Source organism: Cytobacillus sp. BC1816 (assembly GCF_051353635.1).
Lineage (GTDB): Bacteria > Bacillota > Bacilli > Bacillales > Cytobacillaceae > Cytobacillus > Cytobacillus oceanisediminis_C.
The window spans coordinates 4570294-5343034 of sequence record NZ_CP195611.1 but is presented as its reverse complement, the minus strand read 5'-3'; the positions used below and the strand labels follow the sequence as shown (position 1 = coordinate 5343034).

The following is a 772741-nucleotide window of genomic DNA, read 5'->3' as shown; positions in this document are numbered from 1 at the left end:
TGATATCCCTCCTTTTCCATCTATATTTGGGAATTTAGATTACTGTCCAGCTCCGGTGCCTTTCGAAGGCCCCCCTTGCTTTTCTTTGTTTCGAGCCACAAAAACGATAGGTTATACACGCTGTATAACCCTGAAGTTTATAAATATACGAAACTGTTTATGTGGAAAAATATATAATAAGGAAGTAAAGTGGAATTTCGACAGTATCCACTGTCTGTGGACAAACTTTTACAAACCCCTTGGATAACCTGTCCACATGTTATCCACAATCTGTGGATAATGAAGATATGCACAATGATTTATTAAGTGTTAAAACACAATTATGATAACAGATAATGCTTTTGTCTGCAATGCTTTTTAAAGCTTTATCCACAACATGCCATCCCTGTTCATAAAAATTGTCCACAGCCTCTGGTTGTGTGAAAAACTTGTCAATATGTGATGTGGATAATGAAAATGCTGTCGAAATTTTATCCACAGACCTGTTTTTAGAGAAGATCGAATTCATATGGTCTTCGGAATATCTGATGGAGAGATGCCATTTTTTCGTGGCCATATCGTCTGGCTACCGGAGTAACTTGCAGTCTCAAATAGTAACTTTTACTATGAACTAATGAGAAAAACGTGGAAAAATGAAATTTTAGGATGACATTCATGCGAAAAGAAGGTAAACTTTCTGAGTGGGTTCTTTCAGGTATGCAAAAAGAGAAAGAGCAGCTAAGCGTTTTTAAAATGTTATTTCGTGAGTTGTTTATTCATAATAAATTTTAATGCTGAGTTGATTGGAGCGGAAAGCAAGTGCCCCGTGCTGAAAACAACGAGCTAACTTTATAAGAAAAAACAAATTGCGAAAGAAAGAGCCGAAACTAGTTTTTTGCCATTGAAGGCAGATTGACTTATATGCATAGTTGACAATTTTCTAGTTACATCTATATAATTAGAAAGACTGTCTTTAACAGCAATTCCTCAGGGAGGTGTCATATATGAAAAGAACTTATCAACCAAACAAGCGTAAAAGAAGCAAGGTTCATGGTTTCCGCAGCCGCATGAGCTCACCGAACGGACGTAACGTTCTAGCTCGCCGCCGCCGCAAAGGAAGAAAAGTATTATCTGCTTAGGCCACTGAAACGTCAGTGGTCTTTTTTTCCATGTAAAGATAAATGTTCAAGGCGCTCTGCGCTTTTTGAAAAGGTGATGACATGAAAAAAGAGTTCCGTGTAAAAAAAAATAAAGAATTTCAAGAGGCCTTTAAAAAGGGAAAGTCATTCGCCAACCGTCAATTTGTCGTTTACATCTTGAGAAAAGAGGAGCAGAATCATTTCCGCATTGGCCTTTCTGTCAGTAAAAAAATCGGCAATGCCGTTATGAGGAACCAGATCAAAAGGTATATCCGCCAGGCATTCATAGAACTGGAGGAGGAAATAAAGCCGCAATTTGATCTGATTGTCATTGCAAGGAAACCGGTGGCAGAAATGGATTTCCATGAAGTGAAAAAGAGTCTGATCCATGTATTGAAGGTTTCGCGGGTTTTGAATAAACCGAGACTTGGAAATACTAAAAATCAATAATCTTTATCTATCTTTATTTTGAAGCACTCCATTTTAAAAGATGTTAAAATAAGATACATATGAGCGTGTGCCCTGTGACTGGGGACAAGCAAATTAAATCCATACTATTATCAGGAGCAATTAAGGAGGAAAAAACGGTTGAAGAAACGAATATTCCTATTAATCGGTTTAGTGTTTGTGATGTCCCTTTTATCGGGCTGTACAGAAATCAACCAGCCGATTACGTCTGAAAGCGAAGGCTTTTGGAACGAGTATATTGTCTACCCGCTTTCACTGTTTATTATTAAGGTAGCAGAATTTGCAGGCGGCAGCTATGGGCTATCGATCATTATTGTGACACTCATTATCCGTCTGGTCATCCTGCCATTAATGATTAAACAAACGAGAAGTTCAAAAGCGATGCAGGCGATTCAGCCAGAAATGCAGAAGCTTCGTGAAAAATACAGCTCTAAAGACCAGAAAACCCAGCAGAAGCTGCAGCAGGAAACAATGGCTTTATTCCAAAAACACGGTGTTAATCCGCTTGCCGGATGTTTCCCGTTAGTGATTCAAATGCCAATCCTGATCGGTTTCTACCATGCGATTACACGTACCCGCGAAATTGCAAACCATAATTTCCTTTGGTTTGACCTTGGTTCTCCAGATCCAATTTACTTATTGCCTTTAATTGCAGGTGTGACAACGTTCATTCAGCAGAAAATGATGATGGCCGGCACTCAGCAAACGGGGCAAATGGCTGCACAAATGAAAATGATGCTTTATCTGATGCCGATTATGATCGTTATTTTTGCCATTAACTTCCCGGCAGCTCTTTCTTTATACTGGGTAGTGGGTAATATCTTCATGATCGTTCAAACGTATTTCATTAAAGGTCCGGACCTGAAAGCTGCAGCGGCCGGAAATGCAGGAGGAGCCAAAAAGTGAAACAAGTAACTGCTACAGGACAGACCGTCAAGGAAGCAGTAGAGTCAGCTTTAGCTCAATTAAACACAACAGAAGACCGCATAGAGATTACTATTGTTGATGAAGGTAAAAAAGGCGTTTTCGGGATTTTCGGATCCCGTCCGGCAGTGGTAAAAGCTGTGAAAAAGCCTGATCCGATTGAGGAAGCCGAAAAATTCCTCAAAGACGTCAGCGGGAAAATGGGCGTGACCATTGAAATTGAAACATTAAGGGACGGAAAAAATGTTCAATTTATCCTATCCGGTGAAAAGATTGCTCTTTTAATCGGAAAAAGAGGACAAACGCTCAATTCCCTCCAGTATTTGACACAGCTGGTTATTAACCGATATGCCGAGCAGTACTTAAATGTGGTGCTCGATGCAGAGGATTACCGGAAAAGACGCCAGGATACCCTGATTCAACTGGCTGATAGGCTTGCTCAAAAAGCTTTGAAGACGGGAAAAGAAATTGCGCTGGAACCTATGCCTTCATATGAACGCAAAGTGATCCATACCGCCCTCGTAAATAATAAGCGAATCAAGACGTATTCTGATGGCAATGACCCTCATCGTCATATCGTCATTGCACCAGCCAGAACAAGATAGCAGGAAGATTATAAAAAATCCCAGTCCATTTACGGATTGGGATTTTTTTGTCGCATTTTGTTATCCCTCCGCAAATTATTAAATCTCAAATGGTTTTATTGTTATTCACATGTGGATAAGTTAGAATAGAGCATATTAATTATGAGACGTGTGGATATTTTTTTACTGGCTGTATTTAAGCGGGCTGTTGATAAGTTCATGCTGACGGTTCATGCTGACTGATGGACAAGCCGGAACTGCGGGCTGATATGCTTTTCTAAAAAAAAGCCATGTGATATTCTATTAATTTGGGGAATCGATATTATTATTTCTAAAGATAGTAAAACATTCCTTAAACTTGGATTACTGTCAGCTCCAGGCGCCATCGGCTCTCGGGTATAAGCCAATCCGTCTAAAAGGTTAAAGAACAGCCTTTCAGCTTGTCTTATGCTTGTCGCCGACAAGCGGGCGCCTTCCGCTTTTCTTTATATAGATCGATATAACAGGAAAAAGAGAGGTGAATGAATTGGAATTTGATACAATAGCCGCGATATCTACTCCGATGGGAGAAGGAGCCATTGCCATTGTCCGCCTGAGCGGTGACCAGGCTTTTGAAATTGCAGACCGGCTGTTCAGAGGAGTGGGAGGCAAGCGTCTAAAGGATGTTGCTTCCCATACCATTCATTATGGGCATATTATGGACCCCAAAACCGGACAGATTGCTGAGGAAGTAATGGTTTCGGCCATGAAGGGACCGAAGACTTTTACTAAAGAAGATGTCATTGAAATCAACTGCCATGGGGGACTGGTTTCCGTAAACCGCGTGCTGCAGCTTTTGCTGAATAATGGTGCACGCCTGGCAGAGCCGGGGGAATTTACAAAGCGCGCCTTCTTGAACGGGCGAATTGATTTATCCCAGGCAGAAGCAGTTATGGATTTAATCCGTGCCAAGACAGACCGGGCTATGAACATGGCACTTGGCCAGATGGAAGGAAGGCTGTCAAAGCTTATTCAGAAGCTTCGGCAGGAAATTCTGGAGATTCTTGCCCATGTAGAAGTCAATATTGACTATCCGGAATACGATGATGTCGAGGAAATGACCCATCATATGCTGATGGAGAAGGCTTCTTATGTAAAGAAGGAAATCGAAAAGCTTCTTCAGACCTCACAGCAGGGGAAAATACTGCGTGAAGGACTTTCAACGGTCATCGTCGGGCGTCCAAACGTTGGAAAATCTTCCTTATTGAATAGCCTTGTCCATGAGAATAAGGCGATTGTGACAGATATTCCGGGCACCACCCGTGATGTCATCGAAGAATACGTGAATGTAAGAGGAGTGCCTCTCCGCCTGGTTGATACAGCCGGCATTCGCGAAACGGAAGATATAGTAGAACGGATCGGTGTTGAAAAATCAAGGCAGGTATTAAAGGAAGCAGATTTGATTTTGCTTGTGCTCAATTACTCGGATGAATTGACGTCTGAGGATGAAAATATTTTTAAAGCGGTTGAAGGCATGGATGTTATTGTGATTGTCAATAAAACCGATCTTGACCAAAAAATCGACATGAGTCGCGTCCGTGAGCTTTCCAAACATCATAAACTGGTTACGACCTCTTTATTGGAGGATCAGGGAGTCGACGATCTTGAGGAGGCTATTGCTTCTCTATTCTTTGCAGGCTCCATCGAAGCCGGGGATATGACATATGTATCCAATACCCGCCATATTGCCCTATTGAACCAGGCGCAAAATGCCATTGACGAAGCGATGCAGGGTGTTGAGATGGGAACCCCGATTGACATTGTGCAAATTGATTTGACAAGAACATGGGAGCTGCTTGGTGAAATTATTGGCGACAGCGTCCATGAAAGTTTGATCGACCAGTTATTCTCGCAGTTCTGTTTAGGGAAATAGATGATTTAAGCAGGCTGTGTCAGCTGACGCAGCTGAAATGGATTTTTAACTTTTGCAATCGGCCGGCTCAGCCCCTGGTTTTTCAAAAGCTTGTGCCTGTGCTTGCCTGATTGCAGCAAAGGAGGCCGCATCATGACATATGAAGCTGGAAGTTATGATGTCATAGTAGTCGGTGCCGGACACGCGGGTGTGGAAGCAGGCCTTGCTTCGGCCCGTCTCGGCGCAAAGACATTAATGATTACAATCAACCTGGATATGGTAGCCTTTATGCCCTGCAACCCCTCAGTAGGAGGCCCTGCAAAAGGGATTGTGGTAAGGGAAATCGACGCACTTGGCGGAGAAATGGGCAAGAACATTGATAAAACCCATATTCAGATGCGCATGCTCAATACAGGAAAAGGCCCTGCAGTACGTGCTTTAAGAGCTCAGGCCGATAAGTTCACGTATCAGCATGAAATGAAAAAAACGCTGGAAAATGAACCAAATCTGACGTTAATTCAGGGAATGGTTGAACGGCTGATTGTTGAAGATGGAGAATGCAGGGGCGTCGTCACCCAGACAGGTGCCGTTTATCATTCAAAAGCGGTAGTTATTACAACAGGAACCTTCTTAAGAGGGGAAATCATCCTCGGTGAGCTGAAGTACTCAAGCGGTCCTAATAACCAGCAGCCATCCATTAAGCTTTCAGAGCATTTGCAGGAGCTTGGCTTTGATCTGGTCCGTTTTAAAACAGGAACACCGCCGCGCGTCAATAGCCACTCCATTGATTACAGCAAAACGGAAATCCAGCCTGGCGATGATGTGCCAAGAGCTTTTTCCTATGAAACCACAAAGTATATTACAGATCAGCTTCCTTGCTGGCTTACGTATACCAATGAAGAAACGCATACTTTAATCGACAATAATCTTCATCGCTCGCCAATGTATTCCGGTATGATCAAAGGGACAGGACCGCGCTATTGCCCGTCGATTGAGGATAAAGTTGTCCGTTTTAATGATAAGCCGCGCCATCAGATCTTCCTCGAGCCTGAAGGCCGCAATACACAGGAAGTGTATGTGCAGGGGCTTTCAACAAGCTTGCCTGAGGATGTGCAGCAGAAGATTCTCAGAACCATTCCTGGACTTGAAAATGTACAGATGATGCGTGCCGGCTATGCGATTGAATATGATTCCATCGTACCAACGCAATTATGGCCGACACTTGAAACCAAGAAGGTGAAAAATCTTTATACTGCCGGCCAGATAAACGGAACATCCGGCTATGAAGAAGCTGCCGGCCAGGGGCTAATGGCAGGCATGAATGCCGGATTAAAATCGCTGGATAAAGAAGAAGTCATATTAAGCCGTTCAGATGCTTATATTGGCGTCCTGATTGATGACCTTGTGACCAAAGGCACGAACGAGCCTTACCGTCTATTGACTTCAAGAGCGGAATATCGCCTGCTGCTTCGCCATGATAATGCCGACCTGCGCCTAACAGAGCTTGGCCGCAAAGTAGGACTGATCAGTGAAGAACGCTATGAAAAATTCCTGCTGAAAAAGCAGGCAATTGAAGAAGAGAAGGCACGTCTGCAGGGCATCATCATTAAGCCGTCTTCTGACGTGCAGGAGATGATCAAAAGCCAGGGCGGAAGCGAGCTGAAAGATGGCATCCGAGCATCAGATTTGCTGAAGCGTCCGGAAATGACGTATGAGCATATTCAGCAGGTAGTTCCAGCTGAGAGCACGCTTGATGAGGATGTAACCGAACAGGTAGAAATCCAGATCAAGTATGAAGGCTATATTGAAAAGTCACTTCAGCAGGTAGAGCGCCTGAAGAAGATGGAAAACAAAAAGATCCCTGAAAACATCGATTATGATGATATTAACGGACTGGCTTCCGAAGCAAGACAAAAGCTGAAGGAAGTAAGGCCGCTATCTCTCGCGCAGGCTTCACGGATTTCCGGTGTAAACCCTGCCGATATCTCTATTTTGCTTGTTTATTTAGAACAGGGCAGAATTGCACGAGTTTCAGCGGAGTAAAAGGGAAAATCCGATCATGTCTGAGAACCGAAAGGATTTATAAATGAATACCGAACAATTTACAGAAATGCTGGCGGCGAAGGGGATTGCCCTTTCGCCACAGCAATTGCAGCAATATGACACCTACTATTCCACACTGGTAGAATGGAATAAAAAAATGAATTTAACAGCCATCACGGAAAAGGAAGATGTTTATCTCAAGCATTTTTATGACTCGATAAGCGCTGCTTTTTACTTTGATTTCAACCAGCCGTTAAAGGTTTGTGATGTCGGTGCTGGGGCCGGTTTTCCAAGCATACCGATTAAAATTGCTTTTCCGGGTTTACATATTACGATTGTTGACTCTCTTAATAAGCGCATTGGATTTCTGGAACATTTGGCAAAGAAGCTGGAGCTTGATAATGTCCGCTTTATCCATGACCGTGCGGAAACCTTTGGCCAGAACAAAGAATACCGTGAGTCTTTTGATGTTGTGACAGCACGGGCTGTTGCCAGATTGTCCGTTTTAAGCGAGCTGTGTCTGCCTCTGGCAAAAACAGGCGGCACATTTGTGGCCATGAAGGGTGCAAGTGCAAAAGAAGAACTGGATGCCGGCAAAAAGGCCATCTCGGTTCTTGGCGGAAAACTCGTTGATTCCCACACGTTCACCTTGCCTGAAGAAGAGAGTGAGCGCAATATTTTAATCATTAAAAAAGAAAAGAGCACTCCTAAAAAGTACCCGCGAAAGCCGGGGACACCCAATAAAACACCAATTGAATAGGGTGCGCAATTTGCCATTGTATGACATAATGGTGTAAACTAATCGATTTTTCCAGATATTTATATTGCTCCTGTCCGGCAGGATTTGTCATGATGATAGAGAATATGTAATAGGGAGTTTCGTAAAGGTGGTGCAGGGTGATGAAGCATTCTTTCTCACGCTTTTTTGGCCTAGGCGAAAAGGGAGAACAAGTTACAGCGGAAAAACCAGCAGAAGAACAATTGGATATTGAAGACTTAAGCGACAGAGAAGAAGTTAAGAAGATACCTATTGATCAAATCGTCCCCAACCGTTTTCAGCCAAGAACGGTGTTTGATGATGAGAAGATAGAAGAGCTTTCTCGGACCATCCATACACATGGTATCATCCAGCCGATTGTCGTACGGGAATTTGAGGATGGCCAGTTTGAAATCATAGCAGGTGAACGCAGATACCGGGCCATGAAAAAACTGGGCTGGGAAGAAGCTCCGGCTATCGTAAAAAATCTAAGTGATACAGAAACGGCTTCAGTGGCTTTAATTGAAAACCTTCAAAGGGAAGAACTGTCTCCGATTGAAGAAGCTGTTGCCTACGGAAAGCTTTTAGAACTGCATAATCTGACACAGGAAGCATTGGCACAGCGCCTTGGAAAAGGACAGTCAACCGTTGCAAACAAGCTTCGGCTGCTGAAATTGCCTCAGCCTGTCCAGGATGCGTTATTAAACAAATCAATCACAGAGCGGCATGCCCGTTCGCTCATCCCGCTGAAGGACCCGGAGAAGCAGGTCGCCCTGCTTCAGGAGATAGTGGAGAAGAATCTGAATGTGAAGCAGACAGAAGACAGGGTTGTCAAGATTCTCGAACAGAAAAATCCAAAGCCGAAGCCGAAGCGAAAGGCGTTCAGCAAGGATATGAGAATTGCGGTCAATACGATCCGCCAATCATTATCCATGGTTTCTGACAGCGGCATTAATCTTGATTCGGAAGAAGAAGAATTTGATGAATTTTATCAAATTACGATTAAGATTCCTAAAAAGAAATAATTTTTAACGCGAGAGATAAAGCGGGGACTCCCTGTTTTGTTTTTCGCGTTTTTTTTAGGACGATAAAAAGACTATTAGAATCTTCTTATTTTTTACAAAAAAATTATTCTGTCCTGTTTTTCGTGATAAAATAGACTACGTGATTTAACCATACTAATAAATTCGAAGATAGATAGATCGTATTACTGATAGATGAAAGCAGGTGTAACCGTGGGCAAGATTATAGCCGTTGCGAACCAGAAAGGCGGAGTCGGCAAAACGACCACTTCCGTCAATCTTGGCGCATGCCTGGCATACATAGGCAAGAAAGTGCTGCTGGTCGACATTGATCCGCAGGGGAACGCCACAAGCGGAATTGGCATTGAAAAAGCTGATGTCGATCATTGCATCTATGACGTTCTCGTTGATGATGTGGAAGCATCAGAGGTTATAAAATCAACTTCGGTAGAGAATTTATACGCAATCCCGGCAACCATTCAGCTGGCAGGTGCAGAAATTGAACTGGTGCCGACCATCTCGCGGGAAGTAAGATTAAAGAGGGCTCTTGAAGAAGTAAAGGCAAACTTTGACTATGTTATTATCGACTGTCCCCCTTCTCTAGGATTACTGACAATTAACTCGCTGACCGCTTCGGATGCCGTCATCATACCAGTGCAATGTGAATACTATGCGCTTGAGGGTCTGAGTCAGCTTCTGAATACGGTCCGCCTTGTGCAGAAGCATCTGAATCATGATTTGAAAATCGAAGGCGTACTGCTGACGATGCTTGATGCCCGTACAAATCTTGGCATTCAGGTCATTGAAGAAGTGAAAAAGTATTTTCAGGATAAAGTATATAAAACAATCATTCCCCGCAATGTGCGGCTGGGAGAGGCTCCAAGCCATGGAGAACCTATCATTACTTATGATCCGAAGTCACGCGGAGCTGAAGTATATTTAGAACTGGCAAAGGAAGTGGTTTCAAATGGCTAAAGGTTTAGGAAAAGGTCTGAATGCTTTTTTCAATAATATTGAAACCGAAAAAGAAGAAACCGTGCAGGAAGTCAAAATAAAGGACATCCGTCCAAACCCTTATCAGCCGCGCAAAGTGTTTGAAAAGGAAGCCATCGAGGAATTGAAGCAGTCCATACTTGAACACGGAATTCTGCAGCCTATCATTGTCCGCAAAAGCATAAAAGGCTATGAAATTGTAGTTGGGGAACGCCGCTACCGGGCAGCAAAAGAAGCAAATCTTGAAAGAGTTCCTGTTGTCATACGGGAATTGAATGAACAGCAGATGATGGAGCTTGCTGTTCTTGAGAATCTGCAGCGTGAAGACTTAACTCCGATTGAAGAAGCGGCTGCATACCAGCTGTTAATGGAGAAGCTCAAGGTGACACAAGAGGAGCTGGCCAAGCGCCTGGGAAAAAGCAGGCCGCATATTGCCAACCATATTCGCCTGCTTTCCCTTCCTCCTAAAATTCAGGGTTTGATTTCTGACGGGAAAATCTCCATGGGTCATGGCAGAGCACTATTGGGTCTGCGTAAAAAGGAGAAACTGCAGGCGCTCGTTGAAAAAACAGTTAAAGACGGCTTAAATGTCCGTCAGCTTGAACAGCTGATTCAGCAGCTGAATGATGTTTCACGTGAAACGAAAAAGCCAAATGCCCCAAAAGATATTTTTATTAAGGAACGCGAATCCTCCCTCCGAGAAAGATTCGGAACCACGGTCCATATTAAACAGTCCAAAAACAAAGGGAAAATAGAAATTGAATTTTTCTCAAAAGAAGATTTGGAACGCATTATGGAGCTTTTAGAAACCAATTCGTAAGCCATCTTAATGATGGTTTATTTTTTTACAGTACTCTATAAAAAAAGATTGTAGGTCAGTACCTTTAGTGGTAATTTTAATAGAAAATAATTCGCATTGCGAAATAATAAGGTGAAGAATATGTTTTTGCTAGGTACGCTTGTGAATGGATTATTGATTATTATAGGAACACTGCTGGGAAAATTGCTTCATCGGATTCCTGAGAGTATGAAGGGCACGGTGATGCATACGATCGGCCTTGCTGTCATGGTGCTTGGCCTGCAAATGGGTCTTAAGAGCGAGAACTTCCTGGTTGTGATTTTAAGTCTTGTGTTCGGAGCAGTTATCGGGGAATACTTTGCTCTCGAAGATAAGCTGAACAAACTTGGCGATTGGCTCGAAAGAAAAATCGGTTCAAAAAAAGGCCAAGGCAGCATTTCGCAGGGATTCGTAACAGCTACGCTTATCTTTGTCATTGGAGCTATGGCCATTATAGGCGCACTCGACAGCGGCATCCGTGGCGACCACTCGGTTCTTTATACCAAATCGATTATTGACGGCTTCACCTCCCTTATTTTAACGACAACATTAGGGATTGGTGTGCTCTTTTCAGCTTTTCCGGTCATGCTTTATGAAGGACTCATTGCCCTTTTTGCCACACAAATCGACCGGTTTGTCCCCCAGCTTCTTATGGACAGCTTTATCAAGGAAATGACCGCAACAGGCGGAATCATGATCTTTGCGATTGGTCTGAATCTGACAGGAATTACAAAGATCAGGGTTGCGAACCTGCTTCCTGGAATTGTGGTTACGGGGATTATTGTGTCGGTTGTTTATTTTTATGGGATTTATTTTTAGGTGGTGGGGTTTTCGTTGCTGGTGCGGTGGTGTGAAGCATGTCCACAGGAATTATTGTGCTTGCGGGGCCTGTGAATTTTCTAAACAATTTGGGTGCAGCGCATAAACTAATGAAATTGACGCGAAAGCCGGCTGCAGCAGCGCATAAAATAGGAATAACAGTGCAAAAAGACATGTTTACCGCACATATCCCTGATAAGAGCGCAAAAGCATCTTCATACAGCGCATAAACTTATCGAATTAGAGCGGAACCCTTTCAGAAAAGCGCAAAAAAATATGCCAGCAGCGCAATCCTCCTCCCATCCCCCAGCTAACCAAAAAATCCGCAGGCCCAATTCCCCTGCGGATTTCCTATTCATTAAGGTGTTTGTTCACGATTCAGTTCCCATTTGAATGCAGGCCATGCTGGCGCTGTCTGGTGGGTCAGGCTTGCTTCATAGATGCCGCCCGCGATGGTTTTGGCCATTTTGAGGACGAGGTTGAGTCTTGTGTTCTGGAGGACAAAGAATTCCATAAATCCGCTGACGTTGACGATGCCGGTTATGTGCATGTCCCCTACTTCCGGCAGGTCTTTATTGACTCCGGCGCCAGGCTTGACGGGCCCGTCTCCGATTTGGATGACTCCGACGCTTTTTAAGCGGCCCAGGCAGGCGTCGATCCCGATGATAAAGGGATTAAAATGCTTTTTTTTGATTTCGTTCAGTTTTTCTTCCAGGTTTACGGCATGTATCGGGTCCTCCAGTGTTCCGTATACATGGAATGATGAAATGGATTTTTCCTCGAGGAGTGTGCCGACCAGCGGACCTAATGAATCGCCTGTAGAGCGGTCTGTGCCAATGCAGACAAAAACGATGGGACGGCAGCTGATGCCTGCAGGCAGAATATTCTTCAGTTCAGCAGCCAATTTTTCAGCAGAGTTTGTTTCTTCATGCGAGATTCTGGCAGAAGCCCCGCCTTTTTTGTCAAACAAGTTTGGTTTGAAGTTCATATAGGTCCACTCCCTCTTTATTCCTTGCCATGCCCGAAATACAAGTATTTATACGTTTTTAACAGTATACGGAAATTTTGTGTAATCTATACATACCTGTATTATTTAATCGTTAAACAATCGGGTTTTAAACTGTAAAATCATGAGAAAAATTGATAAAATTATTTTGTTTTACAGAGGGATTCGCACTGAGAGGCAAGATGCAGTATAATTTCATACAAGCCAAAGAAGATGGTGCTGTATTTCTTATTTTCACTAAAGTAAAGCAGGTGAAACCATGAGTCCTATTGAAAAATTGATTCACAGTATGATAGATAAGATTTCTAATGAAGAAACATGGGTAACCATCGGGGAAGGCATCTTTAAAATTATTGCGATTCTGATCGTTACGAGCATCCTGATCAGGATTGGCAAGCTGGCTATCCGCAATATATTTAAAGTGAGGACGCCGTCAAGGCTCCGAATTTCAGAGCGCAGGGAAGCTACCCTCCTGAAGCTGCTTGAGAATATGCTTACGTATGTGGTATTTTTCGTTGCAGCAATCATGATATTATCGGTGCTGACGATTGATGTAAAAGCCCTTTTGGCCGGTGCTGGAATCGTCGGGCTGGCTGTTGGGTTTGGGGCACAAAGTCTTGTAAAGGACATCATCACCGGGTTTTTCATCATTTTTGAAGATCAGTTCTCGGTGGGGGATTATATCCGGATTGATCAATTTGAAGGAACGGTAGAAGAAATCGGATTGAGGACGACAAAGATTAAAAACTGGACAGGTGAAGTTCATATCCTTCCGAACGGAAGCATTATGCAGGTCACTAATTTTTCCATAAATAATAGCGTTGCCTTTGTGGATGTCAGCATTGCTTATGAAGGCGATATTGTGAATGCTGAAAGAGTTCTTCAGGAATTATTCGAAAAGATGCCGGAAAAATATGAGGATATGGTCAAGCCGCCGGAGATTCTCGGCATCCAAAATCTGGCTGCTTCTGATGTGGTGCTGCGTGTGGTTTCAGAGACACTGCCAATGAGGCACTTTTATATTGCACGGCAGCTGAGGAAAGAAATTAAGCTTTGTTTAGATGAGCATGGCATTGAAATTCCGTTCCCGCGTCTTGTTATGTATACGCGGAATGATCAGGCACAGGAAAATCCTAAACTGAATGCGGAGGGATAAACATGGAGCAAAAGGAATTTGATTTACACGATGTGGTGGAAATGAAAAAGCCTCATCCATGCGGGGTCAACAAATGGAAAATCATCCGAATGGGAGCAGATATCCGCATTAAGTGCGAAGGCTGCGGCCACAGCGTGATGATTCCAAGAAGGGAATTCGCCCGCAAAATGAAGAAAATTCTTGTTAAGCATGAGGGATAAAAAGATAAATACGGGGAGATGAGGGTTTTGGCGGATGCATTCAAGTCAGCCTGTCCCCTTAACTGCTGGGACAGCTGCGGCTTTCATGTAACAGTTGAAGACGGTAAGGTGACAAAGGTAGATGGCGATCACGACCATCCTATAACAAAGGGGAAGATTTGCGGCCGCGGCAGAATGCTTGAAAGCAGGACCAATTCTCCGGAGCGCCTGCTTCATCCGCTGAAGAAGGTGGATGGAGAATTTGTGCGGATTTCATGGGAACAGGCTTTGCACGATATTTCCCTGAAAATGAAAGAGCTAAAAGAAACGGCTGGCACCACTTCGGTCCTGCACAGCCATGATTATGCCAATGGAGGCTTGCTGACGAACTTGGGTCAGCGCTTTTTTAACTGTTATGGCGGAGTGACTGAGCTGACGGGATCCATCTGCTGGGGAGCCGGAATCGAGGCTCAGAGCTGGGATTTCGGAGATGCGTATAGCCACGGTCCTGAAGATATTTTAAACAGCAAACATATGGTTGTCTGGGGGAGAAATGTCGCGCGCACCAATATGCACCTGTATCAAAAGCTGCAGGAAGCAAAGAAACAAGGTGCCAAACTGTATGTGATTGATCCAATTTTTAATGCGACCGCTAAAATGGCGGACCGCTATTTTTCCATCAAGCCGGGGATGGATGGCTGGCTTGCGGCCGGCATCATAAAGGAAATGATCCGTCTGGATTTAGAAGATAGAAGTTTCATAGATAAGTATTCTATTGGTTTTGAAGATCTGAATGAACTGCTGAGCAGTGTGACACTTGAGGAAGTGGCAGAGAAAACGGAAGTGCCTGCAGAGGTGATGACCGAGCTTGCGATAGTGTATGGGGACCGTCCTGTTTCCACTTTCTTCGGACTTGGCATGCAGCGCTATGAAAACGGCGGGAACACGATCCGGCTGATGGATGCTTTAATTGCCGTGAGTGGAAATATCGGCATTCCGGGCGGAGGCGCAAACTATGCCAACAGGCAGGTTGGGCAAAGCTTTGATGGGGATGCCCTCACCCTCCCTGAACGGAAAATGGCTTTCAGGCAATTTACGATGATGCGGCAGGCAGAGGGGATTTTAACAGCAAAAGATCCTGAGATAAACATGATCTTTGTCACGTGCGGAAATCCTTTAACACAGGTTCCTGACTCATCACGGGTCCGCGAGGCTTTTGCCTCTGTTGAGACTGTTGTCGTGATGGAGCAATTTATGACAGATACGGCCAAAATGGCTGATTATGTGCTTCCGGTTGCCACAGTCTTTGAACAGGAAGATGTTTATTACTCTTCCATGTACCATCACTATGTCAATCATGGTCCAAAGCTGGTTGAACCGCCAGGAGAAGCAAAGCCTGACTTATGGGTATGGACTGAGCTTGCCAAGCGTCTTGGATTCGAAGCCGATTTCGATTTTACAAGAGAAGAGTTTATCAGCATGGGCCTCGGTTCGCTTAAAGAGTATGGCATCACATTGGATAGCATAAGAGTTTCCCATCATAAGGAGCTCCCGATTGATATGGTGCCCTGGGCAGACCGTCAGTTCAAAACGCCAAGCGGCAAGTATGAATTCACCTCTGCTGCTGCGTTCCGAAAGGGTTCCGAAAGCAGGCTGACACTCGCTCTTCCTCGGGAATCCAAGTGGACGGACCAGGAGCGTGCCAATCAGTTTCCTTATACATTGCTGACGATTCATCCGCTTCGATCTAATCACTCGCAGCATTATCACCTTTTAAAGCCCGAGCCAAAGGCAAAGGTGGAAATTGCCGGCAATATTGCTGAGAAGCTTGGCCTGCAGGAGAACGATTATGTCAAAGTGTGGAATGAGCGGGGGGAAATGAAGGGCTTTGTCCATATAATGAAAAAAGCCCATCCGGATACTATCAATATTGATGAAGGCATTTGGGCAAAATTCGGCGGTCCCGTCAATAATCTTACTTCCAGCCGCGAATCGGACAATGGCCTTGGAAGCACTTTGTACGACTGCCTTGTTAATATTGAGAAAATATAAAGTTGGGTGACAGGCTCCTATGCCAGTTCAGCAAAGTGGTATAGGGGACTGTCACCTTTTCTTTACATTTCTCCGGCAACTATCTATAATTGTTAGAGGCTTGTTTAAATGTGAAACAATCGTATTTTTTTATAGATGAAATTAGATTGAGGAGTGACTTGGATGGCTTTAACAGCTGGTATTGTAGGTTTGCCGAACGTCGGAAAGTCTACGTTGTTTAATGCAATTACCCAGGCAGGAGCGGAATCTGCGAACTATCCGTTCTGTACAATTGATCCGAATGTGGGAATTGTTGAAGTGCCTGACCAACGTTTGAATAAATTAACTGAATTGGTTCAGCCGAAAAAGACTGTGCCAACGGCTTTTGAATTTACGGATATTGCCGGCATTGTAAAAGGTGCGAGCAAAGGGGAAGGTCTTGGTAATAAATTCCTTTCCCATATCCGTGAAGTAGATGCCATCTGCCAGGTTGTCCGCTGTTTTGCGGATGACAATATTACACACGTTGCAGGGAAAGTTGATCCAATCGACGATATTGAAGTCATCAACCTGGAATTGATTCTGGCTGACCTTGAATCGGTTGAAAAGCGAATCGGCCGCGTGAGCAAGCTGGCAAAGCAGAAAGATAAAGATTCTGTGTTTGAACTTGAGATCCTGGAAAAATTAAAAGAAGCGTTTGAAGCAGATAAACCGGCGCGTACAGTTGAGTTTACAGAGGAACAAATGAAGCTTGTAAAAGGTCTTCATCTGCTGACAATTAAACCTGTGCTTTATGTGGCGAACGTAAGCGAAGATGATGTAGCTGATCCTTCTTCAAACGAATATGTGCAGCAGGTTAAAGAATTTGCCGCAAAGGATAATGCGGAAGTAATTGTAATCTGTGCAAAAATTGAATCTGAAATTGCGGAGCTTGATGGGGAAGAAAAAGAAATGTTCCTTCAGGAGCTTGGCATCGAAGAATCCGGTCTTGATCAGCTGATTAGAGCAGCCTACAATCTTCTTGGACTGGCAACTTACTTCACTGCCGGCGTACAGGAAGTCCGCGCCTGGACATTCCGCAAAGGGATGAAGGCTCCTCAATGTGCGGGAGTTATCCACTCAGACTTTGAAAAAGGCTTTATCCGTGCAGAAACAGTTTCCTATGACGACCTAGTCGCTGCAGGCAACATGACAGCTGCCAAAGAAGCAGGAAAAGTCCGTCTCGAAGGAAAAGAATATATTGTTAAAGACGGAGATGTCATGCACTTCCGTTTTAACGTTTAATTTACTGAGAACCTCTATTTAGGGGTTCTTTTTTAGTATGCAGGCGTTAGGAAGCTGATTTCTGGCGGAGTGACTGATATATGAAATAAGTGGCCGATAAGCCTGGGAGTTTGACCGATATATTTTCAAAGTATCCGATAAAAATGAAATCTGACCGAAAAGCTGATGAAAGTGACCGGTATAGAAGGCAACTGAAAAACATCATCATTCCAGACCAGCATAAATACAGAACTCACACAAAATAATCTTCTATCTGCCAATTAACTCTAGTGTTATTGCTTTTGCATAATTAATGTGCTATAATTTCAACTTGTGAGTAATGAATATATTGCTCCTTGCCCTTTTGAAGGGCCGTTAGACCAAAAGGAGGTGAAAGTGATGAGAAAGTACGAAGTTATGTACATCATCCGCCCAAACATTGAAGATGAGGCTAAAAAAGCCCTAGTTGAGCGTTTCAACACAATCTTAACTGACAATGGTGCGGAGGTTTCTGAATCAAAGGATTGGGGTAAGCGTCGCCTTGCATACGAAATCAATGATTTCCGCGATGGCTACTACCAGCTAATGAACGTTAGTGCTGAAGCAAAAGCAGTTGACGAGTTCACTCGTTTAGCTAAAATCAGCGAAGACATCATCCGTTACATCGTTGTTAAAGACGAAAAATAATAGATAAAGCCATTTTTACCGAGAGGAGTTGATTCTGATGATGAACCGTGTTGTTCTTGTCGGACGTTTGACAAAGGATCCTGATTTGCGGTATACCCCGAACGGAGTTCCTGTCGCTTCATTCACTCTTGCCGTGAATCGTACTTTTACGAATCAGCAAGGTGAGCGGGAGGCAGACTTTATCAACTGTGTGGTATGGAGAAAGCCAGCTGAAAACGTAGCAAACTTCCTTAAAAAAGGAAGTCTTGCAGGTGTAGATGGCCGGATTCAGTCCCGCAGCTATGAAGGCCAGGATGGAAAGCGCGTTTACGTGACAGAAGTTCAGGCTGAGAGTGTGCAATTCCTTGAGCCGAAGAATAGTTCTGGCGGCCAGGGCGGCAATCCGAATTACGGCGGTCCAAGAGATCAGGATTTCCCATTTGGAAATAACAGCAATCAGAATCAACGCCAGGATAATCGTAATCAGGGCGGCTATACTCGCGTGGATCAGGACCCATTCGCAAATGACGGCCAAATCGACATTTCCGATGACGACCTGCCATTCTAATAGTGCCCGATTATGAACGGAAATATATAATCAAAAAGCTAAAGGAGGTAACTGACCATGGCTGGAGGACGCAGAGGAGGACGTGCTAAACGTCGTAAGGTTTGCTTTTTCACTGCAAACGGAATCACTCACATCGACTACAAAGATGTGGATCTTCTTAAAAAATTCATCTCTGAGCGCGGTAAGATTTTACCACGTCGTGTAACTGGCACTAACGCTAAATACCAACGTAAATTAACGATTGCTATTAAGCGTGCGCGCCAAATGGCATTACTGCCATACGTTTCAGGTGAATAATAAATATGAAAAGACGCTGGTATCCGGCGTCTTTTTTATTATGCTTTCTTCTTTAGTGCAGGATTGTATTAAAGTGAAAACTTGATAAAAAGCCCGGCATTCCCTCTTCCGAAATCGCGAAGGTTGAACCTGCATTTAATACTAGCTACAATAGACTTTATGAGTTGTCTTATTTGGAATGGTTCAAAAAGCAGGGAAAAGGAGTTCCCCCTTTTTGGATACACAGTTTGAGGGGTGTATCAATGAATAATGTACATAAATTAACAGAGGGTGCAGTGCTTCTGGCTGTTTTTGCAGTGCTTCTTCTGATTTCGCTCTACGTGCCGTTTCTCGGTACCCTTTCGGTTTTCTTCCTGGCTCTTCCGTTTATTATGTTTTCAGCAAAAAATAACCGGATGTATGCGATTGTATTTCTGACAGGAGGCATCCTGCTTTCTCTGATAATCGGTTCATTTATGGCGCTTCCGCTTGTGCTGCCATTTGGGCTGACCGGGACAGTAATCGGCATTTTTATCAGTGAAAACAAAGGACGGTTGCCTTCCTTTATTGCGGGCACCCTGGTATTCCTTGCATCGCTGCTGATCCTGTATGCGGCCGCAGTTGCTCTTTTTAATGTGAATATTATTCAAGAAGGCATCAATATGATGGAGGAGTCCATCCAAATTTCAGAAGGAGTGCTTGAAGGCTTTGGGCAGAACGCGGATAAAGCAGTCGAGCAATTTACAGAAGGCCTGAAAATGATTGAGACGCTGACGCCAAGCTTATTCGTCATGACATCGGTCATTTCCGTTTTTGTCATCCAGCTTGTCTCCTTTCCTATTGCCAAAAGATTCGGTATTCAGGTTGAAAGCTGGAAGCCTTTCAGGGAAATGAGCCTGCCGAAAAGCATATTATGGTACTATCTCATTACCATTATAGTTTCTTTCCTTTTTAATCCTTCAGAAGGAAGCTACTGGTTTATGGCGCTTGTAAATATTGCATTCATTCTGCAGATTTTCATGGTCATTCAAGGCCTTTCCCTGATTTTCTTTTTCAGCCATTTAAAGGGTTGGCCGAAAGCTGTGCCTGTCCTGGCAGCTGTATTTACATTTCTTATGCCATTTCTCCTTTATATTGTGAGGATATTAGGTATAATTGACTTAGGATTCGATTTAAGGCAAAGATTAGGAAAAAAGTGATGAACAACACTACTGTTTAGGAGCTGAAAACATGCCTTCGTATTTAGAAAAGCGGTCCATACGCTATCCGATTTTTGGATTGATGGGCATAACAGTGGTGCTTCTCGGTATATTGGCGTACTACAATTGGCTTTTTGCACTAATTGGGCTGTTTCTGGCCATCCTTCCTTTCTACTATCTTTTTCAGCTGAATCAGAAGCATAGGAAGGAGACGGAAGAATACATCTCGACCCTTTCCTACAGGGTGAAAAAAGTCGGCGAAGAAGCTCTGATGGAAATGCCGATCGGGATCATGCTCATTAATGATGATTATTACATTGAATGGACCAATCCCTTTTTAGCATCCTGCTTCGATGAAGATACGCTAGTCGGAAGATCGCTTTATGATGTCGCGGATTCGCTTGTTCCGCTGATCAAACAAGAAGTGGAAACCGAAATCATTACCCTTCATGACCGCAAATTCCGGGTGATCCATAAACCGGAAGAGCGCCTATTATACTTTTTTGATGTCACGGAACAGACAGAAATTGAAAAAATGTATCAGGAAGAACGGACGGTTATCGCCATTATTTTCCTTGATAATTATGATGAGCTGACTCAGGGGATGGATGACCAGACAAAAAGCAGCCTCAATAGCCTGGTGACCCAGATATTGAATAAATGGGCACAAGACAATGGGGTCTTCTTGAAGAGAGTCTCGTCTGAGCGGTTTATCGCCGTATTTAATGAACATATTCTGCAGCTTCTGGAAAAAGGGAAGTTCACTATTCTCGATGATGTCCGGGAAACCACTTCCAAGCAGAACGTTCCATTAACGTTAAGCGTGGGCGTCGGAACAGGGGTTTCTTCCCTTCCTGAGCTCGGTTCACTGGCCCAGTCCAGCTTAGACCTGGCATTAGGCCGCGGCGGAGACCAGGTGGCCATCAAACAGACAAACGGGAAGGTTAAATTCTTCGGGGGGAAAACCAATCCTGTTGAAAAAAGAACACGGGTCCGTGCACGCGTGATTTCCCATGCGCTGAAGGAATTGATTTCCGAAAGCGATAAAGTGATTATCATGGGCCACAAAAGCCCGGATATGGATGCGATTGGAGCGGCCATCGGGATTCAGAAAGTGGCGCGCCTGAATCAGCGTGAAGGCTACGTGGTTGTGAATTTCAATGAACTCGATACAGGCGTCAGAAGAATGATGAAGGAAATTGAAAAGAATGAAGAGCTCTTTTCTAAATTCATTACCCCGGAACAGGCGATGGAAATTGCAACAGACGATACCCTGCTCGTGGTCGTTGACACCCACAAGCCATCCATGGTGATTGAGGAAAAGCTGCTTCATAAAATTGAACATGTTGTCGTCATCGACCATCACCGCCGCGCTGAAGAGTTCATTCATAATCCTCTGCTGGTTTATATGGAGCCATATGCCTCCTCCACAGCAGAACTTGTGACAGAGCTTCTGGAGTATCAGCCGAAAAACGGCAGAATTGAAATGCTGGAAGCAACGGCCCTGCTTGCCGGGATTATTGTCGATACGAAGAGTTTTTCACTGCGGACAGGATCCAGGACGTTCGATGCGGCTTCCTATCTGCGCGGACAGGGTGCAGATACCGTGCTCGTCCAAAAGTTCTTAAAAGAGGATGTAGATACCTACATCAAGCGGGCTAAGCTGATTGAAACCGTTCAATTTTACAGAGAAGGAATTGCGATTGCAAAGGGACAGCCGGATCAGATATTTGACCAGGTTCTGATTGCCCAGACAGCAGATACCCTGCTGACGATGGATGGTGTGGTTGCTTCATTTGTCATTTCAAACCGCTCTGAAAACATGATAGGGGTCAGCGCACGTTCCCTCGGGGATATCAATGTCCAGGTGATCATGGAGAACCTTGAAGGCGGCGGTCACTTAACTAACGCTGCCACGCAGCTTCATGATGCAACACTTGATGATGTTGAGGTCCGATTAAAAGAGGCTATAGATGAATACTTTGAAGGGAGAAAAAAAGAATGAAAGTAATCTTTTTAAAAGACGTTAAAGGCAAGGGCAAAAAAGGCGAAGTGAAAAATGTAGCAGATGGCTATGCACATAACTTTTTAATTAAGCAAGGGCTTGCTGTCGAAGCAAACCAGGCGAATGTCAGCAGCCTGAACGCCCAAAAGAAAAAAGAAACTAAACTTGCAGAAGAAGAATTGGCTGATGCAAAAAAACTAAAAGAAACACTTGAAAAGCTGACGGTTGAATTTACAGCAAAATCAGGTGAAGGCGGCCGCCTTTTCGGCTCCATCACAAGCAAGCAAATTGCTGAAGAGCTTCAAAAGAAGCACAGCATCAAAATCGACAAGCGCAAAATTGAAATGGAAGATGCGATCCGCACACTCGGATACACAAAGGTTCCAGTCAAGCTTCATACTGAAGTAACAGCAACATTAAACGTACATGTAAAAGAAGCTTAAAGTGAAACTTCAATTAGTTAGAATGCGATAAACTAATATTGGAAGTGGCTTTTGCCGATAAACATGTTAAAATAAAAGGGTTGATTAAAAATGTGATCAGTTTCGGCTGGTCACATTTTTTAAAGGGAAATTTAGAGAATTTATATAGATATAGTATTGCTTTATAGATAACTGTCCAGCTTCACAAGGAACGCTTCGACAGCATTATCATCATATGACTAAGAGCTTTAGCTTTTAGAAGGAGCGCCTACCCTCGTGTTCACAAGCCAAGGCAGCGAACGCCTTTCTGTGAGGCTTGTCTTGTGCTTGGCGGGGGTGACGAGGGCGCTTGTGCATTTCTTATTAGGAGGTTTAAACAGATGAGTGATTTATTTGCGGATCGGCTCCCGCCTCAAAATATTGAAGCGGAACAGGCAGTGCTTGGGGCAATCTTTCTTGAACCCTCCTCTCTTACACAAGCATCAGAGATTTTGATACCCGAGGACTTCTACCGTGCGGCACACCAGAAGATTTTCAATGTGATGCTGAAGCTGAGCGACCAGGGAAAAGCGGTCGACTTAGTGACCGTGACAGAAGAGCTCAGTGCAGCGAAACTGCTGGAGGATACCGGAGGGGTCAGCTATTTAAGTGAATTGGCCGGTTCTGTTCCAACAGCAGCGAATATCGAGTACTATGCAAAGATCGTTGAAGAAAAGTCACTGCTTCGCAGGCTGATCCGGACGGCGACGGGCATTGCCCAGGACGGCTATACACGGGAGGATGAAGTAGAAGTTCTGCTGGGAGAAGCTGAGAAAAATATCATGGAGGTCGCACAGCGCAAAAACGCAGGTGCCTTTCATAATATTAAGGATGTTCTGGTCCGGACCTACGATAATATTGAGGAAATGCATAACCGTAAAGGAGATATTACAGGGATTGCGACTGGATTCGCCGAGCTGGATCGCATGACTGCCGGCTTCCAGCGAAATGACCTCATCATCGTCGGTGCCCGCCCTTCCGTAGGTAAAACAGCCTTCGCCCTGAATATCGCGCAAAATGTGGCAACAAAAACCGGGGAAAACGTCGCGATCTTCAGCCTTGAGATGGGTGCCGAACAGCTTGTCATGCGTATTCTATGTGCAGAAGGAAATATAGATGCACAAAGGCTTCGTACCGGCTCCCTGACAGATGAGGACTGGGGAAAGCTGACCATGGCAATGGGAAGCCTATCAAATGCAGGAATTTTTATTGATGATACCCCTGGTGTCAGAATCACAGATATTCGCTCTAAGTGCCGCCGTTTAAAGCAGGAGCATGGGCTTGGCATGATTCTGATCGACTACCTGCAATTAATCCTGGGAAGTGGACGTTCTGGCGAAAACCGCCAGCAGGAAGTTTCTGAAATCTCACGTTCCCTTAAGCAATTGGCCCGTGAACTTCAGGTCCCTGTTATCGCACTGTCCCAGCTTTCCCGTGGTGTGGAACAGCGACAGGATAAGCGCCCGATGATGTCGGACATCCGTGAATCGGGAAGTATTGAGCAGGATGCCGATATCGTGGCATTCCTATACCGCGATGACTATTATGACAAAGAATCCGAAGATAAAAATATCATCGAAATCATTATCGCCAAGCAGCGTAACGGCCCGGTTGGAACCGTTCAGCTGGCATTCGTGAAAGAGTATAATAAATTCGTAAACTTAGAGAAACGTTTTGATGATTCCTTTGCGCCGCCTGGTGCATAAAGAGGGCCTGCATTTTGCATGTCCTCTTTTTTATTTGAATTTCTGATTTTCATATTTTCATGGTTTTACGAACATATTTTTATATTTTTATTAAAAATGTTCGTGTTTTATTGACTATCACACATCACCTTGATAAACTAAAGTGGTTGAAAAAAGTTACTTAATTAAAAATGATTTTATAGAATTTTAAAACCATGGGATTCCCGGAGGTGCTTTTTTAATGTCATCAGTAGTAGTAGTTGGAACACAGTGGGGAGATGAAGGGAAAGGAAAAATTACAGACTTCCTTTCTGAAAATGCAGAAGTCATCGCACGCTACCAAGGCGGAAACAATGCAGGACACACAATTAAATTTAATGGTGAAACATACAAGCTTCATTTAATTCCATCTGGAATATTCTATAGCGATAAAATTTGCACGATCGGAAACGGAATGGTTGTCGATCCAAAAGCGCTTGTAAAGGAATTGGCGTATCTTCATGACAAGGGAGTTACAACAGACAACCTGCGCATCTCAAACCGCGCACATGTCATCCTTCCATATCACCTGAAGCTTGATGAAGTGGAAGAAGAACGCAAAGGCGCTAACAAGATTGGTACAACGAAAAAGGGTATCGGCCCTGCTTACATGGATAAAGCAGCACGCAACGGAATCCGCATCGCGGACCTTCTTGACCGTGAAGTGTTTGAAGAAAAGCTTGCGCGCAACCTTGAAGAAAAGAACCGCCTGCTTGAGCGCTTCTATGAAACAGAAGGATTCACCATCGAAGAAATCTTAGATGAATACTATGAGTATGGCCAGCAGATCAAGCATTATGTCTGCGACACTTCTGTTGTGCTTAATGACGCATTGGATGAAGGCCGCCGTGTGCTTTTCGAAGGTGCACAAGGAGTTATGCTTGATATCGACCAGGGTACTTACCCATTCGTTACATCCTCTAACCCTGTGGCTGGCGGCGTAACAATCGGTTCTGGTGTCGGCCCTACAAAAATCAAGCATGTTGTGGGTGTATCTAAAGCCTATACGACTCGTGTAGGTGACGGCCCGTTCCCAACTGAACTTGATAATGAAATCGGCAGCCAGATCCGTGAAGTAGGCCGTGAATACGGTACAACAACTGGCCGTGCCCGCCGTGTCGGCTGGTTCGACAGCGTGGTTGTCCGCCATGCCCGCCGTGTCAGCGGTATTACAGACCTTTCTCTTAACTCCATCGACGTATTGACTGGAATTGAGACATTAAAAATCTGTGTAGCATACCGTTATAATGGGGAAGTAATCGAAGAATTCCCTGCAAGCTTAAAAATACTGGCTGACTGTGAGCCGGTATACGAAGAGCTTCCAGGCTGGACAGAAGACATCACAGGCTGCAAATCACTGGATGAGCTTCCTGCGAATGCCCGCCACTATCTGGAGCGCGTTTCACAGCTGACTGGAATTCCATTATCGATCTTCTCAGTTGGTCCGGACCGCACACAAACAAACGTAGTCCGCAGCCCGTGGAGACAAAACTAATACTTGATTGGAAAGCCCTAATGCGAATTAGGGCTTTTTTTTGTGGGGCAGGTTCAAATTTGGATAAGGAAAGGGGAAAATGAGGGGAAGCGAGTCCGAAGCAGACTCACACTCGGACAGGAGAGCAAGAAATCAGAGAAACCGATACCGGACTTGGCTTTAATTTGAAAAGAATTGAAGTTTGAGGAATAATCCGTGAAAATTGGGGAAAGGAGTCCATAAACCAGGGAAATGAACCTTTAATCTGAGGAAAGCAACACTCAAACGCGGTTTCCAGTCCGAGATCAAACACATCCATCTCAGGCATTCAACTAAAATAAATTTTTATAAAAAAGTTATTGCGCTTTTATAAAACTCTATGATATTATAAAAAGCGTCGCCAAGGTGGCAAGCTTGGTGACACACATAGCATGAGCCATTAGCTCAGTCGGTAGAGCATCTGACTTTTAATCAGAGGGTCGAAGGTTCGAGTCCTTCATGGCTCACCATTTATATTTATTTGGCCCCTTGGTCAAGCGGTTAAGACACCGCCCTTTCACGGCGGTAACACGGGTTCGAATCCCGTAGGGGTCATGGCGAATAACCGTCAGCAAACGGCTGGCAAGCCCAGCTTACTTGCTGGCGGTTATTATTTGGTCCGGTAGTTCAGTTGGTTAGAATGCCTGCCTGTCACGCAGGAGGTCGCGGGTTCGAGTCCCGTCCGGACCGCCATTTACATATATAGCCTCAAAACTAAATAAGGCTTAGTAGATCAGTCGGTAGAGCACGACCGAATAAGCTACCTTGAATTACTTCAGCGTACCGATTGATAAATCGGAACGAAGGACGAAGCCAAACATTATTTAGGCAATATAACTTAATAAGGCTCAGTAGCTCAGTCGGTAGAGCAAAGGACTGAAAATCCTTGTGTCGGCGGTTCGATTCCGTCCTGAGCCATTCCAAAAAGGAGTATGTAACCAAACATGCTCCTTTTTGTTACATTATTGTAATACAAGCAGGTTGGCGCTGCGTGGCCGTGTAATTAAGCACTTCCCTAACTCCTCTTCTTTCGCATCACTAAAAAACCTCTATAAATAGGGATTATTTCCTATCTTCTTTTCGACAAAAACTTCCTAAGCTTTGTTGTTAATAGTCATAAAATGTCAGCTATTATACATTTTTATTACATTCCCGAGTCTAATAATCTATTTGCTTTGCTGTATGGTAAAGTAAATATTGTGAAAAAATCAGGCTGACAAATTCGTAGTTACATAGCACTAAATGAAAGTGTCTTTTGTTACCGTAGTCTAGGGGGATGTAACCATGTTCAAATGGGTGAAGAAAGTAACCTCAGCATCAGAATCTACAGCGAAGAGCTTAAATAAAACCATAAATAGAACGATTGCTGCTGGTTTGGCAGCGGCGGCTTTAACTTTTGCAGGCGGTGTTTCCGCTTCTGCCAATGATGATAGACTTGTGACGGTTTATTATGTCTATATGGGTGACGAATATATCGGAACGGTGTCAGATAAGAAAGTCATTGAGGATATGGCCGATAAAAAGATCAGTGAGGCAGAAGGTTCCCACAAGGGATTAAAGCTGGCGCTGGCAACTGAACTATCTTTTATTCCTGAACAGGTTTTTGAGTCCAGTTCAGAAGTGAATGAATCTGAAGCGCTCAATGGATTAAAAGATAAGATGGAAGTACATGCCGAAGCGGCAGCACTAGTCATTGGCGGCAAGGAAGTGGCTTATGTTGAAAATGAGGAGCAGGCCAAAGCGGCTCTTCAGAATATCAAGACTTCCTATGTATCAGAGAAAGATCTAAAGGCTCTTGAGGAAAGAAAGGCATCTGCTAATACTCCTTTACCTCAGCTGAAAGAAAATGAAACACGTCTTTTAGATGTCCGTTTTACGGAAGATGTATCCATCTCTGAAACAACCGTTAAACCGGATCAGATCATCAGTGCAGATGAAGCGGTGAAGCTTCTCCAAAAGGGAACTCTTGAGGAAAAGAAATATGAGGTTAAAGTAGGTGACGCACTAAGCAATATCGCGAGTGCCCATAACCTTGATATGAACCAGCTGATTGAGCTGAACAGCGGACTCAAGGAAGATTCCCTTATCAAAGCAGGTCAGGAATTAAATGTGACTGTCTACAAACCGTATGTAAAAGTGATAGCAGATAAGGAAGTTTTCAAGAAAGAAAAAATCGATTATGAACAAGAAGTCATTGAAGACAGCAGCATGCCTAAAGGTGAAACGAAAGTAAAGCAAGAAGGCAAGGAAGGCGTTCGCGCTGCAACCTATCTGATTTCCGAAGAAAACGGACAAACGGTCAAAAAAGAAGTAAAAGAAGAAAAGGTTCTCGAAGAGCCTGTGAAACAAATTGTCATCAGGGGAACCAAGGTCATTCCATCCCGCGGTGAAGGCAGCTTTGCCTATCCTGCAGTCGGCGGCTATATCTCAAGTAAAATGGGATACCGCTGGGGGAAAATGCATAAGGGAATTGACATTGCAAGACCAAGCGACCGGACGATAAAGGCTGCTGATAATGGAACGGTTGTCTCTGCAGGAAGGGATGGTGGATATGGCAACAAAATCGTCATCGACCATAATAATGGCTTCCGCACGGTTTATGCCCATCTCGACTCCATCAGTGTCAGTGTTGGCCAAACCGTTTCAAAGGGCTCAAAGATCGGTATAATGGGGTCCACTGGAGATTCAACCGGTGTCCACCTGCATTTTGAAGTATACAAAAACGGAAAAATGCAAGATCCGCTTAAATATATAAAGTGAAACTTCAATCAGTGGGGGCGTACTTTTCCCCACTGATTGTTAGTTGAACCAATCGGGCCATTACGGGCAGTTTGCTTCCACCTAGCCCTCCTTTGATACTTCACAGACTTGAAGGTAGGGGCTTACTGCCCGTTAGACTGCGATAAATAAATAATTCATGCTAAAAAGTCTCTAGCTTTCATGCTAGAGGCTTTTGTAGTTAAGAATAATATAAAAAATAGCACCAAAGTTTTACAGGCCTTTGCTAATAGGTGAATTCCCACTGTTAAAATGGTAAAGTAAAGTAGATAACATATGTATGAAACTGACTTCTACTGCTCCAAAAATAAATAAATGAGCAAGAAAAAGGAGATAGGTATGGATAAAAAAATTCTGGTTGTAGACGATGAGAAACCAATTGCAGATATACTGCAGTTCAATTTGAAAAAAGAAGGCTATGAAGTGGTGTGTGCCTATGATGGCAATGACGCACTCGAAAAAGTAGAAGAAATCAAGCCGGACCTGATTCTGCTTGATATCATGCTTCCGCAGCGGGACGGCATTGAGGTTTGCCGCGAAGTGCGCAAGAAATATGATATGCCAATCATTATGCTGACAGCAAAGGATTCTGAAATTGATAAAGTTTTAGGCCTTGAGCTCGGTGCAGATGACTACGTTACAAAGCCGTTCAGTACGAGAGAATTGATTGCGCGTGTGAAGGCTAATATGAGGAGACATCAGCAAATAGCTTCCAAGACGGAAGAAGAGGACGAATCCAACGAAATTGAAGTTGGCTCCTTGATTATTCATCCGGATGCCTATGTGGTTTCCAAGCGCGGTGAGACGATTGAATTAACACACCGTGAATTTGAGCTTCTTCACTATTTGGCCAAACATATTGGACAAGTCATGACAAGGGAGCATCTCCTTCAGACTGTATGGGGCTATGATTATTATGGTGATGTCCGCACAGTGGACGTAACCGTAAGGAGACTGCGGGAGAAAATCGAGGATAATCCAAGCCACCCGACATGGATCGTGACAAGAAGAGGAGTCGGATATTACTTGCGGAATCCTGAACAGGAGTAAAAGGGTACATGGAAAAGGTTGGTTTTTTTCGGTCCATTCATTTGAAGTTTGTGATCATATATGTTCTTCTCATCCTGGTAGCGATGCAGATTATCGGGGTCTACTTTGTCAGGCAGCTGGAAACGACCTTAAAGGACAATTTTAAGGATGCCATTCAGGAAAGGGTTAATCTCCTCACCTATTATGTGGAGGAACAAATGACCAAGGTGAGGCTTCCTGATGAGGAAACCCCATCCCAGGAGGAAGATATCAGAAGGCTATTAAGTGATTACAATTCGGCGGATATATCTGAAGTCCGTGTGATTGATGAATCACTGAAAATACTTGGCACCTCTGATCCCGATAATCAGGGGGTTGTCGGGGGGAGGTCTACTGATAATCTGATCAAGATGGCCATAGCCACTAAGCAACCGGTAACGGAGGATCTGGTTGACCAGGGACAGCGGATATGGGTTCTAGTCACGCCTATTAAAAATAACGGGGAAGTCAATGGAGCCATCTATCTGGTTGCAAAAATCGAGAACATCTATGAACAGATGAGGGAGATTAATAATATTTTCACTACCGGTATAGCCATTGCGTTAGCAATCACAGCGATTCTGGGGATACTCCTTGCCCAGACGGTGACACGCCCGATTTCAGATATGCGGAAACAGGCGCTTGCCATGGCAAAAGGGAACTTCTCCCGCAAGGTTAAGGTTTATGGGTATGACGAAATTGGCCAGCTGGCCATTACCTTTAACAGTTTAACAAAGAAACTTCAGGAAGCTCATGCTACAACAGAAGGCGAACGGCGAAAATTGTCCTCGGTTCTTTCCTATATGACCGATGGCGTCATCGCAACCGACCGCAAAGGGCGTGTTATTTTAATTAACGAGCCTGCTGCAAAAATGCTGAATGTTTCACGTGAAACGGTCCTGTCTTCCCCGATTGTTTCTCTGCTGGGCCTTGAAGAGGATTATACCTTTGAAGAGCTTCTGAACGAGCGGGATTCGGTCATCCTGGATTACAGCAGCAAGTCGAAAACACTGATCCTTCGCGCTAATTTTTCGGTTATCCAAAAAGAAACCGGATTTGTAAACGGCTTAATTACCGTTTTGCATGATATCACCGAGCAGGAGAAAATTGACATGGAACGCCGCGAATTTGTGGCAAATGTATCTCATGAACTCAGGACGCCACTGACCACGATGAGAAGCTATCTGGAGGCTCTCGCGGAAGGCGCCTGGAGAGATGAGGAGATTGCCCCAAACTTCCTGGATGTCACCCAAAATGAAACAGAGAGGATGATCCGCCTGGTCAATGATCTGCTGCAGCTGTCTAAAATGGACAGTAAGGATTACCGCTTGACCAAGGATTGGACTGATTTCATTTTCTTCTATAATAGAATTATAGACCGTTTTGAAATGACGAAGCAGCAGAATGTTACGTTTGAAAGAAAGCTTCCGGACCATTCGGCTTTTGTGGAAATAGATGAAGACAAGCTCACCCAGGTGCTGGACAATATCATCTCAAATGCACTTAAATACTCTCCTGAAGGCGGAAAAGTGACGTTCAGCATTGAAGAAAAAGATGAATTTATTATTGTCAGCGTTTCAGACCAGGGTGTGGGAATACCGAAAGAAAATATTGATCAGATTTTTGAGCGTTTTTACCGGGTGGATAAAGCCAGGACAAGAAAGCTTGGCGGAACCGGACTTGGATTGGCCATAGCGAAAGAAATGGTGGAAGCGCATGGCGGGAAAATTTGGGCAGCGAGTACAGAAGGGAAAGGGACAACGATTTCATTTAGCCTTCCATATGTCCGCTCGGAAGAGGATGATTGGGAATGAGTTATGAAAATATAAAAACCATCATACTGACCATTCTAGTAGTGACAAGCGCCCTCCTGACCTGGAATCTTTGGACCTACCAGCCGAACTTTGAACGGATTGAAAAAGAATCGAATACCGTTCAGGAAGTAACAATAGCGGAAAAAAAAGAAGTGAATCAGATTGTGAGACCGGACACTCTCTTATTCCATCTTGGGGAAAAAAAGACCTTTGGTACTGTCAGCCCCGGTGAAATTGATAAAATCATGAAGGAAATCAGCGATTGGAATTTTGCTGACTTTGAAAACATTACAGAGGAAGCGGGCATTCTTCCTTCGTTTGTACATGATGAAGGAAAAGCTGTTCTTGCGTTTCCGGATTCTGTTCCGATTCAATTATACAAATCAGTAATTAAAATTGCTGATAAGAATCTGACTGATTTTCAGTTTGACCATATTGTCATTGATACTAGGCAATTGGAGAAAAAGGATGGTATTGTCGATTTTGTTTCTCTGGATAACCGGCAGGTGTATAGGAGCCGTGTCCCTGTTTCCTTTATTCAGAATTTCAAAAGCCAATTCTTCAATTTATCCGAGTACAACCCTGAATATAAAGCCTATTTTGCTTATAAGCCAACTGATGAAAGAACCATCTACCTGCCTTCACAGGATACAAAAATGGCGAGGTACCAGTATTTGGAGAAAAAATTGGACTCTGAACAATACAAAAATGCTTTATTCAGTGACCCAAGTGTTGTGCAGAAAAGCTTTCAGCAATCAGAGGATGAGTATAATGATACCTTAAGCTTGTTGAGGGTAAACTCCGACAAAAATACCCTTCGATATATAAAACCGGCTGCCGGGGATAACACTACTTTTGCGTCAGGCGACCTGCTGAAAAGGAGCATTGATTATATTAACGGACATTCGGGGTGGACAGACAATTACCAATTTGCCGAAATTGATGAGCTGAATCATAGAGTGGTATTCAGGATGTATGAATCTTCAGGTTATCCAATTTTCAGCGATGATCCAAAAATATCCGAAATCCGCCAGATTTGGGGGCAAAATGAGATTTATGAATATTTTCGGAGCAATTTCCAGCTTGGACTGAGTGCCGAACCTCCATCAGAAGTATCTCTAAGCTCGGGGGCTCGAGTTATGGAATACTTGTTAGGGATAGAAGGGTTTGATCCGGAATTGCTGGAGAATGTAAAGCTGGGGTATAAGATGATGCTCGTCAAGGAAGCACAGACCACCTTCATCCGTCTGGAGCCTTCCTGGTATTACCGGTATGAAGGAACTTGGAAAAGCATTTCGCTTGATGAGACAGGGGGCATGAATAATGGATTGGAGTAAGATCAAAACAATCTTTATTTTAACCTTCCTGGTGCTGGACATTTATTTGATGTACGAGTTTTTTAAATTGAAGGAAGCCAGTGAATTTGAACCGATTGAACAGGCCTCCCTGGAAAAACAGCTTAAGGATGCTGATATCACATTTGATGAGCCCCTGCCGAAAAGCAACCCGAAAGACCGGTATTTGAGGGCTAAGCCGGTTGAATTTGATATTGAAGATCTTGAAGGAGATACAAGGCTGGAGGGACAGGAAATTACGATTACAGAAGGGACTACTCTGAATTCTGTCCTGGATGAGTCGATCAAGATCAGTGACAAATTCAGTCCTTCCGAATTATCGGCCTTTATCAAAAACAGGGTGTTATTCGGTGAACAATACCGCTTCTGGGAAAAACCTGAAAACAGTAATAGAATCACGTATTATCAGGAATTTGAAGGCAAGATGTTTTATATGAATTTAAATGGCGAGCTTACATTTTATTTGAATGATGAAAATGAAATTGTCTCTTATAAGCAAACGCTCCTGACAAAGATTGAGTCGAAGGAAGAAAGTGAAAAAGTTATTCAGCCGATAAAGGCCGTTGAAACACTTTACAAGAACGGCTCACTGCAGCCGAAATCAAAAATTACAAATGTAGAGCTTGGTTATTTTACCTTTGTGCATTTGAGCTCTTCGCAATTGTTAACGCCTGCCTGGCGATTTGTCATTAATGACGAGGAGAATTTATTTGTTGATGCCTTTGAGGGCAAAATCATTAAGCTGAACAACGAAGAGAAAAAAATAGTGGAGTGAGGAGAATATGTCTTTACAATTCAGCGTTCTCGCGAGCGGCAGTACTGGGAATGCAATCTTTGTCGAGACGGAGGAACATTCCTTTCTGGTTGATGCCGGATTAAGCGGGAAGCAAATGGAAGGATTATTTCAGCATATTGGCCGGGACATCGGCAAGCTTTCAGGGATACTGGTGACCCATGAACATAGTGACCATATTAAGGGTGTCGGGATTCTTGCCCGGAAGTATAACCTGCCGATCTATGCGAATGAAAAAACATGGCTGGCCATGGACGGACTGATTGGACAAGTCCCGGTTGACCAGAAGTTCCATTTTGATATGGAAGCAGTGAAAACATTCGGATCCCTTGATATTGAATCCTTCGGGGTTTCCCATGATGCAGCCGACCCAATGTTTTATGTGTTCCATCATAGTGGGAAAAAACTTGTGCTGATTACCGATACAGGCTATGTCAGCGACCGCATGAAAGGTCTGATTTCCAATGCGGAGGCTTATGTATTTGAAAGCAATCATGATGTCCAGATGCTTCGCATGGGCCGCTATCCGTGGAATATTAAGAGAAGGATCCTAAGCGATGTCGGCCATGTATCCAATGAGGATGCAGCCCTTGCGATGAGCGAAGTGGCGGGCGACCGGACGAAGAGCTTTTATCTGGCTCACTTAAGCCAGGATAACAATATCAAGGATCTGGCGAGAATGTCCGTATCCCAGACACTTGAAAGCCGTGGGATCCTTGTCGGCGAACAATTTGACCTTTATGATACAGATCCGAAGGTCCCAACGATTTTAACAGCCGTTTAAATATAAACCAGAAGAGGAATACACAGAGAGACAGCCGTTTCCGTGTGTTCCTCTTTTTTATGTCCAGCTCCAGCGCCTGCCCCTCTCGAGGTGAAAGGGGTGAGCACCAAGGAATGCTTCCTTGAATAAACCTCGCATGAACAAGTGGTTTTTACTTGTTGTTCCGAAGGCGCTTTCGCTTTTCTTAAAAAAATATAAAAAAAGTATGAACAAAGTCGTAAGATTGCTGAAGCAAGTGCGTTTTTGTTAGATTTTTGAAAACAGGAGAGTATAATAATGGGTATAAAGGAAGACTAAATTTTAGCATTTATTTTTAAAAAGAGCTTTTTTAACAGCGTTTTTTTGCAAATGAAAGAAAGGATGGGTGCAGTTTGGGCTATTATGATCAAGATCATCAGAACCGTTATAAAGGGCAAAAAGGCAATAAGGGCGGATATTTTCTTGCCAGCCTTGTTGGAGTCATATTAGGGGCCATCCTGGTCGTGGTTGCGGTGCCAAAGCTATCTGACTACAACGTGCTGCCTTATACGGTTGAACCGGATGAAAGGCTTCAGGATGAAGCAGCTGAGAATAACAATAACGCCAATGTTCAGAATGTCTCGCTTGATGTGACAACAGATGTAACCAAGGCGGTCGATAAAGCTGGTGATGCGGTCGTAAGCATTACGAACATCCAGACAGCCGGCTTTTGGTCGAATGAAGGAAATGGAAGTGCCGGACAGCCAGCCGGAACAGGTTCCGGAGTAATTTATAAGAAGGAAGGAAATACAGCCTTCATCGTTACAAACCACCATGTGGTAGAAGGTGCTCAGGAGCTGGAGGTAAGCCTGCAGGATGGTACCAAGCTGCCGGCAAGACTGGTTGGCAGTGATATTTGGACGGATCTTGCTGTGCTTGAGGTCGATGCTAAGGAAATTAAGACGGTTGCTGAATTCGGCGATTCTGACAAACTGAAGCCAGGCGAACCTGTGATTGCCATCGGGAACCCTCTTGGCCAGTTCTCCGGCTCTGTCACTCAGGGGATTATCTCTGGATTGGAACGTGCTATACCGGTCGATATTGACCAGAACGGTACCGTCGACTGGCAGGCTGAGGTCCTGCAGACAGATGCCGCCATCAACCCTGGTAACAGCGGCGGGGCGCTGGTTAATATCAGCGGCCAGCTCATCGGCATCAACTCCATGAAAATCGCTGAGAGTGCGGTAGAAGGAATTGGATTGGCGATTCCGATTAACTACGCACGCCCAGTCATTGATGATCTTGAAAAGTTCGGAGAGGTAAAACGTCCGTATATGGGTGTACAACTGGCATCAGTCAACGAGATTCCTGGCTACTATCAGCAGGAAGCGCTAAAACTGCCTAAGGATGTTAAATCAGGTGTGGCCATCACTTCAGTTGAACCGAACTCTCCAGCTGCACAGGCAGGACTGAAGGAAATGGATGTCATCGTCGAGATGGATGGACAAGAAATCAAAGACATCATCGAATTGCGCCAGCACCTGTATACGAAGAAATCAGTGGGCGACCAGATGAAAATTAAAATTTACCGCGACGGCAAAACCCAGGAAGTAACCATGAAGCTGAGCGGCGAGACATTTTAATAGAAAGACTAAACGGGAAAGCGGCAAACGCTTTCCTGTTTTTTATTGTTTTGTTAAGATGAGATGTGGATAACTTATATACATAGGCAAAAATAAAAATTATCCACAGATCGGATAAAAAAACAGGCTGCCAGCCAAAAAAGGAGCATGCTGAAAATGATTTACTGCTGTGACGAACACGTTGATCTGGCAATAGATATAGTGGTTGATGAGTACGAAACATTCCCGCAATTGACAAAACTTGAAGAGGATAAAAAGTTATCAACAACCTGTGAATATTGTCAAAATAACGCAATATATGTTGTAGCGAACGAATGATCCCATACAAGATGTGGATGAAAAATGTGGACATGTGGATAACTTATGTGGATATCTTGTTTGTAAAGTGAGGACATGCTGTGAATATCTCAATTATTACGGTCGGAAAGCTAAAAGAAAAATACCTGAAGCAAGGAATTGACGAATACCTGAAAAGACTGTCGGCCTACGCCAAAATGGATATCATCGAGGTTCCAGATGAAAAGGCCCCTGAAGAACTAAGCGAAACGGAAATGATTCAGGTGAAGCAAAAAGAGGGTGAGCGGATCCTGGCGAAGGTTCATCCGGATGCCCATGTCATTGCCCTTGCAATCGAAGGGAAAATGAAATCGTCTGAAGAGCTTGCTGATAATCTTGATAAACTGGCTACATACGGGAAGAGCAAGATTGCGTTTGTGATTGGCGGATCGCTTGGGTTGAGCCAGGAGGTTTTACAGCGGGCCGATGAAAAGCTCTCTTTTTCGAAGATGACGTTTCCGCATCAGTTGATGAAGCTTATCTTGTTGGAGCAGGTTTATCGGGCGTTTCGGATTAATCGGGGGGAACCGTATCATAAGTAAGCAAGGTTTATTAGAAGTTTAAGCCGGCCAATGAAAATCCCCCTCATCTAATAAAGTGAGGGGGATTTAAGTTTTTTCTACTTATTTAATCGCTTTGCTTACTTTTAACTTCTTCCCTTTGATGGTCGCATTCTCCATGGCTTGTAAAACTAATGAGCCTTTTCCATTCAGAATATCAACATAAGACATTTGATCATGGATGGTGATAATGCCGATATCATCTGCTGTGACTCCAGGGATTTTTGCGATCGTTCCGACAAAGTCAACAGCGCGGATTTTCTTCTTTTTCCCGCCGGTAAAATGGAGTTTCATAATATCTTGATTGATTCGGGCTGTTTTATTATTTCTTACAATACGCCTGCCGCTAAGTTTTTCTTCGAAAGCAGCTTTTCCGCCAGCCACTTCTAGATGGCTGGGAGCTTCTATAGCAGGTAGATCAAAGCCGATGTATCTTTCAATGGCTTTAATGAATTTTCCTTCATAGGGTGTTGAGAATGTAATGGCCTTTCCTTTATTTCCGGCACGGCCGGTTCTTCCGGTTCGGTGTACGTAGCTCTCTTTTTCCATAGGAACGTCATAGTTGATGACAAGCGTCACATTATCAATATCAATACCTCTCGCAGCCACATCGGTGGCCACCAGATAGCGGAAGTTGCCTGATTTGAATCCTTCCATAACAGAGAACCGGTCCTCTTGCTCCAGCCCCCCATGGAGTCTCTCACAAGGATATCCAGCTCTATCTAGTTCACTATACACAGTATCAACGTGTTCTTTGGTTCGGCAGAAAATCAGGCAGCTGTCTGGATTTTCTACAACCGTGACGTCTTTAAGGAGTGAGATCTTTTCTTCTTCTCTCACTTCAATTAAAGAATGTTCAATGGTATCGGCCGTCACCTTGGTCGATTCAATCTCAATCTGAATAGGATCTTTCATATATTTATGGCAAAGATTTTCAACATCATTAGGCAGAGTTGCAGAAAAAACCATTGTTACTCGGTTTGAAGGCAGCTCTTTGATGATCGCTTCCACTTCATCGATGAAACCTCTATTAAGCATCTCATCAGCTTCATCTATGATAAGATACTTTATTTGATCCAAAATTAAGGTTTCTCGTTCAATATGGTCCATGACTCGTCCAGGGGTGCCAACGACTACATGAGTTTTTTGTTTCAATTCATCCTTTTGCTTCGAAAAAGGTTCTTTTCCATAAACGGCCACAGCTTTAATGCGTTTAAACCTTCCGATATTCGTAATATCTTCGCGGACTTGAACCGCAAGCTCCCTAGTTGGCGTAAGAATTAAGGCCTGTGGTTTTTTTTCTTCCCATTCAATCATATCGGAAACAGGAATACCAAAGGAGGCAGTCTTTCCACTTCCTGTTTGAGCTTTTACGACAAGATCTTGATTTTTCATTGCTAATGGAATGACTTCACTTTGAACTTCTGTTGGGGTTTCGTATTTTAACACAGCTAGTGCTCTTTTTATTTCTTCGCTCACATGAAAATCCGCAAAACTTCTTTTACTCATTTTTAAACCTCGTTTTTTGATTTTTCGTCATATGTATAGAATTCTCTCCAAGAATTATTATATGCATTTTCTGAATATGGTTCATTATACTTGAAAAGTGCGGACAAAACGGCTTTTATTTTAAATTTTAAAAAGTAACAGATAAGGATGCGTTATTGATCTCAGATAACTTGAGGGAAAAAGATAATGAACAATACAATGCTTCTTTTTACAATAGTAATAAAAAATAACTCTGTTCTTTTAGGTAAGCCCAAAAACCTCTTTAGATATAATACGGAGAACCTTATCACAAATAGTGTTAAAATAAAAAGTTAAACTTGTCCTGGATAAACCCTTATTATATAGGAGTTTATCAAAATAAGGATACCGTTATTACGGTATCCTCAATAAAATTAATTCATAGAAGAATTTTTAATAAGCTGTGCTAAATAAACCAGCCCTTCTTCTAGTTGATCCATTGAAGCATATGAATAGGAAATACGAAGGTGCCGATCATCATTATTATCATACACATTTCCTGGATTTAATAAAATTCCTTCCCGAAGGGCTGCGTCAAATAGCTTTCGGGTGGAAACGCCTGTTAGTAATGTAAGCCAGATATAAAAGCCGCCTTTTGGGATGCTCCATGTTGCTATCTCAGAAAAATGTTTCTTTAAAATTTGAATAGTGAAATCCCTTCTGAGTTTTAATTCCTCTTTTGTTTCCTTTAAGAAATCCTCATACATACCACTATGAAGCCATTTGTCTACAGCATATTGTGATAAGGAACTAGACCCGTAATCTGTTTGCATTTTTATATCTGCCAAACGTTCTATGACTGGCTCAGGTCCCACAATCCAACCGATTCGTAAACCGGGGCTCAATGTTTTGGACATGCTTCCTATATACAGGACATTTCCTTGTGTGTCATTGGCTTTCAAAGGATTTGGAGGAGGGTTTTCAAACCATAAATCACCATAAACATCATCCTCAATGATAGGGATAGACTCCCTTTGACAAACCTTTATTAATTCGAGCCGCCTTTTTTCAGACATTAATGTGCCGGTTGGATTGTGAAAAGTGGGTATCGTATAGAGTAAAGCTGCATGATGTTGTCGCTTCATACGTCCAATTGATTCACATTTAATTCCTTCTTTGTCAAGGGGGATACCCAATAAGTTCATTCCAGCCGATTGGAATACGTGTACTGAGTTCAAATAGGATGGTGATTCATGAAGTATTGTTGATCCTCTTTTTAATAATCCAATTGATATCAATTGCAAGGCTTGGAGTCCTCCAGAAACAATTAAAATTGATTCGGGTGACGCTTTAATTCCTTTTGTTCTTAAATATGCACTTACCGTTTTACGTAAAGATAGACTTCCTTTAGGCTCCATGTATCCAAGAGATAAAGACTGTTCATTATCCATTTGCAGTATTTGCCCCATTTTTTTGTTGGGTAACAAGTCTGGTGAAAGTTCTCCTGTTCCAAGCCTAATCATATTAGGGTCTGCTTCGGCCTTATTAATTTCTTGGATGATCGTTATATTTGGTTTATGAATACCGGATTTTACATAACTGATCCAATCTGGAGGAGTAGTTGAAGCAAGCAGGCTCCATGTATTGTTAATCACCCTGGTACCGCTGCCAACCTTAGATTCAATTAGTCCATCGGCAGTCAGTTCTTCAAGTGCAATTACAATTGTACTGCGATTTACCTGGAATCGTTTTGCTAAATTTCTTTGTGGTGGTATTTTTGTCCCTATTGTCCATTCACCGTTCATTATTTTCTTTTTCATAAAATCAGATATTTGCTGATGTAAAGGAATGGATGAAGTTTTTTGTGGTTTCCACTCTATTTCAGTCATAGACTAGCTCCAATCATTTTTTTCGATTATATCAAAATGGTTGGAAAATATCCCATCCAATTGGTTGGAGACATAATGGTCATCCTTCGCTATTCTAGATAAGAATAGGGGGAATCATAATGGAACCATTATTTCATGGAATGATATTGGCATTTGGATTAATTTTACCTTTAGGAGTTCAAAATGTATTTGTATTTAATCAAGGAGCGACACACAAAAAATTCATCAATGCCTTACCTGCAATTATTACAGCAGGAGTTTGTGATACAATTCTTATTTATTTAGCTGTGGCCGGGGTATCCATTATTGTTTTTAGTTTTGAATGGTTAAAGATTTTGTTATTTTTAGTTGGATTCTTTTTTTTAGCCTATATGGGTTGGATAATGTGGAAAAACACGCCCGAAATAAACGCTAATCAAGAACGAGACCGTTTTTCTGCACGTCGTCAGGTTGCTTTTGCTGCTTCTGTCTCACTACTTAATCCTCATGCTATTATGGACACTATTGGAGTTATAGGAACTAGTTCATTGGCTTATACAGGATATGAGAAATGGGTGTTTACCGTGGCTTGCATAATGATTTCTTGGATCTGGTTCTTTTCCTTAGCGATTTCTGGCAGAAAGATTGGTCAATTTGATAAAAATGGTCAATTCTTAAAACATATGAATCAAGCTTCCGCTCTCATTATATGGGCTATGGCTATTTATATGGGATATCAAGTGTATTCATTATTAAGGTAGCATGAACTTTAGGAAGCTTTACCATAAATGCAAAGTGAACCATATCATATAAGCAGGTTTTTATTTGTAGTGTCGTGAGGCCATTCACCTGAGCAGAGGTAAGGGAAGTATCCCTTACCTCTTTTTGCATCTAAAAGGTAAAGGATAAAAATAAAAGAAGGCTCTATGTGTCATGGATTAGGGTCAATTGAGGCACTTGCAGCGACGGATGTAATTGGATTGATTCCCTGCTGGGGAATTGATCTTACTAATGCCTTTAGAGAGACTATTCCTAACTTGTCTCAATTTAATTTATTCTAAACCTCCAATTGCCCAAATAAGGATAGAGAAGATGAAAATTTTTCTTTTTAAGGGGGAGCGCAAAAATAAAACCATTAACCAGTGGAATTCAAGATGCTCATATAAGGATAACCTTTCACGCTGTAGTGGATTCCATTCTTCAGTGCTCTGTAATGGATGGGTTGATCCATGAGTATGTCATAGTTGTATTGGATCAAACTCTTCCTTCTACAATGAATCAAGGAGGAAGTATCCCTTTTTCAAAATCAACAGCTAACTTATTAGACGTGGCTGCTTTCCAACTTGTGCGGACAGGGAGAGTGGAGTGTTTCTACGATACTTGTACATCTCCTGGGAAAGGGAATTTTGCCAATCTTAAACGTAGTGACCGGCTAATGGCGATCGATTTATTGGAAAGATTGGAAATTCCTTTGGTGAGCTTACCAGAACCTTTTACAAATAATCCAGGTTTGACGCAAAGTATGAAAAATACTCTAACCCAGCTAACGTTATTTGGCTATTATTCCGAATGGACAGGATATGGAGCAACTCGTTTAGATCGACCTGACTGTAGGTGCATAGAGTATTTTCCGATTGGGTGGACTCAAACAAATTATCCAGGACCAGCTTTTGGATACCGAAATATGCGTGGTTTTTATTGATGATCTAAATAGAGGGGGAATTTCATCATGTCTAATCCAGATGTTATTGTTATTGGTGCAGGAGGTGGTGGAGCTGTTATTGCAAAAGAGCTTGGGGAAAAGGGTTTAAAGGTTTTGATTATAGAAGCAGGCCCATGGTACGGAAATAAAAAGTGGCCTAATCCGAATTTCCAATCTGGCGCAAAAGAAAGTTTCGATATAAATGACTTAGATATTCATCTCTATAGGCGATTGTTAAACAAGTGTGAAGATAATATGAATAATTTGGTTACAGGCAGGTTTCGATGGGGACCAGCAAATAGAAGTCGTGCACCATGGGTTCGATTAACGACACAAAAGCAACTGATATGGCAAAGTGCCGGTGTAGGAGGGTCTACACAACATTATACAGCTAATTCTCCTCGTGCTTATCCGTCAGCAATTGATCAATTTTGGCCAATCTCCTATCGTGAACTCATTCCTTATTATGAAAAGGTAGAAGACACATTACCGGTTAGCTTTGCACCAACAACCGCAAAGGAAGAAATTTTTTATTATGGAGCAAAAAGAGCAGGCTGGCAGCTAAATCCTACCCTCAATGTGACTACTCCATGCATTCGGCCTCAGCCTAACGCAATCTTACCTGTAAATAAAAATCTTACTAATTTACATGTTTCACTTGAGCAATTATCGTGGATGGAAGGATGCACACTCTGTGGCCACTGTATAAATGGATGCCCACATGGACCTTCCGTAGATAAGGTTGCAAAACGGTCAACAGCCGTTAGTTACATACCATTGGCTTTGGGTACTGGGAATGTAACGATCAGACCAAATACCTTCACAACAAAAATAGTAACAGATTCCAGTCATTTGCGAGAGTTACATGCCACCGGAGTCCGGATTAGAGATACATGGACTGGAGAAGAGGAAGAACTAAAGGCGAAAGTTATCGTTCTTGCAGGAGGCAGCATAGAAAGTCCGAGGCTTTGGTTAAATTCAAATCTTCCTCAAAACCCCTGGGTCGGGAGAGGTTTGACCAACCATTACATGGACTGGATTACAGGGATTTTTGATGAAAAGGAACTCATTTCCAGCATAGGCGAACGTGATATAAATCCATTTGTTGGACATACATCTGGTGCACGGCTGGATTTTCCAGGCTTAGGTTCTTTGCAGTCTGTTGGGATGAGCCCAGGTCTAACAGCCTCTCTTACTTATGGTATTAGTCAATTTGGCTGGAATATATATCAAACGGAACATCCTAAATCGAATTTTCATAATCATATTGTTGGAAATAAATTAAGAAACCTGATGATAAGTTATCGGAGATCGTTAAATATACTAATCATGACAGATGATGAGGTTGATCAAAAAAATGGAGTTAAACTTCATTCTACGATTAGTGATGAACACGGTTCAGTCCCCCTTTTGAGCTATACTCCCACAAAAAAATCCCAAAGAAATAGAAGGGAATTAATTAAAATAGCCAATGATATTTTGTATAAGGCAGGTGCCAAACAAATTATCTCATCTAATTGGCCAGCAGGTATGATGATTCATTTGGAAAGTACGATGAGAATGGGGTTTGTAGTTGATTGTAATTGCGAAGCATATCAGGTAAAGAAATTATTTATCGTTGATAATAGTGTGCATGTTAACAGTTTAGGCGGGATTAACCCAACTCTTACTACACAGGCATTAGCCACACGCACAGCTGAAAAACTGTTTGAGAAATATTATAACTAGTATTTATTCTAGGCGAATGGTCATGATACTACTATAGAAATTAGTATGTCAGGAGGATTTTTCTGATGAAACTATTTGAATTGATTCATGACACATTCGAACCATTTTTAGACGGAGAAAAAAAGCCTTTAAATGTAATGGAAGTAACGAATTTATGGTTTTTCTTATTAGGTACTGAAACGACATTGCGTAATGAGGAATTGGGTTACAATCTCAGCGAAGATGAGGAATTAAAAAGAATTATCCTTGATATGAAAAATAATTTACATATTCCAATAAGGAATGAAATAAGAGATTTTTTAACAAAGGAAGGAGTCCCGCTTCCACAAAGTACTCCAGAAAAACCAGTGGGAGACTTTCAGAATCTGCCTGAGGGTGCTAAATTAAACGATGAGGAACTTGCAAATTTAATGTCATATAATTTAGCTTCAGGAGTTACATATGCCGCTAGAGGACTCACTGAATCCATTCGGGCAGATGTTGGACTGTTGTTTTCAAAGATAATAATGAAGAAGACACTTGCAGGATTACAGGTAAAACAATACTTAGAGCAGAATAAATGGCTGCGCATTCCGCCGTCTTACAAATCATAATACTTGTAAGAGGCAGACAAATTTCAAAATAAAATCCTTTTAATCTATGGCTATTTCTTCTATGTCTTAAAAAAAAGATCACAAACATAATGTTTAACTTGATTATAACAAATGGTACTGCGTTAATTATTTTGCGTTTAAAATCTATGATTTTACTAAAAAGAAGATGTGGTACTAACAATTATGGTCAATGGTGTTCGATCAAGTTACCGGAAGGCGAAAAAGTTGTTTTTAAGGCAAAGGAAAATGGTGTTCTCAGTTGTTCTAGTAGAGAGTACTCATCGCTCACAAACCTCATATAATGAAGGAAACCGTACCATAAGCAGGTACGGTTTTTCGAAATCCGATTAGTTACATGGAGTTCCCTTTTTGATGTTTCATATCAATTAGAACAAGATTATACTAATTTGTAATAGGTTATATAAAAGGGGGTCATAAAGTGAGGCAGCTTTATATAAAGCAGAAAGTATTCAGTCTTAGTGGCAAATTTACAGTAAAGGATCAGCAGGAGAACGATGTATATTACGTAGAGGGAAGTTTTATGAAAATTCCTAAGACGTTCTCCATTATGAATACAGCAAGAGGTGAAATAGCCCTCATTACGAAAAAGGTGTTTAGCTTTTTACCGAAATTTTTTGTTGAGGTAAATGGTCGAGAGGTGTTGACGATTAAGAAGGAGTTATCCTTCTTTAAAGCGCGATATACGATTGATGCGGCAGGCATTGAAGTACATGGTAATTGGTGGGACATGGATTTTCAGGTATTACTGCATGGCGAAGTTGTTGGGGAAGTGAGCAAGGAATGGTTTACTTGGGGCGACAGCTACAAGGTTCAAATTTTAGAGGAAGAGATGGAAGCTATCATAGTTGCACTCGTTGTTGCAATTGATTGTGTGAAGGCTGACCAGGCAGCTGCTTCCTCCGCAGCGACACCATAACGTGGGAATAAATAATAAAAGGCTGAAGAATTTAAAAAAGGTCCGGTGAACCTTACAGAAGTAATAACAATAAAAAAAGTGCCCAACCTAGATGTTATAAAGGGAAAAGGCACTTTTTCTATTTTTTTATTTCTCTTTCTAATAAACCTCCCGATCCTCATCCACTTTCAATACTCTTCCAGTAGAACATCATTGTATGTTCTTGTTAGCTTCAACCGCTCTTTAAAGTAAACATTCAACTAAGGATCAGAACAAAATACAAAACATCCTTTTTGTCCTCTGCTCATAAGAGTCCGATAAGTATTGCGTATAATTTGGTCAGCTACTGCTTGTGCCTGCTCCAAATTATTTTTAGCTAGAGTTTTATTAAGATTGAGCTGTTATGGCAAGTTTGAATTACCTTGCCACTCTCATAACTTATGTCGGGATCAATGATGACTACAGCATATTTAGAGGAACAAACAATTTCCAAGGAACTTTTTACACCACTTCATGCCAAAATTCCTATTCAACTAATTGCCCGAGTCCTTTAAGACAAAAATAGAATAAAATGGAATTTATAATACGAATCGTGAAAGTTCTTGAAGTAGATTCCTTGCTTGCAGGAATCCGCGAGACCAGCAATCCCCTTTTGAGCTATACTCCCACAAAAAAATCCCAAAGAAATAGAAGGGAATTAATTAAAATAGCTCAACTGGGAAAGAAAGGACTTTCTCATATGTTTTCCTGATCAAGGACGCGGAATGAACACGAGAACCACCCCTTTGCTTCCTGAAAGTACTAAATAACTTTATTTTGCATGCAAAAAGACTGCCAAGGGTAAACCCAAAATAAAAAGGGTGACAGGCATGGCTTTCGATTACGATTTGGACTTTGACAACATAGATTTTCGCAAAAATCCTGAACTGTATAGGGTTGGCAGAGGAGAACAGGGGGTGTTGCTGGTGGAGCCTTATAAGAGTGAAATCCTGAAGTATTGGCGATTTAAGAATCTGGAAATTGCTGAAGAGTCATCTGATAAAATCTATCAAATGTTTCTCGATTATAAGGAGAAGGAAGATTTTGTCGGTATGGACATGGCAAGAAAATTTCTGCAGATGGGATATACAAGAGCCCGCCGGTACACGAATTACATAGGCGGAAAAAAATATGATGAGAATGGCAAGGTAAACGAAAGGCAGAATGATCCGGAGAAGGCAGAATCAGCGTCCATCTTTATGGAAAAATGGAAGCTCGCGCGAGAGGATGAGGATTATCTTAAGCGAAAAAAAGAGCATCAGAAGAATTATGGCTGAAGCAACATGTACTTTGTACTCAGCGTGCAGCCATATTATCTCTTAACTCCGTGGCACTCGCTTTCCAAGGGCCGCCCGAAATAGAGTTTTAAGGGGAGATGATCATGAAAGTCTATACGATTGGACATTATAACCATTCGATCGAACAATTTTTACAGTTGCTGGGAGCAGCTGAAATTAGCTTTGTGGCAGATGTCCGGGCATTTCCTGCAAGCCGCAGGAATACACACTTTAAAAAAGAAAACATGTCCCAGTGGCTGAAAGAAGCGGGGATTCATTATCGCCATTTTCCCGGTCTTGGCGGGAGAAGGAATATGTCGGGTCAGGTAGGGGAGCAATTGAATGAAGGATGGAATAACCGCTCGTTTCACAACTATGCGGATTATACACTGACGGATGATTTTCAGTATGCTTTGGAACAGCTCAAGGAACAGGCCGCAGCAACGACGCTCGTCTATATGTGTTCAGAATATCATCCGGCAAGATGCCACCGCCTTCTCATCAGCAACTGGCTGCAGGCAAATGGATGGGATGTGCGCCATCTCATTCCTGACTCCAAGGGGAATCTGAAGATTGTCCCTCATGAATTGGGGAAGTGGGGAGCCATGCCAATCATTGAAGAAGATAGAAACGTCGTGTATCCGAAACTATAAAAATGGGAAACGCAAAAAAAAAGGTGCCTGACCTGCTCTGGAACCTCTTTTCGAAGCAGCTGCTATATTGTGGCTGCTTTTTAATTTGCAGTAGTTTTCACCTATATGGTTTCAATAAAATGGTATAATTTACAGTGAGATTATAATTTTAATATAAAGGATCTGCAACTAGTTTTAAATAGAGAAACAGGAGTGGTTTAATTGAATTCAATGCTGCAAATGGGGGGAAATACAGTTTTAAGTTCCCCAAATGGTTATATTACTGTTAGCTACGATATGTCTCATTTGATCGATATTTCCTTAACTGCTTTCCTTTTAACGGATTCAGATAAGGTACAAGGAGACAGCGGGATTATTTTTTATAACCAGCCAAAGAGCCCATCTGGTGCAGCGGCTCTATTGCCGGCTGATAATAAAGGGAATAGGAAAGTACATACTATTCAATTTGATATGAGTAAAGTCCCTGCAGGCATTCATAAAATAGCGATTACTCTGACAGAGGATAACCACATGGGGTTCTCGAATGTAAGGAATTTAAAAGCAGATATATGTACGGGTCATACGACCATCGAGTTAACACCATTGAGTTTTACAAAGGAAAATGGGATTGTGGTTTTAGAATTATATGTAAGGAATGGTCAGATAAAGGCAAAATCAATCTGGCGCGGATTTGAATCCGGGCTTGAAGGGTTATGTGAAAATTACGGTGTGGAAATTGATTCCACTGAGGAAAATAAGCCTGCTGAAAATAAGACCGTTCAGTCTCTTCCTGTTACTGCCGAAAACAAAAATTTCCAAAACGCGATCACTCTTGAAAAGGTGAAGGGCACAATCAGTCTCGACAAAGGTCAAAAGCCGGTGATCATTGAAAAAACACCAACGATTACAGCCACGGTATCTTGGAAAACTGGAACAGATTATGATATCTATGCTCTGGTTTATACAAAGGATGGCAGGCAGATCGATGTCGCAATGTTTGGTGCAAGCAGCACACCTCCACTTAGAAGTTTTGCAAACGGAGCAGTTGAACATATGGGGGATGTTAGAAGAGATTACAGTTCAACGAAGACAGAAGTAATTAAATTGAGGCTGAATAATGATATCCTGGCAGTCGTGCCTGTCGTTTATTCTGCCCAGTCTAATGGAACGGGTTCTTTCTACAGATACAAAGTGTCCATGAGTATCGATAATCATAACGGCACCTCCGTTACGATATCAGCCAAAAATGCCAACAATGATGACCGCATTTATACCTGCGTGCCCGGAATCCTCCATAATACGCAAGATGGAGTAATCATAAGTCCATTGGAGCTGTACAGTTTACCAGATTCTGAGTATAGACCTAAACTCAGAATGGGGCCTTCCAATATGGTAGAGGTTGTAATGGATGCAGGGCCTAGAAATGATTACAAATAAAAGAAGAAATATGACAAACAGAAATACTTAAACCCGGACTAAAATATATACAATCGGGAGGATAACTAATTATAGAAAATATATTAATTATGAATGCTTTTTTATCAGTATAATAATCATTTTTTTCTTTATAAGAATAAAAGCAAACATATTAATACCCATTATGGTTGTATTACTTATCCTCCTTTCCGGTATATTTTCTGTAACAGCATATATTATAAAATCTAACTATTCAATAATGTTATGCACTCTGTACTTTACGAAAAAGTAACAGCACCCCCTAATACGATGAAGAGGGTGCTGTTTGTGATTGCCTGCATGTATTTGTCTGTATCATTGTTATATTGTCCTTAGTGTTGAATTATTTCTAACCCTAATACTCCCCTTTAACAACAAAAAACGACCCCCGAATAACCCCCGCCAGCTTAGACTTCCGCCTGGCAAACTTAAACTTCCCTTCTAGCTCCTTTGGTACTTCCATCCCCTCAGAAAGCTTAAAACCAACAGCACGTTTCTTAGGATCATCAACCGTATACATGACGTTCACACTAAGACCATCCTCGTAAAAGACGTAGGTCCATTTGATATTTTCGACTTGAAATTGCGACGTTTCTAAAGGTTTGGCTGCAAACTCTATATCACGTTCTTTTTTCAAGATATGGTTTACATAATCAAGGGTTTCCTGGCTTTCGCTGGCTGGTACAACAGTAAATTCATGCTTATATTTAGTCATGAAATAACGGGCTTCATTCGCACGTAAACCAGCAAGGGCTTCCGCTATTGGTGAAGACTCTAAACCAGCAGCAGAAATATTTTTAAAATCAACCATATAGGACATTGCTATCCCGCCTTTATTTCTTATTTCCTAACAACAGGAATCCACATTTCACCAAAGACTAGCCCGTTTCGCTGGCCCATCTCAACCGCTGCATTGGGCCCGCCAACATAGGCAACATTTGTTGCCTCCGGCAAGACTTGACCAAAGGCCATACCAGTAAGCATATTGCTCAACATTTCAGCTGTCTCGGCTTCCCCTTTAACAATGAGGTATTCCCCTTTAGGGAATTGGATCAGTCTGGATGCTTCTGGCAGCGACTCCTCTGTCATGACGCCGGCATAATGCATCATCTTGTTATTTACCGCTTCATTAACGGTAAAAATGTAATCATTTGTGGAAATGGCTTTTAATTTATCAAGCCTTCCATCCTGGTTAACTGCCTGCCAAAAGTCCGCCTTTTCCTTATTGATGCCGGCGTAGTCTGTGTAATTGCTCTTCAGTTCAGTTCCAATGCCTAATACCGTAAAGCCTTCTTTTTCTTCCAGAGTATAATCTGCCATAATCAAAACCTTCCTTCTCTAAAAATTGATCAAATGATTTAACTTTTCACTTGATGAGTTTATAATAACTTTAAATCATGTCAAAAAATGATACTGTTTAGGGGGTTCCCATGAAAAAAGTTGAACGGATCAATGTGATGATGCGGTATATCAATAACCGCGCCCACTTTACTATTTCTGAAATCATGCGGGAATTTAACATCTCCCGTTCAACAGCTATTAGAGATATTCGGGAAATTGAAGCTATGGGAATGCCGCTTGTCGCTGAAGTTGGCAGAGATGGGGGTTATTTTGTCATGAACAACTCTGTCTTGCCCACTGTTCGCTTTACCGATAATGAGATCAAAGCTTTGTTTATTGCCTTTATGGCTACAAGAAACCTTCAGCTCCCCTATCTAAAGAGCCGTCAATCTTTAGCTGAAAAATTAATCGGCCTCATCTCAGAAGCCCAGCAGGAAGACATTGTTCTTTTAAATCAAATCTTGCTGTTTGAAGGGACCAACCCCAATAATCCCGACCTGCTTGAACTATCGGACCTCCCCCATCCGATGCTGGAGAAACTCATCCAAACCCTTCTTTTGGATAGCTATTTATTGATTACCATCAACGAAGAGAAGGAAAACAGATCTTATCCCATTTATCTCTTGCACCTTTATCGTGAAAAAAGCATATGGCTGATTGAAGGCTTTGACTTAAAGGAAGAAAAGAAACAAATTTTCCCCGTGGACAATCTCACCTGCGTCGAACCATATCCAGTGAACAAAAGAGTAAGCAGAAAAAACATATTAGAAAAAATAAGCAAGCAGGAGGAAGTAATCAATCTTGTCCTTGAACTCGGCCCACAGGCTATTGCCCAGTTCAAAAAATACCATCCTTTAAAAGTATCCATTTCTTATACAAATCCTTACCAAACGACAGCCGTTCTAAAGACATTTATCAATGTCAATAATTCAGTAGAGCTGACCGAAATGACCAATTGGCTGCTTTTCCTCGGAGGGGATATCAAGGTCAGGGAGATGCCGGAAGAAATCTTAGAAGGTTTACAAGAGAGATTAGGCTTATTCTGCCCATAAGCAGAGCTAGTTAAAACCTGGCACTTGCCAGGTTCGCAGAACCCCAAATAACTCCTAAATTTTTAATACATACAGGCCAGATGCTCCTCAAGGCGCTCCATTGTCTGTTCGGCACCTGGGGCAGCATATGTTTTCACCTTTTCAAATACAGCGGCAGTTTCTTCAAAAATTGTGGTATAAGTGAATTTCGTTTTGCCATCCAGATCCTCAAAGGCTGCTGTGGCGAGAAAATGGGGATATACATCATGTTTGAAGACGATTTGCTCGAGTTTGACGACCTCAACAAAGACGTTGGTATTGGGAAAATCAACGCCATCAGGACCGTGCATGATAAACTGCCATGTACCGCCAGGTTTCATATCGAATGTTTGAAAAGTTAACGTAAAACCTTGAGGTCCCCACCATTTTGACAGATAATCTTCTTTCGTCCAAGAATCAAACACAAGTTCAACAGGCGCATCAAATACGCGGGTGACTGTAATTTCACGTCCCCTATTTGTGTTTTCATTTTGTTTGTTGAGTTGTTTTGGTTCAAGTCTATCCCCTCCACTCACTATATTATTACATTTGCTAATAGAGTCCTGCATAATTTTTTCAATGTCATTGATTTGCGTGTTGCAGAAGAACAGAAGTCGTTTGTGGCACTGAATGTGTTTGTTTAGCGAGTTATCATGATGATATGTTAGTGGGCTTTACGATGTATTGTATGGATTACGATGAAAAGGAATATTGGATTTACCGCTTGATTATTGATGTAATACATCAGTTAAAAGGGTATGGAAAAGCGGTCATGGTAAAGCTGATTGAGCGGATTGGAGCATAGGGCGATCTATTTAAGCTTTGAGCCTGAAAAAAATCAGGCGAAGGAATTGTATGAAAAACTCGGCTTTGAAGCTGATGGCCGGGTGATCGAAGGGGAATTTGTATATAAACTAACATATTAATAGAACGATCGACAGCTGGAATTTCAGGAAAATTGATAGGATAATGACAAAGAGTTCCTATGAGGAAGCTCTGATTCAAGATAAATTATTGCAGGATTTATTTCAATGGAGGCGGTCCAATTTGAAACGGATATTTAAAAAGAATAAGGCATTGATTGTACTTTTCATTATGATTATTTTGCTCATTGCCGTTATGCTCGATATTAAGTATGAAGGGCTGTTCTTTCAACTATTGCCAGCATCAATTCAATCGAAGCTAGCTGATATATTTTAAGTAGATGGAGGATAGATGAATTAATGTGTTCCTTTAATCTCGAAAGTTTTATGATAAAGTTCAGTAGTGTTGACAAATTGTCAACACTATTTGTATATTGGTAGAAGCTTGATTCAGTTGGAAAGGAAAATGAGTATGGAAGAAAAAAGCAATGAAATAGGCCAGCTGCTGAAGAACATGCTGAAGGAACGGTCTTTATCCATGAGGAAATTCAGCCAGATGACTGAAATCGATACGGCGATCATCTCAAAAATTATCAATGGTAAACGAAAAGCTACCCCGGAGCACTTGGAGCGGTTCGCGGAAAATCTTGGAGTTTCGATCTCACGATTATATGAGGCAGCAGGGTATTTGGTTGATCCTAAGCAGACGGAGTTGAATGAGTCGATTAGTGAGATTCAAGTAATCCTTGAATCCACTCAATTAGTAGATAAAGAGTTTCGGCTGGAAGATGTGAAGCGGGAATTAGATAAATACGAACAACTCTCGCAAACTGAGGAAGGGGCGGAAATCATCAGGAACAAGTTTGAGGGGAAGGTAGAAAAAGTCGGAAGCATCGGCCCCTTTATTCTTTATTTAAAGGAAATATACGAGAAGTTTTCTCTTAAAAGGGGGACGAAGTTGGAGCTTGCCCTGATGGGCGGTGCCCTCCTCTACTTTATCGCGGCCGTTGACTGTATTCCGGATTATGTCTTTCCGGTCGGTTATATAGACGATGCGCTGGTGATCAATTGGGTCATGAATGGACTGGGGCTGAAAAAATAAATGTAAACGGGGCAAATAAAAAAGAATGGAGAAAAAATGAACAGACAAAAACGCTTTAAAAGAAAAAGCAGAGTTCTTAAAGTAGCTGGAGCATTGTTGGCAGTGTGTGTGGCTGCAATCGGATATTTTGTCTATCAATACCAGGCGGGTGTGAGTACGGCAGAATCTGCGGAGCAGCAGGAATATGAATTCAATGGGGAAAAAAGTCTCGATAACAAGGTCAATGTACTGCTGCTGGGAGTTGATGCTCGGCCGGATGAGGGAAAATCCCGGACTGACTCCATTATGGTTGCACAATATGATCCGAAGGAGGGATCGGCTAAGATCATCTCCATCATGCGGGACATTTACACGGAAATACCCGGATATAAGAACTACAAAATCAATACAGCCTTCTATCTGGGCGGACCGGAATTGCTGCGTGAAACCTTGAAAGACGATTTTGACTTGGATATAGAATATTATGCTTTGATCGATTTTACAGGCTTTGAAAAAATGGTGGATGCTCTTGTCCCTGATGGCATTGAAATCGATGTTGAGAAAAAGATGTCAGCCAACATCGGGGTTTCTCTGGAGCCTGGATTGCAAAGGCTTAATGGGAAGGAACTATTGGGGTATGCCCGCTTTCGGAAGGATGCAGAGGCCGATTTTGGGCGGGTAAGGCGCCAGCAGCAGGTCATTAATGCGTTACAGGACGAGCTTCTTAGTGCAAATGGTGTGGTAAAGCTGCCAAAGCTGCTTGGAACTGCCCAGCCATATATACAGACAAATCTTCAAGCCGCAGAACTTCTCGCCATTATGAAGAGTGTTGCTTTGCACCGGCCCGAAACGATTGAAACAATGACCGTCCCAATCCAGAATTCTTATACAGATGTTAGGTATGAGGGAGTGGGGCTGGCGCTGGATATTGATTTTGAGAAAAATAAAGAGGCGATTCAATCCTTTTTAGAAGGGAATTCCGCGAATCAGGAACCAGATCCCCTATCAGTGAGTGAAGAAAATGGATAACGGCTGATCTTAACAGGAGAACTACAACATGGGATATACATTTTTGAAACGACTCGATAAATCGGTCTTGTCCATTATTTGTACATTTAGCATCCTGAGCATCCTTTTTATTTACAGCAGCCAGGGGACCGGCCAATACGGAGAACAGAACTTTGCGCTTAAGCAGGGGGTCAGCTATATGATCGGGTTCAGTCTGCTGATGGCTGTTGCTTATCTTGATGCAGACCAGATTGAAAGAATTGCCTGGCCTTTCTTTCTTGTTTGTTTTACGTCCATCGTTCTTTTGCCGCTTATGCCACCAGCAGTGGCACCGTCTATTTTAGGGGCGAAAAGGTGGTATAGCCTCCCTTTGCTTGGCTCAATACAGCCATCGGAATTTTTTAAAATTGCTTTGCTTTTGTTAACCTCCAGGTTAGCTCATCAGCATAATTTAGTATATCAAGAGAGAACGGTCTGGACTGATTTTCTGCTGATTGGCAAAGTTATTTTGGCCACGGTAATCCCATCCTTATTTGTCTACCAGCAGCCAGATACCGGCATGGTCGTTCTATATTTGGCCGGCAGCGCCACCGTTCTCTTTCTGTCTGGCATCCAAAAGAAGATTCTTGCTGCCGCGGCCATTATCCCGGCAGCAGGCGCAGCCATCCTATTGTATGTCTACTTTCAGTATCCATCGGTTTTCTATGATCAGCTGATTCCATTATTAAAGCCCCACCAGCAGGAGCGGATACTGGGCTGGCTTTCACCAAATGAGTATGCAGATCACGCGTATCAGACGAATAAAGCCATGCTGGCAGTCGGAAGCGGGGAATTAAAGGGAAATGGATTTGGCAGCGGAACCGTCTATATTCCTGAAAAGCATACAGATTTCATCTTTGCCACCATTGCGGAAGAAGGCGGGTTTATAGCTGCTGCTGCTGTTCTCAGTTTATTCTTCGTCCTATTGTACCGGATGGCTGTAATAGGCGATCACGCGGAATCGCCCTTTGGTTTATATCTTTGCTCCGGCGCGATGGCGATGTATGCCCTGCAAATCTTCCAAAACATCGGAATGACGATCGGGGTCATGCCAGTCAAGGGGATTTCACTGCCCTTATTGTCATATGGGGGAAGCTCATTGCTGTCCAATATGATATTCATGGGTATCATATTATCGATACGAAAGCCATACCGGAAATATATGTTCGAGGCAAAATAGCCGGCAAGCTTCTTAGGAGCTTGCTGTTTTTTTACTTGGATAACACGAAAAAAGAGCATTCCCGAAAAGGGCATGCTCCGCTAACCTGCCAAACTCCCTGCACTATTTTCTTTCTCATGCACAAGTTTCCTGTAAATAACCGCCAGGGCCAATGCTGGTACCGTGCAAACCACCATCCCGATAAACGCGTATCTTGGTTCCATTTCATATAAATACCCGCCAAAAATGGTGAAGAGGGCTGTACTCCAGCTAAGAGCGAGTGCAGAGTATACCCCTTGTGTAATCGGGACCTGTTCATGGGGAACGTATTTGATTAAGTATTTCATAAAAGCGTAATGTGCCATCGCAAATGAAAAGGCATGCAGTGTTTGGGCAATCGTAAACATAATCACATGCGGAAAGGCAAAAACGAGTATCCAGCGTGCGGTAGAGCCCAATGCTGCCAATGCCAGTAACGAGCCGATTGAAAATTTGCGGAAAGTCCGGTCGGCAATGAAAAAGAATAGGATTTCTGCAATCACGGCAATGTTAATGATCAGGCCGATTAAATATTTGGGAGCCTGAATTTCCTGCAAATAAATATAGCCATAGTTGTAATAAGAAGCATGTGCTGCCTGCAGTAAAATGACTATGACGAGTACCAGGCCGAAGTGCTGGATGCTGAATAATTTCTTTATGGCGCCTTTTGTCTGGACACTTTTTGGTTTTTCCGATAAAACGTCCGGCGTATTCATAAAGCCGAGGCACAGGAATACGATCATGCCGAGCAGCAGAGCCCAGAATATGGCATCATCCCCAAATGCCCCTGTGAAGAAAGTCAGGATCATGCCGGATACAACGAATCCAATTGACCCCCAGGAGCGGCTCTTTCCGTAATCTCTTAATTGCTTACTCTGTACAAGAATGCCTGCAGCACTATCCAATGCTGGCATCAGAGCAGGGTAAAAGAAATGTAAAAACAGCGTTACTACCAGCAGACTCGTAAAAGAATTGGCTGGTATATAGCAGAGAATGGCAATCAGTGTGCCGATTCCCATCCCGTTAAGCAGGGTTTTACTGCTGAGTTTTCCTGATAAATAGGGAAAGGCAAAGAGTGTGGAAAGGCCCCGTACAGCCAAACCCAGACTCATGATCAAACTCGCCTGTGAAACGGTCATTTCTTTTATATGGATCAGCCACCCTGTCCAATAGGGCAGAAAAACACCCCAGGTCATAAAGAAACTGAAAAACTGTCTGCCCATCCAGCTCTGTGTATTCATTAAATATCCCTCCGATATTTGCATGATATCAGGAAGATTCGTACAATAATATGAGATATCTCATATTTTGGGGTGGAAAATGGAAATTTATAAACAAGAAAAAAGGCAGCATTACCTTGAGCAGCACTCCATTTCGCATTTATTTTCTTTTCCGATTGAGGAGTTTATGGAAGTACGAGAATATAAGCGGGATGAATGGATTATTCGTGAAGGCATGAGGCCGGATTATTTGTATTATGTCATCGAGGGAAAAGCCAAAATTTACGTTACATATCAAAACGGCAAGGTTTCCTTGATCAATTTCATCAATGCCCATGATTATATCGGGGAAATGGAGTTACTGCATGAAGTGTACTATACAAAGGGGATTCAAGCCTCCACGAAGACAATCTGTTTTGCGATTCCTTTGCATCAATGCCGCAAAAGGCTCCTTGAAGATACGACCTTTCTCCGTGAGCTCACCAAGTTTTTAAGTATGAAAGCAACGAAAATGGCTGAAAAGTACTCCCAGAGCCTTTCCTTTCCGCTTGAAAACCGACTGGCGGACTTTATCCTGCAAACCGCTGATGGGGAGGTCTATAAGGAAAAACATGTGTCCGTCTGTGATTTTCTGGGGGTGTCCTATCGCCATTTACTGCATGTTCTTGTGCAGTTTTGCGATAAAGGCTATTTACAGAAGGAGGGGCGCATTTATCGCATTCAGCAGACAGATGAACTGCACCGGCTTGCTGATGTGCTGAAGAATGATTCATTTTAAAAGGAAAAAAACCGAACCTGGCGAAACTTCGGACAGAAGAGGCGGAAAACCGGGAGAAAGAGTCCGATTCCAGTGCTCGGGTTCGAACACAGGAAGCATAAAGCCATTCTGAACTTTTTCCCCTTCACGGATATGCTCCGGGTACGAGTTTATCATCAAACGCTTCATTTTAGGCAAAGATGGGCATGCTTTTCCCCGGTATTTTCGTATCGAGGAATTGTTTCTCCTGGATTTTCCAATAGGCAGGCTAAAGCTTGCTTCGTTGCCGGCTGTGGCCAGGCAGAAGGCTATATCCGTGAATCCGGCACAACCCCGTTTCTCAGCAGGAAGAGCCGTATTTACCAGTCCTCAATCTAGAGGAGGCAACAGCCTGTTTGGCATTTTGGAGTCGCGCCAGCCCCCGCTATACTGCAGCTTACCTGGAGTTGGCACTCCTTTATTTTAAAAAAACTTTTGAGGAAAGACTTGCGCAAACACAAAAGCACTGATATATTTTAAATGTGAATAATTTCACAAATAATTATATCGGTATTTTTTTAAATGAATATGTGAATTAATTCACATGAATGCAATCGCCTAAATTAGATGGAATGAATAGGATTTTTTTTAGGAAATCATGTGAATAATTTCACAAATACTTATTGGGGGAACTCATTATGAATTTAACATTAGGAAACAAAATTGTTTTAGTAGGAAATGGCGCTGTTGGATCCAGCTATGCGTATGCCTTATTAAATCAGGGCCTATGTGATGAGTTAATCATTATTGATGTAAATGAGGAGAAAGCAAAAGGAGATGTTATGGATTTAAACCACGGCATTGCCTATGCACCAACCGCTATGACGATTAGATATGGTTCTTATAAGGATTGTAAGGATGCCGCTCTAGTGGTGATCTGTGCAGGCGCAGCACAAAAACCGGGAGAAACACGGCTGGATCTCGTGAATAAAAACGTTAAAATCTTCAAATCCATTGTAGAGAGCATTATGGACTCTGGATTTAATGGGATTTTCTTAGTTGCAGCAAATCCAGTCGATATCTTATCTTATGTAACCTGGAAATTCTCCGGCCTGCCTAAAGAAAGAGTTATTGGGTCCGGAACTATTCTTGATTCTGCCAGATTCCGATATTTATTGGGCAAAGAATTTGATACAGCAGCCGTTAGTGTTCATGGGTATATTATCGGTGAACATGGCGACTCTCAATTCCCGGTATGGAGCTTCGCCAATATTGCTGGAACCCCTGTAGCCGAGAGATTTACAGAGGAAAGAAAAGAAGAAATTGCTGTCCAGGTCCGGGATGCTGCATATGAAATTATTAACGCAAAGGGTGCAACCTACTATGGAATTGCGATGGGGCTAGTCAGAATAACAAAAGCCATCTTGCGAAATGAGAATGTGGTATTGCCGGTTGGAGCGTTGTTAGAAGGAGAATATGGCCATCGTGATGTCTTTGTTGGGATTCCGTCTCTAATCACAAGAAACGGTGTGAAGAATATTGTTGAACTGTCATTGAACGAGGATGAAAAAAGGAAGCTTGCTAAATCTGTTCAAACCTTAAAAGACATCCAAATTTCAGCATTATGACGAGTTGACATCTTAGTTTCAAAGGGGCAGATCATATGTTAGTGGAAACGTTCAATCCTTTTCATAACCTGGCTATTTCCTCCCTGGTGGCAGCCATACCGATTCTGTTATTTCTGATTTGCTTGACGGTATTAAAAATGAAGGGTATTCATGCGGCGCTAATAAACTTAGCTGTCACTTTTTTCATCGCCCTTATCATCTTTGAATTGCCATTCGGAGAAGCGGCTGGAAGTGTTATTCAAGGTGCTGCATCAGGGATTTGGCCAATTGGCTGGATTATTGTCATGGCTGTGTGGCTATATAAAATTTCGGTGGCATCAGGCAAGTTTGATATTTTGCGCGGAAGCATCGCAGGGATTTCCCAGGACCAGCGCATTCAATTTCTGCTGATCGGATTTTGTTTTAATGCCTTTCTCGAAGGGGCAGCCGGGTTTGGTGTACCGATTGCTATTTGTGCCGTACTGTTAGCGTCACTGGGCTTCAAGCCATTGCAGGCAGCGATGCTCTGTCTCATAGCAAACGGTGCTTCAGGTGCCTTTGGTGCGATTGGAATACCGGTCGGCATTGTCGATACGTTTGGAATTCCAGGGGTTACTTCCATGGATGTCTCAATCATGACAGCTCTGACACTGCCGATTATTAACTTTACCATTCCCTTTTTATTAATATGGCTCATTGACGGGTTTAAAGGAATTAAGGAAATATTCCCGGCTATCCTGATCACAGCTGGGGTTTATACCGTTACACAGGCAATCATTACGATATTTATAGGCCCGGAGCTTGCTGATATTATTCCTTCCTTATTAGCAATGGGTGTATTAGCGTTATTTCTGAAAAAGTGGAAACCAAAGAATATCTTTTTGCTCAATGGGAAAGAGTGTCAATTTGAAGAGCATTCATTAAGTGAAATTGTTAAAGCATGGTCACCATTTTATCTATTGACCCTATTTATTTTAATATGGAGCTTCCCTGCATTTAAAGGGCTTTTCGCTGAGGGTGGCTTGCTCGAATTCACAGTCATCAATTTCGGTTTACCCGGATCTTCTCTTAGTGTCAGCATCAGTTTAATAGGTGCTACAGGAACAGCGATCTTAATGGCCGGCCTAACGACAATAGCAACCACTAAAGGCATCAGAATGGGTGAGGGATTCAAGCTTCTCAAAAAGACTGTTTCAGAGTTCTGGATTCCGATTATCATGATTTGTGCCATTATCGGAATTTCAAAGCTCATGACGTACGGTGGAATGACTATCACTCTGGGGGAGGCAGTTGCGACAACCGGAAACCTATTTCCGCTGCTGTCCCCGCTCTTAGGCTGGATTGGGGTGTTCATGACAGGATCTGTCGTGAACAATAACACTCTATTTGCTCCGATCCAGGCGACAGCTGGCCATGTGATCGGAACCAACTCCTCCTTATTACTTTCTGCCAATACGGCTGGAGGTGTGATGGCAAAGCTCATCTCTCCTCAGTCCATCGCCATCGCCACAGCAGCGGTTGGCGAGACAGGAAAAGAAGCCGATTTGACGAAAATGACATTGAAATATAGCTTTGGATTACTGATATTTGTTTGTATTTGGACATTGATATTGTCATTATTCTTCTAATTAGCCAATATATTAGGACAAAAAAGTGGAGCATTCAGCTCCACTTTTTTGTTCTCTTAATGACAAGACCATAAGAGCAAGAATGAGGACGAAATGAATATCGTTCTCTTGTTAAAATGAGTCCAATAACTTTAGGAGGAGATAATAATGAACAATATCCAGATATTTAATGAGCTGCATTTTTCAAATGAACTATTATTCCTGGGAAACGCCTGGGATTTGCTTATTCCTATACACCAATCTCCTCAATAAGACTTCCAATGGTCCATTCAAATCCTTTTTTTCCAATCCCCATGCCAATAGAAGAGAAAGACACCATATGCCCACAGCAATCACCGCTGCAGTCCCATTGCTCACACGTCCTCCTAAATCAAGAGCCACCGGTGACAGGAATAGGACAAGCATTGTCTCGTTCCAAACATAGAAAGTTAATGACCGCTTCCCTAAAGCCATTAAAGAAAGGGTAAGACTCCCTGGCTTTTGTACCTTGGTCCCAATGATCCCGAAAATCACAGCATAAGCTAATCCTCCTGCAATTCCTGTTAAAATGTGAAATCCATTCATTAATCCAGCTGTAAATGGACTGGGGTGCCATAGGGTCCCCAGCAGTGATAAAGGCAGTGCTCCTAATAAAGAGATGGTTAATCCTAAAATGGTTATCAATTTAATGATTTTTAAATGCTGCTCTGGCTTGATTAATAACTGATATCTGGCGATCCACATGCCGAGCAGAACGGAAGGGAGTACCGGGAACATTAAATGAATGAGAATAGGGATAGAAGGAAAAGTAAATAGGCTTATCAAAGCTGTGCCAAGGTAGGTGTCTGTGGCTGAAACCTCTGGTGGGAAGCCATAGCCTCCGATTTCCAGCATGTTGAAGCCCCACATTATAGGACCAAAAATTATATAGAATAAGGTGATAAAAATAAAGGTTCGAATCAGTGTCTTGATTTCACGTTCTAAAAGCCAGCTGACGAGCAGCCCTGCTGTCCCGTAGGCCATAAGAATATCCTGGCCTCCAATGATGACAGCCAAAACAATCCCAAATAGAATCAAATACCAGGAACGCCTTCTTATCGTCTTTATGGCCTCTTTTTCTCTTATTCCTTTAGAGATTCGACTTTCAAATGCAAGAACAAGTCCATATCCGAATAAAACGGCAAACATCGCTCTTGCTCTATTATCAATAAAAAATTGGCCAAAAAAATTAACGATTTGGTCAAGGAAGGTAATAGCCTCTACTCTTTGCATAATCCCGGGTTCAGAGGTATACAAATAGAGCGGGGCATGGGCCAGTGCAATCAGCAGAAGCATCGTACCCCGGGCTAGGTCCAGTGAAACAGCACGTTTTTTTGGACCAGCTGTTTTCATACTCGATTGATTAGGCATGCTGCTTTTCTCCTTTGTCCTTCATAAATCCCTTAAAATCTTTCTGTACTTTGCAGGACGATTAAACAATAAGCCTAATCATTTAAATAAGCTCTATAGGGATAGATGAGTTTGCTTTAAGCATTCTTCCCTTAAAATCAGGGAAGCAGCTATTTCCAGTGTAAAGGGATGATTAATTCAGCCAATTGCTTGCCTTCCATTAGAATCCTATAAAGGCGTCCGAGCATTAAAGCCAATTTCAATTAAGGCAATTAAATATTAGGTCGTATTTAAGTTTATGTCAATTGCATGAGATAGTTAGCAAAGTTCAGTTAAATAATAAGGGTGAAGTTGGCACTCCAAATAGCCAATTTATTATTGTTCCATAACCATTGCTTATTCCTCTTTTCCGGATTATAGTGAATACGAAGGATAAGTCATTACAAAACCTATATATATCTGAAAGGTTTATATAAAGGAGAAGAGTATATGTTAGCAGCAACGAACAGCTTCAGAATTGAAAAAGACTTTCTAGGTTCTAAGGAAGTTCCGGTTGATGCCTATTACGGTGTTCAGACGCTTCGTGCCGTTGAGAACTTTCCGATTACAGGCTATCGGATCCATCCGGAGTTAATCAAGGCAATGGCAATGGTGAAAAAGGCTGCGGCCTTGGCGAATATGGAGGTTAAGCGCCTATATTCAGGCATTGGAGACCCGATCGTACAGGCAGCCGATGAAATGATTGAAGGACTATGGCATGATCAGGTCATTGTTGACCCGATCCAGGGCGGTGCCGGGACGTCCATTAATATGAATATTAATGAAATCCTTGCAAATCGTGCGATTGAAATCATGGGCTATGAAAAGGGAGATTATTCTCATTGCAGCCCAAATACCCATGTCAATATGTCACAATCGACAAATGATGCCTTCCCGACAGCGATGCATATCTCTGTATTAAATCTGCTGGATCAATTAATCCCGACAATGGAACATATGCATTCCGTTTTCCTTGAAAAATCAAAGGAATTCAACCATGTAATTAAAATGGGACGGACTCATCTGCAGGATGCCGTTCCAATCAGGCTAGGCCAGGAATTCGAAGCATACAGCCGTGTCATTGCGCGTGATATTAAGCGCATTCAGCAATCCAAACAGCACTTATATGAGTTGAACATGGGAGCAACGGCAGTCGGAACGGGATTGAATGCCATCCCAAAATACATTGATTTAGTGGTGAAGCACATTGCTGACATCAGCGGCCTGCCATTTACAGGGGCTGATCATCTTGTAGATGCCACGCAGAATACGGATTCTTACACGGAAGTTTCCGGAGCATTGAAAATTTGCATGATCAATATGTCCAAAATCGCGAATGACTTGCGTCTAATGGCGTCTGGCCCAAGAGCCGGCCTTGGGGAAATATCGCTTCCAGCAAGACAGCCGGGATCTTCCATTATGCCGGGGAAAGTTAACCCTGTTCTTCCGGAGCTGATTAACCAGGTGGCATTCCAGGTCATCGGAAACGACCATACCATCTCTCTTGCTTCAGAAGCAGGACAGCTTGAACTGAATGTTATGGAGCCAGTCCTGATCTTTAATCTTCTGCAATCGATCAGCATTATGAATAATGCTTTCAATACGTTTACTGAGCATTGTGTAAAAGGAATCGAAGCCAATGAAGAGAGATTAAGGGAATACGTTGAGAAAAGTGTGGGCATCATCACAGCAGTAAACCCTCACCTCGGCTATGAAGTCGTATCAAGAATTGCGAGGGAAGCCATTTTAACAGGCTCTCCAATCAGGGAGCTATGCCTGAAATATGATGTGCTGACAGAAGAAGAACTGGATTTAATTCTCGATCCATATGAGATGACAGATCCTGGCATCGCAGGTGCTGCTCTGCTGGAAAGAGACTAAACTAAAAACGCTTGCCCCCTATGCAGCAGCTGGCGGGGGCAAGCGTTTTTTCTTCTCTATTGATTTAGCGCAGGCGCCGCTTTATTCATTCCAATTTGTGTGGAAGGTTCCTTCTAAATCTGTCCGTTCATACGTATGGGCACCGAAGTAATCACGCTGTGCCTGCAGCATGCTCGCATTGGATGTTCCTGTACGATAGCTATCGTAATAGGAAAGAGATGAGCTCAAGCATGGTAAAGCGATGCCGGATTGAATGCCTTCGCAGACAATTTTACGCAGCCCGTTTTGATAATCCCTGATTCTTTCTGCAAAGTAAGGAGAAACTAACAAATTGGCCAGATTCGGCTGCTCTTGGTAGGCCTCGCTTATGACATTTAAGAATTCCGCACGAATGATGCAGCCGTCGCGGAAAATCAGGGCGATATCCTTCAGAGGCAAATTCCAGCCATACAGTTCGGATGACATTTTATATTGCGTAAATCCTTGCGCATAGGCGCATACTTTTCCCATATATAAAGCTTGTCTGATGTATTCAATCCATTCCTCTTTTTCGAGGGCTGTCTGATTCTTCTCTGGACCTGTTAAGAGTGTTTCTGCTGTCACACGTTCTTCTTTTAAAGCAGAAATATAACGGGCGTATAAGGATTCTGTGATGATTGAGGTTGGAATTCCATTATCGATGGCTTGCAGGCTGGTCCATTTTCCGGTTCCTTTTTGCCCTGCTTTATCCAGAATGACATCGATTTGCGGCAACCCTGTACGCTCATCCTTTTTCCGTAAAATATCTGCCGTGATTTCGATTAAATAGCTCTTCAGCTCGCCTTGATTCCAGGCTTCAAAAATATCAGCTATTTCCTCAACTGATAATCCTAATTTATCTCTTAAAAAGGTGTAGGCTTCGGCAATCAGCTGCATATCTGCATACTCAATTCCGTTATGTACCATTTTAACGAAATGGCCTGCCCCTTTTGGCCCAATATAGACACAGCAAGGAACACCGTCAACCTGTGCAGCTATCTTTGTAAGAATAGGAGCGGCTTTATCATAGACCTCTTTGTCTCCGCCAGGCATGATGGAAGGTCCTGTTAAGGCACCGACTTCACCGCCTGAAATTCCAATTCCTAAATAACCAATTCCTTTTGATTTCAGTTCATCATATCTTCTTCCTGTATCTTCATAATGGGAGTTTCCGCCGTCCATGATGACATCACCTTCTTCAAGGAAGGGGATCAAGCTGGAGACAACAGAATCAATCGCTTTCCCTGCGGTAACCATTAAAAAGATTTTTCTTGGTGTTTCCAAGGAATTTACAAAATCCTCGATTTCGTAATAAGGGTTAATGGTTTGCCCATCAAGTTTTTGTACCAGTTTATCGGTTAAGTCCCTTGTGTAATTATATACTGCCACTTGCTCTCCGTTATTGGCCATGTTTAGAGCGATATTGCTGCCCATTACTCCTAAACCAATAACACCAATTGTATTTAACATATTTCTTGCTCCCTTTTTCAGATTAATAGGCAATGGAACCCTCTCAGGAAATAGGGTTCCATTGCCTTATATAGTTTATACAAATAAGCTTATCAATAAAATAAATCCTAATCCAGCTACAGATATAATGGTTTCAAGCAAGGTCCATGTTGCAAACGTTTCCTTCATGCTTAATCCAAAGTATTCTTTAAACATCCAGAAGCCGGCATCGTTAACATGTGAAGCAATTAAGCTCCCTGCACCTGTTGCAAGTACCACTAATGCAAGATTAACATCCGATTGGCCCAGCATCGGAATGACTAAACCGGCTGTTGTTAATGCTGCCACTGTGGCAGACCCTAATGAAATCCGCAGGATGGCAGCGATAATCCATGCAAGCAAAATCGGTGATAAGTTTGTTCCTTTGAATAGCTCTGCTACATAGTCACCAACACCGCCATCAATTAATACTTGTTTAAAGGCACCGCCTCCACCAATAATCAAGAGCATCATCCCGATATGGGTGATAGCTGTTGTACAGGATTCCATCACATTTTTGATTGGAATCTTCCTCGCCAGTCCCATTGTATAGATGGCAACCAATAAGGAGATCAGCATCGAAGTGCCGGCGTCACCAATAAAACGGATTGCGGCTAGAATACTATTATCTTCAAATCCCAATGTTTTTTGAAGCAATGTAATAATCGTTGCGATCGACATTAAAATAACAGGAAGTAAAGCTGTAAATACACTGATTCCAAAACCAGGAGTTTCTTCAAGCTTAAATGTTTTCTGCTCACCTAAAGAGGCGATACTCCCGCTTTTTGTAAATGATTCAGGTACTAGCCTTTTTGCAATTTTTGTAAATACCGGTCCTGCTAAAATCACCGTAGGAAGAGCGATGATAAGACCATAGAGCAGCACTTCACCAATGTTTGCGCCAAATTCACCCGCTATTACAGTTGGCCCTGGGTGTGGAGGCAGGAATCCATGTGTGACAGATAGAGCTGCTGTCATTGGTATCCCAAGATACAAGATTGATATCTTCAATTCTCTTGAAATGGCAAATACGATCGGAATTAATAATACAAGTCCTACTTCAAAGAATAATGCTACACCAATAATAAATGATGCTGCCACCACGGCCCATTGAATATTCTTTTCACCGAATTTGTTCACAAGGGTCATAGCTATTCGCTGTGCGCCTCCAGAGTCGGCGATCAGCTTGCCTAACATGGCGCCAAGTCCAAATATGAGTGCCAAGTGACCCAGCGTTCCCCCTAATCCTGCTTCAATGGTCTTGACAATTTGATCCAGCGGCATTCCGAGTGCTAAAGCAACACCAAATGATACAATGATTAATGAAATAAAGGTATTTAATTTTAAACCCATTATTAGTATTAATAAGGCAATGATTCCAATTCCAACTATTACTAATGGCATTGTAAACTCCTCCTGTTAGTTACGCTGTACTAATCTTCGCTGATAATTTGCAATCGATGTGTAATCATCTTCTAACGTTCTTGATAAATGAATGAAAATCGGCAGCAATTGTCGATATTCTTTTACTGCCGTTTCTTGCGGGGTATGTTTAAAGGTATCGCCCACCATTTCAGAAACGGCTTCAAAGGAGCTGATTTTTCCTGTGGCATATAATCCTAAAATACAGGCACCGAGACATGAACTTTCATAGCTTTCAGGTATGACAACTTCCGATTCAAAAATATCGGACATCATCTGCCGCCAAATCTCAGATCTTGCGAATCCTCCCGTTGCTTGAATCCGGGTTACGGGCCCGTCCATGCATTCTACTAATGCCAAGTACACAGTGTATAGATTATAAATAACGCCTTCTAGCGCTGCCCGAATCATATGTTCTTTCTTATGTGACATGGTTAATCCGAAGAATGATCCGCGCACGTCCGGGTTCCATAAAGGAGCACGTTCACCTGCCAGGTACGGATGGAATAGCAAGCCGTCTGCACCTGGTCTTACGCGTTCTGCAATTTTTGTTAATACTTCGTACGGATCAATGCCTAGTCTTTTGGCTGTTTCGATTTCTGAAGAGGCAAATTCATCCCGGATCCAGCGAAGAACCATCCCTCCATTGTTTACCGGTCCGCCAATCACCCAATGATTTTCCGTTAAGGCATAACAGAAGATTCTCCCTTTCTCATCCGTCTGGGGCTTGTCAATAATGGTCCGTATGGCACCGCTTGTCCCAATGGTGATGGCAATCTCACCTTTTCTAATTGCATTAACACCCAGATTTGAAAGCACTCCATCACTTGCGCCGATGACAAAAGGTGTCTGGGGATCGATGCCCATTTGTTTGGCTAATTTAGGATTGCAGTTCTTGAACATCTTTGTAGTCGGCACAAGTTTGGATAATTGTGCCGGATTGACCCCTGCAATCGCCAGCGCCTCCTCGTCCCAATCCAATGTTTTAAGATTCATCATTCCCATGCATGAAGCCAGTGAATAATCGACAACATATTCATCAAAGAGCTTCTTAAAGATATATTCTTTAATGCCAATATATTTTTTTGTTTTGCGGGCGATTTCAGGGCGTTCGTTCACAATCCAGGCGATTTTGCTTAATGGTGACATAGGATGAATCGGTGTTCCAGTCCGTTTATATACCTCATGTCCATTCAATTCATCTTTAATTTTGCGCGCCCATGCTTCGCTGCGATTATCTGCCCAGGTGATGACTGGCGTAAGCGGCAGGTGATCTTTATCCATTGCGATAACACTATGCATCGCACTGCTAAAAGAGACAAAGGACAGGCTTTTATCTGAATGGTTTTTCATAATATTCGCTATGGACTGCAGTACAGCTGAAAAAATCTCTTCAGGGTTTTGTTCAGCTGTCGAAATATCCGGTGTGTACAGCGGATATCCAATATTCTCATGCTGAATAACTTCACCTTGTTCACTGAATAACACGGCTTTTGTACTGGTGGTTCCAATATCAATCCCTAACATATAGCTAGTCATCTTGTTGTTTAACCCCTTTGGATAGCATTTGTTGTGATCTCCATAAGTCGTCTACTTTCCCTTGAACATCATCAAAATTTTCGTGTAAAGACTTAATCATGAGGTCTCTGTCTTTTGTTTTGATAGCATCAATATATAGTTCATGGTTTTTTAAAATCCGAGTAAGGTCTTCGTAATTTTCCTTGAATCGCACGCGCATGGACAAAAGAATAAAGCTTTCCATTACGGGTTTTAAATTATTCCAGATCAATAAGACATAGGAATGGCCAATAGATCGAATGATGATGTCGTGGAACAGGATGTCCTGATATGAAAATTCATCAGCATCCTGATACTTTACAGCGACCTTCATCATTTCCAATACTTTGCTAAGTTCCATTGCTAATTCATTTGTATCCATACTTATGAGACGTTCAAATACGAACGTTTCGATCATTAGACGAACATCATAAATCTCTTCTATTTCTTTTTCTGTTAATCCGGCAACGACAGCACCCGTTCTTTCTAATCGGATGATATTTTCAGATGCCAGTGTTCTTAATGCTTCACGAACGGGTGAACGGCTTACTGCAAAATCTCCGGCCAGTTTATTTTCTGAAAGTATGGTACCGCTTTCAAACAAGCCGGCAATAATGCGCATTCTAAGCTCATAGGCTACGCGATCACCAGTGGAAGCTTTAGAAAGCCACTTTTGGGGATATAGGAAGTCATTGGATTCGTTCATAAAATCACCTTTTTAAAATGACATTAAGTATACGTGTATACTTGTATACAAGTATTATAAATGAAATTGGTGAAAATGCAAACGCTTTATTTGTTGGTGTCGAATTTTGTCCTCGCAAGTGCGCGCTGATGCTGGCAGCTCAAAACGGGAAGCTAGTCTGAAGCAGGTGCTTATTCGGACAATAGGGGTAGAAACCGGAGAGGAAGAGTCCGAAGTAGGCGCATATTCGGACAGTGGGAGCAGAAACCGGAGAGTGGTAGTCCGAAGTTGATGCTCAATCTTTTTATGCCCTCCGCACTTTTCGCATACGAGGTCCTTGTTTTTTATAGTTTGCAGTAAAGATTGACATGTTTTGCAATGCACCCCTTTTTTTAGCTGTTCATAGTATTCAAATCTTTCATAAAGCGGTTAACTTGGGTTGGAAGAACAATAGGCTGTTCCATCGGAGCTTGATATAAGGTGAATTCAGGGTTAATGAAAACAACGGAGGCTTCAACGGGATAATTTTGCTTGAGGGTTTGGAGCAGGGCTGCACTTCTTTTTAATTGGTAAATGGGATTTTTATATTCTCTGCCGGAGGTCACGGTATAAAGCTTGTCAGAATCCAAGTGCCAGTCTCCCTGGAAATTTTTTATTTCTAATAGATGGATCATAGTTTCTGAAATAATCAGGGTATCAATTTGAAAGTAGGAGTTGTTTACCTCCAATAGCAAATCATTAATGAAATCTCTCTTGCTGCATGCTTTCTGCGAGATGGTCAAATTTCACCTCTCCTTCATAGCCTTTTTCAAGGTTTGAATACTGCAGCTTTTCCTTTTTGGTTAACACATTCGGGTGTTCAAATATCTCATAGATATTAATTCATCCGGTTCCGATCTTCTTTTAACTAACATCTTCCACTTCCTTTCTTGTCCTTAAGGCTTATTTTATAAGCAATTTCAACAATAACAAATAAAATAAAAGAGTCCTTTTTTAAATCCTCTTCTTAAAATCGAAGATCAGCTTATTTACTATTTACCAATTTTAAAGAAGTATTAATACATTAAAGGTTACTGAATGGAATACAATTCCAATGTTACTGCACGTAAAGGGTGAAGAAATTGAATAATCCATTTAGCCAATAAACAGGAGGGATTAATTTGAAAAATGCAGACCAGACATCCTCAAGTCTGATAAAAATGCGCCGAATCTTTGGTTATGGCACCGCCATAGCTGTGACTCCTTATCTGCTGATTAAAATCGCCTGGACGTTTGGCCTCTTTCTTCCGACAGAGCAAATGGGCGATGCCAGCTGGCGGGGGATTAACGCAGCTACCGGGGTTGTCGCTGCGGTTGGCATCCTGCTGGCGATGGCGTTCTGCAGGCCGTGGGGTGAACGGCTGCCTGCGTGGCTGGTGGCTCTGCCCGTTTGGCTGGGTACCGGTCTTCTCGTTCCCATGCTGCTGCTGGCTCCTGTCCTTGGCCCGGCTGCAATGGCTCTGGATCAGGAAGCAGGTGCTGCTGACTTCTGGGTTTACGAGCAGGTCTTTGTTATGGTTTCTCTCGTTGGGGCCGGTATTTGCCTGCCATTGGCTTTAGCAGGATATGCCAAGGCGCGGTGGCCGGAGGCGCTAGGTGGTCCAATCGACTGCGTGGAGGTGCCGGGACACACCAGGCAGCTGCAAATCACGTTAGGCAGACTCGCTGCAGCGGGGTGCATTCTCCTCGGTGCCATAAAGGTGTTCTGGGCGGCAGGAGGAACCCTTGGCATAGATCCAAGCATGCTGGATTCCCGTGATTTGTGGTGGCGTCTCTTGACGCTAAGTACAGGCGGCTGGGCATTAGTGGGGGCGTGGGGACTATTAGTGCTGATCACCCGCCGCGGATCGAGGAAGTTTCTGCCGCCCATGGCAGCGGCATGGATTTCGTCGGGCATGCTGTTTTCTTATAACCTCTTTTCCATCATTCGCCCAGATTTTCAGTCCAGCCCGGAGTACCCGCTGGCACGGATGCTGAGCACTGAGGCCGGTATTGTATTGGGCGTTATGATGGGGATGATTCTTCTCCTGGTTCTTCACGACCGGCGGCGAGCGCTAATCAGGCGGGGGTAATGGTTGATCTATTCGTCCGGCCATACACAAGCTATTTCCTTTTCCCTTCATTTGTGTAAAATGATAATAGACTATTTTTGCGCGGGAGGATTTAGATGATTACCATAAAGGAAATAGCAGAAAGGGCGAATGTTTCTAGGACGACTGTTTCAAGGGTTTTAAATAATTCCGGTTATGTGAGTGAGGATGCAAGGAAAAGGGTCCTGCACGTAATTGAGGAGACCGGTTATGTTCCAAGTGCCCATGCGAAGTCACTCCGCACGAAAAAAACAAAGGTTATTGGGGTTATTCTGCCGAAGATCAGCACCGAAACGTCCAGCCGTCTGGTTAATGGCATTGACGACGTATTGGCCAGGGAAGGCTATCAGATTCTTCTTGCTAATACAAATCTTCATGCTGAAAAAGAGATAGAATATATACGGCTTCTCAAAAGCAGGAATGTGGACGGCATGATTCTGTCAGCTACAAACGTGCAGCCGGAATTGATTCAGGAGATCTGTCAGCTGAAAATCCCTTTTATTATGGTGGGTCAGCAGGCAGAAGAATTGACGAGTGTGATTTTTGATGAATATCAGGCTGCGAGGGACATGGCTGGCCTGCTAATCAAGAAGGGATATGAGAAAATTGCCTTTATAGGCGTGGATGAAGCTGACCGTGCGGTGGGTTACCTCCGGAAAAAGGGATATCTGGACGCAATGAAGGAGCATCAGCTACCAGTCGAAGAAAGCTGGCTCCAAAAGGGGATTTTCGATATAGATTCAGGGTCTGAGTGTATGAAGAGGATCATGGAATCTGCTGATAGTAAACCCCAAGCGGTTCTTGCAGTGACGGACCGTCTGGCGATTGGCGCTTTACAATACCTCAGACAAAATGGATATTCCATTCCCGATGATGTTGCGATAGCCGGAATGGGCGGATCGGAGCTTTCCAAATATATCACCCCGGGATTGACAACCATCGATTTTTCCTTTGAAGATGCAGGCCGGGAGGCAGCCTTATTAATTCTTCAGAAAATTCAGGGTGAACACGGGAAGGGAATAAACAGAAAAGTTAGATATAGACTTGTTGAAAGAGAAAGTATATAATGGGTGTGTAATCGATTTCATAAGTAAGTTTAATCGATTACACTTTTATTTTTGCTGGTATGGAATCGATTTCACAACGGAATATTCCATTATTTTTTATCCAATGTGGAATCGATTCCACAGACATATGAAAATAGGGGTGAAGAGGATGACGGAGTATCGTAAAATTGCGGAAGAATTAATTGACGCTGTCGGGGGCAGAGAGAATGTTCACTCAGTAGCCCACTGTGCGACCAGACTGCGGATCATGGTGAATGATAAGGAAAAAATTGATCAGGAAAAGATTGAAAGCATCAATAAGGTAAAAGGGGCTTTCTTCAACTCTGGCCAATATCAGATTATTTTTGGCACGGGAACAGTTAATAAAGTCTATGAGGAAGTATCCAGCCTGGACATTGAATCCATGTCAGCATCAGAGCAGAAAAAAGAAGCTGTTAAAAGCGGTTCTGCTTTCCAGAGGGCGATCCGGAAATTCGGGGATGTATTTGTGCCGATCATTCCAGTCCTTGTCGCGACAGGACTCTTTATGGGATTGCGCGGCATGGTAATGCAGGAGGAAATTCTCGCTTTATTCGGCATGACGGCATCGGATGTGTCAGAAAATTTCATTTTATTTACGCAGGTACTGACGGATACGGCATTTATCTTCCTGCCGGCACTTGTTGCCTGGTCAACCTTTAGAGTGTTTGGCGGGACTCCAATCATCGGTTTAATTCTAGGGTTGATGCTTGTGAGTCCCTCCCTGCCAAATGCGTGGGATGTGGCAGGCGGAAATGTTGAACCGATTTACTTTTTTGGATTCATTCCTGTTGTAGGCTATCAGGCTTCTGTCCTTCCAGCCTTTATTGCCGGGATTGATTATTGGGGCAAAATTGGAGAGGGTCATTCGAAAACGGGTGCCGGATGCATTGGATTTAATTATTACCCCGTTCTTAACCCTTCTGATCATGATTGGATTATCGCTTCTTGTCATTGGACCGCTATTTCATATGGTCGAGCAAGGCGTCCTGGATGTTACCACAACTGTGCTCTCATGGCCGTTCGGCATCAGCGGCATTCTTATCGGGGGTCTTAATCAGCTTATTGTTATCACTGGTGTTCATCATATTTTCAATATGCTGGAGATTCAGCTGTTGGCTCAGTATAAAAGCAATCCTTACAACGCAATTGTTACATGTGCCGTTGCAGCACAGGGCGGTGCAACCTTAGCAGTTGCTTTAAAAACAAAATCAGCCAAATTAAAGGCTTTGGCTTTCCCATCTGCTTTATCTGCGTTTTTGGGAATAACCGAGCCGGCTTTGTTCGGTGTCAATCTGCGCTACGGCAAGCCGTTTGTCATGGGACTGATTGGCGGAGCTGCCGGCGGGTTCGCTGCCTCCCTGCTTCAGCTGAAAGCGACAGGAATGGCCGTTACTGTTATTCCAGGCACCCTTCTTTATTTAAATGGCCAGGTTCTGCAGTATATTTTAGTCAATGTAATTGCCATCGCAATGGCCTTTGCCCTGACCTGGATGTTTGGCTTCTCCGATAAGGCAAAGAAAGAAGTGGAACAGGTACAGTAACAGAAACTTCAACAGCAAGGATGTTCTAATATGACTGAAATCGATTTTTTCAAGAAGGCCAGCGAGGAAGCAGAAAGAAACAGGCATTTGGTTAGGCAGGATCCTAACCGCCTGAAGTATCATCTCATGCCGCCTGTCGGCTTGCTGAATGATCCTAATGGCTTAATCCAATTTAAGGGTATTTACCATGTCTTTTATCAATGGAATCCGTTTGATACTGCTCATGGTGCCAAGTATTGGGGCCATTATTCATCCAGGGATCTCGTCCATTGGAAGGAGGAGCCAATCGCGCTTGCTCCTGATCAGTGGTATGACCGGAATGGATGTTATTCCGGCAGTGCGATAGAGTTTGAAGGAAAGCTTTATCTCTTTTATACAGGAAACGTGAAAAATGAAGATGGCAGGCGTGAGACTTATCAATGCCTTGCCATATCAGAGGATGGAATCCATTTTGACAAAAAGGGCCCTGTCCTGGAGCTGCCGAAAGGGTATACCGCTCATTTCAGGGATCCGAAGGTCTGGGGAAAGAACGGGAGCTTCTATATGATTGTTGGCGCTCAGACACTCAATCAGGAGGGGGCTGCTGTCCTGTTTGCTTCGAAGGATTTATACCATTGGGAGGAAAAAGGGAAGATTGCCGGTGCATGGATGAATGGTCTGGAAGACTTCGGCTATATGTGGGAATGTCCGGATCTATTTGAGCTGGATGGCCAGGAGATATTACTTGTTTCACCGCAGGGGCTTGAGCCGAGCGGGTATGAATACCATAATCTTTTTCAATCAGGGTATTTTGCCGGAAAGCTTGATTATGAAAAAGCGAAGTTTAAACATGGTTCCTTTGCAGAGCTTGACCGCGGTTTTGATTTTTATGCACCGCAAACGTTTAAAGACGATTCAGGCAGGCGGATTCTTTATGGGTGGATGGGCATTACAGATGAAGCCGAATCCAGCCAGCCGACTGTCCCTTATCGCTGGATCCACGCATTGACCATGCCAAGAGTGCTTGATATGAAAAACGGAAGGCTTATACAGATTCCTGTGGAAGAATTCAAAAAGCTCCGCAAAGGTAAAACGGAGATCAATGATGTGGAGATAAATGGAGCAAACCTGCAGCTGGACGGATTAAGTGGAAAAACGGCCGAACTGATGCTGGAATCCTTTAAGAATGGAAAGGGAATATTCAAAATGGATTTCCGGAATGAGGCTTCTCTTACTTATAATCCAGATCAAAAGGAAATCCAGCTTCAAAGAAGAAATGTAAAGACAGGAATGCAGGAGTCAAGAATCTGCAAAATTTCAAGTCTATCCAAACTGCATGTGTTTATGGATCAGTCTTCACTGGAAATTTTCATAAATGGCGGAGAGGAAGTGTTCACTGCACGATATTTCCCTGATCCTGAGGATGAGACGATCCTTTTTAGCGGGGATGCAGGCTTTTCGGTATCCATGTGGAATCTTGAGGATAAATAACTTTTTTAAGGAGGTGTACTATGAAAGGAGTTCTATGTTTAGGGGAAGCTCTGATAGATTTTATTCCCCTGGATTCTGATAATACTACCTATCAAAAGGCTCCGGGCGGGGCACCGGCTAATGTTTCGGTTGGAGTCTCGCAGCTTGGAGGGAAGGCCGCCTTTATTGGGAAAGTCGGCAACGATGTGCTCGGACATTTTCTGAAGGATACCTTGGAGGGATACGGGGTTCATACACAATATATAAAACTGACGGATGAAGCGCGGACAGGTATTACGTTTGTGACGTTAGAGCCCTCTGGTGAACGGGATTTTAGTTTTTACATTAATCCAAGTGCAGATCGTTTCCTGAATAAAGATGAGATAGACTGGTCCATTTTTGAAGAATACAAGATATTTCACTTTGGCTCAATTTCACTGATTCATGAGCCTTCGAGAACTGCAGCCCTTCAAGCAGTGAAGAGGGCCCGGGAAAAGGATATGCTTATTTCCTATGATCCAAATCTCCGCTTGGGATTGTGGGATTCCGAGAAAAGGGCAAAGGCAGAAATTTTGGCGGCTCTCCCCTATGCCGATATTGTGATGATTTCGGAGGAGGAGCTCACCTTTTTAACCGGATCCCGTGATATGGAAGAAGGAATAGCCCGGCTGCCTGAAAATAAGCTGACAATCGTTACATTGGGCGGTGATGGCTGCATCTTCCGCTATAAAGATGAGATCGGGAAAATTCCTGCATTGCCATACAAGGTGGTGGATACCACCGGTGCTGGAGATGCATTCGTTTCCGGACTCCTTTATTGCATAAATGAATCACCTAAAACCTTGGAGGAGCATACGCATGACGAGATGGCCTCGATGATTCGCTTCGCAAATGTGTCAGGAGGTCTGGCTGTCACCAGGAAAGGCGCTATGACCGGCCTTCCCTGCCTGGAGGAAGTGCAGGAAATCCTTAAAAAGAAATAAATTTACCAAACAGCAGACAAACCTTCCAATACTGGAACCGTTTTGTCTGCTGTTTTGGTTCCCAAAACCCCCGCCCTCTTTCTAATTTGTCTAAAATAGTATATAATTATCAGATAATGCTAGCTATCTTACCCTATCAATCATTATAATAGAATAGAATGTGTATTTTGTGTGACGGAAAAGGTGCGTCCTTGGGTGATGCCTTTCTAGTGGTGAAGCCTGAGCAAAGCGCCTGCAGTTTTTGGCAAATTTCTGGGATAAGGAAGGGTTTATAATGAGCAGCGTACAGAATAAAACAGACGTTATCTTAATTGGTGCCGGAATCATGAGCGCGACTTTGGGGTCTTTACTGAAAGAGTTAGCACCTGAATGGGAAATCAAAGTGTTTGAAAAGCTCGCTAGCGCAGGAGAAGAAAGCTCTAACGAATGGAATAATGCAGGGACGGGACATGCTGCATTGTGCGAGCTTAACTATACATCCGAAAAATCTGATGGATCAATAGATATCGCTAAAGCGATTAATGTCAATGAACAATTTCAGCTTTCCAGACAGTTTTGGGCTTATCTTGTAGAAAACAACCTGATTCGCAATCCGCAGGAATTTATTATGCCAATCCCTCATATGAGCTTTGTTCAGGGGGAAAAAAATGTTTCGTTTTTGAAAAAACGTTTGGAAGCGCTGTCAGCTAATCCGCTGTTTCAGGGCATGGAATTTTCCGATGATCCTGAAAAGCTGAAGGAATGGATTCCAGTGATGATGGAAGGCCGTACATCGGATGAGCCGATTGCAGCCACAAAAATTGACTCTGGAACGGATGTCAACTTCGGTGCGTTAACGCGCATGCTATTTGACCATTTAAAGAGCAAAAATGTCGATGTTCATTATCAGCACAGCGTGGAGGATTTGAAGCGTGCCGGCGATGGATCATGGAATGTAAAAGTGCGGAATATGGAAAGCGGCACAATCGAAAACCATCAGGCGAAATTTGTCTTTATCGGCGGCGGCGGCGGAAGCCTGCATCTGCTGCAGAAGACGGGCATCCCTGAATCCAGGCATATTGGCGGATTCCCGGTAAGCGGACTGTTCCTTGTCTGCAACAATCCGGAAATCGTTGAGAAGCATCATGCGAAGGTGTACGGAAAAGCCAAAGTAGGTGCTCCTCCAATGTCCGTGCCCCATCTGGATACAAGATTTATTGATAACAAGAAATCCTTGCTGTTTGGCCCGTTTGCCGGCTTTTCGCCGAAGTTCTTGAAAACAGGCTCCAATATGGACCTGATCAAATCCGTTAAGCCGAACAATGTCATCACCATGCTGGCTGCAGGTGCAAAGGAAATTGCACTGACAAAATATCTGATTCAGCAGGTTATGCTATCCCATGAACAGCGCGTTGAAGAACTGCGTGAGTTCATTCCAAACGCAAAGAGCGAAGACTGGAGTGTCGTAGTGGCCGGCCAGCGTGTGCAGGTCATCAAGGATACACCTGCCGGAAAAGGAACCCTGCAATTCGGCACAGAAGTAGTCAGTGCGTCTGACGGCACGGTTGCTGCCCTGCTCGGAGCTTCACCGGGTGCTTCAACAGCCGTTAATGTCATGCTCGAAGTATTGCAGAAGTGTTTCCCTGAGCAAATGGACGAATGGCATTTTAAAATTAAGAAAATGATTCCGTCCTACGGCATGTCACTATTTGAAAACCCTGAGCTGTTCCGTGAGATTCACGAATCTACAGCCCAGGTGCTTGGTCTCAGCGAAAAGGAAAAAAAGCAGGAGCTTGCTTATAACTGATTAAGATAGGAACCCTCAGGCCGAATTCGGTTTGGGGGTTCTTTTTTTGTAAAAACAATTAGGAAACCGCTTCCAGTCCTGGCATTAGATTAATTTTGCATCTGACAGAAATTGTATTGACTACATAGATGATAATGATTATCATTGTTAACAGGACTAATAGATTGATATTATTGGAGGCTTACATATGAACAGGTTTATGAAAGTAACAGGCATCTTGATGCTGTCAGGCAGCATTTTAGCTGGCTGCGGTGAGGATGTTTCACATGAAACACCAGAAAAAGAAACGAGTGCCGGGACGGAGGCAAGCAATACAGAAAAGGAAGTTAGTGCATACAAGCAGTTTGCCATAGAGCAGCTAGATGAATTCGTGAAGGCTACTGAAGGATTTACAGAAGCAGTGAAGGCCGGAGACGTGGAAAAGGCAAAGGAGCTATATGCACCAGCACGGATGTATTTCGAGCGTTCAGAGCCGATTGCAGAGAGCTTTGGCGACCTTGACCCGCGAATTGATGCCCGTTTGGCTGACATCCAGGCAGAAGGACAGGGAGAAGAAGAATGGTCCGGCTATCATAAAATTGAATATGGACTTTGGGAAGAAGGTACAACAGAGGGATATGAAGAGGCAGCTGACCAGCTGTTGAAGGATGTAAAAGAACTGCGTGCGAAGGTGGAAACAGTTGAAGTAACTCCTGATTTAATGATTACAGGGGCTGTTGATCTTTTAAACGAAGTATCCACATCCAAAATTACTGGTGAAGAAGAAATTTACTCTCATACCGACTTGTATGATTTTAAAGCCAATGTGGAAGGCGCAGAGAAGATCTTTGAAATCTTCAAAGAGAAGCTGACGGAAAAAGACGCCGGCCTTGTGAAGGAGCTGGATGAAAACTTTACAGTATTGGATGAGCTGCTCGCTAAATACGAGGATGGAAACGGAGGATATGTATCCTATGAAAAACTGACACAGGAAGATACCAAGGCATTGTCAGCAGCAGTTGATAATTTAGGAGAACCTTTAAGTCAAATGGCCATAGTTGTGGAGTGATCAATATGAGTACGAAAAAGGAAAAATCTTTTTTTGAAAAAGAGTTTTCCCGCCGTGAGATGCTGAAAACAGCCGGGATTGGGAGCGCGGGCATGATTCTGGGGGCTACAGGATTCTCGGGAATCTTGACCGCCTTTGGAGAAACTCCATTTGTTGATGATAACCAGGAATCCAGGAACAAAGTGAATTTCTACGGCAAGCATCAATCAGGCATCCTGACGAAAAATCCTGAACATGCTTACTTTGTGTCCCTGAATTGTACAGCCAAATCGAAAGCTGAATTAAAAGAAATGTTCCAGCTTTGGACCCGTTATAGTGTAAAGCTCATGAATGGGCAGATGGTTGAACCCGATTCAGCGAACAAGCTGCTGCCCGCTCCGGATACAGGAGAGGCTGTCGGGCTTGATGCCTCACATTTGACCTTAACCTTTGGCGTGGGTCCGAGTTTATTTGAGAAAAAGGAGCTTGGACTGGAACATATGAAGCCGGAGGAACTAAATGATTTGCCTCATTTCCCAAAGGATCAGCTCGATCCGCGGTATGTCGGCGGAGATATCTGCATTCAGGCATGTGCCGACGACCCGCAGGTTGCTTTCCATGCGGTGCGGAATTTAATCCGTGCGGCGAGAGGACTTGTAACGATGAGATGGTCACAGACCGGCTTCAATTCTTATGGAATGAAAGACAAAGAAAAAATGACGCCCCGAAACCTGTTTGCCTTTAAAGACGGCACAGGCAACCCAAATGTGAATGACCCGAAAGAAATGGATGATGTCGTATGGGTGCAGCCGGGTGAATCAAAAAGCTGGATGACCGGAGGATCTTATTTGGCATTCAGACGGATTCAAATGCATCTTGAAACCTGGGATCGGACCGCTTTGCGTGAACAGGAAGCGACCTTTGGCCGGCATCGCGACACAGGGGCGCCTATTGGGAAGAGCGATGAGTTTTCAGAAATGGAAATCGAGCGGAAAGAAAATGGAAAGTCAGTCGTTCCTGAAAATTCGCATGTATTCTTGGCAAGACAGGTGAAAGACCGCATGCTGAGGCGCTCTTTTTCCTACTCGGATGGAATTAACTCTGACACTGGCTCTTTTGATGCCGGATTGCTGTTTATCTCGTTCCAGAAGAACCCGCAGCAATTCATCAACATCCAGAATAGTTTTGGACGTATGGATAAGTTAAATGAATATATAACCCATCGCGGCAGCGCGCTATTTGCTTGCTTTCCTGGTGTGAAAAAAGGAAGCTATCTTGGCGCCGGGCTGTTTGATTAGGGAGATGCTGAAATGAAAAAACTGGTTTTACTGGTATTATGCTTATATATTTTTTTTCCGCCAATCGCTGACGCCGAAGAGGATTACAGCGACCTGTTTATTTTAGTCGGAGATGCCATTATGAAAGTAAAGGCTGATGACTGGGAAACAGCTGAAAAGCTTGCTGCAGAGCTGGATCAGTCCTGGCAGCAAGTGGAGAAAACGGACAGCAATGAAGCAAAAAAGGTCGGCCAGGCGATTTCAAAGTTAACGAGTGTTCTCGAAGATCATCAGAAGGAGGAGACGCTTCAGGCATTAACGAACGTATCCCATGCTCTGGTTGGTTTTGAAAAGGAACAAAACCCTGTAGACAAAGAGAAACAAAGGGAAGAAGTGAAAAATGCCTTTAACCCCATTCTGGAGGACTTATCTGCAGCCATAACAGAAGAAAATGCAGAAGAAGTCAGCAATCAATATAGGAATCTTTTAGCGATGTGGAATCGAAAGGAAAAAATGGTCCGTGACCAAAGCATTCCTCATTACGGAAAAATCGAAACACAAATGGGCTTTTTGCGGATCTCCTTAACACAGGATGAAAAGGATTTTGCCCAAATGAGGGGCATCAGTGATTCCTTATCCTCTGCTTTCCGCGAATTTGTATCTGGAAAAGAAATTAAAACAGAAGAAAACAATTTTACCCTGCAGACTTTAGCTGACATTTTAGAAGAAGTTTCACAGGCAGTTGAAAGCGGAAGAAAAGACGAAGCTGTTGAAGGATTGCAGCAGTTTCTGACAGTCTGGCCATCTGTAGAAGGAGATGTGCGGACAAGGAACGGGTCCCTATATACAAAGCTTGAAAGTGAAATTCCTGTCATAGCTGGAAAGTTGTCTTCTTCCTCTGCTGATTTGGATGCCATTCAAAAGAAAATTCTGCAGCATAAACAGGCAATCGAACTGCTGCAGGAGAAACAAAATTATACATTCTGGGATGCTGCCTTAATCATGCTTCGCGAAGGCATGGAGGCATTGCTGATCGTATCGGCGCTCATCGCCTTCTTAAACAAAGCGAACGCCCGGGACCAGCAAAAGTGGATCTGGGCTGGAGCGGCAGGAGGATTCATCATGAGCATCGCTGCGGCCGTTTTCATTAGCCAGGTGTTTTCGGCTGCCACAGCGGGAGCAAACCGGGAAGTAATCGAAGGCGTAACAGGCATCATTGCCGTGATTATGATGATGGGTGTCGGCGTTTGGCTGCACCAAAAATCTAATATGAAGGCATGGAACCAATATATTGAAAAGCAGCTTGGCTCTGCTCTATCAAAAGGGAGCATTATTTCCATGTCTCTCGTCAGCTTCCTGTCTATTTTTAGGGAAGGAGCGGAGACGATCATCTTTTATGGCGGAATGGCGCCTTCAATCAGCAAAGGAAACCTGCTAACGGGCATAGGCGTCGCTGTTGTGATATTAAGCTTATTTGCCTTCTTATTTATCCGCTACAGTAAAAAGATCGCGTTTGGTATTTACTTTAAGATTGCGACGGCTCTGATTTACTTCCTGGCCTTTAAGATCCTGGGGGTAAGCATACATGCCCTGCAAATCACCAATAAGCTGGGAACCACCCAGATCAGCAGCTTGCCGATCATTAACTGGATGGGCTTTTATCCAACCTGGGAATCTGCCATACCACAGCTTGTGCTCGTTTCCATTTTTGTCTTTACGAGTGTCATTCTAAAAAAGCAGAGCAATAAGCCCGATATGAGAGGCAGCCTGTCAAAAGCTTAACATTCGGTCTTACTTTAACCCTAACCTTGGTGGTTGGGGTTTTTTGCTGTAAAAGCACGTGTAAAACCTTAGCAACCTTTGCGTGCGGCCCCCTGCAACCATTCCTATCTTTACTTTTGGCCAAAAAATTCACCATAATGGGAGTATCGATTTGCAGAAAGGTGATTGTAAATATGATTTTTGCCGAGAAGCTTAAAAAGGAGAGGAAAGAGAGAGGGTGGTCCCAGGAGGAACTGGCTGAAAAGCTGTTTGTGAGCCGCCAGTCTGTTTCTAAATGGGAAAATGGGCAGAACTATCCCAGCATTGAAATTATTATTAAACTGAGTGATCTGTTTGGGGTTACGATTGATGAATTATTAAGGAGTGATGAGGATTTGACGGAGAAAGTGATAAAGGACAGCAGGCAATTAGCTTATCCAAGATTGAAAGTATTTTTTGATTGTTTATTTCTGATAGGATCCGCTATGTTAATCATTAAACTAAGCATTTTAGGCCTTAATCATTTTACTGAATTAGAGTTCCCTCTTCGCGGATCATTTTTCTGGAATTTCGGTCCTTTATTCTTAATGCTGGGCGGTGCAATTTTCTCTGACACATTAAAAAAGAAATATAAAAATGAGTAACGCAACCCTGCATTCTTGTGCATGGATTGTCGGGCGCACACCATGCAGCTCCTGTTATTCTGTAGATACAAGGAGGTCATCAATATGGATTTGCTGCAAAATATAAATCGGGCGATGAGGTATGTTGAAGAACATTTAACGGATGAAATTGACTTCAAAGAACTGGCAAAGATTGCATTTTGCTCGGAATACCATTTTAAACGAATGTTTTCCTTTCTAGCCGGTGTATCACTTTCCGAGTATATCCGCAGGAGACGGCTGACATTGGCTGCCTTCGACTTGAAGGATAAGAATGCCAGGGTCATTGATGTAGCGTTCAAATATGGGTATAGCTCGCCTGATTCGTTTACGAGGGCATTCCAGCAGCTTCATGGCATCACTCCTTCAGAAGCCAGGAGCAATGGCCACGCTCTTAAGGCTTATCCGCCGATGACCTTTCATTTATCTATTAAGGGAGGAAATGAAATGAACTATCGTATAGAAGAAAAAGATGCCTTTCGAATTGTGGGCTTAAAGAAGCGGGTGCCGATCATTTTTAACGGAGTGAATCCGGAAATAGCAGCCATGTGGAAGAGTTTAGATGAAAAAATGATTCTTAGGCTCAAGAGTGTATCGGATACAGAGCCGTTTGGCCTGATCAGTGCTTCAGCCAATTTTTCTGAAGGCAGAATGGAAGAAAAGGGTGAGCTGGACCATTACATCGGAGCTGCCACTGCAAAGGAATGCCCGGAGGGGATGGCATCTCTTGAGGTTCCGGCCTGTTCATGGGCGGTATTTGAAGCAGTGGGCCAGTTTCCGGAGACGCTTCAGAATGTGTGGGGACGGATTTACTCAGAATGGTTCCCTTCATCATCTTATCAGCAAATAGAAGGACCGGAAATCCTCTGGAATGAAAGCAAAGATACGGCTTCGCCCACTTTCCGCAGTGAAATCTGGATTCCGGTTTTAAAAAAATAGGACTCCTTACTATGGAGTCCACCCTTTTTAAAATAAGTATTAAACTCCTGTCTAGCTCCAATAGGAAAGCATCGGCCGTCTAATCACTGCACGACTAAAAGCGCCAGCTTTTAGGAGGAACGCCTACCCGTCGGGGGTGGGCAGGACGCTAAACTTTTCACATTTCTATTCTTTCAGCTGATCCGGCAATCCCTGGATTGAGGACACGACCACATCAAGCTTGGCTTCGATTCGGTTCAGCAGAAAAAGCGTGACCACAATCGGGAAGCCGAGTTCGCTGATCAGGGTGACCATCTGTTCCATCATGCATGCTCCTTTCTTTTTTACAAGCTATAAAAATGGCCGGGTTCCAAAGAATCCGGCCTCATTCCCTTACACTAATTCATAATCTGTTACATTTCGTTCTACTAATCTAGCCCCTTTGGCAGTAACAAGGTCACCGCCATTGCCGTCAAATGCATTCACTGCAATGATCTGTTCCATCACTGCCTTCACAGCTGCCGGATCAATAGGCTCCTTTGGGCTGTCAACCGATAATTTGGTTTCCTTGCCCAGTTCCGTTTCAAATGTCATTTCAAGTGTCTTCGCCATTCCTTTCACCTCCTGCTTTAGATATTTTCGACAAGCATTAGCCTAAAATGTCGAAGCTGTCATTTCTGTTCAGCTCAGCCAGCGGGTAGCTTGATAATCCTGCGATTGCCTGTCCCACTGTGAAAAGCTGGTCCGCTGTAGCGGATTGCTTCACGCTGTTGTAGGTTTTTGATTTGTAGACAGGCTTGCCCTGTCCATTCAATCCTGTTTCAAAAACCAGGCGAAGCTTTGAATCAATGATGATTGCCTTTGCCATTCCTGCTCACCTCCCTTTCACCTATATAATCGAAATGAAGGGTGTAAAAAGACAGGGTGCGGGAAAAATTTTTAACAAATAAGAAAGGGATAAAATTTTGATGCCGATAACTGTCTAGCTTCAATGCATCGACAGTCTAATCACCGCATGACTAAAAGCGTCAGCTTTTAGGAGGAGCGCCTACCCCCTTGAGGAGTCCCCAGGATGGGGATCATGCAGACGCTGCCGCAGGACGTGGCGTTCCTAGTCTGCGTTCCTTTGCAGGCAAGGCGTTTCTGCTTTTCTAATTAATCTTGCTGAAGTGTGGTCCTAAGTTTTGTCAGGGCCCCTTTTTTCCAGGCTTTTACCGCTGAAACGGTTACTCCATGCTGTTCGGCGATCTGGTTGATTGTCAAATCATAGAGGAAAGCCGATAGAACCCAGATGGTCTGATTTTTGGTGAGGCTGCTGCAGTAAGAAAGCAGCTGCTCTTCTTCAAGTGGCTGATGTGTATAGGAAGATTCCGCTGATGACCAGAATTCTTCACTCCGGGTGACAGTGCTGTTTTTCTGCATCCTGGTTTTTCTCAATTCATCAATCAGCTTCTGTTTAACGATGGTATAGGCGAAGGTCAGAAACTTTCCCTTTGTATGATCAAATAGATTCCATGCCTCCCAAAGCCGGATCAGGCCAATCTGAAAATAGTCTTCCTGATTTTGATAGATGTTTAAAGATCGGATAATCTGGTGAATCATCGGTTCAAATTGTGCTGCCACTTGCTCAAAGCTCTCCATACTGGATTCCCTTCAGGAAAGCGCGCTCTCTAAGTATTCCCGGGTAGCTCAAACATAGCTTTTTCATCATTTTTTTGCGAATTGGTAAAAAGTCGTAAATTGGCAGTTAAGCCCCCTTAACTCGGGACTTAGGGGGTCTAAGTCCGGACTTAGGGGGTCTAACTTAAGAGTTACGGACAGTAACGAAGTTTTTTTATTTTTTATAAAAAAATTCAGCAAAAAAATCCTCTTTACGCGCTGAAAAGCCCATTTCGAATAATTCTTCATAGTACTTCTCTTCAAATTTTCTCGTTAAAATTCCATAGAAATACGCGATAGGACGGGCGATTGTGCAGGTTTTCATTTTCCGGATCAGCTGTTTAAAAGCATCGATAGCTATCTCCTGCACAACGTTCACTTTTTGTTCACAATTGTGTTTGTATGCAGCAATGGCCGTCATTCTCCAATACTCCTCGATCTGCTTTGCTTTCGGAAAAAAGTAACGGGCAAGTTCTGTAAATGCTTTTGGAACACGATCGCTGGTAAAGCTGTAATCAAGTCCGGTTTCGGTACGTTTAGTATTCTTTTGAATGTTATTAGTTTTAGAATGATTGCTAGTTTTATTAGGGTGGTCCATTTTTTCCTTTTTGGGTGGCTCACTCTTGGGAAAACGATTAAATACATATAAGTTGCTGGATTGGGAGCCATTTTTTCTTTCCGTTTCAAGAACACTAAAGAGACCGAGGCTTGCGGCCTTGGCTGCCATTCTTTTAAAAGTGGAGCGGGAAATGCCATTGCCGCTGTATTCCATATGAATGGCCTTTAAAACGGTCCCGATCTTGGCATTGGAAACACCGGGTACCTTCGCGGCAAAACGAACGAGCTGTTTCAGCCCAACAAGTTCTCCCTTTGAGAACTCACTCTTATGTACGGCAAGCCACATTTCAAGATGGGCATTAAATTCCTGCAGATCTTTAAACTTCGAAAACTGTCCAAATTGGTCCACCCTCCCTGATTTAAGATTCATATCTTTGCACCGCCCTTTCATCTCTGATAATCGAAATGGAAGGGGGAAAAAGACAGGGTGATTGGAGAAAGATGTGACAGAATGGTGAAAACTCTTATACGCGTCTCCCTGCCGCCTGTGGCGGCTGTTCGAGCCATTTTTGCTTTATGGCAATCAGCAGACCTTTTCCGTAAAAGAGGGACATGTCTTTGGAAATGCTCAGCAGTTTTATAACAATATCGGATCTGAGACTGGAGGTCAGGGCCTGGCTGATCATGGTGAAGCAGAAGATGCCGAGACAAGTGTTTACAAAAAATAGCATGATCTTCTCGGAGAATGGAGGAATGTCCACGTCAAAAATTTGATAATCTCCTGATGAAGACAGGGGAATCTGTTCATTTTCCATAATATCTCGAAGGGAAGATAATACTTTCTCGGTTAAATCCCTTCCTTTGCTGAAATGGTCCTTCATTTCATTGCTTTCAGCAATAGTACTGAAGGTCACAAAGATCATTTTTGAGAATTGCGCTCTATGAATAATTCTCGATATATTCGCTATTTCAGGAGCATTCAGCGGTCTGGACCCGCCCATGAACCCATTTAAGTATTTAAGACTGCGGACAAACTCGATCCGATCCTCCATCTTTAATTGCGGATGCTCTTGGTAAATGCCTTTAGATAACATTAAATCTACGATTTCATTCTGTATTTTTAACGTGAATTTAAGAGTGATCTCAAAATAATCCCGAATATCTTTACGGGTGCTTTCTGATAGGGCACTTGGGTATGTGCTCAATGAAAGCTGGGTGATATCATGGCAAAAAAATAAAATGAAATGATCTGAAAATAATTTCTGTCCATTGAGCCTTACATCTTTTTCAGTAAAGCCGCGGGGAACGGAGAGATTCACTTTACTGAAAAAATCCTGGAGCTGCTTAAGATTTTTCTCGGATTGATGCAGCAGTCTTCCGGCAATCTTTTTAATTTTCCGGTCCTCTGCAGTTTGAAAAAAATAAGTGAAAAATTGCTGCTCCATGCTGTTTTTTAAATACGATGACCAAATATTTGAGATTTCAGAGACCGTCGGCTCTTTAGAAAGCACTGCCATCACTCCTTTTAGCCAAATTAATGATATAAAAATACCTTCAAGGTGCCCTTGCTGTCCATGGTAGCTAAAAGAACATTATTAATTTCTGTCTGATAGAAACGTTCTAAATGGGCGATTAGCCATCTTTCGTCCTTTTGTATGGTTTGCAGCACCGTTTTATCCACTTTGCCTTCTTTAATAATGGTTCTTGGCATATCGAATGGTTCTGCATTCCTTTGCAGGTAAGCGGGTGTAATGGGTTCATATTTAGGATCTAAAAAAAAGGATATGCTCCCGCTTGCTTCCCATAGAGCCAGCGCTACCTTTTTTACATCATCCACTTTTTTCTCCCGTAGTTCCTCCAGCAGCACATCAATAGAAATCCTTGCTTTGTTTAAGCCTTTGTATATGATTTCGCCATTCTGCACAATGATGATGGGCTTGCTGTTTACCAGTCTTCTGACTGCTGGCCATTTCAGAATACTAAATAGACTGATCAGGTAAAGCAATACCAGCACAATGGTTGTAACAATTGAACCTTTTAATCCAAGCTCCTCATCTGATAAGGGATGGGCAATAATGTTGCCTATGACGAAAGCCATTACTAAATCAAGGAGCCTTAATTGGGAAATGGCACGCTGCCCCAGCACTCTGACGACAATGACTAAGAAGAAATAAGCGATGACAGCCCTGAGTCCCCACTCCATGACAGAAAGTGAATGCTGGCTCTGAATAAAATCCATCTATGGCACTTCCTTTTGTCAGCATAAAAAGCAAGCATACATATTACAGCTTTATAAAAGTGTTTTCCTATCCAGTTGCAATTATTCAAAAGGAAGGAAGGTTTGTCAGTAGTTAACAGTACATATAAAGTTTGCCTTTTTGAAAAACTAAGCGAAAGGAGGTTAGATAAATGAAAAAATACTTATTGATGCTTTTTCTATCTCTATCTTTCTTAACGTTAACGGGCTGCGGAAACGATGAAAAGCCTGAAGAAGACGAACAGGTTGAAGATGTGGAAGAAGAGGATGAAATTGGCGACGGTGAAGTGGATGATGAGTAAATGCTAGCCTTGAAAAAAAGGAGTGCCTATCCCGGGCACTCCTTTTCATGTGGAGGATAAACACAAAACAACGATCTTATAAGGTGTGGTCTGGGCAGGGATGCTTTTGGTAGACGGACCATAGATGACAACTAAGTCTCTGTTTGAAGGGCTGCCGGAAAAGGCCTGCCCATTTGTCAGCACCATCTGGGTATACGGCGAGACGTTTAATTGCAGCTGGCCATCACCGCTGACTAGCTGGCTATTAAAATAATCTGTTTTCACATTTTGGTGAGAACTATGTTTTACGACCACAAGCGCACGGTATTGAGGAGGATATATCAGCGGAACAGGAGCATTGCCATCATAATATCCAGTAATGATATCTCCCGCTGACAGCTTGGATTGATCTAAAACGTAAGTGGAAGGGGATACGATGAAATTGACAGTTCCCCCCATTCCATTAGCAGCGGAAATGATTTTTTGGCAGCCTTCATTGTTAAAATCCGAAATCTGCGTAACCGTCCCCGTGAAATATTTAAAATTGGTCATGTTCTTCCCCCGTTCTTAAAATAATGCCTCGGATTTAACCAATATATTAAAACAGCCTACTTTACGTTCCTTTGTAAAAGTGAACATAATTTTAAATTTATTTACACTTAAAGTATAACTATTTGTACCAAATTGTTAATTCTTGTTCAGATTTGTTTACTTCCAGCTAACCAGTGTTATAATAGCAGTAGTAGAGTAGAAAAGAGTTCGTAATCCAATGACATTTCCTGAGCGATCTCTAGTTCAAATTGCGTGCTGGAGGGATATTAAATGTCTAAAACAAAGTGCGCTATTGCGAAATTAGCAAGAACATAGCTGCCGGAAAATCATTATGATTACAGCAACAATTTTTAAGTTCGGGTCAGGTACACTTACCAACCCACATTTGTAGCGACCTGGTCAGTCTCTGCAAACGGAAAAGGGAGACGCCAATTGGCATCTCCCTTTTTGTTAATTTTAACCCCATCAGCGAATCCATCAAGGCCTACACCCAAGGCATATTATCCTCCGGTAAAGCATAAGGCAGATTAGATTGGTTGGTCGGACCGCACTTCTCCAGGCATAAAAACCTCAAATCCATCACATAATAGAATTAGGCATTAATAGCCTTATTTTGTAAAGTAAAGCTTGGCCAACTCATAAACATCACTTGGGGGAATTGTACCGCCCCATACCCACCACATTACTGTGGCTAAGAAAGCAAATACAACCAACAAGCATAACCCCTGCATCAACATTGGAAAGCCTGTTGTGAAGACTTGGTACCACTTCATCCCTTTCGTGAGTCCGTTGTCCTGTTGTGTATTCTGTGTTGAGTTATGTGCTGCATTTTGGTCGGTTGCAGCTTGTGTAACCTGTGTAACCTGTGTTTCCTGTAAAGCAGTAGTAGTAGTATTCAAATTCGTATCCTGTTTCATTTCTGAGTACCTCGTTCTTTCATAGAATATGTGAACGGAGGACAGAAACCTTAACCTTACACTCCTTATTTTACCATGGACGTTTACAATAAGAGAACACTTAAACCCCCTATTTGAAAATATATATACATTTTTAGGGGGAAAAGGCAAAAAAAGTGATGCAAAAAAAAACTGCAAAAGCAGCCTTTTAATTTCTTTGCATTATCTCTTTAATCCGTTACTCCAGGTAGTTACTCAAAAGTGTATTCAACAGTTTGCTCTGCTGTAATGTCTTCAAATGTATCAGCATTCATTGTGTAACCGAAAACCAATTTGACATTGCCAATGTCGCCATCTTTAAGGACAAAAGCATCTGTATATTCTTTCTTCACTTTTCCGATAAATTCTGAATCCATATCAGCATCATCAATTAAGAAGTCTTTCACTTGACCGTCAATCTGCTCACCTTTGTCAGTGATCACGTTCATTAAATCATACCATTCAACATTCTGGTCTGCTGTGTTCTCAGCAGTGTACTTAACCTGTACATAAGAGAAACCTTTCTTTAAAAGCTCCGCTTCTCCATCCATCTGCAACGCTAAATCCTCTGCAAATGTTGGGTCTACATCAGATAACTTAATGACCTTAATATCCTGTACAGTTACTTTCAACGGTGCAACGTCAACTGTTTCATTCACTTTCTTAATCTTCATGAGTTCAGCTTTCCCAGCTTCACTTTCTGCTTTCTGGCCAACTTCATCCAGGATTGTGTTACCAGCTTCGTCCTTTTTAGGCTTAGATACGTTTTTATCTTTCTGATCCGCTGGCTTTGCTTCTTCTTGTGGTTCACTGCTTCCGCTTGTTTCATCAGAAGAACTGCATCCTGCCAGCAATCCACCGACTAACAAACCAGAAAATAAGATTTTTGAAAACTTCAGCATTTTGAAATGCCCCCCAAATAAGTATTATTTTTACATTGATAATCATACCATTTTACCTAGAAAATGCTACCCAAAGTGAACGTGTTTTTATTGGAAATTATTTGATAATGTCGTAGCCATCTTTTGTTCGATAAGCCTTGAATACCGGAACGTCCTTTTCCTCTAAAATCAATTTCTCCAATTGTTCTTCAGCAGCATCAGGAAGATTAGCTCCTTTATGTAAAACGTTAATCGCTTCTTGATATGCTGCAGCCGCTTTAAAAGACGGACATTGAGAAAGCCTATCTTATTGGTAAAATTTACAAAACATTACTCTTAATCCAATCTTTACATGAAATTTACATTCGCTCTGTATAATTTCCTTATAGGTCATTAGTATGATAGTTTGGGGGTTTTGGATAAATGAAGAAGCGGCTGGAAAACTTTGCGGAAGCCTTCAGCCATAAGCTGAACATGGGCACAAGATTATTGGCACTGTTTTTTACCCTGCTGCTGCTATCGATAGCGGCAGTCGGATTTAGTTCCTATCTTAAAACAAAGGACATGGCAATCAAAACCATTGAGGATAGATTGGCAAGAGAAGCGGAATTAATGGGATACATAGCGGAAAACTTAAAGTTTGTGTATGTCAGTGATGAAGCTTACTTTAAGCAGCAGCTCGAGGCCAGTGTCCGTTCTCAGCAGAAAAAGCTGCAGTCGGATGGGATTGCCTCTGATTTTTTCTATCTTGCAGATAACAAGATTACGCCTTTTAAGGTCAGCAGCAAAACGGATGCCACTTTTTCAAGGGATACGATCAATGAGATCACCACAATGAAAAATGGCGTCATACACATTGAGATGAACGGGATAGATTATACTGCGGCCTTTCAGGAGATGAAGGAAATTAGCGGCGTCTATGTAGTCCTCATCCCGGCAAAAGCCTATATGTCTGATGTGCATGCAATCGGGTATTTTATGATTGCAGCGATTGTGGTCAGTTTATCTGCGGCTTCAGCCATTATCAGTCTTTTTGTCAGAAAAATTACGAAGCCTTTGAACTTATTAAGAAACACCATGCGGGAGGTCCGGGAAGGAAACCTGCAAAACCCGCTTGAGATTCATACAGAAATTCCCGAAATTGTTTCTCTGCAGAAAAGTTATAACAGCATGATTGAACAAATGAGGAGCCTGCTGCGGGAGCTGACCGGCACAACGAAGGAGCTGGAGAGTACGGGCAATGAGCTGAAAGGTTCATCCTTCAGTGCTCTTGAAAGCGGGCAGCAGCTGGTATCAGCCATTCACCTCGTGAAGTTAGGGGCAGAGCAAACCGCAGCCAGTTCTGAAAATAGTGCGGCCAGTTTCAAAGAAATGAAAGATAAGTTTGAAGACATGTTTCTGCATATGCAAAGTGTAAACCGCAGCTCGGAGGTGATGAATGATTCTGCCAGGCGCGGCGGGAACAGCATCAGTGATCTGATCGCTGCCATTCATTCCTTTGGCTCGGAGTTTGGAAAATTGACCCTGACAATAAAAGAGGTCAAAGACCATTCCTTAGCGATTACAAATCTTGTCGGAATGGTAAAAGGGATTGCTGAACAAACAAGGCTGTTATCCTTAAATGCTTCCATCGAGGCTGCCCGGGCAGGAGAGGCAGGGAAAGGCTTTGCCGTGGTCGCAGGAGAAGTCCGGAAACTGGCTGAGCAATCTGCGGGTGCTGCAGAAGATATCACTCAGGGAATAAGAAATATGGAGAATATAACTCTCAGGGCTTCAGAGGAATTTGACCAGCTCCATACGGAGATAAAAGGCAATCTTGAGATGGCAGGCCAATCTAAAATATCATTGGACGAGCTGATGAATGAGATTTCTAATGTAAGCGGAAAGCTCCAAACCATGCAAACGGAGCTGAAAGGCCTGGAAAAAACGCTGCCGCAGCTTGAACAGGGAGCTGAACAGTTCTCATCTGTTTCACAGGAAACATTGGCCAGTGCAGAAGAGATGCTTGCTGCCAGTGTGATTCAAACAGGGCAAATGGAGAAAACGGATAAAATTGGGATGAAACTCAACTCTCTGTCAGGGTCATTATCTGAACTGACAAGCCATTATAGGGCATAGCAATTAGAAAAGCGCAAGGCGAGGCTAAAAATGCCGCCGAACTCCCCAAAAGCTGCTCTAGAGTGTTGGGAAGTTAGACGGTTAATTAATCTATTAAAAAAGTGAACCAGGCATTGGATGCCTGGTTCACACCTTCTCTGTACGCAATCCGCTGCTTAACAAAGCTTCATCATTTTTTCATTATTTTAATCCATAAGCCTTGATAATCTCCTGATTTACACGATTGCCAGCATCATCCCATGCACTGGCACGCAGGGAGACAGAGCTTCCCTTCTTATTTGGATGCTTGATTTCAGCAGACCAGCCATTGCCCATGGAAACTAACTTTGCAGCTTCCCATGTCTTTCCTTCATCAAAAGACACTTGCAGGCTGGCTCCTTTTATTCTGCCGTTTTCCGGAGCATCGGCTATTTGAACAGCTGATAAATCAAGCTTAATCTTTTTTCCGGCTGTGGAGGTGCCTGACATGTCAGTATCCACTTTATAATCAAGAGAAATCAGCGGAAGAGCAGTCTGGAATTCTGCTTGCTTCTGTGACCAGAATTTCCACTCCGTATGTGTACGGATTGATGTGTTCCAGCGATCTGCATCACGGGCAGCATCACTTACTAGTTTGTACTGGGTTTTCTCTTGCGGAAATTCATTAAATAAGTAGAGTGCCTGGCCCTTTCCTTCTTTAACCAGCTTATTCCCTTGATATAGCTTTAATGTTTGATCGCCAGGGTAATTCATCTCAGCTCCCGTATGTCCAGGTCCTGAGTCAGCCCAGGCAGGAACATTTAATATCAAATTATTGCCTGAACGGTATGGAGCCCAGAAACCATCACCAAAACGAGGACGGACGACTGGTGAAAACCACTCTTCATTCAACGTTTGACCCGGTTTGTAATCCACTTTTGGCTGTCTTACTTCCCACTGGGCATCAAGAACACCAGCCTGGTGGTACCATGATGTGCCTTTTTGTGCCGATACCCACTCTGTTCTGACAGACGGAAGTGACAGGGTCTGCAGGAAGCCTACTCCGGCAAAGCTGTGCGCCAAAATATCATACCGGAACTCAGCACCCGGAGCAGGACGGTCTGATTTATATTCAGAGTTGATTTTAACAAGGTCCTTCGTTTTCGGAGAATAGTTTACCTCTTTAGGCACTGCCTGATGATGCATGTCCACCAGGTCATATAAGTAATCCGAGTCAGGTGTACCCTCGACTTTTAAAGTCAATTTTCCAGACTTGGCAGCTGCGATCAGCTCTTTGCCTTCAGTGCTGCTGATACCAGCAACCGGTAGAGGGCTGTTGGAAAGTGAAAAATCTTCATTTTCTATTCCTACCCATTCACTAAGCTCCTGAGGTCCATCATTAACGGTAATCAATAGTTGTGCTCCTGCTGCTAACGCTGCTGCAGCACGTTCTGATCCTGTTAATGCATCACTGCGCTGCACAATTGCGGCTTTTCCCTTTACATCCAGCTTTTCATAATCCGCTGGAGATCCATTTCCGGCATAGACAGCATTCAAATTAAACTTCCCATTCAGGAGAGTGCTTCCAGCCTGCGGGATATCATCCAATTCCTTTCCTTTGTAACTGATTGTCAGCATTGGCTCTGCCAGGCGCCAGCGCGTAGCTTGTGTGAATTCGCCATCTTTTACTTTCTCTGTTGGGGCAGCATACATTTTATCCACGACTGCCGGCATAATGTAAATGTCATTCACCTGGTTTCCATTAATGCTTCGGTAATATTCCAGTTTCCGGTAATTTGCTTCTGTCTCTTTTGGAACATCCACAGTAATTTCGTTTGCCTTGCGGGCATCCAGCATAACTGTCTGAGGGCCATCCATGTTAATTTCCGGGTCGCCGACAAGTGCGACACCTGCATGATCTGTATCCGCATCAACGTCCATCATGGACATAACGGAATACGTTCCTTTCGGCAGCCGCAGCTCCTTCGTACCTTCCACTGACATGAACTGAGGATCGCCAGTTGGGCCCAACAGGTAAAAGTATGCTGAGGCAGCTTCCCCATCCCGATCAACTGCCTTTATGGTAAGGGGATACCTTTCATCTTCTTTAATCATGCCTAATACAGTATGGATAATTTTTTGACCCTCTGCTGCAGCACTGATATGGCCCTGATAACGGGTACCAAAGTCACTGTTATTTGGGTCGAGTGTAACTGTAACCTCGGCACTTCCATTAGCTGGAATAGTCACTTTTTCTGATGAAAGTTTTACCATTCCGGCAGGAGCATCGGTGTCATGGCCATCCTTTATCGATACTGACAGATCCAATGTCACATCCTGGCTGCTATCGTTTGTATACGTAATGGTCTTCTCAGCCGGAACATCATTCTCATGAGGCCAGTCATAGAAGCCAAAATCGAGGGACCCAGTTGCCCTTATATTGCCAAGCACTGCAGCTTCAGCATCAAGACGACCAGTTCCGCCTTCAAAAGGCTTAATGTCCTCCAGCTTCTTTGTGGTGCTCATCAGAGCTTCTTTAAGCTGTCCTCCGGTCCAGTCAGGGTGGCGCTGGGAGAGAAGGGCTGCAGCTCCAGCAACATGAGGTGTTGCCATTGATGTGCCATCCATGCTCATGTAAGAGCCGCTTCCCTGGTTCGTATATTGAGAACGCGCAGCCATGATTCCAACTCCAGGAGCAGTAAGGTCAGGCTTTAATCCTGAGCTTCCAAAGCTAGGCCCTTTAGACGAGAACCAGGCAAGATTGTCGGACCTGTCCACGGCGCCAACAGTAAGAGCTTCGTCAGCAGCTCCTGGTGATCCGATTCCTTCACTGCCAGTGTTCCCGGCAGCAATAACAAACAAGGAGCCGGTTTCTTTACTAAGATTGTTCACCGCTTGAGCCATTGGGTCCGTTCCATCGCTTGGTTCAGAACTGCCCAGGCTCATATTGACGATTTTGGCGTTTTCAGCAGCCCACTCCATTCCATCTATAATCCATGAATCCTGGCCAAAACCTTCATTACTCAGGACTTTTCCTACAAGGAGGCGTGAGCCGGGAGCCACACCCTGATTCCGTCCTTCGGAGGCTTCACCTGTGCCAAGCACTGTAGAAGCCACATGTGTCCCATGTGCATGCATATCGGTCACTTCTTCACCTGGAACGAAGCTCACTGCCTCATCCAATTGGCCTGCAATGTCCGGATGCTCTGAATCAATTCCGGTATCAAGAACAGCCACCTTTACGCCTGTTCCATCATAGCCGGATTCCCAAGCTGAAGGGGCTCCGATCTGAGGGACACTTTGTTCAAGAGAAGCTTCGACACGGCCATCCAGCCAGATTTTTTCAATGCCTGGAGCCAGTACAGCTTTAGACTTCTTAGAAGTTTTGTTTGCTTTAGTCACTTCTTTCCAGAATTCCTTTGTTTCTTTCTTATCAGCTGAGACTGCTACACTATCTATGCTTTCAAGCACATGGGTTTTCTTTGAGCCTTTTGGGGCTGGAGGAGCATCAGCTGAACGGCCTTTGGATTCGGAATATTGAATGATGACCGGTAATTCCTTTTGATTCTCGTCATCATAGCCATCTTTAATTAAAGCCGTAATATTGAACAGGTCCTGGTCTAAAAATCCGGAAGCCAGATATGGCATAGCCTGATCAGGAATGACATACGTTTCCTTGTTGGCTGTCAAAATACGTGCTCCACTTGCGGAAGGATCCGCTGGTTCAACATGAATGATATTCTTTCCATCTGCAAATTCAGTTACGGTTACGACATCACCTGTAATAAGGGTGATGACATGCTTGCCTTTACTGGCTTTTGCATTCATCCCTTGCAGATCGGTTATGGCCGCTTTGCCATCTGCCCCTTTTAGAATTCCTTTTCCTGAATCATCAGCCGAAGCCTGCAGGGGCGGAACGGCCAGCATAGCAGCAGCCATGGCAGCTGTTAAATACTTTTTCAACCTGAAATCTCCCATCGTGCCCATTCTCCTCTTCAAATCAGTATAGTAATTCACTTTTAAAGCAGCTGGGAAATCACCCCTATTAACTGCTTTAATTAATCAAGGACCAACCTCCTTAAATACTTGATTCATAGTTTGTAAGGACCTTCTAATGAAAAGTATAGAGAAGAAAGAACATTCTGTTAATTGGGGAAATTCAAAGGCGGTTTAAGTGTTAAAACCGGGTAAAAAGAATTAGGTTTTAATAAAATGATGGATGATTGGGAGTGTTTGTAGGTATTTATGACAATAAAATTTGGGGTTATTTAATAGGGAAAGAAAATAATATTCTAATTTACTGCAAATCTATTAATTTTAACATTCGAATTCTTGTGCTTATGCAAGGCTGATTTTTTAAACAATCAGCTGATTAGTCAAAAAGGACTGGCGGAAAAGCACCGTCAGTCCTTGCTTTATACATCAAAAACACCCTCATAAATCTTCTTCAAATCATCACGAAGCTTCTCGACCGGTATGAACCGAGCCTCCCTTAGAACTTCTCTTCCATCCAGATATAAAGCAATCACGGGCACTGTAAAAGCCATGAGGAACCCGGCTATCTCAGTGACCTTTCCTGCATTCACAAATCGTGCTTCTATACGGGGATAATCTTCCAACACTTCCTCAACCTGAGGAAGCAGACCATGACAGACGCTTCAGCCGTCAGTCAGCACATATATCAGGCCTAGCTCAGCGCTCTGAATAAACTGGTGCACCTCTTCCATCTTCGTCAGCTCTTTCATCGTCATCATCCTCTCCTGCCGGCATTTTTTCCATTATACAATAGGATTTCCATAACCACTTCTAGAATACCTTATCAGGAAGGAGTGGTTATATTGGCAAATCTATGGGAGGAAAAGTTCTCCGCAGAAGGATATTTATATGGCGATGAGCCCAATGAATTTATCAGAGAGCAGGCGTGGCGGCTTGAAGGGCACACGCGAGTTGCTGCTTTGGCTGAGGGTGAGGGCCGGAATGCTGTTTTCCTTGCAAGAAAGGGGCATGAGGTAACTGCATGGGATTATACACAAAGCGGCTTAATTAAAACACAGCAGCTGGCTGAACGCCATCATGTCAGAATAGAAACAGGACAGAAGGATCTTATTCATGATCCTGTGCCCTCAGGGGAGTATGATGCTTCGATTATGGTTTTCGGCCATTTTCTGAAAAAAGACCAAAAGACTGTTTTTGATAAGCTGGTTTCCGTTGTAAAGCCGGGTGGAATCGTCATGCTTGAAGTCTATTCAGAGGATCAGCTCCGCTATGGAACAGGCGGGCCTAAAAGTGTTGATATGGTTTATGATCCCGCAGATCTTCTCCAATGGATTAAGAGCTATAAAGTCCTTCATTTCTTTTATGGCGAACAGGAGAGAGTGGAAGGAAAAGGCCATACAGGTACGGGACATGTGATTCAGGCTATATTGCAGAAATAGAAAAAGGAGGCATAAGCGGCCTCCTTTACCTATTTTTAAGATGTAATTGATTGAGTTCTGTTTACCTTGGCAGAATAAACACGATACAACACGAATGCCAATCCGGAAAGCAGGATTCCCGAGATGTACGGGGCGCCTATACTCATTGTAAAAAGCCAACCGCCAAGCGGGGGCCCGATAATACGTCCAAGAGAGTCAAATGATGACAGCAGGCCAGTCGTGCTGCCGTGTCCTGTCTGAGATGTCTTTGTCAGCAGGGAAGATACGCTCGGGCGGATAAACCCGTTTCCGATGCCGAAAACTGTTAAGAAAATCGCTGCTGTGGTAAAACTGTCAACCAGGAGGATAAGTCCAAAGCCAATGGCAGATATGATGACCCCCAGCTGAATCACTGCCCCTTCTCCGTACTTTTTCGTCATTCTTCCTACTAAACCGCCCTGTACAAGGGCGCCTCCAAACCCCATGATCATAAAGATATAGCCAAGCTCCACGGTCCCAAGGCCAGCTTTTTCAGCAGCAAAATACGCGAAGGTTGCTTCCAGACCTGCCAGTGACAGCGAAACAAACAGCTGAAGGATAAACAAAATTCCAGTGTTTCCGCTTAAAGCTGTTAAAAGTCCTGGACGCTTAGCAGTTCCCTGGCTGCGCTGCTCTGGTGAAAGGGATTCCTTCAGCACAAGCATGACAAGGAAAAATGTGATAAACGAAGATGTTCCTGCGGCGTAGAAAGGAATGTTCAAACTTTCCCGGGAAAAGATGCCCCCGATTGCCGGCCCAAAAATAAATCCTAAGCCAACTGCAGCTCCAATGATCCCCATCCCTTTTCCGCGGTCTTCTTCTGATGTAATATCCGCTACATAGGCCATGACAGTCGGCATATTGGCAGATGACAGGAAGCCGCCGATGATTCTGGCAGCAAACAGCATCCAAAGCTCAGTGGATAAGGCCATCATGAAAAAAGACAGGCCAAGGCCAAAGATGCCGATCATTATGACCGGTTTGCGTCCGATTTTATCGGAAATGCGCCCCCACATAGGCGCAAACAGCAGCTGCATCAACGAATAAACGGCCATTAATAGGCCCAGTTCAGTGGGTGAGGCCCCTAATTCTTCCGCATAAAAGGGGATGACAGGTATGATGATTCCAAACCCCACCATAACAAGAAACATAACTGCGAATAAAAGAGGCAGTGCTTTTTTTGTATTCAACGTGTTCACTCCAGTTAAGATCAAATTCCATCTAAGTATTATGATTATAACAAAAACATTCCCATACTTTCACCTTAGGGGCTAGGCAGGTAAATAAGTTCTATTTATTAGCCAATTTTAAAAATATATTGAAATATCAAAATAATATAAACTATGATGAACTTGTACATTTTTACAGTCAAGAGAGGGGGAAATGAAATGGAAAAGAAATTAGAAAAGAAAGTGCTGATCGCAAGCCTGATCGGAAGTTCCATCGAATGGTTTGATTACTTTTTGTACGGGACGGTTGCTGCACTTGTATTTAATCAAATGTTTTTTCATAGTGATGACCCGGCTGTCGGTTTAATGCTGGCATATGCATCTTTCGCACTTGCTTTCTTCATCCGCCCGCTTGGCGGGGTTATTTTCAGCCACATTGGCGATAAAATCGGCAGAAAGAAGACCCTTGTCCTCACACTGTCCCTTATGGGCGGTGCAACAGTCCTCATGGGCTTTTTGCCTACCTACGACAATATTGGCGCGGCTGCACCGATCCTGCTGATAATTTTACGCTTAATACAAGGTATTGGCCTCGGAGGAGAATGGGGCGGAGCGCTTCTGCTTGCTGTTGAGTATGCCCCAAAGAATCGGCGCGGCTTTTTTGGTAGCATTCCGCAAATGGGTGTCACTATCGGAATGCTCCTTGGAACGCTTGCCTTATCCATCATGACTTTATTGCCTGAGGAAGCCTTTTTATCATGGGGATGGCGTGTGCCGTTCATTCTAAGTTCCCTGCTTGTCTTTTTTGGCTTATGGATCCGCAAAGGGATTGATGAAACACCATCCTTTAAAAAGGCCAAGGAGAAAGGTGAAATTGCCAAGATTCCGTTTGTGGAAACGATGCGCAGCCATTGGAAGGAAGTATTGATTGCGGTCGGCGCAAAAGTGGTGGAGACAGCGCCATTTTATATTTTCGGAACCTTTATTGTTTCCTATGCGACAACACAGCTCGGGTTCTCGCGCACCGTTACCCTGAGCGCCGTTACGATTGCAACGATTATTACTACAATACTAATCCCGATCATGGGAAGACTGTCTGACAAAATTGGCCGGAAAAAGCTATATGTAGGCGGAACGGTCCTTATGATGCTTTACGCCTTTCCATACTTCTGGCTGCTTCATCAGGGTTCGGCGGTTCTGCTGGTTGTGGCTACCATATTGGGGCTTGGCATCATTTGGGCTCCAATCACCGCTGTCCTTGGGACGATGTTTTCTGAAATATTTAAGTCGAATGTCCGCTATACCGGCATCACACTGGGCTATCAAATAGGGGCTGCTCTGGCAGGAGGAACCGCTCCTCTCGTTGCAACTGCCCTGCTGAATGCGTATGACAATTCCTATGTTCCTGTAGCGTTATATATCATGCTTGCAGCCGCCATCTCTTTAATTGCGATTGCATCCGTCCGTGACCGAAGCAATCAGGACCTTGATTCTGATCTGCCAGGAGATGATTCACTCCATACAGGCTTCGGACAAACCGGCCAAAAAGCTTAGAAAGGTAGATTTTATGCTTTTATTATCTGAAAAAGAAATCAAATCCATCTATACGATGGGATCAGCCATTAAAGATCTGGAAAATGCCCTGATACATCATCTGGAGGGGAAAATCCAGAATCCCCATAGAACCGTCCTGGACTTTCCGGAGAAACAGGCATCTGCCCTTTATATGCCGAGTGCCATGACGCCAATTGGCAAAACGGCTGTGAAGGTGGTCACCATTTTTCCGGAGAACCCCGCGCTCGGCAAAAAAACGACTCAAGGAGTCATTTTGCTGAGCGATACGGATAATGGAGAACACCTCGCATGCATGAATGCCTCTTACCTGACAAGGCTCCGGACCGGGGCCGTGAGCGGCATTGCCACTAAGCATCTGGCAAAAAAATCGTCAAGGTCTGTGGCCGTGATCGGGTGCGGGGCAATGGCTGAAGAGCAGCTGCAGGCCGTTTTGGAGGTCCGTGAAATAGAGGAAATTTTACTGTACAACCGGACGGCTGCAAAGGCACAAGAGTTTTCTGGGAAATTTCATGAATTCAACGGTCCGGTGACCATCTTGGAAAATGCAGATGAAGCTGTTTCCCGGGCGGATATTGTTATCTGCAGCACCCGCTCGGAAAAGCCTGTGTTCTCAGGCAAGGCCCTCCGGCCGGGTACGCATATTAACGGGGTAGGCTCCTATCTTCCGAATATGCAGGAAGTCGACGCAGAAACACTGCTGCGAAGCTCTAAAATCGTCGCAGATACCTTGGAAGGGGTCAACGATGAAGCGGGTGATTTTATTGTTCCTGCCAGAGAAGGCATCTGGAGCTTCTCGGACCTTCACGGCGAACTCGGACAATTATCAGCCGGAGTGATCGCAGGCAGAGAAAACGATGAAGAGATTACCCTTTTTAAATCAGTCGGCATTGCCTACTTTGACCTCGCTGTAGCTGCAGCCGTTTATGAAAAAGCAATTCTTGAAGGCGTCGGAACTAAGGTGGACCTGTAAAAAGGTGAATAGTGCCTGGAGCTTTGGAAAATCTATAGCTATACTTCTAAAATAAAGGAGAGATATGGATGCCAAAGCAGCCGAATAAAGTAACAGAAGAACAGCAGATCGTAGCCGCCCAAAACCAGGCGGACCAATTCAAAAAAGGAATGGACACTGAATTTGCTCTTGAAGAAAACGTCCAGGATGCGGCAGCCAAAAGCCAGCAGTATCAGGCACAAAACCAGCAGCCGACCTATGAACCGAATAAGCCATTTTAATGAAGCTGCATGATGGGTTTTGTGCCTGTCATGCAGTTTTTTTGTATGCATTGGGGTATTGGGCCAGGAAAAGCGGCTGCATAAGGCTGGTGCGAGGGGGATATCAGCCGGATTTTCATTTTATCGGTCACTAAGTCAAGGATATCGGTCGGATTTTCATTTTATCGGTCACTAAGTCAAGGATATCGGTCAGATTTTCATTTTATCGGTCACTTTGCGCCATACCAGCTTTCCTGCACCATTACCGTGAAAATAAGTCAAACTAGCTGACAAGGAGCAAAATTGAACCCTTTCCTCATCTCTTGTAAAATAAGTGGCAAACATGTTCGCAAAAAGGAGTCATTATGAAAAGTCATATCATCATCGGTGCAGGAATACTGGGGGCCTCTGCAGCCTACCATTTGGCTAAGGCAGGTGCATATGTCACCGTTATCGACCGCAAAGACCCGGGGCAGGCAACAGACGCAGCGGCAGGAATTATCTGCCCCTGGCTGTCACAGCGGCGAAATAAGGCTTGGTACGCGCTGGCCAAAGGGGGAGCGGCCTACTATCAAGCACTTATACGGGAGCTTGAAAAGGACGGAGAGACGAGGACCGGCTATCAAAAAGTAGGAGCCGTCAGCCTTCATACCGATCCTGGAAAGCTTGAAAAAATAGAAGAACGTGCGGTAAAAAGGCGTGGCGATGCACCTGAAATGGGAGAGATTACACCATTATCCCCAGATCAGACATTGGAGCTTTTTCCGCCACTATCGAAGGAATATGCCTCGGTTCATGTAAGCGGTGCGGCGCGCGTTAACGGCCGGGAACTAAGGGACGCCCTGCTGCGGGCGGCTGAAAAACATGGTGCTGTATTGGTTCATGGCTCTGCTGAACTTTTGTGCCAAGGAGATAGGGTCACGGCCGTAAAGGCCGGCGGAAACCAATATGAAGCAGTTAGTGTCATTGCAGCAGCTGGAGCGTGGGCTGGTGAGCTTTTAAAGCCGCTTGGTATTCAATTGGATGTGAAGCCGCAAAAAGCGCAGATTGTCCATCTTCAGCTTGAAGGGGAGGATACGGGCAAATGGCCGGTTGTTATACCGCCAAACAATCAATACATTCTGGCTTTTGAAGGCGGCCGCATCGTCGTTGGTGCCACCCATGAAGATGATAAGGGCTACGATTTAAGAGTGACAGCTGGCGGCCTGAATGAAATTTTTGAGAAAGCTTTAGCAATAGCCCCTGGATTGTCGGATGGAACGTTCACAGAAGCACGTGTGGGCTACCGTCCCTATACACCCGGTTTCTTGCCTATCATCGGCCGAATTCCGGGCATAGAGGGTCTATACATATCAAATGGACTTGGAGCCTCTGGACTGACTGCAGGGCCGTTTCTGGGTGCCCAGCTGGCCAAGCTTGCTCTCGGGCAAGAGGTGGATATTGACCTGAGTCTCTATGATCCGGCTGGCGCGATACAAAAATAATAAGAGTTAAAAAGGTGCCTGTTTGAAGCAGGCACCTATTTTTACTTCTGCTAAGTTAATAAATCCATTCATTTCGGGTATACACTAATCAAATGAATGATAAAAGGCGTTTCATTAGGAGGCTGAAACATGAAGTGGAAAGGCAGAAGAGCGAGTTCAAATGTTGAAGACCGGAGAGGCATGGGCGGAGGGGGGAAAACCCTGATCGGCGGCGGCCTCGGCGGAATTATTATTGTATTGTTATTTACCTTCCTCGGTGGTGATCCCGGCGAGCTTTTAGGCAATATGACCGGAACGGACTCTGGTACAGCTGTGCCATATGAAGAATCAGAACAGGAAAAAGAGCTTGCTGATTTTGTATCAGTTGTGCTGGCGGATACAGAAGAAGTCTGGACGGATATATTCGAAGAACAGGGATTGCAATATAAGGAGCCGACCCTTGTTTTATACTCAGGCAGCGTACAGTCTGCATGCGGGGCAGCGTCCTCGTCTGTCGGGCCTTTCTACTGTCCGGGTGACCAAAAATTGTATATTGATTTAAGCTTTTACGAAGAACTGCAAAGGAAGTTCCAGGCTCCTGGCGATTTTGCCATGGCCTATGTTATAGCCCATGAGGTGGGGCACCATGTGCAGACACTGCTTGGAACGACTGAGGAAATCATGCCGCTCCGCCAGAGAATGAGCGAAGAAAAGTTTAATCAGTATCTGGTCCGATTTGAGTTGCAGGCCGACTATTATTCAGGCGTTTGGGCCCACCATGCCCAGGGAATGGGATATTTAGAGGAAGGTGATCTGGAAGAAGCCCTGAATGCTGCAACGGCAGTAGGGGACGACACCCTTCAAAAACGGGCGCAGGGCTATGTGGTGCCTGAAAGCTTTACTCATGGAACGTCAGAACAAAGAAAGTCATGGTTCTACAAAGGATTCCAAAACGGGACCATCAAAGGCGGAGACACGTTTAAACAGAGTAAATGATCAATTCGAAAGGAGCGGTTCACATGGAAAGCCAAATTCAAACAATCCAGCTGGCGGATAATGGACAAATACCCAACAATCCGGACCTTTCTGTTATCATCTACAAGGCTGTTTTTAAGGAGCGGCCTGATGAAATAGAGGCGGCTTTTAACAGACATCAATGGACCGGCAGCTGGACGGGCGGGGTGTATGATTACCACCATTATCACAGCAATACTCATGAAGTACTGGGTGTCAAAGCAGGATATGCCACCGTCCTCATCGGCGGTGACCATGGCGAGCGCCTTGAGCTCCATCAGGGTGATGTCATTCTCCTCCCGGCAGGAACAGGACATAAGAATGCAGAAAGCAGTCCGGACTTCAAAGTAGTGGGTGCCTATCCCGGCGGAACAAGCCCGAATATGAAGAAAAAGGACCCATCAGACCGTGTACAAGCGCTGGCAGAAATAAAAAATGTCCCTGTTCCGCAGACTGATCCTGTCTATGGTGATAAAGGGCCGATGCTTACGGAGTGGAAAGAATGAAGACTGCTGTTACCGGCTGATATTAAAGAGATACCAGCCATGACCGCAGAAATACCGGCCAAACTGACAAATTTACCGGCCAAGGAGATACTAATCCATGAAGTAAGCTGCACAAAAAAAGCCAGAAGAGCATACACTCTTCTGGCTTTCGCTTTTCTATTAACGTACACCCTTCATATATCCTTGAATCTTAGGACTCAACATGAATAGGATAATGGATAGCACGATCGCTGCTGCACCAATTACACCGAAATAAGTCATTTCTGTTTCTGGTGAATAGAACTTAACAATCTGTGCATTGATTGCCTGAGCGGCCGCGTTAGATAGAAACCAAAGGCTCATCGTTTGCGCGGAGAAAGCAGCAGGCGCTAGTTTTGTAGTGGCTGAAAGTCCGACTGGAGATAAGCAAAGCTCACCAAGAACAACAATAAAGTAGCTAAGAACCAGCCATAATGGACTTACAAGAGAATCTGTTCCGCCAAGGTATGCCGGCAGCAGAATCACAAGGAAAGATAAACCGGCGAATAATAGACCCAGGGAGAACTTCTGCGGCACTGAAGGCTGGCGGTCGCCAAGCTTCACCCATAGCCAGGCAAATACTGGCGCAAAGAAAATGATGAACAATGGGTTAAGAGACTGGAACCATGCCGGTGAAATATCAAGTCCCATAAAGTCAAGCTGGGTACGCTTGTCCGCATAATTCGCAAGAATCGTTGAACCCTGCTCCTGTATAGCCCAGAACATAACAGATGCAATGAACAATGGAATATAAGCAATAATGCGTGAACGTTCCACTTCTGTTGTTTTCGGGCTGCGATACATCACAGTAAAGTAAATGATCGGAAGACCAATACCAAGAACACCAACAAGGGCAATAAACGAATCAAATGTTAAAAGACCAGTTGGGATGCCGACTGCCACTAAAATGGCAACAACAGCAGCACCAAGGCCAATTCTTGTATAAACCTTACTTTTTTCATTTGCTGATAATGGATTAGATACATAAGTTCCTGCTAATCCAAGGTTTTTCTTTTTCGTAAAAACAAACACTAGTAAGCCAAAGAACATACCAACGGCAGCGATAGCGAATCCCAGGTGGAAATTATAATCCATTCCAACTGTTCCGACAATTAAAGGCGCAAGGAATCCGCCAAGGTTGATACCCATATAGAAAATACTGAAACCGGCATCACGGCGGTTATCTTCAGGGCTGTAAATATCCCCAACCACACTTGATACATTTGGCTTCAATAATCCAGTACCTAATACAATCAGCACCATGGAAACAAAGAACATAGCCAGGCTGCCAGGAATAGAAAGGGCAATATGGCCGAGCATGATTAAAATTCCGCCATAGAATACAGCTCTGGAGGTTCCGAGCAATCTGTCGGCCATCCATCCGCCGATGATTCCTGACATATACACCAAAGATCCATAAATGGACATGATTGCTAAAGCTGTCGGCTCATCCAGGCCTAAACCGCCTTTTGAAACTTCATAATACATATAGAATACAAGGATCGCTCTCATTCCATAATAAGAAAAGCGCTCCCAAAATTCAGTGAAGAAAAGTGTGAACAAGCCTTTAGGATGTCCAAAGAAACCTTTTTGAGGCACACTTTCAACAATTTTCTGCCTATTAAAATCTGACATGTTTCATCCTCCTTTTAGCTATTCTATAATATCTTTCATAGTTCCTAATTGTCAAAAAAAATTTTATGTAACGATGGTTATTATTGACTTTTTAGGCTGAATAAATAGATTTTTCCCGACATTTAAACAAAAGAACATTTTTTCAGAATAATAAAATTATTGAAACTTATCTGAATAACAAAGGTGTTATTCCCATAAAAAAAGCCGCTCAAACCGGCGGCGGCTGCAAATATTCTTATGCGTTTGAAAGTACTGCTTCTTTAGGACTATGCTGATGAATTGATTCTTCCCTGCAGGATAGCCTGTTTTTTCCCATGTCCTTGGACTGCAGAAGGAGCTGGTCTGCGTAAACATAAGCTTTTTCGATAGAAAGGAGCTCGTTCACTTTATAATAAAAAAGTCCAAAGGATGCCGTGTAGGAAAGCGAAATGGGCTGCTCTTTAAAATCGGCATGAAATGTGCTGTTTTCAATGCCTTTGCGTATTTTCTGAGTTAAATTTACGCATTCTTCATATGACTTGAATCTCATGATTATTGTAAATTCCTCTCCGCCGCTTCTGAACAAGTAATCATCTTTGGAGAGATAGCTCTTCAATGAATCAGCAAAGTGCCTGATTGCCTGATCGCCCACGGCGTGGTTATAGCTGTCATTTATCCTTTTGAACTTGTCGATATCTGCCACTACAATCCCGATGTATTCCATCGAATGATTAAGTTCCGTCATTTTTTTATCCATATAGGCACGGTTAAAAACACCAGTAAGGAAATCGGTATAAGCCATCTGTTCAAATTTGTCGCGTTCGAGTTTATTCTGCAGCATCTGTGATTTCGACAGAAAGGAACGGCTGACAAGATAATTAAGTATAAACAGACTTATAAGCATCTCCCATTTTCCTTCATTAAGAAATAACAGCAAAAGACCATTAGTAAAGGCAATCTTCCCCATATCCAGTACACTTCTTGTTTTGATAAAATCAATCGCTTCCTGCGTTGATTTAATGTCTCCTGTCAATTTAAACACGGTAATCAGGAAAATGTCTGAAAGCATGGATGTTACGGTAATCAGCATCAGCATCACTATCCAAAAGCCGAATGCCGCATCCTGAAAGAGGGGATACAGCAGATTGAATAAATAGAACGCGATAGAGTTGCTCATCACAAAGGAGCCAATGTTATAAAACGTATGGAAAAATTCATCAGGATCATCTGTTTTTGTTTGTTTCTTATAAAAATAAACGCTAAAACGATAGATGACTTCAAATATTAATAAACCTAGAGGCCCTGTGAAAAGCCCAATGGAGAGACTGTAATTAATTCCATAATCAATGGACGTATTCCCGTTTCTGCTGATAATCCGCAAATGGTGATACAAGCAGGAAAACAGCAAGTATATGAAGAGTGCTTGTATATATGAAGAGCTCTCGACGATGATCCCGTCCGAGATCAATGCTGTGAAAAGTGAAACAATAAAAAGCGAAACCATAAATATTCTGGAGCCTTGCATCTTTCTGTACTCCTTTGCCTTGTTATACCTCTATTTTAAAGGAACTTTTTTCTAGAAAGTAGACAAATTTAATATATTTTCTAAATTTTTTAATATTATTTATTTCACTTCATTTTTGCTAGAGACAAACAGGATATTACTTTATCTCTTAACCTATCAAATTTCATGAAAAACACCAAATGAATTTGATTGTAAACAAAAATGAATACATGTATGCAAATTTGTTTACGAATGTATTCAAAAATGTAAACAAGTATACAAATAAGTGTACATGTTGGTATATAAGGATGTGTGCGATAATGTTTACATGTATACGGAAAGTGTATACAATGTAGGTATAAGTTTACAATTTGTTTACGTCTTTACGCTTTGATTACTTTTTATTTCCTTACATTGATTAATCTCTCAATCTGAATTACTCTTAAAACAACAGCTCTATATTATGGAGAATGAAAGGATTGAATGATTTGACGAATTCAAGAATTGCAGCAGTTGACGTAGGAAACGATTCTATTAAAGCAATCTTTGGAAAACTGGATTCAGAATTAAATATACCGAATGTGATTGCGAGAGATGTTGAGGACCGACCTGTTATCGGGATTGAAGAACTTGACAGCAAAAATCCGCTTGAAGGCATACATATCAGAGTCCACTCCCCTGCCCTGAAAGAAAACAATGCGATTTATCGTGTGGGACACCTGGCAACCAAAAGCGATAACGCTACTGAATTGGATCCAGGCAGCAGCAAATCCGAAGAAGACCAGACATTAGTCATGCTATTCTCTGCTTTGGCATTGGATGCTATGCAGAAAGACGGCTCCACAGGCTTTAAAAAGTCCGGGAATGTAATTGATGCCAACTACACACTGGGAACAGGACTTCCTCTCCGTGAAGTAAAGGAAGGCAAGGATGCGGGCTACCGTTCCAAATTGCTGGGCTCTGTCCATCAGGTTGAGTTCCTTGTGACTCCGAAATACCAGGGGCAAAAAGTAAATATCAAGTTTGATGAAGTGAAGGTCTATCCTGAAGGATTTGCTGCTTATATCAACCTTGTAATGGATAACAACTTAAACATCATTAATAAAGATTTAATTGATAAGCGTATTTTAATCCAGGATATTGGCGGATTATCAACGGATATTGCTGTCATTAAAAACCGCAATGTTGATGATGATAAAGCGCAGGGTTTCAACCTTGGGGTATCTGAAGCTCTAGAATCCATCCGTGAGGAGATTCGTTCGAAACATGGCGTTGAGCTCGACAGCCGCAGGGATGTCGTCGAAATCATCACGAAAAAGAATGATCGCAATCATATTATGGTAAAAGGAAGCCGGACAAGCGTACATGATATTACAGACCGAATTCTGCTAGATCTGGCTAAGAAGCAGTACCGCCTTCTCCGCAATGTTTGGCAGAAAAACTCCCAGACGGAAATCTGCTACTTTGTCGGCGGCGGATCTATTGTTCTAAAAGATTATCTGAAAACATTAAATAACAATCTGGATGGCTATAACATTGACTTCTTCGAGGATGAAAAAGAAAGCATCTGGATGATGGCCAATGCTTATTACAAGCTGATATCAGATTTTTCTAGAAGAACAACGAATAAAGATAAGGCAGACCAGGATAAAAAACCTGTTAAAGCCAACTAGGGTGATTTTTCATGAGTAAAGCTTCCTCTTCTGAAATTAAGAGAGGACAATCCGTATCCTTTCGGGTGCCATCTGACACACCTGATCATATTTTGAAGCATCTGCAAAAGCTCAAGGAAACCGAAAAAAGGAATTTTTCGAGTAAAATTGCAGAGTTTGTGATGCAGGGAGTCAGCAGCTCTCAATCAAAAGACCGGGAAACCATTACCATTCCCCTTCCCAAGGGGTTAAGCAAAATCCAGCGCGACTGGCTAAAGCATGAGCACTCAGAAGCATTGCTCGGCAGCATCCTTTACCAGCTGATTACGGATCCCGTGCGGGCAACATCTCTGCTGGCTTCTTTGAACAGCCGATCTTCTGATATTGATGAAGCTCTTTATCTGCAGGAGGAGCCGGGACATTCAGTGGGTCAGTATGATTCGGCAGCTGCAGCTTTAGAAGAAGACGATCTTTCTGAAGCTGATATGACCGATATTGAAGATGATTTGCTTGACTTTGATTGGGAAAAAGCCAAACAGGAAGAGCAAGAAAATGCAGAAGGTGAAACTGAAGAGGAAAGTGAAGAAGACCTGGATACTCTTCTTGGCGGCTTTCTTGCACATATGAATAAATGAGATTGGGGAGAGTTTCAGTGATGAAACTCTCCTTTTTTGTATTTAGAAAAGGGTTTTCTGGGTAATTTACATCTATAGCGTATCTTGGAACGAAAAGGAGGAATTTCAATTGAATTATGATTGCCTGATTGTTGGAGGAGGAATGGCGGGACTGCAGGCTGCCATTCAGCTGGGGAGATATAAACATAAGGTGCTGGTGCTTGATTCCAATGATGGGCGCTCCACGATATGCAAAAGCTATCATAATATCTTAGGCTATCCGGATGGCGTGAGCGGCCCTGAACTCCGGGAAATTGGAAAACAGCACGCAGAAAGCCTTGGAGTGGAGTTTATTTATGAAAAAGTGGAAAGGGCAGAAAAAAGAGATGGAGGATTTGAGGTTTCATCCCAAAAAGGCAATAAATATATGGGCAAACGAATTTTACTTGCAACTGGTATTATGGACCGGATACCGACCTTCCCCGAATTAATGCCTTGTCTCGGCATTTCTGTCTATGTCTGTCCTGACTGCGACGGATATGAGGTGAAAGATAAACGCACCATTGTGCTCGGCTCTGGAAATGCCGGCGCCAATATGGCATTAACATTGTCTTATTGGACAAATGATCTTGTTTTTATCAACCATGAAAAAAAGCCGGCAGATCAGAAATTATTGGGGAAATTAAAAGAAAAAAAGATTGAATACCTTGAAGAATCTATATGTAAGGTACTCGCAGAGGACGAAAAATTCAGCGGTGTACAGCTTGAAAACGGTAAAAAAATCACAGGTGATAGAGGTTTTATCGCCTTTGGAGGAAACGAAGTAAAATCCGACCTGGCGAAGCAGCTCGGAGCAGAGCGCCTTGAAAATAAGCATATCCTGACAGATCCCCGCTCAAAAATGACAAGTGTCAAAAATGTTTGGGCAGCAGGCGATGTGGCAGCCCATTCGGAACAAGTGACCATCGCAATGGGGGAGGGTTCTCAGGCTGCCATTTGGATTCATAAATCGCTGATGCAGGACAAAAATTAACCTGAATTGGTTTGAATATAAAATTTAATGGGTAAATATTTGGTTTATTTCTGTACTCTTTTCTCATATAATAGCCTATAAGCTATTAAATAGAGAAAGGTGTATGCATTGAAGAAAGAAAGCTTGGATCTAGTTGTTCGGGAGTTACTGGAGAGATCGGGGAGTCTGGCAGAGATTAAATTAGAGAGTCATTTTCCGGGAAATCGTATAGCTGGCGGAAAGTACAGCATGGGAACACATACCGTAACGCTTTATATGGAAGAGATTATGAGACAATGCCAGCAGCTCTTTTCTTCTGCTGATCGCTTTTTGGATTATTTCACTGTTGTGTTTGCTCATGAGCTTGGTCATGCTGAAGATACAGAGCTGGAGGAATTGGCCAATTATCTTGATTCCTGCATAACAGAGCAGGAACGATGCCTTACAGCATTAAAAATTGAAGAGAATGCATGGGGATTTGCAGAAAAACTGCTTCCGGATATGGATAAAGCCTTCATGCAGAAAATCATCTATCATTCGTTAAAACCATACCGGGATCAGCTTCAAGTGGAGCCAGCCTGACAATATAGGAGAAGCCGCAGTCCAAAATGCTGCGGCTTCTAAATGTAGTTAGTGGGATTTTGTCATGAAAAAGGGTATTGAAAAATCCAATTGTAAGCGTTACACTTACTGTAGTAGTATGCAAATGCTAAATAGCAGGCAGCTTTTTTTTATACCGCTTAATGCAAACGTTTGCGCACCACGATGATTGAAAAAGAAATTTATATAAATTGAGGGTGTTAATATGAAGAAGGTTTGGTGGAAAGAAGCCGTAGGATATCAAATTTATCCGCGCAGTTTCCAGGATTCAAACGGAGATGGAATTGGCGATCTTCAGGGAATCATTCAGCGGCTTGATTATATTAAAGGGCTGGGGATCGATGTCGTCTGGATTTGCCCAATGTACAAGTCCCCTAATGACGATAATGGCTATGATATTTCAGATTACCAGGATATCATGGAAGATTTCGGCTCCATGGAGGATTTCAATCAGCTGATGGATGAAGTCCATAAGCGCGATATGAAGCTGATTCTTGATCTTGTCTTGAACCATACAAGTGACGAACATCAATGGTTCATCGAATCCCGTTCATCCAAGGAGAACCCCAAGAGGGACTGGTACATTTGGAGAGACGGAAAGAATGGCAAGGAACCGAATAACTGGGAAAGCATTTTCGGCGGGCCGGCATGGGAATATGATGAGAAAACTGAACAGTATTTCCTGCACGTTTTTTCTACCAAGCAGCCTGATTTAAACTGGGAAAACAAAGAAGTCCGTGATGCTTTATATGATACGGTGAACTGGTGGCTGGATAAGGGAATCGACGGTTTCCGGATTGATGCCATCAGCCATATCAAAAAGCGTGCCGGCCTGCCTGATATGCCGAACCCGAAGAAACAAAAGTATGTTTCCTCTTTCGATATGCATATGAACCAGGAAGGCATTCACGAGTTTTTAAAGGAATTTAAAGATCGCACATATGCGAACTATGATGTGATGACAGTGGGCGAAGCAAACGGTGTTACCGTGGATGAAGCCAATCTTTGGGTCGGTGAGGAACAGGGTAAAATGGATATGATTTTTCAATTTGAACACCTTGGCCTTTGGGATGCAGAAACTAATCCTGAGGTTGATATTGTCGAACTGAAAAAAGTTCTTACCCGCTGGCAGAAAGGCCTGGAAGCGGATGGCTGGAACGCTTTATTTATCGAAAATCATGATAAGCCTCGTGTCGTTTCAACATGGGGAAATGATGAGGAATACTGGCACCAGAGCGCGACATCCATGGGTGCCATGTACTTCCTGATGCAGGGAACGCCATTTATTTATCAGGGACAGGAAATCGGCATGACCAATGTCCAATTCCCATCCATTGACGATTATGATGACGTAGCCGTGAAAAACCTGTACCGCCTAAAAAAAGAGGAAGGCATGTCCCATCAGGAAATCATGGATATTATCTGGGCCTCTTCCCGCGATAACAGCCGTACGCCTATGCAGTGGTCATCCAGGGACAACGCAGGATTCTCAACAGGACAGCCATGGATGAAGGTCAACCCGAACTATAAGGAAATCAATGTGGAAGTCCAATCGCAGGACCAGGAATCCATCCTTTCTTTCTATAAAAGAATGATTCGATTGAAAAAAGAAAATGAAGTCTTCACCTATGGCCAATACGATCTGCTTCTTGAAAAAGATAAGCAAATCTATGCCTATACCCGCACATCAGGTGATGACAAGGTAGTCGTCATTACGAATCTTTCAACAGAGGAAGCATCTTTTGAAGCCGAATTTAAGCTTTCTAATGATCAGCTTTTATTGAATAACTATCCGGTTAAAACGCATGAAGATACGGACTCAATTACGCTTAAGCCTTATGAAGCCCGTGTTTATCGATTGAAATAAGCTTTGTTGGCAGGATTCCTTTTAGGGGTCCTGTTTTTTAATATGTCTGATCCTTTTTGAAATCATCCTAAAATGCTAAAATGAGAAAAATAACCAATGGAGGCGCAGGCAATGGCAAAGAGTAAAACAAATGCGATGCGTATGCTGGATGCTCAGAAAGTGGATTACGAACTGATTACATATGACAACCAGGACGGCAAAATCGATGGGGTTTCGGTTGCAGCGAAGATTGAAAAAGACCCTGAAGCTGTCTATAAAACTTTAGTTGCTCAAGGCCACAGCAAGCAGGTCTATGTTTTTATCATTCCTGTGGCAGAAGAGCTTGATTTGAAAAAAGCCGCTAAAGCAGCCGGCGAAAAGAAAGTGGAAATGATTCCGGTCAAAGATATCCAGAAGCTGACCGGCTATATCCGCGGCGGCTGCTCCCCGGTCGGAATGAAAAAGCAGTATCCCTCTTTCGTTGATGCAAAGGCAGCGGAACTAGATCTGATAATTGTCAGCGGAGGCAAAATTGGCATGCAGATGGAGCTCAAAGCGGAAGAATTGCAGAAGGCAATCGGAGCTAAACTTGCGGATTTAATTAAATAATTTAAGTAGAGTGCTGAATCACCATGATTCGGCATTCTTTTTTAAGAAAAAAGTATAAAATTTTGAGCGTCGATATTTGTCTAGCTCCAGCGCCTACCCCCTCGAGGTCACAAGCCAATCCTCCCATAAAGGCAAAGAACGCCTTTCCGTGAGGCTCGTCTTGTGCTTGTCGGGGGTGGGCAAGGCGCCTCCACTTTTCTAAATAGGCTTTCACCCATTCTGCTCCCTTTGCATACTGTAAGGTGAAAATGCATTTCGAAAGGAAGTGTGAGAGTGGCTGGGAAAATATTAAAATACTTCGCCGGCGGGAATACGGCCCGGGGGTTCCACAATTTATTCGAGTCGAACCTGCAGGGGCTTGATCGCTTATTCATTTTAAAGGGCGGCCCAGGTACAGGCAAATCATCCCTGATGAAAGCAATCGGAGCGGAACTGTCCGAAAAGGGCTATGACCTTGAATACATTTATTGCTCTTCTGACAGTCAATCAATCGATGGCGTAATCATTCCTTCTTTAAAGGCAGGCATTGTCGACGGAACAGCGCCGCATGTGATTGAGCCGAAAGCACCCGGTGCGGTTGAGGAATATATTAATCTCGGAGAGGCTTGGGATTCAAGGGCGTTGGCTGCGAAAAGAGAAGAAATCACTTTACTGTCTGGTCAGATCAGCAATTCCTTTGCAGCGGCCTATGACACATTTGCCGAAGCACTGAGAATACATGATGAATGGGAAACGATCTATATAGAAAATATGAATTTCCAGAAGGCGGATGAATTGACGAAGAAGCTGATCTCCTCTTTCTATGGAAATACAAAATTGAATAAGACCCCATCTGTGAAACATCGTTATTTAGGGGCAGCAACTCCGATTGGAGCGGTGGATTTTGTGCCGAATCTGACGGAGGATATTCAAAAAAGGTACTTCATTAAAGGACGTCCGGGTTCCGGCAAGTCAACGATGCTTAAGAAGCTGGCAGCAGAAGCTGAAAGCCGCGGATTTGATATTGAAATCTATCATTGCGGGTTTGATCCGCACAGCTTGGATATGATCATCGTTCGCGAGCTGGGCCTCGCTATTTTTGACAGCACAGCACCGCATGAATATTTTCCGGATCGTGATGGGGATGAAATCGTCGACATGTATGAAATTACGATCAATTCAGGCACAGATGAAATTTACGCTGAACAGCTAAAGGATATCAGCACCCGTTATAAAAATAAAATGACCGAAGCCATATCCTATCTGGCACGGGCAAAAACCCAACGGGACACGCTGGAAAACATCTATGTAAGCTCCATGGACTTTACAGTGGTTGATCGGATCAAAGAGAAGGTCCGTTGTGAGCTGCTGCTGATTTCAGAGAAAGTTTCAATAAGGGAATAGAAGGGAGACCACACACAATGGATTATACAAATTATCCGTTTTATCCATATATGTATGACCAGAATGAACATGGACGCATTTTTCCTGGCGGAGGATCAGGAGGAGGATTCAGCATTCCAGGATTTCCAGGCGGAGGGTTTAATATTCCGGGATTCCCGCCAGGACCGCCTCCAGGAGGCGGCGGAGGATTTGGACCTCCAGGAGGCGGCGGCCCCGGAGGGCAGGATGGGCCGCCATCAGGGCCGCCGCCAGGCTTCACACCACAGATGCAGCAGGTAAGCACGTTTGCGGTTGATCCTGGTGCTATAAGAGGCTGCTTATTCCGCAATACGTTTGTATGGCTGCAAAATGGAAACAGCTTCTGGTTCTATCCGACCTTTGTCGGCAGAACGTCTGTAGCCGGCTGGCGCTGGAGAAACTGGCGCTGGACGTATTATGGAACAGACTTGAGAAGAATTCGTTCTTTCCAATGTTTTTAAATATAAATAAAAAGAGGTATCCCGAAGGATACCTCTTTTATCTGTGGGTCAGCGCTATTTACCCGGATTTAGCCAAATGCAGCTTTGCTTGTTAATCGGCCAGAACATATCAGCTTTCAGCATTGGCATGATAAAAAGCCTTTTAAAAAAGAATATGAGCAGCCAGCACAATCACCGGCAGGGTAATCAGTGTTCTTTGTATAAAGATAATGATCAGGTCCCATAAGGTTACAGGTATTTTAGAGCCAAGCAGAAGTCCGCCCACCTCTGACATATAAATCAGCTGGGTAACAGATACGGCAGCCACAACAAATCGTGTCATTTCGCTTTCGATGCTTGCCCCGATAACGGATGGCAGGAACATATCGGCAAATCCGACAACAAGTGTCTCTGAAGCGGCTTTTGCTTCCGGCACCTGCATCAATTCAAGCAATGGAATGAACGGCATTCCCAGATAGGTGAAAACAGGGGTATATTCAGCAATAATCAAAGCCAATGTTCCCAATGCCATGACAATTGGGGCTACACCCATCCACATATCCAGAATGTTTTTCGCGCCATCCTGAAAGAAGGATTTCAAGCTCATATTTGTGCTTGCTTTAGCAACACCCTGCTGCAGTCCCCAGCTTGCTGGTGTGTGTCCTTCAGGGATGCTTTCATCAAGTTCGGATTCCTGGCCGTTATAATACGTATCAGGCTTTCTGGACAGGGGCCAGATTCTAGGGCTGATAATGGCACAAATGAATCCCGCTGCTGTAATGGTCAGGTAAAAAGGCACAAACATATGCCCAAGATTCACCTGTGAAATAACGACAAGGCTGAAGGTAATGGATACGACGGAAAACGTTGTGCCAATTATGGCCGCTTCCCTTTTCGTATAATAGCCTTCTTCATACTGCTTGCTGGTTAGAAGAACACCAATGGTGCCGTCGCCAAGCCAGGATGCCACACAGTCAATTGATGACCTTCCAGGAAGCTTAAATACCGGACGCATAATCTTCGTTAAAAGCGCTCCAAAGAACTCAAGCAATCCGAAGTTCAATAGCAAAGGCAGGAACAGCCCTGCAAATAAAAAGACCGAAAACAGGATCGGCAGAAGGTCATTTAGGAGAAGTCCGCCTGTGTTTTCAGACCAGATCTGTTCAGGACCGATTTGAAAAAGGGTAATAACCGCAAAAACAGCGCCTATAAATCTCGCTGCTGCCCAGATGTAGGGAACGTCAAATAAGTTTTTGAAAAAAGGGCTTTTTTCGATAAAAGCAGGCTTAGCGAATTTGGCCAGCAATGTACCCAAAAGAGTGATGGCAATAATAAAGGTCATAATTTCAGGAAGATAGTCTGCCAGCAGGTCTTGAATCCAGCCTGAAAAAATGGCGATGGGGATCGTAATATCCCCCTGATATTTGATTGGAACCATAAATAAGCTGATTCCAATTAAAGAAGGTATGAGAAATTTTATTAGATCTGAAGAAGAATGCTTCTTTCTGGATGCATTAATCAATATCATTCACCTTTTTCTTATATTTATAAACCAAATGTTATTTTAATTCATAACCCCTGAAAAAGCCAACCCTTTCTCTTAAATTCCACTGTTTCCCTTCTTTTTAAACTTCTAAAACAAACATATTTTTAAGCTCCCATATTATGTTAAAATATGAAATAATCAAAAAAATCAAAAAGCGGGTGTTCGGATGTTCAGGTTTCGGTTATATTGGACCTTCACAAAGAAGGCCTTTCTTCGATCAGCTGTTTATCGATTTGATGTATGGTCGCGGCTTGGCTCAAATCTTATTTTTCTGCTGATGTGGGGTTCGATTTGGACTGCTTTATTTGCCGGGAGGGAAGAAGCTGGCGGTGTCAGCTTTGAGTCCATGCTGACATATATTGTAGTCAGCCAATTTTTATCTGGAGTAAATGGGGCGGGCACCCCGCTGTGGGAAATCCAGGAGAAGGTCCGGACAGGAGATATTTCCCTGGAATTAATGAGGCCGTTTGATGTGCCGCTCCGCTATCTTTTTGCCGATTTTGGCAGTGTGGCCTTTTACATACTGACAGCGCTGCTCCCTTTATATACAGTCATGTTCATTTTTATGGATTTGACATTGCCCTCTAGCTGGGAGACTTGGGCTTTGTTCATCGTATCCGCTTTTATTGGATTCCTGATTCGCTATTGCATTGAAATGTCTTTTGGGCTGCTTTCCTTTTTTCTCGTTGAAACAGGCGGGATTGTTGATGTCTTTTACTTTGCCATGTCCCTTCTTTCAGGATCAGTCATTCCGCTGTGGTTTTTTCCGGGCTGGCTGGAAAGGATGGCGCTTTACTTGCCGTTTCAGGGGATCTATTACATACCAAATGCGGTTTTCATAGGCAGAATCTCTGGAATTGAGATCCTGCTTTCCCTGAGTGTCCAATTATTTTGGGCTGCCGCCAGTTATCTGCTTTTAAGGTTTGTCTGGAAATGCGCATCCCAAAAAGTAGTGGTGCAGGGGGGATAGAGTGTGAGTGTTTTAAAATATTTGGATTTGTATTTCAAGCTCATCTCCGCAGGTGTTAGGGCCCAGCTGCAGTACCGGTTTGCCTTTGTCATGAGGATTGTCGGGCTGATCACATCTTATACAGGCACTGCTGTCACAATGTGGATCATGCTTTATCAGTTTCAGGAACTGGGCTCATGGACCTTTTACGAGATGCTGTTTCTATTTGCTGTCGCTGTTTTATCGTGGGGATTCTGCATCATTCTCTTTTTTCATTTCAGGGGTTTGGACACCTACATTTTAAATGGCACGTTTGACCGCTTCCTTGTCAGGCCGATCAATCCATTTTTTCATTTCATGGCGATGAAGTTTGACGTCGCTTCTTTTGGACAGTTCTTCTTCAGCATCGGCATTTTTATTTGGGTCAGCTTTGAGCTGCATCTGGATTGGACCTTCGGGAAAAGTTTGTTTCTGCTGTTATCCGTGGTTGGGGGAATCCTCATCCAGGGAGGTCTGCTAGTCATGATATCTGCCCTCGCTTTCTGGACGACAAAATCGGAGCAATTTTACTGGGTGGCCATGTATCCGGCCCGAAATCTAACCAATTATCCTCTGGTCATTTATCCGAAAGCAGTCCAATGGTTTACCGCTTTTGTCGTTCCATTCGGTTTTGTGAATTATTTTCCCGCGGCTGTGCTCCTGGAAAAGGAAACGCCCTTTTTTCCTGAGAATATGGGGTATTTTTCGCCGCTTGTCGGCATCATCTTTTTTGCCATAGCCTATTATATTTGGATGCTCGGTTTAAAGAGATATAAGAGTACAGGTTCATGACATAGTTTAGGAGGGCTGGAATTGCCGATTATAGAGGTTGAACATTTAATGAAGGACTTTATGATTGCCAAGAGGGAGACGGGCTTTCTTGGCGCTGTGAAGAGCCTGGTGAAAAGAGAACATATTAAAAAGGAAGCAGTAAAGGATATCAGCTTTTCGATCGGAGAAGGGGAAATGGTCGGCTATATCGGACCGAATGGCGCCGGAAAATCCACCACCATCAAAATGCTGACAGGCATTCTTGTCCCAAGCTCAGGAAGTGTGACGGTAAATGGCATCATTCCCTATGAAAACAGGCAGGAAAATGCCAAGAATATCGGAGTGGTATTCGGCCAGAGAACACAGCTTTGGTGGGATCTTCCTACCATCGAATCGTTTGAGCTGCTGAAGGAAATCTATCAGGTTTCGGGTAAACGGTATAAGGAAAACATGGACACCTTTACAGAGATATTGGGGCTGGATGAATTCCTGAATACACCGGTCCGCCAGCTGTCGCTTGGACAAAGGATGAGGGCTGATATTGCCGCATCCCTGCTGCATGACCCGCCGATCCTATTTCTGGATGAACCGACGATTGGCCTGGATGTCATCGCCAAGGAGAAGATGAGGACTTTTATTAAAGGGATTAATAATGAGCGCAAAATCACCGTCATTTTAACCACACATGATATGGAGGATATTGAAAAACTCTGTGAGCGGATGATTCTCATTGACCATGGGCAAAAGGTTTACGACGGGGAAATCGCAGTGGTAAAAGAGCGTTTTGGAAAAACGAGGACACTCATCGTTGACCTGGAGGAATCATCTCACAGCCTCCAGCTTAAGGGCGGTGAGGTGTTTAAAGAAGAAGCAAGCCGCTTCTGGATCCGATTTAACCGGGATGAAGTGTCCGCTTCGGAATTAATTTCCCAAATTACCGAAACACATAATATCAAAGATTTAACCGTGGAAGAGCCTGCAATTGAATCCATCATCAGCCGCATTTATCAGGAGGGCTATCAGGAACTGCCTGAAACGGTCAAAATATAAGTGCGGTTCCGGGAAAAATAGGCTCGGTTAATATATCAATATTTTCTGAAAAATTGATATACTATAGAGAGGTGATCAAATTGATTCTATATCTGCTGGGCTTTTGTGCAGTTTTGCTGGGAGCGGGAATGTTTGTGGACTGGTGGCATAAAAAGCATGGAATTGATGATTTTAACCCTGAGGAAAATGAGAAGCATGTATCTGAGTCAGAGAGAGCCTATATCGAGTCTTATATGCATAACATGAAAAATGATCATCATAATGGAATGTCATAAGAAAAGCGGAAGCGCCTTGCCCACGAAAGAACACAGGCTAAGATCGCCACGTCCTGTGGCAGCATCTGCATGACCTGCATCCTCCCGAAAGCTGCCGCTTTCGGTCGTGCGATGAAAATGCTGTCGAAGCGTTCCTTATGGAACTAAACAGTTATCTAAATTCAGGAAATACACATTATCTCATAATAGAAGAGCATGGCGGATGCCATGCTCTTTGCCTTAGAAAAATAAAAACCCTATAGAAATAATCGCACCGCTGACCAGCAGAGTCAGGACACAGAATCCCATGATGTCCTTTGCTTTGAGGCCGGCAATGGCCAGAGCCGGCAGCGCCCAGAAAGGCTGGATTAGGTTGGTCCAGGCATCACCCCATGCCACCGCCATGGCTGTCTTAGGGATGGAAGCCCCCATTGACTGAGCCGCTTCAAGCATAATCGGAGCCTGAACAGCCCATTGGCCTCCTCCTGAAGGAACAAAGAAGTTCACAAGCCCTGCGCTTAAGAACGCGAAGAAATGGAATGTGTAATCATTTGAAATGCTGACAAACGCTTCTGACATAACTGCCGCCAGCCCTGAGGCAGTCATCATGCCCATGATTCCCGCATAAAACGGGAACTGAATAATGATTCCGCTAGCCCCTTTCACTGCATTGAGGACAGCTTCGAGAAACCTTTTAGGTGTTCCATGGAAAAGGATGCCGAGGAACAGGAATAAGAAATTTACGATATCAAGGTTCAGGTTAAACCCCTTTGTAGCGAAATAATAAAATAAGAACACAAGACCGAAAATTCCGGCAAGCAAGGAAATCAGACGGCTGTTTTCCAGGCGTTCAGCAGGTGTCATCGCCCCATTTTCAAGTGAAGCTGCCTGGATGTCTTCTTGAAGAAGAGCAGGGTCGACCACAATGGTCTCCTCTTTCGACGGCATCATAAAGCGGTTTACAAAAGGCAAAACCAATAATAGTGCGACGACAATGAAAATATTGAATCCTGCAAAGATGGTCTGATCAGTGGAAATGACGCCAATCATGTCTTCGGAGAAGTGGCCCGGAGTAGCGATCGTCAGTGGAATCGAGCCGGAAATCCCCCCGTGCCAGACAACGAAGCCGGAGTAAGCGCTTGCAATCAACAGGCGATAATCCACATTTTTAACTTTCTTGGCAAGCTCTTTAGCAAATAAGGCGCCGATTACGAGGCCAAATCCCCAGTTAATTAAGCTTGCAATCATTGATACGAATGAAACAATAAGGATGGCCTGGCCGGGTGACTTGGCTAATGATGCCAGTGCACCTAACCCTTTTTTAAAGATCGTGCTGCTGGCCAGCACATGACCAGTGACTAAAACCAGCACCATCTGCATAGAAAAAGTCAGCAGGCCCCAAAAGCCATTTCCCCAATGCTGAACCATTTGGTAAGGTCCATTATCTGTGAAAATCAAACCTAATCCAAAAACAACGAAGGTTAGGATAATGACAAATAAAAATGGATCAGGCAAATACCGCTGCATGATGCGGTTAAAGAATGATACCAGTACTTTCATGATGCAACCCCCAATTTTAATTATTAACCTATTATATTTTCTGTAAAATTCATTCTATTCCTTCTTTTCTGACATAATTATTGTCTAAAATGCTTCTGCTACTTAAATTAGGAGAGTAAACATCGAAAGGAGATTGGAGATATGGACGTTAATATAGTGAAAGCTGAATGGAAAGACCGGGATATCGTAAGAAACATGTATGCTTTCTATCTGCACGATTTATCAAAATACACTGACGCAATGGTAGTAAATGAAGAAGGCACATTTGAATTTGACGCCTTTTCATTAATCTGGGACAAAGAAGGCATAGAACCTTACCTCATTAAAGCTGATGGCAAACTGGCAGGATTCCTGCTGCTTTTGCGTGCTCCCTTCTTAAAAAATGCAGATTACTGCATCAATGACTTTTTCCTGTATAACTCGTTTAGAGGGAAAAACGTGGGGCAAACTGCTATTGATCTATTGTTTACTGAATATAAGGGAACCTACTATATAGAGCAGTTAAAACGAAATGAACCTGCTGTCCGCTTTTGGAAAAAGGTGTATCGCTATTATCAGCTTGATGTTGACGAGATCTCGAGAATGGAAGATGGAGAAGAATGTGTAGGGCAGTTGGTGAAATTGGAATGATAAATTAACTGAACCCGGTGCTTTTCTGGAGTCCGAGTCTGAACCCGGAGCTATTCGGACAGAAAAAGGAGAAAATGAGGAGAGTGAGTCCGAACTCAGGGCTTCTTCGGACAGGAAAAGGAGAAAACGGAGAGAGCGAGTCCGAACCCGGCACTCGGATAGGAGAACATAACCCCCAAATTGATGCAAAAAGGAGTGTTCAGATGGATATTCGATTATTAATAAAGCTTTTTGAGGAAAATAGAGATATAGAAAAAGCAATCCCCATGCAAAGCTATCTTAAGGACCAATTTCTTTTCCTGGGAATTAAGGCACCTGAACGAAGAGCTCTTTTAAAAGAATTTTTTAATGAGACAGGCCTTCTGAAGCAGGATTTTAATCCGGATTTTGTGGAAGCCTTATGGGATCTGAAAGAGCGTGAATACCAGGCTGCCGCCCTCGACTACATCGGGAAATTCACAAGGAAACTGGACAAAAGTCATCTCTTATTAGTTGAAAAGCTGATCACAACGAAATCCTGGTGGGATACCGTCGACATGCTTGCCGCCCATGCAGTAGGCGCCATCGCGGCCAATAATCCAGAAGTGATACCCGAAAAAATAGAGGGCTGGGCAACCAGCGAAAACATGTGGCTCTGCAGGACCGCCATCCTATTTCAGCTAAAATACAAAATCCGCACAGATGAAGACTTACTATACCGCTATATTCTCCAAAACAATGACAGCAAAGAATTCTTCATCCAAAAAGCCATAGGCTGGGCGCTCAGGGAATATTCCAAAACAAATCCTGATTCAGTTAAAAGGTTTATTGAATCAAACACACTTGCCAGGCTGAGCATTAGGGAGGGGAGTAAGTATATTGATTAGATTCTTAGGTTTTGATCATATATATTAGGAGCACTGAGTAGATATCACCGGAGCACACTTGATCCCCGAAAAAGCGGGGCTCTCTCGTTCCTCCCCGAGGGTTAGCTGAGTGCCCGCAGCGGAATTCAACGGGCAGCATACATAACCCAAAAAAAGAAAGAGAGTTTTTTCCTGGGAAGTGCAATTATTTAAAATAACCCTAGGAACATGATAGAATGGCAAATAAGTTTTTCAGTAAAAATACTACAGCCAGAAGGTGAAATTATAATGATCAAATGCATTGCAAGTGATATGGACGGCACGCTTTTAACCGCCACACAGAAAGTCACGCCTGAAAATATCGAAGCCATTAAAACAGCACAGGAAAAAGGAGTCGAAGTAGTCATCGCGACTGGGCGCTCCTACTTCGAAGCAAGCTTCGTCCTCGATGAAGCTGGTATTTCCTGCCCAATTATTTGCGCCAATGGGGCAGAAGTAAGGGCTGCAGATGGAAAAGTCGTATCCTCCAATCCGCTCGAAAAGGACCTGGCTAAAAAGGCCGCCTATATCCTTGTGGAGAACAACGTTTATTTCGAGGTATACACAAACCAGGGTACATATACCATTGATGAAGACCGCGGCGTCTCCATCATTGTCGACATCTTTTTAAGCGGAAATCCTGAAGCGGATATTGATGAAGTGACAAAAGCTGCCGAAGAACGCTTTACAAAAGGGCTTGTGCGAAAAGTGAACAGCTATGACGAGCTTTTCAACAGTGACGAGCACCAAATATACAAGCTGCTGGCCTTCTCATTCGAACCGGATTTTCTCGTATCCGCCAAAGAAGACTTGCTTAAGCTTGAAGGCATGGCCGTAAGTTCATCTGGGGATGAGAACCTGGAGCTGACAAGTGTGAACGCCCAAAAGGGGATTGCGCTTGAAGCTTTTGTAAAGGAAAAAGGCATTTCACTTCTGGAAACAATGGCAATTGGCGATAATTATAATGATTTGTCTATGTTCAAACGTGCAGGAAGATCCGTTGCCATGGGAAATGCCGATGACATCATTAAAGCACAATGTGATGCGGTGACATCTGCAAATGAAGACAGCGGTGTAGCCAAGGCAATCCGGGAAGTCCTGAAGTAAAATTTCAAGGGGGAAGAAAGCTGGATGAAAAAGGTGTTTGGTGCAGGTTTGCTGGTTTTTGGTCTGCTGGCTGGATGTTACGGTACCGGCGAGAATAATAGCGGGAAACAAGTCGAGGATCAGGAGGCAAGCCTTCCTGCCGGTGAAGAGCCGGAAATACTGGCTGATGAGCTTGATATCCCCTGGTCCATTGCCAAAACAGGCGAAATCTTTTACATGACGGAAAGACAGGGCAGCATTGTAAAAGTAGAGGATGGCAAGAAAGAACGTCAAAAGGTAGAACTTGCGAAAAAACTTTCTACTGCTTCCGAAGCTGGCTTGCTTGGATTTGTGCTGGCACCTGATTTTTCACAATCAAACGAAGCATATGCCTATTACACCTATGAAAACACCTTAGGACAGTTTAATCGTATAGTGACCCTTGGGCTTCAAGATGGAACGTGGAAAGAGGAGAGGCTTTTACTCGATAAAATCCCTAGCGGGCAGTTCCACCACGGCGGCCGGCTTGAAATTGGCCCTGATGGGAAGCTTTATGCTACTGCAGGCGATGCTGCCACTGATCCTGAAATTGCTCAGGATGTGAATTCTCTGGGAGGAAAAATCCTAAGAATAAATCTCGATGGGACCGTGCCGGGGGATAATCCTTTCAGAGGATCCTATGTTTATAGTTACGGCCACCGCAATCCGCAGGGGCTGGCATGGGCTGAGGATGGGACTTTATATGAAAGTGAGCACGGCCCATCGGCCAATGATGAAATCAATAAGATCCTTCCCGGGAAAAATTACGGATGGCCCATTATAAAAGGGACCGAAAAGAAGGAAGGCATGGAATCACCGCTGTTTACCTCCGGTGATGATGAAACCTGGGCTCCGTCCGGGACGGCCTATTATAAAGGCAAGCTTTACACTGCCGCCTTAAGAGGAAGTGCCGTTCTTGAGTTTGATCTGGAAACAAAGAATGTCAGGAAAATTGTTTCTAACTTAGGAAGAATCCGGGACGTTTTTATTGAAGGGGATGTGCTATATTTTATCAGCAATAATACGGACGGACGCGGCAATCCGCTTGATAAGGATGACAAACTCTATTACATTCAGCTTTCGGAAATATAAAAAGCCTGGCAGCAGTGCCAGGCTTTAGTCTTTAGCTGAAAGTCCATGCATGATGAATTGAATGGTCAGCTCGATTTCCTTTTCATCATCCCAATCGGCTTCAGGCAATATTAAATACCTTGCGATTAAAAAGCCAAATATCGATGTAAAGGTCATTCTGACTACACTATAGGCTGGGATATCAATAATCTGGCCTTTTTTCTGATAAAATTCAGCCAAATTAACAAAGCGTTCGAATACTTTAATCGCAATATGCTCTTTAAATTGTTCCTTGAGTTCAGGGTGAAACGGAATTTCCTGAATCAGGATCCTAATAAGAGGCATATTGTTTTTCAGAAATGCTATCCGGTTTTCCATCATGGCTCTTAAAAAATCTTCAAAGCGCTCGTATTTATGATCAATTACTTTGTATAGATCCTTGATGACAAAGGGAGCAATCAGCTTCGCCATCATCGGGGAAACAATCCCCATCAGCAAATCCTTTTTTGTTTTATAGTGTCTGAAGATGGTTCCTTCGGCTACTCCTGCCTTCTTGGCGATTTCGCTTGTTGAAGTGGCTGCATAGCCTTTTTCGGAAAACGATTCAATCGCAGCCATGATAATTTTCTTCTGCTTCTCCGTAAGTCTTTCTTCTTCCTGAAATAATCCTTCTAAAATGGAATCCTGCTCTGGCATGGTTAACTCCTTTATACGTACAAAATCTATGCCTTTATTATAAAGGAATGAAAATGCAAAAAGAAATTTTAAATTTTCCTGTACCGTCTTAGAGCTGCGATATTCAGAATCATAAAGAGCAGGGAGAAAGCGAGCAGCATAAGCAGATCTTTATAAATCATTTCCCATCCAAAGCCTCTCACCATTACATTTCTTAATGCTTCAGCCGCGTAATATAAAGGCGTAAAAGGGCCGATCCAGCTGAGCCACTCTGATATGGTCTCCAGATTGAATAACCCCGAGAAAAAGATCTGGGGAACCACAATAAGCGGTATAAATTGAATCATCTGCAGCTCATTATTGGCAAACGAAGACAGCAGGATTCCCAGAGTCAATGCTGTCAGCGAGAGAAGCAGTGTAATGAGCAGGACATAGCCAAAAGACCCTTCCATCAGCATGCCAAGCACATAGATCGCATACCAGGCGATGATGGCTGCCTGGATCATGGTGAATAACCCAAATCCCATGATATATCCCGCAACGATTTCCCATTTCCGGAGAGGACTGGTCAAAAGCCGCTCAAGGGTACCGGTTGTTCTTTCTCTCAAAAAGGATACACCGGCAATCAGGAATACAAAGAAAAAGACAAAGAATCCCAGCAGCACCGGCCCGAAATAATCAAATTGCCCCATGTCGTCCGAGCCGAATAAATAATCGATCTGTATCTCCTGATTCCCGCCATTTTGCTGTATAGGCTTCAGTGCATCCTGAATCCATTTCATCACCGCTCCGTTTATACTCGGATCGCTTCCTTCCAGAACCACTGATGGCGGCATTTGATCAAACACCAGATACGCATCCAGCTTCTTGTCTGATAGGTCATTTTCTGCCAGCTTCTCTGTTTCATAGTGTTTGAGTTTGGCATCTTCCAGGTTAAGCTGAGTTTCCAATTTTCCAGGGATATCAACGAGGCCAATTTCAGGCGTATATTCATCTCCGCTAAACACTAGGTGAAGCATAGTCAGGACCAGGATAGGAGCGAAGATCAATAGAGCCATCGTCCGTTTATCTCTTACAATCTGGCGGAGTATCCGTATAACCAGGGCCATAATTCTCATAATTACGCACCTCCATATGCCAGGAAGGCATCTTCAATATTGGCAGAGCTGGTTTGCTGCATTAATTCTTCCGGTGTGCCAGCTGCAATGAGCTGTCCGTCTCTAATCATGCCCAGCCTGTCACACTTTCCAGCTTCATCCATGACATGAGTCGTTACCAGGATGGTTGTTCCGTTTTCCTTCAGACTTTTAAAAGATTCCCAGATGCTTTTTCTGAGGACAGGATCAATTCCTACAGTAGGTTCATCCAGGATGAGGAGACCAGGACTATGCAAAAGGGAAATGGCAAGGGAAAGTCTTCTTTTCATACCTCCTGAATAATCGGAAACCAGCTTGCCGAGATGGTCAGTTAATGAAACAATTTCCATTACCTCATTCATCCGCTGCTTTTTTTCTTTTCCTTTTAATCCATACAGCGCTGCGAAAAAATCAAGATTTTCCTTTGCTGTTAATTCGGTATATAGGGCGTCGGATTGAGCCATATAGCCAATTCGTTTGATCAAGTCCAGCTGGGGCATTTTTTCGCTGAAAATATGGTTTTCCCCCTGTGTTGGCACCTCCAGTCCCGCCAGCTGTTTAACAAGCGTCGTCTTGCCGGCTCCAGATGGGCCGAGCAGGCCAAAAATTTCACCCTCGTAAATTTCAAGATTAATATCTTTTAAAACCTGGTGCTTTCCATAAGTCTTGGATACATTTTGGATGGAAACAATTGAATTTTTCATTGGTTCACTCCTTTTTTGCTAGAAAGTGAGTAATCACTCACATAAATCATAAAGGAAAAGCAGCTTGTTTGTAAAGTGAGTAATCACTCATTATTTTCGACAAATGAATTTCAAGCATGATCAGGCTTTTGTGAGTTAAGTCACTTCTTCCTAAACGCATCTTAGCTAAAATATTTCTAATAGAATTGTAAAAGCGGGGGATGGGAATGGAAAATGAAAAGCACGATCATAGGCCGTTAATCGATGAATTTTTAGGCAAGATTGAAATTTTTAAAGAACTCCCCAGTGAATCCATACAGCTGATCGATAAACGAATTATTAAGAAAGCTTATTTGAAAGGCGAAAGAATTATGTCTGAATATGAAGTCGCCAAAGGAGTTTACTTTGTTCATTCCGGCATTGTGAAGCTGACGAAACAGGATGAACATGGCAACGAACTGATTGTCTGCATTAAGAAAAAAGGCGAGATTTTTGCAGAAGCCAACCTTTTTAACCAGACGGGTCAAACCTATCCTGCGACGGGTACAATGGTGCAGGATGGTGAAATCTACTTTCTGAACACGGATGATCTGGAACAGGAGCTTCTGTATTCACCGGAAATGGCTGTTCAGATTATCCGCTATATGAGTGAATCGCTGCGTGATATGACCTCCATTCTGAGGGACATCGCCCTGCTTGATGTGTACTCAAAAACCGTCCGGACATTGGAAAGGCTCGCGGAAAAATTCGGCGCCAACCACTGTAACCGAATGCATCTTGAACTTCCCATAACCGTCCAGGAATTCTCCACCCTTGTCGGAACATCCCGGGAAAGTGTCAGCCGGGTTTTTTCCAGACTGAAAAAAGAAGGAATCATCGAAATTACAGGCAGAAAAATCGTTATTGTGGACTGGTGCAAATTCTGCTCCCTTTACCATCAGGGGCTGTAAGGGCAGGTGCTTTTAAGGTGAGAAAGACAAATTTAAAATTATAGAAATGTCTTGCTCCACAAAGAATGCTTCGACAGCTTTATCATCGCACGATTAAAGTGCCAGCCTTTGGGAGGATGTGGCGTTCTTAGTCTGTGTTCCTTCGTAGCAAGGCGCTTCCGCTTTTCTTAGTCAGCCCGGCTTTTTTGATATATAATAGAGTCATAGACTCTATGACTCTGAGGTGCAAAGCATGGCTGACTTTCGTTCCAGTGAAATTATCAATAAACCAGTACATGAAGTATTCGATTATATGATTAAGATGGAAAATGTCCCTGAACTCATGCCGTTTGTTGTGAAAGTGGAAAAGCAGACCGAGGGCGAGATCGGAAAAGGTACAAAGTTCATTGAAACCCGCATGGTCAGAGGGAAAAAAATCAGTGCAGATATTGAAATCATTGATTTCAAACAAGACAGAACCTATACCACCCGCAGCAATGCCAATGGGCTTATAACAGAATTTAAATATGATTTTCATGAAATAGAAGAAGGAACGCAGGTGGAGATGGAAGCAAACGTCAAAACCAGCGGTCTTGTCGCCAAATTAACGAAGCGTTTCATCGTGAATATTGTGAAGCGGGAAGACGGAAGCCAGCTTCAGTATTTGAAGGAAATGATGGAGAAATAAGAAAAGCGCAAGGCGCCTTGACTACCCCCGGACACCTCATGGGAGCAGGTTCTTAACGGTTTTCGTCGTGTGATGAGGAGGCTTGCTATGCGTACATGGAACAGGAAAACAGGGAGCCTCTCCATTAGAGAGGCTCCCTGTTTTTATTAATTCCTTTTTTCATCCAAAACTAGAATGACCGTACCGCCCTCATTTCTGCCGGGCAGTTTGACTTTAATCTGCCGATTTTTGTCCACTGAATATTTCTTTCCGGAATATTGATCAATGACCTTACTTCCGGCGGCAAATGGGACTTTTACTGTTACTTTCATTTTATCCGTCATAGTGTTTATGCCTACAACAGCATTTATGCCGTTATAGGAGCGGTTAAAAACTAGATACCCCTTAGCGTCACTGCCTGCCAGCTTTTCGCGTGTACCTTTTGAAAACACTGCTGAGTAATCCTTCCGGATGTTAAGGAGCTTCCGGTAGTGCTTGTGCATGTCATTTTCGATTAGGGACCAGTCAAAGTCATAGCGGTTTTCATTAAACTCTCCTTTATCCATATCTCCTGCATGTTTGCCGGAAAGGCCGATTTCTTCCCCATAATAGATAACTGGCTGTCCCTTTGACGTTATTTGGAGGGCAGAGGCAATTTTCATTTTGCCCCAATCATTGCCCGCACTTGTGATCAGGAAGCCGTCTTCATCATGACTGCTTAAAAATTGGCCAAGAGCTGCCGTATTTGAGAGCTTATCATTTCGAGCCTGTAATTTTGCTTCAGCTGCGTCGATTTTGCCGTTAATGAAATCAGCAGCGGTATGTTTAAAATCAAAATCGAGGATGGAGTCCATTTCGCCGCTGTTCAGAAAGCCTCCATGTTCATCGATGTGGCCGCCGTAATATTCGCCTATGATTTTAAAGTCAGGCCTGATTTCAGTCAGGGCATTTTTAAATGCTTTCCATGTTGTGTGCTCCACGTGTTTAACGGTATCCACACGGAAGTAATCAATCGTATCTCCGCGGTCCGTTTTTGCTTTTTCAAGCCAGTCTGTCTGCCAGTCAATAATTTGACTGCGGACCTCTTCTTCCTCCGTTTTAAAATCAGGCAATCCGGCCAGCTCGCCGCGGATGGTATCATTTCCTCCATCCCGCAGCATGCCCGTAAAGCGCTCGCGGTCAGCATCAGAAGGGAAGTTGGGAATTCCAAGTCCAATGGAAGGATCGTTTTCCTTTAATCCATATCCGGTATGGTTCAGTACCACATCCACCATCACTTTTATGCCGCGGTCATGTGCTTTTTCCAAAAGTTCCTGGAATGTCTTGATGTCCCCAAGATGCTCATCCAATTTTGTAAAATCCTTTGCCCAGTAGCCATGATAGCCATATTGGTTTCCATCTTTATCATGGCGCAGGTCCCAATTAATGTTGTCGACGATCGGCGTAATCCAAATCGTGTTAATGCCAAGGTCCTCGAGATAATCCAGTCTTTCAATCACTCCCCGGAAATCTCCGCCATGATAGGTTTCCAGATGGGACGTATCATAATTTGAATGGTTTGGATCATCGTTGGAAGAATCTCCATTGTTAAATCGATCTGTCAGCATAAAGTAAATGCGTGCCTCATCCCAATCAAAATCATCCTTTTTGCCGCTGAAGGTACGGGTTTTGACTTCAACGGAAGCTTCTCCAGTATGGAAATTCCCATATTCATCAATTACCGTGATCGGCAGCTTCTTAATGCCTGCCGTTACAGCTTGATCAATGGATATGGTGTGTGCATTTAATGCCGGGTCAATACTGACTTTGCTGCTTCCGCCGATAGCGGATAGGTCAGCGTAAGCTTCTTTAATAGATACCTCAGGATCGGAAAGTACTGTTTCAATGGATAAAACAGCATTTTCATTGTATGAAACTTTATTTGGACTCACGTCAGTTCTGATTTTTGCTGTTGGGTTTTTATAGGTGATGGATGACTTCTCATTATAAGGATCTTTCATTTCAGAAGGTTCTCCATCTCTAGTAACAAGGAAAGAGTACTCGTATGTTCCTTCTTCCAATTGATCAATCTTCACAAAGAAACGTTCTTCCTTAAGGGAGTACTGCATATCGTAAATCTGACCATTCAACTTTGCCTGCACCTTTTCAATCGAATCCATTTCTCCCTGTTTGAACAGCTCCGGATCTCTAAAATAAAGAGTAAGACTGCCATTGTTCAGGAGAGGCCCCGTAATAGAAGGGACCTGATAGAATTCACTCTGGCCGCTTTTGACTATAACCTTGGTGAAATTGTCATTCCCTGTTTTAATATAGCGGTCGGCACCATAAGGATCCTTTTGGTCCCAGCCTGTTCCTTTGCGAAGCACAAATCCCATTTGCTCAGTCTGCTGGCCAATTTCAATCAATGCAACAGCCCCCTTGTCATTGACTTCGGTAAAATCTGCCTGCCCATCTTTTATGCCAGTCTGCCAGGTCCAAATGTTCCAGCCTTCATAATCGTGATTGTCTCTTAAATACGTAAACTCAATAAAACGACGGTTATCTTCTGCATTCCGATCGTCAAATTCCTCTTTTGAGTAATAAACGGTTTGGTCGCCCTCAGCGAGCCATACCTCTGCTTCATTTTGGCCATCAGGCATGGTAATGGTTCTGGAAATATCCTGAGTATCCCAGTTTCCAGGACGGGGAATGACATGGATTTTACTCGAAGGAACAGAAATCTTAGCTTGGGCAAAACCTTCTGTACGGTTTGTAAATGGGTAAGCCTTGCCGTTTTTTCCGTCCTCCCATGCCCATAAATCCCAATTGAATTGCTTCCCGTCATCGCGCCAGTAGTTTATTTTGTAGCTATTCATCTGACTGATAATGCTGAAGCTATGCTCTAGTGTATAGCCATTGAATTCGCCAATGACAGTTACGCTTCCTGCTTCAGCAGAATTGGAGATTGCCAGCTGATTATTTTTCACCTCAACGCCATTTGCTTCCGTTTTTAATCTCCAGGCTGGCTGCACATCTTCGATAGTGCCGCTGCTATGTACTAATTTAGCCGAAAGAGGAATCATGGTGTCTTTTACAGCATCAGCAGGCATTTCAGTCGTTAATCCGCTAATAGCCAGTAAGCTGTTTCCGTTAGCAGTCTTGCTATTTGCCGGATCAGTAATCCAATTGCTGTCATCCAGAATAAATTTATATTCATAGACTCCAGGTGATAAAAGAATAGTCTTTGACCATATATTGTTTTCGCCCTTCGTCATTGCCAATGCTCCATCTTGCCAGCCGGTAAAACTGCCGGCAACCCGGACCTGCTGAGCTTCTCCCTGATAGGAGAAAGTAACTTGATTCCCGTCCACTACAGGGCTTTCGACTGTGCTGGCAGAGGATAAGTGAGGATGAATTCCCGTGAATAAACTGAGAATCAAGCTTAGGAGCATGATCAAGATGCCAGCTTTCCTATATTTGTCCATAATTTTCCCTCCCTAATTAGATGAGTTAAAGTGGGTAATAAGTATAGTGCAACCGATTGCATCAAAAGGCGAATGAAACCGTTTGCGAACTACTTAAGGAAATTCTAACATCATAACGGAGGCAGCTCATGGGTAAAAAGTAGTTAATATTCAGAAAACTAAAACCATAAAAAAAGCCGCTCTGAAATCAGGGGCGGCATGTTCTATCTTTAGAATTTATAGGTCCAAAAACGCTCTTTATACATTCTGGCCAATACTTCAGGCTCTTGCTTTTTAATGCTTTCTTCCATATTCGCTGCCATCAGCTGTGTCTGTGAGGCATGTGCCTTGATCGCTGCAATCTTTCGGTCTGCAACCGCACTGACGTCATTGACAACATCAGCCTGGCCGATTTCTTCCTCACAGTTATTGGAGAATGCGACACAGTGAACCTTCGGACGCTTGTCAGCAGGCAGCTCTTTTACCGCACGGATCACAGCGGCGCCTGTTGCGTCATGATCCGGGTGCACAGCGTATCCCGGATAAAACGTGATGATGAGGGAAGGGTTTGTCTCACCGATGATGACTCCCAGTCTGTTCGCGAGCTTTTCTTCATCCTCAAACTCTACTGTTTTATCGCGATACCCCAGCATTCTTAAGTCCTGGATGCCCAAAACCCTGGCTGCTTCCTCCAGCTCTTCTTTACGGATTTTCGGCAGAGTTTCCCTGGTGGCAAAAGGGGGATTTCCCATATTGCGCCCCATTTCTCCAAGCGTCAGGCATGCGTAGGTGACAGGTGTGCCGTTATCGATATGTAAGGAAATCGTTCCTGAAACGCCAAATGCTTCATCGTCCGGATGAGGGAAGATGACGAGTACATGTCTTTCCTTTTCCATCATGGTCGTGCTCCTTTCCATTTGGTGTCCTCTGAGCCCCTAATTATTCAAAAGGTGTTTCACTAATTTGCAGGGCGACTGCAAGCTTGCCGCTGAAATCATGGCCGGCTAAAAGGAGCCTGTCTTCTTCATCGACTTCAAAGTGGGTAATTCCTTCAGCATACACCCAGCCAAAATTCATTTTCAATCCAACCCGGTAAGGGCCTTTTCCGGTGATTTTTCCATGTTCATAAACCAATTTGGCATTGCGGATATAGGCACCTGAAGAAAAGAAGCTTTCATCAAAATGGGAAGCATACGCTCCGTTTGTTGTTTCCAGATGAATAAAGACCTCTTTATTGGCAAGGCGGTCAATCTCTTTTTGTACGAGTTCTTTCACTGCTGGTTCCACTCTATAGTCCCCCTTCCGTTTTATCTTCATATTCGTTTGAGACGGCATTTATATGTTTATCTTACTAAAAAAAGAAATGAAAAGCGAAAAAGTAATCTCAGCGAGGGTGCTAAAAAGATATAACCGCGAAATTTTTAAATTGTCCGCGAAAAATCAATATATCTTCTTAACCGCCATGGAAAAAACAGAGCCCCTTCGGACTCTGTTTCATCATGCTTATTCTGATTCAAGACGGCCTGCACCAAATTTGCGGTAAGCACCAGGCATTGTAGGGCCAACATATTCATTTAGCTTAAAGCCATGGTTGATGGCGGCAGTGATGAAATCCTTCGCTGTTTGAACCGCTTCTTTTACAGGTTTGCCTTTCGCGATTTCTGCTGTGATTGCAGAAGAGTAGGTGCAGCCTGCGCCATGAGTGTAAGTCGTTTCAACGCGCTCGCTTTCATAAAGAGTGAACTCTTGTCCATCATATAGAAGATCAACTGCTTTTTCGTGCTGAAGCTTGCTGCCGCCCTTGATTAATACATACTTCGCACCAAGCTCATGAATTTTAACAGCCGCTTCCTTCATGTCCTCCACAGTCTTGATCGGACCTGTTTTAGCCAGCTGCCATGCTTCGAATAAATTTGGTGTTACCACTGTTGCAAGCGGCACAAGCAAATCTCTTAATGCTTCGTTTAATTCAGGATGAATCGGCTCATCCTCACCTTTGCAGACCATGACCGGATCGATGACAACATGATCCAGGCTGTTTTCTTTAATGGTCTTTGCCGCAATTTTAATCACGTCTTCAGAACCTAACATGCCAGTTTTCATCGCGTCGATTCCTGTAGACATAATTGTTTCGATCTGTGTTTCCAGAATGTCTGTCGAAATCGGAAACACGTTGTGGCTCCAGTTATTTTTAGGATCCATCGTCACGATGGTAGTCAGCGCAGTCATCCCGTAAACGCCAAGCTCCTGGAATGTCTTAAGGTCTGCCTGGATTCCCGCGCCGCCGCTCGTATCTGAACCGGCAATGGTCATTACTTTTTTCATCGTCATATGCATAATTCCTCCTTGAAGTGCTGCTGGATATCTTTTTCTAATTATAACAATAATTGAAAAAGGTAAAAACTATTAAGGACTGCAGATAGCATTAAGTTAACCGCTCCTTTAGGCAAAAATACGATGAACACATGAACGTACATAAAAATGGCTATGCGCACATAAATCACGCTTATCCGCACATAAACCTCGACTATCTGCAAATAAATTAACCTCAGCAAAAAAAATCCTGCTGAACGTCACAATATTGCCAACTCCGGCGGACTTCTTAAAAGAAACAGGCCGGAATAGATGGTAAAATAAAAGGATAACGATAGATACATCGAAAGACGGTGAGGGAAATGAGCAGTACAGGCATCATTTTGGCAGGAGGACATTCAAGCCGGATGGGGGAGAATAAAGCCCTGCTGAAAATAGGCGGCAAAACAGTTATTGAGCGAATCGCCAATCAGCTGTCTTCTATATTGCCCAATGTCATCATCGTAGCCAATAAACAGGAAGATTATCAGTTTCTCGGCCTTCCTCTTGTAAGCGACCGCTGGAAAGAAAAAGGGCCACTGGCTGGAATTCATGCCGGCCTGTCTGAATCCATGACTCAAAACAATCTGATTGTGGCATGTGATATGCCATTCATATCCGGGGAGCTTGCCAGGCTTCTTCTTGAACAGCTGGATCATCATCAGGCGTCCGTGCCTGAAATCGGAGGGCAGCTTCACCCGCTTTTTGCCGCTTACCGAAAGGATGCAAAAGATGCAGCAGAGCTGGCATTGAGGGAAAATAAACTGCGGATCCGCCAATTTCTGCAGGAAATCGATAGCAGAATCATAAAAGATGAAGAGCTTAAGAATTTGGGATTTTTATATAGGGATGCGCACTTTTTTAACATGAACCGCCCTGACGAATACCGGCAGGCTCTGAAAATGGCAGAAGATGCATCAAAATAAGAATGCATTCATTTCCATTCCGTCCCTGTCTATGTCAAAATCAAATAAAACGAGGTGATTCCATGAATTTTGAGATTTCTAAAGACCCGATTGATATCCAAAGTGTAATCGATAAAGTGGTGCAGCGGGAAGCGGGAGCGATTACGACCTTTATCGGAACAGTCCGCGAGCTGACACATGGCAAAAAAACTCTTTACTTAATATATGAAGCATATGAATCAATGGCTGTGAAAAAACTGGAGCAGATCGGAACCGAGATAAAAGAGCGCTGGAACGGGGCAGAAGTGGCAATTACCCACCGGACCGGCAAACTGGATATCACCGATGTAGCGGTTGTCATTGCCGTTTCCACTCCACACCGTGCAGATGCTTATGAAGCAAACCGCTATGCGATTGAAAGAATTAAAGAAATTGTGCCGATTTGGAAAAAGGAACATTGGGAAGATGGCGAAGAATGGATTGGCAACCAGCTGGAAACAGTAGCATACCCAAAAGGAAAACCGGAGGCGAAGGATTTACATGAATAAAATTATGTTTTTTGCCCATTTGCGGGACCGTGTTGGAGAAGAGTCTGTTATAAATGATGTCAGCGGCAAAACAATCTCTGAACTGAAACAAATGCTTGAGGAAAAATACGGGCTGAAGCTTGATTCAGTCATGGCAGCCGTGAATGAAGAATTTGCTTCAGATGATGAAGTCATTCAGGCCGGAGATACAATTGCCTTTATCCCTCCAGTCAGCGGGGGGTAATGGCAGCTTCAAGAGAGGAGGTGGCGCATTGTCTGAAAGGTATTCACGCCAGGCTTTGTTTCCGCCTATTGGAAAAGTGGGGCAGGAAAAAATCCGCTCCAAGCATGTGCTGATTGTCGGTGCCGGCGCTCTTGGCTCGGGGAATGCGGAATTGATGGCGCGTTCAGGTGCCGGCAAACTGACTATCATTGACCGGGATTATGTCGAGGAAAGCAACCTGCAGCGCCAGCAGCTTTTTGCAGAAAGCGATGCCTTAGAAAAAATGCCAAAAGCGGCCGCAGCAGAAAAACGGCTAAAACAGATTAATAGCGAGGTCGAAACCCGCTCGATTATTGGCGATGCTACTCCGGAAAAGCTGGAAGAGCTTGCTGAAGGGGTGGATCTGATCCTGGACTCGACCGATAACTTTGAAACCAGGATGGCCATTAATGATATCTCCCAAAAATTTAATATTCCCTGGATTTATGGAGCCTGTGTCGGCAGCTTTGGCATGAGCATGACGATCATTCCCGGGAAAACGCCATGCATGAATTGCCTGCTGAAAAAGATTCCGATCCAGGGGATGACCTGTGACACAGGAGGAATCATTGCCCCAGCTGTGCAAATGGTCGTCGCCCATCAGGCAGCTGAAGCACTGAAAATTCTGGCTGAGGACTGGGAAGCCGTGCGTACCGCTATGGTCAGCTTTGATTTATGGCGAAACCAGTACACAAGCATGAAGGTGTCAAAAGCAAAAGATGAAGGCTGCTTATCTTGCGGAACAGAAAGAACATATCCTTACCTGCAGCCGGAAAACATGATGAAATCCACTGTTCTCTGCGGAAGGGACACTGTTCAGATCCGCCCGCCAAAGGAGCATGAAATCGAATTCGCTGAAATCGCACGGCAGCTGAAAGCATTAGGCTACCAGGTGAAAGGCAATCCGTATCTGCTTTCCGTCGAAATGGAGGAGCAGCGCCTTGTCCTCTTTAAAGACGGACGCGCCCTTATTCATGGCACAAAGGATTTAGCGCAGGCAAAGTCCATTTATCAGCGGATTATGGGTTAAAGTGAAACTTCAATCAGTGGGGTTTTGTAAGTTGGGGCCTACAGGAAGTGGCGTTTTAGTCATTTTCACTCTGTCGGGCCTTTACGGTCAATAAGAGTCCGGTAGAAAAACTAGTGCTTTTTCATTATATATAAGCCCCTTCCCTTTTTGTAAAATAAAGACAAAAAGACAGAAGAGGTTAACAATGATTACATTCATGTATTTTTTCGGGTATTTGTTTGACCAGCTGCTGGTCAATTTTATAGGGCTGGTGCTGATCCTTTACAGCTTTATCATTCCGGTTACCCCTATGTATAAAACCAAGCGTCCTGCAGATCTAATCGTCCATATAAGCCGGATTCTTTTCGCTATCATTCTCCCATTCCTGAACTTTTTCTACTTTTTATTCAATAGCGGAGACTGGGCGACAGGGGCCGGCATTACAGCGCCGGAGCATTTTAGCACCTTCATATGGCTTCAGGCTGGTCTGATTGTGCTGCCTGAACTGGTTTTTTTCATCCTGTCAAAAGTCAATATATCCAGAGTCTGGTGGTATGTACTGTACCCCGTTCTGTTGATTGGGCTATGGGTTTGGATGTTCTAGGGCATAAAAAAAGCGATGAAAAATTTTTCATCGCTTTTTTGCTTATTTTACTTCGTCTGTTCCGACAATAACTAACTTGCCTTCATCCAATACTTTTTCATATTGTTCTGCTTCTACGGTCGTTAAACCAACAGATTCAAATTTTGAACGAAGCTCATCTCCGCGTTTTTTGAACACGTTGCCGACAGAATCGAATAGGCCCTGCTCCTTCATGCCGACTTCGCCTGTATCCGTCGCGTCAGAAAGGTGATCTGAGCGATCCTTGTCATGTGCGAAAATATAGATGTTTTCCTTATTGAATCCCTGGTTTTGCAGCATTCCAATCGTATCAGTAGCCTGTACACCATTTTCAACAACTTCAATTTTATACATATATAACATCCTCCTTAAAAGATTTGCAGATTTATTTAAATGGCAGCATGTCCTGCCGTTATATTTATTACATATCCGTTCTGAAAAAATTTAAACATGTATGCAAGAATGAAAGATTATGCAATGATAGCCAATGGGTATTAAGAATAGGACTTTTCAAATAAGAGGAGGGAGAGTTGGCAGATGAAGCGTGTCTTAAGAAATGACTGGCAGGAGATTTTGGAAAAGGAATTCGAGAAACCCTATTATCTCCATCTTCGTGAATTTTTTAAAAAAGAATATGAGAAGCAAACCATTTATCCAAAGCAGGAGGATATTTTCAATGCTCTTCAATATACAGCTTATAAAGACGTAAAGGCAGTGATATTGGGGCAGGATCCTTATCATGGACCGGGGCAGGCACATGGATTAAGCTTTTCGGTTCAGCCTGATGTAAAGCTGCCACCTTCATTGAAAAATATATTCAAGGAAATGCAGGATGACCTGGGCTTCGAGGTGCCAAACAATGGCTATCTATTAAAATGGGCCCGAGAAGGAGTGCTGCTCTTAAATACCGTTCTGACCGTCCGCAAAGGGCAGGCACATTCGCATAAGGGGAAAGGATGGGAAACTTTCACTGACACCGTCATACAAAAACTGAATGAGAGGGAAAAGCCAGTGGTTTTTATATTATGGGGCAAACCGGCTCAGGAAAAAGAAGCGCTGATTGATCCTTCTAAACACTATATAATAAAATCGCCGCATCCAAGTCCATTTTCGGCAAGAAAAGGGTTCTTTGGCAGCAGGCCATTTTCAAGGACGAATGAGATATTACAGGAGCTTGGGGAGGAGCCCATTGACTGGCAGATTCTTGATCTCTGATTTTTTTCGTCATGTTTCACGTGAAACATACCGTTTCGTGTAAGAGAATAAGAGAAGTGCTCGAAATATGCATGTTCGAGAAGGGGAAGACAAATGAGTTCACAGAAAATGGATTGTTTTAAATGCAAATATTTCTATGTTACATGGGACGGGAGCCATCCAAAAGGCTACAGGGCTTTTCAGTTTAAATCCAGGCAAATGCCCTCTCTCGAAGTTTTTCGGGCATCTGGCTATCCTTGTTTGCGTTTTGAAAAGAAAACCTGATAAACTTTATATGGCCGGTACCATTGGCGGTTTTTTAAAAAGAATGTATACTTTTTTTGAACTTCGGGATTTGTTTAGCGGAAGCAGTCTGCCCCTTGAAAATAGGGGTGGGGCAAGGCGCTGCGCTTTTCTTACAGAAAGAGGTGTAGAGAATGAATATCTCTGTTCAGAAGCTTTTAGGGAAGATGGAAAAGGAATTGCTGGAAGCGAAAAGCAGCTCTTCAGACGCCAGAATAAGAGAAAGAGTGCAGGCGATCAAGTCATTATGCGAGCTGGTTTTGGAAGAGTCGGATACAGGAAGTGTGTCTGCTGCCGCTTCTATTAGCCATACATACAATGCACCGCCTCCGGCTCAGCCAGCGAGTCTGCAGTCAAAGAAAATGCAGATGGATGATGAGGCAAACGGCGATTCATTGTTCGATTTTTAATAAAACGATAAGAGGTGCAGGGGATTATGAAGCTATTCATTATAATTGGAGCCATTAATGCTTTTTTAGCAGTTGCATTAGGTGCGTTCGGGGCGCATGGGCTTGAGGGAAAAGTGGAGCCGAAGTATTTGGAGATATGGAAAACAGGTGTAACCTACCAGATGTTCCACGCAACAGGCCTTTTGATTATTGGCGTCCTGCTAGGCAAATTGCCGGCGTCATCTTTATTATCCTGGTCAGGCTGGCTGATGCTGATCGGCATTATCCTTTTCTCAGGAAGCTTATATGTTTTAACATTAACAAAAATCAGCGTGCTCGGTGCCATTACCCCGCTTGGCGGAGTTTCTTTCCTTGCGGCTTGGGTGCTCTTGATCATTGCGGCGGTAAAATATTTATAATAAAAAAGGAGCTTTGACGGGGTCAAAGCTCCTTTTTTATATAGGTGAATACAAATTTGAATTTTGATAACTGTCTAGCTCCGGCACCCTATCGACTCGGTGTGATTCCCTCACCTGTCTACGGCGACGCACAGGATGTGCGCGTACCCGAGCGTTATAAGTCAACATCGAATCGCTATCTCACTCGGCTCAGTTCACCACGCTCCGTCGATGGGCAAGGGCGCCTCCGCTTTTCTTATTACCTTGGCGAATATTGCGACATTCCCTGTCCTCCGGCAAACGGATATTCATATTCTATTTCTTCATCAAACGTCACATAGTCTAAGTAAATCATTGGAAGGAGAATGCGGGTTCCTGTTTGCGGATCGCTCAGAATCAAGTGATCCCGTCCGGCCGCTTCAATGATGCCTTTGAATATTTTGGCGTTCCATTCTGTATTGTTTTCGAATGTTGCATAAACAGTCGCGAGCTTTCCTCTGTTCAGGCGAAGAATATTTTCGATGTAGGATTGTTCAAGCGGAAGCATGCCTGGAATAGTAGGAGCAGCTGAAGGGGCACCCATACCGGCGCCGGCGCCGGCACCTGGAAACATCCCGCCCGAGCTTGCACCTGGAAACGTTCCGCCTGTTGGCATTGTTTGATATTGCGGCTGTCCCTGATTGTTCTGTCCCATTTGTCCGCTTCCAGTGTAAGGTTGCTGCCTGTAATCGTAATAAGGGTATTGACCATAATTTGATTGACTCAATGTTTTCCCTCCTAAAAATTATAATAGCCATTTCTATCCGCATTTTTGCCATGGACTGTCAGAAAGTCCTGCGGGTTGAATTTTAAAATAGAAACTCACTATTTCATTACTATGAAGGGGCATGTTTATTTATGACCTGAGAAAAAAGAAAAACTCCCGGCAGAGTGGGAGTTTTGGTGATTAAACGTGAAGAAACTTTTCAACTTTATCCTCTTCAAGGATGTTTCCGACGAAGAAGGAGCCGAATTCACCGTAGCGGGCACTTACTTCATCGAAGCGCATTTCATAAACAAGCTTTTTAAACTGAAGAACATCATCAGAGAAGAGGGTAACTCCCCATTCATAATCGTCGAAGCCGACTGAACCTGTGATGATCTGCTTTACCTTTCCTGCATACTGGCGCCCGATCATGCCGTGGCTGCGCATCATATTGCGGCGGTCTTCCATCGGAAGCATGTACCAGTTGTCATTGCCCTGGCGGCGCTTGTCCATCGGATAGAAGCAGACATGCTTCGCTTTCGGAAGTTCCGGGTAAAGGCGTGCCAGGATCTGCGGATTCTGGTATGGATCTTCTCCGGCCGGCAGGTAGTTGCTCAGCTCGACAACAGAAACATATGAATGAGCCGGAATCGTGAATTCAGCTAACTTAGTTTTGTTGAATTCGTTTTCAATTTCATTTAGCTCTTCCATTGTAGGCCTTAAGATCATCATCATAAAATCAGCTTTTTGGCCGACAATTGTATAAAGGGCATGGCTGCCGTTTTTCTCGCTTTGTGTTGTATTCCACTTGTCCACTAGGGCCATAAATTCGTGGATCGCTGCCTGGCGCTCTTCGCTGGGAGCCATTTTCCAAGTTGTCCAATCAACTGTACGGAAGTCATGTAAACAATACCAGCCATCAAGCGTTACTGCTGCTTCACTCATTATAATCACTCCTAATATGTACTAAAATTCTCATCATTACTATAACATAGTTTCTCCAATTAACATGTGTACAAAACTTGAAATGTTGGAATTCAGCAGGGTGACAGGCTCCTATACCAATTTGCGGAACTAGTATAGGTGTCTGTCACCGCAAAATCCCGTTTACAAAGAGGGGATTATGGATATCTTAAAAAAGGTATGAAGATATGCAGCAGAAGGGTATTTATTATTGGGAATATACCGAAAACAAAAACTTTTTATTTGTAAACGCTAACAGCATGGGAACTCCTTGAAATTCTTAGGATGAAGAGTATTCTAAGGGAGTATATAGAAGAAATTCTATTGAATTGAACGGAAATATAGTGCCGTAGGAGGAATTATCATGAGTGACTTATTCACAGTATTGAAAGAAAAAGTAACAGGGCAGAATCTAAGAATCGTATTTCCTGAAGGACAGGATGAGCGCATTTTAGCGGCTGCGGGCAGATTGGCTACTGAAAAAATCATCACTCCGATCCTTATTGGGAACATCGCAGAAATTGAAGCGAAAGCAAAGGACATGGATATCAGCCTGGAATCAGCTGAAATTTATGATCCAAATAACTTCCTGATGATGGATGAGCTTGTGGCTGCATTTGTTGAAAGACGCAAAGGCAAAGCGACAGAAGAAGATGCGCGCAAAATCCTTCTTGATGAAAACTATTTCGGAACCATGCTTGTTTATGCGAACAAAGCAGACGGCCTTGTGAGCGGGGCAGCTCATTCAACAGCTGACACAGTGAGACCGGCTCTCCAAATCATTAAAACAAAAGAAGGCGTACGCAAAACATCTGGTGTATTCATCATGGTCCGTGACGATGAGAAATATGTTTTTGCCGATTGTGCCATCAACATCTCACCTGACAGCCAGGACTTGGCGGAAATCGCGATTGAAAGCTCCAAGACAGCCAGAATGTTCGATATCGAACCGCGTGTGGCCATGCTGAGCTTTTCAACAAAGGGCTCTGCCAAGTCTCCTGAAACGGAAAAAGTTTCGGCGGCACTTGAAGCGGCTAAGATTCGTGATCCGCTATTGATCATCGATGGGGAATTCCAGTTTGATGCAGCATTCGTTCCATCGGTAGCTGAGAAAAAAGCTCCGGATTCGCCAATCCAGGGTGATGCGAATGTATTTGTTTTCCCTAGCCTGGAAGCCGGAAACATCGGCTACAAAATTGCCCAGCGCCTAGGAAACTTCGAAGCAGTGGGACCAATCCTTCAAGGCTTGAACCGCCCGGTTAATGACCTGTCCCGCGGCTGCAACGAGGAAGACGTTTACAAGCTTGCTTTAATTACTGCAGCTCAAGCTTTACATCAATAATACAGCAGCTGAGAAGCCGGTCCCTTGTGACTGGCTTTTTTGCTATAATGTATCTGTTATGGGCCATTGGCCGATAAAGGGTCAAGTTTGGCCGTTAAAGTGTCATATTTGGCCGATAAACCTATAACTTAGGCTGATAAACTAGCTGATTTGGCCGTTAAATTGCCACCAAATAGATAAATTCTGCCGATTAACTCGAAATAACGGCAAAAGGGGATCAAATGAAGATGAATTCGCTACAAGACTTGCTGTTTCAGGAAGAATGGAGGGTCATTGATCAATCTGCTGCAAGCATCCACTTAAATGCCCTGCACTCTTTCGGGATGGACGATACACTTTGTGCTTCTGTAGGATCGGGTGAGGCGCCTGCGACCGCGAGGACATGGGTTCACCATAATACAATTGTGCTTGGAATCCAGGATACGAAGCTTCCTTTTTTAACTGCAGGCATCCATTTTTTAAAAAGCCATGGATATGAAGTGATCGTACGAAATTCCGGCGGTCTGGCAGTTGTCCTGGATCAAGGGGTCCTGAATATTTCGCTGATTTTTCCTGAAAGTGAAAAAGGAATAGACATAAACCGCGGATATGATGCGATGTGGATGCTCATCCAGGAGATGTTTTCCGATTTTAATATAGAAATAGAAGCGCGTGAAATTGTCGGCTCCTATTGCCCGGGAAGCTATGATTTAAGCATAGGGGGACAAAAGTTTGCCGGCATCTCGCAAAGGCGCCTCCGCAATGGCGTGGCGGTCCAGATCTATCTGTGCGTGGATGGCAGCGGAAGTGGGCGGGCCGATTTGATTGGCAAATTCTATTCCCTTGCTAAAAAAGAAGAACAGACAAAGTTCCAGTACCCTGAAATTCAGCCGGCTGTGATGGCATCACTATCGGAATTACTGGGTACAGAGCTGAAAGTACAAGATGTGATGCTCCGCTTTTTGCAGTCATTGAAAAAGAAAGCGGGCCGCCTTTATGCAGGGCAGCTGACAAATGTGGAAGCTGGTTTGTTTGAAGCCTATTACCGCCGTGTGATGGAACGGAATGAGAAAATACTTGGCAGCGAATAAATAAAAGAAGAGCCGCAGTCATAAACGATCTGCGGCCCTCCTTAAAAGGAATTGCTGCCATTTTCTCCTGCTCCCGCTGCCGGGAACACCCTTTTTGTTGGAACTTTCAGCGCCTGCACCCTTTGGCGGGCAAGGAGTTTTAGCTTTTCTATTCAGCTACTCTCTCCAAATTGCCGTTGCGGTCCATTTTAAACTTGGATGCCGGCCTTTCTTCTTCATCAAACAGAACAAAATTGCGGGCTCTGTTCATGATTTTCATCAGTGTCTCGTAATCTTCCTGAATGGTTACCGTATTCTGCTCCAATTCGCCGATTTTGCTTTCAAGCTCTTCATTCCGGCTTCTTAGATCCGCATTTTCGCGCTTCAATCTTTCATTCTCACTCTTTAGTATATCAAGCTGAATGCCTGAATGATTCAATGTTTGCAAGTATGTGATAACGGTATCCATATCCAGCTGTGCAGGCGCAGTATAAACCGGCTCTGAATAGGTGTAGGATGAGACCGTCTCTGTTTGGGCATGCGATTCATCCTCTGTACGCTCTTCGTAAAAATCTGCCGGTGACGGCGGTACAATCGCATTTGTCTTAATTGGCGCTGCTTCAACCTCCTGCATAGTTGGAACTGGCGGAGAGTATAAGAGTTTCTTTTTGCCGCCCTGATCCTTTCCTAGCATTCTTTGTCTCTGCTTGCGCTGTTTCTTGGCTAACTGAAGTGCTTTTTCATACTGGTGCCTCACCACAGCGTTCCAGCGGAATCCGCATGCCGCAGATGTGCGGTTTAGCTTGTCCCCGACTTCCTCAAAAGCGTTTAACTGAGTGCTGCCTTCCCTCACATGCCGCAAAACGGTTTCTGCCAGCAATAAATCGTTTTCATCTGTCCAAGCGTCCTGACGTACTTTCATATAACCTCAACTCCCTAAATTATTACTTTTTGCTGTTGCCTTAGTTAAAGGATGGACAAACTTGGCAGATTTTATACAAAGGTGATTAAAAGGATAGTAGATTTTTTAAAAATTTTATTTTTCGCTAGATACGTATGGCGGTTTTGTGAAGATTACTAAGATTCACCACCGAAGTTAATGATTACAGCTTGCAATAGAGCTGGATAAGTTTTAAAATAGCCTGTAGCAGTTGGCAGGGCAGTCCTTTTTATCTGAATAGGAATGCTTTGCAGCGGACATGCTTTAACGAAGAAGATGACGAGGCGCGAAATGCGCTGTTAAAGCTCCTGGAATGGGGAGCGCATAATATAAAAGATTGACCGCAGAAAGGGTTGTAATAAAATGGCAAACGAATTTCGTGTTTGCGACGATTGTCAGGCTGTAAATCTGAAGACATTGATACCGCAATTAAAAGAAATAGATCCTGAAGCAAAAATTGATGTCGGCTGCCAGTCCTATTGCGGGCCAGGCCGCAAAAAAACATTTGCATTTGTCAATAACCGTCCCCTTGCCGCACTGACGGAAGAGGAATTGATGGAGAAAATTAATAAAAAGCTGAAAAAATAAAGATCACCCTGACTCCTGTCCTGAGGTGATTTTATTTTTTGCCTGAGTTTATGATTGAGCTCCGATTGGTAAATAGACTTAGGAGGCAATATTCGTTTTTAGAAAAGTCGAAAAATATTTCCAGGGCAGATGATTGCTGTATCGCGGTTTCTGTCGAACAGCCATGAAAAGCAGAGAATTTTGTGATGAATTGACACTGTAATCGGGATATAATAGGTATACGCCAAAAATTGGGAACAGCAGGTTCGAAAAGTGTGGACACAGGAAAAGCGGAGGGTACGGAATGGCATATTCAGCGGAAAAGTTAAGTGAGGAAAAAGTATTTAAAGATCCCGTTCATCGTTACATACACGTAAGGGACAGAGTAATCTGGGATTTAATCGGGACAAAAGAGTTTCAGCGTCTTAGAAGAATTAAGCAGCTCGGGACAACTTATTTAACCTTCCATGGTGCTGAGCATAGCCGCTTTAACCACTCGCTCGGTGTTTACGAGATTGTACGGCGCATTTCCGATGACGTCTTTTTGGGCAGACCGGAATGGGATGAAGAAGACCGCATCCTGACCTTATGCGCGGCACTTCTCCACGATTTGGGGCACGGCCCGTTCTCACACTCCTTCGAAAAAGTATTCGACCTCGATCATGAATATTATACGAGGGCAATCATTCTCGGCGATACCGAGGTCCATCAGGTGCTCACAAGGGTAAGTGCCGATTTTCCTCAGAAAGTGGCAGATGTGATTGCCAAAACTTCTAAAAATAAACTGGTCGTCAGCCTGATTTCCAGCCAGATTGATGCGGACCGGATGGATTATCTGCAGCGGGATGCTTATTTTACAGGTGTCAGCTATGGCCACTTTGACATGGAGCGGATCCTTCGTGTCATGAGGCCGCGGGAAGACCAGGTCGTGATCAAACAGAGCGGGATGCATGCCGTTGAGGATTACATTATGAGCCGGTATCAGATGTATTGGCAGGTGTATTTCCACCCGGTTACACGTAGTGCCGAGGTGATTCTGACCAAAATCCTTCATCGCGCGAAAGATCTGCATGAACAGAAATACAGGTTTAAATATGATCCAATCCATTTTTATTCTTTATTCAATGGTGAAATCACTCTTGAAGATTATATAAAGCTCGATGAAGCTATTATTCTTTATTATTTTCAGATGTGGCAGGAGGAAGAAGATCCGATACTGAAAGATCTCTGCTGCCGATTTATGGACCGGAATTTATATAAATATGTGGAATTCGACCCGGCGAAGGAGTACAAGAAGCTAACGGAGCTGTCGGCTTTGTTCAAAAAGGCAGGTATCGATCCGGAATATTACCTGGTCGTCGATTCTTCATCTGATTTGCCTTATGATTTTTACCGTCCGGGCGAGGAAGAAGAAAGATTGCCGATCCATTTACTGCTGAAAAACGGGGATATCCGCGAGCTTTCCCGTGAATCGGAGATCGTGGATGCCATTTCCGGGAAGCGACGCACTGATCATAAGCTGTACTATCCGGCTGATTTTATTGCAGACGACAGCAAAAAGCCAAACATTAAAAAACAGATTAGAACGCTGCTGGAAATCGATTAAGACTACATAATTGGTTTTCTATAGATACGGGAAAAAACGGAGTAGGAGATGAAGAGCTTTGTTAAAGGATCACGCCAAACTAATGCATGCCATTGCAGTCTCTGAAGAAATCGTGGGACGGAAAAAGCTGCAGAAAATGATTTATATCGCCAAAAACATCGCATTTCCCTTTCAGGAAAGATTTCAATTTCACTTTTACGGGCCATATTCGGAAGAATTGACACTAAGGGTCGAAGAACTCTGCAACATGGGATTTTTAAACGAAGTAAAGGAAAAAAAGGGCGGCTATTACCAGTATCGGTACACCCTTACTGAAACCGGCAAGGAATTTCTGGACATTAATTCAGTCGAAATGCCCAGCCTGCAGGACTGCCTGCTTGATATGAACGGCCAGAATGCAAGATTCCTTGAACTCGTCTCAACGGTCCTTTATTTTAACGACCTTCCAAAAGAAGAAGTGAAAGAAAAAGTCTTTACCCTAAAAAGCAAACAGCGCTACACGGATGAAGAAGTGGAACAGGCGTATCAATATATTGGGAGCTTAAGAGAAAAAGCCGGGCTGCATTAAGCGCCTGGCTTTTCTTTTTGCTGAATTCCTGGAAGGTATCTATCTGCACATAAATCTGAGCTATCAGCACATAAAAAGCTTCTGAATTAGAAAAATCCATAAAAAAGCAGTTTCCGCATGGAAAACTGCCCTTTATAAGTAATTCTACTGATCGCTTAAGCGTTTTCCGCCGACAGCATAGTGATTTTTGGACATTTCTTCGATAAATACAACGATTTTATCTTCAGGGGCTCCAGTCGTTTCGCTTACTGCAGCTGTTACTTTTTCAGCGAGCGCTTTTTTCTGTTCTTCAGTGCGGCCTTCAAGCATTTTAACGGTTACGTATGGCATTTTCTTTTCCTCCTCACTATTTATGCTTGTATTTTTCCACTTTTTCTCGCATTGTGCAAGCCTGATTCCCTTTGATCAGGCGTTCATGTATACTTTTAGGTAAATAGCATCTGCTTTTCCTACATAGTATGTATAAATAAAGCCTGGCTTTTCAGCCGGCAGGAGAGGGAGTTTTGGCATTTGGAACAATTTTTGGCGTTTTCTCTCAGGGAGATTCCCTATGTCGCGGTAACGTTGATGATCGCCTTTACGGTCCATGAATTTGCCCATGCCTATGTGGCTTATAAATTTGGAGATCCCACTGCAAAAGATCAGGGTAGATTAACCCTAAATCCTATGCAGCATCTGGACCCGATTGGAACAATCCTGATTTTTATTGCAGGTTTCGGATGGGCCAGGCCTGTACCGGTTAACCGCTTCTTTTTCAAAAATCCGAAGCTTGCCGGGATATCTGTCTCAATTGCGGGACCGATATCCAATCTGGTAATGGCTGTCCTGGGTTTTTTCATCTGGTATGCTCTTGCCGGAACTGGACTTGCCGCTTCATTTCCTGCTTTTGTGGCAGATTTCCTGAACATCTTTATTCAGCTGAATTTAGTGCTTTTTGTATTCAACCTGCTGCCGTTTCCGCCTCTTGATGGCTACAGAATTATTGAGGATTTGGCGCCTGCCCATATTCGCCCGAAAATGACTCAGTTTGAGGCATATGGCTCCGTTATTTTCCTTATCCTGGTCATTACACCGCTGGATCAATACACCATCCAGCCAATTTTTAACACCGTATTGCCGGTGCTGGCAAGCGGCCTAAATGATTTTTTCTATGAAATATTTATGACATAATAATAAGAGCCTAATTTTTGCTTAGGAGGACTTGAAAATGGAAGAAAAAAAGAAAAAGAAAGTCGATTTTAATATAATCAAGAACGACCCGACTGAGGGACATGGCGGTTTTGGGGTCGGGACTCTGAGCCTTGATAATGTGACACCGGTTATGATTGATGTGGATGCCGGGGAGGCGTCTATTGAAGTGGGCGCCATGCATGCTCGCAGTCCTGTTGAAAAAGGCATCAAGTTTTTGAAAAGCAAAGAGGAAGTGCCAAACGGGAAGCCGTATTGGCTGATTTGGGTCACCATTGACCGCAAAGAGGGCGGTGCTTATTATGCAGGTGTAACTGCCTGTGAAATGACGGTCGACAGAGAAATCCGCCGGGGCTATAAATCCCTGCCAGAGCATGTGAACCGCATGGATAAATCGATTAAAAGACACATCATTGTGGATCATATGGATGAGAAATCCAAAAAAGTACTGGCAGATTTCCTGAAAAATCATGACGCAGGCATGTGGGAAAGATCGGCGGAACAGCTAAAAAAAGATTTACAAGCCATTTAGAAAAAAAGTTTAATTTTGTGACGAAATTGTGACATTTTTTTGACTTGATTTTCTAACTACTTGTACAATTCCCATAAAAAAAGTAAACTATTTAACAGTGTGAAGGCACAATATAGCACTAGGACACGAAAAACCCCGGGATTCGGACCCCGGGGTTTTTCACTTTTTTATAAGCTGGAGTTGTACTTAGAGGTAAGTTAGCAGGGTTAATGTGCCACAGAACGGAACGGAGCCATCTGAAAGGAACTGACCGGGGAAATAGTGTCTTTGGGCAGACGGGAGCCATCTGTGCCTTTGAACAGACCGGAATCCGTCCGAAAGGAACTAATCAAGCTTATAGTGTCAGAAATATAAGCCCACAGGATCCCCTAAAAATAAAGCACCTGATCTTTTTCAAAGATCAGGCACCGCGGGTTGCTCTGGATCAGGAAGCCCACCGAAACAGTTTCTTATACCAAGGTGTGTCGGGCTTCTTTTCCGGCTGCTTAGTTTTATTCTCTTCTTTATGGCTCAAGTGGTCTGTACAGTATTCCACAGGCTCTGTGCCTTCTGCGAAGTAGGTTAGGCGCTTGACCGGGCAGTTTTCCCCAGCAATTTTCCCGTTGGCTGGGTCAATGTAGACGCCGACTGTGTCTTTGGGCGCTTTGAATTCCTTGGCCGGCTTTCCTTTATGGGCTTCCTCCATGAACCGGATCCAAATGTTTTTGGCATAGGTTTTGTCAACGGTTTTTGTAATAACCTGGCCTTTGTCATAGCCGGTCCATACCGCTGTGACAAGCTGTGGTGTAAAGCCGGCCATCCAGCTGTCTGTTTCTGTTGAACCGGACTTGCCGGCATAAGGGCGGGTCATGTCGTTGATGACTGTGCTTCCCGTTACCTGGGCATAGCCGTTCAGTTTCCGGTCAAAAATGCCTGTCATCATATGGGTCATAACGAAAGCAAGGTCAGGCTTCAGAACCTTCATCTGGAATGGCTCCTGTTCATAGATGACTTCGCCTTTATGGTTCTCTACACGCTTAATCAGTACCGGCGAGATCTTTTTCCCTCCATTGGCAAACATGCTATAGGCGTTCGCAAGCTCAATGACTCTTATGCCGGATGTGCCGAGTGCAAGGGACGGCACCTTTGCCATCTCGGAGGTAATGCCAAATTTCTTGGCTGTATTGACAAGTGTCTCTTCTCCTAAAAATAAATGAGTCTTCACCGCATAGACATTGTCAGATAGAGCAAGGGCCTGGGCCATTGTGATATCGTCATCCGCATACTTGCTGTTGAAGTTATGCGGTGTGTAGTCTGGCGTACCGTCTTCAAACCGAAAAGTAGTCTGCTCGCTCCGGATTGGAGTGGAGGGGGTGAAGCCCTGCTCCAGTGCAGCATAATAGAGTAGAGGCTTTATCGTCGATCCGGGCTGCCTGACTGCCTGGACTGCACGGTTAAAGGGACTTGCCTCATAATCACGTCCTCCAATCATTGCTTTCACATACCCGTTTTTCGGGTTCATGGCAACAACTCCGACCTGAATCTCCGAGTCTTTTGAAATAAGCTTTTCTATTGTTTCTTCCGCGATTTCCTGCTCCTTCAGATTCAAAGTGGTATAAACCTTCAATCCGCCCAGTTCAATCGTTCGGTCATCCAGCTTCAGCTGTGTCTTAAGGGCATTGCGGACAGCGTCCTGAAAATACGGGGCTGTTTTCGATCTTGGATGCATGTGCTCCCCAACAAGCTCAAGCTCTTCTGCCGCCGCAAGATCTGCTTCTTTTTGGCTGATGAGCCCGTTCTTCACCATCGTCTGCAGTATCACTTTCTGACGCTGATCTGCTTTTTCTGCTGATGCAAGTGGCGAGTAGATGCCAGGACCCTTAGGGATGCCGGATAAAATCGAAGCCTCAGCCAATGACAGCTCACTTGCATCCTTCCCAAAATAGAACTGGCTTGCTGCCTGTGCGCCATAAGCTCCATTGCCGTAATAAATCGTATTTAAATAGCCTTCAAGGATTTCCTTTTTCGTATAATTCATCTCAAGCCTGATGGTATAAAAGGCCTCAAGCAATTTCCGCTTCCAGGTTTTTTCATGTTCAAGAAACAGGTTGCGGGCATATTGCTGGCTGATGGTGCTGGCGCCCTGAACTTTGGCCATTGCCTTTATATCAGCGAGGGCGGCACCTGCGATCCTTTTATAATCAAATCCATTGTGCTCGAAAAAATTCTTATCCTCTATCGAGACCGTCGCATCTATTAAATGCGGGCTGATATCATCGAGTGGTGCCCAATAGCGTTTTTGGCCGTTGTTGCTTTCACCGATAACCGTGCCATCATCCGAGAAAAATAAAGTCGATTGCGGAACGGCGAGCGGCGGCGGCCCCAAGATTTTGGCATATACCAGAATGCCTCCGATCATCACGGCGGCTAAAGCCATTCCTATTAAGCTAATAATGAGAACGGCACGCAAATATTTCATCGTTTTCCGAAAACGCTGATCCGTCATTAATTCCATATCAAGCACCCCCCATTTATCTGTTTCAAACATTTTTATAGTGAAAAGTTGATACAGCGCCAAGTGAACGAAAAGATAAAAACTGACCGATAAACTGTCCAAATTCACCGATAAACTAAAAATCTGACCGATGAAGATTCCCAAGTGGCCGATAAAATTAAAGTTGACCGATAAGTACAGCGAAGTATCCAAATAATTTTCCTAATAAGTGCTCTATGTATTCAGTATTGAAAAAACAGGGCGATTTTAAACATCTTTCTCTACTAATTAGCGAAATTTTTCTTGCAATTTTGCTAGATTCATCTATACTTTTTCTGTGTTTGTTATTTGCATGTTAGGGAAGTATAAAAGATGAAATGCTTTTTGCTGCTCTTTAGTGATAATTCATTTTTTTATGGAAGGAATGATTAAAGAATGGGACTTTGGTTTACAGAGAAACAAACGGAGAACTTTGGCATTACGATGAAGGTGAAGCGTACTTTACATACAGAACAGACAGAATTCCAGAAGCTTGATATGGTGGAAACAGAAGAGTGGGGCAATATGCTTCTTCTTGATGACATGGTTATGACTTCAATCAAGGATGAGTTTGTTTACCATGAGATGGTTGCACACATTCCTTTGTTCACGCATCCAAACCCTGAAAACGTTCTTGTTGTTGGCGGCGGTGACGGCGGTGTCATCCGTGAAGTCCTTAAGCACCCAAGCGTGAAAAAGGCGACTCTAGTGGATATCGATGGAAAGGTTATTGAGTACTCAAAAAAATTCCTTCCTGAGATTGCAGGCAAGCTTGATGACCCCCGCGTAGATGTACAGGTGGGCGACGGCTTCATGCACATTGCCGAAAGCGAAAATGAATATGACGTGATCATGGTTGACTCAACTGAGCCGGTAGGACCTGCGGTAAATCTATTCACAAAAGGCTTCTATGCTGGAATCTCTAAAGCCTTAAAAGAAGACGGCATCTTTGTGGCCCAGTCTGACAACCCTTGGTTCAAAGCGGACCTTATCCGCAACGTACAGCGCGATGTGAAAGAAATTTTTCCAATCACTCGTCTTTACACTGCGAATATTCCTACTTACCCAAGCGGCATGTGGGCGTTCACAATCGGATCTAAAAAATACGATCCATTAGAAGTAAGCGAAGACCGCTTCCATGAGATCGAAACAAAATACTATACAAAAGAATTGCATAAAGCGGCATTTGTATTGCCTAAATTTGTTGCAGATTTAGTGAAGTAATGGACAGGCTGCTTTTCAGAGCAGCCTTCTTGAATACATAAAAAGTGAGGGATGACCTTGGTTCGTTTTGATGAAGCCTATTCAGGCAATGTGTTTATTAAAAGCCATCCTAATTATGAGGAAAGCGAAGCGGTCATTTATGGAATGCCGATGGACTGGACAGTCAGCTATCGTCCGGGATCCCGTTTCGGCCCTGCCCGCATCCGGGAAGTGTCAATTGGGCTTGAAGAGTACAGCCCATACCTGGATCGTGAGCTTGAAGAGGTAAAATATTATGATGCCGGCGATATTCCGCTGCCATTCGGAAATCCGCAGAAAAGCATCGATATGATTGAGGAGTTTATCGATCAGCTTCTGGCGGAGGATAAATTTCCGCTTGGCATGGGCGGAGAACATTTGGTTTCCTGGCCTGTCATCAAAGCGATGTACAAAAAATATCCGGACTTGGCGATTATCCACATGGACGCCCATACGGATCTTCGTGTGGATTATGAAGGGGAGCCATTATCTCATTCAACGCCAATCCGCAAAGCAGCTGATTTGATTGGTCCTGGCAATGTCTATTCTTTTGGCATCCGTTCCGGCATGAAAGAAGAATTCCAGTGGGCAAAGGAAGCCGGCATGCACATTTCAAAATTCGAAGTGCACAAGCCATTGAAAGATATCCTTCCTAAGCTTGCAGGACGTCCGGTCTATGTAACGATTGATATTGATGTTCTGGACCCTGCCCACGCGCCGGGAACAGGCACAGTCGATGCAGGCGGCATCACATCAAGAGAGCTTCTTGCTTCTATTCATGAAATTGCCCATTCAGATGTTAAAGTCGTTGGAGCTGACCTTGTCGAGGTTGCGCCCATCTATGATCCATCTGAACAAACGGCCAACACAGCCAGCAAACTGATCCGGGAAATGATTCTTGGATGGGTGAATAAAAAATAAAGTGAAACTTCAATCAGTGGGGAGTTCTTTATCCCAAACTGATTGTTAGTTGAACCAATCGGGCCTTTACGGGCAGTTCGACCTCACTATACTCCATTCATTTTTCTGAGTCTTGAATGGGGAGGGAGACTTACAGTCTGTTAGACTGCGATAAACGGGGACCTCGGTCTCCGTTTTTTTGTGCATGAAACTTTTCCCTCCATTTTTCCGTATGAAAGGAAAGGAGGCTTTTGTTATGTATGAACATAAATTTGTTAAAGTGGAATTATCATCATTTAAGCTGACGCCTTCAGAGGATTATCACGAAATTGTCAGGGAGCACGAAAAAGAAGGCTGGGAGCTGGTGCAAATTTTTGCACCAGGCTTAAGGGGATACGGAAATCCATCTTTCTATGAGCTGATTTTTAAACGGCAGACTTCTGGGTTTTAATTACTGGAACACAAATCCCGGAGAGAGGGAAAGCGATTAAAAAAGCATAATCATTCATATATCAATGTAAAAAGGGTGAAACTGAATGTTTCATCCTTTTTTATTCGACAAAAATCGTGCGGTGCCTGTCTAGCTCCAGCGCATACCCCCTCGAGGTCACAAGCCAATCCTTCCAAAAAGGCAAAGGACGCCATTCGTGAGGCCCGTCTTGTGCTTGTTAGGGGGTGAGCAAGGTGCTTCCGCTTTTCTTACCGTCACCTCCTTGCACTTTCCCCAGCGAGTATTTATACTTATATAGTTATATAAGATGAAAAGGATGTGTTGCCGTTGTCCAGTCGCTCAGCGGAACAAATGCCTGTGAAGATTAATGTGAAGACAGATATTCGCAGTGGAGGCAGCAAAGAGACTTTTGAATTGACTGCTTTTGGCCGATACTATATAAAAGATTCTGCCCGGTTCCTTCAGTATGATGAAGTGATGGAAGAGGGAACAGTAAAGACGATCATAAAAATGTCCAATGCAGACGGACTGATTTTACGAAGCGGCGCCGTGAAAATGAGGCTCCCTTTCAGAATGAATAAAAAGCTCCGCGGCAGCTACGAGACGCCATACGGAGTGTTTGAGATGGGTACGGTGACCAAGCGGATGGTCCATCAATATGATGACAAATCTGGTGAAGGTTCGATTGATATTTTATACGATCTGAAAATGCAGGGATCCCAGGCAGGTACATATCATTTGGCGATTACGTTTGAGGAGGAGAACAATGAACATAGTTGAACAGGTGCAAGGCAAATTAAAGCAGGAAATTCAGGATGCCGTTGTTAAGGCTGGCTTGGCAGCGGAAGAGCAGATTCCTGATGTGATTCTGGAAATCCCGAAGGAAAAGGCTCATGGAGACTATTCCACGAATATGGCAATGCAATTAGCACGTGTGGCAAAAAAAGCGCCAAGAATGATTGCAGAGGAGCTTATTGCTCATTTTGACAGCACAAAGGCTTCTATTGAAAAAATTGAAATCGCAGGACCTGGCTTCATCAATTTTTACATGAATAATTCATATTTGACTGACCTGATTCCAGCCGTTCTGGAATCAGGGGATCAGTACGGAGAAACAACAGTTGGAAACAGCCAGAAGATTCAGGTCGAGTTTGTTTCAGCTAACCCAACAGGGGACTTGCATCTTGGACATGCCCGCGGCGCAGCTGTCGGCGACTCCCTATGCAATATTTTAGATAAAGCTGGCTATGATGTTTCCCGTGAGTACTATATCAATGATGCCGGCAACCAGATTAACAATCTGGCTCTATCGGTTGAAGCGCGATATTTCCAGGCTCTTGGCCTGGAAAAAGAAATGCCGGCTGACGGCTACCATGGCGAAGACATCGTCGGCATCGGCAAAAAGCTGGCTGATGAGTATGGCGATAAGTATGTAAATGCGGACGAAAAAGAGCGTTTTGACTTTTTCCGTGAATATGGACTGAAATATGAAATGGCAAAGCTGAAGCAGGATCTGGAAGATTTCCGCGTGCCATTTGATGTATGGTATTCTGAAACATCCCTTTATCATAATGGCAAAATCGACACAGCCCTTCAGGCATTAAAGGATAACGGCCACATTTACGAAGAAGAGGGTGCAACCTGGTTCCGCTCAACTGTTTTCGGTGATGACAAAGACCGTGTTCTTATTAAAAATGACGGCTCATACACATATCTGACTCCAGACATCGCTTACCATAAAGACAAGCTTGAAAGAGGCTTTGAAAAGCTGATCAACATTTGGGGTGCTGACCATCACGGCTACATTCCGCGCATGAAAGCGGCCATCCAGGCGCTTGGCTATGATCGTGAGGCGCTCGAAGTCGAAATCATCCAGCTTGTCCACCTGTACAAAAACGGCGAAAAAATGAAGATGAGCAAACGTACCGGAAAAGCGGTAACAATGCGTGACCTAGTGGAAGAAGTAGGACTGGACGCAACACGCTATTTCTTCGCGATGAGAAGCGCAGATACGCATCTTGATTTTGACCTTGATTTGGCTGTATCACAATCCAATGAAAACCCTGTTTACTATGCCCAGTACGCACACGCGCGCATTTCCAGCATCCTGCGCCAGGGTGAAGAGCAGGGCATGTCTGCCGAAGCTGCAGATTACTCCCTGATTCAGGCGGAAAAGGAAATCGACGTTCTGAAGAAAATCGGCGAATTTCCGCAGGCTGTCGGTGAAGCTGCGCAAAAGCGCATGCCGCACAGAATTACGAACTATATTTATGAACTGGCATCTTCTTTCCACAGCTTCTATAATGCTGAAAAAGTATTGGATGCGGAAAATCCGGAAAGAACCAAAGCCCGTCTGGCATTGATCAAAGCAGTTCAGACTACTTTGAAGAACGCACTGAAATTAATCGGCGTATCTGCTCCGGAAAAAATGTAAAACTCAAGGCTGGCACTTATTGGTGCCGGCTTTTTTCATGTTTTAGACGAAAAAAGGGGAAGCTAAAGGCATATGATTAAGGTTGTAAAACATGGTAAGCCATATTAGGAGGATCTCATGAAAATCGTTCTATTATCTATTCTTACAGGATTCGCAGTCGGATTTGTCTTTGCCTTCATGAAGCTGCCGATTCCCGCACCGCCCGCACTGCCTGGCATTATGGGGATTGTCGGCATTTACCTCGGGTTTAAAGCATATGAAGTGGTTCTGCCCTGGCTGCAGGGGATATTGAGATAGATTGAGAAAGGGTGTCCACGTTGGTTTTGGGCATCCTTTTTGTCTAAATGTGAACTCTGCAAATAAAACCTGAATTTTAGCAAATAAACCTTGGAAATCAGCAAACAATAGATGAAACTAACAAACAAATCAGGAAAAATGCAAAAAAACCTGGTACATCAGCAAATAAACCGAAAACCAGGCAGCAAAACAGGAAAACTTATGAGCAGACCCCCAAAAATTAGTCAGCAGACCCGGCAAATCACAACAAATTGATAAATTTAGCAAATAAGCTGTCCGAACCCGCAAGTAAATCAAACTAAACTCCGCATTTTACATCGGGACGAGCATATCATGGTAGAAACCCTTCCGGAAAGGACATGCCCGCCCATGAAGCCACAATTGGCAGCCTCTTTTTACGCAACCATTTCAATCAGTTTTTGGGGCGTCTCTTTTGTCTCCACAAAAGCTGTTTTGGATAAGCTGGATCCTTATACATTAATCATGCTCCGGTTTGCCATCGGGGCAGCTTTTCTGCTCCTTGTGCTTCTCTTGAAAAGATATCAGCTCCAGATTCCGCTCAAATATACTCCCCATTTAATTGTTCTCGGTGTACTCGGCGTTTTCATTCATCAGGTCATCCAGGTAACAGCTCTAAAGACGATAGACGCCTCATCTGCGGGGTGGATCATTTCTTTTTCACCTGTTTTTACCGTACTTCTCTCCATGATCTTCCTCCATGAAAAATTGACAATCCTTAAGACACTGGGCATTATAACGGCGGTTTCGGGGGTCCTCATGGTAACGGGAGCGAGAAGCGGACAGACGCTGGGATTTGCTTTAAATATAGGATATTTCCTCATGATCCTAAGTACACTGAATTGGGCTGTATATTCGATTTTAGTGAGGAAACTGCAAATTAAGCTTCCTTCCCTTGTGGTCACTTTTTATATGAGTTTGCTTGGATGCTTGTTGACCATTCCCTTTTTAATGAGAGATAGAGGATGGGAGAAGTTCCATCTTTTATCCGATTCTGAATGGTCTCATATATTGTTTCTGGGCATATTTGTGTCAGGGATTGGCTACTGGTATTGGTCCAAGGCACTCGAGGTTTTGGAAGCTTCCAAAGTATCAATGTTTATCTATATGGAGCCGCTATTTACCTTTATTGCGGCCATTCTATTGCTTGGTGAAAAAATTTTCTTCATAAGCATCATGGGCGGAATCATAATTATTATAGGAGTGATCATGGTGAATGGTCAGCTGAAATATTTTTCATGGAGGAAACGATAATCCACATTAAAGGGGGAGTCGTTTAGTGGCATTGAAGGAAAGGTTTAAAAACAGTTTGGATTCATTGAAATCACCTTCTGCAGAAGAACTTAGAAAGGCTTTGGCATCACTTGATATCAAACTTGGGGATTTGCTTCCTCACTTACAGCCGGCAGATGGAAAACCCTATTACCGCAAGCTGCTTTATCAAAATGATGAAGTGGAGCTGCTCCTCATGAACTGGTCGGAGGTCGAATGCGCCCCGCATGATCATGGAAATTCAAAGGGATGGATTCAAGTGTTAAATGGAGATTCGGAAAACACTGTTTTTGAAGTGAAGGAAGACGTCCCCGTTGAGCTCTTTACAGAGATAAAGTCCAAAGACTCCTTCTTTTTTGCTCCCAAAAAAGGTGTGCACAAAATGAAGAGTGCTGGCAGGGAACACCTTGTCACACTGCATCTGTATTCACCTCCGATTACGGGTATGAAGGTGTACGACCTTCAAAGGTGCGCTGCCTGTGTAGTCTCTGAAGACTGTGGTGCCTGGTGGCCTGAGGAGCTGAGACAGAAGGTTAAGGAAATTCAGTTAAAATAAAGGGGCGTTCCGATGTGGAACGCCTTCCTCATTTCCATTCTACCCCCGCCCCGCCAATCCTCTTCACCCCGCGGATGCTGCTGATATCCTCCGTCAGCTTAAGCGCAGCCTTGTCTTTTGCTTTAGCTTCAATCATAAAATCAATATCCCGGTTAAAGGTTTTCAGCAGATCGAGAAGCGGCCTGATGAAATCAATGTCAACATAGTCGGCATGGGACCGGAAGGCTTTTTCTGATTTGGGCGAGGAGATGTGGATTTTTGGCTTGAGGTCTGTTTTTTCCCACGTCTGAAAAATCTCAGGGAGAAGCTCATCCAGCGGGCGGGTGCCGAGGTTCGCCATATGGTGGTGATAATCGAACACAAGGGGGATGTTTTCTTTCTGGCAGGCCAGGAGAGTCTCATCCGTGTTATAGGTTTTGTCATCATTCTCGAGTGTCATTTGCTCTTTAATATGAGAAGGCAGCATCTTGAGATTTTCATGGAAACGGCGGAGGGTCGTGAGTTTGTCTCCGTAAGCCCCGCCAATATGGATATTAATGAGGCTCTCGTTTTCAATCCCCATGGCCTCGAACATCCGGTAATGGTATTCCATATCTTTAACTGCATTTCGGGTCACATCGTCACGAGGAGATGTGAACAGGGTGAATTGGTTAGGATGAAAGCTGACGCGGAGCCCGTGTTTTTTAATCAATTCACCAATTTCAAGCCAATTTTCCTTAAAGGGTGTGACAAAATCCCATAATACCTCCGGATGCGTGGCCAGAGGTACGATGGAGCTTGAGAGCCGATATAGCTGAATTTCATGGGCGATATTAAAATAAAGCATTCTTAACGTGTTTTGCAAATTCACAGCTGTGACGGCCTTCAGCTTTTCCAGCCTTTCTTCTTCAGGCAATTGCTGATAGCGGGTAAAAGTCAACGTTCTCGCAGGAGAAGCCTCCCACAGGCTGATGGCATGGGAAACATAGCCCAGTCTGATTTTCAATTTACAGCACCTTCTTTATGCTGGCCTTCTTTAAAGGAAGCTTGCCACAGACCGGGCAAGCATTTCTTTGAATGTCCGTAAAGGGTCCAGCCGGTTTAATTCTTTTAGCGTCAATCTCTTTGCATTGTCTATGTCTTTGTCCATAACAGACCTGATCTGCTTTATAAACTCTTTGTCATAAATAAAGCAATTGATTTCATAATTTAAAAACAGGCTCCGCTTATCAAAATTGGCTGTCCCAATATCGCTTATTTCATCATCGATGATGATCGCCTTCGCATGGTAAAAACCATTTTTGTATTCATGCACATAAGCTCCTTGTTTAATCAAGGTTCTTAAGTAAAGATAGGAAGCTTCTTTTACAAGAATATGATCAGTAATGCATGGGACAAGTATTTTGACTGATACCCCGCGTTCCAGGGCATGAATTAAATCCTGAAATAGCCTTTTGCCAGGAATAAAATAGGGAGTCCCAATCGTAATGCTCTTTTTCGCATTCCTAATTAAGGAGGAGAAGCTTTCTTCTAAAAATGCTCCTTTATAAGATGCGAACTGATGGCGATAATCTCCTGCAGGCTGCTCAGGAAAATAGACTTTGTTTGCGAGCAGGTCAGTCTTTGTTGCTTTATACCAATCGATTAGAAACTCTCTTTGCAGGTCCTCTACCCCTTCACCACGGAATTTCAAATGATAGTCACGCCAGGGACTCAGCTTTTTATCCTGGTTGATGTATTCTTTGCCAATATTAAAGCCTCCGCTGTAACCGATCTTTCCGTCAATAACGGTGATTTTCCGATGGTTCCTGGCCTGGAAAGAATAGAAGAGAAAGGGAGGCTTTGGCACATGTGCAAAAGAAAACTTAATGCCGCTGCTTTTAAGATCCTTAACGGTTTTTCGTTTAACCGGAAAGCTTCCGGCCCAGTCGAGCAAAAGGCGGACTTCCACTCCTTCTTTTGCTTTACCCTTTAAAATGGTTAAAAACTCCTTGCTGATTTTATCATCCTTCACAATATAAAATAAAACATGAATGTGCTTTTGCGCTTTTTTAAGCTCGGAGAATAAATCATCAAACAAAGAAGGTCCGTCTGCAAACAATTCCATATCAGACTGCCGGATGGGTAAGGCGGTCCGCTCAAGCTTTTTCATATGGCTTTTCCGGCCCCATGTAAAATCGATATAGAGCCATAAGAAGATAACGAGTAAAACGGCCATAATGATATTCCAGACAGTCAATGCAATCTTCCTCTCGACAGGATTTTCCTATTAGTATTTCCTGCAGCGCTTTTTCTATCATGGAATCTTCTCAAAAGGGGAGGACTTTTCACCTTTAAAAAGAATTTAATAAATGAAAATAATGAAATTTTTCGAACAAGTTTAATGAAAAATGGTTGACTGAATGCTCATTCATAATATAATGGGAGTAAGAGTAAATTCAGAAAATTATACTGTTTTTAAAATTTTCTAAGATAAAGAAAGGAGCACCATGCCTATGAACGGTTTATTATGGATCAACTTAATTGCATTTCTTCTTGTAACCGCTTACGCTGTCAGCCTGTTTGTCTATGTTGTGAAGACGCGGATTGAATATATCAAGCTTGGCAAAAAAGTGGATTTTGACGGCAAGGTGAAAGAACGCCTTGAGAAGATCTGGATCAACGTATTTGGCCAGAAAAAGCTTTTAAAAGATAAGAAAAGCGGAATCATCCACGTGATGTTTTTTTACGGCTTCATTCTTGTCCAATTTGGAGCAATCGACTTTATTATCAAGGGAATTAAGCCAGGTGCGCATTTGCCGCTTGGACCAGTATATCCTGGCTTCACCTTTTTCCAGGAAATTGTGACCCTGATGATCCTTGTAGCAGTAATCTGGGCTTTTTACCGACGTTATGTGGAAAAGCTTGTCCGTTTAAAACGCGGATTCAAATCAGGTCTCGTTCTTATTTTTATCGGAGGGCTCATGCTTTCCGTACTGCTTGGCAATGGAATGGGCATGATCTGGCATGGCCATGAAGGAACCTGGACAGAACCGGTTGCTTCTCTGATTGCCGGTGCATTCGCATGGATGGGGGAAACGGCTTCAATAGTTGTGTTTTACATCTCATGGTGGATTCACTTAGTATTCCTGCTCGCTTTCCTTGTGTACGTGCCGCAATCCAAGCACGCTCACTTAATCGCCGGACCGGCCAACGTATATTTCAACCGTCTGGATAATCCGGGGAAATTAAAAGCAATCGACTTTGAAGATGAGTCACAGGAAAGCTTTGGTGTCGGAAAGATTGAAGATTTTACACAGCATCAGATGATCGATTTCTATGCATGTGTGGAATGCGGACGCTGTACCAATATGTGTCCGGCTACCGGCACGGGTAAAATGCTTTCGCCAATGGATTTAATCCTGAAATTGCGTGACCATTTAACCAATCACGGTGCTGTTGTCACATCAAAGCAGCCTTGGGTGCCGACTTTCGCTTTTTCAAATACGAAAGGCAATCAGCTTGCCCTTGCAGCTGCGGGCCAGGGTGCAGAAGAAGCTGCTGCAGGCCTTGCATACAGCCCAAGCCTAATTGGCGAAGTCATTACAGAAGAAGAAATCTGGGCTTGTACGACTTGCCGAAACTGTGAAGACCAATGCCCGGTTATGAATGAACATGTTGATAAGATTATAGATCTGCGCCGCTACCTTGTTTTAACAGAGGGTAAAATGGATGCCGATGCACAGCGTGCCATGACCAATATCGAGCGCCAGGGAAATCCTTGGGGACTCAACCGCAAGGAGCGCGAAGACTGGAGAGAATCACGAGAAGATGTTCATGTGCCTACTGTGAAGGAAATGAAAAAGGCAGGAGAAGAGTTTGAATACTTATTCTGGGTTGGCTCCATGGGATCTTACGATAACCGCAGCCAAAAAATCGCTCTTTCCTTTGCAAAACTAATGAATGAGGCAGGCGTTAAATTCGCAATTCTTGGAAATAAGGAAAAGAACTCTGGTGACACACCAAGACGTCTTGGAAACGAATTCTTATTCCAGGAGCTTGCCACAAAGAATATTGAAGAGTTTGAGAAAAATGAAGTGAAGAAGATCGTAACGATCGATCCTCATGCCTACAACATTTTCAAAAATGAGTATCCGGATTTCGGATTAGAAGCAGAGGTTTATCACCATACTGAAGTTCTTGCCCAGCTTGTAGAAGAAGGCAAGCTGAAGCCGCAATATGCTGTGGAGGAAACGATCACATTCCATGATTCCTGCTATCTTGGACGCTACAACGAAGTGTACGATCCTCCGCGTGAAATCCTTAAGAGCATTCCGGGCGTTAAGCTTGTGGAAATGGAAAGAAACCGTGAAACCGGCATGTGCTGCGGAGCGGGCGGCGGCTTAATGTGGATGGAAGAAGAAACAGGACACCGCATCAACGTCTCACGCACAGAGCAGGCACTGGCAGTGAATCCATCCGTGATCAGCTCCGGGTGCCCATACTGCTTAACGATGCTTTCAGATGGCACGAAAGCAAAAGAAGTGGAAGAACAGGTTCATACGTACGATGTTGCCGAAATTCTCGAAAAATCTGTTATAGGTGAAAGCCAGAATTTAGCATCCTAACATATTGAAAGTGGAAATTGAAGCACTCAAGCAACTTTCAGCTAAAGCATTTTGACGAAAAATGTTTTTACCAGAATTTTGTGTAAAGTGTTTCAATTTCTGCTATTTTTCTAGTAAAATAGAAAGTGATAAAGCGCTTACAATTTTGCTTGTTTGCTGATAAGGAAGAAAATCCTTTGATTTCGCGGTTTTTTCGAGCGAGCGTTCAGTCAGCAAACGCACCTTCACTCATATTTAACTTCAACCAGAACTGCTTCATAGACCCGGTTTTTTTTCAAATTAATTATTAGAACATTTTAAATTAATAGTACAAGGGAGCGATTCTTTATGGGGAAAACCGTAATTCTTAGCGGGGTAAGAACACCTTTTGGAAAATTTGCCGGAGCGCTTAGCAGCTTTACAGCTTCTGATCTTGGCGGATTTGCAGTAAAAGAAGCACTGAACCGTGCCGGCGTCAATCCAGAGGATGTAGATGAAGTGATTCTCGGAACCGTTCTCCAGGGTGGCCAGGGCCAGATCCCTTCACGTCAGGCTGCCAGAAAAGCAGGCTTGCCATGGGAAGTGAAAACGGAAACGATCAATAAAGTCTGTGCATCCGGCATGCGAAGCGTCACACTAGGGGATCAGATTATCCGGGCGGGTGACGAGGAAGTCATCGTAGCCGGGGGCATGGAATCCATGAGCAATGCTCCTTATATTTTGCCGAAAGCGCGCTGGGGGCTGCGCATGGGTGATTCAACGGTTAAGGACTTAATGGTTCATGACGGATTAAGCTGCAGCTTCACAGGCGTCCATATGGGAACGTACGGAAACTCGACAGCTAAAGAGTTTGAAATCAGCCGTGAAGCACAGGACAACTGGGCGCTAAGAAGCCATGAACGTTCCATTGCAGCAATGGAATCGGGTAGATTGGCAGAGGAAATCGTGCCGGTGGAAGTGCCGCAGCGAAAAGGTGAGCCAATCATTGTTTCCCAGGATGAATCGCCGCGCAAAGATACTTCCTTAGAAAAGCTGGCTAGGCTGGGATCGGTTTTTAACTCTGATGGAACGATCACTGCGGGGAATGCGCCTGGCGTTAACGACGGAGCAGCTGCATTAGTATTGATGAGCGAAGAGCGGGCAGAACGCGAAGGCAAAAAGCCGGAAGCTTATATTCTTGGCCATACAGCTCTAGCAGTGGAAGCCAAGGACTTCCCGCAAACCCCTGGGCTGGTCATTAATGCTCTATTGAAAAAGACTGGAAAAACCCTGGAAGAAATTGAGCTATTTGAAATTAACGAAGCATTTGCGGCTGTTGCTTTAACAAGCGGAAAAATTGCCGGTCTTGATGAAGAGAAAGTGAATGTTAACGGCGGTGCTGTCGCCCTTGGCCACCCAATCGGCGCAAGTGGAGCGAGAATCATCCTAACACTGATGCATGAACTGAAGCGCCGCGGAGGCGGAATCGGCATTGCGGCCATCTGCAGCGGCGGAGGCCAGGGAGATGCGGTAATGATTGAGGTTCCGAAGCAGTAATCTGTTTTGGGACGGTGACTGCACCTGGAAAAACGCCGTCTTATCGCCCAAATGAGAAGCAACTGATCATTTATCGGCCGAAATTAGAATTTTTACGGCCGAACCAGACAGTTTATCGTCCAAATGAACAAAGAAGTTTCGAATGAACATCTTACCTGCCAAATTTGGCTATTTAACGGCTAATTTCATATAAGTACCGGCCAAGTCGACAGAAATACAGGCCAAAGCCCAAGAACGGAGGATACAAAAATGAACGTAAAAAACATTATGGTAATCGGTGCTGGACAAATGGGTTCAGGAATCGCGCAGGTTTGTGCGCAGGCAGGCTACAGCGTCATCTTAAACGATCTAAAGCAGGATTTTGTTGAACGCGGCCTTGGTGTGATTAAAAAGAATCTTTCCCGACAGGTGGAAAAAGAGCGCATGACAGCGGAAGAAATGGAAACAGTGCTTAAAAATGTAACCGCTTCAACTGATCTGCAGGACGCAAAAAAGGTTGAGCTCGTCATCGAAGCAGCCGTTGAAAATATGGAGATTAAAACAAAGATCTTCAGCCAGCTGGATGAAATCGCTCCAGATCATGCGATTCTGGCAAGCAATACATCATCCCTTCCCATCACAGAAATCGCAGCTGCCACAAAACGTCCGGAAAAAGTCATCGGCATGCACTTTATGAACCCGGTGCCAGTGATGAAGCTAGTAGAAATCATCCGCGGCCTTGCGACTGCCGACGAAGTGTATCAAACCATCGAAGACATCACAAAGACGCTTAAAAAAGTGCCTGTAGAAGTGAATGATTTTCCTGGATTCGTATCCAACCGCATCCTGATGCCGATGATCAATGAAGCAATCTTCACGCTTTATGAAGGGGTTGCGACAAAAGAGGCCGTTGATGAAGTGATGAAGCTTGGCATGAACCATCCAATGGGACCGCTGACTTTGGCTGACTTCATTGGCCTGGACACATGCCTGTATATTATGGAAACCCTGCATGAAGGCTTTGGCGATGATAAATACCGTCCATGCCCGCTGTTAAGAAAGTATGTAAAAGCTGGCTGGCTTGGCAAGAAGACAGGCAGAGGCTTCTACGTTTACGAATAATAATCACAGGAGCCCGGCTAAAAAGAGCCCGGCAGCATCGGAGGGTATACAAATGAACCTGAGATTTACAGAAGAGCAGGAAATGATGAGAAAAATGGTGCGCGATTTTGCCCAGACGGAAATCGCCCCTTTTGTGGAAAAGATGGAGCAGGGAGAGTTTCCAAGGGAGATTCTCCGCAAAATGGGTGAGCTTGGCCTGATGGGAATACCGATTCCTGAAAGATACGGCGGATCCGAAATGGACTTTACCTCTTACATTATCGCCATCCATGAACTGTCCCGAGTAAGTGCGACAGTTGGCGTTATTTTATCGGTCCACACATCGGTTGGAACAAACCCAATCCTTTACTTCGGTACAGAAGAGCAAAAGCAGAAATATATTCCGAAGCTTGCTTCAGGCGAGTATCTCGGAGCCTTTTGCCTCACTGAACCGAGCGCAGGCTCAGATGCGGGAAGCCTGAAGTCCCGTGCAGTAAAAGATGGAGACGATTATGTCATTAATGGCTCAAAAGTGTTCATCACGAATGCTGGAGAAGCAGACGTATATATTGTATTTGCATCCACAAATCCGGAACTTGGCAGCAAAGGCATCTCCGCATTTATTGTAGAGAAAGATACGCCAGGCCTTGTATTTGGGAAGGATGAGCACAAAATGGGCTTGCACGGCTCAAGAACCCTTCAGCTGACATTTGAAGATATGCGTGTTCCTTCTGAAAATCTTCTCGGCAATGAAGGAGAAGGCTTCAGGATTGCAATGGCCAATCTGGACGCAGGACGGATCGGGATTGCTTCACAGGCGCTTGGAATTGCAGAAGCAGCCTTTGAAGCAGCCGCAAGCTATGCGAAGGAACGTGTACAGTTCGGCAAGCCGATTGCTGCTCAGCAGGGTGTCGGATTCAAGCTTGCAGACATGGCGACAAGCGTTGAAGCATCAAAACTATTAATCTATCGCGCAGCAGACATGCGCCAGCGCGGCATTAAATGCGGACTAGAAGCCTCAATGGCAAAGCTGTTTGCATCCAAAACAGCAGTAGACGTGACAACAGAAGCCATACAGGTATTCGGCGGCTACGGCTACACGGAGGACTATCCGGTTGAGCGCTACTTCCGTGATGCCAAAATTACCGAAATCTATGAAGGCACAAGCGAAATTCAGAGGATTGTCATCAGCAAACAGCTGTAAAGAAGCAGACCAATAATGAATTCACCATATAATCAACGAATCCATATAAAGCGAGGGAAAGACAATGAATTTCCAATTGAGTGAAGAGCATGAAATGATCAGAAAAATGGTGCGGGATTTTGCCAGGAATGAAGTGGCGCCCACTGCTGCTGAGCGTGACGAAGAAGAACGCTTTGACAGAGAGATTTTCGACAAAATGGCGGAGCTTGGCTTAACAGGGATTCCTTGGCCTGAAGAGTACGGCGGAATCGGCAGCGATTACCTTGCTTACTGCATAGCAGTTGAAGAGCTTTCCAGAGTATGTGCCTCAACAGGCGTAACTCTTTCAGCGCATACATCTCTGGCAGGCTGGCCGGTTTTCAAATTCGGAAGCGAAGAGCAAAAGCAAAAATATCTAAAGCCTATGGCACAGGGTGAAAAAATTGGAGCGTATGGCCTTACTGAGCCAGGCAGCGGTTCAGATGCCGGCGGAATGAGAACGACGGCACGTCTTGAGGGTGATCATTACGTCTTAAACGGCAGCAAAATTTTCATCACAAACGGCGGAATCGCAGATATCTATGTTGTATTTGCCCTGACAGACCCAGCTTCCAAACATAAAGGAACAACAGCGTTTATCGTGGAATCCGGCTTTGAAGGCTTCTCAGTCGGCAAGAAGGAAAAGAAATTGGGTATTCGTTCCTCGCCTACAACTGAAATCATTTTCGAAGAGTGCAAGGTTCCAGTTGAAAACGTTCTGGGAAACGTGGGCGAAGGCTTTAAAATTGCCATGATGACACTTGACGGCGGCCGCAACGGCATCGCTGCCCAGGCAGTCGGGATCGCGCAGGGCGCACTGGATGCTTCTGTTGAATATGCAAAAGAACGCCAGCAGTTCGGCAAGCCTATTGCTGCCCAGCAGGGAATCGGATTTAAGCTGGCGGACATGGCCACAAGCATTGAAGCTTCAAGACTATTGACTTATCAGGCAGCATGGCTGGAATCAGAAGGGCTTCCATACGGAAAAGAATCTGCCATGTCCAAACTTCTTGCTGGTGATACGGCCATGAAAGTAACAACGGATGCCGTCCAAATCTTTGGGGGTTACGGATATACAAAGGATTATCCGGTAGAACGCTTCATGCGCGACGCCAAAATTACGCAAATCTACGAAGGCACACAGGAAATTCAGCGTCTCGTAATCTCTCGTATGGTAACGAAATAAATGTTCTTAAAACGGGCTGTTTTGGTAAAATTCGTGCCAAAGAGCTGCTGACTAGGTTAAGCAATGAGTTGATTTCAGCGGAAGGTGAGATCCCCGAAAATGCTACCGCATTTTCTTTCGGGCGGTGTTTTTCCGGGGAAGCTTATTCAGCGTCCTTCGGGAGTAGCGGGACAGGTGAGACCCCACAAACGCGTAGTGTCGGGAGACTCACCGCCCGCGGAAAGCGAGCATCCTGGAGCGGAAATCAACGGGCAGAATTCATAAGCTAAAACACATTGATAAAACAGGCATATGATTCGCGGGAGGCGGTAGGTAAACAATGAAAAAACGGGAAGTGCAGGCTTCTGTTAAAGATGAGCGCCTTGTCAAAAAAAGGCGTGATCAGATGATTAAAGGTGCCGTCACCCTTTTTATCCAAAAAGGGTTCCATCGTACAACAACTAGAGAGATCGCAAAGGCATCTGGTTTTAGCATTGGAACGCTTTATGAATACATCCGGACGAAGGAAGACGTCTTATATCTGGTTTGTGACAGCATTTATGACCAGGTCGCTGAGCGGCTTCAAAAAGGCCTTGATACAAAGCAGGGAACACTTGAAAGCCTGAAGCAGGGCATCGCCGACTATTTCAAGGTGGTCGATGAAATGCAGGATGAAGTGCTTGTCATGTACCAGGAAGTAAAGGCGCTGACAAAAGACGCGCTTCCATATGTTCTGAAAAAAGAAATTGAAATGGTCGGCATGTTCGAGCATGTCATTACACTTTGTGTCGAGAACGGGGAATTGGACCTGCCGGAGGAAAAAATCAAAATGATTGCCCATAACATTTTTGTCCAGGGGCAAATGTGGGCATTCCGCCGCTGGTCACTGCAGAAAATGTACAGCATCGATGAATATATCCAGCTGCAGACCAATCTCCTTTTTCAAGGAATAAAGGATTCGGGAAGAGTCTCGGAAAACGCTTAATAATAACGCGCAGGCATCAGCAGCACTGGTGCCTGCGCTTACGGACAAGGGGGAGAACGATGAGCAATCCAGAAGTCTATAAGCCGGAAAATCATATTCGCTTCGTTACGGCTTCCAGTCTATTTGACGGACATGATGCTTCCATTAATATTATGCGCCGCATCATTCAGGCAAGCGGTGCAGAGGTCATCCACCTCGGGCATAACCGTTCTGTGGAGGAAGTCGTAAATGCTGCGATCCAGGAAGATGTGCAGGGCATCGCCATTTCCTCTTATCAGGGAGGACATGTCGAGTACTTCAAATATATGTATGATCTTTTGAAGGAGCGAGGCGCATCCCACATCCGCATTTATGGCGGAGGGGGCGGTGTCATTATCCCGAAGGAAATCAAAGAATTGCATGACTATGGGATCGCGAGGATTTTCTCTCCGGAAGATGGCCGCCAATACGGCCTCCAGGGGATGATTGATCAAATGATCAAGGAGTGTGATTTCCCTACGTTCACAGCTGAAGCATCCGAGCAGATTGAAAAGCTTCAGGATGGGGAAACCAATGCCATTGCCAAGCTGATTACGCTGGCTGAGCATCAGGTAACCGTAGGCAAAGAAGCGGCAGCATCGCTTGAGCCGGTCATGGAGAAAGTGAAGTCACTGGAAAAGCAGGTGCCTGTAGTGGGTATTACGGGTACAGGAGGTGCTGGAAAAAGCTCGCTGACTGACGAATTGATCCGCCGTTTCATTAATGAAATTCCGGAGAAAAAAGTTGCGATTCTTTCTGTTGATCCGACAAAGCAAAAAACGGGCGGTGCGCTTCTTGGCGACCGTATCCGCATGAACGCGATCTTTAATCCGCGAGTCTATATGCGTAGCCTGGCAACAAGAAATTCCCGCAGCGAGCTGTCGCTTGCGATTCAGGATGCGATATCTGTTGTCAAAGCAGCCGGCTTTGACCTGATTATTGTGGAAACAAGCGGAATCGGGCAGGGAGATGCCGGCATTACGGAAATTTGTGATGCTTCCATGTATGTCATGACAAGTGAATTCGGCGCGCCTTCCCAGCTTGAAAAAATTGATATGATCGATTATGCAGACTTGATCGTCATTAATAAATTTGAGCGCAAAGGTTCTGAAGATGCCATGCGTCAGGTGCAAAAGCAATACCAGCGCAGCCGGATGCTGTTTGAAAAAGAGCTTGAAGATATGCCTGTCTACGGAACCATTGCCAGCCAGTTCAATGATCCTGGCACAAATGCGGTGTTTGCGGCACTTGTGGAAACGATTAATGAAAAAGCAGGAACAGACTGGGAGACAAGTTTTACAAAAAACGCAAAAGTTGAAAAGCAGAATGTGATTATCCCGAATGAACAGCGCTATTATCTGCGCGAAGTTTCAGAAACAGTCCGCGGCTACCACAAGAAAGCCGAGGAGCAGGCCGATCTTGCCCGCAAACTGTTCCAGTTGGAAGGGGCTCTGCTTGCTGTGAAAGAACAAGAAGGTAATGAAGAAGTCATTGCTTCTCTTGACGCCATTAAATCAGCAGCAGAAGAGAAGCTGTCTGCTGAAACAAAGAAAATCCTTGCTGGCTGGGATGATCTAAAGGAAAAATACTCAGGCGAGCAATTTGTGACAAAAATCCGCGATAAAGAAATCGTGACGGTTTTAAAAACAAAAAGCTTATCCGGACTGTCCATTCCAAAAGTCGCACTGCCTAAATACAAGGATTACGGAGAAATCATCCGCTGGGTATACAGAGAGAACGTGCCGGGTTCATTCCCTTATACAGCCGGTGTTTTCCCATTCAAACGCGAGGGGGAAGATCCGAAAAGACAGTTTGCCGGTGAAGGTACACCTGAACGGACAAACCGCCGCTTCCATTATCTTTCCAAAGATGATGCTGCGAAGCGTCTGAGCACAGCGTTTGATTCTGTAACCCTATACGGGGAAGATCCTGACTACCGCCCGGACATTTACGGAAAAGTCGGGGAAAGCGGAGTCAGCATCTGTACGCTGGATGATATGAAGAAATTGTATGCAGGATTCGATTTGTGCCACCCATCTACATCTGTATCGATGACGATTAATGGACCGGCACCGATTATATTGGCGATGTTCATGAATACGGCCATCGAACAGCAGATTGAAGCAAAAGAGCAGGAGCTTGGCCGCGTGCTGACACCTGAAGAATTCACAGAAGTAAGGGCGAAAACGCTGCAGACTGTCCGCGGTACGGTTCAGGCTGACATCTTAAAAGAAGATCAGGGACAGAATACTTGTATCTTCTCGACGGAATTTGCTTTGAGGATGATGGGGGATATCCAGCAGTACTTTATCGACCATAAAGTCCGCAATTATTACTCTGTTTCGATTTCGGGTTACCATATCGCAGAAGCGGGTGCAAATCCGATTTCTCAGCTTGCTTTTACATTGGCAAATGGCTTCACCTATGTAGAGTATTATTTGAGCAGAGGCATGAACATCAATGATTTTGCACCAAACCTTTCATTCTTCTTCTCCAATGGGCTTGATCCGGAGTATACGGTGCTTGGCCGTGTAGCACGCCGCATCTGGGCAACGGTTATGAGAGATAAGTATGGCGCCAATGAAAGAAGCCAGAAACTGAAGTACCATATCCAGACTTCAGGGCGCTCTCTGCATGCACAGGAAATTGATTTTAACGATATCCGCACAACGCTGCAGGCATTAATGGCGCTTCAGGATAACTGTAATTCCCTTCATACTAATGCTTATGATGAAGCCATCACGACACCGACAGAAGAGTCTGTGCGCCGTGCGATGGCCATCCAGATGATCATTACTAAAGAGCACGGATTATCGAAAAATGAAAATCCGCTTCAGGGTGCATTTATTGTAGATGAGCTGACAGACCTTGTGGAAGAGCAGGTGCTGAGAGAGTTCGAGCGCATCAATGACCGCGGCGGCGTGCTTGGCGCCATGGAGACGCAATACCAGCGCGGCAAAATCCAGGATGAATCCATGTACTATGAAATGAAGAAGCACACTGGCGAGCTTCCAATTATTGGGGTCAACACTTACTTGAACCCAAATCCTCCATCAGAGGATGAAATGAACAACATGGAGCTTGCAAGGGCAACAAAGGAAGAAAAAGAAACGCAAATCCGCAATCTGCGCAGCTTCCAGGAACGCAACAAAGATAAATCGGAAGAGGCACTGAAACAATTGAAGGAAGCAGCAGTCAGCGGCGGCAACATTTTTGCCGAACTGATGGAAACCGTCAAAGTGGCAAGCCTCGGCCAAATCACCCGTGCACTATACGAAGTGGGCGGACAGTACCGACGGAATATGTAAAACCAAATGGATCCACAGGGCCTGCAGCTGCAGGCCCTTGTTTTCTGCACTATTATTTAACATAGAATTAATATAAAATACATCCATATCCTATATAATGGAATCAATACATAGCAGTGTACTTCGGGGACCCTGAGGATGTGAAAAAATGAAAAAAGTCTTGCTCTACGCAGCCATACTTGCAGCTGCTGCAGGAGTTTACTTCTTATATGGTAAACAGCTGGGAGCTATTGCATTCTTTGTGCTTTCCTTCTGCTTCACCTGGCTCGCCTATAAAAAATGGGATCGGCCGTTAAGGGGGAGGAAAAGAAGGAGGGCCGATTAGCTGCTTTTTAACGGAAGATCTTAAAAAGTAAATTGTCTTGTGAATGCAGACAGAGTTTTTATGCTGAGTTAATTGGAGCGGAGGGCACTTGATCCTCGAAAATGCTGGCGCATTTCCTTCGTAAGGTGTTCATTCGAGGAAGCTTATTCAATGTCCTGCGTCAGAAGAGGGAGCGGGAGACCTCGCAGGCGCAGCCGAGGAGGCTCCCGTTCCTCCCCGCGGAAAGCAAGCGCCTCGTGCTAAAATTAACGGACATCATTCAAAGCCCTATTAAGATAATTTAAAATCAAGAATAAATCGCATAAAAATACGAAGAACAGCAGATATAACTGGCATAAACCGTAAAAATTTGTTTATAATGAAGAATATGCCTTCTTGGAGGCTGTCCGCACGCATTTGCATACAGCTGCGGAACTTCAGCTTTAATAGTTTGATTTGCGCTGCAGAATGAGCGTTTACATAGGGAAAGGAAGTGCTGATATTGAGTTTGGAACAGTTCTCAAAAGAAGAATTACAAGAAATGTCATTGATCGAAGTGGCTTATGAACTTCTAACAGGCAAAAAGGAACCAATGGCCTTTAATGACATTATGAATGAAGTGGCTAAACTTATGAACCTTTCAGAGGAACAAGTCAGGGGAAAAATTGCACAATTCTATACAGATTTAAATATAGATGGCCATTTTATCGGATTAGGCGATAACCGCTGGGGCCTTCGTTCATGGTATCCGGTTGACCAATATGAAGAAGAAATCGTTACCGTAATCAAGCCTAAGAAGAAAAAGGCGAAGAAAAAGGACGACGAGGATCTCGATCTTGAAGATTATGATGAGCTTGATGAAGAAGATATCGATTACGACGATATCGACGGATTCGACGATGATGATCTGACAGAAGACGATGATGACGACCTTCTTGACGATGACGATGATCTTGATGATGATGACGATGAGTTCGAAGACGATGCTGAAATAATCGATAAAGATGAAGAATACGACCTTGGCGATGAGGACGAAGAGCTTGAGGAAGATGACCTCGACACTGAGGAAGACGAAGAAGATTTATAATCTTGACTTTTCGTTTCAGGGCTTGTAGAATACTTTTTGGGCTCCTTAAAAAAGGACGATTCGTTTAGACGCTAATAGCGCTCCCTTACTTACTTAAGTAAGAGGGGCGCTTTTTATTTTTTTATAGGCCATGTGCCTTTTTAAAAGAGCTAAACCATCCCTTTGCGATAAGCTTCCGCTGAGAAAATCGGAGGCTGAACAATAGAATTTTTATCATCAAGTCTTTAAACCAGCATCATTATGCACAAACTGATATCAAGGGGGAATTTTTCATGACTAAGTATATTTTTGTTACGGGCGGAGTTGTTTCGTCACTAGGAAAAGGAATCACGGCAGCATCACTTGGCCGCTTATTGAAAAACAGAGGGTTAACGGTTACAATTCAGAAATTCGACCCTTACATAAATGTGGATCCGGGAACAATGAGCCCGTACCAGCATGGTGAGGTGTTTGTAACAGGTGATGGCGCGGAGACTGACCTGGACTTAGGTCACTATGAGCGTTTTGTTGATATTAACCTGACTAAGTACAGCAGTGTAACAACTGGCAAAATCTACTCAACTGTCCTTAGAAAAGAGCGCCGCGGAGACTATAACGGCGGAACGGTACAGGTTATTCCGCATATCACAAATGAAATTAAGGATAAAGTTTTCCGTGCAGGCCATGAAACGAATTCTGATGTGGTCATCACAGAAATCGGCGGAACAGTAGGGGATATTGAGTCACTTCCATTCCTTGAAGCGATCCGCCAGATTAAGAGCGATATCGGCCGCGATAATGTGATGTACATTCACTGTACATTGGTTCCTTATATCAAGGCAGCAGGCGAAATGAAAACAAAGCCTACACAGCACAGTGTTAAAGAACTGAGAAGCCTTGGCATTCAGCCAAACGTAATCGTTCTTCGTACAGAAATGCCAATTTCCCAGGATATGAAGGATAAAATTGCGCTATTCTGTGATATCGATAAAGAAGCAGTTATTGAAGCAACAGATGCGGATACATTATATTCTATACCACTATCCCTTCAAGATCAGAAGCTTGATGAAATCGTCTGCAAGCATTTAAAGCTGAATTGCGGAGAAGCGGACATGGCCGAGTGGAAGCAGCTGGTCGACAAGGTTCTGAACCTTTCCAAAAAAACCAAGATTGCTCTTGTTGGTAAATATGTTGAATTGCAGGATGCTTACATTTCAGTTGTCGAAGCCTTAAAGCATGCGGGTTATGCTTTTGATTCTGATATAGAAATCAAATGGATCAACTCTGAAGAAGTGGACAGCAGTAATGTCAATGAGCTGCTTCAGGATGCTGACGGCATTCTGGTTCCAGGCGGATTTGGCGACCGCGGCATTGAAGGGAAAATCCTTGCAATTCAATATGCGCGTGAGAACAAAAGGCCATTCCTTGGCATTTGCCTTGGCATGCAGCTCGCTTCGATTGAGTTTGCAAGAAATGTACTGGGACTTGAAGGGGCGCATTCTGCAGAAATTGCTCCTGAAACCCCGCATCCAATTATCGACCTTCTGCCTGAGCAAAAGGATATTGAGGATTTAGGCGGAACGCTAAGACTTGGTTTACAAGCTTGTAAATTGAATGAGGATACAAAAGCCTTTGAGGCGTACCAGGATGAAGTGGTATATGAGCGTCATCGCCATCGCTATGAGTTCAACAACCACTATCGCCAGGATATGGAGAAAGCAGGCTTCGTCTTCTCTGGTACAAGCCCGGATGGCCGTTTAGTGGAAATCATTGAGGTGAAGGATCACCCTTGGTTCGTTGCTTCCCAGTTCCATCCTGAATTTATCTCAAGACCAACTCGCCCTCAGCCATTATTCCGTGAATTTGTCGGGGCGTCATTGAAATTTAGCGAGAAATTATAAAGTGTGAAAAATCCCTCCGGAATGCGGAGGGATTTTTTTGTCTGAATCGTTTTTGAATGATTTCTGCAAAAAATAAAATTCAGAAATTTTAGTATTGATTTTGAAAAGGTTTTCATTTATACTTTCACTAAACCGATTTACTAAACCGATTTACTAAATCGGTTTTGCGAGAGGATAGTACAACATGAAAAAAATAACGATGTTAGATGTTGCACAAAAAGCAAATGTATCAAAGAGCACAGTTTCACAGTATATCAATAATCGCTACGAGTATATGGCAGATTCTACTAAAATGCGAATTGAAGAGGCCATTCGCGAGCTGGGATATATCCCGAATTTCGTAGCTAAAAGTTTGAAGCAAAAGAAGTCATCAACCATTGGGGTGATTGTTGCCAATATACTGCACACGTTTTCGACAGAAATAATCAGGGCTATTGAAGATGTCTGCGAAAAAAATGAATTTCATTTGTTTGTCTGTAACGCAGACGATAATCCGGAAAAAGAACGTGCATACATTGATATGCTCTTAGCTAAACAAGTTGATGGTCTAATTATCTTTCCAACTATCGGAAATGAAGATCAATATAAACGGCTTAAGCTTTCAAATTTCCCCATTGTTTTTGTAGATAGAAAGCTTGAAAAAACGATTTATCCAACACTGCTTTTGGATAACGAGAGAGCAGCTGAGATTGCCGTTCAGGAAATCGTCCAAAAAGGCCATAGGAAAATAGGGCTGATATCCATGTCCTTAAGCCAAAAAGTGACACCCCGGATTGAACGGATAAATGGATACAAGAAAACGCTGAAACAAAATGATTTGCCTGTAAAGGATGAGTGGATTATTGCGGCAGAAAGAAAAGACATTATCCCTGAACTGGAAAAAATGTGGCTGAACAAAGAAACGCCAGAGGCATTTTTTGCTACAAACGATCTATCGCTCATTGAACTTTTGAAATTTTTAAGAAAAAAGAATTTAAAGGTTCCTGAAGATGTAAGCGTTATCGCGGTAGATGACTCTGATTTTCTGGAAATCTCGGCAACGCCGATAACAGCCATCAAACAGCCGACCTTTGAAATTGGCAATGATGCCGCTTCTGTTTTATTAGATTTAATTAGAAATCCTCGATTTGAGGAAGTGTACGAGATTAAAAGATACGCTCCTGCTTTAGTTGAGCGGGAATCTTTATAGAGTGTTAGGAGAGAAAAATAATGTCATCACCATTCAAAGTGTTAACAATCGGAGATGCCATGATAACACTGAACCCAGCTGTAAAAGGACCACTTAGATATGTCACCCAGTTTGAACGCAAGGTGGGCGGTGCAGAACTTAACTTTGCCATTGGATGTGCAAGGCTCGGGTTAGGCAGCAAGTGGATTAGCCGGCTGGGGGAAGATGAGTTTGGCAGAGTCATATATAACTTCGCTCGTGGAGAGGGCGTTGATGTATCGGGTGTAGATTTTGTAAGCGGCCGCCCAACATCACTTAACTTTAAGGAAATTAATGAGGATGGATCAGGCAAGACATTCTATTACCGATATAACTCGCCTATTTTAACCTTGACACCGGATATGATTCAGGAAGAACTGTTTGAAAATATAGATCTTGTCCATCTTACAGGTGTTTTCCTTGCTATTGACCCAAAGAACATCGAAATTGCCGCAAAAGTGATTGAAGCTGCAAAACAAAAAAAGATTCCTATCTCCTTTGATCCAAACATCAGACTGAAGCTTTGGTCGATTGAAGAAGCGAGAAAAGCGTATAAAGAAATTCTTCCGCATGTTGACATCCTGCTTACGGGATTAGAAGAGATCAGGTTAATAAGCGGAATGGAAGAAGAAGATGAACTTGCGCTATTTGCCAGAGAATATGGCATCAGGGATTTGGTCTTAAAGGATGGCGCTAACGGATCAAAGCTACTCCGGAATGGCGATTGGACACGGGCAGAAAGCTTTCATGTGACTCCCGTTGATACTGTCGGAGCTGGAGATGGATTTGATGCGGGATACATTTATGGCTGGCTGAACGGCTTCAGCAAGGAAAGGCTGCTTCAATTTGCTAATGGCGTAGGCGCCCTGGTTACAACCGTCTCGGGCGATAATGAAGGCCTTCCTTATCTTAATGAAGTAAACGCTTTTATCAATAATGACCTTATCGTTGAAAGATAAGAGGTGGACAATGGATACGATTCATACCATTCTCAAAGAAATGAGAGCAGTATGCACACATGTCGATAAGAATGAATACGACTCTTTCGTAGCACTTTTAAAGAGTGACGCTCGTTTTTTCTTTAATGGGGAAGGCCGTTCAGGCTTAGTGGCAAAGGCGATTGCCATGCGTCTTATGCATAGCGGCAAGACAGTCTATGTTTTGGGGGAAACGACAACACCGGCCATTCAGGAGAACGATATATTAATCGTTTTATCTGGCTCAGCCAAAACAGGACAGACAATAAGTTTTTCTGAAAACGCCTTCAGGGCGGGGGCAAAAGTATTTTTAATAACCACTAATAAAGAGGCGGTACATAAGCCATGCTTTACCGGGGGAATGCAGATTCCTGCAGCGACAAAATACCGTCATTCAGGAGAACCGAATACGATTCAGCCGCTTGGAAATCAGTTTGATCAGGCCGCACATCTTATCTTAGATGCTGCAATTATTGATAGTTTATCAGAAAGAAATTCAAACGAAGAAATGGTCAAGAAACATACGAACCTGGAGTAGGGGGATCATTATGTCTACTGTGACAATTCATCATAAAGAAGCTATGAAACTAGTAGTGCAGAAATTAACAGATGCCGGCTTAATGCAAGAACATGCAGAAAAAGTTGCGGAAATACTGGTTCATGCGGATTTAAGAAATGTTAATTCACATGGTGTTTTACGTACTGAGCATTATGTGAATCGTCTTAATGCTGGGGGAATTAATCCTAAAGCGGAGATTACATTCAATAAAACCGGCCCTGTGACAGGCGTAGTCGATGGGGATGACGGATTTGGACACGTCATTGCAGATGAAGCCATGAATCATGCCATCCATATGGCAAAGGAAAATGGTGTGGGAATGGTAACAGCCATTAATAGCAGCCATTGCGGGGCACTAAGCTATTTCGTTCAAAATGCGGCAGAGGAAAACCTGATTGGGGTAGCGATGACCCATACTGATAAAATTGTCGTGCCTTTTGGAGGCAAAGATGCTTTCCTTGGAACCAATCCAGTCGCCTATGGCGTACCGGCAAAATCACATAAACCATTCATCCTGGACATGGCAACATCGAATGTAGCACTGGGGAAGATCCTTCAATATAAGGAGGAAGGGAAAGAAATTCCAGAAGGGTGGGGTGTGGACGAGAATGGGAAAACCGTAACAGATCCTTCCCAAGTTGTTTCACTTTCTCCGTTTGGCGGGCCTAAGGGCTATGGGCTATCAATGATTGTCGACATCTTCTCAGGTTTGCTTGCAGGTGCCGCTTTTGGGCCGCATGTTGCCAAGATGTATGGAGACCTGGATAAGAAACGGAAACTTGGCCATTATTTCTGTGCAATTAATCCGGCATTCTTTACGGATGCAGAAGCATTCCTTGAGAATATGGATCAAATGATGGCAGAAATCCGCCAGGCACCTCCGGCTCCGGGCTTTAAAAGTGTTCTTGTTCCGGGTGAAATTGAACAAATGAATGAAGAAAGAAACCTTGAAAAAGGGATAACAATTGCTTCAACTGTCCATCAGTTTTTAACAAACTAAACCTATAGAAAAAGGGGAGAATGATAATGAAATTGAAGTGGTTATCTGGTGTTTTAGCAGCTGCAATGATGCTTAGTGCCTGCGGTTCCGGCGGTTCCAATGGTGCAAGCGGTGAGAAGCAGGATGGAGAAGTAATTAAGTGGAAGTTTGGCCACTTGGCAGACGAAAATCATATTTGGCATAAAACGGCTGAGGAATTTGCAGATCTGGTTAATGAAAAAACAGACGGACAAATTGAAATTCAAATTTTCCCGAATAACTCTCTTGGAGGAGAAACAGATACAATCAATGCTATCCAGGCGGGTACAGCTGACTTGGTCATTTCTGGTGAAACCATGCAAAACTGGGCACCTAAAGCTGCTTTAATGGCAGTACCGTATGCCTTCCGTGATCTTGACCATGTAAAAACGGTTGTAGAAGGGGAAATCGGTGAAGAAATTGAAAAGGAAATCACTGAAAAAGTTGGCTTGACTCCTTTGTATTATCATACACGTGCTCCACGTAACTTGACTTCAAGTGAACCTATTGAGTCACCATCTGATTTAAAGGGCTTTTCCATGCGAGTGCCAAATGTTCCGTTGTTCCTGAAAGTCTGGGAAGCCGCAGGTGCTAAGCCGCAGGTTATGGACTTCAATGAAGTATTTACCGGCCTCCAGCAAGGAGTTATTAAAGGACAGGAAAATCCGGTTGACTTAATTCAGAGCGGCGGATTGTATGAGGTTCAAAAGTATGTGAATCGTACAGAGCATGTATATTCATGGATTTATATCCTAATTGGCAACAAGCAGTTTGAGGCTTTGAATGATGAACAGAAAAAGGCTGTGACAGAAGCAGCTGCAGAAGCGCAGGCATTTGGAGAAAAACTTTATGATGAAGAGATTTCAAAGATAGAGTCTGAGCTAGAAAGTGAAGGAATGGAGTTTGTTGATGTTGATCAGGATGCCTTCCGTGAAAAAATGCAGCCTGCGATCAAAGATAGCCTTAAGCCAGAACAGTATGAGCTTTATGAAAAAATTCTAGAGGCAGAATAATAGTCTTATTGGAACAAGTTAAAGGCACCGCTGACTATTTTGCCAGCAGTGCCTTTAATTAAAGGAAGGAATGGAAAAATGAAGATTCGAACTTGGCTTGACCGAATATTAGCCTTTTTGACTGTTATAAGTTTTTCAGGGGTTATTATCGTGGTTACCATCCAAATCATGTCGCGCTATCTTCCCTACACAGCCATTTGGACTGAAGAACTTACGCGATATTTGTTTATATACTCCATTTGCTTTGGGGCACCGCTAGCTTTGCTTCGAGGCGAATTTATTAATGTGGATCTGATTCTCACGAAAATGTCACATGCTTTTCGCCGGTATTATGAAATTGGAATTTATTTGCTGATTATATGGTTAAGCGGGGTTCTTGTTAAAGAAGGATGGTTCTTTACACAGCTAGGGGGAAACCAGACTTCAGCCACAATGCCTTTTCAGATGTCGGTAATCCATGCTGCAATATTTATCATGAGTTCGTTTTTAATACTGTATTCCATTGTCAAAATCATTAGGCTAATTCGAAATGAAGAAGACTTTAATTCACAAATGGGTGGTGGGGAACTATGATGGCAGCCATTTTGTTTTTCTCGTTCATAATCCTGATATTCTTAGGCGTGCCAGTAGCATTCAGCCTTGGCCTATCTTCACTTTTTTATTTAATACTGGCTGATATCCCATTAAGCATCATTCCGCAAAAAATGTTTGGAGGATTAAACTCCTTTGTTTTGCTCTGTATTCCCGGGTTTATTCTGGCAGGAAACTTAATGAATGCTGGCGGTATTACAGATCGCATCATTCAGTTTGCGAATAATTGCTTCGGCCATATCCGCGGGGGGCTTGGCTTAGCGAATGTTGGATCCTCAATGGGATTTGCAGGTATTTCAGGTACAGCTTTGGCAGACACAGCGAGTATAGGAGCTATTCTTATTCCTGCAATGAAAAAAGAAGGGTACGGAGCAGGCTTTTCTGCTGCTGTAACGGCATCGTCTTCAACAGTTGGACCTATTATACCGCCGTCACTTCCAATGATTATCGTGGGTACACTTGCGTCTGTATCAATCGGTGACCTGTTTTTGGCCGGTGCTCTTCCAGGTTTATTACTTGGCGTTGGTCTAATGATCCCCACCTATATTATCTCTGTTAAGAGAAATTATCCCAAAGGTGAAAGAAAGTCATTAAAGGTAATATGGAAAAGCTTTACTGGTGCATTCTGGGCGTTGTTTATGACAGTTATTATTTTATATGGAATTCTAGGAGGCTACTTCACACCGACTGAAGCTTCAGTCATTGCGGTATTGTATGCCTTTGTCATTGGGATTTTCGTTTATAAAGAACTTCCTATTAAAAAAATACCGGAAATTATGCTCTCATCCATGACAGGTACCGCTTCGATCATGCTTCTTGTAGGCTTTGCCAACCTGTTTGGCTGGATTATGGTAAGTGAGCAAATTCCTCAAATGGTTGCAGATGCCATTCTGGGGATTTCAACAAACCCAATTGTTGTTATTTTATTGATTAATTTGCTGCTGTTGTTTGTTGGAACGTTCATGGAGACGATTGCTGCTCTGGTTATATTATTCCCGGTGTTATTGCCTGTAGCTGCATCCATCGGTATGGATCCGGTTCAATTTGGCGTCATGATGGTATTGAACCTTGTTATTGGCCTTGTAACACCGCCAGTTGGGGTATGTCTATTCGTAGCATCCCAGATTGGCAAAGTCTCAATTGGAAAAACAGCAAAAGAATTACTGCCATTCTTAGGTGTCAGCCTGGCTGTCTTAATGCTTGTGGCTTTCGTGCCGCAAATCTCAATGTTCCTTCCGAGTTTATTTGAATAGGGGGTAAAAAAATGAAAGCAGTTCAAATTCCAAACACAATGGAAATGGAAGTTATTGAATTAGAAAAACCGGTCATCAGCAATCCTGATGAGGTTCTAGTGAAAGTTAAAAGAGTTGGAATATGCGGGTCTGATATGCATATTTACCATGGGACAAACCCGCTTGCGACCTACCCGAGAATTGTTGGCCATGAAGTGGCAGGAGAAGTCGTTGAAGTCGGGTCAAATGTTTCAGGAATGAAGCCTGGTGACCATGTTGTAGTGGAGCCAATCCGCTATTGCGGAGAGTGCTACGCATGCCGAAAAGGACGTCCGAATGTATGTCAGTCTTTATCTGTTTTTGGTGTTCATGAAGATGGAGGCTTGCGGGAGTTCTTTGTATTGCCTGAAAAACAGCTTCATGTTGTGAATTCATCTTTAGAATGGGATGAAGTCGTATTGGCTGAACCCTACACCATTGGAGCTCAGGCTGTATGGCGCGGGGCCGTTGAAGAAGGAGATACTGTATTCATCCAGGGAAGCGGCCCGATAGGCATATGCATTTTAAAAATGGCAAAGCTGCAGGGTGCTAGGGTCATTATCAGTGATTTGAAGCAGGAACGACTAGCATTTGCAAAAGAAAATGGGGCAGATGAAATCATTCATGCATCGGAAGAGTCTGTAGAAGAGCGGGTATTGGAATTGACAGATGGTGAAGGACCAAATGTAGTGATTGATGCAGTATGTCTGCATTCTACCTTTGAGCTTGGCGTAAATCTTGTATCGCCTGCCGGCACGGTAGTTGTTCTGGGGTTTGATGATCGGCCATCCTCTATTCCACAATTGCCAATAACGAAAAAAGAAGTAACCATTGTCGGTTCGAGGCTTCAGACAAACCAATTTGAAAAGGTTGTTTCTCTGCTGAATGCAGAAAAACTTCAATCAAACGGTTTTATTACCCACCATTTTCCGATAAGTGAAGTGCAGGAAGCATTCCAATATGTAGAGAACAATCCTGACCAGGTTCGAAAAGCAGTTATTGTTTTCGATTAAGGGGAGATTAGATGAACTTAAAAATAGAGAAACTGAATCAGCTATCAGAATCGAAAGTGGTCGCAGTTGTGCGCGGAAAAACACCAGAAGAAGCGATTGATATTTCTGAAGCTGCCATTGAAGGCGGATTTCGTGCTATTGAAGTGACTTATACTACACCTGAAGCGGAAAAAGTGTTTCAGGCGCTAAGAGGTTCAGACGGTGTAATCGGGGCTGGGACAGTTCTGGATTCGGAAACAGCCCGCCATGCCATTTTAAATGGGGCGGAATTTGTTGTTAGTCCGCATTTTGATAAGAATATAGCCTTGCTTTGCAATCGATACAGCATTCCATATCTTCCTGGATGCATGACCATAACTGAAATCATGACCGCTCTCGAATATGGCTGTGACATTGTAAAGCTGTTCCCGGCCAATCGTTTTGATCCATCATTTATCGGTGCAGTCAATGGTCCCCTGCCACAGGTGCGCATCATGCCAACTGGCGGGGTGAATTTAGATAATGTCGGTGCGTGGCTTGAGGCTGGCGCTGTCGCAGCCGGCATTGGAAGTGACTTAAACAAGGCATACAGAGCTGGCGGTAAAGAATCAGTAAAAGCACTTTGTGGAAAATATGTCGAAACGATTAATGGAGGCGGCGGAAAATGAATATGACCTTTCGCTGGTATGGAAGGGATAATGATACCGTAACTCTTGAACAAGTGAAACAGATTCCCGATGTGAAAGGAATCGTTTGGGCCCTTCATAGAAAGCCTGTCGGGGAAGTTTGGGAGACAGAAGAGATTAAATCTGAAGTTGAGTATATAGAGTCCTTTGGGTTTCATGCAGATGTGGTGGAAAGTGTTAATATACATGAATCTATTAAGCTGGGAAACAATGAAAGGGACTTATATATAGAAAATTATAAGAAAACCATTCGAAATCTGGCTCAATTTGGGGTTAAAGTTATTTGCTATAACTTTATGCCTGTCTTTGATTGGACGCGGACTGACTTATACCGCGCCCTTCCAGATGGCTCAACAGCGTTATTTTATGAAAAGAACAAAGTGGAAAATCTGGATCCGCATGATTTAATTAAAACGGTTTCTGAGGCTTCCGATTTGACTCTTCCAGGCTGGGAGCCAGAGAAAATGTCCCGGATTAAAGAATTATTTGCGGCTTATCAGGATGTAACTGCAGAGGACTTATGGGGCAATCTGAGCTATTTCTTACGGGAAATTTTGCCGGTGGCAGAAGAAGCAGGCATCAAGATGGCTATCCACCCGGATGACCCGCCTTGGTCTATTTTTGGCCTCCCGCGAATCATGACGGGAGATGAAAGTCTGCAGAAGCTCCTTTCTATCTCTGATTCACCATCGAACGGCATTACCTTTTGCACAGGATCGCTGGGAGCCAATCCGCAAAACGATATGGTTGAACTCGCAAGGAAATTTGCCGAAAGGTCACCATTTGCACATATCCGAAATGTAAAGATATTCGAAAACGGCGATTTTATTGAAACTTCTCATTTAACAGCAGATGGATCCATCAATATAAAAGGTGTGGTTAAAGAGTTATCTGAGATTCAATTTGAGGGTTACGTGCGACCTGACCACGGAAGGCATCTTTGGGGTGAAGAATGCAGACCGGGTTACGGATTATATGACCGGGCTCTTGGAATCATGTATCTTCACGGATTATGGGATGCCTATCAATCTGAGAAATAAGGAGAATGCTAATGTTTCCAATACATGAAAATTTAAATGGAAAAACAGCGGTAATTACTGGAGGAAGCGGTGTGCTTTGCTCGGAAATGGCCAGGGAGCTCGCAAGACACGGGGTGAAAGTGGCCATTCTTAATCGTACAGCAGAAAAGGGAGCTGCGGTATCAGCCGAAATTGAAAAAGCAGGGGGAACAGCGATTGCTGTTGCAGCAGACGTCTTAGATCGTGAATCCATGGAAAAGGCAAGGGAAGAAGTGATCAGCCACTTTGGCAGTGTAGATATACTAATTAATGGAGCAGGCGGGAATCACCCGGATGCCATTACTTCTGTAGAAACCCATAATGTGGAGTCTTCTTCTGAAAAGTCCTTCTTTGATATGGATGAGAAAGGCTTCTCCCAGGTTTTTGCCAGCAACTTTACCGGAACTTTTTTAGCCAGCCAGGTTTTTGGCAAAGAACTGCTAAAGCAGGAATCACCTATCATTATTAATGTCTCATCAATGAGTGCTTATTCGCCAATGACAAAAGTGCCTGCCTATAGTGCAGCCAAATCAGCCATTAATAATTTTACAATGTGGATGGCTGTACATTTCGCAGAAACAGGTTTGCGGGTAAATGCAATTGCACCGGGATTTTTCTTAACAACTCAGAACCGCAATTTATTATTAAATCAAGATGGTTCCCATACGGCCAGGTCAGAAAAAATTATTGCTCATACACCAATGAAAAGATTTGGCCAGCCGAAAGATTTGCTCGGTGTACTGCTGTGGCTTGCTGATGAAGAATACTCCGGCTTTGTCACTGGTGTAACAGTGCCTGTCGATGGCGGCTTTATGGCCTACTCAGGAGTTTAATATAAAAAATACGGCCACAGGAAGTATTCCTGTGGTTTTTTCCCTTATAAATTACATTTCTAAAAGAAGGAGAATAGAAGTGAAAATTCAGCTTGCACTTGACCGCTTAACCGAGCAGGAATGCTTCTGTATCGCAGATGAAACTTGTGAAAATATCGATTGGATTGAGATCGGGACGGGCGTGATTAAAGAATATGGTATGAAGATAATTCGGGAAATGAAGGCTGCCTATCCAGAAAAAACAATTGTGGCGGATATGAAAACTTGTGATGCAGGAAAATATGAAGCAGAACAGGCCTTTAGAGCAGGGGCGGACGTTATGACTGTGATGGGCTTTTCGCATATCAGCACGATAAAGCAGGCATTAGAGATTGCAAATGCCGCCGATAAAAGAATTATGATTGATTTGCTGGGAATTCAGGACGCAGAAAGAGTTAAGAGTCTATATGATTTGGGGGCGGACTTATTTTGTCTCCATATAGGAAAGGATATGCAGAAAGAGGGTTCTATAGCGGATCCCGCTTTATTTAGCCTGGTAAAAGGGTTAAATGATATCGAAGTTGCTATTGCAGGCGGGATTTCAGAAAAAACGATCGGAGAATTGAAGGATAGTATTGCAGATGTAGTCATTGTTGGAAGTGCCATTACAGGTAATCAAGCACCAAAAGAAGCTAGCTCAGCAATAAGAAGCCAACTGCAAAAATGACAGCCGAATCAGCCCCCGGAATGGAAGCTGATTCGGCCCATCTATTATTCATACTCCGCCAAAATCTCTTCAATCGTAAACTTGATTCCATAATAAACGAATAAAGCAGCCATGGAAGCCGGATAGCCGAAGCGGTTGCCTTCTTCATCAGGCAGAAGCCCTTTAGCAAGCTTTAAATCAATATGGACATCAGCCAAATCAGCGAGATTGTCACTGCATTCGGTTTTGATGGTGCTCACTGCCACAAAGGGAGTTCCTTTTTCGGACAAAGATTTTGCCAGAGCGACCGCGTCTTCGTCATCTGAATGTCTTGAGAAGATGATTACTCTGTCTGTTTCTGAGATTTTCTCATCACTTTCCAAAATCGCTGCATCTCTAAGCGGTTCCTGGCTTTGAACGGCTTCATAGCCAATTGCAGCCATTTCTTTTGTACCGTAAATATATATTTTCCCATCACCGGCGGCAGCCTGAGCCAATAGGCGTGCACTGTCCTCGATGGAAAACTCTTCTTTTTCCTGAAGTCTTTTAAACAAGCCTGTCAGCTGGGTAGAAAACATCTTAAGCAAACTATTTCACTCCTTCGGTCACTGCACTTAGCGGTTCTATTATAGTGAAAAGGGAGGAAAAGGTAAAATATTCACAATTGAAATTGCAAATACCAGCAGGAATAATCATGTTTCACAGAGAAATTAGCTGTAGGAGAATGTATAGTTAAGTGACCTGCAGTCATAATTCAGTATGGTTTTAAACCTAAGTGCTTTTAATACGACAGGAAGAGGTGGCTTGATGAAAGGGAAAATATTAATTGTAGATGATCAGTTCGGAATCCGAATTTTGCTTAATGAGGTACTACAGAAAGAAGGGTACGACACATACCAGGCTGCCAATGGAGTCCAGGCTCTCGACATTGTTTCCAAGCATTCGCCTGATCTTGTTCTTCTCGACATGAAAATACCGGGAATGGATGGGATTGAGATTTTAAAAAGAATGAGAGTGGTGGATAAAGATATCCGCGTCATTATCATGACTGCATATGGCGAGCTCGATATGATTCAGGAGGCCAAGGATCTGGGAGCTCTTACTCACTTTGCAAAGCCATTCGATATTGATGACATCAGGGCAGCAGTAAAGAAATATTTGCCTGTGCCTAACTCGAAATAAACCAAAATTAACCGTTTTTAACCTGAAATTCCATCGCTATAAAAATGATAGCGTTTGCTTTATGACAATTAACAAAAACGCTTTGGAATAATGGCTTTTCTAAGTCCTTTTTGGTATGATAACAGATGAATTCCAAAGGATCGTCTTCGTTTAGCAGACTATTTTAAGGGTACATATTCGATAGTGTTAAGGGGAAAACTTTAACAGTATTTAGTCTGACGAACTTAAACGATTATCAATAAGGAGGAAGAAAAATGCCTTTAGTTTCTATGGCTGAAATGCTTAATAAAGCAAAATCAGAAGGCTATGCAGTAGGTCAATTTAACTTAAACAACCTTGAGTTTACTCAAGCTATCCTGCAGGCGGCAGAAGAAGAAAAATCACCGGTTATCCTTGGTGTTTCCGAAGGTGCTGCACGCTACATGGGCGGTTTCAAAACGGTTGTAAAGATGGTTGAAGGACTGCTGGAAGATTACAAAATTACCGTTCCGGTGGCTATCCACCTAGACCACGGTTCAAGTTTTGATAAATGTAAAGAAGCGATCGATGCAGGATTCACATCCGTTATGATCGATGCGTCTCATGATCCATTCGAACAAAACGTTGAGACTACTTCTAAAGTAGTTGAATATGCACATTCAAAAGGCGTTTCAGTGGAAGCGGAGTTAGGAACTGTCGGCGGACAGGAAGACGATGTTGTTGCTGATGGCGTTATTTATGCGGATGCTAAAGAATGTGATGAACTGGTAAAACGCACAGGCATCGACTGCCTTGCTCCAGCACTAGGTTCTGTTCATGGCCCATATAAAGGTGAGCCAAACCTTGGCTTTGCTGAAATGGAAGAGATCGGAAGCCTTACTGGTGTTCCTTTAGTTCTTCATGGCGGAACTGGAATCCCAACAAAGGATATTCAAAAGTCTATCTCTTTAGGAACTGCAAAAATCAATGTAAACACTGAAAACCAAATTGCTTCTGCAAAACGCGTTCGCGAAGTATTGGCAGCAGATACGGAAGTATACGATCCGCGCAAATACTTAGGACCAGCACGCGAAGCAATTAAAGAAACTGTAATCGGCAAAATGCGCGAATTCGGTTCTTCAAACAAAGCATAATTAATATCATTGGATAAGAAACCGCTTCTGGATTAGGGGCGGTTTCCCTGTATTTTATCCGGCGGGCGCTGAGGGTCTGATGCGGAAATTCTGCATCCAAATGTAAGGCTTTACAGAATAGAAACTTTATTTAATAATACATAGATATCCGCAGCATAAATTATCAAAAAATTAAACAAGGTGGGATTATTATGAAGTTTTTCATCGATACAGCAAACATGGACGAAATTAAAGAAGCATATGCCCTTGGGGTAGTAGCAGGGGTAACAACCAATCCATCATTGGTGGCAAAGGAAAAGAATGTATCCTTCCCTGACCGTCTTCGCGAAATCACGGATTTGGTGCCGGGCTCAGTAAGCGCCGAGGTCATCGCCCTTGATGCTGAAGGTATGATAAAAGAAGGAAGAGAGCTGGCAGCGATTGCACCGAACATCACAATCAAGGTGCCAATGACACCCGATGGCCTAAAAGCAGTAAGTGCTTTTTCAAAAGAAGGCATTAAAACAAATGTGACTTTGATCTTCAGTGCAAACCAGGCGCTGCTTGCTGCAAGAGCAGGTGCTACATACGTTTCTCCGTTCCTTGGTCGTTTAGACGATATAGGCCATAACGGTCTGGATCTCATTTCCACCATCGCAGAAATCTTTGCGATTCATGACATTGATACAGAAATCATAGCAGCATCCATCAGACATCCTCAGCATGTGACGGATGCAGCATTAAGAGGAGCCCATATTGCGACAGTTCCTTATAAAGTCATCCAGCAATTATTCAGCCATCCTCTGACAGATAAGGGAATCGAAGCGTTCCTGGCAGACTGGAACTCAAGAGGATAATGGATTCTTCGGAAAAATAACTCTAGGAAACTGGCTTTGTTTCGTTGCTGAAAAAGTTGGAGCAAAGCCAGCCCCTTCACACTTGTACCCCGGCTTTTAGTGCTTCTTTCTTAATTTTAACTTTTTTTGAATACAATACATGAGATTTGATTTTTCGTGTAAACTATAGGATAAAGATAATGTCGGAATCTGTAAAAAACACATGGAAAATTGTTCCTTATTCATCTTGCAATGTTGCAAAATGCAGATACATGATAATATGAAAGTGCAGATTTTCCCAAAGACAATTTTTCCGATATTAAAAATAATGACAAGCCTATTTGGTTTCTTATAGAAGCTGGGGCTATTTTCTGGCGGAATTGGTTAGAAAAGTAGTGTGTAGCTTTTGCTGTAAGGGCTATCAATTCTTTAAATATTGAAGTCAAATGTCAGCATGTGTGTTTAACAACGGCTAAGAAGGGAGTTACAAATGGAAAAGCTAATGATTGCAGGCGGATATCCATTAAAAGGAACAGTCCGGATCAGCGGAGCGAAGAATAGTGCAGTTGCATTAATTCCAGCTACCATTTTAGCGGAATCGCCTGTGACAATTGAAGGTTTGCCGGATATTTCGGATGTACAAATTCTAAAAGATTTGCTTGAAGAAATAGGGGGCACTGTCGAATTCTCTGAAAATGATATGACAGTTGATCCCTCTTCCATGATTTCCATGCCTTTGCCGAACGGAAAAGTGAAAAAATTACGCGCTTCCTATTATTTAATGGGAGCGATGCTCGGCCGATTTAAAAAAGCGGTTATTGGACTTCCTGGCGGATGTCATCTGGGACCAAGGCCGATTGACCAGCATATTAAAGGTTTTGAAGCTCTTGGCGCGCGTGTGACCAATGAGCAGGGAGCCATTTACCTTCGTGCCGATGAGCTTCGCGGAGCCCGTATCTATCTCGATGTTGTCAGCGTTGGGGCAACCATCAATATCATGCTTGCCGCTGTCAGAGCAAAAGGCAGAACAATAATTGAAAATGCTGCAAAAGAGCCTGAAATCATTGATGTTGCTACCCTTTTAACCAATATGGGTGCGAAAATAAAAGGTGCCGGCACAGATGTAATCCGCATCGATGGCGTAGACCAGCTGCATGGCTGCCAGCATACGATTATCCCAGACCGGATTGAAGCGGGGACCTATATGATCGTTGGTGCAGCGGCTGGAGAAGGGGTGCTGATTGACAATGTCATCCCCCATCACCTTGAGTCCCTAATAGCAAAACTGCGCGAAATGGGCGTTCAGATTGAAACGAACGACGACCAGGTATTTGTAGGGCGAGCTGAAAAAATGAAAGCAGTGGATATTAAAACACTTGTTTATCCTGGCTTTCCAACAGACCTTCAGCAGCCGCTGACTTCTCTGTTAACAGGTGCAGAAGGGACAAGCATGGTTACGGATACCATTTATAGTGCCCGTTTTAAGCATATTGATGAGCTGCGCAGAATGAATGCTAACATTAAAGTTGAAGGACGCTCGGCGATCATCAATGGGCCAATTCAGCTTCAGGGAGCTAAAGTTAAGGCGAGCGATTTGCGTGCAGGCGCAGCACTGGTAATTGCCGGCTTAATGGCTGAGGGAGTTACCGAAGTCACTGGCTTAGAGCATATCGACAGAGGCTATAGCCACCTTGTTGAAAAGCTGAATGGACTTGGTGCCACAATCTGGCGCGAAGAAATGAGCAAAGAAGAAATGGAACAAATGAAGAACGCATAGAGACACATCTTGGAATATGGACAGCTGACTGAATATTGCTTGGGCTAAAGCCTAAGTGACATCAGCAGACAAATATAAATTAAGGCGGGCTTTTGCGGTGCCGGCGGTAAAGAGCCGGTCCGCATTCGCCATGCTGCCAGCCTTAGAATCCGGGGAGGAAAAATCGATGGAAAGAAGTTTGTCAATGGAATTAGTTCGCGTAACGGAAGGTGCCGCTTTAGCATCAGCACGCTGGATGGGCCGCGGATTAAAAGATGAAGCGGATGATGCTGCTACTTCTGCAATGAGAGATGTATTCGATACTGTGCCAATGAAGGGAACAGTCGTTATCGGAGAGGGCGAAATGGATGAAGCGCCAATGCTTTATATCGGGGAAAAGCTTGGAACAGGCTATGGTCCGCGTGTGGATGTTGCTGTCGATCCGCTGGAAGGCACCAATATCGTAGCATCTGGGGGCTGGAATGCATTAGCTGTTCTTGCGGTAGCTGACCACGGAAACCTTCTGCATGCTCCGGATATGTACATGGACAAAATCGCAGTCGGTCCTGAAGCGGTTGGGCAAATTGATATTAACGCTTCTGTCTTGGATAATTTGAAAGCGGTCGCAAGAGCAAAAAACAAAGATATCCAGGATGTCGTGGCTACAGTGCTTAACCGTGAGCGACATGAACACATCATCAGCCAGCTTCGCGAAGCTGGCGCCAGAATTAAATTAATCAATGATGGGGACGTGGCTGGTGCCATAAATACCGCTTTTGATGAGACTGGCGTCGATATTCTGTTCGGATCTGGGGGAGCACCTGAAGGCGTTTTGGCAGCTGTTGCCCTTAAGTGCCTTGGCGGAGAAATTCAAGGAAAACTTCTTCCGCAAAATGATGCAGAGGCTGAGCGCTGCTTGAAGATGGGCCTCGATATTAGCAAAGTCCTTCTAATGGAAGATCTGGTAAAGGGCGATGATGCCATTTTTGCTGCTACAGGCGTAACAGACGGAGAGCTCCTGAAAGGTGTACAGTTTAAAGGCTCATATGGTTCGACCCATTCGCTTGTCATGCGTGCCAAATCAGGTACGGTCCGCTTTGTTGAGGGACGCCATAGTCTAAAGAAAAAGCCAAATCTTGTTATTAAATAATTTTCATAAAAGATAGATAGAAAATGAGAGCTGGCCATCTGCGCCAGCCTGCTCATTTTCATTTCCTTCCTGCTATATTTTCCATATCAAATTTAATTATTGATTAATTTTCATATTAAGGGGTAAAATAGAGATTGTTTTTTAAACTGGCTCCTGCGCCTCCCCCGAGGATAAGGCAAGGCGCTTGCGCATTTCGAAGAAGAGGATGCCTCCAATATCAACTGAAAAAACGGACAATAAACCGTTCCATTCCTCGAAACCTTTAATTAAGAACATAATGATAGATTCTTCAGCTATTTTCAGTGCCTCAAGTCAAGTATCTTTCCCTTTCCTTTCATATAAAGTCCATTATTTGTACAGCTGCATATGGAGGAAATAATTGAAAATTTCAAAAGTGTGGTGTAAAAATGGGTTTAAACATTTCAAGTTTAGAAAATATGAAGCTGAAAGAGCTTTATGAACTTGCCCGTGAATATAAAGTTTCTTATTACAGCAAGTTATCGAAAAAAGAATTGATTTTTGCCATCCTGAAAGCAAGAGCAGAGCAGGAAGGCTACTTTTTCATGGAAGGTGTTCTGGAGATCATTCAGTCAGAAGGATTCGGCTTCCTTCGTCCAATCAACTATTCACCAAGCTCTGAGGATATTTATATTTCCGCTTCCCAGATTCGCCGTTTCGATTTGAGAAACGGAGATAAGGTTTCAGGAAAAGTCCGTCCTCCAAAAGAAAATGAGCGTTATTTCGGCCTTCTGCAGGTTGAAGCCGTAAATGGCGATGATCCGGAATCAGCAAAAGAGCGTGTTCACTTCCCTGGTCTGACTCCTTTATATCCAAACCGCCATATGAAACTGGAAACAGGTACAAGACAGCTGTCTACAAGAATTATGGACCTGCTTGCACCGGTTGGATTCGGGCAGCGCGGTCTGATAGTCGCGCCGCCAAAAGCAGGTAAGACCATGCTTTTAAAGGAAATTGCCAATAGCATTACAACCAACCACCCGGAAGCGGAACTGATTGTGCTATTAATTGACGAGCGCCCGGAAGAGGTAACAGACATCGAGCGTTCAGTTGCAGGCGATGTGGTCAGCTCTACGTTTGATGAAGTGCCTGAAAACCACATTAAAGTGGCCGAGCTTGTTCTTGAACGCGCTATGCGCCTGGTTGAGCACAAGCGTGATGTTGTTATTTTGATGGACAGCATCACAAGACTGGCAAGAGCGTATAACCTGGTTATTCCTCCAAGCGGAAGAACACTTTCCGGAGGTATTGACCCGGCTGCATTCCACCGTCCGAAGCGTTTCTTCGGTGCAGCGCGTAACATTGAAGAGGGCGGAAGTTTAACAATTTTGGCAACTGCACTCGTTGACACAGGTTCACGCATGGATGACGTCATTTACGAAGAATTCAAGGGGACAGGCAATATGGAGCTGCACCTTGACCGCTCCTTGGCCGAAAGAAGAATCTTCCCGGCCATCGACATCCGCCGCTCCGGGACGCGTAAAGAAGAACTTCTTATCCAGAAAGATCATCTTGACAAGCTGTGGGCAATCCGCAAATCCATGTCCGATTCACCGGATTTTGCTGAAAAGCTGCTTCGCAAGCTAAGACAGACAAAATCGAACGAAGAGTTTTTTGCTAACTTGGCAGAAGAAATGAAGGCTAAGCGCTCGCAATAAGGCTTTATTTGGAAAATTCAGGATGCCGAATTCGCTTATTGCAAAAAATACTTTGACTTGTTATAATGATGACAGTGTGTTTTTGAAGTTTACGGCAATCATGATTGCCCGTAATATATAACTCTGTTTCGAATGATTCAGGGCGGAAGGAGATGAAAAGAATGAAATCAGGAATTCATCCTAACTATAAAAAAGCAATGGTGAAATGTGCTTGCGGTAACGAGTTCGAAACCGGTTCTGTTCAAGAAGAGATCCGCGTTGAAACTTGCTCTGAGTGCCATCCATTCTATACTGGACGTCAAAAATTCGCTGAAGCTGGCGGACGTGTTGACCGTTTCAATAAGAAATACGGCATTAAGTCAGAACAAAAATAATAAACAACAAAAACAGGCAAGTTAACTATCTTGCCTGTTTTTTATTGCGAAATTAGCCTTATTGTATATGAAGAACTGTTTTGAGTGGACCTTTTTTGCTTTGAAAAAAGCGTGAGTATAATAAAATCAGCAGCTCGACCCTTTCTTCATAAAATAATGATAACAAGCCATTCTATTAGTTAGAACGAGGAAGGAGAGGCCGTTCATGTACGTTATGAATCATCACGGATGGGTGGAAGTCATTTGCGGCAGCATGTTCTCCGGCAAATCAGAAGAACTGATTCGCCGTGTGCGCAGAGCTCAATTCGCCAAACAGCAAATCGCTGTCTTTAAGCCGCAGATCGATAACCGATACAGTGATGAAGCTGTGGTTTCACATAATGGAACTTCGGTGATAGCTAGACCCATTTCCCAGTCTACCGATATTTTTAAATACATTACAGCTGACATTGATTTGATTGCGATTGATGAAGTGCAATTTTTTGATGATGAAATTGTAAAAGTCATACAGCACCTGGCTGACAGCGGGCATCGTGTCATCGCTGCCGGACTTGACCAGGACTTCCGCGGGGAGCCGTTTGGCCAAATGCCTGCCATCATGTCGATTGCAGAATTGGTTACAAAGCTTCAAGCCGTCTGTGCCGTCTGCGGTTCACCTGCAAGCCGTACACAGCGACTGATCAATGGAAAGCCGGCTTCATATGATGACCCGGTTATTTTAGTCGGCGCCTCAGAAGCATATGAACCGCGCTGCCGCCATCACCATGAAGTTCCAAAGTCGCCAAATGTTCTAGACAAACATAAAACAACTGAGTTTTTATCATAATTTTATACTAAACGCTCTCTCTGCCCTGGTATGTTCCGGGCAGTTTTTTTAATTTGGGGTTTTTATGGCGCAGAAAACGGAAAACGGAAGACGAAATAAAAATTTAGCTCATGAAGCCGAAAAACGAAAGGGAAGCCAGGAAAAGACCGCCATGTACGTTCAAGTCGCTAACTTTACTCCTTCACCACTCCAGCTCTGCCTTATATTGGACTGTACATTCCTCCTGATAGCGGACATGCTATAAAAAGGAGGTGCAGTAATGAAAAAACTTAGTGTTTTCCTTTTGATGCTCGCATTTATGGCTGGCTGTGCCAACAATCAGGCAACTGAGAGTGAGTATGACCATGAGACCCAGGATGGAGTTTCATTTATAAATAATGATCTGGACCGCACAGAGGACAATAATACATTGGACCGGACGATGAGCGGAGATCAGAACCCGAACTTTATTAATTTTGACGGCAAACGTCTGGATAATCAGGATGATATCGACCAGGCCCGAAAGGTGATTGCTGCTCACAAGGGGTATCGCCCGGGAGCTGTTTGGATAAATGGTGAGGATATGTGGGTGACTGCATACCGGCAAGGCAATATGACCCACCAGGAAAAAATGGATTCACAGGCTCAATTGCATAAAGATCTCATTAAAGCTCTTCCGGCTTATCACATTGAAGTAAAGGTTCAGGAAGACCGCACGTAAAAAAGGCCCTGCCTACCCAGGGCCTTTTTTTACGCAGCCTTTCTTTTTAAACTGACTTTGTTTGAAGTTACATAACTGTGCAGCACCATACCAGTAATCACAAGTGCCATCCCTGTCAAAGAGATTCCAGATGGCAGCGGGCTTGACAGCAGCAGTACTTCGCCAAGAACAGCAAAAAGGACCTCGAGGGATTGGGTTGCTTCCACCGCCCCTAGTTTTTGCATATTGCCGCGGACAAGGTCAGTAGCTGCAAAGAAAAGTACCGTGGCAAAGACGCCGGAAAATAGGGCGACTAAAGCGGACTGAGTGACCTGGCCAAAGCTGGGAGCACCTTTTGTAGCCAGGGCAGCTGCAGAAAGGATAATCCAGAGCGGAAGACTGGCAATCGTCATCCCGAGGACACGCTGATAGGCATCCAGCCGATTTTCACACACATCCATCATTTTGCGGTTGCCTAACGGATAGGCGAAAGATGCGATAACCAAAGGAATGATCACAAGCATCGTTTCCCGCCATGAAATGGAGGATGCGTGCTCCACTTGCATGACAGCAACTCCAAGAAGAATAATCAGGCTCATCATCAGACCGCGAAAAGGAATTTTTCCTCTGACCTTTGCTAGTCCATTTCCAGTCTGATATGTAACGAAAAATAGCGGTGCAAGCAGGGAGCCTGAGATTATCGTAATCTGCCAGGACCCGGCAATCAGCCAGCCGGGTCCATAGGCTGCTGCAAAGCATAATGGGGCATAAAATAACCCGAAGCCGACAAAGCTCCATAACAGCCATTGCCCGGGAGCCTTTTTCATCTCATTAAATAATGGCCGTAAATTCCCTCTGAATACCACAATGGCACCCAAGAGGGGAATCATGAAAAAATAGCGGAGCGATGCACTCCATAGCCAGCTCCCGCCATCCATTTCCATTGCCCGGTTCAAAACAAATGTAAAAGCAAAAAAGAAGGCGGAGCAAACTCCTAATAGAATAGCCTTCATGCGAGTTCACCTCATTTCCCTGTTAAAAGCCCGCCAAGGCTCAGCCAGTTTTCCTCCACTAGTCTGGATGCCAGCTGCTCCTGGCCTTGCCGGCTCGCTTCCATAATTTTTTTGTGCTGTTCAACAGACTTCAGCCCATTCATAGATCCGAATTGAGCAATTTCCAGACGCTGAATTTTGGGCATAATTCTCTTTAATGCTGAGATAATTTCGGGATTATTTGCAGCAGAAAGATAAACCTCGTGGAAGGCTTCATCTGCTTTTACTGCACTAAGAATATCCTGTTTTTCCATGGCAGCCGCAAGCTTCTTATTGGCAGCCGCAAGCCTTTCAAAATCACTTGGCACTAAGCAGGGAACGCCAAGCCTGGCACCTAAAGCATGCAGGGAAGCTGCCACAGGAAAGGCGTGGCTGGCACCTTCTTCATTCAGAGGGGTGACTCGGGTAGATGATCCGGGCGTCGATACAACGAGCCCTTCATCTTCCAGCCGCTTTAAGGCTTCCCTGACAGGAGTGCGGCTGATCCCAAAATCTTCTGCCAGTTCCTTGTCATGAAGGCGCGAACCAGGTTCAAAATCAAGCTGGATAATATTTTTCTTAAGTGTTTCGTATACTTCATCTCTAAGGGACAAACGTTTGATGGGTGTAATGTTTTTGTTTTTCATAAAACCAATATATCGGATATTACAAAAACCCGCAATGATTTTTCAGAAAATTTATTAACAGGGAAGAAGTCATCCTTATTCCCGAATGGTTTTGACTGCAACAATCACCTATACTATAATTAGAATGTTATGGAGTTGCGCTTTAAATAAAATGAAACTATACCCCGCTGGGACAATATCCGGCGGTTAATTGGATAAAAAATTGAGGTGAATGGCTGTGTTTGATCGTCTTCAATCTGTCGAGGACCGTTATGAAAGATTAAATGAGCTTTTGAGCGATCCGGAAATTGTCAATGATCCGAAAAAGCTTCGCGAATATTCAAAAGAACAGTCTGGTATTCAGGAAACTGTTGACACTTACCGCGAATATAAAGAAGTAAAAGAGCAGTATCAGGATGCGCGTGCCATGCTTGAAGAGAAGCTTGATGCCGAAATGCGCGAAATGGTCAAAGAAGAATTGGCTGAGCTTGAGGAAAGAAAAGAGGATCTGGAAGCACGTCTGAAAATCCTCCTTATTCCTAAAGATCCTAATGATGATAAAAACGTTATTATGGAAATCCGAGGTGCAGCCGGCGGTGATGAAGCTGCATTATTTGCAGGTGACTTATACCGCATGTACAGCCGCTATGCCGAGACGCAGGGCTGGAAGATCGATGTCATTGAGGTAAGCTCTACGGGCGTTGGCGGCTATAAGGAAATCATCTTTATGATCAACGGAAATGGCGCTTATTCCAAGCTTAAGTTTGAAAATGGCGCACACCGTGTTCAGCGTGTACCGGAAACTGAATCCGGCGGTCGCATCCACACTTCAACTGCAACAGTTGCGGTTCTTCCTGAAGCAGAAGAAGTGGAAATTGACATTCATGAAAAAGATATCCGTGTGGATACATTTGCATCAAGCGGACCGGGCGGACAGAGTGTTAACACGACGATGTCAGCTGTTCGTCTAACTCACTTGCCGACAGGTACGGTTGTATCCTGCCAGGATGAAAAATCACAGATCAAAAATAAAGAAAAAGCGATGAAGGTTCTTCGTGCACGTGTTTATGATAAATTCCAGCAGGAAGCACAGGCGGAGTATGACCAGCAGCGAAAATCAGCAGTTGGTACAGGAGACCGCTCTGAGCGTATCCGGACGTACAACTTTCCGCAAAACCGTGTAACGGATCACCGTATCGGCCTGACGATCCAAAAGCTTGATCAAATCCTTCAAGGCAAGCTCGATGAGGTTATTGACTCGCTTATCGTTGAAGAGCAATCTGCGAAGCTGGACAGTGCATCAAATGAGTAATCCAACTATGAAAGTATATGAAGCCCTCAACTGGGCTTCTTCTTTTTTGATAGAGTCAAACCGCGATGAGAATTCAGGTGAGCTGTTATTGCAGCATATTATGAAGATGGGCAGGGCCAGCTTTTTGGCTAATTTACGCGAAGACTTGAATCCGGAAGTCCTGGAGGAGTTCAAGAAGGCGGTGCACGCACACGCAGCGGGCCAGCCTGTTCAATATATCATCGGCTCTGAAGAATTCTACGGGCGCACCTTCCAGGTGAATGAAGATGTCCTTATTCCAAGGCCAGAAACGGAAGAACTGGTTTATAACGCTCTGCAGAAGATAAATAAGCTGTTCGGCTCTATGAATGGACTTGAAATGGCAGACATCGGCACAGGCAGCGGGGCGATTGCTGTTACGATGAAGCTTGAGAAACCGGAATTAAATGTCACGGCTACAGATATCTACGGGCCAACCCTTGAACTGGCTGAGAAAAATGCAGAACAGAATGGCGCGGAAATCGATTTTATTCAGGGAGACCTTCTCGAGCCCCTTATTTCAAAAGGGAAGAAATTTGATATCATTCTATCCAATCCTCCATATATACCGGAAAGGGATATCGAGTGGATGTCAGATATAGTCACCGAGCACGAACCGCACCGTGCACTCTTTGCGGGTGAAGACGGACTGGATTTATACAGGCGCTTCATGGAAGAACTGCCAGCTGTCATCAAAGACCATGCCATCATCGGCTTCGAGGTGGGTGCCGGCCAAAGTGAAGCAGTATTTGCACTCCTAAAGCAGACTTTCCCGCAGGCAAATGTGGAAACAGTCTATGATATTAACGGCAAAGACCGGATGGTTTTTGCGGAAATAGAGTAACACAGCCGCCGTCATGGCGGTTTTTTATTAGGTAAGAGGCACTGCATCAGAATACTATAAAAAAATTTAATTTTAATAGTTTAAGATTCTGGCATCCTGTCCACACTGTGGATAGTGAAGGGATGGTGCCGGAAATGATGAATACAAAAACGATTGTGAAATTATATGTACTGATTTTATCCTTAGGAACCATTTTAAGTTTATATATACCGCAAACAGAAGTGACGGCTGATGAACCGATGGTAATACCAAACGAGGCGATCAGGCTGCGCATTCTGGCTAACAGCGATAATGAAGAAGACCAGGCGATTAAAAGGAAAGTAAGGGACGCAATAAATGCAGAGATCACGGAGTGGGTGGCGGAATTAACTTCAATCGAAGATGCCCGTGAACTGATCCAGTCCAGATTGCCTGAGATTCAAAAGATTGCGGAAGAAGTGGTAGCTGATGAAGGATCTGATCAGAAAGTAAATGCCGACTTTGGAAAAGTCAGCTTCCCGACGAAATTATACGGACAGTTTTTATACCCGGCAGGCGAATACGAAGCGATTCTAATCACTCTTGGTGAAGGAGAAGGAGCCAACTGGTGGTGTGTGCTTTTCCCTCCTCTTTGCTTCCTTGATTTCTCAAATGGTGTGGCTGTAAGCGAAGGCTTTGAAGAAGGAGAAAAGAAGGGGGAAGTAAAAGCAGAAGAACTCGCTGCTGATACAGATTCCAAAAAAGAAACAGCCCCTGTTTATACAGAAGAAGATGAAGAACCTGTGGAAGTAAAATTCTTTTTAGCTGAAATATGGGAGAAAATTTTCGGTTAGGCCTTGCGGCAGAGCAAGGTTTTTCTTTTTAGAATCATTATAAAACCTGGAAATCAAATTACATTTAAGACAAGTGTTTAACATCTTCTTTTCATGCGTTTGATTCTACTAAAAACGGATATTTAAAGTAGTGTAACAACAAAACATAAACAAAAAGGAGATGAAAGATAATGGCTAAAAACAACAATAATAACAACGATAAAATGTCTCGTGAGGAAAGAGGGCGCATGGGCGGAGAAGCAACAAGCCGCAACCATGATAAGGACTTCTATCAGGAAATAGGCCAAAAGGGCGGAGAAGCAACAAGCGAGAACCATGACAAGGACTTCTATCAGGAAATAGGCCAAAAAGGCGGAGAAGCGACAGCGGAAAATCATGATAGTGAATTCTATCAGGAGATTGGCCAAAAAGGCGGAGAAGCAACAGCTGAAAATCATGACAAGGAATTCTATCAGGAAATTGGACGCAAAGGCGGAGAAGCAACAAGTGAAAACCATGACCGCGATTTCTATGAAGAAATTGGAAGAAAAGGCGGCAACTCGAACGACTAAACCTGCCGCAGAAAAATTGCATATGATAGTAATATAAACACGGCAGCAGATTTCAGACAGCTGCCGTGTTTTATTGTTTAAATTACATTCGAGAGATTTTATTTATGAGATTTTATTTATAAATAAGTATGAATTATTGTACGCCGATAACTGTCTAGCGCAAGCGGCCTACCCCCCACGAGGTGTCGGGGGCGGGAAAGGGGCTTCCGCTTTTCTAAAAATCTAGTTCTACTTTTTCTATTTTTTCATATTCATAGAGTGACAATAAGAAAATGGGGTGAAGAAATGGAGACAGGTGTAGTGAGATGTGCTGATGCTTCAGATGTGGAGAATCTGGCATCTTTTCTGGAATCGGCAAACTTAAGTACGGATGGAATAAGGGAAGCAATCGAATATTTTTTGATTATGGAGAGTGATTCCGGGGATATTAAGGCTACCCTGGGAATTGAGCCCCATGGAAAAATTGGTCTTTTGAGATCGCTTGTGATGACAGCAACAGCATCTGAAAAAGATCTATTTATTTTGTTTGAGCAAATATTATTGCTGGCAAGGGATCGAGGCATGGAGTCCTTATATCTTGCATCAAATAAAAGAAACTCGTTGGCATTTTTCAGCCTGCTTGGCTTTAAACAGGAAGAAACAGCGCATTTGCCGGAAGCCTTATTCGAGTCGGAGCATGTTAAGCACATCATGACTGTGGATAACTCTTTCTTTTTGAAATTATCCATGTGAATTGTGGGTATCTTGCTAAAGTTATACACAATTCTCTCTTATTTATACACAATTTGTGGATAAGACTTGAGTTATCCAGCTTCTTCTACTATACTTTCCAAAGGAATGTTCAAAAAAATGTCGAAAACATAGGAATTTTGACAGCAAAAAAACATTTTTTGTGAAGGTGGATAACGATGATTACAAAAAGATGGTCGGTGGATAACAGTGTGGATAAAGAAGATAGTTATTCACAGTTTTCACAAGCTGCCGATCTGTTAAAAAATAATGAAGTGGTCGCTTTTCCCACAGAAACCGTTTATGGATTAGGCGGGAATGCGGAAAATGATGAAGCCGTCAGAAAAATATTTGAGGCAAAAGGGCGTCCGAGTGATAACCCCCTGATTATTCATATTGCTGACAAAGGCCAGCTTGATGCTTTTGTAACCGAAATTCCGCAAAATGCGCAGGCGCTCATGGATCGATTTTGGCCGGGACCGCTAACACTCATTTTTAATCTGAAGGAAGGTGTTCTTTCCCATTATGCAACGGCAGATTTATCTACAGTTGCTGTGAGAATGCCTGATCATCCAGTAGCCCTGGCACTGCTAAATAAAACAGGATTGCCAATTGCAGCTCCAAGTGCGAATCGCTCCGGAAGGCCAAGTCCGACAACGGCTGACCATGTTTGGGAAGACTTGAATGGAAGAATAGCAGGATTAGTGGACGGAGGTCCGACAGGCATTGGCGTGGAATCCACCGTAGTGGATTGTACAGGTGATGTGCCTGTCATCTTACGGCCGGGCGGCATTACGAGAGAACAGCTTGAAGAGGCTGTAGGCGAGATCAGAGTGGACCCTGCATTAGCGGATGAAAGCCAGGCGCCAAAATCTCCCGGCATGAAATACCGTCACTATGCGCCGGATGCTCCGCTTTATCTAGTAGAAGGAACAAAAGAAGACATCCAGCATTTTGTTGAGGATAAAAAGAAGGAAGGACTTTCTGTGGGGGTTCTGACAACATCAGAAAACCTGGAATTTTATCGCGCTGATTTTATCTATGCCTGCGGACAGCGGGATAAGCTTGAAACAGTGGCCAGCTCGCTCTATGAAGCATTAAGATACTTTAACACAACCGATGCTGACATTATTTTTTGTGAGATGTTCCCGGGTGAAGGCGTCGGGCATGCAATCATGAACCGCCTCATGAAAGCAGCAGGACACAGGGTCATTAGCAGATAGATCAAGAAACCGTTTCGTCATGAGGCGGTTTTTTGTTTTGGAAAACGATTGGCATTCTAAAACCTTCTGGACGTGCATATGCTGAATTAGCAAGTCCAAGGAGGCGGAAATATGTCTGCAATGATCGGGGAAATTTTAACACTGGCTCTAATGGCATTCGCATTGGGGATGGATGCCTTTTCGGTAGGTCTTGGCATGGGGATGTACAAACTCCGCCTCAGACAAATAGCAAAAATCGGCATCACCATTGGACTTTTCCATGTATGGATGCCTTTATTGGGAATGATAGCAGGCCGATTTCTATCAAATACATTCGGAGCCATTGCCGGTTATGCAGGCGGGGGATTGCTCTTTTTATTAGGTGTGCAGATGATTTGGTCAAGCTTCAGGGATGATGAAGACAGCTTAATCACCCCAGTGGGCTTAGGGCTGCTGATTTTTGCCTTGAGCGTCAGCCTTGATAGTTTTTCAGTTGGCCTCAGCCTCGGAATCTACGGTGCCAAGACATTGCTTGTGCTTGTGTTCTTCGGAGCGGGGGCGACCATCCTTACATGGGCTGGCCTCCTCACCGGCAGGAAAGTCCAAAGCTGGATCGGCTCCTACAGTGAGGCGCTCGGCGGTGCCATCCTCCTTGCTTTTGGGGTAAAACTCTTATTTTTATAGACTTGATCCTGTGTTTAAATGTTAATATTTTGTGAAAAACGAAAAGGGGGCGGGTCGCCCTTTTTCTTTTTTTGCAAGGGAGCTATAGGTGTTGTGGGAAATTTGTCTTATAATGTAAGAAAAGTACAAACCAAAATATTGGATAAAGTTTTATGGTTATAGACCGATATATAAGGAGGGAGTATCTCTGTGACAAAAATATTATTTGTATGTACAGGAAATACTTGCAGAAGCCCGATGGCAGAAGCCATTTTAAAAAGCAAATCGCTCCCGGGTGTAGAAGTGAAATCGGCTGGAGTCTTTGCAGCAAATGGCAGCGAGGCGTCCCCGCATACAAAAAGTGTACTGGAGGAGCATGGGATTCCGCTGCAGCATCAATCTTCCAGTATGAGTGAAGAACTAATTGACTGGGCGACCTATATTTTAACAATGACAGCCGGCCACAAAAATACCGTTCTGTCCATGTTTCCTGACACGGAGGGCAAAACCTTCACACTAAAAGAGTTTGCCGGAGCCGGGGGAGATATTATCGATCCATATGGGGGGCCGGTTGAGATATATAGAAATACATTCAAAGATCTGACAGAAGCGATTGAACAAATTTTAGATCGCGTAAAGAGACCAGATTAATCAGGGGGACAACATAATGGGGGAGAAAAAGGGCTATAAGTTTGGCCTTAGGAAAAAGCTCGTATTATTTATCACATCGCTGGCCATCATTACATACACCACAAGTGCTATATTTCTTTACTTTTTATTTCCTGGCATTAAAGAAATGCTTCCATTTGGAGAGGCTGTTTTTACTATTTTAACCTTAGGAATGGGTATTTTTTGGTCAGGTGTTCTTGCTTTTTTTGCTGCAGGTTTCATTATCAAACCTTTACAGAAACTTGAAAAAACGGCACTCATGGCTGCCAATGGTGATATCGGCCAGGACGCCGAGCTTTCCAAGTCGGATGATGAAATCCGTTCATTAGGCATTGCATTCAATCATATGCTTTTCAATTTAAGGGATATGGTCCATAAAATTGACGAGAACTTTAAAGAAACGAATGAAAAGGTTATTGCGATGTCTTCCGAGTCTTCAGCAGCTGCTGAGCAGGCAGATGCGATTGCCAGAACCATTAGCGAAATTTCCCATGGAGCAGATAGTTCTGCGGTTTCCATTCAAACAACAGCTGAATCAATGGAGGATGTCCTGCGAATTGCTCAGGAGGTCCAGGATACAGCAAAAACATCACAAAATGTTTCCAGCGAAATGGTTCAGGACTTGATGGAATCAAAAAAAGTGATCCATTCACTTATTTCAGGTATAGAAAAACTGGCCCACGATAATGAGGAATCACTGCAGACAGTGAAGCGCCTTGAACAAAATGCCGTGAAAGTGGAGCAGATTATTCAGCTTGTCGGTGATATTGCAGCGCAGACCAACCTTCTTGCTTTAAATGCTTCCATTGAAGCAGCCCGTGCGGGGGACCATGGCAAAGGGTTCGCCGTAGTCGCTGAAGAAGTGCGTAAGCTTGCAGATGAAAGTGCACAGGCAGTGCAGGGCATCTCAGAATTGATAAAAAACATTCAGGAAGAGGTCCGCAATGTTGTCACGCAAATCTCTTATCAAGTGGAGACTGCTAATAATGAAGTGAAGAAAGGGACGAAAACAAACGAAGTGATTGAGGAAATGGCGAAAGTGGTCAATGAAATGGCTGCATCTGTGTCTGCCATTACAGGCTTGGTTGATAACCAGATGGAGGGAATACAGCTTACATCCACACAATCCCAGGAAGTTGCGGCAATTGCTGAAGAAACATCAGCAGGCGCACAGGAGGTTTCAGCAGCTACTCAGCAGCAGACTGCTGTGATTGGAAATGTAGAAAGACTGGCCATCGAGCTTAAAGAACAAGCAGAAAAATTAAATAGCACAATTACTAAATTTAAACTTTAAGGGAGCCCAAATGCAGCTCCCTTTCTTTATATTTTCAATGTTTTGTGTCAAAATAAAAGCATAAAGTTAAAATTTAGCGGGCTTGAAACAGGAGGGTTCATAATGAAAATTGCAATTGCATCAGACCACGGCGGACTTAATCTCCGCGAAGAAATCAAAAGCCTAATGGATGAAATGAACATTGAGTATGAGGATTTCGGCTGTGAATGCGAAACTTCAGTAGATTATCCGGATTATGCGTTGCCTGTTGCTGAAAAGGTAGCGGGTGGGGAATTCGATAAAGGTATTCTGATCTGCGGGACGGGAATTGGCATGAGCATCTCTGCCAACAAAGTGAAGGGAATCCGATGTGCGCTTGTGCATGATGTATTCAGTGCCAAAGCTACCCGTGAACATAATGACAGCAACATCCTCGCTATGGGTGAACGAGTGATTGGCCCTGGCCTGGCCCGTGAAATTGCAAAAGTATGGCTTTCAACGGAATTTGAGGGCGGCCGACATGAAAACCGTGTAGGAAAGATTACTGCTTACGAAACGAAGTAAATCTTCCGAAAGGGTGAGCATTTTGATTGAACAATGGAAAAAAGAACTGGAGACAATCATTTGTGAATTTTGCGAACAAGTTCCTCTAAGTGAAAAGCATATTCTTGTAGTGGGCTGCAGCACCAGTGAAGTAGCCGGGAAAAGAATCGGCACAGCCGGAACAGAACAAGTAGCTGAAATGATTTTTGAACGTCTGGACAAGCTCCGCAAGGATACGGGGGCAGCTCTCGCCTTTCAATGCTGCGAACATTTGAACAGGGCACTCGTAGTTGAGAGGGCTGTTGCTGAGGCAAAAAGCCTGGATGAAGTGACCGTCGTCCCTCACCGCACGGCCGGCGGCGCGATGGCTGCATATGCCTATGAACACTTCAAAGATCCCGTCATGGTGGAATTTATCAAGGCAGATGCCGGAATTGATATCGGCGACACACTGATCGGCATGCATCTGAAGCATGTAGCCGTTCCGATCAGGACCTCACAAAAATCAGTCGGCGAGGCCCACGTCACCATGGCCAAAACAAGGCCGAAGCTTATCGGCGGGGCACGGGCAATCTATGATCGAAACTCTGATAATGCATCGTGCAGGTAATGAAAGGTCAAGTAAAGCGAATCTGTTTTGAAGAAAAAAACTTAGATAATAACCTGTTAATTAGCTGTCCCAATTGCCTAGCGATTGGGGCTTAATTTATTCCTTTTAAATACTCAATTTCTTGTCCAGTTTCGCCACACCAGCCACCTATTCGGACAGGAAAAGCGGAAATCCAAGAGAACCAGTCCGAATCACTCATGCTATCATACTAATTTATAGTGACAGGCGCCTACCACACTTTAATTAAAAATGGTTTAGGTGCCTGTCACTTTTTTTATGGAACGTGTAACATTCAGGAAGGAAGAACGTGTATATAGTGCAGCTTTTATGGAGAATGGGGGGAGAGACCGTTGAAGGAGAGTAGGCGGGATAGGCTGGATGATTTATACCGGCATTATGCCAGACCGCTTTATTATTATTTATATAAGATGTCCGGCTCCAAAGAAACAGCGGAAGATTTAACTCAGGAAACATTCATTAAGGCAACGGTTTCTCTCTCTTTCTATAAGCAGGAAGATGTAAGGGCATGGCTATTCAAAGTGGCAAGGAACGCCTATTTGGATGAATGGCGGAAACGGCAGAGGAGAAATAAGATTCCTTTTGCCGGCTATTTATTTTCCAGAGATGAAATGATAAGTCCATATGGACTGCCGGAGGATGAAGCATTAAATAAAGAATCGAAGGAAAAAGTGGCAGATCTTATGAGCTGCCTGCCGGAACAGTATCGGTCCATCCTATATTTAAGAGAATTTGAGTCTTTTAGCTATAGTGAGATCCAGGAGGCGCTGGATCTATCGGAAAATCAAGTAAAGGTGACACTGCATCGGGCCCGGAAAAAGCTTGCACAGCTCGCCGATGAACAATGGAGGGAAAAACATGACTGACTGGAACAAAGACCGCGAAAATAAAATCATGGCCAGATACCGATTTACCTTAACATTCAGAGTAATGAGGATCATCGCTGCCTGTCTGCTTTTGTTCTGGGTTTATATGATGGCCGCCAATATATTATCCGATGCCGCCAATAGTGAAAAGAAACATGTATTTTACAGCAAGGTAGCACTTGATTGGAAGCATCCCAATCTATATGAGGATTTTGGCGGTTTTGTTAATAAAGAACTAACTCCCTTTCTGACACAGAAAATATCCTACCCGATTTCCCGCCAGATTGGCCGTGATTCTCAAACCATCGGAGAGGTTCACATTGAGAAAAGAATGCTAAATTCGTATTCAACCTTAAAAATCCAGAAATATGAGCCGCAAAACGAAAACATTTACCGTTTCTCCCTGCCTCAAAATCCGAATAGCGGAAAAAGGCTATCAGCTGAAGGGAAACCTGGTGTCTGGGCTTCACTTGAAAAAATACACGAGGGGACCGTGGCGGAAATGGCGTTTTCCACACAGTCATTTATGGAACCCGAAGAGCTTTTGAACCTGTTAAAGCCCTATGATCTGGAAGTCCTTTGGATGCCGCTCTATACAGGGGAACTGAAGGAATTTCAGACGGGGTATGGCAGTGGAGGCAACTCAATTGAATTAACATCCATTTATGGTCTGACTGGGGGAAGGGAAGCCGGAGAAGATTATATGTCAGAGTCGAAATTGGCCCTTAATGAGGAATTTATGAACGAAAATAAAAAGTTGATGCTGAAACAGATGGAAACCCTGTTAAAAAATGAATCTCAAAGCTATTATGAAAACTTTTTAGGGCTAGATCATCTGAAAGAACGTCATCAATATCTGCAAAAAAATGGCTTCACTGTCTATGGAGCAGTCGTTACCGGTCCGGTAAAAGAACTATTAAAGCTAAAAGAAGAAAAGCAAATACGTGCTCCATACCTTGGCGAAGTGGATTATTGGAACTGGGAATAAAAGGATGGCGACAGGCGCCTATACCACTTCATCAAACTGGGATAGGTACCTGTCCCTTTTTCGGAAAACATGCTAAAATATAAAAGAATTTTCACAAAAAGATCGATACATAAAAATGGAGAGCTTTCACAAAGCTTTCCTTAATTAAAAGTGTGTTGGAGAAAAGGGAGGATTCTTATGAAGCATTTAGCACAGCAGGATGAGCAGGTTTTCAAGTCAATTCAGGAAGAATTAGGACGCCAGAGATCAAAGATTGAATTAATCGCTTCTGAAAACTTTGTCAGTGAAGCGGTAATGGAAGCACAGGGTTCTGTTTTAACAAACAAGTATGCAGAAGGCTATCCAGGCCGACGCTATTATGGCGGATGTGAACATGTAGATGTGGTCGAAGATTTAGCACGTGACCGTGCGAAAGAAATTTTCGGAGCAGAGCATGTGAATGTGCAGCCGCACTCAGGCGCACAGGCAAATATGGCTGTATACTTCACTGTCCTGGAGCAGGGAGACACAGTTCTTGGCATGAATCTATCCCATGGCGGACATTTAACTCATGGCAGCCCTGTTAACTTCAGCGGCGTGCAGTACAATTTCGTCGAATATGGGGTGGATAAAGAAACACATCGCATCAATTATGATGATGTGCTTGAAAAGGCCCGTCAGCATAAACCGAAACTAATTGTAGCGGGTGCAAGTGCCTATCCGCGTGAAATTGACTTCAAACGTTTCCGTGAAATTGCCGATGAAGTCGGTGCTATGCTGATGGTTGATATGGCTCATATTGCAGGCCTTGTAGCTGCTGGGCTTCATCAGAATCCGGTTCCGTTCGCGGACTTTGTTACAACTACTACGCACAAGACATTGCGCGGACCGCGCGGCGGCATGATTCTCTGCAAAGAAGAATATGCGAAGAAAATTGATAAATCCATTTTCCCTGGAATCCAGGGCGGTCCTTTAATGCACGTTATTGCGGCAAAAGCGGTTGCCTTCGGCGAAGCGCTTCAGGAAGAATTCAAAACATATGCAGGCAATATTATTTCTAATGCCAAAAAGCTGGCTGAAGCATTGCAGGCTGAAGGAATTGACCTTGTATCTGCAGGCACAGACAACCACTTGCTGTTAGTTGACCTCCGTTCCCTTGGCTTAACGGGGAAAGTTGCTGAGAAAGTACTTGATGAGGTCGGCATTACAGTCAACAAAAATACAATTCCTTTCGATCCGGAAAGCCCATTCGTGACAAGCGGTATCCGTATCGGTACAGCAGCCGTTACCTCCCGCGGATTTGGCGATAAAGAAATGCAGGAAATTGCATCCATTATTGCCTTCACACTAAAAAATCATGAAGATGAAGGGAAGCTTCAAGAAGCGGCTCAGCGCGTCGAAGCCTTAACAGGCAGCTTCACTTTATACCCTGAATATTAATCAATCAGCCGGTCTCAGCAAGAGGCCGGCTTTTTCCATGCAAAAATGACTTTTCTTTTACAAAAGCGAATCATAGTTGCCGATGGAATCGTTTTTCTGTAAAATTAGACGAAGTGTGGTTCGACTAATTCTGCATATTGAAAAGGAGAGATACTCATGGCAAAGGTTTACGTTTTTGACCATCCATTAATTCAGCATAAGCTTACATACATTCGTGAAAAAAGTACGGGAACCAAGGAATTCCGCGAGCTTGTTGACGAAGTGGCAACATTGATGGCATTCGAAATCACTCGTGATATGCCTTTAGAAGAAATAGAAATTGAAACACCTGTCAGCACGATGAAATCCAATGTATTGGCAGGTAAAAAGCTTGGAATCATTCCAATTCTGCGTGCGGGAATCGGAATGGTAGACGGCATCCTAAAACTTATCCCAGCTGCAAAAGTGGGCCATATCGGTCTATACCGTGACCCGGAAACACTGCAGCCGGTGGAATACTATGTTAAGCTTCCCAGTGATGTGGAAGAAAGAGATTTCATCGTGGTTGACCCAATGCTTGCAACTGGCGGTTCCGCAATTGAAGCCATCCATTCTCTTAAAAAACGCGGAGGCAAAAACATTAAATTCATGTGCCTGATTGCTGCTCCTGAAGGGGTAGAAGCTGTACAGGAAGCTCACCCTGATGTTGACATCTATATCGCAGCATTGGACGAAAAATTGAACGAAAAAGGCTATATTGTTCCTGGTCTCGGCGATGCAGGCGACCGTTTATTCGGAACGAAATAAAAAATTTTTACTATCACATTAAAAAAAGATTGTAACAGTTCTGCAATTAGTATTATTACTGAAAAATGCACCTCTCTTAAAAGGGGTGCATTTTTCTGTCCTTTTCTATAAAGGGGAGGGGAGAAGAGTGTCAGATTGCGAAAAATTACATGGTTGATATGTTGGTGGTTGAGTGGGTGATCATGAGTAGAGGAATTTATATAGTATTAAGCAATATTTATGTTAAAAGTCTCTTTCCCCGCAAAGCTGGAAAAGTTATGATAGAGTATAGGAGAAATGGAAGTTGAATTCATACTGAAATAGTAAGCGGTTAACATGTTGATGGTTGGATGGTTGCCTGCATAATGTTGATATATTAGTTGTTTTAAGTTTTTTAATGTGATTAATTGACCTGGTCATGGTTGGAAAAATGGCGGCTGAAATGGCTTCATTGATGGGGAACTCACCGCAAAAATATCGATGGTGGTTTAGTTGGCGGTTAGGTGGTTGGTCATGGGTAATGCCCAGCAGCGGCTGGGTGAATCGGCAAGATACCAAGAAAGGTGCTGAGGACGTTGGCAAATCAGTATTTGACAATGAAGGAGCTTAAAGAGGCACTTCCGGACATACCTGAGAATAGCTTGAAGCGTTATTTGCAGGAGCATGCAGAGTACATAAATTATCGGAAAGAGCACAACCGCTATAAAATCCAGGTTTCCGAAATCGAAAAGCTTAAATTCATCAGAAAATTGTATTCAGATGGGTTAAAGAAAGAGGAAGTCACAGCAAAGCTTGAGGATGCAGGCATCCCGGTGATCATTACAGTGGAGGATGACGAAGAAAGCAGCACCACCTCACTGGTGAATGTGAATTCTGAACTAACAGATATGAAAAAGCTGGTCAGCTTTCTCGTTCAGCAAAATGAACAGTCCCGCCTTACCCAGAATAAAATCAGAGAGCAAAACAAGCAGCTGATTCATGAGGTGCATGAGCTCAAACTTACAATTGAAGATTTAAGAAATGCCCATGCACAAGGCTATGAAAAAGAGAGCGAAAAAGTCACTTCCCTCTATGAAAAACTGATGGCGACACAAAAGTCTGTAGAAGAAGTAGCCGGTGCATTAGAGGCTGAAAAAAGCAAAAGCATCTGGCAGAAGATATTTGGAAAGTAAAGGTATGCCCCGAATTGCAAGATTTACGTTTAGACTGCTGTCTTCAGGGTATTGGCATAATGATTTTAAATACCTGGAGGTTGAATAAATGAGAGCATTAGCCATTTTAGAAGGAGCATTAATTGTCTGGATCATCATGCTGCTGGGTTCATTAATGGGTACCTTCATGTCCGAAGGTTTTATCGCCATGGTATTTAAACTGGCAGAAGGAAAAGGAATCCTCCTCACAGTATTATTAATAGCCGCGACCCTAACGGATATGTGGAGAGATAAGAGGCGTGACCGTTTAATTCAAAAGGGAAAGCTTGAACCGAATCAGCTGTTCTAATACATAAAGGTAGAAAGCCATCATTAATTTGATGGCTTTTTTATCTTCCTCATAATCTAAAAGTACTATTTTCTGAAAATACTAAAAACTATATTGATAATCAATTGAAAGATAGATAGTATTAATTATACAAAATATTGTATATTGGTTAATCTGGAAAGGAGATGAAGATTTGAAAAGATTAAAGTTTTTGTTAATAGTAATGGCATTAGTCTTGAGTTCTGGAGCTTTTTCTGGAAATATGGTGAATGCCAAAGAAAGGTACGGGCAGAAATTAAGTCAAGCCCATCCGAAAAAGGCTGGCTTTGATCCTGAGAAATTGAAGGGTATTGATAAAGCCATTACGGAGGCTATTGAGGATGGTGTTACACCGGGTGCAGTAGTTCTTGTGGCCAAGGATGGAAAGATTGTCAAAGAGGAAGCGTATGGATATGCACAAAAATTCGATATGGGGGAATTGCTCAGTAATCCCCGAAAAATGAAAAAGAGAACAATCTTCGATCTTGCTTCAGTTACGAAGGTGATGGGAACAACTCAGGGTATTATGAAACTTGTTAGCAACGGTGAACTTTCAGTCAATGACAAGGTATCTGAATATATACCTGAGTTTGCTCAGAATGGAAAAGAAGATATTACAGTGGCCGACTTGCTGACACACACCTCAGGATTGACTCCTTGGAAACCGACATACCTATATGCTGACAATTCGGAAGAGGTACTGAGTTATATAAATCAGCTGCACCTTGAATATCCGACAGGCACCGACAGAAGATATAGCGATTTTAGCTTTATGATGCTCGGTTTTTTAATTGAAGAGATAAGTGGACAAAAATTGGATAAATACTTAGAGGAAAATATTTATAAACCCTTAAACATGCATGATACGATGTTTACTCCACCTGAACACCTCAAGAAAAAAATTGCGGCTACTTCCTGGGGAAATCCTTATGAGTATAAAATGATTGATGACCCTAATTTCGGGTACTATGTAGAAGAAAGCCCAGATATGTTTAAATACTGGAGAAATTACACCTTAATTGGAGAAGTTAATGATGGAAATAGCTTTTATGGCAATAAAGGTATTGCAGGCCATGCCGGTTTATTTTCGACAGCAAGGGACCTTGCCGTATTGGGCCAGACCATGTTAAATGGCGGAACATATGGAAAAACCAAAATGTATGATAAAGAAGTGATTGATATCTTTACCTCTCCTCAGCGCTTTGGCCAGGGATATGGCTGGGAGCTGGATAAAAGCTGGTATATGGGAGATCACTATTCTGACATAGCCTTTGGCCATACAGGTTTTACTGGAACCCAGGTTATTATAGATCCAAAGGAAAACCTTCAGGTTATCCTGCTGACGAACAAACAAAACAATGGCCCTTTACCAAGCGGATCATACCGCAGCACTGGCGCTCTTTCTAAAGAAGTAGCTAATATTGTTTATGAATCCTTGAACTAGCCGTTTATTTTATATCGATTTACGCATACAAGGTACCTATTCAGCCCACCCTAAAACAAAAAGAGGGTGGGTTTTCATATGAAAAAATTCTTGCTGGTCATAACAGTCATATCCTTGTTTTGGAGTCAAAGTCCTGTTTCGGCCCGGACACTTTCACACCCTCCTATTCCGGAAGAGACACCTGGTATAGAAAAAGTGGCTATCGTAGTACTGAAAGATGCGAGGAATGAACAGAGGATTAAGAAAATGATAGATCAAAATCCTGATCTGCAAATTAGGCATACATTCAATCAGGCGTTTAATGGCTTTTCAGTTATAGGAAAGCAATCTGCATTGCAAAGCCTGCAAAAGATAGAGTCAGTATCTTCTGTTTCACCGGTTAATACCTATCATGTACATTCCGATGACAATATCAAGCTGATTGGCGGCATTAAGGCCAGAGGCTATTATGACAGAGATAATCAGCGCCTCACAGGCAAGGGTGTGAAAGTAGGCGTAATCGATACCGGCATTGATTATAATCATCCCGACTTGCGAAGGAGCTATGGCGGCGGACATGATCTGGTGGATAATGATAAGGATCCAATGGAAACAAAGGCTGCCAGGGGACAAGGCACGCTGCACGGCACTCACGTCGCCGGAATCATCGCGGCAAATGGCAGGATTCAAGGGGTCGCACCAGAAGCAACCATTATCGCCTACAGGGCTCTTGGACCAGGAGGAAGCGGAACAACAGAACAGGTGATAGCGGCCATCGAACAGGCGATAAAGGATAAAGTTGATGTGTTAAACCTTTCCTTGGGAAATAACGTAAACGGACCTGACCTCCCAATAAGCATGGCCCTGAATAAAGCAGTTGAAAAGGGAATAACGGCTGTCACTTCATCGGGCAATTCCGGGCCGAATATTTGGACAGTCGGATCACCGGGCACAGCGTCGAAGGCTATTTCTGTAGGAGCCTCTACACCAACGATGAAGGTGCCTTTTTTGAACATAGGCGGGCGGGAAATTCGTCTTGATTTGCTGCAGGGTTCAAAGGATTGGGAGTTTGACCGATCCTATGAACTGATCGATGGAGGACTAGGTCATCCTGAAGAATTGAAGAATGCCGAAGGGAAAATGGTATTAGTGGAAAGAGGTGAGCTAACGTTTACTGATAAGGCAGTCCATGCAATGGAAGCAGGAGCAGAGGGAATCATTATTTTTAATAATACGCAAGGCAGGTTTTTTGGCAATCTGGACAGTGGTGTTCCAATTCCGGCAGCGGCGTTATCAAAGGAAGAAGGAGAGGAGCTCAAGAGAGATATTAATGAAGGAAGACACCTTGCCCGGACAAATATAATAGAAGAAAGGGACATCCTGGCTGACTTCAGTTCCCGCGGTCCGGTTACATCTACATGGGAAATCAAACCGGATATTGTGGCACCCGGAGTCGCCATAAATAGTACCATTCCTGGCGGTTACCTCCCGCTGCAGGGGACAAGCATGGCCGCTCCGCATGTCGCAGGGGCCTGTGCCATCTTGAAACAGGCTCATCCCGAATGGGGGCCTGAACAGATTAAGGCTGCACTTATGAATACCGCTAAGCTTCTAAGGAATACAGATGGAGAAACATATAGAACTTATGAGCAGGGAGCAGGCAGAATTCAGCTTGATAAAGCGCTGAGAGCAGAAACACTTGTCCTCCCGGCATCTCTGCAGTTTGGGAAATTTCAGATCGCGGACAGGCTGCATGAACACAGCAGTTTTATTACAATTGAAAATATAAGTGAGAAAACGCAGACCTATTCCTTTTCTGCACCATATAAGGAACAGGGCATCAATTGGGAAATACCTATGGCGTTTCAACTAAACCCCGGTGATAAGAAAAAGGTGGAAATCAAAATGTCGGCAGATCCTACTCTTTTAAAGAAAAAAATCCATGATGGGTACCTGCTGATGAAGGCTGGTGCCGAAAGCATTAGAATTCCCTATCTTTATGTGCTTGAAGAGCCGGATTATCCAAGGGTGATGGGGTTCGGACTGGGCAAGGGAGATAAGCCGGGCACTTACCGCTATGAAGTGTATCTCCCTGGCGGTGCAGAAGAGTTCGGAATTGCCATGTTTGATTCGGAAAGCCTCCGCTTCATGGGGTTTCTGGATTGGAAAAGAAATGCAGGCAAGGGACAGCTGCTGCAGGAAATTCCTGCAGATAAGCTTCCTGGGCCTGGGCTGTACCTTGCAAAGGTATTTGCCAAAAAAGCAGGCAAGGAAGATTGGATTGAAACCTATCTCTTTGTGAGGCCGGATGGGCAGCTTGGGGACCCGGATCCTTCAGCAAACAAGCGGACCACTCAAAGTAAATGATCATGCCAAAATAAAGCGTTTTCAGGAGCGATGCAGAAATTCGCTCCTTTTTCAATAGATATCCGAAAATTAAATGTGATAAATATGTGAACATACCATATTTTTACCTTTTTGTTTGTGAACTTTTTCACTCCAAACGCATTGACATTGACAAAGCCCTATTGTATGCTTACAAAGGGTAAAAGATGATAGGGTTTTCAAAATATTTGTGCAGACATATTTCCCACTTCTGCATGATGTTAATGTGATTAATTATGGCCTCAAAACCCACTTACCATTCTCTTGAGGGAGGATGCGTTTTTATGCGTCAAAAAGACCGCAACCCATTTAAGGCGATGGCCTTAATGTCCGCCATTCTTTCTCAGTTAGTAGGTTCCACGCTCATTGGCATTTTCGCCGGAAGGTGGCTTGACAGCAAGGCAGGAACAGAGCCGTTATTCCTATTGGTCGGCTTGTTCATTGGACTGGGCGCCGGGATTTACGCCATGCTTCGCTTAATCCAACATTTCTTCACAGGAGAATAAACATCATGCCGGAAATCAAAGTAACTTTTCAAAGACAGCGAAAATACATATTCCTTTTGTTGTCTGCATACGTTCTCGGCTGGGGGTTTACACCTTATCAATCTATTTTTCTGGGCTTGATCTTTGGTACAAGCTTAAGCCTGTTCAATTTGTGGCTGATTTCACGAAAGGCGCTGCAGTTTGGAGAGGCAGTCGAGAGAGGCGAGAAGGTGCGTTCACTTGGAACGGTATCCAGAATGGCTACAGCAGTTTTTGCTGTGATGATCGCTCTGGAATATCCCGATAAGCTGCATCTGATCAGTGTGGTATTTGGATTAATGACATCCTATATTGTCATTATGATAGATTATTTTCTTCAATCTTTTCAATTACGTAAATAGCGGGAAGAGAGGTGAACACTATTGCATCATGAAGCTCCTATAGTGGACTTTTTAGGATTGAATTTTAACTTATCAAATGTACTGATGATTACAGTGGCAAGTGCTGTTGTTTTCATTATTGCTTTGCTTTCAACCCGTCGATTGGCCATGAAACCAACGGGGATGCAAAATTTCTTCGAATGGATTATGGATTTTGTTAAGAATATCATTAACAGCACGATGGACTGGAAGACAGGCGGAAGATTCCATATTCTTGGATTAACCCTGATCATGTATATCTTTGTTTCAAACATGCTCGGACTTCCGTTCGCAATCACTTATGATCACACTTTATGGTGGAAATCGCCGACAGCCGATCCTGTTATCACATTAACATTAGCGGCAATGGTTGTTGGGCTTTCGCATTACTATGGCGTAAAGCTTAAAGGAGTAGGAGAATACGGCCGTGATTTTATCAGGCCAATGCCTTTCTTGTTCCCATTGAAAATCATTGAAGAGTTTGCAAACACTCTGACGTTGGGACTTCGTCTTTACGGTAATATCTATGCAGGTGAAATCCTGCTGACATTGCTTGTCGGAGGACTGGCTCACGCCGGTGTAGGCGGAATGCTTGCGGCAATCCTGCCGACACTTGTATGGCAAGGATTCTCAATCTTTGTCGGATCTATCCAGGCATTCATTTTCTGTATGTTAACAATGGTTTATATGGCACACAAAGTGAGCCATGACCATTAATATATACCTGTTCATTTCATGGACAAAACATTTTAAACAAATAAATTTTCATACAATTTAAGGAGGAACTCAATAATGGGTCTTTTAGCAGCAGCAATTGCAATCGGTTTAGCAGCACTAGGTGCCGGTATCGGTAACGGTCTTATCGTATCAAAAACAGTTGAAGGTATGGCTCGCCAGCCAGAAGCTCGCGGTATGCTTCAAACTACAATGTTCATCGGGGTTGCGTTAGTAGAGGCTGTTCCGATCATTGGCGTTGTTATCGCGTTCATGGTTATCGGCGGTTAATTAATACTGTACCAATCGTTCTAAATGGCGAAGATCATTCTATGAACCTTCGCCATTCCTTTATGTTTTTTACCGTAAAACTAAATCGGAATCATGCATATGACTCCGTTTCATAAGTGGAACAACTCTTGAAGGGAGTGAATCGAGGGTGTTAACAAACAGTCTAGTTTTAGGCGCTGCAGGCGGCGGTTTTAACGGCGGGGACATTTTGTACCAGCTGATCATGTTCATCATCTTGTTGGCATTGCTGAAAAAATTCGCGTGGGGTCCTTTAATGGGCATTATGCAGCAGCGTGAAGAGCACATTGCCAGTGAAATCCAAGCGGCAGAAGAAAGCCGTACAGAAGCAAAAAAACTTTTAGAAGAGCAAAGAAATCTTTTAAAAGAAGCACGTACAGAAGCACAGGGCCTTATCGAAAATGCGAAGAAACAAGGCGACGTGCAGCGTGAGGAGATCATTGCGGCTGCCCGCACTGAGTCTGAACGCATTAAGGAATCTGCTAAGCTTGAAATCGGGCAGCAGAAAGAACAGGCGGTTGCCGCTATCCGCGAGCAGGTCGCTTCATTGTCTGTCCTAATTGCTTCCAAGGTTATTGAGAAGGAATTAAGCGCAGCTGATCAAGAAAAGCTGATCAATGAATACATTCAAGAGGCAGGAGAAAAGCGATGACGGGCTCCACAGTAGCAAAGCGCTACGCGTTGGCTCTTTTCCAGCTTGCGAATGAACACCAGCTTCTTGACCAAATGGAAGAAGAGCTTCGTGCAGTGAAAGAAGTAGTAACTAATAACTCAGATTTAAAGTCTGTATTGAAATCTCCAAAGCTTTCAATTGAGAAGAAAAAAGAGATTTTAAAAGACGCATTTGCATCTGTGAACACGTTTGTACTAAATACGTTAATGATATTAATTGAACGCCACCGTGAAGATCATATCTCTGATGTGGCAGATCATTTTATAAGCCTTGCGAATGATAAAAAAGGGATTGCGGATGCAAAAGTATACACTGTTCGTCCGCTGACCGATGCAGAGAAGGAAGCATTATCTGTGTCATTTGCGGCTAAAGTTGGAAAAAAATCACTTCGTATTGACAATATAGTTGATACTAACTTGCTCGGCGGCATCAAGCTTCGAATCGGAAACCGGATTTTCGACGGCAGCTTGCGCGGGAAGCTTGAGCGTCTTGAACGTCAATTATTAGGCTAAGATTCGTAGATAGGGGTGAAACTCATGAGCATCAATGCTGAAGAAATCAGTGCGCTGATAAAAAAGCAAATCGAAAACTATCAGTCGGAAATTCAAGTGAGTGATGTAGGTACGGTTATCTCTGTTGGTGACGGTATCGCTCGTGCTCATGGCCTCGACAATGTCATGGCTGGAGAACTTGTTGAATTTTCAAACGGCGTTATGGGTATGGCACAAAACCTTGAAGAAAACAACGTCGGTATTATTATTTTAGGACCATTTACAGAAATCCGTGAAGGCGATGAAGTACGCCGTACGGGCCGCATCATGGAGGTACCGGTTGGTGAAGAACTGATCGGCCGCGTAGTAAACCCTCTTGGACAGCCAGTAGATGGAATGGGACCAATCAACACAACAAAATCACGTCCAATTGAAAGCCCGGCACCAGGTGTTATGGATCGTAAATCTGTACACGAGCCGCTTCAGACAGGGATCAAGGCGATTGACGCGCTTGTGCCAATCGGACGCGGACAGCGTGAGTTAATCATCGGTGACCGTCAAACGGGTAAAACATCCGTTGCAATTGATACTATCCTGAACCAAAAAGATCAGGATATGGTATGTATCTATGTGGCAATCGGACAAAAAGAATCTACTGTTCGTAATGCAGTAGAGACACTTCGTAAGCAAGGTGCCCTAGATTACACGATCGTTGTAACAGCATCTGCATCACAGCCTGCTCCAATGCTATACTTAGCTCCTTACGCTGGTGTAACAATGGGTGAAGAGTTCATGTACAACGGTAAGCACGTTCTTGTTGTGTATGATGACTTAACAAAGCAAGCTTCTGCTTACCGTGAGCTTTCATTGCTATTGCGCCGTCCTCCAGGCCGTGAAGCATATCCAGGGGACGTATTCTACTTGCACAGCCGCTTGCTTGAGCGCGCTGCGAAGCTAAGCGATGCGAAAGGTGCAGGTTCAATCACTGCGCTTCCATTTATCGAAACACAAGCAGGCGACGTTTCTGCTTATATTCCAACAAACGTTATCTCAATCACTGACGGACAAATTTTCCTTCAGTCAGACCTATTCTTCTCCGGTGTACGTCCGGCGATCAACGCAGGTCTTTCTGTATCACGTGTAGGTGGATCTGCACAGATCAAAGCAATGAAAAAGGTTGCAGGTACACTGCGTCTTGACCTTGCTTCATACCGTGAACTTGAATCATTTGCCCAGTTCGGTTCTGATCTTGATAAAGCAACACAGGCTAAACTTAACCGTGGTGCCCGTACAGTAGAGGTTCTAAAGCAGGATCTTAACAAGCCGTTAAAAGTTGAGAAGCAGGTTGCAATCCTTTACGCTCTAACTCGCGGCTTCTTAGATGACATTCCTGTACAGGATATTCGTCGTTTCGAATCTGAATTCCTTTCATGGTTAGACCATAACCGCAAAGATTTGTTAGACCATATCGTGGCTACTAAAGAACTTCCTTCTGATGACGATATGGCATCTGCGATTAACGACTTTAAGAAAACTTTCGCAGTATCCGAATAATGAAGATTGCCTTTAAGGTGGGATATTTGGTTCCCACCCTGGCATCTTAGTTCGGTTCTGACAAACTTGTATAAGGGTGGTGAGAACCTGTGGCATCATTACGCGATATAAAAAATCGTATTACTTCTACGAAGAAAACGAGTCAAATTACAAAAGCAATGCAGATGGTATCAGCTGCGAAAATGAATAAGGCAGAAATGAATGCAAAGTCATTCGTGCCTTACATGGAGAAAATCCAGGAAGTTACGGCATCCATCGCTTTGGGAAGCAAAGATGTATCACATCCAATGCTGACCAGCCGCCCTGTCAAGAAAACTGGTTATCTTGTAATCACGTCTGACCGCGGACTTGCGGGAGCTTATAACAGTAACGTATTGCGAAATGTCTACCAGACAATTCAAAAGCGCCATAAATCACCGGATGAGTATGCTATCATTGCGATCGGACGTGTTGGCCGCGACTTTTTCAAAAAACGCAATATGAACGTCATTCTGGATATCGTTGCGGTTGCAGACCAGCCAGCATTTGCTGAAATCAAAGATATTGCCAGCAAAACAGTTGGCATGTTTGCTGATGAGACATTTGATGAATTATATATGTACTACAGCCATTATGTCAGCGCGATTCAACAGGATGTAACAGAGAAGAAGCTTCTTCCGCTTACGGATATCTCCAGCTCTAAAAAGCTTACATCATATGAGTTTGAACCTTCCGCTGAAGAAATTTTAAAAGTATTGCTGCCTCAATACGCTGAGAGCTTAATCTACGGTGCGCTATTAGACAGTAAGGCAAGTGAGCATGCTGCAAGGATGACAGCGATGCAGAATGCAACGGATAATGCTAAAGATCTTATCAATTCATTAAGCTTAAGCTACAACCGTGCACGTCAGGCAGCCATCACGCAGGAAATTACCGAAATCGTCGGCGGAGCAGCCGCGTTAGAATAAAACGAAAAGCGGAGTTAGCAGGTGAGTTGTTGCCTGCTCTCCATTATGTAAAATGAACGGAGGGAAAAAGATGAACAAAGGACGCGTTCTTCAAGTTATGGGTCCGGTTGTTGACGTAAAGTTCGAAAGCGGCCAGCTACCTGAGATCTATAATGCATTGACTGTTACAAATCCAGCGCGTAACGAATCTGAAGTTGACATCAACTTAACCCTTGAAGTTGCCCTTCATTTAGGTGATGATACAGTCCGTACCATTGCAATGTCTTCTACTGACGGCTTACAGCGCGGAAGTGAAGTTGTTGACACGGGTGCTTCAATCTCTGTACCAGTAGGTGATATAACACTTGGACGTGTATTCAACGTACTTGGTGAATCAATCGACTTAGATCCTGCAATCCCTGCAGATGCCCGTCGTGATTCTATCCACAGAGAGGCTCCTAAGTTTGAGCAGCTTTCTACTGAAGTAGAAATTCTTGAAACTGGAATTAAGGTAGTAGACCTTCTTGCTCCATACATTAAAGGTGGTAAGATCGGTCTATTCGGTGGTGCCGGTGTAGGTAAAACCGTATTAATCCAGGAATTGATCAATAACATCGCTCAGGAGCACGGCGGTATTTCCGTATTTGCCGGTGTAGGTGAGCGTACTCGTGAAGGTAATGACCTTTATCATGAAATGACAGATTCAGGCGTTATCAAGAAAACAGCGATGGTATTCGGTCAGATGAACGAGCCGCCAGGAGCGCGTATGCGTGTTGCCCTGACTGGTTTGACAATGGCAGAATTCTTCCGTGATGACCAGGGACAGGACGTTCTTTTCTTCATGGATAACATCTTCCGTTTCACACAGGCAGGTTCAGAGGTATCAGCCCTATTAGGCCGTATGCCATCTGCCGTTGGTTACCAGCCGACACTAGCTACTGAAATGGGTAAATTACAGGAACGTATCACATCTACTAACGTAGGTTCTGTTACCTCCATCCAGGCGATTTACGTACCGGCCGATGACTATACGGATCCGGCTCCGGCTACAACTTTCGCCCACTTAGATGCAACAACTAACCTTGAGCGTAAGCTTTCTGAGATGGGTATCTACCCAGCGGTGGATCCGCTCGCTTCCACTTCCCGTGCATTGTCACCGGAAATCGTTGGCGAAGAGCACTACTCAGTTGCACGCCAGGTGCAGCAGACATTACAGCGTTACAGAGAACTTCAGGATATCATCGCGATTCTTGGTATGGACGAGCTTTCTGATGAAGATAAGCTAATCGTAGCACGTGCACGCCGTATCCAGTTCTTCTTGTCACAAAACTTCCACGTTGCTGAGCAGTTTACTGGCCAGCCAGGATCATACGTACCGGTTAAAGAAACAGTTAAAGGCTTCAAAGATATTCTTGAAGGAAAGTATGACCACCTGCCAGAAGATGCATTCCGACTTGTCGGCCGAATCGAAGAAGTTATCGAGAGTGCTAAGAAAATGGGCGTAGAGGTCTAATTCTGGACCAGGAGGGTAAAAAATGAAGACGATTAAAGTCAGTGTTGTTACTCCCGATGGCCCGGTGTATGAATCAGATGTGGAAATGGTAAGCACAAAAGCTCAAAGCGGTGAGCTTGGAATTTTACCTGGACACATTCCAATGGTTGCACCGTTACAAATTGGAGCCGTTCGTTTAAAAAACGGCGGAAAAACTGATTTCGTCGCAGTAAGCGGCGGATTCCTGGAAGTTCGTCCGGAGCAGGTAACGATTTTAGCGCAATCTGCTGAGCAGGCAGATGAGATTGATGTAGAGCGTGCCGTTCGTGCGAAACAGCGTGCTGAACAGCGCTTGAATGAGCAGAAGCGTGAAAACATTGATTTTCGCCGTGCAGAGCTTGCACTTCAGCGTGCAATCAATCGGATCGAAGTTTCGGAAAGAAAGTTCTAATAAAAACATCAGCACCCCTGGCTAAGCTGGGGGTGTTTTTTATAGTAATATTTACCACAGGAATTTTAAGAAAATTGCCCCAAAAAATAGATATATCACTCGAATTCTTTCATATAGGCCTTTACAATAGAAGAGAGTAAACCTTTAAAGGGTTACTCTCTTTTTTAAAGCAATCATGCAATTCTATTTGAACTAAAGGAGGAGCCGCAATGCTGGAGTTTGATACAAATATAGACCAATATGCTACGATCAAAGTCATCGGAGTCGGAGGCGGGGGAAACAACGCTGTAAACAGGATGATTGAACATGGAGTTGAGGGAGTAGAGTTTATTGCTGTTAATACAGATGGACAAGCTCTAAATCAATCAAAGGCAGAAGTAACCATGCAAATCGGTGCTACCTTAACGAGGGGCCTGGGAGCAGGGGCAAATCCTGATGTAGGCAGGAAGGCGGCTGAAGAAAGTGAAAGTCAGCTTCGTGAAGTATTGAAGGGTGCTGACATGGTATTCGTTACTGCCGGAATGGGCGGCGGAACTGGAACTGGTGCTGCTCCTGCCATTGCACGTATTGCCCGTGAAGTAGGCGCTCTGACAATTGGTGTGGTAACCCGCCCCTTCAAGTTCGAAGGCCGCAAGCGTGCAGCCAATGCAGATGCAGGCATTGAGGCAATGAAAAAAGCAGTCGATACGCTAATTATTATTCCAAATGATCGCTTATTAGAGATTATTGATAAGAAAACACCTATGCTTGAAGCGTTTATGGAAGCAGACAATGTCCTCCGCCAGGGTGTTCAGGGCATTTCTGACTTGATTGCCGTTCCTGGTTTAATCAATCTCGATTTTGCCGATGTTAAAACAGTTATGTCCCATAAAGGAACAGCATTGATGGGGATTGGAATTGCCACTGGGGAAGACCGCGCGGCTGAAGCAGCCCGTAAAGCAATATCAAGTCCTTTATTAGAAACGTCCATTAATGGAGCCCGCGGCGTCATCATGAATATTACAGGCGGTGCTAATATCAGCTTATATGAAGTGCAAGAGGCTGCAGACATCGTCGCCTCCGCTTCTGATGAGGAAGTGAATATGATTTTTGGCTCGGTCATTAATGATTCCCTAAAGGAAGAAATACTTGTTACGGTTATTGCGACCGGCTTTAATGAGCAAGAGGAATTACGTGCCAAACCTAGTTCAAGACCAACAGCAGAAAGAGAATATGTTCATACATATCAGTATGCAGAAGAACCAAGCAATCGCCGTCCGGCTAGAGAACATCGGGAACCGGTTCAGGAAGATTACCGGGTGCATGCTGACCCGCAAGAAGAGTCACTTGATACCCCGGCGTTCCTTAGAAACCGAAGAAGACGCTAATACTAAAAACAGGCTGCCTTTTGATGGCAGCCTGTTTTTAGGTGAACTTAATCGAATAGAATTAATGGTTGATATGTTGGTGGGTGAGTGGCTGATAGCCGCAATCCAGATTTTATACATGAAGAAAGGACAGGCATAGCCTGTCCTTGTATTATTTCAATACTTTGTCTGGTCATATAGGGTTAACTGATCCAAATTCTTATGCACGGTCATAAGCTTTTTGAGAAGGCTCATGAACTTTTGTTTATCTTCAAAAGGAGTGATGTCTAGTTCTTTTTTTAGCTCATTGCTTTTTTTAACGAGCTCATCGAATTTTTGAATAACTGGGCAGTTGTTTTTAGTCATATGTATTTCTCCTAATTTAGCTCTTAAGATAACTTTATCACAAAATATAATTTCATAGGAAACAGCCATGTTTCATTTATATTAAAAACAAATGGCCTTTTTAACTAATTTAACTATTTTGTTAAATGTGTCAGATTTTGTTGAAACCCGTAGAATAGAATCATATATTATCAACATGTGCTAAGAAAAGCATAAGCGCCTTGCCCACGATGGAACGCAGACTGGGAACGGCCACGTCCTGTGGCAACTTCTGCATGACCCCTAGCCCCTAGGAGCCGCAGCTAGACAAGCTTTGACTTCGAGGGGGCAGGCGCTCCTCCTAATTTTAGTTCTGCGATGATGATGCTGTCGAAGCGTTCCTTTTGGAGCTAGACAGGTAGCGACATTGAAAATTATATATTTTGTTTTTTATAAAAGACAAGGTTTAAGAAAACCAGGGGGTGATATCCTTGTCGACTGTATTATTTGGAACGATAGAATATTATGAAAGAGAGTTAATCAGCTATTTTACAAATATTCATATAAGCAATAAGGATGATGCAACCATGAAAATATTCATCATGCTTGAAGCGGAGATTTTTAATGTATTTTTATTTGACGAAGCGATTCGGATAAAATGTATGCAAAATCTATTAAAAGCATTTTGCGGGGTGTCTGAAACATACTTGGTTAAAAAGCTGCCATATAATGAATAACATATTTAAGAGGTCCCTGTGTGAGAGACCTCTTCGTTAATAGCATTTAATTCAGAATCGTAACTTTTACCTCTTTTCTTCCCCATTGCATGGCATCTGGTGTGGCAGGAATAAACACATCAATTTCATTTCCTTTAATTCCCCCGCCAATATCCTCGGCAGTAGCATAGCCATATCCATCTACAAATACTTTAGAACCCAAAGGAATTACGTCCGGATCCACCGCAATAACTTTTGCATCAGGGTTATCAATAAGATTTACTCCTGTTTTAGTAATGCCGATGCATCCTTCACAGCTGGCTGTATAGGCAGTTGCAGTGACAGTCAGACTTTTGCCTGCTTCAGCTGCAGGCTGTTCTGTGTTAGCGGCTTTTACAACTGTTTTAGATTTTGTTTCCTTCACAGAGCCATTTTTATAGATGATAAGCTCTAAACCAGGATTAATAACGTCTGAGTTCAGCTGATTCCATTTTTTGAGATTATGTACATTTATACCGTATGTTTTGGCAATATTCCATAGAGTATCTCCGGATTTTACTATGTATATTTCTTCAGGTGAAACATCGAGTTTATCATTTGGATGAATCAAATCCCCGGTTAGACCATTCCAATTTTTAATATCCTGAACGGATACTTCATGTTTTTGTGCTATGGACCACAGGGTATCCCCTTTGTTTACAGTTACTTCTTCTGCATATGCGCTCGCACCTGCTGTACTCCAGATGGTTATAGCTGCGAGCAGATAATAAAAATACTTTTTCATATTAAGCCTCCTAATAGCTTGGTTGACAATTTCTATGCTAGCACAGAAAATTCTGAGAAAAAGAACAGGGGAGTTATAGTTTAATTACGCACATTTCAGGAAATTAACGAAGAATTGGCAAACTATAATAATGTTCATAATAGATGAATAAAAAGCATCAGAAATAGTCATATTTGATACATTTAATCCTTAAGATGGTTTAAATAGAAACTTTTGTAAGTAGTTTATATTCCAATATGTCAGTGCTGTATTCTGGTAGAACGGGAAATGACCGAATAACTCAAGGAACCATGAATACAAAAAACTTAGGCTTAAAATGAAAAACCCTTTTAAGGTGTTAGATATCTCACTGACAAAGCAGGAAGTTTAACTTTTAATGGTAGAAGAATATAAAAGAAGAATTAATGGATATTGACTGGGGGCAAGCTCATATAATCTGGAGAAGGTGTTAAACCAGCTGGGAACTGCGTATGGAAATTCTATTTCTGGTATCCGATTTTGGGCATAGATAGAATTTCCAATAATAGTCTGAGGTTGTGTCGACACATGGGGGAGTAGGGTGTATAATGGTTACGGTTACATGTTTAAATGTTGTGAAAATTTTCAGCATTGGAGGGGATGGGCATGGAGCTTTGGAATTTATATCAGAATAACTATTTGATAGTTTTTGTGTTTTTGTGCCTGGGAGTTATACTGCCTGTGGTGGCTTTGTTTTTGGGAAAGCTTTTGCGGCCCTATAAGCCATATGATACGAAGTATACCACATATGAGAGCGGGATTGAGCCATTCCATGATTCGAGGGTGCAGTTCAATGTCCGCTATTATATTTTTGCCCTGATGTTTGTCATTTTTGATGTAGAGACGGTATTTTTGTATCCATGGGCTGTGGCCTATGAGAAACTTGGTATTTTTGCATTGATTGAGATGCTGATTTTTGTATTTATGCTAGTAATTGGTCTTGTTTATGCATGGAAAAAGAAGGTGCTGAAATGGATTTAAAGCTGGATAATATTACACCAGAAGAAATGGAAGAACTGCAGCGTAATGTGTTTATGGCAACTTTGGAACAGATTAAAGCGTGGGCGCGGAGTAATTCATTGTGGCCAATGACCTTCGGGCTTGCTTGTTGTGCCATTGAAATGATGGGTGTTGGTTCATCGCATTACGATTTGGACCGTTTCGGATCTTTTTTCCGTACATCTCCCCGTCAGTCTGATGTCATGATTGTTTCAGGTACAGTAACAAAGAAAATGGCGCCAATTGTCCGCCGTCTTTACGATCAGATGCCTGAACCAAAATGGGTAATTGCAATGGGTTCCTGTGCAACAGCGGGAGGGCCATATGTTAAATCTTATTCAGTTGTAAAAGGGGTCGACCAGATTGTCCCTGTTGATGTATACATACCAGGATGCCCGCCGAACCCGGCAGCATTGATTTATGGAATTAATAAGCTAAAAGAAAAAATCCGTTATGAGGCTAAGACTGGAAAGAAGGTGATCTAACCTATGAGCGGAGAAAAAGATCTTGAACAGCTGAAAAAAGAAGCGGCAGCTAAAGCGAAGGCTGCAGCACTGGCTAAAATGAAGGCGAAAGAGCAGGGCGAAGCGAAGGAAGAATCACCTGCAGAAGATATGGACATTGCCAAGCAAAAAGCTGCCGCAGCCGCGAAGGCAAAGGCTGCAGCACTAGCAAAGATGAAAGCGAAAGAGCAGAGCGAAGCGAAGGAAGAATCACCTGCAGAAGATATGGACATTGCCAAGCAAAAAGCCGCCGCAGCCGCGAAGGCAAAGGCTGCAGCACTGGCTAAAATGAAGGCGAAAGAGCAGGGCGAAGCGAAGGAAGAATCACCTGCAGAAGATATGGACATTGCCAAGCAAAAAGCCGCCGCAGCCGCGAAGGCAAAGGCCGCCGCAGCAGCTAAGGCGAAAGCCGCTGCTCAAGCAAAACAAGCTGGCGGGGATGACGAAAAAGCAAAAGCCATTGCAGCCGCAAAGGCGAAAGCCGCCGCAGCCGCAAAAGCAAAATTAGCTGCTTCAGGTAAAGCTGGCGGGTCTGGAGATGATGAAAAGGCCAAGGCAATCGCAGCCGCAAAAGCAAAGGCCGCCGCAGCTGCAGCCGCAAAGGCAAAAGCTGCCGGAAGCAAGGCAGACACCGAACCAGCTGCAGAAAAAGCGCCATCCGTTAATCAGCCTTATCTTGATAAATATGTGAAGGTAATTGAAGAGAATCTTGGTGCTGACGTTCTTGAAGAGAACTATATTAATGACCTTTCCAAGGATGTGCCGACTTTGGTTGCCAAGGCTGAATCATATTTTAAATTAGCAGAATTTCTGAAATATAATGAACAGCTTGGTTTTGATTATCTATCAGAACTTCATGGCACTGATTTTGAGACGCATATGGAAGTGTATGCACACTTATACTCATACAAAAAGCGCCAATCTGTTGCGCTTAAGGTTAAAATTGACCGTGATAAGCCGGAAATCGATTCTCTGCAGCCGTTATGGGCGGGAGCGGATTGGCCGGAATGTGAAACATATGATTTGCTGGGCATTCAGTTTAAGGGCCACCCTAATTTATATCGGATTATGCTTGGGGAAGACTGGATCGGGCATCCGCTGCGCAAAGACTATGAACCGTACGATGTGGAGGTGTAACCAGTGCTGCGAACCGAAGAAATGCTTTTGAATGTTGGACCTCAGCATCCAAGTACGCACGGTGTTTTCCGCCTTGTTCTGAAAATTGATGGTGAGATCATCAAAGAGGCGAAACCGGTCATCGGCTATCTGCACCGTGGAACGGAGAAATTGGCTGAAGACCTGCAGTATACGCAAATTATTCCTTATACAGACAGAATGGATTATCTTGCCGCCATGACGAATAACTATATCCTTGTCCATGCCGTTGAAACGATGATGGATCTTAAAATTCCGGATCGGGCCGAATATCTGCGGGTAATTACCATGGAACTTGGCCGGATTGCCAGTCATCTCGTATGGTGGGGTACCTATTTGCTGGATATTGGAGCGACAAGCCCATTCCTGTATGCTTTCAGAGAACGTGAAATGATTATCAATATGCTGAATGAGATATCCGGGGGCCGCTTAACGTTTAACTATATGCGTGTCGGCGGTGTAAAATGGGATGCTCCTGAAGGCTGGATTGATAAAGTAAGAGAGTTTGTTCCCTATATGCGTGAACAGCTGAAAGGCTATCATCAGCTTGTAACAGGAAATGAAATTTTCATGAACCGTGTCAAAGGGGTAGGAAAGTATACGAAAGAGGAAGCTTTAAACTACTCGCTCAGCGGTGCAAATCTTCGCTGCACAGGCGTGAAATGGGACCTCCGGAAAGATGAGCCATATTCCATCTATGACCGCTTCGATTTCGATGTTGCCGTGCAGGACGGAGGGGACGCATGGGCCCGCTATCATGTGCGCATGAAGGAAATTGAAGAATCATTAAAGATCCTTGAACAGGCTGTTGAACAATTCCCTTCAGAAGGCGATATTCTGGCAAAAGTGCCAAAAATCATTAAAGCGCCGAAAGGGGAAGCGTTTGTAAGAATCGAGTCTCCGCGGGGAGAGATCGGCTGCTATATTGCGAGTGATGGAAAGAAAGAGCCATACCGGTTAAAATTCCGGAGGCCATCATTCTATAATCTTCAAATTCTCCCAAAATTGCTTGAAGGCGAAAACATTGCGAACTTGATTGCTATTTTAGGGGCAATTGATATTGTCCTTGGGGAGGTGGACGGATAATGGTAGAAGAACTTCTTTATTCCGAAGCAGGTCTGCTTAATTTCGGTATTTTCTTCTTGCTTGCCACCGTTTTGCTTTTAGTCGTTTTGGGATTTGTTACTTACGCCATCCTGGCAGAACGTAAAGTCATGGGGTTTATGCAGCTGCGCCATGGCCCGAATCAGGTCGGCGGACGCTGGGGGCTGCTTCAGACCGTTGCTGATGTATTGAAGCTTTTATTAAAAGAAGACACCATTCCTAAACTTGCAGACAGGCCGCTGTTCATTCTTGCACCGGTCATTGCGTTTGCACCGGCATTCATGGTGCTGGCAACGATTCCTTTTACAGATAAACTTCAGTTTGCTGATATTGGAGTTGGATTGCTGTATTACATTGCCATTTCCGGGCTGACAACAGTCGGTATTGTCACCGGAGCATGGGCTTCCAATAATAAATATGCCCTGCTTGGAGGGATGCGTGCTGCGGCCCAGATGATTTCTTATGAGATTCCGCTCGTTATGTCTGTATTAGGCATTATCCTTTTAACAGGCAGCTTAAACCTCAATGAGATCGTGGAAGCGCAAAAAAATGGCTGGTTCATCATTTGGCAGCCAATTGCTTTCATCGTATTCCTGATTGCTTCGACAGCAGAGCTGAACCGTGTTCCGTTTGACTTGCCTGAAGCGGAATCAGAGCTGGTCGCAGGTTTCCATGTTGAATATTCCGGCTTCCGCTGGGCATTCTTCATGCTTGCGGAATATGTATATTTCTTTGCAATGGCTTCGTTGACAACCGTATTATTCCTTGGCGGGTGGCTGCCGCTTCCATTCCTGGATTTCATTCCAGGTGCCGTTTGGTTTGCGCTTAAGTTCACGGCTGTAATCTTTATCCTGGTTTGGTTTCGTGTCACATTCCCGCGCCTTCGTGCAGACCAGCTCATGGAATTTGGCTGGAAGGTTCTGCTGCCGGTAGCGCTTGCGAATATCTTCTTAACAGCTTTGCTGAAAGAATGGCTGAATATTTTTTAATTGAGAACCGGCATCATAAACCTTCGGGAACTGTCCAGCTCCACTAGGAACGGTTCGAGAGCATCCTCATCGCAGGACTAAAAGCGTTAGCTTTTAGGAGGAGCGCCTGCCCCCTCGAGGTGTCGGGGGTGGGCAAGACTTTTCCGCATATCTTAAATTGTCCAGCTCCAGGCGCCATCGGCTCGAGGTCATAAGCCAATCCGTCCAAAAGGTTAAAAAACAACCTTTTAGCCGGCTCGTCTTATGCTTGTCGCCGATAAGCGGGCGCCTTACGCATTTCTTAACAAGGGGTGAAAAAACATGCTTGGTTTAGCGAAAGGATTATCGTATACCCTAAAAAACCTGACACGCAAAAAGGTAACCTATGACTATCCGAATGAACCGCTTCCGCTTCCGGACCGGTTCAGGGGAATTCAAAAGTTTTATCCTGAAAAATGCATCGTGTGCAATCAGTGTGCAAATATTTGTCCTACCGATTGTATCCAGCTGACAGGCAAAAAGCATCCGGACCCGGCCAAAAAGGGAAAAATCATTGATACCTATGATATCAATTTCGAAATTTGCATCCTTTGCGACTTGTGTACAGAGGTCTGCCCAACCGAAGCGATTATCATGACCAATAATTTTGAACTGGCGGAATATAGCCGGGATGAGCTGTTTAAAAATCTTGAATGGCTTGATGAAAATGATGAAAATATACGGAAGGTGAATAAAGCATGACGTTTTCAGGTGAGTTTTTAGCGTTTATGTCACTAGCTTTAGTTGCGGTCATCGGCGGCGTGCTTTTATTAAACTTAACCAAAGTCGTGCATATGGTTGTCGCCCTGGTATTTACATTTGTAAGCATTGCCGGTATTTACGTGCTGCTTTCAGCTGAATTCCTGGCTGCAGTTCAGATCTTAATTTACTCCGGTGCCATCACCATCATCATGCTGTTCGGAATCATGCTGACCCGCCATAATGATACAAGCGAGCCGAAAACAGGCCGCTGGCGAAAGCTGTTATTATTCCTGGGTGTGCTTGGCTTTGCTTTCGCAGTGTACATCGGGATATACAACCTCGATTTGCCGGCAGCGCCGAATGACCTTCATGTCAATAATACAGAGCAAATCGGAATTGAGCTTTACTCAAAATTCATCATTCCATTTGAAGTAACATCTGTTCTATTATTGGTCGCTTTAATTGGTTCTATTGTTTTGGCCAAAAAGGATGATGAGAAGGAGGCGGAAAAGGAATGAGTACAGTTCCCGTTCAAGCCTACCTGGCATTGGCTTTAATTCTCTTCTGCATCGGGCTGTATGGTGCCTTGACAAAGCGCAATACCGTAATTGTCCTGATCTCGATCGAACTGATGCTGAATGCGGTCAATATTAATCTGGTGGCATTCAGCAAATACGGCATTATGCCATCCATAACAGGTCAGATATTTGCTTTGTTTACAATCACTGTTGCAGCAGCAGAAGCAGCAGTTGGCCTGGCGATATTAATTGCCCTGTACCGTAATAAAAAGAGCGTTAACATTGATGAAATGGATGCAATGAAACACTAAAGAGACCTTGAAAAATGCAGCCGGACTGGCTGAGAATAGAGAGTAGTGAAGGCTGCCATAAATGGCGCCGCCTTTATGGACCTGAAAAAAAGGTCCCAATCTGACACGCCAAGCATTATGGCGTGTTCAAAAAAGGGGATTGTGATAATGATGGAGAATGCATGGATCATACCGCTTTTCCCGCTTTTATCGTTTTTGTTCCTTATTTTATTCGGCAAACGGCTAAAAGAAGCGAGTGCTTATATAGGAATTCTGTTTACCCTGGCATCGCTTGTCTATTCAATATTGGTGCTATTTGACCGGTTTTCGGCACCAACTTTTAAAGCAGAAGGCGTTTGGCTGACTATAGGGGATGTTCAGTTAACAGCGGGTTTTGAAGTTAATCAGTTAAATGCACTGATGCTGGTGATTGTATCACTTGTCAGTTTCCTGGTACATACGTATTCGAAAGGCTATATGCAGGGTGATGACCGCTTCCCTGTTTTCTATGCATATTTAGGGTTATTTACATTTGCCATGCTGGGCCTTGTCATCTCGCCTAATCTGCTTCAGACGTACTTCTTCTGGGAGCTTGTCGGACTTGGTTCCTTCCTGCTGATCGGTTTCTATTTTTACAAAGAGGAAGCAAAGGCTGCTGCTAAAAAAGCATTTATCATGACCCGTATTGGAGACGTCGGCCTTTTGATCGGAATGATTCTATTATTCTGGCAGGCTGGCAGCTTCGAGTATGATGAAATTTTTGCAGCTGTTGAAGCTGGTGCTATTTCGAGCACAATGATTACGTTAACAGCCATTCTTATTTTTGTAGGGGCTGTTGGTAAATCGGGCCAGTTCCCGCTGCATACCTGGCTTCCGGACGCAATGGAAGGACCGACGCCGGTATCCGCATTAATCCATGCTGCGACAATGGTAGCGGCAGGTGTGTATTTAGTGGCAGCTCTGTTCCCGCTGTTTACAGCAAGTGAAACAGCATTGATGACAGTTGCTGTAATTGGGGCGTTCACAGCCATTTTTGCGGCAAGCATCGGCCTGGTCCAAAAGGATATTAAGCGGGTGCTCGCTTATTCAACCGTCAGCCAGCTTGGCTATATGATGCTGGCACTGGGTTCTGCCGGATATGTAGCCGGTGTATTCCATTTAATGACACATGCCTTTTTCAAGGCCTTGCTGTTTCTTGCAGCCGGAAGTGTCATCCACGCGGTTCATACACAGAATATTGAACATATGGGCGGATTATGGAAAAAGCTGCGCGTAACTGGCCCTCTATTCCTGATTGGGACACTGGCAATCAGCGGGGTTCCATTATTTTCAGGATTCTTCAGTAAAGATGAAATTTTAATTGCTGCCTGGGCGCATGGGAATACAGTGCTGTTCTGGCTGGCGGTGATTGCTGCATTCTTTACGGCATTTTATATGTTCCGTCTGTTTTTTATGGTTTTCGCTGGTGAAGCAAGAACCGATATGAAAAATGTTCACGAGTCGCCTAGTGTGATGACGCTGCCAATGGTGGTCCTAGGGGTGCTGGCTGTAGTGGCTGGATATGTGAATACGCCATGGTTTGGTACGTTTCTTGGTGATTGGCTCGTGGAAGATAACCATGCATTGGGCCATGGCCATATTGAGGGACCTGCATGGATAATGATTGTCGCCACTGCTGTATCCCTGCTTGGAATTTTCCTTGCATGGCTAATGTACGGCAAACGTTCGCTTGCCCGCGACTGGCTTACAAGCAGAATGCCGCTTTCATACAACGTTCTGTACAATAAATATTATATTGATGAATTCTATTCGCTGACAGTGGTGAATGGTGCGAAATTCATTAGCTCATTCCTGCGCTTCCTGGAAGTGTTCCTGGTTGAAGGGCTTGTGAAGAGCGTGACTGGAATCACGTCTTCGCTCGGAAGACTGGGTTCTAAATTTCAAAATGGCCAGATTCAGACATACGGAACAGTGGCTTTCGTCGGGCTTGCTATTTTAGTTGTCATCTATGCGTTTACAGGGGGGTACTTAAAATGAACTTAACTTATTTTCTATCCATTTTAGTTTTCTCCCCGCTCCTTGGTATTTTAGTATTATCATTCCTGCCAAAAACACAGGAATCATTGATCAAGACCGTTGGATTTTTGGCTACCATTCCGGCACTGGTATTGGCACTGATAGCCTATTTTCAATACCGGGCAGGTGCAGGCCTGGAACAGCTTAATGAAAAAGTCAGCTGGATTCAGTTTGGAGATTCCGGCCAGATGGGCAACCTTTTTTCCATTGATTATGAACTGGGCCTGGATGGATTTTCATTAATCATGGTTGTGCTCACAGCCGTGCTTTCTACACTGGCGGCTATTGCCTCTATTCATATTAAAAAAGAATGGAAGGGCTACTTCATGCTGTTCCTGCTGCTTGAAGTCGGCATGCTTGGTGTATTTGCGGCTGAAAACCTGATTCTCTTCTTTATTTTCTTTGAAATCACCTTGATTCCGACCTTCTTCCTGATCGGGAAATGGGGTTACTTTGAAAAGGAAAATGCAGCATACAGCTTCCTGATCTATAACGGACTTGGATCTGCTGTTCTGCTGATTGTCATTATGGTGCTGTTTGCCCGAACTGGCACAGCTAATATTGATGCTTTGATGGCTGCAATGAACGCGGATAATCCGCAGCTGGTTGCGCCAATCTCTGAAAATATGAAAATGGGCCTGCTGATTGCGCTTTTAATTGCATTTGGTGTGAAGCTTCCTATATTCCCGCTGCATAGCTGGATGGTAAGGGTTCACGTACAAGCTCCGCCATCAATCGTCATGCTGCACGCAGGAGTGCTTTTGAAAATAGGGGCATTCGGTTTAATCCGCTTCGGCATGGGAATATTTCCTGAGCAATTCCAAAGCCTTGCTGTATGGCTGGCTGTGCTCGGAGTCGTGAATTTACTGTACGGAGCATTTCTGGCGTTTGTTCAGACCGATTTTAAAATGGTGCTGGCCTACTCCTCTATTTCCCACATGGGAATCGTTTTAATCGGGTTAGGCGCATTAAATGAGGCAGGAATCCAGGGGGCGATTTTCCAGGTTGTTTCTCACGGCTTAATCGCAGCACTTTTATTCTTCCTTGTTAGTGTTTTTTATGAACGCGTTCAAACATCCAATATTCAAAATCTCGGCGGTTTGGCAAAAGGGATGCCGATTACAGCAGGCTTCCTGCTTGCAGGGGCTATGGCCTCACTTGGCCTGCCTGGCATGTCAGGGTTTGTAAGTGAATTTATGGCCTTCCTTGGCCTTTTTAAAGAACTGCCGATTCTTGCTGCAGTCGGTGCGATCGGAATTATTATGACAGCTGTTTACCTGCTTCGCGCGGTACTGGGCATCACATACGGCAAAGCGCTTAGAGACTTTGCCGGCGTAACGGATATGAGGAAGTTTGAGTTTGTGCCTGTCCTGGTCTTAGTCGGCTTAATTGTCCTGATTGGTGTTTATCCAAGTGTACTGAGCGAACCGCTGACATCAACACTTGAAACGATCATGCTGGGGATAGGAGGGTGATGAAGGATGGATCTCGAAACATTATTATCATATGAATGGGGCATTATGACGCCGGAGCTCATCATCCTTGGTGTTGCGACCGCTCTTTCACTAATGGATTTGTTTATGCCGAAATCACAAAGCCGGAAAATTCTCGGCTGGGTTGGCTTTGCCGGAGTTCTGGCAGCACTTGTTTCCTTACTGGGCCTTATCGGACACGGCCCGGAATCCATTTTGCTTGATACATTCAGGCTTGATTCATTTGCAAAAGCTTTTAAGCTGCTGCTTTTGATCGGATCGGCAATGGTACTGCTGATTGCCATTGGCTATGAGCCAAATGAAGGATTGGAAGAATTCAGGGGGGAATTTTTCTATCTATTCATGGCTGCATTGCTTGGAGCGATGATCATGTCTTCAAGTGGAGACTTAATTACCCTGTTTGTGGGACTTGAGCTTCTTTCCATCTCGTCCTATATTCTTGCAGGCATGAGAAAAAGAAATCTTCATTCAAATGAATCTGCCATGAAATATGTGATAAATGGCAGTATCGCCACAGCGATCACTTTGTTTGGAATGAGTTATGTATATGGTTTAACGGGAACTACGAACTTAAAGGAAATGGCCGGATTTTTGACATCCGTCTATAACGAGCAGCATATTTACCTCCTTGGCCTTGCGTTCTTTATGATTGTGGTGGGGCTATCCTTCAAATTGGCAGCAGCACCGTTCCATATGTGGGCGCCTGATGTGTACCAGGGAGCACCTACACCTGTAACAGCTTTTCTAAGTGTAGTTTCTAAAACAGCCGGATTCATCATTATGATCCGCATCCTGTTCTCAATCTTTGCCAATGCACCATCCGGTGATGCCCAGGGGCTGCCGATGATTCTCGCTCTCCAGGATTACATAGCCTTCCTGGCAGGAGCCACGATGATTATTGGGAACTTGATAGCGTTAAGACAGCGGAATATCAAGCGTTTGTTTGCCTATTCCAGTATCGCGCAGGCTGGTTATCTGCTGGTCGTCATTGCGAGCATGTCACTATTCATGTTTGATACACTCTGGTTCTATCTGGGAGCCTACTTATTCATGAACCTGGGTGCTTTTGCCATCATCCAGCATGTAACACATAAATCGGGCTCTGAAGATATCAGTCAATTTGCCGGCCTATATCGCCGCGCGCCGTTCCTGGCCATTGCCATGGCCATCTTCCTGCTCTCGCTTGCAGGAATTCCGGGAACAGCAGGTTTTATAGGCAAATTGAATATCTTTATGGGTGCATTAGTGCCGAGTGAAGGACATTATGTATTAGTATCGATTATGATTGCAACAACAGTTGTTTCATACTTCTATTACTTCGGTGTAATGGTGCAAATGTTTTTCAGGCCAGCAGGTGATACAGGGAAGGTTAAGATCCCAGCTGCATTAACAGCTGTTATCGGCATCAGCCTGGCAGCAACAATCCTGTTTGGAGTTGCACCGAATATCGCGTTTGACTTCCTGCAGGGCAATTTCAACCAGTTTACTGATTTCTTTCAATAAGCATGTTTCATAAAGTAATTTCTTGTTTTCTAACCAAATATAAGTTTAGCCACTGAGTTGATCTTCGCTGTTGGCACTTGCTCCTCGAAAATGTATCCGTATATTCTTCGTGCGGTGCTGATTCGCGGAGAGCAATTGTCCCGTGCTGAAATCAGCGGACAGCAATTGTCCCGTGCTGAAATCAGCGGACAGCAATTGTCCCGTGCTGAAATCAGCGGACAGAATTTTTAAGTGAAATCGCTTTTTAAAATGGGAGTTTTAAAATGCTAAAGCTAAAAAGGGGTATTAATAGGGAGGGGGAATTTTCCCCTTCTTTTTGTTTGCCCCTGTTTATACTTCGTGTTTTTTCGACAATTCGATATAATGGACATACAAACTGCGAAAAAGAAAGAAACTTAATTTTCAAAAAATATCCAGTTATGAAACTTACCTGGTAAGATAAACGTCAAATGGTATTGTAGCGTACAAAACAGGTAAGCGACGTGGCTAATTTTTAAGGGAGGGAAGAAGATGGTATCAGGATTTGGGCAACAGGCACTTATCAGCATTATGTCTCATCTGGTGTTTATTGCGCTGGCCTGGTGGGCGCTTCAGGCACTGCGGTTCGAAACGTTATTGCGTCCGAATCATGTTTTTCAGGCAAGAGTACTGTATATTCTGCTTTCCATTGTGATTGGATCAGCCGTAAGCAATTTCTTTCTCGATTATCTTCTATGGTCCCAGCAGCTGCCGCTTATTCTGCAGAACATTACCTTTCTTTAGGTGCTGCATTTTGATGGCTATATTTATAATATCTAGAGCTATTTCTTGGAACTTTGATAACTGCCTAGCTCCAGCGCCTATCCCCTCGAGGTCATAAGCCAGCAAGGCAAAGAACGCCTTCCCGTGAGGCTTGTCTTATGCTTGTCGGGGATGGGCAAGGCACTTCCGCTTTTCTTATAAATATAGGTCTTCATACATGTTTTCAATTTGATAATTATTGAGTAAAATCTTTTTGTTGCTTGTTTTCCTGCATACATACTAGTTTGTGAAACGTTTTTCAAGGTATGCAAAAAAGGGCAGGAATAGCATCGAGTTAACAGTGATTTTGCTGCCTGTTCAGTTTGTCAAAAAGTGACGACAATTCCCAAGTATGCTCTCTCTATCCTTGGTAACAATGGTACTAAGGGGAGGAGTTTACAGATGAAAAATTTATTCATGACATTATCCATTATTGCCATTATTGGTTTCATGATGATAAACATTGGGAATAAGACGACTGTAGCCAAAGGGGAGCTTGACCTGTTAACGATGGCCTCGGTTTTACAGGGCGAGAATATTTTAATCAAGAATTGGACTTTGCATGCGAGAGAAAAAATGGAAAACCTTCAATCCCTTCAGGAAGTGAAAGCATTCACCAATGAATTGCAGGCGAAATATCCTGATTGGGAATGGAGCTTTAAAAGATCAGAAAAGTCTTGGGAAGCACAAGCAATTATTATGAAAACAGATACTCAGTCAGAAGCAGTAAAAGTCTTATCGACCCCCACAAATGGTCAAGTTCAGACGTATGTGATTTATGAGGCCAAAGGTCAGGGGTGGAAGAAAGAACAGAGCGAACTGGCTGCAGAACTGAATAGTAAGATTTCTGACATTTTTCGAGGAAATGCCACAATTTTCTCTTGTATCCAGGGTGAATTCAATGATAAGATGAATAAGTCTTTGCCTGATACTGCAACTCAATTGCTTGCAGCTTTTAACGCAACAGAAATAGAAGCACTAAAAGAAGACCAATTTATTTCAGCATCAGCAAATTCACCGCTTTTTGGTGAATCCATTGAGACAAATGGCAATAAAATGAACATGCAGCTTGGATTACGGACACAAGGAATGGGCGCCAAGACAAACATAGTTATTGGCACACCCATCATAACGATTGAATATTAATATAGAGAAATTGGACGCGGAGGGGAATACACTTTGGATAAAATCATCGTCCGCGGCGGAAAAAGGTTAAGCGGTACTGTCAAAGTAGAAGGAGCAAAAAATGCTGTCTTACCGGTTATCGCCGCAACACTGTTAGCAAGTGATGGCAAAAGCGTAATTCGTGATGTCCCAACACTCTCCGATGTATATACTATTAATGAAGTATTACGCTATTTAAACGCCGAAGTGGAGTTTGAAAATAATACAGTAACAGTAAATGCATCTCGAGAGTTGAAGGTAGAAGCACCTTTTGAATATGTACGCAAAATGCGTGCTTCAGTTTTAGTCATGGGATCTTTATTAGCAAGAAATGGCCGTGCCCGTGTGGCATTGCCAGGGGGCTGCGCAATCGGTTCCCGCCCGATCGATCAGCATTTAAAAGGCTTTGAAGCGATGGGTGCGAAAGTAAAGGTTGGTAATGGCTTTATTGAAGCGGAAGCACCAGATGGCCGCTTGCATGGAGCAAAAATATATCTCGATTTCCCTAGTGTTGGTGCTACGGAAAACATTATGATGGCTGCAACATTAGCCAAAGGCACAACGATTTTGGAAAACGTAGCAAAGGAACCGGAAATTGTTGACTTAGCTAACTTCCTGAATAAAATGGGTGCAAAGGTTAAAGGGGCAGGAACTGGCACGATCCGCATTGAAGGTGTGGACGTACTGTTTGGTGCAGAGCACAACATCATTCCTGACCGCATTGAAGCAGGTACATTCATGGTAGCAGCTGCCATTACAGGCGGAGACGTTCTTGTAAAGGGTGCTGTTCCTGAGCATTCCGCTTCTTTGATCGCCAAGATGGAAGAAATGGGTGTTACCTTCATCGAAGAAGCTGAAGGAATCCGTGTATTGGGTCCAGATAAATTGAAGGCAGCTGATATTAAAACAATGCCTCACCCTGGCTTCCCGACAGACATGCAATCACAGATGATGGCCCTATTGCTTCACGCTCAGGGTACAAGTGTGATCACGGAAACTGTATTCGAAAACCGATTTATGCATGTGGAGGAATTCCGCCGCATGAACGCTGATATTAAAATTGAAGGCCGTTCTGTCATTATGAACGGACCAAGCAATCTGCAGGGTGCAGAAGTAGCTGCTACAGATCTTCGTGCAGCCGCTGCGTTGATCCTGACTGGATTGGTGGCAGATGGCGTAACACGCGTAACAGAGCTGAAGCATCTTGACCGCGGATACGTGAATTTCCACGAAAAGCTTGCTGCACTGGGTGCAGATATCGAACGTGTGACAGAAGTGGAAGAAGCACCTGTTAATAACAGCATTGTTTCTGACATGAACGCATAAGTAATGCCAATCAAGGCGGCCACCTGTAAGTCGTCAAAATAGTCGCCTTGCGCGCATTTTAAGCTGAAACCGCAGAATCGAGCTGTCAGATGACTGACAAATCGATTCTGCGGTTTTTAATTTTAACCGACTAGTAAGAAGGATTCATGGATAATTATGAATATTTATACTAATATAAAAGAAAAAGATGGGATATAGTGAACAGCTAATGAAGATATCATGAAAAAATTCCTAAAGGTTTCATTGAAGGTGAAAATTCTGGGATTGGTCCTCATGCTGATTATATTTATCATCACGTCTTTATCAGGCTTATTTATTTATATGAAGCAGGCTGATGATGTGGTAAAGGCGAGGGATATTTCCTTGGAAACGGCCAAGACCCTGTCTTATATGCCTGCCCTTCAAGATTTCTTTCGGCATGGCGGCGAACATGAAAATATCAATATATTGATGGACCAGATTAAATATCAATCCAAGCCCATGACTGTATTTTTTCAGGGCCGTGATGGGCGGCTGATTGCTTCAACAGATGAACAGGGTTTATATAAAATGCTGAATAATGACAATGCCGATAAAGCGCTTACTTATGGGAGCTATTACGTACTCCAAACAACGGAAAACGGCAGAAAGGTGCTTAAAGCGATTGCCCCAGTTATGGTGGATTACGGACCATATAAAAAAGTCGAGGGTACAGTGGTTGTTTTATATGAAATGAATGCGATATATCTTTCTATTTGGGATGACATCACAAAGATTCTAAAGGCCTCCGTATTGATCTTAATCATAGGGATTTTTGGAAGCTTTCTTTTGGCCAACAGCATTCGCAAAGATACCCTCAATCTGGAGCCATATGAAATTGCCGCTTTGTTCAGAGAAAGAAATGCAATCCTGCAATCGGTGCGAGAGGGAATCATTGCTGTGGATGAACAAGGAGTTATCACCATGATGAACTCGTCTGCCCAGCATATGCTGGATATTGAGGCACAGGCAGAAGGGCGGCCCTTAACTGAAGTAATTGGTTCCTCAGAAATGTTAAAATTCCTTTTAAACAATGAAAAGCAAATGAATGTTGAAATACAATACAAAGATAAAATTATGATCGTCAGCACTGAGCCAATTATTGAAAAAGAACAAAAGAAAGGGATGGTCGGAAGCTTCCGTGATCGGACAGAAATCAAGCACATGATTGATGCCCTATCAGAGGTTAGGCAGTATTCCGATGACCTGAGAGCTCAAGCTCATGAATTCACCAATAAGCTTTATGCCATTCTCGGTCTTCTTCAGCTGAATAAGAAGGAGGAAGCGATTGAGTTTATTAAAAATGAGGCCCATATCCATTCGATTGAGGAAGATTTATTACTATCGAAAATTCAGGATGAAAAAGTCCAGGCTATTCTATTAGGGAAAATGGCGCAGGCGTCGGAAAAGAAAGTAAATTTTGTTATTGATCCAGAAAGCTCGCTGGAATGCCTTCCGGAAAAATTCAAGCTATCTTCCCTGATCATTATTTTGGGAAATCTCATAAATAATGCATTTGATGCCGTTGCAGAAAAAGAAGAAAAGATGGTTTATTTCTTTGTGACAGATATCGGAAATGACATAATTTTTGAAATCAATGACAATGGCAAGGGGATTAAGGATGAGGACAAGCCATTTATTTTTCAAATCGGTTTTTCTTCTAAGGGAAAACATAGAGGATATGGTCTAGGGAATGTAAACGATGAAGCACGGTCATTAGGCGGAATGATTGAATTTGACAGTAATGAAGAAAATGGCACGGTGTTTACTGTCTACTTGCCAAAATGATAATCTCTTATAAAGGGGGAATTTGAGTGGGGTAATCAATGTTGTAATTGCTGAGGATGATTTCCGGATTGCGCAAATCCATGAAGAATTTTTATCAAGGGTTAGGGGTATGAAGTTAGCCGGGAAGGCCTTAAATGCTAGGGAAACCATGGATTTATTGAACGTCCATCAAGTGGATTTGCTGCTGCTGGACATATATATGCCGGATAAATTGGGAACAGACTTGCTGCTGGAAATCCGTGAAAAGTTCCCCGCGCTGGATGTTATTTTGATATCAGCTGCAAGAGAAAAAGAATATTTGAAAAAAGCCCTAATGTTTGGCGTCCATAACTATTTGATTAAGCCGGTAACAATGGAGACATTTGTCGGAACACTTGAGAAATATAGGCATGATAAGCAGGTTCTGGACTCATTAGCGGAAGTGAATCAGGATGCCATTGACCGTTTATTTGGAGGCCGCAAGGTGAAAGAAGATAAACCTGATTTGCCTGCGGGAATTGACTACCTTACCTTAAACAAAGTAAGCCAAATACTAAAGAAAGAAACGAAAGGCATGTCCGCTGACAAAGTTGGCGAAAAAATGGGTGCATCCAGGACTACGGCCAGAAGGTATCTGGAATATTTGGTAAGTGCCAATAAAGCCTATGTGGAGCAGGAGTATGGAATTGTAGGAAGGCCAGAACGGAATTATTACATAAAGGAAGGATAGGGAAGGTCCGAATGATCAGGGCTTTTTCTTTTTTATAAATATGTGAACCAATGAACATATGAACATAATGAACAAAATGCATATAAAGGTTTATATGGACAATTTTTTGAAAACGTTTACACTATAGTGTTTAGAATTTATTATAAATTCAGAATAAGTAACTAAAAAGGAGTGGATATCATGAAAAAACTTGGAATATTAATATTATCTGTATTATTGCTGTCGGCATGTTCATCAGGTAAAGCATCTAACAGTGCAGATTACCCTTCGAAGAACATTGAGATTGTAGCCCCTGCATCTCCGGGTGGCGGATGGGACTTGACTGCCCGATCCGTACAGAAAATCTTAAAAGATAACAAACTTGTCAAAAGCAATGTAAATGTCATTAATAAGCCGGGAGGCGGCGGTGAGGTGGGCTGGAACTACCTTCACAGCAAAGATTCTCATAACCTTGCAGTAAATTCGAGCTTGCTCCTGACGAATAATCTGCTGGGACAAAGCAAGCTGACACACAAAGACTTTACTCCGTTAGCAACTCTGGCTACCGAATGGCAGGCAATTGCCGTATCGGTTGATTCTCCATATAAATCCATCAATGACTTAATGGACCAGATCAAGAAGGATCCAAAGTCTATTAAAATCGGAGTTGGCCCTGGATTAGGAAATGATGATCATCTGGCCTTTGTGCAGGTTGCTGACATGAAGGGAATTACCCCGACAGACTTGAATTTCCTTGTTTATGATGGAGGCGGGGGAGATGTGGTTACCGCTTTGATGGGGAACCATGTGGATGCTGTAACCACATCGTTATCGGAGGTTAAGGATCAGCATTTGGCTGGAAAGCTTAGAATCTTGACTGTATCCTCTGATAAGACATTGGAAGAGCTCGAAGATGTGCCTACACTCCAGGAAGAAGGAATAGATATGGTCTTTCCTCACTGGAGAGGAATTATGGGCCCGCCTGACATGACTGAAGAAGAAATCAAATATTGGGATGAGAAGTTAACGGAAATGGTTAAAACGGATGAATGGAAGAAGCTGCTTGAGAATAATGACTGGGATGACTTCTATCAAAATAGTGAAGAAACCAAAGAGTTTTTTGATGAACAGGAGAAGTTATACAAAGATCTGGTAAATGATTCTGGATTGGTTAAGTAAGGGAGCGATGGGATGAAAGCCGTAAAAATAGGAATGCCTTTGTTAATGATCATCATCGCCGGTGTCTTTTTAATCAGCTCATTCGCCATTCCAAAGGCAAATCTCGGAAACCCAAACGGACCTTTATATTTTCCTATAGGATTAAGTATTTTCATGCTGGTGCTTAGCATCATCTATCTCTTTAACGAATTAAAAACCCTGCATGAACATAATGGGAAAATCCAGGGGCTTTTTGAGGGGAGGACATTGAAATTAATTGCAGTGACCATCGCCCTCGGAGTGATTTACGCTTTTATTTTCGAACCTTTTGGATTTTTGGTTTCTACCATTATTTTCCTAGGGTGTCTGCTCTTCTATGTGAATGGATGGAAGAAGTGGAAGGCTAATATCATTGTCACGGTTTCATTTTCGTTCATAACCTGGTACGGCTTTAGTGAATTATTGGGTGTGAGTTTACCATAAATATGGAGGTGAGAAGTTAGCATGGATGCTTTCTTGCAAGGGTTCCAGATCGTTTTACAGCCAATGAATATCTTTTGGGTTGTCATTGGCGGGTTTTTAGGCACGATTGTCGGAATGCTCCCAGGCTTGGGGCCAGCAACAGCTGTTGCGGTTTTAATCCCGATTACCTTTGGGATGGATCCGACAAGCGCGATTATTTTAATGGCTGCCATCTATTATGGTGCCATGTATGGCGGGTCAAGAAGTTCGATTCTCCTCAATACACCGGGAGATGGATCTGCAATCGCGGCCACCTTTGACGGATATCCGATGGCTCAAAAGGGACAGGCAGGAGAGGCAATGGCCATTTCCGCAGTGGCTTCCTTTATCGGCGGTGTATTGGCAGTTTTTGGTTTTATCTTTTTGGCAAAGCCGCTGGCAAACTTCGCTTTAAAATTTGGCCCATCAGAATATTTCCTATTAATGCTTTTAACATTATCGGCGATTGTATCACTTTCAATCGGTAAAATGGTGAAAGGCTTCATCGCGATGGCGCTGGGTCTTCTGATCAGTACCATTGGAATTGACCCCCAGACGGGTGTGCACCGTTTTACAATGGATATTCCCCATTTAAGTGAAGGCATTGAATTCCTCATTGTTATTATCGGTGTTTATGCAGTGGGAGAAGTTTTTTATAACTTTTTAACGATTGATAAAGTAAAAAAGGAAAAGAAGAAGGTTGGCAGAATCTGGTTTACCAAGGAACAATGGAAAAGGTCGAAGTGGCCGATACTTCGCAGTGCTCCATTAGGGTTTATCGTTGGTGTCCTGCCTGGGGCGGGAGGTTCAATTGCTTCCATGATGAGTTACTCCTCCGAGAAGCAGCTATCAAAGAAACCTGAGGAGTTCGGTGAAGGTGCTGTTGAGGGACTTGCAGCTCCGGAATCATCCAATAACGCTGCTTCTGTTGGGGCCATGATTCCGCTTTTGACTATGGGAATTCCGGGTTCAGGCACGACAGCGGTCATGCTCGGAGCTCTCATCATGCTGGGCGTGAGACCAGGCCCCTTGCTTTTTGAAAATGATCCTGGAATTGTATGGGCCCTTATCAACAGCATGTTTATTGGAAATATCGCACTCGTCATCATCAATGTTCTCCTTGTCGGCTTATTGGTGAAAATCCTGGATACACCAGCTAAAGTTCTATATCCGCTTATCATCATGCTGGCGTTTATAGGCACATACACACTCAGCTATAGCACCGCTGATTATTTCCTTCTGCTTCTTTTTGGCGTGATTGGACTTTTCATGAAAATAATGGACTTCCCAATTGCCCCGCTGGTGCTGGCAATTATTGTGGGCGGGGATATGGAGCAGAATTTCCGGATGGCCCTGACTTCATCTAACGGCAGCTTTAGTATATTCTTTTCTTCTGGAATATCGATTACACTGATCGTGCTGACTGTACTTTCTTTGTTCTATCCAATTGTGATCAATAAGTTCAAGAAGAAAAGCAGAAATAATGATAAAGAAGCTATCTCTGCTTAATATGGATCCAGGAAAGTCCACCAGAATAATGGTGGATTTTTCTGTTTACGCCGAAGGAGAAACATTATGAATAAGAAACTTCTAATGATTGTAGCAATCGCGCTGTATCTTTTCTTTTTTATCCTCCCGATGCAATGGGATATAAAAGTACAGTCGCTCATCGCGCTTGTGATTATCCAGCTATTATGGGTCGGAAACGTATTTCCCCTGGCCTACAGCTCACTATTAGTCATGCTGATGTTTTCCTTTCATTTTTTTACTTATGAAGAGGTGCTGGCATATATTAGTTCTGATGTTGTCTGGCTGCTGGTTTCTACATTTATCATCTCAAGAGCCTTTATCGATACCGGCTTAGCCGACAGGCTTTCCTTAATAATTTTGAAAGGGTCCCGCGGTGCGGGCAAGGTGCTTGTCTTCATCTCGTTTTTCCTTGTCTTTATTTTATCGGTCCTAGTACCGTCCAATGTTGGCAAAGCGAGCCTTATTTCCTCCGTATTTGATAGTCTGATCAGAAGCTTAAAGTCGATGGACGAATCAAGCAATCTGGCGAAATCCTTGTTCATCGGCATTACCTATCTGATCCCGATTACGGGTGCTTTTGTTGCTACAGGAGCAAGTTCAACGATCTATGCTTACAGTCTTTTGTCCGATAGTGGCTATCATATTGATTATCTGCAATGGACTCTTACTTTTGGAGTGCCAATCGCTATTTTTGCCGTGCTGCTCGGTCTGGCATTCATCATCATGTTTCCGCCGGAGAAAATTAATAAAGAGCATTTGCTGTATCTGCTTGAAGCCAAAATCAGTGAACTGGGAAAAATAAGTGCAAGAGAAAAGAAAATGCTGCGATTATGGGCGTTACACTTGCTCTTTGGATCACGCAAAGTATACATGGATACTCAATTCCTCTTATTGGACTTTTGGGCGCTTGTCTGACCATATTCCCGGGGATCGGAGTCTGGGAATGGGAGCGGGCAAGAAAATCGATTAATTGGGATATCGTTCTGTTTTTTGCTTCTACGCTCATGGTCTCAGGAATGCTGTTAAGTACAGGCACAATCGATTTGCTGGTAAAGTATCTTACCCAAATCCTTGCCCTGAAGACTCCATTTATGACTGTTTTGATCCTAATTCTATTAACTTCATTGATGAGAATCATGTTTGTGAATGTCTTAGGTTTCCTGGCCATCATGCTCCCTTTAGTGATTTCACTGGGGGATGTATTAAGCGGCTTTCCGGCCCTGAACCTGGTGAAGGCCGTGCTTTTAGCAGGTATTCCAGGCTTTTTCTTTATCACACAATCGCCTGTCCATTTAATCAGTTATTCATATGGCCATTTTAGTGAGAGAGATTTGCTTAAAGCGGGTGCTGTTTCTTTCTTGATTTGGATCGGGGTTATTTTAGGAGCGTTCGCATTTTATTGGCAGGGATGAGGGGCTTACGACTGCCTCTTTTTTCTGTTTTGAAGAAAAAATGGCGTGCACATTTAACTGAGCACGCCATTATAGTTATTTAATTGAAGCTCTGGATTGATTCACTGCGAATGATGCGGCTTGAGTTCCAGCGACTTTACCATAGACGGCACCGGACATTAAGCCTGATCCGCCTGGATAGTTTTTATAAAAGATTCCGCCGACCATCTCTCCTGCTGCAAAAAGCCCTGGAATTGGGATCTGTTCTTTATTTAGTACTTCTCCATCGGTGTTCACATGTAATCCGCCAAAGGCAAACGTAATTCCACATGTAACCGGAAAGGCATAGAAGGGTCCTTTCTCAGCCCGCAGTGCCCAGTTCGTTTTTTCAGGAGTGATGCCGGATGTTGATTTTCCATCTTTGACAGACGGATTATAATCACCATCTTGAACAGCATCATTATATTCGTGAATGGTTTTTAAAAACTGTTCTTTTTCAACAGGGAGCTGTTCCACTAATTCCTCGAGTGTGTCTGCTTGAAAAACAGTTGCTTCTTCCAGATTATATTCTTTGCGCAGAAGAGGTCTCACTTGGCTATCAAAGATCTGGTAAGCAACATGTCCAGGCTGTTTTAAAATTTCCCGTCCATATTTCGCATAGGTATAGTTCCTGAAATCAGCCCCTTCATCCACAAATCGGTACCCCTCTTTATTTAACATGATTCCAAGCGGGTATGAATGCTTCTTAAAGATATCGCCTGGCTTTGTGAAATCACCGGCCTTTGGAACATTATAGTCTGTACCAATGGAATGGCATCCTGACCATTCACCAAATGTTCCGGCTCCAGCCTCAATCGCCATATTGATTCCGTCACCTGTATTGAATTCTGTGCCCCGGACAGCAGCAGCTTCCCACTCAGGTCCTAAATTCCTGGAGCGCATTTCTTTATTGGCTTCAAAGCTTCCGCAGGCAAGCACAACGCTGGTTGCTTCCACGGTAAGTTCTTTTTCTTTTTTCTGAACGACTGCGCCGGTTATTCTGCTGTCTTCCGTTAATAGCCTTGTTGCCTGGGCCTCATACCATATATCAATCCCAGCTTCCTTGGCGCGCTGGAAAAGTGCCTTCATTAAGCCAATCCCTTTTTCCTTAGTTTTAACAGGAAGGCCGCCCCAGAAGTGAATTTTGTCATCCTTTTTAAATGATTGATTATCATAATTCAGTTCAAATTCGACACCCTGCTCCTTCATCCAAACGATTGTCTCGTAAGACTTAGAAACAAGCTGATTTGCCAGCTCCGTATGGCTCAGGCCTTCAGTCACCCTCATTAAATCATTATAATAGTCAGAATCACTGTACTCCGGCATAACAATTTTACCGGCTTCTTCATCTGTCAATGAGGGCATGATTCTTCTGATATCGCTTAAATCGTTATAAGCAAAACGGATGGCCCCATCTGTAAAATAAGAATTGCCTCCGCGCTTATGTTCAGGACCTTTTTCAAGGACCAGGACGCTTGCACCATTCTCTTTTGCAGAAATTGCTGCGCATAGAGCCGCATTGCCGGCTCCCACCACTACTACATCGTATTTAGCCATTTTAAGTTCCCCCCGACGAATTTTTACTATTTATAACTTTATTGTAGGGGGAATGGTAAAATAAATAAAATATCGATATTTTATTATTAATGATAAAAAAATTCTATTTCAGTGGAGGCAGAAATGGACGAAAAAGATTGGCTCATACTTCAGACAATCCATAAAGAACGGAATATTACGAAAGCAGCAGAAAAGTTATATATCTCGCAGCCTTCATTAACGTACAGGATTCAACAGCTGGAAAAGGAATTTTCTGTAAAAATCCTATCACGAAGAAAGAGAGGAGTGGATTTTACATCAGAAGGGGAATATTTAGTGGAATATGCCAATAGGATGGTTCATCAGCTAAGGGAAACGAAGGATTTTCTCAGCAGCATGGAGGGTGAGGTAAGAGGAGCATTAAGGCTTGGAGTCTCGCAAACATATGCCAGATATAGATTGCCTGAAATACTGGCTGCATTTCTAATTCAATATCCACAGGTAGACCTGAAGTTAAAAACCGGCTTCAGCTATGAGGTAATCCAAATGGTTCATAAAGAAGAAGCGAATATTGGCATCGTCCGGGACCCTTACGATTGGAAGGGGCCAAAAATTTTAATAGATGAAGAGAGAATCTTCCTTGCTTCAAACGAAAAAATCGAATTAGAACAGCTTCCATATCTGCCGAGAATAGATTATAACACCGATCCATCCTTAAAAAGTATTATCGATCTTTGGTGGAAGGAAAACTTCGACCTCCCTCCTGCTATTACAATGGAAGTAGATATTATCGATACATGCCGTGAAATGGTTCTGAATGGGCTGGGTTATGGAATCCTGCCGGAGATTTGCCTTAAAGGCTGCACGGATCTAAACACATGGGAATTGAGCTTCAAGGGTGAAAAGCTTTACCGCAAAACATGGCTTGTATTTAATGAAAGTTCACTGGATCTCTCCGTCTCAAAAGCTTTTATCGAATTTATCCGCGGCAGTAAAGCATAAATTGGATAAATGGCATTCCGGTTCATTAAGTTGTCATAATAGCTTGTCCATGGCCATAAACATGAAATGAGTTCGAATTATTTATTTGCTATGGAGGCCTAAAACATGACAAAATTCAAACCTTTCATCGTACTAGCCGCATTGTTGTTTGCCATCACGCTTATCGTTCCAGCCCTGCTTGTGATTCCCTTTACAGAAGGAAAAGTCAGCGGGAAGCTTGGCGAGGAGCTTAAGACTAAGACGAAAACAGAGACGGCGGCAGAAATTCCCCAAGGGCCAGCCATAGAGGTAGGGGTCTACCGCCTTGCACAGAAAAAGCTGGAGACGGTTCCGCTTGAAGAGTATATCGTCGGAGTAGTAGCATCGGAAATGCCTGCAGAGTTTGAAGAAGAGGCATTGAAGGCTCAGGCATTGGCAGCAAGGACATTCATTGTAAAGCAGTTAATGAATAGAGATAGCGTAGAACTTCCTGAGGGAGCATTGGTTTACGATACAGTAACCCATCAGGTATATAAAAATGATGAGGAACTGAGGCAGCAATGGAAACAAGATTATAAGTGGAAAATCGAAAAGGTAAGAGAAGCCGTTACCGAAACGCAAGGACAGATTCTCACTTTCGACGGCTCACCGATTACAGCTTCCTTTTTTTCAACAAGCAATGGCTTTACGGAAAACTCCGAAGCCATCTGGCCAAATTCTGTTCCCTACTTAAAAAGTGTAGAAAGCAAATGGGACCTCCAGTCTCCCAAGTTTAACGGCAGAGAGGTATTCACCGTTCAGGATTTTGAAAGGAAATTGGGTGTGAAGCTTCCTAATGATAGCACGATCGGAAACGTGACCGAGCGCACGGCCGGCCAGCGGGTCTCAAAAGTGGATATTAACGGAAAAGTCGTCAGCGGTAAAGACATTCGAGAGAAACTGGGACTAAAATCAACAGACTTTACCTGGGAACGCAAAGGAGACAATATCATCATCAATACCCAAGGCTACGGCCATGGGGTCGGCATGAGCCAATACGGCGCAAACGGCATGGCAGCTGAAGGAAAGAACTACAAAGAAATCGTTGCCCATTATTATAAAGGCGTAGAAATTGCCGCTTCCGATCAGTTGCTGACGAAGGTCACAGCTAAGAAATAAGCGAAAAGAGCTGGTTCATTGAATCAGCTCTTTCAATTTGCTTTATTAAAAAAACCAAGAAACTTACCAAGCTTTTTAAACTTCCCATAAAAAAGAGCCCGGCTGATCAAATACCAGCACACCAGCACACCGGTAATATCCTTGACAGCGTCAATCAAAGCAGCAGACCGGTAAGGTATAAACGATTGATGAATTTCATCGAGAATCCCGTAAAAGCAAGCCAATACGGCCAATAAGATATTTACTCCCGGCGTTAGCTTAAATACTGTTAAAGCAGCCAAAACAAAAAGAACATACAAAATACCAAACTCAATCAGATGCATAGATTCTTTTATAAAACGGTCCACTGCCAGATCCGGCAGCTCCACCACTGCATCTGCCGGCATGCTGGACAGGACCCAAATAAGCGCCATATATAGGAAAGGCAGCACCCGTATTATCCATTTAACCATCTATCAGTAACTCCTTTTAAAATTTTTACTCAAAACATGCATAATCCGAAAACTTTTGTCGAAAAATAAGCACAAAAAATTTTTTTTGAGAAATGTATATAATCCTCTCAATCTGTTCAGACTGATTGCTGAGGTGATGATAAATGAGAGAGGAAGAAAAGAAACGATCTTCTCAAGATTCCAGCTTTAAACGCTTTATGAAGAAGCGGTGGGCATTCCCAGCTATCTACATTGCAAGTGCAGCAATCATTCTAACCGGTGTTCTTTGGTATCAAACAAGCGACAACGCTACAGACACTGACAGCTACGATTACGAAGCCACTGATATTACCGGCAAAAAGTACGACGAGCCAGCATTGGAAGTTAACCGCGCAATGGAAAACTTCGTAATGCCTGTCAAAGATCCAGACTCAGCTGTCATTCAAAAACAATTCTATGATTATGACGGCAAGGCTGAAGAACAGGAAGCTGCTCTAGTATTTTACAATAACACATACCATCCGAACACAGGTATTGATATTGCTGTAAAGGATGGAGAAACTTTTGATGTCCTTGCTGCATTAAGCGGAAAAGTAACTAAGGTAGAAGAAGATTCACTGTTGGGCAATGTCATTGAAGTGGAGCATGACAAAGGAATTGTAACACAATATCAATCTGTTACAGAGATGAATGTTAAGGTTGGCGACCAGGTAGAACAAGGTGACGCCCTTGCGAAGGCAGGAGAAAGCTTGTTTAATGAAGAAGCAGGCGTACACGTACACTTTGAAATCCGTAAAGACGGAATGCCGGTCAATCCACTTGATTACTTCAATAAGCCGCTTAGCTCTTTACAGGAGTTAGACACAACTGACAAAGCTAATGCTGAAGAAAACAGCGGTGCAACTGAAGGAAACGAAGAAGCTGCTCCTTCTGAGGACAAGTCAGCTGAAGAGTCTGGCAAATCAGAAGATGAAGGTTCTGCTGAAGAATCTGCAGATGAAAATACCGGAAATACGGAAGAAGACGAGTCTGCTGATACAGAAGAAGATCCAGCCGGAGCTTCTGAAGACGAAGGTCAAACTGACGACCAAGTTGAAGAAGACACTGCAACTGAATCAACTGACGCATAATGATAGGGAGTCTGCCGAAATGGCGGGCTCTTTTTTTGACAGAATGTATGAATCCTGAAGTTAGCGCAAGCAGCCTACCCCTCGAGGTGTCGAAGGTGGGCAATGGCGCTTCCGCTTTTCTTTTGACAGGTACCACCCGATTTTTGTCGACTTAACATTTTTTCGACAATTCTGCCATTATCCTGTATAATATTTCGGAAAGCGAAGAGTTATACAGGGGGGAGAAAATATGAAGAAGCTTCTATTAACCGGATTTGAACCTTTTCTTGATTTTCCAATCAATCCGACAGAAAAGATTGTGAATGCATTGGATGGCAAAGCTGTTGGAAACTATGAAATTATGGGGCACCTTTTGCCGGTGGATTTTAATCTCGCACCTAAGAAAATAGCAGAGGAAGTAATGGAGAAAAAACCGGATGCAGTAATTTCTCTTGGGCTGGCTGCTGGCCGCGCAGCCATCACACCTGAAAGAATCGCAATCAATTGCCAGGACGGGGAGCCGGATAATAGCGGTGTCGCCCCTGAAGACAAACTGATAGAGGAAAATGGTCCTGATGGCTATTTTTCAACTCTTCCAATCCGCCGAATGGTTAATAGGCTTAAAGAAGCGGGATATCCTTCTGCCATTTCGAACTCAGCTGGGACCTATCTATGCAATAACGTAATGTATTCCGTGCTTCATTTGCTAAGATCCTCAAACACTGAAGTACCAGCGGGCTTTGTGCATATTCCAGCTTCCCATGAGCTGGCAGCTGCCAGCAAAAAAAGCATGGCAAGCTGGTCTGATCCAGATTTGCTGGAGGCAATTACTCTTATCATCAAAGAATTGGATTAAGGAGCCGGATAGGCTCTTTTTTTGTGAAGTTTTTATTATCACTATAGTGTTTTCCTCTAATGTCCTAAAGCCTCCGCCATCCATGTTTTCGGACAAAAACCCTTAAGTATCAAGGGGAGCAGCTGGTTCTTTTAAAAAAAATTAATATATTTCCAGCATGTACTTGACCTGGAAATGATTTTTGTACATAATGAAGTATGAATTTTCTTAAAATTAAATGAAGTCAGAAAATATCTCGGATGCCTATTTTAAAATTTAAAGCGGAAAGCGGCAAAAAATGACAGCGCTTTCCGAAAAGGAGGGAACCAAATTGCTTACGTTAGTGTCTATGATGATCATTACAGGAATCTGCCTTTTTCTGGCTTTAAGAAAGAAAAGGCCAATATTCCTGGCAGTTCCATTTCTATCAATCTTTGCTTATTTCCTCGTTCAAATCATTCTTGTTCCCGCACCTTTCATGGATACAGTCAAATTTATTTTCAGTTTAAGGTAATGGTTTTGTCCGGGTCCGGATAACGGATCCGGTGAAATAGCAGCGATTCAGCTGCAGATAACCAATAAAGGAGTGATTCCTGACAATAAAGTCTGTTAATCAGAATCAAGAGTGGTGCATTTATCATTTTTACCGGGGGTGGAGTTTTGAAAAAAATTGATAAAAAAGTAGCAGACAGTTATTTCCGCGAAAAGACTCGGAATATGATCATTTATTTTGCTATTGGATTTCTTGCCTCTTTTGGCGTGGTCTTTTTTGCAGAACCATTAAGCGATATTTCGATTAACGGATTTCCATTCCATTACTTTATGGGTGCACAGGGAGCTGTACTGACCTTTATCATTCTGCTGTTCGTTAATGCAAAAATGGGGGATGCCATTGACAGGAAATATGGAATTGATGAAAACAAAAATGAACAGATCAGCTCAGGGAAAGTTCTTGATCATTAATTAATGAAATAATGAGCAGATGTTTAAGCTGCCGCTATAGATAGAGATAAAAGGGGTGTCATATAAATCTGTACGTAATAAAGGGGGATGTCTTTGGATACACAATTTTTGGTCTCATTATCCATTATTTTAGCTACATTTGCTTTGTATATTGGAATAGCCATTTATAATAAGGCAAAGGAAACGTCGGAGTTCTATGTTGCCGGACGCGGGGTGCCGCCAGTCTTTAATGGAATGGCGATAGGCGCCGACTGGATGAGTGCCGCTTCCTTTATCGGGATGGCGGGAACGATCATGCTCCTGGGCTATGACGGTCTTGCCTATATTATGGGCTGGACGGGCGGATATCTGCTCTTAACCTTCCTGTTGGCACCACAGCTGCGGAAATACGGCCGCTACACGGTTCCTGAATTCATCGGTGACCGGTTTGACAGCCACACAGCCCGTGTGATTGCAGCTCTTTGTACAATTATCATCAGCTTTACCTATTCGATTGGCCAGCTTTCCGGTTCAGGAGTGGTTATTGGCCGCCTGTTTGAAATTGATGCGAAGCTTGGAACCATGATCGGTGTCGTTCTTATTGCCTTTTATGCTGCATTTGGGGGCATGAAGGGGATTACTTGGACCCAGGTTGCTCAGTATGTCATTTTGATTATCGCATATATCATTCCAGTCGTTTTCATGTCCCTTCAAATTACAGGAAACCCGGCTCCATGGCTTTCTTATGGAGAGCTTGTCGGTAAAATGGGTGAACTCGACCGGGAGCTTGGAATCTCTGAATATTTTGCACCATTTACAAACGGAACAAAGTGGCAGTTCCTGGCCCTTATGTTTACACTGATGGCTGGTACAGCCGGTCTTCCGCATGTAATTGTCCGTTTCTATACGGTATCAACGATGAAGGCCGCCCGCTGGTCTGGAGCATGGGCTTTGCTGTTCATCGGCTTGCTTTATCTGTCTGCACCTGCATACGCCGCATTCTCCCGTTTCATTTTAATGACACAGGTTGCCGGCAGCAAAATTACGGAACTGCCTGCCTGGACGAAGACATGGGTTGATACAGGCAAGCTGCAAGTAGCTGATGGCAATGGTGATGGCGTACTGCAGTGGAATGAACTCATTATCTCGAACGATATTGTCGTTATGGCGACACCTGAAATTGCCAATCTTGGCCTGTTTGTCATCGGTCTTGTGGCGGCTGGGGCAATGGCTGCTGCATTATCAACAGCCGGCGGTTTGATGATTGCGATATCTTCCGCTTTTGCCCACGATATTTTTTACCGGGTGCTAAAGCCCAACTCAACTGAAAAGACACGTCTTTCTGTTGCCCGCTGGTCCATTGTAATCGCCACTCTTTTGGCAGGCCTTATCGCACTTAACCCTCCAGGAGCGATTACACAAATTGTTGCCTGGGCATTCGCACTCGCGACAGGAACATTCTTCCCTGCGCTTGTTCTGGGTGTCTGGTGGAAGCGTTCAAACTCGCAGGGGGTTATTGCCGGCCTGCTGGTCGGATTAGGTGTAACTTTGGCTTATATCTTTACAGCCAAATATGGGGGCTTTACCATCCTGGGTATCATTGATACAGGTGCTGGTGTGTTTGGTGCCGCTGCTGCATTTGCAGCTAATATCATTGTTTCTCTTATGACAGCTGCCCCTTCGCAAAAAATTCAGGAGGAGGTTATGGATCTTCGCTATCCGGAGCAAATGGTCTATAAAGATGGTGAAGTATGGATGAACGATGATGGATCAAAATCTGTATAACCTATACCATTTGGAGGCTGTGCGGTTTCACCCCTTTTTTCATGGGGTGGAATCTGACACGGCCCTTTCACTTCTATCTTTGTGTGAAGTCCGCCGGTATGGGAAAAATGACATTATCCTGAAAAAAGATAAACCGCGTGAAGGGCTTCTTCTCCTTTTAGAAGGTCTTTCAGAGGTATTGGTAAAAAATGAACACAATGGACGGGAAGAAGTGCTTGAAGTGGTTCAGGCAGGGGAATTGATTGGTTTTTCCAGCCTCGCCGATTTCCTGGGGGTTTCCAAACAGATCGATACAGAGTCAATGGTCGAAGTCAAAGCCTCAAGCGAGGTAAGGGCGATGTTCATTCCGTTTGAAGTGGTGAGAAAAAGATGGGATGACCCTGCTGTTCATGATTACATGCTGACGCAGGTAGCCATCAGATTGAAAGATGTTTACGCATCTCTTGCCGAACAGGTAAAGCTCGCAACAGATTATGGAGAAAATGATGCAATCATGATCAGGGTTCAGGATGTCATGAGCAATGAGGCGGCTGCAGTCAGTCCGGCCGCATCCATTCAGGAGGCCGCTAAATTAATGCATAATAGGAAAATAAGTTCGGTCCTCGTTGCAGAGAATGATTGCTTGTTAGGGATTATTACGGAAAGAGACATAGTGGAACGGGTAGCTGCTGCAGGTGCTGATTTATCTGCTCAGGCAAGAACCATTATGACAGAGAATCCAGTCACGATATCAAGGTTTGCGTATTACTATGACGCCCTTTCACTGATTCTGTTTAAGGGCGTCAAACACCTGCCTGTCAAGGAAAATACTAACGTGGTAGGGATTGTGACGCTATCAGATTTGCTGAGAAGGAAAAACGAGAATGTGATGAAGACTGTTCAAAAAATTGAAAAAGCCGACCGGGACAGTCTTCCGCAAATCAAAACCGGCATCTATGACATTATTGATTCTTTAATAAGAGATCGTGTTCCCATATTAAAAATGCTTGAAATCATTACAAAGCTATACGATCGTCTGGCAGTAAGGATTATAGCTCTATCTATTTCTGAACTGAGAGAAAGAGGTTTGCGGCAGCCATGCGAATTTGTTTTCTATCAAATGGGCTCAAGCGGCCGTGGAGAACAGTTCATGCTCACAGATCAGGATCATTTCCTTGTTTATGAGAGTCATTCAGAAGAAGCCTCGGCATTTTTTGAAGAGCTGGGAAAAAGAATCACCTCTAATATGGAAGCAGCTGGCTATGCACGCTGCAAAGGGCTCATGATGTGCAGTGAACAGAAATGGCGCGGATCACTGACAGTATGGGAAGAGAGGCTGCGAACATGGATGCTCCATTCAACAAATGACCATTTATTATTAGCGCAGAACTTCTTCTCCTATCGGCTGATTGCGGGGAGTAAAGGGCTGCATACGAAATTTGAAGCGCTGTCCGCTGAACAGATTAAGCGGTCCAGAATTTTTTTATTCCGGCTGGCACAGCTGGAAAAGGAACATGCCATACCTACCCTGGATCAGCCGATCCGATCCTTATTCAAGCTGCATAGAAAGAATATCGATATGAAAAAAGAAATTCTATTTCCCTATCACCATAGTCTGCAGATCCTGTCACTTATACATGGAAAACTATCAGGCACACCATTGGAAAAAATAGATTTCCTGCAGGAGAAGCAGGTATTCCCTAAGGAGTTTGCACAAGATTTAAAGGAAGCAGTAAGCACTATTATGACATTGTATGTCACCCAGCGCTGGCAGCAGGAGAAAACAGGTGCCTCACTCTCTTCTGTTATCTCATTTACAAGGATGTCTGCCCGCGAAAAAGAAGAATTGATTCTAAGCTTAAAGACATTAAGGGAGCTGCAGAGCCAGGCAATCGCAAGATTCTCTCTATAGATCTGAAAGGATGCTGGTATGTTTTTTCTCAGAAAAAATGTGACATGTTCCTTAACGTATGAAAATATTCCGTTATCCACTCCGCTTGAAGACCTGAGTTTTATTATATTTGATACTGAAACAACAGGATTTCAAGTATCTGCTGCAGACCGGATCATTGAGATTGGTGCCGTCCCGGTAAAAGGATTTCAAGTGCAGGAAGAGGACCTTTTTCAGACATTTGTTAACCCAAAACGACAAATTTCTCGGGAAATAAAAGAATTAACCTCTATTTCCAATGAGCTGGTCAAAGATGCCCCGCAGGCATTGGAAGCCATTCAAAGTTTTTTTGATTATGTTGAATCAAGGAAAGCTGTATGCCTGGTTGGCCATTATGTAGGCTTTGATGCACTTGCTATCAAGAGTGAATTTAAGCGCGAAAAGCTTGCTTTAAAAAATTTCCTTACTATTGACACGCTGGATTTGATTGGCTTTATCGCCCCGTCCTATGATATGCGCGACCTTGAGAGATATGCCAAGGCATTCGGCACCCGCATATATGACCGCCATAGTGCAGAAGGGGATGCTTTAACTACCGCATACCTATTTGTTGAATTGCTCTTTCAGTTTCAGCAAAGGGGCCATAAAACCTGGGGGGAATTGATTAAAGCAACCGACAGTCAAACGAGATCCCTATTTTAATGACTGTGGTTGGAATGTTGGTGAGCGGATGGGTGATGTAATTAAACCTATGGAAAGCCGGAGAATGCGGCTTTCCATACCTTTACTGTATATTGATTAGTGCTTCGTCTTTATAAACCACCAGGACTTTTTTTCCTGACATTTTTTGATAGGTCTGTGCAGTTCCATAGGGTACCTTCAATGTGAAATAATCATCCCCGTTTTTAAATTCCACCGTAAAGTTGTCTGCCGCACCAGTGATGACTGCTTTTATTTTGGAGATATCCCCTTTAATGGTCAATTTCTGATTAATGAGTACCATATCACTTTTTAACTTGTTCAATCTTTTCAGTTCATTGACATTCATACGGTAGCGCTTTGCGATTCCCCATAGTGTATCGCCCGGCACCACGGTATAAACAGCTGTCTCATTATTGAACGGTTCTTCTGTATGACGCTCCGTCCGAACCTCCAGTGTTTGCCCGGGATGGATCGTGTCAGACTTAAGGTGGTTAACCGCTTTCAATTCTTTAACAGTCATATCATGTTCCCTGGAGATTTTATATAAAGTATCTCCCTGCTTCACTTTGTAGGTGCCTGTCAATGCCTGAGCTTCTTTTGATGACGCGCTGAAACCGGCTGATGCAATTACTGCAGCGAATACAGTGCTGGCTGCAGCCATTCCTCTTGCTTTTATCTTCTTTCTTTTATCGTTTAGAATCCTTTCCTTGCGTGTTTGCATACTATGTTCATCCTATCCATTGGAATATAGTGGTTTAATAACCAATTAAATGAATTGTTTTCCGAGAAAATAGTACGGTATAAATATCCGGTTCACAATAGGGAGGAGTTCCTGGCTCTTTTCCCTTGTTTCCGAAAATGAATATAGTTCAATCCGCTCTATAGTTACTAGATTTATGCATTTATCTGATTCTAAAGAAATTGTTTATGCGCTTTAAAATGAAAGACCCCTCAATGAAGGATTTTGTCGAAACTGCGGGGAAAGTCCCGGATTTTATCATTCGAGCAATTGAAATTAGGAAATTTATCACTGGGCTTTAGGCTTCTTATTTTTCAAATACCCCAAAGAATTTTTTGAAAACATTTCTAATTTTTGACCTCCAGATGTCCTATTTTCAAAAAATTTACACAAAACCTTGTCCCTATTGAGTTTTTCGTGCATATTACCTCAACCAAGCTAATAAACTGTTACAAACCTTACAAAGAGAATGTATGAGGTGAGGGATCGTTTTACTAAAACTAATGAATATGTTGAGGACATGTTTAATTATCGCAAGCTGAAAGCAAGCCTTTCAGGCGCATGCACGATTAAGTTCATTTAATCAGGAATCCATGCGGAATACAGTTAAAAACCAGACAGAAAGCGAGTCTCATTTCACACTTCTCACATCCAAATCGGGGAGGGCGAGTGGTGTGCACGATTACATCAAAGAGAGAACTATCAAGATTGGAAAGTATATCGTGGAGACGAAAAAAACGGTTCGCGTAATCGCGAAGGAGTTTGGCGTATCCAAAAGTACAGTCCATAAAGACTTGACGGAAAGACTACCTGAAATCAATCCTGAACTGGCAAACGAAGTAAAGGAAATCCTGGATTATCATAAATCGATCCGCCATCTGCGCGGCGGTGAAGCCACAAAAATGAAATACAAAAAAGAAGAAATGGAAGAAGAGCCAGTTAAATGAAAAGATTCAAAAGGCGCTGATAAAGGCGTCAAAGGCTAAAGACTGCCGTTTTTAGCTGTATCATGGCAATTTTTCTTTTGCTGTTACATGATGAACCTTCATGCGGCTTCGGGGGCTAAAAGATCATAAGCTGTTTCCATGGCCTGATCCAAGGCTTTGCTATATGGATTTAAGCCCCTTCCTAAGTCGCCTGCATCAATTTCCCCATTTCGACAAAAACCCTCAAAAAGTCTCACAAAATCTGTCAAAATGTTACTGCTTTCACAAGGAATGTGTTAAAATATAAAATTAGGATAGAACTTGGTTCGTAAAGACTAGGACTCCTAAAGAGAACGCCGGGCAAAATCATTTCTTTTTAAAAGAACTGATTTTTTTGCGTGGCTTAAACTGCAATTGCGAATAATGACTTGAACATCTAACTAAAAATTTATAAGCGAAGTTCGCTTTAAGAATGCCTAAATAGAGAGAGCCTTCAAAGGTGCGGACAGAAGCTGGCCATTTTGCAAGGAGGAAAAAGAAAAATGTTTGCTAGGGATATTGGGATTGATTTAGGAACTGCCAACGTGCTAATCCACGTTAAAGGACGCGGAATTGTGCTGAATGAACCATCTGTAGTGGCAATTGATAAAAATACAAACAAAGTACTGGCTGTAGGGGAAGAGGCGCGACGCATGGTCGGACGCACACCAGGGAACATTGTGGCAATCCGCCCGCTAAAAGACGGGGTTATTGCCGACTTTGATGTGACAGAAGCGATGCTGAAGCACTTTATCAACAAACTGAATGTTAAAGGCTTCTTATCAAAGCCGCGCATTTTAATCTGCTGCCCGACAAATGTAACAGGTGTTGAGCAGAAGGCGATTAGGGAAGCTGCTGAAAAAAGCGGCGGCAAAAAAATATATCTTGAAGAAGAACCAAAAGTTGCCGCAATTGGAGCAGGCATGGATATCTTTCAGCCGAGCGGAAACATGGTTGTCGATATCGGCGGGGGTACAACAGATGTGGCAGTTTTATCAATGGGAGACATTGTAACGTCTTCTTCCATTAAGATGGCCGGAGATAAATTTGACAACGAAATTCTTCAATATATCAAAAAAGAGTACAAGCTTTTAATCGGCGAAAGAACTGCGGAAAATATTAAAGTATCAATCGGGACCGTATTCCCTGGCGGCAAAAGCGAGGAAATGGAAATCCGCGGCCGTGACATGGTTTCGGGTCTGCCAAGAACGATTACCGTACGCTCTGAAGAAGTTCAGGGTGCTCTGGCAGAATCCGTTGAAATCATCGTACAGGCTGCCAAAAGCGTGCTTGAACGCACACCGCCTGAACTGTCTGCAGACATCATCGATCGCGGGGTTATTTTAACAGGCGGGGGGGCCCTTCTTCACGGAATCGACCAGCTTCTGGCTGAAGAGCTGAAAGTCCCTGTTTTAATTGCAGAAAACCCGATGGACTGCGTAGCCGTTGGAACAGGTATCATGCTTGATAATATTGATAAGCTTCCAAAGAAGAAGCTTGTATAATAGTGAGGAACCCGCCTTTTGGCGGGTTTTTCTTTTGGGAGCAGCTCAAATGCTGTTATTGAGCGAAGTGACCGAAAAATTTAGAAATTCACCGATAAAATTCTAAATTGGCCGATATATAAAAAATGTGAACGATAAAAATGAAATCTGACCGATATCAATAAGTGAATATCTTTAGTAAACTTTCTCCTATTCCAGCCGATTAAAAAAAGGTACAGCTTTTTTCAAAATCTGACTTAATTCTTCAGATTTTTAATGTTTATTGTCGGAAAGTTTCTTATAATAGAGGTAAATAGATGTTCGGAATTGCAATTTAGAGGTGATTAAAGATGTTTAGAGGTTTCTACACAGCTGCTTCCGGGATGCTTGCGCAGCAGCGGAGAACAGAAGTGCTGACGAATAATATGGCGAATGCCAATACGCCCGGCTTTAAAGCAGATCAGACGAGCTTGAGGGCTTTTCCTGAGATGCTTTTGCATCGCATGGGCCAGCAGACAGTTCCGACCGAGAAAGGCCTTAATCTTCCTTTTAATCAGGAAGTGGGCAGCCTGAATACAGGGGTCTATATGCAGGAGACGCTGCCATCCTTCATGCAGGGAGATGTGAAGGAAACAGGCCTGAATACGGACCTGGCCTTGCTTGATCTTAATCTGCCTGTTAATCCGGATACTGGCTTAAGAGGATCTGTCTTTTATACAGCAGCAGGTATTGATGGCGAGCCGCGCTATACAAGGAATGGAAACTTTACCATTGATGGCGGAGGTTATTTAACGACAGCGAGCGGATTATATATTCTGGATGATGCGGGTGAACGGATTCAGCTCTCCAATGACCGCTTTACAGTGAGTGAAGATGGTGTGATAACAGGTGAAGCAGGTGAAACAGCGAGATTGGGCATTATGTATGCACAAAACCCTGAAAGCCTGCGTAAAGAGGGTGACGGCCTGTTTGCAGTGACAGAAGAAAGTGTCCTTGAGAATGCCTATAATGCACAGAATGTCCAATTCAAGCTGCAGCAGGGCTATTTGGAGCGTTCCAATGTAGATGCTTCCCGGACGATGACTGATATGATGACCGCCTATCGCTCTTTTGAAGCAAACCAAAAGGTCCTGCAGGCTTATGACCGCAGTATGGAGAAAGCCGCAAATGAAATCGGACGGATCGGCTAATGTCCTGCGGCAGACCCGCTAAGGGGGAAGAACAATGAATAGAACCATGATCACGGCAACGAATACTCTGGCCCAGCTGCAGAAGCAGATGGATATTGTCAGTCATAATGTAGCCAACATTGATACAGCGGGCTATAAAAGAAGAGAAGCCAATTTTACCGATTTGCTTTTTCAGCAGTTCCATAATCAGCGGAATCCGAATGCGGAGACAGCGAGACTGACACCTGCAGGCATCAGGCAAGGAGTAGGAGCAAAGCTCGCGCAGTCCCAAATTGTCATGAAGCAGGGTGCCTTAAAGGCAACCGAACGGCCGCTTGATCTTGCCTTCACAAAAGAAGGGCAATATTTCCGTGTGCTGGAGCAGACCGAAGAGGGGGCGGCTGTGCGTTTTACCAGATCGGGCGCCTTTTATTTAACACCGGTTTCAGATAATGAGATCATGCTTGTGACTGGTGACGGACTTCCTGTTCTTGATGAAAATAATAATTCGATTATAATGAATGGACAAGCTAAAAATTTTAAAGTGACCGAAACAGGCAGCTTTTTGGCAGAAGCAGCCAATGGTGCCATCCAGGAATTCAATCTTGGAATAGTTCTGATTAACAAGCCTCAGTTCCTGGAGCAAAAAGGGGATAATCTTCTCGGTCTTCCTGATGGAGTTGACGGCGAGGGGATCTATACAGAGCTGAACGGTGCGCTCCGCGGCCAGATAGGTATGGCCCAGGGTTCCCTTGAACAATCCAATGTGGATATGTCCAAGGAAATGACAGATTTGATCAACCTGCAGAGGGCATATCAGTTTCAGTCAAGATCTGTCTCCATGGCTGATCAAATGATGGGGCTGATCAACGGAATACGTTAGGTAAAAGGGGAAATAAAATGTCAGTAAACAACAGTAATCAAGAAGCAGTCAAGACGCGTGAACAACTGAAAAAAGAACACAGCAAAGAAGAATCACCGCGTAAAGGGCGGGTTCGCATTCGCCTCATTCCGATCTGGCTTCGGATTATTATTGTCGTGCTTTTAATTTTCCTGAGCGTTACGGCAGGAGCCGCGGTCGGGTATGGAGTCATCGGCGGCGGGGAAGTAAAAGATATTTTTACAAAATCCACCTGGATGCATATTGTGGAATTGATTGAAAAAGAATAGAAAATGAAGAGGAGGGTGATGATGCCCTTCTTTTTTGCTGTCTTGGAATTTGTATTATATAACGATGAGAATAATTTTGATGGAAAATTATCTGCATCCAGCTCCAGCGCCCAGCCCCTCAGGGCTGATCAAGGCGCTTCCGCTTTTGTTCTTTCCGCTTTGCGTCCGGGCAATTTTTTAGTAAAATAAATATAAGCTATTATTAGTATCTGGTACTAAATACTGCAGGGGAGCGATACATATGAAGTTGAATGTCGAAGAAATTAAAGAAATAATCCCTCACCGATACCCATTTCTGTTTGTGGATTCCATTGAAGAGCTTGAACCTGGAAAAAGAGCCGTCGGCAAAAAGAATGTAAGTGCCAACGAGGAAGTGTTTAATGGACATTTCCCAAATTACAATGTCTTTCCAGGATGCCTGACGCTTGAGGCCTGTGCACAGACAGGTGCTGTTGCCCTGCTGTCACTGGATGAATATAAAGGTAAACTTGCCTTTTTTGCCGGTGTGGAGAAATGCCGCTGGAAACGCCAGGTGCGTCCGGGCGATACACTCATCATGGAAGTCGAACTGCTCTCCGTCCGCAGAGGAATCGGAAAAGGAAAAGCCGTTGCGACTGTAGAGGGCGAAGTGGCAATGGAAGCTGAAATTATGTTTGCAATAGAAAGGTAACGATAAGAGAAATCCCGTACCGAGCGTACGGGATTTTTTCTGTAAAAAAATATGCAAGTTGTTTAGGTTTTTGGGAAATATAAAGGAAGACCAATGCAGCAGGTCAACAATACAACCTTATGAAAGGGGCTTTTACGATGAATAAAAAGCTTTTAACACTTATCGGAGGATCCGTTCTTTCTGCCATGCTTCTAGCAGGCTGTGCCACAGATAATCAGGAGCCGCCGCCGGAAGATGATACAATCACTGAAGATAACGGCGATGTAAATGATGGTAATATGAACGGTGACAACGGCGATATGACGAATGATCTGAATGAAAACACGAACGACAACGACATCAACACAGATGATGACGGCGACATGATGGAAGACAACAACGAGCCGGGTGAAGATGCTGTTGAAGATAACCTGGATATGCAGGATAAAGATAATAAAGATAAGTAAAAAAGGCAAGGACAGGGGTGAACCTGTCCTTTTCTAAAGAAAAACTCCCGTCATGATTGAGCGGGAGTTTCTTTATTTTTCTTTTTTGCAGCAGCCAGGCGCGGCTTGCCTTGCATCTTAACTTTGAATTCATCAAGCAGGCTGTCTCCAATAAAGCCTTTGTCCAAGAGGTCCTGAAGCAGCAGTTCGGCATAATCATTTTTCGTTCTTTTGAGTGACCCTTCAAAAAGGATGCTGATATGGTTTTCCAGTTCACTGATAGAGGTAATTTTAGTTTGGAATGCGGCTGGATCGTTTTCTTTTTTCGTAATAACAACTTGGATGGTCAGCTCGTCCTTGTCATCAGCGCGCTTTTTGAAGTACTCAAGATAGGATTTATCAATAAATGCCTCCAGGAGCCAGGTGCTCTTCTCGTCTTCTTTATTGATAATCAATCCATCATCCAGTTGAATATCAATCAGGCCATTTTCTTCCACCAATTGCAGAGAAACAAGTTTAAATGTTTTCATGGCTTACCTCCATCTCTAAAATAAGTTGTCTATAAAAAAAATTATAACACAGGCCAAACGGAAAGCGAATTTGAGGGTTTGTCGAATTTTCTTTTTATAAATGCTGAAATTTTGATTTTAGGGGCCGTTTTTTGCAGAAACGGGGCTGAGAAATGAATTTTTAGGGTGTTTTTGCTGAAAAAGCATTGCAAAAAACACTTTTTGTCTTTTTTACACAGTGAAGAGGTTCCGGATATGATGAAAATATCAAAGAGAGGAGATGAAAACCTATGATTAATCAAGTGACCCTGGTTGGAAGACTGACAAGGGATCCTGAGCTGAAACGGACACAGGAAGGAATTCCTGTGACAAATGTGACGCTGGCAGTAAGCCGCCAATACCGCAACCAGAAGGGTGATATCGATGCGGATTTTGTACAGTGTACCTTATGGAAGAAAACGGCGGAAAATACATCCCAGTATTGCCGGAAGGGCACCTTGATTGGGATAACCGGGAGAATTCAGACGAGGCATTATGATAATCAGGAAAAGAAACGCATTTATGTAACAGAGGTGGTAGCGGAATCGGTCCGCTTTCTTGACCGGAAGAAGACAGAGGAATTCCCGGTGACCGTGACCAAGGAGGAACTGCCATTTTGAAGGAAGTGTCTGAAAGAGAAAAGGCATTGGAGTATATGCTCGAAAGCCTCATAAAGATGCTCGGTAAATCGAACCAAAGAGTCGATGACCTGAATAAACGGGTTCTCCAGCTTGAATCCTTCATTCGTGAAACTGCTATGCAAAATGGAGCCCGGGAGAAACCTGGACGATTAACCATCATGAACTGACGGCTCCCCCAATCAGCTCTCCACATATTTTCCTTCCCTATAGAGAATCAATCATATCCCCAGTACTTCCCCTAAATTTGAAACCCGGTACTCGTGTGCCGGGTTATTTCTAACTTTAAATGGTGATAAAGCTGTTTGTGAAAAATAAATATTGCATTTAGGCATTAAGAATCAGGGAGGATTTTCACGGAATGTGTCGAATATATTTTTTGAAAATAATAAAGAGGAGGTGCAATTTAGTGGATAAAGGAGATGAAACCGGGTACCTGTATTTTCAAACAGCAAATAAAAGATTAAACACCAATCATCAGCCAAGCTTCTTTGATGCACTTCAGCTTATCCAGCTACAGAGTAGTAAATCCTATCATAGAATTCCTCTTAGAAGCCATACTTCACTCACATTCAACGATAAGGAAATGTTTCTTCACTACAAATTCAACTTCTTATTCGGCCAGGTGGCAATAAACGCCGGGGACAAGAGCCCTACATACCAGCTGCTATCCTGTTTTATTATAAAAGAAGGCAGCAAAGTAACTTTTCTGACGCAAAAGCCTAACAAGCCTGAATATGCGAAAATAAAAAAAAAGCCTTCAAGCCTTTATGCATATCAAGGACTTGAAGACTGAACAAAATTTATGTCAGGTGAACCAGATCTCTCAGCTCATCTGTTGAAAGCTCGGTAATCCAATTCTCGCTCGTAATAATTTGATCATTAAGGGACTGCTTTTTTTCGAGCATGGCATCAATCTTCTCTTCGAGTGTCCCAGTGGCAATCATTTTATGGACATGAACAAAGCGCTTTTGCCCAATCCGGTATGCGCGGTCGGTTGCCTGGTTTTCGACGGCGGGATTCCACCAGCGGTCATAATGGATGACATGGTTTGCTGCCGTCAGATTCAAACCGGTTCCGCCAGCTTTAAGCGACAGCAGGAAAACCGGGAATTCGTGATTTTGAAAACGGCTGATCATATGATCCCGTTCCTGCTTTGGCACGCTGCCGTTTAAAAACGGCACATCGAATCCGAATTGTTTTTTCAGCAAGCGGGCGATCATGTTCCCCATTTCAATATACTGGGTAAAAATCAGGCAGCTTTCTCCCTGCTCATGTACAGCACCGACAAGCTCGCTTAATTTTTCAAGCTTTACAGAACGTTCAAGGGCATTCTTAGGCTTTTCCTCTTTTAAATAAAGGGCCGGATGGTTGCACAGCTGCTTTAATCGGCTTAATAACTGCAGAATCAGACCTTTGCGCTCAAACCCGGACAGCTTTTCGATCTGTGCGAATGTATCCTGGACAAGCTGCTCGTATAGTGAAGCCTGCTCAGCAGTAAGAGGACAATATTCCTTCTGCTCAAGCTTATCAGGCAGGTTTAGGGCCACATCCTCATCCTTCTTCGTGCGGCGGAGCAGGAAGGGACGGATATATGCCTGCAGCTGCCTGACTTTATCCTTGTCATCATCCTTCTCAATCGGCAGTACATAGCGCTTCTGAAACTGCCCGAGACTGCCGAGATAGCCGTGGTTGGTAAAGTCAAAAATGGACCAGAGCTCGGTTAGCCGATTTTCCATGGGCGTGCCGGTGAGGGCAATATGGTGCTTGCCCTTTAACTTTCGGACAGCCCGCGATTGCTTTGTCTGGGCATTTTTAATATTTTGGGCTTCATCAATCGAAATGGAGCTCCACTCGATGGTATCAAAATCCTCCAGATCCATATGGGTTAATCCATAGGAGGTCAGCACAATATCAGACTCCATTACTTTTTCAGAAAAGCTTTCGCCCTTCAGGCGGTTTGAACCGTAATGGAGATAAACGCTCATGCCAGGTGCAAAGCGCTCGATTTCCTTCTGCCAGTTGCCGAGGACAGATGTAGGGCAGACGATAAGTGATGGGCCGCTGTCTTCGTCTTTCTTTACCTTTAAAAGATAAGAGATCAGCTGAATCGTTTTTCCAAGCCCCATATCATCTGCCAGAATGGCGCCAAAGCCATATCGGCGAAGAAACAGCAGCCAGCTCATGCCGAGCTTCTGATAAGGGCGGAGATCACCCTTGAAGCTTGCAGGGACCTCTTCAAGCGGAAGACTTTTGATATCGCGCAGCTGCTTCACCATCTGTTTCCACTGGCGGTTAAGCTCAATCTGAATGCGGGCAAAAGCCTTAGGATTATCCAGCTCGTCTTCCTGCGTGCTCTCGTCAGCCATAAGCTCCTGTTCTATCAGGTCGCGGACATGCAATCCTTCTTTTTCCGCTTTCTTCATTAAATCCTGAATATGGCGGACAAAATGGGGATCCAGCTTGATCCAGCGGCCGCGAATGTAGACAAGCCGTCTTTTTTCCTCAACCATGCCCCGGAATTCATCCTCGGTTAAATCGACGCCGTTCATGCTGAAGCGCCAATCATAATCAAGCATGGACTGCAGGCCGACAAACGAAGGACGGTGGCTGCCGGTTCCCTTCACTTTCGCTTTGACCTTTAGGCTTGCGTTTTTCATAGCCTGCCACCACGAAGGAAGGAGGATTTCCACGCCAAGTGCAAGCAGGGTTTCGCTCGCTTCAGTGAGAAAAGTCCAGGCTTCGTCTTCAGTCAGTGAAGTGGAGATCATCCCAGGCTTGCCTTCAAGCCATGGGAATAGCTCAAGCCAGCGTTCGATCTCTTTGTCAATAGAATCTTCAAAATCATGCCAGTCGTGGGGATAATTCGAATAGTCCTTGAAGTCAACAAAGACATCAGAATTATGTTTTCCGCGGAGGAAAATCGCCAGATCCCAGCTTGAATCAATATCCCCGGGCTCTTCCAGCTTTAGTCCAATCGAAAAAGGAGCTTCATTTGCTTTGACCCCGATCCATTCCTGCCAGCTTTCTTCATCAAAATAAGCAGCAAGATCTCTTGGTGAGAGGTGCTCACTCCGCAATGCTTCAAGCTTTTCACCGAACTGCGCTTTCGCTTCCTGATTCTGATTCATATAGCCATCAAGGGAGCGGTGAAATAAATCTCCGATAAACTCCCTGACAGGAGAACCTTCTACAGTCTGGTCCCAAAAGTTTGTGCCGAATTCGGCAACCACGCTTTCTGGCAGTGCCCAGCGGAATTGATCCTGTTCCCAGGCGGCAAAATCCGGCATCCATTCTTTTTCCACGATCGAATCGTAAAGAGCATGAGAGGAAGCCAGCAGAATTTCGGCAGTTTCATCCCAGCTCCAATCAATCAAACGGTTGAACTGCTCAGCCGCAAACAGGGTAACGAGCTGCCAGCCGCTTACAGAGATCCCTTTAATCCCGTCCACATCAACAGCATCAAGCATGGTTCCAAAAAAACTTTCTCTGTGATGGTTAAAAAGAAGCGGCATCCATTCTTTTGGAGACAGGAGGCGGCCTTCTTCGTTGACGGCAAAAATCAGGTAGCGGTCATTCTTTATTGGTTTCACTTTCACATGGAGAAATCTCGTTTTAAGCATCGATTAGCTTACCCCTTTTGCATTCTTCCTGAAAGGCGCGGAGACGTTTCGTTTTTTCAAGAAGCAATTCAAGAAAAAGCAGCCAGTCTTCCTGGCGTTTCAGCTTGTTGTACAGTGTGCGAAGCTTTTTCATTTTCCGTACAGCCTCGCGGTAATGATCCCTGTTTTTCATATTGATATGGGCAGTGATGGCCTGATGATAGAGCGGCAGGAGGATGGAGGGTTCCTTTTTGCTGATTTCCCTGATCCGGTCCTTGCCTAAAGATTCAATATCAAAGCCAATAAACGCCTGCAGATCTGCCCATTTTATGAATTCGCCTTTTTCAAAAAGCAGGTATTCATAGTCGCTGTAGCTGTACGGCAGAGTTTCCATCAATGCTTTCTCGTATAAATCCATTTTGCTGCATTCCAGGCAATAAGGAGAAATAGCCTTGATGGCCATCCTGGTAAAATCCATGCAGGCATAATAGTCATCAGATTGTTTCAAATAATCGCGTAATTTATGGATAAATGCTTCTGCATAAGGACCCATCCGGTTCCAGTCCTTATTGGCCGAAAAATAATCGATCCAGTAAAGCATGTAAGGAGTCATTAAGTGATTTGGCACATTTAAAACACTGAGTGCCTGTTCATCATTGCGTTCAAGGATATGAAGGTGCACATAGCCTGCCACAGACGGAAGAATAGGCGATTCCTCTTTGATGGAGGATTCCAGCTTCTGGATCTCCGCTTCACGCCATTCTTTCTTTTTGAAAAAATGTGTCCATAACAGCCGGTATAAATGGGCCCGCTCATAATCCAAGCCAAAAGAACCGGTGATCAGCCCGGCGGAATCATCTTTCAGCTTTTCAATATATTGATCGAAAGCGAAGGGAAGAGAGTGCACCGACAGTTTGTTCATTATCTCAACGGAATCTTCCATCAGGGACTGATAGAGATGGCGGTAATAACGGTCAATCAACTCTTCGCCATGGCCGTACTTCTTGCTTAGCGCCATCAGCTTTTTAAAAGAAAAGACATAGCCGATAAGCAGATACAGCAGCTTCCATTCCTGTTCAACCGGTGCTCCCGCTTTCATGCGGCGCAGATAAACATGGAAAAGCTCAGGGAGTACATAGGGACGAGGCTCTCCTTGTTTTTCCAGCAGCTCGGTAAAGCTTTCCTCGAATCCGGCAACCCAGCCGTCATAACCCGTCTTCAGCTGACCGGAGGATTTCAAAAGATCCTTCGCTCTTTGAAGCCCCCAATTCTTGGCTGTCTGCTTTTCCTTTATCGGCTTCCTCCACTCTTCAATCCACATGGACACACTCCTGGCTTTAGAGAGAAGCTGCAGAAATACAGCAGTCTGATGGCGGCAAAAACCTTCAGCCGGACAGGAACACTCGCTCAAATGAATGAACTCAAGATTAAGTTCAACCTTTGCGGGAGTCACATCCTGGACTGTTGCCAAAACCTTATCATCTTCAAAGCGAAGCTGATACACAAGCCCCTGCCGAAAAAGCATCAGCCCCTTCTGCACCAGGCGCGCATCTTCCTCATTCTCAGCCCGCAGCAATCCCTTCAGCTCATTCGCTGCAAACTCTAAAGGCTCCAAAAACCGCTCCGGAATCATCCTTCAACCCCCTTGTTTGGTGGGACAAAGGAACAGGTTCCTTGTCCCAGCGTTCCGTAGGGGACAACCAGCCAGTCCCCACGTTCCAAAGTACATTCCTATATTATAACATTTAGGGCAGTTGGAATGAAGGTGCGAGCTGTTTCAAAAATAGTTGAGGGAAGTTCTTAATGGGAATCGTGTGGGAAAAACATTGTCGGAATTTTCGATTCCTTTGAAATAAAATGGTATGATGGATTTAATGCTTTAAAGGAACTGGGTGGGAACATGACTGCTGTAAATGCAAGACAACAGGAACCTGATAAATATTCGCTGCCTGATGCCGGCTTCAAAAAAATTATGATTGCGATGACGAGTGCATCCATTTTAGTATTTGCTAATTTATACTTTGTGCAGCCGATTATGCCGCTGCTCGTGAAATCATTTGACATCACATCGGCAACAGCCGGTTTATCACTGTCTGCTGCTGTGGTTTCTATGATTTTCGGATTGTTATTCTTCGGGTTTCTATCTGATCGAATCGGGCGGGTTTCGATAATGAATATTACGCTTGTCTGCACTATTATTCCGCTAGTGCTATTGCCCGTTGCGCCTAATTTTGAAACGTTTCTGGTACTGCGTTTCCTTCAGGGGATTTGTATAGCGGGACTGCCTGCCGCTGCCATCGCATATTTGGGCGAGGAATTGGATTCTAGAAGCGTCAGTCTCGGCATCACCATGTATATTGCAGCCAATGCCATTGGCGGAATGGCCGGCCGCATCTTCGTCGGGTATATTGCTGATATGGCCAGCTGGCAGACTTCTGTTTACTTCCTATTGGGGTTCTCCATTCTGTTATTCATCATTTATTTTATGGCTCTGCCAAAATCTCATTATTTTAAGCCCAGTAAAATATCTGTTCAAAAAGACTTATCAGGTATGGGCTCACATCTGAAAAACACGGAACTTTTCCCTGCGTTCGCGATGGGAATCCTCCTCCAGTTCTCGTTTACAGGAGTATGGACGTACCTGCCTTTTTACCTCGAACAGGACCCTTTTCATCTTTCTGTAAAAAATATTTCTTTTACCTACCTGGCGTACAGCTTCGGTATAGTTGGCTCCATCCTGGGCGGAAGACTGTCTGCACATTTTAGGCAAACTACACTGGTCTCGGTTGGAACAATCATTTTAATAGGAGGGACCCTGCTTACCAATGTTCACTCTTTATCAGTAATTGTAATAGGTCTATGCCTGACCTGTCTGGGATTCTTTGTGGCGCATTCACTGATGGCGGCTATTGTAAATGAGCGCGCTGCCCATCACAAAGCCGGTGCCTCGAGCATCTATCTCGTAAGCTATTACCTTGGAGTCGCAACCGGAGGAACACTCGCCGGCCTGGTATGGCAGACTGGGGGCTGGACGGGGATTACGGTGGTTTCCTTTGGTCTGCTTCCTGTTGTGGTGTGGCTGATGGCGGGGAGCAGGAAGGTTCATCGCTGATATAATAGAGGAGCTTCGGACAGGCTGAGCGGGAATTTTTTAATTGGAGACCGAATCCGTGTCATCTTGGGATAAGTCGGGTAGAAATTAGTCAGTTGGAGTCCGAACCTGTGTCACCTTCGGACAGTGCGAGTAGGAATAATCCAGTTGGAGTCCGAACTCTTGTCAGCTTTGTGCAGAGCAGAAGTTTCCTTATTAAAGTCCGAATGCAAGGTAGCTTTATCAACAATTTATCCGCTCATTTACTAAAAAACAATTAATAGGAAGTCTAAAAACCCCAATCCATAACGATTGGGGCATATTTTTTCCATAAAAACAGCACTGGGATGCTTTCATGATCACTAAAATCAGTTTATGTGCGGATAGCCTCAATTAACTTGCGGATAAAATTTTTTCTGTGCTTATGACGACAATTTACGTGCGGATAGAAATTTTTACTTGCGGATAGCCGCCTTTAAGACTGCAGACCAACACTCCTGCCTCAACCTAACGGGGATCCCGTTCCTGCCCTGTTTTCAGATCAATAACCTTAACCGGGTTCTCCGGAGCATTGACCGTTTGGCTCTCAGGAGCAGCATTTCCGTTTTCCACCCAGTCGACAAGCAAGTCGAATGACTGGTGAGCGTAAGGCAGCAAAGGCTGAAGTTCTTTATCAGGATCGGTGGAGCTGTTCCAGACAAGGCTGTCAACATGGTTGCCGTTTTCAATGGTATACATTCGGTGCAGATCCTGCTTTCCGGCTTTCTGGACAAGCTTTTGATATCCCTTTGCATGAATATCAGGGAATATCAGCGAATCAAGGGAACCGGTGAAAGAGATGAGCGGCACATCTATATCTCCAGTATTGGCCACTTCCTTAATATTTTCTTTCACTTCTTTTGGACGGGTCACATACTTATAATCTTCAAAGATAGAATCATAGGATCGGTCTCTCACGCCATTAACAAAGTTCAGGTAATTGCTCCATTGAGTACGGCCTGGGGCTTCCGGATCAAAGTGGTCCCGATAGATATTCAGGGAGATAAACCAATATACCTGATCATGATAGGCCCACAACTTTTCCGATCCTTTAGGCAATCCTGCTTTGTAAAGCTCTTTCATCGCTTTCTGCTGTATTTTGCCGCTTCCATACAAAGCTTCCTCCACATGATTCACAACGGTGGTCAGCGAACTGATTAAATTAGGCTTTTTCTCTGTCCATAACACGCCTTCCCAATCGACTCCTCCATCAAAAAGCCGAGGTTCGCCAGTTTTCTCCGGATGATCATTTTCAAGTGCATAACGAACGACGTATCCGCCATTGGAAATTCCCATTGCATATGTAGGAATCTTATGCTCTGACGATACTAAATCGCTCGCCGGGTCGGAAGAGTCAGCCGGATCAATCAGCCCTTCGGAATAGTGGCTAACTAAGTACTGCTGTGCGGCTTTCGTAACCTGCCGGAACCGCTGATGCCATTCTGCAACACTATCATCCTCATCGGCTAAGGCATTCTTTACTTTTGCAAATGGATCAGCAGTATCAGCCTCACCCTGGGTGCCTTTATCAATTGCTGCAAAAGCATATCCTTTTTCCAGGACATAATCGCTGAAAAGCAGGTCGGTTGACGTTTCATTTCGTGTAGCCGGAATTCCCGAAACAACAAGCCGGCCATTCCAGTGATCCGGAACCCTTATGACAAACTGGGCATCTTCAAAAATACCATTTACCTGTGTTCCCGTGACAGAAGAAGGCTTGTACATTTGATGCCATCCAGTTCCTTCCGCGGCATTTCCCCAAAGATAAGGGGCAAGACCAATGTTGCCGTAAAGGGTCGCCTGCTGATATTGGCGGGGATTCTTGGTGGTCAGCCAGTTGTTGTCCACACCGTCAAAGTATTGTTCAGTTACTGTATGCGCACCGGGTATTATAGCCTGGTTTTCCGCATAGGTTTGCTCGGCAAAACTTCTTTCAGGAGCAAGTGAAAAGCTTAAAGCAGATGCCAGTGATAATGCGATTAGCTTATTTTTCAGATAAATCCATCCCTTCTGCAAAATCTCTTACAGTTCTATTCTACTTTTACTAATTATGGGAATCATGGGTCTTAGTGATTAATTTATTTGAATTTTCAGTATAAAAAGCAGGCGCGCATTGAAAATTGTGATGCCTGACCGCTGCTAGTACTATAGTCTTATATGCGGAACAGGTTGGAAGCAATGAGAATTCAAGCTAGTAGCGCAACCGGCCAGCACTTACATGGGATCAGTCTTCTTGTAGGGATTTGTTCTGACAAACTTTTTTTGAAAAGAGGAAGAGCATGCTTACAACATATAAGCCGAGTCATTTTAAAAGCACACAGGTTCTTGAAAAAGAAGCTGTCTTGGCTGCAATTGAAAATTCTCTGGCCATGATTGAATTTGATGGGAACGGGAAAGTGCTGTGGGCAAATGAGAATTTTGCCCGCACTGTCAAATATCGGGCAGAAGAAATGCCAAATATGATGCATAAGCAATTTTGCACCCCTGAACTTGCCGCCAGCAGGGAATATCAGGAGCTTTGGAGTAATCTGCGCAATGGCAAAAGCTTTCAGGAAAAGATTCAGCGTGTGACCAAGCAAGGAGATCTTATCTGGCTCGAGGCGACATACACACCGGTATTTGGGAATGATGGCAGAGTAGAAGGTGTTGTAAAGGTTGCTACGGATATTACAGAAAGGGAAACGAATACAGCGCAGGTAGCATTCCAGCTTCAGGCAATGTCAGAAGCCCTTAGTGAAAAAGCAAAAGCTGGAATTGAAAGAAGCGAAGAGGCAGCGCAGGCAATAGCCAGGCTCGTTCACGAGTCCAAAGGGAACCTGGAAATCCTCCATTCTCTTAAATCACAGGCACAATCCATCGGCAGCATCGTAAAAACAATCCGTGAAATAGCGGCCCAAACGAACCTCCTGGCCTTAAATGCAGCCATTGAAGCAGCACGTGCCGGCGAACATGGCAGAGGCTTCAACGTCGTTGCCGGAGAAGTGCGAAAGCTCGCAAACCGGGTGCAGGACTCCATCCAGGAAGTCAATGCCCACATCGAAGGAATATCAGATGAAATCAACAAAATTAGTGACGCAACTCTGCAATCACAGTCAGGCATAACTGAAAACCAGGTTCTTAATGAGCAGGCTGTATCCGCATTTAAAGATATCGGGGAAGCTGCAATAAAGCTGGATGAACAGGCGAAGGGTTTTAAGAGTATTTTATAGAAAAATGCGGGCTGCTTTATAGCAGCTCTTTTTTTCTGCAGATAGGAAGAATGAATGAGGCTGGCGAATTTACATATATCCTGTTTATTTTTGGAGAGAGGAGATAATTTTATGAAATATCTCCATAAGACATTCACTTCAGAGTTAAAGGCTCAGATTCTTAGTATTGAAAAAAATCCCTGGAAGCAAATTGTTCGGGGAGCTTCTGGATCAATCTCACAAGAAATAACAACGGATTTAGAGCAATACATAGCCGTATTTTTGGACGAATTTATCGATAAAGAGAAACGGGAGGAAAATAGCATGGGAAATCAAACTTTAAAGCTGCCTAAGGAATTTGAAAAATATCGGAGTGAATTAGAAAAAACAGCTAAACCGTTTGTCAGCATACATGCAGAAAGAGGGGAGACCACACTTTTTGAAAGCAAGTTCGGAGGAAAGCCCTACCTTCCAAAAACGAGCGAACACCCAAAGGATGAGCAGGGAAATTATATGAATCTATTTGCGCAAATCAATTTTGAAGAAGTACCTCACATTGAGCCGATGCCTGAGAGCGGAATTCTTCAATTCTATTTCTCGCCGGTTGATGATATGTACGGACTTGATTTTGATAACCCGGCTGCTCAAAAGAATTTCCGGGTTGTTTATCATCCAAATGGCGTGAAAGATGAGTCAGATCTTGTGACAGATTTTTCGTATATGCCTGACTTAGGTGATGAATTTGATCCGATAGTGCAGGAAGCAAAGATGATTTTCAGCCTTAAGATCGCTCCTGTACCTGCTGATGATTTTCGATTTGAGGACTTGGTCAATATTGACTTATTTGAAACCATCGATCATCCAGACTATGAGGATTTACATGAGCTTTACTTCGAGGAATTAGGTGCTGAGGGCCATAAAATGGGCGGCTATCCCTACTTCACCCAGCAGGACCCTAGAGAAAAAGGTGACCCAACAGGTGATTATACGATTTTGCTGTTCCAGGCGGATACGGACGATGATATTGAGCTGATGTTTGGGGACAGCGGTGTTGCCAACTTCTTTATTAAGGAAGAGGATTTGCGGAAGATGAATTTTACAGATGTTCTTTATAATTGGGATTGCTGCTAAAGTACCAATTCCAATTAGAGGAGATAACTGAATGAAGGGGTTCGCATTTGGACAGAAAAAGGATAACCTGAGCGGTCGAGTCCGAACCTGAAGCTTCTTCGGACAGGAGAAGCAGAAATCCGAGAGGTTGAGTCCGAACTAGAAGCTCCTTCGGACAGAAGAAGCAGAAATCCGAGAGGTTGAGTCCGAACTAGAAGCCCCTTCGAACAGAAGAAGCTCAGGAAACTAATAGAAAAATAAAGATGGTTGCTTTTCAATGCCCTCTCGGGGAGACATGTGTCCGCGGTGGAAATCAACAGACTCATTGACAAGCGAAAACCCCTGCCTAAGAAGAGTAAAAGAAATTAGCAATATTAAATTGCGAAAAAGTTAGAAAACTCTTGAATTAATAAAAAATAACCGCTACACTTATAATATACAGTTTTTCGTATATTGATCAAAGGTAAAGAGGTATTACAATATGAGCCGTATTTGGGAAAGTTTATATTCAAAGAATGGACTGGCAGCAAAGTTTATTGCGAAGGAGCTCATTCAGTTTTCAGAGGGAGAGAGAATCCCCCGGGTAAGTGATTTTACAGAAAAGCTATCATTGGGCCGGGGAACTGTGCAGGGTGCATTAAGAGTGCTGGAGGATTTGCATGCCATAGCTCTTGAATCCAGAGGGCATCTTGGGACCTTTCTGAAGAAGAGGGATATCAACCTGCTGTATGAGATTGCCGGCATCGGACCAGTGATGGGCGTAATGCCGCTGCCTTATTCCCGCAAGTATGAGGGATTGGCAACTGGTATTGTTGAAGGGTTTGAGGAAATCAACAAGAAGTCTGGCCTTGCTTATATGAGAGGAGCCAGAAGGCGGATCGAATCATTAAAAACCCGGCGCTACGATTTTGCGATCATGTCCCAGCTGGCGGCAGAAGAGGCAGTACAGGAGTTTGAGGGCCTGGAAATTCTCCATACACTTGGGCCGGAGACCTATGTAACCTCCCATAAAGTCTTTTTTTCAGATAGCAAAAACAGCCAGATTACTGATGGCATGAAAATTGGAATTGACTATTCATCTGCCGACCAGGCAAATATTACCCTCCTTGAATGTGAAAAGCACCAGGTTGAACTGATAAAGGTGGACTATATGCAGCTTTTCAATATGCTGAAGAATGGCAGTATTGATGCAGCGGTTTGGAATGCTGATGAAGCGAGGGCACTAAAAACGTTTGCCTCCTCTGACTTTAAATCAAAGAAGGCAAAGGAACTGGCCATAAAAGCAACCAGAGCAGCTATTGTCATAGAAAGTGAAAGAACAAATATCATGGAACAAATCCAGATCCTCCAGTTTAATAAAGTGGAAGAGACCCAAAGGCTGGTGGAGGAAGGAAAAAAGTATCCTCACTATTAAGAAACTGAAGTTCTAGTTTCTTAGCAGCATTAATATACTAAATACTGTATTTTGGAGGGAATATAAATATGGATTTAAATCAATTGAAAGAAAGAATGGATATCCTTTTAGCCTCATCTGTTGTCAGTACCAAAGCAGCTGATATAAGCACGCTAGCATTTATGCATTTGCAGTCACACTTGAAAAAAAATGCCATAGATGGAGCTGAAATGCTTTTCACCCATTTGCCGACAGCTCTGACGAGAATTGAAAAGGGTGAGCAGGTTGAGGCTCCCCATCCTAATTTGCTGGATGAAGTCAAACAGTCACCGGAAGCATCCATAGCCATGAAGGAAATCGGATATATACAGCAGCAATGGAAGAATCAGCTCCCCCAAGAGGAAATCGATTTTCTGCTCATACATTACACAAATGTACTGCAAATCAACAAAGGAGGAAATTAAGATGAAAATTGTAGTTGGCGGACAGGTTGATAAAAAAGAGATTGAGAGCTTAATAAAAGAGATTGATAGCAGCATAACGACGATGGTCAAGTCGGATCTGGAGGCTGCGATGGCTGTTAAGACGGGACAGGCAGATTATTATGTAGGAGCCTGCCACACAGGAGGCGGCGGTGCTTTAGCCATGGCGATTGCCCTTCTCGGCAAGCCTGATTGCGAGACGGTCTCCATGCCAGGAAAAAAGCCTGTTGAGGAGAAAATTGTAATCGCTGTCAATGAAGGGAAGAAAGCGTTTGGATTTACAGCTGACCACAAAGAGACCGCAGTGCCTATGATTATCAAAGCTTTAAAGAATAAAAGCTAATCCATTTTAATTGAGGGGGAAATAGAAATGGAAATGACGTTAATTATCCTGATCGGTGCCGTTGCTGCTGTTTTGGCCAATATGAACATTGCGGTTTTCAATGATGGGCTTCGTCCAATTGTCTCTGAACACGTGGAGGGACGGATGACGAGACGGGATCTTGCCTTCACTGCCTTTGCGATGAGTTTCGGCCTTGTAATCGGATTTGGAATACCTTTTACACTCTCGGCCAGTATCATCCTCGTACACAGTATCCTGCTGGGAACAGATATTATCGGTTTGCTGACACCGAAAAATAAATGGGGAACACCGCTTGCGGCAGTGATTGGCGGTGCTTATGGAGCAGGGCTGTTAATCGGACTAGAAGGCTTTGTGAAGCTGTTCGATTATCTGCCGCTTAATTTCCTTGAAGCTATGGGAGCGGTTGGAACACCGGTTGTCGTAACATTTATGGCATTCCCGGCGCTTGCGGTTGCTATGCAGTTCAGCGTTAAAAAAGGGGTCATAACGTTTATCGTTTCAGCATTAATCCGTCAGCTCGCTGTCTGGCTGAATGAAAGCGGAGTCCTTACGATTTCAGGAACCACAGTAACACTGAACCAGGAAGGAATGGCCCTTATTACAGGAATGATCTTCCTTCTAGTATTTGCCATGAAGGAAAAGGCAGAGGAAGGCTCTTCCATCGACCTTGCCGCAGTATTCAGTGATAAAGTGGCTAAAATCAGAAAAAATGTCGTGTTCTTTATGATAATTGGCGGTCTTATTGCGGCTGCTACGAATCTATGGATCATGGCGGGAGATCCGATTTCTCTAAATCTATTAGCGGAAGGCAAAGCAACAGATGCAGGAATTGCAGCGGCTGCCCGTGCGCTCGGTTTTATTCCGCTTGTAGCCAGTACAGCGATCGCAACAGGCGTATACAGCCCGGTCGGATTCACGCTCATCTTCGTCGTCGGATTTTTCTCCCCGAATGTTTGGGTAGCCTTAATCGGCGGTGTCATTATTATTTTCATTGAAGTTATGCTATTAAGCTCGATTGCGAGATTCCTTGATAAATATCCCGGTGTGCGTAATTCCGGAGAAAATATCCGCAGTGCGATGACCAAGCTTCTGGAAGTGGCACTATTAATCGGTGGAGCAAACGCGGCCAATGCGATCGCACCGGGGTTCGGATTCTTCTTCATCGCAGGATTCTATTTGCTGAATGAAGCGGCGGGACGTCCAATTGTCCGCATTGCGGTAGGACCTGTAGGTGCCATTGCGGTCGGAATCATTGCCAATATCCTGGTTGCAATTGGAATCATGAACATTCCTCAATAAAGAAACCAAATAAAGAGAACGGAGTGAACTGCCATGATACAAACCGTACTTGGGGAAATTGCTCCGGAAGAATTGGGGATTTGCTCGGCTCACGAGCATCTCTCCATTGATCTTTCGCGAGTGAAAAAAGATCCGGATACGATTCTGGATGATGAACAGGGCATGCGTGAGGAACTGGAGGATTTTTACCGTCTCGGCGGAAGGGCAATGGTTGAAGTGACAAATGACGGCATGGGCCGGGATGCTCATGTGCTAAAAAGGCTGAGCGAGGCAACAGGGGTTCACCTTATTACCTGCACAGGCTTCTATAAAGATCCTTATATCCCCCATTTTGCAGACGGCTGGAAAGCAGAGCAGTTTGCACAGCATTTTATAAAAGAAGCCAAGGAAGGGATTGCCGAAACGGGTATTCTCCCGGGTGTCATCGGGGAAGTGGGCACAAGCAAAAATGAAATGAAGCCGATTGAACGTGAGCTTCTAATTGGTGCCGCTATTGCCGGTGCTGAAACCGGCCTTCCGGTGACCACTCATACAACGCTCGGAACACTCGGGCTTGAACAGGTGCAGCTGCTGGTGAAGCATGGCCTTCCTGCTGATCAGATCATCATCGGCCATCAGGACCTCAACCCGAATAAAGACGAAGTTCTCTCTGTTTTGGAAACAGGAGCCTATATCGCTTTTGATACAATCGGAAAAAATAATTACCGTCCTGATGAAGAAAGAGCCGCTTTTCTCCTGGATTTCATAAGCCTCGGGTTTGAAAAGCAAATTCTTCTATCAGCAGACTTAACCCGCAAGTCGCATTGGAAGAAGCACGGAGGCCCAGGCTACGGACTTGTGCTGGAGACCTTTATACCAACATTGAAAGAATCCGGAGTTCCTGAAAGCATTCTTCATCAATTCCTGACCGTTAATCCATCCAGAGCTTTTTCTATAAGGGAGCGATCATAGTGTCCACATACAACCGAGCTGAATTAAAGTACGCAAATTCAGTTTTGCCAAGCTTATCGATACAGGAAGCACAGGAAAAACAATTCAAATTGGTAGACAGAATGAGCCGCTATTTCAAAGGCAGGCAATTTCTCTCGATGGGAGACCTTGGTGTTTCTCCAACATATAAGCGTCCGGAACAGACGTATCTTGTGGAAAGGGTTCTGGCGGATTTCTTTGAAACAGAAGACTGTGCCCTCGTCAGGGGAGCCGGAACAGGAGCGATCCGCAATATTCTAAGCATGCTTCTGTCTGCTGGGGATGAAATGTTCATTCACACGGCCCCTGTTTATACGACGACAAAGGAAACGTTAAGAATATTGGGCATTAAAACAGTCCAGGCAGATTACAACCATCTTGAGGAAGTCAGAATTGCCATCAGAAGTAATCAAAATCCTAAAGTTTTCTATATTCAGCATGCACGCCAGCAGCCCACAGATCATTATCAATTGGCCGAAGTCATCAAAGCCGTGAAGGAAGAACGCCCGGATCTTCCGATCGTGGTAGATGACAATTACTGTGCATTGAAGACAAAGGGAATTGGAGTGGAATTAGGAGCGGATTACTCAACCTTTTCCGGGTTCAAGCTTCTTGGGCCGGAAGGAATTGCTGTCATTGCCGGCAAAAAAGACGCCATCGAACGGGTGCACCATTATAACTACTCGGGCGGCGGCCAGGTTCAGGGCTACGAAGCCATGGAGCTTTTAAGAATGATGACCTTCGCACCTGTATCGCTGGCTATTCAGAACGAGCAGGTGGAAGAGCTCTGCCGCCGTCTGAATGAAGGAGCTGTGAACGGGATTCGCGCCGCCTACATGACGAATGCCCAGTCCAAAAATGTCATTGTAGAGCTTGAAGCACCGATTGCCCAAAATGTGATCAGCATAAGTGACGAGCATGGGGCGGCCACTCATCCGGTTGGGGCGGAATCAAAATATGAAATCATCCCGATGATTTACCGCGTTTCCGGCAGCTTTTTGGAAGCACAGCCTGAACTGAAGGAATATGGACTGCGCATCAATCCGATGAAATCAGGAGCGGGCACGATCATCGGAATTCTGGAAAAAGTGATACCTCTTGCAAAAGAAGTGCAGCATCGTTGATACCCGTAAATAAAGGGGGAAACTTCAATGTTTTTAGATGTAACAAAGCGCAGAAATCCTAAGCTTATTCAATCAGGTGTCACCTTGCACCAAAGCGGGCAAATACCTCCGAATACGTACGTGATTGACCTCGATATACTCGGAGAGAATGCAGCAGTTCTGGCAGAAACGGCAAAAAATCATGACTTTACGCTTTATTTCATGAGTAAGCAGCTTGGAAGGGTTCCGTATATAGGCCAGTTTATTTCAGAACACGGCATCGAAAAGGCGGTTGCTGTTGAATTCGACGAAGCCAAAACATTGGCAGAAGGCGGCGTTAAAATAGGAAATGTCGGCCACCTGGTTCAGCCGGGGAAAAATCAGTGGGCGGAAGTGCTGTCGTGGAATCCGGAAGTCATTACCCTATTTTCCCTTGCACGTGCCAGACAGCTTTCCGATGCGGCAGTTCAATCAGGAACGGTGCAGGATGTACTTCTAAGGGTGTATGCAGAAGGCGATATGATTTATCCCGGACAGGAGGGCGGCTTTCGATTGGAAGAGTTGGATGGAAAGCTTAAGGAATTGGCTGGGCTTACTGGGATTAATATCGCAGGCGTCACAACCTTCCCGAACTTTCAGCTATCCAAGGACAGGAGAAGCATGGAGCCAACGCCTAACTTTAAAACCCTTTTAAAGGCAAAAGAGGTTCTGGAGAAAAAGGGTATTACAGTAAAACAGGTAAACGGTCCAAGTGCGACCAGCTGTGAAACCATACCCTTCCTGGCAGAACAGGGAGTAACACATGGAGAACCAGGACATGCCCTCACCGGAACTACCCCGCTGCATGCTTACCGGGATCTCCCCGAGAAACCTGCCATTGTATATGTAACGGAAGTGTCCCACCAGGATCAGGAGCATTATTACGTTATTGGCGGCGGCTATTACGGACGCTCCCATTTAACCGGGTGCCTGGTTGGAAGCGATGAAAAAGAAGTATTAAACCAGTATATAAAAGCAATCGAACCGGCTCCGGAAGCGATTGATTACTATGGTGCGATAGAGAAACCTGATGGCTTTCAGATTTCTGAAGGCAATACAGCCGTTTTCTCTTTCCGCACCCAGGTGTTCGTCACAAGGGCCCATATTGCCCTGGTAAAGGGAATTCAAAGCGGAAAGCCGGAACTGGTTCACTTTGAGAGGAAGTGGTAAGGATGGCAAAAGCAATTCTGCTGGTGATAGACAGCTTTGGCATCGGGGCGATGGAGGATTGCAGCGAGTTCAGCCCTGCTGACTGCAGGGCCAATACCTATAAGCATATCCGGGAATCGGTTGACTTTTTAAAAATACCAACTCTATATAAGCTTGGGCTGGGAACGCTTGTCGATGGCAAGGCAGCCCCTGCCAATGCTTACGGCTGCTCGGCACTGGCCCATCACGGGGCAGATACGTACCTCGGGCATCAGGAAATTGCCGGAAGCTGCCCGAAGCGCTCAAATAAAAGGTTGATGAAAGATATTCATCCAGATCTGGCACAAGCATTAACAGAAGCAGGGTGCCAGGTTGAATACCCATGGGAAGACCGGCCGGTTCTGCTGGTAAACGGTGCCTGTGTCATTGGTGATAATCTTGAATCTTCATTAGGAAACATCATTAATTTAACCGCTGATTTTAATAAAATGCCTTTCTTTGAGTTAAAGGAAGTCGGAAAAATTGTCCGCCAGAATGTAGACACCAGCCGTGTCATTGCATTTGGAGGACCCTATACAACCATTGAACATATTCTCTCAGTTGTCCATGAAAAAAATCCCGGCCAATGGGGAGTGGATGCCCCGAAGGCCAAGGTGTACGGCAAAGGCTATGAAGTTTATCACATGGGCTACGGCGTAAACATAGACGGACAATTTCCGATGATCGCTGCCCGGAACGGCCTTAAAGTCCATCGGATTGGCAAAACGGCAGATGTCCTGCATGGCGAAGGACCTGCAGATCCGATTGTGGATACTGAAAAGGTTTTGCGCGTTTTAGAGAAGTCTTATTTGGAAGAAAAAGAGGACGCGGCGTTTCTGGTTAATGTACAGGAGACAGATCTGGCCGGACATGCTGAGGATGCCGAATGGTATGCCAGACTGTTGAATACAACCGACCAGTGGCTTGCAGAATTCCTGCCCAAGATGGCAGAGGAGGATCTGATAATTATTATGGCCGACCATGGCAACGACCCGACCATCGGCCATTCCAACCATACGAGGGAATATGTTCCAATACTCGCTGCCGGGAAGCGGGTAAAACCGGTTAACATCGGTAAACGCCATTCGATGGCTGACGTTGGGGCGACATTTAGCGAGTTTTTTGGATTGCCTGCGACTGAGGAAGGCGAGAGTTTTTTGGAAATGATTATAGATTGAGAGAGATGCTGGAGCCAAAGAGGTTTCAGTATTTTTTGTGTATTTCCTGATTTTACTAGTACTATTTTACCGGGTTAAAAGTTATAATCCATTTATGAAATATTTACTAATGGAGTGAAATATATGAAAAAGCTAAGCACTAGGATTGCAATCGTAATGGCCCTTGGAATGGCAGTGGTTTTACTCGGTAATATAACAATGCTCTATTTAAGCACGAAAAATTCAGTAGAGTCCTCTATTGAAAATTTTAGTATAAATATTGCAGATAATATAGCTTCAAAAATGGAAACAGATAAATATGAGGAATTTCTGAAGAATCCCGATCAGACGGAAACCTATTGGGAACTTCGGGAACAGCTGAATGATTTTCGTGATAAAACAGGTGCGTTTTACGTTTATACATTAATGGCTGATTCTGAAAAGGAAGAAGTCTTTATAATGGTTGATGGTATGCCAAAAGGCTCGGATATGGCAGCAGATATTGAAACACCGACGACGGCTGCAAAATATGAAGATATTTCTTCTGTACTGGATGGAAAAGCATCAAGCTCACCAATCGTTCACGATCCGGAATATGGAGATTATCTTTCTGCCTTTGTGCCCATTGAAAATGATGGAAAAGTGATCGGGATATTAGGTGTCGACATCAATGCCCAGGATGTGAATAGCATTGCAGATCAAGTAATGCAAAAAGAGCTCCCTATGAACCTGGTGATAAATATACTGTTAATCCTTGCGGTTGTTGCCATTCTGGCCTGGTTCGTCAAAAAGAGACTGCACCCTCTGCAGAATATCAGTTCAGCAGCTCAATTAATGGCTGATGGAGACCTTCGGGGAGCAGAAGAGAAGGCTAATTCCATTAAGGTAAAAGGGAAGGACGAAATTAGTTTTGTTACAGAGTCATTCAAAAAAATGACGCATCATACAAAAGCGATGGTTGAAGATATAAAAGCATCTTCAGAAGCACTCCTGGACTCATCGGGTAAAATAGAAAACAAGATGGAAGAAATCAGCCAGGCCAGCACCCTGATTGTCAGAGGGATTCAGGAAGTGGCAGGGGCTACTGATACACAGCTGATCAGAAGTGAGGAATCTGCAAAAGCAATAGAAGAAATGGCCATAGGCATACAGCGTATTGCGGAAGCTTCGACAGATGTGAGCGAACAATCCAATACAGTTACACAGCAGGTAAAAGAAGGATTTGATGAAATCCAATCCATCATCCGGCAGATCAATGAGATTAAAAAGACTGTAAATGATTCTTCTCTATTTATAGAAGAGCTGGGTACGCAGGCTATTGAAATTGAGGATATTGTGAACCTGATTTCAGGCATCGCAGAGCAAACTAATCTGCTTGCGTTAAATGCAGCCATTGAAGCAGCAAGAGCAGGTGAACATGGCAAAGGCTTCGCGGTTGTATCCCAGGAGGTTAAAAAGCTGGCAGAAGGCTCGAAAGCATCTGCAGCACAAATTGCCGAAAAGCTGAATCACTTCAGATCATCCATTGAACAGGCAGTCGGTAATATGCATGCGAGCTCTGGTAAAGTTGAAGAAGGTACAGCCCTAGTCAATAGTGCCGGTGAGAAATTCAATCAGATATTGCATGCTGTTGAAGGAGTTACTGGTGAAATACAGGAGGTTTCTGCCGTAACTGAAGAACTCTCTGCCGGGTCCGAAGAGATTTCTGCATCCATTGATGAATTTGCGGGTCTATCTAAAGACACGGCACAAATTTCCCGCCAGGTCGCAGCCTCAACGGACCAGCAGGAGGATGCGGTAGAAAAGATATCAGAGCTTACCGTTCAGCTGAGTATGCTTTCTAAACAGCTGGAACAGTCGGTGGAGAAGTTTAAAATATAAAATGGGAGCCGTTCTCTATTAGAGAGCGGCTTTTTGTTTGGATTTTCACCATTCAATGAACGAAGAGAACTTGGCCTGTCCCTTTGGCCCATTCTAGAAATTAAACCATTTGATCGAGTTTTCTAAATTGTTTTATAGGGAAACAAGCAAAGGTGAACTTATTAACTTAGTAAAGGAGGGCAGCCTAGCTCTAACATAATATATAAAGAGGAGTGTTCAAATGAATTACATAAAGTGGATTGCGGCTGCTGCCGCAATGGTATTTGTGCTGAGCTTCAGCCAGCCCAAGGCAGATGCTGCTGTTCTAAAGAATGGCTCAGCAGGCCAGGAAGTTACATATATTCAATCAGCATTACAAAAGCTTGGCTATTTTAATACAGACCATACAGGGTATTATGGAACGGTAACAGAGAATGCAGTAAAAAACTTTCAATATGATTTCGGTTTAGCAGCTGATGGAATCGTGGGAGTTAACACGGCAGAAATGCTTAGGAATGTGGACATGCTTGCCCATGTCGTTTATGGAGAAGCGCGAGGGGAAAGCTATGAAGGCCAAGTGGCAGTTGCAGCTGTCGTTCTCAATCGTATGGAGTCCAATGAATTTCCGGATACTCTCTCCAATGTGATTTTCCAAAAGAATGCCATTACAGCTGTGAATGACGGACAATATTGGCTTCAGCCTGATGCTGCAGCATATCAGGCAGTAAGAGATGCCTTTGATGGATGGGATCCTACCGGCGGTGCCGTCTACTATTACAATCCTTATACAGCTACAGACCAATGGATTTTTACTAGAACCGTCATTAAACAAATCGGAAGCCACAATTTTGCCTATTAAAAAAAGGGCACCTCTCCTGCACATGCCGGAAGAGGTGCCTTATTTAGTTTTGCTAGTAAGTTTGAATTGAAATCTGGTAATTTATATTACAAATATATTAAAACCGTTTTATTTTGTAACGAAAAAAGAGTTTTACTGAAATCTATCTGTTATCTAATGGTGTTAATATGTTCCTATCAAGGGACATAAAGGAGATATCATGAAGAAATTAGTAATCTATCTTATCACAGCTGTTTTTCTATCGTTTGGATTTTCCAATGTCACTTCAGCCGCTGGAAATACTTATACAGTGAAAAAGGGAGATACGCTTTGGGCCATCTCTAAAAAACATAACGTTACTGTACAGCAGATTAAATCTTGGAATAAATTAAATTCAGATACAATTAAACCTAAGCAAGTGTTAAAAATTACCGGAGCGTCAGCTAAAGCTGCTGCACCTAAAAAGACAGCTGTAAAGGCTGCATCAACGAAAGCATATAAAGAAATTAAAGTGAAAGCGACTGCCTACACTGCCAGCTGCAAAGGCTGCAGCGGCATTACTTATACAGGAATCAATCTGAAAAAGAATCCGAACGCCAAGGTAATTTCAGTGGATCCGAAGGTTATTCCACTGGGATCAAAAGTATATGTGCCTGGATATGGGGAGGCAATTGCAGGTGACAAAGGATCTGCAGTAAGAGGCAATAAAATTGACGTCTTCATTCCAAACAAACAAAAAGCCCTGCAATGGGGCAGCAAAACGGTTACTATTAAAGTTTATAAATAATAGAAATTAAGAGAATCTTCCTGGCGGGGATTCTCTTTTTATTTGGAAAAATAATAACTCTGGTGCCTGGGCTTTTAAGCCTATTTGCATAGTGGGAGTATTTTCTCATTTTTACTTATTTACTCAATTTTTACAAATATCAGATTGTATGCCAAAAAGAAGAGTGATTTACTAGAATGGTAGTGTCATGTAAACGTTTAAAATAAGGAAATAGGAGTGGATTACATGATTGGAAAGCAGCAAATAAAGTTGCTTAGCTTTATTAGTGTCTTTGCTTTGATTCTTAGTCTTTTTAGTCCTTTTGCCACGGCAGGTGCAGAAGAAGTGAAGTCTGTGGCAGAAGCTATTGCGGATAATAACGGAGTTGCCACAGTCGAAGGTTATATTGTTGGAGTTACGAAAAGCACTTCAAGCTATAGCCATAGCGGTCCGTTTACAATTGCAACCAATATTGCCATCGCAGACTCACCCGATGAAAGAGATCCCGGTAAAATACTGCCGGTTCAGCTTCCGAGCGGGTATGTGAGATCAGGATTAAACCTGGTGGACAACCCTGATAACCTTGGAAAGAAAGTTCAAATTACCGGTTCATTGGAAGCCTACTTTACAGTTCCGGGATTAAAGAACTCATCAGCTTATTCCTGGGTGGAAGAAACAGACCCAACACAAGTTTCAGCTGTAACAGCTTCCCCTGGAGCAGGTCCAGTTAAGCAGGGAACAGATGTTGTTTTATCGACAGAAACGGAAGGAGCAGTAATTCATTACACGGTGGATGGATCAGAGCCAACTTCTCAAAGTGATACATATACTGATCCGATTGTCATTAATGAAAAAACGACCATTAAAGCATTAGCTGTCAAAGAAGGCTTAACAGACAGCAGAGTAGCTGAATTTACTTATACGCCTGCATTAGGCGGACTTCGCATTCATGATATTCAAGGTGCAGGGCATTATTCCGAATATGCCAACCAATATGCTGCGGATGTGGAAGGCATCGTCACAAAAGTGGCAGATGCAAACAATTTCTATATGCAGGACCTGCAGCCTGACCAGGATCCTAATACTTCTGAAGGAATTCTTGTTTACAAGAAAAATCACGGTGCACAAGCGGGTGATGTGGTTGAAGTAACAGGGCAAATCAAAGAATGGGTGCTTGACGGCTATGCTGAGAAACTGGAGACGGATTTGCCTGTCACCGAAATTAATGCTTCAGCAATCAATAAAATAGCGTCAGGCCAGGAGCTTCCGGCTCCAGTCATTCTAAGTAAAGAGAACTTGCCGACTGAAGTGATCGATAATGACAGCTTTGGTGAGTTTGATCCAGAGCAGGATGGAATTGATTTCTTTGAAAGCCTGGAAGGAATGCTTGTTCAGGTGGACAACCCGAAAGTAGTGGCCCCGCAAAAGTATGGAGAGCTTGTGGTTGTTCCGGGAGATGTTGAAACAAATACAGAGGCAGGCGGACTGCGCATTTCAGAAAATGATTATAATCCGGAGAGAATCACTTTAGATATTAACGATGAAGATTTTGTTGCCAAAATGGGCGACAGCTTTAAAGGCAGTGTCCAGGGGGTTGTCAGCTACGGATTCAGCAACTATAAAGTATTAAGTGACGCAGATTCATTGCCGGAATTTGTAGAAGGTCCTGCGGCAAGAGAAGAAACAAGTCTTATCCCTGAAGAAGATCAATTAACCATCGCATCTTATAATGTTGAAAACTTCTCAACAAAAACGGATGCGGAAAAGGTTACGAGATTAGCAGAAGCCATTGCTGATAATATGAAGCAGCCGGATATCATTGGTCTGACAGAAGTTCAGGATAATGACGGACCAACAGATAGCGGCACAACAGAGGCGGATCTAAGTGCAGCATTATTAATTGAAAAAATAAAAGAACTTGGCGGTCCAGCTTACACTTACACAGATATCGCTCCAGAAGATAAACAGGATGGCGGCCAGCCGGGAGGAAACATCCGTGTCGGCTTCCTTTATAACGCTGAAAGGGTAACATTATCGGAAGGCGAAAAAGGGTCAGCAACGGATGCAGTTGATTTTGAAAACGGTAAACTTACGCTAAACCCAGGACGTATTGATCCGGCCAATGCAGCATTTGAGGATAGCCGCAAAGCATTGGCGGCCCAATTCGAATTTAAGGGCGAAAGCGTCATTGTTGTAGCTAACCATTTTAACTCGAAAGGCGGAGATCTTCCGTTATTCGGCAAAGTTCAGCCCCCTGTCTTTAACAGTGAAATTCAGCGCATGAAAATCGCTAACGTGGTTAACGGTTTCGTAGAGGATGTTAAAGCAGAAGACCCAAATGCCAATATTGTCCTGCTTGGCGACTTCAATGATTTTGAATTCTCCAATCCTTTAAAGGCTTTAAAGGGCGATGAATTAACAAACATGATTGAAAAGGTTCCGGCAGAAGAGCGCTATACGTACAACTACCAGGGAAATGCACAGGTGCTCGATCATATATTAGTATCCAACAACCTTGCCAAGAAAACAGAGGTTGATATTCTTCATATTAACTCAGGCTTCATGGAGGAACACGGCCGTGCAAGTGACCATGACCCTGTCATGATACAGACAAGCTTAAAGCCGGCAGTTAAACCGGAAGAGCCTAAATATGATCATGTTTTCAATCTGGTAAACTACCATGCGAAGAAATTCGTTGTTGGACCACATAATGCCTTGGTTATAATGGATGGAACATCCAGCCTCTCGCAAGGTTTGTGGCTGAAGAAATCCGCCGCTGTTAAAGGGGAGGGCCTAAAAAATACGAAAGTGGTCATCAGCTCTGCCAACAAAGGGGCAGTTGTTGATCTAACAGGATCAGAAATTAAAGAAGTCATGATTGAAAGCAGCAAAGCCGTAGAAATCCGCGGTGCCGAAAATGTCCAGAAATGGACTCTTGGGAAAAAAGCGGATCCGTCTCATATTATTTTCAAAGATTCGGATGGGGAAGAAATAGATTCTCCATATGAGGAAGAGGAAGCAGCATAGCATTTTAAGCCGGAGTATAACTACTTCGGCTTTCAATCCTCATTTTAAAAAATTAGCATCTGAAAGGAGCAGCAATTCATGAAATTGCCTATTAAAGTATTATCAACAGTAGCCTTATCAGCAGCATTAACCATCTCTACAGCCGTTCCGGCAGGTTTGGTTTCAGCAAATGAGACATCAGCTGCAGATTTCACGCTTTCCTTAATGCATTCCAATGACTCACACGCCAATATGGACAGCGCCGCTAAAAAAGTAACGGCTGTAAAGGAAGTAAGAGAAGCAAATCCGGACGCCCTCCTTGTTGATGCAGGAGATGTTTTTTCAGGAACATTATATTTTAATAAATTCCTTGGACAAGCTGACCTTGAATTTATGAATCTGATGGGCTATGACATTATGACCTTCGGAAATCATGAGTTCGACTTGGGTTCAAGCGCGGAAGGGCACAAAGCATTGGCTGACTTTGTAAAAGGTGCACAATTCCCATTCGTTAGTACAAATGTGGATTTTTCTGAGGATGCTAACCTGCAGGGATTGTTTAGCGATGTAATATCGAGTGAACCTGCAAATGGAAAAATTTATAATGGCATCATCAAAGAAGTTAATGGAGAAAAAGTAGGATTTTTTGGTTTGACTACAGCTGAAACGGCCAGTATTTCCAGTCCGGGTAATGTTACATTCGAGGACTATATCGAAGAAGCAGAAAAAGCAGTAAAAGCTTTCGAGGATATGGGAATCAATAAAATAGTGGCTGTAACTCATATTGGTTATGATGATAATCCGAATGTGGATAATGATTTAACCTTGGCTGCACAGGTAGATGGTATTGATGTGATTGTTGGAGGACACAGCCATACGCAATTAAATGAGCCAGTGGTTGTGGCAGCTGATCAAACAGGAACAGCAAAGGACCCTACTGTCATTGTTCAAGCCGGCCAGTACAATAACTATCTTGGAACACTGGATGTACAATTTGATGAGGCAGGAACAGTAGTTGGGCAAGCAGGCAAGCTTATTAAAATTTCGGATAAAGCAGAGGATCCCGAAGCTGCAGTGCTGCTTGAAAAATACTCCTCCCAAATAGAGGAATTAAAGAACACGGAAATTGGAGCAGAAACTGTGACTGCACTCGAGAATCCGAGGACAAGCGGAGACAGCACAGGACCAAGTGTACGAAAAAATGAAACAGCGCTAGGCAACCTAATTACAGACGGCATGCTTGCAAAGGCCAAGCAGTATAACAACGACGTAATCATGGCGCTCCAAAACGGAGGCGGCATTCGTGCAGGAATTGATGCAGGGCCAATCACTGTTGGGGAAGTGATTACTGTACTTCCATTTGGCAACACATTAGCAACTATGGAACTAACGGGAGCTGAACTAAAAGAGGCTTTTGAAATCAGCGTGGGTCAGTATCCAGCAGAAAACGGCGGTTTCCTGCATGTGTCCGGTGCAAAAGTAGAATTTGATTCCACAAAGCCTGCCGGTGAGCGAATGGTTTCGATCGCTTATAAAAATGATCAGGGCACTTACACAGAAATCCAGGATAATCAAACATACACAATCGGTACCAATGCTTTCACAGCCAAGGGCGGAGATGGATATACAGTCTTCGCAAAAGCATATCAGGAGGGCAGAGTAACAGACCTTGGACTTTCTGACTGGGAAAACTTCGCCGAACACCTGACCAGTCTGGGTACAATCACACCAGCAGTGGAAGGGCGTATTGTAGATGTTGACAGTCTGCCGCCAGTAACAGAGCTGGATTTTGAAAAGGAATATACTCTTACTGATGATAAAAAGAAGAAGCTAGTAGTGAACAAGATTTCTTTTATTAATGTAGAAGAATCCGCAGAAATCAAAAACGGCATCTGGCTCAAAAACTCTGCTGTATTGCAGGGCAAAGGACTGAAGAATGTGAGTGTCCGTGTAACACCAAAGAAAGAGCCAATCATCGTAGACTTTAGCGGTGCAGAAGTGAAAGAAGTTATTATTGAGAAAAGTGATTTAGTGGAACTCAGAGGGGCAGAAAACATTAAAAAGATAAGTTATCGTAAGTAATAGAAAATTGTATCGAAGAGGAAACTGCACACCGTAGATAGTGTGCAGTTTTCTTTTAATGGTTCAAATGCTTCCGCCCTTTTGCTGATCTTTTTGATAGGATGGATTTATTCATAAATGGCAATAAATTTTGGAGGAGCAGGTATGGCTGGATCAATAAACCTCGATAGGGAAGAAATCTATGTGTTTAACAGTGCCATCTATATTTTTGAATCGTCTGCAGGAAGTACGCTGGAAGTGGATCTAACTTATCGACATTACCTTCAAACCATATTTAAATGAGCGGATTGAGTGTAAGGTTTTAAAAGATGAACAGGGACAGATTTTTGGCGGACTCGTTGGACATATAGATTGGGAATCCTTTTCGTTGACGTATTATGGGTGGATGATTCACTGCGTGGACAGGGTAAAGGACAAAAGTTAATTCAAGAGGATGTAACATCTGCTTGTGAACAAGGCTTTACGATGATGCGATTAGTAACATTTAGTTTTCAGGCTCCTGATTTTTATAATAAGCTCGGATTTAAGAAGAAAGGGAAACTGAAGAATTTTCCAAAAGGATTCTCACATTATTATTGTACAAACAGTTGAAAAGTAAAGGTGTATCTGTGAACGAAGCTATATAATTTTTAGCATCCTTAAAGAGGACTGCTTTAACCTGCGAAAAACAGTAAATGGCCTCCCTGCACAAGGAGTGTAGGAAGGTTTTACTGTTTTCAATCGCTCGATGAATGACTTCTTCGGCTACTAATCAAGTTCCGATATTCTACAAGCAATAAATCCAGGAAAAGTTGAAAGGGTGCCCGGGAGCACATATCAATATCATCAAGGTAGCAATGTTCAATGGGGGTGTAAAAAACAAAATCCGATAGTTCGACTAAACGGTTTGATGGAGTTCCGACGATGGATAGAATCGTGATTCCACGTTCTTTTAGGATATGCGCATACTCTAAAATATTTAAGGTTTCTCCGCTATAGGAGACAAAAATGGCAAGGTCATCCGTTCTTACGTTGAGGGCGGCACTTCGTAAATCATCCCAATCCATTCGAGCCATGCTGCTTTTGCCTAACATCAGCAGTTTTTTTGATGCATCCCAGCAAACAGAATAGGAATGGCCCATACCGAACCATTCTACATGTCTTGCCTGTATCATCATCGAAGCAGCTTTATTCAGCTTCTCTTCATCGATTCTATTTAATACCTCGTGTATATCTTTTTCATAGCGTTTAACATGGAAAGATAAGGACTCTGAAATTTCCTGGCTAACACCTTGAACTTCATCCCTTATGTTTAAATGCAGCTGAAGTTTAAAATCCTGGAAGCCTTGAAAGCCAAGTCTTTTACAGGTTCGGCTGATGGTGGCAGTCGAGATATACATTTCCTTTGCCAGCTCTTCGAGTTTTAAATGAACAAGCTTCTTGGGGTAGCGAATGATATAATCCAGTACCTGCTTTTCCAGCTGACTTAATTGATCCCGATGCTGGATCAGCCGTTTCATAAAAGATTGCATGTTATCACCTTTTCATAACCATGGATCAAGGGTCCTAATCAGTTACGGTGTTAGAGATAGAACCGAGCGTTTTAGTCTCTCTAGACCTTCGATGACTTTTGATTGAGGACAACCAACATTCATTCGTAAAAAGATTCCTCTGTCCTCACCATAGACTGCGCCAGACATGATTCCGACCTTCCCCACTTCAACGAGGGCTTGCTGGAGCTCTTGATTGGTTTTCCCCAGTCCGGTACAGTCCATCCATGCTAAATACGTGGATTCAGGGATATGAAACTGAATGGATGGCAGTTCTTGATCGATGAATTCTTTCACCAATTTCATATTATTATACAGATAGGAACATAGCTCATCAACCCACTGATCACCATGACGATATCCTTCGATAACGGAAATTTCTCCAAAAATAGTGGCACTCGAAACGCCATCCCTAAATTTTAAAAGCTTCATAAAGCTCTCTCTCGTCTTTTCGTTCGGAATCAATAGATAGGACCCGCCCAAGCCGGGGGTATTAAAGGTTTTACTGGCAGACGTACAGATATAAATATTTTGCAGATCATCTGTCACGCTGGTAATCGGAATAAACCTACGGTCTTGGTAGGTAATATCCATATGAATATCATCAGAAATGATCTTTACCTGGTACTTGGCACAAAGTGCGACGATTTTCTTTAGCTCCTGCTCTGTCCATACCCTTCCCGTCGGGTTGTGAGGATTGCAAAGCAATAAGACCTTTGCTTTTGGATGCAGCAGCTTTTTTTCCAAATCATCGAAATCAATTTCATATTTTCCATTTTGATACAAAAGCGGGTTAGGAATTAGGTCGCGTTTCGATTCGTTAATGACATGAAAAAAGGCATCGTAGGCAGGCACCTGCATAATCACGTGATCGCTTTCAGATGATAAAATTTCGATCAATCTTGCAATCGAATAAATGACACTCGGACTATAGATTATCCAATCTATTGATATTTCGGTATCGAACCTCCTTTTATACCAACCGGTAATCGAAGATTTATAATCATCATGGTTCCATCTTGTATAACCAAAAATCCCATGATCGGTGCGTTTGTGGATCGCCTCAATCATTTCTGGAGGGCTGCGAAAGTCCATATCTGAGATGCTAAAAGGCAGTAAATCATCTGAACCAAATCGATCCTTCATATAATCCCACTGGGTACAATATGTCCCAATTCGATTGACAGTTTGATCAAAATGATGTTTCATTATATCCCTCTTTTCTCTAGTTGTTTCCAAAGCTGAGTAAGATGAAAAAAGGGATGAGAGATTCTCATCCGCTCTTCACTTCATTAATATCTATAAGCTTATCCATTTCAACTCGAACATGGTTTACTTGTGGGCCAATGACCACTTGAACATTATGGGCATCTAATTTAATCACGCCAAGAGCGCCATTTTTCTTCAATGCCGGTTCATTGATTTTTTTCATATCATCAACCACTAATCGTAATCTCGTAATACAGTTATCAAGCGAGACAATATTTTCTGCTCCACCTAACGCATATAACAATTCTCTTGCCTGATTACTTGTTTTCCCATCCTTGCTTTCTGGTGCAGCAGATCCTCCCGTTTCCGCTTGATCTTCCCTGCCAGGAGTCTTTAAGTTAAATTTGACAATTGCATAACGGAAAACAGAATAATAAATCGCAAACCAAATCAATCCCACTACTAAAACCAAATACCATTTTGATTCAGCTCCCTGCAGGATTCCAAAAATAAAGAAGTCCAAAATCCCGCCATCGGTATTTCCGATTTTCACATTAAGAAGGGCCATGACCATAAATCCAAGACCAGTTAAAACCACATGGATTCCATATAAGGCTGGTGCAAGGAACAAGAATAGAAACTCGATCGGCTCTGTAATCCCTGTTACAAAAGTAGCAATGACTCCTGAGATTAGAAGTCCCTTAATCTTTTGGCGATTCTCAGGCTTTGCTGTGTGGTAAATGGCTAAAGCAACCGCTGGCAGACCAAACATGAAGGTCGGCATTTTCCCTTGTGATAGGAAGGCTGTTGCTGAAGAACTAATAGGCTCCCCGCTTTGCAGCTGGGCATAGAAAATATTAAGCGCACCCGAAACAGTCTCACCGTTTACCACCATGGTTCCCCCGGCTTCTGTAAAACGAATCATGGCTACTAAAATATGATGTAATCCAAATGGAAGAAGCAATCGTTCGCCGGCACCAAATAGAAATGGACCGAACACACCAGCACTGCTTATCATCGATCCTATTCCATTTATAATCATGGTAAACAATGGCCAAATCATTGGAATAACTATACCTGCGACTGACATGACAATAGAAGTGATGATGGGAACGAATCTAACCCCTCCAAAAAAGGCAAAGGCATTTGGCAGTTTAATCGTATGGAAGCGCTTATGCAGCAAATAAACAAGAATACCTGCGATAATCCCGCCTAAAACACCCATCTCGAGACTCTGAATACCAAGGACCATCCCTTGTCCTTCTTGTCTCATCACATCGGCAGCCGCAAGCTGATCGGTTTCTGTTAAATAAAAATTAATCGATAAATGCATCATGATATAACCAATAAGACCTGAAAAAGCGGCGACTCCTTTTTCATAACGGACTAGTCCAAGTGGAATCGCTACAGCAAATAAAAGCGGCAAATAGGTAAAAGCAAAACCGCCAACCATTGACATAAAACGCAGGATAATCTGAATCACGTTATGATCTAGAAAAGGTAAATTTTCGATGGTTGCAGGGCTTGTAAACGAACTGCCGATACCTAAAAGCAAACCCATAAATGCTAAGAGTGCAACAGGAAGCATAAATGTCTTTCCAAGTCCCTGGAAAAACTCCCACCCTATTGAAGACTTCTTCATCTTCGTATTCATCACTTAACCCCCTTGATGTAGATGTTGAACAATTACCTTCACTTTACTTCCATATCAGCTCGTTCGCAACCGCTTTCATGGGGAATGTAGCTGTATACAATTTTTGTATGCGCAATACAAAGCTGCAATGAAAGATGGGGGCCTGACGCAACCGAGGCCAAATAAAAAATATTCGTTTGGCACAAAGGATCTCTGATATACGAGGGAGTACTGTACGTTCAGATCAAAGTATTTGGGAGGCGGTGAAGTTGAATAATCTGGTGGAGAGGAAGAATGTACTTGGAGTGAAGGAGAACTGATTTAAACCATGGTAAAACCCAGTATCTGACTTTGCGCTTTGTTAAGAAAGAACCCGATTTCTGATATACTGGACTTTTGCTTTATATCTGATATTCAAGAAAAAACATGACTTTACATAAAAGTAAGTATGCCTCCTTCATTTGTTATAATAAATAGAGGTTTAGATTTGAGCGAGGTGAGAATTATGCACTTTGAAGAACGTATACATAAATTTGAATATAAACTAAATGATACGGATGATCAGATTATTGAATATATCCTCCAAAATAAGTCCGAATTTGTAACCAAGTCTATACAAAGTCTGGCAGCCGCTTTTTATACAGTCCCCAATACCATCACCAGGCTTTCAAAAAAGCTGGGGTATGACGGTTTCTCTCATCTTAAGAATAGTATTAAAGATGAAATTGATACTTCTAGTGTTGTAAATGAAGAAAGCTCCTACTATCTAATCCAAAAGACATTTGAACTTTTGGATATGGAGCAAATAGAAAAAATCACTAAATTAATACATGATGCCAAACATGTTCTTTTCTTTGGAGTGGGGGATTCGGCTGATTTTTGTGAGATGATGGTCCGGAATTTGCGTGTGGCTGGAAAAGGTGCTGAATTTTCCATTCATCGCCATGAAGTGCTTCACAGAATTGAAGAAATGAATAAACAGGATGTGCTCTTTTTAATCAGTTTATCCGGTGAAACCGAGCAGGTTCTTGAAATGGCTGAGCAAGCTAAACAAAGAGGAATTACAATCGTGTCACTGACTCATTTTAGCCGTAATTCCCTGGAGAAATTAGCTTCCTTCAATTTATACTGCTATTCTCCAAAAAAAGTAATGAACGGGTACAATATTACCGATAAAACACCTCTTATGGTGGTTCTGCAGGCAATTTCCCAATTTTATTGGGACCATTTCTAAAAGATGTGTATAAATACACATGAAAACGCTTTATTAAATAGTGTCCGTGTAAAAATAAGAAGAATTCATCTTCTTATTTTTTTTTTGATAAGATTGGAACCATAAATGAAAGTGCTTTCAAATTCCGATTTAGGAGGTAATCCTTATGCTGCTTCAAGCACTTACCTCACCAAGCTTAATCAGTACCGGAGAATCATTCCAATCAAAGCAGGAAGCTATCAGGTACTTAGTCGATCAGCTGGGTGACGCTGGAAAATTAACGAATAAAGAGGATTTTTTTCAAGCTGTATTAGATAGAGAAAAGCTTTCGCCGACAGGCTTTGAAGGCGGACTTGCTATTCCGCATGGGAAGTCAGCGTCTGTTAAGGAGGCCGCTTTTGCCATTGCAACTCTCAAGGCCCCGTTAACCGACTGGGAAAGCATTGATCCGAACAACAAGGTTCAGCTGGTCATTTTGCTGGCCATTCCAGAAAGTGAAGCTGGTTCAACCCACTTAAGTTTGCTATCTGAATTTGTAACAAGATTATCAAAGGAATCGTATAAAAACGGTTTATTACAAGCCAAAACGAATACAGAATTGTTTGAACGGCTCGATAAGACAGAGGATGTTCAAGCTCAAGCTGCTGAAAAGAAATTAGATAAAACCGTATTAGCAATCACAGCTTGTCCGGCTGGCATTGCCCATACCTATATGGCTGCTGAAGCATTAATCAAGGCAGGAAAAGAAATGGGTGTTGATGTTTTTGTTGAGAAGCAGGGGGCAAATGGCATTGAAGACCGGCATACAACGAAACTTCTAAAAAAGGCAGATGCCATTATTTATGCCAATGATGTGGCAGTAAAAGAAGAAGAACGTTTTGCTCACTTGCCTAAGGTAAAAACATCTGTAGCCGCGCCGCTTAGAAATGCTAAGGGCCTTCTTCAGGAAGCGCTGGATAAAGCGGAGAAGAATCCGAAGAAAGAATATAGCCCGGATCAGGGAAGTGCTTCCGCTGATGAAGAAACTGGCGAAAAGCCATTTAAAAGCGAGATCAAAGACTCGATCTTAACAGGTATTTCTTATATTATTCCGGTTATTGTCGCAGGCGGAATGACATTGGCCGCAGCTGTACTAATCTCGCAGGCTTTTGGGCTGCAGGATGTATACGCAGAAGAAGGTTCCTGGCTATGGCTTCTTAGACAGCTGGGCGGCGGGCTTCTTGGACAGCTGATGATTCCGATCTTAGCCGCATACATGGCCTACTCGATTGCCGATAAGCCGGCACTTGGACCAGGTTTTGCAGCGGGGGTAGCCGCCAACCTGATCGGCAGCGGATTCCTTGGCGGGATGCTTGGTGGTTTCCTTGCTGGTTTCTTCTTAAAGTATTTAAAGAAAAAGGTGCAGCCTAAAGGCACATTTGCAGGGTTCATCAGTTTCTGGGTTTACCCAGTTGTCGGAACACTTGTGGTCGGATCCATTATGTTATTTGTTGTCGGAGAGCCGCTGGCTTTATTGAATCAAGGCTTAATTAACTGGCTGGACAGCTTGTCAGGTGCAAATGCCATTTTATTAGGAGCCATTCTGGGTGCCATGGTTTCCTTTGACCTGGGTGGACCAGTGAACAAAGCAGCCTATACGTTCTGTATTGGCGCGATGGCAAGTGGAAATATCGTCCCATATGCAGCGTTCGCTTCTGTCAAAATGGTTTCAGCCTTCTCTGTGACAGGCGCGACGATTATTGGAAAGAAATATTTCACGAAACAAGAACAGGAAATAGGAAAACAAACATGGCTGCTTGGTCTGGCTGGTATTACGGAAGGTGCCATTCCATTTATGATCAATGATCCATTGCGCGTGATCCCTTCTTTAATCGCAGGTTCAGCAGTAACAGGTGCCATCGTTGCTTACTTTAACATTGGCTTGAATGTACCTGGAGCCGGGATTTTCTCTCTTGCCCTGGTTCAAGGTCAGCCTATTTTTATCGCAGCCAGCATATGGCTCGGTGCTGCCTTGCTTGGAGCTCTGATTTCAATGGTTTTATTGATAGCAACAAGAAAAAGCAAATTAAAAAAAGATGGCAGTTCTGTACAAACACAGGATGCTGCGTAATATATAAAGTTTTTCAGCAATAAAAATAAAAAATGGTACCTAGAGAACTTGCTTTAGGTACCATCTTATTTGGAGGACATCATGAAAAAAGTTCATATTGTACCCCATATGCATTGGGATAGAGAATGGTATTTTTCAACTGAAGAGTCACGGATCCTTTTAGTTAATAACATGGAAGAAATAATGGAAATGCTTGAGACCAATCCAGATTACCCATACTATGTGCTGGATGGCCAGACGTCCATTCTGGAAGACTATTTCGCAGTCAAACCGGAAAATAAAGAACGTGTCAGAAAGTTAGTTCAAGCCGGCAAGCTGATTATCGGGCCATGGTATACCCAAACGGATGAGATGGTCGTTGGGGGAGAATCCATTGTTCGTAATCTCCTTTATGGATTAAAAGATAGTGAAGAATTCGGTTCGCCGATGAAAATCGGATACCTTCCTGATTCATTTGGGCAATCTTCACAAATGCCACAAATCCTAAATGGATTTGATATTAAATATTCTATCTTCTGGCGCGGTACCTCGGAGCGCCATGGCACAGATAAAACGGAATTTTACTGGGAAAGCGATGACGGTTCAAAGGTTTTAGTACAGCTTTTCCCGCTTGGGTATGCGATTGGGAAGTACTTGCCTGAGGATGAAGAGAAGCTTCAAGAACGTATAAATAAATACTTTACCGTCCTTGACCGCGGAGCGACAACAGAGAATATTATTCTTCCGAATGGCCATGATCAGATGCCTATTCAGAAGAATATCTTTACGATTATTGAGAAGCTGCAGCACTTATATCCAGACCGCGAGTTTTTCTTAAGTAAATATGAAAATGTATTTGATCAGCTGGAACAAAATCAAACATTGCCAACCCTTCAGGGCGAATTTCTAGATGGAAAGTACATGCGTGTCCACCGAAGCATTTATTCGACACGGATGGATATTAAGGCTGCGAATACAAGGATAGAAAACAAGATTACGAATATCCTTGAACCGCTGGCATCTATTGCGTATTCCTTGGGGTTTGAATACCACCATGGCTTGATTGAACTGATTTGGAAAGAAATCATGAAGAATCATGCCCATGACAGCATCGGCTGCTGCTGCTCGGATAAAGTCCATCGAGAAATCGTCAACCGCTTCTTCCTTGCAGAAGAAAAGACCGATCAGCTTATTGAATTTTACAAGCGGAAAATCACAGATTCTATTGCCACAGAACGGAAAGAGGACCGCCTGACAGCTTTCAATCTTCTTCCGTATGAGCGGGCAGAAGTGGTTACCACGATGGTGATAACGAAGCTGGAAGCCTTTAAACTGGAAGATGGAGAAGGAAACGAAATTCCTTTTGAAGTATTGAATAAAGAAATCATGGACCCAGGTCTGATTGATCGCCAGATTGTTCATTATGGAAACTATGATCCATTCTATCAATACACGATTCAATTAAAAGATTCCATTCCTGCAATGGGATATAAAACATACTTTGTGGTTAATGAAGAAAGCGATATGGATCATACTTTCGCTGAAAAAGAATTGGTAGAAACCGATTACTATGAGGTTTCTGTAAATCCTAATGGCACGCTGAAAATTTATGATAAGCAGCATCAAAAGGGATTCGACAACGTTCTGTTATTGGAAAATGGAGGTGACGATGGAGATGAATATGACTTCTCCCCGCTGGCGGATGAAACCCTACTGTACAGCGACGATGTCGAGGCTGATGTGAAAGTACGCCAAAATAAATACGAAGCACAGCTGGATATACAGTTGAAAATGGATGTCCCAGGTGATTTGGAAGATCGCAAAAACAAAAAAGCAGACCAGTTTGTACAAGTTCACTGGAAGATCACGATTCCAAATCATCTGCCAATCATAAAAGTTGAGGCAGAAATTGATAATCAGGCGAAGGACCATCGTCTCCGCACCTTGATTCCAACGGGTATTGCCTCATCCTTCTCTGTTTCGGACAACCAGTTCGGGTTTATTAAGCGGGATGTATATGATTCTGCAATGGATTACTGGGAGGAAGAAGGCTGGGATGAACGCCCGGATTCTATCTATCCAATGCTATCGTTTATTGGGTTGTCAGATCATGAGCATGGTATAAGTGTGCTTACGAATAGCACACGTGAATATGAAGTGATTGGGGATCAGTACGATACGATTGCCATTACCTTGTTCCGAGGTGTCGGTGTACTTGGAAAAGAAGAAATGCTCAGAAGGCCAGGACGACCATCCGGCATTAAGCTGCCAACACCAGACTCACAAATGCTAGGAAAGCTGAAGCTTGATTTTGCGATTACAACCCATAAAGGTTCAACGGCATCAGCAAACGTAGGAAGAGCTGCTAAAGAATATACCACTCCTATTCAAACATATAACAAGATCCCGCATAATGCGATGAAGCTGAATCAGGAGGATGTTCATACACCATTGAGCTTTAGTCTTCTTCAAGAAACAATCAGCACGACAGTCCTTAGTGTACTGAAAAAGGCAGAGAAAGAAGAAGGGTTTGTGCTGAGATTCTATAATCCTGCTGACGCTGAAAAGGCAGGTTCGTTTAAAGTGAATCTTGCAGTTGATCACGTAAAGGAAGTCAACCTGAACGAAAAGGTGATATCTGCATTACATGTTGAAAACAATGAATTTAATGTAGTAGTTAAACAGAACCAGGTAAAAACGGTTATGTTCTAAAGACGGCAGGCATTTAAAACACCAGAAGCTTATCCTTGCACAAGGATAGGCTTTTTTCTTTTGAATTTAATCCTCTTAGTTCCTCCCTGCCTATTTGATTACACTCAAAATTAGAGATAAACTTTACTATATCTATATTTTGAGCAGGTGCAAGTATGAATATTAGACAAAAGGAACTACTTAGAATATTACTCCTCCATGAGGAAGGGGCAGTACAGATAAAGGATTTGTCTGAAGAACTGGATTGTTCAGAGAAAACGGTCCGGAATGATCTGGATCGACTGGAGGAATTTTTACAGGATTCAAGGGCTAATCTTTTACGCAAACCTGGTATTGGAATCTCAATTGACATAGATGAAGCAGAACGTACGGAAATTTTGCGCAGCCTGTTTTCAAATGAGCAGAAAACTGCAGAAGAGCGGCTGTTTGAGATGGCCTTTCAGCTGTTAACCAGTACAAAGGCCATTACACTTCAATATTGGGCTGAGCGTTACTATGTTCCGAAAACTGCGATTAAAAAGGATATTGATACCATTACCTATTGGCTTCAGCGTTTTGACCTTGAGATTGTATCAAAGCAGCGGATCGGCAGCCAGATTAAAGGGCCGGAGTTAAAGAAACGGAATGCCATGGCCCATTTGTCTGAGTTAATACCTTCTCTTTCAAATAAAAAAAATATGGTTTTGGATCTATTCTTTTCTTATGAAATCCTAGTTGTAAAGGAAGCGCTTAAGTCCCTGCAGGAAAAGTACAGCATTGGCTTTACCGATGAAGCTTTGGATAGCCTGCTTGTTCATGCTTTGATTATGGTCAAGCGGATTAGGCAAAAGTCGCCTGTTTTTGTCCAAGCTTCTGAAAGGGAAACGGCATTGAAACGAAAAGAATATCAATATGCCAGCTGGTTTTTTAATCCTTTGGAAGAGGCATTTGGGCTTACCTTCCCAGAGGCGGAAAGAATCTATTTCACATGGCATCTTATTAGCGGAAAGCGGGTAGAAGAATCAGAGCAGGCTTTGCAATATGATCAAGAATCTAAGGAGGTTGTCCTCCGGCTTGTTCAGAAGATGGAAAAACTGACATTGTTTCCATTTGAAGAAGATTCTATTTTGCAAAATGGGCTTGCTGTCCATATGCACTCTGTTATAAGCCGAATTAAATATGGGTTTCCTATTACAAACCCCCTTCTTGCGAATATAAAAAAGATGTATCCCTATATGTTCAGTATGGTAATCTTGGCTCTTGAGGAAATGAAAGATAAATTTGGATTCGACATCCCGGAAGACGAAGCTGCATATATTGTTCTGCACTTTCAAGCCTCCATTGAACGTCTGGAAGGGAAAAGAAAAGTGGAGAAAAAGAAGGCGCTGATTGTCTGCCATATGGGCATTGGCATGTCACATTTGCTCGAGGCCAAAATTCAACAGCAATACCAGGACATTGATATTGTTGCGTGCATTGGCAAGGCGGAGATTACGGATGCTTTGAAGGACCATCAAGCTGATTTCATCATTTCAACAGTCCCTCTTGAAAAAACAGACATGGTATATATCCAGATTTCACCTCTTTTCGGGCAAGAAGATAAGAATAATTTAAGCCGCTTTGTGGATAAGCTTAAGATGAATAGAAGCGTACAGCAGGAGCAAAGTATTTTTTCTTCATTTATAGTTCCAGAACTGGTATTTTTTAATATTGAAAAAGAACATAGATATCAAGTTGTTGAAATGCTGGCAATCGCCCTTTTCAATAAAGGTTATGTAAAAAAAGAATTTATTCATAGTGCAGTCAATCGTGAACGGAATTCAGCTACCGCAATTGGCGGAGGCATTGCCATTCCTCATGGAGATCCTGCCATGATTCAAAAGACCGTTTTAGCGATAGCGATTTTGAAGGAGCCCATCGAATGGGGCAATGAACAAGTTTCCCTTGTCTTCATGCTCGCCATTTCAAAGGAAAACCAAAGAGAAATCCGAAATATTATTGGCAGGATTGCAGCTCTTAGCGAATCGCCGATGGTTGTTCACGAGCTGATTGAAGCAAAGAATTATAAAGATTTTATAAAAGTACTGGAAGAAATGCATTACAACAAATACTAGTGAGGGGCAGTGGAATGATAGATCCGCTGCTCTTTTTAATGAATAATTTCTTTTTACCGTAAGTTCCGGTAAAAATAAAAAAAATATCTGGACAAGTTTGGATTTATTATATAGGTAAGCGATTACATTAGATTTTGACAACCAGGAGGTAAGATTATGGCTAAAATATTAGCGGTTACTGCATGTCCAGTTGGTATTGCCCATACTTATATGGCTGCAGAGAATTTGCAAAAAGCCGGCGAAGCGCTGGGTGTGGATATAAAAGTCGAAACACAGGGCTCAATTGGTGTTGAAAACGCTCTAACGGAACAGGACATTGCTGAAGCAGACGGCATTATTATTGCGGCTGACAAGGAGGTCCCAAAAGAGCGTTTCGCAGGAAAAAGAGTGATTGTAACCGGTGTTCAGGATGGGATCAGAAAGCCTGAGGAGCTTATTAAAAAAATCCAAAAGGGAGAAGCTCCTGTTTATAAACCTGAATTAGCGTCCAAAGAAGGTGCTGCCAAAGGAAAGCAGAAAGAAAATCCTATTTATAAGCATTTAATGAGCGGTGTTTCCTATATGGTGCCGTTCATCGTGGTAGGCGGGCTTTTGATAGCACTTGCCTTAACATTAGGCGGGGAGCAGACACCAGGTGGAATTGTTATACCGGAAGATTCGATTTGGAAACAGGTAGAAAGCCTAGGCGGAACGGCCTTCATGTTCATGGTTCCAATCCTCGCAGGCTTTATTGCGGTGAGTATTGCGGACCGTCCCGGCCTTGTTCCAGGGATGATTGGCGGTTATATTGCAGCAAATGGAAGCTTTTATGGAAGTGAAGCAGGTGCAGGCTTCATCGGCGGGATCATTGCCGGATTCCTGGCAGGATATGTAGCACTGGCCATTAAAAAGGTGAAAGTGCCAAAAGCAGTACAGCCTGTCATGCCGATTATTTTTATCCCGATTCTTTCATCGGTCATTGTTGGGTTATTATTCATCTACGTAATTGGTGCTCCTGTTGCCCAGGTGTTTGAATCCTTAACAGGATGGCTTGCAGGCATGCAAGGCGGAAGCTCGATTGTATTGGCTTTGATCCTTGGAGCTATGATCGCCGTTGATATGGGCGGTCCCTTCAATAAAGTAGCTTTCTTATTTGGTTCAGCAATGATTGCGGAAGGAAACTATGAGATAATGGGTCCAATCGCGGTTGCGATTTGTATTCCGCCAATTGGACTTGGACTGGCAACCTTTATTAACAAACGTAAATTCCGTCCAACGGAAAGGGAGGCAGGAAAAGCTTCTTTCACTATGGGGCTATTCGGGATTACGGAAGGGGCGATTCCTTTCGCTGCGCAGGATCCGCTGCGTGTAATTCCAAGTATTGTCGTAGGGTCAATGGCTGGTTCGGTTATCGCTATGATTTCAAATGTAGGCAACCGTGTGGCACATGGCGGACCGATTGTGGCTGTATTGGGTGCGGTTGATAATGTATTAATGTTCTTTGTGGCAGCTATTGTTGGTGCTGTTGTAACGGCATTTATGGTAACAGCACTGAAAAAGGATGTGGAAGATGCTGCAGTGCCTGCGAGTGTTGAAGAAACAGTCTTAGATGAAAGTGAAGGAAAAGCTGTAATAGAAGAAAGCCCTGCCGATGTTGAGATTAGGAAATTAACAGACATAACGAATACAAAGCTAATCGAGCCTAACTTAGCAGGAACAACTCGTGATGAAGTAATAGATGAATTGATTGGGCACTTTGATGATAGTGGGATATTGGATTCAAAGTCAGATTTCAAACAGGCAATTCTTAATCGTGAAGCTCAGAGCTCCACTGGGCTCGGAATGAATATTGCGATCCCTCATGGAAAATCAAATGCTGTTAAACGCCCAGCTGTTGCATTTGGCATCAAACGTGATGGTGTTGATTGGAAAAGCCTTGATGGTTCAGATGCAAAGCTGATCTTTATGATAGCAGTGCCTGAAAAAGCAGCAGGAGATGCCCATTTGAAAATTCTCCAAATGCTTTCCCGAAAATTAATGGATGAAGACTTCAGGGAGCAATTGCTTAAAGCATCTTCAAAAGAACAAGCATACAGACTGCTTGAGGATATACAATAACTGGATGTAAATAAAAAGGTCAGCCTGTTTTCACCTCACTTAATGAGAGGGAAAACAGGCTGATTTTATACATGATTATTATTATGTAGGATGAGTTAGAATCTCCTAATATATTTAAATCATCTAATTGAAATGTTTATATTTTTAATTTAAATGTCTAGACATTTAAATTAAATTGTTTATAATAATAAATGTAAGCGGTTTTAATAATTACTTAATAAATCTATTAATTTAAGGAGTTTGATAGTCATGAATAAAATTTTATTAGCCTGCAGTTCAGGAATGTCAACTAGCCTTTTGGTAACAAAAATGGAAGCGCACGCAAAATCTATCGGGGATGAAGCGAAAATCTGGGCAGTCGGCCAGGACCAGGCGAAAAAAGAAATGGCAGAGGCAGATGTAGTGCTGATTGGACCTCAAATGAGTTTTTTAAAGGGTGAGTTTCAAAAGGAAGCGGATCAATATGGCATTAAGGTGGACGTCATAGATATGATGGCATATGGAATGGCAGATGGTAAAAAAGCTTATGAACAAGCACTTCAATTAATGGGTGATAAGTAATGGTAAAAGTTGAATTAGACAACTTAACTGCAGAACAGGTGAATTTCATGTTAATCCTTCATAGCGGAAATGCAAGAAGCAAGGTATTGCAAGCCCTAAGGGAGTACCGTGAAGGAAATGTGGAAGAAGCAGACAGTCTGTTAGTTCAAGCTGAAGAGGACTTAAAGCAGGCGCACGAAATTCATTTTAAGATGGTTCAAAGGGAAGCTTCAGGTGAGAAGGTTGAGTTTGCGCTGTTATTGATGCATGCTGAGGACCATTTAATGTCCACATTGTCCATGAAAGAATTAGTGAAGGAATTAATTGAATTATTCAAGCAGAAAAATATCTAAAGATTGATAGGTATTGGGGGGAAAGAGATGTTTGAAAAGCTGAGCAAATACTTAGTGCCTATAGCTGGCCGGTTAAATAATAATCGCTATTTAGCTGTTCTCCGTGATGCGTTTATGCTGGCATTTCCATTGACGATTTTTGGATCAATCTTTGTTGTCTTAACCAATTTGCCATTCTTGGATAAGCTGATGAGCGAAGAAACACTTAATACGTTCCGTGGCATGTTTGGAAATGCTTCCTCCGCTACAATGGGCATCATGTCCATCTTTGTAGTGTTTGGCATCGGATATTATCTATCGAAGAGCTACGATGTGGAAGCAATATTTGGCGGTGCGATTGCTTTGGTATCCTTCTTGCTGCTGACGCCGTTTGTGCTTCAGCCTGAGACGGGAGAAGCGATTCAGGGGGTTATTCCTGTAGATCGTCTTGGTGCAAAAGGGATGTTTCTGGGAATGCTCACGGCCTTTCTTTCTGCAGAGATTTACAGAAGAATAGTCCAAAGGGATATAACCATTAAAATGCCTCCAGGTGTTCCGCCGGCAGTTGCTAAATCGTTTGCTGCACTAATTCCGGCTGTCCTAACGTTAACTGTGTTTTTAGGAATTAATATTTTTGTGACTCTGGTATTCAACACCAATATGCATGATGTTATTTATAAAGCCATTCAGGCACCGCTTGTTGGTTTGGGAAGCGGAATTATTCCTACATTGATCGCTATTTTCTTTATTCAAATCCTCTGGTTCTTCGGTTTGCACGGCCAGGTCATTATCAACTCGGTAATGGACCCAATTTGGAATACGTTGATGATCGAAAACCTTGAAGCTTATACAAAAGGGGATCCTGTTCCTCACATTATTTCAAAGCCTTTTATTGAGATTTATACAGTTGGCATGGGTGGTACCGGTATGACACTTGCTGTCGTTCTAGCTATTCTCTTCTTTATGAAGAGCAAGCAAATGAAGCAGGTAGGTAAGCTTGGGCTTGGACCTGGTTTATTCAACGTAAATGAACCAATCATCTTTGGCCTGCCGATTGTTATGAATCCTGTCATTATTGTTCCTTGGATCCTTGCGCCAATGGTTGTCACGTTAGTTTCCTATTTTGCCATGTCTGCAGGCCTTGTACCGCCGCCAACAGGTGTATCTGTTCCATGGACGGTCCCGGTTTTTATCAACGGCATTATGGCCACCAACTCCCTGGCTGGAGGAATCCTGCAGCTGGTGAACATGGCAATCGTGTTTTCAATTTGGTTCCCATTCCTAAAAGCAATTGACCGAATTAACATGAAAAAAGAAGAAGAAGAAAACAAAGCTGCATAATGATTGAAATATAATGGGGCAGGTGTAACGGAAAGAGCAAAATAGTATTTGCTAGACCGGGTCTTCTGCTCTTTTTATTTAAATGAAACTTAACGAATAGAAAAGGGGAAATTCATATGACCAGCATGAACAGCAGTAATGAAATAAAGTACCGTTTTCCAGAGGGATTCTGGTGGGGTTCTTCTGCATCAGCCACTCAAACGGAAGGTGCAGCAGATGTGGATGGTAAAGGCAAGAACATCTGGGACCATTGGTATGAAATTGAACCCAATCGCTTCTTTAATGGAGTAGGACCGGAGAATACCTCTCAGTTTTACTATAAATATAAAGAAGATATTAAATTAATGAAGGAAATCGGCCACAATTCATTCCGGATGTCCATTTCATGGGCAAGACTGATTCCGGAAGGAAAAGGCGAAGTAAATCCAAAAGCCGTTGACTTTTATAATAATGTAATCAATGAATTAATTGAAAATGGCATTGAACCTTTCGTAAACTTATTCCACTTTGATATGCCGATGGAATTGCAGAAAATCGGCGGCTGGGTAAACAGAGAAGTAGTTGATGCTTATGAAGCCTATGCGAAAACATGTTTTGAACTGTTTGGAGATCGGGTGAAGAAGTGGTTTACTCATAATGAGCCGATTGTGCCTGTCGAGGGTGGGTATCTTTACGATTTTCATTATCCAAATGAAATTAATTTTGAGAAAGCAGTTCAAGTTGCTTACCACACAATTTTATCAAGTGCAAAAGCCATTAAGGCCTATAAGGTGTTAAATCAAGGCGGAAAGATCGGCATTATCCTGAATTTGACGCCTTCCTATCCAAGAAGTCAGAACCCTGCTGATTTAAAGGCCTCTGTCCTTGCGGATGCATTTTTCAACCGGTCATTCCTTGACCCTTCCGTAAAAGGAGAGTTTCCGGAGGAGCTTGTTAAGATCTTAAAGGAAGAAGGGTTTATGCCTGCAGTGGAAGAAGGCGATATAGAACTGATTGAAGACAATACGGTAGACATACTCGGTGTGAACTATTATCAGCCGAGACGTGTGAAAGCAAAGGAAAACCTGCCAAATCCGGATGCACCTTTCATGCCAGAACGATTCTTTGATAATTACGTGATGCCGGGACGTAAAATGAATCCTCACCGCGGCTGGGAAATCTACGAAAAGGGTGTATATGATATCCTTGTCAATTTGAAAGAGAACTATGGGAATATTGAGTGCTTTATCTCTGAAAATGGAATGGGAGTAGAAGGGGAAGAAAAATTCCGTGATAAGGACGGGATCATCCAGGATGATTACCGAATTGACTTTATTCAAGAGCATTTAAAGTGGATCCATAAAGCCATTCAGGAAGGATCAAATGTGAAAGGCTATCATCTGTGGACGTTTATGGATAATTGGTCTTGGACAAATGCTTATAAAAACCGCTATGGATTTGTTTCTGTTAATCTGGAAAAAGACGGAGAACGGTCTATTAAAAGGAGCGGCCAATGGATTAAGACCGTATCTGAGAATAATGGTTTCTAAAAAAGATGGTCACCTGACCATCTTTTTTGGGTAATTAGCACATATAGTATATATTCAATTTATAATAAAAGAGTCAATACAATTTTGTAGGGTGGAACGGTTATGACCAAATATGAATCGATTTCTGCAGAAGTCAGGCAGAGAATAATAAGCGGGAAGTATTCTATTGATGATCCAATTCCAGACGAAATTACGCTTGCAAAAGAGTTCGGCTGCAGCCGGATGACGATGAAGCGGGCGCTGGATATTCTGGTGCAAGAAGGCCTGCTTTATCGTAAGAGAGGGCACGGGACTTTCATTGTTAAATCAGCAATTCAAAATAGCAGAGTGAATGTGGTTAGCAAAGAAACAGCCGGATTGACGAATCTATTGAAAAATAAAAAAGTAACGAGTGAAGTGATTAAATTTGAGGTTCAATTTCCCAGTGAGACAGTTGCCGCGCATTTAGCTATAGACAGTAAAACACCCGTCTATTATTTGATACGCTTAAGACTTGTGGAGGATGAGCCTTATGTGCTGGAAAAAACCTATATGCCGACGACCATCATTACTGGAATTAATGACGACGTTCTTCATAGTTCCATCTATCAGCATATCAAAGAAAAATTAGGATTAACCATAGCGGGATCTCACCGGAAAATTAGAGCCTGTAAATCTGATGAACTGGATCAAAAACATTTGGAATGCAAAGCTGATGATCCTATTCTTGAAGTTGAGCATGTAGGGTTTTTGGATAATGGAGTTCCTTTCGAATATTCTTTTTCGCGGCATAGGTATGACAAGTTTGAAGTCACAACGGTTAATATAAAACGATGATGGGGGAGCAGAGAATGTTAGGTGCAATAGAAGCGGGCGGCACGAAATTTGTTTGTGCTGTTGGAGATGAGCATGGGAGGATTAAGGATTCCATAAAGATTACTACTACCGTTCCGGAAGTAACCATGGCTGGAGTTATTGAGTTTTTTAAGCAATTTGATATAGAATCAATAGGAATTGGATCTTTTGGTCCGATAGATGTTAACCAGGAAAGTGAAACTTATGGTTATATTACTTCCACACCAAAGCTGGCTTGGCGAAACTATCCTTTTGTTCAGGCACTTGAGAAGGCATTTGGTGTTCCTGTCGGATTTAATACGGATGTTAATGCTGCTGCTTTAGGAGAAGCTGCACTTGGAGCGGCAAAAGGATTAGATAGCTGCCTTTATATAACTGTTGGAACTGGAATTGGTGCAGGGGCTGTGGTTAAAGGTAAATTGCTGCAAGGGCTATCTCATCCTGAAATGGGCCATATCCTTGTTCGCCGTCATCCTGAAGATACCTATAAAGGAAAATGCCCTTACCATGCCGATTGCCTTGAGGGACTAGCAGCAGGCCCGGCTATTGAAGAACGCTGGAGAGATAAAGGGATTAACTTAGTGAATCGTAATGAAGTCTGGGACTTGGAAGGCTACTATATTGCACAGGCGCTGATGCAATATATTTTAATCTTATCGCCTAAAAAGATTATACTGGGCGGGGGAGTCATGAACCAAACGCAAGTATTTACTTCTATTTATAAATACTTGCCTGAACTGCTAAAAGATTATGTGTCCCTGCCGAAGTTATCCAGCTACATTGTAAGTCCGGGATTGGGAGACCGAGCAGGCATTACAGGATCACTATTACTTGCAAAACAAGCTTTATCGGAAAAAGAATAAAAATTGGAGGAAATAATTGTGCAGCCATTATTTTTAAAACCGGTATTTAAAGAAAGAATTTGGGGAGGAACAGCTTTAAAGGAATTTGGCTATAGTCTTCCAAGCGATAAAACGGGTGAGTGCTGGGCGATATCTGCTCATCCAAATGGGCCATCTGAAATCGAAAATGGACTATTTGCCGGCAAGACTTTGGATAAGCTTTGGAAGGAAAACCCTGAGTTATTTGGAAATCCAAAAGGAGAAGTATTTCCCCTTTTAACGAAAATCCTCGATGCCAATATGGATCTATCTGTCCAGGTGCATCCCGATGATACTTATGCCATGGCTAATGAAAATGGAGAGCTGGGGAAGACGGAATGCTGGTATATCATCGATTGTAAAGATGATGCAGACATGATTTTTGGCCATAACGCCAAAACAAAAGAAGAATTGGTTGAGCAAATTGAGGAAGGCAATTGGAATGAATTGCTTCGCAGAGTGAAAATCAAGCCAGGTGACTTCTTCTATGTGCCAAGCGGAACAATTCATGCTTTGTGTGAAGGAACTCTTGTGCTGGAAACCCAACAAAGCTCTGATACTACTTATCGTGTATATGACTATGACCGCAAGGATGACCAGGGGAACTTGCGTGATCTTCACTTGGACAAGGCGATCGATGTTACGACTGTTCCGCATCAGGATTCCAAGAGCGTTCCTAAGGTGGAAAAGAAGGATGATGCCGAGATTACTGCGTTTGTACAATCTGAATTCTTCTCTGTTTATAAATGGGATGTCAAAGGGTCGGCCACATTTAATTTTGCAGAAAAATACCTGCTTTTGAGTGTAATTAAAGGAGAAGGTACTCTCATTCATAATGGTGAAAGTTATTCATTTAGTAAAGGCAGCCATGTCATCTTACCGGTTGGACTGGGAGAATTTGAAATAAGCGGTGAATGTGAACTTATTATTTCGCATCCATAATACGGCCTGTCCGCTAATGTGGTTTGATTTTAGAAAAACCTTGCTGATTTGGAGCAAGGTTTTTGTTTTTCTATGGGGAGGAGAAAGTAATAATATTTTTCATAAGGGATTTTTAGTTAATTTGACTGTCCATGCGGTGCCTTTTACCTGTTAAATACCGTAAATATTGACGAATAAGCATTTTATTTCCCGAAAAATAATAGGGATTATCGAAAGTTGTAAAAAGCAAAGAAGCTATAGAATTCATATAATCCTATGAGTTATTAGGTTGGGGCAAAAATCCTTTCTTAATGCAGTCGAGTGGCTGATTTAATGAAAGGGATAAATACATCTCCCAGCTTTATTTAAATTTCAAGTGAATCCTTTTTCACTAAATATCTTAATAAGACTGCCATTCCAGCCCCATGCTGAAATTCTCCTTTATTGATTATATGATATAACTCATTTATTTCGAGTGTATATAAATCGATTTGCTCACTTGGCTCCAGCCTTTGCTCTGTTTTCTTAAGGCCGGTAGCGGCAAAAAGGTAGATTTCTTCTGAGGTTGAGCCGGGAGATGGATAAAAGCTTCCTAATGAAATCCATTTCTGTGCCTGATAACCTGTCTCCTCCTCTAACTCTTTTTTTGCCGTCAATAGAGGGTCTTCCTTTTCGTGGTCAATCATTCCTGCAGGCAATTCCCATTGCCATTGTTTTATTGCATGACGATATTGACGAATACAAACAATTTTTCCATCATCTGTAATCGGTAAAATACAAACACCTTTGGAAAAGTTAATATAGGAGAAATCGGATTCTATATTATTTGGCAGGGTAACCGATTCTTTTATTATTTCAAACCGGGATACTTTTTCTTTCTTAATTTGATTAGTTTTCCACTCCAATTATATCAGCCTCCCTTTTCTTAAATGGTAACTCTAATGAACTGCTATGATGAAAATATATCAAATTTCTGGAATGATGTTTTATTCTCTTATCTTGGCTACTGTTTCGTGACTATGAAGTTGCCTGGAACTGCTGCTTTCGAGATGGAAAATGTCGTTTCTCTTTATTTTTACCTTACTTTAGATGCAACAGATTAAGATTTAACAGGAGTTTTGTTGTCGAACGTTTTTATTTAAATGACATTATTATGTCCCTATTATGACACCCTTTTTAGCCAGTGTCATTTATACTTTTATGCAAATCTCTGGTCAAACACTAAAAGAGAATCCTAATTAGGAGTGTGCTATGTATAAAGAAGAAAGCTTTGTTCATGGTTTGCTTTGGGGGATTTGTATAGGAGTAATATGTTGGATTTCTTTTTGGCTGGATAAAGCATATTTTGACAGGATGATAATAAGAATCGGTTTTATTCAAGGGCAGAATTTTTCTGTCCTTTTTTTATTTAAGGCTAAGATTAAAGGGGACTTAAAATGAAAGAAGGATTTATTAAAGTAAAGAAGAACATCTCCCTATAGAGCAATAGTTCCAGACAAAGGGGAATTTTCATGAAATTAAAGGCTATTAGAAAATATATTAAAGCTAAGCTGCTCTCTCTTCCTTATCGCATTAAGCTCATTTTGGTTTTCTCCCTCCTAATTTTACTAACTGCCTCAATCCTTGGCAGTATCACCTACTATCAATTTGGTGGAGCAAGCCAAAGGAACGCTGAAGAATACTCGATACAGCTTGCTGATCAAATCAATCGGAATCTGGACCGTTATATTAAAGAAATGCAGATCATCTCTTTATCCCCTTTATATGATCAAGAAGTAATAAATATATTAAAGAATCACCAGGTTTCAGGGGTGGCAGCCCCCTTTCCGCCAGCGAATGAGAGAGTGAAAATCTGGCGATATATTTCGAGTTTTGTCCATATGAGAAATGAAATTCGAGGTATACACATTCTGGCCAATGATGGGAATATATTCAGCAATCTGGATTCTAATACCATTATGCTCCAAGTATTTGAACAAAATAACGAGTGGCTTCAAAGAATAATAAAAGCAGATGGTGAACATGTGATTCTCCCGCTTCATCATCCGAACTATTACTTAAATAAGGATACAGCTGTCTTTTCGGTGGCTAGATTAATAAGGGATCCGTCTGATCAAACTCCGCTAGGTATTATTAAAATAGATTTGAAGCAAGAGCTGATCCAAGAGATGGTTAAGAATACAAAGACAAAAAGCCAAATTTTTATTGTAAACAATCAACAGGAAATCATTTATCCAAACAATGAGGAAAATGATATTTCTCCCAATATATTGGCCGAATTGGAAAATATAAAGGTAAACAATTATACAAATATTCCAATTGGCGGTACAGATTATATGATGGTTTATAATCAATCGGAATATCAGGGTCTTAATATTGTTATGCTTACCCCCAAATCGGAAATCTTAAGTGAAGTAAACTATCTTAGGAAAGTACTTATCATAGTGGTTCTTGCAGGTATTTTAATAGCATTCATTCTGGGATTCATATTATCAAAACCTTTAGTAGGTTCCATTCATAGACTTAGAGAGGCGATGGAAGGTGTAAAAAGGGGGAATTTCTCCCACCGCGTATTGGTTCAATCAAATGACGAAATTGGGGATCTTGAAAATGGTTTTAATCTCATGGTCAGCGAAATCGATCGCCTGGTTTCTGAAGTCTATCGAACTGGCTTGCGACAAAAGGATGCGGAGCTGAGAGCCCTGCAAAGCCAGATGAACCCTCATTTCCTCTATAACACATTGGAGTCCATTAATATGCTGGCGATTACCAGAGGGAATTTCGAAGTATCGGATATGGTCTCTTCACTTGGAAAACTTCTCCGGTACACTGTTGACAACAAAGCGAAAATTGTCAGATTAGAGGAAGAAACGGCGTTCGTTGCCTCTTATATTACGATTCAAAAAGTAAGGATAGGTGAGCAGCTGCATTATATAGAGGACATTCCAGATTCCTTAAAGGATACAGTCATTCCTAAGCTAATCCTTCAGCCCATTATTGAAAATGCGATTGTCCACGGATTGCGCAATACTGGAGGGAAGATAAAAATACAGGCTTTTAAAATAGGGAAGCAATTGAAAATAATCATTTCGGATAATGGAGTGGGAATGGAATTGGAGAAATTAAAAGAATTAAAACAAATTATTAGAGATCAAAAACCAAGCCATTCTAACGAACAGCATCATGGTGTGGCATTGCCAAATATACATGAACGGATTCAGTTGCTGTATGGAAGTGATTTCGGCTTGGTTATCCAAAGTGAAGAACAAAAAGGGTTTATTGTCTCTGTTTCTTTACCGCTTTACTGGGAGGAGGAAAAATTGGATGAAAAACGTATTAGTGGTTGAAGACGAATTAATTATTAGACAAGGGTTGAAGGTATTGTTAGAGGCTATAAGTAGAGAGATTCACGTATGGGAAGCAAAAAGCGGTGAAGAAGGCATGATGCGGGTTCGTCAACAGATCCCGCATTTAATCATTACGGATATACGTATGGGAGGAATGGATGGTTTAGCATTTATTTCAAAGGTAAGGCAAGTCTCTCAAGATGTACCCGTTATTATCCTGAGCGGGCACAGTGATTTTGAATATGCAAGATCCGCTCTTAAATATGGTGTTACTGATTACTTGCTTAAACCAGTTAATCGGGTTGAACTTTCTAAAGTAATTACCAATATTTTCAAAGATAAAGTGGAAGAAACATTTACAGATGTTTCCGGACAGTTTCAGAAAATCCTGCATTACGTTCACGATCATATTGGACAGGAAGTAACACTTAAACACATTGCTGATCATATGTTTCTCCATCCCCAATACATAGGGCAATTGTTTAAGTCTGAGCTGAATCAGACCTTTACAGACTATTTAACGGATGAACGTTTAAAGAGAGCGAAAAATCTTCTGAAGAACACAAACTTAAAGGTATATGAGGTAGCCCAGCTCTCAGGTTATAAGAGCCCAAAGCATTTTATGTCACTTTTCAAACAGGAAGTAGGCTTAACACCTAAAGAATACAGGAAGTTATCTTAAGATTCACTTAACTATTGAAATAGTACTTTTTCTTTGATTGAAGGGATATTTTGAACCGGGTTTTCCTTCTACAATAAGAGTCAAAGGAGAGGGGGAAAAAGATGAAAAAACTTGGTGTATTTTTTTTAATTTTATTAATGGTAACGTTTACATTTGCCTGCAGCAACAAAGCAGAACCATCCAGCTCAGGCGGGGATTCGAAAAAGAATGATGAACAAGTTGAACTTACCTTTATGATATGGGGAAACGAAGCGCATCAGGAGATGTATAATAAACTGCTTGAAAAATTCTATGAGACACATCCTAATATCAAGGTAAATTTAGAAAGTGTTCCATTTCCGGATTATCAGCAAAAGATAACCGTTTTAGCAGCAGGCAGAGAATTGCCTGATATCGGCTGGGCAGCTGAACGAATGGTTCCTCAATTTATGGAAAATGGCATTTTAGAAGATGTATCTTCGTTTAAAGATGATGCGGAATATAATATGGATGACTTCTTTCCATCAACTTTAGAACTGTTTGAAAAAGACGGAAAGTTATATGGACTCCCGTTTTCTACACCTCCTATGGTTCTTTTCTATAACGAAGACCTGTTTGTAAACGCAGGGGAACAGACACCAAATGAACATGTGGAAGCTGGAACATGGACCTGGGAGCAATTTGAAAAATCCTCAAAGGCAATCTCTGCAAGCGGCACATATGGCGCTAATTTCTTCCGTGACTGGAATACTTGGATTGCATTGCTTTCACATACTTGGAGCAACGGAGGAAGCCTATTTAATGAACAAACAACTGAGTTTACTTGGAACAGCCCACAAGGGGTTGAGACACTTGAAATGCTCGATCGCATGATGTTTAAAGACAAGTCTCATCCGAAAGCTGGTGAACAAGTAAGCTTTGAATCCGGCAAAATTGGAATGTTCTTTGATGTGTACAGTTATGTATCACGTGCCCGTGAGGTGAAAGATTTTAAATGGGATATCGCACCGCTTCCGGAAGGTCCTGAGGGAAGATTCCCAATGCTGGGCCAGGCTGGTTATACAATGTTTGCAGGATCCAAGCATCCTGAAGAAGCAAAAGAACTCCTGAAGTTTCTAACGAGCCAAGAGGGAATCACTGCCTCGTCTACTTTCTTTGTACCGCCGCGAGAGTCTGTCTTAAGTTCTGATGAGTTTGTAAATCAGCCTAACAACCCGCCGGTTGAAAGTATCCAGCGTGCAGTTATTGACGAGATGGATAATGCAAGACTGCAGGAAGGCCATATGGAATGGCAAAAAATTGATAACGCAATCCAATTCGGATTCGATGAACTGTTTGGACAGTTAAAGAAACCAGAAGAAATTCTGGATGGAATGGATGAAAAAATTGATCCGATTTTGAAATAAAACTGTTTTAGCAAGCGGTTAATCCTCATTAGGTTTAACCGTTTGCCTATTCATGGGAGTTGAGAGAATGAATTCTTCTTTAAGCAAGTGCCTGAGTGAAACAAAAGTTACTCTAATTGTAAGCTTGCCTGAAAACAATCTCGAATTGGCACATGCTGCTTTAAGTGAAGGTGCAGATGCTGTAAAAATGCATGTGAATGTGAATCATCGTGCTTCAGGCAATGAGTTCTATGCAGCAGAATCCTATAACGATGTATTTCGGCATTTACGGTCAACATATTCTTGTCCTCTGGGGATTGTGCCGGGTGGTTCTTTTGAAGAAATCAAACAAAGTGAAATGAACCTGCTTTCCCAAATAGGTTTCGATTATTTTTCAATTTATGCTCACCACATGCCCAGCTGGATGTTAAAGCTTTCTAGTATGGAAAAAACCTTTGCCATATCGTCTGATTATGATATTGAGAAAATGGGTCAGTTAAGATCTCTGGATATAACAGCGCTTGAAGCATCGATTGTGCCTGGTAAGGAATATGGGGCTCCCCTTACTTTTAAAGACATTCTTGCTTATAAATTTTTAGCGGAGAAGGTGGATGTACCAGTTCTTATCCCTTCGCAGCGAAAGCTGGTGCCAGATGATATTTCTCTTCTTTCTCAAGCCGGTGTTAAAGGGATTATGTTAGGCGCGGTTGTAACTGGACATACAGCAGAAAGCATTAAGAGCTCAGTTGCTGATTTTAGAAATGCCATTGACAAGATTTAGGAGGGAGCAGAATGGAAGCAAACTTAAAAACTTCGGCGCATCTCTCTTTGGAAAAGAAAAGGCGCAGGAAAAAGTTTATAGGGAGTGAAGCCTTTTACGGCTATTTGTTTGTGAGTCCGATGGTGCTAGGTTTTTTAATTGTTATGCTGGGACCGCTGCTATACTCCTTTTATATGAGTCTAACAGACTGGCAACTGCTTGGTGATCCAAACTTTATTGGATTGGAAAATTACCGCCGTTTAACTGCAGATCCTGAATTTGGGGCTGTATTGAAGAACACGCTCATTTTTTCAGTCGGACTGGTGCCAGTCAATATTATTATGGCCCTTATGCTGGCTTTGCTGCTGCACCGAAACCTGCCTGGAATGGGAATCTTCCGGACGGCCATCTTTATTCCTGTCATGACATCGATTGTTGTGTGGTCCATTATCTGGAAGTATATGTTCGCAACGGATGAAGGGTTTATTAATCAAATTCTGCAGGTCCTCAGTATTGAGGGTCCAGCATGGCTTTATGATCCGAAGCTAGCCATGGCGGCAGTTATTGTAGTCAGTGCCATGAAAAATGTCGGTTTGAATATGGTCCTTTTCCTTGCTGCATTACAGCAAGTGCCTCGTACACTTTATGAAGCCTCTTATTTGGATGGTGCCAACAAAAGCAAACAGTTCTGGTATGTCACGCTGCCAATGATAACACCAACTGTATTTTTAACACTCATTTTAACGGTGATCGGATCCATGAAGGTGTTTGGGCAAATTTATGTCATGACCGGAGGAGGGCCTGGAAATCATACAAAGGTTCTTGTTTATTATATTTGGGAAACAGCCTTTAAGCTATTTGATTTCGGCTACGCTTCAGCTATTGCGATTATTCTATTTTTAATCATTTTAGTTTTCACCATAGCTCAGTGGGTGTTAAGAAAGAGGTGGGTTTTCCATGAGCAATAGAAAAAGGAAGAGTTTTGGAACAAAGGTTATATTTTATGGAGTATTGACCCTTGTCTCTCTAATTATGATCGTGCCATTTTTATGGATGATAAATACATCCTTTAAAGACTCGACCAAGATTTTTACTTTCCAGTGGATACCCGATCCCTTCCGCTGGCAGAACTATTTGGATGTATTGGAGAAAACACCGTTTCACCTATTTTATTTTAATAGTATTTATATTGCTATATTGGTCACGATTGGCACCATTTTCTTTGGGTCATTAGCTGGCTATGCGTTTGCGAAGTTATCCTTTCGCGGCAGTTCGATTCTGTTTCTTTGCTTATTAAGCACTATGATGATCCCTGTCGAGGTCATTACTATCCCGTTATTTCTATTAATGAGAGATTTGGGATTGGTGAATACTCATATCCCCCTAATAGGGATACCAATTTTGGGGCCTGCGGGAGTATTTGGGGTGTTTGTCATGAGGCAATTCTTCCTCCTTGTACCTAAAGAGCTTGAAGAAGCTGCAAAGCTGGATGGGTGCTCCTATTTCAGAATCTATTGGAGCATCATGCTTCCTCTTGCCAAACCGGCGATTGCTACATTGACCATATTTACTTTCTTAACAAGCTGGAATGAATTCTATGAACCATTGATTTATATTAATTCTAAAGAACTCATGACGCTTCCGTTGGCATTAGCCTTATTTACAGATGAAGTGGGAACAAAGTGGGAACTGTTGATGAGTGCCTCTGTTATGGCAACAGTTCCGTTATTGATTATCTTCTTCTTTGCTCAAAAGCAGTTTATTGAAGGTGTGAGCATGACAGGAGGAAAATAATAGACTGGTAGATTGTTGAAAGGACGTGTTCGTTTTGAAAAATGAGTTGGAATTTGATGTAGTCGTTGCGGGAGGGGGACCTGCCGGAATTAATGCGGCTATTGCGGCCGGGAGAAGAGGAGCCAGGACACTTCTTATTGAGAGGTATGGATTTTTAGGAGGCATGTCGACTGTTGCGCTTGTCTATCCATGGATGACCTTTCATACGGAAACTGGCCGTCAGGTCATTAAAGGGATTGCTCAAGAGATTGTAGAGAGGCTTATGTCTATTGAAGGATCTCCCGGCCATTTGCGGGACACAGTGGGTTTTACCAATACAGTCACTCCATATCATCCTGAAAAATATAAGCTTCTTGCACTTGAAATGCTTGAAGAAGCTGGAGTGGAAGTTCTTGTTCATAGCTTTGCAGATTCAGTTGAAGTGGATGGGGGAACCATTAAAAGCATTCGATTGGTAACCAAATCGGGTCCAATACGGGTTAAGGCCAAACAATTTATAGATTCAACCGGAGATGCTGACATTGCATTTCTATCAGGTGCTCCCTGCTTAAAAGGTAGAGAAAATGATCAAAAAACCCAGCCCCTCACAATGAAATTTCGAATGCGTGGCGTGGATGTCTCGAAAGTAAAAGAAGCCATGAAAAGGAATCCTGAAAATTTTTATAAGAAGACGCCTATTAATGAATTAGATGAACTTCCTCTTACGGGCGTACAAGGCTTTTATAAAGAATGGAACGCTTCAGGAGTTCCTATTAATCGTGATCAAGTGCTATTTTTTATTGGGCCAGAAGAAGATGAGGTTCTGGTTAACTGTACAAGGGTCCAAGGGCTTGATGGCACGGACGTATTTGATTTAACAAAGGGTGAAAAAGAAGGAAGGAAACAAGTCATGATGATGGCAAAATTTCTGCAGACAAACATTCCTGGTTTTGAAAAAGCCTCCATATCGGCGGTTGGTTCCCAGATTGGCATACGGGAGACGAGGAGAATTTCAGGCGAGTATTCTTTAACAATTAAAGATGTGATTACTGGCAAAAAATATGACGATACAATTGCGCTAAGCGGCTACCCAATTGATATCCACGATCCAACAGGTAAAGGTGTGCAGGCGAATGACATAGAAGGGGATGGAAGCTACGGGATTCCATATAGATGTCTTATTCCTAAAGAGATTGACAATTTGCTCGTAGCAGGAAGATGTATTTCCACCACCCATGAAGCACTTGCAACGACCCGTCTAACACCAAGCTGTATGGCAACAGGCCAGGCAGCAGGTACAGCAGCAGCCATATCACTGGCTGAAGGAGTAGACCCAAGGGATCTTGATGCCAGCGTGCTGCGGAAAAAATTATTAGAGGATGGGGCAGTTTTGCAATAATACCCAAAAGGCAACTTACTTTACATCCTGAATCTACTTTTGTTATTGGATTAAAAGGAGGAGAAGGCGTGAATAGATGGAAAGCATTGTTTTCTGCATGTATGGCTATTCTGCTGTTATTTGGTAATCTAGGTGAAATGGAGGCTGCAGAAAAGAAGGATGGTTTGGCTAAGATTCTCATGGTTCCATTGGATGACCGACCCGCAAATCTCTATTTTCCGCAGCAGGTCGGAAAAGCTGCGGGTGTTGATGTCATAACCCCGCCAACCGAAATGATTGGTTTTTACACAGAGCCCGGAAATAGCAAAGAAATCAGCAAATGGTTATTGGATAATGCTGAAGAAGCAGATGGGTTTGTAATTTCTGCAAGTATGCTGGCATATGGGGGATTAATTGCTTCCCGTACTGGAGTGAAATCCGAGAAAGAAGCCCTTTCTGACATACAGGTAATTAAAAAACTCAAGGAGCTTTATCCTGAAAAGCCTGTATATGTTTATGACACCATTCAGCGGCTTGCCGTAACAGCCATAAGCGATGAATACTTGAAATACTACGATCAAATCAGAAAATGGGCAATTTTATATGATCAGGTCATTAACTTAGGAATGGAAGAACATCGAGCTGAATTTGAGAAATTAGAATCCGAAATACCGGAATCTGTGCTGCAGGATTATCTAAATGCCAGAGCAAGAAACCATTCTATTAATAAACTGTTAATTGATTGGGTTAACAACGGTTCAATTGATTATTTGATTCTGGCCCAGGATGACGCTGCTCCTCATGGCCTTCACCGCGCCGAAAGAGAGATTCTTGTTGAAAAGATAACAGAATACGGTTTGGAGGATCAAATTTCCGTATTCCCTGGAGCCGATGAAGTTGATGTTGTATTAGTATCTAGATTCGTAACGAAGCTATTTAATACAGAACCATCATTTTATATTGAGTACAGCGGCATTCATGGAAAAGATTGGATTGCACCTTTTGAAGATACAACCTTCGACTATAATGTAATCAAGCATATTGCTGCTTCAGGCGGAAAGATTGCCGAAAATGAAAAGGATGCGGATATCCACCTGTTATTGAATACTCCTTCATTCGACAAAAATAAGAGAACCAAAGATGTCGAAAAATTGGTAGATAGAACAAGTAACCTTATTAAAAAGGGAAAGCAGGTTGCAATCGGAGATGTCATTGAGGTTAATCGTGCAGATGCTCAGCTTATTACCCAACTAACTGCGAAAGTCGATTTAACTAAACTTCTTGCCTATAGCGGCTGGAACACTGCCGGCAATACAATAGGCATTACAATCGGCCATGCTGCTGCACGTATTGCATTTCTTGAACAAACTTCAGGATTTGGTGTACCACTTTATGAAGGCACCGCAGAAGCACATTATGAATTCCTGCTTCATCGATTCTCAAAAGATCACAGTTATAAAAACATTGTTCATCCTGCAGCAAGGGCCTATATCTCCAGTATTGGCGCAAGTGAATGGAGCTTAGGTGAAGATTACGACTTAGTTAATCAATTTGTTCATGATCAATTAACCTTAGAAACACAAAAATGGTTCGAGCATTTCGAAGGGAAACACGTTTATATTGGAAAAAGAGGGAACAAGAAATTTTATAGGACGATCGATTCTTTAGAAAGTGTCCATGTTAAGCTTCCTTGGCCGAGGATTTTTGAAGCGGAGCTGGAGCCGGAATTAAATCTTAAATGATCTATTATAACTTTTCACAATGGATTTATTAATGTATTCCCCATGCCTTCATTCTTGTATTCTCTACCATGTATTTAGGCCTTTCCAGGGATACAGCCTTAACAGCCTTGACAATTCGCTGTGCGACCATGATTATTACCATCTATTTAATAAACCGACCTCATATACGGTGAAGTGTTATAGCTAGCTTGGCGATGCTGAGCTAGCTTTTTTATGGAGAATACCCTTGATATGTTCCGTAAGGTTTCGGGACTAGTAACCTTTTAAGGATAGTATTTAGATATCCCCCTTATAAATAGAGATTTTTGATATGATGTACTTAACTATATTGAAACGTCTATATGTTAGAACATCATATGTATGGAGGAGCAGGTATGGCTGGTATAAAATCAATAAACCTCGATGGGGAAGAAATCTATTTGTTTAACAGTGCCATCTATATTTTTGAATCGTCTGCAGGAAGTACGCTGGAAGTGGATCTGATTGTGAGCGAGGTTACTCTAAGAAAATATCAAGACAGGGAAAGTCTGATCACGGAAATTGAATTGGAAGATGGGCGAACACTAAGTTCATTTATGTTTCTAAAATCTGTACCGGGCAAGCTGCCAAGGTTAAGCTTATTTTGCGAACTTGATCCGGAGGAGTCATACGAAGGTGTTTTAAGAATAAGTGAGGATCATCTGGACTTTCCGGATATTGAAGCGGGCATTACATTAGAAGTAATTCGAAAAGTAGAAATGCCGAATGAAAGAATCACACTTAAATTAAACCTGCCGATTAACCAGGTGGAATGGCTGAAGGAGCAGAAAAATAAGGAATTGAATCAGCTAATTAAAGAGCTGTTAGAGGGATATATGGAGAAATAATCGAAAAGGTCGCTTAAAAGAAGAAAGAACAAAATCGAGCTGGCGGCTTAGCTCGGCTTTGTTCTTTTTGACTATGGGACAAGGTGCCTATCCCAATGTCCCAATTAATTAATCGTCCCGCGATCTACTTGTTCATACAGAATCCCCATATTACTCTTTACCTTTTTCGATACCTCGCACAATGCCTCGATTGCTTCCGCTTTATGGCTTCCCAGCTGATAAACCACATCATCGAACAGCATTTCCATCTCTCTTAAAATAGCGATGGATGCGAGGTTGTAGAGGTGGACATTATAGTAGCCGCTGTTGTTGAAAATGGCTGTCTCGACATAAGGCCTAAAATTCTCTAGTAGAGTAGGGTATTCCGCCATTAATCGGTCTAACCCTTTACGGATGCCTTCAATGGTGCCGGCGAATTCGTCCAAAGGCTCCAGCGCGTTGTTGACACTGTTTCTGATTTTATCATCAAAGTCCGAAAACAGGCCAAATAACTTGCCGGGGATGGTATAATCCAATGCGAATTTGGTTGCGCCTTTGATGGTGCTCGACAGGAGTTCCAATGCATTTTCAATGTTCAAAGTGATTACCCATGCTTTATGCAATAAAGGCAAGAGGAGTGCATGAGTTGATCTGGTAAAGGCAGTATAAGCGGTATCCATCTGGAATTCCTTAATCTTCATCCTTAACTCCATATAGGGGGAATCTTCCAGTTTATAAGTATTCGTTCCCTGTACGGATATTGAATTGGAATGAGAGGATTTGCTTCTGATGGACTGTCCGAGGGAAAGATCCCTGTCATGAAAATTAGCGGCAACGTCCTGAACTTGTTTCTGGTATTCGCTGATATGTGAAAGAAGCTTATCCCTATTATTGTTGACGATCCCATAATGGGCTTTTAACTCACTGACTACAGCATCATACCAGAGTTCTTTCCCGCCCTCAAACAGCTCCGGGATCTTATTGGAAATGATCCTGATAAGGCTTTTGGAAAGGTCCTGAACATCCGCTTTCAAATCATACAAAAAGCTGCGGATTTCATTAAAGATACTTTCCACACTGACGTTCGTCCGGAAAATATGTTCAAGCAGCTCGGCAGGCGGGGAATTCAGTATATAGTTCAGTGATTTAGCATGACTTTCCGCCACATTTAACAAAGAAACCAAATGATCAATTTCAGCCGTTAATCGATTGCTTATGGAGGTAATCCCCATAAAAAGCGGTTCGCTGATCAGATTTTCAAACATCTCTTCGAAAATCTTCTGGAGGCGGCTGAGCCGTTCATAATAACGGTTTGCCTCATCGTCTACAATGGCAACCGAGTTGCCCAGGTACTCGTGAGCTAGATTCAGTCTTTCCATCACATGACTTTGCAGGGAAGAAGCGAGGAGATCCAGATTCTCCTTGTTGATCTCAATGCGGTCTGAGTGCCCGCCATATAACGGTACTCCAGTCCAGATACTGGATACGATATGGGCATCAGCATCAATGTAAATTTTGCCATAGCCTGGCTTGCCGACTTCACCAATTACATAGAACTGAGTGCCATCTTCATTCCTCAAATAGCCTGTATGGTTTGTAGCAAGCTTTGAGAATTCAGGAATACCATTAAAGATTTCATATTGCTTGCCTGGAATTCTGCCATGAAGATTTAAAGCAATCAAAGTCTGAGTCAGCACATCGTAGCTGCTGAAGTAATTTGTAATGTTATCATAAGTTTGGTTAGGATCCACCATCCCCTCAGGAAGCAGGGCGGGGTTTAAAGTAACTGCATTTACTTCTGGATTTTCAACTGCTACTGCACCAACCAGACCGCCGCCAAGTGAATTTCCTGCAATCGATTTAACGCCGCCAACCTGGTTAAACTTTTGATTCATTTCAGTATAATAGCTTCTTGCTGCAGCCAGCTGGGCGGGGGTTAGGTCACTTAAAAGCTGTGCATCTGTCAGAATATCTTTGTTGCCATATTTTCCGCTTGCATCCGTGCCTACATAAATGATGGATATTTCCTCTGTCTCCATATTTACGACTGTCATAGCATCAAGGCCAGTAGGGTCTTCATAACGAGTATCGATAACTGTATAGTCGGTATTATTTACCTGCAGAACGGATTCAAATAGCGGATAGGTATATGCATGATGGCCTGCCAGTTCAACTAAATCTTTATCATTGTTTGCTGCGATATCCGTATTAATATTTGGTGAACCCTTAAGAGTATCCATATTTTCACCTGCTTTATTCCTTAATAATGTAATCCGGGTATCCGCGTTTTAAAGAATTATCCTTAGCACCTTCCGAACTCTGTTTATCAATATAGTTATCATTGAGAGAGAAGCTGTAGGTGCCCTTAGGTATTGAGTTCATTTCTTCTAGCTCCTTGGTGACTTGATTAAATATTTCTTCACTTGGCTCTGCCTGCTTCTCAGCCATGAATAATTGAATATTGATTTTGAAGTTTTCTGGATTAAACGAGCCCTCTTCATAGGCATTCCTCAAATTTTCCGTACTTTCATCAGGATTACTAATATAAAGGTCATATACTGGTTTAATAGCCTCTTCTTTACTTGTTAATGCAATAAAATAATATGGAGTCATATATCCGTGTCCGCCCACGTTTTGGAGGGCTTCCTTTGTTTTTCCGGTTACCTGACCTTCTGTTGCAAGAGTCTCAAGGAATTCGTCGAGCTGTTGGAACTCCTCATTAAAGATCATGTGATACAATCCGCCTTTAATGGCATTCTCCACCTGGAATTCGTCCGCCCATATCTTTTCTGTCATCACTTTCTTTTCGAGTTCATCTATTGGCACTACAGCATAAGTGTAGAAATGCGGCTCACCTTTGGATTCTACAAACACAGTAGCCCCATCCTTAGCACCAACCACATTATGCACCGTTACATCGGTCTTATATTTTTCCTTAAAAAACTTGATTGCAGTTTCCCTTATCTGATCAAGGTTTTCATCTGCGATTTTATCTGTTTCTTTTCCATATGGAAGTGCATAGCCTTCACCGGTATAATCCTGAACGCTGATTAGTGATTCTTCAGAAGGGGCAGCCTGTGTTTCTTTTGCTTTTTCACTGTCTTGTTTGTTATTTGCGCTATTCATACCAGAACATCCTCCAAGCATTAATGATATTCCAACACTGCAGAGTAAAATTTTTGTTTTATTGTGCATTATTTAAAGGTCCTCCCTAAAGGTATGTGCCATTCAGAGTATATCCCTTATTTTAGCGGATGGAGTTATATTTTTACAGTTTAAACGTGGAAAATTACACTTTTTAGGTGAAAATAGGGAGAAAGTCAGGGGTGTATAGGGAGGATTATACTAAAGATTTGCTAAATTTAGTTTCGGTTGTATAAAAATTCACCAAACCACATTTTAATAGTTAAAAGTTTACTTTGAATTTTCTAATAATGCGTGTATAATACATTTAAGGTAATGAAACGGAAAATGTCCGAAATAATATTCAACAGGAGGAATCATGATGGGCAGCAGCTTTTTAAAGGAAATAACTCCCCAGCTGATCAAATGGCGGCGCACTTTGCATGCACTGCCTGAACTGGGGTTCATGGAGTATATCACTACATACAGAATCGGAAAAGAACTGGAAAAAATGGGTTTCAAGCTTTATTTAGGGAAAGACGCGCTTGACGAGAATTCCCGCATGGGGCTTCCTGCACAAGCTGATCTTGAAGCCCAAGAGAAAAAGGCGAGGGATTGGGGTGTTGAAGAGTCCTGGCTCGATCAAATGCGCGGCGGCAATACCGGGCTTGTGGCAGTCTGGGATACTGGCAGACACGGAGACCATGTTGGTTTCCGATTTGATATTGACGCACTGCCGATAAACGAATCTGCAGATCCTGCCCATCGTCCAGCTCAATTCGAATTTGGCTCAAAAGAAGAGAATGTGATGCATTCGTGCGGACATGACGGACATACTGCCATCGGACTTGGGGTAGCTCAGTATATTTCTTCCCATGGTGATCAACTTAAGGGACGCTTTACCCTTTTGTTTCAGCCGGCTGAAGAAGGTGGAAGAGGGGCCCGGGCGATGACAGACAAAGGCTGGCTTGATGATGTCGATTATTTTTATTCAGGCCACATCGGCATTAAGTCCCTGCCCGTTGGAACAATCGCAGCCACAACGCCGGGGTTTCTGGCTTCAACCAAATACAATGCTTATTTTAAAGGAGTTTCCTCACATGCCGGAATCAATCCCGAACTTGGGAAAAATGCTTTATTGGCGGCGACGACGGCTGCAAACAATCTTTACGGCATTCCCCGCCACCATGATGGCGTCACCAGGGTGAATGTAGGGAAGCTTTCTGCAGGCAGCGGCCGGAACATCATCCCGGGAGACAGTTATATGGAAATAGAAGTGCGGGGCGAAACACCGGAGATTGCTCAATATATGGCTGAAAAAGCGACCCGGATTATTCAGGCGGCAGCAGATATGCATGATGTTTCCTGCACGATCGAAGCAGTCGGAGTTACAGAAGTGGTTGTATGTGATGAGGCGTTGATTCCGAAAATCACCGAATGGTGTGAATCAAGCGAGCTTGTGATAGAAGTGCTGCCTTCTGTCTCTGTCTCCGGATCGGAAGATGTCAGCTTTATGATGAACAGGGTCCAGAAGCATGGCGGCAAAGCTACGTTTATGCTGTTTGGAACGAAGCTTGATTATCCTCACCACCATCCTCAATTCGATTTCGAGGAAGAAGCTTTACTGGTTGCGGTCGATGCTTATATTCATATCTTAAATGGCGGATCGGCCATTTAAATTAAAGGAGGAAATCATGACGAACAACTTTGCAAGAACATTTCTGATAGAGAACAAGAAGACGTTTGAAAAGATCAGCGAGTACATCTATCACCATCCGGAAACTAGATTTGAAGAGTATGCATCGGCAGAATTTTTAGCTTCTGAATGCGAAAAAGCAGGCTTTCAGGTTGAACTCAAATCCGGAAACATTGAAACCGCGTTTGTAGCTTCCTATGGAAGCGGAGCCCCTGTTATTGGCTTTCTCGGTGAGTTTGATGCTCTGTCCGGATTGGGGCAGGTGCCAAACAAGACTTCGTACGAGCCAACCGGGCTGAAGGTCGGTCACGGCTGCGGGCATAACCTGCTGGGTACCGGAGCTTTTGCGGCAGCCTGTGCAGCAAAAAAGTATTTAGAAGAAAACAATCTTCCTGGAACTGTAAAATTTTTTGGCTGTCCGGGTGAAGAAGGCGGTTCCGGAAAAACCTTCATGGTCCGCGAAGGAGTATTTGAAGGAGTGGACGCAGCCTTAACCTGGCATCCATCTCCGGCCAACAGCATCATGAGCCTTTCCAGTCTCGCAAACTATCAGGTTTATTTTAGATTTAAAGGCTTATCCTCACATGCGGCGAACTCGCCTCATCTTGGACGAAGTGCTTTGGATGCGGTTGAGCTGATGAACGTGGGTGTCAATTACCTTCGCGAGCATGTCGTACCGGAAGCCAGAATGCATTATGCCATCACCAACACTGGGGGCATATCGCCAAATGTCGTACAAGCAGACGCCGAAGTCCTGTATCTGATTCGCGCGCCAAAGGTTCAGCAGGTGGATGAAATCTACAAACGGGTATGCAAAATCGCGGAGGGCGCAGCTCTAATGACAGAGACAGAGCTTACCATTGAGTTTGACAAGGCTTGTTCCAATTATATTCCAAACCGCAGCCTTGAAAAAATTCTCTATCAAAGCCTTCAGGAATCCGGCATTGAAAAACCGGACGAAGAAGAAAAGGCCTTTGCCGAAAAGCTTTGGACAACCCTATCAGATGGTGAGAAAGAAAGCTATTTGGATATTTTAAGAGGATTTGGCTATGTAGGGGACGGAACTGAGTTTGAAGGAAAATACCTGGCAGAAACAATCTCAGCCTATGAACCTTCCAAAGAAGTTCTTGCCGGCTCTACTGATGTTTCCGATGTAAGCTGGGTTGTTCCAACCGCACAGCTGACAGCCTCAACATCAGCACTGGGCACACCGCTGCATACATGGCAGATGACTGCACAAGGCATCAGCAGCTATGCCCACAAGGGTATGCTCCGTGCAGCAGAAGCAATGGCTTTAACAGCAGTTAAACTGCTGACCGACCAGAAAGAATTGGAAGCTGTCAAACAGGAATTCAATGAGTTCAAGCAAGCCAATCCTTACACATGTCCAATTCCTGCAGAGGTAAAGCCCTCTGTTTTAAAATAAGTGCTCGCTTACTACTGACAGGGGACGCAGAAAACGGAGGGAAGCAGTCCGAACTAGGCGCCACTTCGGACAGAAGAAGCAGAAACTCGAGAGAAGGAGTCCGAACTAGGCGCCACTTCGGACAGAAGAAGCAGAATTCGGGAACAGCAAGTCCGAACCTGGCCGCCGCAGCGGCACTCATAAGTAAGAAAATCCAATAAAAAATAGAAAAGCGAGGGGAGTTTATGAAAACAGAAAAACAAGGAAAGAAAGTGGTAACAGAAAGTAAGAAACCAGGGATTGCCCAGCGATTTCTCAATGGAGTCGAGAAGGTCGGCAACAAGCTCCCGGATCCGTTTATATTATTTGCCGGGCTCGCAGTGCTTGTCATTATTGTTTCAGCAATCTTTAGCGCTTTTGGGGCTACTGTTGTCCATCCAGGATCTGGAGAGGAGCTTGCAGTTAAGAACCTGGCATCTGCAGAAGGCCTGAATTTTATTCTGACATCCATGCTCGATAACTTCACCGGATTCGCGCCTCTTGGCCTGGTTCTGTCCATGATGCTCGGGATCGGGCTTGCCGAGAAGGTCGGCATGCTGGATTATGCCATTAAGAAAACGATTTTAAAATCACCGCCGGCATTAATCACGTACACCGTTGTGTTTGTTGGGATCATGGGGAATATCGCATCAGATGCTGCGATGGTTCTGGTGCCGCCGCTTGCCGCAATGGTCTTCTATAAAATCGGCCGAAACCCGATTGCCGGTTTGGCTGCAGGGTATGCATCCGCCGGTGCCGGTTTTACGGCAAACCTGCTGATCGCGGGAACAGACGCACTTTTGGCAGGGATTTCAACAGAAGCTGCCAAGATTATTGACGAGAGTATTGTCGTAACACCAATTGATAACTGGTATTTTAATATTGTTTCCGTATTTGTTTTAACCATTGTCGGCGGACTTGTCACGACGAAATTCATTGAACCGCGTCTTGGAGAGTATAAAGGGGCTGAGGTTAAGGAAGCTGTAAAAGAAGATCCCCCTAACGCAGGTAAGGCCTTACGGAATGCCGCCATTGCTGGATTTGCATATATTGCCCTTATTGTGGGAGCGATCCTTATTCCAAATAGCCCGTTAACCAATGAAGATGGCGGACTTGTTCCATCTCCATTCCTGGATGGCATTATTCCAATTATTCTGTTCTTCTTCATCATTATTGGTACTGTATATGGTATAACAGTTGGAAACATTAAGAGCAGTAAAGATGTTGCCAATTTTATGGCTGAATCTATGAAGGATATGGCATCTTATATTGTCTTAATCTTCGCAATCGCCCAATTTATCGCTTACTTCAGCTGGTCTAATATTGCAACCTGGGTAGCGGTTAACGGAGCTGAATTCCTGAAAGACGTAGAGTTTACTGGAATCGGACTGATTATTGGTTATATTATTTTTACCGCCTCCTTGAACTTCCTGATCACTTCAGGTTCAGCCAAGTGGGCACTTGAAGCACCTGTTTTTGTACCGATGTTTATGCAGCTTGGCTACCATCCTGCATTTACGCAAGTGGCTTACCGTGTGGCGGATTCATCTACAAATATCGTAACACCGATGATGCCATATATGGTTATTGCGCTGTCATTCATGCAGAAGTATGACAAAAAAGCCGGTATCGGGACATTTATCAGCTTAATGCTTCCATACTCAATTTGTTTCTTGCTGACATGGATTATTATGATTCTAGTGTTCGTCTTCTTTGGAATCCCGTTTGGTCCGGGAATCGGCCCTTATCTATAAGAATAGGATGTGGTTAAAAAGTGAGTAACCTCGAAAATCAATTAAAAGAGTGGCGTCGTGATTTTCACCGCTATCCAGAGGGAGGGTTCCTGGAAATGCGGACAGCCTCCATTGTTGCATCGATCCTGGATGACCTTGGCTTCCAGCTGGAGATGGGCAGGCAGGTAATGGCATCTGATTATTTTATGGGTAAGCCGAATCAAGAGGAAACAGCCGCACATTATCAATGGGCTCTCGAAAATGGTGCGAAAAAAGAGTATATTGAAGCTTTTACAGACGGTTATACAGGCATTGTCGCGACTATGGATACCAAAAAGGATGGCCCGGTGATAGCATTCCGTGTTGATATGGATGCATTGCCGATCCATGAATCAGAGGCAGACAGCCATTTTCCGCAAAAAGAAGGATTTAGGTCTGCAGTTCCGAACACTATGCATGCCTGCGGACATGATGCCCATACAACCATCGGACTTGGCCTGGCAAGCTTGATTGCTGAAAATAAAGACAGCCTTAAGGGGAAAATCAAATTGATTTTTCAGCCTGCCGAGGAAGGCACCCGCGGGGCTCGTTCAATGGCTGAAGCCGGAGTTGTCGATGATGTCGATTATTTAATTGCCTCACATGTCGGCACAGGAGTTCCAGATGGACATTTTGTAGCATCAAAGAACGGATTCCTGGCCACGTCAAAGCTTGATGTAACGTTTAAAGGAGTTTCTTCCCATGCAGGCGGAAATCCGGAAGAGGGTAAAAACGCTTTGCTTGCCGCCGCTTCTGCTGCCCTGAATATTTACGCTATTCCGCGTCATTCAGAAGGGGCAACCCGCATTAACGTGGGTGAATTGCATGCAGGTTCAGGCCGCAATATCATCGCAGATAAAGCTTTGCTGAAAATTGAAACACGCGGGGAAACGACTAAAATTAACGAATATGTTAAAGCCCAGGCCGAAGCTGTTATCGCAGGATCAGCCCAAATGTACGGAGTAGAATACGAGATTCAGACTGTGGGCGAGGCCATAAGTGCCCATGGAACAAAAGAGCTGGCTTCCGTCTTGCATGGCTGTGCACAAGAAGCTTCCTATATAAAGGAAAGCATCCTTGAAGACAATTCACCTGCAGGCTCTGAGGATGCAACATTTTTCATGGAGCGTGTTCAGCAAAATGGAGGACAGGCGACATACTGCATTTTCGGTACAGAGCTAGCAGCAGGCCATCATAACGAAAAGTTTGATATCAATGAAGGTACGATGATGAATGCCGTCCAGCTGCTATTTGAATCTATAAAAAAATTGAATTAAGGAATGGATGAGGCAGAGCTATCTGCCTCATTTTCTTCATGAGATCAGGGAGGAGTATTGAAAATGAAAGAATGGCTGGATAAGCATCTGAAAGCGTTAAATTTAACAGACAGCATGAACCAGGCTGAAGGGTTCTGCCGGTTAGGCTACACGGAAGAAGAATGGCGGGCCATTGATGTATTTGTTTCCATTGCTGAGGATATCGGATTGAAGGTTCAAAGAGATGAAGCGGGGAATGCAATTGCCCGCTGGGAGGCCGAAGATTCATCACCTGCTGTTGCCGCAGGTTCTCATGTGGATACCGTAAAAGGTGGAGGAGGCTATGATGGAGTGGCCGGTGTCCTTTGCGGTCTGGCTGCCGTAAAGAAACTGAAAGAAGAAGGATTTGAGCCTGTTATACCAATTGAAGTCATTTGTTTTGCATCGGAGGAATCCTCCCGTTTTGGCGTATCAACCATTGGCAGCAAGGCTATGAGCGGCCTTCTTAATAAGAAAGAAGTGGAGGATGTAACTGGTGAGGATGGCATCACCATCCGCCAGGCAGTCGAGGGCATGGGGTTGTCGTGGGAAGCTATTGAAAAGGCTGAACGGCCGGAGAAAGCAATAAAAAGTTTTATTGAGCTTCACATAGAACAGGGGACCAGAATTGAAGATGCAGGCGCAGACTTTGGAGCAGTGACGGCAGTTGCCTGCCCAATCCGTTTAAAGATAACCATCAAGGGACAGATGGGGCACACAGGCACGACACCGATGGGCAAACGTAAGGATGCCTTTGTCGCGGCTGCACCACTCGTCCCATTTATATCAGAGACAGCTCTTTCTTTATCGGATTCCAATGCGGTGCCGATTGTGGCAACAGCAAGCACCTTTGAACTAAAGCCGAACGCCATGAATGTGATTCCCGGAACAGTTGAGCTTGGAGTCGATATCCGCAGTGTGGACGATTCGCTGAAAAAAGAGATGGAGGAGCTCATACGTGAAAAATGTCATCAGCTTTCTGAATCTTTTGGTGTTAAAATAGAAGTAAAAACGCTTGTTCATAATCCATCCGTTAAGCTGGATGAGGCAGTGATGCGGAAATTACAGCAATCAGGTGAATCTTTAGGGTATAAGGCACTGGTGCTTGAAAGCGGTGCAGGACACGATGTCATGAACATGGCGGCTAAGTGGCCATCAGGGCTTTTATTCATCCCCTGCAAAAATGGGCTCAGTCATCATCCTGAGGAATATGCCTCTATTGAAGATCTGGAAATGGGAACAGAGATTATCGCTCAATATTTAAAAAATGAAACAAGCATATAAAGAAAAAGCAGGTGGAAAAGAAATGAAGATTCGCGTTGGGGTAGTGGGACCGGGAGACTCCGTTGGACACATTCTTGCCTTGTCGCGTGAATACAGCGAGCTTGAGATGATTCCATACATTTATAAGGAAACAAAAGAAACGGAAAAAATTATCAGGGAACATAAAACGGAAATCGATTTGTGGTTTTTCTCCGGACAGGCCCCTTATTATTACGCGCGTTCAAAAGGGCTGATCGGGGAGGAAAACGCCCATTATCCCCCTCTATATGGCTCCAGTCTGCTGGGAACACTCCTGGAAGCGCATATCAGGGAAGGAGGATTTCAGCAGGCAAGCCTGGACACCATTCAGGAATCGGAGCTTGATATACTAAAGAATACATATTTTTTAGGAGATTTAAACATTCAGGCTTTTTCCTATAATGAGTACGAACCAGCAGAGGAAATCATCCGTTTTCATAAGAGGCTTTTTGAGGAAGGAAAAACGGAGGTAGCATTGACTTGTGTCCAGGAGGTCCATGACCGGCTGAGGGAACAGGGAATCCCATGCTACCGGGTCGTCCCTTCTCCTGTCGCCATAAAACTTGTGCTCCGCTACCTAAGGGAAAGAGGCCAGTCCAATTGGTATAAGCGCTCCCAGATAGCGATTATGGGAATGGAAGTCGTTCACTCTGCAAGCTCACTGGAAGAGCAGCATTTCACCTATGAAATGAAGCGGCACGAGCTGGAAATCAAGCAGGTCATGCTTGATTATGCAGAAAAAGTCCAAGGCTCCTTTGTGCAGATCGGGGATGGTCTATTCTTTATTTATACAACCCGGGGCGAAATGGAAATGCATTTTCAGGAAGCCTCCATGTACTCTCTTATAGAAGAAGCGAAAATCCACAGCAAGCTAAAGGTAAGAATCGGTGTCGGCTACGGGCTGACGGCATATGATGCAGAGCAGAATGTCCGTCTCGCCCTCCAATATGCCCGGGATCAGAAAGCTTCGCCTGTGGTTAGTATTGATGAAAACAAGCAAATTAAGGAACACCTTTCGGAAAGCGGCGAAGAGGCGGTTTCCTACCAGCAACGCATTTGGGGAGAGGAATGGGAAGAACGCTTTAAGGGCGCCAAAATCAATCCGGCAATCGTATCCAAAATCGAATACCTTTCAAGGCACTATCAAAAAAAGGTTGTCACTGCGCAGGAAGTCTCAAGATGGCTGAAGAACACCGAACGCAACTCGAGGAGGATTATGGCGGAGCTCGAGCGGCTCGGGCTTGCCAAAGTGACGGGCGAAGAACAGCCTGGGCAGCGCGGGCGGCCGCGGAAGGTTTATGAGTTGAAGCTTTAAGCCCCTGTTTTAAGGTGAAGTCAAGAGAACGTGCGAATCGAAAATGATTGACTTTCAGTAAGGTTCCCCCTAATTTCCAGAGTATCCTCTGAATTATGGGGGACTTTGATTTTTCGGGAAAAGGGAAGTGGAGAGATATATAAAATGGCCATTTCAATCAAACGTTTGATTGAATTTGTAAAAACAAGAGAAATAGCAAGAACCTTCAATGCCTCTTGCACCTAAATCCTATACTTCCGCACCCGCCCAAATCAAAAGGAAATGATCAACTCCAAGTTGCTGTGCAGAATTTCGCGTCGATAGAAACAAAAAAATTTCCAAAGTAATTTGAATTTTTAGTTGTTGACTTTAAAACTACTTTCAATTATTCTAAAAGGGAATATAATATGTAACCGGTTACATAAGGATATACAAAGGTTGATTATCAGGCTTTAACATAATTTTTTAATTCACAATTGTTAGTGACAACCTTTTATAGTCATTTATGTAACCGGTTCCATACTATTGTGACTCTGGTTATCTTTTATACTATCAATTTCCTAATATATGTTGAATGGCAAGGGGGGAGTAATCATTTATCGATTCAATTAGTATATAAAAAAACTTTTTAGGGGGAAAAGTGATGAGAAAATCTTTTTTAGCCATATTAAGCCTCATTTTGGTTTTGGGTTTACTGGCGGCTTGTACGAACAAAGAAGAAGCAGGTCAGGAAGATAAAAAAGAAAAAGGGGGAGCCACAACAATCCGTATTGTAATGAAAGATGATAACAGCTCTAACCCTGTATCAGAAAAATATTATGATGCGATTGAAAAAGGGCTCCTTGAAGATGAAAATATTAAAGTGAATTTTGAATTAGTCGACCTCCCGCAAGGTAACTATGCTGAGAAGTTAAACTTACTGCTCAATAGCGGCGATATTCCTGATATGATTTATTTCCAAGGCGGGGATCAAGCCATGGCAGATCAAGGTTTATTAGAGGATTTAAGACCATATATCAAGGAATCAAAATATCTAAAGGATATCGTTCAGCCATTTAACGAAAAAAGACTTGAAAATTATCCTTACTTACTATGGATTAAACCGCTTGCTCCTAAAGTTCCTGTCATTAGAGGAGACTGGTTTAACAAAATGGAAACTTCCAAAGCACTAATGGAAAATCCAACTGTGGACAATTACTATGCATTTTTCAAAGAATTAGTTAAAAAACAGCCCGGTGGCGATAAACCTAAATATGCCATTACAGTTGCTGGTGACATTGCAGAAATAGACTATATGTTTGATATGGCTTTTGGGATCGATAAGACTTGGCTGCAAAAAGAAGATGGCTCTTATGAATACGCAAGAGTTTCAAAGCAGCAAAAAGAAAAGCTTGAATTTTATAATAAGTTATATAAAGAAGGACTTTTGGATCCTCAATACTTAACAAAGCAATGGGATACGAAAGAAAAAGCATTCTTTGATGGGGAAGCTGCAATCATCCCTGGTACAGCTGGTAAAGTTATCGATATTTATGAAGGCAAAATGCTTCAAGTGAGCGGAGAAGAAGCTTCACTAGTCATGCTGCCGCCTGCGAAAGGCGAATACCAAGGCTTTGGAGCTACGGATGTTACAAAAGAATCAAGGGGTATTGCAGTCTCTGCTAATTCTGAGAACAAGGACCTTGTGTTTAAGATTCTAGATTATATGGCAAGCCCTGAAGGACAAATGATCGACCGCTTCGGATTCGAAGGCGATCATTATAACGTAGTGGATGGAAAGCTCCAGCTGACTGATAAATATTACAGTGAATGGTTTGCTAGATTCTGGGAGCCAGCAGATTATACGCCGGCCACTACAGTGGATGAAACTACACCATTATTAAGCGAAACTGCGGAAAAATCACTTCAATCAGCAGAAGAGTATTATGCAGAAGACAATAGCTTCATAATCCCGGAAGAATATGTCGCTAACTGGGATGCTATGCAAAACCTGTATATGGAATTTACAACGGACATCATTACTGGCAAGCGTCCTATCTCTGATTTCGATAAATTCGTTAAAGAGTGGAACGAAGCAGGAGGAGAACAGATTACAGAACTTGCAAATAAAAATTTAAGATAATACAAAAAAATAGTGGAGACTCCGTTCTCCACTGTTTTTTTAGAAAACTTTAGCATAGGGGGAACTCATTTGGGTTTCGAACAATGGTATAAGCGAGTATATGGCTGTTTAATAGGATTATCAGTGGGTGACGCATTGGGAGCTCCAACCGAAGGCTTGGCTTTGGAAGAGATACGGGAAAAATACGGATGGATCAATGACTTTGTCAATGATGATCCAGTTGGAACAGATGATACTGAATACACAATGCTGACAGCGAAAATTATCTTAAAATATGGAAACAAATTAAACTATGAGGATATGACAAGAGAATGGACTAACTATCTTGTTTCTCAGGAAGGCGGCTTTAAAGGCGGCGGCTTTAGTGAAGTAGAGGCTATCTTTAATCTTCGAAAAGGTCTTGCTGCCCCTGTCACAGGTGTTGATAATCACCAAATGTGGAGTGACGGAGTGGCCATGAGAATTTCTCCAATTGGCATTTATTGTGCAGGTAATCCGGAAGAAGCGGCCAGATTAGCTGAGATTGAGGCAAGAGTCAGCCACGACCGGGATGGAGTATATTGCGGTCAAGCTGTAGCGGCAAGCGTTGCTTATGCCATGACGGGAGACGATTGGCAAAAAGTAATTGAAACAGGGATGAACCATATACCTAAGGATTCCTGGACATATCGGAAAATCAGCGAGTCTGTAGAAATTGGCACAAAGTATACGAATGTTCAAGATGCTTTGGAAGAGCTCTACAATAAAATCTCCATTTTCTACTATCCTTGGGCCGATATGGGGCCGGAAGCTATTCCGCTCGCATATGGTGTGTTTGCTGCAGCAAAGGGTGAGTATATTCCTGCTGTACTTGGCGGAGTCAATATTGGAAGAGATTCTGATACGATTGCGGCTATGAATGGTGCAATGGCAGGAGCATTACATGGTGCCGATGCTGTACCAAAGGATTGGCAGGAACGCATTAATATTATTCGCGGCCGTTGTGTTTTGGCCACGAAAGGGATAGATGTCCGTGATATTGCCAAGGATTTAACAAACGTAATTATAGGAGGAAAAGAGTAATGTCTTATGATAAAATTTACGGTTCCCTTCTCGGTCTAGCAATGGGTGATTCTGTAGGCTTTGCTGCAATGTATCATAGATCACTCGTACTTCCTCCTAAGCGGAGAAATCGTTTATGGAGCTTTAGCCAAATTACGGATCGGCATCGGATTAATAAAATCTCATTGCCCTTCACACATGCAATGAGTGAGGAAATCTTAGATTTTTGCGGAACGGATGATACAGAATTTGCAATCATTGCAGCAAATGATTTTGAATTGCGGAAATGAACTGACCGAAGAAACATTACTTCTCGGCTGGATGAAATATATAGTAGAAGCTGAGCAGGAAATTTGGAGTGGAGTAAGTGAGAGAGCTTCTATTGAAAACATCAAAAAAGGAATCCTTCCTCCGGCATCTGGCAATGACAATCCGCATCACTATGATGATGGCTCTGTTTCACGTGCGGTTCCAATCGGTCTTATTTATAAAAATCAGCCTGTAAAAGCGGCAAGTATTGCGCAAAAAATGGCTTCCATCACAAATGCTGAGGATGGTGTATATGCAGCCCAGGCAATGGCTGCCAGTATAGCTTCGGCTCTATCAGGTGCTTCCCCGCAGGTAATAGTGGAAGAAGGATTAAAATACGTACCGGAAAATTCCTGGATTCGCAGAAAAATGGATATCGCCCTAAATGTACTGGAAGAAACCAATGGAGACGGACTTGCAGCCATACCGCTATGGCATAAACGAGTAGTCAATGCAGTCTATAACTATGCAAATATTGCTCCAGAAACACTCGCAGTAGCCTATGCCATTTTCCTAAGTACAGAGGGAGATCTCCAAAAAGGAATTCAGCTGGCATCCTTACTGCCGAAACAGTCCGATAGTATGCCTGCAATGGTAGGTGCTCTATCTGGAGCTTCGCAGGGAGCAAGTGCAGTCCCGGAAACTTGGAAAGAAGCATTAGATGAAATTAAGGGAATTTGTATTCCTAGTTTACAGGGAACATCACTGAAAGATGTTGCTGCCAAATTGGCCAGCTATGCCAATGCTTAACGTCTAACAATAAGTAAATAGAGATGCACGATTTACTCTAAGAAAAGAGGAAAAAATGATCGTGCTACTTATCTTTAACCTCGTTGCGATATAAACTATACAAATTGAAATAATATTTGGTTGACACGGACTGGCGTTAAACGGTAACATAAGAATATATAATGTGTAACCGGTTACATGTCTTATTTTTTTGAAAAAATATGTAACCGGTTACACATCAAGAGGTTGATCGAAAAGAAAACAGACAAAATCCAGTTAAAAGAGGTTATAACATGACTAGCAGTGATGTACGTATTGTTTCTCCGTGCGGGATATTAGGATATGGATTTCCGGAAGAGTCTTTTAACAGGGCCTTTGAGAACAATCAAGAGATTCATGGAATTGTTGTGGATGCAGGGTCGACAGATGCAGGTCCTCATAAGCTCGGAGCGGGTGTCGCGATTGTGAGCCGCCGGGCTACCAAAAAGGATTTGGATATCATCATTAAAAATGGTGTACACCGGGAAATTCCCATTGTTATAGGATCTGCTGGCGGAGCCGGTGCCAAGCCGCATATTGAATGGACGCTGGATATCATTAAAGAAATCCTGGCAGAACGCTGCTTAACAGCTAAAATTGCAGTGATTTGGTCCGATTTTACACAGGAAGAAATTATAAAGGCAAACCAGGAGGGCCGAATTAACCCTCTAACTCCAAACATTCCGGCACTTACCGATGAAGTCATTCAAGAAACAAACAACATTGTTGCGCAGATGGGACATGAGCCCATTTTGGAGGCTCTTGAAAACGGAGCAGACATTGTTGTCTGTGGAAGAGCATATGATCCATCGCCATTTGCGGCAGTTGGAATTTACCACGGTAAAGATTCTGGTCTTGCTTACCATCTTGGCAAAATTTTAGAATGCGGGGCCCTATGTGCTGAACCAGGCACAACGAAGGATTGCATCGTTGGAACATTAAAGGAAGATTCCTTCACCGTCCAATCCTTGAATCCAATTCGCAAATGTTCGCCGATTAGTGTGAGTGCACATACCTTCTACGAAAAAGAACATCCATACATTTTACATGGGCCAGGCATTATCCTTGACCTTAGTCAATGTGAGTTCACACAAGTGAGTGACGGAGTTGTCGAGGTTAAGAATAGCAAACTGATAAAAAATGATCAATATTTCATCAAGCTGGAAGGTGCACGAAAGGTTGCATATAGAACCTTTGTTATCGCAGGTGTCCGTGACCCCATTTTAGTGGAGAATATTGAAGAAATTGAGGAGCTTGTGATGGAGCAGGTAAAGGACTATTACGAGGACATCCCTGAAGAAGATTATTCTATCCACTTCTATAATTATGGAAAAAATGGAGTACTCGGTTCAAGAGAATGTGCACCATTCCAAGGACATGAGATTGGTGTCATGTTTGAAGTGGTTGCCAAAACACAGGAACTTGCAAACAGTATTTGCTCGAGCGTAAGATCGACATTTCTCCATTACGGATATGAAAATCGGAAATCAACAGCTGGTAATTTAGCCTTTCCCTTTGCACCAAGTGATATAGAGTTTGGACCTGTGTATGAGTTTTCTCTCTATCACCTAATGGAAATCACTGAAAGCCCATTTGTTATTGAGTATTTGTAAGGGGATGAAAACATGGCCGCTTTATTTGAACTAGCTAAAGTATTACGAAGTAAAAATGCAGGACCATTTGAGCTGACGTTCGATATTTTATTCGATTCCAAGGAAGTCTATGAGCGAGTCAAAAACTCAGGGAAAATCAATGAGCAAACCATTTGTGCGCTGTATAATCTCACCGCGGAACAGATTGACCATCTCGTTTTCTATGATCAGGCACTTGGAATTAAGATTACGATTTTAAGAGATATCTCCTCTGGAACAGTCGGAGACCGGGATGTATATGGGGCACAGCAGCATGCACCGTTAATGAATATACTGATTGATTAGGATGATGAACATGCAGAGAATAGCCGTTGTTGGAAGTATCAATATGGATTATTTTATTGAAAGCGAGGTACTGCCTAAATTAGGAGAAACCGTCCTGGGTGAGAATTTCTTTTTATCCATTGGCGGCAAGGGGGCCAATCAAGCTGTGGCAGCTGCCCGTCTTGGCGGTGATGTGTCTTTATTCGGATCGGTTGGTGATGATGAGAATAGTGATCTAATTATCAAAAAGCTGGAAAAGGAGAATATCAATCTTGTAAATCTCCAATCTGTAAAAGGATTGCCTACAGGAGCAGCGTTTATTGAGCTTTGTCAAAGTGAAAATCGCATCATTGTGGTACCTGGAGCAAATACACATACCAACGTTGACTATGTAAAAAAAACTGCATCAGAGCTTCTCAACTACGATGTGATTGTATTTCAGCTCGAGACACCGTTAGACATGATTGAGTATCTGGTTCCGCTCCTTTATGAACAAGGAAAAACGATTATTATCAACCCGGCGCCGGCACAAACACTCAGTCAAGAGCTGCTTAACAAGGTGACCTATGTCACACCAAATGAACACGAGTACAAATTGGTGTTTAACACGAATGATTCAATGGAAGAGCTGCTTAAAAAGCATCCGAATAAATTAATTATTACATGCGGATCAAAGGGAGTACGTTTCTTTGATGGAAAAGAAATCAGATTAGTTCCTTCCATTAAGGTAATTCCGGTTGATACAACGGGAGCAGGAGATACCTTTTCAGGAGCTTTCGCAGTTGCCATTGCAGAAGGGAATCGCCTTGAAGACAGCATACGTTTTGGCAACATAGCAGCTGGGATATCGGTCACTAAAAAGGGTGCTCAAACGGGAATGCCCAAGCGAAATGATGTGACTCAATTTGTAAAGGAAAAGGAGTATAAAGATGAAAAAGGGCATACTGAAGCAAATTAAATCAAGCTGGGTCCTATACCTTATGCTTTTTCCAGCCCTCCTTTATTTTTCGATCTTCCACGTCGTTCCATTAATCGGAATGAAGCTGGCATTTCAGGATTACCGGATAATCGGTGATAATGTTTGGGTCGGATGGAAGCATTTTAAGATTCTATTTAGCTCCCCAGCCTTTTTGGATGTATTAAAAAATACCATCATTATTAGCGTGATGAAGATTGTATTCTTTTTTCCAATTCCGATTATTTTATCATTATTGATCAATGAGGTTAGAGTCGGGAAGTTTAGAAAATATGTACAGTCAATTGTGTATCTTCCTCACTTTTTATCATGGGTCGTTATTGCGGGAATCTGGATCGCATTTCTGAATCCGGAAGATGGCGGAGTCAACGTGATTCGCAGCTTTTTCAACATGCCTTCACTTGATTTTATGACAAGTAAGGACCATATCCGCTGGGTATTGGTGTTCCAGGAAATATGGCGCAGTGCCGGATGGGATTCCATTATTTACTTGGCAGCCATACTAAAAATAAGTCCTTCTCTCTATGAAGCAGCCAAAATTGACGGAGCATCTAAAATACAGCAAATGAGATACATCACGCTGCCGTCTTTAACTTCAACAATCATGACAGTCTTTATTCTAAATCTTGGATTCTTCATGAATGCCGGTTTTGACCAGGTCTTTAATATGATGAACACTTCTGTCATCAGTGTAATCGACATTTTAGACACTTATGTATATCGGATCGGTCTCTTAAACGGCCAATATGCTTATGCAACGGCAGCGAGCCTTTTCAAAGGTGTAATTGGGGTTATCTTAATTTTGAGTACACACTTTATCTCAAAACGATTTACCGGTAAAGGTGTTTGGTAGGAGGTGGGACAATGATGAATAAATTAAAAAAATTGAGTGTTTCAACCATTATTATTTACAGCATTTTGTTTTTAATTTCATTAACAGTGCTAGTTCCGCTTCTTCACTTACTAGCAATGTCGTTATCAGATCCTCTCAAGGTCCATAAGCTAAGCGGCCTGGGAATCATACCTGAAGGATTTTCACTCATTAACTATAAAATTCTATTATCAAATCCGCTAATTATAAAAAGTATTTTTAATACCTTATTAATAACCATTGTGGGTACAGCCGTGAATCTATTGCTTACTGCAATGACAGCCTATGTGCTGGCGAGAACAAAATTTCCCGGCCGGAATTTTGTAATGATTTTCTTAATTGTCATCATGGTATTCGAACCAGGATTAATTCCTGAATACTTACTGGTGAAAAACCTGGGATTGCTGGATACGTATGCGTCCCTCATTCTTTATAAAACCATAAATATTTTTTACTTGTTTATCATGATGAGATTTTTTGAGGATGTTCCTGAAAGTATTTTGGAAGCAGCCCGTATGGATGGGGCTGGGCACTTCCGTATTTTCACAAAAATCATGCTGCCTTTATCCAAGCCAGCTTTGGCAACAATGGGTCTGTTTTATGGAGTTTATCACTGGAACGAATACTTCCGGGCGACAATCTACTTAACGGACACTGGCAAATGGCCGCTGCAGCTTGTTCTTCGGCAATTTGTAGTAGAACGTGATAACACATCCCTGTTAGGAGCACAAAACTTCCTATCTTATGATCAAATAGCAACCCTTGATTTTGCTTCCCTGCAAGCAGGAACAATTATCATCTCGGTTGTACCTTTACTGCTGATTTATCCGTTGATTCTAAAGTACTATGCGAAAGGTGCTTTTGAGGGTGGAGTCAAAGACTGATTTTTACGCTCTATGTGGAATAGATTAAAAAATACACAAAAGCGAAGTGTGTAGAAAAAAGGGAGTTCTTCATATGGTTACTTTTAAAGAACGAGTTAGAGGTGTTGTTATATCCACAGCACTAGGGGATGCAATGGGAGCACCTGTTGAAAAATTAAGTTATGAAGAGATTAAAAAAATGTATAAGAGGGTTGAGACACTCCGTACCAAATGGTACAAGGAAGATTATCCGGCTGATATGAATTTAGGCAGGAAAAGGGGCAACGGCACAGTTACTGACGATACCCTTATGACTGTTGCACTCATCAACGTCTATAACAAAGAAAAAAGACATATAGATGCATATGACATGGGGAACGAATTTGTGAAGGAAATAGCTTTCAGAAAAACGTATATCCCTGAGTTTGGCAGAGAAGCGCTCATTATTGACCGTCTATTCTATCCGGAAAAATATATTTTCATGCGCCATGTATTAGCCAATTGTGAGCCGCGTGAAGGCGGAATTGGAAATATGATCAACTGCGGGGCTGCGATGTATATTGCACCTGTTGGAATTGTCAATGCTGGAAATCCGAAGGCTGCCTATGATGAAGCAATTTTGTTTGCTATGGGACATCAAAGCAGCTACGGGCTGGAAGCGGCAGGGGTGCTGGCAGCTTGTGTGGCAAAGGGTTTTGAAGAAAATGTGACAGTTAATGAAATTGTTGAAACAGCCCTCTATTTTGCTAAGGATGGAACAAAGAATGCGATTCGTGATTTAACCGACACTGCTAAGAAATTACGTTCGGAAAAGGCTGATATGGATACAATCATTGCCACATTCCAAAGTGTGATTGAAAAGTATTCGCCAATGAAAGACGATGTTCACCGTAAAATTGAGAAGGTTGGTGTTCCTTCAAATCATTATACGCCAAGCAGGCTTTGCTCCATTGAAGAGCTGCCGATGGCTCTGGCGTTTATGGTGTTAAACGATGGAGATTATTACGGGTCCATATTAGATGGCATCAACTCTGGCCGTGATACAGATTCTATCGGAGTTATGGCCGGTGTTATTTTAGGTGCCATGTATGGAGACAGTGTTATTCGTTCTGAGGACGTTGAGCTTTTGCAAGAAACAAACAAAATGAATTTAATCCAGGCTGCTGACCAATTTTCAGAGACTGCTAAGCTGATTATTGAACAAGACCTGCAGCTAAATGAAAAAAGAAAAAACATACTTTAAAAAGTACTTTTGGGGACCAGGAGTTGAATATATTGTTACCTGAAAACTATTTAGAAAAGGTGTATGCCGGTTTCTTAGGAATGAATGTGGGAATCCGGCTTGGTGCACCATTGGAGCCAAATGAATGGTCATATGAAAAAATACTAGAAATTCATGGTGATATTCGAGGGTATGTGAAGGATTATAAAACCTTTTCTGCAGATGATGATGCAAATGGCCCGGTTTATTTTATCCGGGCATTAATTGATGACGCACGCGGGCGGGAACTGACACCACAGGATGTTGCAAGAGCGTGGTTAAACTATTCGCGTGAAGGAATCGGTATGTTTTGGTGGGGTGGAGACCAGATCAGCACAGAGCACACGGCTTATTTGAATCTTAAAAAGGGTATCCCTGCACCACAGTCTGGTTCGGCAGAAGTCAACGGCATTATTATGGCTGAGCAGATTGGGGGGCAGATTTTTATCGATACATGGGGATTGCTGTTCCCGGATAATATTCAAAAGGCAGCTGAATATGCAGAGATAGCCGCAAGTGTGTCTCATGATAAAAATGGGCTATACGGGGCCCGTTTTATGGCAGCGTGTATTTCGAAAGCCTTTTCAGCTAAAAGTATTGATGATATTATCGAAGCAGGATTGTCCGTGATTCCAAAAGATTCCACGTATTATGCTGTCGTGAAAGCTGTGATTGATTTTTATCAGAAGCACCCTGAGGAAGAGGATTTCAGAAAGTGCCGTCAGTATTTAGAAAAAGAGTGGGGCTATGACAAGTACACTGGAGTATGCCATATCATCCCCAATGCCGGGGTATGTGCCCTTGCCCTAATGTATGGAAAGGGGGATTTGGCCCGAACAGTTGAAATCGCTACTATGTGCAGCTGGGATACGGATTGTAATGCAGGAAATGTTGGAACCATCGCAGGAGTTTTCGCCGGGCTTGATGGAATTCCAGGACACTATCGTAAGCCAATTAACGATATGATCGCGACATCTAGCGTGTCTGGCTACTTGAATGTGCTGGATATCCCGACCTTCTGTAAGGAGCTTGCCGTTCTTGGCTATCAAGTGAATGGGCTGGAAGCTCCTCAACGATTGGCGGAAAGCGTTCGAAACAGTGAAGTATACTTAGATTTTACCTTGCCGGGATCAACTCATGGTCTTAAGACGAATAATGGCTTTAAGACGCTATTGCGTCCATGTAGTGATGTAGGGATTGAGGAAGCCCGAGGTTCATTGTCCGTTCTTTTTGACAGATTTATAGAAGGCGATTCAAGTAAAGTATTTTACAAGCCATTTTATCGCCGTGAAGAGTTCAACGATGAAAAATATAAGCCGACTTTTGCACCTACTGCATACAGCGGACAAAGGGTTTCTGCAAAGGTTTTTATGGATAAATGGCAAGGCGGGGCGGATGTTTATTTGACTCCTTACATCCGCAATAGTATTACAAAGGAAGACTTAAAGCTGGCCCCCGTCACATTAAGCCATCAGCAGTGGCTTGATATTGAATTTGTGATACCAGAAACTGATGGTGCATTGATTGACGAGGTTGGCTTTATTGTCGAGAGCCCTTCTCCTGCAGATAACCGTTCATTTGGAAAGTTTTACATCGGCGAGTTTCGAATCTTTGGGAATGCAGATTACTCCATCGATTTTGCCAAACAATCCGTGGAATTCAAATGTGTAACACCTTTTGCTCACCACCGTGGTGAATGGGCACTGGAAGATGGTTTCATAAAGGCTGCTGCAGGTGAGGAAGATGCTTCTTCCTTTACAGGGAACTATTATGGCCGTGACCTTGAACTGGAAATAAGCTTTCAGCCTGTTTCTGGTAAAAGCCACGGGGTTATTCTTAGAGCAATTGGAACAGAACGTTATTATTGGGCAGGATTTGATGGTAACAATCAGGTCTCGCTAATAGAAAATAATTTTGGTTTTAAGCGTTTAAAAACAGTTCCATATGGATGGAAACCTGAAGCTATATATGATTTTAAAGCTGTCAGCAAGGGAACTGCTGTTCAGGTCGAAATCAATGGCGAGCTAATCCTGGATTTCGATGGCTTGGGAAGTGCATATGGAATGATTGGCTTTGGCCTGCTTGAAAAAGGGGAAACAAAAGTCCATCGTTTCCATGTAAAAGAAACGAACGAATAGCTAAAAACAGAAAAATCCTTTTAAAGGAGAACTTTTATTGAGAGAGAAACAAACAACGATTCGAGATGTTGCAAGGGAGGCAGGGGTATCCGTAGCAACAGTATCCAGGTATTTAAATAATAATGGATATATCAGTAAAAAAGCGGAGATGAAGATTCGGGAAGTGATGGAGCGCCTAAACTATCATCCAAATGAAATCGCAAGAGGATTAGCGAAAAAGAAAACCCGGACGATTGCTCTGATTATCCCTGATATAACAAACCCATTTTTTCCTGAACTCGTCGTGGCAATTGAAGAAGTGGCGAAATCAAAGGGTTATAGCATCATCTTAGTAAATACACAAGTCGGGGATATGGACGATAATCATTTTTGGACTCAGCTTCAAAACCGATATGTCGATGGTTTTATTCTGGCATCGTTTGAAATGAGCGAAAAGGTCATAAAGGCTATTGAAAAATTAAAAATACCGTTTGTAAGAATTGACCGGGCAGCTGAAAATAACACCTTTGACTCGATTGGATTAGATAATTATAAAGGTGCCAAGCTGGCTGTTGAACACTTGATTGAGGTAGGCTGCAAGAAGATTGCTCATATCAGCGGGCCGAAGTCGTACCCTCCATCTTCTGAACGGAAACGCGGATATGTGGAGACAGTCACTGATAGGGCCGTTAGGGATGGAAGAACTTCACCGGAGGATTCGGTCATCGTTTATGAAGGAGACTTTACGCTGGAAAGCGGCAAGCTGCTGACACAAATCCTTATGAACCAGCATAAGGATGTCGATGGAATATTCTTGGGCAATGATTTAATGGCGATCGGCTGTCTCAAAGCTCTTAAACTAATGGGCTATCAAGTTCCAAAGGAAGTGGCCATAATTGGCTTTGACGGAATCAAACTAACCGAAATGGTGGAACCGGAAATTAGTACAGTTGAACAGCCCATTTATGACATCGGGGTCGTATCCACTAACAAACTTATTCGTAAAATTGAGGGATTAGAGAACGATAAATCGATCCTGGATGAAACCTCGCTGGATATTCGTCTTGTTACAAGACAATCTACACTTGGGTTTGGGAAATATAGATGAATCTAAAAAGTGTAGGAAAGCTTTTCTTTATTTATTCTATCCATAACGCTTTTTAAGGTTTATCGATTAAAACGACTTTTTCACTACACAAAGCAATGCAATTCATGCATCTAATCTCTCCTCATTTGTGGAGATATTCTCGGATAATATGCAGAAATTTTTGCGGGGATCTGAGGTATTTTCTTAAGAATGGATTAATAAGCTTATTTGGAAATTTAAAAATTATTAGACCGCTGATTCTATCGGCGGTTTTTTCTGTTGCAGTAAAAGCGTCTGCAGGATGCATGAGTAAATCTCTTAATCCCCAAAAATGCTTTTTAATTGTACTTATCATACATTCTGAAAAGTGTAGTGTTTTGCAGATGTCTCCTATATTGAAGTGAATGCAGTCGATTGCTCGGGAGGGAGTAGTGTTTAAAGTCCTAATTTCCTGAAAATTCGACTTTTAATTAGTTAATTTAAGGGCTTATGTGATATAGTTAACTTATTACTAGGTCATAATAGTTAGTTATAAATACTGAAATGGTAAACCATTTGTAATGGAGGTCTAAACTTGTTAACAAATCATCTCGATTTTCGTCTTGAGCCTAAGGTAAGGGAATTGTATGAAGAGCATAAAAAACGTGCTGAAAAAATAGACTGGGGTTATCACGAATTTCTCCCATGGGATAAAGCGCAGGATTTCCGCCGTGTTCCCTGGGATGAGAGTCAGGTGACACTTCCGGAGTCCGTCATTACGGCTGTGGAGACAGCGCTTTTAACAGAAGTGAATCTTCCATGGTTCACCTCTTATTTGGACCAGACATTTAAAGGTTCATTGACAGTCATTAAGGAATTTGTGCATACCTGGACAGCGGAAGAGGATCAGCACTCCAATCTGCTTGAAACCTATCTATTAATCACGCGTAATGTCCATCCGGGCAGACTTCACCAGCTTCATAAGCAAACAGTGGAAAATGGCTGGAATCCTGATTTCCATACGCCATTTGAAACGATGGTTTATACCTCCATGCAGGAACTGGCCACCATGGTATTTTACTATAATGTGGCAAAGGTGGCAGGGCCTCATGATAAGGATTTGTCCAGCTTGCTGAGGCGTTTGGCCAAAGATGAGACTCTGCATTATACTTTTTACAGGGACGTTATTAAATATCATCTGCAATTAGAACCTAATTATTGCTACTACCTGGGGAATGTCATCATGAACTTTAAAATGCCTGGTGCTGTCATGCCGGACTTTGAAGATCGGATGGCTATCATCGCAAAAGAGGCCAATTATGGCCCGCTTGAATATTTTGATCAGGTCCTGGATGTCATTATAGAGTATTGGGAAATAGAAAAGCTGAGACCGATTGCACCGGAAGCAGAGAAAGCAAGACTTGATATCCTAAACTATCATGCTCGCCTAAAAAGGGTGAGAGATCGGTTTTACGGCAAGAAATAATTTGTAGAACCGGCGAGGCTGGTTCTATTTTTGTTTGAAAAGTACCGAATTGTGAACGCTGCAAATAGAGTTTTCCAATCTGCAAATAGAAGGCAAATCTTGCAAATAAAGTATTCAATTCTGCAAATAGAATAACAGTCTTGCAAATAGAGAGCAAAAACCTGCAAATAGTACCCTATTTCCAATAAAAAACTCCGCGCCGATAGTTTTTCATTCCTATGAATCGGGAAATTACCTCAATAAAACAACCTGGAGGTAATGAATATGCTTCAATTCATAGAATCCCGCTCTCCTTCTACTATCGCCATCGCTTTTAATGGCAATGCAACCAAGGAAGATGCTGAAAAACTGGATCAATACGTGAGAGAAAATTTTAAAGATGACCAGAAGTTCAATATTCTGGCCATTATGACTGATGTAGACGGAACCACTTTCCAAGGTGCCACGGAAGGAATGGAATTTGATATAAAAAGATGGAAACAGTTTAATAAATTCGCTGTTGTCAGTGACAAAGACTGGATAGGAACTGTATCGAAGCTTACAGACTACCTGCCTGGCATTAAAGTTGAATACTTTGAAGGCCATCAGCTTGAGGAAGCATGGACTTGGATTAAAGAGTGAGGAGTTATCCTTACATTTGATGGATTCGGTTTGCAATCCGGAAATGAAATAAGGAAATGTCAAAAGGGCCGGTTTCAATTGAGCCGGCCTTTTGTGTGCATCCAAAACAATTAATGCCCGAGACTCTATCGTTCATGCACTTTCAGTTTCTTGGCCTTTTTTACAACCGTCGATTGGTCAATCTTTAAGGCTTCGGCCACTCTTCTGGTGGTTTTATACTTTTGGAAAGCGGTTAATAGCATATTCCTTTCTAATTGCTCCACGGCTTCCTTCAGGGGGGTGATTTCTTCGCTTTGGGTGTTGGGACTTGAGGCTTCGGTCATTTCGCGGATTTTTTCGGCTTCGATCGTATCCCCGAGAGTGTTAATGACCAGTCTTTCAATCATATTTTGCAGTTCTCTAATATTTCCGGGGTAGTTGTAATCATATAGCGCCCTGATGGCTTCTTCGGAAAAGGTCTTTTTCATCTTATATTTATTATTCATGCTGTCAAGGAACATATTGGCGAGGAAAAGCAGGTCTTCCTTACGTTCTCTTAATGAAGGGATCGTAATGGGTACAACGTTCAGCCTGTAAAAGAGGTCCTCCCGGAATTGGCCGGCCCTCACAAGCTCTTTAATATTCTTATTGGTGGCTGCAATGATTCTGCAGTCTACTTTAAATGATGCCGTTCCCCCGATTCTTCTTACAGTACGGTCATCCAGAACATGCAGAAGCTTCACCTGCAGGCTCACAGGCATGTCCCCGATTTCATCCAGGAAAATGGTGCCGCTGCCGGCAGTTTCAAACAGCCCTTTTTTCCCATCCTTTAGCGCACCTGTGAACGCCCCCTTTTCATAACCAAAGAGCTCTGATTCGAGCAGGTTTTCAGGTATGGCCCCGCAATTGATGGAGATAAAGGGCCGGTCTTTGCGATTGCTGACAGAGTGGATCATATTAGCCATATATCCTTTGCCGACACCGGTTTCTCCCAATAACAAAACGGTTGCGTCCATATTGGAGATATGATGAACAAGCTCAATGATATTTTTCATGCCTGGGCTTTCAGAGGCAACCTTGCCGCGCTCCATCCGGGTACGCTTCATTAATTCCTGTTTCAGCCACTCATGTTCTGCCTGAAGCCTTTTTAGGTCCGATGCCAGCTTATTGGTTTCTGTGATGTCTTTAGATATATTGATAATCTTTTCGATTTTTTTGTCCTTATTAAAGAAGGGAGTGCCGGTTACCAGGACCGTTTTATTGGCAGCTGTTTTCTGTATGATCGTGACCCTTCTTTGCTTGCGGATCACTTCACAGGTTACCGATGTGCTGAAAAACCCTTGTTTTTCAAGTAAAAAGGCGTTTTTTCCAATGAGTTCAGATTCCGGTACGCCAAAAATTCTTTCACAGGATTTGCTGAGTCTCGTAAATATCCCTTCTCCATTGGTAATGGTGATCGCGCTATGGGTAATGTCCAGTATAAAATTTAAATCTTCAAAGGCTTGCTTATATGTTTCCAGCTGATTTCTCTTCATAAAAACCCCCGCTTCATTTCGGTTGATGACCAAATTCATCAGCACTTGATGACTTTTTTCATCACAAATAATAGGACAGACCTATAAACACAGTGATAATCAATGGAATGAAGCTGGCACGCTTCTTGCAAGATGAAGTTAAATAACCATTTTTAATTTTCTAAAAATTATACCATTGGCATCATGAGCAATGCCAGAGTAAAAACCATTTTAATAAAAAGGGGGAGTTTGGTTGGAGATTAATCTCAGCCGGCTGATGAACGATTTTGAAAACATAATAGGCTTTACCAGCACGCCGGGCAATGGCTGTACGAGATTCTCGTACAGTAAAGAGGATCGTAGAGTCAGAGAATATCTTTTTGCCCGCATGGTGGAGCTGGGGATGGACATAAAGGTTGATGCCATCGGAAATATCAGGGCTACATACGGAAAAGAACTGAATAGGCCTTCCATTATGATTGGTTCCCATCACGATACGGTGAAAAATGGAGGGAAATATGACGGGTTAACGGGTGTATTAGCAGCACTGGAAATTATAAGAGTATTAAAAGAAGAGAAGGAAGAATTGCAGCAGCCAATTGAATTGGTAAGCTTCGCAGAAGAAGAAGGCTCCAATTTCGGCATAACCATGCTTGGCAGTAAAGTGTTTGCCGGAAAATATAATTTGGAAGAATTAAAGGCAATCAAGAATTCAGAGGGAAAATCTGTTTACGAAACAGCTAAAGATTTTGGCCTTGAAATTGATCAGGCAGAAAGAGATATTCTCCAAAGAGGGGAAATAGACGCCATGATTGAGCTGCATATCGAACAGGGGCAAATACTCGAAAGCCAGCAAAAATCAATTGGAATTGTCCAGGCTATTGCCGGTATGAGAACGTATAAGGTGACAATTGAGGGAGATTCGAATCATGCAGGGACCACTCCAATGGACTTAAGATCAGACCCATTGGCTGGTGCAGCTGAAATCATCTCCCAAGTTCGAAAAATGGCTAAATATGATGCATTGCCATCAACAGTGGCGACAGTCGGGAAAATAGAGTGCAGGCCAAATATTCCAAACGTGATTCCTCAAAAAGTCGAATTCTATGTAGATATCAGAGATGTTGAAGCTAAGGGAGTTAAGATTGTTTCCGGGAAGCTTGCCCAAAAGGTAGAAGAGGTGTCTGATGAGTTCTCGTTAAAAAGCACGATCGAGCTGGTTGGCAAATCCAGCACAGTTGAGCTTTCTTCCCGGCTTATTGAAAAGATTGAGGAAACGGCAATCGAGAAGGGATTTGATCATTTAAAGCTGAATAGCGGTGCTGTACATGATACTGCAATGTTAAGCGGATTGACTGATATAGGTATGATTTTTATACCGAGCAAGGGAGGAAAAAGCCATTGCCCTGAGGAGTATACAAGTGAAAAAGACATTAAGGAAGGCTGTGATTTATTGCTGAATGTCGTGAGAAAGCTGGCATGCAAAAAAACGGAAAAGCAGAAGATCTAGAATGCCTGCTTTTCTCTCTTTTTACGTTTTTTATTTTACAGATAATTCGTAATATTAAATATTATTAAGGGGATGAAAAAAATGTCAGAAAAGCTTTTTGAAAGATTACAGGAGATTTATCCGGAGATGGTGAGTTTTAGAAGGGATCTTCACATGTATCCGGAGCTGTCCCATCATGAGGTGAATACTCCTGAGAAAGTGGCAAGCTTTCTTGAAAAGCTGGGATTGGAAGTGAAAAGGAACGTTGGCGGCAGAGGGGTAACAGGATTATTGAAGGGCGGTAAGCCTGGGAAGACGGTTGCATTGCGTGCGGATTTTGATGCTCTTCCGATTCAGGAAGAAAACGAAGTGGAATACAAATCCCGAATTCCGGGGGTTATGCATGCTTGCGGACATGATGTTCATACCGCAGCTCTCCTGGGTGTGGCCAAAATATTATCAGAAGTGAAAGATCAGCTGGAAGGAAATGTCCTGTTTATTCACCAATTTGCAGAAGAAGTGATTCCAGGCGGAGCGAAGTCGATGATTGAAGACGGTTGTCTTGATGGAGCTGACGTCATCTATGGTGCTCATGTCTGGTCCACGAATCGGACAGGCACGATCGGAGTAAGGGAAGGCGATGCCATGGCAGCGGGAGATACCTTTGAGATTAATATATTTGGAAAGGGCGGACATGCTGCGACGCCGCATTTGACTGTTGATCCAATTGCAGCAGGAAGCCAGCTCATTTCAAATCTTCAGCAGGTTGTGGCAAGGAAGGTGGATCCTGTGAAAACAGCAGTCGTGTCTGTAGCTGCTTTTAACAGCGGCACCGGGTTTAATGTCATTCCAGACAAAGCCAGGATTACCGGAACAGTCCGGACGTTTGATGAAGATGTCCGCAGCATGATTGAAAGCCTGATTGGGGAAATGGCCCACTCGACCTGTAAGGCTGTAGGGGCAACCGCCAAGTATGAATATGTCAGAGGCTATCCGGCTGTAAAAAATCATCCCGATGAAACAAAAAGGATTGAAAGGCTGGCCGGAAAGATTGTGGGCGAAGAAAATGTCATTCACATGCCGGCGCAAATGGGCATGGAGGATTTTGCATATTATCTGCAAAAGGTTCCCGGAACCTTCTTCTTTGTTGGAGGAAATTCAGAAGGAATTGAGGAATTTCCGCATCACCATCCACGCTTTGATGTGGATGAACGTTCCATGATTGATATTGGGAAAGTGTTTATTTCCGCAGTGTTCGATTATCTGTCTGATGAAGCCGCTGCTGAACGCAAGCCTGCTAAAGTTCAGTCTAATTGAAAAAATAGGAGGTCATGGATATGGATGATGTTTTAAGGTTTGCCAATAGCACTCCGGTATGGATTTTTGCCGGTATAGTTGTAGCCATCGTTATTTTTCAGGCTCTGATTTTCATCCGGATCGCTTCCCAGACCGCCCCAAACATCGGTATGACAAAGGATGAAACAAAAAGGGCTTTGAGAACAGGATTTATCAGCAGTTTAGGACCTTCTTTTGGAATTGCAGTGGTCATTATCTCTCTTATTGCCGTCCTTGGCGGTCCGTTCACATTAATGAGGATAGGAATCATAGGCTCAGCTGCAACTGAATTGACCGCAGCTGGTATTGGGGCAAATGCATATGGTGTAGAACTGAATTCCCCTACTTTTGGTTTGGAGGCATTTACGACTGTTGTTTGGACCATGTGCCTTGGGGGGACAGGCTGGCTGATTTTTACTGCTCTTGCGACAAAATCTCTGGGGAAAGTGGAAAAGAAAATTGTCAGCACAAATGCCAAAATGATGACCATCGTGTCGACAGCTGCAATGCTCGGAGCATTTGCTTACCTTGCCAGTCAGCAAATGGTGAAGGGTTATAGTGAGACGATTGCTGCCATAGCTGCAGGCGTATCGATGATGGTTATTCTTACATTTGCAAAAAAACGGGAAATCCGCTGGCTGCAGGAATGGGCGCTGGGCATTTCACTTGTCATCGCATTGACTATCAGCTATCTGACAACACTTATTTAGGAAAGGGGATGTACTATGTCAGTACCGACGAAAGCTGGAGTAACGGAAGCGAAGATTGAAGTAAGAGAAACAACCATGAGCATGCAGGGATTCCATGGCAAGGCCGATTTTTGGGGGCAAACCACTCTTTGGATGCTGATTGTAATGTCATTGGTGCCGCCGATCTATTTTTCATTCATACTGGGCTACCATCCAGGCTGGGGAGCCATTGCAGGGGGATTGATCGGATATGCAGCTTTTATCGGGATCATGTGGTTTCTCGAGCCCATTACTTATTATCCGGTACTTGGGAAATCCGGAACCTATATTGCGTTTTTGACCGGTAATATCGCCAATATGTGCCTTCCGTGTTCAGCTGCCGCTCAGGAGTCGATTGGAGCAGAGCCCGGTACAAAAAAAGCAGAGGTTGCTGGTACGCTGGGAATTGCTGTCGCTTCCTTAACAAACATTGTCATTATCATTGCGGTTGTGTTAAGCGGTTCGTATATCCTGACTATCATCCCGCAATCCGTTCAAAATGCCCTTCAATTTATTCTGCCTGCAATTTACGGAGGGGTTTTAGGGCAATTCGCCCTTAAAAAGCCTCTGTATGGATTGGTTGCTTTCGTAATCGGTATGGCTGTGCTGTTTGCGCCGATTTTCAGCTTGATCAAAATCGTTCTTTGTGTAGCCATTACCATTATTGTCGTTCTCTTTATTGAAAAATCAAAAAGCGGTGTGCCGGAGTAAGCTTTCACGGCTGTAATCCCCTTCGATTAAGGATGGGAGAGGGATTTTCTGAGTCAAATATGAATATTGGGGAGCGGTTATTGATATGGAGAAAGATCTTTGTTTTAATTCTGCGCGTGATCTTGCCAGGATAATTCAAGACCGGGATTTATCCGTCCGGGAAGTGATGGAAGCACACCTGGCACAAATTCAGCGGGTAAATCCGAAGGTAAATGCAATCGTGTCTCTTAATGAGGAATTGGCGCTAAAGGAAGCAGACAAGGCGGATAAAATCCTTGATGCAGGCAAGCCGTCCGGCCCTTTCCACGGACTCCCGATCGCTATTAAGGATACTCACAATGCTGTTGGTTTTCCCGCAACAAGCGGATCCTTGATTTTCCGGGACCATTATCCAAGTGCGGATGACCTGATTGTTGAAAGGCTGCGAAAAGCAGGAGCCATCGTGATTGGAAAAACAAATGTTCCGGAATTTGCAGCAGGCTCTCATACCTTCAATGAGCTGTTTGGTGCTACCAGAAACCCTTATGATCTAAGCAAAACAGCAGGCGGCAGCAGCGGGGGAGCAGCGGCTGCAGTGGCAAGCGGAATGATCCCTTTTGCGGATGGAAGTGATATGGGAGGATCCTTGCGAAATCCTGCCTGCTTTAACAATGTGGTTGGGCTGAGGCCCTCCCCAGGGCGTATTCCATTTTCCAGAACGGCGCTCTACTCGCCTCTGGCTGTGCAGGGCCCGATAACACGCAATGTAGATGACGCTCTTTTTATGCTATCAGTAATTGCCGGACCTGATGGCCGGTCCCCCCTTGCCATTGAGGAGCCAGGCTCCAGGTTTCTTGAGCAGGCTCAGTCTGATATAAAGGGCCTGCGCATTGCTTATTCAGCTGATTTTGGAGGCCTTCTTCCAATCGATCCGGAGGTAAGAAGCAACCTTGAAGAACAGGTAAAAGTCTTTGAGGGCCTAGATTGCATAGTGGATGAAGCATGCCCGGATTTAAAGGAAGCAGACGAAGTTTTCCAGGTGCTCCGAGCATGGGAGTTCGAGCTTTCTTATTCCGAAATCTTTGACCGATTCCGGGAAATGATTAAACCGAGTGTCATCTGGAATATTGAAAAGGGGAGAAGCCTGAGCGGTCCGGAAGTGGGGCGTGCCGAGCGGCTCCGGGCGATTTTATATAACCGTATAAGTGAATTTTTTAAACAATATGATGCGCTGATCCTCCCAGTGAGCCAGGTTACAGCATTTGATGTGAATATTGAATATCCAACAGAAATCGATGGAGTGAAGATGGAAAGTTACATTGACTGGATGAGGTCCTGCTATTACATTTCCGCAGCAGGTAACCCATCTGTCTCCATCCCGAGCGGATTTACTGCAGCAGGCATCCCGATTGGCCTGCAAATTGTCGGACCGCCCAGAGCTGACTTTGAGGTCCTAAGAATCGGCCGTGCCTTCGAACAGGCTACAGGGTACGGAAAAAGGCGACCGCAAATTGCTATTGAACAGACGATATAAAGAGTTGGAGCTGCTTCCTCATGGGGAGCAGCTCTGTATATTTCCAGCAGTCGAAACCTGCTTTATGCCCGTGTAGAAATAAATCTTTTCCTGGGAAATTAGTGGTGAAATTGTCGAATATAGATGACGGCAGAAAACTCAAAAAGTCAGTTGGCATTCCTTAACAAGCGCAAGGATTACACGCATATCAGCTGAGATATTCCCCCTCTCATTAGGGTGCTTGATCTAAGAGATGTGCCACATTATTTTCGTGATAAAAATCCTTTGTTTTTTACTATGCTGGCAGTATGAAGTTGATTTCTCGCGGAGTGACCGATATATGGAAAAAGTGACCGATAAACCAGGGAGTTTGACTGATATATTGCAAATGTAACCCATAAAAATGAAGTCTGACCGATAAACGGGTGAAAGTGAATGATATAGAAGGCGCAGATCAAAAATTGTGTGTAAAAGCCCTCTGGAGAAGAAAAATCCTGAATCACAGAGTTGACAGGTTCCTATATTTCTGAAATAATAATAAACAATTAAATACTGGTACCTTTAAATCAGTCCCGTGAGGCTGACAAGGACAGCGGAAGTATGATGCCAATGGGTGAGGTGCAGCCTGCCCAGGGTTATTCATGCAGAAAAAAGGCTTCTTGTCGGAAAACGGCGAGAAGCCTTTTTCTTTTTCCATCCACTTACTATCGAAAATCCTTCGGTACCAGTCCAAAAAAATGAATGGAGGAATTGGTATGAAAAAAATAGATTTGGATTTTTCGTTAGAGGCGGTACCCCAGGGGCATCGCAACGGTTTTTGGAAAATGCTTGTGGTGATGCTCGGCCTGACCTTCTTCTCAGCGAGCATGTGGTCAGGCGGAACGCTTGGAACAGGATTAACGTTCATTCAATTTATAGGAATCGTTCTCGCAGGCAACTTGATTTTAGGTGCTTACACAGGAGCCCTTGCTTATATTGCCGCAAAGACAGGCTTATCAACGCACCTGCTTACCCGCTATGCCTTCGGTGAAAAAGGATCTTACCTATCATCCTTTTTGCTGGCTGCGACTCAGGTTGGGTGGTTTGGCGTTGGGGTAGCGATGTTTGCGCTGCCGGTTCAGAAAGTAACAGGACTTGATGCGTATCTCCTGATTGCAGCAGCAGGTCTGCTGATGACAGGCACAGCCTTCTTCGGCATGAAGGCGCTGGCAATCCTGAGCTTCGTAGCTGTCCCTTTAATCACTATTCTAGGAAGCTTCTCGGTTTTTAAAGCAACAGAAACAGCAGGCGGCCTGGAAGGACTTATGCAATATCAGCCAACAGAGGCTATTAGTCTTGCAGCGGCCTTAACGATTTGCGTAGGTTCGTTTATCAGTGCGGGCACGCTGACTCCGGACTTTGCGCGATTCTCAAATACAAAGCGTACAGCAGTAGTATCAACTGTCATCGCCTTCTTCATTGGAAACTCTATAATGTTCCTCTTCGGTGCAATTGGTGCAATCGCAACAGGGCAATCTGATATTTCAGAAGTCATGTTCATCCAAAAGCTGATTTTCCCGGCGATTCTGGTTCTTGGTTTAAATATCTGGACAACGAACGATAACGCTTTATATGCATCAGGCTTAGGGTTTGCAAGCATTTTAAAGATCCGAAAAGGAAAGGTTGTCATCTTCAACGGGATTATCGGAACGATTGCAGCCATGTGGCTGTACAACAACTTTGTCGGGTTCCTGACGATTCTGGGATCGACGCTGCCGTCCATAGGGGCTATCATCTTAGCAGATTACTTTATTGTGAATCGCGGAGAGTATAAGAAGTTTGCAGATATGAAGTTTAAGGCTGTTAACTGGATCGCCATCCTTGCATGGGCAGCCGGCGTGGCTGCGGCAAATTTTGTGCCGGGAATCCCGCCAATCAACTCGCTGTTGGGGTCAGCCGTAACATTTGTTCTAGTATCAAAATTGGCTGCTGTTTTACAAGGTAAGAAGACAGTCAGGGAAGGGGAATTAAGAAGTGATTATTAAAAATGCAAAACTAAGAGACCGGGAAGGCCTATGGAATATAGCGATACAAGACGGAAAGATTCATAGCTTATCACAAGGGGAAGTGGAATCAGGCCGTGAAATTCTTGATGCTGCAGGATCCCTGGTTTCGGCACCATTTATCGAGCCCCATATTCATCTGGATACAACCCTGACAGCCGGAGAGCCTGAATGGAACAAGAGCGGAACATTATTTGAAGGCATTCAAAGATGGGCACAAAGAAAAGAAACCCTTACACATGACGATGTAAAAACACGGGCGAAAACAGCATTGAAATGGCAGATTGCCCAGGGGATTCAGCATGTCCGCACCCATGTGGATGTAACAGATCCCACTCTGACTGCTTTAAAAGCGCTTTTAGAAGTAAAAGAAGAAATGTCTGACTATGTGGACCTCCAGCTTGTTGCCTTCCCGCAGGAGGGAATCAATTCTTATCCAAGCGGCGCCGAGCTCATGGAGGAAGCACTGAAAATGGGCGCTGATGTGGTAGGGGGCATTCCTCATTTCGAGTTCACAAGGGAGTATGGCGTTTCTTCAATGAAAACTGCCTTTGATCTTGCAGAAAAATATGACCGCCTGGTAGATATCCATTGTGATGAAATCGATGATGAACAGTCGCGCTTTGTGGAAGTAGTGGCAGCGGAAGCCTATGAACGCGGATTGGGCAGCCGGGTAACAGCCAGTCATACAACGGCAATGGGCTCGTATAATGATGCTTATACCTACAAGCTGTTCAGACTGTTAAAGCTATCAAACATTAATTTTGTCGCCAACCCTCTCGTAAATATCCATCTTCAGGGGCGCTTTGATACGTATCCGAAGCGCAGAGGGATTACAAGAGTAAAAGAACTGCTTGAAGCAGGGCTTAACGTAAGTTTCGGCCATGACGACATCTTTGATCCATGGTATCCGCTTGGCACCGGCAATATGCTGCAGGTGCTCCACATGGGCATCCATGTGTCACAGCTGATGGGCTATGAGCAAATTGTTAACTCCTTGGACCTGATTACAAATAATAGTGCTAAGACATTAAATATTGAAGAGAAATATGGAATTGAAGCTGGCAAACCGGCCAACCTGATCATTCTTGATGCGGAAAATGAGTATGAAGCGATCAGGAGACAGGCAGCTGTAAGGTATTCCATAAGAAATGGAAAAGTAATTGCTGAAACGAAACCCAGCGAGACATCTGTGATGTTTGGGGAGATAAAAGAGAAAGTGAACTTTCATAAATGATAGATAGAAGACTGGCTCAGGCTGACTGGGTCAGTCTTTTATATTAAGAAGAAATGAAAATATATTTTTAAAATGATAGTTTTCTATAACTATTAAACGTTAAAAAAATGATTATAAAACACAAGAAAAGAATGTAAACGTTTACAAATAGAGTAATAAAGAATAAATCCCGATCATATATATTTCGACTATAAAAATATAGTAGAATATTTCGTTAATCTAAGATATACTATTTTTTATTAAAAAATATGAAAACTCTAAATATAAAATTTAGTCAGTTATCTATGCTATTGGAAATAGCGGCATCTGATTTTTCAGCTCCGCTTACATAAAAAACACAAGGGGGAAAATATCGATGAAAGGCAAATCTTCACTAGCATTAAGCATTTTACTGATTCTTTCATTGCTGCTTTCAGCATGTTCCGGCAGCAGTGAAGAAGCATCAGGCAACAGCAGTGAACCAAAAGAGGGAGGTTCATTAATTTATGCACGCGGTGCTGACGCTATTGGGCTGGACCCAATCAATGTTACGGACGGAGAATCTATTCGTGTAACAAGCAATATCTTTGAAACCTTGTTTGTATATGATGAAAATCTTGAAGTCCAGCCAGGCTTAGCGGAATCTCACGAAGTCTCTGATGATGGTCTGACCTGGACCATCACCCTTAAAAAGGGCATTAAGTTCCAGGATGGAACAGATTTTAATGCAGATGCAGTCGTGTTTAACTTCGACCGGTGGATGGATCCAGAAAACCCCTACCATAAAGGGGATTTTCCATACTATCCGTTCTTATATGGGGGCTTTAAAGGCGATCCAAACCATAAGATCGAGTATGTAAAAGCCGTAGATGAATCAACAGTTGAGTTTAAATTAACTGAAAAGACAGCTCCGTTTATCAGCTACTTAGCTATTCCTATGTTTGGAATTGCCAGTCCGGCAGCGATTGAAAAGCACGGTGACAAGTTCTATGAAAACCCAGTGGGGACAGGTCCTTTCGTATTTGAAAGCTGGAAGCATAATGACAAAATTGTACTGAAGAAAAATAAAAATTATGCAGGAGAAGGGCCATATTTGGATGAGCTGATATTCAGGGTTATCCCTGACAATTCTTCACGTTTGACTGCACTTCAAGCTGGTGAAGTGGATATCATCGATGGCTTAAACCCCGATGATGCAACAACTATAGAAGCCGATTCACAGCTTAGTCTTGTAAAGCGCCCAAGCTTTAACATTGGCTACATGGTTCTCAATACACAAATGGCACCTTTCGATGATGTAAAAGTACGTCAGGCAGTAAATATGGCTATTGATAAACAGGCCATTGTGGATGCTTTCTATAATGGCTATGCCGAGGTAGCGAAGAACCCATTCCCATCTGTACTTTGGGGATATAATGACAGCGTTGAAGATTACAAGTTCAATGTGGAAGAAGCGAAAAAGCTTTTGGAAGAAGCAGGATATCCAGATGGATTCAAAACCGAGCTTTGGGCAATGAGCAACCCAAGACCATATATGCCTCAGCCAATGAAAGTGGCGGAAGCCATTCAGGCTGATTTGAAGAAAATTGGCATTGAAGCGGAAATCGTTACCTATGAATGGGCAACGTACCTTCAAAAGTCAGGAAACGGGGAACACCCAATGGGATTATACGGATGGACAGGCGTTATGGCTGATCCGGATAACTTCCTATTCCCGAACCTGAGTGCAACGAATACTGATAAACCTGCCAGCAACCGTGCGTTTTATGAAAATGAAGAATTTACCAAGCTTTTGCAGGATGCCCGTGTAACATTTGATCAGGACGAACGTGCAAAGCTTTACGAGCAGGCTCAGGAAATTTTCCACAAGGATGCCCCATGGGTGACTCTTGCGCATACAACACCGCCAATCGCAATGGCGGGCTATGTCCAGGGATTCAGTGCACACCCAATGGAGGATGATGATTTTACGAAGGTTTACCTGACGAATTAACAGGAAGAGCCCCTGCAAAAAGCGGGGGATTTCTTTTCAAATAAAAGGGAGGGTTCCACTGTGTATGAATTATTGAAAGGCCTGTGTGATATTGTGGGTCCCAGCGGTTTTGAACAGGATGTTCAAAGATTTATCTTAAATGAAGTGAAGGATTATGTGGATGAATACCGCGTCGATCCGGTAGGAAACCTGATTGTGAAAAAGAAAGGGAATAACCCGGATTTTCCTTCTTTAGTCATTGCAGCCCACACCGATGAAATTGGGTTTATTGTAAAAAAAATTGAAGACAATGGGTTAATTCGATTTGAAAAACTAGGCGGATTCGATGACCGTATTCTCACATCATTGCCAGTTAGGATCCGTTCTGAAAAAGGCACGGTAGATGGAGTGATTGGAACCATTTCAGCCCACTATGTAAAATGGGATGATCCAAAGCGCATATCCAGCCATCGTGATCTTTATATTGATATCGGAGCCCGCACAGCAGAAGAAGCCGTGGAAATGGGAATCAAAGTTGGACAGCCGATCAGCTATGGCACAGAGTTCAAGAAAATAGGAAATAACCGCGTAGTTGGCAAAGCTTTGGACGACCGGGCAGGCTGCGCACTGCTGATCCGCTTACTTCAAAACATCGGAGGAAATGGGGCACAGCATGGCGACATCTACGGGGCATTTACTGTTCAAGAGGAAGTTGGATTGAGAGGGGCTTCCGTTGTATCTGCTGCCGTAGATCCTGACTTTGCGCTGGCACTTGATACAACGCCAACCAGCGATACATTTGATGTCCTGATGACAGGCACGAGAAGCCTTGGCAACGGCCCTTGCATCAAAATCGCTGATAAATCACTGATTGCCCATCCGCTTGTCACTCAGCACCTCGAAAAAGTGGCCGCAGAGGGGAATATTCCCTATCAGCATGAAGTCTTCATGGGAATCGGAACGGATGCCGGAGCTATACATATGACAAATAAAGGTGTCACAACGGGTGTTATCTCAATCCCATCCCGTTATACTCATACTCCTATTGAAGTAGTCGACTTGGATGATATGGAGAACTCCTACAAACTGCTGCACGACTTTGTTGTGACATTGGATCAGCTGAAGGGTAAGACGTTTTTAGATACTTAATCATATAAGAGAAGACAGGGGGATCAAGCTCTCTGTCTTTTTTTATAAAAGCAGCCGTACGAAACGCTATTTGCGTAATTCTCCCCTCTATATGCAGGTTTGGTCATTCTATATGCAGATTCAAGCAATCTATTTGCAAAATGAGCTTTTCTATTTACAATTTTCCCGTTTCTATTAGTAATGTTCAAATTCACGGGACAAGGGACAGTCAACCTGTCCCCCAAGCAGCGGCCTGGCAGGGATTGATCTCTCAATCATTTTGTTAAAATCAATCAAACGTTTGATTGAACCAGGAAAACCCCAGCAAACACTGCATTTTCGGATGAGAGAAGCACAAAATAATTTCATAATTTAGTAATTTAACTTGAAATTACAGCGCTTACATAGTATATTGAATACGTATTCAAAAAGTAGAAATTTCAGAAAGTTGGTGAGCGAATGGAGAGAATAGCTGTACTTGGGTGCGGCACGATGGGCCATTCCATTGCGCTTAATGCGGCCTGGGCCGGACTGAGTGTGAAAATGCAGGGCATCAGTGACACCGACTTGAAACAGGGCTGGTCCAATATGCTGAAAAAGCTTGATGTTATGCTCGACAACGGTATTTTATCCGGTTCGGAAGCTGCCCAAATTCAGGAAAATATTAGAATGACCGTATCTGTTGAAGAAGCGGTCACAGATGCTACTTTTGTAATTGAAGCTGTACCGGAAAACATTCAATTAAAAATTGACTTATTTAAGCGTCTTGACGCTCTTTGTGCTCCCGATGTCATTCTGGCCAGCAATACTTCCGGCCTCAGTCCAACGGAGATTGCTTCTGAGACAGTATATCCGGAACGGACAGTGGTGACACACTTCTGGAACCCGGCTCATCTGATTCCTCTCGTAGAGGTCGTACGAGGTGAGAAGACTGGCGATGAAGCTGTGGAAAGATCCTTTCAGCTTTTAAAGGAAATGAAGAAAAAGCCGATAGAAGTGAAAAAAGAGATTCCCGGTTTTGTCGGCAATCGCCTTCAATATGCACTCTTCCGTGAAGCCCAATATCTACTGGAGGAAGGCATCGCGAGCAAAGAAGATATTGATGACGCAGTAACTTACGGCATTGGACGCAGGCTGCCGGTTTCAGGCCCATTGATGACGGCCGATATGGGCGGACTGGATGTCTTCTCGGCCATCTCTGATTATCTGTTCCAGCATTTATCCAGTGCTGAGGAATCCCTGCCGATTTTAAAGAGGCTTGTAGAAGACCAGAAGCTCGGCGATAAATCGGGTGAAGGCTACTACAAGTGGGATGAGGCTTTTTCCAAACAGTACAACCAGAAGAGGGAAGCTGAGCTGATCCGCTTTTTGAAAAAGGATCTGGGAATCCAATTAATCTGATGGAGGAATGGTATGAAGAACTTTCCTGATCTGGAGAATAAATCGGTGCTTGTGACGGGCGGAAGCAAAGGAATCGGAAGGGATATCGCCCTTTCCTTTGCCAAAAACGGAGCGAAGGTTGTGATCGTGGGGAGAAATGAAGAGGATCTGCAGCAGACAGCCGTAGAACTGAGAAAATTCAATCGCAGCAGCTTCTATGTTTCCGCTGATTTGAACAATGTTTCAGAGATTCAAAGAATGACAGAAAAGGCCGTAGATTATATGGGTACTCTCGATGTGCTGGTCAATAACGCGGGAATAAACCGGGCCAAGCCTGCCATGGAAGTGACGGAAGAGGACTGGGACCTGACGCTTGATACCAATTTGAAGGCAGCCTTCTTCTGCAGCCAGAAAGCAGCCGAATATATGATCCCGAATCAATCCGGCAAGATTGTCAACATTGCTTCCCAGATGGCGTTTGTCGGCTATTTCAAACGGGCGGCTTATTGTGCCAGCAAAGGCGGCATGGTGCAGCTGACGAAAGCTCTCGCGGTGGAGTGGGCCTCCCATGGGATTAATGTAAACGCAGTGGCTCCAACCTTTATTGAAACAGAGCTGACTTCGAAAATGTTCGAAGATAAGGAATTCGAAAAGGAAGTCTACAGCAGGATTCCGCTTGGAAAACTTGCGGATGCCGGGGATGTCTCAGCTGCCACACTATTCCTTTCTTCCAATCTATCAAAGTTTATTACAGGCGATACGATAAAAGTAGATGGCGGATGGACAGCCATTTAATCTTTTACAGATTTTTGCATACGTATTCAAAATAAAAAACCTGGAGTGATATCAAATGGCAACTTTCTTAAAACAGGGAAAAAATGATCAAGAAGTACAGGAAGCAGACGTAAAAGTAAGGGAAGCGGTAAGCGCGGTTCTTAAAAATATTGAAGAGAACGGCGATGCAGAGGTCCGCAAGCTTTCTGAGCAGTTTGATAAATGGTCACCGGAACAATTCAGATTAAGTGATGAGCAAATTCGGGAGATTGTTGCATCTGTACCTGAACAAACGATCAATGATATCAAATTTGCTCAGGAGCAAATCCGCAATTTTGCCGAGCACCAGAAAGCAGCATTACAGGATATTGAAGTAGAAACATTGCCTGGAGTTTTCCTTGGCCATAAAAACATTCCGGTCAACAGTGTAGGATGTTATATTCCCGGCGGACGCTACCCGATGGTTGCTTCCTCCCACATGAGTGTTTTGACCGCGAAAGTGGCAGGCGTTAAGCGCGTAATTGCGTGTACACCTCCGATTAAAGGGGAAATTCCTTCCGCAACCGTAGCCGCGATGCATCTTGCAGGCGCTGATGAGATTTACCTTCTTGGCGGAATCCAAGCGATGGGTGCAATGGCAATCGGAACAGAAACTATCGAACCGGTTGATATGCTGGTTGGACCTGGTAATGCATTTGTTGCGGAAGCAAAGCGTCAATTATACGGCAGAGTGGGAATCGACCTGTTTGCAGGCCCAACTGAGGTTCTTGTCATTGCGGATGAAACATCAGATGCTGAAATAATTGCAACGGATTTATTAGGACAGGCTGAGCATGGACCTAACTCTCCGGCATGCCTGATTACAACTTCAGAGAAACTGGCGAACGAAACAGTGGCAGAAATTGAACGCCAGCTTGAAACACTTCCAACAGCAGATGTTGCAGGCGCGGCATGGGAAGATTACGGTTCTATCATTCTTGTTGACAGCCTGGAAGAAGCCGTAGTGGAAGCGGATAAATTGGCTTATGAGCATGTGGAGGTTTTAACTGAGGATCCAAACTACTTCCTTGAAAACATGACAAACTATGGAGCGCTTTTCCTTGGGCCGGAAACGAACGTTGCTTACGGGGATAAGGTCATTGGCACAAACCATACGCTTCCTACCAAAAAGGCAGCACGCTACACTGGCGGACTATGGGTTGGAAAATTCCTGAAAACGTGTACTTACCAGAGAACAACAGTTGAAGCAAGTGCAAAGATCGGTGAATATGCATCCCGTTTATGCGACCTTGAAGGCTTTAAAGGACATCAGGCACAAGCTGACCTTCGTGTGAAGCGATATGGCAGCCTCGTGAAGTAAGCAAAATCTGTTATAATTTCTCTGTCTAGATTCAGGCAGGAGGAACATGCGTTGAAAAATAAAAAAGTGACAGCCATGGATGTCGCTCGGCTGGCAGGTGTTTCGCAATCGAGCGTGTCCAGGGCTTTTAGTGAAAATTCAAGTATCTCATCAAAAAAGAAAAAGCTTATTCTGGAGGCTGCTGAGCAGCTGGGATATCAGCCGAATGCCATTGCCCGCGGCCTGATCACGAATCAGTCCCGCATCATTGGGATTGTCATGCGGAATATCCAGAACCCTTTTTATCCGGAAATCCTCGATAAGTTTTACAGCAGGCTGGCTGAAAAGGGGTACAAGGTAATGTTTATCAACTCCCAGAATAACGAGATCCAAGAGGATGAAGTGAGCCATTTAATTGAGTACAGCGTGGAGGGAGCCATCATCACAGATGCGCTTTTGACCTCTTCGACTGTACAGAAGTTTACCCGCAATGGCATCTCGGTCGTCCTGTTTAACCGATATGTGAACGATTCCTTAAGCAGTGCTGTTGTATGCGATAACTTTGCTGCCGGCAAAAGGATAGGGCACTACTTGATAGAAAAAGGACATGAAAATCCCGCCTTTATCTCCGGACCGATGAATACATCAACAACAGTGGATCGGAAAAATGGGTTCCAGGAAGCTTTGAAGGAACACGGCATCTCTTCCTTTTTAACGGAAAACGGCCTTTATTCGTATGATGGAGGATTTGCAGCAGCGGAAAAGCTGCTGGAACAGGATAAAAAGATAGATGCTATCTTCTGTGCAAATGATATATCCGCTTTTGGTGCAATGGATTATCTGAAGAAACAGGGTATCAGAATCCCTGAGGATATTTCGGTCATAGGCTTTGACAATGTGGCTATGTCGGATTGGTCATCCTATGAATTAACCACCTGGCATCAGCCGGTTGATGAAATGGTCGATTATTCGATTAACCTTCTTTTGGAGCACATTAATGGGGATACAGACGCCCCTGAAATTCAAAGAATAGAAGGGCATTTGGTGGAAAGAGGATCAGTAGCGGACAGAAGGTGATGGAGAGAAGGCAGGGGTTTTATAAACCCAATTTGACATCTTTGAAGTTCGATAAATGTCTAGCTCCAGGCGCCATCGGCTCGAGGTCATAAGCCAAGCCGTCCAAAAGGTTAAAGAACAACCTTTCAGCCGGCTTGTCTTATGCTTGTCGCCGATAGGCGGGCGCCTTGCGCTTTTCTGATAGGAGGATCTTATGCTAAGTATGATTGGATTGCTTGGGGGGATTGGGCTTCTCATCTATTTGACGATGAGAGGAATGAACCTGCTGCTTGCTGCCCCTCTTGCTGCATTTATTGTTGCAATATTCAGTGGAATACCGATTTTTCCTCAGCTTGCAGGCGAGGGTGAAGTCAATTTTCTAACGAACTATATGAACGGATTTGCCGGGTTTATTACATCCTGGTATTTAATGTTCTTATTCGGTGCCATTTTTGGAAAACTAATGGAGGATAGCGGGGCAGCAGACAGTGTTTCCAAATGGATTATCGGTAAGATTGGCATGAAACGGGCAGCGTTGGCTGTTGTCATTGCCTGTGCAGTCTTAACCTATGGCGGTGTAAGTCTGTTTGTTGTTGCATTCTCCGTCTATCCAATGGCCTTGAGCCTATTTAAGGAAGCCAACCTGCCAAGAAGGTTCATACCGGCGGCTCTTGCCTTCGGTTCGACTACATTTACCATGACGTCTGCGGGTTCACCGGAAATCCAAAACTGGATTCCGATTGAATTCCTAGGAACTTCTCCATATGCTGCCTGGGAAGTCAGCTTTATTGTTGCTGTCTTTATGATGGCATTTGGATACTGGTGGCTGAAGAAAATGATTAACAAGGCCATCCGCAATGGAGAAAGATTTGAGGCAAGAGAAACGGATTCTGCTTTGATGCGCGAAAACCTGCCATGCCCGGTGTTAAGTATGTTCCCGCTCTTGGTCGTCCTTGTGATTTCGTTTATCTTCCATGATTCCTTGGCACAGTCGGCCCTGATTATCGCGTTATTGAGCGGCTGCTTTGCAACCTATTTTCTTAACCAAAAGTATTTTACGAATGTATGGGGAGCGGTGTCTGAAGGAACGATTGGAGCATTGATTGCCATTGCCAATACATCCGCGGTTGTCGGCTTTGGCGGTGTGGCTAAAGCAACACCTGCCTTTGCAAGTGCAGTTGATGCCATGACAAGCATTCCGGGAAGCCCTTTAATCGGAGGGGCTCTGGCTGTTGCTGTCATTGCAGGTCTGACCGGATCTGCTTCAGGTGGCCAATCCATCGCATTGCCGCTGCTTGCTCCGCATTATCTGGATATGGGGGTCAATGCAAGTGAACTCCATCGGGTCGTGGCGATATCATCCGGGTCGATTGATTCCTTGCCGCATGGCGGTTACGTTGTGACAACCATCCGTGCAATCTGCGGTGAATCGCATAAGGATGCCTATCCGGCATTTGGTGCATTGACAGTAATTGTTCCGATACTTGGTGTGATTTTAGCGGTCATTTTATTCTCCATTTTCTAAAAAGGCTTTAGCGGAAAGACAGAGGGGTTTAGGCTCTCTGTCTTTCTTTATATAGTATCTATTTGCAAAGTTCACAATCGGCAATACAGAAAGCAACTTTCCTGAGTAGTTCGCAATTGACCTATCCTCTCTATTTGTTATAAAAGTGCTATAATTTAGAAAATTATGATAGAGGGAGGAATCCTTTTTGCCGAAATTACATATTGATGAGCTACTTTATGTGAAGAATTGGATGACACCCAGCCCTTTTTGTATTCAGCCGGGTCAAACACTGGGTGAAGCAGCCAAAATGATGGTGGATCTTCACCTGGAAAGTCTGCCGGTACTGAATGAGAAAAATGGGTTAGTCGGTATGATTACATCAAGAAAGCTGCTTAACTACTTTGCCCAGGGCAATTCGGGGGACGCATTAATTGGCAGTATTCCTAAATCGAATCTGGCTGCTGTCCGGCCAGATGATTCGATCCTTGATGTTTTATCCCTTCCATATGATCATCTACCTGTCATTGGTGAAAATGGCAATTTTCTGGGCATCCTGACAACCAGGGATATCCTTGACGGGCTCTCCAAATACCTGCATAAACTGAGGCAAAAGCAAAATGCAGATGGTGCCCTTGGCGCGATTCTGGAAAGTGCCTATGAGGGAATAGCGGTTGTTGATGAAAATGGCATCCTGCAGGAATTTAATGAAGCGTACAGCCGTTTTACCGGAATTAACCGGGAGGATGCGATTGGCAGGCATGTGACAGAGGTAATTGATAATACTCATCTTCATGAGACAGTAAAGACCGGAATAGCGGAACGCGGGGTTCTCCAGAACATCCAGGGGCATGACATGGTGGTGCACCGGATTCCGCTCAGGAAAGAAGGCAAGATTGTCGGGGCCATAGGAATGCTGATTTTTGAAGGGGTCTCGGAGGTTTATAAAATCTATGAAAAGCTGCAGGAAAATCAAACGGCTAGGCCGGATCTTTTCACAAAGAAAAAGGAAAGCGATAGCCGGATTACGATTGATCAGATCATTGGGACAAGCGAAGGCATCGCAGATGTAAAGCGGCTGGCACGGAAGGCGGCAAGGACTGCGGCAACTGTTCTGATTACGGGTGAAAGCGGGACGGGAAAAGAGATGTTTGCAAAAAGCATCCACCATCTCAGCCCCTTTTCGACCGGACCGTTCATCAGTGTGAACTGCGGGGCGATTCCAGAGCACTTATTCGAATCCGAATTGTTCGGCTATGAAGAAGGTGCATTCACTGGCGCGAAAAAGGGCGGCAAGCCCGGAAAATTCGAACTGGCAGACAACGGTACTATTTTTCTCGATGAAATCGGGGAGATGCCGCTTGTCATGCAGACCAAACTGCTACGGGTTCTGCAGGAAAAAGAAGCCGAACGTGTCGGCGGTGTGAAGAAGTATCAAATCAATGTCAGAGTAATCGCAGCGACGAACCGTGACCTTATGCAAATGATCGAAACAGGGGAGTTCCGGGAGGATTTATACTACCGGCTGAACATTATCCAGCTTCACATCCCGCCGCTGCGCGAACGGAAAAAGGATATCCCTGTCCTGCTGATCCATTATCTGAGAGAGATTTGTGAGAGGTATCAGGTACCCGGGAAAATCTTCACTACTGAAGCGGTGAATGCATTTGTACGGCATCCATGGAGGGGAAATATTCGCGAGATGGTCAATACGGTGGAGCAGCTGGTTACCATGGTGGATGGGAAGGTCATTGACTATCACCATTTGCCGGAGATGATGAAAAGGTCTGAACCTATTACTAAAGAAGGGAAAGAACCCTCGTTAGCTGTCGGATCCATAGAAGAAGTCAGGTTTCTGGGAAATCAAAGAGAATCAGAATTGATTCTTGATGCCTTAAGAAATGCGGGCGGGAATAAATCGAAGGCTGCTGATTTACTGGGGATACATCGGACAACCCTCTATCAAAAGCTGAAGAAGCATGGAATAACGTGAATGAAGTGTAGTGGTTTCACTACAAGATATCTACAGTTGTAGTGTAGCAGCTACAGTTTGGCAGAAATAAAACACTGTCTTTACTGGGTTTCATAGTTGGCACACTCCTTGCAAGTATAGCAGTAACGAAGCAAAAGGGGTGGAATGTTCAATGGAGAAACCAGCAGTTTTCCGTGTGCCGGAAGCGATCTTTTATGGAAGGGGATCTTCCGAAAAAGTTGGTGCTGAAGCGGCGCTTAGAGGGAAAAAAGCATTAATAATCAGTGACAAAATAATGGATCAGCTTGGTTATGTAAGCGAATGCAGAACCTTTCTTCAGGAAGCCGGAGTAAAAAGCGAGGTATACCTAGGGGTAGCATCTGAACCAACTGATGAATATGTGGCAGAAGCATTGGTGCATTTTCAAAAAGAGCAATGCGACATGGTCATCTCAGTAGGAGGCGGCAGCTGTATTGATACGGCGAAGGCCATCGCCGTTCTCGCAACGAATGGCGGCTATATCGGCGATTATATGGGAGGAAGGAAACTTGCCCAGAATGCCCCCGTACCTCACATTGCCATTCCGACGACAGCTGGGACAGGCTCAGAGGCAACAGATGTAACAGTCATCACGAACTCGTCCAATGATGTAAAAATGATGATTAAGCAGCCTGCCTTCATGCCGAGTGTAGCGATTGTGGATCCTTTGCTCACGATATCCTCACCGAAGAATGTTACATCTGCAACAGGGGTCGATGCATTAAGCCATGCCATTGAAGCATATCTGTCCAAAAAAGCACATCCGATGACCGATACAATGGCGGTATCAGCTATGAAACTGATCGTGGATAATATTTTAACCGCTTACAATGAGGGGGAAAACGTCGATGCCCGTGAGGCGATGAGCCTTGGTTCTCTCCAGGCGGGAATGGCGTTCTCAAACGCATCCGTATGTCTTGTGCACGGAATGAGCCGCCCGATCGGGGCTTTGTTTCACGTGCCGCATGGAATCTCGAATGCCATGCTTTTGCCAGCCGTATTGGAATTCAGCCAGGAAGCATGTGTAGACCGCTTAGCGCACATCGGACGAATTTTTCAGCCGGATGATGAAAGCCTTACCAGAGAAGAAGCAGCTGAGATCGCTGTTCAATCTGTTAAGAATTTGTGTTTGAAATTAAATATTCCTAACTTAAGAGGATGGGGAATTAGCGAAGAGGCTTTTAAAGCTGCTGTAGCAAAAATGGCAACAGATGCGATTGACAGCGGCAGTCCTGGCAACAACCCAAGAGTCCCGACTCAGAGCGAGCTGGAAGAGCTATACCATGTTTGCTATGAATATCAGTTTTCCTCTGAAACTGAAAAAGTGTAACAGGGGGACAATCAGATGCTTGGAATGCTGGGGTTAATCGCTTCACTGATTCTATTAATGTATTTAACAATGAAAGGCGTAAATATAATTATTGCCGCCATCATCAGCGCCGTTGTGGTTGCTCTTACAGGAGGACTTAACCTTGAGACTGCCCTGACAGAGCATTATATGACAGGCTTTACAAATTATTTTTACTCTTGGTTCCTAATCTTCCTGCTTGGGGCAGTTTTCGGAAAAATTATGCAGGTAACCAAGGCGGCCGACAGTATTGCGAATTGGGTTAAGGATACACTGGGCCCATCCAGAGCTGTATTTGCTGTCGTGGCAGCAGCGGCAATTATGACATATGGTGGTGTCAGCTTGTTTGTCGTAGGCTTCGCAGTGTACCCAATTGCTGTTTCCTTGTTTAAAGTGGCTAATCTGCCGCATCGCTTTATCCCGGCCGCTTTGGTGTTCGGTTCGATTTCGTTTACGATGACAGCACCGGGCTCACCGGAAATCCAAAACCTGATTCCAACTGAGTTTTTCGGAACGAAGCCGACTGCTGGCGGAATCATTGGAGTGTTAATGGCATTAATCATCATGATAACAGGCGGTATTTTACTAAGCCGAATGGTGAAAAAAGCGGTTCAAAATGGAGAGGTATTTTCTTTGCCGAATCAGCCGTCCAGTGCTGCAAATGAGTCGGCTGCTGCCCTGGAAGCGGAGCTGTCCATGCAAAGACCTGATGCCGCTCCTGCAGGGAAGGACTTCCCGCATGTATTGATGGCGATTTTGCCGCTGGCTTCCGTTATTGCCATTTTAAACACAGCCGCCAACTTTACCTCGTCAACGGCTGCTGCTTTAATTTCCCTGACCAGCGGAATCATTTTAGCATGTGTATTGATGATTAAATACCTGGTTGGATTTTGGGAGGCTTTGGCAAAGGGTGCCCAGGATGCTTTAGTCGCCGCGGCTAATACGTGTGCGGTTGTGGGTTTCGGAAGTGTTGCCGCCCAGGTTGCTGCCTTTGATGCATTCGTCGATGCTCTGGTCAATATTCCGGGACCTCCCTTAATGGGACTGGCTATAGCCGTTACGCTGATTTGCGGGATTACAGGTTCGGCTTCAGGCGGTTTGGGGATTGCCCTTCCGATTCTGGCGCCTATGTATATGGCCCAAGGCCTGGATCCTGGCGCGATGCACAGGATTTCTGCACTTGCTTCGGGCGGACTGGATTCACTTCCGCATAATGGCTATGTGGTTACGACGATCCGGGTCATCTGCGGTGAAACCCATAAGCGCTCCTACTGGCCAATTTTTATCCTGAGTGTAGCAATGCCAACGGCTGTATTATTCCTGGCTGTGATTTTATATTCAATTTTTTAAAATAATTGACTTCAATTTTGAAAGGGGATTTTACTCATGACAGCGACAACAACAAAGGTATTAAAGAACTTTATCAATGGAGAATGGGTGGATGCAAACACGGAAAAATTCGAAGTGGTGCCAAACCCTGCAACCGGCGAGGAGCTTGCACGCACACCGATTTCCACCCGCGAAGATGTCGATAATGCTGTTCAGGCTGCGAAAGAAGCGTTTAAAACCTGGAGCAAAACGCCGGTGCCCAAAAGAGCCAGAGTACTATTTAAATATCAGCAGCTGTTAGTAGACAACTGGGACGAATTGGCAAAGTTGATTACACAGGAAAACGGCAAAAACTTTAAAGAAGCATACGGTGAGGTTCAGCGCGGAATTGAATGTGTAGAATTTGCTGCAGGCGCGCCATCTCTTATGATGGGAAAGCAGCTTCCTGACATTGCGACCAATATAGAATCGGGCATGTACCGCTACCCGGTTGGCGTCATCGGCGGCATCACGCCTTTCAACTTCCCGATGATGGTTCCTTGCTGGATGTTCCCGCTTGCGATTGCCTGCGGCAACACATTCGTCTTAAAGCCGTCTGAAAGAACGCCAATCCTGGCTAATCGCCTGGCAGAGCTGTTCACAGAAGCTGGCCTGCCGGCTGGGGTATTCAACATTGTTCACGGTGCCCATGATGTAGTAAACAGCCTGATTGATCATAAAGATGTACCGGCGATTTCTTTCGTTGGCTCCCAGCCTGTTGCCGAGTATATCTACAAATCTGCAACAGCGAACGGCAAACGCGTACAGGCGCTAGCTGGAGCAAAGAACCACTCCATTGTCATGCCGGATGCAGATCTCGATGGCGCAGTTAAAGAAATTATTGCTGCCGCTTACGGATCAGCGGGTGAAAGATGCATGGCCTGCTCTGTTGTTGTAGCTGTAGATTCCGTTGCTGACGAGCTTGTTGAGAAACTGAATGAGCAGGCAAACCAGCTGACCATTGGAAACGGATTGGATGAAGATGTCTTCTTAGGACCAGTTATCCGCCAGGAAAACAAAGAGCGTACAAGCAATTATATTGAAATTGGCGAAAAAGAAGGAGCTTCTCTTGTACGCGATGGCCGTAAAGACGAGGCATACCAAGAAAACGGCTATTTCATTGGACCAACGATCTTTGACAATGTAAAACCATCCATGAAGATCTGGAAAGAAGAAATTTTCGCACCAGTTTTATCTATCGTACGTGTAAAGAGCCTGGAAGAAGCAATCGAGCTTACCAACAAATCCGACTTTGGTAACGGCGCATGCTTATTTACTCAAAATGGAAGCAGCGTCCGCTACTTCAGAGAAAACATTGAAGTGGGTATGCTCGGCGTCAACATCGGCGTACCGGCACCAATGGCCTTCTTCCCATTCTCCGGCTGGAAAAACTCATTCTATGGAGACCTTCACGCAAACGGAACAGATGGTGTGGAATTCTATACGAGAAGAAAGATGCTGACTGCGCGCTGGTAGGAATAAAACATAAGAGACACCTGCAATGAAATGCAGGTGTCTCTTATGTTTTTGATAGGTTATTCCTTATATATTATGCTAGAATTTGCTCTTTAATTTTCTCAAACATGGCCTCTTTTCCAATGCCTGTCAATAAAGGGACACCATCAATGACTTTGCTTTTAATATTATCTGGAACAAGTGTAGTGGAAACGATGATATCATACTCATCAATCCGGCCGAGTTCTTCGCTGATTTTAGATTGATATAACTTTACTTTCGTTTGGAGGTTGTTTTCTTCCAGCCAGGATTTTACTTTTCCAGTTACAATTGTTGAAGTAGCAATTCCTGTTCCGCACATAATCAATAATTTTTTCATTTTTCCTCACCCTTTAGATAGTATTGTTGGTTTTTTCGTTTTGGCCATATGACGTTTTATAGAAATCATGACATTGAAGAACAATCTCTCTGCTAAGTGGCGTTAGATCAGGCTCATGCAATGTGGCATAATGCGCGTACTCTGCCGTTTCTTCCAGCAGTACAGCAGCCTTTAGTGCACTTTCAATATCCTTGCCTACCGTAAAGACTCCATGGTTCCGCAGCAGCACAGCCGGCAAATCCCCAATGTGGTCAATAATTTGCTTGCCGACTTCATCTTCACCAATCGCTGCATAATCTGAGCAGGGGACACATTCTTTAAACATATTGGCAGCTGTTGTGGTATACGATGGGATTCCTAATCCTCGTATAGCAAAGCTGGTAGCAAACGGTGAATGGGTATGGACAATACTGTGGATATCGTCACGTCTCCGATAAACAAATAAGTGGCTGGCAGTATCTACTGAAGGCTTCAGCCGCCCCTCCACAACATTTCCATCCAGATCGAGTACAACCATATCCTCTGGCTTTAGAACATCAAAGTGGACGCCGCTTGGTTTAATGATTACATTATTACTCTCTTTATCTCTGTAACTGACATTTCCACTGGTCCATTTGACAAGCTGCAATTCTTTTAATGTCTTGTTTGCATCACATACTAATTGTTTCCAAACCTGATACATATAGATCACCTTCTTCCTTTAGGGATATTTTTATAAACCGACTCCGGTATCGTCATTAAGTTTCGCCTCACGTTTTGGCTTTATCTTATTCAAGTAAATCAAACCTCCAAAGGCGACTAAACCTATAAGAGTAATTCCTGTCCAGTTGAGCACCTTAGCTAGACCAACAAAGATAAATGTCGTCCAGACAGCTCCGTCAACAAGGGCAGAGATACTGGAATTTCCGGCCATATCAAAATTTGCTGCAATGGCGGCATCGGTGATTAAAGGAGCAGCCCAAGAAGCGATAAGCAGACCTACTGCCATATAAAGTGTACCGGCGACAACAGTTCTGATAATATTTCCTCTAAATACTGGAGTCATTAAACAAACTAAGAATGGTATGGTTGCCAAATCGCCAAACGGCAAGACTGTATTTCCAGGCAAAATGACCGCTAAAAACAAAGTAATTGGCACAATAATTAATGAGGCTGATAAAACAGCGGGATGACCTACCGATAATGCACTGTCCATACCGATATAAAGGTCACGACCCGGCATGCGTTTTCTGACAAAGTCACTGGCTGCTTCAGAGATCGGTGCAAGCCCTTCCATAAGCAGTGAAACCATTCGGGGCATTAACATCATCACTGCACCAGTTTGTACAGCAAGCTGCATAACTTCCTTCGCACTATATCCTGCCAGGAATCCAATCACAATACCGATTAATACACCCATTACAGTCGAATCCCCGAAAATTCCTAATCTTTTTTGGATAGTCTCAGGATTAGCCTCTAATTTATTAAAGCCGGGAATTCGGTCAAACACCCAGTTTAAAGGCTTTGCTACAAGATAGGATGGTGCAGAGGCCCCGTGCGGGAAAGTGATTTTTGGAAAACCATAAAACTTTTCAATATCTTTTGCAATTAAATCCCCTAAGAAGAAAATGACAACTAAATGAATGGCAATTGTATATAAGCCAAGTGCGAAGTTTCCTGTCAAGGCATATACTAGAGATCCTGTGAAAGCACAGTGCCAATAATCCCAGATATCAACGTCCAGCGTTTTTGTCAGGCCGGTAATCAATAAGAATACATTTAAGCCAATTCCCAAAGGGATTGCCAAACTTCCTAAAGCAGTACCATAAGAAATGGCAGCCGCAGCCGGCCATCCTACATCTATGGTGTCAAGCTGGAAACCAAAATTATCAACCATGGCCTTTGCCGCAGGTCCTAAGCTGCTGGTTAACAGCCCAATTACAAGATTTAGCCCAATAAAGCCAATGCCGACGGTTAAACCAGCTTTAAAAGCTTTTGAAGGTTTTGTTCCTAACACGATCCCAAAGATAAACAAAAGAATTGGAAGCATTACGCTGGCACCAAGGTCAACAAACCATTGTAAAACCGACATTTAAATCCCCCTTTTTTATTGTCTGAAAAGTTATTTCAGACCAATTCTGTTTAATAAATCTTCAAACTCATTTTCGTTTTCGCATTCAGAAAATTCGGTTAATAAAATTTGGTCTTGAAGAATCTCCATTAAGCGCTGCAGCATTGTCAGCTGATCTGCTGGATTCTTTAAAGCCAGCATAAAGATAAGCGAGACATCTATCTCTTCTTGTGCGTTATTGCCCATGACAAGGAACTTCACTGGGTTTTTTAGAGACGCAAAAGCGATTTGCGGACTTATGACTTTATCTGCATCTGTATGGGGAATGGCCACCCCGAATGGTTTCACCGCTAAACCAGTTGGAAAAGACTCCTCACGCTCTAAGATTCCTTGTTCAAAAGAAGCTGCCACTAAGTTCTCAGCGCGCAGGGAATTCACCATTTGCCGCAATGCATCCTGGCGGTCGCATGCTTCTAAGTTAAATAAAGTAATTTTTTTATCAAAAAACATTTTACTTCCTCCTGCCCATTCAACTTCCATTTATAGTAAACCAGGCATCATCAGCGTCTTTTGCTTCTATTAATCGTTCCATCTTCACTTTATCCTCAGCTAGCTCAGCTAATTGGGATAGTGCTTTCAGATGCTTGTTCTGGTTATAAATGGCGAGTGGTGTAACTATGGAAACTCTGTGCCCATTCGCAAAGGCAACTGGGTTTTTTAGTATCAGCATGGCGAAGGCATCTGCGGATACTCCTTTTTCAGGAGCTGCATGCGGGATAGCCATGCTGTTTCCTAAAAAACTATAAATCTGCTGATGATCATTTTCTTCAAGCAGGGCTTTTACATATGATGGTTTGATAATGTTATTTCTTATCAAGGGGTCACATGCAATAACTATGGCATCCTGCCAGGTTTCTGCCCGATCTTTTATTTGGATAAACTCATTTGGCAAAAACTGTTTCAAGCCATAGGCAAGGATTCTATTACCCGTAGTCTCTATCCTTTGTTTTGGCTGAAACAAATTGGACAACGAGGTTAATAGGGCTAATTCATCCGTTACGATAGCATTTTCTTTAATTGTGTCCATTACCCTGCTAATATTTATGGTTGTATAACTGGCCTCATCAATGGAATTGATTACCTGATTTCGCAATGTTTCTTTTTCGATTAAAGTCATAAGAGGATTAATTAAAAAAGACGGCTTTGATGATTGAACAGGAATGGTGCTAAACACAATATCGTATTCAAGCCGGTAAACCTGAAATTGTCTTAATGATAGACTTTCAACAAAGTGGAACTCCGGAAAAATTCCCCTCAATGTTTGTCTCATGATTTTGGAAATGGTAAGCCCATTTGTACAAACTACCAAGGCTTTCTTCTTTTTTTTGAGTTCTTCTCCCTGTTTAATAAGCTGCCCGGCCAGAAACATTGTAATAAAGGCAATCTCGCCAGGAGGAAACTGATCTTGGATTAGCTCCTCCAGAGGACTAATTGAAGAGGAAACCATATCATGTAATTCCGTATATTCCTCAATCATTTCAAAAGAATAATGATCCCTAAGAGTAAGGTGATATTTGATGCGGTAGTATGCTGGTCTCATATGGAGCAGAAGTTTTTCAAGAATCTCGTTCTTATCAGCAATGAAAATACAGGACTTTTTCTCAAATAAGAGGAGTACCTCATTTATTGCAGCTTTAAGATCCTGTATGTGCTGGTCAGTAAGGATTTCTGCTGAGTGAACATTTGAAGTTAATAACTGAAGTGTGAGCCATATTCTCTCACTGACTGGAATATCCGTTTCATCCTTTAATAGCTTTTCGGATGCAATATATTCTTTAGTATCTGCTAATTCCTCTATCCCAACATGAAAGTCTTCATTCAATAAATGCCCATGATTTATTCTGATAAAAATTAATTCTATGACATATGGCAATCTCTCATAGCTTTCATCCGTTAAGTGGATCTCTAACAGCTCTTCAATGGATCTTATTTTTTCTTGCATATAACGTATATCTATTTGCAGGAACTTTTCAAAGTACATATGCCCATTAAAGAGGTTTAATACGGATTTAACAACTATGATTAACAATTTACGGATTTGGAATTCTTCTCCGCTGATATCATAGCCTTCAGTCCTCGAATAGTGGATAGTCAAAGAATACTCACCAAGGAACTCCGAGGCTTCTTTGATGTCTTTGATAGCTGTGTTTTTACTGACATTTAAGAGATCAATAATATGGAACAGTGATACTTCTTCCTTTTTGCCAAGTAAATATAAAATAATTAATAATGCCCGTTCTTTTTCCGTAGGAATATACTCCTTAAGGTGTGCAGACTGTGAATGATGAATGGAAAAATAATCAAATACCTTTTTATCGATAATAAAATATCCATTGCGGCTTTTGGTGATGGGCAATAAATTTTTCAGGCCCAGCCATTGATTGATCTTTTCGATAGAATAGGTTATTTGCCGCCTGCTAAGATTTAATTTTTCTTCTAGTTCCTTACTTTTTATTTGAGGTGTCCGTATTAATACATTTAGTAAATTAACACTTCGATCATCAAGGAACATGTCTATAACCTCCTTGGGACTTATTATATTTTAAATTATTTGATAATTGTAATCGTTTTCATAACAACTTTTATCCTGCAAAACGAAAAGTTTTGTATAAGACTGCACTGAACAATTGTTCATTATAAGAACTTTTGTATAAATTACCTGATTGGAATGGAATAGTCAATTACTATTTAGAAATTTTAAAGAAACCACATATTCCTATCCTTTTTTAATTAAAAAAAGGAGTATGGTAAAATAGCCTAAACTATCAAAAAAATGATTTAATAACCTGGCGTTAAAGGAGTAATGATTGTGGACTGGCATGAAAAGAGGCAATTGGTGAAGGTTGCAAACCTATATTATAAAGAAGGTCTGACACAGGCGGATGTAGCAAAAAAACTTAAAGTTTCGAGGCCTGTCATTTCAAAACTGCTGCAAAAAGCAAAAGAGGAAGGTATTGTAAATATCTACATTAAAGATGAGAGTGTTGTGACAGTGGAATTAGAACAGAAACTGGAGCAATATTTCAATCTGGAAAGTGCTATTGTGGTACCCAATGATGATTTACCGGGAGAAATGGCCAAACAGGCAATTGGTCAGGCTGGAGCCGCATATATATCCCGAAATTTAAAAAATGTGCAGAGTATAGGGATATCCTGGGGCACCACACTTTCCAGTCTAATTCAGGAATATCCCTATGAACGCAGAAATGATATTCAAGTAGTTCCTTTAGAAGGAGGAATGGGCATTAAGGAAGTCGAAATACATGCTAATCACTTAGCAAATGAACTGGCAAAGAAAATTAAAGGGCAATGCACTTATTTATATGCACCGGCCATAGTGGCAACAGAAGAACTCAGAGAAAGGCTCATGGCTATGCAGGATATTGAGCTGGTATTACAAAGCGGGCGAAATGTGGATATGGCGATTATTGGCATCGGGAATCCTTACGAAGAATCTACCTTAATGAAGATAGGATATTTAAAAGAGGATGACCTCACACAGCTGCAAAGGCTTGGGGTAGTAGGCGATATTGGCTTTAGATTTTACAATAACCAGGGTATACAAGTGGATGATACAATAAATAAACGGGTAATAGGAATATCGTTGGAGGAATTAAAAAATATTGAGACAGTCATTGCTCTTGTTGAGGGGCAGCAAAAAGCAGAGAGTGTTTTCGGTGCATTGAATGGCCAGATTATTAATGTTTTGATAATTGATGAAAAGACGGCAAGTGCTGTAATAAATAAATACGAAAGCGAAAAGTTTTGAACAGAACAGTGTCTGACCAAAAGTTTTCTGTATATAATATAGTTAGATTACTGAATTTAAAATGAAAATCAAGGTATTCAGGATTTCATTTTTTAAGAATCCTTAATAAGGAGTAGAATATAAATGAAAATTTCAGAAACCGATACCTACCTTTTTTGCTCAAAATGCTTGGATGAAACCCTGCATCATGTAAGATATTTAAATGGGAAAATTAATAAGATACAATGTGACAATTGTAAGCGTACAAATGAGATGAATATGGATTTTAAAAGAGAATTATATAAGGAAGTATATAAAAGAATTACTTCAAAACCGTTTAGATTAACCGAAGAATTAAAAAAAGATCCTAACAAGTTAGCAGAGGATCTTCCCAAAAGAGTCCTTAGTAAACCATATCGTCTTATGAAGTATTTAAATGAAACAAAAGAATCCTATAAAAAAATAAAAGGAGAATAGTATTACATTCTTTTATTCTGTATACAGTCGGTCACAGGGCTGATTCAGAGCTGTTTTTAATGCAGCTCTGAATCAGCCTTTTTTATATTGTAAATGAATGCTTCAGGCAACAAATTCACGGTGCATGCAATTTACTCTCCTTAAGATTCAGATAATATAAAAATTGATTGACAGTACTGATGATTTAAATTATTCTTAATACATAACAAATGTAACAATGTGTGTCATATGTGAAAGAAGCATGATTATTGTTTAAAGGTTGAACATTTGTTCCGCCGGGTTTATCTGTCTTTTAAATGTAAGCGGTTACCACGCTGGGGTTAATCCAAATTTATATTAAGGGGGAATTTTGTGAAACTCGTTGTAATCCTATGTGCCATTCTAATCATTCAACATGCCCTTTCGCTTGTGCAGATTAAATATTATAAGAAAAGCCTAGACAAGATCATCAGTAATTATAAAGGGGAAGACGGCTATTTCGTATTCTCTGGCATGGAAAGATCAAAATTCAGCCCTGGCGCTATCGTCATCATGGTGGTAGACCAGGACTACATGATCCATGAGTGTTATATGTTAAAAGGAATGACAGTTTTTACAAAATTTAAGCCATTAGATTCATATAAAGGCAGTCATGTAGGAGAAGTTTTGAAAACAATAAAGGAGAAATCTATCAATAAAAAGGATAGGGGTATACCGTCCTATTGGAAGGCATTGGCGAAGGCAGGGGAATCTGCCCTGTTATCTATTTCAAAAAATAAAATTTCGATTGGACATTAAAGGGGGAACGTATTATGGAATGGGTAAAATGGTTTGGAGAACATTTTATAGGAATGTTTAACGCTGGTGGAGAAACATTTATGGGATTATTTACAGGAATTGTTCCCACCTTAGTTGTGCTATTGACGTTTACCTATGCAATTATGAAGTTTGTAGGTGAAGAAAGGGTAACTCGGATTATTCAATTTGCTGCAAAGTACCGTTTGCTGCGTTATACATTAATGCCGGTTTTATCGGTTCTATTATTAACCAATCCAATGGCTTACACATTTGGCCGGTTCTTGCCTGAAAAGCAAAAGCCTGCTTTCTATGATTCAGCCGTATCATTTGTTCATCCTGTTACTGGTTTATTTCCTTATGCTAACGCTGGTGAGCTTTTTGTTTATCTGGGAATTGCAAATGGAATTAAGGAGCTGGGTCTTCCAGTAGCAGACCTGGCTGTCCGTTACTTTTTAGTTGGGGTTGTTATCATTTTGATACGCGGAATAGTAACAGAGTTAATTACGAATTATTTAGCTAAAAAAGAAGCAGGAGTACAATAAAGGGGGTATCCAAATGAGTGAGCGTACAATATTTGTTGCAAAAGGATCAGGAGGATGGGGCATGGGTCTTCATATTCAGCCTAAGGGAAAGAAGAATAAAGTTGTTTCTATTACTGGCGGCGGCATCCACCCTGTTGCAAAAAGAATTGCAGAACTGACTGGCACTCAGGCTGTCGATGGTTTTAATGGGTCTTATCCGGAAGAAGAAATGATGTGTGTGGTCATTGACTGCGGAGGAACTGCCCGTATTGGCGTTTACCCTATGAAGCGGATTCCTACAGTTGATGTTTTGCCATCTTCTCCATCTGGCCCGCTTTCAAAATATATTACTGAAGACATTTTTGTATCTGGTGTGACAGTAAAAGATATTACATTAGCGGAAGACTACGAAGAAGTTGCCGGGGCGCAGGAAGCTGTAAATGAGCCTAAATTTAATACGAAAGATAAAGAAAAATTTAAAGAAGATTATGACCAGCTGAAGAAAGAGCACGCAGGCAAGGGAGATAACTTCCTTCTCAGGTTTTCTAAAGGGATTGGGAATGTCACAGGGACATTCTATCAGGCTGGCCGTGATACGGTTGATATGCTAATAAAAAACATTATCCCTTTTATGGCTTTTGTCAGTATGCTGATCGGTATCATAAACTATACCGGAATTGGTGATGTTATTGCGAATTCCCTATCCCCATTAGCAAGCTCAATCTGGGGACTGCTAGTGATTGTTATTGTATGTACAATCCCATTTTTATCCCCTGTCCTGGGACCTGGAGCAGTTATTGCACAGGTAGTGGGTGTTCTAATTGGGAGTCAGATTGCATTGGGGAACATTCCGCCTGCCTATGCTCTGCCAGCACTATTCGCCATTAATGGGCAAGTAGGCTGCGACTTCATTCCTGTTGGCCTGTCACTTGGAGAAGCCAAGCCGGAAACGGTAAGATACGGGGTGCCTGCTGTTCTTTACAGCAGATTGATAACAGGGGTATTATCAGTTGTAATTGCCTATTTTGCGAGCTTCGGTATGTATTAAAATTGTTAAAGGACTCAGAAACTATGCAAAAATGAGCCAAGTAATTGTGCCTTTGATGCATAGTTTTCTCTTCTTTATTCTAATTGGAAGTGTTTTCAAGTAAAATCTAATCAGAATAGGAGTTTCCATTAGAGGAGGAAATATGATTACGCTGGATAATCGGAGAATTTTAGTAAAGGTAGCACAAATGTATTATAACGAAGGCGCTACTCAATCAGAAATTGCACAGAAAATCGGTGTCAGCAGATCCCTAATTTCAAAGTATTTAACGAAAGCAAGAGATTTGGGGATCGTTGAAATAACCATTCATGAGGAAGGCCTGCAGCAGTTCAGTCAGTTAGAAAGAAGAGTTGAGCTTTTATACAATATTCGTGAAGTGGTTTGTATTGAAAGTGTCGGACAAGAATCGTCAAAAAGGCAGTTAGGTGAAGCTGTAAGTGATTTTTTACAGAGAGTCATTAGGGACGGACAGATTATAAGTTTTTCATCAGGAACTACATTGAATGAAGTTGCTAAAGTGCTTCATTCACCCCAAATATACCCTGAATTAACGGTAGTGCCTTTAGTAGGAGGTGTCGGAAACGAGAATGTAGATATTCATTCTAACTCCATTGTGGCTAAAGTCGGCTCAATACTTCAGGCTAATTACAAACTACTTCATATTCCTGTAATGGTGGATACAAAGGAAGCTAAGGAAATTTTGATGAGACAGCCATCAATCAAAAGTACATTTGATTTAGCAGCCAAGTCTGATATCGCTGTCGTAGGGATTGGAGGAAAGCCTGAGCATTCAACAATGGTGAAATCCTATCTGGGGCCAGATCATGAGTCTATTGCGTGTAATTCAGAAATAGTCGGCGATATATGCTATAACTTTATTAACAAATTTGGCAAGCCTGTTCAGAATCCATGGAATGATAGAGTGATCTCTCTGGAACTTGAAAAATTGAGTCAAATACCGCTTGTAATAGGGGTGGCTTCCGGGCTGGAAAAGGTTGAAGCTATTAAGGCTTCGCTTGAAGGTAAATTGATTGACGTTCTAATAACTGATGAAGCTACGGCAAAAGGGCTTCTTACATAATTCAAAGCTATGCTGTTAATTCAGCGTAGCTTATCTTTTATCTAGAATTAATAATATAATAAATTTTTTGAAAGTTCTTACTTGACATACCTTGTATGGAGGCTTTAAACTTGCATTGTAGGAACAAATGATAATCTAATTCACAAATGTTAATTATTTTAATTAAATGTTATCGATGGTAACGCATGTTACACCATGGCTGCACGTTGAAAATGTAAGCGCTACAATATAAAAGGCTGGAGGTCTGGAAAATGTCTATTTATCAGCAATTATTGACACGTGAACGGGAAAACGCTCCTATCCGGGTGGGGGTTATAGGGGCAGGACAAATGGGATTCGGGATGATTACACAAATTTCAAGAATCCCTGGAATGATCGTAACAGGAGTGTGTGACGTAAATACTGAGGCTGCACGTAAGGCAGCAGATTACTATAACTCAAAATCTAAAAAAAGAAATCCGGTCTTGGTAACAAGCGACTATCGGGAAGTCATCCAATCAAGAGACGTGGAAGTAATTGTTGATGCGACCGGAGTTCCTGAAGTTGGTGCCAATATCTCCCTTGAAGCATTAAGGTCTAAAAAACACCTTGTTCTTCTAAATGTAGAAGTGGATATTACTATTGGATCAGTAATGTATCAGCTTTTTAATAATGCAGGACTGGTTTACACCGGTTCAGCAGGGGATGAACCAGCTGCGACTCTTGAACTGTATGAATTTGCAAAAACGATGGGCTTAGAAGTATTAGTGGCCGGAAAAGGTAAAAATAACAAATTAAATCCTCTTTCCAATCCTGACGTCTGCAGAGAAGAGGCTCAAAGAAAACATATGAGTGCTCATATGCTCGCTGCATTCCAGGATGGAACAAAAACGATGGCAGAAATGAATCTGCTGAGTAATGCCACAGGGTTAATTCCTGATCTGACCGGAATGCATGGGGTTTCTGCAACACTTGAAGATGTGGCTGATAAGCTGAATCTAAAGGAAAATGGCGGTGTTTTAAATAACTTTGGAGTTGTTGAATATGTAGATGGTCTTGCGCCAGGTGTATTCGTTATTATTAAAAGTGAGCTGGAGCCGGTTGATGAAGAATTACGCTATTTAAAAGTAGGAAACGGGCCGCATTACACATTATACCGTCCATATCATCTTGCAAGTTTAGAAACACCGGTCACAATTGCAAAAGCTGTCCTTCAGCATGACTCTTCTATTCATCCGCTTGGAGCGCCAGTATCCGAAACAGTGGCAGTAGCAAAACGGGATATTAAAGCGGGAGAGTCCGTTGATGGAATTGGCGGATATTCTGTACGAGGAGTTCTGGAGACACATTCTGATATGAAAACCAATGGCCATATCCCTATCGGACTTATCAGCGGAAAAGTCATTGCAAAAAAAGATATTAAAACAGGTCAATTCTTAACACAGGATGATGTTGAGTTAGACAAGGAAACAACTGTCTGGAAATTAAGATCCCTCCAGGATCAGCTTTTTACATTAAATCCAGAGAAAAGCCCTGTTATCAAACTATAAAAATAAAACAAAAGTAAGGTTAATGGAGGTTAATAAGGTGACAAAAACAGTTGTAAAAGAAATTGGAGTGCTAGTGCCAACCTTCAAAGAAGACAGGATTGTAATTTTATTTGGCCCTCAGGCACCAAAAGAGCTAAGGGAAATGGCAGTAATTCACGAGGTTGAAAGTTTAACAGATGAACCATTAAAAGCAGGCGGAACTATTTCGTTTGATAATGAATCCTTTACAATTACAGCACTTGGATCCCACGCCAATAAAAACTTTAAGGAATTGGGGCACATTTCAATATATTTTCAAGAGCCATTAGAGGATGTATTGCCAGGGGCAGTATTTGCCTCTCCGCATAAATTCCCTGCTATTCAGGATGGAACCGTTATTACTTTCAATTAATTTTAATAATAAACGAACTTATTAAAGGGAGAAGGAGGAAAAGATTTAACATTTTCTCTTTCTCCCTTTTTTGTTGACACTTGACTTATTGTTGTTTAGATTATATGATTTTTACAAATGTAACACATAAGAACAAATGTAAAAGGAGGATTAAAAATGAAAGTGCAAAAGTTAGAACTGCCTAATATGATTACGGAAGATAAGTTAAAAGATTTGTATAAAGAAATGTGGATGATTCGATACTTTGATGAAAAAGTAGATCAGTTTTTTGCCAAAGGGATGATTCATGGAACTACCCATCTATGTGTTGGCCAGGAAGCCTCTGCTGCAGGTTCAATTGCTGTGATCGGAAGAAAGGATAAAATTGTAAGTACACATCGGGGACACGGGCATTGTATCTCGAAAGAAGGAGACGTCAATAAAATGATGGCGGAACTCTTTGGTCGAGAAACAGGCTATTGTAAAGGTAAGGGCGGCTCTATGCATATTGCGGATGTGGAAAAAGGCAATCTTGGGGCAAACGGAATTGTTGGCGGCGGTCTGCCTCTTGCTGTAGGAGCAGCTTTAACCTCGAAAATGAAGAAGGAAAATTATGTGGTGCTTTGCTTCTTTGGGGATGGAGCTTCAAATGAAGGAAGCTTCCATGAATCTGTAAATCTTGCGGCTATCTGGGATCTTCCTGTTGTCTTTATTTGCGAGAATAATCAATATGGCATGTCAGGACCGGTTAAAGACATGACTAGAATTGAAAATATTGCAGACCGCGCAGGTGCTTACGGGATACCAGGAAAGGTCGTTGACGGCAATGACATGATTGAGATCATGAATACAGTAAATGAAGCTGTGGAAAAGGCAAGGGATGGAGCAGGCCCTACGCTGATTGAAATGAAAACATACCGCTGGAAAGGACATTCCAAGAGTGATGCCAAAAAGTACCGCACCCGTGAAGAAGAGCTGGAGTGGAGAGCGAAAGATGGCATTAAACGCTTTAAAGAGACACTGATCCATGCAGAAGTCTTCACCGAAGAAGAGGCAAAACAGCTGCAGGATGAAGCCTATCAGACCATAGAAGAGGCAGTAAAGTTTGCAGAAAATAGTCCGGAACCATCAATGGATAGCTTACTGGAAGATGTATATGCCTAAGGAGGAGGATGAAAGTAATGGCGGTTAGAGAGATTACTTATTTGGAAGCAGTTCGTGAGGCAATGAGCCAGGAGATGCGGCAAAACGATGATGTTTTTATCCTTGGCGAAGACATTGGTGTTTATGGAGGAGCATTTGGAGTCACCCGCGGGATGATAGAAGAATTCGGGCCTGAGCGTGTTCGCAATACACCGATTTCTGAGGCGGCCATAGCAGGGGCTGCGGTTGGTTCTGCTTTAACTGGAATGCGCCCTATATTAGAACTTCAGTTTTCCGACTTTATTACAATTGCCATGGATCAAATAGTGAATCAAGCTGCTAAAACCCGCTATATGTTTGGCGGAAAAGGAAAAGTGCCAATGGTTCTAAGAACCCCTGCTGGCTCCGGAACGGGAGCGGCTGCCCAGCATTCCCAAAGTCTCGAAGCATGGATGGCCCACATTCCAGGATTAAAGGTAGTTCAGCCTTCCACAGCTTACGATGTAAAAGGGTTGTTAAAAGCCGCCATTGATGATGATAACCCAGTCATTTTTTATGAGCATAAACTTCTTTACAAAACATCTTCTCATGTTCCTGAAGAAGCATATTCAATTGAGTTGGGTAAAGCAGATATTAAACGTGAAGGCACCGATGTGACCATCGTTGCTACAGCAATAATGGTTCATAAGGCGCTTGAAGCCGCTTCAGAACTCGAAAAAGAGGGCATCAGTGCAGAAGTAATCGATCCCCGAACTATAGTACCGCTGGATAAAGAGACCATTATTAATTCAGTAAAAAAGACCGGCAGATTAATAGTTGTACATGAAGCCGTGCAGCGCGGAGGCATTGGCGGCGAGATAGTCAGTGTAATTGCTGAGAGTGAGGCCTTTGACTATCTGGATTCTCCCATTAAACGCCTTGGGGGCAAAGAGGTTCCCATTCCGTACAACCCTAAATTAGAAAAAGCTGCTATACCACAGGTGCCAGACATAATTGAAGCAGTTAAAGAAACAGTAAAATATATATAAGAAGGAGGGGGATACGGTGGCTAAAGAAATATTTATGCCTAAACTCAGCAGTACCATGGAAGTCGGCACTCTCCTTCAATGGTTTAAGGAAGAAGGCGACTCAATAGAGATAGGTGAACCGCTTTTTGAAATTATGACCGATAAAATCAATATTGAAGTTGAGGCATATGACCAGGGAATTTTGCTAAAAAAATACTTTCAGGTAGATGACCAGGTGCCTGTTAACCAAATAATTGGTTACATTGGAGAAAAAGACGAGAAAGTACCTGAGAATTCTCCAGGTATTTCAGGAGATACAGAAGCGGAAAGCCAAAGTCCGGCTGAAGAATCTGTTCTGGAAAAAGAGGTATCTTTAGAAGCTGCAGCAGACAATGAATGCGAAAAGGTCAGGGCAACACCTGCTGCCCGAAAACAAGCCCGGATGAATGATGTAGAGCTAGTATTCATCCAGGGAAGCGGTCCTAAGGGAAGGATCCAGAAAAAGGATGTATTGGCTCATTTGGCATCCTCTTCACCTAAGGCAACCCCGCTGGCGCGTAAAGTGGCTGCTTCAGAACAAGTTCCTCTTGGTGACATTAAAGGAAGCGGTGCTAATGGCAAGATTTTGAAAAGTGACATCTCCACTGCTGTAAATAGCAGAGCCTCCAGTACTGCAACTGTAGAGCCGAATCGCAAACAAATGTCAGGAATGAGGAAGGTTATAGCTAAGAGGATGTCTGAAAGTGTAAATACAGCACCGCATGTGACACTTACTACAGATGCAGACATGACGAAGGTCAAGGAACTTAGAACTTCGTTATTGCCTGTCATTGAAAAACAGACTGGGCTCCGATTATCTTTTACGGATATTCTTATTAAAGCAGCAGGGAAGGCACTTTCCAGACACCCGGGAGTCAATGTTTCCATTGAGGGAGAGGAAATCATTCAGCATGAGCAAGTTCACATTGGTCTTGCCGTGGCTGTTGAGGATGGGCTTATGGTTCCTGTTATTAAGAATGTTAATGAAAAAGGACTGGCACAAATTACGGAGGATGCCAAAGAGGCAGGCAAACTTGCCCGTGAAAATAGGTTGCATCCGAATCAGCTGAAGGACTCTACCTTTACAATCAGCAACTTGGGCATGTATGCAGTGGATGTATTTACGCCGATTATTAATCAGCCAGAGAGTGCCATCCTGGGAGTTGGCAGAATTCTGGATAGGCCTGTGGCAGTAGAAGGCAATTTGGCTGTACGCCCGATGATGACACTGAGTCTCTCCTTTGATCACCGTGCAATGGATGGAGCTCCAGCGGCTGCTTTCCTTACAGAATTAAAATACATTCTTGAAAATCCATTTGAATTATTGGTGTAGGGAGGTGGAGCACTTGGAGAAAATTTATGATGTGGTTGTTATAGGAGGAGGGCCTGGAGGATATGTTGCCGCCCTTCATGCAGCGGAGCTAGGGAAAAAGACGGCGGTAATTGAAGCTGACTTTCTAGGAGGAACCTGTTTAAATAGAGGCTGTATCCCCTCTAAGACCTATTTAAAACACTCAGAAATAATTGAACAAATTGAAAAAGCCAGGGATTGGGGAATCGATTCAGGTGCGTTAACCTTATCTCTAAGTAAAATGAGACAAAGAAAAGATGAAGTGATTAATCGTTTGCGCAGCGGAATCTCCTATCTGCTCAAACAAGGAAAAATAGATATATATAATGGCTTCGGGTTAATCCAAAAAGATGGAAATATTAGAGTAACAATGGATTCAGAGGAGAAAGTCCTAAAATCCGAAAAGGTTATTCTTGCTACAGGCTCCACTCCAGCTGTTCCCAAGATTCCGGGACTGGAAGCAGTTCAATTCGAAACGAGTGACACGATTTTTGATCTGGAAGAGATACCCGAATCGGTGATTATTATAGGAGGCGGAGTAATTGGGGTTGAGTTTGCAACAATCTTCGCATCTCTAAAATCAGATGTAACCATTATAGAAGCAGCCAGCCAGATTGTGCCTTCTGAAGATAGTGAGGCTTCCAAATTTCTGACAAAGTCATTAAAAAAGAAAGGCATCAAAATACATACTGGCGTCAGTGTCCAGGGTGTAAATGAGTCCGGCGGTTTAAAACAAGTAAAATGCAGTGACTTAAAGGGAAATATAGTATCGTTTGATGCAGCGTCACTATTGGTTTGCACAGGCCGCCGTCCAAATCTTTCAGCAGCTAAAGAAGTAATCATTGAACATAATGGGCCATTTATAAAGGTTAATGACAGATTGGAAACCAGCTTACCGAATGTCTATGCTGTCGGTGATATAATTGGCGGCTGGCAATTAGCACACGCTGCAAGTGCGGAAGGTACGGTAGCTGCTGCCAATGCTGCAGGCGGCAACGAAAAAATTGACTACAAAGTAATGCCCCGCTGCATTTATACACTTCCTGAAATTGCATCAGTAGGATTAACAGAGGATGAAGCGCGCAAGCAAGGGCTGGATGTAAGAGTAGAAAGGTTCGATTTCGCTGGAATTGGTAAAGCCTTGAGTGCTGGGGAGCCGGAAGGTTTTACGAAGATTATTTACGAAGTAAAATACGGTGAAATTATCGGAGCGGTTATGGCCGGGTCACACGTTACAGAATTAATTGCAGAGGCCTCTGCTTTTATGTATCTCGAAGGAACAATAGAAGAAGCTGCGAAAATGATTCACCCTCATCCATCCTTGTCCGAGTCCTTTTATGAGGCTGCAGTTAAAGCAAAAAACAAATTAAACAGTTCTCGTAAGGTGCTCACCTAAAATAAGACATTAGTAATTGGATAATTAAATAATCTAAAAGGGTGAAAAACGGAATATGATTGAAAAAACATTCACTGTTATCGATGAGACCGGTATCCATGCAAGACCGGCAACGATCCTGGTACAGGCAGCAAGTAAGCATGATTCGGAGATAAAGTTGGGCTATAAAGAAAAAGCTGTTAATTTAAAATCGATTATGGGTGTGATGTCACTTGGAGTTCCCAAAGGTGCAGTGATAACCATAACAGCAGAAGGCGCTGACCAGGAAGAAGCGATAAAAAATCTGGCGGCTTTACTAAGTGAGCATAAGCTTGCTGAATAGTAAAAAGCAACTACTATTAATCCCTTGAAAAGGAACGTGTTTTTAACATGTTCCTTTTTTGTGTTCCCTGGGAACTGTACTGTTTACTTGTTAAAAATATTTATAAAGAACTATTGTATTTAAAAAAGAGTGCAAAAGGTCACAAAATTTCACGTTTTCTGTCGATATAATAAAGGAGTATATATGAGATGGGGAGATCAATGATGTTCGGAAAAGGAAAGTTGAAGCAGCTGGAGGAAGAAAAGCGGAAACTGGAATCAAAAATTCAGGCTGCTGAAGAAGAATTTCAGCGCCGGGAAAAATATTATCAGACACTGATTCATTCTTTTAATGAAGATTTGACGAATACGGTAAGCCAGCATGAGATTGTCAATGGACAGCATTACATGCTGGGAGATTTGGTTTTGAAAATTAAAGACGGTTTTGAAAACGTAAAAAGACATAGTGAAGCTACTTTTACAAACAGCCTCTCTCTATCGGATAAAGGGGGGAATCTGATCCAGTCTGCAAAAGAGATGGTAAAAAGCTCGGAGGAAGGCCGCGGGTCCGTCAGCAAGTCTGAACAGCTGATTAAGCAGCTGGGTGAGCAATTAGAAGTGAATTCACAGAAGATGGAGGCGCTGAGCAAAAGGTCAAAGGAAATTGAGATGATTGTTCAGGTCATTAAAGATATCGCGGAGCAAACCAATCTATTGGCATTGAATGCATCCATCGAAGCGGCACGGGCAGGCGAGCAGGGCAAAGGATTTGCTGTCGTTGCGGATGAGGTCCGCAAACTGGCTGAAAGCACAGCAACGAGCACGGCTAATATCAGTTCCCTGACAAAAAATATTCAGGACGATATTGAAGCAACACTGAACTCAACAGTGGCGAGCACCGAATTAATTAAAGATGGCATGTCCCTCAGCGGCCAAACTACCAGCAAAATTGATTCGATCACAAGCCTTATCCACACGGTTGAAACAGAAGTCAGTGAAGTGATTGAAATGATAAATGCTCAGAAGGGATATTCCCAGGAGGTGGCCGATGAGATTTCGGAAACGAAGTCTGTTTTTGATCAAGTAAACGAGCTGATCCAGAGGCATATTGACGATGCGCGGGTCGTTGACGAGAAGCTGGAAGGGGCCATCTCGCAGGTTAAGGCGGTAAATTACTAAGTTTTCAAAAGGGGTCAATTATGAAAAAGAAAAAACAGAAAGAAAAAGGGTCACTGTTTTCATTTACGATTAGAAAGAAATTATTGCTCTCATTTATTATTATTCTATTAATCCCATCCACTTCAATTGGATACATTTCCTATCAAAAGGCTCAAGATGAGATAACAAGCCAGATTGAAATGAGTGCGGATGACAATGTAAAAATCCTTGACCAATTTATCATGGACTTTATTAAAACAAAAATGGAAGATACGAATTATTTTTCAAAACGGATAAAGAAGGATTTCTATACTGCGGAAGAATTAGAGGAGACGAATAAAGCCTTTAGTCAATATAAAGAGCTGAATCCGGAGGCAGTCGCCATTTATGCAGGCTCTGAAAATGGCGATTTAGTCATTTATCCGCGTGCAGATTTGCCGGCTGACTTTGATGCAACCACACGCCCCTGGTATCAGGGAGCCATGGAGGCAAAGGGAAAAGCCTTCATCACAGAGCCATATGTTGATGCTGTAAGCGGAAATATCCTAATCACAGTAGCCCAAAAGCTCGGCGACAGCTCTGGTGTTATCGGGATTGATTTAAGTCTCTCTGCTCTAAGTGAGCTATCCAATAACATTAAGATTGGGAAAGAAGGATATCCCGCTATCTTAAGTGCGGAGGGAAGCTTTTTAGTGCACCCGCAGGAGAAGCCAGGCACACAGGCAGAGGGAAGCTGGCTGCAGGAAGTCCTGGAAAAGGAAAAAGGGCAGGTAGAATACACTCTTGATGGGGAAAAGATAGAAATGCACTTTACCACCAATGGGCTGACAGGGATGAAGGTGCTTGGCACAATGAATTTGGAAGAAGTATCATCAGCCGTAGAGCCTATCTTAGTATCGACAAATATATTCATAGCCATTTTCGTACTTATAGGTGCACTTATTTCATATTTTATTGTCCGTTCGATTACACGCCCGCTCAATCAGCTGATTACAGCAACAGATAAAGTCAGCCAGGGAGACCTGACCCAGAAATTTGATGTTAAAAATAACGATGAAATCAGCAAACTGGGCATCAGCTTCAATAAGATGGTCGCCTCGCTTCAGCAATTAATCAACCAGGTAGGTGAAAAAGCGGTTCACCTTGCTTCATCATCAGAACAGCTGACGGCAAGCTCCGAACAGAATAACATGGCAACAGAGCAGGTGGCCAACTCCATCCAGGAAGTAGCGACAGCTACTGAGCAGCAGACGGAAAAGGTGAAAGAAAGCACTTCCGTCGTAAAAGAGATGTCCGGCCGCATTCAGAGAATCATGCTCAACACAAATGTCGTTGCCCAAACAGCTAATGAAACAAATGAAGTGGTTGTAAAAGGAAATGAAGCGATCGACCTTTCAACAAACCAGATGAAAAATATTAATCTAACAGTCTCTGAACTAGGCTCAATTGTCCATACTCTAGGTAAGCGTTCGGAGGAAATTGGCCAGATTGTCAATGTCATTTCTGAAATTGCAGACCAGACGAATCTGCTCGCGCTAAACGCAGCTATTGAAGCTGCAAGGGCAGGTGAGCACGGAAGAGGCTTCGCCGTGGTGGCCGATGAAGTCCGCAAGCTGGCAGAACAATCATCCAAATCGACGGAAAGCATCCGTGAACTGATCTCAACGATTCAAACGGACACAAGCAAAGCCATCTCTTCAATGGAAAAAGGAACAGCTGAAGTGGAAAAAGGAATTGACCTGGTTAACAATGCCGGAAATGCTTTCAGCCACATCCAGCAATTTGCCGATACCGTTTCGGGCCAGATCGCGGAGGTTTCCTCATCCATCAAGGACATGGCCGAAGGTGCTGACCAGGTGGTAGAACTCGTAAGCGCAATCGAAGAAATTGCCGCTGTCACCACTGCCGAAAGCCAGGATGTATCCGCTGCTACAGAAGAGCAGCTGGCGTCCATGGAAGAAATTGCGGCATCTGCTGCTTCGCTTTCGGGAATGGCGGAGGAGCTGCTGGAATCTATTAAGAAGTTTAAAGTGAATTAAATAGAAGGACCCGCCGGTTTGGCGGGTCTGTTTTTATGTGGCCGCGGGTTCAGAATGTGAACCCTGCAAAAAGAGCACGGAAACATACAAATAGATACTTACCCCTGCAAATAGGGCTGGAAATTCTGCAAATAGAATAGGTAATTTACAAATAGTTAGCTGGATCTGCAAATAGATGAACCGCATAAGAACGGGAAACGGCTCGCTTAGTTGATTTGCAAATAGAACCGGGGATTCTGCAAATAAACCGGAGAATTCTGCAAATAGAACTGGAAAAATGCAAATACCAGGCTGCTACCTGCAAATAGACGAGCAGCAATAGATCGGGGATCAGTCTAGGATTATCAAATTGCAAATAGAATCTTAGATTTTGCAAAAAGAACTGGGAACTCGCAAGTAGATTCAGGCTTCCTGCAAATAGATATATTCCTCCCAAATAAAAAAAGCTGCAAAAGCGTATCCAGCGCTTTCGCTGCTCTGTTTAAGGAAAATAGATATCAAGACGATTCTTATCTCTCCGCATAATATAGTAATTTTGAAAATCCTCGCCTATCAATATATTACGATACTTCTTCGAGTTGATGGTTACGATCCGCTTTCTGTTTTTGATAAAATAAATCGTCCCCTCGTGGACGTAAATCTCATTAAAGCTGATTCCATCCCGATCAATAAGCTCCTCTTCATAATAATAATTCAAAATGACATGCCTGTTCTTATAATCACACAAAATCATCAGGTCCCTCACATGTTCCTCCATACCCTCAAAACATACCCCCCGCATCCGCATTGATCGATAAATTGAGTGTCTACTTTATTTCCGAAGTATATGAGCAGCGCTTCAGTTAGATAGTTATCGGGATTACCTAACTCAGCTGGTGTGACTATATTGAGATAATATCCTTTAGCTGTCTGGCTTACTGCCGCCATCGCATCGTTGATCAGAAGCTCCAAATCACTAGCGTAATTACCATGCTCAAGTGAAATAGACCAGTTCTTTTCCATATTAGCACCTCAATTCAGCCTGATTATAAAATAATTTATTAGAAATATTTGTGCAGTTAATCACTATTCAGGGGATTTTTCGTAAATTCGGTGTCTTTTATTTCTTTTAAACGAAAGGTTCATCCTGGAGAGTAATCTTGAAGCCGTATAGGGGGAGGGTATATGGGTGAATGAGCGAAATTCCCAGTTGGTAATTGACGGCTTAATAAGCCGGAAGTAGTCTTGGATAGCATCTTCATGTGCCAGGGGGGAGGAAAACAAACACATTGGGCAGTGCCATTTCCCCCAATGGAAAATCATCGGAAGGGAACTGCATTTAGGACAGCTAACACCAGTGAGAACTTCCTCAGCTGAGACATTGAAGTGCTCGAGAATCTCGGATTGTGAAGGATTATGTTTTTTTAACAAAGTTCGGCACAGCTTCCGTATCTCTTTAGGGTCAGTTTTTTCTTGAGGGTACTTATTTTCAATCTCATTAATTCTGTATAAAAGATGATGGGAGTGTAGAACTTTGTTAGATATACTCAGTGGATCTTTATCGGTTTTAATAATGGTGGAAGGATGGCTGATCACAACTAAGAATTCTACAGGAATCCCGGGAAATCCATTAAAATCGAGCCACGTTCTAAACTGATTCGTCTGATGTCGGGCTTGTGAAATGGGATCGTGAAACCCTTCCTCTTTGTCATTGTGAATGCGGAGGAGCTGCTGAAAATGAGGGTCGAAAATCAAAGTTCCAGTCCAATTTTTAACTTCTAAAATGAGTGCGAAGTTTGTAGTTATCAGCAATGCATCGATTTGGAAAAAGTGTGTTCCGCTTGATAGCCGCAGGTTATGAAAAATCCAATATTTTTTAGGATCTAGAAAGCTTAAGTAATAAAATAATCTTTCTTCTCCCTTAAAGCCAGCGCTTCTCATTTTATAATCTGAGGTCATTTTATCTCGCGCGGGATGCTGTTCGGGGGTTCTTCTTAAAAACGCTTCAAGCTGTAGGTTAATTTCGGGGACTTTCAGGCTTTTAATAATCAAGTATGTCTCTCCTTTTAATGCTAATTAGTTATTTTCGATAGTAAATTTAATTTATTTTTTTATATTGGAGTTTATTTGCAGGTTTTTATGCTCTATTTGCATATTATCCAACTCTATATGCAAGTGTTAGACAATAGCTGTTTCCCGAATATTTTATTAGCAGAAAGTAGGCTGCTATTTGCAAAACGACCCTTGCTATTTGCAGCTTTCACACTCAATTTGCAAAGTCCACATTCATGAAAGGGACGAGGGGACAGGTTCCATGTCCCACCCTCAGACCACCTCCGCATCTACTTTATTTCCGAAGTGCAATAGTAAAACATCTGTTAAGTAGTCATCTGGATTTCCCATTTTAGCCGGTGTGACGATATTGACATAGTATCCCTTTGCCGTCTGGCTGACAGCTGCCATAGCATCATTGATCAGCAGCTCCATGTTATTTACATACTCACCATGCTCCAGGGAAGCAGACCAGTTCTTTTCCATGATGGCACCTCTCCTCAGCTATATCTTACAATACATGGAAAATAAATGATGTGAGTTGAATCACATGGGCATTAAAAAAGACAGCCGCATACGCAGCCGCCTCTTATAAGTTATTCATTTTGGCCGTAGCTGATCAAGTTCGTGAAAATGCGGTAGCCTCCCGGAACCTGGCCTTGAATCTGGCGATAGAATACCAGGTTGGTATAAAGGTAGGTACCTTCTCCGTAGTCGGCCATGAGAATTCCGCCATCAAATGGCTCCTCGTTTGGATCCCCCATGCGCACAAAGGTTTCAAAGCGGTCATCCCACTGCATTGGGTAGTATAATCCTCTTTCCTGAATCCAGTTGGCCCAATCGTCCTCTGTAATATTATTTGGATAGTTGAAGAGCGGCGATTCAGGCTGCAGAACGGTAACAGGTGCATTTTCATCTGTTACCCTCCACCTGATGGATGGGTTTCCGATAGTCAGCGGGTATGGCGCGGTGTCTTCTGTCACCCAGCCATCGTTCGGCTTATGGTACTGAACCACCATATGCCCGCCATTTGCGACGTATTCTTTTAAACGTTCATTATTTGCTGTTAAGTCTTCACGTGACAGGTAGGCACGGATACCAACAACGATTGTATCGTATTGGCTTAAGTCTCCTGAAGCAAGATCGGTCTCAGTAAGCTTCGTCACATCAAGTCCTGCATCGGACAAGTAATCTGCCACTTTATCAAAACCGCTTTCAATGTAGCCGACCTTTAAGCCTTCTGGTGCCAGCAATTCAAAGGCGACCCCATTGACCTTGGCTGGATACAGGTAATAAAATGTTCCGATATGGTCATATTGAATTTCTTGAACTGTTGAATCAAAGGTCTTTCCATTTACGATTGCCTCGGTGGATAGTTTAAAGTCACCTTCCTGAATATCCGCAGGCGGGCTCAGTGTAAAGGTAACCTCTTTTTCCTCCAATGAAGATCCGAAGTTAACTTCAGCGTTTTTCGGGCTTACTGACCATCCTTCCGGAACATTTAAGGATACGGAAGCCTGTGCAGCTCCTTCACGGTAATTTTTCACTTTTACATTGACAGGCACCTCTTCCTGAACATCAGCGGTATTAATAACCAGATCTTCAGGGGAAAGGGTGAGGCCAACGTCCGGCAGAACGGCAATGGTGCCATCCAGTTCAGAGACAGTCACTGTCTTTGCACCGGCAGATTCATAGCTGACTTTTGCCTGTATGGCAGGGGTTTCGTATGCGTGATAATACGCTGCATCAGCTGGAACTTGGATCATAAAAGTAACTTTAGCCGTTTTACCCGGTGCAAGGTCAGCGGCCTTGGACTTATTAGAAACCTTCCAGCCCTCAGGAGTGGTCAGTTCAACATCAGCTTTCTTCAGCTTCTGACTGCCATTATTCGTTAAGGTGACAGTAACAGCCGTTTTCTGCCCTTTTGTCAGGATATTGGTCTCCGCCTGTGCATTAATCTCAAGGTCGGAGGATACCAGGCTTACATTCAGCAGCTGTTCTTTTTTCACTTCAAGCTTATGAAGAAGATCAGATTTCAGTTGGGAATCAAGCTTGGATTTCTCCGTTTTCTTTACCAACCAGTCTGCTTCTTTTAATGCTTGCTGCGTTTTGCTGAATACCTGGCTATGGCTAGGATAGCTGGAGATAATACTATCCAGGTTTTTCTGGAATTTTGTAAAGTGCACCTGCAATGCTTTTTCTTTCTTAGGGAGCGTTTTCGCCCATTCTTTAAAATCATATGGGATACCGGCAAAAAGATCATGGCTGCCATTTGTTTCAACCGCACTATCCACTAATTCCAGATGCGTTTGTCTTGGCGCAACAGGGATGTCATTGCCCATTCCCTGGCTTTTGTGCATATAGCGTGATTCCTCGCCGATTTGCGGATAGGACATGCCGTAGATAGGATCAAACATGCCTATTTCAATCGATGTATCTGCTGTATCTTTACTATCTGCCGGCAAATAGAACTTTTTAGTTTGCCAGACGGATAATCCCTCTTTTAATTGTTCAGGAAAAATGTTAGGATCTGCTGCATCTTTGAAGGCTTCCTGGCTGAGAATGGTCATTGTGCGGTGGTGTCCGTGCTGGGTATCCGAATCTCTGAAGGATGGCATGACAATATCCGGCTGGTAAGTACGAATGAAACGAATTAATCTTTCATAAGTAAGGTCCTTGCCCCAGTGGCTTAAAGTTTCATCCTTTGTTTTGGAAAAGCCGAAATCATAGATGGTATCAGAGGTTGTTTCACTTAAATGGTAGGCTTTAACACCGGTGATTTTAGCTGCTTCAATCATTTCGCGGGAGCGGATAATTCCAAGGCCGTTCCCAAGCTCCTGCCCGATTTCATTCTGGCCGCCCTCGCCGCGGTTGGCAATCAGGCTTGAGGTTTTAACACCAAGTCCTCTTGATAGGTAAGCAAGAAAGTCACTGCGCTCATCGTCAGGATGGGCCCCTGTATTCAAAAAGCTGACTGTTGTGTCCAGCGGTTTTACAGCACTCCATAGGTCGGGGTCATGCTCTTCTGACTGGGCACTTCCGCAGAGAGGCAGCAGGGAGAGAATTAACGCTAAGGACAAAAAATAAACAAAGATTTTTTTCAATTTGTGTAACCCCTTTCAAAATGTTTTAACAACGCTCCTCTTACACTCCTTTCATCATAGGTCTAAAGCAGGTTAGTTAAACATCCTAACTAACTACCGGCAACTACCCGCCTAATAAATTTCATAATAGGGGAAATCTGTTAATAATTCAATATTCTAAAAATTAATTATATTAAAATCCTCCTTTAGTCATAGAAACAATCACAATTATCATAAAATTAAAATAATGGGTTGTAAACGATTACCAGGTAGGTTATATTGAGGTTAATTAGTAATATTTACTAACCAAATCAATTAAGGCCGTGATGTGATGAATTTTAATGGGACACCTATGCAAATGAAATCAATCAATAAAAAGAGAGTACTTCAATGGATTCAGGAAAATTCACCGACTTCAAGGGCCGAGATTGCTGCGAAGATTTCCATAAGCAAGCCGACTGTTTCTTTGCTGGTAGATGAATTGATAGGGGAAAAGTGGGTGTATGAAAAGGGAATAGGAGAATCTTCTTCACAAGGCGGAAGGAGACCGATACATCTTTATTTTAACGAAAAAGCGGCTTATGTAATCGGAACAGATATCGGCGGCACGAAAGTAAAGACAGTCGTTAGCGATCTCGGGGGCAACATCGTCCATTCCAGCAGTTTTTCAACCTGTCAATTTTTAGAATCAGGGCTTTTAAAACAAATCGCCAAAGAAGTCCATATTATGCTTGATGAATGCCAAATCCCGTTGGATCAGGTGCTGGGAATGGGAGCAGGGGTTCCGGGGATTACACAAACATCCAGCGGAGTCGTGTTGGAAGCACCAAGCCTCAACTGGATTCGATACCCGTTCTTAGCGGAGGCAAGCAAATACTTCTCTTTCCCGGTTCATGTGGACAATGATGTGAATGTTGGAGCATTGGGGGAGCAATGGCTCGGAAATGCAAAAAATAAACAGAATGTTCTGTTTATGGCGGTCGGAACAGGCATTGGAAGCGGAATTATTATCAATAATCAGCTGTACCGCGGGTATTCAAATGCTGCTGGCGAGATGGGCTATATGGTGACGGATAAAACAGATATGAAAAAAGACTTTAAGCCAATCTTTCACCGCTACGGCTATTTGGAAAGCGTCGCCGGCGGAAAATCAATCGGAAAAAAACTGACGGAAGCCATTCAGCAGGATCCGGACCACCCTGCCTACTCTCAGGCAATAAAGGGAGAACTGCCGGGGGAAATGGCATTTGCCCTTGCGAAAAAAGGCGACACAATAGCCATTGCGGTCATTGAAGAAGCCATTGAACATCTGGCCTATGGAATCATTAATGCCGCGAGCTTATTGAATCCTGAAGTCATTATTTTAGGAGGTGGTGTTCTAAAATCATCTGATTACATTTTGCCTAAATTGGACAGGATCGTAAATCACTATCTTCCCAGTTCAGTGGAATTGAAGACTTCAAGATTAAGTGATAATGCGGGAGTCCTGGGTGCTGTTTCACTTTTTTTGCGGGAGCATGAAAGTATTATCAAATTTTCTTAATGAGGGGGATTTTTCAATGAAAAATAAGAAAAGGGCATCAATTTTAACCACTTTATCCATTTCGGCTGCACTAATGCTTTCAGCTTGCAGTTCTGAAAAGGGATCCAGCTCAAGCTCTGAGAATGAGCAGGGAGAGAAAGAGAATAAGCTGGAAGAAAAGGTAGTTATCTATTCACCGCATGGAAAGGATATTCTATCAAAGTTTGAACAGCAATTCGAGGAAAAATATCAGATTGATGTGGAATGGCTTGATATGGGATCCCAGGAAATCCTGGACCGGATCCGCTCCGAGAAAAACAATCCACAGGCTGATGTCTGGTGGGGAGCGCCATCTGTAAACTTCGATCAGGCAAAGGATGAAGGACTGTTAAAGCCATATGAGCCTTCCTATTCCGGAAGCCTGGCAGAAGGCTTCTATGATCCTGAGTGGCACTGGTCCGGAACAAGCCAAACACCGGAAGTCATTATGTATAACAGCAAAGAATTATCAGAAGATGAAGCGCCTAAAGACTGGGATGAGCTGCTGGATCCGAAATGGAAGGATGAAATCATCATCCGCTACCCGCTCGCATCCGGGACGATGAGAACGATTTTTTCAGCGATGATTTACCGCGACTATAAAGACTCAAACGATACAGCGGCCGGTTACGAATGGCTTGAAAAATTGGATGCCAACACGAAAGAATACGCAGCAAATCCTGAAATGATGTACAACAAGGTGGCCAAAGGGGAAGGAAAGCTATCTGTCTGGGCAATGCCTGACGTTGTCATGTTAAAAGAAAATAAAAATTATCCATTTGAATTCATCATTCCTGAAAGCGGAACACCAGTCCTGACAGAAGGAATTGCCGTTGTGAATGATGCTCCGCATCCAAAGGCGGCTGAAGCATTCTATGAATTTGTTAACACGCCTGAAGCGGCCAAAATCCTTGCAGATGAATTTTACCGCATTCCAACAAGGGATGACGTAGAAGGACTGCCTGAATGGATTACAGATACAGAGATTAAGAGCATGGATATCGACTGGAAGGTATTCCAGGAGAACAGCGACAGCTGGATGAAGTATTGGGATGAGAACATTAAGAGCGGAGAAAAAGAAATTAAAGAATAGGAAGTGTAATAGGTATGGCGTCCATAAACATAGATAATGTCCAAAAAGCCTTTGGAAAGGTTATTGCAGTCGATCATTTAAATCTGGATATAAAGGATGGGGAATTCTTTACCTTCCTTGGACCAAGTGGATGCGGCAAGACCACCACACTTCGGATGATTGCTGGATTCTATTATCCTACTAAAGGTGTTGTCCGTTTCGGCGATAAGGATATGACGCGTGTACCTCCTGAAAAGAGAAATACGGGCATGGTTTTCCAAAACTATGCCCTTTTTCCTCACATGACGGTGTTTGAGAATGTCGCTTTTGGATTAAGGGTTAGAAAACTTGGCTCCAAGGAGCTCAATATAAAAGTCAAGGATGTATTGCAAAAAGTGAGGCTTGAGCAATACGCCGATCGTCAGGTGAGCCAGTTAAGCGGAGGTCAGCAGCAGCGTGTCGCGCTGGCAAGGGCATTGGTGATTGAACCGGAGATTCTGCTCCTGGATGAGCCACTCAGCAACCTGGATGCCAAGCTGCGAGATGAAATGAGAAGCGAAATACTGAGATTGCAAAAAGATTATAATATCACCACCATTTATGTTACCCATGACCAGGCAGAAGCTCTATCCATGAGCGATCGGATTGCGGTATTTAACTTTGGGGTCTGCCACCAGGTGGGAACACCCTCTGAAATCTATAATGAACCAGCCAATGATTTCGTAGCGGGGTTTATCGGAGAAATCAATCTGCTGCCTGTGAAGATCAGCAGGATAGAAGATGAAAACATTTTTGTACAAGTGCAGAACGGTGAAAGTGCAAGTGAGCTTTCTGTACGAAATGCGCCATTTAATTATAATCAGGAAAACAAAGGGAACCTGGCATTATCCATTCGTCCTGAATCTATTAAAATACTGGAAAAAGAGACGGAGGGGAAAAATACCTTCAAAGGAATGGTGGAGGAAGTCCATTTCTTTGGCTCCCTCATCAATGTTGTGGTCAGGGCTGCTGGCCTTAAGCTCCAGGTGAATGCCCTGAATAGCGGCTTATCCAGAAACCTGCAGGCGGGTGCTGAGATTTGGGTGGAATTGCCTGAAGAGCAGATGCGGATCATTCCTGTGTTGACTGGTGATGCATCATGATTAAGAATCGGGATACAAGGCTGACTCTGCTCCTCCTTATTCCGGTCCTGCTGGTTCTCATAGCTTATGTTCTATACCCCTCTTTACGGACCATAATGGAGAGTCTTCAAAAAGAAGGCAGCATGACATTCGGGAATTACAGTGACTTCTTTACCCAGGAATCCAAGACCAATCTGGAAGCCCTGTGGAATTCTGTATATATTTCGGTATTAAGTGTCCTGGTCAGTGCGCTGATCGGCATCCCGCTGGCATTCATTTTCAACCGGTATGATTTTCCGGGCAGAGGTTTCTTTGCATCGGCTGCCATCATGCCGATTGTCCTCCCGTCACTGGTAGGGGTAATGGCGTTCATGTTCTTGTATGGGGAAACCGGATTGATTCCCAATGCCATTAAAGACCTATTCGGGCTGGATGAAGTGCCATTCAAAATAGGCGGTATTTCAGGCATTTTGATTGTCCACGCATATACTATGTATGTGTATTTCTATATGACCGTTTCATCAGCCATTAATAAAATTGATCCATCTCTTGAAGAAGCTGCATACAATCTGGGGGCCAACCGTTTTAAAGTATTCTGGAAGGTAACCTTTCCATTATTAACACCAGCTATTGTAGCCGCGTCATTATTGGTGTTTATGATCTCGATGGCTTCCTTCAGTGCGCCGTTTCTGCTGGCAGGCGGTTTCAGGGTGCTGAGTCTGCAGATTTATTTTTCGAAAATTAATGGCGATATGGAAGTGGCCGCCACACAATCGGTGATTTTATCGGTTGTATCGATCAGTTTCCTGCTGTTTATGCGCTGGTATCAAAACCGCAAGGATTACCGGATGGCATCTAAAGGGATTGGGGCCCATCGCAGTGAAGTCAATAATCCTGTTTTGAAGTGGATACTGGTCTTTACAGGAATCGTGGGAGTCATCATTCTGCTTCTTCCGCATTTCACGATTCTCCTGTTATCGCTCGTACCGGATGGAACCTGGACGTGGCAGACCTATCCATCGGTATTTAATTTTGAAAATTATCGTTTATTGTTCCAGGATCCGAACATATTCAAGCCATTGAAAAATAGCCTGCTCCTGTCAGTTATCGCTACAGCAGGAAATCTGGTCTTTGGAGTATTGGCATCCTATGTGCTCGTTAAACGGAAATTTGTCGGAAAAAGCTTTGTGGATATTTTAGTTATGATTCCATGGGCTTTGCCGGCTACCGTTATCGGGATGAATTTGATTTTTGCTTTTAATGAGCCAACCATCTTCTCATTTGGCAATATTCTCGTCGGTACATTCTGGATATTGCCTCTGGCCTATTTTATCCGCCATATTCCATTAGTCGTCAGATCCACCAATGCTGTATTGGAGCAATTGGATGATTCCATAGAAGAAGCCTCAAGAAGCCTTGGGGCAAAGTGGTTCTATACGTTCAGAAAAGTAATCCTTCCGATTATTATGCCAGGGGTTTTATCAGGAACATTACTGGCATTTGTGGAGTCAGTCGGTGAATTTCCTACTTCTGTATTGCTGTATACCCTTTCAAACCGCCCTATTTCCATCGAGATTATGAATCAGCTGAGAATGTTCAATATGGGCCAGGCAGCAGCTTACGGGATGATCCAGATTACTTTAATCGCACTGGTTCTGTTCATATCAAACAAGTTTTTTGGAGTTAAGGCTGAAAAATCATTGTCTTAAAACGGAGTTGAAAAAATGAGCAAATTAGAGGAATTTATTAAAAATGAAGGCCATGCCTTTCCCGGCAAAACCTATGCAGAAGAACTGCTGATGCCTGTTTTTAATGACCAGCGGGACTATCTGTTCCATGTCATGTTCGATATTCATCGGGCACATGTGATCATGCTGGCGGAAAAGGGGATTATCCCAGAAGAAGAAGCAAAGACCATGCTCGAAGGCATTAATAAAGTGGCCATGTCTGACACCCGTTCCTTATCCTATCAGCCTCAATTTGAAGATCTCTTCTTTATGATGGAAGCAAAAATTGGAGAAGAAATCGGCGATGAACTGGCCGGGAAAATCCATATTGCCCGGAGCCGGAATGATATGGGGATTGCGATGTACAGGCTGGTCCTAAGAGAGCATCTGCTGCAGCTCCTTGGAAGTGCTTATCAGCTTAGTGAGGCATTGCTGGAGCAGGCTGAAGAGCATAAAGAGACCTATATGACCGGCTATACCCACACACAGCCGGCCCAGCCGACCACTTTGGGGCATTATCTGCTGGCTGTTTATGATGTCCTTCAAAGGGATATCAAACGGCTATGGGCTGCCTATAAAACTGTTAACAAATCCTCGCTCGGCGCAGCCGCCCTTACGACGACAGGCTTCCCAATCTGCAGGGACCGCACCCGTGACTTATTGGGATTTGAAGGAATTATTGAAAACTCCTATGACTCGATTGCTGGAGCAGACTACCTGCTGGAGACCTCATCGGCTCTGATGACTTGCATGGTGAATACCGGCCGGTGGATACAGGATTTCCTTCAGCATGTAACAAGGGAGTTTGGCACCTTCCAGGTGGCGGATCCTTACGTGCAGGTAAGCAGCATTATGCCTCAAAAACGGAACCCGGTTTCGATTGAGCACTCCAGGTCCATTGCCAGCAGCGCCTACGGTGAAGCATATGCAGCCATGAACATGGTTCATAATACGCCATTTGGGGATATCGTTGATACAGAAGATGATCTGCAGCCTCATCTGTATCGCGCTTTTACGAATGCCAATCGGGTATTGAAGCTGATGTACGCCGTGATTGCCACTTTAAAAGTCAATAAAGACCATGCAAAAGAAATGGCCAAAAAGTCGTGCATCACGATCACCGAACTGGCCGACACCCTGGCAAGAGACTACAGCATCCCATTCCGGAAGGCCCACTCCATTGCCAGCTATATTTCAAAACAAACCGTGAAGGATCAGAAAGAACTGTGCGACTGGAAAGTGGAGGCCGTGAATGAAATCATTCGGGGATATGTTCCCGTTTCCCTGACAGAGGAAGAGTGGAAGAAGATCATTTCACCGGAATACTTTGTACAGATCCGCAGCCTTCAGGGAGGACCGAATCCGGATGAGGTCTTGAGAATGATCAAGGATCGGAATGAGATCCTCACAGGGGACCTGCTTAGTTATGAAGGGACTGTGAGAGGGCTTAAGGAGAAGCGGGAGAAATTGATTAACTTTAGATTTTGACTAGTGTTGTTTTTAAAAAGCGAAATTCGCCAATGGCGAATTTCGCTTTTTTTTATTCCTTGCTATTATGAGTCCAACTCTTGCAAAAACCACCTTACAGAATTCGGACTTCAATTTGTGTAATACCGGAGTATAATACGTAGTAAGCAGACAATTCGATGAATTTAGAGTCTGGCTTTTTGCAAACTTACTAATTTAGAATCAGTTAAAGGAGGGAGCGCTCCCGATGATTCTTGACCAGCGCTGCATGACGATTTTGACGAAAATGGTTCATGCGCCTACACATGTTTCTCCGCAGGAGCTTATGGAAGAATTACAAATTTCCAAGCGGACCGTTTATTATGATGTTGACAAAATTAATAGCTGGCTCAAAGGCCAGGGTTTAGATGAGCTGAAGTATGTCCGTGCTGCTGGGTTTTTTCTCGATGAAGAAGAAAAGCAGCAGATTAAACAGCGATTACATTCGTTTGATAAAGCTGCCAGTTATGAATTTTCACGAAAAGAAAGAATGGCCTGGACTGCCATCCTCATCCTGACCCGCGAGAAAACCATTTATCTGCAGGATCTGATGGATAAGCTGGGTGTCAGCAGGAGTACGCTTCTGGCAGACATCAAGGAATTAAAAAAGCAGCTTAACCAGTTCCGGGTTCAGTTGAATTTCCATAAACCTTCGGGCTACTATATTGCCGGTGAGGAGCAGGATAAGCGGAAAATGCTGATTTACTGCCTATCACAGGTTTTAACCAACCGGGGCTGGAATGATTTAATATCCGAAGTTCAGTTAACCATCCAGGACACGCCTGGACTGTCACCTGAAATGTTTCAGCGTACTGATTTAGAAGCAATCTATGAGATTCTGAACGAAAGTGAATCCTATTCTGGTGTTCATTACACAGATGAAGTAATGGAGACGCTGAGTGCCCATATATTTATGCTCATCAAAAGGTTTAACCAGGAAAAATACATCAAGATGGATCCTGTTGAAAAACAGGTCATTAAAGAAACAAAAGAGTACACCGCTGCTCGATTTATTTGCCGGAAAATTGAAAGCGGTTTCCAGCTTGAGGTTCCCGATGATGAAGCCTGCTATCTTACAACCTACCTGTTAGGTGCCAAAGTAAGCGACTTTGATACACACGAGCTGGAAAACCAGGACCTTAATATTCTCAAATCAATGGCAGTAAGAATGGTCGATGATTTTCAAAAGTATGCGTGCGTATTTTTTCAAAACCGGAAGGAACTTGAACGGAATTTATTGATTCATTTAAAACCGGCTTATTTCCGAATCAAATATGGGATAGAACTGGAGAACCCATTATCCAAATCTGTACAGGAGTCTTATCAGGATCTGTTTATTCTAACCAAAAAAGTGGTTCATCATTTTGAATACGTGCTTGGCAAAAAAGTATCTGATGATGAAGCGGCCTATATTGCGATGCACTTTGGAGGCTGGATTGATAAAGAAGGCGTCAGGGTGGAAGCCCGCAAAAAAGCGGCTGTGGTGTGTGCCAGCGGAATAGGCACGTCCCGAATCCTTCAGAAACAAATTGAAGATCTCATGCCGTTTGTAGATGTGGCGAATGTATACACCGTCCGTGAATATGAGAAAGCGTCCCTGGCTGATTTGGATTTTGTCATTTCGACCACGCCAGTATCCCGGAAAAACGTACCTGTGTTTATTGTAAATCCGATTCTTAACCCGTCAGAGAAGGAATCTCTTCTTAAGCAGGTTCAGGCATCAGAAAAAAGGCCGAAATCAGAAAACATAGACGCATTGATGGACATTATCCGGAAGCATGCAGATATAAAAGACGAAAGCATGCTGGTCCAGGAATTGAAAGCCTACTATCAATCAAATAAAGATGCAAAAAGTGAGGTGGATCAAAAGCCAATGTTAAATGAAGTTCTAACCGCCGATAAAATTCAATTTGCAGATTCGGCTGCAAGCTGGCAGGAAGCACTGCAAATGGCGTCACAGCCGCTGTTGGTCGATCAGTCCATCAGCCAGCATTACATTGATGCCATGATTGAGAACGTGAATGAAATGGGACCATATATCGTGATCGCGCCTGGAATTGCCCTTCCTCATGCCCGCCCTGAAGCTGGCGTGAACAAGCTGGGAATGAGCTTTCTGCAATTAAAGGAAAGCTGTGCTTTTTCGGAAAAACCGGAGCATCAGGTAAGATTATTCTTTGTGCTGGCAGCCATTGATAATGAGACACATTTAAAAGCGTTATCCCAGCTGTCTAAAATGCTGTCTGACAGTGATAACCTAGAAAAGCTCCAGAATGCTGATACAGAAGCTGACGTATTAGAAATTATTAATCAATATTCACAAGACTAAGGAGGAAATTAAAATGAAAAAAATTCTAGTAGTATGCGGCAACGGACTTGGAAGCAGCTTTATCGTAGAAATGAACGTGAAAACAGTTTTAAGCCAACTGGGAGTGGAAGCAGATGTTTCACATACTGATTTAACAACGGCTAAATCTGAAAAAGCGGATATCTACCTGGGATCTAAAGACCTGATTTCCACTTTGGATGACGGAACAAGAACGATCATTGGTTTGACAAACATCCTTGATCAGAACGAGCTAAAAGCAGCATTGGAATCCCATTTATCATAATAGAGAAAAAAAGAGCAGGCGATAGACTCGCCCGCTAAAAATAAAAAGAACAAATACAGTATAACCTGAAAACCAGTTAGATGAAAGATAGATACAGAGGATTAAAAAAGGAGGGGTAAACATGTTTGATTTCATCATGAATGATATATTGGGCACGCCCGCCATCCTGGTTGGATTATTCGCCTTGTTTGGCTTGCTTCTGCAGAAGAAAGGAATTGCCGATGTCATATCAGGTACGCTTAAAACGATCATGGGCTTTCTCATCCTTAATGGAGGAGCAAGCATCTTAATAGGCTCACTTGATATTTTCGGGAAAATGTTTGAAAAGGCTTTTCATATCCAGGGCGTTATTCCGAACAACGAGGCCATCGTAGCGATTGCCCAGCAGACATTTGGGAAAGAAACAGCGATGATCATGCTTTTCGGGATGGTCATGAACATTATAATTGCCCGTTTTACACCGTTTAAATATATTTTCCTTACCGGACATCATACTTTATTCATGGCCTGCCTGATCTCAGCTGTATTTGCAACCGGCGGAGTGACAGGGCTTCCGCTGATCATTATCGGGTCTATTATTCTAGGATTATTAATGGTATTCATGCCTGCGCTTGTCCAGCCATATGTGCGCGAAATCACTGGCAATGACAGCATCGCTGTGGGTCACTTTGGATCTTTCGGCTACTTTGTTTCCGGCTTTATTGGAAAGCGTGTAGGGGATAAATCCAAATCAACAGAGGATATCAAAGTGCCTAAATCACTTGGGTTCCTGCGCGATACATCTGTTGCGATGTCTTTGACAATGACGATTCTCTTCCTGGTTGTGGCGCCAATTGCCGGAAAAGGCTATGTAGAATCTGAATTGAGCGGCGGAGTTAACTTCCTTGTATTCTCGCTCATGCAGGCCATTACGTTTGCAGCTGGTGTATATGTGGTACTTGCCGGTGTACGGATGCTGATTGCGGAAATCGTGCCAGCTTTTAAAGGGATCGCTGATAAAGTGGTAAAAGATGCGAAGCCTGCCCTTGATTGTCCGGCAGTGTTCCCTTTTGCTCCAAATGCAGTTATTATCGGATTCCTATTCAGCTTTGTAGCTGGTTTGCTTTCCATGTTCCTTCTTCCATTATTCGGCCTGAAAATAATTGTGCCGGGCCTGATTCCGCACTTCTTCACAGGTGCAGCGGCAGGGGTATTCGGAAATGCGACTGGGGGCAGACGAGGAGCGATGATCGGTTCATTTGCAAACGGTCTATTAATCTCATTCCTTCCGGCTTTATTGCTTCCGGTTCTGGGATCACTAGGGTTTGAAGGAACTACTTTTGGAGACTCGGACTTCGGGGTAGTGGGGATTTTATTGAGCTTTTTGATTAAATTGTTTTCTTAACATGCTTTATCAAAAAGGATTTCACTTTCGGGTGGAATCCTTTTTTTTTTATTCGTCGGTCGAAATTATTTGGTAAGATGAATCATTTTGTGAAAATTCAAAAATATATTCATAACCTATTGATATATTTGGAAAATTGATTAATAATAATAAAAGGTAAAGAAAGCGCTTAACTAAAATGCATTTAAACTAAAATGCATTTTAATATTAGAAGCAGGCTAAAAACTATTATCTGAGACACAAATGAAATCAGCTAAGATTGAACAAGGAGAGAGAACATGAAAGTAACCATATATGACGTTGCAAAAGAAGCGAATGTCTCAATTGCTACCGTTTCCAAAGTTATTAATAATACCGGAAGAATTGGAGAAAAAACAAAAAGAAAAGTACTAGAGGTCATGAAACAGCTGGATTATCAGCCCAATATGATGGCTTCTGCATTAATGGGAAAGCAGACAAAGACAATCGGCCTCCTGATTCCGGATCTTGCTAATCCATTTTTCTCCGAACTTGCACGAAGCATAGAGGATCGTGCACATGAATTTGGCTACAACCTTGTTATTTGCAGTACTGATTACCAAACAGAAAAGGAAAACAAATATCTTGCTCTTTTAAAAAGAAAAAGTGTGGATGGCTTCATTTTAGCATCTGGATTTGAAGATTTAAATAAAGTGGAAGAATTGGTAAAAGAAGATGTTCCTGTAGCGATAGTAGCACGTGATCTTCCAATGTTTTCAATAAATACGGTTGCATTAGATGATTTCATGGGCGGTTACTTGGCTGCTTCCCATTTAATAGAACTTGGCCATCAAAACATAGGTGTGATTGCCAGGGATGTCTGGAGCAATAGGGAGAGGCTGCGGGGATTCAAGCAGGCTTTAGAAGAGAGTAACTTAGAGTTTACCCGGGAATTTGAATATATTAATGGGATTAGTCATGTTGAACCTGGAAAATTTATGACAGCTAAATATCTTAAAGGCAAGAATCCGCCAACAGCTATTTTTGCATGCAACGATTTATTGGCAATCGGAGCAATCCAGGCTGTTAAAGAACAGGGGATGAGAGTGCCCGATGATATTTCAGTTGTGGGTTTCGATAATACTCTTATTGCTACAATTGTAGAGCCTCCATTGACTACGGTTGCCCAGCCAATTCAGCATATGGGAAGAGAAGTGCTGGATTTGATCATTTCGATGATTAAAGGAGAAAAAAAAGAAAAAATGCGTTTGACATTACTGCCTTCTCTAGTCACCAGAAATTCCACAGCAAAAAATAGGAATAAGGACCTGAAAGAAAAATTAGAAAATTTATAAAAGTTATTGATTTTTTATAATATTATGAATAAAATAATATCAACACCGATTTGATAAAGCGCTTAACTAAATCCTCTTTTAATTAGGAGGGTGAATTAAAAGCATTGGTCCAGAACGCCAGAGGATTAAAGGGCCTTTAAAACAATTTTTCAATTTTAAAAGGCCTTCCAGTTTGTAAAAGATTATTTTTTTTCAAAAAAAGTAAGCGCTTTAACAAAATACTCCTAATTAATGATTAAATGGAAGATTTTCCACTTGATTTTATTTTTATAAAAAAAGGTAAGCGCTTACTGTACTGAAGGAGGAGAATGCAATGAAAGCACTTCTAAAAACAGCGCCAGGGGTTGGAAATATTGACCTTTTAGACATTGATGAACCCGCTATGGGTCCGAATGAAGTGAAAATTGAAGTGAAGTATACGGGGATTTGCGGAACGGATTTACATATTTACCACGAGACCTTTAAAAGTTATCCGCCTGTCATTATAGGTCATGAATTCTCCGGAATTGTAGCGGATACAGGAGAAAATATTTCAAAGGTGAAATCGGGGGAACGGGTAGCGGTGCTTGGGTCAACTGCCATTACATGCGGCACCTGTCATTACTGCGAAACAGGATATTACATGTTTTGTTCAGATCGCCGGGGAATGGGGCATGGAGTGGATGGCAGTTTTACGCAATATGCTGTAGTCCGGGAAGATATGATTTATAAGATTCCTGACAATGTAAGTCTTGAGGAGGCGGCATTATCCGAACCTCTCGCTTGTGCGGTTCAGGCCATTGAGGAGCTGACAAATATCCAAGTTGGCGATACCGTTTTATTATCCGGGCCAGGTCCTATTGGCCTCATCTGTTTGTCCTTGCTGGCTGTAAAAGGCTGTAAAGTCATTGTGGCAGGAACATCTGCAGATAAAATGAGGTTGGAAATCGCCAAAAAACTCGGAGCGGATGTTGCCGTTGATGTTACAGCTGAAGACTTGCAAACCATTGTGCTGAGTGAAACGAATGGTATGGGTGCTGATGTAACGGTAGAATGTGCAGGTGCTGCCTCATCAATCAATAGCTGCCTTCAAGCTTTAAAAAAACGGGGCAAGCATATTCAAGTTGGCATAGCAGGCAAAGAAATCACAATGGATTTTGATATTATTTTGTACAAACAAATACAGCTATTTGGTTCTCTTGCACATTCCATGAAAACGTGGAATCGAGTCATGCAGGTATTAGAACAAAGGAAAGTAAACCTTCAGCCAATCATTACCCATAAGCTTCCGCTGACACAATGGAAAGAAGCGTTTGATCTATGCGAACAAAAGCAATGCGGAAAGGTGCTTTTAAGCCATTCCTCATAAAGTTCATTTAAATGCCATCTATATATTCCGAAAGGAGGAAGCCAGATGCCAAAGACAAAATTGGCAGCTAGTGAGAAAGAAAGTGTTCTTGTTCCGGAGACAATGAAGTCTGCCTATTTGCAAAGACCTTTGGAAGTTAGTGTTGAAGAAGAAAGAGTCCCTAATGTTACTGGAAAAAAAGTACTGGTCAAGTTAATGGCCGTTGGGGTATGCGGTTCGGATATTCATTATTTTGCTCATGGCCGCATTGGCAAAAGATATGTTCAGTACCCGCATGTACAGGGACATGAGTGTGCAGGAATCGTTGTGTCTATAGGTGAAAAAGTAACAAAATTTAAGGTTGGAGATCGTGTAGCTGTGGAACCGGGTGTTGCTTGCATGAACTGTGAATGGTGTAAAGAGGGAAGGTATAACCTATGTCCCGACGTGCAGTTTTTATCTACACCGCCGGTAAAAGGAGCTTTCGTTCAATATTTAAGACACCCGGAGGATTTTCTATTTCCAATTCCCGATTCTTTATCTTACGAACATGCAACTCTTGCAGAGCCATTATCCGTATCGATCCATGCCGTAAAACGCGGGGCCTTAACTCCGGGTTCCACCGTAGCCATTACAGGTATGGGACCTGTTGGTTTAATGACCGTGATAGCGGCAAAAGCATTTGGTGCAAAAGAGATCATTGTCAGTGATATCGAGCCATTAAGGCTGGAAACAGCCAGAAAATTTGGCGCTACAAAGATAGTTAACGCTGCAAATGAAGATCTGAATGCTGCCATTGAAGAGATAACCTCGGGCTTAGGCGTTGATATGATTATAGAAACCTCTGGAAACGCTAAAGTATTGCAATCATCAATTGAATCCGCGAAAAGAGGCGGCTCCGTTGTTGTTATCGGATTTCCGGCAATTGAAGAGGTGCCTCTCAACATCACATTAATGCTTCAAAAAGAAATAGATCTTTTTTCTGTCTATCGTTATACGAATACCTACCCCTTAGCCATCAGTCTGCTAGATAAGATCGGCAGCAAGATAAAACCCATCATCACAGATAAATATCCGCTGGAAGATATCCAGGAAGCAATGAACCAGGCTCATACTAATCGAAGCGGCAGTTTAAAAGTCATGGTATATCCCAATCATTTACAAGATTAATAGAAGAAGGATTTTAGAAATTGGAGTTATTTTTGAGGAGTCTATCTTCAAAAGCTCTAAAAATAAAAAAGGGGGAACTAAAATGAAAAAAGCATTGAAAGCGGCTTCACTGGCAACGATCTTATCTTTGGCTTTAGCAGGGTGCGGAGGGGGATCATCAGAAAAGAAAACTGCTAGTGCAGATGCAACAGAAGGAAAGCAAACTGTACTGGAATTAAGTATTCCTGAGCCTGAGGGAGCAAAATTTGATGTAGCAGCAAAAGCCTTTAAAGAGGAGCTTGAAAACTTAACAGACGATCAAATGACAGTAAAAATACATTATAATAATGCACTTGGCGGAGAAAGAGAAGTGTTTGAATTAATGGGAATGGGTTCTCTGGATATGGCTATTCAATCTGCGGGTCCCATGGGAAACTGGGTTCCGGAATTTAATATGTTCGATCTGCCTTTCCTATTCGATAATCGAGAGCATGCACATGCAGTATTAGATGGAGAAATTGGAGATGAGCTGGCTCAAAAGTTTGAAGAGCAGACAAATGTTAAGGTGCTTGGCTGGGTGGAAAATGGTTTTGTGGCAACATCTTCAAATAAAGCCATTAACAGTGTTGAAGATGTAAAAGGGCTGAAGGTGCGTGTTCAGGAAAATGAGCTGCAAATTGATGCATGGAAGGCTTATGGTGCAGATGCAACACCGATGGCATGGACTGAGGTATTTACAGGGCTGCAACAGGGAGTCATTGACGGTCATTCGAACTCTTTAGCAACCATTCAAACATCAAAGATTTTTGAGGTGCAAACCCATGTTGCCCTTTTGGAAGACAGGTATGCACCTGGCCCAATTTCTATAAGCAAGACTACTTTTGATGGTCTTACTCCTGATCAGCAGGATGCGGTACTAAAAGCTGCTGCACATGCAGAACCAATTGGAAGACAAGCAAATGAAGATAAAATAAATGAAGCAGCCAAATTCCTTAAAGATCAGGGATTGGAGCTGACAGAGCCGGATAAAGAATCCTTTAAAGCGAAAACCGATGGTGTCTATGAAAAGTGGGCACCAAAAATTGGGGAAGAAATCATTGAAAAAGTAAAAAATCTGGATTATTAGGCTGCTGAGAGGGCAATGATGAATTGAATTATTTGTTGCCCTCTTCATTTAAGGAGTTGATTAGATGAAGAGCATTCCCGGATTGTATATTCGAACCATTGATATGCTGAACAAGTTTTTTGGCTATGCTTTGGCTTTTATCATGGCATTTATGACTATTATTATCTTTTGGCAGGTTATCGCACGTTACGTAGTGGGCTCTTCCTTGGCCTGGTCAGAGGAGCTTTCAAGGTTTTTAATGATATTTATGATTATGATCGGCGCCTCGCTTGCGCTTAGGGAGAACCAGCTTATATCCGTTGAAGTCTTACCGGAAATGTTAAGGGGACGAGTCAAGAAATGGCTGACAGTTATAGTCCATTTCATTTCCATCTTTTTTTATACAGTAATTATCATGTTTGGATGGAAGGTAGCGCAAAGCTTTGGCAATCAAATTGCTCCTGGTACAGGGATATCAATGTTCTTTATCTACCTTTCTTTGCCGCTGGGAGGCGTATTGCTTCTATTGAACTCCATCACATGTATTTTGGAAGAGTTCATAGAAAGAAAGGAGTGAAATGATGCTGCCTGTTTTCTTTATATCTCTATTCATCTTTATCTTTCTAAGTGTGCCGATCGCTTTCTCATTGGGATTATCTACGGCATTAGGGGTTTGGATGCATGATACTTTGCCATTGGAAATAATTCCGCAGAGAATATTTGTCTCAATGAACTCGTTTCCATTAATGGCTATCCCGTTTTTTATTCTTGCCGGAAATTTGATGGGCGCAGGAAGCATGTCGAAGAGACTGGTTAATTTCGCAAGTGCTCTGGTGGGTCACTTTACTGGCGGATTAGCGATGGTGGCGATCGTTACATCAATGTTTTTTGCAGCTATTTCAGGATCAGGTGCCGCCACAACAGCAGCCATTGGTTCTATTCTCATCCCGGCTATGGTGGCAAGAGGTTACAAAATTGAGTATGCTGCGGCCAATCAGGCGGTGGCAGGTGCTTTAGGGATTATTATTCCGCCAAGTATTGCCATGATATTATATGGTGTCGCTGCGGAAGTTTCTATTGGGGACCTTTTTATTGCGGGGATCCTTCCGGGCTTATTAATTACTTTTTCGCTTCTGATCAGTGCATATATCATCGCAAACCGTCGCGGTTATGTTGGAGAGGAGAAGAAAAGCTTCCCTGATGTCCTCGTGTCGTTTAAGAAATCGTTTCTTGCACTTCTAATGCCTATTATTGTGCTGGGAGGCATCTATTCAGGGGTATTTACTCCGACAGAAGCATCAGTTATTGCAGTTGTTTACTCTTTTGTTGTCGGTTTCTTTATTTATCGGGATATTACTATTCAGCAGCTTGCTGATACCTTAAAGAAATCAGCCATCAGCAGCTCAATTATCATGATAGTAATTGGAACTGCCGGCTTGTTTGGCTTTTTCATCGAGATGAATGGTGTTCCAGGAATGATATACAGCTCAATATCAGATGTAGTTACAAATAAATATATTTTCCTTATTATTGTAAACATCATTTTGTTTGTAGCAGGCATGTTTTTAGAAGGGGGAGCTGCAATCCTTATTTTTGTTCCTCTATTATTGGGTACTGCAGTCAATTTGGGAATAGATCCTGTTCATTTTGGAGTAATCATGGTTTGTAATTTAGCGATTGGATTGGTAACCCCGCCTGTAGGGATTGATTTATTTGTTGTATCCCAGCTTACAAAACTTTCAATTGTAAGGATTGGAAAAGCAGTAATCCCATTAATAATTATCTTGATTATCGATGTGCTTGTTATTTCATTTTTCCCGCCGCTTTCTACCTGGCTGCCATCACTAATAAAATAGGCAAATGCGGTTTTTAAGAGACATGAAACAAAGATGGGCACAAAAAACTAAGTTCTTAATAACAAGATAAGTTTCCTTATCTTGTTCATTTTTCACCACTTGGTAAAGCGCTTAACTAAATTAGAACAAAACCTTAAGGAGGATATAAATGAGTACCCCATTAAACGAAGAAAAATTAAGTTATTTAATTGAGAAGTCATCTAAAGCAAGACATCTAATTATTCAGACGGTGCATCATGCAGGAGCAGGGCATATAGGAGGGCCAATGTCTGCTTCAGATGTCCTCGTAAATTTGTATTTTAATGAAATGAATGTAAATCCGGAAAACCCTGCAGATGAACAGAGAGATCGATTTGTCCTATCAAAGGGGCATTCTGCGATTGGGCTCTATGCAGTTTTAGCACTTAGAGGATATTTTCCGACAGAGGAATTGCAAACGTTCGATTCATTAAATTCCCGCTTGCAGGCTCATCCGGATATGAATACCCTTCCAGGTCTGGACATGTCAACAGGCTCGCTTGGCCAAGGGATTTCTGCAGCTGTCGGAATGGCCCTGGGTGCAAAACTTCAGAATAAAGAATTCCGCACATATTGCATGATTGGTGATGGTGAATCACAGGAAGGCCAGGTTTGGGAGGCTGCAGATATTGCTTCTAAATATAAATTGGATAATCTGGTCGTTATTCTCGACTTTAATAAGCTTCAGCAGTTTGGGTGGCAAGGTAAAGGAGGAGCTTCGAGAGCAACTCCGATAAATGAGCCAAAACAGCGTTGGGAAGCTTTTGGCTGGCATGTCATTGAGATAGATGGCCATAACCATCAAGAGATTAGTAAAGCTTTAAGTCATGCCAGAGAGGTAACAGGAAAACCGGTTATGATTATCGCCAACACGGTTAAAGGCAAGGGTGTTTCGTTTATGGAAGGAGATTATTTATGGCATTCAAGAATTCCGACAGATGAAGAGTTAAGCAGCGCATCAGAAGAACTGGAAATGGGGGTTCAAAAATGAAAAGCTTACTTTCTAAAGATCAAGTTTCAATGAGGGACGTTTTTGGAGAAACACTGCTTAAATTATCTCTGGAGTCCGATAAGGTTTATGCGATTGATGGAGATCTGGCTAACTCAACCAAAATAGATGCTGTTGCAAAAGGGAATCCTTCTAGATTTCTGCAAATGGGCATTGCTGAACAGAATATGATGAGTGTGGCTGCTGGACTTGCTGCAACTGGTTTACAGCCATGGGCTGCTACCTTTGCTGCATTTCTGTCTAAACGTGCCATAGATCAAATTCAGGTACAAATTGCTCAGCCAAAATTAGACGTGAAAATGATAGGGGCTTACAGCGGATTGCTGACAGGGGTAACAGGAAAAACTCATCAATCCCTGGAGGATATCGCAATTTTTCGTTCATTAGCTAATATGGTTGTTCTTGCACCTGCAGACAGCACTGAAGTAGGAAGAATGATGGAGTTTGCCCATAAATACGAAGGACCTGTATATATGCGCCTTGCGCGTGATCCCTATCCAATCATTTTTAATGAAGATTACCACTTTGAATTTGGTAAAGCGGTGCATTTAAAAGAAGGAACAGATATTACCATCATATCTACAGGAACACAAACCAGCAGGTCTTTAGCTGCAGCGGAACAATTAGAAGCTGATGGAATCTCTGTGGCAGTGATTCATATGCCGACCATTAAGCCGCTTGATAAAGAAGCAATTGTTAAAGCAGCAGAAAATACAGGAGTTATCGTTACAGCAGAGGAGCATAGCATTTATGGCGGTCTTGGAAGTGCAGTGGCAGAGGTTCTGGTAGAAGAGAAACCAGTTCCTATGCTTCGTGTGGGTGTGAAAGATCTAAATTCAGAGTCAGCTAAAAATGATGATTTGCTGGAAAAGTACGAAATTTCATCCGGCCACATTGTCAAAAGAGTCAAAGAGGCATTGACGAAGAAAAATTCTTCAATTTAACCATAGGATGGGAGAGGTAAAATATGCAGACAAGTATTTTAAATGAAAAGCTATTCATTAATGGACAATGGATTCAATCGGAAAATACACACAAAGTGTATAACAAATATACCGGAGAGCTCTTTTCAGAGATTGGCATAGCTGATAAAAAGCTGGTGGATCAAGCGATTGCAGCTGCTGTATACGCACATAAAAAAACAATATTTACCCCGGATTACCGCTATAAGGTTTTAATGCGTGCAGCAGAGCTGCTGCTGAGTCATGCCGAAGAATTCGCACAAATTATTGCCAAGGAAGGCGGCAAGCCTATCACTGATGCAAGAGCAGAAGTGAATCGTTCAGCATCGACATTCCAAATTGCTGCTGATGAAACAAAAAAGCTCGTAGGAGAAATTATCCCCAATTATAATGTGCAGGGAAGATTCCTTTATACAATAAAAAAGCCTGTGGGAGTTGTAGCAGCAATTACCCCGTTTAACTTCCCGCTGAATCTTGTTGCACATAAAGTTGCTCCGGCCTTGGCAGCGGGAAATCCAGTTATTCTTAAGCCGGCATCTGATACAGCAACGATTGCTATCAAACTATGTGAACTGCTCGAGAAAGCGGGAGTTCCGAGAGGGTACCTGCAATGTGTAGTAGGAAGCGGGGGCACAGTCGGTGAGCAGCTCCTGAATGATGAAAGGATTGCGCATTATACATTCACAGGTTCACCTGGAGTAGGCAAACATATTCAGAAGACAATCGGGTTAAGAAAAGCAACCTTAGAGCTGGGTTCCAACTCTGCCACTATCGTTCATAGTGATGCGGATATTAATAAGGCTGCAGCCAAGCTTGCAAAAATGTCATTTGCACACGCCGGGCAAATATGCATTTCAGTTCAGAGGATTTTTGTTCAGAAATCTGTTAAAGAACGTTTCCTTGAGAAGTTTTTACAGGAAGTTTCTCACCTTAAGGTGGGAGATCCTTTGGACCCGAACACGAATGTTGGTCCAATGATCAATGTAAAGGAAGCGGAGCGGATTGAGCAATGGGTGAAGGAAGCTGAAGAGGATGGAGCTGTCATTTTAACAGGGGGGAAACGAGAAGGCAGTATTTTTTATCCAACCGTAGTTACAAATGTGAGAAAAGGGATGAAAGTTTCGGATGAAGAGGTCTTCGCTCCTGTCGTTACCGTCTCAGATTACGAAACAATCGAAGAAGCAATTGAGCTTGTGAATGACTCGAAGTATGGCCTGCAGGCTGGAATATATACTTCCGATCTGAGTTTATCTTATAAAATTCCTTATATGCTTGAAGTAGGGGGTGTTGTCATTAATGATACCTGCTGCTTCAGGACTGATCAAATGCCTTATGGAGGCGTGAAAGAAAGCGGAAATGGCAAGGAAGGTCCGGCATATGCCATACAAGAACTCGTGGAAACTGTAACGGTGGTTGTAAATCTTGAAGAATAATAAATAGGTTCATATAAAAATAGAAAGAGCTGATAAAATTGGACACATTTAAAGTAGCGGTTATTCCAGGTGACGGAATTGGACCGGAAGTAATCGATGAAGGCGTCAAGATTATGAAAAAGGCGGCAGAGCTGGATGGTCGTTTGCAGCTCGAATTTACGTACTTTCCTTGGGGCTGTGAATTTTATTTAAAGAATGGAAAGATGATGGATGAAGACGGGATTGAACAGTTGAAGTCTTTTGATGCAATCTATTTGGGAGCCGTCGGCTATCCGGGGGTGCCAGATCATATCTCTCTTTGGGATTTGCTTCTGAAAATCAGGAAGGAATTTGACCAGTATGTAAATATTCGTCCTATCACACTATTAAATGGTGCACCCTGTCCCATTACTGGCGGAAATAAAGAAAACATCGATATGCTATTCATTCGTGAGAATAGTGAGGGTGAGTATGCGGGGGCCGGGGATTGGCTTTTTAAAGGGAAACCTGAAGAAGTCGTTTTACAGACAGGGGTATTTTCCCGGAAAGGTACGGAGCGCATCATCCGGTATGCTTTTGAAACAGCGTCCAACGCAGGAAAAACACTGACCAGCATAAGTAAAGGAAATGCACTTAATTATTCCATGGTATTTTGGGATCAAGTGTTTGAGCAGGTAAGCAAGGAATATCCCCAAGTTCAGACCTATTCCTATCTTGTTGATGCAGCAGCTATGTACATGATTAAGGATCCTGCAAGGTTCGAGGTTGTTGTAACCTCCAATTTATTTGGAGATATTTTAACAGATTTGGGTGCAGCGCTAGGAGGCGGCATGGGGCTGGCGGCCGGAGCCAATATTAATCCTGAAAGAATGTTCCCGTCAATGTTTGAGCCAATTCATGGTTCAGCACCGGATATCGCAGGGAAAGGGATAGCCAACCCGCTGGCCGCCATTTGGTCAGCCAGCCAGCTTTTTGATTTCCTCGGCTTTAACGATATAGGAGAAAGTCTGATCAGCTGCATTGAAAAGACTTTGGAAGAAAAAAGGGTTCTTACTCCAGATCTCGGCGGATCTGCATCCACTTCAGAAGTTGGTGCGCGTGTAGCTGAAATCCTAACTGAAATGGCAAAAGTCCAGTCATCCATATAACAGCCATTTTGGAACTATAGAGAAAACAGCGCTTTTCCTGGAGCGCTGTTTTTCCTATTGCACATTCGCTAGTAAAAAAGGTGCAAATGAAAGGCAATTATCATATCTGAAAAAGGAGACTTGCCGATGATTCAAAAAATAGCTGTTATTGGAGCAGGAACAATGGGCCACAGTATTGCCCTTAACTTTGCAATCTATGGCCTTAATGTAAATGTATATGACCCAGATTGGAAAAGTGTTGAAAGTGCTAAAGATGAGATTCATAGGCAGCTGGACTTATTGCAGGAAGTAGGAAATATAGATATCCAAGATAAAATCAATACGCTTAAAAGCATCCATTTCTATACCAGCTTAAAAGAAACAGTAGCAGATAGGGAATTTGTGGTGGAAGCCGTCCCTGAGAATCTGGAACTAAAACAAGATCTTTTTAAAAAATTAGATAATTATTGCCCTCCAAAGACCATTTTAGCAAGCAACACTTCAAGCTTGGATTTGGAGAGCATGATGGCAAAGGTAAGCGAAATGAGAAGAAAAAGAATCCTGATAACTCATTGGTATAACCCTGCGCATATCATGCCTCTTGTAGAAATTTCGAATTTTGGAAATAACCATAAAGATGTGTATGAAGATGTGAAAAATTTGCATATGTCCATTGGCAAACAATGTATAGAAGTATTAAAAAATATTCCTGGTCTGGTGGCAAATCGGATTCAGCAGAGTGTGGCAAGAGAGGTGTTTTCCCTGATGGAGCAGCAAGCTGCATCTCCCGAGGATATTGAAAAAGCATTAATGTTTGGGCCTGCATTCCGATACGCAACTACAGGGCAATTAATGATTGCTGATATGGGCGGATTGGATATATGGTGCACGGTAGGTGATAACTTGCTGAAAGATATGGAGAATAGGCAATTCTCCAGCCCTCTGCTGAGAGAGAAAACATCTGAGGGAAAGCTGGGGTTAAAATCCGGCGAAGGTTTTTTTAACTATCGAAAAGATGAAGCGGAGGAAATTAAAAAGCAGTTTAATAGGAAGCTGCTTCATCAGTTAAATGCCTCTCAATACTATATGAATCATATTAAATGAAAGGGTGATTTTCTTGAAACTGATAACCTTTAAAGACAAGGGCGGAACAATTAAATCAGGGTGGATAGAGAAGGAACAAGTTTTTGATATGGAAAAGGCAAGCGGGGGTAAACTGCCTGGCTCAATACTTGGGTTTCTGGAACAGTTTGAAGAGAACTATAAGCTTGCCAGCCATATTGCTGGCCTTGATCATTTGGGCACGTACAATCTAGAGGAAATTGAACTTTTAGCCCCCTTGCCGAACCCTGGAAGTGTGCGGGATTTTATGGCATTTGAAGGCCATGTCGCGACTATAGCAGCCAAAAATAAGCAAAGTGTTGTGCCGGAGTGGTATGAGATTCCGGTGTTTTACTTTACGAATCACCATGCCATTACAGGGCCGAATCAGAAAATCCAGCGCCCAGCCCAATGCAGTGAACTGGATTATGAATTGGAAATTGCTTGTATCATTGGCAGAGAAGGCAGAAATATAAGTGCTGAAAAAGCTGAAGATTATATAGCAGGTTACACCATCTTGAATGACTGGTCTGCACGGGATCTGCAAATGAAGGAAATGAAGGCGGGATTAGGGCCGGCCAAAGGCAAGGACTTTGCTACATCGATTGGACCGTATATTGTGACAAAGGATGAACTGGAAAAATACCGCGATGGAGATAGGTTAAACCTGGAAATGACAGCTAGAGTTAATGGAAAGCAGCTATCTAAGGGAAACTTCAAGGACATTCATCATTCATTTGGACAAATGATTGAGCGGGCATCCTCAGAGGCTGCCCTTTATCCTGGGGATATTATTGGTTCAGGTACAGTTAGTACGGGCTGTATCCTGGAATTAGGAACGGATATTCAAAATTGGCTACAGCCGGGGGACGTAGTGGAACTTGAAATTACCGGTTTGGGAACACTCACCAATGAGATTATGTAATGAAGCAGCTTTTCTTTTTCGGACTAAACTGGATTTGGAGAAAGAGAGGAGATTTAGATGTATTTGAGTCAGCAAAATTTTAATTTTTCCATACCAACAGAAATTGTCTATGGCATTAATAGTGTTAAACACAAGCTGCCAGATACAATAAGAAGCCTTCAAAAAGCAAAGGTTTTTGTTGCCACTGACCCAGGGCTTCTTAATACAGGAATAATAGATGCGGTTACCTCATTATTAAATATGAACGGCATTGATACAGCAGTGTTTGCTGAGGTTGAGCCGAATCCCCATGCTCAGACTGTTATGAAGGGAGCGCAGATATATAAACAGGAATCCTGCGAAATGATCCTTGCCATAGGGGGAGGAAGCCCCATGGACTTCGGAAAAGCTGTTAGTGCGATAGTTGCCCATGAAGGACACATCTTGGATTATCGCCGGGGTCAAAAGCCCCTCCATAAAGCTATTCCTTTACTCATTGCTATTCCTACGACGGTTGGAACCGGTTCGGAGGTGACTCCAGTCTCGGTGATCACTGATCATGAGGAGGGGAGAAAATACGTAATCGCTTCCCCTATGCTTGCACCAAAGGCGGCCTTTATCGATCCAAGTTTAACCACTTCTCTTCCGCGGCATGTCGTTTCTGCTACTGGTGTGGATGCTTTAGTACATGCCATTGAGTCTTATACATCACTTCAATCAAACCCGATAACAGATGGATTAGCCTTTGAAGCAATCAAAATGATTAAGGGAAATTTGCCGGCAAGCTATGCACACCCTGATAATCTTGAAGCCAGGGCACAAATACACCTGGCCAGTACAATGGCAGGTATATCCTTTGGAATGGCGGGCGTTGCATTAGTCCATTCTTGCTCGCATCCGATGTCGGCTTTATATCAGGTGCCTCATGGACTTGCGAATGCCATACTGCTGCCGCACATTATAGAACATAACCTGATAGCTAACTATGAAAAGTATGCCAATATTGCAAGGGTCTTTGAACCTTCTCTGACATTCGAGAATGATAGAAATGCTGCAAGGAAACTTGCTCCATTACTTAAAGAGTTTAATAAAGCTCTGGATATTCCAAATGATTTTAGTTATCTAAAGCTGGATTTTACTGATGAAATGGTGGATCGCTTATCTAAAGATGCAATGAATGATTTAGGCACGATTCCAAATAATCCCCGGAAAGCAGAAAAGGAAGATATTCGTCAAATTTATAAAAAAGTTTTACCAAATGCTTTAACAAAGACTGAATTGGAAGATGTTTATAATCGAGTCTAGTATTAAAAGGCACCTTTATAAAAAGGTGTCTTATTTTATATGAACTTGCCCAAATATGTTGCAGTAACGCAACGATATTAAAAAGGATAATAATAAAAGGATAGCCCCTTCTTCTTTATGGAGACTAGTTTTCTTCACCCTTTAGTGCGTTGCCGCAACACCTGTTGCGGTATTGCAACATTTTTTTACAGGATATATAGTTTAAATATTACAAAATGTGAGAAATATCAGCATTTTATTAATTTTCTAATGTTGGCACACTTCTTGCATTATTAAATCATGAGTGAATCACTCAGAGGGAGCGGGAAAATTGTTAGTAAAAGATGCGATGACTCGTACTTCTATTAAATTTTTTGAAAACGATTACATCGATAGAGCTGCAAAAACCTTACTTGAATCCCATATGAAAGGCGGGCTGGTCTATAACGTCAGAGATGAGTTAGCGGGATGTTTTACGGAGCATAATCTATTAGAAGGATTGTTGAATCAAAATAAGGTATTATCAGAGATTTATCAGACTAACTTTTGTTTCCTTAACGAGATGGATGATTTAAATAATTTAAAGCTTAATGATCAGGAAATCTGGCCAATTTTTAATAAGAATAGGCAGATTACAGGCTTCCTGACAAAAGAACAGTATCTGGCGGCCTATGCCAGAACTTCTCAGGTGGAATTCGGCCGCATGGATGCCATTTTTAATTCTGCTCATAATGGGATTCTTTCGATTGATCTGGAGGGAAGGATTACCTCAATGAATCCTCCTGCAGAAAAGATGGCTATGACAACTAAGGAGAAAGCCATAGGAAAGTTTTTAACTGATGTTGTCACTCCAAGCGGGTTATTGAATGTTATCCGTACAGGAAAGGGACATACAGAAAAATACCGGGTAGGAAAAAGAAAATACTTAACCCATCGAACACCGCTCTATGATGGCAAAACTCTTGTGGGAGCGGTTGGTGTTTTTCAGGATATTTCAGAAATCGAATTTGTATCGAGTGAACTTGAATCCGTCAAACAGCTCTTGAAGGAACAGGAAACGATACTGGATAACTCTACAGACGGAATCTGCATTACGGATGGGGATGGAGCCATTATTAAATGCAACCAGAGTTTCAGGCAGCTTTTTGATGTTAGACATGAGAGTCCTGACTACATAAAAGATATAGCCCGGCAGGTAGAAGCTAAGGGCAGATCACATAATATCATGGAAACAAGCAAGGACAATAAAAATTCATTAATTATAACGGCAAACCCCATTAAGAACAGCAGCAATCAAATTGAAAGAGTTGTTATCAATGTGAAGGACATGACTGAATTCGATGCACTCAGAAGTGAGCTGGCAAAAACAAAGTCAATACTGGAGCATATGCATCTTTCCGAGAGATCGGAGACGTTCATAGCCAAATCACCCGAAATGGAAAGGCTGCTTAAGACCGTTCAGCAAGTGGCAAAGGTGGATGTAACGGTTCTATTATCAGGTGAGTCGGGAGTGGGGAAAGAGGAAATTGCCAAGCTGATCCAACAGTCGAGTCCGAGATCGGGAGAGCCATTTATTAAAGTAAATTGCGGGGCCATTCCTGAATCACTGATGGAGTCTGAGCTTTTTGGATACGAAGGCGGTGCCTTTACAGGTGCCTTGAAAAAGGGAAAAGCCGGTTTATTTGAACAAGCAAATAATGGAACTATTTTCCTGGATGAGATAGGGGAAATCCCAAACCACCTGCAAGTCAAGCTCCTGCGGGTATTGCAGGAAATGGAGATTACCAGGGTAGGATCAGCCAAAACGACAAAGATTGATGTCCGGGTAATAGCAGCTACCAATAGGGATCTTAAAGAATTGGTTCTGGAAGGAAGTTTTCGGGAGGACTTATTTTATAGGTTAAATGTTATTCCCATATCAATTCCGCCATTAAGAAGAAGAGTCGAAGATATTCCTATCCTGATTGATGCGTATGCAAGAATGTTCGCAGCAAAATATCACAAACATCTCAAATTCACCAAGAAAGCCATACAGGTTCTTACTAATTATCAGTGGCCAGGGAATGTAAGGGAACTCGTCAATATGATTGAAAGAATATACGTAACAGCTTCGAATCTGGAAGTGGGGGAACAGGAGGTTCTTTCTTTATTCAGCAAAGGCGATAACCAAAGAATGAGTCATGATCAAGCCATTGTCGTAAATCAGTTATTACCGCTAAAAGAAGCTGTAGACCTGCTTGAAAGAGAGCTGATCTATAAAGCGTCACAGTCTGAAAAATCCTATCGGGGCATTGCCCGTGTGCTGGAAGTGAATCCTTCTACCATTGTTCGAAAGGTAAAAAAATTAGAAGGGGGATTATTAAAATCATGAGATCATTGCAGACGCTTGTTTCCCCTAAGAGCATTGCCATAATAGGAGCTTCGGAAAGGTTTCATCAAAATGCCGGACGTGTCATGGTCAATCTTCAAAAATCAAAATATTCCGGGGAGATCTATCTTGTAAACCCAAACTATGACACAATTTCGGGAATTCACTGTTATCCGAGTGTACTTGAGATCAAAGAAGAAGTCGATTTGGCGTGTATAATCGTTCCCTCTAAACATACCCCTGAGATCTTAAGAGAATGTGTAAAAAAACAAGTGAAGAGTGTCATCATCATCAGCTCTGGCTTCTCTGAAAGCGGACCGGATGGGATAAACCGGGAAGAAGAGCTAAAAGAAATTGTTAAGGGTACAGAAACGGCGGTTTATGGACCAAACTCGCCCGGATTTTATCATTTTATAGGAAACTGGGGAATCTCTTTTTCACCCCGTTTCGAACCTAAGAATTTCCATGAGGGATCTGTTGGATTGATCAGTCATGGAGGAAGTTTAGGCCGTGCTGTACTTGATGCCAATGAAAAAGGACTGGGATTTTCCTATTGGCTATCACCTGGAAATGAGATGGATATCACGATTAATGACTGCTTTGAATTTTTAATTAGTGATCCATCAACAGATACCATTCTATTAATCATTGAATCTATTTCTGAGGAAGAGCGTTTTTTCCGATTGCTGCACCAGGCATATATCAAACAGAAGCCTGTGATCCTGCTGCCAATCGGCCATTCAAAGATTTCAAGAATGGCTGTTAAATATCACCTCGGAAGAAACAATGATTACTCTATTCCCTGGGATATGGTCAATCACCCCGGACTGGTAAAAGCCGAAAGTATTGATGAAGTAGTTGCCCTTTCATGGCTGTTTGACACATACAAAAAGGCAGCAGGCAAGCGTACGGCTATCTTTTCCTGGGCAGGGGCTACTTCCATTTATCTTGCGGATTTATGCGATAAGTATGGGATTCAGCTTCAGCCCCTATCATCAGAACTTCAGCAGAAAATGAAAACGATTACAGGTATAGAAAAGTCATTCATGAATCCTTTAGATTTGACCACCATCGTATATGATGACTTGTCAAAATTGACAACTTGTCTGGAGGTGCTTCATAAATCGGGTGATTTTGATAATATCATTGTTCCTTTCCCTTTCCAGGTGGACTATCAAAATGAAATTCTCTCGGAACAAATGAAAAAGCTGATGGAGGAAAGAGATAGTATTTTTATTCCGATTTTCATGTCCCAGGGATACCAGGGGGAACTGGCCATTGACATATTAAAGGAAACAAAGAAACCTTACTTCTTTCATGAAAATACAGCAATCAAATCATTGTCTGCTTATATAAATTACTCGGAAACCCAGAGACAAGAGGAGGAACATAATGAAAAAACGATTAAATCCTGCTAATGCACTGCAATTCATTAAAAGTGGTGACACATTGCTTGTAGGAGGATTCGGCCTTTCGGGAACACCGCTTACTTTAATTGATGAGCTGGTGAAATCTGATAAAGAGAATCTCACAGTCATCAGCAATAATTTAGGTGAGGAAGGGAAGGGACTCGGAAAACTGCTGGTGGCAGGTAAGCTGAAAAAAGCGAAGGGCTCTTATTTTACCACTAATCGAGATGCAGTTAAGGCCTGGTCAAAAGGTGAACTGGAGATTGAACTAATTCCTCAGGGCACATTGGCAGAAGCCATCCGATGCGGCGGGGCAGGCATCGGCGGTTTCTATACGAAGACAGGTGCCGGGACCAGACTTGCTGAAGGGAAAGAAGAGAAAGTGATCGATGGTGAATCCTACATTTTTGAAAAAGCCATCAAAGGGGATGTGGCCATTATTAAAGCACTTAAGGCTGATACACTGGGAAATCTAATTTATGACAAAACAGCGAGGAATTTCAATCCGGTTATGGCAACTGCAGCGAAGGTGGTTATAGCTGAAGTGGATGAGGTTGTGGAAGCCGGTTCATTTGCACCGGAAGAAGTGGTAACCCCCCACTTATACGTAGATTATGTCGTAGTCAATCAGTATGTAAAAAAAGGAGGGAGATACATTGAGTCTATCTGACAGAATTAAGATCGCCAAAAGGGTAGCAAAGGAATTGAAGGAAGGAGAAATTGTTAATCTGGGTGTCGGCATTCCAACCATTATTCCGGATTACCTCGATGACAAAAAGGTTTACCTTCAATCAGAAAACGGCCTTCTCGGGATGGGGCCGACTCCTTCTGATGACGACATTGATATGGATTTGATCAGCGCCAGTAAGAAGCCCGTTTCCATGGACACAGGGGCATCACTCTTTGATAGTTCGGATTCTTTCCTGATGATTCGCGGAGGGCATATCGATACCGCTGTACTGGGGGCTTTGCAGGTCGATGAAACAGGAGAAGTCGCCAATTGGGCAGTACCTGGTGAAAACATTCTTGGAGTGGGAGGGGCCATGGATTTAGTTGCGGGAGCAAGGCGGATGATTATTGCTTCTATGCACTTGTCTAAAGACGGAAGTCCGAAAATTGTGAAAAAATTATCATTTCCTAGCAGCGGTACAAGAAAAGCAGATATGATTGTCACCGAACATGCTGTATTTCAGTTTCTTGAAGGAAAAATGTACCTCATAGAAACTCTCTCCGATGTTTCGATTGAGGCGTTGCGTGAGATGACCGATGCTGAATTTCATGTGCTGGAAAAAACAAAAGTAGAAACAAATTAAGGGGGAAAATGAGTTGAAAAAATTATTGGCAGTGATGATGGCTTTTATGTTAGTCGTATTGGCAGCCTGTTCTTCGAATGAGGCGGGAAGCAGCGGTGAAGCAAGCGGAGGTGGAGGAGCAGAGGGAGCTCCCCGGGATATGGCTTTCGGTTCTGCAACAGTAGGCGGTTTCTGGTATACATTGTCCGGGGCGATGGGAGAGAAAATGAAGGAGGTTTACCCGGAATCCTCCGTTACGGTAGTAGAGGGCGGATCTGTTTCCAATCTATTGGGCTTAAGCCAGGGGACCTTTGCTCTTGGATTCAGTAATGGCCAAACAGTTCCTGAGGCATTGAACGGAATTAATGCTTTTAAAGAAAAAGTGAATAATGTCAGCACGGTTGCAACCCTGTATCCAAATGTATTTCATATCGTTGTCCGAGCAGATTCTGAAATAAAATCCGTGAAAGATTTAAAGGGAAAGAAGGTTAGCCCGGGAATTAAAGGATACAGCGGAGAGCTGGCATTCCAGGATATTTTAAAACTGAATGATATGAGCTATGACGATCTTGGCGGCATTGAATATATCGGAACGGCAGATGGAGCCGACCTACTGCGTGACGGACATATCGATGCGATTGTTGGAATGGTTTCTGCACCTGTTTCTACTTTCCAGGAGCTGGACACAACCCTTGGAATTCGCCTGATTCCTTTAGATGATGAAACGGTAAAAGGCCTGCATGAGTTAAATGAAGGATACTTGGAATATGACATTGAAGGCGGAACTTATTCGAATGTGAAAGAAAATGTTAAAACGGTTGCCGGCTATACGGTTCTGCTGGTTAATGATGATCTAATGGATGAAGAGTCAGTTTATAAGCTTACCAAAATGATGGTTGAAGAAAAAGATACATGGACGAAATTATCCCCGATTATGAAAGACTTTAATGCAGAGTATTCAGTGCAAAACAACGTGGGCAAGCTTCATCCGGGAGCAGAAAAATATTACAAGGAAGTCGGGGCGCTTAAATAAACCAAAATTATCCTTTTAAAAAGAAGGTGAAATGATGTCTAAACATGACGTAACGGAAGCAAAGGCTTCAAAAGTGATTGCGGAATACGATGAAGATGGAAATCTGAACAGCAAGCTGCGCCTATTAAAGGGCGCGGCTGCCAAAATCATTTCCGTTATTGCCGTTTTAATGTCTCTTTTTCATTTGTATACAGCTTTCTTTGGGGTATTTGAATCCATTCTGCAGCGGTCGGCACACCTTGCATTTGCGCTGGCTTTAACATTTGCCATTTATAAGCCTTCCAGGAAAGCGGTAAAAAATGAAAGCATCCCCTGGTATGATTGGCTGTTTATGGTTTTGTCGATTGCTTGTTATTCCTATTATGTGATGAATTCCCAGGTCATTTCTTCGCGGATGAGTTATATAGAGCCGCTGACAGCATTGGAAATTGCCATTGGAATCATATCCGGTTTGCTGCTGATTGAAGCAACACGCCGCGTTATTGGAAATACACTGGTGATTATTATCTTCATCTGCATCGTTTATGGAGTTTGGGGTCATCTGATTACGGGGTCTCTTTCCCACCGTGAATTTACAATGATGTGGATTATTGATCACCTCTTTTATACGGTGACGGGCATTTTTAGTACTCCTCTTGGGGTATCTGCAACCTTTATTTTCCTATTTATCCTGTTCGGAAAGTTTCTGGAGGTTTCAGGAGCAGGTCAATTTTTTATTGATTTATCAGTGGCTGGTATGGGGAAGTACCGTGGAGGTCCTGCCAAAACGGCTATCGTGGCCAGCTCCATTTTGGGAACCATTTCAGGAAGCGCGGTTGCCAATACGGTCACAACTGGTGCCTTTACGATTCCATTAATGAAGAAAACCGGCTATAAGAGCCACTTTGCAGCTGCGGTTGAAGCGGTTTCCTCTACTGGAGGCCAGATCATGCCGCCGATCATGGGGGCTTCGGCTTTCATCATTGCTTCCTATTTAGGTGTGCCTTATATGGACATAGCCATAGCTGCGTTAATTCCTGCAGTCCTTTATTACTGCTGCCTGTATTTCCAGGTAGATATGAGGGCAAGACGGTTGGGGCTTGTAGGTATAAAGAAAGAGGAACTTCCCAAGGTTTCGAGTGTTTTGAAAACCGGATTCATGTTCTTTATCCCCTTAGTAGTGATTGTGGTCATGCTTGCATCCGGCTCTTCACCAATGAAGGCAGGCCTTTACTCAATCGGTGTGACGATATTGGTTGCAGCTTTAAAAGGGGCAACAAGATTATCCTTTTCTAAGATTTTCAAGGCATTGGATTTAGGAGCAAGGGCTGCAATTGAAACAGCTATTGCCTGTGCGGCATCCGGTTTTATTATCGGAATTATTGGGCTTACCGGGATTGGCCTTAAATTCAGCAGTTTAATCATTGATTTATCAGGCGGCATTTTAATTATTACGCTTGTATTCACGATGATCACGAGCATCATTCTTGGAATGGGGCTCCCGACTGTTGCGGCATACATCGTACAGGTTCCGCTTACGATCCCTGCATTAATCGAGCTGGGTGTATCCCCGCTTGCAGCCCATATGTTTGTTTTCTATTTTGCAGCCTTATCTGCCATAACACCGCCAGTAGCACTGGCTGCATTTGCAGCGGCAGGGCTTGCCGGTTCCGAGCCGATGAAAACAGGCTTAACTGCAGTAAAGCTTGGCCTCGCGGCATTTATTGTCCCTTATATGTTTGTATATGGGGAAACGTTGCTTCTTGTTGGAGACGTTCCGGATATTATTCTATCTGTTGCAACCTCCATCATTGGAATTATTGGGATTGCCTGGGCTGCAGAAGGATGGCTGTTCCGCCATTCATATTGGTATGAAAGAGCCGTTCTTTTTATCGGGGCTCTTCTGATGGTCAACCCGGGATTTTTATCAGACATCATTGGCTTTGCCATCCTGGCGGCAATGTTTGTATATCAAAAGTTTATACCTAGAAATACAGTGGCCAATACATTATCAAACTAAGGGGGAACAGAATGGACACCATCACAGTAGTAGGTTCAGGTGTTATGGGAAAAGGGATTGCTTATACCTGTGCCGTTTCGGGATTTAAAGTTTACTTGAATGACATTAATCAGGAAATAATAGATAAAGCCAAAAACGATATTTATAGCTTATTGGAAGGCAGCCTTCAAAAAGGGTTTATTTCAGAAGAACAATATGGGAAGGCAAAAGACCGGCTTCATTTTGAAACAGATTTAGAGACTGCTGCGAAAAATGCGGACCTTGTGATAGAAGCAGTTCTGGAAAAGATAGAATTGAAGATTGACATCTTTAAAAAGCTGGACCGCATCTGTTCTCCAGAAACCATTCTGGCCACCAATACTTCAACCATGAGCCCAACGGAAATTGGGGCACAAACATCACGGCCCGATAAAGTGGTGGCCATGCACTTCTTTAATCCGGTCCACAAAATGAAACTGATTGAAATTATCCGTGGGCTGGAAACATCTGATGACACGGTCCGCATGGTGAAAGAAATCGGTGAAAAGCTTAAAAAGGAAACCGTTGAAGTGAATGAATTTCCGGGATTTGTGACTTCCCGGATGAATTGCCTGATCGGTAATGAAGCGATGAACATGCTGATGGAAGGAGTAGCCTCTGCTGAAGATATTGATAAAGCCCTGAAGCTGGGGCTTAATCACCCGATGGGTCCACTTGCTCTGGCGGATTTAGTAGGCTTGGATACCCGGCTGCGCAATATGGAGTATTTATACCAGACACTTGGAGAAAAGTACCGTCCTTGTCCGCTGCTTATCAAATATGTAAAAGCCGGACGGCTGGGGAAAAAGAGCGGCAGCGGATTCTATCAATATTCTTAAGGGGTGAGAACATGCATCAATACGAAAATCTGCTTGTTCAAATCGAACAGGGGGTTATGTGGCAGACCATAAACCGTCCTGAACAGCGTAATGCATTAAATCAGGAGACTCTCCAGGAGCTCGGAGATGCCTTTAGCCAGGCAGATGCAAATGATGAGGTGAAATGTATCATCATCCAGGGAGCAGGGGAGAAGTCCTTTGCAGCAGGTGCGGACATAAAGCAGCTTCATGAAAGAAAGATGCTCGAGGCATTGATTCCGGGCATGCAGGGGCTCTACAAAAAAATTGAACAATCCAGCAAAGTAACGATTGCAGCTGTAAAGGGGTATGCACTGGGTGGAGGGTGCGAGCTGGCCCTTGCCTGCGATATTCGAATCGCAGCGAAAAAAGCAAAATTCGGCTTGCCTGAGCTTAATCTGGGCATCATTCCGGGTGCAGGCGGTACACAGCGTCTGTCCAGAGTGGTTGGCAAGGGAAGGGCACTTGATATGATTCTGACCGGCAAAATCATTGATGGAGAAGAAGCCGAGAGAATCGGTCTAGTCACATACCTTGCACCCGATGATGAATTGGATACGAAAGCTAAGGAGGTTGCCTCTCAGATTCTTAAAAAAGGGCCTGTTGCAATCAAGCTGGCAAAGCTTGCAGTACACAAAGGCTTTGATGTTGATCTGGAGACAGCCATGCTGATTGAAAAGCTTTCACAGACTGTAGCCTTTGGGACAGAGGATAAAAGAGAAGGTACAGCGGCATTCCTGGATAAAAGAACGGCAGCATTTACTAACCAATAAGGGAGAGACAGAAATGGACTTTAATTTTTCTGAAGATATACAATTTTTAAGAGAAAATGTGCGTAAATTTGTAAAAGAAGAAGCAGAACCATTGGCGATGGAAATTGAAGAGAAGGATATGATACCGGAAAAGCTGGTGGAGATGTCCAAGGAAATGGGCTTATTCGGATTAAGCATTCCCGAAGAATATGGCGGACTCGGGCTTGACATGGTCGGAAAGTGCGCCATTTATGAAGAGCTTGGCAAAACACATAATGGCTATACCACTTTAATAGGGGCGCATACGGGAATCGGCTCTGTCGGAATAGTGGAGCTTGGAACAGAAGAGCAAAAGCAAAAGTATTTGCCGAAAATGGCAACGGGGGAATGGATAGGTGCTTTTGCTTTAACTGAGCCGAGCGCTGGCTCGAACGCTGCGGCGCTGAAAACGACCGCCGTCAGAAAGGGTGACAAATATATACTAAACGGATCCAAGCATTATATTACAAATGCAGTTGACGGACATGTCTTCACCGTGATGGCAGTTACGGATCGGGCAAAAGGAGCAAAAGGAATTACTTCCTTTATAGTTGAAAAAGACTTCCCCGGCTTTATTCTGGGAAGTGTTGAACAAAAAATGGGGTTAAGAGGATCCCATTCGGCAGAGCTTTTCTTTGAAAACATGGAGGTTCCCGCCGAGAATGTTCTTGGTATAGAAGGACAGGGATATATCAATGCGCTGAAAATCCTGGCTAATGGCCGCGCTGGCCTGGCTGCCAGAAACCTTGGCTCCTGCGAAAAGCTTCTTGAGCATTGCCTGCAGTATACCCAGGAACGGGAGCAATTCGGCAAGCCGATCATCGAAGTCCAGGCTGTTCAGCATATGCTGGCAGAAATCAGCATGCAAATCGAAGTGCTTAGATCCATGACGTACAGGGTTGCCTGGATGACCGATCAGAAAATGAGGGTTGTGAAAGAAGCAGCCATTGCAAAGCTATTTGCGTCAGAGGTATATAACAAGGTGGCAGACTTAGCCGTGCAAATCCATGGCGGAATCGGATATATGAGAGATTATCCGATTGAACGCTACTACAGGGATGCAAGAATTACAAAAATCTACGAAGGAACCTCTGAGATTCAGCGCAATATCATTGCGAATGAGCTTAAGCGGGAATCTTCCTATGTGGGGGTGTAAGGCATGAATCAGCCATATATTGTCGAATCTGTCCGGACAGCTATTGGCAGAATGGGCGGAACCATAAAAGATGTTCCAGTCGACCACCTTGCAGAGAAGGTCATTCGGGAAGTATTGAATCGCTCTCATGCGGATGTACAAGTGGATGAGGTGATTCTTGGCCAGGCCAAGCAAAGTGCGGATACTTCCAATCTTGCGCGTCTTGCCGCCTTAAGAGCGGGGCTGCCTATTGAGGTTACAGGCTATACGGTTCACCGCCAATGCGGTTCCGGGCTTCAAGCCATCAATAATGCAGATATGCAAATCAGGCTCGGCTACTCTGATGTAGTCGTGGCCGGAGGAGCTGAAAGCATGAGCACAGCCCCTTACTATATTCGGAACGCCCGTTATGGCTTCCAGGCCGGAAATGCACAAATATTGGACCCGAATACGGAAAGCCAGCCTTGTTCCCAGCCAATTGAAAAATACGGGAATCTGACAATGGGATTAACCGCTGAAAACCTCGCTGAGAAATATACTATATCAAGGGAAGAACAGGATGAGTTTGCGCTGCGCAGCCAGGAGCTTGCGCATGCTGCTATTGAATCTGGCCGCTTCGAAAAGGAAATCATCCCGGTTGAATATAAGCACAAAAGAGAAACACAGCTTTTTAGTGTGGATGAGCATCCGCGCAGTACAAATATCGAGAAGCTTTCGAAGCTTAAGGCGGTTTTTAAGGAAGATGGAACCGTGACAGCAGGCAATGCCAGCGGCCGCAATGACGGAGCTTCTGTCATTTTGATGATGAATGAAGAGAAGGTCAATGAATATGGCTTAAGACCAAAGGCGAAAATCCTTGCCCAGGCTGTGAGCGGAGTATCTCCGGAGATTATGGGGGTTGGTCCTGTTACCTCTACATTTAAAGCGTTAAAGCAATGTGGTTTATCGATCGATGACATTGGACTGATTGAACTGAATGAAGCATTTGCAGCTCAGGCACTTTCAGTCATCCGTGAATCCGGAATGGATATAAATAAGGTGAATGTGAATGGCGGTGCCATTGCTTTAGGCCATCCAATAGGGGCTACAGGAGCCATTTTGATGACAAAGCTGCTGCACGAAATGGAACGAAGAGGCGAAAAATATGGTCTGGTCACTCTTTGTATTGGCGGCGGCCAGGGAATTACCACGATAATCGAAAACCTTCAAGCTTAAGAATATCCATGAAGGAAGTGTTGAGATGAACAGGCCTCATATTGTTCAGATTCTCCCCATGTATCATGCAGATGGGGAGAATCTGCTGAACAAACATGCTGATGTGAAAAAGTTAACAGAATATGACGAACAGGAAATATGTAATTACCTAAAGATTCATCATGTCGACGGAATCATCCTTCGGGCACCGGCAAAAATCACTCCAGCCATTTTGGACTGCTGCCGGCAAGTAAAAGCAATATCAGGAGCGGGAGTCGGACTTGATAATATTGATGTCGGATATGCGACCAAAAAGGGAATACCCGTTTTGCATGCTCCAAAACTCAATAGTACCGCCACGGCAGAACATGCAGTGAGCCTGCTTTTGGCAGTGATGAAAAAAACGGCCTATTTTGACAGGGAAACCAGAAGCGGAAACTTCCGGTCAAGAGATGGAGCTTATACCTTTGAACTGGAAGGAAAGAGGCTTGGACTTGTAGGCTTTGGCAGCATAGCCCAAAAGGCGGCAAAAATATTAATCAGCGGGTTCGGAATGAAGGCGATGGCCTATGTCCGAAGTATTTCAGAAGAAAAGCAGCTGGCGGCCGACCGCTTAGGGGTCGAGTTAACGACTTCCTTAGAAAGGGTTTTTTCTGAAAGTGATGCAGTGAGCTTACATATTCCTTTAACGGCAGATACAGATAAAATGATTGATAATCGTTTAATAGAGTTAATGAAGGAAACGGCAGTACTGATTAATACCGCGAGGGGCGGTGTGATCAACGAGAATGATTTAGTGGCGGCATTGACTAAAAATCGTATTTTAGGAGCAGGGGTAGACGTGTTTACCGAAGAGCCGCCTCCTTTTGATCATCCATTGTTTCATCTGGAAAACGTGACAGTGAGTCCCCACATTGGAGGAATCACCCTGGAAGCTGCCAGGCAAACCTCCATTCGGATAGCTGAAAATCTAATCCGTGCCATTAATGGAGAAAGAGTTTCTGTTGTCGCAAATCAGGCTGAGCTGGCTGAAGCAGGAAAGGGGTTTGTTTCATGACAGCGGAGCATCTTCAGAAGGTAAGGGCCGATTTTGAAAGCAGCCCATTCTGGAACTTTATTGGGCTGAGGTTAAATGAATTAAAAGAAGGCTATGTTTTGCTGGCACTGCCAATACAGAAAGATTTCATAAATGTAAGAAATTCTGTCCACGGCGGGATATATGCATCGGTAATGGATACAGCAATGGGCATGGCAGGCAGGTCGCTGGGATATGATGAGGTTGCGACACTCCAGCTAAACATTCAATATCTTAAGTCTGTGATGGGCGGAACGGTTTACTCCGAGGCAAAGATTATTCATCAAAACCGCAGCACGGTATTAATCGAAGGCAGGCTAAAGAATGAAGACGGTGAACTGATTGGACATTGCACCGGAACTTTTAAGCTGTCTAAAGGTGAAAAGGGATGATGCACACAGCTATCACAGAGATGTTTGACATCAGCTATCCCATTATCCAAGGGGGGCTGCAAGGGCTTGGAACATCACCGCTTGTGTCCGCCGTATCGAATGCAGGCGGACTCGGCCTTATAACAGCTGGAAGCTTTTCGTCCAAGGAAGAAATGCTGGAGGATATTGAGTCGGCAAGAAAGCTGACCTCCAAACCATTTGGCGTAAATATAGCTCTTGGAATCCGCAAGCCAATGGATGAATATGTGGAAGGGGCAATTGAAGCCCGTGTTCCGATTGTCTTCACCTCAGGCAATAACCCCGAGAAATATATGGAGAGCCTTACAGCGAACGGAATAAAAGTCGTTCATGTCGTGCCTTCTGTAAGATTTGCCAAAAAAGCAGAAGCAATTGGCTGCGACGCTGTTGTCGTGGTTGGATATGAGTGCGGGGGCCATCCGGGCAAAGAGGATGTAACCAGCCTTACCTTGATTCAAAAGGCAGTTCATGAGCTTTCGATACCTGTCATTGCAGCAGGAGGGTTTTCAACAGGAAAATCTGCTCTTGCTGCTTTTGCTTTAGGGGCACAAGGGGTGCAGATGGGTACAAGGTTTTTGGCCTCCAGGGAAACAGCACTCCATGAGTCGATCAAAGACAAATTGATAAAGCTTCAGGAAACAGATACCCTGCTTGTGAAAAAATCAATCGGGAAAGCCATGAGAGTGATGAAAACGGAACGAGCGATGGAGCTGCTGAAAAAGGAAGAAGCCGGAGCTGCTTTAGAGGAGATGTTTCCATATATAAGCGGAGAAGCCTACATGGAATTAATCAAGAATGGCAATGAAAAATCCGGTGTCATCTCATTAGGGCAGACCATCGGATTAATAGATGAAATTAAAAAGACAGAAGACATTATCAAGGATATTGTGCAGGAATACGAACAGCAGCTTGAATGTTTGTACAGGAATTTGAATAGAGAGGAGCGAAGTCATTGTATAGTCAAGAAAACCAGGTAGCTGTTGTCACTGGTGCAAGCAGAGGGATAGGCAAGGAAATATCCAGTAGACTGGCCTCGGAAGGCGCATATGTTTACTTGGTCGACATTAATGAAGAAGCCTTAGCTGAGACCAGACATGAACTGCAGGAAAAAGGCTTTGCTGCAGAAATGTTCAAGGCGGATATCACCAACGAACAGGAAGTGGAACGGCTTTTTTCCTATATAGAAGAAAGGCATGGAAGGGCGGACATCTTAGTCAATAATGCCGGAATCATCCGGGATAACCTGTTATTTAAAATGAATGCCGATGATTGGGAAAGTGTCATGAATGTTCACTTGAAGGGAACCTTCCTCTGCAGTAAATATGCCCAGAAATTAATGGTTCAGAACAAATATGGAAGAATCATCAATCTATCTTCCGTATCAGCGCTGGGAAGCAGGGGGCAGGCCAATTACGCAGCGGCAAAAGCGGGGATCCAGGGATTTACGAAAACACTGGCTATTGAACTGGGAAAATACAATATTACCGTGAATGCCATTGCACCTGGGTTTATAAAGACAGATATGACAAAAGCAGTTGCAGAACGGCTTGGCATTTCCTTTCAGGAATTAATTGAATCCAAAGTAAAGCAAATTCCGGTAAATAGAGCAGGCACTCCAGAGGATATTGCACAGGCGGCAAGTTTTTTTGCAAGCCCTGCATCCTCATTTATTAGCGGCCAGGTCTTATATGTTGCCGGAGGCCCAAAAGCATAGGAGGTTATGATATGAAGCATTGGAAAATAGCCCTGATCCCGGGGGATGGAGTAGGCCCGGAAGTTGTGGCAGAAGGAGTAAAAGTTTTAAAAAAAATAGAGGAACTAGATCCCGATTTATCCTTTTCTTTTACAGAGTTCCCATGGGGCTGCCAATATTATTTGGATAAAGGAAAGATGATGGCTGATGATGGAATCGAACAATTAAAGGAATTCGATGCGATTTATTTGGGGGCAGTAGGCTATCCTGGTGTGCCTGACCATATTTCACTGTGGGATCTGCTTCTGAAGATCCGGAAGGAATTTGATCAGTATGTAAACATTCGTCCTATTAAACTTCTGCACTCCGAGCTGACACCGCTTAAAAACAAAGGGGAAAAAGAGATCGACTTTCTGGTGATACGGGAGAATAGCGAGGGGGAATATGCCGGAGCAGGGGATTGGCTCTTCAAAGGAAAGCCTGAGGAAGTAGTCCTGCAGACCGGTGTGTTTTCAAGGAAAGGAACCGAACGCATTATTCGCTATGCCTATGAAGAAGCACGCAAACAGAAAAAGACATTAACCAGCATCAGTAAAGCAAATGCATTGAATTACTCCATGGTGTTCTGGGATGAAATATTTATTGAAGTGGGGAAAGAATATCCGGATGTCAAAACATACTCCTATTTGGTGGATGCTGCAAGTCTCTACTTTGTTCAGCAGCCGGAAAGATTTGAGATTGTCGTTACCTCCAATTTATTCGGGGATATTCTAACCGATCTGGGTGCTGCGATTACAGGTGGACTAGGACTTGCTGCGGGAGCGAATGTCAATCCTGAAAGGGAGTTTCCATCTATGTTCGAGCCCATTCACGGATCCGCACCGGACATTGCCGGGAAAGGTCTTGCCAACCCTCTGGCTGCCATCTGGTCCGTCAGTCAGATGATGGATCATTTTGGAGAGCCAGCCTGGGGAAGCGCCATCCTGAAAACGATGAAAGAACTGCTTCATCATAAGAGTGAACTAACTCCGGATCTGGGCGGAAAAGCTTCAACTGATCAGCTTGGCAATGAATTTATAAAGCTTTTAAGCAGTCATGCTCCGGCTAAGGTTAAAAGTCCTTCCAGTGGAGTTAAATAATAGAGAGAAGGGTTCCTATGATACGGTTTTCTCTCGTATTAAGTATGTGTTTTCTTTATATTCTTGAGGCATTTGTGCCCAATATATACATCAGCTTCATTTTTAATATGGCAGCTGCAGCTGTATTTTTCACCATGATGCCTTTATTGGACAGGAAGGGCAGGATATTTACACTGGGACTATTCGCTGCGGGGATTTTCATTCATTATGCAGTCGGGGATAGGGGCATGCTGCTGATCGAGGGCATCACTCAGAATATGGCCCTGCTGGCCATTCTCATTCTGTCTCCGCTTCTGTCCATTCCCTTAAGAAGGGAAGGAATTATTGACACAGTTATAACGTATTTAAATGAGTTGAAAAAAAGCCCCTCCCATACATTTTATGGCATAAGCTCATTTATGCTGACTCTGGCTCCCATTTTGAACATGGGGGCCTTAAGGATTGTACACGGCTTTGTGGAAAACATCAGAATTCCATCCAAGTTATTATCAAGGTCGTACTATGTAGGCTTTACACCGGCTGTTATTTGGTCACCATTCTTTGCTTCAGTAGGAATTGTTTTGTTTTACTTAGATATCACGTATCTTTCTTATGTTGCGTTTGGTGTGGTTTTTGCCATATTGCAGATGGCAGCGGGGATGATTCTGTTCCGTCCGGCTGGAGCTGTGGAGACGGCTGCTGCACTTGAGGAGGAAACTGGAAACGCGGCCGCTGATAAAGGCAGAAAAAAGGATTTGTACACGCTGGCCGGCTTTGTACTTGGCCTGGTACTCCTGCTGATTATCATGGAGCAGGTCTCCCACAAATCAATGCTATTGCTGGTAAGCATGGTCTGTTTCATTGTTCCGGCAGGCTGGATGGTCCTGCGGAAGCAAAAAAAGGCTGTAAAGGAAGAAGTCTCCCTCTATAAGAGCAAGATACTGGCACAGAAGATGGAAATCTGCCTTTTTCTCAGCGCGGGTCTTTTTGGCAACGCTGTTTCACACACACCTGTAAAACAGCTGCTGGAACGGTCCATGCAATGGTCAGCACAGCAGTCTATCGGAATTTTGTTCTCGTTCATCATCCTGTTTGTTACGCTAATGGCCTTTCTTGGAGTCCATCAAATTATAGTCATTCCGCTAATCCTAACCTCGCTGAACTTTGCGGAAATGCCTGATATTACGGTAGTCAGTGTGGCATTTATGTGTATTTTCACCTGGATGCTTTCCTCCTCCATTTCACCACTTAACGCCCTGAATATCATCATCAGCCAATGTGTTCAAAAAAACGGGCTGACCGTTGCATTCAGATGGAATGGTGTATATTTTATGTCTGTTACAGGGATGGCTTTTGTGTATGTTTATATACTGAATTGGTTTTGAAAAAATCGGTTAAATAAAATAATTAGAAGGATGCAAACCTATATTGTTTGCATCCATTTTTATTTTGATAGGCGATTTAAAAAGTGCACAATGTAAATTTGCAAAGTTCACATTAGGCAAAATTCGAGTTGCACCTGCCGCTAGGAAATTTCTCCAATTAAATGATAATATAGTAATAGGGAGGGTGAGTTATGAGAAAGGTTTTGTTTTTTGTTTTTACTATCCTGGTTTTATTCGCTTTAAGCGGATGCAATAAGGAAATTAAGCCGCAGGATCGCTTTTCGCAGTATGTGGAGCACTGGAATAAGCAGGAGTTTGAGAAGATGTATGAATTCCTGTCGAAGGATGCGAAGCAGTCAATCAGCAAAGAGGATTTTGCAGCCCGTTATGAAAAGATTTATAAGGATTTAGAGATAGATAATCTGAAGGTAACATACAAGCCGGATATGGAAAAGGAATACAAAAAAGAAGATAATGCGAGTTTTCCTTTTTCAGCAAGCATGGATAGTGCAGCCGGCAAGATTGAGTTTACACATGATGCCAAGCTTGTGAAGGAAGAAAAAGAAGAGGAAGACAATTGGTTTGTTGCCTGGGATACGACTTATATTTTCCCGGAGCTGGGGTCAGAGGATAAAATCAGTTATTCAACTGTTCCGGCGCAGCGCGGGGATATTGTGGACCGAACAGGTGACCCGCTTGCCCTAAATGGTACCCTTTATGAAATTGGTGTTGTTCCAGAACAGATGGGTGATCAGAAGGAGCAGACTGTCAAAGGTTTGTCATCAGCTCTTGGAATGTCAGAAGAGCAGATTAATAAAAGCTTGAATGCCAGCTGGGTGCAGCCAGGCTATTTCGTGCCAATTAAGAAGGTTTCCCCAGATGATAGGACAACATTAGATAAAGTGTTCGCACTAAAAGGTGTCCTGAAACAGGATGTCAAAGGCAGAGTCTACCCGATGGGTGAGTCGGCTGCCCATCTAATTGGTTATGTTGGACAGATTACAGCAGATGAAATGAAAGATCGTGAAGGCTATTCAAGCGCTGATATAATCGGAAAAAGAGGACTTGAACAGGTCCTTGAGGAACGTTTGAAGGGTTCGAACGGAATCAAAATCGGCATTCAAAAGAAGGACGGCTCTGAAGTGGTCCTCTCTGAAAAACCGGTAGAGAACGGTGAAACTATTCAGCTTACCATCGATATGAATCTGCAGAAGTCTCTTTACACAGAGCTGGGAGGAAAGCCGGGAACTGCAGCAGCAATTGACCCGGTTACAGGAAATACGCTGGCGCTCGTCAGCAGCCCGAGCTTTGATCCGAACCAGGCTTCACTTGGATTTACCGCGGATGAGTGGAAGGCAATTGAAGGCAATAAGGACATGCCGCTTCTGACACGATTTAAGCAGACCTATGCGCCAGGTTCAGTGATGAAGCCGCTGACAGGCGCAATCGGACTGACAGAGGGAACACTAACGCTTGATGAAACCATTAATGTCAGCGGCCTTCAATGGCAAAAGGACAGTTCATGGGGCGGCTATAAAGTTACTCGTGTTAAAGATCCCGGCGGACCGGTTAACTTTGAAAAAGCGATGATGTACTCGGATAATATCTATTTTGCCCAGCAGTCCCTTGAGCTGGGAAAAGAAAAGTTTTCAGCAGGGCTTAAGAAATTCGCGTTTGAAGAGGAAATTCCATACGCGTTCCCGCTTGAACCATCCAAGATTGGCGGCCTGGACACAGAGATCCTGCTGGCTGATTCAGGCTACGGCCAGGGCCAGGTGGAAATGAGTATTGTCCATCTAGCAGCGTCTTACACACCTTTCATCAATAAAGGCTCGATGATCAAACCTGTTCTTCTGGAAGAAGAGGAAAAGGGCCAGGTGCTGAAAGAAGCAGTCATGAGTGAAGAAACAGTGAACACGGTGGCAGCCGCAATGGCTAAAGTCATCCAGGATTCAAGCGGAACCGGCCATGCGGCTTATATGAAAGATTACCCGCTGGCTGGGAAAACCGGAACGGCTGAACTGAAGAAAAGTGCCGATGAAAAAGGCCAGGAGAATGGTCTGTTCGTTGCCTATAATCCGCAGTCTCCTAAGCTGCTCATCGCGATGATGATGGAGGGTGTTGAAAAGAGCGGCGGATCGAAAGTGGTAGTGGAGAAAGTGAAGAAGGTTTTTGAGGAGCATAAAGGGCGGTTTTAATGCCGTAATTAATCTAGTGTTTGCATCTATAGGTGCAAACACTTTTTTAGTAAACTCTAAATAGGAAATAGATCTAAAAACCCTTAACATTAAAATTATGAGAGGGTGGATATTTAATGTCTGAGCCAATCTTACGAATTATTAAGGCACCATCACCTTATGTTACCAGGCAAGGTGCCTTCTATATCGAACTGATTAATGTAAATATATTTAAATGATCATTTGGCATTATTGCCGCTTCTTCGTTCTAGACTGAAAAAAGCTGACAGCTTCCAAAATAAATAACTTCTCCTGCTCACTCAGCATTCTCCAGTTTCCAGCTTTTATTTTCATTAGTAAGCCCTCCTCGATTTTTAATACTCTCGTGACAAGGACATAGTTGTAAAATTCTTACTTATCTATACCGCCTTTCTGGTAACTTGAAACAACAAAAGTTTTTGCAAATTCTGACACGCTTTTTTATGAAAAAAGGAGAAAAATAGAGAAATAAGTATTTCTAGGCCGTTTCGACATTCCTTTAGGAAGATCTTGCCCCAATTCTGCACATTTCTACCTATTTCCCAAAATTTTGATTTTAAGGTAAGATAAAAGAATAGTAGATTACAGTGTTGGAGGATTCTTTATGGGCTATCGGGTACCGCTTCTGAGAGGATTGAAGGAGCCATATACAATTTCGCATCAGCTGAGGAAAGAGGAAAGTCTGTCTGATTTATGGAAACAGGTGTTGCTATTAATCCTTTTAAGTGCGCTTGTTTTTGGATTTAGTGCATTCTTTGGCATTGGAAGTGAGCAAGCATCGAGAAGCCTTATGGACCTTTCGAGAAGCGAGTATGAACTGTATAAGCTTTTCTTTGGAGCAGGGCAGGTTATCTGGGGGATTGTCTATGCCATTTTGGTCATTTTTGTGCCTTCCCTGTTCTTTTGGACCCTTGTCGAGGTCGAATACAAAAAACTGATAAGCATTCAATTAATGGTTTTGCTGATTCTCCTAACTGAAAAGATAATTAACATTCCAATATTTTTGCTTTTGGGGATAAATACTGAGTCTTCCATATTCTCATTCGCTATTATTGCTCAAGCCTCATCTTTCCCTGAGTTAATAGTCTATACGCTTTCTGCAATAACATTATTTAAAATCTGGACACTTGTCCTGCAATATAAGTACTTAAAAGTCGTTTCCGAAAGAAGCCCCCGCTTTCTTATTTTGGTGTTACTCGGAACGCATCTGTTTTTTGTGATTGTTTCAGCTTTACTCTCATCCATCCACCTGGAAAAGCTAATTTAAGTGAGGGGATTCTTTAATGACTTGGAAAGCAAGATTGTTAGCAGGTGCTGTGGTTCTCTTTTTGACATGTAACATCACCCTGCTATTTCTTAAAAATGATAAAATAAACAGGACTTACCATGTTGATGAATGGACATCTGTAAAAAAACAGGATCTTCTTGAAACTATGCCGGCAAGAGGTGTATTGGCACCGAAAGAAGAACAGCATTTATACTATGAGAATTCAGCCGGCACATTCAAAGGATTTCTCGTCGAAAAAGGTGATGAAGTTCAGCAGGGTACAGGGTTATTTGAGTATTCTCCGGATGACATTACACTCACAAAGGAAGAATTCCAAATTGAGAAGGAAAAGCTGGAAAACGAACAAGAGAATCTTGAAAGCCATATAAGTGATCTGGAAAGAATGCAAAGAACCCTTTCCAGTGCAATCGTTGAAGAGGATCAGCCAAATCCGAATGAATATATGATACAAACACTTGAACGGGATATTTATGAAAAAGAGCTGCAAATTAGCAGAATTGATACTGAAATCGAAAAGTACGAGGATCTGATCGAGACCGCGGATGAAAGTCTTTTGAATCTTACGGTAGCAAGCGAAATAGACGGGACAATAAAAAGCATTAGGCATGATCTTACTAATCCTGTAGTAACTGTTATATCCAATGAGCAAAAGGTCACCGGGATTTTTTCTGAGCAGGAAATAAAAAAAGCTGCGGAAGGGATGAAGGTATTTATCACACCGGAAGGCAGCAATAAAAAGATTAATGGAACGATTGAAAAGATTTTAAACCACCCAACTTCAGAACCACATGCAGAAGCAGACAGCCGTTATGAATTTTCTATTGCGATAGATGAATCAAACAAGCTTGGAAGCTTCCATGGTGAGCATGTAGATGTTCGAATCGTAACAAATGAAGTGCTAGATACCCTGACTGTTCCGGCCGAAGCGGTTAAGCAGGCGAAGAAAGGCAAATATACATATGTGATCCAGACAAATGGCCGGGTGGAAAGAAAAAAAATCGAGACGGGAATCAAGGTTAACCAGGCCCAGGAAGTGAAAGAAGGGGTTGAGAATGGAGAATCTATTCTCCTGGAAAGACCACCATTTTTAAAATCAGGATTTCCCTTCATCACCTCAATGGAACCGAAAAAATTGAAAAAGAAAGACTTAAAGGAATTAAGAAAGAAAGACATGCTGAAGTACACATCAAGAGGATTTCTTTCCAGATAGAAAACCAGCAGCAAATCGCTGCTGGTTTCTTTATGGCTAATAATAAGGATCTTCCTTGCCTGAACGGGCCCTGAATAGAATGCCGATAAATAGAATCACGGCTGTAATCAGCCATACAATCATAAAGGCTAAGCCAAGAGTGAAGGAGCTGCTCGCATACTCCATGGTTTGTTCGGTATAGACAATATATACAAGGGGGACTGCATTCAATAGGAAAAAAACAATAATCGCAGCCAGCTTGCCCAGTGCCTGATGCTGGAGCTTGGAATAAATTAAAAGAAGGCTCATTAACAATAAAGATAATGACAAAAATGTAATAATGCCTACGATGTTCATTTGTACTCCTCCTTAAGACCCCGCTAACTATTTCATTCTTCGTAATATATGTATTTTCCTTCCAGAGTATGAAAAAAGACACCTGTAAAAAGGTGTCCTAGTAAAATCGTTTAAATCCATCAAAATGGCTCTTCCAATAAGAATTATCCAGGCTCGAAACTTCAACGCCCGAGGAGCCGGCGTGAATAAATTTATTATTTCCTACATAAAAACCTAAGTGAGATATGCCTTTTTTATATGTATTCTCAAAAAATACTAAATCGCCAGGCTGTGGCGTAGTCACATAAAAAGAGCGGCTGTAGTAGCCTTCTGAAGAGTAGCGTCCCATTTTGGAGCCTGTCTGCTTTAGAACATAATAGATGAACCCGCTGCAGTCAAAGCCTGAAGGAGTTTGTCCGCCCCATTGATATGGAACCCCAATATGCTTTTGTGCTTCAGCAAGAACCGATGTTGCTGCCTCATTGTCAGTCTGCTCATTATTGTTTGGCTTCCCGTTAGAGACAGATTCACTTGAATCCTGACTTGCACTTAAATTTAGCTTTTGTCCAATCAGGATTAAATCAGAACTCAGTTTATTCCATGTTTTAATCTGTTGAACAGTAGTCTTATATTTAGCAGCAATGCCGCCCAAAGTATCCCCTTTTTTAACTACATATACCTCTGAACTGCCTCCATTGGAAGGTACTGACGGTGCTGGGGTGGAACCTGTCTGCCCTTGAGTATCTCCCGAAGAGTTACCAGCAGATTTTGAAACCTTAAAGACCTGTCCAGGGTATATTAAATGTGTGCTAAGACCATTCCAGCTCATTAAATCTTTTAAACTAATATTATGATTTAATGCAATCTTAGATAGAGTATCCCCGCTTTTAACTGTATAAGTTTTGGCAGTATTACTTGGTTCAGGAGCTGGAGTGCCGCCTGATGGCTGATTGGATTCAGGCTTTTCTGCTGCACCTGGTATTTGAAGAGGTTGATTGATTGATAGGAAATCGGAATTTAAATTATTGGCTTTTTTAATATCTGTTACAGTCGTTTTGTATTTAATAGCCAGATGATACAGGGTATCCCCTTTTTTAACTATGTATGTATCAGCGGAAGCCTGAGAGGCAAAGGCAGAAGAAAGCATTGCTGCAGCAGCAATTGAAACCATTTGTTTTTTCACTTTTCCAAATCACTCCTTGGACATATTTTTGGTACCATTTTATCACATATATCGTCCAAAAAGATCATATTTTTACATCATTATACAAAAAACTAACTATTATTTTACAATAATTAAGGACTGTCGACTTATGTCGTAGTGATTATTGGATGTTTCTGTCGAAAATTGCCACTTTTCCACTTATAAAGTCATTATATCTTTCATCTCTTTGAAGACGGAAAATATCAAGCGCTTGTTCCATATACTTTTTCGCCGAAACAAACTGTTTTCTGAGTTCATAATTATATCCAATATGGTAGTGAAGCTCGCCTAATAAAAATAAAAGGTCTTTCTCAATGCAGGTTTGGATGGCAACCTTGCAGTGTTCTATAGACCGGTCATAGTCTTCTAGCTTAGTATAGGCTTTTGCCATATTATAAAGGAGCCTGCTCCGAATAGTTTCATCGTTTAAGTAGATGATTTTATCCAACTGAGTCCTTGCGGGGAGGTAGATTTCAAGAGAATCCCCATACTTGCCTTCTTCAAACAAAAAAATACCTTTGCTCATTAAAATTTCAATTTCCCGCTCTGTCCATACTTTCTCAAATGTTAAAGAAATCGCTTTATCGATTAGTGATAGTGCTTTTTCTGCCTGATGATTGACATGGTATTCATATATGGCTTTATGCCAGAGCAGTATTTGATAATTCTTCATATTTGCTGAAAAAAGAGGATTTTTTTCTTCAATTTCCACAATCTCTTTTATTAGAAGATAATCAAGTTTACGCCTGGCCATTTTCAGCTGGTTTTTAACTTCCTGAATATAATCAAGCCTTGGGGTTGTTCCGTGATCAAAAAAGTAATTTATATCAACGCCCAGCCTCTGTGAAATGAAATATAGAGTGGACGCCAAAGGAAGGACATCCCCTTTTTCAATTTTGCTGATTTGTGCTTGAGTACATATATCTTTTGCCAGGTCTTTTTGGGAAAATCCTGCTGATTTTCTTAACTCTTTGATCTTTTTTCCGATAGCAGAAAAGTTCAAGCGAGTACCCTCCTGTAAAATATTCTTATAGTTATATTTACTATTAAAAAACTGTATAAACAAGAGATTTAGTACTGAAAACCATTAATAATGAGTAATAATCAATGGTACATGATTTGTATATTAATGTTTTAATGAATAATGTGAAATGCATTTAGGAAAGAAACCTAACTGCAACAGGTGTTTACATCTTTTAAATCTCCAATTTCAGCCGCTTCCCTTTGGGAAGGGGTTCTTTTTTTGAAAAAATGGAAAAGTATTGTCAAATGATAGAAAATAAAATAGAATATTGTCTAAGTATGATAGGGAAATAGGAGGAGTTAAAAAGTTGTTGGGTAATCACGAAACATTAAATCAGCTTTTTGTGGATATGCTAACCAAAGCATATGAAAAGGGTATTGGAGAAAAAGAAATTAGCGTTCACCAGCTTCTTTCGGAGATTGAAAATGACTTGAGGGAAATAGTGAGAATTTAACGAAACCAAAAAATATATAAGATATGAATTGTAATATTACCCCTCTTTAATAGAAGGGTTTTTTATTTGATTTGGAACAACGCTGGATTAAAGTAAATAAGAAAGCTGCCCACATTTAAAGCAAAAGAGATTTATAAATTTTTAAATTAATGAGAGGATATTTGCTGGCACTATCGAATAATATTTATAGTGGGGTTACATTTCATTTAACTGCGAAGATGTTTTCCCCGTTAAGCTTCGTTTACAGTCGACTCTTCAATCTTAGAACTTCAAACGTACCGCATATAGACTGATGCAGTTCCTGTACTCTCCTGAATCTCCAAGGATACTATACTTTTTGTGGTAGAATAATACTATTAATTTTACTAAGTGAGGGAAAGCTGATGAATTTAAGTGAGTATTTAATTGGCGACAGCTTACAATCTTTTCGTCAGTATAAAGGATTAAGTGTTAAGGAACTGGCAGAAGGCATATGCTCTGAAGAGGAGCTGATTTCCTTTGAAAAAGAAAAAGCGTATCCAAGTCTGGAAACGCTTAATCAATTAGCAAATAAAATGAATATTGATCTAACATACTTCTTTAATATTGCCTCGAAATCAACCATAAATTATTCTACAGCAGTTATGCAAATAATAAACAAGCACAAGCGGAATTGGAATTATCAGGCGATTTACGAAATTGTTCAAAAGGAATTAAAAAATCCGATTTTCCAGCCTGTCATGCTGAAGCAATTTTTAGTATGGCATCAGGGCATCTGTGTGTTTTATCTGGAGAATGATTTTGATAAAGCGATCCAGCTGCTGCACGGTGCCTTAGATCTTACAAATGAAAAAAGGGTTAACTTATCGGAAAGAGAAGTTGAAATATTAACAAGTATCGCTATTTTATATAAGGATATGAACCATTATAAGGAAGCTATTTCCATGTTCAAAAAAGGGCTTAGTGATTTGGAGAAACTCCCGCATGTCCTTGAGAGCAGAGGGAAAGTCAGGATTTTGTTTGGTCTATCCCAGGCCTTGACAGAGATCGGGGAATTCCAGGAATCCCTGGTATATTGCCAAAAGGGAATTGAAATTTGCATACATGAAGAAATCCAATATTTGTTTGCCAATTTGCACTATCAAAGTGGAGAAAATTATATAAAACTTGGCAATAAAGAAAAGGGCGTAGAGTTCCTTCAGAAAGCCATTTATATCTTGCGGCTGCAGGAAAATGATAAATTCATCCAAATTATTGAATCGGAAATGGAAAAATTGCTCAATAAATGTTAATATATAAATAATTCAATAAATTATGAATGAGAGGAGTTAATGTCATGAAAAAGTTAATTTTAGCTGGGGCGTTGGCTTTAGGTTTAATTGGCGCTGGAGCATCTTTCACAGGGAACCTTGAGGCTGGCATTCCATCAGAGCATAGTATTGGCAAACCTGCAGAGTTAGCTGGCATTCCATCAGAACACAGTATTGGCAAGCCAATAGAGTTAGCTGGTATTCCATCAGAACACAGCTTAGGAATTCCGTCAGAACATTAATATAAACTCATTTATTAAAAGCGGTGCTTACCGCTTTTTTCTTTTGTTTTAAAATATATATTGATATTAATAGTTAGTATGAATCAAGAAATAACGGCTAGTATAGAAATTTTTTCAATTGGAAAAGAGTTGACTTTGCTTAAGCGTTAAATCCAATAGTTTTTTCCCAATCATTCTTCAATGATTGGTTTTTTTATAATTGAACCTCCTATAACTGTTCAAACGTCTAATTATCAGAAAGGAGGATTAATTTGAATAATATTCAAGAAAAAGGAAGCGAGAGCTTAGAAGTAATAGTTACTGAAATTATGAATGCTTATGGGACAGAACTATCTACTCTCGCTTTCTCCTATGTAAAAGATATAGAAGCGTCTAAAGATATTGTCCAAAATGTTTTTATAAAATGTTTTACGCATTTGGATGAGTTTGAAGGGCGGTCATCGATTAGAACATGGCTTTACAGAATTACGATAAATCAATGTAAAGATTATCTAAGGTCTTATTACATAAAAAAAGTTTTTCTAATTGGCCAAGTAAAAGAAGAAATAACAGTGCATTCACCAGAATCGATTACGCTGCAAAAGTGGGATGAAGAACAGGTTGTAGCTCAAATAATGAATTTAGGCAAAAAGTATCGGGAGGTCCTTATTCTAAGATATATTCAAGAGCTGGAAGTAAGAGAAATTGCTGAAATATTATCTATATCTAATGAAACTGTAAAAACACGGATCCGCCGAGGAAAGAACAAGCTAGTGCCTATGCTGAAAGGGGAATTTCTGTATGACTAAAAGACGTTCCTTAAAAAAAGCTTTTATAAAAAAGTATGGAGAGGATTTAATCTTTACAGACAAGGAAATACAAGAAGTTATGCAAAAGATACATAACCAAAAAACTGTTTCTAAAAGAAATTTTACGCTTTTTCCTGTCTTTATGCTGGTTATCACTCCTGTAGTTGCCATTGTTCTTCTTCTAAGCTCGACCCAGCTGATTAGCAATATTAAACAAGAAGCATCGAAGGAAACAGAAGTATCAGAGCCATCGAATGAATCAGAAATAGTCCCATTCGGAGATATAGGGATTCAAAAAGTGAAAAGGGAAGGTATGTTTACCAGCATTGAACAAACTGTTGAAAAGCACGGTATTGCTATTACTCTTCATGAACTGATGTATGATGGAACCCGTTTGTCTTTTATTTACTCAATGGATAAGAAAGATATCCCGGAAGACAGGAGTAATCCTAATGTACCTAATTTTAAAATGAATGTAGATGGTAGGCTTTTCGCAGATTACTCGATGGTTGAATCAATTGCGGGGGAGGACGGGAAAATACTTCATGAACTTCATCTATATGAAGAGTTGCCTGATCAATTTCAGCTTGAAATTATAGTAGGTGAGGTTGGGAAATATGAGGGTCCATGGGAATTCAAATTGCCTGTAACTAAAATAGATAATAATGCCCATTTTGCATATCCAGACAAAACGGCAACTAACGGTGAACTTAGTATAACTCTTGATAAGATGTCTTTCGCTGCGAGCTCTACCAATTTAGAAATCAGCATGAGCCAGCCGCTTGAAAGTTATAAAAAAGGAAACGGCAGTACATCTTACCTCTTTGAAGTATTGGATGATAAGGGTCAGCCTATAGCTCATATTACTTCGGGTGCTACGGGAGGCGGTGAAAGAGAAGGGAAGTTCGTTGACGAGTTCAATGAATATTTTGAACCCGTCACTAAGCTGCCAAAGTCAATTACCATTATTCCGTATTTAGAATCAAACGGAGATTTGGAATTTTTTGATACCCCGCTAAATCAGAATTTGCCTCTATATCTTGAACAAGATTCATATGGCGGTATTGCTATTACTGAAATTGAACAAAAGAAAGGAGAGATATGGATACATTATCAAGTAGAAGGTGTTACGGAAAACAGAAGGCGAGTTTTAGAATTAAAGGAAAAAGGAACAGATACGAAATTTATGCGATATGACAGATATCAAATCACTCCGGATGGCTATATAGCGAAATTTAAGACTACCCAGCCATTAGAAGAGCTGGTTGTAAGTACATGGAAGAGGACTATTAAAAGGGTTGAGGGCTTAGAATTAAAAGTGAATGTAAATAATAATGGAGAATAATCACCAAAAACCCGAGCTCTATAGAAGAGAAACTCGGGTTTTCACTATTATTGGAAATTTGATTTCACCCGCAGAGCGGATGTTTTTACACTGGTATTACTTTTCTGCTTCTTAATGCCCGGCACTGTTAATATATATTGGTTCATCGGTATTAATTGTATCGCTTTCACCATGGCAATTGAACCTAATAAAATTAAGGCATAAACAAAAGGAAAGAATGCTGTTTTCCAGACAAAATCCGGTGCAACCTGGATAAAGCTGTATAGAACAAAAGGATGTACCAGGTAGATGGCCATAGATAATGTTCCAATCTTGGTAATAATGCTGTTCAGCCACCTGATTTTTTGGATTTGTTCTCCGATCCCAATTACAAAAAGAGTAATGATGGGAATGTTGACCATATTCGTCACTCTATTAGATGGTGTGGACCCCATTGTTTTGTATTCCCATACAGCGGCAGCTGTGACAATTAGAACCGCAATCCCCAATAAGATTTTATACTTCTTTGAAAATACACGTAATGGTTCCCAAAAATAAGCGAGGAACCCTCCAAAAATAAAATAGAAAATCCAGCTTGGTAAAAATGCCCGCTGACTTAGGATACTCCCTAGGATTCCTTCGAATTCTCCAGGATTGAATGACTTTACAAAGTAATAGTTTATACATACTGCTCCGATAAGCAGCGCTGGCCAAATCATTTTTGATTTAACTGCCTGCAGCAGCGGAAATAGCAAGTAAAATTGAAAGACAATGGACATAAAATATAAATGATAATAGGCATTGCCAAATATGAAGTTCACCAGGAATTGCTTTTCTCCGGATTCTAATGGATTTACGCCAAGTACTAAATACGTAAACAGTAAATAGAAAACACTCCAAAAGAGAAATGGCAAGCCAATCTTTGTAAATCGGCTAGCAGCAAATCTATAAAGATCAAAGCCCTTAAATCTTGCCTGATAAAATAGGAGAAAACCGCTAATGAGTGCAAACATTGGTGTTCCGAAGCGGCTGATTTGATTGATAAATAATGTAAACTCGTTATATGTTTCGCCGTGCTCATAATAGAAAGAACCAGAAACATGAACAGCAACGACAAATAGGCAGCCTATTGCCCTCAATATATGAATTTCAGAAATATGTCCGCGATTATTACTCATTAATCTCACATCCTTGATAAGGATTAAAATACCCTTTATATCATATAGGAAAGATTCTTCTAAATACTTATTGTAAAATAACTTTAATATAAACTTAGCGTTTCATTAATAATGAATCCTGAAATTGGATAAGATGGTTTTTCCATGGAATAAAAGGGTTACTCATGTTTGGTTTTTTTAAAAAATTTTAGGGAAATTGATAATGTAGGGGGGAATAATTAAAGGAGGAGTTCAACATGGAAGAATTCTATGGAACAGAGGAGTATTTTGAGAAAAAGGTTTCAAATTACCTTTCAAAGGATGCAGACGAAAAAAGACTGTCAAAAATTGCTGCCCGGCTGGAGTACGAAATCAGGTATGAATTCATCTGTCATGAAAGAATCAGGGATGAATGCCTTGAGAATCTATTTGAAGTATGCGATAGGGTTATTTCCGATAAATAAACAAATTAGTAAAAATAGTATTTTCTTGAAATCTTCCTTTCTCTTTTACATTCATAAAAAGGAGAAAAGACTTGAAGAAAATACTATTCTGTCTATTGGCGGAACACTCACTTTTTTCTCTCAAAGGCAAAGTAGAATATTAAAATTAAGAGTCTTCGTAAGAGGGCTCTTTTTCTTTCTTCCCTAGTCTAGAAATTTAAAATTATTATTAGTCCTTTTAACCTAGACTAATAGTCCTTGTTAGTAATATAATAAATAGGAAAATTTTACAATAGGAGGAAGAAATGAAAAGATCTTTAATTGTTTTCCTGAGTCTGGCTGTACTCTTTTTCTTTACTCAGGAAGTAACCAATGCAGAAAGTACTAGATTATCAGGAAAGGACCGTTATGAGACAGCAGTTAACATTTCCAAAAAAGGCTGGTCAACAGCAGATACAGTAGTGCTGGCGATTGGAGATAATTTTCCTGACGCTTTAGCCGGCGGCCCGTTAGCTTACAAATTAAATGCACCAATACTGCTGACTAAAAAAAATACCCTTGGAGAAGTAACCAGAAAACAGATTTCAAGTCTAAAAGCAAAAAAAGCAGTAATTCTGGGCGGTAAAGGAATTATTACCGAAAATGTCGAAGCAGAACTGCGCTCTTTAGGACTTTCCATTGAGCGTATAGGAGGAAAAGACCGATACATAACAGCCGCATTAATTGCGGACAAGCTTGGAACTAGCAATAAAGCCATTATTGCATACGGAAGAAATTTCCCGGATGCTCTTTCCATTGCACCATATGCAGCCAGAATGGGATACCCAATTCTGTTAAGTGAAACGAAAGCATTACCAGAGGCAACAAAGGAAAAGCTTAAAGGCAAGTCTGAAACATTCTTTGTTGGGGGAAAAGGGATTTTAGCTGATAGCCTGCTGACTCAAACACCTAATGCCAAACGTGTTTCAGGAAAAGACCGCTATCAGACAGCTGTTGCAATTATTAACCAATTTCAATCCAAAGCTCCAGCAGCGTACGTTGCCACTGGTACCAGCTTTGCGGATGCATTAACAGGATCTGTTTTAGCAGCAAAGAATAATGGAGCTATGCTTTTAGTTCAGACAACAAAGCTTCCAGACGCTATTAAGAGCCATCTAAACTCGAATGTTTACTCAAGTTTGACTGCATTAGGCGGCAATGGAGCTGTTTCTAATAATGTATTAACTCAAATGAATGGTTTACAGGCGAATAATACTTTTGAGAAGTCAGCCAAAATTGATGTAAATAAAACCTATAGTGCCAAGCTGGCAGATTACGGGGATGAAGATTATTATCAATTTACTATCACAGAACCTGGAAATATTACCCTCCAGCTTAAACAAACAAGCGGTGCAAGCTGGTATGCTACTATATTATCGGCTAATGGGGATTCACTTGAGGATTTCTCCACTAACTATAACTCCGGGGCTTCAGGAGTAACGAATAATTCGGTGGGGCTTCCGAAGGGGACATACTACATTAAAATTGAGAATTATTCAGATGGATATAAACTTCCGTATTCATTTACAGTTAAATACACAAAGAGCAACAATTATGAAAAAGAGATGAACAACACGATTGCAGCAGCAAATCAAATAAATGTTAATGCAGACTACAAAGGGGCTTTACAAGACAGCGGGGACCTGGATTATTACAAATTCACTTTGACAGCCCCAGGGCAAGTGGAATTGAAAATGGACCAGAAGCCTGGAGTCGCGTGGGAAGGCACATTGCTGAATGAGAAAGGTGAAACATTTACATACTTCACTACTGAGTATGGAACGTATGCAAATGGAGCTACAAGCTATCGGACTGGTTTGCCAGCCGGAACCTATTACTTCCTGATTGATAACTATAGTGATGCACAGGACGAAGAGTACAAGTTTAAAGTACAGTATATTCAAGGCAATTACTTCGAAAAGGAATTTAATAACACCATTGAAACTGCAAATATACTAGAATTGAATAAAAGTTATAAAGGCTTATTAAGTAAATCCGAATCAGTAGATTTTTATAAATTTACTTTAGATTCTGCAGGCAAAATAAATGTAAACGTGAAAAACACCCCGGGTAAAAGCTGGGAAGTACAGGTTATGAACCGTAATGGTCAGCAATACGCATACTTCAACACAAAATACGATGATTATGCAAGCGGCTACTCTAACGTTCCAATCGGTTTGCCGGCCGGGGATTATTACCTTGTCGTTGAAAATTACTCAGACAGTAAAGATGCTGAGTATGAATTTATAGTGAACTTCAGCAAAGTAAGCAATTATGAGAAAGAGTTCAATGATAGTGTTCAATCAGCCAATCCAATCAGCATTGGTGCACAAATATCAGGCTCCATACAAGATGGAAATGACGATGACTTCTACTCTTTCCAATTGGATAGATCAGGGACTCTTTCTTTAACAGCAAAAACGAAAGAAGACAGCAGCTGGCATTATGAAATCGTGGATGGATCCGGCAAAACGCTGCAATATATGTATACACCTTATGATAATGTTACAGCAGAAGAAGTAACAGAAACGGTATCTTTACCGGCCGGAAAATATTATATAAAGATTGATAATTATTCTAACTCCATATTCCAGGAGTACTCGTTCTCTGTTAAGAAATAAAAATAAAAAGACTGTTTTCAGTACACCAAGTGCCGGAAACAGTTTTTTTATGGAAAGCTGATTTAATCAAAAGAGGTGCCTGACCCCGGAACGTGACCTCGGATATGGTGAAGTGTTAAAGTGTGAATCAAACAAACATTGTTGACTTTTTGGCAGAAAGGTTATTATTTTATACTTTGAAGTAATCCATGGAGATGGGCTTGATCCCATGTATGAATTGAGGGTATCAAGTTGATTTCATCAGAAGTTGTAATTCGTATAGCCAGGTATTTTTTTTATATCTATTTACTCCGAAAAGTGAGGATGTCAATAGAAGAAAGACTATCACCCTCCTGCATATGGAATGAGGAAAAGAATTAGATCAGGAAGAACTTGTTCGTTGGGCAATTGAGAATATTGATAAGCAATTACGAAATAAAAGGTTTAGATAGTGCAACCCCTACCATCTACCTGTGAAATTCGATAAGGAATAGTGAAAATATCCATTTTTTTATTTTTTTGTAATTTTAATTAAGTTTGAGTTAATAGTATAATTTTTATATTCACAATTCAGGAGTCACTAGAATGTCATGTTACCTTAAAATCTTTATAATTCTTTATTCTCTACTACCAATTATAAACGAAAGCATGCTACCTTTTTTAAAATTAATCTTTATATTAATTTTTTCTATTCTTCTTTTAATCCTAGGTGCATTGTTACATAGGATTAAAATTTTTAAAGACCTGATAGTAATGACTTTTTTATGTAAAATTATTATTATGCTAACAGGGTTTCAATTATTGATCTATGTCTTAATTAAAATAACAGAACTTATAGAAGTCTTTTCTAATAACAGAGTCACAGAATATCATATTTTTTATATATTAGTAGGTATTATGATTGCGTCATTTATCGTCTTAATGATCGAATTCTTTATTAGGCTTATTAATAACATTCAAGATCCAATGAAGTTAACTAGTGTATCTGATAAAATAGAAGGTTACGTATCTATATTTGGAACTTATTTAGCTACAATAGTAACAACCAATTATATCTTTGGGATGAGCTACTCCCTTACTTTGGGAACTTTCCATAACATTCCTTTATCTATCTCAGAATATTTTTATTTAAGTTTTATTATTAACCATACACTTCCAATGGCAGATGAAGCGATTTTAGATACAATTAAAGTAATTAATAAAGATATTTTTTTGAATTATTTGCAAATGGCTCATATTACTATCAGTAAACTTATTGATCTTACTATAATCGCGATTGTGGTAAAGTATATTAATAATCTTATAAACCGTAATCATAGATAGCAGACAAATTGCCAAAAAGACACTACCAGTTGTTTGGAGTGTCTTTTTTAATTACGGTATTTATTTGCTGAGAACGCCAGTGTGCCTGAAGAGTTAAAGTGTAAAACAGTTAAAATTTGATGAGTGAAAAGAAGTGAACTATTTCTATTGTTTCCCAATCACGCTTTAATGAATTTAATAGCCCTATTTCCTGCCAAGCAGTTAGGTTTTCTATTTGAAAAGAAAGGGGCAGATATCTGTCCCTTTGTCCCGCAAGCAACCTAGACTTATTAACTAGCCTATTAGGAAAATGTTAGGAGTAAGAAATTTTAGCCTTAGTCTATTCTTATTATTTATTATCTGAAATATTAGAAAAGTTAGTAAAATGTGATAATGTTAGTTTGTTAAAAATTGGAGATAGAGGGAGGCGAAAGGGTCATTTGGCTTAGATTGAAAAATAAGGGAGGCTTAAAGGTGTGAAAAGCAAAAGTTTTCTGTCGTTAACACTATCTGTTACCTTGCTTGTGGGGATTTTTCTTGTAGGATACCCTCAAACCGGCCAATCAAAGGAGAAAACCAAACAGGAATATGATTTGATCCTTAACGATGGCACGATTATTGACGGGACGGGCTCAAAGCGCTATAAGGCCGATATTGGAATATCAAATGGATATATTCAATCCATTGGAGACTTGGATGGAGTAAGTGGAAAAAGTGAAATCAATGTATCGGGCAAAATTGTTTCTCCAGGGTTTATTGATATGCACAGCCATGCCGATACTGACGTGCTTACAACAGCAGAAAGTTCATTAACCCAAGGGGTGACGACTGAAATGATAAGCCCGGATGGAGGAGGTCCTGTTGATCTTTCCTATTTGTCCGAGCTGGAGGAAAAGGGTCTGGCCATCAATGTGGGAAGTTATATCGGATTTAATTCAGTTTGGGAAGAGGTAGTAGGGTATGACGATCGCCGTGCTACTCCTGATGAAATATCGGATATGCAGTCACTGATCGAAGCAGCCCTCCAAAAAGGTGCCTGGGGAGTTTCTGCAGGCTTATTCTACGCTCCAGGAAATTATGCAAAAATACAGGAAGTTATTAATGTTGTCAGTGTTGCCAAAGAGTGGAGAACCAATTTTCCTAATCACATCAGAAATGAGAATTATCACGTTCTCGAGGCCACGGCAGAAACGATAGAAATAGGAGAAAGTGCAGGAATCGTCCCGGTTATTACCCATATGAAGGTAATGGGTCCGAGCAACTGGGGGAAATCTGCAGAAACGATTAAAATGATTCAGGATGCCAATAAGCGGGGAACCTTTGCCGCAGCAGATCAGTATCCTTATTTAGCAAGCCAAACAGGCTTAACGGCAATTGTTCCGCAGTGGATACAGGATGGCGGCCGGGAGGAGATGCTCAAACGCTTTGCGGATCCTGCCATGCGCACACAGATTGAAGGGGAAATTCATGACACGATTGCGAGCAGGGTAAGAGATGCATATGACGTCTACTTTCCGACGAAGCAAACAACTTTAGGTGATATAGCTGAGGAACAAGGTGTCTCACCTGGAGAAGCGACTATGCAAATCCTTGAAGATGAAGGAAACATAAGAACTATCTATTTCTTTGGCGACCAGGAGGATTTCGAGCGGATACTTAAAAACCCTACGACTGCCATTGCTTCTGATGGAGGAGCGACTGTTTCAAGCAGCACTCATCCTAGAAGGTATGGAACGCAGCCTAGGGTTCTAGGAAAGCTTGTAAGAGAAGATGGATTACTATCTCTCGAAGAAGCTGTTCAAAAAATGACAGGCCTTCCTGCCAATATCATAGGAATGGTTGACCGAGGATTTATTGCTGAAGGCATGAAAGCTGATATTACTGTATTTGGTGCTGATACAATAACAGATAAAGCCACTTTTGATAATCCTAAACAGTATGCAGAAGGTATTGAGCATGTCATTATCGATGGGCAATTTGCAGTAAAGAACGGTAAAACAACGGGTGTGCAGGCAGGAAAAGCCCTTAAGCGCAGCTATGATATGCCAAGCCGGCCGATGAGCCTGAATCAAGCTCATAAAGTTTCCGCGAAGGGCCAGATAGTCAATGATAAAGAAAAAGGACCTAAGATTAATATCATGGTGGAGCAAAACGCCGGTGGAACACATTCAAAAGCAAAGCTTCAAATTATCGACAAAAAGAACAATGTCTATGTTAAACTGGATGAACTCGGATTCCTGCAGACCTATAAAGGATGGGCAAGCTTTACTGGAACAGCTAAATTAAAGCTTTCCAAAAAGGCCGTTCCTGTTCTAGTTACGATTGATGAGGAAGATCCATTCACCGGGGAAGAAACCATACGAATTAAGATTGGTGAAGATTATCAGTACAGCGGTACTTTAAAAGGAGAATTAAAGGTAGATTAAAGAAGGGAGCCTGAACCCACATACGATGAAGCACTAAAGCTAGCTTGGCATTGCTGAGCTAGTTTTTTTATAGGATATTGACGAATGGTCAAGAGGTGGTATAGAAGAAGCATATGGCCCATCTCCGTGGGTTTTTGGAGGATTTATGATGGCGGGGGTGACGGTATCTCTTATTTTAATCTTATTTACGAATGATACAAGGAAGGTCTCCAGTTATGAGGATAGAGATGAAAGTGTGGAAAAGGATAAAACTCTTTTTGTTTAATAACTGCTAAAAAGCTAGGATGAATGTGATTGTTTGGCTGCTACAAACACATCAGAATAGTAATCCAGGGATTTTCCAGTGGAATTACCTATCCTAATCACTAAGCCCACCAAATAACGACATTCAAAGCATATTATTTCCCGAAAAATAATGAAAATAATCGAAGCGTGCAAAACTTTAAAATGAATAATGTTTTCTGTAGAAGTGTAAGTACATAAAGGAAAGAAATCCGCTTTTTATGATAAGAAGACTTCTGAAAGAACAGCTTATCACAGCTGAACATGCATTTAGGATTCTTTGTATATATTACTAGATAATTTTGGTAAAATATATAAAGTATCCTGATTGGCGAAAGGAATTATGATGAAAAAGTTCAGAAAAGTGAGATTGGCTTTTATATTATTATTGGGAATTTTTTTATTTGCGGTATCCATCCCGGTCACCAGTGAGCTGGTCATGGAAAAGGTCTATGACTTTGAAATGCAAAATAAATATAGAATAACAGAATTAAATGAGATGTATAAAGGGGTACCAACTGATTATGAGTTTGGCGGTTCGAAGATCGATATTTACCGAATCCTGAAGGAAAACGAGTCATACAAGGACCCTTGGGACCGTCTGGTTGTGCCGGCAACTATTTATATTACGGTTGATAGCTTAACGCAGGAAGTCCTTAAAGACTACCCGGTTGAGATCGGTCAAGAAGGCTTGAATCAATATACTCATTATATTTCTTATTGGAGAGTATTGGATAAAAAAACAGATCAGGAATCTTTCGTCATTGTCCTCCAAATGAACGGGGCAAAAGAAAAAATGATTGGCAATAAAATGGAGGATTTTGTACCAATCGAAGAGCTCAAGTATATGGCTATTACGATTGAGGAAGATGGCACATTGATGAAAGAACCTTTTACGTATAAAAATAAAGACAAATTACAGACAAAGCTCATCCCGCCGATGTATTTTGGAGGAGCCGGCTATTACACAGATGACTGGAATGGCTATCCTGTTTTCTATTTTCCTTATTTATATCCCTTTTTGACCACCATGTTGGGAATTTTATTCATCTATACAGCTGTTAAGAAGCTAAGAAAACCTGTATAAAATCAAACGGCTTCGCTATATCTAAGCTGTTCTAGGACCATTATTCCTGGTTAACGACAAGCTTCCGAGTTGACCACATGCCGTACGGCGGCGTTATAGAAAGTGGAGTCGGCAGGGAAGGCATTAAATATGCAACTAATGAAATGACAGAGTTGAAGCTGGTTATTTTAAAAGAGCTCATTGCCTAACAGGTGATGGGCTTTTTTATTTACAAGGCCATAAAGAATGGCACAGGTGTGTCCCGGGGAGAAAGCTTTAATATCATTTAACCCGGTCCAATCTCGGCGGGGAATGCAGGTTAAAACTGGAAGATAACAAATGGATCTTATTCATAGCTATGAGAGGGATGCCCATATTTCAGGAAATCCCTGTTTAATGGGATCCACCTATAATCCTAGACTCCTTAAGAGCATTCAGTTTTATTTCTGTTCTCCTGTCCATCCGGATACCACCAATGACTAGGAAATGAATAAATGATAACGTTTTCAAAATCTATACAAAAATCGTCAAAATTTTAATACTTTTTTAACAAAAAATGATAGTATTTTACTATTTTTAGTATATAATCGTCTTGTCAGACATTAGACGAGAGGTGGAAAAAAGGTGAAAAAGGGTATAAAAAAGAAGTTTAGCGGATTGCTGGTTTCTACACTTGCTGTAGGTATGCTTTCTCCATTAGGAGCCGGCGTCTCAGCCGATTCTTTGCCGAAAAATGTCTTATCCAATGAGGAATATGTAAAACTTAAGATCATGGAAACGACTGATGTCCATGGAAGCATTATGAACCATGACTATTATTCAGATGCACCGGTCGATAAGGGACTTGTAAAAGTATCGACTTTAATAAAGGAAGAACGTGCCGAGAACGAAAATAACTTACTGTTCGATAATGGGGACCTTCTCCAGGGAAATCCTTATACAGATTACATAGCAAAAGTAGATCCGCTGACATTTGCGGACCGATTATCAGGAAAAGACCGTTTTAAAACAGCTGTAGAAGTTTCAAAAAAGGGCTGGGATTCGTCCGATGTAGTTGTGATTGCCAGAGCAGCTGACTTTGCGGATGCGCTTGCGGCTACACCACTGGCTTATAAATATGATGCCCCAATTCTATTAACAAAGACAAAAGAGCTAAATGCGGATACAAAAAATGAAATTAAACGATTAGGAGCTAAGAAAGTCCTGATTGTGGGCGGTACAGGAGCTGTATCTACATTAGTACAGCAGGAAATTTCTAAAGATTTGAAAGTTTGGGTTAAACGGATTTCAGGTGCAGACCGCTTTGCGACAGCTGCTGAGATTGCAGGCGAATTAGGCGGAAGCGCAGATACAGCTATACTGGCTTACGGCGGTGACTACCCGGATGCCCTTTCCATTGCTCCATATGCGGCTAAAAATGGCATTCCAATTCTATTAACAGGCAAGAACTCTCTTCCTAAAGCAACTGCCGATGCACTTGCAAACAAGGAAAATACGATTCTTGTTGGGGGTTCAGGCGTTATTAGTACGGCTGTTGAAAAAGCAGTAAAGAACCCGAAACGCTACTCCGGAAAAGACCGTTTCCAAACAGCTGTAAAAGTAGCGACAGAGCTTGACGAAATCAAAAGCAAAGTATTTGTTTCAAATGGATATGGGTTTGCGGATGCTTTAACAGGCTCTGTGCTGGCTGCTAAAGAAGATGCTCCATTGCTGCTGGTTAAGCAAGGCTCATTGCCGGCAGGAACTGATGCACTTGTAGACGGAAAATCCGTCGTTCTTCTTGGAGGAAAAGGAGTTGTTTCTGAAGGGTTAATCGAAAACGAAACACATCCAATCTACGAAGCAATGAATCTATTGGACTACGATGCTGCAACTTTAGGAAACCATGAATTCAACTATGGCCTTGACTTCTTGGAAGGAAGCATAAAAGGTGCTGAGTTCCCTTATGTAAGTGCCAATGTATATAAAGATGACCATGATAATGACCCAGCTAATGATGTAAACTACATCAAGCCTTACCAAATCATCGAAAAGAAAGTAAAGGATGAAAGCGGTAAAGAGCAGACAGTTAAAGTGGGAGTCATTGGCTTTGTTGCCCCACAAATCATGCAGTGGGACAAGGCCAACCTTCAAGGCAAAGTGATAACTGAGGATGTTGTAGCTTCTGCCAAGAAGTGGATTCCTGAAATGAAGAAAGACGGTGCTGAGGTGGTGGTTGCATTATCTCACAGCGGATTTGACGGGGATAAAACAAACAAAGAAAATACTGCATTTGCTCTAAGTGAAGTAGAGGGTATTGATGCAATCTTAATGGGTCATACCCATAAATCATTCCCAAGCAATGATGCGTCCTTCAAAGTGGATGGAGTAGATGCAGCTAAAGGAACCATTAACGGGGTTGCAGCTGTACAAGCAAATGTTGATGGAAGCAATCTTGGTGTCATTGACCTGACTTTAGCCAAAGTGGATGGAAAATGGACTGTAAAGGATTCCCAATCAGAAGTTCGTGTCACTTCCAAAGATGTTGCTAACGACCAGGCGCTTGTCGATGCATTGAAGTCATCCCATGAAGAAACAGTTAAATACATTAACAGCCCTGTTGGCGAAACCACAGCACCTATCCATAGCTATTTTGCGCGTGTACAGGATGATCCATCTGTACAAATTGTCAGCAATGCACAAAAAGAATTTGTAGAAAATGCACTTAAAGGAACAGAATATGAGAACCTTCCTGTGCTATCATCAGCTGCTCCATTTAAAGCAGGCAGAAACGGTGCAAGCGAATATACTAATATTCCTAAAGGTACAATCACTATTAAAAACGTGGCTGACCTCTATAAATACCCTAATACTGTACAAGCAGTTAAATTGAACGGTGCAGAAGTGAAGGAGTATTTAGAGTGGACAGCAGGCAACTTTAATCAGATTGACCCTTCAAAAACAGATGAACAAAATCTGATTAACAATGAATTCGCAGTTTACAACTTTGATACTTTAGATGGTGTAACATACGAAATTGATGTAACTCAGCCAGCAAAATACGATTCAGCTGGAAAAGTGGCAAACGAAGGCGCCAGCCGTATTAAGAATTTAGAATTCAATGGCAAGCCTGTTAAGGAAGACCAGGAATTTGTCATTGCAACAAATAACTACCGTGCAGCAATGGCTGTAGTTAACCCTGATGGCAATCGAATCATCTATCAATCTGCTGACGAAAATCGTCAGGTTCTTATGAATTACATTATTAAGAATAAGACAATCAATCCTTCTGCTGATCAGAACTGGAAGCTGTCTCCTATCTATGGTGATATTAATGTTGTTTTCGAATCCTCTCCTGCAGCAAAAGATATTGCAGCAGGTACTGAGAATATCGAATATGTCGGTGAAGGATCAAACGGTTTCCACAAGTATGCAGTTAACATGTCAAGACCGTTTGAGGTCCAATTGTTAGGAATCAATGACCTTCACGGCCAGCTTGATACATTTAATGCAAAGCTGGGTGCGGAAGGTGCAGGCGGAATTGAATATTTAGCAGCCTACTTAAAAGAGCGCGAAGCAACAAACCCTAACACATTCATGCTTCATGCAGGGGATGTGGCAGGAGCAAGCTCACCAGTATCTGCATTGCTGCAGGATGAGCCGACGATTAAGCTATTAAATGAAATTGGCTTTGACCTAGGAACACTTGGAAACCATGAATTTGACGAAGGCGTTGATGAGATGCTTCGCCTGATCAACGGCGGAAGCCATCCAAAGACAGTAGATAAGTACGGTGAATTCGAAGGGGCAAGCTTCCCTTACGTAATTTCTAACGTAGTTGATTCAACAACAAAAGAACCTATTTTGGATCCGTATGTAATCAATGAAGTAAATGGCGTTAAGATTGGATTTATTGGAGTGGCATACTCTGACACACCTACTATCGTTACTCCTAGCGGTGTAGCTGGCGTTGAATTTACAGATGAAGCTGAAGCGATCAACAAATATGCTAAAGAATTGAAAGACCAAGGGGTCAAATCAATTGTTGTTGTATCCCACAACCCTATAAAATCTGACACTGATGGCAAAAACCCTACAGAGGAGCTTGTGGATATTGCTAATAAAGTTGATGATGAAGTCGATGTCATGTTTGGCGGACATAATCATCAGTATGCCAACACAGTAGTTGATGGCAAACTGCTTGTCCAGTCTTTCTCGTATGGAACTGCATTCTCTGATGTGGATCTTACAATAGACCCTGTAACGAAGGATATTGTTAAGAAGGAAGCTGAAATTGTGACAGCTTACCGTGATGGCATCGAGCCGGATGCAGAAATTAAAGCAATGCTAGATGTTTACCTGGAAGATGTTGCTCCAATTTTAAATGAGAAAATTGGTACAACAACAGCCGGCATCAGCAGAGATGAAAATGCTGATGGCGAGTCTCCAATGGGTAATCTGATTGCTGACTCAATGATTGCTGCTACAGGTACTGACTTTGCCTTCATGAACCCAGGCGGAATCCGTGCTGAAATCGATGCAGGGGAAATCACTTGGAAGGAAGCATTCACTGTACAGCCATTCGGCAATGACCTGGTGACAATGGATTTGACAGGTGCACAAGTTAAAACTCTATTAGAACAGCAATGGGGTTCTAAACAAAGAATTCTTAAAGTTGCAGGTTTGAAATTCTCTTTTGATACATCTAAGGAAGCTGGCAAACGCATTGTTTCCGTAACAAAAACGGATGGGACTCCAATCGCAGATACAGAAACATATTCAGTAACGGTTAACAACTTCATGGCTGATGGCGGAGATGAACTGCACGTTTTGAAGGAAGGCAAAAATCGCGTAGTCGATGTAGTAGATTTAGAGGCATTAGTTGCCTACATTAAAGACCAAGGCAAAGTTGAACCTGTTACAGAAGGACGTATTACAAAAGTTAATAAGTAATTATAATAAGACAGGCTCAACATTGAGCCTGTCTTTATTGCGTTTTGTGAGGTGATCTAACGCCAAAGTTTCATCTTGATTCAAGCTGGTATATTTTAATTGTCAAGGAAGAATTTTGTCGAAAAATATATTCTGTTCTCACTCGAAATCTATCTATTAATTTTCTTAATTCCGCCCTATAATAACTCTTGATATTGAATTAATAGGAGGAAATCATGAAAAAGGCTATCATTTTATCGGCTTTATTAACGCTGGCATTACCTTTTGGACAAGCGAAGGCAGAAGACGCACCAACCCATCGCATCTCAGGCAAAGACCGTTACGAAACGGCGGTAAATATCTCTGCTGAAGGCTGGGACACGTCCGCAGTTGCTGTGTTGGCTACAGGAAAGGATTTTCCAGATGCATTAAGTGCGACACCTCTTGCTTATAAATATGGTGCACCACTCCTATTAACACCAGCCAACTCATTGCCGGATAGTGTGAAGGATGAATTGAAGCGCCTTAAGGTTACAAAGGTATATTTAATTGGAGGGAAGTCCGTTATTTCCCAAAATATAGAGAAAGAGCTTAATAGCCTGGGGATATCATCAATAACTAGACTAAGTGGTGCAGATCGCTATGAAACATCCGTAAAAGTTGCCAAACAGCTAGGGAACCCGGATAGTGTTGTGGTCGCGACCGGGGAAGGATTTCCGGATGCTCTATCAATCGCTCCAATAGCGGCACAATTAGAAATGCCAATTCTTTTAACCAAAAAAAATTCGGTTCCATCTTCAGTAAGTCAGTTTGTTAATTCAGAACAGCCGGTGGAGTCTTTTGTTATAGGCGGTACGGGAGTCATTAGTGCACAAGTGGCTAGCACCTTTCCAATGCCGGAACGTATCAGCGGGGTAAACCGTTATGCAACAAACAGCAATGTCATTCAATATTTTGAAGAAGCGATTGATATGGATTTACCGGTGATTGCAACAGGTGAAAATTATCCTGATGCACTGGCTGGATCAGCCTTTGCTGCCGCTACCTGGAATCCAGTAATCTTAACCCACCCAACTAAACCGCACCAAACAACAATTGATACGGTCCAGGCATATTCTGATTATGCCGAGCTTTATTTTGTACTGGGCGGTAATAAAGTTGTGACTGACCAAGCGGTAAATACTTTGTTGCAGAAGTAAAGATTACTAGTTTTTGTTAAAGCTCTTAACGGAAAAGCATACCGGTACAAACGTGCAGGTGTGCTCTTTTTCGTTAGCTAGACGCTTCTAAAACTTTGAGAGAAGGAATTGTTTTTTTTTCTGGAAATTTTAAATGAACCGCTGAAACTGGCGCTTTTATAGAATCAGTTTCGGTAAAATGGAGGCAAACCTGTGAAAAAAGGTATTGTGTTTTTAGCTGCTTTCGTTATGCTATCTTCTCTCTTCTCAATTCCAGCATCAGCAAACAATGGTTTTGAAGAGATGAAGTCCAAGCTTCAAGTTGAAGATGAGTATCCCGATATTAATGAGCAAGAACCTAATGATTATTTTACCCAAGCGAATTTAATCTCTTTGGAAGATAACGTTACCGGTACGATGAGTTCGGCAGATCGGGACATGTACAAGATTACCATCTCCAAAAAAGGCGGATTTCTCCTTGCCGGGGTAGTGTTAGAAGCTTTCACAAGTATGACTGGTCAAATTAGTGTTGTAATCTATAAGGAAAATGCTGATGGAACCAGGGAGGATATAACGGAAGCGAGAAGCTCCTTTGATGAAGAAGGCGGGTTTTATGCTGAGGCTATTCTGGAACCCGGCACATATTATTTACAGTTAACCGACAACTATGAAACTACTAGAGGCGAAAAATATACGTTCACCACCATGCTATTTGAACCAGATGTATACAGAATCTCTGGTAAAGATCGTTATGAAACGGCTGTAAATGTGGCATACGAAGGTTGGCAATACACTGGTGCTAATGAAATATTACTGGCAACTGGTACAGACTTTCCGGATGCCTTAGCGGCTGCGCCACTAGGTTATTATTTAGATGCCCCTATTTTACTGACTAAAAAAAATTCGCTGCCAGAATCGGTTATTCAGGCCATTCGTGAACTGGGTGTATCGAAAGTAACGATTATTGGAGGTACCGGTGTCGTACCCCAGGGGATTGAGACCTATCTCAAGAATACACTTGGATTAACGGTTGATCGCATTTCTGGAAGCACAAGATATGATACGGCAGTTAAAATTGCAAATAAATTACCTATACAAGAGTCAGCTATTGTGGTTTCCGGACAGAATTATCCGGATGCATTATCGATTGGGCCATATGCTGCTATAACTGGCATGCCAATCTTATTATCTCAGTCTAATACACTTCCTTCTTCAACTGCAGCTCAGGTAAAAAAATATAACAATACATTTGTTATAGGCGGAACAGGTGCCGTTTCAGAAAATGTTCGTAAACAGTTACCTGACCCTATTCGGGTCAGTGGAAAAAACCGCTATGAGACATCAGTGAATGTATCAAAATATTTCTACTCAGCAGGAATTGACTCTGCATTTGTGACAACAGGAAGTAATTTTGCAGACGCACTAACGGGCTCTGTTCTGGCAGGACTTTATGTTGAGCCTATAGTGTTAACAACACCAAATACACTTCACCCAGCTGCTAAAGAACACTTTGTTGATGAACAAGTTCTGTGGTACACCATTATTGGCGGAAAAGGTGCAGTGAGCCTTAATGTTGAAGATGAAATTTGGTCACTCATTCAATAATAACTTTGAAAAGAGACAGGGAAGCTCCTGTCTCTTTTTAGCGTAGAAGTATTTTTATATAAATGTCTTGTTTATTTGAATTAGACTCTACACCTGTTCACTTAAAATCTTGCTTTTCGGAACTGCTGTCCTTTATAAATAGAGAAATTAAAGCAATTATAAAAAATGCAATAGCCAATGTGGAAGAAAAGGCAGAGGAACTAGGTAATATAACCTTTCCTGCCGCATATGATAAGACTCCCATTAATAAATAGGATAGAAAGTTTACAGTTTTAGTATTCTTGAATCTTAAAGTGTGTTTCAATACCTCTATTAAGGATATAGAACCAAAGATAATGAAAAAGTTTAGCAGTATAGCTTTCACTCCTAATCCCCCTAGTCGAACATTACAAGCAGCTGATTATTTCTCTTCCACAGCTTCAGCTCTTCATTTTATTATGCAATGGTAATGGACGATACTCGATTACGTTTCCCTCCATCTTCTCCTTGTCCCTTCATCTAGTAAAAAGAAGATGATTGAACATATTACAGCGAAAATACAAAAGAAAGGCTCAATAAAGCAGGTGAAAAATCCCAAGCCGATATGAATAAATGCAGATATCCATCCTCGGTATACACTGAAATTACCAGAAATAAGTTCTGCAATAATGGAAGCAGGTATTCCATAACAAAAAATGCCTAGTGAGGACATGAAAAAAATAAATAGAAAGTCAAAGAACATTGTAAACTCAAGTGAGAAGGTTTCAGAAATGGGTACAACACTAAGTCCAAATGAAAAAACAAGTGAAGTGTACAAAGCTACTCTAATTTTTCTGAGTTTGTTTTCAAACATGATCTCTCTGGCTGCTGGGATTAGAAAAAGATATTGAAAATATGGCGAGTATCAATTTTATTATTCCAGGAATGATTGAAACATATATGATGAATAAGACAAAGACTACAGTGAGGCTTGGAATTATATTATTAGCACTTAGCAAATCTGGTTTCTGCCTTTCTTATATAGGTTAGTAATAAAATCTCCGTTTCTATTTTACTGGACGGGCATAAAAGATAAACCGCTCTGGAGCGTCCCCGATAAAGTTAAAAGGATAACAGGTAGTGACAGTCAAAACCTCTTCAGGAGACGTGCTTTTAATAATACTAAGATCGGCCGCATCAACAATCTTCGTATCATATATTTCATAAGAAAAGTCCCCATACGGCAATTTCACTGTAAAGATGTCCCCGGCCTTAAGCTGGTCAAATTTCCGAAAGACTGTGTCCCTGTGGCCTGAAAGCACAATTTGGTCTTTCTGGCCGGGAAATGCCGTCCCGGTATAATGCCCTACACCAGCCTCAAGCTGATCATTATCTGTACCTTCGATGATGGGAATATCCTTGTTAATTTTAGGAACCGAAAGAAGTCCGATGGTTTCATTTTGTTCAAACGTAAGCTTCTTTTCTGTTTCTTCATCAAGCATTTTAACCGCTTCCTCTTTTCTTTCCTCAACCTGAATCTGGGAATCTCTTATCTCATACAATGAATAAGCCGTAATGGCTGCTCCAAGCAATAGAAGCAAATAAATAAGCGTTTTCATGCCTTCCCCCCTTAATGTCGAAAAACGGCTAAAAATAAAGATTTACTTTTATTTATTAACCATTATAATTATGTTAATTGTATAATTTTAGTAAATTATAGTAAATATTAACTATCAATTTCCAAGAAGGAGCAAGCGAATGAAGAAAAGAAAGAGCTGGTTTAACATTGCAGTGATTATGGCTATTATTTTCTCCCTTTTTAGTCCAGTTTCACAGACACATGGACTGACAACTGCAGCTGCCATGATTGATTTGGCGGACCCTGTGATGGAGGATGGGAAGGTATCGTTAACCTGGAAAACCATTTTATCTGTCCAGGATCAAAGCCCGGAAACCTATAAGATTATTAAAAACGATGAAGTCCTGGATGTCGAGCCCACTTTGATATCCAATGAAACCCTGGGTGAAAATGTCATTAAAATATATGAGTATATGGACCAGGCTGCAGCAAAAGAACAAGTATATGTTTACTCTATTAAGGGCCAACAGGGTGATGTGGAGTTAACAAGTGCCGCAAAAACGGTATCAGTATACATAGAGGACAACCAATCGTCACAAGAAGAAAGTGAGGAGCCTGCAGAAAAAGCAACAGAAGAAAAAGCTGAAAATGCCGAGCCTTCAGAAGGCAGCCAGGAACAGCTGGCGTCTGAACAGGGCTCCGTTCCAGCCGAAGAACCAGCTAATCCTAATGCTGAAGAGGTTATTCTGGATAACCCTAATCTTGAGAAAATTATCCGCGAGCAGCTGCCTAAACCGGAAGGCGCTCTTTTAAAAGAAGATCTGGAAAAGTTAACTTTCCTGAATGTAAATGCCCGATTTGGAGATATCAATAGTTTAAAAGGATTAGAGCTTGCGGTTAATTTACAGCTTCTAATAATTGAAGATGTATCGGTATCAGATATCAGCGTCCTTGAGAACATAACAAATCTTACTGAATTAAAACTAAATTCATTGCCTATAGAGAATATTGATAGTCTTTTAATGCTTCCCCTTCTGGAAAAAGTTCAACTCGGGAATCTTGAGATGGACCTAAGTCAATCAGAAGTGATAAGGGATTTATCTCATAGAGGCATTCACATTGAAATGTTAGATGACAGTAAATCGTTTCTTTTAGATGTTTATCGGATTACCGAGTCTTCTGCCCAAGTTTCGTGGGGGATGTATGGGAAAGGCAAGGTCGACAAATATACTTTAACTGTTAACGGAGAAATCAATGCCACGCTGAATGGTGACGTATATGAATACCATTTAACAGGCCTGAAGCCATCGACCTCCTACAATATTAAAGTAAGCGCATTAAGTGGTGGAAGTGTATTGGCAGAAAATGAATATACCTTTAATACTTTAGCGGCGCCACTGGGAGAAAAGGTTTCAATAACAGACCCTAATCTTGAAGCAGCCATCAAGGAAGAGCTAGGCCTTGATCGTGAACTTTATACGAGTGACATGGAAAGATTAACGGCTCTCTTTGCTCCGGGAATGGAAATTGAAACACTTGATGGTTTGGAGTATGCCGTGAATTTGGAACATCTGGTTATTTATGATAACAGAGTAGAGGATTTAACCCCTCTTAAAAATCTAACAAATCTTGTCATTCTGGATCTTGGCGATAACCCTGTTTCAGATCCTGCACCTCTGAAGAGTCTTATAGGGCTTGCCAATCTTGATCTATCCTACACACAATTTGAAGATTTTACTTTCTTAAAAGAACTTCCAAGCCTTCAAACGGTTTATCTATATGGTAATCTTCAGATTGAGGACCATGCGCCATCTTTAGAGGCACTTGAATATCTTCAATCAAAAGGTGTGGAAGTCAACTATGATTTTGATGAGAATGTGAATATGGAAATCTATACTGATTTTGTGAATGAATCGAAAATCGGGATTTCCTGGGACTATTGGACAGAGGAAGAGGAGGATTACTCCTATCCGGATCAATACGTGCTTTCTGTTGATGGTGTTGAAAAAGAAATCTCAGGCGAAACCAATTCAGAGATTTTCACTGGCCTGAAGCCAGAGACAGAATATAGCTTTAAAGTAAAAGCTTATCAGGAAGGAAAATTAATCGGAAAGGCCGCGTTAACTGTAAGTACGGCTTCACTGCCAACTGGAGAAATTATTGATTTTCCGGATAAGAAACTGGAAAAGGCATTGAAGGAGAGGCTAGGCCTCAATCGTGATATCCAGGAAAGCGACATACTCTCGCTCGTATCAATAGACTTATCGTCAGCTGGAATTACAGACCTATCCGGTCTGGAAAAAGCGGTCAACCTTGAGGACTTGTCTCTTTGGGATAATAAAATCAAAGACTTATCCCCGTTAGGCGGCTTAACACGTTTAATGAGTCTGGACTTGGATGGAAACCCGATTACAGACCTTAAACCGCTTAAAGGGTTATCTAATCTGTTTGCACTGTTTCTTTCCAATACAGGGATTAAAGACTTTTCCAGCTTAAATAACCTGTCTGGCTTAATGTATTTAACACTGTCAAATAACGGAATCGAAAGCATTCCGGACCTGTCCGGGCTAAAAAGCCTTGAAATATTGGAACTGAGCAGCAATAACATAACATCTCTGAAGGGTCTTGAAGGACTGTCAAACCTGATGATGCTGACCATTGAAAGCAATCCTGTTTCCGACTTTTCAGCATTGTCCAAAATGAAACTGCTATTTTTGGATGCTTCTTATACAGATATGCAAAACCTTAAGTGGGCGGCAGATCTGACCCAATTAGAGGGTCTTGCCGTTGCTGGAAACAATCTCAGCGATATCTCACCGCTGAAGAACTTGAAGAACTTATCCATGCTTATGGCAAACAATAATCAGATTAGTGATATTGGAGTTCTTCTTGAGCTTGAAAGGCTGGAATATGTAACTTTATTCAATAATGAGGGACTGGATCTGTCTGATGGCTCTGAAGCAATGAAAGTTATTGAACAGCTGCTGGCAAAGGGAGTCTTTGTTGAATACGAAAACTTTGATGAAGGTATGCTGTATTTTGACTCAATAACATCAACAAGTAATACCATTGATGTCTCCTGGACTTATGAAGGGGAAGAGGAGATTGAGGAATATCAGCTGTATCTGGATGGAGAGCTAATAGGAAGCGCAGACCCTTCAGAACCTTTCTTTACTTTTGAAGGATTGGAGTCCGGAAAAGAATATGAGATAGCTGTAGAAGCTTGGTCTGGAGAAGAATTTATAGACTATGCCTATGCTTATGTTTGGACCCTGAGCGAAGATTTAAATTTCACAGATGTCAGTACAACTGATAGCTCAATTGAAGCCTCTTGGGAATATACAGGGGACGAAGAGTTAAGTGGCTATAATGTCTATTTGGACGGCGAATTCCTGGAGTTTGTTGATGCTGAAACACATGATTATACCTTTGAAGAATTAATGCCGAGAACATCCTATACACTAGCCCTGGAAGCGGTCAATACAGAAGAAACAGTTGTTTCTTATACCTCCACTGACGTTCAGACAGACAGTGACAGTGCTGTAAAGTTTGTGGATGTTACAGCAACAGAAAACACGATTGAGGCTTCATGGGAATATAAAGGCGCAGAGATTGATGAGTACTCCCTCTATCTGGATGGAGAATTAGCCGCAACCCTGGATCCTGAAGAATCTTTCCATGAATTCGCCGGCTTAGAAGAAGCCACTGAATACGAAATTAGCATTGAAGCTATTTTGGAAGGGGAAGTTGTTGCGTCTGATTCGCTGCAAATTAGCACGGAAGAAGCCGGGGAAGAAGATGGCGGCACTATTCCGGGTAAAAATCCAGGCAAAGGCGCAACACCGGATAAAGATAAAGGAAAACCGGGATCACCAGCAAAAAATCAGAATGTAAAAGATAACAAGCCAGCCAAACAGGCTGTGAAAAATACCAAATCAGGCAAAAAGCTTCCAAACACAGCGACGAATATGTATAACATGCTGGCACTTGGAATGACTTTGTTATTTGCTGGGTCCATGCTCATGCTATGGCACAGCAGAAGAAAGAAGCTTGTATAAATGTAAACGGGATCCCTCCTTATATGGGGGGATTTTGTTATGCCTATATAATAAGAAAGGAGACAACTTATCATGAAAAAAGTCATGAACCTATCATTCGTATTATTGATCCTATTAGCAAGCGGATGCAGCAGCAAGGAAGAGGCTGAAAAGCAAGAAAAGGAATTAGCCAATCTTCAAAAAGAAGTGAGTGAGCTAAGAATAGAAAACACGAAAATGAAAATGGAAAATACAAAGTTGGAGAAGAAACTGAAAACCATCATAAAGGAGAGATCCGACAGCAAAAATTAATGTATGGAATCCTTTATCCCCCCTTTTTCTATAATTTACTATTTTTAGAGATAAGAAGAAATGCTATGATAAATATGTCTAAAAATACAGATAAATGTCGCATAGGGGGAAAGAATGAAAAGGTTCAGTCAATGTTTAATCCTGTTGTTGTCGGTGCTTGTAATTACATGGAATATAGATATGCCGGAGGCAAAGGCAAATCCAAACCTTGAAAGAATTTCGGGAGATAACCGAATACATACAGCTATTAAAATATCACAAAGAGGATGGCCAAAGGGGCTGGCTTCACAGGAAAGAGTGGTTATCCTGGCAAGGGCTGATAATCCGGCTGATGCCCTGGCGGCCGCAAGCCTGGTAGGAGTAAAGGATGCTCCGATTCTATTAACCTATCCGAACACGATAGACGCTGCCACTATGAATGAACTGGCACGCTTAAAGGCTGCAAAAGTTTACATACTGGGAGGAACAGGCGCGATTAGCACTGGGGTGGAAAATGCGATCCGGAACAAAGGTATTGCTACGCAAAGAGTCAAAGGAAGCACCCGCTATGATACGGCGGCTGCCATCAATTCCATAACAGGGGCTTCATCAGCGAAAGCCATTCTTGTAAATGGGGATACCATTGTCGATGCATTGCCTGCGTCCAGCTATTCAGCCATTAATAAAATCCCTATCTATCTTGCAAAAAGAGATTCGCTGCCAAAAGCCCTTCCTCCTGCGGTTAAAGAAGTAATCATTTTTGGCGGAACAGGAGTAGTCAGCGAGAACTTAAAAAAATCACTTGCAGCAAAAGGTATTAAAGTACAAAGGGTGTCAGGTGAAAACCGCTACAGTACAAGCGTAGAGGCAACAAACTTAAACAATAATACTGACAATGTCATCTTTGTAAGAGGCACGTCCACCAATCAAACATATCCTGAATATCCCGATGCGGTTGCTTCTTCAGGATTAGCAAAGAAATTAAATACAAATATTGTGCTTGTCCATCCGACAAGTGTTCAGGATCCGGTCTATGATTATGTAAATCAGATTGATCCAAAGGTATTTGTTTTGGGAGGAACAGGTGCTGTAACGGATAAAGTCTTAACAGGGTATGGCCTTTTAGAAGCCAATAGCTGTCCGCCTTTTAACTGGCCAGCAGATGGGACTTTAACATCAGGTTTCGGATCCCGATGGGGAAGCTTCCATTATGGAATTGATATTGCCAAAAAAGGGGATGTGCCTGTAAAAGCAGCATACGATGGAACCGTAAGCTATGCAGGGACAATGAGCTGGTATGGCAATACCATCATAATCAGACACAGAGGAGACACACAGGAGACGCTTTATGCCCACTTAAGGAGTATATCAGTTAAGAAGGGCCAGATTGTCAAAACCGGCCAGCAGATTGGCTGGATGGGCAGTACCGGCCAGGTAACTGGCCAGCACCTTCATTTTGAAACACATTTGGGGCTATGGAATGGATCGAAGTCTAATGCGGTAGATCCGATTAAGCTGCTGCCGAATTCATCTACGCCTGCTTCGTGTTTTTAAAATGAAAAACCACCATTGAAGTTTCAATGGTGGTTTAAATTTACTTGCTGATAAAATATTCGTTTACAAAATTGCTCCAAAGAAGGTGTCCCTGTTCGTTAGGCACATCTCCTTCTTCGGATAAGTAATCAAGAATTTCTTCACCTTGCGGATCAGGCCATGCCGCCCAGTGATCAAGATAAGGAATATCGTTTGTTTCTGCATATTTCTTTAATTCTTCCACCTGAACAGGATAATAACTTGCCTGATAGATTGGATGTGGAGGCTGAATGATAAATACGGCTTCTGGATTTTCGAATTTTACTGTATCGACCCAATTAGATATATGGGTATGAGAATCCTCGATACGGACCTCGCCGTTATCATTTAGAGTCAAGGGCTCTAATAGAATGAGATCGGGCTTTAGAGCTGCCCATTCCTTGGCTTTATTTTCAGCAGAGAAATCCATGGAGGTTCCATTATAAGTTTGAATCACTACCTCTAATGAATCAGTCCCATATGCTTTCTCAAGCTCTGCCTTCGTTAATTGGGCCCAGCCATTTGTTTCATTGCCAAGGGCTTTAGAACCAGCAAGGATAATTGTGAACGGCTCTTCTTTTTGTAAAGATAATTCAAATTGTTTTTTTGCTGTATCAGGCCAATTTTTGGATAGAATCTCGAATTCTTCTAAAGTGATTTTTGAAGTATTCGTCTGATCTTCAGCTTTGGATGACTCCGTGTCAGAGTCTGTTTCTTTACTGTCCTGTACGGGTTCCTGTTTGGAAAGCCCCGTCCTTTCATTCCAATGGGCATTTCCTAAAAAAAGGACCACTCCACAGCCTATCGCAAGGATAATAATCAATAAATGTTTCATAACAGCCTCCAATAAATAAAGTATGTAATAATTACCAAATATGAATAATATCTATCAAATTCTTACATTTTATAGTTAAATAGGAAGAGGATTACTGGTTCATTACATTTTCATTAAAATTATGACAAAAAAACACAAATTTAGCAATATTATATGATATAATACCTTTTGTTTTAAACATATAACTAGGAGGATATCATGGAGGAAACGATTAGTCTAAAAGAACTATTCCAGACGTTGAAAAAGAGATTCTCTCTTATCATTGGCATAACCATCATTGCGGTCATGATCAGCGGGATAGTCAGTTATTTTTTAATTACGCCGATATATCAATCATCAACACAAATTCTTGTAAATCAGGCGAAGGAAGACCAAGGAATTTATAATTATAATGAGGTGCAAACAAACCTTCAGTTAATAAATACTTATAATGTAATCATAAAGAGCGCTGCCATTCTTGAACTAGTTAAAGGGGAACTTAACTTAAATATCACCACAAAAGCATTAAACGAAAAGATTTCAGTCCAAAATGAGAAGAACTCACAAGTAGTTAACATATCTGTCCAAGACGAGGATCCGCAAAAGGCTGTGGAAATTGCTAATAAAACAGCTGAAGTTTTCCAAAAAGAAATTGTAAATATCATGAACGTAAACAATGTAACGATCCTAGCTAAAGCTGAAATAGGGGAAAACCCTTCACCTGTTAAGCCACAGCCGCTTCTTAATATTGCAATCGCAATGGTGGTAGGTTTGATGGCGGGTGTAGGAATTGCCTTTCTATTAGAATTCTTAGATAACACCATCAAAGATGAACAGGATATTGAAAAAGCAGTAGGCCTTCCGGTTCTTGGGGTCATTGCAACGATTGAAGAAACAAATGAAAGCCCAAGCCGTTCAGAAAGAAACTCAAGATTAAGGGGTGAAACGATTGGCTCTTAAAAAAGCAGTGAAAAAGATGGCGATGGAACATAAACGCAAGCTCATCACAAAGAACGATCCAAAATCACCTGTGTCTGAGCAATACCGCACAATTAGAACAAACATACAATTTTCCTCTATAGATGAGGAAATTCGAACTATTATGGTGACTTCATCAGGTCCTGGAGAAGGTAAATCCACCACAACCGCAAACCTGGCAGTGGTATTTGCACAGCAAGGTAAAAAGGTACTACTGGTTGATGCGGATTTAAGAAAGCCAACAGTTCACTATACCTTTAATGTATTAAATACATCAGGATTAACCAGTGTACTAACAAGCCAACTTCTGCTAATGGAATCTGTAAAAGCGATTGATGTGAAGAATTTATTCATACTTCCAAGCGGTCCAATTCCACCTAACCCATCAGAATTGTTGGGATCAAGAGCGATGGATTATTTTATGAAGGCTGCATTGGAAGAATTTGATATCATCCTATTCGATACACCGCCTGTATTAGCGGTAACAGATGCACAAATATTATCAAACAAATGCCAGGGTACAATCATTGTTGCAGGCAGTGGAAAAGCAGAAAAAGATCAGTTAATCAAAACAAAAGAGTTGTTAACCGGTGCTCAAGGAAAACTATTAGGAGTCGTTTTAAATAATAAGAAAATGAAGGAAAATCAACATTATTATTATTATGGACCAAACTGACAAATTCCGACATTTTTTACTCTTTACGGTATTAAAGCAACGTGTTACCATTACAAAAGGACTAAAAAACTGACAAAAAAACGGGAGGGATAAGCGGTATGATAGATATCCATTGTCATATTTTGCCCGGAGTGGATGACGGGGCACAAACGACGGAAGATAGCCTGGAAATGGCAAAGGAAGCAGTCAAAGAAGGCATTACCTCTATCATCGCTACCCCTCACCATAACTCTTCTTATCAGAACAAAAAAACAGAGATTCTCCCGAAAGTAAACGAATTAAACTTAAGACTTAGACAGGAAGAAATCCCTTTATCAATACTTTCAGGACAAGAAGTAAGAATTTATGGTGAGCTTCTAGAGGATCTGGAAAAAGGAACGATTCTTCCATTATGTGAATCTCAATATCTATTTATTGAATTTCCATCAAATCATGTACCAAGATATGCAGAGAGACTGTTATTCGATATTCAGCTCAATGGCCTTATTCCGGTTATCGTACATCCGGAGAGAAATAAACAATTACTGGAGCAGTCAGACCTCCTATACCAATTTGTGGAAAAAGGAGCATTGACTCAAGTTACAGCTTCCAGCTTATGCGGCTATTTTGGGAAAAATATAAAAAAATTCACACATCAATTAATAGAAGCGAACTTAACTCACTTTATTGCATCTGATGCACACAACATAAATAACAGGACATTTAAAATGTCAGAAGCATTGGATGTGGTAGATAGTCAGTACGGTGTAGACTTGGTTTACATGTTTACTGAAAATGCGGAGCTTCTAGTTCAAAATCAAAATATTTATAAAGAAATACCAGAGAGAATCAAGCGCAAGAAGTTTCTCGGTATCTTTTGATTTATTTCATTTAGTAATAAGCAATGTCAGAGAACTGACCGGTAATGTCTCCTAATCCGATACCAATGGAGGCACTCGGCCATGCTGTGGGTAGAGCGGCTTACCTTAGACGCGGTGTCGTCGATAGCATGGTGTGAGGGAGGGTTAGATGCCCGTGGCATAATGCCACTTGAATATATTTCGCTTACAGAAATATCAGAACAGAAATATGAAATATAAACTTGTAAATATCTAATGCTAGCACAGGAAATCTCCTGTTTTACCATTAGATATTTATTTTGGGCATTTTTTGCTTTAATAATAGAAAGGGGAATAGAATAGGTGAAAAAGGTACGTAAAGCGATTATTCCTGCTGCAGGTCTCGGGACAAGGTTTTTGCCAGCAACAAAAGCAATGCCAAAGGAAATGCTTCCGATCGTGGATAAACCTACTATTCAATACATAGTGGAAGAAGCAGTTGCTTCGGGAATTGAAGATATCATTATTGTGACAGGTAAAGGGAAGCGTGCGATTGAAGACCATTTCGATTTTGCACCAGAGCTTGAGCAAAATCTGGCTGAAAAGGGGAAAGTCGACTTACTAAACAAAGTGCGTTACTCTACAAAACTGGCAGATATTCATTATATTAGGCAAAAAGAACCTAAGGGATTAGGACATGCTGTATGGTGTGCCCGCAATTTCATTGGTGATGAACCATTCGCTGTTTTGCTTGGTGATGATATTGTTCAGAGTGATACGCCATGTTTAAGACAGTTAATTGACCAATATGAGGAAACTCATTCTTCTGTAATCGGTGTGCAGACTGTTTCTGATGAAGATACACACCGTTATGGAATCATTGACCTTGAGAGCCAGAATGGACGACGTTATCAGGTTAATAACTTTGTAGAGAAGCCAAAATCAGGCACAGCGCCATCCAATTTAGCGATTATGGGACGTTATGTGTTAACACCTGAGATCTTTATGTTCCTTGATAAGCAGGAAAAAGGAGCAGGTGGGGAGGTTCAGTTAACGGATGCCATTCAGCATTTAAATCAGATTCAGCGCGTATTCGCATATGATTTTGAAGGAAGGCGTTATGATGTAGGTGAAAAATTCGGTTTTGTGAAAACAACGATAGAGTTCGCTTTACAGCATGAGGACTTAAAGGAAGAAATGCTGGATTACTTAAGAGAAGTAGTGGCAGCAAATGATGCAAATCTTATCAAGTTGTAAGGCGAAGGAAGGGTCAGTATGTCAAACTTAGCAAAGGAAGAATATTTATACGTTCAGCAAAACCAAAAGGTACCTGTTAATAATCGGCTATCGTATTTGGCTACTAAGAGATTCGTTGATATCGCGGGTTCTTTGGTAGGAATTACTTTATTGAGTTTATTATTTATAATTGTGGCTGCTTTGATTAAATTTGAAGATCCGAAAGGGGCCATCTTTTTCTCGCAGAAAAGAGTCGGGAAAGATGGCAAGCTTTTCAACATGTATAAGTTTCGCTCTATGGTTTCCAATGCAGAAGAAAAACTGCAAGAGCTTCTTCAATATAATGAAGTAAGTGGGGCAATGTTTAAAATGAAGGACGATCCAAGAGTAACGAAAATCGGAAAGTTCATCCGTAAAACAAGTATAGATGAGCTTCCTCAGTTATTTAATGTCTTAAAAGGAGATATGAGCCTGGTGGGACCAAGACCACCCCTTCCAAGAGAGGTAGAGGAGTATTCCGATTATGACAAACAAAGGCTACTGGTGACACCTGGATGTACAGGCCTTTGGCAAGTGAACGGAAGAAGCAATTTAGGATTTAAAGAAATGGTAGAACTCGATTTGAAGTACATCAGAACAAGGTCCTTTTTATTCGATATAAAAATAATACTTAAAACCGTGCTTGTTTTATTCGGTTCGAAAGATGCTTTTTAGGAAAAGAGGTTAGCAAACTATGATGAAAAAAGACTCTAAAATATATGTGGCAGGGCACCGTGGCCTTGTCGGATCATCAATCTTAAAAGCCCTTCAGGAAAAAGGGTTCACAAAATTAGTTTATCGCACTAGCAGTGAACTTGATTTGACAGATAAAAAGCAAGTGAATATGTTTTTTGCAGAAGAAAAGCCTGAGTATATCTTTCTTGCAGCAGCAAAGGTAGGAGGAATTGTTGCTAACAATGAATATCCTGCTGATTTCATCCGGGACAACCTCCTTATTCAAACAAATGTCATTGATGCAGCGTATCGAAATAATGCGGAAAAACTTCTGTTTTTAGGTAGTACGTGCATTTATCCAAAGATGGCGCCTCAGCCATTAAAAGAAGAATATCTTATGACTGGTGAACTTGAGCCTACTAATGAGCCATATGCTATTGCTAAAATTGCAGGCATTAAAATGTGCCAGTCGTATAATCGCCAATATGGTACTAAATATATTTCCGTAATGCCTACAAATTTATATGGACCAAATGATAATTTTGACTTGTATACTTCACATGTATTGCCTGCACTAATTCGCAAGTTTTATGAAGCGATGGAAAATAACAGACCTTATGTTGAGGTATGGGGTACAGGTACACCTAAACGTGAATTCCTTTATTCAGAAGACTTGGCAGAAGCTTGCTTGTTCTTAATGAATACTTATGAAGGAAATGAAATTGTCAATATCGGTGTTGGGGATGACATCTCTATTAAAGACCTTGCAGAAAATATTAAGAGTGTAGTGGGCTACAAAGGTGAGATTAAATTTGACATTACGAAGCCAGATGGAACACCTAGAAAACTAGTAGATGTTACAAAACTGAATTCGTTAGGATGGAAAGCAACTACTTCTTTAGATGAAGGTTTAAAGAAAGCTTATCAATGGTTCTTAGAAAACGAACTAACAAAAGTAAATTAACTTCTGGAGGATAAAATGAAAAAAGCATTAATTACAGGCGTCACAGGACAAGATGGATCATATTTAGCAGAATTCTTACTGGAAAAGGGTTATGAAGTTCATGGCATGATCCGCAGAAGCTCTTCTTATAACCAAGAACGTTTAGAAGATGTACTATCCGAAGAAGAAGCAAATGCACTATATAATAATGATCATTTTCATCTTCATTATGGAGACGTTACAGATGCATTGAATGTCACTCGAATCATCGGGGAAATTCAGCCAGATGAAGTATATAATTTAGCAGCACAGTCTCACGTGCGTGTTTCATTTGATATGCCAGGATATACCCTTGATGTAGATGCGAAAGGTACTTTAAATATTCTTGAAGCAGTACGTATCGTAGGATTAACGGAAAAAACTAGAGTCTACCAAGCATCAACATCCGAGTTGTTTGGTAAAGTTCAAGAAGTTCCGCAAAAGGAAACAACCCCATTTTATCCGCGATCTCCATATGGAGTTGCTAAGATTTATGGATATTGGATTACTAAAAATTATCGTGAATCCTATAAAATGTTTGCAGTAAATGGTATTCTGTTTAACCACGAATCAGAAAGACGTGGAGAAACATTTGTTACCCGTAAAATTACGCTAGCGGCCTCACGCATTGCTCAGGGAAAGCAAAAAACACTTGTACTAGGTAACTTAGAGTCTTTACGTGACTGGGGTTATGCAAAAGATTATGTGGAGTGTATGTGGTTAATACTGCAACATGACAAACCTGAAGACTTTGTTATTGCAACTGGGGAAATGCATTCTGTGCGTGAGTTTGTAGAATTAGCTTTTAAGCATGTTGGTATTGAACTTGAATGGGTGGGTAAAGGAATTGAAGAAAAAGGTGTAAACAAAGCAACTGGGGATGTAATTGTTGAAGTTGATCCGAAATTCTTTCGCCCTGCAGAAGTAGACCAATTACTGGGAGACCCTACTAAAGCAAGAACGCTGTTAAATTGGAATCCTACAAAAACATCTTTTTCAGAGCTAGTTAAAATCATGGTAGAAGCAGATTTTAAAAAGGTTGAGAAGGAAGTATTAGCTAAAAGGATGTTTGATTAATTTGAAAAGTATCTAGATTTGGGGTTTTATGGAGGAATTTTAATGGAGTGCCAAAACTTTAAACTTTTTTGCAAAAGGCTAGATTTAAATGTTACCATAAAGACTTTACTTTCTAGATACAGTGAGAAATTATGATAAAAAATACTATCCTTTATACTGTAGGAGCAATGATACCAAAATTTCTAGTATTCATGCTCCTACCACTTTATACAATATATTTAGCTCCCGATGAATATGCCATAGTAACTACTGTGACAGCTTATAACAGCCTTTTAATTATTTTTTATGGTTTAGGATTTCAATCATCTACAGTTAGAATTTATTATGGTTTTGAGAAAGAACAAGAACAAAATCGTTTTTTAAAAGAGATATTTTTATTTCTTTTAATATATGCAGCAATATTGACATTAATTTTTTTTAGTCTTCAAGATTTTCTTGGACCTATCATGTTTAAGAACATTCCTTATGATCCATATTACTATTTACTTGTTATTTTTACATTTTTTAACAGTTTCCAAATCATACCTTTTATTGTAATGAGGGTGAAAGAGCAACCTACCTACTTTCTATTTTATAATGTATTTTACTCTATCGCTTATCTAGTCCTAAATATCTTTTATTTGGTAGTTAAGGATGAAGGTGCTCTCGGAATAGTTAAGGCTATAGTTTTTTCTAATTTAGTTGCTGGAATTTTACTAGTAATATATATGCAAAAGCAGTTAAAACTGTTTCGTAAATTCACTTTGAAAATTGGAGAGAATTTAGAACATATTACTTTTTCAGTTCCGTTTATATTTCATATGCTAGCGTGGTCTATTTTCTCGGTCAGTGATCGAATAATTATCGAGCGTTATGATAGCCTATATAACCTAGGAATATATTCTTTAGGTTCACAGCTAGTGTCTATTTTAATGATTGTAATTACCTCCTTAAACCAAGCAATAAGTCCGAAGATTTATAAAGAATATTATTCAAAAAACCACCTACCCAAAAAAATGATGAATAAAGTGGTCTTTGGGAGCATTGTGTTTGTGGGCATAATTTCAATTCTTTTGAAATTACTGATTGATCCATTAATTGACTTAATCAGTAGCGCATCATACGATGCAGATTATACTTTTGTAAAATATTTATTAGTTAGCTTGATTTTCCACTCGGTATATATGTATCTAGCTACCCCATTATTTATTTACAAAAAGTCAAAGTTGATATCATCAATTACTATATCTTCAGCAGTAATAAATATAATCTTAAATTTAATTTTTATAAAAACAATCGGGTTTTATGGTGTTGCTATAGCAACAATGATTTCTAAAGGTTTATTAGTATTATTAATATTTTTCGCATCAAAAAAATATGATGTTGGCTATAAATATCCTATCATTAAAATCGGGTTGATTGTTTTACTAATAAGTCTATTTTTATTATTGTAATTTTGGAATTTGGAGATTGATAAATATATGGTAGAAAATGTTTATTTTTTTGGTGTGAAAATTACCGTAGGATCAATTGATAGCTTTTTAAATGAAATAGGAAATAAAATGGCAGTTGACGAAGCTTCTTATATCTGTGTGTCAAATGTTCATACTACTATTATGGCATCTGAAGAAGATGGTTATAAAGAAATTAACAATAAATCTTTTATGAGTATTACTGATGGTATGCCATTAGTTTATATATCTAAGAAATTCCGAGGAAAAAGGGATATTGAAAGATTAACTGGCCCTGATTTGATGTTGAAAATTTTCAAGGATGAAAGGTTTAAGAATTCAAGGCATTATTTTTATGGATCTTCTGAACAAACACTTAAAGATATGATAAATAACTTGGAGAATAAATATAAAAACCTTAATATTGTAGGTTCCTTCTCTCCACCTTATAGACCATTAACTGAATCTGAAAGAGAAGAGATTATTGATACCATTAATTCCAAATCACCTGATTTCATATGGGTTGGATTGGGGGCACCTAAACAAGAGAATTGGATGAGTGAATTTAGGCCGAATCTTAAAAGAGGTATATTAGTCGGTGTTGGAGCTGCATTTGATTACCATGCACAAAATATAAAACGAGCTCCTCTTATAATTCAGAGATTGGGTTTAGAGTGGGCATTTAGACTATTACAAGAGCCTAGAAGGTTATTTAAAAGGTATTTGGTTACTAATTCAAAATTTTTCTTGAAGTTATTTTGTTATGAAATTTTAAAACTCAAAAATGGTGATAAAAATTGAATAAAAAGGTAGTTATTGTTATCCCAGTATTTAATAGAATCAATGATACATTGATATGTTTGCAAAACCTATATAGGCAAACATATAGTAATTTTGAAATTGTAATATGTGATGATAAATCATCTGATGGCACATATGAACAAGTTTCAAAAAGGTATCCTGAAGTTCATTTAGTTAAAGGGAACGGACATTTATGGTGGACAGGTGGTACAAACAAGGCAATAGAATTCGCTATTAATAAGATTAATGACATTGATTATTTTTTAACTCTAAATAATGATGTGAAAATCAATCAGGATTTTTTAGAAAACTTGGTTGCTGCTATTGAAAATAATCCAAAGTCATTGGTTTGTGCTGTATCTTTAACTGAGGAAAATGAGCCAAAGATTTTTTTTGGAGGATGCAAGAAGTTAAGTTGGAAATCAGCTAAATATAAAATGCATTACAAACCAGGCACTTTATTTAATGAGAAAAAGCATATTGGAATATTGGAGAGTGATTATTTAATCGGGAGAGGTTTATTATTCCCAGCTAAATTAATAAATGAAATTGGTTTATTTAACTTTGAATCACTTCCTCAATATTTTTCAGACTCCGATTTTAGTTTAAGAGCTAAAAGAGCAGGATATAAATTGCTGGTTGATTTTAAAAGCAAGGTATATACAATACCAAATGAAACAACAAAGGAGTTCATAGAGAATAACACCATAAAATATAAACTATTTAATAGGAGATCACCTCAGCACTTTAAAAGTCGATTATTATTTGCGAAATTAAATTGTCCACCAATGTTACTTCCTAGTTTTATAATCGCTGATTTTTTTAGGATTGTTGGATCACATATATTAACCAAGAGGAAAATGAAAGGAGGCATTTAAAATGAATGTTGCAGAAAAAAGAAGAAACATACCACAAATTTTATTCCTACACACTTTTAATAAATTATTAAAGATACCAAAAAAATTATCTAAAATAAAAGAAGATATAACTGATCTTCTTTTTTATCCTAAAGTAGAAGACCTAAAAACGCTGGCAGATATTATGAATAGGGTTACTTGGTACTTACCTAATCACTCAAACCTAAAAGTAAATATATTTTCTGAAATTCGCACTGAAAGCATCGATTTCAAGGAATTGGTAAATAGCTTACCTGAAAATTATCATAGTTTCATGAGACAAGACATTGTTGATACTATAAATATTATAGATAACAATATAGAAGAGAATTTGGAAAGTAGTAAGTTAATATTAATTTGGGATAAAAGTGCTTTAAAGGATCCAAATATTATAAAGTACTTAAGTAAAGTTGCAATAGTAGATCCTACCTTCTATTCCCATACTGAAAGCTCTTTTTATAGAGAATTGAATTATAAATGTATGTCAAGAACCCATAAAGAAAATAATTATAAAAATTATATTGAAAAGTTTAAAAACTTACAAGGAATTGCATCTCAATATAAAGACGGAACTGTCTTTGGAAGTGGACCCTCACTAGAGAAGGCTACTAACCATAATTTTGAAGATAGCTTTACTATTGTATGTAACAGTATTGTGAAGAACAAAAAACTTCTTGAGCATATAAGACCAAACGTTATTGTTTTCGCAGACCCTGTATTGCACTTTGGTGTATCAAAGTATTCATATGAGTTTAGAAAACATCTTACGGAAGCTGTAATCAAGTATGAAGCATATTGTATTGTTCCTGAACATTCTGCTGAATTAGTTGAAAGGAACATGCCGGCAATTAGTAAATATATTATTGGAGTACCAACAAATGCAAATAAGGTGACATTTCCTACAGAAAGTAATTTTACTGTGAAGTCATCATCTAATATTCTGACCTTATTAATGTTACCTATAGCCTCAGCCCTTTTTAAAAAAATAAATATTATTGGCTCAGATGGAAGAGAGAAAAATGAAAAGTCTTTTTGGAAACACAGTAGTGCTTCTCAGTTTAATGATTTAATGGAGACAGTTTACAAATCTCATCCATCTTTTTTTAGGGATCGTATATACACTGATTATTATAGAAGACATGTTAAATATCTCGAAGAAATAATAAGTGCAGGTGAAATGGTTGGAAAGGAATATTTTTCATTGGAAGACTCTTTTATAGAAGTTTTACAGGAAAGAAGAATTAAAAATGATTGAGAATTTATTAATAAGGAGATCCCCACATGTTTTAATTGTTTCTTTAGCTGCTATCCTTATCGGTGTTACATCATCAATCAATAGAATAAATATATTGTTATTACTAATGGTAGCTTTCTTTGCAATTTTTGTATTGCTATTATACACCAAAGTTAATGTGTATTTAATTACTCTTCAAGGGTTTCTTGTATTGATTGCTTTTGAAAATAATGTAGGTATTTTAGGTATAGGTATACATCATATATATCTTTTACTGATAGCTACATTGATAGTATGGTCTCTTATTTCAGAAAGAATAGAATTATCCGATAATGATTCGAAAGTTTTGATTTATATAGTTTTGAATTACATGGTTTTGTCATCTGTTGGAATTGTATTTAGTCAGGAAACAAGTTTAATTCAAGGCTTTGTACAAGCTGTTCAAACGGTAATTCTTCCAACTGCAATAGTTTTATATTTATTTATAACTATAAAAACCCATAAAAACTTTTTAATCACAATAAAAATACTGGTATTATCCAGTACTTTAGTCTCGTTAATTGGAATTATACAGTATTATTCTTCTGGGATGCTTTTGTCTGGTTTAATAACTAATTATAAATATCTTGGGTTTTTAAATACTATGCAACTATACGTGAACACTGCAGAAATACAACACATTCGAGCTTATGTTCCGGGCACACAGGAGTTTAGGGCTCATGGTTCTTTTTTTTCGCATAATATTTTTGCGGCATATGTCGGAAGTATTGCACCATTGACAATTATATTTTTCAAAAAAAATTGGAGAAACATATTTTTCTATTCTTTGATCCTGTTTATACAAACTTTAAGTGTGTATCTAACCTTTTCAAGAGGTGGATTATTAACCCTTATCTTTGCTTATCTTCTAGTATTTTTTATTTATAATAAGCAATCAAAAATATTGGGTATAGCAATTAAAGTAACAGGCGTTGCTTTTATTATTATCCCATTATTTACTTTATATATATTTTACAATCCTGAAATTCTAAACTTAAGAATTTTTAATTTAGATATAAGTAATATTAAAGAAATGTCTGATCGATTTGTACTATGGGATATAACTATTAAGGTTAGTAAGGAGAATTTACTTTTTGGGAGTGGAACTGATTTTTTACCTCAAAATCTAACATCTTTCCTTATATTTGATAATGTTGCACCCCATAATATGTTTTTCCATATTTTGTATACCTATGGATTAATTTCTTTGTTATTGACATTTTTTTTATTAATCTGGGTTTGCATAAAGACCTTTAAAATAGTTTTTGGAAACAACTGCGCTGAAAGTCTAACAATAATATGTATATTTAGTTCAATAGTTAGTTTTGTTGGTAGTGGAATTACCGAAAGTTTATTCGTAAGTTTGAATCTTAAAATATTGTTTTGGATATTAATAAGTTTATTCTTTATATTCAATAAAATATCTATAGAAAAGAGGAGTGTATCATAAATGTTTAAAATACTTGATTGTACACTTAGAGACGGCGGTTATTATACAGATTGGGATTTCAATCAGGAATTAGTTGAACTTTATTTAAAAACAATTTCAGAACTACCAATTGACATTGTAGAGATAGGCTATAGAAGTCCGAGTAAGAAGAGTTACTTTGGTGAATATTTTTACTTACCAATTAGCACTATAAAAAAAGTTAGAGAAAAACTCAAACCTGAACAAGAAATTGCAATAATGATAAACTCAAAGGATATAAGAACTACTGATGAGTTACAGACACTCCTATCAACCTGTAAAGAAATAGTTAATATGATAAGATTTGCTTCATCGCCTGAAAATATTAACCATACTTTAGAGTTGGCAAAGAAAGCAAAGTCTATGGGGTTTGATGTAGCTTTAAATGTTATGTATCTCTCTAAACTTAATGATAAAGAGTTACAAGATATTATTAATTCTGATGGAATAACTGAAGTAGATTATTTATATTTAGTTGATTCTTATGGTTCTTGTTACCCAACTGATATTGCTGAAAAGTTTAGTATATTAAAATATACTAATAGTAATTTGCAGTTCGGTTTTCATGGTCACGATAATATGGAACTAGCATTCTCCAATTCTATTGAAGCAATTAATTCAGGAGCAGTAATAGTTGATTCGACTATTAGTGGAATGGGGAGAGGAGCAGGGAATCTTAAGACTGAATTAATATCTATATATAAATCAAATCAATATGGAAGTGAAATATTATTTGATAATTTAGTAACATTAGTTGAAAGATTTAATGAACTAAAAGAAAAATATCAATGGGGTGCTTCCCTACCATATATTATTGCAGGGATGGGAGGTCTACCACAAAATAAAGTTATGACACTCATGTCAAAGCAAAGGTATTCTACTCTTTCAATTATTGAATCAATAGAAGAAGAAAATAGCGTAAATAATATAAATGAAAATAATAAAACATTGGATGAAAGCCCTGGAAAAGATGTGTATGACTCTGCAATTATTGTAGGCGGAGGTAAAGAGCTTTCTAATCATTTTGAGAATATTAAGGAATTTGCTTTGAAAACTAATTCACTGATTATTAATTCTACGATTAAAAATTGTACAATGTTTACTGACAGTGACTTAAAGCAGCTAGTTTGTTTACCTGGGGATGAAAGGAATAAAATTAACACCATTGATGTTCATAATTCAAGTTTTCTGGGTTATGTTTTAACAGAAAAAACTTTAAATTCTATTAAATCCGAAGAGGATTTGAATAATTCCTTTAAAATTAATATTCTCCCATATTTAAAAGATCCGTCTAATGAAGTGGATGAGGATGCTCCTTTAGCAATGGCAATAAGCGCAGCAAAGAAACTAGGGATTTCTACTATTTATCTTGCTGGATTCGACGGCTATAAGGGTTTAACTCCTAAAGAAAGCTATCTTTCAAAGGAAAATCAGTTGATTATTAACAACTTTAACGATAAGAATAAAAAATTAGAACTTAAAACCTTGACTCCTTCTTTATATAACATAGAAAGATTTTCAATATATGGGGTTCTAGGAAATATGGATAATAAAATTATAGGTCTGATGTTGTGATTTTAACAGGTTATGATATCGTTATTTTTGATTGTGATGGGGTCTTAGTTGATTCAAATAAGAAAAAATCCGATGCATTTATAGATGTTATAAGTGATTACCCAGTAGAGTTAGTGACAAAATTCATTGAATATCATAAAAATAATGGTGGAATATCAAGGTATAAAAAATTTGAATATTTCATTACTAATATTTTAAATGAGAACTTTAATGAAGAACTTTATAACTCATTTTTACAACAATACAGCCATTTAAGTAGAGAATTATATAAAGAAGTAGAATTGACACCCGGTACTTTAGCATTACTTAAAAAATTAGCAAAGGAAAGAAAAGATACCTTTATAGCCTCGGGTAGCGATGAAAAAGAATTAAATGAAGCATTTGAATCTAAAGGAATAAAGAAGTATTTTAATAAAATTTATGGATCCCCAACAAGTAAGGAAGTTATTATTAAAAATATCAAAAATAAGTATAGTAGTGGTAAAAACTTTGTATTAATTGGAGACTCATATAAAGATTTTGAAGCAGCGTTCCTAAATAAAATTGATTTTATTTATATGGGGCAATTTAGTGAACAAAGTATAGAATTAAAGGAAAAGTCACAGCAGAATGCGATTTTTGTGGTTAATAATTTGGAAGAGTTGTTACTGAAGGAGGTACCAATAGATGTCTAAAATTACAGCTTTTCTTCCCTGTAGAAAAGGAAGTCAAAGGGTAATTAATAAAAATACTAGACCATTTTGTGGGATTGATGGTGGATTAACCAAAATTAAGATTAATCAACTAATTAACACACCAAGTATAAATAAAATTATAGTTTCTACTGACGATGAAAAGGTTAAAAATATTTGCTATGAACAATTATCCAAATCATTAAAAGAATTTGAAATAATTGAAAGGCCGGCCCATCTAGCCTCTTCTACCACATCCACTGATGATGTCATAACCTACGTTACAAATGTTGTTAAAGAAGAATCAGATATATTATGGACGCATGTGACAAGTCCATTTATTGATGAAGGATTTTATGAAAATGCTATAGAAAAATATATTAAGCATAAGGATGAGTTTGATTCACTTATGAGTGTAACAAAAATTCAAAAATATCTATGGGATTCAAAAGGCAGTTCTATAAATTATGATAGATCCGTAGAAAAGTGGCCGCCTACACAAACATTACCTGAATTATATGAAATCAATAGTGCTATCTTTATTGCAAACATAGAAATATATAAAAGATACTCTGATAGAATTGGTATAAAACCCTATTTATTTGAAACTGATGAAAATAGTTCAAGAGATATTGATTGGGAACATGATTTTAAACTGGCTGAGACTCAATGGGACAGAACTATGAAGGAACAGCTGATCAGGGAGTGAGTCTCGTGAATTTAGTATTATTGTCTGGAGGATCGGGAAAGAGGCTATGGCCGCTATCAAATGATACTCGTTCAAAACAATTTCTGAAGGTACTAGAGGGTAATCTATCAGAGAAGCAATCAATGGTTCAACGTGTTTGGGGGCAATTAAGGTCAGTTGGTTTAGAAGGTTTTTCAGTTATTGCCACATCAAAAATGCAGCGTGATATGATTCATAGCCAGATTGGTACTGATGTTCCACTTATTATCGAGCCGGAAAGAAGAGATACTTTTCCAGCTATCGCATTAGCAGCATCTTATTTATATTCTGTCCAGCATGCTGACGAGAATGAAGTAGTAGCTGTATTGCCGGTAGATCCTTATGTGGAAGATGATTTCTTCGAAAGAGTTAAGGAATTAGAGAATGTTTTATTAAATTCTGCAGCTGATTTGGCATTAATGGGCGTAAAGCCTACATATCCGTCATCCAAGTATGGATACATTGTTCCTAAAGGAAATGTAGATAAGATTGAACCATTTACAGTTGACCGATTTACCGAGAAGCCAAGCGAGGAAAAAGCTAAGGGCTTAATTAATATGAACGCACTTTGGAATTGTGGAGTTTTTGCTTTCAAGTTAAAATATCTAATTAATATTCTAAAAGAGAAAAATTTGCCCTTGGATTATGAAGAGTTATCCCTTCAGTATAAAGAGTTACCAAAGATTAGCTTTGACTATGAAGTGGTGGAAAAGGCAAATTATATTGTTGCTTTGCCATATGAAGGGTATTGGAAAGATCTTGGTACTTGGAATACGCTTACTGAAGAAATGGCTTCAGCTCAAATTGGAAAAGGTGTGCTTAGTGAGGATTCTAATAATTCTCACTTGATTAATGAGCTTGATATTCCAGTTACTGTGTTGGGTGTTAAAGATGTTGTTGTGGCTGCTAGTCCGGATGGTATTCTAGTAGCAGATAAGGCTTCCAGTCCAAAGATTAAAGACTTGATTAGTGGATTTGACCATCCTCCAATGTACGAAGAAAGACTATGGGGTTGGTCCAGAGTACTTGATTATGCAAAATATAATGATGGGCAGGAAATGGTAACGAAGAGAATTTGTATTCATGAGGGTAAAAACTCAAGCTATCATTATCATAATCTCCGAGATGAAGTTTGGACAATTGTTAGAGGTGAAGGGGAACTGGCTCTTGATGATTATATTACCCGTGTAAAAGCGGGGGATATTATCCATTTACCTGCAGGAAAGAAACATGGTATTAAAGCTTTGTCTGATTTGGAGTTTGTTGAAGTTCAAACTGGGATTGGGATTAGTGATGAGGACTTTACTCGGTTATACTTCCAATGGGAAGATGTTCTTGAGCATTTTAATAAATCGAAAGCAAAAGTTATTTTGTAAGGAGAAGAGGTTTTCTTCTCCTTTTTTTGTGATGTATTATGAAAACAATTGCCTATTATATTTCTGATTATGGTTATGGGCATGCGTCCAGAAGTATTGCCATTATTAGAGAATTACTAAAACTGTCATTGAATATAAGAGTAATAGTTTGTCACTCTTTTGCATTATCATTCTTGAGAGAGTCTCTAGCTCAAAATAAAGTTGCCTATAGGGAAATTAGAACAGACATTGGATACCTTTTAAAAAAGGACTCTATTCTGCCTGATGAACAAAGAATTAATAAAGAATACATGCAATTTGTTTCAAACTGGGACAATAGAATTAGCACAGAAGAAAATTTTTTGAAGAGCAATGAAGTAGACCTTGTTATTTCTGATATTTCTCCCATCGCTTTTGAAGCTGCTAAGAACCTAGATATACCATCTATTGGATTATCTAACTTTACATGGTACACAGCATATGAAAACTTTATAGAGAAAGAGGATTTAAAGGTTTTTGAAGTGGCATATAAGGCCATGAATTGTTTTATTTCGTTGGCAGCAAGTAAAGAGCCGGAATGGGGAAGAGAACAAAATATAGAGCGTAACTTTTATTCTAGAGATATAAATACTAATGAAGTCTGGAGAATTAAGAAAGAGATTAATCCCTTTAACGATAAATATATTGTTTTTGTAGGAATAGGGATGAAAATGAATCTCCAATTTCTTGAACAGCTTCCTCTTTGGGATAATCAAGATTGTATGTTTGTTGTTTCTTCAAATATTAATATAAATCGGCAAAATATTATCCAGATACCTCCATGGTATTTAGAATCCCAAAATTATATAGCGGCATGTGATCTTGTGATTACAAAGGCAGGATGGGGGACAGCTAGTGAAGCAGTTTCTTCAAAGGTTCCCCTTCTAATCATAGATAGGGAATTAATGCAAGAGGATCAAAATACGATTGCATATTTAAAGAAATATAACCTCTGTAAAGTGATAGACTGGAACGAATTCAAATGCCTTAGACTTGAGGAAGGTTTTCTAGATAGTGTAATGAATATTAAACCGAGAATTTTTCAAAATGAAAATGAAGTAAAGAAGATTGTACAAGATATTCTACAGTTTATTTGATTTTCTCATAAAAGTAATCAAATACCTTTTTATATCACTAAAAAAGGGGTCAAGGGAAAATGAGTTGGAAAGAATCAGCGAACAACTGGCTTACATTTGAAAATCTAGAAAGAGAGTTAAAGAGCCAGTTACATAATTTATTAGACACAGAAAAGCTACTGGAAGATTGCTTTTATAAACACCTAGAGTTCGGAACAGGCGGAATGCGCGGAGAGATTGGGCCTGGTACTAATAGGATGAATACCTATACGATTCGCCGAGCTTCCGAAGGGCTTGCTCAGTATATCGCAGAGCAGGGAGAAGAAGCTAAGCAAAAAGGAATCGTTATTGCATATGATTCCCGTCATAAATCTCCTGAATTTGCCCTGGAAGTGGCAAAAACAGCAGGGAAGCATGGCATTAAAGCCCATTTATTTAAGGAACTGAGGCCGACTCCTGAACTATCATTTGCTGTAAGATATCTAAATGCCTATGCAGGGGTTGTAATTACTGCCAGCCATAATCCTCCTGAGTACAATGGATTTAAGGTCTATGGTGAAGATGGCGGTCAAATCCCGCCAGAAGCTGCGGATAAAATTATTAAGTATGTAAATGCTGTTGAAAATGAGCTTACCATTGAAGCAGCTAATGAAAAAGAAATGTTGGAGAATGGTCTTTTAACTTATATCGGTGAAAGCATTGACCGGGCATATGTGAATCAGCTAAAAACGATTCAATTAAATCCTGAACTAGTTGCAAAGATGGCGAAAGATTTAAAAATTGTCTTTTCTCCTCTTCATGGTACAGCGAATAAGCCGGTTAGGGATGGGTTAAAAGCTTTTGGTTTTGAAAATGTAACGATTGTAGAAGAGCAGGAACTGCCTGATCCTAACTTTTCTACAGTAAAATCTCCAAATCCGGAAGAGCATGCTGCGTTTGAATTGGCAATCAAGTATGGAAAAGAAATAGATGCCGATATTTTATTGGGAACAGATCCGGATGCAGACAGGCTTGGCGTTGCAGTGAAGAATAGTGAAGGACAATATGAAGTGTTATCAGGTAATCAAATGGGTGCCTTAATGCTTGACTATTTACTTTCTCAGAAACAAGAGAAGGGACTTCTTCCCGAAAATGGGGTTGTTATAAAAACAATCGTGACCTCTGAAATTGGCCGTATGATCGGTGGTGCCTATGGTATTCCAACTCTTGATACTTTGACAGGTTTTAAATTCATTGGCGAAAAGATTAATGATTTTGAGAATACTGGCCAGCATTCCTTCCTATTTGGATATGAAGAAAGTTATGGTTATTTGATTGGTGACTTTGTTCGTGATAAGGATGCTGTTCAATCTGCAATTTTTGCAGCGGAAGTAGCAGCTTATTATAAATCAAAGGGAATGACTTTATATGAAGGGCTCTTAGAGGTTTTCGAAAAATACGGATATTATCAAGAGGCTTTGGAGTCTATTACTCTAAAAGGTAAGGACGGAGCTGAGAAGATTGCACATCTAATGGAAGCAGTTAGAAAACAGCCATTGGGAGAAGTTAATGGAATTGAGGTTAACCGTATAGAAGACTACTCTTCCAGTACATATTCGAATGTACAGAAAGGGGAAGAAGGACCGATTGAGCTGCCAAAATCAAACGTCCTTAAATATTACCTTACAGATGGATCCTGGTTCTGCCTTCGTCCATCAGGTACAGAGCCAAAAGCTAAGTTTTATTTTAGTGTAGTATCAGATAACTTGGAAGACAGCAAAACGAAGCTCAAAGAGTTAAAAAATGCTGTCATGGATAGAATTGAAGAAATTCTTAAATAAGAGGTGCCTCCTGTGCAGGGAGGCTTTATTTGTGTTGGGAGAATTCAAGTGAAACTTAATCGTATCCATCATATTGCTATTATTTGTTCTAATTATGAAAGATCCAAGAAGTTTTATATAGATACTCTTGGGTTGAAAGTTTTAAGAGAAGTCTACCGTGAGGAGAGGCAATCATACAAACTGGACTTGGAAGTAAACGGGCTTTACCAGATTGAGCTATTCTCTTTTCCGAATCCGCCAGAACGGCCGAGCTTTCCTGAAGCAGCGGGACTTCGTCATTTAGCTTTTGAAGTAGATGATATAGAAGAATGGAAAGAGTACCTTATTACAAATGGGGTAGATGTTGAACAAGTGCGAATAGATCCATACACAGATAAGAAATTGATGTTCTTTTCGGATCCAGATGGTTTGCCTATTGAGCTTTACGAGTCATAAAAAAACAATTCTATATTAATAAAGAAGAAGAGTTGAAATATAATTTTCTTCTTCTTTATTATCTACTTTTCTCTCCTTTTCTCTCCTTTTTTAGATTTCATTAACCACTTTCACCTTCACAAATCACCGAGTTTAGGAAGCACCATTTTTTTCTAAGAGCCCAGTGTCGAACTTTCTTCAAATTGGAAGTAATTAATTTCACTTTATACGACACCCTTTGCATGTAGTGTAAGATATCCTATAAATAATTGTTGGAACACTTTAAGAGAATCCTAATAAGGGGTGTGCTATGTATAAAGAAGAAAGCTTTGTTCATGGTTTGCTTTGGGGTACTTGTATAGGGGGAATATGTTGGATTTCACTATTTGGTTGGATTAAGTTGTTAATATTACAGTTTCATATATTGTGAATGTAAGGGACAGAATAATTCTGTCCTGTTTATTTTTATTCGATTAGTCTTAATAGCTTGGTTTTGAAAAAAAGAGTATTGACAGAGAAAATTTACCAATGAATCTTTGTAACGCAAATGAAATAAAATTGGTAAATATTGAAACATATTTCACCTTTAAGCGTCTAACTAATATATAGATCCAACGGGAGAGGTGTGGTGGAGATGAAAGGGAAAATTCCAATAATAATCCTTACTGCTGTGTCATTATCTGCTGTGGGAGCATTTTATTATGGAGGTGCACCTAAAGAAACGAATGCAAATGGGAAAGAGCTGGTATCTAATGAAATTCCACAATCACAGAAGTACGCTGAGTATAAAGATGGTGACACAGAAAAATTTATGGAATCCAAAGAAATTCCTCCTGCAAACAAGGTAGTAACAAAAGGAAGTGAAGCAACGGAAAAATTGGAGGAGACTGGAGAAGTTGTTAAATCGAGTGAAAACAAAGAAAGAATAACAGAAAAAAACAAAGATGCCAATGATGAAACCAAGGAAAATGAAGAGGAAAAGGTGGCAACAATTAAATATGGCGATCTCGTTTATGTGGAAATCATTGATGTTAGTGAGAATAATAGATTAAAACATATTATGAATGTTGCAGCCAAATATGGTTCAAAGCTATACGTTGTGCAGGACACTGATCTTTATGCAATGTTTAAAAATGCGGAAATGATCTATACCAGCAGTACTGGCTATGCCTCTGCTTCTTCTGGCTATTCGGAATTGCTTAAAGAAGTGTTTACAGGAGAGGGGTTTGTATATGAAGGCATGACTGAAAATATAGATTTTGTCAAAAAAACAGGGGCAAAGGTTAGTGTTGAATTTACGAGACATAAAGCGTACACAATTGATCAAAAAGAGGATGGGTGGATTACGGTTAGCTGGTAAAATAATTAACTAAAATCTTTATATTTTGATATAGAAAGTTTGCTTTTAAATTGCAACTTACATTTAATCAAACGTTTAATTAAATTAATATGAGTGATTTAAATGAATGTATATAGATATAAAGAGGCCGGTTAGAGAAAAACTCGTTTCTTCCATAATAGCCACTTAGACTTTTCATTGGAAGAGTCTAAATGGGCTATTGCAAAATTGAGATCGTTAAGGATGGGAAGATCACCATAGTAAAAAGCATCATGAAAGATGGGAAACACTAAGTATCGTTTTTTTATATTTCATTCTCCAACCTTTTATTTTAATTCAAACGTAATTTCTTGTGGTTCTGCAATTGTGTTATTCTCTTTATCGGTAACTTTGCCAGTTATTATTTTTACCGTTTTTACTTTCAGTGGTTCCGGTTCCACTATAAAACCAATTCTTGATTCATCCCTTTCCTTACTGTCAAATTCCCCTCCATTATTTTTATCCCTGAACTCGATATCAGCGGCCACTTTTTCTTCATCCGTATTTAATATGACCTTATCTATAGGAGCGTAGAATCTAAGATCGTCTTCAGAGGTGTTCTCCACCGAGTAATCAATGAGCATGTAGTTATATTTTTTGCTGCCAAACCCTTCGGACTGGGATGAGGCTTTCATTAACCACTTAAGTTTTTCTTCACGATCTAAAATATTTAGAGGTTCTGCTTTTGAGTCATCTGCCAAATTAATCATTTTTCTCCTCGCAATTCTTGTTTCTTGGTAATTAGACGATTCGTATTTTTAAAAGGTTCTATTTTAGACCTTTTTTAAAACCTATTAGCTGGACGGTGCTGAATATAGCACCCTATCATTTAAGAAAGTTATATAGTTTCATGATAGATCTCAGCTGGGATTTTTATATCCCTTTTTGACGACCATCTTGGGATTTTTACTCAGATGCGGATCAGTAAAAAACTAAGGATATCATTATAATTCTTTCATACATGAAACTGGCTTTGTTAGGACTGAGCTGGTTTTTTATATTTTCTGGCGATAATCCTCTTTCTATGAAATGGTTTATGATTTCTACATTAAAAGCGGAAGGTATATTCCAATTTTTAGTGTAACTTGTGATTGAATCTAGTAAAATATCATTAGGTAAATTATCTCATATAAAAGGAGCAGAAATTCTTGAAGAAACTATTATCCGTCATTCTAGTTTTACAGTTATTACTCGTCCCGGCAGCAGCGTCGGCCCAAGGAAAGAATGAGAAGAGTAAGCAGGCTGGAGAAACCATATCAGCAGATTTTTCAGTTGATTCCAAGCCTAGATTATCACTTGAAGGAGAAGCCAATTATCAGGATCCATCTAATTACCCGCTTAAAAATAATGGGGAACTGATTGATGTTTTGATAGACAGTTATGGGGTTAATCATTATACATATTTTAATAATCTAGCAACTTCGCCCGATGACTCAGAGTATATGGAACTCAATTTACTATACAGATCGAATCAGTCTTCTCCGAAAGACGGATTGCTTACCATTGAGTTCTATAAGGAAGCCAATAATTCCTTATCTTATGTGGGTGGCAGTGACTTCCCTGTTGCATGGTTTACTGAAGCTACTCTTGGAGTAGATCTGTTAAAAAGTTCCTTTGAAGATCAGCGTTATCTTTATATGAGAATAGGTACATCTCAAAGCAGCTCTGATACTTACTACTCAGATGTAACGCTGTTTAAGGTTGAAAACCCATTTGCTTCAGTGAATCCATCTTTACCGCCAGATCAATATGCGGTCATAAGCAATGAATCCGTTGATGCAGAGACAGCGCAGTCTTCTGGAACATTTGATGTGAAAGATATGAAATATACAAAAGACAGCAGTTTAAAACCGAGTGCTTATAAAGTTGATTACGATAAGCCTTTTGATAGTGCCAGCAATAAAGGGAGGCTGTTAGAGAAAAGCACAAAGTCCATAAACAGCCTTTACGGTGTTGGTGATTATAAGAATTTTTGGGTATCCAATTTGACCACCAATGCTAACGAACAGATTAATGCCAGGCTGGCATACAGCGGGTCCAAGGCAAATGTTTGGGTTCACAATAATGAAATCACAGATTCAGATGCTGAAAAATTAGGTATTGAGTTTGATAGTAAAATTCATTCCTCCGTTACTAATCATTTTGGGCCGGAGTCAGATGTTAATTCTGATGGAAAAATAAATATATTAACCTATGATATCAAGGATGGCTTTTCTGGAAGCGGGGGGTATGTCGCAGGTTATTTCTGGGCGGGAGATCTGTATAATATCTCTGGTTCAAATATGTCAGAGATTTTTTATATTGATACCTATCCGGCTATGGGAATGGGGTCTGTTAAAGATGTGGCCAGTTCATATGAAACGCTGGCACATGAGTTCCAGCATATGGTGAATTTTAATCGCAATGCCCTTATTGAGGGTGGAGGAAGCATGGACACCTGGTTAAATGAGTCGTTATCCATGGCGGCAGAACAAATTTATACAGGCTACGGTCTTGAAGACAGAGTGAATTACTACAATGTATCGGCAGCCATCCAAAACGGCCATTCATTGCTTTATTGGGATCGGTATGGAGATACTTTGTCCAACTATTCCTTGTCTTATTTGTTTGGGCAATATATAAAGATCCAAGCAGGGATAGGCGATAACATTTTTAAAGAAATTCTTCAGGATCCAAACAATGACTATGCAGCTGTTGAAAATGCTGCAAAGAAATATATTGATCCAAATATGACTTTCGGAAAGCTAATGACTAATTTTAGAATTGCCCTTCTATTAAAAGAGCGTGACGGCTTACGTGGATTTAAGGGTGATCCATTCTTTGATTCGTTAAATGAAAAGATCTTTAATGGCAATTCTGTTAATCTCCGTGGGGGCGGTTCGGTTGTAACAGCATTTAATTCGGAGGAAGGATTTGAAGAGCCTGCTGAAAAAGGGGCAGATATAACTTATACCATTCTGGACATGAATTCGGGAGAGCAGGATATCACAGCGCCGTCCAGTCCTGTCGTGAATCAGGTTGGAGACACGGATTCGATTATCACAGGTAAAGCTGAAGCTAATGCTGCAGTCTATGCTATCGCCGAAGGAAGTGAAATTGGAAGAGACACAGCAAACCAAGCAGGAGATTTTCAGCTATCTATTTCACCGCAGACAGCAGGAACAAGTATTAATGTTTATGCTATGGACCAGTCTGGAAATGTAAGTGAACCTGCAATAGTGACGGTGGAAGATGTCACAGCACCTGGTGCGCCACAAGTAAACAAAGTAACAGATCAGGACTTAACAGTAACCGGAATAGCCGAACTGAATTCTGCCATAACAGTCAAAATCGGACCGGATAGCTGGACAGGAAAGGCAAATACAGTTGGTCAATTCGCTGTTTCTATTCCAAAACAGCAAGCTGGAACTCTAATTGAAGTTACTGCCAAAGATGATGCCGGAAATGTCAGTGATGCCGCTATAGTAACAGTAGCAGATAAAACGCCACCGGCAGCTCCTGCAGTAAAGAAGTTAACAGACCAATCAACTGCTGTAACAGGAACTGCTGAAAAAGGCTCAGAAGTAACTGTTAAAAGTGGAACGGCAAGCTGGAAAGGGACGTCCAATCCAGAAGGTCAATTTTCAATCACGATAACAAAACAAAAAGCAGGTGCAATCGTTGAAGTAACAGCAAAAGATACAGCCGGGAATGTGAGTACTCCTACGAAGGTCATCGTCGCTGATGGTACTCCTCCAGATGCCCCAGCAGTAAATGCGGTATCTGATCGAAACTTGAAAATATATGGGACAGCAGAACCTGGCTCGACAATTTCTGTCAGAATAGGTACATCTGAAATTGGAAAGGGAGCTGCAGGAGAGAATGGCTTCTTTGCTGTTGAAATCCCTGCTCATCAAAATGCAGGAACAGAGCTTGTCATCATTGCACTTGATACAGCCGGAAATGCAAGCAGTCCAACAAAGGTGAAAGTCATCCAAGGGAACACGCAGCTTAGCAGACTAGTCGGAAAAACCCGCTATACCACTTCAGTTGAAATTTCAAAAAAGGGCTGGTCTGCATCTGAGACAGTCTTTCTGGTAAATGGCTGGGCAATCGCTGATGGATTAACAGCTACACCATTGGCTTCTGCTAAGAATGCTCCGATACTTTTAGCGGCAACCAATAGCTTGCCTGAAGAGACCATGGCAGAAATCAAGCGGCTTAAAGCAAAAAATATAGTGCTTATTGGGGGATCAGGTGTCATTTCGGATGGAGTAAAGGATAGCCTTTTTTCTCAAGGATACTCGGTATCACGAATTGGCGGAAAAACGAGATATGAAACGTCACTTAAGATCGCACAGGAGCTGGATAAATTAGTCGACGTCCATACGGTTTATATGGCCTATGGCCACGGTGAACCTGATGCCTTGTCGATCGCAGCTCAATCCGGTCAAACCAAACAGCCAATTATCTTAACAGAGAAAAAAGCTGTACCAGCCAATACGTATCAATGGCTTAAGGGTGAAGGTCTTCAAACCTCCTACTTTATTGGAGGTAAAGGTGTGATCTACCCGGCTATCATAACTGAGATGAACAGCATCACTGCAAAAAGTGTAGTAGATAATCGGTTAAGCGGTGTTAATCGCCAGGAGACCAATGCAAAAGTCATTCAAACCTTCTACAAACAAGAAGAAATGCCAACGATTATGGTGGCTCATGCAGATACATCCAAATTAGTTGATGCTTTGGCAGCAGGGCCATTGGCAGCTAAATACAATGTACCTGTCTTATTGGTATCTAATAAGCTGGATTCTTCACAAGTTAATGTGATTAAAGGGAAGCATGCGAATGATGTCCATCAGATTGGTGGGGGCATTGGAGATTCGGTATTAAAACAAGTGGTAGATTTGATGAATTAAAGAACATATATAGAGGGGATTAATGATTGTCCAGCAATCTATTAGTCTCCTCTTTTTTCTTATCATCATTCTTTCTCAACAAATGCCGAAACAACTGCGTTTATCAGACTTCAATCAAATGTTTGATTGAAAAAATTTGCTTTGAAAAATGGGGTTGTGTACTTAATCACCTAAATCATATCTTCAGGAATTATTTATTGTTACCATTTACCGGGCAGCAGTTTTTTACTGTTTAATAAAGAAATACTCCATACTTACATTTAACCTAAGGGATAGTTGATATAAAATGTTTGCTGATGGAAAAGTTTCTCCTTTTTCAATTTTACTCAACATAGACTGATCACATATATTTTTACATAATTCCGTCTGCGTAAGTCCCCTGGATCGCCTTAGTCTTCGAATTTCCTTTCCAACTACATTACTGCACATTTCTACCCCTACTTTCATAATTAAAGTTTTTTATTCTTATGAGTGAAATGTTTTGTGAGTTTTAAATAAATAAAATATTACTAATTTTCTCAACCTTGTAATATATTACCAGATAATAGGGGGATGTTGTCAAACAATTATATGTTTACGAAAGCTTGTAACTTTAGTAGTGTTTTTAGAAATATTAAATTTGCTGTATATTTGGTAATATAATGAAAATATAAAAATATTTAGCAGAATTTAAGATGAGGTGCTTTTTATGAATTTAGTTACAAAAAAGACAAGGGCTAAATGGATAGATCAAATAAATAGGATAAGCTGCGAAATAAGGGATTTTAATGATTTTTCTTGTATAGACAATTATATAAAGGATAAAAAGATAGTTTTATTAGGAGAAAGCAGCCATGGTATAGGAGAGTACTATACAGAAAAAATTAAGATGATTAGATATTTACATGAGAAGCATGGATTTAATGTAGTAGTTCTGGAAAGCGGCTTGATTGAGGGAGTACTTTGTAAAATGCTTTTAGGGAATTTGACCCCAAAGGAGCAAATTCAGCAGTCTCTGCTGGATATTTTTCATAATGAGGAAATGGTTCCGCTTTTTAATGAACCCTGGGCAAAAGATATCCAAATAGCCGGAATGGATATTCAGCCTACTTACCCCGCCGTCTCTAATAAATTGCTATCCTGGATAAGGACGAATATTGATGAAGAGCTATATCAATCATTATTTAATGCGGAACAAATGTTTTTTGAAATTGATGAGGAAATACGTGGGCAAGCCAAAATATCAAGGAAGCTGAAACAAGAGATACAAGAATGTTTGGGTATATATCAAGATAGCTTAGAAGTCCTTAATCGTAAAATGAGTGATTATGGTCACACAGAAGCTAAAAAAATTCTTAACCTGGTTCGGCATGCTATGGAGAATCGCATGAAATGGCTTCAGATCAATCTAAAAAGCTTTATTGCTTCAGGTATTCAAAGAGGAACTTACATGTTTAATAATCTCAAATGGCTAATAGAAGAATATTACCAAGGTGAAAAAATAATCGTTTGGGCACATAACTTTCATATACGGAAAAGCAAAACCATTACTTCAAGACTGTTTGGAATAACTAACGTTGGACAGCTAATGTCGGAATATTATGGTGAACAAATTTATTCTATTGGTTTTTATGCTGGTGAAGGTGAGTTTTCATCACTGCTGAGAGTTAGTTTCCCGATAGATACTTCAAAGAAAAAGCATCTTGAAAATTTGCTCTTAGAAGCCTATAAGCATAACCGTTTTGTACCTCTTTGTGACCGGAATTTCCCCAAAAGAAATTGGGTTAATAGGAGGTGGTGGTTATTGGAGGCTGGTATGATGGGACAGCTGCCGATCGCGATATTTCCTCAAAAGCACTATGATGCCATAATGTTTTTCAGTAAGGTCAATCCGCCAGCATATTTAAAGAGAGAAGAAATAATAGAATAGCACTTTTGAACTTTCTACACCAGAAAGTTTTTTTGTGGGTAAAATTAACTATAAAATATGAATATTGGAATAACTAATTGACCGTTTTTTCTTTGACTAGTAAATTTGGAAGCGTACAAAGTACTTTGTAAATTATGGAAGGGGGGTAAATCAGATGAATAACAAAGACCAATTTGACTTGGATGTAAAAGTAAATGTGGGCACACCTGGAGGAACAGCAGAGCCAAACACTATTACAACTTCCATCCCTTGTGCTCAAACTATTGCAATGAGCATTCGTTATTGCACTCGTATTACTTGTAGAGGTTGTTTCTAATTAATTGGGAGTTGGATACAGAAGGTTACTGTATTCAACTCCTGATTATCTATAAAATACTATCAACCCTGGAGGATAACATGGAAGAAAAAGCAGTCAGTAATAGAACAGAATCTGTTTTTGAGTCTGAAGATTATTTTCTATTAAGGACACCCTTTAAATCTCTTGATGATTTCAGCTATATTACTAGTTTAAGAGAAGATGAATTATTGCTAACGCTTAAAAATGATAAAAAACTTATTGAGGCAATTGCGGTTTCAAGCCCAAATCTTTATTCAATGCTTCAAAATGGTTTCGATTCGGTACTTCAAAATAAAAACAGTAAAAAAGGCAAGCAAGTAATTTCCAGTTTAATCAGGTATGCTTTGAGGGGATGTTCAAGACCTACACCTTTTGGAATGTTTTCAGGTGTTTCGTCCGGCAGGTTCGACGAAGCAGGCGAATTGGCAATAAAGATAGAAAATCAATTCACTAATATAATTCGGCCTGATATGGAATGGTTATTACATGTCGTGAGAACATTAGAAAAAAGCGACGGTATTATTGAACATCTTAAAGTAAAAAACAATCAGGCACTGCATAAAGTCGGAAGCAGAATTCATGTAAGATTCATGGTTTCCCACGGCCTAGGAGGCCAAAAAGATAAAGAAATTTCAGTGTCTGCAACAGAAGTACTGGAGAGGGTGTTAGAATACACCAATGATCCAATTGATTTCCAAAGTTTAAGGTTTAAAATCTCCTGTTTCTATCCTGATGTAGATATATCCATCATACATACATATTTAAAGCAATTAATCGATCAGGAGGTTTTGATTTCAGAACTGAAACCCCCTGTAAATAATACCAATCCCTTGGATTATATTACCTCCAAACTAACTTCCATTTATGAAAATGATTCATTAAAAGAAATAGATAAAGAATATATAGAAAAGGTTCTAAAGGTTAAGAGAAGTATAGATCTCTATAATAACAGTCATAACATAAATTACTTTGAAATATGCAATCAGATGAAAAATGTCCATGATATTCAGAATCCGCTGCAATTGGATTCATTTATTAAAGGAAAGGATTTCACCTTGCCAAAAGAAATAAAGCAAGATTTATCCGATGCAGCTGAATGTTTATGGAAACTTAATCGAAGCGTAAAAAATAATAGCATGGAAGAATATAAAAACAAATTTATAGAAAGATATGGCTTGTTTCACCAAGTATCACTATTAGATGCCATTAGCAGTGAAACAGGTATTGGTTACCCGGATTACGATGATGAAATTATAAACCAGGCAGATAATCTAAACAAAATAATGCATGCTATGGATGCATCAAGACAAATCACATTAAATAATTTAATCACCATGGCAATTCAGCAGAAGGAACATGAAATTAATCTTACTGATGAGATCGTAGACAAGTTAATAAGCAAGGAATTTACTGGAGAAGTTCCTGAAGGGATCGACTTATACGCAGAGGTGATTAAAGGAAAAGATGAAAATTACATCATCTCGTGTAATCCTCAAGCTGGATCTCAAGGTGTAGGTAAATCATTTGGACGGTTTCTATATCAAGAGAAACACTTGCTGGAGAATTTTCTGGCTAGTCATCGCAAGGTTATGAATCAAAATCCATCTATTGAATATACAGAGATTGTATATATTCCGCCTGTTGGTAAATCTGCAAATGTAATGCAGGGATACACACCAACCAAATATGAATTAAACCTGAGCAGTATTGAGCGCACAGGAAAAAGTATGGATCTCCATGATTTGTTCCTGGTTGCAGAGCCGGATAGGATTGTGATCTATTCAAAGAAGCTAAAAAAAGAAATTAGGTTCATTACCAGCAATATGTTTAATTACAGCAATGCTCCAAGACTTTGCCGCTTCCTGCTTGAGATTACACAAAATCATTACGCCGATTGGAGTGTTTTTAATTGGCAACTGTCCCAATTCAGTAATTACCTTCCGAGAATAAGAAGAGGGAAGGTAATACTTTATCCGCGAACTTGGAGATTTCACAAGGGAATAATAGACTCTAATAAAGAATATAGAGGATTAAATATAGAAGAAAGTATTAGGAAATGGATCAGTATTTGGAATGTGCCCAGATACGTTTATCTGACATTTTCAGATCTTAGGTTATTAGTTGATTTAACAAACGAAATTCAATTAAAAGAAGTTGTGGCTGAAGCAAAGAAAAAAGGCCAATTTGAGCTCCAAGAGTTTATTGGGGACTTTCAGGATAGAATTGTGGAAAGTGTTAATGGAAAGCACACCATGGAAGCCATTTTTCCATTAATCAGAAAGAAAGCTCCTCTAACAAACAGTATCCAGCTAAATATCGTCAAAGATGCAACTTCCTTTAATGAGAAAAGAACAATCTATCCCGGAGAAGAGTGTCTTTATGTAAAACTTTATGGAGCATTAAATGCTCAAGAAGAATTTATACGTGATCATCTCCTGGGCTTTATGAATGAACTGGAGAAACAGGAACTCATTGAGAAATGGTTTTATATTAGATACTTTGACCCTGAACCTCACATAAGGCTTCGAATGTTTGGAAAACCCCAAGTCCTTACTGAATCTGTCTATCCTGTTATTAACAGCTTCATAAGGGATTCCATCCATAAGGGGTACTTAAAACACTATGTAATTGAACCTTATGAAAGGGAAATCGAGAGGTATGGCGGGGGTATATTAATAGATAAGGTAGAAGAAGTGTTCTGGAGAGACAGTGTCGTTACTGGCAGGATGCTTTCATTTCTCAATCATGCGGAAGATTCGTTATTAACCAAAAAAGAGATACTGTCCATGATTAATATTGTGGATCTATTAGATTCATTTGGATTAACAGATGAAGATATATTCCATAATATTTCTCACTCAATCAAAACAAAAGATTATATGGAGAAGTACAGAATTATTAAGCAGGAAGCAGTGAAGCTTTTAAATAGAAAAGATGATTGGTCCTATTTAAGAAAAACGCAAATGGGCAATGAATTATTGTCGTTCTTTAGTTATAGAAAGAGCGTCTTAAATGAGTTAGCTGGTTTGGTTAGGGATTTAATTAGCGATGATGTGATGAACACACAGCAGAGCGGTATGTTAATAGATAGTCTTGTACATATGACATGTAACAGATTTCTTGGTGCAGGTCACATGGAAGATGAGGTAAGAGTGCTGCTGCATATGACTCTTAAGTCTATATCTCATATTAATAAGCAAATTCCGAAAAAAGTCTTAGTTGAAAACTGAAATCCATAAGAAGGGGAGATTTGTATGGATTATACCTCCCAAAGCACCCAGGAAGATAAAATCTCTATTAAAACAGTATTAGAAACCTTCAAGATGTGGCCGAGAATGTACAAGATCTTATTCCAGGCCAATAAATTTTATTTTCTTGGAATTGTATCACTCTCTATCATTACTGGCCTAATTCCAGCAGTACTAATTTTGCTGCTGGAGCTTTTAGTTAATCAGGTCAGTGTGCTGGAAAATTTCAACCTTGTTCTTCTATTATTTGGGCTTTATTTAGGGTTGATCATTGTCTCATCCATATTGGATACAGTAGTATCGACCCTGAAACAAATTTATCAGGATCAAATAACAAAAGAGATAGACATTAGAATAATGGATAAAGCTTCATCATTGCCCTATGAATATTTTGAGAATCACATCATTTACGACAATATCAAAAGAGCCAGGGATGAGTCTACTTACCGTCCTTATCAGATTTTTGAACAAAGCATTGGGATAATAAGCGGTGTGGTAACCCTCGTATCTGTTTCGGCCATTTTAATCTTATGGAAGTGGTGGCTGATTCTCCTCTTGCTTGTAATTCCTGTGATTTCTGCGGTTTCCTTTTTGAAACTAGGGCAGCAGGAATATCAGCTAAGTTTTTTTCATGCTCCGAAAAGAAGGATTTTATACTATATAACTCATTTAATGACAACTGACTCAAATGTCAAGGAGATTCAGACATTTAACAAAAGTAAGGTCATTAAAAATAAGTATGTAGAAACATATGAAAGAATTTTTGAAGATAATAAAAGAATGTCTTTTAAGAGATTAATGACTACTTTATTATTTGATTCCTTAACCTTGCTGATTGTAGGATTCGTTTTATTGCAGGTAATAAGAGATGCATTTTCAGGTCTTATCGCTATAGGTTCTCTTATTGCCTATATCCAGGCAGTAAACCGGACTCAATCTCAGTCTTCATCGGTGCTTCATTTATGTTTTAACCTGTATCAAAATAATCTGTTTTTGAATCAGTTATTTAGTTTTTTAGACTTGCCGACACAGTTTACTAGTCAGCGAAAGAATCATCAGAGCTCATGGCTAAAAGATGGTTATCAAGAACAATTGGTTTTTGAGAATGTTACTTTTGCTTATCCAACTAGAAATAACATGACACTTAGGGATATTGACTTTTCAATAAAACCTGGTGAGGTAGTTGCTCTAGTTGGAGAGAATGGATCCGGCAAATCAACGCTGACCAAGCTGCTTTGCCGCCTGTTTAACCCCACCTCGGGAAATATATTCTATAAAGGCACCCCGATCCAGGACTTCGAGGTAACTGAGTGGCAGTCTAAATTAAGTGTAGTTTTTCAGGAGTTTAATAGATATGAATTTTCAGCATTCGAAAATATTACCCTTGGCAGCAATGATTATGATGAAAAACAAGTGATTCAAGCTGCTGACCTTTCAGGCGCAAAGAAGTTCATTGATGAACTTCCTGATAAATTTAGTTCCCAATTAGGAGTCTGGTTTGATGGAGGTGTTCAGCTTTCAGGGGGACAATGGCAGAAACTTGCTATTGCACGGGCTTTCGTTCGTGAAGCTGAAATATATATCCTTGATGAACCAACATCCGCTATTGATGCAATTTCACAAGAGGAAATATTTCTTAACTTTAAGGAGATTTGCAGAGACAAAATTGGAATCTTTATTTCGCACAGACTTTCAAATATCATCCATGCAGACAAAATTATTGTTTTAAAAGAAGGAGAGATTTGCGAAATCGGGACTCATTATGAGCTTATGGAAAACAAAGGCCATTATTACAGGCTATATGATTCTCAATCTAGAGGATACGCCAAGGAAAAGGAATCGGCATTAAGTTATTCTTCATCATAAGGGGACAATTTATGGAAACTTTAACGGTAAAAAACAATAATTTAGGTCATATAATGAATAGCCTCGTTGATAAGTTTTCTGAACCAGACAATGTCAGTTTTGAACATGAACAAAATGATTTGATGCCATGGAATCCATTATCCTTATCCCATGGATATCCTGGCCTTATTGTCTTATTCTCAGAACTTGATCGATATTTTCCTGATATGGAATATAGCTTAACAACACACAAGTATATGATTAAACTAAAGGAATTAGTTGAAAATAACCCTCAAATTCACCAAATCTCCTTATTTAATGGCTTTACAGGAGTGAATTTTGCTGTCCGTTTAGCTTCACATGGAGGGACTAGATACTCATCAATGGTGCAATCGCTTGAAGAATATTCGCTTCCTGTGTCCAGGGAATTTGTTAAGCAGGTAATTAAAAAGCATGGTGAAATAGAAGCGGGGGCCTATGAATATTGCTATGACCTTATAACAGGAATAACTGGAATCGGAAGATATGCCTTATCAAGCAGCCACCCAGGATACAGAGAGTTATTAAGCGAAGAAATCATTCCTCATTTAATTAAATTAACACGAACCCAGGACGTAAATGGGAAGCCGCTAACCGGCTTTTATTCTCCTCCTGAAACGATTATTGTGGAAGAAGACAAAGAGAAGTTCACCAGTGGCTATGTTAATTTAGGATTGTCGCACGGAATTGCAGGCCCGCTCTCCCTTCTATCCCTAGCTAAAATAAAAGGAATGGAAGGGGAAAATATCGATGAAGCAATTCGATCTCTATTCAAAATATTAGCAGACCATATTTCTTATGATAACGAAGGCCCATACTTTAAACGCATGGTCGGCTTGGATGATTCTGAAAACCTTAGAAATGATGAAACAGATCGATTTGATGCGTGGTGTTATGGGAGCTTTGGCATTTGCAGAGCCATTGACTTAGCGCATGAGGCAGTCGGAGATCTGGAAATGAAAAGGTTGATTAGAGAGTTGGCGAAAGCACTGATTACTATGCCGATAAGTAAATATAATGTTATATCTCCGATTCTCTGCCACGGATATAGCGGTAATTTACATATATTAAATAGACTATTAAATTCCAGTGCTCTAAATGAGGATGAACAATTATTGAACCTGGGTGAGAAGAGGAAACAGGAACTGATTTCACAGGTTCTAAGGTTATATGATAGTAACTTAAGATATGGCTATGCTGATTTAGTACGTGAAAAAGGCGGACAAACCAAGAAGATAGAAAAAGTAGGTTTATTGGAAGGTACCGTGGGGATATTGCTTTCATTAATTAGTGCACAAAATCCTGAAATAGAATCTTATTGGGATGAATTTTTATTACTTTCTTAAAGTTACTTCAATCTATTTAATAGAGAGTCATTTAGGAAAAGTAAGGTTTGTTTTATATAATATTTATTGAAAAAGAGAAAAGTATAAAAGCCATCTCATAAGGAGTTGGCTTATTTAAATATACTTAGAATCTCTGGGTAATAAACAAGGAGACAAATGGCCAAACCTAATGTTATAACAATTCCAAAGTTTAAAATATAAAGGATTTTGATTCCTAAATCATAGCGTTCTTTATAATTGTTCCTTTTAGACACTTCAACCGACTCTCCATAATTATCCTTTTTTAATCCATAAACAATATTAAGCTATGCGTTATCCGAATTTTATATTTGAAATTTTATCAAAAGCCTCTCTCACATAAGTGAAAGAGGCTTCTTCTTAGTTAAGCTCTAAATGAGTTTTTAATTCGTTCTGAATGCGCTGTTTTTCCTCCGCCGGAACCATTAAGTAATATACTTTATCAATTTTTGTTCCGGAACCTTTAAGAGACATTTGTTCAACTGATTTTGCAGCTGTCCGATAGTTTTTCTGAATATCTACCATTTCATTGAATTTCATGTTGGTTTTAATATTATTGCCGAGAGCTGTGAATATTTCATCATAGTTTGTTAAAGAAGATAAGCTGGCACCTTCCTTAAGCACCCCTTGGATTACCTCACGCTGCCTAAGCTGGCGGCCAAAGTCGCCTCTCGGGTCGTCATATCTCATTCTAGAGAACTTTAATGCTTTTTCTCCATTTAAAGTTAACTGTCCTTTTGTAAAATGAACACCTTCATAGTTGAAATCTAAATCATTATTCACTGTTACTCCGCCAACGGCATCAACAATATCCTTAAAGCCTTCCATGTTGATTTGCATATAGTAATCAATAGGGATGTCAAGGAAGTTCTCTACAGTATTCATGGACATCTCAACACCGCCGAATGCATAGGCATGGTTAATCTTATCGTCAAAACCTTTTCCAATAATTTCTGTCCTTGTGTCACGAGGAATACTAAGCATTTTAACTGAGTTTTGGTTTGGATTCACAGTAAGAACAATCATGGAATCTGACCGTCCGCGGTCTCCCTCGCGCTCATCGACACCAAGCATCAATACAGAGAAAGGTTCCTTCTTCTCCAGCGTAATTTGCTCTGTACGCTTTTCGGACTTCTCTCTTTCTATCGGTTCATGCATTGTTTCTACTGCACTTGTTAATGATTTATATACGGTATATCCATATACTCCTGTGCCGATTAATATTAACAAAACCAAAATACCGGTCACACGGAGCCAGGTTCGTTTCTTCTTTTTATTCTCTGACCTCATTGCTGCTTCCCTCCACATAAATTGACAAAAAGTTACATCATAAAATATAGAATAACAGAATCTCATCCATTTTGATACTGAAATTTCAGTCTGTAAAGAAAATTATTCAGTAGAAAAGTCTTAGTAAATATCCCCGTTAATAATAGACGAAAGGCATGGGTGTTTAGTTACAAAAAATAGAGATGGCATAAAAACCATCTCTCAGCTTGTAAAAACCTTTTATATTAAAAATATAGATTAGTAAGAGTGAATTTCTAATTGTTTCATTTATTATCGGCTGTGAACTTTATGCTTATTGACACGATAATGAAATATTTATGTAATATAATTGAAATATTTATGGTAATTTTTGAAACTTTTTCTTCTCGTGATCGTCTAAATATTGAATGAGTAAAAGGGGGAGATGTTTAAATGAAATGTAAATTGTATTCTATTATTTTTATGGCATTATTTTTATTTGCTGCTGGTGCATTTTATTATAAAGGGGCCCCAGAAAACGTTGCTGCTAATCAGGAACCTGTTTTTTCAAATGAATCCATGCAACTTGAAAAAGGTTCAATGGATGAAAAAAATGTTGAATTAGAAAAAGATGAAAACCCTAAAGAAATTCAAAAGGAATTAACTAAAAAACAAGAGGCAAAAGAAGTTTTAAATGAAGAAATAAAAGAACAAAATGAAGAAAATGAAAATGAAAAAGTTATTGAAACTGAGACTGAGCCTGCTGTAGAGAAAGAAAGAGAATTAGAAGACTCAATTGAAATTGGCGGATATCAGTATGTGAATTTTATGGACGATACAAAATTTCAACACTTAATTAACATTGCGAACAAATATGATTCAGAACTTTATGCGGTACCTAATACTGATCTTTTTGCCATAGTAAAGAATGGTGAACCTATTTTGCATAAGAGTACGGGTTTTTCTTCCACACCATTAAGTTCTTCTGCACTTCTTAAAGATGTATTCAATGGAGATGGTTTTATCTATAAAGGCTTATCGGAGAATATTGATTTTGTTTCAGAAACAAGTGCAAAGGTTACAGTTGAATTCGAACAAAGACAAGGTTACACCATTTATCAAAAAGATGGATGGATTGTGGTATCTTGGTAATTTATTAATTTGAAAAGTTCTATATGTAATGTAGGAATTATTGATGTTCAGCAATTGAACGATATTAATTAGCAACATGCTTTTTAAATGGATTTTGTACTTAAACTGAGGAAGAAATGTTCGAGATTACGAAGTGTGTACGTGTTATACAATCTAGAAGGGAAGTCATTCTCATGAAAAAAATGTTTACGATATTAACTCTTTTTATATTTTTAGTCGGATGTAACAGTGAAACAGTTTCTAAAAAAAATGATAGCGATACTGAGAGCGATGATATAACAGTTGAGGAAAGTTCAGAAAGTTTAACGAATAATCAAAAAGATCAAAATACTGATTTAAAAGAAAATAGTAGTACTGTTCAAACGGATAGCCAAGATCAAAAAGATAGCCAGCAAGAAACAAAGAGTAAGGCAGAAGATAAAAATGTAAGTAAAGACACAGATAAGAATATAGGAAATAAGGGAAAATACATGGATAAACTCAATGACATTGAAAAAGCAGCAACTGAAATACGTCAAAAGGATGATGATACGACATTAGGAATGATAGAATCCGAAGAAGTGATATTAGCAAAATGGGATCAAGCTTTAAATGAAATTTATCAAGTACTGGAAAAGCAACTTTCTACAACTGAAATGGAAAAACTAAGAGTGGAACAAAGAAAGTGGATCACCTATAGAGATGACACAGCAAAAGAAGCAGCTAAGAAATTTGAAGGAGGAACAATGGAATCGCTAGAGTATACAGCCTCTCAAGCAGGAACAACCAAAGAGAAAAGCTATGATTTAGTTGAGAGTTACATGAAGTAATTTTTATTTTTTTGCAAGAGAGGATATTTCAATTACTTGCATAAATATATTGGGACTTAATAGTAGAAATTTCATATTTATTGATATGAAATTAGATACTGTGAAACTAAATTCATACCGGGCCCGAAACAATTTATTAAGTTATAGGTGTAAAGGGGAGTTTAACGAACATAAAGCTGTGTCGCTATTCTAAAACAAAATTTGTTTTTGTATTCTGTTATTTATAAATCTTCCTTCTTGTAAATTCATCAAGAAGGAAGAAAATTACGGAACATATCGTTGGTATGACATAAAAACCGGGCTCTATCATATCTGAATAAATTCCAATAACACCAGTAAAGAGACCCATTCCAATGTGAATTATTCCAGATATCAAGGTTCGGAATCTCGTGGACCTTCTTGAAACAAGTTCAGCAATGATAGAAGAGGGTATTCCATAGCTAAAGATGCCTATTGAACAATAAAAAAAGATAAGAAGAAGCCAAAATAAATTTGAAAAATCAAAGGAAATTAACAACGAAGGCTCCAGGAAAATGGCAAATCCTAATGTAAAGATGAAGGATGTATAAAATGCTGCTTTGAACTTTCTTAACTTATTTTCGAACATGATCTCTCGGAAGGCAGGTATTAGAAACGAGATTAAAAATAGAGCAAATACCCATTTTATTGTTGCAGGTATTAAAGAAACAAAAACAATGAATAGAATAACAGCACCTGTAAAACTGGGAATTATATTTTTATTAATAATCAAAATAGACCCCACACTTTTTATTTCATTGATAAAGAAATGGTTAGTTTTATAGGAATAAAAAAAATACAACCATCAAACCTATTAATGGAAGCCCATATCTTTTCTTAATTCTGCGATTGGTTCCAGGAATAATAGCAATTAAGTAATAAATTGGAATTAATATTAATAGGGGGAGAAATGACTTTGCGTAGAATGGGAGATTTTCATTGCTAAAAAAAATTATACCAAGAATTAAAAGAGGAATAACAGTTAACAAATAGGCAAGTGACACCTTTATCACACCTTGTATTTTTCTAAATTATACCAAACATCCGATTGGAAACACAACAAATTTCAAGCTTTTGAGGCGGTGAAGAAATGATTTTGGTAGTATCTTAAATAGTAAGATTGCATGAAAGGGTGATCAACATGGGAATACCAGCTGCTCTCCCCAAAACAATCGTTATTGGTGGCGGGTTAGGCGGACTTTCAGTAGCAAATGCGCTGCAGCAGTTAGGTCTGGACGTTACTGTATACGAGAAAGCTGCCGAACTTAAGGAGTTGGGTGCAGGTATTGTTTTGGCTGCAAATGCCATGAAGGCATTGGACAAGCTGGGGTTAGGCGAACAGGTTCGCAAGATGAGCTAAGCTGTTAAAAATGCAGAAATAAGGACTTGGGATGGAAAGCTGCTGGTGAATTTACCGGTTCATGAACAGGCAAAACAATATGGGACATACAGTTTTTTAATTCATCGAGCAGATTTACAAAGCATTTTGTACCAAAATTTAAAGCCGGATACTGTTATTTTAGGGAAAAAGCTTATTAGTATAGAACAGGATGCATCGAAAATCAGCGCAATATTTGAGAAAGAGGTAGCGGTTGAAGGTGATCTTTTAATCGGTGCCGACGGAGTTCATTCCCAAGTAAGGAGATTGTTAATTGGCTCTACCCCTCTTCGTTATTCTGGGTTTACTGCTATTCGAGGCATCTCTCAATTTGATGATGTGCGCTTTCCTATTGAGCTGGGAGGTGGCTTTGAGGCTTGGGGACCAGGTAAAAGGTTTGGATTCTCTCATTTGGGGAAAGGTCGAATTTTTTGGTTTGCAGCTATCAATACCCCAGAGGGAACATTGAAGACAGCTCAGAACAGGAAAGAAACTGCTTTGGAGCATTTTAGGGGATGGTGGGGACCGATAGAAGCTGTCATTGAGTCGACTAAGGAAGCAAATATCCTCATTCATGAAATTTTTGATAGAAAACCGATTAATTCATGGAGTCAAGGCAGGGCAATTTTACTTGGGGACGCGGCTCATCCGATGCTGCCAAACTTGGGACAAGGGGGAGCCCTGGCTATAGAAGATGCTATAGTATTATCACGCTGCATTGAGAAACATCCAGAAAACTTTCAACAAGCTTTTAAGGATTATGAAAAATTGAGAATTCCGCGAACCACACAAATTGTAAGGGGGTCTAGAGTTATGGGCAGATTTATGCAGCTTGAGAACCCTGCAGCAATCCAATTCAGAAACCTTCTGCTGAGTACAATGCCTGGCTCAATTCAAATTAAGCGCTTAGAGTGGTTGATTGGGTATGAGGTGTAAGAAAGTTTGATCATTGAGGAAGAAACGGTTTATATATGTGTATCTGCAGCCCTTAAATTTTGTTCTTTTTTTCGTAGTAAGATAGCTATTATGTGACAACCCCCACTTTCACAAAAGTGGGGGTTGTCTGATCTCAGAGATGCTCAAAACCAACTCTATTTTTCTATCATTTTTCCAAGTTCATTCTCAATACCGACTACTGACTTACCGCCAAGAAATTGGAAGTAATCGTACTTTTTCTCTGAAATTGTCGCCCTTATAGGATCTTTAATGGAAGCTGGCGGTGTTAACAGAAGGTGTGAGTTCTTTTTAGCAGCCAGAACGGCTCCTGTTAAAGCGTCTGCAAAATTATAGCCGGTGGCTACAAAGGCTTGTTCACTGCCCATTTCTAAATTCCTTACAATATCGGCGTTTGTACCAAAACGATCTGTTCCTCTAAAACGGACAGTGTTTAGGTTGGCTATCGCGTTATTACTAATAACACCATAGCCGCCAGCAACAAGCGTTTTGCTAAAGCCCTTTAAGATAGTCGCTGTCTCGGCAGGAATTTTATTCGTCTCAGTTAAAAGAATAGGATATCCGTTCCTGGCTGCATAAGGAGCAATCGCTAGTGCGTCTGGGAAGTTGCGTCCATATGCAAGGACGGCCCTATCTCCCTTATTAGGCATATGCATAGCAATTTCATTTGCCGTTTCAAATCTGGTTTTGCCGCCGAGACGGCTAATTTGATTAATTCCTAGTTGCTTAAGTTCAGTTTCTACATTTTTGCTTACAGCACCGGTACCGCCAAGGATATATGCTGCTTTTGGTTTCAATCTTCTAATCTCGGCTTTTGTTGAATCTGGTAAGCTATTAACCTTAGTTAATAGCATTGGTGCATCCAGCTGATAGGCTAATGGAGTCCCGGCTAGTGCATCAGGAAAATCTTCCCCATAGGCAAGCACTACTGTGTCTGCCCCCTCCTTCCAGCCTTCCTGAGATATGGAAACTGCTGTATCATAACGGGATTTTCCGTATAATCTTTTGCCAAGATGCTTAAGGTCACTAGAGGCGGTATAAGCCGTTCTGCCATCCTGCATCTCTACTTTATACCAGACGTATTGCCGGAACCGCATCTTGTCATCCGCTAATCCATATTTGTTTGATTGATCATAAGCAAATGATTTATCCAGTACTCTCACAGCTTCTCTTTCCCCTGATGGGAGATTCTTCAGCGATTTTGATAAGCTTGAGGGGGCCTCGCGGAAGTTCGCGCTATCCGCGGAAAGCAGGATATCATTTTGTGTAAATTTATGCTCTGTCTTATGCAGCAGATGCTCAGGAATTTCATAACGATCCTTTTTGAAAATTAAAAGGTGATCTGGTTCACCGCTATATTCGAAATCCTCAGGCTTAAAGTCAAATGGAATCGGGTGTATACCCATTCCGATATAAAAGGAATCGTTCATTAATCTAAAGAACTTTTCCTGATATGCATTTTCATTTCTGCTTCCATCTGTTGTTAATTTTAATGGGCTATTTTCCTCAACTCTGCCGTTATAAGCTAGAATAGCAAAATACCAGCTTTCGAGAATATCACGGTCATTATTATTTAAGGTTGGCAGTTTGCCATCAACACCGCGAAATTTCTCATCAAGCTTTTGCAAACCGGCATTAATATTGTATTCGATGTCAGTCTTTAATAGGTCTTCATCAAATCTGTCATCATTTGTTACCTGCATAATGCCGATTCCGCCATCAGGCGCTACATATGGCTTTCCGTCCTTAAATTGGTTCCAGCCGCTTTCCTGATAGGCGAGTGTTTTAGCGATTTCAGGCGGGATATTCTTTGCCAGAGCCGCTTCTGTTAGCAGCTTGTTAGTCTCATAGTATGTTGGAATTTCATAAGTTTCTTCAGCCATGCTTGTCGCAGGGCTGAAGGATCCAAAAAACAGGCTAAATACAAGTAAAAAAGGTAAAGCTTTTTTAATCATTCTCCTCCGCCTTTCAATAATCTCTCTATAAAAGCCTACCATTCTTTTAAAACCAAAATCCACTAAAATATTACAAATTTCTCCTTTTACTGATGCCATCTGCTTTCCAGGTATGTAATCGCATTTTCAAAGTAGTCTGTAACCGAGATTTGACCGATTTGAAACTTTCCTTCCTCAGGTGACCACTCGCCATAAGCATCCAAAGCGTTTTGGTACTTCTCAGCATGTTCTTTGCTTATTTCATCTTTGCCAGTATAGGATAAATTTTCGAATTCCTGAATGGGGATATGGTAATAACCAGCCTTTTTAATTTTCCCTTCTTTTTGCAGGGCTTTTAAAGCTTTACCTGTTGAAGCATGGTCCGGATGTGGATCATAATAGGTCATCACATGATGGGTCGCACCAGGGTAGTCCTTTTCCATATCAATCATGACTTCTTTTACCATATCAGGCGTAAATTCAGCATCCGGCAAATCGTAAATATGGATGTTTTCAGGTTTCACGCCCATGGTCTCTACGGATTTTTTAAACTCCTTAATCCTGGCCTCGCCAAATTCCTCCGGGGATATGTTATCATAGCCCTCTTCCTGAAGCTTTGTGTTCACCTTATGATAGGCGCTGCTGGCCAGTCCTTTGGACAGCAAGATGACAATGACATTTTTATCTTCTTCCACTGCCTTTATAATCGACCCTCCCATACTTAATACTTCGTCATCTGCATGGGGAGAATAAAAAATAACTGTTTCTTTTTTAAACAAGAAATATCCGCCAATAAATAATGCTATGATTACAAATATACTTATCAATCGTTTCAAGAAAAGTCCTCTTTTCTGCGTTTTTTACCATGAAGTATTATATCATATAACAGTAATGACATTAGCTAGAAAGGATATTGTTTATGGCACGTGCATTAAAAGAAACACCGAAAAAGAGAAGATTTCGTTCCCTTGATATAACAAGGGGATTGATTGTTTTGCTGTCTGTGTTTTTATTTCATATTCCGGCAGGAGGATACGAGTATCTCCGCCATGCCAGATGGTACGATATTACAATCATGGACTATATATTGCCTGGGTTTATAACGGTTTTTGGAGTAGGGATGGCTTTTGCCTATCATCGCGGCGTGAACTGGAGCAAGCTCATTAAGAGAACCATCCGGTTAATAATCTATGGATTAATCTTTAATATGATTGTCGATTGGAAGGTTGATTTATCTACTATACGCATTACAGGGGTACTTCAATTATATGGAGTTCTTGGGCTGCTTGCAGTTATTATCTCCACTCTCGTAAAATCATGGCGATTGCTTATCCCTGTTGTGGCTTTCATCCTGCTTATTCATGGGTATATTTTATTCTCATTTAGCCAAAGCTGTACGGACGGGCTTTTGCAGCCTGACTGCAATCCGTCAGGCATCATTGATGTTGCCGTATTCGGAGCTGAACATTTGTATCATCAGGGGAAAATGGGCTATGATCCAGAAGGTTTTATGACGGTAATAGGGGCTCTATCAAATGTGCTCTTAGGCATGATAGCGGGAAAAATTTTATTGGAAAATCGTGATAAGGGAGCCTGGAAAGAATTAATTCTTTTTGGAGCTGTTGTATTGCTTCTTTCTTATACAGCTTCACACTTCTTGCCTTTTAATAAAAAGATCTGGACTCCTTCATTTGCGATGCTGACAGCTGGAAGTGTAATTACTGTATTCGCCTTTATCCATCTGATATTTGATCAGCTGAGAAATACAAAAAAAACTATATTTTCATGGTATATAGAAGCGTTCGGCCGAAACAGCTTCCTCATTTATTTCGGCAAGTTTATCGTTTATTCATTCCTGGCCCGCATAATGATCGGTGCTGGAGGGGAAGAGGTAACTTTTTCGGCCTGGCTATTAAGTAAAATGGACCTGATCACCCAATATCCGCAGCTTGCCTATGCCGGCGTGATGCTTTTAGCCTGGTCTGCTGTTGCTATTATCCTCCACTTGAAAAAGTGGTATGTGAAGGCTTAATGACTATAAAAATAGGAAAAAAGGAGACCTTGTCTTAAGTGTCTCCTTTTTTTGTATCGAAAGTAATAGGTTCAATATTTAGAACTGTCTAAATATTGATTGACTAACAATCTAGCAATTTGTAAAATATAACTATTAATACCAATTTTGTAAAAGGAGGCAGGTCTTGTCTTAGGAATATTGTACTAAGGTCAATTGTACATAGCATTCTTATAATTTAAAGGATAATGGGGGAAGAAAAAAGTTGAAAAAACAAAATAGGAAAAAAGCCGGTAAAATTGCTTCATATGCCCTTACTTCTGCATTAGTTCTATCAAGCTTCAGCTACACAGCTTCTGCAACTACTAAAAGTTCAAATGACTTCTACGACCAAAAAATTAGCCAAGTTAAAGAATTGAAAGCAGAGACATTAAAGAAAACAGAACTTAAAGATAAGACTCTTAAAACCGAATTAAAGGCTTCTGATAAAGTACGCGTAATTGTTGAACTTGACGGAAAAACACCACTAGAGACTGCAACTGAAGAAGGAAAACTTTACAAAGAATTATCAGAATCGACAAAAGAATCACTAGCTTCAAAAGTGATAAAACAGCAAAGTTCGGTAAAAAGTGCGATTAAATCAAAGGGCGTAAAATTTGAATATCTTAAAAACTTCTCTACCGCTTTTAATGGATTCAGCGGTGAAGTAAAATACGGGGAAGTCGCTAAAATCGAAGGCTTATCCGGTGTTAAAGCTGTTTATTTAGCCAATGCTTACAACCGTCCAGAAGTAGAGCCTAACATGAAGACAAGCCACAGCTTTATCCAATCAGCTTCTACTTGGGGAGATGCCGGATATAAAGGCGAAGGTATGATTGTTTCTGTAATTGATACAGGTGTCGATCCTTCACATAAAGATTTCCAGAATATTGATAAAACCAATGCTGATCTGGAAAAGAGCGAAGTAGATGCTCTTGTTAAAGAAGACGGCCTAAAAGGTAAATATTATTCAGATAAAGTGCCTTATGGCTATAACTACTATGACGGCAATGATACCATTTTAGACCTAGGACCTGCTGCCTCCATGCATGGTATGCACGTAGCCGGTACAGTAGCAGCAAATGGAGACGAAAAAACTGGAGGCATCAAGGGTGTCGCTCCAGAAGCACAGGTTCTTGGCATGAAAGTATTCAGTAACGATCCAAATTATCCGTCCACTTGGTCTGATGTTTATTTAGCAGCCATTGATGATTCTATTAAACTCGGTGCAGATGTATTAAATATGAGCTTAGGTTCAACAGCTGCCTTTTATGAGGAAAATGGAGCCGAAGATGTTGCGATTACAAGAGCTGTAGAAAACGGAATTGTAGCAGCTGTTTCTGCGGGTAACTCTGCACATCTGGGAAGCGGTTGGGATGCACCATACGCAAAAAACCCGGATATTGGGGTTGTTGGATCTCCAGGGTTAAATCCGGATACACTGCAGGTTGCTGCTTCAGGTAATGTTGCATACTTGTACCAGCATCAGGCAACAGTAGGCGGAAAGACATTTACAGGCTATGGAGTGGATGATTGGTCCAGTCTGGCTGCTTCCGGTTTAGAGCTTGTAAGCTTATCACAGGCAAATGGTGTCACAGAAGAAAGCGGAAAGGCTTGTAAGGTTTGCGGAAACCCTTCTGATTACCAAGGTGTCGATGTAAAAGGTAAGATTGTCGTTGTTAAGCGCGGAAGTCTATCATTCTTCGATAAAACAGTAAACGCTGCAGAAGCAGGCGCAGCAGGAATCATTGTATATGATTCTGGAGCAGGAACATTCTATGAAAACCAGGGCGGCTGGAATGTGCCGTTTATGATGATTTCAGCTGGCGATGGGGAAGAATTGGAAAAAGCTATTGCGAATGGCGATGCAACTGCTTCTGTTGCCCAAACAAGCAAAAAAGAAGATCCGGTAATGGGCCGTATGACTGACTTCACTTCATGGGGTGTTACGCCTGATTTGAGATTGAAGCCGGAAATCACAGCTCCTGGCGGAAATATTTACTCTACAGTAAATGATGATAAATATACGGTAATGAGCGGAACTTCCATGGCAGCTCCTCATGTTGCCGGCGGATCTGCGTTGGTTCAGCAATTCCTGCAAGAGGATGACAGATTCTCTGATCTGGATTTTGAACAGCGCACTCGATTGGCTAAAGTTCTTTTGGTAAATACTGCGAAAACAATTGATGATGTTCATGGCCAGCCTTTCTCACCTCGCCGTCAGGGTGCAGGCATGATGCAGACCTTCAGTGCAGTATCATCACCAGCCATTTTAACTGATCAGTCAACAGGGGAAGCGAAAGTAGAACTTCTTGACTTTAAAGAAACTAAATTTGAACTGCCTTTAGCGGTTACCAATATTTCTGAATCTGAAGAAGTTACTTATAACGTCAAAACACGTGTACTAGCTGATACAATTCAGCAGGTTGAAGGTGAAGAAGACCGCAATGCCCTAATTGCCGGTGACCTTACTGGTGTTGAAGTTGAAGGTCCTGAGACAGTGACAGTAGCTCCAGGTGAAACTGTAGAGTTCACAGTCACAGTTGATATCTCTAAAGCGAAACTTCCAGGTTTAGATAAAGATGGAAAGCCTCTTTCTCTCTACCTTAAAGAAGATATCTTTGTTGAAGGATTTGTGCATTTGGAAGATGCCAAGAAGGATAGTGCCAACCCAACACTGACTGTACCTTACTTAGGATTCTATGGTGAATGGGATCGCCCTGAAATCTTCGATGGCTTTAAGACTCTTGGGGAAAACAAATTCTATGATGCGTTCCCTATAGGTACAGATATGCTAGTCGAAAATGGCGATTATTTCGCAGATTTGTTAAAAGTAGATGGCAAGGATGTATATGCATTTTCACCTAATGGCGATGGCAACCTTGACGATATCAATGCTCTTCCAGCTATGCTTCGTAATGCCAAGGAATTGCAGACGAATATCCTTGATAAAGATGGAAAGCAGGTAGCAAGAGTAAATCTTGAATCAAATGTCAGAAAGAATTGGTTTGATTCCGGCGATACCAATCCTTATGACTTTAACCCTGAACGCGCCTGGGATGGAAAAGTCAAAGGAAAAGCGGCGGAAGATGGTTTATATTACTATGAGCTAAAAGGAAAAGTTCATTACGAGGGTGCTGAATGGCAAACCAAGAAAGTGCCTGTATACGTAGATAATACAGCTCCTAAGCTTGAGGCTGAATATGATGCTGAAACCAAAACAGTAAGCTGGGAAGCTTCTGATGCCGGTGTTGGTATTGCGGCTTATGCTGTGTTTGTAAATGGAGTGAAAGTAGCTGATGCTGCTGCAGATAAAACAAGTGTTGTTCTTGATTCTATTCCTGAAAAAGCTGTTGTGGAAGTAGCTGCTGTCGATAAGGTGTATAATGTGTCCTTCGATGAAGTAGCTGTAGGGGATTCTGGACTTCCGATTATTGATGTCTCTACAGATGAACTTGTTCCATTTGGACAATACAATACTCGTTCGATCACATTCTCTGGACTGGTACATGAGGATATCGCCCTTAAGTCACTAACTGTAAATGGCAAGGATGTTTCATTCAAGCAAAACGACAAAGGGGAGTATGAATTTACTGCAACTGTTACGTTTGAACAGGATGGAAAATATGATGTCCAAATCGTAGCAAAAGACGTTTCCGGAAAAGAGTTTTCATTTGCCCGTAAGATCATGATTGATACAACCAGCCCTGTGTTAAACACAGATGCTCCTAGATTTGTTGATAAAGAAGTTGACGAAGTTATATTCAATGTTGATATTGAAGATAACTTTAATGCCTTCACATTATTATTAGATGGTGAAAAGGTATTTGTTCAGCAGATGGAAGAATTGGCTGAGCCTGATACGGCCACTGCGGAAGTTACTGTACCTGTAAAAGAAGGGGATAACTCCTTCACACTAACTCTTGTAGATGGTGCAGGAAATACAACTGAACAGGTAGTAGACATTTACCGCAATGAAGACGCAGAGCGTGTGAATCGCCTTTCTGGTTCTGACCGTTATGTAACTGCAGTCGAAATCAGCAAGAAGGGCTGGACCGAAGCGGATACTGTTGTATTGGCACGCGGTGATAACTATGCCGATGCTCTTGCAGGTATTCCGTTAGCTAAGAAAAATGATGCTCCATTGCTATTAACAAAACCAAATAGTCTTTCGGATGCAACAAAGGCTGAAATTGAGCGCCTAGGTGCTAAGAATGTAATTATACTTGGAGGTAAAGGTGCTGTAAGTGAAGTAATCGCTCAGGATTTAGAAGATTCTGGATTGAATGTTGAGCGTTTATCCGGTAAAGACCGATTTGCAACAGCTGCTGCCATTGCGTATGAAGTAGCTCCTGAAGGGGCAGAAGAAGTTGTTGTGGTTAGAGGCAAGGACTTCCCGGATGCTCTATCTGCTGCTGCCTATGCGGCTTCAAATGGAATGCCGATTCTCTTAACTGAAATGTATAGTCTACCATCGGTAACTAGTGCTGCGATCAGAGATTTAGGTGCTTCCAAGTCACTGGTAATTGGCGGAACTGGAGTTGTATCTTTCTCAGTAGCAAGTGAATTGCCTAACCCTTACCGTATTGGCGGGAAGACTCGTTATGAAACTTCTTTAAATGTTGCCAAGCATTTTGATAACGGCGCTTACGAGTATTATGTAGCAACTGGAAAGCAGTTTGCCGATGCTCTTGCGGGTGCTGCTTTAGCTGCCAAGAATGATACAGGCATTTTGTTAACTGATGCTAACTTGCCAGCAGAGACAGAAGCTTTCCTTGCTGAAGAATCCGTGGAAAAGGTTACGGTACTTGGTGGAAAAGGTGCTGTTAGCGAGACTGTATTTACTAAGTTAAAAAACCTATTTAAGTGATGGAATAAAAAGGAAGGCTGACTCATTTGAGTCAGCCTTCTTTACTTTCTAGAGGATGATCAGGATTGCGTCCCCTTCTTAAATGCTCTCTTTTTTGAACAATATATCCAAGGGTCACGCCATAAAGAAGCCACATCGGCCAATAATAAAATAAATTGCTTGGCCCTAGACATCCTATTGAAAACCCGATATAACTTAGAAGAAGAGTCAATGCCAATTTATTATTTCTTTTATCAGACCAATAAATAAGGTATAACTGGACTAAAATATAACCAAAGAAGACGCAATATCCGGCAAATATTAATAGGCCATAGTTTGTAAGAATTTCAAGCCACCAATTATGGGGATTTATAAATCCTAACGTATTAAATATGGGATAAATATGGTACTGGAAGTTTCCTGGGCCTACTCCTAACATAAAGGATTGAAATGTTGCATAGAGACCATTTAAATATAAATTTATGCGTGTGTACTCTGATCCATAGCCTCCCTTTATTCCTTCAAATATAGAAGCATTTGGAAGAGAGTATACAATTCCGGCTGCCGCAAGAAAAAGAAGCGGGCTGAACAAAAGTAATAGACGTGTGCCATGTTTAATCAAATCTTTACATGAAAGCAATGCAAATAGCAGGATTTGCAATAGCATCGCTATTACGCTTAATCTGGCGTCATTTAGGTAAGTAATTAAAAGAAGAGCGAGTATTAAAATGATATTCGTCAATTTAACTAGCAAAGGCTTTTTCAGTAAACCAGATAAATAAAATGGAAGCAGGATTACTAAAAACAAAGCTAAGTCATTTTCATTATAGAAAAAACCTGTTGCCCTCCGATAATCTATATCTGAAAATCTTTCAGCTTCAATCACAAATCGGGATGTTGGGAGATGAACGTCAAATGTATATTCCAAGATGGAAATAAGGACAAGTACAACTCCAATAAGCCAGAAGGTAGTTGTAATCACTGAGCTCTTTAGGTTTTGCAGTAAAAATACCAGTACTAAAATTAATAATAGAAAGACCGCGAAGTAATAAAGCTCTTTGATCGCTGTGCCTTTATTGCCTGTCCAAATCAATGATAAGGCACCATAGTAAAACCATATCCCCAGAAACGTTAATGGGATCCTAATATGGTCGGTATGAAATGGGTTTCTTTTAATAAAAATATGATCAAGCATTATGACGAAAAGGATTCCAATAACCACCCTTAACAAGGTCACTCTTAAGGGACCGATCGGAATATTGAAGAAAAATGGGTCTATAAAAATCAAAGCAAATAAGATTATATAAGCTGTGGTTTTCCAATTCATTTTGGGTACCTCTATACTAGCATCTGATATATTTTTAATATTTGTTCCGTTATTACATCCTCACTAAACCTTGCCGAACAATCCTTTTTAATTTCCTCAGGGTCATACGATGAATAGTTACTGTAGACACTTTGCATGGCTTGGCTCAATTCATTGATATCATCTACAGGTACAATAATTCCATTCTTTTCATTCACAATGGAGCTGGGTCCGCCAGAGTTCGTAGAGATTACCGGCTTTCCGCAGGCAAGAGCTTCAATCAAAACAACCCCGAAGGTCTCGAATTTGCTGGCAAGAACAAAAGTGTCACAGGCATTCATGTGGTGCACCACTTCTTTGCGATCCACTGCTCCAAGAAATTGAACTTGATTTTCCACTCCCAAAGATTTTGAAAGGGCCACTAATTCCTGCTTTTGGGCACCATCCCCTCCAATAAGCAATTCAGCCTCTTGATCTTTAAACCCTTTTGCAAAGCTTTTAATAAGAATGTCCATACCTTTATTAGGAGTTAACAAAGCTAGAGAGAAAAATCTGAATTTGTTAGTTTTTACAGACTGCTGCTTGCTTTCTTTTTGAAATCTCTTAAAGTCTACAATATTTGGGATTTCAATTATTTCTTTATCAGTATACTGATTGAGTGCGTTTTTTAAGCTTGGGCCTACGGAAATAATTTTATCCGTTAGTTTCATGGTGGCAGCAATTTCTTTCTCTTCATAAGGCTTAAGGACACCTCTGACAAGTTTGCTGGAGTGTTCAGTTATCACGACAGGTATGTTTTCTTCCTTTGCAATTTTTGCTGCCGCCCAGCCGCCCCACAAGCAGGAATGGGCATGAATAAGATCAGGTTTGTCTTCTGCTGCAATCATTTTTTTGTAAAGTGTCTTTAATCTTATATAGTATACAAACGCAGTGGCATATGGAATTCTCGCAGGGAAGGGATTATACCCTTTATAACGGTATGTCTTTAAACCATCCTCATTCTGAACTTGAATCCCTTTTTTCCAGCCGGTATTATAGGAACGCATCGTTTTGATCTCAGGGTAAAGAACTGTCACATCGCATCCGCTTTTTTGGATAGCTTTTGCCTGCTCCTTGAAGAATATGCCTAGTATAGGATTTTCTTTTATGGGGTACCAAGATGGGATGATTAAGACTTTCATTTTCTCTTTACCGCCTTATTAATTAGTTGTTTGAAAAGAGCCATATCTTCTTTCTGCAATAGGACAAGCTTGGAATAAGCTACACCTGTTTCCCGTTTGTATAAAACTATTTTAATCATGGTACTCAAGCTATAAGTAACTGAGGTACTGACAGCTGCACCGGCAATGCCGATTTTCGGTATGAGCACAAAATTCAGGATGATATTAGAAACAACGGTGAAAATGGAAGTATACATATTAAGCTCAGGTTTTCCTCTTCCGGCTAAATCGTTAGATAAAATTCTATCAACTGAAAACAAAACTATACCTGGAAGGAGCATCTTAAGAATATCGGAGCTTTCGTCATATGCAGCACCGAATAAAATCCGGAATATAAGATCACTGACAAAATAGAACACGATTCCGGACAAAATAGAAAAGAATAAAACATTTCTGCTTATAATGCTTGTTAATTTATTCTTGCTTTCAATATCATTTGAAGAAGAAATGACAGGATATAGCACAGAAGAAATGGATTGAGAGACAATCCATAATCTTTCTGCAATACTGACTGCGACCCCATAAAGCCCTACTGCAGCCGGATTTAAAAACATTGAAATAAGATAGATATCTGCCCGGTAATTGATAAAGGACAATACATTGCTGAAATGTGCTTTGAAACCGAATGAAAAAGAATCTTTGAAATAATCTCTTGATATCTTTCCTGCCAGCAGGTTGGTTTTCAAACTTTTCTTGAACAAAAAGAGTGTGACAGAAAATTGTGTGATCACTCCAACTGTAAAAGCAATTACTGTACCGACCAGACCTATTTGAAGTAAAAAGATAAATAGCACCAAGCTGATTAAAGCTGCCAGCTGCCGTAAAAGGGCAAGGGAATTATAAGACTTAAAATCCTGAACGCCCTGAAAAATGACCAGATAGAATTCATTAAGCATAAGCAGTGGCATAATCATCAGGATAATATAAAGATAGTCCTGTGGCACTCCTTCAAAGAACTTGTCTGAAAAAAACATGACAACGACGAAGCCTATAATAATAGAAACAAGGCTAAGAACAATTCCTGAAGCGGTATTTGTTTTAATAATATCTTTAATCTCATATTTATTTTGTCCAACATAATATACACTGGATGTTCCTACTCCAAAATTCAGCAATGTCATTAGGGTAGTTGGAAGCAATACAATTAATTGATAAAGCCCGTTCCCCTCAGGACCCAATGATCTTGCAATTATAATAGAAGCCAGCAGCCCCAGCAGAATTCCGGAGATTTGTCTCGTCAATGTCATAACTGTATTTTTAATAAAAGAATTACTCATATTAGCACCTTCTGTTGTAAAACCGAGAAAACCCTTAAAAATACCAGAGGCATCAAGGATTTTAAGGGTTTGAATGTTATATTATTCTTGACGCTGGGATAATGCGCGTCGGGCGTTGATGATATATTTCCAAAGGACTAATAGGACAAGCATTAATTGAAAGCCAAAGGCGCCTGCCAATAGGGCGTTTTTGAGAAGATTGTTATTAGATGACTGTATTGTTTTGACATCACTTTTCTTTGGTTCTTCTAATAAAGCTAAATCATATTCGGCTTCATGAAAATCGGCTCTATACTTATCAACCATATCCATCTTATTAATTAAAATCTCAGAATAACTGATAAGCTTACTATCATTCGAAGTTTCTTGAATTAGCTGTTCATATTGTGTAATGGACTCTTCTGTTTTCTTCACTTTTTCTTCAAGGGCATTTCTATATTTATCCATGGCATCATGTAGTTCATCAAAGTCATCTTTCAAGTCATTTTTATATTGTTCAGCCACTTTATTCAGGTTAGTTTCTACTGCTTCCTTGTCCTTTCCACTTAAGCTTAAAGTAATCTGGAACGGATCAGCTTTGACATTTAGGGAATTTTTGAATTCATCCGGAAGCTCCTTTTTATACCTGCCTGTAATTAAATCTGGCTTCGAGAGTTCATCATTATTTCCATTTCCGGTAAAAACTAGTGCTGTTGATGTATAGACTGTCGGTCTTGTATAACTTAGCGCCGCGCCAATCACCATGCACAAAATAGTAAAACCGATCAGCAAAAGCTTCTTTTTCCAAATGAACTTGATATAGTCGTAAACAGGATATTTAATCTTCTCCATTAATAATTCTCCTTATAATTATCAAAATAAAAACATTTTTATCTTACCATAGATATCTTAAATAATTCCACCGACTGCATAATGATATGGGGAATTTGTTTATCAGAAATTCCCAAGTGCTGGAGCCGGGAGTAATAAATGTCAAAATTGAACAAATAACCCTTACATGCTCGTCTAACTATTGAAAGGGGGATGCAAATGAATGCCGAAAAGATAGATCTGGGCAATCCTGAAAATAATATTAAACAAATAATAGAAGAGCTTATGATTGAGTATGGAAGTGAACTGACCTTTCTTGCCTATTCATATGTAAAGAACGCTGAGGAGGCAAAAGATATTGTACAGAACGTTTTTGTAGCTGCATTCCAGCATTTGTCGGAATTTAGAGGTGACAGTTCGATTAAAACCTGGCTTTACCGGGTTACGATCAATAAGTGCAAAGATCACCTGAAAAGCTCTTTGTTTAAGCGTGTGGTACTCTTTGGCTCCACTCCCGAAACAAACAAAAAGGAAGCTCCTATAGATGAAAATTATCTGGATAAGGAAGCTTCTAATACAATCAAAAAAGCTGTTTTTACATTAAAGCTAAAGTATCGGGAAGTCATATTGATGAGATATTATCAGGATTTAAGCATAAAGGAAATCTCCCTTATTCTCAATCTTCCGGAACCAACTGTGCATACCAGGCTTCGCAGGGCCAAGGAGCAGCTGGCCCCTATATTGGAAAAGGAGGTACTCACGTATGAATGATCCTTACAATCAAATACATAAAATGCTGTCAGAAGAAGAAAGGGAAAAGTTAAGGTTCACTGCAGATGACCGAAAGGCTGTTTTTAATAAAATGGAAGAATGTAAGGAACAGCCAAAAAAGAAAAATAAAGTTCAGGCCGCTGCTGCCTATATTCTAACACCTATTGCACTTGCCGTTCTAATCGTAGCCATCATGCTGCAAACGCCAATGAAACAGGAAGTAATCACAGCCTTGCCATTTCTTCAAACCTATTTTTCAAAATATGGAGATGAAGGGCAAAAGGAGGCTGTGAAAGAGAGCAAAGTCCAGGTTATTAATCAATCAGCTGTTAGTGAGGGAGTCAGAATGACCATTCATGAAGTGCTTTATGATGGGGCAAGAATTTCTGTTGCTTATTCAATTGAACCAGAAGCTCAAAACTTGAAAGGGAAACTCCTCGATATTTTTTTGTTTGATATAAAGGTCAATGGTGAGAAAGTAAGGGAATATGGATTATCAGGCGGGATGGAGGATACGCAGGGAGATCAGGTGATTAAAGTGCAAAACTTAGAGATAAAACAGGATCTGCCAGACCAATTTACTTTAGATTTTGATATTCAGGAATTGATCGTCTCTAATCCTGAAAAAATGGAGTCAGAATATATCAAGGGTGAATGGGGGTTTTCCTTCCCGATAAAGAGAGTGGGGGAAGTCTACACGTTCCAGCCCCATTCAGCAAAAAATACGAATCTAGGGGAAATAAATGTTAACACGATTGCATTTGCTCCAAGTGGTGTTCTTTTAGAAATAGAACGGAAACAACCAACGGAACTGATCAATAATGGAAGAATGATAGATTATAAGCTGTTTGATGATAAAGGGAATGAAATAAAGCTAATTGGGGGTTCGAGTGATTCTTTTAGATATAAAGATGGTTTAGGAACAGGGAAGGGGAAGAGGCTATATTCTCCGGTGGAAAGTATACCAGAATCTATTACCCTAAAACCATACTATCGATTTTTTCATCCGGACCTAATCAAGGAATATACAACAGCCATTACAGGTGAGCTGCCCCTCTATTTGCCCCAAGGGGAAGATGGGGGAATTGTGGTAAATAAAATTGAAAGGAAACCAGATGAAGTATGGGTGTATTTCGATGTAGTGGGTGATTTTGCAGAGGAAAGAAAAAGTAATCTTTCTTTACAACTGGGAAAGGAAACAGCACCCGAAAAACGGATAAACGGTGATGGGGATATTAAAATTGATAAACGCAAAAATCAATTGATAAAATTTAAGACTTCGTACAGTGATGATTTATATTTCCTTACAACAAATTATATACCTGAATGGATTCCAGAATGGGAATTGAAGATTCCTATTAATAAGGAACAGCTTAAAAAACAGGAGAGAAAAAAATAGCTATAAATACTCTCTAATGAGTTTCTGATAATGGCAGAAACGCTTTTTATTCTTTAGGAAACAGATCTTTTAAGAGTTAAAAAATGTTAAAATGTTAGGAGTAATGAGTAAAAAATTTCTGTCGGATTCTTTTAAAATTGACTGGTGTCCTTAATTTTTTTATAGGAGGTAGCAAGTATTGCCTGATTGGTCTTATCGAACTATTTTTCGACCTTTGCTATTCAGCCTTCCTGCTGAACTTTCCAGAGATTTAACTCTGCAAACATTTGGAATGCTGGGAAAGCTTCCATTTGGATCTTTTATTATTCGAACGATGGGTCATATGGAAATGTCCTCTATATTGCAGGGCAATTTAGAGCAAATACATATAAAATACCCTGTTGGTCTTAGCGGAGGAATTGATCCTCATGTTAAAGCCCATAAGGCTATATCTGAAATTGGTTTTGGCTTTATAGAGGTCGGGCCAGTCACTTTGAATAAAACAAATTGCGAACAGCCCATTCTCCGAGATAAAGAAAAAGAAGCTATTATTTACCCAGATCCTTATGCAAATGATGGAGCGGATAAAATCCTCGAGCGTTTAAAAATAGACTGTACTAAGTTGCCGTTAATGTTTCGGCTAAGGCATTCATCGGGGAGTAACTTGAAAGAAGCCTTTGAAGAAATATGCACACTAAGTGGGAAAGTTTCCGGGTATGCCTCAGGTTACTATCTGGATATTCTTGATGAACTCAGGAGCATAGATGAGACTATTAAGCTATGCCAGAGGCTGATTCACTTTTACAGCAGCCGTCCAGAGAAAAAACCTATTCTCATATATATCCCTTTAGACTTGCCTGCTAATGAATTAACCGCCTTATTACACTCAATCCCTCTGAAAGGATTTTCCGGTTTTATTATAGGAGATTCCATTCAAACTAGCAGGGGGCATGAAGTGGCCAAGGCAGGCAAGAATCCTAGTATCGAGAAAATTGCCGTCATTAGAAAACATTTTGGGAAGGAAAAGACGGTCATCGCCTCAAGTGGTGTTCATGAGCCGCTGGATGCTTTAGATTTGATCGAAACAGGTGCGGATTTTATCCAATTGCACAGCGGGTTAGTATACTCTGGACCAGGACTTCCAAAGCGTGTGAATGAAGTTATCTTGTATGAACGCTCCCGTTCAGTTAAACCTGATGCTGCCGCTTCCTTCTGGAGATATTGGGGATGGATGTGCTTGCTGGGGATAGGCATGATAGTGGGCGGAATTATTGCCTGGATAATTGCTCTAACATCCGTTTTACTGCCATATGACGAAGCCTTTTTAGGCATGCAGACTGATGAAATAAAGGATATCTATCCTCAACTGATTAAGTTTATGTCCCATGATCGCATTACACTGGCAGGTACCATGATTTCCATTGGCATCCTTTATTTTATATTAGGACGATTTGGCCTAAGATATGAGCTTCATTGGGCGAAAACAGCTTTGCTTGCTTCTGGAATTGTAGGTTTTATCAGTTTTTTCCTCTATTTAGGGCATGGTTATTTTGATCCTTTGCATGCTCTGGCTGCGGTTCTGCTATTGCCCATGTTTGTTCTTGCAATGCGAAGCAAAGGAAACCAAACTTTGAAAGGGCAGCCAAATCTTGTTAATGATCGAAATTGGCTTCTCGCACAGTGGGGACAATTCATGTTTGTCATTTTGGGAATTGCTTTCGCAATTGGCGGGCTGACTATTTCCTATGTAGGAATCACCGATGTATTTGTAAAAGAGGATTTATGTTACCTGCAAATACCAACAGATCAATTAATACAGACAAACGAACGCCTGCTTTCTCTTATTGCCCATGACAGGGCAGGGTTTGGCGGAGCCTTATTATCGAATTCAATTGCGCTTCTTGCCACGGCTCTTTGGGGAATTCAGCAGGGAAAGCGATGGGTTTGGTGGATGTTTCTGCTTGGAGGGTTTCCTGGATTTCTTGGAGCTTTTAGTGTCCATTGGATGATTGGCTACAATGATTTTATCCATCTATTGCCTGCGTATTTTGCAGTAGCTCTATATGCAGCAGGCCTTGTCCTCCTTTTTCCATACTTAATGGGTGACCCGAAAATTATAGAATATAAGTCCTCACTATTGCATAGAGCGGAAAATATTTAAAGGCGGGCATAAGCCCGCCTTACTTCATTTCAAATACTTTTCTTATTAGATTATTCTCCAGCAAGAACTTAGAGTCCTGAATGTCATTAGTGAGTTTATTATACACCCTCCTGCAAGACTCTATGTCAGCTTTTTTCCCAGTTCTGTTATTCATGCAAGTCCCCGATTCAAATTTGCCATCATGGGATGCAATGTAATCATATTCATCTGTAAAATAAGTGAATCTGGTTGTTTCGTATGCAAATCCTGCAAAACCTTCTTTCTTCAAGTCCAGAGATTCACCAAACTGAACGAGAGGGCCTTCAATTCCCAAAAGAGTAGAGATAGTTGGATAAATATCCATTTGGCTTGCAGTAATTGTATTAACCTGGCTGGTTATCTGACCTGGATGATGAATGATAAGGGGAATCCTGAATCGTTCCTTCTCATCAAACGTAACACCAAGAAGCTTTTTTATTTCAGCTTCATTTTTAGGGATTAGTCCGTAATGGTCACCGTACATGACAAATATGGTCTCTTCCCAAAGATTTTCTTCTTTAAGTTCATCAATGAAACTGCCTAAGGCCCTGTCAAAATAATGAACACTTTGAAGGTAATTTCCTGTAGGGGTATCTTTGAACTCAGCCGGTAAATCGAGGTATTGCTGTTCGATTGGCAATTCAAAAGGTCTATGGACTGACAGCGTAACAATAAAGTTATAAAATGGTTTTTCCATTTCTTTATAAAGTTCTGCCATTTGATTAAATATGCTCTCATCTGAGATTCCCATCCCGATTATATTACTGCGGTCAATCTCAGGATGATTGATATGATAAAACTGATCATATCCCTGTTCGCGGTATGCTTCCTGTCTATTCCAGAAGTCCGCGCTATTTCCGTGCGTGGCACTAGCCGAATATCCCATTTTATTAAGGGCGACAGGCAGTGACAGATATTTGTTTTCGGGATATGTCTGATAAACTCCCTTTGCAGCTATCGGGTACATTGAATTATTGGCAATAAACTCTGCATCTGAAGTATTGCCCCTTCCAATTTGAAGGTAAGTGTTCGGGTAATAGCTGCTGGACTCTATCAATGAATCAATGTTCGGAGTAATTTTCTGACCGTTAATATTCATGCCGATTGGGAAGGTGTTAAGGGATTCAGCCTGAACCATTATAAGGTTCTTGCCTTTATACTTGCCAAAGATTGCAGACTCTGCCGGTGTCTCAAATTTATCTTCAAACTTTTTCTTGAGTTTCCCCAGCTGTTCTTTTTGCCGCTGTGCATACTCATCCGCCAGTGCTTTCTCACGATAACTTTGGGCCACATCATAAAGATGGGCAGGGATAATCCCTGTTAAAGATACTTTATATTGATCAGTGTGTGTTGGCTGAAGTGGAAGAAATGCCGCCGTTAAAAGCACGGCCATACCGACTCCCCCCGCTGCAGCAGAATGTTTTAAGCGGCTGTCTAAAGACAAGTTCTTTTTGTAAATAAAATAGAAGCAGACAGCAAGAACGGGAAGGTCTGCCCAGTAAAGCAAATCGCTTTTATACATTAATGAGACAACCGAATCTGCGATTTCTCCAAGCTGATTTGCCTGGCCTGCAAGTTCGATATGAAGGATTGCGTCGTAATATCTTTCGTATACAACATCTGCATATAGAAGGAAAGACATAAGAAAGTAAATGAAAAATGCTGAGATACTCCCTAATAAGGATTTCTTGGCAAAAAAAACAGCAGCTATAACCATGCTGAATCCGGTCGAAGAGAACAAGATGAACTTTTTATGCGGGCTCAATTCCAGCTCATCTATAAAATAGAGGGTTTTTAAAAACCATAAGACTGTTATTATTCCTATTAATATAGCAGGTAAAAACCAAAATGATTTATTTGATTGGTATTTCATAATTCACACCCTTTAATTACTAGTTTAGTAGAATTTGTAATCAAATATTAACAAAATAACACAGTAAATTAAAGGGAAATTAACAATATCTTTACAAATAGGATCAGTTAATAATAATGAATATTCAGATTGCGGTAATTAAAATGTAAAGAAAACAAAGAGGTTTTAATTGTTTTTAATATGTATGCAATGGACTTGTCCTTATTTATTTACTAAAATGGGACAAGAGTTCAGAATAATTTTGAGGAAATCTTGAATAGTTGAAACTTTTTTCGATAAGGTTCGTCGAACAATGTGTGGGGAGTTTAAGAAGTACAATCAAGGGAATTTTACTTTTAACTCTATTATTTGCAATATATTCACTTTTATCCATGGCAATAAAAAAATGATTGCGGATTTAAAGAAATATGATACGATTAGGGTTAGTGAGTAAAACTAAAACAAACCTCCAATAAAGGTGATGACACATGTATATTCAAGCTGGTATAGCTTTTTTAGTATCCTTAGTTACTGTTCTGATTGCCACGCCTTTTGTACAAAGATTCGCAATAAAAATTGGTGCTGTAGATAAGCCAAACCACAGAAAAGTTCACCAAAAGCTCATGCCTCGTTTAGGTGGTCTAGCTATTTTTATTGGGGTTATTGCCGGCTACTTTGCAGGCGGAGTCTATAATCAAAAAGTTACTGCGATAAGTGTCGGTGCTATTTTAATCGTAATTATCGGCATTCTTGACGATAAATACGAATTGTCAGCCAAAATCAAATTTGCTGGTCAAATCATCGTTGCTTCTTTAATAGTGGCAAGCGGTTTGACAATAGATTTATTAACCATCCCATATATTGGCGATTTCAATCTTGGTTGGTGGAGTTACCCGATTACTATTTTTTGGATTGTCGCTATTACAAATGCCATAAATCTGATAGATGGTTTGGATGGTTTATCCGCCGGGATTTCTGCAATTGGCATTGCAACAATTGCTATTATGGCGGCACTGTCAGGAACCATGCTGATTTTCACTTTGTCAGCAATTTTGCTTGGAAGTATTTTAGGATTCCTGTATTACAACTTTTATCCTGCCAAGATATTTATGGGTGATACCGGAGCCCTTTTTCTGGGATATTCCATCTCGATTTTATCGCTGCTCGGATTGTATAAGAGCGTTACCCTTTTCAGCTTTTTAGTGCCGATTATTATCCTTGGTGTACCTGTTTTTGATACCACCTTTGCCATTTTGCGCAGACTGGTTAATAACAGGCCGATATCTTCTCCGGATAAGTCCCATCTGCACCACAGGCTGTTAGCATTAGGGCTTTCGCACAGAAATACAGTCCTAGCAATATACGCCTTTGGTATTTTATTCAGCATAAGTGCAGTATTGGTGTCGGAATCGACACTCTGGGGCACCATCTTTATAATATTTGGACTGCTTGTTGTAACAGAAGTAATTGCAGAGCTTATTGGTTTGGTTCATGATCGGTACAGGCCTATTATTAATTTATATAAAAAAATAATGGGTAACCGTCCACTGGGCAGAACCGGGAATAAATAAAATTTATATCAATCAAACCGTTTGTTAGCTGGAAAGTGACAAACGGTTTTTTTAAGAAATATTATCACCATAAGTATTAACCTCTTTTAGATACATTATGCATTTTTTTCACTTTATTGATAAAACTAGAGGATAATCCTAATTATGCCAGTTGATTTGTTATTTATACTTTTTTCGACATAAATAAATCATATAAATTTTATGATTTGTGATAAACTAAACATGTTTTAAACATGTTGATATTTTACATTTTCGGAGGTATTACAATGAAAGTTCCTATGCTTGACCTTAGTGAACAATATCAGTCTTTAAGAAGTGAAGTTTTAGAAGTTCTTGATGAGGTTATGAGCTCGTCACGTTTTATATTGGGTGATAATGTAAAAAAGCTGGAACAAGATGTTGCTAAATACAGTAATGTTGCCCATGGAATTGGCTGCGGCAACGGAAGCGATGCCATACATATTGCATTACAGGCTTTAGGTGTTAGTGAAGGCGATGAAGTAATCACTACTCCTTTCACATTCTTTGCAACAGGCGGAGCCATTGCAAGAGCAGGTGCTACTCCGGTCTACGTAGATATTGACCCTGTTACATTTAATATTGATCCGGACAAGATTGAAGAAGCGATCACAGAAAAAACAAAAGCAATTATTCCTGTGCATTTATACGGGCAAATGGCAGATATGGAAAAGATCGCTGAAATCGCGAAGAAACATAATCTTGCCGTTGTTGAAGATGCTGCTCAGGCGATAGGCGCGAAACATAATGGAAAGACAGTTGGTGAACTTGGAACTGCTGCTACTTATAGCTTCTTCCCAACTAAAAATCTGGGTGCCTATGGAGACGGTGGAATGGTTGTAACAAATGATGATGAGGTTGCTGAACAGAGCCGTGTTATTCGTGTGCATGGAAGCAAGCCTAAGTATTATCATCATGTTCTTGGCTATAATAGCCGTCTGGATGAGCTGCAAGCTGCTGTTTTAAATGTTAAATTCCCGCATTTGGATCGCTGGAGTGAACTAAGACGCGAAAAGGCAGACAATTACACTAAGCTTCTTAAAGAAGCACTGGGCGACCAAGTTGTCACACCGGTGGAAAAAGAAGGGAACTATCACGTTTTCCATCAGTATACAATTAGAGTAGAAAAGCGCGATGAGCTGCAGGAATATCTGAAAGAACAGGGAGTAGCTACAATGATATATTATCCGCTTCCTCTTCATGTTCAGCCTGTATTCAAGGAGCTTGGATACAAAGAAGGGGATTTCCCAGTAACGGAGAAGGCGGCTAAAGAAGCATTATCACTGCCTATGTTCCCTGAACTAAAATTAGAACAGCAAACATACGTTGTGGCGAAAATAGCCGAATTCTTTGGAAAATAATTTTTTAGGAGACGTCGCCGACAAATAAGGGGGCGTTTTCTTTACTTGCTTTCGTTTGAGATAGATATTAAAGGCTGTTGGAAGGAGATAGAAGCATGATAAATTTTGCAATAGTAGGGATGGGGCATATAGCCAATAAGCATATAGAGTCTATTCAAAAGGTGGAGGGCGCTAATCTCTATGCTATTTGTGATACGAATCCTGATAGGTTAGAGCTTGATTTACCGGGAGTTAAAAAATATACTGACTTAGATGAAATGCTTTCTGAAAACAAAGACATCCACGTAGTGAATATATGCGTTCCTTCTGGATTGCACGCAAGATTGACTAAAGTGGTTGCGGGCCATAAGCGCCATATTATTGTGGAAAAGCCGATGTCATTAAAACTTGAGGATTCGGTAGAGATGATTAAAGTGGCACAGGAAAATAACATAAAGCTTGCGGTTGTTCATCCAAACCGTTTCCGACCTGCTGTTCAGAAGCTGAAAGCAGAGCTTGAAAAAGGTTCATTCGGCAAGCTGAGCCATGCAAATGCAACTGTTAGATGGAACCGTGGCCAAGCATACTATGATCAGGCTGACTGGCGCGGAACAAAAGAGTTTGATGGCGGTGTCTTAATGAATCAGGCTATCCATGACCTGGATTTAATGCTCTGGCTTATGGGTCCGGTTGAATCCGTCCAGGCAATGGCAGCGACTCGTCTGCGAAAGATAGAAACAGAAGATGTGGCAGCTGCTGTCGTCCAATTTAAGAACGGGGCTTTAGGTGTAATTGAAGCAGCAACGACGATCTACCCTAAAAACCTTGAAGAGTCCATCTCTGTTTTCGGCGAAACTGCTTCGGTGAAAATCAGCGGCCGAACAGCAAATTACATTGAAACATGGGATATTGAAGGAATATCAGAGGAAGAGGCAGCTTCTCTTAAGGATGAAGTAAGTAAAGATCCATTTGGCACTCCAGGTCATCAATGCATTATAGAGGATATGGTACATGCCGTTAAAGAAGATCGTGAGCCTATTGTTACTGGTGAAGATGGGATTGCTCCCGTTAAACTGATTTTATCCATTTTGGAATCCGCAGAAACTGGAAAAAAAGTCTTTATCCAATAAAGGAGTAGAAGAAAATGAGCCACCATAAAACATTATTAGAGAAAATTAATAATAAAGAAGCAGTCATTGGAGTAGTAGGGTTAGGTTATGTAGGATTGCCTCTAGCTGTTGAAAAAGCAAAAGCCGGATTTAAAGTTATTGGATTCGACGTACAGGCAGCTAGAGTAGAAGAAGTAAACATGGGGATCAACTATATTGGTGATGTTGTGGATGAAGACCTGAAGGATATGGTAAAAGGCGGAAAGCTGGAAGCCACTACAGATTATAAGCGCATCCAGGAAGTTGATGCTGTTGCTATTTGTGTTCCAACACCGCTGGATATTTATCAGCAGCCGGACACTTCATATGTGGAATCATCTGCTAAAGAAATTGCCAAATATGCTCATGAAGGCATGCTGGTTGTTCTTGAATCAACAACTTATCCAGGTACTACGGAAGAAATCGTTAAGCCTGCCCTGGAAGAAAAAGGACTTAAAACAGGTGAAACCGTATTTGTTGCATACTCTCCTGAACGTGTAGATCCAGGCAACAAACAATTCAAGACAAAGAATACGCCAAAAGTTGTCGGTGGTATTACAGCAAACTGTACGGAAGTAGCTGCTGCACTATACCGTAATGTTCTTGAAGGAGACGTTTTTGAAGTATCGAGCCCAGCTATTGCGGAAATGGAGAAAATTTTTGAAAATACGTTCCGCCATATTAATATCGCCCTTGCGAACGAAATGGCTATTCTGTGTGACAGAATGGGGATTGATGTATGGGAAGTAATTGATGCAGCGAAGACAAAGCCTTATGGCTTCATGGCATTCTATCCAGGACCAGGTCTTGGCGGCCACTGTATTCCAATCGATCCTTTCTACTTAACATGGAAAGCAAGAGAATATAATTATCATACAAGACTCATCGAATTAGCCGGGGAAATTAACAATTCAATGCCCGAATTTGTAGTTAACCGTGCTATGCACCTTCTAAATGAAGATGGAAAAGCTTTAAGGGGTTCCAAAGTAACTTTACTAGGTGTAGCCTACAAAAAAGATATTGATGATGTACGTGAATCTCCTGTCCTTAAGATCATTGAATTACTGGATGCTCAGGGGGCCGATTACAAAGTTGTAGATCCTTATGTGAAATCATTCAAATCTTGTAATACACGAATTGAAACAGTGGAATTAACGAAAGAACTGTTAAACGACTCTGATCTGGTGCTTGTTACGACAGACCACTCTGATTTTGATTATGAAATGATTGCAAGAGAAAGCAAATCCATCTTTGATACACGTAACGCAATGAAAGATGTAGCAAAGCCAAATAAATACGACAAACTATAATTGTTATACAAGGGAGAGCTCAACATGAACTTTATCGATCCTTCCGCAACAGTAGATTCTTCAGCAAAAGTGGGATATTTTAGTGTCATTGAAAAAGGCGTGAAGATTGGACAGAACGTTGTAATCGGGAATCGCGTTACTATTCATGAGGATACGGTTATTGGGGATAACACAACGATTGCTGATGGTGCAGTTGTAGGAAAAACGCCAAAGCCGGCTAAAACAAGTACCGTTAAGCTGTCTGACTCCATTCCAGCACTTGAGGTTGGAGAAGACGTTACTATTGGCGCTAATTGTGTAATCTACCGCGGTGCGTCCATTGGCTCCAATACCCTTATTGCCGACCTTGCCAGTGTAAGGGAAAACGTAGAGATTGGTGATTATGTAATTGTCGGCCGTGGTGTCACAGTTGAAAACTATGTGAAGATTGGCAGCAGAACTAAGATCCAATCCAATTCTTATATTACAGCCTATACAACTCTCGAAGAACAAGTATTTATTGCTCCTTGTGTTACTACTACAAATGATAACTTTATGGGAAGAACGGAAGAAAGATTCGATAAAATCAAGGGAGCAACCGTCAAACGAGGGGCAAGGGTTGGCGGCGCCTCCATCATTCTCCCGGGTATTACAGTTGCGGAAGAAACTTTTGTAGCTGCTGGGGCACTTGTTACTAAAGATACAGAAGAGAAAACAGTAGTTAAAGGCATTCCTGCAAAGTTCCTTAGAATGGTTGATGAAAGAGAATTATTATAATTACTGATAAGATAAAACGTATGGGAGCGGTATCGCTCCTTTACGCTTTTATAATTGTCGAAAACAATTTCTAACATAGAATAATTTGGAGGTTTCTGTTAATGAAAATCGTAACAGTTTTAGGCGCTCGCCCTCAATTTATTAAGGCTGCTCCTGTTTCAAGAGCTCTAAGGCAAAATCATCAGGAAATTATTGTACATACAGGACAGCATTATGATGCCAATATGTCGGATATTTTCTTTGAGGAGTTAAATATCCCAAAGCCTGATTACCACTTAGCGGTTGGTTCCGGAAATCATGGGAAGCAGACTGGCGAAATGATGGCTAAAATTGAAGAGATTGTTCTAAATGAGAAGCCTGATTATGTGCTGGTATACGGGGATACCAATTCAACACTTGCAGGTTCACTGGTTGCCGCTAAGCTGCATATTCCTGTCATTCATATTGAAGCAGGACTAAGAAGCTTTAACAAGCTTATGCCTGAAGAAGTGAACCGAATCTTGACGGATCATATTTCTGAATTCCTGTTCTGCCCGACTGATACAGCTGTTGAAAACCTTAAGAACGAGAATATTACAAGGAACGTCATCAACATTGGGGACGTTATGTATGATGCCGTATTATATAATCGGGAGCTTGCCAAGGAGAAATCGCAAATTCTTGAAAAAGCTCAGCTGAAAAAGGGAGAGTACTTACTGATTACGATTCATCGTGCAGAAAATACCGATGATCCGGAAAAAATGAAAAGTATTCTTCAGGCTTTTTCGAGTACGGAGGAGACAAAGGTTTGGCCAATTCATCCGCGTACAAAGCATAAGCTTGCTGATTACGGTCTAAACGTAGAGGAAATTCCTAATTTGAAAATAATTGATCCTGTAGGATATCTGGATATGTTAACGCTTGAAGCAAATGCACGCAAGATTGTTACAGACTCAGGCGGCGTTCAAAAGGAAGCATATTTTATGGAAGTTCCTTGTGTTACAGTAAGGGAACAAACGGAATGGGTTGAAACTCTTGAGGGAGAAGCCAATATCCTGGTAGGAACCGACCAGGCAAAAATGACTGATGCCATTAATAAAGAGGTAAAGCCTGAGTACAAGCAATTATTCGGAAACGGTGAAGCAGCAATCAAAATCGTTGAAGTACTCGAGGATGGTCTAAAAGCCTAAACTGCTTGATTATAAAGATGCTCTTTCAATTTTGGGCAAAGCAGGCAGTTATTGCATTGAAAAAAGGAGTATTAGCATGAAATCAGTTTTGGTTTATTACCCTTTTGCTTTATCAGAAAACCCCAATAGCGGGTCCAAACTCCGTCCCCTCGAAATGAAAAATGCATTTCATGCCTGGGGAATGGAGAATGATGTTAACATTATTGTGATTTCCGGGACGTCTGAACAGCGGGAACAGCAGTTTAATGAGTTAGTATCATCCGGCAAGTTGGAAAATCTGTGGTTTTGCTATATGGAGAACCAGACAATCCCGCTATGGCTTACAGATCCTGGACATAAGCCAAAACGGCCTTTTGTGGATCGTAAAGTGCTCCGTTATCTTAAAGGAAAAAGTGTGCCCATAGGAGTATTTTATCGGGATGTTTATTGGAAATTTGATGAACTCTACTCACTAAAAGGTCTAAAAAAGACCATTATGCAAGCTATATACAGGAAGGAAGAAAAGTTTTACGAAAAATATTGTGATGTAATTTTTCTTCCAAGTGATGCGATGGGCGAATATGTGGACATTGCGAAAAGAAAAATTGCGCTGCCTCCAGGAGGCAAAGCCAAAAGCATCGCTAAAAAGGTCAGAAGTGACGGACGGTCCCAAGGAATTTATGTAGGCGGCATTAACAATGAGGATTATGGGCTGTTTCTGCTGCTTGATGCCTTGGAAATAGCTAACAGCCAAAAGAGAATTTGTGATTTGACGGTTGTTTGCAGGGAAGAAGAATTTGCAAACCTTCCGGATAAGAAAAAAAACAAGTTTGCTGAGCTGGATGTTCAAGTAAAGCACTTAAGTGGAGAGCCATTGAATGAGTTGTACAAAGAGATGGACTATGCATTTATACCGAGGTATAGAAGCACTTATAATGATTTTTCCGTGCCTGTTAAACTCGTTGAGTATCTGTCTAACGAGCTTCCTGTGATTGCCACTTACTGTAAGGCGCAAAAAGAAATTATTGAAAAAGACGGTTACGGGCTTATCTGTGCAGACAATGCAAAGGATATGTCAAAAGCGATCCAATCTATGGCCGTAGATACGGAGAAGTTCCGGTATAACATTCAGCAGTCCTTCGTCGAAGAACATTCCTGGAAGGCTAGAGTGAAGAAAGTCAAGAGTGCCTTGTTAAAGGAGGAACTATGAAGGTTTTAATATTAGCTCCAAGCAGATCAATCCATACACATAAATGGGCCCTATTTTATAAAAATAATGGCATTGATGTAAAGGTTGCAACCTTTTCCGACCACTACTCTGAGGAAAATGCCAAAGAAATCGACACTATTAGTCTTCCTAAGCTATTACCCGGGAAATTGTCGTATATTTCGAGTGTTTTCGCTCTTAAAAAAATATTAAAAAGCTACCAGCCGGATATTCTGCATGCGCATTATATTTCAAGTTATGGTTTTGTTGGTGCGCTTGCAAATTACCTGCCATTTTATGTGTCTGTCTGGGGGAGGGACATTTTCCAATTTCCTCTGCAGGGAAACACAAACCGTAAAATTGTGGAATACACCCTTTCCAAAGCGAATGTTATCTGTTCAACAAGTCATATAATGGCAAAAGAAACAAACAAGTATACAAATAAACAGGTATTTGTAACACCTTTTGGTGTAGATATGAGCAAATTCAGGCCAATGCCAGAGTTCAAAAGTGATGGTAAAATCACCTTTGGAACTGTAAAAGCACTCTCAGATAAATATGGAATCGGAGATTTAATTAAAGCCTTTGCTAAAATACACCAAGAGAAAAGCAACTCTGAATTGCTAATTGTAGGGGACGGACCTCAACGTAGCGAATATGAACAACTGGCAAGGGATCTGAAGATTGACCATGTGACAACATTCACTGGTAGAGTGCCAAATGATCAGGTGCCAGAATATATCAATAGGATGGACGTGTTTGGCGTTCCATCTACCGAAGACAGCGAAAGCTTTGGAGTGGCGGCTGTTGAATCAATGGCTTGCGGTGTTCCGGCTGTTGTCTCAAATGTGGGCGGACTGCCTGAAGTCGTGCTTGAAGGAAAAACAGGTTTTGTTGTTCCTAAAGAAAATCCGGACGAATTAGCTAAAGCCATGCTATACCTTGCAGATCATAAAGAAGAGAGTAAAGAAATGGGCCTTGCCGGCATTGAACATGTAAAAGCTCATTATAATTGGACAGATAATGCAAACGGCATGGTCAATCTGTACGAGCAAACCTTGAAAAAGGGGATGAAATCATGATTAAAAAAGCTGTCATTCCAGCAGCAGGACTTGGAACAAGGTTTTTGCCTGCAACGAAGGCACAGCCGAAGGAAATGCTTCCGATCGTTGACAAACCAACTATACAATACATTATCGAGGAAGCAGTTGAATCAGGAATTGAAGATATTATCATTGTGACTGGCCGAAGTAAGAGAGCCATTGAAGACCATTTTGACAAATCAGTAGAGCTTGAGATGCTACTTGAAAGAACCGGCAAACATGAAATGCTTGAAGTTGTTGAGAACATTTCAAATTTGGTCGATATTCATTATGTCCGCCAAAAAGAGCCCCTAGGACTTGGCCATGCCGTGTTATGCGCCAAGAAATTTATCGGCAGCGAGCCATTTGCCGTGCTTTTGGGCGATGATATAGTAGATAGTGATCAGCCGGCTTTAAAACAGATGATTGATCAATACGAAAAAGTGCAGTCAAGTATTTTGGGCTGTAATGAAGTACCGCGTTCAGAAGTTAATAAATACGGTATTGTGAATTACTCGGAAAATAAAGGCGACCTCTTTAAAGTTGAAAGTCTTGTTGAAAAGCCGTCAATTGAAGAGGCACCATCGACTCAAGCCATTGTTGGCCGTTATATTTTAACACCTGCCATTTTTGATATGCTTGAAGAAGTCGGTCCGGATAAGAAGGGTGAAATTCAGCTTACAGATGCTATTGACAGCCTGCTGGAAAAGGAATCTATTTATTCCTATATCATTCAGGGGAACCGCTATGATGTGGGTGACAAGTTTGGATTTTTGCAGGCCTCCATTGACTTTGCTTTAAAGCGTTCAGACCTGAAAGACAAGCTGTCAGCTTATTTGAAGGAAATAAATGAAAAGTAATGGAGTTGGGAAAATGAGAGTAATTTATTTATGTCAGCATTTTCCCCCTGAAACAGGCGCTCCTCAAATACGTGTATTTGAAGTGAGCAAGGAACTCATAAATAGAGGACATCAGGTGGAAGTATTAACAGCATTTCCTCATCATCCACATGGGATTATTCCTGAGGAGTATAAGGGAAGCTTTTATATGTTTGAAAACTGGGACGGAATACCTGTTCATCGTTCCTGGATTTATCCTTCGCCGAAGGGAAGCTTTTGGAAGAGACTGGCATCCTATTTCTCCTTTACTTTTAGTGCCTTTTACTCGCTGGCGAAGGCGAAGCCGACAGATGTAATCATATGTAACTCACCTCCGTTATTTCTTGGAATTACAGGGTGGCTCGGGGCTAAATTGAAAAGGGCCAAGTTTGTCTTTAATGTTGCAGATATATGGCCTGAATCAGCAGTAGAATTAGGGCTTGTTAAAAACAAAACCTTTATTAAACTGGCTGAAGGCCTCGAAAACTTTTTATATCGAAGTTCCTGGAAAATTGCTGGTGCAACGGAAGGCATATGCAGCTATTATGTCAAAAAGGGAAAGCCGGAAGAGGATGTATTTTTACTTCCTAACGGGGTAAATACGGATTACTTTAAGCCTTTGGAAAAAGACCAGGAAATCATAAAAAAAGCTGGGCTTGAGGGTAAAAAGGTCTTTACCTATGCAGGTAACTTCGGTTATGCACAGGGACTTGACTCCGTATTGCATGCAGCAGCTTTAGTTAAGGATTCCCATCCGGATGTACACTTTTTATTTGTTGGGGACGGTCAGGAAAAGGACAAGCTGCTTGCAATTAAAGAAGAGCTTCAGCTGACAAACGTCACTTTTTACGGCTCGGTGCCGCTGGATGAAATGCCGAAGATTTTCTCTGTTTCCGATTTTAGCATCGTGTCCTTAAGAAATATAGATTTGTTTAAAGGGGCAAGGCCCTCAAAAATTTTCCCAGCTATTTCCACAGGCACTCCTGTCCTGTATTGCGGTGTGGGAGAGAGTGCTGAAATTTTAAATGAATATAGCTGTGGTAAAATTGCTCCTCCAGAAAATCCTGAAGGAATCGCTGAAGGAGTCAGGGAGTTAGCATCCATTTCACCGGGAAATTATGAAGTGATGTGCCAAAATGGCAGAAAATTAGCCATTGATCAATATTCCTGGAAAAGTATTGTTGATGATCTGGTTCACCAGCTTGAGGGTGAAAATAAAAAGGAGAGAAGCATGGGTTAACCTTCATGTCTTCTCTCCTTTTATTATTTATTTTGAAACCGAAGTTCCTTTAAAGTAATGAGTAATAATCTGCGTGGACGTCCATCCATTTTCTGCATAAGCCTTTGCTCCATATTGGCTCATGCCAATACGGTGTCCCCAGCCTTTTCCGTTTAGAGTGACCGAGAGAACTTCTCCTGTCCCGCTTTCACTTGTTATGACACCTGATGGAGTTTGAACAGAAACCTTGGAATCCGATAGAGTTATTTCTCCGTTAGATGTTTGCACTTTCTGTCCTTTCATATCTGAAATAGGAATATTCCCACTGTTAGTTTGGACAGATAGCGCAGGCTGAGACCTTGTTACCTCCATTGTGAACCAGTTGGAATAAAGGGAATTATAATGTGCTGAACTCTGTAAAGGGAAAAGTTTTCTGATCACACTTTCATTTCCCCGTACCGTTTTGTCTCCCTTAGAGGTTTTGACTGTAACCGCACCTACTTCACCATTTGCCCCTTTTATTTCAAGGCTGATATCCAATAATTTTGCCGTGCTATCAAACCCAAACGATTTTAATATTGTCGCAGCAGAATATGCTTCGCTCCAATTGCTGTATGGAGATTTTTCATATTTGTCTTCGACTGATACTAAATAAGGGAAGGAGCTTTGATTTGAATTCCAGACATCCCCAACATTGGCAGTTCTTCCGCCGCTTGTTGAAAAGAAAAATGTTTGAATTGGCTTTCCATTATGTTTAACGAGTAAGCCTTCCGTTTCTTTAATAGCAGTATTTGCCCGTGTGTCTTCATAGGAATAGCCTCTGTATACCTGGCTTGCGGCAGTGCTCGTAAGCATCATCATATTGGCTGCGTAGCTTCGCGCTGCGATTGCCTGTGCTTTTAAGGCTTCTTTATGCCAGGATGCGGGCATCTCATTAGGAACTACGCCCTTTAGATAATCTTCCATATCCAGGATGTTAATTACTTCGACTTGGGATCCATTCTTCTTTAAATAAAAGCTGCCCCTGTAAGTTAAGCCGTTACTGACCGTTGCAAGGGAAAGCTTGTCTCCCTCTGTTAATTTAGCGTTTTTTGCAGGAACCCAGCCTGTATAAGACCCAATATTCACATTATACCAGAGCTCACCTGTTGTTCTATTGGTAAAAGAGCCAAGGTAGTTAGCGCTATCTCCTGTCTGAAAGGTATAAACCTTTGAATAGGATGTATCCGCGCCCCTTCTCATATCTGTCTGGGCTGTAAAGACTGCTAATGAAGCAGTTCCCGCCAGCTCGTTGACATCAAAGCCAGAGGTCGAAGTTTGGCTGAATCCTGTATATGATACTGTTACAGTTGTACTGTTACTGGATGCAGTAATGGTTGTTCCAGGAGGAATCATGGACTTGCTGCCAGTTTGTCTATTTTTTAGCTGATAATTTCCATTCAGGGTTAAAGTAACGTTCTTATTTATGTGAACAGAAACATTGACGCTGTTGGGATATGTTTTAACTTCAGCCGCTAATGGATTCTGTACACCTGAAAAAAGCAAAACCATTAAAAGAACGAACGAGATAAATTTCTTCAACTTATCTCACCTCACCATAGTCGCTGATAATCCAGCCCCGGTCGCCAGATGAAGTCTCTACGTTATACCAAACTTCACCTGCTGAGTTCGTATGGCTTTGAAGATACTTTAAAACTGTTCCCTTAGGCAATAAGGCGGTAACAGCATAATCGGTTCTTGCCCCTCTGCGCATGTTAACATCTGCAGTGGTGACAACTGTTTTAACTGTGGATGGTTTCGTTGTTGATACATCTCCGGAATGAACCCACCCAAAGAGAGAAGAGGATACAGAAACCCTATACCAAAGACCTGAACTGGAAGTATGGGAATCTACAACAGATAATGCCGTATTTTTCGACATAGTTGCAACAACCCTATATGTTCTTAAAGCACCTGAGTGAATGGTTACACTATCCTTTGTTGTATAAACAGCAGATGGCAATCCGCTTGGCGGAGGAGTTGTCGGATTGGTTGTGCCACCACCTCCACTAGATTTAAGGGCTTCAATTTCTTTTTGTTGGGTAGCTACTTTTGCTTCTAAACTGCTAATCTTAGTTTCCAGTGATGATAGTTTCGTATTAATAGGATTTAATTTTGTATTAACCCATTCAACACTTGCCAATACAACATTAGTGGAAGCATCAGATCCTGAAGGAGTAAACAGAATGGCACCTGTTCCAATACCTGCGGTTACAATGCCAGCTGCGACTATTTTTTTTACACGATTCATCTTTTTATTTTTCCCCCTATATGTTAAAAAAGTTGCTTTGGGCAAATAACCCAAAGCATTCTATAATCCTCTGATTAAAAATTGCTGTAATAATCTTGAAAACCTTTTCTGATTCCCTCTGCCGCTTTTTGGCGGAATGCTGTTGAACGCAGGAGGTTTTCTTCATTTGGGTTCGAAATGAATGCCAATTCCACAAGTATACTAGGAAGTTGGTTCATTCTATTAACATAAAATTCTTGTTCTTTCACACCGCGATTATAAGTACCCAGAGAAGAAACCATATACTTGTGTACGGAATCTGCCAATTCTTCACTCTTTGGTCCATTAAAGTTTACTGTAGAATTGAAGAATGTTGTTGATCCTCTGGAAGTGCTGGAGAAGGAGTCTGCATGAATGCTAATAAATGCATCATAATTGCTTGAATTTGCGATAGCTGTTCTTTCTGCAAGCTCCAGGAAAATATCAGTGCTGCGAGTCAGATTTACGATTGCACCGGATCTTTCAAGTTCTGTTTTCAGCAGTAAGGCAGTGGCCAGATTAACATCCTTTTCCAATAATCCCGTTGGGCCAATTGCGCCTGTATCTTTACCGCCGTGACCCGCATCAATGACAATTTTCTTGCCTAATAAACCGGTAGGCATAACTTTTATTGAAACCTTATCGCTATAATCTCGAATGGTAAATGTATAACCAGGCTCGAAGGTCAGGATAACTGATTTTTGTGTAGATGTAGATTGAACTGTTTCTACCGATTTAATGCCTCTTACCTTGAAACTTGGCAGGTCAGCATCCGTAATTCCTTGGGTAAGCTTTAATCGATTCGCTGATAATGTTGTATAGGTAAAATCAAAATCCGTTGGTTTTTTCCATACCAGGTAGCTTGCTGTACCTTCAGTGTAAGTAGAAGGGGAGGAAAGGCGTTTTAAGGATACAGGAGAAGTTTGGGATTCCAGCACCCAGCCGCGCAGTCCAGTATTTGTTTCGACATTTAGCCACCCATTCAACTTGTTTAGGATAAGCAAAGGCTCATCTGCTTTTAAGGAAGCTGTAATCTGATAAGAACTGGATGCTCCTCTTCTTAAGGCTGCGTTATTTAATGCATATACATATTTTAATTCGGCTGTGGAAGCAACCAGGTCTTTAAAAGGAACCCAGCCGATATTCCCTGATGAAGTGCTCACTCTCGCCCAAGTTTCCATAGATTGGTTTATAAATCCGCTCAATACAGTGACTTTACTAGTAATGTTTAATTTTTCTACCACTCTATAATCATAGGTAGCACCTGAATGGAGATTGGTGTTACGGTTACCGACATAATAAGTGCCTGTTAAAGATATTGCCCCTGGTTCTGGCTTCTTGAACGCACTGCTGTCTACCCAGCCCAGCAAATGGCCAAGATCTGCCCTATACCAGAGTTCACCCTTAGAGTTTGTGAATTCATCAATAATCTTCACTTGCTGGAGCTTCTCAAGTGAAGCAACTGTTTGATAACTCAAATCCGCGCCTCGGCGAACAACTGCATGATCTACTTGGACTGTTTTGATGGTATATTCAGGAGCATTAAAGGCAGCGCTGTTGACCCAGCCAATAATATAGCCAAGATCGGCCCGATACCATAGTTCGCCTTTAGAATTCTTGTGTTCCCCGATGATTTTCACTTCTTGGTTTTTATCCAAAGTAGCGACAGTGGTATACTCGGCAGAAGCACCTCTGCGGACGGCAGAATTGTCAATCTGAACGACTTTAGTTGTGACGGCATAGATAAAAGCGGAACTGTTGACCCAGCCGATAATATAGCCAAGATCCACCTGGTACCAAAGTTCCCCTTTGGAATTCTTGTGTTCCCCGATGATCTTTACTTCCTGGTTTTTATCCAGAGTGGCAACAGTCGTATATTCCGCAGAAGCTCCCCGTCGAACATTGGATTTATCAATCTGGACAACTTTGGTTGTAACCGGATAAGCAGGGGCTTCAAATATGGAACTGTTGACCCAGCCGATAATATAGCCAAGATCCACCCGGTACCAAAGCTCGCCTTTGGAATTCTTGTGTTCCCCGATGATCTTTACTTCCTGGTTTTTATCCAGAGTGGCGACAGTGGTATACTCGGTAGAAGCACCTCTGCGGACGGCGGAATTATCAATCTGAACAACTTTGGTTGTAACCGGATAGGCAGGGGCTTCAAAAGCGGAACTGTTGACCCAGCCGATAATATAGCCAAGATCCACCCGGTACCAAAGCTCGCCTTTGGAATTCTTGTGTTCCCCGATGATTTTTACTTCCTGGTCTTTATCCAGTGTGGCGACAGTTGTATATTCCGTAGAAGCTCCTCGTCGTACATTGGAATTGTCAATCTGGACAACTTTGGTCGTAACCTGATAGGCGGGGGCTTCAAAAGCGGAACTGTTGACCCAGCCGATAATATAGTCAAGATCAACCCGGTACCATAATTCACCTTTGGAATTCTCATGTTCGCCGATAATTTTTACTTCTTGTCCTTTGTTCAGAGAGGCTACAGCCAAATACTCTGATGAGGCTCCTCTGCGTACTGATGCGCTGTCCACCTGAACAGCCTTTTTTAAAATGGAAGGTTCGGAGGCTGATGGCGCTCCCTGATTGGAATCTGCTTCCAAATATGCTCCTATTGTCCATCCCTGTTGGCCATTAAAGGAAATTCTATACCAAAGCTCTCCCTGGCTGTTTTCATGCTGATCGATTACTTTTACTTTCTGACCAAGTGTTAGCTTGCCAATTACTTCATAAGAGGTTGATGCTCCTCTTCTAACATTTACATTCGAACCAGTTGAAACTGCATCTTGGCCAACAAGAGAAGCGTTTGCCTCTTGGAACCCTGTAGAGAGTCCCCACCCTGAAATGCCATCACTTTCAACCTTGTACCAAAGTTCTCCTGATGAATTTGTATATTCATCAACTACTAATACGCTTTCTCCATCAGGCAAGGTAGTTACAACCTGATCATCAGGCGTTGTTCCTTTTCTGATTTCAACAGCAGAATCCGTTGTCATACTGGCAGGATATGTTGTTTCTTCTGCGTATGTAAAGTTGGGAAGCAACGCTGCAGTAGCCAAAACAGAAGAAGCAATAATTTTCTTCACGGTAACCCTCCATTTTAATAGTTTTTTCGACCTATGTCATATTCTATCAAAAAATGTCAAATGTTCCAATCTATGATTTCAGTAGAAATACAGGAAATATATAACAAAAAGGAAGCTCTCCATTTGGAAAGCTTCCGAAAAAATAGATATTATCAATAATTTGAATCAGAATTATAGTCTGTATCAGTATCAATTTCAGATTGATACTCAGAATTTTCCTCAGAATCATATTCTGTTCCCGATTCATTAGAATCATATCCGGATTCAGAGTTTGAATCATATTCTGAATTAGAGTCTGACCCAAATTCAGAGTCTGATATTGATGTGCCTTCTGAAATGGCCAGTGCAGTTTCTAAGGTGCTATTAATCTCAAATAGTGATTCTTCATCAGGGATATAATAATATACACCGTCAATATATTCATCCGTACCATTTAGACTAAGGTTCTGGATTTTAGTGTCTTTAATTTTAGAATATAATTTTACAAAACTTGCAAATTTGGATGGCGGAATATTTGTTTTTACATTTTTTCCTAAATCATCCATTACATCATCAATTTTTGTAATGGAAGAGAAGGAAGTGCCTTTATCAATGATCGCTTTTATGACTTGCTGCTGGCGTTCATTTCTTCCATGGTCTCCGCGTGGATCAGCTTTCCTCATTCTTACATAAGCAAGGGCTTCATTTCCATTTAGGTTCATTTTACCTTCATAATAAGTCTTCCATTTTAAGCTGCCTGTCAGCTGGGCGTCGAAGGTAAATGGTACATCGACGGATACACCGTCAAATGTATCGACAATATCCTCAAAACCTTCAAAGTTAGTGGTTATATAATAATCAATTGGAATATCAATCATATTATTGATTGTTGCAATGGTTGTCTCAATACCGCCGGCGCCATAGGAATGATTTAATTTTGTCTTATAGCCGAGTTCTTTTATATATGTTCTTGTGTCACGGGGAATGCTCAGCAGGAAAACTTCTTCTGTTTTTGGATTGACTGTTGCCAGCATCATTACATCTGAACGTTCTCCGCCTTCTTGGTCTTCTATTCCAACAACAAGAACCGTGAAAGGATCCTTGGTAATTTCGACTTCCTCTGTTCTGTGATTCGGAATTTTACTTCTATCCAATTCCTGAAAAATTTTACTGGACGCACCTTTAGCATGAGAATAAAGGTTGTAGGCGAAGTATGTTCCGCCGCCAATAACCATAATAAGTGTGAACAGCAGGAGTACTCGCCAAATTCTGAGCTTTTTCTTCTTCCGCCTGACAATTCTAGTACCAGACATATATTATCCCTACTTTATTTAAAAATTTATCGTTAGCAATAGTTAATTTTATCGAATTTTCACGATATAGTAAACGACTAAATCTGCGTTTCTAAGTATAGTTTATTTCCAGCGATTGTTTGGCTTTGGCCATTCGTTAATTCCGTCATCCAACTGGTGAAAGAGTCAATGTGCTCGTCCTTAACATAAGTTTCTATCTCAACTGATTCAAGGTAGTGGATTTCCTTAATTGGATATAGGGAGGACCGGAGTTCGTTCTCTATTTTTCCAAGCCAGGTATAGTCTATTTTTGTATGCATAATCGTTACAAGTTCTCTTTCGACAATCCCGGTTGTCTGCAATCCTTCCGAAGTTGCTTTCCCATAGGCGCGAATTAGGCCGCCTGCCCCCAGTTTTATACCGCCAAAGTATCGGGTTACGACTACAACGGAATCCTTTAGCTTTTTTTTCTTCAAGACCTCCAATATTGGTACGCCAGCCGTTCCGCTCGGCTCTCCATCATCATTCGCCTTTTGGATTTGATCATTTTCCCCTATTAAATAGGCAGAACAATTATGTGTTGCATTATAATGTTTTTTCTTTATAGATAGGATGAATTCCTGTGCTTCCTCTTCTGATTTTGCTCGGGATACATGTGCAATAAATCGGGATTTATCTATTATTATTTCATTCTCTCCATATCCCTTTACTGTATAGTAATAGGGCAGCATGTAAACCGCTCCTTCCTGTCTCTCTTCAAATTTATAAATTGACCTATTTCATTATAAATCGACAAAGTTTGAAACACATAATTTTCAACAGAATGTAATAAAACTTTAATATAGAACATTTTTTCCCATGTTATAATGAAAACAATTCTGATGTTTATGCTGCTATAATAAAAAATGTGCCGATTTTAATCTTTAAGTGGTATAAATATACATATTAGTTTGCCTGGTAGTCATGTTTACCCTGCTTTTATATAGGATATAAGACACAGGGTAAAATCACAAGTCTAAGCCTTTTTACCGAATTTTAGGTAACCTGGTATAATTTTCAGGATGGAACGATAGTATCTTAGCTCATTTAGCGCTAAAATAAAGGTACATAGCGGAAGGGTTACGCCCTTGGAGGAGTGTAAATGAGTATTAAGAAATTCGATTCCAAGACTCTGGATCTTATTCTTGAAAAAATGGTTCAAACAGTAGGCACCAGTAAAGATGAAATTTTCCGTATAGGTGAACAATGCCGTAAAGACCATAAGACTTTAACCGAAGAACTTATGGAAGTTAAACAAATGGTCCTTAAGGTAATTGAAGAAGGGGATAAGCTGGAGGTGCAAACCCGGTTTGCAAGAAAGCGCCTTTCTGAAGTAAGCATGCATTTTAAGGATTATTCAGAGTCTGAAGTGCGTGAAGCATATGAGAAGGCCCATCAGCTTCAAATGGATTTATCCATGAACCGCCAGCTAGAAAAGCAGCTGAGGGATCGCCGTGATGATATTGAAAGAAGGCTTATAGGTGTTAACGACACGATTGATAGAGCTGAAGTCCTCATTTCACAAATTACGGTCGTGATGAATTATCTGACAAGTGACTTGAAACAAATGGGAGAAATCATTGAAGACGCGAAGCTTAAACAGGATTTTGGTCTGAAGATCATCGAAGCACAGGAAGAAGAGCGGAAAAGAGTGTCCCGTGAGATTCATGACGGACCGGCCCAGATGATGGCGAATGTCATGATGAGGTCCGATTTAATTGAACGGGTATACAAAGAGCGCGGTGCTGATGAAGCCATTACTGAAATAAAAGACCTGAAAAAAATGGTCCGCAATGCTTTATATGAAGTCCGCAGGATTATTTATGACTTGCGTCCAATGGCTCTTGATGATTTGGGGTTAATACCTACCCTCAAAAAATACTTAACAACCATCGAAGAGTATCACAGGAGTACCAGGATATATTTCGCGAATGTTGGCGAAGAAAAGCGATTGCCGCCACAATATGAAGTCGCATTGTTCCGTTTGATTCAGGAGTCTGTGACAAATGCTCTCAAGCATGCGCAAGCTAAAGAAATCCATGTGAAAATAGAAATAAACTGCACCAGAGTAGCAGTAGTCGTCAAAGACGATGGGAAAGGCTTCAATATTCGCGAGAAGCGTCCGGGATCTTTTGGGATTATGGGAATGGGCGAAAGGCTTGAACTTTTGGATGGCCAGATGTCCATAGATTCTAAACCAGGCAAAGGAACCATTGTCATTATCCAGGTGCCATTGAAATAAGAAACACCTTAAGAATAGAGATAGAAAACTAACTGGAGATTTGGGAGGCGAAGCATTTGAATACAAAGATCGTCATAATTGATGACCATCAATTATTCAGAGAAGGGGTAAAACGCATTTTAGATTTCGAAAAGAGCTTTAATGTAGTGGCAGAAGGCGATGATGGCAGTGAAGCCATGGGTCTCGTGGAAGAGTATGATCCAGATGTAATCATCATGGACATCAATATGCCGAACACAAATGGTGTGGAAGCGACCCGCCAGCTGATTAATAAATATCCAGAATCCAAGGTAATCATTCTTTCCATCCATGATGATGAGAATTATGTAACGCACGCACTTAAGACAGGTGCAAGCGGATACCTTTTAAAAGAAATGGATGCAGATGCATTAGTCGAGGCTGTAAAGGTTGTTGCTGATGGAGGATCTTACTTACATCCGAAGGTGACACACAACCTGGTAAATGAGTACCGCAGACTTGCAGCAGAAGGTACAGGGACCACATCTTATTCACAGGTGGAAATCCGCCGTCCTCTGCACTTGCTGACACGCCGTGAATGCGAAGTGCTTCAGCTCCTTGCAGATGGCAAAAGCAACCGCGGAATTGGGGAAGCTTTATACATAAGTGAAAAAACAGTAAAGAACCATGTGAGCAATATCCTGCAAAAAATGAATGTAAATGACCGTACTCAGGCAGTCGTTGTAGCGATCAAAAATGGCTGGGTAGAGGTACGGTAATTTATTAAGAGAAAAAGTCCTTTTTTATAGGGGCTTTTTTTTATATTTTTACCTGTTCTTAACAAGCTTTTAAATTTCCTCATTACTTGCAATATATGGTTTACCTCTATTCTTTATTGTTCAAAAGAAATTTACTTATTTATATTAATGATAACGGAAAGACCAGGTGAATTAAAGGTATTTATACACTTTTTTTGAAATATTAACCAAAAAATAAACACGCAAGAAGTTACCACCTCTGCGTGTTTATTTTATAAGTGCGGCTGCAGCTGTTTGAAAGATAGGTTTTGTATTGGAGGATCTCTTTTTTGCTTGATTCACTAAATAAACAAGCTTCTCGATTTCCTTTGGAGGCAAACTGTCTATGAGCCAGGAAGCAAGTTCAGGCCCGCTAATTGAATGGTCAATATTTGGAACTTTAATGTGTTTATATTTACCCAATTCATTATTAAGCATTTGATGAAGAGTATCTAAGCTGTATTTATTAGATTCGGTAGTATTCGTGGAATAAGTGCTTTTAATCAATGTGTTACAGCTCCTTTACAAAATAAAGACACAAGGAGCATTTTATCATACACATGAGAAGGATTTTAAGGTAAAAAATTACCAAGTCTTAAAAGTAGGCATAATGGGGCATAGGATTATTTACTTCCCAACTTTATAACTTAATGCATTTTCCCCCGTTATCATATAAAATGGAACATACAGTAGAGAAAAAAGATAAGGATGGTACCTCTATTTATGAAAACGGCTGTTGTAACGGATAGTACAGCATACATTCCTAAGGATTTAAGAGAAAAGTTAAATATACATATGATACCGTTGAGTGTTATTTTTGGCAGTGAGACCTATCAGGAAGAAGTAGAAATTACGGCTGCAGACTTTTATGAAGAAGTGAAGCATAAAGATCTTCCGACCACTTCACAGCCGCCGGTGGGCGAGTTTGCCGAGCTGTTTGAGAAATTATCAAAAGAGTATGATGCGGTGATTTCGATTCATTTGTCGAGCGGCATTAGCGGGACGTTCCAGGGGGCAGTTACTGCTGGGAGCATGGTGGAGGATATTCAGGTTTTCCCGTTTGACTCCGAAATCAGCTGTATGGTGCAGGGGTTTTATGTGATTGAAGCCGCTGAACTGGCTGCTGCCGGTAAGAATCCACAGGAAATCGTTGAGCGCCTTCAGGAGATGAAGAAGAGCATTCGGGCTTATTTCATGGTGGATGATTTATCGCATCTTCAGCGCGGGGGACGTTTATCCAGTGCACAGGCACTTATTGGAAGCCTGCTGCAGGTGAAGCCGCTGCTCCATTTTGAGGATAAGAAAATTGTTCCGTTTGAAAAGATTCGCACGCGCAAAAAAGCGATGAAGCGGATGGTCGATCTTTTCTGGGAAGATGTGAAAAGCGGGGAGCCGTACCAGGCGGTTATTATTCATGCCAATCGTGAAGAAGAAGCGCGCGAGTGGAAGGCTGAGCTTGAAGCGGAATATCCGAATGTTGAGTTTATGATCAGTTACTTTGGGCCGGTCATTGGAACCCATCTAGGTGAAGGTGCTATGGGATTTGGCTGGGTGAAGAAGTAAGTTGTGTTTTGGTGCGCCATTCTTGGGATGGCGCAGATTTTTTTGGAAGGGGTGATGCGAATGTAGGGATTTTGCAAATAGTATCAGGGATCTTGCAAAAAGAAGGTTTGATTCTGCAAATAACTGGTCCAAATCTGCAAAAAAATTCGTGAATTTGCAAATAAAACCGCAAAACTTGCAAAGAAATTAGCATTGAGGTGATCCGTTTGAGATTTAATCGAAAAATGACCCCATATTTATATGATTTTCCTCCAGAAAGCCTCCCGATATCATCCATTGACACCATTCCAAAGCCGCCATTGAACGAAAACTATTCATATAACAAAGAACTCCTGCAAATCCTCCACGGAAAACAGCTTCTATTCGAAAACCTTCCGTATTCAATTGAAGAAATCCATCAGCACTTTGAAAATGGCTATATTTCTTACCGAAAAGGAATAACTAAGACCAAAATCAAGACAGTTTGTGCCAGGTGCGGCAATAAAGAGCGTTCACTGTTCGCCAGTTTTTCCTGTGCCCGATGCGGTGAGAAAGAATGTACTTACTGCCGGAAATGCATCATGATGGGGCGGGTTAGTGAGTGCACTCCTCTGATTGGATGGTGCGGTCCTGCTTCTGTCCGGGATTTAATGGAGAAACCCTTGGAATGGGCAGGCACCCTATCACCCGGACAGCAGGTTGCCTCCGACCAGGTAAAGCAGGCTGTAATCGAAAATAAGGAACTCCTAGTCTGGGCTGTCTGCGGAGCAGGAAAAACAGAAGTTCTATTTGAAGGAATCAATGCAGCACTCGCCTTTGGTAAAAGAGTGTGCATTGCCACCCCGAGAACAGACGTTGTACTGGAGCTTGGTCCGCGGTTTAAAGCAGTCTTCCCCGGTATTCAGGTGGCTGTCCTCTACGGCGGCAGTGAAGACCGCCATATCCAAGCTCCCTTAACTATCGCAACCACGCATCAGCTCCTCCGCTTTTACAAAGCATTTGACACCGTAATCCTTGATGAAGTGGATGCCTTTCCTTATACGGCAGACGAAAGCCTTCAGTATGCTGTCCGCCAGTCCCGCAAAGAAACCTCCTCTATGATCTATTTAACTGCAACCCCCAGTCAAAAATGGCAAAATGAATGCCACAGTGGAAAAAGGAATTTTGTCACTATCCCGGCTAGATATCATCGTCATCCATTGCCTGTACCGTCTTTCAAGTGGTGCGGAAATTGGGAGAAATCACTAAAAAATGACAAACTCCCGTCAGCAGTTAGCCATTGGATCAAAAAGAGGCTCGATAACCAGAAGCAGTGCCTGCTCTTCATTCCGAAAATCGATAAATTGGAAAAAGTCCTCACCATCCTTCGTAAAACTTATCCTAAAATCCAAGTTGTCCACGCGGAAGACCCCGATCGAAAAGATAAAGTCCAAATGATGCGCAATAAAGAGATCACGATGCTCATAACAACGACCATTCTGGAAAGAGGAGTTACCTTCCCTAATATTGATGTTGCAGTACTCGGAGCAGAAGACCGCATCTTCACGGAAAGCGCCCTTGTTCAAATCGCCGGCCGGGTCGGCAGAAGCGCTCAATTTCCAAGCGGTGATATTACCTTTTTCCACTACGGCAAAACCGAAAGCATGGTCAAGGCTCAAAAACAAATCATCAAAATGAACTCTGAGGCCAAAAAGAAAGGACTGATCGATTATTAATTGCTTAATTTGTCATGGAGAAATCATGTCAGCAGTCAGCTGGACAACTCTCTGGTCGCGGCCAAAAGAGAATCATTTATGCCAGACCTGCATCGATAAACTTCCATTTATCAAAGGCGATACTTGCAGTAAATGCAGCCGGCCCTTCAGCATCCAAGATCCTCAATTTAGAAAAGCCGATCTATGTACAGATTGTCTAAGGTGGAATCAGAATCCAGGGTGGTCAGGGATGTTTGAGAAAAATATTTCTATCTTTATGTACGATGACTTCATGAAAGAAACAATAGCCCGATATAAGTTTCGTGGTGATTATATTTTTGCGAAGGCTTTCTCCCCTTTTATGAGGAAAAAGCTGAAAACCGTGGAATTCGACTATCTCGTTCCAATACCTCTCAGTCCTCAAAGGCTTTATGAACGAGGCTTTAATCAGTCTGGTGCACTCATCCATGAGACAGGCTTTACCGTGACGGAACTGCTGCAGCGAATTCACTCAGAAAAGCAATCCAAGAAATCCCGGTTTGACCGAATCCATCTTAATCAGGTTTTTCAGCAGCTAAATCTCAATATCGAAAATAGAAAGATCATCGTGATTGATGATATTTATACAACCGGCTCGACCCTATATCATGCAGCGAAAGTTCTGAAAGAAGGGGGTGCTGCATCAGTATCATCGGTCACATTGGCAAGAGGCTAGCGTTTTGTCAAATTTTACAAAGTTATATTTTTGAAATAGATAGTTATTAGGAAAATAATCCTATGTTAAAATATTCTAACCCAGGGCAAATTTTACGAAAGTAAAAGACGCAAAGCTGCGGGCCTAAAGCAGGTTTCTGCCATGGCAGCCGGGCTGCACAGAAGAAGAACTATTTTCGTTTGCCTTTTTTATTGGAAAGGATGTTTTGAAGTGGACGAAATAAACTCACAGGATGGTGAAAACACCACTAAAGATATGGCTGAATATAGCAGTCAGCAAATGGAATTTACTAAAATAAGAAACAATCTGAACCAGGCTCAGAAGATCGCAAATATTGGAAGCCTGGAGTACGATGTTGAAAACGATAAAGGTTTTTGGTCTGATCAGCTGTTTCGGATTTTTGGCCTAAAACCTCAAAATGGCTTTTTTCCAGACTTCAGAATGTATTTAAGTTATCTTCATCCAGACGACCGTCCGGCTTTTGAAGATCGGTTTCAAAAGCTGCTAAACGAAAAGAATAGTGTGGATTTGATATGCCGGATAATCAGGCAGGATGGAGAGGAACGGTATATTCATCATCGTGCGGACTATTTTTCTGAAGAAAGCGGATCACCGAAAATCATTGCAACGATTCAGGATATAACTGAAAAAAGGCGCATGGAAGAAAAGCTCTATGAAAATGAGCGAAAAATAGGACAAATCTATGAAAATCTTGATGTGGGCATTTATTCCGCAGATTTAATAGAAAGAAAGGTAATTCACTTCTCCAGGGGAGTGGAAGGCATTTTCGGGTACACAGCAAGCGAGCTAATTGACAACTTTGATTTATGGGACGAAGTGATCCATCCCGATGACCTGCGAAGTCTGGAAGCCAACCGGGTAAATCTTATACATGGGAAGAGCATTCGCTGCCAATACCGTATTTTCCATAAATCCGGTGAGCTTAGATGGGTGAATGATCATAGTATCCCCTATTTAGATGAAAGAGGTGAACTTATCCGCGTTGATGGATTTGTAACAGACATTACAGAACAAAAATGGCTTGAAAAGAGAATGAGGCGTATGGCATTTTATGATCATTTGACCGATCTGCCGAACCGCCGGTACTTTGATCAGAAACTCCAAACCCTTATTGAAAACGATGAACACCAGAGATTTGCCATCCTGTTTTTTGACTTGCAGCGCTTAAAACAGATTAATGATACATTTGGACACTCATCAGGAGATGAACTTCTTAGGCTTGTTTCACAAAGAATGAAGGAGAAGCTAAATCCAGTCTGTTTTTCTGCAAGAATTTCCGGTGATCAATTTGCAGTTATTATGGAATATATCCAGGAAAAGGAGGATCCTGCACAATTAGCAGATTCAATTAATGAAATTTTCTCTGAACCATTCCACATCGACAGCTTTGAGCTTAATATTACCCCGTCTATAGGCATTAGTTTATATCCGGATAATGGGAGCACAGCTGATGAATTGGTCAGAAATACGGAATCTTCCCTGTATCACGCCAAGCAGAAAGGGAATAATAGATTCCAGGTTTACCATTCTTCCATGGACATTGAATCTTATAAGCTTTTTACCCTTGAACAGGATATGAGAAAAGCCATTCAAAATGATGAGTTTTTTCTTGAATACCAGCCAAGAGTGGATACGAAGAACGGCAAAATAGTAAGTGCCGAAGCTTTATTAAGGTGGAATCATCCGGAATGGGGCAGAGTTTCGCCGCTGGAGTTTATACCAGTGGCAGAGGAAACTGGTTTAATCATAAATATAGGTGAATACGTGATAAGGAAAGTATGCAGCCAGATTTATTCCTGGAAGGAACGAGGTTTATCGATTGTTCCGATATCTGTAAACATCTCTCCGCTGAGCTTCTTGAAAAGCTGTCTTGTTTCCACGATAAAAAAGGCATTAGATGAGAATCACCTTGATGCATCATTCATTGAAATCGAATTGACGGAATCTTCCCTAATCAGCTATTCCGAAAATGTGATTGCAGTGCTTAAAGAGTTGGGAGAAATGGGCGTGAAAATTGCGCTGGATGACTTTGGGACCGGGTATTCCTCCATCACACAGCTAAAGAATTATAAATTTGATGTTTTAAAGATTGATAAAACGTTTATCCAGGCAATGGATAAAAACGCGGAAGATGCAATCATTACAGCCAATCTGATTCAGCTTGCCCATGGGCTGAATATGAAGGTGGTAGCAGAAGGTGTAGAGACCTTTGAACAGTTCTATTCTTTAAGGAAGAATGATTGTGACCAAATACAGGGGTATCTTTTCAGTAAGCCAATTCCGCCTCCGGCCTTTGAGCAGAAACTGTTAATTGGCACCCTGAAGCCGCAAAATATCAAGGAAGACAATGTATTTAAAGGTTTGCGCAAGTATGTTCGAGTCGAATTTCCCTATCCGCTGGAGGCAGAAATGACCATCTTAGAGCTTAACAGCAAGCCTGTCAAAATGGGCAGCGCGAAAATCCTGATTGAAGATATGAGTGCAGGCGGAGTAAAATTTGTTTCAAAGATGAAACTCCCTGTGAGGAAGGATATCATTCTATTAATTGAAACCAAGCTTTTTGGAGAGGTTCTCTCCTTTACCGGAACGATTGTCCGGAAAGACGAAATATCAGATGCTCTGACTAATTATGGATTTCAATTTATTATCGAAGAGGGACCGAGAGCTGAACTAGCGGGGATGCTTGATACTCTGCAGGTACAGCTAGAGCAAAGCCCTTCCGTTCCAGAATCCCGATTCATAGAAACAGCCAGCAGCCATCTGTACTTCGAATAATATTTTTCTATAATTATCTTATTCTTCGAGCTATAATAATTTCATCACAAACTGAGAGAGGAAGAATCATATGGCTGAGTTATCAAACTGCCCGAAATGTGATGCCATTTTTGTCCAAAATCAATTCCGCGATGTCTGTCAGGACTGCTGGAAGGAAGAAGAAAAGGCTTACGAGACGGTTTACCAGTTTATCCGGAAGAGGGAAAACAGGACAGCGAAGATGATGGAGGTTGTTGAGGCGACCGAAGTCGAGGAAGAACTCATCATAAAGTTTATTAAGACCGGCCGTTTGAAGTTAGCTCAATTTCCAAATTTGGGATATCCCTGCGAGAAATGCGGGACAAGCATCCGGGAAGGCAAGCTATGCAGCAGCTGTGCGGGGAATCTGAGGAAAGATCTTCAGCAGTTTACCGCTGAGGAAGAACGAAGAAAAGAAGCAGTCCAAAGAGAAAAACACGGCACTTATTTTGCCGTCAATGAAAAAATCAATAGGCGTTTATAAGCTATGTGACTCATTCACATAGCTTTTTCTATAGGCTTATGGATGTATTTTTTGCCAAACTTAAATTAACATTTAAACATACCGGCATATTAGCCGATAATATACTTAGGTTAAATCGACCGGAAAGAAAGTGAGGGGTACACATGAAAATCAATAATTTTGGTCCTTCAGGCGTGAACCCATACAAACGCCAAATGAATAAGCTTGAAAATGCAGGAAAACCAGCCAGAACGGCATCAGATAAAATTGAAATCAGCTCCACTGCAAAGGAAATGCAGCAGGTATCACAGCTAAGCGAAAATCGTAAAGCCAAAGTAGAAGAGCTTAAAATTCAGGTAGAGAACGGCACCTATAAAATCAATCCAAAAGAAGTTGCGAAAAGCATTGCTAATTTTTATACGAAAAAATAATGAGGAGGGGATGGCATGTCAGCCGAAGTGCTTACGGCAACGATGGAAAAACTGCTAAAGCTTCATAAAAGCCTATATGAACTCGCAGTTAAAAAGACAGACATTATTAAGAACGGTGACATGGACGCCCTGAATCAGATGCTGAAGGATGAGCAGGCTCATATTGCGGCTATCGGCCGATTGGAAAACGAGCGGGAAAAGGCAGCAAATTCGATCGCGCCTATGCTGGTAAGCCCTACAGTATCGGATTGTTTAAATATCCTCACGCAACCTGACCGCCTCAAGCTGGAGGCCATCACGAAGGAGCTTGCGGAGCTGGTATATGAATTGAAAGAGCAGAATTTCCTAAACCAGCAGCTTGTTCATCATTCCCTTCAGTTTGTAAATGTATCTATGAGTCTTTTAAGGCCGCAGCCTGAAACAATGAACTACGGCCCGCCTGCCAAAAAGACTTCAGAAAAAATAAATCCAGGAATTTTCAACTCGAAAGTGTAGCAGAACGGAGGAACAAACATGCGTTCAACTTTCATGGGACTTGAAACAGCCCGCCGCGGCATGTTCACCCAGCAAAGTGCTTTATATACAACCGGACATAATATTTCAAATGCGAATACGCCGGGATACACCAGGCAGCGGATTAATTTCGCACAAACCGAGCCTTACCCAGGAGTTGGCATGAATCGACCGCAGATACCCGGACAAATGGGAACAGGTGTTGAAGCAGGGACAGTCCAGAGAATAAGAGAATCATTTTTAGACCTGCAATATAGAACCGAAAATACAAAAATGGGCTACTATGGAGCCATGAGCGAGTCACTGACTAAGATGGAAGAAATAATGAATGAGCCGTCTGAAAATGGATTGCATAGTACCCTGGAGAAGTTCTGGAACGCCCTTCAGGATCTATCAAGCCACACCGAAAATACCGGTGCCCGGGATGTTGTGGCGGCTACGGGTCAGATGGTTGCGGATACACTGAATTATTATCATAATTCCCTATCACGGGTTCAGGAGGATATTGGGAATCAGGTTGATGTGAAGGTGGATGAAATTAACGCGATCGTTGCGCAGATTGATCATTTGAATAAGCAGATTGCATCTGTTGAGCCGCACGGATACCTCCCTAATGACCTTTATGACGAGCGGGATTTATTAGTAGATAGCCTTTCGCAATTGGTTAATGTGAAAGTGACCAGTGTAGTTCCGAATACATATGGGGATGCCAAACCGATGGCATCGGGCCTTTATAATATCGAGATTGTCCAAAAGGACGGAAAATCCTATATTCCGCCTATTAACCTCATATCCGCAACAAAAGAGAGCGGCATTGTTGGCACAAACAAAGTGGAGCTTGAAAAAAGCGAAGACAGCGGACTCGTAACAGGATTAAAGATTGGATCCACTTCCTTTACGCAATTTGAGACTTTATCAGGTGAACTGACTGGTTTAATTAACAGCTATGGTTATGAAGCAGGTGGTTCCGCTAAGGGTGCTTATCCTGAAATGCTGGAGAAGCTGAATAGAATGACAGCTGCTTTTGCCAAGGAATTCAATGAAATTCATAAGAATGGATATGCTCTTGGGGCAGATAATATATCTGGTCTCGACTTTTTTCAGTTTGATGAGGATAACCCTGCCCAAAGCATTAAAGTAAATCAAGAATTGCTGGATGATTCTTCTAAAATCGCCGCAGCAGCTGAAAAAGGCGGCGCTTCAGGAGATAACCACAATGCCCAGCTATTGGCTGATTTAAGAAAGAAAAGCTTTAGTGACTATACTTCATTATCAGATGATGAAAAATCTAAACTGAACGGAAGCCTTGATTCCTATTATTCAGGAATTATAGGACGATTAGGCGTAGATTCTCAGAGTGCCAAAAAGGACCTGAAAAACTCCCTTGTGCTGGCAGACTCAGTAGATCGGAACAGGCAATCCGTGAGTGCCGTGTCATTAGACGAAGAAATGACCAATATGATTAAATTCCAACATGCATACAACGCTTCAGCAAGAAACATAACTGTGGTTGATGAAATGCTCGACAAAATCATCAACGGAATGGGCGTTGTAGGCAGATAAAGGGTGAAATAAAGTGCGCGTAACACAATCAATGCTATCAAATAATATGCTTCGAAATTTAAGTAACAGCTACAGCCGGCTGGACAAGCTACAGGATCAAATTTCTACCCAGAAGAAATTTACCAAACCATCTGATGATCCGGTTGCTGCAATGATGGGGATGAACTATCGTACGGATTTAAACCGGATTCAGCAGTTTACCCGCAACATCGGGGAAGTGAGAAACTGGGTCGATAGTACGGATGATGCCCTGGATAAAGGTGTGCTGGCCCTGCAGCGAATTAGGGAGCTGACTCTCCAGGCAAGCAATGGCACGCTGGAAGAAGATCAGCGCAAAGCGGTTGCAGAAGAGGTGAAGCAGCTTAAAGAGCATCTGCAGAATCTCGGAGATACACAAGTTGGCGGTAAGTATATTTTCAATGGCAATCAGACAAACGTACGGCCATCTGAATCAGGTTTTCAAAGTGGAACCATCGAGCTTGAGGTTTTTTCAGGCATCAAGATCCCTGTCAACACGGAAGGAAAAGCTTTATTTGGGGACATGCTCAGTGACGAAGGCGATATCCAAAAGCTAATCACAGCGCTTGAAACGAATGATCCAGCCGTTGGGGATATGCTAGATAATGTTGATAAAAACATAGATAATTTCTTGTCTGCACGTGCCCTAATTGGAGCCAAGCAGAATCGGGTCGAACTGATGGAGGACCGTCTTTCCCAGCAGGAAGTCTTCTCAACAAGAATCCTTTCTGATAATGAAGACATCGATATGGAAAAAGCCATTATTGAGCTTACAACCCAGGAAAGCATCCATCGTGCAGCACTAAGCGTTGGGGCGAGAATCATCCAGCCGAGCTTAACCGACTTTTTAAGATAATCAATGAAAAGCTATCCATAGGAGATAGCTTTTTTTCATAAAAGAGGTGTCTAACATGAACGTACCGCAAATTAGGCTGGAATCCAACTTTATCAAGATGGGATTAAAAATAGAAAAACCGGTGCAGGAAATCGAACAGCCACCTGCCGTCCAATCCATCCAGCAGCCTAAAGCCATCCTGGAAATCGAAACAATCCCAGGAAAGCTGACGATCGACCAGACCAAAGCACGCGAGGACGTCGATTTAAAAAGTGTCGGCAGAAGAATAGAGGAGTTTGCCCAAAACGGGTATCAGGATTGGCTAAAAGGGATGGAGAGAAGAGCCGCACAGGGGACAGAACTTATGAAAATTGAAAACGGCGGCACTCCCATCGCCTATCAGGCTAAGGAAAACAGTGAAGGCCCTCCCAAGCAGTTTAATATTGGCTGGGTACCGTCTCACAATAGTGTAAAGATTCAATACGAACCAGCCAAAGTCAGCATCGAAGCTCAGCCGCAAAAGTCAAAGATTGAAGTTGAGATCAGAAAGCCGGTTCATACCTATACACCTGGAAAAGTCAGCACAGAAATTCTTGAGAAAAACAGCCTGAATATCGATTTTATCAATCTAACCATATAGCAATGAGGTGAAAAGATGAATATCCAAACAAAGTTTCATGGTGAGCAGGAGATTAATAAAAATGACATAATTAATTTTCCATCGGGGATTCCGGGGTTTTTAGACGAGAAGGAATTTTTTATTCTCCCTCTTGAAGGGACAGAGTTATTTGTGTTGCAGTCAGTAAAGACAACTGAGGTGGCATTTATTGTTACAGATCCGTTTGCTCTATTTCCTCAGTATGAGTTTGATTTGCCTGAAGAGGCATTGGAAAAATTAGAAATCCAATCACATAAAGATGTGGCAACCTTTGCGATTATGACAGTAAGGGATCCATTTGAGGAAACAACCGCTAACCTGCAGGCCCCTTTGGTCATTAACCAAACAAAAAAAATAGGCAAACAAATTATACTTAATCAAACACCTTATAAGACCAAGCATAAAATCATGACACCTCAAGAACAGGGGGAGAGATAATGCTTGTGCTTACAAGGAGACTTAAAGAATCGATTATGGTTGGTGACGATATTGAAATCTCTATCCTCTCTATCGAAGGTGACCAGGTAAAGCTAGGCATCAGCGCGCCGAAAAATGTTGATATTTATAGGAAAGAAATATACTTATCTATTCAGCAGGAAAACAGCAGCGCAACTCAAACTGAAGCAAGTGTAATCGAAAGCCTAAGCAGCTTTTTTAAAAAGAAATAAAAATTTTTTCCAAACTATTAAACACCTGTCAAAAAAAGTCGATATAACCAGTGTAAAGCTGAACAGCAAAAAGGCGGCCGACTTTTCTGCTGGTTGGTAAAACAAACCACATGGATGTGGGATATATACTCAAGGAGGAAATTTATAATGAGAATTAATCATAATATTGCGGCGTTGAATACTTATCGTCAGTTGAACAGTGCTTCTACTGCACAATCTAAATCAATGGAGAAGTTATCTTCTGGTCTACGTATTAACAAAGCTGGAGATGACGCAGCTGGACTAGCAATCTCTGAAAAAATGCGTGGACAAATTCGTGGGTTAGATATGGCTTCTAAGAATGCACAGGATGGTATATCTTTACTTCAAACTGCTGAAGGTGCGTTAAACGAGACACATGATATTCTTCAGCGTATGCGTGAACTTGCTGTACAAGCTGGTAACGATACAAATACAACTGATGACCGTGGTGAAATTCAAAAAGAAATCAACCAATTGACTTCTGAAATTAACCGTATTGGGAATACTACAGAGTTTAATACTCAAAAACTAATTAACGGTGATAAAGTTGCTACAACTGCTCCTGGTGCATCTCATGTTACATTGTCTGGTGCTACGTTAACTGGTGGTGCTGACCCATCAACTGATGCTACAGGAACAGTAACAATTGGCGCTGTAACTGAAGGTGAAAAACTAACCATTGGTAATAAATCAATTGGTTTCTATGATAGCAGTGCTGGAACTTACGCTGATGCCGATGCAGCGAAACTAGCTCTAGGAACTGACGATGTAGTTGATATATATGACACAGCAAACAGCACAGCAAAATCAGCAACAGATATTGCTACTGCTGTTAAGACTGCTCATGCTGCCTTTGCCGATGAAGATACAACACTTTCTGGTACAGGAGCAGCAATTACAGTAACTGCTAATGCTACAGGTACTGCTGGTAACTCTATAGCTCTTACAGCAACTGCTCCAACCACAACTACTGGCGGAGTAACATTACAAATTGGTGCAAACCAAAACCAAAGCTTAACTTTAGACCTTGGTGATATGCGTGCACATGCACTTGGTATTACAGGAACGGCAGGAGATGCTGGATTTACAGCTGCAAATGCTGTTACAGATGGAACCAATAATGCCACTACAGAAGCAGCTCTTGATGTATCAACTGCTGAAAATGCAGCAAAAGCTATCACAAAAATTCAAACTGCAATTGATTCAGTTTCAGCAGAACGTTCAAAAATGGGTGCGTACACTAACCGTTTGGAGCATACAATCAACAACTTAGGTACATCTTCAGAAAACCTAACAGCTGCTGAGTCTCGTGTTCGTGACGTAGACATGGCGAAAGAGATGATGACTCAAACAAAGAATTCTATTCTTTCTCAAGCAGCACAAGCAATGTTGGCTCAATCGAATCAAATGCCTCAAGGAGTTTTACAACTCTTGAGATAATTGATAAGAAGGGCGTCTAGCTTGGTAACGAGCTAGAGGATAACTGGGTGAATTGCTGGAACTTCCTAAAGCTTCATCAACCACAACGTAACTGGAAACGGTATGCGTGATGGTGTGAAAATGATGAGGATAAAACAATGGATAATCAGCAGCCAAGCTCCTGTGAGGAAACTCTGGAGAAGGTTCAACGACTAGAGAAGTACGGTCTAAGGCAAAAGCTATGACTATGAATCTCGTAGGGCAGCAAATGCTGTTCGAAGTGCCCAGCTCCATGAAAAACATGGATGAAGATATAGTCTATTCTGTTATCGAAAGATACAGTCGCGAAGCAAGCGAACCAACAACCACAAGGAGTTTTACAACTTCTTCGTTAATTTTAGATTAATTGGAAGGGGCTCTAGTTTTACTAGGGTCTCTTTTGTTTTATAGGAGGAAATGGTGATGAAAGACTTTAGAAGAGATTTGTTAGAGGAATTCATTGTAAAAGATGAAAGGTTACGTAATCTGTATAATCAAATTGAAAATCATCCAGAGCATAAAAGAAAACTTACTGTAGAGGAGAGTTTTTCAAGAACAAAAGGAAGAATAAGTTATGGTCGAAATGAAGTATCTATTGAAATGGATATAACATTGGGTAGTGAGTCTATTCTAATCCTGGCCCATGAATTAATGCATTACTTACTTATCCTTAATGGTGCGCTATTACCTATTGAGATGAATGATAATCCTCCTAGTGATGCGAGTTCTTTGAAGCATTTTTTAATGAAAAGTATAACCCATCATTTTTTATTAAAACGAGAACTTGACTATGCTGGATTTGGAGAGCTTCAACTTTGTTTTGCTTTAAGTAATGAATTACAAGAAATTCCTTATGATTATTTTCATGATGATAAGTTTTGGTTATTAGAATTATATGATCGATCCACTTTTGCACAGAATTATAACTTTGTTGCTTTAAGGGAAAAGTTTGAATTACATGGATTAATTTCGATTTATAATCTACTACAAAGCTCACCAAAAGATTCTATTAGTGATATTAATGAATTATCTAGAATTTTAATAAACGAATTCAATTGTGAAAATTACCTTCAATTAATGAATTTAGATGATTATACCTCAAGTTGATTGCAAGTATTGATAGATTTGGGGCAAATGGGGAAAGTAGATTGTGCCCCGAAAGACCACTTGTGTGCATTAACAACCTCTGGACATTGAATCTCAAGTAGCAAAAAATATATAACCAGTAATAATTAGATATTCATAACGTACGGTTGTCCTGTGAGCGCTAGATGTTCAAGAAACAAACGATCTAAGCCTCTACTTCGATCATCGGAGTAGGGGCTATTTCTATTTTAGGAGGAGAATGTGTGAATCAATACTCAATGAAATCTGTAAAACAAATGAAGCTACTTATCAGTGTACCTGACCCCACATTCGGTAATGAATGAAAATGGATGATTACCCACTCATTAGTCTTAATAAAAAAACCCATCCGCAATATCACAATTTCCTCTCTACCTAATTTCCCGCTCAACATTCCCGCTCCCCTACCGATATAAAAACTAAGAATAAATTAATACAGGTAGGGGATTTCCATGATCGATCGGTTATCATCTCAACACATGCCTCTTACACCTAGATTTTCAAATAATATTGAAATAAATAATGAGTTTGCAAAAAAAGAATCTAATATACTCGAACAGTCAGCACGTAAACAAGCTGAACCACTGAAGGAAGGTCAGCTAACAGAGGTAGTCGACAGCATGAACGAATTCTTACAAGCTTCTCACACCTCATTAAAGTTTGTTCTTCATGAAGAGCTAAATGAATATTACGTAACTCTAGTTGATGACCTAACCCAGGAAGTAGTAAAGGAAATCCCATCAAAGAAAATGCTGGATATGTACGCAGCGATGACGGAATTTGTTGGACTAATGGTAGATAAGAAGATTTAAAGGAGGAATTCGAATTGGTTAGAATCGGAGGTCTGGCGAGCGGGATGGATATTGACCAGCTTGTATCGGATCTAATGAAGGCAGAACGGATGCCTCTTGATAAATTAAAGCAGAAGAAACAAGTATTAGAATGGCAGCGGGATGATTACCGTACAATGAATTCTCTCCTATTGGATTTTAGAAGTGAATTGACGCAGATGAAGCTGACTACACGTTATCGCTCGCGTCTGACAACTTCTTCAAATGAAGCAATGGTAACTGCCACAGCAAGCGGTGCAGCCAGCCAGTCTTCTTACTCGATTTCAAAAGTAACACAGCTGGCAAGTGCTGAGACTCGAGTGAACGGCGGCAGCATTTCTGCGGACGGGAAGTCTATTGACCCAAGTAAAAGCCTATATGCACAGGAAAGCAGTCTTATGTATAAAGGCAATCATACAGATTCAGGTGGAAATACTGTCGGTAGTGCTTGGAAAAATGGTGCCGTTTTAAATAAAAGTTTAAACGTGACCAATCCAGCAGCTATTAGCTTCGGTGATATGTCCAAAGTGGACCTTAGTGAACTCAGTTCTTGGAGTGTAAAAGTTAATGGAGTAGGGTTTAATGCACTGAGTGAGGCAGAACTGAGTGCGGCGAACCGTCCCTTAAAAGAGAATGAAGTGCTGGTAAAAGAAGATGGAACAATGCAATTCGGTAAGGAACCTGCAAAGGGAAGTGTCATTAAGATTGATTATGTGGCTACTGAGCGCACGGGTTCACACGCTATTTCAAGCAGCACTTCCTCCATTCAATTGGCTCAAGGTGCCTTGAATAAAGTGAAAAGCATTAAGATTAAGGAAACTGCGTCCGGAACGACCACTGAGAAAGCATTTTCAATGGGCAATATCGTGAATGGAGAAAGAGAAATACTCGATGATGCCAATAAAGTGGTAGGTACGCTTAACTACGAAACAGGGAAAATCACGTTTAATTCCGATATGCAACAACCAGCAGATGGATCGGACACAACGATGATTCTGGATATTGCGTATGACCACAAATACACTGCCTTTTCTGTTGATACCTCAACCTCTAAAGGAGAGCGTCATGATTCCTTCCTTATTTCAGGCAGTGAGTCTCTGAATAATGTCATCAGTAAAGTTAATGCTTCAAGTGCTGGTGTCAATATGTTCTTTGACAGTGCTACTGGCCAAATGACGATGACCCGCACAGAGACGGGTGATTTTAATAAAGGCGGTGCTGAAATCACGACAAGCGGAAGCTTTCTGAATGATGTTCTGCGCTTTAAGGGGGCTGCGGTCAAAGAAGAAGGAAGAAACGCTGAATTTGTGATTAACGGATTGGCTACCAATCGGAGCTCAAACACATTTGAAGTGAACGGCGTCACTTTTACCCTTAAGCAGACGTTTGAAGATCAGCCGGTCAGCCTCAATGTCAGCAATGATTCCACAAAGGTTTTTGACAATATCAAGGCATTTGTTGATAAATACAATGAAATGATCGATAAAATCCAGAAAAAAACGGGTGAAGAGCGCTATAGAAGCTACACCCCATTAACCGATGAACAGCGTGAGCAGCTTTCAGACAAGCAGCAGGAGCAATGGGAAGAGCGGGCTAAAAGCGGTCTCTTGCGCAAGGATTCTACCCTTCAGTCTGTTTTATCGGGGATGCGGATGAACTTTTACCAGCCTGTATCAAATGACCTTGTTTCTCCGCTTTATAATCAGCTGGCCAGTATCGGCATTAAAACGACCAGTAATTATTTAGAAGGCGGTAAGCTTGAAATTGATGAAGCCGCCCTGAGAAAGGCAATCGAAGATGATCCTGTGTCTGTTGAAAATCTTTTTAGAGGGGAAGGACAGACAGACGGTCAAAGAGGAATTGCCCACAGGCTTTATGATACGGTGAACGCTGCGATGGATAAATTGAAGACAAAAGCCGGAAACAGCTTCTCAACCAATCAGCAGTTTACCATCGGCAGGGAACTGAATGATGTAGGCAAGCGGATTGATAGTTTTGAAAATAAATTAAAGCAGGTTGAAGACCGCTACTGGCGCCAGTTCACCGCCATGGAAAAAGCGATCCAGCGTTCCAATGAGCAATCCATGTTCCTTATGAACCAATTTAGCGGGGGCATGTAAGAAAAAGGAGTGTTACAAATGGCAGTAAGCAATCCATACCAATCCTATCAGCAAAACTCAGTGAATACCGCATCTCCTGGAGAGCTGACACTGATGCTGTATAACGGGTGCCTTAAGTTTATTCATCAAGCGAAGAAAGCCATTGAAGAAAAGAATATTGAAATGAAAAACACCAATATCCAAAAGGCTCAATCTATTATTCAGGAGCTGATGGTTACATTAAATATGGACATCGAAGTTTCTAAAAATATGATGTCTTTATACGACTTCATGAATCGCAGATTAATGGAAGCTAACATTAAAAATGATGCTTCCATACTGGATGAGGTAGAAGGCCTGGTAACTGAGTTCCGGGATACGTGGAAGGAAGTCATTCAGGTGAACCGCCAGAAGCAGTTCTCGCAGGGCGGTACAGTGTAGTGAGTTCGGTACAAACCTTTTATGATGCCACACAAAAGCTGATAGCATTACTTGATGATGCAGAGCTTGACCGTGATTCGAAAATTAGTCAGGTTGAATGGTTGCTTGAAAAACGCCAGCAGGCAATGGCTGGCATGGCTCCTCCATATACAGACACCCAAAAGGATCTGGGGGCCAGGCTGATCAGCCTCAATGCAAAAGTCACCCAGCTGATGAAAAGGGAAAAGCTGTTTATTCAAAAAGACATCAAAGACTTAAGTTTTAAAAAAGAATCATCCGGAAAATATGCAAATCCCTATCAATCACTGGCAACGGACGGCATGTTTTATGATAAAAGAAAATAGGTGACTAACTTTGTTGACTCTGACCGAAGAGCACTATATTTTTATGAAGGAATACAGCGATCTATTATATACCATTGATGAGGCTTTTGATTATATCGTAAAAAGCTTTAGCGATTTCAGTAAAACAGAGGGTGATCGGCTTCTTGGTGATGTTTTTCAGGCATTCCCTCAAGTCGCTTCAGCTCATGAACAGCTTAGCTATCTTGTTCAAGGCAATGAGCCCATGCTTAAGGTGATTGCTGATATTAGTGCAGTTGCCGATCAGGCTGAACTTCTTATTCAGAACTTTGACGATCTTCCTGTTAGACAGGAGATCATTTCGAAAAAGCTCTATCCTGCATTTGCAGAGTGGCATAAAAATATTCAGCAGGAATTAAATCCATATATCCAATCCTAAATAGGTTCAGGCTTAAATAGCCAGGAGGTGCTCCCTTGGATATCCCATTAATGTCCATGGTCTTATCCCAAGGCCAGGTCCAGCAGCAGGCATCCATCTCGCTCATGAAAAAAGCCATGGATCAAGCAGAGGGAAATGCAGAATTTATTAATAAGATGATGAGCGGTTCTCACATACAGGCCCTCCAGCACGCAGCCCAGCCCCACTTGGGCGGCAATATTGATATAAAAGGATGAGCAGCAAAAGGAGCTGCTCGTTTTTTTTATACACGTCACCTATTCGACAAATATTATCAATCTTTTTATCAGTTTCAGCAGGAGTTTTTAGGGGTAAAATAGAAATATAAATACATAGTCTTAATATACTTTTAAGACTAGGCATTTCCTTTTCAGGCATTACTGGTGATTTTCACAGTAAACGCTAATGAAAAGGCTGTCATTGTATAATGAGAAGGAGGAGTTCACGTATGAATTACAACATTCGTGGTGAAAACATTGAGGTAACTCCAGCAATTAGAGAGTACGTAGAGAAGAAAATTGCTAAGTTAGAAAGGTATTTTACTGAAACTCCTGATGCAAATGTACATGTAAATTTAAAAACGTATAACAATAACCGTTCTAAAGTGGAAGTAACGATTCCGATGCCGAATCTGGTTCTTCGTGCAGAGGAAGATCATGATGATATGTATGCAGCGATTGATCTAATTACAGATAAATTGGAGCGCCAAATCCGCAAACATAAAACAAAGGTGAACCGCAAATTCCGTGAAAAAGGCAATCTGACTGCTGTGTTTGCAGCACTGGAAAATGAGATAGAGGTGCCTGAAGCGGAAGATGAGGATAACGACCTTGAAGTTGTCCGCCAAAAGAGCTTCGACCTGAAGCCAATGGACAGTGAAGAGGCAATCCTGCAGATGAACATGCTGGGCCACAGCTTCTATGTATTCACGAATGCAGAATCTAACTTAACTAATGTAGTGTACAAGCGTAAAGATGGCCGCTACGGTTTGATTGAAGCGCAATAATAAAACGTGAAAACCCCGCTGCTGAGGCGGGGTTTTCGTTTGTTTGGGTTCACTATTGGGCTATTTGCGGAATTGGTCTACTATTTGCAAATTCGCCGTTCTATTTGCAGAAATGCCGAAGTTATTTGCAAGAATTATACTTCTCTTTGCAGGTTTTCCCGACCTAATTGCATCGTTTACAATTTCAGTAAAACGACACTTCCAAAAATCCGCCTAAACCGTAAACTTCTCCAATTCCCTTTCCATCACCCCAGTCATTTCCTTCAGCTGCTCCACTTTCACCATAACCTGCTCAAACGCGCGAAGCTGTTCCTCGGTAGACGCTGAGATTTCCTCAGTTCCAGCAGCCGTTTCTTCGGTTACCGCTGAAATATTTTCCACAGCGCTAATGACCTGCTGGCTCATATCACTGGAGGTTTTCATATCTTCAACCAATTTCTCCAGATGGCTGTGAATGCCGGATACATGACTGGAAATGGTTTCAAAGACCTGTTCTGTCTCGCTCATCGATTGGGATTGCTCTTTTGAAAGGGCATGTCCCTGCTCGGTGGCATTGTAAATATTGCTGATGCCATTTTGGATGTTGCTGACCATCGAGGCGATCAGATCTGTTGCTTTGGAAGAGGAATCGGCGAGCTTCCGGACTTCTTCCGCCACCACCGCAAATCCTTTACCGGCTTCACCGGCACGGGCTGCTTCAATAGCCGCATTTAAGGCCAGCAGATTTGTTTGATCCGCAATATCTTTAACCGTGTTGGCTGCCCCTTCAATTTCCTTGGTGAACTGGGCAAATTCACTGACTGAACTTCTAATATGGTTAGACGAACCGGAAATCTCTTCAGCAAGTTTCTTTTGTTTTTCTAAGGAGACTCTGCCATGATCAACAGACTCCAATGCCTGTGTGCTTTGTGTGGCGCTTTGCTCGCTGGAATGGTGGACAGCTGAAAATTGCTCGCCCATTACGCTCATTAACTCGGCGGTTGCCTGAACGTCTTCAGAAATGGCCTGGCTTCCTCTCGCCAGTTCATCCGTTGAAACAGCCACCTGGCTGCTGCTTTCATTTAAGCTGTGCATATAGGAAGCCACATCCTCGGCAAATCCTTTTACATTTTGGCTGACTTCTTCAATGGATTGCACGGTTCCTTTTAGATTCACCACCATTTTTGAGAAAGCTTCTGATAGTTTATCCACTTCATAGCGGCTGTTCTCTTTAAAGGAAAGCTGTGATAAGTCTGCTGTTAAATCTCCCTCTGAAATTTTCTCTGCCTTTTCTACAATCGCATTAATTGGTTTTGTAATCTTTCTGGCAGCCATCCATGAGAAGATAGCCGATAACAAAATAAGCAGCACGCTTCCTATGAGGGAGGAATTCGTGATAAAGGCGATTTTCTGGCTGGTCTCCTGAAGAATGCCTTCATACCACTCATTTGTACGCTTCTTTAATAGGTGCATATCATTTAAAATGCCGGATATTCTTATGCTCTGGCGCTTGATTTCCGCTTTGTTTCCCTTGTTGAAGGCTTCGGTAGAAACTTCCGACAGCTCTGCATATTTTCCTTCAATGCTGCCGATGATTTTTTTATGCCCGGGAACTGAGGCAACTGAAGAGAGGGAAGCCAGGTTTTCCTGAACTTCTGTCATCATGGTTAGTGCCTGGTCCTTATTGGCATCACTGGAATTATAGGTATAATTGGCAAGCGACTGGCTTGTCACTACCAGGCTTTGCTCCAGGTCCTTCACTTTCAGAAGAAGGTCCACATCATCTTTAGCGGAGCTTTGAATGTTTAACGTCTGGTATATGATAAAGCCTATCATGCTGATTGATAGCACGAGCGGGATCAGCGTGACAATAATAAGGCGGTTTCGTAATGTCATCTTGGATGCTCCTTTATTCAGCTGTTACTGTGATTTTTCCATTGATTATGTCTTCAGTTGCTTTTTTTAATGCAGCTTTCTGCTCCTCTGTTAAGGAGATTACGCGTATTTCAGAAAGGCCGACACCGTTTTCTGCCAGTCCCCATTCATAGGATGAAGCCTCGATTTTTCCATTTTCCTTCAATTCTTTAGCTAAGTTAAAAACAGCAATGTCGATGTTTTTGACCATCGATGCGGCAACGGCTTTTTCAGCAACGAAATATTGGTCGGAATCGACACCGCCGGCAAGCACGCCTTTTTCTTCCGCTTTTTTCAGTGCGCCAAAGCCGGTGAATCCGGCAGCAGGGTAGATAAAATCTGCACCCGCAGCAATTTGCTTCTCCGCTATTTTTTCACCGAGAGCAGCATCTCCAAATGTTCCGGCATATTCTGTCAATATTTCAATTTTCTGATTGAAGTGCTTGGCACCTTGAATAAATCCATTCTCAAAATGGTGGATGACAGGCACATCAACACCGCCGATAAAAGCTAGTTTGCCCGATTTGCTTGTCATGGCAGCGAGCATTCCGACAAGGAAGCTGCCTTCATGCTCCTTAAAAGTAAGTGATACCACATTATCAAGCTCGGATACGGCATCGATAAGCAAAAATTGCTGATCTGGATATTTCTTTGCCGCCTTTTCGAGTGCTTCCTGAGCGGAAAAGCCCAGTCCGATGACAAGGTCATGATCTCCTTTGACCAGCTCTTCAAGCGGCTTTTCAAAATTTCCGTCCGGGGCTTCTTTGTAATCAAACAGAATGCCAAGCTCATCACGCGCTTTTTCCAGGCCCCGGAATGCAGAGTCGTTGAAAGACTCATCTCCCAGGCCTGTATCAGAGAGGAGAATGCCAATTTTATATTCTTTATTTTGTTTTGTGCTTTGTTCAGAGGCAGAGCAGGCTGCCAGAAGTAAACTGAATAGAAGCAGAATAGGTAGTAGTTTTTTCAAAGTAAACCTCCATGTTGTAATATTTCGCCTTACCTATTATCGGCAGAAAGGCGGAGGTCTTAAGTCTGAAGTCAGACCCTTACTCGAAAAAATTGGCAAAATAAAAAAGCCTGCATTTCACAGGCTTTAACATCATTCCTCTAGGACCTTATATTTTTCCTTCAGCGACTCCGGTGCCATTTTCACCATCTGCTGAAGGACAAATGATGTAATCACAATGTCATCCGTAAAACCTAAGATCGACAGAAAGTCAGGCACAAGATCGAGCGGCAGAAGGATATATAGAATTGCCGCCGCAACAGGTAGTAGTTTCTTGCCGGCAGATACCTCCCATGAAAGAAAATAGTCCTTTAAGAAAGGAAGGAACCTCCAAAACTTGAATACAAATTTGATGCGTTTGAGAAACTTCATTTAGTTCACCTTTTTCTAGTTCATTCGCTGAATGGAAACTGCCACCTGAATACGGGGCGGATTTTTCACCTCAAGTGTGGCAGCTGATAGATAGCTTGTTTCAAGTATGCTTCAAAAAGTAAATAGAAATAGCCACTTTTGCAAAGTGTTCAAGTAGGTATGAATCTCCTCTTTTTATAATTTGTATGGTTAAGAGGGGACATGTTACACTCGTTTACTTCCTCCTTGGGATTGGTTATCGGATAATCGTGATTTTATCCAGGTCGGCGCTTTTGACGCCTTCGTTAAAAATCAATCTTGTTTTAAATTGAAAAATCCGGTCTGGTGCAGAGCAGGGAATGTCTTCGGGCAGCTGGAAGTTAAAGTCCATTTTGTTGGTTTCTTCTGATTCAATGACTTTGGTGGATAGAATGGTCGATGTTCCGATCACTTCCTCCTTCTCTTCGTCAGGCGATGCCATGACCAGGTCACACTCAATTCGCTTAATCTGCTGATCAATGGTTCCTCCTTCAATCAGGAAGATTCCGCTCACATTTTCTCCCGGCGTATATTGAAGCTTTGGCAGCTGCAGATCAATTTTCGCAGAACCTATTCCAAGCATTGACATATATTTTCGTAAAATCAACAACGATCTCTCCTCTAATTTTATAGGGGGGAGCTGCTCGCTCACACCACGGTTTTGCTGTTTCCTTCTTTACGTACTAATAATGATAAAGTTTCAAGTAATTTTCCTTCTACCTATTCCTCCATTTTATAAAGTAAAACGTAAGGCGGTGCGGGCCTGTATACAAAAAGGGCCTTTACCACGGTGGTAAAGGCCCATAAATAAAGACCTCTACCGAATTTGGTAAAGGTCTTGCTAACAATTGTTTAGATTGCCAACAAAGCCGAGAGCAATTGCTCCGTAATGACGACTCTGCTGTAAAAGCTACTCCCCTTTAGGAGAACTATTCAATTTATAGCTAAATCATATTGTATATCTTACACTTTGTCAATATTTCAACATTAGTTTAGTTTTCCGAAATAAATACTAACATAATATTTATATAATTTGATATAATCAGAATTAATTATTTTAACACTTTAATACAGAGGTGAACTCCATGAACTTTGATTTCCACAGCCACCCATACCCATCGCAGCGAACGACCGTCATGGCGAATAACGGCATGGTGGCAACTTCCCAGCCGCTTGCAGCACAGGCTGGATTAGATATGATGAAAAAAGGCGGAAATTCCATAGATGCAGCAATCGCAACAGCAGCTGCCCTTACTGTTGTTGAACCGACATCAAACGGAATCGGCGGCGATGCATTTGCACTAGTCTGGACCAAAGGGGAACTGTATGGGTTGAATGCAAGCGGCCCTGCTCCAAAGTCCATTTCCATAGAAGCTTTGAAGGAAAGAGGCTTCGAAAAAATGCCGACGCACGGCTGGATGCCGGTTACAGTGCCTGGAGCACCATCCGCATGGGTTGAGCTTTCCAGGCGATTCGGCAAGCTTCCGTTAAAAGATGTCCTTCAGCCCGCAATAGATTATGCTGAAAAAGGTTATCCTTTAACACCAATTCTCGGCAAATACTGGCAGTATGCTTATAAAAGGTTCAAGCAGATTCTGACGGATGATGAATTCCAGCATTGGTTTGAAACCTTTGCTCCAGATGGCAGGGCTCCTGAAGTTGGTGAGATCTGGCGCTCTGAAGGGCATGCTGCCACTTTAAGAGCCATTGGCGAAACGGATGGCGAGAGCTTTTACCGCGGGGAAATTGCCGAAAAAATTGATGCTTATTCCAAGAAATATAATGCATTCCTATCAAAGGAAGACCTCGCAGCTTACAAGGCGGAATGGGTTGACCCCATCAAAGTTCATTACCGCGGATATGATGTCTGGGAAATCCCTCCGAACGGCCAGGGTCTTGTCGCACTTTTAGGCTTAAATATCGCAAAAGGTTTTGAATTCCGGGATAAAGAAACGGTGGATACATATCACAGACAAATAGAAGCGATGAAATTAGCTTTTACAGACGGCAAGGCATTTATTACAGATCCGGCGGAAATGAGGGTGACAGTTGAAGAATTGCTCTCAGAGGAGTACGGCGAATCCCGTCGCAGCGAGATTGCGGGCGAAGCTCTGACACCTGAGGCTTACCAGCCGCCGCGCGGAGGTACTGTTTATCTGGCGACAGCAGACAGTGAAGGAAATATGGTTTCCTTCATCCAAAGTAACTATATGGGCTTTGGGTCCGGGCTTGTCGTTCCTGGAACGGGAATTGCCCTTCAGAATCGCGGACACGATTTCTCTCTTGATCCTGAGCACCATAATGCACTGAAGCCCGGCAAGAAAACGTACCACACGATTATCCCTGGATTCATGACAAAAGACGGAGAAGCAGTTGGACCGTTCGGTGTGATGGGAGGCTATATGCAGCCACAGGGACATATGCAGGTGGTCATGAATACAGTGGATTTCCACTTGAATCCGCAGGCAGCCCTTGATGCGCCAAGGTGGCAGTGGATTGAAGGGAAAAAGGTCCAGGTGGAACCGCACTTTCCTAATCATATTGCACAGGCTTTGGTGCGCAAAGGCCATCAGATCGAAGTAACCGTTGATACAGGCGGATTCGGCCGAGGCCAAATTATCTGGCGTGACCCGAAAACAGGTGTGCTCATGGGCGGAACAGAGGCGCGCACAGACGGATCTATCGCCGCCTGGTAATAAAAAATGAGGAAGCAGCGCGCATATAAGAGTAAAATAAACATATAAAAGGAATTGAGGAGCGGAAGAAATGACCGCTCCTTCAACCTTCTTTTTTGGGATGCATGCTGAAAAGGGACATGGCTTGTCTAAGCAATTGGTTAAGAGGATGTGAACACATGAAACAAAAGGAGATTTTCATTGCGTTTTTTCGGTCGGGCATTTTGGGTTTTGGCGGCGGGCCTTCTGCCATTCCGCTAGTTCATAAAGAGGTTGTGGATACCTTTAAATTTATGGATTCAGACGAGTTTGGAGATATATTAGCCCTCGCCAATGCGCTGCCCGGACCTATTAATACAAAAATGGCGGGATATATCGGCTATCGGGTAGGCGGGTTTCTGGGAATGCTGAACGCGCTGATAGCTACAATGGTCCCAACCATCATTCTTATGATTGTTCTTTTAACAGCATTAAATAACTTAAAGGATCAGCCATGGGTTGCCGGCATGACAAAGGCGGTCGTTCCCGTTGTTGCTGTTATGCTGGCTACTTTAACCTGGGATTTTATTAAAAAGTCTACAAAGTCATCACTCGGCTGGGTTTGGACATTTCTTTTTGTAGCGGCCAGCTTGGTTCTTATCGAATTTGTGAATATTCATCCTGGAATTATTATATTTATTGCACTGGTAACTGCCCTTCTGAAAAAGGATGCTGCAGAAAAAAATGAAGCTAAAAAGGAGAGGAATCCGGCATGATATATGTACAGATATTCCTGGCATTTTTCATCCCCGGGATCCTTGGATATGGTGGGGGACCTTCATCCATTCCCTTGATTGAACATGAAGTGGTAGACAATTATGAATGGATGACAACGAATGAATTCAGTGAAATGCTGGCAATGGGCAATGCACTGCCAGGTCCGATTGCAACAAAAATGGCAGGCTATATTGGCTATGAGCAGGGAGGGGTTCTTGGATCTATAATTGGTGTATTTGCAACAGTGGCACCTTCCATGATTCTAATGCTCGCATTGCTTGGGCTGCTGATGAAGTATAAAGAATCCCCCCGTGTTAAGCGGATGACCAATTATATTCGGCCGATTATCGCCGTCCTGCTGGGGGTTATGACTTATGATTTCCTATTCTCTTCTTATGATGGAATCGGCATCTGGCAGACGCTTTTCATTGGACTGCTTAGTTTTTTCCTTTTGGAAAAACTTAAAGTGCATCCGGCTTTTGTTATTGCAGGGGCGCTGGTTTATGGGGGAATTTTCTTGGCTTAATTGGCAAAACAATAAAAGTAAAAGAAAAACGGTGAGTATTTGTGGACTCACCGTTTTTTGTTTCTAATGGAGGCCTGCTGGAAAGCTGTAAGGACGCGAACTGACCGATATATTGAAAAGCTGACCGATAAAAAGGAAAATGCGACCGATATACCTGGAAAGTGACCGATAAAATAAAAAACTGGCCGATAAAACTGATAAAGTGACGAAATCAGCTAACTCCATTCAAAAAAGCACCCAATTTTAGCTTCCTTAACCTGCCAAATGTTTAAATCCGCTTGATTAATGCCTAAACTGCTGATAAATGTTAGGATAGTAGAGTTAAACGAATTTGGTAGGAGAGATTTATAAGATGTCAACAGTAAAAGTAAGCAGAAATGAACCGTGCCCGTGCGGGAGCGGAAAAAAATATAAAAAGTGCTGCGGCAGCAAAGATGCTGTTTCAATTAAGGATGTTTTGAATCACGAAGTTCTTGAGCTTCAAAAGGAAGTAAGGGCTTATGCGCTTACTCATTTTGCAGATGACATGAAAGAAGATTTCATGGATCTTCTGGATATCCTTGAAGACATTGAACCAGAGGAAAAAGAGTTCTATGAGTTTGTACACTCTTTTTGGTACATACTCTTTGGAACTCTGGAAGAAATGGAATCCGTAATGGATGAGTTCATCCATGCGAAATTACCGGCTGTGGCACGCCCGCGCTTAAAAAACATTTTAAAATCGTGGGCAGACAGCAAAGCGGCAGCTGGAATACTGACCGAAGTGACTGAAAATAAAGCAGCGATTAAAGATTGCCTGACCGGGAAGGTTTACAATATCTCTCTATTTGGTGATATGGATGTTAATGAAGGAAACTTTGCCTTTGCCATGCTTCTTCCCTATGGAGAAGAGTATGTAGCGTTTCCGGCCATTTTCGATCTGCCAGGAGAAAATGCTGCACAGTTTGCAGATTACATTCAGTATTCATTTGAAGATGCAAAATACGATGATCCTGAAGAATATTTGGCTGAATACTTCGTGGACCTCATGAATGATACCCCAAAATCTCTGTCAGTCCCATCAATGGAAAATTTCGATTGGCCAACAAAGGGTGCAAAGCAGGTGGCCGACATGTTCAGGGACCATATGACAGATGCCGGCGAAGAACCATGGCTCACCGGGATGGGGATTTCACTCTGGATGGAGTATCTGACGAAAACGGGAAAACAGGTCAAAAAGCCTGACAACTATGTTGCGGGTCTTCGTTACCTTGTGAGCACGATAGCGCCAACAAAGGAAAATCTCACTCAGAAGGAATTTGGAGAGAAATACGGAATCAATGCGAACCGTGTCTCTGCTTATTATGGTGAAATTTATGACGCAGTTGAGGAAACCATTATTGAACTGATTGAATCGTCGAATTCATAAAAACGGAGAGCATTTTTGCTCTCTTTTTTTGCGGTAAAGTGGATCTGGCGCGGACTGACCGATAAAAGTAGAATATGACCGATATAACCAGAAAGTAACCGATAAACATAAATTTTGACCGATAAATCTGGCAAAGTGACCGATATACCTTCTCTGCATTGAAAATGAATTAAGAAAGCAGGAAAATTTGTCTTCGCAAACGAATTCTATCTTCAAACCTAAAAAGGAGTGCTGCTTTTGATTGAAAAAGACAGATATATCCCCATTAGAATACAAAAAAATCATGCATTGCTGAAAAGAATTGCGAAAAATCATCCCAAGCGGTTAATGGTCGAATCAGATCAAACCAGGAGATTAGCAGGTTATAAAGGGGAGCAGGCAATTGACTTCCACTTAAGCAAACTGCCGGAAAAAGAGTATATGATCCTCCATGACCTGCGTCTTTCAAACGGAAAGCATTTTTTCCAGATTGATACGCTTATCTTAAATCCTGCTTTTGCCTTAATTTTAGAAGTGAAAAACTATGGCGGGACCTTATATTTCGATCCTGATTTCAATCAATTGATCCAAACAAATAGCAAAGGTGAAGTCAAAGGCTTTCCAAATTCGATAGAGCAAGCCAGAGTACAATCTTCCGAAATGAAAAAATGGCTATTGAAACGCAATATCAATATTCCGATTGAGTTTTTCATCGTCATCAGCAAACCCTCTACCATTCTTAAAACCGCTCCAGGCAACGCGAAAATGCTCCAAAAAGTTCTTCATGTTCAATTCCTTCTGAAAAGTATTGAGAAAATAAAGGCCTCCCATAAAAAGAAGTCCTATCTCCAAAAGATATGAAGAAAATCTCCCGATTCCTTCTAAAAGAACATACCCCAAACCATTTTGATATCCTAAAGCATTATGAAATCTCAAGATCTGATATACAAACAGGGGTTATCTGCAAAGCTTGCTCTTTCTATCCAATGAAGCGCCATTATGGAACATGGTTTTGCACCAAATGCCAATCTAAAGACAAGAATGCACACATTTCAGCTCTTATGGATTTATCCCTCCTAAACAATGATTCTCCATTGAAAAATAGACAAATCTGCAGTTTTCTTCACATTTCTTCAGGGGATATAGCCAAAAAACTTCTCTCAGCCAGTAAACTGCCGAGTTCCGGTTCAAAAAAAGGAAGAGTGTATTTACCGAAACCCGACTATCAGCAAATTAAAGATCTGGAATAGCCCGCATGTGGCATAAGTTGTCACCCCCTGCCCAAAGTGGTAATATTAATAAGAAATAATGTGAATTTTCATGGGAGGATTCCGCCGAAAAAGAGCGAATCTTTAACTACCTATGCTTCAATAGACTTTGAAATTAGATATGCATAGCTCCGGCGCCTTGATTCATCAGCAAGGCACTTGTGCTGTCATATCCAACATAAAGGAGCGTTTTTATGCTTGGGATTTTAAATAAAGTGTTTGATCAAAATAAACGCGAAATAAAACGTCTCACCAAAATGGCAGAACAAATTGAAGTACTTGCATCTGATATGGGAAAATTATCGGACGAGCAGCTGCGCGAGAAAACAGAAGAATTCAAAGCCCGCTACCAAAAGGGTGAAACCGTCGATGATATGCTGACTGAAGCTTTTGCGGTTGTCCGCGAAGCAGCAAAGCGCGTTCTTGGTTTATATCCTTATCCGGTTCAGTTAATGGGGGGTATTTCCCTTCATGACGGAAATATTTCTGAGATGAAAACCGGTGAAGGTAAAACCCTGACTGCAACCATGCCGGTATACCTCAATGCCTTAACCGGCAAAGGCGTTCACGTTGTAACGGTCAACGAATACCTTGCGAGCCGTGACGCTACTGAAATGGGCCAGCTTTACGAATTCCTTGGCCTGACTGTCGGTTTGAACTTAAATGGGCTTTCCAAAGAAGAAAAACAGGCAGCATATGCTGCCGATATCACATACAGCACAAACAACGAGCTTGGATTCGATTACCTTCGCGATAACATGGTTCTCTACAAAGAGCAGAAGGTTCAGCGCCCGCTGCACTATGCCGTAATCGATGAAGTGGATTCCATCCTCATTGATGAAGCTCGTACACCGCTGATTATTTCAGGTTCAGCACAAAAGTCCACTCAGCTTTATATTCAGGCCAATGCCTTTGTCAGCCGCCTGAAAAAAGATGAAGACTTCACATATGATGAAAAGACAAAAGGTGTGCAGCTGACAGAAGAGGGGATGACCAAAGCAGAGAAGGCTTTTGGAATCGATAACCTTTTCGACATTTCTCATGTTGCACTTAACCACCATATTACACAGGCATTAAAAGCACACTCCAGCATGCATTTGGATGTCGATTATGTTGTTCAGGAAGGCGAAATTGTCATCGTTGACCAATTTACCGGCCGTCTGATGAAGGGCCGCCGCTACAGTGATGGACTTCACCAGGCTATCGAAGCTAAGGAAGGCCTCGAAATCCAGAACGAAAGCATGACGCTTGCAACGATCACATTCCAGAACTATTTCCGTATGTATGAAAAGCTTGCCGGAATGACTGGTACGGCGAAAACGGAAGAAGAGGAATTCCGCAATATCTACAATATGAACGTTATTGTCATTCCGACAAACCGTCCGATCGCCCGTGATGACCGTCCGGACTTAATTTATGCAACAATGGATGGGAAATTCCGTGCGGTGGTGGAAGATATCGCTGATCGCCACAAAAAAGGACAGCCTGTGCTTGTCGGTACAGTGGCTATCGAAACATCTGAAATCATTTCTAAATACCTGACTAAAAAAGGTGTTCCGCATAACGTCCTAAATGCGAAGAACCACGGCCGTGAAGCGGAAATCATCTTGGATGCCGGTAAGCCGGGTGCCGTGACAATTGCGACTAACATGGCAGGGCGCGGTACGGATATCAAGCTCGGTGAAGGTGTGAAGGAACTTGGCGGACTATGCGTTATTGGTACAGAACGCCATGAAAGCAGACGAATCGATAACCAGCTCCGTGGACGTTCCGGACGTCAGGGAGATCCTGGTGTCACGCAATTCTATCTTTCCATGGAAGATGAATTGATGCGCCGCTTCGGTTCTGACAATATGAAATCGATGATGGAGCGCCTTGGAATGGATGACACTCAGCCAATCCAGAGTAAAATGGTTTCCAGAGCCGTTGAATCAGCGCAAAAACGCGTTGAGGGCAACAACTTTGATGCACGTAAGCAGCTTCTTTCTTACGACGATGTTCTCCGTCAGCAGCGTGAGATTCTTTACGGTCAGCGTAACGAAGTTCTGGAGTCTGAGAACTTGAGAGAAATTGTTGAAAAGATGATCATGACCAGCATCCAGCGTAATGTGGAAGGGTATGCACCTGGACATGAAGACGAGGAAAACTGGAACCTGCAGGGCATCATTGACTATGTAAATGGAAACCTTCTAAATGAAGGCGACCTAACCGTAAATGATATCCGCGGCAAGGATACGGAGGAAATCGCCGAAACCATTTTTGCCAAGGTCAAAGAACGCTACAATGAAAAAGAGGAAATGCTTAGCCCTGAGCAAATGCGAGAATTTGAGAAAGTCATCGTGCTGCGTGCGGTTGACTCCAAATGGATGGATCACATTGACGCAATGGATCAGCTTCGCCAGGGAATCCACCTGCGTGCGTATGGCCAGACAGATCCTCTTCGCGAGTACCAGGGTGAAGGCTTTGCGATGTTTGAAAACATGATCGCTTCCATCGAAGAAGATGTTGCGAAGTACATCATGAAAGCCGAAATCCGCAACAACCTCGAGCGACAGGAAGTAGCCAAAGGCCAGGCCGTCAACCCGAAAGAAGACAGTGAAAAGGTTAAGAAAAAGCCTGTCGTCAAGCAGATGGACGTCGGACGCAATGACCCATGCATCTGCGGCAGCGGCAAGAAATATAAAAACTGCTGTGGTGCAGAAAAATAAACACCCGAGCCGGCAACAGCTTTGCCGGCTCATCCTTTTTGAAAAAGCTGTTTCTGTGGAGCTTTTCTTTTTTAGCAGAAAACTATGTTTTACATCTGAGTTGATTGGAGTGGAGGGCACTTGATCCTCGAAAATGCTGACACATTTCCTTCGTGCAGTGTTCATTCGAGTAAGCTTATTCAATGTCCTGCGGGAGGCTCCCGTTCCTCCCCGCGGAAAGCAAATGCTCGCAGCGGAAATCAACATGTGACATCTAAACTGATTGCTTTTTCAAGATAATCACGAAATAATAGGAAAAAATAACTTACGAGGTGACCAAAATGGAATTAGCAGATATTCGCAATGAACTTGAAAAAACAGCTAAGATTTTAGCGGACTTTAGGGGGTCTCTTTGACTTAGAAAACAAAGAGGCGCGCATCGCTGAGCTTGATGATGTCATGCTGCAGCCTGGATTTTGGGATGACCAGCAGGCGGCACAGGTAGTTATCAGCGAATCAAACTCACTGAAAGAACAGGTGGTTGAATTCCACGATTTATACGAAACGTTTGAGAATCTGGAATTAACTTATGAGCTAGTAAAAGAAGAGAGCGACGCAGAACTGCAGGCCGAGCTTGAGGAAGAGCTCAAGGACTTAGTGAAGCGCCTGAACGATTTCGAGCTTCAGCTTCTTTTAAGCGAGGAATATGATAAGAACAATGCCATTCTTGAACTGCATCCGGGTGCAGGCGGAACCGAGTCACAGGACTGGGGAAGCATGCTGCTTCGTATGTATACGCGCTGGGCAGAGAAGAAAGGCTTCAAAGTCGAAACACTTGATTACCTGCCGGGAGACGAAGCGGGCATCAAGAGTGTTACCCTTAGCATTAAAGGCCATAATGCATACGGCTATTTGAAGGCAGAAAAAGGCGTACACCGCCTGGTAAGGATTTCTCCATTTGATTCATCAGGACGCCGCCATACTTCATTCGTTTCCTGTGAAGTGATGCCGGAATTCAATGATGAAATTGAAATCGACATCCGTACCGAAGATCTGAAAATCGACACATACCGTGCAAGCGGCGCAGGCGGTCAGCATATCAACACGACTGACTCTGCTGTCCGTATCACTCACTTGCCGACAAATGTCGTGGTAACTTGCCAGACGGAGCGTTCCCAGATCAAAAACCGCGAACGTGCCATGAAAATGCTTCAAGCTAAGCTATATCAAAAGAAAATCGAAGAGCAGGAAGCGGAATTGGCTGAAATCCGCGGTGAGCAAAAAGACATCGGCTGGGGAAGCCAGATCCGCTCTTATGTCTTCCATCCGTATTCCATGGTAAAAGACCACCGTACCAACACGGAAGTCGGCAACGTCCAGGGTGTTATGGACGGTGACCTGGATATGTTTATTAATGCATATTTGCGTTCAAAATTGATTTTGCCTCAGGATTAATACGTAAATAAAATAGCCTATGTCGGCGTATAACCGGCATAGGCTTGTTTTTTTATGGAATTATAACTGAGCTAGCCGGTGAATGGGGATTGCTCTAGGAGTGGATACGCTTTTTGAGTTGATTAATTTCAGTTTCGTGGACTCCGCTTTTTTTACTAAGGTGTTCAATATCAATTTTTGTACCCTTCAGAGTATCCGAAATTATATGGAAAGTCTCTTCATGCTGCTCTAACTTCGTTTCAATATGCTTAAAATGGCTTCTGAATTCGGTGGCATTGTTTTCAATCTGTTCAGAAAGTCTTTCAATGCTATTTTCAACAACTCCGAGCCTATTATCAACATTCTCGAGCCTGCTATCAACTTTATCAATTCTGTTCTCAACATTCTCGAGCCTGTTATCAACTTTATCAATTCTGTTCTCAACATTCCCGAGCCTGCTATCAATTTTATCAATTCTGTTCTCAACATTCCCGAGCCTGCTATCAACTTTATCAATTCTGTTCTCAACATTCCCGAGCCTGCTATCAACTTTATCAATTCTGTTTTCAACATTCCCGAGCCTGTTATCAACTTTATCAATTCTGTTTTCAACATTCCCGAGCCTGTTTTTAACATCAGCAAATTCATGATCAATCGAATCAAATCTCTTTGAATGTTCCTTTAAGGTACCTAAAATTTCATTAAGTATCTTCTCCATTTGTCTCACCTCCTTTTCGACATTATACCACATGCCGCTGAACTTCATGCTGCTGAGAAAGCAGTATAGATGTATCCCGAAACAAAGATCATAAACATTGCATACAAAAATCGGCATGATAAATTGACTGTTTTTGTCACAACATAATGAAAAGCAGAGGTGGAGGACTACCATCCTTTAATACGGCAGTTTAATGGCATTTACATGCTCAAGACTCCGTGCTATACTCACTGACGGTAAAAATGGAATAGGAACTTATTCTGTATAGATCGTGACACCGGAGGGAGAAGAAATGGGCAAGAATAGAAGAGGATATACTTATAGTACAAAAGCGGAGAGATTGCTGGAGTACATATATGTTTTAATAGGATCAGGAATTATCGCCATTGCATTTAATATGTTTTTGCTGCCCAATCGAATTGCATCAGGAGGGGTGAGCGGGATCAGTACAATCCTGGATGCGGTTGCTGGCTGGGAGCCCGCATACGTACAGTGGGCATTTAATATACCGCTTTTTATTGCAGGCGTACTTTTGCTCGGCAAACAATTTGGGGTTAAAACGCTGGCAGGAACAATCTTTCTGCCCTTAGTTGTATTCCTTACGAAAGAATATGAGCCATGGACATCCGATCCGCTGCTGGCTTCTCTGTTTGGCGGAATTGGCGTTGGCCTGGGTTTAGGCATCGTTTTCCGGGGTAAAGCATCAACAGGAGGGACAGACCTTGCAGCACAGATTATTAACAAGTATACAGGTTTGTCTCTTGGAACTTGTGTTGCAATAATCGATGGATTGATCGTACTGTCGGCTGCGATTATTTTCGACATAGAGCAGGGGCTGTATGCCTTAATTGCTTTATATGTAACAAGCAAAACAATCGATCTCATACAGCTTGGATTCAGCCGGACAAAGATGGCTTTAATCATTACTGAAAAACAAAGTGAAGTTCGTGAAGGAATTTTGAATAAAATTGACCGGGGTGTGACAAAACTATCAGCATACGGTGGTTATACCGACCATGAACGCCCAGTCCTCATGTGTGTGGTGGACCAGACGGAGTTCACAAAATTGAAACAACTGGTTCAAACCGTTGATCCTACTGCATTTATCATTGTTACGGATGCTTCCGAGGTGTTGGGCGAGGGTTTCAAACGAGTATAGTGTTGGTATAATATAGCTGTACTTAGTATTTTTTCCTGAGGGGGAATTATAGGTGAAAAAGAAGCTACTAGCATTACTGATGGGTACATCTTTAGTTCTTGCAGCCTGCGGCGGCGGAGACGATGCTGCTGAAGACAAGGACACTGCTACAAACGGCGGCGGTGAAACAACGACTGATACTGCTGATGCTGGTGATGCACAAAAGCTTTTTGAACAGAAATGTTCAAGCTGCCACGGTGCAAACCTTGAAGGCGGTGTAGGACCTGCACTAGATAAAATTGGTGCCAGCCTATCAAAGGAAGATATTGAAAACACAATTGCTAACGGTAAAGGAGCTATGCCTAAAGGATTGCTTCAGGGAGAAGAAGCTTCTGCAGTTGCATCCTGGCTAGCAGGCAAGAAATAATAGGGTTCAAAATAAAAACGTTCTGTTCAGCAGGGCGTTTTTATTTTTTCTGTCATCGTAAATTGGAGAGGAGAGTGCGAGACTCCGGGAGCAGTGGGACAGATGGGACCCAGTGCGGGAAGCGCCGATGAGGCTCAGCGCCCGCAAGAGGAAAGCGAGCATCCTGAAGCGTAAATCAACGGACTCCATTAAGGTGAAAAAACAACAATATATACAAGGCTATTTTCTTTACTGCTTGTGCTGAGGCAAAACAATATGTGACAAATATCGAGTGAATGCAATATGAAAAAAGAAGGAAAAATTCGTCGACTGAGCGATTAAAACGCTAGAATATTAATGAAACTCAGGAAAAAAGTAACATTAGTTAAAGGATTGAAAAGAAACTGTAATAATTTTTTCCGTTATTTTGACAACTTATGATGTTATAATGGGTTGTGTGAGAATTTTAGATGGCTAAATAGGCAGTATTTACAAGTATTTTGTCATCCTCTATGTCGAAAGGATGTCGTTTTTTAGCGAAAAAAGCCGTCTGTTATTTAATTCTTAATACACACTAGATGCTAGGTGATATATATGATCGATATGAAAGACGTCTATAAGAGATACCCCAATGGAGTTACAGCTGCCAGCGGGATTGATGTGCATATCAAACAAGGCGAGTTTGTTTATGTAGTAGGACCGAGTGGGGCCGGTAAATCCACTTTTATCAAAATGATGTACCGGGAAGAAAAGCCTTCGAGCGGAACGATAACCATTGATGGAGTGAACCTGGCTACATTAAAGAATGCAAAGGTACCGCTAATGCGCCGTAAAATAGGTGTCGTTTTCCAGGACTTTAAGCTGCTCCAGACATTGACTGTCTATGAGAATGTTGCTTTTGCTCTTGAGGTCATTGAAGAGCATCCAAAAAATATTAAAAAACAAGTCATGGAAACTTTGGACCTTGTAGGTTTAAAGCATAAGGCAAGAATGCTTCCGACCGAATTATCAGGCGGCGAGCAGCAGCGTGTTTCCATCGCCAGATCCATCGTAAATTCTCCTAAGGTCGTAATAGCGGACGAGCCTACAGGAAACCTTGACCCGGATACTTCGTGGGAAATCATGAACATTTTCGATGAAATCAACACGAGAGGAACGACTGTGGTCATGGCAACTCATAATAAAGAAATTGTTAACACGATTAAGCACCGCGTAATTGCCATTGAGGGCGGAAGGATTGTGCGTGACGAGCAAAGAGGTGATTACGGCTATGAAAGCTAGAACATTGGGCCGGCACTTCCGTGAAAGCTTTAAGAGCCTCGGACGGAATGGATGGATGACGTTTGCTTCGGCAAGTGCGGTGACAGTAACACTCATTTTGGTTGGCGTATTTTTCGTCATTATGATGAATCTCAACAAGGTGGCTACAACCATTGAAGAGGACGTGGAAATCCGCGTTCACATCGATGTTGCTGCAAATGAGCAGGATCAGGAAGATTTACGGCAAAAAATCGAAGGGATACCCGAAGTCAAAACAGTTGAATATTCAACTAAGGAAAAAGAGCTTGATAGTTTAATAGACAGCCTTGGTGAAGAAGGAGAAGCCTTTAAACTGTTCGAACAGGATAATCCGCTGAACGATGTATTTATCGTAAAGACGAAAAACCCGGCAGAAACAATGAAAGCAGCGAAGCAGATTGAAAAAATGGAATATGCCGCAAAAGTAAAATATGGGCAGGGGCAGGTTGAAAAGCTATTTAACTTTATCAATGCCGGCCGAAATGTTGGCCTTGTTTTGATTATCGGCCTATTATTTACTGCCATGTTCCTGATTTCCAATACGATTAAAATTACGATCATGTCGCGAAGAAAAGAAATTGAGATTATGAGACTGGTAGGAGCGACCAATTCCTTCATCAGATGGCCATTCTTCCTGGAAGGTTTATGGCTTGGATTGCTTGGATCGATTATTCCAATTGCACTTGTATCAACAGCCTATTATTATGCCTATGACTATTTGGCGCCAAAGCTTGAAGGGCACTTTATCAAGCTGCTGGAGTTTAGTCCGTTTGTCTATCAGATTTCCGGACTAATTATCCTGATGGGTGCACTCATTGGTGTATGGGGAAGCTTGATGTCAGTCAGAAAGTTCCTGAAAGTATAAAACCAGCTTAGAAGGCCCTGCGGGGGGAACCTGTCCAGGCGCCTTCAAGCCTCATAATAATAGACGATTCAGCAGTGTTAAATGTTTCAGACATAGTTAAAAAAATAGAACGATTGACCTGTACATATGGTGTTCATTGAAAGGAGAAATCGGAAAATTGAAGAAATCCATCATCACATTATCACTGGCTGCCATTTTGGGATTTGGCAGCGCAACAGTCGGACTGCCTCTCGAAAAGGCGTCTGCAGCAAATAAACTAAACGATCTAAACAGCCAAAAGGATAAAATTAACCAGCAGCGTTCAGGAGTAGAATCGAAGATTACCGATACAGATAAAAAGATTAACGAAAACCAGGGCGAGCAGCAGTCTGTACAAAGTGAGATTGAGCGCCTTGATAAAGCCATCAGTGATGCTTTAGCAAAGATTGAAGAGAAAAACGGCCAGATTGCAGAAACCAAAAAGGAAATTGAAAAATTAGAAGCCGAAATTAAAGTATTAGTAGAGCGCATCAAAAAGCGAAATGAACTATTAAAAGATCGTGCCCGCAACTACCAGGAGACTGGCGGAATGGTGAGCTATATTGATGTTTTAATGGGTGCGCAAAGCTTTGGAGATTTTGTTGAACGCGTTGGAGCAGTTGCAACAATCGTAGAAGCTGACCAGGATATTCTAAAAGCGCATCAGGCGGATAAAGACGAGCTGGAGAAAAAACAGGCTCAGGTAAAAGAAGAGCTTGCCTCTTTAGAAAAAATGCGTGCAGAGCTTGAAAGCATGAAAAAGAACTTAAATGCCCAAAAGGCAGAGAAAGATAAACTGCTTGCATCCCTAAAGCATGAAGAAGAGGAAATGCATGCTCATAAGCTTGAACTAGCAGAAGAAAATGAAATTCTTGCGGCCCAGGAAGCAGCAATTCAAAAAGCAATCAAGCTCGAGCAGGAAAGACAAGCTGAAGCAGCAAGACAAGCTGAGGCAGCAAGACAAGCTGAATTGGCAAAACAGAAAGCTGCCCAGGAAGCGGCTAAAAAGAGCAGCTCATCGTCAGCAGGCAGTTCATCAGCAGGAAGCAGTTCATCATCTGACAGTGGATTATCAAGCAGCCCGCAGGTTTCTGCACCTTCTGTTTCAAGCGGCGCCTGGACAAAGCCAGCTGCAGGAAGACTTTCTTCAGGTTTTGGCGGCCGTTCATTAGGCGAGCACTATGGTGTTGATATAGCATCAGGCGGTACAGTGCCAATTGTGGCAGCTGCAGATGGTGTCGTAATCCGTTCATACTATTCAAGCAGCTACGGAAATGCCATTTTCATTGCCCACTCTATAGGCGGACAAACTTATACAACAGTATACGCTCATATGAGAAGCCGTTCAGTAGGCTCTGGCCAGACTGTTTCTAAAGGCCAGCAAATCGGTATCATGGGTAATACTGGACAATCTTATGGCCAGCATCTGCACTTTGAACTTCACAGAGGTTCTTGGAATGCAGCAAAATCAAATGCGATTAATCCTGTAGGCATTGTGCCTCTATAAAAAATAGTGAAAGTGGAAGGAGCTAAGCTTCTTCCACTTTTCTTTTACCCGTCAAGCAGGTCTTTAATCCTATTATTAGCGTTTTATTTTACGTTTGGAGGAGTGTCATGAATATATGGAGGTGCCGGCTTCAGCTTAGGTGCTGGAGCAAAAGGCGGAACTTCCTGCATGTATTGGAAGGTTCCCTGGCCATCCATGCTCCGACCTTGAGCCCAGCGGCCCTGGCTGCTTTCATCTCCTCTTGAAAGGTTCATAAATACATAGGAAAACTCTTCTTTTTCAAGCTCCTTCGGGAATGTGCTTGGCACGGTTTTCCCTTCCTGGGCTTCAAGCTCTTTTATCGCAGCAAGCCATGGGTTCTGATGCATGCGATCACGGGCAATTAAGTAGGCCAGCATGTCCTTGACACCGCGGTCATCAGTCATTTCATACAGACGGACTGCCTGCAGACGTCCCTGGGAATCGGCATTCAGGTTTGCACGAAAATCAGCCAGCAGGTTGCCGCTGTCTACGATGTATCCACCCTGCCAAGGGACGCCGACCCTATTGACAGGCATGGCACCAAGACCGGAAACAATCACATGCTGCGGGTTCATTCCGCCCAAAATCGCAGCGAGAAGGGGTTCCTGGGCCGCTTTTTCCTGCTCTTTTACAGGAGCGCCATCCAGCAAGCGCGCAATCATGGTGGCAAGCATTTCAATATGGGCAAATTTTCCGGTCCCCGTATCCATTAATAAATCCCGATATTTATCATGCTTTCGTGCTCCCCAGCCCTGAAATAAATACTGCATGGCCACAGACATTTCCTCAAATTGTCCGCCAATCAGCTCCTGCAGCTTTTTAGCATTAACCCAGTCTGGTTTATCCGGCTTGGCATTGTATTGAAGTTCTTTAATATGATAGAACATTTGCACACACCCTTTATGTGAAATTCCCCTTTATATATTCTTAAATTGAGATATTGAGCATATGCCTAACCTGATTATTGAAAACATAACTTGTCCTTATCCTGCATAGGATGTGATGAGCAAGGTCATTCCATCATCCATGATGGAAAGTTTCTATAAAGGCCTAAGAGACCGCTGCAAAATAGAAAGGGAGATGAAGATGAGCAGAAAATGGATCGCCGTTCTGATGACGGGATCTTTGCTGACAGGAGCTGGCGGTACATATGCAGGCATGCAGTGGCTGGCAAAGGAAGCTCCGCAGACAGGGGCCGGAAATCAATTAATAGATTCTAAGGAAGACGGAATACAAATTGAAAAAGAGAAAATCGAAAAGATGGAAACGGCCTATCAGTTAATTTTAAGTAGCTATGTGGAAAAAGTAGAGGAAAAGCAGCTCGTGGAAGGAGCTATCCAGGGCATGCTAGCCACCCTTGAAGATCCTTACTCTGTTTATATGGATGAAGAAACAGCAAAACAATTCAGTGATACACTGGAATCTTCTTTTGAAGGAATCGGGGCAGAGGTCAGCATGGTGGAAGGTAAGATAATCATTGTTGCACCATTTAAAGATTCACCAGCTGAAAAAGCAGGGCTTAAGCCGAAAGATGAAATTTTAAAAGTGGATGGGGAAAGTGTAGAGGGTCTTGATTTATATAAAGCTACCATGAAGATCCGCGGGAAAAAAGGAACAAAAGTAAAACTTGAAATAGCGCGCCAGGGACTGAAGGCACCTTTAAAGGTAGAAGTTAAAAGAGATGAGATTCCACAAATCTCAGTATACTCGGAAATCAAGAAGCAAAGAGGAAAGAATGTAGGATATCTGGAAATCACCTCATTTTCCGAAGAGACATCCAAGGAATTTGCCAAACAGCTGAGTGAAATGGAGAAGGAAGGGATTGACGGTCTAGTAATCGATGTGCGCGGAAATCCCGGAGGCCTCCTGACATCAGTACAGGAAATCCTGAAGGAATTGGTTACGGCTGATAAGCCATATCTGCAGATAGAAAAACGGGATGGAGAAAAAATGAGGTATTTTTCCACACTTGAAAAGCCTAAAAGCTATCCGATTGCTGTACTTGTTGATAAAGGGAGTGCATCTGCATCGGAGATTCTTGCCGGCGCTTTAAAGGAAGCGCAGGGTTATGCCATAATCGGTGAAAATTCATTTGGGAAGGGTACTGTTCAGCAGCCTGTTCCGATGGGAGATGGCAGCAATATCAAGCTTACTTTGTTTAAATGGCTGACACCGGACGGAAACTGGATCCATAACAAGGGAATCAAGCCAACCCTCGAGGTCAAACAGCCAGACATCTACCAAACACATCCTTTGCAGGTGGAGAAGCCTTTGGCCATCGATATGAATAATGAAATGGTGAAGAATGCACAGGAAATTCTGGCAGGCCTTGGATATGCTCCTGGACGGACAGATGGCTACTTCAATGATTCTACCTCAGCCGCTGTAAAAGCATTTCAGAAGCAAAAAGAGCTTGAAGCATCCGGCCGGATAGACAAGAAAACTGCAGCAGCGCTTGAACAAGCCGCCATTGAGGAAATGAAGAAAGAGCAGAATGACCTTCAGCTGCAAACAGCTCTGAGATATATAGCAAGATAGCGGATTCTGTAGAAAGCAAGCTTTCTTTAGCAGGAGGGATTTACCTTCTGCTATTTTTGTATTTGAGCCAGATTGTAATAGGTTTTGGAAGGAGCTTTTGGTAGAATATAGAGTAATAGAGTTTTTTTTGTTACATAATTCATGAGAATTTATTAATAGAGGCTGGTGGCAAGTTTGATAGAGGAGTGGATCTTTGAGTTTTTAAAAGGAACAGGAAAACTGCTGCTGAATCCGGTATTTTATTACCTGTTTTTTGCAGCTGCATTTTTGGGAGTTTCCCGTGTAAAGCGTGAGCGCAAAGACTTTTCTGTTCGTGCTGAAAATGCTTATTATGAGCTGAGGCAGCTTCTTCCTCTGGGGATCCTGGCAGGTCTATCAGTGAGTGTTGTGATGGTTGGAGCAGGACTTGTCGTACCAGTGGAAACGATTGTCTTTACTGCTGCTCTTACGTTCCTGTGGAGCTTTACGGCAAAAGTGAGATGGATGGCGCCTGTTTATACGCTGGGCTTTGCATTTTTCGCAACAATGTTTGCTGCTGAACAGAAATGGCCATTGCCATCATTCGCCCAGTCGGAAGCAGACCTTGACTCTTCCATATTTCCGTCCATCGCTGTTCTCCTGGCTCTTCTTGTTATGGCAGAAGGCTTCCTGGTTATAAGAAACGGCCGGAAAGGGACATCTCCCAGGCTTGTAAAGAGTAAGCGGGGCCAGACGATCGGCATTCATGAATCAAAAAGAATCTGGATGGTGCCTGTGTTTCTCCTTATTCCCGGTCAGGCACTGCAGCTGCCGTTTGATTGGTGGCCAGCGATCCCGATTGGCGGGGAGACGTATTCCCTCATTCTTGTCCCTTTTTCGATAGGTTTTTACCAGCGGATTCAGGGCACGCTTCCTAAAGAGGCAACAGCATTGCTAGGACAAAGAATCTGCGTTTTTGGCGTACTTCTTTTGCTGATTTCATCTGCAGGCTACTGGTATCCGCTTGCTTCTGTGGGTGCAGCCGCACTGGCTATCATTGGGCGTGAATTCATCTCTCTCCGCCAGAGAATGGCAGAGGATCAGGCACCGTTTTACTTTTCCAAGCGCAATCAGGGTATCATAATACTTGGAGTAGTTCCGGATTCACCAGCTTATAAAATGTCTCTGCAAGTGGGAGAGGTTGTTACAAAAGTCAATGGTGTGAAGACCCAAGATGAAAAAGGCTTCTATGAAGCGCTGCAAAAAAACGGGGCTCATTGCAAACTTGAGGTTCTTGATGTGAACGGCCAGGTTCGGTTCGTGCAGCGCGCTCTTTATGAAGGTGATCATCATGAACTTGGATTGCTGTTTGTACAGGAAGAGAAGAAATGGGATAGTGAAGCGGTATAAGTATTATCTTTCATTATCGGCCGGAATACGTACTTTATCCTCCGGAAAGACTTTCAGAGATCCTTCATTAATTTTATTGAAGGGTCTTTTTTCTTTTAAATATGTGAAGTGTTGTACTGAAACTAACGGGGCGGTTAGTTTAGATTATACTCAAGACGGAGCCAAAATGCTTTATTGCTGTGTTCATTATGCAAGTCTGGTTCAGCTTCTGATGCCAAAAGCTGCGTCATATTACACAATTGTTAGATTCATGTAAGGTAAATCGATTTTTTACAAATAAAAGATTGTCTATACTTCTTTCATAGGGATGAAACAGGAAGGAAGTAAAAATTATGGATTTAACTCAAATGAACGTGGAACTGTTTAGGATCATTAATGATTTCGGTAAAGAACATACATATTTAAACCATACTTTCATATTTTTAGCTGAGTATATGGTATTTGTTCTTGGGTTAATGGCTTTAATTTTCTGGTTTACCAGGAGAAAAGAAAACAGGTTCATGATTATCTCGGCTGCTATCGCCTTTATTGCTGCTGAGATTGTCGGTAAAATTGCCGGAAAGTTCCATTCAAACCATCAGCCATTTGCAGAATTATCTAATGTAAACAAATTAATAGAGAAAGCAGTAGATAATTCCTTTCCAAGTGATCATACCATTTTATTCTTTGCATTTTGTACGACTTTTTTCATCTATCAAAAAAGATGGGGATATCTTTGGATCAGCATTGCCCTTTTGGTTGGCATTTCCCGTATATGGGTGGGGGTTCACTACCCTGCAGATATCTTGGCTGGAGCGTTAATAAGCATTGTTTCGGCAATAATCGTTTCTTATATTGTCCCCCGTCTCGACTTTATAGAAAAGTTTCTATTGCTTTATGAAAAAGGGGAAAAACACTTTTTTCCTGGCAGGGACAGGTCCAGAGACTTATAAATGAATGCTAATGATACGCTAAATAAGAAAGAATTAGAAAAAGTTAATTTTATAAAAAGTGTTTACTTTTAATGAAAAATCCAGTAGATTGAATTTTGTAAACTGAATAACCTCGTTAGGTGAGGCTCCTGTGTTGGAGATATGCTGCTGCCCAAAAATGTCGAAAGACGCCAATGGGTCAACAGAAACCATCGACTTAAGGTGGTTTTTAATGTAGCTGGCTTTGTCCTATGCCACACAGTGCTAAAGCTCTACGAATGGAGGAACAGAATAACCAGGTTTGTTATTCTTATTTTGTCATCTTTAAACCTGCACCTTCATTCAAACATGAAGGTGTTTTTTTATCTTTCCGGGAGGTGAGGAGTAATGGAAAATGACCCCTGCTCAAAACATCATGAAAATAGAATGCATCTAAAAGAATGTGATAAGGGACATGATCCCTTGTTCCTTTCAGAAGGAGTGACAAAAAATGAAGATAAACATGCAAGCAGATCAAATAACTCTTCAAATCATAAAGTCTTTAAAAGAAGGAAAAAAGAAAGAATTTCATGGGATTTTAGAAGAACTCCAGCCTTATGATATTGCAAGAGTATTCGAGGGGCTCCCAGAAAAACATCACACACGCTTCCTGTTATTGCTTTCTCCTAAACAAATCGCTGACTTAATACAAGAGCTGGAAAAACCATTTCAGCTGGAGATTCTCGCTAAACTAGGAATAGAAAAGTCAGGCCACGTTATGGACTTAATGGATAATGATGATTTGGCTTCTTTACTTGAAGACTTATCCCCTGCCAAATTAGAGGAACTCCTTTCAGGTATGAAGGAGGAAGAGTCCCAAATTGTTCAAAACATCATGAACTATCCTCCTGAAACAGCAGGGCGATTGATGACTAACCGTTTTGTCTGGATACCTCAGCATTTCACTGTTCGAGAGACAGTAGACAAGTTAAAAGGGTTTGCTGAGTACTCAGAAACAATAAATTACTTATATGTCATTGATCACGATAAGAAGCTTGTTGGAGTAGTATCCTACCGAGATTTAATCCTGGCCGATGAAAAGGAAAAAATTCACGATATTATGTATAGCCGAGTCATTTCTGTTTCAGCAGAATCCGACCAGGAGGAAGCAGCCCGCATCATCGAGCGTTATGATTTCTTAGCAATTCCTGTTGTGGAAAGGAATAACCAGCTGGTAGGGATTGTTACGGTAGACGATATTATTGATGTTGTTATAAGAGAGGCAAATGAAGATATTGAGAAGCTTTCAGCATCAGGTAAAGCCATTGATTTTGAGACGAAGGCATTTGTTGCAGCCTATCGCCGTCTTCCCTGGCTCATTTTACTTTTATTTATTGGCATAGTTTCCGGAACAATAATTAGCGGTTTTGAAGAAACGCTGTCAAAAGCAGTGGCTTTAGCATTCTTTATGCCCATGATAGCAGGTATGACAGGAAATACAGGCACCCAATCTTTAGCTGTTGTCGTAAGAGGGCTGGTTACCCGTGATATTGACAAAGGGGTGGTTTTCAGGCTTATTTTTAGAGAGTTAAAAGTTGGCCTGATCATTGGATTTATTTGCGGAATATTAATATCCATCATTGCACTTGTTTGGCAAGGAAATGCTGTTTTAGGGGTAGTGGTTGGAAGCTCGTTGGTTATGACTCTAATCATTGGAACTTTAGCTGGCACTATCATTCCAATCATTCTTTATAAATTTAATATTGACCCTGCTGTGGCTTCAGGTCCATTGATTACAACACTGAATGACATACTCTCATTACTTATTTACTTTGGAATTGCCACAATGTTTATTTCAAAATTGATGTAGGTAAATGCATTGTCTGGATCATGTATTTATCAAGACTCGAAACTAATGAGTGTAGAGTTGAATGCAGCTTATTTTTTATTGAACCAAAGGGGCAGATTTATGGAAACAGGATTTATAATTGAGCATGAAGAATACATTTCCGATACAATCCATTGTTAGGAGTGATTAGATGTTGAACTATCGCAGAGCAAACCTGAACGATATTGAAAAAATGGTTGAACTAAGAAAAATACAATTAATTGATGAGGGGTTAGAACCAAATATTGATATTGATAAGGAACTATTAGTTTTCTTTAGAGATAAGTTAAGTGAGGGCAGGCTTATCCAATGGCTTGTAGAAGATGATGAAGAAATTATAGCTTGTGGTGCAGTGATTTTTTATGATTTCCCACCTAGCTATACCAATAAAACTGGGAAAAAAGCATACATTGCAAATATGTACACTAACGAAAATTACCGAGGTCAAGGCATTGCAAAAAATCTATTATCAAAATTAGTAGAAGAGGTAAAATTATATGGTATATCAAGAATCTGGCTTGGTGCATCAGATATGGGAAGGCCTTTATATAAGAAGTTTGGGTTTAAGGAAGCTGACGGATTTTTAGAATTAAATATTATTTAATAGTCTTGGAGGATAGAAGGCAATTCCCATTAAGCATTGCTTTTTCTTATTCGATACAAGGGACAGTTTAGTCTTTAGCTCTGATTCCGAGCAAAATTGGATTATACAGAATAAGTAAAAAATGAGAGATAAAAACAGTAAGTATTCAACATGGGTGATGGCTTGATAAAATAGGAAGGGGAAATAAAAAGCTGCAGATTTTCGCTGCAGCTAAAAATGGAAGAATCTATTTAGTTTCTAAGCTAGAAATATTACTAATCCATAGACGAAATTGTTGTAAATACACTTGAAGATATCTTTTCGTTTTTTCATCAGCAAGAACCTTTTGATCGGTATCAATCTTTTCATGTACTTGGGAGATCAGCACTTTCTGAAATGGAAGAACATGTGCCTGAATAGTTTCAAGTGTTTGTCTGATTTGCATCTGGGAAAAAGCGGTTCCTAAACCTCCAGGGGTAGCTCCAATGACACCGACTGGTTTTCTATGTAGAACTGAGGACTTTGAAGGTCTGGATGCCCAATCAAGAGCATTTTTTAATACACCTGGAATGCCGGAATTGTATTCTGGGCTAACGATAATGAGACCATCAACTTCCTCAATAGAAGACTTAAATAATGAGACAGACTTTGGATCACCGCCTGCTTCTAAATCTTCATTAAATAAAGGAAGATCATTTAGCTCGATCCATCGAAATTCGATGGAATCATCCATGGTCGTCAATGCCTGTGCAATAATTCGATTATATGAACCTTTTCTTAAACTTCCACATATTAGGCCGATCGTTTGGGTCATGGAATATTCCCTCTTTCTTTTAAATTATTTTTATCATACTATAGGTAACTAGAGAATAGAAAGGGGAATAAAGACAATATGGAGGAAAAGAGAGTTACGTGGTTAGAGCTTTTTTATGATTTACTGTACGTGGCAGCTGTTGCAACTGCGACTCATGTGTTACTTCACGTTGAAGAGGGAATAATACATCCAGAATATTTATTAAAATTTGTATTAATTTTTATTCCTATCTGGTGGGCTTGGGTTGGGCAAACCATGTTTATTAACCGGTTTGGACAAGACCTATTTCATCAAAGGTTATTTTTGATCCTTCAAATGCTATTTGTGCTGATCATGACATCCAGCCTGTCAGTTGATTTTGATCCTTATTATCTTTCTTTTTTAATTGGTTATATTGGCGTTAGAGCCGTGACTGCGATTCAATACCTTGTTGTCCAGCGCATAGAAGATGGAGAACGGAAAAAAGTAGCGCTATATTTGGGCAGGTATTTTTGGATCGGAATCAGTATTTCATTATTCTCCGTCTTTTTTGATTCCTGGATTCGATATGTTGTTTTATATGCGGGAATCATGATCGATATTATTGTCCCCATGTTTGGACGGAGGTATTTGGCAAAGGTTCCTACAAATACGGCCCATCTGTTAGAGCGGTTTGGCCTATTTACCATCATTCTCTTTGGTGAAGCCCTTGTCAGTACCCTTGCAGTAATTCAACCTCAAAAAGGAAATTGGAATTCAATCGGCTTTTCCATCATTTCATTTATCCTAATCATATCCATGTGGTGGCAGTATTTTGATAATGTGGAAAAGAAAGTGGACAAGTCAATCCAGACTGCAGGTCAAACCATTTTATATGGACATCTGTTTATTTTAATGACTTTGAGCATGATTGCAGCATCCGTCAAGCTGCTGTTTTTACATGAGGTCCATTATTCATTTATATTATATTTTGTGTTTGGTGCTGTATTGCTCTATTTCATTGCAACTTCTCTCGTTTTTCATCGATTCAGGTATAAAAATAACCGTTTGAAATTTTACCATTTAGGATTATTTATAGGAATTCTAGCAGCGTTTTTTATTTTGGATTTGATAGTAGTGGTCCCAAACATTGTCATAATGGGGGAATTAGCCTTGTTTTTTATCATCTATGCTAAATTAACCACTACTTAAATATAATCCAGATAATTCCCCGTATACCCCTCTATTATTTGATTTTTACTCCCTATCCTTTGATGGGGAGTGTCAATATTTGATTTCCTTTCACTAACATTGAACATATCTGATTCGCGTATTTGATGCCCAAACCCGGAATTCTGCCTTGCTCCCTGGCTTTATCTCCCCCAACCGTAAAATATTGTTTCAATAGAACAATCTGAACAGGATGACTAAATAAGCTTATAAACATACCTAAGGAGAGAATCCTCTATTCGCATATATAGGTATGCGTATAGAACCTATACTTCAGGATTGCAATATCTTCAAAGGAAGATAAAACATGAGTCCTATAATTTTGAAGACCCTTTACCTGAAAATTAGGTAAACCCTAAATACAAAGCAGAATAAACGATAAATGCAAGTAATTAAATTTCGTTCTTTTGAGGCTTATTTTTTGAAATTATTTTTAGTTACTTCAAATTATAGTCCACCACGAATTTTTTAAAGAAATCAAAATTTCTATGCAGCAGAAAAAAATCAACAGATGTATGTTGACATATCAAATGAAATATATTATCTTTAATTCAAGATATATTAATTAAAGAAGTTTGAATTAAAGATTATTTCGCAACGTAAAATTTAGTTGAAAGGAGTAATTCTAATGAATGAAATATTAAAAAGAATAAATGAACTCGCATTTAAGAGAAAGACAGAGGGATTAACACAATATGAAAATGCTGAAATAGCCAATTTACGCAGTCAATACATTCAAGAATTTCGCGGATCGATGGAAGAACTGTTATTAAACACAACCATCATTGACCCTAAAGGAGATGATGTAACTCCGAAAAAGTTAAAAAAAGCCCAGGCAAAACAAAGAATGAAACCAATATGGTAAATTGCGGGTATCAGGGTTACTAGACAAAGTAAAATAAAAAGATATTCAGGAGTTAATTGACGATATGTTTAGATCTTTAAATTCGGAGGAGTCAGAGGCATTAATCAAGCATCTGGAAAAAGCAAGAAAAAAACCAATGAGTTTTTTTGTAAAGTATCTCGAATTCGAGATAAATAATATTAGGAGGATTAAAAAATGATGGATTTAGGTTTATTAATTATTAGGTTGGTAATTGGGGTATTATTTATTGGTCATGGTACTCAAAAATTGTTTGGCTGGTTCGGGGGTCATGGATTAAAAGGTACTGGTGGCTGGTTTGAATCAATAGGGATGAAGCCGGGAGTAATGATGGCCTTTTTCGCTGGATTAGCAGAATTACTTGGGGGGATTTTGTTTTCAATAGGACTTTTAACCCCGCTCGCAGCACTAATGATTGCAGGAACCATGGTTATGGCAATTGTAAAGGTGCATGGTCCAAATGGGTTGTGGGCAACATCTAATGGATATGAATATAATCTAACTTTGCTTGCTGTAGCCATTGGTATTGCACTAATTGGCCCAGGTCGATATGCATTAGATTTCTTATTATTCTAATTTATCCCGAGTTAAAACCTATTTAAGTTAATTTGTTTTCGTTAGGTTTGTAGTTTTCGAATAGATACCTAACTTACCGACTAAGTTAATTGTAACGGAGGGCACTTGGCTCCAGCGGGAAGAGAGGAAGTGGAAGCCCTCCCAGGCGAAGAGCCGAGAAGGGCTCTGATTCTTCCCCGCGGAAGGCAAGTACCCGAAGCGGAAATCCTCGGGCAGAATTTATTCATATAAACAACAATTTATAAAAAGGAATTAAAGTCTTGTCAATGAGATGAATAAAGGAACCAGTCCAATCTTAAAGGAGTGTCGAAAAGATGGGTAAAAAAACAATGGGTATTCATCATATAACTGCAATCGTTGGTCATCCTCAAGAAAATGCAGATTTCTATGCAGGAGTTTTAGGTTTGCGCTTAGTCAAACAAACAGTCAACTTTGATGATCCGGGCACATATCATCTTTACTTCGGAAATGAGAGTGGTAAGCCAGGAACAATCATAACTTTTTTTCCTTGGGCAGGTGCCCGTCAAGGGGTTATTGGCGATGGCCAGGTAGGAGTTACTTCGTATGTTGTTCCGTTAGGTGCCATGAAGTTTTGGGAAGAAAGGCTCGAAAAGTTTAAGGTTCCTTATACAAAAATGGAACGTTTTGGCGAGCGGTATTTGGAATTTGATGATCCTCACGGACTTCATTTGGAGATTGTTGAAAGAGAAGAAGGGGAAGCAAATTCTTGGACATTCGGGGAGTTTACCCCTGAAACATCTATAAAAGGATTCGGAGGAGCAACCCTCTTATCAACTCAGCCCGCGAAGACTTCTGATCTGCTGGAAAACATTATGGGGCTTGAAGTCGTTAGCCAAGAAGGGGATTTTATCCGTTATCGTTCTTCTGCTGATATTGGAAATATCATCGATCTTAAATTAACTCCAATTGGACGGGGGCGAATGGGTGTGGGAACCGTGCATCATATTGCCTGGAGGGCAATCGATGATCAAGACCAATTGGATTGGCAAAAGTATGTTGCAGATAATGGATATGGGGTCACACCAGTACAAGACAGAAACTACTTTAATGCTATTTATTTTAGGGAACATGGAGAAATCTTATTGGAAATTGCTACAGATCCTCCAGGATTTTCCCATGATGAATCCCAGGAAACAATGGGCGAGAAGTTAATGCTGCCTGAACAGTATGAGACACAAAGGGATAAAATAGAAAGAGATCTTATTCCGTTTACAGTCAGAGAATTGGATTGAATTTAATAGAGGTGATTCCCTATATGCTTTCAATTGACCTATTCAACAATAGTGAAAAGAATATTACAAATTTTTAATAGGTCAAAGCCCATAGCTTTTGTAACAACTATCTCAAAGAAAGGTATATTGAATGGGGCTCCATTCAGTTGCTTTAATATCGTAACACCAAATCCCCACCCTTAGCAATTCAAAGAAAAGATGATCAACAAGCTCTGTTCGTTACGAATCGAGAATTGTAAATAGTATTAAGTGGTGTGAGAGATGAATTTTGGCGGATGGGCTGCAATTGGAATTGCGGTTGCAGCAGCTCTAGGTTTTTTGATAAAAAAATAAGACAAATAAAATGACTAATTCGGATTTCCTAAAAGTAGATTCTCATAAGGCTGCCATTCTCTAAGGGCAGCTTTCTTCATGTCAAACGGGGCAGTTTAGCAGAAGAATAATGTTATTGGATTCAGGATGGCGTTCTACCTCCAGATGTAATACCAATTAAGTGAAGATTATATTGATTTATTTTTGAATATGAATACTGCTTTTTAACAAAAAGGGCAGCATTCCCTTAAACAGCGGGGGCTATTGTTAAAGAAGGCAGTTCCAAAAAAGTTATTCCGTTTGTTATAGATAAAACTAGTTAGCAGGTATCTAATTCTGCGAAATTAGAATAACGGTACAATGTAAAACAGTGAGATTATAAGGGGCCATTCCGGAAAATAACGAAAAATAAAGAAGCTTAAAAATAACTTCTAAAACCAGTATATCAGCCAATGAATGCTGGTTTTTTGTTCATCAAGGGAGGTAAGAAAGCAGCTGGATTCTAATTTATAGCTGATTAGAGTAAGTTCTGGACAGCATTCTGGATGAGAAGGATATCATTAAAAATTTGTTTTTTTATCCTTGCATTCTTACAGCGATTCAATTCGCCATTCAGTAATACGAGTTCCTTCTTGAAAATGTCTATTGTACTCATGTGTCTGTTCACTCCTGGCTTTTAAGAGGGGGAAGTTTGTGATTTATAGTCTTTCATACCCTGTTTCGGGGTTTAAAAACCACAAAATGGGATATTTATGAGTGAATATAACTAATTAAAGGTTGTGTGATTCTTAAATTATATGGATCATTTTTTCCGAAACCTTTTCAATTTCTAATCGTAATAGAAGTAGCATCTTCTTAGGAGTAAACACGCGAATATGATATTCTTTAGTTAATCCATTCAAAGAAAAAGGTGACATTGTGGCAAAGAAAAAACTGCAATACTGGACTTTGCAATTGCTGCTTATCTTAACAATCATTTATGTTTCAACAAAAATTTCTTTTCTGTTTGAACCAGTGGGCATTTTTGCGTCAACATTGTTTTTTCCAATTATTATTTCAGGATTTCTCTATTTCCTATTGAATCCGCTGGTAAGATTGCTGCAGCGCTACAAGGTGCCAAGAACGGCAGCAATATTGATCATCTATGCAGCTGTTATCGGGTTAGTAATGCTGATAATTGGCAACATTGCTCCGCTTATCAGCAGACAGGTGACTGAATTATTCAACGACCTGCCGGGATATGCAAAGACGACAAGAGACTTTGTTAACTCAATGTCTAACACCGAAGAGTTCAAATGGTTTTTGGAGCAGGACTACATATCGATTGAAGAAATTGAAGCCCGCATTATGGAATATGCCAATACCCTGCCAAGCCGTGTGACGCAGGGGGTAGCAGGAATAGTCAGCCTGGTCACCAATATTGCCATTACAATTGTAACGGTGCCATTCCTGCTTTTCTATATGTTTAAAGACGGCGATAAGTTCCCTGCTGCTGTTTCGAAGTTCCTTCCTGCCTCTTACAGGGAAGAGGGGGTTAAAACGCTTAAGGAAACAGGGGAGACACTTTCTTCCTACATTCAGGGGCAGATTACAGTAGCATTATTTGTTGGAACACTCTCGTTTATAGGATATTTAATCATCGATTTGCCATATGCGTTAGTCATGGCGCTTGTTGTTGCCATAACCAATATCATTCCTTATGTCGGACCGTTTCTGGGCGGTGCACCTGCCGTAATCGTCGCACTTTTTGACTCGCCGACTAAAGCCTTTCTGGTGGTCGTAGTCATAGTGATTGCCCAGCAGATAGAAGGGAATGTGCTGTCGCCGCTGATTCTCGGAAAAACCTTAAACACACATCCGGCCACCATCATCATCCTATTGCTGGTTGCAGGCAATCTTGCCGGCATCCTCGGCATGATCCTGGCAATACCTACCTATGCTGTGACCAAAACGATCGTGTTGAATACAATTAGATTTTTAAGGGCGAGGAAGACAGCGAGGGAAGAAGCGGTTACTTAAATTGAGCAAGCTCCTTTTAAAGAAGGGGCTTTTTTTATTTCAGGATTTATCTAACATGATTCATTAAATTTGTTACAGCTTGTTGGGTTTTTCTGGCATGTTAAAAGTTTTATTTGGCATGATCTCTATTTTATCTAACATTTCACATAATTAAAGCGGTTATTTTTTGTTTTTCCCTCCCGAAAAGTTAGAATAATAAATAAAACGAAAGCAGTGATCCAAATGTGTTTAATCCTTTTCGGATACAAAGTCCATCCGGCATACAAGCTTGTTGTTGCTGCCAATCGTGATGAATTTTATGGGCGGCCGACTGCACCGGCCTATTTTTGGGATGACTATCCTGCCATTCTGGCTGGACGTGATTTAAGCAAGATGGGGACATGGATGGGTGTCACAAAGAATGGACGATTTGCAGCTCTTACAAATTACCGTAATCCGAACGAAGTGACAGATGGCAAAAGGTCAAGAGGAGATCTGGTGGCGGATTTCTTGAAAGGCAGTACTTCGCCTGCTGATTTTATGAAAGTAGCATCCGAACACCGCAGCAGCTATCCCGGATACAATCTGCTTGCGGGAAATTCGGAGGAGCTCTTTTATTACTCGAACGTAGAAGATAGAATAGAACAGCTCCAACCAGGAGTGTACGGGGTCAGTAATCATGTGCTGAATACCGGGTGGCGGAAGGTGAAAAAGGGGAAGGAAGGGTTATCTAAGATAATGGATCATGCATCAGGGGAAATTACGGAAGCCCTGTTCACACTTCTCCAGAATGCAGATCCTGTCCCTGATGACATGCTTCCGAAAACAGGAGTTTCACTGGAGTGGGAGCGGATTTTGTCTCCTTTATTTATCAAAAGCGAAGGCTACGGAACCAGGAGTTCAACAGTGATGCTGATGTCAGAGGGTGAGATTATTTATAAGGAAAGAGTACATATAGGGGATAGCCCGGAGGACCAGGAGTTTATTATTCAAAAATAAGAAGCCAGTTCAGACATCTGGCTTCTTTCATTAGGCTAGCGGCAAAGTAATCCTGACCGTTGTGCCTTCATTTTCCCTGCTGTGGATGTAAAGATTTCCGCCATGGTTTTTAATGATTTTTTTGCAGATCATGATGCCAAGGCCTGTGCCTTTTTCTTTTGTGCTGTAAAATGGCTCTCCCAATTTGGCTAGGCGTTCCTCGGGTATGCCAATTCCTTCATCCTCGACACTGATGATGACAGAATGGTCCTCCTGGCGGATATCCACGTTTATTTTTCCGCCCGCCGGCATGGCTTCAATCGAGTTCTTAATGATATTAATCAGCACCTGCTTAATTTTATCTTTTTCACATTTCACATAAAACTCGCCGGGTGACTGTGTTAGTTCGATTACGATATTCTCCATAACAGCCTGGCTGCTTAAGAGAGTGATCACACTTTTCACAACGTTTGTCAGGCAGGTTTCTTCCATTTCGGTTATTTGAGGTTTGGCGAGAACGAGCAGGTCATTGACAATGCCTTCAATCCGTTCCAGCTCACTTAAGATGACCTCCGCGAAATCGCCTTTATGTTCTTCATATAATAACTGTGTAAAGCCTTTTATGGCTGTAAGCGGGTTGCGGATTTCATGGGCAATGCCTGCGGCAAGCTGGCCGACAACGGAAAGTTTTTCAGCATTCTGCAGCTTTTCCTCCGTCTTCTTTTGTCCGGTTACATCTTTAATAATGATTTGGTAGACCTTTCTGTTCTTGAAAGTGGTTGGAATCAGCTGGACTTCGGCTTTTCTCATTTGTCCGTCAGTCCGGATTAGATTAAGCTCAAAATTCACACTTAGCTTTGTTTGCAGAAAATCATCGAGGGTGGAATGTTCTGAAGGAGGAATGTAGTCGTGGAGGGAGGTGCCGATCATCTCTTTGATGCTTGTGAATCCAAAAAGCTTTTTTCCTTCATTATTGATGTAGGTCCAAATCCCTTTTTGTGTCACCATTCCTATCGTATCCTTGGAGTACTCCACCAGAAAGCGGTACTTCTCCTGTGTTTCAAGAATCTCCTCTTCCATAATAATTCTCTGTGTCATATCCCGAATGATGCACATCATTTCTTTATCGTCATTAATGACTGAAAAATTGGCTTCAAGCCACAGATAATGCCCCTCCTTATGCCTGAAGCGAAAGGTCTCACGTTTATGCGGAAGCTGTTCGAGCTCGGCCAATGCCTCTCTTAAGAGATCCCGGTCATTTGGATGGCAGTATGTATAAAGGCTGCTTCGATAAAAGTCCTGCTGTGAATACCCCAGCGTCGGCAAGCTGGAAGGGGAGACATATAAAGCAATGCCTTCTTTTGTTACTCTTGCAACCACATCGCTGGAATGCTGAATGGCCAGCTGCAGATTCCTCGCTTCGACTTTGTCCGCGAATAAATCTGCTGGATTCTCGGTCATGATCATTTTCTGTCCCTCCTTTTTGAAAAATAGCACTTTTCCATCATTATACAATACATGTTTAGTTTGACATATAGGATAAATTTCACTCTATGCCAAACTGTGAAAAGGATCCCTTGTCAGGTACTATTCTCATAGGAGCTTTCTAATTTCCTCTCCAAGGATCAATATACCTTCCTGCAGTTCCCCCAGAGAGGCATAAGCATATGAAATTCGTATAAAATGATTCGGCCCGTCACTGTATATGCTGCCGGGATTAAGCAGCAGTTTTCTTGAAATAGCCTGCCGATAGAGGAGTCGAATTGGAATAGTAGACGGTACTTTCAGCCATATAAAAAACCCTCCCTCCGGAGAATTCCATTCTGCTATCCCGGACAGGTGTTCATCTAATGTATTTAGGGCAGTATGACGACGAACTCTCAGCTGCTCACGTACATTTTCCATATGCTTTTGATAGAGCCCGGTGGACAGCCATTTTTCAGCTGCCCTTTGTGATAGTGAACTTGAACCATAGTCAGTCTGCATTTTAAGATCGGCAAGCCGGTCGATAACAGGTTCAGGTGCTGCTACCCAGCCTATTCGAAGTCCGGGACTCAATGTTTTCGACAAGCTTCCCATATAAAGGACCTGGCCGTTTTTGTCCATTGCTTTTAATGGTGGAGGGGGCATTTCATCAAGCCAAAGCTCACGGTAAATATCGTCTTCCACAATTGGCAGCTGTTCTATTCTGCAAACATCAAGCAGTTCCCTCCTTCTTTTTTCTGTCATTAAAATTCCAGTAGGATTATGATAGGAAGGAATCGTGTATAAAATGGATTTCCCTTTTTCATATTTCTTCAAAGAGATGCTTTTCGTAATAATTCCCTCCTTATCCATTGGCAGGCCTTTTAAATTCATGCCTGATGAACGGAAGAGCTGTAATGAATATAAGTAAGAGGGCTTTTCCAGAAATACGGGTGCCCCTCTTTGCACAAGGCCCAGTGAAACAAGCTGAAGGGCTTGCAGACCTCCAGAAACAATAAGTATGGAGGAAGGAGAAGCGTATATTCCGGATGCTGCCAAATACTCACTGACTGCCTGTCTTAATGGCAAATATCCCTTTGGTTCCTCATAACCGAGTTCACTCAATTCATCAGCAGCTTCCTTTAAAACTTTCTGCATCGTTTGCACAGGGAAAATTTCAGGGGAAAGCTCTCCTTTGCTGAGCTGTATAAAAGCGGGATCCATTTCTAAGTCATTAATTTCCTGAACGATTTTTTCGCTTGCTCTGTGTATCCCTGTATCGATATATTCACTCCAGTTGGCAGACTGCCTGGAAGCGAGAAGTGTCCATGTATTATTAATAACCTTAGTGCCAACCCCTGTTTTCCCTTCTATTAGTCCATCTGCAGCCAGTTCTTCCAGAGCAGTGATAATTGTGCTTCGGTTTACTCCAAACTCCTCAGCCAGTTTCCGCTGGCTTGGAATTTTACTTCCGATTGGCCATTCACCTTTGGAAATCTTCTCTTTAATAGTCTCAATAATTTGCTGATATTTTGGCAATTGTGTTGTATCCATCCGCATAACCGCCTTCATGAAAATTGGCTGGCAAAATTCTTTCCTAATTGGTTGAGGACATTGTATCAGTTATTAACTATCATGAAAAGCAGCACAGATAATGGCTGGAAATGTTGATAAGGGGGATGAAGTTGGCTCATAAAAAACTAATGATAATCGGGGCGCATAGTTCTATCATCATTCTATGGGCATCCGCATTCCCGGGAATTCGGGCTGGGCTTGAATCGTACTCCCCGGAGCACCTTGCCCTTTTTAGACTTTTAGTTGGTTCCGCTGCACTTGGTGTCTTAGCGCTGCTGACAAAGATGCGCCTTCCGGATATGAGAGATCTTCCTGCTATTTTTATACTTGGATTCCTTGGTTTTACGGTTTATCACACAGCACTCAACATTGGGGAAAAAACAGTAAGCGCCGGGCCGGCAAGCTTGATTGTATCAATGACGCCGATCTTTTCGGCTGCTTTGGCTGCTCTATTTTTAAGGGAAAGGTTTGGAAGGGTAAGGTGGACTGGTTCCGCAGTCAGTTTTGCGGGTGCCGCACTTATTTCGCTTGGTGCAGGAGGCGGGTTTGAACTCCAAACCGGTGTTTTATTCGTCCTGCTTGCTTCCGTTTCAGAAAGCATCTATTTCGTGTTTCAGACTAAATATTTTAATAAATACGGATTTTTGTCATTTACATCCTATACGGTATGGGCAGGGACTAGTTTTATGCTGATTTATCTTCCAGGGCTTGGTAATGAGATCCTTCATGCGTCGGCCGAATCCACTTTTAGTGTCATCTATTTGGGGATTTTTCCAACGGTAGTTCCATATATTGCCCTCGCTTTTCTTGCGTCCATAGGAGGGACTTCTGAAGCGACAAGCTCTCTTTATCTGACACCAGCAATAGCGTTTGTCATTGCTTGGATTTGGCTGGGAGAGGTGCCGACTATATTATCCATTGCGGGTGGTATGATCGCTCTAGCAGGTGTGATGATTATTCACCGTAAAGATAGCTCCGTTAAAGTAACAGAAATTTTTGAAAATGAATCAAGTGAAAATATTTGAAATAATGATTGACATCCTTTTCTTTAAGGTGGTAAAGTAGTAAGCATATTAAACAACCGAATAATAAAAATCTTCTTATCAAGAGAGGTTGAGGGACTGGCCCTATGACACCTCGGCAGCGGACAGCATGTACCGTGCCAAATCCAGCAAGCATTGCTTGAAAGATAAGGAGAGGACCATTGATAAATGCTGCCCTCTTCTTTCTTTAGAAGAGGGTTTTTGTTTTTATCCGAAAAAAATGCATCAAGATTCTATTCATAAACATATGAATAATTCTTATCGAGAGAAGCAGAGGGAACTGGCCCAATGAAGCTTCGGCAGCAGGCAGACTGCACTGTGCCAAATCCAGCAGGCGATAGCCTGAAAGATAAGGAGGGGACTTCAAAAAACCTCTTCTGATGGAAGGGGTAAATTTCAGGATATAATTCTTAGTTTTCATATAGGGATAATTATATATAACATTTAGAAAAGGAGAGAGGCTGCATGATAGAGTTTCAGAATTTAAAGAAAGTCTATGAAAGCGGAGGCCAGCAGGTAGCTGCCTTAAATGGAATAGACTTAAAGATTAACAAGGGTGAGATTTTCGGAGTCATCGGCTTCAGCGGTGCGGGAAAGAGCTCTTTGATACGCTGTGTCAATTGGCTGGAGAAGCCGACTTCAGGAAAGGTCATTGTCAGCGGACATGATCTGACGGCTTTATCTGTAAGAGAAATTCGCGAAGTGAAAAGAAACATCGGGATGGTCTTTCAGCATTTTAACCTTTTAAACTCAAAAACAGTGTATGCCAATGTGGCGATGCCGCTCACACTGGCTAAGGTCCCAAAAGATGAAATCAAAAAGCGTGTCCATGAACTATTAGAATTCGTGGGGCTTGCAGACAAGGCGAACAGCTATCCTGATCAGCTGTCAGGCGGGAAAAGCAGCGGATCGGAATTGCCAGGGCGCTGGCGACCCAGCCTTCCATTCTATTATGTGATGAAGCAACTTCAGCGCTGGATCCGCAGACAACCAGCTCAATCCTGCAGCTGCTGAAAAAAATAAATAAAGAATACAACATTACTATACTGATCATTACCCATGAAATGTCTGTAATCAGAGAGATCTGTGATCGTGTCGCTGTAATAGAGGCAGGAAAAATTATCGAAGAAGGAACCGTCTTCAATGTCTTTTCCTCACCAAAAACACCAACAGCGAAGAACTTTGTCAGCACTGTCATGAATGATCAAATCCCTGACTCTATTAAAGAAGTGATTGAAAAACAGCAAGGGCTTCAAAAGGTATTTAGAATCAACTTTGTTGGAAATTCTGCCGGGCAGCCGCTCCTCTCGCAGGTTGCCAAAAAGTTTAATATCGACTTCAACGTCCTGTTTGGAAATATTACTGAACTTCAGGGAACGCCGTTTGGTAACCTGATTGTCGAATTCCAAGGTCCGGACAGTGAAATCAGACGTGCTATTCAGTACATCAGCCAGGAAAAAGTTTCAATAAAGGAAGTGACAACACGTGCTAGTTAACCAGGAAAAAATCATCGAAGCCTTAATCGAAACGATTCAAATGGTGGCATTCTCATTGCTGTTTTCAGCTGTTATCGGACTGCCGCTTGGCATATTGCTTGTCGTGACAAGGAAAGGGCATCTGCTGGAAAACCTTGTTGTTTTTAACATCATAAACAGCATTATTAATATTTTCAGATCGGTTCCCTTCATTATTTTAATGGTAGCCATTATCCCCATTACCAGGCTTATTGTTGGAACATCGATTGGTACGGCTGCAGCCGTAGTGCCGCTTGTCTTTTATGCCGGGCCATATATTGCAAGATTTATAGAAAACTCATTGCTTGAGGTAGACCCGGGAGTCATAGAAGCCGCAGAAGCAATGGGAGCAACACCGGGCCAGATAATATTAAAGTTCCTGATTCCAGAAGCACTTAGTTCGCTGGTATTAGGCTTTACAATTGCGACAATCGGATTGGTCGGAGCATCGGCTATGGCCGGGGCAGTCGGAGGCGGCGGGCTTGGTGACCTCGCCATTACCTACGGCTACCAGCGATTCGATACAACAGTCATGCTGATTACTGTTGCGATCTTAGTTGTCATGGTCCAAGGCCTGCAGTCATTCGGAAATATCTTATCCAAAAAAATAAGAAGAAGATAAATTAGGAGGAAACACATCATGAAAAAACTATTCTTAACATTCATTATTTTAGCATTGGCTGTGTTCACTGCAGCATGCTCAAGCACAACTGGCGGAGAAGAAACAAAAAAGATTAAATTAGGTGTCAGCGGATCAGATACACGCATCTGGGACTTTATTGCAGAAAAGGCTGAAAAGGAAGGCATTGAAATTGAGGTTGTCACATTCTCTGACTATGTGCAGCCGAACGTTGCCCTTGCAGAAGGCGATCTTGATGTGAACGCATTCCAAACAGTCGCTTATTTTGACACTTTTATTAAAGAGCATAATATGGATCTTTCACCGATTGCGACAACTGTTTTAGCACCAATGGGTCTTTATTCTGAAAAAGTAAAATCTGTAGAAGACATTCCGGAAGGCGGCAAAATTGCCATTCCAAATGATGCTTCAAATGGCGGAAGAGCCCTTCTTTTACTGGAGGAAGCCGGCCTGATCAAATTATCCGAGGACTATGACGGAAACCTGGACTTGAATAAAATCGTTGAAAATCCGAAGAACCTTGAATTTGTAGAAATGGTATCAGCGCAGACCCCGCGTGCACTTCCGGATGTCTCTGCTTCAGTAATCAATAACGGAATTGCCGTAGATGCAGGCTTTAACCCAACTAAGGATTCAGTTTTTATGGAAAGCGAAACCGCTACTCCGTATGTAAATATTATCGCTGTCAGAACAGAAGACAAGGACAACAAAACGCTTAAGAGAATTGCTGAACTTTACCAGGAAGATGATGTAGCTGATTTCATCACGAAAGAATATGACGGAAGCATGATCCCGACTTTTATTCCTTTAAGTGATATTGGCTGGTAAAAATTATTTGTAAAGGAGGAACAATGATGGCGGCACCTGTAAAAGCACTATCTGAACTGAAAGAAGCAATCAAGAAAAATGTTGAGGATAATAAAGAACTTTATCTTTCCGCAAGCCACCAGATCCATGCGAACCCGGAAATAGGAAATGAGGAGTTTTTTGCCTCTGGCTTGCTTTCAGGCATCCTTGAGAAGGAAGGTTTTGAAGTTGAGCGGGCAGTGGCCGGGCATGAAACAGCTTTCCTTGCCCGGAAAAAATCCGATAAACCGGGGCCGTCTATTGCATTCCTTGCAGAATATGATGCCCTTCCCGGGCTGGGGCATGGATGCGGTCACAATATCATTGGCACGACAAGTGTGGCAGCAGCCATTGCATTGAGCAAGGCTATTGATGAGACCGGAGGAGAAGCAGTAGTATTTGGAACCCCGGCAGAAGAAGGCGGCCCAAATGGAAGTGCAAAAGGCAGCTTTGTGAAGCATGGCTTGCTTGAAGGCATTGATGCGGCCCTAATGGTTCATCCATCAAACCATACCCGCCTGACCAGTTCATCACTGGCAGTTGATCCGCTTGACTTCGAGTTTATCGGCAAGCCTGCCCATGCGGCGGCTTCACCGGAGGAAGGAATCAATGCCCTTGATGCAGTTATTCAGCTGTTTAACGGAATTAATGCCCTTCGTCAGCAATTAAAGGATGATGTGCGAATCCATGGCATTATTACTCATGGCGGGGATGCTCCAAATATTATCCCTGAGTATGCAAAAGCCAGATTCTTCATCCGTGCTTCAAGCAGAACCAGTCTTAATGAGGTAACACGGAAGGTTAAAGCTGTCGCCGAAGGCGCCGCATTGGCAACAGGAGCAAAGCTCAATGTCATTGCTTTTCAAAATGAAGTTGATAACCTGCTGTTAAACAAGACATATGACCAAGTGTTTAAAGAAGTGATTGAAGACCTGGGAGAAACGGTCGTGGAAGGGGACAGAGATGGAATCGGCTCGACGGATGCAGGCAACATCAGCCAGGTGGTGCCAACCATTCATCCTTATATTAAAATTGGTGCTGATGATCTTGTTGCCCATACCGTTCCGTTTCGTGAGGCTGCAGCATCTGTAAAAGGAGACGAAGCACTGATAACCGGGGCAAAAGGGCTCGCACTCACTGCCTTCCAGCTGGTAACGGAACCGGAGCTGCTTAAATCCGTTAAACAGGAATATCTAGAGCGGAAGGCTGCTGAATAAGAACAAAAGCTATCCTTTTGCGGGATAGCTTTTCCTTATTTTAGTGAGTCATTTCCTCAAATTGGAGTGCTGTTCGGCCCCAAAATGCTGAATCTTCTCCTCCAATTAATTGCCTCAATTTCATAATGCTTTTCCAAAAGTTCGCGATTTCCTACTGTTCCTTCATCCGTTCCTGTGCCATTCGAATAAGCTCCTTCACCATACTTCCGCCAATCTTCCCGCCAACTGTTCCTGCCTGTTTGGATGTAAGACGGCCGTTATAGCCCGGCTTCAGTGGCACACCGGCCTCCTCGGCAATTTCATATTTCACGCCATCGGGGTTTTCACTGTCAACATGGTATCCCTGGTTTGCCATTACCTGATTTTTCAGCTGGTCTAATGCCGCTCTTGAATCCGGCACAAGCGGGCGTCTTTTTCTTCTTGCCATGATGCATTCCTCCATAATAAGTACTTTTTCTTATTATGTGAAAGAACAGAGGGAATAACCCTGAAAAAACTTGTACATCTGCTTATGAAAAGCTATTCTAATGATAGAAACCTTAAATTTTTGTGAATAAACAAAAGAAGGTGTTTTGGTTGGCATTAAAGTACTTGTCAGCTCTGCTGCTGCCTGGCCTGCTGGTATTGCTCTTTACGAGAGTAAGCTATAATCGTGTGATTGGGCTTGTATTGACGGTGGGACTGATTGCGGCTTCTGTCTATAAAGGGTATACAAATTCTTTTGCCTTGATTGTTATAGACGCACTTTCATTGACTGTCGGGTTTTGGTACGCTCAAAAACTGAAGCCCAAAACAAAGCCAAGTGCGGAATAATTTTTGCGGAACCTGTCGAATAAACGCATCGACAGGTTTTTTGTTTAATGTAATTTTAGCTGCATTAATGCCTGCGTAAAATCAGCTATTAATCAATATCAATCAAACGATTGATTTAATTTCAGGGGGTTAATCAAACGATTGATTAACCTTGCTTCGACATCTCCCTCAAAAATTCGGCATATTTCCCAAGCAATATTTTCTCGGCAAATTAAAAAAACGAATATCCGTTCGCATATTGTTGGTTTGTTTTAGGCTCTTTGTGGTAGAATGATGATATGAGTTTTGAGTAAAAAACTGACAAATCAGCCATGCATCCCGGATCTTAAATTCTTTCAATGCTGGTTTGTGATTAATATATAGATAAAAGTAATTTGAACGGGAGGCTTATAGGTGAAGGATCAATTTGAATTAGTTTCAAAATATTCCCCTCAGGGCGATCAGCCTGGGGCAATCAAAAAAATTGTGGAGGGAATTAATGCCGGCAAGAAGCACCAGACGCTTTTGGGTGCAACAGGAACGGGAAAAACCTTCACGGTTTCAAATGTTATACAAGAGGTTAACAAGCCGACGCTTGTCATTGCCCATAATAAGACACTTGCTGGGCAGTTATACAGTGAATTTAAGGACTTTTTTCCAAACAATGCTGTTGAGTATTTTGTCAGCTATTATGACTACTATCAGCCGGAGGCGTATGTGCCTTCTACAGATACCTTTATTGAAAAAGATGCAAGCATCAATGATGAAATTGATAAGCTCCGCCACTCGGCGACTTCTTCATTATTTGAGCGCAAAGATGTCATTATTATTGCCAGTGTGTCTTGTATATATGGTTTGGGTTCTCCTGAAGAATACAGTGAAATGGTGCTATCCCTCAGAACCGGCATGGAGATTGAGAGGAACCAGCTTCTTCACAGGCTCGTTGACATTCAGTATGAGCGCAATGATATCGACTTCCAGCGCGGTACCTTCCGTGTACGCGGGGATGTAGTAGAGATTTTCCCGGCATCACGGGATGAGCATTGTATCCGTGTAGAGTTTTTCGGGGATGAGATAGACCGGATCCGTGAAGTAGATGCCCTCACCGGAGAAATTATGGGTGAACGTGAGCATGTTGCGATCTTCCCGGCATCCCACTTCGTAACGCGTGAAGAAAAAATGCGGATCGCCATCCAGAACATTGAAAAAGAACTGGAAGTGCGCCTTGCTGAATTAAGAGAAAACGATAAGCTTCTTGAAGCCCAGCGCCTCGAGCAGCGGACCCGCTATGACCTTGAGATGATGAGGGAGATGGGGTTTTGTTCCGGCATTGAAAACTACTCCCGCCACCTTACATTAAGGCCGCCTGGTTCAACACCGTATACCCTTCTGGATTACTTTCCGGAAGACTTTCTAATTGTGATTGATGAGTCGCACGTAACTCTGCCGCAAATCCGCGGTATGTTCAATGGTGACCAGGCAAGAAAATCCGTGCTTGTGGACCATGGCTTCCGTTTGCCTTCAGCCATGGATAACAGACCGCTTACGTTTACCGAGTTCGAAAAGCATGTGAAACAGGCTGTCTTTGTTTCGGCAACACCTGGTCCTTATGAGCTTGAGCATACACCGGAAATGATTGAGCAAATTATCCGCCCAACCGGTTTGCTTGATCCTACTATTGATGTCCGTCCAATCGAAGGGCAAATTGATGACCTCATCGGCGAAATCCAGGATCGCATTCAGAAAAATGAACGTGTGCTTGTTACTACATTAACAAAGAAAATGTCTGAGGACTTGACAGATTACTTAAAAGAAATCGGCATTAAAGTGCAGTATCTGCACTCGGAGGTAAAAACGCTCGAGCGGATTGAAATTATCCGCGAGCTCCGTCTTGGCAAGTATGATGTGCTGGTTGGGATCAACCTTCTGAGAGAGGGGCTGGATATACCTGAAGTGTCTCTCGTTACCATACTTGATGCAGATAAGGAAGGTTTCCTCCGTTCAGAACGTTCACTCATCCAGACGATTGGACGTGCAGCGCGTAATTCGAATGGCCATGTCGTTATGTACGCAGACCGGATTACAGACAGCATGGAAAAAGCCATCAGTGAAACAAAGCGCCGCCGGTCCATTCAGAAAGAGTACAATGAGAAGCATGGCATCACGCCAATGACTATACAGAAGGATATACGCGATTCAATCCGTGCAACCCATGCGGCAGAAGAGCAGGAAGAATACCAGCCGTCAGCAAAGCTCGGCAAGCTGAACAAGAAAGAGCGGGAGAAGCTGATAGGCGATATGGAAAAAGAAATGAAGGAAGCGGCCAAATCCCTGAATTTCGAAAGGGCTGCCGAGCTTCGTGATTTAATATTAGAGCTGAAAGCGGAAGGATGACGTAAAAATGGCGATGGATAAACTGATTGTAAAGGGTGCCAGAGCCCATAACCTGAAAAATATAGATGTCACCATTCCGAGAGATAAGCTTGTCGTCCTGACAGGACTTTCAGGTTCAGGAAAGTCCTCACTGGCATTTGATACAATTTATGCAGAAGGGCAGCGCCGCTATGTGGAATCATTATCTGCTTATGCCCGGCAATTCCTCGGCCAGATGGATAAGCCTGACGTGGATGCGATAGAGGGGCTGTCTCCTGCCATTTCAATTGACCAAAAGACGACAAGCAGAAATCCTCGTTCCACAGTGGGAACGGTGACAGAAATTTATGATTATCTGCGATTATTATTTGCACGGGTGGGGCGTCCAACCTGTCCGATTCACAACATTGAAATCTCCTCACAGACCATTGAGCAAATGGTTGACCGGATTATGGAGTATCCAGAAAGAACAAAACTCCAGGTTATGGCTCCGCTTGTATCCGGCCGAAAAGGGACACAGGTAAAAGTGTTTGAGGATGTCAAAAAGCAGGGGTTTGTCCGTGTCCGTGTCGACGGAGAAATGATGGATCTCGGTGATGAGATTGAGCTGGAAAAAAACAAAAAGCACTCTATAGAAGTAGTAATCGACCGGATTGTCGTAAAAGAAGGGGTAGCTCCGCGGCTGGCTGATTCATTGGAAACCGCGTTGAATCTGGGCAATGGCAAGGTGCTGGTGGATGTAATTGGGGAAGAGGAACTGCTGTTCAGCGAGAACCACGCCTGCCCTCAATGCGGATTTTCAATCGGCGAACTTGAGCCAAGAATGTTCTCTTTTAATAGTCCGTTTGGTGCTTGTACGGAATGTGACGGATTGGGCTCAAAGCTGGAGGTAGATATTGATCTGGTCATACCCAATAAGGATCTTTCATTAAAGCAAAATGCCATTGCGCCATGGGAGCCGACCAGCTCTCAATATTATCCTCAGCTGCTGGAGGCGGTCTGCAATCATTATGGAATTGATATGGACATGCCGGTTAAGGAGATTCCTGAACACTTGCTTGATAAGGTTTTATACGGATCCGCCAAGGACAGCATTTATTTCCGATATGAAAACGATTTTGGCCAGGTAAGGGAGAATTATATCCATTTTGAAGGTGTCATCCGCAATGTGGAGCGCCGCTATAAAGAAACAAGCTCTGATTATATCAGGGAGCAAATGGAAAAATACATGGCCCAGCATCCATGTCCTTCCTGTAAAGGCTACCGTCTGAAGCCGGAAACGCTTGCGGTGCTTGTATCTGGAAAACATATCGGCCATGTCACAGAATATTCGATTGAGGAAGCATTCAGCTTCTTTGAAAATCTGACACTGTCTGAAAAAGAAATGAAGATTGCCAACCTCATTTTCCGTGAGATTAAGGAGAGGCTAGGCTTCCTCATTAATGTCGGGCTGGATTACCTGACATTAAGCCGGGCTGCGGGAACTTTGTCCGGCGGTGAAGCACAGCGTATCCGCCTGGCCACACAAATCGGTTCGCGCCTGACAGGTGTACTCTACATTCTGGATGAGCCTTCGATTGGTCTCCATCAGCGTGATAATGACCGTTTGATTGATACACTGAAAAATATGAGAGATATCGGCAACACCCTGATCGTGGTAGAACACGATGAAGATACGATGGTGGCAGCCGACTATTTAATCGATGTAGGACCGGGAGCGGGGGTTCATGGCGGACAAATCGTTTCAGCTGGTACCCCTCAGGAAGTCATGGATGATCCGAACTCTCTGACAGGTCAATATCTGTCCGGCAGGAAATTCATTCCGCTGCCAATCGAGCGCCGCAAGAACGACGGGCGTTTTATCGAAATTAAAGGGGCTAAAGAAAACAATCTTAAAAATGTGAACGTTAAGTTCCCGCTCGGCACTTTTATTTCCGTTACTGGCGTATCCGGTTCAGGAAAAAGTACGTTAATCAATGAAATTCTGCATAAAGGGCTTGCGCAAAAGCTTCATAGAGCCAAAGCAAAGCCGGGTGAGCATAAAGAAATTAAAGGTGTGGATCACCTCGACAAAGTCATTGATATCGATCAATCCCCAATCGGGCGGACACCTCGTTCCAACCCGGCAACATACACCGGAGTGTTTGATGATATTCGGGATGTATTTGCTTCAACTAATGAAGCAAAAGTTCGCGGCTACAAAAAGGGGCGCTTCAGCTTCAATGTAAAAGGCGGACGATGTGAAGCATGCCGCGGGGACGGGATCATCAAGATTGAAATGCACTTCCTGCCGGATGTGTATGTGCCATGTGAAGTATGTCATGGCAAACGCTACAACAGGGAAACGCTTGAAGTGAAGTATAAAGGGAAGAATATTTCGGAGATTCTCGAAATGACAGTGGAAGATGCATTGGAGTTTTTCGAAAATATTCCTAAAATCCGCCGCAAGCTGCAGACGATTTATGATGTTGGCTTGGGCTATATCACTTTGGGACAGCCTGCGACAACATTGTCCGGCGGTGAAGCGCAGCGTGTCAAACTTGCTTCCGAATTGCACCGCCGTTCAACGGGCCGCTCCCTGTACATTCTTGATGAACCGACAACAGGCCTCCATGTTGATGATATCTCAAGACTGCTCGTGGTCCTTCAGCGTCTTGTTGAAAATGGAGACACCGTACTGGTTATTGAGCATAATCTTGATGTCATCAAGGCAGCCGACTATATCGTTGACCTTGGACCTGAAGGCGGAGATAAGGGAGGTACCATCTTAGCAGCCGGTACACCGGAAAAAATTGCCGAAGTTCCGGAATCCTATACAGGCAAATACCTCAAACCGATCCTGGAAAGAGACCGCCTGAGGATGAAACAGCAAATTGAAGAAAAAGAGGGCGTGACAAACGCTTAATTAGGAAGAAGCAGTACCGTTTTGGTACTGCTTCTTTTTATATAGAAGAGATTAATTCTCCGGGATGAGGGGTATAGAACATGCGTCTGCAGCTACCTTCAATAATCTCAACCAAGAAAGGAACATACACTATGAAAAATAAAATCTGCCTTTTGGCAGGCCTTATATTGCTTGGATTCGGCATCTATCTAACCATCACATTTCTGGGAGAAGAGAAAAAGGCTGAAAGCAGTCAAACGATAGTAGCTTTTGGGGATTCGCTTACCTACGGATATGGAGATGAAACGGAAGAGGGATACATTGGCAGGCTGCAGAGCAAACTAGATCGGACATTTCCGGATAAGAATTATAAAATAACAAATCATGGAGTCTATGGCTATAAATCTTCTGATGTCCTCCAGCAAATGCTCAAACCGAAAGTGGCACAGGATATCAAAAATGCAGATATGTTTATCGTATATATTGGCACAAACGATTTGCTGAAAAGCAACGGCGGGGACCTGTATCCGCTCCATCACGAAAAACTGGTTGAAGCTAAAGACATATATGAGGATAAACTGAATGGAATCCTGGAAACACTGGAAACCGCCAACCGTGATGCACCTGTTATCCTGCTCGGACTATACAATCCCTATCCGGACGGCGACCAAATTGAAAAATATATTGATCATTGGAACAAATCCATAAGAAAAAAAGCAGCGGAAGATAAAAAGATCACCTACGTTTCTACCAATGAACTGTTCAAGGGAAAAAACAAGAAACAGTACTTCGCTGATTCCCTTCATCCGAACGGAAAGGGGTATGAGCTGATTGCTGATAAGATTATAGATAATTACTCATTTTAGTTTGTTGGCCATTTATTTTGCCTCCCCTTCTATTAATTGATAACACAATGTAATGTTCCAGCAAAATCGATGTAACCAAGCAGCGTTATACTCCTATATAAGGGAAGCTATTGCCTGGAAACAGAAGGGGAGGTCATTATGGAGGATTATTTAGAGAAGTCTCTGGAAGAATGGAAAGAAGATATTTCTGAGGTTTTGGATCAGATTAATAATGAATATGAGGATGTTAAAAAAGAGCTTAAAGTATATTCCTACAAATATGGAATTACAAAGCAGGTTATCCAGTCTACTGTGAACGAAGAGATTATTGATAATATCCGCGAAATGTATCATAAGCCTTTCGAAGAGAAGTATAACGAATTGAAAGAATACATACGTGATTTGGATGAAAAACGAAAAGTATTCCAAATGTTTGTCAATAAAATCGACGAAGTGAAAAAGAAGGAAGCGCCTCGCACTGACCTGGCAGCTGCCTATAAATAGGACTCATCCATAAAACCGTCTTTACAAGAAAGGCGGTTTTTATTATAGAAAAAGCTATGCGACTTGAGGCTATGGAACCCCTCAGCCTGCAGATGTATTTTTAGAAATATGGAGGAAAATCCCCCTTTGATTTTCTATAATGAAGAAGAGGCTGAAACTTTTAGCGCTCCATTTCCGTATGACAGATAAAGGAGCTGAAAACAATGGAAACAAGAAAGGTTCTGTCTGCCTTAAGCTATTTTAGCATTATGTTCGCAGGATTTATTTTTCCGCTCATTGTATTTTTTGCATCAGAAGACACGGAAGTGAAGCGGCATGCCAAGAGTGCATTCCTATCACATTTGATTCCGCTGGTTCCTGTTCCGTTTATTGTTTTTGCTGGTGTAACCCAGTTCATTGTAAATGGTCAGGAAATCCCGGTATTTTTTCTTGCAGCTGTCGGCATCACAATCATTCTGCTATTAATTGTACTTATCTGGAATATCATTAAAGGGGTAAAAGTCCTGATAGAAGAATAGAAATAATAGAGGAGGGCCAAAGAAATGAAAGAGGAACGCAAACGTATTTTAAAAATGGTCGAAGATGGAAAGCTTACTGTAGAGGAAGCTTTAACTCTGCTGGAGCAGCTTGAAAAAACAAATCAGACGATGGAACAGAAGCAGGAGGATTTAATTAAGGAGCTTTCTGCTGAGGTTAAGTTTGAAGAAGCTAAAAAGGGTGAGCCATACAGCTCAAAGCATCAAAGTGCCAAGGAAAAAATTATTGATTTTGTAGATTCTGCCTTTAAGAAAGTGAAGGATCTGGATCTTGATTTTAATTTTGGGAAAAGTGTTGAGATCTCTCATATATTTCAGCATGCAGACGCATACTTAAAAGATCTGGACATTGATGTTGCCAATGGGACAGTTAAGGTGATTCCATGGGAGCAAAGTGATGTCCGCGTTGAATGCAAAGCTAAAGTCTATCGTGTGGATAATCAGGATGAAGCACGCAGAAATTTCCTGAAGGATGTTATTTTTGCCATTGAAGGGCAGAGGCTTAGATTTTCCAGTCAGCAAAAGTGGATGAAGCTTGAAGCGGTCATCTATATTCCCAGATCTGAATATGAAAATGTGAAAATCCGCATGTTTAATGGCCCGATTGAAAGTCAAAACTTAACAGTGGAAAACTTTAAAGCGAAAACGGCCAATGGAAAGATTATGGTTAGTGATTTAAACAGTAAAAATGTTGAGGCTGAAACAGCTAACGGGCAGATTACCATTCAAAAAAGCCGAATCGATCATGTAGAAGCCGAAACGTTAAATGGTGCTATTCTAGCTGAAGGAGACTTCAAAAAAGCCGAACTCCAATCTTTTAATGGCAATGTAACATGCAGGGCAGAAAATGAACGCTGCGAATGGATCGAAGCAAAGGCAGCAACGGGCAGCATCGACCTGTTTGTACCGGATTTCGCTGCTGTCAGCGGAGAGCTTCGCACCAATCTGGGCAGTTTCCACCCTGATATTGAGGGTATTGAAGTAATAGAAGAAAAGAGCGAAGTGATTCAGAAAATGCTGCGCTTCAAGTCTGTAAAAGAAAGCGGCAGCGGACTTAAGCTGAGGGCTGACTCAAAAACAGGTACGATCACGATCAAACGGTCAACAGCCTGGTAAAGCCTAAGAAATAGGCTTTTGATAGATAGTATAAAATTTTGAACATTACTGTCTAGCTCCACAAGGAACGCTTCGACAGCTTTATCATCGCACGGCTAAAAGCGCTAGCTTTAGGAGGAGCGCCTACCCCCTAGAGGTGAGGCCCCTGGGATGGGGGTCATGCAGACGTTGCCACAGGAAGTGGCCGTTCTTAGTCTGCGTTCCTTCGAGGGCAAGGGGCTTCCGCTTTTCTTGATAGGAGGGATTCATTGTGAATAAATTGGTTCGCTCCCGCAGCAACCGAAAATTAGCGGGGGTATTGGGCGGCTTATCAAAATCGATCGGTATAGATTCTGCCATACTCAGGGTGATCTTCATTGTTTTATTATTTACAACAGGCGTTTTTCCAATGACACTCATTTATGCTCTGCTTGTGTTCGTGCTTCCGAATGAAGAGGTGCTGTAAGAAATGAGATGGATTCTGGGCATTTTGATTAATGCGGTCCTATTTGTAGCGATCGCCGGCTTTTTTAAGGATTCGTTTTACTTATCAGGATTTGGGGCTGCCATCGGTGCCAGCTTCATGCTTTCCATCCTGAACATACTCGTGAAACCAATCCTGATTATATTAACTCTGCCAGTCACTGTTTTAACGCTCGGTCTGTTTTTGTTCGTCATCAATGCTGTTACGTTAATGATTACAGATGGCTTTATGGGGGATTCATTTGAAATTGCCGGGTTTGGCACAGCGATTCTTGTATCTGTGATTATGTCAATAGTTAATCTTGTCATTCAAAAGGCGATTCTTGAACCGGCGAAGGAAAAATAAATGCGCTAAAAATCCAGCATCAGTGATGCTGGATTTTTTCTATTCAATGATGGTAGCATTAAAGCCGTCTTTCTTCAGATTCCCGGCAAGTTTCTCGGCAAGCTGCTTTTCTGAAAATGCAACTTGAACTTTATATTGTTTGATTTTATCATTTTTTCTTAAGCCGTATTGTTCAGCGATTGCTTTTACAATAGCTTGTGCACAGCGTTTTCGATAGAGAGGGGTTCGGAGAAGGGAAGCTTCTTCTTTATTGGTCATAAACCCGCATTCCACAAGGACAGCAGTCATTTTTGTCTCGCGAAGAACCTGGAAATCAGCTGTTTTGACTCCCCGATCCCGCAAGCCTGTAGAACTGATTAAGTTTCGCTGTATCTTTTGGGCTAATGCCAGCGCTTCCCGAGGTTTGGAAGGGTAGACATATGTTTCAATTCCGCCTGCACTGTTCCATCCGCCCGTTCCGAAAGCATTGGCATGGATGGACAAATAGCAGTCCGCGTTTTGTTTATTTGCCAGTGCAGTCCTTTCGGCAAGCGGCACGTCCCGTATATCCGAGTGTGCAAAGGACACCACTGTGTTTTGATAGCTTTCCAGCATCTCCTTCGCTAGTTCTGCAACAGCGCGATTGAATTCATATTCTCTCATTCCGTTAGGGCTCCGTTTGCCTGAAGTACTGAATCCATGCCCGGCATCCAGTATGATTTTCATCTAATCGCTCCTTTCAACTAAAAAAATATTCTCATGTATATAATATGGACGAACCTTCCAAAAGGACATGGTAAAATGAAAATAGGAGAAAACCCTGATGGGCTTTCTCCTATTTTGCAGCACGCTGCATCGTATGAACAAATTTATAGCGGTCTGCGCGGTATGCTGATTTGACAAGCTCAAAAGGCGTGCCGTCCTCTAAAAAGGAAGTTCGGACAATAAGCAGTACAGGCGACCCAGATTCGACCTGCAAGTGGTTTACTTCCGTTTCCTTAGCGATGGAGGCTTCAATTTGCTGGGTTGCCTCACTGATGGTCAGAGACAATTTTTCTTCAATATGCTGGTAAAGGGACTTGTTGATGATTTCTTCCGTAAGCCCTTTAACGAGATTAGCAGGCAGGCAGGTGGTTTCCAGCGCCATTGGCAGATTATCTGCCATCCGCACACGTTTAATTTCATAAACAGGTGTATTTTCTTTTATATCAAGCTTTCTCGCCAGCTGCGGCTCGGCCGGGATGATTTCAAATGAAATGAGACGGCTGCTCGGCACAAGGCCGCGCTCTTTCATATCTTCGGTAAAGCTGGTCAATCCCTGAAGCTTTTGTTCGACCTTCTGCTTGTTGACGAAAGTTCCGCGTCCTTTTTGCCTGTATAGATAGCCATCGTTGACAAGGTTGTTTAAGGCCTGTCTGACTGTCATGCGGCTAATCTGGTATTGCTCAGAATACTCACGCTCAGAAGGGATTGCTTCATCAGGCTTTAATATGCCGCTTTCTATTAATTGTTTAATATACTCTTCCAATTGGTGATATATCGGGATGGGTGATTGCTTATCGATCATGGGAATTCTCCTATCACTATTAGTAGTGCTCATCCTTACTGACAAGACTAAGTGCTTCTTCATCGGCTATGATTGTCACATTCTCATGCAGCTTCAAAGCTGATGCGGGAAACTGTTCATCAGGTTCTCCATAAACCAGCTGCCTGATAGCTTCTGCCTTGGCTGAACCTGAAGCGAGCAGGAGGATTTCCCGGCTATCAAGAATCGAAGCGATTCCCATAGTAATCGCTTGGGCTGGAACGTCTTCAATAGAATTGAAAAACCTTGCGTTCGCCTTACGTGTACTTTCCGCCAGGTCCACGATATGCGTACGGCTGTGAAAAGACGTGCCGGGTTCGTTGAAGCCGATATGACCATTGCGTCCAATTCCCAGCAGCTGCAGATCGATATTTGCCAAATCCTTGATCAGCTGCTCATACCGTTCGGACTCCTGTGGCATATCTTCTGCTGCTCCATTTGGAAGGTGCGTGTGTTCCAGCCGGATGTCCAGGTGATCAAATAGTTCACTATTCATGAAATGCCTGTAGCTATTAGGGTCAGAAGGAAGCAGGCCGATATATTCATCCAAATTAATCGTCGTAATTTTTTCATAAGAAGTGCCATTCTTTTGATGATCTTTAATCAGTTCGGCATAAACTCCTTTTGGTGTGCTTCCGGTTGCAAGCCCTAATGTCATACCCGGCTGCTGCCGAATTTTTTCAATCATTAGCTGGGCCGCTTTTTGGCTCATATGGTTATAATCGGCTGTCCGAATGATCTTCAAAGTGTTTTCACCTCGCGTTCAAAGGCTTTGACGCCTCTGCAGAAAGTCATGGCAACCTCAAGGTTCTCATCGAGTACAACCAGGTCGGCATCCTTTCCTTCCGAAATGCTGCCTTTCCGGTTATACATATTGAGCTGTCTTGCAGGGTTGCTGCTCGCAAGCTGGACAGCTTCAGACAGCCCAATATCAGTAAAATCAATCATATTCTTTATGGAATCTTTCATTTTCAAAATACTTCCAGCCAGTGTGCCGTCAGCAAGCAGTGCCTGGCCATTTTCAACCTTTACATCCTGTCCGCCAAGATCATAATGGCCATTTTTCAGGCATTTTGCTCTCATGGAATCCGTTATCAGGATCATTCCATCCGGGCCCTTGGCGTTCAGTGCAAGCTTGATCATCTCAGGCCGGACATGAATTCCATCAGCAATCATTTCAACTATCAATTCCTTGAATAAAAGTGAAGCGCCGGCTACTCCAGGTTCACGGTGATGCATGCCTCTCATTCCGTTAAAAAGGTGAGTAACCTGCTTAGCTCCCGCCTGAACAGCTTTCTCCATTTCTGTAAAAATGGCATCGCTATGGCCGATTGATGGGACAACACCGTTTTCACTTAAGTACCGGATAAATTCATAGCCATTTGCTTTCTCAGGTGCAAGTGTAATCAGCTTGATGGTTCCATTTGCTGCTTCCTGCCAGCGCTTAAAAAGTTCAATATCGGGCTCGAGTATATGATCCTTCGGCTGGGCTCCGCCTCTTGCTTCGTTAATAAATGGGCCCTCCAGGTGGATTCCGATTACTTCCGCCTGTCCAGGAGTATTTTGTTCTTTTTGAAAGTGAGCTGCATTGACCAGTGCGGCTTCTATTTTTTCCTTTTCCTGTGTGATAGTCGTGGCCAGGAAGCTGGTGGTCCCTTCCTCAGGCAACACGGTGGCCATCGTGTTAAGTGCATCAAATGTTGCATCCATTGTATCGGCACCGCCAGCGCCGTGAATGTGAACATCAATAAACCCCGGACTGATTGTATGCTCAGGGGAAAGTTCTATGATTTCTGTATCCTGGCCGATGGCAGGAAGCTCCTCCAAAGTTCCAGTTTTTAAGATTCGGTCTTTTTCTATTAGAATAAACCCTTGATCGATCATGCTGTTTTCCAGAATAATTCTAGCGTTTTTCAGTAATAGACGGCTCATTTTTTAGTTCATCTCCGTTTGAATGATACTTTTATTATAAAAGGTTTGGATTTAGATGTCTATACCAGTTGAAAGAATTAACTCACTCTGATGATTTGGTCTATACAACTAAAATAGGATAGAAGGCAGGTGGGCGCTTTCTATCCTATTAATTTGAGTTTAAAGGGAATTTCATACAATATATATGATTATTTATTTAGTATGATATTCCGCAATGGCTTCCCGTAAATAGCCATTATGCTTTTTCAGAAGCCAGGCGGCTGCTTCACCTTTTAATCCTGTTAAAATTTGAAGAATCGCAGCCTTTGTATTATGGTTTTGATCTTTGAGAGCGCCCTGGGCTTCTTCATCAGATGCACCTGTAGCCATTTTGACGATATTTTCAGCACGTTTAAACAGCTTCTCATTTGTCATCTGCACATCTACCATCAGATTGCCGTATACTTTTCCGAGTTTGATCATGGAAGCTGTTGTTAACATGTTCAGGACGAGCTTTTGTGCAGTGCCTGCTTTCATTCTTGTAGAGCCTGTAACAACCTCGGGACCTGTAATAGGTGCTATCGTGTATTTTGCGACTCTCCCCATTTCGGAGTCTTTAGTGCAGGCAACAGCAACAGTAACAGCACCGACTTCATTTCCATATTGAAGAGCTCCGATCGTATACGGCGTACGGCCGCTTGCTGCAATGCCTACAAGCACATCCTTGTCCGATAATTGAATATCTGCGACATCCTGGCGTCCCTGTTCACTGTCATCCTCGGCGCCTTCAACTGCCTCGGTCATGGCTTCTTTGCCGCCGGCAATAATGCCGACAACCATTTCCGGGTCCGTTCCATAAGTTGGCGGACATTCTGAAGCATCGATAATGCCAAGGCGTCCTGAGGTGCCAGCTCCAACGTAAATCAAGCGGCCTCCTTTTTTAAAACTATCCGTAATTTCATCCACCACGTTGACAATGTGAGGGATTTCTCTTGCAATCGCATTAGGAACAATCGTATCTTCCTGGTTGATGATTGTAATAATTTCTTCGGTTGTCATTAAATCTATTTCCATTGTTTTTGGGTTTCGCTGCTCGGTATTTAGCTTTGTAATATTCATTGTTCATCCCTCACTATTAATTGAAATTTAGTTCCTGCCTTGATCTGGTCAAGAAGCGGCAGATCCTCATCTATAACTCTTGCAATCACATTCACGCGTTCATCCCGGGGCAGATCTGTTAAAGTAATCTGCATCTCGCCTGCGTATCGGCCATATAGGATATTATCAGCTGTGACACTGCCTTTTTTACGTTCCAGCTGGTTCAGAGGTTCCCATTTATTTGATCCCTGCCCAGCATATGACCTTGATTCCACTGACCTTACAACATCCCGGGCAGGATCCATCCGATTTGTATGAGGTTTGTTAAAAAGCTCCTTATAAATTTGTCCGCCAATCAGCTCGATTCGGAGAGGTACAGGACCCTTGGCGATTTTTTTCAGTTGCGCAAGAGTCTCTTCTTTTACCGAATGGTCACCGATCAGCACCTTGTCTGTATAGCAGCTGTTCATCAATTCAGCCGCCGCAGCAGCGGGTGGACAGCCCCGATGTTTCTCAAGGGTAGGAAGCCCTGCAAAAATGGGCCCGCGAAGTTCAGCGTCACCAGGCACAAACGCCATGGTGGTTATCCCCACGCTTTTAAGGAACCGATTTCGCTCTATAAAAAAGTCTTTATCCAAACCCGTTTCAGGCCGGGGATAAAAATTATGCCAGGCTTCAACATTATGGGCGTTTAAGCCCAGTTCCATCCACTCCTGCAGTTCTGCAGCAGAGATAGTACTCGCATTGATTCCAAGTTTCATTTTTTTAGAGAGTTCAACAATCTGTTCAGAAGTAAAGCCGTAGTCTGCCCGGATTCCGGAGAGACCCCATTCAAGAAGAGTATCGAGCGATTCCCAGTCCAATCCTAGATGGTCCAAGGATTGAGGGGAAACGTCGGCGAGGAGTTCCATTTGATGCTGCTTTGCAAGAGCACCGAGGTTCTGAAGCAATTGTTTATATGTGCTGTGGTCATCTTCGGGAATATGAAGGGAAGTGAAGATTGATGTGAGGCCGTGAGAAGCGGCCCGTTCAATCCATTTTGCATTTTGAAGCTGGCGCTCTTCTGATAGATAAACTGATATTCCAAGCATCATGGTCACCTCTATAAGTCTGAATTTTTCAAAAATGTGATTTCATAAGTAAAGAAGGAGGAATGGCTCCTCCTTCTCCTTGTTTTATTATATGTTTTTAGCCATTTCCTCTTTGAATCCGAACATCCATGTGAACAGGAATCCAAACGCATAGGCAATTAACAGGCCGATCAGATACAGTACGATTTGATTTGTGTGAACGAGGAAGGCAAGCGGTATGCCGGAAACCCCGATGGCTACTGTAGCAATCTTGAAGAACGCCTGGAAAGCACCGCCCACAGCAGCTCCTAGACATGCTGTTAAGAAAGGACGTCCCAGCGGCAGCGTAACCCCGAAAATAAGCGGTTCACCAATACCGAGCATTCCTACCGGAAGTCCGCCTTTAATCACTTTCTTCAGACGGGCATTTTTTGTTTTGAAGTAGATGGCGAATGCCGCACCTACCTGGCCGGCGCCTCCCATTGCAAGAATCGGCAGGAGCGGATCGTCGCCGATTGAGTTAATCAATTCCATATGAACAGGAGTTAAACCTTGATGCAGCCCAGTTACAACAAGCGGAAGGAAGGTTCCGGCAAGTACTAAGCCAGCCAGGATGCCGCCAACATCTAGAACGCCAAGGAGACCTTTTGTGATAATGTCAGAAAGGAATCCGCCAACAGGCTGCAGGACAAAGAATGTCGCAAAGCCTGTAATTAATAATGCCAGTGTCGGTGTTACGATAATATCAATTGCTGATGGAACGACTTTGCGGATTCTTTTTTCCAAAAAGGCCACTAGCGCAGCGGCGAGCATGACTCCAATCAAGCCGCCCCGGCCTGGCACCAATGCTTCACCGAAAAGAGTTATATTGGCAAGGCCAGGGTTGATTAATAGAATACCGGCTGCACCGCCCAGAGCAGGAGACCCTCCAAACTCCTTCGCTGTGTTAATACCTACAAATACGCCAAGGTAACCGAATAAACCCCAGCCAATCAAATCAAGCATTTGAACGAGCGTGGATTCCGGATCTCCGCCTGATTTGATGATTACATTATTGATGCCTGCAATCAAACCAGAAGCAACGATAGCTGGAATCAGCGGGATAAAGATACTGGCAATTTTTCTTAAAAATAACTTGAAAGGAGTAGCGTTTTTCTCATTGAGTCCGGCTTTCGTCCGGGCTGCCAGTCCTTCCAATGAAGTGTCAATCTCTTCGTCATCATCATCAACGGATGAAACATTTTTGCCTGTCATCCTGGAAACTTCGTCAGCTACTTTGGTGACGATCCCAGGTCCGAGGATGATTTGGAGTGTTTCTGCTTCCACCACTCCCATAACGCCATCAATATCCTTGATGCCATTCAGGTTGACTTTGCTTTCATCGACCGGCTTCACGCGAAGGCGGGTCATGCAGGAGGCCAGTTCCGCGATATTGCCGGTGCCGCCCAACTGCTCCGTAATCTCTTTCGCCAAGCGTTCTTCTTTACGCATGAGTTTTTCCCCCTCTTTTTTTAAAAATGAATGAACGTAATAAAAGCTAAAAAATGTAAATGAATTCGCTTACATAATCATATTACCAAGGTTTAGTATAGTTGTCTATACCATCTGAATATTTTTATAAATGGCATATCATCATATTTATACGCGGAACATCCCTGGAAATTGTCCCTATCGAGAAGGATTAAGTATATGGGCCTAGTGTTAATTTTGTAAAAATCGTTTTCAGAAATTTGGTTCTGCGTTAAAAAGTGCTAAAATAGAGTGAAACTTCAGAGTGAATTTTTTAGAAATTATAAGTTACATATAAAGAGATCATCCAGAAGTGCCAGCATTAAAGGAGGAACCTATTTTGGTAAAAGTGCGCACAAAAGATATTATAGAAAAATTTGGGCTCGAATTGATTGCCGGAGAGGAAGGCATTAACCGGCCGATTACGACGAGTGATATTTCCCGTCCGGGCCTGGAGATGGCTGGTTATTTTGATTACTATCCGGCTGAACGTATTCAGTTGGTCGGAAAAACCGAGCTGTCTTTCGTTGAAAAGTTAAATAATTCCGAGCGGGAGATCCGGCTTGAACGGCTCTGTACAGATATTACACCCGGCATAATCGTCACAAGAGGACTCGATATACCTGACGAACTGATTGAAGCGGCAGAGAGAGAATCGGTTCCGCTGCTCCGCTCCAAACAGAAAACGACCCGTTTTTCCAGTTTGCTGACCAACTTTTTGGAAAGCAAGCTTGCTCCAACCACGGCCGTACATGGCGTCCTTGTCGATATTTATGGGGTAGGGGTACTGATAACTGGAAAAAGCGGAGTTGGTAAGAGCGAGACGGCGCTTGAGCTTGTTAAGCGGGGACATCGCCTTGTTGCAGATGACTGCGTGGAGATCAGACAGGAAGATGAAGATTATCTGGTCGGAAACTCACCGGAATTGATCGAACATCTGCTTGAAATCCGCGGCCTCGGCATCATCAATGTCATGACCCTGTTTGGTGCTGGTGCAGTCCGCAGCTATAAGAAAATCTCTGTGGTCATGAATTTGGAGCTGTGGGATCCGAAAAAGCAGTACGATCGTCTTGGCCTTGATGAAGAAAAGATGAAAATCATCGATACAGAAGTTACAAAGCTGACCATTCCGGTAAGACCCGGGCGAAACCTGGCAGTCATCATTGAAGTGGCTGCCATGAACTTCCGCTTAAAGAGAATGGGGATGAATGCAGCGGAACAGTTCACGAACCGCCTGTCGGATGTGATTGAGGACGGAGACCATGATGATCGTTAAAGAGGGCAAAACACTTTCAATCAAACGTTTGATTGAAAGCTGATAAGCCTGACTGGTTGAAGAATAGCAGATGCGCCTGCGGCAAAAAACAACGCAGAGGCGCTTGTGCTTTACTTGCAATAATAGAATTTATATCTTTGAAATTAGATAACTGTCTAGCTCCAGGCGCCATCGGCTCTCGGGTCTAAGCCAATCCGTCACAAAGGTTAAAGAACAACCTTCATGCCGGCTTGTCTTATGCTTGAGGCCCGCAGGATGCGGGTCATGCAGACGTTGCCACAGGACGTGGCGGTTTTAGTCTGCGTTCTTTTTAAGCGGGCGCCTTGCGCTTTTCGGTGAGAAGGAGAAGTGATCATGGAAAAAAGTATTCAGCCGTTAGATCCGATTGCCATATCCCTTGGGCCGATTCAGGTCCACTGGTACGGCCTGATTATCGGTGTTGGCATTGCACTGGCACTCATTATCGCGATGAGAGAAGGGGAGAGAAGGGGACTCCCTAAAGATATCTTTGCCGATTTGATGCTGTGGGCTATTCCCATTGCGATTATTTCCGCAAGAATCTATTACGTTATTTTTCAATGGGATTTTTACTCACAGAATCCGGGTGAAATCATCAAAATATGGAATGGCGGAATTGCCATTCATGGAGCCTTGATTGGTTCTGTCATCACCGCTTATGTTTTTGCAAAGAAAAGGAAGATATCGTTCTGGAAACTGGCCGATATCGCAGCGCCAAGCATCATTTTGGGGCAGGCAATCGGGCGCTGGGGCAACTTCATGAACCAGGAGGCTCATGGCAGGGAAGTCAGCCGGGCATTCCTGGAAAATATGCAATTGCCTGAATTTATCATTGACCAGATGTATATTAACGGAGCCTATTATCATCCGACGTTTTTATATGAATCAATTTGGAATATCATTGGATTTATCATCCTTATCTTATTAAGAAGAGCAAACTTAAGGCGCGGGGAGCTTTTCCTCTCGTATGTAATCTGGTATTCGATCGGCCGTTTCTTCGTAGAAGGCCTGCGGACCGACAGCCTGATGCTTACTGAGAATTTAAGGATTGCTCAGACGATATCTATCGTTCTTATTATTGTAGCGCTAGTCCTGATTTTTTATAGAAGAGCAGAGGGTCTTGCCAAAGCTCGTTATTTGGATAAAGCCGAGGGGAAATAACGGACAGGGGAGAGTAGAAATGCTGGTTGAATCTTGCAAAAGGGGGCTGATGGCCGGCTTAAAGACAACATGGACACTAGGGAAAGTCATATTCCCGGTCACGCTGATTGTGGCACTGCTGCAGCATACGCCAGTGCTTCCATGGGTTATCAAGCTGATCACGCCCCTTATGAATCTGATTGGGCTGTCAGGAGATGCAGCCATACCACTTGTATTGGGGAACTTCTTAAATTTGTATGCGGGGATTGGAGCCATTTTAACGCTCGATCTCTCGGTAAAAGAAGTATTTATTATTGCCGTCATGCTGTCTTTTTCCCATAATATGCTGATTGAAACCGGAGTGGCATTGAAGGTCGGCGTTAAGCTTTGGGTCGTTCTGGCGGTACGCATTGGACTGGCGCTTTTAAGCGCGATTGTCATCAACCTTGTTTGGCAGGGTGGATCCGAAACTGCTAAGTACGGATTTATTCCGGCAAAAGAAGAGCAGGTATCCGGTGCATTGCCAATCCTGCAGGATGCACTGCAGACTGCTTTGCTCGGGATTCTCCAGCTTGCCATCATCGTCATTCCGCTGATGATTATTATTCAAATCTTAAAAGATAAGCAATGGCTTGCTGTTTTTTCAAAATGGATGGCGCCTGTGACCAGGGCACTTGGAATGAAAGAAAATACGTCTACAACTCTTGCAGCCGGCTTGCTGATTGGCCTTGCCTACGGGGCGGGTGTCATGATTCAGGCAGTAGAGGAAGATGGGGTCAGCAGACGAGACGTAACGATCGCATTTATTTTCCTCGTTGCCTGCCATGCAGTCGTCGAAGATACTTTAATTTTTGTGCCGCTTGGCATTCCGGTATTACCGCTTCTGCTGATCCGCCTGGGTGTGGCAATTATCCTGACATTGGCAGTGGCAGCGATCTGGAAGCGTACTGATCTGGCAAAAAGAAAGGAAGCAACATATGAGCATTAACACATTATTATTTGACTTAGATGGAACATTGATCGACACAAACGAATTGATTATTTCCTCGTTTTTGCATACGCTGGGAAAATATTATCCAGACAGCTATCAGCGGGAAGATGTTCTCCCGTTCATGGGGCCGACCCTGCATGAAACCTTCGAGTCCATCAACCCGGAAAAAGTGGAGGAGATGATCTCGGTTTACCGGGAGTATAATATTAAGAACCACGACGTGCTTGTGAAGGAATTTGATGGCGTGTTTGAAACGATTCGGACTTTAAAAGAATCGGGATATAAACTGGGCATTGTTACGACGAAAGTTTCCAATGTAGTTGAAAAGGGCTTAAAGCTGACAAATCTTGACCAGTTTTTCGACGTGGTTGTTACGCTCGACCATGTTGATAAGCCAAAGCCCGATCCGGAGCCAATCTTGAAGGCATTGAGCCTGCTGGATGCGAAGCCGGAAGAAGCAATTATGGTCGGAGATAATTCGCACGATATCGATGGTGGAAAAAACGCCGGCACGAAAACGGCTGGAGTTGCCTGGACAGCGAAAGGCCGGGATTTCCTCGCGCGCTTTGAACCGGATTATATGCTGGACAATATGGCTGACCTGATCGATATTCTTGAGGCAGAAAACCAATGAGAAAAACGGAGCGTTTTCCGGTAGAGGGAGGCAATTCTCTCTGGCATGTGTACAAAACGGTTCCGTTCTTGAAGGTGGTCAAAAACTTTATTGTGATCCAGCTTGCGCGCTACACGCCATTTCTGGGCATGAAAAATTGGCTCTATCGTAATTTCCTGAGAATGAAGGTGGGGGATCAGACATCATTCGCACTCATGGTTATGCTGGATGTCATGTTCCCGGAAAAAATCAGTGTTGGCCGCAACACGGTCATCGGATACAACACTACGATCCTCGCCCATGAATATTTGATTAAGGAATATCGCCTCGGCAGGGTTGAAATTGGCAGCGAAGTCATGATTGGCGCCAATTCAACCATTCTTCCCGGCGTCACGATCGGAGATGGTGCGATTGTTTCAGCTGGAACGCTTGTCCATAAAGATGTCCCATCTGGAGCTTTTGTTGGCGGCAATCCGATGCGTGTCATCTATACAAAGGAAGAACTTGCCGCACGCTGGGCGGATGATCCGATATATGGTGTTAATAAAGAAAAAACTCCGTTTGCCTAGAGCTGTCGGGGTTTTTTCTATAATTGAGATGTTAGATATATTTAGAAACATGCTGGATTAAAAACAAGAGATCCTAGATATTTTTAGATGAAAATCCTTAACTTAAATAACATTTCCAAAAAAGTACAAACTATAAGAAAGCTCCTTTTTAAAAAAGGGAGTCTTTTTTATTTTTCTGCTCCTTTTGGTTGACGGCATGGAGTTTGCGCGTTAAACTACATATAACTTCAATTTGCTACCATATTAGCGAACTAAAGGATTCGGAATTTTTAAGTCATAGAGGTGAATACTTTTGAGCCGATTATTTATGTTTGAAAAGCCGTTAGGCATGAGAGATACATTACCTGATTTGTATGAAAGAAAGGCAGCAGTCCGGTCTTCCATCCAGGGGGAAATGAAACGCTGGGGCTATCAGTTTATCGAAACGCCTGCACTCGAATATTACGAAACAGTTGGAGCGGCGTCAGCAATACTTGATCAGCAGCTGTTCAAGCTGCTTGATCAGCAGGGCCACACCCTTGTGCTGCGTCCGGATATGACAGCGCCGATCGCAAGGGTGGCTGCATCCCGTCTTTTAAAAGACGATCTGCCGATCAGGCTTGCCTATTCTGCCAATGTATACCGCGCTCAGCAGCGGGAGGGCGGCAGGCCGGCTGAATTTGAGCAGATCGGGGTTGAATGCATTGGTGACCATACGATCAGTGCGGATGGCGAAGGGATGGCGATGATGATCTCTGCTCTAAAAGAAGCTGGGCTTCAGAATTTCCAGCTTTCAGCCGGCCATATCGGCTTTGTCCGGGATTTCTTCCAGCAGATTTTAGGAACGGAAGAAAGAGTGGAAAACCTGACAAGATTTTTATATGAGAAAAATTATGTCGGGTACAGGGAACATGTAAAGAGCCTGGCTCTTTCATCCATTGATAAACAAAGGCTTCTCGATTTCCTAAAATTAAGAGGCGGGGAAGAAGTCATTGAGATTGCTTATGGCCTTCTGGAAAACGGCACAGGAAAAAAAGCATTGGCCGAGCTCGAACAGCTTTGGGGCATTATGCAGGACTACGGCCAGGAAGGCACAGTTAAATTTGATTTAACGCTCGTCAGCCATATGAGCTACTACACGGGAATTCTTTTTGAAGTATATGCAGGAAATGTTGGTTTCCCGATCGGAAATGGCGGCCGCTATGATTTGCTGCTCCAAAAGTTCGGAAAAGATACGGGAGCAACCGGCTTTGCCATCAGAATGGACCGCCTGCTGGAAGCTCTGGAAGACAGCAATGCGGCTGAACCTGTGTACTGCGTTTTATACAGCCCGGAACGCCGCAAAGAGGCATTCGATTTTGCGAAGAAAGAACGTTCTGCCGGAAAGAAAGTGGTTCTGCAGGATATTAGCGGTGTCAAGGACATCGATGCCTGCACCAGCAGCTATGAGGATATTACCTTTTTAGTCGGAAAAGCTGGAAAGGAGACCATAAAATGAGTGATGTTTTAACGATTGCGATGCCAAAGGGCCGCATTTTTGAAGAAGCAGCTGAATTGCTCCGCCAGGCAGGCTTTCAATTGCCGCCGGAATTTGATGATTCACGTAAATTGATTATAGATGTTCCGGAAGAGAATTTCCGCTTTATCCTTGCAAAGCCGATGGATGTGCCAACCTATGTAGAACATGGTGTAGCAGACCTTGGGATTGCCGGGAAAGACGTAATGCTTGAAGAAGAGCGAGATGTTTATGAGCTTCTTGATTTAAAAATCAGCGCATGCTATCTCGCTGTTGCAGGACTGCCAAATACCAGGCTGAATGATGTTGCTCCTAAAATTGCTACAAAGTATCCGCAGATTGCGGCAGCGTATTTCCGCGAGCAGGGGGAACAGGTGGAAATCATTAAATTGAACGGATCCATAGAGCTTGCGCCTATGATCGGGCTAGCAGACCGGATCGTGGACATCGTATCAACCGGCCGAACGCTAAAAGAGAACGGGCTCGTTGAATATGAAACCATCGTCGGCATCACTTCAAGATTGATTGTCAATCCTGTCAGCTACCGCATGAAGGATGAACGCATAAGCGAGCTGGTTGGACGTCTTACGGAAGTAATAGCTGGAGAAGAAATTCGTTCTTAAAGGATGTAGAGGTCTATGAAAATTTTAAAAGTAAATGACCAGATTTCAATTAAACGGTCTGTTGATAACGGAACAGAACAACAGCGGGCGATTGTGAAAGATATTATTGAATCAGTCCGCCAAAACGGAGATCAGGCATTAAAAGATTACACTGAAAAATATGATGGCATATCCCTGGATGATTTCAAGGTATCGCAGGCTGAAATAGAAGAAGCTTTGGGTCAAGTGGATGGAAAAATCCTTGAGATCATTAAAGAAGCTGCCGATAATATCCGGTCTTTTCATGAAAAGCAGCTGCGTCCTTCCTGGATGACAACAGAAGAAAATGGCACAGTGCTTGGCCAAAAGATCACACCGCTTGATTCAGTCGGCCTGTATGTCCCAGGCGGTACGGCTGCCTATCCATCATCAGTCCTTATGAATGTAATCCCGGCAAAGGTTGCGGGGGTCAAACGGATTGTCATCACCTCTCCTCCCGATAAAAAGACTGGAAAGCTGCCTCCTGCGGTCCTTGCTGCGGCCAAAATTGCAGGGGCTGAAGAAATTTATAAAGCAGGCGGTGCCCAGGCAATTGCCGCTCTTGCATATGGAACGGAAACCATAGCTCCTGTTGATAAAATTACAGGTCCCGGAAATATCTTTGTCGCTCTTGCCAAGCGTGAAGTTTTCGGGGATGTTGATATTGATATGATCGCAGGCCCCAGTGAGATTGCGATTTTAGCCGATAATACGGCACACGCGGATGAAGTGGCTTCAGATCTTTTATCACAGGCCGAACACGACCCGATGGCAAGTGCAGTCCTTGTGACAACATCATACGCGCTTGCAGAACAGGTCTCAGCAGAAGTTGACCGCCAGCTGGCTGAGCTGCCAAGGCAGGAAATTGCTTTTCAATCAATCGAAAACTATGGTGCGGTCTATGTAGCAGAAAACATGGATGAAGCTATTGAAACGGTGAATAGTCTGGCTCCTGAGCATCTGGAGATTTTAACGGAAAATCCGATGGAGCTTCTAGGACGGATTCATCACGCCGGAGCAATCTTCCTCGGGAGATTTAGCCCTGAACCGGTCGGTGACTATTTTGCCGGCCCGAATCACGTCCTTCCGACAAACGGAACGGCCCGTTTCTCAAGTCCGCTTAATGTGGAGGATTTTCAAAAGAAATCAAGCATTCTTTTATACAGTGAAAAAGCATTAAAGGATAATGGCGAAAAAATAGCGGCCTTCGCGCGTCTGGAAGGCCTTGAAGCCCATGCCAGATCCATTGAAACAAGACTAAGAAAATAAGCTGGAGGAATAATCATGGCCAGAACTGCTGAAATTTCACGTAAAACCAATGAAACGAATATCACTCTATCCTTAAATATAGACGGCGAAGGCAAAAGCGATCTGGAAACAGGCGTGCCTTTTATGACGCATATGCTGGACTTGTTTGCCAAGCACGGACAATTTGACTTGAACATCGTTGCAAATGGCGATACAGATGTGGATGATCACCACACAACAGAGGACATTGGCATCTGCTTAGGCCAGGTGCTGAAGGACGCTTTAGGTGATAAGAAAGGCATTAAGCGCTATGGAAATGCTTTCGTTCCGATGGACGAAGCATTGGCCCAAGTTGCAGTTGACCTCAGCAATCGCCCTCACTTGGAGATGCGCGCTGAGTTCCCGTGCCAAAAAGTCGGTACATTTGATACCGAGCTTGTTCATGAGTTCCTTTGGAAGCTCGCGCTTGAAGCAAGAATGAACCTGCATGTCATCGTTCACTATGGACAGAATACACACCACATAATCGAAGCGATTTTCAAAGCACTCGCTCGTGCGCTTGATGAGGCAACAACGATTGACCCAAGGATTAAGGGAGTTCCATCAACGAAAGGGATGTTGTAAATGATCGGCATCATCGATTACGGAATGGGGAATTTGTTCAGCGTCAGTAAAGCACTTGAACGGTTGGAGGTTCCTTATTTCCTTTCTGAAAATAAAGACGAGCTCCTGAAAGCAGACGCCTTGATTCTGCCGGGTGTCGGCTCTTTCAAAGATGCCATGACCATCTTAAATTCTACAGGTCTGGCAAATCTGGTAAAGGAGTTTGCTGATACAGGCAAGTCGCTCCTTGGCATTTGCCTTGGCATGCAGCTTTTATTTGAAGATAGCGAAGAGAATGGCATGACGGAAGGCCTTCAGCTTCTCCCTGGCCATGTAAGGCGTTTTCCCGGTGCGACAGTAGAAGGCGAAACGTATAAAGTTCCGCATATGGGCTGGAACCGTCTCGAATTCTTACAGGGTTCGCCGATTTTAAAAGGGCTTGATGAAGATTATGTCTATTTCGTCCACTCCTACTTTGTAGATACAGAAGATAGAGAAGTAGTTATCAGCAGAAGTATGTATGATGTAGAAGTGCCGGCGGTTGTTGGAAGGGGTAATGTGTTCGGCATGCAGTTCCACCCTGAAAAAAGCAGTTCGCTCGGCATGGCGCTTTTACGCAATTTTACCGAGCTGGTTGAAGAAAGGATGTCTGTGAAATGAGTTTTACGATCTATCCGGCAATCGATATGAGAGGCGGCAAGTGCGTCCGGCTGCTGCAGGGGGATTACGATAAGGAAACGGTGTATGGCGACTCTCCTTTTGATATGGCCAAAAAGTTTGCTGATGAAGGAGCAGACTGGATTCATATGGTAGATCTAGACGGAGCAAAGGATGGGAAGCGGGTTAATGATCAATATGTCATCCAGGCTGCCCGCGAGCTTAGCGTCTCCGTCCAGATCGGCGGGGGGATCCGTACGGAAGAAGACATCCTGCATTACCTGGATAATGGTGTAACACGCGTAATCATTGGAAGTATCGCTGTCTCCAATCCTGAGTTTGCTATTGAAATGATCCGCAAATACGGCAAAGCCATTGCAGTCGGCCTTGATGCGAAAAATGGCTTTGTGGCCACACATGGCTGGCTGGAAACGTCTGAATTGAAGGCAGTTGACTTAGGCAGGCGATTTGCCGACGCAGGTGCGGAAACATTTATTTTTACAGATATCGCAACAGACGGAATGCTATCGGGGCCAAATATTGAAGCGGTTCGTCTGCTTGCAGGGGATACCGGGAAAAGTGTTATTGCATCTGGCGGCGTCAGCCAGCTGGCTGATTTGGCGAAGCTGAGGGAGTATGCTTCTGAAGGTGTTGCTGGCGCCATCGTCGGAAAGGCCATTTATGAAGGCCGGTTTACCGTGGCGGAAGCTCTGAAAGAGGTGAAGGAATCATGCTGACGAAACGCATCGTTCCCTGTCTGGATGTAAAAGACGGCCGTGTGGTAAAAGGGGTGCAATTCGTGCAGCTGCGTGATGCAGGTGACCCGGTTGAGCTTGCCCGCTTTTATGATGGGCAGGGAGCTGACGAGCTGGTCTTCCTTGATATCTCAGCTTCACATGAAGGCCGGAAAACAATGGTTGAGGTTGTTAAGGCTGTTGCGTCTGAGCTGGCCATTCCATTTACAGTCGGCGGCGGGATAAACGCACTGGAAGATATGAAACGAATTTTGCGGGCAGGGGCTGATAAGGTTTCTCTCAATACAGCTGCCGTAAACAATCCTGGTCTAATTACAGAAGGGGCAAATTTCTTCGGATCACAGTGCATCGTTGTTGCGATTGATGCAAAATACGATGAAGAGCTTGGTTCTTGGCGTGTGCACACACATGGCGGACGGACACCGACTGATCTTGAGGTCATCGCTTGGGCCCAGGAAGCAGCGGAGCGCGGGGCTGGAGAAATTTTACTGACAAGCATGGACTCTGACGGTGAGAAGAAAGGCTTTGATATCAAGCTGACAAAAGCAGTCAGCGAGGCAGTTTCGATTCCGGTTATTGCTTCAGGAGGTGCGGGAAATGCTGATCACTTTGCTGAAGCATTTATCGATGGAAAAGCGGATGCCGCATTGGCTGCATCGATTTTTCACTATAAAGAAACGTCTGTTGCTGAAGTGAAGTCATATATTGAGGAAAAAGGGGTGGTTGTCCGATGAATATTGAAAGTGTAAAGTTCGATGAAAAGGGACTGATCCCTGCAATAGTGCAAGATATGAAAACAAAAGAAGTATTAACGTTAGCTTATATGAATCGGGAATCCCTTTTAAAATCGGCGGAAACAGGTGAGACCTGGTTTTTCAGCCGTTCCCGCAAAGAGCTATGGCACAAAGGGGCAACAAGCGGTAACACACAGAAAATTGTTGAAATGAAGCTTGACTGTGACCAGGATGCCATTGTGGTTCTGGTTGAACCAGCAGGTCCTGCCTGCCACAATGGAACATTCAGCTGCTTTGAGGAAAGAGTATACGGGGAAGAGTCAGGCGGCTTATCTGACTACGAAATCCTTTATACACTTGAAAAAGTCATTGAAGAACGCGAACAGACACGCCCTGAAGGAGCGTACACGACGTATCTTTTTGAAAAAGGTGTGGATAAAATCCTGAAGAAGGTCGGCGAAGAATCCGCAGAAGTCATCATCGCTGCGAAAAACCGTGACAAGGACGAACTGAAATGGGAAGCGGCCGACCTGATTTATCATTTGATGGTGCTGCTGCGGGAGCAGGAACTGCCTTTTAGCGAAGTCTTGAAAGTACTTAATAAACGCCATGAAAAGAAAAATGAACCGGCCTCCGAATAGGGAGGGCGGTTTTTTTTACGAAAATTTGCTTGTGGATCAGCATCATATTATCCAATTTCCTGTAAAGAGTCCTGCGTTTTCCCATAAAGATCGTTCCAAAGTTCATAGATTCTCCTCCGGCCGTTTGCAATTTCAGGGTTGAATTGGATGGCAGCGTTTTGACGGACAGTATGAACGTTTTTCAATGCCTGATCAAGCTTCTTGTTGATGTCAGTGCTGCCTTTTCCTGCGTGTTTAGCGATCGAAATACCTGCTGTTGTTCCTTGGGCCATGGCGATTTTTCCGCTTTCAATGCCGGTGATGTTCCCGGCAACAAATAATCCTTCGAGCGGGGTTTCCATTTTTTCAGAATGAAAAGGAATATGTCCCCCAAGTTCTGGAACGTATTGGAATGGACAGCCGGCAACTGCTGTAAGCTCTGCTAACGGATACAAGCCACCTGCGATACACACGAAATCTGCTTCGTAAATTTTTTCCGTACCTTTGATTACGTTTCCATTCGCATCAATTGCTGCAGTGAGTACGCCTTCTACCTGATCCTTTCCAAGAATTTCAAGTGCTGCTTTTCTAAGCTGCAATGGTGTTCCATTCACCTTAACGCCGCTTTTAGGATAAAATTTCATTCCTAATTTACGGAAGCCTTTATTTTTCATAAAGCGACTGCCGAAACGCAGGATTGGGGACGGGGCAAGATGGGAAGCATTTAGAAGTGACTTCAGGACTTCCTCTGGTTCTCCGGCACTTTGGCTAAGCGGACTCTTTTCTGGCAGCACAATATGTTCCACATTAATTCCGGCTATTTGGAGCTCGTTTAAAATCGCAAATGCTAAAATGTTAGCACCAATGATGATGCCTTTTTTGCCAACCTCAACACGATGAACATTCGTCATGACCTGTGCAGCCCCGATGGACATTACACCTGGAAGAGTCCAGCCTGGAACAGGAATTGGGAATTCAGCTGCACCAGTTGCTACCAGCACATAAGGAGCTATCAGTGTTCCTATATTAGTATGAACATTCCAGCAATCCTTATCTTTTTCAAGGTTATATACAGAAACGCCGCAGCGGATATCTACTGATCGTTTCTGTGCTTCGTTGTGCAAACGAGATGATTCTTTTATTCCGTTCCACCATTCTCCAGACGGTTCCTGGTGCAATTGACCGATTAATCTTCCGCCTGGCCTGACAAATTCATCAATAACGGTTACTTGTAAGCCATATTCAGCACAGGTTATGGCACCAGCTAAGCCGGCTGGTCCAGCTCCAATTACAATTACATCTATCATGGATTCTCCACCATCCTTTTAACAATATTAGGATGCTGTTTTCCTCTTTCAACAACCATATTTTCCTTTACAAGAGTTAAACAGGCTCTTATATTGGACTGCCCATTAACATTTACTCGGCACTCCATACAGTGGCCGATATTGCAATAAAACCCTCTTGGTGTTCCACTTTCCTCATGAACACGCAGTGTCCTCACTCCGTTTGCGAGCAGAGCTGCCGCGACTGTTTCATTTTCATATGCTTCATATTCTTTTCCATCAAAAGTGAATGGAATCTTTTTTCTATCATCTAATTTGCCTAAAACCGGATGATCTATAATTCTAGTCATTTTTTTCACCTGCCGTTCCAAAAGTTATAGGGCGAATTGGAGGCTGATATTTTAAAGGAATTTCACCTTCTCCTGTATTAGGTACGATACTTTCAATAATCCGATCGACCATGACCCTGCAAGTGCGTCCTCCACAAAACCCCATTCCAGCTCTTGTTCTAAGCTTCAGCTCCCTGGATGTACATTGATGTTCTTTGGCTGTTGCAAAAACCTGCCCATAGGTAACCTCTTCACAACGGCAGATCACAAGGGCCTCATTGTTATTCATTTGGAAATCCTCCTCTTCAGTTATATGTAAAAATATAATGCAAAAATCGTACCAACTTTGAAGCCTGTATTTTAAATCAGCTTAAGCCAAGACGTTTTAAACGATTGTAAAGGGTCGCTCGGGTGATTCCCAGTTTTCTCGAGCATTCTAATTTGTTGCCTTTAGTTAATGCCAATGCTTTTTCGAGCACCTTCTTTTCGTGCTGATCCATTTCCTCCTGAAGTGGCACAATGGCCGTTTTCATTTCTATGTTATTTTCCGGAAGGTCCGTGTCAGATGCAGGTGAATAGCTCATTACTGAGTGAAATGGCAAATATTCTTTTCGAATGACTCCATCTGTTGCAAAAACAACCAGACGTTCAACGACATTACGAAGTTCCCGAACATTGCCCGGCCAATCATATTGAAGCATCTCTTGCATAACTTCCTGTGAAAAATGATGGATCGGCCGCTGATAGCGCAGTGAAAAATCATTTAAAAAGTAATGAATTAGTTCAACGATATCCTCACAGCGTTCTTTTAAAGGAGGAATTTTTAAACTGACAACATTTAGCCGATAATATAAATCCTCCCGGAATTGGCCTTCTTTTATTAATTCTTTTAAATCCCTATTTGTTGCAGCAATTACCCGGAAATCAGCCTCAATTTCTTTTTCACCGCCAACCTTGTAATATTTTCTTTCTTGAAGCACACGAAGCATCTTGACCTGCATTTCTAAAGGCATTTCGCCAATTTCATCCAGAAAAAGAGTGCCCCCTTTAGCAAGCCCAATTTTTCCTTTTTTTCCTCTATGGTCTGCACCGGAAAAGGCTCCGCGTTCATAGCCAAATAATTCGCTTTCGAATAATGAAGCTGGAATAGCCCCGCAGTTAATTGAAATAAAGGGTGCTTCAGATCCTTCAGTTGCCTCATGAATGGATTTGGCAAAGACCTCCTTGCCGACTCCGCTTTCTCCTAAGATCAATACAGTTGATCGGACAGAGCACACCTTTTTCGCCATTTGCACTGTCTTTTCCATTACAGCGCTTTTCCCTTTAATGTATCTAAAGGGGTCTGAAGGTCTGTATTTCGCCATCTCCTGTTCTAAACGGTGAACCTCAGTCGACATATTAAATAATTTTTCATTAAGAACTACCTGGCTTGTCACATCAGTTTCCGATACAACTGCACCGATAATGCGTCCATTAAAGTAAACAGGGTTTGAATTTATTAGGACAAATAGATCGGATCTTGGCTGGTGATGCTTTCCCCTGATTCTTTTTCCTTTGTACAAGGATTCTAATATTTGCAGATTCTGATGTTCAAAGAATTCTATAATTGGTTTGCCCACAATCTCATCTTTTTTGACAGAGAAAATTTTTTCAGCTCCCTCTGTCCATGTGCGGACACGTTCATCAGCATCAATCACTGTGACTGAAGCATCCGATGTTTTGATGACAGATTCATAGAATGCCTTTAATTGATTGTAGGAATCATGCAAAAAATCAATGATTTGTTCATTTGTAATGCAGCCAAGTACTTCGCCGCTTGAATTTACAACGGCAACGGCTGCATAGCGCTTGCAGGCATCAGCTAATGCAGCAAAAGAATCATCCAAATAAACCCTCGATAAAGTGCTCTTATTAACTTGGTTCAGACAGATTAAATTACTTTCAATTATTTCTTTGACTGACGGTAATTCAAACATGACAGCCTCCTGAATGTAAAATTTTTTATACACTGTTTAACATTTTATACACTATTTTATCAAATTTTTTGACAATTAAGAACATGTCGAAAAAATCTATATTTGGGTTATCAGCAAAGTTATTAGAATGTTCTTATTTCTGTGTAAGGTTACAAAAGTTGGCATGTTAATTGCATTAATAAAATGATGTAACAAGACGAAGGGAAGTTGGTTTTGTGAGATATCATTGTGACGTTTTGGTTATAGGCGGGGGAATCATAGGCTGTGCAATTGCCTATTATACTTCTAAATCTGGAAGAAATGTAACAGTTATTGAAAAAGGTGAATTTGTCAGTGGCACGTCATCCCGCTGTGACGGAAATATTTTAGCTATTGATAAAGATCCTGGCTTCGATAGTCAAATGTCACTTGTCAGTCAGAAATTAGTAGATGAATTAAGCAGAGAATTGAAACAGCCTTTTGAATATCGTGCTCCTGGAAGCATCCTTGTCTGCGAGACAGAAGAAGAGATGGAAGCCGCACAAAAATGGGTTGACCGGCAGAGGGAGGCCGGCTTGCCGTTCAGGATGCTGGACAGACAGGACATTCGCCAGGATTCCAAATATTTTGCTGATGATTTATTGGGCGGCTTAGAGTGTGCAACAGATTCAACAGTTAATCCATATCTTCTTGCCTTTAACCTTCTTGAGGGGGCAAAGGAGATGGGCGCTAAAGCCCGTAAACAAACTGAGGTTACTGGAATGAGAAGGAAGACGGACGGTACATTTATCGTAGAAACATCCAATGGGACTTTCACCGCTGACTATGTCATTAATGCGGCAGGTGTATGGGCTCCATATATTGGTGAAATGCTGGACTTGTCCATCCCGATTAAACCAAGAAAAGGCCACATTATTGTCGCTTCACGCCAGGACTTTGTAGGGCCGAGAAAAGTGATGGAGTTTGGCTACTTAATATCAAAATTTGGCGGCAAGCGCCAGGTTGATCCGGTTACTGAAAAATACGGAGTAGCCCTTGTTTTTGAACCAACTGAAAGTCAAAACTTCCTGATTGGAAGCAGCCGTGAATTTGTTGGATTTAATACAAAGATCAATAATGAAATTATTAAATGCATTGCCAATCGGGCCATTAGATTTTATCCGAGAATGGCTGACATGATGGTCATACGTTCCTATGCTGGTTTGCGGCCCTGGACGGAGGATCACTTGCCAATTGTGTCAGAAGTGGAAGGAATTCCTAACTATTATATTGCAGCCGGTCATGAGGGAGACGGAATTAGTCTTGCCGCTGTTACTGGAAAAGTGATAGAGGAAATGCTTAATGAGAAGGATACTTGCATTCCAATTGAACCGCTGAGATATTCTCGATTTAAGGAAAGGGTGGGAACCTGATGAAAGCCAATCGAGTTTTTACAACCATTGATACACACACGGGCGGAAATCCGACAAGGACATTGATTAGCGGACTCCCGGTACTAAAAGGAGCGACAATGGCCGAAAAAATGCTTCATATGCAAAAGGAATATGATTGGGTTCGTAAGCTCCTGATGAATGAACCAAGAGGGCATGATGTAATGTCAGGAGTACTTTTAACAGATCCATGCCATCCGGAAGCAGATATCGGTGTTATATATATCGAAACCGGCGGATATTTGCCAATGTGCGGTCATGACACAATCGGAGTGTGTACAGCATTAGTTGAAGCGGGGCTATTCCCTGTTCAAGAGCCAGTTACTTCAATCAAAATTGATACACCAGCAGGCCTTGTTATGGCTGAGATTAAGGTAGAGAACGGCAAAGCAAAAGAGGTTTCCTTCTGTAATGTCCCAGCATTCCTGTTAAAAAGTGTCTCTGTAGAGGTTGAGGGAATTGGAATCATTGATGCAGATATTGCTTATGGCGGCAATTTCTATGGAATCATTGATGCCCAATCTGCTGGATTAGAACTGACACCGGAGAATGCCTCAGAAATCATTGAAAAAGCAATCAAAATTAGAAATACGATTAACGAAAAAACAGAGGTCGTTCATCCGCAATATCCATTTATTCGCGGTTTGACCCATATTGAGTTTTTCACTGTGCCGACCCATGAAGAAGCAGATTTGAAAAATACAGTTGTTGTCCCTCCAGGCGGGATAGATCGTTCACCATGCGGTACAGGTACATCGGCCAAATTATCTGTCCTCTATGCCAAAAAGGAGATAGGTATCAATGAAGAATTTGTACATGAGAGTATTGTCGGCTCTTTATTCCGCGGACAAGTCCTTGAAACAGCAGATGTCCAGGGTGTGGAGGCTGTTATTACAAGAATCACTGGTTCTGCATGGCTAATGGGTATGCACCGGTTCTTTTATAACGAGGAAGATCCGCTTAAAGAAGGCTTCTTGCTTATTCCCCCAATGGAACATGAAATGGAGGATGTGAAATGATAATTCAAAAGACCTATACAGCAACCGATGTACATGTAGCAGGTCAGGCTTATCGTATTGTTAAGGATGGACCATTGATTCATTATCAAAGTATACAGGAGCTGAATGAGCAATTTTTTCTTGCCTATGAGGAGGAAATTAAACTTCTTTTAAATGAGCCACGCGGATTTGCTGGACTGATGGGTTGTTTGGTTTTTCCGCCTTTTAAAAGCGATGCCGATGCAGCTGTCATCTTTTTCGATCATAACGGAACCGTATCGATGCAATATGGCGGAATTGTTGCTGTCATAACTGCATTGTTAGAGTGCGGCCAATTAAAGGCCAAATTTTCAGGTGAATACAGAATTGAAACAATCAGCGGTGTTGTTGCTGTTACTGCAACTATGAAAGATGATGAAGTGAAATTAGTTAAATTAAAAAGCGAGCCATTTCAGGTTGTACAAACCAATATGCCAGTGTCCTATTTAGATTTAAAGACAGAAGTATCCCTGGTCCAAGCCGACCATCAATATGCGATTTTTGATAAAGCGCAGCTGCCTTTTGAGATTGAGATGGAGGATCTTCCAGTCATTAATCAGTGGGGGCAAAAGGCGATTGACGCCTTAGAAGGCAAACATGCTTTCAGCAGAGTAATCTTGTTGGATCATTCGCAAAAAAGTGAAGGCAAAATCAAAACGGTAACCTTCCGTCCGGATCGATATATTGTACGTTCTCCGGGATTTGGCACTCTAGCTGCCTGCATTACCTATTTATTAAGAAATGGCGATATATCTGCAGGAAGCCTAATTGAAAATGAAAGCATTTTTAACGGGAAATTGACAGCCGGGCTTTCAGCACAATTTGAAGCCGGTTACGAGTTTAGTTTTTCAGCCCGCGGATTTATTACGGGTATGCAGACATATGTTTTAGACCCGGCAGATCCATTATTCGCAGGGTTTTTATTAAAATAAGAAACTATTAAATATGGGGAGGAAATTAAAATGACTACAATTAGAGGAGCTTATCCAGTATTAATTACACCGATGACACAGGAGCAGGAAATTGATTGGGGTGGAGTAAAGAATAATATCAATTACTTTGTGGATCAAGGTGTGGCAGGAATTGTCATCAATGGGAGTACTGGTGAATTTGTCAGTCTATCAAGAGAAGAAAAATACCAGATGGTAGAAACTGTTATGAAGGAAGCAGGCGGACGCATCCCTGTTATTGTGGGTACTGCTGCTGAAACAACAAGGGAAACAATCGAGTATACAAAGCAAGCTGAAGTACATGGAGCGGATGGTGCTCTAATCATTAATCCTTTTTACATGAAACCAAAGGAAAATGAAATCTACCATCATTTCAAAGAAGTATCTGACAGTGTTAATCTTCCAATCATGCTTTATAACAACCCATTTACTTCCGGCGTTAATATGAGCGCAGATTTAATGCTTCAGATTGGCAAGGATTGTGAAAATGTAACTCACATTAAGGAATCAAGCGGTGAAATTGGCAAGGTAAGGGATCTTGCAAGAAAAGGAAAAGGAGACTTTGAAGTATTCTGCGGTGCTGAAGAGCTTGTAATGGAGTCTTATTTAGTTGGAGCAACTGGATGGATTTCTGTTGCAGGAAATATTGTGCCAAAGCTGGTTACAGACATGTATAACCATTTCCAACACGGTGAGCTTGAAGAAGCTTGGTCCATCAATGATCGTATTTTACCACTGTGTGCGTTTCTTGAAGGATCTGGAAAGTATGTGCAAATTGTGAAGAGAGCCATGGAATTAACTGGCCAGGCTGGCGGACCTGCACGTTATCCTCGTTTAGGCCTATCACCTGAGGAAGATCAAAAGCTAAAAGACCTGCTTGCAAGTTTAGAGACAGTAAAAAACTAAAATAGTGAGGAGTGGGAATATGCAAGCAACAAATTACAATTTAAAACCGAAAGTTCAAGAATTCTTGGAGGGTGTGAAAGGATTATACATTAACGGTAACTATGTACCGGCAATCAGCGGCAAAACATTTTCCGTTGTTAATCCTGCAAACGAAGAGGTGATTGCAAAAGTAAGTGAAGCGCAAGAGGAAGATATTAATGCTGCGGTAGCTGCTGCAAGAAAGGCATTTGATGAAGGCGAATGGACAAAAATGGATGCCGCAGAACGCTCCCATCTAATCTATAAATTTGCGGATCTCTTAGAAGAAAATCGAGAGGAACTTGCACAACTGGAATCATTGGATAACGGAAAGCCTTACAAGGTAGCCTTGGCAGATGATATCGACGGAACAATCCAGCATTTTAGATATTATGCGGGCTGGGCCACGAAAATATTTGGCAAGACAACTCAGGTTTCAAAGAATTATGTAACCTATACAGTACACGAGCCGGTTGGGGTAGCAGGCCAAATTATTCCTTGGAACTTCCCGCTTGCCATGGCAGCCTGGAAGCTCGGCTCTGCACTTGCAGTCGGCTGTACGGTTGTGATTAAGCCGGCAACTGAAACACCATTATCTCTTCTTTACGCAGGAAGGCTATTCAAAGAAGCCGGGTTCCCGGATGGTGTTGTAAATATTGTGCCAGGAACGGGCAGGATTGCGGGAGAAGCAATCACTGCACATAAAGATATCGATAAGGTAGCATTCACAGGATCAACTGCTGTTGGGAAAGAAGTAATGAAAAAAGCTGCAGATCAAATTAAAGATGTTACGCTGGAGCTTGGCGGAAAATCTCCAGCCATTGTTTTAGAGGATGCTAATCTTGAGGAAGCAATTGAAGGGGTATTTAACGGAACGATGTACAATCATGGGCAAAACTGCAGTGCCTGTACACGTGTATTTGTACAAAGAAACATCTATGATCATGTAGTAAAAGCCTTAGCGGAACGGGCGAAAGCATTGAAGTTAGGTGATGGAATGAACCCCGAAACGGAAATGGGCCCGCTTGTTTCAGCAAAACAGCATCAAACTGTTCTTAATTATATTCAACATGGGAAGAAAGAAGGTGCGCGCCTCGTGGCAGGGGGCGAAAAAGGATTTGAAAAAGGATATTTTGTACAGCCAACCATTTTTGCTGATGTACAAGATCATATGGTTATTGCGCGTGAAGAAATCTTTGGACCAGTCATGTCCATTTTCGTTTTCGATACGATTGAAGAGGTCATTAAACGGGCGAACGATAGTGACTATGGCTTAGCTGCAAGTATCTGGACAGAAAATATGAAAAAGGGACATTATATTGCAAGCAAGATGCAATCAGGTACAGTCTGGATTAATGATTTTGGTCTTGAATGGGAAACTATGCCTTTCGGCGGCTACAAACAATCAGGAATTGGCCGCGAAATGGGCGGAGAATATGGCCTGCAAAATTATACGGAAGTGAAAAGTGTATTTGTTAACATCAGGCATGGTGAGTAATTATAAGGAACAATTGGACAATCAATCCTGTGTAATTGGATGGGAGTGGGGCAGCGTTTTGTTCCATTGTCCCATTTATACTCTTGCATGTCTGAAAATTATTAATATTACAAATAAAAAGAGACGGAACTAACTACTTAGGTTTGAATAGGAGGAATAAGATGGAAGAATTAGTGAATAAAGCGTCGGGGATGGTTTGGAGTCTTGGACTGGTAGCGTTCGCGCTTGGCGCCGGATTGTTTTTTTCTATTATGACACGTTTTGTGCAATTTAGATATTTCAAGGAAATGATTAAGCTTCTTTTAGAAAAGGGTAACCCAGAGTCGGGTGTGTCCTCTTTCCAGGCGTTTTCAATGGCTTTAGCCGGCCGGGTCGGTATTGGAAATATAGCTGGGGTTGCTACTGCGATTGCATTTGGCGGTCCGGGAGCGGTTTTCTGGATGTGGGTCATGGCCTTATTAGGAGGAGCAAGTGCCTTTATTGAATCCACTCTTGCTCAGGTTTATAAAGTAAAAGATGGTAAGCAGTACCGGGGTGGAACACCTTATTTTATTGAAAAAGGTTTAAATATGAAATGGTTTGCGGTGTTTGTTGCGATTGTTGTTACCCTCTGCTACGGAATCTTAGTACCAGGGATTCAGGCCAATACGATTGCTGTTGGTTTCGAAAATACAATTGGTCTCCATAAAAGCATCACTGGAATCATTCTTGTTGTATTACTTGGCATCATTATTTTTGGCGGCGTTAAGCGAATTGCTACTGTTGCGGAAAAAGTTGTCCCTTTTATGGCCTTAGGGTATGTGGTTATCACTTTCGTTCTTTTATTTGCAAATGCAGCAGAAATTCCAGCAATGCTTTGGCTGATTATTTCAAGTGCATTTGGTGCAAACGAAATGTTTGGCGGTATTTTCGGTGCAGCGATTGCATGGGGCGTTAAGAGAGCAGTATTCTCTAACGTTGCGGGTGTAGGGGAAGGAACTTATAGTTCAGCCGCAGCAGATGTATCCCATCCGGCAAAACAAGGTCTTGTTCAAGGATTCTCAGTTTATATTGATACCATCATTGTTTGTACAGCTACTGCACTTATGATTCTAATTACCGGCATGTATAGCGTTACGCCAGAAGGAAAGCAGCCGATTGTTGAAAACATCCAAGGTGTAGAAGCTGGACCAATGTGGACACAGGCGGCCGTTGAGAGCGTTATCCCTGGGTTTGGCGGTTTGTTTGTTGCAATTGCTATCTTCTTCTTTGCCTTCACAACTCTGATGGCTTACTACTATATTTCTGAAACAACCCTCGTTTACCTTGGCAGAAAGAGAAATCTGAAATGGCTTAAAACAGGCTTAATGATTGTTTTCTTGGGAATGATCTATTTAGGAAGTGTCGAAAATGCATCCCTATTATGGGCGCTCGGAGACTTTGGCTTCGGAAGTATGGCCTGGCTTAACTTAGTCGCTATTCTGTTCCTGACTAAAACAGCCTTAAAAGTGTTTAAAGATTATGAAGAACAGAAGAAAGCGGGCATTGAACCAGTCTTCGATCCTGTTAAACTTGGCATTAAAGGTGCTGATTTTTGGGAGGAGAAAGTGAAAGAAAGCAATTCAAAAGGCAAGAAGGTTATATAAGAGAAATGCAGCCGGAAACGGAGAACATTTCCCGCTTTTAATTCTAAAGTCCTTTTTGCATGTGGTGGCAGCCTCATCACCAACTACTGGAGCCCAAATTAGGAAGCAGCCAGTACTGCAGGCTGTCACCACTTTTATTTTCATAAGCTGGATCCTAAACCCACTTACAGATTTTGATTACAAATAAGGACTTTTGGAAGTTCCTTCAACTAAAATCTCCTCATATATCCAGAAGATTATTAGATTCCTCAGCCTCCCCCACACCGGCACCAACAAAGGCCGCTGCTATCACCCGCCTCCAAACTACCAGTTAATCTCCGAATTTAACTCCACTATTAAATCACCGCAGCAGCCCTTTAAAACATAATCGCGATAAGATTTCCAATAAAAAATTCCGATGGGAAATAGTATTGTCATTTCTTCCCTTCTCCACAGGCTTGTTCGTGTGATATACTACTTTAGTTACTAACATTTATGGAGGATTTCATGAGTAAAGACTCTAAAGCTAGACACCAAAAGGGAAAATTACTGTCATTTATCCCGAATGGTGAGTACTACTTTTCCAAAGGGGTTAAGGCGTACCACCGCAGGGATTTTCATAAAGCAAAGAAATATTTAATGCGGGCGATGCAGCTTGAGCCGGGTGAACCGATGATTATCTGCCAGCTTGCGATTGTTCATTCAGAAATGGGTGAGTATCAGGAGTCGAATCAGCTGCTTCATATGATATTGGAAGAGCTTGATGAGGATATGGTGGAATGCCATTATTTCCTTGCCAACAACTATGCTCATATGGGTCTTTTCAAGGATGCTTACACGCATGCAAACACGTATCTGGATTTGGATCGGGACGGAGAGTTTACGGAAGATACAGAGGATCTGCTGGAACTTCTGACGCTTGAAGCGGAAGATTTGGATGAGGAGCTCTACGAGCAGGATGACCTGATTACGAAGCAGGAACACGCACGGGAATTGCTGGAGTCCGGTCATTTTCCAAAAGCGGTTGAGATCCTGAACTCTGTTATTGATGAGTATCCGGAGTATTGGTCCGCATACAACAATTTGGCCCTGGCGTATTTTTACCTTGGAGAAGTCCAAAAGGCAGCAGATATTTTAGAGAAGGTGCTGGAAGAAAATCCGGGTAATCTCCACGCTCTGTGCAACAAGCTTGTCTTTGCTTTTTACGAGCGGGATTTCAGGCATGTGCGCTTGTTGAAAGAGGCACTGAAAAAAATTAAGCCGCTTTCAATTGAACATCAGTTCAAGCTTGGTGCCACCTTTGCCTTAACCGGCGAGTATGAGGCTGCCTTCGCATGGCTTCGCAAGCTTCAAAAGAAAGGCTTTGAAGGGGACGGGCCGTTTTATTACTGGCTATCCTATTCCGCATATTTCACCGGCCGTGAAGAGATGGCGAAAACAGCTTGGAAGAAAGCCATCGAGATTAATCCGGAAAAAGAAGGCTTTGAGCCCTGGAACGATGAAAAAGTGACCAGCAGCGGCTTTGAAGATCATTATTCTTCCATTCTAAAAAAGCTGGAAAGCGACTATATCGAGGAGCGGCTATTCGGCCTTTTCCTTACGTCAGTATCCAGCAGAAGAGATGAAATTTTGATCTCTGAAGCAATTGTACGAAACAATAAGTTTTCTGCTATGGAGAAGGAATACCTTTCTTTTGTGAAAACAGACCGGAAAGTGCCTGCACAGGTTCAGGCTGCGCATGAGACAGCTGAACTGTTTTATGAAAACTACCATCCGATCGGCACGGTGGAGGCCGGCCTATATTTAATGTGGTTTACCATTTTTGCTGAATTGACAAATAACCGCCAGAATATAAAAAACAATAAGGCCTGGGCTGCAGCCATTGAGTATGTCTGGCATAAGCTTCGAAACGAAAAGGTTTCCCAATCAAAAATTGCAGGGAGATACGGCATTTCCGCTTCGACGATGGGTAAATATGTAAAATCGGTGAACGACCGCCTTCAGTGAGCAGATGTTTGGACGAAACACGTGCCAATTTTATAGGATAACAGTAAGAAGGTCATACTATAATATGCGTATTTATAGAGTATTTTATTTAAAATACAGGATTTCTGATTACTGAAGGAGTGAATCGCTGTGACTGAAGAAAAAATTTATGATGTCATTATCGCTGGCGCTGGCCCGGCAGGAATGACGGCAGCTGTATATACATCTCGTGCAAATCTGTCTACTCTAATGATTGAACGCGGTGTTCCGGGCGGACAAATGGCCAATACAGAAGAAGTTGAAAACTATCCTGGTTTTGGCCATATTTTAGGGCCGGATTTATCCACCAAAATGTTTGATCATGCGAAGAAATTTGGCGCTGAATATGCGTATGGAGATATTAAAGAAATCATTGACGGCGAAGAATATAAAACTGTTGTTGCTGGATCGAAGCAATATAAAGCACGCTCAGTCATTATTTCTGCTGGTGCCGAATACAAAAAGCTTGGCATTCCTGGTGAGAAAGAGCTTGGCGGACGCGGTGTATCTTATTGTGCAGTCTGTGATGGAGCATTCTTTAAAGGCAAAGAGCTTGTTGTAGTCGGCGGCGGTGACTCTGCTGTTGAGGAAGGCGTATATTTGACTCGTTTCGCCTCTAAAGTGACAATCGTTCATAGACGGGACCAGCTTCGTGCGCAGGCGATTCTGCAGCAGCGTGCGTTTGATAATGAAAAAATTGACTTTATCTGGAACACTACAGTGAAGGAAGTCAATGATAAGGACGGAAAAGTAGGCAGCGTAACGCTTGTATCTACTGAAACAGGGGATGAAAGAGAATTCAAAGCAGATGGTGTCTTCATTTATATCGGCATGGTTCCTCTTTCCAAGCCATTTGAAAGCCTTGGCATCACGAACAGCAATGGCTATATCGAAACAAACGACCGAATGGAAACAAAGGTGGAAGGCATTTTTGCAGCCGGGGATATCCGCGAAAAATCCCTTCGCCAAATTGTTACAGCGACAGGTGATGGAAGCATCGCTGCTCAAAGTGCCCAGCACTATGTGGAAGAATTGCAAGAACGCCTTAAAGCGAAGAAATAATGTGAGCAGGCATATGGTCCTATGGGCTGTATGCCTTTTATTTACGTCCAGCTCAGCGCCTGCCCCCTCGAGGTGTCGGGGGTGGGCAAGGCGCTTCTGCTTTTGTTACTTAGAAAAAATAGCCACTGGTTGAAAAGATTTACAAAAAGTCATGCGGTTTTAATTCTCCTGTAACCTTCATGAAATAAATTTCGGGTAATATAGGAATAGAAATTGACCCCCTTTTAAAGATATAATCCTTTTAAAGCACAGGCACATGCCTGTGCTCTTTTTTTGCGTAACAGTATGTTTTGAAGAATGTTTTTTGGAAACCTGTATTCATTGTGGCTCTAAGACAAAAATAGTATAATGAAATGAATAAGAAAAGAACGTTAGCCAGCCCTTACTTTAAGCGATTTCATGAAAAGGCGGCAGCGGTATGATTTCGGAAAATTCGAGGTGAAATGTGTTGCAGCGAGTCACGAACTGTGTGTTACTGAAAGACGATAAAGTATTGCTTTTACAGAAGCCGAGAAGAGGCTGGTGGGTGGCTCCGGGCGGAAAGATGGAGCCGGGTGAATCAGTGAGGGACTCGTGCATCCGTGAGTTCAGGGAAGAAACAGGCATTTATCTGCGCAATCCGAATATTAAAGGCATTTTCACGTTCATCATGAAGGATGGCGATAAGGTTGTACAGGAGTGGATGATGTTTACTTTCCTTGCTACAGCTTCTGATGGGCTGAACCTGGATGAATCAGAGGAAGGCAAGCTTCGCTGGCATCCGTTTTCAGAGATTAAGAATCTGCCGATGGCTGCCGGAGATTCACATATTTTGGAGTATATGATTCATGGACAGGGCATGATTTATGGAACGTTTACGTATACGCCTGATTTTGAACTGCTTAGTTACAGGCTGGATCCAAGCTGAATTTGACAGATACAGGGGGAAATTATGAATGAGTACGGGTGCAGTTAATGATACTCAAATGGTGATTATTACGGGGATGTCAGGGGCAGGGAAAACAGTAGCAATCCAAAGCTTTGAAGATCTTGGCTTCTTCTGTGTAGATAACTTGCCGCCGACTCTGCTGCCGAAATTCCTTGAACTTATGAAGGAATCAGGGAATAAAATGAATAAGGTGGCATTGGTGATGGATTTGCGCGGCCGTGAATTTTTTGACCACTTATTTAAAGCGCTGGATGAATTATCCGAGACATCCTGGGTCACCCCGCAAATTTTATATCTTGATGCAGATGATTCGACGCTCGTCAGAAGATATAAAGAAACAAGACGATTCCATCCCCTTGCACCATCAGGATTGCCTCTTGAAGGCATAAAGCTTGAACGGGAGCTGCTCGAAGAATTAAAAGGCAGGGCCCAGCTTATTTATAACACATCACAAATGAAACCAAGGGAATTGCGCGAGAAAATTCTAACGGAATTCTCATTGAATAGAAAAACTATATTTACGGTTAATGTCATGTCTTTTGGCTTTAAGCATGGAATTCCAATTGATGCCGACCTGGTATTCGATGTCCGGTTCCTTCCGAATCCGCATTATATTGAGCATATGAGGCCGAAGACAGGATTAGATGAAGAGGTATCCAGCTATGTGCTGAAATGGACCGAAACAAGTAAATTTCTCGAAAAGGTTACGGAGCTGCTGAGCTTCATGCTTCCGCATTATAAACGGGAAGGGAAAGCTCAATTGGTCGTTGCAATCGGCTGTACGGGAGGCCAGCATCGCTCGGTGGCGCTGACAGAATATATTGCTGACCACTTCAGCAAGGATTACCATACGGCAATCACGCACCGTGACATCGAGAGGAGAAAGGAAAACATCAAATGAACCGACAGCCAAGAATCGTCATCATCGGTGGAGGAACAGGGCTTCCTGTCCTCTTAAGGGGATTGAAACAATACCCTGTTGATATTACTGCCATTGTGACAGTTGCCGATGATGGCGGCAGTTCAGGAAGATTGAGAAATGATCTTCATATCCCGCCGCCCGGTGACATCCGAAATGTGCTGGCAGCTCTTTCAGACGTGGAGCCGCTTATTGAGGAGATGTTCCAGCACCGCTTTGCGACATCCAATGAGTTATCCGGGCATTCGCTTGGCAATTTAATTCTGGCGGCCATGACCTCGATTACAGGAAACTTTGTTCATGCAATTCAGGAGATGAGCAAGGTGTTAAACGTAAGGGGAAAGGTATTGCCGGCTGCCAACCAGAGTGTGGTCCTTCATGCCGAAATGGAAGACGGGACCATAGTATCGGGAGAATCAAAGATTCCTTATTCCGGCAAAAAAATTAAACGGGTATTTTTAACGCCTAAAAATATTAAAGCCCTGCCAGAATCACTGCAGGCAATCAGACAGGCTGATATGATCATCATAGGGCCAGGAAGCTTATATACCAGTATTCTTCCAAACCTGCTTGTCCCTAGACTGGGACGTGAAGTCTGTCATTCTAAAGCGAAAAAGGTGTATATATGCAATTTAATGACTCAGGCAGGAGAGACGCTCGATTATACGGCAAGTAATCATGTAAAAGCACTGTATGATCATATGGACTGTGCTTTTATCAATACCATTCTGGTAAACAATGAGGAAATTCCTGCCCATATTCAGGAGCGGTACAGCGAGGAAATGGCGAAGCCTGTTGTATATGATACAGGCGCTCTTACGGAACTGGGCCTTGAAATTATACACGGTGAAATTGTCAGCCACGAAGGCGGGATCATTCGCCATGATACAAAAGAAGTTGCCCAAATGCTATATAATTTACTTTTACATGAAACCAATAGGCGTTTTAACGCGTAATATACAGGTGTGAAAGGGCTTTTGCCGGTAAAAAATAAACTGTGCATACGTTTGCTCAGTGAAGAATATCTTTTTATATGCTACTGGCTTAGCGCTTTTGCGGATAGGGGGTGAAGGGATGTCTTTCGCTTCGGAAACGAAAAAAGAATTGACGAACCTGGAAATAAAAGACTGCTGCGGCAAAGCGGAATTGTCCGCCTTGATCAGGATGAATGGTTCACTTTCTTTTTCCAGCCGGAAATTGATTGTGGATATTCAGACGGAGAATGCAGCAATTGCAAGAAGGATTTACACTCTGATTAAAAGGAATTACAACGTTCAGGTCGAGCTCCTGGTCCGGAAAAAAATGCGGCTGAAAAAGAACAATGTTTATATTGTCAGGCTAACGGAACAGGCCAGCATGATTCTGGATGATCTTAAAATTTTAAGTGAGGGATTCGTATTTACACACGATATTTCCAAGGAGCTCATTAAAAAGAAATGCTGTAAGCGTTCTTATCTGCGCGGTGCATTCCTTGCCGGGGGATCGGTAAATAATCCGGAGACCTCCTCCTATCATCTGGAGATATTTTCACTTTACAAGGAGCATAATGACTCCCTGTGTGAACTGATGAATACGTTCGGGCTGAACAGCAAAACGCTTGAACGGAAAAAAGGCTATATCACGTATTTAAAGGAAGCCGAAAAAATTACGGAGTTCCTAAATATTATTGGTGCACACGCAGCTCTGCTCCGATTTGAAGACATCCGGATTGTCCGCGATATGCGAAACTCGGTCAATCGACTCGTAAATTGTGAAACAGCGAACTTAAACAAAACAATCGGAGCTGCGCTGCGCCAGGTGGAAAATATCCGGTTCATCGATCAAACTGTCGGACTTCAGGTTCTGCCTGACAAACTGCGGGAAATTGCTGAATTGCGTGTAGCTTACCAGGATGTCACTTTAAAAGAGCTTGGGGAAATGGTCTCAGGCGGGAATATCAGTAAATCGGGTATTAATCACAGATTAAGAAAAATAGATGAAATCGCTGAGAAACTCCGGGTGGGCGACACTATAGATGCTCACTGACAGAGGGATCAGCAGGGAGGAGATATACAATGGCGGAAAAACAGGTTGAGGTTAAGCTGAAAACAGGATTACAGGCACGTCCGGCTGCATTGTTCGTACAGGAGGCCAATCGGTTCTCATCCGATATATTTCTGGAGAAGGACGGTAAGAAGGTAAATGCCAAAAGCATAATGGGGCTGATGAGCCTGGCTGTAAGCTCAGGATCAGTCATTACCCTCAAGGCCGAAGGGAACGACGAAAACGAAGCTCTTGAGGCACTTGCGAACTATATTCAAAAGGAAAACTAAAACAACTCGCATCGGGAAGATGCGAGTTGTTTTTTTATTCTTTTTATTTATCTTTCTTCTCATCCAAAGAGTTTCTTGTAATGATTTGGTCAACCAAACCGTATTCAAGAGCTCTCTCAGCTGTCATAAAGTTATCGCGGTCAGTGTCTTTCGCAATGACTTCAAGCGGCTGTCCAGTGCGCTCTGAAAGAATTGTGTTTAGTTTTTCGCGAAGGAAAAGAATGCGCTTTGCAGCGATTTCGATTTCAGTCGCCTGTCCCTGGGCTCCGCCTAGCGGCTGATGAATCATGACTTCACTGTTTGGAAGGGCAAAACGCTTGCCTTTCTCACCAGCAGCAAGAAGAAAAGCACCCATGGATGCTGCCATTCCGATACAGATGGTTTGTACCTTTGGCTTGATGAATTGCATCGTATCATAAATAGCCATACCAGCCGTAATGCTTCCGCCTGGGCTATTAATGTAAATGGATATATCTTTTTCAGGGTTTTCAGCTTCAAGGAATAAAAGCTGGGCAACAATTGAGTTTGCCACATTGTCATCGATTGCGCTTCCCAGCATAATGATGCGGTCTTTTAAAAGGCGGGAGTAAATATCATAAGCGCGCTCCCCGCGGTTTGTTTGTTCAATAACTGTAGGGATTAGGTTCATTTTCCAATTCCTCCTTCAAGATAAGGTCATCACACAAGATGATCAAGCATGTTCTTCCAAGTAAAGAAAATTCTTTAACTCCTATGTATTATCATGATACACTGATGGTCAATTAAGGTCAAACAAATCGCATGGAAATCGTGTCTGATTCGTTCGACACTTTTTTCTGTGCTGTGCTATCTCATTCCATGATACCCATTGTTCCAATTTTTAAACAAAAAGGAGACTTGCAAAGTGAATAAACATATCATATAATTAGTTATCGTAGCGGCTGAGCGCTTGGTCAGCCAGCTATAAAAATACTGCCCTCGTGGTGCAACGGATAGCACGTGAGATTCCGGTTCTTAAGATGTGGGTTCGATTCCTGCCGAGGGCGCTGCCAAAACTCCTTGTCTGATTTGGACAGGGAGTTTTTACTTTTTTCGCTTTCCGTAAATAAATTCAGCTATGCGCACATAAAAAAATTTATCCGCAAGAAAATGGCCCTTATCCGCAAATAAGATTCATCTATCCGCACATAAATCTAAAAAACTTCCTAAATTTAAGCCTGAATTTCAAAAAAATCCTTAAAATCCGCAGTTTTCACCATGAAAAATGAATATTCTTCCCTCTTCCATGCATATTGTGAAGTATTCAGAAAGATGGAGAAGTGCCGGTGTGATTGTATTTGCCAAGATATTTCCATACAACATTTACCGGGAATATTGTAAAATGAGGACAGGGGGAATGTATGATGAATTTGAAAGCTGGGTTATGGCAGCAGCAGACAATGAAATTAACAATGACACAGGAGCTGACGCAGGCGATTGCCCTTCTGCAATACAGCACACAGGAGCTTTCTGCTTTTTTGGAAAGCAAGGCACTTGAAAATCCCCTTTTAAAAGTAGAGTCCGGTCAAGTCCAGACGATGGATCCACGTTATGACCGTGTCAAACCGACAAGAATAAAAGTCGAAAAAGATAAAATTAATTGGATTGAGCAGATTGGCTGCGGAAAGACGATGATGCTGGATGAATATTTGAAGTCGCAGCTTCATTTGAAATTAAACAAGGACGAACAAAAAGTAATTGAGCATCTTATTGAGAGCCTTGATGAAAACGGTTACTTGCGAGCAGACTTACAGACAGCCTCCAAGGCTCTCCAGATGCCTCTTGTAAATATGGAACAGATGCTTGAAGAATTGCAGGAACTCGAGCCTGCTGGTGTTGGCGCCAGGAATCTTCAGGAGTGCCTTTCCCTGCAGATTAAGAGATTGCCAGAGAGAAATGAACTGGCTGAAATCATTATAGATGAATACTTTACCTTTTTTGCGGAGAAGAAATGGAAAGAGATTGCCAGGCAGCTTGGTGTGGAGCTAAAAGAGATTCAGGAGGTATTCGACCTCGTGCAGACCTTGAATCCACGGCCGGCTTCATCCTTCCAAAGTGAGAAATCCGCATATATAACACCGGACGTGATAATTCAGTGGGATGGAAGCTCTTTTTCTGTAAGTGTTTTTGATGAAGTGCTTCCTAAAATCAGTTTTAATGAAGGTTATTATAAAAAGTTTGCGGCCTCTGGAGACCGGAATGTCAGCCGCTTTCTTCAGGAAAAGCAGCAGGATTATCAATGGATCATGAGGAGCATAGAGCAGAGAAAAGAGACTCTTGCGAATGTGACCCTTAAAATCGTTGAAAAACAGCAGGACTTTTTTATAAAAGGACCTTCACATCTGAAGCCGATGACCATGAAGGAAATATCAGATGAGCTCGATATTCATGAATCAACTGTCAGCCGTGCTGTCCGTGAAAAATATGCGCAAACGCCATATGGGACGTATGAGCTCAGGTCGTTCTTCTCAAGCACGATTAAAACTACATCCGATGAAAATACGTCTTCACAGCAGGTCAAGACGATTATTGGTAAAATGATAGAAAAGGAAAATAAGCAAAAGCCTTTATCCGATCAGGAGCTTGTGAAGCTGCTGAAGGAAGAAGAGGGGATGGTTGTCAGCAGAAGGACGATTGCAAAATATCGGGATCAGCTGGGCATCCCATCATCATCTAAACGGAAAAGGTATGACTGACAAAGGAGATTTGCTGATTGAAACAGCCAGAGGTCGTGTTTTATACACGCAGCAGATGCCCGCTGTGTGATAAAGCCAAGGATGTAATAATGGAATTAAAGAAAGAGTACGATTTTAACTTAATTGAGAAAGACATTGACGGGAGCGATGAACTGACAGAGAAGTATGGGCTCATGATCCCGGTTGTTGAAATTGATGGGGATGAAGTGCAGTTCGGGCATATTGATGTCATTACGCTAAGTGAAGCGCTTACAGAAAAAAACTGAGATTAATCAGTTGATTTCAATACTCACTCTTGCTATTATGAAAGAGAAGCAAGGGTGATTTTTTTTGTGGTAAGTGGGACATAATATGTCTATGCGGGACAAAAAATGACCACATATGATGAAGGAGCTTTCCGGATGTACTCACTAATTGATATTCAAAAAAGATTATTGCCTGATATGCTTGCGGTTATGCAGAAGCGCCATGGGATCCTTTATTATATAGGGCTGATGGAGCCGGTTGGAAGAAGGAGCCTTGCAGTAAGTTTGGGCCTGACGGAAAGAGTGCTGAGAAGTGAGGTTGAATTTTTAAAAGACCAGAACCTGATCCGCATTTCAAGTACGGGAATGAGCCTTTCTGCCGATGGCAAGGATTTGCTTGAAGCTCTTGAAGGAATAATGAGGGATATATCGGGTATAGCCGTAATGGAGCAGAAATTATCCCGAAAACTTGGCATTCGCCAGGCGATCATTGTTTCCGGAAACAGCGATGAATCTCCATGGGTGAAGCAGGAGCTTGGCAGGGCCACAGCGATGTGTATGAAATCAAGGCTCAAAGGCAAAAATATCATCGCAGTTACCGGCGGATCCACAATGGCAGCCGTAGCAGAGATGCTAACCCCTGATCTTGCTGAACGGGATTGGCTGTTTGTGCCGGCACGGGGCGGAATTGGGGAAGATGTTAAAAATCAGGCTAACACCATTTGTGCAAAAATGGCTGATCATACAGATTCCAGACACCGCGTCCTTTATGTACCGGACCAGGTGAGCAGGGAGATGTATGAAAGCATCATTAAAGAACCCAATATTAAAGAAGTAATCACTCAGATCAAATCTGCAAGCATGGTTTTACACGGGATTGGGGACGCTATTACAATGGCGGAACGCCGCAAAACCAGTGAAGAAGATTTTGTTAAAATCAAGCATGCCCAAGCAGTAGGAGAATCCTTTGGCTATTACTTCAATGAAGGCGGCGAGGTTGTACATAAGGTTCAGACCATCGGCCTTCAGCTGGATGACCTATCCCATATTGAACATGTCATTGCAGTGGCAGGCGGCTCATCAAAGGCAAAAGCCATTGCGGCATACATGAAACGGGCACCATCCTCTACCATTTTAGTGACAGATGAAGGTGCAGCAAAACAGTTGTTAAAAGGGTAATCCCTTTTCAAATATTTAAATCTACCTTTCTAAGGAGGAAATAATCATGGCAGTTAAAGTTGGTATTAACGGATTTGGAAGAATCGGGCGTGTTGTTTTCCGTGCCGCTCTTAAAAACCCTAACGTAGAGGTTGTTGCAGTAAATGACCTTACAGATGCAAACATGCTTGCACACCTTTTAAAATATGATTCCGTACACGGAACATTAAATGAAGAAGTAACAGTTGACGGCGATTATCTTGTTGTTGGCGGCCATAAAGTAAAAGTACTTGCTGAGCGCGATCCTGCTCAATTAGGATGGGGAGATCTTGGCGTAGAAGTAGTAGTAGAATCTACTGGCCGTTTCACAAAGCGTGCTGACGCTGCGAAACACCTTGAAGCTGGCGCGAAAAAAGTAATCATCTCAGCTCCTGCAACTGACGAAGACATCACAGTGGTTATGGGTGTTAACAATGATAAATATGACCCTGCAAACCACCATGTAATCTCTAACGCATCTTGTACAACAAACTGCTTGGCTCCATTTGCAAAAGTGCTGAACGACAGCTTTGGAATCAAGCACGGTATGATGACAACTGTTCACTCATACACAAATGACCAGCAAATCCTTGACTTGCCGCACAAAGACTACCGCCGTGCCCGTGCAGCAGCAGAAAACATCATCCCAACAACTACTGGCGCTGCAAAAGCAGTATCTCTAGTATTGCCTGAACTTAAAGGCAAATTGAACGGTGGAGCTATGCGTGTTCCAACTCCAAACGTTTCTCTTGTTGACCTTGTTGCTGAGCTTGACAAAGATGTAACAGCAGAAGAAGTAAACAGCGCTCTTAAAGCAGCTGCTGAAGGCGAACTAAAAGGCATCCTTGCATACAGCGAAGAGCCATTAGTATCTGGCGACTACAATGGTAACCCAGCTTCTTCTACAATTGATGCACTGTCTACAATGGTTATGGAAGGCAGCATGGTAAAAGTTATCTCTTGGTATGACAACGAGTCTGGTTATTCTAACCGTGTAGTTGACCTTGTTGACTACATCGCTCAAAAAGGACTTTAATAGATAAATCTTTACCAGAAAAATATTCGTTTTGCGAAGCATTCTCAAGGTGAATTTTTTCTCTAAAAAAATACCTCATCTTGTTGGATATTAAAATCGCTAACGTCTATAATGGATAAGGGTAAAAGGGGAGCAGGGAAACAATCCCTCTCCCTTTTGTTTTAAAGCAAAAAGTAAAAATATTTAACTGGATGGTGTTTAGCTCCGGAACCTGGAGGCTCAAGTTATTAGCCGCCGGGCAAGGCGCTTCCGCTTTTCTAGTAAGGAGGTCCTTTTGCTGTGAACAAAAAAAGCGTAAAAGATGTGGAGTTAAAAGGTAAGCGAGTTTTTTGCCGCGTTGATTTCAACGTACCTATGAAGGATGGACAGGTTACAGACGAAACCCGTATCCGTGCAGCTCTTCCAACAATTGAGTATTTGACTAACCAGGGTGCTAAAGTAATCTTAGCAAGCCATTTGGGCCGTCCGAAGGGTTCAGTTGTTGAAGAATTGCGTTTAACACCAGTAGCAAAGCGTTTGTCCGAGCTTCTTGGCAAAGAAGTGAAGAAGGCCGATGAAGCATATGGCGATTCTGTAAAAGCAATGGCTGACACGCTAAGTGAAGGGGATGTTCTTCTTCTTGAAAACGTGCGTTTCTATCCTGGAGAGGAAAAGAATGATTCTGAACTTGCAAAGGCATTTGCTGAGCTTGCTGACGTATATGTGAACGATGCCTTTGGAGCAGCACACCGTGCACATGCCTCAACGGAAGGAATTGCGCATCATCTTCCTGCAGTATCAGGACTATTAATGGAAAAAGAACTTGATGTACTTGGAAAAGCTCTTTCAAATCCTGAGCGTCCATTTACAGCCATTATCGGCGGCGCAAAGGTTAAAGATAAGATCGGCGTAATAGAAAACCTTCTTGAAAAGGTAGACAACCTGATCATTGGCGGCGGACTGGCCTATACATTTGTAAAAGCACAGGGCCATGAAGTAGGGAAATCTCTATTGGAAGAAGATAAGATTGACCTTGCAAAATCGTTTATGGAAAAAGCAAAAGAAAAAGGCGTGAACTTCTATATGCCTGTTGATGTTGTGGTAGCAGACGATTTTTCCGAAGAAGCCAATATTAAGACAGTAGCAATTGAAGAAATTCCTTCTGACTGGGAAGCCCTTGATATCGGACCTAAAACGGGTGAAATCTACAGCGATGTAATCCAGAATTCAAAGCTTGTAATCTGGAACGGCCCAATGGGTGTGTTCGAATTGAAAAAATTCGCTGGCGGCACAAGAGCTGTGGCTGAGGCTTTAGCAGAAGCAAATGATACATATTCAGTCATCGGCGGCGGGGATTCTGCAGCTGCAGTTGAGAAGTTCCATCTTGCTGACCGCATGAGCCATATCTCAACAGGGGGCGGCGCTTCCCTTGAGTTTATGGAAGGAAAGGCTCTGCCTGGCGTAGTGGCTTTAAACGATAAATAATTTATTACCCGGGCTGTTAAGCCCTGTTTTTTGACAATAATAAAAAGCATGAAAGGACGTGCAACATGCGTAAACCAATTATCGCAGGAAACTGGAAAATGCATAAAACACTTCCGGAAGCGAAAGTATTTCTTGAGGAAATTAATGGCTTAGTACCGGGGAAAGAGCAGGTAGATACCGTTGTATGTGCTCCTGCGCTATTCTTGGAGCGCCTTGTTGAAGGCGCAAAGAATTATGATGTGGAAATCGGCGCGCAAAACATGCACTTTGAAGAAAGCGGCGCTTTTACAGGCGAGATTAGCCCTGTAGCACTTGAGGATCTCGGGGTTAAATACGTAATCCTTGGTCATTCCGAGCGCCGGGAAATGTTTAATGAAACAGACGAGGCCGTTAACAAAAAAACTTTGGCCGCTTTTAAATACAATTTAACTCCAATTGTTTGTGTCGGTGAATCGCTTGAACAGCGTGAAAACGGTGAAACAATGGATCTTGTAGGCTCTCAGGTGGAAAAGGCGCTTAATGGATTAACAGAAGAACAGGTAAAACAGACAGTTATTGCGTATGAGCCAATCTGGGCAATCGGAACTGGCAAGTCTTCAACATCAGCAGATGCGAACGAAGTATGTGCACATATCCGCTCTGTAGTTGCGAAGCAATTTTCCCAAGTTGCAGCTGACGCAGTCCGCATTCAGTACGGCGGCAGCGTAAAGCCTGCAAATATTAAAGAATATATGAGCCAGCCTGATATTGATGGAGCGCTTGTAGGCGGCGCAAGCCTTGAGCCGCAATCATTCCTTCAATTATTGGAGGCAGGCAAGAATGAGTAAATCTCCAGTTGCATTAATCATCTTAGATGGCTTCGCATTGCGTGGCGAGCGGATGGGAAATGCCGTTGCCCAGGCAAAGAAGCCAAACTTCGAACGCTACTGGAATACCTACCCTAACGCAACGCTGACAGCAAGCGGTGAAGCAGTAGGTCTTCCGGAAGGGCAAATGGGAAACTCTGAAGTAGGCCACTTAAATATTGGTGCAGGCCGGATTGTTTATCAGAGCTTAACAAGAGTAAACGTGGCCATTCGTGAAGGACAGTTTGAGAAAAACGAAACGTTCCGTTCTGCGATTGACCATGTTAAAAAGAATGGCACGGATCTTCATTTGATGGGACTTCTTTCAGATGGAGGCGTTCACAGCCATATTCAGCACTTATTCGCACTGCTTCGTATGGCCGCTGAAGAAGGCGTGAAGAATGTCTATGTTCATGGATTCCTGGATGGACGCGATGTTGGCCCGCAAACGGCAGCAGGCTACATTAAAGAAGCGCAGGAAAAAATGAAGGAATACGGTGTCGGCGAATTTGCGACGATTTCCGGACGCTATTATTCCATGGACCGCGACAAACGCTGGGAGCGTGTTGAAAAGTCATACCGTTCCATGGTGTATGGCGATGGCCCATCATACAGCGATCCCCTGGAATTAGTTGAAGATAACTATAAAAATGGTATCTTTGATGAGTTCGTCATTCCATCTGTCATAACAGCAGAAGATGGTAAACCGGTTGCAACAATTAAGAAAAATGATGCAGTCATTTTCTATAACTTCCGCCCTGACAGGGCAATCCAGATCTCGAACACCTTTACAAATAAAGATTTCCGTTCATTTGATAGAGGGCCAGGACATCCTGAAGACTTGTTCTTCGTTTGTTTAACCCACTTCAGTGAAACAGTTGACGGATATGTAGCGTTCAAACCGACCAACCTTGATAACACCCTGGGTGAGGTTCTGGCGCAAAATGGAAAAACACAGCTCCGCATTGCGGAAACAGAAAAGTACCCTCACGTGACGTTCTTTATGAGCGGCGGACGTGAAGAGAAATTCCCTGGCGAAGAGCGGATCCTAATCGATTCACCGAAAGTAGCTACCTATGACCTTAAGCCTGAAATGAGTGCTTATGAAGTGACGGACGCGTTGCTGAAGGAAATAGAGGCTGATAATTTCGATGCAATCATCCTGAACTTTGCCAATCCGGACATGGTGGGGCACTCGGGCATGCTTGAGCCAACGATCAAGGCGGTTGAAACAGTTGACGGATGCCTTGGCAAAATTGTTGATCTGATTATTTCTAAAGGCGGAAAAGCGATCATCACAGCTGACCATGGCAATGCTGATGAAGTTGTTACCTTGGAAGGCAGCCCAATGACCGCTCACACAACAAACCCAGTTCCAGTCATCGTTACACAGGATGGTGCAGAACTTCGCGCAGACGGAATTTTAGGAGACCTTGCTCCAACTGTCCTGGATCTGCTTGGATTGGAAAAGCCTGCCGAAATGACAGGAACCTCTTTATTGAAAAAATAACTTTACTGAAATAATTTTTTATAAAAAAGGAGAGAATTACTATGCCATTTATCGAACAAGTATATGCTCGTGAAGTATTAGATTCCCGCGGGAACCCAACAGTTGAAGTTGAAGTTTTAACAGAATCAGGATTTTTTGGCCGTGCCATCGTTCCTTCGGGAGCGTCCACTGGTGAGCACGAAGCAGTAGAACTTCGTGACGGCGACAAGTCCCGTTACCTTGGAAAAGGTGTTCAAAAAGCAGTAGACAACGTGAACAACCTAATTGCTGACGCTGTTATCGGCTTGGATGTAACAGACCAGGTTGGCATCGACCGCACTATGATCGCATTAGATGGAACTGAAAACAAAGGAAAGCTTGGCGCAAACGCAATCCTTGGTGTATCTATGGCTTGTGCGCATGCTGCTGCAGAATCTGTAGGACTTCCTTTATACCGTTACCTTGGAGGCTTCAACGCGAAGCAGCTTCCAACACCAATGATGAACATCATCAATGGCGGATCTCACGCTGACAATAACGTGGACTTCCAGGAATTCATGATCATGCCTGTAGGTGCTCCTACTTTCAAAGAAGCAATCCGCATGGGTGCTGAAGTTTTCCATTCATTAAAGAAAGTTTTATCTGGCAAAGGCCTTAACACAGCTGTAGGTGACGAAGGCGGATTCGCTCCAAACCTTGGCTCAAACCGTGAAGCTCTTGAAGTCATTATTGAAGCAATCACTAATGCTGGCTACGAAGCGGGCAAAGACATCTACCTTGCAATGGATGTTGCTTCTTCTGAGTTCTACAACAAAGAAACCGGCAAATACGATCTTGCAGGCGAAGGCCGTACTGGCTTGACTTCAGAAGATATGGTTAACTTCTACGAAGAGCTTGTAAACGAGTTCCCAATCATCTCAATTGAAGATGGTCTTGACGAAAACGACTGGGAAGGCCACAAGCAATTAACTGACCGCATCGGCGGCAAAGTTCAGCTTGTTGGTGATGACCTATTCGTTACAAACACGAAGAAGCTTGCTCAAGGTATCGAGCAGGGCGTAGGCAACTCAATCCTGATCAAAGTGAACCAAATCGGTACATTAACGGAAACATTCGAAGCAATCGAAATGGCGAAGCGCGCAGGCTACACAGCAGTTGTATCTCACCGTTCCGGTGAAACAGAAGATGCTACAATCGCTGACATCGCTGTTGCAACAAACGCTGGCCAGATCAAAACTGGTTCAATGTCACGTACAGACCGTATTGCTAAATACAACCAGCTTCTTCGCATCGAAGATGAGCTTGGCGATTTAGCTGTATATGATGGATTAAAATCTTTCTATAACTTGAGCAAGTAATCTTGCTTGTGCAGCCGTCCCGGGTGGGGCGGCTGTTTTTGTAAGGTTCAAATCCTTAAAATCGCTGCATGGCCGTTAAACTGGCCAGTTTGGCCGTTAAAACTTTGGATTTGGCCGATAACTGTTCATTTTTGACCGATAATGTCAGGCGAAAACATATTTACTTAAAAAGATCCTTCGGTAACTGATAGATCCTGCTCTTTTTTTCTCCGGTGTAGGGAAGTTTCAGCGCAGTCAGCAGCTTTTTTGCAATATTTGAGGAAAATAAATGGGTGAATTCCCGAAATTGTTGATTTGTAATAGAGGAACTAATCAAAAGAAGGTAATCATGGAGTGTTCTAATATGTGCTTCCTTATCAGCAGTATGGCAACTTCTGCATTTCCAGGTGCACCGCACCCTTTTCATTGAAAATCTGCTGCAGGCAGGACATTGAATGCCGGTAATAATCTCTTTTATATCAATTTCATAGTATTTTAGGACATTGTAATTCGCAGGGATATGCTTTTTTGTAATAGCTCTGCTTAACTTTCTGATCCCTCTGTCTGTTAATTTTCCTACCGGATATTTCTCCTTTAGTTTATCAATCCTTTCTCTCAGATGGCCCGCATGCAGCACCTTTTCTAAGGCCAATTTGTGATAAGAGGAAGTCTTGATAAAAGTAGAAAGATTGCTGGGTGTATGAATCTTTCGATCAGCTAGCCATTTTGCAAGTTCCTTTTGCTGCCTTTTAGCTTGTATTAAAGGATCAAGAAAACCTCTTTCATTTTCTTGCTTGCTCTGAATCAGCTGGTTAAATGCGGGTTCAAAAAGTGCCGGAGATATTCTTAATTTCGAGGATAAGAAGGAAGTTTGAACATAGGAGCAGCACATCGATTTGATAGAAGTCGCTGTTTCCATTGGAAAGCCGAATATCTTTAAGGATTATGAACTCAGGTAAATCTTTTAATAAGTAATCCACAGCTTCTTCTCCGCGAATACCTGCTTTTCGCTTCGTTAAATCACTTTCGGATGTTATAGCGGCAGTCTTCTCATTAAGGCATTCATGCTTAGGATAAAATTTGTTATCTTCCGCTCTTTTATGATCAATGGCATCAGTCCTTTCAAAATATAGATTCTCTCAACTGCTATAAAAGTCCATCCAACTAACAGGTCCTGCCAAAATCTTATTGTTTATACAATAAAAATGTGATAAATTAAGAATAATGTGATTGTACGTTTTCGGGAGGTGGCTTCATGCATACATTATTGATTACCCTTTTAGTCATAGTTTCGATTGGCCTTATTGTAGTTGTACTCCTTCAGTCTGGTAAAAGCGCAGGTCTTTCCGGTGCCATTTCAGGGGGAGCTGAGCAGCTTTTTGGAAAGCAAAAGGCACGCGGAATTGATCTGATTCTTCACCGCATCACGATCGTTCTTTCCGTTTTATTCTTTATCCTTACTGTTTTAGTTTCTTATTTTGCGATATAAATGAGTGCAGCGCCTGGCCTTCAGAAGGTCAGGCTTTTATTTTTGGCTCTGTACATTTGCCTATTTTGGCTAACGTTCACATTTTTTACATAAGAAAGCTTTTTTATTGGCATGTTGCCCCGCTGTTTGTTAAAAATAAGGAATGCAGATTTAATCAAACGTTTGATTAATAAAAATATAGGAATTATAAAGGTAAAAGGAGTTTTATCAATGAGAGTTGTTGCGCCAAAACCGTTTACATTTGGAAATGGAAAAAGAGCAGTCCTGCTGCTGCATGGTTTTACCGGAAATACAGCAGATGTAAGAATGATGGCAAGATTTCTTGAAACAAAGGGTTATACCTGTCATGCACCGCAGTATAAGGGACATGGAGTTCCGCCGGAAGAGCTTGTTCATACAGGCCCGGAAGACTGGTGGAAAGATGTGATGGAAGGGTACGAATTTCTAAAAAACAAGGGACATAAAGAAATTGCAGTGGCTGGACTTTCTCTTGGCGGCGTATTTTCCCTTAAATTGGGTTACACTGTACCTGTAAAGGGTATTATTCCGATGTGCGCACCTATGTACATAAAAAGCGAAGAAGTCATGTATGAAGGAATTCTGAGCTACGCAAGAGAATATAAGAGACTTGAAGGAAAGCCGGAAGATCAAATTAAACAGGAAATGGAAGAGTTCCAAAAAACACCGATGAATACATTAAAGGCACTCCAGGAGCTGATCGCGGATGTGCGCAATCATGTGGATATGATTTACTCCCCAACATTTGTTGTACAGGCACGACATGACCATATGATCAACACGGACAGTGCTAATATCATTTTTAATGAAGTGGAGAATGACTTAAAGAAGCTGACGTGGTACGAAGAATCCGGGCACGTGATTACTCTCGATAAAGAGCGCGACCAGCTGCATGAAGATGTGTATGCGTTTTTAGAAAAGCTTGATTGGGAAGAATAATACCAGAAGAAAAACTCCCCAAGGAGGGATGAAGATATGGAAAATAATATACAACAACTGATCGACAAGCTGCTTCATTATATGAAAGATGAAGCGTATAAGCCATTGACGGTTCAGGAGCTGGAATCAGCCTTTGGAATAGAGGATTCCACTGGCTTCAAAGATTTCGTCAAGGCACTTGTTGTCATGGAGGAAAAAGGGCTTGTCGTCAGGACAAGAAGCAATCGCTACGGCTTGCCGGAAAAAATGAATCTTATCCGCGGCAAGCTTTCCGGCCACGCAAAGGGGTTTGCCTTTGTCATTCCGGAAGAGCAGGGAATGGATGATATTTTTATCCCGCCCAATGAAACAAATAATGCCTTAAATGGCGATATCGTTCTTGCGCGTGTGACGACTGAGAGTTCAGGACAGAGGCGGGAAGGTACAATTGTCCGCATCTTAGAACGCGGTGTTACACAAATTGTCGGAACCTATACGGAAAGCAAGCATTTTGGATTTGTTATCCCGGATGACAAAAAGTTTGCCAGTGATATTTTTATCCCCAAAGCAGCATCAAAAGGTGCTGTTGAAGGGCACAAGGTCGTTGTAAAACTGACCACTTATCCAGAAGGCAGAAAGAGCGCAGAGGGAGAAGTTATTGACATTCTCGGGCATAAAAATGACCCGGGTGTGGATATTCTATCTGTTATTCACAAGCATGGCCTTCCGCTTGAGTTTCCGGATGAGGTGCTTAAGCAGGCCGAGGAAACGCCGGATACGATTGATCCAAGTGAACTGGAAAACCGCCGGGATCTTAGAGACGAAGTCATCGTTACCATTGACGGTGCTGATGCGAAAGACCTTGATGACGCAGTAATGGTCCAAAAGCTTGAAAACGGCCATTACAGACTGGGTGTCCATATTGCCGATGTTACTTATTATGTACGCGAAGACTCACCAATCGACCGGGAGGCCGAGGAGCGGGCAACCTCCGTGTATTTAGTGGACAGGGTGATCCCGATGATTCCGCATCGCTTATCAAACGGCATCTGCTCTTTGAATCCGAAAGTGGACCGTCTTACCCTTTCTTGTGAGATGGAAATCACACCGGACGGGGAAGTGGTGAATCATGAGATTTTCCAGAGTGTGATTAAAACAACGGAACGGATGACTTATTCAGATGTGAATAAGATTTTGGAAGAGCAGGACGAAGAACTTATCAACAGGTATCAACCGCTTGTGCCGATGTTCGAGCTGATGAAGGAGCTTTCTCTGATTTTGCGTAAAAAGAGAATGCATCGCGGAGCTATCGACTTTGATTTTAAAGAAGCGAAGGTCATTGTGGATGAAGAGGGCAATCCGACAGAAGTGGCATTGCGCGAACGCTCGATTGCGGAGCGTCTGATTGAAGAGTTTATGCTCGCAGCCAATGAAACCGTTGCTGAGCACTTCCATTGGATGGATGTACCTTTCATTTACCGCATCCATGAAGATCCGAAGGAAGATAAGCTGAGAAGATTTTTCGAGTTTATCACGAACTTTGGCTATATTGTAAAAGGAACAGCCAATTCCGTTCATCCGCGTGCTCTCCAGGAAATCATTGAAGAGGTTCAGGGAAAGCCGGAAGAAATGGTTATATCCACAGTGATGCTCCGCTCCATGCAGCAGGCGAAATATTATGAAGAGAGCCTAGGCCATTTCGGGTTATCAACAGAGTTTTACACACACTTCACTTCACCGATTCGCCGTTACCCGGACTTAATTGTCCACAGACTAATCCGCACCTATTTAATTGAAGGCAAGCTGGATCAGGCGACAAGGGAAAAGTGGAACGTACAGCTCCCTGATATTGCTGAGCATTCTTCCAATATGGAGCGCCGTGCAGTGGAAGCGGAACGCGAAACAGATGAGCTTAAGAAAGCGGAATACATGGCTGATAAAATTGGCGAAGAATATGATGGCATCATCAGTTCTGTTACGAATTTTGGAATGTTTGTCGAGCTTCCAAACACGATCGAAGGCCTTATTCATGTCAGCTATATGACGGACGATTATTACCGCTATGACGAGCGCCAGATGGCGATGATTGGCGAGCGTACAGGAAATGTGTTCCGCATAGGCGACGAGATCACTGTTCGTGTCGTCAATGTAAATAAAGACGAACGCTCGATTGATTTTGAAATCGTCGGCATGAAGGGAACCCGCAGACGGGAATCAAGAGAAGCGCCAAAGGTGTTCAAGACAGGCAGCACCGAGAAAAAGCCGCGCAGAGGCAAGTCTGACCAGGGAAAAGGAAACAGTTCAGGCGGCCCGAGAAAGAAAAAAGAGAAAAAGCATTTCGAAAATGCGCCAAAAGCAAAGCGGAAGAAAAAGAAGCGGTAAAGAAAATGGGGAGGGCCTAGAAGGCTCTCTCTTTCCCTTCACAGCAGGGCTCCTCGTTGAGAAGGTCATGCAATTTTGCTATAATAGAGAGACCGCTATAGAACGGAGGCTGCATTTCCTGTTATCAGGAAAGAGGAGCAAAGGGGGATTCAACATGCCAAAAGGAACTGGCAAAATGGTTGCGCAAAATAAAAAGGCCTATCATGACTATGCTATAGAAGAAACATACGAAGCGGGTATTGTTCTGCAGGGGACGGAAATTAAATCAATCCGTGCAGGAAAGGTGAATCTGAAGGATTCATATGCCAGAATTCAAAACAATGAAATCTATCTTTTCGGTATGCATGTCAGTCCTTATGAGCAGGGAAACCGCTACAATCACGATCCGCTAAGGACAAGAAAGCTTCTTTTGCATAGAAAAGAAATCAGCAAGCTGATTGGTGAGTCTAAGGAAGTCGGCTACTCGATCGTTCCATTAAAAATGTACCTCAAAAATGGTTATGCAAAAGTTTTAATTGGCCTGGCAAGGGGTAAAAAGAAATATGACAAGCGGGAGGATCTGAAGAAGAAAGAAGCCAAGCGTGAAGTCGAGCGTGCTTTCCGCGAAAGGCAGAAAATGTAAATCCAGAACCTTACAATTGAAAAATGAGCTCAGTGTGCTATAATAGTAATTGTCACAGCGAGTGACACAATCTTTAGCTCATCTATTTCGAGCTTATCCGAACGTCAGCGTGCTGAATAAGATTCGACGCAGACCTATTATAATGGGGACGCTACGGATTCGACAGGGATAGTTCGAGCTTAGGTTGCGAGTCGAGGGGATCGGCCTCGTTAAAACGTCAAAGCCAATAACTGGCAAAACTCAAAACAACTTCGCTTTAGCTGCCTAATAGGCCTTTAGCGGTTCGCCCCTCCATCGCCCATGTGGTAGGGTAGCGGACTCACTTTTAGTGGGCTACGCCGGATTTCACCGCCTGAGGATGAAGGAAGAGAACAACCAGGCTAGCTGGCCGGACGCCCGTCGATAGGCATAAGGATCAGCGAACCGCGAATATATCGACTACACTCGTAGAAGCTTAAGTGCCGATATTTCTGGACGAGGGTTCGACTCCCTCCGTCTCCACCAAATACATATTTGGTGGTTTTTTATTGTTTTTTTTAACTTTCTTCCTCAAAAAAGTTTTCTATTTCTCCTTTAAATTGTACTTCCGATAACTTTCCATTTCACATCCCCCAGTGTAGAATAAGAATATATGTTCCCTTTTTTGACTATAACATAATTTTTTACTTATTTATAAAAAATTCAGATAATTAATTGACTTTCCCAATAGTGATAGTGGATAATACTTGTGAGTAATATAATGCAGACGGAGATGTTATTTATGGGACATAGAGGACGGAAAAAAGGGGCCTGCGGGGAGCAGAGCCGTGCACTGCTTCTTGAAATTGCTGCGGAGGAATTTGCACAGAAGGGCTATTTTCATACAAAAATAAGCGAGATTGTGAAAAAGGCAAATCTGACACAGCCTTCTTTTTACCTGTACTTTGAAAGCAAAGATGCTATATTTCATGAACTTGTCGATCTTTTTCGTGACCGGCTTTCCGAACTTACGTCCAATAGCCGTTTGGAACCAGGCATTGATTTGCCTGCATTGCCTGAACGAATAACCTCAGGCCTCTCTGCTATTTTTAAATTTCTTATGGAAAATCAAAATTTGACCCGAATCGGTTTTTTCATGGCCCCGGATGCCGAGGAAATCAAAGAAATACTAGCTGGGCAAATTGAAGCCAACCTCGTGTCAGAGCAGCAAGCAGGATACTTCAGGGAAGATATTGATATGGGAACTGTAGCTGAAAGTCTGACAGGGATTATTGAACGCCTGACATTAACCAAATTATTTAAAGGATTAAAAACTCCAGAAGGTTTAGCAAATGAAATTGTCCATTTATTCCTATATGGAATGATTAAAAAAAGCAGCACTCAATGAAGACTTCTGAGGGGAACAGAATCTTTACGGGAGAGTGGAAAAGGAATGGAAACGTCTGAGGGGAAAATTGATAAAGAATGGGTAGAGCTAATTATGACAGCAAAACAACTGGGGTTAACAATTGAGGAAATACAGGACTTTATCAGACAGTCCAAGACTGGGCTTAAGATAGGCCAGGCCCCGGAACATCATAAATAGTGGCCTTCTTTTCAGTATGCAATCAATGGGAAGGATAAGATGAAAATATGCGGAGACTTTGGGCAAAGGGTGTTTTTACGGGACTGCTATCTGGAATTTTTCTGGGCTTATTCCTGAAAATGATTGAGTTATTCTCTGGAGTAAAAGTGTATACATTGCTTTTAAATGTGGATTACTTCCCTATTTTGAAAAATTACCATTTTCCCGAATTAATCGAATTTGTATTTCATCTGATCATTTCTGCCGTTTTAGCAGTCAGCTTATTACTAATCATAAGGAAATACCGGTGGAACAGGTCCCAAATCATCGTCCGCACTTTATTAATAACCTTTTCCATAGGAGTCCTGCTTTATCCAACGACTGCTTTATCCGACCGCACCCCAGAACTTACATCTGTTTCTGCCATAGTTTTTTGGCTTTTAGGCCATCTGTTATATGGATTACTTCTTTCAGCGTTTTTTATAAAAAAGGGGAATACTTATTGAGCTATGAATAAAGATCTTTTAATCCTTGGAGAAATATTTTATAGTGTTAGTAAAGATACGTATCATAAGGTGATGGAGTTCACCTTTAACCGCCTTTTGGCTAATGACTCCTGCCGGTTATGTGGTAACTGGCAGGAGTCTTTTTATGTAAAATAAGAAAATATAAGTTATGAACGTCGATTTCAGTCTAGCTCTACAAGGACGCTTCGGCACACTTATCATCGTACGACTAAAAGCGCTAGCTTTTGAAAGAGCGTTTACCCCCTCGAGGTGTTGTGGGCAAGGCGCTTGCGCTTTTCTTATGGGCAGACTAAGAGAAATGGAGGGATGGATATGGTTTATTTATGGGTTGGGGCCGCAGGATTTTTAGGAGCCTCTTTGCGGTACATTATTGGTGTTTCTCTCTTTCATGAAAGTGCCGTTTTTCCATTTGCTACTTTGACGGTTAATTTACTGGGAAGTTTTCTTCTGGCTTGGATAACGACAGGGCTGATGGTGCGTTTTAGTTGGCCAGCTCATATAAAAGCAGCACTCGGAACTGGTTTTGTTGGATCTTTTACCACTTTTTCAACACTAAGCATTGAAACGGTCACACTCTTTCTCAATGGAAAGACAGCTCTGGCCGTTTTGTATATTGCAGCCAGCATTTTTGGCGGACTATGGATGAGCCGATTAGGGTTTCAGGTCAGGAAAGGAGAAGAAACTGGATGAGTTTGTTTCATGTTCTTCTGGTGGGGATAGGCGGTTTCTTTGGAGCGATATGTCGGCTGTGGGTCAGTCAGGCTATAAATAAAAGGATGGTGTCGAGGGTCCCTGCTGCTACGCTTGTTATTAACTTAATGGGTTCCCTTCTTCTTGGAATCATGGTGGGTTCAGGAATAGAAGGCAGTTTTTTCATGCTGCTCGGCACTGGTTTTATGGGGGCTTTCACTACTTTTTCTACATTTAAGCTGGAAGCAATACAGCTCCATATGGATAAAAGGAAAAAAGAGCTCATGCTTTATAATGTATTGAGCTATGGCGGGGGGATACTCCTGGCTTTTCTGGGTATTGAACTCGGCATGTTCTTCGGATAAAGAAAGGTCTTTCCAATTCGTTTTTTAGGGAATTTCGTATGATAACCTGTCTTATAGAATTATGTTATGATAACAAATAGCATCAAGGAGGTTAATCATATGTTCTGGGAAACTTACATGAAAGAAGATATATTGGTGGATCTGGGAATATCAATTGGGATTTTCCTGCTGTTTCTCATTTTCCGGAAGCTTTTCACCAAATATGTATTTACACTATTATTAAGGCTTAGCAGAAAAGCGCCAAATGACTTTTTCTCACATATATTTGTTTCATTTCAAAAGCCGATTCAGTGGTTATTTATCATTATAGGAATCTATGTTTCTGTCGGTTATTTTCCTTACTTAAATCAGCATAATTCCCTATTTCTAGATATAATAAGCTCTTCATTCATAATCTTGCTTACGTGGGGCTTGTACAATATGGCAGCTGCATCATCTGCCCTTTTTACCAGTCTAAAGGTTAGGTACAACCTGGAAATTGATGATATTCTCATTCCGTTTATCTCAAAGGCCTTGAGAGTTGTTATTGTGGCAATCAGTATAAGCGTGGTTGCCCAGGAGTTTGGGTATGATGTGAATGGCTTTGTGGCGGGGCTTGGCTTAGGCGGGGTCGCCATTGCTTTTGCTGCCAAGGATGTACTTGGCAATTTGTTTGGCGGATTTGTCATTATTACGGAAAAGCCATTCACGATTGGCGATTGGATTATGACGCCAAGTGTGGAGGGAACGGTTGAAGATATTTCTTTTCGAAGCACCAGGGTAAGGACATTCGCCCAGGCGCTGGTTACAGTTCCTAATGCTACTTTAGCAAATGAATCCATTACAAACTGGAGCAAGATGGGGAAAAGGCAAATCAGCTTTAGGTTGCGCGTTACTCATGATACAACTAAAGATCAAATGGCGAATGTGGTCGGGCAGATCGAATATTTGTTAAAAAATCATCCGGATATTCATCCGGAAACCATTCTTGTGACCTTTGACGACTACAAAGAAAATGGGCTCGATATCTTCCTTTACTTCTTTACCAAAACGACAAATTGGGGCGAATTCCTGAAAATTAAGGAAGAAATCAATTTTGAGATCATGGACATTCTTGAAAATGAACGTGTTTATGTCGCTATGCCAAGCAGGAAATTATATTTAGACCCTGATGCGGAAAATCAGCTGAAAAAAGATTCCAGGGTAAGACAGGAATCGTGATATGAAAAAGGCGGACACAGGGGTCCGCCTTTTTAATTTGAAAATAATGTATTCCACTGTTCGGCCTTCGCTAAAGCAAGAGTGTCCTCTTTAACTTCTCCCGGCTTTACTCCGCTTCCAATGATATAGTCAGCAAACTCCATACCCACAAACTCGAAGATATATTGGAATTGCTGAACAAGGGGAAGTCCTTTTACTTTCGCGCTGCTGCCGCCTGTAATAACAACGTAAGCTTTCTTCTTTGCCAGCTCCTCTTTCAGATTAAAGCGTTCATCCCTTAGATACTGTGACCAGCGATCAAAGAAATCCTTCATCGGCCCGCTCATGCCATACCAGTATAAAGGGGTGGCGAATACAAAAACATCATGTGAAAGCATGTGCTGCACTAATTGTTCATAGTCGTCATCAACCGGTGTAAAGCCCCCATCCGCATGCCTCTGATCCACAATCGGTTCGATTTGCAGGTCTGTTAATTTTACCAAAGTGTGATCAGTACCTTCTATGATCTTTTTCGCTAAATACTCCGAGTTCCCGTGTTCTCTGGTACTGCCCAGCAAGGCCAATACTTTCATCAAAATCGCCCCTTCGTTACTATCGTCTTTTTATGAATTTTACATAAAAATATTTGGGGAAGCAACGAAAGTAACTTTACATAACATTATTGCTTTAACTGCTGATGGGGTGTTGATGGTGAATCGCGCCTTTTTCTGTTTCGCTCATAAATTCTGGTTTTTCGCCGATAAACTTTAAATTTCGCTCATAAAATAATAAAATCGCTCATAAATCTCAAATGTCGCTCATAAAATTGAAATTTCGCCCATAAGGGAGGAATCTGATTCCTGCATGCAGAATTTTTAGTTGAATTATAAAGAAAGGAGTCAAAATATGATTGTAAAATCAAAAACAAAGCCACTCCTTCTGCACCAATTGGAGGCACTTTTGAACAGAATACCCGATAACCATTCAAAAAGGAGGTATATCGAAGAGGATTATGCTAAACAAAGGGCAGGATACAAAGGTGAAAAGTCTCTTGAGTATCATTTAAGCTATCTTCCAGAGAAGGATTATTATATTTTCCATGATTTAAGGCTCTCTGCTGGTAAACATTACTTTCAAATAGATATCCTCATTCTCACCCCTTTTTTCATCTCTATCCTGGAGGTTAAAAACATTTCAGGTTCACTGTACTTTAATCCTGTATTTACCCAGCTGGTTCGTACCATCGAAGATACAGAGGAGGGATTTCCTGACCCAGTCAAACAGGTAAAAAGACAAGCCTATCATTTAAAAAGCTGGATAGAAGAACAAAGATTTCCCGTGCCGCCGATCGAACCTCTGGTTGTTATAGGCAATGAACGCTCGGTCATCAAATTCCATCCCCGCGATAAAATCAACCCACAGCTGGTTATTCCTTCCTCAGAAATCCCCTATAAAATCAATTACTTTATAAATAAATACAAAACTGAAGCTTATTCCACCAGACAGCTTAAAAAGCTGATCACCAAACTTGAAATCAGCCATACTCCCCTTTTAACAGAGATCCTCCAGCGATATCAAATAAGTCCCGCTGAGCTTAAACAAGGGGTCCAATGCCAGAAATGCTTTTCCTTTCCGATGATAAGAATGCATGGGAGGTGGATCTGTTCAGCTTGCAAACATCTCTCCAAAGATGGGCATATTCAATCCCTTCAGGATTACTCTCTTCTAATTGACCAATCAATCTCCAATGCCCAAGCAAAGGAATATTTAGGGATAGAATCAAGAGACACCGTTAAAAGACTTCTCCAATCAGTTAGCGGGAAGAAGGAAGGTGTGAGACGCGGAACTAAATATGCATTGGATTTTTTTATTGACAAGCCAAGTTCGCTCCATTAAAGTTAACTACGTTAATAGTTAAATAGTTGAACAGTTAAATGATAGAATAATTTCTTTGTGAGGTGAATATATAAGTGAATGTGCCAAATATTAAGGATTTGGTCGACCGGTATATTGCGGTTTCTTTTTCCGTTGAGAAAAAGGCTGCGTCACTTGTGAAAAATCAGATTGGCAGCGATCTGACCAATGACCAGCATTTTACACTGAGGTACATAAATCAGGTGGGATCTTGTACTTCGTCAGAGCTTGCAGAAGTGTTTGACGTGAAAAAGAGCGCGATTACTGCGATGATCACGCGCATGTGGGAAAAAGGGCTGATTCAGCGAACACGAGATGAAAATGATCGCAGGGTTGTCTATTTGACACTTACCGAAAAAGGGAATGAGTTGTACGTCAAAGCAGAAGAAAAGATTCATAACCTTGTAGAATCACTGATAAACAGATTTGATCAGGCCGAAATCCAGCAGTTCATTGAAACCTTTGAAAAATTGGATAAAGTACTATCGCAGTCTAACGGGCAGTAAGACTCCCGCTTTAGACTCAGAGCAATCGAAGGAGTATGGGCGGGAGACAAACTGCCCGTATAGGCCAGATTGGTTCAACTAACAATCAGCGGGTGGGAGAGAACCCCCACTGATTGAAGTTTCACTTTATCAGAAAACAAAGCGGGGGATTAAAGAGTGTATTCAATTATTAAAAGAAAATGGCTTGTCATTGCCGTTTGGATCGCAGTGGTTGCCGGCTTGTTTATGGCAGCGCCAAACATGGCAGATCTGGTCCGCGATAAAGGGCAGATTACTGTGCCTGAAGAGTATTCATCCACACTTGCCGGGGATATTATGCAAGAAGTGCAGAAGCAGGAAGGCGGCGGGGATGAGACCCAGGTTGCACTTGTTTTCCATAATGATAAAAAGCTCACTGGAGAAGAAATCAAAGAAGCGGAGAAAGCTATCCGGACGCTTGAGGATAAGAGCGATGAAATGGGAATTACGGAAATTCTTACCCATTTTAATGAAGAAAGCTTGAAAGAACAGCTGGTTTCAGAGGATGGCAAGTCCATTTTGGCTTCTGTCAATGTAAGCTGGAACGACCGTGAGCCAGCTGAGCTGAGTGAAGAGCTTTATTCAGCTATTGATGATGCAAAGGTAGATCATTATTATACGAGTGAATGGCTGATTAATGAAGATCTCATGAACAGTTCGCAGGAAGGACTGAAAAAAACGGAAGGAATCACAGTCGTCTTTATTCTGGTTGTTCTGCTGCTGGTATTCCGATCAGTGGTTGCGCCAATGATCCCGCTGCTGACAGTTGGATTTACCTATCTTGCCTCACAATCCATTGTGGCATTTTTAGTTGATAGACTGGATTTTCCTATTTCGAACTATACCCAGATTTTCCTTGTGGCGATTCTGTTTGGGATTGGAACAGACTATTGTATCCTGCTGTTAAGCCGTTTTAAAGAAGAACTTTCTTATAATGAAAGCACAGCGGATGCCATTGTGGCAACATACCGAAATGCGGGACGAACAGTATTTTTCAGCGGTTTGGCTGTTATGATTGGCTTTGCTGCAATTGGCTTCTCGCAATTTATTCTTTATCAGTCAGCAGCAGCTGTGGCCATTGGTGTAGCAATATTATTAATTGCTTTATTTACCATTGTGCCATTCTTTATGGCAGTGCTGGGGCAGAAAATTTTCTGGCCTTCGAAGAAGAGTGCAGAGCATGGAGAAAGCAAGCTATGGGGTACAGTCGGTCGATTCTCGCTTGCGCGTCCATTTCTGGCATTGCTAATAGTGGCAGCCGTTTGTGTGCCGTTCCTGGTGACATATGACGGAGAACTTTCTTACAACTCCCTTGAGGAAATCGGCGGAGATGTTAATTCCATTAAAGCGTTTAATGCTATTGCTGACAGCTTTGGGCCCGGAGAATCCATGCCAACGCAAATCGTCTTGAAAAACGATGAGGAAATGGATTCCGCAGAATATGTAGGCCTGGCTGAAAAAATCAGCCGTGAGGTTGAAAAAGTAGATCTGGTGGATACAGTCCGCTCTGTCACAAGACCGACTGGAGAGCCAATCGAAGACTTCTTTGTTGCCAAACAAGCTGAGACTCTTGAAGAAGGCCTAGGAGAAGGTAAGGACGGATTAAACAAAATTTCAGACGGCTTAAGTGAAGCAAGCAGCGAACTGTCAAAATCAGAGCCTGAGCTGCAGAATGCCACAAAAGGCATCAATGATTTGATCTCTGGCACCAATGAAATCAAGTCCGGCCTTGGCGAAATTCAAACGAACCTTGCAAAAATTGAAGATGGTATTCGTCAGGGGTCTGCGGGTTCAGATCAAATTAAAGCCGGCTTAGCTGATGCGAAAGCTGGAGCGGAAGAGCTTACAGCAAATTATCAAATACTCTTAAACGGTTACCAGTTATCCCAACAAGGGTTAACCCAGCTGCAAGCTGGATATTCTAAGGCCGGTACAGGACTGGGTGAAATAATGGCAGCAAATGATGCCTTATATAACCACCTTGATGCCAATTATGATCAGTTAGCAGCGGATCAAACCTACCAGACTTACAAACAGGCTATACAAAAGAATTTGGGTGAGGTTACAGGGGCTTTATCTGAGCTGAATTTGAGGATTACTGAGTTAAATAATGGATTGTTAGAAGCAAATAATGGATTTGATGTGATTCTAAAAGAACAGTCAAAACTATCTGCCGGACTCCAGCAGCTTATCAAAGGAATTGAAGCTCAGCAGGCAGGACTCAATCAGCTTGCTGACGGGCAGGGGCAAATCGTCGATAATTTTCCGAAGCTGACAAATGGTTTAGCAGGAATCAATGGCGGGCAGGAACAGCTGCTGGCAGGATTCGGCGATCTTGGCGGACAAATCAGCCAGCTGACAGATGGTCTTGGCCAGAGCGCAGATGGACTGGAACAGGTGTCCGAAGGTCTCGGTTCGGCACAGGATTATCTGGCAGGCCTATCAAATTCGGAAAATATGGATGGTTTCTATCTGCCGCCTGAAGTTCTGGAGGATGAAGAGTTTGCCCAGGTATTTGATGTCTATTTGTCAGAGGACCGTAAAGTGATGACAATGGATGTAGTGCTTGAAGCAAATCCTTACTCCAACGAAGCCATTAACCAGGTGGACGAAATCAAAGAAGCTGTGGAAAGAGCGGCAAAAGGGACTAAGCTTGAAAATGCAGTTGTCGCAGTGGGCGGGATTACTAGCACGAATGCTGATTTGAGTACAATGTCAGATCAGGATTATTCCCGTACAGTTGTATTGATGCTGCTTGGCATTTCGATCATTCTTGTGTTCCTTTTCAGGTCTATCATAATGCCAATCTATTTAATTGGTTCATTGATTTTGACCTACTATACAAGTATGGCAATGAATGAAGCGATTTTTGTAAATCTGCTCGGATATTCGGGCATCAGCTGGGCGGTTCCATTCTTTGCATTCGTTATTTTGGTCGCACTTGGTGTTGACTATAGCATTTTCTTAATGGACCGCTTTAATGAATATCGTGACCTTTCAATTGCAGACGCCATGCTGTTGTCCATGAAGAAGATGGGCACAGTTATTATCTCAGCTGCCGTTATCCTTGGCGGAACATTCGCGGCAATGATGCCATCCGGAATGCTGTCGCTATTGCAGATCGCGTCCATCGTTCTAGTCGGATTAATGCTTTACGCACTGGTAGTGCTGCCTTTATTTATTCCGGTTATGGTCAAGAACTTCGGCCAGGCAAATTGGTGGCCATTTAAAAGAAGTGCAAATTAAGTTATGTTGAGACTGTCTTTAAGGCAGTCTCTTTTTGATGGGAGAAAAAGTTTATTTCAAAAAGAAAAATAAAGCCCCAATCATTAAACGATTGGGGCTTCTCCAAAATCTTATGGATTTGTCGACCACATGCCTGCTGTCTTCACAAACACCCGAGGGTTTAATTTCAGCTGTGCAACCATGAATTCTGCGAGGTCTTCCGGCTGCATAACTTTCTCCGGGTTGCCGTCTGTCAGGTTTGTTTCAATCGCAAGGTCAGTGGCAACCGTGCTTGGAGTCAATGCGCTAACTCGGATATTATGCTTTCGAACCTCAAGCATCAGGGACTCTGTTAAGCCTAAAACGGCAAATTTGGATGCGCTGTATGCACTAGTGACAGGTGCACCTTTTTGGCCGGCTGTGGATGCAATGTTGATAATGTCTCCGGACTTCTGTTCAATCATTTCAGGAAGAACGGCTCTTGTAACATTATAAACACCCATCAAGTTGACCTGGATGATGCTTTCCCACTCATCAGGAGATAGTTCCAGGAATCCTCCAAATTTGGCAATTCCGGCATTGTTAATCAGGATATCCACAGAGCCAAGGTCTGACTTAATATGCTCAACTGCATGGGTAACGGCTTCAAGGTCGGCAACATCGGCTGCAGCAGCAGATACATTCACATCGTACTGGCTAAGTTCATCCGCCATTTTTTCAAGATTTTCAATCGTGCGGCCAAGTAAACCAATATTGACGCCTTCTTTCGCGAGCGCGATAGCTGCTGCACGCCCGATTCCTCTGCCTGCTCCTGTAATTAGAGCTGTTTTGCCTTTTAATGTATGCATTGTTTTTCCTCCTCAAAAAAAATCATTCATATACTACCAGAAAGGCTGTAAATTTCCTAATAAATCGCTTGCGCAGTTGAGACATTTGAGGAAAATGTATTTCTTGTGATAAGATCATCTTCAATAAAAGGGGGTGTTCTAATGAAGCTCAGTGTTTTGGATCAATCTGTCGTGGCAAAAGGGGATACTGCAGCTGAAACTTTTCGTAAAACAGTGAAGCATGCCCAAGTGGCAGAAGAGCTTGGCTACTCCCGTTTTTGGGTGGCTGAGCATCATAATTCGAATGGACTGGCTGGCTCCTCACCGGAAATTCTTATCTCCCATATTGCATCAAGCACCAGCAGAATTAATGTCGGTTCAGGTGGAATCCTTCTGCCGCAATACAGCCCTTATAAAATTGCCGAAAATTTTAATGTGCTCCAAACTCTATTTCCTGGACGAATCGATTTAGGCATTGGGAGGTCTCCCGGAGGATCCGCATCCACCCGGCTTGCGCTGACAGATGGAGTAAGGAAAAGTCTGAATGAGTTTCCGAGACAGCTTAGGGATTTGCAGGGGTTTTTGAACAAAGAGCTTCCAGAAGGCCATCCTTATCAGCAAGTGAAAGCTTTTCCACAGGCTGAAGATCCTGCACTATTGTGGCTTCTTGGAATTACACATCGGGGAGCAAGACTGGCAGCGGAATATGGAACTGCCTTTACGTATGGCCACTTTATCAATCCTGCCAACGGAAAGAAAGCAATGGATACATATTTCAGCCAATTCCATCCTTCATCAGCTTTGTCTGAGCCGAAAGCAAATGTGTGTATTTTTGTTGTATGCGCTGAGACACAGGAAGAGGCCGAGAAGCTGGCTTTGAGCCAGGATATGTGGCTTCTGGCAGTTGAAAAAGGGCGAGATACGAGATTAATCCCAAGCATAGAAGCTGAAGGTATCCAGCTCACACATGTGGAAAACGAAAAAATTACTGAAAACCGCAAGCGGATGTTAGTCGGCACCCCGGCAAAAGTAAAAGAGGAATTGAAGCTGCTCAGCGAAATCTACGGAACAGATGAGTTTATGGTCATTACCAATATTCATGGCTTTCAAGACAAACTGAATTCGTACAAACTGCTGGCCGAAGCTTTCGGCTTAGTTTAAAATTTGTAATTCACAAATCATCCACGGATTGAGGATTATTTTCATGTTAGAGCTTCCCATTATTTCAAAATGTGCATAACTAGTTCATTGACTTTTTCAATTATTCTGAAGTATCCACAATTAAACCCCGATTCATCCACACTAAGTGGATAATCCAAGAAGACAATAGAGTTATCCACATAGGTGATCTTGATTTAAAACAAAAAGTTATCCCCATACATCCGGGTTTTTTATTTATCCACATAAGTGATTGCCTGTCTTCCTATCTGTTCCCATCCGGCAATGAACTTGTCCTTTTGGTATTGGGTATTTTTCTCCTTAAGCGGATCATTTGCATAGATATGATCTTCATCATAGCCTGTGACTAATACAGCATGCATTCGGTAGGTTATTTTGACGGGGCCATCTTTAGTTTCCCAGGTTTCCCATTCTGAATCAGGCAATACATCGTAAGTGCTGGTGATGATCACCCAGACTGGTCTTCCGTCATCAAGCTGCTCTATTACTTTGTCGAACCCGCTGCCTGTCAGGTCTTCAATTTTTCCTGGCAAATGGCTTTCAGCCAGTTCTGCAACGGGTTCATGGTAGGCACCGAGTCCAGGTTCATCCAATGTCTGCATATTGCCAACAAAGCCTTTATGAATATTTCCCCTATAGCCATCCTTTTCGAAAGGAACACGGTTTATTTTTTCGGCTAATTCCATTTTATCGGTCTCTTCTCCTGCATGATTCAGGAGCATAGCAAGACTGGTTACTTCACATCCTCTTTCAAGCTCAGGCTTTTGCAAATAATGAGGGGCATCAATTAACACTTTGCCGTCCTCCTGTTCTTCGGATTCAGTTTCACTTTCCTGGCCGGGAATCCAGGATGGTGAAGAGCAGCCTGACAGCAGAATGGATGCCAGTAAAATAGCTTTCTTCAAGACTCCACTCCTTTGTGAAATTTCGTTTGTCAAAATAATAGGTATAAGACTATTTCCCCATGGTGTCGAGTGTTAACCCCCTTTCAGCATTAAAAAAAGCCCGATTTCCCGGACTTCAATGCAGCAGTTAATTAATTTCAGCTTTCCCGCTGGATACAGAGATACGGATGTCATGTTCCCCTGATCCATGTTTGCCGGAAATATCATTTTTATCACGTTTCTCATCATCTAATTCAATATTGCTGCTGATATGGCCGCTGCTTGCTTTGCCCTTTAAGGTGAAGTCAGCATCATCAGGCAAATCAAGACGGACAAAGCCTGAACTTGCTTCCACTTTAATTGAGTCAATCAGTTTGCCGACCATTATATCCAGCTGTCCCGAAGATACTCCGGCATCAAGTTTGCCCTGGTAGTTGCGGATCTTTACTTTGCCGGAACTCATATCTATTTCTCCTGCACGGGTAATGATATGATCTGCTTCCATCATCCCTGATGAACCTTCATGCTCAAATTCATCAGTCTTAATGTTGGCAAGGCTGACTTTGCCGGAGCTCATATGAACATTCAGACTCTCAAGCTCGAAAGGCTTGCTTTCAGATTCACCGGCAAAATTCAGACGGCCAGAACCAATGTCAATGGACATGGACTTATTGAAATCATCAGGAATGTAAATCTTCAGATTGGTTTTATTATTGAAAAACTGAAAGCCGTCGAGCCACTTTCTTTTGTATTCTACACGAACTTCGTCTCCTGACTTGTTTACGGTCACCTTCCCTTTACCGTCAAGCACAGCTTTAACATTATTTCTCTTTTCAGGAATAATGACTGTATCTGAACTTGATACATCTATGCTGATATTATCTGTCCTCTCGCTGAGAGAAGCTTCGGTACTGCTTCCTCCAGAACTTAGCCAGCTGTTTACACCGGTAAAAAGCAAATAAGAACAGATTAAAATGATAAAAATGGCGAAAATCCTTTTCACTATGAACCCCTGCTTTCCTTCAAAAATTTCTTAATTATATTGTATGTTAATGCCATTTCATGCACATTGAGCCCCAGCTTTAATTTTAGCTAAGACTTGAGGCGTACAGAATATAGTTTAACGTTTTTGTCCCGAGGGGGATGCGCAATATTCAGAGCAGCAAAAGTTCTAGAGAGAAGCTCTGGTAATATTAACTTTCTAAATAGAATTCTCTTTTTACTGCTAATATCTTATTATAAAAGGAAAAAACAGGAGAATCTATGGAAATCACAACTGTCAATGGAAAAACAATTAATGTCGGTGTGCCTGAGGTATGCGATAAAAAGCTGGCTGCTGCTGAGCTGAAAATGATTAAATCGGATATAAAGTTTGTACCGATCTTAAAAGATCACGAGACTGCTGCAAAAGAATTAATACTGAATGGATTCCAGGAACGCTTCGGATTTATTGACCATTCGTTAAATCCTGATTTGAATTGCCTTACAGAAACATATAACGGTGAAGGCACCCTCTTTCTGGCTGGTTTGATTGAAAATGAACTGGTGTGTACGGGTGCAATAACCAATGAAGGCAATGGGGAATGCAGGCTGCAGCGAATGTCTGTAAAAAAGGAATTCCGGGGTCAGGGCATTGCCAGTATGATGGTACGGCAACTGGAGGATCGCGCCAAAGCAGCCGGTTACAGAAAAGTTGTCCTCGAAACAAATATTGCATGGGATAGTGCGGTAAACCTCTATAAACGCTGCGGATATAAGGCGTATAAACTGGAAGATGCGATGATTCATCTATCTAAAGAAATTTAGCGGATTTGCCTAATGGCAAGTCCGATTTTTTTAAAAGCATGCATATGAAGTGCAATGTTACATAATATATGTTATGATGTATTTATGTTACATTAAAAAAATCGATAAAGATATTGAAAGCGGCAAAAGATAATCTTATGCTGGAAACAAAGCTCGCGACTCACTGTCACTTCTTTTCTAATAGCAGATCTTCACCCTACTGAAGATCCGTCATGAACTGCTGTCATCACCTCTCCTGGCATTACACTGGCTAACATTTAATTCTGCCTTTTTCGTACAGGGCACAAGTCATTCAAGGCAAATTCTCCGTTGTAAAAAAGTCACTTAAGTCTGATCAAGAGACTCAATTTTGCATGATAGTCTCCTTTCATACAGCTTTACTGATTCAATAAAACGAATTCCTCAACAATAATAGAACATTTTTTATTACCTATATCCTTTGATTAAATCTAAATAAAGAAGGTGATCGTATTGGCTGAATTTATTTGGCACACAGATGCACTTATCCTATTGGCTGCTATCCTTTTTATTATTGGTGTTATGACAACTAAATTTTCTGCACGGCTTGGTGTGCCTGCTCTTGTTCTCTTTATCGCGGTCGGGATGGGATTGGGGCAATTCATTTATTTTGATAATGCGAGAATTGCGCAGATGATTGGGGTTTTGGCCTTTATCATTATTTTGTTTGAAGGAGGACTGCAGACGAACTGGAAAACAGCTCGGACGGTCATTGTACCTTCCTTATCATTGGCAACCTTAGGTGTTGTAATTACTACCGGGCTTGTTGCCGTGGCGGCAAAGTTTATTCTCGGGGCAGATTGGCCTGTCGCGGTGCTTTTTGGCGCGATTGTCGGATCAACTGATGCAGCTGCCGTTTTTGCTGTATTAAAAGGGCAAAATATAAAGCCCAGGATTTCCGCAACATTGGAAGCCGAGTCTGGCTCCAATGATCCCATGGCAGTGTTCCTGACAGTTGCCATGATTGAGTTGATTATGACTCCTGGCTCCGGCATTTTCTCTCTTATTGGTTCCTTCTTTATCCAAATGGGAGTGGGAGCAATAGCCGGTCTCCTGTTTGGCAAATTCGCAATATGGTCATTGAATAAAATTAACTTGGATTCAAGCGGGCTTTATCCTGTGTTTGCAACTGGATTTGCGATGCTGACATATGGAATAACTGCTTATCTGGGAGGCAGCGGCCTTCTTGCTGTATATGTAGCAGGTATTATGATAGGAAATGCAGACATTGCCTATCGCCACTCTGTTTTCCGTTTTACAGAAGGGTTTGCCTGGATGATGCAAATTGCGATGTTCGTCATTTTGGGTCTCCTGGTCTTCCCGAATGAACTTTTCCAATCTGACATTTTGCTAAAAGGCCTGGCTCTTTCAGCTCTTCTTATGTTTGTTGCCAGACCTGCTGCTGTGTTCTTAACCACCATCAAGATGGGCTTCTCAATGAAGGAATTGATCTTCTTATCTTGGGCAGGTTTAAAAGGAGCTGTGCCAATCGTGCTGGCCACTTTCCCGCTGTTATCCGGTGTGGAAGGAAGTCACGAAATTTTCAATGTTGTCTTTTTCGTTGTCCTGACAAGCGCTCTTATCCAGGGGTCAACGATTACATGGTTAGCCGAAAAGCTCGGTCTGGCTGGGCCTGAGAAGGCTACTCCCATGCATTCCCTGGAATTGGTCTCCCTTGGAAAAGCAGATGCTGAAATGATTGAATTCGAAATAGAAGAAGATGCATTCATTATCGGGCAAAATCTGATGGAGATCCCGTTTCCTGAAGGCGCACTCGTCAATGCAATCATTCGTAAAGATGAGTTAATTACTCCAACAGGCAACACCCAAATTGAGCAGGGAGATTTTCTTTACATTCTTACTAAGAGAAAATATAAAAGAGAGCTCAAGCTGCTGCTGAAAAAGAAAAAGCCAGCTGAAACTCTGGTAGAAGCAGAGGCGTAGACAACTAGGAACCAGTGTGGAGAAAGATCTGCACTGGTTTTTTTGCAATTTCTCGGATATTTTGTGTTTGTTCGCTAAAAAGCAAGTAAAATTGCGGATAAAATCAAAATTTTGCAAATATCTTCTATTTTTCACGGGGGAAATTTCATGCACACCAACCAATGTCCAAAGTGTTGGACATCCTGCCATCTGAAATGCTACCATAAAAACAGTTTCAGCCCAAAAGGTGATAGGATGAAAAATAAAATAAAGGAAATACGAAAAAAGCTGGGAATAACTCAGAAAAGGCTCGCTCAAGAATGCAGTGTGGCCAGGCAGACAATCAATTGCATAGAAAATAATAAATATGATCCCACATTGGAGTTAGCTTTTAGAATTTCTAAAACATTAAAAGTAAAGGTAGATGAATTGTTTATTTATGAGTAAATTTAATGCTGATACAATCATTACTATGAAAGATATTGTGCGGGAAGGGGATCCGATCCTGCGTGAGGCAACAAATGAAGTCACAGTGCCTTTGACTGAAGAAGATCGCGGAACGCTGATTGCGATGATGCAATATTTGAAGAACAGCCAGGACCCTGCCATTGCAAAGAAATATGGCTTGCGTCCGGGCATTGGGCTATCTGCCAACCAAATTGGCCTTAACAAACGGATGTTTACCGCCTATTTTACCAATGAAAAAGCTGAGCCTCAGGAGTATTTCGTAATTAATCCAAGAATCATCAGCCACTCTATCGGTGTCATTTTCCTGCCGGAGGGTGAGGGCTGCCTGTCTGTAGACCGTGACGTAAAAGGGTATGTACCCCGTTATGAGCGCATTAAGGTAAAAGCCCATAATTTTGAAGGCGAAGAAGTGACACTCCGATTCAAGGGTATCCCGGCCATCATTATGCAGCATGAAATCGACCATCTGAACGGAATAATGTTTTATGATCGAATTGATAAAAATGACCCGTTCAGGATTCCGGAAAACTCGGTTATGGATAGCTTTTAATATGAAAAACCGGCTTCTAAACCGAAGCCGGTTTTCTCTTAATCCAAATCAGTCTTATCCTTTTGATCTTTATTCCTCTTATTGCCCTTGCTGTTATCTCCGCTGATGGCTGATTGATTTCCTCTTGGTGAATTTTGATTATTGCTGCCTTTATTGAACTTTTTTGTCATAGCGATTCTCCTTTCTTATAAATGCTTCCTTATTTTTTCTAAAGCGCTCCTTTTTTATCCGACCCCCCTTCATCTTTCCTTTATGAAAGGCATATACATTTAAAAGGATTATAATGGGGGGATCTAAATGAATGAAATAGGATTGACACCGTGGGAGGAGCATGCTTTTTGGCTGGAGATTCTTGAAGACCATGCGATTTTTGTGAGGGACAATCTTTCTCCAACAGAAAGCAAGTATGTAAAAAGAGCGGATGAATACAGACAAGCCTTCCGTAACCTTAGAAATAGGCTTAATCAGTTATCTCCATCTGCAGAAGCAAACTCACAGGAGGCAATCGCCATGGCCATGGAGATATGGCCAATTGCAAACGGCTATTTTCAATTTGAAGGAAAGCTCCAGAATCTGAGAATCAATAATTTAATCAATCTTAATCTCTCGCCAACTTATTTTAACGGCACATTAAGTGAAAATCAGGAATATCTGCGCTTGCTGTCCTATTATGCAAAAGGGCTAACACCGCCGCCGCAATCCCTTTTTGATTTGCTGGATTTGTGGCTGGAGGATCAGCTGGGGCACATCATTCTTCTGAGAAATTCAATCGATCCAATTGAGGTATTTGTAAATGAACAGGCCGAAATCTATACCCGGATTTTTCAGGGTTTCCTGGTGCAGAACCGACATATGAAAGGATATCTCCGGTTTACGCAGCCAGGATTCCCGCGCCAGCAGGAAATGGCAAGGGATGTAGGGCTGGCTGTGATTGAAATGAATGAATACATTAAGGGGATAGTCCAGAAATACACCGGCAAAAGGATTCTCAATAAAACAACCCTGAGATTTCTCGAACATCATTTCCCTGAAGCCTGCTATTTAATTAAAAAGCTCAGCTACTATGCTCCTGAACTGACGGAAGAAGCCTCTAAATGTTCTTTGAAAAAACCATCATATTCTTAGTATCCTAAAGCCTTCTTTTAGAAAGAGGGTTTTTTTCTTTGGCCTCCTATAAACTAAGCACTTTAGGAAAAGATAAAATAAAAACATTTCTTAAACAGGAGGCAAACATGAAAAAGACTTTTTTTAGTGCTGTTCTAATCTGTTTAGTTTTAATCATTTCAGGGTGCGGGACGAATAAAGCAAACCCGGAAAATCAGGATCAGCCGGCGTCAGAAGAGCAGAAGCAGGACTTATGGGCAAAAGTGCAGGATGAGGGGAAACTGCTAATTGGAACGGAAGGCACTTATCCGCCATTCACCTTCCATGATGATAAAGGCAACCTTACTGGTTTTGATGTGGAAATCTCAAAGGAAGTGGCCAAAAGGCTTGGTGTGAAGCCGGAATTTCTGGAAACACAATGGGATGCAATGTTCGCCGGATTGGATTCAAAACGATTCGATATGATTGCAAACCAGGTGGGGATTCGCCCTGACCGCCAGGAGAAATACGATTTTTCGGATCCTTATATTTCTTCTGCAGCTGTTTTGATTACACATGAATCCAATGATTCAGTTTCAAGCTTTGAAGACATAAAGGGTTTGAAAGCCGCACAGTCCATGACAAGCAATTATGCTGATCTGGCAAAGTCTTATGGAGCAGAAATTGTAGGAGTAGACGGATTTAACCAGGCGATTGAACTGATTAACTCAAAGCGTGCAGATGTTACACTCAACGATAATTTGTCTTTTTTGGACTTTAAAAAACATAAACCTGATGCTCCAGTCAAAATCGCGGACGAATCCGAAGATGCTTCCCAAAGCGGCCTAATGTTCAGGAAGGGAAGCGATACATTGGTTGATGAAGTCAATAAAGCATTGACCGAAATGATAGAGGATGGCACTTACTTGAAAATTTCAGAAAAATGGTTTGGCGAAGATGTACTTAAGTAGTATTTTTGCCAACCCGGAAAGGGTCGAAAGACTTTTAGAGATTGGAAAGAATTCATTCCAGCCATTGCTTGAGGGTGCCATTGTTTATACCATCCCATTAACACTGATTTCATTTATATGCGGGCTGGCATTGGCAATATTTACGGCACTTGCCCGCACTTCGGGAAATAAGGCACTGGAGACGATAGCAAGAATATATGTATCAGCAATAAGGGGCACGCCGCTTCTTGTGCAGCTTTTCATCATTTTTTACGGGCTCCCGACGATTGGTGTCATTATTGATCCTTTCCCTTCAGCGATCATAGGATTTTCGCTGAATGTAGGGGCGTACGCCTCCGAAATTATCCGGGCGGCCATCCTTTCGATCCCAAAAGGACAATGGGAAGCGGGATATTCCATAGGCATGTCCTATTCACAGACGCTTAAGAGAATTATTCTTCCGCAGGCATCCAGGGTATCGCTGCCGCCGCTATCCAATTCATTCATCAGTCTTGTAAAAGATACCTCTCTGGCTTCCATGATTTTGGTCACGGAGATGTTCCGAAGAGCACAGGAAATAGCTGCAACCAATTATGAATTTTTACTTCTATATACGCAGGCTGCCTTTATATATTGGGTGATTTGCTTTATGCTTTCGATCCTGCAGGGGAGGCTTGAACGCCGTCTGGACAGATATATTTCTTCATGAAAAGAGGCAGTGCTATAGATGATTAATATTAAGGATTTGCATAAGCAATTTGATCAGCTGAAAGTACTGAAGGGAATTAATTTGGAAGTGAAGAAAGGGCAAGTGGTTGTAGTGATTGGGCCATCGGGCTCCGGTAAAACAACCTTGCTGAGGTGCATAAATGTACTGGAGCAGCCTACTTCAGGACTGCTTGCCATTGGCGATAAAGTCCTCGACTTTTCTCAGCAGGTCTCGAAAAGGGAAATTCCTCCCTTCAGGCGCCTTACGGGAATGGTTTTTCAGAACTATAATTTATTTCCGCATATGACTGCACTGGAAAATGTCATGGAAGGGCCGGTTACAGTGAAAGGTGAATCTAAGGAAACAGCAAAGGAAAAGGGGGAACTGCTTTTAAGAAAAGTTGGTCTAGCGGATAAAGCCGGCTTTTATCCTTATCAGCTTTCAGGCGGCCAGCAGCAGCGGGTAGGGATTGCTCGGGCTCTTGCCATGGAGCCAAAGGTTATGCTTTTCGATGAGCCTACTTCGGCACTTGACCCTGAACTTGTCGGAGAAGTGCTGAAGGTGATGAAGGACCTGGCCGCTGAGGGAATGACAATGGTGATCGTTACCCATGAGATGAGATTTGCCAGGGAAGCAGCGGATGAAGTCATTTTCATGGACGGCGGTATTATAGTGGAACGCGGCAAGCCTGAACAGATATTTTCCAGTCCCAAAGAAATGCGCACTAGCCAATTCCTGAATTTTATTCAATAAAAAGACCTCTGCATAAAGGCAGAGGTCTTTTTATCAAAAAAAATGCTTCCTTGACAGGAAGCGGAAAAAAAGGGGGATTTACACTTGTAGGAGTAGTATGCCCGGGCAGAGAAATTCTTATTCATATTTTCTAAAAATTATTAATTGTTCTAAACACATTCTCATGGAGCCCTTTTGCCGCGGGGGTTATTCCATGGTATTCGTGCTATACTGAATATAGAATCCGGTGGGAGTGGTGTAAAAATGAAGGAAAGTATTTTAATATGTGTAAGCAATCCCAATCATGCGGAGATACTGGTTCAAAGAGGCAAAAAACTGAAGGAAGCATTTCAGGGGGATGGCTATATTCTCTCTGTGGAAAACCGGAAGCAGGAAGAGCTTGACTTTAATGAGCTTCAGACAAAATACTTGTTCGAAAGTTTAGCAGAGAAATACGGGCTAATGATGCTCTCCAAGTATGCTGAAGGCAAAAAAATCGCCAGGGTGATAGCTGAAGTGGTAAAGGAGAATAATATTACCCAGATCATCCTTGGGCAGGCTGTTCAAACCAAGCTGGAGCGGATGGTAAAGCATTCGCTGATCAATGATTTATTCCAGCTGCTTGAAGGGGTGGATATACATGTCGTAGAAGTTTCAAGAAAGGTTCATGATCCCTCTGACGACTGGGATAAAGGGCTGCCGGCCCAGATCGTCAAAAAAGGCTCCGATTATCATCTGATCATTGGAGAAGATCAAGAAAATGGAATAAAGGGCATCTTCTTTAAAGAATTATCCTCCGACTTCTCGAACGGTTTTTTTGTTATACAAAAAGATAATAATCATGAAGTGCTCCGTATTCACCATGGTGTTGTAGATAGTAATATATTGGGAGATAAATAAGCCGGCTCATTTAGCCGGCTTTTGTTACTCTTTAGATTAAGTCATTTACATAATAAACTTTTCCGCTCTCAATTTCCTTCTGCAGCAGCAAATCGACTAGTGCATTTGCCACAGTTTCCGTATCCCGCAGCATTCCTTTCTCCTTGTATGCCTGGAATTTCTCAAGATCATGAAATGCTTCCTTCGCTGAAGAACGTATGGTTCCCTGCATAGCGGTATCCATAACACCGGGACTAAAGGCAATAACCTTATGGCTGCTGCCTGCTGTCCGCAGTTCCAATGCAGCTGTTTCCGTGAACATATTTATTCCGGCTTTTGTGCTGCAATAAGCACTCCACCCCTGTATGGGCCTTTCAGCAGCACCTGAAGTAATGTTGACAATGGTCATTTCACTTGAAACCTCACGCAGGAGGATGTTGGAAATCATAATAGGAGCAATCAGATTAACGTGAGCATTTTGAATTAATGCGGCATGATCAAGATTCCCGGCTGTTCCGATGGGGTCTATAATCCCTGCGTTGTTAAATACATATAGGGTTTCCGGCTGTTTTTCCTGCAATAGTGCTGTCAGTTCGCTGAAAGCAGATTCAAGCTCATCCGGTGAGGACAGATTGCAGAAATATTGGGCAAAGAATACTTGATTCTCTGCAGCAAGTTTTGCCAACTCGGGGTTTTCAGTCCTTGATACAGATATGATGCCAGTGCCTTCTGTAATCATCCTCTTGGCAATGGAAGCTCCTAAACCTTTGGATGCACCTGTTATAATAGCTAATTTCACTTTGATCACTCCTATTTCCTGTTTCATTATCTTCTATTAAAACAGAAAATGATCATTTTTTCCTTTATCAGCCATTGTGGTCCTGCCTGAATGCCATCATTTCATCTTCAATTAAATTGATGATTGAGAGGATAATTCCTGAAAACAGGCAGGCGACCGTAATGGTGCTAATGCCAAACAGAAGGTAAAGAATAAAGGTGCTGAAAAAAGTAAACAGGAGACAATAATGGCAAGCTTTAATCTTCCGCATTGACTGGCTCTGCCTTCCAGTAATAATCACTAAATACACTAGCAAATGCTTTTATGGAATTATTCAGTTCCTCCAGATTGTTTTCCACACCTCCGAATTCCAGCAAAAGTGCCCGCTCGGAAAGATCCTGGTTGTAAATGCCGTTGCCTTCACTTTTTCCTTTAACAAATACTCCCCTGCTGATTCCCTTATATTTTGCTTCCAGTGCTTTATGGAGCTCGGTAGCCACTTTTAAGTTCTGTTCATAGTTTTTGTGCTCTTTGCCGACAACAAAAAACAGTCGCGCGTATGGTTCCTGGCCAATTACTGCGGTTGTTTTCCCTCGGGGCAGCGAATCCCTATGGATATCAATTAAGAATTTAACATCCTTATTCTCTGTCATGGCGGATTGTACAGTCTCTCTTGACATGGCATAGGAATTCTCCCAGTTCCAGCCCTTCTTTTTCAGTTCTGCGGCAATATTGGTTTTATCATGCTCAGCACCTATGCCTTTTCTCGCCAGCTCTTCACTAAGCTTTTTCCCGACAGCAATGACATTCACCTGCTCATTTGGACTAACGGCCTCATCTGTATCCTTTACATCTTTTAGAAGCGGAGCGAATGATTCCCAGCTGTGGGAATGGTAAATAAGAACCCCTTTTTTGTCCGGAATATTTGGAGGAGCCTTACTTTCTTCATTTTGACCGTCATTCATAGCAAGTTCTTTTTCTTTTAAAAGGACTTCAAGAGGAGGGGCAGATTCCACTGGCAGATTGGTAAAGTCTGTACCCTCTCCGGCAACGGCAATACCGGTGTCAAAGATTGAAAAACCAGGCAGCTCCCGGCCTAGGAACGTTCTGATATCTTTCGGCTGTGTGTTGGTTGCCAGCTTAAATAGGGTTCCGGATAGGGAGTAGCTTTCAGGAACCTCCTTGTGAAAATAATGGTTTTCGGCTTTCAAAAAGTGAATGAAGAGCTGGTCGGCCTTAATGTCTTTAAGCAGCACATTCATATGTGATGAAGAGAAGACAGCCGGATAAAGCGTAACAATCCCAGCGATCGCCACCACTGCACAAATACTGAAAAGCCAGCTATTTATATAAAAGAAAATAGAATGGATTCTTAATTTAGAATTCATATAAATCCCTCCACTCTCTAAATATATGACGGATAAGCTGATTTAGAAGAAGGGAGATACCCTTAATTGAAAAGAGAGCTTCAGAAGAGATCTCGAAAGAATGGGACAAAAAGCGGTCCTGACTGATTTTGCGTCCGTCTAGTATAAAACACATAATAGAAAGCAATCCTTTGTACTAAATCTCAAAAGTTCTGAATGGGTCTTTTATTTTTTGAAAAAATTTCATTGTTTTATCACAAATGGCTTTTATATTGATAATATCAAAAGACAATATAGATAAAGAGAGGGACACTAAATTGAAAAAGATTTTATTCAGCATAATGGCGAGCTTGCTTGTTCTTGGCGGTTGCAGCCAATCAGAAGAAGAAAAGCCCGCAAAAAACGACGAAGTGCCGCAAATCATTGAAGCCGTCATCCAGGTGCCTGAAACCATTGATCCTGGTGAGGAGGCAACCCTTGCCGTCACTGTAAGACAAGGCGGTGAGGCCGTAACCGATGCGGATGAGGTAAAATTTGAAATATGGCAGGAAGGACAAAAAGAAAACGGTGAAATGGCAGTGGCAAAGCACGACTCAGAGGGGAAATATAATGCTGATCATATATTTGCAGAAGAAGGCCTCTACTATGTTCAGTCCCATGTAACGGCTAGAAGCCAGCATACAATGCCAATGGTTTCCATACAGGTTGGCGAGGCAAAACCGGAGGACTCAGGAACGGGGCATGAACAAGAAAATGAGGGACATGAAGATGGCCATTCTCACAGTCATGGCGGAGAGGTATCCATTGAGCTGCAGGCGTCTGAACAAATTCATGCAAACGAACAAACAGCTTTATCTGCCATGGTTGATAATGAAGGGGAACCGCTGGCGGAGGCTAAAGTAAAGCTTGAGATTACACTTAATGGCGCAACGCCTCAATGGGTGAATATGTCTGAAACAGAACCGGGCACATACACTGCCGACCATCAGTTTACCGAACCGGGCACATACACCATCACGACCCATGTTGAAAAAGGCGACGATATTCACGAGCATGAAGAAACTGAATTAACGGTGCAATAAACATTAATCAGCGGGGTTCTTTCATGCCCTGCTGATTTTTTGTTGAGGCAGGGATTATTTGATTATACAGATGGACTTAAGCTGGAGTTTGGAATAATGCTGGGCAAGTTCGGACAGGAAAGCAAGGAAAAGGCCAGAGTCAGTCCGAACCCGAACCCGGGGCTTCTCCGGCAAGTGCCCAAGAAACTGCCAAAAAAACTGCCAAAAAAACTGCCTCAGGTACCCCGCTGCCATTTTCATGATAATATAAAAGGAGAGATTACAGAAAAGCAGGTGTCAAAGAGATGTCAGATACACATTTGCATTTTAATACGGGAATTGGGGTCCAGAAGCCTAATAGCATTCGGAATAAGGATATAAGCTGCCCTTTTTGTGCAAGGGAGGAGCTGACGGATATCATCGACGTTGAGGATTCAATCATTCTGCTGAAAAATAAGTTTCCTGTTCTTGAAAGTTCCTATCAGACCGTGCTGATTGAAACGGATCAATGTGACGGAGAGCTGTCCATTTATTCAGAGGAGCATTTGGTCAGGCTGATTTCATTTGGGTTGAGACATTGGCTTCAGATGGAAAAGAGCGGAGAATATGAATCTGTTTTATTCTTTAAAAACCACGGTCCATTATCCGGAGGGAGTATTGCCCATCCCCATATGCAAATTGTCGGATTGAGGAATATTGATTACAAGGAAAAAATTCAAGCAGAGGACTTTGAAGGTCTCCTTATTCATGAGGAAAGCAATACGGTGTTCACTTTATCGACTTCTCCGAGAATCGGTTTCTATGAATTCAACGTTAAGCTTGCCGATCAGGATGATATTCCGCACTTTGCAAAATGCATCCAGACAGCTGCTCATTATATTCTGAATGCCTTTCCTTTTCCAAGCAATAGTTATAATTTGTTTTTCTACAAGCTGGACAGGAATATTTACGCAAAAATTGTTCCTCGCTATATTACCACGCCAATTTTTATTGGCTACAGCATCCCGCAGGTTCCTAATAATCTTGAGTGGATGAGAGATGATATAAAAGTGAGATATTTCAGCGGGGAATTTAAAGTCAGGCCTTAATGCCTGGTATACCCGATTGATGGGTACCTTCGACGGATACTGGATATGGACGTAAATAACTATTCTCAGTAATCGTAAAAATTTGAAATAATAACCATTCGCTTTTAGAAGTTGTGATTTATCTCTATAAAAAATATAATGAAATATTGTAGCGAGGAATAATGTGAGGTACATATTTTATTACTTGCGCTGTGCTCCGTTATGCCTTAAAAGATCAAGGCAAATGGTTTTGTTTTTTAAAGGAGAATGATCATGACCTCAAATCGATATACACCTCCTAAGCTGGATTGGGGCTTAGTATTAATATTGATGCTTTTATTCCTGGTAAGCGCCATTTCCATTTACAGCGCACAGACAACAGGACAATATACAGAAAACTTCCTTTTGAAGCAGGTTGTCTGGTATGCTGTTGGCACAGGAATCATTGCTGCGGTAATCACACTGGATTCCGATCAGCTGAAGAAGATATCCTGGTATGTGTATGGCCTGGGCATTGCACTGCTTGGATTCCTGATTGTGGCGCCATCAAGCATTGCCCCTGTCATTAATGGGGCGAAGGCATGGTACAAGGTTCCGGGTATGGGTTCACTGCAGCCTGCAGAGCTTGTTAAAGTGTTTATTATTCTGGTATTGGCGAAAACAATTGACGAGCATCATCAAAAAAATGCACACAAAACCATGCAGACTGATTTATGGCTGCTTATTAAACTGGCTGGTTTAACAATGGTGCCCCTGCTGCTGGTTATGCAGCAGCCCGATTTAGGGACAAGCCTTGTATTTCTTGCAATCATGCTTGGCATGATATTCATTTCAGGAATCAGCTGGAAGCTTCTGGCGCCAATATTTGGAACAGGCGCGGCTCTTGCAGGCACTATTTTGTATTTTGTTTTATGGCATCCGGATATTCTTGAGAAATATTTAGGGGTAAAGGAATATCAGTTTGCGCGTATTTATTCCTGGATTGATCCTTATAACTATCAAAGTTCAACAGGATTTCAGCTGACACGCTCTCTCCTTGCCATTGGGTCAGGGGAAACAAGCGGGAAAGGATATGGAACGAGGGAAGTCTATCTTCCTGAAAGCCATACCGACTTTATTTTCAGTATCGTAGGGGAAGAATTTGGTTTTGTAGGCGCAAGTATTGTCGTCAGCCTTTTCTTTCTGCTGATTTACCATATTACCAAGATTGGCATGGAAACCAAAAACAATTTTTATACCTATATTTGTGTAGGTGTCATCAGCATGGTTACATTCCATGTCTTTCAAAATATCGGGATGACCATCGGCCTTTTGCCAATCACAGGCATACCGCTTCCTTTCATCAGCTATGGAGGAAGCTCACTGATGGGGAATATGCTGGCCATGGGGCTGATTTTCTCGATCCGCTACCATTATAAAAAATATATGTTCTCGACCAGTGATTAAGAAAAGCGGAGGCCTTGCCCTCGAGGAACGCAGATTAAGAAAGCCGTGTCCTCCCAAAAACTATCGCTTTCGGTCGTGTGATGATAAAGCTGTCGAAGCGTTCCTTGTGGAGCTAGACAGTTATTGAAGTTCAAATGGCACTTTGTGATTAAATTTAAAGGAGCGGGCTCAAAGCCCGCTCTTACTCAATAACGCCCGTTTCTTCAATTGTTACATTGCATTTAACATCAAAACCCAGAGTTTTATAATCATCTTTCCATTTTTTAAAATCAAAATTCCGGTGCTGGGCTTTTTTCAATTGGCCAAATCCAACAGGGTCAATCCCGAGTTCCTGAAATTGTCTTAATAACCTTAAACTTTCCTTTTCAACCTTTTTCTCCAGGTTCTTTTGAACGGTATCAACAACCTCTGATGCTAACTTATCTCCGGTATACTCACGTATAATGCCTTCAATGTTAATGCTTATGGAAGCGTGATTATCAGTTATCTTAACTTTATGCTTGGACCTTAAACTCTTTACAGCAGCTAAATCGCCTTTTTTTAATTTCACATCGAAGTTTCCTTCACTATATTTATCTACCAGCAATTTAAAAAAGAACATGTCTTGTACTGGAAGAATGCCTACTTCCTTATCTCTGCTGAAAAGGCTTATTCCGACTACTTCTACTCTATCTTCAGCGGTTTTCTTAAGGCGAGGAAGAAAAGGATCCTTACCATCCTGATAATAATCATTGGCTAAAATGTGCAAGTTGGTTTGGGGAATATCCCGATGCTCAATGTTATGTTGAATAAGATTGTAAATGTAGGTTGAATTTCCCCGTGTTCCATACTCACCATTTAACATGTCTAATGCCTTTCCTTCCGAAGTTGCAACAAATACACGTGCTCCAATACTTGCGTCTCTTTGAAAAGAATCTACAAGATCATAAATTCCTTTCTTGGCAAGTTCGGGTCCAAAAACAGCCAATTTTAACCCGCCTGTTACAACAGGCTCAGATGATTGTTTAGTCACTTCCAGAAGAAGGTCCTGGCGCAGCTTTCCACTTCCTGAAAATGTCCGGTTTATCACAGTTTTATCAGGCTGGAATTCTTGAAATAATACAGTTCCCCTATACTTATCTTTTGAATCCTCTGCTAAATCGTAGCCAACTCCTACTTCAATGTTAATATCATCGAGTATTTCTTTGTCTACACAGCCGGAAAGCAGCAATACAAGACAGAATAGTATAAGCTTTTTCATTTCTTTTTCCCCTTTTTCAGCTTCTTGACAAACATGACTGCAGCGAAAAGCAAAGGAATGTAAATAAAGGTAAAAGTAAATCCCATTTTTCCAACATAGTCATTAAGTGTATTAATTCTTTCTCTTGAATCCAGAAAATGAATAACAGATAGGACACCGCCTACAACAAAAAAGACTCCCACTTTCTGGCGTATATTGAAGACCCTTTTGATGAGGCGGGAAGCGATCCAAATGGAAATGCACACATTAGGAAGAATGATCAAGTTCCAGTTGGCGATCCCGATATATTCAAATCGTTCAACAAAGGGCATTTCAACTATTTTCCACATCGTCAGGCTGGCCCAAATTTGTTTAGATAGCTGGTCTTCGGCAAAATAGGCAAAAGTTATGATGGCTAGAATAGTGTAAATTAGAGTAGTTGTTAGGACGGCCAAATGAGCCCATTTCTGCGACTTTTTTGGTTCTTTGATAAATGGGTAGAAAAAAAGGATGATTTCAAACCCAATAAAAGTAAGGGACATATGATAAGAAGCTGTAAGCAGCTCTTTAATGGAATGATCCCAGATGGGCAGCAGGTTGTAAAAGTTAGAGAATTTAATCGCCCAGCCGAATGTGAGGAGGAGATAAGCCGGCAGAACAAGCCCGAAAAAGGCAGTACCCACTACAGTTCTAAATCCTCCAAAAATAATATAAACACAAAGAATCATAAAACCGAAGGAGAACCAGAATGTACTTAATTCAGGAAACATCCAAACCTGTATGACTTCAACAAATGTCCTTACCACTGTTAAGGAATACAGGATAAAATAGCCAATAAAAATGGAGCAGAGTGCCTTGCCGAAAAAGTTCCCCAGGACGTATTTGTGTGCAGTTACAATATCCCCGCCAACGGTCTCGCCTATTTTATAAATCATCCAAACAATTACATGAATGCATCCGCCGGCAAATAATATGGATATCCAGGCATCGTATCCTGCATCCATTGCAATAATCCTCTGATATCCTAATACACCGATTCCTATTTGCATCGACATGACCAAGTAAAACACTAAAAAGGGAGATATCTGCAATCTCTCTGGGACTGGCTGTTCCTTCATCTGGTTCACCTCCTTTTTTAAGTTGGTAGATTTGGGATTATTCGTCGATATCTTTTTTCTCTTTGGCCTTTTTCTTACTAAAGCGGGTCGGGTTTTTTGTCCGTAAAAAAATTGGCCTTTTGGATTGTTTTTCAAATGGAAGCCTGATGAGGGCATCTTTCATATCCATAACCCTAGGCGGATAGAGCGGTTCAAGGAATGGCCTTCCAAGTGAAGTCAGCCGTATTAAATGAGTTAACAGTAGACAAAAGCAAAACACAATACCGAGCAGGCCCCATAATTCTGCAAAGAACAGGAAGGGAAAGCGAAGCAAACGGATAGTATTGCCCATCCTGTATACAGGTGTTGTAAAGGAGGCGAGAGCAGCGAGAGCTACAATAATAAGCAGGACGTTACTCGTCAAGCCTGCTTCTACAGATGCAGTACCAATTACGATTCCTCCCACGATACCGATTGTCTGGCCGACCTTGGTCGGAAGACGGGCTCCTGCCTCACGCAGCAATTCAATGGTAAGTTCCAGAAACAATGCCTCCAGTATGGGAGGAAGTGGAATTTCCCGTCTCGATGTAATTAATGTACTCAGCAAATCCTTTGGTATAAGCTCATAATGATATGAAAGGGTTGCTACATAAATAGGTGTAATCAGAATGGAGAACGCAACCGCGAACAAACGGATGAGACGGAAAAATGAAGATAAAATCCAATTTAAAAAATAATCTTCAAAAGAACTGAAAAATTCAACAAGTGTAGTTGGTGTAATTAACACATGGGGTGAGCCGTCAACTACAATGGCGACTTTTCCCTCAGCCAATATTCCTGCCACCCTGTCAGGCCGCTCTGTATCAAGCAGCTGCGGGAAAGGGGAATTGGAGTTATCACTAATCAGCTGTACAATATAGGAACTGTCTGTAATGGCATCAAATTTCACGTTTGTAAGTCGCTGCCTGACAGTATTTACATTATCCTCATTTGTGATATCTTCCATATAAAGCATGGCGACTGATGTTTTTGACAGGCTTCCCAATGTGAATTCTTCAATAATCAGTTCTTTTACCGGCAGCCGTTTCCTTATTAAATTTAAATTTTGTCCCATTGACTCGACAAAGGCTTCTTTAGGACCGATAACGGAAAATTCAACTTCAGGCTGGCTGAGCCCTCTGACGATTTCTTTCTGTGCAGCTATAAAGCCGAAATGTTTAAGTTCTGTTTCAATCGTCAGCATGACATAGCCATTTAAAAGCTTTTGTTCGATTAAAGAAGGGTCATCACAAATCTGCACATCGGCCACAGGGACAAGCTGTTTAATATCCTCTATTTCTCGGAATTCTTCTTCCAGCAGATTAGGGAGAATGCCATCCTGAATAATATTTTCATCTATTAAAGTAGCCATAAAAGTAAGTCCAAAGCGCACATTTGTTTTTTTGTTATAATAAAAGATTTTTTTGAAGTCTTTGGATTTAATTAAGGATTTTTCCCATTCCTTATGCTGGATATCCTCTTTAATCCTTCTGTTTTTCAACCATTGTCTCATAGGTAAATCACCATCATTTTCGGCATTACGCTTATTGTTGCCGGTTTTGGAAAACTTATGAATGGAAGGCAATAAAAAAAGAGGTATGGATGGCAGTAACAATCCGGGCAAAAAAAAAGGAACCTGGTCAAGGTTCCTTTTTCTGTCTAGCTCCAGCGCCTAACCTGCTCGAAGTGTCGGAGGTGGGAAAGGCGCTTCCGCTTTTCTAAATATATTTGAGCTCTCATAAAAGAGGGGGTATTATGGGAGCGCAATCACGAGTTTATTTTACTTAGCAAAATATTTCTCAATATCATCAAGGAGCAGGTTTGCCGCAATAACACCGCCGGCAGTGTTCCAGATTGTGTCACTAACCTTGTGGACATTCCCTTCCTGAGCCACCTTCAGGTTTTTGAATAAAGGATCGTCAATCCATTCTTTCTCAAGTTGGCTTGCTTCACCGTCGCCAGTTTCATATGTGAAGTAGAAAAGAATGTCTCCATCCATGGCAGGGATGCGTTCTTTTGTAGCATTTTTCTCTGCAAAATCATCTACATTCTGGCTTTCAGGGCGTGCAAAACCGATTTGGTCAAGAATTACACCAGAGAATGTATCTTTATGGTAGATTCGGACCTCTCCAGCCATAAAGCGGACAATGGAAACTTCCTGACTCAATTTATCGCCAAGGCTTGTTTTAATTTCTTCGATGCGGCTGTCATAATCAGCAAGGACCTTTTTGCCTTCTTCTTCTTTATTGAGTGCTTTTGCGTAAAGCTCGAAATTTTCCTTCCAGTCTCCGCGCAATGTTTCAGCGAAAACAGTAGGGGCAATGTCATTTAATTGATCATAGATTTTTTCCTGGCGCATCTTGTTGCCGATAATTAGGTCCGGCTGCAGCGCTGCGATTGCTTCGACATTGACTTCGCTTTCTGTTCCCACAACCTGAACATCCTTCATATCGCCTGCAATATGCTCATACCAAGGGTCGCCAGTCCAGGACTGAACAGCTCCTACTGGAGTAACACCCATTGAAAGTAATGCTTCAGTACCTTCGTTTGTCAGAATTACTACTTTTTCAGGTGTTTTATCAAGTGTAGTTGTGCCCATTGCATGCTCAACTGTATAACCGGCATCTTCTGTATTGTTGCCTTCTTTTTCCTTATCAGCTGTCTTATCTTGTTCGTTGTTATTCCCGCAGGCAGCCAGGAACAAGATTGTGAAAACAGAAAGGATGGCAACTAAAGACTTGAATTTCATTATGTACTCCTCCAATTTGCGTTGTTAATGATAATCATTTTCATTTGACATTTTTATAGTAATGTGAACAAAGAAAAATGTCAATAGGTAATTGAAAATCATTTTCATTTAATTTTTATCAAATGATCAATGAAAATGATTTTCAAACTCATTGACAGCTAATCCTCTGTACAATAGACTGAAAATAAAACTAACTATATTAAATAGACGCAAGAAGGGTCTCATTATGCTATTAAAAACAAACTTTATGAGGTGGGCTGGGCTATTTGCAGCTATGCTCCTATTATTAGTATTAATGTCTTTCAGCATTGTATACGGATATACCGACACAACCTGGAAGATGGCAATTGATGCATTTACACAATTTGATGGATCAAATGAACATATTATCATTCAATCTGTCCGGCTGCCGAGGGCATTAATTGCAGCGGCAGTAGGGGCAAGCCTTGCCATTTCAGGTGTCCTGCTGCAGACACTGACAAAGAATCCGCTTGCTGCTCCCGAGATATTCGGTATAAATGCAGGGGCCGGATTTGCAGTAGTCATTACAGTAACGCTATTTTCCATCAGTAATCTGCAGCTGTTTACATGGGTTTCATTTCTTGGAGCTGCTGTTTCATTTATTTTTGTCTATATAATAGGCTCTATCGGCAGGGAAGGTCTTACTCCCATGAAATTGACCCTGGCCGGTGCAGCGATGAGTGCCATGTTTGCTTCCATGACACAAGGTTTCCTCGTTATAAATGAGACGGCCCTCGAACAGGTGTTATTTTGGCTTGCTGGATCGGTATCGGGCAGGAAGCTGGAGACTCTGACAGCTGTATTGCCATATTTATTAGCAGGCTGGATTTTTTCCCTGATCATTGCGGGAAAACTGAACGTCCTATCGATGGGCGAGGATGTAGCGAAGGGCCTGGGCTTGAAAACAGGGCTTCTTAAACTGGGCGGCGGAATTGTTATTGTGCTTCTCTCAGGAGGAGCGGTAGCTGTTGCGGGTCCTATTGGCTTCCTCGGGATTGTGATTCCTCATTTAACCCGGGCTGTTGTAGGCATTGATCATCGCTGGGTAATTCCTTATGCTGGTCTATTTGGCGGGATGCTCCTTCTGATAGCGGACATCGCATCAAGGTATATCATCATGCCGCAGGAAGTTCCCGTTGGCGTCATGACAGCTGTAATTGGAACTCCTTTCTTTGTGTATATTGCCAGAAGGGGGTTCAATCAATAATGAAAAAATATTATAACTTTCGTCTTCTAGGCGATAGAGTCTCTTTTTTAGTAAACCGAAAAGCACTTATCACTTTTTTATTATTGGCAGCAGCAGCTGCCGGAGTTTTTATCATCAGCACTGGAACGGGTGAAATGAAAATAAGCCCTCTAAAGGTAGTGCAGGTATTCATAGGCGGGGGATCAGATATGGATAGGCTGGTCATTCAGTCATTCAGACTCCCAAGAATTATCGTAGCCTTAATGGTGGGAATGGCCCTTGCTGCAGCGGGGGGCATCCTGCAGGGAATTATCAGAAATCCGCTTGCATCTCCTGACATAATCGGGATTACAGGAGGGGCATCAGTAGCAGTTGTAGCTTTTCTTGCCTTTTTTAGTGATAAAAACAATGCATTAACTGTAAGTATTAATTGGATGCCTCTTGCAGCTTTTGCAGGTGCTGCAATTTTGGCTTTCCTTGTTTATTTTCTAGCCTATAAGAATGGAGTATCGCCAGTACGCCTTGTTTTAATTGGGATTGGACTTGCCAGCCTAATGAAGGCATTGACAACTTTGATGATGGTATTTGGGCCGATTTACCAGGCTAGCCAGGCGAATATTTGGATAACCGGGACTGTTTACGGTTCAAACTGGGATAATGTCGCAATTTTGGTCCCGTGGACGCTTGTGTTTCTGGTACTTGCATTTGTTTTAGCACGAAATGTCAATATACAGGAACTTGGCGATGATATTGCCTTGGGAGTAGGGAGCACTGTGCAGAAATACCGGTTTCTGCTGCTGATGGTCAGCACGGCATTAATTGGCGGAGCTGTTGCTTTTGGCGGCGGGATAGGCTTTGTGGGATTAATGGCTCCTCATATGGCCCGAAGGCTGGTAGGCTCTGCTTTCGGCGCTTTGCTTCCGGCTTCCGCACTGATTGGAGGAATCCTGGTTATGGCTGCAGACCTGATAGGCAGGACTTTGTTCTCGCCGCTTGAAATCCCAGCGGGGGTGTTCACAGCGAGCATTGGTGCACCTTACTTTATTTACCTGCTTTTCAAGACAAGAAATGCATAAGCTGGAAATGCTTGAAACTCGTATAGAACTAGTAAGTGGATAGCCTAAAGATATAGATATTAAGGAAAAGGAGAGGGCAGAAAATGACAGCAGGGCAAGCGATCGCAACAAAAGACTTAACCTTGTCTTACGGAGACACCATTATTATTAATGAGCTGGACTTAGAAATTCCTAAGGGAGAAATCACGGTATTTATCGGTGGAAATGGCTGCGGAAAATCGACACTGCTTAGGTCCATTGCCCGGCTGCTAAAACCGAAATCAGGTGCCGTTTTATTAGAAGGTGAGGCTATAGCCAGACTTTCAACGAAAGATGTTGCCAGAAAAATGGCGATTCTGCCCCAATCCCCTTCTGCTCCAGAAGGACTAACAGTGCTTCAGCTTGTCAAACAGGGGCGGTACCCTTATCAAACATGGCTGAAGCAATGGTCTACTGAAGATGAATTAAAGGTCAGAAATGCATTAAAAGCTACAGGCATGGAAGAATTGAGAGACCGGACAGTCGATTCATTATCCGGCGGACAGCGCCAGCGCGCCTGGATTGCCATGACTTTGGCTCAGGATACTGATACGATTCTGCTTGATGAGCCAACTACCTATTTAGATATGACCCATCAAATTGAAATACTGGATTTATTATTTGAATTAAATGAAAAGGAAAAGCGTACCATCGTTATGGTGCTGCATGATCTGAATTTGGCCTGCCGCTATGCTCATAATATTGTTGCCATAAAAGAGCAGAAGGTTTTTGCTCAGGGGAAGCCCGAACATGTCATCAATTGCGGATTAGTCAAAAACGTATTTGGCATGGAATGCGAAGTGACGATAGACCCATTATTCGGTACACCGCTATGCATTCCTTATGGAAAAGGGAGATGTATTTTAAAAGGGCAAGGATTCCAGGGATGATTAAATTAACAGGAGAACAGGCAGAAGCTCTCGGGCAATTCAGACTTGCCCAGGATTCAGGGGAAGGATCTCCTTTAACAATTGAAGTGAAAAATCTCCTGGATACCAGTCTGACTGGTCCATACCTGGATAAAGTGAAAATTCATATAGGAGCGAATGATCATAAAACGGCAGCTTCTATTTTAATGAAAAGATATGCCTTTCTGCCTGTAATTTACTTGTATAGCATGACGTCCTGGAATTTAAAAATGGATATCCGGCATGAAAATATAACATTTGCCAGTCATGAAAAAGATGGACTATGGCTTCCCGGTTTCCATTTTATTCACCTTCAAGGCCAAGGCGTTGAGACGGAAAGGGAAAAATGGAGAGAGGACGCTGTGCGATCTCTTTTTAATGGCCATATCTTTCCGTTGTTAAGTAGAATAGCAAAAGAAGCAAATGTTTCTAAACTAATTCTTTGGGAGAATATAGCGATCTATATCTTCTGGCTTTACGAAAAGATTTTACCTTTTGAAACACATGCGGAGAGGGCGGCTGAAGATTTTAAGTTTATCAAGGAAGAGGCTTCAGGCAATTTGTTCGGCTGTGAAAGTTCTAATCCCATAAGGAAATATGACAGCAAGAAAATACTGATTGAAAGAACTGGCAAAACTGTACGGCCAAGAAAAACATGCTGCTATTCCTATTTGACCAGCAGCGGTAAACGATGCGGCACATGTCCTCAGGCCTGCAATATAAATAGGAGGAATCGCGATGAATGAGAAGTTAAGGGAACAGCTGGATGGCCTGCTTGAAAAATATACCGAACTACTTGTCGGCGAGACCGCCCCTGAGTTAAAGGAAAAGGTTGAAGCCTGGGCGCTGTACTCTTTTATTGCTAAATCCATGCCTCCTTTAGCTAAACACTGGAATGATACATATCCTGATGCTAAAGAAGAAATGAAGGCTCTGATCGCTGAAATTAAAACTATGAATGAAGAGATGAGAAGCAAAAAATAGATAATGGTTTTAGGATCTAAAAAGCCGCTGCAGATAAAAAAGCAGCGGTTTTTGTTTTATTGAAGTGTGCAGATTCGATCATTCCCACGAGGTCTCAAGCTTGACTAGCTCCGGCTTCTTGGGACTCGGGTCATAAGCCATTTTCCTTTCAGAAGGAAGATGGCCTTTTTACAGGACCCTCTTATGCCTGCCGTCCCTGCGTACGCTTCCCGAAAAGGCAAAGAACGCCTTTCCGTGAGGCTCGACTTGTGCTTGAGGCCCGCAGGACAAGGAATGTCGTCAGCATAAACGTCGCGCGGCCGAAAGCGGCAGCTTTTGGAGGACGTGGCGTTCTTAGTCTGCGTTCCTTCGCGGGCAAGGCGCTACCGCTTTTCTTATTGCATCTGACCATTGCCATATGGCAATTGATTTGTATAGCCCTGGAACTGCTGATAAGATTGCTGAAGCTTCTGCTGATCAGCCGGTTCAACCTTATACCAGCCTTTTTTAAACATTAGGTTATAAAATTCTCTCTGCTGGTTTTGTGTATCGTTAAAAGCCGCAAGAATATCCTGATAAAGGCTCTGATGGCTTGCCTCATTCAGGGCGACAGAATAGGCATCTGTCATATATTTTTCTGTAGATAAAATATCATTTGTAAAATCCCGCTCATTCATTTGCGGAGTTTTATTTATCTGTGTCTCAGGATTTTGAATCGTATTTGGATTCTGGTTCTGGTTCATTTTCAAGGCTCCTTCCTATTGCATTCCCATAAAGTTCTGCTGATTTTGCTGGTTTAAATGAGCAAGCAGCTGTTCGTAATGACGCTGGTGCATTTGGCCGCATTGCTCGAAGTGTGTTTTTAGCTCCTGGTCCTGGCACTGCTGAGCGTAAAAATGCGCTTTTTTACAGGCGAGAAGGTTCCAGGTAAGCATATCTGTTAAGTAAAGGGCATCCTTAGTGGAAATTACAGCAGGAGGCTGCTGCATAATGCCCTGCTGGTTCTGCATATTCATATTTTGCTGTTGCATTAATTGTCCCTCCAATTCTTTTAGCGCTATAATAGCTGTAATTCTTTTCGAGGATATCTTTCCTCTGAAAAACAATTGCTATTCTGCAGAAGATGAATTATTTATATAGATAATGGAAACTATAAAAGGCTGACGGCTGCCAGCCTTTAAACAGCGGGTTATCGCTTATATTGATTATTTTGGCTATTCCTTTTTTTAGGCCCTTGCCTTTCAACGGTAGGACCCGCATCTCCCTGGACACTTGCAGCGCTGACTCCTGCTTTGGAAGGATCTTTTTTCATTTTTCCCATTTCATTCACCTCCGTAACGAACAAAAAATGTTTCCTTTTTAGAGTGTCCAAAACACTTATTTACATTGCGCATAAAATATATAAATTACAGCAGGGGTGCGGAAAATTTCAAAACATTTTTAAATTTCCGCTTAAAATCATTGCGTAAATTTTGCAAATATTTTATAGTTATAATTAACAGAACTCATTCAGAAGAGATGCATATTTTTTTTGAGAATAAAATGAATGAGTATTCATTCAAAAAAGTTAAAGGGGGAAATAAAGTTGATCCAACAAATAAAGAAGGCGGCAGTTTTAGGCTCAGGAGTCATGGGTTCAGGGATCGCAGCCCATCTGGCCAATATCGGAATCCCGACATTATTATTGGATATCGCGCCTCGCGAATTAACGGATGCTGAAAAGGCAAAGGGGCTTACTCTTGAAGATAAAGCAGTCCGCAATCGAATCAGTGAAGGAAACCGCCAAAAATTATTAAAGCAAAAACCGGCTCCATTAACCGCCAAAAAGAATATTGCGTTAGTTGAGGCAGGGAACTTTGAAGATGACATGGAGCGTCTAAAGGATGTCGATTGGATTATTGAAGTGGTTGTGGAGAACCTCGCCATAAAGAAACAGGTTTTTGAAAAGGTGGACCAATCCCGCAAGCCTGGAAGCATCGTCAGCTCCAATACGTCTGGAATATCTGTAGAAGCAATGTCAGAAGGGCGCTCGGAAGATTTCCAAAAACACTTTCTTGGAACACATTTCTTTAATCCCCCTCGCTACTTAAAGCTTCTTGAGGTCATACCTACTAAAAACACTTCTTCTGAAGTGCTGTCATTTTTGAAGCAATTTGGAGAAGATGTACTTGGAAAAGGAGTAGTAGAAGCTAAAGATACACCAAACTTTATCGCCAACCGAATCGGCACTTATGGCCTGCTGGTTACAGTGCAGGAGATGCTAAAGGGCGGGTACAGTATCGGTGAAGTAGATTCGATAACTGGTCCGCTGATTGGCCGGCCGAAAAGTGCTACATTCAGAACACTTGATGTAGTAGGGCTTGATACATTTATACACGTGGCAAACAATGTTTATGACCAGGTGGAGGGGAAAGAAAAGCAAGTATTTGAAGTTCCGGGCTTTATGAAAGTGATGCAGGAAAAAGGCTGGCTTGGAAGCAAGTCAGGGCAAGGATTTTTCTTGAAGAAGGGCAAAGAGATTCTTGAGCTGAATCCTGAATCTCTGGAATACGGTCCGCGCAAAAAGCTTAAGACAGCTTCGACGGAATTGAGCAAGCAGGAAAAAGGCACTCCTGCAAAATTGAAAGCGCTTGTATATTCTAACGATCGTGCAGGCCAATTATTGTGGAACATCCTGAGTCCGGCTCTTCTTTACTCGGCTCAATTACTTGGAGAAATAGCTGATGATGTAACAGCAATAGACAAAGCGATGAAATGGGGCTTTGGCTGGGAAATGGGGCCATTCGAAACCTGGGATGCCATTGGTGTAGGGAAATCTGTTCAGAAGATGGAAGATGCAGGTGAGGAAGTTCCGGCATGGGTAAAGGATATGCTGGAAAAAGGCTTTAGTTCCTTCTATAAAGAAGAGGAAGGCAAGCAATATTTCTATCATAATGGCGAGTACAGATTAATCGAGGAAAACCCTAAAGCAATCAATTTGAAACACCTTAAGAAACAAAAAGGTGTTATTAAAAAGAATACCGGTGCAAGCCTGATTGATTTAGGCGATGATGTTGCACTGCTTGAATTCCATTCACAAAGCAATGCCATTGGACTGGATATAATCCAAATGATCAACTTTGCAGTGGATGAAGTGGAGAAGAACTACAAAGGGCTTGTTATCGGGAATCAGGGCAAAAATTTCTGTGTAGGCGCCAACCTCGGAATGATCCTCATGGAAGCGCAGGATGACAATATATATGAACTGGATATGGTAGTCCGTCAGTTCCAGAATGCCATGATGAAAATTAAGTACAGTGCGAAACCGGTTGTTGCTGCTCCATTTGGCATGACGCTTGGCGGCGGGGCTGAGGTTTGTCTGCCGGCAGCACATATTCAGGCATCGAGCGAAACATATATGGGACTTGTTGAAGTGGGGGTAGGCCTGATCCCAGGAGGAAGCGGAAACAAGGAGCTCTATATTAAGCATCTTGAAAACATGCCAAATGGTGTGGAATTTGACCTTCAAAAGGTTGCCAATAAAGTGTTTGAATCGATTGCAATGGCAAAGGTTTCAACATCAGGCGAGGAAGCCAGGGATAATAACTTCCTGAACCTGGCAGATGGCATCAGTATGAATGGGGACCATCTCCTTTATGATGCAAAGCAGGCAGTTCTTGCTCTGCACAAAAAAGGCTATAAGCCTCCTGTCAGGAAAAAGGTGCCGGTTGTCGGCGAAACAGGATATGCAACACTTCTGCTTGGAGCGCAGGCAATGCTCTACTCAGGGTATATCTCAGAGCATGATCTAAAAATCGCTAAAAAACTTGCTTATGTAATCGCAGGCGGAAAAGTGCCATACGGTACAGAAGTGGATGAACAATATTTGCTTGACTTGGAGCGAGAAGCATTCTTAAGCCTTGTAGCTGAACCGAAATCACAGCAGCGGATGCAGCACATGCTTTTAAAAGGGAAGCCGTTGCGCAATTAAAGTAATAGATTGAGACATTAAGAGAAAGAGAGGGAAAATAATGAGAGAAGCGGTAATAGTTGCAGGTGCCAGGACACCGGTTGGAAAAGCCAAAAAAGGTTCGCTTGCAAACGTCAGGCCGGATGACTTAGGTGCGCTTGTAGTAAAGGAAACCCTTAAGCGAGCAGGAAATTATGAAGGAAACATCGATGATTTAATTATAGGCTGTTCTATGCCTGAAGCAGAACAGGGGCTGAATATGGCAAGGAATATCGGGGCTCTTGCCGGACTTTCACACGAAGTGCCGGGGATAACAATTAATCGCTATTGTTCTTCAGGCCTACAGGCAATTGCTTATGCAGCTGAAAAAATCATGATTGGCCATGCGGATACAATCATTGCGGGCGGAGCGGAATCTATGAGCCTTGTGCCGATGATGGGGCATGTAGTCCGCCCGAATGCCAAACTTGCCGAAACAGCCCCCCAATACTATATGGGTATGGGGCATACAGCTGAAGAAGTTGCAAAGAAGTATGGCATTACACGAGAAGACCAGGATGCATTTGCGGTCAGAAGTCATCAGAGGGCTGCGCAGGCAATCCAGGAAGGCAAATTTGAAGATGAAATTGTGCCAGTAGACGTAACGTATAGATCCGTTGGGAAAGACAACAAGCTTAAAGAAAAAACAATCCAGTTCCGCCAGGATGAAGGCGTCCGTGCAGATTCCACAGTTGAAACACTCGGAAAACTGCGTCCGGCATTCTCGGTAACCGGCAGTGTCACAGCTGGGAATTCATCACAGACAAGTGATGGAGCTGCAGCAGTAATGGTAATGGACCGGGAAAAGGCGGAGTCTTCTGGATTGAAGCCAATGGCTAAATTCAGAAGCTTTGCAGTAGGCGGTGTTCCTCCTGAAATCATGGGTGTTGGTCCAGTTGTGGCCATACCTAAAGCGTTAAAGCTTGCAGGGCTGGAGCTTTCTGATATCGGTTTATTTGAATTGAATGAAGCTTTTGCGTCCCAATCCATTCAAATTATCCGTGAGCTGGGCTTAGATGAAGAGAAAGTAAATGTTAATGGAGGGGCCATTGCACTTGGACACCCGCTGGGCTGTTCCGGTGCCAAGCTAACTCTATCTCTAATCCATGAAATGAAGCGCCGCAATCAGCAATTCGGGGTTGTAACAATGTGCATCGGTGGCGGAATGGGCGCAGCCGGAGTATTTGAACTTTTATAAAATTAGCTGAAATTTGGAGAGAAGCCATAGGCTTCTCCGCAAAAACAGAATGGAGGAAATAAGAAAATGTCAAACCAAACTGAAAACCTTATCAAAGGCGGAAGCTTTTTAATAGAAGATGTGTCCTATGACCGGGTTTTTACGCCTGAGGACTATACAGATGAGCAGGTTATGATTGCTAAGACGACTGAAGATTATGTTGTAAATGAAGTTGTTCCGCAAATTGAGCATCTGGAAAACCACGAATTTGACCGTTCGGTAAAGTTATTGAAGCAAGCTGGAGACCTCGGACTATTAGGCGCAGATGTTCCAGAGGAATACGGCGGACTTGCTTTAGATAAAGTAAGCTCTGCACTTATAGCCGAGAAAATGGCGCGTGCAGGCGGTTTTTCCATCTCGCACGGTGCACATGTTGGAATTGGTTCCCTTCCGATTGTTCTTTTCGGAAATGAAGAACAAAAGCAAAAATACCTTCCTGCACTGGCTACTGGCGAAAAACTTGCTGCCTATGCATTGACGGAGCCAAGCTCTGGTTCTGATGCTCTTGGAGCAAAAACAACTGCCAGGCTGAATGCTGAAGGTACGCACTATGTATTAAACGGAGAAAAGCAATGGATAACAAATGCAGGCTTCGCAGATGTATTCGTAGTATACGCAAAAATTGACGGTGAACACTTCTCTGCATTCATCGTAGAAAGAGAGTTCTCAGGTGTTTCTGTAGGAGCAGAAGAAAAGAAAATGGGAATTAAGAGCTCTTCTACCCGTACGTTAATTCTTGAAGATGCCCAGGTGCCAAAGGAAAACCTTCTTGGTGAATTTGGCAAGGGACATGTGATTGCATTTAATATCTTAAATATTGGCCGCTATAAGTTAGGTGTTGGAGCAGTTGGCGGTGCGAAGCGCGCATTCGAACTTGCCGTTCAATATGCCAATCAGCGCCAGCAGTTTAAGACACCAATCTCACAGTTTAATTTGACAAAAGAGAAACTTGGGACGATGGCTTCTAAGATATATGCCGCTGAAAGTGCAGTATACCGGACTGTAGGATTATTTGAGGACCGGATGAGCAAGCTTTCGGACGAAGAAGTGAAAGATGGAAAAGAAGTAGCGAAGTCAATCGCTGAATATGCTATAGAATGCTCCATGAATAAATTCTTTAATACGGAAGTCCTTGACTACGTAGTAGATGAAGGCGTTCAGATCCACGGAGGCTACGGTTTCATGGCTGAATATGAGATTGAAAGAGCTTACCGTGATTCACGCATTAACCGCATTTTCGAAGGAACCAACGAAATCAATCGTCTATTGGTGCCAGGCACGTACGTCCGCAAAGCACTAAAAGGAGAGCTTCCTTTATTCCAGAAAGCCCAGGCGCTGCAGGAAGAGCTTATGATGATGATGCCTGAAGAGCCTGGTGACGAGCCGCTTGCACAGGAAAAATATCTGGTGAAAAACGCGAAGAAAATAGGCTTGCTTGCAGCTGGGTTAGCAGCGCAAAAGTACGGAAAAGCTCTTGAAAAAGAGCAGGAAGTACTCGTAAACATTGCGGATATTATATCAAATGCTTATGCAATGGAGTCGGTTGTTCTTCGTACGGAAAAGGCTATTGAAAAAGCAGGACTTGAAAAGAACAAGCAAAAACTTCTTTACACCCAAATCTTCTGCCAGGAAGCATTTAACAAAATCGAGCAGGATGCAAAAGAAACACTTGTGGCAGTAGAAAACGGCGATGCCCTGCGCATGATGATGTCAGCACTTCGCAAATTCACCCGCCACACCCCAATCAACGTCATTGCAAAGAAGCGTGAAGCATCGGAAAAACTGATCGACGCGGAACGTTTTACAGTTTAATCGATTTTGGCCCCCTTCATTATGAAGGGGGCTTTCCTTTTTTCAAAGCTGTTTACTTATATTCTGTTGCTGCATACTAAGTTTATATATCTGAGTTGATTGGAGAGGAGGCGGCTTGATTCTCGAAAATACTGCTGCATTTCCTTCGTTCGGTGTAATCAAGGAAGCTTATTCAATGTCCGGGGGGAAGTGAGAAACCCCGCAGGCGAAGCCGGGGAGGCTCTCATCTCTCCCGGGGGACAGCAAGTGCGGAGCGGAAATCAACAGGCAACATACATTAGCAAACAACAATTATTATAAAAACAGTTTTTGGCAAAATAACCCTGCAAAAAATTTTTTTTTGCCAGAAGGATTATATAGAAATTTGTCGAATATTAAATTGGTGATCAATGTTATGATTTGTCATCCATTTATGTTACTATTCAATTAAAAGGCAGCAATTTTGGATAAGCCTGAATTTGCTAAAATGGGTGGTGAAAAAATGGCGTTGACTTTTTATTGGTATCCTAAATGCGGGACATGCCGAAAGGCCAAGAAATGGCTTGATGAACATAATCTGTCCTATGAAGAAATACATATAACAGACAATCCGCCTTCTCGAAGCGAACTTGAAACGCTTTATAAAAAGAGCGGTTTAGAACTAAAGAAGTTCTTTAATACGAGTGGTCAAAAATACCGGGAACTCGGACTGAAGGACAAGGTGAAGACCTCTTCGGAAGAAGAACTGCTGGATATTTTGGCAACAGACGGCATGCTGATTAAGCGTCCGCTGCTGACAGATGGAGAAAAGGTAACAGTGGGCTTTAAAGAAGAGGAATATGAAAAGACATGGCTTTCCTAAGCGCTGGATTTTAGCCTTGTAAGCCAAATTTAACCATGAGATCGATTTACTGATCATAAATTGAAATATTAATATGGAGGGATACATAATGAGCACACCAAAAGAATTACGTTATTCAGAGGAGCATGAGTGGGTAAAAACAGAAGATGGGAAAGTACGCATAGGGATTACGCATTTCGCGCAATCAGAACTTGGTGACATCGTATTCGTTGAGCTTCCTGAAGTTGGCGATGAGCTAAGTGCAAACGAGCCATTCGGAAGCGTAGAATCAGTAAAAACAGTTTCTGAACTTTATGCGCCTTTAAGCGGTAAAGTGGTTGAAGTAAATGAAGACCTTAACGACAACCCTGAATTCGTAAACGAATCCCCATATGAAAAAGCATGGATGGTTGTGGTGGAACCTTCAGATTTAAGCGAAGTAGAGAGCTTGATGACTGCTGAGCAATATGAAGAAATGACAAACGAAGACTAATGTATAAAAGCCGGTTCTATAAGAACCGGCTTTTATGCTGTTTATGGGTGAACCCGAATCTGTTCCAAGTGCTGCTGCTTTTTGTTTCTGGCTTTAATTGCTATTTTTCTTTTACAGAGAAAGGGCAAACTATAGATACCCAAATGCATGAAAGGATTGGTTACCCATGACATTGAATCAGCAGAAAATCGATATTACAGAACGGGTTGTCGGAAGGCTTAAAAATAATGGGATTGATCTTTATCTTGAGAACGAAAAAATCGGCCAAATCAGCCTTCCTGAAGGCTCTTCCTTTGACCTGGCCCATCATTTTGAAACCGACCACCAAAAAATATACCAGAATGTCTCCGTTCCAGATAAAGCGCAAGAGCGCTACACAGACTGTGACGAAGGCGGCTGGTGCTAATTACTGTAAACAGCGGATGGATTCCGCTGTTTATTTAATAGGTTAAAGCAATATAACCGAGCATACAATGAAATAGTCCATTTAAAAGTACTGAAATGATTATTTTTCTTCTAAAACATTTCCTTTATTATTAAACTGTAGAATTAATATGTAAAATCAGCGCAGTGCTAACCACCAATATGGGCAGGAGATTCACACCATAACCGAGAATAATGAATATATTAAGATGAAACCAATGCATGACTGGTTTTTGAATTTTGGCTGTTTTTGTAAGCTATGCTTACGATAAACCAAGTTTGTCAACGGGCTTCATTTACAATCTAACATCAATCTATGAGAAAACAGTCTTAACTTTAAAGCAACAGTTTTAAAATAACTCCTTTCAGGTGATGACGATGAACGAGGGAATTCCGGAAAAAGTTATTATTGTCGAGGGAAAGTCAGATAAAACGAAGGTAAAAAATATAATAAGAGAACCTGTAGAGATTATCTGCACAAATGGAACAATAAGCATTACCAAACTGGATGAATTAATTGACACACTGTTTGATAAGGATGTATATATATTGGTGGATGCCGATTCAGCAGGTGAAAAACTGAGAAAACAATTTAAAAGGGAATTTCCAGAGGCAGAGCATCTATACATCGATAGAATGTACAGAGAAGTAGCGACAGCACCGGAACATCATTTGGCTACAGTGCTGCTGGGAGCTAATATTGACGTTTATACACAATATTTAGACAGATAAAGTAAGGATGATAGTATGCAGGAATGGTCGCAGCTGGAGATTGAGGAAGCGGTTAACGGGCAAGAAACGGCCCTTATCTATTTGTATACGCCTATGTGCGGAACCTGTCAGATGGCAGGAAAGATGCTGACAGTTACGGAACAATTGCTGCCTGATCAAAAGATTGGGAAAGCGGACTTAAATTATATGCCGCAATTGGCTGAACAATGGGGAGTGGAAAGCGTACCTTGTCTCCTCATCTTTAAAGAAGGAGATTTACAGGAAAAATTATATGCATTCCGATCAGTTCCCTATTTGTTGGATAGAATCAGAAGCATCTATTGAAAAAACCAGGACCAAAGCTTCCTGGTTTTTTGCGTGTTTAAAAATATTGAGATCCGCCTTTTCAATATTCTAAATATATTTACAAAACCACTTCGAAAGAGTATGATACTTAGGGAATCGAAATAATCATACAGTGCAGGAAGGGATCCGGATGGCATTTTATAAAGAGTGGGCTGGCCAATTTAAAGGCTATAACCGCAATATAAAATTGGCTTTTATGGCGAATATCCTTACACAAATAGGCTTTGGGATATTCATGGTAATCTATAATTTTTACATAAGGGAGCTTGGCTACTCCGAAAGTGTTAATGGGCAAATCATATCTATGACTGCTCTCGCCACAGCACTGATTCTTGTGCCGGCAGGAATCGCCAGCGACCGAATTGGCAGAAAAAGAGCGATGCTGTTTGGGGCTGTTGCCACAGGTGTCGCTATGCTTTTCAGAAGTATGGTTGAAATGCAGGAACTCCTGATTTTATTCGCCTTTTTTACAGGGCTGACTACAGCATTTCTGCAAGTATCCGGCATACCATGGCTGGCTGAGAATTCAAAGGCTGACCAAAGGGTTCATTTATTCAGCATCCATTTTGCCATTATGACGGGTGCAAATGTAATCGGAAACTTAAGCGGAGGCATCTTAACGGATGTATTTTCTTTATTTGTTGATCAGCTCATCAGCATCCGGATTACACTTCTGGTTGCAAGTATTTTCTTCATAGCAGGTCTTGTTCCCATCCTGCGTTTCGCAGAAGCACCGATAGAAAAAAATGATGTAAGAGGCCTAAAAGATTTTTCGTTCAAAAACCTATCGGCTAAAAATGAAGGCGTCAAAATTATCGCCATGTTTGCTTTTGCGCAGCTGCTAATAGGAACTGGAGCAGGACTGGTTATCCCTTATCTAAATCTATACTTCGCAGACCGTTTTGAAGCTTCCAATTCAGCGATTGGCATTATTATTTCATTAGGGCAGGCTGCCACAGCTTTTGCTATGATTATCGGCCCGGTTGTGGTAAGGAAGGTGGGAGAAGTCAGAGCAGTTGTAATCCTGCAGCTCATGTCACTTCCTTTTCTGCTTTTAACTGCCTATACAGAGCATCTTTGGCTGGCTGCCATCGGCTTTTTGTTCCGGCAGGCATTAATGAATGCTGGAAACCCAATACAAATGTCGCTTATGATGTCCAGGGTAAATGATTCGATGAAAGGGCTGGCAAACTCCGTCAATCAGATGGTTTTTAATTTGGGCTGGGCTGTAATGGGACCTGTTTCAACAGGAATCGTCATGAGATATGGAGATTATTGGGGATATGCACTCGTATTCTCCATTACAGCTTCTTTATATTTGATAGGCTCTCTCTATTTTTTCTTTGTTTTCAGAAACTATAATAAGACAAAAACTGCAGCACCTTCCGTAAAAACAGTATAATCTGACATATTTCTCGGGAAATGAAAGACAATGCCTCATAAACTGGCATTGTCTTTCTGGTTTTTCCAGAGTTAATAACCTTTAACTTCGAGAACTGTCTAGCTCCAGCGCCTGGAGGGCAAGGCGCTGGAGCTTTTCTGATTTTGTCGAAAGAAAATTAAAGGATTGCAGCCCTTTATTACTGAATATTAAGGATGATAAACCCATTAAAAGAGGTGAGGCTGTGAAGGATTTACCTGATGTATTTATCCGGGAATTAAAGGCTAAAGGTCATCTTGGCTACTTTTTAAGAAAGTCAAATTTCTCTTTGCTTATTAAGGCGGGAAATATAAGCATTCCTCTGAAAATTTTAAATGGGGAAATCCGGAAGGCAGGTCACACCAGCCATTTTGATGTGGAGATCTATGGCTCTGAAAAAGCTGTGCTGTCACTGATTTTAGGAGAGTTAAAGTTAAGGGATGCCCTTTCCCAAAATATAATAAAGATGGAAACCACCTTCAGAGAAAAATTGCTCCTCGAAACCTTTTTCTGTTTAGGGAAAATTTCATATCACAATACTTGACCATTTTTTAAATAGTATGATAACATCGTTTTAACATTAATTAACTGAATATTCTTATCAAGAGAGGCGGAGGGACTGGCCCAGTGAAGCCCGGCAACCGGTAAAGTACACGGTGCTAAATCCAGCAGAGCGGGATGCTCTGGAAGATAAGAAGAGACGAAAAAGCCCTCTTCTTATGAAGATGGCTTTTTCAACTTATAAGAATCTTTATCTTTGATATTTGTTAACTGTCTAGCTCCAGGCGCCATCGGCTCTTAGGTCTAAGTTAATCCGTCAAAAGGTTAAAGAGCAGCCTTTCAGACGGTTCGTCTTATGCTTGCCGCCGATAAGCGGGCGCCTTGCGCTTTTCTTAGTTCTTCAATAAGAAATACTAAAATTTTTATAGAGGAGAGAAAGCAATGACTGATAAACAAAAAAATTACCGTTTTGAAACAATTGGAGTACATGGGGGACTGAAGCCAGACCCTGTAACTGGCGCAAGGGCGTTACCGATTTACCAGAATAATGCTTACCAGTTCAAGAATACAGATCACGCTGCAGATCTCTTTGCTCTTAAAGAACCAGGATATATTTATAGCAGGATACATAATCCGACTGTAAGTGTATTTGAGGAAAGAGTGGCCTTGCTTGAAGGAGGAGTTGGGGCCCTGGCTCTTGCAAGCGGACAGTCTGCCATTACGCTTGCCATTTTAAACATAGCTGAAGCAGGGGATGAAATTATTGCTGCGTCCAATTTATATGGCGGTACTTATAATTTGTTTGCAGTCACACTTCCCAAGTATGGAATTAAAGTGAAACTGGTAGATCCAAAAGATCCGGAAAATTTCCGTAACGCAATGACAGATAAAACAAAGGCCATTTTTGCCGAAACGATTGGAAACCCAAGCTTAAAAATCCTGGATATTGAAAAGGTTGCAGCAATTGCACACGAGAATGGTGTGCCTCTAATTGTCGATAACACCTTTGCTACACCTTATCTATGCAGGCCTATCGAACATGGTGCTGACATTGTTATACACTCTGCGACTAAATGGCTGCTCGGTAATGGAACCACAATGGGAGGAATTATAGTAGATGGCGGAAAATTTGACTGGAATTCCCATAAGTTTCCGGGCTTTACAGAACCTGATCCGAGCTACCATGATATTGTCTATAGTGAAGCAATTGGCGAGGCGGCCTATATTATCAAAGCGCGCGTTCAGCTGTTAAGAGACTTAGGTCCTGCTATGAGTGCGCAAAGTGCATTTCAATTTACATTGGGGCTTGAGACTTTGCATGTACGTATGAAAGAGCATGTTGCCAATACGAAAAAAGTAGTGGAGTATCTAGAGGCGCATCCAGCTGTTAATTGGGTGCTTTATCCTGGGCATGAAAGCCATCCGGACAAAAAATTGGCGGATAAATACTTGCCTAAAGGAGCTGGAGCTGTGGCTGTGTTTGGAATTGCTGGCGGAAGAGAAGCTGGGGCCAAGCTAATAAACAGCCTGCAGCTTTGGGCACATGTGGCAAATGTCGGGGATGCTAAGAGCCTGATTATCCACCCTGCAAGTACCACTCACCAGCAGCTGGATGAAGAAGGTTTAAAAGCTGCGGGAGTGCCGGAGGATCTAATTCGAATTTCTATCGGAATCGAGAATGCGGAAGATTTGATTGAAGATCTGGAACAGGCGATAGAAGCAGCTGCAGGCATTACATCACTTGCTGCGAAGGCATAAAGGAAAATTTACCATTCATTTTTTTCCGAAAGTTTAAAATTTCTTCGTTGACACCTTTTTGATAGCTGTGATACGATAGCAAACGTAATTAATAAACTGCTAAATTTATTTAAAGTATTAATTGAATATAAATCGTTACGCTCTTATCAAGAGAGGTGGAGGGAAGTGCCCTATGAAGCCCGGCAACCGTCAATTAATTGAAATGGTGCCAATTCACTCAAAGCATAGCTTTGACAGATGAGAGAAAGGACTTAATTTTTAATGCCTTTCTGCTCATGTGCAGAAAGGCATTTTTGCTTTTAGCGCATGAAAGCCTATAAGGAGTAAAAAATAGGGAAATAAAAGCAGTCTAATAATTATAATCTGTATCTTTCGATTAAAGAGGTGACAATTCACGTTGATTTATATAAAAGATGTACAGAAGATTTTCTCTTCAAAGAAAGGCCAGGTAAAAGCAGTTGACGATGTAAACCTGGAAGTAAAAGAAGGAGAAATCTTCGGAGTTATCGGATATAGCGGTGCAGGTAAAAGTACCTTGATCCGCATGCTGAATGGGCTGGAGCTTCCTACCCATGGCAGTGTGACAGTTGCAGGCAATGAGGTTTCAAAGATAAAGGGAAGCAAACTAAGAAAAGCGCGTCAGGAAATAAGCATGATCTTCCAGCATTTCAATCTATTATGGTCGAGAACGGTAAGGGAGAATATCGCTTTTCCGCTTGAAATCGCTGGTATTTCCCGGCAGGAAAGGCTGAAAAGGGTTGATGAACTCATTAAACTCGTTGGCCTTGAAGGAAGAGAAGATGCCTATCCTTCCCAGCTCAGCGGCGGTCAAAAACAAAGGGTTGGAATTGCCAGAGCCCTTGCCAATAATCCAAAAGTACTGCTTTGTGATGAGGCGACATCTGCACTTGATCCGCAGACTACAGATTCCATTTTGGAGCTGCTTGTTGACATCAATGAGCGTCTGGGCTTAACGATTGTCCTAATTACTCATGAAATGCACGTTATCCGTAAAATCTGCCATCGGGTTGCAGTCATGGAAGGTGGTCGAATTGTTGAAATCGGGCCAGTATTGGATGTGTTTAGGAATCCAAAAGCTTTGATAACAAAGCGGTTTGTTCAGCAGGTGACAGAGCCTGAAGAAACTAAGGAAACGGTTGATCACCTGGTCGATTTGTATCCAAAAGGAAAAGTAGTGCAATTAGGGTTTGTGGGCGAATCAGCTGAACAGCCATTGATTACAAACCTGATCCGTAATTTCCAGGTAACCGTAAATATACTTCAGGGAAAGATTTCCCAGACGCAGAACGGTTCCTACGGTACTTTATTCATTCATGTTGATGGAGAGGCAGAGGAAGTTGCAAAAGCGATTGAATTTATTCATTCTCAGCAGGTGGGCGTGGAGGTGATTTCCAATGCTTAACGAATGGTTTCCAAATGTGAAGTGGGACTCCATGTGGGAAGCTACAATGGAAACTCTTTATATGACAGCTATTTCTGTTCTCGCAACTTTTATTTTAGGTGCAATTCTGGGACTGCTGCTCTTCCTGACCTCCAAGGGCAACATTTGGGAAAACGCAGCAATTAATAAAATTATTTCAGCTTTCGTCAACATATTCCGCTCAATTCCGTTTATCATTCTGATCGTGTTATTGATTCCATTTACCAAGCTTCTTCTTGGGACAATGATCGGGGAAGATGCAGCACTGCCTGCATTAATTATTGGTGCCGCCCCGTTTTATGCCCGTATGGTGGAAATAGGCTTGAGGGAAATAGATAAAGGTGTAATTGAAGCGGCCAAGTCTATGGGTGCAAAAACAAGCACAATTATCTGGAAGGTTCTGCTTCCGGAATCAATGCCCGCCCTTGTTTCAGGAATTACGGTTACAGCCATCGCGCTGGTAGGCTACACAGCCATGGCCGGTGTCATCGGTGCTGGCGGACTTGGAAACCTTGCTTACCTGGAAGGATTCCAGAGGAGCCGCAGTGATGTGACGCTTATGGCGACTGTCATTATTCTAGTAATTGTATTTATCATCCAGTTTATTGGAGATATCATAACAACAAAATTAGACAAACGTTAAGGAGAGATTTATATGAAAAAGTGGTTATCACTTGCTCTTGCACTTGCAGTAGCACTTGTTCTCGCAGCTTGCGGGACTTCAGAAGAAGACGGCAATGCCGGTGAAGGCGGAGAAAGTAAAGAAAGCACTAAAATTACAGTAGGGGCTTCCAACGTACCTCACGCTGAAATTCTTGAAGAGGCAAAGCCATTGCTTGAAGAAAAAGGCTTTGAACTTGATGTTGTGCCATTCCAGGATTATGTATTGCCAAACCAAGCACTTGAGTCTAAAGAGCTGGATGCAAACTATTTCCAGCATATTCCTTACCTTGAGTCACAGAAAGCTGAACATGGATATGATTTTACAAATGCAGGCGGAATTCATATTGAGCCAATCGGAGTATATTCTCAAAAATATAAGAGCCTTGACGAACTTCCTGAGGGTGCATCAATCATCATGAGCAACTCAGTAGCAGACCATGGCCGTATTCTCTCCATGCTTGAAGCAGAGGGACTTATTACTTTAAATGAAGATGTGGAAAAAACCGAAGCAACTCTGGATGATATTAAAGACAATCCTAAAAAGTTAAAGTTTGATACTGAATATGAAGCGTCACTTCTTCCTCAAATCTATAATAATGGAGAAGGGGATGCAGTCCTGATCAACTCCAATTATGCAATTGATGCCGGATTGAATCCTCTTAAGGATTCAATTGCAATTGAAGACAAAGATTCACCATACGTAAATGTGATTGCTGTCCGCTCAGGCGATGAAGAAAAAGAAGGAATCAAAGCTCTTGTAGAAGTGCTTCGTTCTAAAGAAATTCAGGATTTCATTCTTGAAAAATATAAAGGTGCCGTTGTACCGGTATCTGAGTAAGAGTGAAAAAAACAGGCGTCCAAAGTCGCCTGTTTTTTATTTTCCATTATATCCAGGCTCTGCACCCGCATAGTTTAAAAAGCAATCAAACATACTAACTTTGATAATATTTTGAATGGAGTGGAGCCAAATGGAACATTATCATGAACCTTCAAACTCGATAGAAGAAGCCCTTCATGACTATAAAGTTGGATTGGGTGTTTTCACTGAAAAAATGCCCGATTTAGCACAGCACTATAATGCTTTTACAGAAGCCTGCTTTAAGGAAGGGGTTTTATCCCAAAAGGAGAAGCAGCTGATTGCACTCGGAATCAGTTTATATTCTCAGGATGAATACTGCATTATTTACCATACGAAAGGATGCATCGATCAAGGTGCGTCTGAAGAAGAAATTCTAGAGGCAGTAGGGGTTACTGCAGCTTTTGGCGGCGGTGCCGCAATGAGCCAGGCGGTTACGCTTGTCCAGGAGGCTATGACAGAATTAAATCAGCAAAATCATTAATTTTCAGCTCCTGCTCAATAGCAGGAGTGTTATTTTTATCATGAAAATTTCAGAAAATTATTGAAACAACCATTAATCGAGAGGATATGGCCAGTATTTTAAGGATGCGCATTATGAAAGCGCCTCATGAGTCCTCGTTCCTTATTTTGCTAAAAAAATCAGGTTTTTTCCGCTTTGTGCGGGGTATATGATGAGTGTTAAGATTTTAAATGTAAAACTAAATGCGAAAGCATTAAAAACCGAAAGGATTGATTCATTATCAGTCAGTTACAGCTGAACTACACGAGTGAAATGGAAAAAGCTATGCAAGCTGCCCATGGAGTTGGATATGAAGTGTACAGCCGGAAACATGATATTCGAATGGAAGTTGAAAAAAGACGCGAAGAAGACTATCTTCAAAGCCAGCGCTTAGTTGCGGATCTTGATAGAAAAATTCATTCCTAGGTTATAGGTATATATAATAATGAAGAAAATAGAAACCAGTGCCAATTATGCGCTGGTTTTCTTTTTTGCCATACATGAAATGACAGCCCCGGGAAAAAATAGATGGGACATACCAGGTTCCCGGTTATTTTACACTTTGATGCGATTAAAATAATATGATAAAATCTATATTTACAGGCTTTCTAAACATTTTTGTTTGAAAAGTTTGTTAATGGTCTTAAAGAGTTGCTATGAAATTTGATTTGTTATAAGATTGTAATGAGAATAAAATGAGAATAGAGATTTGCGGCTGCAGGCCGATTTACAAATCTTCTTTTATTGACGGAGGTATATATTATGGCAGGATCAGTACTTACAATTAAAGACCTTCATGTTGCTATTGAGGGAAAAGAAATATTAAAAGGTGTAAACCTTGAAATCAAAGGCGGAGAAATTCACGCCATTATGGGACCGAACGGAACGGGTAAATCTACTTTATCCTCTGCAATCATGGGCCATCCTAAGTATGAAGTAACACAGGGAAGCATCACATTAGATGGTGAAAATGTTCTTGAAATGGAAGTTGACGAACGCGCACGTGCAGGTCTATTCCTTGCAATGCAATATCCAAGTGAAATCAGCGGCGTCACAAATGCCGATTTTTTACGTTCTGCAATTAACAGCCGCCTTGAGGAAGGCAATGAAATTTCTCTTATGAAATTCATCCGCAAAATGGACAGCAAGATGGAATTCCTTGAAATGGATCTTGACATGGCTCAGCGTTATTTAAATGAAGGCTTTTCAGGCGGAGAAAAGAAGCGCAACGAAATTCTTCAATTAATGATGATTGAACCTAAAATTGCGATTCTTGATGAAATTGATTCCGGTTTGGATATCGATGCACTAAAGGTTGTTTCTAAAGGAATCAATGAAATGCGCGGCGAAGAATTTGGCTGCTTAATCATTACACACTACCAGCGCCTTCTAAACTACATCACTCCTGACCATGTTCATGTGATGATGCAGGGACGAGTTGTAAAATCTGGCGGTCCAGAGCTTGCACAGCGCTTAGAAGCTGAAGGATATGACTGGATTAAAAAAGAATTGGGCATTGAAGACGAAACAGTTGGGCAAGAAGCGTAAGCGTTAGGGGGATCACTATGACAACGGAAATAAAATTACCATTTGATAAGGAATATGTTAGTTCCTTTTCAAAAGATATGGGCGAGCCGGCATGGCTGACAGAACTCCGTCTAAATGCGCTTGCAAACGCGGAAAACCTGCCAATGCCAAAACCTGATAAAACTAAAATAGATAAATGGAACTTTACACAGTTCGAGAAGCACATTGTGGGAAGCGAAGATTTTACATCATTAAATGACCTTCCTGAGGATGTCAGAAATCTGATCGACACAGAAGCCGGCGATCAAAACCTATACATTCAGCGCAATAACAGACCGACTCATTTGGCTGTTTCTAAAGAATTGCAGGAGAAAGGTGTTATTTTCACAGACATCTTTACGGCGGCAAGAGAACATGGCGATCTTCTTCAGAAGTATTTCATGAAGGATGGCGTGAAAACTGATGAACACCGTTTAACTGCTTTGCACGCTGCTCTTTTAAACGGCGGAGCGTTCTTGTATATTCCGAAAAACGTGGAAATTACGGCGCCTATTCAGGCTGTATATATTCATGATGATAAAGAAGCCAACTTATTCAACCACGTATTGGTTGCAGCTGACGATAACAGCTCTGTGACATATGTAGAAAACTATGTTTCTACAGTTGAGGAAGCAAATGGCATTTTCAATATAGTTACAGAAGTAATTGCCAATGCAAATGCAAGAGTTCAGTATGGTGCTGTTGACACACTTGCTAAAGGAACAACTGCTTATGTGAACCGCCGTGGTGTTGCAGGCCGTGATGCCCGCATTGAATGGGCACTTGGCCTAATGAATGACGGCAATACAGTTTCAGAGAATACAACAAATCTTATTGGAGACGGTTCATTCGGTGATACCAAAACAGTTGTTGTAGGACGCGGAGAACAGACTCAAAACTTTACAACGAAAGTAGTTCATTTCGGAAAAAACTCCGAAGGCTACATTTTAAAGCATGGGGTAATGAAAGACTCTGCTTCATCCATCTTTAATGGAATCGGCAAAATTGAGCATGGAGCTTCTAAGTCAAATGCTGAGCAGGAATCACGCGTACTGATGCTAAGCGAAAAAGCGCGCGGGGATGCTAACCCAATCCTATTAATCGATGAAGATGATGTAACAGCAGGACACGCTGCTTCAGTGGGCCGTGTGGATCCATTGCAGCTTTACTATTTAATGAGCCGCGGAATTTCGCAAAAAGAGGCTGAGCGCCTTGTTATTCACGGCTTCTTAGCGCCAGTTGTTAATGCTCTTCCTATCGAAGGGGTTAAAAAGCAGCTGACTGCTGTTATTGAAAGGAAAGTAAAATAATGAATGCCCGTGAGATTCGGCAAATGTTTCCCATCCTGGACCAGGAAGTCAATGGAAGGCCCCTTGTTTATCTGGACAGTTCCGCTACTTCCCAAAAACCTGTTCCGGTAATTGAAGCGCTTGATAAATACTATCGGGAATATAATTCGAATGTTCATAGAGGTGTCCACACACTAGGCACTAGAGCAACGGATGGCTATGAAGGTGCCAGGGAAAAGGTGCGTAAATTTATTAATGCAAAATCGACTGAGGAAGTTATTTTTACAAGAGGAACAACAACTTCCATCAATACAGTTGCAGCAAGCTACGGGCGAGTTAACCTTTCCGAAGGCGATGAAATTGTTATTTCTTATATGGAGCATCACAGTAATATCATCCCTTGGCAGCAAGTGGCAAAACAAACGGGTGCCACTTTAAAGTACCTTCCTCTTCAGGAAGACGGAACCATTTCTCTTGAGGATGTCAGGGAAACCGTAACAGCTGATACGAAAATCGTATCCATCATGCAGGTATCAAATGTACTTGGTGTTATGAACCCGATTAAGGAAATTGCAAAAATTGCCCATGAGAATGGAGCAATCATGGTTGTGGATGGTGCACAAAGTGCTCCCCATATGAAGATTGATGTTCAAGACCTGGATTGTGATTTTCTTGCTTTTTCCGGTCATAAGATGTGCGGCCCTACCGGCATTGGTGTTCTGTACGGAAAGAAAAAGCACCTTGAAAAAATGGAGCCAGTTGAGTTTGGCGGCGAAATGATCGATTTTGTCGGCCTGTATGAATCAACTTGGAAGGAACTTCCGTGGAAATTCGAAGGCGGCACGCCTATTATTGCAGGTGCCATTGGATTAGGTGCTGCAATTGATTTTCTTGAACAGATTGGCCTGGACAAAATTGAGGCTTACGAGCACAAACTGGCCGCTTATGCTATGGAAAAAATGTCTGCTATAGACGGAATGACCATATATGGGCCGAAAGATGCGTCGAAACGTGCTGGCCTGGTTACTTTTAATATAGATGATGTTCATCCACATGATGTGGCTACTGTATTGGATGCAGAAGGAATTGCAGTCCGCGCCGGGCACCATTGTGCACAGCCGCTGATGAAGTGGCTCAAGGTATCGGCAACTGCACGTGCAAGCTTCTATCTGTACAATACGGAAGAAGATATTGATAAGCTTGTTTCAGGGCTTGTCAAAACAAAGGAGTATTTCAGCGATGTCTTCTAAAAATTTAGATACCCTTTACCGCCAGGTTATAATGGATCATTATAAAAACCCTCGTAATAAAGGGGTACTTGAAGATGACAGCCTGACGATCAATATGAATAACCCTACTTGCGGAGACCGGATTCAATTGACGCTGAAGCTTGAAGATGGCAAAGTGGCAGATGCGAAGTTTGAGGGTGAAGGATGTTCCATTTCCATGTCCTCGGCTTCCATGATGACTCAAGCCATTAAAGGCAAAAATATTGAAGAAGCATTAAAGCTTTCCAAAGTTTTCTCAGACATGATGCTGGGAAAAGAATATGATGAAGACGATCTGGATCTTGGCGATATTGAAGCTCTCCAGGGAGTTTCCCAATTCCCTGCCAGAATCAAATGTGCTACATTGGCATGGAAAGCAATGGAAAAAGGCGTTAGCACGGAAAAAGAAGAACAGGAATAAATCAATCAAACGTTTGATTGAAAATTTTTTCATCTGCCTTGTGTGCTAAAATATAATGAAATGATGGGGTTTGAAGACCCTTTCTCATACGAATGGAGGAATACGACGATGGCAAAAAAAATGCCTGAGATCGGCGATTACAAGTATGGTTTTGCCGATAAAGACGTTTCCATTTTCCGATCAAAACGCGGTTTGACAAAAGAAATTGTTGAAGAGATTTCAAAATTGAAGGAAGAGCCACAATGGATGCTTGACTTCCGTTTAAAATCATTGGAGCATTTCTATAACATGCCTATGCCGCAATGGGGCGGAGATTTAGCGTCATTAAACTTTGATGAAATTACGTATTATGTAAAGCCTTCTGAAAAAACGGAACGCTCTTGGGATGAAGTTCCTGACGAAATTAAACAGACATTTGATAAATTGGGCATTCCTGAAGCAGAGCAGAAATATCTTGCTGGTGTTTCTGCCCAGTATGAATCAGAGGTTGTTTACCATAATATGCAGGAAGATCTTGAAGCGAAAGGAATTGTGTTCAAAGATACCGATTCCGCTCTTCGCGAAAATGAAGATATTTTCCGTGAGCATTGGGCAAAGGTTATCCCTCCAACAGATAACAAATTCTCTGCATTAAACTCAGCGGTTTGGTCTGGCGGATCGTTCATTTATGTTCCTAAAGGGGTTAAAGTTGATACGCCGCTGCAGGCATATTTCCGCATTAACTCTGAGAACATGGGGCAGTTTGAGCGTACATTAATCATTGTTGATGAAGGTGCACATGTACACTATGTAGAGGGCTGTACAGCACCTGTTTACACAACAAACTCACTTCATAGTGCGGTTGTTGAAATCATCATCAAAAAAGATGCATACTGCCGTTATACAACCATCCAGAACTGGGCGAACAACGTATTTAACCTGGTTACGAAGCGTGCTGTTTGTGAATCAAACGCAACAATGGAATGGATTGACGGAAACATCGGTTCAAAACTGACAATGAAATATCCGGCAGTTATTCTTAAAGGAGAAGGCGCACGCGGCATGACCCTTTCCATTGCACTAGCAGGTAAGGGACAGCACCAGGATGCAGGTGCGAAAATGATTCACCTTGCACCAAACACTTCTTCGACGATAGTATCGAAATCGATTTCCAAGCAGGGCGGTAAAGTAACATACCGCGGAATTGTTCACTTCGGCCGCAAAGCGGAAGGTGCTCGTGCCAACATCGAGTGTGATACGTTAATCATGGATAACCAGTCAACTTCAGATACGATCCCTTACAATGAAATCCTGAACGACAACATCTCTCTTGAGCATGAAGCGAAGGTTTCAAAGGTATCAGAAGAACAGTTGTTCTATCTTATGAGCCGTGGAATTTCAGAGGAAGAAGCAACAGAAATGATCGTAATGGGCTTCATCGAGCCATTTACGAAAGAACTTCCAATGGAATACGCAGTAGAGATGAACCGCCTGATCAAATTTGAGATGGAAGGTTCCATCGGTTAATAGATATTTTATAAAAACCCGTTTACCGGCCATGGTAAGCGGGTTTTTAAATGATAAGAAGCTGCTGAAGGGCAGAAACTGATTATATTTGGAAAATTAATGATTAAATTGCTAAAGTGAAGATATAACCCTTTGCGATAATAAGCCAATGCGGTTTTGAATTATTTATTCTTAAAATACTATGGCAAAAAACGGAGGTGTTTTAATGATTATCATAGGCGTAACAGGCTGGGGCGACCATGATAGCCTTTATGCAGGCAATATATCGCCGAGGGATAAATTAAAGGAGTACGCCGGCCATTTTCCGACTGTGGAGGTGGACTCAGCTTTTTATGCGGTTCAGCCAAAGCGCAACTCTTCCAAATGGGTAAAGGACACGCCTGAGTCTTTTCAATTTATAGTAAAAGCCTACCAGGGCATGACCGGTCATCAGAGAGGCGAAATCCCTTTTGAAAGCAAAGAAGAAATGTTTGAAGCTTTCATAGGCTCATTGGAGCCTTATATCCACTCCGGCAAACTGGCTATGGTGCTGTTTCAATTTCCGCCATGGTTTGACTGCAAAAAAGCCAATGTCGACTATCTTCGCTGGTGCAAAGAGCAGATGGGGGATATCCCATGTGCCCTGGAATTCAGGCATCAATCGTGGTTTCGGCCGGAGTTTAAGGAAAGCACATTAAGATTTATGAGAGAAGAAGGCTGGATTCACAGCATCTGTGATGAACCGCAAGCAGGTGAGGGTTCTGTTCCAACTGTCCTGGAAACAACCCATCCTGATAAGGTGCTTGTCCGGTTTCATGGCCGAAATTTTCATGGCTGGCAGAAAAAGAATGGAGACAATTGGCGAGAGGTCCGCTATCTTTACCGGTATAACGAAAAAGAACTTGCTGAATGGGCGTTACATCTAAGACAGCTTGAGGAAAATTGTAAAAATGTATTCGTTGTCTTCAATAATAACTCTGGCGGTGATGCGGCAGACAATGCTAAACAAATGATCCGACTTCTTGATATCGAATACCAGCAGCTCGCTCCCAGACAGCTTGATTTATTTTAAGCGGTGCCAGGCACCTATACCACTTCAGCTAACGGGTATAGGTGCCTGGCACTTTCACCCTTTTCCTTGTCCGTACATATTGTGTAAGGAAAAAGGAAAGGAGTGGCGGCAAGTATGATTGATTTAAAACCGATTGATATAGAAGGCCATACTTTTTTGAGTGTATCGGTGCAATTGCCGAAGACCAATCTGCTTGTGGTAACGAATGATAAAGGGTATATCATGTGCGGCGCCCTTGATGTAGCTCTGCTGAATGAGAAGCTTAAGGACCGCAAAGTAATTGCCGGCAGGGCGGTCGGCGTAAAAACCATAGAGCAGCTGTTAGATGCCCCCCTCGAATCTGTCACATATGAAGCAGAGGAACTGGGCATTATTAAAGGGACGATAGGAAGAGATGCACTTCTTAAAATGATCTAAAGGCATGCCTTGATAGGGATGTCTTTTTTATTGGATTTATATAAAGAGCTTCTACGGACACAAACTATTTTATCTGGAAAAAATCAGCTATCCGCACATAAATTTTTTTATCCGCACCTAAAAAACGGCTATCCGCACCTAAAAAACATAATGGAGTAAAAAAGCCCCGGAGTATAGAAAAGCACATTAAAGTTATCCTTAAAAACGGCATAAGAATCCATTTTTATAAAAAATTTGAGAACTTCCGCCAATGCTGGAATTTTGTCGTATAATGTAAATAAAACCAAATTATACCCGAAATATAAAGTAGCACTGAAAAAAGGATATGGGAGATACATATGAGATTAGCAGCAACCAATACAATTGAGACTGGCAGCGTTTTGGCCAAGGCTATATATAATGACAAGGGTCAGGTCCTCTTGCATGAAGGTGTGGAGCTGGCTGATAAATTAATATACAAATTGCAGGAAATGGGTATTACTTATGTGTATATCAGGGATTGGCGCACTGAGGATATCCAATATAAGGACCCTCTGACTGCCAAAATGCGAACGAAGGCTATCGAAACCATAGAATCGGTTCTGAAGGGTGTAGAAGCAAATAAAGATCTATCAGGCTCTTTAGTGATTGAGAAAGCCTCTAAACGGCTATCAGGGCTAGTTCGTCAACTCATCGGTGAAATAAGGGGAAATAGAGAGCTGCTTACGATCCTATCAGATGTTTATACATATGACCACTATATTTTCACACACTCCCTGAATGTAACCCTTTATTCTCTGGCAATCGGGATGAAACTTCAGCTCCTGCCAAAGGAACTTGAAATCCTGGGGCTAGGTGCTATTCTCCATGATGTAGGGAAAATGAAGGTGCCAGCAGATATTCTTTTGAAACCGGGTAAATTGACAGCGGAAGAATTTGAATCAATAAAGAAGCACCCTGAAGTTGGATTTAATATATTAAGAAGAGTAGAGACGATTCCGCTCCTTGTTGCACATTGTGCCTTTCAGCATCATGAGCGTTTGAATGGCACCGGCTACCCGCGCGGCCTTGAGGGAGACGAGATACATGACTTCGGCAAGATTATTGCGATAGCCGATGTATTTGATGCAGTAACATCAAATCGTATTTACAGACAGGCTATGCTTCCGCATGAAGGTCTGGAGATTTTATATGCAGGGGCAGAAAAGTTATTTGATAAAAGGATAATTGAAGTTTTTCGTCAAGCGGTTGCTGTATATCCTGTGGGTGTTACAGTCGAGCTGAATGATGGCCGGAAAGGCGTTGTCTGCCGGCAGAACGCGGGTCTGAGTGATAGGCCTGTCATACGCGTACTTGAAGAAAAAGGCAGGAATGTCGAGCCATATGAAGCAGATTTGAGGATTGAATTGAATTCTGTCATTATAGGATGCGATACGACTTTTGTACAACAATAAACTATTTTGGATTTTTGAGCCTAGTTCCCTCCTTTACAGCATACATATAGCTTGTAAAGGGGGGATTTGTTTTGGCAAAATTTCGCGGCCGGCTGCCCCGGAAAGGTCCTCTGCCATTTCGTTATGTATTTCTATTGACCTTTATATTTTTCGTCATCTCAACAGCTGCCGGCCTATGGATTATCAACGAAGGGCTAAAGCCCACACTCATGAGCTATGCCGATTCACAGACAAGGAAAATCGCATCATTGGTGATAAACAATGCGATTAATAAAAAAATTACCAATGTGATGGATTTGGAAGATATGTTTGAAGCAAGTGAAAGCGGTGTTGTCAGCATTAATGTGGAAAAGCTGAACAGGGTCAAAGCGGAAGTAACCGAACTGGTTCAGGATAATATTAAAAAGGCGGAAAAGGGCGATTTGGATGCATTGGAGTCCTTTACAGACGTGGAAATTAACACGGAACAAATGCAGAATACAAATGGAATTGTTTATTACGTGCCGCTTGGCCAGGCAACCAATAATGCGCTCCTCGGAAACTTGGGTCCCCGGATACCGGTAAAATTTAATGCAGTTGGATCTGTTACCTCCAATTTTATAACTGAAACAAAGGATCACGGCATTAATAATGTTGAAGTAAAGGTACTGGTCCGTCTGGATGTGCAGGTTCAAATCATTATTCCCTTTGCCACTAAAATTATCACTGTACAGGAGGATGTACTGGCCGCTTATGGCATTTACCCGGGAAAGGTCCCGCAATTTTACAATGGCGGAGGGGGCACCTCACCTTCAATAGAAATACCGGCCGGCCAATAACACTTGCAAATAGATTAGTATTTTGATAAAATTTCAATATAATTTCATAAAAACCTTATCATATCCGATGGGGTAGAGGCGCAAGATTCAAGAGTACGCTGTGCGAGGATGACAACTAAGACCGCAGCCGAAAGGGAATGTTGCCGAAGCATGATTAGTGAGTCAGAACTAATCTTGCTGGGGTTACTTCAAATAGGAGTAACACTGTCATTATGAGGGGAAAGTATGAATATACTTTGTCAAAGCCTTCATAATGGGGAGCTACAGATCGTGATGGAGAAACTAATTACTTCAAAAGAGTAATGATAGATTTTTCTCTATCGTTACTCTTTTTTTATTTTGACTCTGTCATCATCCTTGTTGTTCCCCTGATTGAAAAACGGACACGCCTTTAATGGAGTGATCCAAAAAAACAAGAGGAGGACAAGTAATGGCAAACACGATTTTCTCCCTGCTGCCGCCTTTGGTAGCAATCGCCATGGTTATCCTGACCAGGCGCGTATTGCTGTCATTGGGAGTGGGGATCGTCACAGCCGCATTATTGCTGGCTGAATTTAGCATCACAGAAACATTCAGCATCATTTGGGATGCTGTAAAGGGAATTTTTGTTTCAGACGGAGAGCTGAACACCTGGAATGTATATATTATTCTATTCTTGCTTGTATTAGGAGTTATTACTGCATTTATATCTATTTCAGGCGGAAGCCGCGCATTTGGAGAATGGGCGATGAAGCGTGTCAAGACCCGTGCAGGCGCACAGATTGTCGGAGCTGTTTTAGGTATTATCATATTCATTGACGACTATTTCAATGCTCTGGCAGTCGGCCAGATTTCACGACCGATTACAGACCGCCAGCGTGTATCCCGGGCGAAACTTGCTTATTTGATTGATTCGACTTCAGCACCTGTTTGTGTGGTTTCTCCAGTATCAAGCTGGGGAGCATATATTATTGCGCTGATTGGAACTATCCTTGCTGCCCATAATGTGACCGAGTATTCCGCTTTCTCGGCATTCATTCAAATGATCCCAATGAATCTTTATGTATGGACTACACTTGCTATTGTGTTTATTGTAGCATTAAGAGGCATGGAAATTGGGCCAATGAAGGTTCATGAGAAGCGTGCAGTTGAAGAGGGGCTTGTAATGGATCCTGAGAAGCCTGCACCTGGTGAACTCAAAGACGACCTTCCAACAAGTTCAAAAGGATCGGTTGGGGATCTTGTGTATCCGATTATTGCCCTTGTCATTGGTACAGTAGGTGCAATGCTTTGGACGGGATCCCAAGCGGTTGAAGGAGATGCGACGCTACTGCAAATCTTTGAAAACACAGATGTTTCAAAGTCTCTTATCCTTGGTGGCCTAATTGGTTTGTTTATCTCTATTGCATTATTCCTTCGACAGGCATATGTTTTAAAAGGAGTTAACGCAAATGTTTTTGGAGCAGGGGTATGGGAAGGCATTAAATCCATGCTTCCAGCTGTTTATATCTTACTGTTTGCCTGGGCGATTGTTGATTTGATCGGCCGTCTGGAAACTGGAAAATATTTGGCTGGTATTGTGGAAAGCTCCAATATGAGCACTTCCTGGCTTCCATTTTTACTCTTTGTCATAGCAGGCATTATGGCTTTTAGTACGGGAACTTCATGGGGATCTTTCGGCATCCTGCTTCCGATTGCTGGAGACATTGCTGCAGCAACGGATATCACGCTGTTATTGCCGGCTATGTCAGCTGTCCTTGCTGGAGCGGTTTTCGGAGATCATTGTTCACCGATTTCCGATACAACGATTCTTTCCTCAACTGGGGCAGGCTGTAACCATATAGACCATGTGATGACTCAGCTTCCATATGCCTTGATTTCAGCAGGGATCGCAGTTATTGGTTATTTAATCGTCGGGTTTACTGGCAGCACTGCTATCGCATTACTTACAGTGGCTGTTCTTGTAGCGGCATTTGCTTTCCTTGGCCGTGGCAAAAAAGAAGCCTGGCAGGAAAATAGGGCTAGTTAAACCTATAGAAAAAGGCTTTCTCTTTGAGAAGGCCTTTTTTTGTGTTCATTCATCATTATAAAAGGGGTCCCCCGGAAGGGACCCTTTTAATTATAGGTTGTCATTATTTCTTCCATTAAGAGAACGATTTAAGTCTTCATCGTCAGTAACATATTCACGGCCGCCTTCAAGATGTACTTCTTCTTTCTTAAGATTTTCTTTAACCTGCTGCGTTTCCTGAACTTCCCGTTTGCCTACGATAATCTCTTCAGTGACAACGGGCTTTTTGGAGACTTCTACACGCTCTTCTGTAATTGGGATCCTGATTGTTTCCTCATCTGATATAGGTGAGGTGCTTGCACCAGTTTGATCATCCACTTTTCTTCTTTCTACATACACTTCTTCATGCTCTACCGGTACATTAATTGCTTTTTGTTCTTCCACAACGTCTTTATGGATTTCAACCTCTCCGGCTTGAACACGTTCTTTTGACACATCCAGCTGTTCTTCCCGAAGTTTTAATGATTGTTCATCTTCTTCAGCGGGTTTTCTCTGCTGGCTATATCCCCCAGTGTAAGTGCTGTCCACATTGGCTTCAGCCGTTCCGGCATTGGTAAAGCCTGTTGCAGTATCTATTCGATCGCTGTATAAAATGATTTTTCCCTCGTTGACATAAGTTTCATACTTGCGTGCTTCATCATCTGTCATGCCCAGTTCCCTGAACTTTTCACCTGCAGAGTCGCTGCTCATACGATCATCATCAAACCATGATGCCAGACTATTTAAGAATCCCGCGCTTTCACTGCTGTCTCTATCTTTAGTCTCGAAGGTCTCTGTATGAACACCGGTTTTATCTTCAAGAGACGTATCCAGGTGTTCTGTCTGCCCAATGATGGATAGATCCTGAACAGGGTATCCGTCATTTTGCAGTTCTTGAATGGCATTTACTACTTCCCTTTGTGAATTATAAACTCCGATAATATTGGCATCCATTTGTAAAACCTCCTCTGTAATGCTTTATGCTAAATTTGGTAATGGTTAAGCACACTGGTTATATTCCCGGGACCTGGAAGACCAAACAAGGTTAATTTTGGCATTACGTCAATTTTATTTAGAATTTTCTGAATAAATCGCGAAAGTTTTTAGCTTTTGAGAATAAATTTTACTAAGGAGGTGAGGACAAATAATGAATTGATCAGCTTTGGTGAAATAACTCTTGGTAAGTGGAATTCAAATGAAATCAAAATAGGAGTATATCAATATTCTTAGTTGCTTTACTCTAGCAGTGTGTTAAAACATATTATTTTGAAAAATATTATTATGCCTAAAATAATGTTTTGACAGATTATCAAAAACTAGCTATACTAGGCTTAGTTAGATTTAATTATCTGAAAATATAAAAAGTTCCCATTGTTCTTTTTAATTGGGAATATTTACAGGGGGTAGGAAATACTATGGATAATCGTCCGCAGTGGGGTACAAGGGCAGGCTTTATTTTAGCTGCTGTAGGGTCGGCTGTCGGCTTGGGAAACATCTGGCGATTCCCGGCAGTGGCCTATGAAAATGGAGGAGGAGCGTTCTTCTTTCCATACTTATTTGCATTATTAACGGCGGGGATTCCTTTGCTGGTCATGGAGTTTACGATCGGCCATAAATACCGGGGGTCAGCACCGCTTTCTTATGCAAGACTCAGCAAAAAGTACGAGTGGCTTGGCTGGTGGCAGGTTGCCGTATCATTTGTCATCTCAACTTATTATGCCGTAATTATTGCTTGGGCTATGTCATTTGCTGGCTTTTCATTCAGCTTAAAATGGGGAGATGATCCGGAAGGTTTCTTATTTGGAAGCTACCTTAACTTAGCTGAAGCTCCTGGCCAGGTTGGGTCAATCGTTCCAGGCGTATTCATTCCATTAGTCATTACGTGGGTTATCACACTGGGTGTTCTATTCAAAGGTGTTAAGAAAGGTATTGAGATTGCGAACAAAATCTTTATTCCTGCACTTGTTATTTTATTCTTTATTATTGTTGTTCGCGCATTAACTTTAGAAGGCGCTGCACAGGGACTTGATGCTTTCTTCAAGCCTGACTGGAGCCAGATTGCGAGCCCGAAAGTATGGGTTGCAGCCTATGGGCAAATTTTCTTCAGTTTATCCATTGCTTTCGCCATCATGGTAACATACTCAAGTTACCTTCCTAAAAAGACGGATATTACTAATAATGCCTTTATTACTGGTTTTGCTAACTCAGGATTTGAACTGCTAGCAGGTATCGGAGTATTCGCTGCACTTGGATTTATGGCTAACCAAGCTGGGGTTCCGGTCAGTGAAGTCGTTACGGCAGGTGTTGGTTTGGCGTTTGTTGTATTTCCGCAGATTATTAATGAATTCCCTGCCTTAAATGGCTTATTCGGCTCTCTGTTCTTTATCTGTCTGGTGCTTGCGGGATTATCTTCATTAATCTCTATCGTTGAGACTTTCGTTGCTGGAGTACAGGACAAATTCAAGACTTCCCGTACAAAAGCTGTTCTATTTGGCGGAGGTTTATCGGCAGTTATCTCCATCTTATTTGCTACTCAGGGCGGCTTATACTTCCTTGATGCGGCTGATTATTTCATCAACCAATTCGGTGTGGCGCTTGCCGGCCTGGTTGAGGTTGTCATTGTAGCTTGGGTGCTTAAAGAACTTAAAAACCTTCAAAACCATGCGGATAGCATGTCTGATATCCGCTTAGGCGGCTGGTGGAGAGTTTGCTTAGGCTTCATTACCCCAATCGTTTTAGGCTACATGATGGTTCAAAATATCATTACAAACATTAAGGATAATTATGAAGGCTACCCGACCAGCTTCCTGTTATATTCAGGATGGGGTGTTGCAATAGGAGCCATCATTCTGGGCTTTGTCTTCATGTCAATCAAATGGCAGAAAAATACGCTTGAAATCCCTGAAAAGAAGGAGGTATCTCAATAATGTCTGGAAGTGCAATTACAATGATGGTGGTTGGGATGCTCATTATCTGGGGCGGTCTTGCAGCAAGTATCATAAATGCCGTATCTAAAGCTAGAAAAGCTAAATAATATAAACAAAGGACTGTCCGTTTAAAAGGGCAGTCCTTTATTCATATTTATTTTTTCCTGGCTTTTATCCGATCCTGTCTTTCCCATAATCTTAAATGAGGATAGGGATCATAGGACCACTCAGTATAGCCATTGTCTTTGTAGATGCCATAATGGAGATGGGGAGGGAATTTGCCTGATGTACCCGGAGGCCCATAGCCAGAGCTTCCTACCCCTCCTATCATCATACCAGGTTCAACAATTTGTCCAACCCTGAGGTCCTTTGCAAATCCGCTTAAGTGGGCAAAATAATGGTAGTTGTTATTAATATCACGGATGCCGATTCTCCATCCGCCATATTTATTCCAGCCCTTCATTTCCACTATTCCATAGGATGTAGCCCGGACGGGAACCCCGTAATCAGCGAAAATATCGGTTCCCTCATGTATCCGTCTTCCTCCCCATCCTCTTGCGTCACCCCATGTATTTCTGTAGCTGTAATTGCTCCTCAAGGGGACAGGGAAGGCGTGATCATCAAGATCAAGGCGGCCGAACTGCTTATATATCTGGGCTTTGCCGATAATGATGCCGACAGCTTTATCACGCTTATAATAATTCCACAATCCAATTTTTAAATTTTCATGGTCTGTACCATAGGAGAGAAGGAAATTGGCAAAGGAATGAAGAACATCTTCATCACTTTTCAAGCTGGCTTTTCCGTCCCCGTCCCCGTCCATCCCTATTCCGTTGAAAAATTGAATGGATGCAGGATTCTCATCGGATGGATCTGGATTCAAGATCCCCGCCCACTCTTCAGTTTTGAAATAGATGCCTGTAATGCCTTCAGCTTTGGGAATATCCCTTCTGGATTGCCGGACATTCCGTTCATACTGATCAATCCCCGCTATGTAATACCAGGGAATGTTCGTAACAGCTTCAACTTTTTTGTATAAGGTCATTCTTTGTTTATATACATCAGCTTGATTTTCCTGGGCGCTGACTGTGCATAAGGAAATCAGAAAAAACGATAAGGCCGCAGCTGCGGTAAATAAGATCCGCACGGAAATCCTCCCTTCTTTTATGGTCTGCTTATTTAGTTTGTGAGGAATGGATAATTTAATAAATATCAATTAATGGTAATACCAGAAACTTCGGCTTGTCCTCTTCAATTCATTATGATAAAGTGGCATCAGGTGAAGCCTAATCAGCTTAGTCGGAATTTGCTTATGACTGGCTTTTTTAAATGGCAAGAATGTATAAATTCTGAAATTAGATTACTGTCTAGCTCCAGCGCCTACCCCCTCGAGGTCACAAGCCCATCCTCTCAAAAGGCAAAGGACGCCTTTCGGTGAGGCTCGTCTTGTGCTTGTCGGGGGTGAACAAGGCGCCTCCGCTTTTCTACACGTCTAGCTTCAGTCTTTTAAGGAGTGGGAAAATGAGCAAAAAAGAAGAGTACTTGCGAAAGCCGGAATGGCTGAAAATAAAGTTAAACACGAATGAAAATTATACTGGCCTTAAAAAAATGATGAGGGAAAAGAATCTGCATACTGTTTGTGAAGAAGCTAAATGTCCCAACATTCATGAATGCTGGGCAGTAAGAAGGACTGCTACGTTCATGATTCTTGGGGATGTTTGTACGCGTGCCTGCCGTTTTTGTGCAGTCAAAACGGGCCTGCCGACTGAATTGGATCTTCAGGAGCCAGAACGAGTGGCGGATTCTGTTGCACTCATGAACTTAAAGCATGCGGTTGTAACAGCGGTAGCAAGAGATGACTTAAAGGATGGCGGTGCTGCTGTTTTCGCAGAAACGGTCCGTGCCATCAGGAGAAAAAGTCCGTTCACTACAATTGAAGTATTGCCTTCAGACATGGGCGGTGTGTATGAAAACCTGAAAATGCTTATGGATGCCCGTCCTGATATTCTTAACCATAATATCGAAACAGTCGAGCGTCTGACTCCAAGAGTTAGAGCGCGTGCGAAGTATAAGCGTTCTCTTGAATTTTTAAAGCGCGCAAAAGAAATGCAGCCGGATATCCCTACAAAATCCAGCTTGATGATCGGGCTCGGCGAAACAAAAGAGGAAATTATTGCAGTAATGGATGATCTCCGTGCTCATGATGTAGACATTATGACAATTGGACAATATTTGCAGCCTTCTAAGAAACATCTTAAGGTCTTGAAATATTATTCACCTGAAGAATTCCAGGAGCTGAAGGACATTGCAATGAGCAAAGGATTCAGCCATTGTGAAGCAGGCCCGCTTGTCCGCTCTTCCTATCATGCTGATGAGCAGGTAAATGCCGCATCCAAGCAAAAGCAGCTTATGGGAGAAAAGGAAATCCAGGAAGCATAAGATGAAAAAAAGAGTTCAGCGCCATCGCTGGACTCTTTTTTCAAAGTAAGGAAGTACAAAATTTAAAACGTCGATGACTGTTTCCGCTTTTCTTGGTTAACGATTTCCTGCTTTTTTGACGGTTTCTCCCAGATCATCTTTATCTATATCATCGTTTCTTTCGCCCTGCATTTCACCGTTTTCATTTTCACTCTCACTCATTCTTTCTCCTTGAGGAGATTTAAGCATTTGTTTAATTAACTGGTTAATGCCATTTTCTGCATTTCGTCCATCAGAATCAACTGTTGCATAGTTTTCAACATTTTTCCTTAATGAAGTATCATCACTTACATAGACATGATACCATCTTGGGACAACAGACATGGCCATCTTCTTCACCTGATCAGCTGTCTGATTGCGATTTTTTGTGTCCGTGTTATATACGATCAGGACTTCTTCATCTGTTACAAGAGTTGAAATATCGTCCACATTCGGAACTTCGGTGCAATATTTTCCGATAATATCTGCAACCTGCTCCCGATCAATGGCAGCATAGTGATCCGCTGAAACGTTGTCTCCCATAATTGGGCTTTTTTGATGACGCACATATCCGAAGTCTTCACCGATATTGTTTCGGCCGTTTCGGCCGTTGCCCATATCCCTATTGTATAAATCAGCACGCTGGTCATTTACATTTATGGTGTGACCGGTTTCTTCATAGATATCTTCTTTTGCGGCATTGTTTTGACAGGCAGTCAGTGCAGCGATGCTGCTGATGCCAAGAATGATTAGTGATTTTTTCACTATAAACACCTCCTCATCTATAGAATTGCCACTGCTGAATTTTTTTCTCTTAGTAATTGATGGGGAATCAGTTATAATTTAATTAGGACAAATATTGGTTTGTTTTCATATCCTGTGATTTCCAATATAATACCAGTACATATGCTTTTTAAGATGAGGTGAATAAATTGGTCTGCATTAATAACATCTGCTATGAATTGATTCATGAAGAACGGAATGGTTTCAATGAGGAAGCATTTCGCGGGAGATACAGCGAAATTTTATCCAGATATGACTATATAGTTGGCGACTGGGGATATGGTCAGCTTCGTCTCCGCGGCTTTTTCGACGATCAGAACCAAAAGGCTTCATTTGATACAAAAATAAGTACTCTGACCGAGTATCTTTACGAATTCTGTAATTTCGGATGTGCCTATTTTGTTGTGAAAAAAGTGAAAAGTTAAAAAGGGCAGGGGGGAACCCGGCCCTTTTTTGGTGCTGTCTAGCCCTTTGTGGGGGCACATACGCTTTTTTAAGTCTCTGTATATGGCGGTTCTTCATTTTTATCAGGGTCATCATGCGGCGGGTGCGCCCCTGGCATTTGCCGCGGCAAGTTCTGGTGGAGGGACTTGAACTCATAGTTGAAGGCACTATAGTAGCGCTGGCCCTCCCGCCATGGGGTGCTTTTGTTCTCTACCGGCTCATCTGCATTTCTGGGAGAGCCATAGGCACCTTCAGGCAAGTCCTCGGGAATAAGGAAATTCCTTTGCGTTTCCACATTTGAGAAATCGGTGTATGTGCGTCTTTCTTTATTGTCCATGCTATCACTCCTTAGGAAGTTATATGCAGCAGGGTCTTTAAAGAAGAAAAAAGAGAACCCAGCAAAATAGGTTCTCCCTTAGTATCTGTTTATTATCGTATATTAAACAATTTCCGTGAGAAATGACTTAAGCTCCTCTGCATCTTCCTCAGAAAGCTGAAAAACATGCTCGAGATAGCCTTCTTCCTTTAAATCATCTTCCCCTATAATGGCAAATCTGCTTCCTTGGATATCAAGGACCAATTGTTTGCCATAATAGCGATCGGAACGGACAATAGCCAAATCGAATCGCTGATTTTCTCCCATAAAGCTGACAAATCTGGTTTTTGTTTCTTCAAGATCATCATATAAGAAAAAGCGTTCTGCCAAATATAACACTCCTCAGTTGTTTTATATAACCGATTATAGCATGTCCTTGTTAGATTTATGTTTGAAGGGGATGAATCTTTTTATCATCTTTTCACCCATGAATGGCTAAATATATATTTTTTTCTATTAAAGGAAAAAATACTCAATTCAAAATATTGTGATACAATAGCTGGTAGGGTAGCATAGTAATAAAGGCTTATAGGCAATACAAAAATAAAGCTGGCACCTGAGAGGAATGAAAGGTATGGTCCACCATTACATAAAAAGATTTAAGCCTGTTGGAAATTGGGGCAAACTTATGCTTCCTTTAAATAAGATAAAGTATTTCCCTCCTCAGTTTATTATTCGTGACCCGGTTGCAGAAGGAGTAGATCTGGTGCTGAAACAAGGTTTTGAAGTGGCCGTTGCTGTTTTTAATTTTAAAAATTGGCAAGACCTGTCCGAACAGCTGGGTGAGCTTTCTTTCAGACAGTTTATAAAAAACATTAAGGAGATATTTTTGGCAGTCATTCAGCGGGAACTTGAAGATAATCAAATCATTATCGTGCATGATCATTATAGTGATGGCCTTGCCTTGATATTGAAAGTGGACCCTGGCAGGGATTGTGTGACAGAAATTGATCAAACACTGAAAAAAATTGTCAAAGAAGCTGAAAAATACATACATAATGATACACCTCATATAAGGCCTGTTATTGATGCGGGTTATATGTTTGTTGAAAAGAAGTATTACTCGTCTGTTCAGGAAGCAGTTTACAAAGCCCATCAGCATGCACTCGCAATGGCTGAAAAAAGAGTCAGATCCGAGTTTAATGAAATGATGTACAAAATAAATAAAATTGTGGCTAAAAAGGATATCAAAATGCTGGCGCAGCCGATTATTAATGTGGCTACAGGCGAGGTAAAGGCATGGGAAATGCTCACAAGAGGTCCGAGCGGCACTTCCCTGGAAAGCCCTCTACAGCTTTTTACCATTGCACGGCAGACCGGCAGCCTTTATGATCTGGAGCTTATCGTACTTGAGAAATCACTTGAACAGATAACTAAGACAGGCTGCACCCAGGATATATTTATTAACTTCACCCCGATAACAATAGGGAATGAAAGGTTTGTGAGGGATGTAAAGAAAATGCTCACCGGCTATAAAAATATTCCTCCTGAACAGATCACACTTGAAATTACTGAACGTGATCCCATTGAAGGTATTGAAAACTTTATATACAATATAAAGGTATTAAGAACATTAGGATTTCGGGTGGCTGTGGATGACACCGGTGCAGGTTATGCCAGTTTAAATTCCATAAGTGAGATTATGCCGGATATAATAAAAATCGACCGTTCCGTCATTAAAGGCATTGATACGAACAGGGTAAAAGAATCCATGCTGAAGGGTCTCCTTTTAGTGGCGAAAGAAGCGGGTTCACTGGTGGTTGCCGAGGGAATTGAAAGTGAAGGGGAGGCATCGGTTCTCTCCAGAAACAATGTCGATTTAGCTCAGGGATATTTCTACGCTCGGCCGGATACTTTAACCAAGAGCCTGAAATCTTCATAGGAGGAAGGAAGCATTATGTATTTCGTAGACAGGGAAAAGGTCGAAGACACACTCAGTTATCTGGAACAGCAAATCTCCCTTTTTGAAGAAGTGAAAGAGTGGACATCCCCTATTGAAAAGGCAGCCTTGGAACGAATTGCCCAAATTATGATCGAAGCTATCCTTGATACTGGAAATACGATGATTGACGGCTTTATCATGAGGGATCCAGGCAGCTACGATGATATCGTGGATATTCTTGACGACGAAAAGGTTATCAGCAAAGAAATGAGCAATAGCTTTAAACAGTTCATTACATATCGTAAAATGCTCGTCCAAAATTACACAGACGTCAATCATGAGGGCCTAATAACAGCTATAAGCAGTCATATGCCCATGATTAAAGAGTTTCCTGGCAGGGTCAGGGAGTATCTAATCAATGAACTGGGACCGGTTTCTGCTTTTAAACCTCAATAAAGATCGGAGAAATCCGATCTTTTTCTCTGTATAGGAAACTTTAAAATGGAACTGACTCTGTGGAAAGGTTGTTTGCATCTAGCTCCAGCGCCTAGCCCCTCGGGTCATAAGCCAAATCACTCCAGAAATCAGGACAAGGAACGCTACGTCAGCGATACATCGCCCGACCAAAGATTGCTTTGGAAGGTTTCCTGCGTGATTCGTCTTATGCCTGTCGGACTTGTACAGGATGTGCTGGCTTCAACGTTCGCCACAGGACGTGGCGGTTTTTAGTTGGAGCTCATCTGATCCAGGCGCTCGCTTTTGTACCTAGGGAGCATATTAGGTTTGAATAAAGAGAAGGGCGGTGAATGTCATGCATGTTGGCGAAAATTCAACAAAAGAAGTGATCTTGGGGTTGATTAAAACAACGGGGAAACTTTCCATACTGGAAATGGCCAAAGAACTGGGAATATCAGAAATGGCCGTCAGAAAGCATATTCAGGCACTTGAAAAAGATGGTTTTATTAAATCTGCAATCCAGAGGCAAACAAAAGGGCGCCCTTCGAAGCTTTACCAGCTAACAGCAAAAAGCGAAGATCTGTTTCCGAAAAAATACAAGCAGTTAAGTGTTGAATTATTAACAGAACTAAAAAGCATGGGGCAGGGCCATTTAATTACAGAGTTGTTTTCCAGAAGGAAGAACCGCCTCGTACAGCAGTATGAGATTCAGACAGTCGGGAAGTCTTTTTCAGAAAAGCTCCAGGTGCTTGAGGACCTTCTCCTGCTTGAAGGCTTTATGCCGGAAGTGCGAATAGAGGAAGGCCAAGTCCATCTCAAAGAGTTTAATTGCCCGTATATTGAAACAGCAGAAGAATTTAGACAAATCTGCAGGTCTGAAAAAGAGTTTATCAAAGATTTTCTTTCTGCTGATCATGTTGATATCAAATCCTGTATGGCTGCCGGTGATGGGTGCTGTCATTATATAATAAAACAAGGTTAAGCGAGGACTCCGGTTCAAGAGTTTTTTACGCGAATTACTGTATTATTTATCCGTGCAATAGTGAAAAATTGCACAATTCACCACGTTCCTTTAAGATAGCTTTTATGGGCGATAGTTCAGTTAAAAAATAGGGATACTAATAAAAGCATAGATCATTTAGGAGAGATGGCTGTGAAAAAATATAAAGGATACTTAATCGATTTAGATGGCACCATGTATCGCGGGACAGAGCTGATCAGTGAGGCAGCTGATTTTGTCAATATGCTT

General features: G+C 42.2%; 711 protein-coding genes, 5 tRNA genes, 1 other RNA gene, 8 pseudogenes and 8 riboswitches (1 of these 733 cut by a window edge). Of the genes and pseudogenes, 580 read left to right on the top strand and 145 right to left on the bottom strand.

From position 1 onward, the window contains the following. Positions 1–259: 259 nt before the first annotated feature. Positions 260–556, bottom strand: coding sequence for a hypothetical protein (locus ACR42H_RS26835; RefSeq protein WP_436374361.1), 297 nt, complete (start codon positions 554–556; stop codon positions 260–262). A gap of 427 nt (positions 557–983) precedes the next feature. Between ACR42H_RS26835 and rpmH the strand changes: the two genes are divergently transcribed. The 5 genes from rpmH (at position 984) to mnmE (ending at position 5006) form a co-directional block, all read left to right on the top strand. After that, positions 984–1118, top strand: a complete 135-nt coding sequence (rpmH, locus tag ACR42H_RS26830; RefSeq protein ID WP_019382473.1) for a 50S ribosomal protein L34 — start codon at positions 984–986, stop codon at positions 1116–1118. An 81-nt stretch (positions 1119–1199) separates the two neighbouring features. Next, entirely contained in the window at positions 1200–1568 is a 369-nt protein-coding gene (rnpA, locus tag ACR42H_RS26825) for a ribonuclease P protein component (protein ID WP_436374359.1), read from the top strand. Positions 1569–1706: 138 nt separating this feature from the next. Next, positions 1707–2492 (top strand): YidC family membrane integrase SpoIIIJ, encoded by a 786-nt coding sequence (spoIIIJ, locus tag ACR42H_RS26820; RefSeq protein ID WP_113885475.1) that lies wholly within the window; start codon positions 1707–1709, stop codon positions 2490–2492. Next, the gene (jag, locus tag ACR42H_RS26815) at positions 2489–3115 is read left to right on the top strand and encodes an RNA-binding cell elongation regulator Jag/EloR (RefSeq protein WP_113885476.1); all 627 of its coding nucleotides are present in this window, start codon (positions 2489–2491) and stop codon (positions 3113–3115) included. Before spoIIIJ ends, jag begins: the two co-directional genes overlap by 4 nt. A gap of 505 nt (positions 3116–3620) precedes the next feature. Continuing rightward, a complete protein-coding gene (gene mnmE / locus ACR42H_RS26810) occupies positions 3621–5006 on the top strand; it encodes a tRNA uridine-5-carboxymethylaminomethyl(34) synthesis GTPase MnmE (RefSeq protein ID WP_113885502.1) in 1386 nt (461 codons plus the stop codon). A 5-nt stretch (positions 5007–5011) separates the two neighbouring features. Here mnmE and ACR42H_RS26805 read toward each other — a convergent pair whose 3' ends face one another. Next, positions 5012–5140, bottom strand: coding sequence for a hypothetical protein (locus tag ACR42H_RS26805; RefSeq protein WP_436374356.1), 129 nt, complete (start codon positions 5138–5140; stop codon positions 5012–5014). On the opposite strand from ACR42H_RS26805, the gene mnmG reads away from it, so the two are divergent. From mnmG to ACR42H_RS26770, 7 genes are all read left to right on the top strand, one after another. After that, the gene (mnmG, locus tag ACR42H_RS26800; protein WP_113885478.1) at positions 5139–7028 is read left to right on the top strand and encodes a tRNA uridine-5-carboxymethylaminomethyl(34) synthesis enzyme MnmG; all 1890 of its coding nucleotides are present in this window, start codon (positions 5139–5141) and stop codon (positions 7026–7028) included. The genes ACR42H_RS26805 and mnmG overlap by 2 nt on opposite strands. 43 nt (positions 7029–7071) lie before the next feature. Continuing rightward, positions 7072–7788 carry a 16S rRNA (guanine(527)-N(7))-methyltransferase RsmG gene (gene rsmG, locus ACR42H_RS26795; RefSeq protein WP_113885479.1) on the top strand — a complete coding sequence of 239 codons (717 nt, stop codon included), beginning with the start codon at positions 7072–7074 and terminating at the stop codon, positions 7786–7788. A gap of 140 nt (positions 7789–7928) precedes the next feature. Next, entirely contained in the window at positions 7929–8810 is an 882-nt protein-coding gene (gene noc / locus ACR42H_RS26790; protein WP_009332483.1) for a nucleoid occlusion protein, read from the top strand. 210 nt (positions 8811–9020) lie between these two features. Next, positions 9021–9782 carry a ParA family protein gene (locus ACR42H_RS26785; RefSeq protein ID WP_436374353.1) on the top strand — a complete coding sequence of 254 codons (762 nt, stop codon included), beginning with the start codon at positions 9021–9023 and terminating at the stop codon, positions 9780–9782. After that, positions 9775–10620: a ParB/RepB/Spo0J family partition protein gene (locus tag ACR42H_RS26780; protein ID WP_009332481.1), complete on the top strand. Its 846-nt coding sequence runs from the start codon at positions 9775–9777 to the stop codon at positions 10618–10620. Before ACR42H_RS26785 ends, ACR42H_RS26780 begins: the two co-directional genes overlap by 8 nt. A gap of 120 nt (positions 10621–10740) precedes the next feature. Further along, positions 10741–11457 carry a DUF554 domain-containing protein gene (locus ACR42H_RS26775; protein ID WP_436374351.1) on the top strand — a complete coding sequence of 239 codons (717 nt, stop codon included), beginning with the start codon at positions 10741–10743 and terminating at the stop codon, positions 11455–11457. A 38-nt stretch (positions 11458–11495) separates the two neighbouring features. Then, positions 11496–11687 (top strand): hypothetical protein, encoded by a 192-nt coding sequence (locus ACR42H_RS26770; protein WP_436374349.1) that lies wholly within the window; start codon positions 11496–11498, stop codon positions 11685–11687. Positions 11688–11815: 128 nt separating this feature from the next. Here the strand turns inward: ACR42H_RS26770 and yyaC are convergent, their stop codons facing one another. After that, a complete protein-coding gene (gene yyaC, locus ACR42H_RS26765) occupies positions 11816–12445 on the bottom strand; it encodes a spore protease YyaC (RefSeq protein ID WP_436374347.1) in 630 nt (209 codons plus the stop codon). A gap of 277 nt (positions 12446–12722) precedes the next feature. Here yyaC and ACR42H_RS26760 point away from each other — a divergent pair, with 277 nt between their 5' ends. From ACR42H_RS26760 to rlmH, 25 genes are all read left to right on the top strand, one after another. Further along, positions 12723–13619: a mechanosensitive ion channel family protein gene (locus ACR42H_RS26760; RefSeq protein ID WP_436374345.1), complete on the top strand. Its 897-nt coding sequence runs from the start codon at positions 12723–12725 to the stop codon at positions 13617–13619. 2 nt (positions 13620–13621) lie between these two features. Continuing rightward, positions 13622–13819: a DUF951 domain-containing protein gene (locus ACR42H_RS26755; RefSeq protein ID WP_009332477.1), complete on the top strand. Its 198-nt coding sequence runs from the start codon at positions 13622–13624 to the stop codon at positions 13817–13819. A 27-nt stretch (positions 13820–13846) separates the two neighbouring features. Further along, a complete protein-coding gene (locus ACR42H_RS26750; protein WP_436374343.1) occupies positions 13847–15850 on the top strand; it encodes a molybdopterin-dependent oxidoreductase in 2004 nt (667 codons plus the stop codon). Between the two features lie 162 nt (positions 15851–16012). Further along, positions 16013–17113: a redox-regulated ATPase YchF gene (gene ychF, locus ACR42H_RS26745; protein ID WP_113885487.1), complete on the top strand. Its 1101-nt coding sequence runs from the start codon at positions 16013–16015 to the stop codon at positions 17111–17113. Between the two features lie 378 nt (positions 17114–17491). Further along, positions 17492–17779, top strand: coding sequence for a 30S ribosomal protein S6 (gene rpsF / locus ACR42H_RS26740; RefSeq protein WP_113885488.1), 288 nt, complete (start codon positions 17492–17494; stop codon positions 17777–17779). A 37-nt stretch (positions 17780–17816) separates the two neighbouring features. Beyond that, entirely contained in the window at positions 17817–18326 is a 510-nt protein-coding gene (gene ssb / locus ACR42H_RS26735; RefSeq protein WP_009332473.1) for a single-stranded DNA-binding protein, read from the top strand. Positions 18327–18383: 57 nt separating this feature from the next. Then, the gene (rpsR, locus tag ACR42H_RS26730; protein ID WP_009332461.1) at positions 18384–18623 is read left to right on the top strand and encodes a 30S ribosomal protein S18; all 240 of its coding nucleotides are present in this window, start codon (positions 18384–18386) and stop codon (positions 18621–18623) included. A gap of 242 nt (positions 18624–18865) precedes the next feature. Next, complete coding sequence (locus tag ACR42H_RS26725) at positions 18866–19801, top strand: YybS family protein (protein ID WP_436374339.1); 936 nt, start codon at positions 18866–18868, stop codon at positions 19799–19801. Positions 19802–19832: 31 nt separating this feature from the next. Then, entirely contained in the window at positions 19833–21806 is a 1974-nt protein-coding gene (locus ACR42H_RS26720) for a DHH family phosphoesterase (RefSeq protein WP_113885490.1), read from the top strand. After that, entirely contained in the window at positions 21803–22249 is a 447-nt protein-coding gene (rplI, locus tag ACR42H_RS26715; protein ID WP_436374337.1) for a 50S ribosomal protein L9, read from the top strand. The genes ACR42H_RS26720 and rplI overlap by 4 nt, the downstream gene beginning before the upstream one ends. Positions 22250–22608: 359 nt before the next feature. Next, positions 22609–23973 carry a replicative DNA helicase gene (gene dnaB / locus ACR42H_RS26710; RefSeq protein WP_113885492.1) on the top strand — a complete coding sequence of 455 codons (1365 nt, stop codon included), beginning with the start codon at positions 22609–22611 and terminating at the stop codon, positions 23971–23973. 220 nt (positions 23974–24193) lie between these two features. Continuing rightward, positions 24194–25486 (top strand): adenylosuccinate synthase, encoded by a 1293-nt coding sequence (locus tag ACR42H_RS26705; RefSeq protein ID WP_436374335.1) that lies wholly within the window; start codon positions 24194–24196, stop codon positions 25484–25486. Between the two features lie 412 nt (positions 25487–25898). After that, a tRNA-Lys gene (locus ACR42H_RS26700) sits at positions 25899–25974 on the top strand. A gap of 13 nt (positions 25975–25987) precedes the next feature. After that, positions 25988–26059: transfer RNA gene (locus ACR42H_RS26695), tRNA-Glu, on the top strand. Between the two features lie 61 nt (positions 26060–26120). Next, a tRNA-Asp gene (locus ACR42H_RS26690) sits at positions 26121–26197 on the top strand. A gap of 152 nt (positions 26198–26349) precedes the next feature. Beyond that, positions 26350–26422, top strand: a tRNA-Phe gene (locus tag ACR42H_RS26685). 366 nt (positions 26423–26788) lie between these two features. Further along, entirely contained in the window at positions 26789–28264 is a 1476-nt protein-coding gene (locus tag ACR42H_RS26680) for a peptidoglycan DD-metalloendopeptidase family protein (RefSeq protein ID WP_436374333.1), read from the top strand. A 357-nt stretch (positions 28265–28621) separates the two neighbouring features. Continuing rightward, positions 28622–29332, top strand: a complete 711-nt coding sequence (gene yycF / locus ACR42H_RS26675; protein ID WP_436374331.1) for a response regulator YycF — start codon at positions 28622–28624, stop codon at positions 29330–29332. A gap of 8 nt (positions 29333–29340) precedes the next feature. Further along, positions 29341–31164, top strand: a complete 1824-nt coding sequence (gene walK, locus ACR42H_RS26670) for a cell wall metabolism sensor histidine kinase WalK (RefSeq protein WP_436374329.1) — start codon at positions 29341–29343, stop codon at positions 31162–31164. After that, a complete protein-coding gene (locus ACR42H_RS26665; RefSeq protein ID WP_436374327.1) occupies positions 31161–32501 on the top strand; it encodes a YycH family regulatory protein in 1341 nt (446 codons plus the stop codon). The genes walK and ACR42H_RS26665 overlap by 4 nt, the downstream gene beginning before the upstream one ends. Beyond that, positions 32488–33294: a two-component system regulatory protein YycI gene (locus ACR42H_RS26660; RefSeq protein WP_436374325.1), complete on the top strand. Its 807-nt coding sequence runs from the start codon at positions 32488–32490 to the stop codon at positions 33292–33294. Before ACR42H_RS26665 ends, ACR42H_RS26660 begins: the two co-directional genes overlap by 14 nt. A 7-nt stretch (positions 33295–33301) precedes the next feature. Continuing rightward, on the top strand, positions 33302–34096 hold the full coding sequence (locus ACR42H_RS26655; protein ID WP_113885498.1) for an MBL fold metallo-hydrolase: 795 nt from the start codon (positions 33302–33304) through the stop codon (positions 34094–34096). Positions 34097–34467: 371 nt separating this feature from the next. Then, a complete protein-coding gene (locus ACR42H_RS26650; RefSeq protein WP_436374322.1) occupies positions 34468–35697 on the top strand; it encodes a S1C family serine protease in 1230 nt (409 codons plus the stop codon). Between the two features lie 147 nt (positions 35698–35844). After that, positions 35845–36015 carry a CxxH/CxxC protein gene (locus tag ACR42H_RS26645; protein ID WP_374940688.1) on the top strand — a complete coding sequence of 57 codons (171 nt, stop codon included), beginning with the start codon at positions 35845–35847 and terminating at the stop codon, positions 36013–36015. 80 nt (positions 36016–36095) lie between these two features. Then, on the top strand, positions 36096–36575 hold the full coding sequence (gene rlmH / locus ACR42H_RS26640) for a 23S rRNA (pseudouridine(1915)-N(3))-methyltransferase RlmH (RefSeq protein ID WP_436374320.1): 480 nt from the start codon (positions 36096–36098) through the stop codon (positions 36573–36575). An 81-nt stretch (positions 36576–36656) separates the two neighbouring features. On the opposite strand, the gene ACR42H_RS26635 is transcribed toward rlmH, so the two are convergent. Continuing rightward, positions 36657–38102, bottom strand: a complete 1446-nt coding sequence (locus ACR42H_RS26635) for a DEAD/DEAH box helicase (RefSeq protein WP_436374318.1) — start codon at positions 38100–38102, stop codon at positions 36657–36659. A gap of 392 nt (positions 38103–38494) precedes the next feature. Continuing rightward, positions 38495–39949, bottom strand: a complete 1455-nt coding sequence (locus ACR42H_RS26630) for a PLP-dependent aminotransferase family protein (protein WP_436374316.1) — start codon at positions 39947–39949, stop codon at positions 38495–38497. Between the two features lie 119 nt (positions 39950–40068). Here ACR42H_RS26630 and ACR42H_RS26625 point away from each other — a divergent pair, with 119 nt between their 5' ends. The 5 genes from ACR42H_RS26625 to ACR42H_RS26605 all read left to right on the top strand — a co-directional run bounded on the left by ACR42H_RS26625 (position 40069) and on the right by ACR42H_RS26605 (position 44888). Further along, entirely contained in the window at positions 40069–40689 is a 621-nt protein-coding gene (locus ACR42H_RS26625; protein ID WP_113882492.1) for a LysE/ArgO family amino acid transporter, read from the top strand. Positions 40690–41141: 452 nt separating this feature from the next. Then, positions 41142–41630 carry a hypothetical protein gene (locus ACR42H_RS26620; protein WP_436374313.1) on the top strand — a complete coding sequence of 163 codons (489 nt, stop codon included), beginning with the start codon at positions 41142–41144 and terminating at the stop codon, positions 41628–41630. A gap of 27 nt (positions 41631–41657) precedes the next feature. After that, positions 41658–43358: a GMC family oxidoreductase N-terminal domain-containing protein gene (locus tag ACR42H_RS26615; RefSeq protein ID WP_436374311.1), complete on the top strand. Its 1701-nt coding sequence runs from the start codon at positions 41658–41660 to the stop codon at positions 43356–43358. 65 nt (positions 43359–43423) lie between these two features. Next, positions 43424–43951, top strand: coding sequence for a DUF3231 family protein (locus tag ACR42H_RS26610; protein ID WP_113882489.1), 528 nt, complete (start codon positions 43424–43426; stop codon positions 43949–43951). A 439-nt stretch (positions 43952–44390) separates the two neighbouring features. Further along, on the top strand, positions 44391–44888 hold the full coding sequence (locus tag ACR42H_RS26605; protein ID WP_113882488.1) for an LURP-one-related/scramblase family protein: 498 nt from the start codon (positions 44391–44393) through the stop codon (positions 44886–44888). Between the two features lie 239 nt (positions 44889–45127). Here ACR42H_RS26605 and ACR42H_RS26600 read toward each other — a convergent pair whose 3' ends face one another. After that, on the bottom strand, positions 45128–45232 hold the full coding sequence (locus tag ACR42H_RS26600) for a DNA/RNA helicase domain-containing protein (RefSeq protein WP_113882487.1): 105 nt from the start codon (positions 45230–45232) through the stop codon (positions 45128–45130). A 504-nt stretch (positions 45233–45736) separates the two neighbouring features. Here ACR42H_RS26600 and ACR42H_RS26595 point away from each other — a divergent pair. The 3 genes from ACR42H_RS26595 (at position 45737) to ACR42H_RS26585 (ending at position 48252) form a co-directional block, all read left to right on the top strand. After that, entirely contained in the window at positions 45737–46183 is a 447-nt protein-coding gene (locus tag ACR42H_RS26595; protein WP_113882486.1) for a DUF4385 domain-containing protein, read from the top strand. Between the two features lie 104 nt (positions 46184–46287). Continuing rightward, positions 46288–46836 carry a DUF488 domain-containing protein gene (locus tag ACR42H_RS26590; protein ID WP_436374308.1) on the top strand — a complete coding sequence of 183 codons (549 nt, stop codon included), beginning with the start codon at positions 46288–46290 and terminating at the stop codon, positions 46834–46836. A gap of 201 nt (positions 46837–47037) precedes the next feature. Continuing rightward, positions 47038–48252, top strand: coding sequence for a TerD family protein (locus ACR42H_RS26585; RefSeq protein WP_436374306.1), 1215 nt, complete (start codon positions 47038–47040; stop codon positions 48250–48252). A 373-nt stretch (positions 48253–48625) separates the two neighbouring features. Here the strand turns inward: ACR42H_RS26585 and ACR42H_RS26580 are convergent, their stop codons facing one another. Together ACR42H_RS26580 and ACR42H_RS26575 are read right to left on the bottom strand one after the other, a co-directional pair. Then, entirely contained in the window at positions 48626–49090 is a 465-nt protein-coding gene (locus ACR42H_RS26580; protein ID WP_113882483.1) for a phage tail protein, read from the bottom strand. A gap of 20 nt (positions 49091–49110) precedes the next feature. Further along, positions 49111–49590, bottom strand: coding sequence for a GyrI-like domain-containing protein (locus tag ACR42H_RS26575; protein ID WP_436374304.1), 480 nt, complete (start codon positions 49588–49590; stop codon positions 49111–49113). 110 nt (positions 49591–49700) lie between these two features. On the opposite strand from ACR42H_RS26575, the gene ACR42H_RS26570 reads away from it, so the two are divergent. Further along, the gene (locus ACR42H_RS26570) at positions 49701–50663 is read left to right on the top strand and encodes a helix-turn-helix transcriptional regulator (RefSeq protein ID WP_436374302.1); all 963 of its coding nucleotides are present in this window, start codon (positions 49701–49703) and stop codon (positions 50661–50663) included. 62 nt (positions 50664–50725) lie between these two features. Here the strand turns inward: ACR42H_RS26570 and ACR42H_RS26565 are convergent. After that, positions 50726–51198: pseudogene (locus ACR42H_RS26565) on the bottom strand (SRPBCC family protein). 144 nt (positions 51199–51342) lie between these two features. Between ACR42H_RS26565 and ACR42H_RS26560 the strand changes: the two are divergent. From ACR42H_RS26560 to ACR42H_RS26535, 6 genes are all read left to right on the top strand, one after another. Further along, complete coding sequence (locus tag ACR42H_RS26560; RefSeq protein ID WP_436374300.1) at positions 51343–51486, top strand: GNAT family N-acetyltransferase; 144 nt, start codon at positions 51343–51345, stop codon at positions 51484–51486. Further along, on the top strand, positions 51476–51607 hold the full coding sequence (locus tag ACR42H_RS26555) for a hypothetical protein (RefSeq protein WP_436374298.1): 132 nt from the start codon (positions 51476–51478) through the stop codon (positions 51605–51607). Before ACR42H_RS26560 ends, ACR42H_RS26555 begins: the two co-directional genes overlap by 11 nt. Before the next feature lie 121 nt (positions 51608–51728). Then, positions 51729–51881, top strand: coding sequence for a hypothetical protein (locus ACR42H_RS26550; RefSeq protein ID WP_166672494.1), 153 nt, complete (start codon positions 51729–51731; stop codon positions 51879–51881). A 129-nt stretch (positions 51882–52010) separates the two neighbouring features. After that, positions 52011–52646, top strand: a complete 636-nt coding sequence (locus ACR42H_RS26545; protein WP_436374296.1) for a helix-turn-helix domain-containing protein — start codon at positions 52011–52013, stop codon at positions 52644–52646. A 36-nt stretch (positions 52647–52682) separates the two neighbouring features. After that, the gene (locus ACR42H_RS26540; RefSeq protein ID WP_113882478.1) at positions 52683–53654 is read left to right on the top strand and encodes an LCP family protein; all 972 of its coding nucleotides are present in this window, start codon (positions 52683–52685) and stop codon (positions 53652–53654) included. Positions 53655–53682: 28 nt separating this feature from the next. Continuing rightward, the gene (locus tag ACR42H_RS26535; RefSeq protein ID WP_436374294.1) at positions 53683–54852 is read left to right on the top strand and encodes an FtsW/RodA/SpoVE family cell cycle protein; all 1170 of its coding nucleotides are present in this window, start codon (positions 53683–53685) and stop codon (positions 54850–54852) included. Positions 54853–54932: 80 nt separating this feature from the next. On the opposite strand, the gene ACR42H_RS26530 is transcribed toward ACR42H_RS26535, so the two are convergent. Then, entirely contained in the window at positions 54933–56111 is a 1179-nt protein-coding gene (locus ACR42H_RS26530; RefSeq protein WP_436374292.1) for an MFS transporter, read from the bottom strand. A gap of 79 nt (positions 56112–56190) precedes the next feature. Between ACR42H_RS26530 and yeiL the strand changes: the two genes are divergently transcribed. The 3 genes from yeiL to ACR42H_RS26515 all read left to right on the top strand — a co-directional run bounded on the left by yeiL (position 56191) and on the right by ACR42H_RS26515 (position 60061). Continuing rightward, complete coding sequence (gene yeiL, locus ACR42H_RS26525) at positions 56191–56868, top strand: transcriptional regulator YeiL (RefSeq protein ID WP_436377094.1); 678 nt, start codon at positions 56191–56193, stop codon at positions 56866–56868. Positions 56869–57524: 656 nt separating this feature from the next. Beyond that, the gene (locus ACR42H_RS26520) at positions 57525–58454 is read left to right on the top strand and encodes an L-lactate dehydrogenase (RefSeq protein WP_436374291.1); all 930 of its coding nucleotides are present in this window, start codon (positions 57525–57527) and stop codon (positions 58452–58454) included. A 35-nt stretch (positions 58455–58489) separates the two neighbouring features. Then, positions 58490–60061: an L-lactate permease gene (locus ACR42H_RS26515; RefSeq protein ID WP_436374290.1), complete on the top strand. Its 1572-nt coding sequence runs from the start codon at positions 58490–58492 to the stop codon at positions 60059–60061. Between the two features lie 195 nt (positions 60062–60256). On the opposite strand, the gene ACR42H_RS26510 is transcribed toward ACR42H_RS26515, so the two are convergent. Further along, the gene (locus tag ACR42H_RS26510; RefSeq protein WP_436374289.1) at positions 60257–61450 is read right to left on the bottom strand and encodes a DUF418 domain-containing protein; all 1194 of its coding nucleotides are present in this window, start codon (positions 61448–61450) and stop codon (positions 60257–60259) included. A 468-nt stretch (positions 61451–61918) separates the two neighbouring features. Between ACR42H_RS26510 and aspA the strand changes: the two genes are divergently transcribed. Further along, positions 61919–63349: an aspartate ammonia-lyase gene (gene aspA / locus ACR42H_RS26505; RefSeq protein ID WP_251174351.1), complete on the top strand. Its 1431-nt coding sequence runs from the start codon at positions 61919–61921 to the stop codon at positions 63347–63349. Positions 63350–63430: 81 nt separating this feature from the next. Here aspA and gnd read toward each other — a convergent pair whose 3' ends face one another. The 5 genes from gnd to ACR42H_RS26480 all read right to left on the bottom strand — a co-directional run bounded on the left by gnd (position 63431) and on the right by ACR42H_RS26480 (position 69301). Continuing rightward, on the bottom strand, positions 63431–64837 hold the full coding sequence (gene gnd, locus ACR42H_RS26500; RefSeq protein ID WP_436374288.1) for a decarboxylating NADP(+)-dependent phosphogluconate dehydrogenase: 1407 nt from the start codon (positions 64835–64837) through the stop codon (positions 63431–63433). A 75-nt stretch (positions 64838–64912) separates the two neighbouring features. After that, on the bottom strand, positions 64913–66259 hold the full coding sequence (locus ACR42H_RS26495; RefSeq protein WP_113882469.1) for a GntP family permease: 1347 nt from the start codon (positions 66257–66259) through the stop codon (positions 64913–64915). Positions 66260–66274: 15 nt separating this feature from the next. Next, entirely contained in the window at positions 66275–67816 is a 1542-nt protein-coding gene (gene gntK, locus ACR42H_RS26490) for a gluconokinase (RefSeq protein WP_436374287.1), read from the bottom strand. After that, positions 67809–68540 (bottom strand): GntR family transcriptional regulator, encoded by a 732-nt coding sequence (locus ACR42H_RS26485; protein ID WP_113882467.1) that lies wholly within the window; start codon positions 68538–68540, stop codon positions 67809–67811. Before ACR42H_RS26485 ends, gntK begins: the two co-directional genes overlap by 8 nt. A 371-nt stretch (positions 68541–68911) precedes the next feature. Then, positions 68912–69301, bottom strand: a complete 390-nt coding sequence (locus ACR42H_RS26480) for a nuclease-related domain-containing protein (protein ID WP_436374286.1) — start codon at positions 69299–69301, stop codon at positions 68912–68914. A gap of 417 nt (positions 69302–69718) precedes the next feature. On the opposite strand from ACR42H_RS26480, the gene ACR42H_RS26475 reads away from it, so the two are divergent. The 11 genes and pseudogenes from ACR42H_RS26475 to ACR42H_RS26425 all read left to right on the top strand — a co-directional run bounded on the left by ACR42H_RS26475 (position 69719) and on the right by ACR42H_RS26425 (position 83161). Beyond that, positions 69719–70630: a hypothetical protein gene (locus tag ACR42H_RS26475; protein ID WP_436377092.1), complete on the top strand. Its 912-nt coding sequence runs from the start codon at positions 69719–69721 to the stop codon at positions 70628–70630. Positions 70631–70725: 95 nt separating this feature from the next. Next, on the top strand, positions 70726–71715 hold the full coding sequence (locus ACR42H_RS26470; protein ID WP_436374284.1) for a LacI family DNA-binding transcriptional regulator: 990 nt from the start codon (positions 70726–70728) through the stop codon (positions 71713–71715). Positions 71716–71863: 148 nt separating this feature from the next. Beyond that, a pseudogene (locus tag ACR42H_RS26465) lies at positions 71864–73277 on the top strand (sucrose-specific PTS transporter subunit IIBC). A gap of 30 nt (positions 73278–73307) precedes the next feature. Beyond that, positions 73308–74747: a glycoside hydrolase family 32 protein gene (locus ACR42H_RS26460; protein WP_436374283.1), complete on the top strand. Its 1440-nt coding sequence runs from the start codon at positions 73308–73310 to the stop codon at positions 74745–74747. Between the two features lie 20 nt (positions 74748–74767). Next, a complete protein-coding gene (locus ACR42H_RS26455) occupies positions 74768–75709 on the top strand; it encodes an aminoimidazole riboside kinase (RefSeq protein ID WP_436374282.1) in 942 nt (313 codons plus the stop codon). A gap of 274 nt (positions 75710–75983) precedes the next feature. Beyond that, the gene (locus ACR42H_RS26450) at positions 75984–77495 is read left to right on the top strand and encodes a malate:quinone oxidoreductase (RefSeq protein WP_113882462.1); all 1512 of its coding nucleotides are present in this window, start codon (positions 75984–75986) and stop codon (positions 77493–77495) included. Positions 77496–77682: 187 nt separating this feature from the next. Then, positions 77683–78543: an iron uptake system protein EfeO gene (gene efeO, locus ACR42H_RS26445; RefSeq protein WP_395858173.1), complete on the top strand. Its 861-nt coding sequence runs from the start codon at positions 77683–77685 to the stop codon at positions 78541–78543. Between the two features lie 5 nt (positions 78544–78548). Next, on the top strand, positions 78549–79820 hold the full coding sequence (gene efeB / locus ACR42H_RS26440) for an iron uptake transporter deferrochelatase/peroxidase subunit (RefSeq protein WP_436374279.1): 1272 nt from the start codon (positions 78549–78551) through the stop codon (positions 79818–79820). Positions 79821–79832: 12 nt separating this feature from the next. After that, positions 79833–81581 (top strand): FTR1 family iron permease, encoded by a 1749-nt coding sequence (locus ACR42H_RS26435; RefSeq protein ID WP_113882460.1) that lies wholly within the window; start codon positions 79833–79835, stop codon positions 81579–81581. Between the two features lie 173 nt (positions 81582–81754). Next, on the top strand, positions 81755–82204 hold the full coding sequence (locus ACR42H_RS26430; protein WP_113882459.1) for a helix-turn-helix domain-containing protein: 450 nt from the start codon (positions 81755–81757) through the stop codon (positions 82202–82204). An 84-nt stretch (positions 82205–82288) separates the two neighbouring features. Continuing rightward, positions 82289–83161 (top strand): AraC family transcriptional regulator, encoded by an 873-nt coding sequence (locus tag ACR42H_RS26425; protein ID WP_113882458.1) that lies wholly within the window; start codon positions 82289–82291, stop codon positions 83159–83161. 165 nt (positions 83162–83326) lie between these two features. On the opposite strand, the gene ACR42H_RS26420 is transcribed toward ACR42H_RS26425, so the two are convergent. From ACR42H_RS26420 to ACR42H_RS26390, 7 genes are all read right to left on the bottom strand, one after another. Next, positions 83327–83464 carry a YvrJ family protein gene (locus ACR42H_RS26420; protein WP_113882457.1) on the bottom strand — a complete coding sequence of 46 codons (138 nt, stop codon included), beginning with the start codon at positions 83462–83464 and terminating at the stop codon, positions 83327–83329. 69 nt (positions 83465–83533) lie between these two features. Beyond that, positions 83534–83752 carry a DUF2922 domain-containing protein gene (locus ACR42H_RS26415; protein ID WP_113882456.1) on the bottom strand — a complete coding sequence of 73 codons (219 nt, stop codon included), beginning with the start codon at positions 83750–83752 and terminating at the stop codon, positions 83534–83536. A 37-nt stretch (positions 83753–83789) separates the two neighbouring features. Continuing rightward, positions 83790–84008 carry a DUF1659 domain-containing protein gene (locus ACR42H_RS26410; RefSeq protein ID WP_113882455.1) on the bottom strand — a complete coding sequence of 73 codons (219 nt, stop codon included), beginning with the start codon at positions 84006–84008 and terminating at the stop codon, positions 83790–83792. 287 nt (positions 84009–84295) lie between these two features. Next, entirely contained in the window at positions 84296–84781 is a 486-nt protein-coding gene (locus ACR42H_RS26405; protein ID WP_113882454.1) for a sigma-70 family RNA polymerase sigma factor, read from the bottom strand. A 193-nt stretch (positions 84782–84974) separates the two neighbouring features. Next, the gene (locus ACR42H_RS26400) at positions 84975–85787 is read right to left on the bottom strand and encodes a hypothetical protein (protein WP_436374275.1); all 813 of its coding nucleotides are present in this window, start codon (positions 85785–85787) and stop codon (positions 84975–84977) included. 94 nt (positions 85788–85881) lie between these two features. Beyond that, positions 85882–86874 (bottom strand): DUF3231 family protein, encoded by a 993-nt coding sequence (locus ACR42H_RS26395; protein WP_436374273.1) that lies wholly within the window; start codon positions 86872–86874, stop codon positions 85882–85884. 17 nt (positions 86875–86891) lie between these two features. Continuing rightward, positions 86892–87596 carry a DUF421 domain-containing protein gene (locus ACR42H_RS26390; RefSeq protein WP_113882451.1) on the bottom strand — a complete coding sequence of 235 codons (705 nt, stop codon included), beginning with the start codon at positions 87594–87596 and terminating at the stop codon, positions 86892–86894. A 170-nt stretch (positions 87597–87766) separates the two neighbouring features. On the opposite strand from ACR42H_RS26390, the gene ACR42H_RS26385 reads away from it, so the two are divergent. Next, entirely contained in the window at positions 87767–87916 is a 150-nt protein-coding gene (locus tag ACR42H_RS26385) for a hypothetical protein (protein WP_436374271.1), read from the top strand. A gap of 45 nt (positions 87917–87961) precedes the next feature. Here ACR42H_RS26385 and ACR42H_RS26380 read toward each other — a convergent pair whose 3' ends face one another. From ACR42H_RS26380 to ACR42H_RS26370, 3 genes are all read right to left on the bottom strand, one after another. Then, the gene (locus ACR42H_RS26380; RefSeq protein ID WP_436374269.1) at positions 87962–88447 is read right to left on the bottom strand and encodes a hypothetical protein; all 486 of its coding nucleotides are present in this window, start codon (positions 88445–88447) and stop codon (positions 87962–87964) included. Between the two features lie 608 nt (positions 88448–89055). Continuing rightward, entirely contained in the window at positions 89056–89364 is a 309-nt protein-coding gene (locus ACR42H_RS26375; protein ID WP_436374267.1) for a hypothetical protein, read from the bottom strand. A 230-nt stretch (positions 89365–89594) separates the two neighbouring features. Next, entirely contained in the window at positions 89595–90284 is a 690-nt protein-coding gene (locus tag ACR42H_RS26370) for a hypothetical protein (RefSeq protein ID WP_436374265.1), read from the bottom strand. A gap of 402 nt (positions 90285–90686) precedes the next feature. On the opposite strand from ACR42H_RS26370, the gene ACR42H_RS26365 reads away from it, so the two are divergent. Continuing rightward, positions 90687–92381 carry a methyl-accepting chemotaxis protein gene (locus ACR42H_RS26365; protein WP_436374263.1) on the top strand — a complete coding sequence of 565 codons (1695 nt, stop codon included), beginning with the start codon at positions 90687–90689 and terminating at the stop codon, positions 92379–92381. Positions 92382–92561: 180 nt separating this feature from the next. Here the strand turns inward: ACR42H_RS26365 and ACR42H_RS26360 are convergent, their stop codons facing one another. Continuing rightward, a complete protein-coding gene (locus ACR42H_RS26360; RefSeq protein WP_436374261.1) occupies positions 92562–96302 on the bottom strand; it encodes a S8 family serine peptidase in 3741 nt (1246 codons plus the stop codon). A gap of 452 nt (positions 96303–96754) precedes the next feature. Further along, positions 96755–96925 carry a thioredoxin gene (locus ACR42H_RS26355; protein WP_243856172.1) on the bottom strand — a complete coding sequence of 57 codons (171 nt, stop codon included), beginning with the start codon at positions 96923–96925 and terminating at the stop codon, positions 96755–96757. A 252-nt stretch (positions 96926–97177) separates the two neighbouring features. Between ACR42H_RS26355 and ACR42H_RS26350 the strand changes: the two genes are divergently transcribed. Next, on the top strand, positions 97178–97774 hold the full coding sequence (locus ACR42H_RS26350) for a class I SAM-dependent methyltransferase (protein ID WP_113882446.1): 597 nt from the start codon (positions 97178–97180) through the stop codon (positions 97772–97774). Positions 97775–97809: 35 nt separating this feature from the next. On the opposite strand, the gene ACR42H_RS26345 is transcribed toward ACR42H_RS26350, so the two are convergent. Next, a complete protein-coding gene (locus ACR42H_RS26345) occupies positions 97810–98982 on the bottom strand; it encodes an MFS transporter (protein ID WP_436374258.1) in 1173 nt (390 codons plus the stop codon). A 198-nt stretch (positions 98983–99180) separates the two neighbouring features. Between ACR42H_RS26345 and ACR42H_RS26340 the strand changes: the two genes are divergently transcribed. From ACR42H_RS26340 to ACR42H_RS26315, 6 genes are all read left to right on the top strand, one after another. Next, positions 99181–100515, top strand: a complete 1335-nt coding sequence (locus ACR42H_RS26340; RefSeq protein ID WP_113882444.1) for an MFS transporter — start codon at positions 99181–99183, stop codon at positions 100513–100515. 13 nt (positions 100516–100528) lie between these two features. After that, positions 100529–101506: an ornithine cyclodeaminase family protein gene (locus ACR42H_RS26335; RefSeq protein ID WP_436374256.1), complete on the top strand. Its 978-nt coding sequence runs from the start codon at positions 100529–100531 to the stop codon at positions 101504–101506. Positions 101507–101574: 68 nt separating this feature from the next. Beyond that, on the top strand, positions 101575–101766 hold the full coding sequence (locus ACR42H_RS26330) for a hypothetical protein (RefSeq protein ID WP_113882442.1): 192 nt from the start codon (positions 101575–101577) through the stop codon (positions 101764–101766). Positions 101767–102110: 344 nt separating this feature from the next. Further along, positions 102111–103229 carry an NAD(P)/FAD-dependent oxidoreductase gene (locus ACR42H_RS26325; protein ID WP_436374254.1) on the top strand — a complete coding sequence of 373 codons (1119 nt, stop codon included), beginning with the start codon at positions 102111–102113 and terminating at the stop codon, positions 103227–103229. A gap of 129 nt (positions 103230–103358) precedes the next feature. Then, on the top strand, positions 103359–104204 hold the full coding sequence (gene ypfJ, locus ACR42H_RS26320) for a KPN_02809 family neutral zinc metallopeptidase (protein WP_436374252.1): 846 nt from the start codon (positions 103359–103361) through the stop codon (positions 104202–104204). Positions 104205–104227: 23 nt separating this feature from the next. Next, entirely contained in the window at positions 104228–104728 is a 501-nt protein-coding gene (locus ACR42H_RS26315) for a cupin domain-containing protein (protein WP_436374250.1), read from the top strand. A 159-nt stretch (positions 104729–104887) separates the two neighbouring features. Here ACR42H_RS26315 and ACR42H_RS26310 read toward each other — a convergent pair whose 3' ends face one another. Then, a complete protein-coding gene (locus tag ACR42H_RS26310) occupies positions 104888–106381 on the bottom strand; it encodes a peptide MFS transporter (RefSeq protein WP_436374248.1) in 1494 nt (497 codons plus the stop codon). 235 nt (positions 106382–106616) lie between these two features. Next, the gene (locus ACR42H_RS26305; RefSeq protein WP_436374246.1) at positions 106617–107885 is read right to left on the bottom strand and encodes a GGDEF domain-containing protein; all 1269 of its coding nucleotides are present in this window, start codon (positions 107883–107885) and stop codon (positions 106617–106619) included. Between the two features lie 467 nt (positions 107886–108352). Here ACR42H_RS26305 and ACR42H_RS26300 point away from each other — a divergent pair, with 467 nt between their 5' ends. The 8 genes from ACR42H_RS26300 (at position 108353) to ACR42H_RS26265 (ending at position 116059) form a co-directional block, all read left to right on the top strand. Beyond that, positions 108353–109537 carry a ParM/StbA family protein gene (locus ACR42H_RS26300; protein WP_113882520.1) on the top strand — a complete coding sequence of 395 codons (1185 nt, stop codon included), beginning with the start codon at positions 108353–108355 and terminating at the stop codon, positions 109535–109537. An 11-nt stretch (positions 109538–109548) separates the two neighbouring features. Then, positions 109549–110151 (top strand): hypothetical protein, encoded by a 603-nt coding sequence (locus tag ACR42H_RS26295; RefSeq protein WP_113882436.1) that lies wholly within the window; start codon positions 109549–109551, stop codon positions 110149–110151. Positions 110152–110260: 109 nt separating this feature from the next. After that, entirely contained in the window at positions 110261–111163 is a 903-nt protein-coding gene (locus ACR42H_RS26290) for an NAD(P)/FAD-dependent oxidoreductase (RefSeq protein WP_436374244.1), read from the top strand. 99 nt (positions 111164–111262) lie between these two features. Further along, positions 111263–111724, top strand: coding sequence for a hypothetical protein (locus ACR42H_RS26285; protein ID WP_436374242.1), 462 nt, complete (start codon positions 111263–111265; stop codon positions 111722–111724). Positions 111725–111947: 223 nt separating this feature from the next. Beyond that, a complete protein-coding gene (locus ACR42H_RS26280) occupies positions 111948–113609 on the top strand; it encodes a glycoside hydrolase family 13 protein (protein WP_113882433.1) in 1662 nt (553 codons plus the stop codon). A gap of 111 nt (positions 113610–113720) precedes the next feature. After that, positions 113721–114197, top strand: a complete 477-nt coding sequence (gene ybaK / locus ACR42H_RS26275; protein WP_113882432.1) for a Cys-tRNA(Pro) deacylase — start codon at positions 113721–113723, stop codon at positions 114195–114197. A 273-nt stretch (positions 114198–114470) separates the two neighbouring features. Next, complete coding sequence (locus ACR42H_RS26270) at positions 114471–115580, top strand: PRK06851 family protein (protein ID WP_113882430.1); 1110 nt, start codon at positions 114471–114473, stop codon at positions 115578–115580. Between the two features lie 17 nt (positions 115581–115597). Continuing rightward, entirely contained in the window at positions 115598–116059 is a 462-nt protein-coding gene (locus ACR42H_RS26265) for a hypothetical protein (RefSeq protein ID WP_113882429.1), read from the top strand. Between the two features lie 142 nt (positions 116060–116201). On the opposite strand, the gene ACR42H_RS26260 is transcribed toward ACR42H_RS26265, so the two are convergent. After that, the gene (locus tag ACR42H_RS26260) at positions 116202–117566 is read right to left on the bottom strand and encodes a YjiH family protein (protein WP_113882428.1); all 1365 of its coding nucleotides are present in this window, start codon (positions 117564–117566) and stop codon (positions 116202–116204) included. 184 nt (positions 117567–117750) lie between these two features. Here ACR42H_RS26260 and ACR42H_RS26255 point away from each other — a divergent pair, with 184 nt between their 5' ends. The 4 genes from ACR42H_RS26255 (at position 117751) to ACR42H_RS26240 (ending at position 120668) form a co-directional block, all read left to right on the top strand. Continuing rightward, the gene (locus tag ACR42H_RS26255; protein ID WP_436374239.1) at positions 117751–118554 is read left to right on the top strand and encodes an ABC transporter permease; all 804 of its coding nucleotides are present in this window, start codon (positions 117751–117753) and stop codon (positions 118552–118554) included. 3 nt (positions 118555–118557) lie between these two features. Then, complete coding sequence (locus ACR42H_RS26250) at positions 118558–119364, top strand: ABC transporter permease (protein ID WP_436374237.1); 807 nt, start codon at positions 118558–118560, stop codon at positions 119362–119364. 21 nt (positions 119365–119385) lie between these two features. Next, positions 119386–120393 carry an ABC transporter ATP-binding protein gene (locus tag ACR42H_RS26245; RefSeq protein ID WP_436374235.1) on the top strand — a complete coding sequence of 336 codons (1008 nt, stop codon included), beginning with the start codon at positions 119386–119388 and terminating at the stop codon, positions 120391–120393. An 80-nt stretch (positions 120394–120473) separates the two neighbouring features. Next, entirely contained in the window at positions 120474–120668 is a 195-nt protein-coding gene (locus ACR42H_RS26240; protein WP_436374233.1) for a hypothetical protein, read from the top strand. A gap of 219 nt (positions 120669–120887) precedes the next feature. Here the strand turns inward: ACR42H_RS26240 and ACR42H_RS26235 are convergent, their stop codons facing one another. Then, complete coding sequence (locus ACR42H_RS26235) at positions 120888–122207, bottom strand: short-chain fatty acid transporter (RefSeq protein WP_436374231.1); 1320 nt, start codon at positions 122205–122207, stop codon at positions 120888–120890. Between the two features lie 141 nt (positions 122208–122348). Here ACR42H_RS26235 and ACR42H_RS26230 point away from each other — a divergent pair, with 141 nt between their 5' ends. From ACR42H_RS26230 to ACR42H_RS26215, 4 genes are all read left to right on the top strand, one after another. After that, the gene (locus tag ACR42H_RS26230; RefSeq protein WP_113882422.1) at positions 122349–122837 is read left to right on the top strand and encodes a GNAT family N-acetyltransferase; all 489 of its coding nucleotides are present in this window, start codon (positions 122349–122351) and stop codon (positions 122835–122837) included. 203 nt (positions 122838–123040) lie between these two features. Then, a complete protein-coding gene (locus ACR42H_RS26225) occupies positions 123041–123703 on the top strand; it encodes a DNA alkylation repair protein (protein WP_436374229.1) in 663 nt (220 codons plus the stop codon). Positions 123704–123970: 267 nt separating this feature from the next. After that, entirely contained in the window at positions 123971–124828 is an 858-nt protein-coding gene (locus ACR42H_RS26220; protein ID WP_113882421.1) for an HAD family hydrolase, read from the top strand. 24 nt (positions 124829–124852) lie between these two features. Continuing rightward, positions 124853–125938, top strand: a complete 1086-nt coding sequence (locus ACR42H_RS26215) for a PQQ-dependent sugar dehydrogenase (RefSeq protein ID WP_436374227.1) — start codon at positions 124853–124855, stop codon at positions 125936–125938. Between the two features lie 24 nt (positions 125939–125962). Here ACR42H_RS26215 and ACR42H_RS26210 read toward each other — a convergent pair whose 3' ends face one another. The 3 genes from ACR42H_RS26210 to ACR42H_RS26200 form a co-directional block, all read right to left on the bottom strand. Continuing rightward, a complete protein-coding gene (locus tag ACR42H_RS26210; RefSeq protein WP_113882419.1) occupies positions 125963–126613 on the bottom strand; it encodes a TetR/AcrR family transcriptional regulator in 651 nt (216 codons plus the stop codon). Between the two features lie 68 nt (positions 126614–126681). Continuing rightward, a complete protein-coding gene (locus ACR42H_RS26205) occupies positions 126682–127710 on the bottom strand; it encodes an ABC transporter permease (protein ID WP_436374225.1) in 1029 nt (342 codons plus the stop codon). Between the two features lie 2 nt (positions 127711–127712). Then, positions 127713–128432: an ABC transporter ATP-binding protein gene (locus ACR42H_RS26200; RefSeq protein WP_113882417.1), complete on the bottom strand. Its 720-nt coding sequence runs from the start codon at positions 128430–128432 to the stop codon at positions 127713–127715. A 206-nt stretch (positions 128433–128638) separates the two neighbouring features. Between ACR42H_RS26200 and ACR42H_RS26195 the strand changes: the two genes are divergently transcribed. Then, on the top strand, positions 128639–129361 hold the full coding sequence (locus ACR42H_RS26195) for a Crp/Fnr family transcriptional regulator (protein ID WP_113882416.1): 723 nt from the start codon (positions 128639–128641) through the stop codon (positions 129359–129361). A 232-nt stretch (positions 129362–129593) separates the two neighbouring features. Continuing rightward, positions 129594–130028 (top strand): SRPBCC family protein, encoded by a 435-nt coding sequence (locus tag ACR42H_RS26190; RefSeq protein ID WP_436374222.1) that lies wholly within the window; start codon positions 129594–129596, stop codon positions 130026–130028. A gap of 146 nt (positions 130029–130174) precedes the next feature. On the opposite strand, the gene ACR42H_RS26185 is transcribed toward ACR42H_RS26190, so the two are convergent. The 4 genes from ACR42H_RS26185 to pdxK form a co-directional block, all read right to left on the bottom strand. Then, positions 130175–133471: an alpha-amylase family glycosyl hydrolase gene (locus tag ACR42H_RS26185; protein ID WP_436374220.1), complete on the bottom strand. Its 3297-nt coding sequence runs from the start codon at positions 133469–133471 to the stop codon at positions 130175–130177. A 209-nt stretch (positions 133472–133680) separates the two neighbouring features. Next, positions 133681–134346, bottom strand: coding sequence for a bacillithiol biosynthesis deacetylase BshB2 (gene bshB2, locus ACR42H_RS26180; RefSeq protein ID WP_436377089.1), 666 nt, complete (start codon positions 134344–134346; stop codon positions 133681–133683). A 43-nt stretch (positions 134347–134389) separates the two neighbouring features. Next, positions 134390–134737, bottom strand: coding sequence for a YojF family protein (locus ACR42H_RS26175; protein ID WP_436374218.1), 348 nt, complete (start codon positions 134735–134737; stop codon positions 134390–134392). A 216-nt stretch (positions 134738–134953) separates the two neighbouring features. Next, positions 134954–135781: a pyridoxine/pyridoxal/pyridoxamine kinase gene (pdxK, locus tag ACR42H_RS26170; protein ID WP_113882412.1), complete on the bottom strand. Its 828-nt coding sequence runs from the start codon at positions 135779–135781 to the stop codon at positions 134954–134956. Between the two features lie 344 nt (positions 135782–136125). Here pdxK and mobA point away from each other — a divergent pair, with 344 nt between their 5' ends. The 5 genes from mobA to ACR42H_RS26145 all read left to right on the top strand — a co-directional run bounded on the left by mobA (position 136126) and on the right by ACR42H_RS26145 (position 139109). Next, positions 136126–136728 (top strand): molybdenum cofactor guanylyltransferase, encoded by a 603-nt coding sequence (gene mobA, locus ACR42H_RS26165; RefSeq protein WP_113882411.1) that lies wholly within the window; start codon positions 136126–136128, stop codon positions 136726–136728. Positions 136729–136790: 62 nt separating this feature from the next. After that, a complete protein-coding gene (locus tag ACR42H_RS26160) occupies positions 136791–137255 on the top strand; it encodes a molybdenum cofactor biosynthesis protein MoaE (RefSeq protein ID WP_071158255.1) in 465 nt (154 codons plus the stop codon). Beyond that, positions 137248–137478, top strand: a complete 231-nt coding sequence (gene moaD / locus ACR42H_RS26155; RefSeq protein WP_113882410.1) for a molybdopterin converting factor subunit 1 — start codon at positions 137248–137250, stop codon at positions 137476–137478. Before ACR42H_RS26160 ends, moaD begins: the two co-directional genes overlap by 8 nt. A gap of 28 nt (positions 137479–137506) precedes the next feature. Next, positions 137507–138526 (top strand): thiazole biosynthesis adenylyltransferase ThiF, encoded by a 1020-nt coding sequence (locus tag ACR42H_RS26150; RefSeq protein ID WP_113882409.1) that lies wholly within the window; start codon positions 137507–137509, stop codon positions 138524–138526. 184 nt (positions 138527–138710) lie between these two features. Then, on the top strand, positions 138711–139109 hold the full coding sequence (locus ACR42H_RS26145) for a hypothetical protein (RefSeq protein WP_113882408.1): 399 nt from the start codon (positions 138711–138713) through the stop codon (positions 139107–139109). A gap of 42 nt (positions 139110–139151) precedes the next feature. On the opposite strand, the gene ACR42H_RS26140 is transcribed toward ACR42H_RS26145, so the two are convergent. Then, positions 139152–139481, bottom strand: coding sequence for a general stress protein (locus tag ACR42H_RS26140; protein WP_113882407.1), 330 nt, complete (start codon positions 139479–139481; stop codon positions 139152–139154). A gap of 183 nt (positions 139482–139664) precedes the next feature. Here ACR42H_RS26140 and ACR42H_RS26135 point away from each other — a divergent pair, with 183 nt between their 5' ends. The 3 genes from ACR42H_RS26135 (at position 139665) to ACR42H_RS26125 (ending at position 141432) form a co-directional block, all read left to right on the top strand. After that, positions 139665–140342, top strand: coding sequence for a uracil-DNA glycosylase (locus ACR42H_RS26135; RefSeq protein WP_436374214.1), 678 nt, complete (start codon positions 139665–139667; stop codon positions 140340–140342). A 416-nt stretch (positions 140343–140758) separates the two neighbouring features. Next, positions 140759–141034: a YwdI family protein gene (locus tag ACR42H_RS26130; protein WP_113882404.1), complete on the top strand. Its 276-nt coding sequence runs from the start codon at positions 140759–140761 to the stop codon at positions 141032–141034. Positions 141035–141060: 26 nt separating this feature from the next. Next, positions 141061–141432: a DUF423 domain-containing protein gene (locus tag ACR42H_RS26125; RefSeq protein WP_113882403.1), complete on the top strand. Its 372-nt coding sequence runs from the start codon at positions 141061–141063 to the stop codon at positions 141430–141432. A 238-nt stretch (positions 141433–141670) separates the two neighbouring features. On the opposite strand, the gene gerQ is transcribed toward ACR42H_RS26125, so the two are convergent. After that, positions 141671–142177, bottom strand: a complete 507-nt coding sequence (gene gerQ, locus ACR42H_RS26120) for a spore coat protein GerQ (RefSeq protein ID WP_436374211.1) — start codon at positions 142175–142177, stop codon at positions 141671–141673. Positions 142178–142357: 180 nt separating this feature from the next. Continuing rightward, positions 142358–143101, bottom strand: coding sequence for a hydrogen peroxide-dependent heme synthase (gene hemQ, locus ACR42H_RS26115; RefSeq protein WP_053433421.1), 744 nt, complete (start codon positions 143099–143101; stop codon positions 142358–142360). Between the two features lie 382 nt (positions 143102–143483). On the opposite strand from hemQ, the gene pta reads away from it, so the two are divergent. Together pta and ACR42H_RS26105 are read left to right on the top strand one after the other, a co-directional pair. After that, positions 143484–144461, top strand: coding sequence for a phosphate acetyltransferase (gene pta / locus ACR42H_RS26110; protein ID WP_436374209.1), 978 nt, complete (start codon positions 143484–143486; stop codon positions 144459–144461). Between the two features lie 227 nt (positions 144462–144688). Further along, positions 144689–145531, top strand: coding sequence for a lipoate--protein ligase family protein (locus ACR42H_RS26105; protein ID WP_436374207.1), 843 nt, complete (start codon positions 144689–144691; stop codon positions 145529–145531). 148 nt (positions 145532–145679) lie between these two features. Here the strand turns inward: ACR42H_RS26105 and ACR42H_RS26100 are convergent, their stop codons facing one another. After that, positions 145680–146432 (bottom strand): RsfA family transcriptional regulator, encoded by a 753-nt coding sequence (locus tag ACR42H_RS26100; protein ID WP_113882398.1) that lies wholly within the window; start codon positions 146430–146432, stop codon positions 145680–145682. 381 nt (positions 146433–146813) lie between these two features. Between ACR42H_RS26100 and ACR42H_RS26095 the strand changes: the two genes are divergently transcribed. From ACR42H_RS26095 to ACR42H_RS26085, 3 genes are all read left to right on the top strand, one after another. Continuing rightward, on the top strand, positions 146814–147038 hold the full coding sequence (locus ACR42H_RS26095; protein ID WP_113882397.1) for a DUF1450 domain-containing protein: 225 nt from the start codon (positions 146814–146816) through the stop codon (positions 147036–147038). Positions 147039–147321: 283 nt separating this feature from the next. Continuing rightward, positions 147322–148623, top strand: a complete 1302-nt coding sequence (locus tag ACR42H_RS26090) for an HD domain-containing protein (RefSeq protein WP_436374205.1) — start codon at positions 147322–147324, stop codon at positions 148621–148623. Positions 148624–148681: 58 nt separating this feature from the next. Continuing rightward, positions 148682–149191: a YwgA family protein gene (locus tag ACR42H_RS26085; RefSeq protein WP_113882395.1), complete on the top strand. Its 510-nt coding sequence runs from the start codon at positions 148682–148684 to the stop codon at positions 149189–149191. Positions 149192–149335: 144 nt separating this feature from the next. Here ACR42H_RS26085 and ACR42H_RS26080 read toward each other — a convergent pair whose 3' ends face one another. Next, positions 149336–149521, bottom strand: coding sequence for a 2-hydroxymuconate tautomerase (locus tag ACR42H_RS26080; protein WP_009332324.1), 186 nt, complete (start codon positions 149519–149521; stop codon positions 149336–149338). Positions 149522–149701: 180 nt separating this feature from the next. Here ACR42H_RS26080 and ACR42H_RS26075 point away from each other — a divergent pair, with 180 nt between their 5' ends. Continuing rightward, positions 149702–150361: a site-2 protease family protein gene (locus ACR42H_RS26075; RefSeq protein WP_113882394.1), complete on the top strand. Its 660-nt coding sequence runs from the start codon at positions 149702–149704 to the stop codon at positions 150359–150361. Positions 150362–150398: 37 nt separating this feature from the next. Further along, positions 150399–150911 (top strand): YwhD family protein, encoded by a 513-nt coding sequence (locus ACR42H_RS26070; protein WP_113882393.1) that lies wholly within the window; start codon positions 150399–150401, stop codon positions 150909–150911. Between the two features lie 424 nt (positions 150912–151335). On the opposite strand, the gene ACR42H_RS26065 is transcribed toward ACR42H_RS26070, so the two are convergent. Continuing rightward, positions 151336–153405 carry a transglycosylase domain-containing protein gene (locus ACR42H_RS26065; protein WP_436374202.1) on the bottom strand — a complete coding sequence of 690 codons (2070 nt, stop codon included), beginning with the start codon at positions 153403–153405 and terminating at the stop codon, positions 151336–151338. Between the two features lie 414 nt (positions 153406–153819). Between ACR42H_RS26065 and speE the strand changes: the two genes are divergently transcribed. From speE to ACR42H_RS26025, 8 genes are all read left to right on the top strand, one after another. Continuing rightward, positions 153820–154647, top strand: coding sequence for a spermidine synthase (speE, locus tag ACR42H_RS26060; protein WP_009332318.1), 828 nt, complete (start codon positions 153820–153822; stop codon positions 154645–154647). Between the two features lie 51 nt (positions 154648–154698). Next, on the top strand, positions 154699–155586 hold the full coding sequence (gene speB, locus ACR42H_RS26055; RefSeq protein ID WP_436374200.1) for an agmatinase: 888 nt from the start codon (positions 154699–154701) through the stop codon (positions 155584–155586). 235 nt (positions 155587–155821) lie between these two features. Next, a complete protein-coding gene (locus ACR42H_RS26050; RefSeq protein ID WP_113882391.1) occupies positions 155822–156016 on the top strand; it encodes a DUF4177 domain-containing protein in 195 nt (64 codons plus the stop codon). Between the two features lie 327 nt (positions 156017–156343). Continuing rightward, on the top strand, positions 156344–156796 hold the full coding sequence (locus ACR42H_RS26045) for a DUF1934 domain-containing protein (protein ID WP_166672490.1): 453 nt from the start codon (positions 156344–156346) through the stop codon (positions 156794–156796). Further along, positions 156783–158450 carry an arginine--tRNA ligase gene (gene argS, locus ACR42H_RS26040; protein WP_113882390.1) on the top strand — a complete coding sequence of 556 codons (1668 nt, stop codon included), beginning with the start codon at positions 156783–156785 and terminating at the stop codon, positions 158448–158450. The genes ACR42H_RS26045 and argS overlap by 14 nt, the downstream gene beginning before the upstream one ends. Positions 158451–158567: 117 nt before the next feature. Then, positions 158568–158747 (top strand): XapX domain-containing protein, encoded by a 180-nt coding sequence (locus ACR42H_RS26035; protein WP_113882389.1) that lies wholly within the window; start codon positions 158568–158570, stop codon positions 158745–158747. 369 nt (positions 158748–159116) lie between these two features. Further along, positions 159117–160019 carry a DMT family transporter gene (locus tag ACR42H_RS26030; protein ID WP_436374197.1) on the top strand — a complete coding sequence of 301 codons (903 nt, stop codon included), beginning with the start codon at positions 159117–159119 and terminating at the stop codon, positions 160017–160019. Between the two features lie 25 nt (positions 160020–160044). Continuing rightward, a complete protein-coding gene (locus ACR42H_RS26025) occupies positions 160045–160593 on the top strand; it encodes a cysteine dioxygenase (protein ID WP_113882388.1) in 549 nt (182 codons plus the stop codon). A 28-nt stretch (positions 160594–160621) separates the two neighbouring features. Here the strand turns inward: ACR42H_RS26025 and uvsE are convergent, their stop codons facing one another. After that, positions 160622–161578: a UV DNA damage repair endonuclease UvsE gene (gene uvsE, locus ACR42H_RS26020; RefSeq protein ID WP_436374195.1), complete on the bottom strand. Its 957-nt coding sequence runs from the start codon at positions 161576–161578 to the stop codon at positions 160622–160624. A 30-nt stretch (positions 161579–161608) separates the two neighbouring features. Continuing rightward, entirely contained in the window at positions 161609–162790 is a 1182-nt protein-coding gene (cls, locus tag ACR42H_RS26015) for a cardiolipin synthase (RefSeq protein WP_113882514.1), read from the bottom strand. A 277-nt stretch (positions 162791–163067) separates the two neighbouring features. On the opposite strand from cls, the gene ACR42H_RS26010 reads away from it, so the two are divergent. The 22 genes from ACR42H_RS26010 to hxlA all read left to right on the top strand — a co-directional run bounded on the left by ACR42H_RS26010 (position 163068) and on the right by hxlA (position 188654). Then, positions 163068–165179 (top strand): heterodisulfide reductase-related iron-sulfur binding cluster, encoded by a 2112-nt coding sequence (locus tag ACR42H_RS26010; RefSeq protein ID WP_436374193.1) that lies wholly within the window; start codon positions 163068–163070, stop codon positions 165177–165179. A 327-nt stretch (positions 165180–165506) separates the two neighbouring features. Continuing rightward, on the top strand, positions 165507–166694 hold the full coding sequence (locus ACR42H_RS26005) for an acetyl-CoA C-acetyltransferase (RefSeq protein WP_436374191.1): 1188 nt from the start codon (positions 165507–165509) through the stop codon (positions 166692–166694). Positions 166695–166943: 249 nt separating this feature from the next. Then, complete coding sequence (locus ACR42H_RS26000) at positions 166944–167795, top strand: 3-hydroxybutyryl-CoA dehydrogenase (protein ID WP_436374189.1); 852 nt, start codon at positions 166944–166946, stop codon at positions 167793–167795. Between the two features lie 52 nt (positions 167796–167847). Continuing rightward, a complete protein-coding gene (locus ACR42H_RS25995; protein ID WP_113882383.1) occupies positions 167848–168978 on the top strand; it encodes an acyl-CoA dehydrogenase in 1131 nt (376 codons plus the stop codon). Between the two features lie 64 nt (positions 168979–169042). Next, complete coding sequence (locus ACR42H_RS25990; protein WP_113882382.1) at positions 169043–170182, top strand: acyl-CoA dehydrogenase; 1140 nt, start codon at positions 169043–169045, stop codon at positions 170180–170182. Between the two features lie 319 nt (positions 170183–170501). After that, positions 170502–171146, top strand: a complete 645-nt coding sequence (locus ACR42H_RS25985) for a TetR/AcrR family transcriptional regulator (protein ID WP_113882381.1) — start codon at positions 170502–170504, stop codon at positions 171144–171146. Between the two features lie 59 nt (positions 171147–171205). Then, positions 171206–174472: a fused isobutyryl-CoA mutase/GTPase IcmF gene (gene icmF, locus ACR42H_RS25980; protein ID WP_436374186.1), complete on the top strand. Its 3267-nt coding sequence runs from the start codon at positions 171206–171208 to the stop codon at positions 174470–174472. Positions 174473–174620: 148 nt separating this feature from the next. After that, a complete protein-coding gene (locus tag ACR42H_RS25975) occupies positions 174621–174797 on the top strand; it encodes a hypothetical protein (protein WP_166672489.1) in 177 nt (58 codons plus the stop codon). A gap of 481 nt (positions 174798–175278) precedes the next feature. Beyond that, positions 175279–175863 carry a DNA-directed RNA polymerase subunit delta gene (rpoE, locus tag ACR42H_RS25970; RefSeq protein ID WP_436374184.1) on the top strand — a complete coding sequence of 195 codons (585 nt, stop codon included), beginning with the start codon at positions 175279–175281 and terminating at the stop codon, positions 175861–175863. 272 nt (positions 175864–176135) lie between these two features. Then, positions 176136–177743, top strand: coding sequence for a CTP synthase (locus tag ACR42H_RS25965; RefSeq protein WP_113882377.1), 1608 nt, complete (start codon positions 176136–176138; stop codon positions 177741–177743). 184 nt (positions 177744–177927) lie between these two features. Continuing rightward, the gene (locus ACR42H_RS25960; protein WP_436374182.1) at positions 177928–178932 is read left to right on the top strand and encodes a LacI family DNA-binding transcriptional regulator; all 1005 of its coding nucleotides are present in this window, start codon (positions 177928–177930) and stop codon (positions 178930–178932) included. Between the two features lie 20 nt (positions 178933–178952). Next, positions 178953–179909 (top strand): sugar kinase, encoded by a 957-nt coding sequence (locus ACR42H_RS25955; RefSeq protein ID WP_113882375.1) that lies wholly within the window; start codon positions 178953–178955, stop codon positions 179907–179909. Positions 179910–179919: 10 nt separating this feature from the next. After that, complete coding sequence (gene hxlB / locus ACR42H_RS25950; protein ID WP_436374179.1) at positions 179920–180465, top strand: 6-phospho-3-hexuloisomerase; 546 nt, start codon at positions 179920–179922, stop codon at positions 180463–180465. A gap of 10 nt (positions 180466–180475) precedes the next feature. Then, positions 180476–181486: an ureidoglycolate dehydrogenase gene (allD, locus tag ACR42H_RS25945; protein ID WP_113882373.1), complete on the top strand. Its 1011-nt coding sequence runs from the start codon at positions 180476–180478 to the stop codon at positions 181484–181486. Between the two features lie 26 nt (positions 181487–181512). Next, positions 181513–182517, top strand: a complete 1005-nt coding sequence (locus ACR42H_RS25940) for a TRAP transporter substrate-binding protein (protein ID WP_436374177.1) — start codon at positions 181513–181515, stop codon at positions 182515–182517. A gap of 78 nt (positions 182518–182595) precedes the next feature. Continuing rightward, positions 182596–183090, top strand: a complete 495-nt coding sequence (locus ACR42H_RS25935; protein WP_113882371.1) for a TRAP transporter small permease — start codon at positions 182596–182598, stop codon at positions 183088–183090. After that, on the top strand, positions 183087–184361 hold the full coding sequence (locus ACR42H_RS25930) for a TRAP transporter large permease (protein ID WP_436374175.1): 1275 nt from the start codon (positions 183087–183089) through the stop codon (positions 184359–184361). The genes ACR42H_RS25935 and ACR42H_RS25930 overlap by 4 nt, the downstream gene beginning before the upstream one ends. Before the next feature lie 11 nt (positions 184362–184372). After that, a complete protein-coding gene (locus ACR42H_RS25925) occupies positions 184373–185392 on the top strand; it encodes a zinc-binding alcohol dehydrogenase family protein (RefSeq protein WP_436374173.1) in 1020 nt (339 codons plus the stop codon). An 11-nt stretch (positions 185393–185403) separates the two neighbouring features. Beyond that, on the top strand, positions 185404–186039 hold the full coding sequence (locus ACR42H_RS25920) for a bifunctional 2-keto-4-hydroxyglutarate aldolase/2-keto-3-deoxy-6-phosphogluconate aldolase (protein ID WP_436374171.1): 636 nt from the start codon (positions 185404–185406) through the stop codon (positions 186037–186039). Continuing rightward, positions 186036–187097 carry a mannonate dehydratase gene (gene uxuA, locus ACR42H_RS25915; protein WP_436374169.1) on the top strand — a complete coding sequence of 354 codons (1062 nt, stop codon included), beginning with the start codon at positions 186036–186038 and terminating at the stop codon, positions 187095–187097. Before ACR42H_RS25920 ends, uxuA begins: the two co-directional genes overlap by 4 nt. Before the next feature lie 11 nt (positions 187098–187108). After that, positions 187109–187948, top strand: a complete 840-nt coding sequence (locus tag ACR42H_RS25910) for an SDR family oxidoreductase (protein ID WP_113882366.1) — start codon at positions 187109–187111, stop codon at positions 187946–187948. 79 nt (positions 187949–188027) lie between these two features. After that, complete coding sequence (hxlA, locus tag ACR42H_RS25905) at positions 188028–188654, top strand: 3-hexulose-6-phosphate synthase (protein WP_113882365.1); 627 nt, start codon at positions 188028–188030, stop codon at positions 188652–188654. 44 nt (positions 188655–188698) lie between these two features. Here the strand turns inward: hxlA and ACR42H_RS25900 are convergent, their stop codons facing one another. Further along, positions 188699–189220, bottom strand: a complete 522-nt coding sequence (locus ACR42H_RS25900) for a DUF2529 domain-containing protein (RefSeq protein ID WP_436374166.1) — start codon at positions 189218–189220, stop codon at positions 188699–188701. A 217-nt stretch (positions 189221–189437) separates the two neighbouring features. Here ACR42H_RS25900 and ACR42H_RS25895 point away from each other — a divergent pair, with 217 nt between their 5' ends. The 10 genes from ACR42H_RS25895 (at position 189438) to ACR42H_RS25850 (ending at position 198224) form a co-directional block, all read left to right on the top strand. Continuing rightward, a complete protein-coding gene (locus tag ACR42H_RS25895) occupies positions 189438–189815 on the top strand; it encodes a response regulator (protein WP_175502221.1) in 378 nt (125 codons plus the stop codon). A 254-nt stretch (positions 189816–190069) separates the two neighbouring features. Further along, a complete protein-coding gene (locus ACR42H_RS25890; RefSeq protein ID WP_113882363.1) occupies positions 190070–190927 on the top strand; it encodes a class II fructose-bisphosphate aldolase in 858 nt (285 codons plus the stop codon). Between the two features lie 191 nt (positions 190928–191118). Next, positions 191119–191763: a fructose-6-phosphate aldolase gene (gene fsa / locus ACR42H_RS25885; protein WP_061794013.1), complete on the top strand. Its 645-nt coding sequence runs from the start codon at positions 191119–191121 to the stop codon at positions 191761–191763. 469 nt (positions 191764–192232) lie between these two features. Beyond that, entirely contained in the window at positions 192233–193519 is a 1287-nt protein-coding gene (locus ACR42H_RS25880; protein WP_113882362.1) for a UDP-N-acetylglucosamine 1-carboxyvinyltransferase, read from the top strand. 166 nt (positions 193520–193685) lie between these two features. Continuing rightward, positions 193686–194648: a class II fructose-bisphosphatase gene (gene glpX / locus ACR42H_RS25875; RefSeq protein ID WP_436374163.1), complete on the top strand. Its 963-nt coding sequence runs from the start codon at positions 193686–193688 to the stop codon at positions 194646–194648. Between the two features lie 407 nt (positions 194649–195055). Next, complete coding sequence (gene rho / locus ACR42H_RS25870) at positions 195056–196324, top strand: transcription termination factor Rho (RefSeq protein WP_113882361.1); 1269 nt, start codon at positions 195056–195058, stop codon at positions 196322–196324. 161 nt (positions 196325–196485) lie between these two features. Further along, entirely contained in the window at positions 196486–196698 is a 213-nt protein-coding gene (gene rpmE / locus ACR42H_RS25865; RefSeq protein WP_009332279.1) for a 50S ribosomal protein L31, read from the top strand. A 205-nt stretch (positions 196699–196903) separates the two neighbouring features. After that, positions 196904–197524 carry a thymidine kinase gene (locus ACR42H_RS25860; RefSeq protein ID WP_009332277.1) on the top strand — a complete coding sequence of 207 codons (621 nt, stop codon included), beginning with the start codon at positions 196904–196906 and terminating at the stop codon, positions 197522–197524. Between the two features lie 64 nt (positions 197525–197588). Continuing rightward, positions 197589–197768: a hypothetical protein gene (locus tag ACR42H_RS25855; RefSeq protein WP_436374160.1), complete on the top strand. Its 180-nt coding sequence runs from the start codon at positions 197589–197591 to the stop codon at positions 197766–197768. 15 nt (positions 197769–197783) lie between these two features. Continuing rightward, positions 197784–198224: a hypothetical protein gene (locus ACR42H_RS25850; protein ID WP_436374158.1), complete on the top strand. Its 441-nt coding sequence runs from the start codon at positions 197784–197786 to the stop codon at positions 198222–198224. A gap of 29 nt (positions 198225–198253) precedes the next feature. On the opposite strand, the gene ACR42H_RS25845 is transcribed toward ACR42H_RS25850, so the two are convergent. Next, positions 198254–199216, bottom strand: a complete 963-nt coding sequence (locus ACR42H_RS25845) for a DMT family transporter (protein WP_436374156.1) — start codon at positions 199214–199216, stop codon at positions 198254–198256. 11 nt (positions 199217–199227) lie between these two features. Continuing rightward, complete coding sequence (locus tag ACR42H_RS25840) at positions 199228–199881, bottom strand: GntR family transcriptional regulator (protein WP_113882358.1); 654 nt, start codon at positions 199879–199881, stop codon at positions 199228–199230. Positions 199882–200098: 217 nt separating this feature from the next. Between ACR42H_RS25840 and prfA the strand changes: the two genes are divergently transcribed. The 30 genes from prfA (at position 200099) to ftsZ (ending at position 227349) form a co-directional block, all read left to right on the top strand. Then, positions 200099–201172, top strand: a complete 1074-nt coding sequence (gene prfA, locus ACR42H_RS25835) for a peptide chain release factor 1 (protein WP_113882357.1) — start codon at positions 200099–200101, stop codon at positions 201170–201172. A gap of 7 nt (positions 201173–201179) precedes the next feature. Further along, positions 201180–202034 carry a peptide chain release factor N(5)-glutamine methyltransferase gene (gene prmC, locus ACR42H_RS25830; protein ID WP_436377087.1) on the top strand — a complete coding sequence of 285 codons (855 nt, stop codon included), beginning with the start codon at positions 201180–201182 and terminating at the stop codon, positions 202032–202034. A 137-nt stretch (positions 202035–202171) separates the two neighbouring features. Further along, entirely contained in the window at positions 202172–202846 is a 675-nt protein-coding gene (spoIIR, locus tag ACR42H_RS25825; protein ID WP_243856177.1) for a stage II sporulation protein R, read from the top strand. Positions 202847–203016: 170 nt separating this feature from the next. Beyond that, complete coding sequence (gene gsiB, locus ACR42H_RS25820) at positions 203017–203397, top strand: glucose starvation-inducible protein GsiB (RefSeq protein ID WP_436374154.1); 381 nt, start codon at positions 203017–203019, stop codon at positions 203395–203397. Positions 203398–203682: 285 nt separating this feature from the next. Next, entirely contained in the window at positions 203683–204129 is a 447-nt protein-coding gene (locus ACR42H_RS25815) for a hypothetical protein (RefSeq protein WP_113882353.1), read from the top strand. 176 nt (positions 204130–204305) lie between these two features. Further along, positions 204306–205349, top strand: coding sequence for an L-threonylcarbamoyladenylate synthase (locus ACR42H_RS25810; protein WP_436374152.1), 1044 nt, complete (start codon positions 204306–204308; stop codon positions 205347–205349). A 111-nt stretch (positions 205350–205460) separates the two neighbouring features. Continuing rightward, entirely contained in the window at positions 205461–206012 is a 552-nt protein-coding gene (locus ACR42H_RS25805; RefSeq protein WP_436374150.1) for a manganese efflux pump MntP, read from the top strand. A gap of 189 nt (positions 206013–206201) precedes the next feature. Beyond that, a complete protein-coding gene (locus ACR42H_RS25800; protein WP_436374148.1) occupies positions 206202–206642 on the top strand; it encodes a low molecular weight protein arginine phosphatase in 441 nt (146 codons plus the stop codon). Between the two features lie 16 nt (positions 206643–206658). Further along, positions 206659–207954, top strand: coding sequence for a methyl-accepting chemotaxis protein (locus ACR42H_RS25795; protein WP_436374146.1), 1296 nt, complete (start codon positions 206659–206661; stop codon positions 207952–207954). A gap of 102 nt (positions 207955–208056) precedes the next feature. Continuing rightward, positions 208057–208497, top strand: a complete 441-nt coding sequence (rpiB, locus tag ACR42H_RS25790) for a ribose 5-phosphate isomerase B (RefSeq protein ID WP_009332252.1) — start codon at positions 208057–208059, stop codon at positions 208495–208497. A gap of 22 nt (positions 208498–208519) precedes the next feature. Beyond that, complete coding sequence (locus tag ACR42H_RS25785) at positions 208520–209086, top strand: TIGR01440 family protein (RefSeq protein WP_436374144.1); 567 nt, start codon at positions 208520–208522, stop codon at positions 209084–209086. 350 nt (positions 209087–209436) lie between these two features. Next, positions 209437–209970, top strand: a complete 534-nt coding sequence (locus ACR42H_RS25780) for a sigma-70 family RNA polymerase sigma factor (protein ID WP_113882347.1) — start codon at positions 209437–209439, stop codon at positions 209968–209970. Continuing rightward, positions 209963–210958 carry an anti-sigma factor gene (locus ACR42H_RS25775; protein ID WP_113882346.1) on the top strand — a complete coding sequence of 332 codons (996 nt, stop codon included), beginning with the start codon at positions 209963–209965 and terminating at the stop codon, positions 210956–210958. Before ACR42H_RS25780 ends, ACR42H_RS25775 begins: the two co-directional genes overlap by 8 nt. Positions 210959–211135: 177 nt before the next feature. Beyond that, positions 211136–212377 (top strand): serine hydroxymethyltransferase, encoded by a 1242-nt coding sequence (glyA, locus tag ACR42H_RS25770; protein ID WP_113882345.1) that lies wholly within the window; start codon positions 211136–211138, stop codon positions 212375–212377. A gap of 156 nt (positions 212378–212533) precedes the next feature. Next, positions 212534–213163 carry a uracil phosphoribosyltransferase gene (gene upp, locus ACR42H_RS25765; RefSeq protein WP_113882344.1) on the top strand — a complete coding sequence of 210 codons (630 nt, stop codon included), beginning with the start codon at positions 212534–212536 and terminating at the stop codon, positions 213161–213163. A 554-nt stretch (positions 213164–213717) separates the two neighbouring features. After that, the gene (locus tag ACR42H_RS25760; protein WP_113882342.1) at positions 213718–214314 is read left to right on the top strand and encodes a hypothetical protein; all 597 of its coding nucleotides are present in this window, start codon (positions 213718–213720) and stop codon (positions 214312–214314) included. Between the two features lie 88 nt (positions 214315–214402). Then, positions 214403–214642: a hypothetical protein gene (locus tag ACR42H_RS25755; RefSeq protein WP_436374141.1), complete on the top strand. Its 240-nt coding sequence runs from the start codon at positions 214403–214405 to the stop codon at positions 214640–214642. A 172-nt stretch (positions 214643–214814) separates the two neighbouring features. Beyond that, positions 214815–216104 (top strand): serine hydrolase, encoded by a 1290-nt coding sequence (locus ACR42H_RS25750; RefSeq protein ID WP_436374139.1) that lies wholly within the window; start codon positions 214815–214817, stop codon positions 216102–216104. 78 nt (positions 216105–216182) lie between these two features. Next, complete coding sequence (locus ACR42H_RS25745; protein WP_436374137.1) at positions 216183–218450, top strand: S8 family serine peptidase; 2268 nt, start codon at positions 216183–216185, stop codon at positions 218448–218450. A gap of 302 nt (positions 218451–218752) precedes the next feature. Then, a complete protein-coding gene (locus tag ACR42H_RS25740) occupies positions 218753–218974 on the top strand; it encodes an AtpZ/AtpI family protein (RefSeq protein WP_009332225.1) in 222 nt (73 codons plus the stop codon). 5 nt (positions 218975–218979) lie between these two features. Then, a complete protein-coding gene (locus ACR42H_RS25735) occupies positions 218980–219354 on the top strand; it encodes an ATP synthase subunit I (RefSeq protein WP_113882339.1) in 375 nt (124 codons plus the stop codon). A gap of 21 nt (positions 219355–219375) precedes the next feature. After that, complete coding sequence (gene atpB / locus ACR42H_RS25730; RefSeq protein ID WP_113882338.1) at positions 219376–220089, top strand: F0F1 ATP synthase subunit A; 714 nt, start codon at positions 219376–219378, stop codon at positions 220087–220089. 75 nt (positions 220090–220164) lie between these two features. After that, positions 220165–220377 carry a F0F1 ATP synthase subunit C gene (gene atpE / locus ACR42H_RS25725; RefSeq protein ID WP_009332220.1) on the top strand — a complete coding sequence of 71 codons (213 nt, stop codon included), beginning with the start codon at positions 220165–220167 and terminating at the stop codon, positions 220375–220377. A gap of 148 nt (positions 220378–220525) precedes the next feature. Further along, positions 220526–221047, top strand: coding sequence for a F0F1 ATP synthase subunit B (locus ACR42H_RS25720; protein WP_113882337.1), 522 nt, complete (start codon positions 220526–220528; stop codon positions 221045–221047). Next, on the top strand, positions 221044–221580 hold the full coding sequence (locus ACR42H_RS25715) for a F0F1 ATP synthase subunit delta (RefSeq protein ID WP_113882336.1): 537 nt from the start codon (positions 221044–221046) through the stop codon (positions 221578–221580). Before ACR42H_RS25720 ends, ACR42H_RS25715 begins: the two co-directional genes overlap by 4 nt. Before the next feature lie 24 nt (positions 221581–221604). Beyond that, entirely contained in the window at positions 221605–223113 is a 1509-nt protein-coding gene (gene atpA / locus ACR42H_RS25710; protein ID WP_113882335.1) for a F0F1 ATP synthase subunit alpha, read from the top strand. A gap of 89 nt (positions 223114–223202) precedes the next feature. Further along, on the top strand, positions 223203–224060 hold the full coding sequence (locus ACR42H_RS25705; protein ID WP_009332212.1) for a F0F1 ATP synthase subunit gamma: 858 nt from the start codon (positions 223203–223205) through the stop codon (positions 224058–224060). 70 nt (positions 224061–224130) lie between these two features. Then, positions 224131–225552, top strand: a complete 1422-nt coding sequence (atpD, locus tag ACR42H_RS25700; protein ID WP_436374133.1) for a F0F1 ATP synthase subunit beta — start codon at positions 224131–224133, stop codon at positions 225550–225552. Positions 225553–225574: 22 nt separating this feature from the next. After that, positions 225575–225982, top strand: a complete 408-nt coding sequence (locus ACR42H_RS25695; protein WP_035327916.1) for a F0F1 ATP synthase subunit epsilon — start codon at positions 225575–225577, stop codon at positions 225980–225982. A gap of 209 nt (positions 225983–226191) precedes the next feature. Next, complete coding sequence (gene ftsZ / locus ACR42H_RS25690) at positions 226192–227349, top strand: cell division protein FtsZ (protein WP_113882333.1); 1158 nt, start codon at positions 226192–226194, stop codon at positions 227347–227349. 156 nt (positions 227350–227505) lie between these two features. On the opposite strand, the gene ACR42H_RS25685 is transcribed toward ftsZ, so the two are convergent. Further along, positions 227506–227694, bottom strand: coding sequence for a hypothetical protein (locus tag ACR42H_RS25685; protein ID WP_436374130.1), 189 nt, complete (start codon positions 227692–227694; stop codon positions 227506–227508). Between the two features lie 449 nt (positions 227695–228143). Between ACR42H_RS25685 and ACR42H_RS25680 the strand changes: the two genes are divergently transcribed. Further along, positions 228144–228389 carry a hypothetical protein gene (locus ACR42H_RS25680; protein WP_436374128.1) on the top strand — a complete coding sequence of 82 codons (246 nt, stop codon included), beginning with the start codon at positions 228144–228146 and terminating at the stop codon, positions 228387–228389. Between the two features lie 46 nt (positions 228390–228435). Here ACR42H_RS25680 and ACR42H_RS25675 read toward each other — a convergent pair whose 3' ends face one another. Continuing rightward, a complete protein-coding gene (locus ACR42H_RS25675; protein ID WP_113882331.1) occupies positions 228436–229152 on the bottom strand; it encodes a LysM peptidoglycan-binding and 3D domain-containing protein in 717 nt (238 codons plus the stop codon). A gap of 624 nt (positions 229153–229776) precedes the next feature. Here ACR42H_RS25675 and ACR42H_RS25670 point away from each other — a divergent pair. From ACR42H_RS25670 to ACR42H_RS25570, 21 genes and pseudogenes are all read left to right on the top strand, one after another. Continuing rightward, entirely contained in the window at positions 229777–230151 is a 375-nt protein-coding gene (locus tag ACR42H_RS25670; RefSeq protein WP_113882330.1) for an NADH-quinone oxidoreductase subunit A, read from the top strand. Continuing rightward, positions 230142–230654, top strand: a complete 513-nt coding sequence (locus ACR42H_RS25665; protein WP_035327895.1) for a NuoB/complex I 20 kDa subunit family protein — start codon at positions 230142–230144, stop codon at positions 230652–230654. Before ACR42H_RS25670 ends, ACR42H_RS25665 begins: the two co-directional genes overlap by 10 nt. Positions 230655–230657: 3 nt before the next feature. Continuing rightward, a complete protein-coding gene (locus ACR42H_RS25660) occupies positions 230658–231809 on the top strand; it encodes an NADH-quinone oxidoreductase subunit C (protein ID WP_436374125.1) in 1152 nt (383 codons plus the stop codon). A gap of 3 nt (positions 231810–231812) precedes the next feature. Continuing rightward, a complete protein-coding gene (locus ACR42H_RS25655) occupies positions 231813–232913 on the top strand; it encodes an NADH-quinone oxidoreductase subunit D (RefSeq protein WP_113882329.1) in 1101 nt (366 codons plus the stop codon). After that, a complete protein-coding gene (nuoH, locus tag ACR42H_RS25650; protein ID WP_243506180.1) occupies positions 232913–233920 on the top strand; it encodes an NADH-quinone oxidoreductase subunit NuoH in 1008 nt (335 codons plus the stop codon). Before ACR42H_RS25655 ends, nuoH begins: the two co-directional genes overlap by 1 nt. A 300-nt stretch (positions 233921–234220) precedes the next feature. Then, on the top strand, positions 234221–234640 hold the full coding sequence (gene nuoI / locus ACR42H_RS25645) for an NADH-quinone oxidoreductase subunit NuoI (RefSeq protein WP_009332200.1): 420 nt from the start codon (positions 234221–234223) through the stop codon (positions 234638–234640). Then, the gene (locus ACR42H_RS25640) at positions 234637–235158 is read left to right on the top strand and encodes an NADH-quinone oxidoreductase subunit J (RefSeq protein WP_436374122.1); all 522 of its coding nucleotides are present in this window, start codon (positions 234637–234639) and stop codon (positions 235156–235158) included. The genes nuoI and ACR42H_RS25640 overlap by 4 nt, the downstream gene beginning before the upstream one ends. After that, positions 235155–235469: an NADH-quinone oxidoreductase subunit NuoK gene (gene nuoK / locus ACR42H_RS25635; protein ID WP_009332198.1), complete on the top strand. Its 315-nt coding sequence runs from the start codon at positions 235155–235157 to the stop codon at positions 235467–235469. The genes ACR42H_RS25640 and nuoK overlap by 4 nt, the downstream gene beginning before the upstream one ends. A gap of 147 nt (positions 235470–235616) precedes the next feature. Further along, on the top strand, positions 235617–237485 hold the full coding sequence (gene nuoL, locus ACR42H_RS25630) for an NADH-quinone oxidoreductase subunit L (RefSeq protein ID WP_113882326.1): 1869 nt from the start codon (positions 235617–235619) through the stop codon (positions 237483–237485). Then, the gene (locus tag ACR42H_RS25625; RefSeq protein WP_436374120.1) at positions 237482–238999 is read left to right on the top strand and encodes an NADH-quinone oxidoreductase subunit M; all 1518 of its coding nucleotides are present in this window, start codon (positions 237482–237484) and stop codon (positions 238997–238999) included. Before nuoL ends, ACR42H_RS25625 begins: the two co-directional genes overlap by 4 nt. Positions 239000–239005: 6 nt before the next feature. Next, positions 239006–240520 (top strand): NADH-quinone oxidoreductase subunit NuoN, encoded by a 1515-nt coding sequence (gene nuoN / locus ACR42H_RS25620; RefSeq protein WP_436374118.1) that lies wholly within the window; start codon positions 239006–239008, stop codon positions 240518–240520. Between the two features lie 90 nt (positions 240521–240610). After that, positions 240611–240751 carry a hypothetical protein gene (locus ACR42H_RS25615; protein WP_436374116.1) on the top strand — a complete coding sequence of 47 codons (141 nt, stop codon included), beginning with the start codon at positions 240611–240613 and terminating at the stop codon, positions 240749–240751. Positions 240752–241030: 279 nt separating this feature from the next. Beyond that, entirely contained in the window at positions 241031–241282 is a 252-nt protein-coding gene (locus tag ACR42H_RS25610) for a DUF1146 family protein (protein ID WP_113882323.1), read from the top strand. Positions 241283–241702: 420 nt separating this feature from the next. Continuing rightward, the gene (locus ACR42H_RS25605) at positions 241703–242446 is read left to right on the top strand and encodes a YwmB family TATA-box binding protein (RefSeq protein WP_436374114.1); all 744 of its coding nucleotides are present in this window, start codon (positions 241703–241705) and stop codon (positions 242444–242446) included. Between the two features lie 33 nt (positions 242447–242479). After that, positions 242480–243790 carry a UDP-N-acetylglucosamine 1-carboxyvinyltransferase gene (gene murA, locus ACR42H_RS25600; RefSeq protein WP_113882321.1) on the top strand — a complete coding sequence of 437 codons (1311 nt, stop codon included), beginning with the start codon at positions 242480–242482 and terminating at the stop codon, positions 243788–243790. 219 nt (positions 243791–244009) lie between these two features. Further along, complete coding sequence (locus ACR42H_RS25595; protein WP_436374111.1) at positions 244010–245596, top strand: sensor histidine kinase; 1587 nt, start codon at positions 244010–244012, stop codon at positions 245594–245596. 22 nt (positions 245597–245618) lie between these two features. Beyond that, positions 245619–246305, top strand: coding sequence for a response regulator (locus ACR42H_RS25590; RefSeq protein WP_436374109.1), 687 nt, complete (start codon positions 245619–245621; stop codon positions 246303–246305). 180 nt (positions 246306–246485) lie between these two features. Continuing rightward, positions 246486–247463, top strand: coding sequence for a tripartite tricarboxylate transporter substrate binding protein (locus ACR42H_RS25585; RefSeq protein ID WP_436374107.1), 978 nt, complete (start codon positions 246486–246488; stop codon positions 247461–247463). 12 nt (positions 247464–247475) lie between these two features. Next, positions 247476–247925 (top strand): tripartite tricarboxylate transporter TctB family protein, encoded by a 450-nt coding sequence (locus tag ACR42H_RS25580; protein WP_113882317.1) that lies wholly within the window; start codon positions 247476–247478, stop codon positions 247923–247925. 21 nt (positions 247926–247946) lie between these two features. Further along, positions 247947–249452: a tripartite tricarboxylate transporter permease gene (locus ACR42H_RS25575; protein ID WP_113882316.1), complete on the top strand. Its 1506-nt coding sequence runs from the start codon at positions 247947–247949 to the stop codon at positions 249450–249452. A 66-nt stretch (positions 249453–249518) separates the two neighbouring features. After that, positions 249519–250885: pseudogene (locus ACR42H_RS25570) on the top strand (SLC13 family permease). Between the two features lie 75 nt (positions 250886–250960). Here the strand turns inward: ACR42H_RS25570 and tcuA are convergent. Further along, on the bottom strand, positions 250961–252460 hold the full coding sequence (tcuA, locus tag ACR42H_RS25565; protein WP_436374104.1) for an FAD-dependent tricarballylate dehydrogenase TcuA: 1500 nt from the start codon (positions 252458–252460) through the stop codon (positions 250961–250963). 123 nt (positions 252461–252583) lie between these two features. On the opposite strand from tcuA, the gene ACR42H_RS25560 reads away from it, so the two are divergent. Continuing rightward, positions 252584–253441 carry a LysR family transcriptional regulator gene (locus tag ACR42H_RS25560; RefSeq protein WP_436374102.1) on the top strand — a complete coding sequence of 286 codons (858 nt, stop codon included), beginning with the start codon at positions 252584–252586 and terminating at the stop codon, positions 253439–253441. Between the two features lie 105 nt (positions 253442–253546). Continuing rightward, on the top strand, positions 253547–254578 hold the full coding sequence (gene spoIID, locus ACR42H_RS25555; RefSeq protein ID WP_436374100.1) for a stage II sporulation protein D: 1032 nt from the start codon (positions 253547–253549) through the stop codon (positions 254576–254578). Positions 254579–254610: 32 nt separating this feature from the next. Here spoIID and ACR42H_RS25550 read toward each other — a convergent pair whose 3' ends face one another. Beyond that, complete coding sequence (locus ACR42H_RS25550; RefSeq protein ID WP_113882311.1) at positions 254611–255030, bottom strand: VanZ family protein; 420 nt, start codon at positions 255028–255030, stop codon at positions 254611–254613. A 143-nt stretch (positions 255031–255173) separates the two neighbouring features. On the opposite strand from ACR42H_RS25550, the gene ACR42H_RS25545 reads away from it, so the two are divergent. The 7 genes from ACR42H_RS25545 (at position 255174) to ACR42H_RS25515 (ending at position 262252) form a co-directional block, all read left to right on the top strand. Continuing rightward, the gene (locus ACR42H_RS25545; RefSeq protein ID WP_113882310.1) at positions 255174–256139 is read left to right on the top strand and encodes a M23 family metallopeptidase; all 966 of its coding nucleotides are present in this window, start codon (positions 255174–255176) and stop codon (positions 256137–256139) included. Positions 256140–256368: 229 nt separating this feature from the next. Further along, on the top strand, positions 256369–256974 hold the full coding sequence (locus ACR42H_RS25540; RefSeq protein WP_436374097.1) for a pyroglutamyl-peptidase I: 606 nt from the start codon (positions 256369–256371) through the stop codon (positions 256972–256974). A 310-nt stretch (positions 256975–257284) separates the two neighbouring features. Further along, positions 257285–257467, top strand: a complete 183-nt coding sequence (locus ACR42H_RS25535; RefSeq protein WP_113882308.1) for a hypothetical protein — start codon at positions 257285–257287, stop codon at positions 257465–257467. Positions 257468–257613: 146 nt separating this feature from the next. Continuing rightward, the gene (locus tag ACR42H_RS25530) at positions 257614–257916 is read left to right on the top strand and encodes a DUF4212 domain-containing protein (protein ID WP_019380636.1); all 303 of its coding nucleotides are present in this window, start codon (positions 257614–257616) and stop codon (positions 257914–257916) included. 93 nt (positions 257917–258009) lie between these two features. Continuing rightward, a complete protein-coding gene (locus ACR42H_RS25525) occupies positions 258010–259680 on the top strand; it encodes a sodium:solute symporter family protein (RefSeq protein WP_113882307.1) in 1671 nt (556 codons plus the stop codon). After that, entirely contained in the window at positions 259661–261571 is a 1911-nt protein-coding gene (locus ACR42H_RS25520) for a DUF294 nucleotidyltransferase-like domain-containing protein (RefSeq protein ID WP_436377084.1), read from the top strand. Before ACR42H_RS25525 ends, ACR42H_RS25520 begins: the two co-directional genes overlap by 20 nt. Before the next feature lie 18 nt (positions 261572–261589). After that, positions 261590–262252, top strand: a complete 663-nt coding sequence (locus ACR42H_RS25515) for a 3'-5' exonuclease (protein WP_113882305.1) — start codon at positions 261590–261592, stop codon at positions 262250–262252. A gap of 82 nt (positions 262253–262334) precedes the next feature. Here the strand turns inward: ACR42H_RS25515 and ACR42H_RS25510 are convergent, their stop codons facing one another. Next, a complete protein-coding gene (locus tag ACR42H_RS25510) occupies positions 262335–262973 on the bottom strand; it encodes a LysM peptidoglycan-binding domain-containing protein (protein WP_113882304.1) in 639 nt (212 codons plus the stop codon). Between the two features lie 692 nt (positions 262974–263665). On the opposite strand from ACR42H_RS25510, the gene spoIIID reads away from it, so the two are divergent. The 8 genes from spoIIID (at position 263666) to ACR42H_RS25470 (ending at position 268895) form a co-directional block, all read left to right on the top strand. Next, positions 263666–263938: a sporulation transcriptional regulator SpoIIID gene (gene spoIIID / locus ACR42H_RS25505; protein ID WP_009332173.1), complete on the top strand. Its 273-nt coding sequence runs from the start codon at positions 263666–263668 to the stop codon at positions 263936–263938. Positions 263939–264459: 521 nt separating this feature from the next. Further along, positions 264460–265461, top strand: a complete 1002-nt coding sequence (locus tag ACR42H_RS25500; RefSeq protein WP_113882303.1) for a rod shape-determining protein — start codon at positions 264460–264462, stop codon at positions 265459–265461. A gap of 329 nt (positions 265462–265790) precedes the next feature. Beyond that, positions 265791–266630, top strand: a complete 840-nt coding sequence (locus ACR42H_RS25495; protein WP_113882302.1) for a flagellar hook-basal body protein — start codon at positions 265791–265793, stop codon at positions 266628–266630. A 34-nt stretch (positions 266631–266664) separates the two neighbouring features. Then, on the top strand, positions 266665–267492 hold the full coding sequence (locus ACR42H_RS25490) for a flagellar hook-basal body protein (RefSeq protein WP_113882301.1): 828 nt from the start codon (positions 266665–266667) through the stop codon (positions 267490–267492). A 17-nt stretch (positions 267493–267509) separates the two neighbouring features. Next, entirely contained in the window at positions 267510–267779 is a 270-nt protein-coding gene (locus ACR42H_RS25485; RefSeq protein ID WP_113882300.1) for a DNA-directed RNA polymerase subunit beta, read from the top strand. 42 nt (positions 267780–267821) lie between these two features. Next, complete coding sequence (locus tag ACR42H_RS25480) at positions 267822–267968, top strand: hypothetical protein (protein ID WP_436374092.1); 147 nt, start codon at positions 267822–267824, stop codon at positions 267966–267968. 52 nt (positions 267969–268020) lie between these two features. Then, positions 268021–268449 (top strand): 3-hydroxyacyl-ACP dehydratase FabZ, encoded by a 429-nt coding sequence (fabZ, locus tag ACR42H_RS25475; protein WP_009332168.1) that lies wholly within the window; start codon positions 268021–268023, stop codon positions 268447–268449. A 137-nt stretch (positions 268450–268586) separates the two neighbouring features. Further along, a complete protein-coding gene (locus tag ACR42H_RS25470; protein WP_436374090.1) occupies positions 268587–268895 on the top strand; it encodes a hypothetical protein in 309 nt (102 codons plus the stop codon). A gap of 50 nt (positions 268896–268945) precedes the next feature. Here ACR42H_RS25470 and ACR42H_RS25465 read toward each other — a convergent pair whose 3' ends face one another. Continuing rightward, positions 268946–269404, bottom strand: a complete 459-nt coding sequence (locus ACR42H_RS25465; RefSeq protein ID WP_436374089.1) for a YwpF-like family protein — start codon at positions 269402–269404, stop codon at positions 268946–268948. Between the two features lie 269 nt (positions 269405–269673). Between ACR42H_RS25465 and ssb (ACR42H_RS25460) the strand changes: the two genes are divergently transcribed. From ssb (ACR42H_RS25460) to ACR42H_RS25450, 3 genes are all read left to right on the top strand, one after another. Beyond that, on the top strand, positions 269674–270042 hold the full coding sequence (gene ssb / locus ACR42H_RS25460; protein WP_436374087.1) for a single-stranded DNA-binding protein: 369 nt from the start codon (positions 269674–269676) through the stop codon (positions 270040–270042). Between the two features lie 5 nt (positions 270043–270047). Then, positions 270048–270230 (top strand): hypothetical protein, encoded by a 183-nt coding sequence (locus tag ACR42H_RS25455; protein WP_243856176.1) that lies wholly within the window; start codon positions 270048–270050, stop codon positions 270228–270230. A gap of 239 nt (positions 270231–270469) precedes the next feature. Further along, positions 270470–270856, top strand: coding sequence for a hypothetical protein (locus ACR42H_RS25450; RefSeq protein ID WP_113882294.1), 387 nt, complete (start codon positions 270470–270472; stop codon positions 270854–270856). Positions 270857–270863: 7 nt separating this feature from the next. On the opposite strand, the gene ACR42H_RS25445 is transcribed toward ACR42H_RS25450, so the two are convergent. Together ACR42H_RS25445 and ACR42H_RS25440 are read right to left on the bottom strand one after the other, a co-directional pair. After that, positions 270864–273683: a DEAD/DEAH box helicase gene (locus ACR42H_RS25445; RefSeq protein WP_436374085.1), complete on the bottom strand. Its 2820-nt coding sequence runs from the start codon at positions 273681–273683 to the stop codon at positions 270864–270866. Beyond that, positions 273676–275295 (bottom strand): SWIM zinc finger family protein, encoded by a 1620-nt coding sequence (locus tag ACR42H_RS25440; RefSeq protein ID WP_436374083.1) that lies wholly within the window; start codon positions 275293–275295, stop codon positions 273676–273678. Before ACR42H_RS25440 ends, ACR42H_RS25445 begins: the two co-directional genes overlap by 8 nt. Before the next feature lie 267 nt (positions 275296–275562). Here ACR42H_RS25440 and ACR42H_RS25435 point away from each other — a divergent pair, with 267 nt between their 5' ends. Then, a complete protein-coding gene (locus tag ACR42H_RS25435; RefSeq protein ID WP_436374081.1) occupies positions 275563–276774 on the top strand; it encodes an MFS transporter in 1212 nt (403 codons plus the stop codon). Between the two features lie 486 nt (positions 276775–277260). On the opposite strand, the gene ACR42H_RS25430 is transcribed toward ACR42H_RS25435, so the two are convergent. Beyond that, positions 277261–278787: an alpha/beta hydrolase gene (locus ACR42H_RS25430; RefSeq protein WP_436377082.1), complete on the bottom strand. Its 1527-nt coding sequence runs from the start codon at positions 278785–278787 to the stop codon at positions 277261–277263. Positions 278788–279071: 284 nt separating this feature from the next. Between ACR42H_RS25430 and ACR42H_RS25425 the strand changes: the two genes are divergently transcribed. From ACR42H_RS25425 to ACR42H_RS25345, 17 genes are all read left to right on the top strand, one after another. Continuing rightward, entirely contained in the window at positions 279072–280001 is a 930-nt protein-coding gene (locus ACR42H_RS25425; protein WP_436374079.1) for a methyl-accepting chemotaxis protein, read from the top strand. 303 nt (positions 280002–280304) lie between these two features. Beyond that, the gene (locus tag ACR42H_RS25420; RefSeq protein WP_436377081.1) at positions 280305–281111 is read left to right on the top strand and encodes a YwqG family protein; all 807 of its coding nucleotides are present in this window, start codon (positions 280305–280307) and stop codon (positions 281109–281111) included. Positions 281112–281571: 460 nt separating this feature from the next. Further along, positions 281572–282504 (top strand): GntR family transcriptional regulator YhfZ, encoded by a 933-nt coding sequence (yhfZ, locus tag ACR42H_RS25415; RefSeq protein ID WP_436374077.1) that lies wholly within the window; start codon positions 281572–281574, stop codon positions 282502–282504. Positions 282505–282572: 68 nt separating this feature from the next. Beyond that, positions 282573–282947, top strand: a complete 375-nt coding sequence (locus tag ACR42H_RS25410; RefSeq protein ID WP_436374075.1) for a PRD domain-containing protein — start codon at positions 282573–282575, stop codon at positions 282945–282947. A gap of 1 nt (position 282948) precedes the next feature. Continuing rightward, the gene (locus ACR42H_RS25405) at positions 282949–283308 is read left to right on the top strand and encodes a DUF2620 domain-containing protein (protein ID WP_436374073.1); all 360 of its coding nucleotides are present in this window, start codon (positions 282949–282951) and stop codon (positions 283306–283308) included. A gap of 27 nt (positions 283309–283335) precedes the next feature. Further along, positions 283336–284628: a YhfT family protein gene (locus ACR42H_RS25400; protein ID WP_048007995.1), complete on the top strand. Its 1293-nt coding sequence runs from the start codon at positions 283336–283338 to the stop codon at positions 284626–284628. A 33-nt stretch (positions 284629–284661) separates the two neighbouring features. After that, positions 284662–285579: a phosphotriesterase family protein gene (locus ACR42H_RS25395; RefSeq protein ID WP_436374071.1), complete on the top strand. Its 918-nt coding sequence runs from the start codon at positions 284662–284664 to the stop codon at positions 285577–285579. Next, complete coding sequence (locus tag ACR42H_RS25390) at positions 285579–286721, top strand: aminotransferase class V-fold PLP-dependent enzyme (protein ID WP_113882284.1); 1143 nt, start codon at positions 285579–285581, stop codon at positions 286719–286721. The genes ACR42H_RS25395 and ACR42H_RS25390 overlap by 1 nt, the downstream gene beginning before the upstream one ends. Before the next feature lie 27 nt (positions 286722–286748). After that, the gene (locus ACR42H_RS25385; RefSeq protein ID WP_113882283.1) at positions 286749–287909 is read left to right on the top strand and encodes a YhfX family PLP-dependent enzyme; all 1161 of its coding nucleotides are present in this window, start codon (positions 286749–286751) and stop codon (positions 287907–287909) included. 2 nt (positions 287910–287911) lie between these two features. Continuing rightward, entirely contained in the window at positions 287912–289105 is a 1194-nt protein-coding gene (locus ACR42H_RS25380; RefSeq protein ID WP_436374069.1) for a phosphopentomutase, read from the top strand. A gap of 123 nt (positions 289106–289228) precedes the next feature. Beyond that, entirely contained in the window at positions 289229–290965 is a 1737-nt protein-coding gene (locus ACR42H_RS25375) for a methyl-accepting chemotaxis protein (RefSeq protein ID WP_436374067.1), read from the top strand. 220 nt (positions 290966–291185) lie between these two features. Continuing rightward, complete coding sequence (locus ACR42H_RS25370; RefSeq protein ID WP_436374065.1) at positions 291186–291803, top strand: cell wall hydrolase; 618 nt, start codon at positions 291186–291188, stop codon at positions 291801–291803. Positions 291804–292002: 199 nt separating this feature from the next. Then, positions 292003–292569, top strand: coding sequence for a LysM peptidoglycan-binding domain-containing protein (locus ACR42H_RS25365; RefSeq protein ID WP_436374063.1), 567 nt, complete (start codon positions 292003–292005; stop codon positions 292567–292569). 225 nt (positions 292570–292794) lie between these two features. Beyond that, positions 292795–295575 carry a DUF6359 domain-containing protein gene (locus ACR42H_RS25360; protein WP_436374061.1) on the top strand — a complete coding sequence of 927 codons (2781 nt, stop codon included), beginning with the start codon at positions 292795–292797 and terminating at the stop codon, positions 295573–295575. Positions 295576–295653: 78 nt separating this feature from the next. Further along, positions 295654–297636, top strand: coding sequence for a bifunctional metallophosphatase/5'-nucleotidase (locus tag ACR42H_RS25355; RefSeq protein WP_436374059.1), 1983 nt, complete (start codon positions 295654–295656; stop codon positions 297634–297636). Positions 297637–297780: 144 nt separating this feature from the next. After that, entirely contained in the window at positions 297781–297918 is a 138-nt protein-coding gene (locus ACR42H_RS25350) for a hypothetical protein (protein ID WP_436374057.1), read from the top strand. Between the two features lie 69 nt (positions 297919–297987). Then, on the top strand, positions 297988–298227 hold the full coding sequence (locus ACR42H_RS25345) for a GNAT family N-acetyltransferase (protein WP_436374055.1): 240 nt from the start codon (positions 297988–297990) through the stop codon (positions 298225–298227). A gap of 125 nt (positions 298228–298352) precedes the next feature. Here the strand turns inward: ACR42H_RS25345 and ACR42H_RS25340 are convergent, their stop codons facing one another. Genes ACR42H_RS25340 through malX form a run of 3 tightly spaced genes read right to left on the bottom strand, consistent with a single transcriptional unit; the run spans position 298353 to position 302028 of the window. Next, positions 298353–299147: a MurR/RpiR family transcriptional regulator gene (locus ACR42H_RS25340; RefSeq protein ID WP_436374053.1), complete on the bottom strand. Its 795-nt coding sequence runs from the start codon at positions 299145–299147 to the stop codon at positions 298353–298355. Positions 299148–299189: 42 nt separating this feature from the next. Further along, a complete protein-coding gene (locus tag ACR42H_RS25335) occupies positions 299190–300404 on the bottom strand; it encodes a MalY/PatB family protein (RefSeq protein WP_436374051.1) in 1215 nt (404 codons plus the stop codon). Positions 300405–300438: 34 nt separating this feature from the next. Then, positions 300439–302028 (bottom strand): maltose/glucose-specific PTS transporter subunit IIBC, encoded by a 1590-nt coding sequence (gene malX, locus ACR42H_RS25330; RefSeq protein WP_436374049.1) that lies wholly within the window; start codon positions 302026–302028, stop codon positions 300439–300441. A gap of 475 nt (positions 302029–302503) precedes the next feature. Here malX and ACR42H_RS25325 point away from each other — a divergent pair, with 475 nt between their 5' ends. The 12 genes from ACR42H_RS25325 (at position 302504) to manA (ending at position 318610) form a co-directional block, all read left to right on the top strand. Then, on the top strand, positions 302504–303241 hold the full coding sequence (locus tag ACR42H_RS25325; RefSeq protein ID WP_436377079.1) for a MurR/RpiR family transcriptional regulator: 738 nt from the start codon (positions 302504–302506) through the stop codon (positions 303239–303241). A 145-nt stretch (positions 303242–303386) separates the two neighbouring features. After that, the gene (mngA, locus tag ACR42H_RS25320) at positions 303387–305330 is read left to right on the top strand and encodes a PTS 2-O-a-mannosyl-D-glycerate transporter subunit IIABC (protein WP_436374047.1); all 1944 of its coding nucleotides are present in this window, start codon (positions 303387–303389) and stop codon (positions 305328–305330) included. An 81-nt stretch (positions 305331–305411) separates the two neighbouring features. After that, positions 305412–308021 carry a mannosylglycerate hydrolase gene (gene mngB, locus ACR42H_RS25315; RefSeq protein WP_436374045.1) on the top strand — a complete coding sequence of 870 codons (2610 nt, stop codon included), beginning with the start codon at positions 305412–305414 and terminating at the stop codon, positions 308019–308021. Between the two features lie 155 nt (positions 308022–308176). Further along, on the top strand, positions 308177–310114 hold the full coding sequence (locus tag ACR42H_RS25310) for a BglG family transcription antiterminator (RefSeq protein WP_436374043.1): 1938 nt from the start codon (positions 308177–308179) through the stop codon (positions 310112–310114). A 156-nt stretch (positions 310115–310270) separates the two neighbouring features. Then, positions 310271–312211 carry a fructose-specific PTS transporter subunit EIIC gene (locus ACR42H_RS25305; RefSeq protein WP_436374041.1) on the top strand — a complete coding sequence of 647 codons (1941 nt, stop codon included), beginning with the start codon at positions 310271–310273 and terminating at the stop codon, positions 312209–312211. A gap of 249 nt (positions 312212–312460) precedes the next feature. Beyond that, a complete protein-coding gene (locus ACR42H_RS25300) occupies positions 312461–312772 on the top strand; it encodes a PTS sugar transporter subunit IIB (protein ID WP_436374039.1) in 312 nt (103 codons plus the stop codon). After that, positions 312772–313104 (top strand): PTS lactose/cellobiose transporter subunit IIA, encoded by a 333-nt coding sequence (locus tag ACR42H_RS25295; protein WP_436374037.1) that lies wholly within the window; start codon positions 312772–312774, stop codon positions 313102–313104. The genes ACR42H_RS25300 and ACR42H_RS25295 overlap by 1 nt, the downstream gene beginning before the upstream one ends. A 27-nt stretch (positions 313105–313131) precedes the next feature. Next, positions 313132–314424: a PTS cellobiose transporter subunit IIC gene (gene celB, locus ACR42H_RS25290; protein ID WP_436374035.1), complete on the top strand. Its 1293-nt coding sequence runs from the start codon at positions 313132–313134 to the stop codon at positions 314422–314424. A gap of 125 nt (positions 314425–314549) precedes the next feature. Beyond that, positions 314550–315953: a glycoside hydrolase family 1 protein gene (locus ACR42H_RS25285; RefSeq protein WP_436377077.1), complete on the top strand. Its 1404-nt coding sequence runs from the start codon at positions 314550–314552 to the stop codon at positions 315951–315953. 102 nt (positions 315954–316055) lie between these two features. After that, positions 316056–316769 carry a GntR family transcriptional regulator gene (locus ACR42H_RS25280; protein WP_436374033.1) on the top strand — a complete coding sequence of 238 codons (714 nt, stop codon included), beginning with the start codon at positions 316056–316058 and terminating at the stop codon, positions 316767–316769. 14 nt (positions 316770–316783) lie between these two features. Next, on the top strand, positions 316784–317650 hold the full coding sequence (locus tag ACR42H_RS25275; protein WP_436374031.1) for an ROK family protein: 867 nt from the start codon (positions 316784–316786) through the stop codon (positions 317648–317650). 15 nt (positions 317651–317665) lie between these two features. After that, positions 317666–318610 carry a mannose-6-phosphate isomerase, class I gene (manA, locus tag ACR42H_RS25270; RefSeq protein ID WP_436377075.1) on the top strand — a complete coding sequence of 315 codons (945 nt, stop codon included), beginning with the start codon at positions 317666–317668 and terminating at the stop codon, positions 318608–318610. A gap of 344 nt (positions 318611–318954) precedes the next feature. Here the strand turns inward: manA and ACR42H_RS25265 are convergent, their stop codons facing one another. Further along, on the bottom strand, positions 318955–319494 hold the full coding sequence (locus ACR42H_RS25265) for an NUDIX hydrolase (RefSeq protein ID WP_436374029.1): 540 nt from the start codon (positions 319492–319494) through the stop codon (positions 318955–318957). A gap of 346 nt (positions 319495–319840) precedes the next feature. Between ACR42H_RS25265 and ACR42H_RS25260 the strand changes: the two genes are divergently transcribed. From ACR42H_RS25260 to ACR42H_RS25215, 10 genes are all read left to right on the top strand, one after another. Continuing rightward, positions 319841–320029, top strand: coding sequence for a hypothetical protein (locus tag ACR42H_RS25260; protein ID WP_436374027.1), 189 nt, complete (start codon positions 319841–319843; stop codon positions 320027–320029). A gap of 71 nt (positions 320030–320100) precedes the next feature. After that, a complete protein-coding gene (locus ACR42H_RS25255) occupies positions 320101–321936 on the top strand; it encodes a sensor histidine kinase (RefSeq protein WP_436374025.1) in 1836 nt (611 codons plus the stop codon). Then, positions 321914–322618, top strand: coding sequence for a response regulator transcription factor (locus ACR42H_RS25250; RefSeq protein ID WP_436374023.1), 705 nt, complete (start codon positions 321914–321916; stop codon positions 322616–322618). Before ACR42H_RS25255 ends, ACR42H_RS25250 begins: the two co-directional genes overlap by 23 nt. A 101-nt stretch (positions 322619–322719) precedes the next feature. Continuing rightward, positions 322720–324003: an ABC transporter substrate-binding protein gene (locus tag ACR42H_RS25245; protein WP_436374021.1), complete on the top strand. Its 1284-nt coding sequence runs from the start codon at positions 322720–322722 to the stop codon at positions 324001–324003. Between the two features lie 67 nt (positions 324004–324070). After that, positions 324071–324763: a hypothetical protein gene (locus ACR42H_RS25240; protein ID WP_436374019.1), complete on the top strand. Its 693-nt coding sequence runs from the start codon at positions 324071–324073 to the stop codon at positions 324761–324763. Positions 324764–324774: 11 nt separating this feature from the next. Then, a complete protein-coding gene (locus ACR42H_RS25235; RefSeq protein WP_436374017.1) occupies positions 324775–325710 on the top strand; it encodes a carbohydrate ABC transporter permease in 936 nt (311 codons plus the stop codon). Continuing rightward, on the top strand, positions 325700–326536 hold the full coding sequence (locus ACR42H_RS25230; RefSeq protein WP_436374015.1) for a carbohydrate ABC transporter permease: 837 nt from the start codon (positions 325700–325702) through the stop codon (positions 326534–326536). The genes ACR42H_RS25235 and ACR42H_RS25230 overlap by 11 nt, the downstream gene beginning before the upstream one ends. Positions 326537–326570: 34 nt before the next feature. Continuing rightward, positions 326571–327914 carry an FAD-dependent oxidoreductase gene (locus ACR42H_RS25225; RefSeq protein ID WP_436374013.1) on the top strand — a complete coding sequence of 448 codons (1344 nt, stop codon included), beginning with the start codon at positions 326571–326573 and terminating at the stop codon, positions 327912–327914. A 68-nt stretch (positions 327915–327982) separates the two neighbouring features. Continuing rightward, complete coding sequence (locus ACR42H_RS25220) at positions 327983–329635, top strand: DUF4127 family protein (RefSeq protein ID WP_436374011.1); 1653 nt, start codon at positions 327983–327985, stop codon at positions 329633–329635. A 374-nt stretch (positions 329636–330009) separates the two neighbouring features. Then, positions 330010–330501, top strand: coding sequence for a hypothetical protein (locus ACR42H_RS25215; RefSeq protein ID WP_436374009.1), 492 nt, complete (start codon positions 330010–330012; stop codon positions 330499–330501). Positions 330502–330605: 104 nt separating this feature from the next. On the opposite strand, the gene ACR42H_RS25210 is transcribed toward ACR42H_RS25215, so the two are convergent. After that, positions 330606–332720 carry an SA1320 family protein gene (locus ACR42H_RS25210; protein WP_436374007.1) on the bottom strand — a complete coding sequence of 705 codons (2115 nt, stop codon included), beginning with the start codon at positions 332718–332720 and terminating at the stop codon, positions 330606–330608. A gap of 13 nt (positions 332721–332733) precedes the next feature. Beyond that, complete coding sequence (locus ACR42H_RS25205; protein WP_436374005.1) at positions 332734–333606, bottom strand: DUF1672 family protein; 873 nt, start codon at positions 333604–333606, stop codon at positions 332734–332736. A 379-nt stretch (positions 333607–333985) separates the two neighbouring features. Between ACR42H_RS25205 and ACR42H_RS25200 the strand changes: the two genes are divergently transcribed. The 20 genes from ACR42H_RS25200 (at position 333986) to ACR42H_RS25105 (ending at position 357823) form a co-directional block, all read left to right on the top strand. Then, positions 333986–335281 (top strand): amidohydrolase, encoded by a 1296-nt coding sequence (locus ACR42H_RS25200; RefSeq protein WP_436377074.1) that lies wholly within the window; start codon positions 333986–333988, stop codon positions 335279–335281. Between the two features lie 16 nt (positions 335282–335297). Continuing rightward, the gene (locus ACR42H_RS25195) at positions 335298–336725 is read left to right on the top strand and encodes a M20 family metallopeptidase (RefSeq protein ID WP_436374003.1); all 1428 of its coding nucleotides are present in this window, start codon (positions 335298–335300) and stop codon (positions 336723–336725) included. 224 nt (positions 336726–336949) lie between these two features. Further along, positions 336950–338497: an AbgT family transporter gene (locus ACR42H_RS25190; protein WP_436374001.1), complete on the top strand. Its 1548-nt coding sequence runs from the start codon at positions 336950–336952 to the stop codon at positions 338495–338497. A gap of 20 nt (positions 338498–338517) precedes the next feature. Next, complete coding sequence (locus tag ACR42H_RS25185; protein WP_113882267.1) at positions 338518–339792, top strand: M20 family metallo-hydrolase; 1275 nt, start codon at positions 338518–338520, stop codon at positions 339790–339792. 63 nt (positions 339793–339855) lie between these two features. Continuing rightward, positions 339856–341094: a M20 family metallo-hydrolase gene (locus ACR42H_RS25180; RefSeq protein WP_436373998.1), complete on the top strand. Its 1239-nt coding sequence runs from the start codon at positions 339856–339858 to the stop codon at positions 341092–341094. 22 nt (positions 341095–341116) lie between these two features. Continuing rightward, on the top strand, positions 341117–342427 hold the full coding sequence (locus ACR42H_RS25175) for a hypothetical protein (RefSeq protein WP_113882510.1): 1311 nt from the start codon (positions 341117–341119) through the stop codon (positions 342425–342427). Positions 342428–343049: 622 nt separating this feature from the next. Continuing rightward, complete coding sequence (locus ACR42H_RS25170) at positions 343050–344528, top strand: extracellular solute-binding protein (RefSeq protein ID WP_436373996.1); 1479 nt, start codon at positions 343050–343052, stop codon at positions 344526–344528. 69 nt (positions 344529–344597) lie between these two features. Further along, positions 344598–345590, top strand: coding sequence for an ADP-ribosylglycohydrolase family protein (locus tag ACR42H_RS25165; RefSeq protein WP_436373994.1), 993 nt, complete (start codon positions 344598–344600; stop codon positions 345588–345590). After that, positions 345590–345859 (top strand): hypothetical protein, encoded by a 270-nt coding sequence (locus tag ACR42H_RS25160; protein ID WP_436373992.1) that lies wholly within the window; start codon positions 345590–345592, stop codon positions 345857–345859. Before ACR42H_RS25165 ends, ACR42H_RS25160 begins: the two co-directional genes overlap by 1 nt. Further along, on the top strand, positions 345807–346628 hold the full coding sequence (locus tag ACR42H_RS25155; protein ID WP_436373990.1) for an ADP-ribosylglycohydrolase family protein: 822 nt from the start codon (positions 345807–345809) through the stop codon (positions 346626–346628). The genes ACR42H_RS25160 and ACR42H_RS25155 overlap by 53 nt, the downstream gene beginning before the upstream one ends. A 272-nt stretch (positions 346629–346900) precedes the next feature. After that, positions 346901–348259 carry an acyclic terpene utilization AtuA family protein gene (locus tag ACR42H_RS25150; protein WP_113882262.1) on the top strand — a complete coding sequence of 453 codons (1359 nt, stop codon included), beginning with the start codon at positions 346901–346903 and terminating at the stop codon, positions 348257–348259. Between the two features lie 12 nt (positions 348260–348271). Beyond that, positions 348272–348583, top strand: coding sequence for a DUF4387 domain-containing protein (locus ACR42H_RS25145; RefSeq protein WP_113882261.1), 312 nt, complete (start codon positions 348272–348274; stop codon positions 348581–348583). Positions 348584–348593: 10 nt separating this feature from the next. Continuing rightward, positions 348594–349520, top strand: a complete 927-nt coding sequence (gene rbsK, locus ACR42H_RS25140; protein WP_436373987.1) for a ribokinase — start codon at positions 348594–348596, stop codon at positions 349518–349520. Further along, complete coding sequence (locus tag ACR42H_RS25135) at positions 349492–350391, top strand: ABC transporter permease (protein WP_113882259.1); 900 nt, start codon at positions 349492–349494, stop codon at positions 350389–350391. The genes rbsK and ACR42H_RS25135 overlap by 29 nt, the downstream gene beginning before the upstream one ends. 11 nt (positions 350392–350402) lie before the next feature. After that, positions 350403–351293 (top strand): carbohydrate ABC transporter permease, encoded by an 891-nt coding sequence (locus ACR42H_RS25130; RefSeq protein WP_113882258.1) that lies wholly within the window; start codon positions 350403–350405, stop codon positions 351291–351293. A gap of 73 nt (positions 351294–351366) precedes the next feature. Further along, entirely contained in the window at positions 351367–352515 is a 1149-nt protein-coding gene (locus tag ACR42H_RS25125) for an ADP-ribosylglycohydrolase family protein (protein ID WP_436373984.1), read from the top strand. Between the two features lie 32 nt (positions 352516–352547). After that, positions 352548–354671 carry an ADP-ribosylglycohydrolase family protein gene (locus ACR42H_RS25120; protein WP_436377073.1) on the top strand — a complete coding sequence of 708 codons (2124 nt, stop codon included), beginning with the start codon at positions 352548–352550 and terminating at the stop codon, positions 354669–354671. A 37-nt stretch (positions 354672–354708) separates the two neighbouring features. Next, positions 354709–355758 carry a LacI family DNA-binding transcriptional regulator gene (locus ACR42H_RS25115; RefSeq protein ID WP_113882255.1) on the top strand — a complete coding sequence of 350 codons (1050 nt, stop codon included), beginning with the start codon at positions 354709–354711 and terminating at the stop codon, positions 355756–355758. 553 nt (positions 355759–356311) lie between these two features. Continuing rightward, the gene (locus ACR42H_RS25110; RefSeq protein ID WP_436373982.1) at positions 356312–357202 is read left to right on the top strand and encodes an acyl-ACP desaturase; all 891 of its coding nucleotides are present in this window, start codon (positions 356312–356314) and stop codon (positions 357200–357202) included. Positions 357203–357466: 264 nt separating this feature from the next. Then, positions 357467–357823 carry an STAS/SEC14 domain-containing protein gene (locus tag ACR42H_RS25105; RefSeq protein WP_436373981.1) on the top strand — a complete coding sequence of 119 codons (357 nt, stop codon included), beginning with the start codon at positions 357467–357469 and terminating at the stop codon, positions 357821–357823. Positions 357824–357948: 125 nt separating this feature from the next. Here the strand turns inward: ACR42H_RS25105 and ACR42H_RS25100 are convergent, their stop codons facing one another. Beyond that, positions 357949–359337: a sigma-54 interaction domain-containing protein gene (locus ACR42H_RS25100; protein ID WP_436373979.1), complete on the bottom strand. Its 1389-nt coding sequence runs from the start codon at positions 359335–359337 to the stop codon at positions 357949–357951. A gap of 232 nt (positions 359338–359569) precedes the next feature. Here ACR42H_RS25100 and ACR42H_RS25095 point away from each other — a divergent pair, with 232 nt between their 5' ends. From ACR42H_RS25095 to ACR42H_RS25010, 18 genes are all read left to right on the top strand, one after another. Next, positions 359570–360826, top strand: coding sequence for a Zn-dependent hydrolase (locus ACR42H_RS25095; protein WP_436373977.1), 1257 nt, complete (start codon positions 359570–359572; stop codon positions 360824–360826). An 81-nt stretch (positions 360827–360907) separates the two neighbouring features. Beyond that, positions 360908–362122: a M20 family metallopeptidase gene (locus tag ACR42H_RS25090; protein ID WP_436373975.1), complete on the top strand. Its 1215-nt coding sequence runs from the start codon at positions 360908–360910 to the stop codon at positions 362120–362122. Positions 362123–362142: 20 nt separating this feature from the next. After that, a complete protein-coding gene (locus tag ACR42H_RS25085; RefSeq protein WP_436373973.1) occupies positions 362143–362850 on the top strand; it encodes a DUF5058 family protein in 708 nt (235 codons plus the stop codon). Positions 362851–362865: 15 nt separating this feature from the next. Continuing rightward, positions 362866–363579: a small-conductance mechanosensitive channel gene (locus ACR42H_RS25080; RefSeq protein WP_436373972.1), complete on the top strand. Its 714-nt coding sequence runs from the start codon at positions 362866–362868 to the stop codon at positions 363577–363579. Positions 363580–363664: 85 nt separating this feature from the next. Further along, positions 363665–365092, top strand: a complete 1428-nt coding sequence (locus ACR42H_RS25075) for an amidase (RefSeq protein WP_436373970.1) — start codon at positions 363665–363667, stop codon at positions 365090–365092. 734 nt (positions 365093–365826) lie between these two features. After that, positions 365827–367095 carry a cytosine permease gene (codB, locus tag ACR42H_RS25070; RefSeq protein WP_436373968.1) on the top strand — a complete coding sequence of 423 codons (1269 nt, stop codon included), beginning with the start codon at positions 365827–365829 and terminating at the stop codon, positions 367093–367095. Beyond that, on the top strand, positions 367085–368350 hold the full coding sequence (locus tag ACR42H_RS25065) for a cytosine deaminase (RefSeq protein WP_436373966.1): 1266 nt from the start codon (positions 367085–367087) through the stop codon (positions 368348–368350). Before codB ends, ACR42H_RS25065 begins: the two co-directional genes overlap by 11 nt. Before the next feature lie 355 nt (positions 368351–368705). After that, on the top strand, positions 368706–370322 hold the full coding sequence (locus tag ACR42H_RS25060) for an ABC transporter substrate-binding protein (protein WP_436373964.1): 1617 nt from the start codon (positions 368706–368708) through the stop codon (positions 370320–370322). Positions 370323–370382: 60 nt separating this feature from the next. Beyond that, positions 370383–371450, top strand: coding sequence for a M42 family metallopeptidase (locus tag ACR42H_RS25055; protein ID WP_436373962.1), 1068 nt, complete (start codon positions 370383–370385; stop codon positions 371448–371450). A 438-nt stretch (positions 371451–371888) separates the two neighbouring features. Then, positions 371889–372830, top strand: a complete 942-nt coding sequence (locus tag ACR42H_RS25050) for a 3-hydroxyacyl-CoA dehydrogenase family protein (RefSeq protein WP_436373960.1) — start codon at positions 371889–371891, stop codon at positions 372828–372830. Positions 372831–372842: 12 nt separating this feature from the next. After that, the gene (locus tag ACR42H_RS25045; RefSeq protein ID WP_436373958.1) at positions 372843–373604 is read left to right on the top strand and encodes an SDR family NAD(P)-dependent oxidoreductase; all 762 of its coding nucleotides are present in this window, start codon (positions 372843–372845) and stop codon (positions 373602–373604) included. A 55-nt stretch (positions 373605–373659) separates the two neighbouring features. Continuing rightward, a complete protein-coding gene (gene hisD, locus ACR42H_RS25040) occupies positions 373660–374943 on the top strand; it encodes a histidinol dehydrogenase (RefSeq protein ID WP_436373956.1) in 1284 nt (427 codons plus the stop codon). Positions 374944–374994: 51 nt separating this feature from the next. Next, complete coding sequence (locus ACR42H_RS25035) at positions 374995–375999, top strand: LacI family DNA-binding transcriptional regulator (RefSeq protein ID WP_436373954.1); 1005 nt, start codon at positions 374995–374997, stop codon at positions 375997–375999. A gap of 193 nt (positions 376000–376192) precedes the next feature. Next, complete coding sequence (locus ACR42H_RS25030) at positions 376193–377503, top strand: GntP family permease (protein WP_436373952.1); 1311 nt, start codon at positions 376193–376195, stop codon at positions 377501–377503. 187 nt (positions 377504–377690) lie between these two features. After that, positions 377691–379475 carry a sigma 54-interacting transcriptional regulator gene (locus tag ACR42H_RS25025; RefSeq protein WP_436373950.1) on the top strand — a complete coding sequence of 595 codons (1785 nt, stop codon included), beginning with the start codon at positions 377691–377693 and terminating at the stop codon, positions 379473–379475. Positions 379476–379626: 151 nt separating this feature from the next. Beyond that, on the top strand, positions 379627–380823 hold the full coding sequence (locus tag ACR42H_RS25020; protein WP_113882234.1) for an iron-containing alcohol dehydrogenase: 1197 nt from the start codon (positions 379627–379629) through the stop codon (positions 380821–380823). 15 nt (positions 380824–380838) lie between these two features. Continuing rightward, complete coding sequence (locus ACR42H_RS25015) at positions 380839–382191, top strand: GntP family permease (protein ID WP_436373947.1); 1353 nt, start codon at positions 380839–380841, stop codon at positions 382189–382191. Positions 382192–382227: 36 nt separating this feature from the next. Next, positions 382228–383685, top strand: a complete 1458-nt coding sequence (locus ACR42H_RS25010) for a CoA-acylating methylmalonate-semialdehyde dehydrogenase (protein WP_436373945.1) — start codon at positions 382228–382230, stop codon at positions 383683–383685. Between the two features lie 73 nt (positions 383686–383758). On the opposite strand, the gene ACR42H_RS25005 is transcribed toward ACR42H_RS25010, so the two are convergent. The 5 genes from ACR42H_RS25005 to ACR42H_RS24985 are packed head-to-tail and all read right to left on the bottom strand — an operon-like array spanning position 383759 to position 388665. Then, entirely contained in the window at positions 383759–384043 is a 285-nt protein-coding gene (locus ACR42H_RS25005) for a PTS sugar transporter subunit IIB (RefSeq protein ID WP_436373943.1), read from the bottom strand. Between the two features lie 13 nt (positions 384044–384056). Beyond that, positions 384057–384725, bottom strand: coding sequence for an L-ribulose-5-phosphate 4-epimerase (locus ACR42H_RS25000; protein WP_436373941.1), 669 nt, complete (start codon positions 384723–384725; stop codon positions 384057–384059). A gap of 30 nt (positions 384726–384755) precedes the next feature. Next, the gene (locus ACR42H_RS24995; RefSeq protein WP_436373939.1) at positions 384756–386114 is read right to left on the bottom strand and encodes a PTS galactitol transporter subunit IIC; all 1359 of its coding nucleotides are present in this window, start codon (positions 386112–386114) and stop codon (positions 384756–384758) included. 30 nt (positions 386115–386144) lie between these two features. Next, positions 386145–386603, bottom strand: coding sequence for a PTS sugar transporter subunit IIA (locus ACR42H_RS24990; protein WP_436373937.1), 459 nt, complete (start codon positions 386601–386603; stop codon positions 386145–386147). 19 nt (positions 386604–386622) lie between these two features. Then, entirely contained in the window at positions 386623–388665 is a 2043-nt protein-coding gene (locus ACR42H_RS24985; protein WP_436373935.1) for a BglG family transcription antiterminator, read from the bottom strand. A 294-nt stretch (positions 388666–388959) separates the two neighbouring features. Here ACR42H_RS24985 and ACR42H_RS24980 point away from each other — a divergent pair, with 294 nt between their 5' ends. The 15 genes from ACR42H_RS24980 (at position 388960) to ACR42H_RS24910 (ending at position 404137) form a co-directional block, all read left to right on the top strand. Then, entirely contained in the window at positions 388960–389922 is a 963-nt protein-coding gene (locus ACR42H_RS24980; RefSeq protein ID WP_436377072.1) for a sugar-binding transcriptional regulator, read from the top strand. A 123-nt stretch (positions 389923–390045) separates the two neighbouring features. Next, positions 390046–390378, top strand: a complete 333-nt coding sequence (locus tag ACR42H_RS24975; RefSeq protein ID WP_341081591.1) for a bh protein — start codon at positions 390046–390048, stop codon at positions 390376–390378. Positions 390379–390729: 351 nt separating this feature from the next. Beyond that, complete coding sequence (locus tag ACR42H_RS24970) at positions 390730–391155, top strand: transcriptional regulator GutM (protein ID WP_436373932.1); 426 nt, start codon at positions 390730–390732, stop codon at positions 391153–391155. 14 nt (positions 391156–391169) lie between these two features. After that, positions 391170–391697 carry a PTS glucitol/sorbitol transporter subunit IIC gene (srlA, locus tag ACR42H_RS24965; RefSeq protein ID WP_250801303.1) on the top strand — a complete coding sequence of 176 codons (528 nt, stop codon included), beginning with the start codon at positions 391170–391172 and terminating at the stop codon, positions 391695–391697. A 13-nt stretch (positions 391698–391710) separates the two neighbouring features. Further along, complete coding sequence (srlE, locus tag ACR42H_RS24960; protein WP_436373930.1) at positions 391711–392724, top strand: PTS glucitol/sorbitol transporter subunit IIB; 1014 nt, start codon at positions 391711–391713, stop codon at positions 392722–392724. 142 nt (positions 392725–392866) lie between these two features. Continuing rightward, positions 392867–393805 (top strand): sugar-binding transcriptional regulator, encoded by a 939-nt coding sequence (locus ACR42H_RS24955; protein WP_436373928.1) that lies wholly within the window; start codon positions 392867–392869, stop codon positions 393803–393805. Between the two features lie 251 nt (positions 393806–394056). Beyond that, complete coding sequence (locus ACR42H_RS24950; protein WP_436373926.1) at positions 394057–395334, top strand: NAD(P)H-dependent oxidoreductase; 1278 nt, start codon at positions 394057–394059, stop codon at positions 395332–395334. Positions 395335–395371: 37 nt separating this feature from the next. Beyond that, on the top strand, positions 395372–395725 hold the full coding sequence (locus ACR42H_RS24945; protein ID WP_341081578.1) for a PTS glucitol/sorbitol transporter subunit IIA: 354 nt from the start codon (positions 395372–395374) through the stop codon (positions 395723–395725). 156 nt (positions 395726–395881) lie between these two features. Beyond that, the gene (locus ACR42H_RS24940; protein WP_436373924.1) at positions 395882–396868 is read left to right on the top strand and encodes a thiamine pyrophosphate-dependent dehydrogenase E1 component subunit alpha; all 987 of its coding nucleotides are present in this window, start codon (positions 395882–395884) and stop codon (positions 396866–396868) included. An 8-nt stretch (positions 396869–396876) separates the two neighbouring features. After that, complete coding sequence (locus tag ACR42H_RS24935; RefSeq protein WP_436373922.1) at positions 396877–397875, top strand: alpha-ketoacid dehydrogenase subunit beta; 999 nt, start codon at positions 396877–396879, stop codon at positions 397873–397875. Positions 397876–397891: 16 nt separating this feature from the next. Continuing rightward, positions 397892–399226, top strand: a complete 1335-nt coding sequence (locus ACR42H_RS24930) for a dihydrolipoamide acetyltransferase family protein (protein ID WP_436373920.1) — start codon at positions 397892–397894, stop codon at positions 399224–399226. Between the two features lie 13 nt (positions 399227–399239). Next, on the top strand, positions 399240–400640 hold the full coding sequence (gene lpdA / locus ACR42H_RS24925; RefSeq protein ID WP_436373918.1) for a dihydrolipoyl dehydrogenase: 1401 nt from the start codon (positions 399240–399242) through the stop codon (positions 400638–400640). Between the two features lie 55 nt (positions 400641–400695). Then, positions 400696–400962 (top strand): phosphocarrier protein HPr, encoded by a 267-nt coding sequence (locus ACR42H_RS24920; RefSeq protein WP_436373916.1) that lies wholly within the window; start codon positions 400696–400698, stop codon positions 400960–400962. Between the two features lie 188 nt (positions 400963–401150). Then, the gene (locus ACR42H_RS24915) at positions 401151–402119 is read left to right on the top strand and encodes a methyl-accepting chemotaxis protein (protein WP_279587083.1); all 969 of its coding nucleotides are present in this window, start codon (positions 401151–401153) and stop codon (positions 402117–402119) included. A gap of 20 nt (positions 402120–402139) precedes the next feature. Next, positions 402140–404137 (top strand): HAMP domain-containing methyl-accepting chemotaxis protein, encoded by a 1998-nt coding sequence (locus ACR42H_RS24910; RefSeq protein WP_436373914.1) that lies wholly within the window; start codon positions 402140–402142, stop codon positions 404135–404137. A gap of 481 nt (positions 404138–404618) precedes the next feature. Here ACR42H_RS24910 and ACR42H_RS24905 read toward each other — a convergent pair whose 3' ends face one another. The 5 genes from ACR42H_RS24905 to ACR42H_RS24885 form a co-directional block, all read right to left on the bottom strand. Then, the gene (locus ACR42H_RS24905) at positions 404619–404894 is read right to left on the bottom strand and encodes a hypothetical protein (protein ID WP_436373912.1); all 276 of its coding nucleotides are present in this window, start codon (positions 404892–404894) and stop codon (positions 404619–404621) included. Next, positions 404879–405139 carry a CGCGG family putative rSAM-modified RiPP protein gene (locus tag ACR42H_RS24900; RefSeq protein WP_436373910.1) on the bottom strand — a complete coding sequence of 87 codons (261 nt, stop codon included), beginning with the start codon at positions 405137–405139 and terminating at the stop codon, positions 404879–404881. The genes ACR42H_RS24905 and ACR42H_RS24900 overlap by 16 nt, the downstream gene beginning before the upstream one ends. A 63-nt stretch (positions 405140–405202) precedes the next feature. Continuing rightward, positions 405203–406168, bottom strand: a complete 966-nt coding sequence (locus ACR42H_RS24895) for a nuclease-related domain-containing protein (RefSeq protein ID WP_436373908.1) — start codon at positions 406166–406168, stop codon at positions 405203–405205. 273 nt (positions 406169–406441) lie between these two features. Beyond that, entirely contained in the window at positions 406442–406654 is a 213-nt protein-coding gene (locus tag ACR42H_RS24890; protein ID WP_436373906.1) for a CGCGG family putative rSAM-modified RiPP protein, read from the bottom strand. Between the two features lie 110 nt (positions 406655–406764). After that, a complete protein-coding gene (locus ACR42H_RS24885) occupies positions 406765–409272 on the bottom strand; it encodes an NEW3 domain-containing protein (RefSeq protein WP_436373904.1) in 2508 nt (835 codons plus the stop codon). 337 nt (positions 409273–409609) lie between these two features. Between ACR42H_RS24885 and ACR42H_RS24880 the strand changes: the two genes are divergently transcribed. The 40 genes from ACR42H_RS24880 (at position 409610) to ACR42H_RS24685 (ending at position 457289) form a co-directional block, all read left to right on the top strand. After that, positions 409610–410794: an ROK family transcriptional regulator gene (locus ACR42H_RS24880; protein ID WP_436373902.1), complete on the top strand. Its 1185-nt coding sequence runs from the start codon at positions 409610–409612 to the stop codon at positions 410792–410794. A gap of 16 nt (positions 410795–410810) precedes the next feature. After that, complete coding sequence (locus tag ACR42H_RS24875) at positions 410811–411905, top strand: extracellular solute-binding protein (protein WP_113882225.1); 1095 nt, start codon at positions 410811–410813, stop codon at positions 411903–411905. A 14-nt stretch (positions 411906–411919) separates the two neighbouring features. Next, positions 411920–413026, top strand: a complete 1107-nt coding sequence (locus ACR42H_RS24870; RefSeq protein WP_436373899.1) for an ABC transporter ATP-binding protein — start codon at positions 411920–411922, stop codon at positions 413024–413026. Then, on the top strand, positions 413023–414714 hold the full coding sequence (locus tag ACR42H_RS24865; RefSeq protein WP_113882223.1) for an ABC transporter permease: 1692 nt from the start codon (positions 413023–413025) through the stop codon (positions 414712–414714). Before ACR42H_RS24870 ends, ACR42H_RS24865 begins: the two co-directional genes overlap by 4 nt. 15 nt (positions 414715–414729) lie before the next feature. Next, positions 414730–416220 carry an argininosuccinate lyase gene (argH, locus tag ACR42H_RS24860; RefSeq protein WP_436373897.1) on the top strand — a complete coding sequence of 497 codons (1491 nt, stop codon included), beginning with the start codon at positions 414730–414732 and terminating at the stop codon, positions 416218–416220. 226 nt (positions 416221–416446) lie between these two features. Then, positions 416447–418564: a BglG family transcription antiterminator gene (locus ACR42H_RS24855; RefSeq protein WP_436373895.1), complete on the top strand. Its 2118-nt coding sequence runs from the start codon at positions 416447–416449 to the stop codon at positions 418562–418564. 13 nt (positions 418565–418577) lie between these two features. Continuing rightward, the gene (locus ACR42H_RS24850) at positions 418578–418847 is read left to right on the top strand and encodes a PTS sugar transporter subunit IIB (protein WP_009332100.1); all 270 of its coding nucleotides are present in this window, start codon (positions 418578–418580) and stop codon (positions 418845–418847) included. A gap of 121 nt (positions 418848–418968) precedes the next feature. Next, on the top strand, positions 418969–420231 hold the full coding sequence (locus tag ACR42H_RS24845; protein ID WP_048009154.1) for a PTS ascorbate transporter subunit IIC: 1263 nt from the start codon (positions 418969–418971) through the stop codon (positions 420229–420231). Positions 420232–420509: 278 nt separating this feature from the next. Continuing rightward, positions 420510–421544, top strand: a complete 1035-nt coding sequence (locus ACR42H_RS24840) for a LacI family DNA-binding transcriptional regulator (protein ID WP_113882220.1) — start codon at positions 420510–420512, stop codon at positions 421542–421544. Between the two features lie 313 nt (positions 421545–421857). Then, a complete protein-coding gene (locus ACR42H_RS24835) occupies positions 421858–422892 on the top strand; it encodes a zinc-dependent alcohol dehydrogenase (RefSeq protein WP_436373891.1) in 1035 nt (344 codons plus the stop codon). A 45-nt stretch (positions 422893–422937) separates the two neighbouring features. Beyond that, the gene (locus ACR42H_RS24830) at positions 422938–424041 is read left to right on the top strand and encodes an NAD(P)-dependent alcohol dehydrogenase (RefSeq protein WP_436373889.1); all 1104 of its coding nucleotides are present in this window, start codon (positions 422938–422940) and stop codon (positions 424039–424041) included. An 82-nt stretch (positions 424042–424123) separates the two neighbouring features. After that, positions 424124–425146 (top strand): TRAP transporter substrate-binding protein DctP, encoded by a 1023-nt coding sequence (gene dctP / locus ACR42H_RS24825; protein ID WP_113882217.1) that lies wholly within the window; start codon positions 424124–424126, stop codon positions 425144–425146. Positions 425147–425210: 64 nt separating this feature from the next. Next, a complete protein-coding gene (locus ACR42H_RS24820; RefSeq protein ID WP_113882216.1) occupies positions 425211–425702 on the top strand; it encodes a TRAP transporter small permease in 492 nt (163 codons plus the stop codon). A gap of 4 nt (positions 425703–425706) precedes the next feature. Beyond that, complete coding sequence (locus ACR42H_RS24815; protein ID WP_181782290.1) at positions 425707–426981, top strand: TRAP transporter large permease; 1275 nt, start codon at positions 425707–425709, stop codon at positions 426979–426981. A gap of 148 nt (positions 426982–427129) precedes the next feature. Then, a complete protein-coding gene (locus ACR42H_RS24810; protein WP_436373887.1) occupies positions 427130–427990 on the top strand; it encodes a transketolase in 861 nt (286 codons plus the stop codon). After that, complete coding sequence (locus ACR42H_RS24805; protein ID WP_113882213.1) at positions 427987–428952, top strand: transketolase family protein; 966 nt, start codon at positions 427987–427989, stop codon at positions 428950–428952. The genes ACR42H_RS24810 and ACR42H_RS24805 overlap by 4 nt, the downstream gene beginning before the upstream one ends. Positions 428953–428975: 23 nt before the next feature. Then, positions 428976–430403, top strand: a complete 1428-nt coding sequence (locus ACR42H_RS24800; RefSeq protein WP_436373885.1) for an aldehyde dehydrogenase family protein — start codon at positions 428976–428978, stop codon at positions 430401–430403. Between the two features lie 38 nt (positions 430404–430441). Continuing rightward, positions 430442–431530 carry a tartrate dehydrogenase gene (locus ACR42H_RS24795; RefSeq protein ID WP_436373884.1) on the top strand — a complete coding sequence of 363 codons (1089 nt, stop codon included), beginning with the start codon at positions 430442–430444 and terminating at the stop codon, positions 431528–431530. A 126-nt stretch (positions 431531–431656) separates the two neighbouring features. Beyond that, complete coding sequence (locus tag ACR42H_RS24790) at positions 431657–432613, top strand: 3-hydroxyacyl-CoA dehydrogenase family protein (RefSeq protein WP_436373882.1); 957 nt, start codon at positions 431657–431659, stop codon at positions 432611–432613. A 13-nt stretch (positions 432614–432626) separates the two neighbouring features. Continuing rightward, positions 432627–433535, top strand: a complete 909-nt coding sequence (locus tag ACR42H_RS24785; RefSeq protein ID WP_436373880.1) for a fumarylacetoacetate hydrolase family protein — start codon at positions 432627–432629, stop codon at positions 433533–433535. A 63-nt stretch (positions 433536–433598) separates the two neighbouring features. After that, entirely contained in the window at positions 433599–434819 is a 1221-nt protein-coding gene (locus ACR42H_RS24780; RefSeq protein WP_436373878.1) for an iron-containing alcohol dehydrogenase family protein, read from the top strand. A 310-nt stretch (positions 434820–435129) separates the two neighbouring features. Continuing rightward, positions 435130–437169, top strand: a complete 2040-nt coding sequence (locus ACR42H_RS24775) for a sigma 54-interacting transcriptional regulator (protein WP_436373876.1) — start codon at positions 435130–435132, stop codon at positions 437167–437169. Beyond that, entirely contained in the window at positions 437166–438584 is a 1419-nt protein-coding gene (locus tag ACR42H_RS24770) for a CoA-binding protein (protein WP_436373874.1), read from the top strand. The genes ACR42H_RS24775 and ACR42H_RS24770 overlap by 4 nt, the downstream gene beginning before the upstream one ends. Beyond that, positions 438559–439245 carry a CoA transferase subunit A gene (locus ACR42H_RS24765; protein ID WP_436373872.1) on the top strand — a complete coding sequence of 229 codons (687 nt, stop codon included), beginning with the start codon at positions 438559–438561 and terminating at the stop codon, positions 439243–439245. The genes ACR42H_RS24770 and ACR42H_RS24765 overlap by 26 nt, the downstream gene beginning before the upstream one ends. Next, positions 439232–439888, top strand: a complete 657-nt coding sequence (locus tag ACR42H_RS24760; RefSeq protein WP_436373870.1) for a 3-oxoacid CoA-transferase subunit B — start codon at positions 439232–439234, stop codon at positions 439886–439888. The genes ACR42H_RS24765 and ACR42H_RS24760 overlap by 14 nt, the downstream gene beginning before the upstream one ends. A gap of 13 nt (positions 439889–439901) precedes the next feature. Beyond that, entirely contained in the window at positions 439902–440900 is a 999-nt protein-coding gene (locus ACR42H_RS24755; RefSeq protein WP_436373868.1) for a TAXI family TRAP transporter solute-binding subunit, read from the top strand. A 31-nt stretch (positions 440901–440931) separates the two neighbouring features. Further along, positions 440932–442899, top strand: coding sequence for a TRAP transporter permease (locus tag ACR42H_RS24750; protein ID WP_436373866.1), 1968 nt, complete (start codon positions 440932–440934; stop codon positions 442897–442899). Positions 442900–442910: 11 nt separating this feature from the next. Further along, positions 442911–443756 carry a 3-hydroxyacyl-CoA dehydrogenase gene (locus tag ACR42H_RS24745; RefSeq protein WP_436373864.1) on the top strand — a complete coding sequence of 282 codons (846 nt, stop codon included), beginning with the start codon at positions 442911–442913 and terminating at the stop codon, positions 443754–443756. 11 nt (positions 443757–443767) lie between these two features. Next, positions 443768–444547 (top strand): enoyl-CoA hydratase/isomerase family protein, encoded by a 780-nt coding sequence (locus ACR42H_RS24740; protein WP_436373862.1) that lies wholly within the window; start codon positions 443768–443770, stop codon positions 444545–444547. 13 nt (positions 444548–444560) lie between these two features. Continuing rightward, the gene (locus tag ACR42H_RS24735) at positions 444561–445721 is read left to right on the top strand and encodes an acyl-CoA dehydrogenase family protein (RefSeq protein WP_113882200.1); all 1161 of its coding nucleotides are present in this window, start codon (positions 444561–444563) and stop codon (positions 445719–445721) included. 3 nt (positions 445722–445724) lie between these two features. Continuing rightward, on the top strand, positions 445725–446915 hold the full coding sequence (locus ACR42H_RS24730; RefSeq protein ID WP_436373859.1) for a thiolase family protein: 1191 nt from the start codon (positions 445725–445727) through the stop codon (positions 446913–446915). Positions 446916–446940: 25 nt separating this feature from the next. Then, complete coding sequence (locus ACR42H_RS24725; RefSeq protein WP_436373857.1) at positions 446941–447951, top strand: hydroxyacid dehydrogenase; 1011 nt, start codon at positions 446941–446943, stop codon at positions 447949–447951. Beyond that, a complete protein-coding gene (locus tag ACR42H_RS24720) occupies positions 447948–448361 on the top strand; it encodes a PaaI family thioesterase (protein WP_436373855.1) in 414 nt (137 codons plus the stop codon). Before ACR42H_RS24725 ends, ACR42H_RS24720 begins: the two co-directional genes overlap by 4 nt. Further along, positions 448358–449356 carry an NAD(P)H-dependent flavin oxidoreductase gene (locus ACR42H_RS24715; protein WP_436373853.1) on the top strand — a complete coding sequence of 333 codons (999 nt, stop codon included), beginning with the start codon at positions 448358–448360 and terminating at the stop codon, positions 449354–449356. The genes ACR42H_RS24720 and ACR42H_RS24715 overlap by 4 nt, the downstream gene beginning before the upstream one ends. Continuing rightward, positions 449332–450093 carry a 3-oxoacyl-ACP reductase FabG gene (fabG, locus tag ACR42H_RS24710; RefSeq protein ID WP_436373852.1) on the top strand — a complete coding sequence of 254 codons (762 nt, stop codon included), beginning with the start codon at positions 449332–449334 and terminating at the stop codon, positions 450091–450093. The genes ACR42H_RS24715 and fabG overlap by 25 nt, the downstream gene beginning before the upstream one ends. An 11-nt stretch (positions 450094–450104) precedes the next feature. Continuing rightward, positions 450105–451211 (top strand): tartrate dehydrogenase, encoded by a 1107-nt coding sequence (locus ACR42H_RS24705; RefSeq protein WP_436373850.1) that lies wholly within the window; start codon positions 450105–450107, stop codon positions 451209–451211. Between the two features lie 17 nt (positions 451212–451228). After that, complete coding sequence (locus tag ACR42H_RS24700; protein WP_436373848.1) at positions 451229–452575, top strand: hypothetical protein; 1347 nt, start codon at positions 451229–451231, stop codon at positions 452573–452575. Positions 452576–452766: 191 nt separating this feature from the next. Further along, positions 452767–454773 carry a penicillin-binding transpeptidase domain-containing protein gene (locus ACR42H_RS24695; RefSeq protein WP_436373846.1) on the top strand — a complete coding sequence of 669 codons (2007 nt, stop codon included), beginning with the start codon at positions 452767–452769 and terminating at the stop codon, positions 454771–454773. Between the two features lie 622 nt (positions 454774–455395). Next, entirely contained in the window at positions 455396–456058 is a 663-nt protein-coding gene (locus tag ACR42H_RS24690; protein ID WP_436373844.1) for a hypothetical protein, read from the top strand. Positions 456059–456074: 16 nt separating this feature from the next. Beyond that, complete coding sequence (locus ACR42H_RS24685) at positions 456075–457289, top strand: efflux RND transporter periplasmic adaptor subunit (RefSeq protein ID WP_436373842.1); 1215 nt, start codon at positions 456075–456077, stop codon at positions 457287–457289. Positions 457290–457325: 36 nt separating this feature from the next. Here the strand turns inward: ACR42H_RS24685 and ACR42H_RS24680 are convergent, their stop codons facing one another. The 3 genes from ACR42H_RS24680 to ACR42H_RS24670 all read right to left on the bottom strand — a co-directional run bounded on the left by ACR42H_RS24680 (position 457326) and on the right by ACR42H_RS24670 (position 459811). Next, complete coding sequence (locus tag ACR42H_RS24680; protein WP_436373840.1) at positions 457326–457625, bottom strand: hypothetical protein; 300 nt, start codon at positions 457623–457625, stop codon at positions 457326–457328. A gap of 97 nt (positions 457626–457722) precedes the next feature. After that, complete coding sequence (locus ACR42H_RS24675) at positions 457723–458787, bottom strand: LysM peptidoglycan-binding domain-containing protein (RefSeq protein WP_436373838.1); 1065 nt, start codon at positions 458785–458787, stop codon at positions 457723–457725. 142 nt (positions 458788–458929) lie between these two features. Next, positions 458930–459811, bottom strand: coding sequence for a helix-turn-helix domain-containing protein (locus tag ACR42H_RS24670; RefSeq protein ID WP_436373836.1), 882 nt, complete (start codon positions 459809–459811; stop codon positions 458930–458932). A gap of 289 nt (positions 459812–460100) precedes the next feature. Here ACR42H_RS24670 and ACR42H_RS24665 point away from each other — a divergent pair, with 289 nt between their 5' ends. From ACR42H_RS24665 to ACR42H_RS24645, 5 genes are all read left to right on the top strand, one after another. Further along, a complete protein-coding gene (locus tag ACR42H_RS24665) occupies positions 460101–460286 on the top strand; it encodes a hypothetical protein (protein ID WP_436373834.1) in 186 nt (61 codons plus the stop codon). 383 nt (positions 460287–460669) lie between these two features. Continuing rightward, entirely contained in the window at positions 460670–461557 is an 888-nt protein-coding gene (locus ACR42H_RS24660; protein WP_436373832.1) for a helix-turn-helix domain-containing protein, read from the top strand. Between the two features lie 44 nt (positions 461558–461601). Continuing rightward, complete coding sequence (locus ACR42H_RS24655; RefSeq protein ID WP_221879676.1) at positions 461602–461817, top strand: hypothetical protein; 216 nt, start codon at positions 461602–461604, stop codon at positions 461815–461817. Between the two features lie 251 nt (positions 461818–462068). Further along, complete coding sequence (locus ACR42H_RS24650; protein WP_436373830.1) at positions 462069–462605, top strand: sigma-70 family RNA polymerase sigma factor; 537 nt, start codon at positions 462069–462071, stop codon at positions 462603–462605. After that, positions 462598–463950, top strand: coding sequence for a DUF4179 domain-containing protein (locus ACR42H_RS24645; RefSeq protein ID WP_436373828.1), 1353 nt, complete (start codon positions 462598–462600; stop codon positions 463948–463950). The genes ACR42H_RS24650 and ACR42H_RS24645 overlap by 8 nt, the downstream gene beginning before the upstream one ends. A gap of 47 nt (positions 463951–463997) precedes the next feature. On the opposite strand, the gene ACR42H_RS24640 is transcribed toward ACR42H_RS24645, so the two are convergent. After that, positions 463998–465107 (bottom strand): acyltransferase, encoded by a 1110-nt coding sequence (locus ACR42H_RS24640; RefSeq protein ID WP_436373826.1) that lies wholly within the window; start codon positions 465105–465107, stop codon positions 463998–464000. A 236-nt stretch (positions 465108–465343) separates the two neighbouring features. Between ACR42H_RS24640 and ACR42H_RS24635 the strand changes: the two genes are divergently transcribed. From ACR42H_RS24635 to ACR42H_RS24595, 9 genes and pseudogenes are all read left to right on the top strand, one after another. Continuing rightward, entirely contained in the window at positions 465344–465550 is a 207-nt protein-coding gene (locus tag ACR42H_RS24635; protein ID WP_436373824.1) for a hypothetical protein, read from the top strand. A gap of 284 nt (positions 465551–465834) precedes the next feature. Further along, positions 465835–468189 carry a cell wall-binding repeat-containing protein gene (locus ACR42H_RS24630; protein ID WP_436373822.1) on the top strand — a complete coding sequence of 785 codons (2355 nt, stop codon included), beginning with the start codon at positions 465835–465837 and terminating at the stop codon, positions 468187–468189. A 900-nt stretch (positions 468190–469089) separates the two neighbouring features. Then, positions 469090–469491, top strand: a complete 402-nt coding sequence (locus ACR42H_RS24625) for a hypothetical protein (protein ID WP_436373820.1) — start codon at positions 469090–469092, stop codon at positions 469489–469491. Positions 469492–469946: 455 nt separating this feature from the next. Beyond that, a complete protein-coding gene (locus ACR42H_RS24620; RefSeq protein ID WP_436373818.1) occupies positions 469947–471896 on the top strand; it encodes an N-acyl-D-amino-acid deacylase family protein in 1950 nt (649 codons plus the stop codon). A 652-nt stretch (positions 471897–472548) separates the two neighbouring features. Beyond that, positions 472549–473265 carry a hypothetical protein gene (locus ACR42H_RS24615; RefSeq protein WP_436373816.1) on the top strand — a complete coding sequence of 239 codons (717 nt, stop codon included), beginning with the start codon at positions 472549–472551 and terminating at the stop codon, positions 473263–473265. Between the two features lie 59 nt (positions 473266–473324). Then, a pseudogene (locus ACR42H_RS24610) lies at positions 473325–473453 on the top strand (aldehyde dehydrogenase family protein); the annotation flags it as partial. 415 nt (positions 473454–473868) lie between these two features. Further along, complete coding sequence (locus ACR42H_RS24605) at positions 473869–478176, top strand: bifunctional 2',3'-cyclic-nucleotide 2'-phosphodiesterase/3'-nucleotidase (RefSeq protein ID WP_436373814.1); 4308 nt, start codon at positions 473869–473871, stop codon at positions 478174–478176. Between the two features lie 215 nt (positions 478177–478391). After that, positions 478392–479354, top strand: coding sequence for a cell wall-binding repeat-containing protein (locus ACR42H_RS24600; protein ID WP_436373812.1), 963 nt, complete (start codon positions 478392–478394; stop codon positions 479352–479354). A gap of 192 nt (positions 479355–479546) precedes the next feature. Beyond that, positions 479547–480938 carry a cell wall-binding repeat-containing protein gene (locus tag ACR42H_RS24595; protein WP_436373810.1) on the top strand — a complete coding sequence of 464 codons (1392 nt, stop codon included), beginning with the start codon at positions 479547–479549 and terminating at the stop codon, positions 480936–480938. Between the two features lie 97 nt (positions 480939–481035). On the opposite strand, the gene ACR42H_RS24590 is transcribed toward ACR42H_RS24595, so the two are convergent. Then, entirely contained in the window at positions 481036–481302 is a 267-nt protein-coding gene (locus ACR42H_RS24590; RefSeq protein ID WP_436373808.1) for a hypothetical protein, read from the bottom strand. A gap of 325 nt (positions 481303–481627) precedes the next feature. On the opposite strand from ACR42H_RS24590, the gene ACR42H_RS24585 reads away from it, so the two are divergent. Beyond that, positions 481628–481807, top strand: a complete 180-nt coding sequence (locus ACR42H_RS24585) for a hypothetical protein (protein ID WP_436373806.1) — start codon at positions 481628–481630, stop codon at positions 481805–481807. A 156-nt stretch (positions 481808–481963) separates the two neighbouring features. Here ACR42H_RS24585 and ACR42H_RS24580 read toward each other — a convergent pair whose 3' ends face one another. After that, complete coding sequence (locus ACR42H_RS24580; protein ID WP_436373804.1) at positions 481964–482515, bottom strand: class D sortase; 552 nt, start codon at positions 482513–482515, stop codon at positions 481964–481966. 139 nt (positions 482516–482654) lie between these two features. Between ACR42H_RS24580 and ACR42H_RS24575 the strand changes: the two genes are divergently transcribed. The 3 genes from ACR42H_RS24575 (at position 482655) to ACR42H_RS24565 (ending at position 488357) form a co-directional block, all read left to right on the top strand. Then, on the top strand, positions 482655–486533 hold the full coding sequence (locus ACR42H_RS24575; protein WP_436373802.1) for a leucine-rich repeat domain-containing protein: 3879 nt from the start codon (positions 482655–482657) through the stop codon (positions 486531–486533). A gap of 72 nt (positions 486534–486605) precedes the next feature. Beyond that, on the top strand, positions 486606–486824 hold the full coding sequence (locus ACR42H_RS24570; RefSeq protein WP_436373800.1) for a hypothetical protein: 219 nt from the start codon (positions 486606–486608) through the stop codon (positions 486822–486824). Between the two features lie 114 nt (positions 486825–486938). Next, entirely contained in the window at positions 486939–488357 is a 1419-nt protein-coding gene (locus tag ACR42H_RS24565; RefSeq protein WP_436373798.1) for a cell wall-binding repeat-containing protein, read from the top strand. Positions 488358–488397: 40 nt separating this feature from the next. Here ACR42H_RS24565 and ACR42H_RS24560 read toward each other — a convergent pair whose 3' ends face one another. Further along, positions 488398–489210 (bottom strand): SGNH/GDSL hydrolase family protein, encoded by an 813-nt coding sequence (locus tag ACR42H_RS24560; RefSeq protein ID WP_436373796.1) that lies wholly within the window; start codon positions 489208–489210, stop codon positions 488398–488400. Positions 489211–489408: 198 nt separating this feature from the next. Between ACR42H_RS24560 and ACR42H_RS24555 the strand changes: the two genes are divergently transcribed. From ACR42H_RS24555 to ACR42H_RS24460, 20 genes are all read left to right on the top strand, one after another. Further along, entirely contained in the window at positions 489409–490149 is a 741-nt protein-coding gene (locus ACR42H_RS24555; protein WP_436373794.1) for a YveK family protein, read from the top strand. 22 nt (positions 490150–490171) lie between these two features. Continuing rightward, entirely contained in the window at positions 490172–490843 is a 672-nt protein-coding gene (locus tag ACR42H_RS24550) for a CpsD/CapB family tyrosine-protein kinase (protein WP_436377071.1), read from the top strand. Between the two features lie 98 nt (positions 490844–490941). Then, on the top strand, positions 490942–491703 hold the full coding sequence (locus tag ACR42H_RS24545) for a tyrosine-protein phosphatase (RefSeq protein ID WP_436373792.1): 762 nt from the start codon (positions 490942–490944) through the stop codon (positions 491701–491703). A gap of 321 nt (positions 491704–492024) precedes the next feature. Next, complete coding sequence (gene galU / locus ACR42H_RS24540; RefSeq protein ID WP_436373790.1) at positions 492025–492918, top strand: UTP--glucose-1-phosphate uridylyltransferase GalU; 894 nt, start codon at positions 492025–492027, stop codon at positions 492916–492918. A gap of 18 nt (positions 492919–492936) precedes the next feature. After that, positions 492937–493611, top strand: a complete 675-nt coding sequence (locus ACR42H_RS24535) for a sugar transferase (RefSeq protein WP_436373788.1) — start codon at positions 492937–492939, stop codon at positions 493609–493611. Between the two features lie 22 nt (positions 493612–493633). Next, positions 493634–494575, top strand: a complete 942-nt coding sequence (fcl, locus tag ACR42H_RS24530; protein WP_436377069.1) for a GDP-L-fucose synthase — start codon at positions 493634–493636, stop codon at positions 494573–494575. Between the two features lie 15 nt (positions 494576–494590). After that, positions 494591–495670: a GDP-mannose 4,6-dehydratase gene (gene gmd, locus ACR42H_RS24525; RefSeq protein WP_436373786.1), complete on the top strand. Its 1080-nt coding sequence runs from the start codon at positions 494591–494593 to the stop codon at positions 495668–495670. A gap of 131 nt (positions 495671–495801) precedes the next feature. After that, entirely contained in the window at positions 495802–497103 is a 1302-nt protein-coding gene (locus tag ACR42H_RS24520) for an oligosaccharide flippase family protein (protein ID WP_436373784.1), read from the top strand. A 9-nt stretch (positions 497104–497112) separates the two neighbouring features. Then, positions 497113–497901, top strand: a complete 789-nt coding sequence (locus tag ACR42H_RS24515; RefSeq protein ID WP_436373782.1) for a WecB/TagA/CpsF family glycosyltransferase — start codon at positions 497113–497115, stop codon at positions 497899–497901. After that, a complete protein-coding gene (locus ACR42H_RS24510) occupies positions 497898–498779 on the top strand; it encodes a glycosyltransferase family 2 protein (protein WP_436373780.1) in 882 nt (293 codons plus the stop codon). The genes ACR42H_RS24515 and ACR42H_RS24510 overlap by 4 nt, the downstream gene beginning before the upstream one ends. A gap of 1 nt (position 498780) precedes the next feature. Then, complete coding sequence (locus tag ACR42H_RS24505) at positions 498781–500052, top strand: hypothetical protein (protein ID WP_436373778.1); 1272 nt, start codon at positions 498781–498783, stop codon at positions 500050–500052. Beyond that, positions 500045–501520 carry an O-antigen ligase family protein gene (locus tag ACR42H_RS24500; RefSeq protein WP_436373776.1) on the top strand — a complete coding sequence of 492 codons (1476 nt, stop codon included), beginning with the start codon at positions 500045–500047 and terminating at the stop codon, positions 501518–501520. The genes ACR42H_RS24505 and ACR42H_RS24500 overlap by 8 nt, the downstream gene beginning before the upstream one ends. After that, entirely contained in the window at positions 501521–503113 is a 1593-nt protein-coding gene (locus ACR42H_RS24495; protein ID WP_436373774.1) for an aldolase catalytic domain-containing protein, read from the top strand. Then, on the top strand, positions 503110–503787 hold the full coding sequence (locus tag ACR42H_RS24490; protein ID WP_436373772.1) for an HAD family hydrolase: 678 nt from the start codon (positions 503110–503112) through the stop codon (positions 503785–503787). The genes ACR42H_RS24495 and ACR42H_RS24490 overlap by 4 nt, the downstream gene beginning before the upstream one ends. After that, on the top strand, positions 503780–504493 hold the full coding sequence (locus ACR42H_RS24485; RefSeq protein WP_436373770.1) for a cytidylyltransferase domain-containing protein: 714 nt from the start codon (positions 503780–503782) through the stop codon (positions 504491–504493). The genes ACR42H_RS24490 and ACR42H_RS24485 overlap by 8 nt, the downstream gene beginning before the upstream one ends. 5 nt (positions 504494–504498) lie before the next feature. Next, positions 504499–505887 carry a sugar phosphate nucleotidyltransferase gene (locus ACR42H_RS24480; RefSeq protein WP_436373768.1) on the top strand — a complete coding sequence of 463 codons (1389 nt, stop codon included), beginning with the start codon at positions 504499–504501 and terminating at the stop codon, positions 505885–505887. 38 nt (positions 505888–505925) lie between these two features. Further along, positions 505926–507002: a glycosyltransferase family protein gene (locus ACR42H_RS24475; protein ID WP_436373766.1), complete on the top strand. Its 1077-nt coding sequence runs from the start codon at positions 505926–505928 to the stop codon at positions 507000–507002. A gap of 59 nt (positions 507003–507061) precedes the next feature. Next, positions 507062–508801 (top strand): phospho-sugar mutase, encoded by a 1740-nt coding sequence (locus tag ACR42H_RS24470; RefSeq protein WP_436373764.1) that lies wholly within the window; start codon positions 507062–507064, stop codon positions 508799–508801. A 48-nt stretch (positions 508802–508849) separates the two neighbouring features. After that, entirely contained in the window at positions 508850–509236 is a 387-nt protein-coding gene (gene gloA2 / locus ACR42H_RS24465; RefSeq protein ID WP_436373763.1) for an SMU1112c/YaeR family gloxylase I-like metalloprotein, read from the top strand. 613 nt (positions 509237–509849) lie between these two features. Beyond that, positions 509850–510575: a hypothetical protein gene (locus ACR42H_RS24460; protein ID WP_436373761.1), complete on the top strand. Its 726-nt coding sequence runs from the start codon at positions 509850–509852 to the stop codon at positions 510573–510575. 305 nt (positions 510576–510880) lie between these two features. Here the strand turns inward: ACR42H_RS24460 and ACR42H_RS24455 are convergent, their stop codons facing one another. Then, a complete protein-coding gene (locus tag ACR42H_RS24455; protein ID WP_436373759.1) occupies positions 510881–511303 on the bottom strand; it encodes a hypothetical protein in 423 nt (140 codons plus the stop codon). Between the two features lie 438 nt (positions 511304–511741). On the opposite strand from ACR42H_RS24455, the gene ACR42H_RS24450 reads away from it, so the two are divergent. Beyond that, entirely contained in the window at positions 511742–515491 is a 3750-nt protein-coding gene (locus tag ACR42H_RS24450; protein ID WP_436373757.1) for an Ig-like domain-containing protein, read from the top strand. 225 nt (positions 515492–515716) lie between these two features. Here ACR42H_RS24450 and ACR42H_RS24445 read toward each other — a convergent pair whose 3' ends face one another. Further along, positions 515717–515920 carry a helix-turn-helix domain-containing protein gene (locus ACR42H_RS24445; protein WP_436377067.1) on the bottom strand — a complete coding sequence of 68 codons (204 nt, stop codon included), beginning with the start codon at positions 515918–515920 and terminating at the stop codon, positions 515717–515719. A gap of 259 nt (positions 515921–516179) precedes the next feature. Here ACR42H_RS24445 and ACR42H_RS24440 point away from each other — a divergent pair, with 259 nt between their 5' ends. The 5 genes from ACR42H_RS24440 to ACR42H_RS24420 all read left to right on the top strand — a co-directional run bounded on the left by ACR42H_RS24440 (position 516180) and on the right by ACR42H_RS24420 (position 524215). Further along, positions 516180–517400, top strand: coding sequence for an erythromycin esterase family protein (locus ACR42H_RS24440; RefSeq protein WP_436373755.1), 1221 nt, complete (start codon positions 516180–516182; stop codon positions 517398–517400). 154 nt (positions 517401–517554) lie between these two features. Beyond that, positions 517555–517716: an FDLD family class I lanthipeptide gene (locus tag ACR42H_RS24435; RefSeq protein WP_282173965.1), complete on the top strand. Its 162-nt coding sequence runs from the start codon at positions 517555–517557 to the stop codon at positions 517714–517716. An 80-nt stretch (positions 517717–517796) separates the two neighbouring features. Next, positions 517797–520967, top strand: coding sequence for a lantibiotic dehydratase (locus ACR42H_RS24430; protein WP_436373753.1), 3171 nt, complete (start codon positions 517797–517799; stop codon positions 520965–520967). 24 nt (positions 520968–520991) lie between these two features. Continuing rightward, entirely contained in the window at positions 520992–522851 is a 1860-nt protein-coding gene (locus tag ACR42H_RS24425) for an ABC transporter ATP-binding protein (protein WP_436373751.1), read from the top strand. Between the two features lie 11 nt (positions 522852–522862). Continuing rightward, the gene (locus tag ACR42H_RS24420; protein WP_436373749.1) at positions 522863–524215 is read left to right on the top strand and encodes a lanthionine synthetase C family protein; all 1353 of its coding nucleotides are present in this window, start codon (positions 522863–522865) and stop codon (positions 524213–524215) included. Positions 524216–524593: 378 nt separating this feature from the next. Here ACR42H_RS24420 and tagU read toward each other — a convergent pair whose 3' ends face one another. Then, positions 524594–525523 (bottom strand): polyisoprenyl-teichoic acid--peptidoglycan teichoic acid transferase TagU, encoded by a 930-nt coding sequence (gene tagU / locus ACR42H_RS24415; RefSeq protein WP_436373747.1) that lies wholly within the window; start codon positions 525521–525523, stop codon positions 524594–524596. 411 nt (positions 525524–525934) lie between these two features. Here tagU and ACR42H_RS24410 point away from each other — a divergent pair, with 411 nt between their 5' ends. Then, positions 525935–526633: a hypothetical protein gene (locus tag ACR42H_RS24410; RefSeq protein WP_436373745.1), complete on the top strand. Its 699-nt coding sequence runs from the start codon at positions 525935–525937 to the stop codon at positions 526631–526633. A 173-nt stretch (positions 526634–526806) separates the two neighbouring features. Further along, a complete protein-coding gene (locus ACR42H_RS24405; RefSeq protein WP_436373743.1) occupies positions 526807–527442 on the top strand; it encodes a lysozyme inhibitor LprI family protein in 636 nt (211 codons plus the stop codon). A gap of 217 nt (positions 527443–527659) precedes the next feature. On the opposite strand, the gene ACR42H_RS24400 is transcribed toward ACR42H_RS24405, so the two are convergent. After that, entirely contained in the window at positions 527660–528193 is a 534-nt protein-coding gene (locus ACR42H_RS24400) for a hypothetical protein (protein WP_436373741.1), read from the bottom strand. 408 nt (positions 528194–528601) lie between these two features. Between ACR42H_RS24400 and ACR42H_RS24395 the strand changes: the two are divergent. After that, positions 528602–529774, top strand: a pseudogene (locus ACR42H_RS24395) (FAD-dependent monooxygenase). Positions 529775–529929: 155 nt separating this feature from the next. Here ACR42H_RS24395 and ACR42H_RS24390 read toward each other — a convergent pair. Together ACR42H_RS24390 and ACR42H_RS24385 are read right to left on the bottom strand one after the other, a co-directional pair. Then, entirely contained in the window at positions 529930–531747 is a 1818-nt protein-coding gene (locus tag ACR42H_RS24390) for a cell wall-binding repeat-containing protein (RefSeq protein ID WP_436373739.1), read from the bottom strand. Between the two features lie 86 nt (positions 531748–531833). Next, positions 531834–532562 (bottom strand): PIG-L deacetylase family protein, encoded by a 729-nt coding sequence (locus ACR42H_RS24385; RefSeq protein WP_436373737.1) that lies wholly within the window; start codon positions 532560–532562, stop codon positions 531834–531836. An 83-nt stretch (positions 532563–532645) separates the two neighbouring features. On the opposite strand from ACR42H_RS24385, the gene ACR42H_RS24380 reads away from it, so the two are divergent. Next, positions 532646–533758, top strand: coding sequence for a heparan-alpha-glucosaminide N-acetyltransferase domain-containing protein (locus tag ACR42H_RS24380; protein WP_436373735.1), 1113 nt, complete (start codon positions 532646–532648; stop codon positions 533756–533758). 244 nt (positions 533759–534002) lie between these two features. Next, positions 534003–538646 (top strand): cell wall-binding repeat-containing protein, encoded by a 4644-nt coding sequence (locus ACR42H_RS24375; protein WP_436373733.1) that lies wholly within the window; start codon positions 534003–534005, stop codon positions 538644–538646. A 31-nt stretch (positions 538647–538677) separates the two neighbouring features. On the opposite strand, the gene ACR42H_RS24370 is transcribed toward ACR42H_RS24375, so the two are convergent. The 4 genes from ACR42H_RS24370 to ACR42H_RS24355 all read right to left on the bottom strand — a co-directional run bounded on the left by ACR42H_RS24370 (position 538678) and on the right by ACR42H_RS24355 (position 543259). Next, complete coding sequence (locus ACR42H_RS24370; RefSeq protein WP_436373731.1) at positions 538678–539952, bottom strand: O-antigen ligase family protein; 1275 nt, start codon at positions 539950–539952, stop codon at positions 538678–538680. Positions 539953–539963: 11 nt separating this feature from the next. Further along, positions 539964–541112: a glycosyltransferase gene (locus ACR42H_RS24365; RefSeq protein WP_436373729.1), complete on the bottom strand. Its 1149-nt coding sequence runs from the start codon at positions 541110–541112 to the stop codon at positions 539964–539966. Continuing rightward, positions 541109–542428 carry a flippase gene (locus ACR42H_RS24360; protein WP_436373727.1) on the bottom strand — a complete coding sequence of 440 codons (1320 nt, stop codon included), beginning with the start codon at positions 542426–542428 and terminating at the stop codon, positions 541109–541111. Before ACR42H_RS24360 ends, ACR42H_RS24365 begins: the two co-directional genes overlap by 4 nt. A gap of 81 nt (positions 542429–542509) precedes the next feature. Continuing rightward, the gene (locus ACR42H_RS24355; protein WP_436373725.1) at positions 542510–543259 is read right to left on the bottom strand and encodes a Wzz/FepE/Etk N-terminal domain-containing protein; all 750 of its coding nucleotides are present in this window, start codon (positions 543257–543259) and stop codon (positions 542510–542512) included. A gap of 198 nt (positions 543260–543457) precedes the next feature. On the opposite strand from ACR42H_RS24355, the gene ACR42H_RS24350 reads away from it, so the two are divergent. From ACR42H_RS24350 to ACR42H_RS24340, 3 genes are all read left to right on the top strand, one after another. Next, positions 543458–544009, top strand: coding sequence for a sigma-70 family RNA polymerase sigma factor (locus tag ACR42H_RS24350; protein WP_436373723.1), 552 nt, complete (start codon positions 543458–543460; stop codon positions 544007–544009). Continuing rightward, positions 544002–545408: a DUF4179 domain-containing protein gene (locus ACR42H_RS24345; protein ID WP_436373721.1), complete on the top strand. Its 1407-nt coding sequence runs from the start codon at positions 544002–544004 to the stop codon at positions 545406–545408. The genes ACR42H_RS24350 and ACR42H_RS24345 overlap by 8 nt, the downstream gene beginning before the upstream one ends. 178 nt (positions 545409–545586) lie before the next feature. Next, positions 545587–547548: a hypothetical protein gene (locus tag ACR42H_RS24340; RefSeq protein ID WP_436373719.1), complete on the top strand. Its 1962-nt coding sequence runs from the start codon at positions 545587–545589 to the stop codon at positions 547546–547548. 19 nt (positions 547549–547567) lie between these two features. Here ACR42H_RS24340 and ACR42H_RS24335 read toward each other — a convergent pair whose 3' ends face one another. Beyond that, positions 547568–549208, bottom strand: coding sequence for an LTA synthase family protein (locus tag ACR42H_RS24335; protein ID WP_436373717.1), 1641 nt, complete (start codon positions 549206–549208; stop codon positions 547568–547570). A gap of 698 nt (positions 549209–549906) precedes the next feature. On the opposite strand from ACR42H_RS24335, the gene ACR42H_RS24330 reads away from it, so the two are divergent. From ACR42H_RS24330 to ACR42H_RS24285, 10 genes are all read left to right on the top strand, one after another. Beyond that, on the top strand, positions 549907–550989 hold the full coding sequence (locus ACR42H_RS24330) for a glycosyltransferase family 4 protein (RefSeq protein ID WP_436373715.1): 1083 nt from the start codon (positions 549907–549909) through the stop codon (positions 550987–550989). 266 nt (positions 550990–551255) lie between these two features. After that, on the top strand, positions 551256–552368 hold the full coding sequence (locus tag ACR42H_RS24325; protein ID WP_436373713.1) for a DegT/DnrJ/EryC1/StrS family aminotransferase: 1113 nt from the start codon (positions 551256–551258) through the stop codon (positions 552366–552368). 95 nt (positions 552369–552463) lie between these two features. Further along, positions 552464–553477 (top strand): Gfo/Idh/MocA family protein, encoded by a 1014-nt coding sequence (locus ACR42H_RS24320; protein WP_436373711.1) that lies wholly within the window; start codon positions 552464–552466, stop codon positions 553475–553477. 14 nt (positions 553478–553491) lie between these two features. Next, positions 553492–554805: a nucleotide sugar dehydrogenase gene (locus tag ACR42H_RS24315; protein WP_436373709.1), complete on the top strand. Its 1314-nt coding sequence runs from the start codon at positions 553492–553494 to the stop codon at positions 554803–554805. Positions 554806–554829: 24 nt separating this feature from the next. Beyond that, entirely contained in the window at positions 554830–555561 is a 732-nt protein-coding gene (locus ACR42H_RS24310; protein WP_436373707.1) for a DapH/DapD/GlmU-related protein, read from the top strand. 101 nt (positions 555562–555662) lie between these two features. Further along, complete coding sequence (gene wecB, locus ACR42H_RS24305; RefSeq protein WP_436373705.1) at positions 555663–556730, top strand: non-hydrolyzing UDP-N-acetylglucosamine 2-epimerase; 1068 nt, start codon at positions 555663–555665, stop codon at positions 556728–556730. 76 nt (positions 556731–556806) lie between these two features. Next, the gene (locus ACR42H_RS24300; protein WP_436373703.1) at positions 556807–557919 is read left to right on the top strand and encodes a glycosyltransferase; all 1113 of its coding nucleotides are present in this window, start codon (positions 556807–556809) and stop codon (positions 557917–557919) included. Then, on the top strand, positions 557916–558998 hold the full coding sequence (locus ACR42H_RS24295) for a glycosyltransferase (protein ID WP_436373702.1): 1083 nt from the start codon (positions 557916–557918) through the stop codon (positions 558996–558998). Before ACR42H_RS24300 ends, ACR42H_RS24295 begins: the two co-directional genes overlap by 4 nt. Beyond that, entirely contained in the window at positions 558995–559858 is an 864-nt protein-coding gene (gene galU, locus ACR42H_RS24290) for a UTP--glucose-1-phosphate uridylyltransferase GalU (RefSeq protein WP_436373700.1), read from the top strand. The genes ACR42H_RS24295 and galU (ACR42H_RS24290) overlap by 4 nt, the downstream gene beginning before the upstream one ends. 13 nt (positions 559859–559871) lie before the next feature. Further along, the gene (locus tag ACR42H_RS24285) at positions 559872–561116 is read left to right on the top strand and encodes a glycosyltransferase family 4 protein (RefSeq protein ID WP_436373698.1); all 1245 of its coding nucleotides are present in this window, start codon (positions 559872–559874) and stop codon (positions 561114–561116) included. A 27-nt stretch (positions 561117–561143) separates the two neighbouring features. Here ACR42H_RS24285 and ACR42H_RS24280 read toward each other — a convergent pair whose 3' ends face one another. From ACR42H_RS24280 to ACR42H_RS24260, 5 genes are all read right to left on the bottom strand, one after another. Further along, positions 561144–562676, bottom strand: a complete 1533-nt coding sequence (locus ACR42H_RS24280) for a SpoIID/LytB domain-containing protein (RefSeq protein WP_436373696.1) — start codon at positions 562674–562676, stop codon at positions 561144–561146. 1 nt (position 562677) lies between these two features. After that, positions 562678–563385, bottom strand: coding sequence for an SH3 domain-containing protein (locus tag ACR42H_RS24275; protein WP_436373694.1), 708 nt, complete (start codon positions 563383–563385; stop codon positions 562678–562680). A gap of 74 nt (positions 563386–563459) precedes the next feature. Further along, positions 563460–566501, bottom strand: coding sequence for an SH3 domain-containing protein (locus tag ACR42H_RS24270; protein ID WP_436373692.1), 3042 nt, complete (start codon positions 566499–566501; stop codon positions 563460–563462). 152 nt (positions 566502–566653) lie between these two features. Next, a complete protein-coding gene (locus ACR42H_RS24265; protein ID WP_436373690.1) occupies positions 566654–567793 on the bottom strand; it encodes an LCP family glycopolymer transferase in 1140 nt (379 codons plus the stop codon). Positions 567794–567870: 77 nt separating this feature from the next. Next, positions 567871–568503, bottom strand: coding sequence for a YigZ family protein (locus ACR42H_RS24260; RefSeq protein ID WP_436373688.1), 633 nt, complete (start codon positions 568501–568503; stop codon positions 567871–567873). Positions 568504–568913: 410 nt separating this feature from the next. On the opposite strand from ACR42H_RS24260, the gene ACR42H_RS24255 reads away from it, so the two are divergent. Further along, positions 568914–570053 (top strand): sensor histidine kinase, encoded by a 1140-nt coding sequence (locus tag ACR42H_RS24255; RefSeq protein ID WP_113883827.1) that lies wholly within the window; start codon positions 568914–568916, stop codon positions 570051–570053. Positions 570054–570109: 56 nt separating this feature from the next. Beyond that, on the top strand, positions 570110–570790 hold the full coding sequence (locus ACR42H_RS24250) for a response regulator (RefSeq protein WP_019380801.1): 681 nt from the start codon (positions 570110–570112) through the stop codon (positions 570788–570790). Between the two features lie 246 nt (positions 570791–571036). On the opposite strand, the gene ACR42H_RS24245 is transcribed toward ACR42H_RS24250, so the two are convergent. Continuing rightward, the gene (locus tag ACR42H_RS24245) at positions 571037–571315 is read right to left on the bottom strand and encodes a hypothetical protein (RefSeq protein WP_436373685.1); all 279 of its coding nucleotides are present in this window, start codon (positions 571313–571315) and stop codon (positions 571037–571039) included. Between the two features lie 216 nt (positions 571316–571531). Here ACR42H_RS24245 and ACR42H_RS24240 point away from each other — a divergent pair, with 216 nt between their 5' ends. The 23 genes and pseudogenes from ACR42H_RS24240 to hpf all read left to right on the top strand — a co-directional run bounded on the left by ACR42H_RS24240 (position 571532) and on the right by hpf (position 590461). Then, the gene (locus ACR42H_RS24240) at positions 571532–572371 is read left to right on the top strand and encodes a DegV family protein (RefSeq protein ID WP_436373683.1); all 840 of its coding nucleotides are present in this window, start codon (positions 571532–571534) and stop codon (positions 572369–572371) included. Between the two features lie 224 nt (positions 572372–572595). Continuing rightward, positions 572596–574065, top strand: coding sequence for a DEAD/DEAH box helicase (locus ACR42H_RS24235; RefSeq protein ID WP_436377065.1), 1470 nt, complete (start codon positions 572596–572598; stop codon positions 574063–574065). Positions 574066–574090: 25 nt separating this feature from the next. Beyond that, positions 574091–574204 (top strand): annotated as a pseudogene (locus ACR42H_RS24230) (ComF family protein); the annotation flags it as partial. Between the two features lie 90 nt (positions 574205–574294). After that, complete coding sequence (locus ACR42H_RS24225; protein ID WP_436377063.1) at positions 574295–574759, top strand: ComF family protein; 465 nt, start codon at positions 574295–574297, stop codon at positions 574757–574759. A 74-nt stretch (positions 574760–574833) separates the two neighbouring features. Next, positions 574834–574920, top strand: a riboswitch (cyclic di-GMP riboswitch). A gap of 49 nt (positions 574921–574969) precedes the next feature. Then, positions 574970–577555 carry an EAL domain-containing protein gene (locus ACR42H_RS24220; protein ID WP_436373681.1) on the top strand — a complete coding sequence of 862 codons (2586 nt, stop codon included), beginning with the start codon at positions 574970–574972 and terminating at the stop codon, positions 577553–577555. Positions 577556–577625: 70 nt separating this feature from the next. Next, positions 577626–578057, top strand: coding sequence for a TIGR03826 family flagellar region protein (locus ACR42H_RS24215; RefSeq protein ID WP_436373679.1), 432 nt, complete (start codon positions 577626–577628; stop codon positions 578055–578057). 143 nt (positions 578058–578200) lie between these two features. After that, positions 578201–578467: a flagellar biosynthesis anti-sigma factor FlgM gene (gene flgM, locus ACR42H_RS24210; protein ID WP_258746939.1), complete on the top strand. Its 267-nt coding sequence runs from the start codon at positions 578201–578203 to the stop codon at positions 578465–578467. A gap of 15 nt (positions 578468–578482) precedes the next feature. Continuing rightward, positions 578483–578962, top strand: coding sequence for a flagellar protein FlgN (locus tag ACR42H_RS24205; RefSeq protein WP_436373677.1), 480 nt, complete (start codon positions 578483–578485; stop codon positions 578960–578962). An 18-nt stretch (positions 578963–578980) separates the two neighbouring features. Beyond that, on the top strand, positions 578981–580543 hold the full coding sequence (gene flgK / locus ACR42H_RS24200) for a flagellar hook-associated protein FlgK (protein WP_436373675.1): 1563 nt from the start codon (positions 578981–578983) through the stop codon (positions 580541–580543). 13 nt (positions 580544–580556) lie between these two features. Beyond that, complete coding sequence (gene flgL, locus ACR42H_RS24195) at positions 580557–581417, top strand: flagellar hook-associated protein FlgL (RefSeq protein WP_436373673.1); 861 nt, start codon at positions 580557–580559, stop codon at positions 581415–581417. 55 nt (positions 581418–581472) lie between these two features. Further along, the gene (locus tag ACR42H_RS24190; RefSeq protein WP_436373671.1) at positions 581473–582036 is read left to right on the top strand and encodes a DUF6470 family protein; all 564 of its coding nucleotides are present in this window, start codon (positions 581473–581475) and stop codon (positions 582034–582036) included. Positions 582037–582051: 15 nt separating this feature from the next. Further along, positions 582052–582492 carry a flagellar assembly protein FliW gene (gene fliW, locus ACR42H_RS24185; RefSeq protein ID WP_436373669.1) on the top strand — a complete coding sequence of 147 codons (441 nt, stop codon included), beginning with the start codon at positions 582052–582054 and terminating at the stop codon, positions 582490–582492. Then, on the top strand, positions 582492–582722 hold the full coding sequence (gene csrA / locus ACR42H_RS24180; protein ID WP_436373667.1) for a carbon storage regulator CsrA: 231 nt from the start codon (positions 582492–582494) through the stop codon (positions 582720–582722). The genes fliW and csrA overlap by 1 nt, the downstream gene beginning before the upstream one ends. A gap of 147 nt (positions 582723–582869) precedes the next feature. Continuing rightward, on the top strand, positions 582870–584183 hold the full coding sequence (locus tag ACR42H_RS24175) for a flagellin (protein ID WP_436373665.1): 1314 nt from the start codon (positions 582870–582872) through the stop codon (positions 584181–584183). Between the two features lie 220 nt (positions 584184–584403). Beyond that, the gene (locus ACR42H_RS24170; RefSeq protein ID WP_436373663.1) at positions 584404–584568 is read left to right on the top strand and encodes a hypothetical protein; all 165 of its coding nucleotides are present in this window, start codon (positions 584404–584406) and stop codon (positions 584566–584568) included. A 56-nt stretch (positions 584569–584624) separates the two neighbouring features. After that, positions 584625–585308 carry a hypothetical protein gene (locus ACR42H_RS24165; RefSeq protein ID WP_436373661.1) on the top strand — a complete coding sequence of 228 codons (684 nt, stop codon included), beginning with the start codon at positions 584625–584627 and terminating at the stop codon, positions 585306–585308. 470 nt (positions 585309–585778) lie between these two features. After that, positions 585779–586138 carry a flagellar protein FlaG gene (flaG, locus tag ACR42H_RS24160; protein ID WP_436373659.1) on the top strand — a complete coding sequence of 120 codons (360 nt, stop codon included), beginning with the start codon at positions 585779–585781 and terminating at the stop codon, positions 586136–586138. Positions 586139–586152: 14 nt separating this feature from the next. Then, on the top strand, positions 586153–588276 hold the full coding sequence (gene fliD, locus ACR42H_RS24155) for a flagellar filament capping protein FliD (RefSeq protein ID WP_436373657.1): 2124 nt from the start codon (positions 586153–586155) through the stop codon (positions 588274–588276). Positions 588277–588294: 18 nt separating this feature from the next. Then, on the top strand, positions 588295–588696 hold the full coding sequence (gene fliS, locus ACR42H_RS24150; RefSeq protein WP_076257527.1) for a flagellar export chaperone FliS: 402 nt from the start codon (positions 588295–588297) through the stop codon (positions 588694–588696). Next, entirely contained in the window at positions 588696–589040 is a 345-nt protein-coding gene (locus ACR42H_RS24145) for a flagellar protein FliT (RefSeq protein ID WP_436373655.1), read from the top strand. Before fliS ends, ACR42H_RS24145 begins: the two co-directional genes overlap by 1 nt. A 13-nt stretch (positions 589041–589053) precedes the next feature. Then, positions 589054–589437, top strand: a complete 384-nt coding sequence (locus ACR42H_RS24140; protein WP_436373653.1) for a hypothetical protein — start codon at positions 589054–589056, stop codon at positions 589435–589437. 35 nt (positions 589438–589472) lie between these two features. Next, positions 589473–589673 (top strand): YjfB family protein, encoded by a 201-nt coding sequence (locus tag ACR42H_RS24135; protein WP_436373651.1) that lies wholly within the window; start codon positions 589473–589475, stop codon positions 589671–589673. Between the two features lie 230 nt (positions 589674–589903). After that, entirely contained in the window at positions 589904–590461 is a 558-nt protein-coding gene (gene hpf, locus ACR42H_RS24130; protein ID WP_436373649.1) for a ribosome hibernation-promoting factor, HPF/YfiA family, read from the top strand. 213 nt (positions 590462–590674) lie between these two features. Here hpf and ACR42H_RS24125 read toward each other — a convergent pair whose 3' ends face one another. The 4 genes from ACR42H_RS24125 to ACR42H_RS24110 form a co-directional block, all read right to left on the bottom strand. Continuing rightward, entirely contained in the window at positions 590675–592336 is a 1662-nt protein-coding gene (locus ACR42H_RS24125) for a methyl-accepting chemotaxis protein (protein ID WP_436373647.1), read from the bottom strand. A 13-nt stretch (positions 592337–592349) separates the two neighbouring features. Continuing rightward, positions 592350–593324 (bottom strand): BMP family lipoprotein, encoded by a 975-nt coding sequence (locus tag ACR42H_RS24120; protein WP_436373645.1) that lies wholly within the window; start codon positions 593322–593324, stop codon positions 592350–592352. Between the two features lie 132 nt (positions 593325–593456). Then, positions 593457–593735 (bottom strand): YkvA family protein, encoded by a 279-nt coding sequence (locus ACR42H_RS24115; RefSeq protein ID WP_436373643.1) that lies wholly within the window; start codon positions 593733–593735, stop codon positions 593457–593459. A 235-nt stretch (positions 593736–593970) separates the two neighbouring features. Then, positions 593971–594360 carry a sporulation protein gene (locus ACR42H_RS24110; RefSeq protein WP_197205092.1) on the bottom strand — a complete coding sequence of 130 codons (390 nt, stop codon included), beginning with the start codon at positions 594358–594360 and terminating at the stop codon, positions 593971–593973. Between the two features lie 478 nt (positions 594361–594838). Here ACR42H_RS24110 and ACR42H_RS24105 point away from each other — a divergent pair, with 478 nt between their 5' ends. The 7 genes from ACR42H_RS24105 to prfB all read left to right on the top strand — a co-directional run bounded on the left by ACR42H_RS24105 (position 594839) and on the right by prfB (position 604507). Next, positions 594839–596449 carry a gamma-glutamyltransferase family protein gene (locus ACR42H_RS24105; RefSeq protein WP_436373641.1) on the top strand — a complete coding sequence of 537 codons (1611 nt, stop codon included), beginning with the start codon at positions 594839–594841 and terminating at the stop codon, positions 596447–596449. Between the two features lie 158 nt (positions 596450–596607). Then, a complete protein-coding gene (locus ACR42H_RS24100) occupies positions 596608–597183 on the top strand; it encodes a chromate transporter (protein WP_113883860.1) in 576 nt (191 codons plus the stop codon). After that, positions 597180–597710 carry a chromate transporter gene (locus tag ACR42H_RS24095; RefSeq protein WP_113883802.1) on the top strand — a complete coding sequence of 177 codons (531 nt, stop codon included), beginning with the start codon at positions 597180–597182 and terminating at the stop codon, positions 597708–597710. Before ACR42H_RS24100 ends, ACR42H_RS24095 begins: the two co-directional genes overlap by 4 nt. A gap of 352 nt (positions 597711–598062) precedes the next feature. Then, complete coding sequence (locus ACR42H_RS24090) at positions 598063–599118, top strand: YecA family protein (protein WP_436373638.1); 1056 nt, start codon at positions 598063–598065, stop codon at positions 599116–599118. A gap of 237 nt (positions 599119–599355) precedes the next feature. Continuing rightward, positions 599356–599958 (top strand): nuclease-related domain-containing protein, encoded by a 603-nt coding sequence (locus ACR42H_RS24085; RefSeq protein WP_436373636.1) that lies wholly within the window; start codon positions 599356–599358, stop codon positions 599956–599958. A gap of 601 nt (positions 599959–600559) precedes the next feature. Beyond that, positions 600560–603073 (top strand): preprotein translocase subunit SecA, encoded by a 2514-nt coding sequence (gene secA / locus ACR42H_RS24080; protein ID WP_436373634.1) that lies wholly within the window; start codon positions 600560–600562, stop codon positions 603071–603073. 320 nt (positions 603074–603393) lie between these two features. Further along, a protein-coding gene (gene prfB / locus ACR42H_RS24075; RefSeq protein ID WP_436373632.1) for a peptide chain release factor 2 occupies positions 603394–604507 on the top strand; the annotation gives its coding sequence in 2 pieces (ribosomal slippage) (positions 603394–603465 and positions 603467–604507; 1113 coding nt in all). 94 nt (positions 604508–604601) lie between these two features. On the opposite strand, the gene ACR42H_RS24070 is transcribed toward prfB, so the two are convergent. Beyond that, a complete protein-coding gene (locus ACR42H_RS24070; RefSeq protein WP_436377061.1) occupies positions 604602–605237 on the bottom strand; it encodes an LA_3659 family protein in 636 nt (211 codons plus the stop codon). Positions 605238–605496: 259 nt separating this feature from the next. On the opposite strand from ACR42H_RS24070, the gene ACR42H_RS24065 reads away from it, so the two are divergent. The 5 genes from ACR42H_RS24065 (at position 605497) to ACR42H_RS24045 (ending at position 610437) form a co-directional block, all read left to right on the top strand. Next, the gene (locus ACR42H_RS24065; protein ID WP_436373630.1) at positions 605497–606363 is read left to right on the top strand and encodes a YitT family protein; all 867 of its coding nucleotides are present in this window, start codon (positions 605497–605499) and stop codon (positions 606361–606363) included. A 52-nt stretch (positions 606364–606415) separates the two neighbouring features. Beyond that, on the top strand, positions 606416–606769 hold the full coding sequence (cccB, locus tag ACR42H_RS24060; protein WP_113883770.1) for a cytochrome c551: 354 nt from the start codon (positions 606416–606418) through the stop codon (positions 606767–606769). A gap of 573 nt (positions 606770–607342) precedes the next feature. After that, positions 607343–608029: a cell division ATP-binding protein FtsE gene (gene ftsE / locus ACR42H_RS24055; RefSeq protein WP_009331896.1), complete on the top strand. Its 687-nt coding sequence runs from the start codon at positions 607343–607345 to the stop codon at positions 608027–608029. Then, on the top strand, positions 608019–608912 hold the full coding sequence (gene ftsX / locus ACR42H_RS24050) for a permease-like cell division protein FtsX (RefSeq protein WP_436373627.1): 894 nt from the start codon (positions 608019–608021) through the stop codon (positions 608910–608912). The genes ftsE and ftsX overlap by 11 nt, the downstream gene beginning before the upstream one ends. A 157-nt stretch (positions 608913–609069) precedes the next feature. Beyond that, positions 609070–610437: a murein hydrolase activator EnvC family protein gene (locus ACR42H_RS24045; protein WP_113883768.1), complete on the top strand. Its 1368-nt coding sequence runs from the start codon at positions 609070–609072 to the stop codon at positions 610435–610437. An 83-nt stretch (positions 610438–610520) separates the two neighbouring features. On the opposite strand, the gene ACR42H_RS24040 is transcribed toward ACR42H_RS24045, so the two are convergent. Further along, on the bottom strand, positions 610521–611345 hold the full coding sequence (locus tag ACR42H_RS24040) for a manganese catalase family protein (protein WP_436373624.1): 825 nt from the start codon (positions 611343–611345) through the stop codon (positions 610521–610523). Positions 611346–611544: 199 nt separating this feature from the next. Here ACR42H_RS24040 and ACR42H_RS24035 point away from each other — a divergent pair, with 199 nt between their 5' ends. The 5 genes from ACR42H_RS24035 (at position 611545) to ACR42H_RS24015 (ending at position 617746) form a co-directional block, all read left to right on the top strand. Further along, on the top strand, positions 611545–612996 hold the full coding sequence (locus ACR42H_RS24035) for a S41 family peptidase (protein WP_113883859.1): 1452 nt from the start codon (positions 611545–611547) through the stop codon (positions 612994–612996). A 174-nt stretch (positions 612997–613170) separates the two neighbouring features. After that, entirely contained in the window at positions 613171–614364 is a 1194-nt protein-coding gene (locus ACR42H_RS24030; RefSeq protein ID WP_436373622.1) for a PDZ domain-containing protein, read from the top strand. A 332-nt stretch (positions 614365–614696) separates the two neighbouring features. Beyond that, positions 614697–615296, top strand: a complete 600-nt coding sequence (locus ACR42H_RS24025) for an undecaprenyl-diphosphatase (protein WP_113883764.1) — start codon at positions 614697–614699, stop codon at positions 615294–615296. A gap of 104 nt (positions 615297–615400) precedes the next feature. Then, a riboswitch (M-box (ykoK) riboswitch) is annotated at positions 615401–615566 on the top strand. A 199-nt stretch (positions 615567–615765) separates the two neighbouring features. After that, the gene (gene mgtE / locus ACR42H_RS24020) at positions 615766–617124 is read left to right on the top strand and encodes a magnesium transporter (RefSeq protein WP_436373620.1); all 1359 of its coding nucleotides are present in this window, start codon (positions 615766–615768) and stop codon (positions 617122–617124) included. A gap of 172 nt (positions 617125–617296) precedes the next feature. Next, on the top strand, positions 617297–617746 hold the full coding sequence (locus ACR42H_RS24015; protein WP_113883858.1) for a GNAT family N-acetyltransferase: 450 nt from the start codon (positions 617297–617299) through the stop codon (positions 617744–617746). A gap of 226 nt (positions 617747–617972) precedes the next feature. Here the strand turns inward: ACR42H_RS24015 and ACR42H_RS24010 are convergent, their stop codons facing one another. After that, positions 617973–618539, bottom strand: coding sequence for an NADPH-dependent FMN reductase (locus ACR42H_RS24010; RefSeq protein WP_113883761.1), 567 nt, complete (start codon positions 618537–618539; stop codon positions 617973–617975). Positions 618540–618617: 78 nt separating this feature from the next. Between ACR42H_RS24010 and ACR42H_RS24005 the strand changes: the two genes are divergently transcribed. From ACR42H_RS24005 to ACR42H_RS23985, 5 genes and pseudogenes are all read left to right on the top strand, one after another. Then, positions 618618–619709 (top strand): low temperature requirement protein A, encoded by a 1092-nt coding sequence (locus ACR42H_RS24005; RefSeq protein WP_436373618.1) that lies wholly within the window; start codon positions 618618–618620, stop codon positions 619707–619709. A gap of 646 nt (positions 619710–620355) precedes the next feature. Beyond that, positions 620356–620592 (top strand): DUF896 domain-containing protein, encoded by a 237-nt coding sequence (locus tag ACR42H_RS24000; protein ID WP_113883758.1) that lies wholly within the window; start codon positions 620356–620358, stop codon positions 620590–620592. A 195-nt stretch (positions 620593–620787) separates the two neighbouring features. After that, a complete protein-coding gene (locus tag ACR42H_RS23995) occupies positions 620788–621186 on the top strand; it encodes a DoxX family protein (RefSeq protein WP_113883757.1) in 399 nt (132 codons plus the stop codon). Between the two features lie 314 nt (positions 621187–621500). Then, on the top strand, positions 621501–622439 hold the full coding sequence (locus tag ACR42H_RS23990) for a ring-cleaving dioxygenase (protein WP_436373616.1): 939 nt from the start codon (positions 621501–621503) through the stop codon (positions 622437–622439). Positions 622440–622462: 23 nt separating this feature from the next. Next, positions 622463–622613 (top strand): annotated as a pseudogene (locus tag ACR42H_RS23985) (flavin reductase family protein); the annotation flags it as partial. A gap of 655 nt (positions 622614–623268) precedes the next feature. Here ACR42H_RS23985 and ACR42H_RS23980 read toward each other — a convergent pair. Further along, positions 623269–623406 (bottom strand): hypothetical protein, encoded by a 138-nt coding sequence (locus ACR42H_RS23980; protein WP_166672525.1) that lies wholly within the window; start codon positions 623404–623406, stop codon positions 623269–623271. 263 nt (positions 623407–623669) lie between these two features. Between ACR42H_RS23980 and ACR42H_RS23975 the strand changes: the two genes are divergently transcribed. Both ACR42H_RS23975 and ACR42H_RS23970 read left to right on the top strand, forming a co-directional pair. Next, entirely contained in the window at positions 623670–624770 is a 1101-nt protein-coding gene (locus ACR42H_RS23975; protein WP_113883755.1) for an AI-2E family transporter, read from the top strand. Between the two features lie 222 nt (positions 624771–624992). Next, on the top strand, positions 624993–625748 hold the full coding sequence (locus tag ACR42H_RS23970; RefSeq protein ID WP_436373614.1) for an NRDE family protein: 756 nt from the start codon (positions 624993–624995) through the stop codon (positions 625746–625748). Positions 625749–625778: 30 nt separating this feature from the next. Here the strand turns inward: ACR42H_RS23970 and ACR42H_RS23965 are convergent, their stop codons facing one another. After that, on the bottom strand, positions 625779–627194 hold the full coding sequence (locus ACR42H_RS23965; protein ID WP_113883753.1) for a PAS domain-containing sensor histidine kinase: 1416 nt from the start codon (positions 627192–627194) through the stop codon (positions 625779–625781). A 126-nt stretch (positions 627195–627320) separates the two neighbouring features. Continuing rightward, a complete protein-coding gene (locus ACR42H_RS23960) occupies positions 627321–628763 on the bottom strand; it encodes a PLP-dependent aminotransferase family protein (RefSeq protein ID WP_436373612.1) in 1443 nt (480 codons plus the stop codon). A 113-nt stretch (positions 628764–628876) separates the two neighbouring features. Between ACR42H_RS23960 and ACR42H_RS23955 the strand changes: the two genes are divergently transcribed. The 5 genes and pseudogenes from ACR42H_RS23955 to ACR42H_RS23935 all read left to right on the top strand — a co-directional run bounded on the left by ACR42H_RS23955 (position 628877) and on the right by ACR42H_RS23935 (position 634026). Further along, a complete protein-coding gene (locus ACR42H_RS23955; RefSeq protein ID WP_436373610.1) occupies positions 628877–629791 on the top strand; it encodes a DMT family transporter in 915 nt (304 codons plus the stop codon). Positions 629792–629863: 72 nt separating this feature from the next. After that, positions 629864–629962, top strand: a riboswitch (SAM riboswitch). Positions 629963–630064: 102 nt separating this feature from the next. After that, positions 630065–630165: riboswitch (SAM riboswitch) on the top strand. A 109-nt stretch (positions 630166–630274) separates the two neighbouring features. Continuing rightward, positions 630275–631305, top strand: a pseudogene (locus tag ACR42H_RS23950) (methionine ABC transporter ATP-binding protein). Continuing rightward, complete coding sequence (locus ACR42H_RS23945; protein ID WP_436373608.1) at positions 631295–631945, top strand: methionine ABC transporter permease; 651 nt, start codon at positions 631295–631297, stop codon at positions 631943–631945. The pseudogene ACR42H_RS23950 and the gene ACR42H_RS23945 overlap by 11 nt, the downstream one beginning before the upstream one ends. Before the next feature lie 18 nt (positions 631946–631963). Continuing rightward, positions 631964–632791, top strand: coding sequence for a MetQ/NlpA family ABC transporter substrate-binding protein (locus tag ACR42H_RS23940; protein ID WP_436373606.1), 828 nt, complete (start codon positions 631964–631966; stop codon positions 632789–632791). Between the two features lie 26 nt (positions 632792–632817). Then, positions 632818–634026 (top strand): M20 family metallopeptidase, encoded by a 1209-nt coding sequence (locus ACR42H_RS23935; RefSeq protein WP_436377059.1) that lies wholly within the window; start codon positions 632818–632820, stop codon positions 634024–634026. A gap of 151 nt (positions 634027–634177) precedes the next feature. Here ACR42H_RS23935 and ACR42H_RS23930 read toward each other — a convergent pair whose 3' ends face one another. Continuing rightward, the gene (locus ACR42H_RS23930; RefSeq protein WP_436373604.1) at positions 634178–634453 is read right to left on the bottom strand and encodes an alpha/beta-type small acid-soluble spore protein; all 276 of its coding nucleotides are present in this window, start codon (positions 634451–634453) and stop codon (positions 634178–634180) included. Between the two features lie 149 nt (positions 634454–634602). On the opposite strand from ACR42H_RS23930, the gene ACR42H_RS23925 reads away from it, so the two are divergent. The 9 genes from ACR42H_RS23925 to ACR42H_RS23885 all read left to right on the top strand — a co-directional run bounded on the left by ACR42H_RS23925 (position 634603) and on the right by ACR42H_RS23885 (position 643884). After that, on the top strand, positions 634603–634839 hold the full coding sequence (locus tag ACR42H_RS23925; protein ID WP_009331867.1) for a DUF2198 family protein: 237 nt from the start codon (positions 634603–634605) through the stop codon (positions 634837–634839). Between the two features lie 393 nt (positions 634840–635232). Next, positions 635233–637212, top strand: coding sequence for an excinuclease ABC subunit UvrB (uvrB, locus tag ACR42H_RS23920; RefSeq protein ID WP_113883746.1), 1980 nt, complete (start codon positions 635233–635235; stop codon positions 637210–637212). Between the two features lie 7 nt (positions 637213–637219). Next, the gene (uvrA, locus tag ACR42H_RS23915) at positions 637220–640096 is read left to right on the top strand and encodes an excinuclease ABC subunit UvrA (RefSeq protein WP_436373601.1); all 2877 of its coding nucleotides are present in this window, start codon (positions 637220–637222) and stop codon (positions 640094–640096) included. Between the two features lie 80 nt (positions 640097–640176). Then, positions 640177–640941: a DUF459 domain-containing protein gene (locus tag ACR42H_RS23910; RefSeq protein WP_113883744.1), complete on the top strand. Its 765-nt coding sequence runs from the start codon at positions 640177–640179 to the stop codon at positions 640939–640941. Between the two features lie 138 nt (positions 640942–641079). Next, positions 641080–641424 (top strand): hypothetical protein, encoded by a 345-nt coding sequence (locus tag ACR42H_RS23905; RefSeq protein WP_009331863.1) that lies wholly within the window; start codon positions 641080–641082, stop codon positions 641422–641424. A 203-nt stretch (positions 641425–641627) separates the two neighbouring features. Further along, a complete protein-coding gene (locus ACR42H_RS23900; protein WP_113883743.1) occupies positions 641628–641942 on the top strand; it encodes a DUF4870 domain-containing protein in 315 nt (104 codons plus the stop codon). A gap of 24 nt (positions 641943–641966) precedes the next feature. After that, the gene (locus ACR42H_RS23895; RefSeq protein ID WP_436373598.1) at positions 641967–643076 is read left to right on the top strand and encodes a DUF4097 family beta strand repeat-containing protein; all 1110 of its coding nucleotides are present in this window, start codon (positions 641967–641969) and stop codon (positions 643074–643076) included. Between the two features lie 250 nt (positions 643077–643326). Continuing rightward, a complete protein-coding gene (locus ACR42H_RS23890; RefSeq protein ID WP_113883741.1) occupies positions 643327–643521 on the top strand; it encodes a PspC domain-containing protein in 195 nt (64 codons plus the stop codon). 3 nt (positions 643522–643524) lie between these two features. Next, positions 643525–643884, top strand: coding sequence for a phage holin family protein (locus ACR42H_RS23885; RefSeq protein WP_113883740.1), 360 nt, complete (start codon positions 643525–643527; stop codon positions 643882–643884). Positions 643885–643923: 39 nt separating this feature from the next. Here the strand turns inward: ACR42H_RS23885 and ACR42H_RS23880 are convergent, their stop codons facing one another. The 7 genes from ACR42H_RS23880 to ACR42H_RS23850 all read right to left on the bottom strand — a co-directional run bounded on the left by ACR42H_RS23880 (position 643924) and on the right by ACR42H_RS23850 (position 651018). Further along, positions 643924–644589: an N-acetylmuramoyl-L-alanine amidase gene (locus ACR42H_RS23880; RefSeq protein ID WP_436373595.1), complete on the bottom strand. Its 666-nt coding sequence runs from the start codon at positions 644587–644589 to the stop codon at positions 643924–643926. A 109-nt stretch (positions 644590–644698) separates the two neighbouring features. Further along, positions 644699–645430, bottom strand: coding sequence for a GntR family transcriptional regulator (locus ACR42H_RS23875; RefSeq protein WP_436373593.1), 732 nt, complete (start codon positions 645428–645430; stop codon positions 644699–644701). A gap of 19 nt (positions 645431–645449) precedes the next feature. After that, positions 645450–646193, bottom strand: a complete 744-nt coding sequence (gene nagB / locus ACR42H_RS23870; RefSeq protein WP_436373591.1) for a glucosamine-6-phosphate deaminase — start codon at positions 646191–646193, stop codon at positions 645450–645452. Further along, positions 646190–647380, bottom strand: a complete 1191-nt coding sequence (gene nagA / locus ACR42H_RS23865) for an N-acetylglucosamine-6-phosphate deacetylase (protein ID WP_436373589.1) — start codon at positions 647378–647380, stop codon at positions 646190–646192. The genes nagB and nagA overlap by 4 nt, the downstream gene beginning before the upstream one ends. Positions 647381–647572: 192 nt before the next feature. Then, on the bottom strand, positions 647573–648478 hold the full coding sequence (gene murQ / locus ACR42H_RS23860) for an N-acetylmuramic acid 6-phosphate etherase (protein ID WP_436373587.1): 906 nt from the start codon (positions 648476–648478) through the stop codon (positions 647573–647575). Further along, entirely contained in the window at positions 648475–649548 is a 1074-nt protein-coding gene (locus ACR42H_RS23855) for a DUF871 domain-containing protein (protein WP_436377058.1), read from the bottom strand. The genes murQ and ACR42H_RS23855 overlap by 4 nt, the downstream gene beginning before the upstream one ends. A gap of 87 nt (positions 649549–649635) precedes the next feature. Continuing rightward, a complete protein-coding gene (locus ACR42H_RS23850; RefSeq protein ID WP_113883733.1) occupies positions 649636–651018 on the bottom strand; it encodes a PTS transporter subunit EIIC in 1383 nt (460 codons plus the stop codon). A 358-nt stretch (positions 651019–651376) separates the two neighbouring features. Between ACR42H_RS23850 and hprK the strand changes: the two genes are divergently transcribed. From hprK to hisIE, 13 genes are all read left to right on the top strand, one after another. After that, entirely contained in the window at positions 651377–652312 is a 936-nt protein-coding gene (gene hprK, locus ACR42H_RS23845; RefSeq protein WP_009331851.1) for an HPr(Ser) kinase/phosphatase, read from the top strand. 354 nt (positions 652313–652666) lie between these two features. Continuing rightward, positions 652667–653491 (top strand): prolipoprotein diacylglyceryl transferase, encoded by an 825-nt coding sequence (gene lgt / locus ACR42H_RS23840; RefSeq protein ID WP_113883732.1) that lies wholly within the window; start codon positions 652667–652669, stop codon positions 653489–653491. A gap of 19 nt (positions 653492–653510) precedes the next feature. Beyond that, a complete protein-coding gene (locus tag ACR42H_RS23835) occupies positions 653511–654458 on the top strand; it encodes a nucleoside recognition domain-containing protein (protein WP_436373584.1) in 948 nt (315 codons plus the stop codon). Then, positions 654448–655095, top strand: coding sequence for a pyrophosphatase PpaX (ppaX, locus tag ACR42H_RS23830; protein ID WP_436373582.1), 648 nt, complete (start codon positions 654448–654450; stop codon positions 655093–655095). The genes ACR42H_RS23835 and ppaX overlap by 11 nt, the downstream gene beginning before the upstream one ends. Then, positions 655092–655643 carry an acyltransferase gene (locus ACR42H_RS23825; protein WP_113883729.1) on the top strand — a complete coding sequence of 184 codons (552 nt, stop codon included), beginning with the start codon at positions 655092–655094 and terminating at the stop codon, positions 655641–655643. Before ppaX ends, ACR42H_RS23825 begins: the two co-directional genes overlap by 4 nt. 292 nt (positions 655644–655935) lie before the next feature. After that, entirely contained in the window at positions 655936–657120 is a 1185-nt protein-coding gene (locus tag ACR42H_RS23820; protein ID WP_113883728.1) for an ATP phosphoribosyltransferase regulatory subunit, read from the top strand. Then, a complete protein-coding gene (gene hisG / locus ACR42H_RS23815; RefSeq protein WP_009331845.1) occupies positions 657117–657761 on the top strand; it encodes an ATP phosphoribosyltransferase in 645 nt (214 codons plus the stop codon). Before ACR42H_RS23820 ends, hisG begins: the two co-directional genes overlap by 4 nt. A 15-nt stretch (positions 657762–657776) precedes the next feature. Then, positions 657777–659048 (top strand): histidinol dehydrogenase, encoded by a 1272-nt coding sequence (hisD, locus tag ACR42H_RS23810; protein ID WP_436373579.1) that lies wholly within the window; start codon positions 657777–657779, stop codon positions 659046–659048. Positions 659049–659063: 15 nt separating this feature from the next. Further along, entirely contained in the window at positions 659064–659651 is a 588-nt protein-coding gene (hisB, locus tag ACR42H_RS23805; protein ID WP_206840172.1) for an imidazoleglycerol-phosphate dehydratase HisB, read from the top strand. Further along, positions 659652–660290: an imidazole glycerol phosphate synthase subunit HisH gene (gene hisH / locus ACR42H_RS23800; RefSeq protein ID WP_436373577.1), complete on the top strand. Its 639-nt coding sequence runs from the start codon at positions 659652–659654 to the stop codon at positions 660288–660290. After that, positions 660287–661024 (top strand): 1-(5-phosphoribosyl)-5-[(5-phosphoribosylamino)methylideneamino]imidazole-4-carboxamide isomerase, encoded by a 738-nt coding sequence (hisA, locus tag ACR42H_RS23795; RefSeq protein ID WP_113883724.1) that lies wholly within the window; start codon positions 660287–660289, stop codon positions 661022–661024. The genes hisH and hisA overlap by 4 nt, the downstream gene beginning before the upstream one ends. Further along, complete coding sequence (gene hisF, locus ACR42H_RS23790) at positions 661018–661776, top strand: imidazole glycerol phosphate synthase subunit HisF (RefSeq protein ID WP_113883723.1); 759 nt, start codon at positions 661018–661020, stop codon at positions 661774–661776. Before hisA ends, hisF begins: the two co-directional genes overlap by 7 nt. Next, positions 661773–662417: a bifunctional phosphoribosyl-AMP cyclohydrolase/phosphoribosyl-ATP diphosphatase HisIE gene (gene hisIE, locus ACR42H_RS23785; protein WP_113883722.1), complete on the top strand. Its 645-nt coding sequence runs from the start codon at positions 661773–661775 to the stop codon at positions 662415–662417. Before hisF ends, hisIE begins: the two co-directional genes overlap by 4 nt. 47 nt (positions 662418–662464) lie before the next feature. Here the strand turns inward: hisIE and ACR42H_RS23780 are convergent, their stop codons facing one another. The 4 genes from ACR42H_RS23780 to ACR42H_RS23765 all read right to left on the bottom strand — a co-directional run bounded on the left by ACR42H_RS23780 (position 662465) and on the right by ACR42H_RS23765 (position 665987). Next, positions 662465–663703, bottom strand: a complete 1239-nt coding sequence (locus tag ACR42H_RS23780) for an NAD(P)/FAD-dependent oxidoreductase (RefSeq protein ID WP_436373574.1) — start codon at positions 663701–663703, stop codon at positions 662465–662467. Then, positions 663700–664032 carry a (2Fe-2S)-binding protein gene (locus tag ACR42H_RS23775; protein ID WP_436373572.1) on the bottom strand — a complete coding sequence of 111 codons (333 nt, stop codon included), beginning with the start codon at positions 664030–664032 and terminating at the stop codon, positions 663700–663702. Before ACR42H_RS23775 ends, ACR42H_RS23780 begins: the two co-directional genes overlap by 4 nt. After that, positions 664025–664300, bottom strand: coding sequence for a (2Fe-2S)-binding protein (locus tag ACR42H_RS23770; RefSeq protein ID WP_113883719.1), 276 nt, complete (start codon positions 664298–664300; stop codon positions 664025–664027). Before ACR42H_RS23770 ends, ACR42H_RS23775 begins: the two co-directional genes overlap by 8 nt. Positions 664301–664376: 76 nt before the next feature. Continuing rightward, positions 664377–665987: a sigma-54 interaction domain-containing protein gene (locus tag ACR42H_RS23765; protein WP_436373570.1), complete on the bottom strand. Its 1611-nt coding sequence runs from the start codon at positions 665985–665987 to the stop codon at positions 664377–664379. Positions 665988–666202: 215 nt separating this feature from the next. Between ACR42H_RS23765 and ACR42H_RS23760 the strand changes: the two genes are divergently transcribed. The 13 genes from ACR42H_RS23760 (at position 666203) to ACR42H_RS23700 (ending at position 680655) form a co-directional block, all read left to right on the top strand. After that, complete coding sequence (locus tag ACR42H_RS23760) at positions 666203–667378, top strand: NAD(P)/FAD-dependent oxidoreductase (protein WP_436373568.1); 1176 nt, start codon at positions 666203–666205, stop codon at positions 667376–667378. After that, positions 667378–668415, top strand: a complete 1038-nt coding sequence (locus ACR42H_RS23755; RefSeq protein ID WP_436373566.1) for a proline racemase family protein — start codon at positions 667378–667380, stop codon at positions 668413–668415. The genes ACR42H_RS23760 and ACR42H_RS23755 overlap by 1 nt, the downstream gene beginning before the upstream one ends. Then, on the top strand, positions 668412–669365 hold the full coding sequence (locus tag ACR42H_RS23750; RefSeq protein WP_436373564.1) for a proline racemase family protein: 954 nt from the start codon (positions 668412–668414) through the stop codon (positions 669363–669365). The genes ACR42H_RS23755 and ACR42H_RS23750 overlap by 4 nt, the downstream gene beginning before the upstream one ends. Positions 669366–669395: 30 nt before the next feature. Beyond that, the gene (gene dapA / locus ACR42H_RS23745; RefSeq protein WP_436373562.1) at positions 669396–670289 is read left to right on the top strand and encodes a 4-hydroxy-tetrahydrodipicolinate synthase; all 894 of its coding nucleotides are present in this window, start codon (positions 669396–669398) and stop codon (positions 670287–670289) included. A 19-nt stretch (positions 670290–670308) separates the two neighbouring features. Beyond that, positions 670309–671805, top strand: a complete 1497-nt coding sequence (locus tag ACR42H_RS23740) for an aldehyde dehydrogenase family protein (protein ID WP_436373560.1) — start codon at positions 670309–670311, stop codon at positions 671803–671805. A gap of 161 nt (positions 671806–671966) precedes the next feature. Then, positions 671967–673430, top strand: a complete 1464-nt coding sequence (locus tag ACR42H_RS23735; RefSeq protein WP_436373559.1) for an alanine/glycine:cation symporter family protein — start codon at positions 671967–671969, stop codon at positions 673428–673430. A 486-nt stretch (positions 673431–673916) separates the two neighbouring features. Beyond that, entirely contained in the window at positions 673917–675416 is a 1500-nt protein-coding gene (locus ACR42H_RS23730) for a tetratricopeptide repeat protein (RefSeq protein WP_113883711.1), read from the top strand. Positions 675417–675545: 129 nt separating this feature from the next. Further along, positions 675546–676496, top strand: coding sequence for a thioredoxin-disulfide reductase (gene trxB / locus ACR42H_RS23725; protein ID WP_113883710.1), 951 nt, complete (start codon positions 675546–675548; stop codon positions 676494–676496). Positions 676497–676944: 448 nt separating this feature from the next. Continuing rightward, positions 676945–677403 carry an 8-oxo-dGTP diphosphatase gene (locus ACR42H_RS23720; RefSeq protein WP_113883709.1) on the top strand — a complete coding sequence of 153 codons (459 nt, stop codon included), beginning with the start codon at positions 676945–676947 and terminating at the stop codon, positions 677401–677403. A gap of 28 nt (positions 677404–677431) precedes the next feature. Then, complete coding sequence (gene rapZ / locus ACR42H_RS23715; protein WP_113883708.1) at positions 677432–678325, top strand: RNase adapter RapZ; 894 nt, start codon at positions 677432–677434, stop codon at positions 678323–678325. After that, positions 678322–679299 carry a gluconeogenesis factor YvcK family protein gene (locus ACR42H_RS23710; protein WP_113883707.1) on the top strand — a complete coding sequence of 326 codons (978 nt, stop codon included), beginning with the start codon at positions 678322–678324 and terminating at the stop codon, positions 679297–679299. The genes rapZ and ACR42H_RS23710 overlap by 4 nt, the downstream gene beginning before the upstream one ends. A 118-nt stretch (positions 679300–679417) precedes the next feature. Next, positions 679418–680368 carry a DNA-binding protein WhiA gene (gene whiA, locus ACR42H_RS23705; protein ID WP_113883706.1) on the top strand — a complete coding sequence of 317 codons (951 nt, stop codon included), beginning with the start codon at positions 679418–679420 and terminating at the stop codon, positions 680366–680368. Between the two features lie 29 nt (positions 680369–680397). Further along, entirely contained in the window at positions 680398–680655 is a 258-nt protein-coding gene (locus ACR42H_RS23700) for an HPr family phosphocarrier protein (RefSeq protein ID WP_009331822.1), read from the top strand. A gap of 43 nt (positions 680656–680698) precedes the next feature. On the opposite strand, the gene clpP is transcribed toward ACR42H_RS23700, so the two are convergent. Continuing rightward, the gene (gene clpP / locus ACR42H_RS23695; protein ID WP_113883705.1) at positions 680699–681304 is read right to left on the bottom strand and encodes an ATP-dependent Clp endopeptidase proteolytic subunit ClpP; all 606 of its coding nucleotides are present in this window, start codon (positions 681302–681304) and stop codon (positions 680699–680701) included. Positions 681305–681608: 304 nt separating this feature from the next. Between clpP and ACR42H_RS23690 the strand changes: the two genes are divergently transcribed. The 9 genes from ACR42H_RS23690 (at position 681609) to eno (ending at position 691003) form a co-directional block, all read left to right on the top strand. Next, positions 681609–681680, top strand: a tRNA-Arg gene (locus ACR42H_RS23690). A 357-nt stretch (positions 681681–682037) separates the two neighbouring features. Beyond that, the gene (rpoN, locus tag ACR42H_RS23685) at positions 682038–683369 is read left to right on the top strand and encodes an RNA polymerase factor sigma-54 (RefSeq protein ID WP_436377056.1); all 1332 of its coding nucleotides are present in this window, start codon (positions 682038–682040) and stop codon (positions 683367–683369) included. 17 nt (positions 683370–683386) lie between these two features. Next, positions 683387–683635, top strand: coding sequence for a glutaredoxin family protein (locus ACR42H_RS23680; RefSeq protein WP_436373554.1), 249 nt, complete (start codon positions 683387–683389; stop codon positions 683633–683635). 135 nt (positions 683636–683770) lie between these two features. Continuing rightward, complete coding sequence (locus ACR42H_RS23675; protein ID WP_436373552.1) at positions 683771–684793, top strand: sugar-binding transcriptional regulator; 1023 nt, start codon at positions 683771–683773, stop codon at positions 684791–684793. A 46-nt stretch (positions 684794–684839) separates the two neighbouring features. Next, positions 684840–685847 (top strand): type I glyceraldehyde-3-phosphate dehydrogenase, encoded by a 1008-nt coding sequence (gene gap / locus ACR42H_RS23670; protein ID WP_436373550.1) that lies wholly within the window; start codon positions 684840–684842, stop codon positions 685845–685847. Positions 685848–686126: 279 nt separating this feature from the next. Then, positions 686127–687311 (top strand): phosphoglycerate kinase, encoded by a 1185-nt coding sequence (locus tag ACR42H_RS23665; protein ID WP_113883701.1) that lies wholly within the window; start codon positions 686127–686129, stop codon positions 687309–687311. Positions 687312–687376: 65 nt separating this feature from the next. Continuing rightward, positions 687377–688138 carry a triose-phosphate isomerase gene (tpiA, locus tag ACR42H_RS23660; protein ID WP_113883700.1) on the top strand — a complete coding sequence of 254 codons (762 nt, stop codon included), beginning with the start codon at positions 687377–687379 and terminating at the stop codon, positions 688136–688138. After that, positions 688131–689666 (top strand): 2,3-bisphosphoglycerate-independent phosphoglycerate mutase, encoded by a 1536-nt coding sequence (gene gpmI / locus ACR42H_RS23655; RefSeq protein WP_113883699.1) that lies wholly within the window; start codon positions 688131–688133, stop codon positions 689664–689666. The genes tpiA and gpmI overlap by 8 nt, the downstream gene beginning before the upstream one ends. A 41-nt stretch (positions 689667–689707) precedes the next feature. After that, a complete protein-coding gene (eno, locus tag ACR42H_RS23650) occupies positions 689708–691003 on the top strand; it encodes a phosphopyruvate hydratase (RefSeq protein ID WP_113883698.1) in 1296 nt (431 codons plus the stop codon). An 803-nt stretch (positions 691004–691806) separates the two neighbouring features. On the opposite strand, the gene ACR42H_RS23645 is transcribed toward eno, so the two are convergent. Next, positions 691807–691962 (bottom strand): nuclease-related domain-containing protein, encoded by a 156-nt coding sequence (locus ACR42H_RS23645; RefSeq protein ID WP_166672524.1) that lies wholly within the window; start codon positions 691960–691962, stop codon positions 691807–691809. A gap of 275 nt (positions 691963–692237) precedes the next feature. Here ACR42H_RS23645 and secG point away from each other — a divergent pair, with 275 nt between their 5' ends. From secG to ACR42H_RS23590, 11 genes are all read left to right on the top strand, one after another. Beyond that, the gene (gene secG / locus ACR42H_RS23640; RefSeq protein ID WP_009331810.1) at positions 692238–692471 is read left to right on the top strand and encodes a preprotein translocase subunit SecG; all 234 of its coding nucleotides are present in this window, start codon (positions 692238–692240) and stop codon (positions 692469–692471) included. 210 nt (positions 692472–692681) lie between these two features. After that, entirely contained in the window at positions 692682–693428 is a 747-nt protein-coding gene (locus ACR42H_RS23635) for an alpha/beta hydrolase (RefSeq protein ID WP_113883695.1), read from the top strand. A gap of 36 nt (positions 693429–693464) precedes the next feature. Next, entirely contained in the window at positions 693465–695789 is a 2325-nt protein-coding gene (gene rnr / locus ACR42H_RS23630; protein ID WP_436373546.1) for a ribonuclease R, read from the top strand. A gap of 154 nt (positions 695790–695943) precedes the next feature. Then, positions 695944–696411: an SsrA-binding protein SmpB gene (gene smpB, locus ACR42H_RS23625; protein ID WP_009331807.1), complete on the top strand. Its 468-nt coding sequence runs from the start codon at positions 695944–695946 to the stop codon at positions 696409–696411. 144 nt (positions 696412–696555) lie between these two features. After that, positions 696556–696915: a transfer-messenger RNA gene (gene ssrA / locus ACR42H_RS23620) on the top strand. Between the two features lie 256 nt (positions 696916–697171). Next, the gene (locus ACR42H_RS23615; protein ID WP_113883692.1) at positions 697172–697777 is read left to right on the top strand and encodes a TetR/AcrR family transcriptional regulator; all 606 of its coding nucleotides are present in this window, start codon (positions 697172–697174) and stop codon (positions 697775–697777) included. Positions 697778–697822: 45 nt separating this feature from the next. Beyond that, complete coding sequence (locus ACR42H_RS23610; RefSeq protein ID WP_436373543.1) at positions 697823–697975, top strand: anti-repressor SinI family protein; 153 nt, start codon at positions 697823–697825, stop codon at positions 697973–697975. 47 nt (positions 697976–698022) lie between these two features. Beyond that, complete coding sequence (locus tag ACR42H_RS23605; protein ID WP_436373541.1) at positions 698023–698460, top strand: hypothetical protein; 438 nt, start codon at positions 698023–698025, stop codon at positions 698458–698460. Positions 698461–698519: 59 nt separating this feature from the next. Then, positions 698520–698580, top strand: a riboswitch (Fluoride riboswitch). A 213-nt stretch (positions 698581–698793) separates the two neighbouring features. Beyond that, complete coding sequence (locus ACR42H_RS23600) at positions 698794–699171, top strand: fluoride efflux transporter FluC (RefSeq protein WP_436373539.1); 378 nt, start codon at positions 698794–698796, stop codon at positions 699169–699171. Further along, a complete protein-coding gene (gene crcB / locus ACR42H_RS23595) occupies positions 699168–699536 on the top strand; it encodes a fluoride efflux transporter CrcB (protein ID WP_436373537.1) in 369 nt (122 codons plus the stop codon). Before ACR42H_RS23600 ends, crcB begins: the two co-directional genes overlap by 4 nt. A 99-nt stretch (positions 699537–699635) precedes the next feature. Beyond that, complete coding sequence (locus ACR42H_RS23590; protein ID WP_113883687.1) at positions 699636–700736, top strand: mechanosensitive ion channel family protein; 1101 nt, start codon at positions 699636–699638, stop codon at positions 700734–700736. A 32-nt stretch (positions 700737–700768) separates the two neighbouring features. Here ACR42H_RS23590 and ACR42H_RS23585 read toward each other — a convergent pair whose 3' ends face one another. Then, on the bottom strand, positions 700769–701308 hold the full coding sequence (locus ACR42H_RS23585; RefSeq protein WP_113883686.1) for a flavodoxin family protein: 540 nt from the start codon (positions 701306–701308) through the stop codon (positions 700769–700771). 313 nt (positions 701309–701621) lie between these two features. Between ACR42H_RS23585 and ACR42H_RS23580 the strand changes: the two genes are divergently transcribed. The 3 genes from ACR42H_RS23580 (at position 701622) to ACR42H_RS23570 (ending at position 706399) form a co-directional block, all read left to right on the top strand. Beyond that, entirely contained in the window at positions 701622–702611 is a 990-nt protein-coding gene (locus ACR42H_RS23580; protein ID WP_436373534.1) for a nuclease-related domain-containing protein, read from the top strand. Between the two features lie 74 nt (positions 702612–702685). Beyond that, the gene (locus ACR42H_RS23575; protein WP_009331792.1) at positions 702686–703135 is read left to right on the top strand and encodes a MarR family winged helix-turn-helix transcriptional regulator; all 450 of its coding nucleotides are present in this window, start codon (positions 702686–702688) and stop codon (positions 703133–703135) included. A 156-nt stretch (positions 703136–703291) separates the two neighbouring features. Beyond that, a complete protein-coding gene (locus ACR42H_RS23570; protein ID WP_436373531.1) occupies positions 703292–706399 on the top strand; it encodes an MMPL family transporter in 3108 nt (1035 codons plus the stop codon). A 110-nt stretch (positions 706400–706509) separates the two neighbouring features. On the opposite strand, the gene ACR42H_RS23565 is transcribed toward ACR42H_RS23570, so the two are convergent. After that, on the bottom strand, positions 706510–707226 hold the full coding sequence (locus tag ACR42H_RS23565) for a 3-ketoacyl-ACP reductase (protein ID WP_009331790.1): 717 nt from the start codon (positions 707224–707226) through the stop codon (positions 706510–706512). Between the two features lie 141 nt (positions 707227–707367). Between ACR42H_RS23565 and ACR42H_RS23560 the strand changes: the two genes are divergently transcribed. Further along, a complete protein-coding gene (locus tag ACR42H_RS23560; protein WP_436373529.1) occupies positions 707368–708366 on the top strand; it encodes an LLM class flavin-dependent oxidoreductase in 999 nt (332 codons plus the stop codon). 230 nt (positions 708367–708596) lie between these two features. Here the strand turns inward: ACR42H_RS23560 and ACR42H_RS23555 are convergent, their stop codons facing one another. Both ACR42H_RS23555 and liaG read right to left on the bottom strand, forming a co-directional pair. Continuing rightward, positions 708597–709289, bottom strand: coding sequence for a C39 family peptidase (locus ACR42H_RS23555; RefSeq protein ID WP_113883680.1), 693 nt, complete (start codon positions 709287–709289; stop codon positions 708597–708599). A gap of 127 nt (positions 709290–709416) precedes the next feature. Beyond that, entirely contained in the window at positions 709417–710271 is an 855-nt protein-coding gene (gene liaG, locus ACR42H_RS23550; protein WP_436373527.1) for a LiaG family protein, read from the bottom strand. Positions 710272–710531: 260 nt separating this feature from the next. Here liaG and ACR42H_RS23545 point away from each other — a divergent pair, with 260 nt between their 5' ends. The 4 genes from ACR42H_RS23545 to def all read left to right on the top strand — a co-directional run bounded on the left by ACR42H_RS23545 (position 710532) and on the right by def (position 714033). Further along, positions 710532–711074: a GNAT family N-acetyltransferase gene (locus ACR42H_RS23545; protein WP_113883678.1), complete on the top strand. Its 543-nt coding sequence runs from the start codon at positions 710532–710534 to the stop codon at positions 711072–711074. A 471-nt stretch (positions 711075–711545) separates the two neighbouring features. After that, on the top strand, positions 711546–713036 hold the full coding sequence (locus tag ACR42H_RS23540) for a potassium/proton antiporter (RefSeq protein ID WP_113883677.1): 1491 nt from the start codon (positions 711546–711548) through the stop codon (positions 713034–713036). Between the two features lie 234 nt (positions 713037–713270). Continuing rightward, positions 713271–713462, top strand: coding sequence for a helix-turn-helix transcriptional regulator (locus tag ACR42H_RS23535; protein ID WP_113883676.1), 192 nt, complete (start codon positions 713271–713273; stop codon positions 713460–713462). Continuing rightward, positions 713455–714033, top strand: a complete 579-nt coding sequence (gene def, locus ACR42H_RS23530) for a peptide deformylase (RefSeq protein ID WP_113883675.1) — start codon at positions 713455–713457, stop codon at positions 714031–714033. Before ACR42H_RS23535 ends, def begins: the two co-directional genes overlap by 8 nt. A gap of 38 nt (positions 714034–714071) precedes the next feature. Here def and ACR42H_RS23525 read toward each other — a convergent pair whose 3' ends face one another. Beyond that, entirely contained in the window at positions 714072–714203 is a 132-nt protein-coding gene (locus tag ACR42H_RS23525) for a hypothetical protein (RefSeq protein ID WP_019383278.1), read from the bottom strand. A gap of 127 nt (positions 714204–714330) precedes the next feature. On the opposite strand from ACR42H_RS23525, the gene ACR42H_RS23520 reads away from it, so the two are divergent. The 5 genes from ACR42H_RS23520 (at position 714331) to ACR42H_RS23500 (ending at position 718407) form a co-directional block, all read left to right on the top strand. Beyond that, positions 714331–715158: a DUF2935 domain-containing protein gene (locus ACR42H_RS23520; protein WP_436373523.1), complete on the top strand. Its 828-nt coding sequence runs from the start codon at positions 714331–714333 to the stop codon at positions 715156–715158. A 107-nt stretch (positions 715159–715265) separates the two neighbouring features. After that, positions 715266–716087 (top strand): amino acid ABC transporter substrate-binding protein, encoded by an 822-nt coding sequence (locus tag ACR42H_RS23515; protein WP_113883856.1) that lies wholly within the window; start codon positions 715266–715268, stop codon positions 716085–716087. Further along, complete coding sequence (locus ACR42H_RS23510; RefSeq protein ID WP_113883673.1) at positions 716074–716775, top strand: amino acid ABC transporter permease; 702 nt, start codon at positions 716074–716076, stop codon at positions 716773–716775. Before ACR42H_RS23515 ends, ACR42H_RS23510 begins: the two co-directional genes overlap by 14 nt. Positions 716776–716793: 18 nt before the next feature. Continuing rightward, a complete protein-coding gene (locus tag ACR42H_RS23505; RefSeq protein WP_436373520.1) occupies positions 716794–717528 on the top strand; it encodes an amino acid ABC transporter ATP-binding protein in 735 nt (244 codons plus the stop codon). Between the two features lie 243 nt (positions 717529–717771). After that, on the top strand, positions 717772–718407 hold the full coding sequence (locus ACR42H_RS23500; protein WP_113883671.1) for a histidine kinase: 636 nt from the start codon (positions 717772–717774) through the stop codon (positions 718405–718407). A 31-nt stretch (positions 718408–718438) separates the two neighbouring features. Here ACR42H_RS23500 and ACR42H_RS23495 read toward each other — a convergent pair whose 3' ends face one another. The 3 genes from ACR42H_RS23495 to spoIIP are packed head-to-tail and all read right to left on the bottom strand — an operon-like array spanning position 718439 to position 720552. Then, the gene (locus ACR42H_RS23495; protein ID WP_436373518.1) at positions 718439–719212 is read right to left on the bottom strand and encodes a (S)-benzoin forming benzil reductase; all 774 of its coding nucleotides are present in this window, start codon (positions 719210–719212) and stop codon (positions 718439–718441) included. Between the two features lie 40 nt (positions 719213–719252). Further along, entirely contained in the window at positions 719253–719435 is a 183-nt protein-coding gene (locus ACR42H_RS23490) for a hypothetical protein (RefSeq protein WP_113883669.1), read from the bottom strand. Then, the gene (spoIIP, locus tag ACR42H_RS23485) at positions 719422–720552 is read right to left on the bottom strand and encodes a stage II sporulation protein P (protein WP_436373516.1); all 1131 of its coding nucleotides are present in this window, start codon (positions 720550–720552) and stop codon (positions 719422–719424) included. Before spoIIP ends, ACR42H_RS23490 begins: the two co-directional genes overlap by 14 nt. A 296-nt stretch (positions 720553–720848) precedes the next feature. On the opposite strand from spoIIP, the gene ACR42H_RS23480 reads away from it, so the two are divergent. From ACR42H_RS23480 to rodA, 3 genes are all read left to right on the top strand, one after another. Beyond that, the gene (locus ACR42H_RS23480; RefSeq protein WP_436373514.1) at positions 720849–721613 is read left to right on the top strand and encodes a FixH family protein; all 765 of its coding nucleotides are present in this window, start codon (positions 720849–720851) and stop codon (positions 721611–721613) included. A gap of 284 nt (positions 721614–721897) precedes the next feature. Then, a complete protein-coding gene (locus tag ACR42H_RS23475; protein ID WP_113883667.1) occupies positions 721898–722680 on the top strand; it encodes a DUF4931 domain-containing protein in 783 nt (260 codons plus the stop codon). 252 nt (positions 722681–722932) lie between these two features. Continuing rightward, on the top strand, positions 722933–724105 hold the full coding sequence (gene rodA / locus ACR42H_RS23470) for a rod shape-determining protein RodA (RefSeq protein WP_113883666.1): 1173 nt from the start codon (positions 722933–722935) through the stop codon (positions 724103–724105). Between the two features lie 181 nt (positions 724106–724286). Here rodA and ACR42H_RS23465 read toward each other — a convergent pair whose 3' ends face one another. The 4 genes from ACR42H_RS23465 to ACR42H_RS23450 form a co-directional block, all read right to left on the bottom strand. Beyond that, the gene (locus ACR42H_RS23465; protein WP_436373511.1) at positions 724287–725345 is read right to left on the bottom strand and encodes a Ger(x)C family spore germination protein; all 1059 of its coding nucleotides are present in this window, start codon (positions 725343–725345) and stop codon (positions 724287–724289) included. After that, positions 725342–726442 carry a GerAB/ArcD/ProY family transporter gene (locus tag ACR42H_RS23460; RefSeq protein WP_436373509.1) on the bottom strand — a complete coding sequence of 367 codons (1101 nt, stop codon included), beginning with the start codon at positions 726440–726442 and terminating at the stop codon, positions 725342–725344. Before ACR42H_RS23460 ends, ACR42H_RS23465 begins: the two co-directional genes overlap by 4 nt. A 37-nt stretch (positions 726443–726479) precedes the next feature. Beyond that, on the bottom strand, positions 726480–727973 hold the full coding sequence (locus tag ACR42H_RS23455) for a spore germination protein (protein WP_113883663.1): 1494 nt from the start codon (positions 727971–727973) through the stop codon (positions 726480–726482). Positions 727974–728240: 267 nt separating this feature from the next. Beyond that, positions 728241–729209, bottom strand: a complete 969-nt coding sequence (locus ACR42H_RS23450) for an ABC transporter substrate-binding protein (RefSeq protein ID WP_113883662.1) — start codon at positions 729207–729209, stop codon at positions 728241–728243. A 226-nt stretch (positions 729210–729435) separates the two neighbouring features. Here ACR42H_RS23450 and ACR42H_RS23445 point away from each other — a divergent pair, with 226 nt between their 5' ends. The 5 genes from ACR42H_RS23445 to ACR42H_RS23425 all read left to right on the top strand — a co-directional run bounded on the left by ACR42H_RS23445 (position 729436) and on the right by ACR42H_RS23425 (position 733402). Then, positions 729436–730437, top strand: a complete 1002-nt coding sequence (locus ACR42H_RS23445; protein WP_113883661.1) for a FecCD family ABC transporter permease — start codon at positions 729436–729438, stop codon at positions 730435–730437. Beyond that, entirely contained in the window at positions 730437–731492 is a 1056-nt protein-coding gene (locus ACR42H_RS23440) for a FecCD family ABC transporter permease (RefSeq protein ID WP_436373506.1), read from the top strand. Before ACR42H_RS23445 ends, ACR42H_RS23440 begins: the two co-directional genes overlap by 1 nt. A gap of 83 nt (positions 731493–731575) precedes the next feature. Continuing rightward, positions 731576–732400: an ABC transporter ATP-binding protein gene (locus ACR42H_RS23435; protein WP_113883659.1), complete on the top strand. Its 825-nt coding sequence runs from the start codon at positions 731576–731578 to the stop codon at positions 732398–732400. Then, positions 732397–733164, top strand: coding sequence for an IucA/IucC family C-terminal-domain containing protein (locus tag ACR42H_RS23430; RefSeq protein WP_436373503.1), 768 nt, complete (start codon positions 732397–732399; stop codon positions 733162–733164). Before ACR42H_RS23435 ends, ACR42H_RS23430 begins: the two co-directional genes overlap by 4 nt. Next, complete coding sequence (locus ACR42H_RS23425; RefSeq protein ID WP_113883657.1) at positions 733157–733402, top strand: YusU family protein; 246 nt, start codon at positions 733157–733159, stop codon at positions 733400–733402. Before ACR42H_RS23430 ends, ACR42H_RS23425 begins: the two co-directional genes overlap by 8 nt. 374 nt (positions 733403–733776) lie before the next feature. Here ACR42H_RS23425 and ACR42H_RS23420 read toward each other — a convergent pair whose 3' ends face one another. From ACR42H_RS23420 to ACR42H_RS23410, 3 genes are all read right to left on the bottom strand, one after another. Then, positions 733777–734124, bottom strand: coding sequence for a spore coat protein (locus ACR42H_RS23420; protein WP_113883656.1), 348 nt, complete (start codon positions 734122–734124; stop codon positions 733777–733779). Positions 734125–734139: 15 nt separating this feature from the next. After that, a complete protein-coding gene (locus ACR42H_RS23415; RefSeq protein WP_009331749.1) occupies positions 734140–734412 on the bottom strand; it encodes a hypothetical protein in 273 nt (90 codons plus the stop codon). Between the two features lie 158 nt (positions 734413–734570). Further along, positions 734571–734702, bottom strand: a complete 132-nt coding sequence (locus ACR42H_RS23410; RefSeq protein WP_019383262.1) for a YuzL family protein — start codon at positions 734700–734702, stop codon at positions 734571–734573. A gap of 267 nt (positions 734703–734969) precedes the next feature. Between ACR42H_RS23410 and ACR42H_RS23405 the strand changes: the two genes are divergently transcribed. From ACR42H_RS23405 to ACR42H_RS23280, 26 genes are all read left to right on the top strand, one after another. Next, positions 734970–737351: a 3-hydroxyacyl-CoA dehydrogenase NAD-binding domain-containing protein gene (locus ACR42H_RS23405; RefSeq protein WP_436377054.1), complete on the top strand. Its 2382-nt coding sequence runs from the start codon at positions 734970–734972 to the stop codon at positions 737349–737351. 40 nt (positions 737352–737391) lie between these two features. Beyond that, entirely contained in the window at positions 737392–738567 is a 1176-nt protein-coding gene (locus ACR42H_RS23400) for an acetyl-CoA C-acetyltransferase (protein ID WP_113883655.1), read from the top strand. 66 nt (positions 738568–738633) lie between these two features. Next, complete coding sequence (locus ACR42H_RS23395) at positions 738634–740418, top strand: acyl-CoA dehydrogenase family protein (protein ID WP_113883654.1); 1785 nt, start codon at positions 738634–738636, stop codon at positions 740416–740418. 481 nt (positions 740419–740899) lie between these two features. Beyond that, positions 740900–741259, top strand: a complete 360-nt coding sequence (locus tag ACR42H_RS23390) for an arsenate reductase family protein (protein WP_113883853.1) — start codon at positions 740900–740902, stop codon at positions 741257–741259. Positions 741260–741347: 88 nt separating this feature from the next. After that, positions 741348–741731: a glycine cleavage system protein GcvH gene (gcvH, locus tag ACR42H_RS23385; protein ID WP_009331744.1), complete on the top strand. Its 384-nt coding sequence runs from the start codon at positions 741348–741350 to the stop codon at positions 741729–741731. A 166-nt stretch (positions 741732–741897) separates the two neighbouring features. After that, positions 741898–742137, top strand: a complete 240-nt coding sequence (locus ACR42H_RS23380; protein ID WP_113883653.1) for a YusG family protein — start codon at positions 741898–741900, stop codon at positions 742135–742137. Between the two features lie 395 nt (positions 742138–742532). Next, a complete protein-coding gene (locus tag ACR42H_RS23375) occupies positions 742533–742886 on the top strand; it encodes a toprim domain-containing protein (protein WP_034296067.1) in 354 nt (117 codons plus the stop codon). 15 nt (positions 742887–742901) lie between these two features. Continuing rightward, positions 742902–743210, top strand: a complete 309-nt coding sequence (locus ACR42H_RS23370; RefSeq protein ID WP_113883652.1) for a thioredoxin family protein — start codon at positions 742902–742904, stop codon at positions 743208–743210. A gap of 151 nt (positions 743211–743361) precedes the next feature. Continuing rightward, complete coding sequence (locus tag ACR42H_RS23365) at positions 743362–744633, top strand: MFS transporter (RefSeq protein ID WP_113883651.1); 1272 nt, start codon at positions 743362–743364, stop codon at positions 744631–744633. Between the two features lie 223 nt (positions 744634–744856). Further along, on the top strand, positions 744857–745195 hold the full coding sequence (locus ACR42H_RS23360) for a hypothetical protein (protein ID WP_113883650.1): 339 nt from the start codon (positions 744857–744859) through the stop codon (positions 745193–745195). A gap of 51 nt (positions 745196–745246) precedes the next feature. Next, positions 745247–745348: riboswitch (SAM riboswitch) on the top strand. A gap of 245 nt (positions 745349–745593) precedes the next feature. Then, positions 745594–746910 (top strand): O-acetylhomoserine aminocarboxypropyltransferase/cysteine synthase family protein, encoded by a 1317-nt coding sequence (locus tag ACR42H_RS23355; protein ID WP_113883649.1) that lies wholly within the window; start codon positions 745594–745596, stop codon positions 746908–746910. A gap of 140 nt (positions 746911–747050) precedes the next feature. Further along, positions 747051–747154, top strand: a riboswitch (SAM riboswitch). 153 nt (positions 747155–747307) lie between these two features. Beyond that, positions 747308–748333 carry a methionine ABC transporter ATP-binding protein gene (locus ACR42H_RS23350; protein ID WP_436373497.1) on the top strand — a complete coding sequence of 342 codons (1026 nt, stop codon included), beginning with the start codon at positions 747308–747310 and terminating at the stop codon, positions 748331–748333. After that, a complete protein-coding gene (locus ACR42H_RS23345; RefSeq protein WP_113883647.1) occupies positions 748326–748994 on the top strand; it encodes a methionine ABC transporter permease in 669 nt (222 codons plus the stop codon). The genes ACR42H_RS23350 and ACR42H_RS23345 overlap by 8 nt, the downstream gene beginning before the upstream one ends. Before the next feature lie 12 nt (positions 748995–749006). Further along, positions 749007–749852 (top strand): MetQ/NlpA family ABC transporter substrate-binding protein, encoded by an 846-nt coding sequence (locus ACR42H_RS23340; protein WP_113883646.1) that lies wholly within the window; start codon positions 749007–749009, stop codon positions 749850–749852. A 130-nt stretch (positions 749853–749982) separates the two neighbouring features. Next, positions 749983–750354: a carboxymuconolactone decarboxylase family protein gene (locus ACR42H_RS23335; protein ID WP_113883645.1), complete on the top strand. Its 372-nt coding sequence runs from the start codon at positions 749983–749985 to the stop codon at positions 750352–750354. Between the two features lie 291 nt (positions 750355–750645). Beyond that, on the top strand, positions 750646–750798 hold the full coding sequence (locus tag ACR42H_RS23330; protein WP_166672523.1) for a hypothetical protein: 153 nt from the start codon (positions 750646–750648) through the stop codon (positions 750796–750798). A 336-nt stretch (positions 750799–751134) separates the two neighbouring features. Then, complete coding sequence (sufC, locus tag ACR42H_RS23325; protein ID WP_113883644.1) at positions 751135–751920, top strand: Fe-S cluster assembly ATPase SufC; 786 nt, start codon at positions 751135–751137, stop codon at positions 751918–751920. Positions 751921–751937: 17 nt separating this feature from the next. Beyond that, positions 751938–753248 carry a Fe-S cluster assembly protein SufD gene (gene sufD, locus ACR42H_RS23320; RefSeq protein WP_436373493.1) on the top strand — a complete coding sequence of 437 codons (1311 nt, stop codon included), beginning with the start codon at positions 751938–751940 and terminating at the stop codon, positions 753246–753248. Then, the gene (locus tag ACR42H_RS23315) at positions 753248–754477 is read left to right on the top strand and encodes a cysteine desulfurase (RefSeq protein WP_113883642.1); all 1230 of its coding nucleotides are present in this window, start codon (positions 753248–753250) and stop codon (positions 754475–754477) included. Before sufD ends, ACR42H_RS23315 begins: the two co-directional genes overlap by 1 nt. Continuing rightward, positions 754467–754916, top strand: coding sequence for a Fe-S cluster assembly sulfur transfer protein SufU (sufU, locus tag ACR42H_RS23310; protein ID WP_009331729.1), 450 nt, complete (start codon positions 754467–754469; stop codon positions 754914–754916). Before ACR42H_RS23315 ends, sufU begins: the two co-directional genes overlap by 11 nt. Before the next feature lie 108 nt (positions 754917–755024). Then, positions 755025–756422: a Fe-S cluster assembly protein SufB gene (sufB, locus tag ACR42H_RS23305; protein ID WP_113883641.1), complete on the top strand. Its 1398-nt coding sequence runs from the start codon at positions 755025–755027 to the stop codon at positions 756420–756422. Between the two features lie 205 nt (positions 756423–756627). After that, on the top strand, positions 756628–757473 hold the full coding sequence (locus ACR42H_RS23300) for a DUF72 domain-containing protein (protein WP_436377052.1): 846 nt from the start codon (positions 756628–756630) through the stop codon (positions 757471–757473). A gap of 114 nt (positions 757474–757587) precedes the next feature. Then, the gene (locus ACR42H_RS23295; RefSeq protein WP_113883639.1) at positions 757588–757890 is read left to right on the top strand and encodes a YunC family protein; all 303 of its coding nucleotides are present in this window, start codon (positions 757588–757590) and stop codon (positions 757888–757890) included. Positions 757891–758228: 338 nt separating this feature from the next. After that, complete coding sequence (locus ACR42H_RS23290; RefSeq protein ID WP_113883637.1) at positions 758229–759323, top strand: HD-GYP domain-containing protein; 1095 nt, start codon at positions 758229–758231, stop codon at positions 759321–759323. 71 nt (positions 759324–759394) lie between these two features. Beyond that, positions 759395–760141, top strand: coding sequence for a sporulation protein YunB (gene yunB / locus ACR42H_RS23285; RefSeq protein ID WP_113883636.1), 747 nt, complete (start codon positions 759395–759397; stop codon positions 760139–760141). 65 nt (positions 760142–760206) lie between these two features. Beyond that, a riboswitch (Lysine riboswitch) is annotated at positions 760207–760413 on the top strand. 158 nt (positions 760414–760571) lie between these two features. Beyond that, on the top strand, positions 760572–762149 hold the full coding sequence (locus ACR42H_RS23280) for a Na+/H+ antiporter NhaC family protein (RefSeq protein WP_436373489.1): 1578 nt from the start codon (positions 760572–760574) through the stop codon (positions 762147–762149). A gap of 90 nt (positions 762150–762239) precedes the next feature. Here the strand turns inward: ACR42H_RS23280 and ACR42H_RS23275 are convergent, their stop codons facing one another. Continuing rightward, entirely contained in the window at positions 762240–763121 is an 882-nt protein-coding gene (locus ACR42H_RS23275; RefSeq protein WP_436373487.1) for a YsnF/AvaK domain-containing protein, read from the bottom strand. Between the two features lie 461 nt (positions 763122–763582). Between ACR42H_RS23275 and ACR42H_RS23270 the strand changes: the two genes are divergently transcribed. Both ACR42H_RS23270 and ACR42H_RS23265 read left to right on the top strand, forming a co-directional pair. After that, positions 763583–765094: a sodium-dependent transporter gene (locus tag ACR42H_RS23270; protein ID WP_113883633.1), complete on the top strand. Its 1512-nt coding sequence runs from the start codon at positions 763583–763585 to the stop codon at positions 765092–765094. Next, positions 765094–765201, top strand: coding sequence for a methionine/alanine import family NSS transporter small subunit (locus tag ACR42H_RS23265; RefSeq protein WP_113883632.1), 108 nt, complete (start codon positions 765094–765096; stop codon positions 765199–765201). Before ACR42H_RS23270 ends, ACR42H_RS23265 begins: the two co-directional genes overlap by 1 nt. A gap of 47 nt (positions 765202–765248) precedes the next feature. On the opposite strand, the gene ACR42H_RS23260 is transcribed toward ACR42H_RS23265, so the two are convergent. Then, positions 765249–766241 (bottom strand): M23 family metallopeptidase, encoded by a 993-nt coding sequence (locus ACR42H_RS23260; RefSeq protein WP_113883631.1) that lies wholly within the window; start codon positions 766239–766241, stop codon positions 765249–765251. Between the two features lie 374 nt (positions 766242–766615). Here ACR42H_RS23260 and lipA point away from each other — a divergent pair, with 374 nt between their 5' ends. Continuing rightward, positions 766616–767533, top strand: a complete 918-nt coding sequence (gene lipA / locus ACR42H_RS23255) for a lipoyl synthase (protein ID WP_113883630.1) — start codon at positions 766616–766618, stop codon at positions 767531–767533. A 96-nt stretch (positions 767534–767629) separates the two neighbouring features. On the opposite strand, the gene ACR42H_RS23250 is transcribed toward lipA, so the two are convergent. Then, entirely contained in the window at positions 767630–768316 is a 687-nt protein-coding gene (locus tag ACR42H_RS23250; RefSeq protein ID WP_113883629.1) for a YhcN/YlaJ family sporulation lipoprotein, read from the bottom strand. A gap of 167 nt (positions 768317–768483) precedes the next feature. Between ACR42H_RS23250 and ACR42H_RS23245 the strand changes: the two genes are divergently transcribed. Then, positions 768484–768759 carry a YutD family protein gene (locus tag ACR42H_RS23245; RefSeq protein ID WP_113883628.1) on the top strand — a complete coding sequence of 92 codons (276 nt, stop codon included), beginning with the start codon at positions 768484–768486 and terminating at the stop codon, positions 768757–768759. Between the two features lie 68 nt (positions 768760–768827). Here ACR42H_RS23245 and ACR42H_RS23240 read toward each other — a convergent pair whose 3' ends face one another. Both ACR42H_RS23240 and ACR42H_RS23235 read right to left on the bottom strand, forming a co-directional pair. Further along, a complete protein-coding gene (locus ACR42H_RS23240; RefSeq protein WP_436373482.1) occupies positions 768828–769115 on the bottom strand; it encodes a cytosolic protein in 288 nt (95 codons plus the stop codon). Positions 769116–769217: 102 nt separating this feature from the next. Continuing rightward, the gene (locus ACR42H_RS23235; RefSeq protein ID WP_436373480.1) at positions 769218–769484 is read right to left on the bottom strand and encodes a DUF3055 domain-containing protein; all 267 of its coding nucleotides are present in this window, start codon (positions 769482–769484) and stop codon (positions 769218–769220) included. Positions 769485–769782: 298 nt separating this feature from the next. Between ACR42H_RS23235 and ACR42H_RS23230 the strand changes: the two genes are divergently transcribed. The 4 genes from ACR42H_RS23230 to ACR42H_RS23215 form a co-directional block, all read left to right on the top strand. Next, entirely contained in the window at positions 769783–771036 is a 1254-nt protein-coding gene (locus ACR42H_RS23230; RefSeq protein WP_436373478.1) for an EAL domain-containing protein, read from the top strand. A 15-nt stretch (positions 771037–771051) separates the two neighbouring features. Continuing rightward, positions 771052–771492: a DUF86 domain-containing protein gene (locus ACR42H_RS23225; RefSeq protein WP_436373476.1), complete on the top strand. Its 441-nt coding sequence runs from the start codon at positions 771052–771054 to the stop codon at positions 771490–771492. A 355-nt stretch (positions 771493–771847) separates the two neighbouring features. Beyond that, positions 771848–772474, top strand: a complete 627-nt coding sequence (locus ACR42H_RS23220) for a helix-turn-helix transcriptional regulator (RefSeq protein ID WP_113883623.1) — start codon at positions 771848–771850, stop codon at positions 772472–772474. A 171-nt stretch (positions 772475–772645) separates the two neighbouring features. Continuing rightward, on the top strand, positions 772646–772741 hold the 5' portion of the coding sequence (locus ACR42H_RS23215) for a TIGR01457 family HAD-type hydrolase (RefSeq protein ID WP_436373474.1). It continues 672 nt past the right edge of the window; 96 of the gene's 768 nt are visible here — the first part of the coding sequence; it begins with the start codon at positions 772646–772648; its stop codon lies off the right edge, out of view.

Bases quoted from the DNA above. Each gene is read 5' to 3' on its own strand.
- ACR42H_RS26835 (WP_436374361.1), bottom strand. From the start codon at position 556: ATGGCCACGAAAAAATGGCATCTCTCCATCAGATATTCCGAAGACCAT.
- rpmH (WP_019382473.1), top strand. From the start codon at position 984: ATGAAAAGAACTTATCAACCAAACAAGCGTAAAAGAAGCAAGGTTCAT.
- rnpA (WP_436374359.1), top strand. From the start codon at position 1,200: ATGAAAAAAGAGTTCCGTGTAAAAAAAAATAAAGAATTTCAAGAGGCC.
- mnmG (WP_113885478.1), top strand. From the start codon at position 5,139: ATGACATATGAAGCTGGAAGTTATGATGTCATAGTAGTCGGTGCCGGA.
- ACR42H_RS26805 (WP_436374356.1), bottom strand. From the start codon at position 5,140: ATGATGCGGCCTCCTTTGCTGCAATCAGGCAAGCACAGGCACAAGCTT.
- rsmG (WP_113885479.1), top strand. From the start codon at position 7,072: ATGAATACCGAACAATTTACAGAAATGCTGGCGGCGAAGGGGATTGCC.
- noc (WP_009332483.1), top strand. From the start codon at position 7,929: ATGAAGCATTCTTTCTCACGCTTTTTTGGCCTAGGCGAAAAGGGAGAA.
- ACR42H_RS26780 (WP_009332481.1), top strand. From the start codon at position 9,775: ATGGCTAAAGGTTTAGGAAAAGGTCTGAATGCTTTTTTCAATAATATT.
- ACR42H_RS26775 (WP_436374351.1), top strand. From the start codon at position 10,741: ATGTTTTTGCTAGGTACGCTTGTGAATGGATTATTGATTATTATAGGA.
- ACR42H_RS26770 (WP_436374349.1), top strand. From the start codon at position 11,496: ATGTCCACAGGAATTATTGTGCTTGCGGGGCCTGTGAATTTTCTAAAC.
- yyaC (WP_436374347.1), bottom strand. From the start codon at position 12,445: ATGAACTTCAAACCAAACTTGTTTGACAAAAAAGGCGGGGCTTCTGCC.
- ACR42H_RS26760 (WP_436374345.1), top strand. From the start codon at position 12,723: ATGAGTCCTATTGAAAAATTGATTCACAGTATGATAGATAAGATTTCT.
- ACR42H_RS26755 (WP_009332477.1), top strand. From the start codon at position 13,622: ATGGAGCAAAAGGAATTTGATTTACACGATGTGGTGGAAATGAAAAAG.
- ychF (WP_113885487.1), top strand. From the start codon at position 16,013: ATGGCTTTAACAGCTGGTATTGTAGGTTTGCCGAACGTCGGAAAGTCT.
- rpsF (WP_113885488.1), top strand. From the start codon at position 17,492: ATGAGAAAGTACGAAGTTATGTACATCATCCGCCCAAACATTGAAGAT.
- ssb (WP_009332473.1), top strand. From the start codon at position 17,817: ATGATGAACCGTGTTGTTCTTGTCGGACGTTTGACAAAGGATCCTGAT.
- rpsR (WP_009332461.1), top strand. From the start codon at position 18,384: ATGGCTGGAGGACGCAGAGGAGGACGTGCTAAACGTCGTAAGGTTTGC.
- ACR42H_RS26725 (WP_436374339.1), top strand. From the start codon at position 18,866: ATGAATAATGTACATAAATTAACAGAGGGTGCAGTGCTTCTGGCTGTT.
- ACR42H_RS26720 (WP_113885490.1), top strand. From the start codon at position 19,833: ATGCCTTCGTATTTAGAAAAGCGGTCCATACGCTATCCGATTTTTGGA.
- rplI (WP_436374337.1), top strand. From the start codon at position 21,803: ATGAAAGTAATCTTTTTAAAAGACGTTAAAGGCAAGGGCAAAAAAGGC.
- dnaB (WP_113885492.1), top strand. From the start codon at position 22,609: ATGAGTGATTTATTTGCGGATCGGCTCCCGCCTCAAAATATTGAAGCG.
- ACR42H_RS26705 (WP_436374335.1), top strand. From the start codon at position 24,194: ATGTCATCAGTAGTAGTAGTTGGAACACAGTGGGGAGATGAAGGGAAA.
- ACR42H_RS26680 (WP_436374333.1), top strand. From the start codon at position 26,789: ATGTTCAAATGGGTGAAGAAAGTAACCTCAGCATCAGAATCTACAGCG.
- yycF (WP_436374331.1), top strand. From the start codon at position 28,622: ATGGATAAAAAAATTCTGGTTGTAGACGATGAGAAACCAATTGCAGAT.
- walK (WP_436374329.1), top strand. From the start codon at position 29,341: ATGGAAAAGGTTGGTTTTTTTCGGTCCATTCATTTGAAGTTTGTGATC.
- ACR42H_RS26665 (WP_436374327.1), top strand. From the start codon at position 31,161: ATGAGTTATGAAAATATAAAAACCATCATACTGACCATTCTAGTAGTG.
- ACR42H_RS26660 (WP_436374325.1), top strand. From the start codon at position 32,488: ATGGATTGGAGTAAGATCAAAACAATCTTTATTTTAACCTTCCTGGTG.
- ACR42H_RS26655 (WP_113885498.1), top strand. From the start codon at position 33,302: ATGTCTTTACAATTCAGCGTTCTCGCGAGCGGCAGTACTGGGAATGCA.
- ACR42H_RS26645 (WP_374940688.1), top strand. From the start codon at position 35,845: ATGCTGAAAATGATTTACTGCTGTGACGAACACGTTGATCTGGCAATA.
- ACR42H_RS26635 (WP_436374318.1), bottom strand. From the start codon at position 38,102: ATGAGTAAAAGAAGTTTTGCGGATTTTCATGTGAGCGAAGAAATAAAA.
- ACR42H_RS26630 (WP_436374316.1), bottom strand. From the start codon at position 39,949: ATGACTGAAATAGAGTGGAAACCACAAAAAACTTCATCCATTCCTTTA.
- ACR42H_RS26625 (WP_113882492.1), top strand. From the start codon at position 40,069: ATGGAACCATTATTTCATGGAATGATATTGGCATTTGGATTAATTTTA.
- ACR42H_RS26620 (WP_436374313.1), top strand. From the start codon at position 41,142: ATGGATGGGTTGATCCATGAGTATGTCATAGTTGTATTGGATCAAACT.
- ACR42H_RS26615 (WP_436374311.1), top strand. From the start codon at position 41,658: ATGTCTAATCCAGATGTTATTGTTATTGGTGCAGGAGGTGGTGGAGCT.
- ACR42H_RS26610 (WP_113882489.1), top strand. From the start codon at position 43,424: ATGAAACTATTTGAATTGATTCATGACACATTCGAACCATTTTTAGAC.
- ACR42H_RS26595 (WP_113882486.1), top strand. From the start codon at position 45,737: ATGGCTTTCGATTACGATTTGGACTTTGACAACATAGATTTTCGCAAA.
- ACR42H_RS26590 (WP_436374308.1), top strand. From the start codon at position 46,288: ATGAAAGTCTATACGATTGGACATTATAACCATTCGATCGAACAATTT.
- ACR42H_RS26580 (WP_113882483.1), bottom strand. From the start codon at position 49,090: ATGTCCTATATGGTTGATTTTAAAAATATTTCTGCTGCTGGTTTAGAG.
- ACR42H_RS26575 (WP_436374304.1), bottom strand. From the start codon at position 49,590: ATGGCAGATTATACTCTGGAAGAAAAAGAAGGCTTTACGGTATTAGGC.
- ACR42H_RS26570 (WP_436374302.1), top strand. From the start codon at position 49,701: ATGAAAAAAGTTGAACGGATCAATGTGATGATGCGGTATATCAATAAC.
- ACR42H_RS26560 (WP_436374300.1), top strand. From the start codon at position 51,343: ATGTTAGTGGGCTTTACGATGTATTGTATGGATTACGATGAAAAGGAA.
- ACR42H_RS26545 (WP_436374296.1), top strand. From the start codon at position 52,011: ATGAGTATGGAAGAAAAAAGCAATGAAATAGGCCAGCTGCTGAAGAAC.
- ACR42H_RS26540 (WP_113882478.1), top strand. From the start codon at position 52,683: ATGAACAGACAAAAACGCTTTAAAAGAAAAAGCAGAGTTCTTAAAGTA.
- ACR42H_RS26535 (WP_436374294.1), top strand. From the start codon at position 53,683: ATGGGATATACATTTTTGAAACGACTCGATAAATCGGTCTTGTCCATT.
- ACR42H_RS26530 (WP_436374292.1), bottom strand. From the start codon at position 56,111: ATGAATACACAGAGCTGGATGGGCAGACAGTTTTTCAGTTTCTTTATG.
- yeiL (WP_436377094.1), top strand. From the start codon at position 56,191: ATGGAAATTTATAAACAAGAAAAAAGGCAGCATTACCTTGAGCAGCAC.
- ACR42H_RS26520 (WP_436374291.1), top strand. From the start codon at position 57,525: ATGAATTTAACATTAGGAAACAAAATTGTTTTAGTAGGAAATGGCGCT.
- ACR42H_RS26515 (WP_436374290.1), top strand. From the start codon at position 58,490: ATGTTAGTGGAAACGTTCAATCCTTTTCATAACCTGGCTATTTCCTCC.
- ACR42H_RS26510 (WP_436374289.1), bottom strand. From the start codon at position 61,450: ATGCCTAATCAATCGAGTATGAAAACAGCTGGTCCAAAAAAACGTGCT.
- aspA (WP_251174351.1), top strand. From the start codon at position 61,919: ATGTTAGCAGCAACGAACAGCTTCAGAATTGAAAAAGACTTTCTAGGT.
- gnd (WP_436374288.1), bottom strand. From the start codon at position 64,837: ATGTTAAATACAATTGGTGTTATTGGTTTAGGAGTAATGGGCAGCAAT.
- ACR42H_RS26495 (WP_113882469.1), bottom strand. From the start codon at position 66,259: ATGCCATTAGTAATAGTTGGAATTGGAATCATTGCCTTATTAATACTA.
- gntK (WP_436374287.1), bottom strand. From the start codon at position 67,816: ATGACTAGCTATATGTTAGGGATTGATATTGGAACCACCAGTACAAAA.
- ACR42H_RS26485 (WP_113882467.1), bottom strand. From the start codon at position 68,540: ATGAACGAATCCAATGACTTCCTATATCCCCAAAAGTGGCTTTCTAAA.
- ACR42H_RS26475 (WP_436377092.1), top strand. From the start codon at position 69,719: ATGCGCCGAATCTTTGGTTATGGCACCGCCATAGCTGTGACTCCTTAT.
- ACR42H_RS26470 (WP_436374284.1), top strand. From the start codon at position 70,726: ATGATTACCATAAAGGAAATAGCAGAAAGGGCGAATGTTTCTAGGACG.
- ACR42H_RS26460 (WP_436374283.1), top strand. From the start codon at position 73,308: ATGACTGAAATCGATTTTTTCAAGAAGGCCAGCGAGGAAGCAGAAAGA.
- ACR42H_RS26455 (WP_436374282.1), top strand. From the start codon at position 74,768: ATGAAAGGAGTTCTATGTTTAGGGGAAGCTCTGATAGATTTTATTCCC.
- ACR42H_RS26450 (WP_113882462.1), top strand. From the start codon at position 75,984: ATGAGCAGCGTACAGAATAAAACAGACGTTATCTTAATTGGTGCCGGA.
- efeO (WP_395858173.1), top strand. From the start codon at position 77,683: ATGAACAGGTTTATGAAAGTAACAGGCATCTTGATGCTGTCAGGCAGC.
- efeB (WP_436374279.1), top strand. From the start codon at position 78,549: ATGAGTACGAAAAAGGAAAAATCTTTTTTTGAAAAAGAGTTTTCCCGC.
- ACR42H_RS26435 (WP_113882460.1), top strand. From the start codon at position 79,833: ATGAAAAAACTGGTTTTACTGGTATTATGCTTATATATTTTTTTTCCG.
- ACR42H_RS26430 (WP_113882459.1), top strand. From the start codon at position 81,755: ATGATTTTTGCCGAGAAGCTTAAAAAGGAGAGGAAAGAGAGAGGGTGG.
- ACR42H_RS26425 (WP_113882458.1), top strand. From the start codon at position 82,289: ATGGATTTGCTGCAAAATATAAATCGGGCGATGAGGTATGTTGAAGAA.
- ACR42H_RS26420 (WP_113882457.1), bottom strand. From the start codon at position 83,464: ATGGAACAGATGGTCACCCTGATCAGCGAACTCGGCTTCCCGATTGTG.
- ACR42H_RS26415 (WP_113882456.1), bottom strand. From the start codon at position 83,752: ATGGCGAAGACACTTGAAATGACATTTGAAACGGAACTGGGCAAGGAA.
- ACR42H_RS26410 (WP_113882455.1), bottom strand. From the start codon at position 84,008: ATGGCAAAGGCAATCATCATTGATTCAAAGCTTCGCCTGGTTTTTGAA.
- ACR42H_RS26405 (WP_113882454.1), bottom strand. From the start codon at position 84,781: ATGGAGAGCTTTGAGCAAGTGGCAGCACAATTTGAACCGATGATTCAC.
- ACR42H_RS26400 (WP_436374275.1), bottom strand. From the start codon at position 85,787: ATGAATCTTAAATCAGGGAGGGTGGACCAATTTGGACAGTTTTCGAAG.
- ACR42H_RS26395 (WP_436374273.1), bottom strand. From the start codon at position 86,874: ATGGCAGTGCTTTCTAAAGAGCCGACGGTCTCTGAAATCTCAAATATT.
- ACR42H_RS26390 (WP_113882451.1), bottom strand. From the start codon at position 87,596: ATGGATTTTATTCAGAGCCAGCATTCACTTTCTGTCATGGAGTGGGGA.
- ACR42H_RS26385 (WP_436374271.1), top strand. From the start codon at position 87,767: ATGAAAAAATACTTATTGATGCTTTTTCTATCTCTATCTTTCTTAACG.
- ACR42H_RS26380 (WP_436374269.1), bottom strand. From the start codon at position 88,447: ATGACCAATTTTAAATATTTCACGGGGACGGTTACGCAGATTTCGGAT.
- ACR42H_RS26375 (WP_436374267.1), bottom strand. From the start codon at position 89,364: ATGAAACAGGATACGAATTTGAATACTACTACTACTGCTTTACAGGAA.
- ACR42H_RS26370 (WP_436374265.1), bottom strand. From the start codon at position 90,284: ATGCTGAAGTTTTCAAAAATCTTATTTTCTGGTTTGTTAGTCGGTGGA.
- ACR42H_RS26365 (WP_436374263.1), top strand. From the start codon at position 90,687: ATGAAGAAGCGGCTGGAAAACTTTGCGGAAGCCTTCAGCCATAAGCTG.
- ACR42H_RS26340 (WP_113882444.1), top strand. From the start codon at position 99,181: ATGGAAAAGAAATTAGAAAAGAAAGTGCTGATCGCAAGCCTGATCGGA.
- ACR42H_RS26335 (WP_436374256.1), top strand. From the start codon at position 100,529: ATGCTTTTATTATCTGAAAAAGAAATCAAATCCATCTATACGATGGGA.
- ACR42H_RS26330 (WP_113882442.1), top strand. From the start codon at position 101,575: ATGCCAAAGCAGCCGAATAAAGTAACAGAAGAACAGCAGATCGTAGCC.
- ACR42H_RS26325 (WP_436374254.1), top strand. From the start codon at position 102,111: ATGAAAAGTCATATCATCATCGGTGCAGGAATACTGGGGGCCTCTGCA.
- ypfJ (WP_436374252.1), top strand. From the start codon at position 103,359: ATGAAGTGGAAAGGCAGAAGAGCGAGTTCAAATGTTGAAGACCGGAGA.
- ACR42H_RS26315 (WP_436374250.1), top strand. From the start codon at position 104,228: ATGGAAAGCCAAATTCAAACAATCCAGCTGGCGGATAATGGACAAATA.
- ACR42H_RS26310 (WP_436374248.1), bottom strand. From the start codon at position 106,381: ATGTCAGATTTTAATAGGCAGAAAATTGTTGAAAGTGTGCCTCAAAAA.
- ACR42H_RS26305 (WP_436374246.1), bottom strand. From the start codon at position 107,885: ATGCAAGGCTCCAGAATATTTATGGTTTCGCTTTTTATTGTTTCACTT.
- ACR42H_RS26295 (WP_113882436.1), top strand. From the start codon at position 109,549: ATGAGTAAAGCTTCCTCTTCTGAAATTAAGAGAGGACAATCCGTATCC.
- ACR42H_RS26280 (WP_113882433.1), top strand. From the start codon at position 111,948: ATGAAGAAGGTTTGGTGGAAAGAAGCCGTAGGATATCAAATTTATCCG.
- ybaK (WP_113882432.1), top strand. From the start codon at position 113,721: ATGGCAAAGAGTAAAACAAATGCGATGCGTATGCTGGATGCTCAGAAA.
- ACR42H_RS26265 (WP_113882429.1), top strand. From the start codon at position 115,598: ATGGATTATACAAATTATCCGTTTTATCCATATATGTATGACCAGAAT.
- ACR42H_RS26260 (WP_113882428.1), bottom strand. From the start codon at position 117,566: ATGATATTGATTAATGCATCCAGAAAGAAGCATTCTTCTTCAGATCTA.
- ACR42H_RS26255 (WP_436374239.1), top strand. From the start codon at position 117,751: ATGTTCAGGTTTCGGTTATATTGGACCTTCACAAAGAAGGCCTTTCTT.
- ACR42H_RS26235 (WP_436374231.1), bottom strand. From the start codon at position 122,207: ATGAAAGTACTGGTATCATTCTTTAACCGCATCATGCAGCGGTATTTG.
- ACR42H_RS26230 (WP_113882422.1), top strand. From the start codon at position 122,349: ATGGACGTTAATATAGTGAAAGCTGAATGGAAAGACCGGGATATCGTA.
- ACR42H_RS26225 (WP_436374229.1), top strand. From the start codon at position 123,041: ATGGATATTCGATTATTAATAAAGCTTTTTGAGGAAAATAGAGATATA.
- ACR42H_RS26220 (WP_113882421.1), top strand. From the start codon at position 123,971: ATGATCAAATGCATTGCAAGTGATATGGACGGCACGCTTTTAACCGCC.
- ACR42H_RS26215 (WP_436374227.1), top strand. From the start codon at position 124,853: ATGAAAAAGGTGTTTGGTGCAGGTTTGCTGGTTTTTGGTCTGCTGGCT.
- ACR42H_RS26210 (WP_113882419.1), bottom strand. From the start codon at position 126,613: ATGCCAGAGCAGGATTCCATTTTAGAAGGATTATTTCAGGAAGAAGAA.
- ACR42H_RS26205 (WP_436374225.1), bottom strand. From the start codon at position 127,710: ATGAGAATTATGGCCCTGGTTATACGGATACTCCGCCAGATTGTAAGA.
- ACR42H_RS26200 (WP_113882417.1), bottom strand. From the start codon at position 128,432: ATGAAAAATTCAATTGTTTCCATCCAAAATGTATCCAAGACTTATGGA.
- ACR42H_RS26195 (WP_113882416.1), top strand. From the start codon at position 128,639: ATGGAAAATGAAAAGCACGATCATAGGCCGTTAATCGATGAATTTTTA.
- ACR42H_RS26190 (WP_436374222.1), top strand. From the start codon at position 129,594: ATGGCTGACTTTCGTTCCAGTGAAATTATCAATAAACCAGTACATGAA.
- ACR42H_RS26185 (WP_436374220.1), bottom strand. From the start codon at position 133,471: ATGGACAAATATAGGAAAGCTGGCATCTTGATCATGCTCCTAAGCTTG.
- bshB2 (WP_436377089.1), bottom strand. From the start codon at position 134,346: ATGGAAAAGGAAAGACATGTACTCGTCATCTTCCCTCATCCGGACGAT.
- pdxK (WP_113882412.1), bottom strand. From the start codon at position 135,781: ATGACGATGAAAAAAGTAATGACCATTGCCGGTTCAGATACGAGCGGC.
- mobA (WP_113882411.1), top strand. From the start codon at position 136,126: ATGAGCAGTACAGGCATCATTTTGGCAGGAGGACATTCAAGCCGGATG.
- ACR42H_RS26160 (WP_071158255.1), top strand. From the start codon at position 136,791: ATGAATTTTGAGATTTCTAAAGACCCGATTGATATCCAAAGTGTAATC.
- moaD (WP_113882410.1), top strand. From the start codon at position 137,248: ATGAATAAAATTATGTTTTTTGCCCATTTGCGGGACCGTGTTGGAGAA.
- ACR42H_RS26145 (WP_113882408.1), top strand. From the start codon at position 138,711: ATGATTACATTCATGTATTTTTTCGGGTATTTGTTTGACCAGCTGCTG.
- ACR42H_RS26140 (WP_113882407.1), bottom strand. From the start codon at position 139,481: ATGTATAAAATTGAAGTTGTTGAAAATGGTGTACAGGCTACTGATACG.
- ACR42H_RS26135 (WP_436374214.1), top strand. From the start codon at position 139,665: ATGAAGCGTGTCTTAAGAAATGACTGGCAGGAGATTTTGGAAAAGGAA.
- ACR42H_RS26130 (WP_113882404.1), top strand. From the start codon at position 140,759: ATGAATATCTCTGTTCAGAAGCTTTTAGGGAAGATGGAAAAGGAATTG.
- ACR42H_RS26125 (WP_113882403.1), top strand. From the start codon at position 141,061: ATGAAGCTATTCATTATAATTGGAGCCATTAATGCTTTTTTAGCAGTT.
- hemQ (WP_053433421.1), bottom strand. From the start codon at position 143,101: ATGAGTGAAGCAGCAGTAACGCTTGATGGCTGGTATTGTTTACATGAC.
- pta (WP_436374209.1), top strand. From the start codon at position 143,484: ATGAGTGACTTATTCACAGTATTGAAAGAAAAAGTAACAGGGCAGAAT.
- ACR42H_RS26105 (WP_436374207.1), top strand. From the start codon at position 144,689: ATGAATTCGCTACAAGACTTGCTGTTTCAGGAAGAATGGAGGGTCATT.
- ACR42H_RS26100 (WP_113882398.1), bottom strand. From the start codon at position 146,432: ATGAAAGTACGTCAGGACGCTTGGACAGATGAAAACGATTTATTGCTG.
- ACR42H_RS26095 (WP_113882397.1), top strand. From the start codon at position 146,814: ATGGCAAACGAATTTCGTGTTTGCGACGATTGTCAGGCTGTAAATCTG.
- ACR42H_RS26090 (WP_436374205.1), top strand. From the start codon at position 147,322: ATGGCATATTCAGCGGAAAAGTTAAGTGAGGAAAAAGTATTTAAAGAT.
- ACR42H_RS26080 (WP_009332324.1), bottom strand. From the start codon at position 149,521: ATGCCATACGTAACCGTTAAAATGCTTGAAGGCCGCACTGAAGAACAG.
- ACR42H_RS26070 (WP_113882393.1), top strand. From the start codon at position 150,399: ATGGAAGAAAAAAAGAAAAAGAAAGTCGATTTTAATATAATCAAGAAC.
- ACR42H_RS26065 (WP_436374202.1), bottom strand. From the start codon at position 153,405: ATGGAATTAATGACGGATCAGCGTTTTCGGAAAACGATGAAATATTTG.
- speE (WP_009332318.1), top strand. From the start codon at position 153,820: ATGGGACTTTGGTTTACAGAGAAACAAACGGAGAACTTTGGCATTACG.
- speB (WP_436374200.1), top strand. From the start codon at position 154,699: ATGACCTTGGTTCGTTTTGATGAAGCCTATTCAGGCAATGTGTTTATT.
- ACR42H_RS26050 (WP_113882391.1), top strand. From the start codon at position 155,822: ATGTATGAACATAAATTTGTTAAAGTGGAATTATCATCATTTAAGCTG.
- argS (WP_113882390.1), top strand. From the start codon at position 156,783: ATGAACATAGTTGAACAGGTGCAAGGCAAATTAAAGCAGGAAATTCAG.
- ACR42H_RS26035 (WP_113882389.1), top strand. From the start codon at position 158,568: ATGAAAATCGTTCTATTATCTATTCTTACAGGATTCGCAGTCGGATTT.
- ACR42H_RS26030 (WP_436374197.1), top strand. From the start codon at position 159,117: ATGAAGCCACAATTGGCAGCCTCTTTTTACGCAACCATTTCAATCAGT.
- cls (WP_113882514.1), bottom strand. From the start codon at position 162,790: ATGGCCGTTTTACTCGTTATCTTCTTATGGCTCTATATCGATTTTACA.
- ACR42H_RS26010 (WP_436374193.1), top strand. From the start codon at position 163,068: ATGAACGGTTTATTATGGATCAACTTAATTGCATTTCTTCTTGTAACC.
- ACR42H_RS26005 (WP_436374191.1), top strand. From the start codon at position 165,507: ATGGGGAAAACCGTAATTCTTAGCGGGGTAAGAACACCTTTTGGAAAA.
- ACR42H_RS26000 (WP_436374189.1), top strand. From the start codon at position 166,944: ATGAACGTAAAAAACATTATGGTAATCGGTGCTGGACAAATGGGTTCA.
- ACR42H_RS25995 (WP_113882383.1), top strand. From the start codon at position 167,848: ATGAACCTGAGATTTACAGAAGAGCAGGAAATGATGAGAAAAATGGTG.
- ACR42H_RS25990 (WP_113882382.1), top strand. From the start codon at position 169,043: ATGAATTTCCAATTGAGTGAAGAGCATGAAATGATCAGAAAAATGGTG.
- ACR42H_RS25985 (WP_113882381.1), top strand. From the start codon at position 170,502: ATGAAAAAACGGGAAGTGCAGGCTTCTGTTAAAGATGAGCGCCTTGTC.
- icmF (WP_436374186.1), top strand. From the start codon at position 171,206: ATGAGCAATCCAGAAGTCTATAAGCCGGAAAATCATATTCGCTTCGTT.
- ACR42H_RS25975 (WP_166672489.1), top strand. From the start codon at position 174,621: ATGAAAAAAGTCTTGCTCTACGCAGCCATACTTGCAGCTGCTGCAGGA.
- ACR42H_RS25965 (WP_113882377.1), top strand. From the start codon at position 176,136: ATGACTAAGTATATTTTTGTTACGGGCGGAGTTGTTTCGTCACTAGGA.
- ACR42H_RS25960 (WP_436374182.1), top strand. From the start codon at position 177,928: ATGAAAAAAATAACGATGTTAGATGTTGCACAAAAAGCAAATGTATCA.
- ACR42H_RS25955 (WP_113882375.1), top strand. From the start codon at position 178,953: ATGTCATCACCATTCAAAGTGTTAACAATCGGAGATGCCATGATAACA.
- hxlB (WP_436374179.1), top strand. From the start codon at position 179,920: ATGGATACGATTCATACCATTCTCAAAGAAATGAGAGCAGTATGCACA.
- allD (WP_113882373.1), top strand. From the start codon at position 180,476: ATGTCTACTGTGACAATTCATCATAAAGAAGCTATGAAACTAGTAGTG.
- ACR42H_RS25940 (WP_436374177.1), top strand. From the start codon at position 181,513: ATGAAATTGAAGTGGTTATCTGGTGTTTTAGCAGCTGCAATGATGCTT.
- ACR42H_RS25935 (WP_113882371.1), top strand. From the start codon at position 182,596: ATGAAGATTCGAACTTGGCTTGACCGAATATTAGCCTTTTTGACTGTT.
- ACR42H_RS25930 (WP_436374175.1), top strand. From the start codon at position 183,087: ATGATGGCAGCCATTTTGTTTTTCTCGTTCATAATCCTGATATTCTTA.
- ACR42H_RS25925 (WP_436374173.1), top strand. From the start codon at position 184,373: ATGAAAGCAGTTCAAATTCCAAACACAATGGAAATGGAAGTTATTGAA.
- ACR42H_RS25920 (WP_436374171.1), top strand. From the start codon at position 185,404: ATGAACTTAAAAATAGAGAAACTGAATCAGCTATCAGAATCGAAAGTG.
- uxuA (WP_436374169.1), top strand. From the start codon at position 186,036: ATGAATATGACCTTTCGCTGGTATGGAAGGGATAATGATACCGTAACT.
- ACR42H_RS25910 (WP_113882366.1), top strand. From the start codon at position 187,109: ATGTTTCCAATACATGAAAATTTAAATGGAAAAACAGCGGTAATTACT.
- ACR42H_RS25890 (WP_113882363.1), top strand. From the start codon at position 190,070: ATGCCTTTAGTTTCTATGGCTGAAATGCTTAATAAAGCAAAATCAGAA.
- fsa (WP_061794013.1), top strand. From the start codon at position 191,119: ATGAAGTTTTTCATCGATACAGCAAACATGGACGAAATTAAAGAAGCA.
- ACR42H_RS25880 (WP_113882362.1), top strand. From the start codon at position 192,233: ATGGAAAAGCTAATGATTGCAGGCGGATATCCATTAAAAGGAACAGTC.
- glpX (WP_436374163.1), top strand. From the start codon at position 193,686: ATGGAAAGAAGTTTGTCAATGGAATTAGTTCGCGTAACGGAAGGTGCC.
- rho (WP_113882361.1), top strand. From the start codon at position 195,056: ATGGGTTTAAACATTTCAAGTTTAGAAAATATGAAGCTGAAAGAGCTT.
- rpmE (WP_009332279.1), top strand. From the start codon at position 196,486: ATGAAATCAGGAATTCATCCTAACTATAAAAAAGCAATGGTGAAATGT.
- ACR42H_RS25860 (WP_009332277.1), top strand. From the start codon at position 196,904: ATGTACGTTATGAATCATCACGGATGGGTGGAAGTCATTTGCGGCAGC.
- ACR42H_RS25855 (WP_436374160.1), top strand. From the start codon at position 197,589: ATGGCGCAGAAAACGGAAAACGGAAGACGAAATAAAAATTTAGCTCAT.
- ACR42H_RS25850 (WP_436374158.1), top strand. From the start codon at position 197,784: ATGAAAAAACTTAGTGTTTTCCTTTTGATGCTCGCATTTATGGCTGGC.
- ACR42H_RS25845 (WP_436374156.1), bottom strand. From the start codon at position 199,216: ATGAAGGCTATTCTATTAGGAGTTTGCTCCGCCTTCTTTTTTGCTTTT.
- ACR42H_RS25840 (WP_113882358.1), bottom strand. From the start codon at position 199,881: ATGAAAAACAAAAACATTACACCCATCAAACGTTTGTCCCTTAGAGAT.
- prmC (WP_436377087.1), top strand. From the start codon at position 201,180: ATGAAAGTATATGAAGCCCTCAACTGGGCTTCTTCTTTTTTGATAGAG.
- spoIIR (WP_243856177.1), top strand. From the start codon at position 202,172: ATGAATACAAAAACGATTGTGAAATTATATGTACTGATTTTATCCTTA.
- gsiB (WP_436374154.1), top strand. From the start codon at position 203,017: ATGGCTAAAAACAACAATAATAACAACGATAAAATGTCTCGTGAGGAA.
- ACR42H_RS25815 (WP_113882353.1), top strand. From the start codon at position 203,683: ATGGAGACAGGTGTAGTGAGATGTGCTGATGCTTCAGATGTGGAGAAT.
- ACR42H_RS25810 (WP_436374152.1), top strand. From the start codon at position 204,306: ATGATTACAAAAAGATGGTCGGTGGATAACAGTGTGGATAAAGAAGAT.
- ACR42H_RS25805 (WP_436374150.1), top strand. From the start codon at position 205,461: ATGTCTGCAATGATCGGGGAAATTTTAACACTGGCTCTAATGGCATTC.
- ACR42H_RS25795 (WP_436374146.1), top strand. From the start codon at position 206,659: ATGGGGGAGAAAAAGGGCTATAAGTTTGGCCTTAGGAAAAAGCTCGTA.
- rpiB (WP_009332252.1), top strand. From the start codon at position 208,057: ATGAAAATTGCAATTGCATCAGACCACGGCGGACTTAATCTCCGCGAA.
- ACR42H_RS25775 (WP_113882346.1), top strand. From the start codon at position 209,963: ATGACTGACTGGAACAAAGACCGCGAAAATAAAATCATGGCCAGATAC.
- glyA (WP_113882345.1), top strand. From the start codon at position 211,136: ATGAAGCATTTAGCACAGCAGGATGAGCAGGTTTTCAAGTCAATTCAG.
- upp (WP_113882344.1), top strand. From the start codon at position 212,534: ATGGCAAAGGTTTACGTTTTTGACCATCCATTAATTCAGCATAAGCTT.
- ACR42H_RS25755 (WP_436374141.1), top strand. From the start codon at position 214,403: ATGAGAGCATTAGCCATTTTAGAAGGAGCATTAATTGTCTGGATCATC.
- ACR42H_RS25745 (WP_436374137.1), top strand. From the start codon at position 216,183: ATGAAAAAATTCTTGCTGGTCATAACAGTCATATCCTTGTTTTGGAGT.
- ACR42H_RS25740 (WP_009332225.1), top strand. From the start codon at position 218,753: ATGCGTCAAAAAGACCGCAACCCATTTAAGGCGATGGCCTTAATGTCC.
- ACR42H_RS25735 (WP_113882339.1), top strand. From the start codon at position 218,980: ATGCCGGAAATCAAAGTAACTTTTCAAAGACAGCGAAAATACATATTC.
- atpE (WP_009332220.1), top strand. From the start codon at position 220,165: ATGGGTCTTTTAGCAGCAGCAATTGCAATCGGTTTAGCAGCACTAGGT.
- ACR42H_RS25715 (WP_113882336.1), top strand. From the start codon at position 221,044: ATGACGGGCTCCACAGTAGCAAAGCGCTACGCGTTGGCTCTTTTCCAG.
- atpA (WP_113882335.1), top strand. From the start codon at position 221,605: ATGAGCATCAATGCTGAAGAAATCAGTGCGCTGATAAAAAAGCAAATC.
- atpD (WP_436374133.1), top strand. From the start codon at position 224,131: ATGAACAAAGGACGCGTTCTTCAAGTTATGGGTCCGGTTGTTGACGTA.
- ACR42H_RS25695 (WP_035327916.1), top strand. From the start codon at position 225,575: ATGAAGACGATTAAAGTCAGTGTTGTTACTCCCGATGGCCCGGTGTAT.
- ftsZ (WP_113882333.1), top strand. From the start codon at position 226,192: ATGCTGGAGTTTGATACAAATATAGACCAATATGCTACGATCAAAGTC.
- ACR42H_RS25685 (WP_436374130.1), bottom strand. From the start codon at position 227,694: ATGACTAAAAACAACTGCCCAGTTATTCAAAAATTCGATGAGCTCGTT.
- ACR42H_RS25675 (WP_113882331.1), bottom strand. From the start codon at position 229,152: ATGAAAAAGTATTTTTATTATCTGCTCGCAGCTATAACCATCTGGAGT.
- ACR42H_RS25670 (WP_113882330.1), top strand. From the start codon at position 229,777: ATGGAGCTTTGGAATTTATATCAGAATAACTATTTGATAGTTTTTGTG.
- ACR42H_RS25665 (WP_035327895.1), top strand. From the start codon at position 230,142: ATGGATTTAAAGCTGGATAATATTACACCAGAAGAAATGGAAGAACTG.
- ACR42H_RS25660 (WP_436374125.1), top strand. From the start codon at position 230,658: ATGAGCGGAGAAAAAGATCTTGAACAGCTGAAAAAAGAAGCGGCAGCT.
- nuoH (WP_243506180.1), top strand. From the start codon at position 232,913: ATGGTAGAAGAACTTCTTTATTCCGAAGCAGGTCTGCTTAATTTCGGT.
- nuoI (WP_009332200.1), top strand. From the start codon at position 234,221: ATGCTTGGTTTAGCGAAAGGATTATCGTATACCCTAAAAAACCTGACA.
- ACR42H_RS25640 (WP_436374122.1), top strand. From the start codon at position 234,637: ATGACGTTTTCAGGTGAGTTTTTAGCGTTTATGTCACTAGCTTTAGTT.
- nuoK (WP_009332198.1), top strand. From the start codon at position 235,155: ATGAGTACAGTTCCCGTTCAAGCCTACCTGGCATTGGCTTTAATTCTC.
- nuoL (WP_113882326.1), top strand. From the start codon at position 235,617: ATGATGGAGAATGCATGGATCATACCGCTTTTCCCGCTTTTATCGTTT.
- ACR42H_RS25625 (WP_436374120.1), top strand. From the start codon at position 237,482: ATGAACTTAACTTATTTTCTATCCATTTTAGTTTTCTCCCCGCTCCTT.
- nuoN (WP_436374118.1), top strand. From the start codon at position 239,006: ATGGATCTCGAAACATTATTATCATATGAATGGGGCATTATGACGCCG.
- ACR42H_RS25615 (WP_436374116.1), top strand. From the start codon at position 240,611: ATGTATCCGTATATTCTTCGTGCGGTGCTGATTCGCGGAGAGCAATTG.
- ACR42H_RS25610 (WP_113882323.1), top strand. From the start codon at position 241,031: ATGGTATCAGGATTTGGGCAACAGGCACTTATCAGCATTATGTCTCAT.
- ACR42H_RS25605 (WP_436374114.1), top strand. From the start codon at position 241,703: ATGAAAAATTTATTCATGACATTATCCATTATTGCCATTATTGGTTTC.
- ACR42H_RS25595 (WP_436374111.1), top strand. From the start codon at position 244,010: ATGAAAAAATTCCTAAAGGTTTCATTGAAGGTGAAAATTCTGGGATTG.
- ACR42H_RS25585 (WP_436374107.1), top strand. From the start codon at position 246,486: ATGAAAAAACTTGGAATATTAATATTATCTGTATTATTGCTGTCGGCA.
- ACR42H_RS25580 (WP_113882317.1), top strand. From the start codon at position 247,476: ATGAAAGCCGTAAAAATAGGAATGCCTTTGTTAATGATCATCATCGCC.
- ACR42H_RS25575 (WP_113882316.1), top strand. From the start codon at position 247,947: ATGGATGCTTTCTTGCAAGGGTTCCAGATCGTTTTACAGCCAATGAAT.
- tcuA (WP_436374104.1), bottom strand. From the start codon at position 252,460: ATGGCTAAATACGATGTAGTAGTGGTGGGAGCCGGCAATGCGGCTCTA.
- ACR42H_RS25560 (WP_436374102.1), top strand. From the start codon at position 252,584: ATGGACGAAAAAGATTGGCTCATACTTCAGACAATCCATAAAGAACGG.
- spoIID (WP_436374100.1), top strand. From the start codon at position 253,547: ATGACAAAATTCAAACCTTTCATCGTACTAGCCGCATTGTTGTTTGCC.
- ACR42H_RS25550 (WP_113882311.1), bottom strand. From the start codon at position 255,030: ATGGTTAAATGGATAATACGGGTGCTGCCTTTCCTATATATGGCGCTT.
- ACR42H_RS25545 (WP_113882310.1), top strand. From the start codon at position 255,174: ATGAGAGAGGAAGAAAAGAAACGATCTTCTCAAGATTCCAGCTTTAAA.
- ACR42H_RS25540 (WP_436374097.1), top strand. From the start codon at position 256,369: ATGAAGAAGCTTCTATTAACCGGATTTGAACCTTTTCTTGATTTTCCA.
- ACR42H_RS25520 (WP_436377084.1), top strand. From the start codon at position 259,661: ATGGATCAAAATCTGTATAACCTATACCATTTGGAGGCTGTGCGGTTT.
- ACR42H_RS25515 (WP_113882305.1), top strand. From the start codon at position 261,590: ATGTTTTTTCTCAGAAAAAATGTGACATGTTCCTTAACGTATGAAAAT.
- ACR42H_RS25510 (WP_113882304.1), bottom strand. From the start codon at position 262,973: ATGCAAACACGCAAGGAAAGGATTCTAAACGATAAAAGAAAGAAGATA.
- ACR42H_RS25500 (WP_113882303.1), top strand. From the start codon at position 264,460: ATGTTTGCTAGGGATATTGGGATTGATTTAGGAACTGCCAACGTGCTA.
- ACR42H_RS25495 (WP_113882302.1), top strand. From the start codon at position 265,791: ATGTTTAGAGGTTTCTACACAGCTGCTTCCGGGATGCTTGCGCAGCAG.
- ACR42H_RS25490 (WP_113882301.1), top strand. From the start codon at position 266,665: ATGAATAGAACCATGATCACGGCAACGAATACTCTGGCCCAGCTGCAG.
- ACR42H_RS25485 (WP_113882300.1), top strand. From the start codon at position 267,510: ATGTCAGTAAACAACAGTAATCAAGAAGCAGTCAAGACGCGTGAACAA.
- fabZ (WP_009332168.1), top strand. From the start codon at position 268,021: ATGAAGTTGAATGTCGAAGAAATTAAAGAAATAATCCCTCACCGATAC.
- ACR42H_RS25470 (WP_436374090.1), top strand. From the start codon at position 268,587: ATGAATAAAAAGCTTTTAACACTTATCGGAGGATCCGTTCTTTCTGCC.
- ACR42H_RS25465 (WP_436374089.1), bottom strand. From the start codon at position 269,404: ATGAAAACATTTAAACTTGTTTCTCTGCAATTGGTGGAAGAAAATGGC.
- ssb (WP_436374087.1), top strand. From the start codon at position 269,674: ATGATTAATCAAGTGACCCTGGTTGGAAGACTGACAAGGGATCCTGAG.
- ACR42H_RS25445 (WP_436374085.1), bottom strand. From the start codon at position 273,683: ATGCTTAAAACGAGATTTCTCCATGTGAAAGTGAAACCAATAAAGAAT.
- ACR42H_RS25440 (WP_436374083.1), bottom strand. From the start codon at position 275,295: ATGATTCCGGAGCGGTTTTTGGAGCCTTTAGAGTTTGCAGCGAATGAG.
- ACR42H_RS25435 (WP_436374081.1), top strand. From the start codon at position 275,563: ATGACTGCTGTAAATGCAAGACAACAGGAACCTGATAAATATTCGCTG.
- ACR42H_RS25425 (WP_436374079.1), top strand. From the start codon at position 279,072: ATGCTTACAACATATAAGCCGAGTCATTTTAAAAGCACACAGGTTCTT.
- ACR42H_RS25420 (WP_436377081.1), top strand. From the start codon at position 280,305: ATGGGAAATCAAACTTTAAAGCTGCCTAAGGAATTTGAAAAATATCGG.
- yhfZ (WP_436374077.1), top strand. From the start codon at position 281,572: ATGAGCCGTATTTGGGAAAGTTTATATTCAAAGAATGGACTGGCAGCA.
- ACR42H_RS25410 (WP_436374075.1), top strand. From the start codon at position 282,573: ATGGATTTAAATCAATTGAAAGAAAGAATGGATATCCTTTTAGCCTCA.
- ACR42H_RS25405 (WP_436374073.1), top strand. From the start codon at position 282,949: ATGAAAATTGTAGTTGGCGGACAGGTTGATAAAAAAGAGATTGAGAGC.
- ACR42H_RS25400 (WP_048007995.1), top strand. From the start codon at position 283,336: ATGGAAATGACGTTAATTATCCTGATCGGTGCCGTTGCTGCTGTTTTG.
- ACR42H_RS25395 (WP_436374071.1), top strand. From the start codon at position 284,662: ATGATACAAACCGTACTTGGGGAAATTGCTCCGGAAGAATTGGGGATT.
- ACR42H_RS25385 (WP_113882283.1), top strand. From the start codon at position 286,749: ATGTTTTTAGATGTAACAAAGCGCAGAAATCCTAAGCTTATTCAATCA.
- ACR42H_RS25380 (WP_436374069.1), top strand. From the start codon at position 287,912: ATGGCAAAAGCAATTCTGCTGGTGATAGACAGCTTTGGCATCGGGGCG.
- ACR42H_RS25375 (WP_436374067.1), top strand. From the start codon at position 289,229: ATGAAAAAGCTAAGCACTAGGATTGCAATCGTAATGGCCCTTGGAATG.
- ACR42H_RS25370 (WP_436374065.1), top strand. From the start codon at position 291,186: ATGAATTACATAAAGTGGATTGCGGCTGCTGCCGCAATGGTATTTGTG.
- ACR42H_RS25365 (WP_436374063.1), top strand. From the start codon at position 292,003: ATGAAGAAATTAGTAATCTATCTTATCACAGCTGTTTTTCTATCGTTT.
- ACR42H_RS25360 (WP_436374061.1), top strand. From the start codon at position 292,795: ATGATTGGAAAGCAGCAAATAAAGTTGCTTAGCTTTATTAGTGTCTTT.
- ACR42H_RS25355 (WP_436374059.1), top strand. From the start codon at position 295,654: ATGAAATTGCCTATTAAAGTATTATCAACAGTAGCCTTATCAGCAGCA.
- ACR42H_RS25350 (WP_436374057.1), top strand. From the start codon at position 297,781: ATGGCTGGATCAATAAACCTCGATAGGGAAGAAATCTATGTGTTTAAC.
- ACR42H_RS25340 (WP_436374053.1), bottom strand. From the start codon at position 299,147: ATGCAATCTTTTATGAAACGGCTGATCCAGCATCGGGATCAATTAAGT.
- malX (WP_436374049.1), bottom strand. From the start codon at position 302,028: ATGAATACGAAGATGAAGAAGTCTTCAATAGGGTGGGAGTTTTTCCAG.
- mngA (WP_436374047.1), top strand. From the start codon at position 303,387: ATGCTGCTTCAAGCACTTACCTCACCAAGCTTAATCAGTACCGGAGAA.
- mngB (WP_436374045.1), top strand. From the start codon at position 305,412: ATGAAAAAAGTTCATATTGTACCCCATATGCATTGGGATAGAGAATGG.
- ACR42H_RS25310 (WP_436374043.1), top strand. From the start codon at position 308,177: ATGAATATTAGACAAAAGGAACTACTTAGAATATTACTCCTCCATGAG.
- ACR42H_RS25305 (WP_436374041.1), top strand. From the start codon at position 310,271: ATGGCTAAAATATTAGCGGTTACTGCATGTCCAGTTGGTATTGCCCAT.
- ACR42H_RS25300 (WP_436374039.1), top strand. From the start codon at position 312,461: ATGAATAAAATTTTATTAGCCTGCAGTTCAGGAATGTCAACTAGCCTT.
- ACR42H_RS25295 (WP_436374037.1), top strand. From the start codon at position 312,772: ATGGTAAAAGTTGAATTAGACAACTTAACTGCAGAACAGGTGAATTTC.
- celB (WP_436374035.1), top strand. From the start codon at position 313,132: ATGTTTGAAAAGCTGAGCAAATACTTAGTGCCTATAGCTGGCCGGTTA.
- ACR42H_RS25285 (WP_436377077.1), top strand. From the start codon at position 314,550: ATGAACAGCAGTAATGAAATAAAGTACCGTTTTCCAGAGGGATTCTGG.
- ACR42H_RS25280 (WP_436374033.1), top strand. From the start codon at position 316,056: ATGACCAAATATGAATCGATTTCTGCAGAAGTCAGGCAGAGAATAATA.
- ACR42H_RS25275 (WP_436374031.1), top strand. From the start codon at position 316,784: ATGTTAGGTGCAATAGAAGCGGGCGGCACGAAATTTGTTTGTGCTGTT.
- ACR42H_RS25260 (WP_436374027.1), top strand. From the start codon at position 319,841: ATGTATAAAGAAGAAAGCTTTGTTCATGGTTTGCTTTGGGGGATTTGT.
- ACR42H_RS25255 (WP_436374025.1), top strand. From the start codon at position 320,101: ATGAAATTAAAGGCTATTAGAAAATATATTAAAGCTAAGCTGCTCTCT.
- ACR42H_RS25250 (WP_436374023.1), top strand. From the start codon at position 321,914: ATGAAAAACGTATTAGTGGTTGAAGACGAATTAATTATTAGACAAGGG.
- ACR42H_RS25245 (WP_436374021.1), top strand. From the start codon at position 322,720: ATGAAAAAACTTGGTGTATTTTTTTTAATTTTATTAATGGTAACGTTT.
- ACR42H_RS25240 (WP_436374019.1), top strand. From the start codon at position 324,071: ATGAATTCTTCTTTAAGCAAGTGCCTGAGTGAAACAAAAGTTACTCTA.
- ACR42H_RS25235 (WP_436374017.1), top strand. From the start codon at position 324,775: ATGGAAGCAAACTTAAAAACTTCGGCGCATCTCTCTTTGGAAAAGAAA.
- ACR42H_RS25230 (WP_436374015.1), top strand. From the start codon at position 325,700: ATGAGCAATAGAAAAAGGAAGAGTTTTGGAACAAAGGTTATATTTTAT.
- ACR42H_RS25215 (WP_436374009.1), top strand. From the start codon at position 330,010: ATGGCTGGTATAAAATCAATAAACCTCGATGGGGAAGAAATCTATTTG.
- ACR42H_RS25210 (WP_436374007.1), bottom strand. From the start codon at position 332,720: ATGGATACTCTTAAGGGTTCACCAAATATTAATACGGATATCGCAGCA.
- ACR42H_RS25205 (WP_436374005.1), bottom strand. From the start codon at position 333,606: ATGAATAGCGCAAATAACAAACAAGACAGTGAAAAAGCAAAAGAAACA.
- ACR42H_RS25200 (WP_436377074.1), top strand. From the start codon at position 333,986: ATGGGCAGCAGCTTTTTAAAGGAAATAACTCCCCAGCTGATCAAATGG.
- ACR42H_RS25195 (WP_436374003.1), top strand. From the start codon at position 335,298: ATGACGAACAACTTTGCAAGAACATTTCTGATAGAGAACAAGAAGACG.
- ACR42H_RS25190 (WP_436374001.1), top strand. From the start codon at position 336,950: ATGAAAACAGAAAAACAAGGAAAGAAAGTGGTAACAGAAAGTAAGAAA.
- ACR42H_RS25180 (WP_436373998.1), top strand. From the start codon at position 339,856: ATGAAAGAATGGCTGGATAAGCATCTGAAAGCGTTAAATTTAACAGAC.
- ACR42H_RS25175 (WP_113882510.1), top strand. From the start codon at position 341,117: ATGAAGATTCGCGTTGGGGTAGTGGGACCGGGAGACTCCGTTGGACAC.
- ACR42H_RS25170 (WP_436373996.1), top strand. From the start codon at position 343,050: ATGAGAAAATCTTTTTTAGCCATATTAAGCCTCATTTTGGTTTTGGGT.
- ACR42H_RS25160 (WP_436373992.1), top strand. From the start codon at position 345,590: ATGTCTTATGATAAAATTTACGGTTCCCTTCTCGGTCTAGCAATGGGT.
- ACR42H_RS25155 (WP_436373990.1), top strand. From the start codon at position 345,807: ATGATACAGAATTTGCAATCATTGCAGCAAATGATTTTGAATTGCGGA.
- ACR42H_RS25150 (WP_113882262.1), top strand. From the start codon at position 346,901: ATGACTAGCAGTGATGTACGTATTGTTTCTCCGTGCGGGATATTAGGA.
- ACR42H_RS25145 (WP_113882261.1), top strand. From the start codon at position 348,272: ATGGCCGCTTTATTTGAACTAGCTAAAGTATTACGAAGTAAAAATGCA.
- rbsK (WP_436373987.1), top strand. From the start codon at position 348,594: ATGCAGAGAATAGCCGTTGTTGGAAGTATCAATATGGATTATTTTATT.
- ACR42H_RS25135 (WP_113882259.1), top strand. From the start codon at position 349,492: ATGAAAAAGGGCATACTGAAGCAAATTAAATCAAGCTGGGTCCTATAC.
- ACR42H_RS25130 (WP_113882258.1), top strand. From the start codon at position 350,403: ATGATGAATAAATTAAAAAAATTGAGTGTTTCAACCATTATTATTTAC.
- ACR42H_RS25125 (WP_436373984.1), top strand. From the start codon at position 351,367: ATGGTTACTTTTAAAGAACGAGTTAGAGGTGTTGTTATATCCACAGCA.
- ACR42H_RS25105 (WP_436373981.1), top strand. From the start codon at position 357,467: ATGCTTCAATTCATAGAATCCCGCTCTCCTTCTACTATCGCCATCGCT.
- ACR42H_RS25100 (WP_436373979.1), bottom strand. From the start codon at position 359,337: ATGAAGAGAAATCAGCTGGAAACATATAAGCAAGCCTTTGAAGATTTA.
- ACR42H_RS25090 (WP_436373975.1), top strand. From the start codon at position 360,908: ATGTCAGAAAAGCTTTTTGAAAGATTACAGGAGATTTATCCGGAGATG.
- ACR42H_RS25085 (WP_436373973.1), top strand. From the start codon at position 362,143: ATGGATGATGTTTTAAGGTTTGCCAATAGCACTCCGGTATGGATTTTT.
- ACR42H_RS25080 (WP_436373972.1), top strand. From the start codon at position 362,866: ATGTCAGTACCGACGAAAGCTGGAGTAACGGAAGCGAAGATTGAAGTA.
- ACR42H_RS25075 (WP_436373970.1), top strand. From the start codon at position 363,665: ATGGAGAAAGATCTTTGTTTTAATTCTGCGCGTGATCTTGCCAGGATA.
- codB (WP_436373968.1), top strand. From the start codon at position 365,827: ATGAAAAAAATAGATTTGGATTTTTCGTTAGAGGCGGTACCCCAGGGG.
- ACR42H_RS25060 (WP_436373964.1), top strand. From the start codon at position 368,706: ATGAAAGGCAAATCTTCACTAGCATTAAGCATTTTACTGATTCTTTCA.
- ACR42H_RS25050 (WP_436373960.1), top strand. From the start codon at position 371,889: ATGGAGAGAATAGCTGTACTTGGGTGCGGCACGATGGGCCATTCCATT.
- ACR42H_RS25045 (WP_436373958.1), top strand. From the start codon at position 372,843: ATGAAGAACTTTCCTGATCTGGAGAATAAATCGGTGCTTGTGACGGGC.
- hisD (WP_436373956.1), top strand. From the start codon at position 373,660: ATGGCAACTTTCTTAAAACAGGGAAAAAATGATCAAGAAGTACAGGAA.
- ACR42H_RS25030 (WP_436373952.1), top strand. From the start codon at position 376,193: ATGCTAAGTATGATTGGATTGCTTGGGGGGATTGGGCTTCTCATCTAT.
- ACR42H_RS25020 (WP_113882234.1), top strand. From the start codon at position 379,627: ATGGAGAAACCAGCAGTTTTCCGTGTGCCGGAAGCGATCTTTTATGGA.
- ACR42H_RS25015 (WP_436373947.1), top strand. From the start codon at position 380,839: ATGCTTGGAATGCTGGGGTTAATCGCTTCACTGATTCTATTAATGTAT.
- ACR42H_RS25010 (WP_436373945.1), top strand. From the start codon at position 382,228: ATGACAGCGACAACAACAAAGGTATTAAAGAACTTTATCAATGGAGAA.
- ACR42H_RS25005 (WP_436373943.1), bottom strand. From the start codon at position 384,043: ATGAAAAAATTATTGATTATGTGCGGAACAGGAATTGCTACTTCAACA.
- ACR42H_RS25000 (WP_436373941.1), bottom strand. From the start codon at position 384,725: ATGTATCAGGTTTGGAAACAATTAGTATGTGATGCAAACAAGACATTA.
- ACR42H_RS24995 (WP_436373939.1), bottom strand. From the start codon at position 386,114: ATGTCGGTTTTACAATGGTTTGTTGACCTTGGTGCCAGCGTAATGCTT.
- ACR42H_RS24990 (WP_436373937.1), bottom strand. From the start codon at position 386,603: ATGTTTTTTGATAAAAAAATTACTTTATTTAACTTAGAAGCATGCGAC.
- ACR42H_RS24985 (WP_436373935.1), bottom strand. From the start codon at position 388,665: ATGTTCCTTGATGATCGAAGTGTTAATTTACTAAATGTATTAATACGG.
- ACR42H_RS24975 (WP_341081591.1), top strand. From the start codon at position 390,046: ATGAAAATTTCAGAAACCGATACCTACCTTTTTTGCTCAAAATGCTTG.
- srlA (WP_250801303.1), top strand. From the start codon at position 391,170: ATGGAATGGGTAAAATGGTTTGGAGAACATTTTATAGGAATGTTTAAC.
- srlE (WP_436373930.1), top strand. From the start codon at position 391,711: ATGAGTGAGCGTACAATATTTGTTGCAAAAGGATCAGGAGGATGGGGC.
- ACR42H_RS24955 (WP_436373928.1), top strand. From the start codon at position 392,867: ATGATTACGCTGGATAATCGGAGAATTTTAGTAAAGGTAGCACAAATG.
- ACR42H_RS24950 (WP_436373926.1), top strand. From the start codon at position 394,057: ATGTCTATTTATCAGCAATTATTGACACGTGAACGGGAAAACGCTCCT.
- ACR42H_RS24940 (WP_436373924.1), top strand. From the start codon at position 395,882: ATGAAAGTGCAAAAGTTAGAACTGCCTAATATGATTACGGAAGATAAG.
- ACR42H_RS24935 (WP_436373922.1), top strand. From the start codon at position 396,877: ATGAAAGTAATGGCGGTTAGAGAGATTACTTATTTGGAAGCAGTTCGT.
- ACR42H_RS24920 (WP_436373916.1), top strand. From the start codon at position 400,696: ATGATTGAAAAAACATTCACTGTTATCGATGAGACCGGTATCCATGCA.
- ACR42H_RS24915 (WP_279587083.1), top strand. From the start codon at position 401,151: ATGGGGAGATCAATGATGTTCGGAAAAGGAAAGTTGAAGCAGCTGGAG.
- ACR42H_RS24910 (WP_436373914.1), top strand. From the start codon at position 402,140: ATGAAAAAGAAAAAACAGAAAGAAAAAGGGTCACTGTTTTCATTTACG.
- ACR42H_RS24905 (WP_436373912.1), bottom strand. From the start codon at position 404,894: ATGGAGGAACATGTGAGGGACCTGATGATTTTGTGTGATTATAAGAAC.
- ACR42H_RS24900 (WP_436373910.1), bottom strand. From the start codon at position 405,139: ATGGAAAAGAACTGGTCTATTTCACTTGAGCATGGTAATTACGCTAGT.
- ACR42H_RS24890 (WP_436373906.1), bottom strand. From the start codon at position 406,654: ATGGAAAAGAACTGGTCTGCTTCCCTGGAGCATGGTGAGTATGTAAAT.
- ACR42H_RS24880 (WP_436373902.1), top strand. From the start codon at position 409,610: ATGAAATCAATCAATAAAAAGAGAGTACTTCAATGGATTCAGGAAAAT.
- ACR42H_RS24875 (WP_113882225.1), top strand. From the start codon at position 410,811: ATGAAAAATAAGAAAAGGGCATCAATTTTAACCACTTTATCCATTTCG.
- ACR42H_RS24870 (WP_436373899.1), top strand. From the start codon at position 411,920: ATGGCGTCCATAAACATAGATAATGTCCAAAAAGCCTTTGGAAAGGTT.
- ACR42H_RS24865 (WP_113882223.1), top strand. From the start codon at position 413,023: ATGATTAAGAATCGGGATACAAGGCTGACTCTGCTCCTCCTTATTCCG.
- argH (WP_436373897.1), top strand. From the start codon at position 414,730: ATGAGCAAATTAGAGGAATTTATTAAAAATGAAGGCCATGCCTTTCCC.
- ACR42H_RS24855 (WP_436373895.1), top strand. From the start codon at position 416,447: ATGATTCTTGACCAGCGCTGCATGACGATTTTGACGAAAATGGTTCAT.
- ACR42H_RS24850 (WP_009332100.1), top strand. From the start codon at position 418,578: ATGAAAAAAATTCTAGTAGTATGCGGCAACGGACTTGGAAGCAGCTTT.
- ACR42H_RS24845 (WP_048009154.1), top strand. From the start codon at position 418,969: ATGTTTGATTTCATCATGAATGATATATTGGGCACGCCCGCCATCCTG.
- ACR42H_RS24840 (WP_113882220.1), top strand. From the start codon at position 420,510: ATGAAAGTAACCATATATGACGTTGCAAAAGAAGCGAATGTCTCAATT.
- ACR42H_RS24835 (WP_436373891.1), top strand. From the start codon at position 421,858: ATGAAAGCACTTCTAAAAACAGCGCCAGGGGTTGGAAATATTGACCTT.
- ACR42H_RS24830 (WP_436373889.1), top strand. From the start codon at position 422,938: ATGCCAAAGACAAAATTGGCAGCTAGTGAGAAAGAAAGTGTTCTTGTT.
- dctP (WP_113882217.1), top strand. From the start codon at position 424,124: ATGAAAAAAGCATTGAAAGCGGCTTCACTGGCAACGATCTTATCTTTG.
- ACR42H_RS24820 (WP_113882216.1), top strand. From the start codon at position 425,211: ATGAAGAGCATTCCCGGATTGTATATTCGAACCATTGATATGCTGAAC.
- ACR42H_RS24815 (WP_181782290.1), top strand. From the start codon at position 425,707: ATGCTGCCTGTTTTCTTTATATCTCTATTCATCTTTATCTTTCTAAGT.
- ACR42H_RS24810 (WP_436373887.1), top strand. From the start codon at position 427,130: ATGAGTACCCCATTAAACGAAGAAAAATTAAGTTATTTAATTGAGAAG.
- ACR42H_RS24805 (WP_113882213.1), top strand. From the start codon at position 427,987: ATGAAAAGCTTACTTTCTAAAGATCAAGTTTCAATGAGGGACGTTTTT.
- ACR42H_RS24800 (WP_436373885.1), top strand. From the start codon at position 428,976: ATGCAGACAAGTATTTTAAATGAAAAGCTATTCATTAATGGACAATGG.
- ACR42H_RS24790 (WP_436373882.1), top strand. From the start codon at position 431,657: ATGATTCAAAAAATAGCTGTTATTGGAGCAGGAACAATGGGCCACAGT.
- ACR42H_RS24770 (WP_436373874.1), top strand. From the start codon at position 437,166: ATGAGATCATTGCAGACGCTTGTTTCCCCTAAGAGCATTGCCATAATA.
- ACR42H_RS24765 (WP_436373872.1), top strand. From the start codon at position 438,559: ATGAAAAAACGATTAAATCCTGCTAATGCACTGCAATTCATTAAAAGT.
- ACR42H_RS24750 (WP_436373866.1), top strand. From the start codon at position 440,932: ATGATGTCTAAACATGACGTAACGGAAGCAAAGGCTTCAAAAGTGATT.
- ACR42H_RS24745 (WP_436373864.1), top strand. From the start codon at position 442,911: ATGGACACCATCACAGTAGTAGGTTCAGGTGTTATGGGAAAAGGGATT.
- ACR42H_RS24740 (WP_436373862.1), top strand. From the start codon at position 443,768: ATGCATCAATACGAAAATCTGCTTGTTCAAATCGAACAGGGGGTTATG.
- ACR42H_RS24735 (WP_113882200.1), top strand. From the start codon at position 444,561: ATGGACTTTAATTTTTCTGAAGATATACAATTTTTAAGAGAAAATGTG.
- ACR42H_RS24730 (WP_436373859.1), top strand. From the start codon at position 445,725: ATGAATCAGCCATATATTGTCGAATCTGTCCGGACAGCTATTGGCAGA.
- ACR42H_RS24725 (WP_436373857.1), top strand. From the start codon at position 446,941: ATGAACAGGCCTCATATTGTTCAGATTCTCCCCATGTATCATGCAGAT.
- ACR42H_RS24720 (WP_436373855.1), top strand. From the start codon at position 447,948: ATGACAGCGGAGCATCTTCAGAAGGTAAGGGCCGATTTTGAAAGCAGC.
- ACR42H_RS24715 (WP_436373853.1), top strand. From the start codon at position 448,358: ATGATGCACACAGCTATCACAGAGATGTTTGACATCAGCTATCCCATT.
- ACR42H_RS24705 (WP_436373850.1), top strand. From the start codon at position 450,105: ATGAAGCATTGGAAAATAGCCCTGATCCCGGGGGATGGAGTAGGCCCG.
- ACR42H_RS24700 (WP_436373848.1), top strand. From the start codon at position 451,229: ATGATACGGTTTTCTCTCGTATTAAGTATGTGTTTTCTTTATATTCTT.
- ACR42H_RS24695 (WP_436373846.1), top strand. From the start codon at position 452,767: ATGAGAAAGGTTTTGTTTTTTGTTTTTACTATCCTGGTTTTATTCGCT.
- ACR42H_RS24690 (WP_436373844.1), top strand. From the start codon at position 455,396: ATGGGCTATCGGGTACCGCTTCTGAGAGGATTGAAGGAGCCATATACA.
- ACR42H_RS24685 (WP_436373842.1), top strand. From the start codon at position 456,075: ATGACTTGGAAAGCAAGATTGTTAGCAGGTGCTGTGGTTCTCTTTTTG.
- ACR42H_RS24680 (WP_436373840.1), bottom strand. From the start codon at position 457,625: ATGAACATCGTAGGCATTATTACATTTTTGTCATTATCTTTATTGTTA.
- ACR42H_RS24660 (WP_436373832.1), top strand. From the start codon at position 460,670: ATGAATTTAAGTGAGTATTTAATTGGCGACAGCTTACAATCTTTTCGT.
- ACR42H_RS24655 (WP_221879676.1), top strand. From the start codon at position 461,602: ATGAAAAAGTTAATTTTAGCTGGGGCGTTGGCTTTAGGTTTAATTGGC.
- ACR42H_RS24645 (WP_436373828.1), top strand. From the start codon at position 462,598: ATGACTAAAAGACGTTCCTTAAAAAAAGCTTTTATAAAAAAGTATGGA.
- ACR42H_RS24640 (WP_436373826.1), bottom strand. From the start codon at position 465,107: ATGAGTAATAATCGCGGACATATTTCTGAAATTCATATATTGAGGGCA.
- ACR42H_RS24635 (WP_436373824.1), top strand. From the start codon at position 465,344: ATGGAAGAATTCTATGGAACAGAGGAGTATTTTGAGAAAAAGGTTTCA.
- ACR42H_RS24630 (WP_436373822.1), top strand. From the start codon at position 465,835: ATGAAAAGATCTTTAATTGTTTTCCTGAGTCTGGCTGTACTCTTTTTC.
- ACR42H_RS24625 (WP_436373820.1), top strand. From the start codon at position 469,090: ATGATCGAATTCTTTATTAGGCTTATTAATAACATTCAAGATCCAATG.
- ACR42H_RS24600 (WP_436373812.1), top strand. From the start codon at position 478,392: ATGAAAAAGGCTATCATTTTATCGGCTTTATTAACGCTGGCATTACCT.
- ACR42H_RS24585 (WP_436373806.1), top strand. From the start codon at position 481,628: ATGAAAAAAATAAATAGAAAGTCAAAGAACATTGTAAACTCAAGTGAG.
- ACR42H_RS24580 (WP_436373804.1), bottom strand. From the start codon at position 482,515: ATGAAAACGCTTATTTATTTGCTTCTATTGCTTGGAGCAGCCATTACG.
- ACR42H_RS24575 (WP_436373802.1), top strand. From the start codon at position 482,655: ATGAAGAAAAGAAAGAGCTGGTTTAACATTGCAGTGATTATGGCTATT.
- ACR42H_RS24570 (WP_436373800.1), top strand. From the start codon at position 486,606: ATGAAAAAAGTCATGAACCTATCATTCGTATTATTGATCCTATTAGCA.
- ACR42H_RS24565 (WP_436373798.1), top strand. From the start codon at position 486,939: ATGAAAAGGTTCAGTCAATGTTTAATCCTGTTGTTGTCGGTGCTTGTA.
- ACR42H_RS24560 (WP_436373796.1), bottom strand. From the start codon at position 489,210: ATGAAACATTTATTGATTATTATCCTTGCGATAGGCTGTGGAGTGGTC.
- ACR42H_RS24555 (WP_436373794.1), top strand. From the start codon at position 489,409: ATGGAGGAAACGATTAGTCTAAAAGAACTATTCCAGACGTTGAAAAAG.
- ACR42H_RS24550 (WP_436377071.1), top strand. From the start codon at position 490,172: ATGGAACATAAACGCAAGCTCATCACAAAGAACGATCCAAAATCACCT.
- ACR42H_RS24545 (WP_436373792.1), top strand. From the start codon at position 490,942: ATGATAGATATCCATTGTCATATTTTGCCCGGAGTGGATGACGGGGCA.
- ACR42H_RS24535 (WP_436373788.1), top strand. From the start codon at position 492,937: ATGTCAAACTTAGCAAAGGAAGAATATTTATACGTTCAGCAAAACCAA.
- fcl (WP_436377069.1), top strand. From the start codon at position 493,634: ATGAAAAAAGACTCTAAAATATATGTGGCAGGGCACCGTGGCCTTGTC.
- gmd (WP_436373786.1), top strand. From the start codon at position 494,591: ATGAAAAAAGCATTAATTACAGGCGTCACAGGACAAGATGGATCATAT.
- ACR42H_RS24520 (WP_436373784.1), top strand. From the start codon at position 495,802: ATGATAAAAAATACTATCCTTTATACTGTAGGAGCAATGATACCAAAA.
- ACR42H_RS24505 (WP_436373778.1), top strand. From the start codon at position 498,781: ATGAATGTTGCAGAAAAAAGAAGAAACATACCACAAATTTTATTCCTA.
- ACR42H_RS24500 (WP_436373776.1), top strand. From the start codon at position 500,045: ATGATTGAGAATTTATTAATAAGGAGATCCCCACATGTTTTAATTGTT.
- ACR42H_RS24495 (WP_436373774.1), top strand. From the start codon at position 501,521: ATGTTTAAAATACTTGATTGTACACTTAGAGACGGCGGTTATTATACA.
- ACR42H_RS24485 (WP_436373770.1), top strand. From the start codon at position 503,780: ATGTCTAAAATTACAGCTTTTCTTCCCTGTAGAAAAGGAAGTCAAAGG.
- ACR42H_RS24475 (WP_436373766.1), top strand. From the start codon at position 505,926: ATGAAAACAATTGCCTATTATATTTCTGATTATGGTTATGGGCATGCG.
- ACR42H_RS24470 (WP_436373764.1), top strand. From the start codon at position 507,062: ATGAGTTGGAAAGAATCAGCGAACAACTGGCTTACATTTGAAAATCTA.
- ACR42H_RS24460 (WP_436373761.1), top strand. From the start codon at position 509,850: ATGAAAGGGAAAATTCCAATAATAATCCTTACTGCTGTGTCATTATCT.
- ACR42H_RS24455 (WP_436373759.1), bottom strand. From the start codon at position 511,303: ATGATTAATTTGGCAGATGACTCAAAAGCAGAACCTCTAAATATTTTA.
- ACR42H_RS24445 (WP_436377067.1), bottom strand. From the start codon at position 515,920: ATGTGCAGTAATGTAGTTGGAAAGGAAATTCGAAGACTAAGGCGATCC.
- ACR42H_RS24440 (WP_436373755.1), top strand. From the start codon at position 516,180: ATGAATTTAGTTACAAAAAAGACAAGGGCTAAATGGATAGATCAAATA.
- ACR42H_RS24435 (WP_282173965.1), top strand. From the start codon at position 517,555: ATGAATAACAAAGACCAATTTGACTTGGATGTAAAAGTAAATGTGGGC.
- ACR42H_RS24430 (WP_436373753.1), top strand. From the start codon at position 517,797: ATGGAAGAAAAAGCAGTCAGTAATAGAACAGAATCTGTTTTTGAGTCT.
- ACR42H_RS24425 (WP_436373751.1), top strand. From the start codon at position 520,992: ATGGATTATACCTCCCAAAGCACCCAGGAAGATAAAATCTCTATTAAA.
- ACR42H_RS24420 (WP_436373749.1), top strand. From the start codon at position 522,863: ATGGAAACTTTAACGGTAAAAAACAATAATTTAGGTCATATAATGAAT.
- tagU (WP_436373747.1), bottom strand. From the start codon at position 525,523: ATGAGGTCAGAGAATAAAAAGAAGAAACGAACCTGGCTCCGTGTGACC.
- ACR42H_RS24410 (WP_436373745.1), top strand. From the start codon at position 525,935: ATGAAATGTAAATTGTATTCTATTATTTTTATGGCATTATTTTTATTT.
- ACR42H_RS24405 (WP_436373743.1), top strand. From the start codon at position 526,807: ATGAAAAAAATGTTTACGATATTAACTCTTTTTATATTTTTAGTCGGA.
- ACR42H_RS24390 (WP_436373739.1), bottom strand. From the start codon at position 531,747: ATGATTAAAAAAGCTTTACCTTTTTTACTTGTATTTAGCCTGTTTTTT.
- ACR42H_RS24380 (WP_436373735.1), top strand. From the start codon at position 532,646: ATGGCACGTGCATTAAAAGAAACACCGAAAAAGAGAAGATTTCGTTCC.
- ACR42H_RS24370 (WP_436373731.1), bottom strand. From the start codon at position 539,952: ATGAATTGGAAAACCACAGCTTATATAATCTTATTTGCTTTGATTTTT.
- ACR42H_RS24365 (WP_436373729.1), bottom strand. From the start codon at position 541,112: ATGAAAGTCTTAATCATCCCATCTTGGTACCCCATAAAAGAAAATCCT.
- ACR42H_RS24360 (WP_436373727.1), bottom strand. From the start codon at position 542,428: ATGAGTAATTCTTTTATTAAAAATACAGTTATGACATTGACGAGACAA.
- ACR42H_RS24355 (WP_436373725.1), bottom strand. From the start codon at position 543,259: ATGGAGAAGATTAAATATCCTGTTTACGACTATATCAAGTTCATTTGG.
- ACR42H_RS24350 (WP_436373723.1), top strand. From the start codon at position 543,458: ATGAATGCCGAAAAGATAGATCTGGGCAATCCTGAAAATAATATTAAA.
- ACR42H_RS24345 (WP_436373721.1), top strand. From the start codon at position 544,002: ATGAATGATCCTTACAATCAAATACATAAAATGCTGTCAGAAGAAGAA.
- ACR42H_RS24335 (WP_436373717.1), bottom strand. From the start codon at position 549,208: ATGTCTTTCCTTCTATATGCAGATGTTGTATACGAAAGATATTACGAC.
- ACR42H_RS24330 (WP_436373715.1), top strand. From the start codon at position 549,907: ATGTATATTCAAGCTGGTATAGCTTTTTTAGTATCCTTAGTTACTGTT.
- ACR42H_RS24325 (WP_436373713.1), top strand. From the start codon at position 551,256: ATGAAAGTTCCTATGCTTGACCTTAGTGAACAATATCAGTCTTTAAGA.
- ACR42H_RS24320 (WP_436373711.1), top strand. From the start codon at position 552,464: ATGATAAATTTTGCAATAGTAGGGATGGGGCATATAGCCAATAAGCAT.
- ACR42H_RS24315 (WP_436373709.1), top strand. From the start codon at position 553,492: ATGAGCCACCATAAAACATTATTAGAGAAAATTAATAATAAAGAAGCA.
- ACR42H_RS24310 (WP_436373707.1), top strand. From the start codon at position 554,830: ATGAACTTTATCGATCCTTCCGCAACAGTAGATTCTTCAGCAAAAGTG.
- wecB (WP_436373705.1), top strand. From the start codon at position 555,663: ATGAAAATCGTAACAGTTTTAGGCGCTCGCCCTCAATTTATTAAGGCT.
- ACR42H_RS24300 (WP_436373703.1), top strand. From the start codon at position 556,807: ATGAAATCAGTTTTGGTTTATTACCCTTTTGCTTTATCAGAAAACCCC.
- ACR42H_RS24295 (WP_436373702.1), top strand. From the start codon at position 557,916: ATGAAGGTTTTAATATTAGCTCCAAGCAGATCAATCCATACACATAAA.
- galU (WP_436373700.1), top strand. From the start codon at position 558,995: ATGATTAAAAAAGCTGTCATTCCAGCAGCAGGACTTGGAACAAGGTTT.
- ACR42H_RS24285 (WP_436373698.1), top strand. From the start codon at position 559,872: ATGAGAGTAATTTATTTATGTCAGCATTTTCCCCCTGAAACAGGCGCT.
- ACR42H_RS24275 (WP_436373694.1), bottom strand. From the start codon at position 563,385: ATGAATCGTGTAAAAAAAATAGTCGCAGCTGGCATTGTAACCGCAGGT.
- ACR42H_RS24265 (WP_436373690.1), bottom strand. From the start codon at position 567,793: ATGTCTGGTACTAGAATTGTCAGGCGGAAGAAGAAAAAGCTCAGAATT.
- ACR42H_RS24260 (WP_436373688.1), bottom strand. From the start codon at position 568,503: ATGCTGCCCTATTACTATACAGTAAAGGGATATGGAGAGAATGAAATA.
- ACR42H_RS24255 (WP_113883827.1), top strand. From the start codon at position 568,914: ATGAGTATTAAGAAATTCGATTCCAAGACTCTGGATCTTATTCTTGAA.
- ACR42H_RS24240 (WP_436373683.1), top strand. From the start codon at position 571,532: ATGAAAACGGCTGTTGTAACGGATAGTACAGCATACATTCCTAAGGAT.
- ACR42H_RS24235 (WP_436377065.1), top strand. From the start codon at position 572,596: ATGACCCCATATTTATATGATTTTCCTCCAGAAAGCCTCCCGATATCA.
- ACR42H_RS24225 (WP_436377063.1), top strand. From the start codon at position 574,295: ATGTTTGAGAAAAATATTTCTATCTTTATGTACGATGACTTCATGAAA.
- ACR42H_RS24215 (WP_436373679.1), top strand. From the start codon at position 577,626: ATGGCTGAGTTATCAAACTGCCCGAAATGTGATGCCATTTTTGTCCAA.
- flgM (WP_258746939.1), top strand. From the start codon at position 578,201: ATGAAAATCAATAATTTTGGTCCTTCAGGCGTGAACCCATACAAACGC.
- ACR42H_RS24205 (WP_436373677.1), top strand. From the start codon at position 578,483: ATGTCAGCCGAAGTGCTTACGGCAACGATGGAAAAACTGCTAAAGCTT.
- flgK (WP_436373675.1), top strand. From the start codon at position 578,981: ATGCGTTCAACTTTCATGGGACTTGAAACAGCCCGCCGCGGCATGTTC.
- ACR42H_RS24190 (WP_436373671.1), top strand. From the start codon at position 581,473: ATGAACGTACCGCAAATTAGGCTGGAATCCAACTTTATCAAGATGGGA.
- fliW (WP_436373669.1), top strand. From the start codon at position 582,052: ATGAATATCCAAACAAAGTTTCATGGTGAGCAGGAGATTAATAAAAAT.
- csrA (WP_436373667.1), top strand. From the start codon at position 582,492: ATGCTTGTGCTTACAAGGAGACTTAAAGAATCGATTATGGTTGGTGAC.
- ACR42H_RS24175 (WP_436373665.1), top strand. From the start codon at position 582,870: ATGAGAATTAATCATAATATTGCGGCGTTGAATACTTATCGTCAGTTG.
- ACR42H_RS24170 (WP_436373663.1), top strand. From the start codon at position 584,404: ATGACTATGAATCTCGTAGGGCAGCAAATGCTGTTCGAAGTGCCCAGC.
- ACR42H_RS24165 (WP_436373661.1), top strand. From the start codon at position 584,625: ATGAAAGACTTTAGAAGAGATTTGTTAGAGGAATTCATTGTAAAAGAT.
- flaG (WP_436373659.1), top strand. From the start codon at position 585,779: ATGATCGATCGGTTATCATCTCAACACATGCCTCTTACACCTAGATTT.
- fliS (WP_076257527.1), top strand. From the start codon at position 588,295: ATGGCAGTAAGCAATCCATACCAATCCTATCAGCAAAACTCAGTGAAT.
- hpf (WP_436373649.1), top strand. From the start codon at position 589,904: ATGAATTACAACATTCGTGGTGAAAACATTGAGGTAACTCCAGCAATT.
- ACR42H_RS24125 (WP_436373647.1), bottom strand. From the start codon at position 592,336: ATGACATTACGAAACCGCCTTATTATTGTCACGCTGATCCCGCTCGTG.
- ACR42H_RS24115 (WP_436373643.1), bottom strand. From the start codon at position 593,735: ATGAAGTTTCTCAAACGCATCAAATTTGTATTCAAGTTTTGGAGGTTC.
- ACR42H_RS24105 (WP_436373641.1), top strand. From the start codon at position 594,839: ATGAACTTTGATTTCCACAGCCACCCATACCCATCGCAGCGAACGACC.
- ACR42H_RS24100 (WP_113883860.1), top strand. From the start codon at position 596,608: ATGAAACAAAAGGAGATTTTCATTGCGTTTTTTCGGTCGGGCATTTTG.
- ACR42H_RS24095 (WP_113883802.1), top strand. From the start codon at position 597,180: ATGATATATGTACAGATATTCCTGGCATTTTTCATCCCCGGGATCCTT.
- ACR42H_RS24090 (WP_436373638.1), top strand. From the start codon at position 598,063: ATGTCAACAGTAAAAGTAAGCAGAAATGAACCGTGCCCGTGCGGGAGC.
- secA (WP_436373634.1), top strand. From the start codon at position 600,560: ATGCTTGGGATTTTAAATAAAGTGTTTGATCAAAATAAACGCGAAATA.
- ACR42H_RS24070 (WP_436377061.1), bottom strand. From the start codon at position 605,237: ATGTGGTATAATGTCGAAAAGGAGGTGAGACAAATGGAGAAGATACTT.
- ACR42H_RS24065 (WP_436373630.1), top strand. From the start codon at position 605,497: ATGGGCAAGAATAGAAGAGGATATACTTATAGTACAAAAGCGGAGAGA.
- ftsE (WP_009331896.1), top strand. From the start codon at position 607,343: ATGATCGATATGAAAGACGTCTATAAGAGATACCCCAATGGAGTTACA.
- ftsX (WP_436373627.1), top strand. From the start codon at position 608,019: ATGAAAGCTAGAACATTGGGCCGGCACTTCCGTGAAAGCTTTAAGAGC.
- ACR42H_RS24040 (WP_436373624.1), bottom strand. From the start codon at position 611,345: ATGTTCTATCATATTAAAGAACTTCAATACAATGCCAAGCCGGATAAA.
- ACR42H_RS24035 (WP_113883859.1), top strand. From the start codon at position 611,545: ATGAGCAGAAAATGGATCGCCGTTCTGATGACGGGATCTTTGCTGACA.
- ACR42H_RS24025 (WP_113883764.1), top strand. From the start codon at position 614,697: ATGGATTTAACTCAAATGAACGTGGAACTGTTTAGGATCATTAATGAT.
- mgtE (WP_436373620.1), top strand. From the start codon at position 615,766: ATGAAGATAAACATGCAAGCAGATCAAATAACTCTTCAAATCATAAAG.
- ACR42H_RS24010 (WP_113883761.1), bottom strand. From the start codon at position 618,539: ATGACCCAAACGATCGGCCTAATATGTGGAAGTTTAAGAAAAGGTTCA.
- ACR42H_RS24005 (WP_436373618.1), top strand. From the start codon at position 618,618: ATGGAGGAAAAGAGAGTTACGTGGTTAGAGCTTTTTTATGATTTACTG.
- ACR42H_RS24000 (WP_113883758.1), top strand. From the start codon at position 620,356: ATGAATGAAATATTAAAAAGAATAAATGAACTCGCATTTAAGAGAAAG.
- ACR42H_RS23995 (WP_113883757.1), top strand. From the start codon at position 620,788: ATGATGGATTTAGGTTTATTAATTATTAGGTTGGTAATTGGGGTATTA.
- ACR42H_RS23990 (WP_436373616.1), top strand. From the start codon at position 621,501: ATGGGTAAAAAAACAATGGGTATTCATCATATAACTGCAATCGTTGGT.
- ACR42H_RS23980 (WP_166672525.1), bottom strand. From the start codon at position 623,406: ATGAGTACAATAGACATTTTCAAGAAGGAACTCGTATTACTGAATGGC.
- ACR42H_RS23970 (WP_436373614.1), top strand. From the start codon at position 624,993: ATGTGTTTAATCCTTTTCGGATACAAAGTCCATCCGGCATACAAGCTT.
- ACR42H_RS23965 (WP_113883753.1), bottom strand. From the start codon at position 627,194: ATGATCATGACCGAGAATCCAGCAGATTTATTCGCGGACAAAGTCGAA.
- ACR42H_RS23960 (WP_436373612.1), bottom strand. From the start codon at position 628,763: ATGAAGGCGGTTATGCGGATGGATACAACACAATTGCCAAAATATCAG.
- ACR42H_RS23940 (WP_436373606.1), top strand. From the start codon at position 631,964: ATGAAAAAACTATTCTTAACATTCATTATTTTAGCATTGGCTGTGTTC.
- ACR42H_RS23935 (WP_436377059.1), top strand. From the start codon at position 632,818: ATGGCGGCACCTGTAAAAGCACTATCTGAACTGAAAGAAGCAATCAAG.
- ACR42H_RS23930 (WP_436373604.1), bottom strand. From the start codon at position 634,453: ATGGCAAGAAGAAAAAGACGCCCGCTTGTGCCGGATTCAAGAGCGGCA.
- uvrA (WP_436373601.1), top strand. From the start codon at position 637,220: ATGGCGATGGATAAACTGATTGTAAAGGGTGCCAGAGCCCATAACCTG.
- ACR42H_RS23910 (WP_113883744.1), top strand. From the start codon at position 640,177: ATGCGTCTGCAGCTACCTTCAATAATCTCAACCAAGAAAGGAACATAC.
- ACR42H_RS23905 (WP_009331863.1), top strand. From the start codon at position 641,080: ATGGAGGATTATTTAGAGAAGTCTCTGGAAGAATGGAAAGAAGATATT.
- ACR42H_RS23900 (WP_113883743.1), top strand. From the start codon at position 641,628: ATGGAAACAAGAAAGGTTCTGTCTGCCTTAAGCTATTTTAGCATTATG.
- ACR42H_RS23895 (WP_436373598.1), top strand. From the start codon at position 641,967: ATGAAAGAGGAACGCAAACGTATTTTAAAAATGGTCGAAGATGGAAAG.
- ACR42H_RS23885 (WP_113883740.1), top strand. From the start codon at position 643,525: ATGAGATGGATTCTGGGCATTTTGATTAATGCGGTCCTATTTGTAGCG.
- ACR42H_RS23880 (WP_436373595.1), bottom strand. From the start codon at position 644,589: ATGAAAATCATACTGGATGCCGGGCATGGATTCAGTACTTCAGGCAAA.
- ACR42H_RS23875 (WP_436373593.1), bottom strand. From the start codon at position 645,430: ATGATCGATAAGCAATCACCCATCCCGATATATCACCAATTGGAAGAG.
- nagA (WP_436373589.1), bottom strand. From the start codon at position 647,380: ATGAGCCGTCTATTACTGAAAAACGCTAGAATTATTCTGGAAAACAGC.
- murQ (WP_436373587.1), bottom strand. From the start codon at position 648,478: ATGAATATTACAAAGCTAAATACCGAGCAGCGAAACCCAAAAACAATG.
- ACR42H_RS23855 (WP_436377058.1), bottom strand. From the start codon at position 649,548: ATGCTTGGAATATCAGTTTATCTATCAGAAGAGCGCCAGCTTCAAAAT.
- ACR42H_RS23850 (WP_113883733.1), bottom strand. From the start codon at position 651,018: ATGCGTAAAGAAGAACGCTTGGCGAAAGAGATTACGGAGCAGTTGGGC.
- lgt (WP_113883732.1), top strand. From the start codon at position 652,667: ATGGAAAAAAGTATTCAGCCGTTAGATCCGATTGCCATATCCCTTGGG.
- ACR42H_RS23835 (WP_436373584.1), top strand. From the start codon at position 653,511: ATGCTGGTTGAATCTTGCAAAAGGGGGCTGATGGCCGGCTTAAAGACA.
- ppaX (WP_436373582.1), top strand. From the start codon at position 654,448: ATGAGCATTAACACATTATTATTTGACTTAGATGGAACATTGATCGAC.
- ACR42H_RS23825 (WP_113883729.1), top strand. From the start codon at position 655,092: ATGAGAAAAACGGAGCGTTTTCCGGTAGAGGGAGGCAATTCTCTCTGG.
- hisG (WP_009331845.1), top strand. From the start codon at position 657,117: ATGAGTGATGTTTTAACGATTGCGATGCCAAAGGGCCGCATTTTTGAA.
- hisD (WP_436373579.1), top strand. From the start codon at position 657,777: ATGAAAATTTTAAAAGTAAATGACCAGATTTCAATTAAACGGTCTGTT.
- hisB (WP_206840172.1), top strand. From the start codon at position 659,064: ATGGCCAGAACTGCTGAAATTTCACGTAAAACCAATGAAACGAATATC.
- hisH (WP_436373577.1), top strand. From the start codon at position 659,652: ATGATCGGCATCATCGATTACGGAATGGGGAATTTGTTCAGCGTCAGT.
- hisA (WP_113883724.1), top strand. From the start codon at position 660,287: ATGAGTTTTACGATCTATCCGGCAATCGATATGAGAGGCGGCAAGTGC.
- hisF (WP_113883723.1), top strand. From the start codon at position 661,018: ATGCTGACGAAACGCATCGTTCCCTGTCTGGATGTAAAAGACGGCCGT.
- hisIE (WP_113883722.1), top strand. From the start codon at position 661,773: ATGAATATTGAAAGTGTAAAGTTCGATGAAAAGGGACTGATCCCTGCA.
- ACR42H_RS23780 (WP_436373574.1), bottom strand. From the start codon at position 663,703: ATGATAGATGTAATTGTAATTGGAGCTGGACCAGCCGGCTTAGCTGGT.
- ACR42H_RS23775 (WP_436373572.1), bottom strand. From the start codon at position 664,032: ATGACTAGAATTATAGATCATCCGGTTTTAGGCAAATTAGATGATAGA.
- ACR42H_RS23770 (WP_113883719.1), bottom strand. From the start codon at position 664,300: ATGAATAACAATGAGGCCCTTGTGATCTGCCGTTGTGAAGAGGTTACC.
- ACR42H_RS23765 (WP_436373570.1), bottom strand. From the start codon at position 665,987: ATGTTTGAATTACCGTCAGTCAAAGAAATAATTGAAAGTAATTTAATC.
- ACR42H_RS23755 (WP_436373566.1), top strand. From the start codon at position 667,378: ATGAAAGCCAATCGAGTTTTTACAACCATTGATACACACACGGGCGGA.
- ACR42H_RS23750 (WP_436373564.1), top strand. From the start codon at position 668,412: ATGATAATTCAAAAGACCTATACAGCAACCGATGTACATGTAGCAGGT.
- dapA (WP_436373562.1), top strand. From the start codon at position 669,396: ATGACTACAATTAGAGGAGCTTATCCAGTATTAATTACACCGATGACA.
- ACR42H_RS23740 (WP_436373560.1), top strand. From the start codon at position 670,309: ATGCAAGCAACAAATTACAATTTAAAACCGAAAGTTCAAGAATTCTTG.
- ACR42H_RS23735 (WP_436373559.1), top strand. From the start codon at position 671,967: ATGGAAGAATTAGTGAATAAAGCGTCGGGGATGGTTTGGAGTCTTGGA.
- ACR42H_RS23730 (WP_113883711.1), top strand. From the start codon at position 673,917: ATGAGTAAAGACTCTAAAGCTAGACACCAAAAGGGAAAATTACTGTCA.
- rapZ (WP_113883708.1), top strand. From the start codon at position 677,432: ATGAGTACGGGTGCAGTTAATGATACTCAAATGGTGATTATTACGGGG.
- ACR42H_RS23710 (WP_113883707.1), top strand. From the start codon at position 678,322: ATGAACCGACAGCCAAGAATCGTCATCATCGGTGGAGGAACAGGGCTT.
- whiA (WP_113883706.1), top strand. From the start codon at position 679,418: ATGTCTTTCGCTTCGGAAACGAAAAAAGAATTGACGAACCTGGAAATA.
- ACR42H_RS23700 (WP_009331822.1), top strand. From the start codon at position 680,398: ATGGCGGAAAAACAGGTTGAGGTTAAGCTGAAAACAGGATTACAGGCA.
- clpP (WP_113883705.1), bottom strand. From the start codon at position 681,304: ATGAACCTAATCCCTACAGTTATTGAACAAACAAACCGCGGGGAGCGC.
- rpoN (WP_436377056.1), top strand. From the start codon at position 682,038: ATGAATTTGAAAGCTGGGTTATGGCAGCAGCAGACAATGAAATTAACA.
- ACR42H_RS23675 (WP_436373552.1), top strand. From the start codon at position 683,771: ATGTACTCACTAATTGATATTCAAAAAAGATTATTGCCTGATATGCTT.
- gap (WP_436373550.1), top strand. From the start codon at position 684,840: ATGGCAGTTAAAGTTGGTATTAACGGATTTGGAAGAATCGGGCGTGTT.
- tpiA (WP_113883700.1), top strand. From the start codon at position 687,377: ATGCGTAAACCAATTATCGCAGGAAACTGGAAAATGCATAAAACACTT.
- gpmI (WP_113883699.1), top strand. From the start codon at position 688,131: ATGAGTAAATCTCCAGTTGCATTAATCATCTTAGATGGCTTCGCATTG.
- eno (WP_113883698.1), top strand. From the start codon at position 689,708: ATGCCATTTATCGAACAAGTATATGCTCGTGAAGTATTAGATTCCCGC.
- secG (WP_009331810.1), top strand. From the start codon at position 692,238: ATGCATACATTATTGATTACCCTTTTAGTCATAGTTTCGATTGGCCTT.
- ACR42H_RS23635 (WP_113883695.1), top strand. From the start codon at position 692,682: ATGAGAGTTGTTGCGCCAAAACCGTTTACATTTGGAAATGGAAAAAGA.
- rnr (WP_436373546.1), top strand. From the start codon at position 693,465: ATGGAAAATAATATACAACAACTGATCGACAAGCTGCTTCATTATATG.
- smpB (WP_009331807.1), top strand. From the start codon at position 695,944: ATGCCAAAAGGAACTGGCAAAATGGTTGCGCAAAATAAAAAGGCCTAT.
- ACR42H_RS23615 (WP_113883692.1), top strand. From the start codon at position 697,172: ATGGGACATAGAGGACGGAAAAAAGGGGCCTGCGGGGAGCAGAGCCGT.
- ACR42H_RS23610 (WP_436373543.1), top strand. From the start codon at position 697,823: ATGGAAACGTCTGAGGGGAAAATTGATAAAGAATGGGTAGAGCTAATT.
- ACR42H_RS23605 (WP_436373541.1), top strand. From the start codon at position 698,023: ATGCGGAGACTTTGGGCAAAGGGTGTTTTTACGGGACTGCTATCTGGA.
- ACR42H_RS23600 (WP_436373539.1), top strand. From the start codon at position 698,794: ATGGTTTATTTATGGGTTGGGGCCGCAGGATTTTTAGGAGCCTCTTTG.
- crcB (WP_436373537.1), top strand. From the start codon at position 699,168: ATGAGTTTGTTTCATGTTCTTCTGGTGGGGATAGGCGGTTTCTTTGGA.
- ACR42H_RS23590 (WP_113883687.1), top strand. From the start codon at position 699,636: ATGTTCTGGGAAACTTACATGAAAGAAGATATATTGGTGGATCTGGGA.
- ACR42H_RS23585 (WP_113883686.1), bottom strand. From the start codon at position 701,308: ATGAAAGTATTGGCCTTGCTGGGCAGTACCAGAGAACACGGGAACTCG.
- ACR42H_RS23580 (WP_436373534.1), top strand. From the start codon at position 701,622: ATGATTGTAAAATCAAAAACAAAGCCACTCCTTCTGCACCAATTGGAG.
- ACR42H_RS23565 (WP_009331790.1), bottom strand. From the start codon at position 707,226: ATGCATACATTAAAAGGCAAAACAGCTCTAATTACAGGAGCAGGCAGA.
- ACR42H_RS23560 (WP_436373529.1), top strand. From the start codon at position 707,368: ATGAAGCTCAGTGTTTTGGATCAATCTGTCGTGGCAAAAGGGGATACT.
- ACR42H_RS23545 (WP_113883678.1), top strand. From the start codon at position 710,532: ATGGAAATCACAACTGTCAATGGAAAAACAATTAATGTCGGTGTGCCT.
- ACR42H_RS23535 (WP_113883676.1), top strand. From the start codon at position 713,271: ATGAAAAATAAAATAAAGGAAATACGAAAAAAGCTGGGAATAACTCAG.
- def (WP_113883675.1), top strand. From the start codon at position 713,455: ATGAGTAAATTTAATGCTGATACAATCATTACTATGAAAGATATTGTG.
- ACR42H_RS23525 (WP_019383278.1), bottom strand. From the start codon at position 714,203: ATGACAAAAAAGTTCAATAAAGGCAGCAATAATCAAAATTCACCAAGA.
- ACR42H_RS23520 (WP_436373523.1), top strand. From the start codon at position 714,331: ATGAATGAAATAGGATTGACACCGTGGGAGGAGCATGCTTTTTGGCTG.
- ACR42H_RS23515 (WP_113883856.1), top strand. From the start codon at position 715,266: ATGAAAAAGACTTTTTTTAGTGCTGTTCTAATCTGTTTAGTTTTAATC.
- ACR42H_RS23510 (WP_113883673.1), top strand. From the start codon at position 716,074: ATGTACTTAAGTAGTATTTTTGCCAACCCGGAAAGGGTCGAAAGACTT.
- ACR42H_RS23505 (WP_436373520.1), top strand. From the start codon at position 716,794: ATGATTAATATTAAGGATTTGCATAAGCAATTTGATCAGCTGAAAGTA.
- ACR42H_RS23500 (WP_113883671.1), top strand. From the start codon at position 717,772: ATGAAGGAAAGTATTTTAATATGTGTAAGCAATCCCAATCATGCGGAG.
- ACR42H_RS23495 (WP_436373518.1), bottom strand. From the start codon at position 719,212: ATGAAACAGGAAATAGGAGTGATCAAAGTGAAATTAGCTATTATAACA.
- ACR42H_RS23490 (WP_113883669.1), bottom strand. From the start codon at position 719,435: ATGCGGAAGATTAAAGCTTGCCATTATTGTCTCCTGTTTACTTTTTTC.
- spoIIP (WP_436373516.1), bottom strand. From the start codon at position 720,552: ATGAATTCTAAATTAAGAATCCATTCTATTTTCTTTTATATAAATAGC.
- ACR42H_RS23475 (WP_113883667.1), top strand. From the start codon at position 721,898: ATGTCAGATACACATTTGCATTTTAATACGGGAATTGGGGTCCAGAAG.
- rodA (WP_113883666.1), top strand. From the start codon at position 722,933: ATGACCTCAAATCGATATACACCTCCTAAGCTGGATTGGGGCTTAGTA.
- ACR42H_RS23465 (WP_436373511.1), bottom strand. From the start codon at position 725,345: ATGAAAAAGCTTATACTATTCTGTCTTGTATTGCTGCTTTCCGGCTGT.
- ACR42H_RS23460 (WP_436373509.1), bottom strand. From the start codon at position 726,442: ATGAAGGAACAGCCAGTCCCAGAGAGATTGCAGATATCTCCCTTTTTA.
- ACR42H_RS23455 (WP_113883663.1), bottom strand. From the start codon at position 727,973: ATGAGACAATGGTTGAAAAACAGAAGGATTAAAGAGGATATCCAGCAT.
- ACR42H_RS23450 (WP_113883662.1), bottom strand. From the start codon at position 729,209: ATGAAATTCAAGTCTTTAGTTGCCATCCTTTCTGTTTTCACAATCTTG.
- ACR42H_RS23445 (WP_113883661.1), top strand. From the start codon at position 729,436: ATGCTATTAAAAACAAACTTTATGAGGTGGGCTGGGCTATTTGCAGCT.
- ACR42H_RS23440 (WP_436373506.1), top strand. From the start codon at position 730,437: ATGAAAAAATATTATAACTTTCGTCTTCTAGGCGATAGAGTCTCTTTT.
- ACR42H_RS23435 (WP_113883659.1), top strand. From the start codon at position 731,576: ATGACAGCAGGGCAAGCGATCGCAACAAAAGACTTAACCTTGTCTTAC.
- ACR42H_RS23430 (WP_436373503.1), top strand. From the start codon at position 732,397: ATGATTAAATTAACAGGAGAACAGGCAGAAGCTCTCGGGCAATTCAGA.
- ACR42H_RS23425 (WP_113883657.1), top strand. From the start codon at position 733,157: ATGAATGAGAAGTTAAGGGAACAGCTGGATGGCCTGCTTGAAAAATAT.
- ACR42H_RS23420 (WP_113883656.1), bottom strand. From the start codon at position 734,124: ATGAACCAGAACCAGAATCCAAATACGATTCAAAATCCTGAGACACAG.
- ACR42H_RS23415 (WP_009331749.1), bottom strand. From the start codon at position 734,412: ATGCAACAGCAAAATATGAATATGCAGAACCAGCAGGGCATTATGCAG.
- ACR42H_RS23410 (WP_019383262.1), bottom strand. From the start codon at position 734,702: ATGGGAAAAATGAAAAAAGATCCTTCCAAAGCAGGAGTCAGCGCTGCA.
- ACR42H_RS23400 (WP_113883655.1), top strand. From the start codon at position 737,392: ATGAGAGAAGCGGTAATAGTTGCAGGTGCCAGGACACCGGTTGGAAAA.
- ACR42H_RS23395 (WP_113883654.1), top strand. From the start codon at position 738,634: ATGTCAAACCAAACTGAAAACCTTATCAAAGGCGGAAGCTTTTTAATA.
- ACR42H_RS23390 (WP_113883853.1), top strand. From the start codon at position 740,900: ATGGCGTTGACTTTTTATTGGTATCCTAAATGCGGGACATGCCGAAAG.
- gcvH (WP_009331744.1), top strand. From the start codon at position 741,348: ATGAGCACACCAAAAGAATTACGTTATTCAGAGGAGCATGAGTGGGTA.
- ACR42H_RS23380 (WP_113883653.1), top strand. From the start codon at position 741,898: ATGACATTGAATCAGCAGAAAATCGATATTACAGAACGGGTTGTCGGA.
- ACR42H_RS23375 (WP_034296067.1), top strand. From the start codon at position 742,533: ATGAACGAGGGAATTCCGGAAAAAGTTATTATTGTCGAGGGAAAGTCA.
- ACR42H_RS23370 (WP_113883652.1), top strand. From the start codon at position 742,902: ATGCAGGAATGGTCGCAGCTGGAGATTGAGGAAGCGGTTAACGGGCAA.
- ACR42H_RS23365 (WP_113883651.1), top strand. From the start codon at position 743,362: ATGGCATTTTATAAAGAGTGGGCTGGCCAATTTAAAGGCTATAACCGC.
- ACR42H_RS23355 (WP_113883649.1), top strand. From the start codon at position 745,594: ATGACTGATAAACAAAAAAATTACCGTTTTGAAACAATTGGAGTACAT.
- ACR42H_RS23345 (WP_113883647.1), top strand. From the start codon at position 748,326: ATGCTTAACGAATGGTTTCCAAATGTGAAGTGGGACTCCATGTGGGAA.
- ACR42H_RS23340 (WP_113883646.1), top strand. From the start codon at position 749,007: ATGAAAAAGTGGTTATCACTTGCTCTTGCACTTGCAGTAGCACTTGTT.
- ACR42H_RS23335 (WP_113883645.1), top strand. From the start codon at position 749,983: ATGGAACATTATCATGAACCTTCAAACTCGATAGAAGAAGCCCTTCAT.
- ACR42H_RS23330 (WP_166672523.1), top strand. From the start codon at position 750,646: ATGGAAAAAGCTATGCAAGCTGCCCATGGAGTTGGATATGAAGTGTAC.
- sufC (WP_113883644.1), top strand. From the start codon at position 751,135: ATGGCAGGATCAGTACTTACAATTAAAGACCTTCATGTTGCTATTGAG.
- sufD (WP_436373493.1), top strand. From the start codon at position 751,938: ATGACAACGGAAATAAAATTACCATTTGATAAGGAATATGTTAGTTCC.
- ACR42H_RS23315 (WP_113883642.1), top strand. From the start codon at position 753,248: ATGAATGCCCGTGAGATTCGGCAAATGTTTCCCATCCTGGACCAGGAA.
- sufU (WP_009331729.1), top strand. From the start codon at position 754,467: ATGTCTTCTAAAAATTTAGATACCCTTTACCGCCAGGTTATAATGGAT.
- sufB (WP_113883641.1), top strand. From the start codon at position 755,025: ATGGCAAAAAAAATGCCTGAGATCGGCGATTACAAGTATGGTTTTGCC.
- ACR42H_RS23300 (WP_436377052.1), top strand. From the start codon at position 756,628: ATGATTATCATAGGCGTAACAGGCTGGGGCGACCATGATAGCCTTTAT.
- ACR42H_RS23295 (WP_113883639.1), top strand. From the start codon at position 757,588: ATGATTGATTTAAAACCGATTGATATAGAAGGCCATACTTTTTTGAGT.
- ACR42H_RS23290 (WP_113883637.1), top strand. From the start codon at position 758,229: ATGAGATTAGCAGCAACCAATACAATTGAGACTGGCAGCGTTTTGGCC.
- ACR42H_RS23280 (WP_436373489.1), top strand. From the start codon at position 760,572: ATGGCAAACACGATTTTCTCCCTGCTGCCGCCTTTGGTAGCAATCGCC.
- ACR42H_RS23275 (WP_436373487.1), bottom strand. From the start codon at position 763,121: ATGGATGCCAATATTATCGGAGTTTATAATTCACAAAGGGAAGTAGTA.
- ACR42H_RS23270 (WP_113883633.1), top strand. From the start codon at position 763,583: ATGGATAATCGTCCGCAGTGGGGTACAAGGGCAGGCTTTATTTTAGCT.
- ACR42H_RS23265 (WP_113883632.1), top strand. From the start codon at position 765,094: ATGTCTGGAAGTGCAATTACAATGATGGTGGTTGGGATGCTCATTATC.
- lipA (WP_113883630.1), top strand. From the start codon at position 766,616: ATGAGCAAAAAAGAAGAGTACTTGCGAAAGCCGGAATGGCTGAAAATA.
- ACR42H_RS23240 (WP_436373482.1), bottom strand. From the start codon at position 769,115: ATGGACAATAAAGAAAGACGCACATACACCGATTTCTCAAATGTGGAA.
- ACR42H_RS23230 (WP_436373478.1), top strand. From the start codon at position 769,783: ATGCTTCCTTTAAATAAGATAAAGTATTTCCCTCCTCAGTTTATTATT.
- ACR42H_RS23225 (WP_436373476.1), top strand. From the start codon at position 771,052: ATGTATTTCGTAGACAGGGAAAAGGTCGAAGACACACTCAGTTATCTG.
- ACR42H_RS23220 (WP_113883623.1), top strand. From the start codon at position 771,848: ATGCATGTTGGCGAAAATTCAACAAAAGAAGTGATCTTGGGGTTGATT.